We start from the raw sequence: 922,746 nt of genomic DNA on the forward strand, positions 1-922,746 counted from the left end.
ACATCAAACTATAAATTAAAGTACTTTGTATCACAAAGTAAATAAGAAAAACTGACTTTACAAATAATAAACAATTGCTGATGCCAGGATGATTGAAAATTACTAATGGTGTATGGTTTCAATAAGAAAAGCACATTTTGGGCTCAACTAAATAACAGTTTGTGAAAACGCGTGTTGAGTATGCAATCGGATTACAACAACCGGATTGGATGAGATTGTCATTCAGAAATATTACACTAGCCTCCGTACACTATAGAAATCCTTCGAAATGGTCAATCTTCACTTTCACATCGGCTACTGTTTTACCTACAATCTGTAATTTATCCATAAACTGAACCGAATCCATTTTCTGAACCTGTTCCGGTTTTATTTGCAGCAAACCTAATTCATCCAGTCCTTTTCGTGACAAATTAGCATTGTATCTGACGTAAGAAAATAGCTTATTATCTGTCGGGCCTTTCACGTTACACATGTTACCCACTTCCCTATCCAGTTCGTCACCATGCCGGCACTGACCAAATACACGGCATAAAAAGTCCTGCTCGTTTGAGGCTGCATACATCAGTGCAGATGGGATGGATGTTGCATTATAAAGCAAATTCATTTCATCCGTTGCCAGATCTGCATTTGCATTGGCGGCAGAACCGGTCCCAATTGACACCAATAACATTTGATCTTCTCCGGTTGGCCACTGCAATGCATAGGGCTCAACTGTTGCCATCAGAAAAAGCTGAAACGAAGGATTATTATACATGGTGACTCCACCATCCACAAAAATGAAATTATTATTTCCTACTAAGATACTTTCGGGTGGAAAGTAGGTTGGAGCCGCCGTACTTGCCCTTACAAGCTGCCATAACGGAAACAGGAGATTGCTATCAGTACGGGTCATTAGATTGTATTTTGCATTCGGATTATTAGAAACCGGCCAGGGAGAATCGGTGGTTGCATTCCGAAGGACCAATAACAAAAGCGTTTTCAGGTTCTCATCTCCGAGCTTTGTATCACTTCCGAAAACTTCCTGTAATTTATTTGTTAAAGCTTCACTTTCATACGTGTAACGGAAACGTTTCAGCAAACTGGCTTTATCGAACATAGCAGTTCCGCTTTCTTCATAAAATTTCCGGATTTCATCCACTCGCATTCCTCGCGACAAACATGCAGCAATTATGGCACCTGTACTGGTACCAGCGATATAATCGAAATAGTCAGAAAGTACGAAATCATTTTCCCGGCCCAGTTTTTCCTGTAAAAGAAGCTCAATTTTGGCAAGGATTTCAAGCGTAAGCATACCCCGGATTCCGCCGCCGTCGAGAGCCAGCAGTTTATGTTTACCGGTTTTTTCGATTTTTTGCTGAACAGACATACAGTATACGAGCCGTTATTTGATAGAAAAACCGAAAGTATTCTTTATTTTCGACATGGCAATTACCGTTAAATAAATTCCAAATTGAACCGTAAGTAAATGGATCAAATTGAAATAAAACTGTTTATATTGAATATATAATTAGGTAATATTGTCAACGAAAAGTTGCTTTTTAATACCATTAATGATGTTTTTAGTATGTTCACTGTTCAAAATTAAAGCTCAACTATGAAAAAGACTTTCTTCGTTTTTATGCTCATCATTTCTGCATGCACGCAAAAAAAGACATCGGACGGCGAGCCGCTTTCTGAACAAAGTGATACCAGCCAGACAGACTCCGTTTCTTCCATGAAAATCAAAACAATTAAAAACACAGACTTAAAAACTGGCCCCGATCTCAGTACGCCTGTCATTTCTAACGCTCAAAAATTCATTCTACCCGTTCCTGCATTTAAGCAGGGTGGCGAGCCTTTGGTATATCCAAAAGAAGATCCGAAAGCAGGGCAGCAAATTGTTGACTATGAAGGAAAACCAATCGGAAAATCCGGTATCGTTTTTTTTAATTATAAGGATAAGTCCTGGCAGGCGGCCGCTGGTGATGGAAAGGGTGTTATTATCATCAATGAAGTTACACAGGAACAGGCCGAAAAACTGGATGCGGAAATAAGCAAACTGCATTCCAATCCGGCCGATCTTACTTTAAATGAATTAAAGGATGTCATTTCATTTGCAAAGGATAAACTCAAACTGGACGATATGTACAATTCGACTCGTACATTTATTAAGGAAAAAATGACTCCGGTTTTAACCGAAAAAGATTCGAAAAAGAATAAGGATGAAGCGTACGGTTTCAAGAAGAGGGATGACCGCGATATCAACCAGGCGATTTACGTACCCGGAGAGTTTGTGTTTGAAGGCCCGGCTGCGAGTCCTCAAAAATTTAAAAATGGCGGTGTGATTGTGGAACAAGGCGGAAAAATGCGTGGTGTACAGCCCGATATTTTTATCCGCACCTATAAGCTTGCCAACGGTACTGCTATTCAGGCTCTTGAGAAAGATATCAAATCGCAGCTTAATTAATTGTGAATTGATAACGATATATCAGGAGGAATGGAATTTGACAAAGCCATTATTTAACGGCTTTTTTAAATTCCATTCCATCCATTACAAATGTATCTGCTTTTCCATCGCTACCCAGTTCAAAACGACAGGTTGTTTTCCCGTTCCATGCTTTCTCAAAAGTGGCACTGAAAGTGTCGTAATGCCAATGTGACAATGTTGCTTTTAGAAAATCATTCATATTAACCACAATCGCATTACCATTTACCGTCACATCCGCATTTCCATATAACGGACTGAAATACTTTCCGGCATACTGTTGCAAAGGCAATGAAGGTGAAGTATCCGGTACTCGTTTGGCTTGAAAATCTGCTTTGCGCTTTTTTCCCTCATTAGCCAGTTTCGAATACAATGATTTAAACTCAGCATTCCAGTCACGGGTTTCGCCAAGTGCAAACCAATCGAATGTTTTGTACATCAAAACATGACGTACTTCTGCATGGTCATAATTGCCAAAAATATATACACCCAGTTTTTCATCCGGAATTTGCCCGGTTATTGCAGTTAAACCAGACAAACTTCCTGTATGAAAATTGATTTTTTTGCCCTTGTAATCGTGCTGATACCATCCCAGGCCATAAGTACGCCAGTTGGGTTTCAGGATTTCCATCGTAGGATATTCCTCTTCCGGAAAGAAAGTCTGTGGTTTAAATATTTCCATCCATGTTTCCGGTTTTAATAAACGTCCGCCACTGTATTTACTGCTGTCAAGCATGCAGATTATCCATTTGCTCATGTCATCCGCATTGGACCAAACTGCACCAGCCGAGCCAATTTCACTGTCCCCGCCATATTCAATCACCCGAATGGTATCGTTTATTTTAAAATGAGGACGGGTTACGTTGTCACCTTTGATTAATCTGCGTTTTGGCGCGGTAGCCGCCATTCCCAATTTGTCAAATATCCTTTCCTGAATCACCTCTGACCACATTTTACCTGTTAATCTTTCAATGATTCTTCCAGCCGCCGAATACATAATATTCTGATATTCGAATCCCGCACGAAAGGCATAAGAAGGCTTTACCAGCTGCATTCTCCTGAACATTTCATTGGCTGGAATGGTCATGACGCCGGTAAAAAAATCAGTACCACCTACCCCAGTATCATGAATCAATAAGTCACGTATTGTAAGGGCACGTGTAACATACGGATCATATAGCTGTAACTCAGGCAAATATTTATATACAGGATCACTCCAATTGATCTTCCCTTCATCAACCAGCATACCCATTAAAGCAACGGTCATCGCTTTTGTAGTTGATGCACATGCAAATAAAGTCTGCGTATTTACAGTTTCCTGTTTACCCAATTCCCTGACTCCATAGCCTTTTTTAAAAACAACCTGATTGTCTTTTACTACTAGTAATCGAAAGCCCGGGAACATCCCATTCCTTTCGGACCTTTTCAACATAATTATCGAATTCCTGAATCTGTTTCGGCGTAACTTTTTTCTGAGAATAAACAGTGCACGATCCTAAGGCCAAAAGAATTATTAGTAATGATTTCATATTTAGCGGGTTGTCGTTGTTAATGCGTATGGCTGGAATAAAAAGCGGTCATAAATTGCACCGCTCCATTACGGCTATGGGAAACATATTACGGGCCTTCAAACCGACCCGTTTTCCTGATTCCGGATGGATAGCTGACAACCCTGCTTTTCCTTTTGCCAATTCGGCAATCTGCCCCGGTTCATTTTCCAGTCGCCGGGAAACAACATCAGAGCTGATATCCGCTGATTCTGTTTGTAAAAATCCTGATACCTGAATTCCGGAAAATATACCAATCTGGCAAATTTTGATTTTTTTGAGTAAGGTTCCTCTGGTCATAATTCTTATTAAATCTTAAAAATATTCAATACGCAATGTGTCAATTTTCAACACTCAAAATCTCAAAACATTGAATGTAATTTTGTCGATGGAACGAATATTCATAATCATTGCTATTTTATATGACATGATAAATAAGCCTGAATTCACTGAAAAATGACATATTTAACATTGATTATTGGGCATAATTTACCAAAAAGAATTAGTTATCAGGAAATCAAACCCTCAAGCGCCTGTTCCAGATCGGCAATCAGATCCTGAACATTTTCTATTCCTACTGAATAGCGTATCAGGCTTTCGGGGATTCCCATCAAAGCGCGTTGTTCTTCGGTAAGCTCTACATGGCTTGTTGTTTTTGGAGGACCGGCCAATGTACTCACCGATCCCAGACTCGCAGCAAGGTGAACCAGTTTTAGTTTGGGTAAAAATGCTTTGACGGTTTCATAATTTCCTTTTAGAGCAAAACTTAACACACCACCAAAACCAGACATCTGCTCTTTCGCGATGTCGTAGCCGGGATGCGATTTAAGTCCGGGATAAAAAACATCCTCAACCGCAGGATGAACTTTAAGATAATTTGCAATAATCAAAGCCGACGCATTCTGGCGTTCAATTCTTAATTCCAGCGTTTTCATTCCGCGAATGATCATATAAGCAGGATCAGCCTGTAAACTGGCACCCGTAATTTCACGGTACTGAAATACCTTTTTTACCAGTCCCGCACTTCCGCAAAGCAGTCCGCCCATTGCATCCGAATGCCCGCAAAGGAACTTTGTTGCACTATGAATGACCAGATCAGCACCCAGCAAAAGCGGATTCTGATTAATAGGTGTTGCAAATGTATTGTCAACAACCACAATCGCTCCTACCTGATGAGCTGCCAGTGAAAGTCGCTTAATATCAATTACTTTAAGTGTCGGATTGGTGGGAGTTTCCAGATAAACAACATCACAGCCTTTGGCTATTTCAATTTCAATCTCCTCATGGTTGCCGGTTTCACAAAGCGTTACAATTACTCCTGCGGGAGGGAGAAAATCCAGAAAAAGCCTGCTGGCTCCACCATAGGTGTCCTTAATGGAAACGACTCTTTTTCCCGGCCCAAGCAACGCAAATAGGGTATTGCTGATCGCGCCCATTCCTGTGGCAAATGAAGTAGCGGCCTCTGCACTTTCCAGAAAACGGATTTTTTCTTCCAGTACATGCACAGTTGGATTGGTATTCCGGCTATAAATGTAACCATCAGCCTTACCAGTTGCCACAGCATGCCATTCGTCCAGATCGTCGTAAGAAAATGCTACACTACTAATAATTGGGGTTGTGGTGGCACCATTTAAAAAGCGATCAGTTTCGCCAGCCCAGACGGAAGCGGTCCCTTTTCGGAAATCAGATTCATTCATCAAATTGCACAGTTAATTATTGAATTGGTAAATATAGCGTTTACAGCCTATTACCAACCTTTTCTGCCTCAATTCACGGATGAAATTTCAGATCTTTACATTTTCGTGTCATCCATCAGTTTATAAAGTTACTTCCATTTGAATATTACATCTTTTATAAGGTGAAGTGGCACCTACAATCCGTTCAAAGCCTAGTTTGTGATAAAGATTAATAGCAGGTTTCAACATCGTATTACTTTCCAGATAAACCTTTTCAGCACCTAATTCCGTTGCCTTTTGCAGAATTGCCTGTCCCAATAACCAACCTGCATGTTTTCCCTGTGCTTTTGGTGAAACAGCCATTTTAGCCAGTTCATAAGTAGTGTCATTCATTTTGATCAGTGCACAGGTTCCAACCGGCTCATCCTGATACAAAGCCATAATAATACAACCGCCTTTTTCAATAATCTTCTGATCCGGATGATCAAGGGCTTCATAGTCAGAATCTTCCATTGCAAAATAAGTGGTGATCCATTCCACATTAAGCGCCCGGAAAGCATCGTGGTACTGACTCGAATAATCTACTATTAGTACCTGCTGGCTTTCACGTTTTTTACGCTGCTGCTGCACACGATCAAAAAAACTTTTTTCATCCATCAGGTAATTAAGCTCATCCAGCGCTTTCCAGAGGTTGTAATTCATCTGATCCATCATTTCTTCTGCGGCAATTCCTACATCTTCTATCTGATGTTTCAACATTGGAAGATACTGAGTGGCCTTTTCGGATAATGTAATAATGGATTTACGTGCGTCATCAGCTGGTTTACTAATCACAATAAAATCCCTTTTATCCATTTCTTTAATAATCTGGCTTACCGAAGCCTGCGAATGGCCAATGGTTTCGGCCAGCTGAGCAACTGACTGGCTATCCTGCTGTGCCAATGCATAAAGTACCGGAAACCAGCGGGGCTCGGCTTGCACTCCATACAGTGTATAAATCTTCGCAGCTTCCTGCGTAAAACGTTCGCCAACCTGTCTAAGCCTGCTACCTAATGCAGTTGGCCCTGTTTTTTGGAAAAAATCTGAATTCATAAGTATTTACATAAGTACTTATGCAAATATATAAAAATTTACTGTTTTTTTTATTTCATTTTTGTAAAATCCTAAATATGGAAATAAATTGGGTTGGAAAAGATTAAATAATTTTTTACTTACACATCCAGGTTATTGCAGAAAATCTATAAGCATCATCCGTGACATTTCCAGCTGTATCATATTGCAAATTGAATTTAATATCAGTCAAAACTTGTGTTCCATAAGTAACTATCCGTCTGACTTTGTTATTATTGGAAAATATATTTGGTGTATCTTCTATAGTTATGAAAAAGAGGTAATACAGTTGCTTATAAGTATTAACCTGCGCATCATAAAAATATTCATAGGTATAATCTGTATCTGAAACCATTCCTTTTGGGAAAACATGTGGTTTTTCAATAATTATATTCCCCAATGAATTATACTCAAACTCACTAGTATGACTCCTAGAAAAATCACCGTTCTCTTCTTTAAACCAACGCGTTAATGATGTAGGTTTGTTAGTGTTCGAGCCGTATTTAAATTCAATTCGCCATGCTTCATAAGTACTTAATGTAGTATCTGTATAATTTCTCGTTCTTTCAAACTTTCTAATCACATTAACTCCTTTAATTCCATATTCAAATTTCGTTTCCTGAAAACTCCTGCCATCCAAGTCAATTTTGTGAATTGTAGCAAGTTTTCCATCTTTATAATCGAATTTTTGATAAGGGATTGGCTCAAATCCTGCTAAAATTATGAATCTATTAGTTAATAAACCGTTTGAATCATAAGTCAAAGAATAGGCTCTATTGTTATTGATAAATGAAGTAACCTTACACTTTCCTGATAATAGATCGTTTTCATCAATTTGAATCTCTGATTCTTTACAAGCAAAAACGATAAGAATAATGGAGAAAATACTTAAAAAGAATTGATATTTCATTTAAGGAGAGATTTTAAACTGACGTTTTTATTAACTTAAATAAAGGTAATATTATATTCATCAAAGTACATTGTATATTTTAGCTACAAGAACATTCTAGCTTAACAAAGGACTTTATGATAATCCTTTAATCGGTTTCTTAATATCCACCATATTTTATTAAATAAGAAAACAAGACTAATACAAGTTATAGAATATGTGATAAAGGATGGCTTTGAAGTATAAAAAATAGCTACAGGAATTATTCCCGGCAGCTATTCCTAAACTTTCAAAAATAACTTATTGCGGTATAAAAAATAAAGAAAAACAAGCTCAATGATTACTACAGAAACCGCCTTTAACAAAACACTGACCGGTTCAGTAGTAAATTCGATAAGCCCTCCAAAGATAAAATCTGCTGTTGTCGCAAAATTAACCACACCTTCAACCGCCATATAAATTACAATAGAATTCATGCCAATCAGCAGAAAAGGAAATGACCACTTTTTCCAACCCAAAACATCAATGATCAGGTAAAATAAGGCAAAAAATGCTATGCTCCATCCACCTACAAATAATACAAATGAACTCGTCCATAAGCGTTTATTGATGGCAAAATACATATCCCAAAGTAATCCTGTTACTATTAAAACTACCGCCGCGAGTAGCAAAAAATATACTTTTTTAAGCGGAAAATAACGTTGGTTTTTCATAAATGTACCTGTAAAAACTCCCAGTAATCCGGTTGCAATTGCGGGAATAGTTGATAAAATACCCTCCGGATCGTGCACTTTGCTATGTAGTCTTCCAGGAAGGAAAAGCCGGTCAATATAGGATTCCAGTGAGCCTTCCATGGTTAAAACACCGGCACCAAAACCAGGGACGGGAATAAAAACCATAACAACCCAATAACCGAGCAGTATACCAAAGAACCAGATGAGCTGTTTTTGCAGATCATTGTTCAGATAAATGATCCCGGCAAAAAACCATGCAATGCCAATTCTTCCTAAAACACTGGCAAAACGCGTGTTTCCAAATCCATTAAATTTCAAAAGACCGTTTACAACCAACCCCAGAAATATCAGAATCATTGTCCTCCGGATCATGGATTTATATACTTCCCTTTTTACCTTAACCGGTAATTCCCAGGGATTGGTAACATTGGCAGCCATGAGTTTTTTCTGAAAGGAAAAAGGCATGGATACACCGGAAATAAATAGAAAAATCGGGAAGATCATGTCGTAAAATGTACACCCGTTCCATACCGTGTGGTGCAGCTGTGCGGACATCCATATCAAAGCCGGCCATTGTGTAGTTTCTGCCAGTGCATGCATAATATGCTCGCCACCAATGATCCAGAACATATCGAAACCACGAAGTGCATCCAGAGAAACAAGGCGAACTGAGCCTGAATTTTTAATCATAATTTGGTTTCCATTATTGACACAATGAAGAAGGCCATTCAAAAAAACGGCTAACAAAATAAGAGCTTAGAAATAGGGAAATGTTAAGAATTCAGGAATAAAAGCTGTCTTAAAATGCCATCACACTTTGAAAAGCGCAGTTTGACAACATTTTAAGACATTTTTTAGAGTTATATCAATACCCCGGATTTTGTGTAAGGGCAGGATTAAGAAGCAAAGCTGAATTTGGAATAGGGAAAATGCGTTTGTTTATATCGGCATCCGTTTTATAACCCCACTTGCCTTCAAATTTCCCAAAACGGATCATGTCATTTCTGTGCCACATTTCAGAAGCAAATTCGCGGGTTCTTTCTCCAAAAATTGCTTCCAGGTCCACGCTGGTAAATGCTGCTGCATTTCTCGCAGTACGAACTGAATTTACCAGTGACAGCGCGGTAGCTCCCAAAGTCGCTGCTCCGCCTCTTTGAATTGCTTCAGCTTTCATCAAAAGCGCATCAGCATATCGGAAAACAGGCACATCATTATTCTGGTTTCTATTCAGGGATGTAGCGTCAGGATGAAATTTGATATTTCTGTAACCCATGTTCCAGGCCAGTTCGTCATTACCAACATCAAAAGAAGCAACATCCTGTCTTAAAGTCACTTCCGGTGTAATATTGATCTGATACGTGTATGGAGCCGCAGGGTCAGAACCAGCATAAAACTGGTCGTAACCCTTTTTGGTAGTGGTAACGGTCACCGGTTTTCCATCATCGTAAAATTGTAATCCAGTGAGCCATTCTTTATTTCTGATATCGTTGGCATCATTGAAATACTTGTAAAATTCGGGCAGGGTACTCACAGCTGCATCCGGCGTAAACGGCATTTTAAATTTTGCGACCATACCTCTAGGCACATCATACCGGGAGTGAAGATTGGTAGCCCGGAAAGGAAAACTGTTGGCTGCTGTGGCATCAAATGGAATGGCAAAAACGAATTCTTTCATTTGTGGCCCGTTATCCGGATAGAACATCTGAAGATACGTAGCGGCAGGTTCCAGAGAAAATTTGCCGGAACTGATTATAGCATCACAAGCAGCGATACAATCTGCATTACGCGCAGTCCCTGTGTAAATCTCTGAGTTCAGGTACATTTTGGCAAGTAACGAATAGGCCAGGTATTTTGTAGGACGGCCATAGGTTGAAATACCAACCACATCACTTAAGGCAGGAAGCGCCGCATTGATTTCTGTTTCAAGAAAAGCAAATACTTCTGCACGTTTCGCATTTGGATGCGCGCTGTAATCTCCGTATGTGGTGATAATAGGCACATTTCCAAAACTATCCATCATCCAGAAATAAGCCAGTGCACGAACCATTTTCAGTTCTGCCAATGTCTGGCTTTTTGATGCTCCTTCCGGCATATTGGTTTCCAGTATGGAAAGCGATTGATTTACAGTACCGATAATTGTACTTAACCAGGTCCAGTTACCGGTTACGGTGCTGTGGTCCTTTGTCCAGGTATGTAAATGCAAATCCTTGAACTCTGCACCATTATACCAGTTTCCGCCTTTTGCGGGAAATATCGCTTCGTCAGTACTTAACGTCTGCAGGTGAAAAAATTCCACTGAAATATTACCACGCAGGGCTACATAGGCAGGCCCGGCTGCACTGATAAACTGTGCATCACTGGTAGGAAATACGTCTGGCGTTAATTCAGAAGTTACCGGCACATTCAGGTCATGGCACGAAACCAGCGTGGCAAGTGCGGCAGCAGATAAAATTGTCTTTATATATGACTTTCTCATGATAGCTTAATTTTTAAATCAGAATGATACATTCACTCCCAAAAGGAAAGTTCTTGTTTTTGGATAGAAGTTATTGGAATCCACACCTGGCGCAAGTCCGCCCTGATTAATTTCAGGATCCACACCGTTATATTTGGTAATAACAAACAGGTTATTTACCGAAGTGTAGACACGAAGATTTTTGATGCCAGAACCCAGCTTTTTGAAATTGTAAGCCAAAGTCGCATTGTCAAATCTCAGGTAACTGCCGCTTTCCACAAAACGTGAGGAATACTGATAGGAATTATAATCAGCCATGGACTCATTACCGGCATCCACAAGAATATTGGTGTACTGAGCCGTATTTGGCCTGAACAGATCCGCGCGGGTTGCATTGAAAATTTTGTTTCCGAAAGCTCCACGAAGAAATATATTCAGATCTAAATTTTTATACCTGAAACTATTCGACCATCCTGCAAGTAATTTTGGCTGTGCATTTCCAATGTATTTGTAATCAACACCGATTGAAGGAGTGGTTGTAAGCTGGCCATCCCCGCCAACAAATTGCGAAACCCCGGCTTCATTTTTACCAGCATATTGCAGTGAGAAAAATTGTCCCAAAGGTTTTCCTGCTTTCAGGATTTCAAGTGAATGGCTCGATTGTCCCAAACCTTCCGGATTAGCCAGAAGTACTGAATCACCACCTGCAAAAAGCGGGTTGGTAAGACTTGTAACGGTGTTTTTATTGTGGGCAAGATTCAAACCTGTTGTCCAGTGAAAAGGACCTTTATCAAAAACAACCGCGTTCAGGCTCAATTCAACTCCCTTGTTATTGATGCTGCCGCCATTCGTTGTAATTTTTCCGGTTGGCACGAGAATCGGGTCTACGCTGTAAGAGTAAATCATACCCGTTGTATTTTTATTATACAATTCCAGCGTACCGCTTAATTTTCCGTCCAATACCGCAAAGTCCATTCCGACATTGCTGGTTGCTGTTTTTTCCCATTTCAGATCAGCGTTTGCAGCCTGTGTCGGACCCAATGCAGCAGTAAGGCTTCCATTGTAATAATATGTACCAAGGCTTCCCGATAAAAACTGGGTTGTATATGCACCAAATCCGGTAGCATTACCCGTAACTCCATAACTACCACGTAGTTTCAGCTCATTAAAAACTTTCTGGCCCGACATAAAACCTTCTTCAGTAATTCTCCACGCAGCACCCACAGAAGGGAAATATCCCCATTGGTTATTTTCCCCGAAAACAGAGCTTCCGTCTCTTCTTACAGAACCTTGTACCAGATACTTGTTTTTATAATTGTAGTTAAAACGCGCAAAATCTGAAATCAAACGGGTTTGCTGATAAACTCCATCCGCTCCGAAACCGATCTGAAAGCCGGATACACCATAAGGATTACTCAGGGCAAGGTTGTTGTAGCTGATATTATCAACCGGTAAATTACTGGTAGTAACCTGAAAACCTTCCCCGATAATGTTGTCCTGCCATGAATAACCAACAACAGCATTTAAGGTATGATCCCCGAATTCTTTATTCCAGGTAAGGAAAGTTTCAAGAATTTTGCTGGAATTTGTAAAAGAACTTCTGTTAGCCTGTCCGTTTGCACCAAACGATTGCTGGGTATGATATCCTAATCCCGGTTCAGGATTATCATACATATTGTTGTAATTATCGGTAAAATACTTGTTAAAATAAGTACCACCTAACGAAGTCGTATTCAGATAAGAAAGATTCAGGTTGTAAGTCAGGCCAAAAGGCAATTTAACTTCGGTAGTAAAGCTGCCAGTCAGATTATTGGTTTTGGTACTGTTCTCACTGTTATTGATCATTGACACCGGATTGTAATAATCAGTATGGTCCAGATTCTCAAAATAACTTCCATCATCGTTTTTGATCGGCGAAACCGGCAGGTATAAAGCAGATTGAAGCAACACTGTATTACGGAAAGGAATATCATTCGACCTGCTGTTTGAATTCGTTACCGTAAGCCCGAATTTCAATTTATCCTTCAAAGCATATTGCTGTATTGACAAGCGGCCAATGAATCGTTTTAAAGAACTGTTCAGCAAAATACCTTCCTTATTTACATAGTTTAAACTTGCACTGTAAGAGCTATGTTCAGCACCACCACTGAAAGAAATATTGTGGTTGGTAGATACAGCCGTTTTTCTCTGCACCGCTGACTGCCAGTCTGTATCAGCACCCAGATCATCTTTTGGAGCAAGTCCTACACTGTTTTTATCCAGAAAAGCACGAAGTTGTGCCCCACTCATCATATCCAGTTTATTGGAAACTTTTTCTATACCCACATACCCATTGTAGGATATTTTCATTTCACCTTTTTTACCTCTTTTGGTTGTAACCATAATTACACCATTGGCAGCGCGGTTACCATATATGGCCGTTGCAGCAGCATCTTTTAGAATGTCTATCGATGCAATGTCGTCTGGGGCAATTGTTGAAATATCGGCACCAGGAATGTTGTCAATAACATAAAATGGGCCTTGCGAACTGTTGATTGTAGACGCACCACGCAGAATAACCGCAGCAGGTTTGTTAGGATCGCCGCTTGCCGTGATATTCAAACCTGGAACTTTACCCTGTAAAAGCTGGCCAACATCCGTGATCGCCCCTCTGTTCATTTCCTCTGCTTTCACGGTTGTAACAGCACTGGTAAGTGTCTTGCGCGACTGACTGCCATAACCGATCACAGCGACTTCACCCAGAGTAGTATTGCTTTCAGACATGGATACGGTTATGCTGCTTTGCTTGCCAACCAAAATTTCTTTTGTAGTAAACCCAATGTATGAAAATACCAGAAAATCTGTATCCGAAGCGCTGATTGTAAAATTACCGTCCGTATCTGTTGTCGTTCCGAGTTTACTTGCTTTCACCATTACAGTTACACCAATCAGTGGCTTTCCGTCGGAGCCTAGTACCTGGCCTTTAATAATTTCGAGGATTTCCTTTATTGGCATTATTGTCTTCACTTCTTTTTTAGGCTGAAGTACCACGGTCTGGTCAACGATAGAATAAGCAATCGGCTGGTTTTTAAAACATGTGGCCAAAGCATCTTCCAGGCTGGTTTCTTTTACAGAAATATTTACTTTTTCTGCTTTTTGCATCAATTCCGTTTTATACCAGAACGAATAGCCGCTTTGCTTTTCAATCGACTTAAGTACTTTCTCAAGAGAAGCATTCTGCGCGACCAAAGTAATCTTTTGCGAATAGCTGCTGGCACTTACCTGCATGCAAAAAACCAATGAAAAAATAAAGATCAGTTTCATTACCAAAATGGTTTTGGATGAAAGAAAGCCCGGGTATCTATCGGCTATATACGACAGTCCCGACCTCTTTTGGATTAAAGAGTTGTGATTCATACTTTTGTTTTAGAGTTACTGCTAAACGGTTGTAGATAATTGTTTTAATTGTACTTACTCTGCTTATGAACGGGAGCGGTTGCAACGTTTCCGTTCATTTTAGTTTTACAAAACTATTAAAGAGAAAGCACCTGCTGATTTTGATCTGGTACAAGTTTCTATCTTTTCATAAGCGCTTCATTGGGTTATGGTGTTACAATAATTGTCTTGCCTTCTATCCTGAATTTAATTCCGCTCAGGGATAATATTTTAAAAACCTTTGATACATTGGCGTTGCGTGGTAATCGGCCTGTAAAATGTTCTTTGCCGGGATTCCCTTCATAATTTACTTCCACGTCATACCATCTGGAAACCTGCCGCATAATGCTTTCCAGATTTTCATCTTCAAACTGGAAATATCCGTTTTTCCATGCCATTTCTTTATCTGTATCCACGTTGTTTAAAACCCGGATATTGTTATTCATATTTAATATGTCAGCCTGCTGCCCAGGAGATAAGACAGCTGACTGATTTCCTTTGGATACTTTCACAGCTCCTTCAAGCAGAGTGGTTTTCATCCTTTTTTCATCCGGATAGGCATTCATGTTAAAGTGCGTTCCCAATACCTCTACTTCGGTTTCGTAAGCTTTTACGATAAAAGGCATTCTGGCATTATGGGCCACCTCAAAATATACTTCACCAGTAATTTCTACACGTCTGTCTTTTCCTGTAAATGATGTAGGAAATTTTAAACTGGATGCAGCATTCAGCCAAACCCTTGATCCATCGGGCAATACAATATGATATTGTCCACCCTTTGGCGTCGCAACAGTATTGAAGACAATGGTATTGCTTGCCTCGCCGGATGCCTTGTAAACCAATTCACCTGTACCGGATTTAGTGATACTTGTGTTTCCCTGACTAGCCAGGTTACCGTTTTTGGCACTATCCAAAATAATACTTGATCCGTCACCCAATGTTAACACCGCCTTATTTCCACCTGGCATTACGTCAGTCACAAGAATCTCAGGTTTAGTTTGAGCTATTCGGGCCTTTCCTCCCGATCCCGACCACCAATACAAACCGATTGCCATAATCAGAATGGCAGCTGCTGCTATTTTCGGCCAAAGATTAACCGTGGACGTTTCTGATTCGTATTCCTGATAATTTTGTGCAAGTGGTATGTTCTTTTCCGGAAAAATTGTACCAATAATCCGGTCAGACATGTCTTCCGGCATTTTTGTATCTGACTGAAAGTTCTGCCACGCATTTTCCAGGACCAATGCCAATTCATCATCAGGATTTTGTTTAATCCATGCAGCTAATTCCTGAACTTCAGGCTCATTAGATGTTCCGTCAAAAAATTTCCCTGCTAAATAATGAATTCTATCATCTTGCATAATATATCTCCGAATCGCGTAATTACTTACTTTTCATTTTGAATTTTTAGTCATTCTACCAAAAGTTATTAACCTCAAATAAAGTAACACCAAATAAAAGACAAATGAGAAAGAACAAGGGACTAGTCAGTTTGAAAAAATATATGGATTATTTTTTTGGATGAGAAACTGGATTGAATTTCGGGTGATAAAAAAACAGGATTGGAGATTGGTAAAGGCTGTATTCAAGATTTGTACAGCTGGCCAATTTGTGCTGTTGTCACGGTGCTAAGCACCTTATTAAAATGTTGTGTATTTTGGTCGCTACCAATGTTTCGTTACTCTGCAACTACCTTCGATTCTCATATTTAGATTTATTTCCTGACTTTATAAAATTGCTGGGCAACGTAATATCGGCAGCATACAGAGCTCCGAAATGTTAGTAGAAAGCAGAGCAATAAATTATAATAATAAAATCAGCAGCAAACTATTTCTTCAAAGCAATGATAGAAACAATTACCAGCATGCTATCTGAATGCCGCCGCAGCTGTGTACGAATGGTGGACATTGCCTGAACAATGTGGTTTTTGACGGTATTAGGAGATATTTTAAGAAGATTGGCGATTTCCTCATGGCTTCTGCCCTCTTCCCGGCTCAGATGGTAAACTGTTTTTTGCTGTGCAGGAAGTTTTTCAAGAATTTCAGACAGAAGTTTTTCGACTTCCCTGACAGCGATCATATCCTGCGTATCATTACAGCCAGCTGGTTTCTGGCCATGAATTTCGGCCATGATCAGCGTTTCGTGGGCCATTCTTTTGAAATGATTGATCACATAATTCTTGGACATCCTGAAAAGATAACTTCCAAAATTATCAATCGTATTCAAACTTGCATGATCACTCCAGAGTTTCATAAACACATCCTGTACAATATCCTCAGCTAGTACTTCCGAGTCGGTTAGCCGTAGAATGTAACTGTATAATTTATGCTTGTACAAGTGGAAAAGTGTAGTAAACGCCTCCTCGTCAGCCTGAGAAGCACGTATTAGTAAATCACTTTCGCTATGTAAGGCTTGTATCTGCACTGACGTTTAAAATCGGCGAATAAATTATAAAGATCATGCTTCCATATTTTATTCTGCGTTTGTATACAAACATATTAATTACTTAACACATAATACAAAATTCACGAATTTTTATTTGCCTGCTGCATGAAAATGATAAATTATAAGAAGATGCAGCTATGGGAAGTGCCATTGGCTGGTTGTTTTAATATATGCTGAAATACGAAGACAAAACAGAAGGTATCTGCCATGTCTGACGGAAGAATCATTGGATTCACAAGGCCAGTTTATTAAAACTGCTCCCTCGTATTGTCCGAGATATCCCTGATGATTTTATCAAATTCATGAGCAGACAATAAAATATGTTCCAGTAATTCCTCTTTTTCTGCATCAGAATTATGGTAATTCGAAATGAGGTTAATCAAACCCATTAACCGAGCCAAGGGAGCCCGCACTACATGAGACTGTGTCCAGGCTATTTCCTGTAATTTCTGGTTTTGTTTTTCAATTGCCGTTGTGTAGTTCATCCTTTCGGTAACGTCATGCCCGGTACATATCCAATGGGTAAGCACACCTTTATCGTTCATCACAGGGTTCAGTGAAATATTGATCCAAAACTGCTCACCTTCTTTTTTATACTGAATGGTTTCCCTCACAACCGGAATCCTGTTTTTTATTGCGGCAATTATTTTATTAAAACTACTCCTGTTTCCATATGGGTCTTTAAAGCTCAGAATACTTTTTCCAATTAGTTCTTCCAGCGTGTAACCCGTCAGATTGGTAAGGGCCCTGTTAGCATAAAGAATTTTCAGACCAACCACTTGCAGCGAACCAGCTTCCGCAATCAGAACATAATCACGCGTATGCGTGATGGCAGATTCTAATATTTTCAGGCGGTACTCCTCCTGCTTTTGTTTTGTAACATCTCTCAGAACTCCGATCATCCTGAAAGCCCTGCCTTCATTATCCCTTAAAATTAGCCCGTTCTCTTCCACGTAAGCATAATTACCATCCATTTTCATAAACTGATAATCTGTATTCCAATGGAATTGGGTACGGTCTTCGAGGATTTGCTTTAAATTTCCCAGTATTTTTTCCCGTTCAGAAGAATGGATCTGCGATGCCCATTTTTCAACAGGATATCTATCCTTGCCCGTAACGTACCCAAACAATCTATAAAAACCATCGCCCCATTCTATACTGTTACTGACCACATTCCAGTCATAAATAGCATCATTGGTGGCTTTATTCACATATTCATATCTTTCGTTACTCAGCCTCAAAGCACATTCCGCTTCCTTACGTTCCGAAACATCCAGGCCTACACATTGTATTTCAGAAGGCTCACCTCTTGAATCTGTGAGACAGATAAAATGCCAGAGAACCGATCGGGCTGTGGCGCCTTCCTGTATATTGTCTAATTCCACGGGATAAACTTTCCCAGGGTATTTAAGGCAATTTTCAGCAATTTGGGCTACCCGGTGATGGTCTTTGGGCTGAACAACAAGCATAAAATTTGCGCCCATGAATTTATCACTTCGGTAAAACCAGCCAAAATCTTCTATAAACCGGCAATTGTAGTAAGTAAAGTTTCCATTCAGATCTGTACGGATCACATAACTTGTTAAAGCGTTCACAAGATTTCTCAAACGGGATTCACTCGCCAGTAAATTTTCCTGAATGCCTTTTGTTTCTGTAATATCCAGACAGGCACCCATCATCTTCACCGGAACTCCCTGTTTGTTCAGCTTAACTTTCCCCCAGGATTTAAGATGCCTGATCTCCCCGGAAGGGCGAATAATCCTTTCTTCATACTCCACATCTTTTTTTGCATCTATCGCCTCATGAATAAGCTTATTCACACGTTTTCTATCAGCAGGATGAAGTAAACTCTGATAGGCGTCGTGTGTGGATTTAGAAAAATCGCGGCTTAAACCATAAATAGAATAAAGGGAATCGGACCAGCTCACAGTATTATTTTGCAAATTCCATTGCCAGTTACCAAAATGCGCCAGCTCTTCACTCTGTACCATTAAAGAAGTCTTTTCCTCAATAATCTCTGAACTTTCCCTGTTTTCCAATAAAACCTTTAGAATGGCAACAGATCTGTCGATGACCTTTAATTCTTCCTCTGCCGGCGTTTTGATTTCGTTATAATAAATCGCAAAAGTGGCCATTACAACACCTTCAGAACTGATAATAGGATGAGACCAGCATGCGGTCAGATTATTTGCCAGGGCCAGGTCCTTATAATTAGCCCATCGAATATCGTTGGCAATATCACTTACAATCACTTTTTCTTTGTAAAAAGCCGCAGTACCGCACGAACCGGTATTTTCTGCAACGGGAAGGCCCTCAATCGCATCTACATAAATTCCGGGTAAAGAAGGTGACGCCCAATTGTGTAATGTATTATTTTTTATCTGGATAATGGAACAAATCAGCTTGGGAAAAATAGCTTCAATACCTTTAACATAAGCCATTAATACTTCCTGAATGCTTATATCCTTTACTGAATTTAACTCAAGTATTGTTTTTTCAAGGTTTTCGAATTCAATCAACCGCTTCATCTCGGTAATATTTACCAGCATGCCACGGAGCCATTTGGGCTTACCCTTTTCCTCCAATACTGATACCGAATCTCTGAACCAGACGCTATTACCATCGGCACTTATCATTCTGTACTCATAAGGCTGATTTTTAAGATTTCCTGTCAGTTTACTACACTCCCCTAGAATTCGCTCACGATCGGCAGGATGAATATGGTTTTGCCAAAAACCGGGTTCGCTAAGCCATTCATGCGGAGTATACCCCAGAATGTTCCAAACCTGGTCACTCACAAAAACAGCTTCCAGCGTTTGCGCATCTGCTTCCCAAACGATGCCATCCACAGCCTGAATCAGGGACTGAAACCTGTTACGGGAATCAACCACCTCATTCTCAAACATTTTCTTTTTATTGATATCCTGCACAGAACCATAAATCCTGATACATTCTCCATTTTGCCATTCCGTATTTCCTATACAACGAACCCAGCACTTATTACCCTTACCGGTTATGATCAGCAACTCCACATCAAATGGAGTACCGTTTTCCAAAGCATCTTCAAATACTTCAAAAAAAGTATTTTTACTTCTGCCTTCTTTGAAAAAACCAGCAATTGCTGAAAAGTCAGGCTGAAAAGAATGGTCCACTTCATGGATTTCTTTCATGACATCCGACCACTTTACCTTTTTGGTTATCGGGTCTGCTTCCCAACTTCCAATTTTAGCAAGTCTTTGAATATCAGCCAGGAAACTTTCATTAGAGATATGTGTGCCTGCTACCATTTGGTTGAGAATTTGTAATCGTACCAATGGTTGCTAGAAAAACCGAACCATTGATTAAATGTTACCATTGAATTTACAATTCTGACAATGACCTTTTTAACGTTTACATATCCATTTTCATTCATATTATTTAAACTAAAAATGAAAAATAAAATCATAATCAAATTATTATCAGCACTTTATACTTTATGATTCTGTAAAAAATTGAAAAACTTTGAAGTTAAAAATAAAAAAAATCTATTCATTTTATTTTGATACCCGGGCTTTCAAGCTTTTAGTTGCACGATTTAAGTTTTTCACATAAATATTTAAATTCAAAAAATGAATTTTTATTACCTAAAAACAAGTAATTATTCTACATAACGCATATCCATATACTTAGTATCAAATCAATACCAGACTGACAATCAAGACTTAACTTCAAAAAAGATATAAAAACTAATACTACGAGTTATGGAATTGTAGTTATCATATATTTTTTAAATTATTTACTACACTACTCTTAAATATATTCTAATATTAATTAGATAAACTTATATTTGTAACAAGAAGCGTTGATTTGCTTCGTACCCAAATCTTAAATTTATTCGATCTTACAATTGGAAATACATTTGATATCCAAATCCCGGATTTATAAGCTTTTATTAAAGCTACCAGGGCGTACTACCCAATTCGATCTGAACGCTCGTATATTTCATTCTGTGTGTTTGATTTCGATTATTGGATTGGGTTACAATGTACCATTTAATTATCTGATCGGGCTTCCTGTTATAGCATTGGAAAGTCTTGTCGTACTCGTGATTTTTACTGCACTTTACTATAGATCCCGATTCAGGCACAAAGTTTCGCAAAGCATTTTTATTGCAAACTGGGTTTGCCTGCTTCTTTTACAATCAATTTTTTTCTGAATTCCGGTATTAAAGGGCCAACGGACCTGTTTTTTTACTGACACTTTTAATAAGTATAGCAATCAGCCCACCTGCGCAGTATAAGTTCTGGATTGTAGCGAACGTGGGTGTAGTCCTGATCATTAATGTACTGGAATATCTTTATCCGCAACTTGTTCCTTATACTTATACAGACAGGGTCAGCAGTTTTATTGATGGCGTTTCAGCCTATATTGTTGTAGCGTTCATTTCCTATTTTTGCACGAATTATATCCGGTTAAGTTATGAAAAAGAGAAACAATCCGTACTGGAAAAATCTTTGTCAATTGAAGAAAAAAACTTGCATATTATAAATCAAAACCTTGAACTGGAAAGGTTAAATGCCGAAAAAAATAAACTGATGTCCATCATTGCGCATGATCTGCGGTCACCTCTGGGCAATATTCAGCATTATCTGGAATTGCTTACCGAATATGATATTGATGCGAGCCAAAAAAGCAGAAATTGAAGCCGATCTTTTAAAATCGACCAGAGATACAATGGCAATGCTCTCCAAGCTTCTTGCCTGGTCCAAATCCCAATTGCATGGAGTTATAGCCAATCCGCAATACCTTAACCTGAATCAGCTTCTTCAAAATACTTTATACTCTGAAAGTGAAATTGCAGCCAGGAAAGGAATAGAACTGAATTATTATTTTGATCCTGCCCTGACCATATTTGCCGATGCAGATATGATGGAATTGATCGTCCGGAATTTTATTGGAAACGCAATTAAGTTTACTGCCAAAGGTGGAAATATTAGCGTTTTCGCTGAAATTGTCGATGACAATTGTCTGATCAGTATAAAAGATACAGGAATAGGAATTTCTGCGGACCAGAAAGATCTCCTGTTTTCATTGAAAGCACAGTCTACCTATGGCACAAAAGGTGAAAAAGGAATTGGTTTGGGCCTGCTTCTTTGTTTTGAATATATCACCGCCCAAAACGGAAAGATCTGGTTTGAAAGCAGTGATCAAAGCGGAACTTGTTTTTATATTTCAATTCCTTTTCATGGGCATAAAATGTCTTATGCAGTGTAAATAAAATCTTCAATATTTCAATTGCCAATTTAAACTTTCTTCATTTATCAGGTTGGAAATAACCAATTTGGTACCACGGCAACATTTCTGTGCACCTTTTAAAGATAATTTGCTAAATATATCATTATTGACTAAAATTGTTTGGTGATAAACCTAATGATACATTATTCATTTGGTCATTAAACCAATTTGGCTTATTTAATATGGGTAAATAAATAAACCAGACAATTTTCTGCTCTTCCGTATTCTATCCTTTCGCTTATTTTCAAATGGCTTTTTTAAATGAACAATTTGTACTGGGTTGTGTAGCTGACGGAGATGAAAAAGCATTTTCAGGTTTGTTTAATTATTATAATCCTGTTTTGTTCCGCTTTGTGTTTCCTATTTTAAAATCGGAGGATCTGGCAAAGGATTGCTGCCAGGAAATTTTCATTAAAATTTGGGAAGACAGAGGTAAACTGACCGATGTAAGATCCTTTCGCCCCTATTTACTGACTGTCGGAAAAAACCACAGCCTGAATACTTTGAAGAAAGTATTTTCGGAAGAGAAAACGCTTGCCACTTTCGTAGCAGGTTATAATGACGCTGATCATGGCCTTGAAAACCGCATACAGTACGAAGAGTATTCCCGGTTTATTACCTCGATCCTGGAAACTCTCACACCACAAAGCCGCCAGGTATTTCAATTGTGCAGACAACAGGGCAAATCGTACGACGAAGCTTCTGAGATTCTTGGCATATCACGAAATGTGATCAAGAAACATATGGTAAAATCCATGCGTATCCTGCGTCTGGCCGTCGAACGGGATTTGGGCATCGCATTTCATGCTTTTATGGCAATCGTATTTTCAGCCTGATTTAAGCTTCTCTTACACTACTTTAATTTTTGCCCAAAAAATTTTCCCATCACACATTTGGTTCACATTAGAACCGGGCCTTTTGACCTTCAATAATTAATCTTTTTATTAAATTTTAAATCGATTAAATATAAACTTTTAAACAATCCTTAAATTATTTACTCTCAGGGGGATCCTTGCACCTTTCGGAATATGTCTTACAGTTAAGAACCGCCCCAATATGAAAAATGAAGAGCATCTGAAAAAACTTGTGAAGCGTTACCTGAACAATCAGGCAACGGCGGATGAACTTGAAGTGTTTGTACATCTGCACAAACTGGGTGCACTGGATCAGATTCTGAATGAATGCCTGGACGAACAGATTTTATACAATGAAGTAATACCAAAGCGCTGGCCGTTAAAGAGATTGATACCTGTTGCAGCGACAGTAACGTTGCTTTTGATGAGTACATTTTTACTTTATTCCAATAGAAATTATTTAAAGGATTTGTTTTATCCTGATGCGCTAACTATAGTCGAAACCGGAAGTAAGGAAATAAAAAATGTAAGGCTTGCTGACGGATCAATCGTAACATTAAACAGGAACAGCGCAATAAGTTTCCGCGAAGAATGGAGCAATACTGCAAGAGAAGTATCGCTTACCAAAGGAGAGGCTTATTTTAAAATTAAAAAAACCGCCGACTGTCAGCCTTTCCTTGTCCGGACAGAACACGGCCTTGAAATAAATGTATTAGGTACAGAATTCAATGTTTCAGACAATAATAATGCAACGCTTGTTTATCTGGAAAACGGTAAAGTAATGCTCAATACAAAGAATGGGCAGGCCATGCTTTCACCGGGTGAATTAGCATCATACAATCAGGCACATAATAGTATTAATGTTCAGCGCGTTGAAAGTGACCGCAGCCTGGCCTGGAAGAATAATCTGTTTGTTTTTGAGGATGAAACACTCAGGGATATATCGCTGGAATTAGAAGAATACTATGGTGTAAAAATTGAATTACCGATAAAAGGAATTGACCAGCTCCGGTTTACCGGCAAGGTGTCAAGAAGTAACATGAACACGGTAATGAGCGTAATAGCAGAGACTTTAAACCTGAAAATCAAGCAGAACGGACAGGCGCTAACTTTTTATACTTTAAAATAATTATTTGCGGAATCGCATGTAATTTAATCCCAAACCCAATTATAATTATGACTACATTATTACGATGGAGGGGCATGATATGCCTTGCCCTCCTGTTTGAGGGCATCTTTGTATCTGTTTTAGGGCAAAACCTGAATTTTGTAAAACTGGAAAGTAAAGGAAATGCGACAACCGGCGGATACAGTTCTGAAATAGTACAACCCAAAGCGTTAACCGATGTTTTGCGTGAACTGGAAAAAAATTATGATGTACATTTTGCTTACCAGAAAAAATTACTTGCTAACAAACGTATACCATTATCGTTAGGTAAATGCAGCGATATTGAAACCTGCCTGAAAGAATTGCTGACTCCTTTGAATCTATCCTTTGAAAAGTTCGAAAATACTTATGTTATCAAGGAAAAAGTAAAAGAATTAAGCGGAGCAGTTATAAAAGAAACCGTTGTAAAGGAAGAAAAATCGATTGTAATTACTGTCACAGGCAAAGTAATTTCCAAAGATGACGGGATCAGTCTGCCCGGTGTAAATGTGATCGTAAAAGGAACAACGACAGGAACGTCAACTGATACGGATGGAAAATACAGCATCGTTGTTCCATCTTCTGAAAGCATCCTTGTGTTTTCTTTTTTAGGTTTTATCACGCAGGAAGTGCCGGTTTCGGATAAAAGTATTTGGGATATTGGCCTTATTACGGACACAAAACAATTGAATGAGGTAGTAGTAACGGCTTTGGGATTTAAGGAGATTGCAGACCGGATGGCTTCTACCACTTCAAAAGTTACTGGTGAAAGTATCAGCAAGTCGGGTGAGGCAAATATTATCAGCAGTCTTGCCGGGAAAGCTTCGGGTGTGCAGATATCCAGCCAGGGAAGTGATCCGGGTGCAGGTGCATTTATACAAATACGCGGGCAAAGTACGATCACCGGAAATACACAGCCTTTGATCGTGATTGACGGAATTCCTATCAGCAACTCCACTGTCGGTACAGGCGAAGGCGGAGTAGTTCAGCAATCGCGTCTGAATGATATTAATCCAAATGACATCGCTTCTGTCCAGATTTTGAAAGGAGCATCGGCAGCTGCACTTTGGGGTTCAAGGGCTGCCAATGGTGTTATGATCATTACAACCAAGCAGGGAAAGGAAAGTAACAAGATCAATATCTCGTATTCTTCGTCATTATCCATTGATAAAGTGAATGCTTTTCATCCGTTTCAAAACACATATGGACAAGGTTCGGGCGGGAAATACAGCCCGACTCATGCCAATTCCTGGGGAGACAGAATTGCAGACCGTACCGGTGGTGCTGACGAGGTCAATACAACCGGCCAGTTTTTCGAGGCGCAGGATGGCACAAAATATTATCCGGTCATTAAGAAAAATTCCAAAGAGACTTTCACTGACCAGAATTACAACAAAGTATTTGGCAAAGGCTATTTCTGGGATAACAGTATAAACCTGAGCGGTGGGAACAACAAATCGACCTATTTTTTCAGTATGGGAAATTTGAAACAGCAAGGAGTACTAAAAGGAAACAGTGAATACAGAAGGACAACGCTCAAACTCAATGTAAGCAGGACATTCAACGATTATATCAAAATCACAAACAACGCAGGATTTACCAACAGCGCTTCCAACCGGATCCAGAGAGGTAATAATACAGCAGGTGCCATGCTCGGGCTTTTGCGCAATCCCCCGGATTTCGACATCAGCGATTATAAAGGAAATTATTACGGCAGTGCTACGGCATCACCCATTTTGGATCGCCAGCGTTCGTACCGGTTATATTTGGGCAGTGGCGTAAACCCGGTTTTCAGTAACCCGCTTTGGGCATTATATGAACAAACCAACACAAGTAAAGTAAACAGGTTTATCAATAGTTTTGAGATGACGATCAAACCGATGGTAGATTGGTTTGACCTGACAACCAGGGTTGGTATTGACCACTACACAGATCAGCGTTTGAGTTATTTCCCGGTTAACGATACGCCAGGAAATGGAAACGGCTCATTTACAGAAAGTCTGATCACTGAAAACGAACTGAACCTGGACATTATAGGACGGGCAACGCACAAGTTCAACGACGATTTTTCGGGAACATTAATCGGTGGATTTAATATCAACGACCGGCAGTATTTCAATATCGGAGGTTCTTTAACCAACTTTTTGATCGCGGATGCGCCAGTTTCATTTACAAATTCTACGGCAGCCAACCGCACACCAACCAACGACCGCAGTCATATCAGAGTAGCACGTGTTTATTCGACTGCAAACCTGGCCGCCTACGAATCGGTTTTTCTGAATGCTTCCATAGCCGGAGAATCTGCGTCCTCATTTGGTGCACTTTCGGACAAAACGTTTTTTTACCCATCGGCTGATCTGGCCTGGCAGTTTTCAAAAATCAGCGGTTTACAAAACTGGGATTTCCTGTCTTTTGGTAAGTTAAGAGGTTCCTATGGCGTAGTGGGTGTACAGCCGCTACCCTACCGTTCCAATACAACTTATGAAGCAACTACATTATCCAACTCGCCATGGGGAGATAATCTGACTGGTGCTAATTATGGTAATGGTGCCTTTTTGATGAACACCGAACTTGGAGATCCGAGACTAAAACCTGAAAGAAAATCGGAATATGAAATCGGGGCAGATATGCGGTTTTTTAACAATAAACTGAACGTCAACTTCACCTATTATCATAATAAAATTTCAGACATGCTTATTCCGGTAACACTTGCTCCTTCTGTGGGTTATGCAAGTACTTATACTAATGCGGCAACCATGGAAAATAAAGGGCTGGAATTTGACCTCAATTATTCAATCATTAAAAAAGGTGACTGGAATGTATCTGTGAACGCCAATTTTAACAAGAATAAAAACACTGTAACCAATCTGGCCGGAACGGAATCTTTATATCTGACGGGCCGTGAAGACCGTGCTGATATGCGTGCCGTGGAAGGGCAACAGGCCGGCGTTTTCTGGGGAGGAAAATTCGAGAGAACCAGCACGGGAAGCCTTTCACTGGATGAAAATATGTTTCCAATGGCATCTACAACTTTGGGTGTAATCGGTGATCCTAATCCGGACTGGCGCGGAGGTTTTGGTACATCGGTCGGTTACAAAGGCTTTACGCTTGACCTGCTGTTTGAAACTTTTCAGGGAGGAGATTTTGCCTCTTTAACCAAAGGTGTTATGTACACATTCGGAACCCATGCGGACGTAGGCAAAGATGTAACGCTTACCCAGGACTTGGTGAACTATGCGGGAAAAACTTTTACCGCAGGATCAACTGTTCGTGGCAATATCCATGACTTTGGTGGTGGTCCTGTTTTACTGGACGAAGCCTATTATACAACACTGGGAAGCGGATTGGGCTCAGTCGCAGAGCAATTTATTGAAGATGGCAGCTGGACCCGCTTACGGCAGGCTACACTTGGCTACACATTACGGTCGGAATCTTTCAGAAAAAAGACAGGTCTGCAATCGCTGGAATTCTCAATGACCGGACGAAATCTTTTCCTGTGGACCAAACTGGTTGGCATAGATCCCGACACCAATTTTACGGGTAATTATTACGGAAGAGGTTATGATTATTTCAACAATCCTGGTAACCGTTCGATGCTTTTTTCTGTAAAAGTCAATTACTAAAAGACGCCATATCCTTATGAAAAAAATATTTAATCTCCTGTTTATTGGCCTTTTATGGCTCGTTTCTTCCTGCGAATCTATCGTCGCAGATCTTAATACTGACCCCAATAATCCTACCAACGCATCCACATCGCTGATGCTGACAGGCATTCAGCTTGCTAATATTACCATTCACGAAGGCCATACAGACCGTGTAGCAGGAATGTGGTCAGGTTATTTTACGGGTATTGCACGCCAATATCCTGATTTCAGCAATTACAATGTTAACGGTGCAACTTTTGACCAGATCTGGCAGAATATTTATGCAAGTGTTTTCAAAAATGGCAATGTACTGATTACCAAAGCGGAGCAAATTGATAACAAATTACTGATAGCGATTGTCAAAATAACCCAGGCGCACGCTTTACAAACCGCAGCTTCCTGTTGGGGTGATGTTCCTTACAGCCAGATCTCAGATATTGATCAGTTTCCTAATCCCGTTTTCGATCCCCAGGAAGAAGTATATGCAAGTGTACAGAAATTACTGGATGAAGCTATTGAAATGCTGGATTCCGGTATTGGCACTTCACCCGGCATAGCTGATATTCATTTTGGAGGCAATGCTGCGAAATGGAAGGAAGTTGCTTATACGCTGAAAGCCAGGGCTTATCTTGAAATGCATAATTATGATGCCGCTTACACAGCAGCCTCATCGGGAATTACTGTGTCAGCTAATAACCTGATGGCTCCGCATGGAATTGTTTTAAGCGGAAACCAAAATCTGATGTACGCTTTTTTAGCAGGTGGAAGAGCAGGTGACATGAGTAGTAAAGGTGCTTACATAACCACGCTGCTTAATCCGGCCGATGCTAATTATCGCGGTAATGCTAAAACAGATGAAAACGCCAGGTTCAATTATTATTTCGTGAACGTAACTGATCCTGACAACATTACACCCAATACATCCAGTACCGTATCAGCCTCCGGCATTTTTGCCCAGGCGGCTTCATTTCCGCTGATTACCTACGAAGAAAACATGCTGATTCTGGCAGAAGCCGGTTTTCGTTCAAAGGGATTTGACACAGGTCTTGAAAAGTTGAACAATTACCGTGTTTACCTGAACAAAGGCGGCTATATCAACGGTACCTACCTGACCAAAACCTATAAATATGAAGCATACGCAACCGCGGATTTTGCAACAGGAGGCATTGTAAATAAGGCCAACTTATCTGCATCGGACGCATTGTTAAAAGAAATCCTGGTGGAACGGTACGTTACCTTTTTCGGACAGAAACTCGGATTTTCAGACTTGCGCCGGACACGTGGTGAATCCGCCGGTGTTGTTATTCCGCCAAATAATGGCAGTGTACTTCCTGAAAGATTTATTTACAGCCAAAGCGAAGTCAATTCCAATACCAGTGCGCCAAATCCGGTCCCGGATATTTTCGTAAAAACGCCTGTCAATTCTTTATAAACTATTCCTAAACCTTTTTCAGGATTTTCATTTTTATTAAACACTTTTCATGAAAAAAATTCTTGTTCTGTTAATTTCCGTCATGGCGCTGCAAAGTTTTGCCCAAACCAGAAGTACAGGAAAATACTTTTCCACAAGGTCGGAAACCATTGCACGCAACGGGATGGCCGCAACCAGTCACCCGCTTGCAACGGAGGTAGCTTTGGATATTCTTAAAAAAGGTGGAAATGCCATTGATGCCGCCATTGCAGCAAATGCCGTGATGGGTTTGGTTGAACCAACAGGAAACGGAATCGGTGGAGATCTGTTTGCTATCATCTGGGACGCGAAAACAAAGAAGTTGTATGGACTGAATGCAAGCGGCCGTTCGCCAAAAAGCCTGAACATTGATTATTTCAAAGCGCAGAAAATGAATACCATTCCAATGCTCGGGCCTTTGCCTGTATCGGTTCCGGGCTGTGTGGATGGCTGGTTTACCATGCATCAGAAATTTGGCACAATACCAATGGATAAGCTCCTCGCTCCCGCTATCGGTTACGCCAAAGAAGGATTTCCGGTCACGGAAATTATTGCAAACCGCTGGGCGCGTGAAGTACCTCCGAGACTCAAATTCCCCAATTTTAAAGAAACTTTTACCTTCTGACGGCAAAGCGCCAAAAAAAGGCGAAATTTTCAAAAATCCAAATCTGGCCAATAGCCTGGAAAAAATTGCAAAAGGAGGACGGGATGCTTATTACAAAGGAGACATTGCGCGTACGATTGATTCTTTTATGAAAAAGAACGGTGGCTTTTTATCATATGAGGATCTGGCTGCTCATCACTCCGACTGGATAGAACCGGTTTCGACAAATTACAGAGGTTATGATGTGTGGGAACTACCGCCGAACGGACAAGGAATTGCGGTGCTTCAGATGCTGAACATTCTGGAAGGTTATGACCTGAAAAGTATGGGTTTTGGCAGTCCGCAGTACATGCATTTATTTGTAGAAGCGAAAAAGCTGGCTTACGCTGACAGAGCAAAGTTTTATGCTGATATGAATTTCAATAAAATTCCAGTTGACTGGCTGATCTCTAAAAAATACGCAGCAGAAAGAAGAAAACTGATCAATGAAAACAAAGCAGCTCTCACTGTTGATGCCGGAGAATTAAATCTGGGACATACCATTTATATGACCACTGCGGATAAAGACGGCAATATGGTTTCTCTGATCCAGAGCAATTACGGCGGAATGGGTTCAGGTATGGTACCCGACGGACTTGGTTTTGGATTACATAACCGCGGACAGATGTTTAATGTAAAAGACACCGCCCATTTTAATGCATTTGAACCAGGAAAACGGCCTTTCAGCACGATTATCCCCGGTTTTATTACAAAAGATGGACAACCTTTTATGACATTGGGATTGATGGGCGGAGCCATTCAGCCACAGGGACATGCCCAGATTATTATTAACATCCTGGATTTTGGCATGAATGTTCAGGAAGCAGGAGATGCTCCGCGTATGGATCACAGCGGATCAGCAGAACCAACCGGGTCAACAATGACGGACGGAGGCACCCTTTTCCTGGAGAGCGGATTCCCCTATGAAGTGACAAGATCACTGATCGGCAAGGGGCATGATGTGAGTTACGGACGTATGGATCAGTTCGGAGGATACCAGGGAATCATGTATGATTCCAAAAATAAAATATACTACGGAGCGTCAGAATCACGAAAGGATGGCTATGCAGGTGGCTATTAATTAGATATAATGTTTTGTTTTTATTACTTTTGAAGAAATTTCATCCTATTATTAAATTTTATAAAATTCCTAAAAATGAGCCAATCACTAAATCGCAGAAGTGCACTGAAAACAGGATTGCTAACCTTGGGAGGTTTGGCAGCTCTTCCACAGCTTAGCAAGGCAGCAAGTCGTATTCACAATGACGGCGCATTTGCTGATGCACCTTTGTCTCTTGATACTGAACTAAGGATTTTCCGCAGCCCGATGGTGCGTGAACATTATCTTGATGCAGCACTTGACAAAGCGAAAATTACCGTTAAGATCAGTTCTAACGAAAATCCTTACGGACCACCAATGTCAGCTCAGACTGCAATAGCGGAATCAGCTAAAAGAGGTAACCGGTATGCATGGCAGGAAATGAATGACCTGGTTGGCAAAATCGCTAAGAAAGAAGGTGTTACACCAGATCATATCATGATGGGGCCAGGTTCTTCTGATTTACTTGAAAAAGTGGCAATCGTTGAATTCATGAAAGGTGGAAATATCGTTTCGGCTGATCCATGTTATATGTCATTGATCAATGTTGCAAAATCTGTTGGGGCAACCTGGAAAGCAGTTCCTTGCAAAGCAGACTGGTCACACGACCTGAAAGCAATGGAAGCGGCTATCGACAAAGACACTAAACTGGTTTATATCTGTAATCCTAACAACCCGGTTGGAAGTATTACTTCTGGTAAGGAATTGCTTGATTTCTGTTCACGCGTTTCTGAAAAAGTGCCTATTTTCGTTGATGAAGCTTATTTAGAACTTGCTATCGGAGCAGATACTCAGAGTATGGTTTCATTGCTTGGACAAAACAAAAACGTAATTATTGCTCGTACTTTCTCTAAAATAATGGGAATGGCTGGTATCAGAGTTGGTTATCTGGCCGCTCAGCCTGCTTATCTTGATAAGATCCAGAAAATTACTCGTGGTGGTATGGGTGTATCATATACTTCTATCTTCGCAGCTTCTGCAAGTATGGACGATATGGCGTTCCAGGACATGAGCAGAGCAAAAAATGCTGAAACCAAAGCTTATCTGTGTGGAAATCTTGACAAAATGGGATACAAATACATTCCGTCTTTCACCAATTTCGTGATTTTCCCAATTAATATTCCTGGTAAAGAAATGCTTACTAAAATGTCGGCAAAAGGAATTGCAGTAAAAGCATTTGATATTCAGAACAAACCATGGTGCCGTGTAAGTCTTGGTACAATGGATGAAATGAAACAATTTGTAGGAGCTTTGCAGGAATTGAGCTAATTCCAAAAAAGTCAACCCCTGAAATTGTCCCGAATAAACCGGGATATTAAAAAGAAATGGTCGTGTCGATGGCATCAGTATATGCCTCAGGCATGACCATTTTTGTAGCCATAGTTTTCAATCTATGGAAATGATGAAAACAGTATCAGGAAAAACCAATGCTGATCTGTTCCAGGTCCAGTTCAAATTCCTTCCGGCGAATTAGCTCGTCGCTGTAAATATTCCGGCTCCTCAGCTTACTCAATTCTTCCCGGCGGACAGCAATAATTTCCCGTTTCATTTGATGGTACTTTTCAAGTGTAAGTGGTGAACCCGGCTTATCAGGATCATTAACTGAATCTCTCACGCGTACTTTTGCCAGTCTTTCATACTTTTCGCGCTGTCGGACAAAAGGTGCACATCCCAATGCTTCTTCACCATAATTGTCCATAATACGGCCCAGCGCTATTCCAGCAAGATGAGTTACCAGTTCTGAATTTTCTATCTCTTCTTTTGCCGGAACCATAATACCTAATCGCCGGATCAGGTAAGGCAAACTCAATCCCTGGAAAACAAGTGTAAAAATTATTACTGTAAAAGCTTCAAACAGAATAAGCGAACGAAACGGAAAAGTAGTCCCATCAGCAAGCAATAACGGAATGGTTAGTGCAGAAGCCAGTGTCACAATACCACGCATACCACACCAACCCATCAGAAACACGGATTGCCAGCCTGGATATGGATCGTTTTTACGTAATTTCTTATCGAAAAATCTTGGTAAATACGTAGCAGGAAATATCCACAGCATGCGGATCAGCATCACAACTACGCTGATTGCAAAACCAAGCAAAATTGCTTTCGGAAGGGAAATGTCACCAAGTTTTTCTACAATGAGCGGAAGCTGCAAGCCAACGACAATAAAAACCACTCCGTTTAAAACAAAAACCAATGTTTCCCACACACCCAGCATTTGCAAACGTGCCTGTGATGTAAGGGTTTTGGAAGAATGATAAGACAAGAAAAAACCTCCGCTAACAACAGCAAGTACACCGGAGGCTTCCAGTTTTTCGGCTGTAAGGTACATCAGGTACGGACTGGCGACTGAAACGACGGTATCAATACTTGCATTGGTAGGTAAAAACCGGTGAACCAGATACAAAATGGCAGCAATTCCACAACCAATTCCAATTCCTGAAAGGCTGGCAAAAATAAATTCCGTGCTTGCCTCACCAAGTGAAAACTGCCCCGACACGACAGCCGCAACAGCAAACCGGTAAAGGATTAAACTCGCTGCATCATTTACCAGGCTTTCTCCTTCAAGGATTGTAACAATTCGTTTAGGAATTTTCAATTGCTGTAAAACCGACGTAGCAGCCAGTGCATCCGGTGGAGCAACAATACTTCCCAATAAAAAACCCAGTGCAAGCGAAAAATTAGGAATCAAAAAATGAGTTAGTAACCCAATTCCGCCAGCCGTGACAACTACCAATCCAAAGCCGTGTAAACTGATAGGACGCCGGTTCGCCCAGAAATCTTTCCAACAGGTATTCCATGCAGCCCTGTAAAGTAGTGGAGGCAATATTACTATGAAGAGTAATTCTGGTTCGAGGCGTAAGGCTGGCACACCTGGTATAAGGCTGATGAGCGAGCCGGCAATAACGAGGAATATAGCCGAGGATATACCCAGTTTGTTACTGACCATGATCAGGATAAGAACGACTAACAATAACCCAATGGCAAGAATCAAATGATTTTCTATCATAATATTTTAAAGTACGCTGCAGCTAAAACTGTTTAGGAATGAATACGTACTTGTGAATGAATCTGTGGGGTTGGGTGGGTTATTTAACAACTTTTAACGATAGACTTCAACGAACCGATGGAATAAACACCGGAATAAATTAGGAACCACCGGAGTAAATTCCGGCACTACAAGATTGATCATGCCTATGGCGCTATTGGACAGAGTTTGGACAGAGTGCCTTAGGCATGATCAATCTTCTAGCCATAGGTTTCAACCTATGGAATTAATGGTCATATTCAAATTAATAATCGTATTCAATGATATTTGGTACATTTGTTTTAACAATAGAAATCAATAAAAGTCAACCCCTTTAATACACAATACTATGAATTGGCAGGATTTACGAAAAAGTGGAAATGTTGAAGATCGTCGCGGCATGTCCGGCGGCGGAAAAGTTGCCCTTGGTGGTATCGGTACTATTATTGTGGTAGTTATCGGACTTTTAACCAATCAAAGTCCGTCAGAAATTTTAGACAATATACAGGGCAGCCAGCAAACGGAACAGACACAAACACAAACACGCCCGGCCGGCCCTCGCCCTGATGATAAAACTGCCGAATTTGTATCTAAGGTATTGGGTAGTACCGAGGACGTTTGGGCTGATATCTATAAGGCTAACGATGCGCAATACCAGAACCCAAAATTACAGATATTTGAAAATTCGTCACAAAGCGCGTGTGGCGGTGCTTCTTCTGCCATGGGGCCCTTTTACTGCCCTGCGGATCAAAAAGTTTATATAGACCTTTCATTCTGTGACGAATTGAGAGATCGTTTTAAAGCACCCGGAGAATTTGCAGTTGCGTATGTAGTAGCGCATGAAGTGGGCCATCATGTTCAGAATCTGATGGGGATTTCAGATCAGGTTCAGCAGCAGCGCCAGCAACTTAGCGATGCCGAATACAACAAGCTTTCTGTAAAACTGGAATTACAAGCTGATTTTTTGGCAGGTGTATGGGCAAATCATGCACAAAAAATGGATAATATCCTGGAACCTGGTGATCTGGAAGCTGCATTAACAGCTGCTAATGCAATCGGTGATGATAAACTACAAAAAGAGTCACAAGGTTATATTGTTCCGGATGCTTTTACGCATGGTTCTTCCCAACAAAGAATGTACTGGTTTAAGAAAGGCTTTGAAACAGGTGATATTAGCCAGGGAAAATTCCAGGATATCAGGTAGTTTTTTCATTGCCTTATGAAATTACACATATCAGTTTTTCTTGTTTGGTTTAGTTTGTACTGTCCGGTAACCAATGCTCAAAATAGAAGCATGGTTTCCAAAGAGGATCTTCTGTTCCTTCAGCAACTGACCAAAGCGGTTCTTGACAGCTCACGAATTGCTCCCGGCCAAAGCCTTCCCGAATCTTTTGGAAAAAACAATACCGGCGGTACCCTCATCAGACCAGGTGGAAGAGATACATATCCCTCTTTCTGGATACGCGATTACGCCATGTCTGTTGAAACCGGAATGGTAAGCAATGAAGAACAAAAACACATGCTGCTATTAACGGCATCCACCCAATGTGACCAGACCTGGATTACAAAGGGTGGAAGTTTAATTCCTTATGGAGCCATTGCTGATCACATCAGGGTAGATAACTCACTGCCGGTCTATTTCCCCGGAACCTATGATTATGAAGGCCAGGGCACTAAGGAATTCGGGATGACCCCACCCTACTGTGATCAGTTCTATTTTATACAAATGGCCTATTTTTATGTCAAGTACACGGCTGACATGGCGATACTTAACGAAGAAGTGAATGGCATAAAATTGATAGACAGGCTTGAAACGGCATTTGCAGTACCGCCGTCCAATCTGAACAACCATATCGTATTTACCAATGACGCATTTCGTGGTGTTGATTTTGGATTTCGGGATGCAGTGGACATAACAGGCGAACTTTGTTATTCTTCTATCCTGAAATTTAAAGCCGCAATTCAGCTGAGTGAAATGTATGGAAAACTGAAAAACAAAACCAAAGCCGAAAAATATAAACAAATTTCCACTAAAATTGAAAATGCAATACCAGTGATTTTCCTTGATAAAAACGGAATGTTACGCGCATCAACCGGCAAAAGCAGTCAGCCGGATGTATGGAGTACGGCATTTGCTATATATCTTGGAATACTGAAAGGTAATGATCTTAATAAAGCCAGCCGGTATTTAGCAAGTGCTTATATATCAGGAACCCTGGCCTATAAAGGAAGTATTCGTCACATCCTTGTGAACGAAGATTTCAATAATAAAACTGCCTGGGAAAGTTCTATTACAGACAAAAATACCTATCAAAACGGAGCTTATTGGGGCACACCTACTGGTTGGGTCGCCTATGCCATCGCAAAAGTAGATTCTGAGGCAGCCCGTCAATTAATTATAGAATATATCAGTGAACTAAGGGAAAACGATTTTAGAAAAGGCCCTCAATTTAAATCTCCTCTCGAATGCTTCACTACTGGTAATTACGTTCGCGGCCCGGTTTATCTTACGACTGTAAGCTGCCCATATATTGTTTTGAAAAATGATTTTGCAAGCAAGTAACCGGCTAATATTAAAATTGTGTTTAAATCAAAAGTTCATAAAAAGGATTTTCTTTCATATCAAACATTCCTGAAGATCTGACGAATCTTAAAGGGCGCTTTGCAAGCATCACCCAGCATTGATACTTCATTTACAAGAAACCGCTCCTTAATGCGCTCTCATCATTTTTGTTTCTGATTGTAAATTGGGGCTAAGCATACTCATAAAAATGCCTGCGGATACCTGAATTTCGTTGGTATACTTTTTATTGGTATGGTCTTAGTATTCCAATTGAACGCTTTCGTAATCCTGTTAAATACTTGCTGTATCTGACGGGATTTTTAATGTTCTTACAGCCAAAACCTGATAGATGCAATATAAATACGATTACTCCATTTTACAGGATCAATCCTCCCTGAAATTGCTTTTGAAAGAAATATCCGGACATGCTTCTGAAATAGATTGCGATGGGTGCTTTCCCGAGATGGAATTTGGGTTATTAAGAAAATCCGGCCTGCTGACTATTACACTTCCTGGACAAGCTTTATCATTTAATTCAGGCAAGACCAAAGAATTACTTCAATTGTTAAAATCCATAGGAAAGGCAAGTTTACCTGTCGGACGGGTTTATGAAGGACATATCAACGCTCTATACCTGATTTCCCTCTTTGGTAACACGATCCAGAAGGAGCGTTGGTTCGGGGATGCTGAAAATAATTTATTCGGTGTTTGGAATACGCAAGATACGGGTGGAGTGAAAATTCATGATCTGGATAACGGTAAATACATGTTGGAAGGTGCCAAAACATTTTGTTCCGGAGCTGGCTGGATTGGCCGTCCATTAATAACCGGCGAATTAATTTCAAAAAGTAAAAAGGGTTGGCAAATGTGTGTCATTTCTACTGAAAAAGTTAAACCGATACAATCCGACAGCAGTTTTTGGAAACCACTTGGAATGCGTGCTTCAGCCAGTTACAGGATGGATTTTACAGGCATTGAAATCAACGAAGAAGATTTATTAGGACCTCCTGACTCCTATTACCAGCAACCTTATTTTGGAGGAGGTGCACTACGATTTGCAGCTGTACAGCTTGGAGGTGCAGAAGCCGTTTTAGAAGAGACCCACAGATTTTTACAAAAAATGAAACGCACCGAAGACCTTTTCCAAAGGGCACGTATTGCCGAAATCAGCTACCTGACGGAAACAGGAAATTTATGGATAAACCAGGCAGGAATAAAACTGGACGAATGGCAAAACAAGCCTGATACAACCGGGCAGATACTGGCTTATGCCAACATGACCCGGACAGTTACTGAAGATATTTGCCTGCGGTCATTACAACTGGCCGAACGTTCGGTTGGGTCGCGGGGATCAATGCGGCCACAGCCATTAGAGCGCATTCACCGTGACCTGACTACTTACTTACGTCAGCCTGCCCCGGATGCAACATTAACTGCAATTGGCGGATACGTTCTGAATCAACAAAATACAGATAAACTTTGGGACTAATACAGGAAAAAGAATGGTATGCTGATGCGGCATTACTCTCAACCGAAGATTTAAAAGATCTTGGTAAAACATTAATCGTTGCTCCGCATCCCGATGATGAATCGTTGGGTTGTGGCGGTACTATTTATTTATTAAGGCAATTACAAATTCCTGTTCATGTCGTTTTTGTGAGTGACGGAAGCATGTCACATCCCAATTCCAAAACTTATCCATCGGATAAACTGGTTGCTTTGAGGGAAATGGAAGCTATTGAAGCTTTGAAAATTCTGGATGTTAACAGTAAGGCAATTTCATTTTTACGCCTGAAAGACAGCAAATTACCAACCTGCCAAATGCCCGGTTTTGAGGACGCTGTGAAATTAGTAAGTGATGTCATCAAGAAATTTGAAACGGAAACTATATTCGTTCCGTGGCAGCGTGATCCGCATCCTGACCATCGCGCAACCTGGCAAATTGTAGATCAGGCGGTTAAAGAATCTCAGAAGCCTGTCAGAAGCCTGGAATATTTTATCTGGCTTTGGGAACGGGCAGGTTCAAGTGATCTGCCGAAACATGGTGAGTGCAACGTGTTGAAAGTAAATATTCAAACAGCCAAAGACCATAAAATGAAAGCCATTGCAGCTCATATTTCTCAAACAACCGATCTCATAAATGATGATCCGGATGGATTTACGCTATCGCCGGAAGTACTGGCTCATTTTGATAAAACATTCGAAATATTTGTCGAAAAACCTTAATGTTAACTTTATGTCAGACCACAAAAAAACTTTACCGGAAGACTATTTCAATGATGTGTATCGCAATAATAACGATCCCTGGAATTTTGAAACCAGTGAATATGAGTTAAATAAATACAAGGCCACTATCCGTGCATTAGCAAGAAATTCGTATAAAAACATCTTTGAAATCGGCTGTTCAATTGGTGTCCTGAGCGAAATGCTTGCACCTAAATGTGACCAACTTCTGACAATTGACGCAGCAGAAGCACCACTTGTCAAAGCGAGAGAAAGGCTAAAAAAATATTCAAATGTGTCAGTTCAAAAAATGGCCGTGCCTGATCAGTTTCCTGATCAAAAGTTTGATCTGATCCTTATTTCGGAAGTAGGATATTACCTTGCCATGTCTGATCTGGAACGTTTAATGGAACAAATATTAGCGCATTTGGAAACAAACGGACAACTTCTATTGGTGCACTGGACGCCGGAAGTGCACGATTATCCTTTAACCGGTGATGAAGTACACGATGCTTTTATGAAACTATGCGGCAACGGCAAGCCCCTAAAACACCTGCTCAACCAGCGTGAGAAAACGTATCGGCTTGATTCGTTTGAAAAACAATAGTATGGGGTTTTTTAATAAATTCTCTTAGCTCAATAATGGCCTGGTCAATAGGCTGTAAACCACGGTCTTTCTGAATTTCTGAGTTTATTTTTTGATTGACCGAATCCCATAATGACCCGAAATAATTGGCAGTAATTATTTTATCAAGCAACCACTCCGCGTTCACTCGAAGTATAGAGGCCATTTCATCAATCTCATTTTGAATGATAAACTGCTTTTTCGTAAAGTCGCACCAACATTTACGTAACCGGTTCCTAATGCCGAACATTTGAAGCAAAGGCGCAACTTCCTCCACCATTTGCGTTTTATTCGCTTCCTCTTCCTCTTTCCATTTTTTCAGCTGTTCTGAAAACCCAATCATAACCCTGCCGTTGATCCGGGTAGAAGTATACACTTTTACTTTAAAACTTTTCCTGATCCGGGCGTCCTGCAACATTAATGCCTTATGAAATGCAAGATCTTCCAAAAACGGCAGTTTTGGTAACCGGCCCGCCTGCTCGTACATTTTACAGGTTACTGCCATATTTGCACCAAAATATTGAAAATGGCACGGAAAAGGATTGTGTATTTGTGGATCTATCAATGATTCTGCCTGGGTGAGCAAACAACGGTATGTTACATCTCTTAAATGAAATAAGCGGGCACTTCCTCCCATTTTCTCAGTAAGTATCCGACCGCCAACCGCATCGTTACCGTCAGCAATCTCGGCCATAATATGGAAAATCCATTGACTGTCAACGATTGTATCTCCGTCCGTAGAAGCAATAATTCCATCAGGATTATTTGCGCATAACATCCTGTTATAAGCTTCGTCCATCAGTAGCCGTCTGACCGTTCCAATATGCGCCTGTTCTTCCGACAAAAAAATATTTTCTACGCATAGCCTGAAATCCGGAAATTTCCTCGCATAATTCCGGGCAATCTGAAACGAATTGTCGGTGCTGTTATTTACCAGAACCAGTACTTCGTAACTCTTTGGATCAAGTCGTATTCCATTGCCATCCACTTGATTGCATAATGCTTCAAGTGTTTTTGCTAAATCTTTTGCCTCATTTCGTACCGGTACTATTACACAAACCTTTGTTGTAGAAACTGGTTTTCGGGCATTTGTAAAAAGACCTTTAACAGTATTCATTTCTGCCTCCATGCCCTGACTTAATGATATCAACTTTTATGTGATTTAATTAATTCCGGATCACTTCGCTTCTATAATTATGCCTGATTATTATGGCCTCAAATTTCCACACGTATATGCTGAGCCTGGTTTGAATCCAAAAGCGCTTATGTTTTTATTTCCCCGTTCTCTATTCCATTACGGAAATAATTGCCAAAGCAATATTTTTGGTTTCAGACTGAAAAGTAAATGTAAGATCTTCGTTTCCCTTAAAAATCTCTAATAAATCAGCTTCACCTAAAACCGTATTCCATAAATAAACCCTGTATCGTCCGGATCTCAGATTGGGAACGGAAACTGTAAACCTATTATCAGGTTTTTGTTTTTTACTCCTGTTTTCCTTATTCTTCCACCCGTGTAATAACCACACAATAGCCTGCTCTTCATCTCCACAGCCAAATACAGCAAAGTCAGGATTAGAAACCAGTATTTCCTCATTCAAATTTTTACGGTTAAAATTTTTCCAGTCGATCAGTGATACAAAATCTGCAAGGTTTTGCTGTGCCCTGCGCATGCCGTGGGTGAGCACATGTGGGTGCCGGTATGGCCAGCGCATCCCTCCTCCTGCCCCCCCGGAAGCCAGATGCGCCCATTGTATGTGAAGAAAATATTCATCATCGAAGCTTTCCGGAAGATTCTTCCTGCGTTTTTTGAAATAATCAATAGGTCCGTGTTCCGTATCCAGAAATGGACGTTGATCTGGCAAATGCGCTAGTTCTTCACGCACCATTTTCCCTGTACTTATAGCAGCGTCAATTGTATTTCGCGGATAATTAATTGTCTTGTCTTCATAAAAATGGGTACTCGCAAAATCGAGATTGGGATGCGCGAAAATGACTTCCCTTACATCATGTTTAAGTAATAAAGGTGCAAAAACCGAAACAGTTTGAGGATGGCTTTTTCCATAAAGCTTCATTTCTAATGTTCTTACGTGCGTACTGACCTGCTCAATAAAATGATAAAATTCAGTTGTTTTTTTGGAAGCATGAACTGGATTAATTTCGTTCCAAAGATCCCATGCGAATAGTACTCCGCTTCCTCCCCAGCGTTCAATAGCAAAACTGAGTCGGTTTTTGATCGCCTGTAACATGGCCGGATCAGTAAGCCATTTTGATTTGCTTTTACATGGTCCGCCGGATAAAGTATTATACGGATGGAATTTCCAGCGCCGGTCCATCCAGAAAGTATCATAAGGAGTAAGCAGTATCCGGAGTTTATATTTTTCACAAAGTGCAAAAAGATCATCCCACAACTGAACCATGTTTGGTTGAAACCTGCCCGCTGGCCGTTCCAGATAACGGTGTTCAGTCTGGCAGTATTCCAGCATAATCCTGAGGCAGGTTACGCCGTGTGCCGCAAGAAAAGCGAAATGCCCTTCTGCCTGCGGGATATTTTGTCTGCGAAAAAGCCCGGTCAGATCCGGCCAGGAAATGGCATCGTTCTGCCCGATTGGCGTCCAGTTATTTCCCTTGCCGTCTATAAAATAGGGCGAATCCGGACTTACGCGTATCCAGGTCAATTTTTCCTCTTCAAAAACTTCTTTCATTCACTCTACTAATCGCATAACGTGGGCAAATTTGGGTTTCCCGCATACAGGAACATCGTTTCCAGCTGCGAGAATGTAACCCGGTCTACTGAAATCGGCAGTTCGGAAACAGCATCAAATTTGATCCATTCGATTGCCGACGTCTCGTTGGTATGGCTCAATATTTCTCCGCCGGTAATTTCACACAAAACGAAAAATTTATATACATACCAGGGCTGCGCCGGATGAGGATGTTTTTTCTTATCAAAAACTGCTAGTAAGCGTGCTGCTTTTACAACCAACCCAGTTTCTTCCCATACTTCTTTTTCTGCTACTTCGAACGGGGAATGCCCGACATCGGCCCAACCTCCGGGAATTGCCCAACGGTCGTTATCAGCTTTTTCCTGAACCATCAGCAATTCGTCATTACCCCTGAAAATGACCGCACGAATATCCACCTTGGGAGTCTGGTAGCCAATTTCGGATGGAAAAAGCCGGATGATGTGCTCAATGGAAACATTACTCATTTCCGACAAAAGCTGTATACTGATATCTTTTATTTCCTGGTACCGTTCGCGGTCATAATCACTTTCTGTAAAAGCCAAACCAGTCTGGGCAAGTGCATGTAATCGCTGGGCAATAGGTAACCAATCCGACGGAATCATAAAAAACTGAATTTATTGTCATGTATATCTCGTTTAATTTAGCGAAATATCATGATCTGCAAACAGGCAGCTTCCTTTTTTACGTGCATTTGTAACCGGGAGTCATTATAAATGAAAAATATTCAATTTTATAGCGTTTTAATACCGTTTAATAATTTGATAAAATTTCAGTTTGATTATTTCCTCCCAATAAATAACTTCGGTTCATAATTAGAAAAACCCGCTCCGTTCTATTAAGACCCGCTAATTCGATCATCATTTGAATTTATCCCCCCTTCAACGAAAGAAGGGCATTTAAATTTTTACTGATCCTGTTATGCTTGACAAATCTCAAATACTTTTTCAGCAGAATCTGTACCTTTCTTACCTGCCACATGTAAGGAAACAATTCGGGAATTTGCCCGGAGTGGAGATGATTGGTTTGGGCGCGAAAGAAAAAGCAGGAGGTATCACAGAAGAATGGGCATTCAGGTTTTATGTAAATAAAAAACGGAAAATAGAAGAAATACCTGCTGATGAAATAATTCCAGCCGCTATTTTTGGGATACAAACAGATGTTCTGAGTCATTTTGAAAAAGAAACTCTAATCTGCGATTCCACTGCATTGTCAGTCGATTCTAAAAGTTACCGGGATCAGGGAATTCGCGGAGGAATACCCATCCGCAATGATTACTTTGATAACGACCAGCCATCCGGTTATGGCACGCTTGGTGTACTTGCAAGGCGAAAAGCAGATAATGCATTAGTAGGATTAACGTGTGCGCATGTCGTAAATGCCGCTTCCCAGGATCTGACACAGATCAATACCAAAATTGGACAGCCAAAATACTGGATTACATGCTGCTGCTGCCCGCATGGATATATCGGTGATGTAGCAAAAGCTACCTTTAATACGGATCTGGATTGTGCCATTATTGCCATTCATGAAGACATTACTGAAAAAGTTACAACAGGTAATTCAGAGAAAAAAATTGAAGGATTAGCCACGGATATTACCGGTGCTGCGGCCATTGTGTGCTTTGATACTGTTTCCAAACGAGGACGCGCAACCGGAGTAACAACAGGGAAAGTAAGTGAAATTGCATATGGCACCAATCAGATGCTGATCGAAAGAACAGGTACGGCCGGTGGTCCGTTTGCATGTCATGGAGATTCGGGTGCTGTGGTGGTTAATTCGTCAGGGCAGGTTGTGGGACTGATAGTTGCAGCGGCCAGAAGCGATATGAAACGAACCATTGTGACGCATATCAAACCGGTAATGGCCGAGCTGGGAATTACCATTGCCGGAACGGATATTACCACTATTGGTGAACCGCTGGGCGGTGGGCCGACCGGATGTGAGCTGCTGATCTGGCCCGGCGGGCAAACTGACACGGCAATGAACCCGGTAGAAGAATTTGCCAGTACGGACTTCGGCCTGACCGGAGCAGTAAACTGGGATGTTTCCAATGGCGCAGCCGGGGCTGTAATTGTACAAACCGGAAACCAGCAGGCTACCGGCCTTGAAAAAATTTCGGTTAGATACGATCTTGCTTCCCATAGTAAAAATGCCACTGATACGGTACATATTCAGGCCATCGGAGCACAAACAGTGACCAAGTTCCGTACAATATTCTGTTTTACGCCAAAAGCTGTAAACACATCCAATCCTCTGGACAGCCTTAATACCAAAAAATTTGCAGCAACCGGAGGTACCACTAATCTGGCAGGTGTTGCAGTGCCGGCGGGTGCCGGGGATTGGTTTATGGCGAAAGCCGAGATCATCTATGATATTACACCTCAGAATATTGTTTGGAGCAGCGGCAGCTCAATCACTTTCGTAACCGGAGCGCCGGCTGGTGTAAAAGGAAATATTATAGCTAGAAGACAAACAAAGTTCACAAAAGGCGAGCAGGTTAACGGGACTCCAAACCGGGTTCATACTGACCAGCCCGCTTTTGCTTTAACCACTACCGGAAGTACTGCAGATGATTTTCAGGCTCCGACTAATGCGGCACCCAATAACCTGTTCCGACTGGCGAACGAGGGTTTTGATCCGACAAATCTTCGTCAGGGATATCTGAGAGCTGATTATCGTGATTATCTGGAATTTCACAATGGTACTGCGTGGGTAAGAATTACCGGTTTTACAGATTGGTTTGCCAATCTGACGGGCGGACTAAATGCGGCACCACCACCATTGGTTACAGCTGCCGAGATCAATACGATTGGTGCGGGAACTACAACAGTTCCGTTGCCAAACCAACGGCCGGTTATCAATGCGGGTGCAGATCAGGAAATAGCAATGGGCGGCGGTACAGTTACTCTGAAGGCTACGCGAACCGATGCGGATCTGGACGCTTTAACTACCCATTGGACAAGAACGAGCGGTGCAGCTGTAACACTAAGCGGAGGTGGCGTGGGCAACCCCGTTACATTTACCGCACCAGCCAGCGATGGGCCAATTGTATTCAGCGCAGTTGCACGGGACAATACAAATGGGTTGTCACATGCCCCAACCCCGCCAAATTTTGAAAGTACTCCCGATACGGTTGTCGTAAATGTTGTTGAAACATTAGTAAAAATTGGTGGAAATGCACGTCTGTGCGTTAACAATGAGGAAGTATTTAATGCTGCCAGTTTCAGTATTGGTGCCGGTGCACTGAACTGGGATGTTACAACAGGAAGTCCTGATGCAATTATTGTTGAGGCTGATGGTGCTTCGATTGCTCCGGTTGGTACTTTAAACGGCGCTACAACCATCAGGGTTAATTTTAACAATACATCCATTGATGCCACACGTGCAAACACAGTGGTTATCCGGGCAACTAATCCTGCAAATGGAAGGGCATTCTTTAAAAGAAGAACTGTTAATGCTGTTGGATTTAATGTTACAACTTCGGTTGCAGCGGGAGCAGCACCAAGTAATGCACTTAATGCCACCACATGGGGGCTTACTTTTCCAGAAAATGTGGTCGTCACAATTTGTGCTTACCGGGTTGCCGGTAACTGGCAGGCGGCATTATTAACTGTCAGAGGAAATTATTCTCTGCAGTCAAGGCTCCTGGCCGGCGTAGCTGAGGTAACCGGGCCGCCGCCGGGAAATACTACTGAAGGAAATTACTGTGCTCAGATTACTGAACTGGATAGTCTTTTTGGAACGCATTGGTATATGCTTTCTGCTGTAACTGCTCATGAACAGGTACATGCCAATCATTTTTTACCAGCCTTAAATGACGCAACTGTGCTGGGTGTTTTAAGGACAGCAATTGAAGGACTGACTGTTCCTCATGTTGCGGGTATGAACCAGGCAGGTGCGATTGCGGCTATTACAGGCTCGGCAGCATTTGCAACCGCTTTGGTAAATGCTCAGGCAAACTGGCTTACACGTATTCTGCTTCTGGCTGCGAATGATCACGGTCCGGGAGGTGTATTCAGCCGTACCAGCCCGACTTCTGTTGCTGAACTTGCCGTAGTTAACCCGATGATCGCCAGAATATGTGCACACAGAACCGCAAATGGATGGGCCGCATGTCCTCCACTTTGTCCATAATTAAACTTTAAACACAATTACAGCAATGAGTGAAAGCAATATATTGAAGAGGGAATTTAATTATCTCACTAAAACAAGTGAGGCCAATGCAATATTGTCTTCTCTTCGGTTGTATATCACTGTGGATCAGAATCAGCCATTTAATTCAGCAGGACTGGCATTTGAAGTAACACTGGTTAATGAAGCGAATGAAAGTAAGACTATCCGGAACATATTGGATACGGTACAAATAAAATTACAGGATGAGGAAGGCTGGCCGCTAAAACTTCCCGTTGGCAGTCCGCCAAGGATACTGATCAATTCACCCGCCAAGATCGAATATCCATTTTTGATCGATTCATTCAGATCAGTTTCCGGCAATTTTAATCTTACTGACAAGATTGATGAGTCCGAATTTACGATTGAGGGAAATGCCTCTTACAACTATAATTTTCGGATTGACCGTATTCAGGATATTCCGCGTGAAAAATTTCAGGAAACAACTACGAAAACGAAAACATTAAATAAAGGGAAGTATAAGATTGATGTTCTGATAGATATTTTATCACAGGAAAGTATAGGTCATAAATTGTGTGAATCCGGGCCCATTGAAATTAGTTTTAATTAATCATGATAATCCGAAAAATTGAATATTTCGAAGATCAGTTGAAAGTCTCTGAAACCGGAAGAGAAATATTGCAGCTAATTGAAAAGCATGGGAATGAGGTCATGTACCTGATTAATAAAAACAGGCCGACGATGGTTTGCTGGCAACGCAACCAGGGACCGAAATTTACCAGGTCCATTGTAGACAGCGGTTTTGAAAAAGACCTGGAATTTGTAAAAGAAGCAGATGGTGTAAAACTGGAAACCCTGATTTTGTTTATGGCCGAAGTATTACAGGATAACGGAAGCCCCGATTTGAAAATGGACATTGGCAAATATGCCCCGCTTGTATTACAGATGGCAAAGGAAACCAGCTCTTTACACGAAATTATCAGCCGCATTAACAACACAGCAAACAGCAAGTCACATGCCTAAGGATACTTACATACCGCGTAATGAAGTGGTTGATATCAATAAGGAATTCAACAAAGTCCGCAAACAGGCCGAGGAAGAACTTATGAAGTTACCCGGCGTGATTGCCGTTGGTGTTGGCTTAAAAGAAGTGAAAGGGGAAATTCAGCGCCAGCCTTGTTTTAAAGTGAAAGTTGACAGAAAAAAAGCGAAATCAGAGCTTGGTGCAAATGATATTATCCCTGACGAAATTTATGGTTTTAAAACAGATGTGACTGAAATTGAAACAGTTCAGGCGCAGGGTGCAGATTCGTCCAAATACAGGCCAATCATTTCGGGAAGCCAGATTGAAAGCAGCGGTATGGCGGCGTATGGAACATTAGGATGTTTTGCAAAAAGAAATTCAGACAATAAAATCGTTATTCTAAGCAACTGGCACGTGATCGTGGACAATCCTGACGCCATTGATGGTGACCGGGTGGGCCAGCCTACACATAGCGGTTGCTGTAGTTGCTGTTCTACCAATGAAATTGGAAAAGTATCGGATGGCCGTTTTAAAGTGGGAAATATGGACGCAGCTATTGCATTGCTAAGTGGGCAGGATACAGACGCAATTCCGGAAGATCGGTTTTTAAATGAGGTCATTGATATTGGAAGTGTCTCCGGAAGCGCCATTCCGCTTGCTTTGGAAACAGTTTTCAAGAGAGGACGCACAACCTTACTGACCAAAGGACAGATTACGGATGACAATGCTGTTAACAGCACCACCTACAACACCTACAATAACCTCGTTATCACACGCAGTGGCCAGTTTGAAATAAGTCCGTCGGCCCCGTTTACCGATTTTACCTTAAAAGGTGATTCAGGCTCAGTTTCCGTAAATGAACATAATGAGGTTGTTTTGCTCAACTATTCGGGTTCAGACACAACACACAAAAGTTATGGCACCAATATTAAAAGTATCGAAACTACACTCGGAATTACAATTCTGAACAGCGGCTTTCATACAAGCGTGGCAGGCAAAGAAGGTGTATTATTGCGATCAGCTTCTGAATCAAATCATCTTGAAGCACTTGCCCAGATGCAGGCTGAATTGTCCGGTTCCAAAGAAGGAATGCGTATTCTCGAATTATTCAGGCAGCACCGGTCAGAAATACTGGATCTGGTCAGGCATAAAAGAGAAGTGATGGTTGCCTGGAACCGCTATCAGGGGCCGGCTTATCTTGCACATATTGCCAAAAATATAAGGAATGAAAATAAGCCGGTTCCCGAGCAGATTAAGGACATTACGATGCAAAGCCTCTTACTCAAAATGGCGGCGGTATTACAACGCAACGGTAGTCCGGAACTCGCAGGATCGGTGTCAGAAAATTATTTAAAAGTGATGAATATTCTTACAGCAGGCCGTTCGCCACAGGAATGGCGGGCGTATCTGCATCAGTTGGACACTATGAAAAATGCTTAATCTGTAACAGTCATGGCAGAGAATCAAACCGGAACACTGGAAGCCATAGGCATTGAAGTTGCCAAAGTTTTTCAGCCCTTCAAAGAGCGGGTGGATGAAGGAGAGATTATGTTGTTACTGGCAGAACTGGGCATAGAGTTTCCCGAAAGTCTGGCAAATGATGCAGAATTCAAAACTGCTGTTACTGGCGTTGCAGAGAAAGTTGGCAAAATGGCTGATCTTGTGATGGAACTGATTGACGCCATTAAAGCAGAAGACTATACAAAAGCAAGTGAAAAATCCTTCGCCTTAATTGAGTTGATTGCCGGCCTGGCCGATGATATTCAAACCATTGCAAATGAAATTGAGGCCCACGGCCCGTATACCGGAATTACTGATGCAGAACTGGGAGATTTTGTAGCCAACCTAGCCAAGCGATTAATAGACTACCTGATTATCAATTACATCCAGGACAGCATTCCGCTTTTCGCTATTTTCCTTGAATTTTTCGGACTGATTGAAGAAACGGAAGAAAATGTAGGATCAACCAATCCGCTTCTTCCGCCTTTCACAAAAAAAGTCCTTCGCCTTGACCGGTTTCCTAAATTTTTTGAAAGTCCCGCAAAGCTGGCCAAAGAGCTTTACGATTGGGGAGATACTGATTTTACGGGGGAAAAACTTTTCAAAATCCTCGAAAAGCTGATCAATGCCATGGGACTGCCGGCAGTTTACAGCAACGACGGCCAGCCTGAACTGGACGTTTTGATGGCAACTCTCGAACCAAGAACAGGCCTGACTCCCAAGGGAATTGCAATTATTATTCATGAAACAATAAGCAATTCGATATCACAAACGATTAAACAGGATCTATGGACATTTGATGTAGGATTGGCAACAACCTTAAACGCCGGTGTGGGTGTGACCATCCAGCCAAACGGGCAGATTGAAATATTACCGCCAACCACAACGACAACAATTGCAGGAAAAGCATTTGCAAAATGGACTGCTAAGGACAGTGTTACCAATCTTCCGCTATTATTAATTGGCGACAGAGACGAAAGCAGGTTGGAAGCAAAGGAAATTTCAGCATTGCTTCAGATTGATTTTATTTGGAATGGCACCAAAGCCACTGGAACGGTTACGACAGAAGCGGAAATAAAAGAAGGTAAACTGCTCGTAAAACCTGGCAATCCGGATGGTTTTCTTGCAAAGGTATTGCCACCAGAAGGTTTCACAGTCGACTTTAATGTATTAATCGGCCTCAACAGTGAAAAAGGATTTTATTTCAACGGAAGCGGAACACTCGAATTTGACATCCCAACTTCCATTTCATTGGGTCCGATTGAAATACTAAACCTGAAAATAGGGCTGGTTCCTGGTTCCAATTTTGAAATAGACCTTGGCGCAGATATCCGTGTTTTACTTGGCCCTTTTACGGGCACTGTGCAGGGAATGGGTATGAAGTCAATCTGGTCGTTTCCCGAAAACAGAAAAGGAAATCTGGGGCCGGTTGATCTGGCGATTGGCTTCAAACCACCAAAAGGAATCGGACTGGCGCTGGATGCGGGTGTGGTAAAAGGTGGTGGATTTCTGATGCTGGATTTTGACAAAGGCGAATATGCCGGCGCCATTGAATTATATTTTGAAGGATTATTTGGATTTACTGCAATTGGCATTATCAATACCAAATTCCCTGATGGTTCGGAAGGATTCTCTTTGCTGCTGCTTATTAATGTAACTTTTGATACACCAATTGCTCTTGGTTTTAATTTCTATCTGAGTGGCATTGGCGGCCTTATCGGGCTGCACCGCACTACAAGTACTACTGCTTTAAAAAAAGGTGTTCAGGAAGGAACAGTTGACAATATCCTGTTTCCGGAAAATATCATTGCCAACATCACCAAAATCATCAGCGATCTGCAAGCCATTTTCCCGGTCAAACAAGACCAGTTTGTATTAGGTATCATGGCGAGGATTACATGGAACACGCCTGCCCTGCTGACAATTGAGGCCGGACTGGTCATTGAGTTCCCGAATCCGGTCAAAATCTGTATCATTGGTGTTATTAAATGTGAGCTTCCTACACCGGCCGAAGCTGTTCTGGTTTTGAATGTAGCATTTGTGGGTATCATAGATTTTGAGCAGGAAATGCTGTCTTTTGATGCATCTATTTTCAATTCCCGCATTTTAACGATTACGCTGGAAGGCGATATGGCGCTCAGGATCAGCTGGGGAGATAAACCTGATTTTCTGGTTACGGTCGGTGGTTTCCATCCTGCTTATACACCACCCTCCCATCTGAACCTGCTGCCGATGAAACGTATTACCGTCAATATACTGAGCGGTAATCCGAATATTGTGCTCACAAGTTATTTTGCCATAACCACCAATACCATCCAGTTCGGCGCAGCTATTGCTTTCAAATTTAAATTCTCTTCATTTGGTGCTTACGGATTTTTTGGGTTCGACGTACTGATCCAATTTTCACCGTTTCATTTTGAAGCAAAAATAGTAGCCAGGGTCGCTATCAAAGCCGGCAGCTCGACTATCTGTTCCATTGATCTGGAATTCAATCTTGAAGGCCCGACACCATGGCGTGCACACGGATACGGGTCGTTTAAAATCTGGTTTGTCCGAATTAAAGCCAGGTTTGACAAGACTTGGGGTGAAGAACAGAACAACAGCCTGCCTTCCACTTTTGTGCTTCCTTTGTTACTGGATGAACTTAACAAAAATACCAACTGGAAAACCAGCTCATCCTCTACCCTGCCCGAACTGGTAACACTTGCCAATTTTGAGGCGCCGGAAGGAGTGATCTTCGTAAAACCGAATGGTTCCCTGGAAGTGGATCAGATGGTTGTTCCGTTGAATTTGACCATGTCCAGATTTGGCAATTATCTGCCCGCCGACATTTCGAAAGTCTTTATCAAAGACATCAAAGTCGGGGCCGGTACTTTTTCAGGCGGAAGCCTTACCAACCTGCTAAATTCCTTCGCACCATCTGCTTACAAGGAAATGAGCGATGATGATAAACTGGCAGCACCTTCTTACGAAAACCAGCTTTCCGGCATAAGACTGAATATTACGGATAATCTTGTTTTTGATTACGCTATTAACCGAAAAGTACAGTACGAAATAATCCTATCCGATTTTGAAGAAGAGGAACTTGGCCTGCATGACGAAGCACCGGATTTCTTCAAACCATTTATTTCGGGTGGAGCTGTGGGCCGTTCGTTCCTTTCCCAAAGTATCAGGCAAAACAGCATAAAAGCCAGCGCGACCGCGACTGTTTTCCAGGAAAAATATGCCGTAGTTTCAAGCAAAACGCTGGCAAATGCAGATAGCGGCGGTGCAGTTTTCAATTCCAAATCGGAGGCGGATGAACACATAAGAAAAATGATCATTAATGATCCGTCAAAAAGAGGAAAAATACAACTAAGCCCGGCCTATCAAATGCCGTGAAAGGGAGTTTAGAGTTTTGAGTTCTGAGTGGCAGCAAGGTAATTAAGTGTTAAAAAAAGCTGGATAGTACAAGTCCAAAAGTACCGCAGGTACGACCAATCTTGTAACAACGGAATTTAATCCGTTGCCCGTTGCCCATGATGACAGATAATTCGTAAAAAAGAAAAACAATTAGGTTATGAGCAGTACACTGGCACATTATGCTTTTATTCCCTGGCTGAAAGAAGGCATTAATGCACAAATAGAAGAAATGGACGCAAAAGGAGCACCGGCCGCTACACTGTCGAAGGAACGTGCAAGCCTTGCCGTGGCCATTAATCTGGAAACCAGTGATATTGCAGATGGAGAAGTCATAAACGTACCGGTACCACCAAAAACGATAAAAATACTGGGCCCGCCTGACGTACTATCAGTTTCAGAAAATGCCATTGTCCGGACTGAACCCAAAACGAATGTCAACAATTATGAGTCCAATGGATTACCTTATATAGAATTTTACAAAGAAAGCTTCCTATGGACATATACGCCTGCAAGTGCCGGAACCGGGGCGCAAACCGGTATACTGGCTCCATGGCTTGCCCTGATCTGTTTAAAAAAGGATGAATTTGAACTAAAACAAACCAGTGCCGGACGTTCCTTCATAACTATTGATTCAGCCAAAATAACCAACGTATTTCACGATGAAAAACAGCATTGGGCCTGGGGCCATGTTCAGCTAAGCACTGAACTCGAAGCGACTACACTGCCTGACAAAATCAATGAAGCGAAATCAGAATTGAATGCGAATCCTGACTCAGGTGTATGCCGGTTGTTGTGTCCAAGAAAACTGATCAGGGAAACACATTACACCGCTTTTTTAATTCCCACCTTTGAGACCGGTCGACTGGCAGGTTTAGGTTTGCCATTTACGGATGTTCTGGCCCAGAAAATATCCTGGGGAAAAACGGAAAATTATGCAGCCAAAACCCGTGGTTTTGATTATCCGGTGTATTATCAATGGAGCTTTCAAACCGGTTTATATGGCGATTTTGAATCTTTGGCCAGAATTCTGAAAGCCGTTGTCATAGGCCCGGAATTAGGAAAACGGCCTATGTATATCGCCGATGCCGGTTACGGAACAGCCAGTACCCCACCCGATTCACCCGTACTTGGACTTGAAGGTGCTTTGAAACCACCCAAATTTGTAAGTGATGTTTTTCCAAACGGGACTAAGGATACTGCTTACCGGGAACATCTGAGAAAATTGCTGAACCTGTCGATTGATAATGAAAAAAGACAAACCAACGTACCTGCGATTGTATCCGACAGTCTTGTTGCCAATCCGTTTTATTCAGCAACGCTGGGCGCCGATCCTGTGGTAACCCCACCCGTCTATGGCAGATGGCATGCAATGGTAAAAAGGTTGCAGCTCCCGGGTGAAAATCCACCCTGGGTAAATACGCTCAATCTTGATCCGAGAAACAGGGCAGCCGCAGGATTGGGTACAACTATAATTCAGAAGAACCAGGAAGATTACATGCGGCGTGCCTGGAAACAGGTGAATGAAGTAAATAAAGCAAATGAGAAAATAAGAAGAGGTGCTCTTTCCAAAATGGTGAGTAATGCCATTTACCGCAAGCATATCCGGTTTGCTTCAGAAGATCAGTCGGTAAGATTAACGGCTCCTATGCATACCTATTTATTGGATGCAGGCGAAACAGCCTCATTTTCCATTTCCAAAAGCCTCATCCCCAATGCATCACAAAGTGCTGCTTTTAAAAAAATCACGCGTCCGGGTAAAAAATCCATCAGAAAAATAAACGAAGTGGGGACAAACCCGAGTACGCTGATTAACAAACAGGTAACACAACGGTTTAATGCTGCAGCAATTGCTACCGCAAACCCTAAAACAGCACCGGTTTTAGCAGTCGATACGGGTCAGGTTGGCAGTGCAATCGCCACCTCTGTATCGAATTTCCAGGCTAATGATACGGCAATGGCACAACAGGCATTGTTCGATATCATATTGAAGGAAACAGATTTTACACACCTGGAAGTACAGGCTAAAAAAGATGAATTAAAAGTAAAAATCGATGCTTACGCTGGACTGAATGCAACTGCCAATTTACTCGCAAAAAACGTAATTGACGGAATCGCATCTTCTGTTCCGGGTAACCCGACCGATAATACAGCCAATACGGTAATCATCGCCGATGCGCCTTTTAAGGCGGTTTTCAGTGACGAGATTACAGCTAAAACGTATGAAAACCTTGTTTTGGCAAGAAACACAAACGGCGCTCCGCTGGAAATGAGCCGTGCTACACTTTTAAGTGATATTACGACATACGGTGAAACCTTTGGCAGTTTCAATACAGATCTGCTGGCAACAATGGTTGCAATTCCGGTACTGCCTACGCTGGACAAATTACCTCAGCTTTCCACAAAAATTACCAAATCTGTTGTTCCCAACCAACTGATCGTGAACCGGATCACAAGCAGTATTATATTAAATGTTTTTAATCCGGTTACGAAAATATATGAGGAAAAGGAACTGGAAGACCTGAGGCCGATCATGGCATATCCCAAATTCGATGATCCGATGTTCAGCAATTTACAGGCACTTTCGCAGGAATATATTCTGCCTAATATTGATAAAGTACCTGAAAATTCCATCACACTTATGGAAACCAATCAGGTTTTTATAGAAGCATTTATGACCGGGCTCAACCATGAAATGTCCAAGGAATTACTCTGGCGTGAATACCCAACCGATCAGCGCGGGACGTATTTCCGGCAGTTTTGGGACATTACCGACAATATCCGGGAAACGGATCAGGAAAAGAAATATGATATAAAGAAAATACATACCTGGACAGAAAATCTTGGTGACCACTCACCCAGGATTAAAACCAGTGCTGATGATAGTCCGTACCTCGTTTTACTGATTCGCGGAGATTTATTGAAAAAATATCCTAACACCCAGGTTTATGCCCAAAAAGCTGAATTCAAAGATCCGGTCAATCCGGCTGCACCACGTAAACTATCGGATTCTAACGTTGCCGACAACATTTTGCTGCCCGTATTTATGGCAACGCTTGATCCCGACATTTATTTGTTCGGTTTTGACCTGGATAAGGATGTGGCAAAAGGAGACAGCCACGATGCCACCAAACCCGGCTGGTATTTTGCGCTGAGGGAACGTCCCGGCCAGATCCGGTTCGGGCTTGATGACTGGACACCGACCGATCCTGATGATCCGGCGTTCCCTACTAGTGACCCTAAAAACTGGAATGATTTATCCTGGGAACATTTGGTTACGCAGCAATCGGACCTTTTAAATTACCAGGTTGATGTTAGCCATGCTTTTGATGCAACCAGCGGCAGTGAAAATTTACCACTGGCTGTTTGGGGTAAAAATGCTGCCGATATGGCGTATATATTGTACCAAAACCCAGTCCTTTTCGCCCGCCACGCACAGGAAATGTTGCCGGATGATTAAGAGATGTAAATGTGATTATTGAATCATAATTTCAAACGCGCATGGATATTAAATCATAGATTTTATACCAAACCATCCAACAACCAGCCTCATTCTCGACCTACCTTTTCACTCTTAAACTTTAACCCGTTAACCATCTCACCCCTAACCTTTTGACAGTTTTAAAATGAATTAACTTTTGATAAAATACCATGAGTGAACCTATCATCGCCACCGCTTACACTGATCCGCGCCTGGACACTATTCGTGCACAGGTTGCTTTAAAGGATGATACGATCCCTTACCTGCTGTTGCCGGTAAAGATCGAAACCCGTTTCATGAAGGTGGAAAGACCGCTGTTTAATCCGGACGTTTTTGCCGATTTGATGCTGGATCTGGCGAAACTGGACAATTATATGGATTTTGATCCTGTTTTGATGCCAGCACATGAGATCCTTGGCAGGTTCAGTAAAATTGCAGATGGGTTTCAGGCGGCTGAAACCAAAGCGGGATCACTCAAAAAACTCGATGGCGCTTCTAAACAAGCAATAGTAGCACTGCTGAATTCACTTTCAAAACAAAATCAGGTTTTAGGCTCTGCTCTAAATAAAATCGGATCTCTTGATTTAAACACACTTCTGGAATTAAGAGCTTTTAAGAACCGCACTGATACCAGTATGGTTACAATGCTGGCGGTAATTGCCAGGTTAACTCCGGAACTACCTGCAGGCGACGCTTTTTTACTGCCGCTGCAAAACATTGTAAAAGCGCTGAACGCTATTGCAACGGCCATTTTGTCAACGGATGCACGCAAAGAAAAAAGACAGTTATTTATTTTTCTGGATGAGCAGTTTGCCGTTTTAGAATTTAATATCAAAGAACAGCGTGTAATTATCGCCAGCAACATAACGGCAACTTCTGAACAGCTCAAACAACTGGATGCGTTAACAGCGCAATTGCTGCCATTGTGTACCAAAACAGCGGCTAACATAAAAACGCTTAAATCCGAATTCAAATCCATTGAGTACAGCGCTATTTTTGAAGCACTTACAAAAAAACTAACCTTACTTCAGCAGGATATAAGCACAAGGTTTAAGCCGAGATTACAGATCATGCACGAAATTCCAAAAGTTAATGTAAGAGATATATTACTGTCGGTCAATGAATTACGTGTTTTTCTTAAAAAAATCAATGCAAAACCATTTGCTGCTTATGATGAGATAATATCCAGCCGTAAAAAGCTTTACAGCAAGGCAGAAGGCATCTTTACAGATTTGGGAAAAGTGATTAAAGGAGATGAATATGAAGTTACCACGATCAAAAAATCCTGGAATCTGACAGATGCAGAATTAAATAAATTTGCCAAAAGAATAAGTGCTTTTAAAACAGCTGACACTGTGCAGCAAACTGAACTGGATAAAACTGTTAATTATATCAATAACAGTTTGAGAAAGGGATTTGCAAACTTAAAATCCGGTTCAAAAACTTCAATTAACAGACTGAATAACAGTGTTCTTGATAAAGCGCTGACCACCTATTCAAAAGCAATTGAAAAGATAAATGAACTTAGCCAGAAAACCAGCTCGCAGGAAGTTAATGAACAGGACGTTACCCCCGAAGTGGAAACGTTTCACAAGACATTTTTACACACAGCCCAAAATCTTGTTTTCTTACCTCAGCAGTATTACCAAACACTTTTCGATGCCGCAAAAACGCTGGAAGAAAATATAAACCTGCTAAAAGAAACAACGGGGTTCAGGGATGCGGGCATTCAAAAAACCTATGAAACAAATGCTCACACTCAAATACGCGAAATTGCAGAAGCCAGCCTGAAAGCTAATACGGCCACTGCTTCAAGGTCAGCCATGCCGGTTTCCGAAGTACAATCCTCACTCGTATTTGCAGCAGCAACCATTACCCGGGACGAACTTTGGGTACGGATTTACCCTGATGACATAGCAGTTCATACGCACGAAACAGCGCTTACCGAAGCTGAACTAAGTATCGGAAAAGCTTACTGGCTTGAAATTGCAGCTGCTGGTGATGATCCTGACCTGAAACTGGCAGCGTGGAGAGCCATCATTGCCTCTTATGATTCACAGCGTGCCGCCTGGATCGTGCGCACTACAAAACCAGCTGATACTAAAAGTTTTATACAAAATGTCCTGCAAAAAACCTCCGGGACTACGATTGAAATAAATAAGGAACTGGACAGGCTGCACGCCATTTTGAGTAAACCCATGCAGCGTAATATGATGTTTGAAGTATTGGGACAAACTTATCCAATACTGAATAACATCCAGGAAAAACTGAAAACGGTCAAAAATGATAACGTAACACTTTTGCTGAAAATGCAGCACCGGCTGTTTAAAATCCAGCATCAGTTGAGAAAATTCGCTGGTGAAGCCGAGCAGATGACGGAGGCCGTTAAAATACAAGCTTCACAGGGTTTAAGTTTGATGGTAAGTTCTTTTAATATTTTCGACCAGATCACGAGGACATTTAAATCTATCGGCAAGGTTTCCTCTGAGGAAATGGTACGGAACGTAGCCGTGAATGCCGCATTTGGCGATGTCCCCGTTAAAGAATCTTCCTGGACTTCATTACCTCATTCCCGTGTGATGCCCGGTCAGTTTGTAGTACTTACTATGCGCAACGGCAATTACCGGCATGCTCAGGTTACGAATGTTATTCCCGAAAATCTGGTAGTTGGCGTTCATCCGTCCATGGTGGAAGGCGGCTCTTTCCAGTATGACGAAGACCATAATCTGATTGTAGACGATTCCATAAAATGGCTTTCGGATTTTAACGACGCAGTAGCTAAAGGCATGGCGCTTTCTATAACGCTGGATGCCGAAGATGTGGAAAAGGGATTTGATAAAGTGCTGGTGATTGGGATCAAGGATACAACTCCGGATGCAGCCAAAAAACTGCTCGAAGATTTGATTGACAATCACCATTTTAATCCCGAAGGTGCTTCTTTCTTACCCATTGGAACAGCTACCAACAACACAGATAAGGCTTCATCAGGTTACCGGCGGATTGAGGAAGATGCATCCCTGAGTTTTTCGGTAGAACGAAATAGTGAATTGCCTGTAACCTTTGTCCCCGATCCAAACTTTCCTACTGACAGTGAACGGCTTGCGGAGGGACTGGGTATTGATGTTTCATTTTTCAACAATCTGGAAAATTGCAAAAGAACTGAAATTTCAGATGCGCTGATTTTTAATAAAGGTCTGTTTCACGGAACTATTGGCGATTATATGGAGGAAGGACTGGACAGCCTTTTCACCAAAGATAATATTCAACATACGAAAGCATTTTTTAATAATTATGTATCTGGAAGAGGCATTTTACCCGCGATAAGAGTGGGAGTTCAGCCTTATGGAATACTACCTGTTACGGCTTTTTCCAGGTTCAGTGCTACGGCCAATGATGCTGCTTTACCACAATTGACAAAAGAAGATTTTAACAATCCGGCTGCTATCAAGGATGCACTTCAAACGCGTTTCAACATTCGTTTGAAACAATTACTTTCCCTGCTGGATAGCCACTGGACGGCCATTCGTAACAGCAAAGTACTCTATTCAGGAAATACAAACCCGGCAAATCCTCAGGCACATTTTATGGGAATGCTTGGATTAAACGCTGTTTCTCAGGAGCTTTTCTACCGGTATGGAGTTAATGTTGCGTCGAGACAGGGAACCGATGTGCTGGATATCAATTTCAGCGCCACGGATATTTTCGGCCCGATTTATACTGGTGGAACGCTGGGCACCCAGGTTTCGTCAGGTTATTATTATAAATCGGACTACTTTATTGACGAACAAATTCCATTTACGGATCCTCTTCTGCTTTTAAATTCCAGATGGAACCGGATTAATACACAGTTCAACAAAGCCATGGTCTTTACCATGAGGCATTTGAAAAACCAGTCGCAGATACTTGGTGACAAAATTGACAATACGGAACTTTCTGATACCTTAACAACGCCTGCCAACCCCAATGCCGGAACACCGCAGGAACAATTTGAAGCTAGGCAGCAAATCCACTTTTATATTGACTGGCTTCTGGATCAAAACCCCTGGGATGTTCATGCTCAAAACAAGTTTTCAACGGTAACGGAAACGGGTCTGACGGCCGGAATGCCTTCTAAATCTTTACTTTTTCTGTTGCTCCGCCATGCAGTACTTTCCGCTTATGCTGATACCATACTAAAAATACTGGAATTTGAAGGGCTGACAAATCAGGAAACGATCAAAAAAATGGGCAGTCCGGGCTTCTATTATCAGAGGTACGCAGCCAATTTCAGGTATGTTACCAAATGGACTTTTTTATTCAGTAAAATCGGCAGTCTGGATGGTGTGCTTGATTTCAAAATGGATACTACCAATAGTTTTTATGTATACATGAACAGCCTGGCAGGATCGTCGGCCGGTTTTCTAAATAATTATGTCTCTCCTGAAAATACCAGTGTATTTACCAATTATGCCAATCATGCCGCACATCAGCCATTTATTGATGAGCTGAACGATACCAAAAGTGCCATCAGGAAATTCAAAGAAATTCCTACACAAAGGCTTGAAAAACTGCTGCGTGAACATCTTGATTTATGTACTTACCGGCTGGATGCATGGCGGCTCGGACAGGTCAACAAGCGACTGAAAGAAAACCGGCAAGCCAACAAAACCGGCATACATCTGGGCGCTTACGGATGGGTGGAAAATCTGAGAAAAGGTGGAGAAAGATTACCCGCTGTTAATATCCCTCCGGAATTATGGAAAACAGGAGATGAACCGGTATTTACGGATGCCGATAACCTTGGATTTATTCATACACCCTCGCTGAACCACGCGGTAACTGCCGCCATTATGCGGGCTGGGTTCCATGCCAATATTGCAACCGATGAAGTAGATAATTTACTGGCTGTCAATCTTTCATCAGAAAGGATCAGAACGGCTTTAAATCTGATCAGTGGAATCCGGAGCGGTCAGGATACGGCTGCTATGCTGGGTTACCAGTTTGAAAGAGGCTTGCATGAACGTTACCTGCATATCCCGCTTGAACTGGATGAATACATTTATGATTTTCGTGATGAATTCCCGCTTTCTATTCCCGTGGATGAAAACGTCGCACTGGCAGACGTAAGTTTAACACAGGTTGTGAATGGTCTCGAATTATTGGAAACCGCACAGGCTTTTATAGAATCAAAAGGTGGCCCGCCGCATCCCGGTGACAGTTTATACCAAAGTTTGAAGGCTTTTGAAGCCGATTGGTGGACGTCCGTTAATAATGCCAATATCAATACTGCATCCGCACCCGAAAAAGATGCGATGCTGAAAGAAATTGACCGAATGGCGGATGCCTTTGATGCTCTGGGTGATTTATGTCTGTCAGAAAGTATATATCAGGTTACGAAAGGCAATTACGTACGTTCTTCCGCCATTATGGATAAACTGGCAAAAGGTGATGTTCCGTTTGATATTGAATTTGCAGATACACCCAGAACGGGAACTGTAGTCACACACAAAGTCGCTATGTTTATTAACTTGGTTGAAGGAATAGATCGCGTTCTTGCAGGCACAACCACTCCCCTGGCGGGTACCGAACTGGCGACAGCAGTAACTGCCGCAGGAGCAACCGCACCACAATGGGCCAGTGCTTTTACACCAAGAGCTTTGGCCGAACCAGCTTTAAATAAATGGGCCGGAAACCTGATCGGAAATCCTGCGAAAATAAAATGCCTTGTAACATATACTATTCCTGACGTGGTCACAACGCCTGTGGCTATAACGGTAACCCTTGCCAATCTGAGTATACAGCCACTGGATGTCCTGCATTTGTTTGGTACCGGCCCACTTGACGGCGGTGCAGAGCTCAATGCAAGAGTAGCAACTTACATTAAAAAAACGGTTGTGCTTCCAGCAGGCTTTACCGGTACGGCAGATGCACTTTTAATGACTATTAAATACACTGAACGCGCTGGAAACTGGGCTGCCGATGACTATTCGTTTTATGAAAAAACGGGTTTGATTCAGTCCATCAGGGAATTAATTACCAACAGCGCAGCACTGGCAGCAGACGATCTGTTAATTCCGGGACAAGAAGAAGTGCCGGAAGCACAAATCAAGAACTTCCAGCCCGACGAATTGCTGATCAGGATAACTAACTTGAAGGCAAGAATGCAGATCGTGTTTACCGCCTTCAATCACTTTTTTACAACAGAAATATCAGCGGACAATGCACCCGGCCATACATTCACCAATCAGCAGATCGACAGTTTGCGGTTGTTGCTGAACGACGCATCTGTTTTTGGCATACCTGGAACTGTGCCGGATCTCGTAAAAAGTTACGGTAACAATGCAGGAATCGCATTACTGAATGCAGCAGACGGAGCTGCAAAAGCTATGTCGGTCCGTTTGGCACAGGCAAATTCTGACATAGTAACCGGAAGCACCACCACTTTATCACCGGAAGTAAGAGTGAACGCTTTGGCTGAAGCCGCAAAGAAAATACTGGGAAGGGCATTTATTGCTGTACCACATTTTAAACTTAGAAATCTGGCAGATCTGACTGCACAAAATAACTTACCAAAAGAGAAAGGTTTGCTCCGATCCGCTCCTGTTTTTGCTATGGATGAATGGAGCCAGAGTGTTGCCAGGGTTCGACAAAGGCTTTCGGTGCTGGAAACGATGGAAATGTGGTCTGCTAATTTCGGTGGTACTTCCATATTGAAGAAACCATTCCAATTTCCTTTCGCGCTCAATACAGACGGAACTTCACATGATCATTGGCTTGGAATAGAGTTCCCGGCGGGTTATCTACCTGAAGAAGATAAACTATCACTGATAGTAATGAATGCGGAAGCAGCCTTAACGGGCGCCGCTGGCATTAACAAAATTGGCCTTCTACTGGACGAATGGGCTGAAATAATTCCAAACCCGGTTGAAATGACAGGAATTGCATTCAATTATGACCAGCCCGATGCCAAAGCACCTAACACCCTTTTGCTTGCTGTAACACCAAAACAAACCGGCAAATGGAGCTGGGATGACTTGGCTGAAACATTGAACGACACTTTGGAAATGGCCAAAAATAGGGCGGTAGAACCTGAACAACTGGAAGACACAGTATTCGGACAGATTTTGCCAGGCTTGCTAACAGAAGTAGTTCCGCCGCAACTTCGTCCCGATGACACTGATCAGCAGTCGAATACCCTTGGTTTGCAGGTAGTGACCGATTTTAGTGTGGTTAATGATACTTATCAACCGGAAGAATTATAATAAACGATCATGGCAACTTCCCATTTTGATTATGCAACCTGCGAACCGTTCCGCTCATGGAACCGGCTGGAAGCCAGGCCCCGGAAATCGGAGTTTGATGAGGTATTAAAAGTAGCTATCCACGACCCTCTTTGGATGCTGACCCGGCAGTGGCAGTTTGGCGAGTTTCAGGGAGAGGACACCGGTTCGGCCGTATTTGCCAAGATCATGCTGGAAACTACGCGTGTCACAAAATTCAAACACCGGGACGGCACTGTCAGCGATTATGATGAAAGCCTGCCGCTGGAAACTTTTGTAGAACGCGTACCTGTGCTGTATGACCTTCGCTTCCGGGCAACGGCTGGCCAGCACTGGCTGCGCATTCTTTTAAACAAGTCCGCAGCCTATGTCCCTCCTGCCACCAATGATGCTTATAACCACCCAGCAATGCAAAAGGCATTAGCACAGATATATCAGTTAAAATTGCCGGTTATCAACCATGCTGCCGATTCTACTGCTCTGCAGGTAGCTAAGGCGCGGCTCCTCTCCAATAAACTGGCGCATCAGGCTATCAGTGGCCTGGCTGGACGTACACCAGATGGCGTGGCCTGGTACGAAGCATTAAAAAAATCAGGATCAACGTTAGCTCTTCCGGCTGAGTTAACTACGAATGCCGCGTGGAAGCCAGCATTTGGCACTTTTTTTCTGAGTGCAGCCCAGGATTTTATCAGCTGGTTTGAAAAGTCGCATGAGCATCCGTCAGGTTCAAAAAGTAGCTGGGCACCTTCTAATCTGGAATATAGTTTCGGATGCGGTTTGCCAAATAAGGGAACAGCCGGAAATACCATTCTGGATGCGAAGGAATATTATTCAGGAAACCTGGACTGGTATGCATTTAATCTTGAACTGAACACCGAAGGAAATCCATTGGCTGCACCAAATGCAGCAGACCAGGCAGAGGCTGTTAAGACAGAAATATTAACAATGATTCCATCCGAGGCCCGTTTTGGCGGCATGCCTAACAGCCGTTGGTGGGAGTTTGAAGATGGCACAACGGATCTGGGAAATATCACGGCTGAAACAACGAATCTCGCAAAAATATTATTGGCACAGTTTGCACTCATGTACAGCAACGATTGGTTTGTAATACCTTATGAAGTACCTGCCGGGTCGGTATCCGAAGTAAAGGGAATATTGGTAACCGACACATTCGGTGAAAGGACATTGGTAGAGCCTGCAAGTCAGGGAGATGCCAATGACTGGACCGGCTGGACCATGTTTAATTTTACAAAAACCAGTGCCAGTGACGGAAAAACAGGGAAAAGCGATCCAAGGATTTATATTCCTCCTGTTGTAAGCAAAGTGCAGGAAAGTAAACCGCTCGAATCAGTGGAAATTATCAGGGATGAAATGGCGAACATGATCTGGGGTGTTGAAGCCATCATTCCTGATCTTTTTGGAGGTGGACAGGATGGCCATGCCGCTGCACAGGAATTGACCAATTACCTGAAAGCATTGGAACGTGCCGATGAAAAAACACCGGTACCAATTCCTGAAAGTGTCAAGCTTAAATTTAACCTGGGAAATACTGTTCCTGAAAACTGGATTCCATTTTTGCCAACACATTTACCGGGGCAAAATCGGGCAATTCAGCTGCAACGAGCCTCGATGCCACGATGGTTTAACAAGGAATTCAGCCAGGTCAGGCCGCGAACTGCTATACTCCGGGAGGGCATGAAAAATGATCCTGCTACTGCCATTCAGTTATTTGTGAATGTTTCGGATGAAGTACAGAACAATCCGTATTACATTTTTGAAGAAGAAGCTCCGCGTTGCGGCGTAACCGTGGAAGCAGGATGGCAGCGAACCAGATGGTATGGTGGCAAAACGATTTGCTGGTATGGAAGAAAGAAAAAAATTGCAAGAGGGGAAGGTGCAAGCGGTCTTGCTTTCGACGAAGTCATTTATGTAGATTATGCCAATCAGGAAGCTTTGGTGGAGAATTAGGAGTTTAGAGTTTAGAGTTTAGTTCAGAGTTCAGGGTTCAGAGTTTAGAGTTTAGAGTTCAGAGTTTAAATTTAGAATTAGTAACATTCGAAATTATATAGTGGAGCCAAAGGGCAGGTTTCCTTTTGGGTGGTTATATTGGAAGCAGATAAATAATTGTACTGGATGCCACTGTCGAAGGCATACCACATTTCGTAAGTACAGCAGTATTTTTTTGAATCCGTTTAATAAAAACTATAAAATTGAGGTTCAAAAATCTTGACACGAAAACCCGGATTTTGTAATTTAGATGAAGAAATAAACGGCTAAAAATATCAAAGATAGTGTTGCTGCACAAGCAGTAATGCGGTTAGTGAATTACTGTAAAAGACTGGACTTTTAATCCAAGGATGCTCCGAAGCGGGTGTTAATTTGCTTTCTTAATCAAGTTCCCTGCGGATAACTGCGGGGTTCTTTTTTTGTCCGGCCAAAAGTAAAAATGGCAACTAAGGCACTTAAATTAAAACTTCGAGCCTTGGTGGCTTAGTGGCAAATTTCATCTTACTGTTGGATTTGTCACCAACATTTCAAGTTTAATCAAGTCTTCAAAGTATGCTGTTGGTAAAGCTGGCACTGGCGGAAATGGCCTCTAAGGAACGTATGCACGAAGCTTTTGAGCGCAAAATCCGCGCCTCCGTACACTGGTGGAAAATAGCAGTATCAAGCACAGATCACTTCCTTATAAAAAACTAATTAACAATAACTTACAATTATTTCATTGAAGTATACTGATGATTTACTTTAACTTAATGTCATGATTTGCGCTTCAAGTTTTTTTACTGATTCAATCGTTTCAAATACACAAACATCCACTTTCATCATACTTTTTTTGACATTCGCTTTTCTTTTATCTTCATAAGCCCGGTCATAATATTCAAGAAGCAGGCACAGGCATTTTTCAGTTTGCCCGGTCGCATGTAAATACAACGCTTTGTGATTAGCGCTGAAACCCATCCGCTTTTCCAGTTTTCTAATATATCCGGCAAACATACTTTTATCCATCCGGGTGTACTCCTCTTTGATGTGCGCCAAACGATCTTCAAATTTTACATCCAGTTCAAAGTAACATGCATTCGTCATGTTTTGATACAGTTTTTCAGGAATTCCAAGATTACCCAGAATATGCCCTTTTTCTTCCATCCAAACCGGCTGATGTTCGTTTAGTGACAGCCATGCCGACAACAGTTCGTGCTGAAACTGTTCATAATCCGGCTGGTCTTCATCCATATTTCCAAACACCGAACCTTTATGTGACGCAAGTTTTTCAAGATCAATAACCTGGTGGCCCATTGCGGCGAGTAAGCGTAACAGTTCCGTTTTTCCGCTACCGGTTTTACCGGCGATGATACCAATTGGCGGGCCGGAAACATAAACATTCTGCCGCCAAATTTTGAAAGCGTTAAATCCGCCTTCCAGATAATCAAACCCATTTTGGGTCGCCAGTTTCTCTGAAATATCTCCTTTGGCATCCATCAGATGGATGGCACCAGGCAACTGCATTTCATTAATAATTTCAGCAAACTGAACAGAAGAAATAATTTCCTGAAACGGAACAGAAACGGCCTTAGGGAAGCTCCCTTTTGTGTAGGAATCAGCTGGCCGTAAATCAATGATAGTCCGGTTGTTTTTAAAATTGAAGAAACAAAATGGCGAAAGTCCCATGTTTGAGGTCAAATACTTTGGTATATTTCCATCAGGATTTCAATGATTAATAATTTTGTGTATAGCATTGGTTTAATCCTGAAAATAACAAAATAATTGCAAATTATTCCGAAAACCATCTTAAAAATTTAATGAGAAAAGCTTTTATACAATTACATATAGCCATCCTTCTGGCAGGTTTCACGGGTGTTTTTGGCAAACTGATTACACTGAATGAAGGCTTGCTTGTCTGGTACCGGATGTTGATTTCCGGTATACTGCTTCTGCTCATTTTGGGAATTTCTGGTAAACTAAAAGCAGTTTCAGCCCCCGATTTTAAACGCATCGCCTTTTCAGGATTTCTACTGGGTATGCACTGGATATTTTTTTACGGTAGCATCAAATATTCCAACATCTCGGTTGGTGTGGTATGTTTTTCTTTATCCGGATTTTTCACATCCATTCTGGCACCGATTATAAACAAAAAGAAATTTGCAATTTCAGAACTGTTGCTCAGTGGATTAACTCTTTTGGGTATAGTCCTTATTTTTAGTTTTGATTCCCAATACCGTACAGGTATCATTTTAGGTGTTATCTCAGCATTGCTCGTCGCATTTTATACCATTGCTAATGAACGGCTTGCCCATATTCATAAAAGTGAAACCATTATTGTTTACCAAATGATCGGAGGAAGCACTGCGTTGGCGATTTTAATGCCGGTTTATCTGCACTTTTTCCCGGTCAATTCCATATTACCTTCCTTATCTAATTTTGGATATCTCATATTATTATCACTTTTCTGTACCGTGTTGTTATACACTTTACTCACACAGGCATTGAAAAATATATCCGCTTTTACCATCAATCTCAGCTTCAACCTCGAACCCGTTTATACCATTGCCCTGGCCATTTTTATCTATAAAGAAAACCGCGAACTGACTGCGCCGTTTTATATCGGATTATGCTTGATTATCCTTTCCGTGGTATTACAAATGGTGAAGGTAATGTGGCAAAATAAGAGAGCTAAGGCAGTTTTAATATAGCAAAGATTTTCCAGGATTTGACTTCGTCGTTTTAAAACCTGGAAGATCTGGTATTGCGATGGGCGCAATTAACTCTGCTTTTAAGGAAAATTATCATATTATCATTGCACCACTTTAAATTCTGATAATTCAAAATTATAATACATTTGTCCGGCAAAAGAATTAGCTACTTTTTCTGGGTATTTAAAATATTTTCCGGAGAAGTTCACCACCGTACTGTCCTTTTTTAATTCCTCCGGCATGTTACAAACCACACGCACGATCTGGCTGTCGTAAGTGCCACTTACCGCTGTGTAAATACAGTATTTTTTTAACTCAGGATGATACCATATTACTCCATTTTCGCCAGATACATTTTTGACAAATTCTTCATTCAGGTTACAAGGCTGAATTTTATTGTTCACATCCCCGACTGAACCATTTTCTTTGCAGCTACTCCAAATAGTTAACAGGAAAATTGCTTCTAAAAAAACCAATGGTATTTGTATATATCTCATAATTCGTAAAGAGAGTGGTAAGTATTCGATGTTGATTGATTGAATCTAAATGAATGACAATTCATTTAATAAAAGGGTTGTAATAAATGCACGGACATTTAATATTTTCTCCTTAAAAACCCACCCAACCCACACAAAAACAGGTAATTATACGCTATCCTGCCATTTTAAAATACCATACTTTTGTTTAATCTGCCAAACCTGTTGTAATAATAAATCCAACCTATAATCAACCTTAATCTTAACTTCCTATGAAAAAGATTTTGCTGCTCCTGTTTATCTATAGTACTACCCTGTTATTTGCCCAGAAAAAATATCCCGACATTGATATTCCTTACAAAAAATATGTACTGGATAATGGTCTGAACCTGATCGTGCATGAAGACCACAAAGCGCCGATCGCTTCATTCAATATCTGGTATCATGTGGGTTCAAAAAATGAAAAGGTTGGTAAAACAGGATTTGCGCATTTATTTGAGCACCTGATGTTCAACGGCAGTGAACATTACAACGATGATTATTTTCAATTGATGGAAAGCATCGGAGCCACTGACCTGAACGGGACTACCAATTCGGACAGAACCAATTATTTTGAAAATATACCTGTTAATGCAATTGATAAAGTACTTTGGATAGAAAGTGACAGGATGGGTTTTATGCTCAAAGCAATTGATTCATTAAAGCTAAATGAGCAGCGCGGTGTAGTACAAAATGAAAAACGACAAGGTGAAAACCAGCCTTATGCCATCGCATGGGATTTGATCCCGAAAAATACCTATCCGGCCAGCCACCCCTATTCCTGGACTGTGATTGGCGAAATGGAAGATCTGAATGCGGCTTCTATGACGGACGTTCAGGATTGGTTCAAAAAATATTACGGGCCTAATAATGCTGCGATTGTAATAGCTGGTGATGTAAACGGAGATGAGATTTTTGAAAAAGTAAAAAAGTACTTTGGGGATATTCCTGCTTCACCCCCTATCAGCAAGCACAGTAAGTGGATTGCTAAAATGGAAGGAAAACGCCATCAGGTGGCCGAAGACCGTGTTCCGCAGGCGCGGTTATATAAGGTTTGGAACGTACCGGGTTGGGGAACAAAGGAAATTACCGAACTGGGATTGCTCGGAAATATACTTACCTCAGGCAAAACTTCCAGAATTTATAAAAGGCTGGTGTACGATGAGCAACTGGCAAGCAATGTTTATTTTTATACAGATGAAAATGAAATTGGAGGCCAGTTCAGTATCATGGCCGATGCTAAACCCGGCGTAACACTGGCGCAGATTGATCAGGTAATAAATGAGGAATTACAGAAAGTATTTACCCAGGGTGTTACCGTTGCTGAACTGGAACGAGCCAAGACAAGATTTTTTTCTAATTTCATAAAAGGTATGGAACGTATTGGCGGATTTGGTGGAAAATCCGATATACTGGCGCAAAGCATGACTTACGGCGAAAGTCCGGATGCGTATAAAAAAACTATAGAGTGGATAAAAAATGCAACGATTGCTGATTTAAAAAAAGTGGCTAATGACTGGCTTACGGATGGTGAATACACATTGGAAGTTCTGCCCTATGGTTCGTTTACCAATGCGGCAGCAACCCTGGACCGCTCTAAAAAGCCAGATTCCGGTGCTGATCCAGAAGTGAAGTTTCCGGAGATTAAAAATTTCACTTTAAATAATGGATTAAAAGTTGCTTTTGTGCAACGCAAAGCAGTGCCGGTTATTAATATGTCATTGATGATTAATGCGGGGTATGCTGCTGATCCGAAAGAAAACGCTGGTATTGCTTCTTTCACCGGCAAAATGCTTTCGGAAGGAACAAAGACAAAAACTTCCCTTCAGATCAGTGATGAACTCGCTGACCTGGGTGCAGAATTGTACAGTTATGCCGATCTTGACAATTCTTATGTCAGAATAAATGCTTTAAAAAACAACTACGACGCTTCCCTTAAATTATTTTCGGATGTATTGCTGAATCCGTCTTTCCCGCGAAAGGACTTTGACCGTGTAAAAAAAGAAAGGCTGCTGGAAATCAAACAGGAACAGGTACAGCCCTTTTCAATGGGATTGAGAATTCTGCCACGTCTGGTATATGGCAGCGGCCATGCTTACAGCAGCCCGTTAACGGGCTCAGGAACAGAAGAATCGGTTAAAAAATTCACCAGGGATGATCTTGCCAAATTTCACCAGACCTGGTTTGCTCCCAATAATGCAACCTTGATCGTTGTGGGAGATATAGAAGAAGCTGAATTAAAAGCGAAACTGGAAACCAGCTTTGCAACATGGAAGAAAAAGGACGTACCAGTAAAAAATATAAGCGAGGTTGCCCTTCCTGCAAAATCATCGGTTTACATTATCGACAAACCCGGTTCGGTACAATCAATTATTTTTGGAGCCGAAATAAGTCCTTCAGCAAAAGATCCGCAATACGAATCTATCAAAATGTCAACACGGATTTTAGGAGGAGATTTTACATCCAGGATCAATATGAACCTGCGCGAAGACAAACACTGGTCCTACGGAGCTGGTCTGTTTAATCTGGACGCAATTGGCCAGGGATTTTTACTAGGTTACGCGCCCGTTCAGACGGACAAAACGAAAGAATCTATTGAAGAAATGCGAAAAGAAATTACACAGTTTGTTGGTAAAAAGCCAGTTACAGAAACGGAATTCAAAAAAGTGAAAGACAATGCGGTGCTGGAATTACCTGGCGTTTGGGAAACTAACGGCTCTGTGCTCGGGACTTTGCAGAATGCCATTAAATATGAAAGGGGCGAATCATATCTGATGAATTATCCGGCTATGCTGAAAAACCTGTCGCTGGACGACATTAAAAATGCGTCAGCCAAAGTCATCAAACCAACCAACCTGACCTGGGTTATTGTGGGTGACCGTTCAAAAATTGAAAAAGGTATTAAGGAACTTGAACTGGGCGATATTAAATACATTGATACGGAAGGAACAGAAGGGAAGTAAAGTCAAATGCCGTTTCCCTGATATGTATTTCAATTGAAATCCGAACTAGTTTTTAGAAGAAATAAATAACGTATAAGTGTTGACGTTCGACCGGTAAGTCATCAACAGTAAATTGTTGGTGACTTATTTATTTTAAATTATTATCTTCATTCCCGATTAATAACACTACCTCTTTTTATCAGTTTTCCCTTAAATAGTTAAAATTTGAAAAACTTTCTACCATTTGTTTTCCTGGTCTTTTTTGGAATTCCCGCCTGGGCACAGATTCCGGTTGACTTCCAGTTCTGTACCGGCACCGGTGAACTTTGTGTGATTCCCAGCGACTCCACATACGAATTATGCCTGACATTAAAACCCGGTTTTTGCGCTTCAAAAGAGTACGAAGTAAGATGGGGCGACTATCAAACAGATAAAATCACTTTGACGAAAGAAACGACCGTGACGCACGTTTACGATTTACGTTCTTTCAGTAAGGATTGTTATTCAGGAGAAATTGAATACAGCCTCAATATCAAAAATGTTGAATGCAGTAACGATAATAAAGGTTATCTGTTGACTTTTAAAAAGAAACCGGAAGCTAAACCACTGATTGAGGCGGCTTGCGAAGGCTCTGCGGTGAACATCCAAAACAATAGTTGCCCTACCTATAATGTGGATTTTTTGTGGGAATTCAGCGACGGACAAACCAGCACATCGACCAACCCCTATTTATCATTTACTGATCCAACTAAAACCTACAAAGTTAAACTGACTGCAACATCCAAAACCTGTGGTTCCAGCACGGCGGAAACGGAATTTAAGCTGAGCAAGTTTCCTGTGGCTGCTTTTAATACGACCGGAACCACAGTACTTGAAAAGGATACGGTAGTGTGTTTTTCCGGTGGCGCCGTAATTACCGTTGATGGAAGCGTTTCAACAGATGAAACGGGTTATCAGTGGGAAATTACCGGCGGAAAATTTGAATACCTGGATAAAACCAATGATAATACAAGAGTCATCAAAATTAAACTGGACGAAGTAAAAGAATACACGATCACCTTAAGAGTAAATAATGCATGTGGTGAAAAGCTGATAACAAGAAAATACAAAGTGGTCAATTTGCCTACGGCAGCTCTTACACCGCAGCCGGACGTTTGTGAAGAAATCAAATACAAAATCAGCAATCCGGTTTCCGGCGTTACCTACACATTAAATAATACTCCAATTGTTGCCGATCAGGAAATTTTGCTCAAGCTTTCCAATACGCCATACATAGTTACTGCCACGATCAATAATGCCTGCGGCAGACAAATGGTGAGCGATACATTTTCGGTTGCGGTTGCCCAGCCAGTCAAAATTGATCTTCCCAAAACTTCCATTGTATGTGTCAGTACAACAGGCATTCCGCTAACAGCTAATTTGCCTGGTGGCGAATGGAGCACGGCAGGTGTGGAAACCGTAAACGGCAAAAAAGTATTTGTACCAAAAACTGCCGGAAGTTATACTATCATTTATACCAGAGGTACTGGCAAATGTTTCATGGCGGATACTGTTAAAATTGAAGTGGATGGCATACAGGCCACCGCAACTGATGAGACAATTTGCGAAGCAGCAGCATTTGTTAAATTATCGGGCAGTCCGGCCGGTGGAAACTGGACCACATCCGATTGTTCTAACTGTATAAAAGGAGATACTTTGTTAACATCCGGACTAACAGCAAGCCAGATAACTGTTACATATTCTATTGAAAACAAAACCGGTTGTAAAGCCACAGCTACCGCTAACATTCTGTTTGGCAGGCCAAAAGCGGATTTTACAATTGCTGCGGGTTGTATAGGGACATCTTTCAAACCCGTCAATAATTCGGCGGGTGCAAATAATTACGTATGGTTTGTGAATGATAAACAAGTTTCATCGGATGCTAATCCGGAATTATTGCTGTCATCCGGTTTGCAAAAGATCATGCTCGTTGCCAGTTCCGGTAATTGTGCTGATACGCTCCGCAGAGAAATTATGATCACGACACCTCCGCCTGCGGTCAGTTTCACACCCAGTACAACACTTGGCTGTTCTCCGCTGAACATCACTTTTAATGTGGCGGGAACTGCAACAGCCGGCGTAGACTACACCTGGGACTTTGGAGATAACAACACTTTTACAGGATTACAACCACCTGCACGGCTATTTGAAAATTCAGGTAAAGCAAATGTGATTTATAAAACAACACTTACTGCTAAAAACGCCTGCGGGATACAAACTATAAGTAAAGAAATTGAGGTTCGCCCGCTGGCAAGAGCTGAAATCGGTGTGGATTCTACAACTTTACGCTGTACACCGGCCATTCTTTTATTTTCCAACCGGTCATCCGGAAATGATAAGAGTTTGTCACGCTGGCTTTTTGGTGATGGAACTGTATTACAATCCGGAAGTGATACCGTTTCCCATACTTTTTCAACAAAGGACAGTATCACCACTTTTACGGTAAAACTTGAAATTACGAGTGAATGCGGACGTGACACTACTGAGGTACCCATCAAAGTTTACCCTACGACGGTAAAAGCTTTGTACACTATTTCCAAATCAGAAGTTTGCCCCGGAGAAATCGTTCAGTTTACGGATGCGTCCGTCCCTAAGCCCAACCGCTGGGTATGGAAATTCGGGGATGGCACTATTTCAACATTAGCCAATCCGACACATGCTTTTTCCAAAGCAAAAAATGACTATAAAGTAACCCTGATCGCTTATACAACCTGCGGTTACGATTCAACGCAGCTGACGGTGAAAACGACGGACGCCATTACCGGCACTTTCGATGAACTTCCCCTCGCCTGCCAGGGTTCAGCCATTCAGTTTATGAATAAGTCAGACCCGCAGCTTGGATTTAGCTGGGATTTCGGGGATGGCTCAGAACAGGATTCTGTAAACTATTCTCCGGAGCATTTGTATGCGCAAACGGGCAATTATACCGTAACCCTGGCTGTATACCGCGATTCAAAAGCATGTACCGCCGTTGCTAAAAAATCCTTGATCAGTGTGGTTTCTCCTGCAAAGGCTAGTTTTAATTTTGGAAGTGATTCTTTGTTTTGCGCTCCTGGCCCGGTCAGTGTCATTAATTTGTCAGAACCGGCTGATACCTACAACTGGTATTTCAGTGACGGGCGTACATCTGACGCAAAGGACCCGTCACTTGCATTTGAACCGGGTATGTACAGCGTAAAACTGGTTACAACTAAGGGCGGAGTTTGCAAGGATTCGACGGAACGCATGGCTGCATTTGTGGTGAAAGACTGCCAAGTTGATATTCCGCAGGCATTTACCCCCAACGGTGACGGAATGGGCGACAGGTATACACTTTTTGGAAGCGGAATACAGGAAATAAGTACGCTATTGATAAGAAACAGATGGGGTGAAATTGTATTTCAGATGAAAAATGTTCCTCCCGGAAGTCAGCAACCGGAAGAATCGTGGGATGGCAAATTCGGTGGCAAGGAAATGCTGGCGGATATGTATGTATATGAAACAGAGCTCATTTACATTGACCAAAAGAAATCTGAAAAATTGAGAGGCAACATTTATCTCGTACGATAATCCATGAAAAGAACTTTACAAACTTTGCTGATAGCATTAATAAGTGTTTTAAAAACGCATGCCCAATCGCCCCAGTTTTCACAATTTTATGCCAATCCGATATATGCCAATCCAGCCCTCGCCGGAGATGCCGGAACGCCACGTTTCATCGCTAATTACCGGAATCAGTGGGCATCTTTGGGCAATGCTTTTCAGACTGCCGCTTTCTCGTTTGACACCTATGCAGAAGATCAGGAAATTGGCCTGGGTGTACAGGCATTACACGACCAGCGGGGATCAGCCTTAAAAAGTGACCAGTTATCTGTTCAGGTTTCAAAAATGGTTTTCCTCGACGGACAAAAAGAATTTAGGCTGATCGGCGGTCTGCAGTCTGCATGGACGCTCAACCATTGGAACGGTGATAACCTGACTTATGTATCTCAATTTCTGGGCAGTCCAGACCCGTTGTCAGGAATGAGCATACAACAAAACCGGATTACACTCTCGGCAGGAGGATTGCTTGAATTTGTACCAAAAGATGAGGATTATGCTTCTTACTGGGTAAGTACTGCCTGGCATAATATTGGAGTAAATGATAACATCAGTATTGAACACCAAAGACTTAACTTACAGCTCGGCTCTAAAATACCGATTGGCATTCCTTCATTTTTCGGCAATAATCTGGGTAGTGATCTGGATCGGGAAAGTGCGTTAAATCTTGGTTTGCAAGTTAGGAAACAAGGCAGCAGCCGACAGCTGGATGCTGGATTTAACATCATCCTTTCACCACTTATTCTGGGTGTATGGTACAGGGGAATGGTCTGGGGAGAAACACGCCGTGATGCCCTCATTGGAACAGCAGGCTGGGCTTACGGAAATATGCTTTTCCAGGCCAGTTATGATTTACCCGTTTCATCTCTCGGAGGAGATACCGGCGCTTTCGAAATATCAATCTGGTACGGCATGGATGCCCTTTTTCGTTTTGCAGGAAAAAAAGCCAACAACCGGAATTCACGCAAGTGTTTGAGGTATTGAGTGTTGTTTAAATGTAGGAGACTTTCTTTTGAAAAAAGATGTTTTTGCCACTTTGACTCAAATACACCGCACCTTGTGTTTTCAAATGCTTAACTTTTGTGTATTCGTAACATTACGTTCATTTGCATGGTGGCAAATTTCTTTCCCCGAACACCAGTAAATAACCGTTACACTCCGTTTTATAATCAGGCTATTTAATCTTGAACTTTAAATAACATGACAACTACAACAGAAATTATAACAGTTGATAAAGAAGACGGACAAAGTATTTCAGTGGCTGGCAATAATTACAGGATTATCATATCCGGCAAACAAACAGGTGACAGTTATGCTGTTATTGATATGATCGTACCGCCTGGCGGCGGGCCGGGCCCTCATGCCCATAAAAACATACAGGAAATGTTTTATGTAGTAAAAGGTGAAGTTGAATTCAAAAGGGAAGGCGGAAGTTATCAAGCAAAAGAAGGTGATTTTGTTAATATTCCGTTAGGCGGCGCGGTTCATAGTTTTAAAAACAAAAGCAAGGAAAATGCACATTTATTGTGTACGGTTGTACCTGCCGGTTTGGATGCATTTTTTGAGGAAATAGGAAAACCGATTGAAGCAGGCACCTTTTTACCGCCAACTGTTATGAGTCAGGAAGAACTGGATAAGGTAAAATCGCTGGCTGAAAAATATGGCCAGCAGCTTTTCCCGCCTGACTTTTTAGATTAAATGATTCATCCTGGAATTGATGGTTATTTAAATAGCCCGGTGCATAGATTTTTACCTTACTTTGTAGCCTTATATAAATTGTAACAAATAGTTACAACGAAATTCACATTGATGCATGGCAAATCCTAAAATACTTATACCGAAGTCCAGCCTTGAATTTTTGAAGTCATTAAAGTTAAATAATAACAGGGAGTGGTTTAATACACATAAGGATGAATTTATTGAACAGCAGAATTATATAGAAAACTTTGCGGGTTTATTACTGAACGAAATGAATGCACATGACCTGATAGAAACGCAATCAGGTAAGAAGAGCCTCCATCGGATTTACAGGGATACACGTTTTTCAAAAGAGAAAATCCCATACAAAACCAATTGGAGCGGCAGTTTTGCTAGAGCTACCAAACAACTGAGAGGCGGATATTATTTCCATATTGAACCTGGAAACAGCTTTGTAGCCGGTGGATTTCAGGAACCAAATGCCGAAGATTTAAAAAGGATTCGTGATGATATCAGTTTTGATGCGACCGCATTAAGAAAGATATTAAACAATGCAGCATTTACCGAAACCTTCGGAACGCTGAAAGGTGAGCAGTTAAAAACTACACCGAAAGGTTTTGACCCCGGCAATGCAGCGATAGACCTGCTTCGCTATAAACAATTTCTGCTGATCAGAAAATTTACGAACCAGCAAGTATTAAGCCAGGATTTTTTGAAAGAAGCAAATAACTCTTTTAAAAATATGCGCCCTTTTTTCGACTACATGAGCGAGGTGCTAACTGTTGATGGTGACGGACTGGAAGGTTAATAAAACCTGATTCGCATTCTTTAAAATCTGTTTACAGTACGCAAACATTACAGTTCAATTCATTCCGGCTTTGTATCCATTTCAATTCCAGCCAGCATATGGGCCAGTATAGGCGCACACTTTTCCTGGCAGGAAGGATAAAAATGTCCATGTTTCCAATTTTCTGATTTGGGGGATAATCCCCACCAGAATTCAGCCATAGCAAGTGGTTCCATGTGATGCTGAAAAGCATACTGCAGAAGTTTTGGTGCAGCACATTCCCCGGCCCCGGCAGGTGGGTTTTTGTAAGAAGCCTGTTCAAAAATCATCCGCAAACTTTTTTCCTCTCCATTCTGGTTCAGAAAATTGTATTGGTCAAAAATCTTATTTTGCAGGGATACAGAATGATTTTTACGTTGAGTTTTAAGGATCTGGACCTGTTTTTGATATGTATCTGTTTTTTCCTTCTCTAATATACTGATTTCGTGATTTATGCGGGAAAGTTCTACCATTCCTGCATTGAGAAAACCACCATTTTCCATGCCATCAAAAATGGGCGGAACAAATCCCGGATGATGATTTCCACCTGCCAGTTTACCTGAAAAAGCCGCAAGGTAGCCAATCTCATTGTCTTCTGTCCTGACCAGCAGAACTCCGAACATTTTACCTATAATGACTCCCTCCTCTTCGGACAAGCCAAAATTATGATTCCATTCCTGTTGACTGGTAAGATGCTGCTGAAGCTTTTTTACGGCCAGAATAACGAGTGGATGCGGCTCATATTCAAATGGGAAAGTAAACTTTTCTGGCAAGGAATAGTTTGCCAGTGACTCGGTGAAAGGACTGAAAACAAGATCTTTGCGCGGGGCGAATTGTCTCAAAATAGAAATGTTAGTACTTCTTACTCAATACTAACTGTCCTAAATGAAGAGCAAAGAATATTGTTATATATTAACCAGAAACAAAATTAATGAATAATAATCATTCAATCAGATCCCGAAAATGCTATTTACTTAGATGCCGGTTAAAATTTGCAATCTAAAATTTGACCGGCATCTAAAACGCGTCCATTTCAATGGATAATGAGTCCAGCAATTTTTCGAACCTGATAAATGATAATTCCTTTTCTGCCAGCAGTAATAAGGACTGAAATTCGGGGTCGGTGGCGGATTCTTTTACGACTTTAAGCCACGCTTCAATTTCCAGGTTGTTCAATGCTTTCAGCATCCATTTGTTTTCCAGTTCCGAAAGTTTGGCTGGTACATTGGCAATGATACTCTGGTCGGCCGGCATCACTTCTTTGTCGTGGTAATTGCTCCAAAAAAATATATTAAGCACTTCTTCCTTTCTTGCAAACAGATTGATGTTAAATGCAACCATTGCTTCAACGGCAGATACCAGCTTTTTCCCCTTTTTTATTTTATCCGATGGGCCAAAAGAATTGTCCAGCGCAACCACAGCCAATTTTACACGATTGGTAAGAAATTCACTTTCAGTATGCTGCTTGTTAAACTGCCGAAGTATTTCAGTATGAAATTCCTGACTGAGCGGGTGGATAAATTCTCCTTCACGGATGCTGTGTAAATGAAAAAGAACCAGCGTTTTTTCAATTTTGTCAATAGCCTCGTCCACTTCCGCTGTATCCAGAAAATTAGTCTGCTGAACCGCCTGTGCAGTATCGTACATACTTGCGCGTAAAGCTTTGTGCATAGGGTTAAAAATTTTATTATTCATAGCTAATATATTATTTGACTTATTTATTCTTTTCAAATCTCACTACCTGGTTTTGAATCGGTTTTATTGAACTTAGATAATCATAAATAGCGCCCAGATCCGCTTCTTTCATACCTGCATACATGGCCCATGGCATTGGTGTATTCACATCCCCGGGATTTAATTTAGGAGACACATAACCACTATCTGCATAATCCTTGAAACGTTTTACGAAAACATCCTTGGTCCAGTTACCAATTCCTGTTACTTTATCCATGGTAATATTCGGGGAACGTACCACACCATTCGGACCACCAAATTCCATCCCTCCCCCATATTCCGTTCCCTCAACAACAGTTCCTTTTTCAGTTTTACTATGGCATTCGACACAGCCAGTTGCATTGATCAGGTACTTCCCGTAAGCCATCTTATCATTTACCGGAGGTAATTTGGTAAATACTGCTTTCTGTGGCATCGTATTAATTATAAAGTTGACCGGAAAGTCGATTTCTGATTTTGGAACATCATGCTTAACCGGCGTAAGTTGCCGTATATAGGCAATGATAGAATAAATATCTTCCTGATCCATCTGTCCGTACCGATGATAGGCCATCAAAGGAAAAAGCGCTCTTCCATCCTTACTGACACCGGTCGTAACAGCCCTGAAAATTTCGCCGTCAGTCCAGTTACCTAATTTATAAGGAGTGATATTGGGTGCAAAAAATTTACCCGGAAAACCCATATCCTGATTGAACTCTTCACCTCCGGATCCTACATTCGTCTTCTCCATCGGACCGGCATATCGCGTCCAGTCACGGGTACTGTGGCAATCCATACAAACTGTAACACTGTTGGCCAGATACCTGCCTCGTTCAATGCGGTCTGCTGTGGGTTCTATTTTAAGATCTGGCGCAGGTTCTGAATCCGGCAGCGCGGTTTTCAGATAAACACCTCCTATTACTATTAATAAAACAATGACTAACAAGAACTTACCGGCAATTTTCAAAATTTTCATTTAGGTTGAGTTTAAAAAGAAGGATAATTTCTATCGTTGTTAGATTTAATAACAGCAAGGTTTAAAGCTATATTTTAATTTATGTTCTGCATGTATATTACTTTCATTCGTAATCTGCTTCGTTGATACAAATTTGAATTTCAATTCTTTATGATACAACCATTTTAGTACAGTTGTACTAGGGAACGGATAAATGGTGACATAAAATGATAAATTTAAAATACATTTTCATAAAGTGCTTTAATCAAGATACTTACCTATGATTAATTTAACTTGCTTTAACATAACTTTTGAAACGGATAACCTTGCTTTTAGTGGTTGATAAATACCCGGCACCATAATTTTTGATCTATAACACAAAATTAATATTCAGATATTTCTAAGTATCAAAATGTAAAAAACATAAACAACAAAATGTGTGAACGGTAAAATGATGCTGCCCCAAACCCCTGGTAAATATACATTTGGCGTCAGAAAGCTCAGAGCCTGTTAAAAACGCCTAGCTTTGTACCTTACTTTTAAACCAGAATTTTGTGGGCAGGAAAAATGAACAGGACCAGTTTAGAGAAAAACTTGCCTTATGGCTTGGGATTACTTATGATGAACTGGAAGAATATGGCGAAGACGTTGTGGCCAACGATGGGGAACATGGTAAAGATGAGTATGTTTATATGATACAATTCAGCGATTCGACCCCTTACGAAATACTGGATAAAATAGACAGAATTGATCGCAGGAGAACAGTATACTTTAACCTGGAAGAGTTAACTGAAGTATTGTAAATTAATGGCCGGTATTTAAATCATTTTTATTTATAGTTATTGTTAATTAACGACTTATGAAAAGAACTGGAATGTTATTTCTTTTATCCATATTGACTTGGGCATCTGCATTTTCACAGGAAATTAAGGGTAATTATGCTATTAAAAATGTAAAAACCGGCATGTTGCTGCGTGTAAAAGATGCTTCATCTAAAAACGGAACGCCTTTGGTAGCTTACTATCCCCAAAACTGGAAGTGTATGACCTGGAATTTTAAAAGTACCGGAGGGAATACTTACCAGCTGGAAAATTTACTGACTCATAAAACTTTTCAGCCACAAAATCCTGCTGAAAATAACATTGCACTTGAAGAGCAGCCATTAATTCCAGGAAGTGCTGTTCAGGAATTTGAATTTATTGAAGCAAAAAAAGATACTTTTTGATCAAAATAAAAGGTTCGGATTTGTATATAACACCCGGTGAGGTCAATGGCAGTGTCAATTCTGCAATTATTATTGCGAAGAAAAGAAATACGCCGGAACAGCTCTGGACAATTTATAAACAATCACCGACCATGTAAATCATGAAACTGTAAGTGTAATCAGGAACAATTAGAATGCGGATATTTTATGAAATTCATTTCAACCCTGACAGATATTATTCTGGCCCCATTGAGGGTAAAAGCAAAAATGGAATTGCCCGGTTATAATAGGGCAATTCCATTTATTTAAGAACCGGATTTTATTTATTTTCTCCCACGAAAGATTTGCCAAGTTTTGTTTCCAGAAAATTTTCCGCTTCATCATGGTCCGTGGACAAACTTACGTCTATCCATTTTTCGAATTCTACTTTTCTATTTGCATCTGCGTCCTTTAAAATGGCGACTGATTCACTGCCTAATATCAAATGAATTGGCGGTTCGGGATGTTCGGCCAGTTCAACCATCACCTTCGCTGCTTTTTCGGGATCACCTACCGGTATAAATGAACCGCTTTTAAAGAAATCAACCCTTTGATCCACTGACGATTCGTAGCCTTCTATGGAATGGGCATAAGTCATGGAATCACCCGCCCAGTCGGTACGGAATCCACCTGGTTCTATACAGGTTACTAATATTCCCAATGGAGCCACTTCTTTTGCCAGCGCTTCACTAAAACCTCCCAGACCAAATTTAGCCGCCTGGTAAATAGTAAGTCCTGCATTTCCAACACGGCCACCCAACGAGCTGATTTGCAAAATACGGCCTGACCGCTGCTTACGCATATAGGGCAAAACCACACGTGTGATTTCTATGGGTGCATATAAATTTGTTTCCAACTGGCTTCTAACCTGTTCATCGGTAAAGGCCTCGGCAGCGCCAATAATTCCAAATCCCGCATTATTTACAAGCACATCAATCCGGCCAAAATGTTTTATGGCATTTTCTACGGCCCCGACAATTTGTTTTTTATTGGTAACATCCAGTTGTATTGCCAAAACCTGGCTCGGATATTTCCGTACCAAATCATTTAATTGTTCTGGTTTCCTGGCTGTTGCAGCTACCAGTCCGCCATTTTCTAAAACCGCTTCGGTAAGGCTCCGGCCCAAGCCACGGGAGCTCCCTGTTATAAACCATATTTTGCTCATGATCATCTTTTTTAAATATTGACATGACAAAGGTACTCGGGCTTACAGACTGCGGTTTTGGTGGAAGGCTCAATTTAGTTTGTTCAGAAGCTCAAAGTAAAATCATTTTCAGAAAGTTGTTTCCGGAAAATTGTAATGCATTCCCGCAATTCCTCCATTAATTTTTCTAGTAAATAACAAATTTTACATTTTTCATGGTTTACAGGAGTATTAATCTGTCATAAACCCATCCTTGTATTGAATATTTTGGTATTTTGGTAAAAAACAGTAATATAATTAACCTAAATTAGATTCTTGGCTAATGACATCAATTGTATCCTATCTTTCCTGTTCAATGTCAAAATCAGGCCTCTAAACCAATAACAGCTTTAACCTTTTAACCAGATTCTGAACAAAATTTTCTTAAATCCAATACAATGAAACGTAGAGATGTACTTAAAGATTTGTCACTGCTTCCACTTGCTGGCGGTATTATGATTCCCAATAATTCCGATGGAAAAAGAAGCGTAATAGAGGCAACAGCCAACAAAGAAATATACGAATCCATTGGTGTAGAACCCATTATCAATTGCCGTGGTACTTTCACCATTATTGGCGGATCCATCGAAAGGCCGGAAGTAAGAGCTGCAATGGATGCAGCAGCCCAATCTTTCGTACAATATGACGAACTGGCTTATGGAGCAGGAAAACGTCTTGCCGAACTTACCGGCGCAGAATGGGGCATGGTTTCGGCAGGTTGTGCAGCGGGTATGAAGCACATCACTGTTGCATGCGTTACGGGTGGTAATCCCGAAAAATTGATCCGGGTTCCGGACTTATCGGGTTTTGAAAAAACAGAAGTAATAATCCCACGTTATTCCAGGAACGTGTACGACCATGCGATCAGGAATGTTGGTGTTAAAATCATTACAGTGGATTCAATGGAAGAACTGGAAAATGCAATCAGTTCCAGAACTGCCCTGATCTATATTTTTGCGGGAGGTGAATCCGAAACCGGCCCGATGTCAACAGCTGCGATTTCGAAAATTGCCAGATCAAAAAAATCCCGGTCATGGTTGATGCCGCAGCAGAAGACCTGACGATACCGAATGTACATCTGAAAAGCGGGGCAACCGTGGTAATTTACAGCGGTGGAAAAGCATTATGCGGACCTCAGTGCGCCGGATTGGTATTAGGTCAAAAAGATTTGCTGATGTCGGCATGGCAGGCAAGTGCGCCACACCACGGACCTGGCCGCGACAATAAAGTGGGCCGTGAAGAAACTATGGGAATGGTGGCGGCCGTTGAGGCATGGATTAAACGTGACCATGCCGCAGAATGGAAAAGATGGTTAGGGTGGCTTGATAATATTTCCAAAAAATTAACGGCCATTGAAGGTGTAAAAACGACTGTGGTTGAACCCAAAGACTTATCAAACCGAACACCATTCCTGCGGGTAACCTGGGACCCGGCCAAACTGAACATTTCCGGTGAGGAAATTGCTGAAACATTTGGAAGAACAAAACCGCGGATTGCACTTGGTGGAGGCTCAAATCAGGACGGAACTACTTTTGTCTCCATTACAACCGGACAAATGCAGCCGGGAGATGATAAAACCGTTTCGGACCGATTGTATGAAGTATTATCACAGAAGCGTGAACAAAAAAAGGCTGAAATGGCAGCTGCAAATGCTGATGTAAAAGGCCATTGGGATGTTGATGTTGCATTTTTCACAAGTGTCAGCAAACAATCTTTCATTATTGAACAGGATGGAAACTGGTTACAGGGTTCTCATAAAGGAGAATTTTCAGTCAATGAATTACAGGGAACGCTTGAAGGAAACGAAATCAAAATTAAAACAACAGCCAGACAACCGGCAGATTCCATCACCTTTATGTTTTCGGGTACGGTGAAAGACAATACCATTTCCGGCTCGGTGTATATGGGCGAATATATGACTGCAAAATTCACTGCTAAACGCCATGTTTTCAAGGGGAAACGTGAGAAAATTATGATCCCGGGAGGACCGCCACTGGCAACTTAACTGGTTATTCGGGAAATATAAGACGTAGTTCAATTCATTTATCGGAACTCAAAAGCAGATGGATGGGTTGAACTAACTTAAAAAATCCAGCAAGCGATCGTCTCGCTATTCAGGTTGTGTAAGTGGTAAAATGATCACAATCGAGGTACCCTGACCCATAATAGAACTAGCAGAAATGGTCCCGTAATGGCGGGAAATTATTTGTTTACAAAGTGCAAGCCCGAGTCCGGCACCGGTTGAAGCCGCATGCATTTTATTGAGCAGGCCAAAAATATATGAATTGTATTGATTGTCGAACCCGGTTCCGTTATCTGTTACTTCAATCTTAACATGCTCAGTATATCTGTATTTTCCTTTATTGAACTGATAAATGTTTTCTTCGATGAGGACTGCCTTTATCTGTATCCGCAGCGGTTGCTCCGGTTTTTTATTCTGAATGGCGTTTTTTAATAATTCTGTAAAAAGAAGTCTAATTTGTGAAGCCTGGCCTTCAATGGCTGGTATGGTTACTGTTTCCAGTTCAAAACTTTCAAAATTTAATAAGGTCAGCGCCTCAATTTTTGCTTCCTGCAATAAATCATTTACATCTAATTTATCATTTTTTTCCACGTTGGAATCCACATATACAAATCGCTGGAGGCTGGTTGTCATATTATTCAGCTTCAAAAAACAATTTTGTATCTTTTGGTAAATTCCTGTCAATTCCTCAGCCTCTGCTTTCCTTTTTCCATTTAACAGGATATCCGTAAACATGCCAATTTTTCTGATTGGCTCCCGGAGATCGTGGGATAATACTTTACTTAACTGAGCATATTCCTGATTCCTTTGTTTAAGAGCAGTTACCTGCCTGTCAAGCTGTTGCTGGTGCAGTTCCAGTTCATTTTTCAGATTGTTCAGAACTTCATTTTCTTCCACAGCCAGCTGACGGAGTTCATTTATTTTTAGTAATTCCTTTTCATGCTTCTGGCCTTCGTATACAGTAACAAAAATGCAAAGATTGAGTGTCTGCCCATTGAAAGTCACTCTTTTAGCATTGACCATGGAGGGAATACGATCTCCCGTTTTTGACCTCAGTGACAAAAACACTTCATTGGCACCTCCTCTTAACCTGATTAAAGGATAAAACTGTGTCTGATAAAAAATTCTGCTGGCAACTGTAAAAATCATTTCTACATTTTGATTCAGCAGTTCATCTTCCTGATATTCCAGCAATTCACAAATTGTCTGATTGACAAACTCTATACTTCCGTCGTCTTCAAATAAAATGCAGCCTCCCGGCATAAAATTCAGGATTTCCTGTGCATCAGGGAGATTTTTCAATGAAAGTTAATTTAAGGATTGTAAATATTCCTTCATGATTTCAATTGTTTCCGCAGGTGCACTCATATGCGGACAGTGTCCCGTAGCTTTCATTATTTTTAAAGAACTTCCGTTTATATTTTCTGATAAATACTGACCAACCTGAACAGGTGCAATAATATCCTGTGAACATTGCATGATCAGGGTTGGATGTTTGACCTTATTTAAATCTTTACGGTTGTCTGAGAAAAAAGTTACTTTGGCAAATTGTCTGGCAATAGTATGATCAGTGGAACAAAAACTCTCCGTCAGTTCTCCTGCCAGTTCAGGCCGCTCTGCATTATTCATCATAGCCGGTGCCAGAAAATTAGCCCAGCCTTCATAATTTTTATCCATAGTTACCAGTAATTCTTCTACATCTTTTCTATCAAAACCACCCACATATTCTTCATCGTTGATATATTTTGCAGAAGGGCCGATCAGGATTAAGTTCCGGAAAAAATCTGGTTCTTTGATGGATGCCAGAATGCCGATCATACTGCTCACTGAGTGTCCGACAAAAATGGAATTTTTCAGGTTCAATTCCTTACAAATATCCAGTATGTCTTCTGCATAACCATTCAGATTGGCATAACGCTCGTGATTATATGCACTGAGATCAGAATTGCCGCTGCCTACATAATCGAACAAAATAATCTGATAATCATTTTCAAAAGCCGGCCAGACATCCCGCCACATGTGCTGGGCACAGCCAAATCCATGAGCGAAAATCATAGGTGTGGTACCTTTTCCCAATAAGGTTACATTATTTCTTTTGCTAATATTCATATCAAACCTCTCAAATCCGTTTACAGCAAATATAGAACTTAATGGCAGGTTAATACTATCCGGATTTTTAATCGCGGATTTTTAAAATTCCGATTTAAGTTTTCAGAAAATATGCATTTTTCAAATTGGTGCATATTCACGAAAAATTACAAAGGGAATGCAGGAAATATTTCGATTCAATGTGGTGAAGAATACAGTTTGTTAAATAAAAGTTTAAATGTCCCGTAAGATTGAGCGCGGAACGTAATTTCAGGACCAAAAGCAATCAGTTTTCCTTTACCAACACTGGCTTCGAATGCAGCTACGCCATCCTGCAAATAAGCCTGGCCCCATGCCCATCCGCTGCGTAAAGGTTTGTTGCTGTCAAACCACATCAGCGGTCTGATCATCCCTTTCGACACAGCTTCGGAGGAAAGGTTGAATACCGGGCTGGCATCAAAATAAACGTCAGATTTTGAGCGCATTCCCCAGGTTGTTTTCTGTGTTGAATCTACCGCAACTTTTAAAATACTTCCCGGAATAAAATATTTATCATTTGGAAGGGTCTTCTCCACACCGCCTGTTGTTATTTCCATTAGCGCATTACGAACCGGGAGGCCAATATGGTAAGCCAGACTTGTACTGCTTCCGATTGTGAAAACCGAACCACCTTCTTCCATGAATTTTTTTAAGGCTGGAACTGACCTGGCTACCGTCAGGCTACCCATTTGCTTATGGAATTCAGCTGGCACTTCCTCCTCTTTTGCTTCTTTTCGTGTGAAACCTGCCTCGCCTCCAATCGTATTTACGCCCGGAATTGCCCTGGTTACAAACAATATCAGGTCATATTTCTTCCGAAGATCCCCGGCATCTATTTCTTTGGCATAAACCAGCTGAACAGGGAAATGGTATTGTTCCATGATCCAGCGAACCCAGCCGGAAGGCATAGAACCGCCGTAATTATCCCACAAAGCGACCCGAGCCGGAACTACTTTTGTCAGATTTGCAGGTCTTTTTCCAACGGTCTTAACGGAAGAACCTAATTCAGCAGCCGAACTGGCCAGAACAGATTTTGCTTTGGCAGAAGCCGGAACAAAAAATGTTCCCTGATCTTTTCCATTGGTAATCCTGAAAACCTCAACACCGGCAGCAAGCAGGTCGTTGATATAAATAAAAGAATTGTTAACGGCAGGACTCAATTTAAAACCAGCCACCGAACCGGACGGAACTACCGTTTTCACCATCTGCAATTCACCATAGGGCAAAATTGTAAAAGGGCCTGAAAAATCATTCAGAATCCTGTCGAAATCTACACCCATCTGGAAGGCCAGAGTCCAGCCCGCTCCATCGTACGGACGGATCGGCGGGCCTCCTGCATATTGAAAATCGTTCGGGTGATCCTGTGGCTCAAACATGTCCAGAATATGAGGACGAAATGCCTGGCCAGTTTTTACTATATAAGAACCCGCTGGATATTTTTTGCCGGCAACTGTAAAACCAGCCGATGCTTTCTGAATCTGTATTCCTGCTTTTACCAATGCATTCACAAATTTAATTGCAGTTGGAAAATCGGTTTGGTTTGCAGGAATAATATATCCTCTTGCATCGCGGAGGGTTGAATCTTTTAAAACAAGATCATAAAAATTGACCTTGGCAACTTGCGTTGCTGAGCCTGAATTTGGCACTGGCTTATTTACTTTGATTGCTTCGTTGATGGCATCAATCCGTTTTGGGTAAGGTGTCCAGTAATCCATATTTCCACGGTCGATTGAGTTTTTGCCCATGTGGTAAATATTGAAAAGCAGATCGTCATAATTACGCGCTGCATAATCCAGGACCGAGAAATTCAGTGAAAGCGAATAATCAATGGATTGTTTGAAATGCCAGGTTTGAGGCGTTACCGGATTTGGGGTTGAACCGTTCGGAATCAGCCTTTGCGGTACTAGTGGAATTTCTTCCGGAGTAGGGCCGCCAATAATTTCTGTCAGCAAACCGATCATATTGTGGAACTGTGTGGTAGTACGCAAACCACCGTTATACCAGGTTGAAAATGTAGAACCGGTCAATCTGGTATAACCAGGTTTGTTTTCCACATTAAGCCTGTTATACATAGCAGCACCCACGGCATCGATACCGGTAATCATCAAAGGATCAAACACATAATTAAAAGGATCACGGTAAGGCGGCCCTGCCAGAACAGAACCTGCAGGTCCGCGCTGATGATGGTTGTACATGATCTGAGGCATCCATTCAATAAAAAGCTGGCGTCCCATATTCTGCGATTCTTTCATCTGCATCATGTAAAAATCACGGTTGTTGTCGTGACCTATATATTTCTGATATAGTTTGGGTAAAAATTCCAGGGAACGTTTTTTCGGGTCTTTTTCACGCATATACCAGTTGCTCACCAGTTCCTGCCCGTCCGGATTGGCATGTGTCATGAGGATAATCACATTGTCCAGAATGCGTTTGGTTTCTGCATCCGTACGATTTGCCAGTTGGTAAGCAGTCTCAATTAACTGGTGAATCCCAACGGTTTCGGTAGCGTGTAAGCCGCCATCAATCCAGACAACCGCTTTCCCATCAGCAGCCAGCGCTTTTGCCTGTTCGGGTGTAAGTCCTTCGGCGCGCGCCAGTTTTTGTGAAATCTCTTTATACTTTGCCAGATTTTTAAGGTTTTCCGGAGAAGAAATAATCAGCATATACTGATTTCGCCCTTCTTCTGTCAACCCAATACTGTTCAGTTCAACACGGTCCGAAGCCTCTGCCAGTTTTTTGAAATAAGCTTCTGTTTGGGTAAAATTTGCAAGCTGATAATCATCACCCATTGCAAAACCGAAATGCTCCCTGGGAGCAGGGGCATTCTGGGCAAAAATGAAGGAAGAAACAGCCAAAAATGTTAAAAGGAATAGGAGAAGAGGTTTTCTTAACATAGTGATATATTTAAAATTGGGCGGTCGGCAGTTGGCTTTCGGCAGTCGGCAGTTGGGTTTCGGGTTTCGGCAGTTAGCTATTGGCTATCGGCAGTCCGGCAACAGTTTGAAAGAGTTTTTCTAAGGATAAAAGACCAAAGCTAATAGCCGAAAGCCAATTGCCGATAGCCAATAGCCGATAGCCAATAGCCATCCAGCTATACCGCATCTGAAAGGCTTGAAAAAGTGAAATCCCTTATTTTCAATGGCGGCACCATATTTCCTCTTGTCCTGACAGGTTTACCGATCGCTTCCAGATTATTCAGCATAATGACCGGACTTTCATTGAACCGGAAGTTTTTGACGGGATGTTTGATCTGGCCATTTTCAATGTAAAAAGTGCCGTCACGCGTGAGTCCTGTATAAAGCAGCGTTTGCGGATCGAGCCAGCGCGTGTACCAGAAACGTGTTACCAGAATGCCTTTATCTGTTCCTTTGATCAGGTCAGCAAGTGATTCGGTTCCGCCTTCCATTATAAATCCTTCCGGCTGTAATATAGGTTTAACACCTTTATTTTTTGCCCAAAAGCGAGAATAAGACATATTTTTCACAACACCTTTATCAAACCAGACCACTTTTTCAAGTGGAAGCCCTTCTGACGAAAATGGTTTTGCAGGAATATCTTTGTCGGATGGATCTGAATAGATGGTTATCCTTTCGTCGAGCAGCTTCTCTCCTATTCGCGTTCCGCCCCCTTTTTTGCTCAGGAAACTTCTTCCTTCATCAGCTGTTCTGGCGTCCATGGCGCTGATCATGAATGATATTAACTCTCCTGCCGCCGTTGGTTCCAGGATCACCGTATATTTTCCGGGTTCAAACCCTTTTGCACCTCTTGAAGTAATGGCTTTCTGAATCGCAATGTTAGTGGAAACTTTGGTATCCAGTAATGTACTGTCATTAAAATCGCCGGATCCGTAGCCCGACCCCATCCCGTCAGCAGTGCGTACAGTAATGGAAAAATCGACTGCTGTACTCTTGTTGTAGGCAAACAAACCCTTGCTGTTTCCCAATGCTTCAAATCCGGAAGAATCTTCCAGAAATCCGGCACCTGTTAATTTGTTTTCGCGAACCGTCAGAATACTGTCTTTTGCAAATTTGGCGCGCTGTGCCGGATCAAGTTTCGCAGTTGAATCCAGAAAACCGTTGCTTTCCGGATATTTCTGCGGGCCGGGCATAGGCAGATATTCATCATTTTCAGGAGCCAGTCTGGCCACTTCCTCTGATCTGCGAACCGCTTTTTCCAACGAAGCATTATCAAACTCATTCACTGTGGAGGTACCCAGTTTTTTGCCAAATACTGAAGTGATTGACAAAGAAAGATTGTAGGTCTCACCGCTTGTTGAAACAGAATTACGCGCAAAACGAATATTTCCCGTTCGTTTTCCTGTAAGCTCCACGCTCATTTCGTCAGCTTTAGAAAAGGCTAAAACCTTATCTATTATTTTTTTTGCTTCTTCTCTGGTTAAAATCTCCATGTGGGAATTATCCATTTAATATTTTACAAAAAGCCCTTCTTCTAATCGTTTTGTCCAAATCCTCCTAATTCTGAAACTCTGAGAATTCTGGTCCAAATTCTGGTCAAATTTTCCTCCCCGTATTGATCACATTCACGCCATTAAATCGCGAAGTAGAACAGCCATGAGAAACTGCACTTGATTGTCCGGGCTGGCCTTTTCCATCAAATAAAGTCCCGAACAAACGATAATCGTCTTTGTCACAAATCTTTACACACGAATTCCAGAACTCCTGCGAATTTGACTGATAAGCAGCGTTGTCCAGCATTCCGACAATTTCGCCGTTCTTTATTTCATAAAATAACTGTCCGCTGAACTGGAAATTATACCGTTGCTGATCAATAGAAGATGATCCTCTCCCGAGAATATAAATTCCTTTTTCGGTATCACGGATCATGTCCCCCACACTGTATTTTTCTTTGCCGGATTGCAGCGAAACATTTGGCATACGCTGGAACTGTATCGAATCCCAGCTGTCTGCAAAACTACATCCCTGTGATTCTTTCTCACCCAGAATATGCACCTGGTCGCGCGTCGCCTGGTAGTTGACAAGTATACCGTCTTTTATCAGATCCCAGTTTTTACAAGGAACGCCTTCATCGTCATAACCTACTGCGGCCATCGTATTCGGCTGGGTTTTATCAGCTACAAAATTGACGATCTTACTGCCATATTCGAAAGTTTTCGATTCCCACTTTTCCATGGTTGCAAAACTGGTTCCTGCAAGGTTGGCTTCATAACCCAAAACTCTGTCCAGTTCCAGCGGATGTCCTACGGATTCATGAATAGTCAGACCCAGATTGGAAGGATCGAGAATCATGTCATATTTCCCGGCAACCACCGTTTTCGCACTCAGTTTTTCCTTAGCCTGCTGTGCTGCCAGAATCGCATCTTCTACCATATCGTATGAAAACCGGTATACAGTAGGTTTCCCCAAGATCGACATTTTTTCAGAAGCAAGCCCGTCGAGATATTCGTAGCCCATTCCGATCGGAGCACTTAAAGCATCACGGGTTTTAAATTTGCCGGCTTTTTTGTCAACCGCCGTAACCGTGAAAGTCGGCCACATACGATGCACATCCTGGTCAATATAGGATCCATCGGTGGATGCAAAATATTTTTGTTCATTGATAAAGAACAGGTTGGAGTTGACGAAAGTCGCGCCGTTTTTTATGGCTTCTCCATTCACTTTCATTAACAGGTCTATCTTATCTTTTACCGGAATGGCAAATGCATTTTTAGTGATCGGTGTTTTCCAGGTCTGGATTCCGACACCCTTTTGCGGAGCCAGTATCACCGGTTCTTCCTGCATTTCAGCGTTGGCTTTTGCAATGGCTACCGCGGTTGCAGCACATTTGGCAATACTGTCCAAAGAAAGATCATTGGTCGCACAAAAGCCCCAGGTCCCGTTAGCGATCACCCGGATTCCTAATCCATAAGATTCTGAATTGACAATATTTTCCACCCGCATTTCTTTGGTGAAAAAGTACTGGCGTAAATATCTCCCGATCCGAACGTCGGCATAAGTGGCTCCTTTACTTTTGGCAGCATTCAGGGCAGTGTCGGCCAGGTGTTTTTTTGCTGATCCATCCATTCCGGGCATCAGTAAATCTTCTGCTGATACTATTTTACCCTGTGCCAATCGGGAGGATAAAAACGCGGCTCCCATTCCGGATAATTGAACAAACTGTCTTCTATTCATCGTGTTAACGTTTCTGCAATATTACATTTTTGCTTCCTAGCCGCTTCATTGACGTTATGCCATGGAAATTTGACATTGACATTCGATCTTCCTGATTATTTTGTAAGCCTCAACATGAGGATCGCTGTCCTTTTTACAATTGCTTCAATAGAATTCAGGTCAACAAACTCACCAGGAGCATGCGCACCGCCGCCCTGTACACCCAATCCGTCCAATCCATCCACATATTTTGCTACGAATGAGATATCTCCAGCACCTCTTTTTCCCGGATCAAATGGCTTAACCTCGCCCTGTCCCAAATCCAGGCTTACCTTATTCAAAACATTTAGAACTGCCATATTACCGTCGGTTGGAGGCATGGAAGGATAACCGTCTTTAAACGTAATTTCAGCTTGTGTCAACGGAAGATTTTTTGCCACAATTTCTTTCATTTTGGTACGTGCATTTTTCAGTTGCTCGTCGGTCAGAAAACGAAGATCGCCGTTTACAACTGTCGTGTTGGCAATCAGGTTGGTTTTGCCGGATGCTTTTCCATCAATGGAAGTTGATGTCATATCCGTTGCAGTTCCACCCATGATCAGGCCCGGGCTGTAAGTGAGGTTCGGTTCCTTTAATTCCTGGTAAAAAGAATTCAGGATTCTGGCTGTTTCATAAATCGCGCCCGCCCCTGCACCATCAGAAAAAATCCCAGATGAATGCGCCTGTTTTCCGGAAACTTTTAACGACCAACCGCTTGAACCGCGACGCGCAACAGTTGCATAATTGAACCCCGTTCCATTCTCAAAACCCAGTGCAATATCGCTCCTTTTAGCAATATCAATGATATCCTTGCGACTGATCTCAATCGGGGCACCCGCACTTTCCTCATCTCCGTGAAGTACTACGACAATCTGTCTGTCTTTCAGCATATTGGCTTCTTTCATAGCACGTAATGCGTAGATCATAACTATATTTCCTCCTTTCATGTCGCAGCTTCCAGGCCCGACTGCGATAGAATCTTTTTGTTCCCATTTCTGGAATGGGCTGTCTGCTTCGAAAACTGTATCCATGTGGCCGATCAGCATGAGTTTTTTCCCTTTGGTTCCTTTTATTTCGGCAATCAGGTGCCCTCCGCGATTCATGGATTCGGGCATATCAACCCAAGTTGTGGTAAAACCGATATCTTCCAGCATCTTTTTGTACAAAGCACCTACCGTTTTAACACCCGCAGGATTCTGTGACCCGCTGTTGATGTTGACCGTTTCTTCTAAAAATTTTACGGATTCTTTCTGATTTTTCTCAACATTCTTCGTAACCAGAATTTCTTCTTTTGTTAGTTTTTGGGCAGAACCTATTTCCGGCAGGCTTAACCCAGCAGCAATGAGAAGAAGAGCTATTTTTGAATTCATGAATAAAGTTTTTTATAAAAAAATAATAAATTAAATTCCACCTACACTACTATTTTGTGAAAGTAAGTGAGCTTAAATATTTGCAAGCTACTTCGTTACTTTTCTACAAAAAATAAGAATAAAATAACCGGGAGAACATGTTTATCATAAATAATTACTGGTTTGGGATTAAATATTTTGTTAATTTTTTTTACATTTTTGCATAAATACAAAACAAAATTTTGAATAATTACCTATAAAACAATTTAAAAAATACAATTGGATACTTTAACAAAATTCTCTTCAAAAATTTAAATTCTTTCTTAATATCGGGCTAAATAAATGACTTGTCAAAAATGCATTATTGCAAAAGGAGATGATAGGTAGCAACTCAGCCGTCTGGTATGATTGTTTAATCCCTAGCGTTTTTAATCATTATTTAAATTATTGACATTGATTATGGAATCGACAATTAATTTTATCAAAGAAAAAATTGGAAATGCAGGCGATAGTATAGATGAGGTTCAGAATGTGGGAAACACCGAGCGCATTATTTCAATAATTGCCGGAATCGCGCTTACCTATTACGGAATTCAAAAAAAGGAGACCCTATTAGGTAAGGGACTGACCTTTGCGGGTGGCCTGCTTTTAACCAGGGGAACCAGCGGTTTTTGTCCTGTAAATAAAACAATTGGCCGCAATACAGTAGTTAGCTAAGAGATATTAAACAAGCTGGTTTTTGTATTAACTTCCAAAATAAAGCCAGAGCAAGCGGATCCGTGGTATGGCATATTTAATCAGAATTGGTAAAATTTCTGGTATTTATGTCACCACGGATTTTCTGTATAATTTTAAAAAAAGTATTTCCTTTATGGTTCTGTTAAAAAATAATTGATTTATGAGCATGCATAATCACGTCGCCTTTGTGGATGAATGGGGAAATAATGGATTGGATTTCACAAAGAAAGGACGTGGCGGCGTTCCGGTTTCCACCCATTTTATAGTTGTTGCCCTTACGATGCCAAAGGACGATATTGTGCAGGCGGAAGAAGTTTTGGAGAGAGTCAGGAAAAAATATTTCTCAAAAGGAATTATTAAATCTTCAACCGTTGGAACCGACCATAAGCGCAGAAAGCTCATTTTGGAAGAACTTTTAAAGGCACCTTTTCAAATTTTTGCGCTGGTCGTGGACAAAAGGCAATTGGTCAGTGAAGGCCTGCGTTACAAAGGTTCCTTTTATAAATTTCTTCATGGATTAGCAGACAGGGAACTTTTCAAGATTTTTCCAAATCTGGAAATGGTAGCCAGCCAGCGTGGTACCAATACTTTTATGGAAGGCTTTATAAAGTATGTTCATCAGACTCATATCGCTAATCTATTCAATGAGTCAAGTTTCGGTTTTGTCAATAACCAGGATAGCCTGATGGTTCAGGCCGCGAATTTTATTGCTGGTACACTTGCCCGCTGTTACGATGAAACTGTGATTACAGACCAACGCCAAAGTTTTGTAGACCTGTTGCATCCCAGGTTGCTGACTATTAAATTCTGGCCGGATGTTTTTGAGCCTTACCTGGTAAAGACAACTTCGGACGAACAGCACTATGACGCTACTCTTGCGGAACTGAGCGTGAAACTGGCGAATGATTTTCTGCACCGGAAAGCACCGAGCCAAACACCGCATGTGATTGACCAGCATACCTGTCTGAGCTACCTTGTTTTTCATTTCAGGCACATCAATGCCAATCGCTATATTTCCAGTTTTGAGATCATTGAGCATATTAAAGCCAGGCGCGGAAAAGCAGTTTCACTTCATTATTTTCAGACAAAAGTGATTGCCCCCTTGCGTGATGCGGGTGTACTCATTGCGAGCAGTTCCCGTGGTTACAAACTTCCCGCCAGCGAAGCAGACCTGTACGACTTTGTAAACCACAGCAATACCATTATTGAACCGATGTTATCCAGGATTCAGAAATTCAGGAACCAGATCAGAATGGCTACGAACGGCGAACTGGATGTGCTTGACAGGGAAGAGTATAGTATGATCAGGAAGGTTGTAGATTAGATTGTAATTGAGTTCAAAGTAAAAAGTTCAAAGTGCTGGAAAACTGACATTTCTTACTTTAAATCATTATTGAAGAGTGTTCAGATATGACTTGAATCTAAACAAAATCTCGTCTGCTAAATCTTAAAACGCAATAGAAATAAGAAGAAGGAATGTGAGAACAGGTTTTCAGCTTAATCCTTTATAAATCCCAAAACCACGTTTTTGTACCTGGGAAGTTGCAACTGCTTTTTCATGTTTTTAAAACTTTCAATCGGGCCCTGGGCGGCGAACATATTAACTGCCCAGGCTGGAATAATGCCGCCCGGATCCACCTGTAACGTATATTCGAGCTTCACTTTTTCTTTTCCAATTGGTGTGATTATCCAAAGCCCTTTGGAATGGTTGATCCTGACAATTCCCTTTTTGTCCTCAACCCAACCCGGAATAGCAGGTGCATCTACCGTTATAACTTTGGTCGCCGGGTGCTGGCTTACTGCGATATGTGCAACAAAATCACGATTTTCAAGTGGCCAGGGCAGACTTACTTCGGAATAATAATACAATTCGGAAGCTGAAACCTTTTTCAGTAAAACACAGGATTTGGTTCTATAAACCCACTGATCCGCAGTATTGACGTCCAGTAATAATTCAACCAATTGTGAAGCGCTGGATTTCAAAATACACTCCACTTTAAGCGCTTTTATTTTTGATCCCGGAACAACCTTTGAAAAAACTGTTATACCTTCTTCCTCGGTAACCAGTTTCCAGACGGACTGACCAAAAACACTGGTTATTTCAAAACAAAAAAATAATAAAAGAATGATGGTTTTATGCATTCGCGAAAATAGTCCTTTATTTTCGACACATTGACTTTTCAGGAAAGCTGGCTGTTAATATTTCAGCATAGGCTCTGTGCTTTGCATGGTAGATTTTGCCTATTTACCGGTTGAATAGGCCAGTGAGTAAGTAAACTCCTGCCGGATGCTGCCCTTTTTGTAGATATAAAAAGTAAATTTCAGGCTCCCGCCAGTGAGTAAATCAACCGTTACAAAACCCTGGGTGGCATCAGCGAACAAAGAATTTTTGCCTTTTTTGACAAAATTATGCTTTGCCCCCGCCCCGCTTACTACCTGAATATGTTTGCCCTTTATAAATTGAAGCCCATGTTCATGGCCCGCGGCATGCACTACATTGGTTGTACTGTCGAATACCTGCTCAACACGCTGGATCAAATCCTGGTACAGCGGATGTTTCATGTCTTCCGGGTTTTTGAATTTGGTACGTAATAAAGGATACAGAGAACCAATGATGGGAAGTGGAATCCACAGATATTTTTTGACTGCAGTGAGAGGAAATATATGGTCTTTGAGACTGTATTTCCCGCCGTGCGTCCCATAACTTTGAAAAGGATGGTGTGACGCCAGAATGATAAATTTCCCTTTATTCTGATCTCTTAGTCCGCTCATTTTCAGCAATACATCTTCCTTGGTTTTGCAGTTACAATCTGCGTTCGATTTGTCAAACGGGAAAAGCCACCACTCACTGTCGTATACGATAACTGTCAGGCTGTCAGACAGATTTAACGCAACTGGATCCGGACACCCGTTTGCTGGCAAAAGTTTGAGTTGCGGGTCGGACTGTTCACCTAAAAATTGCCCCTGTCGTTTAATTTTAGCCAAACCTTCTTTCCCGGATCTGTCCCAGTCGTGGTTACCGGGAACAAAATAGGTTGGTGCTCCCTTAGCCCGCATCGGTGAGAACTGCGATTTCAGGACTTGCTGTGTAACCAGTTCATCATCATCTCCCGGCAAACCCATTCCATGCGGATAAATATTATCTCCCAGAAACATGACAATAGTTTTTTCGGGAATAATCAGATCGGCCGCCTGATGTAATGCTTTTTGCTGTTTGGGATTCATTTCTCCGGCATCACCAACAAAAATCACCCGGTAACGAATGCTATCCTGCCCAAAACTTGCTGTAAAACCAGAAAGTATAAAAAATAAATACAGGTAATATTTCATGTATCAATATAAATGTTTCAATCTAATTCCACACGCACTTAAAGCTTATTTTGCATCTTTCTGTATTCAGATGGATTGATGCCCTTGTATTTTTTGAACAGCCTGTTCAAATGGCTTTCATCCGTGTAATTGAGTTCAAATACAATTTCATTGATACGCATATCGCTGTGTAAAAGCCTCATTTCCACTAACCTCAACTTGTAATTGATGATATATTGCTGCAAAGTTTCTCCGGTTTGCTTTTTGAAATATTTTCCCAGATAACCGGCTGAAATCGCCAAATGAGTGCACATTTGTTCAACTCTCAGATTCTCAGGATGAAAGATGTTTTCCTGTATGTAATGCAAAATATCCAGAACTGCTTCACCGGTATTTTCCTTGATATTTTTTGGCAGTTTCAAGGCAATATTTCTTGCAACTACCAGAATAATTGCATTCACAATGGTCTCAGTAATTTTGGAATGATACAACTGCTGATTGCTCAGTTCCTGTACAATATTTTCAACCAGTGAAGCGATCAGTGGCTTGTCCAGTCTGTTCTTTAAGATACAGCCGGGCCTGTGACTGGCATTATTCATAATAAAATCCATGCGTTCCACCCAATCGTTATCCTTGCTTGTTTTGATATAAGATTGATTAAAACTAAGGAAAAAGAACGTGGTAGGATTTATGATATCGAAGAAATATGTATCCTGTGGCGTTATCAGAAACAAATTTCCCTTTCTGTAATTAAAGCGATGGTTATTCACATATTGAATACCTGACCCTTCCAGAATGTATATCAGCACGAAGAAACTGTTACGGTAAGTTTTCTTTGGAAAAACTGACAATTCCTTGTATTCAATTTCAAAAGGCTGATACAAGACCTGATTGGCAACCGGCATAATAGTACAGAATAAGTGAAGACTTGTACAAATATAGCGATCAATATCCTGTATAATTTTGCCAAACAAAAAAACAAATCTTACAATTTTAATATGAAAAAGCTTTTTGTGATAGCGCTAGTACTGGGATTCGGATTTAAGGTTCAAGCACAAAATGCAGAAAATAAGTTAGAAAATAAAAGCGAACCAATAACCGGCGTCTGGTCATTGGCAGCAGTAGAAAATATTAATCCGGATGGAAGTAAAACACTTCCTTACGGCAACGATCCCAATGGATTACTTATTTTTGATACAAGCGGCCGGTATGCAATTCAAATTTTGAAAGCAATTCGTCCCAAGGTTGCAGCCGGAGATAAAAACAAAGCGACACCGGAAGAAAATGCTGCACTGGTTCAGGGTAACAATTCGCATTTTGGCCGTTATTCAGTCGACGAAACTAACCGAACCATTACATTTCAGGTAGAGCACGCATTTTATCCAAACTGGGAAGGAACGGTTCAGGTAAGATCTTACACAATGAAAGACAACGAATTAAAATACATTGTTACACAAACCACGAACGGAGGTGCTGTAACGGCGGTAGTTGTATGGAGGAAAAAGTAAGCAATCACCTTAACGCCCAAAGCTTCTACGCATTAATTTTTAAAAACCCTATCTAATCAATATATTTGGAATAAACCCAGATATTATGTTTTCCGCTTCCGGATTAAAAGAAAATAACACGTCCCTATCCACAGAAATTCTTGCCGGAATATCTTCCTTTTTAGCAACGGCCTATATTATTGTCGTCAATCCATCCATTCTCAGCCAGACCGGAATGCCGTTTTCGGCTGTACTGACTGCCACGGTACTGGTTTCTTTTTTCAGCAGTTTTATGATGGGCTGGTATGCCAACAATCCGATTCTGGTAGCACCGGGAATGGGGCTCAATGCATTTTTCACTTTCACCGCCGTTTTTACTGAAAAACTGAGTTGGCAGGTTGCTCTGGGAACCGTATTCTGGTCGGGCATATTCTTCCTGTTGTTATCCGTTTTTAATGTCCGGTCCTACATTGTGAAAGCCATTCCCAAACCATTACGATACGCAATAGCTTCGGGAATTGGATTGTTTATTACGCTGATTGGTTTTGCAAATGCAAAGTTTATCGTTGCCAATCCGGCAACAATGATTGGTATTGGCCAGCTGAATGCATCCACACTTACCTTCATTGCAGGTTTACTGGTTACCGTTATTCTGCTGATCAGGAATGTAAAAGGCAGTATCCTGATCGGCATCATTTTCACCAGTTTGCTTGCCTGGCCAATCGGAAGGTACTGGGGTGGCACTGAGGCCGTTATTACAATCAATCACATTATTGCCAAACCTGATTTCAGCCTGGTTTTTCAGCTGGATCTGGTCAATTCATTGAAGTGGAGCCTTGCTCCTATCATACTGGCTTTTGTCTTTACAGATATGTTCGACAGCCTTTCCACTTTTGTTGGCCTTGCGGAAGCATCCAATCTGCTCGATGAAAATGGTGAACCCAGAAACCTGCAAAAATCCCTGATAGTCGATGCGTTTTCCACAACCATTGCCGGACTTACAGGCAGCAGCCCCGGAACGGCGTATATAGAATCAGCGGTAGGAATAGAACAGGGTGGAAAAACTGGATTAACTGCCATGGTAGGCGCCGTGCTTTTCCTGCCTTTTTTGTTTTTATCTCCGTTAATCAGCGCTGTTCCCGCCATTGCAACTGCTCCGGCTTTAGTTTTGGTTGGTGTTTTTATGATGAAGCCAATCGTAAAAATAAACTGGAACCAGCTCGATGAAGCTTTTCCCGCATTTCTGGCAATGGTACTCATTCCATTCACTTACTCCATAACCCACGGAATCATCTGGGGATTTCTGAGCTGGACAGTTCTTCAGATTGCAACAGGAAAATTGAAAGAAGTAAGTCTGGCACTCTGGATTATCAACGTTTTTGCCATATTGGCACTTATTCTCTAAATATTATTTATGAAAAAAATTGCACTCCTTTTGCTTTTATTGCCATTTAAAAACATCACTTACGCGCAGGATATTACTGGTGTACTGGGTGCTTTTCCGCCGGAACTTGTACTGCTGCAAAGTAAGATGGAAAACAAAAAAGATACCGTGATCGCCCATATCCGTTTCACAAAAGGTATCCTGAACGGCAGATCCGTTGTGTTGGCGCAAACCGGTATTGGTAAAGTAAATGCCGCTATTACAACAACATTGATGATCGATCATTTCAAACCCAGGGAAATTGTTTTTTCAGGAATTGCGGGTGGAATCGATCCTGAATTATTACCGGGTGACATTGTGATCGGAACACAGGTTACGTATCATGATTATGGCACGATCCAAGACGATGGAATGAAATACGGGCCTACGCGCAATCCATATACCATGGAGGAAAATCCGGTCATCTTCAACTGTGATTCAGCATTGGTTCAAAAAGCAATTGCTGTTTCAACAGGTTTAAAATTTGAAAAGATCAAAAGAGAAAACGGCAGCTTTCTCCCGGCTATCAAGAAAGGCGTTATAGTTACAGGAGACGTATTTGTAGCATCCGGAACAGCCACAAACAGATTAAGAAAAGATCTGAACGCAGCAGCAACAGAAATGGAAGGAGCGGCCATAGCACAAACCTGTTACCAGCAAAAGGTTCCCTTTTTAATCATCCGTAGTTTGAGTGATAACGCTAATAATAAAGCTAAAAATGACGTACAAAGCTTTTACCAGATAGCCGCTGAAAATGCTGCAATTATGGTAATGGCGGTGGTTGGGGTAAAGTAAGAATAAGGTAGCTCTAACAGAATAAATGCCAGTATTTAATTGCCTGAATGGCAAATTAAATACTGGCATTTATTCTGTTAATTAACTTAGAATTTGTTATTTATAGAACGTATCTGTAATATTTCTTGATGCAGATCCATTAAAAACAACATAATTAATTACAAATTTTGTATTGTTCTCACTTACTGTTAGTACCGGTGCAGATGTAATCGTAACGGTATTATCAGCAAATGTACCAGCAACGTCATCAGGATCAATTACTGCTTTGAAATTTGATAATACTCCGTCAGTATTAGTTAACGTGATAAGATAATGCACGCCCAGGTAACCAGTTTCAGCTCTTACAGTTGTTGGATTAACTGGTGCAAGAATAGTTTCATGCCCAGCAAATGAAGTACTATGAAGAGCATCAGATTTATCTGCAGTATTATACCTGTCATAGTTCCATTTATATGAACCCGCAATAGGATTACCAATTGCATGGAAATATACCGTACCAAAGTTTGAGCTGATATCAACGCTTCCATCATTGGTTGCTGTTACAGGAAGTCCATAATTTTCAGTTGCATCAATCTTGGATGGATAGAATATCACATGAAATTTTGCAGATCTTTCACCAGCCTTAATTACTGCCGTTTTAGTTATAAACGTGTAAAGACTGTCAGGCATCAGTTTGTAATCGATATCATCACTTCCGATATTATCGTTTACAGCATTTGCATCAACGCCAAGTGTAATATTCAGATCCTTACTAAAGGTGCTGGCACCGGCAAGCGATACAACAAAGGTTGCTGTATCTGCAGTGTGCGTAGCGGGATAAGTAATAGCCGCCCCTGAAAAGTAAGCCAGTCCTGAATTAATTGTCGTTCCACCAGCCTTCACATAAAAAAGTTCAAGAATGGATCCGGACGCATCAGCAGGAATATTAGATTCATCCTCATTCAAACAAGATGAAAGCCCGCATACTGCTGTTAAAAAGAGAAATATTTTTGTTATTGATCGTTTCATAAATTGAAATTTTATTTTGCCCAGAAAATAAGTGAAGTGAAGGAACTGATACCGCCAGGTGCATTGGCTGCGTTATAAGATGCCTCAGAAGACGGATACAGAACCCTTGTCGGCAATCTGTCAGCACGCGGGCTTTGAGACACAATGGAAGCAAAAGTTCCACGGGCAGTTGTACCGCTTACGGAAGGATATCCCGTGCGACGGTATTCATTCCATCCTTCCTGGCTGTCAACCATATTCATAGCAATGTATTTCTGGGTAATGATCGCTTCGATCTTTTGCGCTTCGGTAGTAGCCAGCGCAAAATTCACAAGGTAACTGGTCGGGTTTTCAGTCAGGTATTTCTTGGAATCTGCAACCGGATCTCCATCCAAAGTACCGTCAGGCAATTGATACAAATAATCAAATGAGGCAGTAATACCGCTTTCAAAAAGTGTTTTGGCAACGCCGGTTGTAATTAGTCCCCTAACTACCGCTTCTGATTGTAAAAAATAACTTTCTGCCGCTGTAATTAATGGATATCCTGCATCCGCACCTTTTAAAACGCCGGTTGCATCACCCGCAGTTGTACCGGTTCTGTTGGCACTCGGATACCAGAATCCACCTGTCGGGCTTGACGGAACACCTGTATTTTCGTAACCCAGCTGATTACTTCCAGTCGAAGGGAACTGGTAAAATGTAGCAGCACCTCTGCCTTCATCTTTCAGCTTTCCTCCATTATAAAAGCCTAAAACATAGGTGGTAGGAATCCATGCTTTATTGGCAGCAGATCCTGTATAACCAAATCCCCAGCTTTCCCATTTAGGATTTTGTCTCGCAACATCCCTGGTATACCCCGGATTGATCAGCGCATCTGAATCTAAAAATCCGACAGCATCAAAAGCAGTACTGGCAAAAGTAGCTTTACCCGTTGCACGTACGATTAATCTGAGTTTGATTGTATTAGCAAGTTGTTTCCATTTATCAAGATCCCCTGCAAAAAGAATATCTGCGGAACCCAGCTCTTTAATTGTCGCACCGGCTTCGTCCTTTGCAACGGCAGAGTTAATTGTAGCGATGGCAATATCAAGTTGCGAAGCAAGATCTGCATAGACAGCCGACGGATCGTCATACTTAGGCGTTAGCAGATTTGCACCTTTTAATGCCTCGGAATAAGGAACACTGTTATAGGCATCTACTAAAAGCTGAAAGCCGTGTGCCTTCATAATTTTAGCTGTTGCATTAAAATAACTATAGTTCTCGTCGCCTTCCGTCTGGTCAATGATATACTGGAAATCTTCCAGGTTATCATAAGTTGTTGGCCATAGACCTGAATAGTTACTTGAATTATAGTTGTAGGTTACAGTTTCGTTAAAACCGCCGTACCCACCCGCATTGGCTGCATAACCGGCCGTTTGCATGCCGTAAGTATTGTATCCGTTCAGCACAAGAGCGGTTGCGGCAATAGCTTGCGGCATTACCAGCTCAGGGGAAACAGAAGTAGCCTGGTTAGTATTCGTATTAACATCGAGGTAATCGCTGCATGATGTTCCCATCATGGTTAGGATCAAAAAGCCTATTATATGTATTTTTTTCATTTTTTCTATTTTATTGTCATAATCTTAAATAGGACCCTTAAAATTTGAAGGCTACACTTCCTCCAAAATAACGGGAAGGAGGAGTTTGATCCAAGCTGTTAAGACCTCCGCCATTATTACCCGCACCAGCACTGCTGTATTCAGGATCAGTGTATAAATTATCTTTTGACATCCAAAGGAATAAATTACGTCCCTGTGCGCTGAAAGTGATATCCTTGATAAACTTGGTTTTGTTCATAAGGGAAGCAGGTAGAGAATAAGACAAAGCAATTTCCCTCAGTTTCACGAAATTACCAGATGTTACATAGTTAGAAGAAACGTTACGGTTGATACCATCCGACCAGAAACCATTATTTCCATTTCCGTTAGCAATCGTGATCGTTTTGTTTTCTACGTATGAACCATCATCAGCCATATATACCGAGTTAGGGAAAACAAAACTCTGACGATCATACACTGCAGTTCTGTAACCTGTTCCGGACCAGTCCATTTCGGTACCAATACCGTTAAATATTTTATAACCACCGCGGTATTCGAATAATACAGAAAGGCGTAGTGTTTTATAACTAATAGCCGCATCCATACCCAAACGGTTTTTAGGCGTTGCATTTCCTAAAACTTTGACACCCGCTGTTTGTGACGGCAAGCCGGAGGTAGAATTTACGATCACACGGCCCTGTGGATCTCTTTCATAGTCATAACCCATAATTACCGGGAATGACATACCTGCAACAGCGGCAGAAGTTGCACCACCTGAACCGGCAGTAGCCAGAGTAAGAGTAGGCAAAGCAGCTGAAATATAATTTACTGTATTATTCAGGTAGGTATAATTCCCACCCAAAGTAAGATTCCAGCTTTCTGTTTGTATTGGCGTTACATGCAGGCTCAGTTCAAGTCCTTTGCTTTGTGTTTGCCCAACGTTAGTCAGCAAAGAGTTGAAACCCGTACTGTTAGATAATGCAGTCGTTACAGTTTGGTTATCCGTTTTGGTATTAAACCAGGTTGCATTGGTTGTGATGCGGTTATCCATCATACTTAAATCAAACCCCACCTCGTAACCTTTTGTCAACTCGGGTTTCAAATCATTGGAAACCAAGGTATTACTCAGAGAATATCCGGCTAAGCTACCATAAGGAAAACCATTGGCTGTACCATAACTTATGTTACTGCTAAACGTTGGCAAAAGCTGGTACGCACCGAAGTTATTGGGTACCGAATTATTACCTAAGTTAACCTGGCCTACCTTGGAAACCCCACCACGTACTTTCAATAAATTGATAACCTTACTCGCTTTAATCATCGGTATAGCGTCACTCACTACAAACGATGCTTCAAGCGACGGATAAAAGAACGACTGGTTGTTTTTAGCTAATCTTGAATCCCAGTCATTACGCCCGGTAGCAGTCAGGAAAAGATAATCCCTGAAACCAACTGTAAGCTTTCCGTAAGCACCAACCTGGCGCGTCCTGTAATCCAGTTCCGAATATCCGGGAGAACCTGTACCGTTACTCAAATTATATAAGTCTTTTACAACCAGGCCGCCGATTGCAGTAGTCTGATATTTAGCATCATTTTGGGTCAGCTGCATTCCACCAATCAGATTGAAGTTAAAATCTCCGATCGTTTTGTTGTATTGTGCAAGCAGATCTGTCAGCATCTGAGAGGTGTAATTGCTCGTTTCTGCTACGTAAGCACTGATATCCGATTTAGAACTAGCCTCTGTGTTTTTGGCATAATCCGTGTAGGTAAATCCTCCACCTGTATTTTTCTGAAGATAATTCCTGCTGGAAATTCCCTGGCGTGCAATAATATCAAGACCTTTTACCGGCGTTAATTTAATTTCCACATTTCCGGTCAGGTAATCATTTTTATCGTACTCTCTGTTATTATCAGCAGTAAAATATGGATTCTGATACCATGGGTTATAAAAACCATTCGGGTTTGCAAACTTATCGGTCCGCCAGTTTTTATATTTGGTAATATCCACATTGGACGGCATGTTCAGCATACTGCCGTAAATAGAGCCAGTCTGTGATGTAATGTCATATCTGTTTGGCGCAAATGAAGTGCTGTAAGTTACATTGATCAGTTTCCCGATTTTGCGGGTTCCGTTTATACGTACGGTTGCACGGGTAAATTTATCACCCGGGGTTGTACCTGTGGTTTTAACAAACTGGCCGGAAATATAAAGGCTTGATTTGTCATCGCCGGTGGAAAGGGAAAAGTCAGTCTGGCTGGTTAAACCCGTATTCCAGAATTTATCATGACCGTCTTTGTAGGAGTACGCACTTGAATCCTGGCTTCCATCTTCAAGCGGCGAGCCAATAGGCCTTACAACACCATCAAATGCTGGTCCGTACGACTGGTTTTCAAGATAACTGTAAGTAGGAGAACCAAATGCATCAATACCATATCCGCTTCCGCCTGCACCGAATTTCTTCTGGATTTTAGGGAAAAATGCTACCTGCTGAGCAGTTACAGTCTGAGAGATATTGATATCTGTTTTACCGTTTTTACCTCTTTTTGTTGTAACAATAACAGCTCCGTTTGAGGCTTGTGAACCGTATAAAGCTGCTGCTCCCGAACCGTTCAGAATTACTACCTGGTCAACATCATTCGGATTCAGGTTGCTTAGGACTGTTCCCGGAACAATAACATTGTCCAACACAATCAGCGCCTGATTATTTCCTGTAAGTGAACGCTGTCCGCGTAAAATCAACCTGTACTCAGGATTAACCCCGCTGCTTGTACCGCTTATCTGAAAACCTGCCACCTTTCCCTGCAGACCACTTGCAATATTAACTGCTTTACCTGCATTCAGCATTTCTGTGGATACAACCGAAGCAGCTGTTCCCAATTCTTTTGTTTTAGTCTGAAAACCACCGGCAGTGGTAATAACGACTTCACCAAGTTGTTGATAATCTGGTATCAAAGACACATCAATCTGTGACTTATTACCAACCGAAACGCTTTGTGTCTTGAATCCAATGAAGGAAAACGTAAGGTCACTTCCCGAAGCAGGGATGTTAATTTTGTAGTAACCTTTGGCATCGGTCACTGTTCCTAAACTGGTACCTTTCACTACCACATTCACACCAGGCAAAGTTGAACCGTCTTCACTGGCAGTTACCGTACCGGTAACTTGTCTGTCCTGGGCCCATAGCAATGATGAGCATGAGCAAATCCAGAGGATGCTCAACAATAGAACTTTCTTCATTTACATTAATTAATTAGGTTGGTTAAATAAACTATTTAAGGTAATAGTATGTGTTATCGGGTCATTGAAAAATAACAATGTTAGGGTTCCGGGGGCATCATATCCCGGATAGTTATCATGACTAAATAGAAAAAGCTGCTCGTACATAAACAGTAATCCTGTTCATGTCAATTATTTACTCCACACTTATTGACAGTAAGACAATTGTATTTTCTGAGAAGAAGAATTGATGTTTGCAGCATCAGCATACTTCCGGATAAATGAAGTACATCGTATATGCGTCCGGCGGATTAAAAAAAAACGATCTGCCGGTTGCCGTTGGCTTTCAGTAAATAATAGTAAATGATTCAGCATGTTGAGAATATAAGTTAGGTTGTATGAAGCTTACCTCTGCAATGTAAATATTGTTTTAATTATTGCAATGCATTTGCCTGTTTTCTCAAAATAAAATTTTGCAAAAATCAAAAGTAACCAATATATACAACAATAATTATGATTTTTACCGATTTAATTATAAAATCTTAATCACTTTAATTTCCGAATCAAAATACCTGATTTGTTCTTTTACCAGACATAATTATAATTAAACGACATAATTGAACGATAATGTATATACGTAATTTAAGTGCTTTTTTAATACCATTTTAATGTGAACATTAAGAAACCGCATTTAACTTAATCATAATATTGCAGCTGATAATGTTAATATCCGGGTAACACAGCAAAAAAAACCTTATGATTTACATCAACTTTGCCAGTTCATATAAATCATAAGGGTGCAGTTCGATGTAATTTATCCGTTGGAATAAATTACACTTTTTCCGGGTATTGAATACTTAAATAACTTACGGAGCAGATGATTCGTTTATTTTTCCGGTGATATAACGGTAAGCAGCTTCTTTGTCCTGATAATTTGCATAAGCACTAACCTGTTCACTTTCTGCCTGCTGGTAAGCAACCTGCGCATCGAGCAGTTCTGTAATTCCGGACAGGCCACTGGAATAATTATCACGGCTTACTTTGAGGTTGTCTTTGGCCAGGTTAAGGTTTTCTTTTGCATAAACAATTTGCTTAAGTGCGTCAGTCAGATCGTACCAGCTTTTCATAATACCCACTTTCAGTTTGTTTTGCCCGTCAGAAAAATTATTGGCCGCAATACGTTCGCTTATCTGTCGCTGCTTCATTTTTTGTTTACCACTCCCCCACCAGTCAGAAATTGGTACGCTTACCATACCCAGGGCGACCGGTATAAAATTATTACCCAATCCACTGTTGATTGATCCAATCTGGCCTGCGTTCAAACCTAGTGATATACCAGGCAGGTAGTCTCCCTTGGTAAGCCGGGTCTGTAACTTTTCGGCTTCGATACTTTTCTGCAGCAAGCGGTAGTTATCATTTTGATCCAAATCCAGTTCAGGTTCCTTGTATTGCATTACCGGCAGGCTTGTAGTATCAAGTGTTTGCTGCATGACCAAAGACGAATCGTAGGTATTTCCAATATAAAGGCAAAAGTCCAGTAAGGCAATTTTCCTTCCGTTTTCCAGTTTGTTTTTATTCAGTAAAAGCTGGCTTCGTTTCACCTTCACTTTAAGCATATCATTTCTGGCAATCAGCCCTGATGCGAGCATATCCTGCTGCTGTTTCAGGATCTGGTCCAGTAATTGTTCATTGGCAAGAATTGATTTGTGCTGCTCCTGCAATCCTACCAGGTTCCAGTATTTTTGTTCGGTAAGCAACAACACCGAATCAACAGATTGTTTTGCCCTGATCCGGCTCACTGCAACCTGCATAGCAGCCAGTTCATTGGCAGTACGGATCTTTCCACCTGCATATATCGCCTGGTTTGCACTGACTCCGGCAAAATAGAAATTATTCAAACCCTTGTCCAAAAGTGGCGGCATAGCTCCAACCAGGTTTTTGAAACCATACAAGCCAATGCCCGTGAAACTGACGGAAGGAAGGTAATTGGCTTCAGCACTTTTTTTGCCCGCTTCTGCCGATTCAATAACCAACTGTCCGTTTTTTATAGCCTTACTAAATGACAGTGCCGCAGATTTACTTTGTTCAAGATTAATGTAGTGCTGTTGTGCAAAACAAAGATTGCAAGCCAGGATACAAATACTTAATATTATCAAACGCATATTTTTTCTTTTAGATGCTGAAATACCAACTATGATGCTTTGTTTCTAATAAACTGCTTCCTCATGTAGTACAGGTTGTTTCTGGTTTCTGAAAAACAGCCAGTATAATACAGGCAATACAAACAAAGTGAGCAGCATGGAAACGATCAGTCCGAAACAAATTACAGTACCCAGCGGCCCCCAAAGAGACGAACGGCTGATGATCATTGGAATGACACCGACAGCAGCAGCGGAGGAAGTTAAAAATATCGGCCTCATTCTTCTTTCCGCAGCATGTATGGCAGCTTCCAGAACACTCATTCCTTCTTTGAAACGCATTTCGTCTGCAAAATCAATCAGGATAATGCCGTTTCTAACCACAATACCGCACAAAGCAAGCAAACCAATAAATGAAGTAAAACCAAAAGGAAACTGCATCACTGTTAGGCCGAATGCCGCGCCAAAAAGACTTAGCGGCATGGTAGTAATACTCAGCAGCGCATGTTTGATACTTTTGAAATGCCAGATCAGGATTAAAAATATGAGGATAATACTCATTAGGAGCGATAAACCCATCGGGCCCATATTTTCATCAGCCGCTTCTTTTTCACCACCGTAACTCAAATACATACCCTCAGGAAGGTCCAGCTTTTCAATTTTAGGCTGTAGTACTTTTAATACCCGGTCTGCTACTGCATCCTGGGAAATGTCGATCCGTACAGTGAGAGTCCGCACTCCGTTACGCCGGACAATTTGCCCCTCATGCCAGTCAGGAGTTATGTCGCCAACCTGACGCAAAGGCACAATTACACCCGATTGCGGAATTCCGATCGAAAGCTCTTCAAGGTCTGAAGGATTACTTCTCGACACCTTTTCCGACTTAATTTTGACATCCATCGGATAATTCCCATCCCATACTCGTGTAGCCAGTATGCCTTCCATATTCATGGCAACGGTATTGGAAATATCATTTTTGGTCAATCCCAGCCGGGCAGCTTCATCGTTTTTTATATTCAGCTTTATACCTTCATACTTTTCTTCAAAGTCCGTTCTGATCCAGGAAATATTGGGAACAGTACCTGCCAGTTTCATCACCTGCCGTCCAGCTTCTTTTAATTCTGCCATGTTATCGCCGGAAATCCGGATCTCAATAGGCGAAGCAGAGGCGATCAGAGCAAGTTGCTTCATCCGTACATAAGCTTCCGGAAATAGGTTGCTGTATTTTTGCTCATATTCTCCCAGTACATCTTCGGTTGTTTCGGCTGTCGTGGTATTGATCAGGATCTGGGCGTAGTTTTTGGCTGGCAAATTAGGTGCATAAACTGTATGGAACCTGGGTGAACTTGTTCCAATAAAACTGGTATAAGACAAAATCCGATTGTCGTTTGCAAGCACTTTCTCCATACTTTTTACCACACTATCCGTTTGCTGTAAATTATAACCCTGCGGAAGGTATATTTCCATCGCAAACTGGTTACGGTCCACCTTGGGAAAAAGCTGCTGAGGCAACCTGCCCATCAGTACAACACCCGCAACTATTGCCAGCATACCGAATGTGAGTGTAATTGCCCAGTGCTTTACTGCATTACCAATCTGGCGGTCAAAGAATCCCTGCAACTGGTCGAGCATTGATTTTTTGTTACTTTTCTTCTCTGCATCATGTAATCCGGAGCGTATAAAAATTGTATTGAAATACGGGACAATAAGCATTGAAATAACGAGCGATAAAGTAAGTGCTATAATAATCGTATACGGAAAAACGGTTATAAAATCCGCTGCAACCCCGCTCATGAAAAACATCAGAGGCGCAAATGTTGCTGAAATAGCCAGTGTTGCAGTAAAAACGGAAGGAAAAAGTTCAGTTGCACTGCTTTTTGCTGCGTCCCAGACTGACAGCCCATGATCCAGCTTTTCAACGTGATTATCTATTACAACTATCGGGTCGTCCACCACAATTCCCAGCACAATAATCAGCGCTGCAAGCGTTACCGTGTTGAGCTCAATACCAGCCATGTACATGATAGCAAGTGTAGCGGCAATAGTGATAGGTATGGTTGCAGCTGCTACAGAAGCGATACGGAATGGTAAAAGCAACAAAGTAATGACGACAACACCGATGAGCGCAAATCCAAATTCTTTCATAAAATGGCTGATGGATTCGTCAACCACCTCAGGCTGATTGGCAATTTTACTGATCTGTATGTCTGCCGGAAGCCTTCTCTCAATTGCCCTTAAGTGCTCATCCACTTCTTCACCAAACTGGACGATATTTTTCCCTTTGGTCATTTCCATGGAAATGATAATACTTTTTGTCCCGTTGGCCGTTACATAGGATTCCGGTTCTTCGTATTCTCTTTTAATGGTGGCAACGTCCCTCAGCCGGATCGTATTTCCATTTTTATCATTCCGGATGATCTGCCTTGCCAGGTCACTTTCGGTTTTGAAAAATGTGGTCATGTGTATCGGGCGCTCTATGATGGCTCCGTCCAGCGTTCCCGCCGGATTAATAGCTCCTTCATTTTGTAATACCTGCATGACGGAACCCGCAGAAATCCCGTAATTCGCCAGCTTATTATTGTCCACATACACGCCAATCTGCTCTTCCAGGTTACCCGAGTGGCTTATTCTTGCTACCGTATTGATTTTGCGTAAATCATCTTCAATCTCTTCTACATGTTTTTCAAGATCCTTATAAGGCCTGGTTTTTGACTCTATGGCGAGGATGATGGCAGATGTACTCCCGAAATCACTGTTCACCATGATCCCCCTGATTTCTTTGGGCATTTGTGACTGCAATAAAAGCGCACCGTTTTTGAGCTTATTCCAGAAATCTTTGGTTTGGGTATCGTTCACATTTCCGGCAACTTCAACAAAAATGTACATCATCCCGTCCCTTGAATAGGAATAGGTTTTCGATTTATCCACTTCATTGAAACTGAATAAATATTGTTCTACTTTGGAAGTAAGCTGTAATTCAACCTGCTCCGATGACGCCCCCGGATAAACTCCGACAACAAGCCCCTGCCGGACAGTAAACTCCGGAAATTCATTTCTGGGCATGTTCAGTAATGCATAAATGCCCAGCAGCACTAATACAAAAGCGATTGAAAGCGGGATAGATTTATGCCGCATGGCCCACTCTATGATATTACTTTGTTTCTTCATCAGGATAATTGGAGGGAGCGTTATTTAATGATTTTAATAGCGCTGCCATCTGTCAGCTTGTGGTAACCATATACAATAAGCTGCTCATCCCTGCCAAGACCGGTTTTTACGGCAATCCCATCATCGTATAGCCCGCCGGTCTGCACTTCCTTTCTTATGGCTTTATTACCCTCCTGACTGGTCACATAGACAAAATGTTTTCCCTGTTCATCAATTTGAACGGATTGTACCGGGACTATTATTTCGCTGTTTTGCGCAGGATTTACAGAAATTTGATGATCCTTTTTTACCGGGAATGTTACATCACAAACCATTCCGGGTTTCAGACGGTTATCTTTATTTTGCAGAGCAACCTTTACTATATACGTAGGATTTCCCGGAGCTGCTGATAATGATGCTTCTTCTACCATCCCCTGCATTTGTTCGTTTTCCAATGCAGAAATTTTCACAATGGCCTTATCCCCTTTTTTAAATTGATTGATTTCAGTTTCCGGAACGGCCACATGAACCTGAATTGAAGTGATATCAATTAGCCTTACAACTGGTACTCCGGGTCCGGAAGTTGCTCCTGCTTCAATCAATTTATTTGCAATATATCCGCTCTGTGGAGCATATAACTTTGTGTGTGCAATATTCTGGTAAGTGGCTTTTGCCACAGCGCCGGCCTGTTCAAAATTCGACCGCGCTTCTACCATTTTTATCTCGGCAATGCTTCCTTTTTTAAATACTTCAAGAATACGCCTGTAAGTATCCTCAGCCAGCTGTGCCTGTGCCAGTTGTGCATTGTACTGATCACGGTAAACGGTTTCGTCCACTTCGGCAATAAGCTGTCCTTTTTTGACAAACTGGCCGGATTCTACCGGAATGCGCAAAATAGTGCCTGCTACCTGAAAACTTAAATCAATGGTTTTAGAGGCCGAAATTATTCCGCTGTAATTAATATTGGTTCCAGTTTTACTTTCTTTACCCACTTGCATGATCCTTACATTGGACGGGATTTTTTCGCGCTCAGTACTTTCTTCTTTTTTACAGCTTACGATTAAAGAAAACAGGGCAAGGTTCAATATGAGGGAAATACGTATTTTTATCATAGGGTACTCTTTATTTTTAACGTTGAATTTTAGAAATTTTAATTATTTAAGGCCCTTTGCCAATATTGCTGTAAGCCAGTCAAGCCGGGAAGTAATATCAGCCAGGTTTCCATTCATTATTACTTCCTGTTCAAGACTGCTGAATGCTGTGACCAGCGTAAGTGCTAAAAAGTCAAGATCCTTACCTTCAATCAATGCAATGTCATGATTATGTATTGCCCATTTCAGGATCTGCTTAAAGATCGAAAGCTCTTCCGCAATCGCCTGTGACCGCATGCCTGTAAAAAATTCTTTATTATCCCGGATGTCTGTTGCCAGGTTATGATAAGAAGCCAGCATACCGCTCAGCATGGTAAGTTTTACAGTTATAAATTCTTTGAGATTCCAGACAAAAGGCTGGTCTTCCCTGATATTTTTCCGGGCAGCTACAAACAGGCTTTTGGATTCGTCCATGACAATTGCCATAAAAACTTCCTGCTTATTCTTAAAGTAATAATACAGCGTAGTTCTGCTTTTATGCACAGCTTTTGCTATGTCATCCATGGTTACCTTAGCAAACCCATACCGCTGGAACACGCCCCTTGAAGCATCTAAAATTTGTTGTCGTATGTTATCGTCCTTGACTGTCATTCGACAAAAATACATATTTTGTCGAAACGTGCAACTCATTTCGGGATCATGTTATTTAACGGTTACAAATTTTAAAAACCTGTAATTTTAAAAGACAATAAATTAACAAATCGGGATAAGCATGGTTTTAAATAAATCCAAACCTGTAAATTGACCGAAAAACGTTATTACAATGAATAAACCCAAATTTTTGCCTGGCCTGTTTGTTATTTTACTGATTTCCTTAGGCCTGTTTTCCGTGAAAAACAATCTTCAAAAAATCGTCGGTACAAAAGATACTAAACGTCCTAACATTATTGTCATCCTTGCAGATGACCTGGGTTATTCGGATCTGGGATGTTATGGCGGTGAGGTTAATACTCCTAATATTAATTATCTGGCCGACAACGGGATACGTTACCGCCAGTTTTACAATACTTCACGCTGCTGCCCTACACGTGCGTCCTTGCTTACGGGACTATACAACCAGCAGGCTGGTATTGGAAAAATGACACAAGACGAAAACCTGCCTGGTTATCAGGGGCATATTTCCGAAAATGCAGTTACAATTGCCCAGGTGCTCAAATCGGCTGGATACCAGACGGCCATGTCCGGGAAGTGGCATGTTTCCAATACATTCTCTCAAAAAGATCCTAATGAGCAGCTTGACTGGCTTAATCACCAGAAAGATTTCGGCACTTTTTCGCCAGTCGGCCAATATCCAACGAACCACGGTTTCGATCATTTTTTTGGTACAATATGGGGAGTTGTCGATTTCTTCGATCCGTTCAGTCTCGTAAACGGTACCGAACCGGTAAAAGAAGTACCAGCGGACTACTATCAGACAGATGCAATTAATGATACTACGGTTTCATATATTCAGCAATTTGCGAAATCTGATAAGCCGTTTTTTATATATGTAGCCCAAAACGCACCGCACTGGCCATTAATGGCAAAACCGGAAGATATCGCAAAATATAAAGATACTTACAAAGCCGGCTGGGATGTAATACGAGAAACGCGTTATAAAAAAATGGTTAAACTCGGACTTATCGATCCTGCCAAAACCAGATTATCTGAATATCCAAAAAACGCCATTAAATGGGAAGACAATCCGGACAAGGACTGGGACGCACTTGCTATGGCAGTACATGCCGCCATGATTGACCGGATGGATCAGGGAATCGGCCGAATTATTAACACCTTAAAAAAAACAGGACAGCTTGATAATACGCTCATTTTATTTCTGTCAGATAACGGGGCAAGCCCTGAAAACTGTGCAAATTACGGGCCAGGATTTGACCGTCCAAGCCAGACACGAGATGGCCGAAATATTGTTTATGCTACTAAAAAACAAGCCTTACCCGGACCTCAGACTACTTATTCATCCATCGGGCAACGCTGGTCACACGTTGCCAATACCCCATTTGCTTATTGGAAAGCTGAATCTTATGAAGGTGGTGTCAATACACCTATGATCGCTTTCTGGCCAAAAGGTATTTCGGTAAAAAAAGGGAGTTTCAGTAATCATGTCGGACATGTAATGGATTTTATGAGCACTTTTTGTGAACTCACCGGAGCAGTTTACCCTAAAGAATTTAATGACCGTAAAATAACGCCTTCTTCCGGAAACAGTTTGGTTCCATCTTTTAGCAGCCAGCATACAGCTGGTCATAAACAATTATTTAATGAACATTTTGGCGCAAGATCCGCCCGTAATGGCAATTGGAAACTGGTTTCACTTGCTAATGATACAACCTGGCATTTGTATGATCTGGCCTCTGACAGGACAGAAACAACGGATCTTTCAGCAAAATATCCTGAAAAGGTAAAAGAGCTGGCTGTTTTATGGAAACGCTGGGCAGTAACCCATGCTGTTTTTCCAAAGCCTTCAAAGTAAGATTTAAAACACATTGCGTTTAAATATTTCACCCCTCAAAGCCGATCCAGCTGCTTATCAATTTCCAGTGCCGCACTGATCAGCGCGAGATGTGTAAATGCCTGTGGGAAATTCCCTAAATGCTCGGCTTTGTGACTGATCTGTTCACTGAAAAGTCCAAGATGATTGGCATAGCCTGCCATTTTTTCGAAGCTGTCCAGTGCTTTTGTAACCTGGCCACTTTTTGCAAGGGATTCAATAAACCAGAATGAACACATATTAAAAGTACCTTCTTCTCCGTCCAAACCGTCAAATTTATCAATTCCGTTGCGGTAACGGTATAACAGTACGTCCAGGCCAAGCTGCTGTTCCACGACATTCATCGTAGATAACCATCTTGGCTCATGCGGAGAAATAAAATGCATAAGTGACATCAGCAATACACTGGCATCCACGCTGTCGGAACCTTTGTGCTGTACCCACGCTCCTATTTTTTCATTCCAGAAATTGTTATGAATGTCCAGATATATTTCATTGCGGACATCACTCCACTCCTTTTCAGGATATGGAAATGAACGGTGCTCTGCAATTTTAATAGCCCTGTCCATTGCCACCCAGCACATGAGCCTGCTGTGAAGAAATTCTTTTTTCAGGTTCCTGATTTCCCAGATACCATGATCGGCTTTCTGCCAGTTTGCTATCACCTCATCAATCTGCTTAACGATGGTTTCCCAAAATTCGTAAGTGATGGCAGAATGCTGTTTATTATAAATATAAATGGTATCAATTAATTCACCATAAATGTCCATCTGAAGCTGATCCTGTGCTGCATTTCCTATCAGGACCGGTTTCGAATTTTTATATCCTTCAAAATTTTTCAGCTCAGTTTCTTTCAGATCGTGCGAACCGTCAATAGAATACATCAGGTACAATTTATCATCCTTGCACCGGTCATGAATCCATTTAAAAAAAGCAGTTGCTTCATCCGTATACCCTAATCTTAAGAAGGCATACATTGTAAAAGCTGCATCCCTGATCCAGGTATACCGGTAATCCCAGTTACGTTCGCCTCCCAATGTTTCAGGTAAGCTGAAAGTCGGGGCTGCAACCATGGAGCCGTGTTCAGAGGATGTGAGTAATTTAAGTGTTATGGCAGAACGGTTGACGGCCTCGGGCCACCTGCCTTTGTATGTAGATTGATTTGACCAGTTCCGCCACAAATTTATCGTTTCAAAATAGGTGTTGTTTTTGTAAAATTCGATGGAATTCAGCTCTTCAATTTGTTCGCAGCCGCATTCCAGCGCAAAGTAAACCGTCTCCGATTGGTTCAGTATAAATTCAGCATAACCACTTTGTTTCCGGACTTTCAATGGAATATCCGCCAAAAGCCGCAAGGTGGTTTTATCAGGATTCTGCGCGGTGAAAAGTATTTCATTTCCATTCACTTCACAGGAATGTCCGGATTGTGCATAATCGAAAGCAGGTTCACAATTAATGGTGTAAGTGATACTTCCACGCACCGTTTTAACCTGCCTCACTATCGCATTAATCTTTTTTGTATCGTGCTTATCAACCGGCATATAATCGGTAATCTCGGCTATACCGTCCTCAGAAAAAAAACGAGTGAGCAAAACCGCTGTTCCAGGGAGATAAAGCTGTTTGGTCCGGTAATCTTTCATTTGTGGCGTGATAGAAAAACTACCGCCTTTGTCGGTATCCAGTAATCTTGCAAAAACAGTTGGTGAATCAAATGTCGGATACGACATAAAATCAATAGATGCTTCCATTGAGACCAGGGCAACCGTTTTCATATTACCAATCAGGCCGTAGTTCTCAATAGGTGTGTATCCCTTTCTTTTATGCTGCATCAGAAGTGGATTGTTTGAATTTTTCAAAAAAATACAGAAAATTAAAATTCATTGTCCATTTTGCCGATCATGAATGTTCCGCTTAGTGATGTTCAAGGCTTAGAACGTTTGCTCCTAAGGACTGATCCATAACCCGTTCGAGTGTATGGCTGTGAACCGTGATCAGGATTTCCACCGAGCCAGTGCCAACAGTTGCTGCCAGCATATGTCCGCCAAAGGCATTGAAATTTTTATCCGTAACAATTCCATGGGTATGCAGAGATACACTATCATTTTGCCACGCAATGGAACCGGTCATCCCGGCAAGTTCTACATCCTTGAATTCCTTAGGCTCGTATTTTTTAGTCTTGAAATTAAAGAAACCAAATTCCACATTGACAAACCCCATTCCTGTAAAATTAGCCGACGGAATTCTTTCCTTTTTGGCCATTTCTTCAATTTGAGCCAGCACATTATCACCCTGGCGCAGAACCATCAGATAACCTGCCGGAACCTTAATATATTTTTCAGTATTTGTCTGAGCCTTAGCCTTTTTGGGAATAATCATAAATCCGGCCAGCAGAAGTAAAAAATTTAAATTTTTCATACGTTGAGTTTATAGAGGTACGTAATGGTTGTCAAAAAAATTCAACCCTGATAAGAGTTGAATTACAATAATCATTCCACTAAGTCTAACTGGCAACTCAAATCGTTGTTTATGAGGTTATCATGCTAATTTGCTGGTGATATGAATACCAACCTGGCCGTCGATTAATTCGGCTGATTTTACTCCAAAATCTAAAATGTAAGGTTGGTTGTTGTGCAGATCAAGGCCCTCACGGCTTTTCCATTCTTCATGAAAAATAAAGAAATCAGGATCATTCTGCGATTGGTGCAGGTCATACTGCACGCAGGCTTCTTCTTGTCTGGAATTTTCCACCAGTTCCAGCAATAGCTTTTTTAAAGCCTCATTATTTCCTGGTTTACTTTTAACAGTGGCTGTCAGATAAATAGGCATTTTCTGTTTGATTTTGGATGAAAGTCTTCTTTAAATGTGCACGATATAATTTCATATCGTTTGGAATATCCGCATTTTTTTCGACATCATGAAAATGAATTCCTTCCAATGGCGACATTCCGGTAAAAGCATTCATGCGGTGAAAGCCGAACAAAGCACCATCGTCCACAGAACGTTCATTAAAAAATTCTCCTGGTAATGTAAATGCTGTTGCAGGCGCATTCCAGGACGTTGTGACCATATATCGCTTTCCATGAAGCATTCCGCCTGTACCATAATTAATAGCGGGATTGGCAGATGAACGCCCATCGCTGTGATAAATCCCTTTATTATGCCCTTCGGTAAAGACAACGTCAATGTATTTTTTCAAACCATGAGGTACCTGAAACCACCAGATTGGGGTATGGTAAATAATTACATCAGCCCAAACATAATTCTCTACTTCCCTTGCAGGATCGTAATCTTCATTGATATCTGTTGACCTGATTTCAAATCCCGGCTGGCTATTAAAAAAATGAATTGTGGCGTCATAAACAGTTTTGTTAAACCTTCCTCCCGAATGGCCAAAAACCTGGCCTCCGTTGATGACAAATATTTTCTGAGTTTCCATTTAAATCTTTATTATAATTCCGGCACAAATGTAACTCGCTGAAAACTATCATTAAAATAACATAATTTATAGCCTGCTATCATAATTATAATACATTTTCAGGTTTTAGTTTCTGGGCAAAATCAAACCTGTTCGTTTTGAAAAGTTGAAAAAAGATGTTGCTGAAACCAGAAAAACAGTGTAAAATCAGAGAATTTGCAATTATACTCACAGTATGATTAGTTTGAATGAACATTTCAATTGCTATTACCATGCGCAATAATTTGCAGTTTTGCAGGAAAGAAGTACCCATTCTTGCCTGAAAAAGGCAGGATACATTGCAAATTTTTAAATGGCCATAATCAACTATATTTTAGCCAACCTAAAATCACGCTTACTTTGGACAAAATCTTTACAACTAATTTCCTGAAACTTGTGTACTGAAACAGTTGGATCAAAAAAGAAGATTATTATCGTGAGAAATGTACTTTGCATTATGCTGCTACTTTCTGCCGGCATAGTTGGAATAAGTTGTAATGAGAAAGAGGTGGCTGATGACCTGGGTCATGAGGTGGTTACTGCCAGAATACTACGACCAACTTGCGGAGGAATTGCCATGCAGTTAATCGGGGCTTCTTTCGATGGTGACAGCTGGAAATATTATGCTAATACGAAAGGGCCTTTCGACTCCACAAACACGATAATCACTTACGAGCATTGTGTACTGGTTGGAAATGTACCGCTTGATAAACAAGTGATTGGTGATACGCTGATGTTCACCTATGTCAAGGGGCTAACACCAGGAAATTATTGTGATCTGGGAGGATTACCAAAATATACTATTTCTGTAAAAAGAATAAGATAGTGAATTATTTGACTTGAAAACTACTATTATACGCTCTTAAAGGAATTTCATAAGTAATATCCGAACGAAATATTATAATTTTTCCGTCCAATTTTATAGCATACCAGCCAGCAGGAAGCATTCGGTTTACATTGGCATTTAATCCACACGAAGGAAATTTTGTTAGTAACTGATCAGCAATCCAGGGAATATTTATCTCAAGGTGACCATTTGCGGGAATTACAACGCCAGCCTGAAAAGAACATATTGCAGAATCATAAGCACGTCCTATTAAGGTATCGTTGCCCACACTTGATTTAGAATATAGCATTGCTAAATCAGAACCGAGCAAACTTCCATGATCCACATACCATTCTTCATCGGAGTTATTAGTAATTATCAAACTAAATATAAAATTTTCACCCTGCTTTACTGTGTTGGTTTTTGTCCCATCCCTGTTTAAAATATTATAAGTAATTGAGAAAGGTTTCTCAGCATCCAGGTTAGGGTTTCCACAACTGAAAGCCATCAAAAGAACCCCAGTCGCAGTCAATAAGCGATTTATTTTCATTGATATAATTAATTGTCAGTTTTTAGACATGGAGTGGAGTAAATCGCCAATATATTGATGTAAGTTAATGATTCAGGAAAACAAAGCATAAAGTCTTTTCTTCCTGATGTGCCATTCTTATACATAAAATATATGATGGAATCGGCAGGAATTGCAAATGGTTGTGAAAGTTGAGGCGATGCAACACAATTTTGGAATTTATCTCCGTAGATACTTGTCCAATCCTGGCCAATTCTAGTGTCATCCAGAATCTGAACAACAGTTTGTCCACAGTAATTACCCAGATATTTCCCTTTAACACAATCGTCGACAGAATTTTCTTTGGTACAACTTAAAGCAAGGGAAGCGAATGAAAGAGCCAATAGTTTTATTTGAATTTTCATAAGTGCTTGTAATAGTTAAAAAGCGGAAAACAAATAATCAAAAAAAGTAAAAATCAAATCTAAATTTTCTCATAAAGAATTAATTAGGCGGGTAAAGAATTTCTAAAATTTAATATTGAAAACTGCTGATCGTTTAATTCCAGTGCCTATCATCATAATTTCATGATCGTTCTTTTTATCTAGTGTTGTGAAAGTAAATGCAACAGTTCCTCCGAAAGTTTTTTTCTGTGTTGTATTCCAGAAGTCATTCGTAGTATAGATAGCTCCCATAGAGAAAAATCCTTGTCCTGAATAAGATTGCCCAACTCCAATAACTTGGTTGATATTAATAAAGTACATTTTAAACATAGAAGGAGGAGTGGCAATATCAAACTTACCATTTTTTTCAATCCTGAATATCTTATTCTGACCTTGTAAAATGGTTTTTTCATCAAAGAAAAAGATATTAGTAAAAGTGTCACTAACCGGTGTTTGAAACATTTTCCAGGAATACCCGCCGTTTTTGGTCACATAGTATTCCCCCTTGCACACCCCACAATTCCCTCAGATGCACTCTTAAATTTTACTGTTGCTGCAAGTGCACTTTCCGGTAGATTGATATTGGTCCAGCTGACTCCTGCATCATCCGTTTTAATCAAAATTTTTGAATCAGTTAGTATGTATCCGGTACTACTATCCGGCAATGTGATTATGTTGGGTCTGATGTTTCCTTCCTGGACAATATTCCAGGTATCGCCTCCATCCCTGGTTAAAAGGACACCACCTTCTGTCTCATTGGACCCAACAGCTATTCCATTGAGTTCATCAAAAAAATTAACATTTTTTAAGCTTAGGCTTTGCCTTATTGGCAGAATTAGTTTTTTCCAGCTTTTACCACCATCCCTTGTTCTGACTATCAGGTTGTTGTCTCCAACCACGAATGCTAATGAATCGTTCACGAAGTGTAAGTCATGATAATATCCCGGAGGAATATTTGTCTGGAGCTCAGTCAAGTTTTTTATAGATATTGGAGTGTTTGATGGTGTAGGTTCAGTTTCTTTACAACTTATATGCGGAGAACTTAGAATAAGAACTGAAATAATTTCTGAGAAAAATCCGGTCAATTTCATTTCGTTCTGGAAAGTGATTAGTTCACACATAGACACATCACAAAGCAAAATGGTTGTAATTATTGCTGTATTATTTATAAATATTTTACAAACCCAATTTTACTTTAAGCAGCGATTTTCCAATTGGTTTTTACCATATCAAATAGCAACCTTAATGTTTTTTTACAGAGAACGGAATTTCATTTTTTACATGTAGCTAAAAAAATATATGTAACGAAGGCAAGGGCCGCAGGGAGGTAAAATGTAAAATCAGTCATGCCACTGTTTATTAACCAGGTTTTTAATCTCAAAACAGAAATCCTAATCAGGACATTCTGTGTGATTTTTTCGTTTTAATTCAAACTGGGTGCACAAAAATTTTCATGTCACTGCAATTCATGCAATTCCACAATTTTACCATTCTTTGTTAGCAGATGAATAATTAGCCAGGCAATCAGATAAGTGCAGCCACAGATGGTGAAGATAATATTGTAACCATGTGAGAGGTTTCCGGTGGCTTTATAAGTATCAAGCAGATTACCGATCAGAATTGGAAAAAGTATACCGCCCACAGCTCCGGCCATCCCTCCTATCCCAACAACCGAACTCACTGCCTGTTTGGGGAACAGATCAGAGGGCAATGTAAAAACATTGGTTGCCCAGGCCTGATGTAATGCCACGGCAAAACTGATCAGCCCGACTGCAACCCATACACTTGTGGCAAACTGGATCAGGATAACGGATAATTCCAGAAACGCAAAAACCAGTAAAACGACCTTTCTGGCCCTCACTACCGGCCATCCTTTTTTGATCAGCCGGGAAGAAAACCAGCCACCGCTAATACTCCCAACAGTTGTTGCGGTATAGATCAGCATTAATTCCAGACTTGGCTTTTTTAGATCAAGATTAAATGTAGAAGCAAAATACGAAGGTAACCAGAACAGGAAAAACCAGTAAATGGGATCGATCAGGCCTTTACCAGTAATATATGCCCAGGTTTGGGGGAAAGTGAATAACCTGATCCATTGCACTTCTAACTTTTCACCATTGATCTGTTCTTCTATTTCCTGCCCGCTCCGTATATAATGATATTCTTCGGTGGTCAGTCTTTTTTGCCGTGATGGTATTTCATAAAACAGTAACCAAAAAATGAGCCATACAAAACCCAGTGCACCTGTAATCCAGAATACTTCCTGCCATCCGTAACGGCTTAGAATCCAGGGAACAAGCAATAACGCAACTACCACACCAACACTCGTTCCGGCATTAAAAAGACCTGTTGCCAAAGCACGTTCTTTTTTAGGAAACCATTCTGCAACGGTTTTAACCGCAGCCGGGTAATTTCCGGCTTCACCCAAACCCAAACCAACCCGTGCCAGGCCAAACCCAAAAGCGCTTCGGGCCATGGCATGCAGCATTCCGGCAATACTCCAGAAAACAATGGTAATGGAATAGCCCAGCCTCGTCCCGATTTTGTCAATAAGCCAGCCAAAAATGAGCAAACCTACTGCATAAGCCGCTGTAAAAGCCATAACGATCCGGGCAAAGTCGGTCTCTGTCCAGACAAATTCTTTTTCCAGAATTGGTTTTAATAAGCCAATAATCTGCCGGTCGAGATAATTGATGGTGGTAGCCAGAAATAGCAGGACCACAATGATCCAGCGGTAATTTTTTATTTTATAATAACTCTGTGATTGAGGCTTTTTTGAAAAAACAGATGAATAAGTGCGCTCGCTCATAAGTTTATATTGTTGAGTATAAATGCCTGATTCCTGAAAATTTTAATTTGCCCTGCTACGGTCGCCCTGTCTGCCATATCAGACGAAACAGTTGTTGTACGTTCCGATAATCCTGATTCATCCAGAGCCAGTTTGTACAATTCGAACAAATTATTTCCACTACATAAGACCAGCTGCGCGTGAATCTCATCTAAAAGATTTGTAATTTCTGAACCGATCAGCAGGCCACTCAAATAAAGGGCATTCTCCTTCTTACTCAGTTTGTTAAATAGCTGATTAGTCCTGACCCTGAACAGCCCTTTAAGAATTCCTGTCGAATCTGCTTCTCTTACACCCAGCCTGAATGCAGCCAGTTCGTCTTCTGAAAAATCCGGTAGAACGGACAGTTCAATGGAATCTTTCAAAATGCTGTGTGTGGAAATAATCTTAAAAATTTCACCGGTCATGAATGTTTGAAAACCTGTTAATTTTTTGTTTTGGATGAATAAATGCTTGGAATGTGTACCCGGAAAAATCACATTTGTTTTATCCCCGACAGATAAATCCGTCAATTCCGCCAGTCCGATCAGTTGCGTTTCTTCACCACGCATGACATCGTGTTCGCTTTTCACTCCCGAAATAAGTAAAATATCGTGCATAAAACTGTCATCAGAATCTATCCGGTAGACATTCAGCTGATTTCCATCAAGGTCGAATGGAAGGTTTGAATAGGGAATTTCATGCATACCAATGGACGACGAAGCCATTCCGGAAATTACAATGGCAACGCCATCCAGATACACGTCAAACTTATTTTCTAAAAGTGTAATTTGCTTTTGTAAATGATCAATAAAAAACCTCCTTCTATCTGAAAAATTACTATCCAAAGCCTTCCAGTTGTCAAAAGTGAGTGCAACACCTTCCATGGAAAGTATCTCACCAATAACTTCCTGGTTCTCCATATTTACCAGACGCAACCGGAAAGATGTAGTCCCCCAATCACAACACAATAAGTAGTTTTTCATGATTTTTAGCGGTTAGATGGCAACAGGTGGCTTTCGGCGGTCGGCTTTCGGCAGTCGACAGTCGGATATCGAAGGCCGGCTTTCAGCAATTGCTGAATTAGGGTCGTCGATATAATTGTAAATATTTAATAGCAAGTTGAAAATCTAATAAAAAAAACCGGTCACTGATTGCCAAAGCAAACCGTCAGCCGCCCACTGCCGAGCACCGAAACCCGACCGCCAACCGCCGACTGCCAACCGCCGACTGCCGACTGCCGAAAGCCGACCGCCTCCGCCCCGACCGCCCTAAGGCAACGCAAATGCCACATAAGTCCCTCCGGATTTTAACCCGTATCTGGCTCCTCCGGCTGCGATGGCTATGTATTGATTACCATTTACCATGTATGTGACCGGTGTAGCAAATCCACCCGCCGGCAATTTATATTTCCAGATCACGTTTCCTGTTTTGGTATCAAAAGCCCTTAAATTTTCATCATAAGTTGCAGCAATAAATAACAATCCGCCAGCTGTAACGACGGGCCCGCCATGATTTTCTGTTCCTGTTGGTGGTATTCCTTTTTTGGTCAGCTCCGGATACTCACCGAGCGTAACTTTCCATAAATATTCTCCTGAGTTCAGATCAACGGCATTCAGTGTTCCCCAGGGTGGTTTTATGGCCGGATAATTATCCTGGTCCCGAAACTGCACATTACCATTGTTGATATATGGCGGAGTATAAGGAAAATCCCTTTTCTGCTCAGATCCCGTTTCAGATAATTGATGAATATCACTGGTAGGCACCTTTTCATTTTCCAGTAAAAAATCAATGATCGCATTCCGGTCTTCTCTGGTAAAATGCTGGAAAGAAGGCATTCTGCCACGTCCTGTTTCCAGAATTGTATTAATCTGTGGTCTGCTTAGGCGTTTACCAATGTCCTTTAAAACCGGATAAGCCTGTGCACCGGCAGCAGTGCTGTTTTTCGAATCCATGGCGTGACAGGAGGCACAATTGGTATTAAAAAGTGCAGATCCTTTTGTTAAAACTTCTCCGTTTTGCTTTTCTTTTGCATCACGCATTTTCAGCCACCACAGCATATTATTACCATTGACATACATAATCCCGCTTGGATCAACTGCATTTCCACCCCATTCTGCACCACCGCCGATTCCATAATATAACGACCCCTGCAAGCCGGGAGGAATATTTTTAGCTCCGCTTCTCCCGTTTTTAAACCTGTCCAAAACATAAGCATGTGCTTCGGAAGTCCGGTTCGACAGGTCATTTTCCGTCAGATCCTGATTGGCAAAAGGCGCAGGTTTGGATGGAACAGGCTGAGTTGGCCAGGGCTCTTCACCTGGTAAAGCCGGCAAGTCCGGGACAGGCACTTCATTAACCGGGAATAATGGTTTGCCGGTTTCTCTGTCTAAAACAAAAATCAACCCGTCCTTTGTTACCTGCGCTACGGCATCGATCATTTTGCCATTATGCTTTACTGTGACCAGATTAGGCGGGCAAGGGATATCCCGGTCCCAGAGATCGTGGTGTACAGTCTGGAAATGCCAGATCCTTTCACCTGTTTTCGCATTTAAGGCTAGGACACAATTGGCAAATAAATTGGTCCCTTTCCGTGCGCCTCCATAAAAATCTACGGACGGTGAACCTGTTCCCATAAACACAATTCCACGTTTTTCATCGACAACCATTCCCGCCCAGCAATTGGCTCCGCCCAGTTTTTTGTAAGAATCTTTCGACCAGGTTTCATAACCAAATTCACCCGGAAGTGGTATAGTCCTGAAAACCCAGGCAAGTTTTCCCGTTCGCACATCGAATGCCCTGATGTTGCCCGGAAGCGCATCACCGCCTTCGGAAACGGACGAGCCCATGATCAGTAAATCCTGATAAATTACACCCGGCGTCGTAGAGCGGATATTAAAATTATTTACATCGTAACCCAGCGTTTCTTGATCACCCAATCCTTCATGCAAATTAACTTCACCATTTTTACCAAAACCTTTTATCAGTTGTCCTGTCTTTGCATTCACGGCATACAATGCTGGGCCAACTGAATATAATATCCTTTTGTCTTCACCATTTTCCCAAAAAACAACTCCACGTACCGGATGAAAACGCGGACGTTTACCTGGCGTGGAAAAGGGATTGAATTTCCATATTTCTTTACCAGAACCGGCTTCAATTGCAAATAATTTTAATTCCGGGGTTGTACCATACATGATGCCGTTAATTACAATCGGCTGACATTGTATATCCATTCCACGCTGACTGGTATCTTTATTTTCGCCTGTATCGTAAGTCCAGGCTAATTGCAGTTGATTGACATTCTGAGCGTTTATTTGTGTCAATCCGGAATAGCGGGTACCGGCAGCATTACCTCCGTAAGCAGGCCAGTCTTCATTTTTTTCGTCTGAAATTTCACTATCATTATCCTGAAAAGCAGCCATGCAAATCCATAGCAACAGCAACCCTACCGAAAAATATTTCCAATGGCGAATCATTTTTATGAAGGTTTTAAGCTGTTGGCGATTAGCTTTTGTTAGGTTGTAAAGTTTACAGAATCCCAGAAGGTAAAATATACAAAGGCCGCCACGCAATTGCTATGATAATACCATAGGTATGTACAATTTTGTAGCCATAGGTTTCAACCTATGGCCCCCGATGAAAATCCCCAAAGTGCCGCAGGTACGAAACGTTGCATACCTACGGCATTTATTTAATTGGTTTTATCGTTTACCACAACCAATATTATGTACCTGACTGAACCTACCTCAAATCCAAAAACCCTTTATAAATCCGGATTTAAATCCATTTAATTTAAATTCGGGTTCAGCGACGTATCCGAATAAGGCAGTGGAAACCAGTAATTTGCTTTGGTGATCGGTTTGATTGGCTGAAGATCATCCGGGCTCTTTTTAGCGTTGGCTTCTTCTACTTTTTCAAGGCGGATCAGGTCGAACCAGCGGGTTCTTTCACAGGCAAATTCCCAGGCACGTTCCTGTACCACTTCATCCGCAAATCTGGCAGCCGTCATTCCGTCCGCTGGTGACAGTGCTTTTGTTCCTGTTGCCCAGCCTCTCAGGCGAACTGCGTTCAATGCGTCATAAGCGGCCTGGTCCGGCCCTCCGGTTCCTCGTGCTTTTGCTTCTGCATAAATTGTCAGCACATGCGCATACCGCATCATCACCGATGGCAACGAAGCCTGGTACGTTACGAGATCACCTTTGATATACCATTTTTTGTAATAAGGATGTTTTGTCAAACTGTTTTGCCACGGAATTTTGGTTGCTCCTACCCCAAACTCCGTCCTGAATGTGGCGTCTTTACGCGGACCGGCAGGAAAATCCCGGAAGAAGTAAAGTTCTGCATACATATCGTCCCAGCCACCTTCTTCGCCCGGCATGGTTGTCAGCCCGTAAGTAGAATTTCCCGTACCATCTCCGCCAGTAAAACCATTCAGCTGAAAAACGGCTTCTGCTGTTCCGGTTGTAGACTCATCATTGGCAAAAACAGCTGCAAAAGTTGGCAGTAACTGAAATCCGTAGGCCGCCTTGTTATCGATCACTTCTTTTGCTTTGGCAGCCGCAAGGTCATATTTATCCGTTTGTTTAAGCGGCCATCCAGCCATTGTCAGATAAACATCAGCCAGAAATGCTTTTGCAGAACCTTTATTGGGACGGCCAGGATCACGTTTCGAATCGGGCAAATTAACTTCTGCTATTTTCAGGTCGGCAACGATCAGTTCATAAATTTTAGCAGGTTCCGTTTTGCCTACTGTCAGCAGGTCGGGGGAATATTCTCCGGCAAGCACCAACGGAATATTTCCCCAGAAACGGGTTAACCAATAGTAAGAAAATGCACGGATGAAATAGGCCTCTCCAACAATAATATCAATAGTAGCTTTATCACCCGTCGTATTCTGAAAATTATTAATAACATTATTGGCACCCTGAATTGCTTTGTAGCAACCATTGTAAACGGCATTGGAACGCTGGTTGGTCGTGGAAACATTAAACTGGTCAAATTCCCGCCAGTCGGCTTTATTACTTGCCGGATGTGTTGTTACATCATCACTTCCAAGTGTTGCGGCATTGGCCGAAGGATGTATAAATCCCATATTCCATTGCCAGGCCAGCCCTTTGTATGCACCTGTTAAAGCAGATTCCAGGCCGTCCTGCGTAGCGAGTACATTTGCTCCGTACAAAAGTCCTGTAGTATCTTCTTCCAGATAATCTTTACATCCTGCACCAACGAACAGCAACGCAGCAAGCATAAGTATGGTTAATTTTTTCATTTTGTTATAATTGAATATTTAGAAAGAAAGATTAAGACCTAATGTGTAAACTTTGGCATTCGGATAAGAACCGCGGTCGATACCAATAGCGGTATCAGTACCGGAGCCCACATTGCTGGATTCAGGGTCAGGGCCTGAATATTTGGTTATTGTAAACAGGTTGGTTGCACTGCCGAATATGCGGATCGTTCCGGAAGTATTCAGGAGTTTGGCAGGAAGATTATAACCCAGACTCACGTTTTTCAGTCTCACGAAACTGCCATTCTCCATAAAACGGCTCGATTGTGTGAAAGGCTGGTATGTTTTTGTAAATGCGGGAATATCAGAATCCTCATTGCCCGGGCGATAGTAATCCCTGATCTCGGTCAATAGGAACTGGCGTGCTTCACCAGATCCCGACATGGCGCCCGCTCTGGTGTAGTTTAGTTTATCAACTCCCAGAATTGCATTGAAAAATACATTCAGGGTAAATCCGCCATATGTAAAAGTGTTGTTCCAGCCACCAGTCACTTTTGGAAAAGCATGGCCGATTACCTGAAAATCATCCGTAGTAATGCTGTTATCCCCATTTACATCTTCATAATGCGGATCGCCCGGAACCCTGCCTTGTTTGGCTGCAATATCTGCTTCATTTGGTTTGAATGTTCCCAGATAATTCAGCCCCCAGTATGAGCCTAGCGGCTGGCCGGGCATGAGCATAAATTCATTGGTAATCGACATACCACCACCTGCATTAGTACCTGTTCCCAGTCGTGGCAATCCACCCAGATCAATTACTTTATTTTTAAGGGTAGAAAAATTCAGGTTCGTTTCCCAGCCGAATTTGCCCTGTACCGGTGTTCCTGCAATAGAAAATTCAAAGCCTTTATTTTCAATTTCCCCTACATTTTTCGTGGTTGTACCACCGCCTGCATAGTTTGGTATGGAAACATTCAGCAATAAATCGGTGGTATTTTTATGAAAATAATCTGCCTCTACGCGAAGCCTGCCATTCAGAAATTCCATTTCCAGACCAACGTCAGTCTGTTTGGTGGTTTCCCATTTCAAATCCGGGTTTCCTGCATTTCCCTGAATTACGCCAGCAACAATCGAGTTATTATTGAACGACACAAAAGTGGTGTTGTAGGAAGATAAAGTGGCATACGGATTAATTGCCTGGCTGCCCGTCATGCCCCAGCTTCCTCTTAGTTTCAGGTTACTGAACACGTTCAGGTTTTTGATAAATTCTTCTTCCGACAACCGCCATCCCAATGCCACAGACGGGAAAACGCTGTTCCGGTTTGCTTCACTGAATTTGGATGATCCATCTCTCCTCACCGCAGCGGACACCAGATATTTGTCTTTAAAAGCATAATTAACTCGTCCCAAAAGTGACAGTAAAGTTGATTTTGAAAAGCCGGATGAAACGGATGATGCTGCATTTCCTCCAATATTGTCATAACCCAGCTGCGGAAACCTAAGTCCGCTTGCATAAGCCTGGAAATATTTATTGGTAAATGACTGTGTTTCCAGTACCGCCACTGCATTGATAGAATGATTGCCTAACGTCACATTGTAATTCAGCGCATTGGTATTTTGCAACGTTAGCATATCCGACGAATAACGCGTTGCATTGGGTACGTGGTTGGCGATTCGCGGGCCATTCAGGTATTTGTTCTGCGCATCCTGGAAGTTAATTGCATATTGCAGGTCCAGCGTTAGGCCCTTAACCGGTAGCTGGTAATTCAAACCTGCGATACCGTTAATATTTGTTTTTCCGGTATCAAAGGATTTGTCATACAAATTATCCAGCGGACTTCTTGAAACAGAACCAGTCGGATCAGAATAAGTTGGAAGCCCGTCTGCGCCATAAGCCGGTGTGGTGGGTGCCCATTGCAAAGCTTCAATCAGCGCCCAGCCTGCATCCGTATTATGGTTTAATGAATTCGAACCGTTCAGGTTAAAACGTAAAGCGAGTTTGTTATTGACCTGCGTATTGAGGTTGGTCCTGAAAATGTAACGTTTGTAATTACTGTTTTCAATGATCCCTTTCTGATTGACGTAATTACCTGAGATTAGGAAAGTTGTCTTATCATTACCTCCGTTTATTGTGATCTGGTGTTGCTGGCCGTGTCCTTTCCGGTAAACCAGATCCTGCCAGTCTGTTCCGCCATTTTGTTTATAATCTGCGATCTGGGCTTCGGTAAATGGCGGAGTGGAACCCGTAGCAGTTGCGCGGGCATTTACAATTTCGGCAAATTCCCCAGCCGGTAATAAATCGAATTTTTTGATCACATTAGATACACTTGCCTGTCCTTCATAAGTAACCTTAATTCCCTTGGTTCCTTTTTTAGTCGTTATAATGACCACACCGTTTGCTCCCCTGCTGCCGTAAATAGAAGTGGACGCAGCATCTTTTAAAACCTGTATCGAAGCAATATCACTCGGATTCAGTAATCCGTAATCCGCACCGATAAAACCATCGATCACGTACAGTGGATCATTATTTCCCAAAACTGAATTGGCCCCACGGATCCGTATCCTGGAATCTCCGCCCGGCGCACCGTTCGACTGCGTAACCTGCACACCAGTAGCCCGTCCTTGCAATACCTGATCCAGCCTGGTGACGGGCTGTTGTGCAAATTCCTTCGTAGAAATCACCGCCAATGATCCGGTTACATCAGTTTTTTTCTGGGTTCCATAACCCACCACGACCACTTCATTTAAGATCTTTGATTCTTGGGTCAATTGCAGATTGATGACAGAACGATTGTTTATTTCGACCGTCTGACTAACATATCCAATAAAGGAAAAAACGAGAGTTCCGTTTCCAGGTGCATTGATGGCGTATTTTCCCTCGGAATCCGTAACGGTACCCTGTGAAGAACCGCCCACCAGCACGTTCACACCGGGTAGTGATGCATTATCTGCATCGGTAACCTGGCCTGTTATTCTATTTTCCTGAGCATGAACCTGGTTCAGGCAAAACAACAGGTTTAAAACAAAAACACTTACAATTTTTTTCATACGTTAAATTGTTGAACTATACATATATGGTTTAGAAAATTGGTTATGCTTGTGAGTTAGACTTTCCAGGATCCGGCTCTACCAGTCGACTACCGAGCCGTCAAATGGATTATAAGATTCCGGATTCTTCCAGTCATGGCCTATCTTATCCTTCATTAAGTTTTCATCCAGTTCAATCCCTAAACCAGGGCCTTTTGGAATTAGAACACTGCCGTCTTTTTCAAGTTTAAACGGATTTTTCAGATAACCTTCACCCAGCGAAACCTGCTCCTGAACAAGAAAATTGGGTACACTGGCAGCAACATGAAGTCCAGCCGCCAGGGAGATCGGGCCCATTGGATTATGGGGAGCGATGGGTACATAATAAGCCTCTGCCATTCCGGCAATAAGTCTTCCTTCCGTAATTCCGCCCGCATGGCACAGGTCAGGCTGAATAATACTGGCAGCACCTTTTTCAAGAATTTCGCGAAAACCCCATTTGGTAAAAATCCTCTCACCCGTCGCAATAGGCAGGTGTGTGCCCCGCGCAATGTCTACCATAGTATCCACATTCTGAGCCTGGCATGGCTCTTCAATAAACATGGGCTGGTATTGTTCGAGCTCTTTAATCAGGACTTTGGCAGTCTGCGGAGAAATAGCTCCGTGAAAATCAATAGCAATATCCATGTCGGCTCCGCCTGCTTCGCGAAGGGAGGCGAAATTATCAGAGGCATATTTGATGAACTTCGGGTTTTCTACTATGTTCGCAGGATTGACCTTGGCAACACCGGTTTTGATCACTGTAAAGCCTTCTGCTTTTCTTTTTTCATATCTTCAGCATTGGCAGCGCGGCCATAAATCCTGACCCTGTCCCTGGTTGGACCTCCAAAAAGTTCGTAAACAGGCACATTCAGCAGTTTGCCCTTTATGTCCCACAAAGCATGGTCAATACCGCTCAGTGCGCTTGTAAGTATGGGGCCTCCCCTGTAAAAAGCATGGCGGTAAATGGCCTGCCAATGGTGCACAATGGCTCTCGGATCTTTACCGATCAGATAGGGCTCTACTTCTTTAATCGCAGTCTGGATTGTCAGTGCCCGGCCTTCCAGCAGTGGCTCACCCAGTCCGAATACGCCTGCATCTGTATGAATTTTGAGAAAAATCCACCTGGGTTTTACCAGGAAAGTTTCCAACCTGGTAATCTTCACCTGGCCATATTCTTTGACCGTTTTTGGAATTGAAGCATAGGAGGTTTTTGGCAAAAGCATGGTTCCTAGTCCTGCCAGACCTAATACTGACTGGATTGCGGAGCGCCTGGAAATGGTAGATTGATTTGAATTATTCATTTTGTAAAATTTAACAGTTGCTAAGATCTTGTGACCCTGAGCGGATCGGACTGCCGTAGCAGTCGAAGGGTCTGCTACAATGATGGAATTATTGACACTAATCGCCCTGTCTTCGACCGTAGCGGCGGCCGCTCCGCTCAGACTGCCAAGATCTCAGCTTGCTTAAAATATGATTACTCTTACCAATTATGAATTGAACCATCGGGAGCCTTTAAAATCGGATGAGGAAATTTGGTTTTTTCTTTGACCTCCATCACAAAATCAGCTTTTTTCGGATCAAACTTTACACCTAATCCCGGACTGTCATTCAGGTATAATTTGCCGTTTTTGAAATTGATGTAATCCTCATTGAAGTAAGGCGGCCTTTCCGGTTCGCCGCCTCCAAGCTCCATCATACAACGCGCCGGACTGCTTGAACCCAGAACATGTACAAGTGCTGCGGTGGACAAAGGCCCTGTAAAATGCGGGATCATGCCTACATAATGCGTTTCACACATTGAAGCCAGTTTCCTGAATTCACCAATTCCACCTGTATTAGGGACTGTAAAACGGGTGTAATCAATGAGGCGGTTTTCTATTAATTCATTTGTATCCCAACGGTCACCGAATTGCTCACCCACTGCAATCGGCACCTTGGTCATCGACCGGACAGATTTATAAATACCCGGATTTTCAGATCTTACAATGTCTTCTACAAAATAAGGTTCAAGACTTTCCAGGGCTGCACATATCTTTAAACCATCGGTCATATCGAAACGGGTATGCAGGTCTATGGCCCATTTCCCACCTCCACCTACCGCTCTGTCTATCCTTTTACAGAACTCGATAGTTTTTTTAACATTGTCATAAAAATCAAAAGCCTGATCGCCGTTTCCTCCTGTCGGGCCTATTCGGTATGCTCTCAAACCTGCTTCAATACAATCCCTTGCTCTATCCTCTTCCGTTGCCGCTTTGGAAGCTTTGAAACCTGTCGCATAACATTCCACATAATCCCGGGTTGCACCGCCCAGGAGTTCATATATGGGAACATTCAAAGCTTTTCCTTTAATATCCCAAAGTGCCATTTCCAGCGCACCCAATGCGTGCAGCTTTTCCCGCCCGGGCGGATAAAACATGCCACGGTAAACATTCTGCCAGATGTGTTCAATCCGAAACGGATCTTCGCCAATCATCATCTGAGCACATTGTTCGATCATATCTTTGGAACCTCCTTCACCAATTCCGATAATTCCGCCATCCGTTTCAATTTCCACAATGCCTCTTGCCTGGTTAAATAGTGGCTTGTTATAACCCGGTGCACTGTAATAGCGGATTTTGGTAATTTTCATCTTAGAAGCTGCTTCAACCAGGGGCAAACCAGCCACAACAGCCGCCGAGCTAATTACAGCACTTTTTATAAAATCTCTTCTTTGCATAAAGTTTGATTTAATCTGCTTTTCGTTGTATTGATTTTCAATCAGGATGTTCCACACCAAATCGGTAGCATCACTGTGAATATATACCTGTATTTAGACTGACGTCGCAGCCAATCCATCTACTTTAACCGATTAACACTTTAACCATTAACCCTTTAACCATTAACCCCTTAACCCCTTAACCCCTTAACCCTTAAAAATCACCCCCCTGGCCTTCGAAGAATCCCTTGCGATCAGTTTGGCTTCCATTAAAATCTGTTTCATTCCTTCGTCCGGATTTTTCATTTTCGCGATGAGATACTGGACAGCTGTTTTTCCCAATAATTCCAGTGGTTGCCTGAGATAGGAAATTGGACAGTAATAAAGATCAAATACTTCTGCTTGTCCAAAACTAACGATTGCGAGATCTGAGGGCACTTTTAAACGTAATTCATTGATATATTTCAAACCATTGATTGCCAGGCCGTAAGTCGCAAAAATGAGTGCATCCACTTTATGGCCGGAATACATGATTTCATCAATCGCCGTTTTCACTTCCGTTTCCATTGTTTCAAATCTCACCTCTTTAAGCCATTCTGCATTTAAATCCACACCATTGTCACGTAGGGCATGCCTGTATCCGCGTATCCTCTCAACCATATGATACATATCTGACTTATAAGCAATTAGCCCTACTTTTTCATAACCACCCTTCACAAGGTGTGAACCCGCATCATAGGAAGCCTTAAAATTATTCGTGGCTACGAAATCAGTCTGTATATCCGGAAAATGCCTGTCGAGCAAAACAAAAGGGATGTTTTTTTCTTTTAAAAAGTAAATCTGGTTTTCCGAATTTTCACAGGAAACGATAACAAAACCATCAACCTGCCTGTTGATCAGTACATTTAAAAGGTCAAGGGATTTTTCCGCGTTTTCATCACAGCTTCCGATAATCACCGTATAGCCATTTCGCTTTGCTTCGTCTTCCACAACCCTCGCAATGTTGGCGAAAAATGGATTTGAAATATCCGCAATGATCAGGCCGATAGTATGTGTTTTTCCACTTCTCAGGCTTTTTGCCAGGTGGTTAGGCTGGTAACTTAATTCATTCGCTATCAGCTTGATCTTCTCAGCAATGGCTTCTCCTACCCTGCTTTCCTTTTCTTTTCCATTCAAAACATAGGAAACCAGCGCGGTTGACACGCCTGCCCGTTGTGCTATGTCTTTCATAGAAATCTTTTTCATTTTATTTTGACAGAATTAAAGGATTTTCAGGATTTACAGAATTGGAGAAATCGTACCTGATGCAATTCCGGTAAGATTTGTAAAACTGTAAACTTTAAACTTTGAACTCTTAACTCTAAACTCCCTTCAAGGCCTGATTATAGTCCCGTCGAATTTCCTTACCTGCCAGTTGGATTTAGTTGTGATCGGATATTTAGCGGCTTCTTTTTCATTGATATCGACGCCAATTCCGGGCACTTCATTGACAGACATATAGCCGTCTTTCATGGTCGGGCAACCGGAAAAAACTTCGAGGGTTTTGTCGTTGAATGATACTGCTTCCTGTATCCCAAAATTCCAGACGGCCAGATCAATATGTGCATGAGCTGAATGGCCAACCGGTGAAACATCACCCGGGCCATGCCACGCAGTTTTTACATTAAACCACTCACCCAATCGTGCAACTTTCATAGCCGGCGTCACGCCTCCGATCTGAGAAACGTGGATACGGATGTAGTCAAACCATTGATTGACCATTGGTTCAAGGAATTCATTGATATTATTGAAAAGTTCTCCCATTGCAAGAGGCACCGTTGTACTGGCACGTAACTGCTTGAACCACTTCATGTTTTCGGGAGAGAACGGATCTTCAATAAAAAACGGGCGGTATTGTTCCAGTTGTTTGATCATATTGATCGCATCCATGGGCTGCACTCTTTCGTGGATATCATGCAGCAATTCAACTTCATCGCCGCAACCTTTCCGCACTGCCTCAAAAAGTTTGGGAATTGATTTCAGGTACGTGCGCTCATTCATGTAATTATCCGTTTCTCCGCCAAAATTCATGGCTTTAAAATCAGGTTTTTGTTCCGTACTTCCCACTGCCCCGTAACCTCCCTGCTGAATCCGGATATACTTAAAACCCCTTGCCTGAATTCCTTTAACGCTTTCAACTACTTCCTCAGGCGTGCGTCCATTTGCATGTGTATAACATGGTACAGCAAACCGCGATTTTCCGCCTAACAATTGATATAATGGCATTCCGGCACGTTTTCCTTTGATATCCCAAAGTGCCTGGTCCAATCCGCTCAGTGCATTGTTGAGCACCGGGCCATTTCTCCAGTATGAACTGACGTAAGCAGCCTGCCACATATCCTCAATATTATCGACATCTTTGCCTGTACAGAACTCATTGAGATAGGTATTGATTGCTACCAGAACCACCGCAGCGCGTTGGGTGAAAGTGGCACAGCCAAGCCCGTACAATCCGGGCTCGCTCGTCTCAACCTTGACGACGATCAGATTAGAACCCTGAGGAGCCGTAGCAATAGCTCTGACACTCGTGATTTTGACAGGTTTCATGGCTTTTGCATAACCGGGAACTCCCTTTTCTTCCCGCGCCTGCGCTGTTGAAATGCCTCCAAACAAACCCAGAATACCGGCGGAACCACTAAGGCCAAGCATCTTCATCGTATCACGGCGGCCGAAATCAGTTTTATCCATCATAAAATCAATAATAGTTGAAAGGTTTAGGAATAGTAATATTTTATAAATCAACTAATTATGGCTTATCCCACCACACGCGTGTATTCAGGTCATTTGGGCCCTGGCGGGAATTAGCTTCGTTTACGTTACCCAGATTGACAATGATCTCACTATCAGGATAAGGCATCCGGCGGATAAAATCACCGGTAATTTCAGAACCCGGATATGGATTTTTTTTCAGTGCAGGATAGCCGCTTCTACGGAAATTGGCGAACAATTCACTTCCATCCAGAAATGCCGCAACCCAGTATTGCGTATTGATCTGATCCAGAGCTTTGGCAGGGTCCAACGGATGTGCTTTCAGGTAAGCCTGAATGGCATCTTCCTTAATTGTTGCACTGGGATCGTACTTGGCCATTTGTTCCAGATGTGCTCTTACTCCCTTTGTAAAATAGTCTGATGCGGCACCTGAAATCCAGCCTCTTGTAGCAGCTTCGGCGAGTAACAATTGGTTTTGGGCATAAGTAATATGAAACTCAGGAGCATCCAGTTTAAGAACGGTTTTGAGATTTATTTGGGTAAAGTCCCATAAACTCGCCACGCCATACTGACCTAGAATGGTATTAATGGAAACATCGTTATACCCCATTGGCATGCCAATCTGCAATTTAGGATCGGATGTAGCACGGGCATCAACTTGTTCAGGCCCGCCCTTTGCACCTACATACCGGACGGCCATTACTGGCAAACGCGGATCATTATTTGCCTTTAAATAATCAACAAAGGGTGCCGCGAGGTAAAAGTTGGTCTTTTCTCTTGCTGCTAAATGATTGGCAATGTAGTTGTTATAAATTGCTGTATGACGAATAACAGAATTATCATCATTGGATTCAAACAATCCGCCCGCAACTGCTTTTGTTACATAAGTTTTGGCCAGCTCGGGATCAACTTTGGTCAGGCGCATGCCGGCTCTCAGCATGAGCGAATAACCCAGTTTTTTCCATTTAGCGGCATCACCTCCATATAAAATATCTGTTGTAACAGGTGCCTGCGAAACATCCAGTGCAGCGGAAGCCTCTTCAAGTTCTTTCAGAATGTCCTTGTAAATTGTTTCCTGCGGGTCGTATTTCGGACTGATAATTTCATTGATATATCCTTGCCCGGCTTCAAAATAAGGCACATCTCCATAAGTATCCGTCAGGATCATAAATGCATAAGCTTTCCAGATCCTGGCCGCATTGTAAATATTAGCCTGAGCCGGGTCATCCCTGGTCTGGTTTACAACGGCTACAACCTGTTTGATCACATTTCTGTAAAAATTCACCCAGACCAGCGGCGTGTTGGCGTTATTGAACTGATTGTAATTGCCGCCGGACAACGAACTTCCATAAGGCGTAATGATCTGCTGCACAATACCAAAATTGTAACAAAGCATACCCAATGTAGAAACGCCGTCCAGGTAAGTCGTGCTTATAATTGCTTTGTTTAAAATCAGCGAGGGTGCTAATGACGTCGGGTCTACTTTATTGGTATTGATCTCATCAAACCCATCGTCGCAACCGGAAAGCAGGCTCAATGAGAGCAGCATTCCTAAGAAATATTTTAGATTCGTTCTCATATTTTCTAATCTGAGATTGAGGTTAAAATCTTAAATTCAAATTAAATCCAATGCTTCGTGTTGGCGGTAACCCGGGCCAGAAATCGAGCCCGGCGGAATTGTCCGAGGAATTGATCACCTCTTCAGGATCCATATTTTCTGTCCATTTTTTAATGATCAGGACATTGTTCGCAACAGCGCTCAGCCTTAATCCCTGGATAAATGATTTGGCAGGCAAAAGTTTGCCCAGGTCATAGCTTAAAGTAAGTTGCCTTAATTTCCAGAATCCCGCATTGGACACGAAATCTTCATTGATTCCCAATGGATTAATGGATTCATAAAAAGGCTGAACGGCCGCTTTGGTCTGGTTAATTTCTCCGTCAGGATTCACGCCGTTTCCGATCACAAAGCCTTCCGCACGGCCAGGCAGGGTACGTTTGGATAAACCATGCCGCATATAATTGATATTTCTTCCGGCAATCATTTTATACCCCAGCTTAAAATCTATCAGCGCGGACAGGATTATTCCCTTGTAAGTGAATGTGTTGGTAATTCCCCCAAAATATTTCGGCAATGCATTTCCTACATTTTTCAGGGTATTGTTACGCAAAGGCATTCCGCTGTTTTTATCAAAAACCTGCCTGCCCTGTGCATCCCTCAAATAAGTAAAGGTGTATAATTGCCCGATTGGCTTTCCCACAACTTCATTCAAAGTCCTGCCGCCGCCGCCGCCAACAGTAATTACAGTATCCTTATCTGCCAGGCCAAGTTTCAGCACTTCTGAAGTATTATAGGACGCATTTACACTTACATCCCAACGGAATGATTTGGTATTAACCGGCGATCCGGTCAGCAATATTTCCAGCCCCTGGTTCATGCTTCTTCCTACATTGATCAGTTTATTAGTATAGGATGATGCATCTGAAATCTGCGCCGCAAGTATCTGGTCTTCGGTGATTTTGTGGTAATAAGTAAAATCAAGGCCGATCGCATTTTCAAACAATTTCAGTTCCAGTCCGGCTTCTGCTTCTTTCACCCTCAACGGACGCAAATCCCGGTTTGGAACAGTCGAAACATTAATCCCTCCTACCGGAACCGGCTGACCGGCCGGATTAGGAAAGGAATTATTATCAACCGCATAATAAAGCGCATTCGAATATGGGTTTACATTATCAGAACCAACCTGTGCATAAGCAGCCCTCAACTTACCAAAAGACAACCAGGCAGGAAGGTTAGAAAATGCCTGTGAAAAGACAAAACTACCCGTTACGGACGGATACAAAATACTTCGGTTTGCGGGCGCAAGTGTTGAAAACCAGTCGTTTCTGGCAGTCACATTCAGGTACAAAAATTCCTTATAACTTATCGTTGCGGCACCAAACAACGAATTGATTTTCTTTTCTGTGAGGCTGTAAAACGGATTTTTCACCCTTCCATTCATCACGGTGTATAAACCTGGCTGGATAAAATCCTGTACTGTCACACTGTTGTAATCCATACGTGCATATCGGGTATTTCCTCCCAAAGTAACATCCAGGCCAATTGGCCCGAAAGTATGATTTCCACCCAGAATAAAATCCAGATTTCTTTCCGTATTCCGTCTGACGTCCTGTGTAAATGAGCCGTTTACAAAACCAACCGGCGCTTTGGCGATCGGAGCGTATCCATTAGGAATATTGTAATCCTGGCCACGTACATAAAAATCCTGGGCAATTCTTCCCTGTAAATAGAGCCAGTCAGTAAACTGGTATTTCAGCGCAATATTTCCAAAAATCCTGTCCCTAGTAATATTTTCAAAATGATGGCTCAGTGAATAATAAGGATTATTACGTACCAAAAATCTTGAAAAAACAAATTCATCACCATTTGGCAGCGTCTGGTTGTCTTTCAGTGCCTGGAAGGGCATCGAATTTGCCAGTGTAAATATGACTGTTGAAGTGGCAAAATCCTGAGCGTCTATCTGAGGCGGATTTGTATTTTTTTCTTTTGAATAATTGATGTTACCGTTGGCCGTCAGCCTTTTAGAAATATTCTGGCTAAAACCCAGATTGACGACCTTTTTATTAAAAGTATTATTTTCAACAATTCCCTTGTTGTCCGTATTGGATAGTGAAAGGCTGAATCCGCCATTTGTCCCATTGTTTGACACAAGTAACGGTGTTTGTCAGATTGGTACCAACCCGATAAAACTTTTTGACTCTGTGCCGCACCGGTTCATACGGATATACCTCGTTGTCAAACAAAATTTGGGTCATTCCCGGCTCGAATTTCTCTCCAAAACTCCATACACCGGAAGTCGGATTGGGAGTTGTGGGCCGTTTTCCACCCTCGCCCTGCCCATATTCATATTGAAAATCTGTAAAATCAAGAGGTGTATCTGTGGTAAAATTCATGTTATAGGTAACTCCTAAGCCAGTGCCTGAGCCTCTGCTTTTTGTTGTGATCATCACCACACCATCTTTCGCACGCGAACCATATAAAGCAGCAGCAGTTGCCCCTTTCAGTACAGTCATCGATTCTATATCATCCGGATTGATACTTGACAAACCGTCTCCGCCATCTGAATTATTAGCCGAACGCTGTCCGTAATCTCCACCGCCGGCATAATTTGAATTGTCAATCGGAACACCATTTATTACAATCAACGGGCTGTTCTGGCCGCTGAATGAAGATTGCCCGCGGATTCGAATTTTGGCCGTTCCGCCCGGTCCTGTCGACAAGGACGAAATATTAACACCTGCCATTTTGCCCTGTAAACCACTCAGTACATTGGGCGATCGGTTGGTTGAGATCTGGTCAGTGTTGACTGTGGCGGTTGCATATCCCAGCGTTTTAGCCTCGCGCTTTATCCCAAGCGCAGTTACTACGACCTCTGTAAGATTTTTTTCTTCCTGAACCAATTGTACATCAATCACAGAACGCGAATTAACACTAATGGTCTGACTTACATAACCAATATATGAGAACACCAGTGTTGCACCGGATGGCGCCGAAATTACATATTTGCCATCCGAATCGGTCACAGTTCCCTGATTGGTACCGCCTACCAGAATGTTGACGCCGGGCAGAATTTCGGCTGTCGGGCTGGTTACCTTTCCGGAAATGGTCAGGTTTTGTGCCAGAATTATACTTCTGCTCAAAAGCAGAATGCTAATGATGAGTTTTAAATGTATTTTCATAACGTTAAGATGAGCAATAGACCACCTGTTTGAATCGAAATACTGCAATAACTATATGCATTATACGTACACCGTCAAGTCTTCCCGTGCCGGCTATGTAAATCCAGTCATCAGGAAATGCTTTAACGATTAAGCTATCCGGAACAACAAAGTCTTTCCCAGGCTATTTTTTCAAAAATAACCGGTCAGTTTTCTGCGAAATATGGAAATAAGGAATCTACGTTTTGCTACTTTCAGGTTTTAAGGTTTTTAAAACAGTAAGAAAATGCAATTAAGAAGTGTGTTTTGGAAAAAGGAACGTGTAGTCAGGTAACGCGGCGCTTTCTGATCTTGATGAAGTGACCCAAATTTATGTTTAATCGATTAAACAACAAAATATTTATAACTTTTATTTTTATATTTTTTCCATAAATAAACATATTAACAGAGAATTAAAACTAGTTGTTATTTCAATATAATTTTAGTAGAGTAAATTCTATCAATCAAATTTTATTCGTTTTGTTGGAAATGCTCCGGATCACGTCGTCCAGTTCCCGGGCCGACATTAAAATGTAGTCAAGTAGTTCATTTTGCTCTTCCTCCGTGTTTTCATAATTTTTTATCAGGCCCACCAGGCTCATCAACCTGGCAACCGGCGCTCTCACTACATGGGATTGCAGCCACGCAATTTCTTTCAGTTTTTCATTTTGGTTTTCAATCGCCTTAATATAATTGAGCCGGTCTGTAATATCAGTCGCGAGCACCACATTTGCTTCCCTGTTTTTAAACCAGATTTTATTTGCTTTTATGTCAAGACGTATAAACTCGCCGCTTTTTTTCCTGTTCCTGAAAGTACCATCAAAATGATTCTGATCTGAATTTTTAATAAATAACATAGCTGCTTCCAGCTCAGGTATATCTTCCTCAGACCTGATATCCCGGATCGTCATCGCCATAAATTCTTCGCGATTGTAACCGTAATGCTCAATAGCAGCATCATTGACATCTAAAAATTCCAGCGTTTCCAGATCATACACCCACATCGGCTGCGGGCTGAGATGAAACAGGTTACTATATCGTTTTTCTGATTCTTCCAGTTCAATCGACTTTTTCTTGCGCTCAATACTGTATAAAATGCTTTTATACAATGATGATGAAGATAGATCATCTTTTAAAAGATAATCTGAAATACCCAGGGCAAGGGAATTTACACTAAAGCGGACATCAGCATACCCGGTTAACACGATAATTGGAATGTCGGGCGAAATATCCATCATTTCCAGGATAAGGCTGGCCCCGTTTTTATCAGGCAACGACAAATCCAGCAAAATGACGTTAACGGCCAGTTTTTCAACCGTTAGCAGATTTTTGCATTCCTTAAAATCTTTTGCATGAAAGATATGCAGAGAAACGCTTTGCTCCTCTAAGAATTCGGTTATCAGTTCCAGATCTCCCGGATTGTCTTCTACAATTAAAATTTCATACTGTCTGTTACTCATTTCCATCTTTTACAATTTATGAGAGGGCAGTTTTACAACATTTATAAAAAAGTTTTCAACACTGGCTAATACGGGACCGAAATTTTCGGCATCCACCGGCTTGGTTACATAACAATTTGCATAGTTCCGGTACGCCCGGTTTATGTCCGTATCTGATGATGAAGTTGTAAGCATGACCACAGGAATGTGTTTCAGCTTATGAGAAGCCTTAATATACTGGAGTACTTCGTGCCCGTTTTTTTTTGGCAAATTAATATCCAGAAAAATCAAATCGGGCGAATCCGCCTGAGCGTATGCACCAGTTTTATCAAGCAGGTCAATGGCCTGCCTCCCATCTCTGGCCACAGTAACCCTGGCCGAAAATCTACCTTCTTCCAATGCTTCTGTTGTCAGAAGAATATCGCCTTCATTATCTTCAACCAATAAAATATGTATGTCTTTCATTCTTTTGTTTTTTCAACTGTAAAATAAAAAGTACTTCCTTTTCCCTCTACCGATTCTACCCATATTTTACCACCGAGACTCTCCACAATTTTTTTGGTAATTGCCAATCCCATTCCAGTCCCAGGAAATTCATCTTTATGATGAAGCCTTTGGAAAATGATAAAAATCTTTTCAAAATATTCCGCGTCAATACCAATTCCATTATCTGCTACTGCCATTTTCCAATGATCCGGAAATTCCTTAGCCGTAATTTCTATCACCGGCGGTATGCCTGCTTTAATATATTTCAGGGCATTTCCGATCAGGTTTAACAACACCTGACGAAGCTGCGTTTTATAACTCCCAATAACAGGGAGATTGGTTTTATGGATCACTGCACTTTTTTCCTCGATCTGGTTCATCAGTAAAATTTCAATCTCACTTACTAATTCACTCAGATCGACTTTTTCCAATTTATCATCTGTTCTGCCCACCCTTGAAAATTCCAGCAGGTCCAGGATAATATGGCGCATCCGTTTTGCTCCGTCCACAGCAAAATCAATATATCTTTTACCTTTCTCATCCAGTACATCCTTATATTTTCTTTCAAGCTGGGTCAGAAAGCCCGTGATCATGCGCAGCGGTTCCTGCAAATCGTGTGATGCTACATAAGCGAATTGTTCCAGCTCGGCATTGGACATGGCAAGCTCCTTGGTTTGTTTCTGAAGATTTGCATTCAGTTCGTTCAACCGGATCTCTGTAAGCTTGCGATGTGTAATATCTTTGAAATAGACAGACAAACCGGAGTCAGATGGGAAAGCGCTGATCTCATACCATCTGACCATCGGTTCGTAGTAATCCTCAAACCGCACAACCTGATTGGTTTCAATTGCCTCGGCATATTTATGATATGAATAAGAATTTACACTATCGGCAAAAACCTCCCATAAATTCTGGCCTAACATTTTGTCCTTGTGTGGACCCAACTGTTTTTCAGCCTGGCTGTTCCAGTAAGTCACAATCCACTGCCTGTCCACTGCAAAAAAAGCATCGTCTATACTTTCCAGAATGGTATTTTTTTCTTCAAGTGTTTTAAGCAGTGTCAATTCGGCCACTTTCCGATCGTTGATGTCCTGAATGCTACCATAAAGCCTCCTGCAAGTTCCATTTACGAATTCGCCTTCACCAATTGCCCTTACCCATTTCAAATTGCCTTTGGCTGTTATCATCAGTAATTCCACATCCCAGGGAGTTCCGTAAAGTATACATTCGTCTACTTTTTGTGTAATCAAATCCCTGTGTTTTCCTTCAGGATAAAAGCTTATTCCGGTTTCGATATCAGCCGAATATGATGCATCGACCTCATGTATATTCTGTGTTATTTCGGACCAGTATGAAGTCTCCTTCACCAAATCAATTTCCCAGCTACCCAGACGGGCCATAAGATTGGCTTTGTTCAGGAGTTCTTCCAGTTCCTTTTTTCTGTAATATCCCTTGCAACCGCAAAAATTAATCCCTGCTCAGGAGATGGCGATGCCGTCCACGCAAATCTCTTAATCCTGCCCGATTTGGTATAATACCGATTTTCTATATAATACGTTGCCTCGCTTTTTCCCACATCATTCAGTGCTGTTCCTATCTGGAGTCTATCGTCGGCGTGGACAAAATCTACAATCGGAGTAGATAGTATTTCCTCTTCACTGTATCCCAGCATCTGGCACATAGCAGGATTGATCTTTTTAAAATAACCATCAACCCCCACACTACATATAATATCAGGAGCAAAACGGAAGATCTGGTTCAGGTCATCTTCAAGCTGCTTCCTTTTGATTTCCGCACCGGTATGAATACTCAGACTTTCAAATAAACCTGATAATTTATCCGGGACTGGCTGGTAAGTTACCTGCCCCAAAACAATGGCCCCAATTACCTCTTCATTATAAACGACCGGGATACCATACGCAGTTTTTAGGCCAGCTCTTTCGGCAGCTTTGGCCCGTGGAAATTCAAAGCCCGTATCAGCATTCCAGTATTGTATCTTTTTTGTTTTCCAGGCCGATCCTGGCAGCCCCTCACCTTTACTAAAACTATTTATCTGATGGCTATGTCTGTAAAAATCTTCTGTTATACCCGTTTCAGAAAACGAAGCAACCAGGTTCATCTTTTTTCCGTCAGTACTGATCAGCCAGGCTTCGGCCATGCTGAATTGCCCAAAGACAACAAGCTTTTCAAGCATTTTCTGTAAAGCCGGATTAAGTGCTATCGGCTCATTGAATAATCTGCTGATTTCAACCAAAAGCAATTTTTCAAGCTCTTCATTTTTTCGCTGGGTTACATCACGTTCAACGGATATAAAATGGTTGATATGGCCGTTGTCGTCAGCCACCGGACTGATAGCCATATTGACCCAGAATTCTTCACGGTTCTTTTTATAATTAATAATTGTGATCTCACAGGATTCCAGATTGTTGAGACATTCAGCTAGTTTGTCGAGTTCCTTTCTATCTGTTTTTCTGGCCTTGCAAAATCCTTGGAGTTTTGCCAATTACTTCCTCTGCTGCATAACCGGTCATGAGGGTAAAAGCCCTGTTCACATATATTATTTTCGGTCCGGGTTCATTCAATGGAAATGCTTCAGTGATCATCACCGCATCAGTAGTATTGGTAATAACCGATTCCAATAATTTGAGCCTGTATTCTTCTTCCTTTCTCTTCGAAATATCCTGCATGGAGCCCACCATCCTGATCGCTTTTCCATGATTATCACGAATGATAAACCCTTTATCCGTTACATAAGCGTAACTCTGATCCATTTTCTGGTATCTGTACTCGCTCGTCCATTTTGTTTCCTTGCTATCAAGTGCCTCATAAACCGAATTGACTACCCGTTCAATATCACTCGGATGAACATGGTCGGTCCATGAACTGATATCATTTTTAAGCTCGTTCAGATCATAACCGAAAATGTTATTAAAACCTTCACCCCAATAAATAATTTCTGTTATCAGGTTCCAGTCCCAAATTGCATCAGAGGTAGCTTTGGTAAGATAGTTGTAGCGCAGGTTGCTTTCCTCTAATGACAGCGCCAGTAATTTTTGCGATGTAATATCCTGTAATGTGCCTTCAAATTTTAGCAAATTGCCCCATTTGTCCCTTACCCTTTTACCTGTCTGGGTTACCCACTTAATACTGCCATCTGCCAGAATTATTCTGTGCTCTATATCAAAATCCTTTTCACCATTCAAATACTGGTCTCTTTTGACAGTAAATGTCTCCCTGTCCTCCGGATGAATCATTTCAATAACATTGTCAAAATTGATCTGAAATGAATCTTTGGACACTTCCCAGATATTATACATTTCATCCGACCAGTATAGTCCATCTCCATCCCAGTTACGCTGCCAGGAACCCAGTTTAGCTATTTTTTGGGCATTGATCAGCCTGGCTTCATTCTCCTTCACTTTTTTCAGCGCATCTTCACGCACGGTGACATCATTGGAAACCACGATCAGGCAATCCTTTCCCAGATAGGAATAAAAACTTCTTGAAATTTCTACTTTTATCTGTGTACCGTTTTTCCTTCTGTGTGTGATAATTTCAGTATGATCCGAACTCCTGACTCCATTGCTCTCTGGTTTTGTCCATTTGCTTTCTAATCCCAGATCACCGACGGTCATATTCATGAATTCGTCCCGGCTGAATCCATATTGAGCAATTGCTGCTTCATTCACTTCTAAAATATACCGGCTTTCAAGATCATAGATCCATTTTGGCAGCGGGCTTTCATAAAACAGCAAACGGTATTTCTCCTCTGAACTTGCAATCCGTTTTTGTGCCTGTGCCACATCCGTGACATCACTTATACCCACAAAAACACCGTTTATTTCGTTTAGGTCATTCCATGAAGGCTTGTAATTAACAGAAAATATATGCTCATTTTGGCGGAAATCAGGTAAAATAACTTCCGCTGTTTCAGATTGCCCGGTCAAAACCCTGTCGTAAATGGCTTGTACAACTTCTCTTCTTCCGGGCCGGGCAAAATCAAGAATAAAATCTCCTTTCCATATATCCTGTCCGAAATATTCTTTAAAAAACAGAACAAACTGCTGGTTCAGTGAAACAATCTGAAGGTCTTTATTCAGTAACATAAACCGCTCTTCGGTGTAATTAACCAGCAGGTTCATCTCAAATTCAGCATTCATTCTTTCTGTGGCGTCCCTTGCCACGCAGTAAATAAGCTTTTCCTTTTTATCCCAGCGTGCCGACCAGACAATAGGAACCAGACTGCCATCCTTGCGGATATATTTATTCTGAAAATTGGTCATTTCCAGTCCGGTTTTTATAGCAGCGTTGGTGTAAATAGTTATATTCAGATCATCCGGATAAACGAAGTCCAAATGTGACCGGCCAATTAGTTCAGCTGGTGAATAACCCCATATTCTTTCCGCAGCTGCGCTCACTTTTACAAATTTGCCGGCATCGTCGATGGTACAGATTACATCCAGCGAAGAATCCATGATCTTGCTAAGCTCCTCCTTAGATCGTTGTAATTCGAGCGAAATATCTACTTCTACTGTAATATCCTTGGAAAAGCACGCAGCTCCAAACAATTTGCCATCACGATTGTAGATAGGGTTTAGCGTTACCAAACCATACTCGATCCGGTTTTTAATTGGATTATATACTTTTTCCCTGACAGAAAATTTTTCATCATTAAAAACCCGGCCATAGTATTTTTTCCATTTTTCATTAAGCTCATGCCCCAGTTCATCGCAAAGCACAAAATCACCTTCCGCAATATCTTTTCCCGTTGCAATTTTCATCATTTGTAGATACGCGTGGTTTGCAGTAATAATTCGCATATCCATATCAACGGACCAGACAAGGTCCCGGGTTGCATCAATGAGGTTCTTGCCCAGATCTTCGGGTTCCATTTCGGCCTCATTCATAAAATGCATGATAGCAATGATTTTACCTCCAAGATCCAGAACCGGAACATTTTCCAAAACCATAGAACCGGTGTTCGGGTTCAGGAAGTTTTTAAGAAAACGTCTCTGCAATACCATTTTACAAGGCTGTGCAGTTTTTAATGTTGCAGTGAGTAACTCTGATAAATCCAATAAAATGTCTGGCTCATTAGCCGTAACACAAGTATTATAAAAATCAAAAATGCTTCTGCCAGTCCATAAAGATTCTTCACAACCTGACAAACGAAGGAAGGCATTGTTTGCCTGGGAAATAGTAAATTCCGGACTGTTTGGTAATAAAAGCAAACAGGGCGTGGGAATCGCTCTAAAAATGTTAATATGGTAATTGCTGTCTATCATAACGATAACCAAACCCAGCAGGCATAATAAAAAGTTGGACGCGTTTAATTTTGCAGAGACTTACAACGTATTAATTCTATTAAACTTATAGTATTTATTGCCCAAATCTATGGGTTTTTATTGTCATTTTTGTTATTAATCGTATTTATTCTTCGGAATATTGATTAAACGTTTAGCGTAATAGAGTTGCATTTTAAATTACCTGTTTGGTTATTTCCGTATACAGAAATCTCCCGGAAATTAGTAACTCTTAATCCGTATACGTGATACTTAAATGAACCGGTTCACGCTTTCGCCTGAATGTGAATATTTTAAGATGAAAAGGACAAATTTTTATATAAAGTGGGCATACCTGTCTATTCGTAAAATTTAATACTGTAATTACACAGGTATAAAAGCTTGAAAAAAACATTTTTTTTATTAATTTTATATGATTGAATGTAACAATTTTTAACGAGCGTTATGATAGCAAAAAGTAGATTTCAACAGTCAGGCGATTGCAATTATGAATCTCTGACAACCGACAGGGACCTTGAACTGAAAGTGCAGAATGCCATTCATAGAAATGCTATGATTGACAGCGAAAAGATCAGGATCTGGGTTTCAGGAAGACGTGTATATCTGGAAGGAAAGGTAAGGTCTGAAAGCGAAAGATATCTGGCACAGGAATGCATATCAGATATTTTCGGTATCAGAAACATTATCAATTACATTACTTTTTCCAGAAGTTATAGCTATTGACCTAAAAATCAATAGTTTGAGTGAGAGAGCGCAGTATTTTACTGCAACCATGAAGATTAAAATTGTTTCTGCCCCTGCTTGTGAGTTTTGGAATAAAGCTCGGAATTGTAATTTAATATCATTGTCAACGGAATTGAACATATATTAATTCTTATAACCCTTAGGAGTATATGTTCAATTCCGTTAGCCTTACCTGATCCCACTACCTTATTAATCTCACCCTGATATAGGAATTCTAAAAGCGATACAAAATAAGAAATCCCGGAGCCCGTTTGAATCTCTTCAATGGATTTGAACGGGCTTTACCGTTAGCTAATAGGAATCCGTAAAAACACGTGTTTTTAAAATCAGGTAATTTTACGCTAAAATAGAATGCAGTCTACAAATATATTTGTAATGTCATAAAGTAATTACAACCACTCCTTTTAGAAGTAAATAATAAGAATAACCCCAAACAGCTATTGCCAATAAAAGCAACGGTCGCCTGAAAAATTTTTATTACGTTTATACTATAACGTTATATACATAACGAGTGTGCGTTTTTGTGCCAGTATATATTAATTCCGGCTTTATAAATTCGTGAAATTATGTCTGTTGTTCAGTCCCTTTTTGCAAAGACACTTGATTTATTGACCAAAGAAGCCAATTTATATATTTCGGGGACTAATAATCGCCCGATTGACCTGGGAAATGTAGCCATGCTCAACGATGGCAACAGTTTTTCGACATTTCCGAATGGCGTTATACTTTCCCTGGTAAATGTGGAAGAAGATAAAATGCTTAAAAATCCGGAAAATTTCGTTCGCCGCAACAATCAGATTTTTTATAAAAACCCGGTTCAGCATTTCAATCTGACACTCCTGTTTGCCGCTTATAATCAGGAAAATACGCCGGATAACTACAAATCTGCACTATTTAACCTGGAAGCAGTAATCCGGTTTTTTCAGCAGAAATCAGTGTTTTCAGCGGAAAATACGACCGGGCTTGACGCGGGAATTGATAAAGTGATCTTAGATCTGGTGAGTTTAAATATCGAACAAACACATCAGTTGTGGTCGTCGCTGGGTGGGCACTATTTGCCTTCTGTTGTGTTCCGGATGCGGCTGATCTCCATAGAGGAAGTTCAGGAAACCCTTGGAACGGTGATAAAAGAGATTCAATTATACGATTAAAAACATATAAATGTGCTCACTATAACCAAATACCGCATTTTATTCAGCATTCAGGTGGCACTGGAAAAACCAACAGCCGTCTCTGCGGATAAGATGCTGCTGGGCGAAAGTTTTACGATAAGGGCCCCGATTGCAACGCAGGTTTTGCTGACAGGGCAACGGATTGCGCACAGAGTAATGGGTAACAGGTGGACGGTGTTTTTGGAAGTACAGCCCGGGGATGATACAGAAATACCCAAACGATTTGTCAAAAATGAACCAAAAATAAAATTACCGGACCCGACATTACTACGTTTTTTTCTGGAACCGGTTAATGTTAATATTCTGAATGAAACGAACCTGAAAACTATAATCCCTTTAAATGGTGAGGTATTTTATTTCAGTAATAAATCGGGCAAAAAGTTAGGTTCCCGCCTGTTTTTAAACCAGAACGATGTAAATGGAATCGGTAATACTGACAGAAAAACCAAAGCGGAAATTGGACTGGGTAATTCAGAAAACCCTTTTGGTGTGATTGATATTTGGCATGATCCGGCTACGGTACCAGCAGACTTTCAACTGTTTGACCCTGCTTTTATCAGTAATGAAGATCTTTTTTTGAGTTATTTTTCAAGAAAGCGTAATATACTTAAAACGGAATACAACCATGAATTACAGAACCCCCGGCGTGTATGTGGAAGAAATTTCCATTTTTCCGCCATCGGTAGCACAAGTAGATACTGCGATTCCCGCATTTATTGGCTACACCGAAAAAGCACAGCTATTACAGCCTGGTGATCTGCTCAATGTTGCCCAGGAAGTAAATTCTTTTGCAGAGTTCAATCTGTATTTCGGATTTGGCCCGCCCGTAAATTATACCAGTATAGAAATAGATGCTACCAACGGGGTTTCCAAAATCAATTCCAAAAATATGTATTACCTCTATGATAGCATGCAGCTTTTCTATGCAAATGGAGGTGGTAAATGTTTTATTATATCGGTAGGCTTATATCCAAAAGCAGTGGATAAAGCTGATTTTGATGCTGGAATTCAGGCTTTGCGAAAAAAGGATGATCCTACCATGATCGTTTTTCCGGATGCTGTGGCATTGGCCACACCCGATTTTCACGCGCTGCAGCAATCCGCATTGGTTGAATGCGGAGATGTAAATACACGTGTGGACGTAAACCGTTTTGCTGTATTGGATTTGCAGGAAGGTGCCACGGATCTTGACTGGCAAAATGGCGTAAATGCTTTCCGTGACAGTATAGGTATTAATAATCTGAAATATGGTGCCGTATATACGCCATGGCTAAAAGCAATTCTGACCAAAACAGTTAGTTACCGGGATCTGATTGATACCAGTGTGGCAGCTTTTCCAAGTAAACTGCAAAGATCAGGATCAGGAATTAACGTTGCCATAATGGATTTGGCAAGCAGTTATTCAGCAGCAGATAAAGCCAATATCCTGGCTCAGCTTACAAGCCTGAACAATGCAGTGTCTGACGCACTTACCATCCAGTCCGACTTCAATACGGTCAAAATTTCAACCTCAGAATTTGGCCGTTTAACGGACAGCCTGACTTCAAAGACTACGGTTGCTGCTAAGCTTCCTGATCTGGTTGCCATTTTTGATTATCTGTACACTTTTGCCGATCTGCTGCAAAAGTATACCGTAGCAGCCAATATCAAAACAGTTGCTCTAAATACACAGGCGGCAGGAATTATTACAGGAATTCAGCCGCAATATGTAAAGCTGATCAGCCATGATAAGGGTGCTGATGCCGTGGCAGCCTTTGGCGCTTCGTTTACAAGGTTTGACGCTGCTGCCCATGCAACCAATACCCATCCCAACTGGGCCACTATTTTTGGAGCCGGGTCACCAGCTGCACTGGACACTATTTTCAACAATGCCACTGCAACAACGGATCCGATCCGGATGGCACAAATGATGGCTTCAATACCGATGCTTCGGGAAGTATTTGATTCGGTTTACGTTGGGTTGGCTACTTTAAAAACAGCCGCTGAAACGAATGAAACTACGTTACAAAAAGCGCTATTTGACGGGTTTCCAGGATTAAACAATATAGTAACTGCCCTGAAACGTTCATCTACCACAGTTCCTCCGAGTGGTGCAATGGCTGGTATTTACAGTTATGTAGATGGCAACCGCGGCGTATGGAAAGCACCAGCGAATGTTAGCCTCAATTCGGTTAGTGCTGTAACTGTGGAAATTGACGACAAAAAACAGGAAACGCTGAATGTACATGATACAGGAAAATCTATTAATGTGATCAGGAAATTTACAGGCCGGGGTATCATAGTCTGGGGTGCACGCACGCTGGCTGGTAACGATAACGAGTGGAGATATGTACCTGTACGCCGGTTTTATAACATGGTTGAAGAATCGGTTAAAAAGGCCTGTCTGCAATTTGTATTTGAGGCTAATGACGCCAATACCTGGGTAAAGGTTCGTTCCATGATTGAAAATTACCTGAACACACTCTGGCGGCAGGGCGCACTGGCTGGCGCAAAGTCAGAACAGGCTTATTATGTGCGGGTTGGACTTGGCACTACCATGACGTTCCAGGATGTTCTGGAAGGTAAAATGATTGTCAGGATTGCCATGGCACCTGTTCGTCCGGCCGAATTTATCATACTTGAGTTTTCGCAGAAACAGCAGGAATCTTAGACGTGTAGAGTTCAAAGTTTAATGTACTTAGGCTTCGCATGATGCACAGTTCATGGTATAGTTGCCCGGGTACCTGATCATATTGGAGCCGAAAGTTTTCATTTTATGCAACAACCAATTAATTATAACAATCAATCATGGCAGAATATCCACTTCCCAAGTTTCATTTTCGTGTAGAATGGGGCGGGGCGAAAATAGGCTTTACCGAAGTAAGCGGACTGGAAGTTAGTACCGATGTAATCGAATATCGGGATGGTTTCAGTCCGGTTTACAGTAAGATAAAAATGCCGGGAATGCAAAAATACGGCAATATCACAATGAAACGAGGCACATTTGCTGGTGATAATAGTTTTTACGACTGGTGGAATTCAGTTAGCCTGAACACCATTGACCGCCGTCCGCTCACCATTTCACTGCTGAATGAAAAACACGATCCTGTCGTAGTCTGGAAAGTACAGAATGCATTTCCTGTGAAAGTGACTTCTACTGACCTGAAAGCAGACGGGAATGAAGTAGCTATTGAAACACTTGAAGTCGCACACGAAGGACTAACGATCCAGAACGAGTAACGCCTTTTTTCAAACTTTAAATCCGGTTGTATCATGTTCGATTACCCTGCGGTTGGTTTTCATTTTATGGTGGCTTTTGAATTATTTCCCCAAACCCCGAATGACTTTCGTTTTCAGGAAGTATCCGGACTGGATGTATCAATTGAGATGGAATCGGTGAAAGAAGGCGGACAAAACCGTTACACACACCAGTTGCCGGTTCGTACCAGTTATACTGATATTACACTTAAACGGGGCATGTTCTTTGGTTCCGGCATTACTTTCTGGTGCAAACAGGCCATCGAAGATTTTATCTTTCAGCCAACCAACATACTGATCTCATTGCTGAACGCCGATCATATTCCACTTCAGTCGTGGTATATTGTCAATGCTGTTCCAAAACGCTGGCAGGTTTCGAACTTTAATGCAGAGGAAAATTCGGTTGTGATAGAATCTCTTACGCTTTCATACAGCTACTTTAATTATATCGGTATTGAAAGTATCATCGGTGCAGGACTTTCGGCGGCAGGTTCAATAAGCGGATCCATTAGTTTTTAGTAAAAATGCTGGAAATAAGAGAGTTACATATCAAAGCGGTGGTCCGTTCTGAAAGCACCAAACCGGTGATCCAACAGAAAACGGCCAATATAGACGTAGCAAAGCTTAAGCAGGAAGTGATTGCAACGTGCACTGAACGGGTTTTACAGAAAATCAAACAAAAATCTGAACGCTGATGTTTGAAAGTTTCATGGGTAAGATCGAAAAAATGAAGATTCAGGCGTATACTGATGCTACATTTAATTCGAAATCGGGTGAGCCGCTAACGGTTCAGATCAACCCTGAAAATTATACCCGGCAATTGAAAATTATACATTGCGAAAACCAGACTCCCGGTTCAACGGGTGCTGATCTGGCTTTTGTACGGATCAATCCGGAAGAACTGCATTTTGATTTTTTGTTTGACAGTACAGGTGTCATCAAAGAAACGTCCTTGCTGCCAACCATAATTAATCCGTTTGCTGAAATAAATGATGTTGTTTCAGAAGTGGAAGCTTTTGTATCCGGCATTTATGACAGTACGATTCACCGGAGCAAATATCTGGAAATACTGTGGGGAACGCTTGCTTTCAAATGTGTACTGACGGCGCTGGACATTGAATATAAGTTATTTAAACCCGATGGCAAGCCGATCCGGGCTTTGGCAAAAGGGACTTTCAAAGAATTCAAACCGCAAAAACAACGCCTGGCAGAGGAAAACCGCCAGTCGCCCGATATAACGCACCGCAGGACCTTCAAAGAAAGTGACCGGTTTACGTTGCTGGCCGAGAAAATTTATACATCGGACAAGTATTACATAGACGCAGCCAAAGCCAATAACCTGACCAGTTTTCGAAAAATACGTACAGGTTCTGATTTGTATTTTCCACCAGTTAAGTAAACGAAAATGTCTGAAGTTGTCATTCCGCAATCCGATCTGGTAAGTCTCGTCATGAAAATTGATGGAACGGAAATCGCTGAACAATATCAGCTGCTAAGCGTAGAAACGAGTAAGGAAATCAATAAAATCCCTACTGCCAGGCTTAGCGTACAGCAAGGTGATGTACTGGCTTCGGGCAAATTCCCGACTGATGATCCCGACCTTTTCCAGCCTGGTAAGGAAGTGGAACTTCAAATGGGTTTTCATCACGAAACTGTTACTATTTTTAAAGGAATAATAACGCGATGCGAAAATGCGACAACGGGTTCAGACACAGTATCGCAGCTTGTAATTGAATGTAAAGACCAGGCTTTCAGGATGACAGCACCACCTAAAAACCGTCATTTCCGAAATGTAACAGACAGTGATATTACCGAAACCCTTGCACAGGAAAATGAAATTACAGAAACAGAAATAGAAAGTTCAGCTATTACCCATGAAGAAATAACACAGAATAATCAGTCTGACTGGGATTTTGCAGTCTCACGGCTGGATTCTACCGGCATGTTTTGCTGCGTTTCGGACAATGTTTTTATTACCAAATCTTTACCCCGGAGTTTGTCTGATGGTGACGTGGTTGAAACATTTGCTTACGGAGAAAATATATTTGAATTACAGGCAGATACGGATGCCCGGACCCAGCCACAAAGTGTACGCGTTCGTACATGGAATCCTGCCACTCAAAGCGTTCAGGAAACGACTGCCAATGACCCTGCCGAAGCCGGACAAGGTGGAAACGTAGATGCGGGAACACTCAGCGCGGCAGCAGGATCACAAACACTGGACATTACCCACAGCGGAAGCATGACCCAGGAAGAGCAGCAGGCCATAGCTGATGCCCGGTTGCTAAAAAGCAGGCTTTCCAGGATCCGAGGACATTTTAAAACGTATGGAAATACAAGTGTTAAAGTCGGTGATATAATAAAAATGCAGCGTATTGGTTCAAGATTTGACGGTAATCATCTTGTGTCGTCCATCAAACAAACGCATGAAAATGGCTGCTGGGAAACTGAGATACATTTTGGACTTGCATCAGAACAGTTTTTTTCTGAAACGGTAAATCCACATCAGCCCCAGGCAACTGCAACAGGCGCTATGCCGTCGGTGCAAGGCCTGCAAATCGGAGTTGTAACACAGATTGACGGCGATCCTGAACACCGTGTAAAAGTCAGGTTTCCCTTAGTGAATGATTCAGATGATGGAATATGGGCACGTATCAGCACGCTCGATGCGGGCAATGGACGCGGTACTTTTTTCCGTCCTGAAAAAGATGATGAAGTGATTCTTGCATTTATCAATAACGATATCCGGAATCCGGTGATACTGGGTATGCTTCATAGTTCGGCATTGGCACCACCTGTTACACCTGCCACTGCCAATAATGAAAAAGGCTATGTTTCCAGAGACGGGGGTATAAAAATGATTTTTGATGACGACGCAACCGCTTTCAAGGTTGAAACAAAAGCAGGAAAAAAGCTAACAATTTCGGATAAGGACAAAAAGGTATTGATTGAGGACGAAACCGGCAACAAAATAACGTTTGAGACGTCGGGTGTAACGATTGAAAGTGCATCCAACCTGACTGTAAAAGCAGGCGCAACACTTTCACTGGAAGGTGTGAGTGTAGCCCTGAAAGGAAGCGCAATGGTTGAAATTAACGGTGCATTGGTGAAGATAAACTAAGGTTTTGAATGATGCTTTATTTTAAAGTTATCTCAGCGTCCACTTTGAACTCTAACTTTTTAACTCTTAACTCTTACCTAAAAATGCCACCAGCCGCACGAATAACCGATATGCATGTTTGCCCGATGTCCGACGGGCCAAAGCCGCACGTTGGCGGACCGATTTTACCAGCCGGAGCACCCACTGTTTTAATTGGCAGTTTGCCGGCAGCCCGTGTGGGTGATATGTGTTTGTGTGTAGGCCCACCGGATGTGATTGTAAAAGGATCAGGAACCGTATTGATCGGTGGAATGCCCGCTGCACGTTTAGGCGATACCACAGCACACGGAGGCAGCATTGCCGCAGGTTTTCCAACAGTGATGATTGGAGGATAGTTTTAGGCTGTTAGCATCTTGCTATCCACATTTGGTTTTCAATAACCGCAATACGTTTGATGAAGGTATTTCGCACATTTATTTTCTGATTTCAAGAATACATAAATACCATGAACAAGTCTTTTTTAGGTACAGGCTGGGGTTTTCCACCCACTTTTGAACGTACTGCACGAGCGGTCGAAATGCTATCTGATGAAGCAAATGTCAGGATCAGTCTGGAAATCATACTTAATACCAGGCTGGGTGAAAGAGTACTTCGTTCTGACTTTGGCTGCAATATGGAAGAACTTGTTTTTGAACCAATTACAACCACATTCCTGACCTACATCAGGGAGCGGATAAGGGTGGCCATTCTTTACCATGAGCCGCGCGTAGAACTGAACAGCATAGATTTTTCAAAAAGCAACGAGGAAGAAGGTTTGGTGTGGGTAAAAGTAGAATACACGATCCGCGCCACCAATACCCGATTTAATTACGTCTTTCCTTTTTACAAAGAAGAGGGCACAAATATTAATTTATAATGGCTGGTACCTGTACACATATTAACCCCTTGCAACATTCCGGCAGCAGCCAGTTACAACGGCTGTTAAAAGCATTGGAACCCTCCTTTGTAAAGATTGACGAGCGCAGCACTGCCGATCTTATGTTGTTTGCAAAAGAATATGCCCGTTACATCAAATATTACAATGCCAGTAATGTATCTGAAAGTGACTGGCAGGCTTTTATGCAATGGGATATTTCTGCTGTACTGGCTGAGCTTTCAAAAACGAATGCGCAATTTTTCTATAAAATAGCCCTGACAATTATAGCAAAGCTTAAAACACCTCTTACAGAAGCGGAAGCACAGCAGCATTTCACATTGTTATTCGAATTGTTGTTTACGCTGTTGCAACGTATTGACCAGCTTTTGGTACAAATTCCAAATGAAATGGCTTTCCGTGAATATTTCCAGACTTTAATAGAATCCCGGATTCAGGAACCCTACAAGAAATTAAAAAAACAATATGACAACGCACTGGCCAATGTACCAACACCGCTTGTTTTAACGGACAGCGGATTAAGAGATTCACTCGCCATACCACTCGAAACAGTTGCCAACGCCACTTCTGGGCTCAACACAGCTCTTTGGGGTGATCCTTCTTTGGCTATTGTTCCTGCGTTCATTGGCGCAAATGTTCCTGAGAAAGTTAAAAACATGGCTTCGCATAATTTATTTATTGCGCAGATTGATTCCCTGTTTCGGGCAATTGCACAGCTGAATCAGCAAGCCGGACTGTATCTCGAACAAACCCTTGACAATTTTCCTGACCACACACCTCATTATGCGCTTTTTCTGACATTCCTTAAACTTTTTAAAGGCATACAGAACAACCTGAATGAGTTCACAAAAAGGCATCTGGATTTTTATTACAAAGACATTTTACAATTAAAAAACAAGGCCTCACAACCAGACTTTGTTCACTTAATTATAGAACTGGCAAAAAATACGGACAAGTTTCTTCTCGCAAAAGACACCGTTTTCAAAGCCGGCAAAAATGATGCAGGTAAAGAATTGTTTTACAAAAGCACATCGGATACTGTCATCAATCAGGCTCAGGCCGCATTGTATAAATCAGTATTTGTAGAAACCAGTGCCACCGAAAAATCCGTATATGCTTCCGCTACTGCCAATTCTATTGACGGACAGGGTGGCAAGATAACCGCAGCCGATGGACAGTGGAAACCTTTTGGGGACGATACACGCAAGCCGGCTACGGTTGGTTTTGCTGTGGCTTCACATCATTTCTACTGCCAGGGCGGTGGACGGATACTGGGAATTTTTTTCGAAAAAGACGGGGCTCCGGTATCGGTGGATGTCTCATTGTTTGATATTCACATTTCCGGTGAAAAGGGCTGGTTTATTATTCCTGATTCACAGAAAGGTGTACTTGGAAGCATCATTTGGCTTTATCTCAATCCCAATGATCCTGCATTTGTGCCGTTCAGTCAGAAATTACATGCTGATACCTTCAATACTGTTTTACCAGTAGCCAAATTCACATTTAAAAATACCAGTAATGCACGAGCATGGTATGACCTTGGCTTTACGAAAATCACCACTGGCTGCTGGGTTGGAGGATTGAAAAAGTTTTCACTTTCAAACGATCTTGGGCCGCTCGATCCGGCCAAACCATTTTTACCTTTTGGCGGAATTCCTAAAAAAGGTGCTGGTTTTACAATTGGCAGTCACGAGGTTTTTCAAAAATACGATACTACCGGCGGAACAAATGTTCTTAACGCCGGTTTATCCATCGAATGGGACAATGCAGCAATAGCTGGAAACAATGTAAGTGTCCGTTATCTGGATGGCGGACAATGGACTATCCCAGCAGGAAACCGTCCTGATACAGATATTAAATTTTCTAACCCCCACCCGATTGCACCCGATTTTTCACCGGACGTGCCATTAACAACGGATAGCAAAAGGGGATTTGTGCGTTTCGAAACAGATACAGATTTTGGCCATGGTGATTATATCAAACGGCTTGTAGATTCAGCAACCAATGCAACAGTGAATGATACACCTGCCCAGCCTTACACGCCACAGATCAAGTCACTGGCTATCAATTATATATTCTGGAAATCATTTGATTTGTCGGGAACTACTTTGCTGAATGAATCAGAATTACAGTTTTTTCATGTCTTGCCTTTTGGCACAAAAAAACCCGTTCCACAAACCGGATTAAAACTCTTGCCTGCATTCGATAATGAAGGTGAATTATATGTTGGTTTCGAAAAATTAACGCCTGACTCTTCATTATCTACACTTTTTCAATTGGCAGAAGGTTCAGCTGATCCCGAATTAGATAAGACAGAAGTAGTTTTTGATTATCTGGCAAACAACAGCTGGAAAACATTTGACAGTCAAAGTATTTCTGACGGAACCGAAGACCTGATTCATTCGGGTATCGTACAAACACAAATTCCCGCCGATGCCGGCAATACCAATACTATTCTGGATTCGGGTTTTCACTGGCTCCGTCTTACTGTGAAAGAACGCACTGCGGCTGCCTGCAACATTATTGGAATACATACGCAGGCAGTTCGTGCTACATTTTTTGACTATAACAAACAAGGAATTGTCTTTGAAAAATCGCTGGCAGGTAATACGATCAGTAAAACTGTAATCAGCAATGCCGCGATTAAAAAGATGAGTCAGCCGTACAACAGTTTTGGCGGCAGGGTTACTGAAACCGATCCGCACTTTTATGTACGAGTGAGCGAACGGCTTCGTCACAAACAACGGGGCATTACCATCTGGGATTATGAGCATATTGTTTTGGAGGCATTTCCGGATGAATTATATAAGGTAAAGTGTTTGAATCATACGCATTTACAGGACGAAATAGCACCGGGTTATGTCACAGTGGTTCCTGTTGCGAATTTGCAGAATAAAAATGCAATTGACCCGCTTCGTCCGCTGGTTAACATTGCAACGCTGGAAAAGATCAGTCAGTTTTTAAAAAAGATCATTTCAGCTCACGTACGGCTTGATGTACGCAATCCGAAATTTGAGCAGGTCCAGTTTGAGTTTAGTGTAAAATTCATAGAAGACCCAGCCATTGATCCCTCCTATTACCGGGAAGTATTAAACAGGCGCGTTGAGGAATTCCTGGCTCCATGGGCATACAATACTGCCTGGGATATAGAATTTGGGGGCCATTTATGCAAGTCGGTTGTACTGAACCTGGTGGAAGAGCAGACGTATGTAGACTATGTAACCTGTTTTAAAATGAATCATTATGTTGACGGAATTATATACAAATCCGATGTGGAAGAAGCTTACACGACCTCGTCAAGGTCGGTGATCACTTCGTACAAAAATGGAAATACCCGCCATATTATCACTGTTTTAACGTCTGCCGACAAAACCTGTGTTTGTGTATGAATCAGCAAGATGTTTATATAGCCAAAAACCGTACGTTACCACCCAGCCAGGACTACGAACTGCTGCGAAAAACGGGCATGGGTTATATTGAGAGCCTCGGCAACAAGCTTTGGACGAATTTTAATAGTCCCGACCCCGGGATTACTACACACGAAATACTGTGTTATGCCCTCACAGAACTGGGTTATCGTACCGATTTCGATATCAAAGACCTTTTAACAGAAAACACAGATGGGCTGATTCAGAATAAAACATTTTTTACAGCGAAGAATATACTGACCAACCGCCCCGTAAGCGAACTGGATTACAGAAAACTCGTTGTAGACATCATTGGCGTACACAATGCGTGGCTTATTTATGAACTCGACGAAAAAGATGCTGACGGATATCATTTGCCTCTGCCAGCCGAAATTCCCATTTATGCTGATTGTGTGAACGACCAGCTTGTATACACCAAAACTGGTTGTGAAGTCAGTCTGCGGGGTTTACAAAAATTCATGCTGGATCTGGACAGTACCGATGAATTCGGAGATTTGAATAATGGTGTCATTTATCATCAGGTTTTCGAACAAAACCCTGATCCGGCCAAAGACCTTTACGGCACCGCTTTTGAGATCGTTCCCTTTTATGATAACTGGAAGGATGGCGAAAGTTTTCTGGATTTATTGACTGACCTGGCAACAGAAATAAACATCGGAACCATTACAGTGTCACAGCCTGACGTGAAGAAAAATCGCTGGAAAATTGATGTTGTGAATCTGGTGACGACCACAAATTTTGGTTTTGATCTGGTCCTGGCAAGCAAGCCATCATCTGATTTTGCAGTCAGTACTTCTAAAATACAGGCCTATACTACTGTTACTGTATTAGCTGCCTGGTTCGACCTGTTGCTTAAGAAATTGCAAAATGCACTTGAAATTGTAAAAGAGGTAAAAATTACAATTCATGAAAACCGCAACCTGTGCGAAGACTGGCTTTGTATTGAACCTGTACTTGTGAAGGAGCTGGGAATATGTGTGGACATAGACTTGCTGCCTGATGCAGATACCGAAAAGGTTTTGGCCGAAATGTATTTTTTGATTGAAAATTACCTCAACCCATCCGTTTCCTTTTTTACCTTAAAAGAACTATTGGATAAAGGAAAAACCAGTGATGAGATTTTTGAAGGGCCAATACTTCACCATGGATTTATTGATACAAATGAACTGGAAAACACACAGCTTAGACAGGAAATCTATACTTCTGACATCATCAATCTGCTGATGGATATTCCGGGTGTGCGGTGTGTAAAGAACATGCTGCTTACACTTTATGATAAAAACGGCAATCCTGATCCTGTTCAGAAAAACCAGAAATGGTGTTTGCATGTGCCAAAAGGTACCAAGGTTGTGTTAAGCCATCAGAAATCAAAGTTTTTGTTTTTTAAGGGTAAAATACCATTTACGATCACTGACACGGCGCGGTTGCAGGAGGTGGAGGACACGCTAAAATTTCTGCATGCAGTTCGTAACCGCAATAAACTGAAAGGGCATACGGATGATATGAATATTCCGAATGGCAATTTCAGGGAGCTTGCCGATTATTATTCTATCCAGTACGAATTTCCGCAGGTTTATGGAGTCGGAGCATTTGGTTTACCCTCAAAAGCAACGCCTTTGCGTAAAGCACAAGCCAAACAATTGAAAGCATACCTGCTTTTTTACGATCAGCTGCTTGCCGATTTTTTTCAGCAGCTTAAAAATGCCAGACGGTTAATTTCAACGGAAAATCTTACACAAACTTATTTCAGCCAATATCTGACCGGAATTAAGGGCGTGGAAACAGACGACTTTGCCACCGAAATCTATCAGAATAACCTGGAAGATGTACTGGACCTGACCAACTTAACCGCCTGGCAAAGGCTGGGTGAAACTCAGGCAGTATTTGAAGACCGTCAGCAACGTTTTCTGGATCATCTGCTGGCGCGTTTTGCAGAAAATTTCAACCAGTACACTATGCTGATGTTCCAGTTCAGCTCGCAGTCGGGAAGTGTACAATTTGTAAAAACTGATTCGGCACGTCTTGCAAAAGATAAAATAAAGTTTCTGGAAGATTATGCCGTTACAAGCTCAGAACGGGGTAAAGCATTCGATTACCATCCGCTCAAACATGATGCTTCGGGCAATCAGGTAGTGAATGTAATCTGGGATACCGATAATGTTTCAGGATTTGAAAAGCGCGTGTCAAGACTCTTAGGTATTGAAAACTTCAATAGAAGAGACCTCTCCTGCCCTGCCATTGTCGAGGTTTCCGCCTTTGACGTAACTGCACAGACCTGTATATTTTTGGTTAAAGACGAAGATGGAAACGTGCTGCTGACATTGCTTTCAGTAAAAAAATATACGGCCGAAGCTGACGCACAGACTGATGCAGACCGGATGAAATACTGGTTTACAAACCCACAAAGATATTATTGCAAAAAACTCGCTGATGGTACCATCGTTCTCCAGATCATTGATCCGGAGAACGGTGAAGTGATAGCACAAACGCTGGAAACGTACCCGACATGGCTGGAAGCCGACCGTGCAAAAGAAAAACTGGTTGATCTGTTTGCAAGCCGCTGCAGCGCAGGTGAAGGAATGTATTTACTGGAACATATACTGCTCCGGCCAAGGAACAATCTTTATAAACTGATGCGCGTGTGCCTGGGAAAAGACTGCACCGATTGCTGTGACGACGATCCTTATTCTTTTCGGGCAACGGTAATTTTGCCATTCTGGCCGGAACGTTTCCGTAACATGTATTTCCGCCAGTATGCCGAAGAAATAATGCGTACAGAAGCTCCTGCGCACGTTTCACTTAAAATCTGCTGGGTATCAAATGTGGATATGCACCGGCTTGAAGTTGCATACCGTGCATGGCTCGATGCAATGCAGTTATATGCAACGCCACTTTGCCCCGACAGCGATCATGATGAAGCATTAAGAGATGCCAACGATAACTTACTGACCATATTGGAAACATTGCACAGCGAATATCCGGGAGGGCGGCTTCACGACTGTGAAGAGGGCGAAAGCGAAAGCGCCATTGTTCTGGGAAGCAGCTCACTGGGAACATTTTAAAAAATATACAACTCGTAAAATCATTAATACTATGGCACTGCCCATGCAATATCCCGTTTTTGAAGCCGATCAGGTGCTTACCAACAAGCATCTGAATGACGCCTTCAATTATCTTGATGCCCAAAACAGGCTTACCCGCACTCATCTGATCGGCATTGGTATTGTGTGCGGTCTTGAACTGAACTATAATCAAATTGATGCGCTCACCATTTCACGTGGCTGCGGGGTCACGTCATTGGGCTTGCTGATCCTGTTTGAAAAAACAACGACTTACAAGTTTGCCCGGAAAATTACTTTGCCAAAGACATTTACAGAGCAAAATGCGCTTACCAAAATATACGAAACTCTTAGTCCATGGGAATTATCAGACACACAGCAAAGTGGCGATGATGTACTTTCACCGGCATTTCTGGATGACAAAGTCATGATGCTATTGCTTGAAGCGGACTTACTCGATCTAAAAAATTGTGATACAACGGATTGCAGTGACAAGGGCAAACGTATGGATTTCATTTTACGTCCATTACTGATCACCATTTCGGATGCAGAAAAATTAGCAAGAGGCAATGGTAAAATCCCGGTCAATTTGCTCGATAGCCGTTTTGCGCTACCGGACCTGCATTTGCGGAGGTTTGACGTAACAGCAACAATTTTGCAAACACCGAAAGATATTTTGACCGCCTTCGGAAAATTAATGGATGATACCACGGTCTCAACCGTATCAGACACTTTACAGTTGGCATATAATACCTTCAAACCAATACTTTACGAGGATTTTTCGGGCGATTTTTCTCAGCTTAAAATAACTTTAACCCAAACACGGGATAATCTAAAATACGCAGTTGTATGTCAATATGTATTCGACTGGATAGACGATCTTGTAAAAACGTATACTGAAATTCATGAAAAAGGCACCGAATGCCTTACCCTTTGCTGTCCGGATGAAGCTCTTTTTCCTTATCATTTATTACTTGGCAGAGCTATTTTCAGTACAACAGATCTTGGCCAGAATATCAATCTGGCACCTTTCCGCATATTCCGGAATTATTTTATACACTCACCAATAGTAGGTTGTAACGATGCATTGGTTGCCGGTATCCGTTCATTGTTTAAACGGCTGGTTTTACTGATCAAAAATTTTGGTAATACACAGACGAACAATACCAACAGCTTTGCAGCAAATATCAGTAGAATTTCACCAATCCGGATCACACCGTCAAAATTGGGCGATGTGCCGCTTTCTGACAAAGCAATCCCCTATTATTATTCACCTGTTCCATTATACCAATACTGGAATTATGATAAAACGCGCCGGTACAAAGCAGATACAAATCTGGGATACCGGGCGGATTTATATTCGACCAGCCCAGCCATTAGAACACCACTTTTGTTTGATATTGAAGCGTACAATTTCCTGAGAATTGAAGGCCATATTGGGTTGAATTATCAGAGAGCGCTCGGAGAAATTGTGCTTCAGATTCAACAGTATCGCCTGCCTGTTCAGGTAATTGCACTGAAAGCCAAGAAGTTCGATGAGCTGGATATCGATTACACTCTGATCAGGAAAAGCCTCAGTGATCTGGAAATTACATATGATGTGGTCCGGCGGGAATGGGAAGCCATAATAGGACAAAATATTGAATGGCTGGACGATAATAAAAACGATGCTAACCAGGCAGTTGGAACAGCATGGCTCAGGACTTTCATAGGACATCTGGTCACTTCCAAGCGCTTTATGTTCAACGATTTATCAGAATTCATTGCGCATTACCGCGCTTTTATCCGGCTTTACGAAATGATTGAGGCTGATGCAGATAGTAAAGCAACAGAACTACGCCAGCGCCTGGCAAACAACGACCAGAAATTAAATGCCGTCTTCGCCGAGGATCTGATAGACCATCTGGATGAAATTGGGTTGTCCATTGCAAAAGGGCCATTTCGGGCATTGTACCAGGATTACCGCAACAGGGTAATTGAATTGCTTAAAATGCAGTATTTTGAATATTACTCTCAAATCCATCCCGGCCTCGAACACAAAGCAGGTGTGGTGAAAGGCGGTACATTTATTTTGGTGTATGCCGATAGTGCAAGGCAAATTACAAAACGCAGGGTTGCAGGAAACATAGGCGTTTCAGATGAAGCTGTTGCTGCAACCACAGCTGTAAACGTGGAGGAAAGTGATGATTGTGATTGTTTTGAAGATTCATTTAATGAACGTTTCAAAGGCATAGACGATCCGGTAAAACGAAAAACCATTCTCGAATTGCTGGGCAATGACTTTTTTCAGCCTGTTGTTGAAAAGGAACCTGAAATTGCAGATGGTATCGTTTTCGCAGATTTTTATTTGCCTTACTTATGCTGCGGTGACGGTCCGGGTATAACTTATATTCTGGAAACGCCGAAAGAACCTGTAAAACCAACACTTTCTATTGATCCGGTTATTTTTTGCAGTAATGACCAGAAGGCATATACACCGGTAACTTCACCCGAAGGAGGTGTTTTAAAGGCCAACGGGCAGGTTGTTGCAAATAATGTAATTATTCCGGTTACACTGGGGGCCGGCACTTTTACCCTCACCTATGAGGCAGACGGTCAAACTTCTGATCCTGTTACAATTATCATTAAAAACGCGCGTACAGAAGCAATCAAAATTGAGGCTTCTACCCATGATGAAGCCAGGCCGGGAGATGAAATCACATTTACCATTTTAAATCCGGTTGAAGGCGAAACATATAACTGGGATTTTGGAGATGGTACCACCGCAACAGGTAACCCCGTTTCACACAAATACTCACTGAGTGAAAATGAGCAACGGCATATTTTCCGGGTAAGGGTCAATGCACAGAATGCCCCTTGTTCCGGTTCGGATGCAGAAACAGAAATCATAGTGCAGCAGCCAGAAAGCGACGTAATTTTTGAGATTGAACAATTGATCTATTGCTGGCAGGATGACAAGATGTTCTGTTTCAAAGTTGACGAACAATATCAAAATAACAGCCAGATTGAAAATCCGGGCGGATTGATCTTTACCGATGAAAAGGAAGCTTGTTTTGTACCGAGAAATCAAATTCATGAGACCACAAAAACTTTTGACCTGACCTATCGGGGAAAACAACTTAGCATTACAATTGTTAAACCGAATGCCAATTATACCATTAAGCTGGAAACGACTGTTGTTACAACGAATCAAAACGTTCTCATAACGCTCAATGCCAAAGACCAGACACATTTACTTTATCAATGGAAAATTGCGCCTTTCGATGTTCAAAATATTCCGAATAAACCGTCCGTACAAATACAAATTCCTCTTAATAGTGAAAAATTCCTGGAGACAATCAGGGGAAATAATGGCGAATTAATTATCTCCTTAACAGCACATGTTGATTTGGATAGTGATTCAAAACCTGATTGTGACAACACCTCTGTCAGGGTAATTAAGCTGGATGATGTGAGTACACATTTAGAAAACAAAGACGAGTTCTGATGGCAAACAGGCACGTAATCGGCAAACATGAGATCAGCATCGAAATAGGTGATGTCGGGCTTGCCTTTGAGACCCAGAACGAAGTCTCAGATCTTTGCCGTACCACTTTGTATCCTGCTTTGGATAAATTGTTTGACCGTTACGCACCTGAAAATGAACACTGGAAAATAGACAGCCTGGTCCTGGATCTCGGAGATCTTGCTGTTGAAAACTGGCAGAAAACATTTGTCCAAAAAACAATTGAACAAATGGAAGAACAGCTCCGGAAAAAGCTTAACAAACGGACGTTTGAAATGGCATATAACAAACACGCTAAGCAGGAAGAAACGATAAACAAAGAAGCAACCATTACAAGTATAGATGTCCCGGTTGAAACCACATTTTTAAAGTTTTTACAAACCGGTTCGTTTGCATGGAACAGCCCGGTACGTACGATATCGGAGCTTGAAAACCAACTGAAAATCACCGGTAAATTATCCAATCAGATTGTTCAGCTGGTTCAGCAGGATTATACCGTACTCACCCGATTAGTGTGGCAGTTTTCATCTGAATTCATTAAAGCGGTTCTTGCAAATCTTGTTTCAAAGAAACCAGAAGTGCTCTCTTCTTTTAATACACTTTTTGTTCAAAAAACATGGAAAGGTGCTTTTCTGGAAATTGGCGTTTCTGAGCAGAAACGTACACAACTGGAAAATCACTTCCGGCTTGCCTTGCTTTTAGAAGCTTTTCCGGTTAGCACCGGTAAAGATGTCCTGATTAAATCAATGCGGGCTTTACTTTCAGAAAAACAACAAAACATATGGATTGAATACATACAAAAAACTATTCAGATTGATGAAAACGAAACTATTCTGGCTGAAGTCAGCAAGGTACTGGTCTTAAAAACCAGTCCGGATAATGTAAAGCAAAAAGTAAAACAGATTCAGGTTGATGACGACTCAGAAGCTATTTACATTAACCAGGCCGGGCTGGTTTTACTACATCCGTTTTTACCTGTGTTTTTTAAAAAAACAAATCTGCTGGATAACAACCAATGGAAAAGCAATGTAAAACAACGACGGGCAGTATTACTGTGCAATTATCTGGTTTCGGGCCAAAGTACTGCTGAAGAAACCGACTTGTCTCTTCATAAAATTATGTGCGGTTTGCCTTTTACAACGCCGATAGAAAACGAATTTGAACTTACAGAAATTGAGAAAACTGCCTCGGAAAATCTGCTGAACGCTGTACTGGAATACTGGACTGCGCTAAAAAGTACGCGAACGGATGAACTACGGGGGTCATTTCTGGTAAGAAACGGAAAACTCAGCCACAAGGATAACCAGTGGTTTCTGAAGGTGGAACAACGTCCTTATGATATGCTTCTGGATCATTTGCCGTGGACAATCAGCATGATCCAAAACACTTTTATGCCCGAAATGCTCCGGGTGGAATGGTAAACTGATCAGACTATGAATACTTCCATATATGAATTACAATCCACTGCCAGAAACAGCCGCAAAACAACTTTTTTTGGCAGCCAGCCCAGGTCATCCTTTTTCACTCCGGCTATCCAGCCTAAACTTTCAATTGGTTCTCCCAATGATATTTATGAACAGGAAGCGGATGCGATGGCCGACAAAATCATGCGAATGGAACAACCCGGCGTACAATTGAAATCTTTGCCGGTTACCTCGTTACAGCGGAAATGTGCGCATTGTGAGGAAGAAGAAAAGAAAATGCAGCTTAAAGAAATAAACAGTACAAAAGCCAGTGCCGACAGTAATCTGGAAAGTTACGTTGGCGGCCTGAACAGTAGCGGACAGTTCCTGCCCAAGGACGTCCGTAGTTTTTATGAACCAAGGTTTGGCTATGATTTCAGTCAGGTGAAAGTGCATACGGATTCAGTTGCGGCAAAATCTGCACAATCAATCAATGCACTGGCTTTTACATCGGGCAGCAATATTGTATTTAACAGCGGACAGTATTCGCCGGGAAGTGAAAGTGGAAAAAGGTTGCTGGGGCATGAACTGACGCATGTGGTACAGCAAGGTGATGGAATAACGCCTAAAATTCAAAGGCAACAAGTGACAACCCCGACCTCCTGTCCTGGCAGTGTTGTAGGTGCAGTGTATTCAAGAGGCAATGACGACTGGGCTGAGTGTGACTATGAAACTGCAAGAATAAGCGTGAACCTGATCCTTGATCCTTGCACATGTAGCTCATCAGGTACAACAATGCCCTTGTCAGTAAATTATTCAGCAATACTGGAAGGTAAAAGTTTTACGGGAAGGACAATTCCAAATCCATCCGGTACGGGAACAATCCGGGAACAGGAAGGCCAGGCATCACACATTGCTACCGGCGTAGTTACACCGGGACGTTCGAGGACACCAGGAACCCAGCCGGGAATGAGACTATCTGAAGATAACTTACCGGCAGGAACGCCTGCCAATGTAAGCGGGCCGCTTGTATTAGCCGTAGATGACAGAAACCGGGGTGGCCGGCCTGGTGACCCGGGTGATACTGTGAGCCAGAGGCTTTCGTTAGGCAGCCTTCCGTGCATCGGAGGATCAACTTCTGGCCAGGTAAGTCTTGGCGGAGGCTTTCAGGTAATAAATTACAGTATTAGTGCCAGCAGCACAAGTGTACAGCAGGCTTCCATTACACTCACTGAATCGGGCAGAATGGCGGGAAGAATCCCAACTCCACTTATTGATATTACCTCCGGGGCAAATCCGTATCCGCGTTTTCCAGGAAATCAAAGACCCGGTGGCACTGGCTGTACCTGTGATCCGGTAACAGGACGACAAAATGGTACCGGATGCAGCAGAGGCCCGGGCGGAGCCGGATTTGGCAGGCCCTGAATAAATCAGAATGACTAATTCAATTATTGAATTTTCATTGAAGCCGTAAACTGGACAATTTTCATGAACTGATAATAACTAAATACTATGAAAAGCAAGGATGTTCTAAACCAGGCACATACAGTTTTTTCGAGATTACTGATTCTTGCATTTACAATGATCTTATTTTCCTGCAAACGTGATGAACGGTTAGATAAAATTGTGATGCATGAAAACCCTTTCCTGAAAACTATAACTAAACCAGAGATCCTGCTTGATGATTTGAACAATCCGGCCACGCCCGTTTTTATTGATAACAGGATTGTTTTTGCAGAAAGCGGAAAAGGAACGATCAGTGAATTTAAAGACAAAGAAGCTGTTCCGTTGATCACGGGTTTCGGAATGGATAGCTATGGAGGATATCCAATTAGTGTTCTCGGACTTGCTGCTATTCCTGATAAAAAGACCTGGATCGTGGCGGCATCACAGGATAGCGGGCACATTTTTATTTATGACGAAGCCAAATTCCCAACAACTGCTGATAAAGGGCGTGAAATTGAAATTCAGCGTACTGAATCCATTAATCCATTTGGTATTCTGCTACCTAAGAAAACGCCTGTAATTGTTGCCACGGGTGGTACCAAATCTGTATATCAGGGAAATCTGGATGTGATCAATCCCAACCCCATGAAACCAGTATTTGATGTAACAACGGGCGTTGAAGGTCTGGCTGAAGATTTAAAAACAGGAGAAATCTATGGAGCAGTAGTTGGTACCGGCCAAAATGACGGTTACCTGATAAGCTGGAATCCTGTTGCTAAATCTATCACACCCAGAACAGTTGCACGGGGATTTTCAAATTTAGTTGGGGTTGCCATGATGCCGAACAGATTATTGCTGCTATTGGAATTCGGGAATTTCGGTAAACCTGAGAGCGGGCGGTTGTCAGTGATTGATCTGGACAAAGATCCGGCAAAAAGTTATCCATTAATTTCCGGACTGGACTTTCCGAGTGGATTATCCTTGGGGCCGGATAATGCGCTCCTGATTTCCACTTTTGGGAAAAAACCGGCGACACCGGATGGTATGCTGTTAAAACTGAAACTTGAAATGAAAGACTGAAACACAACTTCAATTGTTTTAAATCCGGGAAAACAGAAGTGATTCATATCAAAAAAATTGATCTATTCATTACAATATACTACCATGCAAAAAAACAATTTTCAAAAAGAGCTTACGATTTCGGCCATCCAGAAACGTAATGGCGCGGGTAATAAAAAGAACGATGTAATAAAAATTCAATCATGGTTAACCTTATTTGCCATGTCCAATCCATCATCCGGTACTGCAACCGGTATTGATGGTGATTATGGTACGGCCACAGAGAAAGCTGTCATTAATTTTCAAAAAGCTAAAAACCTTTCAGAAACAGGCGTTATCGATCAGGAAACGTTCAGCCTGCTTTGTGAACCTATGAAGGATGCTTTTGAGGGAAATGTAAGCGGGAATGGATTACGCGAGCTGGTAGTAAATACTGCTTTAAATCACCTGAAAAGCGTCCCCTTTGAGCTGGTAATCAATAATGAAGCTAATTCGGGGCCATGGGTTCGCGCCTATATGGGTGGTAATGAGGGTACAGAATGGTTCTGGTGCATGGGTTTTGTACAGGCAATCATCGATCAGGCAGCGACTTTACAAGGTAAAAATTTTAAAACATTAATGCCTCTTACTTATAGCTGCGATACAGTGGGCACCACCGGCCTGCAAAAAGGATTATTACAAAGATTTGCTTCAGTGCGGTCCAATCCGGAGAAAGTGAGACCAGGTGATATTTTCCTTTTACAAAAGACTCCTCACGATTGGACACATACAGGTATTATAACAAAAATAGACAATGATACCTTTGAAACTGTTGAAGGAAATACCAACAATGGCGGATCAAATAATGGCAATGCAGTACTGAAAAGAGTACGTAATTTCAGGACCAGTAAACTGGATGTTTTTTCTATTGAGCCATTGGTATAAACTCATCAAATGTCAGAATCCGAGCACATTTCAAAATCTTCCGCATCTAAAAACAGTAATGCCAGGCGGTCATTTTTCTTTCAGCCGAAACTCACCATTGGTTCACCAAATGATGTGTATGAACAGGAAGCGGATAATATAGCAGATAAGGTAATGCGGATGACTGACACAGGTTTAACCTTAAAATCAAGTCCTGTACAGGATTTGATTTCCCGGAAATGTGCGGCTTGCGAAGAAGAAGAAAAACATATTCAGAAAAAATCTATCAATGATGATATTACTCCGGTTATTCAGAAAAGGGGAAATGATGGTGGTGGAATTGCCAGTGATGTTATTTCAGGACAGATAGAATCGGCGAAAGGCGGTGGCAGTCCGATAGACCAAAGTACACGTAATTTCATGGAAACGCGTTTTGGAAATAACTTTTCAGCCGTCAGGATACATACGGATTCCAAAGCTGTACAACTTTCACAGGAACTTAATGCCCAGGCATTTACAGTGGGTAATGATGTTTTTTTTAACCAGGGTAAATACAATGCCGAAAGTGATTCGGGAAAACAGCTGCTGGCCCATGAGCTGGTCCATACAGTGCAGCAATCGGGAAGTCTTGAAAGAAAATCAATACAGCGGTATTCCAATGAATGCGGCAAAGATTTTATTTTCAGTTTCAGCGGTGTAATAAATGATGAAACGGAAGATCAGCATAACGGTGTTCCACGCGCATATTATTCGGAAATTCCTGGCAGCACGTCAAAGAGAGGCAAAAAAATCCAGGGAAATAATGGTCATTCTCTTGCACTCATAGCCGGAACTCCGGTCGAAGTCGGACAATTTCACCAAAAGTACTGGCGTGCTGTATGCCTTAAACCACCTGGCAGTCCAGATTATGAAATAGCATGGGTACTTAATTCCTATATTTCAAACCCGGCAGTCCCAACACCACAACCTGCCGCAGCAGCGCCGGTAAAAAAAACAACGGCGAAATATCCCTTTCTAAAAGATGGAGTAGAAATTGACCTGGATATGAATGGCAGCTTTTCTACGCATGAATTACATACATCGATTAAAGCAAATGGAAATGCGGTATCACTAACCTTCAGGCACATTGCAGGTACTAAAACACAAACATTAACACTAACTCCGGATAGTATTGACGTTAGCAATGCGATGTATGCGGGAGCTGGTATTACTGATGGAACCCATCCTCTCGAAATGATTATTGTTGGCTATGAAAAAGATAAAGCAGATAAGATGTCCGGTTACCGGATTATTATTATTCCTGAGCATACTCCCGGTACCTACCGTTTAAAGGGGATGAAGCTTGATAAAGATATTGAATTCAAAAATATCGATATAACAGGTGCACAAGCATTTGACCTGGGAGTACCATCATCTTTTGATGACGCTTTGAGCAAAAAGATCATTGAAGAAAAAGGCGAACATAGCAAGCAGGGAGGAACTTTCAGGTTCGATTTTAAGGTTGGCCCAGCTAATGATGTGAATTTCACTTTACATATAATTAAAAACCCGGATGACGAAGACACTGTATTATGCTCCATTGGTGCCAGCAAATCAGATAGTGATAAGGGAATACAATCTCACCCGGCAAGAGAACTGACACTGCCTATACCTGTAAGTTTCGAGGAACTGGACATTGAGAAATGGAAAGAAACAAACGGATCAGTTTCCTATCGTTTTTTGCCTCCCTATTCCAACACCGGCTTTATGGTTACCTACGAGATTAACCCATTAAAAAAGGATAACTATGTTTCGTCTGATTCAGCACATGGCCTCAATATATATCCCATTGATACCAGCACAGACGAGCCATCATCTGCAATGCCTGCCGTAAAGGTTGGTTTTGTATTGAAAGATGGTGTATGGCAATATGGATTTGGTAAAAGATCTGTTGAAAGTTTCCGCATTGAATCCGCAAAAAATGCATTTTTCAAATTACAGGAAATGCAGTTGCCAAAGCATGAAATTAATGATCTGCTCAACGAAATGAGCCTGATCGTAATGCTTGCAGTGAAGGAAAATATTTCCGGCTCAAATATTTATGCGCAGTGGATGGAAGTGGCCTATGGCGTGGCAGCTTACAGTGAAGATGCGGCAAAAGGAGATGATACTGCCAAGCAATGGATTAAAGATAAATCGGACGCATTTATTACTTCCTTACTTGCGGAGATAGGCGGTAAAGGTGATGAATCGTCTGATGTAAATGCTAATGGTGTTGGGCCGGCAGGCGGGACTATTACGAGCAAGATTACAAACAAATACACAGGAGCTCAATCGGACAAAAGTGTAGGAGTTGGGCCTTTAGCCAGGGCACAATCCTCAGTAAAAGCTGTAAAACAACCATTTGAAGATGTAAGGGCATTGATATTATCCGGCAATTATAATTCAGCCGTTACATTATTACGCAGCAGCTTTTTCCTATGGGTTGAGGACCAGTTAATTAATAATAAAAATGCAAATAAGGATACAAAACGAAAACTTCAGGCGTACGGCTACCAATTATCCTATGACAAGCAGTTAAAAGACACACTTTCCAAAGAGAAAACTCCGTTACAAAAAATAAAGGCCATCTATTATCCCGATCTGGGTAATGTTACCAATGAAAATGGTACATCACTCATGGTAGGCAGCGAAATTAAGGGCATTCCACTCGATTTATATTATCAGGAAGTAGGTGATGACTGGGTAATTTATAATTTCACAACCCTTACCCAGCCGGGAAAACTGAATGATTTTAAGCGTACACAATCAAAAAATCCAGGTGAATTTGCACCACCTCAGGAAGTTTTTGATTTATTGACCAAGGATGAAGGTATTGGTACCGGTTACATACATTATCAAACGGTTATTGGTGAAGGCGGAGTGGTAAGAGTAAGCCATCCCTGGACATTAGGCGGTGTTATTTTGACTGCGGCCGCAATTGTTGGCTTGATTGCGCTGGCTCTAACTGGTGTAGGTTTGTTTGCAGAAGGCGCAGCGGCGGCAAGTTTCGGTGGTGCAGCTGCTTTGTTGGGCGACATTGCTGCTATTGCCACTGTTGTGGGAGCATCTGTAAAAATTGGGCAGGATTATGCAGATGGAGCCCCTGTCACAGCTGCAAGGTGGGGTGAACTGGCAATAGATGTAGCAGTTTCGGTACTTCCTGTTATAAGAGGATTGCGTGGAATTGCTTCATTGAGGCAATACAAAAATCTTTATGTGCTGATGGATGTAACGGCTAACACACAATGGGTTGCCAAACTGGATGCAGCGGCCAACGTTTCTGCAATTCTGGTAACATCAGGCAAAGGAGTGGATGAGCTTTCCGGATTATCAAAAGCACTGGAAGAAGGACGCATAGATGAAGCCACCTTCTATTGGGCTGTTGTAAAAAATGTGGGCTTAGGTGTTATCAATGTAGTTCTCTTGCATTCGAGTATCAAAACACTTCAGGGAAGGGCATTAGGCAGTACCACACTTGAAGAGGTCATTACAAAAGGATTTAAAAAAGAGCTGTTAGTAGAAAAATCAACTGCTATGTATAGCAAAGAAAACGTGGAAGCGGGTGTTGAAACACTGCTTGAAAGCTCCACAGTTTACCGTACAATGGTTGTGGAAGCTTTATCCGGTGAGAAAGATTTTGAAAAAGCAATTGACGTGGTTTGCTATCTTGGTTCAAAGGAAAGAGGTGCACTTAACGATGTAATGATTATCGACGGAAAAGTCAAACGGGTCATTGATGTTATGATAGAGGGAAAATTCTTTGGCAAAACACTCGTTATTCCACAAGGATTTATAGGTTCCAAAGGCAGTAAGCTCGACGATGTACAAAGAGATTTCACTCAATTTTCCGCTGCGGTAGTTGATGGTGTCCATGGAGTCCAGGGTTTAAAAGATGCCGAAATCCGTCTACAGGGAAGTGCAACAATGGGAATTGCCAAGCCTAAAACTCCAACAGCCGAAAATCCGAAAACGTGGGATTATGACCTGGCTATCATGATGGAAGCGACTGAATATAACAAAAAGCTTGGCTCCATATTTAATAATAAGGTAAAATACAAAGACAAATCCAAGGGAAATATTGATTTGAACAGCATGAGCAATGAAGAGATTATCAAGATTGCCGCAAGAATGAACGCGGATAAATTAAGGGCAATCGATGAAAGAGAATTCAATTCTGTTGCTCACACATTCGGTAACGGGATCGTTACGGGTAAGGCAAATATGAGCTCCGATTATTTCCCCGAGTTAGCTTTGTTGAATGCAGCGCTGAAAAAACAATTCAGTATCCCTGATCTTGATTTTAGTGTGATAGCTAAAAACAGTGGTTTTGATTCCACCCCTTTTATAACTTTACAATCATCATCGTCCCAACCTGTAAAATAGAAATGATTACAACCGATGTATATTTTGATACTGACTCGTTTATAAAACAACAGGTTAACTTATTTTCCCCGGTCCTGGAAAAATGGATCGGAAAAAACTATCCAGATTACTATCTGCCGGGTATTGATCTTTTTTCCTATGACCCATCCGAAAAATTCTTAATCAGTCTAAGCAGAAATTCATCATACAATAAAACTGATGAAGATTGCGACCGCTTCAGGTACAAACTAATATACATAGATTTGGAAGGCAGGTTTGAAGAGGAAGAAAATCTGAAACGAATCTCTGAATTCCTAAAATTATTGTGGTCTATAAATATTCCCACTTGCACACCTGTACTTGAAGATCAGCTTCCATTTCAGGGAGGAGCGAACGGCCCGGTTAAATGGCCTTTGTAAGGGACAGGATATTTTAGTTACTTTTTGCAAAGAGTTAATTCAATTAGATCCATGAAATCATTAGCTCAAAACAAATTATCGCCGGAATCATCCAAACAAACTTTATCTGTAAACAGGTCTAAGTCTTCTTTCTTCTCGCCTCTCATACAGCCGAAGCTTACCATTGGCTCACCGAATGATATATATGAACGGGAAGCCGATGCTGTGGCTGATAAAGTGATGCGTATGTCCGATAGCAGTCAGCAGCCGGTTATGTCTCAAACAGCCGGAATGATTTCGCGAAAATGTGCTGCCTGTGAGGAAGAGGAAAAACATTTACAGAAAAAAGGTGCCGGCGATATGGCTGGTGAAGCTGCTCCGGGAATTGTAAATGACGTAATCAATTCGGGTGGCGGTAATAGCCTTGATACAAGTACCCGCAATTTTATGGAAAGCCGTTTTGGTCATAATTTTGCTGATGTAAGGGTTCATACCGGTAGTCAGGCGGCAGAATCTGCATCGGCCATTCAGGCAAAAGCTTATACATCCGGAAACCACGTTGTTTTCAATAACGGTGAATATGCACCACATACAAATGAAGGAAAATATTTGCTTGCCCATGAACTTACACATGTAGTACAGCAGGGCGCCTCACAAAGAAAAATCCAGAGGAGCTGCGGAGCCAGGGAAATAGGCAGTCCTGCCGGTTGTATTGGAAATTCCATGCCTGTTCCTGAAAGGCCACGTTATTTGTTTGATGTTTCCTGTGATAATTTCGCCACAGGAAATGAGCTTGATCTGCGTGTCGACGCGGAATCGATTTTACCAAATGAACTTGTTGAAATCCACGGATTAGCCAGCGAAGAGGGAGACATTGATTTTAATCTGAACTTATCATGCGCAAGGGCACTTCGGGCTCAGGAGGTAATTCAGGATGTACTGAACCGGCGGGGAGTCACGGCACGCCTTGCTGTATTTAGTCACGGCCCTATTGAAGGAGGCAGAAGTATTAACCGGAGTGTTGCCATTGTACGGCCACATGCTCCTGAACCCGAACCAGGAACAGAACCGGAGCCTTCTCCTTCACTTTGCCTGTTTATGAATTATTCTGACGGCCATGATGAAACAAATGATTCTGATCATGACCTGGATAAGGCGCATCATAGCGGTGAACGTACATCCATTATAGTTGCTTACGACTATGTCGGTGGTGAAACCGGTGCCCTGATTGATTATAATGTTGGATTTTTTACGGGTACATCCGGTTATGCGACGGAAGACGATAATGCGCTCTACAATCATTTCATTTCTGGTGACGGATCGCGGATGAATTTTGATCCAAACACTGATATGTCGGCGATTGTTGGCCGTGAAAGTGCCTTCATTTCTTTTGCTGATTCGTTTGAATCAGCCATTTTAGCCTATATTGATGCACATGGCGGATCCCTTTGTGGGTTTGATGGTGACAGTTATATTAACTCTAATGAACCCGGATACCTCAACGACCAGTATTTCGTTTGGGCTGTACTGGGCGGATATGTAAGGCTGGAAGCATCGGTAGTACAAACTCCAACGGGCATTTCGGTCGTTTATCGTATTTTTGATCATTATGGTGCCGGTGTGAGTGATGCCGGCAGATGGGAATTACTGGGATTACCTGCCTTGTATTATTTACAACATTTTCACGGAAGCTGGGGAAGTGAATATACTCCTTACATCTGGTCGGTTGAAATTGCTAGGGATATGGACCGGCCCGTTCTGTATACTCCGGCTATGCCTGATATCCAATAAGAAGGAAATAAAACATTTTTTATTTTTTACAATCTGACTTAGAAGTTGATTTATGCTCCAATCCCTCCCAAAACTCCAGACACTTTTACGTCAGCTACTTCTGCTTCATTTTGGACGGGAATTGGACAAAAATGCGGAGACAAGCTTTTCTTTTGCAGGACTGTTCAGTAAAGAACTGGGAAAATCAACTACTGATGCGGAGGCACTGATATTGCTTATGGCTTTGGTACCACACGCGTTACCCAATTTCTACGATACGATCATTCAGGAATTTCTGCCGCAGGGTGGAGAATTACCTGAATTTGGCGGAGTGAAAGGTTCGAATCACAGGGGAACTTTACCGACGGGCGAAACTATACAGTTTGTGCTTGCAGGCAATAATGTACAAATTCGTATTGAAGTACAGCAGTTTTTCTCGGAGCAGCACTGGTTTCATCATGAGCAAATCTTATATCTTGAATCGGTAAAAGAAGGCGAACCACGCATGAGCGGCAGGCTGGTACTGAATGATGAATTTGTGCAACTGTTGCTGACTGGCCAGCATGTATTGCCACGTTTCGGGCCCGAATTCCCGGCCCGCTCACTGCATACAACGATGCAATGGACAGATCTGGTAGTGTCAGCAGAAACCCACGTTCAGATTGAATTTGTTCGCATGTGGCTCGCACATCAACACGAACTGATGCAGGATTGGGAAATGCATCACCGCCTTAAACCTGGTTTCAAAACCTTGTTTTACGGACCGCCGGGTACAGGAAAAACACTGACGGCCACACTCTTCGGCAAAGAATTCGGTAAGCCGGTTTACAGGATCGACCTGTCGCAGGTTGTTTCAAAATATATTGGTGAAACAGAAAAAAACCTGGAAAAGATTTTTATCAAAGCCGAACACAAAGACTGGATATTATTTTTCGATGAAGCAGATGCGCTTTTTGGTAAACGAACTACCGTTCAATCCTCCCACGACCGCCATGCCAACCAGGAGGTAAGTTATCTTTTACAACGTCTGGAAGATTTTTCAGGATTGGTAATTCTAGCTTCTAATTTTAAGCATAATATTGACACTGCCTTTTTGCGCAGGTTCAACTCAATTATTTATTTCCCCGTGCCATCTTTTTCCGAACGTATCCAGCTTTGGAACAATAGTTTGCCAAAACAAGCGAAACTGGCAGAATCAAACGCTCTGGAATTCATTGCACGGCAGTACGAACTGAGCGGCGCCAATATTACCAATATCATGGCCTATGCTTCACTAGTCGCAATTTCTAATAAAAGCAACGAAATACAAACCGCCGATCTGATGGAAGGAATTGCACGTGAATATGCCAAAGAAGATAAAATGTTTATTCGTTGATCACAGCATACCACGGGTACGCAACAATATATCTATAATTTAAAAACAGATAAATGGAAATCTTTCTTTTCACCAATTTCCTGCTTTTCTGATAAAATGACCTTATAAATACCAGAAGGGAAATCATGCATATCTAATTTTAGGCTGCCATTTTTGCTCTTTACATTTTGTTTGGCAAAAACTTCCTGCCCAGCTGAGTTGATTACCCTTATATTCACTGCTTTGGTTTCATTATCAGGCAATTCTATCGTCAGTACCGATTGTACAGGGTTCGGGAAAAATTTCAGTTCATAACCGGATAGAGCATCAATAAAAATAATTCGGCTGTAAGTAAAAGTGCCATCAGAATCAACTTGTTTCAGACGGTAATAGCTGATGCCTTCCGGAAATCCTGTATCTGTAAATTTGTAATGATTTTCAGCAGCTGAATTACCAACACCTTCCACCCTGCCTGCCAGTTTGAAATCCCGCCCGTTCTTACTGCGCTCTATTACAAAATAGTCATTGTTTACTTCGGATGTAGTCGTCCATGTAAGGAGATTTCCTTCTGTACTGTGTTTGCCTTCAAAGCTTACAAGCGTTACCGGAAGCGGCCCGTTGGGCGGTGCATCAGAAAGTCCGAATCCTGAAAAACCGGAATGAAAAATAGAGGTAAAGGAATAATCCGAACCAAACTGATTGCTTACGACCGATTCTGCAACGGAAGAAGCCGGATTGTTGCTGGTAGTAATTCCCCCCAGGCTTTTCCCCATTGACCTGATCAATGTACCATTAAATTTCGGCAGCTCTGATGCTTTGTAATAAAGTGTGATTTCGTAATTACCCGATGGATTATTATAGGTTGGTGTCACCTTAAATGTCTTATTTGTAATGTGATAGGAACCGATCCACTTCGTTGTATCCTGCCCTATCCTGTCAATGGCAACTGTGGTGCAGCCATAATCATGATCCGTCAGATTATGGATCTGAGCCATTAAATTTTTAGTATCCGGATCATAAAAATATGCCGTACCATGAGGCCCGAGATACTGTGCATCCGGAACAGCAGTTATTTTACTTTCTACCTGGGTTGAATTTTCCGCCGTAATTTTGATATTGTCAACAGCCCACCAGTAATCGTTGTTGGCAATGTACCTGAAACGGATTTTCATAGCCGGATTAGCATAAGTCACAGGTATAGTTATGTTTCTAACCGCCGGCTCATCCCACGAGCCCGATGTACCGGTAGATTGGGATTGGGTGAGCAGATTGTGCCAGTGGCTTCCATCCCAGACATCTACCATTCCTTTTTCCCTGAAACCCGAAGGATAAACATAGAAGAACTCAATAAAAGAAAGCTTGATGCTGGACATGCCAACGGTATTAAAAGTACCCGATTCCACCACCTTATCCATAGCCACACGACCAGCTGCATAACTGTCGATCATGAGAAGCGGGCTTCCTCCCGGATCCAGGGAAACGTCAGGATTTTGTACTACACCCCATGAATCCGGAAAAGATTCTTCACCAATGATAAACCAGTCAGCCGGCAGCAAACCCAGATTAAAATCTTCAAACATCATTTCTGTCTTTGTAGAGCCTGGCAGAAAATCATTATCCGTTATAGTGAGTTTATGTTCCTGATTGTAAGATTCCGGTTTGGCATCGCCTGTTGTCGACAAGTTATATGACAATACCACAGTTTCATTTCCTTCCACGTACGCATCGTTGTATATACGGATTTCTACATCCTGTGACAACGCACCTTCCTGCAGAACAAAGGATGCAGGTGCAAAACTGTAATCAGCCGTAACGCCTTCGGTTGCAGTACCGGTTGGTGGATTGAAGGTTACTGTAACAGGTGCAGACGGGGCTTTGTTAATTTTAACCGTAACTGTTTTTTGAACATACCTGAGGCATTCGTTTGATCCGGCCTCAGTTGTATCCGCTTCACCTTCGTTAATCGAGGTCGAATTTGTAACAAACTGAACTGTTGGCAAAGAACATGAATAAACGCGTACGTCATCAATATACCAGCCATCCAAACCTACACAACCATCAGTACCCAGATCCCAGCGAAACTGTATGTTTTGTCCGGCTTCTAACCCCAGCGAAGAAAGATCCACACGGCTTTGTCCCCAGCTGCTGACAACCGCCCCCTCATCAATTCCTGAAAAGGTCGGCTGGCCCTGTAACGGATTTGCCCCTTCCTGGTTAGTATTGTTTATAGTTCTGTTGTATCCATTTGCAATAAAGGCCGAAGCTGGCAGCAGAGCCCATTCGCCGTTATTGATCCTGAACTTAATATTTCCTCCATCGTACGGTGCTTCAATCGCTATAAAATGATCAAACGCCATACTAAATGGGCCGGAAGCACCAGGCGGGATCATAATAACCGGACTTTCCAGGCTTATAACGCCGTTTTGAAAATCAACACCGCAATCTCCTCCGGTATAATCAACTCCATAAACAACGTTGCCGGTTCTTCCTCCGGGAGCGGTAGCATCCAGCACCCAGTTACGGGGTGTCCAAGTGCCTTTACTACCCGCATTTCCCACTTTCCAATTTGCCATTCCGGCTTCAAAATCTTCATAAAAAAAGAATTTGTACGTGATCCACCGATGCAAATGGCAGCCAGAGGTTGAAGTATAGTCTGAAAATTGCAATTATTATTGGTTCTCAATTCAACCGCTGCAATTACTTTGGACAATTCGCGTGCATCATCGGCAGTAATCACTTCCCCGGATAATCCGCCGGGAATTAAATCAGTAGACAGTCTATTAAGACCTACCCCCATCAGATCAGCCAATGAGGCTTCCAGGATATCAGCCTGCGCGGCAAAATCGGTAGTTTTCGTCATATAATTCGCCTGTGCATGCCAGAAAATATGGGCAGCTTTGGTGAGTCCGAGCCCTCTGATAGTTTGTCCGTTATATTGCCCTCCATCGACGAGCAACGCATATGCATGGTTCAGGACACCGGAGTTGACATGTACACCGCCATCCCTTGTCGAAGCACACCAGTATAAAGGGTCAGTAATTTTCCCAGGAGCCGATTTGCAGTTAGGGTTCCACATATCCCGCCCGCTTGCTTCAAATTCAAATGATTTTTCACCTACTTCCCATCGGGCCGAACTTCCGCAATCGGTTCTTAATTCGCTGCTTTCATCTTCGTCCATGAAACGATTGAGCTGATCAACCGTTTCGCCCCAGATGTCGGAATAGGATTCGTTGATCGCACCCGGCTGCCATGCATATACCAGTCCGCTTGTGTACTCGGTGTAAGCATGTGCCCATTCATGAGCTACAATGTCATCGGAAGCGATACCTGTACAAAAATTTGTTACAACGCCGTTCCAGTTTGCATCCGGACAATCAATATTCGGACTGTTATTAATGGTAATCATTGGTGCATCCCCATTATTATAGGAAGTATGGCCAAATGCATTTTTCATTAAATTATAAATGTGCCCGGCAGATTTCACCTCCGATTCCTGCCACTCATCCAGCGTTCCCGGCAGCGGGTCGCCTTCTTCCCACGTTTTGTTTCCGGGTTCAGTATCTTCTTCGTATAACGTGCGATGGATCTGATGCATACCTGTAAATTGTTCAATCAGGGCTTTTGAGTGTGCATCTATGTATAAAAACTCACGAATATCTGCATCGTTACGTACTTCGATTTCGTACACCAGATACTTGACGCCCTGATAACCTTGCGCCAGGCCCTTCTGAAATACGTACAAAGTAGATTTGATCACTTTCAAAGGGATTTTAAAATTGGCATGCCTTTGCCCGGTCACCAGCCTGATCGCCTCATCAGCCGCTTCTTTCATAGAAACAGCGGGAATAGTGTTCAGTTTAGTGACTGGTATAAAATTGCCGTTCAGGGAGGAAAGCCCGGCACTTTTACCAAAATGAAATTTTAAAATACCTTCAAAAACCGGTACACCCTGAAAATATTGCTGTACCTCCACGTGCTCCAGCCCATAGCCATCCTTTTTGCTTGCTTTCGTGACATAGGTATCCCTGTCTGGATGAAGGCCAAACAATCCTGCATTTTTTTTCAGAAAGAAACGGGTTTTTTCCTCCGGTGTAGCACCCGTAAGCTGTAAGGATCGTCCGACTGGAAACCGTAAAAAGCTTAATGAATTAGTTGCTTTATCAATGGTAGGAACGGCGCCGGTCTTGGCAGCAAACGCATTAATCTCATCTTTAGCAATATCTCCGGCAAAAGAAGCCGCGTTGCATATAAGAAGTAAGAGGGTAAATATTTTCCATTTCATAAGTTTAGTGTGAAGGTTCCTGTATAACGTTAACTTCAAATTAGTTGTAAAAACTGTTCCAATTACATACTTTTTTACAACCGGGAAATAAAATTTAATGGCCAATTTTTAGCTTATAGCTTCGCAGCATGCAATTGTTACCGCTCATTATATTTTACGGGCATAAATAAAAATAAGTACTTAATTATAAAACGCCAAGTGTTTTTGAAATCCTTATTATCCGGTGGGTAAGGCAGTTACATACCTGGTGCGTAAATTTTGCACAATATTTACTTTGGAATTGAAATGAGTGAGTGACATGAGAATTGTTGAGCTGATTAACCTTGTGTTATAAATGAAAGGTAGGTTAATTTTAAATAAAAAAAGTAAAAATCATTGCCGGACGAAATAAAATTGAAATAGCCGGATATTCTGAAATGACCCGATTAGGAATCAATTCAAAACACCCGGCTACAAACAAAATTAAAATTTATGGTCGTACGTGGTTATTAGATTTTAATGGCTCGTTAGTGAGCGGCAGAAATTATTCCACCAGCAGTCGGGAGCGAACTATGCCTGATTTGGACTCCGTATTCAGAATGTAAATACCTCTGCTCAGGCGATTTTTAAGTTTTAATTTTAAACTGGCACTTCCCGATTGGTCTGTTACAAACTTTTCAGAATGCAATTTCCTGTCCGACATATTTGAAGTGACCGAAATTGTTATTTCTTCATTTGTTCCAAAATCAGTGGCAGTCAGCAAAATGTCATTTCCTGAGCTTGGATTAGGATAAACCAGTATTTTACCAATAGGTGTTTCTTCTTCGGCAACTCTCAGATTCGCTTCAGATGCAGCAGTCAGGTCAGAACTAATTGCCGCAACTGTTTCTGGCTTGATATTTTCTATATAATAAATACCATCCTGGTAATCATAATTGGTGTAAGTATTACCCAGATAATCTACATTGATAAAATAGGCATTTGGTACGATATTTCCTTCACTGTCAACTACTTTCAATATCCTCAAACCGATCAGCTTGCCATAATTCTGGGTTCTGTCCGATGATGAAGTATTGATAGCCAGGCGGAAAGCACCAGTCGGATTAAAAGTCCCCATTGCCGGTGCAGTCGACGAACTGAGCAAACGGGGTAACAATGATTGGGAATCGAGGTAATTATGTGCGAACAATGACTGTACAACAGTTGAGCCCTTGGCAACATATTTAATGGTATCAACCAGTGCAGTAGAGCAGCATCCATGGTAAGAAGCCATCTGATACACCGTTACAGGTTTGCTGTTATCCGCTTTTACAAAATAAGCAGCTGCTATTTCGCTGGAATTTGGCATGATCGTTTTACCTTTTACCGTACCGTCGTTGGCATTGTAACCAACTATGGATTTGAATCCGAATGCACTGATAATTTCCTGTGCATAAGGCTCGTAGTTACCCTCTCCCTGTCTTTGCCATATACCGCGCAGCATCACTTTTTTAGCAGGAGAAGTTGCGTCATTGCTGACAATAGTAAGGGTATCGCTGAAAGTTACAATCCGGGCTGTAAAGTTCCTTGCCATAAACTGAACTGTTACGTCAGCATAAGCTCCTGCATTAATTGTGATTGGCAGGCTTGGCGAAGTATTTCCATTTACCGATAAAATTTTCCAAGCTGAAGAATTCGACAAGGTCAGGTTCCGCACTGTCAGGTTTTCATTTCCAGTGCTGTTAATCCGCAGCGTTACTTTATCATGGTTTGCGTTATATTCAGTCGTTACAGGTGATGTCCTTCTCCATGGAGTATTAATATAGGAAAAAACAAGCTGGTCGTCAGCCGGAAAGAGGTTCATATTTTTCAGAACCATACCAGCCAAACTTACCGAACCAACAACGCTGAAATTATAAGTACCCGTTGTTGTAGTATTGTTATTGCCATCAACCGCTTTAACTTTCAACGCGTAAGCGCCAGAAGCAGTGAGGGTAAATGGAGCAGTATAATTTATATATGTTCCGTTATTAATCGAATACTGTAAAGAAGCAAGGCCAGAAGCACCAACGTCCGAAGCAGTAAGCAAAACCTGTACCTGATTTGAATAAATATTTGCAGATTTAAGCGTACCTACAAATCTTGCACCAGCAGTCGGTGCTGATGCGTCTGTTATAGCGGTTGCCTGGCTGATATTAATAAAATTGATTTTGGTATGGTCTCCTCCCGCCGCATCAACAGTTAATTTGCCATCGCTAACAGTTACAGTTGCTGTCGAAATACGAAATTTACCAGCCATAGTGGCAATAAAATCGGTGATCGTGGGAAGGCCTTCTACATTTACCTGATGATCGCTGTCGATAAAATTAAAATCTCCTGCACTGACCGTAACCCGGTAAGAACCATTGGGAACTACATATTCCCAGCTTCCTGGTACCTGTCCGCCTGTATTGTTTTGCATTTCAACGTGTGAAAGTTGCCTTGCATCAGCCGTTCCGGTGCGTTGGCGCATATTGGCTTTAAGGTCAACAGGAAGTTTGGTAGTCGGGCTGATCCAGCCAAATTTACGGGAAGCGTCAAAAGCAAGGCCATTATCAGATGTATATCCTGAAAGTGCTGCACTGCTTTGCGGCCTGAAACTGATATTAACTGTTTGGAATGAGGGTGCAACAACCGTTAAATCTTTTACTGCAAAGTCATCAAAAGTATAGGTATCTATTACAGTGCCATTGCGGTAAGTTGCAAAAATCCCAGCATAGGAATTTCCACCGGTAATATTCATTGCACTGATATCAAGCCCGGTTGCAGAATATCCGGTTCCTACATTGATAAAAGTAGTACCACCATCAATTGAATAAAATCCGTTTACAGTTCCGGCAACCGAATCGATCACCATTCTGAGCTGTACCGTTTTGGAGTTGAGTCCGCTTACAACTGCCGTAATGCGCTGATCGGGATTAGAAGTTCCCGCCGTGGTACTGCTGATGTCGTTACGTTCTTTTCTTAACTCTACTTTATTGGCACTAATACCAAGCTTAATAAACGTTTTATCATGAAGGCCGTACCAAAGACCGGCCTGTTGTGATTGAGCTTTGTTAACAGGATTGATCACTTTTACTTCCATCTGCAGGTTTTTGACTGCGGCGGTTTTGACACCAAGTAAGTTGATCTGATTGTTATTGGTCTGGAAATCTATGCCTTTATTAGTGACTAACTGCAAACGACCGCCGGTTAACGTAATTTTCGATGGCTCATAACCTGGTACACTCGTATTAGCAGGCTGTCCGTCAGCCGATAACCTGGTTCCTGAATAAGTATTAACTGTTGTAAAACCGGTTCCTGCACCGTTTTTATCCGGCAACGTGTTGGCAACTGGATCAGTAAATGTTAATGTATAAGGAAGGCCGACCTGCAAATCCGAGCAAGGTAGAGTACTCACTGGTGAACAGCCATCTGCCAATACAGTTTTGTAATTGCTATGGTTGAGAACTTTATTATCGCTTTTATTACCTCCTTTAAGTAGTAATCCACCCAAAGGACCGCTTGTGGCAGAATTAGTAAAAAAACAAGATAAGATTAAGATGAAGTATGCGTAACGAATTGTAATTTTCAGGGAAAGCCCTTTATGAGTAAATTTGATCATGAGTTGCTATTTTGGCACAAGCGAGTAACAAAAATGGCTAATAAATCATTGCCCTTATTTGGTATTTTAATAAGACGTCCAAATTGGCAAACCAAACGGACATTGCTTTAGTAAAAGTACTTTATTTATATAGTTAACATCTCCGCATTTTTCGTTTAGCCTGCTACGTTAAATAAGTGCTTCTTGCCGATCCCTATCATAAATATTACTTTTGCAGCTGTTTTTATAAATATTCTTATCAGATATTTTATGAAAAAATATAGCAATTTTGTTTGGCTGGCCACAGGTTTATTTACTCTGATCCTTTTTTCTCTTTGCTATATTAATTACCGAAAGGACAGCTTTCATTTGGCAAAAAACAATATTCCGCCGTTAATACCTGTTGTGGAACCTCCCTTCAAAGACGCTTATCTCCACCTTGCCGATTCATTACGCAGTGCCGGTAACTTCGACAGCGCTTTCTACCATTACCGGAAGGCTGTCAGTTATTATAAAAAGACAGGTAACAAAAAAGGTTATGTGTGGGCACTGAACACGGTTGGAAATACCGGAATCAGGAGTAATCGCCTTGAACCTGCGTTTGAAGCTTTACAGGAAGCCCTAGAATTCGGGACTGCAAAATTAGGGCCGAACCACAGATTTACGGGCAATACTTATTACTATCTCGGAGAATATTATTATACAAAAGAAGAACCCGAAAAAGCACTGGAAGCCCACTATAAGGCTTTAAAAATCAGGCATTATTTGTTTGGACAAGACAGCAAACTGGTGGCTGACAGTTACCAGCAGATCGCACAGGTATATCAGTATCTGCTTTTCAATTATGCCAAGGCAGAAGCATGCCTGGATACTGTTTTGTCGATCACGGAAAAATTCCCGGATAAAGATCTGGCCGAAATAGCCGGCTTGTATTATGATCTTGCGGCAATTAACCGCTTAAAAGGGGATCCGGATAAAGCACTTTTGTATGCCAATCAATATTTGCTGGCTGCGCAAAAGCTTAAAGATCCGCAAACTCTGGAAATGGCATACAGCATATTGGGTGGTATTTATAATTCCCGCTCCGATTTTCCCAATACAATTTTACATTTAAAAAAGGCAGTCAGGCTGAACCGTGAATATAGCAGCAGAAACAACACGCACAACAATCTGGCTTATTATTACAACGATCTGGGCAGCGCTTACCAGCAAATAAAACGGTATGAGCAGGCAAAATATTATTTAAGAAAAGCGCTGAAAATATCATCCGATAAAAATACCGCTGACTCACTCGTTGTTTCCAATAGTTATGCATCTCTGGGCACTATCTGCATGCAGCTTATTCTATTTGATTCAGCCAGTTACTATTACCAGAAATGCCTGCAAATCAGACTGGCCCATTTTGGAAAAAAGCATTATAAAACTGCGCTGGCATACAAAAATCTCGGAGATTTATTTCTTCTGCAAAAACAAACGGATCAGGCACTTATTTATTTTCAGCAGGCCATTATAGCCGGTGTTCCTGATTTTAACCGGATTCAGCTGAATGCAAATCCAACTGTCGCGTTGATTGGCACCAGATATTACCTCTATGAAATACTAAGCCAGAAGGCTGTGGCATTCAAACAGCGTTATCTGATTGATAAAGAGGACTTATCTGATCTTGAACAATCGCTTGCCTGTTACCAGGTCACTGACACGCTAATGGACAAATATGCGCAAATTTATGATTTGGAAAATTCCAGGCTCCTGCTTGCGAAGAATAGTAAGGTCATTTACGAACAGGCACTGGATTGCGTTTTTTTGTTAAGCCAAACAGAAAAAAATGATGATTTTCATACCTGTGCATTTCACTTTATGGAAAAAAGCAAAAGCCAGATTTTACTACAAAATTTAAGAAAAGCAGAAGAACTGAATGAAACCGGTGTTCCCGATAGCGTGATCAACTTTGAAAAAACTTTGCGGTTTCAAATGGATCATTATCAGCAGCAATTGGAAACAGCAATGAATAAGTCCAAATATAATGAAGATCAGGTTCAGAAAATCAGGGCGAAAATCCTTGATATTTCTTTGCAAAATGAAAAGCTGGAAAAGGTGCTGGAAAGGGATTTCCCTAATTTATTTCATTACAGGTATGCCAACGAAACAGTACGATTGCCCGATGTTAAGAAAGATCTTAAAAATAGCTCCAAACAATTGCTGGCGTATTTTTGGGGAGACAGTTGCATTTATGCGTTGGGTATTACGGATGCAAAAACAAGGCTAATCCGGATTAGGCGTACCGGGAATTTTAACCGGATCTTTAACGATTTCCTTCAGAGTTTTACAACAGTTCCAACCGGAACGGCGGATAAAATGGGAGAACAAACCGCTTTTACACAATACGTTAAACGAGCCAATACGTTGTTTAACATATTGATCAGACCCGTTTTACCAGCCGATTTTCGGTCCGACAATAATTTAACGGCCTATCCGGACAATGAACTGATCATCATTCCGGATGGGCCGCTGGCTTATCTGCCATTTAATGCGCTCATTTCCAGGCTTCCTGATTCGCATGAAATCAATTACCGGGATCTCTCCTATTTACTTTACCAGTTCAGGAGCAGCAGTGCTTATTCGGCTACATTACTAAAACACAATTTACGTTCGTTAAAGAAAATACAGCCAAAAGTACTGGCGTTTGCTTTTTCAAGTATACCTCAGAATTTAGAACAAAGTAATTTCAGGACAGAGGTTAATAACATTCCGGGATCAGGCCGGGAGCTCGATGCCATTGCCGGCTTAATGAAAGGTAAATTTTTAAAAGGAAAAGATGCCACGGAGAGCAAATTCAAACAATATGCTTCTGATTATGACATTCTGCACCTGGCTATTCATGGCAACGCAGGAAAAGAAAATCAGTATGAAAGCAGGCTCAATTTTAATCTTTCAGGGAGTAAAGGTGATGATGGTTATTTATATGCCCACGAATTGTACAGTCTCAGGTTAAAAGCCAGACTGGTTGTATTAAGTGCCTGTGAAACAGGAATTGGGAAATTTTATACAGGTGAAGGTGTATACAGTATAGCGCGGGGTTTTGCTTATGCAGGATGCCCGTCACTGATCATGAGTTTGTGGAAGGTTGACGACAATATCACCGCGGATCTGATGAAGGATTTTTATGAAGGTTTATCATCCGGACTTCCTGTCAATGAGTCTATGCAACTGGCTCAGCGCCACTTTTTACAGAACGAAGATGAACTGAATTGTAATCCGCGTTATTGGGGAGCCTTTATCCCTTTGGGCGATATGCGGCCGGTTCAAAGCGCCAATCCGGTATTTTTATTACCACTCATTGGCTTCCTTTCTTTAATAGGATTCCTGATTTTATTTGGCAGTAACCTGAGCCAAAAAATTATTCGTGGCTTTGAAAAACTCATTAGAAGTTAAATTTTTAAAAGCCATCCAAATTTTACAGATGGCTTTTAAATAAGTAATGTTTTGAAATACAGATTTTTAGCGGCCTGGTTTATCCTTTACGGGCGGTTTAGGCGTATCGGTTCCGTCGCGCCTGTAGTCCTCATTGGAACCACGTTTTGATTTAGCAGGCTCTTTGTCATTTTTTTCCTGTTTCTTTTTGCTAAAATCAAAAACCGGAAAGAAAGGGGCTTTTGGCAAAGTGAGATTTTTTCCTTTTAGATTATTCATTTGATTTGACATTTTATTAGATGTTTAAGTTGATTGTTATAATGGCTGTATTTACTTTCCTGAACGTTGCAGAGGTTTTTACGTTGGTATCGTATTGAGAAGGAGGTAAACAGGGAAATCCAAATAATTTTTCAATTATCCAGAAAATGACTAAAAATGAATGGTTTCTGATTTATATTTCTTTTAAAAGCAGATTAGCTTTTTCCGCGTAAGTGCCCGGTTGTTTTTTTAAAACCAGAAGAATTTCTTTGGCCTGATCCGTATTATTCTGCTTCAGGAAAACCAATGCAAGGTACCATTGCGCCTGCCTGTAAAATAAGCTTCCGGAATCGCGGGCCACTACGGTCAGGCTGCTTTCGGCTTTTTTCAAATCACCGGTTTCCAGATAAGCAATACCCAGGTAAAAACGCCAGTTCAGGCTTTTTTCCTGCTGTGTTATTTTTTCTAAAAGCGGTACAGCCTGTATGTAATTTCGGTTGTCGTAAGCCTGGATAGCAGCCTGTTCGGTGCTTAGTAATGAATCTCCTCGAACAACCGACGCCACTACGCTTCCCCGGTAAGGCTGGTAATATTTGGTAAACAATTTTTCAGGACCGGAAGATGATGAGAGCCAGAAATAACTGATACCAATCAGGATCATAGCAGCAATCGCGCCACCCCATCGCCATAGCGGCAGTACTTCCTTCGTTTTTTTGGAATCAATATCAATGGTAAAAACGGAAGTGTCTTTGCGTAATTCATGCAAATGGTCTTTGTAGCGGCCAAGCTTTTTTCAAGAACAATGCCTTTCATGAGCAGTTGATGCATTTTCACGTCCTGAAGCAGCGCTGCGTCATTTTCCATTTGCTGCTGAAAAAGCAAGTGTTGTTCAGGATTAAGCTTTTCATCAAGATAATCCTCTATCAGCTGGATTTTCTCTTCTTTATTCATTTTTTCTAAACCGCATCCGGGCCTTGTTTACTACTAAATTTTTACTTCTAACTCCATTTCAGCTGTGCTTCCACGCATTTCCGAAGTTCAGATAAACAACGGACTTTCTGACTTTTTACGACATCCTCATTTTTATAGCCAAGCAAACGCGCGATTTCTTTCATTGATTTTTTTTCAGCATAAAACATATCCAGAATGGATTGACAGGATCGCGATAAATCCCTTTTACAACTTACCACAACTTCCAGCCGCTGCTCTTCTTCATCGGCTTCCAAAGGCAGCATTTGTACATCTTCCAGTTTATTCAGCTCATTTTCCGGCTGATCGGAAGTAAGGTTGACCGTTTTCCCTTTCTTGAACTTATTGTAAATCATGTATTTACCAACGCTGAACAGGTAGCTTTTCAGATTGGCCTGAATATTATCGAGCTTACCAAGTGTTATTTTTTTGAACAATACCTCAAATGCATCCTGGTAAATATCTTCACTTTCACTGCGCGAAAGGCCATAACTTTTATAAACCCATTTTAAAAATCCTGATTTATGCGTTTTGTAGAACTGATCCAACATATTAAATTTTCCTTCACTCACTTCAGATATCAACTGCCGGTCCTGCTGACTCTGACTGAACGGCGCTTCATTCATGTTATCAGTATGGTTTTTTTTAGAAGGTAAACCAAAATTTGTATAACAAATTTAAAAAAGGCTACAAATCAAAAATAACAAAATCTTAATTTTTTACTCTTTCCCGCCATAAAATAAAATACAGCTGCAAACCGGTTTACCTCCTGTTTTTTCTGATACCAATGTGCAATTACAATTAACCGGGCATTAGCCTGTTCTTTTAACTTTTAAAAATTAAGTGTAATGAAAACAAAATCTCGTTTTGCTTTTGCAGGTGTCTGTATTCTCACGCTTGCATTGGGGATTTTTAGCTGTGATTCCCAAACGGACAGCATTGTACCGGAAGAAACAGCAAGTAGAAAAAGTGATTTTTCTGCACGACAGGAACCTGTCAAAACTTTTCAGCCAGAGGATATTGCGAATATCAAGAGGCTGTTACAAAGTTTGGATCCGGCTTCTTACCGCGTTGTGTTACCCGTTTTCGATTCCCGCCGAAGAACGGTAGGCTCCCAAACTTATGGAGGTTTCCCGATCACAGAAGTTCGTAGAATTGCCTCAGTACGGAATATTAAATATTCTGATTCGGGAAATCTTCAGGCAATTTTTCAGAATTGTAATGGTGGCGGTGCGGGTTCACACACAGAGTCCGGCTCGGGCGCAAAAGCCATCGATGTAGTATTCCAGATCGAAAAGATCACGCAGAATCTGGACAAAAACCAATATGTGCTGATCAAATAGCTGCAATAAAAATTGTTGAAAATGGACTTAAATCAAGCTTTTTCCCAAAACAACCTGACCAGCAAACAGATCGCAATAATTATCCTGGTTTTTTTTCACCTGGTTACGGTTGCGCTTTTTGTTTGGTCAGGTTCAGTCAGGAATTCGACCAATGACCTGGTGAGCCTGGGACGCAGTTACCTGAACCTGTCAGGTTCCTTCCGGGACTACGCCTATTTTGCGCCATCCATTGCGAATGACCTGAGGGCGGGTTTCCTGGTAGAGGATTTTGACAGAAAAACGTCTTTTATTGATTTTGTTTCAGATAACAAGGAAATCGGGTTTCGTTATAATTCTGTCATTGCATCCAGTATGGGAGGTGAAAAGCAACGTGACCTGCTCGCACAATCCTGGGCAGCTTTTATTTTGGGAAATCAGGCAAATGCCAAAAACGTAACCGTTGTTTCCCAGGCTTATATACTGCCATCCATGCAAGATTACCAAAACGGAAAACGGCCGGCATGGAAGACGATCTATCTGGGAAAATTTGAAAAGAAATAATTTCTGATTGATGAAAACGCTTATTTTAAGACCAGCACCTGTACAGGGTCTCTTTATTAGAAACAGCCTGTTAAAATTTATCGCCAATCCTGCCAATCCCTATCCGCTGGCTGTTTTACGCATAGCGATCAGCGTGATAGGGTTGGTTCAGCTGATAATTATATCTCCTTACCTCCTTCAGCTATACGGTAACTTTGGCTTTATACAATGGGCAATTTCCGAATCGCCTACCGATACTTGGCTGCCAAGCCTGGGCAAGCTGTGCCTTTTACTTTATCCACTCGGAGTTTCTTATAAGTTTTGTGTTTATGCTGTCTTCACCATCTACGGGCTCGGTTTGTGCGGATTATTGGTGGGCTGGCAAACACGGAAAGCAGCCATACTTGCGTGGCTGATGCATGGATTAACGGTTAACAGCGGATATTTTTCACTTTATGGCGTGGATACTATGCTTCATATCTGTCTTTTTTATGCTGTCTGGATGCCGGTGGGCAAAAGTTTCTCATTAGACAGGTATTTAAGCAAAAAAACGGTAAACCCGTCTTTCATTGCCAATTTATCCATTCGCGTATTGCAGATCCATTTATGTATTATCTATCTCGACGCGGGAATATCCAAAATGCAGGGCGTGCAGTGGTGGAATGGTGAAGCGATATGGCGGGCCATGATGCAGCCTCAATTTTCTGTTTTTGATATTTCATGGCTGGCACAATGGCCGTGGCTGGCAATGTTAATTTGCTGGGGAACACTGGTAATTGAGTTTGGTTATCCGTTTATGGTCTGGCCGGCTAAGACCCGGACGCTGTGGGTAATATTGACGCTGATGTTACATCTGGGAATTGGAGTATTTATGGGGTTATGGCTTTTTGCATTGATTATGATGGTACTCACTTTTTCTGCATTTGGTTATAATATTCTTGCCGGATATCTTAAATTACCTTACTGACTGCTATTAATCAAACCTTAATAATATATGACTTTCGGCACGGCTGAAAGTCTTTTTTTGCTGTTATCCTTCGCTGAACGACATCATCATTTTAAAAAAACCGCAGATCTTCTATTCTTTCTGTATTAACCGTGCGCATCATACGGCTGGAATGATTCTTATACGTAATGACGGTATCCACGCAGTGGTGAATTAGTAATTTTTAATTTTTATGAAAACAAGAATATGAAAACGCAGGCAATATTTTATACAGTCGGGATATCGTTTTTATCACTTACTTTATCCGCGCAAAAGATATCGAAGGATTCTATCCAGAGTCTGAACCAGCAAAAGGAAGCGATCGGGATCAGTGAGAAGATCAATGAGGATAAAACGAAACTAGCCAAACTTGAAAACGAACTGGCTGAAAAAACAACGCAGGTTGAAAAAACAACAGAAGCCGCTCAGAAATCGGCCGACAATAACAAAACCGCCGCAGGTGCTTTAATTAACAATGCGCAGGATGAAAAATTGGCTGACGAGGCAAAAAAAGCGGCACGCGAAGCAGCACGCGATTCCAAGGATGCAAGAAAAGCGGCTGACGACCAAGCTAATATTGAAAAAGAGATTGAATCACTGAGAAAAAAATAGCTGAAAATGAATCAAAATTAGGCCAGGCTCCTGCTACAACTGTTGCCGCTAAACAACCAGCAGATACGGCACAGAAAAATGAATCCGTAGAACCGGTTCAGCAAAGTATCCAGGCAAGTTCTGTTAAAAGTAACAATTCTGCACCTGATTTGACCAGTACGCAAAGCTCCATTACAAATGGCGGGAATACAATGGAAAGTGATGCAAACAGAGCTGCGATGACCAATGAGGTAACACAAAAAGTATTGGAATCGACATACAGGAATTATCCGCAGCAATCGTCACAGCCTACCATTATTATCAACAACATTGTTGTTCCGGCGGATTATAATCGTCCGAAAAATGCGGAACCTCAGCCTGCGCTTGTACAGCAATATTCAGGAAGAGACCGTGAAGATTATGAGGATTACAAAGCCTGGCTGAGACAAAGAGGAACACAAAAGGGAAATTCTCCGGCAGAATCTGTACATAATTCCACAGCGAAGCAGCAGAATGCTGTCGAAACAGGAACGGCTTCCGGTTCATCAGCACGTGAAAACAGGCTGACGTTAAAAGACAGGTTTGGCGAGCTTCCGGCCAGAAATTCAGGTATGTGGTTAATTCCAATGGTGGGTGTGCATGCTTCCGGTTTCGAAGCAAACTTTAAAGATAACGAAGCAGAAGGACGCACTGGCTGGAACGCCGGGCTGGATTTCCGTTTTCATATGAAAAGATTTTTTATCCAGCCGGGAGTGCATTATTTCAATTCATCGGTAAGGTTCACAAGCAAAGACAGTTTATCGGACGCTCCTCTTTTAGACGGGCCAAGATTACATTCGCTAAAAGCGCCGGTAATGATCGGTGTATATTTAACCAAGGCAAACAGCGGTTTTTTCAAATTCAATGTAAAAGCGGGTGCTGTTGCCAATTATGTTCTTGCAGTGGATAGAAACAGTGTTCCCCAGTACTCGAAAAAAAATATCAATGATTTTTCCTATGGCCTGAACGCAGGTCTTGGATTTGAATTCGGCCTGATTACACTGGACTTATCTCACGAGTGGGGAATCACAGACTTTTTTAAAGACAGCAACACAAAAAACAACGTATTACGTCTGACGTTAGGAGTCAAAATCTAGTCTGGCATTTACCTTTAGTTAGCTAATGTTTAAAGGTCTTGCCGCGGATGCACGAATGTTCACGAATTTAATTGTTTGTGCTATTTGTGTATCCGTGGCATTGTTATAGTTTCAGTACTGAAACGTGATGGATTTTAGTTTTGCCACGGATACACGGATGTTCACGAATTTAATTGTTTGTGCCATTCGTGTATCCGTGGCATTTTTATAGTTTCAGTACTGAAACGTGATGGATTTTAGTTTTGCCACGGATACACGGATGTTCACGAATTTAATTGTTTGTGACCATCCGTGTATCCGTGGCATTGTTTTAGTTTCAGCACAGAACTTGATGGATTTTAGTTTTGCCACGGATGCACGAATGTTCACGAATTTAATTATTTGTGGCCATTCGTGTATCCGTGGCATTGTTATAGTTTCAGTACTGAAACGTGATAATTTTTCTTTTTGCCGGATAGGATTACCTGATAAATACCGGGTGGTAAGTGTCCCATTTCAAGAGTAAATCTTCCATTTGTGCTTTTTACCTTCTCTTTTATCGTTACCTCCTGCCCTGCTGTATTCACAATCTTTGCGTCTGCATATTTCAAATCAACATCCGGCAGTTCCAAAGTCAGTAAGGATTGAACCGGATTTGGGAAGAATTTCAGATCATTATTAAGTTTGCCGTTAATTGAAATGATCCGGCTGTTTACAAATTTACCATCTTTGTCTACCTGTTTCAGCCTGTAATAACTGATCCCAATTGGGAAACCTGCATCCGTAAATCTGTAATTATTTTTAACTGAGGAATTACCTGCACCCGTTACTTTTCCTACCTGAGAAAAAATGAGGCCATCCGAACTACGCTCAACTGAAAAATAGTCGTTATTTACTTCTGCTGTTGTTTCCCAAAATAATAAATTTCCTTCAGCGGTATTTTTTTCCTCAAATCTAACCAATGTAACAGGCAGCGGGCCACCCGGAGGTGCGTCAGATAAACCAAAACCTGAAAATCCGGTGTCAAAAGTAGCTGTAAAAGCATGATCCTTTTCAAAAGCATTTTTTATTTCAACCTGCGCAAATGAGGCAGTCGTATTTTCGGCACCAATATTACCGGGACTTTTACCCATTGAAGCAATCTGCGACCCATTAAAATTAGGAAGTTCAGAGGCCTTGAAATATAGTGTGATTTCATATTTACCGTTTGGATTATTAATTGCCGGAGTTACTTTAAATGTCTTTTTTGTGACATGATATGCACCAAGCCAGTCCGTTTCATCCTCGCCAGCGCGATCTATGGCAACTGTGGTACAGCCATAATCATGTTCACTCAGATTTTTAATTCTGGCAAGCAGGTTTTTCGAAAGAGGATCATAAAAATAAGCTTCGGAATATGGGCCAAGATATTGCGCACCGGGTGTATGGGTAACTTCACTTTCTATTTCTGTTGCCATTTCGCCCGTGACCTTAATATTGTCAAGTATCCAGTATCCACTTGAAAAACCAACATAACCAAAGCGGATTTTCATTCCCCGTGTTGCATAATCAATAGGGATGGAAATATTTTTTGTGACAATTCCTTCCATTTCTGATTTTGAAGTTTGCAAAAGTACATTGCGCCATTCATGCCCGTCCCAGACATCGACCATACTCAGCTGATTACCACCGTAATGGGTAAATTGTTGAATAAATGATAGGTTTATGGCCGACATACCAACCGTATTAAAAGGAGGTGATTCTATGGTAGTATTAAGCGTATCCCGCTGAAGTAAGTAATTATCGCTGGAGACAAATATAAATGGATGCCCGTCCGGATCGAGGTATGTCTCGGGATCATCGGAAGTGCCGGTTGACCACGTATACGGATATCTTGGTTTGGCGACTCTCCAGGAAGGTGGAATTATTGTATCGTTAAAATCTTCATAGAGTAATTCAATAGTACCTTCGCCCGGAATGTAATCGTCATCCAGTATAGTAAGGATATGCTGCTGATTATAGGAATCGGCAAATGCATCGCCTCCTGTTATGGTATAACTCAGGGTATCAGTTTCGTCTTCTTCCACATCAGCATCGTTATTAATCCGGATCACAACATCCTGTGATAATTTCCCATCTTCCAGTACAAAAGAATGCGGAGTAACGGTGTAATCTCCTGTCGGGCCCTGTGTAGCGGTTCCGGTTGGTTCATTAAAAGTAATGGTAACAGGTTCGGAAGGAGCCTGGTTAATTTTAACAGTAATTATTTTTTCAGCATAAATTAAACATTCGCCTGATACAGGATCTGCCAGATCGGCTTCACTTTCATTCACAATGGTTTTATCAGAAACAAACAGCACCGATGGAATGGTACAGGTATAAACGCTAACATTGTCAACAAACCAGCCTTCGCCTCCCGTGTAACAGGCACTAAGTCCCAGATTCCATCTGAACTGGATTGTCTGCCCGAAAATTAATCCGAGTGATGTCAGATCAATACGGCTTTGGCCCCAGGAGCTGGTTACTTTCCCTACATCATACCCTGAAAAAGCTTGCTGCCCTTCCAATGGGTTCTTATGGGAATCATTTATATTCACTACCTCATTATAACCGTTTGCTGTAAAAGAATAAGCCGGCACCAATATCCAGTCACCACCATTGATCCTGTAACTTATATTACCCCCGTCACTGTCATACATCGATACATAATGATCAAAAGACATACTGAATTGCCCTTCGGAACCAGCCGGAATTGTAATAACGGGACTGATCAGATTCATAACGCCACCATCCCCAATGCAGTTGCCTATCTTGGTAATACCAAAAAAGGCTGTGCCGGTATTCCCTTCCGGTGGCGTATTATCCAAAACCCAGTTGCGCGGTACCCATTGATCCGACAATCCGGTATTTGAAACAGACCAGCCATTCAACCCGGATTCAAAATCTTCATAAAAAATTGCATGGTCCGGATATGCGCCGATACAAATGGGTTCAGTTGGTTCAAGAACCGGTTTAAAAGGACAGTTGTCTTCATTCCGAAGTTCTACCGCGGCAATGACCTTTGCAACCTGGGCCACATCACTGGCAGTAATGATCCTGCCAGAAAACACACGTGCCGAATCCGAAGTAGAAAGCTTATAGAGATTGATCCCTGCCAGATCAGCTGCGGAAGCTTCCAGCATATCCGCCAGAGCAGCAAAATCAGTCGTTTGTGTCATATAATTGGCTTGTGCATGCCAGAAAATATGGGCTGCTTTTGTGAATCCTAATCCCCTGATCGTTTGTCCGTTATAAGTTCCACCGTCTACAAGCAGTGCATAGGCATGGTTTAACACACCCGTATTGGAATATACATAATCCTCTGTTTGTGTGGCACATATATAAAAATCATCAGACATTTTACCGGGGTGATATTTACAGGCCGGGTTCCACATATCCTTATACACCTTATTACTATTTGCACTTTCACCTATTCCCCAACGGGTTGAGCTTTCACAAGCGGTTCTTTTTGCATTATTTTCTCCCTCATCCAGGTAGCCGTTCAGCTGATCTACCGTTTCTCCCCATATTTCCGAATACGACTCGTTGATGTTACCGGATTGGAACTCATTTATAACCCCGCCTGTGTATTCCATGTAGGCGTGTGCCCATTCGTGGGCCACATCTTCATCGCTCGGAGGACTAAAAAAACCAGCAGAAACACCATTCCAGCCAGCATAGTGGATATCATTGTTATAATCATTGTCAATAATGACCATCTTCGCGTACTTATCGTCGTAAGAATTGACACCAAACCCGCTTTTCATCAGATTGTAAATATGGCCGGAAGCAATAACTTCCACCTGTTGTGACTGGTCCAGTTCGCCCGGAAAAGCATCTCCTTCCTCCCACTTTTTGTATTCGTCGTCCAGTTCTGAATCGTACAAAACCCGGTGCAGGTAACTCATCCCTTCAAACTGCTCCACAGTTGCTTTTGAGTGCGCATCAATGAAGAGAAACTCCCGGATATCTTTGTCATTTCTTACCTCAACTTCGTACACCAGATGCCGGGCGCCTTTATAACCTTGTACCAATCCTTTTTGAAAAACATAAAGCTCTGTTTTTTTAGCAAAAAGCGGTGCTTTGATCTTACCAAGCTTCTGTTGTGTTACCAGTTTGATGGCAATATCAGCCGCCTCTTCTTTTGAAAAAGAGGGAATAGTATTCAGCCTGCCAACTGTTATAAAATTACCATTGAGGGACGCAAGGTCTGAGCTTTTGTTGAAATGGAATTTTAAAGTGCCATCGAATACGGGAACTCCCTGGAAATACTGCTGCAAAACAATGTGTTCCAAACCAAAATTGTCTTTTTTATTTTTTTAACCAGATAAGAATCCTTTTCAGGCTGTATATTAAATAAGCCCTGATGCTGTTTTATAAAAGTAAAAGCTTTTTCCTGCGCTGTAACACCACTTAATTTCAGTGCTTTTCCAGCCGGAAACCTTAAAAAACTTAATGCATTAGTTGCTCTATCAATAGTAGGAACAGCCCCGGTTTTCGCCGCAAATAAATTGATTTCATTCTTCGTTGCATTTTGAGCAAAACATGCTAAAGTGCATAACAGAAGATAAGAAGTTAGTAGTTTATATTTCATGATATAGCAGTTGAGTTAAATAAGAATTTGAACACTAATGCATATACGCAGATACCCTTACAATTTTAATACTGACAAATGATAACTCTTCTTTTGGGCCAACCGATGCCTTTCAGACTGTTCCGGAGCCGTTAGTATTACCTGATAAGTTCCGGAAGGTATTTGCCCGAATTCCAGACTGAGGCTGCCATTCCGGCTTTTCACTTTTTCTTTATTAAATATTTCCTGTCCGGCGTTGTTAATGATTTTCACATCCACTGACCTCAAATCAGGGTCAGGCAGTTCCACAGTCAGCGTAGATTGAACCGGGTTAGGGAAAAATTTAAGTTCGGTCACATTCAGCGCTTCGATGGAAATGATCCGGCTGTAAGCAAATTTGCCATTTTTATCAATTTGTTTAATCCGGTAATAACTAATTCCCTTCGGATGGTTCGAATCAGTAAATTTGTAAGTGTTTTCAATTGCGGAATTTGCGTTGTCTTCTATCCTTCCCGCCTCAACAAAATCACGTCCGTTACTGCTTCTTTCAACAGCAAAATACTGGCGACCTGTGTTGGAAGTCGTAGTCCAGTTTAAAAGGTTTCCCTCAGTTGAATACGATCCGTTCAGCCTGGCAGTTTTTACAGGAAGCTGCGCATTGATCACGGTAATGGGCGATGCGTCCGACAAGCCAAAGCCGGAAAAACCGGAATTAAATATTGCAGTGTAAGCCAGGTCATAGTGGAGTACAATTTCTTTGCGAACCAGTTCAAACGAACTATTTTCCAAATTACCCGTTGCAATACTGCCTTCACTTTTGCCCATGGATACAATACCATCAAAATTGGGTAGTTCCGATGGCCTGTAATACAGCGTGATCTCATATCTGCCGTTTGGGTTATTGTGGGTCGGATTTACCACGAAAGTTTTACTGGTAATATGATACGGGCCAACCCAGTCGGTTTCATCAATCCCAACCCGGTCTATGGCGACGGAAGTACAACCGTAATCATGATTACTTAAATTTTTGATTTTCAGCATGAGATTACCGGTTTCAGGATCATGAAAATAAACAGTCCCGTTAGGCCCCAGGTATTTTTCGTCAGGCGCACTGCTAACAGTATTTGAAATATGTGCAAGCGTGTGCCCCGTTACTTTGATGTCATCAATTGCCCACCAATATTCATCCCGGCCAATATACCGGAAACGTAATTTCATTGCAGCATTAGCATATTGGGCTGGAATAGAAATATTTTTGGGAGCAGGCCCATTCCATGCACCAACATTGCCGGTTGCCTCATTTTGCACATTTATCGTATGCCATGCACTTCCATCCCACACATCTAATATTCCCTGCTCATTAAATCCGCCTTCATGAACCCCGAAATACTCAACAAATGAAATGTTGATATCAGAAAAACCGAAAGTATTAAACGGTGCAGTTTCGACACTTACGTCGAGATATGTATTTCCTGCATCATTGCTGCTTGCCATTAAAAACGGTGTTTGATTCTTATCCAACTGATAACTTTCCGACATGACCGTCCAGGAGTAAGGATAATTATCACCTCCCACAATTTCCCAGCCCGGCGGCAATAATGCATCATTAAAGTTTTCTGAAAGTAAAACGATCGTTGAATCAGCCGGTCCCTGTATAATATCGTCATCTTCGATCGTCATCCTATGTTCCTGGTTACCGGCCGCACGAAAAGCATCACCAGTTGTTGACAGACTGTAAGTTAGTTTTATGGTCTCTTTTTGTTCCAGATAAGCATCATTATATATACGAATTATCACATCCTGAAAAAGTTTACCAGCCTGCAAAACAAAAGTGGATGGAGAAATCGTATAATCCGCAGTTGGTCCCATTTTGGCAGTTCCGGCAAGATTTAATGTAATATTCACGGGTGCTGACGGCGCTTTATTAATCTTAACCGTCACTATTTTATCTACATAATTCAAACATTCATTCGGAGAAGAACCCGTTAGGTTTCCTTCCGCTTCACTGACAACCGAAAATCTTGAAACAAACTGAACAGAAGGTAAAGCACAGGAATAAACCCGGACATCATCAATATACCAGCCATCCAGGCCATAACATCCGTCCGTACCAAAATCCCAGCGAAACTGTATGGACTGCCCAGGTACCAGGCGTAGTTTTGAAAGGTCAATCCTGCTCTGGCCCCAGCTTCCAGCGATTGAACCTTCGTCAACTCCTGAAAAAGCCGGCTGGCCCCGTAACGGACTACCTCCAAAAGCCGATAAAGCTGTGTTGTAACTATTGGAAGTAAATGCGTAAGCAGGCACCAAAGCCCAATCACCGTCATTGAGGCGGTAGCTGATATTTCCCCCGTCGAAATCTGGTTCCGTGGCGATATACTGATCAAAAGCCAGATTAAATGGCCCTGATGCACCAGCAGGAATTGTTATAACGGGACTAGTCAAAGAAATTACGCCATGCTGCGAAGAAGTAGTACAGTTTCCAATTGCAGGATCAATCGCATAAACAACCTTTCCGCCTCGTCCGTCCGGTGGTGTAGCGTCCAGAACCCAGTTACGCGGTATCCAGTCTGCTGAACCTGCGGTATTGGATACCGTCCATCCATTGAGGCCATCTTCAAAATCTTCATAAAACAAAGCCTGATCCGGCTGGCCACCATTGCAGATTTCCGCAACGGGTTTAAGTATGGGCTGAAAATTACAGTTATTCTCTGCTCTCAGCTCCACTGCCGCAATCACTTTTGCCAGTTCGGCTGCATCAGCCGGTGTTATAATTTTACCCGAAGCCAAATGCAATGTATCGGCCGTTGATAATTTTGTCAGATTAATACCGGTCAGATCGCTCAATGCTGCTTCCAGAATGTCGGCTTGCGCTGCAAAGTCGGTGGTTCGGGTCATGTAGTTAGCTTGTGCACGCCAGAAAATATGTGCCGCTTTTGTCAAACCCAACCCTCTGATCATCTGTCCGTTGTAAGTCCCTCCATCCACAAGTAATGCATAAGCATGATTCAAAACCCCCGAATTCGTGTGTACGCCACCTACATCCCAGGCGTCACAATGATATTCCTCGCCCGTCACTTTTCCGGGATTGCCTTTGCAGGTCGGGTCCCATAAATCCCTGATACTACCGTCAAATGCAGTTGCCTGCTCGCCTAATTGCCAGCGGTCCGAACTTCCGCAGTCCGTTCTTTTTACATTACTTTCCCCATTGTCCATATAACCATTCAACAGGTCTACGGTTTCTCCCCAAATATCCGAATAGGCTTCGTTCATGGCTCCCGGCTGCCAGGCATAGATCAGTTCACTCGTATATTCGGTATATGCATGGGCCCATTCATGCGCAATGACGTCGTCGGAAGCTGTGCCATCACAAAAATTTGCTGATACCCCATTCCAAGTTGCATTGGGGCAAGCCACGTCCGGGTTGTTGTTGATGGTGACCATCGCTGCATCTTTGTTGTCGTAAGAAGCGTAATGAAACGCGCTCTTCATAAAATTGTAAATCTGACCGGATGTTACCACTTCCGACTGCTGCCATTTGCTCAGCGATCCCGGAAACGCGTCTCCTTCTTCCCACTTTTTAGTATCGGTCGATTCTTCGTACAAAACACGGTGGACGATATTGTGTATTCCCGTAAACTGCTCCACTGTTGCTTTGGTGTGCGCATCAATGAAAATAAATTCCCGGACGTCTGTATCATTTCGGACTTCTACTTCATAAACCAGGTGCCTGGTACCTTGAAAACCTCTCGCCAAACCCTTTTGAAATACATATAAAGTTGTCCTGATTACTTTCAGAGGCACTTTATAATTTCCTAATTTTTGGCTCGTCACACGTTTAAGGCCCTCTCTTGCAGCTTCTTGTTCGGTTACCGTTGCCTTGGTATCCAGTTTCCTGACAGGTATAAAGTTGCCGTTCAAAGACGAAAGTCCTGCGTTTTTATCAAAATGAAATTTTAAAATCCCGTCATAAACCGGAATTCCTTCGTAGTACTGCTGCAATACAACATGTTCTAATCCATAATTATCTTTTTTATTTTCTTTTACCTGATAAGAATCTTTATCAGCCTGTATGTCAAATAAACCTGAATTTTGTTTCAGGAAAGCCAGTGCCTTTTCTCCGGTTGTGGCGCCCGTTATTTTCAGTGCCTTTCCACTTGGGAACCTTAAAAAACTCAGCGAGTTAGTTGCTTTGTCGATGGTTGGAATGGCGCCGGTTTTTGCAGCAAAATCATTGATTTCTTTCAATGACGCATTTTGGGCTAAACATAATCCGGCACATACAATAAGCGAAAGAATAGGTAGAATGTTCTTCATGATATTCTGTTGAGTTTAAGAATGAGTCAGAACTGAATGGTTCACATCATACACCAACTTTAATCGCATGATTTCTTTTTAATATATGACGGCAGTTTTAATAAAGCATAAAAGACAAATACGGTTTGATAGATACGATTAATATAAATCCCATTTTTTTAAGTTAAAACAAGACAAACATTTATTATATAAAAAACTTATTAACCGGTATATAATTAATTCTAAAATAATATCACATTAAACTAATTCTATAATAAGTTAAAAATAAATTTATAAAATATATACATATTAGTTATTTAAAAATATTTAGAATTATTAATTGTATCCGTATCAAATATTAAAAATGTATTTAAAATTACTCAACTAATATTTCATTGAATTGGAAAATAATTTGTTATCATTTATTATTTCATATCAAATAATTAAATGAATTAATTACCTTAGAATGATAGTAAAACGCAATCTGATTTTTTATCATTTTAAACTCAACGATTACGATTATGTTAAAAGAATTTAAAGAATTTGCTCTTCGGGGTAATGTTATGGATTTGGCAGTGGGGGTAATTATCGGTGCCGCCTTTGGTAAGATTGTAGACTCGGTAGTGAATGACCTGATCATGCCGCTTGTTGGCAGGGTGATCGGGAATGTTGACTTCAGTAACCTGTACGTCCCACTTTCGGACAAGATCACAACCGGACTTCCGATTTCAGAAGCAAAAAAACTCGGGCCGGTTTTTGCTTACGGAAATTTCTTAACGATCGTTATTGACTTTACCATTCTGGCCTTTATTATCTTTTTACTGATCAGGTCCATGAACCGTTTGATGCGCGGAAAAGCTGATGCACCTGGTGTGCCTCCGGCACCCACAAAAGAAGAAATTCTGCTTACTGAAATACGGGATTTACTCAGCGTTTCCAATTCTAATTCCTATAAAAGTTAATCAACTTTTCAATTCGAATGATCTGATATTACATTTTACAATAAACCGGACGCGTGCTATTATAGTAAAAAACCCTTTCCGAAGCTTCGGGAAGGGTTTTTTACTGATGTGAAATAAATTATTTTTAAATCAGATTCACTTAATTGAATATAAAAATCCAAAACCCAGTCCTTGTGCAAACTGAACTGTATTGCTCTGATCCTGATCATACACCAGGATTACACCCAGGTTGACATTGATAAATTTATTGATCTTCGCTGTTATCATCGCATCCAGCCGATCATCAATATTAGTAGGATGTTTTATATTGGCGTACATCAGATATCTGAATTTCAAATTTACATTTTTCGCTATATCCTTATCAAAATTGGCGACGATCTGCATCAGTGCTGCTTCTGTCCGGATCTTTTTTCCAATAGGAACACCATAATTTTTCTGATCCGGAGTATTTACGTACAAATCAGTATCCGTCACAATTGTCTGACGCAAAGCACCGGGAGCAAAGTCGATAAAGAAATAAGGAACCGGTTTATATTCTATTCCAATTGCTTCTGTTAAATAAGCGGGAGAAAGAAGTGAAGAAACTTTTCTTTTACTGTCATCAATATCTGAGTAATTATAGCCGGCGGCAAACTGTGAAAGAAAATTAACGTTCGCAAACAAGCTCCATTTGCTCGTCAGATCACGGTTATATTTGGTATCAAAAAATAACCGGTCAACGTTTTTTCTGCTTTGCTGTCCTTTATTTCTGACGACACCATATTGTGACTGGAAATCATTTCGCCAGGCATTTTTACCTGATTTTTTTCGGACAATGCATTAAAAAATAAACCCAGTGCAATGGAATTAACCCCGCCTCCTGTCCAGTTCGAACTGAATGATCCCTGATTCAGATTGGCACCGAATTCTATATTTTTCCATGCAGTATCACCCGGAGTTTTCAGCCTGCCCTGATTCAGTTCGTTTTTCAAATCTACCTTTTTTTGCACATCAGGATTATCCTGTGAAAAGGAATTATAGCTTAAAGCAAAAAATAAAATCAGGAACGAACACAATCCAGGCTTGTAATTTTTCTTCATAATTCATTACGTTTTAATTATTCATGAAAATTATATTATTAATAATCTTACTTTAATTTTTATATCAAACCAAATTAAATCGGATGAATTGATAATAATTGTAATGATAAAATATCATTCAGGAAAAATAGTTATTTAAGAACCAGAATTAATCCTATTGAAACTTACTGAAAAGACTCGATATATTATAGATGCAGATCATTTATTAACAGAAACTTATTAAACGGATGAAAAGCTTTTCACAAAAAATAGCACCATATTTTTTACCGGATTCGTATTTTAATTTTTCCAGGAGAATTATCCATCGCGTGATCTGATAGATTAATTCTTAAATACTGCTTCCAAACCTGAACCCTTTTGTCGAAATTGTTTATTAACTTCCCGGATGCACTGCACAATAGTGAATCTTTGAACAGCAATTACTTTTATCTGCAAAACTCGTTGTTATGAAACATACAATTCTGATTTTGTCCATTATTACATTTCTGATAACAGGAAAAACTTTTGCGCAGGCGGAGCAGGAAAAACTTGATCTTCCCGGAGATAACCTGAACCTGTACGCAACTTTAAAACTTTTTCAGGAATCGGAAACACTAGAAGGATTTGAAAAAGCACTGAATGAAGAATCATCACAGATCAATAATCTAGACTTAAACGGGGATGACAATACGGACTATATCAAAGTAAATGATCAGGTGGAGGATGGTGTTCATTATATATCACTTAAAGTTGCAGTGAATGAAAATGAAGATCAGGATGTAGCCGTTTTTATTGTAGACAAAGATAAAGACGGACAGGTGCAGATCCAGCTGATTGGCGACGAAGACCTGTATGGAAAGGATTACATCATTGAGCCCGGTTCTGAAACATCTGATAATGGCGGCTCTACACCAAATCCGGGTTACACACCTAATAATCAGCAAAACGTTGTGGTTCGTAACAATGTCAGTTACCAGATAGACACCTGGCCGGTGATACGCTATATTTTTGTACCGAATTATATAATCTGGCATTCGCCCTGGCACTGGAATTATTATCCGTCTTACTGGCATCCATGGAGGCCCCAGTACTGGCATTATTATTACGGCTACCACTATAATCTGCACAACTATTACAATGTCCATTACCGCAGATCGGTTGTTTACAGAAATCCGGTATGGCGTCAGCGGTATTACTCCGGTGGTATGCGTTCCAGTTCAGTATATGTAATAAACCGCAACCAGCGCGGGGACTACAAAAAAACCTATTCCAGGCCGGGATCGGCGAAAGAAGGTTTTGGTGCTTCCAGAAAAAAGAATCCGAACCTGTCCACAGGCAGAAACAGGTTACCATCATTTGACAAAACAGGAAGGCCGGTAATAAACAAACCTGTAACGAGCCGTCCATCTGTAACCAGGCCGGGCCGCGAAAACACCACAACGCCCCGGCCAGTCACCACGCCAGGAAATGCAAGGCCTGGCAATGGCAATACTTCACCTACCCGGCCGGTCACAAGGCCAGGAAATGAAAATCCCTCTCCCACCCGGCCTGTAACCAGGCCAGCGGTTTCCCGTCCGGCTACAAGCAGGCCGTCGGTAAGCAGACCGGACAACGGATCGTCCAGGCAAAATGCAGCCAAACCAGCAACCAGCCGTCCGGCGGGCAGAGAGAGAACGCCCAGATAAATGAGTGGACTTGTCTTTTTATATTAATAATATATCAGACTTGATCACGGGTTCTATTGATATCGGCTGTCTCAACGAAAGAACTCATGATGATCTCTATCTTCAAACTAATAAATTTGTTAGATTTGGCAATATCCGGATTGATTTCAAGCTGGTGCCAAACTTGTGATATATTTTAACCAAACGGGGCCAATACTCATATTTAAATTCCCTGCATTGCATTTATGAAGTTATTGCTGATAGAAGACGAGCCAAGTGTGATATCCCTGATTCAAAGAAGTCTTACAGCTTCGGGACATGAAATCAGCATTGCGATGGATGGCGAGTCGGGATTGCGAATGGCTCTGCAACACACATTTGATATTATTCTGCTTGACCTGATGATACCTGTTATCAACGGTATGGAAGTGTGCCGGAAAATACGCCAGACAGATACCGGAACGCCAATCCTGATGCTTACAGCTTTGAGCACGACAGAAAATATTGTATCCGGACTGGATGCGGGAGCAGATGATTATATGACCAAACCATTCAAACTGGCAGAATTGGAAGCGCGTATCCGGACGCTGACCAGGCGCGGAAAAGATCAGGAAAAAGAAAGCCAGTCGGATACATTGAAAATCGGTGATCTCGTTTTGGACAGAATTACCAAAACGGTAACAAGAGGCTCCTCGCCTATTGACCTGACTGCCACGGAGTTCAGGCTTCTGGAATTTTTTCTTTCCAACCAGAACAAAGTGCTGAACCGAATGGAAATCCTGGAAAACGTCTGGGACATTAATTTTAATCTGGGCACCAATGTGGTGGATGTTTACATTAATTATTTAAGGAAAAAAATTGACAAAGATCACCGTACAAAACTTATTCATACGATTTTTGGAATGGGTTATGTGATGCGACAGGTTTATGAAGATCCAAAATAGAATTGCACTTATTTTTACGCTGCTGACGGCAGGAATCATTCTGGCGCTCAGTATTTTTATATATATTTTTGCGTCGGAAAGCACATCCAAAAGCTTTTTGCACAGGCTTGAAGTACGCTCCAACATCGTAGCTCATGCTGCTCTGGAAGAAAATAAATTGCAGACTTCTGTCTATTACGACATCAAGGAAAAACATCTGGGCGATCTGCCTTATGAGCAACACAGGATTATCCGGGACAATGAGCTTGACAAGGAGAAAAAAATTAAAAAGGAACTCCCTATGCCGGAAACCTTTTACAACCAGATCTTCACAACCGGCTCCGCTGATTTTTTCGAGAAAGATACTTCATATGTCGGCAGGAGGTTAAGCCGAAAAAACGAAAATATCATGATCATTTCTTCGGCGGTAGATCTTTACGGCCTGGAAGAAATGCATAACTTAAAAAAGCTGCTATTTATCGGTTTCCTGATAGCGATGGTTTTTGTTTTTACATTTGGGAAGCTTTTTGCCAAACAAATTTTTCTTCCCATACGCCGTATTATCAGGAATGTGAATGGGATCAATGCGCATAACCTGCACCAGCGGCTCATTATTGATGATAGCAGTAAGGATGAAATTACAGATCTCTCCCTGACATTTAACAATATGCTGAACCGCCTGGAAATCACTTTTGAAATCCAGAATAATTTTGTCAGCAATGCTTCGCATGAATTTAAAACCCCGCTCACAATTATCAGTGGCGAAGCACAGTTGGGGCTATCGCAAACCGGGCAAACGGGTGTCGCCAATGATTCATTTCAAACCATTTTAAGGGAATCGGAAAAACTGGAACATCTGATCAACAGTATGCTTAGCCTTGCACAAACCGGCTTCGATGGTAAAAAAGATCAGTGGGACCAACTACGGGTAGACGAACTTGTTTTGTCTGTGAAAGGAACCGTTGACCAGATTATCCCTAAAAACAATGTTGGAATAAATTTTGACGACATGCCGGAAGACGAGCGCAAACTGGTCGTGATCGGCAATGAAACTTTACTTCGTGCGGCTTTTACCAATATAGTTCTGAATAGTTGTAAATATTCGGACAATAAACCCGTGGAAATCACTATTTCAGCAGATCACAAACATGTCGTAGTTGAAATTACAGATCACGGTATCGGCATACCTGACCGCGAAATGGCGCAGATTTTTGTTCCCTTTTTCCGGGCATCCAACACGGCTAAATACAAGGGATATGGAATTGGCCTTCCACTGACAAACAACATTATAAAAATGCATCAGGGAAGTATTGTTGTAAACAGTTCTGTGGGCGTTGGTACGAAATTCATTGTCTATATTCCAGTCAGCTACTGAGGTCTCTAATCTCATTTTAATATTCTAATTTCATTCTAATAACTTCCTCATCGTATTATAATCCTGTTTTTAGCTCGTGCTAATAAGCCCGGCGTAACATTGTATTGTCAACATTTTGACTTAAAAGCATTGTTAATCAAAACGATAAGATTATGAAAACTGTGATAATTCCCAGCGATTTCAATGTTGAATCTATTCATGTTGCGGAAGCAATGGTAAGAGATTCCAAAGAAGAGGTCAGGTTTATCTTTACGCACCTTTTTCATGTTGCGGATGATATTCAGGATTTGCTTTTTTCAAATTACAGAAAGAAAGAGTACGAATTTGTTTCCGAATCATTCCGGAATGAGTGTAAAATATTGAAGGATATTTACAGTGAAAAACTGAAAAGTATCACAATTGAGTTTTTCTACGGCAGCAGGCTTGCTTCGTTCAAAAATTTCCTGGATTACAACGAAGCTGACTGTATTGCTTATTCGGAAAGCTACGGTATTCCCAAATTAAGTAAAAGCAGCCTGGATGCGCTGCCTGTTATCAAAAAATGCGGCCTTCCGCTCATCAATACCGACCAGATCAGGGAGACCTCATTGTCAGATCTTAAACATGTTATCTAATACATTTCAATCAACATTAATATAATCCATATTATTTATGCTACTAAAAAAGAACATTCCAATCCGGTATGTATATGGAAAGATAAAGTATGAAATACTGTTTGTTGCCATTTATGGTATTGCTATAGAAATTGTATATCAAAATTTCCATATCACCAATATTTCCATTCCTATGACGGTGCATACGGTTTTGGGAACTATCATTTCGCTCCTGCTCGCGTTCCGTTCTAACCAGGCCTACGACAGATGGTGGGAGGCTCGTATTGTTTGGGGCGCAATTGTGAACGATTCACGTACACTTGGCCGGCAGATACTAGGATTGATTGACGATCCGTATGAACCGGATACCATTCAGCCTTTCAAACACCGCATGATCAAACGACAAATAGCCTGGTGTTATGCTTTAGGAAAAGGGTTAAGAAAAGAAGACCCGATGCCGATAATAAAAAAATTCGTATCGGAAGAGGATTACGAATACGTGAAAGACTACGACAACAAACATATCGGGCTCATACAGCTGCACTCAAGGGATCTTAAAAATGCACTGAAACAAGGGTGGGTGAATCCATACCAACAGATTGAAATTGATAATACGCTGACCCGTCTTTGTGATTCTATGGGAAAATGTGAAAGGATCAAAAACACTGTATTCCCATCGACATACAGCTTATATATCCACCTGGCACTGCACTTTTTCCTGCTTCTTTTGCCATTCGGGCTTGTTGAAATTTTCGGGTTTCTGATGGTGCCGGTGCTGGTTGTAATTACTGCATGCTTTTTCCTGATCGAAAAAATGGCGATTCATTTGCAGGATCCGTTTGAAAATAAACCTACGGATACACCCGTTCTAACAATTTCAAGAGGGATTGAACGCGACCTGAAACAAATGATGAATGATGAATATGTTCCTGTGACTCACGAACCCGATGCTTTTTATATACTATAACTCAAACTCAATTTTTTTAATTTGAAAAACGTAAAGAGCGGCTCAAAAGCCGCTCTTTACGTTTAATCATGTTTTTTTAACAGGAAATAATCACTGATTCGCAGGATGGCATAATTATAATTTGATTGCTGTCCAGGTTCTCTTACCGGAATCAAATGTACCGCTGATTTTATTGTCCTGAACTGTCCCATCAAATGTCCAGTTGGTTGCTCTTGCTTTATCCAATATCCAATGAATTTTGTTACCTGTAAGTGTCCATTCACCATATGAGGTATATTGTCCCGGATATTCGGGTTCCTCGTATATTGTTGAGCCGTCTGCCTTAAATGTGACATGAGCATGCCACGAAAGGGCAGCAGAATAAACAACGATAATGTCCCAGGTTGTGTCTTTTAATAAAATTGACTTTGCTACTACCGCCTTTTTGGTTACTGTAGCCTCACTTCCATCATATTTGTAAGTAATCTTAAAGTCAAATGTCTGATCGGTCGTACTGGTGTTGGTAAAAGTAAGATGAAGGATACCATCTTTAAAAGAGAACGTGTTGGTAACACTGGCATTCCCGATTACCTCAACTGATATATCTGCCTGGGATTCTGGTGAAATGATCTGTTTCGTTAACGGAGCAAAACCCGGTTTGTCCGTAAGTGTACTTCCGATATACTGATCCCAGTTAGAAATAAATTGTTTTAAGTTTTCGACAAAATCCTTATTAAGCGTATTGGCAGAACCTGAATCCATAGCGTCCTGAACATTCCTAACCTCAATCCCTAAATTCAGGGACATTTCAGTACCTGAACTAAAGGTGAAATCAGTAACGGGCTCATTGTTAGCTGTGATCTGAATCGACTGATCCGCTAAGATATATGGGATTTTAACGAGTTTGTCCCCAATATTTTTAGCCTCAATCATTGCTTCTAATCCGGTTACGTTACTCAGAACTGACAAAGCTGCCATAATGGATGGATCAGTTTTAAATTCAGCCGGAATAGCCAGACTTTGAATTGCTTCATTAATCTTGCTAAGTCCAATAGAAAAATTTGAAATCTGACATTTTACTTTTTCGAGAGACGTTCCATCTGAACATAGCACTGTAGTTCTGCCATTTGGAGTTTTAGTTATTTGAAAGTTAACATCACTCAATGCCTGATTAGCCTCGTCAAAGAGCAACCTGTTTGCTTCTATAATAGCAACGCATTTTCTCTTTTCCTTTTCTGATAACAAATTAAACCTGTCGGAAGCAATTTTCAGATTAGTTGTTATTATCTCTCTCTCCTGATTTACAGTTTGCTGCGAAGTTATATTTTTCCTGACCAATGAATCCTGCATAGATTTTAACCGGCCATTTAATATACTCTTTGCTGCATCTAATTGAGTTTGGGTATAATCGCCAGGATTGGTTATCACTTTTGCCGCCTTTACCTTGACGGGTAATGAACTTTTCCCATCGGTTATCTGCAGGTCATATGTTCCTTGAATAAGTGTAGCAGGTATCAAAAATGCATATGTTTTTGTATCAAGTTGGTTTGCATCAAAATCTACGGTGCCGATCTTACCCTTAAGTGATTTTTGAGAGGAAGCATCGGTCAGAACAATTTTAACAACCTGAAGGGGAAAAACTTCTGTCTGGGAAATTGTAAAATCAACTTTTGCAGCCGGAATTATGGGCGTGTCGGTTTTGTCTTTACAGCCAAACAGAATTGCAAGAAACACAACGAGAGGAAGAAATTGCTTCATAAGTTTTATTTGAATTATTAGTGAAACTGATAGGAGTATTTATGAGAGTGTTTGAGATTGAAAAATCAGGAAGGCTGCCCTGTTAATTGACCAAACAGGTAAATATAATGTAAATAATACTGTTAAATTTCACCATTTAGCGAACGGTAATGCAGATTAACAATTATTAAATTAAAATGCTGGTTATTGATAGATGTAGTTTATATCTATTTGGAAAATAAGCATTTAAAAAAATGATTTATTTGGAGGACAATTGCAATATCCGACTATATCCATTTAATAAACCGGTCTGACATGCGGACCGGTCATAGTTACACGAATCTGGATATACTCCGATTTTCCGGAAGAGTAGTCACGCCGGTTATTTGTTATTACCGGAAAATAATTTTTATATTAAAAAACAAGGATATGGCTGCAAAGTCCATATCCTTGTTTTCTTGTAAAGCCAGACATAAAACCTGGCCAAAAATCTTTAATCCGGCTTCTTCTTTTTTGTATCCGAAAAAAGCTTGTCGGGAATATCAACCGTACTTCCCATGTCTGCTTTATTGTCCCACCGGAGTTTATTGATATATTTCTTGGGTGTCATTCCGGTCGCGTCATGCCTTGCATCAAATGATTTTTCGCTTTTCGGATTATCATCTCCCACAGGTGTGCCTTCCTGGCCTCCCTGCAACGTAACTTTTTTCCCGGTTACCGGATTGGTTCCTACTGCCTTCCAGGTTTTACCTTTTTGAGTAGCTTCTGATATCTTGAATTCTGCCATAACGATATTTATTTTTTGTCCTTTTTATCCCAATTATCTTCCATATCATCGTAATTTTTCTTCGATACGGTTGAGTCTTTCTTACTATGGGATTCTCCTTTTTTCTTTTTCGCATTTATATTATTTACCAGGGAATTTTTCACTCCAAGTTTATTTTTCTTGGTATCAGTTTTTTTCTCTGTCTTCTTTTCGGTTTTCTTTTCTGTTGTTGCCATGATGTTAGAAGTTTTTATTTCCTGCCCTTCAATTCCTGTTCCCGTTATTTATGCTTTAAAAGCAGCGTTTTTCAACACACGTATATGGTTTTAATTTATGCTGGTCAACACTATCGTAAATGATGTGTAGAAATTATGAAGCAATCAGGTATCATTCAGATCAAAGATCCTTCGTTAAATCAAAGTTTTCCTGATTGGTAGATGCTGGTTTTGAGACGTATCCGAACCGGGCATACCGCGCTGGCAGAAGGTTTGGTTGCTGCGTACGATACGAGAAAGTAATTTTAAACCTGATGATTTATGCGTACGTGCAGCGCTTTTAAACCGGGAATCCCCTGTAAATCTTCCACTTCCAGTTTTTTTATTCCATCCTGCAAAATATTCATGGATTGCAGTCTATTTATGTACCCGGAATATTCCTTTTCTTCCTCGTCCATATAATACACAATTGCCAGAAGGCCAGGCTGAGTGAGGCGTTCATTTGTTCCTTTTATACACGCTTTATCAATCCGTTTTTTTACAATTTCAAACCTTGTATTATAAGTACCATCAACATCAAACCTTTTTTCATCCATTCTGAACCTGATGTCAATCGTGGAATGATAAACGAGCACCAGCGTGGTAACATCCAGAGGGTAAGGAAGTTCGGATTTGAAATTAAAGTGCGCTCTTTCCATTTCACAAAGAACGCGAAGCTGCCAGAAACGCAGTTCCTGTAATTTATTTAAGCTGAATTCTTTTTTCGGGGAAATAGATGTCCCTATATACAGATTATGATCAATCCCATCCGATTTAAATCTTTCATAATAATGCGGAAATGCCGCCTGTGCCTCCGGCTGGTGCATATCAATGACATTGGCCAATTTTTCATTAATCGTTGTAATCGTTACATCATACTTCCTTCGGTTGTTATGAAAATTACCGTCAGCTTTACCAGTTTCCTGGAAATAACTGCTGATGTAAGGCAACAGCTCAGGCTGGGTGATATTTTTCAGTTGAGAATGAATTGTCCAATCCAGAAAGAAATTGATATACTGTTCGGTATTGGCTTTAAGCGGCAATAGTAATTCGTCCAGATATTGTTTTATTTGTTGTTCTTCCTCCGCAAAATTTTCTGTATGATAACCTGAATTACGAATATCCTGAAAAAGGATTAACAAAACTTCAAGCTGGTGTGTGAGGTCTTTTTGTATGCTAAAATTCCTGGCATCCGATGATCCTTTGATATCAATCTGGCCATAAAGTGGGTGGACGTCATGAAAGACAATTTCTCTTAATGTATAATCCTTTTCGCGTTGTAAATTAAACACCAGTTTTTGCGCTTCGCCATGAAATTTCCAGTATACACTGCTATGAATTGTCGTATAATTATTTTGTATAACGGCCTGTATTTCATTCTGTAATTCAGCTGCGTACCTTTCAATAGTATCTGTCAGGAAAGGCAGCACAACCTCTAACTTATTGGCATTGATACTGTTAAACTCTCCGGAGGTAGAAGAGACCACTTCAAGGATCCCAAACAAATGATGGTTTTTGACAACCGGCGCTAAAATAAAACTTTGGATATTCCGGGATGCAAAATGTTTGGCCAAATGATTTTCAGGATTTGCTTTTAAAAAGCTCATGGTGTCTGAAATAGCAAAATAGGCTTTGTTATCAGTCAGATTGTGATAGAAGTTGGACCACAAAAGTTTTTGCATTTCATCATGTTGGTTATCATGCAGGAGATAACTATGAATCTGCCGGCCAAAAGTATCCGGTGTAAACCGATTTTCATTCTTAATAAATGCCGTAAATCCCACCTTTATATCAGATATCTGATAAATAGACTGAAAAATGGATTCAACGGTTTGCCTGAAACCGGTTGTTTTTTTACTGAGCAGATTTTCTTTTAAAATAGAAACGGCAATTTCAACAGTGGCATCAAACAAGGTCATGATAGAAAAGCCTCTTAATATCCAGCTCCCTTTTGGAAATTTTTCTTTCCATAAATCAAGATCATCATAATTGCTGATCAGCCGTTCAATATCTTCCTGAGATAACCTTACTGATTTTTCAGTGGGTAAAATTTCCATGAATTCAGTATTGTACAATATTCTGTAATATTTGACAATACCATTCTTGGTAGGTATTGCATAGAATAAAGGTTTGCCGATATTAAGCCTGGCGCGATAAAACCCAATCAGTATAATGCAGCAGCTAAAAACATAGGATTGATTTTCATCAAAATCCCTGATCTGTAAATTAAAATCAGGGCCTGCCGCAGAAAGTATACTTTTAAATCTTTCCGTAAGATTAAAGTTCAGGTTCGTGTAAGGAATGTTGACTGCTTTTATTTCATTTTGAGTAAGTAATGCCGGAAAAAAACCGGCCATTAGCTTTTGGATCAGGGCTTCATTTCTTCTGATCTGTACTTCATCCGTAATTCCGTTTATTAATTCAGGACTATTTTTGATTTCTGCTAATAAAGCCCTGTCGCTCTTTTGTGATTCATTGGCCGGGTCGGCAGCCCGTTTTTCAAGATTTTTTATAACAGATTCAAAACTAAGCTTTATTTCGAAGGGCGTGTCGAGTGAAGTTAGCTGATTCATGGATGGTAGCTGGTCTGATTTGTATAAAAATAATCAATTTATTTCCCTGTTCCCTGATATATGTTAACAGCTAAAAATAAACTTCCCGCCATAGTTCTTATCTATGCACCGGGAAGTTTTTTTCTTAGCCATTCCGGCCAACAAAAGTCCGGATAACGATTATTCAACTATATTAAAAAATGTTCATTTCACCTTCAAAACCCGCAATACCTTTTTCTGGCCCGGACTGCTGATTTGTAAAAGATACATACCTGCCGACTGGGTCATCGGTAACCTTAAGCGTTCAACTCCTGAAGCTTTTTTGATCTGGTATTCATTTAATAATTGACCGCCGATATTGCTTAGCTGAATTTTCAGCGGCTGTTGCTCTGCTCCTCTTACTTCAATCTCAATGTTTTCGCCCGCCACCGGATTACCCAGCACGGATACTCGCATCGGCAGGGAATTTTGAATTGCTTTCTTTTTCGCTGCTTCCGGCTCAAAAACACTCATACGGGCACGTCCGCATGCCGCTTTCAAATCCCAGGAAAGGGCAACAACTACGCCGTTTTGCCTCGCCTGCAAATAAAATGGCGGTACGTCATCGGAAGTTCGTGCTTCGAAATCTACAAACTGATCAGGATTGGTTGTCCAGTCTGTAATTCCAGGCACTGCCCTGTACTCAATAGTTGAACTATTACCGCCGGCAGTATTAAATTTGAAAGCTCCGGTGCTGCAATTGTATGTAGGTGCGATTAACCGGAAGGTGCTGTCACCTGGTGTAAGTGGGCAAGTTTCCCTGAGGCTCCAGAGGTAGGATACAGATACACCGCTTTGGGTCGCGTGCAGTGCAATCAATGGTGCATCTGCCGCTGTACGTAATTCTGTGTCTACAAACTGATTTGGATTGGTAGTAGCACCCGTGATACCAATGGCTGAAAAGGTTACGGGTGTTCCATCACCGCCGGTTGTGTTAAAAGTAAATGCACCTGTACTACAATTATAATCCGGTGCTGCCAAAGCAAAAACACTGTCGCTGGGTGTAACAGTAATGGTTGCACTGGCTGAAACCTCGCATTCGCCTGTTTTGCAGGTTGCCGATACCGTGGTACCTTCAGTCAGCGGGCCTATTGTAATGGTGCTCGTAGAATCGCCCGTCGACCACAATAATGTACCCAGGCATCCTGTTGCAGTAAGTGTGGCCATGCTGCCGGAAGGAATGGTTACACTCTCAATGCTGATAGGAGTACATCCTGCCGTTGTGACCAGGAATGGCCCCGTTACATTTTCAGTAGCGACTTCGGTGCCCGTTGTAACAGTTACATTTCGAAAACCGGGAGTAGCATCATCTGCAATTTTAATTTGTGCCTGAAGCTGGGCCTGATTGATGGCTGTTCGGCTTAACACTGTAATACCAGCTTCCATATTCAGAACAGAACTGTCTGTAAAAGTGGTATTCTGGCCGCTGATCGTTACGGTTAAAGTTTGCCCTGTAGTGCCGGAAGGTGGTGTAATTCCTACTATAGTCGGTGTCCCCGTAGCATCAGTTACCGAGAACAAGCCTATGCCATTAGCGGTTTCAGTAACACTGCTGTCCAGGGTTGAAGTTATTGTAATATCCCTGAAACCCAATGCTGCAGCTGAATCAATCGTAACCGGAACTTCCATCTTAGTTGCTGAAATAACATTTGGAGCTCCCGTTGTAATACCTTCTCCGGAAAAAGATATTGCAGAGCTATCATTAAAATTCGTGTTTCTGCCCGTAATGGTCAGAGTTAACGAACTGCCAGCCGGTCCGCTGTATGGCTCTATCAGTGTTACTGCACTCGATACGGTTCCCACAAGTATGTTGAGCACCAGGTTACTGTATCGTTCAAAATCGGATGGATCACCACTGTTCACCTCCGGGAAAAATACAAAATCGCCTCCTGTCTGCTGTGCCATGAAAGAATAAATATCAATCGCAGAAACAGAAGGTACCGTATCGTTTGGCTTGGAAGCACCGTCCTTATTATCAGAGGGAGGAAAATTTTTACCCGTTCCGTCGGAAGCAGCTACAAAAGACCCGGAACATGTACCGGAAAGTAATGTACTTTGGGTAACGCCATGCGCACTGTAAAGATCAATAACTGTCTGAGGATTCAGGCCAGCGTGCGGATCAGCATCGGTATATAGCCTGACATCCCCGCCGTCTTTCACCAAAGCATCTACTGCAATGAGCGCTTCAATTGATGCTTCGGGACAGTCGCTGCCACCGGATGCAAACAATGCCGATACCTGGTTTTTAATCACGTTCAGGTCCGTCGATGCAGGCCTGATTGTATAATCATCCTTAAATGTAACTAACTGGAAAACTTTACAGGAGGCTGAATCCGGTGAAGTTGAAAATGAATCCAGATAACTGATAATTCCTTGTTTTACTCCTTCAATTTCTTCGCCCATACTTCCCGTGTCGTCAACCACAAAAACGATATCTGCTTTATCCCGTTTTCCGGGTACTGCTGATTTCAGTGTAAAGGCAGGACTGGTATATGGGCCGGTATCAGGTGTATCAACAGTTGGCGAGGCGCTTTTATTGCTGGACTTAACAACCCATTTTACCTCTGTACCGTCCGCAAAAATCTCCTGAAGATTACAAGGTTTAGCGATATACTTTGGTGTCGACTGCTCAGGAGATGTAAAGAGAAGCTTTGAAAAAGCAGGATTGTAAAACTCAACAGTGAATTTGTTATTTTTATAACTTGGCCCTGCACCATTTGCGTCCCATTCAAATGTTACGGGATTGTCCAGATTTGGAAGTGTTGTTTCGCTTGCAGGCAACTTTGGTAACGATGCTACCTTATGTTCGGCAAAAATGGCTCCGTATTTAACAATTTCAGACATCGGTTTTCCGGTCGTAAATGGTGTCCAGATATCATATAGGAATTTAGGATGCTGATTGGCTATGGTCTGCCATACCACAACGTCTCCTAATGTTACTTCATCATAAGGACTCGATGCGGCGTTGTCATACAAATCCCATAATACGCGCTGAACAGCAACTTCATTATCCTCACCGATACTCGGATAAGGGCTTTGCGATTTCAAACTCCATGTAAGCCGAAGGGCAGGATCGGGATCCAGATTATCATACAGGATATCCCCCGCTCCTACACTGGGAATGTTCAACGCTCTTACCTGTTGCAATGAGGTCCCGAAATAGGTTGGCCATCCCTCCGACCAGGCCAGTATCATACCTTTTTCTTTGGTACGGGTTTCAGCCAGGTTTTGCCCGGGGCCATGGTTCCCACCCGGACTTACCCCTTCCAGCGTCAGTGATTTGGCTACATAATGACCGTATTCATGGTGGATTACATCCCACGCAAAACGCCTTTTTCTGGTTATATTTAAAGTACCGCTGTAATTGGAAACGTTACCGGCAACTGGAAATATCACGGTTAATTTAGGTAAAGCTGATGCACGTGTTTTTACATAATCAGCACTTTCAATCAATGCAGCATGTACGCAAAATGCATTCACGTTGGCGGAAAGATCGTCGGTTTTATTGCTGGGAATATCAATCGGAATGGAAAGAGTTGGTGCTGTAACGTCCGGAAAAACCGCTGAGTCATAAAAATGGGTTTTACTTTCATCTCCTCCAACACTATCGGGCACAATGAAGAAATCATCCGATTTTGCCAGCACCCTTACATAAATATCAGGATTATCAATAATGGACCCAGAAACAGAAGCCGTGTAAAAACCATTAATATCAGTGGCCGTTGTTGCCAGTAATTCAGGGGATAGAATGTCTTCGTCCCATATCTGTACAACCGCCAGTTTTAGCGGCAATTTATCTCCGTTAGGAGCAGTCCAGTTAATAATTCCTGATACTGTGACCGGAGCTGCTGCTTTTTTTACAGCCTGGCCAGGTGATTTCGGCACTACCGGCCGACGCATTCCGGAATGAACCTCCTTTCCTTTAATAATGTCTTTTATTGCTTTGTCAAAACTCTGCTTATATACTTCAGGTGCTAGTTTTTGTGTTTTCAATTTATATTTCAAACTATCAATCCTGGCATTCATAAAGTCTCCTCTTCCATAAAATGTTTCTCCTTTTTTTACCAAAAAATAGATTTCATCTGAGGCCCCTAATTTATTTCCATTTTTATCAATTGCTGTAAAAATTCCTTTCAGTACGGCATGGCCATCTTTTGGGAAAGCTATCTGCGTAATAAAGGTTCGTTTCTGATTTACATTTAAAGATCCCAGCTCAATTTCAGACTGTTTTTTGATACTTATATTTTGAGAAGAACCAAACGAAGCTTTTGCATTCTGAACTGCTGCGAGTGCTGTAACTTCCATCGTTACCTGAACCTGATTTTTGCTTATCGGGATTTTATTGTCAACAGTTACCTTAACAATCAAAGGTGCGGCAGGCTCCTGGGCAAACAATGTAGCTGCATTCAGGTTTACTAAAAAAGGACGGACAGAAATGCCAGAAAATTATTGCTTATCAATCTTCTGACGGGCAGGTTGGCTGTGCGATTAATACATAATGAGGTATTGAAATCAGCACATGTTTTAAGATAAACGTAACACATAAGGTTTGAGATGAGTAAAAGTGAATAATAAAAATCACTGGTAATTGCATGACAAACGCATAGCAGCCGGATGGCCAGTTCCTGATAATACTTACTTAAATGCAATTGTATTATACAGGCATAGAAGGAGCAAATAATGTTACTTTATTTCAATAATTAATTAAAATAAAGTATTAAAGAAATTATTTAAATGTAGATACCTTCCTAATTAAAACAAAATATTTTTTACCAAACGGAATTACAAATCATATTATATTTTCAAATTAATAGTTTGACAAAATCATATACAATTTTGTTGTGATGAACATAATTGAATTTAATATTTTTAAATCAAATATTCTATAAAACTTATTTTAAATTATTATTCAAATAATAAATATAAAATTGGTTACCTATTGGTCTTTTAAGATAATAATACGTTGAATAAATCTTTTATATAATAAAAATAAATTATGTTAATTTCATTCATTACAATTACAGTATTTGATTTATAGATTAGTTATATTATTATTTCGTTTTCTTCATATCCAAAAAAATCGCAATTTCTTTTTTGATACACATTTATTATCAGATTTATGCGTATAAAAAAATTTACCACGCTATTAATTATACTTACTCCTATTGCGTCACTTGCACAGATTAAAGTCAGTTTTCCTCCCCAAGAATGGTCTATCAAAGAAATGAGGATGGGATTGCGACCATTTTTATTACCGGAACCTGTACAACCCAGGTGGATTATATTGAGGCACGCCTGGTAAATCGTCCGGGCGAACCTGGCAAAGCTGTGAACTGGACTCAAATTGACGATAACCTGGAAAACGGGGTATTCAGCGGATCACTAAAGGCAAAAGGAGGCAGGTTTGATCTTGAAGTCAGGGGTATAAAAAAACGGGAACAGACCGGAAGCAAAGTTACAGTGGAGAAGGTTGGCATTGGGGAAGTGTTCCTCATCGTTGGACATTCCAACGCGGCTGTTGCCAATAGTACTATGATCGGGGCAGCCAGCGATCTGGTCAATTCAATTAATACAAGAGCCGATACATCCTTGTATCAGCAATATCTTCAGACTGGAAACCCCGATTTTATGCCACCATTAAAACCAACAAATCTATGCCTGGAATGTGGCATTGCACCTATGGCAGAATATCCCTGGTTTTGGTCACAACTAGGTGATCTTTTGGTCGATACTCTCCATGTACCCGTTTTATTTTACAGTGCAGCGTTTGGCGGAAGTAACATGGGGCATTTTTATAAGGCAGCATATAACATTCCTTTTGTACATACTTTTATCAACTATGATATTCGTATGCCCTATGTGAACATCAGGAATGCAATGAATGAATATGCATCCAAAACCGGTTTAAGAGCAATACTTTCAGCCCATGGAATCAATGATATCGATACAACCGGTGCAGGGTTTTATTTCCGGAGCCTGAAAGTAATCGAAAAAACAAGGGAGGAATCAGAATACATGCAACTGGCATGGATGATTGCCACGTCGTGTTATAACAATGGTATAGTGCAGGAAATTACAGATGCACAGGATTCACTGATCAATCGCGTTACAAATGCTTTTCGCGGAGCAGACCTAAACCAGATCGATAATTCGGGAAGATATGACGGTGCACATTTCAATGAATCAGGCCAAAAACTTGCGGCCGAACTATGGAGAGATGCTATTACCAATCGGAAAACAGATGTACTTAAAAATGCGCATCCGCTAATGGCAAAAGCGCCATCATTACCGGATCCTCCATTACCGGTAACCCTCATTGAATTTGAGGGAACAGCATTGCCAAACGGCCATAACCGGATTAAATGGGTCACGGTTTCTGAAACCAATAATGATTATTTTGAAATATTAAAAAGCGACGATGCTAAAAATTTCTTGTCAATTAGTAAAATAAAAGGAAATGGTGATAGCAACATAAAAAGCATTTATATATTCAACGATGAATCAGTTTCAAATAAAATAACGTATTATCGTTTAAATCAGGTAGATTTTAATGGTACGACCACCGAATCAAGGATTATTTCAATTAAACCAATTATTAGAAAAGCAGATCATATACCATTCCCAAACCCGGCACAAAATATTGTTAAAATATCTAATATAGGAGATATAAATATTAAAGAACTCATTTTGTACGACATGAAAGGAAAATTAATATTGAAAAAAGAAAAAACCAACCAGGTTGATATTTCTAATTTAACTAATGGAAATTATATAATACAAATTTCAACTGATTCCGGTGAATGCATTAAAAGAAAAATAACCAAGATGTAATTATTTTAAACTAAAAATAAAATATTAACACCCTATTATTTCCCTAATACTTTTCCAATCAATTCCATACTTTCATGATTTTCGTGTGAATCCATTTTCCCCAATTTATCGTTAAGTTCTTTTAATGCTTTTTTAGAATCTTCTGTACCCAAAGCTGCCACACGCTGTATCGTATATGGCAAAAACTTTGGAAATTTCGCCTTTTCTGCCATTAGCAAAAAGCGTTTCATATCAACAGCCGCCAAAGGTTCAGCAGCGTACCAAACCATCAGCGGCAGATTATGATCGTCCTTATCTTCCCCTTTTTGAACCAGGGCATCCAGGACGTCCCATCGCTGTGCAGGTTCAAGTCTTAGCATTGCAGACGTCAGGTATAATCTTACCAGTGCAGAGTTATCGTTTTGTGCAAGTGCTGTAAAATGTTTCAGTGTTTCAGGTGTAACGTTTTTATTTTCTGTCAATAACTGAACTGCCCAGCTTCTTACATATTCGCTGTCATTGGAAAGCAGATCGGTAAGTTCTTTTTCGTTAAATCCTTTGGTCACATGGAGCGTCCACATAGCACGAATTTTGCGCGTAACATCAGGATTCCTGGCCAGTATTTCTTTCAATGCTTTATGCACCTTTTTATTCGGCCCGCGTTCCTGCAATATGGTTCTTGCCTGCCTTACATACCATTCATTTGGATTAAGCTGGTAATTTACAAGTTCCATGTCCGTAGCTTTTGTCAGATCCACGCGTACCCATTTATCATTTTCATGCGTGATCTTGAAAATCCGTCCCATGGTTTTGTTATGAACCTCAGGGTTAGGGCTGTGACATTGGTTTTTGTCGTACCAATCGATCGCAAATACGGAACCAGCCTGATCATATTTAAAATTGAGCCATTGCGACCAGGAATCGTTCATAGCCAGGAAATCATTTTTATGCGTTGCCGCGTAGCCCGATCCTACCCTTTCAAGATGGTCAATGTTTAGTTTGGCACCATTGATATTATTCATAAAAATATCATTGCGGTATTCTTTTGGCCAGGAGTTTCCACCCAGGTATATCATCGCCCCGGCATGTGCATGGCCGCCGCCTGCCGAAGCCGACCGGAAGTTACCCGCATGAGGGCCGCGCTCCCCTACCCAGTGTACGTGGTCAGCAATGGTTTTAATATCATCATAAGTATATGGATTAAAATGATTTCCAGCCTGACGCTGGTAGCGTGCTCCCTGTATAATATGATACATATGCGGAATCACACAAACCGTTATGAAAGGATGTCCGTAATCATTGAAATCAATTCCCCAGGGATTGCTGGAACCTTCGGCAAACATTTCAAATTTGTGTGTGGTCGGATGATAGCGCCACACACCAGCATTTAATTTAGTTCGCTGGTCGTCGGATGCACTTGGCTTGCCCACTTTGGAATGCGTAAAAACCCCGTGTGTGCCGTATAACCAGCCATCCGGCCCCCATCTCAGATTGTTGAGCACCTCGTGGGTATCATCCAGCCCCCATCCGTCGAGCAGTTTTTGCGGCGGACCGGCAGGTTTATCATTTTTTGCATCAATGGGGATAAACAGTAAATAAGGCGCAGCACCCAGCCATACACCACCCATGCCGACTTCAATTCCACTTACCAGATTCAATCCTTCCGTAAATATTATTTTTTTATCCAGTGTTCCGTCGCCATCTGTGTCTTCAAAAATCAGTATCCGGTCTTTGCCCTGTCCTTCCGGTGCCGGAACTGGATACGTGTGCCCTTCAACCACCCAAAGCCTGCCGCGGGCATCTATCGTAAAACTGATCGGACGAATGATATCAGGTTCGGCAGCTGCCAGGTTAATTTTAAAACCCTTGGGAAGTGTCATCGCTTTTGCAGCTTCTATCCCGGAAAGCCCTGCATGTAGTACAGGATCGAGTGGCGGTAAAATGATGATGTCTTTTTGTTTCAGTTCATTCGGAAAATCAGGACGGGATGGATAAAAAAGGAATTCATCGAAATTAATATGCGCCCATTTGTCATCCGCTATGTATGGGATTTGTGATATGCCGGTTTCATTATCAATAATCCTGATAAATATTTCTTTATTCAGATAAGCTTTCAGATCAACCACAGCGGGCTGTAATGTGGCGCGCCCCTGCCCTGTGATGTGGTAAATAATACTGTCTGTTCCGGCAAGTAACAGTTCCACGCGGGTATCCTGCAAAGCTCCGCCCGAAACCCTGAATGCAGCAAATGGCTGCGTAACTTTAAAGGGCACTGATGTTAACGTTCCTGTTAATTTATAGTTTGCAGTTCCGCCGCTGCTCAAAAAATATTTCCCTTCAAAGCCGATATGCATTTCCTTTTCATGGACCGGAGAAGGATCCTGCGTGAATAAAGGATTTGAAAAAGCATCGCCGGTTGCAGTCCAGTCATTCAATGATCCTGATTCAAAGTTCAGGTTTAACGATTTTCCGTCTTTCATTGGTAATTGTCCTGCGATGGTTGTCTGTGACACTGCACCTTCAACCACTTCAAAATTCCCGACCATTCCGGCTGCGCGATGTCCGGGAACCGAGCAGAAATAAGTATCACTTTGTACGGCAGTAAACACAAGATTTGCACTTGTACCTTTTTCCAGAATAACCTTACTTTTTAAACCAAGTTCTTCCAGTGCAATATCATGCGTCATAAGCTCCCCATTTGTGATTTTTATTCGGACACGGTCACCCTTGTTGGCACGCAAAGTAGGATTGCGCGAACCGTCTGTACCGAAAAACCCAAGCATGGTTGCTTCCAGTTTGTAATCACGGTCAATGTGAGTGGTATCCTGATCCCCTGAAATTTTTAGTTCCTGTGCCTTAAGATCACTCCCGGATGCTGCCATGATGGCGCAGAGAAGGATGATGAAAAACCCCGGTATTCTCAACATATAGATTAAATCGTTTAGGAATATTCATTTTAAAATTATAAAAAAATGACAATAATAAAGGCAGCAAATCCAGTTTTCATCATTAACCTGCGATATTGATTAAATTCAATACAGTTTGTTTACAAACTTTTTATCAAACTAAGAGATATGTTAAATGACCCTGTCCATTATTTGCGATCCTAAATAACATACTTCGATAAGATGTAGTAAACTGTATTTACAAACTCCAACAAACTTAGTTTATTCAATTGTTAAATTTGTACTATACCATTTTTAGTACCTATTTTATAATCTTTAAATGTGATTTTTCTGTACTTTAATAATATTGTAATTTATTTTGGAGAATAGGATATTTCCGTTAATTTTGAAATGAATTGGAAAATATTAGAGCGTCCAATCACATACTGATCCATTTTTAAATAAGCAAAGAACAATTATATCTTTGTATTTTTATGACAAATTAAATTTTAATCATTTGCGTATGATAGAAAAAGTACTACTCAAATTCAAAATACAATATAACTAAACGAAGAAAAATAAACGGTTCTGTACATACCGGGGATTTGTACATTTTGCTTTGCCTTTGCTTCTGTCCGATATTACTCAACTCATCTTACCCCTACATGCTTTTTAATAGTTTTGCATTTATCACTCTGCTGATATGCACTTTTATCTTGTACTACCAGATAAAACTTGCTAAATACCAGATCCAGGTTCTGGTCTTATCCAGCCTTATTTTTTATGCTTATGACCAGCCGGAACTGGTATTGCTATTGCTATTTTCAGCCGGCCTCAATGTAACTGTAAGTTATTACATCGTAAACGGCCTGACCAGCAGAAAGAAATTACTGGCAACGGTCGGCATCGTATTAAATCTTGCCGCACTTGCTTTTTTCAAATACAGTCCTTTAATCTCTTCGACGCTCTTTCCGCAGGATGGTTCGGTTGCCAGGTTTCTTGTAAACATACCTCTACCCATTGGAATTTCCTTTTTCACTTTTGAAGGGATCAGTTTGCTGATAGATGTTTACAACGAAAAATATTTTGACAATAAAAAGCTGATCCCCAAATCATTCCGTGAACATGCACAGCGGACGCTTTTCTTTATTTCATTTTTCCCGCATCTCGTTGCCGGGCCAATTTTAAAAGCACACGATTTTTATCCGCAGATCGGGACGAAAAAACTCAGCGATATAAACTGGGAGCAATCCTTCAAAAATCTGACGATCGGGTATTTCCTTAAAATGGTTGTAGCTGATAATCTTAAGGACTACACATTTGGCATTGCTTACCCTTTTTTGAAAAGGAATCTTCCCTGACGCTTATTACGATGCTGTTCGGTTATTCCTTTCAGATATTCGCTGATTTTGCGGGGTATTCGCTCATTGCCATTGGTTTGGCTAAATTGTTTGGTTACAACTTCAATGAAAATTTCAACTTCCCTTACATCTCCTCTTCCTTCAAAGAATTCTGGAAACGCTGGCATATTTCATTATCGTCATTTTTAATGGAATATCTCTATTTCCCATTGGGTGGAAACAAAAGGGAAAAGTCAGGACTTATGTGAATTTGATGATCACTATGATCCTGGGCGGTTTGTGGCATGGAGCTGCCATCAGTTATGCAGTATGGGGCGCTTTTCATGGTATTGCTCTGGCATTGGAAAGATTCATTACTGACAAGGTCAGGATTAAAGAAACTCCTGTGGTAACGGTCGTCAAAACACTATTCGTTTTCTTTTCCGTTACTCTGGCCTGGCTGTTGTTTAAACTTCCGGAATTTGACCATGTAATTAAGTATCTGCAAAGCATTGCAAATAATACCCATTTAAAAAATGATTACAAACTGATTACCTATATCCTGGTGTATTCTTCGATCGTGGTGTTCTACCATGCCGCATATTTAATTTACCGGAATAAGAGTCTGCCTAAACTGCAAAACTTTGACTATGTGGCCTACGCAATGATGCTTTTTCTTATCATGACAAACAGCGGGTCATCAGGTTCTTTCATATACTTTCAGTTTTAAAATCGACGAAAATGATTAAGAGAACGCTCATAACAGCATTGTTAATATTATCTACCTATTTAATTGCCGTTCCCCTGTTCCTGCCAACAGTGCAGGTGGAGCAGCATCAATTGCAGGAAAACAAGATTAAAGCCCAGAATTTTATTTACAATGAAAGCGATACTATTGAAAATGTTATTGTAGGATCTTCCCTGGCGTCACGTATCCTGACTGACAGCCTGGATCATTTTTATAATCTTTCTTTTTCCGGATTAAGTACTTTTGAAGGGCTCAGGATCCTGTTAAAAAAGGAACATCTGCCAAAAAATATTTATATCGAAACCAACATGATACTCCGGGGTGAAGATCTGGAGTTCACTTCTTCCCTTTTCAGTCCTTACACATATTATTCCCAGGCTTATCTGCCTGCTTTAAGAACAGGGAAAGAACCGCTCGCGCTGGTTGTAGAAACTGCACAGGAAATAATCAAAGGAGGATCTGATAAAAAGAGCATCACTGAGAAAAAAACAATCAGAGATTCTTCACAAATTGTGTTGGCCGGCAACCCGTTGTTTAAGAAAGTACTGGCTGGCCATATCAGCAATTATTCCAATAAGCCTGATAGTATCCGATTGCACAAATCAATGGAGAAATTAAAACAGTTGGTTGAGTCCCTAAAAGCAAGGAATGTGAACGTGGTTTTTTTCGAAATGCCGGTTGACAGCAGTTTATGCGGCCTTCCGTTGTTTAAAGTGCTGCGGGAAACTGTACACCAGACTTTCCCAAAAAGCAAATATCCATATATCGATCAGCCGGCTTGCGGTGAATATATTACGACCGACGGCTTACATTTACCAAGACTTGACGCAATCAGATACACCAACTATTTCAGGAATAAAATTGCCTGTCATTATTGTTCGTGATTATTATAATTGAATTCAGGGGCTGTCTGTAATCCAAATTTCAGGCGGCCTTTTCGTTTTTTAGTCAAGAGCTTTTTAAACAGATCTTTTTAAAGTTAGAATCTGTCGTATCTGTGATACGAAAATGTGTCATAAAAGAAAATTTTCATTTTTAAATAAGAAAATTTTCAACTATCTTTATCAGGCTAAATGAAAGAATATGAAAACTATTCCAGATCAAATGATGAGTAGCCTGAAAAGAAAATTTAACAACATCGATATGGCGAGTAATTTTGCCATTGTTATTTCTGCCCGGAAAGGTTTGCGTACCAAAGTATTTTATGATTTTGCAGAAGCTATCCATATGCCGGAAAAAAACCTGGCTGCAATCATCAATTTGTCTGCCAGAACGATCAGTAACTATAAAGAATCACAGAAAACACTGGAACCGCTTTATGGGGAACATTTGCTTAAACTGATCACCTTATTTGAAAAAGGAGAGCAGCTATTTGGCAACATCAATGAGTTTAATTACTGGCTTCAGAAACCGTTCTGGAATTCGACTGAAAAACCTATGGATTGGCTGAGTACCAGTGGCGGAGTCGACTTTCTGAATGAGGAGCTGGACAAACTTGCCCAGGGTTATCCTGTTTAGTCACTATTATGCTGATTTACAGAATCGTACACAAACTTTATAGTACAACACTTTTTGCATCAGGAATGAAAGGCCGGTGGAATAGTACCGGCAACAAAGTAATTTACGCAGCAGAATCCATTCCGCTTGCCTTTCTGGAAAATATGGTAAGGCGTCAGGGTGTTGGCTTCAATGACGATTTTAAAATCATGATCATTGAAATTCCTGATGAAGTATCAATCGAACTCGTTTCTGTAACTGACCTACATGCCGATTGGAGAAATCCTAACGATTATTCCAAATGCATTCCTATTGGTGATCTGTGGTACAATGCCGGCAAATTTATGGTTTTAAAAGTTCCTTCGGCAGTGATGCCTGAGGCACATAATTATGTGATCAATACACAGCACGCAGATTACGGAAAGGTTAAACTGATAGACGTAACTAACCTGATCCCCGATGAAAGAATTGAAAATATCCTGAAAAAATATCCCAAAACCTGACTGATCATATAGTCAGAAATCTACTATCAAAAACTAACTTTTCATAACTAAAAAGAAAAAACACAGCGTCATTACGTATATAAGTTTACGTAATGACGCTGTGTTTTTATTAATACCAAAAATAGATCAGAAATTAGTTTTTAACCACTTTGTAAGTAAGCAGGCTGCCGTCCGTACGTTTTATATGCACTACATACAAACCAGCCGGAAGCTGTTTTACATCAATATCGGCTATTGGCTGCTGCGACTGATATACCAGTTTACCAGTCAGGCTGTACAACTGCACCTGGCCAACTTTACTCCAGTCATCTACTTTAAGCGTCAGTATATCTGCGACCGGATTTGGGTATATTGTTTCTTCTGATGAAGATAATATATTTTCGAAGCTCAGATTTACGATTCTTGAATACGCAAAACTTTCATCGTGATCCACCATTTTAAGTCGATACAAATTTTCGCCGTTGAGCGGTTTGGTATCCGGGAAGGAATAATGGAAATCGGTTGCGCTTTCACCTTGTGCGGCAACCTCGCCCAATACATTCCAGTTTGTACCGTTTACACTGCGTTGCACCTCGAAAAGTTTACTGTTGGTTTCCGAAGCTGTACTCCAGTTCAACAAGGCTGTCTGTCCTTCTTTTTTCGCAGTAAAGTCAATAAGAGTAACCGGAAGCGGGTTTTCCGCCAGTCTGAATATTTCCAGAGCCGCAATAGCAACCCTATTTACCGAAGGCACAAAGTTGATATTCAGCGTTCCGTCGCTTACCGTTGTATTAAAATCTTTCACAACAGCCGTTCTGTATCCTACTTCTTTAAATATATCAAGACTTGTAATAATCTGCTGATTTTCCATTGTTGCACTAAATACCCTCGATCCCTGCGATGGGAAGAAGTTTTCGACAAGGTGCATGCGGATCATGTAATTGCCATTGGTAAGCGGAATATTATATCCCGTTTGGGCCAGGTCCGTAGCTGCCGATAAATAGGTTTGGTATAATGCATCAATATCAGTTCCTTCTATACCGGAAGGTGTAACCTGTGCATCCAGCTTGATAGAACCAGTACGGTAAGCCTGATCTGCCTCGTATGTGATTCCATTCAATGTCAGACCCGTGTTTGAACCACCTTTGATCCTTTTCACAGCTTCAACGATAGACGCATTGCTTGTTCCCTGGCCATATAACGGAATGCGGAGCGGAGAGCTTCCACTCTTATAAAATACCAGTAAAGCAGCATTTTTTATGCCTGCCGAAGTCGGATTAAACGTTACATCAATAGAAATACTGGATTGGATAGCCAGCGTTGTAGCCAATGGCGCCACAGAAAATTCACTTGCATTAGGCCCGGTTATCCTTACTTCTGTGATTTCAATAGCGGGGTCACTGCTGCCATCCGGATAAGTCGTGCCCTGGTTCTGGACCGTTACACCGGTTGCTTTAATAGATTCACTTGAGGTTGCGTCAAAATTAACATCTGATCCGCTTGTAGCAGCAAGGTTAGAGTAATGGGGTGATCCGGTTTCCGGCCGTATATTATCAATGTAATAGACGTTATCCTGGTAATCGTAGTTCGTTGATGAATTATCCAGATAATCCATTCCCATTAAATAAGCATTCGGGACAATGTTACCGTTTGAATCCCTCACTTTTTCAAATCTGAGTGAAATCTTACCGTCAGGATTTAGTGTCCTGTCTGAGAAAAAACTACCTGCTTTAATACCAAAAACAAATGACGGGCTGAATGTTCCCTGAGCCAATGAAGTAAGAGGTGTATTTTTTCTTGGTAAAAGTGATTGTCCATCCAGCCTGGTATGGGTAAACAAAGCAGTCAGGCTTGTATTATCAGATTTTGGGTAATATCTGAATGTCTCTGTATTGGCACAGCAGCCATGATAAGCCGCCAGCTGATATACATTAATAGCCTTGCTGGCATCTGCCCTGATAAAATAAGCAGCAGCCACCTCGTCAGAATTTGCTTTTATACTATCCCCATCCGAAGCACCGTCAGTGTGAACAAAACCGGGATTAGTTTTAAAGTTAAATGCATCAATTATCTCCGGAATGTAAGGTTCATTGTTACTTTCACCTTTGTACTGAAACAAACCTGTAAGTTTTACTTCCTTATTTGGTACTGTTGCATCATTACTAGCTATCATCAGGTTATCATGAAATACCTTCACTCTTGGTGCGGCATCCTGTGCTATAAACTGAATGATAACTTCCGAAAAACCCCTTGGTGCAATAGAGATTGGATACGAAGGTGAAGCTTCACCCCCAACCGAAACAATTTTCCAGGCAGCTGAATTCGATAAAGTCAGACCGCTAACAACAAGATTTTCAGAGCCTTTGCTGTAAATCCTTAATTTAACCTGATCGTGGTTTTCATTAAAGGCAGTAGTATCCGGACTGGTTCGTCTCCAAGGAATCTGAATCAGAGAAAATGTTAACTGGTCATTCGCAGGGAAATTATCCATGTTCTGTAGAACCATGTAAGCTCCGTCGGCCAGGGCAGGTTTAGTAAAAATCAGAGCGGAAGATTCCTTCATTTCACTGGCAGCAGATGCAGCGCCGGGGAACATGTAAAAGGAACAACATAAAGTAAGTAGAAGTGTTAATTTCTTGAAATTCAGCTTAGTGGAGTTCGGATGAGGACTATAAATTTTAACCATTTTTTATTTATTAAGAAACGTGAGTAATTGAAAATACTATCATCATGTACAAAAAGCAGTTGCAGCTCTTATTTGATTAAGAACATCAATGCTAAAAATGTCTGAAGAGGTCAACAGCTGAAATCGCTAAAAATCAAGAAGCTTAGCCGTATTATTAGGGGTATATTTTTAAAAAATTAAGGCAAAAAAAATACTTTTGATTTAAATTTTTAAGATTTATAATTATACTTTTTTGAGAACGTTTGCCAAAATTACTACGAACGCAATGTGCTCATAAAATGGCTAATTGTTGTATTAAAATATCACAAAACGGACAAATTAGCTAATAAAACGGACATTATTGAGCAATTGAAAAATGTAATTTTCCAATATAGTATGATAATTTTAAGAATAATTAATACGTCGAAGTGCCAGGTCGCGCCATTTGCAACAATTACAATTTATTTTTTGTAACTGAAAGACACTATATCATTTACTACTTACTCAGGAAACACAGTAACAATTACGCGCTTGTATCGGCTGAGCACCGGTTTGCCGTTGTCGGATACGGCAAGTATAATATGTATAGTTTCTGGCTGCGTCACTTTTGGTGCCATAAAAAATGTAGCCGCTGCATGGATATTACTGATACCGATCGGTTCTTTACTATTATAACTTCCAGGTTCCGGATAGTAGATCCATTCATAGGAAAGGAAATTTCCATCAGGATCTGACGAATCTCCTGCATCTAAAACTACTTTTTCCCCGCTCCTGGCAAGTAAGGAATGAGCATGTTTCAATTTAGCTTTGGGAGGATGATTAGCTTCTTCGTATGGTTTGACCGTCCAGTCCATCCGCGCTGCAAAATCGTTTTGAAAAGCTTCCCGCCACCTCCATAAGGTTGCTTTATTACTCGTGTGATAGAAACTGTCAATGCCTTTTACTTCATCCATTGCATCAGTGTAAATGGGCCGGGTCTCAGGTTCATAAAAATATTTCAGGGTTCGGGGTGTATATAGTTCATATCTTCCGCCCCACCCTCCAAACTCAGGATGTTCGGGATCATTCAGGCCATTTTCAATTAAACCCAGAAATGAGGGGGTGTCGCCTTCCATCAGGAATTTGGTAACCGGGTACTCAGCTCCGAGTGGCCCGTGGTTCCTTATATTTTTATCTAGCCAGGGATTGTCTACAATATCAAAATTGGCACCAGTAAAACGTCCATGAAATCTATCTCCGCTAATTCCCGACCAGGTTGCATAATGATATGCACCTGCTGCATGGTATCCCGGACTTCCGACATAAAACAATTCCGGAAAATTTTTTCGGATCCATGGACCCGTATCATCCTGATCAGAAATGGTGTACATCCTGATCCTGGAAACAAACTTTTTCAAATCATCCGGTGTGCGTGTCATTTTCACTTTCCACAATGCCTGTGCCAAACAGTTGGCCCCGCCCCAGACCGGAATCCATACCGGGCGATCATCTTTTTTATCAATTACTTTGATAATCCATTCCGAACCTTCCGAATCCTTGCCTTTTCCAACCGCCTGCATACCAAATTCCGGAATTGACGATTTGGTAATACTTAATAAATAGTCCGTTTCCGGAAAACCTTTTTCGTGCAAAAGCAGGTTATTCCTGACTTTCCCATATACCTGGATTAACTGTTTGATTTTTTCCGGCGCAACTTTTTTTTGCTGATGAATGGAAGTTGTCGCGATCAAACCTTCCACATCCCAATGATTGGAATAAGTAAGAAATCGGATCATTGATTGCGTATCATCCGGTTCATTTTCTATATCTGTTAAAATCAAAACCCTGCGTTTTGGAACAATATCCTGCCCGAAGATTTTAAAACCAGAAAATACCAGGAAGAGTACGAAAATGATTTTTGCAGGATGCATAAATAGGTTTGGGATGATATTGAAATCTGCCACTTGCAGTTCGTACACTAACAAACCTCCGTACCCCAATATTCTACCGGGCTGACTGTAAAACTTCTGCTTACAGCCAGCCAATGAAAAATAAACTTTATCCCGGATTAATGATCAATATCCTTTGTCATCTGCCGAAGGGCCATAGATGGAAGGTACTGGAATATCATTTAAGCGCATATATACGGTGAGCTGTCCGCGGTGATGTACCCAATGATTAATCGTCGAACTGATGTTTGCAATCTTAGGCGAAGTAAAAAGAACCTCTCCGTTATTTTTCAGCTGAAAGGGTTTTTCAAGATCCTCATCAGTAACATTTTCCAATGATGTTTTTGCAGTTTGAAAATTTTCTTCAAAATGATCTGTTAATTCTTTAGTGGTCTTTACTTCAAAATGTTTGAAGGTCGCAAAATCAATTTCGCTTTTTTCACTCATGTAAGAAATCCATAAGGGTATTTCTGCTACCAGGAGGGCAAGATATCCAAAGTTCAGAGATTTTGGGTGTGGTTTGTAATCGAAAAGTGATTCGGGAATACGTTCAAGGCATTTTTTGTGGCTGTGTACTCTGCTTCCAGTTCTTTCTGAAGTGCAGCTGCAAAATCGGTATTTTTCATAAGCTGTTGTTTTTGAGTTACTGATTTTTCATCCTGTTTTTTTTCACAAAAATTATACCTGAAAAGAAAACCGTTTCATACATAATTGATCAGCGATCAGGTTTTACACACAAGAATATCCACAAAGTAACCGCCTGCATATTCATCATAATATTTAGAGTAGATTGTAACCGTATCATCCTTAAAATCAGCGTATGTCCAGTTTAAACATTCAAATATTTTATTATAAAACTACTTAATTACCTCAGAATAAAATACCAGAATTAGTTCCTATTCTACGTAAAAAAACATCATTTCAAATATGAAAATTGTCCACGGAATATCCTGTCTTTTAATGCTGTCACTATTCATTTTCAGCAGCTGCAAAGAACCAGACCCGGCTTCAGATGCGGTTAAAACAACAGGTGATTTGGAGGAACCATTAAGAATTGCAGCCGGAACAACTTATTACGTGGACGATAAAAATGGCAATGACAGCCGGAACGGTACCAGTACTGCAACTGCCTGGAAAAGCGTATCAAAAACCAATTCAGTCATTTTTAAACCGGGTGATAAAATTTTGTTTAGAGCAGGCGGCAGCTGGACAAAGCAGCTTCATCCGCAAGGGATCGGGCGTAAGTGGCAGTCCGATTGTCATCGGCAGTTACGGGACAGGTAATAAGCCAAAAATCAACGGTGCGGGTGCGGCGAATGGAGCAGTCTATTTTTACAATCAGCAATACTGGGAAATCGGTGATCTGGAAGTAACTAATTTCAATTCTGCCGAAGTGAACGGCCAGAGTATCGACGCATGGGAAGCCGGTAACACCAGTCATTATGCCAATGTAATACTGCCTCCCCAATTTGTAAATAACGCGACTTTGAAGATTGGAGTGCTCATTGCAGGGCAGGATGCCGGTGTTTTAAATCACATCTACCTGCGTAATATGGAAGTGCATGCTGTAAACGGATATATCAATCAGGCAGATGAAAACAGTAAATACAATGGCGGTGTTTGTTTCAGGATTACAGGCTCTGCAACGGCTACCTGGTTTAATGATATTCTTGTGGAAGGATGCCACATTCATGATGTCGACAGGACCGGATTGTGGTCAGAATCTACATGGAGCGAACGCACGCTTACCGTAAATACCAACTGGAAGCCGTCACTCAATATCATTATCAGAAACAATATATTTGAGAATACGGGCGCAAATGCCCTGATCATCCGGGTAGCCGACAGACCGTTAATTGAACGTAACCTATTGGATCATTGCTCTATAAAGGCATCCGGAAATGCTGCTTTTAATTTTAACACCGATAATGCCAAATGGCAATATAACGAGTGCCGCTTCACAAAAGCCAATGTTGAAGACGACGATGCAGGGGGAATAGATTCGGATTACAAAACTAAAAATACCATTATTCAGTACAACTACATTCATGACAATGATTACGGCATGCTCATAACCGGTGGCCCTGACAGGTTTAACGATAATACTATTATAAAGTATAATATTTTTAAAAAGGATGGAAAGTATCCGCATCCGGTCAATGGCAAGTTTATGATTAAGTTATCGGGAAACGCCACCAATACGCTGATTTATAACAACGTATTTGACATTGGCCCTTCGCAGACGAACACAAAAATGGTAACCTTTCATAGCTGGAGCGGGTGGCCGTCCAACACATCATTTTACAATAATATATTCGATAATACAGGATCAGGCACGACTTACAATCTGGGTGGAAGCACCAATAATATTTTTGATTACAATTCTTATTATAAATATCAGGCAACCAATCAGCCAGTTCAGGTACATAATATCACTGGCGATGTAAAATTCGTAAATGCTGGTAATGAGCCTGATGGATTCAAATTAATGGCAGGTTCTGCTGCGTTATCAAAAGGCAAGGTAATGAGTAATAATGGCAGAAAGGACTACTTTGGGAATAGCGTTTCGATAACCGGCGCACCAAATGTTGGGGTATACAACGGGCCCGGCCTTTGATGTGATTTCAGTTAGGTATTCCCAAATCAAAAAGGATCAACACATTGCAGCAACTGATTCCCTGTTATTTCTTTGGATTCAAAGTGTACATCTGTCGGACTTTTGAAACTCAATATCGATAATCTGTCATCAGCAAGGTAAACAAATGTAAAAGCTGATCTGGGTTTACCGAGATTAAAAACCTTGGATCCCAATTGAGTATATGACTGGATTAATTGCTGCAAGTATAGCTGTATTTTCAAATTCAAGGCATTTTAAAGTGTATATATCGCTGTCTCCCTCCCAATTTAAATAAATTAAAAAACGATCCTGAGTGCCAGTGTCAAAGTAAAAATTAAATCGCCTGTGCGAGGCGAAACTACTGGAAAGCTTTAATTCTGATGATTCAGGAAAGTACCTTTTTATCTCATTGCGTAAGTAGTTAAGAGAATCCATACCTTTCCGTGAGTAATTTGTTTATAGTTTGCTAACCACACAAATATATCGACTGAGTAGTTAAAATTCAATGTATTGGATAAATCCGTCTAAAAGTGGAGTAGACTGGAAAAGGTTTCGTTTAAAGTGTCTCCCAATCCTTGATTTTCCGGCAATTATAAATTTCTAAAATTATCAGACAGGATTTCAGGATAAACAGGATTTTGATTTGGTTCTGAATTGAACAGAAAAAATAAGCGGTAATAGTATTACGAACTTGCCAGACGCTACCATTTCAGTTAGTTATTCGTAAATCATGTTATTCCTGTAATCCTGCCTAAAAAACTAATATACATACATCACCATTCAGCCGCGCTGCCGTCCTCATGTTTCCAAAGCGGATTTTTCCAGTTATGACCTACCTCAGCCATTTTCCTTACCTGCTCCTCGTCTATCTGAATACCAAGCCCTGGCCCCGAAGGAATTTTCACAAAACCATTTTCATAGTCAAACACCGATTTATCTTCCAGATAATCCATCAGATCATTACCCTGATTATAGTGGATTCCCAGACTTTGTTCCTGTATAAATGCATTGTGGCAAGTCGCATCCACCTGCAGACAAGCAGCCAGTGCGATCGGGCCCAAAGGGCAATGCGGGGCAGCGGCTACATCGAATGCCTCTGCCATGGAAAGTATCTTTTTGCATTCGGTTATACCACCCGCGTGTGACAGATCAGGCTGTATAATATCTGCATATCCATTGGTCAGCAGATCCTTGAAATGCCAGCGGCTAAACATCCTTTCGCCGGTCGCGATAGGAATGGAAGTATGCCTGGCAATTTCCCTCAGCGCTTCATTATTTTCAGGCAAAACAGGTTCTTCAATAAACATGGGATGAAATTGCTCCAGCTCTTTCGCTAACACTTTTGCCATCGGCTTATGCAGCCGACCATGAAAATCTACACCAATATCAAGTGCGTAACCTACTGATTCGCGGATTGATGCGACACGAAGTAACACAAGATCTATCTTTTCGTAAGAATCAATATACTGCATTTCATCCGTTGCGTTCATTTTTATGGCTTTAAAACCGATATCTAGCGACAGCTTTGCAGCTGTGGCCACATCCGCAGGACGATCCCCTCCTATCCAGGAATATACTTTAATTTTATCCCGGCACTTGCCACCTAAAAGCTGATAAACCGGCGCATTGTAAAACTTACCTTTTATGTCCCAAAGTGCCTGGTCAATACCCGCAATGGCACTCATCAGTATTGGGCCGCCGCGATAAAAACCACCTCTGTACATTGTATTCCAATGCCCTTCAATGTCCATAGGATCTTTACCAATCAGCGTATCCATCAGCTCTGTCACAGCAGCCTTGACAGTAGCGGCTTTTCCTTCTGATAACGGGTTCACCCCAGCCTATAATACCTTCATCTGTTTCAATTTTCAAAAATAGCCACCTCGGGGGCACCTGAAAAAGTTCGTAACTTCTGATTTTCATTGTACTGAACATTAATTATATTTTCATTCCAACAGACATTTTATGAAAAAATGCCAGCTTAGCCAAAAGCATCCTGCTATTCATTTATATTCATGAGAAATCAATCTTCGGGTTTATATTTTAGCATAAAGCCGGGTTCAACCCATTTAAAGTATTATTCAGGAAAAATAGAATGCACTGCGTAACACTTACTTTCAATACTATTTAAGATCTTTTAACATTGATAACAAGGTATAAATCAATCCTTTTCATGTTTACTTTAAAAGTAATATTATTAGAATACCTGTAACCTAGACCATACAAAGCCCTGTTTATGCATTCATTATCAAGGAATAGAAATTTATATTTTTTTGGGATCTTTTTCATTGGACTTTATATCGCCATTGCTTTTTTTCAAAACCTGATTCAGTTTAATATAGGGCCAAGGCTGTTTTCCTTGTATTCAATCCCATCCTGGCTTATACTTTCAGCTATTATTTATTTCACCGGATCATCCGTCCTTCTGGAATATTATTACGAAAAGAGATACCGGATTACTTTCTACACATCAGCTATGGCTATGGCAGCTGTCATTTGTCTCTACTATATTGTCTTTAACATTTTGACTGTCAAAGAACTGAATCAATATTATTTTCCGGCTTATGGTTTGGTTCTGGCAACTGGTTTAATAAACAGTTTGAGTCTTGTATTTTCAATTTCAGGCAAGCGTACATTTTTAAAAACAGCAGGGATAATTTCAGTCATACTTGGCGTTATTTTACTCGTAACCTGGTACGGCTTTCAATATACCGGAAATATGCCTTTAAAAATCACACTGGAAAAAGTGCATTCCTGGGCTGGCTGGATTAACGTTATAATCCCTGTCTTTTTTATCCTTAATTTATTTCAAGAAAGTAAACTTGCCGGTAAGAAAAACTCAACCAAAACCTCAGATAAAGTCCTGAGCGGCTTAATGAGTGCAACAGTAATAATTGCCTTGATTTTTACTGTATATCTAGGACAAAGAATAACGCGTCAAAGTATTGTAGCCGTTGTACCACACGGTGTAACCGAAAGAGACAAGGGAATGGCAAAACCTTATGAAGCCCGGTATTTTATAAGCAGTAAGGGTGACACCCTGCATTACCGGCTGATGAAGCCCATGAATTATGATCCGGCCAAAAAATATCCATTGGTTTTGCTTCTTCACCATGGCGGTGCCCATGGCAGTGATAACGTGAGCCAGATCGGTGGATCAGATGCACCATTTTTCTACAATTACCTGAACAGAGAAAAATATCCGGCATTTCTTTTTGTACCACAGTGCCCAGAAGCAACTGGCTGGTGGGAACCTTCGGTTGATCTGTCTATCATGGAAACCATTGAGGCGTTAGAAAAAGAATTTTCAACAGATGTAAGAAGACGATATGTAATGGGTACTTCCGGTGGTGGTTATGGATCATGGCATTTTATCGGTACACATCCTAAAATGTTTGCTGCTGCGATACCGATCTGCGGTGCGGGTGATACAGGAAGCGCGAAAAACATGGTGGATGTAGCGATCTGGGCTTTTCATGGAGAAAAAGACGAATTGGTACCCGTAAGCAGTTCCAGAGATATGATAGCCGCAATCCGAAAAGCAGGAGGAAATCCCAAATACACCGAATTTCCTGATACAGGACACAATCTGGGAAAGGAAGTGCAAAGTACGAAAGGATTGCTTGACTGGCTTTTTGCCCAAAAGCGGGAATGACGTTAAAAAAGATACACACGATAAGTAGCGAGCCCGCTTTCAAGGATTGGTTTAATCCCAGAAATCTTAAAGGAAATCTGGTCAAAACGTATAGGTTTTGTGCGTAATGCAGTAATATTAAACTTTATGACGTTTGATCAGTTTTTAATTAGCAATTGGATCAATGAGTTCTAAATATGAATGCAAGAGACCAAAACTGCCTGAACTATCAGGACTATTCGCCGTTGCCTAACATTTGAAAAGATTTTGCCCAACTAACTCCGGTTCAGCGTATAACCAAACTCAAAAATCCGTAAATTAGAACCGATCAAGTTCTGTGTTTTATCTAATTTGAAATTCCGGATATGGCAGTGAAAAAGAAGCTGTTTTTAAACTACTCGACAAGTAATCCTGCGGATATAACGATGTATCAAAATCTGTCCTTACATCTTTCACCAATAAAGGACAGGATTGATCATTGGTCAAAAAGTAATGTATTGTCTGGTGAAGATACGGAAAAGGCTATACAGGCTAATTTCTCCGATTCCGATGCTGTCATTCATTTGCTCAGTATCAATTTTGAAAATGAGGATCAGTGTGTAGGTTTACTGGAAAGCAGCATCAGGGAAAAAAAGCAAAACATACCGGTACTGATAAGTTCGTTTGACTGGGAAAGCGATCCGCATCTGTTCTCACTCAAAGATGCCATACTTCCTTCTGCCAGTCAGCCAATTGATACATTTCCTAACCAAAACAGTGCTTTTACAGCCATTGTCCAGTCTATCAAGTCGGAAGTTCTGGGAGACCGTACTCCTTTGAAAGTCAGGAGTGACCGAAACTTTTACTTTATACTGGCATCTATTTTATGCATTATGGCTGTCGCTGCAACTCACTGGGTTTATACCACATTCGGGCAATTAAATATTAGTATCATGATGGTCCTTTTATTTTGCTGTATCATTCTGTTTGTACTGAGAAAGGTCATTTTCCCCACCAACATATCATCGCTTAAATAACTCCGGTCATGGCAGCAAATGAAAACGATCTTTTAGCCAGATTCATCGAAAATGAAAAAAGTGCAAGAACCTGGACGCTTGTCAGTGTAAGCCTGTTTGTTATACTTGCCTTTGGAATTCTTTATTTAATGAATGAATTAAAAAAGGCAAATGACGAAACGGAAACAGCCAATCTTGCTACGGCAAAGGCACTTGCAAAAGCAGATTCGGTGGTAAACGAATTGGAAAAATTCAAAAAAACAGCTGAAAATATTGCATTGAATCCAGCCCGGCAAGGTGGTGCTATTGCTGCTCCGCGTCCGGACACTCCGCCTGATAGAAATAGCAACAGGACGAATAAAAAGAATATTACAGTATTTCTGCAATACAAGAAAGAATACAAAGCCCAGTGCCAGCTTCTGATGGATGCTTTAAAGGCAGAGAAATATAACGTTCCGGGCAAAGAATGGATTAAAAACATCAATTTTACTACATCGGTGAAGTACTTCAATGAACAGGACAAACCGTGGGCGGATAGTATTGCCGTTGTCATGAACAAAATAATAGGAAGAACAAAATCAAACCCTGTACCGGTGATCAAAAACAGTGTTAAAGCGCCGCGAGGGCAGCTGGAAGTATGGATGGGAGATTATAAACGCACTGTGACCTCCGACCTGATTAAAAAATACAGCTCCAATCAACTGCAAACTCAATCATTATAAACCCGAAAATGCCAGAAAAAAGCCTGAGAGTATTTCTATCCTACGCACATGAAGACGAGGCGATGAAAAACGACCTCCGTAAATTCCTGATTAACCTTATCCGATCCAAACAAATTGAAGTGTGGCAGGACAGGGAACTGCTTGCAGGCTCTGAATGGGATGATTCCATTAAAAACGAACTGGCGATTGCTGACATTATTTTATTATTGATCAGTGTGGATTTCAACGCGTCGGAATATATCTGGGAAAAAGAACTGGCCACTGCAATGGAACGCCATGATAAAGGAGAAGCCAGGGTAATTCCAATTATTCTGCGGAAATGCGAATGGGGCGATATGCCTTATGCCAAACTTCAGGCATTGCCAACAAATGCTAAACCTGTAACAGAGTTTGCAGATCGGGATGAAGCCTATACGGATATTGCAAAGGGAATTAGGAAAGTTGTGGAATATTTGGCTGGAAAATAAATTTTCTGATCATTCAGATTCGACATGGTATACTAAATAAGTTTGCATTTGTAAATATTGCTACGCAGTAATGATGCTTTCACAGCCGGAGCCTAAATTGAACCCTAAATTCTTCTCAAGATGATAAACAGTTCCTATTCAACCGCAAATTCCTACCAGCCGTTAAAGGTTTTTATCTCTTATTCCCACAAAGATTTAAGTGTAAAAGAAGAACTTGTACGAGCACTTTCTTCGAATCCTGATATGGAAATCCTGTCCGACGATCTGTTGCAACCGGGTTCTGAGTGGGCAAAAGTTTTGAGCAGATTGAGGACGGACGCGGGTGTGTTTTTGTTGTTGGTATCCAGGTCTTATCTGGAATCGGAAACAGTAAGGTCTCAGGAACTTCCTGAAATTCTGGCCAAGGCAGCAGACAATTCCGCATACATTGTTCCCGTGATTTTGGAGGAGTGTAATTGGGGTGAAGAGGAATACGCGAAGTACCAGGCGGTGCCAAAATTCGGGAAGGCTGTAAACACATTCGAAAATAAAGAGGACGCTTACAACGAAATCAGCGAAGCGCTTGATTCGCTCAATCAGATCAGACAGAACAGAAAAGCACAGGACGTTATTCAAAAAGCAAAAAGAAATCAGAGCAAATCACTGGAACTGAACGGCTGCAACCTGGAAAGTATACCACGCGACCTTCTTGAAATGCCCTGGCTGACACATCTGTATCTGAATAAAAATGCGATCCGTAAAATTGAGAACCTCGAAAATCTCGTTGATCTGGAACATTTGAACCTGGCCAATAACCAGATTACAGGCATTGAAAATCTGGATAATCTGCTGAAATTGTCATATCTGGATCTGGAACGGAACAAAATATTTGAGATAAAAAACCTGGAACACTTGACAAACCTGAAAGTTTTGGGCCTGTCAACAAATTTTATTGAAAAGCTGTCAGGCATCACACAATTAACACAACTGGAAACTTTATATCTTGGCCGAAACCGGTTGAAAGAAATTGAAGAACTTGCTCATATGCCACAGCTAAGGAGAGTGGTCTTGACTGACAACAGTATCACTTCGATCAGGCCATTGTTATCATTACTGGAAAATGGAATTACGGTGGAGTTAAAATATGCATTAAAAGCCGATGAGCCCGGTTATTTTATCAAAGGAAATCCCGTATCAGATCCGCCAGTCGAAGTTATTGCTTTGGGAAATAAAGCGATACTGGACCATTTTACAAAAAGTAAAGAACATGGTGAAGAAAAACTGGAAATATTAAAGCTGATCCTGGTGGGCAACAGTGGCGTTGGTAAGACGAATTTCAGCCAGTTTCTTCGCAAGGTTAAACTGAACAAAACGCACCAATCAACGCAGATGCTCGACATCCAAACCTGGAAAGCACCATTTTTGATTTCGGAAGGCGGCGATCCGATGCGTGTCAATATTTTTGATTTCGGCGGACAGGATTACTACCACGACGCGCACCGGCTTTATTATTCTCATGATACTGCCTATGTTCTTTTATGGGATACTTCATCGAATTTTTATTCGGAGAGACAGGAGATCCTGGCTGACAGAACAGATTTGGTTTATGAGGATTATCCAATTGAATACTGGCTTGAATCAATCCAATACAACCTTTATGGAAAAGAAATTTATAATTATGGTGATGGATTGAAAGAAAAAGAGGGAAAACAGGATAATGTTGTTCCCAGCTTAAATTTGCCAGAAACAAAACCTGTGGTCCGGGATTCCGCAATTCTAGCGGATCTTTCGGCAACTGCTCCCGTACTGGTACTTCAGAATAAAATAGACCTGGGTGAAGGATTGCTTAATCAAGGTATTCTCAGGGCTAAATATCCCAATGTTACGAACTTTTTTAATATCTCCCTGACTGCTGAAAAGAATAAGCGTGTAAAAGTACTTTTTGAAGTAATGGACGCTTTCCTGAGCAAGCTAAACCTGGCAGGCCGTAGACTTGTAAGTTATCAGAATCAAATAATAGAAAAGTACCTGGAAAGTGAATGTGATTTCGAAGTACTGCCTCTCAATGAATTTAAAGAGAAATGCGCTGGTTTGATCGCACATAAGGGGATTGCTCTGGATTCTTCGGATGCAAAAACAATAGCAAGTGTACTCATGAATCTGGGTGTAGTCTATTTTGCGCAGCCGGAAAAGGACGACAATTCAAATGATGGAGTTGTGTTTACACGGATTGACCAATTGAATGAATTGATCAAAGAAATCATGAATGCTGCCAAATTGGGTAATGATAAGGGTTTATTTAAATTCAGCCAGGTAGAAAAAATTGAACATGTTGAAATTGTATTGGATTTACTCAAAAAAAATCTTTCTGTAATTGAACTCAATAAAAATGAATTCCTGGTACCTCAGTTCCTGCCTGTAAAACCGGATCCAAACGTTGAATTATTCGCCCAGGCTTTTGTCCATTGCAATGTGCGGTACATTTACAGCGCCTATTTTCATAAATCCATATTGATGTCCCTGTTTGCAAAGTTCCTCAGGCCCGCAGAAGGCACACCTGAAAGCGCAGGGATACATGGGCATTATTACTGGCGAAACGGTCTGGTATTGTCAAAAAAGGCAAATGAACGCATTCAGATGGTATTTGTCAGTTTTATAAAGGAAACGACTGCATGTAGGATAGAGATCCGGACTATGTTTCCGTTTCAGAGCACGGGCCTTGAAAAACAGATTGAAAAAGAGTTAGACGAGTTGAATATCGGGTGGACATGCAGTAAGGAATTATCCGCTAACAGTGAAGATTTCTTTCCGGTCAACGACCTGCATGCCCAGGTCAATGAAGGAAATTTCATATTCAGAAAAAACAAAAAAGCCTTTACGGTCAGTGATTTTAAGCATTTGGTGACTTTCAGCAAAGCGCCAAAAAAAATATTTATCTCCTATTCTTCCAAAAATTCTGCATTTGTTAAGCGGCTTGTTACCCATCTGGAAGTTTTGAAATCCTCGGGTATTATTGAGCCATGGTATGACCGGATGATAGAGCCGGGAACAAAATGGGATGACAGCATCAAAAAAGAGATGAATACTTCTGACGTCATTATTTTCCTGCTGACTCCCGAATTTCTTGCCACAGAATACATCATGAAAACCGAAGTTCCGATGGCGATCAATCAGGCAAAAACGTCCGGTTCCAGTTTATTCTTTATTGAAGCTTTGGCATGTAGCTGGGAGGAAACATCAATTTGGGACTATCAGCAGACCCTTGATCCCCAGAGCATTGGAAAAGAAACGATTGTTGTAAAAAAAGCAGACGACGACACGGAGTGGAAAAAGATTGTCAAATTGCTGAAAGGTGTTTTGGTAAAGTAATAAACGGCCTAATAAGGATTTTATACACTGATCAGTTTAGAATAATGCTTAAACTAAAACTCAAAAGCCGGTTGAGAACTTCTTTAATCAGTCAGATTATGCATAGCACTCCAGTCAGGTTTCCATTGGTATTTCACGTGTTTTTGCTTCCCTGCTAACAATTTCACTTGATCTGTTGCTCCATAATCTTTAAAATTTCCCAAAGCCATAATACTTCCTCCGCTCCTTTTTCAGCCTTTGCTTTGGTGTAAATTTTGTTCAGGTTTTCGTATGTTGATTTTAACATCCATTTTTCGGGATTACAGGTAAGAGACATCAGGAAATACCGTTTGGCCTTTTCTTCATTCAGTTTTAAAACCGCCAGCTCTAGGCCTGTTGCCTGCACCCAATATTCCCTTACACCTTGCTTCGCCCTGCGTTCCACAGCAAAGGTTACCAGAGGATAAAACTCATCAAATTTTTCGTGTTGTTTGCCGGAATAATACATCAGCGTAAGTGCATTAACACCCGGATAATAATCTCTTGGATCGGATTCAAATCCCTGCAAATAAGCTTCAATAGCCTGGCGGCAATATTCATCGGCCATAAAATTACCCTGATTGTCGTCCATCATTCCTTTGTAAACTGCTCCCAGCAAGCCGCTGGTCTCAGGATCAGGGCCATATTGCTTAATGATCGGTTCGAGAATTTCTATAGCCGCTTCTCTTTCCTTAATTTTATTATAAGCCAGTGCCAGTTGCTGTTTTATATAAATATTGTCTTTGAATGCAAATGTCACCAGCGGAGCCAAAAGCAGTACAATTGCGCTAAACGCATTCACACTTTTGTAAGTATCCAGTATGGTGTAAAGCAAATCATAGTTGTATTTAAGGTCGGCATTCTGATCATTTTTGATACCATTGACCTTTTCTACAATCTGATCCTGCCTGACTGAAATTAATTTTTCTCCTTCTTCTGTTGCATCTTTCCGGGACTTATCCAGCATTTTCCACTCTTTTACCAAATTAAATAGTTCCGATTTGATTGCATTTGTTTTTTGGGCTTCCGCCGCAAATGAGGCCGCGCTCTTAGCCAGACTGGTAAGATTGGGAAACTGGTAGCCGTTAATAAGCTGGCCGATCGGGCTGTCTTCTTCCGCCGGCTGGGCAAGAATATTCAATTTGATCCGGTCAGCAAGAGCCGCAATTTTACCTTCCCGGTCTTTTACCTCCCCAGCTTCGTAATCATATGGAAATGTTCGCAATGGCGCAGCGTCAAATGGTATTTTGGTAGCAACATCAAAAATGCTGACGGTGGTATAAGGTTTTAAGGCATGGCGGATACCCAGTTCGTAAAATACATTTGCATTTGCAAAACTGAGATCAGCAACCGCAAAATCACAAAACATCAGTCGCTCGTACATAGGTTTATGAATAAATCCCCCCGATTTTTCCTCATCCGCCCGAACTGGTTCCAGGCCAGCCAGAATGATAGCCGGCCGGATAAAACTCTGATAAACTTTATCAAAATCTATCTCTTTTTTGTTGCCGTCTGTTTTTGTACCAAATGGCATGAGGACGAAGCAGAGTGGTTTCATTTTGGGTACAGCATTTAGAAATAAAGGAAGATCGACATATATTAAGATCAGTAATTACTTGATTTACTGACAAATAAAAAAGTTTTTATGTTTTTTTATCCGTTTTTTAAACTTGTTGAAGAAGGTTTAATTCTAATTGATTTAATATGGTTGATTAGTGCCTTTATGCTCATGTCAAAATTTTTAGGATCAAATGCCGTCCGATTATATTGTCCATAAATTTTTTCGAATAAAGCCGATACACTCACCTCTCCGATCATGATAGGAAATATAGGGATATTGTGATTGTGCGCCATTTCCAGTTCCCAGTCTGCTATGGTCGACTGGAGAACATCATTATCCATGACGAAAATGAAAGCCCGTGCATTCATTATACTTTTTTCCAGTAATTCCTTCCATTTATCTCCCGTTCTGATTTTTTTCGTATCAACAAATGTGCTTATACCACTTTCGTTGAGGGATGCAGATATCTTCCCTACAAGTTCCTGTTGTTTTCTTTGATAACTTATAAAAACGGATCTTGGAGAATTAAAAAAACTAATATCCTGATCCACGTTCCATTCCCACTTTTTTGGTGTACCAGCATAAGATTTTCCCGCGGATACCTGCTCGGAAATGTAATCGAAAAGCTCCGAAAACGTGATTTTCCCGTCTCTGTTTGTATCGATATAATCACTCCTGAGGCCCTGCAAAATAATATTTGTAAATACACCGCCTTCTTTAGTGCCCATTGCAAGCTGATCTTCTCCGCTAGCAGTAAACGCAACCAGGCTTTTCGGCAGTCCTCTGTTGTTGTTGAAAAAGGCTCCGCTATAACAAGTGTCTGCGATAATAATAAAATTTTCACATTCCGACTTTCTAAATTGTGAAAGGATATATTCGGACTCCATACAAGTGGCATCTTTGAATTGAAAATCTGAATCTTTAAAACACAGGTAAAAAGATTTTTCTGACCCTTTGGCGGGTTCGCCCAGCACACCCATTCCCGAATAATAAAGAAATACGACATCCTTTTTACCAGCTTTCCGGCTTATCTCAGATATTGCCCGCCGGGCTTCAATTAGTGTACAATTGGACACAGCTGTGACATCAAAAGTGCTGAAATCACGATTATTAAGCAATTCGCCAAAATTCTTAATGTCTTGTTCCACACCCAGAATATCAGGGATTTCACTATGATCAAACTTTTCCACACCAATTAATAATGCATACTTTTTACCCACAATATTTTCATCCTCCGAGTGATCAGGTTGAATTAATCCCATATACTCTGTTTAAAATAGTTTGATTAAATACGATCAACAATCTCTTGTACAGCAAGTAGTATTTCATCACATTCCAACCGGATTTCAGCTTCGTGACGATTGATTGGCCCCCAATGTTTGCGAACATTTCGGAGTCCTATGGCTGCAAACTCAGCAGCGAATGCCGGGCAATCTTTTGAGAGTTGTTGAAATTCTTTGCCCGGCCCGGAACCAAAATTTTCCAGATCAGCTGGCCTGCACCTGATGTCTTCCCTGAATATCTCAACGAAACCATTTGGGTGCTGCAAATATTCATCAAAAAGTAAAGGCATAAGCAGGTTCGCACTTCCGGCATTAAAACTTGTTTGGAACATTCCAGCCTCTGCTGTTTCAGCTGTCGTGTTTGTGGCAGTTGTATCTCTGCCAGTGCAATACCTGCCTGAACTTTCACGCATGCCTAAACCGATCAGAAGCACAAATAAGTGGCGTAATGTATTGACACCTGCCGTATCGTTTTCCAAACCTATGGCCTGAAACTGTGCATTATACCAGGATAAGGCGTCTTTTAGAGGCAAGCCCGTATTTGCCTTTGCCATTTCAATAGCAAACGGGTTTTCGTTTTTCCATTTACACAGGACGTTTGCGTAGACAACAGACATGCCTTTTATGTACGATAAAGGGGCTTTTCCTCTATCTTTCCAGCGAAAATTCGAAATATCGGAATTGGCTGAAACCTGAATAATCTGGTCAATAGCAGCCGGTGTTAATTGATGCATATTATATTAAGAATAGCGGTGGATGTGCATTACATTATTAAAAAAATCAATTTTGGCAGACTCAGTGGTGCGGTATAAATAATTCATTATTCTTGCCGAATTATTACAAATGAATATAAAAAAATGTCAGAATAAACTCGCAAATGCTCATCCATAAATTTATTTAACGGTCAATGCTAAGCTGTTTTTTTGTTTTGTAGAGATTAATCTGATTTCTGATCACGCAACAATACAATACAATTACCACCTTTTAACATTTCAAGTTTACGGCTGGATTTTACCAAAACCCTGAAGCATAAAAAGCCCCGGAGAAAAACCCCGGGGCAAAAATTAACAGAAAGCCGTCAGCCAATTTCAGAATTGGAAAAATACTATTATTTACTTCGTAATTCTTCCAGTTTTTTCCTGGTCTCGGCATTCTCACTGACTGATAATGCTTTTTCGAATTGAACAATAGCTGCCTTAGTGTCTTTTTTAACTACAAGGTAATCTCCATAAGAATCATACACGTTACCACTTTCCGGATAATTGGTAATATTAAGTTTAAACAAACTTTCAGCTTTTTTCAAATGTTTGCTACTTAACGCTTCATAACCCAATGAGTTAACGAAACCTTCCGGAGGTGCTATTTTGTAGCCCAGTATTTTGGATACGCCTGTGTAATGCTTTGTAAATTTTTCCGTCAGAACGGTAGTCGTATCATTAAAGTCGCTAATCATTATTTTCATCGGATAAAAATCAAAGATGAAACGCAGCGCATCGTATTCTGCAATCAAAGGCACTGAACCGTGACTATCTTCCGGATAATATTTGCTCTTATATCTTAATCCATTTTGCGCATTAGCTTTTAAAAATTTATCCAGGTCAAATATCGAACGTATGTGGCTATTGTCCGTATTGGTATCTTTTGATAACCGTGCCAGTGTCATCCCTTCGCTCATGGTGTTTGCAATACCTAAATACATGGAAATTCCCGCGTATTTATTGCCAGAAAGCATTTTCTTAGTGGTTTTTAGAAAATTCATATGGTCGTACCACATACTCGGATCAATGCAGATATAGGAATTAAACAATCCCGGACGATTGGTCAGGGCATTCATTACGGCCAAGCCGCCAAATGAATGTCCGATTAACATTTTGTAAGGTTGGGTCGGATACAATGAGTCGATATGCGGCATGAGTTCTTTTTCAATAAAAGAAAGAAAATCAGATCCGCCGCCGCTGGTTTTAGAAAAAGTACTATCCATATAAGGCGGATCACTGTCAACATGCGTTGGCGTAAGATCCCGGGTTCGATCCGTATTTGGAATCGCTACAACAATCATTTCAGGACAAATCGTATTGCCGTTCACAGAACTCAACTGGTGGATCATACCTACCACCGATGCAAAATGCGCGTCCCCATCCAATACATAAACAACCGGATAACGTGTTTTGCCATAAGCACCAGTTGAACCGCCAGGTACATGTACCATGATCTTCCGCTTTTCACCTAAAATCTTGGACTGTACACTGTCAATTTTTCCAATTATAACCTGGTTATTAACCTGACCAATAGCCAAAAACGATATTAGCGAGAAGAATGCAATAAAAAGTATTTTCATAAAATGAGAAGGAAATTGTGATGGCATTTTTGAAAAATAAATATACTGAAATATTTATTAATGCTGACCCCGATTTGCAATTGGGGTTTCTATGGCTTAGCGTTTGCAACGCGCTCTTCACTAAACCCCTTAAACACAAAAAAAGCTCAGATTTCTCTGAGCTTTTTTGTTCTGCGGTCTGGACGGGACTCGAACCCGCGACCCCATGCGTGACAGGCATGTATTCTAACCAACTGAACTACCAAACCGTAAGTTTCGACCATCTTTCTGATTGAACGTGGTGCAAACTTAGGACATATTTTTAATATTATCCGCCACAAATTGTATTTAAATTTATATTATTTTTTATTATTCTGACTACCAATCACATACCTTCCAATAAAAATTCTTTGTTTAGGTACTTCCAGGGCAGTTTTGCAAAATTTCAAATAATAAATGCTTTTTAATGAAAGGAAGTGGTTCTATGGTGAACCACTTCCTTTCATACCATTACTTAGACAGTTGCTCAAATTCTTCCTCGCTTAGTTCAATTTCGGTTGCTTTCAAATTTTCATTCAAATGTCCGACCGATTTTGTACCCGGGATTAGTAAAATATTAGGTGAGCGTTTTAAAAGCCAGGCCAACGCAATCTGGGCTGTCGTAGCATTGTGTTTTGCGGCTATATTGTTAATTTTGTCAGCCATGGAATCGGGTCCGGATGCTAATGGAAACCATGGAATAAATGCCATTCCGCGTTGTGTTGTATAATCCAAAACATTTTCCCATTGTCTTTTGCTAAGATTGTACAGGTTTTGTACAGATACAATCGGCAATACTTTTTCAGCCTGTTCGATCTGTGCAATAGTTACTTCCGAAAGACCGACATGTTTTATTTTTCCCGCTTTCACAGCTTCGAAAACGGGTGCAAGTGTTTCTTCAACAGGGACTTTCGGATCAATCCTATGCAGCTGCCAAAGATCAATCGTGTCTACTTTTAACCGCTGTAAGCTTCCTTCGATATTCTGACGGATGAACTCAGGATCACCGTTCGGAATCCACTGGTTTGGGCCAGTCCGGTTAAATCCGCCTTTAGTCGCCACAACCACCCCGGTTGCATACGGATACAACGCATCAGCTATCAGTGTCTCGTTAAATTGCGGCCCGTAAGCTTCCGCGGTATCAATAAAATTTACTCCCGCATTCACCGCTTCCTGCAACACTTTTTTCGCATTTTCGCGGTCATCAACCTCGCCATATACGCCAAAACCTGTAAGTTGCATGGCTCCATAACCCAGGCGGTTTATTTCCAGATCGTTGCCTAACTTAAATGTCAGAGCTTTTTGTGTTGTTTCCATCATTTACTGTTAAATTAAAATTCGTAATTTTTTATACCAGAAAAGAGCATAAAAATCAAGCCTGAAAGAGCAATTTTTGTCTACTTACTGATTCCTAACACATTTTTTTCAAGTAAGCTTACAAACCGGTCAGAAATTTTTTTCTATAACCCAGCGGACTGATTTTCATTCTTCTTTTAAACAACTTATAAAAGTGTGAAACATCGCCGAAACCACTTTCCAAGGCAATTTCAGCAACTGCTTTATCCGTAGCCAGTAACTGCTGTACGGCGAAATTGATGCGATAATCTATGACGGTTTCAACAAATGTCTTGTTTGTAATTCTCCTGAAATATTTACAAAATGCATTGGGCGACATATTAACAATGGCGGCTACGGTATTCAGTGAAATTTCGTTCTGAAAATTATCCACAATATATCCCAAGGAGGCATTTATCCGCTCTATGTTATTATTAGATTGCCGGGCCACGGTACCATCCAGATCCAGTAAAATATAATCTTTTGATACTGATAAATTTTCAAGAATATCAAGCAGCATAATCATCTTGCAAAAACCGTTTTCTTCCTGCGCCAGCAACGCCATTTTAGTATTTATTTCAACAGCAGTCTGATTGATAAATCTAACTCCGCAGGCACTCAATTTTAATAAATTGGAAATATTTACCAATTCAGGCCGGCTAAAAAATTCCGGCCCAAGAAAGCTTTTCTCAAACTGCACAACAATTGATTTTACGGGGGTCTTATTTAAAGCTATTTCATCAGATTTCCAGGAATGTGGTAAATCTGAGCCAAGAAAAACCAGATCTCCGGAATTAAAATCTTCCATATTTTTACCCACATATCTTTTCCCATTTCCGTTAACAATCAGTGTAAGCTCAAATTCCGGATGAAAATGGTAGGGAACGGTGAACTTGTCCAGAATAAAAGTATTGACAAGAAATGAAGTATTGGATTGTGGATTAAGATTTTCAAAAAGCGCTTTTATCATTGCTTATATTATTCAGAAAAAACATATCTGTTCAAAAATAGATAATATACTCCATAAAAAATCCATTTTTAGCCTAACTACTGCTGGTAAAACGACCGAAATTTGCACCTGATTATTCCTAAACCATAACTTAAAACATGCCAGCGACTTTAACTGATCCGGAATTGGCTGATTATAAAACATTATCAGCTGATGAAATTGATAGTTTCAGAAAGAATGGACATGTGACAATCTCCAATATCCTCGACCAAAACGAGGTGTCGCATTACCGAAGCATAATTAATGATGCGACGACAAAATTCAATACCGAAAAACGTAAGCTGGAAGAAAGAGATACATATGGAAAGGCTTTTTTACAAATTACAAATTTGTGGGAAGTTGATCAGCATGTAAAAAATTTCACACTAGCGAAACGTTTCGGGAAAATTGCAGCCGATTTATTGGGTGTCGAAAACGTCAGGATCTATCATGACCAGGCTTTGTATAAAGAGCCCGGCGGAGGATTTACTCCCTGGCATCAGGATCAGTATTATTGGCCATTGAACACCAATAAAACGGTTACCATGTGGATGCCTCTCATTGACATTACCGAAGAAATGGGAATGCTCACTTTTGCATCCGGCTCGCATCAAAGTGGTTTTGTGGAAAATATGGCCATTTCTGATGAGTCGGAAGCAACTCTGGAAAGGTTTATTAATGAGAAAGGCTTTAAAGTTTCAAGGTCAAAATCAATGAAGGCTGGTGATGCTACCTGGCATTATGGCTGGACCTTGCATTCTGCTCCAGGTAACAAGTCTACGGAAACTATGCGGGAAGTAATGACGATTATTTTTATGGCTGAGGATGCTGAAATTACGGAGCCAGTCAACAAACATCAGGAAGCCGACCGTCAGCGCTGGCTGGGAGGCTTACCACCGGATTGCCCGGCTGCATCAGAACTGAATCCACTTGTATTGTAACGCAAAAAAACGAAAAAGAGCCAAATTTCTCTAAATCAGAAATTTGGCTCTTTTTAAAGTAACCCTTAATAATTAACGATTGACTAGTTGTTCCTCTTGGTAGCACGGTTGCTTTCATTACCTGTAACGCCCGTTTTATTTTTCGTATTCCGCTCACTTGACCCGCTGCCGTCTTTAACACCCTCTGCAGGTTTTATAGCAGAACCTTTATAATTTGACGCTCCCTTTTGTTTATCTACAACTACGGCACCTGGTTTTAACTTGCCATCAGCCACAGCCGCACCGCCTTGGCCAATTCCTCCTGCGGCAGCACGAGACGGAGCCGCAGAACCGGCTGACTTTGAATCAGATTTCCCACCAACATTCTTACCGGTTCCGGATCCGGTTATGGGTTTCGTTGATTTATTTGTTGCCGCCGATGCTCCTTTTGGATTGTTTCCGGCTTCCCCGCCAATGCTGGCTTTCGTTCCGCTTTCTCCACCCGGATTAGTCCTTGAACCTGCATTTGTAGCTCTTCCCTTTGGTGAGGCTGTATTACTTGTTTTGCTGTTTGGATCATGGGTTCCATCCGTGGTTTTTTTATTACCTACTGTGCTTCCCTGGCTTTTATCAGTAGACGCTCCGTTTGGATTTGTCGAAATTGTAGTACTTTGTGCATACGCAGCTCCTGATAAAATCAGAAAAATAATTCCTGCATTAATGATGACCTTTTTCATTTTGATTTTTATAATGTTGAATAAAATGATCACTGTTAAGATTATTCAGTTGATAAATAACTATTCCAGACTTATACGTTTTGACAATGTATATTTGAAAAAATCAGTATGAAATTCTAATTTTAATTAAGCAGTTAGTAGGGTGACGAAATTATTCAAAGTCTGTAAATTTTTAATTGCGTCGCCCATTGTGTTGTTAAAATATACATAGACCGTTTTTCCCTCAGCACTCCAGTCCTGTATGTATTGTGCATATTCGTGCAGGAAATCCTCGCTATAACTTCCTTTATAGTCCCCATCCGGGCCGTGAAATCTGAGGTATATATTTTCTCTGGTGTCCATTATTGGTGTAGCGGATGAAGGTTTATCATGAATTACCAGATCCATTTTATAATCACCTAGCAAGTCGGTCATTTCTTCATGATACCAGCTTATATGCCGGAATTCCAGAAACACCTTCCATTGCCTGGCGCTGTTAGCTTCATTGATATCAATTAATAATTTTTCCAGTTGCCCGATTTTATTGATTTTAAGACTTGGGGGAAACTGTACCAACAGGCAACCCTTCTTGTTACCAGCCAGATCTATTGTCCGGATAAAACGATCCACATCTTCGGCTTTAAAAGTAAGGCCTTTTGCATGTGTAATTTCCCTCCATAATTTGAAAGTAAACCGAAATTCATCCGGAACGCTTTCAGCCCATTTCTGCACAGTAGCTGCCATCGGGACTTTATAAAACGAACTGTTTATTTCAATACTGTTAAATAACGAAGCATAATAAGCCAGTCTGCTCTTATCCTGAAATTCCGGCGGGTACATTTGTTTGTTGGGTACAGGAAGTACCAGCCCGCTCGTCCCTGCATATACCAATGCTGGCTTATTATGATCCATTTATCAATTGGTTTTCCTGATTTATTTTAAATGCTTTCTCAACTCTTTGATTGTAAGTGCAGTTACCAATCCACCGAAAAGGTACCAGGCAACCGTCAGTATTTTTGTCTTGTCTGTTCTGGTTACAGGAGCATCACTTAATCCCATCGGTTTGGTTAGCGTCAAGGCACCTGCTCCGGCGACCAAACCATAACCAGCACCGCGTAAAAGCAGATGTTTCTTTTTGCCCATACCTATTAAACTGTAATATAATGCATTGCTTAATATGTCTCCTGCCAGTGTAGCGGCATATAAAGCGTTTCCTTGAAGTGGCTGTACCCCAACACCTTTTGCAATTTTTGTTAACGCTTCCTCTCCTACCAAATCCACTCTTGGCGCATTATGGTCAAGGTGTTTAATACTTTCATGTAAAATATTAAGCGCAACAGCTCCTGCCAGTCCTCCGGCAATATTGGTTATTCCATTCATTGTTTTGTCTATCATTTTGAGATGAAATATTTGTCAGTTAACAAAACTATACCATGCTTTTAATGTTTGATTCAGAATGGAAAAGTTGGGGATATTAATGCAGATTGAAATTACAAATAGAAACACCTATTGACCAATGTTCCCAATGGTGTCATCCAATTATTTTGAAGAAGATTTTTTGATTCCGAAATCAAAATATGCACAAGCCTCATATATTTCCTGAATTTAGGAAAGAATTTTACAAATAATAAATTTCGAATTAGTGTTAAAGAATCCCAAAATCTGACAAAAAAATCCGGTCGTTTTATGTAAAACTGACCGGACAAGGGAACATTAAATAGTAAGATTTTATATTAATAAAACTATTTTTGACCATCTGGTTTCTTACTGTTCATTTTTTTAGAACCTTTTACTTTCTTGTCATTAGTGCTGCCGGATTGTGTTGCGGAAACATTGCTGCTATCCGGAGCCTGTGTTGCGCTTCCCGCAGTGCCCGTTGCCAGCGGCCAAGCGGAAGTACCTTGCGAACTATTCCCCTGCGATTGCGTTTGCGTAGTATTTTCACTAGTCGATGGGCTTTGTGACAGATTCGAACTTCCTTGTGTATCGGCCTTTTGTGTTGAATTTACATTGCCTGCCTGATTTTTATTTTTTAAGGTGTCACCAGCCGGAGCCTGCGTTGTGCTACCCGCAGTGCCTGTTGCCATTGGCCAAGCGGACGTTCCCTGTGCGCTGTTCCCCTGCGACTGCGTTGTATTCTCAGTAGTTCCGGTACTTTGAGAGTCATTGTTTTGCTGACTGCTGCCGGGTTGTACAGGAGTTACACTCTGGGTACTTGTAGTTGTAGACTTTGTTGTATTGGTATTGGACTGTGCAAATACCGTTGCAGATGTAACCAATAAAAAAACACCTGCGCCTGTTACTAACTTTTTCATAAGATTCGAATATTTTATAAATGTATAGAATTTTTATGTCTTTTTGTGTAAACACTACAAGAATTATTCCAGTAAATAATTCTCCATCTCAATATTCATATGCAAGGCAGAATCGGGAACCTGCTTACAACAAATTTGATATACATCTGTAAGGAAATTAAATTAAACAATGTAACCGGTCATCCTAAATATTAGATTTCACGTAGGTATCCCTGAAAATCTAAAAACTAACATTCAACGTATGAAATTGAAATCATTAAAAAATCAGGCAAAGACCTCTAAATATTTAAAGGGCGCTTTTGCTGGTATACTGGCCTGCGGCCTGTTATCAGCTTGCGGCGGATCTTCGGATAAAGGCTCACAAACCGATTCGCTGACAACTGAAAAAGATACAGCTGCTGCTATAAAATCTGTGAAGCCATTGGGCGAAGCTCCGGCCTGGGCACCAGATATAAAACCTGAAATGCAGGCAGTTATAGAAAAACTGATGAGCTACAAGGATGCGCCTATTCCAAATCTTACTGCACAAGAAGCCCGGAAAAACCATACTCCGACTAACGCTGTGATGGATTTGATCAAGGAAAATAATATTCCGGTCCCTGCGCCGATGGTCGACACAACCGGAAAAAAATTCCGGTAAAAGGCGGCAACATTCATGCAAGAATTTATACACCAAAAACCGGTTCGGCGTCATTTCCTGTGATCGTTTATTTCCATGGCGGTGGTTTTGTGATTGCTGATTTGGATGTTTATGATGCATCTGCCAGGGGACTAGCCGAACAGACAGGTGCCGTTGTGGTTTCTGTTGCCTACCGTCTGGCTCCCGAACATAAATTCCCAACTGCGCATGAAGATGCTTATGCAGCTTATCTGTGGACACTGAAAAATGTCGAATCCTTAAAAGGTGACCCTAAAATGATAGCCGTTGCCGGGGAAAGTGCAGGTGGAAACCTGGCCGCCAATGTAAGTATGATGGCTAGGGACAAAGGGGTTGCAATTCCGGTACACCAGCTGCTGGTATACCCGGTATCCGGTTCTGATATGAATACAGAATCATATCAAAAGTATGCTGCGGCCAAACCACTGGACAAACCAATGATGGAATGGTTTGTAAAAAACTACCTGAATAACATGGGAGAAGCAAAAGATCCAAGAATTAGTTTGGTCAATGCGAATCTGAAAGGGCTCCCGAATACCACGATTATTTTAGCAGAAATTGATCCGCTCCAAAGTGAAGGTGAATTATTGGGAGAAAAATTGAAGGCAGCCGGCGTTAAAATTGAAAGCAAACTTTTCTCAGGTGTGACACATGAATTTTTTGGCATGTCAGCTTTGGTTCCGGAAGCAAAAGATGCTCAGGCATTTGCCACAGACGAACTGAAAAAAGCTTTTAAAAAATAGATTAAGCAAAATGTTTTTTTCCTGCCCGTTCAACGCTGAAAAGATGTTGGACGGGCATTTATAATTTAAGGCCGACTGTCAGGTAAGCCGTTGTACCATCACTTGGAATAATACCGGGACCAGGGAAACCCAGAGCTCTTCTGGTAAAATATTTTTCATTCAGTACGTTATTCACACTCAGGCTGAAACTCAATTTCTTCAACTGATAATTGGCAGTCCAATCAACCAGTTTATAAGCCAGGATCTCACCTACCAGGCCATCCGAGGTATGCAGGGAATTGTATGCATCGGTATACTGCTCACTCGTATATGCAAGCTGAAGTGTCGTCCCAAAGCGACCTTTTTTATAAGTCAAGCCAGCGCGTGTAATCATTTTTGGCGCAAATTCTACCTGTTTGCCTACAATGAGCGTCGTCAACAATGGATTGAGCGCTTTGGTATAAGCTGCATCGGTGTATGCAACACTGGCAAAAAATGACAGATCACCAGTAGATTCAGACATTCCTGCGAAACGGAAGAAATTAACTTCGCCGTAAGCTTCCACACCTCTGCTTCTCGACCTGCCCACATTGGTGCGATAACGGATCACTTCCAAACCATCGTCACTTGCTTTCCGGATGATACCGATACGGTTGTTATAATCCAGATAATATGAACTCAGGTCGAAATTAAGCCAGTTTTTAAATTGTCCCCTGAATCCCAGATCAGCATTGAACCCGGTCACATCTTTCAGATTGGGGTCCACCTGAAAGTTTGGTGTACGAACCTGGATATCGGAATAATTAACCGGGCTGTAATTTTGGGAAATATTAAAATAGATTTCCGATTTAGGAGAAATAGCATGATTGACCCCAATTCCGAACAATGGAAATGAACGCGTTTTCTGTTCCCTGCCTTCCACAATGGCATTCGTTTCGGCAGCTACGCTGTATCCTTTTGAATTTGTATTGATATATTCCAATCGAAAACCAGGTGTAATGCTCCATTTTTCATTCAACCACAAAACATTTTCAGCAAAAAAGGCAAGATTATGCGATGGAAATAAATAATCAAATTCATCGACTTTTTCCGAATCGGGAAAGTTGAAATTAGCGTCTTTTCCCTCAAAACCAGAACCCTGCATTTTATGGGTATTTCCCTGAAAATAACGTGCACCAGCTAAAAAGGAAGAAACTTTTCCGGCCAGTTTGTAACGGTGAAGTAACCGGATTTCAGTCCCCCAATTGTTGTAATGGTCATACGTTAGTTGCCTGCGGTTTGTCGTATCCGTTTTGTCCCGCAGCGGATTAATGATATTACCAATGGAACCGCGCTGTGCGATAAGCCCGTAAGTTCTCAGGTTCAATTTGGTTTTTTCCGTGATCTGATAATCTGCGTGAAAAGCAGGAATCAACCATTTTGCCTTAAACCAGTTTCCATTCCGGTAACTGGCTCTTGGATTTTCTTCAAACTGTACGTCTGTCAAGCCACCCGGTTGTTTCATCAGATAATCCATCATGGTCAGTTCCGCACCAATTTTCAGTTTTGACGCAACATCCCAGGATAATGCGGCATAGCCGGTATTGAGATTAAAATTAGTATTGTCCCGCCAGCCATCACCTTGTTTATGCTGGTAAAATGCATAGTAATTTAGCTTTCCAATTTGTCCGCCTATGGCATTAAAAGAATTAAAAAGGCCATAAGTGCCCAACGTCTGCCGACTATCCAATTCGAATTTTTTATCAGAATTTCCTTTCCTAAACTGGAAATTAAGCAAACCCCCGAACTGGGTTCCATATTGCAATGAAGCAGCACCACGAACAATTTCAATGCGGCTGATTGCTTCTGCCGGCGGTGTATAATAACTTTCCGGATAACCGATAGGGTCTGCCGAAATATCGTAGCCATTCTGCCGGGAATTAAATTCAGTAGTCCGGTTTGGGTTCAAACCACGTGTGGCAACACCCAGCTGAATTCCATAAGAATCATTTTCAACAATGTTCACGCCCGGAACACGTGCATATATCTGGCGTGCATTGTTGGTCGCTAAATTTGCATTAAGTCCCTGTAAAACAATAACTTCATTTTTCTTACCAGCATATATCGCCATATTTTCAACATCAGCCAGCCGGCGCAGTCCGTTAATATCCTGTTTCTGATCAATCACGTCAAGTTCTTTCAACTGCCGGGTGACGGAGCTTAATACAAAATCAACCGACAAATCTGTTTCTGAAATTTCAACGATCTGATTAACAGAAGCATAACCAAGAGAAGAAACTATAAAAGTATGTTTGCCAGGTTTATGTTCAAATGAATATTGGCCCAATGAATCCGCCACAAAACTTAGTTTCGAGCTTTTTACAAGAATCCGGGCGTAGGGAATACCATAGTTGCCAGAATCAGTAATTTTCCCCGAAACCACTATATTTTGAGCAGATACTGTTGCCAGCAAAGCATGAATCAAAATGAGAACAAAAGATGCAATTCCTTTTTGTAAAATATTTTTTCCCACGTATGTCTAATTAAATTGAATTAAGATTTTACACTTAGTTTTTCCATGTTGTAATCCATTTTTTAGCGGTAAAACTGTCTTGTTCCTTGGCAAGATCTACCTCAGGATCAATTAATAAATTACTTTGGTGGCCATTTACAGAAGCGTAACAAACAGCCCGGATTTCAGTTTCTCCTACCCCCGATTTGACATAATGGTCGTGGAGCATATGCGCAAACTGTATGATCATATCTGGCTGAAAACTACATTGCCTGGCCTGAATTCTGGTCAGAAACTGAGCTGGTTTTACCGTAAATTGTTTGCCTGTTTCCATCACTTTAACTTCATATTCCAAAGAAGCATTTTTTTCCATCAGCATAATATTCCACGAAAAGCGGAAACCCTGCTCATGCCAGAGTACATTGCCCGCATACAAATGACTCCGAAAAGGCATCAGTAGCTGAAGGAAAAAAACAACACTAAAAATGCGATTGTTTTAGCATAACTACGGATTGGCAGTATGGTTGAAACCTGAAAATTCCTCCATTTTCCAAACAGAAAGTTCAATACTTGTTGATGGAAAGATGCAGGGAAAAAAATGAGCGCCGTACAGATCATCATCCATGGAAACATCCCGATAAAAAACAGGAAATGAGTCATGATGTGAAATAGTACAATGATGCCGTACATGTAAATCCTGGTTTTACTGAAACTTAATAAAAAGGGTGCGCCAAGATCAAAAAACAACGCAAACCAGCTTAATAAAAAAGCTACCCAGGCTTCGGACAATAAGGATCCGATAAGGGGAAAATCCTGATTAGCTGACAACCATATACGTAAAGGCTGCGCTTCAAAAAGCCAGTCGTAACGAAGTTTGGCAATTCCACCGAAAAAGTAAACCAATCCAACCTGTATGCGCAAAGCCCATAACATCCAGTAAGGAATTCTGCTTAAACGGCTGGACTTGAAGATGTAGTTATCCAAAGAAAAACTTCCGTTCATAGGCAAAAAACACATCAGCAATGCCAGTAAACTGACCTGATAATAATGGTTCAGATAAACACTTTTGTCAAGCAGTTCAACATAAGTAAAAAGCAAAAAAAGGAAATAATTGCAAAGCGGCAGAACAACCCGAAAGTGATCAGAAGCGAAAGGATAACAAGCAAATAAAATACCCAGTGCATGTAAGGATCAGGCAATGGACTTAGCCATTCAAAGCCGTAAAACGGAAAAAAAATTGGGGTTTGACGTAAAAATCAGTAATCCAGCCACGAAGGATAAACCGCATTTCAGACACAAAAAGCAGGAGTCCAAATACAATCCGAAAGAAAGCAAGTGATTCACTTCCAACAAGTTTACTTCCTTCCAAACTAAGTTTATTTGCAAACATACTTTCCACTCTTAACGCTTAACTTTCAACATATTTAGTCTCCGTCATTGTCACTGAAAGTCAGCAGCACACCCAGGTTATTGATCATGTCCACCTCCATCATTACCTGCAATTTCTTCACTTCGTCGTACGCGGCACTTACCAGGCTGGTTTGACTTGTAACGGCTGTGCTCAGTGGCGATGTGATCAGGTCCAGTTTAGTATGCACCAGGGCAAACTGATTTTTGATCCTGGTACTCAGCAACTCACTGCCTGACTTAGCCCCGGCATTATCCAGAATATCGTCAAAACCTGCACCGCTGGCTCCACTCAGGCTTGTTCCGTTAAATGTATTCTCAATGGATTGCAGTTCAGCCTTCATGAGAACCATTGACGCATTGCTAAACGGGGCATCAACCAGGCCAGGCTGTGGTGTTCCGCTGTTTCTTTTTCCAAGCGGCGCTCCCAGACGTTCATCTTTAATAGTATAAATCAAATCAATCATTTTATTGGAAAGCATACCAAAAGACGAATTGATATCCCTACCATCAGCGGTAATGAAAGTTTTCAGGTAATTATCTCCATCTGCTTTCCATTTTGACAGGATTGTCGTTGATTGTGTTTCAAGATTAACACAAAGCGCTTTCAGATATGCTATCCTGTTTGTTGCGCCTGCGCCACTAAAACCGGATATGACCGCCGCGTTACCACTGCTATTAAAAATGATATATTCAATAGTCGGAATTCCTTTTACATTGGCACCAAGGCCTTCTATATAGGCATTGTTAATGGGCGCAGTTGGCTGGCTTATTGCCTTTTCAATACTGGTATAGTTTGTTGGGGTAAAATAAATACCTGATGAAAGAAAATCATTCTCAATTGGTCCTTGTGTAAATAAGGAGGCCATTTTCCAGGCTTTAGCTGTATTAAGCCAGGCGGCCTGCAATGCCGAAAGTTTTTGTTCACTCTGAACATCAGCAGTATACGCATCTGCTGCAACTGTCAAAGTCTTGGAATTGGCCAGAAATGCTTCAAAAGAGGGAATAATAATGTTATTCCCTACATTAGTCAACATGGCGACACGGTCTGTGCTATCCGCCGGATCAGGATTATCCTTTGAAGAACACGCCATTATAATGGCATTTATGGAAAGGAAATAAATTATTTTTTTGAACATATTCTTTTTGGTCTTACTATAAGGAATCAATAAATTTAAGCAGCGCATCACGGTCAGATCTAGAAAAGTTCATAAAAACCTGTTTCGATTTTTCTGCTTCTCCACCGTGCCACAAAATAGCTTCTTCCGTATTTCTTGCACGCCCGTCGTGCAGTAAAGTGGTGTGTTTATTCACGGTTTTCACCAAACCAATTCCCCATAGCGGTGCCGTACGCCATTCAGTACCAGTTGCTTCATAATCAGGGCGGTTGTCAGCGAGTCCATCTCCCATATCATGCAAAAGCAGATCGGTGTATGGACGGATTGTTTGCGCAGAAAGATAGGACGGAGAATCGGATTTTCCGGTTACCATTTTTGCAATATGACAGCCCGAACAGTTAGCTTGCAGAAACAGTGTTTTTCCGTTAACTACCTCTTTGTCTGCCCAGTTTCTTCGACCAGGAACGGCTAACGCTTTGATATAGAACACTACATCCTGAAATATTTTATCTTCAATTTCTGGTGAACCTCCATTTGATAAAGTACCATACTTTGTTTTTTGCCCTTCGGTAAAGTTTTCACTTTGAAACAAGGAAGAGGTTATACTAAGATCACCATTAAAAGCAGCAGCTGTTTGCTGTTCTACCGTAGACTGGTTTGCCTTCCAGCCAAAACGGCCGATTACTTTTTTTGTGTTTTGAAATCCCAGACATAGTTGGGCCTTCCCGAAATACCATCCCCGTTCTGATCATTCACATCTGCAAATGACAAAATGGTAGTTTCTGATACAGCTTCCAGGTGGCCGGTACCCGACATTAGTGTTGAAATCCTGGGAGAGATCAAGGTGCCCGACATTGGCCCGTATTTCAGATTTGAAAAAATATAGGTTGGTTTTCTTATTGAAAAACTTTTGCCATCCGGGTAACTACCCGGTACTTCCTGGTAATTCACAGCCACATCACCTTCTGCTACAACGCCGATAATTGCACGCGGATTAAACTGTTCACCATAATTGGGATCATGGATCGGCTCGCCATGTTGCCCTTTTCCCGGGACAGACAAGCGGAATAATAAAGAAGACGTTACAGACTGATCTGTATTAACAGGCATTCCTTTCCCATCCTGAAAATGGCAGGCAGAACAGGAAGTTGCATTAAAAAACGGCCCTAATCCATCCCTTGCACTGGTTGACGAAGGAGCTGTAACCCAGTTATTTCTGTTAAAGGAATTCCCAATCACAAACTGGTCCACTTCATCGGTGGTCAGCCCAAGCAGGGAATTTCCGAATGCATTGGCTGTCTGGTCGAAAACAGTACCATCCTTCCCTCCTGAATAAGCCTCATCCGTATCTGTTACGACTTCGGATTCCACATCAGGAGAATTACACTGACTAAAAAACGCCATTCCCGCAATCCAAATGAAAAGTGAGATTAAACGCTTGTAACTGATATTCACTGGCAATATTATTAATTTTTTATTTCGTCGTCTTCCTGATTTTCTGATAGGGAAAGAAGTCAACTTTTAAAAAGTTGACTTCTTTTTTTCAATAAGCAAACATCTTTCAATTAATGCTGGCTTCTTTACCCGGTACAAAAGTACCTTTTAATTACTTTCAGGAATAGTCAGACTAACACCAATCGCATTTGCAGCAACAGTAAGCTGGTCGGCTTGGGTACGTAAGGCAGTAATAGCAGCTTTAAATAAATCCGGGCTTGTTGTTACCGACTGATCAACCGGAGCAGGAATGGCATTGATAGCTGCAACTGATGCATCCAGTTTTGCAATCATGGCCGTATTTACGGCTGCGTCTTTCGCTTTCACCAGATCGTCTAGCCCAGGGCCATCGAAAACTGTACCGTCAGTACGCGTATATTTTCCAACATACACATTGTATATGCCGGCTTCATCATATATAAAGTCATTTTTTGTATTGTCTGAAAAACAGGAATGTTCATCTTCCTGATCCTTGTTTTCGAGTAATACTGTCATACGTTCGCCGGAAAGTTCACCTTTTGTCAGTTTGCCCATCCCGTTCAGTATATTCATTAAAGAATTATCCACGTTTGCAGAAGAAGTGAAATCAACGCGATAAGCGCCTGTCGTTCCCCATTGTGCTGTTACAGCTTCTAGATCTTTTACCAATAAATCGGTTACAATTTTCAGGTACTGGCCTCTTCTTGCCTGATTTAAACCGGTACCACCAACTACATAATCCGTGTATGCGCGTTTACCCGGGCTATCTGCATAAAGATCCTGTCCCCATAGCAAAAACTCAATGGCATGAAAACCAACTTTTACATCAGTATCTCCATTTTTCTCATTATCGCTCAGCAAAACAGCTTCAGTAATTGCCGGATAACCAGTCAGATCGTTGATCACTCCCAAATTTAAAATGGTATCTGCACCGGCATTTGTTTTGGCAGCCACATAGTCAATGTAGGATTCGTCAAGTGGCCATGCATTGATCAGCCCTTCAAAATTATCAGCAGCATTATCAATCGGGCCATCATAAAAACGAAAAGCTTCTGTCTGCAGATAAGGAACGCGGCTTTTGAGCCATGCCGTTTTACAATCAGCCAAACCTTGTGCAGTTGGATTTAAAACAAATGCATTCACCTGGGTTTGTAATGCTTTTGCAAGTGTAGTGGCATCCTGATAATTTGCCAGAGCAAGGCCTGCATAGTTTTCTACGACCTGCTGGCGAAGCGGATCCACTTTTGTTATATCGTCATCGTCAGAGTCGCATGATGCCAGGAATCCGAGCATTAAAACTGGTAAAATAAATTTTTTCATATGTATCCTTCTAATTTTTAATTTGAATCATTCTTAACAAAGGTAATAATTTAAGATTATTTGGATTTGTTTTAATTAAAAATTAATGTATCGAAATGATCTTACCATGTAGAATAATCAGAAGGGTTACAAAATTTAAGATATACGTTATGTGCAGGAAATTCAGCTTTGTCAAAAAAATTTTAAATTTTTTTGACAGTATTTACGAATTAAGTTCAGCCAGGTTTTTTGTATAAGAAAGTTAAAAATCAATTGGACTCATTTTACAACAATATAACAATTACGTGTACGAATAGACGTACAGCTTTCCTGGCTTATGCGGCATTGTACTTTCCGCACTGTTCAAATCTCCATTTAGCAGATAAAAAATAAAATTATAATAAATTTTATCATAAAATTTATATTTTAATTAACTTAAATACTTATTCCGGTCACATTCAGTTCCGAAAAAACTTTCCCTCCAGTCATCTAAATTAAGTTTACCGGCGTATGTCTGCCAGACACTTGTCTGCTGATGGACAGTAACATATGAAATGAATCAGACGGCGTGTTTTCCTACTTCATAATAATTCATTTTAATTATTTTTCATATCTAAAAACTCTACTTATGCAAGTTTTCCCGCTGCGTTATTGCCAGCTTAGGATTGGATTCCTGAGTTGCGCTATGCTCCTCTTTTCGTTGGGTGGTTATGCCTCCAGCCATAGAGAAGCCCCGCTTATTTCCAACGATCCGCTTGCTGATAACACGGATGTTTACGCTTTCAAAAGTCCTGACGACCCGAATACCATCACCATCATTGCCAATTATATTCCGTTCGAATCCCCTGAAGGCGGACCTAATTATTACAATTTTGGCACACATGTCCGTTATGAGATCCACATTAAAAACAAGGTAAGCAGTGCCGGAGATGATATCACTTATCGCTTTACTTTTTCAAGTACCAATGAAGACCCCACTACTTTTTTCAATATCCGTTTAGGAAAACAAAATCTTAAAACAACATATAAATGCGAAAAAAGTACTGACGGTGGCCAGTCATTTATTACTATTGTTGATAATGGAATAGTGCCGCCAAATAACATTGGACCGCGCTCAATTGAAGGAAAAACTGTTGGGCTGGAAACGGATTATAATACCCTCGTACAGGGTGCCATTGCAACAGCATCAAGCGGGGAAAAAGTATTTTGCGGACCAGTGGACGATCCATTCTTTGTAGATCTGGCTGGTGCATTTGATGCAGGCAATTTCCGTCCGGAAGGTAACACAACCAATGCTCCGAAAGACGCCCTGAATCGTTTTAACGTTCACACTATTGCCATTAAAGTACCGGTTAATCTATTGCAAAAAGATGGAAAAGGTATCAGTCAGGCTTCCAGTATTCTCGATCCGGATTATGTAATCGGCGTGTGGGCATCTGCAAGCCGCCAGATGATCAAAACGCTTTATAATGAAGGCGACGTGGGTTACGACGGACAATATGTTCAGGTTTCACGCCTTGGAATGCCTTTGACCAATGAGGCCGTTATTCCAATAGGAATGAAAGACCTTTGGAATTCGCAAACTCCTTACGGTGGAAATGACCTGCAATTCGCTAAGTATTTCACTAATCCGGAGCTTGCCCTTTACATGGATGATTCCCAATTTGGTACTGCTGTTCCATCATTGGCTGCATTACGGATCCAAACCAAATCACTCGGCTCGTTCGATTTTCGTAATGGCAAACCTGGTTTGTATGGCCTGAAAGGAAATGCTGCACTGGACGGTACCGCTTTGGCAGAAGCAGCTTTCGGTGGAATATTATTGCCAGATGCCATGAGCCCGCGCGCTGTGGATCTTTTGCCAATATTTTATACAGGAGTCCCTAACCTTGCCCCGTATCAGTTGGCAACCGGCAAAAATAACAACCCGCTTGCAAAAGGAAAACCATTTATACACAATTTCCTGCCAACACTTGGTGATATGTTACGCCTGAACATGGCAGTACCGGCCACTCCGCGTAATGATCCGAAATTCAGTTCACTTGGTTTGGTACAGGCCGCGGTTTTGGGAATAACAGATCCGGCTTACAATACCTCGACCGATCTGCAATTTATCCCTAACATGGATGGTTTCCCGAATGGCCGTCGTTTGGAAGATGACGTAACGACTATAGAATTACAGGCTGTATCTGGCGTTGTACTTGCTGCCATTGGATTATTTTATGATGATGCCACAGCAACGGCTCCTGTTTCCCCTGCCCTTTTAAGCGTGCTTACTTTTAATTCAGGGCCAACAAAAAATGATGTGGCTTTAAAAACAGCATTTCCTTACGTGCAGAATCCATGGAGAGGCTATGATTATCCTGAAAAAGCCAGATTCTAATCCCAATCACTTTTATAAATAATCAATATGAAAAATCTTATATATCTGATTGGAGCTCTGGCCGTATTGTGCGTTCAGCCATTCCAGTCAAAAGCATCTTCTCACCGCGAGGCTCCGCTGATTTCGACCGACCCGCTGGCTGATAATACCGATGTCTATGCATTTAAAAGTCCTGCAAACCAGGAAAACATCGTTCTCGTAGCCAATTACATTCCTTTTGAACATCCTGCCGGTGGCCCCAACTGGTATTCGTTCGGAGAAAATATCCGCTACGAAGTGCATGTTGACAACAATGCCGCCACACCCGGCGCTGACATTGTTTACAGGTTTACTTTCAAAAAAATGAATGAAGATCCTTCAACATTTTTCCTGATCCGTCTGGGAAAAGAAAACCTGAAAACAACCTATACCTGTGAGCGCAGTATGGATGGCGGCCAAACATTTACAACCATTGTTTCTGACGGAAAAGTACCTCCACCGCATATCGGGCCGCGTTCCATCAATAACAAAACAGTTGGATTGGGTTCGACTTACGATGGTTTGGTTGAAAAATCGATCATGACGGCAAGCACAGGCGAAAAAATATTCTGCGGCCCGGTTGACGACCCTTTCTTTGTGGATCTGGGAGGCATTTTTGATCTTGGAAATATCCGTAAAGGCGGAGGAAAAGATGCAGTTGCCAAATTCAACTGCCATTCTATTGTGATAGAAGTGCCGGTTGCAACTTTACAAAAAAATAAGAAAACCGTAGCACAGGCTTCAACTATACTTGATCCTGATTATGTGATAGGCGTATATGCTTCTTCAAGCCGCAGGAAAATCACAACCTTATATAAAGGAAGTGATGTAGGATATGATGGCGGTTGGGTACAGGTTTCCCGACTTGGTATGCCACTCACAAACGAAGCGATTATTCCGGTTGGGATGAAAGACAAATGGAATGCAGTTACACCGGCCAGTGACCTGCAATTTGCAAAGTACTTTACCAACCCAGAACTGGCTTTATATATGGATGATTCTCAGTTTGGCACTGCGGTTCCCGGATTGGCCGATCTGCGTATTCAAACCAAATCACTCGGCTCATTCGATTTCCGTAATGGCAAACCTGGTTTATATGGCCTGAAAGGAAATGCTGCACTGGACGGCACTGCACTTTCAGAAGCTGCGTTCGGAAGCGTACTTTTGCCGGATTCTATGAGTCCGCGTGCCGTGGATATCCTGCCTATATTCTATACCGGTGTTCCAAACCTGGCTCCCTATCAGTTGGCAACAGGAAAGAACGGCAATCCATTAGCTGCCGGAAAACCTTTCATTCATAATTTCCTGCCAACCTTGGGCGACTGGCTTCGTTTGAATATGGCCGTACCTGCTACGCCACGTAACGATCCTAAATTCAGTTCATTGGGATTGGTACAGGCTGCCGCTCTCGGGCTTACAGATCCTATGTATAACACAACAAAAGATTTGCAGTTTATTCCGAATATGGATGGTTTTCCGAACGGTCGCCGGTTAGAGGATGATGTGACAACTATTGAATTACAAGCTGTTGGCGGTGTAGTTCTGGCAGCGATCGGGTTATGGTATGACGATTTTACACCTGGTGTAAGCGCCAGTCCGGTAACACCCGATTTGTTAGGAGTACTGACTTTCAATGCAGGTGTCACCAAAAATGACACTACCTTAAAAGCTAATTTCCCGTACCTCCAAAACCCATGGCCGGGTTTCCGGGGTGATAGTTACGAAGGAACTAGTCCCGGAACAGAAATTCCTGCGGTTCTTGCCGTCACAATTTCAAATCTCGATTGTATGACAGGAAGTTTCACCTTTGGCAGTACAGGAGCTGATCCTGCGAAAACTGTTGAATATTCGGCTGCCGGTGTTGTGAACGGAGGCTGGGGAACGAGTGTGAACCGAATGATTGAATCTGAATTATTTAAGGATGCCAACAGCCGCAGTACACTGACTGCAAAAGCACGTTACATCAATGAGCCTGCATCAGAAGTTAGCCTTGAATTTGAATTCCGTGCACAATGTATGAACATGCGCATCGGAGCCATGGCGAAAGATGATGGCAAGCAAGTTCCTTTATCAGCGGTTATTATGGGAAATCCTACCAACAACGATGAAGTATTTGTGGAGATTAAAGGAGCGTCGGGTAAGCGGGTACAGCTTGATCTGGTAAATAACAAAGGGCAGATTCTGGGTCAGCAGGTAATTGCAAAAGCCAATGCAACCGAACAGCGTGCAGTAAAATTGGGACACCAGTCAGGCTTTTATTATCTGCGTGTGACAACGCCTGATAAAAAGCATGTAGTTAAAATTTTACGGAAATAATACAAACATTCAATAACTAAAAACAAAAATGCCGGAGATTGATCAGGTATAATATCAGGTTGATCTCCGGTTCATTAAAATCCACAGTAATTCTTTAAAATATGGCAACTTTCAATTTTATCTATAAAAAAATATTTATCCTTTTTGTACCCGTTATTTTACTAGTGCAAGCTGGCTGTACTGATAAAAAGAAAACAGAAAGTTCTGAAAGTACAGCGGTAAGTACTGAAATACCACCTTTGTTTGAACGGCATGGTGAGCTGGCAAAAGCCACCGAATGGCCAAAAACCAAAGAGAAAGTTGATGAACTCAAGAAAAAAATAAAGGAAAATCCAGGTGATATTAAATCGCGTCTGCAGGTTGTTGTCATCTATTTGTCCGAAGCCAGAATTACAGGTGAACATCCCTATTATTACCCTGCTGTTATAAAAATTCTGGACGGGGTTTTGTCCATGGATCCAAAGAATTTTGAAGCGACAACTTTCAAGTCATCTGTGAAAATGTCGCAGCACCAGTTTGCTGAGGCACGGGACCTTGCAGAAAAAGCACGCCAGATCAATCCGGCCAATGCATACGTTTACGGTGTTCTGGTGGATGCCAACGTTGAACTTGGCAATTATAAGGAAGCTGTTGCCATGTCCGACAAAATGCAGGAGCTAAAACCTTCACTGGAATCTTATTCACGTGCATCCTATCTGCGTGAAATTTACGGCAATTATCCGGGTGCAATTGAAGCAATGAAACTGGCTGTACAGGCAGGCCTGCCGGGATCTGAGCCGCAGTGCTGGAGCAAAAACACGCTCGGACATTTATACGAAACAACAGGACAGCTAAAAGAAGCAGAAATCCAATATCAACAGATACTCAGCCTGCGCCCAAGTTATGCGTTTGCATTACGCGGACAGGCGCAGATTTTCAAAGCCAGGAAACAGTACGATAAAGCATTGGCTGAACTGGAAAAAGCCGCGAAGATTATGCCGGAATTTTCGTTTCATGAAGAAATGGCTGATATCTATGCGTTGCAGGGAAACAAAGAAAAAGCATCGGATAAATATAAGGAAGTAGTAAAAATGCTGAATGAAGATGCAAGCTCGGGTCATATTGTGGATCTTGAACTTTGTAAACTTTATACCAAAACCGGGCAGCTGGATTCCGCACTTGTTTATGGCCTGAAAGAATACGCAAAACGTCCCAAAAACATCGATGTAAATCATGCACTTGCTTTAGTTTATTTTGATGAAAAAAATAATGAAAAAGCGAGGCAACACATTGAGGTTGCGCTAAGTACTGGCAGTAAGGACCCCGAAATCCTGCAACTTGCTAATTTGATAAAAGCAAATCCAGATAGTAAAACACTGGCAAACAATTAATAGAAACTGCGTTGGAACAACGCTGAAATTTGGTACCAGACAATGAATAAAGTTCTTTCTTTGCCTGATAAAATCTGAACCGTTATGAATAGATATATACTCCTGATCTTGTTTATGCTTATAAGCCTGGCTTCTTACGCACATTTGGGAAACATATCCGGCACTGTTTATGACAAAGCTACTAACCTTCCGCTAAAAGGGGTCAATGTTCAGCTAACCAACATGGGTAAAACGACAACAACTGACGAATCGGGCCAATACAGGTTTGATGGATTGGTTGCGTCAAAGTATAAAGTTGAACTTTCACATGTCGGTTTTAGATCACAAATTTTAGAAGTGGTTGTTGCAGATGACCAGACAGCATTTTTAAAAACCTTTCTTGCTCTTTCAGATATCGAGTTGAGTGAAGTGGTAATATCGTCCCAACGAGCCCACGACCAGCAATTGATCAGCAGCCTGGATATAAAACTCAGGCCAATTACCAATTCTCAGGAAATCTTAAGAATGGTTCCGGGCCTGTTCATCGGACAGCATGCGGGAGGGGGAAAAGCAGAACAAATTTTTCTTCGCGGTTTTGACCTGGATCATGGCACTGATATACGCCTGACCGTTGACGGAATGCCAGTGAATATGGTTTCACACGCGCATGGACAGGGTTACGCTGATCTGCATTTTGTAATACCCGAACTGGTAAAAGGTGTTGATTTCAAGAAAGGCCCTTATAATGCTGAAAAAGGCAACTTTACTACTGCAGGCTGGGTCGATTTCAGGACTAAAGATGCATTGGAGCGCTCGTTTGTCAAACTGGAGGCCGGTCAGTATGATTCTTTCAGGGCAGTTGCCGGGATAGATTTGCTGGGTCACGGCAAGGCATCCCGCGAGGGGAATGATAAAAACCAGTCTGCATACATTGCCTCCGAATATTCATTCACAAACTCATATTTCGATAATCCGCAGAATTTTAACCGGTTGAATTTGGCAGGAAAATACCATGGACATATTGCTTCCAATACCACGCTGAGTTTAACAGGTTCGACATTCTGGAGTAAATGGAACCATTCGGGCCAGATTCCGGATCGGGCTTACGAATCCGGACAAATTGGATTTTATGGCTCTATCGATCCTTCTGAAGGTGGCGAAACGAGCCGCACTAATGTAAACGCTCAGTTTGTTACCTTGACTTCCAACAATTATATCATTAAAAACCAGGTTTTTTACACCAATTATAACTTTGAATTATACTCCAACTTCACATTCTTTCTGGAAGATTCTATCAATGGTGATCAAATCAGACAAAAAGAAAAACGCAATTTATTTGGATATAACGGCAGCATCTCCAAACAAACGAATTGGAAGAAAACGCAATGGACATCCACGCTGGGCGTACAATACAGACATGACCTGACAAATAGGACAGAATTATCCCACACCAAAAACAGATCTGTGACACTTGAAAATTACCAGCTTGGAAATATCAACGAATTGAATGCGTCCGTATATGCTGATGAATTGGTTCAGGTAACCGATCGTTTCACGGTCAATGCAGGTGTCCGGATCGATTATTTCAGGAATCAATATGAAGATCTGCTGGCTCAGCAAGTCAATACAAAACATGCTTCCGAAGCTATAGTCTCTCCGAAACTAAATTTTTACTACACTTTTAATCCCAGAGTGCAATTGTATCTGAATTCCGGCAAAGGATTTCATTCCAATGATACCAGAGCGGGTGGTAATCCGCTTGTAGCACCTCAGGGTGGAAAAAAGATTTTACCATCGGCTTACGGCTCGGATTTTGGTTTGATTTTCAAGCCATTTCCTAAAATGTTTATCAATATAGCTGCCTGGTATTTATGGCTTCAGCAGGAATTTGTTTATGTTGGTGATGCGGGCGTCATTGAACCAAGCGGAAAATCGAAACGGCAGGGACTGGATCTTTCCGTAAGATATCAACTGACAAAAACGCTGTATGCCGACGTGGACATAAGTTCGGCAAAACCTCGTGCAATCGGGGAACAGGAAGGCATGAATTATTTACCGCTGGCCCCGCTTTTTTCATCGACCGGAGGTTTATCCCTGCAAATGCCAAATGGTATAAGCGGCTCGCTCAGATACAGATATATGGCTGATCGCCCGGCGAATGAGGACAATTCCATAGTTGCAAAAGGTTATTTTGTGGGAGATCTGCAAATGAATTATGCCAGAAAAAATTACAATCTGGGACTTTCCGTACAAAATCTGCTGAACACAAAGTGGAAGGAAACGCAATTTGACACAGAAAGCCGCTTAAAGGGTGAAACACAATCTGTTGAGGAAATACATTTCACACCGGGAACCCCATTATTTGCACGTTTAAGCCTGACATTATTTTTCTAAAAAAAGAATGTTTTATCCAGAAAAAACTTTGGCATAAAACTTGATTAATGCAACTATTTGTTCAGATACGCACGTACTGCATCAGCAGATGTACCAACTTCTTTCACAGCTTTTTTCAACTCTTCTATTGAGCAGCCCAGTATGTCGGTCCAGTAAGTCACCTCATACTCATCATAGACATTAACCCTGCTGCTATCTTGCGGGCCTCTTTTTGTCTCATCGTCAGCCATAGTTTTTGTTGTTTGGTTTATCCCGGTCAAATCACAAAAACTATACCTGATTATATGAAATTTGACCTTATCATACTGATTTTTTCCTGATGTTAATTTTATTTAATATGCTTACATCAGGACTCAGCAAGTTTACGAAAATCCAGCGGCTGAATATCGGGAAGCAAATTTTCTCTTCTGGCTTCTGTTGAAAAAAGGAAGGGTTTGCTATAAAATTTAAAGAAGGCTTCCTGATCTGCAAATGGCGAGGTAACAAGATAATTACAGGCATTCAATAATGACATTTTTTGGCGGACCTGTTGCCAGTAACAATCCAGGAGCCAAATCCAGAACTGGGTTATCGTTTCATGAAATCCACTCGTCTCCGTATTTTCAGTACCCACTATCTCATTGTATTTGCGTATCAGCTTTGGTATCTGAATGGATGTTTCTTCCCGGCCATACTTCGCCACAAAATAAAGGCCAACTGTTAAATGCGCCTTGTGCGTCCAATCCTTCTGCAGGCAAAGTACCGCATACGAATGAATCGATAAGTGCTTTGATTTCTACTTCCTTCTGATAAGTACTTTCAATCATTACATCAAGCTTAATGGTTCGGGATTCACCTTTTAAATAATATGAAAAATCCAAAGCAAAAGATACATTGGATTTTTGTAATAATTTGAATTTGACATTCCATCAAATTTTAAATAAATCGATATTCAGCGGTTAATCAAATCTGTTTATCTTAAAATTCACAGATAAACAAAACGTTAACTGTTCCAATGTCCATTTAAAAAGTGCTTTTGCTGCTAAAAAAAGATTAGCTCTTACCTGAAAATAGTTTCGAAATCATTTTAACAAAAAAACCTGCGCGCAACCGGATAATAACGATTTGACTCCTTTTCCTAACATTTTAATAGAAATTCATGTATCTTTTTGCTTTAACTATCAACGTTTACATACTGCAGTTTATGAAATTACTTTTCATTTGGATAACGCTACTGATTAATTGTTTTTCTGTAATTAATTCTTTTGCTCAAAGCCAGCATTTAAAACCAGGTTTTGATAAGGCTGAATTGATTGATATGCTGAAAATAGCAGGTGGCCATGTCGATTCCGTTACCATCGGCTCGCCGGATATTTACAAAAAAACTTACCGCTCCCCTATCGTCGGCCTGGATAACCGCTGGGAATTATGGCAGCGTAACGATGGAGTTGCTGTAATCAGTCTGCGCGGAACTACGCTGGATCCGCTTGGCTGGCTGGAAAATTTTTATGCTGCAATGGTACCTGCTACTGGCCAGGTGAAATTAAGTCCGACTGAAACATTTTCATATAAATTAGCCAGGAATCCGAAAGCGGCAGTTCATGCCGGCTGGGTAATTGGTATGGCATATCTGGCCAAAGATGTATTGCCTAAAATGGACTCCTGTATAAAATCAGGTACGCGTGAATTTATTATTACAGGTGACAGCCAGGGTGGTGCTCTGGCATTTTTAATGACATCATATTTGTACGGCGAGCTGGGTGGCCGCCTTCCGGCAGACCTTAAATTTAAGACTTATTGTATAGCCGGGCCAAAACCAGGAAATCTGTATTATGCCTATGACTATGAAGCCCTGACCTATGGAGGATGGGGATTTAATGTTGTTAATTCTGCTGACTGGGTCCCTGAAATACCAATGACTGTGCAGACTACGGACGATTTTAACAAAACCAACCCATTTGTAGGCGTTCCGCAGATGATACGCAAACAGAAATTTTTTAAACGCATTGCACTTAACTATGCATTTAAAAAACTGGATAAACCCACCAGAAAAGCCCAAAAACAATATCAGCGCTTTTTAGGCACTTATATGGAAAAAACTGTGGTAAAAAACCTGCCGGACTATCAGTCACCATCCTATGTTCAAAGCAGTAATTATATGCGTGCCGGACAAACTATTGTGCTTCTTGCTGATGATGCATACTATAAGTTGTTCCCCGACGATCCGAAAGCTTTGTTTAAGCATCACTTTTTGAAACCTTATTTATATCTGGCGGAAAAACTTAAGTAGGTTTTTTAATTTTCTCTGCTCAAAGCGTTGCAAATGCTGAATCATTTTACCTTGATTTCCAATTGATGTTAGCGATCTTCTGTTCTTGGTTTAAACACATTGTGGACTTTTTAACACATAGCAAAAATTTTGCCATTTGCTAAAAATTTGACCGAACTTATTGATTTTCAGGGAACCAGACTAATATCCGTTTTTGGCATAATTTTTATAAATATTCCGTTATAATAATTTAATATTTATAGATTATCAACAAAAAGTAGCTTATTATGTCAAGTAACAATCGAAATCGGAAAGATTCCCGTTTTGATCAGAACAGGGAAGACAATGGCGACAGGTACGGCAGATATGGCCGTAATTCTGATCGGAATTCCAGGTATAATGATATAGGCAACCAGGGAAATTATCAAAACGACTGGTCAGACCAACGTTCGCAATTCAAGAGGAACGACGATTGGGATGATGATAACGATCGGTTCAGGCAAGGGAACAGATATAATGGCGGAAATACCGGAATCAGTGATTTTAATTACAATCAAGGTAACAGAGGATCTCAGTTTGATAGTGGAAGCCGTAGCAATAGAAGCAATTATCAAAGCAACTATGAAAACCAGGACCGCGGTTTCTGGGACCGCACAAAGGATGAAGTTTCGTCCTGGTTTGGAGATGATGATGCAGAACGGCGCCGGGATATGGACAGGCGGCAGCAACAAGGTGAACACAGAGGTAGGGGTCCAAAAGGTTACCGCCGTTCCGATGACCGGATTAAGGATGATATCAACGACCGTTTAAGTGATGATTCTTGGATTGATGCATCAGAAATTGAGGTAAAAGTAGAAAATGGCGAAGTAACTTTAACCGGAACAGTGGACGACCGGACTGCAAAACGCAGGGCAGAAGATATCGCCGATGGGATTTCAGGCGTATCAAACGTGGAAAACCGGATCCGGGTAAAACGCGAAGAATACAGTTCCAACCGTGTTACCGGTAATTCCTCAACTCAGACAAACGAAGCAAACGGAGCTTCACAAAGTGAACGTTCCAGAACAATATCTTCAAATTAATCTGATGTAAGTAAATAGTTTTGTAACAAAAAAAGCGCCTTAATCGGCGCTTTTTTTGTTTTTACACTTTGATAATCATTTACTGATAACCAATTTAAGTTTTGTTGTTGTACCGTTCTTATGCGTAACTTTTACTATGTAAATGCCATCCAGCAGAAAATCTGCATCAATTCTGCCCGACAAAATAGACGTTGATTTAAACTCAGTCAAGCCGTATGAGTTAATAATGGCAACTTCTTTCACACTTTTAAGGTCCACATCTTTAAGAAAGAAAACATTTGATGCAGGATTGGGAAAAAGTGTAACCGGCTCAGCAGCAAGCTCATCAAAAGTTATATTCCTGATTTGGCTGTAAGCGAAGGTACCGTCATTATCAACCATTTTAAGGCGATAGTAATTGATTCCTGTTAATGGAGAAATATCTGAAAAGTTATAATTCAATAGTACCTTACTATCGCTCGCTGCTGCTTTTTTACCGATTAATACCCAGTTTTTAGCATCACTGCTGCGTTCAATGTCAAAGTGCTCACTATTGGTTTCAGTTGCTGTAGTCCATTTTAATAAAGCGGTTATTCCTTCCGGTGACCCTTTCTCCACATCAAACTTCGTAAGCTTTACCGGAAGCGCATTAGTCCAGCTGAGCTGATACACAGCATTTACACCCAGTAAACCATCACTGTCCTTAAAAGAATAGTTAAACTCAGTTTCTGTTTGTCCTGCCCCCGGAATCTTTAACGTTATTTTAGACGAATTGAAATTATCTACTTCTTGATTTAACGTTATTAATTCAGCTCCTGTGCCGGAATCATAGCTTAAAGCCGCATTATTGGTCGCCAGTTTAGTGATAACCAGTGTGCTGGTTGTTGTAGATCCGCCCAAAACCCCGTCTTCCAGATCTATGCCATAAGGTGCAGGAGGATTACCACCAATACCGTTCAAAGTTAATACCTGACCGGCAGTAACTGGTTGTGTATACGTGAAATTAACTCCACCTGCTACGGATACAGTACAAGATGGAATAGTAAGAATAATAGTTCCTGACAATTCAGAAGTACAGCTGCCAAGTGTAGCATATACGGTATAAACACCCGGAGGTGCGGCTACTGTCTCGCCGCTAATTGAAACACCCGAAGATGGCAGCACATGGTAAGTATAGGCTGCATTGTAATTGGAAATAGTGAAAGTCCCTGTATTTACCAGGCAGGTTGGCTGGGCGCCTTCAACTAAAACCGGCCGAACAGGCACAGCCGGTTGCGCATCAATCACTACTTCGGCAGAAACCTCCGAAACGCAGTCACCAAAATTAGCTGTTACGGTGTAAGTACCAACTGGCGCAGTGACGATCCCAAGCATACGCGACACTCCTGTTGATGGGCTGATCGTGTAATTATACAGTACATTATAATTGGAAATCGCAAAGGACCCGGTCGGGATCAGACAGGTTGGCTGGGTTAAAGAAACGAGTGTCGGCGTCGGCGGGGCTACGGGTTGGGCTTCAATCACTTCTTCGGCAGAAACCTCAGAAACGCAGTCTCCGAAATTGGCCGTTACGGTGTAAGTCCCAACCGGCACAGTGACGATCCCAAGCAAACGCGAAACTCCTGCCGATGGGCTGATAGTGTAATTATACAATACATTATAATTGGAAATCGCAAAGGTCCCGGTCGGGATCAGGCACGTTGGCTGGGTCAAAGAAACCAGTGTCGGCGTTGGTGGCGCAAGCGGCTGTTCTTCAATCACTTCTTCGGCAGAAACCTCTGAAACACAGTCACCGAAATTGGCCGTTACCGTGTAAGTGCCAACTGGTGCAGTGACAATCCCAAGCAAACGCGACACTCCTGTTGAGGGGCTGATCGTGTAATTATACAGTACATTATAGTTGGAAATCGCAAAGGTCCCGGTCGGGATTAGGCACGTTGGCTCGGTCAAAGATACAAGCGTCGGTGTTGGTGGCGCAAGCGGCTGTTCTTCAATCACTTCTTCGGCAGAAACCTCTGAAACGCAGTCTCCGAAATTGGCCGTTACCGTGTAAGTACCGACTGGCGCAGTGACAATACCCAGCAAACGCGATACTCCAGTTGAGGGGCTGATCGTGTAATTGTATAGTACATTGTAATTCGATATCGCAAAGGTCCCGGTCGGGATCAGGCACGTTGGCTGGGTCAAAGATACAAGCGTCGGTGTTGGTGGCGCAAGCGGCTGTTCTTCAATCACTTCTTCGGCAGAAACCTCTGAAACGCAGTCTCCGAAATTGGCCGTTACCGTGTAAGTACCGACTGGCGCAGTGACAATACCCAGCAAACGCGATACTCCCGTTGATGGGCTGATCGTGTAATTGTATAGTACATTGTAATTCGATATCGCAAAGGTCCCGGTCGGGATCAGGCACGTTGGCTGGGTCAAAGATACAAGCGTCGGTGTTGGTGGCGCAAGCGGCTGTTCTTCAATCACTTCTTCGGCAGAAACCTCTGAAACACAGTCGCCGAAATTGGCTGTGACGGTGTAAGTCCCAACTGGTGCAGTGACAATACCAAGCAAACGCGATACTCCCGTTGATGGGCTGATCGTGTAATTATACAATACATTGTAATTTGAAATCGCAAAAGTTCCGGTCGGGATCAGACAGGTTGGCTTGGTCAAAGATACAAGCGTCGGTGTTGGTGGCGCAAGCGGCTGTTCTTCAATCACTTCTTCGGCAGAAACCTCTGAAACACAGTCGCCGAAATTGGCTGTCACGGTGTAAGTACCAACCGGGGCAGTGACGATCCCAAGCAAACGCGATACTCCCGTTGATGGGCTGATCGTGTAATTGTATAGTACATTGTAATTCGATATCTCAAAGGTCCCGGTCGGGATTAAACAGGTTGGTTCGGTCAAAGAAACGAGTGTCGGCGTTGGTGGCGCTACGGGTTGGGCTTGAATCACTTCCTCCAGGGAAACTTCAGACGTACAGCTACCCAAAGTTGCAGTTACCGTATAAGTACCAACCGGTGCAGTGACAATACCCAATAAACGGGACACTCCGGCAGACGGAGTAATCGTGTAATTATACAGGGCATTATAATTCGTTATAGCAAAAGTTCCCGTTGAAACAAGGCATGTTGGCTGTGTTACAGATGCAAGCGTTGGCTGTGACGGGGTAACAGGTTGCGAATTGACAGTCTGCAAAGCAGAACCCAACGAGATACAACTTCCAAGTGTAGCATTAACTGTATAAATCCCTGCAGGTGCGGTGATCGTTGCACCGCTTTGCGAAACTCCTGTTGATGGTGTGATGGAATAAGTGTATGCCGCATTGTAATTGGAAATATCAAAGGAGCCCGTAGCAACCGTACACGTTGGCTGGGTAACCGCTGTAAGCGTTGGCTGGGCAGGAGTTACAGGTTGCGCATTAATTATCTCGGAAGCAGATGCCGCAGAAGAACAACTACCCAATGTTGCAGTTACTGTATAGGTACCAGCCGGAGCGGTAACAATCCCCAGTAACCGCGAAACGCCGGCGGATGGGCTGATCGTGTAAGTATACAAAACATCATAGTTTGTAATCGAAAAGGTACCGGTTGAAACCAGACAGGTTGGCTGAGATAACGGTGCCAAAGTTGGCTGTGGCAGTGCAGCAGGCACACTCAGTGTTTCTGATGCGGTTGAAGAAGTGCAACTGCCGAATGTCGCAGTTACCGTATAGGTGCCTGCTGGAGCTGTGACTACTCCAAGTAAACGCGATACACCAGCGGACGGACTGATTGTATAACTGTAAAGTGCATTGTAATTGGTAATAGAAAAAGTTCCCGTTGAAACAAGGCAGGTCGGCTGGGTTAATAATGAAAGCGTTGGCTGTGACGGGGTAACAGGTTGCGAATTGACAGTCTGCAAGGCAGAACCCAACGAGATACAACTTCCAAGTGTAGCATTAACTGTATAAATCCCGGCAGGTGCGGTGATCGTTGCACCACTTTGCGAAACTCCTGTTGATGGTGTGATGGAATAAGTGTATGCCGCATTGTAATTGGAAATATCAAAGGAACCGGTAGCAACCGTACACGTTGGCTGGGTAACCGCTGTAAGCGTTGGCTGGGCAGGAGTAATCTGCGCATTAAGTGTATGCGAAGCTGAGGCTATAGAAGTACAACTGCCTAGTGTAGCAGTCACAGTATAAGTGCCGGCTGGTGCAGTAACGACACCCAATAAACGAGAGACACCAGCCGAGGGACTGATCGTGTACGTATACAATGCATTATAATTGGAAATTGTAAAAGTACCGGTTGACACCAAACAGGTTGGCTGGGTAAGTGGTGTTATTGTGGGTTGTACAGGAGTAGCTGGCTGTGCGTTGATGGATACAGAATTGGAAGCAGCAGAAACACAACCGCTTGCATTGGTAACGGTGTACGAATAACTTGTACTTGCGGCGGCAGTATTATCAATATATATTGTACCCGATCCCGACGTGGTCAGGGTTGTAGCTCCGCGCTATAGTGTCCAGTTTCCGGTTGCCGGCAGATTACCTATCGTTACTGAACCTGTAGAGGTAGCGCAGGTTGGCTCCGTCGTAACGGTCGCCGTAGGTGTACCAGGTGTACAGGAAGTTAGAAATACATTATCTACCCCAATATCATCTGCACACAGGAAACAGCTACCCGAAATCATTTTAATTTCAAGTATTCCTGATGTAGGTATACCATTTGGCAGTGTAAATGAAGCAGTTGCAAAATTATTTGCTGTGACTGTTGATACAGGAACTGTTACTGTTGCACCTGTGGCTCCATTTAGCGGTGTTATGGATGCACTGCTTGTGCTTATACTCTTTGTAATCATTTGCCCATATACAACACCATTATAACTGATCTGGAATGTGGATGCAGTTCCGGAAATACTCGAATAATTCCAGTTCAGGCTGAATGATAAAACAGCTCCGTTAGGTGCTACATTAGTGAGCGATTGGGTTAAGGTACCCGTTGTACTATTATTTGCAATATTACTGGCAAAGGCACCATTAGAACCAATCCCACCGATTACCCAAACCCACCCTCCGGTAATAGGGTTAGCAGTCCAATTAATTAACGTTGCGTCAAAGTTGCCATTTGAAACCGCATTTTGCGCTCGCAAATCAACATTCCCGACAAATAAAAAATAAAAAAGAACAGACATAAGCAGCCCTTTCCATGCAGTTTGTACAAATAACCTTTTCATAATTGATTTGATTTTTTTAATAATTAAAACATCGCAATTAATTATTCAGGAATTATGTGGGGTAAATAGTGGCCTGACTTTTACATTGTAAAAGTTTTATAAATGCACTTTTTATTAGTTGATATTACGCTGAGTTTCAATGGAACAAAACAACAATAAACTCATATAAAAGCAGGAGCAATTGAAATCTTGCGCTACTTTATAAAAGAATCAAATTCTATATTTAAATATCTAATTTTAACGATCAAATTGAATATTTACTAATCATAATAATTAAATTCTTCAAATACATTTTTACAAATAGTAAATATTAATTACTTTAAAAAGAGAAATATTTCTATTGTTTTGAAACGGTAATTACGGTAATAGAAATCCATTGGCAGATTACGATTCAGCCAAATAATTAATCTACATGAATAAGTATTATAGTATAAAGAATTGTACGAAATCCTATAAAATAAAATACATTTAACTTATTACCAGATAGTTAGTAACAAATTTCACTTATATCCATATCAAAATCACATTGATGCAGTTATAAAATAATCTATTCAACTGGCAGATATTAAATATGATTTGCTGTAAATTTTTACATTAACACTCAAAAGTAAACTTTGTAACACTTATTTATTTACAACAACGAAGAAGTACTATTTTATAAATTTTTATCTATCATAGTTGGTTTTTAGTTTAAGTAATTATTGAAGATTTAAATTATATAAAAAATAAATCATTTCTATACAAATAATAAAAATATAATGAAATTATTTGAATTTATAATGAAAATTAACTCTATGTTTCTATACAAGAAAATCAAATATTTAATTAAAACTAATTTTTATCTTGCTCATTTTTAAAAATTGAAAATGGATCTAATCTGTATTTGAATATTGTTCGTTTTTATCCGGAACAAATTATCAGATATTAAATTGCTGGCATTTTGAATCTTGAAATTTGTAACTGACAGTGGTGCATTTGACCTCAGAAATACCAGTAGCCGCAAAGGCACAAAAACACTGAATTAGATTAGTGTTTTTGTGCCTTTGCGGCTACTTGCGTTTTAGCAACATTGTCTATCTTATTTTTTCAAATTGTTATTTAGCAGTTAAATTCCCCTAAACTTTAAACTTAAAATTGAATGTAAGCCGTACGCTTAATTTGTACGGTTTACATTCAATCATTCCACAACCTTTTCTTCGTTAATGATTTAGCACTATTCCGAAGTCACAGGATCAATAATGGCTGACACCTCACTTACGGAATTTGCCGGAAATCCACCTTGCCGGGCGTGTTCAAGAATCATCTCCTTGTCCGGCGCTATATAAACGCAATAGATTTTGTCACCGGTCACATAACTTTGCTGCCACTGAATTTCTGGCCCCATGTTCCTCAATACATTACAGGAAGTTTGCGAAACACCTTTTAGCTCTTCCTGACTCAATTTTCCAGCTCCCGGAATTTCTCGTTCAATCACATACTTAGGCATAATCGTACACTTTAAGTGAAAAAATATGATCATTTCTATATCAAATTTAATCACCCGAAAAACTTAAACATACTACCATTTATTATTCGGTTTTGAAATGGCAATTTTAATTCAGGAATCAATCTGAAATCAAATTGATACTACATTCCATTCTATATAAATCAAAACCAGCAGCCCAGTAATCTTTTACAATTTCTTTAATTTCAAAACCAAATTTTTCATAGAATTTATACGCCAGCTGAGAGGTGCGGACAGTAATTACTTGCATTTTCCCCAATTCTTTTATCCGGTCAATCCTGTATTTTATCAATGCGCTGCCAACACCTTTCCCCTGGTATTCAGGATGGACAATATCCCATGACAATCCGATTTTTTTTGGATCGTTTGACATATTAAAACCGCCGCAACCAACGATAACTCCATCTGTTTCAGCAACGAAGTAATACTCAATATGATTGTCAAAATAATAGATCAGGTCCTTTTCCTCATCTGGCGAAAAATATTCGGGCGTGTTCAGCCTCAACAACGCTATTATTTTCTCCCGGTCAGCATCCTGGTATTTTCTGATATTCATTTTAGAAATTATATTTAATTCCAAAACATTTTACGGCCGCCATTTAAAAGATCTATCGTCAATCGCTCTCATTGTACATAAAATCCCGTCTAAATGATCGTACTCATGCTGTAACAATTCTGACAAATCATCGCTCATTTTCCATTCCTGTGGCTTCCAGTCTTCGTCCAGATATTTTATAGTCAGGCTTTTATGGCGTTTTACTTTTACTAGCAGGTTTGGAAAACTCATACAATCGTCCCAAATCTCAAACATTTCATTGCTCAAACTCGTCAATTCTGGATTAATGAATACAATTGGCTTTTCTATATTCATGTAAATGACCCGTTTCATAATCCCCAATTGCGGTGCTGCAATCGCCCTGCCAAAGTTATATTTTGCCCTGATCTCTTTCATGACCTGGTCCAGGTCAGCAACCCAATCTTTCACCAATGGCAGTTCCGATTGCAGGACAGGTTCACAAACTTCATAAAGAAGCGGATTTCCCAATTGTAATAAATCACTTAATCCTTTCATACGTTTTTCTTTACTCTTGAAATTTTCACTATTAAAAAGTCAAAAAAAGGGTTTATCATTTCAGTTCCTTTTCAAAACAAACACTGTTTTCGATCCCTATGTATTGCCCGTAATTAGAAACTATCCGGTAACCGTTCTTTAGATAGAGTGCAATGGCATCCGGCTGTCTTTTCCCGGTTTCCAGTACGCAGTTCTGGTAAGATAATTCTGCTGCCCAACTTTCCAGTCCACTCAAAATCAGGGTTGCAATTCCTTTTCCACGGCTTTCCGGTAAAGTATACATGCGTTTAACTTCCATGGCAATTAAGTCAAATTCCTTCATCGCCCCACAACCGATTGGTTTGTCATTGTCATAAACAACGACCGCGTGTTTAATCTTGTCGATCTTATTAAACTGTGCATAAAATGCATGCTCGGTACCGTCTGTCCGTGCCAGATCGGCATCCAGCAATTTAACAAGACTGATAAAATCAGGATCATCTGAATCAGTTCTTACTAACTTAATCATTGTTTTAATAATATGGTGTTTAATCAAAAAGTCGCTTCCAGAATGATTCTCTTAAAGGAATAAAACACAGGAGAACCAGGAAATTTATTCTTCAAAAGTATCCTGTATTGATCGCTGAAATTTTGTTTATAATCTCCTTCGAGTTTTTCCAGGTACGGAATTAAGGCAGTTCCGGAAACCCAGTCAAATAAGGCATTTGAGTCCTCTAAAATCAGCGGATAAATTTTTTCATAAACGGTCATTGACTTGCTTCCGTTTTCAAAAAATATCTGTGCATACGAATCAATATCCAAAACCGGTGATGTTCTTTTCCAGTCTTTCAATATAACTTTAAATGGCTCTTCGTCAGCCATTTCATTCAATATTTTGTTGGAGATATTCTGTTGCTGATCAGGAATCTGAATTAATAGCTGTCCGTTTTTCCTGATCTTTGAAATGATTTCGGGCAAAAGCACTTCATGATTCCCGACCCACTGAATAGCTGCATTGGAAAATACCAGGTCCCATTTTTTATCAGATTTCAATTGCTCTTCAATGGATCTGCATTCAAATTTAACCTGTTCATTCTCAAAAGCTTTTGAATCATTGAGCATTTCCTGGGAAGAATCAATTCCTAAAACATTTGAACCCGGCAATGTATCAGCAAGTTTTCTTGTCAGCTCACCGGTTCCACATCCGAGATCAATAACTTCCATGCCAGGCTTAACATGTACCAATGCCAGTAAATCATAAAACGGCGCAAATCTTTCCGACTTAAATTTATTATAAACTTCCGGGTTCCAGGCCATAATTTAATATGATTCTCTGTGATGCATCAATGAATTTGTATCCGCGAAGATACTGTTTCTCCATTTACCAGTTATCCGTAAAGAAGCAATGAATTAGTAAAAAGTTTGAGATAATAAAGTAAAAGCGCCCACTAAGGAACGCCTGAAAAGTAACCTGAATCTTGAATTTGGGTTTATTTTGAAAGTTTTTTATGAGTTTGAAGTTTCAGCTTTGTGTTTCCATAGCCGTTTTACCCGATGCATATTCCTCAACAGTATTGCTCTCCATTTCTTTCCTCCTGAAAAATATTATTCCGATTATAATCAGCCAAATCAGCCAGAGCGTACTTCCGACAAAACCTGCCAAATCCCAAACCGGAAATTCCGGTATAACGGTAGCAAATAATTCTGCCTGAGCAAGCAGGTAAATGAACGAACTAATATAGCCAAGCCAGTTGACCCACTTTGGCATCAGTTTCAGTTTTGCAAAAGATAACGAGAGCATCAGTGTCCAGGTTATCGTAAAAAGCTGGCCCAAATATTCCCCCAGAATTACACCTGCAAACTGATGTATTATTTTGAATCCAACTATTGCAGCAGCTTTGGTTGCTTCATCGGTAGCATGTACAAACGTATCTGCCAGTACGGGCACCACGAAAGTCCAGCGGAACAGGCCAATCATCTGCACGATTAAACCAGTAACACCAATATTAGTAGCCACACGAATCAGTGAACCTTTGTTTTCTAATTTTTGCCCGATCAGAATGTAAGCCGGCAGTAGTGGAATGCCTGCAATGGCGAACGAAAACCAAGTCAGGATCAAAGTATTGCCGCCTTCATAAAATTTTGACAGAATAATCGCTGTGTCTTGTCTCAGAATATCCGGGTACTCAAAAATGATCGTCAAAATCGTGTATGGAATTAATACGCCGGCTGACCCAATTATCAATAAGCCTCCGATTGTTTTGTTATACGTTTTCATGAATGGTTTTATTTAAAGAAAAATGAATAACTGATACCTGGTGTCGGATTGATTTTCAGGCTTTCACCTTTGGCTGCGACCGCAATGGCACCGATCCTGAGATTGAGCCCTTTCCAAACAATCCAGCGAAAACCCGCTTCTGCACCAATAGCATTTTTGTCTTCATATTCCCTGTTTTGGCCGCGCAGATAAGAAACTCCGGAATAAAAGGAAGATGGATTTTCTTTTTTCCCGACTGGAAGAAACCAAAATGTTACACCTGTTTTTATAAAACTTGTGTTCTCTCCTGATTTAAATGCAGTCGGGTAATAACCCGCATGAACTGAAAGCTGGTGATAGCGATATTCGGCTCCGATGGATGGATTACGAAATCCGTTGATACTGATTTCCTTATTGGAAAATCGGCTTTGCGCATAAATGTTGCCAAACAGGAAAATAAATAGAATGGAAGTAATGAGCTTTTGCATATCCTTTTTTGTTTAAGTGATGATGCAAAGTTCATAAGTACAGCATTTTAGCTACCGGACAAATGTCTAAAAAGTAAAATTCAGCGAATATTATTCCGGATCCGGCTGAGGTGGCGCGGAGTGATCCCCAGAATGGAAGCCAAATGCTGTAAAGGGATTTGCTGTAAATGATGCGGCTCTTTGGTTAGCATTTTTTCATAACGTTGTTCAGCAGTCAGTACGATCAAATCGTGACGACTGGCGTCGATGCCGCAAATCGTAGCTTCTAAAAGCCCGATATAAAAATCTTTAAAAGCCGGAATTTCAGTAACCAGTTTTTTAAGATTTGTTTTACTGATCAGTGAAACGCTTCCTTCCGTTAATGCCCTCACATTTTCAAGCGCAGGCGCTCCGCTGATAAAACTTAATACAGAGGCAAGAAAAGTATTTTCAATAGATACGTAGGTCGTTCTTTCTTCACCATCTTTCAAAACATAATATTGGAATAAACCACTTTCCACAAAACCAATATGTTTGCTTACCTTACCTTCCTCGACTACATATTCATTTTTCCTAAAAGATCTCAGCTCAAACGATTCCAGGATATGTTCCAGGTTTTCATCCCTGAAACCTATTTTTTCAAAATATTTTTTTAGCTTTTCCATGGAGTTCTGTAAGGCGGTCTATGAATGCTAACTGTACACAATCGTTATTCAGTCGTAGGCTGTATCATCTCCCGGATTGATGCCCAGCCGGTCGGACTTGGTTTGTAACGGGCGTAAATCACCATAGCTCTTCCCTTAAATATAAATGGTTTACCGCCATCCTTTGGTGTGCCTTCAATCGTGAAAAGTGCCTGCTCGATCGCCGTATCACCCTGAATCAATAAACTCTCAACCTGATTTTCTTTAAAATTAAGAGTAAAATTTTCCAGTGTTCCCTTCAAATCCTTTTCAACTGCATCGCGTCCATTTAAATAATTTTTGTAGGCAAGGGCTTTAATCACGTTGGGATGATGATAGGAAATAATGGCCGGAACGTCACTCTTTGCAAAAGCAGCACGAATGGCGACACTAGTTTGTTCAAGCGCTTTTCTGTCAGGATCATTCCCTTTGGGATTATGACTTGCCGAGCAACCAACGAATAACAATAAAATAATTCCGGCATGCATTATACTTTTCATGTATCTATCGTTGAGTTGTTGTTTAGTATTTACTTTCTGTAATTAACAGTCGTTTAAAAAGATTTGGGTACATGGCAACAAGCCCCAATTCGTCGGTTTCAATACACCCTTTGAAAGTTTTATCTGGTTTCCCGTTTGAAGCCCAACTACCCTTTCCATCACCCTGGAAACTTATACTTATTATTTCATTGCCAAGCTGGGATTGTATTTCAAAATAAGTAGTTCCCCTAAATTGGTTAGTTCTGATCTGGTAATCGACCTTATAACTGAATCCTGTTCTTTACCAATAATAGTTGAGTTTAATATGTTCCAGAGTAACATTTCATGGGTAGAAATAAACAATTATAAATCGATCCGGCACGTTCCTTCGTAACATTAGGTGCTTGTCTAACTACTTAAAACCACCAGTTTCATTTGGACAAGAACCTTGATTTTTGTTACAATCTAAAAACCCTGGCCTCATAACCACGCAATTTCCCAGCTTCTCCGCTACCTTCATAATTGCTTAAAATTAACTCTGCTTTCGCTAAATCTAAGCCCGTATTTACATTTACTACTTTACCCGTAAAATTCAATAAAACCAAAAACTTTACGCCATTCAATTCTCTCGTGTAAGCATATACGTCCGGATTGTTTTTGTCTAATAATGTGTACTTCCCATACACCAGCACCGGATTTTCTTTACGGAATTTTACTATTTTCCGGAAGTAATTTAATGTACTGTTAGGGTCTTTTTCCTGTGCAGCCTGGTTGATCGTTTTATAATTCGGGTTAACTTTCAGCCAGGGTTTACCTGTTGAAAAACCCGCATTTTTAGTGCTGTCCCATTGGAATGGTGTCCTTCCATTATCCCGGCTTTCGAATTGCGTACGCTGCATAAATTTTTGAATATCACCACCAATGGATTTTTGGTATTTGTATTCATTCAGCGCCGGCATATCCCGGTAATCTTCTATTTTGGTAAAACCTGCGTTGGTCATGCCCAGTTCATCTCCATTGTAGTAGTACGGTGTTCCGCGCATGGTCATGATGAAAGTCGTCAGCATTTTGGACGATAATTCCCTGAATTCGGGACTGTCATTACCAAACCGGCTTACCATTCTGGCCTGGTCATGATTGGAAAGGAAAACGGACAACCAGCCCTTTTCAGCAAAAGCACTGTCCCAGCGTGAGAAAACTTCTTTGAAATGAAGCAAGCTATATCCTCCGTATTTAGCAATATCCACACCTTCAAAAGCATATGCCATATTGAGTTCCTTCCGTTCTGCATCTACCAGGTTATGAGCGTCTTCAAATGAGTTACCCGCACCTTCTGCCACCGTCATTACGGGATATTTACTGAACACTTCGGCATTCATTTCTTTGAGATAATCATGTAAATGCGGGCCCATTGCATAGTATTTTGTCAGTTGTTTTTCGTAGCCAACCGGAAAAACGGGAAATGTAGTATCCTTTGCCGAAAACTGAAAGGCATCGAGCCGGAAACCATCTATTCCTTTCGCTGCCCAGAATTTCATCATGTCATATACTTCTTTTCTCAAAGCCGGATTTTCCCAGTTCAGGTCGGGTTGTTTTCTTGAAAAGTAATGTAGATAGTACGCATTGGTCAGCGAATCATATTTCCAGGCGTCATGGTTTATATCAAACATACTGTAACGCGGAGTGGGTTTGCCTTTTTCTGCGTTCCACCAATGATAATAATTCCGGTAAGGACTGGTGCGTGACGATCGGCTTTGTTTAAACCATTCGTGCTCATCACTGCTGTGGTTCAAAACCATGTCCATCACCAGTTTTAACTTGCGCTTGTGCATTTCGCGGAGCAGATCATCAAAATCCTGCATTGTTCCAAAGTCTTTCATGATGTTACGGTAATCGCTGATATCGTATCCGTTATCATCATTTGGCGAACTGTAAATGGGATTAAGCCAAATCACATCCACACCCAGGCTTTTTACATAATCCAGTTTTGAAATAATTCCTTTTAAATCACCGATTCCATCACCATCACTATCTTTAAAACTGCGCGGATATAACTGATAAACAACTGCTTCTTTCCACCATTGTTTGTCTGGGATGGCCTCAGCCTCCTTTTTATCAGGAGATTGGCATGAAAAAAACAACAGACAGGTGACGAATATTTGTGCAGAAAATTGAATGGTTAGTTTGATGAAATGAGTCATAAATGAAGTTAGATTATCTGTTCTGATATACGATTAATAAGTTTAAAACATTGTTTTCTACCCATTGTAAAAATGCAGATTGCTATCAATATAAACATAAGTATGAATGGTAGTTTGCCACCAGGACACAAAGAAACCAGGGCCATTGTTTCAAAAAAACAACTTTTGAGTTTTCTTTATTTTGTGGTAAAGTCAGGCATAATTTAACTAAAAGCCTTTTCAATCAGGTTTAGGCATTTTGCTTAACCTTTTCTTTGCTTCCGCAATGAGCCCGGCTGGCTGTAACTGCCAGACGCTGATGATGTTGGTCAGTTCATTGCCAATATCAAGAAAAGTTGCACTGTTTGTAAGTGTACTGAAATAACGATCATCTTTATTAAAAGCAATGCCTGTAACTTTTCCGGAAGCTTTTATATTACTCACTTCTTTTTGCGAAAGTGTTTCAAAAACCCGCACCGTCCCGTCATCATACCCAACTCCGAAATACCTGCCGGATGAACTGAATGATAAGACACCGTTCATTGAGCGATAATCCATATCCAATAATATACTGTTTTTTTCAACTTGTAACATTTTGAATTTTTCTGCGGTGCTTATCAATATACATTTTTCGTCAGGGCTCCATGTATATAAATTCACATTTGATAAATTTTTTACACCGGCCACTTTCCGCCCTGTTCTGTAATTCCAGATATTTATGCTGTATTTCTCTTCGTTTGTAATTTTATCATTGTAGGAATTAATGGTACTGATGAAATGCCCTTCGGGGCTTATCTTAAAGGATTGAATCCGTCCAATATTATTAAAAAATGGATATGGTTTACTTGTTCTTTTTCTAATATCCAGGACAGAAATATTACCTTTTTCACCCAATAAAACCAGATCTTTCCCATCCGGACTGAATGCCATTTCGGATATTGGTTCCTTCAAAGGAATAGTTAATTTTTGCTTGTAATTATTTTGTAAGTTTTGATATAAAACCCCTACTCCATTTTGTCCTTTCAGATCCGTTTGAATCCAAAAAACTGACTTATCATCCTTACTGACAGTAACTTTATTTATCAGAACAGAATCCTTATTAAATGGAATCCGGTTTTTTAAATGTGAGTAATTCCAAATATTCAGGCTGTCCTGTACAGTAACAATTTGCCTGAGGTTATCTGAAAAATATTTGATTTCCTGCGCCTGGAAGTTTGTACTGAGCTTGCTGTTTTCACTATCAATTCCGTCTTTCCAATACGATAGCCTGTTATTTTCCCCGGTGTCATTATATTCTGCCAAGCTTACGAGCTGGTCCGAATAAGGTTCATAAGCAATACGGTTCGGTATTAATGGCAGAAACCATTTGTTGGTTTCGGCTTGCCCTTTGTAATTCCATGTTTCAACTGTACCCCCTGCTTCTCCACCAAACGGGTTTTCAGCAAATATCAATTGGTTACCATCCGGATGGAAAGCCATATTGGTAACATTCCCATTTACGGGAATATAACTTGCCGGGCTGAACTTCATTCCGGCACCCCGTTTCCATAAGGTAATATTGGTTTGCTGGTAGGTCGCCAGACTATTGTCATCCAGCCCGGCCGCGACTCCGAATATTTCATCTGACTGAAAAAAACTGACCGGATTTCTAAAATGATCATTGGTAAAAAAAGTGTCGTCCATATAACTGAAATCCCAAAAAAATGCTGCTCCTGCCCGGTTTCCCTTATCATCAAATGTGGTACAGCCAATAACTAATGTCGATCCGTTTGGTGCAAAAGAAACAGAAGTTACTTTCCCCGAAACGGGCAGCTCAACGAGACTATCATTTCCGGTATTCAGGACTTTCACCAGATTATCGGCATCAGACTTATCCAGTACACATACTACATATTTACCATTTGGACTAAGTGTTACGCTTGTAATATTTCTTCCGGAACTATCAATTGGATAATTTTTAAAAGTATCATCAGTTTTGTTAAATATTCTGACTGAATTTGAAAGCGCAAACGCTATATATTGTCCGTCATTACCAAAAGCTGGAGAAATTTCAGAAATACAATTGTCTGTCAAATTACATTTTACCTTAAAAAAGGCATTCTTTCACCAGCATTAAAAAATTGCCTGGTAGAATCTGAAAGTTTTTCTGTGATTGGTTTGCCATCCGTGGTGAGTAAAACAGGTTCACTGTAAGTCTTACGGCTTTTGAATTCAGGTAACATTGCCAGTGACGAACGAAGTGCTGCATCCGTAATAATCGAACGCTCTCCGACAGAATAATCTATTTCCGCAGACTGGACTGCTTTTTCTACGCTTTTGGTTAAAAGTTCCGGGTTTTGAAGCATCACCTGTGACTCATTCGCATACTGAAATGCGGTGGCAATTTTTTGCTGCTTTTGTGCCGCAGCCGTTGCCGTTGCTGCCAATCGGGAAGCCCGTCGAAATTCTGATTCAGCAATTTTTCTGTTTTTTTCTGCTTCCCTCGCGCTTGAATCCGCCAGCGCTGCCCGGCCTAATGCCTTGTTTGCTTTTGCTGTTTCCGCACTTGCCAGTTTTGTTGCTTTGTTTGCGTTAGCAGTGGCCTCAGCAGCTTTTTTAAACTGATCGTTCGCAACAAAAGCAGCTCCCGCAATGGCTAGTATCAAAATTCCCAGCGTTATTGCTGCACTAAGTGTGTAGAGCCGGAGCCTGTCTTTGCTCTTCCGGTACGAAAATGCTTTCTCGATCCGGTTTACTATGGAAGGAGACGGATCACCGCTTATCAGGTTGGCAGGCTGTTCTTTTTCGCGGCGCAAGCCTGTTACAAAATGCTGCCAGGGTGCAGTAGGAATCGTTTCATTAAAATCTATGAGAATAATAGAAGTGGTTCCTTTTTCCTTTGCAAAAAGCTCTATTTCATTGGCTACGGGCACGGATCGGGCAGTATCCGGCGACCCTACCACAACGAGCATAGTACAGCCTTTAAGTTTATTGATAAGGCTCACCGGAAGATCTTTGCCGGCATCGGTTCCTAATGCATCAGTAAAACAGGAAAAGCCTTTTTTAGTTAATTCATTTGCTAATCCGTCTGTATAAGTAGTGGCGTCCGACCGGCAATAGGAAATAAATATATCGTCATTATTTATTTTGAGCAACTGCATATTTCAGATTACATCTTACCATTTTTTGAAGTTCGTTATTGGTGGCCCAACCCGTTTGAGGCCATGCTCTTCACGGAATTTATCCTGTTGTTCTTCGGAGAATCCCTTTGTGTAACCTTCACTGATCTTTTTGAACATATCTTCCATTTTGCCGGCAGGCTGGAAAAACATCAATAATTTCCCTTCGCCCTCTCCTACTTTTGCAAAACTGTGCGGAACTAGTCTTGGCCCAAAAACGCTATCTCCTGCCTTTGCCTGATAGGTCACATCTCCAACCTTGATCAGGAACTGCCCGGAAACTACATACCACCATTCATCCTGATCAAAATGCAGGTGATGAGACGGACCTCCTTCCTTTATCCTGCTAGATTCAAACACAAAAATATCTCCATCAGTGTCTTTGGTGGATACTTTGGTAAAAAATGTATCTCCCTCAAAAAGACTGATACTTTTGTCAAACCGATCCTTTCCGGAACTAACAATGAAACCCTTTTCTACTCTGAATTTTTTAATAGAACTGGCTACCAGATTTACAGATGATGCCATAAATGCTAAAGTTGCCGTACATAACCGCAGAAAGCTGATCCTTTTCATTATAACGATATAGTAATAAGTGATTTAAATCATTAAAATTATTGAATTCCCTAAGCAGTTTACCTACCGTTTACTAAGTGGCAAGTATTTAGATAATCGAACCTCTACTTTTTCAGCCTCACATATTTCTCAATATTAAGCCTGTTTATTCCGGCGCTTTCCACTTTTTCCACGCCGGTCTGGATCAGCGTGTCGTCTTTTATTGCAATGGTAAATTTGAAATCATTCCCCTCCCATTCCCTGTCGCTGCAATATTCAAGATGTTCGGTGTACAAACTATCGCTTAATGAATACGTGCCTCCACCGGATGAATACATCACCGAATAATCCTTTCCCTTTTTCAGGTCATGATTCAAAAAAGCAAAATGGGTATCGTTAATGATCTTAACAAAAGATACATTTTTATTATAATATGCGACCACCGTATCGCCTTTTTCAATGGTGGTTCCTGTAATCAATTTCCATGTACCAACAATGGGCAGCGAAGTTTTTTTTGTGGAATTTTCTTCGGTTTTCTGTACGCAGGAAATAGCGATAGTTGCCAGTATCACGAATTGGAATATTGTTTTCATCTGGTTTGGTTTAGGTTAGCTACAAAGATAACCGGATGTTCCAATCTAAAAAGTTTATTGTATCCATTAGACCTTTGTACATAAATACCAATTCTGGTTTTTATTCCTTCGAGCTTTATGTACGGTGGATGACGGTCATGGGGCCTTAAAATCAGGATCGCCAATGGGACGTTGACGTCATCGGATAACCGGTTTATGAATTTTTATAAGAATGAAATTCTGCTAAGGCATAATTATTATAATCTGAACAGCAACAACTTAAAAACTTCAATAATAAATACTCAACATCATGGACGAAAATCAAAAAACACATAACATCGAGCTTGATCAGGATTTTCAGGTTTCTGTCGAAGAACTTTTTAAAGCATGGACGGAAGCGGACCACCTTAAAGAATGGTGGCATCCCATGGACGATTCCTTAGAAGATGTAAAAAACGAATTACAGGAAGGCGGTGCGGTTGAATATCATTTCGCAGGCAGGAAGTTTGATGTAAAAGGAAATTACAAAGAGGTAAAACCAAACGAAAAACTGGTATATACCTGGGACTGGGAGTTTGAGGAAAATCTGAAAAACGAATCCTTTGTCCTCACTATTACTTTTGAATCCAATGAAAGCGGAAGCAGGCTGCATGTAAAACAGGAAGGCTTTAGAGACGAACAAGCGGTGGGGCCACATGAGGAGGCCTGGAAAAAGGGCTTGGAAGATCTTAAAGCACATCTTGAAAAATCATCCTCATCAGTAAGCGACAGTGTTAAAAGTGATGAAGGAATGAACGACAGATCGGGAGGATATAACGAATTACCCGAACAGGCCAAAGTAGGCGGCGCATAATATCGCTGATAAAGAAACGAAATCCTCTGGCAAGTTGTCAGGGGATTTTTTATGACCAGCAAAATCCTTTTTCCGGAATTTATCAATGATCATCTTCATGTCGATTGTATTTAAATCTCCTGACAAGGATCACAAAAAGACAATTGCACTTTTTCTATAAATATGTATATTAAAAAAATAACAGATCAGTTATGAACCCGATTAGCTCAATTAAAAAAGCGAATATTTTCTAAACCATCAGATACATATTTCTATTCAAATTGAACATTAAAAATCAGAAAAGCCAAGGCATCAATTACAGACTGAAACAGTGAAAATTCAAACATTACATGAAAAAAAAAATACCTGCGCCGAATTAATATAATTATATTTTTAAACCTGTTTTCTGTTAACAGAAAAAACATCTTATAAGAAATTAAATTTATTAATTCGGGTATTTTAAGATTTGAAAAAGACTGTTAAAACGTATTAAAAGTATAAATATTGAATATTTTTATATTTCGTATAAGAAAATTTTTAGAATTAAAGTCATTACAATTGTCATTTATATTGTAATTTGGTAGCATAAATTTGTAGTAATAATTGTTTATTTAATTTGTACAACTACTTGATTAATAAATAAATACTAAAGATCTGACCAAAATCTGCATTAGGATTATTTGAATTTGTTAGTAATTTAGTGCTGACGTAAAGAAATGTCTTAGATGAAAATTCAGCTTAAGCACATATTTTGTAACATTTAACATTTTTTATCACAAAGTTTATTCTAAATATTTTCTATATAACCTTAGAATTAATTTATTCTCTGTTCTAATTATTAGTTTTATCCAATACTTAACCTATCAAATATCAAATATCACAGCTAATTTGAGTTTATATAATTAAGTTAAACCACCCTGCGCAATGTTATTTAATTCTATCTCATTTGTCTTCTTTTTTGTAATTGTTACCACATTATACTTTTTACTGCCCCACAAATACCGATGGTTTTTGCTGCTGGTTGCCAGTTGTATTTTTTATATGGCATTTGTGCCTGTATACATTCTGATACTCGGCTTCACGATCGTAATCGATTACTTTGCAGGAATTTACATTGAGAAAGCTGCCGGGGCGAGGCGAAAATTATTATTGACAGTCAGTTTGGTGGCTAATGTAGGAATTCTGGCCATTTTTAAGTATTTCAATTTTATTTCCGCAAACCTTACCGATTTATTACATACACTCGGCCTTCCGGTTTCCCTGCCTCTGCTAACGATCTTATTGCCAATCGGGCTTTCTTTCCATACTTTTCAGGCGATGAGCTACACCATTGAGGTGTACAGGGGCAACCAGAAAGCGTTACGGGATTTCGGGATTTATTCATTGTACGTGATGTTTTATCCTCAGCTGGTAGCCGGCCCGATCGAACGGCCACAAAATCTGCTTCACCAATTTTACGAAAAGCACTATTTTGATGCTTTCAGGGTTACCGAGGGTCTGAAGCGGATGTTATGGGGTATGTTCAAGAAAATTGTAATTGCAGATCGCCTTTCCTTATATGTAGATGCGGTTTACAATAATGTCAATCACCATTCTTCCATCACTTTAATAGTTGCCACGGTATTTTTTGCGATACAGATCTACTGCGATTTTTCCGGATATGCTGATATTGCGCTAGGTACAGCACAGGTAATGGGCTTCAATCTGATGGAGAATTTCAAACGTCCGTATTTTTCCAAATCCATTTCAGAATTCTGGTCGCGCTGGCATATATCCTTATCAACATGGTTTAAAGATTACCTGTATATTTCGCTGGGAGGCAACCGGGTTTCAGTTCCAAGGTGGTATTTCAACCTGTTCATTGTGTTTCTTTTAAGCGGGCTGTGGCATGGTGCAAACTGGACCTACCTGATGTGGGGAGCTATCAACGGATTATACCTGATTTTTGCGCTTGTGCTGGCCAAACCAAAGGGCTATTTTAACAATTTTCTTGGAGCTTCAAGGTTTCCAAAAGTATTCTCCGTATTCCAGATTTTAACAACTTTTGCGCTTGTATGCTTTTCCTGGATATTTTTCAGGGCAAACAATATAGGCGACGCATTTAAAATTATCTCAAAGATATTCCAGTTTAAAGGCAGGTTATTTATGCAGGAAGATATTTTTTATGCACTTACCGGAATCGGAATTCTATTCATTACCGAGTATGTGTCAGAGTATTATCCAGAGAAAAATTATTATTAAAAAGCGAAAACGTAGCCATCAGATTTTCCACTTATGCCATGATCATTTTATTGATGCTCACCATTGGTGTATTTGACGGCGGACAGTTTATTTATTTCCAATTCTAAATCCAATTGTGAATTCTAATCTGTAAAAAATTAATAAACTATTGCTTCTAACAAATAATATGGATCTCAACGTTAAAAAAGGAAAGAACACCTATCTGAAATTATTTTTAAAATTTGCCGTACTGGTAGTTTTAATTTACCTGCTGGACATCGTGGTTGGTGCCGGGGTTAAACGGCTCTACTTTAAACCGACCGAAGGCAAATTTCATGATCAGACGTATGCATTTGATTCTACCAAAGCGGATGTATTAATCGTTGGTTCCTCGAAGGCAGCCCATAATTATGTGAGCCAGGATATTGAAGACAGCCTGCATGTATCTACTTACAATGCCGGGCATGAAGGCGCGCATTTTTTACATCAGTATGCACTTTTGAAGAGCGTATTGAAAAGATACCATCCAAAAGTGATCATCTGGGATTACTACAACGGAATAAAACACGATCCGGTTACTTACTACGAACTGAGTGTTATCCTGCCGTACTACGAAACACATCCGGAAATAAGGCCCATCATTGATATGAGAAGCCAGTTTGAAAAGTTTAAAATGATATCTAAAATTTATCCGTACAACTCCACACTGGTTTACAATGCGAATAAATTGCTGGGATTGTATAAAAATCCGGAAAAAGATAAGTCTGTAAAAGGTTATATCCCGCTGCGCAGTAAATGGAAGGATGAAATAAAAATGGAAAGTAAAAATCTGGAACCTCCGTTGGACACTACCTGTATAGCCGCATATAAGTCAATTATCAGGTATTGTAAATCCAATGATATCCAGCTTATCATGGTTAATTCGCCGGTGTATAAAACCTTCAAACGCACGCCGAATTATGATAAACTTGCGATGGAAATTGCCGACCAGGAGGATATTGCATTTTTAGAATTTACAAAAGACAGTACTTTTATAAAAAACCCGCAATACTTCAATGAACCAGCCCACTTAAATGTGGAAGGAGCCAAAATATTTACCAATAAGCTTATTGCAGAAATCAGGAAAGAAAATATTTTGTAGTTCTTAACTTTTAACCATTAAAAGCCTGTTCATTAACTCCTTTCTTTTGCCTTCCGGAATAGGAATTTCAAAAGTGTGCACGAATATTCGGGTTGAATCAAAACGGTATAATTGTTCGAGATTAATAACGTAGGATCTTGACAACTGATAAAAATGTAAAGGAAGTATCGAAAATATACTTCCTTTATTTGTTGAAACCAGTACTGGTTCATACCTGCTGCCCGGGAATAACCGGCTATGTTCGTTTTCAGTCAGATAAAGCAGTGAATTGATTCTTTCTGCCTGTATAAATAAAATTTCTTTCACCTTAACACCAATGAATCCCTTATAAGTAGGAAGAAATACGTGTTCAGAATCTATTTGATTGGAATTGGGAATGTTACCGGAATAAAAATTATTCAGAGCCAAACCTATCTGGACAAACAATTCCCTGATGCTTAAAGGTTTTTCGAGAAAAGCAGCAGGAAATGTTTTGAGTAATTTATCTTTTATTTCGAGTGGCTTGTTTCCTGTAATATAAATAACAGGGATCCATTTGATTTTGTTTAGCTCAATGGCTGTATCTATTCCATCTTCCGGCCCGCTCAGTTCGATATCAATTACTGCAAGATCTACCTTTTTCTTTTTCATTATATTCACTGACGACTGCAAATCCCCAGCAATTCCGGCAATGGCTAATCCTTCCCGTTTTAGTCCGGATTCTATATTAGCAGCAATTAATTCATCGTCTTCTACGATCAGTATATTTCTAACAGCTTCCATATCCCGTTTGAGTTTACTTCTTAGTTGACAGCATGTTTGGGTTCAGCCTGGAATGACAACGTGAAACAACATCCCGAATCCGTGGTGAAAGTTCCGGATGCTTTTAACCGTTTTAATAGAATGCTTATTAATCTTAACCCAAAATTTGTCTGGGTTTTATCATTTTTAAAACCCGGGCCGTTATCATAAAAACTGAGAAATACGCTATCCGATTTCAAAGTACAGTTTATGGCAAGTGTAGGATTCAGATTATCAGAAAATGCATATTTACAGGCATTTGTAGTAAGTTCGTTCACAATTAATCCCAAAGAAACCGCCTTATCCGTGTGCAACCAGATATCCTCTATTTCATAAATAACAGTCACATATTCCAGCTTATAACTTTGCAATACGCCATTTACCAATCCTGAAATATAACTGCGTAAGTCTACATCCACCAGCTTGTCCCCCTGATATAAACTACGATGTACCCAGGTCATGGCCTGGACGCGCAACAGACTTTCTTCCATCACAGCCATGGCATGCGGATCCGACAAGCTATACAATTGCAAACTCAGTAAATCCGAAACAGACTGTAAATTATTTTTTGTCCTGTGATTCTGCTCCTTAACCAAATAAGCATTTTGAATACTCAGTTTTCGGTATTTTATAAAAAGCATATAAAACAGGATTCCCAGAACAGACGCGACCAGAAATAAAGTTAAAGTGATATTTGTAAGTCTTTTTTGAATCTGTATATTTTTCAGTTGTAAAAGTTTTTCTTTTCCGTGAGCTATTAGCTCAGCACTTTTCAGTTCATTTTCGTAGACAAGGTTTATATTCTCAACTGCTTCGTTCCGGTAATTTTCGAATTGGCGTGCCTGCAATTCCCTAACCTGTTTTTGATAAGATATTGCCTTTTGCCAGTTCCCGGTCTTTTCATAATAAATAGTCAGCGTTTCGTATAATGAAACCTGAATGCCAAGGTGGGCGCTTTGTGATTTGTTCGCCACCAAAGCTTTGTCAAGCCATTGTTTTGCAGCGGCAAATTTTCCACGCCTGATTAAATCGCTGGCTATCTGGCTTGACAGATCAACTATATTGTTCATTAACTTTTCTTTATGATATATCAGCAATGCTTTTTGTTTATAGAGGATGCTGTTATCAATATCGTTTTTCAATTCGAATACTTTTCCCAGACATTGGTAGGATACAGCCATATCGACCTGAATATTAAAATCAGATGCGATTTTCAGCGATTTTGTATAATAGAAACAGGCACTGTCCAAAGAACCAGAATTCTTTTTCTCCCGATCCGTTTCCCACTTTGTTTGCTGAATATCACCTGAAATGCGATAAGCTCCCATTAATCCCTTTAAAGAATTAATTTTTGCAAAGTTATTTTTTGCCAGGTGTACATATCTCTCCGCCTCGTCCATATCAGATTGAAAGATCTGTATTTCGCTCATTCGAAGATATATTTTTCCAATATTTTCTGAGGGTCCGTTAGGCTTTCTGATATTCAGCGACTTAACCAGCCATTGCTGCGCTTTGGAAAAATGGCCGATATTGATGTAACGCTTACCAAGCAAGTAACACAATTCTCCTATTTCAGCTGTATCGCCACGGGTTATAGCGATTTCGTATTCTTTTTGAGTTGTTAATAACCTCTCATATATATTTTGGGAAGAAGCCGGAATGGTGTTGGTTTGGGCAATCAGAGCATTTGCTGACAGAAGAAAACATACTGTGATGATGAGAATCGTTGAGTAAATTTTGCTAACCATTATTCGATACTATTTGAAGATGGCTTTGTAACTAAAGTCAATTTAATCAATTCTTGTTACCATCGGATTCTTTTAAAGAAAATTTCTCTGCACCAAAACATTACTGCCGGAAAACAGATAAAATAGTATCAGCAAAGATTAAAAAGCCATTATACGGGTTTGGGAAGAAAAATCCGGTATTTCGGAAGTTTGGTTAGATTTCCGTTTAATAAAATTAGTTTTTTTGAGTGTCTTAATATTCGAACTCATCTAAAATTTCCATGAAAACAACTCTCCTCTATCATCAAACTATCCTGACAGAATTAAAAAAAATAATCATCAACGGCAGCCTTTTATTGGCGATATTATTTCTTCCTGTTCTTACTACAAGCAGTTTCGGGCAAACAAAACCCGAAGTATTAACTAACCAGACAGTCATTTCACTGGTGAAGGCGGGGCTTGATAAATCTGTGATTATCACAACCATCAATAACTCGGATGGAAAATTTGACGTAAATGCAACATCACTGATCAATCTGCGCAAGCAAGGTGTATCCAATGAAATTATTTCAGCTATGGTGGACAGGTCAGCAGGTAAACCAAACAAGCCTTCTGACAATCCCAAAGCGGAGGTGAAAATTGTAAAAAAAGGGCCCAAAATTGATCTTATCAATCATCCATATACCTTTAACAGTGCGACCAATGTTGCTAACCCATTAGAAAAAAATGTCGCCGAAGTCAGGACAAAAACCAAGGCATTTGGATATGGAGGTGTAACCCACCAATATGAAGTTTCCAACGTCAAATCAGCAACAAGACAGAATTCCGCAGATTCCGTATACTTTTTGATTAATACCGGTGGAGTTGCTATACCGGAGTTTGTGTTATATCAGACCAAAATTGAAAAAGACAAACGTGTCGCTGCCACTTTTACGGCAAAACCGATTGGCGGCGCCAAATCCGGAAATAACACGATTTCCTATAACACACTCCCCGCTGGTAATGGCCTTTTCAAACTGGTGCCTTCTCAAAAGCTTGAAAAAGGTGAATATTTTTTTGCAGGAAAACCTGTTGGCAGTGCTAATTCCCTTGACGTTTATTCATTTGGTATAGATTAAGCTACTGTTTTTTTAATTCATAAGGCGACCTAAACTCATTTGTTTATGCAAACTGCTCCAATTTACAATTACACCATTGAACAGAATTCAACGCATTCAGTCATAACTTATAAAAAATCACCAGTCAGCCTACAGGTGATTGGCCCAATATCGGTTTACACTGCGATTCCGGGAATCCTTTTAACCTTTATGATGGGAAAACCTGATTCAGTCATCGAATTTTTCATTAAATGGATATTGATTACACTTGCATTATCTTATGGAATTTACCTGTTGATCAACCTGTTGCGCCGGCCCGGGCAATTTGGTATCAGCAGTACTGCAATACTATACAACGGGCAATCGTATGATCTCCAGCATATTTCTTCAATTGGGCTTAAAGATGCTTCCAACATGTATTTAGAAACTTCAACTGTTTATTATACACAAAGCTCATTTGGATCTTTGGCAGGTAGTGTCTCAAATCTTTCCAACTCAATGAGGGCAGCCGGAGCGCAAAGCAGAATGGCGATTCAACACCATGTTAAAAATGTAAGTTACAAAATATACATCCGGTTTGGCTCGAAAGACATCAATATTGCCAGTGGAATGGACGAAGCGTCAGCGGATGTGTTATTAAATAAAATCTGTGAATTGACCGGTTACAAAATAAAATAGGTCAACTTTTCCACCAATCAGATCCTGATTAAATTGAATTTTGGTTCCTGAATTTGCCTTATTTTACATTACTTAAAGGAGGCTGCTTTGATAGCGGCCTCTTTTTTTATTTTACAGCTGTTGAATGTTTTATGTATTACCTGCCTGTAAATTACTAATTGTCAAGAATTGGGAGCTTGTACTTAAAAAGTCTGAATAAAAGCTTACTTCATCAATTTCACTTATATTTATAAGGATAAAATTGGAACGTTACTTTTGTTTTATTCTGTAAATCTGTATTTTGTCGAAATAGTATAAATACCTCAACTCATGATAAAACAAAAACTTTTAATCTTTTCCCTTACTATTTTCTGCGTCCATTTCCAGTCTTACGGGCAAGCTTTTAACAATTTTCCTGTTACCACGCAAAAACCCCCTTTACATGCAAAACACTGGATGGGAATTACCGGAAAACCTTTGGCCGCAACGGCGGGAGCGATGATTTTCAGTAAGGGTGGCAATGCCATTGATGCATCGTGTGCCATGCTCGCGTCTACCTGTACGATGTGGGATGTATTGAGCTGGGGTGGTGAAACGCAGGCATTGATCTATAATCCCAAAACAAAAAAGGTGATCGCAATCAATGCAATGGGTGTGGCACCAACCGGAGCAACAGCCGATTTTTTCAAGAAAAAAGGTATGAAATATCCGCCTGAATATGGCCCGCTTGCTGCAACAACGCCGGGAACAGCGGGAGGACTGATGACTATGCTGGCAGAATATGGTACCATGAGTTTGAAACAAGTTCTGGCACCAGCGATGCAGCTTGCCGAGGGTTATCCTATTGAAGCCCAAACGGCCAATTCCATTGAAAGAGGTAAAGACAAAATAAAAGAATGGCCCTACTCCAAAAAGGTATTTCTACCGCATCCTGGCGAAAAAAGAGAAGCCCCCGATGCAGGTGAAATGTTTGTACAAAAGGATTTACTGGCCACCTTACAAAAACTGGTGGACACAGAGGAACAGGCATTAAAAAAAGGAAAAAGCAGGAAAGAGGCCATTTATGCTGCTTACGATCGTTTTTATAAAGGTGATATTGCCAAAGAGATCGCACGTGGCTGTCAGGAACAAGGCGGGCTGATCACGGAAAAGGACATGGCCAGCTGGAAAGTAAAGATCGAAGAACCGCTGATGGTTAATTACAAAGGAATTGATGTATACAAAATGCAGCAATGGACGCAGGGGCCGGCAATGCTGCAGGCTTTAAATATGCTCGAAAACTTTGATTTGAAAAGTATGGGTTATAATTCTTCCCGCTATGTACACACCATGTATCAGGTAATGAACATGGCATTTGCCGATCGGGATTTTTACTATGGTGACCCTGCATTTGCACCCGAAGGGCCTATGAAAGGTTTGTTGTCAAAGGAGTATGCCAAGGAGAGAATAAAACAGATCAACTGGGAGAAAAATGACCCAAAAGTGCTTCCAGGTGATCCCTACCCTTTTGAAGGCAAAAAAATCCATATACAGAACAGATTAAGTCCTGGGGAAATTTCCATGCTGCCCTTGACCGGAATGCAAACGGATTGAATGAAAAATTCATGGAGGAATTTACAGCAGGTACAACTTCGGTGGAAGCGGCCGATGAAGAAGGCTGGGTTGTTTCAATAACACCAAGCGGCGGTTGGGTGCCTGCAACTATTGCCGGAAATACGGGTGTTGGATTGAGCCAGCGTATGCAGTCATTCGTGCTGGATGCAAAGGAAAATCCTTTTAATGTGGTGGAACCGGGTAAGCGTCCGAGAGTTACGCTGACACCAAGCCTGGCACTAAAAGATGGAAAACCTTTTCTTTCCTTTGCCAAACAGGCGGGTGACGAACAGGATCAGTTACTGCTGCAATTCTTTCTTAATATCGTTGAATTTGGGATGACCGTACAGGAAGCTACCGAAGCACCCAGTTTTAAAACATTGCAGATGTATGCCAGTTTTGGTGAGCATGAAAAAGACCCGGGCGGACTGATCCTGAATGAGGCTATGCCGGATTGGACCAGAAAGGAATTATCCCGGATGGGTTACAGGAATTCGTACCAGCCACGCACCAGCGGACCAATCAACGCCATTTATTTTGACTGGATTCATGGCACCATGTGGGGAGGATCGAGCAACCACGGCGAGGATTACGGAATCGGCTGGTAGAGTTACTGATTTTTGCCACGGATGCACGAATAAACACGAAGTAACTAAGAATATCTATTCTAACATTCGTGACGATTCGTGAATCCGTGGCATTTTAGTACTGGTAGAGTTACTGAGATTTTTGCCACGGATGCACGAATAAACACGAAGTAACTAAGAATATCTATTCTAACGTTCGTGACGATTCGTGAATCCGTGGCATTTTAGTACTGGTAGAGTTACTGAGATTTTTGCCACGGATGCACGAATGAACACGAAGTAACTATTTTAATATTCGTGGCCAGTCGTGTATCCGTGGCATTTTAATACCGGCACCTTATATTATCTGGAGTTGATGTTAATTATTTTTGGGCCTGTAATCGTGCGGATCAAGTTTTTAAATTCAGTCGTTTCTTCGGGGGTAAAAACTCTTTTTGGAAGTACACTTGCCATAATTTCCGTCTCTTTTAAAATAAAAAATTCCTTTGTTTCCACAATGGAATTTAATTTATTCCAGACTAGCTGCTTATTATAAGTCTCGCCTTTGACTTTAAAACCAGTTTCATAGATTTTAACCATAGTAAGCTCTATAAAAGGATTTTTCTTTTTCACCAGGTTTGAAGCCTGAATTTTGGCTGTAATTTCCGAAACGAAAGTCAGGTAGATAGCCAAAAAAAACGGAAACGCATAATAAAGGCTAAAATTTAAAGTACCGTTAATAAGCCTCGCGGTTGTAATATAAACCATTACAGCTAAAAGAATACTTCCCACGATTCTTAACAATTTTGTAATAAACCGTGAATTGGATATATCGAGTAAACTTTGGTGAACCTCCTTCTCTGTAAGCTTGTAACTGATTTGGATCATGATAGACGGTTATTGGGTTAAAGGTTGCAAGTTAGGCCGGACAGACAGAATGTCAATAATATTGTGAAGAAATAAATGCCCATACGTCATCCTGAAACATTCATATCACTATAAATCCCCGAGTTTACTAACAAGTTTTGCAATCAGTTCAATATGGTCCCGGTTTGCAAAATCGTCTTTATTTCTGCCATTCAGCCATTCCTTTTCTTCTTCACGATTTAATACAACAGGCATTCGCCAGGCACTGTTATGTACAATTTGCATAATGGAATTAGCATCGGTCATGACCATTGAATAAGTAAACCACTCCGAATTATCAGCCGGATTGATCCAGCGCGAATAAATGCCTCCGATACAAAAAAACCTCTTCGTCGGGACGGGTAAGCCTGAAAATATTTTTTGGAGCGTTCTTTTTTGAAAGATCAGTCCATTGGTATTCGTAAAAATGGCTTACAGGAATTAAGCAGCGAAATTTGACAGCATCACGAAATGATGGTAAAGTATCCAGTGTGTCCAGGCGCGCATTTAATGTTCCCGCCCGGATCTTCTTAGCTTCCTCGACACTTCTTGCCCAGTGAGGAATGAGGCCCCAGCGGTAACTTTTGATCTGATGCGGATCTTTACGGGTGATTACCCAGTCGAGAGGAAATTGAAATCCGTTGGAATGTACTACCGGTTTATATAAGTTAGGGTTCTCAAATTTAGCCTCAAATCGTTTTTCAACAACCGGCGCTGCGGCAATTAATCCTTTGTGATAACACATAACTTTTATGATTTAAAATTTTCGCTGAGTCTGGTTTATTTAACATTTCAGAGGCCTTTTCTGTTTCAATTTCAAACCATTTATATCGAATTGAATTCAATAAAAAAGCCCCCGGATAATTCCGGAGGCTTCATTTACAGTTTCTGAATATTTATCTTATTTATCTGGAAACCAAACAAGTAGCAATTAACATTCGTAATTCTTCTTCATCCCATGGCTTGTTTACATAGTAATGTATATAACCCGATTTGATGGCAGACCTGAATTCTTCCTTGTAAGCATGACAGGTTAGCAGGACACGGATCGTTTCAGGAAATTGGTCGGTGATCTGCTCAAAAAACTCAACACCAGTTGTTCCCGGCATCTGATGATCTGCAAATACAATGTCAATTTGTTTTTCTTTTAGAATCTTAAATCCATCAACCGTGCTTTCGGATAAAAACACATCTGCATCCTTTCGGAAGGTGGCCATAAATGAATTCAGATTATTAATTTCATGATCCACATACAGAACATTTATACTCATACTAATAGCGCGATAACTGGATATAATTACCCTCAACAAATTTTAGGCTAATTAATTTCACCAATCCACTTTTTATAATTGGCTTTATTATTCATTTATCAAATGTCTTTCTGCTACATACTGTAAGTCTTCTTTTTAAAATCGTCAAAAAACAAAAAGCAAAATTCTAAAATTGTATTTAAAATGCTTTTAATCAGATCCTTATATTCGTTAAATTACATTTTCAAAACATCAGATTAAAAATCATCTGTTAAGTTAAGCCATCCCGGAGCCTACAATTCACCTTTAAATAGCACTGTTTCTATTTTTTTCTCACTGCGGAAATGAATTAACATGACGTTTATTTTGTCCTTTTACAACTGGTAACTTAACAAGCTCAACTTTGAAAATTTATTTACGATTGTCAATCCTGCTTTTATTAGTAGTATTGACTTCCTGCGATGGCCTCTTTCAATACAATCCCAATCAGATTATTTTAAAGGAAAGCGAAAAGAACCTGAACGCCAAAAACATTGCTCTTGTACAGGCCCTGCCAGTCCGTGATACGCTAAAATTTATTCTTGTAGGCGATACCCAGCGCTGGTATGACGAATCTGCCGATTTTGTAAAAAGTGCCAATAGCCGGAAAGATATTTCCTTTGTGCTGCACTCCGGCGACATCTCCGATTTTGGCCTTACACAGGAATTTATCTGGGTTAATGAGATCATGCAAAAATTAAAGTATCCATATCTCACTGTAATTGGCAATCACGATATTGTGGCAAACGGCCCCTTGGTTTACAATAAAATGTATGGTGCCCTGAATTATTCCTTCTGACTTTGGAAATAACAAGTTCATTTTCATTAATACCAATTCAAGGGAATACGCATTCGATGGCACCACACCGGATTTATCCTGGCTGAAATCTCAGCTTGCTAATAATCCTGATAATAAAAATGCTATTGTTGTTGCCCATGTCCCTCCTTTTGATGCGGATTTTGACCGGAATCTGGAAAAACCCTATGCTGCGATCCTGGCCTCTGACCCCAATGTAAAATTTACTTTATACGGGCATCAGCACATTTTTAAGGATGGGGAATTTTACAACGATGGCGTCCATTATTACGTAACAACCAGTGCGGGAGCAAGAGGTTATCTGCTCGTTTCCACATGGAAAGGTGGCTATAAAGTTGAAAATATTGAATTTTGAAAAATATGAAAAATCTACTTTTGCCACTCCTTTTGCTATTACATTTTTTTGCAATTGCCCAGGACGAATTACCTGCTGAAAAAAGCCGGAAATGGTACATTCCTGATCATTTAAAAATGCAGTTTGCCGGTAATATCGGTTTTATATCAGGCGGCCCGGGTTACATTTCACATAATAAAACACTGGAAACCGATTTGCTTTTCAGCTTTTTACCACAAAAATTTGGAGGCGATGCATTGATAACTATTACCGGAAAGACGACCTTTTCTCCCTGGCGCATTCCTCTGAAAAACTCCTGCAATATCGTTCCGTTTTCTTTGGGATTTTATCTGAGTTACACGTTCGGCCCGCAATTTGACTCAAAATGGCCTTCATATTATCCATCCGGTTATTATTGGTGGGCGACTTCGTTTCGTCCGGGAGCATACATTGGCGGAAAAGTAGGGCGTGAAATTATTGTAAATAAAAAGAAACGGGGTTTGGAACTGTACTACGAACTTGGAACCTATGACCTGCTGCTGATCAGTTATGCGCAAAACCGGGAATATTTAAAACCTGGTGATATTGTGAACCTGGCATTTGGGGTTAAACTGGGATTCTGAAAAGTTTAACGAAGCGTAAAAACGCAAAGGATGCAGAGAAAAAATAAATTAAACGCGACGGACTCAGTGGGATGCGCAATAGGTGAATTGAGCACGAAATTTCTATTAATTTGTTCCATGAAACCTTGTTTATACTCCTATGGCCAAGAACAATAAGTCGATTTATAGCGCTCTGGCTGCTAATGTACTGATTGCTGTAACCAAATTTATTGCTGGCGCATATTCCAACAGTTCTTCGATGATATCGGAAGGGATACATTCCCTGGTCGATACCATCAACCAGCTTCTGCTGCTTTATGGCCTGAAACGCAGCAAAAAACCAGCTGACAAATTGCGGCCGTTTGGTTACGGCAAAGAACTTTATTTCTGGTCGTTCATCGTATCAATCCTGATTTTCGGTCTGGGTGGCGGCATATCCATTTATGAAGGAATTGATCACTTTATTCACCCGGAACCGCTGGGTGACCCAACCTGGAATTATGTCGTTTTGGGATTTTCAATTCTGCTTGAAGGCTGGTCGCTGTTTGTAGCCATCAAAGAATTCGACAAAGTAAGAAATGGGTTAACCTGGTGGAATGCCATCGTTAAAAGTAAAGATCCTTCCAGTTTCCTCGTGCTGTTCGAAGATGGTGCAGCGGTACTTGGACTATTGATTGTATCAGTTTTCATGCTTATCGGCCATAACTTTGACATGGCTTATCTGGATGGAGTTGCTTCTGTTTTGGTTGGCTTATTGCTCGTGTTTGTATCCGCCATATTAGCCAGGGAAAGCCGGAGCCTGCTTATGGGAGAAGGCCTGACTCCGGAAACCCAAAACAGGATTAAAGCAATTGCCGAAAAAGACAAAGGTGTGATCGGCGTACTAAATATCCTCTCAACTTACCAGTCGCCCGAGGAAGTCCTGCTAATGCTCATCTGTGTTTTTGAACCGGATAATGATACGGAGGACATTACAGATTCGATTGTCCGTATCAAAACAAATATCCAGCAGGAATTTCCATTAATTCGCTACATCATTATTCAGCCTCAGATGGCTGAAATGGCTGGAAACTAGCTTCTTGCCTTTACAGTTCTACTGAATTTACAGGATAAATATAAGTGACAGGGTGCCTATCCCAGCACCGCCTGACGAATAATGTTTTTTTGTAAGATTTATTTGTACGGTTCCAAATAAACTGTCCGTAAATGAACAATGTTTCATTAACAAAAACTACATATAATACTTAAAATCAATACATTACAACCATTAAAAAATCTGGCAAAGTATTTGTACGACAAAATAGAGACTAATCATTTTGTTATATGAGAAGAACCTACCTCGGAGAATTTGAAGAGATTGTTTTGCTAATGGTGGCCATTCTCGATGGTGAGGCTTATGGCGTTACTATCAACCAGGAAATAGAACAGCAAACCGGGCGGAAAGTAACATTCGGCACCGTTCATAATACACTGATCCGTCTTGAAGAAAAAGGATTTTTATCCTCACAGCTTGGCGGTGCAACTACCGAACGGGGTGGACGGCGCAAACGGATATTTACCGTTACTGTATTGGGAAGCAAAGCCTTACAGGAAATTCAGCAACTACGCAATGATCTCTGGCAGTTACTTCCTGCACATCTCCAATTAAACGGATTATGAAAAAAACCGGCCAACATACGCCAAGCCCACCACGATGGGCAGAGCAATTACTCATATGGTTTCATCCTGCTGAGACACTGGAAGAAGTGCAGGGAGACCTTGAAGAATTGTTTGCAGGCTGGTATAAGGAACGGGGTATTCGTTATGCCGGTTTTAAGTATTTTTTAAGCATTCTATCTGTTACGCCACCATTTGTACGCAAGCGAAAACCCAAACATCAATACCACCAACCCTTTTTAATGCATCCGGCCATGATACAGAATTATTTCAAAATTGCTTACAGAAGCCTGCAAAAGAACAGGCTCTATTCATTCATTAACCTAACCGGATTAGCGTTGGGATTGGGCGTAGCTATTACATTATTCTGGATAGTGCGCTTCGAATATAGCTTTGATAATTATCACGCCAATGCAGACCGCATATACCGAATTGCTTCAACAGACAAGTTTGGTGAACCACAATCTCATGTGCCTCAGGGAGTGATCAAAACACTCAGTACACAAGTACCCGGAATTGAGCTTGCTGCAAATTTACAGGGGTCTATGCCCGGCAGCGTAAAAGTTGGCACCAAAGTTTTTAATCAGAAAAATATCTTTTACGCTCCTCCTCAGATGCTGGAAATGCTTGATATCGAATGGATAGAAGGTTCTCCCAAACAATCTCTGGGTGCACCGGGAAACGTGGTTCTGGATGAAGAAACAGCAAAAAAACTGTTTCGGGATGATGCAATGGGAAAAACATTTCGCTTCGATGACACAATTGATTTAACCGTTTCCGGGATTATTAAAAAAGTGCCTGCCAATACAGAATTCCCATTACAAATGATTATTTCCAGGGAAACTTTTAAGCAACTTCAGCCTGAATTTAAAAATGAAAATTATTTTGGAGGCGGCGATTCCATGAACCAGGGATTTGTTTTGTTAAAAAAAGGAAGCTCTCAGCAACCCATTAATAAAATACTCGCGTCACTGGCCCAAAGGCATAAAGATGAAAATACTACAACATCCTATCATTTGCAGCCCCTATCCGACATGCATTTTGATACAGATAAGGACGCTTACAATTACTCCATGCCGCACTGGATTATTTATACCCTGGCCAGTATAGGATTGTTTCTCATCTTCATTGCTTGTATTAATTTTATTAACCTGGCAACGGTACAAGCTATTCAGCGAGGACGTGAAATTGCCATGCGCAAAGTACTTGGAGGTGGAAAAGGGCAATTGATAGGACAGTTTTTTGGCGAAACTGCCATACTCGTTTTTAGTGCAATAGTATTGGGAAGTCTTCTGGCATCCAAGCTGATTGAATATACACCGCAATTGCTTGGGATATTGGTTCCGAAAGCAGAAATATGGAAAATAAGCACATTTATATTTCTCTTTGCACTTGGCATTGTAGTAACCTTGCTTGCGGGGTTTTATCCTGCGCTGGTTTTATCAAAATTTGAGCCAATCCGGGCCTTGCAAAACAGGTTGTTCATACCTGTTAGTAAAGGAATTTCCCTTCGTTCTACTTTGGTTGTTTTGCAGTTCGTTATTGCCCAGGTACTGATAATCTGCACAATACTGGGAATCAAACAAATCCGTTACTTTCAGGAAAAAGATCTGGGTTTTGCTAAAAGTGCAGTGATAACGGTCGCTATGCCCGACCGCGGTAATAATAATTTAAGAGAAAGATTTACCCGATCACTATCCGGTCATAATGAAATAAAAGCAGTTACTTATGGACTTACCACACCTGCCAGTCAAAGGAACCATTGGTGGGGAGTAGTTAAAGATGCCCGTTTGCCCAATGGTGAAGAGACATTCCGTATTCAGCATGTAGATACTAATTATTTCAATTTTTTCCATATTTCATTATTGGCCGGTCGCGGGCTTACTGCTTCTGATACTACGAAGGATATTAGAACCGGAGCAGAAAACACTCCTATTCTCATCAACGAAAAAGCTGCAAAGGACCTGGGATACATAGATATGAATAAAGTACTTGGGCAACGACTTGAAATCTGGGGCGTGAAATCAACGGTTGTCGGGGTTGTAAAAAATTACCATTCCGAAGGCTTAAAAAGCAAGCTGATGCCGCACGTGTATTTGTACGGTTCGTGGAATTTTCAGCTGGCCAGCATCCGCATCGACCCAACTCAAAAGGAGGCAGCACTCAAACATATTGGCGCCGAATGGACATCGCTATTCCCGAATCATTATTATGATCCAAAGTTTCTTGAAGATGAGATCAGCAGCTTTTACGAAAGTGAAAGAAATCTTTCCAATTTTATCAAACTCTTCGCCTGTATCGGCATAATCATCGGCAGCCTTGGACTTTTTGGCCTGGTTTCATTTGTGGTAACACAGCGAACAAAGGAAATTGGTGTTCGTAAAGTTCTGGGTGCAACCGTGCCGGGTATTGTTACTTTATTGTCACGCGACTTCCTGAAACTCGTTTTCATTGCATTCATTATTGCATCGCCACTTGCTTATTATGCCATGAACCGGTTCTTACAGGAATACACATACAAAATTGATATAGAAGCCTGGGTTTTTGTTCTTTCAGGTGTTATATCCATTGGAATCGCATTGATGACAGTCAGTTTTCAAAGCATTAAAGCAGCTTTAATGAACCCGGTAAAAAGTTTAAGAACAGAATGAAAGAAATAAAGAACCAGGAATTTATAGTTTAGTGTTTTTGCTGTTGCTGCGGTTTACTTTTTGATAATATTAAGAATTAAGATTCCTAAAAGGTTTGAATTAGCAAATTGCCTGATTCTGCTAATACCGTTTTTTTTAAAGGTGAAAGCAAACCGGCAACTATGAATCAGACACGTTTTTTATCAATGGTCAATTGTCTAAGTGTTGCAAAATGCGAGAATAAAACGATGGGGACTACGACACTTGGTAACCAGTTAAACGGAAAATAACCAAGCGCTGTATTGGTTTCATTCAACCCAAATTGCTGAAAAGGTGATTTTATTGATAAAATAGCAATCGAAATTATATTTATCAATAAGGCCAAACTGATCAGGTTCCAGATGATCATCGTTTTACGCGGGAGTTTGTTTTTTACAAAGCCAAAGTAAAACATCAATGGAGCCGTAATTCCGGCAACAATATCAAAGTTTCTTTCCTCAAAAGTCATGATCTCTGGAATAACCTGGGCCACAAACAAATAATACAAAACGATTTCTACCGGAATGCGTATGGTATGGAGTAAAGTAAGCTTTTTGATATCCAGATTATCTATAAATTTTCTGCCACGAACGGTAAAGAATTGAATCAGGATAAAAATCAGCGTTGGCGTTAGCTGGAACACTAATCTTGGCGGAAAAGCATTTGGATTATTATAAAAACCAGTTTGCACCAAAAGGAATTGTAAAGCCATCCATACAAGGATCAGGATTAAAAAACCCTTTGATTTATTCGCAGCATTGTAGAACTGCCATACGGTCAAAAAGGTGGTAATGATGAAAAACACTTTGAGAAATGCTGATACCTGTTCCATTCGTTTATAGGATTAATTACAAACAAAAGTCCTGAGTAACGATCGAATTCAACTTACCAATTGGCAAGAAATTACTTATGCATGATTTCTTTCCGTATCCTGCTCAAAGACGTATCCGTAATTCCCAGGTAGGAAGCTATGTACTTCAACGGCACATTTTGAAATATATCCGGACGTGCGATCAACAATTGTTCGTAACGTCAGTCTGTGAAAAAACTTCGGTTTGATTAATACCAAATATATACATAAACTTTCTTTGAAAGAAGGCTGATTTTGAGTATTTTAGATTGTTGATAATCAATGATATATGCCAGAATTAATTTCCGCTAACCGGCACCAGCTAGTATTGGGCTGTATGGAGGAGCTTATTGAAAAAGACAATCCGGTGCGTTTTATAGACGCCTTCGTAGACAAGCTGGAACTGGTTGAGCTCAAATTCCAAATTGCTGAAAGCAAAGCCGAAGGACGGCCTTCATTCAATCCAAAGATATTGTTGAAGTTATACTTTTACGGTTATCTGAATGGTATCCGTAGTAGCCGCAGGCTTGAAAAAGAAGCTATCCGTAACGTAGAGCTGCACTGGCTGCTTGGCAGGCTGCAACCCAACTACCATACCATAGCGGACTTTCGGAAAGATAATCCTGTTGCTTTGAAGAACACCTTTCGGCTGTTTGTGGCTTTTTTGAAAGACCTGGATTTGATAGGAGGGAGTGTTGTAGCCATTGATGGGACGAAGTTCAGAGCCAGTAACAGCAAAAAGCATACCTACAATCAAAAGAAAATAGAACGCCACCTGGCCTATATCGAAGAGAAAACCAGACAATATTTGAAAGAGCTGGATCAGAATGATGCAGCAGAACAATCACCGGAAAAGGTTAGCGATATCGGGGAAAAGATGGAGCGTTTAAAGACAGCCAGAATTAAGTATGAGACCTTGGAGAAGCAGCTTACTGAAACGATCGAGCCTCAGATCAGTACCACCGACGCAGATGCGCGGGCGCTTCTGATCCATGGGCAGGTAGTAGAAGTAAGCTATAACCAACAAGCGGCAGTTGACGCTAAGCACAAACTGGTAGTGGCTACGCACACGATCAACCGCAACGACCGCAACGCATTGACCGACATAGCGCAGCAGGCCCTGGATGCCACCGGTTCGGATGCTATGACGATCCTGGTCGACAAGGGTTATCACAACGGCAAGCAGCTGCAAAATTGCCAGAAAGTGGGCATAGAGACCATCGTTTCCGTACCAGAACTAGTGAATACCAATCGTACGGGTACCCAGCCGGACTACCTGGTAGACAAGTTCCATTACGATCCGGTACAGGACACCTACACCTGCCCACAGGGTGAGTTATTGAAGACCAAGGGCACCTGGCATCAAAAGAAACGGGAGTTGAATGTGGGCTATCAATTCAAGAAATACCGGAGCCCGGCGTGCCGAAGTTGCCCGGTGCGCGACCAGTGCACGGGTCGTCAGGATGGCAGTCGCGAGATCGAACGCTCCGAATATGCCGAAGCGGTAGAAGCCAACGCCCAGAATTACCGGGCAGGAAAAGCACTTTACCGAAAACGGCAAGAGATAAACGAGCATATATTCGGGACCATTAAACGACAATGGGGCTATAACCATACCAACCTTCTGGGGTTTAGAGAAAGTCAATGGAGAAATGGCCCTGGTGATGACGGTTTACAACCTGAAAAGGTTATTGAATATCCTGAAATTTGAAGAAATCATGCAAAAGCTCAATCATTGGAAACCGGTCTATCCCAAGGGGGCCATGTTTTATCAAAATCGCCACATAATAAACCTTTTAGAGCACTTCAAATTTTATAGCCTGGCATTTGCTGCTTAAAAACCGCACCGTGCACAGGCCAGGAAATGAGCAGGAATAACGGTTCTTCGGGTGATTTTTTTAAGCGAAGCTAGTTTTTTCACAGCCTGACGTTGTTCGGCAGTCAGGTTGATCATACCTAATGTCCTTTCTTTCAGATCTATAAATCCATTAACCAGATTTGCCCGGCCAAATTCCCTGAATTCAGGAACGGAATGGAAAAGAGTTTGAAAAGCATCATTTTTTATTATCCAGGTTGTACAATCCGTCAAGGTTTGTATATTTTCTTTCGTAGGTGTTCTTTTTATGAATGAAGCAGGTTCAAACACCATTGAATTTGGGCTGTAAATATTAGTAGTAACTTCGTTTCCGTCTGTGTCGTAAGTAAATACACGAATAAATCCAGTTTCAAGAAACAGATATTCATTACTTATTTGTCCTTGTTTCAACAGGAATTCATTTTTACCAAATTCCTTTATCTCAAAATAACCTGCAATTGTATTGGCAAGGTGATCTGATAAGGGTAAAATTTGCTGGATAAAGTTTGTGAGAATTTTTCTGTCTTCGTTCATTGGTTTTAGTTTGGAGAGATAGCAGTTAAAATGCAATTTAATTTTTATGAAAGTTAAATGATTAAAAATTACCGAATGATCACAAAACGTTCCTATGGAACGAAGTGAAAATTTAATCAAATCTGTTTCTACCCACCAATCATCTCGAAGCGACGTCTCGTGATCAGCGGTTCATGAGACTCTAAAAATCCGATTTAATAATGAATTATGGGTTTATGTATCTACACTTGACAAAAAAAGCACTAAAATAGCCTTCCAATATTCTCAGAAGGCTATTAAAGTACTTAACAAAAACAAGTTATTTTACTATCAATCAAATAATTACAACAACGAATCCAGGTGAATCGGAAATTGATTGATCCTTTTTCCAGTTGCGTGGTAAATTGCGTTTGCAATAGCTGGCGGCATACCAACCAGCCCGATTTCCCCTACGCCTTTTACACCCAGTTCATTAATGATCGTGTCATTTTCTTCGACAAAAATCACATCCATTTCATGAATATCGGCATGGACTGGAATGTGGTATTCGCCCAGATTCTGGTTCATATATTTTCCCAGATTATGATCGCTGATCGTTTCTTCGTGCAACACTTTGCTGATACTCCACACCATTCCACCAAGAATCTGGCTTCTCGCTGTTTTAGGGTTGATAATTTTACCAGCGGCCACCGCCGTCAGCGCTCTTGTTACATTAATAATTCCAAGTTCTTCATCTACTTCCACTTCTACAAAAACAGCGCTGTGAGTCGCTCTGGAGTATTTTTTTAATCTGAAAACATTGGGAAATGATGTGTTAGTGGTTTTAATAACTTTTCCGTTGTTACCAGCAATAATATCCTGAAATGAAACACACAAAGATGGGTTATTTTTCAGGACGATATAACCGTTTTCAAACATGACATCATCCAGTTCGGCTCCTTTCAAAACCGAATTTTTCATATAAACTGCCTTTTTTAACAGCTTTTTTCTCAATGCCTTACCAGCCGCTTTAATGGCTGACCCAACGGTGGAAGTAGTAAAAGAACCACCCTGAATAGGTGCAAATGGCATCTTACTATCACCGTAAGAAAAAATAACGTCGTCAATTTCTAGTCCAAGTTCATCAGCAGCTATCTGTGCCATCACTGTAAAGGTACCAGTTCCGATATCCGTTACAGCACTGTTAATTTGTAATTTCCCTTCCTTAGTGATCATTGCTTCTGCACGTGCAGGGAGCTGATTGGCTTCCCAGATTCCTGTCGCCATTCCGTAACCAACCAGCTTATTTCCACGGCGCATACTACGCGTTTCCGGATTACGATTTGACCAGCCAAATTTCTCAGCTCCTTGTAAATAACACTCTTTAAGCTCCTTGCTGCTGAAAGGCCGGCCCATACTTGCATCCGTGTGTCCGTAATTAATCAACCTGAGTTCTACCGGGTCAATATTCAGTTTATAAGCAAGTTCGTCCATCGTACTTTCTATGGCATGCAATCCTGTGCTGCCACCAGGTGAGCGCATGTCCAGCGGGCTATATACATCCAGATTGACCAGTTTATATTCCATCAGGGTATTGGATGCCGGATAAAGCATGTTTGCCCAATTCACAACTACCTCCGTATAATCTTCGAACTGTGAGGTTTCGGCAACAGCAGAGTGGTTCATAGCTGTAACCATACCACTTTCATCAGCGCCAAAACGTGTATGCTGAATTGTTGGCGGCCTGTGACCGAACGTAAACATCTGGCTTCTGTCGAGCGTAACGCGTACATTCCTTTTTAACTCCAAAGCAGCCATAACAGACATAAATAACTGATATTGCGGCCTTAATCCTGAGCCAAATGCTCCTCCCACATAAGGCGATATCACACGAATGTCCTTAAAATGCAGTCCGAAAATATTCCCTACATATAACTGGCTATTAACCGTTCCCTGGGTTTTATCATAGATCGTCAACTTGCCTTCTCCTTCGTAAATGGTGGTTGTCGCAAACAATTCGAGCGGATTGTGATGCTCCGTTCCGTGAAGATATTCGGCGGAAACCTGTGCAAAAGATCCGGCATAAGCTGATTCAAAATCACCCCGCGGTTTTGGTGGAAGTGGTTTCAGCATGGTTGCCAGCCCAACTGCGGGGGCATGCGCATCAGCAAGATGGTCTTCCAATTTTGTATTAAAAACTTCTTCCTCATATTCCACCTCCACGATTGTAGCTGCATATCTTGCCAATTCGAAGGTTTCGGCAACTACAAGTGCTATTGGCTGTCCATTGTATTTGATCTTATCATCGTGCAACGGCCTGAATGGAGCTCCCGGAGGCGCATCCATATCTGCATACTGCTGATTAAACCATGCAAGCGATGGCCGGTTTTCATGTGTAAATATTTCAATAACACCGGGTAATGCCTTTGCTGGCCCGGTATTAAATTTCATGATTTTCCCTTTAGTAATGGTACTGTTTATCACATATCCGTATAACAATCCGGGAATGTTATATTCGCCAGCATATTTGGCTCCGCCTGTAACTTTCAAATGACCTTCCAGACGACTTACCGGCTGCCCTATTGATGGTAAAACTGACATAATTTAATATTGGTTAAATGATGGCACGAACGTCCCCGTTCGTGACTTCTATTATAGGCCTCCGGCCGGATTTATTTTCGATATAAGGTGTATTATCAAGCCAGAGGCCTTTGAATAACCGCCATGAATGGGACGTTCGCGCCATCATCAGACATTCGCGCCGTCATAAACTCTTAAGCCGAAGGCTGTGCTCCGGGCAATTGCGTTTCAGGATGAAGCGCCATGATACAATTACGTACAATGGCCCTTTTTGCCAGTTCAATTTTGAAACTATTGTATTCATAACCGATGGCACCGCTCAGAATAATCTCTGCTGCGTGCGCAAAGTTGTCCCGCGTTGGTTCTTTATCCTTCAAAAATTCTTCTCCATTTTTCCCTCTCCAAGGAACATGTGCTACTCCACCCAATGCAATCCTTGCCTCTTTGATAATACCACCTTCCAGTTCCAGTCCTGTGGCAACTGACACGAGTGCAAAGGCGTAGGAGTTACGGTCGCGTAGTTTCAGGTAGGAATAATTTTTGCAAAATCCTTTTTCAGGAATATCAATACTGGTGATGACCTCACCATGCAGCAAATTGTTGTCAATATGAGGTGTATTGCCCGGTAACCTGTGAAAATCGGTAAATGCAATGCTACGTTCGCCATCTGGCCCCGAAATATTTACAACTGCATCCAGTGCAGCCAGGGCCACACACATATCGGATGGAAATACGGCAATACAACTATCGCTCGTTCCCAGTATAGCCATGATCCGGTTGTAGCCCATTAAGGCCGAACAGCCAGAACCCGGCTCACGTTTGTTGCAGGGAGTATTTGCGTCATAAAAATAGTAACATCTTGTGCGCTGCAACAGATTACCGCCATTGGTCGCCATGTTCCTGATCTGCGCTGAAGCTCCGGCCAATATTGCACGGGACAATAATGGGTAACGTTCTTCGATAAGCGGATGATAGGCTGTTTTGGCATTGGTTACGAACGCACCCAAACGAATTCCGCCATCTTTTTCTTCTATGCTGTGGTGTCCTTCTATTGGATTTACATCTATAAGTGTACTTGCCCTGGTGAGGCTGTATTTCATGAGGTCGATCAGGTTTGTGCCACCAGCTACGAATTTCGCATCCGTCTTCCCACCTACTTTATCAACTGCATCCTGTACTGAATGTGCCTTAGTATAAATGAAGTTATTCATAATTTCCCTGATTTTTTACGTCCATGATTGCGTCAATTATATTATTATTGGCACCACAGCGGCAAAGGTTCCCACTCATCAGTTCCTTTACTTCATCCCTGGTTTTTGCTTTTCCTTCACGCAACATTCCAATAGCACTGCATATTTGTCCTGGCGTACAGTAACCGCACTGAAAAGCATCGTATTCGATAAATGCTTTTTGCAATTCGTGCAGCTGGCCATCCTGTGCAATTCCTTCTATGGTCGTAATTTCGGAACCTTCTTTCATTACAGCCAGTGTAAGGCAACTTAGGATTCGCTCGCCATCACAAAGTACAGTACAGGCACCGCATTGCCCGTGATCACAACCTTTTTTGGTACCAGTCAGGTCTGAGTATTCCCTCAAAGCATCCAATAGACTTACCCAGGGTAATATCTGTAACTCAATTTTCATTCTGTTAACATTAAGCGTTACCGTTTGTGTATCAAAACCATCATCGGTAACGTCCGGAACTATGGGGTATGGCAATATCATAAGTGAGTATATAATATAGAACAGGTGAATAATTTTATCAAATTATAACAATTATGCCACTGTTCTTTCACAAAGAAAGATACAGGTATTAAGATCTGACACTTAATTAATTTTCCTGACCAAATCCTTTTCCAGTTATCCTGGGGATTTATTACGCGATAAAATCTCGTTTTGCAAAAAATCTTATTCATTTAAACTTACAAAACCTTTATATCACGATGGCATATCTTTTACTAACTGATCCGTACTCACGTTTGTGGTAATACTTAACCTTTTAATATGTCAAAACTTATCCTGTACAAACTTTGCGGCATACTTACAATTTTTCCGATTGCCAATGCTTTTTCCCAGCTCACTTTTTTTAATGTATCCGCTTCTGACATTACCGATGCACGCAAAATAAGTGTGCAGCAACAGTTTGAAATCCAGGACGAAGTGGAATCATCAACCACGGTTACATATGGTTTAGGCAAAAAATGGGAAGCAGGATTAAATCTGATCAACCTGGATTATGGAATTAAAAGCAGGCATATTGAAATGAATGATACTACCACTACCATTCCATTTGCTCCTTTACTTTTGGCTAACGTACAAAAGGCTTTTGAAATAAATGACTTTCTTTCACTGGGAATTGGAGCCGTAGGCGGAAAAAGCGTTACGCATACACAGTCCGTAAAGTTCGTTTATTACAGTTACGCCAATGCTATTGCAACACTTGGAAACCAGGAGCAGTACCAGATTGTTGCAGGCACTTATTATGGTAATCACAGATATTTAAGCGATGGCCCGAACTTTGGTTTCCAAACAGGCATTGATGCTGCAATATGGTACAAAAAGCTTCATCTTCTGGCCGACTGGATTTCAGGCTCTCATGGAAAAGGAAGGCTGACAGTCGGATTGGAAGTATTTCTCTCAAAGCGTTTACCGTTGTCTTTTGGCTGGCAACGTGCGAATCAGGATGGTTCCCAGGGTGCAGTTGTACAGCTTACTTTTTTGCCTAAATAGTCCAGGAGCTTAAATCAATATTTATGAAATTTTCACTTTAACGATTGAAAAGGCAAAAAAACTAAAAATGCCATGGTTATGAAATCCCTTCATAACCATGGCATTTTTACTTAGCAACAGCCAACAAAACCTTATTGACTATATATCAAATCCTGATTTGCGGATTTTTTCTTCGTCTGTAAGGTCTTCGGTTTCAACCTCTGTACTGCGTACAGTGTCAGTGATTAATTCATCCTTCACTTCCACATCTTTTCGCAGGCTGACTTCTTCTACAACACGGGCCTCCTTGGATACTACCGGAACTTCCGCATATTCGGTCAATTCGATCGTACCTTCTTTAAATGTTTCAAAATCTGCTTCCGTAGCAATACGATTAACAGGAGTACGCTCAACCGATACATATTCCTGCCGCAAACGGATATTCTCTTCCACCGGTCGTTCCACTATTCGGCTTTTCAAACGGATACCACCTGTTTGTACCTCACGTTTTCCTACCTGAAAATCTTCTTCAATGACTTTGATCGTATCAGGATTAGTATCTGAAACATCAGATTGCGGAGCACCGTATGCACCGTCAACATTGTATATACTGCCTGATGTGTCGGTTATTTTGGAAGCATAGTCGTGAACATCAACTGCACCATAATTATCAAGAATGTGTGCTGCGGCCTCTGCTTCATCAGCGGAATCAGCATGAACCGTCAAAATTGTTCCTTTACGCCCGGCCTGTGTATAATTATTAACTTCGTCGTCGTCATCACCAAAGAGATTTTTGAAAAAATCACTTATGCGGTCACCACTTTCTTCTTTATAAACCTGAGCTCCAGTGCTTGTTGCATCATCTGAAATCTGTACTTCAATATCAACGCTTTCGTCAGCATAGCCGTTTTTCAACAAATATTCTTTGGCTGCCTGTGCTTCACTTGTATATTCGAATATTCCTACTACCGTATTTGACATAAAATTGAGTTTAAGATTTTATAGGTTAATTATAACATTTCCCTGTTTCTAAATATCTGTGCCAGGCGCACTCCTTGTAATTGTTATTTCTTCCTTTCTCAAGGTTTCATTGATAGTCGTTGAATTGGTCGTTTTGTGCTTTGTGACGTGCAGTTCCTCCACCAGCATCAGACGCTTTTCAACCACCAAAACTTCTTTAATAACCGATATAATTGTTACGCCATTTTCCTGCCGTATCGCTGGTGGTGCGTGGTCAATATACTGATTGATTTCCCTTCTTTCCACTGTGACTTCCTCAGAAGTTAACAATGCGTTTACTATTGATTCTTCCTCGTACACTCTCTTAGAAATAAGGACCTTACCAATTTCTACATCACGTTTCCCCACAGTAATTTCTTCTTCAATGACTGGAAAAACGAGTGTCTGCCCATCTGCGAGATGATTCTGCATATTATTTTCCGGATCCATTTCTATTTGTTTATCTGTACGTAAGCTTCCGGAGAAAATTCCCCATAACTGTACTTAAAAAAGATTATGCCTGATTCAGATCCCTATATTTTTCAATATTTAATATTATCACGAATTGTTTTGTATTGCCATCGGCGGTCGGCATTCGGCTATCAAATTGATACATGGAAGGAGATTTTGGATGATTGCCGATAGCGGTACAAAAGAATTTGTAATAAGACCATATTTAATATTAAAATTCTTTTTAGGCAAGATGATAATTACTTCTATAATTTCGATTAATCAGGTACGGTAATTGCATCAAAATACAACGTAACATATATACGCAAAAAGTTAAAAATTGAGTAAATAACAACTCAGATTCGTCACTTTGGGTATTTTAGCTGTTTTCTTGTTTAATTTGTGTAACAATTACCTTTGATGATGACCAATTTTCCAAAACCATTTAGTCGTGACAGTATTACTGAAATAAACAGACTGGAATCGGCTCTTGCAGCGGCTGGCATTGGCAGTTGGGAGCTTGATCTGAACAATAACCAGTTTTGGTTATGCGAACGGGCCAAATCCCTTTTTGATTTTTCAGGTAAAGATATTGTTCCGTATAATGAGCTGCTGTTATCTGTTCATGCTGATGACAGGCAGGCGACCGAACTATCTATAAAAAATGCTCTTGAATCCGCATCCAGCGGCATTTTCGAAATTGATCTGCGCATTCGGAATTCAGGCAGCGTACAGCCACATTGGTTACATTGGAAAGGGCAGGCTTATTTTGATGATTACGGAGCGCCTATCCGCTTTTCAGGAATCGTTCAGAATGCTACTTCCCAGGTCCTCGCAAAAAAGCAGCTTTATGAAAGTGAAAATAAGTTGCGCAGCCTGATTGACAACACGCCGGATGTGATTACACGCTGGAATACTAATCTTGAGTTAATATTTGCCAATACCGCCTTCGAAGAGAAAACCGGAACAGATAATGCTTCCCTGCTAGGCAAGACCAACCAGCAAATGGGGCAGCCGGAAAATACTGCTATGGCTTATATGAAATGCCTGCAAACGGTAATTGACACACGTATGCCTCAGGAACACTACAATAGTTTTCAAACTTCCAAAGGAGAAATATATTTTTACTCCCGGCTGGTGCCAGAGTTGGGAGATAATGGGCAGGTTCAAAGTGTATTGGCAATTGCCAGGGATATTACTGATCTGAGATCCAGCGAAGCCAGGTTCCAGACAATGGTGGAGCAATCGCCGATGGCTATCGGGCTTTTCAATAGCAGGGAGATGATTGTAGAAGTTGGGAATGACAAAATCTTTGAAGTATGGGGGAAGGACAAATCTATTATTGGCCAGCGCCTTTTAGAAGCCTTACCAGAAATAGAAGGCCAAGGATATCTTGAATTACTGCAAGGTGTTTATGATACCGGAACACCTTTTTTTGGCAATGAAATGCTGGTGAAGCTGGTTAGAAACAATGAATTACAGAATGTTTATTTTGACCTGACTTATACTCCGCTGCGTGATTCCTTGAATAGCATCACAGGGGTTATGGTACTGGCAACTGAAGTAACTGAAAAGGTTGTTGCGAGGAAAGCACTGGAAAAAAGCGAGGCCAAGTTCCGTTCGTTAATTGAAGAAGCACCGATAGCAACCTGTTTGCTGACAGGAAGTGAAATGAATATTGAAGTTGCCAACGAAGCAATGCTGGGTTATTGGGCGAAGAACAGGTCTGTTCTTGGTAAAAAAATAGAAGACACTTTACCCGAACTAAAAGGCCAGGCATTTTTAGAAATATTAGAAAATGTATTTAAAACCGGCAAAACATACACAAGCAAAAGTGCTGCTACCAAAATTGAAGTGAATGGTAAAATAGATACCTATTACTTTGATTTTACCTACAAGCCATTGTTGGACATATCAGGCAAAGTATATGCTATCCTGAACATGGCAGTAGATGTTACACAGCAGGTAAAAACACTGATTGCATTAGAAGAAAGTGAAGCCCGGTTAAGGTCAGTTATAGCAGCGGCTCCTACCGCCATCAGCCTGTTCGTTGGCAGGGATCTGGTTATCGAAATGCCCAATCAGTCGTTTATCGACGTTGTGGGAAAAGGTCCGGATATCACTGGCAGGCCGCTGCGTGAAGTAATGCCGGAACTGGAAAACCAAACGTTTTTACGGATACTGGACAATGTTTACACTTCAGGTAAAATGTACCAGAGCTTTGCCTCAGAGGTAAGTATTGTTCGTCAAGGCGTTATGACGCACAACTTTTATAATATAAGTTATACCCCGCTTTTTAATTCTGACGGTGAAGTATATGCCATCCTGGAGATTGCCATTGATGTAACGGAAGCGGTAAAAACAAACCAGAGACTGGAAGAAAATGAGCAATTTTCCCGCAGTATCTTTTACAATTCGCCCGTGGCGAAGATGGTGGTTACAGGGGAGCAAATGGAAGTCGTGACGATTAACAAAAACATGATGGAAATCCTGGGGCGTGACCTGTCCATACTGGGAAAGAAATTTACAGAAGCTATTCCTGAACTGGCCAATACCCCTCTGGAAGAAAAACTTGCGTATGTTTTTAAAACCGGACATACTTACAATCAACCGGAAGAAATGCTTGTGCTGATGCGTTATGGAAAACCATATACCGGATATTACAGTTATATATACCAGGCACTGCGAAACACAAATGGTGAAATCTATGGCATAGTCATCACCGCAACAGAAGTAACGAGCCAGGTGCAGGCAAGGCAGGAAATAGAAGAAGCAGAAAGTACATTACGCAGTGCGATTGAAATGGCCGACCTGGCTTTATGGAGCATTGACCCGCTTACTAATAAAATAACTTATAGTGACCGCCTGAAACAATGGCTCGGCACTGAGAAAGAATCAGGTGATTTTGATACTGATTTGCCTTATATCCCGGAAAACGACCGTAAACGTGTACAGTCGGCGTTACAGGATGCAATGTGGCCGGGAAGTGATGGCATTTATAATGAAGAATATACCATTGAAAACATGCGTAGCGGCCGCCGCAGGATTATTCATGCAAGCGGAAGAACTTTTTTAATGATCAGGGCAAGCCATATAAATTAATTGGTATCTCGCGTGATATAACGGAGCAACGTGAAATTCAGCTTGCACTCGAACAGCAGGTTCAGCTGCGGACCGAAGAGCTTGCATCTATGAATGAAGAACTTGCGGCCATAAACGAGGAATATCTGGCAACGAACGAAGAGCTCGCCGGATCAAATCAGTTACTGCTCCGTTCTAATGAAAGTCTCCAGCGATTCTCGTATGTTGCCTCGCACGATTTACAGGAGCCACTCAGAAAGATCCAGTCTTTTGGGGATCTGGTTGTAAACCGTTATGCGTCCAAGTTAGGTGACGGCGCAGAATATCTGAAGCGGATGCAGACTGCTGCCTCCCGTATGTCTGTTCTGATAGATGATCTGCTTACGTTTTCCCGCATTTCTACGTATCAGGAAGCAACAACACCAGTACTGCTCAACGATGTTCTGACTCAGGTACTCACGGATCTTGAACTAATTATACAGGAAACCGGTGCCACGGTCAATGCCGCCATATTGCCCATCGTTCATGGAGATCAGACACAACTAAACCAGTTATTTCAAAATCTGCTTAGCAATGCGCTGAAATTCAGTTCTCATGATACAATTCCGGCAATTTCTATTACGGCTGAAATCAAGTTTGCAAACGAATTGCCTGCTCATGTAATTCCAACAAGCAGGGTTGCAGCTTACCACCGCATTGATATAGCAGACAATGGAATCGGATTTGACCAGAAACATGTTAGTCGTATTTTTCAGGTATTCCAGCGTTTGCATGGCAAAAATGAATTTCCCGGAACCGGCATTGGACTGGCAATCTGTGAAAGGGTAGTCAGTAACCATGGAGGTGCTATTACAGCCAGAAGCCAACCAGGACAAGGTGCTGTCTTTAGTGTGTATTTGCCGGTATAAATTTTAAGGTTAATGGTTAAGGGTTAAGGGTTAAGGGTTAATGGTTAAAGGGAGGTACTAAATGGTACATGGGAGAAATAGTATTTTTATCATAAAAATTAATATTTTGTTCTCCAATTATCTTTTAACCATTAGCCATTTAACAATTAACCCTTTAACCTTTTAACCATTAACCTTTTACCCTATTGCTTTTCCATTTCAATGAACGCTGATCCAGTCCAGGATATAATCGGCATCTTCTTTCCAGGTTGGGAGCCCGAGTACAAAATGGTTCCGGTTTGAAAATACTTTATAATCCAGTACGGAATTTTCGTTTTCGTAAGCCTTAAAATTACGGTTGTTGAGGTGGGCTGGAGTAATATGATCTGTATCGCCGGCTGTGAACAGTAATGGAACATGGTCCTTTTTAAAATCAACCTTTGCCGCGCTGCTCAATGCATCCCGGGCTACTGTTTTGGATTCCGGTATCGTAAATTTGTCATAGGCTTCCTGTTGCACATCAAGTGGCATACCATTAACGAACGCGTATTGCCAGTCTTCGAACGACATCATATAAGTTTCTTCAATGGAAGTGAATAATCCCAGTGATTTCCAACCCGCTTTTAAAAATGAAAATTCATAAGGAAATACGCCCAGAGGAGGCACTGAATGTATGGCAATCCCGGCAGCAGTTATGTCCCGGTTGACCATCAGCTGGGTTAAAAGTCCTCCGTAAGAGTGGCCAATAACGATAGGTTTTTCTGGAAGCGCTTCAATAATAGTTACATAATGATCAATTAATTCATTCAAGGTCAGCAATGCCAGCTCCTTATCCCCGTGCGGATGCCTCTCCCGAAGCTCTTCGACCGGAGCATCTTTATAAGGCCAGGGAGGAGCGCTTGTCGCATAGCCTTTACTCTGGAAATAAGTCTGCCATTCGTCCCAGCAATTGTTGCCGACGAAAGCACCGGTAATAAAAACGACCGTTTTTGATTGGATTGAACCCATAGCTGCTTTATTTATGGTTGAGTAAGATAACAAATACTAACCTAATAAGCTGATTAGCAACATTTTCTCCTCTGAAAAACCAATAAAGCATTAATTAAACCGGTGTGAGCAAAGAAAACAACCCGGCATAGGCAAATGGGTAGTCCCGATCGGGCAAAGAGAAATTCTACAATAACTAATATTTAGCTACAAGCAGGTAGCACCTTATTTTGGGATAATCAGGCTATTTAACCTGTAACTGCTGCATATAACTGATAACCTGATCAGGATAAACTCCGAGCCAGATAATTACGACTGCGAGGACTGATAATATGAGCATACTGACCCTGAAAAAGACGGGATGTTTTTCATCTTCTTCGGGTATCGTTTGGCCGGTTCCGGTAAACATGGCGGTGATTACCCGAAGATAATAATACAACCCAAATACACTGCTTACCACTAAAATAATAGCCAGTGCCCAGAAACCTTTCTGAATTCCGGCAGCAAGAATATAAAATTTTCCGGTAAAGCCGGCCGTGAGCGGTATACCTGCCAGTGAAAGTAAAGCTGCACTTAAAATGCAGGCCTGACCAGGATGCCGCCAGAATAATCCTCTGTAATTTTCTATTTCTTCTGCATCCTCTTCCCTTCCTGATAAAACGGCGATCACTCCAAATGCAGCGAGTGTAGTAGCAAAATAAGCAAATAAATAAAAGCTTACGGCTTGTATGCTCATAGTATTACCGGGAATGAAAGCAACCATCAAGTAGCCCAGATGTGCAATAGACGAATAGGCCAAAATACGTTTCAGGTTTTTCTGACGCAGTGCCAGCAAATTCCCAACGACCATTGAAGCCACTGCAATACAGATCAGTATAAGAGCAACGGTTTGAAACCTGAAACCATCAATTGCCAGAAAAAAACGAAGTAGTACTGCCAGTACGCCACCCTTGGAAGCTGTGGCAATAAAAGCTGTAACTGGTACAGGCGCACCCTGGTACACATCGGCAGTCCACATATGAAAAGGTACGACGGCCAGTTTGAACCCGACTCCAACCAACATCATGCCTAATCCTGTAATGAACAAAGGCGGAAGTACCTGCATCGATACCACATGTGAGGCCATCGCAGAAAACTCCATAGTTCCGGTTTCAAGGTAGATCAATGCCATTCCAAAAAGAAGAAATGCCGAAGAAAAGGCGGCCAGAATCAGATATTTGATCCCTGCTTCTATACTATGATGTCTTTTCCTGAGGTAGGCAATTAATGCGTATAAGCCAACGGTCAGGATTTCGAGGCCAAGGAAAAGTGATACAAAATGTTTGCTTACGGCCAGCACACCTGCACCAAGTGTACACAGGAATAGTAAAACGTAATATTCCTTTGGCCCTTCTTCTTTTTCCTCAAAATAAATATAAGACAGGATGTTGACCACCAGTCCGGAAAAAACAATCAAACCAATGATAAAAATTCCGAAATCATCAATTACAAACAATGTACCGATCTGATAGGGAAGCAGTTTTTTGATGTAAAAAAGAGAGGTAAATGACAGTACAAACAAAAAAAGGCTGCTGACCTGAATAATACGATGGCTGAATTTGACAACGATCAGCAGCATCACCAGCACGGACGAACCTGCCAGTAACAGCAAAGGCATAAGGGCGGAAAAATCAGTGTCTGACATAAGTTTGCCGGTCTTTTTGTAAATCAACAGGTTCAGTCATCATTATGCTTACCAGCTTATTAATTGCCGGAGCGGCGGTATTCAAAACAGGTTGCGGGTACAGGCCTAAACCAATTATCGATAAGGTCAAAACTGCCATAACAAGCTTTTCACGCAATGAAAAATCAAGGGTTTGCTGCTGTTCCTGCTGTGGCCCCAGGAATATTTTCTGCACAATACGCAATGAATAAACAGCTGAAAAAACAAGTCCTGATGTTGCCAGGACAGTCAGCCAAATGTTTGCCTTAAATGCACCTAAGAGTATCAGAAACTCAGCGATGAAATTTCCTGTTCCTGGTAATCCCAGTGAAGCCATCGCAAATAACAATCCAATGGCACCCATTTGCGGCATCCCGAGCCAGAGTCCGCCCATGCGGTTCATATCCCGCGTATGAAGGCGCTCTTTAAGCATTCCGGCCATAATGAATAATGCGCCGGTACTGATTGCATGTGTAACAAGCTGCATAACAACTCCCTGTAATGCCAGTTCATTGAATGAAAAAATACCGATCATTACAAAACCCATGTGACTAACGGAGGTAAACGCAACGAGTCGTTTCAAATCTGTCTGTGAGAATGCCAGAATAGCTCCATAAATAATGCCTAGTACGCCGAGAAGCATTGCCGGAAACGCAATCTGATGGGCCGTGGCAGGAAACAAAGGAATAACAAAACGCAGCATACCGTAAGCGCCGGTTTTTAAGAGTAAGCCGGCCAAAATCAGACTACCGGTTGTAGGTGCTTCGCTATGCGCATCAGGCAGCCATGTATGAAATGGCACTATGGGTAGTTTAACTGCAAAAGCAATCATAAATCCCATTGTCAGCCAAAAAGCAAACGCAGGAGGAACGATTGTACCAGCCAGTTCAAAGTAATCAAAAGTATAAATTCCTGTATTTTGGGCATGAATAAAATATAAACCCAGTATAGCTAGAAGCATTAACAGACCGCTTGCCTGAGTAAAAATAAAGAATTTGTAAGCTGCATAAACCCTGTTCTCACTTCCCCATATCCCGATCAGGAAATACATTGGAATGAGCATTACTTCCCAGAAAAAATAAAACAGAAACAGATCCATTGCCATAAATACACCGGAAACGCCCGCCAATATCCAAAGCAGATTGAAATAATAAAATCCCGTCCGTTCAGTAATTTCTGTCCATGAACAGAGTACGGCTATAATCCCGAGAAAGAATGTGAGTATCAGCAAAAGAAAGCTCAGCCCGTCCGCTGCCAGGTGAAAACTGATCCCAAATGAACCGATCCAGGTTTGCCTGAACTCAATAAGCCAGTTGCCGTCGTTATTGATACTGATGGATTGATTAAGATTCAACCAAAAAGATACAAGTATCAGAAATCCGGCTGATACTGAGGCCAGCGCGATCCATCGTGGAAGGTTTTTGTTCCATTTGCCAAGGATGAGCCCTAAAATTCCACCAGTCATGGTGATACAGATAAGAGCGACGAGAATCATAATATAATCTGTAAACCTAGTACCACAATTGCACCAATGACCATACCCATAATGTACCATCTGAGTGATCCGGTCTGGGTATCAGACAGTAGCCTGTATATACCATTGGTTCCCGCAGATATACCCGTATAAATTTTATCAACCACATCGTTTTTATTGATTCCGGAGATAAAAACAAACGGACCTACAAATAGGGAGTTGTACAACCTGTCGAATCCCCAGCCCGAAAACCAGAAATTATACAAACCATTTGCTAATGCCGATTGCCGCAACTTCTCGATCCTGTACGGCTGTTTGTAATAAAAAATATAGGAAAGGTAAACACCTCCAAAAGTTGCCAGTACAGCCAAAAGCTGGAACAGCCATTCGGTATTTTCCTCTACTCTTAATTCCGTTGCAGGAAAAACAGGGCTTAGCAAATCTGAAAAAAGTGTAAAATGCCCGAAATTATGAGGCAGCTCAATGAAGCCTGCTATCAATGAAAAAATCGCAAGGACCACCAGCGGTACTGTCATGAGCTTACCGGGAAGATGGCCAATTTCGGTTTTTGGCTCTCCGTAAAAAGTGACGATCATCATTCTGGTGGTGTAGGCAGCTGTAATAAACGCGCCGAAAAAAGCTACGAACCACAGCATAGGATTCCCCTTTTCTGCCGCCCATGCGTACCACAGTATCTGGTCTTTACTATAAAATCCAGAACTTATCAGAGGTATTGCAGCTAATGAAACTGCTCCGGCAAGGAATGTCCAGAAAATGAGCGGCATTTTGTTTTTAAGCCCTCCCATTTTGAACATATTGTGCTCATGATGAAGCGATTCTATAATTGCTCCCGCGGCCAGGAACAAAAGGGCTTTAAAAAAAGCATGAACCATAAAATGAAAAACGGCAGCCGTCCACGCGCCAACTCCCAATGCCAGAAACATGTATCCGATCTGGCTGATGGTGGAATAGGCAAGCACACGCTTGATATCAAATTGTGTCAGTGCACTCATCCCGGCTACAAATAATGTAGCGGCCCCAATAATGGCAACAGTCATTTGTGCAACCGGCGAAAGTTCAAAAATAACATGCAATCTGGCAATAAGATAAACTCCTGCCGTAACCATGGTGGCTGCATGAATAAGCGCACTTACTGGTGAAGGACCCGCCATGGCATCAGGCAGCCACGTTTGTAATGGAAGCTGAGCCGATTTCCCTATTCCTCCTGCTAAAAGTAACAAAGCGATCACAGTTGCACCCGATGTGTTCTGACGTAAAACAACCGTAGCAGTGGAAGAAATTTCAGAAATAACGAGCGTACCAAACTGATAGAAGATCATAAAAAGTCCAATCGCCATAGCCGTATCCCCTATTCTTGTGATGGTAAAAGCTTTACGCGCCGCATATCCGTTGACCGGATTTTCATACCAAAAACCAATGAGCAGATAACTGCATAACCCCACTCCTTCCCAGCCCAGATATAATAAAAGCAGGTTATCCGCCAAAACCAGCAATAGCATGGAAACCACAAACAGGTTCATGCTGGCAAAAAACCGGGCGTAATCGGTATCATGTGCCATGAAACCGGCTGAATAAATGTGGATCAGAGCCCCTATGAAAGTAATGACGAAAACGAAAACGAGCGATAATGCATCCAGTTTTAATGTGATTTCCGGATTAAAATCAGCCACATCCAGCCACGTCCATAATGTTTGGGAATAGAAACCTGTTGGAGGCGTTGAAGAAAGAAAAGCTAATCCGACCATTATCGTTATAATGGCTGAAAGGCAAACACTTCCTGCACCGACCAGGGCAATGAACCTCCTGGATAAACGGTTCCTTCCGGTTACCAGTATCAGAAAACCAGCCAGAGGGAAAGCAGGTATGAGCAAAAAAAGGTTGTCCATATCCGTGTACATTAAAAGGTGGAATTACCCGTTCATTTCCTTGAGCTTGTCAATGTCCAGGGATTTATGCTGATGGTATATCTGTAAGATCAATGCCAGTCCGATCGAAACTTCTGCTGCTGCCATGGCCAGGATAAATACAAACATGACCTGCCCATCCGGTTGCGACCAGCGTGAGCCCGCAGCTATAAAAGCCAAACCTGCCGCGTTAAGCATGATCTCAACTGACAACAACATAAAAACAATGTTTTTCCGGATTACAACACCGGCAATTCCCAGGGCAAAGAGCAACCCGGCCAGCAGCATGACCATTTCTATTGGTATCGTTGATTTCATATTACTTCCTCTTTTAAAAAACGGTGTAACACGACCTTTTTATGCCTGCCAATGTGAGCAGCCCCAACTACTGCTGCCATCAGCAACATGGCGGCCAGCTCTACACCAATCAGATAAACCCGGAACAATGACAATGCTACCGGCTCGGGACCGACAATCTGCTGATCATAAATAGCTTGTTCGGGTGATGAAATGAGGTAACATAACTGAACAAAAAGAATGGCAGAAAGTATAGCCGGCCCAATCCACACTTTCAGTTTCAGCCATTTCTTTTCCTGTTCCGCGGTTTCCTGGCCAAGGTTTAAGAGCATGATCACAAAAATGAATAATACCATAATTGCGCCTGCATAAATGATAATTTCAAGCAATGCCGCAAAAGGTGCACCCAATAAAAAAAAGATCATGGCAAGTGACAGTAGTGAAATGACCAGATAAAGCAACGCATGTACAGGATTATGCCTCGTAATAACCATAATGGTGGAGATCACTGTAACACCAGCCGTGATGTAAAAGACCGTTTCCATGTTTCAGGATTAAGTTGTAACCTATTTTACCAGCTTTGAGCCTGTTTACTTTTTACTAATTTTTTAATTACTAGGGCAACAAGCTGCGCACATCCACGGGTGGTTCTTCATTTTCACCTTCCCCTTTATCTTTTATACCCGCTGCCAATCCGGCAACTTTATAATAATTATAGCCGGGATATTTCCCCTCACTATCAATGAGTAAATCCTCTTTTTCATAAACCAGATTCTGCCGGTTGTATTCCGCCATTTCAAAATCGGGAAGCAGCTGAATAGCGTAGGTCGGGCAAGCCTCTTCACAATAGCCACAGAAAATGCATCTTGAAAAATTGATACGGAAAAACTCCGGATATCGTCGGCCATTTTCATCTTCCGTTGCCTGCAGTGAAATGCAGTCTACCGGGCAAGCGGCAGCACACAAGTAACATCCCACACAGCGTTCACCCATATCCGGGTCGCGTGTTAGAACGATCCGGCCTCGCCAACGCGGATGGAGCTGTACCTTCTCTTCGGGATATTGTATGGTTTCACGTTTTCTGAACATGTGCAGAAAAGTAAGTGCCATCGATCTCAATAGACTGATCATCGTTTCGTCTGTTTAATTTTTCAAAGTTCTGTTTGCAGCGCAATTGCCCCGGTAACCAGCAGATTCAGCAGAGCAACAGGCAATATAATTTTCCAGCCATATTCCATCAGCTGATCGTACCTTGGCCGTGGCAGTGATGCCCTCAGTAATATAAAAAATGAAATGAAAGCAAACGTTTTCAGGCAAAACCAAAACAGTGGTGGAAGAAATGACGGACCCAGCCAGCCTCCGAAAAATATCGTAACTACCATTGCCGAAACAAGTGTTATGCCCAGATATTCACCTATAAAAAACATCCCGAATTTCATACCTGAATATTCCGAGTGAAATCCAGCCACCAGCTCACTTTCGGCCTCCGGTATATCAAATGGCAGCCGGTGCGTTTCTGCAATACCTGCGATCAGAAAAATAACAAAACCTACGGGCTGTGTAAAAACAAACCAGTAATTCTGCTGCGCCAAAACTATATCTGTGAGCCGGAATGAGCCTGAAAGCATCACCACACCCATTAACGAAAGTCCCATAAAAACCTCATAACTAATCATTTGCGAAGAGCCTCTTAATGCGCCCAGCAATGAATATTTATTATTGGATGCCCAGCCACCCAGTACAATACTGTAAACACCCAGCGACGACATGGCCAGAAAAAACAGCAAACCAACATTCAGGTCGGAGATAAGAATGCCAGGTGCAAAAGGAATGATCACAAAACCCATAAGTACAGCGGCCGCAACTATGGCTGGGGCAATTACAAAAATCACTTTATCCGCAAAAGGCGGAATCCAGTCTTCCTTAAAAAACAGTTTGATGGTATCCGCTGCCACGATAAGTAACCCAAATGGCCCTGCACGATTTGGCCCATACCTGTCCTGCCAGAGCGCCAGCAAACGCCTTTCCAGCCAGATCAGCCATGCCGCAACCGTGGTAAGTGTAAACAGCGCAATTACAATCATCAGTACATAACGGAGGGTTTCGTTCATAGCTTTGTTTTGGTTAAAATTCCTTTCGCCGGTAAACTCATGCCGGGCATAGCTGAAAAATTAAACGGAATTCCTGCAAGTCCCTCCGGCATTTTTTTATCAATCTTTACAGCCAGATCATAACTTTGTCCCTTAATCCTGACACTTAATGCTGTGTTTTCGTCAACGTCAAAATGGGCAGCATCCTTTGTTCCTATTAGTATGTATGGTTCCGGCGTACGTGCGTCAATTGGAGCAGAATAAGCACTGAGCTCATCAGAGCCAAAAATATGAGGCAACGGTACGATCAGCATTTCATCGTTTTTCACCTTAAAAGCAAGAGGTATATTATCCTGAAAATCATGGACAGATATTTTTCCGGTCCCTAAAATTCTTTTGCCCGGATCCCCGCCATGCAGCGGCCCTCCGACTTCAATCTGGTACTTATTAATGGATTGCACTGAGTTCCAGCCCGGCGACCAGAAAAATGGAATTAAAGGCGCCGGAGGGATCCCCCTATATCCTTCCATCGTGAAAGAAAGTGGCGAATCGGTATCCTCCGGAGGTTTTGGCTCACTTACAGCCACATTAGCAAGAATAGCAGTACGACCACTGTACCGATGTGGCTCCCTGGGAATTTTCTGTCCGTTAATGCGAAAATCAGGTGGCGGAACCACAGTATCCGCTCCTTTAAACTGAGGCATTTCCTTCACCATTTCCTGCATCAGGTTGCCGGATTCCTGCAAATTATCAGGTTCTACATTATTTTTGAATTGCCTGAATTCGTCCAGCCACCGCCAGCTTTCTCTTATATTTTCATTTGACGGTGCAAATACCTGGAAAAAGCATTGTGCACGGCCTTCATTATTGACCAGCGTTCCGTCGCCTTCGGCAAATGTAGCAGCCGGAATAAGCACCGTTGCCCGGTCGGTAGTGGCGTTATGCAGGTGATCCAGGACAACGATTTGTTTACACGAATTAAAAAAATCGTCAGCCTCTTTTTTAGAAATCCTGCGGTACAAATCGTTTTCAAGAATAATAACTGTATCCGCTTCTTTATCTTTAACAATTTCCATTGCTTCATTCAAAGAAGGCGCATTCATCATTGTTAATCCCATTGAGTTGCACTCTGGAATGACAAAAGAAAGGCCGGTTTTATTATTTTTCAGACAAAGTGCAAGCGCAATATTGGTAGCAGCTTTGATAATATCTTCATCGCCCAGGCTGGTTCCGGCAATGATCAGCGGCCTTTCTGCTTTTTGGAGGATCTGTCCGATTTGTCCGGCTTGTTTCAATATTTCTTCATCCAGTCTGCCTGGTACAGGGGCCTTCTCATTTAAAAAGTTGGCAATCGCAAAACCGAATCGGGCAATATCGTCCGGTGCTGCGTAATGTGTGTCACAGGCAATTTCGTCCAGTTTGGTTTGAGTTGGATAGGCAATGAACAACTCCCCTTTTTCGTCCTGGATAAATTCACGCAATGCGGCATCGTGCCAGGAAGGCAAATGGATCTGCCCCGCATTTTCCAAAGGTTTTTTTCGGACAGCCTGCCGCAAAGCCAGTGCCATTCGCGGTGCCGAATTGGTAACATCTTCTCCCAAAATCAATACAACATCGGCCTCCTCCATTTCTTTTAGAGAGGGCGTGTGAACCTGTCCGGAATTCAGTGTAGTATGAACATTATGCAGCAGCCTGGCTTCTTTTTCAGGAATTCCCTGATAAAAATGCTCCTTCCCGACCAATTGCCGTAATGCAAAGTTAGCCTCAAGAGAAGCCCTGGGAGAACCGATCCCTATCACTTTCTGACTGGATAAAACGGCTTTCAGATTTTCATACAAGGTTTGTTTACCCGCAGTTTCTCCACGAAAAACTGGATATAAAACCCGCTCTTTACTATTCACAAATTCATACCCGAACCTTCCCCTGTCACAAATGAAATAACCATTAACCTCACTGTTAAAACGACTCGTAATTTGCCGGATCTTCCCATATCTTTCACTGGCAATGATATTACATCCAAGACTGCAATGCTGGCAAATGGAAGGCGCCATGGTCATATCCCATTTCCGGGTGTAATGTTCTTTCAGTGTTTTGTCTGTAAAAACACCTGTCGGACAAATTTCAGCCAGATTTCCACTGAACTCGTTTTCAAGAACTCCGTCTTTTTCCCTGCCGAAATAAACATGATCATGTGCAGCAAAAACATCCAGGTCTTTCCCGCCCGCATAATCTTTATAAAACCTCACACAGCGGTAACACTGTATACACCGGTTCATTTCATGATTGATAAATGGCCCCAGGTACTGGTTTTTGTACGTACGCTTTTTGAATCCGAAACGCCGGTAAGCATGGCCGGTCATGACAGTCATATCCTGCAAATGACAAGAACCTCCTTCATCACAAACTGCACAGTCATGCGGGTGGTTGGTCATCAGCCATTCAATATTTTGCGAGCGAAAATCCCTGGCTACCTGATCATCCAGCGACACAAACATATTGTCGCGGACCCCTTCCATACAGGCCATTACCAGCCTGCCGTTTGTATCATTTTCATCTTTAAAAAGCCTGACTGCACACTGACGGCACGCTCCAACAGATCCCATTGCGGGATGCCAGCAAAAATAAGGTAGATTAAAACCCAGTGTCAGACAGGTTTCGAGCAGGTTTTTACCCTCTTTTGCTTCGTAAGGCTTTTTATCAATATGAATGACTGCCATAACATTTCACCGCCAGGGGCATTTTTTTTCGTTGATATGTTTGTCAAAATCTTCTTTAAAATATTTTAGCGCACTTTGAAGAGGTTCCATCGCTCCTGGTGCCAGGGCGCAAAAAGTATTGCCGGGCCCCAGATATTTTGTATGCATGTCAAGCAGCTGCAAATCTTCCGCCCGCCCTTTTCCGTTCTCCATAGCAAGTAATATTTTTTCAGTCCAGGGCAGTCCTTCCCTGCAAGGGGTACACCAGCCACATGATTCCTGTGCAAAAAAATGTTCGAGATTATGGACGAACCCGACAGGACAGGTCTGGTCGTCGAGAACGATCATGGTACCGGTACCTAACCTGCTCCCGGCCGCAGCAACCGACTTGAAATCCAGCTTTACATCCATATGTTTATTGACAAGAAAATCGGTAGAAGCACCTCCGGGCAACGCCCCTTTAAACTGGTAACCGTTTTTCATTCCTCCTGCATGCACTTCAATCAATTCCCGCATGGTAATTCCCATTGGCAGCTCCCATAAACCGGGATTGTTCACACGCCCGCTTACACCATACAGCTTGGTTCCGGCATCACTGCCAGGGCTCAGGCCTTTAAACCAATCGGCACCATTGTTGATTATATGCGGAATGTTACAAAGCGTTTCCACATTATTTACAATGGTCGGCTTGCCGAACAAACCGCTAATTTGTGGAAACGGAGGTTTGGTTCTGGGCGTAGCGCGTTTTCCTTCAAGGGCATTGAGCAACGCAGTTTCCTCGCCGCATATATATCGTCCAACGCCTGTATGCAGGTACATTTCAAGATTATAACCGCTCCCAAGAATATCGCGACCCAGGTATCCGGCAGCATAGGCTTCGTCAATGGCATGGCGTAGCAACCGGGCAGCTTTTTTGTAGGCCCATCTTAAAAAGATATAGGAAATATTGGCCTGAATAGCAAATGCAGATACGATCATTCCTTCGATCATCTGGTGCGGATTGCCTTCTAAAAGCAAACGGTCTTTAAATGTACCTGGCTCCATTTCATCTGCATTCGCTATCAGGTATTTGGTGGGCGAAGTGTTGTTCATCGGAACAAAACTCCATTTCATGCCCGTATTAAAACCTGCACCTCCCCTGCCCTTCAAATCAGAATCCTGCACCAGTTTGGTAACCTCAGCCGGAGTCATTGATTTTATTGCTTTGTGCACAGACTGATATCCTCCTTCCCGTTCATAATCTTTCAGATTTAGAGCGGGCCGGTTGGAATTAATAAGCCGGGTAAGAGGCGTTTCCATTCGCTTATTTGTATGCGTCTAAAATTTCGTCGAGCTGGTCTGCCGTCAGGTCTCTGTATAATTCGTGATGGATCATACAGGCAGGTGCGTGGTCACAGGTACCAAGGCAGGCATTGGGCAAAAGTGTAAACCGCCCGTCCGTTGTTGTTTCCCCAAAACTGATATGTAATCTGGCTTTCAGCTGTTCATAGATTTTTTCATAACCCATAACATAACAGCTGATACTGTCGCAAAGCAGAATAACGTTCCTGCCAACAGGTTTGCGAAAAACCAGGTTATAAAAAGTAGCAACGCTGTCCAGTTCTTCCGGCGACATTTCCAGGTAACCCGCAATGGTATGCAGGCTTTCGTCCGAAATCCAGCCACGGTGATGCTGCACAATTTTCAGCGCTTCGATGCACGCCGCTTTACGATACGGAACAAGTCCGATTTCCACGTCAATTTCTTCTTTTTCTTCGGCCGTCAGCAAAATCGGGCTCATAACGTTGATTTTCATTCCTCTATCGGTCTATATCTGCCAAAACATAATCGATACTTCCAAGAATTGATAATAAATCTGCTACTGTATATCCCTTGCTTATATAAGGCAGCATTTGCATGTGCGGAAACGACGGAGTCCTGATCCTGACCCTGTAAGCCGACGTATTTCCATCGCTTGTCAGGTAATAACTATTAGCGCCCTTCGTTGCTTCAATGCAGCTCATGGCTTCTCCCGCAGGAATTACAGGTCCCCAGCTCACATTGAGAAAGTGTGTAATGAGTGTCTCGATATCTTTCATTGTGTTTTTCTTGAGCGGAGGTGTTGCCAGCGGATGATCCGATTTGTAAGGGCCTTCGGGCATATTTTCCAGGCATTGTTCTATAATCCGCAGGCTTTGCGTCATCTCTTCAACACGTACAACGGCGCGATCATAACAATCACCGTTTTGTGCTGTTGGAACATCAAATTCAAAATTCTCATAACCGGAATAAGGTTGTTTTTTCCTGAAATCCCATTCAAAACCACAGGCACGCAAACCCGGACCGGTTACTCCCCATTCAATAGCTTCTTCCAGTGTGTAAATTCCTATCCCGACAGTACGGGCTTTAAAAATACTGTTCTGCATCACCATTCTATGATATTCCCTGAGCTGTTTAGGAAAATGATCAATGAAATTACGAACCAGTTTATCCCAGCCTGCCGGCAAATCCTGGGCAACCCCACCAATCCGGAACCAGTTCGGATGCATGCGTGCGCCGCAGATGGCTTCAATAATGTCAAAGATCTTTTCCCGGTCGGTGAACATGTAAAATACTGGTGAAAGTTGTCCCAGATCCTGCGCAAATGTGCCATACCAAACAAGATGGCTCGCAATACGGAATAATTCACAAAGCATCACACGAATCACTTCCACACGCTTTGGAACCGTAATTCCTGCCAGTTTCTCAACCGCCAGCAAATAAGCCAGATTATTCATCACGCCACCGAGATAATCCACACGGTCTGTGTAGGGAATGTATGTGTGCCACGATTGCCTTTCACCCATTTTTTCAGCACCACGATGGTGGAAACCAATATCCGGAACAGCGTCCACAATATCTTCACCATCAAGCTGAAGTATGATACGAAGCACGCCATGTGTACCGGGATGCTGTGGCCCCAGGTTAAGAAACATGAAATCCGCATCATCGCTTTGCCTTTTCAAACCCCAGTCTTCGGGATTAAATTGCAAGGCCTGCTGTTCCTTATCCTGCTTTTCGTCCCAAAGCCGGAAAGGCCCCATTTCAGTCGCTCTTGCCGGGTGTTCTTTTCGAAGCGGATGCCCGTTCCAGGTTAACGGCATCAATATACGTCGCAGATGCGGATGGCCTTTAAAGTCAATCCCAAACATATCATAGACCTCTCTCTCATACCAGTTGGCATTTTCCCACAAAGAGCAAATGGATACAATCGAAGGAAATTCACCTTTCAAAGCAACCTTGAGACGGATAAAACTATTCCGTTCAAAAGAAAGCAGATGATATACAATTGTAAAGTCGGGAGGCACCGAACCGTTGGATCTGGCTTTGGCCTTGTTTCTTTCATCAATTGCACAGAGATCAAACAAAAATGTAAATGGCCTGGTAATTTTACTTTTGAGATGAGTCAGTATCTCAATTAATTTCTCACTTTTTACCCATAATGTAGTAATCCCATCAACTGTTTGTTGCTGTGTTAAACCTGATTCGCCGAAAACCGAAATCAGTTCCTCCGCCAAGCCTGAACGATCATTCATGCTTTTCCTGATTATAATTTCAATAATGCACCCGACCTGCTTTAAATGGTATCAGGCGTGCGTATCCCGATCAAATTTTTTCTTTGTTCCTTTTTCTCTTCCTTCATTACCGGTTTCTCAGGCCTGATAATTCCCTGGTCACCAATTGCCCAGCTTAATGGCCGCTGTTCTTTTCCAACCGAATCTGCCAGGAGCATCAGCCCCTGCATAAATGCATCCGGGCGGGGCGGACAACCAGGCACATAAACGTCCACCGGTAAAAATTTGTCGACTCCCTGAACCACGCTATAAATGTCATACATCCCGCCCGAGTTGGCACAGGACCCCATGGAGATCACCCATTTGGGTTCCATCATCTGCTCGTGAAGCCGTTTGATAATCGGTGCCATTTTAACAAAAACAGTTCCTGCAATGACCATCACATCGGCTTCTCGCGGCGTTCCTCTAATTACTTCTGCACCAAAACGGGCAACATCGTATTTACTGGTCAGGCTGGTCGCCATTTCAACGAAACAGCACGAAAGGCCAAAATGAAACGGCCACATGGAATTCTTTCGTCCCCAGGCCAGCAAATCCTGTACTGTTGTGAGCATTATGCTTTGCTTTACCGATTCCTCAAAAGAACCGGTTCCCTGAACTGCATTTGCGGGTTCGGAAGGTTTACTTAGCCACCATTTCATATTGCAGGTTTCTTTATATTCAGTTTTCGGTAAGCTTTCAGGATTTTCTTTCCATCCGGACCAAAATCCAGTGCACCAATACTCCATTCATAGATCAGAACGGCAAATAACAGCCCGATAAAAACACAGATACTTAGGTAACCCTGCCATCCCAGTTCTTTAAATGCGAGAGCCCATAGCACAATAAAAACAACCTCAATATCAAAAATGACGAACATCATGGCCACCAGATAAAATTGGGCAGAGAACCGCAGTCTTGCGGATCCGGTTTCTATAACGCCGGATTCGTAAGGCTGGCCGGTTGCCCTGCCCTCATGATGTTGTCCCAAAAAATAAGAAAGCGAAATAATAAAAGTTAATAAAATCAAAACCAATGCCGCATACAGCCAAAAAGGCCAACCTGGTGTACCAGACGAATCTAATTCATTCATATTCTATATATTAGAAAACGATATGAGCTAAAAAGTTTTTTTTAATTGATATTATCCAGCGTATAAATTGACGGGATTATCAGATTCCGGTAATAAAATGTTCCAGGTTTCCGATAATGTATTTCTGATCTTCGATGATATACTTCACGACATCACCAATAGAAATGATGCCGATAAGCAATTCGTTGTCGATAACGGGCAGATGCCTGATAAATTTGTCAGTCATCATTGACATACAATCCTCTATACTTGTGTCCGAAGATACCGTAATGGGATTTTGAGTCATGATTTCACTTACCATGATCTCTTTGGAGGCTTTTCCTTTCAGGATAACTTTACGTGCGTAATCTCTTTCCGTGAAGATCCCGACAAACTTCTCCTGTTCCATGACCAGGAGTGCACCGATATTTTTTTCAAACATCAGTTCCAGCGCTTCGAAAACAGTATTGTCCGGATGGATCACAACCGGGGCCGTTTTTTTTGTTTCGAGGATATTTCTGACTTTCCCCATAATCACCTCCTTTCTTATATAGGTTTAGTAATCACTTGGTTAATATAAAATTATAAAAAAATTATTATATGAATATTTTTTATAATTTATTTTTCGATTAAAAAAATCACGGGTGTCTTTTCGGAACTGGTTTTGTAGTTAAGTTTATTGTAATTCCATAATTGCTAATAATCAGGTATCGAACGCCGGCGCCTTGCGTCCTTCCCTTTTTTCTATTCACTTTTCCCTCTGAGTGTTTTTTATTAGAAGGCCGGGCGTTCTATGTTTCGGACTATGCCTGGGAACGGTGAATATACGAACTTAGCTCCTGGCCAATAATTGAATTAAAATCAATTATCATCATTCGATATCTTGTTTTATCTGCTCTTTGCAACATGTTTTGTAGAATTTGAAACAAAATTGATAGCCCTTGTAACCAGGTTTAACAGACTTTTGTGCTTCTACAAATCGGACACATTAAAACATCCAGCTATGATTGCTCCGGACTCCCGACGTATTCATTCTATCGACGTTATAAGGGGCTTAGCCCTGTTCGGCATACTTGTCATGAACATCCAGACTTACACATTATTCGCATTTCTCCGTCCTGAACAGGTATATGCATTACATCTTGATGTGCCGGAAATATACGCACCGGTCCAGTTTTTCATTCATCTGTTCTTTAAAGGCCAGTTTTATACCATATATAGTTTTCTGTTTGGCATTGGCTTTTATCTGATGATGCACAAGAACCGGAATAAAGGCGTAGGCAATCCGGCCTGGAACAGCAATAAAATTTTCAGACGCAGGTTATGGGTCCTGCTTGGGTTTGGAATTGTACATGCATTCTTTTTCTGGTTTGGGGACATTTTGCATAAATATGCCTTGATGGGTTTTACACTTTTATATTTTAATAAAAAACCAATTTCCACAATTATCAAATGGATTCCCGGCCTGATAACATTTGTTATTTTATTCCAGATTACCAGCACCATTTTCTCTCCGGCCACTACTGAGTCCGTTGCAGCAGGTCAGCAGGAAATGGATAAAATAATTATGGAGGTTGTCAATACATGGCAAAATGGCTCATTACCGGAGGTAATGTCCTTACAAAAACTTGGTGTTGCGATGTTATATTTTGTGGGAGCAGAAAAGGGAATGCCAGGATTTGTGCATTATGAGATCATGTTTTTACTGGGGCTGATCGCAGGCAGAATACACTTTTTTCAACATCTCAAAACGTTTAAGACTGCATTTACCCGAGTTGCCTGGCAAATACTTCCTTTTGCATTAATACTAAAAGGTATTTCCTGCATCCCGGTATTAAGCCAGCATTTATTGCCAGGGGATCTTCAAAAATTTGAAAGCCTGATCTATTCACTTTCAGAATTTATGGCGATTCCGTTACTAACCATCGTTTATCTGATTTTTCTAACCATCCGGTTTTCCGGTACACCTTCCAATTTCTCCGTCTGGATAGCCAATACCGGCCGTATGGGACTTACCAATTACCTGGCTCAGACGCTTTTCTGTATGCTTGTTTTTTATGGCTATGCAGGCGGACTGGCTGGAAAGCTTACCCTTTTGGAATCGTTTATTCCGGTATTTTTAATTTATTCATTTCAGGTATTTTACAGTAATATGTGGTTGAAGTATTACTCGACTGGCCCGATGGAAGGATTATGGAGAAGAATGGCTTATCCCAAAAACAAAAAGCTGGAAGAATTCAATAAGCACATTGCCAATATGCAACAAAGCAAAATGATAAAATGATGACGTTTCCGGAGGGAAATCGTCAGACTGAATATCAATATAATGACTGGATTCGATTTTTTCTGACCCAACTAATCGGATTGGTTTCAAAAAATAAATAAAGTGAAAAAGAGTATCATTTATATCGTTTTAATATTATCCATTTGGAATTGCAGGCCGGATAAATCATTTCATAATTATATCCTCGACGAAAGCCGGTCGGTAGTTGAATGGACGGGCTATCTCAGGAATGGTGATTCCAACAGTGGAACCATTGCTGTGAAAAGTGATAGTTTTCTTATCAAAAATGGCAAAGTGCAGGCCGGTTCGTTTTCTTTTCCTTTGTCTTCCCTGAACAATACTAATTTAACGACGGACGAATTAAAAGATGAATTGATACAACGTCTGCAAAGTCCGGATTTCTTTGATATGGCCCTGGACCCGAAGATCAATTTTGTGATTACAAAAGCGGTAACGTATCCGGGTTCAGGACAAAAAATGAAAGACGGAATTCCCGGTACCCAATACCTCGTAAGCGGTAACCTGACCATTCTGGAAAAAACCAATCCGGTATCGTTTCCTGCAAAAATCGTTTTGGAAAATGATTCTGTTGCCGTGGAAGGAAAATTAAAGATAGACCGTACCAAATGGGGAATGACTATCGCGAGTGATGATTCGTCCCCGGACAGCCTTTATATTAAACCTGAAATTGATCTGCACATCAAGTTATTTGGCAGCAAAATATAGTAAAGAAATCCGTTTCCCTCAACTATCCGGAGTCATTGCCGGCTTTTGCCGGTGATGGCTTTCTATAGAAACTGACCGTTGACATACATCCTTCTCTCTTCTGCTCGGACTTAAATAGATTCTTTTCCAGTTCATCCAATAAATTATAGAGGAAGATAAACCGGGTGAACAAGTAGTATAATCCATTCAATTACTTCTGTTTATACATTTGATTTTTGTATAAACTTCACTAATTTGAATCTTTAATATACGGCAAAACCAAAAAATAATATGGATATGAAAAAGATGTATTTCCTTCTGGCTTTTGTTTGTGCCGGAATGCTGCTGCTGGCTAATACCAGTCGTTTATCCGATGGAAAATATGGTTTAATTGTTGGAACACCTCAAATTAAATCAATCAGTTCACTGGCTTTTGGGCCGGAAGGCGTTCTGTTCATCGGGGATTCTAAAAGCGGGATGATTTTCGCCATGGATACCAAAGATGCAGGCGCGACCAACTCAGCGCCCGATGTTGAAATCAAAAACATCGACCAGAAAATAGCATCCATGCTTGGAACCGAAGTACAAAATATTACTATTCAGGATATTGCGGTTAATCCGTTATCCAAAAGTATATATTGCGCCGTCCAGCACAGCGATGGGACGCCTGTTCTGTTTAAAATTACAGGAGATAAAATCGTGGCAGTAAGTACAAAAGAAGTTCCGTTTTCAAGTCTGGCGCTGAACAATGTACCGTCTGAAGATGCAAAAGACAAAAGAGGAAATCCAATCCGGGTTTCTGCAATTTCTGACATTGGTTTTGCTGATGGAAAAGTGCTGGTAAGCGGCTTGTCGGGCCAGGAATTCAACTCTACTTTCCGAAGCATTCCATTTCCTTTTACCGACAAACAGGATCAGTCTACACTTGAAATTTATCATGCAGCTCATGGCAAATATGAAACACTGGCACCGATCAGGACTTTTACCACAGCTGAAATCAGTGGCAAAAAATATCTGGTAGCCAGTTACACCTGTACGCCGCTGGTTTTGTTTCCACTTGATGAACTGAAACCGGGAACACATGTAAAAGGCAGAACAGTTGCCGAAATGGGCAGCGGTAATTCGCCGGTGGATATGGTTACGATGAAAAAAGGGGGAGAATCATTTCTGATGATGGCCAATTCGAGCCGCCCTGTATTCAAGGTAAAATACAAAAGTATAGAAACTTACCAGGGCTCACTCACAACACCAGTGGAAGAAAATTTCGCAACAGCTGGCGTTGACTTTGTTTCATTACCTGTTACCAATGTGATCCAAATGGATAAACTTGATGACACCCGTATGATTTTATTACAACGCAGAACGAATGGAAATCTGGATTTATGGACTTCCGGTGAGCGCTTTTTATAAAAATTTTATGCAGAAAAAGATCAGGCCATTGGTAATATATGGCCTGGTCTTTTTTGTTTTTGCAGTAAATCCATCCTGCACCAAAGGTGATAAAAACAATAAAATCACTATTCAATGGAAGGATAAAAAAGCAGTTGGAATTGTTATTTCCGGTGGAATAGTTGAGACTATAAATCCTGATTATCCTGAAAAATTATTAGAAGTACGTTTGACCGCAGAAAAACCGGTTCCAATTTTGGGAGAATATTCTTTTGATAATCAAACAATTACATTTAATCCGTTGATCCCTTTTACCCACGGACTGCATTATGAAGTTTGGCATCGAAACCTACGGATAGGCACGTTTTTCGTTCCCGCGGCAAATTCAGCAGATGCACCAACTCTGCTCGGCATTTTTCCAACAGCCGATACATTACCGGAAAATCTGCTCAAAATCTACCTGCACTTTTCCCAACCTATGCGGGAAGGGCAATCCGCTCAATATGTAACTTTGCTGAAAAACAATTCAGATTCCATACCGGGTGCTTTCCTTGATCTTCAGCCCGAACTTTGGAATAAAGACCGGACAATTCTTACTCTCTGGCTTGACCCCGGAAGGATTAAAAGAGATTTGCAACCCAATAAATTACTGGGAGCTCCTTTGAAGAAAAATGCAAATTATACAATTACAGTATCTGCAAAATGGCCGGATACAAATGGAGCCAAACTAGTAAAAACATATACAAAAACTTTTGTCACAAACGTGCGTGACAGCCTTTCACCCAGGCCAATGCTGTGGAAAGTGAATACTCCACCGATGAATACCAAACAACCTTTAACCATAGCTTTTGGTGAGCCGCTGGATTATAGTTTGTTAAAAGAAGCGTTAACAATTCTTACGGCAGATGAAAAAAACGTGAAAGGTACATGGCAGATCAGTGAAAAAGAAAGTAAGAGTGCGTTCACACCGGATAAAAACTGGGAATCAGGCAAATATGATTTAAGAATCGAAACCAGACTGGAAGATCTGGCAGGAAATAACCTCAACCGCCCGTTTGACAGGGATAAAAGCCAAAAAGAAAACAAAGATCCCAAAGATTTTGACCATGTTTTATTCCGGATTGAAAACTGAGATTTGGTAAATGGTTCATATTAAAAGCCATGAATCCCCAACCTTTTCCTGGCTGAGTATTCATGGCTTTTTTCCTGATCAGGACTTAATCTTTTTTAATTGACATTAATCACTTTTACATAGCGGAAACCTGACAGGTACACGACCCGGACTATATAATTTTTATTATCCTTCATTGCAATCTGAGTGGAAAGCTCTCCCTTGCCATCGGTTATCGCACTTTCAGATTTCAGGATATTTCCATTCAGATCATAGATATAGATGGTGACAGGTTCCAGTTTACTGAAATTCTTAAGTTTAACAGAAACCGGTTTGCCAAAACTTGGATTTGGATATACTTCCATATTATGTCCCGGTTCTTTAATTTCATCATCTTCGCCTTTTCCAATCCGGGCCAGATCCTTTTGCAATACGTTATTCATGTCGATTTCTCTCACGGTATTATCCATTGTTGTTACGATGAGTTTTGCGCGCAAGGACTGATTTTGCAAAACAGATGAGCGAACATTAAAGAGAACCTGATCGTCTTTGTATATTTGCAAAGGTGTTGCATCAGTCGGAAGAGTAATATCCGCAATTTCAAATTTCGATGCATCTTCTCCCTCTATACTGATACTTTTTACATCAAGTACCCCGTCACCGCCATTACCTAATGTAATTTCATACTTTTTGTTTTGGGTTTCAATGTCGGCTGTTGGCTCATTGGCAGATTCCGCAGCAACACGTATGGCAGGTGCAGAACCGGTTTGTACCCGCAGCAGAGTAATTTGAGTCACAAGGTTTGGACTGTCATTCCAGTTATATTCAATCACGTATAAGTTACCATTCTCCTGATCTTCTACAATATCAAGGGGATTACCAAAACCCGACATACCAACCAGGCCGTTATTACCCGATCCGGTAGTTACTTTAACAATATCATAAATGCCGTCGTCAATTCCCGTATAAGTAGTTTTCACCAAAGATCCCGGCTGCATCACCGCAATATCACCTCCACCCGAAAACCGGCAAACCAGGATTTTTCCTCTCAGAAGGCCGCCGAATGTATTGCTTTTGTACTCAATAACACCGTTTGGAGAGTTGTTCAAACCAAAATCATAAGCCGCAGGACGATAACCGGCGTCGGCAATAATAGATGGTAGGTACTTTGGATTGTCGTCACGTCCACGATTTAATACATATTCGCCACGGGTTGGGTTGGGATGCCCGAAGTAACCAATATTTCTGGCAGGATTGATTCGGAACAACCAGTCATGCTGTGGCTGAATTGCCTCTGTTGCGGGTATGGCCGGTCCATTGTATTTATCGCCGTTTGGCCTGCGTGTACCTGCTACCGAAGCAGGAGAGTTACCACCACCACCGGAGCCATTTGTTGGCAAGTATAACTGGCCGTTTGTGTGCCAGAGTAAATCATACGCATTTCGTACGCCCGATCCGTAAATAGTCAGCGGCGCCTCACTTCCGTAAGGATTGTAAGTGCCGTCGCTCATTCTGGACGAAACGGTTGGTGCATTGTTGATCAGGCTCTGGGTTGTTGTAGTTTGTACATTTAAAGGCAATGCGAATGCACCGAGCTTGTTCAGGTCTAACCTCAGAATAGCTCCTGACAACAGCGACTCATCACGCTGCCAGTCCGGGTCGGTTCTTCCGGCTGAGTTCATACTGCCCTGGCAAATATACATGGCACCATCAGGCCCGAAAGCAAGGCTGTTCACCAGGTGGTCCCTTCTTGAACGTGGCAGTTTAGTAATTACCAACTGCACATTTTGCAGATTGTTACCTGACAAACGGGATATATTACCATCATAAGAAGGAGCCGCCGAAAGCCCAGACGAACAATGTGAAACCCATGCAATTAAGTTAGAAGCTGTCGAGGTCTTGTCAAAAACCAGCCCGATAGCTGAACGTTTGCCATAGGTATTTATCAGTGTATTGATAATTTGCTGGCCAGACAACGAACCGTCTGCATGATTTATAGTATATCTTTCAATGGCTCCGTCCAGCCGTAAAGCATAGAACTTCCCATCCGGCCCAATTACAAGAGAGGTATATTTTTTATTTTGCGTACCGGGAACTGCAATTTTGGTAAACCTGGCCGCCAGAACATTACCTGAGTCAATTTTACCCGCTGCTGTTGTAAAAGTAGCTTCATACGGCGCCAGGGAAGCACCGGTGTAAGATCTGACACCCGGCGTAACCACAAACCTGTAAACGGTATTGGCTTCGAGCCCGCTTGCTGGTGTAAAACCTATGGCATCACCGCCGCCAGTTCCGTTGATAACCCCTTTCAGCTTAGAATATACATTGTCAACAAGCTTGTATAATTGTACTGTATTGCTGTCAATAGTACTGTTATCTATCCCACCCTGGTAGCCCTCTACCGCAGGAACATGCAGGTTATTGGCTGATATGCTGGCTGTGCTCAGGCTTACGTTGGTAGCACCATTTACCGGATTGGAAGAAATGACATAAGGTTTTGAACCATCCACTACGTTGATCTGAATATCCAGTGTTGCGCTCGTGTAACCCGATGAGGTTGCCTTAATGGTCGCTTTGTAAATACCAAGGGCCAGGTATTTAGCTGCTGTATAATTAAAACTTACATTAGCCTGCGCCCCGGATTGTGCGGCATTAAAAGTGAGCCATCCCGTTGCACCGGCACCATAAGTTACAGAAAGAGAATAATTAGAAGCACCACCTGTGGAGCTGCCTAATATTAACGACAATATTTTATTTTCAATCGTTTCTTTTTCAATGATCAGGTTTGAAGTTTTGGTGGCCCAGAATAAATATGGTGAAAGCGAAACAGGTACAACACTGGCAAAATTAATTTTCGTATTAGTACCACCGTCAGCGTTAATAGTCAAAAGTTCATCACTTACAGTCACTCTTTTCTTGGCCTCTTTAAACCTGGTGATTGTCCCCCTGGCTCCTGTCGGCGCGAATCTGTTAATTGTATTTACTCCTTCGATATTGATAGTGTGGTATTCCGGAACAGTGTTTACCAGTCCGTCACCTACTGAAACGGTTACGTCATAAGTACCGTTAGGGACTTTCATTTCCCAGAAACCTTCCGTTTTTACACCAGGAAATGTTCCGCTGACATTATTGGCCTGCATATACACTAAAGTTGCCAGCAGTACGTCATCCGGCGTATTACGGTCAAATCCGTTTCCTACCAGACTTAATGGTGTTCCGTCCGATCGCCTTTTCCAGCCAAATTGTAACCCGGCTGATTGGTATTTACCTGATCGCAACCCGAATGGCTGGCCGTAATCCCGAATATAAGTAAGAGGCGGAATAGTGGCTGCATCCTGAAAATTGAAATTCGCAGTGGAAACCTGTAATCTGTCTACCACGTGCAGGTCTACCAGTAGTGTTGCCGGCTGATACCCGGCTGCACTAACTGTGACCAAAGCCTGGTAATCACCTGCATCTATATTTGAATTAATATTTGACGCGCCAAAATTCAAAGTTCCTGAGTTACCAGGCAAGGTAAGCCAGCTCGCCTCGGTTTTAGACAAACTATAAGCTGTTGTTGCGGGATTGGATGTCAGGTTAACCGATTGTGTTATTACTGAAGAACCTTTCAATACCGTAAAACTTAATCTGTCTTTTGAAAAAGCAAACGTTTTATTTGTTGTGGAACCTGCTACGCTAAAATTATAGGCACTTGTAATTGTCGTATTATTATTGGCATCTACCGCTTTGACATTCAGTGTGTATGTGCCTGTGGTGGCAATGACAAACGGAGCCGTGTAATTTACATATTCACTGTTATTAATGGAATACTGAAGTGCTGCCAAACCCGAGGAACCTATGTCGGAAGCAGTCAGGAATATCTGTACCTGGCTGGTATATACTCCCGGTGACTGAAGCGTGCCTGCAAACCTTGCCCCGGCCGTAGGCGCAGTCCAATCCGAAACAGGCGTTGCCGGACTGATTTCGATAAAATTGATCTTGGTATGTATCCCTCCTACCGCATCAACGGTCAGTTTGCCGTCATTGACCTGGACCGTGGAAGTCGAAATCCTGAATTTGTTGGATGTTGTGGCAATAAAATCCGTGATGGTTGGCAGTCCTTCCACATTCACCTGGTGATCGCTATCAATAAAATAATAATCCCCTGCACTCACCGACACACGATACATCCCGTTAGGAACCATCATTTCCCAGTCGCCAGGCACCTCGCCTGGCCTGAGGTTTTGCATTTCTACTTGTGAAAGCTGTCGCACATCGCCAGTACCGGTCCGAAGGCGCATGTTATTACGGAGATCTATGGGTTGTTTTGTTGTCGGGCTGATCCATCCGTATTTGCGGACCGGATCAAAAGGAAGGCCAATTTCGGATGTGTAGCCCGGAAGTACCGGACTTCCTTGCGGCCTGAAACTGAAATTTATTGCCTCAAATGGCGGAGTATTTACTTCCAGTTCCCTCACAGCAAAATCATCAAACGTATAAGTTTCACTTGTGGTGCCGTTCCGGTAAGTTGCGAAAATACCTGAAAAGGCCTCTCCGTTGTTGATACCCATTGAACTGATATCAAGGCCAGGACTTGGGTAACTTGCTCCTACATTAACAAATGTTGCGCCGTTATCTATTGAATAAAACCCATTTACAGTACCGGCTACGGAATCAATCACCATTCTAAGTAATACCGTTTTAGTACTTAATCCGCTGACAGTTGCTGAAACACGGTAGTCCGGATTGGAATTACCTGTAACTGTACTGCTTACATCATTTTTTTCTTTTCTGAGTTCAAATTTACTATTTGTAATACCTAGTTTTATATAGGTTTTATCATCCAGACCGTACAATAGCCCGGCCTGCTGAGCCTGAGATTTATTGATCGGATTGATAACCTTGACATCTAACTGCAGTTTTTTGTTTTTCCCTGTCTTCACTCCAAGGGAATTGATCTGATTGTTTTCCTCCCTGAAATTGATTCCTTTGCTCGCCATCAGTACCAGACTCCCTCCGGTTACTGTAATCCTGGATTGTTCGTAGCCTGGTACCTGAGGGTTTGATGGCTGTCCATCGGCCGCTATCCGGGTTCCTGAATAAGGCGTGGCAACTGTAAAACCAGTTCCAACTCCGTTTTTATCTGGTATAGTTCCCGTTATGGCGTTAGTAAATGAAAGGTTAAATGGAAGGCTTACCTGTAAACCTGCACACGCAATGGTACTGACAGGAGAACAGCCATCTGCCTGCGGATCCTGATCATCCGGGGCAACAGCATTGTTATACGTTCCGGGTAAAGCTTTACTAAAAGTATCATAATAAAATACACATGATACCAGAACAATCAGGTACGCCCTTAAGGCTACCAAAGAAGTAAATTTAGTGTTCATTGCGTTATGGTTTATTTTAAAATACTCGATGAAACTTGTAGCGTGTATAGTGCTTAAAATCAGCATACTTTTCTTGCCTGTCTTTTTAAAGAACCTGCATGAATTATTAAGCCGGGTGTGTCAGTTACGGTGTACCTATGACGCGTTTCAACATGCAGCACTTATTCAATGCGATGGCAAATGATGTCTTGTTATAAAATGGTGGTTTGAAGATTCCTATTTTAGGGCCCGGTTTATATTTCCAATAAAGTACCAACTAAAATCTGCTACGCTGAATTACTAATAAACACCTTGATATCAGGCGTATAATCCTGAATATCCTGACGTATAATCCTGATTCCTTGTAAAGAGCTAAATGATTAATAATTTTTAACCATTACCAGTTCAATCAGGATTTAAGCGCAAAAGCATTAATGAATGATTATGTATATCAATACACAACTTCCGGATTAATAAATCGTAACATAACAGTTAATTTGATTTGGTTGAACACTGATTACCGATAGTGAATGATATTAGGAGTACACGTTCATATGTGGGGTTACTTATAAAGTGAATTTGGAAAAATAAAAATTCATTATAAATGTTTTTTTAATAAAACGGACAAATTGGTATTTGAAGCAGACATATTACAACATAGTAAAATTTAGTTTGGAAATTCACTTTTATTTTGATTCAAAGTATTTAAAGTAGCCGGACTTTTTGAATTAATAATTAGAAGTTTCATAAGTATCATCTTATAAAGTTTAGCTATTTAATTTATTCTGATTAATATCTTAATTTGCTATTAGTGTATGTAATTTACTAAATCAACGGGGTTGATATCTAAAATAAAATGCTTGAATTAAAATAGAAAATATTAATTTTTTACCTGAATACGTCATCTTGTGGTTTGGTAAACTAACATGGAGTGAAAAATGGAAATCAGTTCAAAATAAGACTTAACCTTATACTATATACGCAATTACGTAAAATTACGTAGTTCACTCACAAGTATTGAAAAATAATAAAATAGCTATCTGGTTTAAAATATATCTTGTAGTAAAATTTTATTGAAACATAATGGTATTTGTATGTTGTCCGGCACAAATATGGAAACGGCAGCCAGACCATGCCTAACAATCAGGTTTCAATTCTAAACAATCAGGTTTCATTTTATAAATAATAATACTTTTTTACTGTTCCTGATATTTTTGTGCATATTCCGAAGGACTCATGTGATACAAATCCCGGAAACATTTAGCAAAATAAGAAGGTGTATCAAAGCCCACCCGATAAGAAGTTTCAGTACTGTTTAATCCGGTTTTTAAAAAATGGGCAGCTCGTTTTAAACGATAATTACGGATCACATCATTAGCGGTCAGGCTGGTTACCGCTTTGACCTTCCGGTACAACGTTACACGGCTCATCCCCATCTCATTTGCCAGTTCTTCAACTCCATACGTATCAACATCCAGTTTCGCTTCCAACAGGGCATGCAGGCGCGTAAGAAAAGGATCCTCAGTTACCGCCGGCTCTTCATCCCGCCCGGCCGGAACTATGCTTTTATAAACCCATTCACGCAAACGCTGGCGCTGTTCAAGCAAATTAGCTACACGCAGCCGTAGTTCCTCCACATGAAAAGGTTTGGTAATATAATCATCCGCACCGGCAGAAAGGCCTTCCATCCTGCTTTCATGTGTTGCCTTCGCAGTCAGTAAAATCACAGGAATATGGCTGGTCAATATGTCGGCCTTTAATGTTTGACAAAGCTTGAATCCACTCATTTCCGGCATCAGAACATCACTGATTATCAGATCCGGAATCATTTCCCTGGCCTGCTCTACGCCTGCCATTCCGTTAACTGAACGCAAAACGCGGTAATGTGCCGGAAAGCACTCGATTATAAACTCCGCCATTTCATCATTATCTTCTACCAGTAGAACTGCCGGCGCATCCGCTTCGCTAAGATTTTTTTCAATGTTTTCTTCCTGATTGACAGGTTGTTGCGAAGTCATGGCTGACTCAGCCACTTCCACGGGTTGATAAGGCAGCAGTACTAAAAATCGGCTGCCGCGCCCTGCCTGGCTTTCAACAGTAATATATCCTCCCTGCAATTGAACCAGTTCTTTTACCAGAGCCAGGCCAATTCCGGTACCTGTCTGCCTGCGGTTACCCGAAGAATCGGCCACCCTGTAAAACCGGTCAAAAATCCGATTTTGCTGATCCTGCGGAATACCTTTGCCCGTATCCATTACATGAAGCTTTATAAATGCCGAAGCGGTAAGTTCCACATGAACCTGCCCGCCAACCGGTGTAAACTTGATCGCATTGGCGAGCAAATTGGATAAAATTGTATCCAGTTTGCCGGAATCAAACCAATATTGTCCCCGTACACTTTGATGATAGGTAATTTTCAGGCCTCCGCTTTCTGCCTGCTGGCTAAACTTTTCGATCAGCTGGCCGACAAACTCACTTAACTGTCCGCGTGTCTCTTCAACGGACATAGCCTGTGCATCCAGTTTGGAAAGGTCTAGGAGCTGATTGATGAGTTCAAGTAAATGGCGGGCATTTCTACTAATTGAAACCAGGCGTTTGGAATATGGAGACTGCTGAAATTCGGGTATTAATGAATCTACCAGTGATAGAATTAGTGTTAAAGGTGTGCGCAATTCATGTGTGATGTTGGCAAAAAAGAGTGATTTTACCTCATCCATCATACGAAGCTGTTCCGCTTCCTTTTGTCTGAAATAAATCCGGACCATCCCGTAACACACTCCAATTACAATTAATGTATACAAACTATACGCCCACCAGGTCGCCCACCAAGGTGGATTAACCGTAATTTCAAGCTTATTTATCTGCTTACTCCAGACGCCGGATGTGTTAGAGGCATTTATAATTAATGTATAATTCCCTGGCCTCAATGCTGTGTAAATCGCCTGAGGCTCACTGGTATAAACCCATCCGCGCTCTAATCCCTTTAACCAGTAGCGATATTGATTTTTAACCGGGCGGTTATACTGCATGGCTGCAAATCGTATTGTGATAAAATTCTGGTCATGATCGAGTATTATATGTGAGGTGGAATGTGAAGGCCTGTTTTTTAAAGTTTTTACTGATTTCAGCGCAACCGGTTTGTTATTGATTTTCACTGATGTAATCTGAACTTTTGGGTCGAAACGGTCAACTGAGTGTTGGCTGGGATTCAGGGATGATACTAACCAGCTTGAATTCAGGTCATATTTCCAAACTCCCATTCCGGCTGTTCCTAACCAAAGCACATCAGAGCTATCTATCAACATACTAAGGCAGCATCCGGACGATTTATCAAATTCAGCAACAAGTTCGGGTCTGGAAATTTTCCGGTAGCGAAACAAATGCGGCCCATTGGCAAAAAAGACGTCCCCGCGGCTATCAGACGCAAAACATAGCTCTGTCGAGTCTTGTGTGGAAAGTGGGTAATAATGAAAACTTTCCCGCCCTGATTCCAGGACGATCAGGCCTGACTGGAAACCAATCAACAATTCATTACCGGGACTGACGAATATCTTTTCAGGTGCATTGTTCATGTAAATTGCAGATATTTCATCAGGAAATTTTACTTTGCTGAAAGCGTTCGCTGACTCATCATACTTTTCCAAACCAGAATCAGTTATTACCCAAATTATACCGTCTTTATCCTGAACAATGTCTCTTACTAATTCATTATCAGCAAAATAAGAAGGCTTATCCAAACCATGAAGTACGGTATAAGCATTTGTACTCACGTCAATACTGACCAATGTAATGGCCTGCTCACCATTCAGTTTAAGTCCGAGCCATAGACAGTCGTTGCTGTCAATAAACATGGTTTCAATCATAGCACCTCCGAAGTGCTGTTTGTAAAATGCCAGATTTAAGAAGTTAATAAATGATTCATTACCAGGATCAAAAATATGTAGGTCAGACTCCTCAGAAAATATCCAGATCCTGCCCTTGGAATCCAGCTTTAATGTTTTTACAGGGGCAGATGACAAAGAGGTAATATCCGTTTCCTGTGAAAGAAATACCTTAAAGCTGCTACCATCAAACCGACATAACCCATCACTGGTTGCTATCCAGATAAACCCCTTCAAATCCTGCAAAATAGATGATGTTATGCTATTGGTCAAGCTATTGTGATCGGAAATAATTTCCGGATCGGGAAGAAAATCCTGGGCCCGGATTTTTAAAATTAGTGCTGATGTAATACAGTATAGTGTACAGAAAAAGATCACTTTCTGCCGGAGGATTTTATCCGGAAACCAAATCAGCAAGTTGAACAGATTTGTATCTTTCATTACACTTCCATGAAAATTAGCAGGGTTTAAAACGCACAGAGGTTTTAATCAATCAGCAAAACAGATCGCAGTTCTTATCAGTTGCTCTTAAATTATTTTTTTTGTTCAGGCACAAATTTGCCTGTATAAACTTAGCTATTGCGGGTTAGATATCGCTTACCGGATAATAATTCAAAAACTACACATTTATTACATAATAGTAAAGTAAATATTACATAAATAATATCTACTTCGACAATAGAATAAAATTATTATATCCTCTTAAATGGAAAAAATTATTTAATTACTCAAAAAATATTTGCCTTAAATGCTACATTGTTTTACAAGTTATAATTACATAGACTTTTAAGGGTCTACAATTTTACAAAAGATAAAAATAATTAAATTATAGCTATTTAATTACACTAAAAAACATCGAATAAAATATACTTAAAAATTATTATTTCAAATACGATTTACATCTTTATTTACGCACATACAAAACTAATTTTACTAAAACTTAGCCATAAAAAAAATAACATAAATTAGTCCTTTACACTTAATAACTTTACAGATAAAATCAGAATATTGTTCTTATTTTTATGAATATATTTTACATTAGTTTTGCTTTATATAATTTATTAATCACTCCCTAAATAAATATGACAACAATAGATATCCAATCCAGCGATGATTTACCCATTGCAAAAAAAGCTCTTCAAAGCTTATTTTTATAATTGATTCGGGCAAAAAAGATAATAGGAAGTGAAATTATTAATTTCCGGTTACAATAAAGTTTTTATATCCGGAGTGTTATTATTAAAAAATAAGATCATTTTTTTATCATAACACATTACGTATATCATTGATTACTGGAAAGTCTTTTTTTGGTCTGCTTCAAATTTGTTTTTTACCATCACAATGTTTTAACCCCTTTTACACAATTCCTAAAATCCCCTGTTATGAAAATCCTCTATTCAATCACTCATTCAAAATTTAAATTTTCTTTTTTCAATTCCTTTTGCAAGCCTGCCGTTTATACTCTTTTCTTTATTATTATACATATATCTGCTTTTGGGCAGTGGACCAGAAAAGCAGATGAACTGAGACAACGAGCCGAAGGTATTAATGCGGTATATCAAAACAAACTTTACGTATTTGGTGGTTTTTATAACAATCCGGTTATTGAAAAAACCAATGAAGTATATGATATTGCAACCGATAAGTGGAGCAAAATTGCTTCATTTCCAGTTGGCAAAGAAATTACCCATCAGGGCCTGGTATTGGTTGATGACAATATCTGGCTGATTGGCGGAAGGGCCATCGATGCACACGGACCGGCAAGCAGCCAGGTGATCATTTATAATATTACCACCAACACCTGGTCTAACGGTCCGGAACTTATTGACCCGGCTACCGGGATCCCGTTCCCGATGGGAGCTGGAGGTTACGTTTTAGTAGGCCGTACCATTCATGTGTTTGGCGGTTTTGGCCCCACACTTTGCGACGATCAGGCGACACTTCACTTAACTATTGATGTGGACCAATACAATGCAAATCGTGCAACAACAACCTGGGAGAACAAATTGGCTCCAATGCCTATTCCACGAAACCATATAAGTTATGTCGTTCTGGGTGGTAAAATATATGCACTTGGTGGACAGTTTAAACATGATTGCGGAGCAGCAGACCAAAAATACTGTCACGTTTATGATCCTGCGACAAATATCTGGACAAGGTTAACTGACCTGCCCATTCAACGTTCACATGCCGAAGGTTCTACTTTTGCAGTTGATGGAAAAATATTTCTGGTTGCAGGCCAGGGTGTAAATAATGCAACCCAAAATACGGTTTACCAATTTACACCTCAATCCAATAATGGGCTTGGCGCATGGACAAACCTGACTGCGTATAAATTACCCGGTAGTTTTCTGGGACTATCGGCTAAGCTGGCGGCAAATAAATTCATTATCACCAACGGTGCGCTGAACCAATACAACAATGAGCGCAAAGAAACTTATATAGCTACTGTTGCAAGAAGCAGTGCAAGAACATTGGGATTTGGAAGTGCCTGTATTTCGCAAAATGCAGGAGATGGCACAAATATAAAGGCGCGTAATTTGCTTTACTCCATTGAAGACACCGCTCCTTACACACTTACTTCTGATGCTAACTGGCTTACAGTTTCGAGGAACGGAGTTGGCGTAGCTACTCTAAATGGAATTGATGTTGAAGTTAATATCAACACAGTTGGTTTGGCTCCCGGTTCTTACAAAGGAACCATCACAGCCAGGGCAGCTGCGACTGCTTCCACTGCATCGTTTTGTGTAAACCTGAATGTTACTTCTTCCTCCGGATACGGCCTTACCGTTACTCCTGTGGGAAATGGCAAAATTCTTAAAAATCCTGATCAGCCGGTATACCCGGTAAACAGTGTAGTTGCATTGAATGCAGTACCCGATTCAGGCTGGAAATTTAACGGCTGGACGGGCGACCTTGTGACCACCAGTAATCCAATTGATGTAACTATGGACAGAAATCTAGCCATAACTGCCACGTTCATAGAGGATGTAAAGCCGCCGATCGACCCGCCAGTAGATCCGCCAACTCCACCGGTGAGCCTTGTCAGCAACATCAGTACTGCAACCGGAAGAGTTTACCGGCTTACAACTTTAACCACAACCAAAGCTTTTTATACTGATCGGGCTTATCCGATAACGTCCGTACCTGCATCGCTGGTAAATGCTTCCCTCATCCAAACGCCCAATGATGACAAGAAGAATGCAACCTCATCAGTATTTTCCTTTAATTTAAGCAGGCCCGCAACTGTTTATATTGCTTATGATCCGCGTGCAACTGTGCTGCCTGCCTGGCTTCAGGGCTGGCAAAAACTTACCGATATTATTGGATTGCAAGATCCGCTGATCAGTTATTTTTCACTTTACAGCAAAACCTTTCCTGCGGGAAAAGTAACATTGGGCGGAAACATGGCAAGCCCTGCAAAAGGAACCCAGGGCAATTATTTTGTTATAGCCAAAGACATAACAGCTCCTGGCGCAGCTCCCAGAATTGCTGCTGGTGAAAATAATCCCAATCCGTTGGTTGCATTGGAAAATCCAAAAAAAGTAGTTCTTGAAAATATTATAGGAACCGCGGATATTAAACCTGTAATATATCCAAATCCTGTACAGGAATCTTTCCGTATTGTTTTTCCCGAAAATTATAAAGGATTACAGGAAATACGAATTGTAGATACAAAGGGCAACACGTTCAAACTCAGAAAACCGGATCTCAGATCATCAGGTAATGTGACTGATGTGAATATTGGCCAATTTTCACTAAAACCAGGTTTGTACTCGGTAGCTGTTATATCAGTTGATGGTAAAAAAGATGTAATCAGAATTATGGCCGGACAAAAAGATAATTAAGTTCAATAAGCAAAGGATGCGCTTCGTACCAGATCGGCCATATTCCGGGAATGTGTTTTGCGAAAAAGACTGCTTCTGTGATTTTTTACGGTGTTGATACTGATGTGCAGCCGGTCGGCGATTTCCTTACTGCTTAAACCATTAACGATAAGCTGAATTACTTCCGTTTCACGCGCTGTGAGCTCCTGGTCCTGATCCAGGGGCACATAGCTGCTGATGCGCTGGTAACCAAGTTCGTTTATCCTGTACCATTCGAGTTGAATATGATTAAAACGCTGTTCTGAAGTAACTTCCCGAAATAACGTAAACCGGTTTATGCGGCCGGTTTCATCGGGATAATACATGCTTTCCTCATGCAAAACGATATATCGGTTTCGTCTTAAAAAACGATACTGAACAATAAACCGGTACTGAAATATTTCGCTTTCAGGAGTTTGCTTAATTACCTCCCTGACCCTATGCCGGATACGCTGATAAGGCTCAAAATCGTCGGGATGAATAAGACGTTTTAAATCGTTAAAATCCTTGCGGGCTAATTCCTCATCCCGAAAACCAAAAAAGGCAGCACTGTTACGGCTCAAAAACTGAGGGCCTGGTTCGGCTCCGCAACGGCTTATTACATATCCGGGAAATAAAAATTCCAGCATATATAAATTGTTAAAAGAATGATGATTGGAAAAATCCGGTGTGGGGACGGTAAGCGGTGCGTAGCCGGGCTTATCAGGCTTTTCTTTTTTCACAACCCAAAATGATTAAAATGAATAAATAAATCTTCGCTATTCAAATTAAAAATTATGTGTACGTACACATATTTTAATTCAAATTTATCACTTTTTAATAAATTATAATGATAATTAATATATTTTAGTATCAATTCACCTGAAAAGGTAAACTTAAATATGTGTATATACTTATATTTTTTTACTAAAAAATTCAGGAAGGATTATCCTTACCGTTCCGGATTTTATCCAGAATCATATTTAAAAGTACCAGTTCGCCCGATTCAAGATGAGAAAGCAGGTTGTTGATTTCGTGCACACGACTTTCCACTGTACTTAGCAAATCCAATCCTTTTTGCGTAATGGTTATGTCGACAGAACGTTTATCGGTGAGAGACGGCCGGCATTCAATAAGTTTCTTCTTTTGCAGTTTTTCAGTAATACGAGACACATTTGATGATTTATCCATCATTCTTTCCTTCACAGCATTGACATTAACCGGCTTCCCCTTTTGTCCGCGCAAAATACGCAGCAGATTGTGCTGGGGCCATGTAATTCCAAAGGATTTAAAAAAATCACTATGTGCTGTTTTCAGCCAGGTTCCTGTATAGATAAGGTTTATTCCTGCTTTGGAAAGTTCGTTTCGGAATGTGTATTGCTGTATTTCGTCTTCAATTCTGTTAAATTGGTTTTCAGCACTCATAGATCAGGGCTTAATGGTTTGCTGTTGAAAGTCTGATATCAATTCAAAATTAATATTTAATTCAAAACCTCAGGAATTAATGCTGCTTATTCCATCATTTCGCCGGTAACCACTTGTTTATCAATATTTAGTACAAAAGAACTATTTCCCGCGGCAATAGCGCCATATACTTTTGCAGTGTAAATAATTCAAATTAACCTTTAAATATTGTATTATGAATTGGAATAACCTGGGCGGCATTTTTGACGTCAAAGCTGGTTTGTCGGCAGTGTCATGGAAACCTGACCGTTTGGATATTTTGTCGGTAGCCGGCAGTTCTGTCTGGCACAAAGCATGGGATTCGGGCAGCTGGTACCCCTCTCCTGCTGACTGGGGAAACCTGGGAGGAAAGTTTGATTTTGACACCGATGTGGCAGCAGTCTCATGGGGAAAAGACCGGCTGGACATTTTTGGAATGGCAGGAAATTCCGTCTGGCATAAAGCATGGGACGGAAGCCAGTGGTATCCTTCTCCGGACGGATGGAATAACCTCGGAGGAAAATTTGATCCCGGAACAAAACTGACAGCCGTATCATGGGGAAATAACCGGCTGGATATTTTTGCATTGGCAGGCCAGTCAATCTGGCACAAAGCATGGGATACAAACCAATGGTACCCTTCTCCGGATGGATGGAATAATCTCGGAGGAAAATTCAATCCCGGCACCAGTATTTCTGCTGTATCATGGGACAAAGGCCGGCTGGATATTTTTGCGATGGCGGGCAACTCCATCTGGCAAAAAACATGGGATACAAATCAATGGTACCCTTCACCCACTGACTGGACTAATCTGGGTGGCAGCTTCGACCAGCTCACCAGTATTTCTGCTGTTTCATGGGCTAAAAACCGGCTCGATATTTTTGCGCTGGCAGGAAATTCTATCTGGCAAAAAACCTGGGACACAAACCAATGGTATCCCTCTCACAGCGACTGGACCAATCTGGGAGGTATTTTTGATCAGGGAACAAGTATTGCTACCGTTTCATGGGATAAAAACCGGCTCGATATTTTTGCTTTGGCTGGTAATTCGGTTTGGCACAAGGCGTGGGATACAAATCAATGGTATCCTTCTCACAGTGACTGGTATAATCTGGGTGGCTACTTTGATAAAGGAACCCGGCTCTCGGCGGTATCCTGGGCAAAAAACCGGCTCGATATCTTTGCGCATGCGGGTCATTCCGTTTGGCATAAAGCCTGGGACGGTAGTCGCTGGTGGCCATATGAAGCTGTTTCTGTCGACCTTCGCCCGACAATTATTGACATGGGGCTGGTTCCAAAAAGCCAGGGTTACCGGGGCACCTGCTCGGTTTTCGCATCCACGTTTTTACTCGAATACATGACCTGCAAAGAGAAAAACCGAAGCAACCTGGACTATTCGGAAGAGTACCTGAATGCAGTCACCAACACGGCGATCGGTTACGAGGAAGATGGTGACTTCTTCTCGAGTATTACTAAGGGTTATGGCGAATACGGGATTGTTGACGAAGTTTCATTTCCATATCAATCCAGTTTTGACCCAAAACACAAGCCAAGCCAAAAACTGATGAATATTGGAAAGGCCGCGCGTTTCCTGAAATCGGAAATTATGTATGCTTCGAAACCTAATCCGTCAGGCGGTTCGCCAAGGGGGCTGAGCAATAATCAGATCGAATCCGTTAAAAAATTATTGGAAAGCGGTGTGCCTGTGGCAATGGGTTTCCATGGGGCCTCTGCTTTGCAAACTTCGGATATGAACGGAATAACAGCCTGGAATGATCTATCCGACGAAGTCACAGGGGCATATGCACATTCTGTCCCGGTTGTAGGATATTGGGCTGCTACAGGAGGAACCGATGTTGGTTATTTCATCTTCAGAAACTCAGGAGGGCCAGACTGGGGCGATCACGGTTATGGTTATTTCAGCTTCAATTATGTGAGCAAGTTTGTTTACGACGTCGTGCTGTACGACAAAGAGCCAAAGTTCAGCCTGACTGACGTGGTAGCTGCAACGGTAAAGCCAAAATTAGTCAAACTGCCATTTATAACAGAAGCCGAAATGGAACGTACGGGCAAACTCATTAACGCCAAAAGCAAAGTTTCCCAACCTGATGCGGTAGTTTTCGATAAATAAGGTAAACCCTCTGAAAGGTGCGGCTGATGTATGACTATGAAAAATGGCATATATTGGCTGCACCTTTTTGATCCTTTACAATTTCATACAGTTAAAATATCTTAACATGAAGAAGTCAGAAGGTAATTAGAAAACTTTTGTGAGCTCTTTCTTTAATGGAAATACAGAATAGGTTATTAAACTTGATCTGTCTGTATATTCACATTAATAACAGATGAAGCGTTTTTCAGGAGAATTATACATTCCTCGCTCAAATTCCTTAGGTGCAGTTTTTTTCCTGATTTGGAGTACCGTTCAGTCAGTTTGTTTAATGCATCAATTCCTGACATATCAGCCACACGGCTTTCCCTGAAATCAATTACCACTTCGTTTGGATCATTGGGAACGTCAAATTTTTCGTTGAATGCGGTAACGGAACCGAAGAAAAGCGGGCCGTATATCTCGTAGTGTTTTACACCTTTATCATCCACATATTTCCTGGCTCTGATGCGCTTTGCACTTTCCCAGGCAAATACCAGGGCAGAAATAATAACGCCCGATAAAACGGCCAAAGCCAGATTATGAAGATAGATGGTAATTACAGCCACAAGAACTCCAACGAATACATCTTGTTTAGGCATTTTATTGATGATCCTGAAACTGACCCATTCAAAAGTACCAATAGCCACCATAATCATTACTCCGGTTAAAGCGGCCATTGGGACGAGCTCAATGACAGGTGCTCCAAACAGGATTATCAGCAAAATTGTCAATGATGCGATAATGCCGGAAAGTCTTGCTCTGGCTCCCGCAGATAAGTTTACGAGTGTCTGGGCAATCATGGGGCACCCTCCCATTCCAAAGAAAAATCCGTTCAGGATATTAGCGCTGCCCTGCGCAATACATTCTCTGTTTCCGTCGCCTCTGGTAACGGTTATTTCATCCACAAGGTTGAGCGTCAGTAATCCTTCGGTAAGACCGACTCCGGCCATGATCAGGGCATATGGAAAAATAATATGCAGGGATGAAAAATTAACAGGAATCTGTGGAATATGGAATGGTGGAAACCCGCCACTTACAGAAGCAATATCCCGGACTATTTTAGTATCAATGTTCAGAAAAGAGACAATCAGAAAAACCGATATAATTGCTATAAGCGATGGCGGAACAGCTTTTGTAATTCTGGGTAAAACGATAATGATAGAGATTGTGAGAGCAACCAAACCTGCCATGATGAGCAGCGGTGTCCCGCTTAGCCAGGTGAGTTCACCATTTTCAATTGTTTTAAACTGCTCCAGCTGTGACATGAAAATAATAACAGCCAGACCATTTACAAAACCATACATAACCGGCTGGGGAACGAGTCGAATAAATTTACCGAATTTAAAAATGCCAACCAGTATCTGAATTACACCCGCCAATGCTACCGCAGCAAACACATACTCAATACCGTGCGATTTCATTAATGCAATTAATACAATAACCGTTGCGCCAGCTCCTCCGGATATCAATCCTGGCCTGCCACCAAAAATGGATGTGACAATACCCATGATAAATGCAGCATACAAACCGACAAGCGGTGGAAGGCCAGCCAGAATAGCAAAAGAAAGGGATTCGGGCATCATTGTCATGGCAACAGTCAGGCCGGCCAAAACTTCTGTTTTATAATTGATTTTCTGTTTGAAATCAAAAAGATTGAAAATGGAATTCATGCAACCAGGAGTTATTAAAGCTCATTACCAGTGGTAATTAAAAAAGCAATACCGTGCTTTACCAAAAGGGGAACAAATATGGGAATCAAAATTAACTATTTGGATTAATGTAAGGCAAAAGCCCCGATTTAGCACTTATAATCAACAAAAATCCATTAAAAATCACAAACAGGCTGCTCTCATTAATTTATCCTGAAAAGAGGTGGCATACAATTTTAAGGAATAAATACTGTAACCGAATTTAGCAATTTCATATATAAAATTAAGACCTGACAAAATATCCATGACACATTTTACAGTAACCCCTGATCAATACCTCCCATGAACAACATGCCATTAACCGTAAAGCGCTCCATAGAATTATTGGGAATAGTACTTTTAGTGAGTATCCTGGTAGTCGGGCGAGACATTATTATGCCGATCATCATGGCATTTTTTATCAGCATTGTTTTACTCCCTGTTTATCGTTTTCTGAAACGGTATCACATTCCGGAAGCTTTATCAATTGTTCTACCTATCCTTTTACTGTTGGTTTTGCTGGCAGGAATCATCTGGTTTTTTTCTGCGCAGGTCACTTCACTGATCGCAGATTTTCCAAAAATCAAACAGAATGTCAGCATTCATCTCAAAACATTGAGTGACTGGATATCAAGTATAAGCCATTATTCCACCAGGGAACAGGTTGAATTTATAAATAAGAATACAAACGATATGATCAGTTTTGCTGGCAAAAGGCTAAGTGGGGCAGCACTTACATTAAGCTCACTTTTCATTTTTGTAGGCCTTTTGCCAATTTATATTTATCTGATACTTTTTTACAAAGACATGCTGCTGCGTTTTACATTTATGTGGTTCGGTATTGAGCACCACGCAAAAGTGAAAGAAGCGATTTATGAAACTGAGTCTATCATTAAAAGTTATCTAGTCGGTCTGCTGATTCAGGTAACGTATATGTCTACATTGGTGGGCGTTACACTCATGGTAATCGGGATCAAACATGCGCTGTTAATCGGCGTTATATTTGCTTTCCTGAACCTGATCCCATATGTTGGTGCTTTGTTGGGTAATATTATTGGTGTTGTCTTAACACTGACTTCGTCTACAGAATTATGGCCTGTCTTTACAGTTTTAGGGGTAATTGCCGCGATTCAGTTTTTAGATAACAATATCCTGATGCCCAGAATTGTAGGTTCCAAGGTAAGGATCAACGCATTATTTGCAATACTCGGGGTTATCATTGGAGGAAATATAGCCGGGGTTTCCGGGATGTTTTTGTCCATGCCTATCATTGCGGTTCTTTAAGGTAATTTTTGATAGAACTGATATGTTCAGGCAATGGGGAGTTTTATTAGGTGATGAACGGCCTGCACGCAGCCCGATGACTTTTCCTATTTTCCGTAAAAAAATACCAGTTACCACCAGACCCGGCGTCGAAAAGACAAAATAATACATTTGATCGGAAGCAAATCAATTATCCGGTTCCTACGGTAACAGCCGATCTTTATTAGTCATAAACACACCGGATTACTGGTCTGAAAGTTATGTCAAAATAAAACACATATTTTAATTAATTCAATCTGTAAAGTATTATGATTTCATATGACAAAAAACTTATTTTATTTTCGGATCCATGTAATAATAATTAATAAACTTCAAAAAAATATTTTTATTCCATTCCGTATTAAAGAAAATAAACTATCCGAAATTTACACACTATGAAAAACTGTTTTTGCGGATCAGTTCAACCTTTTTCACGTTGCTGCGGGCCGGTTATAAAAGGTACAGTTGTTGCAGATTCTGCTGAAAAACTAATGCGCTCACGTTACAGCGCTTACGTTATGGCAGCCACTGACTATCTGATAGCTACAACACATATTTCAAAAAGAGCGGATTTATCTAAAACTGATATAGAACATTGGGCAAAATCAAATAACTGGCAACAGTTGGAAATTATCAGCATTGATACTTATACCGTTGAATTCAAAGCTTATTTCAGGGACAGGAATGGTAAAAAACAGGTTCACCATGAAAAATCATCGTTTGTATTTGAAAATAATCATTGGTTTTATTTGGATGGTATATTTAATGTTTAATGAGGAATCCGCCTATTCTGCATTAAAAAGAACGAATGGTAAGCCATTGTATACTATCTAAAAATTGACCTGTATTCAATTCAAAAGTTATTAAAAATTTAAAATATTGCCAGCTACCGTTATGGAAGAACCATTCATTATTGATGTTAATTATGGAGGAAAAGAACTTGAATTTGAAGGCCAGCTCCATATCTCAGGCTATCAGCATAAGATCGAAATTATTGTGAATGAGATTCCGGTTTTCTTTGAACCTGACGAAGAGCGGAATTACAGGGCACTGGTCAGTATGGAACAAATGCAGCACCACAAACATATGAGTCAGGATTTATTACAGGCCATTGCCCATCGTTTGGACTCCTTATTAACCTAATCCGTTGGGATGGCATAAAGCCGGATCAATTAAAAGAATCCGGCATGATACAAATAATAGTCCCGGATAAAATCAATTTCAAATTATCATCACGCCAACATTAATTTTACGACGATGATTAATCGTCAATTAGAAAAACATTAAAATTCAAAGAATATTACCAATCATTCAGCTGATACCAAAATCATATTTAAACTGCTGTTCAACTGAAAGTTAATAAAAAATAAGTCTTTAAATATTATCGCTTGTTTTTCGTTAGAAACACGAACATAAACTATACAGGAAGCAATGGAGTTATATTTTTATGGTTGAAGATTAATCTTTTATTAAAAATAAAAATTAATTTTTAATGACTCTATTTGTTAACAATTTACAGAAAAAGTTTATCTGATTACATATTTTTTATCTAATAATGTATCTTTTTAAAACATCATTTTAATAAGTAGTCAAATTCATTACTTTTGCATGAAGAGATAACAAAACACAATAAATTATTTATGAAAGGCAAAGCAATTAAGTTCTTTTCTCCGGAAGAGAATATTCCAGTCACGAAAAAAGCAAAACCAAAACAACAACTTACCGGTTATATTTCAGGATTAGGGAAACTGGTTCTTCCTGCAAAAACACTTGAAGAACTTGGCATTGAAGCGGAAACCACGGGATTTAAAATAGGAACACAGGAAGGTAAAAGAACACTTAAATTTCTTTACCTGATTCCATCAACTGATCAGGATGGAACTTTTTCTTTGGTAAAAACCGGAAAAGGATATGCTATTCCTATGGAAATTATTCTTAAAAAAGGTGGAATTGATTACGAAAATATAAAATACTCTTTTACTGTTACTCCTTTTAACTATGAAGAAGGAGTAGTAGGTTATGAACTGGCAATTTTAAGTTCTGAACCAAAGAAAGAATATACAGGTAAACCGCGCGGCCGGAAACGCAATACTGAAACCGTTTCTGAATAAGTAAAAAAGCAACTGAAAGCCGTAAATGACTTTCAGTTGCTTTCTAAATAAATTGTAATCCATTACAATTCTGCAATTAATTATTCAATCCTCTGCCCGTTTTGTGCTGTAATTCATCTATACGTTTCGAGGCTTCCAGCTTTGCTCAGCGTTTCGTCAAATTCCTCATTTGCTTCATCCGAAAGTGTTTTTAGGTAGGACTGTTGAGCGCCTGTCATTGGCTCATTACCGGTAGTCCACTCATCCGGATCTTTGATCGTATTTGAACCCGTAATTTCCTGATTTTCGTTCAATGGCTTTCCATTCTCATCAAACGATTCTTCTTTATTATTTGCCATTTCGTTTATTTTTATTTTAACGAAACTGATAAAAAACCAGGCCAGTAATACTGGAATAAATTTATTTTAATCATAACCTGAATTATAGGGCTATCTATACCTGAAAATCATTGTAGTTATGTGTAAAATCCTGGGGTAAATTTTGTTTGACCGGCAAAATAACAGAAAAAACAGTGCCGCTGCCAGGCTCCGAATGTGCAGTAATATTCCCACCATGGTTACGTATGATCTTGCGGCAATAAGCCAGTCCAATGCCACCTCCATTCGGGATTTGGTTATAAGGCAGCTGAGAAAAGATATCAAAGATTTTCTCTAAACTTGATTTCTCAATTCCTATACCATTGTCCTGTAATTGAATCTCGACAAACCTGGAATCTGTATTTCCAGACAACCTCGCACCAGTTTGACCCTGATCACTTTCTGCAAAAGAAATACGGATCACCGGCGTCACATCTTTTTTGAAAAGCGGATTGCATTATTGATCAGATGGTAAAAGAGCTGCTCCATTTGCAAAGGAATTGCATTTATAAATGGTAAGGAATCGGTTTCAACCACTGCATTTTTTGCTTTTAATTCCTGGTTTAACTGCTTGCGGACATCAGCTACTACTTTATTAAGGTCAACAGTTTCAAAGACGAACTCATTATTCAAATCAGAAAATTCTGACAAATCCCTGATCATCATTGAGAATTTTTGCGCACTTGAATTTATTTTAAAAGCAAGGTCCCTGGCTTTTTCAACATCCCTGTTCTCTGTGGATTTGACCAGCATATCGCTGAATATCCTGATTTTTCGAAGCGGTTCCTGTAAATTATGATTGGAAATATACTGGTACTGCCGGTTTTCGTCCTTAGATTCAGTCAGTTGCCTGTTCAGATCCTTTACCACTAAATTGCTCCGTTCTATAATATGTATACTTTGCAAGTGGAACGAGATCAGGTCAGCAAATATGTTGAACATACCAATCGTTTTTGTATTCTTCAGCAATGCCGGTTTGGGATCAATAGCACAAAGCGTACCAAAAACTCTCCGCTTTTAAGTATAATAGGAACGGAAATATAACTTTGAAAACCGTATAAAATGGGTGTAGGATGGTTGTGGTAATAATCGTCCTCATCAACGTGATCAATAATAACTGCTTCACGCACATTTCGTATATCGTTACAGATCGTTGTTTTAATGTCTAATTCCCCACCAGCTTCCAGGCCAAAATTAATTTCATCCCTGACGCTGCACGCAATCCATCGCTCCTCCGTTACGCGTGCAATAGCGGCAAAACCCATACCGGTTGTACGGCAAATTACTTCCAGCATGTTCGAAACAATAGGAATTTGTTTTATTTTTTCAATATCCGCAAATAACTCGGCGTCGGTATATTTCATTTTTTGTAATTGTAGGAACGGCTTATTCAAAGTTAAATATAATGGCCAGATTAATTGATTTTAATTTCAGCCAACTTCATATAAGTTTGTCAATTTTCCTTTGGATAATGTTCTTGTCCGTTTGTGTTTTTGCGATTAAAAACGCCTTCTGAAAATTAATTTTTGCTTTTTCAATATTAATATCTGTATATAATTCACCGAGCAGCGTGAAATAGAAATGATTATCTTTTAAATTTAATTTTTCAGCTTCTATAATTGCCACAGTTTTCCCATTTGTCTTTGACAGCGCATAAGTACGGTTTAAGGCGGCAATGGGTGAATACTGCATTTGCAATAGTTTATTATATAGCTGTAAAATATTCTCCCATTTTTGTTTCGTATTTGTTTTGTTGGTGTACCAAAAGGCAATTCCTGCTTCAAGATGATACTTTGAAATTATATTTCCCTGAGATGCCTCTCTGAAATAATACATTCCTTTTGTGATCAGTTCCTGGTTCCAAAGCGTTTCATCCTGATCCTCGTATAAAATCATTTCACCATTTTCATCTTTTCTTGCCTCGAAGCGGGAAGCGTGAAAACACATTAAAGCAAGTAAAGCATTTACTGCGGGCTGGTTCGTTTGCGGGTTGTCTGTCAATAAATAAGCAAGACGCATAGCTTCCAGGCAAAGTTCATTTCTTAGTACAACATCCTTACTTTCAGAATAATACCCTTCGTTAAAAAGAAGGTATAAAGTTGTTAAAACCGTTTCCAATCGCTTATTTATTTCAGTTTCCGATGGAAATTCAATCAATACTTTTTCCGTTCTTAGTTTTTCTTTTGCCCTGAAAAGCCGCTTATTGATCGTTTCTTTATTAGTCAGAAAAGCATCCGCAATTTCATCAATTCCAAATCCGCAAAGAATCCGGAGAGACAAACTGATCTGGGCCTCAGTTGAAAGTGAAGGATGGCAAAGAGCAAATAACATCTGTAATTGGCTGTCAGTGATATTTTTCTCGGATAAATCTATCTCAGTATCTTCTGCTTTCGGGATCTGACTGTTGATTTCTTCCAGAATATTTTCAGTAAAAATCCGATGCCGGTTAAGGTAATTTTTAGCCTTGTTTTTCGCAACAGAATAAAGCCAGGCAACCGGATTTTCGGGCAGACCTTTATAAGGCCAGGTTTCCATTGCTGATAAAAAAGTATCACTGGCAATGTCTTCCGCAATTTCAATATGGGCTATGCCAAAATGCCTGCAGAGTACAGCTGTAATTTTTCTGAATTCTGTTCTGAATAAATGAGGTATTAACTCCTGCTGTTTCATAAAAAGCTGCCCCTGCTGGTTGCAGAGGCAGTGATAATTTCTTATTGAACACCGGTTTCCCTTGAAATTTTTCGCACCTCGACACTATTTCCGTCACCCTGCAAAACAGGACTTCCTTTGGCAAACTCAACGGCCTCGTCCACAGAACTGGCTTTTACAATAATATACCCGCCAATTGTTTCTTTGATATCACCAAAAGGCCCGTTGGTCACAACATTATTGTACCTCACAACGCGGCTATCTTCAAAAGGCAGGCCGGTACCAGAAACAAATTTGTTTTGGGCCGCGATGCCACCAATCCAATCCATCGTTTGTTTCATCCAGATCTGTATTTGTTCCGGCGACGCTACTTTCTGTCCATCTTCGTGCCTGAAAATCAACATGTACTCTTCCATTTTGTTAAAGTTTAAAGGTGTATAATATTTGAATTACATACCTATATCAAATGAAATTACAGAAATGGGACATCGTTTTGAAAAAAAATTCCTAATAAGTGCATTCATTCAAAATTTGTTCGTTTTTACTCAAAAACCGTCTTCTCCTCCAAATGCTTCTCCGCCTCGTCCCGCGTGAACCAAACATCCCGCATTTTCTTTTCTGAAAGCAATTGAAGCTGATCACTCCGGTGTTTGGATCCTGGCTGCGTTGCGTTGCCATAACTGGTTAATACTTTCGCTTTTAGTGGTTTAGAAAATTCAATTGCAGCAACATACGTATCACCATGTGCGGGATAATATTTCCCATCAACTGGTGCTCCCAATGTCATCGTCCTGAAAACACCCATCGGGCCAGGTCCGCCATTCCCGGGAAGATCAAGATCTGCTATTTTAAAACGAAATATGTCACCCCAGGCAACATCCAGTTTTCCGTAATTGGCTTTTACCTCTTTGGCCGCTTCCAGCAGCGACTTCACAGCTGCTTTCGTATCAGCTAAACCGTTCGGAGTATTAACCGGATCGTTTAGATCCCAAGGATTTAAAAATAATTTGGATGCAGTTCCCAATGTGCCAAGTTTTGCTGTCCCTCCTACCCAATTCCTTACAAACCTGTCAAATAAAAATGCTCCTTTACTATCACTATTTGTATTATGATCCCAGCCAGCCAATACACTTGCCGCCTCCTTCGCTTCCGGGCTTCCGTCTGCCTCCGCTGCTGCTATCAAATCACTGGCGATCCGGTCGGCCAGTTCCATTCTGGTTGAGAGTTTCAGCTGAACAAAATCGTCTAATGTAATCTTGGAAGGATTGCTTAACATTCGAACAGAACTTTGAGTCCTGAATGACATATTGGGTTCAGGAGCTATATAAGATGGAAAATCTTTGTAGTTATTTACCATTGGAATTGTAGCAGTCCATGGCGGTTCGTTGGTATTTTGCAACCAGCCTGTTTTAGGGTTCGTGACTTTAGGTAAATCTTTATAAGGATGTGTTTTGGTCCATAAAGTACCCGAAGTATCGCCCTTCACAACACCTGACCAGAATTTCCAGTCTCCCAATGGACGAACAGGAACTTCTCCGTTAAACAAATTAAAAATATTCCCCTTGTTATCTGCGTACATGAGCGTATACATGGGGATCTGCAAACGGCTTACCGCTGCCTCAAACGCCGACAGATCTTTTGCACGCGCCATATCCCAGTATTGTTCAAACATGCCCGATTGCCCTAAACCTGTCACTTTCATTGCAATGACCCTCCCGTTTTTGTCACTAACTACTGGTCCGTGAATAGAATGCCGGATTGTCATTTTTTCCTCTTTTAATGTGCCATCCGCCTGTTTGATTTTTAAAAGATGCTCCTTGCTTTCAAAAGGCTTTATCTTTCCGTCCCATTTGTACCCTCCTTCTACGGTTGTCAGCTCGTAAAAATCCTGTCCGTCGTTGGTATTCACCGTTTGCGCATAACCGCCATCTGCATTGAAAGCCATAGTCAGAACAGGAAATCCTATACGGCTGATACCATACGTATTGATACCAGGCGAAACCAGCTGTGCTTCAAAGTAAGTATACAAGTCCGTCCAGGGAAGGTGCGGATTTGTCAGCAGCAATGTGTTTCCGCTTGCCGATTTGGAAGGACCTATCGCCCAGGCATTGGAACCGTTCTTATCTCCCTGCATTTTTTCAGCAGCTGCCACCTGCCCCTGAGGAGCCAGAAATACAAAATGGGTAACACGGTGTGCATGTGATATGAGATCCGTAGCAGTTACAGGCAAAGTCAGCTTAGCATCTGCGCTGATCTTATCCGGATTCTCTCTGGCATAATCATTCACACCCCTTGCAAAGGCATCCAGGTTTTTACGCATGGCCGGCTTTTGCAGATCATACCATTTACCTGCCCTTTCGTAAATACTATTGGTGATGACCCAACGATCAGCCTGGGCATACTTTTCACCCCAGTATTCTGCACCCTTTCCACGTGCTTGTCCGTATAACTGCAATATCAGATCTCCATGATTTTTAGCCTGTGCCCAACCGTAAGCATAAAACAGGCTTTCATTATTTTTGGCATAAATATGAGGAACGCCGTACGAGTCCCACAGAATTTCAGCTTGTTTGTAAGTTGGTTTTTTCTGTGCAAAAGAGGATTCAGTTCGAAGGACTGTAAGCAAGAAAAACGAAATAATGATAAATTTTCCGGGCATGTTAAAATTGGTAATTTGGAGTGATTGAAATCGTTTTATCGTCAACATATTATTAATGTTCACAGATAAACATTCATTTTGCAAAATAAGGAATAACGGGTTAAGGTGTGCGAAAAATATCACATGAACTGTTGTATAGTATCATTAATTAAGTTATTTGCAGATCGCACATTTAAAACTAAAACGAATCATCAATATAAAATTGCTACCACTTTGAAAACACTTAACAACACATTTATATTACGGTTCGGATTGGCAACCATCTTTTTATCACATAGTTTACACGGAATTTTTACAGAAAATGATGTCAATAATTTTGGTAACCTATTTTTAAATCAGATTGGTTTTGCACCGTTTGGTGTATTTATTGCCTGGTCTATTGTAATATCTCAAATAATTACGTCAGTATTTTTACTGTTGGATAAATACATAAAAATTGCTTCCGTTATCAATATCGTAATTCTGATTGCAGGCATTATAACAGTCCATTATAACGAAGGATGGTTTGTGGTCGGTGGTGGAAGAAATGGGATGGAATTCAGTTTTTTTCTAATATGTGTTTTGTTGTCATTGATAATACCATTTGAAAAATTAAAAGCAACAAATGAACACAGTACGCAATAAAACTAAACAAAGTTTATACAGAAACACCCTACAACAAAAAATGATCGTAAAGCTGTGACAAACTGAATCATAATACGTAAATGTATAGGCTGACACAAATCTTAATGATAATTACAAGATCATTACGCCGCATATTCCAACTAAAAATATTTCAAAACATTAACAAACACTAAATGAATACGAGATCAATCCTTCTCAATTTGCTGCTTGCAGCGGTTCCTGCTTTGGCATTCGCGCAAACGCCTTTACCACAAAAAACTGGTGGTGATAAAGACAAACATGGCTGCATTGGTTCAGCCGGTTATGTTTTTTCAACAATCAAAAACGATTGTGTAAGGCTTTTTGAACAGGAAATTCGTCTGAAAGAAACCAATCCAAAAGGTACTTTTACTTCGGAGGCTGTTGTAATTTTTAGTAAAAACCGAAAAAAGGCCGAGCTGTTTATGCCAGGTTCTGCAAGCAGTCTAATTTTAACCAGAACAGGAAAAGAAGGTGGTTACGTTTGGAAGAAAGGTAACCTTTCCTTTTTCATGTGGAAGGGTTATGTGCTGAAACGAGGTAAAAAAGTGATTTTTGCCGGTGCCTGACCAATTAATATTTCATTTTGGAAACTCCAATAAATGTGAGCCGAAAACCGTAAAGGATCTTTCGGTTCACATTTGATTTATGGGCATTGCTATTTCAGAATAACCAAATTTTAAATTAATGTGTCAGTACTGATAAAGCTGATAATTGAAACATAGCGAAAACCCATTCCCCTTAACAAGGCAGCAATACTCGGTAAAGACTATGAACACCTGAAAGAAATAATTATTTTAAAATTCCTGGAATCCCAGAACTTGTTTTTTTTGCTTGAAAAGTTAAAAATGGACGAAGTGGCAATTTGTTTATAAGCCAGATAACTGACCTTTTCTTGGGTAATAAACGCGCTAGATTTACTTTACCAACTTTTACTGAATTTAACCAAAAAAATCGTCATATTGCTAATTGATAATACGTTAACTTTAAAACATCTTACAAATTTGTGGATGAAGTCTTTCAAAGTACTATTAATAATTGAGGTATTATGAAACGGGTTTTAAGAGTTATATTTCTTATTCAGTCGGTATATTTCCTAACCAGTTGCGAGGGATTTAAATGTTCAAACGGAACAGTTATGGATAAATCAACCAATCTTCCACTTGACAGTGTTTTTGTCAACGTTGTAAGTGGTTCTGAATTTATTTACACAGACACAACTGGAAAATTTAATGTTTGCAATAGATTTGGAGGTTGTGTTCCTGATTGCAAAGACATAACCATTACTTTCTCAAAAAATGGCTATGATACTTTATCATTTACAAACCTTAGCGCAGAATCAATTGTATATATGGAGAAATAAATATCCATCTTTCAGGATAAGGAAGATCGACTTTGTAATATTTTAATTCCACTATTTGATAGATAAGATATTACTTTAAGTGATTTATAAGAAATTTACCATACTAAAAGTTGAGATTCATTTCAAAATTTATTCAATTGACACTTAATACTTCAGGTAAAAAAACATTCCTTTTGGCTGCATTCTGCTTATTATTTATAACTGTAAACGCCCAGAAAAATGCAATTCAAAATGTTCCAACAAAGGATGATACGCTAAATGGTTCTGTCACACCCGAAAGGATCTGGTGGGATATCCAGCATTATGATCTGACGGTCAGGCCGGATTATATTAATAAAACCATAACCGGATTAAATGTAATTGAATACAATGTGCGTGATAAAGTGCATTCCGAATTAATGCAAATTGATCTGGTAAGCCCGCTGACAATTGACAGTGTGTTTCAGAACGGGAAAAAAGTTGCGTATGAGCACAACCGGAATATTTGGTATCTAAAAATAACACAGAAACAAACTTCTAAAAAAATAAAATAGCGGTTTATTATTCCGGCAAACCAACAGAATCAATAAAACCTCCGTGGGATGGCGGCCTGGTTTGGGCAAAGGATTCGTTAGGGAGGCCATGGATTTCGGTTGCGTGCCAGTACAAAGGGGCAAGTTTATGGTATCCCTGCAAAAACACGATGTACGATGAACCAGACAAAGGCGCTTCAATTTCTATTATTGTGCCTGATTCTCTGATTGCGGTTGGAAACGGGCGTTTAAAAGGTAAAAGTATAAATGCCGATGGCACCACAACATACAAATGGGCAGTTCAAAACCCGATCAGCCATTACGCCATTTCATTCTATGTCGGAAAATATGTGAATATCAGCCAGACTTATCAGGGAAAGAAAGGAAATCTAAGTATAGATTACTGGATACTTGATTATAACCGGCCAAAAGCTATAAAACATATGATTCCGGAAGTAAACATTACCATGAAATCGTTTGAACACTGGTTTGGACCCTACCCATTTTATGAAGATGGTTTTAAAATGGCAGATGCACCGTATATCGGAATGGAACACCAAAGTGCGATTGCATATGGCAGCAGCTACATGAAAGGCACCAATAAAAAGGGCGGCGATATATCCAACACTGGCTGGGGTAAAAAAACAGACAAATTGATAGTCCATGAAATGGCCCATGAATGGTTTGGTAATAATATAACTGCTATTGATATCGCCGACAGATGGATACAGGAAGGTTTTGCTGGTTTGGGTGAAGAATTGGTTATTGCTGATATTAGTGGAAAAGCGGCAGGGGAAGAATATTTAGCAGGCAGATTCCGAACAATCGAAAATGACAAACCGATCATTGCAAGATACGGGATTAATGAAGATGGAAGCCAGGATAATTATGTTAAAGGATGGGCCATACTTCATATGATCAGAACGATTATCAATGATGATGCAAAATTTTTAAAAATACTGAATGGCCTGAATAGCAAATTTTACCATCAGGTCGTTACGACAAATCAGGTTGAAAACTTTATTAATTTAAATTCAGGTATTAATTTTACTTATTTATTTGATCAGTATTTAAGAACGGCGAATGTTCCGGTTCTGGAATATAAAATGAACAATCACGAATTATGGTACAGGTTTGGAAACTGTAACAAAAACTTTACAATGCCGGTAAAGACAAACCTGACAAAGGAAAATTGGATTCGGCCTACGACTGAATGGCAATCTTTAAAAATGACAAATATCAATGAAACTGATACGCTAAAAGCTGACCTTAATTTCTATATTACAGTGAAGAAAGTTGAATAAAACTGACGACAAATGAAACAAAAACTTTGTATATTGATTTTATCATTGTTTTTATTTTCTGGTTCTGAGATAAAAGTGCAACCACAATTAATGATCTCAAAAGGACTAAAAGTTATTGTTGTGCAAAAAGATTTTCCTCTGTTAAAAGTCCTTTTACCAAACCAACCGAATTCTGATCGTGGAATTGAAATTGAATTTCCTGAACATGTAACGGGTTTAAATCAAAAAAATAATAAAATTGAGCAACTCTACTTTGTATCAAAGGGAAGCGCCAACAAAAGAACATTGCCAACCTGGCGTGCTGAAGGTAATTCACTTATATATGAATCGGATTTGGATAATAAGGTATCGCTGATTGCCACGGCTCGTCTGGAAGCCAATGGACTGCGTTATACTTATAAATTCATTAATCATTCAGATGTTTCGTATTTGAATTTACAAGCTGTAACCTGCGTAAAATTGTATTCCGTTTTTTCAGATTCGCTTTTGCAGAGAACATATGTCCATCATTCAGATGGTTTTGAATTGATGGCATCAGAAACACCAAACCGACTCACGATACCATTGCAAAAGTGGCTGCCATGCCGCTATTTGGTTTCATATAATTGGGATGTACCTTCCATTCGTTCAGAAAAAGATTCTGATTCGGTAACAAGATATTATAAGTCCAGGAAAGCTGATAAACCGTTTATAGCTACACTATCTCACGACAAATCCTGGATAGCGGCTACATATACCAAGGAAACCGGTAATTTGTGGACTAATCCTGAACGATCATGCCAACACGCAGACCCGGCAATTAATCTTGGTGCTGGTGAAACAAAAAGCCTCGAACTTAAAACAATCATTATTAAAGGTAATCCGGAACAGCTGCTAAAGGTTATAGACAGGGAAATTGCAAAAAATTGAAACAAGATGATTATAGCGCATTCTTTGGTTAAGGCCTATTGAATGTTGATGGTAATTGCATCACAAAATACCTGCCAGAAAATAAATAAATTTACTATTTCAATAAGTCTTCAATTCAAATAATTAAAGCTAATACACCTTTCAAATGGCCGAAATAAAAACAAAACCAACCTCCGGAAGCGTTGAAGAATTCATCAATGCAGTAAAGGAGGAACAAAAGCGCAAAGACAGTTTTGTGATTTTGGAAATGATGAAAAAAGCAACCGGTGAAGAACCCAAAATGTGGGGCAGCTCAATTATTGGTTTTGGTAATAAACCATACAAAAGCGCTGCAACCGGAAGAGAAGTTGATTGGCTCCGGATTGGTTTTTCTCCACGCAAAGCAAGTCTATCTTTGTATATCAGTGTAAATATTAAGGAGCATGCCTCAGCTCTCGAAAAATTGGGCAAGCATAAAACTGGTGTCGGTTGCCTGTATATTAACAAGTTGGCCGATGTAGATTTGAAGGTTTTGGAGGGTATGATCGCAGCTACATTAAAAAGTAGATGAAATCTGAGTTTAGGCTTAGGGAAATTAATTAAACACTTGCAGTCCGTAAGTGCAAAGCTACACTAACTTGTATCCACATGAAAACTTCTGACATCAGCGACCCGTTATTCCTGGAGGCGGTTGAGGCTATCGATAGCGGAAATATATCCCAGCTTCAAAGTTTGTTGCAAACAAACCCGCAATTGATAACAAATCGGCTGGATAAGCCAACAGAAGGATATTTTAAGCAGCCGTATCTGCTTTGGTTTATAGCAAACAACCCTATCAGAATTGAAAAGGTGCCGGCAAATATTATTGAAATTACTGGTCTGCTGATAAAATCGGCAAGGCAAAATGCTCCGGAAAGTTTTCAGGAACAAATTGGATATACCTTAGGACTTGTTGAATCAGGAAGAATTGTACGGGAATGTGGCGTGCAAATTGGCCTGATTGATTTGTTGATTGACAGCGGCGCTAAACCTGGAAACGCCCAGGCTGCTTTGGCTCATGGGAATATTGAAGCAGCAAGGCATATCATTGAAAGAAGCGGCCAAATCACATTAACAGCTGCTGTTTGTCTTGATCGAATTGAAGATGCAAATAGCTTATTAGACGAAGTTAGTATGGATGAAAAGCAAGTGGCTTTAATTGCAGCAGCATTTTACGGAAAACCGGATATGACGACTTTACTGATAACGTCGGGCGTGGATGTAAACGTGTTCATCGACCATGGATTTCATACGCATGCATCGGCTTTACATCAGGCAGTACAATCGGGCTCGCTGGAAACCGTGAAACTTCTGATTCAAGCCGGAGCTGATACGGATGCCAGGGATAAGGTGTTTGATGGTACACCATTAGATTGGGCAAGTCATATGCAGGAGGAAGAAAACGATGAGAACCTGAAGAAAAAATATAAAAAGATAGAAAATTATCTGCTTGAAATATCCCGTTTATAAAAATCATCGCCAAGATCAAAAGCCAGTTTAGCCAATAGTCAATCATAGAAATCGAATAATTAGCCGCCATTCTGACCAAATCGCAGAAAATCATAATAACTTGCGCAACGGACTCAATATTATCTGGTCCATTCAAAAGTATATTACAGAATGAACTCCCGTATCTTCCGACAACTAATATTTTATATACTTCTAATAAGCTGTCTGACAATCAGTAAGGTAAAAGGCCAAACTTTGAACCAGCAATTTTTGGTTAAAACTGATAGTCTGGCATTGTTTGATAATTCCAGAAACCGTTCTGTTCCGGTTGCATTGTATTTGCCGGTTTCGGAAAAGAAAATCAGGAAGCAAAAACTTATTATTTTCAGCCATGGATACGGTGAAAATAAGGGTGGAGATAATTTAGTGTATTCATATCTGACGGAAAACCTTGCATCAAACGGATACTTCGTCGCCAGTATACAACATGAACTTGCAACGGATAGCCTTTTGGCAATGAACGGACCGTTTCAGGTTACCCGAAGATCAAACTGGGAAAGAGGTGTTGAAAATATCCGTTTTGTATTAACTGAATTAAAAAGGGCAAAACCCGAACTGGATTACAGCCAGCTAATATTAATCGGTCATTCAAATGGTGGAGATATGACTGCTTTATTTGCTCATAAGTATCCGGAAAAGGTGGACAAAATAATCACTCTGGATAATAGAAGAATGGCTTTACCTTTAGGAAAAAATCAAAAAGTATATTCGTTACGTTCGGGTGATTTGCCAGCTGATGAAGGTGTTATACCCACAGAAAAAGATCAGAAAAAATATAGAATGAAAATTATAAAATTAAATGATATCAAACATTCAGACATGGATAATGACGCAAATGAAAAGCAGCGGAAAGTTATGAATGATTTAATTATGGATTTCGTAAACAATTAAGAAAAAATTTATTGCTCTTCAATCAAAAAGTAAAATTCAGAATGAACTCCGGTATTTTCCAAAAACAAATCTTTTGTTTACTATTAATAAGCTGTCTGACAATCAGTAATGTACAAGGCCAAACTTTGAACCAGCAATTTTTGGTTAAAACTGATAGTCTGGCATGGTTTGATAATTCCAGAAACCGTTCTGTTCCGGTTGCATTGTATTTGCCGGTTTCGGAAAAGAAAATCCCAAACCAAAAACTCATTATTTTCAGCCATGGTTATTATCAGAATTTACCTGGTGGAAACCGGCAAGTTTCTTATCTGACAGAATATCTGGCTTCAAAAGGATATTTCGTGGCCAGTATCCAGCACGAATTACCGACAGACGATTTAATTCCGGCAAGTGGTATTATTCAGGTCGTGAGAAAACCATTCTGGGATCGTGGCGCCGACAATATTTTGTTCGTTATCAATGAATTGAAAAAATCAAATACAAAACTGGACTTTAAAAATATAATCCTGATCGGCCATTCCAATGGCGGAGATATGACTGCTTTGTTTCCTCAGAAGTATACGGGCATTGTAAGTAAGATCATTACAATGGATAACCGGAGAATGGCTTTACCACGAACAAAACATCCAAAAGTATACTCACTCCGTTCCAGCGACCAGCCTGCAGATAATGGAGTTTTGCCAACTTTGGAAGAACAAAAGGAATTCGCAATAACAATCATAAAATTACCGGACACGATTCATAATGATATGGATAATCGTGGAAATGAAGCCCAGCACAAGGAAATTTGTAAGTACATCCAGGGATTTTTAGAGCACTAGATACTACAGAATTAATGGCATAAAATTTTCTGAACCAGCTTTAAAACACTTCGCCAAGCGTTAGTTTCACCCCGGAATAATCCTTACTGAATCCATAGTTCAGTGCAATATTTGTCCCGGACTTTTTGTTCATTTTGATACGTATTCCTGCTCCGGCTCCGGGATTCCAGCTGATCAGAAAAGCACTTTTAGGACCGCTGACCGTATTGGCATTAGCAAAAACGACATAACCCAAAAATCCATTTTTGGTAATGTCACGGCGGTATTCAGCTTCTACATACATTAAATTCCGTCCCCGGTAACGATTCTGGTCAAAGCCCCTGCCCGAACGGTTAAAATCTTCCCAACCAATACTTGGCAAATCCAGATAAGGGACTTTGTCGTTAAATACCTTCCATAGATAGGACCAGACGGCCAGCATATTCTGCCTATTCCTGTTTTGGTCAAAGCGGATGTATCTGCGAAAATCAACATAAACAGACGACCATAAGTTGTTATTTCCCAAAAACGTCGGATTGACCCGGTACTGCATACTGACATAATATCCGTCCCAGGGATTGGTGGAATTATTACGCGTATCAAAAAGCGTATTCAGGCTTAAACCAGACGAAAAACTGTTCAGTGATTGTGAAGTACCAAAGGAATATTTTGTAAAATTTGCCAGAAGCGGATCATCAGGATTCGTCCGGATATTTATCCTGTAATCAATATGGTAGCCTATTCCTGCAAAAAAACCTTTGGAAATACGCTTTAAAGCTTGCTGATAAAAGCGGAAGTAAGAATAATTAACGAGTAATTTCTGATTCTCGCTATATTGCCGGCCCAATCCCCAGGTATGCTGCGGATAAACCATCAGACGCGTATCCCCGCTAATTACGAGCCGGTTCTCTTTCAGCCAGATATATGATCGGATAGGAAGCCCGAAGCGTTGCTTGAAATTCCAGTATGGCGTAAAAGTTACCCGCGACATATAGGTATCCTTTCTGTCTCCCAGATAAAACCCTGCCGTTGTTGAAGTTACCAATGCAGTTCCACCGCCAGGTACCTGTGTGGAAAAAGGCAATGCGGAGAAGTATATCATCTTCCCTTCTGTGGATTCAGGTTTTCGCGGTTTTATATGTAATAAATTTTTGCCAACATCAATCAGATCAAATAATTTACTCGTATCGGCTCTTATCGTTGAATCCTTTTCCAGCACATTTCCCGGACTTTGGGCAAAGGCATAACCTGACCAAAGAGTAACAATCAGGAGTAAACCGAAATGCATATTGAAACCTCTCGCCCGAAACCTGAAAAACATGTGTGAAAATAACATATTATTACCGGCCAAAGTATCGTAATGCAACGTATAAATCGGTTCTGCAAGGCTTATTTGCCCGAATTTGATTATTTTCAATTTATTTTTTGTGCTACTTGTTTACCTTGTCCGGTATAAAATAAAAATATTCTACTTATCATCCTTTTACAACACCGATACTCAATTAATTATCCCAAATGGCCAGTAAAAAAAGCCTGTTTCCGTTATTTATGCCTGTATTTATACTGATACTGGTTTTTCTTCCAGCTGTTCATTTTGCACAACAGGTGCAAACCATCATTCCGTTATGGAAAAACGGGCCTCCCGGATTTGAAACAAAATCGAAGGAACAGGAATCTGCAAAAGATTATTGGGTAAAAAATATTCATAATCCTTCCCTTCAGGTTTTTCTTCCGGCTGCCGGAAAAGCAAACGGAACCGCTGTTGTAGTTTGTCCGGGCGGTGGGTTCAGGTTGCTCGTATATGATGCAGAAGGTACAGAACCGGCAGCTTATCTGGCCAAACTGGGCATAACTGTTTTTGTATTGAAATACCGCCTTCCCCGGGAAGACGGTTCCCCCTACTCGCTCGAAAAACAACCTCGTGAAGACGGACTAAGGGCAGTCAGAATGGTAAGAAGTTTGGCAAAAGCATATGGAATTGACACAAGCCGCGTTGGCATGCTAGGATTTTCGGCCGGAGGTGAAGTTGTTTCAGCAGTTGCATACGCTTCCGGCAAAGGGGATTCGAATGCAAAAGATCCTGTTGACAGGTTAAATGGCAAGCCAGATTTTCAGATGCTGATCTATCCCGGACCTTTGGGAATACCGTATACTATTCCACAGGATGCACCGCCTGCCTTTTTGCTTGCTGCCAACGACGATCCCTGCTGCGCGGTTACCAGTGTTGATTTGCTTGTAAAATACCGTGAAGCAAAACGGCCGGTTGAAGCGCACCTATATACAAAAGGGGATCATGGATTTAATATGGGAAACCGTTCGCCATGGCAAAGCATAAAGTCCTGGCCGCAAAGAATGGCTGATTGGCTGGGAGATAACGGTTATTTGGGCAAATAGCCAAAACACCGACTTAAATTTGTCGAAATTGAGTTTAGAACTCCTGAAAACAGTACTAAATTAAAAGTTATTGCTTGTATTTGAATAATTCTGCTGTTTTGTCAAAAAAAATAGCGTAATTATATGACTGTTTATTCTTACTCAATTTATGCACCTAAACACTTCCTATTCCGATCATTTTCATGCTACAAATGTGTGGCAGGAATTTATAAATTACCAAAAAGACGAGATACTGAAACCAATCTACAAGGATACAGGTCAGAAGCCGGACCGTATGCGCCGTCAGATTTTTCATTCTTCTATTAATCACACTTATTACATTCATCAGAAAGACAATCGTCTTGACGAAAAGTATCAGGATGTTTACATTCAGGCTCAGAAAGAGTACTGCTGCTATCTCCATGCAACAACCCTCGGCCTTAATTTACCTAAAAAAGTAGCTCTTGGATTTCACCACGATAACCTGTCCGATATCGTTCATATGGTCCTGTCTAATCAGGAGGTAAATGGTATACGGCTGAAAGAAGTACTTGAAGATACTACGATTGAAGAAGGGCAACGGAATAAACTGAGATCCCTGGCTGCATTTGATGCTACTAAAATAACATTATGTTATGCAGACAATGACCGAAAGCCAAAAAACATGATCGCCGCCGATCCGTTTACGGACAACGTCAAGTTTTATCACGTGGATTTTGAGTATACTATGCAGGAAAACTATGCACCCTTGATCGATACCTGGTTCAGCGAGGACGTTGGCCGTGAATTTGGCGAAGATATAGTTTTATTCAGAAACGACATCTTTGATATGTCAATGGAATTGCTGGACAAGGCGCAGCACTTACCCGACGATGATTTTAAATGCCAGGTGATCCGTAATCTGCATCAGTCGTTACCTGTAATTAAAACGCATCATGCATTGCATGGCCCTATATTATGAGTTTAGAAGGCTTTCGGAACCAGCACAGCTTCCGGCAACTTCTGTAAAAACCTCACCAATATCAGGAACATGTTTTAACTCAATGACAGGCGAATTAAATTCAAAGTTCATATTCAAACCGCCGACTTTAATTACCTGCCCGACTTCTTTTAAAAACACGTCCATTGGTGTATCACCGGCACCAACAAACTGATGTATCTCACGTTCCAAATGTGAGATCATCTTTTTGGCACCGAACAGTTTATCCACATTTTGGTGGCTGTAAAAATCTTTGTAATCTGTGTTGGTAAAAGGTGTTGCGGGATCTGACTGGATTGCCTTCAAAAATATCATACAGATATCTTCCGATTCCAGGTTTCGGGTAAGTTCCTCCATGTTGCTGTTATAAACATGGGAAGCACTTCTGTACCTGTCTTTTGTTTCCGAAGTTTTTTCTTTATCAGAAGTCCAGATTATTTCGCCTTTAACCCAATCTCTCGGATAATAAAAAACAAGGACACTTCCACCCTGTTCCAGAATTTGTTCAATATCCGATATAAACTTTTTTACCTCCTCTTTTTTCAAAGGGAATGCCTCTATTTCCTGAAAAGTAAATTTTGATTTTTTGTCTTTATTGATGAATCCAATCTGGCTCCCGTTCAGGCTAACCAGCGGAACTGAGGCTTTGGACATCACAAACCAGTCAGTAGCGAATGTTTTGATGACTGAAATTGGAAAGCGCATGGTGTTGATAATAACCGGGCACTGGGCGTTGTACATCTTTACCAGTCCTTCCCGCACCAGGTCGGGCATAAAATATTTTCCTTCGTGTTCCTGAATAACCGTCCCGTCCAGATCAGTCATTAAGCCTCCTTTTTCAACAAATTCCCTGCGGTCCGTAAAATCGGAAATTTGTTTCTTTTGTTCAATTGTCAAAGACATAAAATACGCTTCAAATACAAACTTATTACCTATTGTATAACTATTTATATTGTTGATGTATGTTATTTCTGTGCCAAATATATCTGAATTTCTTGCGGGTTAAGCTATAAAAATAAATTGAATACCTTTAAATATCATTTCAACCTGCTGCCAACAGGCTGTCTAACACTGCTGAACACATTAAGCATAGCTTCTTTCTGACGTCTTCACAGACCAGGAACCGGGATAACTATACGGGTAATACTGTCGGATCAGTTCCTGCAACTGGTTACGTGCGCGGATGTACTGAGACCTTACAGTAGCCTCATTAAGTTGTAACATATCTGCAATTTCCCTGTGATTGTATCCGTCCACGGCATGTAATAAAAATACATTTTTGTACAACGGTTTGAGCCTCTGTATGAGTTTTAAAACTTCGTCGGCAGTGATACGGCTTACAATGTCTTCCTCTAAACGCAGCTCTGGAACATCTTCCAATGCAGTTCTGTCCTCAATATGTTTTTTGTGCTTACGATAATAACTGATCGCAGTATTGACCATAATCGTTCGCAGCCATACCTTAAACGGATACGATGGATCGTAGTTTTTCAGGTTGTTGAATACTTTCAAAAATCCTTCGTTGAGTACTTCTTCCGACTCTTCAAGGCAGGAAGTATAACGAAGACAAATGCTTTTGGCATATCCGAAATATTTCTGATACATATAGCGCTGAGCCTGGTTATTACCGGCTATACACGCAGCAACGACGGAGTCAAAGTCGTTCTGATTGAATGATATTTTTTTTTCGAATAACAAAATCCAACTTGTTTAAATGTAAAACCGGGTTTATCAGATATCCGGCGTAATCAGTATTCAGCGTTATTCAGTAGTAATGCGTCGGTTACGTATTTCTATACAAATTGAATTAAAACAGATAAAAAAATAAAACGACTTAGATGGAAAGGAGAGAAACCCAGACAAAAAGGGAATATTCATCTCCCAAACCTGTTTTCTTACTGATCTTTTTAATGAGATTATTCAATAACCTGTTGCCCGTGAAAATTTCCTTATTCAGCCTGATAAACCTGCATTATGTCGAATCCGGTTTGATGTTAGCATAACTTGCTTTAACCTTGCAGTTCAATCAATAGGTATGAAAGGGGAAAAATCGAAAAGTGGAGTAATTGTTATTCTTCATTTACTTGCGTGGGCACTGCTTGGTTTTGTACTGATGTTCTATCAGCCATTGTCCTGGGGTGTTAAACTTCCGGCTTCGTTCTGGCTCAAACAGTCGCTGAACATCGGTTTGCTGGCCGGCATGTTTTATTTAAATGCGCTGGTCATAGTCCCGTCCTTATTATTGAAAAATAAAATACCTGCTTTTGTTCTTTGGATTATTGGCTCCGTCATTGTTTTGCTGGTCGTGAGCAAATTTGTCGACAAACAGTTGCATGTATGGGAACAAATGGATGCAGTAATGCGCAGGCCCGGGCCACGGCCGAAAGGCAATATTGACAATTTATTATTGCTGACTTCGCTGCTTGTATTAGGAATCAGTACAAGTCTGGCCGTAATTCTGAGATGGCAAACAGATGCACAACTGCATGAATCCGCAGAAAAACAAAATATCACTTCCGAGCTGGCACTTTTAAAAGCACAGATCAATCCGCATTTCTTTTTCAATACGCTCAACAATATCTATGCACTTACTTTTACGAATGTGCCGTTATCAAGGGAGGCGATTCTAAAACTGTCTCGTATGATGCGTTACCTGTTGTATGAAACCCGGCAGGATACAGCACTGGTCAGCCAGGAAATCTCATTTGTGAAAGACTACGTAGAATTGATGAAACTACGCCTGCAGGCCGGAACCTTGGTAACTATGGATGAGCCAAAGCCTGATAAGGAATACGCTATCGCTCCAATGCTCTTACTGCCGTTTATCGAAAATGCATTTAAACATGGTGTTAGTGTAGTTCAAAAATCAGAGATCTTCATTGACCTGAAAATTAAGAGTAACATCCTTACTCTCAGAGTGCTTAATCATGTATTTCAGGATAAAAATGCGCTGCATGTAAACAGCGGAGGAATTGGCCTGATCAATACACAAAGACGGCTGGACCTGTTATATCCAAAAAAGCACCAACTTAATATTGAAGAAAATAAGGAGGAAAATACTTATCAGGTAATCTTAAATATTAATTTAGATTAAAAAAGTACATATCACAGATAGACAAACTAAAATTCTTAAACCCTGATGAAACTGAATTGTATCACCGTTGATGATGAACCTCTCGCTCTCGGACTTGTAAGTACCTTTGTAGAGCAAACGCCATTTCTGCATTTATCAGGCAGCTTTGGAAATGCGGTTGAGGCACTCGAAGTGATCCACGACACCAAAATAAATCTGGTTTTTTTGGATATTCAAATGCCTGATCTCAATGGCATGGAACTCGCCCGCATTTTAAACCTGACGGATTCATCTGCACAAACGAAGATCATTTTTACAACCGCCTACAACCAGTTTGCGGTAGAAGGCTATAAAGTGGATGCACTGGATTATTTATTAAAACCTTTCGGTTATGATGAATTTTTGCGGGCAGCTACCAAAGCTAAAAATTACTTTGAGCTGATACAGGAAAACCAGGCGAACAATGAGCCTGAAGTAAAGGATAATTATTTATTTGTAAAATCAGATTACCGGTTGGTCCGTATAGATTTTGACTCCATACTGTTTATTGAATCGTTAAAAGATTATGTAAAAATTCACCTTGCTGCACCTGCCAAACCAATAATTTCATTAAGCAGCCTGAAAGCCATTGAGGAAAAGTTACCGGCATCCAATTTTCTCCGTATCCACCGTTCGTTTATAGTAGCGATCAATAAAGTTGACTCGATCAGTAAAAATGCGGTTCATATCGGCAGCACGGATATTTCGGTTGGCGAACTTTATAAAGATGCCTTCAAGGATTTATTCTCCCGCTGGAATTAGCGGAAAGTACTATTAAAAAAGTAATTGTGCCGCGAGATGGTGATATCCGCCGGTAATTTTGATTGCTGGTAAACTAAAAACGCCTTACCCGAATCTCTGGCAAGGCGTTTTTGGTTTAAATGAATAATCAGGATACGGCTGCTACTGCGTTAAGCTCTTGTACCACTTTTGAAAAAATACGGTACGATTCAATTCTGGACTGATGGTCAAAAATGTGCGATGTTGCCATAATTTCGTCCACCTGGGTTTGCTCTGCGAAGGCGCGTAGCTTTTTCCGTAATTTCTCCGGGCCACCGATAAAGGAATAAGCAAGCATTTGATTAACTGCATATTCTTCCTGTATATTCCATACATCGTTCATATTGTCTACGGGTGGCTGCAATAATTTACGCCTTCCACTTACCACACCCAGGAAAAATTGCATTACCGAGGTGGAGAGCCGGTCCGCTTCGGAATCTGTTTCTGCTGATACAACATTTACACATGCCATAACATAAGGTTTGTCCAGATATACTGATGGTTTAAAATTCTTTCGGTACAAACTGATCGCTTCCAAAAAATAAGCTGGTGCGAAGTGGCTCGCAAAAGCATAGGGTAATCCCATTGCTGCTGCAACACGCGCACTATCAGTACTGGAACCCAATATCCAGATCGGAACATCCAGCCCTTCACCCGGAATAGCCCGTACATTACTGCCGCTGTTATCAGCTGAAAAAAAGTTCTGAAGTTTTTGAATATCAGACGGGAAATTATGTGTTGCGTTGAAATTTTCTCCCCTTATTGCTCTGGCTGTAACCTGGTCGGTACCGGGAGCACGCCCTAATCCCAAATCAATCCTTCCGGGGTATAAGGAGGCCAAAGTTCCGAATTGCTCTGCAACGACCAATGGCGCATGGTTTGGCAGCATAATTCCTCCCGACCCGACCCTGATAGAAGTTGTACCGCCCGCAATGTAACCTATCAGAACGGAGGTAGCTGAACTTGCGACACTGATCATATTGTGGTGTTCGGCAAGCCAGTAACGCGTGTAACCCAATGATTCTGCGGCTTGGGCCAATTCCAGACTGGTTCGAAAGGTATCAGCGGGTGTTTTACCTTCAATGACCGTTGCCAGATCCAGTACAGAATAGGAAATATTTTTTGACTCGTTTATATGCATTATACCGGGTATTTATCAATAAAAATCTTTAAAAAGAAATTTATCATTGTTAAGTAAATCAAAAACAGGCCAATCAAAACAAACGACCTGCCGTGTAATTAGATTCATTAACAATAAAAAAACCGACATAGTTAAATAACCGTTTAAATATATTACATGAAAATTGGGTGGGAGTTCAGATTTTTGAAATAAACAAAAGTATTCAATCAGTTATTTCAAGGCCAGGGCGATCAGTTCTGCCGTATTCTTCACACTGGCCTTTTTCATGATACTTGCTCTCTGGTTTGCAACCGTATTGGAACTGATGCTTAAATGATCTGCGATTTCTTTACTGCTCATTCCTTCTGTGAGGCATTTCAGGATTTGCTGCTCTCTGGGTGTAATTATTTTCCAAACTGACGCTTCCTGCTCTGCTTCAATCTCAATTTGTGGCTCAGTTGACCTGAATACCTGTTTAAGCAAGTTTTTAATAATGATAGAGGACGCAGTCGGTGGATAATACAATTCCCCCTTTGCAACACTTCTTACTGCCAGCAAAATCTCGTCCCTGCTCGTATCCTTCAATAAATACCCTGCCGCTCCGTGTTTAACAGAAGCGAGAATATAATCAGGATTATGATGCATGCTGAACACAAGAATATAAACTTTCGGATAAGCAGGTACTATCTGGCGGATCACATCAAGACCTGACATGCGTGGCATTGTCAGGTCCAGCAGGATCACATCCGGATTTACTTTTTCAATAGCAGCTTCCACTTCGTCACCATCAGAAGCTTCTCCTGCAATAAAAATGTCTTCTTCGTCTTCCAGCAAAGAGATAATACCCTGTCGCACAACGGAATGATCATCCACCACTAATATTCGTATCGGCATTGTATCCATTACAGTTAATTATCAATTTTAATTATCAGCCTGGTACCTCCGTCCAGCTCCGACTCAATTTCCATTTCACCATTCAACAATTCTGTTCTTGTCCGGATATTTTCAATTCCGTTTTGTGTAAGAAAAGATCCTTTGTTATTTTTCAGTTTACCGACTAAAAAACCTTTTCCATCGTCTTCGATTTCCAGTGCAAGTTGGTTCCCGTTTTGGCGCAATTTAATCATTACGTGGTCTGCGCTGGCATGTTTTATTGCATTATTTAACGCTTCCTGTGCAATCCGGTAAAGCCCGATTTCCATGGGTTGGCTTAATACAAACCTATCCCGGTTTCCTTCAAATTTTACTTTTATACCCGATGATTCGGAAGTTTGCTCGCACAACAGGTTTAAAGCCGCATTCAACCCGAAATCTTCCAGAACAGAAGGCATAAGGTTATAGCTGATTTGCCGCGTTGTTTGTATTGTATCCTGAATCAGTTTCACGAGCTGATCGAACCTGTTCCGCTGTTTTTCATCGGCAAATTGTACATGCCTGAGTTTTTCAGCATGCAGTTTTAATCCTGTAAGCATCTGACCTATTCCATCATGCAGCTCTCTGGCAAACCGCCGCCGTTCTTCTTCCTGTCCCTCAATCAACGATGCAGCCCTGATCCGGTCCTCTGCCAGCTGTAATTCATATTTCTCTTCTTCAATCCTGAGTATATCAGCCTGCGCCTTTTTCAGTTGCTGATTGCTATATTCCAACTCATTATTTGACTCTAGTAATTTCCTTTCTGATTCTGTCAGTAACCTGATTGCCCTTCTGGTCTCATTCACAACCGGCCTGAATATGAGCAGCCCTTCTGCCAATAAAACCATGATCGTCATGCAGTCGAGTATCCATTCAATTTTTTCCAGGTTTTTGAGTCTGGCAGAACTTTCTTTGTCAAACTGAAATACGATGTCATTCATTTTTGCAAGAAATTCAGACTCGTTTTCCAGTATCAGTTTCAGGGAATTATTCTTTTCCTTAATTGTAGAACCGGGATTGTTGATCACAGAAAAACTTTGGTAAATTCTGTTAAAAACCGGATTAAGCCGGTTGAACATTTCATCCAGAACAGGGCTTTTCCATGTAACGACATCCTTATCAACATTTAGTTTTCTTTCAGCCAGTTGCTCATGGCTTTCTTTCCAAATGGTTAGTAATGAGTCAAAATCAGCTGAATCATGATTGGCAATAACTTGTGTTTTTAACAGGGAAAGTTTGGTCAGTCGCTGGCTTAACATGCGTTGCCGGCCTGCTACATTTACCACGCGGCCATCATAATTGAGGCTCATGATGGTCTTGCGTATTAAGAACAGCCCTCCCAGTGTCAGTAATGCAACAATGATCAGAGCTGCCACGTAAAAACGCGTCAGGCTTGCGGCTACGCGTTTGTCAACATTTTCCATTCATCGTTTTTACAAGCCAATATACACCAGATTTTCCTTAACCATTACAGGAAATGTGTTAATCCGGTATGTTTCGTCATTAAGGCATTGGCCGCTTTGTAAAGAAAATGTCTTTTTATGAAATGGACAGGCCACTTTGGGTTCGCCTTCCTGGCTTCCGATCATTCCACGCGAAACAGCCATCTGCTGTCTGTGAGGGCATTGGTTGTCTGTCGCGTACCACTCACCTCTTCTGGTAAAGTTGAAAATAGCAATTTGCTTTCCTTCGATCAGGGCACAGCCACCGCCGTCTTCCGGGATGTCTTCCACATGACATGCTTTGTGCCAAACGATTCTGTCTTTTGTGTTTTTAACTGGTTCCATTTTTTTTGTTTTTATAGGAGCGATACCTGATATTGTTGTTTAATTCAATTGGCAATTCCGGGTATTGGTTTGACAAATTCAACCGGGCGTTACCCGACATTAATTTATCAATTTAACCGGGCGTTATCCGACATTAATTCATCAAATTCAACCGGGCGTTACCCGACATTAATTTATCAATTTAACCGGGCGTTACCCGACATTAATTCATCAAATTCAACCGGGCGTTACCCGACATTAATTCATCAAATTCAACCGGGCGTTACCCGACATTAATTCATCAAATTCAACCGGGTGTTACCCGACATTAATTCCATCAAATTCAACCGGGTGTTACCCGACATTAATTTATCAAATTCAACCGGGCGTTACCCGACATTAATTTATCCAATTCAACCGGGCGTTACCCGACATTAATTTATCAAATTCAACCGGGTGTTACCCGACATTAATTTATCCAATTCAACCGGGCGTTACCCGGTGCTGAGGTATTAAAGTCTTTCAGACTTGCGGTACGGTTCCGTGGGGAAATTGTGTTAATTGTTACCTTGCATTTTTAATTGATAATTGATAATTGATAATTGATAATTCAACCGGGCGTTACCCGGTGCTGAGGTATTAAAGTCTTTCAGACTTGCGCTGCGGGTGCAATACTTAACTGCTGTTATTTCTACTTTTAACTCTTCACGCTGAACTCTTAACCGCTCGGCGGCCGCTCATTTCAAACCCATTCTTTAACCCTCTTCTGATCGCGCATGGGTTCGAATTGAATTGATGGATCTTTGACCGGAGCGTTTACGAAATGAGAGAACCGTTTCCTTAATTCCGGGCTTTCAACCACTTCTTTCCATTCACATTTATATACATCAATCAGCGCCTGCATTTCATTTTCAAGCTCTCCTGCAATGCCCAGAACATCATCTACAACCACGGCTTTCAGGTAATTAATACCTCCTTCCATTTTGTTAAGCCAGGTTGCGGTTCTTGTCAGGGGATCAGCTGTTTTGATATAAAACATCAGAAACCGGTCAATTAACCTGATACAGGTTTCTTTATCCACATCAGTAGCAATGAGTTGTGCATGTTGTGGCTTGGAACCACCGTTACCGCATACGTACAAATTCCATCCTTTTTCGGTAGCTATAATGCCAAAATCCTTGCTTTGTGCCTCCGCACATTCCCTTACACATCCTGAAACCGCTGATTTTAATTTATGAGGTGAACGAAGTCCTTTGTAACGGTCTTCCACTTCAATGGCAAAACTTACAGAATCCTGTACGCCAAACCTGCACCAGGTTGACCCGACACAGCTTTTTACAGTCCGCAATGATTTTCCATACGCATGTCCGCTCTCAAATCCGGCGTTGATGAGCTGTTCCCAAATATCCGGGAGATCACCTAAATGTGCCCCGAAAAGGTCAATCCGCTGACCACCCGTGATTTTAGTATATAGGCCATACTGTTGTGCGACCTGGCCAATTACGATGAGTTTCTCCGGTGTAATTTCACCTCCCGGAATTCTTGGAACAACGGAATAAGTACCTCCTTTTTGAATATTGGCCAGGTAACGGTCATTAGAATCCTGTATCGGAGCGCGGTCTTTTTGCAATATATTTTCATTCCATAAACTAGCCAGGAGCGATGCAACAACTGGCTTGCAAACTTCACAGCCATCTCCATGACCAAAATGGTTTAATACACCATTATAGGTTTTAAGGCCATTCATTTTTACGAGATCAAGCAGTTCCTGCCGCGAATAGTCGAAATGTTCACAAACAACGTTTCTGACATAAACACCTTTTTCCTTTAAAACTCCCTGGATAATGTCCTTCACCATAGGGACACAGCCACCGCAGCCTGTCCCGGCTTTACAGCATTTTTTGATAGCGTCGATCGTAGTATGGCCATTTTCCCCGACTTCATGGCAAAGCATTCCTTTGGTAACAGCTTCACAGGAACAGATCAGCGCATCATCAGGAAAGCTCATCACTCCTGCACCTGCTTCATCGCCACCCCGCGATCCCAGGATCAGGTCTTCCGAATCGGGAGGGAGGATGGTTTTACTCTTGCAGGTCTGAAGGAGCATATTATACTGCTCTGCATCACCGACCAGAATTCCACCCAACAATTCCTTACCATTTAGTGAGACATTGATACGCTTGTAAACTCCCTTTGCCTTGTTTTCATAGCGAATAGTTTTACAGGCTGGCTCTTCTATAAAAGCATCTCCAAAACTTGCGACGTCGGTACCGATCAGTTTCAGCTTTGTCGACATATCAAAAGGCATAAATTCTTTTGTACCACCTATGAGTTGAGTTGCAACCACTTCGGCCATTTCGTAACCTGGGGCGATCAGTCCGTATATCATATGATGTGCCAATGCACATTCTCCTATGGCAAAAATATTCGGGTCTGAGGTGCGCAGGCAATTATCCACCACAATGCCACCTCTCGGATGCGTTTCCAGGCCGGCAATTTTTGCCAGTTCATCTCTTGGCCGTATTCCGGCTGATATCACCAGCATATCAACTTCCAGAAAAGAATTATCAGCAAACTGCATTCCTTTAATATAATCGTCACCAATAATTTCCTGGGTACTCTTATTAAGATGCACATTCAATCCCAACATTTCCAACTGGCTTTGCAGCATACGCGACCCGGCTTCATCAATTTGCCGGGGCATGAGCCTTTGGGCAAATTCAACCACGTGTGCTTCTTCCAGACCCAGATCCAGTAATGCCTTTGCAGCTTCCAACCCAAGCAAACCGCCTCCTAATACTGCTCCTTTTTTTGCTTTCTTCGCGTAAGACTGAATAAGCTCCAGATCTTCAATCGTGCGGTACACAAACACACCATCCTTTTCAACGCCCGGTATGGAAGGTACAAATGCACCCGACCCCGTAGCCATAACCAGATAGTCATAATGCACTACATGTCCATGGTGAGACCTGACCAGTTTTTCGTCTCTGTCGATATCAACCACCGGATCTGATAAAAATAACCGGATACCATTTTCAACGTACCATTCTGCCGGAGCCATTGTGAGATCATCCGCTGTTTTGCCAGCAAAGAATTCACTCAAATGCACCCTGTCATAGGCAGCACGTGGTTCTTCACCAAAGACTGTCAGTGTAAAAACCTGATCTTTTTTTTCTTTGGCCAGCAATTTTTCGCAGAATTTGTAGCCTACCATACCATTGCCTATAACTACAATATGGATAGTTGATTGTGCTTTCATAGTTAATATTGACTATTAGTTTATAATAACATTGTTTTTATATTGTAATATTCTAATAATTAACATCTATACGATCAAATATTACATGTCAAAATTATATTGCGTTTTTAGCATTTCCTAATTTTTTATTCTTCATTTGGATAAATTTTAAACATATATTTTGGAAAATGTATTGTTTTTAAAAATTTAGCCTTTAATTTTGACCCAACAATTACATATAGTTACATTTTACTATATATAGCACATTTCCAATATTCACCTTGAATAGTATATAAAAGATGGAAGCGAAATTAACTCTTGTAGGAGCTGGCCCGGGAAACGGAGATCTTATCACATTGAAAGGTGTAAGGGCATTAAAAACTGCGGATGTAGTATTGTATGACGAACTGGCTAATGCGGAATTACTGGATTTTGCACCGGAACATTCACTTAAAATGTATGTTGGTAAAAAAGCAGGAAATGCATCTTTTTCACAAAATGAAATAAACGGCCTGATCGTAAGGCTTGCCAAAAAGCGAGGGCATGTTGTAAGATTGAAAGGCGGTGATTCATTTGTATTTGGCCGCGGACATGAAGAAATGGAATATGCGCGTGACCATGATATTCAGGTTGAGGTAATTCCTGGTGTTTCCAGCTGTATTGCCGTTCCGGCATCTATGGAAATACCGGTTACAAGGCGTGGAGTAAGTGAAAGTTTCTGGGTAATTACAGGCACAACGCAAAATGGTGAATTATCCGAAGATCTCAGGCTGGCCGCACAGTCAAAAGCAACTGTGGTCGTATTAATGGGAATGAGCAAACTTACAGAAATATGTGAGCTCTATAAACACTTTGGCCGTGGCCACCTGCCTGTGGCGGTAATTCAGAACGGTACGCGTCCGGATGAAAAAAGTGTTATGGGCCAGGTTTGGGAAATGCCGCATCTGGTGCGCGAAAATAATATCGGTACACCGGCCATTATAGTGCTGGGAGAAGTGGTCGGTTTACACCCGGCTTACACAATGGAATATTTAAACAGTATGCACACTATGGTTTCTTAATCTTACTCACTCCTATTTCATTTTAAACTTTACTTAAATGAAAACGAAAATTTACCATTTTGTACTATGCGTGCTGATGGCATGCTGGCTGAATCCGGCCGAAGTAAATGCGCAGATCAGTGTGTCAGGCCAGCTGCGTACCAGAACAGAACTGCTTCACGGTCAAGGAACACCCTTGTCGAAAGGTGATGATGCTGCATTCTTCACCTCACAAAGAACGCGTCTAAATGTAGGTTACAAAGGTTACCGGACACAATTTTACGTTTCAGCACAGGACGTTCGCGTTTGGGGACAGGATGCTTCCACCAACAACCGGCTGACTAACTCTTCTTTAAATGGTTTTATGCTGCATGAGGCTTGGGGCGAAATAAGTTTGCTTGACACGAATAAAACAAAAGGAGGAAAAGAGTTTTTATTAAAAATCGGAAGGCAGGAATTACTCTACGACGACAGCCGCCTGCTCGGAAACCTGGACTGGCTGCAACAGGCCAGACGCCATGACGCCGTTTTACTTAAATATAGTAACAACGGATTCAGTGCACATATAGGCGCTGCGTATAATCAAAACCGTGAGCTTAAAACTGGTACTTCATATGACGGAGTACCCAATGGATACGCAGCCGGAACGAACGGGATTGGCACCATGTATAAATCTATGCAGTTTGTTTATTTTGGAAAAAAGCTGAAACAGGGAAACGCTTCATTTTTAATTTTAAAGGATGATTTCCAAAAATACACATTATCTGAAACGGCTGTAAAAACTTGGAATAAAGGCACATGGAACCGGGTAACATTTGGCCCGTATCTCAATACCAAACTGGGAAATAGCTGGAATCTGAACGCCAGTGCCTATTATCAGACCGGAAAAGATAAAGATGGATTAAACCTGAATGCTTATATGTATTCTGTAAAAGGACTTTTTAGTATCAATAAAAACATTTCAGTTGGCCCTGGTTATGATTATACATCAGGTACAACAACGGGATCAAAAGCCAACCATTCATTTGATCCGCTGTATGGGACACCACACAAATTCTGGGGGCAAATGGACTATTTCTATGCAGCCAACGGTTTTGGGAAAGGAGGACTTTCAGATTTTTATATTCACTCCAATCTAAAGGCAAATGAAAAATTATCCGTTCAGGCTGATCTGCACCAGTTTTCGAGCGCATCAAAAATCATCAATACCAACGACAAAAAAATATCCGGAAACTTCGGTAATGAACTGGATATCATTGCGACTTACAACCTGACAAAAATTATCAGTTTTCAGGGTGGTTACTGTACTTTCCTGCCAACAAAAAGCCTTGCACAAGTTAAAGGCGTTCAAAATCCTCAGAAAATGGCAAACTGGGCTTATCTGATTATTAGTATCAAACCGGATTTTTTGAAATAGCTGATAGCTATTTACTGAAAGCAGCTAGTCGATAGCTATTTGCAGTTAGTTGTCATCTGCGGGTTTTTACTCTGTTTAATTATTTTAATTTTCACTCATATTTACATTTTACTGATTATGGAAACTACGAATAAACCTCTTGAAAAGTTAAATATTTTTAGTTTTAAAGGCATTCAGATGCAAACTTTCCACCTTACGTGGATGGCCTTTTTCCTATGCTTTTTCGGCTGGTTTGGCCTTGCTCCGCTGATGACTATTGTAAAAACGGATCTTGGCTTAACCAAAGGGCAAATCGGCAACATCATCATTGCATCCGTTGCCGCAACCGTGGTGGCAAGAATTGCAATCGGTAAACTTTGCGATTCTTGGGGGCCACGCAAAACGTATTCGGCACTTATGGCTATCTGCTCCATACCGGTTATGACAGTCGGCCTGGTTCATACTTATGAAGGTTTTTTATTATTCCGACTCGCTATCGGCGTGATTGGTGCATCATTTGTTATTACGCAATATCACACTTCAGTCATGTTTGACAAGAAAATCGTGGGTACTGCCAATGCGGTTGCCGGAGGGTGGGGAAATTTGGGCGGCGGCGTTACCAATATGGTCATGCCTCTGATTTTTGCAGGATTTATTGGGGCCGGATATTTACCGGAATCTGCATGGAGACTGGCAATGATCGTTCCGGGTGTGATGCTTCTGGCCTTCTCTTTTTTATACTATCGTTTTACAAAAGATACGCCTGCCGGCAATTTTGAAGATATTCTATTAACCAATACCAAAGCTGTAAAGACAAAAGGTTCACTTGCTATTGCAGCGAAAGATCCGCGTACATGGGCTTTGTTCCTGGCTTATGGTGCCTGTTTCGGTATTGAAATCACTTTTGACAATATCGCTGCACTGTACTTTTTTGAAAATTTCAATACCACATTGGCTGTTGCAGGTATCCTGGCAGGAACTTTTGGTTTTATGAATCTATTTGCAAGAGCTGTTGGCGGTATTATAGCAGATAAAGTAGGAAACAAATATGGCATGATAGGAAAAGGTAAACTACTGGCTTTGTTGCTTGCTCTGGAAGGAACGGGCATTGCCATTTTTGCGCAAAGCGGCAGTATTGTGGTAGCCGTTATTACCATGCTTGCTTTTGCCATGTTCCTTAAAATGGCAAACGGCGTTACCTATGCTATCGTACCATTTGTAAACCAGAAAGCAATCGGTTCTGTAAGCGGGATCGTTGGAGCAGGTGGCAATGTAGGTGCTGTACTGGCTGGTTTCCTGTTCAAATCCAGTGAAATCACTTACTCACAAGCATTTGTTTACATTGGTGTGGCTATTGCCTGTGTTGCCGCAATTGTCGCATTGGTCAATTTTGATAAAACAAGTGAAGTAATAACGGAGGTAAATCCACTGGAAGCGATAGAAGCTTAATGGCTGACAATCAATCTAAAACTTAACTTTTATTTCTTCTGATAGCAAAAGGTAACCCAAACAGATATTATTCAACGACTATGAAAACAACCGTCAACACATACAAATCGACCTGCTGCTATTGCGGTGTGGGTTGCGGGGTCGTTGTTCATAAACAAAGCAATGACCGGCTTACTCTGGAAGGTGATATATCGCATCCGTCGAGCAAAGGCATGTTGTGTTCAAAAGGCATGAATCTGCATTACACCGTAATGGATCAGTCGGATAGGTTACTCTTCCCACAAATGCGGATGAATCGTTCGATGCCTTTACAAAGAGCAACCTGGGACGAGGCACTGGAAAGAACAGCAGCGGTTTTCAAGGCACTAATAAAAAAATTCGGACCGGATTCCGTTGCATTTTATGTATCCGGACAATGTCTTACCGAAGAATATTATCTGGTCAATAAATTAATTAAAGGCTTCATTGGGTCTAATAATATTGACACCAACTCCAGACTCTGCATGAGTTCTGCTGTGGTCGGCTACAAACTTGCTTTGGGTGAAGACAGCGTTCCGGTTTGTTACGACGATATCGAAGAAGCAGATGTGTTTTTTGTAACCGGTGCAAATCCTGCGTGGTGCCATCCTATTTTATGGAGACGGATCGAAGCACATAAAACCGCAAATCCGCACGTAAAGATCATTTGTGTGGATCCGCGTCGGACTGATACGGCACGTTCAGCTGACTTGCATCTGGCTATAAATCCTGGTACGGATATCGTTTTGAACAATGCAATCGGCCGGGTTCTGATTGAAGAAAATTATGTCAATGAGGAATTCATAAACAATCATACTGACGGATTCGAAGCCTTTCAAATTAAAGTTTTTGAGCGTACTATTTCGGAATCTGCGGAAATTTGTGGAATTAACAAGAAGGATATTTATCTGGCAGCCAAATGGATTGGACAATCAAAAGGCTTTTTATCGCTCTGGACTATGGGGCTCAACCAGTCTGCGATTGGAGTGAATAAAAATCTTTCGCTGATTAACCTTCACCTGATAACCGGCAGGATTGGCACACCTGGCAACGGACCGTTTTCCCTGACCGGACAACCGAATGCCATGGGAGGACGCGAAACGGGTGGATTGGCAAACATTTTACCTGCTCACCGGGATGTCACCAATGCAGTTCACCGGGGAGAAATGGAAACATTTTGGAACAGTCCGGTTAAAATTGCACATAAACCCGGATTTACGGCAACTGAAATGTTTGATGCATTGGCGGATGAAAAATTAAAAGCGATATGGATCATTAATACTAATCCGCTGGTAAGTATGCCGGATTTGAACGCTACTGAAAAAGCCTTAAAAAATGCACGTTTTGTTGTGGTGCAGGATATTTCCAATCGGGCAGATACGGTTGCATTTGCAGATGTAGTGCTGCCAGCTGCAGCGTGGCTGGAAAAAGAAGGCACCATGACCAATGCTGAACGCAGAATTACCCATTTGCCAAAAGTTGTTGACGCACCGGGAGACGCCTTACCCGACTCTGAAATTATCTGGCGATTTGCTGAAAAAATGGGGTTTGGCAATGCATTTAATTATAAAAACGTGTCCGAAGTTTATGATGAATACACAAAAATTACCGCAGGAACCAGCATTGATATAACAGGTGTCAATTACGAATTATTAAAAAAAGATCGTAGTATCCAATGGCCCTATTTTAAAAGGGAAAAGGAGAAATGGGAAAAAGGAGGAAAGGAGGAATGGGGAAATGGAGAAAAGGAGGAATGGGAAAAGGGAGGAAAGGAGGAATTGGAAAAAGGGAAGACGGAGTACGAACCAGAAAACCCCTTCAACAATAGTCTGAAAGACTCCAATACCTCAGCCCGGGGCATCGCCCTGCGGAACAACGGCAACGAAAACGAAAACGAAAAAACAGAACAAAAACCAGAAAACTCCCGCAACAATAGTCTGAAAGACTCCCATACCTCAGCCCAGGGGATCGCCCTGCGGAACAACAATAACGACAACGAAAAAACAGAACAAAAACCAGAAAATCCCCTCAACAATAGTCTGAAAGACTCCCATACCTCAGCCCAGGGCACCGCCCTGCGGAACTACGACAACGACAACGAAAATGAAAACAACATCATTGAAACCAAAAACCACAACAACGACACCAACAAAGGAACCAAACGATTATTCACCGACCACCAGTTCTACACACCAAACAAACGCGCCCAGATTTTTGCGGTAAACGACGAAAATACATCAGAGCCAACCGATGAAGATTTTCCATTAGTCCTAACCACCGGAAGAATTCGTGACCAGTGGCACACGATGACTAAAACAGGGCGGGTTTCAAAATTAAACCAGCATATCCCCCAGCCTTTTTTACAGATCCATCCTGATGATGCCAAGGAAAGAAAAATAACGGAAGGACAGCTTGTACTGGTTACGGGGCGCCGTGGTGAAGTTCGCGTGAAGGCACAGATAACAGAAGATGTCAAATCAGGATTGTGTTTTTTACCAATGCATTGGGGTAAAATGCTTGGAAGCAGTCTGAACAGGGCCAATAACCTGACCAGTCCGCTGGTTGATCCAAGATCTAAGGAGCCTGATTTTAAATTTTCTGCGGTCGAAGTAACAGTTTACAAAAAACCTATTGAAAAAATAATTGTTGTTGGAGCGGGTTCTGCTGGTTTGGGCTTCATTAATACCTATCGTACGCTGAATCAGGAAGATGAAATTCATGTTTTTTCAAAGGAAATATTTCCGTTTTATAACCGTGTTCTCCTGCCCGATTATATTAGCGGGACACAAACCTGGGAACAGCTTGTAAAACTGCGCGAAGATCAGTTCAAGGAAAACAGTATTATTGTACATAAAGGAATTGGCATCGTTCATATTGACAGAAAAAACAAAATTGTCGTTGACAGCAATGGACAGGAACATGGCTACGACAAACTAATCCTGGGTATGGGAAGCAGGGCATTTATGCCAAAAGGAGTTCCTGAACTGCCGGGAATTTTCAACATGCGTTCGCGTCTGGATGCCGACTCACTGCTGCCGTTTTTAAAACAAACGAATCCGCACGCAGTTATTGTAGGAGGCGGGATTTTAGGGCTGGAACTGGCTGCCTCCTTCCGCGAAATGCAGGTAAAAGTCACTGTCATACAGCGTAGCGGCAGGTTAATGGAGCGCCAGCTGGATCCTTTGGCAAGCGAATTATTGTACCAGGACCTGACGGAACGTGGCGTTGATATTTTTTTCAATGATGAAGTTTCAACTTTTTCAGGAACCGGGAAAGTAGATGGAATCCGTTTAAAATCCGGCCGGAAAATTGCGTGTCAGGTAGTGGTATTAACAATTGGAACTGTTCCGGCTATCGAACTGGCTGTTGATTCAGGAATAGCTTACAAACGTGGAATAGTGGCAAACGATTATATGCAAACTTCTGATCCTGATATATTTACATCCGGGGAAATTGCGGAATGGCGCGGCCAGATGTGGGGTATAACACTCGCTGCCGAACAGCAGGCAGAAGTAGCAGCAAGGTATATTGCAGGTGATATTTCGCAGCCGTATAAAGGAAGTACGTCGATGAATATTCTTAAAATGGAAGGATTGCATTTGTGCAGCATCGGGATGACAGAAGTTCCGTCGAATGATCCGGCTTATGAAGAAATCGTATTTATAGATAAATCAAAAAGGTACTACAAAAAGTGCATTGTACATCAGGACAAGCTCGTAGGAGCCATACTGATTGGTGATAAAAATGAATTCCTGGAATTTAAAGACCTGATTGCAAACGGAATTGAACTTTCTGAAAAACGCCTGCAGTTGCTTCGTGCAAGTAAAAAGGTTGATCCCGTGGAAGGCAAACTGGTTTGTTCATGCAACAGTGTTGGGAAAGGAAACCTGGAAAATGCCATACGTAACGGATGTGATGATTTTCAACAACTTTGCCAGAAAACAGGTGCAGGTACCGGCTGTGGTTCGTGCAGGCCGGAAGTGAGGGCGATATTGGAGAAAATGAAAGAAAGCTGTATTACAACCTAAAATCCTATGCGCGACTATTATCATATCAAAATTAACCTTCCCGGAGGCATTGCTTCGCCCGGATATCTGAAAAATATATTATCCGCAGCATGGAAGGCACAGGTCAGAAAAGTTCGTTTTGGATCCCGGCAGCAATTGTTGATGACGGTGCATTATGAAGAAATGAAGGCACTGGAAAAAGAGCTGAAAAGCGCAGGAGTCCGTTATGAATTCGATTCGCAGATTCTACCCAATATGATCAGTTCGTATTGCGGGGAAGATGTTTTCCGGACCGGGCAATGGCTGCATGCTAATGAGTATCACACTGTATTGGACAGCTTTGATTTTTTACCTAAATTAAAGGTGAACATCTCGGATTCAAACCAGAGTTTCGCGCCCTTTTTTACAGGAAATCTTAATTTTATTTCTTCCGCAGAACCGCATTTCTGGTATCTCTATGTTCGTCCGAAACAGAGTAACGCATTGTCAAAATGGCCTGATCTGATTTACACAAATGACATAGGTGCGGTTGCCAGGGAAGTAGAAAACTGTCTTTTATCCGGGGATTATACTAACGAAGACGACATGTATCAGGCTGTAAAGAAAAGTGTCCATTATATATCCTTATCAGCAACGCAGGAGCTTGAACTTCCTTCATTTATATTGCCTTATTATGAAGGTTTCAACCGGTATGAGTCCAGGACATGGCTTGGATTATACAGGCGCGATGAACAATTTTCAATTGAATTCCTGGTAGATATATGTAATCTGTGCCTGAAAACGAGGATCGGGGAAATTTGCACAACTCCCTGGAAATCAATTATTATTAAAGGAATTGAAGATCAGTACCGGAATGAATGGAGTAATATTCTGGGCAAACACAATATCAATGTCCGGCATGCCGCCAATGAACTCGCATGGCAAACAGAAGACCATACTAATGAAGGAACAATGCTAAAAAAAGACCTGACGCGTTACCTTGAGAAACATGATACGCGGACTTTCGGCTTGTGTTTCGGAATTCAGACCCGGCCGAAATCAGAAGTTTTCGGTTCGGTACTCATCCGGAAACGGCCTTTGATTTCAATCGGGCATCTTGCCTTGTTCAGTGTTTATGATCTTTATTTTAAGGAAAATTTCAATCCTAACAGCCGCGTTCAGATCCCGTTTGAAAAAGGGCTTTTTAAAATTCATTTGCCCGGCCAGCTAGACCGTTTGTGCCGCAGGTTTAATAACAGGCGTTTGCTGGAAAACCAGACCATTTTAAAAATTGAAAATGAGCAGAATGATATACAGGAAGAAATTAAAACCGTTCATCAGTGCCTTCATTGTTTCACCATTTATGATCAGGCTTATGGAGATTTATTAAGAAACATTACTGCCGGAACACAGTTTTCTGAGTTGCCTGAGAATTACACCTGCCCGACTTGTGACGCCGGCAAAAATGAAATGCAGGAAGTTAGTTTTATATCAAAAATTCAGATTTAATTAAGTAAATATGAAAACTGTTCAGGTCAGCCCGTTTTTCTTTGAATTTGAAAGTGATTTTGTCAATACTCTTAAATGCGTTCCCATGATTGTCCGATACAAACTTGACAGCTGCGGTATAAAATTAAAACTGCATGAATGGGCAAAGTTTAATTTAAAAGACAAAGAATCACTCGCTCATCTGCCATGCTATACACACCATGAAATTGAAAATTACGGCGCATCCGTTCGTACACTTGTACATAAATATTTTGGCTATGAAGCCAGTTTGCTATCGGCAGTAAATGATTCCTGGAATAATCTCAATGAGGTTCCGGCAGAAGTACAACAAAAAGCACAAGAATGGAATTGTACCTTTCTCACGCTGAAAAACTGGATCGAAATGGATACGCTGCAACGGTTTGCACTCGTAAAACTGAGCCGATCCGGACACGAAGGAAAAAATTTCCCCATTGCGCTGGCTGAGTTTAAAATTTCAAATCCTGATCATTCTAATTCATATCTATACTAGGAACAATTCTAAATTTGGCATTTTGGCCTACTAATCGTCCTGAATGATTGAATCCATCTGGCAAGGTTTGTAAGTTTGGTATAAGATCAGTAACAAAGGATATGGTTAAGCATAAAATAATTCGGAGAAACGTACGCCTGACTGATTATCAAATCAGGCGTTTGCAGGAACTAAGTGAGTTTGACGGACGCGATGAAGCAGAGCACGTCAGGAAGGCGATTGACGATTATTTAAAAAACCAAAAGTTTGAATTTACTGCCCCGAAGGAAAAGGATATTTACGTTGAATTAAAGGCACGTACAGACGATCCTGCACTTTTCAGGGCAGTATGGCTTTCCGGAGTTGTAGACAGATATGAGTTTTCAGCCCTGATCTTAAATGCACCGTCCAAATCAGGAATTGATAAAGGGCGTATTTCAAAACTATCCGTCTGGGATCCGGTTGTGATGGAAGCCAGCAACAATTTTATCGGTTCATGTATTGTCAATTACGACCGTGGCTGGGATATCAGGCCAAGTACAATTGCAGAACCTTACTACAATAAAGTAAAATCTCTTATTGACAATTATATTGCCCAGTCTGTTTCAAGGGATTTCTTTCAATAAAATTTTTTATTGTACAGATACATTTGTGTTCTTCAGATCACCTCATCTCTTAAACCTGAACAATAGATGCTCTTCCATCTTTTCTATTAATACTTTTATTTCACAGCAACAGTTGAGGACGCGGCTGTTAACTGATCATAAAAGCTCTGAGGCAGATCCGGCAATGCTTTGTGAATAGCGGCAACAGGATCTTTAATAAATAAAATACTGTTTTCCGGACTGCTTTCCAGCCAGGTAATAAAATCCTGGTTTCTGGCTATAAGCTGCTCCATCCATTGTTTTGCCTGAGTTGCCCCTTCACTATTGGTTTTCGTCATCATAGTCAGGACCGGATGGGTATTGAGCCCCGGAAGGCTGGTTTCATTTCCAGGCAGAATGTTCATTGTAAAGTCGGGAGTATCATTAAGCGACAGTTTAACAGATACTTTTCGTTGGTTTGTATCGGCCATTTTAGTACATTTTTAAGAGGAATATTTTTATACAAAAAGTGGATCGCCTCCTAATTGGAGGGAAGCATTCATACTTCCATAATCGAGCTTAAAAGCCTTACTTCCGGTCCAGGTGATTGGATCTACAGTATTTGCCAGTAACAGGTCTATCGAAGGCGAGTCATCCATATTTAATTTTTCTATCAGCGCAGGAACCATCTGGTTGGCTCCTAAAACCAATCCAATAACTACCGCCCCCACGATCAATACGGCTCCTTCCGTCAAAATAACCAGGATTATCAGGACAATTGAAGCCACGATGTCAATAATTATCTGGGTAAGTTGAGAACCGGAGGATTGGTTGATGGCGTTCACAATGGATGGATCTTTGTACTGCACAAAGCTGAGGGTTTGCCCGTTGTTGGAACTACCCATGGAAATGGTGTACCAATGTGTAGAAGTACAGGTTGCCGTAATGCCGGCTGCCACTTCCGTTTCGGTGTAACTGATCAGTGTCAGAATCTGCCCATTGGATTCAACACTGAGAGATTTCAGTTTCGGATAATAGGTTGTGCCGTTATGTTCTATAGATTTAAGATCTACCGATGAACCTTCCGTAAGGTATAACTTTGTACCATCCGGACTCATTAAAAAGTTGCTGTCGGTTAATCCCGGATAAGCCAGACAGATTGCAGGACGCACAAGATCATACAAAGTCCGCGCCTGTGATACTAAAAAACCTGACCGGCTTGGAGAATGAATGGCTGAAACGCTGATCTGTTCGGAAAGTGATTCGCCGGTTCGGTCTCCCGTCATACAAAGCACCCCGAATAAGCTATTATCGATTGTATCCAGGTCCAGATATGCATAACTGGTATAATTGGGGTTCACAAATCCCCACTGATCTGTATCTATAATCCGGTTTAGATTTACGATCGCAAAAACATGACTGAAATCCTGTAAGTTATTGGTTCCCCACTGAATTATACCTTCCCTGATAACTGACTCTGCAACCAGGCCGGGTGTAGGTGAAAGCACGAGACTTACCATACTAATAACCGGATCATTGTCGGAGTCTGACGCCGATTGAACCACTAAAGCGCTTAGACTACCACTTGCCGGAGGATTTGCCGTGTCGGTATGAGGTATAAAATGCAGGGATATTTCGATGATAGCCTGCCCGCTATCGTATTTTAAGACTTTGTTGGTCGCCGGGAAAGTAAGGACTACATTTTTTAGCGGCAACAACATTCGTATCTGCTTTCCATCGCCACCCATCGCGATCTGCCAGTCTCCAAAATCACCCGTTACAGAATAACCAGGATCACTTTCAGTTTCACTATACGAGAAATTTGGCGGAGAAGATTTACAGTCGACAATGGCCTTATTTACATCAGCAGCCCGGATAACAAAGGCTGTATCCCATCCATAGGTATAAACTGCGGTATCAGTATCTGCCATGGCAATGTAGGTTTTAAGTGATTAATAGAACATAATTGTTTTTTGCCCTGCTGACACCGGAAGCTTTTTTTGCATCCCATATCAGCAGGAACAAATCTTAACAGGCAAAGCGTCAAGGTTTTGAGCACTCATTCAGGAGAGAACTATTACGCAGCAGCCACAGCTAATGCCCATTCACTTTACTAACGTTACAGATTGCCACGTAACCCTGCAGTAAAACATTTTCGGTGAAATTAACATTATAACTTTGGGTGGAAATCAGCATATCTGCTTTCACAGATCTTTCGGCCGGGATGTTGATCGGTGTATTCACCTGCCATGTCTGGGAATTGAAAACCGTCTGGCTTTGTGTGGATGTCAGTGAAAGGTTAACTGTTACCTTCCCGGAAACGGAAGCTACGTCAGATTTGTGTTTGATTTAAAAATAAGTTTACAATGGTATCGGTATCAGCCTAACATTAACTGGTTTTCAAACCTATCTGCAGGGAACCGGCCAGCGTTGCGCTGTTTAAAGTAAAATTGGATACGCCCGGCCAGCTGTACGGTCCAATCACCTCGTTGGCAAAAAGATCAAGGCCTGGCACATCTTCAAAACTATCGTTGGCCAATTTTTCAAGGATGGCATCAACCGACTGGTCAACACCTGCAACTGCGGCGGCCAGTGCTGCCAATGAACCCATAAATTTCCATTTCGGTGTTTTGAAAGCTGCTTTGATATTTGTGAGTTTGCCTTTCGACTGTGCAGCAGCATCACCCGAAGCCTGTCTTTCATTTGCTGCCTCGGCATCAGGATTCTCATCGCCTATCTTCACAAATGACTCTTCATCAAGCACAGCGGTACCACCATCTTCGGACAATTCTGTTACTTCTGATGCTGCCGCAAGGCCTTCAATGATCGGCCCGGCCAACGAAATCAAAGCAAGAGCTGCTGCTACTGCACCTTCTACTATGTCCCTGGTAATAGCCGATTTGGTTCTAACTACGCTGATAGTCATATTTTGAGTGACCTGATCAAACCAGAACACATTGTGTTCGTTCAGTTTAAGCGTGAGTTTTTCATTGTAGTTGACAAAAACGTCATAGTCCGAAGTGTACGAATATTTCAGCCCTGTGAAATCAATTATTACTTGTGAATTAACCAGGCTCATTGTGAAATTCCCCTTTCCAATCGTTACATCTGTAGACAGGTACACATCAATGTTGCTGCCATCCACATCCAGAATGTACTCATCTCCACTACCCTTGGTTATCAGCCATTGGGCACCTTTTGAAGTCACTTGAATTTTGTAACTGCTGTCGACATCAATCAAGCTTTCCAGTGCGCTTATGAGATCCGTAGACAGGTTGGCTGCGTCAAGATCAGTGCTGTATTTTCCATCAATATTTCCCAGCTTGTTATCATCCAGCATGAACTTACCCCAGATCATGTCGGTGTTATTGGTCACACCAAGACTATCATTGTCGATAATAAAATTAGAGGGATCGGCATTATTAAAGATTGTGCAAACACCGGATAGCAGCATGTTCGCCAAAAACATTTCTGCACTTATGAGAAAGCCTGCATCAGCACCGGCGGGAATAGCATATGGTGATACCTGGTGGTTTGAAGCAGCGGGATGGTTGAGGTTCATCGTCAGGACCCCAAAGATACTGGTATCCAGCGACCCCTGATCCGTAACTGCATAACTGGTAGCCGTTGGCAGTATCCATTTGAACTGATCGGAGTCGGAAAGTTGAGGGCTCAGATCAAGTGAAGAAAATACGTAATTAAAGTACCCAATGTTGGTATTAAACCAATCTGTCAAAATTTGTGCAAATACATCAGCCCCTGTACCCTGTGACAATGGATTATTATTAATGGTAACGATCACAACGGCCAGACCAGCATTGGAGCTGTCCCCCTGACTTAATACCTGCAGATTGTTTTTCCACGCTTTTTCAAACTGATAAATAGTCAAAAACTTATCGTTATCCTTATCCGCAGAATAAAAAATATAATAAGAAGTTTCACCATCCTGTACAAGCCATTCATAACCTGTTTTTTGCGTACTCACATAGGCGGTGTTTGACAGTGTTTTACCATTGTGGGTAAATGCGGCGGTTAATGTTGAATCAATCGTATTTTGATTCAGATCCGTAACAATACCGTCGACCCCTGTGTCGACCACAAAATAAGCCTGTCCGGGATCAGGTACCCAATTCATGTTTACCTCTATCACTACTGAAGGAGAGGGTGTATAGGTACTGAAATCGTAACTTTTTTTTCCAAATTTATAAGTCCCGCTTATAATCGGGCAAACCATCCGGATATTTTTACCATCCCCGTTTTCAGTCAGTTGCCATGGACCGAATGTTGAGTCCAGATCGAACTCCACACCTGTGTCATCATCTGTGAACGATTGAACTAAATTTTTGGCTTTGCTGTCTACATTGGCCCAGCCCTTTGTGAGGGCATCATTGGCCTTAATAAAATTAAGGGCAAAAACATTGTCCCATCCGTAGGTATCCGCATTGCTGGAGCTGGTGTCGGTCAGGACGGCAGGAGCACTTTTTTCTGTAATCATGGATTAAGTATATTTAGTTTAAAAATTGATTTACAAGCTTTTAAGGCAAATACTTACCTCCGTGCTGTTGTCGTGCAGCATGTTTTGCATTAAGATTTTAAAAAATTGAATTTCCGTTATCAATGTTAGTTTCGCACTGCTTTAAGACAGATTGCCATACGCATACATCGCGCCGTTCAGGCCTGCATTCACTGCCTGGAAGGTTTGGTTGCTTTGTTTCCAGTCAACCAGATTAGCCAGATTTACGACCGAACCGGTTAGGGATGCCTCAATTGTACTGTTTACATTACTCATGCCCACTGCCTGTATCTGGTTAGAAAAACCATTCACACTGTCCACAATGGCCGAAGCAAGTCCTTCGGCAGAGGTAATACCGGTCACTACCAGCAGCACCCAGTCATACCAGTACATCGTAGAACTCTGTTGTACAGTTGGATTAGGGTCATTCTGAAAACTGATGGTATTATTTGTAAATGAAAGCGGATTGATCGTATTAAAGCTCCAGCTATATGTAGCATCCGGCAGATCATCCAGACCAAACAAAAATTTAAGCGGGCCTCCGCCAGCTGTATAACAGGCCAATCCGTTGCCGCTGCTGCTTGCCGTAAGCTTGAATGAATTAGCCGTGACTGCTCCTTTTGGTGTCGATATGATGAAATCTCCATTATTCGTAACAACGCAGGCTTCATTCAGTGTTATCTGATTAAAATTGTTTGACCTCAATGCATTTCTAATAGCAGGTAAGATAGCGTTGGCAAAAAAAACTTCCTGCGAAATTAAAATGGTAGTATTCGTCGAACGCTGCAAAGCTGTAGAATCAAATGCAGGCTGGGCAGGGAAATTTTTGTCTGTTAACTGGCAAAGGAAGCAGAACACATTACCGGCACTCGTTTGCTGATAAAAATACTGCCACTTAAACGGTTTAAGCCAGGTCGCAACATTGGCAGGTGCCGGATTGATACTATTGAAAACCACTTTTAAATTGTCCTTATTCTCAATAATCAAATCTGCCATAATTTTTGCCAGGATCCCTGACGCAGTGGTGTCCAGTTTTTTCTGAGGATCAAGGATATTATCTGTTGCCACATATCCGGGATTGTCGGGGTCAGTAGTGCTAACGGGAGCAAATACCAGATTGGTCATGTCACCACTTCCCTGTGCGCTTTGGGCCGTGCCTGAGCCCATCCAGCTCAGACTAATTTTCATAACTGCCGTAACTCCCGAAAGATCGTATTTACCCGAAAGGAAGCCACCGGTAAAAGACATAGTACCCTGTGCAAAAGGCACATTTAAACTAAGCAGATTATTATCCCCTTTTGGGTTCAGTTGCCAGGGTGCTAACTGTCCCTGAACCGTGATCGTTGTACCGGTATCCGGGTCCACAGAACTATATGAAATCTTCATATTAACCGAAGCCAGGTTGGCTGCCAGGATTTTATTGACTTCATCAATAGTAATGGCGTAGCTGTAATCGTAACCGTATGTTCTCATGGTGATACGCTGATTTTTTATTGTAAGGATTAAGGTTACATGACAAAAATAATTCTCAATAATTCACTATTCAATAGCTAGAAAAAGCCATTTTCAATCATCTGAGTGGGTTTATTCTTTTATTGAACAGCAACTTCGGCAACTGGCGGGGCAGTAGTTCCACCTGAATTATTGACTGCCGCAGTTTTATTTGCCTGCTGTACAGCCTGTATCGGCGGATCATTTTCCTGGGTTTTCAGCGTCAGGTAGGTTACACTGCTGATACCCGTCAGCGCTAGCAATGTATCGCTCAGTTCGGGCAGTTCGCAACCTTTGGTGATCAGTGATAATTTATATAAATACACGGTAATGGCTATAATTGTCCAGGCGAAATTTTGAAACCGGTGCAGACTTATTCCATTATCATCCGACAAAATATCAATAAAAAAGCCCTGTGAGGGAGAATTCTGATGCCTGTCGCGGTTATCATTGATCTCGTTTTTATCGATCATTGAAGAAGCAACCGCCGTCCCCGCAAAGATGCCCATCAGCACTAATGCGGTCTTATTAATCGCGCCGGCCGCACAATCGCCTTTAAATAACGATAGATAGATATACGCAGAAGAAATAATAACCGTCCACAGCCCAAACTGAACTTTTGTAAGACTAAACGGAGCGTTTTTATCGACCGAGATCCACCTTTGTGATTTCTGCATTTGTTGTGCTTTTGCATCAAAAGCACTTAAATCACTGATTTCATCGCGAAGCAGGTTACTGTAAATAGCCAGACCGAGAAAAAGGGCAGTGATGATCAAAATTACACCAATTGCTACGAGGTGAGCATCATCCGATTCCGTGTAACTGTTGCAGCCACCAGGTACAATACATATTATCAGCAAAAAGATAGCTTTTAAAACAGATTTCATGAGGCAGTTGTTTGGCTAGGTGTCTGATTTGTTTTCATGGAGAGATATCCTTGTATAAATCTGTGAAGACGGTCTTCCAGTCCGTTAAAGCCACCATTAATTCTTTTAGTAATAGCTTTAAAATATTCGAGATTGGCACCTTCGTCAATGGGTTGCAGCAGGTTTATTTTATCTGCAATAGCGTTCAGGTTGGCTTTCGTCCAGAACCATCCCGCACTTAACGCCGCATATTTCAGCTGGTCAGGCGTACATTGTTTAATGTTTTTTCCACCCAGCAGCGTTGGATTGGATATAAAATCCTGCTCCAGCGCATCACTCAGTAATTTATAGTTTGCCCTCCCCGTGATCTGGATCAGCCCGCGGCCCTTGTATTTCACGCCATCACCCGGATGAATATTCCCCAAACCGGCACGTCCTTCATATGCCGCACCACTGGCAAGTTCTTCGGTGTAAAAAAGGCCTCCGCTTTCATGACTGACCTGTGCCATAAAACAAATTTGCCTGCAGGGTGTCAGGATATTGAACCTGTCGAACGTATCATTGAGATAGGGTAAAAAGGTCTGGGCATTTTCGGTTGTTGTACATGCTACAGCCTTTAATTCTAAAACGGTCATCTTGCATCCGATTTAATTTATAACATACAAATGATTGACACATGTTAGATCAGAAACGTGTACATGGCATTTTGAGGTTCTACACTTTAACAATACCGGTGATAGTGCCTATAATCATATTGATCAGCCCATTCCTGAATTTATCGATCTGGACAGCTGCCAATCCTGCCTCTTTTAATGCAACGAGTTCATCCAGTGCTTCCTCCCCTTGCAAAAGAAATTCCAGGTCTTCTTTATTCAGTGCTCCGCTCTCTACTTCTATTGCCCAGCGCTGCAGGTTTTCCTTTATGGTACCCAGTGCCTGTTCCCCGTCTTTTTTAGCCTGGTTTACATACCCGTCTAAAGATTCTTTTGCAACCGACTCTACACCCGTTTGCAGGGACTGATATATCTGATCAAAATTCATTGTTGTCATTTTAAATCTGTTTTAATTGGCAGCAACCTGTGTTGGTTTAATCTTTCCACTTTCAAGCTGGGATATCTGGTCGAAAGAATTACTTACAAGCTGTTGTGTTTCTTTAATAAATGCAGCGTCAAGTGTATTTTCTTTTTGCCATCTTTTTACAAATCCACCAAACAAATGTCCGCTTGAATCTTTCACTATGACCCACATCTTTTCAGAAACATTATTTTTCGGCCTGTTTTTTTCATATTCAAACATTTTATCTATTGCCGTCTGCACTGCAATTACCTCTGTCTTATGGTTCTGATACGGCTCATTGGCGTGGCCCATAACATTGAGGGCGTCTACTTTTAAAGATGTCGCCTGTGTATAGGCATACTGGTCAAATTTTGAGATAGTTGAACAGCCGAAAACTGTTAACAGCACCAACAAGGCTGATCCGTATTGTATAGTTTTACGAGTTAACATCTTTTTGTGAGCTTGCTTTTTGGTGATGAAATAGATGGGCCATACGTTGCCAGAGACAGATTTTTAACTGTCAAACCATAGCTGGAAATTTATAGGAGCGTGTGCCCACTTTACCTGATCGGCCGGTCAGGCAGGAGTTTTTCGGGCTGTATTATCAACTGATCTTTGATCCAAAATTAATCTACCGGAAAAAGCCAGACAATAGCTAAATCAGGCTATTTTTAATACAACAGATTTTCAGACGATATTCTTTTGTATCGCGGTTGCTACTGCTTCTGAAACGCTGTGTACCTGCAATTTCTGGTAAATATTCTTGATATGGTTATTAACAGTAAAGACTGAAATAAACAGTTTGGCCGCTATCATTTTATGGCTCAGCCCATTTACCAGCTCTTTCAAAATATCAGTTTCACGCCTGGAAAGATCAAACAATTCACTATTATTCTTGACTGACTTTTTACTGAAATAATTTAACACCCGCGTGGCAATGCTCGGTGTCATTGGTGCGCCACCATTTATTACTTCTTTTATTCCTTCAATCAGTTTTTCATTACTTGCCTTTTTCAGAATATAACCATGCGCTCCGGCTTTCAGGCAATCGAAGATCTTTTCATCATCCTCAAAAACCGTTTGCATAATAATGTAGGTCGAAGGGAAATATTCGTTCAGTAGTTTCACACCTTCAATCCCGTCAATACCAGGCATGTTAATATCCATCAAAGCCACATCAGGAGGATTGTTTTTGAGATTTTTGACCAGGTTGGTACAATCCTCAAAATCGGCAATACATGTCATTTCCGGCTGTAAACTGATCAGTAGCTTCAATGCGTCGCGCCTTGCCTGATGATCATCAAATATGACAATTTTAATCATTTCTATTGTGTATGGGTAAATATAATGTTGAGTAAATTCATTAAGTGCGAGTGCAAATAACATTACAAATTTACTACGCCGGTTTCACCACGTCAATAGCTCAAATAGGCTAATTATTTTATGGTTACTTAAAAGCTGAGAAACAATTCTGTACCTTTTCCTGGTGCCGAAATTATGTTGAGTTTCCCATTTAAAGCTTCTGCACGGAAATTCATATTGGTCAGCCCATTGCTTTTGGTTCTGACCGCATTCATGTCGAAACCCTGCCCATCATCTTTGATAATCAGGATAATTTCAGAGTTTCTCAGATCAACTGTGATCCAGACATTTTTGCCATTTGCATATTTGGCTATGTTGTTCAGCGCTTCTTTGTATATCAGGTAAAAATCCCTTCTCTTCTCCATTTCAAGTTTCATACGATACAGATGTTCGTTAAAATCAAAATGAAGGGTGTAGCCTTTTGCTTCAAAAAGCTGGTAAGCATGTTCCCTCATGCGATTGATAATGTTTTCGAACGCATCATTTCTTGTATTTATATTCCACACGATGTCATTCATCGACTCCATTATTTCCGTAGCGTGTTCGCTTATCTTTTTCAAAAGCGGCTCATTATCAAAAGTAGAACTGCCCAGCTGATCGTGTAAAATTTTTGAATAAATCGCAATGGTACTGATCGAAGAACCAACCTCGTCATGCAAATCCCTGGCAATGCGGTTACGCAGGGTTTCCAGTTTGGAAAGTTGAAACAAACGGTATCTGTACAATAAATATGTCCCCGACAATGAACCCGTTGTCGACAAAACATAAAACCACCACGTACGCCACCAGGGAGGGATAACGTGAAGGATCATAATTGTTTTGCGTTTGCCCCAGAATCCGTTAAAAAAACTTCCCTGAACAATAAAACGGTAGTCACCCGGATCAAGATTTGTGTAAGTGGCCTCCTGCACAGTTCCGGAATAAATCCAGTCTTTATCAAATTCTTCCATCATATAACGGTAAATAATGGCGCCCTTTTTCCTGTAATCCATTCCGGCAAACTTAAATGTTACCACATTTTGCTGGTATTTAAGCGTCATTTCTTTTGTAAAACCGATGTCTTTTTTAAGCGGGGAATCCGGGTCTTTCAGATTTACTTTTTTATTATTCAGCCTGAAATCTGTAAATATTACAACTGGCGGTTCCAGTGTTTTTATGTCCTTAGGGTCAAAATAATTGATACCGCTCATGCCACCAAAAACCAGCAGTCCTTCTTCGGTTTTACAATAAGCATAACGGTTAAATTCATTGCTTTGCAATCCGTCACTGACACTGAAATTCCTGAATCGCCGAGTAAATGGATTGTACTCTGAAAGCCCTTTATTGGTACTTATCCATAAATTCCCGGCATTGTCGGGTAATATTCCGTAAATGACATTATTGGCCAGACCGTCTTTTGTACTGTATCGTGTAAATTTTCCCGTTAGTTTATTCAGACGGTTCAGGCCGCCACCTTTCGTTCCAATCCATAAAAACTTTTCCGGTTCGCGGACATCGTTACATACGGAATAGATAAAATTGTTACTCAGCGAACTCGTGTCTTTTTCCTGGTACGAATAATAATCTTTCATCCGTGACTTCTCCATATCAAAACTCAGCAATCCATCAACCAGGCCAAGCCATAACGTGCCATTATCTTCATAAATACATTGCAGGAAATCATATTCATAGGAAACTGTTTTGAATGGATATTCAAATCTGGTAAACTTCCCTGACGAAGGACTATACCGGACCAGGTATTTATTGTAGCCCATCCATATATTATTCCTGCTGTCAGCAAAAACAGGAAAGGGCAATATTGCCAGATCCTTAAACGGTATCGGGTAACGTGTTACTTTTTTTGTTTTGGTTTCATACTTTATAATGCCGGCATGTATACCAAGCCAAAGATTTTGGGCGCTATCCTTTGCAAATGAGACAACACCTATTTTCGGGAATTTTTTTTTAATAATTCCGGGTCAATCAACTGGCGGACCGAAACCGGCTGGTTCTTTTTTATTGTGATCTCCTGAAATGTATTGGTAATGATTTTCCCAGGACTGATTTCTAATAACTGGTACGGGTTTAATTCGGGTAATATATGATGGAACAATTCTTTTTCAGGATCATATTTAAGTACACCATAACCGCCGGATCCAATCCAGACCACACCTGAGCGGTCGGTATAAAAAATGGTAGGTGCATTCAATATTTTATTCTGTAATGGGTCATCCGGAAATATATTCTGCACAACACCGGTTTGTAATTGAATCTGCACAATCCTGCTTTTATCCGAAATCCATAATTTATTGTTTTTGTCAATCGTCCAGCTTATCTGAGATCTCTGGTGCTGGTAAATTTCTTTGGCTGTACCAAAATTATAATGCCGGAACTGTATCATTTTTCGGGTATTGAGCAAAAGGTTATGCTGGATTGTATCCTCCAACAAATCCGGTATAAATAAAGAATCCGAAACCGGGTAGCTGTATTTTCTTTTCAGGTTATAGGAATGAACTCCAGTATGATATTTCAATTCCCAGATACTGTTGTTCGTCGTAATTAGAATGTGATTACGGCTGTCTATAAAGATTTTTTCTGAGCCGTACTTATCCTTCCGGGCTTCGAATGCACTGTCCAGTTTAATGTGGGTAAATAAAAAAGTATCACCCGGAAACAAAGTCGAAACAGGTGAATTTTCAGAAGTTTTTCGGGTAGAGATTTCAAGCCGGTCAATACCTTTTTTGGTACGAATCCATAATGCTCCCGTTCTGTCTTCCTTAATATCCTGTATATCGTTGGACCAGATACTATTGGGGCCACCATGGCGGATGTGCCTGAAAACATTATTTTCACGATCAAATAAATCCAGGCCATTGCTGCGGGTACCAATCCATAATCTCCCCTTCGAGTCTTCGAACAGGCTCGTCAGGTCATCACTGCCTATGGATGTGGAATCGTCCGGATCATGATGGTATATTGTGAAACTGGAACCGTCATATTTATTCAGTCCGTCACTGGTTGCAAACCACATCAGGCCCCGGCTATCCTGCTTTATACTGCTTATAAATCCCTGTGAAAGTCCATTATTGATGTTTAATGACTCAAAACTTAATGAGTTGTAAGTTTGTGCGAACGCGTTTGAAATCGTCAGCAATAGAAAAAACAGTATTACATGAAGGCTCTTCTCAAATAGGGTAAGTTTATCAGTTTTATAGCTACCAATTAAAATGTTCACCTATTGCCGTTTATCTTCAAAATCTTACATCTCTATTAAAATATATGCTAATATCAGATAAAAAATATTAAGAATTACCATACTCTAAGTTGATGTGACAGGCGATACTGCTGACCAGAATAGTACAAATCAAAAATGTTTTTTGCAACATCATAAAAAATAAGCAGACAGGTTTTTTCGCCCGCCGCAACAAAAAGTTCACAAATAACTTTAAACGTATAGGCATATACGCTACTTAAATTTATTATTCGGTTTGTGTTTTAAAATGAAAAACTGTATGCTTTCCAATTTTGAATTAAAAAAAGTTACAGGAATTTAAGTACTCCCCGTTGCCGGACTTTAATCATTGCATGTACGCCAAATGACTGACTTGTTGAACCACCCATATTCAAGTTCCAAAGTTTCGTTTACAAACATTTAATCCTTATTTTGGCATGGTATTTGCGCATGTCAAACTTTTTAAATGTACCAAATATAAGTTGGATCATAAATTTTAAAGTTTTGGTATAATTATTGCAAAAAATTAGCTTTCTTACATAGATTTATTTCTATTGTTAATGATAAGACAAATATCATTAATCAAATAACGGCGGGTTCACTGTTGCAAAACAGCAAAATCATATTTTTTGGCAATTAAGAGTTTACTAATATTGGTTCCCGGATACAATATGATAACAATAGCGGTCATTGATAAATATCCATTATTGCGTAAATGGGTGGCTTATATCTTAGATAGTCATTTCTCTAAGTCTGCCATTTTTGAAGCAAAAAGTGTACATGCATTTCTGAAAACTTATCCGGATTGCTTGCCTGAACTAATTATTCTGGAAATTGGCCAGAACAGCTCGATAGCACAGAACCGGAATTTTATTAAACTTATTAAAAGCAAAAAACCGTTCGCCACACTCATAGTATATGACGAAGAATATTCCGATGCGCCCATGGTTCTGCAATATATTAATGCAGGGGCAAACGGTTATTTATCCAAAAAAATTCAGTAGATGAATTAAAAGAATGTATTGAAACCGTATTGGATGGAAACGAGTACATAAGCGAAAGTTTCTGGGATTGATGAGTTTCTAGGTTTAATTTATATCATTTAACGAACGGATCTTTATTTGCAACTATGTTGCAAATAAAGATCCGTTTTTCCATATTGCAGTCTGGTTGGTATGATTCAGAAAGTCAATTTTAATCGATATGGAAGAAAATAAAAATTATGATGTAGTAATTATTGGAGGAAGTTATGCCGGATTATCGGCGGCAATGAGCCTGGGAAGGGCTATCAGAAAAGTTCTGATGATCGACAATGGTAAGCCTTGCAATATCCAAACGCCTCATTCACACAATTTTATTACCCACGACGGAAACACTCCCGCTATTATTGCGGCACAAGCCAAAGCACAGGTCATGGCCTACCCTACTATTCGGTTTTTGCAGGATGAGGTCACAGCGGTTCAGGGTGAAAACAATCAGTTTATTGTATCTACCGGAAGTGTAGAAAATATAATTGCAGGAAAAATACTTTTTACTACCGGTGTAAAAGACCTGATGCCTGACATTCCCGGCCTTGCAGCATGCTGGGGTATTTCTGTAATTCATTGTCCGTATTGTCACGGCTATGAATACCGGCAACAGCGGACGGGCATAATGGCCAACGGTGATATAGCTTTTGAATTCAGCAAGCTGGTCAAAAACTGGACAAACGATCTCACCATTTTCACCAATGGAAAATCTGCCATAACAACAGCGCAGCAGGATCAGTTATCAGCATTAGGTATAAACATTGTAGAAAAGCCATTTCAAAAAATCGAACACCAGGATGGCTATCTGACCAGCATTGTATTTACCGATGGAGAAATTTTTCATCTCGATGCCCTCTATGCCAAATTGCCATTTAAACAGCATTGTACGATCCCCGAAAATCTGGGCTGTGTTTTGAATGAATCCGGATACATCCAGGTCGATGCTTTTCAGAAAACTTCTGTTCCGGGTATTTATGCAGCAGGGGACAATACAACCGCGTTTCGTTCAGTTGCCCTTGCCGTTTCAGCCGGATCTATGGCTGGTGCTTTTATTAACAAGGAACTTGTTGAGGAAATGGTTTATTAAGGTTAAAAACCGCTATACTCATCTTTACTTTTCAACAATAAGATACTGGTATTTATCTATTTAAGGTAAATAATACCAATATCTTAATGCTGCTCCTACGATTTTAGAACTGAAAAACGATAACCTAAACCAGCTTCGATATGATGCTAGTCGGTAATATCCTTTTATTAGTGAAAGTCACCAGTTTTTTACCAATTATTCGAGTGAAAAACGCTGATAATAGTACAGTTTTATCCATTCCTAATACTATTTTATCACAATCATACATTTTCATTAATATTTTATATTTAAAAATCGAATCAGTAATCTTTATGTTTATATTTATAAAAAATAATCATTCATTACTATAAAATCCGGTGGCTTAAAAAATTTAGCCTGTTTTTAAAAGCCATAATTGTACCTTTTTTTGAAGTGTCTTTTCAACATTTAATTACTCAGTGTTATGAAAAAAAATTACAATTCCTTTACATTTTAAAAGGCAAATTGTTGTCCGGGGTTCTTGCTCTGCTGTTAATGCCTTTTGGTTTTGTATCTGCCGGGTCATTCGCTGACCAACAGGTTTCCGGTAAGGTAACCACCGAGAACGGAGAAATTTTACCTGGTGTAAATGTTACGCTTAAAGGCAGCAGTGTTGGTACAAGCACTGATGCAAAAGGTGAATACAGCCTGATGGTGCCTTCCGACAAAAGTGTTCTGGTTTTTAGTTTTATAGGTTATGCCAAACAGGAATTTACGGTTGGTAACAGGGCCCGGATTGATATACAGTTAATACCCGAAAACCAGGCACTGGAAGAAATGGTGGTAATCGGTTACGGTTCTCAAAAGAAATCATCGCTGACCGGCGCGGTTTCCTCCGTTTCACCAAAAGAACTTACTGCGCTTCCGGTAATCAGTGCGGAACAGGCTTTGCAGGGACGTGTGCCGGGTGTCCGCGTTGTAAATAATGGCAGCCCTGGACAAACACCAATTGTACGTATAAGGGGTATAGGTTCAATTAATTATGCATCCGGCCCGCTTTATGTGATCGACGGTATTCCTGCGGGAGACCTGAACAATCTGGATCCAAAGGATATTGAATCCCTGGAAGTATTGAAAGATGCCAGTTCTGCGGCTATTTATGGTTCCAGGGCTTCCAATGGTGTAATCATAATTACTACGAAAAAAGGGTCAAAAGACGGAAAACTGCACGTAAGCCTGGATACGTATTTTGGAACTCAGTCTGCATGGAAAAAACTGGATGTACTGAACACAGACCAATATATTCAGTATGCAACGGCACTTCTGGGCAATGCAGGAATAGCAATGCCGGGCCGTCTTTCCGACCTGAACCAGCCGGTTTACAATGGAGCTACGCAAACTTTTGCCCAGACCAATACCAACTGGCAGGACGTTATGTTCAGAAGTTCTCCAATCCAGCAGCATCAGGTAGCAGTTTCAGGTGGAAATAATGTTTCACGTTTCTTTACCTCAGTCGGCTATCTTGACCAGGAGGGAATATTAATCGGTACCAATTACAAACGCGCCAACGTTCGTTTGAACTCGGATCATCAGGTCACTAAATTCCTGAACTTCGGCCAAACGCTTACAGTATCCTACGACAAAACACGTGGTGAGCAAGGCTTTGGCGGTGGCCGTACGGCTGTAATGCAGATGATCCGGAATTTACCGTACTGGCCGGTAAGTGATCCGACAAAGCCGGGCGGTTACAGTTCTCCTACCTCGGCGGATGGCAGTGACCCGGATAATCCCGTACGTATCGCCCTTCAGGATGTGACACGCACGCAACATATTAAAGTGCTCGGTTCTATTTTCGCTGAACTGAAACTGACAAGCTTTTTAAAATACCGTTTCAGTCTGGGTACAGATATTGTGTCGGCTATCACAACAAACCGTTTTCCTATTTATAATGACGGTTTCAAATCACGCAGCCAGTACGAATTGCGCGACAGCCGCACCAGCTATTTTTCACCGGTTATCACGAACCAGCTGACCTTTGACAAATCATTCGGCAAACACCAGATCAACCTTACCGGTATTCTGGATAAACAAACGTTCAGGACTAATACAATAAATGGCTCCGGTTACAGGCCAAATAATGATATTGACGAAATGCAGGGAACATCCAATCCCAACTCGACTACTTCACTCGACGAAAGTTCTCTGATCTCATACGTTGGAAGGTTAAATTATGAATTTGCAAGCAAATATTTGTTGAGCGCGTCCATCCGTCGTGACGGTTCTTCCAGGTTTGCTCCCGGAAATAAATGGGGAACTTTTCCTTCCGTCTCTTTGGGCTGGCGTTTGAGCGAAGAAGAATTCCTGAAAGCCGTTCCTGCCATTTCAGAACTGAAAATCCGTGCCAGTTATGGACAGACTGGTTTTAACGGAATTGGAAGTTATGCGTGGCAATCACTGGTTTCGGCTGATAATTCGAATTATGTGTTCGGAGGAAACAAAGTGTTAGGTTCGTATTTCAGCTCACTGGGAAATACGCAGCTTAAATGGGAAAGCACAACCATGACCAACCTTGGGGTTGACGTCGCGCTTTTTAATAACAGTGTCACCTTCACCGCAGAAACTTACAACCGTAAAACGGACGGACTGCTTTTGCAGGTTCCGATCCCTAACTCGATTGGTTACTCTACTTCTCCCCTTTCCAACATCGGAAGTATGAAAAACTGGGGATATGAATTTCAACTGGGATACAGTAAAAACGATGGAGATTTTAAATGGAATGCATCTGTAAACCTGGATATTACGCGCAACAAAGTGTTAAGCCTGGCTACCCCAAGCGCCGCTTTGTTTTCAGGCAGTAATTCCGATTTCGGTGGTTTTGATGTAACAAAAACTGAAACTGATCATCCAATCCAGTCTTTCTTTGGCTGGCAGGTAGACGGTATTTTCCAGAACCAGGGTGAAATTGACACATATAATGCGAAAGACGGAGATGACAAAACCAAATACCAGGACCAGGCTGCACCGGGAGATATCCGCTTCAAGGACCTGAACGGTGATGGCAAAATCGATGCAAGTGACAGAACTTATATCGGCAGTTTTATTCCTAAATTCAGTTACGGCGGCAATTTTGGCGGAAGTTTCAAAAACTTTGATTTCACCGTTTATCTTCAGGGCGTTCAGGGAAACAAAATTTACAACGGAACGAAGGTGATCGAACAGGGAATGCTTCGTTTATTCAATGCCGGAACGGATGTGCTCAATGCCTGGACTCCAACATATACTGATACGGACGTGCCAAGGGCAATTAGCGGTGATCCAAACAATAACAGCCGCACCAGTGACAGGTTTGTTGAAAATGGCTCCTACATGCGTATTAAAAATTTCAGTATTGGTTACACAATTCCTGCCAAAACTTTGGCTTCATTAACGCATGACGCCATCACAAAAGCACGCATCTACGTATCGGCTACCAACCTGCTGACTTTTACCAAATACTCGGGGCTGGACCCTGAAATTGGTGTAAACGGCTCTTCCAATGACTCGGCCACACAGCTGATCAATGGCATTGATTATGGAATGTATCCTCAGCCCAGGACTTTGCAGGTTGGCCTGAGTGTTGGTTTTTAAATGTGAAAATTTCAAAAAAATATTAAAATAAAATGAAAAGGAACCTGATATTCACATACGCTCTGATGCTGGGGATTGTGTTCGGCTGCAATGATGATGCGCTGGACAAACTCAACCCAAACGGAGTAACAGTAGACGGATTTTACAAAAACGGATCGGAGCTTTCCAGTGGTGTAACTAGTGTATATTCCATGCTAAAAGCCAATAACCTGGTTGCAAGGGAATGGTTTTTTACCCACGACCTGCGTAGCGATGACGTCGCAGCGGGAGGCGGACAACTTGAAACTCCCCGGAACCAGCTCTTGTTAGGAACACATGATACCGGAAACTCAGTAATGGGGACAGTATGGCTGGCTTATTACCGCCTGATCCACAGAGCCAATTCAGTTGTTGACAACTCCACCAAAGTAACGGATCTGTCTGATACAGATAAAAACAGGTTATTGGCAGAAGCACGTTTTTTGAGAGCTTACGCTTATTACGAACTCGCCAGTATGTGGGGCGGGGTGCCTTTATACAAAAATTACGTTTTAACAGTTGACGGCAGTTTGCCCAGGTCCCCGCAGGCAGAAGTATTTGATTATGCTATTGCCGAACTTACAGCAATTCAGGCCGATCTGCCTGCAACTTATGATGCTGCCAATCAGGGAAGAGCAACCAAAGGCGCTGCCCAGATGCTGCTGGCACGTGTTTATCTTCAAAAAGGTGATTATCCCAATGCAAAAACTGAACTGCTGAAAGTGTACAGTTCCGGTACTTACGCGCTGGTTGATAATTACAACGATAACTTTTTAGAAGAAACGGAATTCAACAAGGAATCAATCTTTGAGGTTAACTTCTTCCCATCAGGTGGCGTTTACAATTGGGATGGAGATGGAAACGGAGCAACTGCGGGTACTGAAACGGTTAGAACCCAGGAATATTCTGCAATCGGATGGCGAAATGTAATTCCTTCCAACGCTTTGTTATCAGATTTTGAAAAAACGACTAAAGGCGATACGAAAACGGATCCGCGTTATGACTTTTCATTTTATTTCACCGGGGAGAAATACAACAACGGAGCTAATACACTGACCGACGGCCAGCAAAATGGTAATTCATCGGTAGTGGATGGGGTGACGCAAAAGGTGAGCTGGCAGAAATATTCTCTGATGTATAAAATGAATGAATCCTTTCTGACCGGTGGTATCAATCAGCGTATTATGCGTTTTGCTGAAACGATCCTTTCTCTTGCGGAAGTCGAAAACGAAGCAGGAAACATTACAGAAGCAGTAAAATACCTGAACATGATACGCGCGCGTAAAAGTGTGAGCATGCCTGCTTATCCAACGGCAAGATTTCCGGTAACCACAAAAGACCAGGTTTTCGCAGCCATTATGCACGAAAGGCGGGTTGAACACAGCGGAGAGCAAATCCGTAACAGGGATATTTTAAGATGGAGAAAACTTGGAAAACTAAAAGCAGAGCCACTGAGTTATTTTCAGGCCAATAAACATGAGTTATTACCAATTCCGCAACAGGAAGTTGATAACAATTCTAAAATTGAACCAGCAGACCAAAATCCCGGATATTAATTAAAAGTGCTTAGCCACGAATCCACTAATTTACACGAATGGTTTTTACAGCAATCGTACAAATTAGTGGATTCGTGGCTAAAAAAATTCAGTAACCAAAGATATCTGAGGGTAAAAAAACTGAATAAATCATTACCTTTTACAATGAAAAAAATACTTGCCTCCCTCCTTTTACCAGCTATCATATTCAGTTTGACGGATTGCAGCAAGAAAAAAGAAGCCCTTTTTGAAGCACATTACTCAAATGAAACAAAAATTAATTTCTCCAATAAGCTAACGCCCAACGATTCCATTAATCCATTCACATTTACTAATTTTTATAACGGAGGTGGTGTCGGAATTGGCGATGTCAATAATGATGGCAAAGCTGATATTTTCTTTGGCGGTAACCAGGTGAGCTGCAGGCTTTATCTCAGCAAAATTGACACGCTGAATAAAAAATGGGAATTCGAGGATATTACTGAAATGGCCGGTGTGAAAACCGATCGCTGGTGTACGGGTATTTCGATGGTTGATATTAACCAGGATGGACTGCTCGATATTTATGTGAGTGTTGCCAAACATACACGAATGCGCAATAGCGAAAACCTTCTTTTTGTTAATCAGGGAATTGGTAAGGGCAAAATTCCTGTTTTTAAGGAAATGGCCAAAGATTATGGCCTGGATGACAATTCCTTTACAGTACAAACTGCATTTTTTGATGCTGATCTGGATGGAGACCTGGATGCATACCTGATGAACTCAGCACCCGATCTGCAAAACCCTAATTATCTGCGGCAAACCTATAATGATGGCTCCTATCCCAGCACAGGAAAACTTTATCTTAATGAAGGATCAGGAAAAAATGGATTGCCGGTTTACACCAATATCTCCGGAGAAGCCGGTGTAAAATACGAAGGCCTGGGACTTGGACTGGCAATCAGTGATCTGAACAAGGACGGTTTTCCTGATATATATTGTTCCAATGACTTCATCAGCAGTGATATTTTATACCTGAATTCGGGATTGACAAAAAACAAAAAACCTGCTTTTGGGAATGTGATCAAACAGGCCACTGCACACACAAGTTTGTACGGAATGGGGCTGGATATTGCGGACATCAACAATGATACTTATCCTGACATTATACAGCTCGACATGCTTCCTGAAGACAATTTCCGTCAAAAGAAAATGCTTGCAGGCCAGGATTATGACCGCAAAGAAATGAGCATTTCACCGCAGTATGATTACCAGCTGCAATACATGCGCAATATGCTTCAGCTTAACCTGGGAAATATTTCAGGGCAAAACAAAAAAGCTAATTCACTTGTTTTCAGCGAAATCGGGCTATTGGCCGGCATTGCAAAAACTGACTGGAGCTGGGCACCGTTGATTGCTGATTATGACAACGACGGATGGAAAGATGTATTTATTACCAACGGTTATCGCAGGGACGTAACCGACCGGGATTTTATTTTGTACAAGGAAGATTTTTCGAATTTTGGCACCAATAATTTTAAACAGCAGAATGCACTCGAACTGATCGAAAAAGTACCGGAAGTAAAAATTGCCAACTACGCATACCGCAACTCCGGTGACCTTACTTTTGCCAATGTTTCAGAAAACTGGGGACTGAATGAATTATCATACTCAAACGGAGCAGCCTATGCAGACCTGGACGGAGACGGAGATCTGGATATGGTTGTAAATAATATTGATTCGGAAGCATTTGTGTATCAGAATACAGCCAGTGAAAAAGGGAATGGTAATTACCTGAATATTACGCTAAAAGGGGAAAAGGGAAACCTCCAGGGCATCGGGAGTAAGGTCACGATCTGGGCCGGTGGCACTGTACAATATTCCGAACTTTCTGTGGTCAGGAGTTTTCAGTCTTCCGTTGATCCGATGCTGCATTTTGGAACAGGAAATAAAAAATTTATAGATAGTATTGAAGTTATTTGGCCGGGAGGAATGAGCCAGAAACTGTCTAAAATCCCTGTGAACCAGCGACTAGTAATTTCTAAAAAGAATGCTTCCCTTTTAGAAAAACCGCAGGAAAAATCAGTTCAGCAAACCTATTTTACTGATATTACCGACGAGGTAAATATTGATTTTAATCACACTGCATCCGGTTTTGTTGATTTTAAACAAACTGCTGCTTTACACAAAATGTTATCCAAAAATGGTTTCCCCATGGCTGTGGCCGATGTGAACAACGATGGCCTGGATGATATTTTTGTTGGTGGCAGTTATCTGAAAGGCAAACCTACCCTTCTTTTGCAGCAAACTTCGGGTAAATTTAAAAAACAAATCATCGCACAGGATTCACTGCATGAAAATGTGGCCGGGATCTTTTTCGATGCGGACGGAGATAAAGACGTCGATTTATTTATTGTGAACGGTGGAAACCAGCTTCCGGTTTCTGACAAATCCTATTATACTTCCCAGTTATATTTGAATGATGGCAAAGGAAATTTTCAGCTCGCACCTGCCGGCACTTTGCCCGATTTTTCTTTAAGCGGTTCATGTATTGCCTCGAATGATTTTGATAAGGACGGAGACCAGGATCTTTTCATCGGAGGGCGAATGATTCCCGGAAAATATCCCCTGCCGGCACGAAGTTATTTGTTACGGAATGACACCATGAATGGCATAGCAAAATTCACTGATGTAACCAGGCAGTTTTGCCCCGGCTTACTTCAGGCTGGTTTGGTTTGTACAGCATTATGGGCGGACACAAATGGAGACGGATTCGATGATCTGGTACTGGCAGGTGAATGGATGCCTGTTAATATTTATGAAAGTAAAAAAGGGAAATCATTTCAAATTGCTTCATTACAAAACGGGCTAAGACTACATACAGGCTGGTGGAATAATCTTGCAGCAGCCGATTTTGATAAAGATGGTGACGTCGATTTTATTGCCGGAAATGAAGGACTGAATACTTTTTACCGGGCATCCGAAAAAGAGCCAATGAAAATCGTAGCAAAGGATTTCAATAATGATGGCGTATTTGACCCGCTGATGGGTTATTTTATTCAGGGAGTTCGTTACCCGAGCGTTCCGCGTGATGCTTTAAACCAGCAGGTGATTCAGTTCAGGAGAAAATTTGCACATTATGCCGATTACGCCAAAGTCAGCTTTGAGGAATTGCTGAACAGTGAAGAAAAAAGGAGGCTTATCAGGCCGAAGTTACCACACTCCGGAGCGCCTATTTCGAAAATCTGGGTAATGGAAATTTCAAAATGCATCCTTTGCCTATTGAGGCACAGAAAGCTCCGGTATTTGGTATTGCAGTGAAGGACGTAAATGCCGACGGGAATCCCGATGTTATTTTAAGCGGCAATTTTTATCCCAATGAAGTAAATATGGGAAGGCAGGATGCATCCATTGGACTGTTGCTTCTGGGTAATGGCAAAGGAAAGTTTTCAAGTGTTGGCAGTTCCAAAAGCGGACTTTTCATACAGGGGGACGCGCGTAAAAGCATTTTTATGAAAGGACCTGACAACAAACAATGGCTGCTGACGGCAATAAATTCAGGAAAAATCAGAATCAACAGATTGAATGGCCAATAATACAATTGCAAAGTTTCGTGCGCATTTCGAATCCTAAACTGTTGGTTATTAGACGGAATTCTAAACGATATCATTTAGAATTCCTTTTTTTGATCAAATAAAGAATTGCTTGCCCGAAATTGTTGTATTGTAAGAACAAATCCCGGCATTTTACAATATGAAAAAAATAAAAATTGCTGTACTCGATGATTATCAGGAAGTAGCATTAAAAATGGCTGACTGGTCTGTCTTAGATCAGGTTGCAGATATAACCGTATTTCATGATCATCTGGACGGACAATCTGAACTTACTGAGCGACTGAAACCCTTTGACATTATCTGCGTAATGCGCGAAAGGACTCCGATTTATAAAGAATTACTGCAAGGCCTTCCCAATTTAAAACTAATCGTTTCTACGGGTTCCCGCAACGCTTCTATTGATACGGATGCAGTCAGTGAGGCAGGTATTCAGCTGGAACATACCGGCTACATCAGCAACGGTGCAACCGAGCACACATGGGCGTTACTGATGGCTATGGCAAGGCACATTCCCCAAGAAAATACTACGTTTAAAAATGGCGGTTGGCAGACAACTGTGGGAACTGACCTGAAAGGAAAAACGATCGGAATAGTAGGCCTGGGAAGGATTGGGGCTAAAATTGCTGCTATTGCCAATGTTTTTGAAATGAACGTAATTGCCTGGAGCGAAAACCTGACAGAGGAAAAAGCAGCAGCAAGCGGCGCAAGGTATGTAAGCAAAGAATTCCTGTTCAGTAATGCCGATTTTATTACGGTGCATCTTGTACTCAGCGAACGCAGTAAGGGAATAATCAGCACACCTGAACTTGATTTAATGAAGCCAAATGCGTATCTGATCAACACTTCCAGAGGACCGCTTGTTGATGAAAATGCGTTAATCAATACTTTGGAACAGGGAAAAATTGCAGGTGCAGCACTGGATGTATTTGATACAGAACCATTACCGAAAGACCATCCCTTCAGAAATTTGGGTAACCTGCTTGCCACGCCACATATTGGTTACGTTACAGAAAATACTTATAAATTATTTTTTGAGGACACCGTTAAAATTATTCAAAACTGGATTACGAATAAAAATTAATTTTCATTAGAAGTTTTATTGGGACACTAAAAGCATTAAAACTAGAATTTATTTAAACATAAGTAGTAATATTTTTAATGTATAACATAATTTCTAAATTTACTTTTAGTAATTAGATATTATTTTATGAAATTATTAATACCTACTTTCCAAAGCTCAGCGTACATACAATCAGTTGCCTCCTCAACAACGTCTGATTTTAAAAACACTTCACCATTTGCCCCAAAAAACTGGCCAATAAACAGCATTTCAGCTCTGTTGTTTTGTTTGTTATTTCTTGTTTATGGACAAGCAGATGCGCAATATTGGCAGCCGGTTGGTGTACCCGGATTTTCCGCAGGCACTTCAACCTATACATCATTGGCACTGGACAATTCTGGTAATTCTTACGTTGCATATTCGGATGCAGCTAACGACAGTAAAGTTACCGTAAGCAAATTCAATGGTAGTGCCTGGGAAACGGTTGGTACCGCCGGTTTTTCAGTTGGTGATGCGTCCTATATTTTTCTTGCATTATATTCTGGCCAGCCCTATGTTGCTTTCTCGGACGGGAACAGCGGCAACAAAATTACGGTGATGAAGTTTGATGGCACGAATTGGGAAACTGTCGGCCTGGCAGGTTTTTCAGCAGGCTCAGCAGACAACATTTCATTGGTTTTTGATACATCAGGAACAGCCTACGTTGGGTACCAGGATGCGGATAATAATTACAAAGCTACTGTTATGAAATTTACCGGATCTGCCTGGGAATCGGTCGGAGCTTCCGGTATTTCCACAATATATGCAAATCATACTGATCTGGCACTGGATGGAACTGGTACGCCTTATGTGGCATTCTCGGATGGAAATAGCAATAACAAGGCTACGGTTATGAAGTTTAACGGAACTTCCTGGGAAACAGTAGGTTTTCCAGGTTTTTCAGCAGGATATGCCAATTATACCACGCTGGTGCTGGACAGTAATGGCACACCGTATATCGCCTTCTCCGATGGCGACAATAATAATAAAGCGACGGTCATGAAATTTAACGGATCGGCGTGGGAAACGGTTGGTCTGGCAGGTTTGTCTATGGCCTCGGCGGATTATCTGGCATTGGCCCTGGATACTTCCGGAAATCCGTATCTGGCTTACACGGACGGAGGAAACAACTTTAAAACGACAGTAACAAAGTTCAATGGAACAAACTGGGAAACATTAGGTTCGGCGGGATTCTCAGACGGAGAAGCATATTATTTGTCCCTGGCTATGGACGCTTCCGGCATACCTCAGCTTGCATACCAGGATTATGGAAATGACGATAAAGCATCGGTCATGAAATTCAATCCGAATGCATTACCGGGTATTACCGCCCAGCCCGACAATACAACCATCACCGGCGGTCAGACTGCCAGTTTTACGGTTGGCGCTACCAGCGACAGCGGTAATCTTACGTACCAGTGGCAGGTAAGCAATGATGGCGGGAACATTTTTTCCAATATCAGTAACGGCGGAATTTACAATGGAACTAATTCAGCTGCCTTAATGATCAGTAATGCCCCTATATCTTTAAATGGTTATCTGTATCGGGCGAGAGTCAGTAATGGAGGTATTGTTACTTCCAAACCTGCATCCCTTACGGTTAATACTCCTGCTTTCGATAATGCAAGAACCTGGCAGCTAAATGGTACCCAGGGTTTTTCATCCGGCCAGGCCTCTTACACTTCGCTTGCCATCAACAGCTCAGGTGTTTCTTATATTGGCTACTCAGATGCATCGAAAGGCGACAAAGCCACGGTTATGAAATATAGTGGAACTGCATGGGAAAATGTCGGTTCGGCTGGTTTTTCTGCGGGTGAAGCCTATTATACCTCACTTGTCCTGAACAGTTCGGGAACACCTTACCTGGCGTATCAGGATTATGGGAACGATGGCAAACTTACCGTGATGCGGTTTGACGGAACATCATGGGCGTCAGTCGGCCCTGCTGGTTTCACCTCAGGTTCGGCAGGAAACGTTTCCCTGGTGCTGGATGGCTCGGGAATACCTTATGTTGCCTATCAGGATGCCGAAAATGATTATAAAGCAACGGTTATGAAATTCAATGGCTCGGCCTGGGAACTGGTAGGTACAGCAGGTTTTTCAGCTGGTTTTGCCAATTCTGTTGCTATCGCCCTCAATAGTTCCGGCACTCCTTATGTTGTGTACTCCGATGCCGGCAATGATAACAAGGCAACGGTCAGGAAATTCAACGGTTCGGCATGGGAGGTCGTGGGCGCAGCAAATTTTTCAGCAGGTTATGCCAATTATACTTCACTTGCACTGGATAATAATGGGACACCATACGTTGCATATTCAGACGGAAGCAGTGAAAATAAAGCTTCGGTAATGGTATTTGACGGAACAATCTGGAAAAACGTAGGAACCGCTGGTTTCTCTTCGGCCGCTACGGATTATATTTCTCTTATCCTGGATGGTTCAGGCACCCCATTTGTCTCATTTACAGATGGAGCCAACGATTATAAAGCAACTGTTCTCAGGTTTAATGGTACAGGCTGGGGAGTGGTTGGGTCGACAGGCTTTTCTTTGGGAGAAGCATATTACACTTCTCTCGCACTGGACAATTCCGGAACACCATACCTTGCATTTCAGGATGTGAGTAACGACAGCAAGGCGACAGTAATGAAACTGATCGCAACGCCACTCCCGGTAACCTGGATTTCTTTCACAGGTAAATCTGCAACGGAGGGAAACATACTAACCTGGGCAACTTCATCTGAGATCAATGCAGAATCCTTTATCGTGGAACGCTCTTCTACCGGAAGGACATTCTCAGAAGTTGGCCGCTTGTCAGCTGCCGGAAACAGTAACCAGACACAAAACTATCGTTTTACAGACAGCAAACTTCCATCGGGAACCAGCACGCTTTATTACCGGATCAAACAGCTTGATACAGATGGAAAATACAGCTACACCAGGATCATTTCCCTATCCGGCGATGGAAAACTGAACACACAAACATTATCCATTTCTCCTAATCCATTCATTGCGAATAACAGCCTGACACTGCGGTTTGACAATACACCAACCGAAAAAAATGGACAGGCATGGCTCGTTGGTATGAGCGGGCGTGAGTTCTACCGCCGTGAAATTTCGGCCGGTTCAGGTTCAGGCGAAATCGTACTGGATAATCTGCCGCAACTTGCGCCAGGCATGTATCTGATGAACGTGGTATTGGATGGAAATCTGACAGTTCATAAGGTAATCAGGAAGTGAGAAAGTTGAAAAATGGTTAGCAGTATACATTTATAAATTATCCGTAGTAATAATAAAACCCATCCCGGCGCGCCGGGATGGATTTTTGACTTTATAGAATTGCTGTTCATCATTTTCCCAGCTCTTTTTGTCTCTACATTTTTTTGGGGAAATTGTAGGAGCCATGTATGTTTTACTTCACATGCAAACCCGCACAATTAAAAAAATCAACCGGGCTTCCATTAAGTTTTCAATAAAAGAAAAAATAATTTGCAACATTGTTGCAAACAATATACATTTGCAACAATGTAGCATATACAGAGTAATACAATTCCCACTAAATGATTTGAAAATACCATGAGACTCAACAAGAAACTTGTCTGGATAATGCTTTTTAGCGTATCAACGCTTTTTACACAATGTAAAGACTCAGAAGACGATGTTAAGCCCGACGACGAAAATGAACTGATTACCTCTGTCACATTGAATTTTAAAGAAGCAGGGACTGGTGCAACAACTTCGTTCAGTTATAAGGATGCGGATGGAGATGGTGGTAACGCCCCTACCCGATTTGATACAATAACACTAAAGGCAAACACGGAATACACGCTGACAATCGCGTTTCTGGATGAAAGCAAAACGCCGGTTGATGATATTACTGAAGAAATTAACGAAGAGTCCTATGAACATTTGCTGGTTTACACCCCGTCTCTTGCGTCATTGCTGACATATACTTACGGAGATACTGACAAAAATAATTATCCGATTGGTTTAACAGGAACTGCAAAAGCGGGAACAGCCGGTACCGGTAGTTTGAAAGTCCAGCTTCGTCATCAGCCTGGTGCTAAAAACGGAACGATCACACCGGGAAGCGATGATGTAAATCTTGACTTTAAACTAACTGTCAAATAATTAGCCTTTTAAATGGGTTCGTAAAGTCTGATTACAAGGCCTTTGTGAACTCATTTTTAACCTTTGTTTCCAAAACCATAAACGCAATGTCTGCAACCGCTTTGGCAGCATTTGCCTCGCAGGGTATGGTATAATTCGGTAAAAACCCAGTAATTATTTTCCTTGTAATAATGAAGCCCTTCAATATACATGGCTTTGTGAGTGGGAAAGTGAAATTGTGTTGCTAGTGACACGTCTTTGTTAATTTTTTCCAGGCAGGTTTTACAAAGACAGTCAAAATTGGTATTGGACAGAAACTGAATGGTTTCTTTGGATAGCCGTACGGTGCTGCACTGACAACTTGCAATATTATCTGACTGACAGGAAAATAAGGTTTTACATTTTGGACAAACTTTACTGATTGGAGCAACTGACATCCTGGTCGTTTTTGATTCTTTGCAAAAGTAATGATACAAGTCGTATCAGAACAATTTAAAAGTTCCGGAATCTTTTTCAAACCGGTATTACTCCCGTATATACTTTGATACAGAATTTCGATCGCAATAGGACAATATCAGTTCATTTTCACTTTGTATTATAGTCCAGATCAGGCAACCTGAACATTTGACATTAGGGCAGGAAAAACTATTGCCAGATTTTAATGTAATAAAATTTCCGTTCAGATTATAAAAAGTCGGTCCGCAGCAAAGCGGTGTACCTAAAATACTTATGGGAGAGCCATCCGTTTTAAAAATCAGGTAAATACGCGAAGCAGAATTATCTTTTTTCCAAACTTTTTTTCCATTTACTATTTCCAGGTAAGATTCATGGCGCCATTTGCCAACAATTTTTTGGATGGCTGCTTCGGGATCAATACTATCCTTTTTGCAGCTGAAAATGATAATTATCAAAATAAAAAGAGATAACTTTTTCATAAGGGGATAAATCATTTTGACGGACTTAATTAAAGACCCATTTGGGCACCAATAGTTGGAATGTAAAATAATCACCAAACCTATTTTATAACAATAACAAGGCTGCAACTCAGCACACATCTAACCCTATGAATTTTAAATTTATCAGAATAATCGCTTTTCAGGAATGGCGAACTGCTTTCCGAAGCAAAATCCCGCTTGTTTTATATGCGGTTTTGTTGGCCGTCATACTGCTTTCTGCATTTACAGGCTGGCAGTATGTAAATGAGTTTAACAAGCAACAGGCCAATGCGCGCCACGACGTAAACGAACATTGGATGAACCAGCCCAACCGGCACCCGCATCGTGTAGCGCATTACGGTTATCTCGTTTTCAGGGAAAAATCACCGCTTAGTTTCTTTGATTTTGGTTTGGACAGTTACGTCGGGAATTCCGTTTTTCTGGAAGCGCACAGACAAAATACTGTCAATATGAGCGAAGCAGGGTTTTCCAACGGAATGCTTCGTTTTGGAGAACTCAGCATGGCGTTGGTATTTCAGTTACTGGTTCCGTTGTTTATTATTTTTATTGGCTTTCATACAGTTGCAGGGCTAAAACAAAATGGTGTACTCAAAATATTGTTAAGCCAGCGAGCTTCATATTTCGACATTTTGTTGGGTAAAACACTCGGGCTAACAGCCGTTAGCTGGGCTTTATTTTTGCCCGTGCTACTTCTCGGACTAATTACCGGCGTTACATTTCTTTACGGAGAAACAAGTACACTTCCGGTTGTTCGTATCGGTTTTCTTTTTCTGATTTATGGCTTGTATATGTTCATCGTTTCCCTGGCCGTTGTCGCTGTTTCGGCAATCAGTAAAAATGCTGCCAACGCATTGGTCCTGCTCGTATTGGCCTGGATCCTGTGTTTTATTGTTATTCCAAAAGGCGCTCAGACACTTGGAAACAACATTTACAATGCTCCTGATAAAATCGCTTTCGAAAATGCGATTGAAAAAGATGTAAGTGAACAAGGTGATAGCCACAATCCGGATGACCCTCATTATGCACAATTAAAATCCGAAACTTTAAAAAAGTATGGTGTGGATTCCATTCAAAACCTGCCAGTCAATTATGGCGCACTGGTCATGCAGGAAGGGGAAAAAATTAGCTCAGGTATATATAATTCCCATTATGATAAACTGATCATCACATATAAATCCCAGAATTCCATCTCTGCAATTCTGGCTTTCACTGACCCTTTCCTGGCAATTCGTAACATTTCAATGACAGTTTGCGGAGTTGATTTCGAAACTTATTCAGAATTTCAGAAGCAAACCGAAAACTATCGTTTTGAAAAAACCAGAAAAATCAATGAGATCCATTTAACAAAAATCAGTTATAAAAACGACCGCGATCAAAAAGCAGATCAGAGTAACTGGCAAAAACAGGCCGATTTTGAATTTAAACCTGTTTCAATTTTTGACACTTTAAAGAATGCCGCCCTGGGATTTGCAGCTTTATTAATCTGGGCCATTACAGGTTTTGCGGTATTAAAATATATTTCTTCCATTCGTAAATACCAGTTATGAAACTGAGCAAAAAAGTATTGTTTCTTGAAGCAAAAAACTTCCTTTTGGGAAAAACTGTGCTATGGGGCGCGTTAAGCCTGATGCTCTTTGGTATTTACGGTTTTTACCACGGCGATAATATGATCAGCAGGCAGGAACAAATAATTAGCAGAATTCCGGCCGTTCAACATGATCATCTGAAAAATATTACAATGCATGGACATGGCAAATCTGTGGGCACAACTGCATATTATCCATTCTTTTATACTGCCAATCCACCATCTGGCTGGGCAAAATTTTCAATTGGCCAGCGAGACATTAATCCATTTAACCTGAAAGTAAAAATATTGGGAATTGAAGGCCAGTTATATGATTCAGAGCTAACCAATCCACTAACTTTACTCGTTGGGAATCTGGATGCGTCCTTTGTTTTCATCTTTCTTTTTCCACTTTTAATTATTGCCTTTACTTACAATGTCCTGTCGGAAGAGCAGGAAAGTGGTGTCTGGAAAATAGTCCGAACCAGTTCGGTTTATACCATTCAGGTGATTTTAAACAAATTGCTGATCCGGCTGGCTGTCCTCCTGTTAACCTCAGTTGCCGTTTTTGCAACAGGCGTTTTCTATTTAAGTTTACCACTCTCCTATCCTACTTTACAGCTCGGTCTGGTTATTCTGGCTTACCACATTTTCTGGTTTTTGCTGGCAGTCCTGATAATTTCTTTGGGCAAAAGTTCTTCGTTCAATGCAACGGCACTGGTCTGTATATGGATTTTCCTGTGCATACTTTCACCCGGAATTGCCAACGTTGCCATTAACCGCCTGATACAAATTCCGGAAGCACAGCAAACTGCCATAAAACAGCGCGAGGGTTATCACGAGAAATGGGATATGCCTAAAAAACCTACTATGGAAACATTTTATGTGGTTTATCCGCAATACCGGAAATATCCGATCCCTGAAAATGAATATTCAGCCGGCTGGTATTATGCCATGCAATTCGCCGGAGATGCCGAGTCGGAACATTCCTCTGCTGGGTTATTTGAAAAACTGGCGAAAAGGCAGGCGTTGTCCGAAACCATTGGTCATTTCAATCCGGTCATTGCGGCACAGCAGCTTTTGAATAAAATTGCAAATACGGACCTGGCAAGTCATGTACAATATCTGCAATCAGTAAAAAGGCACCATAAACAGCTTAGAGAATATTTTTATCCCGCCATTTTTGAGGAGAAATTAACTGAAAACCTTGACTGGAACAGATATCCGGAATACAAAACCATTGGTTACCAGGCCGGTCCATTATTACCAGGAATATTGCCATTGCTGGTTTTATCAATCTTGCTGATACCGGTTTCAGCCGTACTATTTAAAAGAAACTTTATACAACTTACAGATAAACAAAATGCTTGAAGCTAAAAATTTAAGTAAAACTTACGGAAATCATATTGCCCTGCATAACCTCAACCTGACTATAAAGGAAGGTGAAATATTCGCTTTGCTGGGCCAGAATGGTGCAGGAAAAACCACTACCATTAATCTGTTTCTTGGTTTTATTGAACCCACTTCCGGCACCGCAGCTATCAACGGAGTATCTGTGGCTGAACACCCGGAAGAAACGAAGAAATTCCTGGCTTACATTCCTGAAACTGTCATGTTATACCCTAACCTGACAGGCCTCGAAAATCTTGAATATTTCTCATCACTGGCCGGATTTGACTATACTAAAAAAGAACTGTACGGACTGCTGACAACGGCTGGCCTGCAAAGCCAGGCATACGATCAGAAACTGGCTGGTTATTCAAAGGGAATGCGACAAAAAGTGGGTATCGCGATTGCAGTAGCTAAAAAAGCAAAAGTCCTGTTGCTCGACGAACCAACAAGCGGGCTCGACCCAAAAGCATCCAATGAATTTTCAGAAATACTTAAAAATCTGGCAGCAAACGGGACAGCAATTTTAATGGCTACGCATGATATTTTCAGGGCAAGGGAAGTAGCTGACACGATCGGGATTATGAAAGAAGGAAATCTGGTTTCCATTATTAATGCAGAAGATATATCGGCAAATGAACTAGAAACACTATACCTGCAAGCTGTCTGATAATTAAACATATATAGTTTAAAATCGGGCAGGGAATTACCAAATCCTCTGCCCGATTTATTTAAAACATGTTATGATCAATCCTGAAAATTGCTGTAAGCCGGCCAATTTCAATATTCCTGTACAGACTGGTTTTACATACTTTACCTAACTCATTAGCCTGCATCCGGAAAGACATATGCAAACTTTTCGATAAAGAAAATAGCAGATAATTTATTACCAAAAACCTCTTGGTAAAAGGCATACCCAGAATTTAATATTTGATTTTTAACTCTTTTTCCTGTAAGCCCAGTAGAATATTTGCGGTAACACGGTAAATGATAAAAACATACAGATCAGAAGTCCACCAACGATCATAATAGCGAGCGGCTTTTGAATTTCGGAACCCATCCCATTGGAAAGCGCAGCCGGAAGCAGCCCGAGAGAACCCATTAAGGCAATCATGATCACCGGGCGTATCCTTCCATAGATCCCGTCGGAAATCGCCTGCCTCAGCGGAAGCCCATGAAGTAGATTGTCCTTCATGACATGGACCAGAATAATTCCGTCAATCGTGCAAACTCCGAATAAAATAATGAACCCGATTCCCGCAGAAATACCGAATATCGTTCCAGTCATCCATAGTGAAAGAAAACCTCCAACGAATGCAAACAGAATAGTAATGAGGGAAATCAGGGTGTCTTTTGCATTCCCAAAATTCATGTATAACAGAAAAATGATCAGTACTAAGGCAGCAGGAATGATAACCGACAATTGTTTGGTTGCCCGTTCTTTACTTTCAAATTCACCTGCCCATACAACTTTGGTATTTTTAGAAAATCTGACATTTTCCTTTACTACTTTCTGTGCCTCAGCAATGGTACTTCCCATATCACGGCCATCAATACTGAAACCAATTCCAATGTAACGGCTGCTTCCTTCGCGGTATATAAATGCAGGCCCGGTTTTGGTACTGATCGTGGCGATTTCCTTCAACGGAACCTGGTGGTTGTCAAGAGAAGGAATGATAATGTTGCCAATTTCTTCTTCGGTGTCACGGTATTCTTTCTGGTAACGGATTGTTATATCAAACATACGGTCATTTTCATAAAAAACTGATGCCGCTTTTCCACCAATCGTCATCTCAATGACCGCCTGTGCATCTGCCATTGATACTCCATGGCGAGCCATTCTGGCTTCATCCAGTTTAATTGCAAGTTCAGGGATCCCGATGTTACGGTAAACCAGAATATCAGCAACACCATCTACTTTATGCAGGTTATCAGCCACCTGATCTGCCAGATTTTCCATATCATTGAGATCGTCCCCAAAAATTTTTATCACCAGTGAGCTTTTTACACCCGCCACATATTCTTCCACATTATCCTGTATCGGCTGGCTGAATCCAAGAGATAAACCCGGAAAAGATGACAGGACTTCCTTCATCTCACGCAGCAGCTCGTCTTTTTTAATATGCCTTTTCCATTCTGATTCCGGCTTTAACTGAATATGAAATTCATTGTTAAAAAAGCCCGTCGGGTCGGTACCGTCGTTGGGCCTTCCTGTCTGGCTCATCACAAATTTCACTTCCTGAAACGAGCGTAAAGTATCCCGGAGCACATTACCCGTTTTCACCGATTGTTCCAGATTAATACTGTTTGGCAGTGTTGCCCTGACATAAATAGCACCTTCATTTAGTTTGGGAATAAATTCCGTACCGTATGTCAGGAACCGGCCTATACAAACCAAAAACAAAATCACAAACGTGCTCATAACCAACCTTTTGTTACGCTCACTCCACAAGTATAATTTAAAGATGTTACTCCTGAAAAAATGGACGACCGGATTTTTAACTTCCGTAACATTTTTCCTTAATAGCACTTTACACATTGCCGGAACAAAGGTCAGGCTCAAAATCAGAGAGCCTATCAATGCATAACCGAGCGTAAATGCAAGCGGAGTAAACATTTTCCCTTCTACTTTTTGAAAAGAAAAAATAGGCAGAAGCGCAACGATCAGTATTATTTGTGCAAAGAAAATATGAGAAGCCACGTCCTTTACACTACGTTTCATGAGGCCCAGTTTGGACATTTTATTGAACCGGTCAACGCCAAGCCGGAGTGAGCTTTTTTCAAGATCCACATATATCTTCTCAACAATGACCATAGTACCTTCCAGCAGTAAACCAAAGTCAATGGCACCCAGTGAGATCAGGTTTGCGGGCAATCCCTGGATGCGAAGCATTGTGATCGCAAAAAGAAAGGATAACGGAATAACCAAAGCAACGGTTACGGTTGTACGCCAGTTGAAAAGGAAGACAAAAACGATAATGGAAACCAGTACAATACCTTCTGCAAGGTTGTGGGTCACAGTATTTACCGTTGCGTTCACCAGTTCGGTGCGGTCTATAACGGGCACAATTTTCACATCAGACGGCAGGATACGGTTGTTCAGTTCATCAATGGTTTTTTGAAGTTTAACAATTACATCGCTTGGATTTTCTCCGCGAAGCATCACCACGATCCCTTCAACCAGATCTTTGTCTTCACCAAGCCCAACCTGCCCCAGCCTTGGTTTGGCGGTGATATTCACTTCGGCAACCTGTTTTACGTGCACCGGCGTCGAACCTCTTACACTGATCAGGATGTTTTCGATATCCTGCGTGCTTTCCAGTAAACCCATGCCGCGTACCACATAAGCCTGGTCGCCTTTCTGGATCACATCTCCGCCCACATTGATATTACTTTTCCCAATTGCTTCGTACACATCCAATGGCGTGAGATTGTATTGTGCAAGCAATGCCGGATTAACCCTGACCTCGTATATTTTTTCTTCCCCGCCAAAACTGGCAACATTGGCAACACCAGGCACCGCCACCAGTTCCCGTTCAATCACCCATTCCTGCAGGGCAGTAAGTTCTTTTACAGGACGGTCGCTTTTCAGTACATACCTGAAAATTTCCCCTGTTGCGCCATATGGCGGTTCAATCTCAGCCTCTGCACCTTTGGGAAGGTCAATATTTCTCAGGCGGGTGGATGCATACTGCTGTGCGTAAAAATCTTCTACTTTGTCCTCAAATAAAACCGTTACAACCGATAGCCCAAATAGCGAAATAGAACGCACTTCCGATTTCTTCGGAATTGTATTCATCTCTTTCATCACCGGAAGAGTTATGAACTTTTCTATTTCTTCTGCACTTCTGCCCGGCCACTGGGTAATGATCCTGGCCCTTGTATTGGTTACATCCGGAAATGCTTCAATGGGTGTATTGATATAGCTCACAATGCCTGCTACCGCCAGAACAGCAGTCATAAAGAATACGATCATCGTATTCTTTAAAGAGAACGCAACGATGCTTAGTGTTAACTTTTGCATGAAATTATTTTTATTTATCCGAATTCAGTACTTCGTAAAAAAGGAGAAGCTGATTATTGATGACTACTTTTTCGCCTGCTGCAATACCACTCTTAAAGAAAACGCGGTCGTTATCCTTGACGTCAACGATTACTTTACGTGGTTCCAGGGTATTATCAGGTTTTTGAATAAGCACATAATTTTCATTATTGTAAAAAATCAGTGCGGCAGATGGAATACCAATTGCCTGTTCACTAAGGCTTTTCCTTATAACTGCTTCAATAGTAAGTCCCGGTTTCAATTTCAGGTCCTTATTTGGCATTCTTATCCGTGCTTTCAAAACTCGCTCCTGCGGATCAAGAACCTGTGAGATTTCTGAAATTGTGCCGTCAAAAGTTTCGTCCGGATAAGCCTTTGATTTTATGACGGCTTTCATTCCTTTTTGTACGAAAGGCAGGTCTACGGCATAAATGTTCGTCGTTATCCAGACGTCCGACAGATCAGAAATCGTAAAAAGGTCCGATTCATTTCCACTGATCTGCGTTCCTGAGGAAATATTATTTTCAACCACATAACCACCCACAGGAGATTTGATCTGAAACACACCTTTTTCAGAACTTGCATTGTAAAGCGATAGATTAGCCTGGATTTTTTCAATTTCTGTTTTGAGTATATCTACTTCACTTTGTGATTCAAAAAGGTCTTTTTCAGAGGCAATGCGGTCGCCGAACATGGATTCTGAAACAGCCAGTTTTCTTTTCGCTACTGTGAGCCGCGATTCCAGTGTTTTGCTCTGAGCGTTCAGGTCACTCAGTTCTATACTTCTAAGCTCTGCCAGAACCTGTCCTTTTAAAACTCTGTCACCAAGAGAAAAATAGGTTTTTGTTACAATTCCTTTTACCAGACTGGCATAATGCACAACCTGATTGGGGTTATATTCAATCTGGCCGTTCAACCGGATAGATTGCGTAACAGGTTCAAGAACTGCGGGATAAGTAACAATTTTAGTAGGCAGGATCGAAGCCGAAACAGGTTTTTCTTTTACTACTTCTTCTGTATTTTTATAACAGGAGGCCAAAGTAGCGGACAGCGCAAAAAAGGCCAACAGATAGCGGGTTGATGTAAACATGATGATTATATTGAAATTTTTCCGGATTTACAGAAATGAAAATATTCAGGGACAAGAGGGCTTTTTACTCATTCACTTCTGCCGCGGTGGCATGGTTTAATTCTTCAAGACTATCCTGCAACTGTTTTAAGGTTAGTAAAATGGTTTTTTTGTTAGATATGTAGGCATCGAAGAAATCAAGATATTCAACCATATTGATCTGTCGCTGAACATAATACGTGGTATAGGACTGAAAGACATGATCCAGATCTGTGATGTAAGCCGTGTCCAGATTCTGGTAAGCAGTAAGGCTTTTTTGCAGATCACGGAAAGTTCCGGTTACCTCAGCTTCTATGACCCTGTTCTTTTGCTGTGTCTCAACCTTTGATTTTTCAATCCCGATCTTACTTTCCAGAATGGCGCCCTGGTTTTTGTTGAAAACCGGCACATCAAATCTTAACCCGAACCCAAAGAAGTTTAACAAGAAATTACCCCCGCGGTCGTAGTTCAAACCCAGAGTCAGATCCGGCTTTCGCCGGGCGTATTCATAGTCAAATGTTTTTTGCGCCAGGTTTTGCTGCAAAATGCTGATCCTACCATCCGGCCGGTTTTCCGCCGCAATTGAAATCAGGTTATCCAGTGACAACCTGCCCGGTAAATTTGTATTGAACTGATCCGGCACATCCGCAATCAGATATGTATCGGAAGGAAGATTGAGTAAAACAGATAATTCCTTTTGAATACCATGTACTTCCTTTTGCGCCTCAACAATCTGCTGGTTCAGGTCAAGCTTTAATGCTTTTAGGCGAAACAGTTCCGGTTTGTTCAGATTTCCCTGAGCGTACTGCTTTTCAAATGACAAAAGCAGTTTGGTGAGCTCGATATGCTGCGTAGTCAGAACGCTTAAATAAGATTGCTGAAAAGAGAGTTCATACAGATTTTTGCGAAGCTGCGTTTTTAATTCCCTGATCAGTTCCGAAAAATAAACCGTGGTGATATCGCGTGAAACAGATTCCAGGGCTATCCGCTTTTTTCGCTTGCCACCGGTTTTTATAAGCTGTGAAAGTTCGGCAGTAAACTCACGGTTTTTACCAAAATTTCCGATCAGCCCAGGAATAGATTCTCCCGAAGAAAGCTGGTTTTTTGTGGCCCACAAATTTAATTCATCCAGGCTAAATTCCGGATTAGGCCAAAGTTTTGCCTGAATGATCTGTGCCTCTGCCTGTTGTATATTCAGCTTTTGGGCAACCAGTTCCAGGTTATTGTTCAAAAATAAAGCTTCTGCCTCTTTTTTGGAAATCCTCAAAGTGTCACCTGAAGCGGCAGCCGAGCCCGAAAAACCAATAGCAAAAACCAGCATAATGACTGCTGCAAAATTGTACTTCACAAATTTATTGTTTGTTGAAAGCACAAAATTAGCCGCGCAACATTAGAGCATTCTTTGAACTGAATTATAATTACATGAGAGCAACATTAGAAACAGATGAGAAAATTACTTAGAAAATAAGGCTGATAAGTGTACCAGCGCCCGCTTCCGATTGAATACTCATTTTAATTGCGTGATTGTCAAATATCCTTGCAGATATGGCCAGTCCCAATCCGTTTCCCTTTATTTTAAGGGCATTATGTCCGCGATAAAATGGCTCCGTTATATGGAGCAGGTCATCTTTATTAATTCCAATTCCCTGATCCTGAATCTTTATAATCAACTGGTTATCAATATCCGTAACGGTTAGTTCCACTGGTTTATCGTCAGAAAACTTCGCTGCATTTTCTATCAGGTTGTAAAGTGCAATATAAATTTGTGTATGCACACAATGATAAGTAAGCAGATGCATTGCACTGTCTGGAAGGTTCCAGTGGAGATTGATTTTCGTTGCATTGTAGTCTGTTGCCAGCTGATCAAGCACTTCCCAAAGAATTTCATCAACCCTTTCTTCCTTATTTTTCTCCTGGTTATTCTGATCCAGCCCCGCAAGTACAAGCAGATTTTTAAGAATTTTCTCCAAACGTCCTGCATCATTCAAAACGCTCAGGTTCACATTTTTATATTCCTGGATTTCCCTGTCTTTATGCAGTAATACTTCCAGATTTCCCACAATGGAAGCAAGCGGGCTTTTTAATTCATGTGATGCATGGCTTATAAAATTCTTCTGGATCTGGATATTCTGATACGCCTTTTCAAGCATTGAATTAAACTCCTGAAAAAGATCTTCCAGTTCATCTTTCGTGTGTTTATAAGTCAGTTTATGCCTGCCACCATTCATATCCAGTGTTTTGACCTGATCTATAATATGACGGACGGGAGAATAGGCAATTCTGGAAAGTGAATAGCTAAGCGCTACAATGACTACTATTCCGAGGAACAATGCAGCAAGAAGTGTTTTAATAAATTCACTTTTCTGAGCTTCCAGCGTAGGGTTTTTACCTTTGATAATTATACTGAAAGAGCCCTGGTTATCGCGGTAATAAATGGCGTAATAAAAGGTATTACCCACCTTAAAATTATAACGGCTGTTGGCCCTGATCGTTTTAAGTATCCTTGCCGTAATGTTCGTATCCGGATCGGCAGCACCATAATGAATTATCCCCGATTTGTCGTACAGGCGGATTTCCTGGTTGATACTGGCATTCAGAAAACTTTCTTTAATTCTGCTGTATTCCCTGGTATTCAGCTCATCTTCTTCCAGATAAAATGAAGCTGTAAGATTTGCGGTCCTGGCCAGCTCTTCAAAGAAAATATTCTCTGCTGATTTGATAAAATTAAGATAGATAAGCACTGAGGAAATGGTTAAAACCAGTCCAAAAACCAATGAGGAGTTCAGCGTAAGTTTGTGCTGTATTTTCATGAATTAGCAGTGATCATGTAACCGCGGCCCTTCACGGTTTTGATGAGTTTTTCGGAAAAGTTGCTGTCTATTTTATTGCGCAGATATGAAATATAAACGTCAACCACATTGGTGTAGGTATCCATATTGGTGTTCCAGACGATATCCAGAATCTGGGTTCGGGTTACAATCCGGTTTTTGTTTTCGAGTAAAAAAACGAGCAGTTTGAATTCCTTTGCCGAAAGTAAAATCTCCTGTCCGCTCCTGCTGATCGTATTAGCATCTACATTCACCATCAGGCCGCCACATTCCATTACCCGGTCCTTCGAGTAATGCAATTCGTATCTTCTTCTTAAAGCTTTGATCCTGGATAGTAACTCAGGAAAATGGAAAGGTTTCACTAAATAATCGTCGGCACCAATGTCCAAAGCCTTAATTTTATCTTCGGCTTCACCCAAAGCGCTCAGCATCAATACAGGCGTGCCAATTTTTTTGTAACGGATAATTTGGGCAAGCTGTAGTCCGTCTATATCCGGCAACATGATGTCCAGAATAAACAAATCCCAGTTATCCGACTGAATCAGGTCGCGCGCCTGGTAACCGTCGGAGGCAAGCTGTACTGTATAACCTGCTTCCTGTAACCCTTTTTGAAGAAAACTGCTGATCCGGATATCATCTTCAACTACGAGTATTTTCATTATAAGTTATCCGGTAAAATTTGTGACTGTATTGAATTCCACATTTAGAATGAGCTAAGTTAAGCACAGAGCGTACGAAGTCAGGGTATAAAATAGAAAATCATGACTTTTATTATAATTAAATCACTTTTTATCTCCAATAAATACAAAATTACAGGATAGTACAGGATAAGATCACCAACTATAATTGAAATATTGATGTATCCGCATCCAGGGTATTTTCTGAAATTATCCCAACAATTATGAGAACATCCATTCAGATTATTCTTTCAATCCTGATTTTTTTGTCTGGTATTTCCGTTGCACCAGTTTTTTGCCAGCCCTTAAAGTCCCACATTATTCCTCAAAAAGGTGATCACATTATTCTGCTCGGAAACACATTTGCAGACAGGATGCGCCATTATGGGTATTTTGAAACGCTTTTGCAGAAGAATTTCCCTGATCATCAACTGACACTCAGAAATATGGGATGGAGTGCCGACGAGGTTGGTTTACAGCCACGTCCGCTCAATTTTCCGGGTTTTGGTGAAAAAGCATCACTTCCGCCCAAAGTAAAAAAGGAAATTACATTCCAGGGATTTACCCATGAGGGCGAACCAATCACAATGCCCGTTGCGCTCAATTTCAATGGTTTAAACCAGGATTTGACTGAACAAAAAGCAGACGTTATTTTTCTTTGTTTTGGCATGAACGAAGCGTTTAAAGGAGCAGCCGGCCTGCAAAAATTTGAAAAAGATCTCGTAGTATTTATTCAAAATTTACAGGAAAATCAGTTTAATGGCCGCTCTGTACCTAAACTCGTGCTGGTTTCTCCTATTTCGCACGAAAAGCTGGGCCAATATTATCCTGACCCGACAGACCACAATAAAAATCTGGAACTGTATACCAAAGCCATGCAAAAAACAGCGGAAGCAAAAGGTATTTACTTTGTCGACCTGTTTACGCCTTCAATGGCAAGAATGAATTCAGGAAATAAACCAGTTATTACGATCAACGGTATTCATTTGAATGATGCAGGTTACAGGCTGGCTGCCGATTGGATTGGGCAATCTCTGGGATTTGATAAAATAGCTGATTTTGATTCTGAAAACAGCCAAAAATTACTTCAGGTGATTAAAATGAAGGATGATCATTTTTTTTATCGCTGGCGTGCGGTGAATGGGGAATATATTTACGGAAGAAGACGGGAGCCATTTGGTGTGATTGCCTTTCCTCCCGAACTGCGAAAGCTAAACCAGATGGCCGTTTCACTTGATTCTGTGATATGGGAGTTAGGTAAAAGTAACAACACTCTTGGTTTTAAAAGGGCAATTGCCATTACAGACCGTCGCGGAAAACCAGTTGACCCATCATTGATTACCGACATACCCATGACGGGCAGGCAGGGGGAAGCAGCCAAAGCAGCTGCGGCACATGCACATCACCAGGAAAAAGCCTGGACGGCAACGACAGAAAAGTTTACATTACCAGCCGGTTATGAGATCAATTTATTTGCTTCGGAAAAAGATTTCCCCGTTGAAAAACCGGTTGCAATGAATTTTGATGCGCGAGGAAGGCTTTGGGTCGCAACCATGCCAACCTATCCGCAATATTATCCAGGCATTCCGGTTCATGATAAAATTATCATTCTGGAAGATACGGACTTGGATGGAAAAGCTGACAAACACACCGTTTTTGCAGATGACCTGTATCTACCGCTGGGTTTTGAATTTGGGAACGGCGGTATATATGTATCCCAGGAGCCTGATATTTTATTTCTGAAAGATACCGATGGTGACGATAAAGCCGATCTTCGCGAAGTTATACTGACTGGTTTTGGCTCGGAAGATAGCCACCATGCGACGCATGCGTTCACGTTCGGGCAGGATGGTGCATTGTATTTTAATGAAGGAACATTTCTGAATTCACAGGTTGAAACTCCTTACGGGCCAGTCCGGTCTTATGCCGGATCAACTTATCGTTTTGAACCCAGGACAGGAAAGCTTTTTGATTATATTTCCTATCCTTATTACAATCCATGGGGCAGCGTTTTCGATAAATGGGGCATGCACCTGATTGGAGACGCCAGCGACGGTTCTAATTATTTTGCCCCGCCAATGACCGGCAAGGTAACTTATCCCAATAAACATCCGCGTATTAACATGTTTACGGAAACACGGGTACGACCTACGGCGGGCATAGAAATCGTTTCAAGCCGCCAGTTTCCTGATGAAGTCCAGGGTGATTTTATTGTTAATAACAACATTGGTTTTCAGGGAACGAAACAGCATAGAATTATACCAAAAGGATCGGGTATCAGCAGTAAAGAAGTGGAACCGATACTGCAATCTTCTGATCCGAATTTCCGTCCGATTGATCTTGAATTCGGTCCGGATGGAGGTTTGTACATCGTGGACTGGTACAATCCGCTGATTTCGCATGGAGAAAATCCACCGCGCGATCCGGCAAGGGATAAATCCCATGGCCGTATCTGGAGAATTACTTATAAGAACAAGCCACTTTTGAAACCAGTTGACGTTTCCAAACAAAACATTTCTCAGCTTCTTGATAATTTAAAAGAATATGAAGACCGGATGCGTTACCGTTCCAGAGCACAAGTCCGGCAGCAAGACCCGGTAAAGGTTTTACCTGAATTAAAAAAATGGGTTTCCCGATTAAATAAAAACGACGAACAATTTGAGCATCATCTGTTGGAAGCACTTTGGCTTTACCAGGATTTTGATGTTGTGGAACCCGAAATTCTGAGAACCCTGCTAAATGCAAAACAATATGAGGCACGTGCTGCCGCAACAAAGGTTTTGCTGAACTGGCGCGACCGGCTACCCGGTTCTCTTGAATTAATGCAGGCCCGGGTTAACGACGAATCTGCCAGGGTCAGATTGGAAGCGATTGTCGCCCTGAGTTATTTTAATTCTCCTCAGACCGTGGCTGCCGCTATGGATATTTTCAAATATCCGACTGATTATTATCTGGATTATGCTATCCGGGAAACTTTCAATTTCCTGAAACCATTATGGCTGGCGGATTTTAAACAAAATAAAAATCTGAACGCAACTCAAAAACAGGCACTTCCCTATTTACTTAATCTTGTGAGTGCACAGGAACTTCAGGAATTTCCACAGTCGCCGGAAGTTTTAAGCTTACTCATTTCCAGGAATGATTTTGACCTGAAACAAAAACAAAATGCAGTTGTACAACTGGCCAAAGCACAAAACAGCACTGGCGTTAAAGTTTTACTTCAAGCTATTCGTGAACTGGAAATAAAACAAGGGGCAACCCTGCAAAGCGAACCGCAGCTGCAACTTATCCGCATGTTACTGGATTCTGATCCGGCAGAACTCAAAAGCCAGCTTCCGGAACTCAGGAGTATGATCGAAAATGACAGCAGCCGGTTACAGCATGCCACGGCTTATGCGGCTATCATCACGGCAGAAAGATCAGATAATTCGGTACAGGATCATACTCAAAAAAATGCTTCAAATGAAGAAGACTATCTGAATGGTATTTCTCTGTTAACAGATGAAGATCTGCAAGCATCTTTTTATGAAAAAGTAAAAGGAATGACCACCAAACAGCCCGAAATTGTTTTTCCGTTATTATTCAGAATGTCGGGCAACAGCGAAACAAAAACCCAAAAGCTAAATGACTATATTTCATATCTGAACAATACACCAGAAAATAACCAGGCGACAGAAAATTTTGCAAAGACCATTACAAAAGCGAAAAGCATGGTTTCTGAAATTCCTGAAAAAGACCGGGCTGAAATTCTTTCCAGGCTGGAAATGCTTGGAACCATAGAAATTAAACTTGTTGCCGTTGAGGCTAAAATGGCTTTTGATAAAAAGATACTTACTGTCACGGCCGGAAAGTCGGTTTCACTTGTATTTGAAAATCCGGATCTGATGCCGCATAACGTGGTGATCGTAAAGCCCGGAACAACACAAAATGTAGGAGAAGCCGCCGACGCTATGGCAAAACTGAAAGATGGATTTGAAAGAAATTTTGTCCCTGATTCGAAAGACGTGTTGTTTGCAACACCTTTGGTCAATTCAGGAAAGAGTTTCCGTCTCAATTTTAAGGCTCCTGATGTACCGGGTGAATATCCGTTCATATGTTCCTTTCCAGGACATTGGCGCGTTATGCAGGGAATTCTAACAGTGAAAGATTATAAAATGCCGTAATATATGCCACTATAGAGATGAAAGGCCGGAAACAGTTTCCGGCCTTTCGTTTTTATAAACCTAGATAAATTCCTTAACTCAATTGATCCGAATAGGTTTTTCTCACCCGATTAGTAAATCAATGATGCGATTCCACCCATTTCCTTGCGTTGACAAAAGCCTCTATCCATGGCGATACTTCGTCTTTTCTTCCATCAGGATAATTGGCCCAATGCCATTGAAACAGCGACCTTTCAATATGCGGCATCATCACCAGATGTCTACCTGAGTTATCACAAAGCATTGCCGTATTATAAGCTGATCCGTTTGGACTGGCCGGATAAGTTTCGTAAGCGTATTTGGCAACGATATTATATTTCTCTTCGGAATAAGGCAACTGGAACCGGCCTTCACCATGTGAAACCCAGACTCCTAATGTGCTTCCAGCCAGAGTGGAGAGCATTACCGAATTATTTTCCTGTAAGGTCAGCGAGGTGAAAATGCTCTCATGCTTGCCGCTTTCATTGTGCAGCATTTTTGGTTTTTCCTCGTGATCTTCGTTGATCAGCCCTAATTCAATAAAAAGCTGGCAGCCATTACACACTCCGACAGACAAAGTATCTTCTCTTTTAAAGAAATTCTCCAGTGCAATTTTTGCTTTTTCATTATATAGAAAAGCCCCTGCCCATCCCTTTGCTGAGCCCAATACATCGGAATTAGAGAAACCACCCACAGCGCCAATGAACTGAATATCTTCCAGCGTTTCGCGGCCTGAAATCAGATCGGTCATGTGTACATCTTTCACATCAAAACCCGCCAGATACATCGCATTGGCCAATTCCCTTTCAGAATTGCTGCCTTTTTCACGAAGCACTGCCGCCTTTGGCCTTGGTTTTGAGGCATCAATGACAGGTTTCTTCCCATCAAACTGTGCCGGGAAATTGTATTTCAGTGCATGATTTTTATAATTGTCAAAACGTTCTTTTGCTTTAATCGGTCCGCTCTGTTTCTGATCGAGTAAATATGAAGTTTTGAACCAGATATCACGCAGGGAATCTATATCAAACTGGTAGGTGTCAGAAGCATTTTTAACTTCCAGCCCTGCCGTTTGAGTCACAGTTCCAATCTTTTGGAATGTTACACCGTTGGAGGTCAAAACTGCTTCTGCTGTTTCATTCGCCTGAAATACCAGAGCAATATTCTCTGCAAAAAGCTTTTCAATAATATCCTGATCTCCCAATGCAGAAAGATCAACAGAAGCGCCAAGATCTCGGTCAGCAAAACACATTTCTAGTAAAGTCGTAATTAATCCGCCGCTTCCAATATCATGGCCTGCCTGGATTTCTCCTGCTTTAATCAATTCCTGAATCGTATTGAATGCTTTTTTAAACTGATCTGCATCCAGTATATCAGGTGTTTCCGTACCAATTTTATTCAGTACCTGCGCAAATGACGAGCCACCTAATTTGAACTGATCACCCGAAAGGTTGATATAATAAATTGCCCCGCCGTTTTTCTTAAGCACGGGTTCAACAACCGCAGTTATATCATCACAATGCCCGGCCGCCGAAATAATAACCGTTCCCGGTGCAATCACTTCCGCATCCTTATATTTCTGCTTCATGGAAAGAGAATCTTTTCCCGTTGGAATGTTGATTCCCAAACTGATAGCAAATTCAGAACAGGCTTTTACGGCTTTATATAAACGTGCATCTTCGCCTTCGTTTTTACATGCCCACATCCAGTTGGCAGAAAGCGAAACACTTGCCAATCCATCTTTCAACGGTGCCCAAACAATATTGGAAAGTGATTCGGCAATGGCATTACGGCTTCCCGCAGCAGGATTGATCAAGGCAGAAAGTGGTGCGTGACCAATTGATGTAGCGATTCCGTCTTTTCCCTGAAAATCCAGCGCCATTACACCCACATTATTTAAGGGCAATTGAAGCGGTCCCGCACATTGCTGTTTGGCAACATGGCCACCTACACAACGGTCAACTTTATTGGTAAGCCAGTCTTTACTTGCTACTGCTTCCAGTTGCAGAAGCTGTTCGAGGTAATCGTTCAGTTTCGCAATGTCATAGTTTACAGGTTGATATGCCCGTTCAACGGTTTTGTCATGCATCAGCACTTTTGGAGAACTGCCAAACATATCGTCCATTTCCAGATCCATTGGTTTGGCCCCGGTGTTAGCAGATTCGAAAGTAAAGCGGTGATCACCAGTTACGTCACCCACAGTATACATGGGTGCTCTTTCACGTTCCGCAATTTTCTGCAATATTTCCAGGTTTTCCTTATTGATTACCAATCCCATACGTTCCTGGGATTCGTTACCAATAATTTCTTTTGCCGAAAGCGTTGGATCACCAACAGGTAATTTATCTAAATCAATTTTGCCACCGGTTTCTTCCACCAGTTCCGACAAACAGTTCAAATGCCCGCCTGCACCGTGGTCATGGATTGAAATAATGGTGTTGTTATCACTCTCCACCATACCGCGAACGGCGTTGGCAACTCGTTTCTGCATTTCTGGATTGGAGCGCTGGATGGCATTCAGTTCAATTCCTGAGCCAAAAGCACCCGTATCCGATGAAGAAACTGCTGCCCCTCCCATCCCGATACGGTAATTTTCACCACCCAGTACAACGATTTTATCACCGGGTTCTGGTTTTTCTTTCTGTGCCTGATCAGCCTTTCCGTATCCTATCCCGCCAGCCTGCATAATTACCTTATCGTAACCAAGCTTCCGGCCATCTTCTTCGTGCTCAAAAGTCAGCAAAGAACCAACAATAAGTGGCTGACCAAATTTATTTCCAAAATCCGTAGCGCCATTAGAAGCCTTGATCAGGATATCCATGGGCGTCTGGTAAAGCCATTTTCTTTCTTCAACGCCTTTTTCCCAGGGACGATTATCTTCCAACCGGGAAAGTGCAGTCATATAAACCGCTGTTCCGGCCAATGGAAGTGAACCTTGTCCGCCTGCAAGCCTGTCGCGTATCTCTCCTCCCGAACCTGTCGCTGCACCATTGAATGGCTCAACTATAGTAGGGAAATTGTGTGTTTCTGCTTTCAGGGAAATTACTGATTCGAAATCTTTTATCTCATAATATTCCGGCACATCAGGCCTTTTCGGCGCAAATTGCTGAACAACAGGACCTTTTACAAAAGCCACATTATCCTTATACGCTGAAACAATTCCATTGGGGTTTGTCTCCGAAGTTTTACGGATCAGTTTGAAAAGTGAAACCGGTTGTTCCTCACCATCAATAACAAATGTACCATTGAATATTTTGTGACGACAATGTTCCGAATTCACCTGAGAAAAACCAAATACCTCTGAATCAGTAAGTTTCCTGTCCAGCTTTTCAGCAAGTTTATTCAGATAATCAACTTCCTCATTGCTCAGGGAAAGGCCTTCCTGCTTGTTATATTCAGCTATATCAGCCACTTCCTGAATAGATTCGGGAGCGATGCTGATGGTATAAGTATGCTGGTTCAGCTCATTGAATTTCTGTGAAAGCATAGGGTCGAAGCCGGAAAAATCTGCTTCAACGCGCTTGAATTCCTCAATCCTGACAATGCCGTGAATATCCATATTCTGGGTTATTTCAACGGCATTGGTGCTCCATGGTGTTATCATGGCCGCCCGCGGACCAACAAAAAAGTCATTCAGTACAGTTTCCTGGCTGAGTTTTGCTCCGGCAAAAAGCCATTCTAATTTTGAAGTATCTGTGATTGTGAGTGTTCGCTCTATCTGAACAGCAAAAACTGTGTTGTGATCGTCGGTGAAGAAATAAATCATAGTTTCGTTTTATGGTGCAAAGGTAATTTATTTAATTTTTTATCCCTTGTTAAAACGGGTAATATCCTGTCGATACAGCATAATTTTTGGATAAGCACAATCATTGGATTCAAATTTAGGAACAGAACACACCCGAAATCCGGTTGATACAGTATTATTTAACAAGGATGAAAGTCAGTATTGGGTTCACTTTGACATATATTATTTAATATTACTGCCGCTATCAGTTGTTAAAATGAATTTGAATACTATTTCGGGCGATAATCCGCAGTTATCCGTAACTGATTTTGGAGAGAATTTTATTTGGGGAACGGCCACCGCAGCTTATCAGATTGAAGGTGCTGTAAATGATGACGGACGCGGGCCATCTATCTGGGACACATTTTCTAAAAAGCCCGGAAAAATCAAAAACAATGACCATGCTGACGTTGCCTGTGACTTTTATAACCTGTATGAATCAGATCTCGAACTGGTCAAAAAATTAGGTTTCACTGATTTCCGTTTTTCTGTTTCGTGGTCACGAATTCTTCCGGATGGAACGGGACAGAAAAACCAAAAGGGAATTGATTTTTATAACAGGCTGATCGACAAATGCCTGGAAATGAAAATAACGCCATGGATCACGTTGTATCACTGGGATTTACCACAGGCACTTGAAAACCGCGGAGGCTGGAAAAACCGTGATATTATAAACTGGTTTAGTGATTACACAAAGCTTTGTACACTTGAATTCGGCGACCGCGTCCGTAACTGGATCGTGCTGAATGAACCTATGGCAGTTGCAGGGCTGGGTTACACAACAGGCCTGCATGCTCCCGGTAAAAAAGGTATCTGGAATTTTTTACCAGTTGTTCATCATCTTGCCATGTGCCAGGCAGAAGGCGGTCGGATCATCCGTAACCATGTTCCTGATGCCTATATCGGAACGGCACTATCCTGCTCGTTTGTAAAACCATTTACCCGGAATCCAAAAGATATTCTGGCCGCGAAAAGAGCCGATGCAGTTATGAACAGGCTTTTTATAGAACCGGTGCTGGGTCTTGGCTATCCGACAGATGCATTTCCATTTCTTTCGGGTATCCAAAAATATATGTTGCCAGGAGATGATAAAAAACTGGAATTCGATTTTGATTTTATCGGCCTGCAGAATTATTTCAGCGTTGTTGTCCGGCACTCGTACCTGGCTCCTGTTTTGTGGCTAAAAGAAGTACCTGCAAGAAAACGTAACGTCCCCATTACTGCAATGGGCTGGGAAATTGATCCTGATGGAATGTACGAAATACTGAAACAGTTTTCTGATTATGAAGGCATTAGAGATATTATTATTTCGGAAAATGGCGCTTGTTTTACTGATGTCCATACCGATGAGCAGGTGAATGATGTGGAAAGAATCAATTTCTTTCAGCAATATCTCCGGAGTATTTTGAAAGCAAAAAATGATGGCATGCAGGTTAAAGGTTACCTCGTCTGGTCACTTACCGATAATTTTGAATGGGCGGAAGGTTACAATGCACGGTTTGGCTTGGTTCATGTTGATTTTAAAACCCAAAAACGCACCATTAAAAATTCCGGAAAATGGTTTTCAGATTTTTTGAGAATTGAAAAGGATGTAATCAAATAATGACAACATTATCCGCCCGGTTCATTTCCGGAAGCCAAAACCGTAAGCTGGTTTATATTTTTCAAAATCGTCGTTCTATCTGCCACAGAGTTGGTAAGGCTTAATGCCGTTTCGAAGTATTGCAATGCTTTCAGATTATCAATGTCTGTGTACAAATTTCCTAGCAGAGAGTAATAAAAATGATTGTTCGTGAGATTTAGCTTCTCTGCCTCAACAATGGCCTGCTCCTTCCCATTGGTTTTAGCCAATGCGAAAGTACGGTTCAGGGCAGCGATCGGTGAATATTCCAGGATGAGCAGGCTGTTGTAAAGCTGTAAAATGCTCTCCCATTTTTCAATGCTGTCTTCTTTATGAGTATGCCAATATGCGATCCCCGCTTCCAGATGGTATTTTGAAATTATATTCCCGGTTGATGACCGGTTCAAATAGTATTCTCCTTTGCTGATCAAATCTTTGTTCCAAAGTGTTTCGTCCTGATCTTCATATAGGATCGCTTCACCATTTTGGGTAGTCCTGGCATCGAATCTTGACGAGTGAAAGCACATTAACGCAAGCAACGCATTGACGGCAGGTTTGTTCGTTGTATCATTTTCAATCAGCATGTAAGTGAGCCGCATCGCTTCTGCACACAGGTCTTTGCGCAGCACAATATTTTGGGATAAGGAATAATATCCTTCCGAAAACAGCAGATACAGTGTTGTAAGTACAGTGTCCAGCCGGTCGTTGATCTCTGTATGGGTTGGCTGTTCGATCCTGATATTTTCCGTTTTCAGTTTTTCCCTTGCCCGGTTAATTCTTTTATATACGACTTCTTTATTGGTTAAAAAAGCGTCCGCAATTTCCTGAATGCCAAAACCGCAAAGCAGGTTCAATGCAAGCGCAATTTGCGATTCGCTGGAAATGACGGGATTACAAACTGTAAAAATCATGGCCAATTGGCTATCGGCAATATTTTTACCTGACAGATCAATTTCAATTTCCTCGGTTTTGTTTGCCGTATATCTTAATTCAGTTGAAAGCTTTTTTTCAAAAAGTGAGTTACGTTTTAAGTAGTTTTTGGTTTTATTTTTAGCAACCGTATAAAGCCAGGCAGTCGGGTTTTCGGGCAATCCTTTTTGGCCCCACGATTCAGTTGCGGATAGAAACGTATCACTGACAATATCTTCGGCAATTTCAATGTGCTCAATACCAAATAAATAACAAAGCACTCCGACAATTTTCCGATATTCCGTCCTGGATAAATGTGGCAAAAGTTCTTTTTCTTCCATAGAATTTATAAATAATGCCCAGAATCTTGTAAATAACAGTTAAACGCAATGGACGCCGTAGGAACCGCAATGGTCGCTATCATCAAATATTCCGGAAAGGATTTTGTGAATAATCCGTGCATTACAATCCTAATGTGTTCTCAGGAACAGTTGCATTGCGTTTTAGTATTGCGCCTATTGCGTTTAAACCATTTATTGAACCACTTTACGAAAATACAAAGGCATTTTAAATATCAAGCTCTTAACTATTTGCCGAAACGGCCTTTCTTATTTCTACACTGCCGCCCAATTGCAGGATAGGACAGCCTTTGGCAATTTCAGCAGCTTCATTATAATCAGCAGCTTTAATGATGATCAGGCCACCAATTGATTCCTTAATTTCAGCATAAGGACCGTTAATTACATTCCTGTTTTGCTGTACAACCCTGCCCTCTCCGTCCCATCGCTGTAACGGCCTTGCCAGTTTGTTTTGAGCCGCAATGCCACCCAGCCAATCCTGCCAGGGTTTTATTGACGATTGCATTTCCTCAGGTGAAGGCTGCGCTTCCCGGGTTATTAAGTCTCTTCGAAATATTAAAAGGAATTCTTCCATTTTGTCATTTTTTGCACTCGGCCGTCGGCAATCAGCCTTCAGCTTTAATGATGAGATTATTGTTAATTATTTAATAACGATATATGTTTGACCAGTCGAGCTAAGCCAATAAACAAAAGTCAGCCAATCAAACCATATACCGCTGCCGATTGCTGACAGCTAAAAAACCCTTATCCAAACTGCCCCACTTTATACGTGCCTGGTTCATTGGGAAATGCGAGATTAAGACGGTTCCAGGTATTGATATTGTTAACTGCAAAAGTTAGGTCAATTAACTCCTCTTCCGAAAACTGATTTTTCACTTCGTTGTAAACCGCATCCGGCACCTGGCATTTAGTAACGGCTTCTGCCCAGGCCAAAGCGGCTCTTTCGCGATCAGTATAATAGGAAGTTTCATGCCAGGCGGTCAGTCCATATAATCGTTGTTCGGTTTCCCCTTTTGCGCGCAGATCTTTCGAATGCATATCCAGACAATATGCACAGCCATTTATTTGAGATACCCTGAAATAAACCAGCTCCAGAAGGTTTTGTTCAACCGGTGATTTTTTCAAATATCCGCCCATTCCAAATAGCATTTTTAATGCGTTCTGGCCTTTTTCCTGTACGTTAATCCTTTGTTCCATTTTGTTTGAAATTCAATTGTGTAAAAACTAATGACAACTGGATTTCTGGAATTGGACAAAGCAGGCAAAATATTTTTTAATAAATTTTCATTTTCCGCCAAAACATTTATCTCACCTCGGAAGCCTTATAAAGTGGATAAATTCTCAAAAAGGTGATCAAAGCCGGAACAGCCTGTAAAAATGCCAGAATATAAGCTTTTGTGCTGAATGCCAACACAATACCGGCTCCTGTACCTGAAAAGCACAGAAATAAAAGCAATGCATAACCACTGGAATATTTTTCTTTATTTACCAGATACAGACCTTCCAGCCCGGCGAATACTAAAAATAAATTATAAAAGCCCTGGTTAATAAACAGATTTTTCAATACCAATGCTTGTACAGGATATTCCAGCGAAACGGGATTATTCAAAAAACCGAGCAGAATATTGTGAATTTCAGGCACCATCCAAAAAATAGCTTCTAATATAAAGAACATCAGATGGACATTGATTACAATGATTATTAACCATTTTGTAAGAGGATTTAAGTAGGGTTTTGCATTCATTTTCTACCGGTTTATGTATAAATGACAAAGCTCAGGTAATGTAACAAAATATACCAGTACTGCTAAAATTGTCTTATACTGATAATTTTAGCAGTATGACAGAAAAGTACCGATAGCTTATATTTGTATCTGCAAAAATCCAGTCATGTACGAGAAAAAAATACCAAAAGATCTGACCTGCGGCTTAAATATTGCCATTGAGGTAATTGGCGGCAAATGGAAAGCCAATTTATTAGCCAACATCAATAAAGGACTCAGACGGCCGTCAGAACTGCACCGTTCTATTCCACAGGCATCGGCCAGGGTTTTGAATCAGCAACTTTCTGAATTGGAATTTCATGGTATTATAGAAAAAAGAATTTATCCGGTTCTGCCTCCGAAAGTGGAATATTCATTAACAGAAGGCGGTGAAAGTATATTAGAAGTTTTATTTGCCATGAAAAGCTGGGGTGAAACCTATAAAAATAAATTCCATGAATTGATTCAAAACGAGCCTGCGGTAAAATAAGAACAATTTTTAGAGATATTCCTGGCAATAACCAATAGGTTTATTTTTGCAAGAATTATTACAACAGAAAGTATTATGGTTAAACCCAATTAGAACCTGGAACGATTACAGATTTAAATTCCAATTATTCTCTGGGAGCCGGCATCCGGTCAGAAAAACTCTTAAAGTTCGTTAACTAATCTCGTACACTTTCAGGGAATTCCGATAATACGAAATGGAAATCCTGGTAATAAGATTCCCATTTCAATTCAATTACAACGCAGTAACGCCATACGGACTTTCGAGATTCAGGTATTTTGCTACTGTATTGCGGTAAACTTCGGGGCCATCTTTCAGCCTTTTATTGTAAATCCTCATGGCATCATTTCCGGCCGGATAAGTCAGCTGGTCTTTTTCATCTGTTGCTGCCAGGTAAACCACCTCAGCAATTACTATTGTTTCAGAAAACTCCATTAATGTACCATCCGTAAACCCTTCTGTCAGCCTTTGCATTAAGGTATCATACTCATTGTCTTCGTTTACTTTCATCACATTCATATAATTACTTTTGATACCGCCAGGCGCTACCGTTTTAATACCGATATTAAATAAAGCAAGATCGTATGACATACTTTCGCTCCATCCTTCAAGTGCCCATTTTGATGCGTTATAGATCGAAGAAAGCGGATAACTGGTTAACCCGCAAAGAGAAGTTGTTGTAATAAAAAGGCCGCTTCTTTTTTCCTTGAAATAGGGAATAAAAGCCTGAGTAACCCAAATTACGCCAAAGAAATTGGTTTCAAACTGATCCCTGATCTGTGTTTCGGAATAAGATTCCAATGGCCCGATCAGTCCATAACCGGCATTATTGAAGACTACGTCTATATCTCCCAATGCAAGTGCGATTTTTACTGTTGTTTCAATTTGATTGATTTTGGTAACATCAAGTGGCAATATGGTTACGTTTTCGAGCTGATTAAGTTCGGTTTCCTTTTCAGGCGTCCGCATGGTCGCGATTACTTTCCAGCCTTTTGATTGAAATAATTTTGCAGTACTTCTGCCTAGTCCGGCTGATGCACCGGTAATGAATATCGTTTTCATTGTTTTGAAGTTTGGTAAAAATTGAATGGTTTTCCTTCTGATTACAAAACAAAGGTCATTCAATACCAACCCGCACTTGTTGCCAAAGTGGTAAAATCTGTATCCAAATTGGTACGAAAGATTAATTGCAAATCTGCCGCCATTTTTTTTCATTCAGGAAGAAAAAAGTATGGGGTTAAATTATCCGGTACACAGATAATTTAACCCCATACGTTGTCTGAAGTTTTTAAGAAATGTACCTCTGTTATTTTTCCATCACCAGTATTTTAACAACTTCTGTAAAAGAGGATGACTGAATTCTTAATAAATAAATACCTTCTGATAATTGTTCAGAAGAAATATCCGCTTCAATTACCGATTCAGATATCTTTGATCCCGATTGTTTTATCTGATATGACTGGCCTGAAACACTGTTCAGATATAGGTCCACCTTACCTACATGGCGATCTGATACTTCTACTGTAAATTGCTTTTTGACCGGATTAGGATACACTATCGACGAGCTTATCCGTTCTTCATCTACAAAATCTTCCTGCCCGCTCCTTACAGCCACATCAGCAACCGTCGAATATTCAACTATAAGCTGCGGCTGATTTTCAGTATTTTCTCGGCTGTTGAGCACTACAAGACTATTCTGTTTGTCAGGATTTGATAAAACAAAACTTGCAGTTTTATCTCCGCCTGCCTGCTGTTTAACAAAATCCGTCACATCGATCTCATAATATTTGGCATTGGTATCGACAATCACAGATCCCAGTTTACGTGAAAGTGACGGAGCGTTGCTGTAAACAATCGTATTTTCTTTCCATGTATCATTATTAACACTGTAAACTGCTAAGTTGACACCAGTTGAATTCTGGGCGTTTGACCCGTATAAACGCAATTTAGCAGATCCAATCCGGCCCAAATCCGTTAAAGGAAATTTAAGATAAGCATTGCGGATATAACTCTCAGTGCTCCCGGATTTAACTTCAAGACTAGAGTCATAACCGTAATTGGTACCGGAATATGGTGTACTGCGGACAGATGCATCAGCAACCGGACTGAAAGTTACCTGTTGTACAGGAAGAATTTCGATAGCGGAGATAATAGGATTGTCAGCATTACCGGCCATAAAATCTATGTTCAGTATACCATCAAATACTGTCACCGCAAATGTTTCCTGTACGGCACGCATGGCACCACCGGCTGATGCGAAAATATCATAGTTGGTTAGTTTGCGAATGCCCTCAACATCGACATTAAAGTGTCGGCGGTGGAGTCCGTTCGTGCCACCTCTTCCACCTGCTCCCCAGTATGTTTCAGCAAAATGAAGCACTACATTTAACCTGCCATTTGTAACAGGTATCTTATAACTGAAAGAAGATCCGAAGCGTGCATCTCGATACAGTTCGTCATCTGTGGTATTCTGGATGTCGCCGGGAGTAATTGCCGCAGTTTTTGTAGTGCCACTAAAATACTGGTCGGCACCAAAAGTACGATCGTCTGAGGTAGTGAAAGCTTCTCCTCCGGAATTGATCCGTACACTGGCTATCGGCTCCGTATCGTCTCCTGAGTTGTGGAAAAAATATACCGAACCGGCGTTGAACAAAGTGTTTTTTTCCTCCCCGTCCTCATCTTCATCAGGTGCCCCGATCAGTATATTATTCCCATCCGCTGATACTGCAGCACCAAAGCGGTCACCAGACGCAGGAACCGAAGCAGTGATTAAATGCTGTAATCCCCAGTTATTTGTTCCACCCAGATTTTTTTTGAAAATATATGCTGAACCGGAACCGCCAGGAGCTCCGACTACTGCATAGGCGTCAGTAAGTGATGCATCGTAACCAAACGATATCGGCGCATTTCCACCTTCTGCAACCAGCTTTTTCAATATACCCCAGTTACCAATACCACCTGCATCTTTTTTATAAATTGTGGCTGAACCAGATACGCCTTTGGATGTGATCAGTGCATAGTCACCGCTCATGGATACAACCGATCCAAATTTTCCGTTTTCTTTTCGTGCATCGCTGGTAATCTTTTCTATCTGGCCCCAGTTATTTTCTCCTCCAATATTTTTTCCATACAGATAGGCACTGCCTGAATTAACCAGAAAGATTTTCTTAGTAACATCATAATCATTATCCGGTGCCCCAACCAAAAGATAATCACCGCTCATAGAAACACTGGCTCCAAAATGATCTCCATATGCAGGTGAAGATGCAATCACTTTTTTGATCATGCTCCAGCTGCCAGGAACTGCATGATTTTTCTGATAAAGATAAACTGCCCCGGAGTTAGAAATAGTAGTACCGGAAGAATTAATACTATGGTCGCCCAAAACCCCGACAGCTATATAACTGTTATTAATAAAAACGGAATACCCAAACTGGTAATCACCAGTTACCGGCAGGGACAGTTTCGTCACAAGTCCCCAATTATTAGCCCCTCCCTGATTTTTAGAATATACATAAAGAGCACCTGTACTCGAATTCTGGCCCTCATAAGGTGCTCCTACCACAGCAAGTGTATCATAAATTGCCACAGAAAGTCCAAAATTAGTGTCCTCCTCTCTAGGTAACCCAACCAGTTTCTTAACGGTTTGCCAGTTATTTCCATTTTTGACAAGAATATAAGCGGAACCCGCAGAAGCTACATAATTATCATTATCTATATCCATATCATCGTTCAGTGCTCCTACTATGGCATAGTTACCACTAATAGCAACTGCCGAGCCATACTGATCACCTGGGTTGGGCCTCATAATAACCAAACGTTTCTCCTGTCCCCATGTATTTGCCCCACCTGTATTTTTTTGAAAAAGGTAAGCTGAACCATTATCTCCTACTATAGCCCGATCGCCATCAATATCAACCGTATTACCAAATGTCCGGCTATAAGCAGTAGCAATCGGATTTAATGTTTTATTCAAATTCCAGACATCCGGATTAGAAGTGTCTTTTTGAAATATATGAGCAACACCAAAATAAACTTCTTCATACTGATCTTCGCCTACAACAATGTAATCACCATCTATGGCAACTGCGATTCCAAAAAAACCGTAGGGCTGAGGGCTTGGCGGACCGATTTTCTGTATTTCAGCCCAGCTTTCATTACTATTATGGTTATTTTTTAAGATAGTAACATAACCTGATAAAACAGCATAATTACTCACTTCCGGCAACTTATTGTGGGGCATACCAATTATTGCATAATCCTCCGTAATAGAAACCGGATGACTCGTTAAATATTCGTAATCAGTTGGAGGAAGAACAATTTCCTGGATCAGGCCCCAGTTATCGGTTCCACCTTTGGTTTGCTGATGAATGCTTGCAATATTATATGAACCAATCATAGCGTGGTGCGTACTAAGAGAAACTTTTGAGCCAAAGTAGTCATTCACAACACGATTTGGTGCTACGATCTTTTTGATCTGGCCCCAGTTATCCGTGCCGCCTGCATCTTTACTAAATATAAATGCAGATCCGGCACCCTTCATATAATTTGTTCCGGCGATATCGGTGCTATCACCGGGAGCACCAACAATTGCATAATTACCCTTAATGGCTATTGAGGCCCCAGCCGGAAATATGCTCACAAGTTTTTTTAAATATCCCCAGTTATCCTCGCCTCCCAAATTCTTTTTATAGATAAAAGTGGCCAATCCATTACCAACTAGTAGATAGTCGCCATCCATGGCCAGAGTCATTCCGAAATCACCAGGTTCAGGAGCAAGTATCTTTTGAATCTGAACCCATTTGCCGTTTATTTTTTTTGATACATAAACTGTTGGTCCTTCCTTTGGAATTCCTGATGCCGCAGTGTAATCACCTGAAAGAGTTACATTCCTTGAATATTCGGTAGTTACAATTCCACCCCCTGCGGTTAAAGAATTTCGGTCGCTTGCAACAGCTTTAAAAGTTTGTTCCCAATTCTGAGCAAAAGAGGCGGGTAAATAAAATAGAAAAACCAAGCCAAGAAGACTTGTTTTAAGAGCAGGTAAATTTAATTTCATACGTTGAGTTAAGTAATCCAATGAGTAAACACTTCATTAAGCGCAATTTACTCTAAATAAAATACATGAAAAATAATATGTTGTTAAGGTTCCCTTTTTTGAGGTAAAACCCTTTTTATCAAACACATACAATTCAGAACTCAACATAATATACGTAAGGCAGCACAGAATCTGTTATTTTGAGATTTCCAGAATGCTTTCGACAATACTGGTGGAGGCCTGCTCGCAAAAATCTAATCCGGAATAATCGGGATTGAAACCGCCAATGTAGGGAACTGCCATGATGTAAACACGATTATTAGCAACTCCTGCCCTGTCGACGATCTGAAAATTGTCGTTGATCGTAATGCCGGGTACTTTTAAGTAATAGTCACCATTTACTTCCTGTGTTACATCTTTATTACCTTTTGCCATGGCGGCACTTCCTTTGTCCACAGACTTAAATTTGATCAGCGCCGGACTAATCGTTTTATTCTTTACAAGGCCTTTGAACGGAAATGCCTCAAAATCCAGGTGCGGCTGGCCAACACAGTCGACAAAAGTTTCAAAACGTACTGATAAATCCTGTTCTGTTTCGTCGGTGTAATGATAAGTAACCCCGCCTGTTTTTTCAGGTTCTACCCGACTATCGTCTCCAACCGAAACAATGTCCAGTTTCCCGGCATCGTTCAATGCAAGCAATTCGTCACATGAACTTTGAGGCGCAAACGCAATTACTATGGAAATCAATGGCATTAGTACCTTCTGGAGCCGGAGCATGTCCTCTGCCGACAAATATTTAGCAGGATAATTCATGGCAAAACTAAGTACAGCGAGCATTTCCTTCCAATAAACAGATTCCCTCCTTTTAATGGATTTCTCCGCTTCCTTGTATTCAGCTCTGAAAAGTTCAAACGGCTCCATTTTTTCGCGCTTGCCCATCATAGCTTCCACAAATTCCTCCATGCTGAGATCTTTAATAAAAGCATGAAAATCAGGATCCTTTCCGATAAATAAGTCTTTGAAGTCTTTTTCAAAAATAAAATCAAGTGACAAAAACCCTCCATTCCTGGATATGTGTTCATCCAGTTCTTCACGGCTAAGCAAAGAGTCTGTTGATAGCAGTGGTTCTTCCAGGTGAAAACGGATTGCAGGCAGCATGCCACTTCTGGAGTGCATGACCAACTTAAAATTAGGAGAATCGGCTGATGGTTCGAATGAAACTTTACCATCTTTTTCCTGATGAAATGTACCGTTATTTCTGGCAAGTGTACGTATCGCATCAATGGCAGTGAGGGAAGAACCCTTAATCGCAACAGGATGATTCAGTTGTAAATTAAGCTTTGCCGGTGGATAGGGTGAATCAAAATAGCCAGGAATTTTACCTTCATTTTTGACCGGCCATTTGTGGCCTGTACAAACAATTACACAATCGAACTCCGCAGTCCCGGTTTCTTCTATTTCAATCCGCACTTTTTTACCATCACGCAAATCCTCAATATCAGTTACTTTACAGCCATAATGAACCTTCGTTTTAATACCCGCTTTTTCAGCTTTTTTTAGTAACAAATCAAACTGTGATGACAGATACATGCCAAAAAACAAACGTGGTAAAACTTTATATTCATTAAACTTCTCTTTTTCAATGTTAAATCTGGACAGTATTTCGTCCGGCAAGGCTTGTACCCAATCTGCAATAGAGATTACAATTTCAGGAATTTCATTATCAGATACGTTCGTAACGTGTTCAATATTAGCACCATCCGAACTGTATGGCATACCCGCCCCCAATTGTTTTTTGGACTCGAAAATGTCAACTTCAAAATCGGTCTGGTTGGATTCTACCAGTCTCTTAAAAACAAATAATCCACTCGGGCCACCTCCCAGGATGGCAATACGCTTCTTCAATTTTTTCGTTGTCATTCAGATGTAAATAAATCCGGCGATACCTGTGAAATGTACTCGTTTTTCCCTGGTGCTAAAAACAATTGTACCAGTACTAATTTTGGAATGATTTTTATGCCTTTTGCCGAATAAAAGCTACAAAACAGCAATTTCACATCCTCTTAAACCAACATGAATGCTGCTTTCCGAAATATGGATTTATCCTGTAAAATCGCTGGGCGGAATACGTCTTACCGAGTCACTGGCTGAAGAAAAAGGTTTACAATACGACCGCCGTTGGATGGTTGTGGACGAAAATGGAACATTTCTGACCCAGAGAGTTAACGCAAACATGGCTTTACTGGATGTTTCTTTACAAAAGGACGGCCTGCATTTATCACATCGTTTTGAAGCAGCAAATTCCGTACATATTCCTTTTGAACCTGTAACAGGTGAAATTTTACTGGTAAAGGTTTGGAATGATGTAGTTATGGCCCGAACAGTATGCGACCAGGCAGATGCATGGCTAAGCCAGCAGCTTAATAAAAAGGTCAGGATTGTGGAAATGACTGAAACCACCGGACGGAAAATGAATCCGGAGGATACAGAACAGGAAAGATCCGTAAGCTTTGCCGATGATTTTCCTTATCTGCTAATTTCGGAAGCATCGTTGTCGGATTTGAACAGCAAACTGGATGAACCGGTTGAAATGAAGCGGTTTCGCCCGAATTTTGTCGTTTCCGGAACCGGCCCGTTTGCAGAAGATTCATGGAAACAGATCCGAATTGGAAACATTAATTTCGAAGTTACCAAGCCATGCGAACGTTGTGTGCTTGTCACTATAGATCCTCAAACCGGATCAAAAGGCCGTGAACCCTTAAAAACACTGGCAGGTTATAGAAAACATAAAAACAAAATCCTTTTTGGGCAAAATCTGATTGCCATAAAACATGGGATAGTGCGGGAAGGCGACGAAATAACATTGTTGGAATAAATTGATTGGTACAGTTTTAGTGCTGATTTGAGCATAAGTTTAATTTCAATAGAATAATCACTACCATGTCGAAAGATAAAGAATATCAAAACTGGCTATCTCATGTAGAGCTGAGCAGCCACGAAAACATATATGATCTGTATAACTCTGTTAACAATTTTGAAGGTTCCGGCATATTTTATACTTCAAAAGAAGTAACAAATACGGGAAACCAATACCATGTTAAAGCTGACGGAAACGCAGAAACCCTATTGCTTGATTCGGATGAAGACAAGTTTGCTTTTCTGAATTATCTGGCCCAAAATTACACAGATGCCGAAAAAGGAGACATTGATACCTGGTACAAACTCAAAACTGAACTGGGAAGAATTGATTAAACACAACAGCAAACTAAAAACCGCAAGATAGAAATCGGCAGAAATGGGTAAACTAACCTGTTCCTGCCGATTTTCTTTTATGAAAACCTTACGGTAAAAAATAATACGTCTTATGCCGGAATTTTTACCCGGAACAACTCAGGACAAGTCTTTAAGTAAACTATTATACTTGTCTATTGTACTTTCAAAATTCCTGATACCGGTTTCGTAAATCACTTTAAGTGAATGCAGGTCAGGTATATCCGACTTGTAACTTTCGTCCCCTTCCAGTTCTTTATCCAGTTTGGGCAAAAGTACCAGCAACTTTTCCAGCGATTCTGTGTTCTGTTCAAGCCGGTATGTATTCCAGTCGATCAGAAGCTGATACCTTTCTTTCAGGGATTCATTTTTCATATATGGTGTTTCAGTTTATAACAAAAATGACCTGATAAATTATTGTGCCCAGTAATAATCCGCCGGTTAACATTCAGCTTTCGAAGCAGAAACCAATTTTCAGCATTGGAAGTAAATGTCCCCTTCAATTCAACCAATACAATGTGTAAAACGGCTGGCTTATTTTTTAAATATACAATGTTATCGTAGATTGATACGAATATGATTATCTCTCATTATACCTGAAATTCATCTGCTATCATTATTACATTTTATGCCTCTCAACGTTAAATTATGCCTCGTACTTATTATGTTTTTCTCAGGTACAAAAGTTGCAGTATGTCAGTCAGATACACTAATCTGGCATGAAGGGATCAAATTGAAACAAAGTGATTTTTCAAAAGGCATCAATTACGTTGATATCGTACTGCATTACAGCTATACTTTTGAGCATAGTGCATTTGGTAAAGTAACACCGGTTATTATCGCTGATGTAATTTTTAATCGGGAAACTTCGAGTATTTCCGATTCAACTTCGAATTATTTAAAATATGCACAGCTTATGTTTGATATTGAAGGGTTTGGCAGCAAACTCCTGCGATATAAAGTACTGCAATTGGGTGAATTAAAAGGATCCGACCAGGAATTGAATAAGAAATTAGACCACGTACTGTTTCAAACGAGTCAGGAAACAGCGCTTCTAAAAAAAGAAATGAATCAGGACATCCAATCAAAAAATGTAAATGAAACCTATAAGATCTGGGAAGTTAAAATTTATGACCTCATCAACAAAACACCAAACGTTTTATTAGAAAATCAATTGGCTAAGTGGCAATTGGGATGTTTTATAGGAATTGCCAACAACATTTTTGCTGGTAAAACCAAAAACTATTTTAAGAATGCAACAGGCCTTAATTATGGTTTTGAAGTCGATGTCAGGAAATCAAGATTTGCCATAGATCTGACCCTGGCACTTAATAAATCTAACGCGTTGCTGGAAAGGAATGGAACCTGGCAGCCCAATACCAAAACCAGCCTTGCTGCAATTGAATTAACTTATGGCATTAAAATCCCGGGAAATAAATGGCTCACTGTGCCTTATGCCGGACTGTCCGTCAATGAGATTACTCCAAGAAAAGCAGATCGTGAAGACAAACGCAAGCTAACCGGTTACAGCCCGGCAGTCGGAATCGAGCTGAACAGAAATTTTAGAAACCGGGAAAAATATGGTGAGAAAGTAACTTTTTTCTACAAGGCCAAACTGTCGGTCAACCCTTCAAACATGATCAGTAAAATTGGCGGAACCCAGGTAAATTTCCGTGTCGCTATTGGATTTGACACATCGCTCGTAAAAAAAGGCTCGTGCAAAAGAACTGATTTATTTTTGAGTATAAACAGGAAAATCCATCATAGCTTAAAAGATTTGATTTGATAAAATAAATCAGTACTATTTTATCAAATCATTTTTCAGATGTGAACAACAAAACGGTCCCATACCGAAGATGTCTGTGCCGATTCCGGGCCAAATGAAGTGGTGTAATATTCTCCTTTCAGTGTTAAACCGCTGATTGTTTTTTCAATGCTGATCTTCAAAAATCCGTGTTGGTCCTCGCAGTAATTATCCAGTTTTACACCTTCGAATAATGGGTGTCCGGTCTCAAAGTTTTTATCGTTTGTAAGCGCAATCGCGTGTAACCCATCGTAACCTCCTGCCCCGGCAACAATAAAAGGAACCTGTTTACCATCCTCATACTGCTTTGTAAACCGCTGGTAATTATGCACATGCCCGCTAAAAACAATATCGGGACGAATTCCGGTTTCTTCAAAAACACTTTCCAGTAAAGCAATCATTGCCAGACTTGAACCATGATTAATATCTGCAGAATAAGGTGCATGATGCAGGCAAAGAATAATGGCTTTCCCTGGCCTTTGCGAGTTGGCGCTTTTCAGTTCTTCTACAAGCCAGGTCCGTTGTTCCGAAGTGATGATGCCAAATTTGGGCACATTACTATGAAGGCCAATGATCACTGCAAGCGGAGATTGTAGTGACCAGAACAAATTGGGCTGGATCATACTTTTCCGTTTGGCATTCCCACTGAATGCAACAGTGCGGGGAGCAGTGTCACAAAATACATTTACAAATGCATCCAGGCTCTTGTAAGGTACTTTGCTTGCATGATTTACATCACTGTCGTGGTTGCCCGCAATGGCAAAAATGGAGGAAGGGTAATTTTCAAAAGGCTCAAAAAACTGTCTTTTATACTCTTTTGCTTCGCCGTGATTATATACGACATCACCCAGATGATACAAAAACTGAGGCCTGTCGCCGGAAGTTTCAGCCAATTCATATTGTTTGGACATTTCGCCAGCTACATGGCGGAGAAAATCCGAATGATAGATACTGCCGGTATCACCCAGCATATGAAATACCATTTTCTGATCGTCGGTTATCGGCTGTATTGCCTGCAAATCCAGATGAAAAGGGTAAGTGCCTGTTGGTTTGGGAGTAGGTTGAAAATTATAGGAATCGTCCGGTTGAAACTTTTTTATTACCGGTACATTATATTTCTGAACGTGAGTTGACATACTTGACTGATCCGCGGTTTATGTAATAATAGCGGAAATTCAACTAAAAAAGTTCTGAAATAAAAATAATGTAACCTAAAATGACAAATAAATAATCAATTGCAGCCATATGTTGTATAGGTACAGGTTTGGCTGAACAGGACTTTACAGGGTTTCACTTACCGATGAAATTAAGTTGTATAAAGTCATTATTCGCCATCCGAAGCATAACCGGAAGGTCAATGTTATGTTTTCTGAATACCTCAGCAATGTGATCTTCCGAGGCATTTTCGTTACGTCCATACAACTTCCTGATATCGCTCCAGAACCGGTTGCCTTCCTTTGTTTCAGCCCAGTCAAATGCAAAAATAACCAGATTATACCTGCTGTAATCCCTCCTTACTTTATAACGGATATCTACCTGTGCAGCCATTCTTTCGCTGATAAGGGACGGAAATTTATCCCGATAAATCTGAGCTTTATTATCTGAGTTCATAGGTATAGTTTTGTAATGAGCTTTACAGAAGCGGACGAGATTTAACTACGGTATATTTTTATCCAAATAATACGATAGTTATTTTTAGTAATAATACCAATAATTTTAAATTATATCTACATATTTTGTAGTATAATTTTAATTTCTCAAAGCAAAATTCGAAAATTTTAATAAAATATTTGTATTGTGCAAATTTTCAGCTTGGTAGAGCTACTGTTTGAAAGCTATATAAAATGAGGAACCTTTGCCAGGCTCACTTTCTACCCAAATTCTACCATGATGTTTGTCCATGATCCTTTTCACAATGGCCAGTCCGACTCCTGAGCCTGCAATGTCTTTCACATTGTCGAGTCGCTGGAATAATCCAAAAATATCCGACAAATGTTTTGTGGCTATACCCATTCCATTATCGGTTATTTCATAAATAATTTCTCCGTCGACCAGTGACCCGTCAATATAAATAACAGCAGGATTTGAATTCAGTGAATATTTGACTGCATTAGCTAATAAATTGGAAAAAACTTGCCCAATCATTAAGCGGTCCCCATATAAATCGGGTGTTCTTGAAATTTGAAATTCAATTTTTCTTTCAGGATATATTACTTTCAATTCTTCAATAACCTCCTCAATCACAGATCTGGTCTTTATATTTGTCCGATACAGATTCAGATTACCAATTTGTGAGTACTGTAATATTTCATTGATCATCCGGTTCATTCTATCAGCTCCTGCAATAATGCGGCTGACTGCAAATATGGAATCCTCAGACTGGACATCCATTTTTAACAATTCTGAATAACCTTTGATCGCAGCTATCGGATTTTTCAGGTCGTGCGAAATCGTATAACTGAATGTATCCAGCTCATCATAGGCCAGTTTTAGTTTTTCATTCATTTTACTGATTTCGACAGCTTTCTGGTTTATAGCAAAAACCACATCTTCCCTCAGCCGTGTAACAGAGCTGATCTCCTGATCAGTCCATTTACCGGATTTCTCCTTAAATGATTGAAGCCAGACCTCGAAAGATAAACGCGGTGAAATATTTTTCATTCCTTTATCAATAACAGTCTCCATCTTGTCGTTTGGATTTCCCGCCCATCTGATTGTCTGCCTTACCTCTGGCTTGAAAAGTATAATATATTCTTCCTCGTTATTTGAAATTTTCAATACCATTATTCCGCTTGCAATATCACTGAAAACCGTTGCGGGCGGGTAAACTACGGATAATTCTGAGGTGTAATAGAGTGACGTTATTGTTTGTGTTTTAAGCCAAAGAACTAATTCTTTCATCTGGCTATCATTCGGAGTTTTACCTAGTTTACAAAAATTATTATCAAACAGCAGCACAGCTCCGGTTACATCTGCAACATCTAGTAGTGTTGTCTGATGGCCGGTAAGTGCCATTTTCAGGTTATCGCTGCTATGCAGATACTTGGATAATGAATCTCCGCTTAATTTAAACTTCTCGGAGACCAGTATATTTTCTTCATCTTTTTTGAACTCAAGACCTGATGAAAGAATTAATCCTAACAACCATGCGGATTCCCTGGCCTTATAGTCGATATAACGCGGTGTATAATTATGACAGGCGATCAGTCCCCAAAGTTCATTCCTGTACATCAGTGAGATACTGAAACTTGATTCCACAGTCATATTTTTCAGATACTGGATGTGTATTTCCGACACCGCCCTTAGCTGCGAATATGTAAGGTTCAGCGGTTTATGTTCCAATATAGGCGATGCAAGAACAGGAGACGGAATACTATGAACGTTCCCGATGAGTCTCGTAAAATTTTGCTTATAAAGTTCACGTGCCTGCTTAGGAATATCGGATGCAGGATAATGCTGCCAGAGAAAAGGTTTTAAATCTTCGTTTTTTGCTTCTGCAATTACCTCTCCGTGGCCGTCTTCCGCAAATCTGTAAATCATGACCCGATCATACTGAATGACTTTTTTAACCTGTACAACCGTATTATGAAGCAGATTTGAAAGATTTCTGTCAGCAATCATTTCTGACATAGAACGGCCTATTACCTTTTGTATATTCGAATGTAAATCTTCAATAGCTGGCTCAAATTCAAGTAAATAATAAGGATCAGCCGGTGAAAGAAGCAGATAATAAGGCTGGCTGCCAAGATTAACCGGATACGGCCGGTGTTGCTCAAAGCCGGACTCAATTGATGAGCTTATAAGATTGCTGATAAATTCAGCCGGGTTGTTTATACCGAAGAAAGTCAAAAGCCGGTTTACGTTCTGCCCAAACAGTTTATCTGTTAATTCCGGCAAAAATGATTTTATATTTTCACTGTAATAGCAAATGATCTGGTCTTCATCAATACCAACCAGAAAACCATGAGATTGTATATGGCCGGAAATATGGATAGGCTCTGAATCACAATTATTCAGATTAACAACTGTATTTTTCATTTGATTATTTCTTCACAAGTGGTTCAGCGTCTGAAGAGTATATAAATGATAAATCCAACTATTTTGTACTATGGTCAGCCGCAATGTTTCATGCAAGATAGAACAAATTTGCATCCTTTTGTTTTACAAAAAAAGGGCAGAAATAGAAGTTCTGATATAAATTAGAAATCTGGCAATTCACATCTGGCCATATACGCCAGTATTGCAATCTCAGGGACTTATAACCTGCGATTGCAATACTAAACTTAATCCAAAATTTATTATTTTTTATTTAACCGGCTCCGGGTCCAGGAGATGAACTTCTACGTGAAGCGAATCCAGGGTTGCATTTCCATACTGTGTAACCATAGCTACATCAGCTGCGTCACGTCCATGCGCAATTTCGATCCGGTATCCTTCGGTAAATTCCTGAACTGCGTCGAAAGTATACCATTGATTACCAATAAATACTTCAAACCACGCATGCAAGTCCATTTCCTGAAGTTTGTCCAGATAACCGACAGTCATACGTGTGGGAATGCTCAGGCTGCGGCAAAGTGCAATAGCCAAATGTGTAAAGTCACGGCAAACACCAATTCGATTCTGAGCGAGGTCAAGCGCAGTAGTTGTCGAATCAGTAATACCGTACTGATACTTCACATTATTATGTATCCATTTCCTGATCTCTTCAACCTGGTCGTAGCCTGGTACAAAATTACCGGCAATTTCCATGGCCAGTTTGCTAATTTCGGGTAAATCCGACTGACAATACCTGCTTGGAAGTATGTAATGCATCACTTCATCGGGCAGGTCTCCAATTGGAATGTACGCAGGAACCGGATTAGGTATAGGCTTGGTAACATTCACCTGAGCCTGCACTTCCGTAGAAATCGTTACCTGCCCAACAGGTAAAACAAAGCGCTGGCAAGGGTTTCCATAAAGGTCGGTATATTCAGAAAATTCAACGGATGGATTGATCTCAAATCCTTCCTTTATCACCGATTGGCCATCCTGACGGCGTGGGCGTAGCATTGTAGTTACGTTGGTTGCTGCGTACACGCTGTAGGTGATTACGCTTTTTCCTGTCATTTTCATATAATTCCTTAGTAATCTGTTTGTTTGATAATGTATCCCTCTAAAAAACCCATGCCGGAAAGGGAACACAGCAAGTGACATGAAAGATAAATTATATATTTTATTATTACGATCTTATGATTTTTTTCTGCCCATACAGAAACGGATCTTCCTTTTACCTTAAATTCTGCCGAACCATCCTCACCAATCATAACTTCATCTTGAACGTGGCCCAAATAGTCAACGTATATTTTATTGGCATTTCGTACCCCCGCATTCATAACTTTCGATCCGTCCTCACCATTTGAAATGATCACCGCACAACCCGATTTTTCGTGTGCGTCGTCGCCTTCCCTTGTCCAGCCAATACAGTTCATTTGATCAAAATAGTCATTCTGTCTTCCATAGGCCTGGTGTTTTCTCGCACTTAACATCACCTCAATCTGATCCAGTTTGTTGAGTGTTATTTCATGATTCTCGCCATCATTGCCTTCATCTTCATATTTGGCTCCATACAGATCAGTGTAAAACATACATGGATAGCCGTCCTGGCGGAACAGTATAATTGCATAAGCCAAGGGCCTGAACCAGAATTCCACAGTCTGTTCCAGGGATTGCAGCGGCTGTGTGTCGTGGTTTTCAACGAGTGTCACGGCAAGCTGCGGACAGCTCTGAACAAGCGTATTATCCAGGATTGTACTCAGGTTATAATCACTATTTTCTTTGGACGCCCGGAAAAAATTAGCTTGTAAAGGTGCATCAAACAACGAAACACGGCTGCCGGTTGCTTCAATATAATCGAGCATAGATTGCAGATCATAAGGTGCCCAGTATTCTCCTACAGTATAAAACTCTTTTTTATATTTATTCCGGAGGTGATCCAGCCACTCTATATAAAATTCCGGATCCATGTGTTTGATCGCATCCAACCTGAAACCATCAAATCCAACGGTTTCATAAAACCATTCTCCCCAGCGCAAAAGTTCTTCTCGTACGTGCGGGTTCCTGAATTCTATATCGGACAGCATCAGGTAATCATAATTCCCGTTTTCCAGGTCCAGCACATCCTGCCAGCCTTCACCATATTGGTTCTGGATACTATAAATGGCAGTTTCCTGATTACTGGCATTATAATCCACTCCTGAGAAACATTGAAAGTCCCAGACAAAATCGGAGTACTTCCCTGCCCTTCCCGGAAATGTAAATTTGGTATAAGCCTCTATGTCAAAAGGTTCACTGATAAATTCGTTCCTGTTTTCAGGTTCTACTTTTTTGACCGTTACTAATTCTTTTTCATCTGCTCCACCCATGTGGTTTAAGACGATGTCAACATAAACCTGCAAACCAGCCAGTTTCCCGGCTGCAATAGCATCGATCAATTCTGTTTTGGTGCCATATTTTGTTCTGACTGACCCTTTTTGGTCAAATTCTCCTAAGTCGTAAAGATCATAAGAATCATAACCGGAAGACTTGCCCCCTGCCATTCCTTTGTGTGCAGGCGGAAGCCAAACCGTATCGATCCCGATAGATTTGAGCCTTTCAGCTTCATTTTTAAAATGGTTCCACAAACTTCCGTCAGCCGGGTAATACCATTCAAAAAATTGAAGCATTGTATAATTATCCATGTATAGGGAATATATTTAAAATCTGATTTGAATAAAAATGTATTCCCATTAGCAATAAAACATCATGCCCCAAGAATTGGCTTGTACTCTTATTACCATACGTTCTTGAATAAAACATATAATCCAGCCATTTTAGATGAAACGGAATCATAATTACCGTTAAATAAATATCATCGCTATGATCTTGTATCTCTGATGCAAAGTTTTTAAAGTGTGAGAAAAAAATTGTAACTTGGATTGATCTCATTTTAACAAAATTTCACTTCCGTTTCAATGACTAAAAATTTACTCCTTCTGACATCTTTGATGTTTGCTGTTCTGCATGTGCAAGCACAAACGGTAGCTGAACCAGCAGACTCAAGCTGGACCAGGATTTACCGTAACTCCTATCGCAGGATCAATGATCTGGTCCATACAAAACTGGAAGTGAAATTTGATTATGAGAAATCCTATATGTATGGCAAAGAATGGCTCACGCTGAAACCTCATTTTTATCCTACTGATTCCCTCCTGCTGGATGCGAAAGGAATGGATATTAAGGAGGTTGCCTTGTTTAGTGCTGCAAAAAAAACTAATCTAAAATATCAGTACGATAGCCTTCAGCTAAAAATTACGCTCGACAGGATTTACAAGAAAAATGAAAAATATACGATTTATATCGCCTATACGAGTAAACCCAACGAATTGAAAGTTAAAGGAAGTGCAGCAATTAATGATGCAAAGGGTTTGTATTTCATCAATCCGAAGGGCGAGGATAAGGACAAACCCATACAGATATGGACGCAGGGAGAAACTGAAAGCAATAGTGCCTGGATGCCGACGATTGACAAACCCAACCAAAAGTCGACTGAGGAAATATACATGACTGTGCCGCAAAAATATGTGACGCTAAGTAACGGGGCGCTGATCAGCCAGAAGAAGAACCCTGATGGAACCAGAACTGATTACTGGAAAATGGATCTTCCACATGCGCCTTATCTTTTCTTTATGGGCGTTGGGGATTTCGTTATTGTCAAAGACCAGTATAAAGGCAAAGAAGTAAGTTATTACGTAGAAAAAAAGTATGCTTCTGTTGCCCGCAAAATATTTGGTTATACGCCGGAAATGATGCAGTTCTTTTCACAAAAACTTGGAATCGAATATCCATGGAACAAATATGCGCAGATGGTGGTGTACGATTATGTAAGCGGTGCCATGGAAAATACCACTGCAACGCTGCACGGATTATACGCTTATCAGAATGCACGTGACCTGACAGATAACAATGGATGGGAAACCACGATTGCACACGAGTTATTCCATCATTGGTTTGGAGACCTGGTGACGGCAGAAAGCTGGAGTAATTTAACAGTCAATGAATCCATGGCCGATTTCAGCCAGACGTTATGGATGGAATACAAATACGGTAAAGATGCCGGTGACGATGAAAATCAATACGGACTGAGAAATTATTTATCGGATTCAGCAGGTGCAAATAAGGATCTTGTCAGGTTCAGATACCCGGATAAAGAAGATATGTTTGATGTTGTATCCTATCAAAAAGGTGGCAGGGTACTGCAAATGCTTCGAAATTATGTGGGTGAAGAAGCATTTTTTCAATCGTTAAACCTGTATTTAACGACCTATAAATTTAAAACTGGTGAAGCAGACCAGATGCGCCTGGCATTTGAGGAAGTTACGGGGCAGGATTTGAACTGGTTCTGGAACCAATGGTATTTCGGAAGCGGCCATCCCGATCTTAAGATTGAATATCAATACGATGATAATGTAAAGAAAGCAACCCTTATCGTTCAGCAAATGCAGAATACTGGTAAAATTTTCAGGTTGCCGGTTGCAATTGACATTTATGAAGGATCTGAAAAAAGAGGTACAAAACCTGGATTGAAAATAAAACAGACACGCTGACTTTTAGTTATTCAAAACATCCGGACCTTATCAATTTTGATGCGGATAAGGTTCTGTTGTGCACCAAAACGGATAACAAAACACCTGAAAATTACATTCACCAGATCAAACATGCGCCCTTATTTGTAGACCGGTTAGAGGCACTGAATTATTTTTCCAAGAATGAAATGAAAGAACTGGCCACCGGACTGACCGACAAATATCCTAAACTGCGTGAAAAGGCAATTGAAAACCTGGAAAAATCGAAATTCGCAAAGGATACCGCTGTCATTTCAATGATATATAAAATAGCATTGAATGAAAAGAATAAATATGCAAAAGCCGCTGCTATCACGTTTTTAAACGAAACTAAGAATCCGGTGTATAAGGCATTATATGAAAATAATGTAAGTGACAGCAGCTATTCTGTATCGGCAGCAGCATTGGAAGGATTAATTACGCTTGTACCCGAGCAAGGTTACACGCTGGCAAAAAAATATGCTGGTGATGCCAAAGAGCGGTTGGCTACAATAGTATTGGAAGAAATGTCAAAAAAAGGAAATGATGATGACCTGGGTATCGTAACAGATTTATACGAAAAAATGCCATCATGGAGGAAAATGATGAAATCGGAAAACTTTGCAGACTACTTCATCCATCTTCAAAACCCCGATACTGTTAAACAAGGTGTTGATATGCTGCTTAAATCCAGGAATGAAGTTCCTGTTCAATATCGCATGTACACAGATCCCGGTTTCAAAAAAGGACTGGACAAACTGGCAAAAGCCAAAGGACAGGAGACTTCGGATTATATAGAGAAAGGGTTGAAATAACTTAAACTTTCAGCTCACCCCGATTTGCAATCGGGGTGGTTTTGGCTTCGCGTTTGTAACGCGCTGCCCTGTATAAGAAAACAGCAATGACTTTCGATGGCTAAACCTGCAATGGCGGGCCCGATTAATTTGGATAAATTGACCATGGAAGAATTCAATATATCACATCGCCATTCCCCTTGGTAAAGCATAATACAGGGTTGTCCCTTTTTCCAGCGTACTTTCAGACCAGATTCTTCCATTTAACCTGTCAATAAATTCTTTACAAATCGAAAGGGCTACTCCTGCTCCTTTTTGAGATGAACTGCCATTTAATACACCGGAACTCATTTTAAACAGCTGCCCGTGCTGTTCTGAACTCATACCACAGCCTTCATCTTTCACGGCAATTATAATCTCATTGTCGGTACAACTGGTGCTGATAAAAATATTACCTTTCTGAGGTGAAAACTTTACAGCATTATGAATAAGGTTTCGGTTGATAAACTGAATGATTTCTTTATCCGTATTGATAATAGCATGTTCAGGAACCTGGTTGATCAGTGATATTCCTTTGGCTGTTATTGTCGGGTTGTGCATGGAAGCGGCCTGTTGCATCAGGTCATGGATCAGCAGCTCCTCCTCTTTATATTCATAACCTGCATACTGTTTTTTAACCCAATCCAGTATATTATCAAATGTCAGCAATGTATTCCGGACTTCTTCCTGTAAAGAATTGTAGAAGTTATCCAGGGAGCCTTTTTCAAAATCATTATCTTTCAAAACATTGATCATGCCCAGTGTGGTTGTAAGCGGCGAGCGGAAATCGTGCGCAAGCATAGAAATAAGGCTTGCCTTAAAATGATCGGATTCCTTCAAAAGCAAATTCTGATCAATCACTTTCTGGTTAGCAACCTTGTACCTCATACTGCTGACAACCAGATTTTTATTAAGAAAAAGAATGTATATAATGGTAATTACTGCAATAACTGAAAATCCAATTAACAGATAAATCATTCTCTGGTCACTCTGTTGCTGTACCTCAAACTCAAATCTTTTTTGCTGAATATTGTTAAATTCGATATAATCGCCAACAAAATTTTTGTTACTCTTATTTTCCCGTTCCAGGCCGGCAATCAAAATTCCGTTTATACGTGCAATATTGCGCTGGTCATCTTTTTTGTTATATGCTTTTAGTAATGCTTTCAGCATTTTAGACTTCATAGTACTAAATCCATTATTCACCGTAAGCTGAAAACCTTTTTCGTAACATTTGATAGCATTATCCAGTTTATCAGACAATAGAAAATACCGCGCATAACTATCCAGGGCAAGTATTTCATAGTAAGGCATTTGGTATGACCGTGCCATTTCCAAAGAACCAAGTATGATGGGCAGCACACTTTTTAGCTGTCCGGCCTTTAACAGTTTTTCAATCCGCAGGTTCTGAATGAAAAGTATCGCCCGGTTATCTTTATAATCGACTGCAATTTCGTAGCCTTTATCAAGATAATAGTCTGAAGAATCTGCTAACAAATATGGTTTTAGCATGGCATATTTTGCATAGAGCATACTCATAGCCGAATCACCAGCGAATTTTTCAGTCTGCTCCAAAGCCAAACGTGAGAATTTAGCAGCATTTAAGCTATCACCCAGATCATGATATAAGACAGCGGAATTCATCGTCATCAGAATAACTTCTTTATCATATTTACCTGCCTGATACTGGAATAATGCTTTTGTAAATAACGCAAGTGACTGACTGGGAAAGCCTTTCAGATACATGGCAGTTGCAATATTCACAAGCGCATCGGCCTTGCCTTTGGAATACGAGAGCCGGTCGGACATGTGTTTGGCGCGTATGCCGTAGTTGAGGCAGCTATCGGCGCTGTTCATATATGATAAAAATCCAATTCGGTTTAAAACATCAACGTATTGGGTGCTATCTTTTATACGGACGATCTGATCTTGAAGACGATTGAGTTCTGACTCTTGCCCGTTACAGATAGAATATAACAAAGCAATTATTAAGGTGGTTAAATTGACTGTTCTGGAAGTTATAAATGTGTGTTTGCATCCTGATTCTTTGATAGGTGTATACCAAGAAATTAATAATACCGCTAAGTAAGTAAAAATGAATTAATTCTACAAATTGATTGACATTATTTTACAATTAATTTTGATATAGTAGCAAAACTTAGTAATTTTTCCCAGAAAAGAAAATAGATTTAATATTTATATAGAATTATGTTTTAAATATTAGTAGAATTTATTATATTTATTGCCCTGTGTATCAAATTAATTCATGGGTAGCCCGAATTATATCTTTGTTAAATTCAAACGATTAAAAACCATGGCAGACAAAGAAGAAAAAATACTCAGTTATTACTCTGAATAACGAAAGCTTTAAGCAATTCCTCCTTTTAAGATATGGAGAAAGTTTTGAGATAAATGGGCTGGACAACAGCAAACAATTAGCCAGAGAATCTTTATTAGCACGCCTGTGGAATGAGCTATTCGTACTGGCTAACCATGCCATACAAAAAAACGGAGGCACAATTATGGGTTTTGAGCTTGTGAACGGACGCTTTGAAAGATGCGAAAACGGGCTTGATTATGGTTCATCCAATTCCATGTGGGTAATAAAGATGCAGGCAGCCAGAACATAGTTGTAACTAATTAAACATTTACTATAGCACAAACTATACAGCATTAAGGCCTTATCACGATTTTTGAGAAACTATCAGCCTTCGACTTTTGACTATCAAATTTTGCAAAATTGTCGAAAGCCAAAGTCACGACTGGCTTACAAGAAAGTTTGTGATAAGGTCTGTTGAGGAATAAAAATGAGGCGGTCTTTAATGGACCGCCTCATTTTTATTACCGTTACACAAACACTCAGTAATTAAGCCATTACCGGAATACGTTCAGCCAGCGAGTCCATTTCCTTTATTGCACTGCGGATCTGTCTTTCAGTAATCCCGCTGTACGAAAGCTGAAGCATAGCCGCCTGTTCAGAGTCCAATCTTTTCAGCTTCCAGTATTGCGGATGGCTGATGCCAATCGGTAATCGAAAATCCTGCTCATTGGCCTCCCTGATCAGTACCTCTATTTTTGTCTTTGTATCGGAATGATCCTGCGTACGCTCTCTGCTGACTATCAGCTTGACAGTACGTCTGGTTTCCAGAATGAATATTTTTTCATGTAACATTTGTCCTTGCTATTTAGAGTTTAAAAGTATTCTTATATGTGCTAACGCTGAGGTTAAAAAATTCCTGTTTTTACGCAAGTACTAACTGGTGGTAGTCCATTGCTTTCCTTTTAAAAATGGACAGGGCCCAGGTAAAAATGGTGCATTTGCCTGAATCATGATTCCTGATATTTTCATAAACTTCGAGAAAGGACTCCTGGAATAATAAATCTGTCGCCTGCTCGTCGTGTACAATTCTCAAAATGACACCGTACAAAGCAGCAGCATACCGATCATAGAAATATTCAAATGCATTAATGTCATTGCATTTCAGGGCTACTGCCAGCTCATCCTGACTATATATTCTGTTTTTTAACATTGCCCTAAATTTCGAACATTTGACTAGAATTTATATTACAAATTAATTCTAATTCAAGTTAGCAAGTATTTTTATAAAACAAAATTTTTATACTGTTTTTTTTATAAAATAAATATTTATGAAAGGCTTCTATTGATTTTACCATAATATAATCCTGTATTTATTTTAAAAACCATTTTAGAAAACTTTCAGATACAAACGGGTATATTATGATGATTTATACTTAATTAGATTGTTAACGATTTTTTTATTTGATAAAAAGCAACCATCCTTGGTATTTTATTATCTAACAGCAATTAACACATTTTTCATGAAATAATACATAAAAATATTAACATATATATATTTTACGAATTAATAATTGCTGTTTACATTCAATTCCGTACTTATACCAATACTAATTATCTGCGACTCCAAAATGATTTTAAGACTAGATATTAAAACTATAAGCAGCGAACAATACAATTCATACTACATTGCCATATCTTAATTTTACAAATTTGCTACGTTTTTGAACATTTAGGTTACACAATAAGATTCTATCTAATCAAATAAATTTTAGATTAAATAATATGGTTTTAGTACAATTTCTAATTATTGTGTAAATAAAAAAATTTCTTTTTATAACTATATGAGCTATTTTTAGGTTAATTATATACAAATTCTATTTTAGTAATATTGGAATATCACAATTTAAACCTGTTTGGTAATATGGCAACGAGACGAAACTTCCTGAAAAATTTTTCCATGGCTGGAATTATGCTTTTCAGTGTTCCGCCTTTTATTGTTCCAAAAAATGCTGAGGCAAAATCAAGGTTTTTTAGAAACCTGAAACCAGTAAGGAATTTTATTAGTGAAGAACCAGCAACAGAAAGCATTATTTTTAGTCGTTCCTCCTCTGCAACATATTTCAATTCAAGTGGGATTTTAAGTTATGCTCATCAAAACCTCTTAACATTTAGCGAAGACATTATCAATGATGGCTGGACAAAAGAAGGCAGCGCAGCAGATGCCGTCAATAACATTCGTGCACCGGATGGGTCAAAAACAGTGAATGTACTGACTGAAACCAATGAAAGAGAAGAACACCGGCTGAGCCACAGTGTGACGGTCAATATGGGGATTAAATATACTTTCAGCGTATACCTGAAAGCTGGTTCCTGTTCAAAAGCCAGGCTAAGCTTCATGAATCCTTCGAGTTACTCAGGAGGAAACCCGAATGTTTTTGTTGATTTATCTAATGGTACAATTCTATCCCGGACCGAAAATGTAATTAACAATACTATAACAGATGCTGGGGATGGCTGGTGGAGGGTATCAGTAACAGGTAATCCTGATAGTGGTACATTGTCCGGTTTTCAGCTATTTATGGCTAATGACTTTGGCCTTATCAATTATACAGGAACAGGCAGGGACTTATATATCTGGGGTGCACAATTTGAGGCTGGTACTGCTCCGGGCACATATTTTGCGACAACGGATCGTCCTTATGCCGGCGAGCGTTACAATTACGATCCGTCAACACGGAAGCTCAGGGGCCTGATGATTGAACCGGCAGCAACCAACCTGTTAAAACAATCCCTGGCACTCGACGATACGTCTATCTGGCTTTTCCGTAATGTGATAGTAAGAACGGATAGTTTTATCTCTCCTGACAATCAGTCAAAAGCAATAAAACTGGTAGAGGATTTTTCCCCGAATGCACATTTTATCCGTCCGGCAGTGAAACCTTCTGGTAAACATCGGACAAATTTACACGTTCAGTGTTTTTGTAAGGGCGGGAGAGCGGAAATGGGCGTATTTTAATCTTGAAGGTTCAACAGTGCATTTTGATCTTTCCGACGGAACAGTGAGCAGAAGTGTAAACCCTGCTTACATATCAGCGGATATATTGCCAATTGGAAATGGATGGTTTCGGTGCTCAGGAACGATCATGGCGGAAAAAACAGAAATGGATACTTGTATCGGAGTGGAAGTAACTGAAAATGAAAGGCAATACTGGGGAAATAATTACAGTGGAATTTATATATGGGGGCCGCAGCTTGAAGAAGGCAGCATTTCCACCAGTTATATTCCTACGGGCCCGGAGCCTTTGGAACGTAGTAGTGAAACATGCTGGCTGCTACCCCCATCTTCTTCGGTACACGATATATTAATCCAGAGAACCAACGGAGGCACCTGGGCCAGCAATGTATCGGATGCGTATGTAGTGCCAGTCTCGGAGTATGAATTACAGACCGGCAGTTTTTGGGAAGCCGGTACTTCAGCAAATGAAAAAGAAGAAATTGTAGAAACATTGTTTCCTCCTGAGTTTGTGAACGCAGGTTTCAGTACAAGGAAACTGGATATTTTTAAAAACAAATACAGGATACAAAGTCCGAACAGGAGCCATTCTGTAAACGTAGCAAAGAATAAGACAAGCCAGATTTATAAGTTTCAGCTCAACTCTGGCGACCAGTGGCTGAGCGATCTGGGAAAAGATAAAGAAAGGTCTGAATTATATTCTCTTGACAAAATGCCTTTCAATCAGGATGTGTGGCTGTCTTACGCTGTGAGAGTTGAACCGGGCAGTCCGGTTACATCCAAGTTTTGCCACTTTGGCCAGTTCCACGCTACCGAGGACCCTGGTGAAGCAGCGTCGGTACCCATATTGACATTTCGTTTTGTTGGAGAAGATGACCTCTCCATTACAACCTGTGCCAATACTGATCCGTTTGCAACTTATAATACTACCGGTGTTATCCGTTATAAAGGCAAATTACCTCGTGGCCAATGGGTCAGAAATGTAATGCGTATCCGTTTTTCGCACGACGAAGGACAATTGCAATGGTGGGAAAATGGTGTAGAAATGCTAAATCTGAGTGATGTTGGAATTGGCAACAATGATATTGTGGGCCCATACTGGAAATTTGGTATTTACCGTACCAAATCCGAAGAAAGCCTTATTGTAGAATACGCCAATATGGAACTTTCAACTACCTCATCACTTGAATCGCGTATTCAAAACCCGCTTTTGATTATGTAATATTTTTGTAAAACAAAACCTGGTTAATTACCTGCATGAAGCAGAGTGTTAACCAGGTTTTGATTATTAGAATATCCTTATTACTTATCGCTGTTTCACCACCACGATTTCCACCCTGCGGTTCATTTTCCTTCCGTCCTGCGTTGCATTGGAAGCTACTAGGATCAGACTCCCCTTTTGAACGTATTGTGATTTCCTGATCCGTAAGATCTGTATTTTTAACCAGCCAGTTTTTTACAACCTCTGCCCGATCCTCAGCCAATTTCTTGTTCTTATTTGTATTGCCGGTATTATCAGTATTTCCATAAACTGCAACCTGAATACCATTAAAGCGTTTTTTAATAGAACCTGAAATTTGTTTCAGCTGCACTTCTGCCGAATCCTGAATTTTACTTTTACCAGTGGCAAAAAGTATATTTTCACCCAAACCATAAATAGTATAATTGTCATTACCCTGAACTGAGATAGAGGAGTCAGTAACCTCATCGAATGTAACATCAGGAGAATTAAAGTCTATTTTATCCCATTCAGGCATTGTAATTGCCGCATTACCTGATGTGCTGTCACTACTTTCAATTACTGTTGTCGGCTGATCCTCTTCACATCCGCGCAAAAAAACTGCGGCTGCAGCCACAAGCAGCGCAATGATAAGCCAGATCCACCAAAATGATTTCTTTTTAGGTTGTACGTCAAGATTTGCCATAATTTAGTTTAATTAATTCAATTGTCTAAAATAATAGCTATGGGGCTCACCATAGCTACAATACCTGACATACTATTTCATTTATATTATTATTAATAGTTGCTTTGTTAAATTTCCATGCCAGGTACGGACCGTAACTCAAAACAGGGAGTCCATCAGAGGTTTAGCTTATACGTAAAACCAGCTTCAAAGCATTCATAAGTACAGATTAAATCCGCCATAACAACTCTTGAACCGGCCAGAACTGCACATACGTTATTGAGAAAACTTATACCCATTCGTAGCTAAAATCCCTTTTAACCAGACTTAAGGGTTTGTTTTTAAACACAAAGACGGCATAATGTGCAGTGGCACGTTTTTAGTCCGCACCAAACTATTCACATTAAATAATATTATTTATGAAATCAAGATATTCAGATGAGGACAGATATTCAGATGAAGAATACGAATCATCCAACGGAGGCGATTTCGCCATTGGTATCCTTGTAGGTGCAGCAATTGGTGCTTTGGCAGCTGTTCTGTTCGCACCAATGTCCGGCAAGGAAACACGTGAAAAAATAGTTGATCTGGCCGGTCAGCAAAAAGACAACCTTAAGGATCAATGGGACCGCACTAAGGAAGCAACCAAAGATGCGGTAAATACTGCAAAAGAAAAAATTGGAAACCTGACTGATAAGGCAGAGAATAAAGTTGAGTATTTTAGAGAAAAAACGAAAGATGAAGTAGATGAGTTATCGGACGATGCTATTTCAGAAATAGACAAATTCGATAAACGATATTAAGCCGGATCACATTTGGTTCACTCCGTTTCAGGAACTCATAATCAGGATTTGATTATACCTTTCACAGCCCGCTTCAAAAAGCGGGCTGTTGTGTTTAACAGATACTATTAAAATTGCGTTGTGAGACCATCCATAAATCATAACGAATTATTTATTAACAGTAAACCAGGAAGGCGACCCGGAATAAACAGGTATATTTTTGTTACGGATTCCCTGATTATGTTTAGTTTTTCTGAACTTGTACTGAGCGATAATTAACGTTATACCGGAAATAAAATGGAAGAATTGTGTACTGTAAAGCTGGCGATTGCAGATCGGTCAGCTCCGGCGGGAATATTTACGGCAGAGTTTCCAAAGTGGAGCCTGCCCGGAATCGGCGATCATATCCTGGTAAATAAAAATAGCTCCCAGATTGTTTTTCTGGTGCAGGGCAAAACGCACGTTTTTGAAAATGGCAGGTTTAAAGAAATATTATATGCCGTTTCAATTTATGAAGCGCCCGAATAAAAATGCTATGTACATTACAAAAAGTACCGGATCTTAATATTTATAAACATTACCAGAACCGAAGTCCAACTTTCAGCCCGACTCTCCTGAATTTTGCTTCAATTTGCTGATTACCGCTTGCGGCCAAACTTGAAGGCCGGTTGTCATAGATGCCATTCAGGCCATAATTAACAATCCCTTCAACAAAAAAGCCAAAGTCCTTTTTCTGCATTTCCAGTCCAAATCCTCCCTGGATTGAGGACACAAGTGTATTGAGAGGCCCCTTATCCCGTTTAGTTACCGAAGTTGCATAATTATCATACTGATAGCTTACCGGAATAATTTCTTCTCTTCCAATCTTTATGTACGGCCTTATTTTATCCGGGTTTGTATTGGAAGGATGTATCTTGATCACCAGTGAAAGACTTACGCCATCCAGTTTATAGCCTTCCTTTGCAAAACCTTCATTATTGAGGGCCTCGTATTGCGTATGCAGATACTCCACTCCTGCCACCAGGTCTACCGGATTGTGATGGTCAATAAATGAGATATCTATCCCACCCGAGGTAACCAGTCCGTAGCTCATTTTTACATCGCTGTTGGCGATTTTATAAACGGGGTAATTCGTGCCACCACCACCCGATATTCCTACACGAAACATGGGTTTAATTTCTTTGGACTTAATTTCTCCCAGCCCCTTTTCAATTTCCAGGTCTCTTTCAGCAGCATTGCAAACTTCAAGATCAGCCATTTGCGCGTATTTTTCCCTTGCATCCTTATATCTTCTTTTCTGCAAAAGTTTTAGAGCATCTGCCTTATAATTATTAAAAACACTTTCGCCTGATTGCATAGCAGCAATGGAATCGGCCAGGCTTTGGTAAGACTGTAAAATGACGGCCTTTTCCTCACAATCTGCGAGCTGAAATACGATCTCGTTCCATACTTTCCGGGCATCTTCCGGCTTGCAGGCTTCCAGTTTTTCGCGTATAACAATCACACCTTTGTTAAAAACCAGGATTCCGGCGCAGGCAGACGAAACTTCCTCATCCCTTGCATTTTCTTTCCCCTGTGCAATGGAGTCAAACTTTCTGGCGGCACTCATGTTCCCTGTCTTACGTGCCTGATCCGCATATCCTTCAAATGTTTTGGTACGGTCATTTTTTATGCAGAGTTCCAGGCTGGATTTCACATCCTGCGGCAGCTCTTCCACTGATTTAACCATACTGTCAATGCTGAAATAAGCACTCCTGACAGTTCTCGCATTTTCCACATCTGACTTAAGTGTACTGATCTTGGACTGAATACTTTTATACTGGGTCAAAGTATTGATCATGGATTGCGTAAAAGAAAACTGGTACCTGTTCTGGTTAATATAATTCAGGAGTAAATCAGTGTCACAATTCCGCGCAAAACTTACCATGGAATTTTCTCCTTCCAATTCCGCTGTTATTTGCTTTACTTTTAATTCAACAGAACCGATAACCGGCACACCTTTGATCCGCCGGTAACTTTCCAGAATATTCTTTTCTTCTTCACGCGACAAACTGCCGGATTTGGAACTCTTGTATCGTTGCCCCCATTCACGCAGTTCTTTGGTAATTTTCAGCCCTTCTTCATATTGCTCTTTCAGTGTACCCGAAAAATCCCCTCCATATTTTTTAGAAAGGCTGTAATCTTTTAATGCACCCAACGTATCCAGTTCACGAAGTTTCTTCTGTCCGTTATATGCGAGCTCAGCCGCCAGAATCTTCTTTTCGACATCCTTCACGCTGGAAGTGTTCTGACGTGTCATTTTTCTGACACATTCTTCGATCCGTATTTCAAACACATTCAGGCTCCCTACACCATCGGGATTTCTGTGCTTTTTATAGGCGTTGACTGCCTCGGCATAACGGCCGGATTTTTGCAGCTTTTGACCGTCGCTATACAGCTGTTTTAACTTTCTGACTTGTTTTAACCTGAATGAAAAATCAGGTTCATAAGCCTGGTAAAGTATAATAGCCTGGTCAAACTCGCCGGCTTCAAGCTTTTTTCAGCTTCTTCCCATACTGCCCACAATTCTCCTGATTTATCAACGGGTGTTTGTGCTCTGCCCGAAAAGCACCAGATGGAAGACGCAATGATCGTATATAGAATTATTCGCATACTTTCGGATTTGTGTTGGTTAATGTTGCTGCGTACTGGTAATATTCATTTGCTATATGATACAAATGAGGCGCATTCGCAGCTTTGAATGCCTCGCACTTTTCGTCTCCCAGCCTGTTATACAATCGGGCTAAATCTTTGTCTGATTGATTACCCCCTGTTCCTTTTACTGCAATAATTTCTCCCATGGGGTTTGCAGGTTCCTCCTCTTTGTCGTTCCTGTTATTTGAAGTTGCCTTTTCGGCCGGACTGATTTTTTCTTTTCTTTTGGAATGCCACTTTTCCAGATCCCGTTTCTGGTCGTCATTTAATGAAATCTGCAGGAGTTTTTTGTCGACTAAATCATTCCAGTTTTCGTTACTGCCCAAATCGTTCTGGAACTGCTGCCAAACCCATTTGATCTCCCCATATGACTCTACTTTATTAAGTTTTTTACTGGCGATTTCAAAGGTTGATGGCTTGATAATTAACCAGATTACGAAGCCAATGAACAGAAGAAAAGTTGATGCATAGATGGTGTATTTGTATCTGTAAAAAATCATAATAATCAGGTTGTTTGTTTTAAAAAACTGACTAATTGTATCTAATAACCGTTCCAAAGTCATTTTATTGTCGTTTTTTTTACCTCTTTTATTAATTTATTTTAATACAAAAAGTAAGGCTACAACGGAAAATATTTTCCCGTCAAATTCTGTGAATAACAGCTTCATTTTTTTGTAAAAGTATATTTATAAGCTAGTTACAAACAGTTCTAACACATCATCACTTCCTTAACTGTCATGGAATAATCTGCATACTTTTCCTGTAAGGCCATAAACAGCCTGTAACTGATTCAGGCAGGATTCAATCACATACTTTTTCTACCGTTAAGCTGTAATCGTAAATTATAAAAAAAACGATTATGAGTATACGCAATAACTACGGTTATTTTTTCTGGAAAAATAGACTTTTGGCAGGGTTGGGACTTATAGCGAAATTTTAACTTTATCTTTTATTATGTTGAAATTCACAAGAAAGAATAAAGCCGGAAATGTCTCAATCCTGCCATATACTGTATTGCTAACCGGTAACACATTAAGTTTATGTTACCACATTGTCAGGAAGACATAACTATAATACATTACACCTAATGCCCTGTTGATTTGTTGAATGTAAAACGGTAACGTTCCTGAACTTTTTCATCCTTTCCTTTATTCGAAGATACATGTTCTACTTCCAGTTTTATAAAAATAGCTTCCCGTTCTTTTTCCTGATTAAAAATTGACTCAATAATATCCGCCACATTTCCATGCCCCAATGACAATGCTTTACTTTCTAACTCCCTGTAGTTTTCGGATTGAAACTGTACAATTTTTTTGGCAGCCGAAATCAGTTCCAAATCGCGGGCAGCAGCTGTTAGTTCACTATTGGAAATAACCTTTTCTGCCTGCAGAATATGCTGCTGAATATTCGGATATGCATTTTTTGGACTTTTACCAAGATGATTAAATATTTGCTTTAGTTTAGAAATATGTTCCCCTGTCTGAGCTGCATATAAGTCAAATGTAGAGGTAAGTTCCTTTGAAACAGCACCTTTTGCAAAAAAGGGAAGTGCTTTTAACAAAGCTTGTTCTGCCCGGAATATTTGGGTAAGCTCATCAATGAATTCGGAATCCGATTGATGCCCTCCTGCACTGTTTGATTGTTGATCCGTTCCCATAGCTAACTTCTAAATAATCCAATTATTTATTTGGATTATTATATCAATTATTATTCCAGCAATGAGATTTTACACTGGTTTTAAGAAAAATAAATAGATATTTTTTCATAAAACCAGTAAAGGACGGTTACAAACAGAAATATGGCGTTTTATTTATTCTTTACTGCATTTAATATCTCGTCAAGAGTGCCTTTTACATTCATTACCATGTTGCTGTTATTGAGCATCTTATTATCCGATTCCACTTTACCACTGAATTTGCAGTTAAAATGTGTGCCTTTTTTGTCTGTAAGTAATTTCCACCCGGTTTTGAGAATATTGCCATCTGTAATTTCTGCGTGCATAGTCACATTGCGGCTTCCCTTAGCCGGAACGTTTACTACATTTTGCAAAGCCCCTTTCATTTCCATAGCGTCCTGAATGTTGAATAAAAAAGCACCATTACTGATTTTGAGCGGAAAAAGATTTGGATTAATTACCTCTACCTGCAAATACATACCTTTTGATTTCAGCGATAACGCATTCAGGTCCGCATCCTTTATTTTAAATTCCGGTATTCTCATTGCAGGCAGTTTTTTCGACACATTTAAGGTAACAATACGTTCATTGGCAATTGGGACATCTACCTCAAAAGTTGTTTTCATAGAATAAATTGCACTGTCGATTTTATTGTCATCAAAATATTTTAGAATCCGGGCCATAGGTTTAGCCAGCAATTCCATCGGTAATTCAATGGTCGAACTGTCGGAAGAATGGATGCTGACGGGTTTTTCGTAAGCATCTTCAATGACTTTTACTGAATCGATATAAATGGTATAATCAAGGCGCTTCGTATTAATTTTAATAGGAAGAGGATTATTGATCACTACCTTACTTTGGAGTTTGATCCGCTTATCATCCACGTCCGTTATCTGAAGCGATGCAAACCCAATACCCGGCATCAGCTTTTCAGCTGTCTCCTCTTTTGCGTGAATGGAAGAGGGAGATTTCCACCACCAAAAACCAAGTCCGGATATTAAAAGTATTATAATTAAAATCAGCCATTTATTGGTGCCCATTATCTTGCTGGTCAGAAGTTTCGAAAAGATAGTCCGATTAAAATTTCATGCCTAAATCATGTTCTTATGGAATTCGTTTCTAAACAATATAACAGGCAGGATATGTGCTGAATAATAATTACCTAATTGTTTATTTCGAATAACTATCACAATCATTTTGTAAAAACCACTAAAATAGGAAAGATGATATAGAAATGGAATCGGCTATCCTGCTCTTACACAGCAACTCCACATTATCAACTGGAACGATCTTTGTTATAACTCCGGAAACTGATAAATCTAATAACTAATGGACAGTATCAACCAACAACAGCAAGAGAAAAACCACGAAGATCTTTTAGGCCAGGAAGCGATTCAAAAAATTAAAGAACTGGCTAAAACAGCAGAAACCTGTTTTTTCTGTACAAAAATAACCACCGGACATGCATTGACTGTAAGACCAATGTCCATACGGAAAGTAGATGACGATGGGATTTTCTGGTTTCTCAGCGCAGAAGACAGCAACAAAAATGCCGAAGTCCAGTCTGATGCCAATGTGCAGTTACTATTTCAGGGCTCGGCCCATTCAGATTTTCTGAGTGTTTTCGGCAAAGCGACAGTCATGAAAGACAAAACCATTATCAAAGAATTGTGGGAACCGATCCTGAAAACGTGGTTTACCGAAGGCATTGACGACAATAGAATTACGATTCTGAAAGTTGAACCAAAAGACGGCTATTACTGGGACAACAAACACGGAAATGCCGTCGCATTTGCCAAAATGCTTGTCGGCGCTGCCATCGGAAAAACTCTTGATGATTCCATCGAAGGAAAACTGATTAAATAATATCTGGATTTTGTTTTACGCAGGTGCCAATAATAAAACATTACGCCCTGAAAGGTCATTTGAGTCCTTTCAGGGCATTTTCTATTTAGTAAAGGCCTATTTCATAAATGACGATTCACATCAGATAAAAAATGCAATAAATCATTCCCAAATTAAAAGCAGCATGACAAATGATTGCTCCCAAAATCGATCCGGACTGTTTTTTACATAAGAAAAATAACAGGCTAACCAGAAACATGGACGTTACCCAAATCAAAGTCGGAGCAACCAGAAATTCCCGTTGATTGCCGATAAAAACCAATCCAAAATGGGAAATGTGCGTTACTGCAAATGCAACACTATCTACAACAGATGCTTTGTTGTCACCAATTGACCTGGCAAATCCGGAATGAACAATTCCGCGGAAAAACAATTCTTCACCAACGGGGCTGAACGTCATACCGGTGATGGCCATTATAGTAAACAGAACTGCTTTATCGTTGGCATTTATTCCCGCTGGTATTTTGTAAGATCTTCCAATATAATTGTACCAGTTTTCATAGGTATTTCTGTAAAAACTATGTCCTAAAAAGTGCAGCAAAAAACTAAACGCCAGTCCGGAAACAAAAGCAAAAAGAAGCCATTGGTATTTTTTCGGCCTGATTAATCCAATTTCTTTTCGTCCGTATTTAGTCAGGAAAATAAAAGGGGCAAGATCGGAAACCAGCATGATAATTCCTATTGAACCATAATTACCTGTAACATTTGCATTTAAAACCAGCACGAAACGCGGAACACAAACGGCAAAAATCAGAAAAAGCCCGAATTTCCAGTTGAAGCTGAAAACTTTGGTCCAGAAGGGTTTTAGTTCTTGTTGCAAGTGCTCTTTAATTTTAAAATTTAATAAGATAGGGATAATAGCGAACTTACTAAGTCAACCACCGGTCAGTTTAGTATCACCAAATGCCTAACCTTAACAATGTTCTTAAAATTCAATACTAGCCAGTACTCACCAAATCCCCTCCACCCTAAAAACTTCCAGATCCTTCACCTCAATATTATTTCCCCAAAACTTCAAACCCTCCTTGTTCCCGGCAACGGGTTTCCGTTCCATTGAATATGAGTACGCTCCGCCGTCTATGAACACTTCAATTGAAGTACGGTCAATGTAGATATCAGCAATTATTTCTGTGCTGGTCATGTTTTCGGGGGAGTAGAAAACGTTATTGACCAGGTTGAAATTCAGGTCGTAGTTGATCAGATTTTGTCCAAAGAGATTTAGGCCTGCATTGGTTGCATGGGATAGTTTGATGGTTGTTTTTATGCGTAAACGGTCTGCGTTCTGAAATTCTTTTAGTTTGGCATTGGCGTTATCAGCAGTTAATGCGGATGACTTCTGAATTGATTTGAATAATTGCTCCGTTTCTTTTACCGGAACGCTGAACATCCTGACTCCGTCTTTAGTCGTCTTCAATGTCAGTTCCGTTGGCATCAGCATCATACCATTGAATGGCATGCCCGGATGCGACACTCTCCCCCAGCCCATCTGAATTCTTCTGCCGTCGGATTCTGGGATGTTGGTAAAGGTCTGTGCGGCATAAATAGTACCGGTTGTATAATAATGCTTGCCGGATTCCGGTTTGAAAGTTTTCCCATCAAATGAGCCGGTCATATATGTGTTGGATGCGCCGTACATTACCCATTTTGTTTTGTGCTTATCGCCGTCAACGGGCAATTCAAAAAGGTCAGGGCATTCCCAGAAACCGGTTACGTGACTTTCTGCATTCCATTCTTTGAGGTTTTTGGAGGTGTAAATGGTGTGTCCGTCCCTTTCATTCAGCACCATTACCCAGTGTTTGCCGGGTTTGTACCAGAATACGCGCGGATCCCTGGTATCCTTGCTGTTCCATTTCGACTTGGAATCTATGACCGGATTTTTATCATATTTCGTCCAGGTACGACCCTTATCCAGGCTGTACGCTACACACTGTATCTGCTTATCGGGATTGTCCACTGTATAAAGCGCAACCATTGCCGGTGTGTTTCCTTTGTTAAAACCAGCCGTATTATCGTAGTCTATCACGGTTGACCCGGAAAACATAGTTCCCAGGTTATCAGGACTTAAAGCTGTCGGAAGTTCTTCCCAGTGAACCATATCTTTACTAACTGCATGTCCCCAGGACATATTTTCCCATTCTCTTTCGTAAGGATTGTGCTGATAGAAAAGATGGTATTCGCCTTCGTAAAAGATCATCCCGTTCGGGTCGTTGTTCCATCCTCTTTTGGAAGTGAAATGAAATTGCGGACGGTTTTTTTCATTGTAAAGTGAATCCTGTCCTGCAATTTTATCATCCTGGTAAATCTTGCTCAGTGCTGCTGCATCCCCCTCATAACTGATCTTAATCGTTTGTCCCTGTAAAGCGGACAAATCACAAAATACCCAGTATTCAGGTTCATTTGCCAACCTTATTTTGAATGCACGTTCCTGTTTTCCATTGATCTCAAACTTCATCGTTTTTCTGTCCTGTTTTTGAGACACAGGCAGGTTGAGGTATTTATTGGTGATTTTGATGGTAATATCTGCGCCGCTTGCGTTGATAAAAAACAGAAAAATGAGGAATGTGGTAAGTATAGGTTTCATAATACGTTATAAGGTCTTGGTTTAAATTACTAAAACATGTATTTCAGAAAAAACTACTTTGGAACAGGGGTTTACGCAGAGTAGTCCAATAAGGATTTTTGTTTCGGTTAAAATAACTTTGGCAACAAAAGGCTGGCAGGAACCAAAAATTGGCACGAAGACTCTAAGACGCGAAGAATATATTACCTGAAAGCCTTTGTGACTTAGTGGCAAAATAGAAGGTATATAGTAGTAAAAGAAGTTGAAGGTACTGTGCGGCGCCTTAACTCCTCTTACTTTGCGTGAAACCTGCAATTAGTCCGCGAAATTATCTGGCAGCCGCTTAAACCATAAATTTTTAACCCTGTCATTTGACATTCGAAGTCCGGTAACTTTACCGCCTGAGTCCCGGACAACATCTATATTTCTTACGAACGACCACTCTGAATTCAGGCGATCTTTGCTGATTACTTTCAGATCCGTTTCACCATGATGTACATGAAGCATCTTTAGTTTGCTTCCTCTCGGTTCAATGGTGTAAAGCGTCTCCAGCTCAGGACTATAATATTTACCTGAGAATTGCCCGGCCATAAAATTCGTTAATGGCTCATACCGGACTCTGGTGGCCTGACGCTCTCCGTTTTGCCTGAGGGTAATTTTGTTAACCCGGCTCTCTTTTGTGATGTGAAAAATAATTGATGCCCCGATCGATTTCAAAAAGAAAGTCGTATCGGCAAACGGAAACATTTCTATCTGAGATTGTCCGTTGGCCCGTGCGTAATAATGATCACCTTCCCGTTTGAAAGACATAACGAAATCCGGCTCCTCATTAAGCGCGTATTCTCCCTGGTATTTCCTGAATAAAGTTGAATCAAACTTATATGCCGGGGGTGCAGAAGGTGAGGCTACAGGTGCCTGCCCTGGCATTTCTTCTTTTACAAGAGACGACAGAAAAATGTCCGCAACTTCAAAAATCTTTTTATTTATATTAAACTCGCGTTTATTACTCAGCACTATGAAGCCGTAATCTTCTTTTGGAAAATAACACAGGTATGACCCGAAACCAGCATCACCACCAGAATGTCCGTAATAGGCAAGTCCTTTAAATTCGTCATGCGTCAGTGCAAATGCGTATGGCAAAGTGTCACCCATTGTGAGCCTTCCGCGTTCCAGCATCTGAGTCATTGTTGCCTGTGTGCCGACCATTGGTGAGCGAAAATTTCCGATCCACTTTGCCAGATCATTTACTGTGGTAAAAAGACTCGTAGCACCAACATTCGCAAAACTCAAAACACTCTTTTTCACCGTGTCGGAAGATTCATGAAATGAATAAGCCCTGCCTTTCACAATACACTCATGGTCATTATAAAACAAGGAATTTTTCATGCCAAGTGCCTTGAAAACATGCTGATCTATCCAGACAGGAAAGGGTTTTTGGCCAACGCGGGCAACGATTTCGGCCAAAAGTGTGTAACCTGTATTGCAATAACCAAAAGCTGAACCCGGCTCAAAGTCCAGTTCTTTTTGTCGCTTTACCAGATTGAAAACCTGGTCCTTGGTGATCACATCATCCATACGCCATCCCGCCATTGTTAGCAACCTCCACTGATCCCGCAAGCCGCTCGTATGGTATATAAGATGGCGGATTGTGATTGTTTTTCCAAAATTAGGTACTTCTGGCAGGTACTTTTGAATAGAATCGTCCAGAGACAACTTACCTTCCTGCGCCAGTAAGACTATTCCATACGCCGTAAACTGCTTAGACACAGAGGCAACGTGAAAAATAGTTTCTGGTGTGATGGGCGCTCCTGTTTCAACGTCCGCTTCGCCAAACCCTTTGGCATAAATGAGTTTCCCCTGATAAACAACACCAACTGCCGCGCCTGGTTTACCAGGTTTGTTCAAGTCTGAAAACAGGGAATCTACCTGCGCTGCCTGCCTGGCAGACTGCGCTATAACAAATGAATGATTCTGTAAAAAGGTAATAGCAAGAAGAAGAGCTGGTAATATTGATCTCATGCTGATAAGGTTATAAGGGTAAGGAATTGATTTCAGGTTAAGTTAGATATTTTCATTCTTTTCACAAATCCGTCGAACATGAAAGGTTATTATTAATGTCAAATATGATCGCCCTGTATTTTTCTGCGTTTGTCTGACATTTGAATTTTACAAGTATTGATTTGAAAAGCACAAGGCCTGAAATTGATTGGCATAGTACTTTTGTAAAAGTTCGGCATTAGAAGTGATTGAAAACAATAAACTATAAGACAAAAAAATCAAAGATGAATATTTCAAATAATAAAATTTTAATAACCGGCGGCGGGTCAGGCATTGGCCTGGGACTGACAGAACGCTTCGTACAGGAAAATAATACGGTAATAATTTGCGGAAGAAGAGAGTCAGTACTCAAAGAAGTTACTGATAAATTTCCTTCTGTGATCACGAAAATTTGTGATTTGTCTGATGCAAATGAAAGAGAGGAACTTTACCAATGGATTGCGGACGAGCATAGCGATTTAAACGTGCTGATCAACAATGCCGGTATGCAACAGTGGATGTCCGTTTCAGATGATGACTTTTTCAAACGTGCACAGGAAGAAATTAGGGTAAACATTGAGGCTCCCTTACACCTGACCTCCCTTTTTGTTAACCTTCCGGCTTTGAAAACAATTATCAATGTCACTTCCGGACTGGCATTTACTCCTTTTGCCAAAGTGCCTGTATACTCAGCAACGAAAGCATTTTTCCGCTCCTTTACCCAATCTTTACGTGCGCTTGTAAATAGCAAGGGAATTGAAGTAATAGAAATGATCCCGCCCGCATTAAATACCGATCTTGGAGGAAAAGGATTACATGATCAGGCTCCGCCGGTAAGTGCATTTGTTGAGGCTGTTTTTGAACAAATGAAAGAAGGAAAAACAGAACTGACCTTTGGTACAAGCGGTACAAGGGCGAATGCAAGCCAGGAAGAGCTGCGTGCTGTTTTTAACCTGATGAACGGGGTGTCTTTTAAAGAACAGGAAAACTATCCGTCTGACTTTGACGGATGGTTTTCCTGTTTAAATTCACTAATAATTAAAACTTTTCAACAGATTTGAAAAGTTTTGCCTGATATTCCAGAAGTTCTTTTTTTGATTTGAAATGCGTTTTCTGTAAAATGGTATGGTAGTTATCCATGCAGGTATACATCACACTCAATTCATCATTTTTATATGACTGATCGTAAAAATACGTTCTATCTTTTTCTAAATAATCGTTAAAAACTGAGGCAAATTCTTCTGTTATCTGATCTATAAATAAATTATCACTTAACAGCAGCGTAATTGATTTTTTAAAGTCCCTCTCTGTTTCACTCAGAATTTTTAATTTTTCTTTTATGAGGTCAAATGGCGTTGTTTGAAAAATAAACCCGGAATTGTTTATCATCTCCACATACAAAGCAAGCCGTTCCTCATAAACCTGATTAACATGGAAAAACACTTTATACAAGGATTGAATTTTATCTCCGGTTTCTTGATTTTCAGCTGATTTTAATATGTAGTTATAAATATTAAAATCGTTGTTGTACAGCTCTGCCCTCACTTTGGTTTTATCCTTTTCAAGCTTAGGTATAAGCTCATCACAATCTTCGGGTGTGTAAGTGATACCGTCATAACTAAATGATTTTACAGAATAACTCCCTGTCTTTATCTGGTTTAGACTTTCGATATCGCTTTCCAATCCTGCCAATGTGTAAACGAGGTCAAGCGATTCATTGCTAAAGAAATTATGGTGTTTTAATGGGATCAGGCTTTGCACTGCCAGTAAAACATCATTGTCAATTTCGGAAGGATTTCTATTGTCGTAATAATTATTGTAAATGTCATCAAAGGAATTTTCACTGAAATCTTTTCTGAATTCTTCAATAAACTGTTCTCCACTCCTTTTTACAGGAAGGTTCGGGTAATTCACTAAGGAAAATAACATATCCGTCACATTATCCTGCAATGTTTCAAAGTTTGCGAACAAGCTTGCAGCAGGCCTGATATCGTTGCCTTTGGTTGGCAAATCGAGTGTATTAAGCTGTCGGACCCGGTCAGTAGTATTTGGATGTGATGCCCACTGGTTGGAAATTACAAGCTTCGATTTTTAGAACAGAATAGGCAAGAACACACAAAGCAAATGGAGAATGCAAGATAGCCAAATAAAGAGAATGAAGGCAAACACATACACAAAGATGGGTACACAACAGAACATGAAAGGTCAACTAGCAACACACAGCAAATAAATGGACACACATGGGAAGACATGAAAAGGCAAACGGAAGAACAGACACAAATCAACACACAATAACAAGACATGAACAACAACAAGGGCAGAAGAAAACAAAAGGGATAAAGAATACAATAAAGGCAAACACAAGATGAATACACACACACAGCCAACACATACACACAGAAGACACAAACAAAGGCAAATGAATGTAAATACACACACACACACACACAGAGGACACACACACACACACACACACACACACACACACACACACACACACACACGCGTGTGTGTGTGTGTGTGTGTGTGTGTGTGTGTGTGTGTGTGTGTATGAACAAACAATTATTAACAATGTGTGTGTGTGTGTGTGTGTGTGTGTGTGTGTGCACACACACACACGTGTGTGTGTGTGTGTGTGCACACACACACACACGTGTGTGTGTGTGTGTGTGTGTGTGTGTGTGTGTATGGAAAACATACTCCAGAAACCCGAATCATAAAACACAGAAGCGTTTACGTCGGCGGAAAGGTATATCTTTTGAGGAAAATCCGTTTTTACTTCTTTCACAATTTCTTCAATTAACAGAAATAATGCAGGCTCCTGAACCGCGGTAATTTCAATTAAATGTGAGCGATCTGTAACATGTTTTTTAAATACAAACTTTACCAAAAAAATCAGGATCAGAATACCCATGCTGAGCAAACCAATAGAAACCATAACTGTGATGGTGTGCAAGGATGTTGTGACTAATGCATAACCAAGAATCCCGCACAGGACAATAAATGCGATGGCCAGAAAAATAAGCACTACATAGGTAACGATAAACAGGATAATAGAAACAATGGCTTTTACAGTCATTGTCCTGAAACTCTCAGACACTTTAATCGGCTGCATGTTTTATGGAGGGTTATGTAAATTGATCGGTTACACATTTCAGTAAACTGATCGTAAAGCACGAAATATATGCGAAAATGAACCAATTTCAAAGGGTCTCTATTCTAACATGGAAGTTCATTGATAATGTAAATAAAATGGAAATAGGAATAAGCATGTTTGGGGATTTGGCTTACAATCAATCTACCAAATCGTTTCAGCCTGCACAGCAGCGCATACAGGAAATACTGGAAGAGATCAAATTGGCTGATGAAGTGGGTTTGGATGTTTTTGGAATTGGTGAGCACCACCGTCCGGATTTTTCAGTATCAAGCCCTGAAATTATTTTAGCAGCAGCAGCAAGTATCACTAAAAATATAAAACTTACAAGCTCGGTAACCGTATTAAGCTCAACAGATCCGGTACGTGTTTACCAGAATTTCTCAACCGTGGACCTGATATCCAACGGACGAGCTGAAATTACAGTTGGCAGGGGAAGTTTTATCGAATCGTTCCCTCTTTTCGGATATAACCTGAACGATTATAACGGCTTGTTTACCGAGAAACTGGAATTACTGAAAACGATCAATGAAAATGAAACTGTTAACTGGAAAGGAAAATTCAGGGCACCGCTTGTTAACCAGCAGGTTTTACCACGTCCGGTAGACAATCACCTGGATATCTGGATAGCGGTTGGCGGTACACCGGAATCGGTCGTGAGGGCTGCCAGACTAGGATTCCCACTAATCATTGCGATCATTGGCGGAATGCCAAAACAGTTTCAGCCATTTTTCAAATTATATAAAGATGAATACCTGAAAGCCGGCCATGATATAACAAGAATGCAGATTGCAACGCATTCACATGGTTTAATCGGTGACAATTCGCAAGCGATTTCAGATCATTATTTTCCAAGTTATGCAGCACAAATGAACCGGATTGGTAAAGACCGTGGCTGGTCGCCTTACACGAATGACCAGTTTGAGGGAGGCCGAAGCATAGATGGTGCTTTGTTTATTGGGGATGCTGAGGAAGTAACCGATAAGATATTGTATCATCAGGAAATGTTTGGGCTGACCCGCTTTTTGTTACATGCCGACGTAGGTGCTCCGTCACACAAGGACATCATGAAAACCATAGAAATTCTGGGGACTAAAGTAAAACCAGCGGTAAATAAGGCACTTGCAAAGTAAAACTACATCCGTTTGTCAGTTTGATATAGTGTTCAGACTGACAAACGGATACACCTATTTCCATCTGTTTTCTTCAATATCTCCCTTCAAAATAGCATTGATTGAAACCTTTGCGTCCAGCAAAATATACACACTCGTTCCAAACTCCCTTGCATACTGGTTTTCAATTTTTCCGGTTAGCCTTATTTCTCGAAAAAGCGGTTTTTCCTTATTTCGTTCTTTATCATCGTCATCCGCATTTTGAATCAGGATGATGTTTTTGATCTCCTCATCCAGCGGAACCCAGTTGATATAGTCGGCATTCATCGTTACGGCCTGAATGTCACTGAATCTTGAATAATAATTAATTGCTCCGGCTTGTCCGTAATTATCACACAACACTAGCGTATGTTTTTTATCCCTGATCTTTTCATAGTCGGCATCTACTTTTTCTGCTAGTTCCTTCCATCCGAGCATATCCGCAAAATCCTGGGGCAATTGATGTTCCTTTCCGTCTTCCCAACGGAGTAATCCAAAATCCTTAAAAGCCTTTGAATTCCTGACAATCTCTGCCGGGCTTTTCATTGGAAATGCAATCCGGAAAATGGGAATGAATAAAGCCAGAATGACCACAAAGGATACCGGCCGAAGCCATGTTAATTTTTTTACAAAAATAAATTCCAGATAAACGGAGCCAAATGCAATTAAGATTGGATAAAGCCCAATAGCATAATATCCTTTGGCTTTCAGATAAGTAAAAAGGGTTAAAGTGAATATAAACGACCAGAAGAAAACCCGGTATTTCCTGAAAGGCGGAAACAAAAAAAATGAAATAAATGCGGCCAGGATAACAAAAAGAGATGACGTAAAAAACAACAGCTGCTCTTTCAGAAAATCCAGCCTGTTTACATTTACCAATTGCGTTTTGGCAAGCAGTTTCATATGATGTATGACAGGAAAATGATTCTGATACTGCCAGACCAGATTAGGCAGGACGATCAGAAATGCAACGATAGAGGCAAAATACAATTTCCTGTTATTAAATATTTTACGCTGATCTGTGAGCAAAAGAGCCGGAACGAGTCCTGCAACAAGAAAAACAATATTGTATTTATTTAAAAAGCCTAATCCTAAAACAACTGCGGCCATGTAAAGCCATTTATTTTTCTCTGTTTTAATATATTGAAGGATTGAATAATAGAGTAATGTCCAGGCAAAAACATCCGTTGAATTTGGTTGAAAAAGCATATTAATCCGTAAAAGCACTGAAAAAGTTACGGCAGCAGCGCCAAGAGCAAGAGCGTATAAATTTCCTCCCAGCGCATCAATCGCCTTCCAGATTACAACCAACGTAACGACTCCATAAAGTGCGGGAAAAACTTTACCCAAAATTCCGAATTACCGAGCAGAAGGATTAAATATGAATTCCAGGAAGTGAATGGCGGAACAGACAGATAACCCCAGGCAAGATGTTTTCCCTGATCAAGATGCAGGTATTCGTCGCGATGTAAGTTGTATTCGGGAGCAATAATGATAAAGTGCAACCCCAATTTTATTAAAATGAATAACCAGAGGATGAGTGTTTTCTTAGTCAATGTAGCAGCTGAATTAAGGGTTATATCAGGAAATTAATTTTTATCCTGAAATATATTAATAAAATCAGCTCAACCTTTGGTTTAAAACAGATATTTCAACAGATTTCCCCGGATCGTTTACTTTACGCATCAAACTCATGGTTAGCTATCTGCCGGCAAAGAACATAATCCCGGAATTTGTTTAGAATATCCTCATAAATAACCTTTAACAAAATTTTCCGAGTATATTTTAATCATTTCCCTGACAGCCCTGAACTCTTCTATAATCTCCTTTTCAGTACCGGTGGCTTTAGCCGGATCCGGAAAATTATGATGCAATTTCACAGCTTTTGATGGGAAATAAGGACAATGTTCTTTTGCATTGTCGCAAACTGTAATGAGATAATCAAAATCAATATTGCGATATTCATCAATATGGTTCGAAGTATGGGCAGAGATGTCAATATCATCTTCAGCCATTATAGTAACAGCTTTAGGGTTAACCCCATGAATTTCTACCCCTGCACTATATACGATTGTTTTGTTTCCTGCAAAATAGCGGAGATAACCTTCTGCAATCTGGCTGCGGCAACTGTTTCCAGTACATAATATTAATATCTTTTTCATAGTTGTCAGATGATTGGTTGCAGCAATCGGTTTTTGACCAAAGTCATTATTCTATTTTTATTTGTTTCAAAAAATTTCCGGAAAGCTAATCCACACCAGATACTTTACTTCTTCTTTCCAGCAGGTTAACATTACGCCAGATACCATTCATTTTCCCAATGTTTTCACGATAACCAATTATGCGGAAACCGTTCTTTTCATGAAGTCTGATACTTGCGAGATTTTCCGGAAAAATTCCCGCCTGCAATGTCCAGTATCCGTTTTTTTCACTTTCTTGGATCAAATGTTTTAAGAGCAAATCACCTACTTTCTGTCCTCTGAAATCACTTCCGACATACACACTTACTTCGGCTACTCCTGCATATACACACCTTCCTGAAACCGGAGTCAGTGCAGTCCAGCCGGCTATTCCGCCATTTTCCGCAATGGCAACGAATCTCAGTTCAGTAACATGCGCTTGATCCCAGATTTCCCAGTCCGGCGCACTGGTTTCGAGCGTCGCTTCGCCAGTGGCAATGCCCTGTATATAAATTTCACGGACTGCCTGCCAATCTGCTCCCTCTAAAATTCTGATTGTTATCATAAGGGTTATAAAATTCAGGTTTGTTTTTCAGGTTAAATCTAACATCAAAATCCTTTTAACAGCAACCGCCACCCGGCAAACAGCTTTCATTTACAACAAAAGACGTTTCCTGCATTTCCGCATTTTCCACGGGCGCTTCTACGGCCGGAGTACAGCATTCTTCTCCCTTTGAAGATGTGCCGCAGCTACCGTTTCTTGAAATGGCCTTACAAGAAGTAAAATCAGGAACCAGGTTTACGGTGAACGTTACAGCATCGGTAATAAATTCAGAAGGATACATTTGACGTGTATCAAACTTTGAGTTTCCAAATTCAATTTTTACAACACCCAAAGGATTAAGCGGAAGTTGTTTTTCAACCAGATTTATGATCGAAAGTGCTTTTTCTACTTTCATTGCATGATCAGTTTCCAATACGGATGGCTCCCATAATTGTACGATAATCTCTGTCCAGCTATTCATAACTCCGCCGCAATCTACTGAAACAAACGGTGCCTGTTTGATCTCAGTTATGTGATACGATGCATCTACAAATAGGCCTTGGGCGTATTGGAACTGAAGAACTTTATCAGGGTTTTTCAGGAGCGTATTTTTAAAGCTTTCCCAGCTTAGCGAATTTAAGTTATTCATTGCTATGTTACGATTAATATTAACATCAAAATTTTATTCACTTTTCTATTTACAGCAGTTTACCTGTACTTCTGATTCAAAAATTTCACCGAAAATCACTTTTGCTTCCTGCCAGACCGGCTCATTAATACAATAACAGACGCGCGGAGGATTGATCTCCCCATGAAGGATCCCGACCTGTTTCAGCTCTTTTAAATGCTGCGAAACGGTAGCCTGTGCAAGAGGCAGCACCTCAACCAGATCACCGCATACGCAGGATTTTTCTTTAAGCAGATGCTGAATGATAGCGACCCTGGCCGGATGTGCAAGTGCTTTTGCCAGATCTGCAATCCGGTTTTGTTTATCCGTAAATACCTGTGTTTTTGTAACTCCCATATGCCAAAGGTAAAATAAATTTTATTAATCGCAATAATACGATTGATTTTTTCACCTTCTAACATTGGATAAAAATTTACCTTATTATTAAATTAAATATCAGAATTTTACAATTTATAGGCAATTGCGTATATAAATTTACGTTAAGTAGAAATAATGGTACACGGGCAAATATCTCATCCTTTTACCCTTAACTAACCATCCGACTACTTAGGCATTATGCCCGTTTCATTGCCCTATTTGCCGGTTTTGCAAAAAAAGATAACCATAAAACAGGTAATTTTAAGCATATTTGAAATCCAACTAAAAACCTTAATTTGAATGCTGCAAATTTTAGGAAAAGCATAGTTTGCAGTTTTATTCATAATTAAATCCAAATAACCTGTACCACATTAACAGAGAAAAGTTGTGCAGTTATTTTTAAAACAAATGCTTAAAAAGTAATCGATTTTTCCTGAACAATTAGTTTTCACATAAATTAAGAACAAAGTCAGGTAATTAAAATCTAAATTACAGATAGCATTGAAAAGCATGACAAATACGCTTCATGCACTCACCCACTACTTTAATATCTAATGTTAAACCCTGATCTTCTGGCGGTCAGATTCCCTTGCCAGTTTTTTAAAATCCGGTAACAATTCAAGAAAATATCTACTCCAATCAGACAAATTTCAATCCAACTTTAAACAATAAACTATGAATAAAATAATACATTTTAAATTCATACTTTTCAAGTTAAAGCTGAATAAGTTATCCTTCATTTTTCTGTTATCAGGTCTATTAACCCTTACCAGTATCAGTCCGCTATAGACGCCGTTGCTGTCGTCGGTAAATATTGACTTTTTGCCACAATCGGGCCGGGTAGCTACTGGTTATACAGCTGACTATGGCCAGGCTTTCAGTTCCAGCCGTAAGTTTGGGTGGATCAGTTCCACTACAAAACAACCTGCTGATTATAAAGCGAATATGCGGTTGCGTACCGGCTCCACCGACCGCAAATTATTGTCGTTTATTCAAATGCAGGCGCCAACTGACAATACTGTACCTGGAATCTGGGAGTATGCGGTTTCAAACGGATCCTACACAGTCAGGGTAAGTGCGGGCGACAAAGACAATTACGACAGTGACCACCAGATCAATGTGGAAGGTTTACCGACAGTTACGGATTTCAGGCCTAATGTCAACAATAAATTCCGGGCATCCACTTCAACGGTAAAAGTCACTGACGGAAAGCTGACGATCGATGCAAGTGGCGGGATTAATACCAAAATGAACTATATCACTTTTTACCCTGCCAGCACGGTAGTGGATGTCACACCACCGACGGTAAGTGCCAGGTTCGCCGGTACGCTTAAATCCGCCAATGTGTATGACGAGGAGGTTCAGGTATTTATCACTGCATCTGACGCAAGCGGCTCGGGATTGGCCCGGCTGCAATACTCCCTCGATGGTGCCGCTTATGTCAATTACCGGGCACCATTTAAGATCACTGCCGGTGGAGGTCATAATCTGAAAGTGAAGGCGGTCGATGCCAATAATAATGTAAGAGTTACCGATACATATCAATTCAGTGTACAACCACCTCCCCAATCTGCTAATATTGATTTTTTACCGGAAGGTAAGACCGTCGGGGCCGGTTATAAGGCTGATATTGGACTGGCATTTGATGCATCACGGAAGTTCGGATGGCTTAACGGTAATACGAAGGTGCCGGCAAGTTACAAGGGCAATATGCGTGTAAGGAGTGGTACCGGTGATACCAAACAGCTTTCTATCGTGCAGATGCAGGCTGAAACTGACAACAAAGCGCCGGGAGTTTGGGAGCATATTGTTCCAAATGGCCGGTACAGGGTAAAAGTAACTGCGGGGGATAATGAATATTATGACAGCGGCCATCAGATCAATGTGGAAAATTTGCCCGTGATCAGTGATTTTGCTCCGTCTGAAGTGCAAAAATTCCGGACCAGGGTTGGTACCGTCCAGGTTAGTGATGGCAAGCTGACCATCAGCGCAAACGGAGGTAATAATACTAAAATGACCCATTTGAGTTTTTCTCCTGCAACTTCTGTGACTGATACCGTGGCTCCTATTACTAACGCCAGATTTACAGGTTCACAGTTTTCAACAAACGTGTACAATAATCAGGTTAAAATATATATTACTGCGGCCGACGAAGGAGGATCAGGGCTTGAGACATTGCAATATTCGGTCAATGGTGAAGCTTACAAGAATTATTACGTCCCCTTTGTGATAAATACACCCGGTGATTACAATTTAAAAATCAAGGCAGTTGATGGTAATAATAATCAAAAAGTTGTTTCCTCTTATAATTTCACTGTCATTGACCCGGACGCGCCAAAGGTCCTTTCCTTTTCAAAACAACGGTTAAGTTTCACAGTATTGAAAGGACAACAGGTTATTCCACAAACAGTTACTCTGGCAACCAGTCCACCCACAACATCATATACTTTTACCAAAACCACTGCCAGCTGGATAACTCTGCCAGCCAAGTCACAAAACTTACAATTTGGCCCTGAAAATATCAATTCCAATATGGAAGTCGGTAACTATCAGGCGCAGATCACTTGCTCTGCAGATAAATATCAGTCGGCCACACTTCTCGTTGACCTGCAGGTGGTAGACGTTTTACATGAACAAACAAGTCATGTTAATTTTCAGGATGCCAACACAGTTCCGCCGCTGGGATTTATCCGTGATATCGGGCAGGCTTACGGACCGAGGACAGGTCTGTATCAGGGTGCAGCCCTGGAATACGGGTGGAAAAAACGATCTGACGGAAGTGTTTTAGACCTGACAGGGAACGGCCGAAACCGCAACACACCGGATGATGTACTGCTGGCCACTTTGCTGCATATGCAGGCTGATGATATTACTGAGGAATTTTCGGGAGTGAAAACAGAAGGCTATTGGGAAATGGAGGTACCGAACGGGACTTACGACGTAACACTTTCTGTGGGTGACGGTTATGTTAATACAATGCCTGAATACCACTCCATTAATATCGAAGGTGTAAACGCCATAAATCAATTTTTGCCCAATGGCAAAAGAGGTACGAACAGCCGTTTTAAAGCGGTTACGACAAGGGTAAATGTAACTGATGAACGTTTAACGATCAATGCGGATGGCGGTACCAATACCAAAATTAATTACGCCAGTATTGTGCCTGTTTCACTGGCCCCGTATTTATTCTGGGCAACCAAAACAGCCAACATTTTTATCGAAAAAGGGACGTCTGAAAGCAAATCCCTTTCTATGGTGCTGGGTAGTTCTAATAGCGCAGCCTCAACCTATTCGGTTACGGCATCCTATGGTGCCGGTGCAACTGGCTGGCTTACATTTAACCAATCGCCCACAGGAAAACAGCCGATTGTAAGTTTCAATTATTCTGCTGCTAAAAACCTGGCAACGGGTATTTACAAAGCAACTGTAAAAGCAACTTCCGGCGGATTTACGAGTGCTGTTTTTGATGTGCAGCTCAATGTTGTGGATGGCTCAAAACCATATGTAGTTTCTTCTTCACCTGCAAACGGTTCTGCCAAAGTGAGCCTGAGCACGGTAAGTATTGCTGCCAATAATTTACACATACCTGCTGTGCCCGGGTACCAAGGAGGAGTGGAAAACGGAACTATCGACAGCTCGACAGTCAAATTATTGAGAATTGTTGATGGGGTTTCGTCCAAAGTGAACGGCGTTGTACAGGGAACCGGCGGTGGCGACGTGATCAGTTTTTCACCGTCCAAAGGCCTGGAAGCCAATGCAGTTTATAAATTTATTATTACTGCCGGTGTAAAATCCTACTCCGGTGCGGGATTTACTCCATATGAAGCTACTTTCACCACTGCTGCCGCTAAAATTGACTCAACCAACATTCTGAATGCGCGGTTTACCAAAGTGCCAATTCCGGGTACACAGGATAAAAAGTATACCTCACTTGTGATAGGCCCGGATGGAAAGTTTTATGCGCTGCGCCTCGACGGTGCCATTGAGCGATATACCATTAACCATACGGACGGCTCATTATCAGGCCAGCAAATTATCACTACATTGTTCTCCAAGTATGGTAACCGGTCGGCAATCGGGCTGGTATTTGCACCCCAGTCCACTGCGTCCAATTTAATTGCTTATGTATCCCATTCCTCTCCCGGACTTGCAGCTGCACCTACTTTCGATGGTAATATTTCCCGTTTACAGGGGCCAAACTTACAGGATGAACAATTGATAATAACAAAACTGCCGCGCTCAAAAAGGGATCATTTAGTAAATGGCCTGGCTTTTGGGCCTGACGGTGCGCTTTACATTTGCCAGGGAAGCATGAGTTCCGCAGGTTCTTATGATGCTGACTGGCAACGGGACGAGGTACTTCTATCCGGTGCAGTCCTGCGGCTGAACCTGTCCAAACTTGATGCATTTACACTGCCGCTGGATGTAGAAACTACCTCGAATCAGAATCTGATCAATAACGCGCCATCAGTATCTGCCATGATGAGCGACAGTACGTACAATCCATATGGAAGTGCATCACCTCTAACCATTTATGCATCCGGGGTCCGTAATGCTTATGATCTGGTCTGGCATTCCAACGGCCAGCTTTACCTGCCCACAAATGGCTCAGGCGGTGGAGGCAATTCACCGGAATCCGTGATGGGAACACGCAGACCGGACGGCACCTCTTATGCAGGCGCGGAAATAGATGCTACCAGAAGTATACAGCCGCAGCATGACTGGATGTTCCGCGTCAATCCGGCCAGATCAGTTGGTTATTATGGCCATCCTAATCCGTTAAGAGGTGAATATTCTTTGAACAGGGGATTCAAAGACAACCCATTGTATTTACCCTCCATATCAGCAGATACGCGTTACCGGCCTGCCGCTTATGATTTTGGTCTTAATAATTCCCCTAACGGTGTTATTGAATATAAAAGCAGCACATTCGGAGGAATTTTAAAAGGCAAATTACTCGTTTGCCGGTTTTCGGGAGGCGGTGATATTGCTGTGATGAAACCCGGTTCTACCGTTAAAACAACGATAGCAGGCAGCGACGATTCGATTTATGATATTGCCAAGGTCACCACAGGCTCTGGAAATAATGGATTGGTGGGTATGTCGGGCTTCGGCAATCCGCTTGATATTGTGGAAGATGTAATCAACGGTAATTTGTATGTGATTGAGTATAACTGGAACGATAGTCCGAACCTGACTACACAAATTACGCTGCTGCGTGTTGAGGCTTCTCCCGCTCCGGCTTTACGTACAGCTGCAAGTTATGAACCAGCGGAAAACAGCTCTGAAAACAAAAAATATGATATTACATTAACCAACAAAGGCGGTGATACTTTACAAGTCAAAAGCATACGTTTGGCAGGAAAAGAAGCTTCGAAATTTAAAATTACCGGACTTCCCCTACCTACTGATAAACTGCCCATGCAGGTTCGTCAGAATAGTTCTGTATCATTTAAGGTAATTTCCAAAGCGGCAATTCCCAGCTTATCTTCCTACGTAAAGCTCATTGTAACTGCCATGGATGATACAGAAACAGAGGTCGATCTCAACAATGCGCTGGAAGCAAATCAAATTGATTTTAATGATATATCAGCAGAAATAAAGGAAAATGAGAACTATAATATTCAGGTCTATCCAAATCCAAATCTCGGGCATCCGGTATCGGTTCAACTGAAGAATTTCAACCGAAACGAGCCCTTAACGATACAATTATATGATCAAAAAGGTATTGTTCTGAAAACGGTTCGGGCAACAGCAGATGCAGATGGCAGATACAGCATGCGAATGGATATGGCAAATTATAAAAGCAGTTTTTATATCCTCCGGGTGGATTATTCGGCCGGATTTAAATTTGCCAAAATTGTGAATATCAATTAACCGGGTTCCGATCTATGAAAAGCACTATTTTTAAAGTAAATCAGATAAGATTTACCTTTTAAAGCATATCGGACTTAAACATAAACGCCGGACTCTGATGAAAAAGCAAATGTTGATATTGACAATTCTGTTTTTATTCGTTTGTTATACATTTTGTTTTGCTCAATCACCATCACCAACCCAGCAAACGGTTATTAATAACGGTGTTAGTCTAGGTTCTGCTATTGCCGTGGCTATCTCATGGTCCAGAAATAAATCTATTCTATGGGCAATTATACACGGTATCCTAAGCTGGTTTTACGTAATTTATTATTATTTCAGCCGCTAAATAAGCTTTCTTTAAAATGAATTTATCAATTGGACTATTTCAATCGGTTGATTCATTTTTGTTACAGCTTTAATGATGTATTGCCGTATTCAGCTTTATATGTATAAACTGAATACGGGAACAGAAAACTGGCGACGGCTTTGGAAACAAGGCATGCAATGACAATGGGAATAAACAAAACGTAATTATCGGCAATAGCACATACCAGAAAAATGGAAGTTAAAGGAGCATGGATACTGGCACTCAATACTGCTCCCATTCCAATCAGTATAAAATTGGCGGGAATCAGATCCAGCTTAAAAAAATGATTGAGAGTCACGCATACAATTAGTCCCAGAAATGCACCTATAAAAAGACTCGGTGCAAAAACGCCACCGTCACCACCAGCTCCTAAGGTAACCGATGTGATGAGTGGTTTTAAAATCAGCATCAGGAATAAAGGAAACATCACATTCATAACCGGTAATGGTTTCAGGTCATTCAGACTTTTAATTCCCTCATAACCATCTCCATACAGATCAGGAAAGATGAATATTAGCGTTGAAATGAAAAGTGCACCACCTATTACCTTTAAATAATCATTGGACAGGGAATGAAATAAATTCTTAAAAAATAACACGCTTTTAGTCAGATACACGGCATTGAACCCGGCAGCTATACCCAGAATGACCATAGATGGCAAGGCATTTAAATGCCACTCTGTTATGTTAAAATGAAATATTTGTTTGTAAAAGAAAAAGTGAGTCAATAAGGAGGAAGTCAGGACGGCTGTGATCACGGATGCACTGTGAAGTTTACTTTTTCTTTTGGTAAAGACTTCAAATGCAAACAAAAAACCCGCAACCGGTGCGTTGAAAAGTGCAGTTACCCCGGCTGCCAAACCAGCACATACCAGATCGGTTTTATATCGGCGTAAAAACCCCGCCTTCCTGCTTGACAATGCTCCGATTGCTGCAGTGGAGACAACAGTAGAAACTTCAATACCGGTTGACCCGCCAAAAATAACTGTAAGAAACCCATTGAAATAATGGGAAGGGATTTTGTATGCCGGAAGGGAATTACCTTTTTTGTTTACAGTATCAAGAACTTCTTTAATTCCTTTGTTGGCCTTATTCCTGAACAGGAAACGGCGCAAAATATGAATGAGGCTAAGCCCCAGAAGCGGCAGTAAAAAAATCAGGTAATTGTTATGACGCATCTGTTCTAAAAAATGTTCTTCATAATGCTCAGTCATAACTTTTAGCGTATCAGCAAGCAAAGCGGACAATACACCTGTTACTGCTGCGGCGGCAAGCACTGCCAGTGTCCTTTTAGATTTTATTTTTTGATATGGGGTAAAATTCATTGAATTTAATTTTCCAGTTTTTTTTAAATGAATTATCTGTATCTGCGCTGCCAGAACTTGTACCAGTTCTTATTGGCAGGATATTTCCTATGGGACGCCAGGTTATTCACAAGTATGGCAACCAGCAACAATATGACTGCTCCGGATAATACCGGGCTGATCACGTACATATAACCAAGACTGGTAATTTTTTCGGAACCGATATTGGCAATCAATGCCGTGGCACCGCCCGGAGGATGCAGCGTTTTGGTGATCTGCATCATAACAATGGACAGTGAAACCGCGAATGCAGAGGAAAGCCAGATCTCGTTAGGAATGATATAATGTACTGTAACGCCAATCAACGCACATATTACATGGCCACCAATTAGATTCCGGGGTTGTGCAAGCGGACTATTGACAATACCATAGATCAGAACTGAGGAAGCACCAAATGAACCGATCAGAAAAACATTGTCGGTTACATTGAAACTTTTACTATTAATGTAGCCAATCAGTGCTATACCGGCAAACGAACCAATAAAGGTCCAGATATGATCCTTGAAGTCAATCAGTGTTTCTTTGTACACAACATATCGCGCGAGGCGTATATGTTTTTTAAATCTTTTTGGCAAAACTTACTATTGCAATGTTATACTAAATGAACCCTGATAGAATTTGAATGGTTCGCAGGAGAAAAATATAAGTTTTGAAAATAATCTTCTTTAACTGAGTAATCCAGAATCAAAATTTCAAATATGCAGGCTGACTTCATTCTTTCGGCTATTATATGCCTTAATAAGTGCCACCTTAATTTCTTCCAGTCGCAGGGGTTTTGAAATGTAATAATCCATACCGGCGGCCAGGCATGCTTCTTCATCTTCACGCATAGCGTTGGCAGTCATGGCTACAATATAAGGCTGCTCCATCTGATGGCTGCGTATGCGGCGCGTTGCACCCAGTCCGTCAAGTTCCGGCATTTGCACGTCCATAAAGACCAGATCAAATTTTTCAGAGGTCGCCCTTTCGCATGCTTCCAATCCGTTATGGGTTATCTGTGGTACGTAGCCTAGTTTTTTCAGGATATTAACAAACAATTTCTGATTGATTAGGTTGTCTTCCGCCATCAGGATATGCATTGGATAATTTACTGCAAAATCGGTCGAAAATTCTGCATGAACAGGCAAAGCAACAGACACAACTGTTTCCTGCTTCGTCAGGTGCTGCTGTATCAGTTTCCCTAACTGATGGTGCCTTACCGGTTTGGTTAAAATAGCTGCGAATAGCTCCTTGTGGTTTTTACCGATTTCATTTCCCACCGAACTAAGCAGGAAAACGGGTAACTGGGGATAACGGCGCTTTATAATGCCAGCCAGATCAATACCGTCCATTTCCGGCATTTGCTGATCGGTAATTACAAGGTCAAAAACCGAACCGCTATCTAATATCTGCAACGCCTGCTGAGCCGATGAAGCTAGCGCAGGAAGGAGTTTCCATTGCTGCATCTGATTTTGAAGAATTCTCAGGTTTGCCGCGTTATCATCAACGATCAGGACAGATTTTTCTCCATTGCCGATCAGATTCAGATTTTCGTAAATATCTTCCTTCACCTGCTGGCCAACCCCGGTAATGATGGAAAAGTGAAAAGTGGTACCCTGATCCACAACACTGTTTACGCCTATTTCCCCTCCCATCAGGTTTACGAGCCTCTGACTGATAATAAGGCCAAGTCCGGTCCCCCCGTATTTCCGTGTATGTGATGAATCCACCTGCGAAAAAGCTACAAAAAGCCGGTCAAGTTTGTCGCCGGCAATGCCTATACCCGTATCTTTTATCTGAAAGTTGATCTTTACTTCACCATCACCTATCGCCTCCACTAGCTGTATATCAATACTAATCTCACCCTTTTGTGTAAACTTCACAGCGTTTCCTACCAGATTGATCAGTATTTGCCTAAGCCTCTGGCTATCACCAACAATCTGACGCGGAACCTGCGGGCCAATTTCATACACAAGGTCAAGCCCAATTACAGCAGCCCTTGCAGAAAATAAGTCCAGTACACTCTCTATACAATCCCTGAGATTAAAACTGATCGCTTCAAGCTCCATGTTACCGGATTCTATTTTGGAAAAATCCAGGATATCGTTAATCACGGCCAACAGGCTGTCACCGCAACTGATAATTGTTTCAGTGTATTCAGACTGCTCCGAATTCATTTCCGTCTGCGACAACAGCATGGCCATTCCGATTACACCATTCATTGGTGTGCGGATCTCATGGCTCATTGTGGCAAGAAATACACTTTTAGCCATATTTGCCTTCTCGGCTTCCTGCCGGGCAAGTTGTTCCTGTTCATTCTGAAGGTGCAGCTCCTGATTTAGCTGCCGTAGATGGTCCGACTGTTTCTGAAGCTCCTTCTTTTGCTCGATAATCTGTACGGTCCTTTGTCTAACCTGCTTTACCAAAAATTTCTTTTGTCCCTCAATCACACTCACACGCAGCCTGTAAACAGCATAAATAATTCCTGCCATCAGCATCAATGCAAGTGCGCGAAACCAAAGCGTTTGCCAGAACGGAGGAGTAATATGTATCACCACGCTGGTTCCGGTTTCATTCCAAAGCCCGTCATTATTGGACGCTTTAACCCTGAATATGTATTCCCCCGGATCAAGATTGGTATATGTAGCTTTTCTTGTAGTTCCGCTGTATATCCAGTCTTTATCAAAGCCTTTCAACTGATAGGCATATTGATTTTTTTCTGACATCGTATAATTCAACGCCGCAAACTCGAATGAAATAACAGACTGATCATAGGATATTGTGATCTCTTTTGTCTCGCTGATATGTTTTTCCAGAACAGAATTTTTATCCGCAACCGAAACACGCTTATTGAAAATCTGAAAATCGGTAAGATATACCGGCGCTATATATTTGTTCCCAACCAGTTTATCAGGATAAAAAGAGCTGAAACCTCTCACCCCCCCAAAGTACATTTCGCCGTCACTTGTCTTGAAAAAGGAATTGCTTTTAAATTCATTTCCCTGTAATCCGTCTGCGAGTGCAAAATTCTGGAAAGATTTTGTTTTCGGGGTAAACTGTGAAAGTCCGTTGTTTGTACTAAGCCACAAGCTGCCTTTGTTATCTTTCATGATAGCATGTACCACATTGCTGGCCAGTCCGTCTTTTTCTGTATAGGCAGTAAAGGTTTGTTTTTTTACATCAAAAAAGTTCAGGCCTCCACCTAATGTACCGATCCACAAGTTCCCGTTTTCAGCTTCGTAAATAGATTGTATCTTGTTACTGGATATGGACTTGGGATTAGCATCGCTATATTTAAAATGCTTGAATTTTTTCTGGCTGGATCCAGCAGGTTTAATCCTTCATAGGTTCCTACCCAGATATTTCCTGCCCTGTCCTGAAAAACCTTGGTTACAATATCGCCGCTTATACTGTTACTGTCATTAGGATTGTTCCTGTAATGGGTAAACTTCCCGCTATTGATATCGTAAAATTCCAACCCGCCCTTCCACGTGCCCAGCCAAATATTGCCATCCCGGTCCTTAAACAAATTATTTACGTCAGAAATACCCAGACTTAGCGGATCTCCCAGTTTGGGCATATGGTGTTTAAATACTCCGGTTTTAATATTAAATAAATCAAATCCACCATTGTGGTAGCCTAATCCTAGCACATCCTGAGATACCTGGATAACCGCTATCACATAATCATTACTGATCGAATTTGGGTTGTTAATATCGTTTTTATAGTGCGTAAAGGTTTTTGTCTTTCTGTCAAACAGGTTCAAACCTCCACCATCAGTCCCGATCCAGATTTTATCAGGATCATTATCTCCGCAAATGGATAGTACAATGTTGTTGCTTAAACTTTGTGAACGGTTGGCAATGTTGCGGTAAGTGGTAAATTTCTTCCCAAATTTTGGCAGAAAATTTACACCGCCAGCATAGGTCCCAATCCAGATATTTTCTGCCACATCACGATAAATGCAGTATACAGAATTGTTACTTAAACTGGAATAATCTTCTTCTTCGTGTTTCAATGTTGTAAATTGTCCGGCATCAATATCATAAATGCTAATTCCGCCATTCTCCGTACCGATCCATAATTTCCCATCCTTATTCTGAATAATGGAAAGTATGTCATTATGAGCAATGCTGTTCGTTTTACCAGGCTCATGCAAAAAATTGCGAAAAGTGTTACTATCAGGTTGAAATACAGACAATCCGCCCCCATGTGTCCCTACCCAGATATCACCTTTTTTGTCCTTAAATAACGCTTTTATCCAGTCAGAATTTAGAGTGGTATCATCCGGGCCTTTAAAGAATGCGCTGTATGTACCGTTTTCAGGATTGAACCTGTACAAACCTTTTTCAGATCCTACCCACAATGTCCCGTCGTTATCTTCAATGATACGCGTTATGTAACTGGCACTCTCTAGTTTTTTGTTTTGTCCGGCCAGCGGATAGGATTTGGACAAACCGCTTTTTTCATTAAATGACAGTAAACCGTGATTGGAGCCCAGCCAGATCCTGCCTTTACTGTCCTGAAAAATATCGTTAATACTGTGCTTTAAAGATGCGTGATTGTAGTGTTTAAAATTATTTTTATCCCTGTCAAACCTGTTCAGGCCGGCCGTAGTGGCAATCCATAAATCACCTTTTCTATCTTCCAGAATGTCCTGGATGTAACTGTCGTCAATACTGGTGCTGTCAGAAGATTCATGTTTGTAGTGCGAAAAGGTGTAGCCATCATATTTATTTAGCCCGTCCTCACTGCCAAACCATACAAAACCCTCTCTATCCATCAGAATGGCACTGATATGGTTTTGCGATAATCCCTGGTTGGTAGACAGGTGTCTGAACCTGGGGGTTTGTCCTAATAATAATATAGGGTTAACGACCAGAATAAGCAGCCACAGGAAACAATTTACAGAAGGATATTTCATATTGCATTAAACATGCAATAAAATTAACGAAAGTATCTCATATACCTCAATAATTCTACATAAAAAACACTATTTTTAAATTTAGTTTGTAGAAATTATTTATATAAATTTTTATATTTATATTTTTTATCATTATTATTAAATTTATTCGGCTTAAAAAAGTACGGGGAAGTACCGATATTTCCGGCACCTCCCCTGATCATATTACTATGAACTAAATGTTCAGTTACGGATGTCAAAAGTATATTCTCCCGAACCAAGCGGAATAATCACCTGTCCCTCCGACTGGCTTACCCCTTTCCATTTTGCTACACTTTTGCCATTTTCACTGATCTGATCCAGGTTTTTGGCCGGTAGATAAAGTGCAGCGGTTGTATTGGCAGGAATACTTGTTTTATAGATCCATCCGTTTGTCGTGAGCCTCCATTCACTGCTGATCCTGCCATAAACCGAATCGTAATAACCCTTGGCAAACTTCATTTTTTTGTCCGGATCAGGCGTTGGTTTCAGGATAAATTCTTTAAAACCTGCCTTTTCCGGATGTCTTTGAATTCCCAGGGAATTATTATACATCCAGGCTGCTACCGCTCCAAACGAATAATGATTAAAGGAATTCATGCTGTTATTCCCGCCAAATCCTTTGTCTAATGTATAAGAATTGAGCCGTTCCCAAATGGATGTCGCACCATTGACAACAGAATATAACCACGAAGGGTAATCCTGTTGCTGCAAAAGCCGGTAAGCATTGGCATCATTGCCATTCTCGGACAATGCTTCGGCGACCGATGCAGTTCCCAGGAAACCTGTCATTAAGGAATAAGCAGGACGTTCAATACCTTCATCATCTTTATTTTTCCGTTCTATCGTTTCGTTCAGAGCAGCAATGGCAAAAGGTTTATTTTCTTCACTGAAAACTCCTAATGCAAGTGGAATAGCGTAGGAAGCCTGTGTATCAATTACCTGTCCTTTATCTGATTTCTGGTTTTGCTGCTGCTGGTTCGGCGGCCCGAATGAAGGTGCTTTCACGCCTGATTTTATTGTTTTATGTGAAGATTTATCAAAATAAATTTCGTTAAATACCTGTTTGACTTCACTTTGCCTTTTCCCAAACAGAGCTGCATCGTCCTGCTTGCCAAGGATAGTTGCTACTTTTTGCATAATTTCCAGATCATACGAAAAATAGGCCATCCAGAATAACGTATTATCATTCTTGTTTCCTTCCGGACTTAGCCAGTCACCCAGCGGCCCTTCATTCAGAATTCCAGTTGTTTTTTCAACTTTTGATTCCAAAAAAACAATGTAACGCTTCATTGCATCATAATGTTCTTTCAAAAGTGCGATATCTCCATACTGGCGGTACGTTTCCCAGGCCACTATAATTCCCGCACTCCCCCATAGTGTTCCACCAAAACCTCCGCCCATTGGCGCAACATCCGTAAAACGTCCATTTTCGGCCTGTACATCACGCATGGCCAGCATGTGCCTTCTCAAAAAGAGATCTGCATTGGTAAGATACGTGGCACTTTTTGAGAAAACAGAAATGTCCCCGCTCCATCCCATCCTTTCATTTCGGGCAGGCGTATCAGTGGGTATCGAAAGAAAATTACTGCGGAGCGACCAGGTAATGTTTTGCCAGAGCTTGTTAACCAGTGGATTCGAAGTTTCATAAGCCGACGATAAAGACGAAATAGAACTGATCACCAATCCTTTTACGTCGGTTACCGGAACTGGCTGGTCCAGGCCTGTCAGTTCAAGATAACGGTAGCCATGAAAAGTAAACCGTGGCTGAATCGTTTCGTTACCGCCTTTCAGAATATAAAGATCCTGGGTAAGCGCCGCGCGGATATTTTCCATCATCACCATACCCGTATTCTCCTTGTATTCCGCCAGGCCTGGATACTTCACTTCGGCATATCGCAAGGTAATTACCTGTCCTTTTTTACCATTTTTTATCAGTATCTGCGGGAAACCAACCATGTTCTGCCCCATGTCGTACACAAATACTTTTGGCCTCACTTCCTCTACTTTTTGCGCAGGCATCGTTTTCACCAGGCTTGCATTGCTGCCCATTTGTCCCGTAAGCCGGAAATCCTTATAATCCAACGTCGATTTCCTGCCCATAAAATCAGTAAATGTTCCCAGATACGTGCTTCCTTCGAGCGGCACTTCGACTGCCGGTTTCCAACCTGAATCATTATAAGAGGCAGTTGCCCAGTCTTTGATTAAAATTTCTTTCGTAGCGTCGTACACTTCCCCCTGAAAAAAGGAACCATAGCGAACCGGGCCATCATTGAAAAACTTCCAGTTATTCGGATTTGATGTTATAATCTGTTCTGAACCATCAGAATATGTTATGACGATTTTGCTCAGCAATGACTGGCGGTCACCAAAATAATTCCAGCTTTCACCACTGAATGTGATATTCCCGCTCCACCAGCCTTCACTTAACCACGCCCCTATCGCATTTTTCTGTCCTTGTTTCAGCTCAGCAGTAATATCATAGGTCTGATACATGTGGTGTTTATTGTACTGCGTCAATCCCGGATTGAAGTAATCGTTACTTACCCGGTTTCCATTCAGGTACAACTCATAAATTCCACGAGCGGTAACGTACAACCTGGCATTTGCAATCTTTTTGGCCTCTATAGTAAAAGTGTTTCTCAGCATTGGTGCCGCATTCCGGCTTGGATTCGCAACAACAAGCGCAGAACCTTTAATGATATATTCGTTATTTTCGACTGTCAGGTTTTCAGATTTAAAAATACCTGCATAAGGTTTTTTATCAGGAACTTCTGTAAACAAAGTATTGGAAGGAAAACGATAATTCCTGATCTCAACCTGTGAAAAACGAGCCGTCTGGTTTTCAGTCACCTTAAAACCAATATCAGCGAGCATGGGAAAACTGATAAAATTGTTTCCGCTGCCAACCGGATTAAGATTGATCCCACGTGGAGCGAATGGAGAAGGCGAGGCATTTGTTTTCTCTTTCAGTTTATTAGTTTCATCTTTTCCATCTACCAGAATTTCAAACAAACCGAAATTACATTCCGCCAGAATCGTATGCTTTTCATACTTATTGGTGTTATTAATCAGTTTCTGAGGAATTTCAAGGCTTTTAAACGGCACATCAGCTTTGTCATCTTTGGAATAACCAACCCTGTAAATATTAATTTTGGCAAGCCCATCCGGTGAATCAGTAACCGATGAAATATCAAGCTCGAAAGCAATATAACTCTCATTCAGTCCGTTAGCCATGCCCATCAGGTTCAGGTCTTTGTTCATCAGCCGCTTATCGTTGGCACCGATCACAAAAGCTGCCCTTGTAGAACTAGTGGTTTTATCCAGCTGTATCCCGTACTGAAACTTGAAAACGGATAAGTAATGAGAATAAAATACAAGGTCATCGTTACCGCCGCCAATCCATTTAGCTCCCGACCATGCCGAAATATCCGGATTCATCAGGCCGATTTCAAACCATGATTCCGCACCTGATAGGGCCCCTGTATTATCCCACACCGTTACCTTCCATGTATATCTTGTCGTTGGTTTCAGGGTTGTTCCGGCATATTCAATACCATGCGAAAGGTCCGAACTCACTTTTTTCGAATCCCATACTGTCTGGTTTTTCTGATCGGATACGACAATCTGCCATGCCTTTTGGGCATAACCTTTTTTCGCATCCAATGCCTTCATTTGCCAGGAAAAATGCGGATTGGCCTGATCTGTCCCCAACGGAGCCTGCTGGTAATCAACGTTCAGATTTTCAATGGTAACCCGTGCAAAAACAGGGCAGAAAAATGACAGACAGATTAAAAAAGTAAAGGTCAGGATTTTCATGTTTTAAATTTGATTACAAAATAATTGTTTGGTAAGAACCTTCTGTTTGTTAAAAGCCAAATAAAAGATTCTCTCCTGTTGCAATAAATATAATCAAATCAAGAAATATTTAAACCCCGGCAAAAGGAGAAACGGATCATTGGCTAATAAAAACAAGTGATGTTATGAGAATAAACGAAAAATAACCTGATGTTTTTAAAAAACTAATAAGTATAACCAGTAACTAAAATAATCGTTGTATTACAAAAATTCCGAGCTACATTGTGCGGTACAAATAACTGAAGCAGGCTTTTAATTATTTTATACAATTACTATATAGGTTACACATTAACTACTTGACCATGAATCATGTAAAGTCTGTATACATAGCTGATGATGACCAGGAAGACCGCTTGCTCATTCGGGAATCTTTGGAAAATATTAACAGGGAAATTAATATAACCGAGATTGAAAATGGAGTTGAGTTACTGGATCAGCTTAACAATACCGACCAGGAAAATCCGGCACTAATAATACTGGATATGAACATGCCACGTATGAGCGGTCTTGAGACACTTAATAAAATAAGATCAAGCGCCAGTTTACAAAATGTACCGGTTATAATGGTTTCCACCAGCTCCGATCAGCTCCTGATCAACCTGGCTTATGATGAAGGGATTAGCGCTTATATTACGAAACCAGTCAATATTCACCAATACAAGCTCATGGCAGAAGCCATTCATGTATGTTACCTGAACAGTCGTCCTACACTTGTACATTACTCAGGATCTGGCAATTTTAAAAATAAAAGTGTCCTGATCATCGAGGACAATGCTGACCACTGGGATCTGATGAATTATTGGCTAAGTAAAAGTACACCTGAATTAAAAATTACAAGGGTAAATGGTAAGGCAAGTGCTTTAAACTATCTAACTAATGAATATTTAGCCATGTCTCCATCAATCGGACTAATCCTTCTGGATCTTTATTTGCCAAACAGAAAAGATGGTTTAAGTTTGCTGAATTCAATCCGGTATTTTTTTCTTTATCATAATCTGCCTTTGGTACCAATTGTAATATTCAGTTCATCCGGTGACCAGCAGGATATACAGGCGAGCTACCAGAATTACGCAAGTGCTTATATCATCAAATCACCAGACCTGAATCAGTCATTTTCCTACCTTAAAGATCTGTGTTATTTTTGGTGGAATATTATAACAGTTCAGAACAAAGAACATTAACTATTTCCTGTATTGTGTAGAACTATTATTAGTATACGTCAATCATTTGAGGATAATTAAAATCCTGCTTCATTATTACAAATTTGTCTGGTAACACCAAAAAAGATCGCCTTAGGGCAAATACACCGGCCTCACTAAAACCTAAAACAGGAATATGTTTTCAGGGGTACAATTTTTTTAGAGTTGCTTCCATTTCAGCCAGTCTCTGTTTTATTCTCTCATTATCTGATTTCAATCGCGCAAATTCAGGATCAAAATGACCGTTATCGTCTGTTAGCAACAAATGCCGGCATGAATATTTTTTCCTCCAGATACAGAATGCCGTTAGCAGAGCTTGTTGATAGAATGCCGTTTTTAAAGTTCTATCCTTTTCGCTTTCTTTTAAAACAGACCAGTTTTGCTCTACAAACCATTTTCCATTTTTTTTCATAGAATAAAACAAATGATAGATACAACCAATGATTAATACAACCGCTAAGTATTTATCTCATGTCAGCAAAATCAAATTTGAGTCGGTTGATCCCTTCACAAAGATAATTCAGGTTCGGTTTGTGCAATTGAGTCAGAGATGTTGAGACTCATAATGTTAAGCGAAATAGTTTCTTTCAATTGTACTAATTTATAAACGTGTTTTTTCAGTTATAATTTTACGTTTATGAACCCTCTGGATAAATAAATCCGGATGTTCTGACAGCCGGTTATTAAAGGGAAATTAATAATTCGATTAATGCCATCGATCTGACACCACTTAAACCTTGAAGGAATATTCTACCTGCAAAACTTATACGTCACAAAATTAAAAAGCCTAATGCGGGATGGCAATAGCTAAAACTAGCTATAAAAGAGTATCCAACTATGGAGAGTGCTGTTTTTCAAATGAAACATGCAGCTGGAAATTAAAATATGAAGCAGTATTAATACCGTAGGCAGGCAGTATCTTACCTACGGTAATTGATTAGTTTTTACAATGATCAGTCTGAATTAACCCAAACTACAAATTCTGTTTTTTCAATTCTTTTACTGCATGATCCGCTGCCCTGGCGGTCATGGCCATGTAGGTTATAGACGGATTTACGCAGGAAGAAGATACCATGGCGGCACCATCCGTTACAAATACATTCTTACAGGCATGTATCTGGTTGAATTTATTGAGAACCGATGTTTTCGGGTCCTTTCCCATCCGGGCTGTTCCCATATCATGGATTCCAAGTCCCAGGTGAGTATCCTGGCGGTTATATCCTGATACGTTCTGAAAACCGGCAGCCTCGAGCATTTCCACAGCTGAGTGCATCATATCCTTGCGCATCGCTAATTCATTCTCTCCAAAAGCGGCGTCAAAAACGATTAGTGGTACGCCCCATTTGTCTTTTTTATCTTTATCCAGGAACATACGGTTTTCAGGATTGGGCAATACTTCACCAAACCCGCCAAAACCAATACCCCAGCTTCCTGGCCGGGTCAGATCTTCTTTGAAAGTCGCGCCGAATCCCTCCTGGGCAACACCACGTTTCCAGTCTGTACGGCTGGCACCACCCTGGTAACCAAAACCTCGCAGATAACTTTGCTTATCACTTCCCCAATTTCTGAACTTAGGAATGTAAAGGGCATTGGGACGCTGGCCAAAAACATAATCTTTGTCGAAACCTTCAACGGTGGCAGTGGCGCCAACTCCCAGATGGTGGTCCATAATATTACGCCCCACCTGATCACTATCATTGCCCAATCCGGTTGCAAAACGGCCGGACTTTGAGTTAAGCAGCAAACCGGCAGTATTCATGGAGCCGGCATTGAGAAATATAATTTTGGCATAATACTCTTCCACCGCCATGGTAACCTGGTTGATCACCCTGACACCTTTTGCTTTTTGTGTTTTTTCATCATACAGCACTTCAGTGGCAATGGTGTCATGCAGAATGGTCAGTTTTTGTGTTTTTTTAGCTGCCGGAATAGATCCGGACAAAGAGCTGTAATAGGCTCCATACGGACATCCGCGGCTGCATTTGCTTCTGTACTGGCAGGAAGCACGTCCCAGATCTGTATGCCAGGATTGCGGACTCGTCAGATTGGCAACACGGCCGATGGTAACCGGTCGGTTTAGCTTTTTCAGCATCATTTCCCGGAAATGAAGTTCCGGTGCCTGCATGGGCATTGCGGGCAGAAAATGACCATCCGGCAGCACTTCCAATCCTTCCTTTTGCCCGCTGATACCTACAAATTTTTCCACATGTGTGTACCAGGGTTCCAGATCATCGTACCGGATCGGCCAGTCAATGGCGATACCATCTTTGGCATTTGCTTCAAAATCATTACGGTTGAGCCGGTATGACTGCCGTCCCCAGTGCATCGACTTGCCACCTGTGTGATATGCCCGGATCCAGTCGAAAGGACGTTTTTCTATATAAGGATTCTTCTTGTCGTCGGTAAAAAACTCACCCGTTTCTTCATTTGCAAGGTTTCCAAAACGGCTGTTTGCCCAGTATTCTTCGGCAGAATGAATTGATATTTTTCCACGGTGCTGAAATTCCCACGGGCCTTTCATGGCGGTATCGTAATCTTCTATATGTTTTACTTCACGGCCACGTTCAAGCATCAGAACCTGCAAACCTTTTTCAGTCAGTTCTTTTGCTGCCATTCCGCCGGTCATTCCTGACCCGACCACAATGGCATCATAACGATGTGTTTTTGAAACAGTTAAATTTAAGTTCATGGTGTGGCTAAGTTAATAGGCGAAAGATTTTTGGTTTGGCAGCAACTGGATCATTTCCAGTTTGCCGGGAATTGGCACGTAATCAAACGAAGCTTTCAAGCCAGCTTCCGAAGTAAAATATCCAAGCAGGGTAAGTTCTTTCATGAGCCTCCAGTAAGGCAATCCTTTCACCTGATCCTTCATTTGTTCCCGGTCGTCATTATCACCCATTTTAGTTTGCTGTACCTGATAGGCTTTCATCAGTTCTACCGATTCTTTTTCTACCAGTTTCAGTGTTTCTGTTTTTTCAGCACTGCTTTGGGATAAGAAATTTCGCTTTTCCAAATCCTCCAATCCTGCCTGAAAACTCATGTGCTCAGGTCTACGATAACAATCCCTGATCATCATCTCAACAAAATCAGGTACGCCTGCATCTTTCGCCCCTGGTGTGGCGGTACGCGGGATGATCAGCTCAGATACTTCTGCAATGATCTGCTTTTGGTTTTCTGTCACCGTAAATTCCGACATGGATGCAGGAACAGGCAATTTATTTTCCTGGTATTCCATCGCCAGCAGTGTGGGTGCGGAAAATGTTCCGCCCAGCATTACGGCAACATTTCTGAGGGCATCTCTTCTGTTCATGGTGTTTTCAGGATAATATGGGGAAAAATTTGTCTTTGTGCTCAAAAGCGAAGGAGTTTCGGTTTCTAACCGTTCATCTCACTTTCCTGACAAAGATTTGACATACAGAATTATGGATTCAATATCGGGATCTGTTAAGATTCCTTCAAAAGACGGCATCTCGGGACTGTAACCTTTGACCACTTTCACCGAAGGACTCAGGATTGATTCCCTGATGTATTTCTCATCGGCAATAGCCTTGCTGCCATCTTCAAAATGCCGTTCTGCTTTAAACAGATTCTGAAAAGGCGGGCCATACATGCCATCTGTTTTCAAACCTTCTGAATGACAGCCGGCACAGGCCATATTTTGAAATAATGATTTTCCCCTTTCAGCAGAAACTGCGTGTGATGCATCTGGTGCTTCCGGTACCGCTTCTTTTCGGTTTGCCAGCAATAACAGGTCTACATTTTTGAAACCATAATCCTCAGGTTTTAAATTTGCCGTTTTATTGATGGTAAACCAAAACCTGTCCTTTATTTTATGACCGTCTTTTGCCACCAGATCATAAGACACTTCCATTTGCATTACTTCTTTCATATCCGGGACCAGTAAAAATATTTTTTTGCGGTCACCTGATAAGTACGATGCCAATACAGGAAGCGTTTCCTCCCCTTTTGTTCCATCCAATTTAAAGTGTCCCGATCCATACGCTTCTGTCCGTTCATAATTCCATCTTTTAACCGTAAAATTAGCAGGATCTGTCGCTGTTATATTGTCTAATTCAGCATCAAAACCCAGCACTATACCATCTTTTGCAGCATTGAAGTGACTGGGCATGTAACTGGGTTGCCCCGTATAACGCAACCTCAGCAATGCGCTGATACCGGTAGAACTGGACCCCCAGAGATTAAAGCCTGTGATGTACAACTGCCCGTCGGACGGGTTGATGGTTCCTTTGGATGTGGGAGCTGGATAATTAGCAGCAATAAACGATACGCCACCCTGTATTATGTCTGCAGTACTGTCGATCAGTACCCGGAACAATCCCGGGTGGGCAAATGAAAAATGGATCAGGTTTCCGTTTAAAGGCCCCATTTTATTACCTGTGATCCATGCCTGACTGATACTTGAGCGGTCTTCACTATGCGGTATCCAGGTCAGCGGCGGTGCAATTTCAGGATTGTCGTCCCGGTGTACTGTTGGCGAAACTCCATAGTAATCACCTTTTTTAATCAGATAAATGGGTGTTGAAGGAACAAAATTCCCCTGCTGGTCAGAAGCGGTAAGTGCCCCGGTTTCAGGATGAATCCCCAGATATGGGCCGCGTAATCCGGTGGCAATAACCTCGCATTGCCTGCCGTCAGGCGATATTTTTAAAATGGTGCCATTCTGTTTTGAACCTGCCCTGAATCCTTTGGCAACCTGTGGTGTAACACCGGGACCGTTACTTTGCGCACCACCCTTAGCAATATAAAAGCTTTTGTCAGGCGCATAAACCATATCTGCCGCCCATTCCCTCGACTCTGAGGATTGTAGCATGACATTGGAAAAGTTTTCATAAAAATCCGCTTCGCCATCATTATTTAAGTCATGAAGACGCACAATTCCTTCCCGGCCAAAAACATACACGGTATCATTAACAACATCCAGGCTCATCGGCTCATGTAAACCTGATGCAAACCTTTTCCATTTAATATTTTCAAGCTTGCCGTCAATGCCATCTACCATCCAGACATCACCTTCAAAAGTAACTGCTGCTGCCCTGCCATCTTTAAAGAAGGCAATATCTGCTATGCGTACATTTCTTTTCCACGGATTGTGGAGCGGTAAAGTAAGGATATCCGTAACATAAGCGGCCGTGTCGGGCGATAATTTACCCTTTGTCAGAACCGTTTCTTTCCAGTGCAAAGGCCCTCCTTTTTTAACGTCCGGAAACGTTACTGAATTCTTGCGGCAATACTTTTCAAATGCGGCTATTTTATTAGATGGGCCCTTCCAGATTGCTATGGTAAATTCATTTGATTTTGCATTGGCAGGGTTTTGAAGTGTCAGAAAGCGATTTTTGGCAACACCTGATTTTGCTTTAAAATTTCCTTTTCCAACTATTCCAATAGCCGTAACCGAATCTTTGCCGGCACCCTGCTTTATATACGCAAACCGGCCTTTTTCTTCGCTCGTAATTGCCCCTCTTACCTCCGCGGCGATCAGGAAAAGATCCGCCGATGCATTTTCAATTTGAAAAGTTCTTGTAAAAACGGGCTGACCTTCAAAAACTGAACTGCCCGGTATTTCAAGCACCTGTGCCGTCCCTACTGAATAACTCAAAACTGCTTTATTTCCAAGTACATATACGCCATTCCATCTGCCTTTTTCAGCAGGCAATGCAGCCCAGGTAATCTCTTTTGTTCTGTTCAGGTCATATTCTGCGTCTTCAAATACAGGTTTATTGGCATACCAGCCCGCATAAGAACCCGTGGCAATTTTCGGGATTCCGCTGATGGTAGTCACTTTATTATTCTTGTTAAAAAAATCCTTATAAGAAATCTGTGCCATAGAAACCATGGGAAGAAATTTTCCGGTCCAGCCTACCGACCATCTCAGCAGATCGGTATCAAAACATGCGTATGCGCTGTTGCCCAATTGTAATGCTAGCGTTCTTGCTGCAATATTATCATCAGGAAAAGACGCACCCAGCTTACGTGCATCAATAGCCGTGGAAATAAATGGAAAACCTGCTTCTACAAAAGGATGGAGCTCCAGTGTATCAGAACTGTTCGATTTTACGTCGGGGACAGATTTATAACTCATTAGAAAAGTACAGGCAGTAATGAAAATGGAGCTGAACAAAAGGCCCGGATATTTTTTGAAAAGAGTTAAAAATCTTTTTGAATGATCGTGTTTCATAAAGCTTCAATTTGAATCAATACTAAAAGCGAAAGAAGCTATAACCTACCGGTCGTTTGGTTGAAAGATAATTTTAGCCATTCCATTCCTTCCACGCATTAGCCAGGATTTTGCTTCTGTCTGTTTCAACGGCAAAGTAAGGTGATGTAAAGCATTGAAATAAAAACACTTACCAGTTAATCATCATATAAATACTACTTCTGTTTGCAGAAGTAGTATTTATATTTATAGCACTTTGCCAGTAATCAATGTAATAGACCTAATGATCGAAGTCTATGAAAAAAATATTATTCTGTTTAATGTTCTTGTTGGTTTACGCACAGGTTTTGCGGGCTCAAACCGGCGGGTTGGTTTAAGATGTTAACGTGACAGGTTCTTCCCCCGGATTTAAAATTTACGAATCCATTGCTGTCGGTGATATCATTTACATGATTGCCAATGATGGTACCCATAAAAAAGGTTTAGGGAAAAGTGACGGAACTGCCGCAGGAACCGAAATGATTCGTGAATTACAGGGATATAACAATTCTTTTCCTGTTAAAGGGCTTACTTACGCGAATGGTAATATTTTACTTTTATGCACAAACTTATTTTACCAACTGGTTATATAAAAGTGATGGGACACAAGCTGGTACGGCACCATTCCGGAATGCAGGTTCCGCCGTATTTAAGGATGGAGTCCAAAGTATTATAAACATTAATGGAACCGTTTATTTTGATGAAAAAGTTGGACTCATGAAGACCGATGGGACAGAATCAGGGACGGCATTGTTAAAGCATAATATCCGGATATTATGAAATCGATATTACTGCTTATGTTCAGTCACAGCTGGCGGCAAATAAAAAAGTGACTATATATTTGACAAATCCAACTAATCAAAATGCCCAGCTAACTTTCAACAGCCGGGAAAATCCGAACAACAAGCCTCAGCTGCTGATACTCACAATAATAACACCATCGCCTCTAGCCAAAATGGGATTTGAAGAAAACATTGCCGAAGTAATTTTGGAAGATTCAAGGATTTATCCTAATCCTGCGGGCAAGCGGGTCAATGTATACGTATCTGGGTGCCATTCAGGAAAAGTAAATTTACAGCTGGTCAGCATGGACAGCGATGTGTATCAGGTCAGCCTGGTCAGGACGGCAGAACCGGCTTCAAATGTGGAAGTGGATATTTCTTCCATACATTTATCCAAAGGGATTTACATTATGCGTATTCAGTCAGCGGCATTAAAAGAAGCAATTAAAGTAATGATCTCGGAATAGATTGTTCTGTTTAGTTGACTGATTAAAATCAAACGAACAATTCCGATTTTACGAACTAGTAAAACACAAACCTGTGATGTAATTCTGGTTGTAAATCCCTTGTTTACCGTTTAATCAAATCATGAAAATAATTCCTTAAATTAACAGTAACATGTTTATTAATAAGACTTTATAAAAAGTCAATAGGACACACTTAATTTCATCGTTTATGAAAAAAATTCTGTTTTTTTTGTTGTTCACGTTGGTGTATTCACAAGCTTTGTGGGCACAAACTGGTGGTTTGGTTAAGGATATTAATGTTTTGGGTTCTTCCCATGGTCTCATCATTCACGAATCCATTGCGGTTGGAAATTTAATTTACATGATTGCCGAAGATGGCATTCAGGGAATTGGATTATGGAAAAGTGATGGTACTGCAGCAGGAACGGTAATTGTAAAAGAGCTGCACCAGGTCTACACTGGTGCTGATTCGCCTGCAAAACTCACTTATTCGAACGGCAATATTTACTTTGCAGTACGCGTGTATGGAGGTGCTTATGTATTATATAAAAGTGATGGAACACAGGCAGGCACCGGCCCGTTTGGCCCTTTAAATTCGCATGCACTTGATCCGGGCGTAAAGAGCCTTATTGATATTAACGGTACGCTCTATTACGACGGGACACTGGGATTAATGAAAACAGACGGAACAGAAGCCGGGACTGTAAGGCTATTGGAATTGATTTGGTTCAGAAACGAATATGTTTCTTCCATGACCAATTTGAATGGCAAATTGTTCTTTTTCGTGTTTCAGGGTGGCCTTAATAGGCTTTACAAAAGCGACGGCACTGTTACCGGTACGGTAGCGGTTTCCAATCCATCTTCCGTATTCCCTGCTACTCCCCTGGTAGCCGCTGGTGGTAACGTTTATTATACGGATTTTTCAACGGGTGGTACAAAGTTGTACAAAGCCAATGACACATCACCTGTGGCCTTGGTAAAAGCAAACTTATTCGGCATCGCCAGCCTTACCAGCTTAGGAAATACGCTCTATTTCAGTGCCGGTGAAGCAAATAACAATATAGAATTCTGGAAAAGTGATGGTACAGCAACAGGTACGGTCATTGTTAAAAACATCAATACAAGTGCCGGAGGTTCATCCAATCCCACACAGTTTACAGCCGTAAACGGGCAGCTTTACTTCGTAGCGACGGACGGCATAAATGGCCGGGAGTTATGGAAAAGTAACGGAACCTCAGCCGGAACAGTACTGGTGAAGGATATCAAACCTGGCAATACGGATTCCAACATTGCGCAGCTTACCGCGGTTGGAAGCAAGGTTGCATTCAATGCTGATGATGGATCAGGATTGAAATTGTGGCAAAGCAATGGTGTCCTTTCCGGTACAAAAATACTGTCTGACGTAGTAGCTTCTGTGCCGGTCGATGCCAATGGCATGTTGTATTTCAGTGGTGCCTCAGTTCACGGGCCACAGCTTTACAAAAGCACCATGGTAACGGGAGGCACCAGCGCAGTTACCGATATATCCAGGCAGGGATCAACTCCTCTGCATTTTACAGAAGTGAATGGCGTCAGTTATTTTACTGCTGATAACGGGGTCAATGGGCGAGAGCTTTGGAAAACCAATGGTACTACCGCAGGTACAGTATTAGTCAAAGATATCAGCAGCGGTGCAGGCAGTTCAAATCCGGATCTGCTCACTAACGTAAACGGGACACTCTTCTTCACAGCCAATGACGGCACTCACGGCAGGGATCTCTGGAAAAGTGATGGTACTGCGGCCGGAACGGTATTGGTAAAGGATATCGCATTGACGCCAACAGATAGTATACAAGGCCTGATTAACTTAAACGGAACACTGTTTTTCGGCATTATTTCAGCTCCTTCAAACTTACAGGTCTGGAAAAGTAATGGTACTTCAGCCGGAACAGTGATCGTTAAAGACCTTCTTTACGCTTATTCTTTTAATCCTGTAACCATGAACGGGCAGTTATATTTTGGGGCATCAGGTGGCGCAAATGGTTCCGATCTATGGAAAAGTGATGGAACTAACGCAGGAACTGTGCTGGTAAAAGACATCAATGCAGACGGTGCGTCGATTTACAATTCCCTGGTGGTAGCCGGCAATTTTATATATTATGTGCTCGATGACGAATATGTTCATTATTTATTGGTAAAAAGTGACGGTACTTCTGCAGGAACAACAGTGATCAAAGAAATGTACCCGGAGAACTACGCGTCTTTTTCCAAACTCGTAGCTGCTGGTAATCTGGTCTATTTCAGTGCATACGCTTATGGATACGACGATGATATACCAGGAGAATATTTGTGGAGAACAGATGGATCAGAAGCAGGTACTATAGTACTTAAACGTTTCGACGGACTAAGCGAAGTAGCTGTGACACATAACCAGATCGTAGTAAATGACACTTTCTATTTTGTACCACCTGATGTAGATAATGGTGACCAGTTGTGGAAAAGCGACGGGACCATTGAGGGAACCCAGATTGTTAAAAAATTGGGAGACGCCATAAAAGGAGCAACCATAAGAAATACCGCTGCCGTGGGTAACACCCTGTATTTTACGGCATCTGACGGGGTAAGCGGATTAGAAATCTGGAAAACCAATGGTACCGCAGCCAGCACGTTCCTGGCTTACGACATGAACCCGGCCGGATCCACCCTGTTCTATGAAATTGCGGGCTTCAATAACCAGCTGTTAATTTCAGCGGATAACGGACAATACGGTGCCGAGCTGTTTAAATTCCAGGATGCCCCCGCTGCAACTGTCCTCAGGATCAATTCCGGTGGTGAGGCAATTTATGCTTCTTCAAACCGTCGGTTCGTGGCCGACCAGTACTTTAACGGTACCACCCAGGTCTCCACGGCTTACATTGGTGAGATCCTTAACACGCCCGATGCGCAACTGTACAGGGAACAGCGTTTTGGTTCTGCATTCAATTACAGCATTCCGGTCACAAACGGAAAACTGAGCGTTATCCTGCATTTTGCAGAGATCTATTGGGGCGTTCCGTCAAGGGGCGGCTCAGCGGGTACAGGAAAACGTAAATTCAATGTAGATATTGAAGGCAGCCGCAAGCTGACCAATTATGATATTTTCACGGCAGCAGGCGGTGCCATGCGCGCCCTCACACAGACTTTTTCCGTCACTGTGACCGATGGCATACTGAACATCAATTTCCTGAGCGGTTCGGCTGACAAGCCGATTATTGCGGCCATAGAAATATTGCCGGACGTCCAGATCAGTCTTGATGCCATTGACGATGCCACGGTCCGCAATACACCTTATGAGAACGGGCATTATGGCACTGCAACCACCCTGGATGTAAAATCCGGAAGTTTGCCCAGCTACCAGCGCAATACATACCTGAAATTTTTACTAGATGGGGTAACCGATGTAGGATCAGCCAAAGTGCGCTTATATGGACAGAACATACAAAATAACAATAACATCAGCCTGGCCGCTTTTGGAGTTGCGAATGATTCCTGGATGGAAAATCAGATTACGTGGAACAATGCGCCTAACAGTTCCGGGGTTGCACTGGGAACCGTATTGGTGAATGGCACCCCAGGATATTATGAAATCGATGTAACCGCATACGTAAAGTCTCAGTTACAGGTCAATGACAAAACAGTGAGTTTATTTCTGACAAACCCAACAAACCAGAACACCCAGCTCACTTTTAACAGCGAGGAAAATTCCGGTTACACTCCCCAGCTTGTGATACGTACGGCGCCACCAACTGCACCCCTTGCAAGAATCGGGGTAGAAGAAAACATTGCCGAAGTGAAAGTATTAGCCGAAGATTCCAGGATTTATCCCAATCCTGCGGGCAAGCGGGTCAATGTTTACGTGTCAGGCCGTCATACCGGAAACGTGGATTTACAGCTCGTAGGAATGAATAGTAATGTGTACCAGGTAAAGCCGTCCGGAGCAATAAATCCGGCTTCAAATGTGGAAGTGGATTTATCCAACATGCATTTATCAAAAGGAATATATATCATGCGCATCCAGTCAGCGGCATTTAAAGAAGCGATAAGGATATTGGTAGCAGAATAAACCTGCAACGGTAACATTTGATATTGTTACATAAGGAATTAAAAGGAGGCTTTGTCATTTAATATGACTAGTCTCCTTTTTTATTGGGGGCAATTGTCAGTCCCAGCCGGCAATTTGCCCATTTTGCGGCATATAGTTCTGAAAGCAACTGGTTTGTAGGTATTATTAATAAATAGTCGGTCACATCACTATCCGGATAGCACACACCTGCACGCCTTTTTACTCAACGAACTATATGGTAACACAATTACAGGAAATTCAGGCAACACAGCCAATCATTGAAAATCAAAAGAATCGTTTACAGATAGTTGATATACTTCGCGGCTTTTCTCTCTTGGGTATTCTGCTTATTCACTCCCTGCAACAGTTTTTAAGTACCACTTCCACAGCATCCCGTGACCTTAACGGAACAGATAATCTGATTGAATTTTTAGTGGACTTTCTTATACAGGATAAATTTTTTACCATATTTTCCTTCCTTTTTGGCTGGAGTTTTTTTGTCATTTACAAAAGTGCTATCCGCAAACGGCAGCCTTTTGTCAGAATATTCACCTGGCGCCTTACCGTTCTTTTAGGAATAGGGATTTTCCATTCATTATTTTTCAAAGCCGATATACTTCAGGTTTATGCAGTAACAGGTTTGGTACTGATACTTTGCAGGAATTTCAGGAGCAAAAGTTTACTGTTGTTAAGTATTGGTTTATTTCTGTGCAGTATTTTATCCGTTATTTTCAGTGATAAATCTGATATTGTTATAAATGCGCTAAAAGATGCCGGCATTCTTATTCCCAGTAAACTCAGATTTAATATCGTAACCGGAAGATTGTTCACGACACTTTCCATGTTCCTTCTGGGCTTTTACATTGGTAAAGTAAATCTGTTAAACGAGGTTTCTGCCAGGTTTCAATTGTTTAAAAAAGTCGCTTTGTGCAGCGGTTACATTTTTTTATTCACCATCGTAGGCTATGTACTTAGTCATAATAGCACTAACCCACAGGTTCCTGAAAGTGTCCGTATTTTTCAGATAACCATCACCGCTTTGCAAAATCTTTCACTTTCCTGCCTCTATGTATCGGTCGTTATTTTACTCTACAACCGGATGTCAAACCATAAACTCATGGCTTGGCTCATTCCATTGGGAAAAATGGGGCTGTCAGGTTATCTGATGCAATCGGTTTTCTTATATTTTTTCTACCACTCAGAGGAGGTGTTGGAAATGAGCCTCTCAATGGCGATGGCCATTACTTTGCTCTTTTATATTACCCAGGTAATTTTTGCGGGTATTTGGTTTTCCAGTTTTAAATCGGGACCGGCAGAATGGGTATGGCGTTCCTTAACAAATCTGGCAGTTCCGGGTGATACAACACAACCGCGTTACCCCGAAAAACATTTTCGCAGGTTTAGAAATGTCCGGAATTGTGACCAATATCCTTAACCGTTATATTTAAAAAGCGAATATTATTACTAAGCAGATTTCATTTTTAAAACAATTTCAATGGTTTTAAAATCTTGCTTGCCATTAAAATATTTATCCAGAACTGCCTGAAAAACCGGATCTGTATTTTTGACCAGACTAAACAACGTCATACAGGACTTCAATTTCACATCATCTGGATTTCCCAGGATCTGATTGGCTGTTTTATCTTCTATTTCCAGAATTGCTTTTGCTGTTTCGATCAGCCTGCTTCCCAGAACCGGATGATGAAGATAGTCCGCGGCCTCCTCTAAATTTTTTATAGCGTAAAAAACGGATGTGCTGCTAAAACCCAAACCGGAAATTTGCGGGAAAATATACCAAATCCAGTGGCTTTGCTTCCTTCCTTTCTTAATTTCTGACAATGCCTGGGTATAATCGCGGCTCTGCGCTTCTAAAAACCTTTCCAAATTATTTACCGGATCCATCTGATCATCAATTATGGTTTACGCCAACCATAAAAAATCTATTCCGCAAATTCAGAAAAACTATAATCATCTATTGGTTCAGCCTGCCGGAAGTCAAAAGATTTTGGAAGGTTCGTCCGGCATTGCCTGATCTTATTACTGTCGTTTTCGCTCAGCAGCATTTCAGTGTAGCCGGCCGTTTCTCCCGTTAATTCCATCCTGATCTTTAATTGCCTGGAATCATCAAAAATGGTGTTTTTTGTTAGCTCAACCGGCATCATGAGGATCTGATGAGGTTTGGGGAACTGCAGTATCAGGATCGGGACATTACAAATAATTTCAAGGCAAAACATTACTTTTTCCAATACTGGTTTAGTTATACCGTCTCCATTGATCTTTATAAAAAACCCCTGGGAATCAACAATCATTCTTTTTTCTTCGCTGGTTCTCATTTTGCAAACAAGTAAAGTATTATAGATAAATTATTTTACAACAGATTGATATTCAAAACTACAAAAACATTTCGATATTTTAGGTATCATATATTTGATTATTCTAGTATCAAATTTGAAAAATAAAAAGCCAGGCAATGAAAAGGATTGTTCGTACTCATAATGGACAGAAATTAAAATGTATTTTTTCACAGGATTTCTAATTACGCGATGCACCGGATAAGCGAATTTTGATCCGATAGTTGTCGTATTATTTACCATTTCCCCTCTGATCAAGTATCAGGAGAATTCCCAACATTTACAGCGGTTTGCAGAAGTAAAATAAGCTAAAAAGGACATATCCGATTTGGACATAATACATCTGAATAACAGGCTATTATACTAAGTAAATCAGATTAAATACAACCTTTCAATTGTAATGTCCGTCGTACTGACCTGGACTGATTTTTAATCGTCTAACTACCTTTAAATATCCAATTCAGAGTTATGAAAAAACTTCTTGTTACCTGTCTGATGATGATCACATTGTTGTCAAATTTTTGCTTTGGCCAGTTAATTGATTTTGTAAAAGACATCGATCCCGGGCCGGGAGATTACAGGATATTGAATCTTGTGAATGTAAACGGGACTGCTTTTTTCTTTGCTACTGATGCAGCACACGGAAAAGAGCTCTGGAAAAGTGACGGAACATCCGGTGGAACGGTGCTTGTAAAAGACATTAACCCCGGTCCGGCCAGCTCTCCTTTATCCGATACAGTGGAAAGTATTAGTGTGGCCGGAACGCTGTTTTTTGTAGGAAATGATGGTACCAGCGGAGATGCGCTATGGAAAAGCGATGGGACGGAAGCCGGAACCGTTTTGGTAAAAGACATCGTTCCCGGAAGTGGTTCTCCAAAACTGGACGGGCTTACCGATGTTAATGGAGTACTTTATTTCTTATCTACAACAGCAGCCAACACCAATTTGTGGAAAAGCAACGGCACTACTGCCGGAACCGTCCTTATCAAAAGCTTCCCGGTTATGACGGAACAAACGCCGGTTGTTTTCCAGGGTAAACTATTCTTTTCCGGCCTCGACCAATTGCAAAACTATGAAGTATGGAGCAGTGACGGAACCGCAGCCGGAACAACCATTCTCAAAAATATTACAGGTAATGCAAATTCCGGCACACTCGCCCTTACTACGCTGGTGGTTAACAACAATAGCCTGTATTTTATTTACGATTCAGACCCTACACACCGTGCTGTCTGGACTTCGGATGGCACAGCTACCGGAACAAAGTCTGTATTCAGTATGTATCCTGGTGCACGAACTAAATATTCAAAACTGGTGAGTGCCAATAACCTGGTTTATTTCAGCATGGAACGCTCTATTTATTTCACCGAGGAATTGTGGCGCACGGATGGAACTGCTGGCGGAACATTTCATCTAAAATCCTTTCGGAACGACCGGGGAAGTTTCTTTTACATTAGAATTGCTGCACTGAATCAAACCGTATTATTTACAGCACAAGGTGAGAATACTGGTACGGAGCTTTGGAAAACAGACGGAACAGTGACCGGGACTTTACCTGTAAAGGACATATACCCAGGCCAGGCGACTGGTATACCCTACTACAATACGATCAACCTGATCGTTTTACACAACATACTGTATTTTGTGGGAGAAAACCGGCAGAACGGCCAGGAGCTCTGGCGCAGTGATGGCACAAGCCTGGGAACCTACATCACTGGTGATTACTTTACTGGTCAAAGTTCACCTACATTCGGCCCTTTTATCAATTTGGGAAACAAGCTCATTTTCTCGGTACGAGTTGGGGAAAGTTTTGTACCGGGTCAACCCAATGTTGCTAAGGGTTATAATCTATACAAATTCGAACCGGAAGGAGATTTTCCAGGCGCAAAAAGGTTTAATGCAGGTGGGCTGGCCTATGATGCCTCCGAAAACCGCCCTTTTGCAGCTGACCAGTATTTTTCAGGTGTATCGCAAGTTTCTGCCACAACGACCGGTACCATTTCCAACACCCCGGATCCGCAGCTTTTCAATGATCAGCGGGTCGGGCCGGCATTCGATTACAGCATTCCTGTTACCAATGGAATCATGAATGTAGTACTGCATTTTTCTGAAAATTATTTTGGCGTAATGGGCAAGGGCGGCTTGCCTGGTGCTGGCAGGCGGAGATTTCACGTAAATATCGAGGGTGCCCGAAAACTGACCAACTATGATATTTTCAGTGCTGCCGGCGGCGCAATGCGTGCCAGAACAGAGGTTTTCAGTGTAAATGTCAATGACGGTTTGCTAAATATCAGTTTTTTAACAGGCGCAGCCGACAAGCCGGTTATCGCAGCTATTGAAGTGTTGCCCAACCAGCAATTTGTCCGGAATCCCATTGCCGATGCAACCGTCAGGAATGGACCTTATTCCTCTACCATATTTGGTAATGAATCCACTTTGGAAGTAAAAACAGGCTCTCTTCCCAGCTACCAAAGAAATGCATACCTAAGATTTTTTCTGGGAAAGATAGCCTACGTTGGTTCGGCGAAGCTTCGCCTTTTTGGATCCAATATACAATCGGAAGAAAGTGTAAGTTTGGCCGCCTACAACGTCAGCGACAATACATGGAATGAAACATACGATTTAGAGTCTTCACCGGTTATTACATGGGACAACGCCCCGTCACCTTCTGGAAGTATGTCACCCATAGTAAACGTTCTTAATTTTTACAAATATTACGAAATTGATGTTACGGATATTGTAAGATCACAACTGACGGTAAACCGTGAAGTGAGTTTTTATATTACCAATCCGGGTAACCAGAATACGCATCTAAGTTTTGATAGTCGGGAAGGCTTCATTAAACCTGAACTTGTAATTGAGACTGCGGGTTCTACCACGCTGTTAGCCAGAATGAATGCAGAAACGAGTACCCCCGCAAATGATTTACTTTCCTCAACGGTGTATCCTAATCCGTCAACTGGCAAAAGGTTTACCCTTCAGCTTTCAAAACGCCACAAAGGAGATGTTGACCTGCAACTTACCAATGCCCTCGGTCAGTCTTTTCTATCTCGTCAGATTAAATCCGAAAACACAGCTTTACCGGTAATAATAGATGGAACAGCCATGAGATTAGCAGGTGGAATGTATGTACTAAAAGTTAAATCAGGCAGCCACTCCGAGGTCCTGAAAATGGTTTTCCTTGAATAACAATGTGTTTATAATTAACCTTTTACCGTTAAATAAATAATCCGGATAAAGATGAGTAATTGGTTGACTTTCAGTGAAAAGAAGGAGAATTTAACTTTCTTTTCACTGAAACTTATCACCTGTAAACTTATTCGCAAAATGATGAGAACTACCCGCTTACTTTTCACTTTTCTGTTTATTTGCCTGTTGGCATTTCAGGTATCTGCCCAGACAAATACAGCTAGACATCACGCCGATCTGGTGAGCATTTCTCCCAATGCGGACAACAATATCACAGTCGCTATTGATTATGTAAATGCAATTGTAAGAAACGACTGGACGAAGGTGCGCAGCCTGATAACTGCTGGCTTCATGCAGTACGGGCCCGGAGCACCCGACTCAACCAATGCTGATCAATATGCTAAGGTCTGGCAGGAATGGTATCCAATTCAGCAAAACCGTGAAGTATTTATTATAGCAAGTACATCCTTACAGGTAAAAGAAGGCATGAACAAAGGAGACTGGGTATTGCTCTGGCTCGATTATCATGCTCTGTTTACCAACGAAAACAAATCTGCACACGTACCCATACAAATGACCATCATGATGGAAAACGGCAAGGTAGCAGTAGAGCGCACTTACTACGACTCGGGCTCTTTGCTGACTCAGCTGGGCTGGACAATGACACCACCGCAAACGGCTAAAAAATAAATATCTATCTGTGGCACGACTGGAAACCATTCAGTTCCATCAGGCATTTATGCTCAGCCGTGCCACGGAATTAATCCAGCCAATCCAGTTTTAAAAGCAGGGTCGCCTGACGTTCAAGTTTAACCTCAACAGAAATCTGTCCATTCTGAGCATTGATATTTTTTGCCGGCACAGCAGTTTGCAATGCACCGGATTTTTCCAGTTCTGCTATTTGCCCGCCAGATGGTTTCTGTGGAGAACCCATTTTTTTCCATCTTTCGTACGAATTACTGTGCGTTTTATCAATCGCATATTGGGTTAACACGAGTTTTTTGCCAGCAGGAATCCCCTGCATTTGTACTTTGACCGTTTCTGCCGGTCCTGTTTCGTCTACATCATGATAATTCCAGACCATGACCGAAGCTGTATTTTTATCAATTGCCGCCAAACCTCCGATATCCGACTGCTTCCTGACACTTGTATTTAAAATCGAATCCAGGACATACATACGGTTTGAAGTAACGGCCGCACGTTTTCCTGACATTTTTCCAAACATCCTGAATACATTCAAAACAGGCTTATCCACTCCGTTTGTTGCCAGATCCCTGAATCCGCCAAACCAGGGCTGATTTTCGAATTCAAATGACCAGGTAACTGCTCCAATTAAATCTTTTTCATGGCGGTCAGCCAATTCATATTTCCGTGCAAAGGAGGCTGCTGTATAACTGGAAAACATTGTTCCGTTCCTGTAAGCATTTTCAGGATTTGTGGCCATACTGCACGCAGCACAACCTTCCGGGTCCGATTCGCCAAGAATAACCGGAATATTTTTCAGCTGAGGATATTTAGCGATCACTGCGAAATTATCTGTAATATTTTTAAGCTGCGCCCTTACATCCATTACCACTTTTCCATCCATTACTTTCGGCGAACCTTTGGCATGAAACAAGATCATATCCAGTGGAGAGCCAATTTTACCCGTCACATAATTTGTATCCGAAACACAGTGTTTTAAAAAAGCATCCAGAAATTTCATTCCGTTACCTGTGATATTACAACCGCCGATTTGCGCATTGGGAAGTGCTTTTTTTACAGCAGCAGCCGAATAATCGTATAATTTAAAGAATTCCGGCCATGTACCTTTCCAGTATGCACCGTTTGGTTCATTCCATAATTCCCAGTACCAGCTTTCCACTTCCGCCTTACCGTAACGCACCACACAATGCGTAACCCACTGATAAACCAGCTCGCCCCATTTGTCATAATCTTTTGGCGGATAAGCCCAGCCGGTCGGCAGTTTACTGAATTTATCGCCCGGGTGCCAGTCGTGCTGATAGGGCTGTGGATTCGTAGATAAAGCTTCCGGCATAAAACCGATCTGCGCCAGAGGCTTCATTTTCCTGCTTACATAAGAATCAAAAATGCTGTCCACGATAGCCCAGTTATAAACCGGCTTTCCGTTTGCATCTTCGGTATACATATTGGTCGATCCCCATTTCAGGGCAGGTCTCCCATCGCCGGAAGTCATCAGATTATGCGTTCTTACATAAACCGGTGAGGGACTGAGAGCTGCCATCTCTGTAAGCAGTTTTTTCCCATCTTTCATATATGTATAATTGGGTTCGTCATAACCAAACCACGACCAGATGGGTGTCATTTCACCTACTGTTTTATTAAAATCCACCTTAACAATTGCTGGCTGGCTTTGAGAAAACGCTATGGACGAAAACAGCAGCAGTGCGCTTAAAAAGCTGATACGAAATAATTTTGGCATAACTACTTTATTTAAAATGGGTTATAACTGTTCATTCGTCCAGCTGCCGTTAACCAGCCGGAGCAAAGCAAGCGGATTTTTATTTTGTAATGCTTCGGGCAGGAACTGATCCGGAAAATCCTGGTAAGCAACTGGCCTGGCAAAGCGGTAGATTGCGGCCGAACCCACTGACGTTGAGCGGCTGTCGGAAGTAGATGGAAAAGGCCCGCCGTGCTGCATGGCGTCACAAACTTCAACCCCTGTCGGATAACCGCCAAAAATGATCCTTCCGGCTTTTTGCGTTGTTATAGTGATCAGTTTTTCTATTATTTCAACATCCTGTTCAGCTGCATGCAGGCTGGCCGTCAATTGCCCTTCAAGCGATTCAAGGACTTCAAATAAATCATTGGTATCAGCACATTTCACAATTAGTGTTTGCGGGCCAAAAATCTCGGCAGACAACGATTTATCTTTCAAAAAATCATTGGCATCAACTGAATAAGCAACCGGTTTACCTTCATTTCCCTTTGCTTCTGTTTCCGTTTTTGCTAACAAAACAACCGCAGGATTTTCAGATAAACCCTTTATTTTTTCATCATAAACCTGTTGTATACCGCAAGTGAGCATATTGGCCGGTGGAATTTTTGCAATCTGTTTTGCAAATTCTTCCAGAAATAAATCAGTGGCCGTACTTTCTGTTACCAGGATCAGTCCCGGGTTTGTACAAAATTGTCCGGCTCCCAAAGTAAAGGCTGCTGCAAGTTCCCTGGCGATTTTGGCATAATTCTCCTGTAAAGCACTTTCCAGCAAGATGACAGGATTAACAGAGCTCATCTCGGCATAAACAGGAATAGGTTCTTTTCTTGCGGCGGCCGCATTACAAAGCAGCAAACCTACTTTTCTTGATCCGGTAAAACCTACTGCTCTAACTGCCGGATGAGAAACCAGTCTGATCACTTTTTCATTGTCGAGATGCAGTGCCGAAAACACACCATCGGGCATTCCTGTACGTTTGGCAGCTTTTAATATGGCTGTTGCCACAAGCTCACTGGTACCAGGATGTGCGGGATGGATTTTTAAAATAACCGGACAACCAGCAGCCAAAGCAGAAGCTGTATCACCACCGGCAGTCGAAAAAGCAAGTGGAAAATTACTCGCGCCAAAAACGGCGACCGGGCCAATTGGAACGAACATTCTTCTGATATCAGGTTTGGGCGCTGGTAATCTTTCAGGAATCCCGGTGTCAATCCGCGCATCGAGCCACCATCCATCGCGCAATAACCGTGCAAACAACCGGAGCTGATTACAAGTACGCGCCCGTTCTCCGGTAATCCTGGCAACAGGCAGACCTGATTCTGAAACGCAAACTTCCAGTAACTGATCCGACAAAGCCATGATCTCCTCGGCTATGGTTTCGAGAAACAAAGCGCGTTGCTGGTAAGAAACCTTTTGAAAGGCACGGAAAGAGCGATCTGCAAGTAGTACTGCTTTGTCCAGTTCATCTTCGGTTGCCCAATAAAACCAGCCCGGAATATCCTTGTTATCTTTTGGGGAAAATGACTGGAAATTTCGATCTGATAATTTACTTTTCGAAAAGCCAATATAATTTGCTCCTGTTATGTCTGTCATTCTGGTTGATTTATAATGAGGGGTTTCAAATATTGACTTTAAGAATTTTCTCCTGTCTGAGCGTATCTGTGCAATGCTTCGTTTCTTACAAGCGGCCCCATAAAAAACAGCATAATGGCCAAACCTACCAGTGCAATGACTCCGAAACCCATGAATAAAATACTGTAAGCATAGTCGTAACCCATATCGGTCGCATAGTTTTTGAGCACAATACCTGAAACCGACTGAAAAACGGCACCTCCTAATCCGGTTCCAACACAAGCCATTCCCCACACTGACGCGGCTGCATTTTTAGGCACTACATCCGCCGGAAAAGCCAGTGAATTTGCCGTATAGGCGGTGTATCCAAATCCGGCAAGTCCAAAAACGATCAGCGCTGAAATGGGTGTGGAAATAACAAACGGACCCGCAAGCAGCGGAAGGCTCATGATCATTCCTGCAACTGTTACGGCAATTTTCCTGGCTCTCGGAATGGGCACTCCTCTTGCAATAATAAACTGTGTAAAATATCCACCGGCCAGATTTCCTACATCAGCGATTAAAAAAGGGATCACAGCCAGCCAGCCGATTTGTTTAAGTTCCAAATGGTGCACATCTACCAGATACCGCCCGATCCAAAACGTAACGAAATACCAGACCGGATCCATAAAGGTTTTTGATAAGGTAAACATGATCACAAACCGCGTTTTCAAAAGTTTAAGTGGTGGAATGGTAAATGTTTTCACCTTTACTTCCGTTTCTTTAGGCGTATAATAAATAAACCAGAATATCACCAGCCACAGATAACCGCAAAGTGCCAGAATAATAAAAGTGGATTGCCATCCGTAACTGATCCCCAGATATGCAACGAGCGGCGGCACGATCACTGCACCCAGCGCCGAACCGCTGTTGAAGATACCTGAAGCCGTGGATCTTTCGTGTGCAGGAAACCATTCGGTGGTCAGTTTGATAGCGGCAGGCCAGTTACCGGCTTCACCAATTCCGAGCATAAAACGGCAGACCCCGAATTGCAGAGGTGTAACGGCAAAGGCGTGTACGAGTCCGGCTGTGGTCCAGAAAGCCATACAAAGTGAATAACCTATCCTGGTTCCGAGGCGGTCAATTAAAAAGCCCGAAAAAGCATTTGAGATCATGTACGCCACAAAAAAAGCGGTGCCGATATAGCCAAATGCATCGTCGGGAATCAGCTTGCGCAGTTCCCCCTCTGCACTCAGGTAATTGAAAGACAGCCTGTGGACATAATTTAAAACCGTGGCCAGAAAAGCCATTCCAACCATCACCCATCGCATTTTGGAAAGTTTCATGACCGGAGGCGTGGATATAATATTCTCAACCATTCATAGTAAGGTTTAGGCAATCTGAAAATTGACTTACAGCTGGCGGACCGGCCTCAGCTCTTCGTTTTCCGGAGTAATTAAAATTTTGTTTTGCAGTGCACGACCCATTCCCTCCCAATATACTTTCATCAGGTCATCATTTTGCAAAGCCACATTGTTTCCAAAACTGAATGCATCTGCACCAAAAAAATGAACATGTGCCTGCGTGGGCAAGCGGTGGCCTGCGTATTTAAAATGATGATATTCCAGGTTTTCAAGGCTGTGAGCCATATTATTTTCACCCGTTTTAATATCTGAACTCCACTTTATCCCATCCGCGCCGGAAACACTGACCGTACCTTTAATATCTGTAAAATCCCCGCCGATCACCAGTTCAGGCCCGATTGAACATTGCCGTAATTTGGAAGGGGCCAGATAGAGGTAGTTCTTTTTTTCCATGACATGATCTGAGAATTCGTTGCCGGTTGCGAAGCCGATACGCCATGGTTTACCGTTGTCATCTACAACATACACGCCCGCAATTTCGGGTTCTTCACCTCCGTCATTGGCGTAGGCAGGTACTTCAAGCAGCTCTCCGTGTGCTTTTAAAACACAGCCGTTGCCCTTGTAAAACCATTCAGGCTGGACGCCAATTTCACCGGCACGAGGAAATCCCTCTTTCACACCCCAGTCGTACATCACCATACTGTCAGTCAGTTTTTGTTCTGTTGATGCATGCATCATCTGACGGTTTAAAGCGCTGTTTTTATGTGTCAGCCCAGTTCCGGCAACCAGGCAGCCGAACGGATTTTGCGGACAGTCAAAAGCTGGAAGGAGTTTCCAATCGTCATTTCCATTATATATCCGGTCGTAGTTCAACTTCACTTCTGAACGCATGTCCAGGATCAGATCCGCTAATTTCACATTGGTTCGCAAAGCTTCCAACGCTGCGTCATATACGGATTTAAATTGGCTGATTAAAACCAGTGAAGGTTCCTCAACTATTGCTAATGCACGTCCCTGTTTTTCATGCAGGATCTGTACAACTCTTATTTTGTTTTCCATAAAAATAAAATTTCAGTCAGCGCAGATTACTGCGTGACCCATCCGCCATCAATTGAAAAACATCCGCCTGTGGTATAACTTGATGCACGGCTGGCCAGATAAAGAGCAATACCGCCTATCTCATGGAGTTCTCCCCAGCGTCCCATCGGAATTTTGGAAATAAACGCTTTGTATTTTTCAGGATCGTTGGTCAGCGGCAGGTTCAGGTCGGTTGCAAACGGACCAGGCAAAATGGCGTTCACTGTAATTCCGTCCAGTGCTACTTCCATAGCCAGGGAACGGGTAAGCTGTAAAATCGCCCCTTTGCTAGTTGCATAAGGTGTACGTTCAGGAATTGCAGTAAGCGCGAGCATGGAACCGATATTGATGATCCGGCCATAGCCATTTTGTTTCATGATCGGAACTACTTCACGACAAGCCAGCCAGGTTCCCGTAACATTGACGGTCTGTACTTTATTGAAATCATCCAGTGAAAGCGATTCTATTGCCCCACGAATATTAATACCAGCTGAATTGACCAGAATATCAATTTTGCCAAAAGTCTCCACGGCTGAACTTACCGTTTCTTTCATGCTTTGTTCGGAAGTGACATCGCAGGTTACACTGATGCAATTGGTATCATACGAATCTTTAATTAGCTGTTCCGATTGCCTGTTCACATTTTCGTCACGGGCCGCAATGACTATATTGGCACCGGCTTCGGCAAGGGCCTTTGCCATAGAAAGGCCAAGGCCACGGTTTCCGCCGATGACCAGCGCTGTCTGTCCGTTCAGTTTAAAAAGGTCAAGAATGCTTTGTTGCATCGTGAGAGTTTCCATATGTTTTTTATTCGGTAATGATGAAATGTTCAAGATCTTCTGTTTTCAGGGAAAGGCCGACGCCGGGTAAAGTATCATCCAGCTGAAGCCTGCCGTTTTCTGCAATCGCTTCTCCGTCGAAAATATACCAGAACATTTCGTTGCCAACTTCAATCTCAGTCTGTGGAAAATACTCTGCCATCGGGCTTGCAAACGAGCTCATGACCACGTGCAGGTTATGCATCTGTCCACCATGCGGAATCACTTCCACGCCATGCGCCAATGCCATGTTACAGATTTTCTGCGCTTCGGTAAACCCTCCTACCCGGTTGGTGTCAAACTGAAAAATATCCAAAGCACCAGTTTGCAAAAGATCATGAAAACCGTAACGGGTATATTCATGCTCCCCACCCGACAATGGAATATCAGTATACCGGCGCAGTTTGGCAAAATTGTGTATTTCATCGGGTAGTAAAAGCTCCTCAGCCCAACGCAGGTTATAAGGTTCCAGCGCTTTTAAAAACTGCTTCGCATAAGCCAGGTTAAAACCCATATAACCTTCCAGCATTACATTGATATCTTCGCCCACAGCTTCTCTGACCACTTTTACCATATCCACGTTTTTTCGCATACCGGCAATTCCTTCTGTCAGCGGATAACCGCAGCGCAGTTTCATACCCGAAAATCCTTCTTCTTTATAATGAACTGCCTCAGCCTGAAGACTGTCCAGATCCCTGGTATATAGCCGGCTGTAATAGGTTTCAATATCCGGCGTGGTACGTCCGCCCAGCAGCATAAAAACGGGCTGTTTCATTACTTTTCCCTTGATATCCCAAAGTGCAATATCAACGGCGCTGATGGCAGCAATGACGGTTCCTTTTCTTCCAAAAGCAACCGTTGACCGGTACATTTTCTCAAAAAGATATTCCGTATTGAGTGGATTTTCTCCAATTAAAATCGATGAAAGTTTACTGTCGATCACGGCTTTGGTGATATCCGGACTTAGCCCTGCGTTTCCAATACCGACAAAACCTTCGTCCGTCTCAACTTCTACAACCAGCCAGCTAAAAAACCGGAAAGCGGCCTGTGTGTCACTTTGGGAATGCAACGGGCTGAGTGGTGTGGCAAAAACTGTGTTACTCGTCAGTACAGGCCCGTTCCACTGGTATAGTTTGGTCCTTATTTTTGTAATTTTCATTAAAATATTTTTTATAAATAAAACCGGATTTAAATGATCAATGCAGCGTTTTCGGACTTACCACTTAAAGTGCAGAAAGGAAACGGCCTGACGCGGAAGCTGCATTTGAACCGTTGCAATTCCATTCTTAGGAAGTATCCATTCCGGTGAAGTAAGCAATGCGAGTTGTCCGGCCTTTTCAAGTAACCTGATCTGTTCTGCAGAAGGCTGTTTTGGCGAGCCCATGCTTTTCCAGGTTTCGTATGCATTGCTGTTTTCCTTGTCGATCCGGTAATGGTACATCATCACTTTTTGAGCCGGCAATCCTTTTACCAAAACCTGTACAGGAGCATCTGGCGAAGGAACATTGTCGTCATGATAATTCCAAACCATTACCCCGGCAGAGTTAGCACTTTTGGAAGCAAGTCCATTGATATCAGCCTCACCACGAACGCTTTCGTCCCTTACTTTTTTGAAATCATAAGCCAGATCCTGTTTCACTTCCACACGGTTTCCTTCCATCATACCAAACATCCTGAATACATTCAGAACCGGTTTGTCCACGCCATTTGTAGCCAGATCGCGGAAACCACGGAACCAGGCCTGGTCTTCAAATTCAAATGACCAGCTTACGGCACCAGTCAGGTTTACTCCACGGGCTTCCGCCAATTCATATTTTCTGGCAAAAGATGCAGCTGTATAACTTGAATACATGGTTCCGTTCCGGTAAGCATTCTGCGGACTCAGATCCTCCGAACAAGCCGCACAACCTTCCGGATCAGACTCTCCAATGATGATCGGCAGTTTTTTCAATGTTGGATAAGAAGCAACGATTTCAAAACCTTTGTCCAGATCGCGAAGCTGCGTTCCCATGTTCATCTGCACATGGCCGTCCACAATTTTGGGTGCTCCTTTGGCATGATACGTAATGAAATCAATCGGTGAGCCTGTTTTCCCGGTTACATAATTTTTACCTTTTGTAATATGATCCAAAAATGTTCTCATGAATACCGCTGATTTATCCCAAGATGGCCCTGTAACTTCCGGCCCGCCCATTTTTGCAGTAGGCAATGCACGTTTTACGGCATCGGCAGAGTAATCGTACATTTTGATATACTCCTCGGTAGTTCCTTTCCAATAACCGATATTAGGTTCGTTCCAAAGTTCCCAGTACCAGCTTTCCACTTCCTTCTGGCCGTATTTTGCCACTGAATGTTTAACCCACTGATATACCAGTTCCGCCCATTTTTCATAATCTTTTGGAGGGTAAGCCCAGCCCAGGTAAATATCATTGTAATTATCTCCCGGTTTCCAGTGATGGCGGTACGGCTCAGGCTGGCTTGAAAGCGCCTGCGGCATAAATCCGATCTGAGCAATGGGTTTCATTCCTCTTTCAATAAATGTGTCAAATATTTTATCGACTATCGTCCAGTCATAGACCGGTTTTCCCTGAGCATCTTCCGTATAAGCATTGGTTGATCCCCATTTTAATGCCGCTTCACCATCGCCGGTTACTAGCAGGCTGTGCACACGTACATACACCGGGACTTTGCTCAGCTCAGATATTTCAGTCAGCAGTTTTTTGCCGTCTTTCATGTAGGTATAATTAGGCTCATCGTAGCCAAAAAATGCCCAGATCGGTTTCATTGGTGCTTTTACCGTAGCCAGATTCACCTCAATATGAACGGGTTGCTGCTCAGGCTGGCAAAAAGAAGGAACGGATAATGCCGTACAAAAAGCAGCATTGAACAGGAGTAATTTTGTTTTTTTCAAAAACATGCGATATGATTTAAGCGGTAAGAATTAATATCCGGGGTTTTGTTCTATCTTATTATTTCTGCTGATCTGCTGCGTTGGTATCGGAAACAGATTATGCTTTTCTGCGGCTGCGGTCACACCATTTGCTTTGGCATTGCTGATAAGCCGGTTGTGGCGGATCAGGTCCCAGCGGTAGTGCCCTTCTCCCACAAATTCCTGCGCACGCTCTTTCAAAAGCGCATCCCTGAACCCATCCTTTGTAAGTCCGCCCAGGTCGGGATATACTTTTGCATCCTGTTCAAATGCAGTTCCCACGGCTCTGGCCCTTCTTCTTACTTTATTTAGTGCTTCCAATGCCGGTGCAGTCGGGCCGTCAGTTTCGTTGATTGCTTCTGCATACGTGAGCAAAATATCTGAATAGCGGATCAGTGGATAATTGACACCTTCTTTCAGAAAACCGGTGGCAAAATCGACACGATGAAATTTGGTTAGAAAAGGAGCGTACATCGTTACGGTATCACGAACCAGTTCCTTAATACCGTTTTTATAATAATAAGGCATTTTATCCCTTACTGACTGCCACTTGCGGTAGGTATCGGGGCTTTCTGTGAAAAAGGATTTTTTTGCCTGAAAAATAACCAGGTCTTTTAATGCATGAAACTGTACATTCACGCCTTTCACCGTCTGAGCCGGCGGGCCAAACAAATAGATCATCCGGGTTTGGTAAAACTGGGACGTACTGTTTGCATTTCCACCATGCTGGATAGAAAAGATATGCTCTTTACCGTTCTGAAAATCGGGATTATTGATGTTTTCATAATCTGCAAAAAGATCAAAAACACCCTGATCCATTACCTTTTTTGCTTCTTCGGCTGCCTGTTTCCAGTTACGCTGCTGAAGATAAACTTTTGCCAAAAGAGAAGAAGCTGAAATTGCAGTCGCTTTACCGGCAGTCAGATCCGCTTTATTAAGCGGGCTTAATAATTCCACTGACGATTGCAGGTCACTGACAATCTGCGTGTAAACTTCGGCTTCTGTACTTCTTGGTTTTTCAGTTTCACTCAGGTCCGTTGTTGCATGAACATGTAAAGGAACACCGCCGAATATCCGAACCAGATTGAAGTAAAACAATGCACGCAGGAATTTGGCTTCTCCCAGGATTTTGTCTTTACCCTGAAATTCAGCCGCTTCCATTTTATCAATCAGCGTATTACTTCTGTTGATCACCTGATAAAAATAATCCCAGGCCGTAACGAGTTCATTAGCATCCGGCGTCCAGGAAAACGTGTTCCATTCGTTCTGGATACCAGAGCGGTCACCCGAACCATTGGCAGAACCACCGCCGATCAGCGTAAATGCAGTAACATCACCCAGCGTAACCCATTGTCCGTCACGGTAATTATCATTCCACAAATAGGTATACACACCGTTTAAAGCAAGCTGTGCCTGATCCAGTGTTTTGTAAAAGTCATTGGTTGGAACCTGGCTGTATACTTTTTCCTGAAGGGCATCTTCGCATCCGCTTGCACTTATTACCACCAATGCAGTGGTGGCGGCAAGCAGAAAATATTTTGTTTTTTTGAATAATGAGATCATGTCAAATGCTTTGTTTAACGTTAAAATCCAAGCTTAATTTCAAGACGATAAGTCCTTGATGACGGGTAACCAAACCTGTCCATTCCTTTGGTCGTATTACTTCCGCCATAAGAATTTACTTCCGGCTCATAACCTGAATATTTAGTAAGCAGGGCAAGATTATCAATGCCAAACCCTAGTTTTGCGTTTTTCACAAACTTTACAAATCCGGGGATTTTATAGCTCAATGTCACATTCTGGATACGAAGGAAAGAACCATCTTCAATCAGGTAAGAACTTACACGCTGCGGATTGGTAGCGCTTGCGGCTGGTAATGGATTGTCAGGTTTTTCAGGTGTCCAGCGATCCAGTCGTTTGGCAGAAACACCAATTCCGTCGAGTACATACTGCTGCGCCGCCAGATTCAAAACCTTGTTTCCATAATCGCCATACAGAAAAACATGCAGGCTCAACGGGCCGTAGGACAAGTCATTGGTCAGGCCGTAACTAAATTTCGGAAGCGGGCTGCCTAAGAAAACGTCATCTTTTTCGGTATCATATACCCCGTCACCATTGACATCCTTGTAACGGATATCTCCCGGTTTTGCGGCTGGCATGGTACCAATTTCCTTAATTTGTTCCTGCGAGCGCCAGATCCCGTCAAATACTGATCCGTAAAATTCTCCGACAGTATGACCGGGCTGCAAACGTACCGTGTTCTTCGCATGCGGGTTTACATTGGCACCTCCCACCCAACCGGAGTACAGATATTCTGCGCCACCCAGCGAAAGGATTTCATTACGGTTGAATGAAATATTAAAGTTGGTCGTCCAGTTCAGTTTACCCGATGTATTCACGCTGTTGATCCCGAATTCGAAACCTTTGTTAAGCATGGAACCCGTGTTTTTCAACACGCTTCCAAATCCGGTTTGGGATGGAACAGGCACATCAAGCAAAAGATCTGTTGTCTTTTTATGGTAATAATCGACCGAAAAACTGAGCCTTCCGTTGAGTATTCCAGCGTCCAGCCCTACGTTAAATTCCCCTGTTTGTTCCCAGCTCAGATCCGGATTGGCAATATTGGATGGATAGGCGATCGGCACTTTTGATCCTCCGTAAATATAAGAGCTGCGTGTACCAAATGAGGTTCCGAGAAGTGACAATGAGCGGTATACCCCGATTGATTCATTTCCTGTTTTACCATAACTCGCACGTAATTTAAGCTGGTCAAATACTTTCAGTTTCTGGATGAATTTTTCGTCACCCAACTGCCATCCGAAAGCCACCGCCGGAAATACACCGAACTTGTTATTGGCCCCAAACTTGGAAGAACCATCCGCCCTGACCGAAGCGGAGAACAGATATTTTTCCTTCAGCGAATAATTGACACGGCCAAGGTAAGAAATCAGTGTCCATTCGTTCATATTACTGCCGGGTGCCTGCGGACTGCTTCCCAATCCCAGATTATAATACTCAAAAATATCACTTGGAAAACCGAACGACGACGCGTCCATGGTTTCATTTTTTTCCTTTTGGTAGGTAAAACCTCCGAGTACTTTTAACTGGTGTATATTATTGAAAGTTTTGGAATAGGTTAGCGTATTGGCATTGGTATAATTCAGGTTTCGTACACCAATCTGCCTTGCTTTTCCATTCGTTCCCGCAGCAGCTTCTGAACCGATCGGAAAGTACTGATGGAATTTCCAGTCGCGGATATCGGCTCCAAAACGGATGTTCAGGTCCAATCCCGGAATGATGTTATAATCCGCATAGATATTCCCCAGGATCCTGATCGTATTATTTACCTCACGGTATTTGTCCGTCATTGTCAGCGGGTTTTCCAGCCCGCCACCCATCGGAAAATTCCTCAAATTGTTGATCTGGCCCAATTCATCCCTGGCTGGAATTGTTGGAGGAGCTTCATAAACGGCGTCAACAATATTCGATATTCCTTCATATCCTTTGGTATCGGTTGGAACCACTTTTTCATCAGTCAAAGTAAATGATAAGCTTTGTCCAACGCGTAGTTTTTTACTTACATCTGCATCAATGTTGATTGTTGTACCATATCGTTTGAAGCTTGATCCCGGGATAATTCCTTCCTGGTTGGTCACATTTTCTGCGAGCATATAACGTACATTCTGGCTGCCTCCTGAAAAAGAAAGCTTGTAGGTTTGCTTTGGAGCCGATTTATAAATCTCCTTCTGCCAGTCAGTCCCTTTTCCGAAACCCGAGATCTGGTCAGTGGTATAAACCTGGGATTGTCCTAAAAGCGAAGCCCGTTCGTTTACCTGGGTTGCCCATTGAGTTGCATCCATAAAAGGCAGTTTTTTACGGATCGTCTGCAAGCCGTACGAATATTCAAAATCAGTCCGTTGCTGACCGGATTTCCCTCTTTTGGTTGTAATCAAAACCACACCATTTGCAGCTCTTGAACCATAAATGGCTGACGCCGAAGCATCTTTCAAAACCTGGATGGATTCAATATCCGACGGATCAATGGAGTTCATAGGATTGGCACTCCCGCCAAACGAACCCGCATCACTGCTAGCGCCAGTCTGGAAACCATTACTGATAGGCATTCCGTCAATTACATATAATGGTGAGCCGCCAGCAGATAAGGATGCTGTTCCCCTTACCTGCACGGAAATTCCACCACCGGGAGCATGGGAATTGGTATGAACCTGCACACCGGCAATTTTTCCCTGCAATGCTTTATCCGGCGTATTGATCGCGCCCTGCTCAATATCCTTTCCTGAAATAGTTGCAATGGCACCAGTCAGGTCTTTCTTTTGCACGGTACCGTAACCCACCACAATTACTTCATTTAACTGCTCAGAATTAGGAAGAAGCTGAATGTCAATACTCGTCTGGTTCTGGATTTTTACTTCCTGCTGTATGTAGCCAATAAAGGAAAATACCAGTACCTGCCCCTCTGTTACACTGCTGATTTCGTATTTACCGTCTGCGTTGGAGGTGGTTCCCGTCGAAGTTCCTTTTACTACCACATTAACACCCACCAGAGACTGGCCTTTTTCATCCGTAATCTTACCTTTAACAGGCTTATCAAGAGATGAAACCCCTCGTTTCAACCCGGGTTTTATTGTATTGAATGCGCTTACCGGATTTTCAGATAGGCAGCTCAGGATCAGAAAGTAAAGGCATAGTCTTATACCCCTGAAAGAGTTTTTTATAAAAATTTTCATAATTTAATAAGGCTAAAAATGTAGGCAGTATCATCCCTAACCCTGGCTTACCGGAAAAGCAGGACAAGAAAGCTCCACCAGTTAAAAAACTGTTTGGAATAAGTTAAAATGAGCACAATACTTTACTACTGACTTTATTTTACATAAAGCAGCCAACGGCACTGACATGGTCAGTTAAAACATAAAAACAATTATTTCAGTACAGCTTTCCAGACGGAAAGCTGCTAGTGTGGTTTCTGAAAGTAAAAAATAAAATGAACGCTTAGTGTTATACGAAAATATCCAGATACCGCACTTCATCAGAAACCGGCATAATGCCATGTTTTTGAAGACAATTGAAATACAGGCTATCCCCGGCTTTCAGAAGATACTCTGCATCCCCGACAGTCATTTTCATTTCTCCTTCAATTACATAAATAAATTCTTCTCCTTCGTGGAAAAGCTCATGTTGCTTTACCTCACCTTTTTTTGCCATAAAAAGCATTGGCTGCATTTTCTTCTGATGGTATTCGGGGCCAAACGGATATATGAAATATCCCTTTTCCGTTTTCGTCAGATTGTCCTCAGCCTTTTGCCTGGTTGTTAAAATTGCATTTAACCATTCTTCTGTTTCCAGCAAACTTGAAATGTTGGTACCCAGCGTCTGAGCGATTTTTATCAATGCTGCAACCGACGGTACCGTTTTGTTATTCTCAATTTTGGAGATCATGCTTTTCGACAGTTCACTGCCATCAGCTACCTCCTGCAATGTCCTTTTCTGGCTTGTTCTTAATATCCGTATCCGGTCTCCGATATTAAGAGTGTTACCTTCACTTTCACTTGATGCCATATTTTTCAACCTTGTTTACAAAATTCTTATTTGTTTCCTATCATTCAACAAGGTTGAATGCAAATATAAATGCAAAAATCCGTTTTGCAAGTTTTTCTATAAATATTTTGTGTTTTTATTTTGTTATTTAATAAAAGCGCTAAAACACATTGTAAATAAACCAATTATTTAAAAAAGTCTGTTGATCCTGATTATAAAGAAATACAGATCTTTTATAGAATATGACACTGATCATGCCTCTTTCCATAAAAAATAAATAGTACTTGTTTATTTAAATGGCCTTATAAAACAAAACAGGCAAGCAAAATGCAAGCCTGTTTCAATCATATAAATTTTTAATTTTAATCTACCTCTTCTTTACTGACCACCTTTGAAGGGCTATGCTGCGGCATTTTATCACCCAGCAATTTTCCCCATGGTTTTAATCCGTCAATTCTGTCAAAAATGATTTTGAGTACTGCCACAAACGGAATGGACAAAAACATGCCGCTCACTCCCCATAAGTTACCGCCAAGCAACACGACCAGGATTGAAATCAGTGCATTGACTGAAACTTTTGAGGAAACAACCCTCGGGACAATAATGTTATTATCGGCAAACTGGATCAACGTATATGCACCTACGATCAATAGCGGAGTGGTCAGATTATCCCCTGTTATCAGGGACATCAGTACCGGTAAACCTATGGCAATAATTCCACCTATATATGGTATCAGATTGAGTATCGCTCCAATTACTCCCAACAAAACTGCATACTGAACTCCGAGAATTAATAATGCAGCAGAATTTAAAACCGCAATAATCGAAGTTTCGATCATTAGCCCTACAATATAACTCTGCACGGCACCTTTGGTTTCCTGTAAAATCTCGGCTACCTGGCCTGAATTATCTTCTTCAAAAACTTCGAATACAAAATTGAGTATCAGTGGCTTGTAAAACAATAAAAGGAAAACGTAGAGCGGGATCAGCACCATAAAAGTAAGCATGCCTACCAGTGTATTCAGCGTTTTACCCACAAATGCCTTACTTCCGTTCAAAGCGTCTTTGGCCATGCTTATTTGTTTTTGAGAGGACAAGCCAAACTGGGATGTAAGCCAGGATTGAAAATCGTGTAGCATGGTCAAGAACTTTTGTTCCATCTGCGGCAGCATCTGCCCGAATTGTGCAATCTGAGACGACAGAAACAACATAATGGCTACGACTACCAGAATGGCAAGCAGGATAGTCAGTGTAATTGCGAGGATTTTGTTTATATTTTTTCTTTCAAGAAAAGTATAAACAGGATTAAGAAGAATTGCCAACAGCCCGGCAAATGCAAAAGGAATGGCAACATCCTGTAATAAGGACAGGATCAGCACAAACAAGTACAACCCGATGATAATCAAAGGTGCTTTGATATAAAAAGGATACACATCCCTGTTTGCTAGTCCTTTATGGCTTTCATTGTCTGAAGTACCGGTATTCGCTTTAAAAATCTGGCTCATTATAATTTTGATAAAATAAATTCCTAAATATTCTCATTCCTGAAGGCCAGGATATGACGACATTCAGATAGTAATTAAAGATTAGAATAAAACTGCTGCAAAGCTAATCTGAACGTTTACTGATCAGGAAAAATATCATGCCCTGATTTTTTTGGTGGAAATATTCCTCTCACCTGCAGTAAGGATGAAAGTTTAGCAATCTTTGCAATGATGACTCATCAATTTTATTACTTAAAAGCTTTCTCAAAAGATACTCACCATGACCAAAATTACCAGTGCTGACCATGAACATTTCATGAGGCGATGTATAGAACTTGCCCGTATTGCCAAAAGCCATGGAGAAAGCCCCGTTGGATCTGTTATAGTGAGGAACGGGGAAATTATTGGTGAGGGAATTGAAGGCGGAAAAGCAAACCTGGATATAACTTTTCATGCTGAAATTGAAGCGATCCGACATGCTTCTCAATTTTTACAAAGTCAGGATCTATCCGATTGTATCCTTTACACGACTCATGAGCCATGTATTATGTGCTCCTATATGATCAGGCATACAAAAATAACTACCATTTTTTCAGCACTTTCAAGCGGAGAATATGGTGGGGCCAGTTCAAATTACCCGTTGCTTTTGGATACAACCATCCACAAATGGGGCAATCCACCGAAAGTTGTTTTTGGAATTTTGGAAGAGGAATGTAAGAAATTATGAAAATTTGACTTCAAAAACATTGGTGTGATTTTGATACGATTACACTGATGTAATCAAATTGATTTGAAAAAATAAAAATGCCTGGTCTGATATGGAGGCTTTGAAAGATATGAGCGCAAAATCATATTTGAAGCTTTTTCCTATTCCATTACTTTGATTCGATGCTGAATTCCCCAGTCAATCATGGAAAGGATTACCGGCGCAAAAGTCTTGCAATATTCCGTCGACTCATATTCGATCAATACCGGCGTATCGGCATAAACGGTACGGGTAATCAGTTTATTTAACTCCATTTCTTTGAGTTCTTTTGAGAGCATGCGCGTTGTAATGCCAGGAATACTTCGTTCAATTTCACGAAAACGTTTATTTCCATTACAGATCGAGTTAATAATTGGTAACCTCCATTTTCCGCCGATCACATAAATAGTATCCTGCAAAGCCTGTACTTCCTGCTTTTGGTCTCTTTTTACTACTGTCAATTCCATAATCAAACTGATATACTCTGTGATACTGATTACAAATGTATATCAATTTATTGGTTCCTGCTTTTAAGAATATATAAGTAATTGGAACAAATTAATCAATAGAAAAGAAAGGATTGAACCGTTTCTGCCATAAAACAGTAGTCGCGAACCTATGGGACGCCGTGGATCCGGATTAACTCAATAGCAACAAACTGGTAGCTACTTAGCGGTATCGATTCACTGCTTTATTTAAGTGAATGAAGCAATCAGGCCTATTTTAAAATCATTTCTAAGCATCAAAAAATATACTGAATTAGAAATGTGTCCGCGTACTTAAAATTCCCGGAACTACAATTTAAGGCAGTATTAGGTAAAGCATAAAAGGACGTTTGCCACTAGGAAACAAAGAATATAATTCTATCATTTTACTGGCAATTTTTGACCTGATCCGGCAGGATTTTTCGGATCGATGGTTTGTCGAGTAACTCCTTAAGACGTACAGGATTTGGAAACGGAATTTCAAACCCTTTCTTATCCAGAAAAGTTTTATCATTGGTTTTCAAATACATACACACATTTCTTGTTTGTAAAAGCGAATAATCATGAATTTTATGAATCTCATTCATGTCCTCGTTGATACGCGTCAGGTGGCCATAAAAGAAAACGAAGGAGAATACAACCGCGGGAAAATACCGAAACAGATTATTGCCTTTTTGCTCAGCAAACCGGATCACAAACCAGGCATTGCTAATTAATCCCAGGCTGAAAAGCTCGGTATATCGGGATGAAACCATCGTAAGTTCCTGGCCACGGCCGTAGGCGATAGCACAGCACTGGATAAAAGACCAGACAAAACAGCCGGTCATCAGCACATCTGCTCTTGTCAGGCTTTTTCGTATAGTAAGCAGCAGAATCATAAATAAGGCGGGTGTCCAGAGCAAAAATGCCGGAAACTGATGATCACCGATTGGCCAGCTTAGAATATAGCCAAGCGCATAGATCAGCTGGGATAAATTCTGGGCGCGATACACCTGATGAACAGGAATTTGCGGGATCAGGAAATAACCTGTGATTGAGGTAATGACTAACACAAGTATGCAAAAACAGTTAAAAAGAGAAAACCGGGATTTTAAGTACAGGTCCAAAATGTACACAGTAACAATAGTAAAGGGTGTGATAAAACCGGAACCCATTGTAAATATGCTAAGCAGGCATAACAGAAATACAGCTGCGAAAGCATAACCGTTTTCAGGAAGGTAAGTAATAAGTAGTATGGAAATTACAGAGAATAAAATCAGAAAATAAAACTGGCTTTGAAAGCCTATGAACAAATTTTCAAATGAAAACGGCAATGCAAACTGCGCCAGAATAACAGGAATCAGTAACCATCTGAGACCACTAAAAGAACGGTTTTTGAAAAAAATCCATACTAATACAGTCGGAGCAGCCGCAGCCAGCAGGATATTAAAACGGGCTTCGGTCAGATTATTCCATTCTCCCGTTATTTGAAAAATGAATAGCGATAATAACCGGGTTGGCAGGATACGGTGTTCGTTGTGCAGGCTCCATAGATCCGATGTTTTAAGTGTGTTTTCAATCCACGGACGAAGCAGAAAATCACCTTCTGCATCCCACTGATCCCAAAATGGCAATGTGACTGCGAAACTGTTCACATAATAAAAACGCGGCAGGGCAACGGCAAAAATATAAAAAGGACAATTAAAAGTTGTTGAGTAATATTTGGTTTAACTGGCATTCGGATTGTTTGACTGTTAACAAATCAATAATTATTTGATAATAAATAATTTAATTCTAATATACGTCATCGAAGCTAATAATAATAGTTATACATTTAACCAGTCAGTTACACAAAATGTATTGATTACTCAAACTTCCCCCTCCCATGAAAAATTACTACCTGCTATTTTTGTTGATTTTATTCGATTTATTTTATTCAAATTTTTTGCCACTCGCCCACAAGGCCAACTGCATTCCCGGGAGTTTTAATAAAATAACAGAAGTGCCTGTTATGGCGATTTATAATTACCCGCCTACTTCTCCCGAAGCACCTACACCAATCCCGCTTTTGGAGCGGCCTTAGCAATTCCAAATGTAAACTTGTTGGCTAAGGTTATCCATAAAAAAAGCATTTAACTGATGTATCAGTCTTTTTAAATCCTGTTCCAACCGGAACAATGCGAAAGTATATTTTGCATTTGGAATTATCTGATTGAACTGCGATGCTATCAATTATCTTTTAGTACCTCCTCTATGAATTTTCACTTGCCGGGACGTCTTTTTCCTTTGTTGAATGACGTTTTTATTTACCTGTTTTTTAAATCTTTTTTTGAGTTACCAGATATTATAAGATCCTGGTTTCGCAAGGCTTCGCCGATACCTTCCACCATGCGGACGGAGAAAATTACCGTGTTAAATCCCGGTTTGCTGATAGGCCAACACCCTCCTGCCCGGCCTCCATTGTTTTACCGCGTTGTGCCACTTTTGATATGCGCCAGCCTGATCCTTTTTTATTTTATCATCATTATCACCAACTCGGTGAATATACCGAATGGCGATGATTTGTATTGTCTGCTGTTATTTACGCAGAACTTTCAGGACACGCCAAGCTGGGAAGAGCGGTTCCGTTTAATAACAGAGCAGTGGGTAGAACACAGGATTGTCTATTCCCGTTTTACAGCACTTTTATCTTACTGGTTTACCAGCCAGGTAAATTTTGTGACCATTATTATTATCGGCAACGCGACGCTCATCGGTTTTACCGTATTGTTCTGGAAACTGATCAGGAGAACCGGCGTGTCAATGTATTTTCTCATACCTGTTGTACTGATACTTTTCAGTCCTGTGATGTATGAAGCCAACGTATGGGCCGGTGCAAGTACCGTGTATATGCCTGTATGTTTTTTAGGGCTTTTAACTATTTACCTGCTGGTGGACAAACCTGAGAGTGGCTTTATACCCGCAGCAATGATCGCACTTCTGGCAACCTATTCCTTTGGGAACGGGATGTTTTCTTTCATTGCCGGACTTGTTGTACTGCTGTATCTAAAAAAATATAAGCTTTCTGCTGTATGGGCCATTTTAGCTATAACTGCCATCCTGCTTTATTTCCGGAATTTTAATTTTTACAGCAATACCGAAGCCTTCGGAGTATCTGCCCATTTTCAAAATCCGTCTTATTTATTTTACAACCTGTTTGGATTCATTGGTGGCATTTTTGATTATGCAGAGAATATAAACAGCCCCTTAATGGCAGCCAATATTCCTGCCATTCTGATCGGCATTATTTTATCAGCTGTAATTTTTTACGGTATATACCAGTTTTTTATTAAAGTAAATACAAACAAAAGCCAGGAGAGACTAAGGGTTATCTGGCTGGGCATGGTTGCATTTATGGGTATCACTATCCTGGTCATGGCTTATTCCAGGACCTTCGGAGAAGCGATGAATACCCTATGCAGCCGGTACAAGATTTATTCCATGGTGGTATTCATCCTGGTATACTGGTGGTGCCTGATGTTTTATGATAAAAAGAAAGTTGTCGGTTTAGTTTTTGGAGGCGTTAGTTTACTGTTGCTGATGTTTAACTATTATGCCAATTATCAAAAACTTACAAATTTCAAGTCTGTATTTCTGTCGGGATTATATAATTATAACGTCAATAACCAGTGGGTGATTTACAGGCACACCTCTTACTTTGAAGGAGCCAGTATGATGCTGAGTGACTCCATAAAACACAATCCCGATCCGGTTTATGTTTTTAATGATGTTTTTCCTCAACTCACCCATCAGGCGCTCCGGGAAGCAGATGTCCTTGGTAATGTCAGAGTTGTTCAGGAAAATAATTGTCACGGAAGGCCCGGAAAATGCCTGAGCATCCATACAGATACCTATCCATCGACTTCGAACGTTTTTAAAGGTATTTATCTTGTAGTTTACAATGACGAAAACATCTTCCTGTTCGCTGCAAACCCAGCGAGAAATGGCAGATTTAATATTTTGACCAAAGGAGAATATTATAAAGACGGATTTTTTCTGGATGAAAATTTCGGGCGAAGTTTGAAAAAAGGAGTGGAATATAAACTCGCAGTATTCTGTCCGACCGAAGATGAAAAGATCAGGAGGATCAATTATAAGATAGATGGCTAAATTCCCAATTTTACCGTTATTCCATTTTTGACCATAAAATTCCATGATTTTATATGCTTATTTTATTGAGCCATTTATATTTGTTGAAAATGAAAACCTAAAACAAAATACGTATGGAACCGAAAGCAATGTTACGCGGAATGGCCAATGTGAGTTACTGGGCAGATGACATAAAAAAAGCACGGACGTGGTACAATGAGTTATTTGGGATTGAGCCCTATTTCCAAAGACCAGACGAAGAAAATCCTGCCTACATTGAATATCGGGTCGGCGATTATAAGCATGAAGTTGGTATTGTTGATAAGAAATATATGTCAAAATTAGGAACTGCCGGTCCTGGCGGCGCTGTATTATACTGGCACGTGGACGACATTGCGAAAGCTATGGAACGGGTCCTGGGAATGGGAGCTACCGAGTACGAACCAATTACCAAACGTGGTGAAGGGTTTGTGACCGCCGCAGTAATTGACCCATTCGGAAATGTACTGGGTTTGATGTACAATGTGCATTACCTGGAAATATTGGGCGAAAACGACGGATAGAAACCATGGAAACAAGAAATGGAAAACCGGTCGTTTATGCAAAAACAAGGGAAGACTGGCGTGCCTGGCTGAAAGAAAACTGCCAGTCTGAAAAAGCTGTGTGGCTGATCCTTTATCACAAAAAAAGTCTGGTTACAAGTGTTAACCTGAACGATGCAACCGAGGAAGCATTATGTTTCGGCTGGATAGACAGCCTGGCGAATAAGCGCGATGCAGAAAGCTACTACCTGACTTTTACACCACGAAATCCAAAAAGCAAATGGAGCAAACCAAACAGGGACAGAGTACAAAAATTGTCTGACGAAGGCCGGATGACGGAACACGGCCAACGGCTTATTGAAATCGCTAAAAGTACCGGAAAATGGGAAATTACTGAAACGGAAATATAACAAACCACGCAATTTTTCATTTCCCAAAAGACTTCATACCCGGATTTGGTAAGCATTCGCCGGCGAAAAATAGCTAAACGCAGTTTTCTAAGAAATCATGGTGGATTGCGGATTATATTTGGAAAGGTTTGGCGTATACTCGCAACATTAATTGAAAACAATGAGTAATAATAATCAGCTGGCGCTGCCATTCAGGCTAACCGGCAGTTCACTTAATTTTAAAACATCATGAAGTTTCAAACTCATTGGTCAAGACGGGACTTCCTTGCTTCCGTTGCTGGCGCGGGTGCTGCAATAATACTGAATCCATCGTCTGCCTGGGCTACGGACGAGCCGGACCCACGGGTGGCAAAAATCGTAGCCGGAACCATAGGCATCGACTCACATAACCATATAGATGTTCCTTTTGTAACGGCAGAAGTGCCCGGCCCGAATGTTGACCTGGCCGCTGAGCTGAAAAAATCCGGCCTGTCAGCCATTTGCATGACATTCTCTGTCGACCGGCCGGAGCTGCGTAATCCGGGAGACGGCTACGAACGCTTCAAAAACGGGCTGGCTTCCATGGACAACATTCTGGTACAAAACGGCTTAAAGCGTTCACTGAATATGGCTGACCTGCGCACAGCACATAAAAAGCACCAGCCGACTGTCATCCAGTCAGTCGAAGGCGGCCACTTTCTTGAAGGACATGCAGAGCGGCTGGAGGAGGCATATAACAGGGGTTTACGACATCTTGGTTTACTTCATGACAATGACGCAATAGTGCCTTTGGGCGACGTTTACACCAATCCGGTACGCTGGGGCGGGCTTACAGCTTTCGGTGCTGAGGTCATCAGGGAATGTAACAGGCTGGGTATACTCATCGATCTGGCGCACGCCAATCTGGAAACTGTGGATGCCGCACTTAAACTGGCAGCCCATCCGGTTATCATTTCCCACACCGGCCTCGACACCCGGTTAGGCCAGAATCCGGATTTTGCAAAAATGATGAAACCAAGGCTTATCAGCAAAGAACGGGCCAAAATTGTTGCGGATACAGGCGGTGTAATTGGCGTATGGACACACCTGGCGGACTCGCCGTTGGAGTATGCCCGGAATATCCGGGCATTGACAGATGTTATCGGAGTTGACCATGTCTGCATTGGTACTGACACCAAACTAACCCCTTCCTACCGGCCACCCGGTGCACAGAATGGCCCCGGTGGTGGCGGTCAAAGAGGTGAGAGAATTGGCGAACGAACGAACCTGGCCTGGAAGGATCAGCAATTCGGATTTTACTATTCCGTGGTTGATGCAATGTTAAAAACAGGATTTACAGCAGATGAAATTGGTAAGATAGGCGGTGGAAACTTTTGCCGTGTTTTTGAGGCAGCCACAGCAGGCCGCGGCTGATCATTGAATTCTGAAGAATTAATTTATCAGATAATTCAAAAAACATAAGCGTGCTCCGGATTGACCGGTGCAAGTTATGCATTTGTGGACGAACTCAGGCCGGTTTTTTACAGTGACCGGCTGTACGTCGTACCCGAGAAAAAAGCGGTTTTACCACTTAGCAAATTGTTGTCAGTAGCAGAAAAAACGCTGGACAACCGTCCTGTTACCAGGGCAGAAATTTCAACCCGGCCCGATCGCACCTACATGTTCAGGGCCGTGAAGCAGAATCCGGAGGGGCTCACCTATTGGGATTATTATCAATAATTTTTACCGGGTGTATGTCAATACATACACTGGACAGGTTGTTAAGGTAGAAAATACCAATTACGAGTTTTTTCAGCTGGTTCTGGGGCTGCACATGCGGATGTTGTTTGGCGAAGAGATCGGACGTAATGTGGTTGGCGGTTCCGTATTAATGTTTGTAGTATTGCTGGTTTCCGGTCAGGTGATGTGGTGGGGGAAAAAGAAGAAGAGAAAATAAAAACATGTCCGTTCATATAACCCGAAATACCAGACAGGATGAAATAACCTAGTAAAAAAATTGTTCTGACACTATCCGGCCGTCTTTTACCTCATAAAGCATGATCTGGTTAATTTGTATTCTTCCATGAGGCCGCACCGTGATATCAATTTCCCTACCAACCGCAAAATGATTTCCGGTAACCAGGGGCTTTGTCGTATGAGCGCCATGGCCTGCTTCTATTCGGTTTACAAAGTCTTCCCCTTTTTTACGAACCGCACCCTTACCTTCGGCATACCCGAAATAAGGAGAATTTACAGGGTCAATGCTCCGGACATCTTCAGCAAAAAATTCATCCTGGATCTGAAACCATTTTTCCTGTTGTGCAAGTTCATGGAACCTGGCGGAAACTTCCTGAGTGGTCAGTATTTCTTGTGTTTGCATATGTTTGGTTGTAATGTTTAATACCACACAAATGTATAAACCAGTTACCAATCGAACCGGGCGCAAATCAGACTTTATCACGGGGCGATTTGGACAAGATATCTGATTTACCTGGTTTTGTCCGGAGAAGTGGTCTTATATTATAAAAACTCCATACCCGGCACTCCCCTGCTCAACCTGTTTATTCCTGTCCAGGAATTCAGTAAATCCTGTTACCACTTTTATAGAACAAGCCTTATCACAGATTATATTTTCAGGCAGTTTCGCCGCGAAGATCTCATTGACTAATGAGCTTTACGAGGGAAATCCTGATATGGTCTAAAGTATCAAAATTTATGGGATCAGACATATTAAATTGTTGTCGGCAAGTAGCTCACAAACAACTTTTACATTTCGTTAACCTTCTTTTACCAAATCTTAACAGACTCCGGGACAAGACCTTTTAGCTTTGTGGCCACCGCTGTGGTTAAAATCCTGAAAACAAAAAGAGAAATAACCAGAGTCATGTATGTATGTGCTTTATGGATCTATCAACGGAGTATATCGTTATGACCCTTCGGCTGCCAGGCGGCCCGATACGCCCAGGACAGGTGGAAATACCATCACGGACTTTAAAAGTAAAGAGGGGCAGAAATAAAGTGTATTGCCCCGCCTGCTACATTCCGCTAGTTACTAATCAATTTGGTTTTACTTTAAATTAAAAAAAATGAAAAAATTATTTGTGTTTATTCCGGCTATCCTTCTGGTATTATTTCTACTAAATTCTTTTGTGGTAAAAGAAAAGGAAGCAAAAAAGCAACCAATAAAGGAGGGCAAATCAGCGGTTATTGCCAACATCATTTTCAAATCTACGGATGGCGGACAAACCTGGCAGGACATTAGTAAAGGACTTCCTGAAAAGTTGCAGAAAGAAAGTGTGTGGGCATATGGTTTCTTTACAAATGATCGTGGGTTCTATTTACGTGCCGGAAACGGGGTTTATCACAATGAACCAAATTCCACAACTTCTTTTTGGACAAAAGAGATGTTCCCTGGTAAACAACGTAACATTGCCCCTGGCAGGAGCGGGTTATTTGCCTATGATTTCAGGGGTCAATTCTTACAAAAAATAAACGGAACGAGTAATTGGTCGCCCATGTACACGGATTTTCAAAAGCAGGCCGTACGCCTGAACGGAACAAAAGATGATTGGATGTACAAAAATTTTAAAGAGAAATTTGTATCCACCGTTTTTGAAACTGAAAGGGGAACAGTTTTCATTGGCTCTAACAACAGCCTTTTTAGATCAACTGACAGTGGAAAAACCTGGAAACAAGTGAATGATGGAAACGGGACAATGAAATTGACCGAGTCAAATGGTGTACTTTTGGCTACCAGTAAAGAGGGAATATTAAGATCCACCGATGATGGTGAAAACTGGGATCGTGTGATCAGTGAAGGGGGTGTTGGCATTGCCGTGGAACATATTGATGGAGGATTTGCCGCTATTGTAAAGAACACAATAACCCAAACAAACAGCATACACATTTCAATGGATAGTGGAAAAACCTGGAATGCGATAGCCGAAGACCTTCAGCCTTCCCGGACTAGTTTACTAATGAAAAAAATAGGCTTACTTCAATCTTCATCGGAAATTTTATCAATTAAACAAATGGGCAAATATTTAATATGTGGCCGCTCAGATGGTATATTCCGGTCATCTGACATGGGTAAAACATGGCAACAACTATTACTTCCTGCTACCGAAAATTTTGGCTTTAATTTATCTGTTTCGGGCAACGTGCTCTATGTCATACCAAATAAAGGATGTTGAAAAACTCCAGACTCAGAAATAAGTTGTATTGCTGAGTCTGGAGTTTTTCAATTTATGTTTTCATAGTACGACCAACTGGCTATCAAATACTTATTAATTCTTACCAATCTTATTTCTGATAAAAGCCTAAGCTTGACTGATCGTTTACGGTGTGATATTCCCCAATCCGTAAGATTAGTGATGATGGTTTGTAACGTATTACCATGTTCCGCAAGTTCTTAATGAATTGTCGGAAAACCACCTTTTGCGTAACAGCAAATCTATTTATAATCAGTTTCTAAGGGCATTTTAGCAACCTCATATTTAATATTCCATTCTTTGATGTATTCTAAAATTGGTAAAAAAGCCAGGCCTTTTTCAGACAGCTTATACTCTACTCTTGGTGGTAATTCCTTGTAGGCAATCCTTTCCAACAGTCCATCTTCTTCCAGCTCTTTTAACTGTTCGGTTAATACTTTCCTCGAAATGTGTGGTACTATGGCATCCAGCTGTCCAAAGCGAATGGTACGGGTGCCCATTACATTGATAATCATCGGCTTCCATTTATTGCCAATAGTGCCAATAGCTCTCGTAAACGGACAATTCGAATTGCAAAATCTTTCGTCTTTCATAATTTTAAAATTTGTAGTTACCCAATGGTAACCATAATAGACTATCAATAGTTTCAAAGATAAACTATTGATAGTTCCTTTGTGAAACAAATTTAAAAATAAATCAGAAATGAGTAGATTAAAAAATAAAGTAGCAGTTATTACAGGTGGTAATAGTGGCATAGGGTTTGGCATTGCCCTGGAATTTAAAAATGAAGGTGCTGTTGGTGCTATTGTCGGCAGAAATCAGGAAACCTTAGATAGTGCTGTGGCCCAGCTTGGCGATAATTTTATAGCCATAAATGCCGATGTAACCAACCTAGCCGACCTGGAAAGAGTGTTTAAAGAAACATCTGAAAAATTCGGTAAAGTTGACGTGATTGTTGCCAATGCGGGCGGCGGAGCTGTTGGAACTGTGGCAACTCTTGGTGAAACTGACTTTGACAAAACAATTAATTTAAACCTGAAAAGTGTCTACTTCACGGTTCATCAAGCACTACCCTATATGAATGATGGTGGCTCTATTATTTTGATCGGGTCAAATGCAGCTCATCGGGCATATCCGAACTTTACGCTTTATGGTGCTGCAAAAGCGGCTGTGATCCATTTTGCAAAAGGATTTTCAAGCGACCTTTTAGATAGAAAGATCAGAGCGAATGTCATAACCCCGGGAACGACAGATACACCCGCATTTGACAAGTTTGTTCCCGCAGAACAAATTGAAGGTTTAAAAAAACACTTTGCAAGTGAAATGCCAATTGGCAGAATCGGGCAGCCATCTGACATTGGCAAAACAGCGGTTTTCCTGGCCTCTGATGATTCATCGTTTATGCTTGGCGCCGAACTCCTTGTTGATGGTGGAATGACCTATTTATCTAAATAATTTCAAAATGAGTAATTCAGAAAATAAAAAAACGAGCTACGCCATTATTGGCTTTGGTAAGATCGGACAGGCCCTTGCCAAGGCGTTTGCCCGTAAGGATATAGAGGTATCAGTTGCAACCACGCGTGACCCGGAGAGCTTTGCGTCCGATGCGGCCGCGATCGGGCCTGGAATCATTCCCACAACCCTGTCCGAAGCCGTAAAGGCTGATGTGATCTTTTTGGCTGTACGTTTCGAGTCGCATCCTGATGTTGCAAAGGCCTTACCCAGCTGGCATGGCAAAACCATCGTAGATGTGACCAATGCCTACGGAGTATCGCCTGAGGCGTTAGGAGGACAACCTTCCGCTGTAGTCGTGGCCAGGGCATTCAATGACGGAAGACTCGTTAAGGGTTTCAACCATTTGGGCGCCAAAATCCTTGAACAGGATCCGGCCATTCATGGTGGCAGGAGAGTGGTGTTTCTGTCGAGCGACGACGATGGCGCTGCGAATGAAATTGGTACACTTGCGGAAAATCTCGGCTTTTCACCAGTCAAACTTGGCGGGCTTGCGGAAGGCGGACTTCTTGTGCAGGCACATGGAAACAACTGGGGTCAACTGATTTTTAAGGACCTGATGAAGTTTGACTGATAACTTATTATCACACAGTTCAATGCGGCCATGACTCTTAAATAGATGGAACCGGAATTTTGATATAAAATAATTACCATGCACTCCACTAAAACAGGAGTTGCCACTTGACAATAATTAATAGAATAATGAACAAATTAGAAAACAAAGTAGCGGTCGTTACCGGTGCTTCAAAAGGAATAGGCGCATCTATCGCGAAATACTTTGCCCATGAAGGCGCAAAAGTGGTTGTAAATTATGCATCAAGCAAAGAAGCCGCAGATAACGTGGTTAAGGTGATAACAGACCATGGCGGAATTGCCATTGCTGTACAGGCCGATGTATCGAATGAAGCTGATGTAAACAGGCTGTTTGAAGAAACAGAGAAGGCTTTCGGTAAGTTGGATATTTTGGTAAACAACGCAGTCTTTCAGCAATTTTTGCCAATAGAACAGGCATCGGAAGAGGCTTTTCATCAGCATTTCAATGTCAATGTTTTGGGCCCTGTACTTACTATCCAGGCCGCTTTGAAACTGTTTGGCGATAAGGGTGGCAATATTATCAATATCAGTTCGGGTGCAAGCAAATCGCCGATGGCAGGAGTGTCTCTATATTCTGCGACAAAAGCAGCATTAGATGCCATAACGATTTCTTTGTCGAAAGAACTGGGCTCGAAAAATGTTCGCATCAATTCTATTTTACCCGGCGCTACGGAAACAGAAGGAGCGACCAGTGCAGGAGTCACGGCCGGTAGTGAATATGAAAAAATGTTTGTTGCCAATACACCGCTTGGCCGCAGAGGCCAGCCCGAAGATATTGCGAAAGCGGCAGTGTTTCTTGCTTCTGATGATGCAGCGTGGATTACAGGAGAACAAATTTCGGTTTCGGGTGGTATGTATGGTTTTTAAAATCATCCAAAATCTCCTTCCATGCATCAATTCGATAGCCGAAATGCCGACGGCCGATAGCAATACAAAAGAATTCGAGATATGGTCTAATGAACAGCTTAGAAAACCTTTTTAAAACTACCGCTGATAAATTCGGGAAGATTAGGCCAAAGGTTTATTGCTCTATTTACTGTCAAGTAGAATAAGGGTGGACACTATTTCGCCTGGCTCCATTAATATGCCGGTTTTCGGCAAAATGGTACCATAGGAACTGGTGGACCAGGTGAAGCAAATCCGGATAGGTCTTACGCCACCTGGCAGGCAAGTGACTCCGGTTGAGATCGGAAAAAGGGTTGTATTTTTAGCCTCCGACGACTCAACATTCATCGTAGGCGCCGATATGTTAGCGGATGCCGGTATGGCTAATTCCTTCTCAGTGAAATAAATTGATCAACAACAGCAGTAAACCGGCAACAGTCCGGGCCCCGCGATTATTGCAATTGCGAGCCGGGACTGTTGCCGGTTACTTTGATAGAGATCATTTTTTTATTAAATTTTCAAATATCCTTTTCATTCCATAATAACCTTCACTTTGTGTGACTTAAACCTATTGGTGTATTTAAAGTTGCATGCAGTGGATTGCATAGATAATAGAAACCGATCCGATGGAAATCAAAAAATGATTGACTTTTGAAATGCTATTCTATATTTATAGTGCTTATTTTGTTTCACTTTAAGCATTATGACGCTATCAATCAATTGCCTGCTTCAAAAAAAATTATAAAGAAGTTATTGGTAAACTAAAAACGTATTTGGCTGAATGAACTGGATCACACGAGAACGACCTAAGATCGACCGCATCGCCTGTCCCTGGCTGATCAAAAGGTTTATTGATCCGGATGCACAAATATTTTATGTACCCTTTGATCAGGTCAGAGAAAAAGCCCGTGAATTGGATGCTACTCCTTTCGATATTCCTGATACTGAATTTACACACTACGAAGACCGCTGCACTTTTGATTTCTTTCTTGAAAAATATGAGATTGAAGATCCGGCTTTGAAAGACATGGCAACGATCATCCGCGGCGCGGACACTGATGACCATTCACTTGCCAGCCAGTCATCTGGGCTTTGGGCCATTTCGGCCGGCCTGGCTTATAATATTACAGATGATAATGATTTGCTGGAAAAAGGTATGCTGATCTACGATGCACTATACAGCTGGGCCAAACATCTGCAAAAACAAAAACACACCCAAAGCCCCGCAGAAAAGCTATTGTTAACTGTTTTTAATACCTATCTGGATAAACAGAAATCGGAGAACCTCAAAACCCCCAAATGGGCCAGAGAGCTCAAAGAGATTATCCAGGACCAGATTGACACCAATCTTAGCCTGAGCCTGAAAGAAATTGCCGAAGGTTTACGAATCCATCCCTCCTATGTTTCAAGGGAATTCTCCAAGTATTTCAGCAACCTGTCATTTGGTGAATACATCCGCAAGCTCCGCATTGAAAAAGCGATTGACTTGCTGGCAAATCAGGATCATACCTTATCGGAAGTTGCCTATCTGACCGGATTTTCTGATCAGAGCCATTTTAACAGAATTTTTAAAGCACACACGGGACAAAACCCTTCTGATTACAGGAAAAGTTTAACTAAAAAGTAATTTCTGTACAAATCGTCATTTTCATTCTATCATTTGATTGCCCGCCATACTAGTATTGCGATAATTATTTTGGTCAGCGAAAATATGGATATACAGAATCAGCCGGTTTGTTACAGCTTATCCGATTTAACGCGGTACTTTTTAAAACTTGGCTCCTTTGGATTTGGCGGCCCTGTTGCCCTGATCGGCTACATGCACCGTGATCTGGTTGAAAACCGGAAATGGATAAGCGAGGATGAATATCGTGAAGGCCTGGCACTTGCTCAGCTTGCTCCTGGCCCACTGGCAGCCCAGCTCGGTATTTATCTGGGTTACGTACATTATGGCGTTTGGGGCGCTACACTCACCGGACTGGCTTTCGTACTTCCGTCTTTTGTAATGGTCGTTTTGCTGGGAATGGCTTATAAACTATACGGTGGCTTGTCGTGGATGCAGGCTGTGTTTTATGGTGTTGGAGCATCAGTAATTGGGATCATCACGCTGAGTTCCTATAAACTGACAATCAAATCGGTAAGTAAAATCGAAAGTTCTGCCATCAGGAGCCGATGGCTTTTATGGATTTTCTTTGCCGCAATGGCCGTAACTACTGCAATCACTGAACGCGAGGAAGTATGGCTTTTTATACTAATGGGATTTATTTATATGGCTGTGAAAGCACCGCCCAAATGGCTTGTTAAAAAGGAAACCGTGTTGTCAACAGTGTTTCTGGCGGGAATTGGTTTCTGGCAGTATGAACCTTCAAAACTCGTACAAATCGGCTGGTTTTTCACCAAGGCTGGTGCATTTGTTTTTGGCAGCGGACTGGCCATTATTCCATTTTTACAGGCGGGTGTTGTGGATCAGATGGGATGGCTAAACGAACAGCAGTTTCTGGATTCCGTTGCCGTTGCGATGATTACGCCGGGACCTGTTGTCATTACCGTGGGATTTATTGGATTTCTGGTATCCGGTTTTGCAGGCGCTGTAGTGGCAGCTGCGGGAGTTTTCCTTCCCTGTTACGTTTTCACCGTGCTCCCTGGCCCCTATTTTAAAAAAATCTCTAAAAATACAAGTATCAAAGCTTTTGTTGATGGCATTACCGCGGCTGTTGTCGGCGCATTGGCAGGATCTGTTTTTGTAATTGCAACCAGATCAATTATTGATGTGCCTTCGGCCGTTATTGCCATTTTAACTATACTTGCGCTGATTTATATCAAAAAATTACAGGAACCATATATCATACTTATTGCCGCCATCATTGGCTTCTTACTAAAAACCTATTTCTAAAATTATCCTTGTTACCACAAATCACGATGAAAAAATATTTCCTTCTGCTGTTTTTACTTTTTACGCTTCCGTCATACGCACAAAAACAGGTCAATAAGCAGAGCGGGGTTTGGCTGGGCTATTTTAACCAAACCAGGCTTACCAACAAATGGGGAATCTGGCTTGACCTGCATGCAAGAAGAACGGAATTTTTCGACCGGTGGGCTACGCAGATCATCCGGCCCGGGATAACGTATTATGCCAATGATCACCTTAGGTTCACCGCAGGATACGCTTATGCTCGCAGTTTTCCCGCAGCCGGCCTGCAAACCGTACGTCCGGAAAATAGGCTTTGGCAACAAATACATTGGACAAGCCGCCAGAAACGCCTGCAAACCCTGCAATGGGTCCGGCTGGAAGAGCGCTTTAACAGAAAGATTGCCAATGACCAGCTTCAGGATGGCTCAAATTTCAATTTCCGGTTCCGTTATCTTTTAAATCTGATGGTTCCACTGAACCGTGATTTTATAGAACCTAATACCCTGTTTTTTGCCTTCAATGATGAAATCCATATTAACGCCGGCAAACAGATTACCTATAACCTGTTTGACCAGAACCGTTTTTTTGTAGGGCTCGGTTACCAGTTTACCAAAGGGCTTAATCTGCAGGTTGGCTACATGAACCAGTTCCAGCAGCTGCCATCAGGAAATCATTTTAACAGCAATAATGTACTGCGTGTTTTTGTATTTCATAATCTGGATCTGAGGTCGAAAAAGTGAGGGTTTGGGTTTACGAAAATATCAGCAGTCACAGTCAGGCCAGCTTGCAGAATAATTACATGAATTAACTTTCTCATTTCCGTTACTTTTATCATAGATTCAAAATTTATTTATTGCGAGGTGCATATAGACAAGATATATGTTATGTTTACCAGACTATAGTGCGCTTACAATGCTGGTTAAAGGAAAGCCATTTACAATGATTGATAAACAATTTGCAATAATCAAATGCCCGAAAAAAGCGACATCTTATCACTACATCTGAAGAACTTTGCTTCATTGAGCGATAAGGATATAAGCGATAGCCAGCCATTTTGGAAAGCACGCAAAATGAATAAAGGGGATTATTTCAATATGCAAAGCATGGTTTGCAATGATCTTGGATTGATTGTAAAAGGTATATTCCGGATTTATTTTCGTGGTCCGAATACAAAAGAAGACAAGAACATTTTCTTTTTCTCGGAAAATCAGTTTGTCGTTTCGTTCAGAAGTTTCATTTCGCGCGATGCCTGCTGGTATTTTATCGAGGCGATGGAAGATTCGGAAATTTTCTTCATATCCTATCAGGATCTGAACCGGCTTTATGATAGCAACCCGAATTGGGGGAAATTTGGCAGGTTGCTAGCAGAATTGTTCTTTAAGCTTGCTCAAACCCGAACAGAAGAATTCATTTTTTTCTCCCACGAGCAACGTTATATCAGGTTACTGGAAGAACATCCCGATATTATTGAGCGTATCCCGGCTTATCATATATCTTCTTATCTCGGAATTACTAATCCCTCATTAAGCAGGATCAGGAAGCGTCTTGAAAGTAAAAAGTCGGAATAGTGCATTTTGTAGCTATTCATTCCTCTAATTAAATTACCAAAGAGACTGTACCCTGTTTATGAGATTGCCTCTTTGGTAGCTGGGAAATAAAAACACCTTTAATTATACTGTTATTGTTGGACTATCCTTGATAGTTTTCGATAGGCTTATAGCGGCAAGAAGATAATAAAAGGCACCAAATGCAGAATAACCGGCCAGGTTGACAATGCCCATTGCTGGATCATGTGCCATCAAAATGAACGAGATACCTGCGATAGTTGATTGACCACCGCTAATGATCATAGGCCACTGACCACCGAATAGTTTCCGTCTGCGCAGGGCTAAAACCAACTGAATCAATCCTGTCAGAATTGCCCATGCGCCAAATACCATCAATGCTTCAGGAATGCCTTCTTGCAAAGCCAGGATAACTGCCGCGGTAGTAACAGCACTGATGACAGCGTTGATATATTGTGGCGTTTTAGATGAGCTATGACGGTTGGCGCGAATGTCGAGGAAGGTGCCAATTACATCCCATGCGGGATAGACGATTAGCAGGATGCTTGCTATTTGGAAGGAGGTTTTTGCAAAAAGAATAACCAGAATGACCCAGGTCACAGAAAAAGCGACACGTATGAAATAAAGCTGACGTAATGCTCTGGATGTTTGTTGCGCCTGGCCATTGATTGCTGCGTCTGACTGATTGGATATTGACATGATTTTAAATTTTAAGTTTATAATTATCCAAAGGTCTGAAGTATTGCGCAGCACGATTTTCACTTAAGTGAAAAACAAGGAAAATAACCGGAATTATTTTCAGGTTATTTCAGCAGAAAGAAGGACAAGAACACCTTAAGGCACGAGGATTTTTGTCTCCATAGATTTTTAATTCAATCAACATGTCAGTTGAGAGTTGCAAAATCAGAAATGGATACACGAGTAGTAAAAAATTATCAGTTGCAGTTTTGTATTTGGAAACGACTTTTTGAAGTGGTCATGTATAGACAGGCACAAACTTTTATTAATCTGCCACAAGCCGTTTTCCTAATTGCAAATGCACAGACAAAAAATCATAACTATTCCAGGCTTCTGCAATTTTGCCATCTTCAACACGTACCATGCAAATGCCAGAAAATAAAATTGGTTTATTCGTGTCAGCTTCAATGGCATGGATTACGGTTCTGGCTGCTTCCATATCATCCTGACTGATTACTTCTTCTACATCAATTCTGATATTTTTGAATTGCTTAGAAAAATCCCGAAAGAACAATTTAAAATCTGCCGCTCCTTTTGTACCATTATTGGAATCAATACCATGAAATTCCGCTTCATCAGTCATAAGTCGGTCAATGGCGTTTTCGTCGTCCTTATTCCAAACATCTTCGAACCAGTTGTAAAGTAAGGTTGATTTTAAGTTTCTCATAATATTGAATTTTAAAAATGATCTGTATCAATTTAAAACATTGGTTATGAGACATTTTACTTATTTGAACCTGTATTTTTGATGGGAGAAAAAAAATTCCTCAAATGGCTCTATTCTGTGATCTATGTCTTCCCTGGACTATTGCCGGAAATGTATGAAAGGCCTGTTTAATTATTTAATGTGAGTTGCGTAGTATCTAAAATGCAAAATCCTTCAAAATGAGGTTAATTTGTTTTGCGAACTTAACAACCTTATAATGAAAGATTTTACACTTGCAATATATTGTTTAATAGACGATTTATTACAAAAAATAGATGATAACCATCTGGATAGTCGTAGGAAATTAACGAATTCCCAAGTGATAACAACGGTCATCTTGTCGTGCAAATATTTCTATGGTAATCAGGCTTGTGCCTGTAAGTACCTGGATGACCATTATGGGTTTACCATGTCGGACAAAAGTAATTTTAACCGTATTTTACACAGTCTGACAGATTTAATAGGTGATTTATTCTTTCATTTAGGTATGGTTTTCAAAGAATTAAACCTGCAAAGTGTTTATTTAATCGACTCATTTCCGGTGGCTGTTTGTAAAAATATTAGAATTGCCAGTTCTAAATTGTTAAAAGGAAAAGAGTTTAGAGGATACAACGCATCTAAACGGGAATATCATTATGGTTTTAAAGCGGCCGCCGCTGCGGTACATGTGGTTACGACATATGAAGGTATTCCTGTGGAATTTATTGTTACTGCTGGAAGTATTCATGACAATACTGCTTTTCAAATAATGCCTCTTGATCTGCCTGAGAACAGCGATTTATATGGCGATGCAGCTTACCTGAATGAAGACCAAAGAGAACTGCTTTTAACATTTAATAACATTAGACTCAAGGCGGCAACGAAAAAAAACTCTCTTGTAAAAAATACCTGGGCACAGGACCTTGAAAATCGCTATTACAGAAAAAAGATAGAAAATACTTTCGCCGAAATTTCTGCTAAATTTCCAAAGAAAATTCACGCAGTAACCGCAAAAGGATTTTTACTTAAAATCCTGTGCTTTATTATCATGTTTATCCTTGACAAACAATTTTAACATTACGCAACTTACATTATTTATTAAAATATCCAAATTTGAATTTTAGTTTTCTGCTCACGCCTTTTTCAGGCCACTGAGATTTATAAAAAGAATAGACTAGCCGGTAATTATGTATGGATACAGCAATTTTAAAGTGATCGTCTTGTCAAAGAGGAATTTTGATGTTGGCTAGAATTATCTTTGTTCAGGATATCAAATGTATTTTTGTGTGTCTTTTTATATTAGTCCTTTGAAGACAAAGGCCCTGGACAGACACGGGCCACGGAGCAGATTGAGGTGCTGAGCAAACGCATTTTAAAACGTTATGTGAAAGAGGATAGCCTAAAAATGCAGAATGATCTTGGACTTTGGAAGGGATTTGATGTGGAGTTTTTTGAAGATGGTAACAATTGGTCGGAAGTAAATAAATCTTTGCAGAAAGTCGGTTCTTCCGGCTAGGCTTCGCGGAAGTCGGTGGTGGAGATCGGAAACGTTTATTGACGATCCGTGAGAAAATGGATGAGACTTTTCAGGCCTAGAGTTTTTGTTTGATGTAAAAGCCGGTGATCTGATAAAGGGGTTACCGGCTTTTTTTATTTTCTGCAAAAAGTGAAATCAGGTTACAGATTTTGTTTTAAAGCAATAATCGGTCTTTAATTTATCTCATGTATCTTGCAAGAACTTCAACAAACTAAAATCATTCTTTAATAATGCCACTCCACGCATTTTTGGACAACCTTGCCCAAATCCATCCAATATCAGCAGATGTGAAAGAGCAATTTTTCGCCAAGCTCCGGCTACTTAAACTGCCGAAAGGAAAAATATTGCTTTCCGAAGGTGAAACTTGCGAAAAATTATGGTTCGTTAGTAGCGGACTTGTGAGAGGCTATTATGGATCGCATGATCCTAAACATGGCTACCAGGAAATCACGGAATGGTTTGCCACGGAAGAAAATTTTTTTTCGCAGCAGAAAGTTTTATTCAGAATGTCCCTTCATCGGAAACGATTGAACTGCTCGAAGATTCCGAACTTGTATACATCACTAGAAACGATCTATATGACTTCTATTCAAGTGTACCTGAGGTGTGTAATCTTGGACGCATTATGGCCGAGCGTTATTGGCTGCTGCAAAAGGAGCGCCTTCGCGACATGCGTCTACATTCGGCAGAAGAAAGACTATAGATTTTTCAGTTAAAGTCAAAACACCTTTTTCTTCGTGTCCACCAGCGTTACATTGCTTCGTTCCTGGGCATCTCCGAAAACTATGTGAGCAAGCTGAAGGCAAAGCGGGGATAGACTTCACAGTTTTAATGGTCACAGCCCTACATTTTTATTGTAAGGCTACCGACCCGTTTTATGTCCAAAATTTCAATCAGACTTACCTCCTCGTGACGGCCCCTTATTCATTATCGGCCAACAAGTTTATGTCGTCTACTGCCTGATTCATTGAATTTTTAGAATATGCAAAGTCATAAATTTTCTGGGTTTTTGTAGGTACGAATCTGGGAAATAACATTTTTAGTATGAATATTTCTGCATTTATTTGCACATAAACAAAAATCGTATGAGAATTAAATTAAAATTATGCCACTTACTCAAGATTAAGTAAAGAGGTCATTGCCGGTAATAATTTCCAGAGCTAAGGATTGAATTATAATTATGTAAACTTAAATCTAACTAATCATGAAGAGAGCGTTCCAAAAATTGTCCTTTATCATTTTACTGTTTCCAATCGCAAATTCGGAAGCAATATGGATAACGAAGATTCCTTTCCCGAGTTTAATATATCAAGAGGATTCACTATCAAATAAATCAATTAAGCCCTTACATCCAATGGCAAAATACAGGGATATGATTAAGGGATCAGCCAATTACATTTCTAGAATTAATCCGCAACAGTTATTAAATAAAAATAAAATTATCCCTGAAATGGGAACAATATCAAAACGTGGGCAAAAGGTAAGTTTGGTAGCCTTTGGCGGTGGGCTAACTGCCGGGGTTTCTAATGGAGGACTTTATCGTGAAGGCCAACAATTTGCATATCCCAATTTAGTCGCCATTCAAATGGGTATTACAGACTTCGAAGCCCCACTTTTTGAAGAATCTGAATCAAATGGAACGGGTTTTTTAATTTATGATGATAAAAATTCAGAATTACCCCGTTGGAAGGAAGTAAGTAACAACATTGCTGCTGTTCAATCCGGAATTCCACCGAAATTCACCCCTTATCAGGGAAAGGTAAATAACTGGGCTTATCCAAATGGCGGAGCTTCAAGTGCAGGCCATACGCACAGGATCGATGAGAGAAGCCTTCCTTTGTGGTTTGAATTTCATCCATATCTATGGAGATTTTTGCCCGAGAAGGAGAATGAACAAATCTCCGCAATAGATTTTGTAAAAAAGAACCAACCTTACGATCTTGTCTTTATAGAAGATTTTTTTGATAATTGGATAAGGCTTTTACAAAATACCCCTAATATCAATTTATATGATTTCTATCAATCTCAATTATCAATCGGTCATATAGAAAACGCTGCTATTTACCAATTAACATCTGATTCTAAAAAGGCAGTATTATTTACTGTGCCGAGGTATCAGACACTACCTTACTTCAACTGGTATAAGACGGATGCCGCAAATGAGAATGTAAAAATATTTGTAGCAAACTATAAATCAAACCTGGTGGAAGATACAACAAGACCTAAATATTTTTTACCATCCGAAAATGTGGATAAATTTTTTCAAGGTGAGGCGGTTTTATTGACAGATCAGGATGTTATTACCGAGTTCGAAGAAAAACTAAGTGATCCAGAGTGGAAACATGGGCACAATATTCAACTTCGAGAGATGGCAGCAAAAAATAATTTTGCCATAGTCGATTTGGCCAAACTCTACTCAGATATACATAAGGGAGCATTTGTAACTGATGACGGATTACAAATTGATGGTTCTAGGAAGGGAAATTTTTTCTCGTCTGACGGCATTTATCCATCACCGTTAGGTCAAGCCGTTATTGCAAATGAAGTAATTAAAGCCATTAACAAGGCATATGGTTCGCGAATCCCGTTAATTATAACCAAGGATATTTCAAGTGCTATGAATTTGAAATAGTTGGGTTTTTAAGAATAAATCAAAACTGTTGGTAAAATAATATTCATCCAAAATTCTGACCTTATATTATGAAAATTTTAATGATTTTTTCTTAACACTGTTCGTTATAGGGTAAGTTTAACCCAATCGTCGGCCCAGTATATTCGCTTGGGATATCCAAAAAATAGATCTGTCCTACAACGAAATGATGCAAACACAGCCGTAGTTACCATTGCGGGACAATTATTGTTTACCAGTTCTTCGGCCCCTTCCGGAGCAGCAATAACCTATAGATTTAGTAAACTTAATGCTTCCAGGTGGAACTATTTCAAGCGAAACCTGGCAGACTTTATCAGTTTCTGCAACAGGGATGTTTTACCTCTTACTTAGCCGTGGTATTGGCTGGTACAGTCTTGAAATTAACTATAATGGAATATTTATGGACAGGGTAAAATTTGGAATAGGTGATGTGTATATTGTCGCAGGCCAGTCCAATGCTCAGGGATATGGAGAGAATGGAAACTGGATATTACCGGCACCTGCAAACTACCCCGAATGGATAGTTACCGGCACCCAGGATGGTAATTGTACGAACCTATTACCCGCCGACTCCTATAATACAATGAATCAGATCTCCGGGTTTTCAAAACTTGCCCCTACCGGAAATAATTCATGGTGTTACGCGGCTTTAGGCAAAAAGCTATCAGAAGCCGCTGGTGGAATGCCAATTGCATTTTTTAATACCGCGTCCGGTGGCAGTACAATTAAGCAATGGTACCAAGGTTCCCAAAACCAGCCAGCACCTAATGCATACACATCAGGTGCCCAGTTCTGTGATGTTCCGGGATATACAGGACCATACATTGGTCAGCCCTACACTCCCCTAAGGACGGCTTTAAATTATTATGCCTCACTTTACGGGGTTCGGGCTGTTCTCTGGCATCAGGGTGAAGCAGATGCGGATGCTAAAATAAGTGATGCTGTTTACAAGATTGCCACCAGTAGCGAGTACCAAACAAAACTGGAAGCTGTAATTGCAAAATCAAGAGCGGATTTTGGGAATACTAACCTTGCCTGGATCATTTCAATAGCATCCATCATTAATTACAAAGCTCCACTTGATCTGGTAAGAAATGGTCAGATAGCAAGTGTTAATGCCACATTAAAACGTTTTACCGGTCCCGATACGGATTATTTTAACGGCATTCCTTCACAAGCCTATAGAAAAGACGGGACACACTTTGAAAACAGTGCTACCTATCACTTTGGGTTGGACTCTCTGGCAGGTAAATGGTTTTCAACAATTGGAAATAATGGATATCGGATTTTGGCTGGGTTCGTTCCGAACGTAACATATACCTACAATTCGCTTGCGGAGACCCGGACACTTACTGCCCCTGCTGGATATGCAGAATATCGATGGGGGACAAATATTAATAATCCCATTTCGGGGGCTAATACCAGGTATTTTTATCCTACTTCCGCACAAGGCATCAAATGTTTTATAAAAGATAGCAATGGTAACTGGCACATGTCCACTGAAATAACTGTAATGGCCACACCAGGAACCAGAATTAGTGCTGAGGAAAAAATGGCTGAAGATTTTGGCACGGATTTAACTCTTTATCCCAATCCGGTTGACAAAGATATGACCATTGAATTTACGGTACAAAATGCGAATAGCCAGGTGCTTTTAGAGATTGTTGATATAAATGGCAGAGTTATTAAAACTATAGTTGAAAACCCCCATAGTAAGGGAAGATGGAAATATCAGGTAAATAATTTTTCTGAAACATCCGGCGTCATTTATTTTTGCAGATTAAAAATTGATGAGCTATCCCTGGTCAAAAAAATAATTACTGTGAGGAATTGAAAAATAAGTAACTTTTAGGTCGATATACAACTGAACTACATTTTCCGGTTCAGTTGTATGTTACTCAAAATATCAAGCCCAAACGAATGAATCTCAGTTACCGTTTTTATAAGCCAACCGTACTGGTCACCAGCCTTTTGATATGAATAGAAAATTAAATCTTTTAATTAGTTGTCTTTTAATCGTACTCATTTCCTGCAAAAAAGAAAATGATGTATCACCGGCGGATGCTCAATTCCTAAAGGCTGTGTGGGTTAAAGGAGCATCGGAAATACAACTGGACAATGCCTCCGGTGTGATCCTGATTACCTTACCGGAAAGCTATACCAGCGATATCGTTTATCTGGATTTGGATCTCGCTGCGGGTGCAACCCTGGAGGCTAATCCTTCTTCTAAAAGGATTGGGTTTTATTTCAAAGGAGCTTATCCCAAACCATTCGTTATAGAGCGAAAAAACGGAGATCAAACCTCCACAGACCTATACACGGTGTACGTCGAGCATACAGGGAAATTATCCGCTGTGATTACCTCTGATATGCTTTTGTATCCTGGCCAAGAGGATTATGGTATTACGTATATAAAATTTAATTCGGGGATCGGAACGGTACCCGGGAACCCTGAAAGTACGAAAGTGCCCATGCCCACATTGACAGGTTCCGAAAGTAGCATTTATATTCCGGGGAGGTATGACGTTGGCCTTTCTTATCTTTCCTTTAAAAATGCCTCCCCATTATTTTATTCCAAAAATATCACATTAAGCCTTTCATATGGAGAAAAGAAATTTCAATTTGCTGAGAAACCACAAATTAAAAGGGCACCGCTCAGCGCAAGCATTAGTTCGATTGACATGCTTTTTAGGGCATTGCCAAAAGATAAGAAAATTGGTATTGCAGGTGGCTTTTTTCTTCCCAATCTAAAATATCAGATAAAAGCTGAAAACGACTTCATGGAAAATGCCCTTTGGCTTAAGGCTAATTATTTAAACAATTACTCTCTTGATTTTGAAATTCCCTCACAAATGGCAGACGGCATCTATTTGTTAACGTTCTATGAAGATGACACGCCCATCAAGTCAATCAATTGCACCGTTACCAATGATTCCACCCAAACCGGAATCGGGCAAATCTGGACAGAGGAGATGGATTGCCCAACCGAGGTAATCTTTGATAATCCGAAGCGGATAACCTTAAAGAAAGGAGACATTTTTTACGTAAACCCTCATCCCTTAGAATTCCAAAGCCAATATAACCCATTGGATAAGTACAAAACTCTCCCAAACCTGGAACTTAAAACAGGCAGCGAAATATCGATACTAACGCCAATAGTCAGGGCCGACTGGTGTTTTGGTGATCACTCAGTATTTGTGTACTATGGCGAGTATAAAATCCCTCAGACATTACCTCAGGGAAAATATGAAGCGCGGTTGATTTACCCCAACTCAGGCCCGTCATTCCCATATCCCTATTTACTAGAGGTACAGTAATGACTTGTTTGTAATAGTCCTGTCTAGACAAAGGCAGTGGAAAACTATGTTATCTCAATTAGGAATTGCTTATGTAAATTACAAGACACTAAGCAAAACGGCAAATGATATATGTTAAAGTATTGTCTATTCAGGAGTAAAAAATGATCAGTTATATCAAAATTATTGGTGAAACATTTCTTATTATATTTAGTAGTTATACAGTAATTAATGGACTTGCTACCTTTAAGCGGACACTGAGTTAAGGGAAACTTTTATAACTTAACACTTATGTCTGGAGAAAGAAGAGTATTTGACAAGGAGTTCAAACTAATGAGTGTTGAACTAAGCAACAGCCGCACAGACCTTAGTGCATTGGCAAAAGAATTAGATGTTCCGCCGGCAATGCTATACCGCTGGCGCAGAGAACTTTCTGCGAAACAAAATGGCAGCTTCCCTGGCAACGGAAAGGTGATTTTGAGCGAAACGGAACAGGAATTGGCCCGGCTAAGGAAAGAACTTCGTGACACACAACTTGAACGAGATATCTTAAAAAAGGCTGTCGGCATTTTCTCCAGGAGCGATGGCAAATATTCCGGTTCATAAAGGATTACCGGAAAATATTTCCCATTGAGAAAATGTGCATGGTTTTTAAGGTAAGCAGAAGCAGGTTTTATACTTGGTTGAGCAGTGAATTATCAAATGCAGCCATTGAAAACCAGGCTCTTACTGAAAAAATCAGGGTTATTCATAGTAAAAGTAAACAAACATACGGAAGCCCCAGGGTCACTCGGGAGTTGATTAAGCAGGATGTAAAAGTGTCTCGTCCGAGGGTTGCCAGACTGATGAAAAAAGCAAAAATAAGAAGCATTGTTAAGAAAAAATTCCGCATCACAACGGATTCTGAGCATAAATATCCGGTTGTGGAAAATAAGCTTAACAGGCAATTCAAAGTGGATAAAATAGCCACTGCGTGGGTATCTGATATAACGTATATTAAGACGACACAAGGCTGGCTATATCTCACCATGATACTGGATTTAGCTGATAGGAAAATAGTAGGATGGGCACTTAGCTCAACCATGAAAGCCATTGATACTGTGATACCTGCATGGAAAATGGCTTGTAAAAATAGAAGTATTACAAGTGAATTAATTTTCCACTCGGATCGGGGAATTCAATATGCTTGCAATGAATTTAAAAGCTTGCTGGATAAAAACCCCCTTGTTATTAGAAGCATGAGTCGAAAGGGAAATTGCTGGGATAATGCGGTTGCAGAGAGCTTTTTTAAGACTTTAAAAGCAGAATGTGTTTACCAAAATACCTTTATCAATAAGCAGCAGGCGGCAGTAATTGTATTCGAGTATATTGAAACCTGGTATAATAAAAAAAGGATTCATTCTGCTCTAGGATATGTCTCACCGAAAGAATTTGAAGAACTTTTAAACAAACAGAAAATTGCGGCTTAACCATTTGTCCGCTTAACTATTGCAATTCCATAATAAGTTACAAGAAAATGGAAAAAAAATATCCAATTAGTACTCCTAAGAGTGTGTTGGGAAATTAAGTTTGGTTTTTAAGACATATTCGTTGTAACATTAATTGGGTATTTGCTAAATATAGCCATGCAACTGACGAAGATGTGGTATATTCATAGTCTTTGACTAGCCTGCGGAAATAATTAGTCCAAGATATGCTTCTTTCTACCACCCACCGTTTTGCCACTGGAACAAATCCTTTTGCTGATTCTGGACGGGAAGCTTTTTCAAAATCGAAACCAAATTCATTTATATTTTTAGCAAATACGCCGTTATACGCTTGGTCTCCATATATTTTTTCAAGACGATCACTATAATACAAAATATGTGGTACTAGTGCTAGAGCTGCTGGTCCATCTCCAATATTACCTGCGTGGACATGGGCAGCCCAAAGGCGACCACCGCTGTCAACAAGTAACTGTCTTTTACGCCCGTTAACTTTTTTGTTTGCATCAATTCCACGATCTTCAAAAATTCCTGGTGACAGTTTAACACTTTGACTATCAATGCAAAATATGGAAGGATATTCTTCTCTTTCTTGATTTTTTCTATCCAGTTGATTAACGACGCGGTTGATCCTTTCAAATAATCCATTACGTTTCCACTTGTCAAAATAATAGTAAACAGCTTGCCAATTTGGCCATTGAGCAGGAAGGTTTCTCCACTGACAACCAGTTCGGACTACATAAAGTAAGGCATTCATCACCTGCCTAAGATCTAATTTTCTTTTTCTTTTTAAATTAAAAAATGGTAAAATTGCCTCCCATTGGGGATCGGTCAGTTCCAAAAACTGTTTGTTCACATCTTTGAAGTTTGGTCACAACAAAGTTGATACGATCCCTAATATTTTCAATATCCCAACACACTCTAAAATTATTTTTTCGGGATTTTGTAGTATTGCTCTTGGGCTAATTCTTATTTGCAAATCCTTTTAAATTATATTTTTTTCTGAATAGCATCAAATTAGAACTACGACTATTGATACTGTTTATTTTAACTGGTAATAAGGCTATCAATAAATATCATACCGTTTGAAAACCTGAATTTTGAGGGGAACGAACAGACTACATTTTAATATTCGAATACCCGACAAATTAAGGATAGGTACCGTGCCAGGTACAAAAGCTCATCATCCCTATGATTTGAGTAAAATAAACTAAATGTGTGGTTATCCTTAATTGAAAGAATAGAGTCATTATTGGCCATATATCAGGATGAATTACCAGATCTGGAGAATTTATTCCTGCACGAATTTAAGATTATAACTGGTCAAGATTTAATAATTTATATCCGGTTAGATCCAGGAAAACGTCCAAAGAAAATTCCCAAAAAGTGGTTAGATAGGAATGTAAACAGTGTACAAATAATTTTGGACTTAGTCCAGGCCAAAATTGAGAAAATAGATTTGGATAATAATATTTCCAGTATCGATAATATTATTATCGAGCAGATCAATAATTACAAAAGGATAATTTTGAGAGATGCTTTGCAGGCAGAAGTTTTATCTATAAAATCGACTTGAATATACCTGAGTTCATTAAGCGGATATCAAAACACATAAAATTTGAGTAATCAGAACAGGCTGCAAACTCGAAGGCCATCTTCTGCACTTAGGCTTCTTCCATGGATATTCTTTGACCTGTGTCGTCACAACACTACTGCCAGACGCAACTAAAGTGGCCGATATTCCTCTAAAATCTCTCACTATAATCAAAATCCCAAATTCATCTTTAACGTATTCATAAAATTCTGCAGATGACCAGTGGAATTACACACCACGAGAAGCAAGATTCCATCGTTCGTGCAGGGAATTGTTATTAAGGCAGTTGATTTTTTTCAACTTTCAGTTTTGAGCCCATTAATAATGCTGATGGGTCTATCAGCCAATTTCGATATTGCCGTTCCTTTTCATCTACTTTAAAATAGGGCAACACATTAGGATTGTTAATTTATAAATCTTCAATATCAATATGGAACACTCCCCAATTTGATCGGATCATAAATTTAGATACCTTGTCAAAACAGTAAATCAGCCACTATCATCACCTTAAATCCAACCTAACGGGATAATACATTAAATGCAAACCAGCAAACCCACCACAATAATCCTCCAAACCAAATCCCATTTCGAAATTCTCGATGGATTAAGAGGAGTTGCCGCCCTGGCCGTCGTAACATTTCATTTTATGGAATGGGTTTATACGGATCCCAGCAGGAATTTTATTGGACATGGGTTTTTGGCTGTCGATTTCTTCTTTTGCCTTTCGGGGTTTGTGATCGGATATGCTTATGACGATCGTATAGCGAAAATGGGCGTTCTTAAGTTTTTTAAATTGAGGATTATCAGGTTGCATCCGCTGGTGGTAGCAGGATCTGTATTAGGCCTGCTGGCATTTTTGTTCGATCCGTTTGGCGGCCATCCCGAATTGTACAGCACCGGTAAGATCATTCTGGCATTTTTGTGTTCTGTCCTGCTAATTCCCTTGCCCGTCATAGCCGACCGTGGTTTTAACCTGTTCAGTTTCAATGCTCCGTCGTGGTCGTTGTTCTGGGAATATGCTGCCAATATTGTTTACGCAATTGGGCTTTACCGTATCAGCCGTAGCTTCCTGCTGTTGCTGACCATACTTTCGGCTGTGGCAATCTGTGTTGTAGGTTATCGTTCCGGCAATTTACTGGGCGGATGGAGCGGCCCAACTTTTTGGGACGGAGCTGCCCGGATTTCATACTCGTTTTTAGCAGGATTGCTTATTTACCGTGCCAATTGGATCATTAAAAATAAGCTGGGATTTACGGGGCTGGCTATGTTATTGCTCCTGGCCTTTATCATGCCATTTTCAAAATGGAACTGGTTATCCGAGCCTCTGGTCGTACTGTTTTACTTTCCCATACTGATCGCTTTGGGCGCAGGGGCTACTTTAACGCATGGATTAAAAAAGGTTTGTTTGTTTTCGGGAAAGATCTCCTACCCGTTGTACATGACTCATTATGCGGTGTTATGGATGTTCGGTAATTATTACACGAGCCATAAACCGGGTACCACACAACTGGCTCTCATCATCATAGCCGGAATTGTGCTGCTCGTCGGAGCCGCGTACCTGGTCATGGTCATTTATGATATCCCTGTAAGGAAATATTTAAGCAATAAATGGAATGAAAAGGTTGCCAAACAAACGATAGGTATTTAATAATTACGAAAAAATAACCTAAGCAATCTAGTAAATAGTATTGTGCAATTTTGCCACAAAGGCACTAAGACACAAGAATTAAGTATATAAAAACATGCAAATCAACGGTTCGTCGTGTCTTAGTGCCTTGGTGGCAAAAATCCCTGGCTAACCTTCTGTAGTTACCAATTCCTCAACATATTCAGGAATATCAGCCGGTTGGCAGTCAAGTACTTTACAAATAGCATTCGCTTTGCCTGTTTTTAATGAAATAATCGACAATTTAATTTCCTCATCACTATTAATCCCGTATTAAAAAAACAGAAACTACCAATCCAAAAAAGTTTGATTTCATTAACTTTACCAAATGAATACCAACACAGAATGTGTCGCAACGGCATTTCGTAGTCACGATTTATAATTAAAAGGCTTCAAAATTCGCGAGATTAACGACCTATCCTATCCTGCGCTTTTCCAAGGAAGAGATTTTTTAAATAGTTTTGCAGGTATATGCCAGTGTATTTACTGAAGAATTTATTGGAAGCCGGGACCGCACCGACGGCAAGTGTTACAGTATTTATTTTTGTGTAAAATATAAGTTATGGAACCACGATCAATTTCCCGAAAAAGTTTTATTAAAAGTTCGGCCGTTATACTTGCAGGTGGTTCGTTTATTGGGACTACACCAGCAGCTACAAATGAGGAAGAAGCAAAGCCAGTCAAAACGGATAAGTCTTTTACTTTAAAAAACGTAAGGCTTGAAACAGGTTTTGAATATGATGAAGAAGGCGAAGTTGTGCATACCAGAACTGATCTGTTTCATGTACAGATCGATGATGGAAAAATTAAAGCAATCCTTCCCAATAAACCTGATGCAAATGCTATTGACGCAAAAGGACTGCTTATGCTTCCGCCATTCAGGGATATGCACATTCATCTTGATAAAACTTTTTATGGACTTCCCTGGAAAGCTAAGTCGGCCAGGAATAAAACAGTAAAGGATATGATTGCTTACGAACAGCAAATTATACCTGAACTGCTTAAAACTTCAACCGCCCGCACGGAAAAACTCATTGAGCTTTTACAGTCGCACGGTACAAATTATGCGAGATCTCATGTGAATATAGAGCCCACTTCCGGACTTAATTCCTTGAAAAATCTTCAAAAAGCTCTTGAAAACAAGAAAGATTCATTCCAGGCTGAGCTGGTTGCATTTCCCCAGCATGGCATATATTATACGAAGTCAGAAGAACTGATGAAAGAGGCTGCCAAAATGGAGATTGATTTCATTGGCGGACTGGATCCTTACAGTATAGACGGGGCAATAGAAAAACACATGGATTTTGTTGTTCAGCTTGCACTTGACAACAACAAAGGCATTGATATTCATCTGCATGAAAGTGGCGAATCGGGTATAAAAACAATCAATTACCTGATTGATAAAGTAAATGAAAATCCGGTATTGAAAGGCAAAACATTTGTAAGTCACAGTTTTGCACTTGCTAACCTGGATAAAGTTAAAACAGAAGAAACGGCTGAAAACCTTGCCAATGCGAAAGTAGGAATTGCGTCTACTATTCCGTTCGGAAGTACGATTATGCCGATTCCGCTATTATACAAACACGGCGTGGATGTCGTGGCCGGAAACGACTGTATAGTAGATTGGTGGAGTACTTTTGGCACCGGAAGCATTCTTCAGAAAGCCAACCTTGCAGCACAGTTATATGGTTACCGTACGGAATTCGACCTGTCGAGAATCCTGAAACTGGCTACTCATAATGTCCTTCCACTGGATGACAAAGGAATCCAGAGCTGGCCGAAAGCAGGCGACGAAGCCAGTATGGTTCTGATCGACGCAAGCTGTTCGGCAGAAGCAGTTTCCAGGGTTTCACCCGTTAAATCACTGATTCACTGTGGGAAAATTGTGTATTGAAGTTTTGTAAAAAGCTTGTAAGTCGCAAAGAATGTCTATAACTAAACTATTAAACCTTTAATGACTTACTTTTCGATAAACTTAATAGCAAAGGTACTCCAACAATGTAAGTCAGCAGTCCGAATGGTATTAAAACTATAACCCCTGTCATACACCCAACATTTTTATCTGCCATTCCATCTATTGATACAGTCATTGCATAAATTGTATTCAAAAGTCCGATAATAATGAAAGTAATTCCTAGAACAATTTTCTCGCCAATTGAAATAATTTTTCGTTTTTTCCAATAATTGATGAATAAAAACAATATTCCAATTGGCAATAAAATTAACAGCGAAGGTAAAATCAAAATTTTCATTTTTTGATATTTTAAATTACTATCGAATTAAGTTTTAACGATAAATATGGTTTATTTATTTGTCAGGACGACTTGGATGAAATTTTACTGATAGAGACTTTGGGTTTGGGATTTGGAGAAATCAGGGAAAGGTCCTCCTGATTACCAAAAACCCGATTGAAAAGCAAAAGATAAGGATTTGTTTATCAGACATTCTTGCAGTAAACCCATTTTGCAGGCAGTTTTTATTGTGGTATTTGTTCTATCAAAATTTTACAGCCTGCTTTGTCATAATAAGTACAGGTCATTTTGTCCATACAAACCGACCATTTTTCAATACCTGACTTTGCACAGTCGCTACAGAAAGTTAGATAGTCCGTTTTGCCTTGTTGATGTGCCAAGATGTCTGTTTTAAACTGTTCAACGTTTGAAACTTGGGGAATTGTTAAAGTTTCATACCTGGCAACTGACGAAGTTTTATAATCATTCGCACCATAATAGTCGGTATGACCGTCAGTCACAAAAGTTTCATAAAAGGTAACGCCCAATTTTTTGATGTCCTGAATGTATGCAGGAAAATCTGCACCTGATTTCACTTTACTGTGAACCGCTTTAATTTGTTCTACTGTAAACATTTTTTCTTTGCTTTAATTGTTAAACGATTATTTAAATTACGAGCAACCATAATGCGTTGGGCTGTCAAAATGATTGTTGATTTAGAAGTCCCTTTTTCATTGCCTTTATAATAAGATTGCAATGCAAAGGTGCAACTGCTAAAATGCCCGTAATTGTAAAAAATCGTTTTTTACAAAAGGCGTTTGAAATTTTCGGGTGTGTCGCCTGTGAAATGTTTAAAGTCTTTTATGAAATGAGCCTGGTCGAAGAAATTGTTTTCGTAGCAGATTTTGGTCAACGTTTTGGTTTCGTTTAGATTGTCAAGAACTGCGTTGAAACGAACAATAGAAGCAAATTTTTTGGCTGTTGTTCCAACTACTTTTCTAAATCGCTTTTCAAACGGGCTTGGGCTAATAGATAGTTTTTCGTTCAATTCTTTTATGCGGATAGTTCCATTACTTTGATAGATAAGTTTAACCGCTTCAAAAATTAATCTGTCAGTTTGTACATCTTTAAGTTGCGAAACTAAAAACTGCTCAACAACTTTTACTCGCTGTTTGTCGGTAGTTGCAATGGTCAATTTTTGTTCTACTTCTGCTACACTTTTTTTATCGAAAATATCAGTAAGTGAAATGCTTAAATTGAATAGTTCGTTGGCAGGATGTGAAGCAAATTGGGTAAATCCAATTTCTGAGAAGTAAACCAATATAGTTCCGATATTGGCCGAGTTTTTGAAAATTTTGTAACCGTCAGTTATTCCTGTAATACCTGCCGTATTCAATTTACTTTCCATATTATTTTTTACGGCCGCAAGTTGTCCTTTGTATTGAAAACCGATAACAAGTCCAGAAGAAGGGAAAACTTTATATTCATTTTCCAATTCGTTCTCCGACACCACAAAATATTTGATGTAGGGTTTTAGCAGGTCGTTTGGAAAATATTTGTCAAATTTCATTCGTTTGTCTTTCATAAAAAGGGTTTGCAATATTGTTTTTTACGTTTCAGCGCTTTGGGTTCTGACAGGGAATCGAAGCACAAAAGTTCATATTATTACCATAGTTTAATTGAGAAACTGCCGTTGAATTTTGCACTTCTGCCTGCCTGACGCAAAACCTTTGATAGTGGTTCGTTGTATGTCCAGCCCATCTCTGAATCCTAATTTTAAAAGTATTTCCTTAATCTCCTTGTCAGATTTTGATTCAGATGCACAAAATGCAGGAATGTCAAGAGACTTTGGAAATTTTTGAGTTAAGAACGATTCAAAATTGAATTCTGTCTTATAAATTCTCAACTGATTAAGTTTTCTTAATTTTCCAAGACATGTTAATGATTTTAAAGTCTAATCAGTGGCCTGTGCCCTCACAGGACGATTACCTGATTTGAAATTCAACTATATAATATGAGACCTGAAAATAATCTATAAACAATACAAATACACATCTCTATTATTTGAATTCATACAAGAGACCTTCAACGTTTTCAATCTATCTCACAATCATATTAAAAACACCCACCAACCCAAAAAAGGGACATCTCAAAATCCGAGACATCCCTTTTTAAAACAATATTTACTTTACAAATCAAGCCAGATCAAACCGGTCCAGATTCATCACTTTACTCCAGACTGCAACAAAGTCCTTAACAAACCTATCCTGTGCATCCGCACTTGCATATACTTCTGCAATAGCTCTGAGTTCTGAATTGGAACCAAATACAAGATCTGCACGGGTAGCAGTCCATTTCGGTTGGCCGGTTGCACGGTCACTTCCCAAATACAATGATTGGTCATCAGACATAGCTTTCCAGGCAGTACGCATATCAAGCAAATTGATAAAGAAATCGTTGGTAAGCTGCCCCGGACGTGAGGTGAAAACACCATTTTTAGAACCATCAAAATTGGTATCCAACACGCGCATACCGCCAATCAACACGGTTAACTCCGGCCCTGTCAATGTGAGCAATTGTGCTTTATCTATCAGCAATTCCTCAGTAGATGCAGTGAATTTTGCTTTTTGGTAATTACGGAAACCATCCGCAACAGGTTCCAGATAACCTACGGATTCCACATCAGTTTGTTCCTGAGAAGCATCCATACGGCCGGGAGTGAAAGGAACGGTAACGGTATTTCCCGATGCTTTTTCAATTCCTGCATTACCGGCAATTACGATCAAATCTGCAATAGAGACTTTCTTGGCTCCTGCCTGATTAAATTCTTTTTGAATGCCCTCGAGAACATTCAGTACTTTTTGCAGCTGTGCGGGATTATTCACCTTCCAGTCTTTTTGAGGAGCCAGACGTACCCGGGCACCGTTAGCGCCTCCACGCTTGTCAGAACCACGGAAAGTACTTGCCGAAGCCCAGGCAGTAGACACCAGTTCAGATACACTAAGTCCTGATGCCAATATTTTTCCCTTAAGGTTTACGACATCAAAATCCTGTATCAACTCATGGTCAACGGCAGGGATTGGATCTTGCCAGATCAGAACTTCGTCCGGTACATCGGTGCCCAGGTAACGCGCACGAGGCCCCATATCGCGGTGCGTTAATTTAAACCAGGCACGGGCAAATGCGTCTGCAAATGCATCAGGATTTTCCAGGAAATTCCGGGATATCTTTTCGTACGCCGGATCAAACTTTAAAGCAAGATCGGTTGTAAGCATCGTCGGTGCGTGTTTTTTGGCGCTGTCATACGCATCAGGAATAATATCCCCTGCATTTTTTGCCACCCATTGGTGTGCACCGGCCGGACTTTTCGTTAATTCCCACTCGAACGCAAACAGGTTTTCGAAGAAATTATTACTCCATTTTGTGGGTGTAGTCGTCCATATTACTTCAAGCCCGCTGGTTATCGCATCAGCGCCGCTACCAGAGCCATAACTGTTGCTCCAGCCCAGTCCCTGCGATTCTACACCGGCAGCTTCCGGCTCCTTCCCTACGTGGTCAGAAGGCGCAGCGCCATGTGTTTTACCAAAACTGTGTCCACCGGCTATTAGTGCAACCGTTTCTTCGTCATTCATCGCCATCCGGCCGAATGTTTCACGAATATCCCTGGCAGAAGCAACCGGGTCAGGATTTCCGTCGGGCCCTTCCGGATTTACATAAATAAGGCCCATATGTGCTGCACCGAGAGGCTTTTCGAGATTACGCGAATGGATGTTGCGGCCAGGATCTTCATCCGAAGAAACTACACCATGTCCGTCAACCCCTGCCGAACCGTCTGCATAACGATGGTCGTTGCCCAGCCAAGTCGTTTCCGATCCCCAGTAAACGTCTTCATCCGGCTCCCATACGTCGGCACGTCCACCGGCAAAACCGAATGTTTTAAAACCCATCGACTCAAGCGCAATATTACCGGTAAGGATCAGCAAATCTGCCCAAGAAATTTTCTGTCCGTATTTCTGTTTGATCGGCCAAAGCAATCTGCGGGCTTTATCCAAACTCACATTATCAGGCCAGCTGTTCAACGGAGCAAAACGCTGCTGTCCTGCACCTGCGCCACCACGGCCATCACCCACCCGGTACGTACCAGCGCTATGCCACGCCATGCGGATAAACAAAGGACCATAATGCCCGAAATCAGCCGGCCACCAGTCTTGTGAGTCGGTCATGAGTGCATGAAGGTCTTGTTTCACAGCTTCGAGATCAAGGCTTTTGAAAGCTTCGGCATAATTGAAATTATCCCCCAACGGGTTCGACAAGGTAGAGTGCTGACGAAGGATACTAAGTTTAAGCTGGTTAGGCCACCAGTCACGATTCCTGGTTCCAGCACCGCCTACCTTTTGCTTTACAGCGCCATTCTGGTCCATAGTGCCGTTATGAAACGGGCATTTACTGATGTCGTTTGATTCGTTTTCCATTTTTATAAGTTCATGTGTTAAACTAAACCTTTTCCGTACCTGATATTTTGTACAGGCCGATAAAGTTATAATATCAAAAGAAATAATCACAATCAATTAATTCTATGTTTCGATAGGCAGAATCTATGTGAAGCATTCTGTCGGGGATCATGAAACTTAAAACCACACCCCCTTCTGCTTTTGACTTTTAAAAACTAAAATAAGCAGATTTGTACAAAACTGTTCATTACCAGGCTGATAGCTGAAATTTATCAATGGTTTCAAATGCTTTTTCCAATGCTGTATCCTTTATTCCGGGAATCCCCATTCCTTCCACCCTGAAAAAAGTCAGGTCTGTTATTCCAATAAAACCAAGAACTGTTTTAAGGTAAGGCTCAACAAAATCGTTTGCCTTAAACGGACCTTCCGAAAATATTGCCCCGCTTGAAATAGCAACATAAGCTTTTTTACCCGTGACGAATCCCATCGGCCCGTTTTCGTCGTATTTGAATGTAATACCTGCCCTCACTACCTGATCTATCCAGGCTTTTACTGAAGAAGGAATTGAAAAGTTATAAGTTGGAACATTTATCACAATAATGTCAGCATCAAAAACCTCCTGTATCACTTCATCCGAGAGCCTGACAGATTCTTTCTGTGAGTCGGTCTGATTGTCTTTTGGCGTAAAAAATGCTTCCAGCTGGTCAGCATGAACATGTGGAAAAGGAAGTTTGGTCAAATCCCGCGTTGTAATCTCCGCTCCTGAATATTCATTGCTGATTTTTTCTATCAAAGCATTACCCAGTTTATTACTAAAGGAAAATTCGCCCCGCAGGCTTGAAATAATATTTAAGATCTTTTTCATTGTTTTGCTTACGTTAAATTTCAACAAAGCTATGGTGATCAGATACTCAGAAATCCGGGGTTTCCCAAAGTATACCGGTATACTTTGGGAAACCGGTATAAAAAAGAAAGCGAATTTTAAGTAGTTTTGTAACTATGGAAAAGATGACAGAAGATAAAAGAAAATGCCCTGCACACGCATCAACGGAAAACTGTTCGAGGATGCTATTACCGATAAGGGATGCACTGGACATACTGAGTGGCAGGTGAAAGTTACAGATAATACTTTCCTTAAAATTCGGTAAAAAACGCTTTAAACAAATACAACGAGAAATACCCGGCCTGACGCCAAAAATGTTATCGAAAGAATTAAAGGAATTGGAAATGAATGAACTGGCCTTAAAGGAAGATCATGATAATTTTCCAGTTTTAATTGAATATGGCCTTACACCATATGGACAAACTTTAAGCCCCCTTATTGGAGAATTACACGCCTGGGGCACCGCACACAGGAAAAGAATATTTAAGCAGGAATCAGAATTGGCCTGATAATCACCAGAATACTACCAGTAAGTCTATATTCTAAAAAAGGAGCTGCATATCCATCATCAAAAACGGCCATGAAATTTGTGTTTTCATAGCCGATTTTTTTTACGAAAAGAAACAAACTAATATACCTTTTGAAATCAATTCAGTTTCCAGCTGGGCCTTTCAAAGTGGCAGGTATATCCGCCGGGATGTTTTTGCAGGTAGTCCTGATGTTCAGCTTCTGCATTCCAGAAATCAGTTGCAGGTACAACCTCCGTAACAACTTTCCCGGGCCATACGCCGGATGCATCCATTTCCGCAATCAGTTCATTTGCTACCTCGCGCTGGTTTTCATCCTGGAAGAAAATAGCCGAACGATAGGACAACCCGATATCATTTCCCTGCCTGTTTCGTGTTGTCGGGTCATGGATCTGGAAAAAATATTCAAGTAACCCGCGATAGGATAATTGTGCAGGATCAAACACAATTTCAATACCTTCTGCATGCGTTCCGTGATTCCGGTAAGTCGCATTGGGAACGTCGCCACCTGTATATCCTACTACCGTTGAAATTACACCTGGATAGTGCCTGATAAGTTCTTCTACTCCCCAGAAGCAACCTCCTGCCAAAATGGCTTTTTCAGTACTCATATCATTTATTTTAATGTGATAAAGCTATAGTACAAATTCCATGCCTTCCCGCCTTCCTGACATCTGATTGAAAGGATATGATCAGATCGTTTTTTTCTGGATAAATGATATAGCATCCTGATTTTCAAGACAGAAAGATGTGTGTTAATTCTAGTTTTGATTATCTTTATATCAAAGTTAACAATTGATCATTATGGCTGAAGCGTTAATTATTACCGGAATCATTCTTATGTATTACTGTGCAAAGGAAATGCGTTACCCTAAACCAAGTCTGGCCAGAGCTGTTAACTCTGCACTTTTCTGGCCATTTTCAATATTTTTTAATACATACAAAAGGAGTAAAGAATAGTATAAATTCAAAAGTATTTCCTGATCTCCATCATGAAACCTGAATCCGTCATTCCAGTTCTTTATTCGGAAGATATCCGAAAAAGCATAGCCTATTACACCGAAACGCTGGGCTTTGAGGAAAGCTGGGAATGGGATGATAATCCAACATTTGGAGGAGTGAACTGGGGCGATGTGCGGATATTCTTTTGCAAACAGGATCAGGGGAATCCCGGAACCTGGCTTTGCATCAATGTTGAAAACGTAGACGAGTATTTCGAATTTATTCAGAAACGCGGCGCCAAAATCCTTTCCCCTCCGGATGACAAACCATGGTTCATGCGGGAAATGCTGGTTTCGGATCCTGACGGGCATATAATCCGTTTCGGGCAAGGTATTGAATGTGACTAGTTTTCAACATTTACTCAGACCGCAATGCCTTCACCGGATTCATCAACGCTGCACTTACTGACCTATACGCGAGAGTGAGCATTGCAATAATAAAAGTAACGCCGATTGCACCCAAAATATACTGGCATCAAGCTTGATATGATATTGGAAATCAGACAGGTATTTGCAAGTTCCGTTTGCTTTAATCGCATTTCATACATCCGTAGAGATATCATTTCAGGTAATGTCTCGGGCATTGCGGTACGATGGTGTTTACGCTCAAAATTCTGCGCTGCGAGTGCCATATTCCTGATCTGATTCCAAAATAGTCAGATTGGCTTCGCCTTTATCCATAAGCAATTCTATTTTATTCATAATACCTTCATATTCAAGCTCATTCTTGATCGTAAAATCAGCTTTTTCTATCATTAATTTTATTTTTTATATTTTATAAGCATTGGATCTATACGATCGTATTCCTTATGGGAACCAATTAACTTGATATAGACTGTCCTGATATTAAAATGTATGGCAGCTATTAACCTATAATTGTTGCCGCCAATGTCAAAAATAAATCGGTCATTACCGACATAGTCTATAGCTGAAAACGTAGCCTTCACTTCTGCAAAGGAATTCCAATTTGCTCTTTCAGTTTCAATGAACCATTTCTCTAAGGCAGATTTAGATCCGGGATGTTTAATGGAGAACTCACGAATAACTTTGTATGCAATGCAATTACAACCACAGGTTTAGTAAAAGTAAAATAATTTAGAAATTCTAAAATTTAATTTCTATGTATATATCTAAACTGATTAGCAGTTGGACTGGTTTTTTGAATTAAGTCACCATTTTACCACGAATGCGATTCTGGCTACAGCCTTTACAGTTTTGACTACAATGCATTTTCCTTTCCTATGGAAATTTGTAACTTAAAATAATTGCTGATATAAGATGAAAAATGAAATTGAAGGAAAAGTTGTAGCCATCACCGGAGCAAGCAGCGGTGTAGGAAAAGCAACTGCAATCATGCTTGCCGGACTGGGTGCAAAAATCGTGTTAGGTGCAAGGCGATTGGATCGGTTAGAAGAAATTACATCTTTGATTACTAAAAATGGCGGCGATGCAGTTTACAAAGTGACTGATGTTAGAAAGAAGGACGACCTGATAAACCTGGTGAAGCTTGCTTGCGACCGTTATGGAGGACTTGATGTGATCATTAATAATGCTGGAATGAGTCAGCTCTCTCATATTGATGAGCTGGATCTTGAAGGCTGGGAACAAATGATTGACATTAACCTGAAAGGCACATTATATGGTATTGCTGCGGCTATTCCGGTTTTCCATAAACAGGGTTCAGGCCATATCATCAATATAATTTCCACTTCTGGAATAAAGATCGTACCGATGCAGGGCGTGTATGCCGGAACAAAAAATGCAGTCCGCACCATTACAGAAGCCTTACGCCAGGAATCTAAGGGCAGGTGGCGTGTGACCGGTATCTCACCGGGTTATGTCCAGACGGAATTTGCTGATAACCTTAAAAACGTTCAAATGAGGGACCTTATCAAAGAAAAAATGGAAACACTTGCCATTTCGCCGGATACTATTGCGAGTGCTGTTGTGTTTGCGATCGGACAGCCCGCCAGTGTTGACGTAGGTGATATTGTCGTTCGCCCAAGTGTTCAGGATTAATTGTTAATTTAAGGACAAGTAAATCAATGAATGGTTTTGCTTCACTGGTGATTAATTTGACAGGTATAATATTTTGGACCTGATTGCAGGATTATCAGGATTGGCTATTGACTGATGTCAGTTGTTACCGTAGCTCATTTGGGTAGACCTAAACGAGGACATTTTAGACAGAAAAAAGGTATTTCTTTAAACCTGAATTATTATGAAAAAGCTTCCACTTCATCACTACGACAACATATCCTCACTTATGCGGCGGCTTGAACAGCCTAAGCCGCTGCATCCGCTCGTGGCACTTATCAATTACGACCAGGTGAAGGTCCCGCTCGTCGATGCAGGAGATAAATTTTCTCTTGCATTTTATAAGGTTTCTTTCAAAACTGATTTCAAGGGCAAAGTGAAATACGGACATGGTTACTATGATTTTGAAGAAGGTGGGCTTGCATTTCTAGCGCCAAACCAGATCGTGACCATGTCAGATGATGAACAAAGCTATGAAGGATATTCCCTGTTTTTTCATCCCGACCTGATCCGGAATTATCAGCTGGGCAATACGATTGGTGAGTATGGATTTTTCTCTTATTCTGTGTCCGAAGCGTTGTATTTATCCGAAAAAGAAAAGTACATTATCGCTTCTTTATTTGAATCAATTGCAACCGAACTTAATAACAACATTGATCATTTCAGCCAGGATGTGCTCGTTTCACAGATTGAACTGCTGCTGAATTACAGCAACCGCTATTACAACAGGCAGTTTATAACACGAAAGGTTATTTATAATGATATGATCAGCAGCATGAACACCTATTTATCCAATAGGTTTGATTCACAGAAATCTCTTTTAACCGGACTCCCAACGGTTCAGGAAATCTCCGATCATTTGCAGGTTTCACCACGATATCTGACAGATATGTTAAAATCACTCACCGGGCAAAGTGCACAGCAGCATATACATAACCGGCTCATAGAAAGAGCTAAAGACATTTTATCCAATACCAACCTGACCATCGCCGAAATTGCTTACGACCTGGGTTTTGAACATCCGCAATCTTTCAATAAATTCTTCAAACAAAAGGCTGATATGTCCCCATTGGAATTTCGGGCAGGTTTTTGAATTAGTGTATAAACATTCAATGTTTATAATTTGTGAAGCAGGAAATTCTTGTAAAACCAGTATAGTGCCAGTACTTAAAAAATATACTTTCCAGTGAAATATAAAATTTAAATCCAGCCAAACCTTTCGAGTAATCTTTCTTTCTGCTGTCGGGCTACCGGTATAGTTGCTCCATTGGAAAGGAGTAAATATGTGCCCTCTCCTTTTACAAGTTTATTTATGTGGCTTAAATTAACAATATATTGCCTGTGGACTCTTACAAAATTCCGGACTTCCAATACTTCCTGTACATCGCCCAGTGTCTTGGAAATCATATACTGTTCCCCGTTCGAAAGGTAAAAACGGGTATAGTTACTGTCCGCTTCACAGTAGACGATCTGACTAAGTTCAATGAATGACAATCCGCCATTATGTGGAAGCGCAATTCGGTCTGGAAAGCTGTTGCCATTGTTAGGATAGTAGCTCCGAAGCAATTCCAACTGATACAGATTTACTTTTGTCACATTCTCTGCCCGACGGACCGAGGCTATCAGATCAACTGTATCAACAGGCTTAAGCAGATAATCGAGTGCACTAAAACGGAAAGCCTGCACAGCGTACTGGTCATAAGCTGTCACAAAAATGATACTAAAATTGATATCCCCTACTTTTTCAAGAAGCTGAAAGCCATTTAAAAGTGGCATTTCAATATCAAGAAATATGAGAGCCGGCTTCAGAGTACGGATGCCTTTCAGCGCTTCGGTACTTTCAGTATATTGTCCTACAATCTCTACCTGCGGGCAATGACGCCTGAGCTGAAAAGCCAGTAGCTGCACATTATCCGGTTCGTCGTCAATAATGATTGTACGCATAGCTAAACAGGGATTTGTAAAACAACTTTCGTACCGCACGGGTCTCCGAAACTATTTGTTATATCCAGAATTTGTACGTCGGTTTTAATATTATACAGCTGGTTGATCATCCTGATCCGATCGGCGGTTACCTGCATTCCGAACGATTTATATTTTCCGGCCGACTTGCTTTCTAATTCCATGGAACGCTCCCGGCCAATACCGTCGTCGGCGATACAAATTGTCAGCAGGTTTTCCTGAGATTGCCATACTTCTATCTGTATCTTTCCGCCATCCGGCTTGTGCATGAGTCCGTGCCAGATCGCATTTTCAACATAAGGCTGTAATAATAATGGCGGAATACGCAGATATCGCTGGTCAATATCATCCGCAACAATAATTTCAAACTTTACTTTCTCCTTAAAACGCATCGCTTCCAGCTCTATATACAATCTTAAAGCTTCCAGCTCATTTTGCAGTGTTACAAGTTCCGAACGTGAGTTTTCCAAAACCAAACGAATCAGCCTCGCGAATTTATTAAGGTAATCTGACGCTTTATCGGCATCGTTCTGCAAGGTATATAGCTTAATGGAGTTAAGGCAGTTAAAAATGAAGTGGGGATTCATCTGAGCTCTGAGGGCCGTCATTTCCATGTCGGCCAGTTTTTGCTCAAATTCAGTTTCCAACTGGCGTATGTGCTGCTGTTCCAAAAGGCGGCTCTGGTTTTCGATTTCATGTGTTCTTTCGACAATATCCTTTTCCAGTTGCCGCGTATACTGAGCATGCATCGTTTTATTTTCAAGTTCTGTCAGGCGATTGCGATAAGCGAGAGCCAAAGCAAAACAAAAGAGCTCACTAAATAAACCCAGCGCCATGAATAATGGAGGGTAATTAAGGATTGCATTGGCGGTTTCACTAAGATTGGGAAATAAAAAAGGGAATTAATTGGAGCAATTGAAACCACGAATAAGCTGATTGAACCCACGAACAGATATGTTTTCAACAGGCTTTGGCTTCTGACAATCGCTAACAGCAGGATGAGTCCGCCAGCCAAGCATGATAAATCACACAACAGGTAGTAAGTATTACTGATAAACCAAAGTCCTGTGAAAACTTCAATAAGAGACATCAGTTGTTGCAGAACGTAAATAGTCATCATCACTTTTACAATTTGCCAGATCCTGGTTTGTCGGGTGGGCAGGTCAAGTAATTTTACCAGAAACAACGTGTAAAAAAAACTAACAGAAAACGATAAGGACGCCAGACATGGATGTGTTAGCTCTGGCAAAGTATTCGGAGCAAGCCCCAATGAAAGACGATAGTCCGCGATTTTGACGATCCAGGCAAAGGATACGGTTGCATAAAATGTATAATAAAGGTACGCCGCATCACGGTTGAAATAATACTGGAACAAAGTGTAAAGCCCCATTAATAAAAGGCTTCCGGCAATCATAGACATAGCAACAAGCAGCCACTTTATAAGCAGGGCTTCGTGAGCCATATGAGCATCAAGGCCCTGAGGTGTATACAGGAGATCCGATTCATAAGCAAACACACGTACATAGTCGATCACACGGACGTAATACCACTTGTGTGAAAGAGGAGGAATTGTTATTGCTATTGTGCCTGCATGGCCATAAGACTGAGCAAACAGACCTCCCTTCCCAATCAGTTTTCCGTTATCATCGTATAAGGATAGCGTTGCATGGATGCCCGCATTGTACCAAAGATGTACAGTGTCACTGGCATGTATGTTGGCGATTTCGAATCGTTTCCAGCTTATTTTTGTGGCTTTGGCAAAATCGTTCAAAGTCGGATTCCAGTTGGACACAATAGGAAGAAATTTTTGTGTGCAGATATCTGAAATCCTGTTGAGGGTGTCGTCTGACTGGTCTTCATAAAATGTCGTCTGTTTGCTGATATCTATTCCTTTTCTTGTTGAAGGTTGTCCATGGAAGGTAATTGGCTGCCCTACCGAAACAGCAGTGTTCAATAATAAACTAAAAATGACGAAAAGGAAGCCACGCATAAATTTCCGGATGATACAGTTAAGTTACTGAAAAGCAGACGAATTTCAATTTCGCAGGTGGCGAACCATACACTATAATGCGTAGATAGTCATTTTTTTGAGTAAAGCATATTTCAGGTACCTGACTACCAAGCCAATCATTAAATCACCCGGCTACTAGGTTTTGCAAACTGTTGAGATACGCTTAATAGTGCAGCATTCTTTGGGTTATTAGTTTGGCATTGTTAATCAATTTTTCAACTCAAAATTATTTTCAAAATGAAAACTTTATCAAATCGTCTGTTTCTTGTTTTGCTGATATTTGGGATCGCTACGGAAACATTTTCACAAACAGCTTCGCAGGAAGAGGTTATCAAGGAAATACTTACTAAAACGCGGGCTGCTTTCGACAATAGGGACCTGGACAAATTTGCCAGTTATTTTGTAAAATCGCCGGATTTGTATTATCAGATCACCACTGCTGACGGTGCAGTATTAATGGCCCGCGGATGGGAGGCTATGACTCACATGGTTGGAGGTCACATGAAAGACAATCCAGAACCTGCGAAAGACAAATATACCTTGACAGATTACCAGATTCATATCAATGGAAACAATGCCTGGGTCAATGCAAATGGAAACTCAAAGAATGATGGATTGTCAAGGGATTTTATTGTCTTTGAAAAGCAGGATGGATCAGGGCAATGGAAGGTAATCGCACTTACGGCCCAGGCTTATCCTGCAGGAAAGCTGGTGGTTATTAAGTGATAAAACCAAGCCAATTTATTTATCCCATAGAGCTTATAATTCTATGGGTTTTTTGTTGTTCCGTGATAGGTCAACCCAGTTTTAACAGGGCGTTGTTTACTTACAATTTAATCAATATAAAAATTTGAGCTATTTTTCTCTTTCACTTACACCAACACATCCGGCGGGGTATCCAGCCCGGCTTGTGATAAATGAATGTTGTTGAATATACTGATCAGATCCACATCGTTTTCAAACAAGGTATATCTGCTTTTTTTCCAGATATTTATCTTTGCTTGGCCATACATTTCTTCCAGCCTTGCCGGATCAACAAGTGAATTTTTTGACCAGTGAAGCGTAAATTTTACATCTGATTCCCGCAATTTATTTAGTAACAATTCTTCAAATTTCGGGTATTTGGAAGTATTGACAATCCCGTATTCAAATACAACAGCTCTGGGCAAATGATTAGTAAAACCAAAAATCGTGGCCCCCGGATGAACTGTTCTTGCCTGAAAAACGAGAGGCAAACTCATTTCCTCAATAGCCTGTTTGATAACTTCTATCGTTATAACTGCATCCGAAATCGAAACAGCGAAAGCAGTTTCATTGTACCCTTCCAGATAGGTTATCGTCGCCGTATAAAGTTGTCCGGACGAACCTCTTACCTCACTTAAAACCGCATTTTTTAAATATTGTTTAAACAAAATTTTTGATTTTCTCTTTCCTGAAATAAATGGCAGGTTCAATAAAAATTTAGTCGTTTTATCGCCGGGTGCGTATCCGAACTTATTGGTTACGATCCATAGCGGTTCCGGAAATGGATGGCCTTCTTCAAAAGGAACTCTGGTTCCCTCAATCAGGTAAAAGTTTTCTTCATATGGATTAAATACAAATTCAAGATGCTGGAGTTTGCTATAATAGCCCGGATCATTCAGTAACGCTCCAAGTTTAGTCTGGTTTACTTCTTTAATTTTTGGAAAATTGATATGATAAATTGGTTCGGTTTCTATGGCATAAGCGGTTACTATACCAAATGCTCCAAAACTAACCAGGGCCGAATTGAAAATATCGTCATTCCGGATCAGCTTCGAACCGATCTTGTCTATGAAACTCTGGTTCATTACAGGATATTTACTGCGCTCAATCCAAACCGGTTTGTCCGTACCGTTGCAAAGCTGGATGGCTACAACAAATTCAGGAAGTGCGCCAAAATTTACAGCTGCACCATGTGTATTGCCCGAAACAGCACCAACGACGGTTTGACCGGCACCTATTCCTGCTGTTTTTAGTGAACGTGCTATTTGAGATGCATTTTTTGGCCGTTCCAGATACACATTTAATTCTCCAATTGATACACCACATTGGGCAATGACGAGCAATTTTCTTTTGTCTGGCGGATAATTATCGTGGAAATTACTGTCGTCATTTTCAAAACATTTGTTGAGCAATTTGGTATTGATCAGCCAGTTGTCCGTAGCCTGTATATTTGTCAGCGCCCATGCCGATCCGATTGCCCGGATCCGCTTGTTTTTCAATTTAGCTTCCTTAATCAATTCATTGATATCCTTAGAAGCCTGATTCAGGATTTCATATTTATCTGGTTCTGATCCAGTTGCATTGGAATTGTCAATATCAATCAAATCATCAACAGTTTGTTTGATGGTAACGTGGATATTGCTCCAGTTCTTTTGACCATTTCTTCGGATCATGGCCTTATTGTTTTGGTTTAGCGCATCGCCAGCTCACTTTGGCAGGTTCCCAAATCCCCAAAGTCAGAATATTGGCTATAATAAAACCAGCATTTTTTTCAATCTTAAACTCTTCAATATTCAGCCGTGAGCCATCCCCCAGTCTGCAATTTTCAATTTGAACATCCTGTCTGATCGCTCCCCATAAAAATGTATTTATTGTTTTGCTCTCCCATTCCGTACCCGGCTGGTTTCCCTGTTCTATTCCATGCGGGCCGCCGATCTGATACGCGTGAATAGTACTACATCCGGTATTTACAATAATCAGAAACAACAAACCCGTCGTTAAAACAGGCTTTTGTGTCATTTTATGTATTCCCATTTTGTGAACTTTTTAAATTTACATTTTCCGTCCGTGACTTTCCAAGCCGCGTATTGTTCACTTCGTTGGTTGTATACAATGTCGGTGTAAGTGCATTATCCGCAGCGATTTTCCAATGCACCAGCTCAGGAAATTTCCTGATTGCCTTAACTGGATAATTCGTAAGAATCTCATTGGCAGCTGCTTCAAATGACTCTGCCACCTCGGTTTGCGGTCCTTCCAGAATATTACTGCCAAGCGTTACAGGAACTATGATCTTATCAGCAGGCGGAGATGGAGCCGGCCAGGAAATTTCGTTGTTCAGTGCTTCTGAAATACTTTTCACGCCAGCCAGTCTTCGTTCCCTCACACTATCCGAATAATCCTTTCCAGGGGTAAATTTTTCTGCAAGGAACTGCAGTACCGACGTATGGTCAAACAACGATTGGCAAACAGAGCCGCTTTTTACCAAAGGAGATGAAATAATCCCCGGTATCCGCGGGCCCATATTATTAAATTGATGGTTATCCCCTGTTATGAAACCAATTTCCGGTGGTGAAACATGATCGTAAAAGCCACCGTGTTCATCGTAATAAACGATAAAAACCGTACTTTCCCATTTCTTCGGATTACAGCTTATTGCTTCGTAAGTCCGTCTCAAAAACTCTTCTCCCCAACCCACTGCCAAAGGAGGATGGTTGTCGTTGGCCCTGATCGGGGTAATATGCGGTGCATCTTTATATACCGGTTCTACAATGATCACTTCCGGTGCCGTGTCGTCGGATTCAAACATGATGTCACGTGCAAGCTGGTCGTAACGCCTGAACTTTGAGCCGAAAACATGTTTAAGCAAAGAGGGATACAGGGTAAAAAATGACAGCCCCGAATGGTAAACTCTCCACTTTACCTTTTTGCCGGCCCTCGCACGATTGAGCCAATCGAAAACATTATTCCGGCTTATATCAAGTAGCAACCCATTTTCACTGATTGAAGAATCACCGGAAAATGCCATATTCCGGTTAGGCTGCGTACCCGTTGGTAAAGGACAGAACCAGTTGTCACAAGTACAGAAAGTCCGGGCAAGAAAACTTGTAGCAGGAACCAGCGAAGATTCAAAAAATCCCATCGGTTCGCATTCCTTGTTGGGAGCGGTTTGCGTAATATTGGCATAGGCTTCCACAAAACCACCCATTGTTATATTGCCGGTGAGTATATGTTTTTTAAGCTGCACATTCACTTCTTCTCTTTTGTGCGGAAGGTCTGTATTCATCTCAACATCTTCCCGGATTGGAAAAACTGGAAAAGATCCACCTTTGTAAAGATTGCGGAAATTGGTGAGCGGGTCTTTTAGTCCATTTACTTCCGTATTAATTTTTTGCCGGCTCAAATGTCCGAGCATGTGGTCGAATGAGCGGTTTTCGAACATGAGCAATACGATGGTTTTGACCTTTTCAAGCAAGTTTTCCATGTTATGGATTGGATGGTTTTATAACTGCCTTTATTTGTAATTCCTGCGGTATCTTAGTAGAATCCGCCTTTTCGCTTGCTGACAATTTTGTTTTAAAAGACCATTCGCCTCCCGCTGTAGTCCCCGATAAATCCTTGGAAGCGGAGCCGTCTGCTTTCAGTTCAACTGTTCGGCCACTATGGATGACAGTCAGGTCCCTTGCCATCGCTGAGCTTACCGATACAATTTGAAAATCACTCCATTGATCGTTATTGTTTTCGCCTGATGCTATCACTGTATCCCCAGAAATGCTGCTGGTTGCAAAAGTGATATCAAGAGGCGACTGCGATTTCAATTTTTGAACCTGAATAGTTTTTCTTGCTTCTTTTCCTGCTTTGGTCACGACTAGCGTAAATTCGAGAAGCTGTACGGAATCCGTCGAGAGATGTTCGTTAAATTCCAATGCTGGCGTTCCTTTGGCATCGAAATCAATCAATACTTTCTGATCACCTGTAATTACAAGCGGAGAAACCCGAAAGGTATGGATAGTGGGCTTACAGGAACTGATCAGAAATAAAAACAGAAAGACTGAAACGAGACGGAAGCAGTTCGAAAATGGCATAGAATATGAATAAAGATCCTGATTACCAAAGCAAATATTTATTCATATTCTATAATTACAAACAGCGCAATTACAAATGGATTTACTGTTTAAAGATCTTTCCTACACTTATTTTATTGCCTTGTGTTAACTGATAAAAATACAAACCGCTTTGCAGGTTTCCAGCATCAAACTCGATGTCATATTTCCCGGCTTTCTGGGGTTGATCCAAAAGTACAGCCTGTTTTTGTCCCAGGAGCGTGTAAATAGTTAAATTCACATTTGTTGTTTCAGGAAGAACGTAGGAAATCGTTGTGCTGCGCTGGAAAGGATTGGGATATGCCAGCGGCCGGAAATTGCTTAGCGGGTTTGTCATTTCATTATTGAAGAATGCTGTCCTTGCAGCAAGAGTTTCAGATACAGACTCGGGAGACACCGACCTGAAACTAAGACTTAGAAAATCGATGTTCGGGCCGCTCATGCCATTTGCAGTCATCCTGATTTTATGCGTCCCCGGCTCTAAAATCACCTGTGCTCCAGAATAAAATGCCCAGCTGTCCCAGCTCGACAAAGCCATAAAAGTAGGGCTCTCTACTGCTTCATCGTCCACCATCAGGCGCATGGACCGATTACTGTTACTTCCATTGGCAAACTGAAAACTCAATGTGTAAACACCGGGAACTTTTGTTTCCGTGGTCCATTCAATATAATCCTGCTTTTCATGAACAAAATCTACAAATCCGCTTCCACTGTACCCGGCACGATCGTGGGATATTTTTGCGCCTACAACCTTAGCATCTTCTGCCTCTAAATTTTTATTGGCTGGTTTTTGAACGGCTATTACCAGATAGTTCATTTGTGCTCCCGTTGCCGGACTGGCAAGATTTGCCCCTAATATAAATGGCCTTGGGTAAATCTGCCAGTAATCCACTGATTTACTGTAAATTTCCAGCAAACGTGATCCCGGATCGTTCGTACCGATAACATCCCCGGTTTTATGCCAGTCCTGAAGCCAGGCGGGCAGGGCTATTGCCCGGGGATCATAAGCAATATACACCACGGAGGCTTTTTTCAAAAATGTGGTAAGCCAGGATGTACCGGTCTGGTATTTGTCATCCATCGGTGTTTGTATAAATGACGCATCTTTTAAATAGGATGGTACGGAGGTCACCTTGTAATCCCGGTCTGTATACATACTGGAACCGCTTGCAAGCTTTGCCACTCGATAAGATTTGTTGCTGGCAGCTGAAACCTGGGCAATCAGGTCATCTTCTTTTGGTTTTTCCAAAATGGCAGGTTTTTCGTTTTCCGGTATCCTGACTTCTATCCAATCTATATAAAATTTCTTTGCGGCAGTTTGCGTTGAAACCATCCATCCAAAGTGTCCGAGCCGCTGATAACTTAAATCGATTGCCTCCAAAACCGGTACGGAACCATATCCTGATCCCTGGTTGAGATATACCTGTATGAGGCCGCTTTTATAACGGGCAATTTTAAACTTATACCATTTCGTGTCCGTCAAGGCGGGATAAATACTTATTTCGTCGAGCACGGCCGGATAGTAAATATTTTCCGAAGACCTGCCCAACGTCAGTTGTCCACCGGTATCCGGGCTATAACTGAGCACATACGATTGTGAGCTTGAAACATCTGCCTGTCCGAATGTGATCCTGAACTGACGCCAGTAACTGCCTGTAAAACCCATCGCTGCTGTTTCGAGGATGTAAGAATCGGCTGCATATTTTTTTGCAGTAACCAAAGAACCAGCATCATATGGATTATATGCCCTTCCATTTAAAATAGACCAGGTTTTATCGTCTTTCCAGTTTCCGCCAAGAGAGTTCCGGCTAAAATCATCTCTGAAAGGAAGTGAACCCGACTGCGCAAACAGCAACTGAGAACCGCTGCACAAAATCACAGCACCAAATAAAAAGCTGGTTCGGTATACAAAATATAAGAATTGAACAAGTACTGGTTTTTTCATAAACGTGAGTAGTAAAATGCATGATATCAATATTTAGTATAAATATAACAAAATATAAAATGATGTTCAAGCTGAAAAATTCGGGTTTCTGACATCTTTTTGTATTGAACCAGCTTGTCAGCTTCATATATATTATTACAAAAATTATATCATGATTATAAGCATAAGTACTACTCATTTTACTTAAATGTTTTCATTACAAAAACTTTCTTTTAATAGGTGATTATTAGTGCCCTGGTAAACACCACGCATAACAGTCAGATTATTTATTTTCCAAAATCCTGTCTCCAAGAACCGTTTTCTCAGCACGTGTAAGTTCATCAACCAGTGCATATCGTTTTGACTTGGTGATGGCCATTTCATCCAGGACATCAACCATGTTTTTGTAACTCGAAACATTGGTGGGCTTGATAACTACGGTAAGTGCATTGTTATCATTTGCCTGGTTTTGCATGATCGATTTCACACGACGCTGTGAGGCAAAAATGATATTTCTCAATTCACTCCCCATGCCCGTTAATTTCAAAGAGGATAAGGCCCTGTCGTCATCAGCTGCAATGCCATCCAGATAATAAATATCATCATGTGCACCTAGAAAAAGCGTCAGCACACCGGATGCTTTAATGGGCGCACTTAGGTCAACCGTTTTGTCAGGAAAAAACACAGACATAGCCGTTGGCTTGGTCATCGTCGTTGCAAGCATTAAAAAAGTAATTAACAAAAAACCCAGATCAACCATCGGCGTCATATCCACCCTGGTCGACATCTTTTTGCTTCTGACTTTTACTTCGCCTTTGTCATTTCCAGATTCTTCAATAGCTGCCATGTTTTTAGATTGGTTAATGGTGAATAATATTTTTATTAAATATATAATTTAATTCTATATTAATGAAAACTATTTATTTAACATAATTTTGACTTATAATAAATTAATGATGTTCTGGTGGGACATGCCCTGTTGTGGAGATACTTTTAACAACTTTCACGTCTAAATTTCGGCTTAAATATTTGTGAATATATTTCACAAATTATATCTTTACACAAAGTAAATGCACACTATAAATGAGCAAAACAAGGAAAGAAAAATTGGTAGAAGAGCTAGGACAATTAATCGAAGAAGCTGAAAACCTGCTGATTAATACATCTGAAAATGTTACTGCCGGAGAATATCAACATGCAATTGAAAGAATTAAATATTTGCGGGAAACTTAAAAAAATGTTTTAAAAATGTAGAACGGCGGGAAACTGCTCCATAAACTATCATGAATGGAAACTGTAAAAGAGAAAAGTACTGTATTTGAAGTAGTAAATAAAAAGCTGGATGACGTGGAAGCGAAACTGATGGACTTTACCAACAGCAAGCTGGTCATCATGGATAAAGAATATAAACTTAGAGATTGGATGACGCTTTCTGATTATTGTAAAAAGTATAATATTAAACCTTCCAGGCTCTCCAACTGGATTGAACGTGGTGTCGTTCCTGATGCAAGTATTATTGTGATTCCGGAATTGAATGGGTTAAAATTGATAAAAAACCAGCCTTTCATGGCTCGGCCTTACGAAGCGCGGGCGGTGGTTGTGGGATGACGTTGGTATATCTATTTGTAATTCAATTGTCGGATCAGGATTTTTAGGATTAAGGGATTTTCAGGATTTGGAGTTGAGTGAGTTTGTAGATGTTTAGAAATTTTGAATATTACATCTTAGAAATTCATCATCAAACTTAAAATTATGACCCTGGAAGAAATCACTTACAAAATAAATGGTTGTGCTATGAAGGTCCATAACACCTTGGGAAATAGCTTCCAACCGGGCGGCCGGGGCCGAGGTAATTTACCAGCGCTGCCTGGCCATTGAGTTGACACGGGCAGGGTTGGTTTTTGGGCGGGAGGTGGAGCAGGCTATTTACTATGATCACATCCGTGTTGGAACCAGACGTGCAGATTTTGTGGTGGAAAGTCAGGTAATAGTCGAATTAAAAGCAGTTATTAACATGGAAGACGCGCACTTGGCTCAGGCAAAAAATTATTTGGTAGCTTACGACTTTCCAATTGGGTTGCTGATCAATTTTGGTAATACGAGTTTGCAGTTTAAGAAGGTGTATAATAAAAAGTATCAGGATTTATAGGATTAGAGGATTTACAGGATTATAAGTTATTGGAATTTTGAATTAACTTGATTTTCCCACCGCGATCCTGTAAATCCCAAATCCTATAAATCCTGATTCCGACGTAGGAGGATTAAGGGATTTTCAGGATTGCTTATTTACAGGACTTTGAAACATGCCTGATGTTATGAACTGAAATCCTGAAAATCCCCTAATCCTATAAATCCTGATTCCGACGAAGGAGGATTAAAAAGGGCCGCCCCAATAATTTTGAGACGGCCTGATTTTACTTCATTATTATCTAATTTTTCTTACCTCAATTCCAACCCCCGCCAAGCGCACGGTAAATATTTACCGTGGCGTTCATTTGCTGCATTTTGGTTTCGATCAGGTCAAATCTTGATTCCAGAGCGTCTCTTTGGGTTAACAGCACTTCCATATAATCGGCCCGCGCTGATGCGAAAAGTCGGTTGGAAATCGTAACGGATTGCGTTAATGCTTCAACTTCTTTGGTTTTCAAGTCATAACTACTTGCCAAATTACTGATGTTGGATAGCTGATTGGCCACTTCAATATAAGCGTTTAGCACTGTCCGTTCGTATTCGTAAACGGCCTGGATTTGTCGGGCACTGGCACTGGCGTAAGTTGCTTTGATCGCATTTTTATTGATCAGCGGACCAGCCAGATCTCCCGCAAGGGTTGCAACCAGTGATTCAGGTAATTTGGCAATATATACCGGACTGAACGCACGAAGACCCAAAGCTGCGTTAAGACTCAAACTTGGATAAAAATTAGCTCTTGCCACTTCCACGTCCAGCTTAGCTGCCGCCAGATTGTTTTCAGCTTGTTTTACGTCCGGGCGATTCTGCAATAATTGGGAAGGGATACCTGCCTGCATCACATTTGGTACCAAATTCGCGAAACTGGCTTTATCTCTCTGAACCGGCTGAGGATATCTACCCATCAGAAAATTAATTCTGTTTTCGGTTACTGTAATCCGCTGTCTGATATCATATTGCAGATCTTGCGTATGCAATACCTGAGCTTCAAATCGCTTGACTGCCAGTTCGGTAACCCGGGTCGCCTCTTTTTCCATTCTCACGATTTTCAGCGCATTGGTCTGAATTTCAATGTTTTGCTGGATAATAGCCAACTGGGCGTCAAGTGCCAGTAATTCATAGTAAGAATTAGCAATTTCAGAAATAAGATTGGTCATCATGAAATTTCTTCCTTCCACCGATGCCAGATACCGGGATACAGCCGCTTTTCTTGCGTTACGCAGCTTGTGCCAGATATCGACTTCCCATCTTGCAAAAGCCGCAACTTGTACATCAGGTAAAAATTCAGGTGTTTCTTTCCCCGGCTTGATATCGGTTGTAGCTTCACTGGCTCCGATGTTCGTATACCGGCCAATCTTGTCTACGCCTGCTCCGCCGCCCAAACCAACAAATGGCAGATATTCCCCTTTTCTGGCCCTGATTTCCTGCCTTGAAATTTCAATTTCCTGCAAGGTGATGTTCAGTTCCTGGTTGTTTTTAAAAGCCGTGTCAATCAGCGCAGTCAGGTAAGGATCAGTGAAATAGCTTTTCCAGCTAATCTTTGCCGTGTTGGTGGAGTCCTGTGAGTTGTTATAACCCACAGGTACTGTCCTGTTCTCTGTTCTGTGAGCAATCGGTGGCACACTGCATCCGGTGTAAATCAGGGCCAGGAGCGTTATCCCGGCCCAGTTCAATATTCTTTTATTCCGCATCATTTTGAGTTTCTTGAGTTAGAGGGAAAGCATCGACTGCATGAACAAACTGCTCAGACAATGAGCCGTCCTCTTCATCTTTGATCATTTTTCTACCATCGGCCAAGCTGCCAAATATGTAGTACAATCCGGGAATGATAATTACCCCGAAAATTGTTCCGAATAACATACCACCCATGGCCGAAGCACCGATTGTACGGTTTCCGATGGCACCCGCGCCCGACGCACTGATCAATGGTATCAAACCGGCAACGAAAGCGAACGAGGTCATTAGGATAGGACGGAAACGAACTTTGGCTCCTTCAATGGCCGCGTTCAGGATCGTTTCTCCCTGATGCCGCTTCTGGACAGCAAATTCGACGATCAGTACGGCATTCTTACCTAACAGACCGACAAGCATGATCAAACCGATCTGGGCATAGATGTTGTTTTCCAATCCCATCAATTTCAGAAGCAGGAATGAACCAAATACCCCAACAGGAAGCGATAACACAACCGCGAATGGAATAATAAAGCTTTCATACTGGGCTGCCAGTACAAAGTATACGAAGGCCAATACGATCATGAAAACAACCAGTGACTCATTTCCACGAATGGATTCATCATAGGAAAGACCTTCAAAAGCGATATCGTATCCTTTTGGTAATGTCTTGGCAGAAACTTCACGAATGGCTGCAATCGCATCAGCAGTAGTATATCCTTTGGCCGGAAGACCCTGGATCGCTGCGGAATTGTACAAGTTGAAACGGGTGATCTCATTAGGCCCCTGGCCTTTTTTAAGTGTCATGAACGATGAATAAGGAACCATTTCTCCAACATCATTTTTAACAAAAAGCTTTAAAAGATCTGATGGAAGCCTTCTGAAACTTGGATCCGACTGCACGTATACCTTAAAGAACTGGTTAAATCTCGTAAACCCCTGTTCGTACGTACTACCGATCATGATGTTCAGGTTGTCCATCGCTTTTCCGATAGAAACACCTTTTTGCATCGCAAGCTGATTGTCAATCTGCAATTCGTATTGCGGATAATTCGCAGCAAAGAAGGTAAACAACCCGGTAAGCTCCGGACGTTTTGCCAGATCACCCATGAATTTCTTGTTTATCTTATCAAATTCAGCGTAATCGGTATCGGATGTTTTATCCAGCAAACGCATAGAGAAACCACCCGAAGTACCAAAACCAGGAATCGCTGGCGGTTCAAAGAATTCAACCACGGCACCCAAACCTCTTGTTTTGGCTTCCAGTTCTTCCATGATTTCTTTCACGTTTTTATCACGATCTCCCCAAGGCTTTAAGTTGATCAAACAAGTACCGGCATTAGAACCACGGCCTTCTGTCATGATCTCGTAACCAGCCAAAGATGATACCGATTCGATTCCACCCACTTCTTCACAAATTTTCTGAAGACGTCTTGAAACTTCGTTGGTTTTTTCAAGTGTAGATCCCGGAGGAGTCTGGATAATCGCATAGATCGTACTCTGATCTTCGTTAGGAATGAAACCTGCTGGTAGAATTTTATTCACAAATACAATTCCTGCGCAGAATATCAATAAGACACCCCATGTAACCACTTTCCTGCTAACGATCATTTTTAACAGACCGACGTATCTTCCGGTAAGTTTATCAAATACGCGGTTAAACGCATCCAGCGATTTGGTAAGTATGTTCTTCTTTCTTGGATGTCCATGATGATTTTCTAACAGCATGGCGCACAATACAGGAGTCAATGTCAAGGCGATCAGGGCCGAAATTACGATAGAACTAGCCATTGTAATCGAGAACTGACGGTAGAACGTACCAACCGGGCCAGACATAAACGAAATCGGAAGAAACACGGATACCATTACGGCTGTGATCGCGATAATCGCTCCGCTGATCTCAGAAAGCACTTTTTTCACTGCGTTGTAAGGGGTTATCCCCGGCTCTTCTTCAAACTTGGCATGGACGGCCTCGACGACGACAATCGCATCATCGACCACAATACCAATCGCAAGTACAAGTGCAAAAAGCGTAATCAGGTTGATGGAGAGCCCAAAACCCTGAATCACAAAGAAGGCCCCGATTAACGATACCGGAACCGCCAGGATCGGAATCAAAGTTGAACGCCAGTCTCCAAGGAATACAAAAACAACCAGGGCAACCAGAATAAATGCATCACGCAAAGTGTCAATAACCTGCTCGATAGAGGCGTCCAGGAAGTTGGAAACGTCATAACTGATCTTGTAATCCACACCCGGAGGGAAGGATTCTTTCATGACATCAAGCTTCTTTTTTACCTCTTCGATTACGTCACTGGCATTACTACCATAATTTTGACGTAACACGATCGCGGCCGAAGGATGGCCATCCAGATTGGAATAAATATCAAAGAATTCACTACCTAATTCAACCTTGGCTATATCTCTTAAATGTATGCTTTCACCTTTTGAATTGGCACGTATAATAATGTCTTCATACTGCTCAGGCTTGTCATACCTACCTTTATAAGTAAGCACATATTCCAGCGACTGGGCAGCAATACCCGAACTTTGACCGATCCGGCCCGGGCGACCAACAATACTTTGCTCGCCTACCGCCGTCATTACTTCTTCGGTAGAAATGTTATAGGCACGCATACGCTCCGGATTTAACCAAAGACGCATCGCATATCTACGACTACCCAATATTTGTGCTCTCGCTATACCTTTGGTCCGCTGAATTTCAGGGATCATTTTTACGGTAGCGTAGTTGAACAGGAATTTTTCGTCAATGCTTTTTTCCTTAGAATAAAGGTTAACATACATCAACATACTAGGCTGAACCGGAGAGATAATAACCCCTTCACGCTGAACAAGTTCAGGCAAAAGCGGCATCACCTGATCCACCCTGGTTTTTACCCGGATTACGGCTACGTTGGGGTCTGTACCGGGCTCAAAAATGATCCTGAGTGTGGCTTCACCGGCACTGGTTGCATCCGTAGCAATGTAACGCATATCCTGCACCCCGTTGATCGCCTGTTCAAGGGTAATCAGCGTGGACTTAACGAGTACATCCGCACTCGCACCAGGATAGGCTATAAAAATGTTTACTGTTGTCGGGGCGATGTCCGGGAACTGAGAAATAGGTAATTTCTCAATCGCCAGTATGCCTATAAAGACGATCATGATCGAAATCACAATAGCGAATACAGGTCTCCTTATAAATTGATTGAACATATCTAGTGGTTTTTTAATATTGTCCTTTAGACCAGAGTTTGTTTAGAATGTTTGTCGCTCCGGCGAACCGGGGCAAGGCTTGCGAAGAGCCAAAAAGCGGAGTTGACTTCGGTCAATGAGCATTTTTGGATCGAGCGTAACGCAGCCCACAGACATTATGGAAAGACTCTGTTTATTCGGCATATAGACTTAAATGGGATATCACAGAATCAGGCTTAACGAATTTGGTTTCTATTTTTTCGTTTTCGTGTACTTGGCGTAAGCCTTCCAAAAGGATTTTGTCATCCTTGCTCAGACCAGAGCCAACTACAAAAATGTGTGGCAATTCTGCTGCAATCGTTATTTCTCTTGACTGAATCTTGCTGTCTTTATCCAGGACATATACATATTTTTTCTCAAGAACCTCAAACGTAGCTTTCTGAGGAATGATCAAAGCATTTTTAAATGGTAGCTTAACCTGAATATTACCCGTTTCGCCATGTCTTAGCAATCCTTTCGGATTAGGAAATGTTGCCCTGAAAGCGATGTTACCCGTTTCATTGTTAAAATCAGCCTCAATAGTTTCAACCAGACCGGGATAATCAAACATCTTGTTATTTGCCATCAGCAAATCCACTTTCAAAGCACCGTCTTTAATGATCTTCGTTTTGTAATCCAGATATTCAGCTTCCGGAACATTGTAATACACCCACATTTTACTGTTGTCCGAAATCGTGGTAAGCAGATCGCCTTCGTTGACCAAACTTCCAAGCCTTCCCTGGAAATGATCCATAATACCACTGAACGGCGCCCTGATATCCGTAAAGCTCAAATGTGCCTGTGCTAAATTCAGTTCAGCTTTTGCCTTATCAAATTTGGCTTTTCCCAAAGCAAGCTCGTTTTTAGAAACCACATTACTGTCAGCCAGGGATTTGGTGTTTTTGTATTCGATTTCTGCGAAATTGGCCTCAGCCTGCGCTTTTTGCGTTTCGGCCTCGTAAATCATTGGCATAATTTTGAACATAAGCTGTCCCTTTTGTACCAACTGTCCTTCGTCTACGAAAATCTTCTGAAGATACCCCTTTTCCAAAGCCCTGAGCTCGATATGGCTGATGGCATGGATCTGGGCGACATATTCCTTTGTAACCAATGTGTCTTTCAGCAAAGGACTTGTCACCAGGTACTTCACTTCTTCTTCCTTTTCTTCCTTCTTCTTGTCACAGCTTGTCAGGTAGAACACGCTGCACAAGCTTATGGCCATGAGAATTCTATTCATGATGTTAGTTAATATATATGAGTTATTGGTAATTCGTTTTCATGCGTATGCGTAAATGCAACATACTTTTTTACCACCTAGCTGACTATTAAATCAGGCTTAACAGTAAAAACTGTAAAGAGAAATCCAGGCAAATTCAATTTTCCCGGTAAGCATTAATCTCAAATCCTGAGTACATTGAATTTGAGATAAAGAAACTTGTAATATGGAAAATAAGAAAAATGCTTATTTAAAAATAAGGGTCTTTTGATGAAGTGACTAAAATAGCTCGGCGTTTGTGTGTTAAATGTACTTGTTAAACCATTACTGATATCCGTATACTTTTTGAAAAATACCAGTTCATCTTCTTTTTCTTCAAGATTGGCCGTATGATTGGTTCCATTTTCCCCTTCCAGATTGGATAACGCTGACTTAAAAATTAAGTCCTGGCATTGCTGTACTCTGATATTGCCATCAAAAGCCAGACGATAAGCATTTTGTACCAGAGAAAAACCAACGGATTCATTATACGAATGTCCTTTCTGCGGAAAAAATCCACTTAACAGAAGAATACAAATTGGTAATAAGAATCTTAATAACTTAATCATTGGCCGCACAACTAAATAAAGACGAGGGGTGAATTAATAAGTACTCCTGTTAACTCAGGTACAAATAGCGCTATCATTAGTTAGCGTAGTATTAAATCGAAATTAAAATAGAGTTAAAATGTTTGCGAACGCATTAAAATGTAAGAATATATTAAGATTAATTATGAGAATAATTATGCCAAAAATAATTAAATGACTGCATCCAAAAATTTCCGGATTGGACTTACATCATAATCACAGCTGATAACTTTGATCAGGTGAACTTTTATAAAAGGTTAACAAGGTCTTTCATGTCCAAATCAAGCTAAAATCATGTTAAATTTTATGGAATTAAACACTATTTAGACTAAATCCTATTAGTTTTGTAACCGTACTTTGCCAGCCTGTTTCTTGCAGGCCTATCCGAATAATTACCTTATTAATATGAAAAAAATATTTATCGCCATCTGTACATTCATATCGATTGCGACATCAATTGAAACAAAAGCCCAGCAAAATGTACTTTTGGAGCAATCGTTCTGGAAAACTTCTCCGGACGTGACCGCAGTTAAAGCTGAAATCGAAAAAGGCAGCAATCCTTCACAGTTTAATGGTAACTTATTTGATCCTGTGGTTCTGGCAATTAATGCCGGGGCACCGAATCCTACCATTGAATATCTGATGACCCAGCCGGGTAATACCGTTGACAAGGCGACTCATGATGGCCGGATTTATTTGCATTGGGCGGCAATGAAAGGCAATGTTGAACTGATGGAATATCTGGTCGCAAAAGGAGCCAAAGGAAATTATGTGGATGGTCATGGAGCTACACCGATCAACTTCGCGGCCGGCGGCGGTCAGCAGAATACCAGGGTGTATGATATTTGTCTGGCGCATGGAGCTGATCTTAAAAAGGATCTGAACAATGATGGTGCAAATGCGCTTTTGATTGGAATAGCCAATGACAAGGATCTGGCACTGACCAACTATTTTGTCTCAAAAGGCCTCGACCTGAAAAGTACGGATGCTGCGGGTAATAATGCATTCAGCTACGCTGCCCGTGCCGGCAAAATTGACATTCTGAAAACACTTTTACAAAAAGGGGTTCCGGCAAATTCAAATGCGATATTGATGGCTGCGCAAGGTTCACGCGGTGGTGCCAACCCGATTGAAGTATATCAATATCTAGAGAGCCTGAATTTGAAACCGACTGTAATCGGGAAAAGTGGTGAAAATGCGTTGCATGCAATCGTACGCAAGCCAAAACAGGATGAAATCATCAAGTATTTTATTTCAAAAGGCGTTGATGTAAATAAGGCTGACGAAGACGGAAATACGGTGTTCATGAACGCTGCTGCCAGTAACCGCGATACGGCTACATTGGGAATGTTGCTTTCAAATGTGAAGAATATTAACCTGGGTAATTCGAAAGGTGTCAGCGCATTGGCTATGGCGGTTCGCAGTAATTCTCCGGAAGTGATCGGTTATCTGGTTGGCAAAGGGGCCGATATCAAAACGACGGACAAAAATGGTGACAATCTTGATTTCTATCTGGTTCAATCTTACAACGCGCAACGAGTGCCTGAATTTGAGGCCAAGCTGAAAGTGTTGCAGGATAAAGGTTTCAAAGTGGAAGAGCCTGCCAGTAACGGCAACACATTGTATCATCTGGCAGTTGCCAAAAATGATCTTTCCTTATTGAAGCGCCTGGAAGCGTTTAAAATTGACATTAATGCAAAAAATAAAGAAGGCCTTACGGCATTGCACCGTGCGGCGATGATCTCAAAAGACGATACCATGATGAAATACCTTTTGTCTGTTGGTGCCAAAAAAGAGATAGAAACGAACTTCAAAGAGACTGCTTTCGACCTTGCCGGCGAAAACGAATCACTATCTAAAAACAATGTAACTGTTAATTTCCTGAAATAATTTTCATGTCCAATCTACTTAAAACAGCGTTTGTATTTCTTGCGCTAATAGTCGCTCGTCCTGCCACTACATTTGCACAAAACGCAGGTACGGCCAAATACAAATGCGTGATCCAGATGACAAATTACATGGGCGAAGGTGCATATATTGTCATTTCCCTGATCAACAGTAAAAATGCCTACGAAAAAACATTGTACGTACTTGGCCCTGATAAGAAGTGGTACAACAGTATAAAAGAATGGCATAAGTTTCAATCCAAAAAACCTGCGAATATCAGTGCAATTACCGGCGCATCCGTTACAGGCGGTGATCGCAGCGTAAATGTGATAGAAATTGAAAGCGCAAAAATCAATGCCGGTTATAAAATCAGATTTGAAAGTGCCGTAGAAGATAAAGAATATCACGTCAAAGATCTGGAAATTCCTTTAACCACGGAAGGCCTTTCCGCCAAGAGCGAAGGTACCGGATTCATCCGCTACGTCCGGTTCAGCCCCAATTAAATTTCCGAGTATTTTATGACTATTTCAATATGGAGATACAGCCACTTAGCGTTGGCTGTATCTTCTTTTCTTTTGATCATACTGGCTTCTGTTACCGGCATCATACTGTCGTTTCAGCCCATATCGGAAAAATTTCAGCCGTACAAAGTTGAACATTTTGATGAGATCAGGCTCGCTCAAACACTTCCTGTATTAAGAAAGCAACATCCAGGAATAAGTGAGCTGTCAGTAGACGCGAACCAGTTTGTGCAGATTAAAGGAAGCGATAATGATGGCAAAGAATTGTCTGCTTATATCGATCCGCTGACGGGAAAAATCCTGGGTATTCCCGCACCGAAAAGTGAATTTTTCGAGTGGGTCACTGCTTTGCACCGGTCACTTTTTATACATGAAACAGGAAGGTTTTTTATCGGGCTGACAGCATTTTTATTGCTGCTGATAACCGTTTCCGGATCTATACTCATTATTCAAAGGCAACGCGGTATAAAACGGTTTTTTACAAAAATCGTAAGGGATAATTTCGCGCAATATTACCATGTGGTCCTGGGCCGGTTGTCGCTCATTCCCATTTTTTTAATTGCTTTAACAGGCACCTATTTATCCCTCGCGCGATTCGGGTTTATTGAAACGCCAAAACTTTCTTCCGAGGTTGACTTTGACACTTTTAAGTCTGACCCTGAGAAAAATCCTGCTGATTTTGAGATCTTTAAGCTGGTCAATTTATCGGAAGTGCAGACTATTGAATTTCCGTTTTCGGAAGATGTGGAGGACTATTATACATTAAAGCTGAAAGACCGGGAAGTGACTGTGAACCAGATTACTGGTGAGATTTTGAGTGAAGTTAAATACCCGTCGACTATATTACTTACCGAACTGAGCCTTGACCTGCATACCGGAAGAACAAACAGTATCTGGGCAATTATCCTGGCGGTTGCATCAGCTAATATTCTCTTTTTTATCTACTCCGGCTTTGCTATTACTTTAAAGCGCATAGCAGGAAGAACCAGGAATAAATTTACAGCCGAAGAGAGCGAATTCATCATTCTGGTCGGTTCTGAAAATGGCAGTACATTCAGGTTCGCAAACGCTATTCATCAGCAACTGACGGCAAGTGGCAAGACCGCTTTTGTTACAGAACTGAATAATTACAAAGTTTATCCAAAAGCTTCTCATATCATTGCCATGACAGCCACTTATGGGCTTGGTAATCCGCCAACCAATGCTGCCGGTTTTGAAAAATCAGTAGAAAAACACCGTCAGTTGCAGCCTGTCTACTTTTCGGTAGTAGGCTTCGGTTCACACGGTTATCCCGATTTTTGCAAATTCGCATTTGAAGTAGATAACATATTTGCAAAACAGAAATGGGCAGTTCCTATGCTGGAAATCCATACGGTAAATGACCGTTCGCCCGACGAATTCAGTCAGTGGGCGACAACCTGGTCACAGCATGCGAATATTCCGCTGGCGGTTTCCACAGAGCTGATAACACCAAAACATGAACGTCCGCACGCTTTAACTGTTGTAAGCAAAACGGTGGTCTATTCTGCCGGGGAAGCTTTTCTAATCCGTTTTAAAACTAATGCGGAAGTAGAATTTACATCCGGTGATCTGCTGGCTATTTACCCGGCGGATGATCATCGTGAACGGCTTTATTCCATTGGCAAAGTTGGCAATAATGTACAGCTCAGTGTCAAATTACATTCCAATGGCCTGGGTTCCGAACATCTTTATGGTCTTAAAACAGGAGATGCCATTAATGCCCGGATTGACAAAAATGAACATTTCCATTTCCCAAGAAAAGCAACCTCCGTGATCATGATCTCGAATGGGACCGGCATTGCGCCTTTTCTGGGCATGATCGATCAGCAAACCGGTGATACGAGCTGCCACCTGTATTGCGGTTTTCGCGATGCAGTTTCTTTTGGCATATATAAAGAAGCCATTGAGCAAAATTTACAGGACAAAAAGCTGAGCAAACTGAATTTGGCCTACTCGCGGGAAGGACAAAAAGAGTATGTGACAGATCTTTTGGAAAAGGATACTGATTTGGTTGCTAACGTACTTGCTAACAAGGGTGTAATTATGCTTTGCGGATCATTATCGATGCAAAATAATGTAGTAGAATTACTGGAAAATATTTGTAAAACCAGGTTGGGAAAAAGTGTGAGTTATTACCAGTCGCACGGACAGGTATTGATGGATTGTTATTGAATCTCCTGCCCTATTTTATTGCTTGTACTTAGAAATATCGAAGTTTTTGGAGGTAAAAACTTTACCATCATCAGCTATCATCACACATTTAAATTCAGGAAAACGCTCTATCAGTTCCAAACCAGCATTTTTTCCTAAAACCATGATAGAAGTACTGAAACCATTTGCCTTTTCCGCACTCGGGCCGAAAACGGTAACACTGCTTAAACCGGTTGCGGGATAACCGGTGGCCGGATTAATAATGTGCGAGTATCGTCTGCCATTAAAAACGACGAATTTTTCATAATTTCCAGAGGTAACAACAGCACCCTGACTAAGCGGGATCACAGCAAAAATTTCGTCCCGATGCATCGGATCGTTGATACCAATTACCCAGTCGCTGCCATCAGGCTGCTTTCCCCACGTATTCATGTCCCCGGTGCCATTGACAATACCGGCATTTATTCCACGGGCAAGCATCATATCCCGGCATCTATCGGCGGCATAACCTTCACCCAATGCTCCAAAACCAATCTTCATGCCTGCCACTTTAAGAAAGACAGTCGAGCGCTCTTTATCCAGTATAATGTTTTGGTAACCCACTTTTTCAACAGATTTTTTAATTTCTTCGGGCGTCGGCATAGCAGTCATAGATCCATCAAATTTCCAAATCCCATCCATTGCTGCAAAGCTGATATCAAACGCGCCATTGGTAAGCCGGGAAAGTGCAAGTGCCCTTTCTGTTAATTCAAAAACCTCTTTATCGACTTTAACGGGCATGATTCCGGCATTTGCATTCACCTGAGAAATTTGGGAAGTTGGTTTCCAGTCAGAGATCAGGTTTTCAATCCGGGTTATTTCATGAATGACGGTATCAATATTTATTTCGGCTGTCAAAGAATCTTTGGCAACAAGTGTAATTTCAAACCGGCCTCCCATGAGCAGTGTTGTTCTTTTTCTTAAAGTTTGTGAGTAAGAGATGAAACTATGTAAGATCAGAATTAATGTAAGGCAATTTTTCATTTCTAATTATTCCTGCTGAATATCAAGGCTATCAAATAAAAAACCGGAAGAAATGTCTCCCCTCCGGTTCAAATATGCAAAAAAAATTAAACTTATAAGTTACGGTTGCGGCAAACCCGTGATATCCATTCTGGCAACATCATATGATCATTCAGAGATAATAGGGGCTTATTTATTTGGTAATCCCAGCAATTTTAATCTGCTTTGTCACGAAATTCATTGGCAGAATTTTTGCTATGACTCGTTTTGAAACTTAACAATTTGAAATGAAAAAACTTCTTTTGGTTTTATTGGTTAGCATGTATGCAAATCCAGGCAGAGCCCAGCTTTTGAATCGTGTCCGGAACCGGGTTGAGCAAAAAGTCAATCAGAAAATAGATCAGAAAATTGACCAGTCGATAGACAAAGCGACTGAAAAAAGAAGCCTAAAGACAGTCCTGCGACTCAGGATTCTTCCACTCAGCAAAACAGTCCGGCAGAAACAACTGGAAGTCCTGTACCGGCCAGTACAGCCCAAAATTCAGCCCCTAAAAATGTTGCCATTCAGGATATCAATTCCTATTCCAAATTTGACTTTATCGCTGGTGAAAAAGTGATTGTTCAGGAAGATTTTTCTAAGGAATCGCTGGGGGATTTTCCATCAAACTGGAACACCCGTTCCGGGGCAGAACTGGTTACGATCAATACCCGTGAAGGAAAATGGCTTCGTCTGGCACAGACCGGCGTGTTTTATCCTGAATATATTACGGATAACCTGCCTGAAAATTTTACATTACAGATAGATTTGCTGGCCAATCAGCAGGTAGCCGCTATTGGCCAGTGGATGGTCAGTTTGCTGCAAACGAAAGACACAGATGAGAAATTCAGATTAGGAGAAGGCTTGCATGCATCGGGTGTTGCCAACTTCCAGCTGAACTTTCAACCCGGCTCGTCAAGAGGACAAATGTACTATTCAACTAACCTTATTGGCAGTCAGTCAAAATCGGGCATACCCGAATTTCATACACCGGAAAAGCCTTCAGTAAAAATATCAATCTGGCGGCAAAAACAGCGTATCCGGGTTTATCTTGACAGTACAAAGGTTTTGGATCTGCCCAGGGCGCTTGACGCCAATGCAACACTGAACTCGCTCGTATTTTCATCCAGCAATCCTGAATATGATTCCAAAGAAGGAGCATTTTTCATGAGTAATATCAGGCTTGCAGTAGGTGCTCCGAACCTGCGCAGTAAGCTGATGAATGAGGGGAAGTTCAGCACAAACGGCATTTTGTTCGATGTGAACAGTGACCAGATAAAACCTCAGTCTTATGGAAGTTTACAGGATATTGCTCAACTGCTTAAAGAAAATACGGCGGTAAAGGTTAAGATTATTGGCCATACGGATGCGGACGGCGATGATCATGCCAATCTGGAACTTTCCAAACGCCGGGCTCTTGCCGTTGTGCAGGCGCTGACAACTACTTTCGGTATTGATGCTTCGCGGTTACAAAGTGATGGAAAAGGAAAATCTGAGCCAGTGGACAACAATGATACATCAGCCGGAAAAGCCAATAACAGGCGTGTAGAATTTATTAAATTATAATTTACGGCGTCCGGATTCTCTAAATTTCTGTTAACATCTTTGCCAGTCAGATAGAATTATAAATCGGCTTCCCGCTGTAAAATTATTCTGGCTAATTTGAGTTCCAATCCGTAGACAATTGCGGCTTTATCGCGTCGATTCCGGCTATTGACCGGAAAACGTTTTTTCAGGGCCGAGATTTGCTGGTAACGCTGATAATATCTTTTTATAAGGTCAGGATTGGCGTGGCACTTCATTTTTTCAACATTCCACAGACGGAAATAAATTTGTGAAAGCGAGCCGATCACTTCGTCAAAAAGATCAGTTCCCAGAAAAATATCTGATCCTTGTGTATCCGCACTTTGTTCAATATTTGAAACCTGCTCTTCCATGCCCTAAAAATGGTTGTGTGTGAAATAATTTTAATAATCCTTCATTACATTTTTTTCTGAAATAATAGAAAAACGCGCTGCTGTTTGACTCGGTCTGTATTACAGAATTGTAATGTTCCCAATTGTTACTTTCCATGAAATTGAGCAAGGAAGCAGCCGAGACAAAAACTTTTTCTTTTCCGCTAACAGGATCTGTAATTTTTTGATTCTCAGAATTGTTAGCAAGATTAGCAGCGTTTAAATTACTTTTCTGGCCATAATCTACAAACACCCTTACATTTTTTCTGAGTGTCCAGTCCACTACCATCACCTCAATGACCTTAATTTTCTCATCCCGATTAATATCAACATTGCCCACAAAAACCTGACTGTAAGAAAAAGAGAAAGCCAAAAGAAAGACAAAGAATAATAAACAGAATTTCATAAATTTAATATATCAATTTTCCAACAATGATATAGATTTTTCAATTAGTAATCATATTAAAAAATTGTTATTTCTTTATAGAAATTCAACTTTGTAAGCACAAATAGGAGCCACTACCGATATAGCCTTTTAAAGCTAATAATATGTTAACAATCAGGAATTATTAAGATCATACCCGGCATGTACTTTTGGGAGACCAACACATTGATATGCTAACCGTTTCAAATAAAAAGAACCGCTACATAAAACAGACACTTTCTGTACTGTTTATATTTTTCTGCCTGCGCGCAGGTTCTGTATCTACCGGTGATTTCAGTGCTTTCGCCAAATCCATGCAGTTTGCTTTTTTATCCGATACTTCCAGCTCCGGAAGCTTTTCTGTTATCACCTATAACATTGCAGGTTTACCCGGCATTATTTCAAGCGCAATGACCGAAAGAGAATCCAGTATAACGGAAATAGGGAAAAGGTTAAACGCATTCGATATAGTACACGTTCAGGAAGATTTCAGTTATAATGACGATTTATACAGCATTGAAAACATGCACCCTTTCCGGTCGGTTACCAAAGGAAATGTGCCTTTTGGAGATGGACTCAATACGCTCTCAAAATATCCGGTCACTGAAATAACCCGTATCAGCTGGCAGGATTGCACCGGAGCAGATTGTCTGACCCCAAAAGGATTCAGCTATTCCCGGATCGAAATAGCCCGAAATCATTTTATAGATTTTTATAATGTACATGCCAATGCATTTAACGATACGGAAGCGGCAGCGGCAAGAAGGAATAATATCAGGCAGCTTTCGGATTATATCAAAACGCATTCTCAGGGACATGCCGTTGTTGTAATGGGTGATTTAAATGCTCATTACAGTTTTTATCACGACAATCTAAATACGCTTTTAACTGATAATTCCCTTACTGATACATGGGTATCGCTGCAAAATAATGGCAGCATGCCGATAGCACTTACACAAACTCCGGAAAAAAATATCCTTGGCCTGAATGCTTCGACCGAAACAATTGATAAAATACTTTATCGCAGCAGCAACGAAATCCTGCTAAAACCTTCGGAATATAAGCTCGAACGCCAACTTTTTAATACTGCGACCGGCATACCGCTGTCGGACCATCATCCGGTTAGCTTATCATTCGCCTGGACTTTGCAGGATCAAACCAAAAATCACGTCGCTTCCATAGATTAACCAGTTTTATCAGTCCGCCATATCATCCTGATTACTTACTAAAAGTATCTCTCTCAAAGGATAACCGGTAGGTATAACATTCCCCGACAGATCGTCGGCTATTCATCAACCAGACAACGAGCACTTCTTGTTTGGAACTATTTATTTCCCCCTGTTTTTTTACGCAAAAGCCTGCAATTTCATTGTTAACCAGCTGATAAATCGAAAGATAACTATTTTGATTTTTTATTATCTAAAATTTAATTTATATGTAAATTCACATAGGAATTATAATTTGGCTCATAAGTCTCAACTTAGGTCACATGAAAAAACTTCTGTTTTTTTTAGCCGTTTTGGTTATGCCTTGCATACTTACGGCTCAGCAAATCGAACTGGTTAAAGACATTAATGTATCACCAACGGGTTTCGGGCTTTCCTTTCGCGGACAAGCGGTAGCCAACAATATGCTCTTCATGATTGCGGGTGACAACACGAATGGGTTTCAACTCTGGCGGAGTGACGGAACCAATGAAGGCACGATCCGATTGACCGACAACTATCAGCTAAATAATACCTCTGACCCCTCCTATCTGACCAGTGCCGGAACCTATGTATGTTTCAGGATGGTAGTGGATAACGAAAACTGGCTGTTCCGAAGTGATGGTACAAAAGAAGGTACCTATCCGATCCATAAAATTGCCTTTTCCAGTTCGGAATACTGGTGGGATATGGCAAATGTAAACGGAACTATATTTTTTTCCAGTGCTGGGGAACCGAACGGGCGGCAGCTTTGGAAAACAGACGGAACAAACGAAGGGACAGTTCTGGTAAAGGATTTTGGTGTTTCCACCACTGGTGAATCCGGCCCTCTTGAATTTTTTGACTTCAATGGAAAACTTTCTTTTGTTATACGCGACGAAGAAAATTATTCACCGGCTGTTTTGTGGGAAAGTGACGGAACCGAAGCAGGGACCGTCCCAGGGCCAGCTTTGACCAGAGGCATACTTCAAAGGGCTGTACTTGGTGGCTACATGTATTTTCCCGAAGAAGGCAGCCTTTACAGAACCGACGGAAAAACCATTACAATTGTCAAAGATGGTTTTTATTGGCTTCGAGGGCCTTTTGTTGTGGGGCAGACTATTTACTTTTCAGCAAATCACGAAGAAAGCGGCGAAGAGCTCTGGAAGTCTGATGGTACAGCGGAAGGTACTGTGTTGGTAAAGGATATTTATCAGGGAACAAAAGACTCGGACCCCACTGCTTTTGCAAATGTAGCCGGAACACTATTTTTCAAAGCGCAATCCCCGTCAGGATGGCGGTTATGGAAAAGCGATGGAAGTGAGCCCGGAACTGTTCAGGTCAGCGATATTGAAGTGAGCAGATATACTTTCGCAGGCCAGAATGATCTGGTCGCAGTAGGTAACCAGATCGTGTTTCCGGCTGGACCTGAATCCAACGAATTATGGAAATCGGATGGAACAGAAGGCGGGACGCAGAGACTGGCGCCCTTCAGGGTTGAGGTTGAAGGCCGGGTTGGCAATGAAGTCTTTTTTATTGGAAATGGAAGCAACGGTGAAAATCTGTACAAAACCGACATGACCATTTCAGGAACAAAGGCAATTACCAGCAAGAGCTCAACTGCGAGTTCTTCACCTCAGAATTTAACCGATGTGAACGGTACAGCATATTTTATCACCGTTTCAAAAGATAGCGAATATGACCTTTGGAAGAGTGACGGCACAGAAGGCGGAACTTTCAAATTACAAGGCCCATCAATTTCATACGAATATTCTCCTCCCGAATACCTTACCAACGTAAACGCAACGCTGTTTTATGTGAAGAACAGTGACGAGCTCTGGAAAAGTAATGGTACAGAAAAAGGGACCGAACAGATTCCAATCGAAGAGGAACCAAATTATGGCGGTGCAATCAGCGAACTGATTCCGGTAAACGAAACACTATTTTTCCAGCGGAGCAATAATATCTGGAAAACGGACGGGACTAAGGCTGGAACAGTTCCCATTGCCGGCAAAGGGTCAGCAGGTTTTGGGGCGGTGGCAGGCCTGACCAATGCAAACGGTACGCTGTTTTTTGGATCTAATGATTTCACTTCCGAAACAATGGACCTTTGGAAATCAAACGGAACTCCCGAAGGAACTACCGTGATCGGTACATTTGAACAAAATTACCAGTTCAGTCCGGTTGCATTCAAAGGCGAACTTTACTTCGGTGCAAGAGATGGCGTCAACAGCGTGGAGCTTTGGAAAAGCAATGGTACAGTGGAAGGCACAAAAGTCGTGCGTGACGTAACTTCCAGTCGCGGAGATTTTCTTTATAAGTCTGAAACGATCGCCGCCTCTGGAAATTTTCTGTACTATATAACTAACGATACTACTGGTTATCCACTGGTCAGGACGGACGGAACGGCTGGCGGTACATCGTTGATCAAGAACTTATTTCCCGGCGGGCATCTGGAAAGGTGCAGGCTATACGCAGCCATGGGCCTGGTTTACTTCACGTTATATAATCCTGACACCAACCAGGATCTACTATGGAGAACGGATGGTACTACTGGCGGTACATTCCAGCTTGCTTCATTTGATGCATACGTACCGAAAGATTCATATGAGGAACAAACTACCATTCGTATAAAGGAGGAACTGAATGGCAAACTTTTGTTTGTACCATATAATAAGGAAACCGGGGATCAGTTATGGGTGACGGACGGAACACCGGTAGGTACCAAAATGCTCACAACTATGGGCCGTACACCCGCAAGATTCACCCTTTCACCTTCGGTTAAGTTTGGAAATCTTTTTTACTTCTCCATGTATGACCAGGACAACGGTGTTGAACTCTGGCAAAGTGACGGAACGGAAGCGGGTACGCACATAATTACGGATTTTAATCCCGATGGAAATACAGCATTTTATGAAATGGCAGTGATCGGAAATAAATTGTTTTTGGCTGCTGATAACGGTAAATCCGGCAATGAGCTCTATAAATACGTTCCATCTGCGAAAGAGGATGTGGTCATTTCTCCTGTTGCAGATGCTTATGTGCGCAATGTGCCACTGGAGACAAACAATTTTGGAACTGAGCCGGAGTTGGGTATTAAAGCGAGCAGCCTTCCCAGTTATCAGCGAAAAACTTACCTGAAATTCCCGCTCAGTAGCGTCAATGATTTCACTTCGGCCAAACTCAGGATTTATGGTCATAATCTAGAAAACAATATAAATGTTATCCTCGCAGCAACAGGAGTAGAAAACGACAGCTGGACCGAAACAGGTATTAACTGGCTAAATGCACCTTCCGGAAACGGCCCGGTCCTTGACTCGGTTACCGTCAACAGCCAGTTAAGTTATTATGAACTCGATGTGACTGACTTTGTCAAAACCCAGCTTGATGGGGATAAAACCGCCAGTTTCCTTCTGACTAATCCAACCAGCCAGAACATCCGTCTTTTCTTCAACAGCCGTGAAAATGCAGCCAATCCACCTCAGCTTGTACTTGTAAACCAGACCGGCCAGGCGGCAAGAATAGCAGCAATGACAACACCGGTCAGAAAGAGGTCTAATAATATATCTGTCATTTATCCCAACCCAGTACGGGACCGTTTCTCCATACAGGTATCGGATCTTCACAAAGGGCCAACGCAGCTAATGCTGACCAATATGAGCGGAAAAACATTATTTATAAATCCGGCATTGCTCAAAAATAATGCCACTTCTGTGGAAGCCGATATTTCATCCCTGAAACTGCCGGCTGGAAAATATTTGGTTCAGGTAAAGTCAGTATCTAAACTGGAAGTAATTAATGTAATGGTTTCTAATTGAAAACTTTTACAAATAATAATTTGACATCGATAAAAAACAGCTTAGAATTATAACAGCAAATTTCCAGAATGCCGGTATTGCGACCCGGTTTTTTTAATAACATGGGTTTATATACCAAAACTGAATAGGTCTCAAAATTATACGTTTGGGTGGGATCCATACGAAGCAAAACATCCAAAACTATTTCAATTGTTTCCGGGCAAAAACACATTTATTTAGTTACTCATAATGAGGCACTTTGATGTAATATACCCCTCATTCTCTCTTCCAGTACCAGTTCATTTTTCGAGATTAATAATACTGGCCGAAAATAACAGCCTAATTCCATCTTAAATAGACACAATTAATATTTGATAGAATTAATTCTATCAAATGGCTTGGTTTTAGATGAATATATTCATTATAGATTAAAACTAATTTTATAGCTATGAAAATATATGTTATTGATGACGAGTGGATCTGCCGCTTTCTCACCCAAAAGCTGATTCAAAAAACTGTTGCAAATTCTGATATAATACTTTTTTGTAACGGTCAGGAAGCAATTGAATTTATGAAGCAGCATTTAGATATCCTGACGCTTCCCGAATTAATTTTGCTGGATATCAATATGCCTGTTGCCAACGGATGGAAATTTCTGGAAATGATGCAGGCACTTCAGATCAAAGATTATTATCCATCAATTTATATTGTCAGTTCTTCCCTGGATCCAGATGATATTGCCAAGGCACAGACATATACCGCAGTACTGGGCTATCTGCCAAAGCCACTGACAGTAATGATTTTGACTCCTGTACTGGAAGCCGCGCTGCACAACTCTGCACTTTTACCAATTAATTGATTATCTGGCAAATATTAATAAATATTTGGAACAAATTAATCAATAGAAAATGAAGAATTGAACCGTTCTACCTGATAACAATTTTTGCATACCTATGGCATGTTGTGGATTTTGATTAACCCGATTGCGACAAACAGGCAGCCGCTAAACGGCATAAACTCACTGCTTGGCAAAATAATATCAAAACCAGTAATTTAATGAGAGTCCAACGCTAAATTATCTATCAGATCATCCAGCGACCAATGAAATTTGACCAGTTGACTGGCATCCGTATGGTCAGTATAACTTGTGACATATCCCCTATCATTTTCCGGTATTGAGACCTGAAATTCATTAACATATTCAAATCCTTGCTTATTGTCCTTTACAGGATTGGTGATCCGGCAAACTATGGCTGAAACATGGTGGCCTGATGTTGTTAGGGTAATAAACCAGCGATTTGGAAGCGTAACAGTTACTTCCATGTCGTGCAACACCAAACTGTTGTGTGTATATAATTCTGCTTCCGGCCATTTTTTCAGAATATGATCCAGAACACTATTGCAAAGTTGTAACATCTGGGTAAGGATTTATTGGTGTCAAAGATTTGATCCGGATACATTTTTTATAGAAAAAAGCGGATAAAAGTCATCTAAATGCTACCCTGATGGCCATTAGCATCACTTTTTAAGAATTCCATCTACAAAAAAATTCTTCATGGCAACCATGAGGGTTACCTTTCTCATGAAAGTGGCAATAAAAACTAAACACGCAAATCTTTATACGTTTTTTCCGAGGATATTCCTGTTACCGGCTTTCTTGGATAAACGGCGAAATGACGTATATACAAATTACATCAAAATAAAGCAGATAATGCCTGTCAGGGAGGTAAATTGTATGTTTTTGAAACCAAATCACCCATATATGAAACCAAATTGCTAACTGCCGGCAGGATGTTTTTTTAACCTTTACAGAAAAACTCTGCAATGAAAAACAAATCTACATTTGCTCACCGTTATCATGCTCAACTATCCATTTTGCAAAAGCTGATTACATCTTTTGCATTTTGTTCTTTACTGGTTTTGAGCATTTCTGCATCATTTGCAAAAAATCCTGAAAAGGATCACAGGCCAATTGCCAGATCCGGAATTGCTGACGGGCCAATACTTAAGCCGGTACAGCCGATCTGTTTTGGTGGTTCACCGCAAAATGCCATATTTTTTGAAACTTTTGAATCCGGGCTTGGCAGCTGGGCAATTTCCAATTATGGCAATACAAATGACAGTGCACCCTGGACACCCCGTGACTGGACTGTAAGCGCTGCTTTACCAGACGGAAAAGCGGGTAAGGCGGCATTTGCTGCTAATCCTACTGACCAGGATTGTGGCGATGACTGGGCAGCTGGCGTAATGAGTATTACAAGTCCTGTAATTACCATTCCTTCTAATGCCGTGGCACCATTTTACACAGCTTTTGACCATTATTTCAGTCTTAAAGCAGGTTTTGACGGTGGAATTGTTGAATATAGAATTGGTAACGGCGGCTGGTCAACGGTACCTGGCCAGGCATTTACAGATAATGGATATAACAGGGCCCTGGATGCTTACAATCCCTATAATCCTCTTGGATCAGTTCCGGCTTTTTCAGGTCCGGAAGCGGCAAACACTGCAAGCGGATGGGGACAAAGCCGTATTAACCTCACTACCTTAGGGCTTGATGCCGGTGAAACCATACAGCTCCGCTGGTCATTGGGTACAGACGAGGGTTGCAACGGCAGGATTGGCTGGTACATTGATGATGTAAGGGTCTACACCTGTTCAGGTGCTCCAACAGTTCAATTTTTAACAAGTGCTACGTCTGTAAATGAGGGCGAAGCAACTGTTGCCAGACCAACACCTGAGCAGTGCCTGAAATATGTGGAAAAAATAGTTACTGTAAAGATCAATGCTGCTCCATCTCAGCCGGTAACTATTACAATAAATTCTGCCGGAACCGCTACCAATGGAAAAACAGCAGATTACAATTTAACACCAGGCACCTTTACGCTGCAGGCAGGTAAGCTCTCCCAGGAAGTGAAGGTCAGGATTTATAATGATGCCTACGTTGAAGGCAGCGAAACAGCCGTTTTGACTTACACGCTGACTAGTCCGGCAGGAGGCAATGCGGTCCGCGAAACTTTTAACCAGCAGCATACTGTACTGATTGCAGACGATGATTTTACACCAGGTGTCAGAAGTGTTGAATTGCTTTCAGCAGATTTTAATACGAACACTTTGCCACAGGGCTGGAATATGGTTACCACAGGTGGCTATGGAAAAAACTGGACTGTATTTTACACCAATGAGTTTTCAATGAATAACTCGCCGTTTTTGTGGGCTAACCTGTATGATGATGGAAACGTCCTGGATAAAATTGTGGAATCGGCCCCTTTTGATTCTTACAATATGACTTCCATCAATGTAGCCTATGATGAGATATTTGAACCTGGTGAGTTTGACGAAAACGTGCAGGCACTCGTGGATGTATGGGACGGGTCACAATGGCGGAACATCCTGACCCAGAATTTACAGACTGGCCAGTCTGGTTCATGGTCTGGTTATGGTAAAAGGAATATTTCTATTCCGGCAGCATTCGCCAATCGCAGCATGAAAGTACGCTTCCGGTTTATTGCTGCACTTAGCTCGTGGGCTATTGACAATGTGAAAATTACAGGTGTTGTAACCAGCCAGGCCGAAACTGCCCTGACAGCTACTCCCGCCCAGGAATATCTGGGGCCGAATGCGACTGTATACTTCTACGATCAGGCTACAAAAAACCTGGTTGCCAAAATCAAGAACCTAAGCAGTTTTGACTATGGCTGCACGAGCGTATCAATCAACCGGGCTGGTAATTTACAGACTAACTGGTACGACGCTTTTAATATTACCAGAAAAACGATTAAGGTAACACCAACCAACGACAATGCAACCGGTGAGTATGAGGTAACCCTTTATTACAGATCTTCTGAACTGACTGGATCTAACGGAGCAATCATCAGGTCCATGGGCAGGAGCAAAACAGCAATTGGTACAGGAAATAATGATTCCAACTCAACATCCGAAAGCGTTACCAGCTCTACGCTGAATGCAAGTCAGGCTTTTACTTCGGTCTTTCATTCCGGCTTTGCAGTTTCCTCGGGTTTTGGCCTATCCGATGCAACGCCTGCCAAAAATGCAACGCAAAGGATCAACTCCGGGGGTGAATCATTTGCAGCTACGGCCAGCCGTGTATTTTCAGCAGACCAGTACTTTACGGGTACAGCCAAAATATCTGTTACAACCGGCGATATTATTGCCACTACCGATGACGAATTGTACAGAAGCCAGCGTCTGGGAGCCGCTTTTAGTTACAGTATCCCTGTTCCGAATGGCCAGATAAGCATCGTATTACATTTTGCTGAGACCTACTGGGGTGTTCCTGGCAAAGGCGGCTCCGCAGGGACCGGCAAGCGGAAATTCCATGTCAACATCGAAGGCACCCGCAAGCTGACCGATTACGATATCTTTGTAAAAGCAGGCGGCGCCATGAGGGCCCGTACAGAAACAATCCCGGTGACAATTACCGATGGTGTACTCAACCTTGATTTTCTCAAAGGTTCTGCGGACAGTCCGGCCCTTGCTGCCATTGAAATCTTGTCCACTCAGGCTATATTGGCTCCACTTGCCGATGCGACGATCCGCAACGCGCCAAATACTGCCATTAACTACGGTACAGCCAGCACCCTGGAGATTAAAACAGGAAGTTTGCCGAGTTATGCCCGTACTGCTTATCTGAAATTCCCGCTTGCCGGTATAAGCCAGATTGGTTCGGCAAAACTGCGGTTATATGGGCAGAACGTACAAAATAGTACTAATGTCAGTCTGGCGGCCTTCGGTGTAAGTACAGATTCATGGACCGAAACAGGCGTTACCTGGTCGAATGCACCGGCCAGTTCCGGGGCCGCACTGGGAAGTGTCAATGTAAACAACTTAGCCCAATATTATGAAATCGACGTGACCGCTTATGTAAAGGCGCAGCTGACAAGCGACAAAATAGTGAGTCTTTTTATCACAAATCCAGCCAACCAGAACATTCAGCTGACTTTCAACAGCAAAGAAAACGCAGCCAACCCACCACAGCTGGTCATTACGGCAGTGGCACCGCCTACTGCAAGAACAGGCCGGGAAGTAGAATTGATATTGTCGGAATCCCTGGCAGAACCGGAAGCTTCGTCGGTTTATCCCAATCCGGCAGACAAGCATTTTACAGTTTACATTTCAAAAGCACATGAAGGGAATGTAGATCTGCAAATGATCAATCTGGATGGTAATGTTGTTCAGCAAATGAATCCGGCTGCGAAAGATTCAGAAGGTAGAAGTGGATCTGTCGTCAAGGCAGCTTCCCGAAGGGATTTACCTGATCAATATCCGGTCCGGTACATTTAAAGAAACCCTGAAAGTATTGCTGAAGAAGTAACTTATTTTGAACAAGAAATCTGAACCATCCATCTTTGAAAGAGCATTTTTCAAAATATGGATGGTTCAGCTTCAAAATGGCTTATTCTTATCTGTTAATTCCTTTTGTATGAATTCAGACGGACTGATATTGTAATAAGCCCTGAAACTTTTTGCAAAATAAGATGGAGAATCGAAACCGGTTATCTCAGCGGTCTCACTACTGTTCAATCCTGTTTTCAAAAATTCAGCAGCACGTTTGAGCCTGTAATTACGGATTACGTCGCCAGGGGCCAAACCGCTCACAGCCTTGACTTTCCTGTGCAATGTGACACGGCTCATAAACAAATCCAGCGCAAGATTTTCAACACCATAAGCAGCTGAATCCAGCTTTGACTCCAAATGGCCATACAGTTTTTCGAGGAACGGATCCTGAACCTTGTCCGTATCTGTAACAGTTCCGGAAGGGCTCAGACTTAGGCGGATATGGTTCTGCATCAGCCTTCTCTGCTCTATCAGGTTCGCAACACGCAGTCGTAGTTCGTCGGCATAAAACGGCTTGGTCATGTAATCATCCGCTCCCTGAGACAGTCCCTCAATTTTACTTTCATAGGCTGCTTTTGCTGTCAGCAATATGACCGGAATGTGGCTGGTACGCAAATCATTTTTTAATGCCCGGCACAGCGCATACCCATCCATGTATGGCATCATTACATCACTTATAATAAGATCGGGAAGGATTTCAGTAGCCTGGTACAAACCGGACCTGCCATCTTCTGCTCTAATAATACGATAATGTTCCGGCAGGCAGTCTGCAATAAATTCTGCCAGCTCTGCATTGTCTTCTACGACTAATATGGTAGGAATATAATCCGGATTTTCGGCTTCAAATCCGGTGTCCCCCAACAAATATGATACCCTTTTATATGGATAATATTGTTTGTCCTTTATACTTCCACGCTGATATGGGATCTGTACCAAAAACGTTGAACCTTTTCCCGGCATACTTTCAACACTGATCGTACCATTCTGCAAATCAACAAGTTCCTTTACCAAAGCAAGGCCAATGCCGGTACCCGTATTAACACCACCTGCTTTGTTTATACTGTAAAAACGATTAAAAATCAAGACTAAATCCTCTTTTGATATTCCAGTACCTGTATCTGAAACCCATAATTTTACTATTCCGGCATCTTCCAGTTTTACAGTTATTTTTCCAAAAGCTGTGAATTTAAGTGCATTAGACAAAAGGTTCGTAATAATGGAGCCTAGTTTTGCAGCATCAAACTGGTACATGCCACTTATGTTGCTTTCAAAAAGCATTTCAACTCCTTTTAATTGCGCATGTTCTTCAAAGTCACTGACCAGCATCCTAACAAATTCACCCAGATCTGCTGATAATGTTTCAACAGGCATGGCATCAGCATCAATTTTTGACAAGTCCAAAAGATTATTGACCATATCCAGCAGGATTTTAGCATTGCGGTTGATCAATGTTAACGGTTTAGCATAGGCCGTGTCATTCAGCTGCTGCATCAGCGTTTCAGCAGGTGATAAAATCAGTGTCAGCGGTGTCCGGAGCTCATGCGTGATATTGGCAAAAAACCGGTTTTTCATCTCATTAATCTGTTGTTGCTGCACTGCTTCTTTCAGGCGAAAAGCACTGGCTTGTTTAAAGCGGGCCCGTGCCAGATATAATCCGATCCAATACCATATAAAACTTGCTGTTATAAATGCATAAAGCATATAGGCCCACCAACTTGCCCAATATGGCGGACTGATCACAATGGACAGGGTACTTATCTTGTCACTCCAGATACCTGATGTATTTGCAGCATTTACGTTCAGCGTATAGCGGCCCGGGCTTAAACCGGTATATACAGCTCGTGGCACGTTAGATTCTACCCAACTCTTGTCCAGTCCGTTAAGTCGGTACCGGTAGCTGTTCTTGGCAGGATTGTTATATTGCATTGCCGCAAACTGAAGCGTTATAAAATTCTTATCATAAGGTAAGGAAATTAGTTTCATAGCCTGAACCGGCGGAAGTGCATCAACGGAATCCGAGCTGCTTTCAACTATTTTATTATTAATTTCAAGTGATGTGAACTGCACGCCAGGTTTAAACTGATCATCAGTGATCTGGTCAGGATAAAAACTGGTAAAACCCTCCAGCCCAGCCATGATTATCTGCCCGTCAGGCATTTGTATGTAATGATGACGGTTAAACTCATCCGCCAGTATACCGTCACTCCTTGTATAAGTCCTGACCTTTAAGGTACGAATATTCAGCCGGCAAAGCCCTTTGTTGGTTCCCATCCAAACATTGCCGCGGCGATCTGGCAAAGCAGAATAAATTACATTATCAGGAAGGCCTTTTTTAACTGTATATCTTTTGCATTTTCCGGTCCGTTTATCAAAAGCGCAGAGACCGCTGCCAAAAGTACCGATCCACAACCTGTTGGGGTCGATGGGATCTGCGGACATACAAATCAGGTTGTTACTACTTATCGATGCGGGATCCGCTGCATTATTTTGAAACCAGGCCATTTTTCCGGTTTTGCGATCCATTCGCAAAATACCCCTGTTAGAGGTGGCGAACCAGAAAGCCTCACGGTCAACCCTGAATTGTAAAATTTCGCCTGATTTTTCGTAATCAATTTTGATTTCAGATAACTTCCATTTTTTTTCAGCCTCATCATACCATCTTGGTATTCCCCAATACAATGCCCAAACCTTTCCGTTTGGCTCTGTCGCAAGAGGCACAACAGACATGTTGAAAGGTGGTACCGGTAAAACAGAAGTTTCGGCCTTTCTTGTTTTTAGATCAATATGATATAAAATTTCATTACCTGCATTCGCCCAAATCTTTCCATGGCCATCCAGCGTGTACCTGAAACTGTAAGAACGCTGTGTTTTCACCTGCTGGCTTTGTTTTTCAGATGCATGTAAATAATTCCGCAGTAAATCCACCTGGAAATTGGTCTGGTAGGCCATCGTCTTAAAGCGGCTGGCACGAAGGTCATATTTGTGGATACCCGCCCCGTCTGTTCCCACCCAAAGCACGTCAGATCGATCTATCATTAAACTCAGGCATCTGCCACGCCCCTCCGGAAAGGTTGCGATTATTTCAATGGGTTTATTTTTCACGTGACGGTACAAATGGCTGCGATATGCAAAGTAAACAGTGCCGTTACTGCTTTTTGCATAACGAAATCCCAGCCAGTCTTCTCCCTCATCCGGCAGGGAATAATAATTGGACCTGCCATCTTTTGGATTTACGACAATCAGGCCATGTGAGCTGCCTACCAGCAATTGTCCGGAAGCATCACCGTATGTAGATGTAACTATATATTCTTTAAAAATCCGTTCCGTTTCAGATGTTCCGGGAATAGGTACGAAGATCTTGCTGCCTTGATCAAAACCTAAAATACGCGCGCCGGCTACAATCCTTATATTCCCGCCCGGATCTCCATCGATATGCTTTATATGATTATCGTATGATGAAGGATTACTGCTTATCTTAAACCACTGGTATTGCCTGGTTTTGGTATCAATACAAACGAGGCCTACACCCGTCTTGCTGCCGTAAATTTTCAAACCAAGCCATAATTGATCTTTGTTATCAATATAATGACTGATTATTTCGTATTTACTGAACTGTTTTTGAAAAAAGGAAGTTTTGAAAAATTTACAAATTCTTCCGTTACAGGATCAAAAGAATCAATATCAAAGTTTTCAGAGAAAATCCAAAGCTTGCCATTGCTGGCCTTTTGAATGGACAGGATAACGGGATTAGACAGAGAAGGCCGCAGGCCAGTCTGAGGATGAAATACTTTGAAATGGCTGCCATCATAGCGGCACAGTCCGTCGCGGGTCGCCATCCAGATGAACCCACGCTGATCCTGTACAATAGAAGGAATAAAGCTTTGGGGAAGTCCCTGCTGGTCAGTCAAATTTACTGAAGCAGGTAAGGACTGGGCTATTACATGTCCGGAAAACGTTACCGCCAAAAAAAACAAAAAATAAAAAAAGCTGTATTTCAAAACCCGCAGCAATAAGCACATTACAACTATATTTTATTGAAGGAAATTACTGCTTACCACGGCAAAAGGCCGACAGTTCATTTAAACTAATATTCAAAGTTTTATAGTGCGGATCGTTTCTTTCATGAAACAGGAATAACTACCGGTATTTATATATACGTTTTACTTAAAATAAAATGTAGTTAAAAAAACCAGGCGATTTTTGAACATCATGACAGTGGTTAATTTAATTGAGATCATAGGCTCGCATTATGACACCAGAACAGCATCATTTTTATCACATTATGACTTAAAGAAAAACGGGATACTGTGTTGATTTCCAGCTCACAGCACAACCCCTACCCCTCTGGTTACTGAGTGTGTTGCTAGTTGGGGATTTGATATATAACCCGCCCAAATTCCAGCGGTTTCGAAAAGAGTAAAAATATCAATTTTAAAGTTTTCATTTGTGAGTTAAATTAAAGGTAATTTATTAGCCGATGTATCTGGCAGTTAATTATCTCTTATAAGCTCCTGAAGTAAGGTTCTTACCTCTGTTTTTGAATAAAATTGACACTTATTTTACATTTAATTATAACTGAAAAATCCTGTCACAGGTTAGAGCTTTGTTTATAAAATATTAATTCATTGACCAACGGATGGCATTTTCTACCGTACGAACAAAATCAGGCCGCTGCCAAACGTCCTTACTATGCCCCATAGATGTATAGAACGTCTTCCCTTTGCCAACAGTCCGGTACCAGGCAACCGGATGATATTTACCCATACCGAAATTTTTATCCTTCATCCAGAGCATATTACCATTGGGAATAATCTTGTCTCCATCGATATAGGATAAAATCTGAACTCCTTCCGGCTGATGAAAGAAGACGTACCATTCATCTTCATCCGTCCAAATTGGTGACAATTTTTTGGTCAGGATCGAATCAGCGTTTATTTCCACATGCACTTCAGTTTTTTGCAAATGCGGGTCAAGCGAATGGTGAGAAAATTGCGTACCGATTAAATTAATTTCATACCAGGGCCAGTGATGCGAATTATCTCCTGCTCCATGAATACCAATTAACGTTCCCCCGCTTTCCACGTATTGGCTTAAAGCCTTCTGCTGCTCATCATTCAGAACAGGACCCGTGGAGTTATTAAATATGACGGCCCTGAAGTGGCCCAACTGTTCAGGATTAAAAACTCCACCATCCTCAGTTTTGTAAAGAAACCAGTTGTTCTGTTTTGCCATTTTGGAAAAAACCGGTAATGAAGCTTCAATAGATTCTCCATGCCGGAAAGCCGTAGTTTTCGAAAAGACCAGAATGGCAGGTTGGTCAGCTGGAAATTGTATTACGGGCTTTTCCGTCTCGTAAGTAACAGGAAAACCATTTTTGATTTTGTAAAAGAATAAACTTGCCGCTGCTACTGAGAACACGACAAGGCACAACAAGATCCAGAGAACAACTTTACCAATTTTTTTCATATCCGTTGATACCAGAGAATTTCAAATAAAGTGATCTGTAATTTCCATTCTTTGATTAAGAGCCATTCAGGTCTTCTTAAAAATGAACAGATACAACGCACAAGAGTTGCTGTAATAGTTTTTATACTGATAATATAAACCTATTGGAAAAATAATTTAAACGAATTATGCAGCCCATCAAATGTTTCTTTTATCATTATTTTAATGTTATATTTATCTTTTCGATGAATATGGCGGTTTATTCAGATCATAATGATACACAATTGCTAGACCTCATGTCGGGGGACGATAATCAGGCTTTTGCAGAAATTTACCAGCGTTATAAAGGAGTTCTTTTTGTGCATGCATACAGAATGCTGGGAGATTATGAGGAAGCGAAGGATGTGCTGCAGGAACTTTTTACATCGCTTTGGACAAAAAGGAATAACATCGTTTTAAAATCTACTTTATCTGCTTATTTATACGGAGCTACCAGAAACCGGGTTTTTGATATAATCGCCCATAAAAAAGTACAGGAAAAATATGTCAGTTCTTTAGCTCGATTTTTAGAAGACGGCGAATGTATCACAGATTTGCAGGTCAGGGAAAATGAACTTGCCGGGCTCATCGAAAAAGAAGTGGCACTGCTGCCACCTAAAATGCGAAGGGTTTTCGAACTAAGCCGAAACGAACATTTTTCGTACCAGGAAATCGCAAACGAGCTTCATATTTCTGACAAAACCGTAAAAAAACAAGTGAATAATGCACTTAACATCCTGCGGGCAAAACTTGATATTGTGTTCTTCATTTTACCAGGTTTGATTTTATATAAAATGTACTAATAATAATTAAGGTTAATAAGAGAAGATTAAACGCAATGGACTGCAATGGACGCAGGATTTAAAGAATATATGCAACCTCGTTTTTACCTTGCGTTCATTACGCCATCCATCGCGCTTATTGCGTTTAAATTTCCTTTTATTAGTCTTGTTTAAAAAAAATTTACATACTCCCCTACTACTTTAACTTCCCTTAACCGTCTTGTAATCAGAAAGCAGGATCTGGTGACATGGACAAAATCAAAGCAAACGAACTAATCCGGAAATACAAAGAAGGCACTTTGTCAGCAGAGGAAAGTGCTTTACTTGAAAGCTGGTATCTGGAATATGCAAAATCACAGCATACAGATATCCGGATGGACGCATTGGAAGATCATCTCGATGAAGTCTGGCAAAATTTGCCTGGAAATGTTGCTGTGACGAAAAAACTTATTATCAGGCCATTATGGAAGTGGATGGCGGCAGCAGTTTTGTTAATAATCGGTGCTTTTGGAATTTTGGAATATAATAAACAGAATCAGGCAGTAACCAGGCAAACCATTGTACCGCAAGGCGATGCTTTACCAGGCGATAACCGGGCGATACTCACATTGGCAAGCGGCGAGGAAATCTGGCTGGAAAACGTTAGTTCCGGAAAGGTTGCCAGGGAAGGCGGCAGTGAAGTGATCAAAACCAGGCAGGGAGAAATCGTTTATCAGCCGGAAGGCAAATCAGGTGCGAATGTCCTGAAGGGAGAAGTAACCTACAATACTATAAGTACACCAAAAGCCGGACAGTACCAGATCAGGTTACCAGACGGTACCAGGGTTTGGCTCAATGCAGCTTCCTCTATCCGGTTTCCGACAGTATTTGATAACCAGGAGCGTACAGTTGAAATCAAAGGTGAAGTTTATTTTGAAGTAGCTAAAAAAACGAACAAAAAGAATCGGGTGCCGTTTAAGGTAATTGCCGGCAGCCAGCTCATAGAGGTGCTTGGAACCAGATTTAATGTAAATAGTTATACGGATGAGGAGAATATCAAAACCACTTTATTTGAAGGAAGTATCAAATTGCAGGTGGAGGGAAATCTTGACAAGGATATCCTGCTCACTCCCGGGCAACAGGCAAAATATAATCCCGTACAAAAGAAAGCGGCTTCGGCTACACTTCCGTTTCTCATTACCCAGGTCGATACGCGTTCGGTCCTGGCCTGGAAAAACGGATATTTCCGGTTTGATAACATTGGCCTGCCGGAACTGATGCGGCAGCTTTCGCGCTGGTACGATATGGAAGTTGTATATGAAGGAACGATAAAGGATTATGAGTTTGTCGGGCAGATCGAACGCGGGACAAATCTTTCAAAAGTGCTTAAAATCCTCGAACTCGGTGGCGTCCATTTCAAAATAGAAGATAAAAAGATCATTGTAACGGAATAAGTATTACGTACTATTTAAACCGGCTGTCTATGGTAATATAAATGCTTTGATAAAGCTTAACTAAACTTTCCGAAAAAAAAACCGTTTCAGATGCGACCTGAAACGGTTGTAGGCCCGGAATGATATTCCTTTTCCGCCCTGGCGGTAATGGTCATGCTGTTTCCTTTTGACAAAAACATTCACTTTCCTAAACCCAACCAAAAGTATGCAAATTTTTCCAACACAGAAAGATGCGTATATACATAAACGTTCTTTCTTAAAACTATTATTCGTAATGAAACTTACAGCTTTCATTTTAACGATTGTATGTTTTCATGTATCTGCTTCGGGATTTTCCCAAAAAATGGCCATTTCAGTAAAAGACGTACCGATTAAAACCGTTTTCAGCCTGATCGAACAGAGGAGTTCCTATAAATTTTTCTACGATAACAAACTGATTAAAAACACGAAAAAGGTCACAGTTGAATTCAGGGAAGCTTCTGTTGAAGAAATTCTGGGTGAAGTAATGAAGGACCTTCCTTTGTCGTACCAGATCGTTGATAAAATTATTGTGATAAAGAAAAAGGAAAACAATTCAACCGGGGCGGTTATAGAGCCGGTTCCGAAAAATACTGAATCTAAAACTTCTCATATAGTCAGCATTTTTTCGGATGTTGACAGGAAGATGACAGAAAGATTGTCCGGCAAGGCGTTCAATTTTCAAAAAACGGATTTAGCTGTGAACGGAAAAGTCAGCGATGAAAAAGGAAACGGACTGCCGGGTGTAAGCGTATTGATAAAGGGAACACAAAGAGGGACTATTTCGGACGAGCAGGGAGCTTTTAATATTAATGTGGATGATGATAATGCCGTTCTTGTGTTTTCTTCGGTTGGTTATGCGGCACAGGAAATCCTGGTTAAAGGCAGAACGCAGATCAATCTGGTACTACGGGAAGACTCCAGGAGCCTGGATGGTGTAGTGGTGGTAGGTTACACTTCCCAGAAAAAACGGGATGTGACCTCCGCCATTGCAATTGCAGATGTAGAAAGTATGCAAAGAAAATCGGTTACAGACGTTGGCCAGGCATTACAAGGCAACGCAGCAGGTGTAAATATTGCAGCCAGTAATGGAAACCCGGGCTCCGAAATGCACATCAATATCAGGGGAATTTCATCGTATTCAGGCAGTAATGCCCCACTGATCATCGTGGATGGCGTACAGGTTGAAGGTGGATTGCGCGAGCTGAATGGTAATGATATCAAATCCATACAAGTTTTGAAAGATGCATCTTCCGCAGCAATCTATGGTTCCCGCGCCGCGAACGGTGTCATTCTGGTAACAACAAAAAAAGGCGAACGCGGTGCTTCAAAAGCGAAAGTGACCTACCAGAACTATGTGGGCGTGCAGGTTCCGTATAAGGGAATAGATGTCGCTAATTCGCAGCAATATATTACGATTCTGCAAAGTATGTACGGCCAGGATCTATCAGCTGCAAACCTGCCGCCACAAGCCGCACTGGACTATATTGCCGATCCATCAAAATTTAAAGATTATGACTGGCAGAAGGAAATTTATAAATCGGCACCGTTGCAAAGCCACGATCTTTCTATTTCGGGCGGAGGTTCATCAGGTACTTACCGCGTTTCATTGGGGTATGTAAACCAGCAGGGTATTACTCTGGGAACGGGTTTCAAACGGGTAAATGTGCGGGCCAATTCGGAATTTTTTGTCAATGACCGGATTACTATCGGACAAAGCATCGCATTGTCCAAATCGGCAACCGAAGAAGAACCTTATGCTTTCAGCCGGTCTACTTATTCCCAGGCGATTAAAATGTACCCCTATTTTGCACCCAAATTACCCAACGGCGACTGGCAGACTTCCTCATTTTATTATGGCGGCGGAGATAATCCGGAGGCGTTGATCCGAAATCCGATGCATTATAAAAGTATCTGGGACCGGGATATTGCAGATGAAAACATGGCGCTGAATATGTACGGAGAATTGAAGATCTTTAATGGCTTAAAATATAAACTCAGCGGATCATTCTCACAGGCCAGAAACAGGATGAAAAATTATTTCGGAGATAAAGGAGATTTCCAGGATGAATATTTTGACCCCAATTTATCTCTTGAAGAGGCCACTGTAACAACTTATAACTGGAATATAGACAATACGCTGCGTTATCAAAAAAACCTGGGTAAACACATGATCGATGTGACGGCTGGTTTTATTTCACAAAAATTCAGTGACAGAAGCTTAGTTGGTGGCAAGAACGGTTATTTATCCGATATCACCGGAACCATTGACGGGCCAGGCGGCAAAAATCCTTACATCGAAGGCGACCTGCAGGAAAGTACATTGCTCTCATTGATCGGACAGGCATTTTATTCATATGATGACAAATATCTGGTAACACTGAATTTCCGGCGTGATGGTTCCTCCCGGTTTGGGCCGGATTACCGTTGGGGAAATTTTCCGGGAGTTTCGGCGGGATGGAGATTGTCACATGAAAATTTCTGGAAAAACGGCGGACTTGTCAAGGCAATTTCAGATCTGAAAATACGTACGGGTTATGGAGAACTTGGAAGGCAAAATCTCGGAAATTATGATTATACCCCTGTCCTTCAATATATTCCAACCGAATTTGGCGGAAAAGTGCAGGATGGTCTGATCACCGGCACACCTATTAATGAAGCTATTTCCTGGGAAAGACTTATCTCAAAAACGATTGGCCTGGACTACGAGCTCTTTAACGGCAAAATTTCAGGTTCTTTCGATTATTACAATAATGACACAAAAAATATGATCATTGGCCTGTCGATAGCACCTTCAGTCGGCGGCGGAGAATTACAGTCCAATGCGGGCCGGATCAATAACAGGGGTTTTGAAATGACAGTTGATTATAATGACAAAATTGGCGACCTGAATTACCGTGTAGGCTTTAACCTGGGAACCACACGAACCAGACTGATTGACATCGGACGTGAACTGGAAGAAGGGGACAGTCCGGAATGGGACGTGCCGCATGCCATTGAAATTCATCAGGGCGGCGGGTTGGCGGAATACTGGCTGATCAAAACAAATGGCATTTTTAAGTCACAGGAAGAAATTGAAAATTATAAGAACGCAGATGGAAGAGTGATCCAACCCAATGCAGAACCCGGCGATATTCGTTTTGTGGATGCAGATGGCGATGGTGAAATTACGAGCGAAGGTGATCGCCAGCGTGTTGGTTCAGGCGTTCCAAAAGTAAATCTTGGTTTTAACCTGACTGCAAATTATAAGAGCTTTGATATGTATCTGGGCATGACCGGTGCTTTTGGCCAGGTGATTTATAACAGTCCTAAATACCTGATTGAACAGCCTTATGGATACGCCAATTTTAGTACCCGGCTATTAGACGCATTTGATCCTGTTAACAATCCCGGTTCAAACTTCCCAAGGCTTAACCCGAATGATGTGGACGATAACTGGAACTCCCGCCCTACTTCCGACCGATATATTGAAAACGGAAATTATGTAAAAATCAGAAATGTAGAATTCGGATATCAGATACCGGTGAAAGGTTTGAAGCCAATAGGGCTAACTTCTGCACGTGTATTTGCAAGAATTCAGAACCTGCTCAATATCACCGGATATTCAGGTTCAGATCCCGAAGTAGGTTCGTCTCCGCTCATTAACGATAACCCGATTTTTACTGCCGGTCTCGACCGTGACACCGCACCCCAGGCCAGATCGTTCCAGCTTGGTGTAAACATTTCCTTTTAACCTTACTGATCTGTAACAATGAGAATTTATATAAAGAAATCAACTTTTCAGGTATTGGTTTTGTGCCTGATGTTTGTGGCATCCTCCTGCGATAAGGATTTTTTAGATACACAAAATCCGAATGCTATTACATCTGAAACATTTTTTCGAACACCAAAACAGGTCCAGCAGGCAGTAAATACCTTATATCCTGCTATCGGAGCGATCAGGGTTTTGTTTGAACAGAATGCAAGGGGTGGTGATGCCGAACTGACTTCCGGCGCATTTGATGTGCAGGTTGCTTATTTTAACTTTCAAAGCACACCTCAAAGCGGTAATTCTGATGGAATGTACGAAGGCGTTTACAGCATGATCTACCGCGCCAATACTATTCTTGCCAATATGGAAAAAGCAAACTGGGCAGACAATGAAGCGATGAAAAAGGAGCTCGAAGCCGAAGCATTGTTCTTTCGTGGAGTGGGTTATTTCTATCTCGCCCATCTTTTCGGAACGGTTCCCATTGTTACCAGACCTGCCATAACGAACGAGGAATTTAATCCTGTAAAAGCAGGAAGTGTGGACGAAGTTTACGATCAGGCCATCAGTGATCTCAAAATTGCAAAAGAAGGATTACCCGTTACGCAAACTGATCAGGGTAGAGCGACGAAAGGAGCTGCAATGGGTTTTCTGGGTAAAACGTATCTCTACCGGGCGGGTTATCTTGGCCAGAATAATTTTAAAGCACTGGCGGCTGCGGAATTCAAAGCTGTCATGGATCTGGGCATTTATGCTTTGGTACCAAACTTTGAAGACAATTTTACTGCTGCCAATGAAAACAATAAGGAATCTGTGTTTGAATTGCAACTGGGATACAACGGAGGAATAGGAACACCCACCCAGCACCGCAGTTTCAACAGTCTTCCGGGTATAGGTTTTGAGATATTTCTGCGGCCTTCCAAATGGCTGATGACAACTATGGGTGCTGAAAAAACATCGGACAACAAATACGATCCGAGGTATCTTCAGACTGTTTATTTCAACGACGGACTTCCATTGTTCGGTGTTCCGTATAATGAGCTTGGAGATGGTATTAGCTGTAACAACGGCATAAGCGAAGGCGGCTTGCCCGATGGTTCGGGAACTACTGTGGGTGGCTGGTGGAGAAAATATCTGAATGTAAATCTGAGCTGCGAACCGGCAGTAAGCGAAGAAAGAGGTTCGGACAACAATGAACGGGTGATGCGATATGCCGATATCTTGCTGATGTATGCCGAATCTGTTGCTGAAACTGACCTAACCGCAGCCAATGCAGCTTTGCTCCAAATCCGGAACAGGGCGCATCTTCCTGTGAAAACATTCACTGCGGCAAATATCATGGAAGAAATCAGAAAACAACGGGTTATGGAATTTGCGTATGAAAATATGCTTTACTTTGACCTGATCCGGTGGGGACTTTTGAAACAGGCGCTGGAAGATCATGGCACAGAGCCACAACGGGAAAATTACGATGAAGTAAAACACAAATATTTCCCGATACCCAGCAGCGAAATCAATAATAATAACAATCTTGAACAAAATGATGCCTGGAAATGATTTTTGCGGAGGTGTTTTGCAATCGGCTGCCGGCATTCGGCAATACGCCTTTTGCAATTGGAAGCTGGCGCTACGAATAGCGGTTAGTTCAAACTTTAAATTCAGAATCCTACCGCCGAAGCCGACCGACAAGGCCCGAAAGCCGACCGCCGAAAGCCGAAAGCCAAAGGCCGATTGCCGCTTACCAAAAGCCGAGGGCCGACCGCCGAGGGCCGATTGCCGCAAATTGTTCCTTGCAGCTGTGTTACTTTTTGAATTGTTTTTGCCTGCGCCCGTCTCGGCTTATCAGGATATTGATCATGCCACGATCCTGCAATCTTTGAACCAAACTACTTTGCAAAAAGGAAAGCAGATTTACATGAAATCCTGTATCGCCTGTCATGGTGCCGACGGAACGGCTTCGCTCCCGCAGGCTCGTTCATTCAATAAAGACGTTCTTCGATTTGGGACCAGACCCTATGATATGTGGAAAACGATCACAAACGGATCCGGAATGATGGCCTCCCAAACCTGGCTCAAACCTGAGGAAAGGTATTATGTGATTCAGTTTATCCGGGAAGAATTTATGAAAAAGGGGAATCCCGGGCAGTATTTTAAACTGACCAAAGCGTATCTGGCATCTCTTCCAAAATTGCAAAAAACCAGCGGGCAGCAATTAACGGTGATAAAAAAACAGGCACTGACCGGCTCTCTTGAATATGGACAACAATGGTTCGTGACCCGGAAAAGTGATTATGGCCAGGCGATATATTCACCGTTAAAAGGACTGGGAACCTCTGTGGTCACGATCAAACTGGATGGACAGGTTTATATCAGTTACAATCTGCACCGCATGGGTACTTTGGCGGCCTGGAAAGGGAAACTGAATGTTTCGGAAACAAAATTTAACCGGTACCGTGGTGAAGGAGAACCTTTTGTGGAAGGAATAAAACTACCGGGACTGGACAAATGGGAATGGACATACAATGGAACTCTTGACAGTTTGAACAAAACAACCGGAGTTCGGGCGCCTTTACCCGAAAAATTCCTGAAATACAATGGTCACTTCGTTTATGGAAAAGAAGTGATCCTTTCCTATGACGTTTCCGGCCGGAATATTCTGGAACATCCTGAGTCCAAAATCAGCAACGGAAAACCAATCCTGTCCCAAACGTTAAAAATAAGCCCCGGACAGAAAGAGCAGCTTTGTATTGGACAATTAAAAGACAGCCTGGCTCATTATCAGGAGGGAGTAATGTCCTTTCAGGGAAAGTTTTTAAAAGGAAATTCCGATATGCATGGTAATCTTCTGGTAAGCCTGGCTCAAAATAGAAATGGCAATAAAACATACATCGCAGCTGGTATTATCACATCAGCACCGGGAATCAGTTGGTTTGTTGATGAAAATCACAGGCTGCTGGTCACCATTCCCGAAAGTAAGGACACGATTGATCTACGGATTTTGAGGTTTTCAGGTTCGTCGTTAAACGAAGTGGTTCAATTTGGCTCCTTCGTTAAAGCCCAGTCAGTTAATAATGTAGAAAACCTGACAGCTATGACAAACGGTTCAACAGCCATTGGAGCAAAAAAGGTATTAACTAAAGGTGAAATAAATGCTTCCAGGCCACATTTTGACCCGAAATATTACAAAGACAAAGATAAAACCGCACCCGAAAAACTGGTAGCAATTCCCGAAGACTATCCTTATGCTGTCGACAATATCGGCCTGCCGTTCGACAATCCGTATAATGCATGGATCAGGCCCACTGCTGTTGACTTTATGAGCGACGGACGTCTGATAATGACCACTTATATGGGCGATGTCTGGATGGCAACCGGAATAGACGAAAAGTTAGAAAATATTTCCTGGCAAAGAATTGCAACAGGACTTTATGAACCTATGGGGATTAAAGTCGTACGTGATGAAATTTTCGTAATATGCAGAAACGGCATTATCCGGCTGAACGATCTGAATAAAGATAGTGAAACTGATTTTTACGAGCTTTTTTACGCAGATCAGGATGTTTCCGCATTTTTTCATGCCTTCAATTTCGGCCTGGCAACTGACAGCAAAGGCAATTTTTACTATACAAAACCGGGAGAATATACTGACAACAAGGATCCAGGAAATTTGATCAGAGTATCGCCCGATGGAAAAAAATGGGAAAGCCTGGCAACCGGATTCCGGGTAAATAATGGCATTACGATCACTCCGGATGACCGGATTTTTGTCAGCGACAATCAGGGCAACTGGACTCCGTCAAATAAAATAAATCTGGTTGAAACAGGTAAATTTTATGGTTACGTACCGAATCTTGTAGAAAAAGAGTGGAGCCCGAATGGTGTAAAATTCCGGGAGAAAGACGTTGTGAAAGGAGTTATCAATCATGCTTTGGTAAAAGTTCCTGACAGGTTCAGCCCGCCGGCACTTTGGATGCCCCAGGAATTTGATAACTCACCGGGCGGTGGAATGTGGAGTGATAAAAGCTGGGGGCCTCTAGGTAACCAGTTCATTCATACCAGCTACGGAACGGGTTGGTTATACAATTTTTTTGCGCACGAAACCGCCGGGATCACACAGGGAGCGATGGTTGCCCTACCATTTCAAATGGATGCCGGAATTCAGCGTGCGGCTGTAAATCCGGTTGACAGGCAAATTTATACCACCGGCCTTACCGGCTGGGATGATGGTGTTTCGACACAATATGGCGTACTCAGCAGGATCAGGTACAAAGGCGGCCAGGGTCATTTACTCACCGATGCATTTGTTGAAAAAGGAGGTGTTACCTTAAAATTTAATTTTAAACTGGATGCTGAAACGGTCAGAAATATTTCCGGATATGAGTTGAACCAATGGAATTATAAATGGACAAGCCGCTATGGTTCAGCACATTATTCTGTTAAAAATCCGGAAATCGAAGCAGAAGACAGTTTAACATTGACAGAAGTCATTTTGAGAGATGATAACAAAACGATTTTTTTGAACATACCGGATATTTCAGAAGCCAATACGCTACGCGTCAGATTTAAAGTAAACGGAGAAGACGGTGTAAAAATTAATGATACGGTTTACATGACTATTCAGAAAGTTCCGGGTATGCAGCAGGAATAAAATACGGTCTCAATAAAACCAAATCTATTTGTTAATAACGCTTTAGTCAAATAATAAGGAAATGGATGTGGCAAAATACCTGCAATAAAACTGACCGTTATTTTAAACGCCGTACGGAAACAATTTTCACGGGTTTTCTGAGCAGCTGGACCTTTTGACTTTCGCCTGTTTCTCCCTGCTGGATCTTACGTACTGTTTCCATCCCTTTTATTACCTGGCCAAATGCTGCAAAACCCTGACCATCGGCATTACGCAAGCCTCCAAAATCCAGTTCAGGCTGATCGTTTATACAAATAAAGAACTCCGAACTGGCAGATCCGGGGCCCATCCTGGCCATTGACAATGTACCGTCAAGGTGCTTTAGCCCACTTTGTTTGGTAGTTTCATGTACAATGGGATCAAAACGCCTGGTGGTATCTGTATTAAGCCCACCCTGTATCACCTCGATTTTCACCTTACTTACCGGCTGGTTGTCCATCCGTACCACCCGGTAAAAAACTGTTCCGTCCAATCGCTTTTCATCGACGTATTTAAGAAAATTAGAAACCGAAACCGGTGCTTTTTCAGGATATAATTCCAGGATAATTTCCCCCGCCTCCGTAAGCATTTGTATTTTTTGGGCTTCTGCATTATACATTGAAATCCAGAACAGGCATACCAGTGAAAACAAGAACCGGGGAAGATTTTTCATTATTTAAAAAATTAGAGAAAATAAAATTTACACTGATTGCCCAAAATCTAAATGTATTAAATAAAGCAGTCTGTTTCATGCCAGGCGCATTTTAAAACGAAAAACAACAGTATTATGCATAAAAATAAGGAAATCATCCAGGGTGCAGGTGGTAGAATTTTTGACGTGGAACCTTATAATTGGTAGCCGAACACGTCAAAAAACAAAAGAACCACAACCTGCCTCAAAAATGAAAATTTTAAAATACATTCTTTTACTGAGCTGTATCAGCTTTTCCGCTCTGGCCCAGTTTGGACTTACACCTGCCCAGCGTGACAGTTTAAACAAAATCACCACTGCGGATTACAACAACATGCTTCAGCAGCTTAGTATTAATCCTGCTAACCTTCGTAAAGGCCCATCGGGCAATCCAAAAGACAGTAATGCCGCCAACAGCTCAGAGGAAAAAGTGAATCATTATACCCTGCCCAATGCCCTGGTATTAAATAATGGGCAAAAAGTAAAAAGTGCCAAAGATTGGTTTGACAAAAGAAGGCCTGAAATAGTGGAAGATTTTGAACGTGAAATCTATGGAAGGCTGCCAAAAAATATACCTACGGTAATATGGCAGGTCGTTTCGGTAAAAGATACAATGATTGGCAGCCAGGCTATTAAGGAAAAAGTGCTCAAAGGCATTGTTGACAACACCGCTTATCCTTCTGTCAGGGTGGAAATAAACCTGATACTGGCGACTCCTGCTGCAACGACTAATGCAGTACCCGTCGTTTTGGAGTTTGGTTTTATCCGCTCACCATTTAACCCTGGGCCAATAAAAGCCATCGGCCTGGGTTCGTCGGGAGAACCAACCTGGCAGGAACAACTGATCTCTCGCGGCTGGGGCTATGCGATTATCGAGCCAACCAGCATTCAGGCAGATAATGGTGCCGGACTTACCAGAGGTATTATTGGACTGGTTAACAAAGGTGAATATCGCAAGCCGGACGACTGGGGTGCCCTCCGGGCCTGGGCATGGGGAGCAAGTCGCGCCATCGACTATTTTGAAACCGACAAGAATGTAGATGCAAAAAGATTAGCCATTGAAGGCTTGTCACGCTACGGAAAAGCTGCCATTTTGGCCATGGCTTTTGAGCCCCGCTTTTCTTTAGGTTTTATTGGCTCGTCCGGTGCAGGCGGTGTAAAAATCCTGCGCAGAGTATTTGGCGAACAGGTAGAAAACCTGGCCTCCTCGGGCGAATACCATTGGTTTTCCGGAAATTTCATTAAATATACAAGCAAACTCAGCCCGGATGACCTGCCAGTTGATGCCCACGAATTGGTTGCCCTATGTGCACCCAGGCCTATATTTATCAGCTCTGGCTCACCACAGGTAGAAGGTCAGTGGGGAGATGCCAAAGGAATGTTCCTGGGCGCTGCCCATGCCGGCCCGGTCTATCGCCTTTTGGGCAAAAAGGACCTTGGAACGATGGAATTCCCAAAACTGGGTATGCCTTTAACTGATGGCGAAATAGCTTTCAGGCAACATGCAGGAGGCCATAGTACGGGCCCGAACTGGAGTACCTGGATCGCCTGGGCTTGCAGGTATTGGGGCAGTTGTAAATATGATTGATTATTAGAATGAGCTTAGAGGATCAAAGAATCAATATATTTTTCCTGTCCCACCCCATTCGTAGTGCATTCTTTAACTACCAAATACCTTAAAACTAACGGTAATAGATAACACTGGATCCTTCTTCGATCAAAACCTCTTGTCTGGATCTGATCAGGCGAACTACTGAGTTGAATTTAAGAAGATCCGAGGCTTCGAATATCACAGTGCCCGCTACATCTTTTCCTTTGCTTATAAAATTGAGGTGCTGAATACGAACTCCATTTACGGATTCTACCAGGGATGTAATATTGTGCAGGCTGAACGTTTTGGGATAGGTCAGTTTTAATTGATAAGTGTTGTTCATAACTGATTATTTTGGCTAATGTACATTTCTGATTTTCATTTACTCTACTAACTTTATAGAGTATGCAAATGTAGTGATCAACTCATTGATTTAAAAGTGTTAAAAAGGATTTTGAAAGAAAAATTTGAAAAAAATGTGGATCGTACCACTAATTGAAAAATCTGGTTCTTTACTTGATTCAGAAAATTAATAATTTCTGAATGTAAGTATTGGAAGTGCCCTTACTTGAAGCAATTTTCAGGAAAATTGTTCACAAGGCGTTCCTATGGAATACTCAATAAATATGCTGTAAATTTTTTTGGCTACCTACCAGATGTTCCTGCGGAACATTGACAAAAGTATAGCGAAAAATAAAACCCTGCTTTGGATTTGCAGGTAACAAAACCGGCAAAGGCGAAAAACTGAAAGCTCGTTCCTACTATACAAAAAACTCCCGACAGACTTGTTTCTGCCGGGAAAATGTCATTTACAATCCATCAACTAAAAAATATTAACCATCCTACTGCGCATCAAACCAAAGTTTGGTCGTTAGTTTATCCTCTCCCTGACTGGCCACAGCCGCTTTGTAATTCGCCAGGTTCAAGGCTTGTTCACCCGTTGGGTAAGTTAATCTTGCAGGAAATTTACCACTTAGCACACCAGCGTATGCAGGTTTCAGTTGCGGATAATCCAATCGTCTCCATTCTGCAAACGCTTCCAAACCCTGGCTGTATAAGGCAAGCCATTTCTGTTCACCTATTGATTTTTTATAATTTGCAGCATCGTAAGCTGTTGACGGCAAAGCCAGATAGGCGGTAATATCTGCGCTTCCAACCTTGAATTGCTGCAACGACGCAGTAACAGCTTTTTTGTATTGATCTGCGGCATTATCGGAGGTAAAACCACGCTGAGCCGCTTCTGCCAGGTTAAAAAGCACTTCCGAATAACTTAAAAACACGGCTGGCGAAGTAGCTGCTGTAAAATAATCACCCAGTTTTGATGTTTTTGTAAAACCCAGTTTGGCTGCTGAATCGGCCGGCAGACCGTTGGTAACGCCCACGTAATTCAAAGGCGTTGCATCTACTGTTTTGTTTGCAAAAACAGCCAGACGCGGATCTTTCAATTCAATCAGCTTATCTATAACAGATTTGCTTACGCGATAATCATCCCGCGTTTCCCGGTCTTTGGCAACCGGATTTTGGTTCGGCGAACTCAGGTAAACCAGCTGTGCAATTTCATCATTGCTGGCAATAAGCTGTGACGGATCTGCCGCCAATTCTGCAATAACCGTTTTGGCCGTAGCGGGATCTTTGTCTGCGATTCTTAATGCAATTCTAAGTCGCAGGGAATTGGCAAACTTCTTCCATTTCGCCAGATTTCCACCATAAATCAAATCACCGGCGATAGGGTTTCCGCTCACATTGATCTGATCACCTGCCTTTTTCAGATCGGCCAGTAAGCCAATGTAAACGTCTTTTTGAGCATCGTATTTGGGTGTCAGATATTCATCAATTTTTACCGCCTGAGTATACGGAATATCACCATACAAGTCAGTAAGCAACTGAAATGACCAGGATTTTAAGATCAAACCAACTGCCTGATAATTAGGGTTTCCTGCTTCTTCTCCCAGTTTGATAATGGTCGAAAAATCCGTCAGTCCCTGCGAATATAGGTTGGTCCACACGTTCTGGATATTTGTAAGACTGGCCGTGTATTTGTCCGGATCGGTGTACTGGATTTTCGCCCAGTGCTGCACGTACAAAGTGGTCGTTTCCATGCTCGCATCCGAACCCAGGATAATGTCGGCGTTGGACTTGATGGCGTTTGCCAGTAAATAGTCGGGCTGGGCAACAATGGCTTCATTCGGGTTCTTGTTAATATCTTCAAGATCATCCGAGCAAGCGCCCAGAAATCCTGCAAAAACCAATGTAAAAGCGCTTTTGAAAATTATATTTTTATGATTCATTATTTCTAAGATTTAAGTTTTTATCCGTAGCACGGCTGATCAATCAGGGTTTCACGAAGCATTATGGATCAGCCGTGCCACGGTTTATCCACCAGTTCCTTATGAACAAAATTAAAATCCAATATTCAGATTAAAACCGTAAGAACTCGTTGTCGGCAATTGAAGCGATTCAAGTCCCTGTCCGGTATTGCCGGTATTAAAGGCAGTTTCAGGATCAATGTTGGTTGCTTTTCTTTGCAAAAACGCAAGGTTTCTTCCATAAACTGAAATGGTTACATTCTGCAATTTGTATTTGCTTACCAGACTTTGCGGAACCGAATAACCCAGTTTCACCTCTCTCAACTTAATAAATGATGCGTCAAAAACACTTGCTTCATTGATCCCTGCGCTGTTGCTGTAAACCCCTTTGTAATATCTTTCAGCAGAAACAATCGTGGCATTTGGTTTTCCGTCGGCCGTATTTCCCTTTGCAATAATCCCGTCGTCATAAACCTTTTCTCCGCCAGGTGCTGCACCGTTTGCACTCAACTGCACTGCTCCGGCCGATGTATTATTTCCGGGAAAGTAGTAGGTCAAACCGCCATGCTGCGCATCTCTGCCTTGCAATGTTTCAACCAAAACGCCCGTGTATTTTCCGGTTGCATTGGTTGCCGAATAGAGTGAGCCACCTTGTTTGGTATCAATTAATACACTCAGGTTAAATCCTTTAAATGAGAATGAATTGGTAACGCCTCCCAGCCATTTTGGCGTATAATGGCCCAATACTTTCTGGTTCGGATCACGCGTTGGTAAGCCGTTGGCACCTATAATGATCGTACCGTTTGCATCCCTTGCGAAGGCAGATCCGAAAATCGCTCCGTAACCTTTTCCCTTACTTGCATAAACGGTCGCCCCATTAGCTCCCAGCTTATAGTCGTTCAGGAAACCTTCGTCATCCAGCGAGATCACTTTGCTTACATTTTTGGAGAAATTAATACCAATATCCCATTTAAAACCAGACGCCGTTTCGATCGGTTTTACGTTCAGCATTGCTTCTATTCCGTGGTTGTTGATATGACCAGCGTTCAATAATTTTTGCTTGTAACCTGTCGTCGGACTTACATCGGCTTTTAATATCTGGTTGTAACTATCTGTGTTATAGTAGCTAAAATCAAGTCGTGCCCTATTTCTGAAAAAAGCCAGATCAACACCTATTTCCGTTGAACGTGTAATTTCAGGTTTCAGGTTTGAGTTCAAAAGTACATCCGATACGGTTAGCAACGGGCTGCTTCCAAATGGCTGATTGAACGGATACGTATTGATCAGCTGATAAGGATCTGTGTCTTTTCCAACCTCTGCCCAGCCACCACGGATCTTCGCGAAAGTCAGCACATTACTTTTGATATCAAATGCATCTGTCAGAACAAAACTTGCGTTTATCGAAGGATAAAAGTATGAGTTGTTGCCCGTTGGAAGCGTGGACGACCAGTCGTTCCTTGCCGTTAAATTCAAAAAAGCGTAGTTTCTAAAACCGATCTGTGCCGATGAAAACGCACTGTACACTTTTTGTTTTCTCAACACATTGTAAGAAATCAGAGCGTCACGCGAGTTGTTCAGCGTATACAAATTGCTTACCGCCAGCTTGGGAGCCTGCTGATAATTCTGCTCATTGAAATTACTTCGCACACTTCCTCCCACAAGCCAATCCACTTCGAAATCGGCACCGATGCTTTTATTAAGGTTAAAATTAAAATCAGTATTGTTCTCATTCACAGCGTAACCATCCTCTGTATACGAACCAAAAGGTGTACCGTTGGTTCCATACGCAACTTTGAATTTTCGCTTGTCGGTGTAGTAATCGTTGCCCGTACGAACTGTTGCCGTTAACCAGCTTGCAATCTTGTAATTCAGGTTTACATTTCCGAAAAACCTGTCCCGGCGCTGCTCAACCGTGTTTTCGTATTGCAGCAAATATGGATTGCTGTAATAGCTGTGGTTCCAGTTATAATCAAATCCTCCTTTGTTGTAATCTTTCAGTAATTCCGTATCAACCTGGCGACCGAACCACAGGAATTGCAACATTACGCTGCTTCCACGTCCCGACGTTCCAGGTAAATTATCCGAACCGGTCCGCATAAAATTGGCGCTGGTCGTAAGTGTCAGTTTATCGTTGATCCTGTACGTTGAGTTAACACCAAAGGAGTTTTTCGAAATATCGGTGTTTGGAATAACGCCCGTTTGTTTGCTGTTGTTAAACGAAAAACGATAATCAATTTTCTCATTCGACCCCGAAACTGAAATGCCCGTTGACCTCGTATGGCCAGTTTCAAAGAAATTTTTCACATTGTCAGGATGCGCGACAAAGGGAACAGCTTCACCGTTTGAGAAAAATTGCGGGATCAGACGCCCATCCATTTTCGGCCCCCAGCTTTCGTCCGTTGCATCGTTTATTCCACCACCTTTCCCATCTTTATAGGAAAATGCCCCGCCGGTTCCTTGCCCAAAAACGTTCTGATATTTAGGCAATACCAAAAGTTTGTCAACCGTATATCCCAGGTTTAAAGTCACTCCCAGGCCCTTCTGACCAGATTTCCCTGATTTGGTTTTGATCAGAATAACGCCATTCGAAGCTCTGGAACCATATAAAGCCGCAGCATTGGGGCCTTTCAGAACACTGATCGATTCAATGTCGGCAGGATTAATATCTGAAATTGCATTGGCAAAATCCCTTGATCCGTTGGCACCCGCGCCTAACTGTGAATTATCAACAGGAATTCCGTCGACAACAAAAAGCGGCTGGTTATTTCCTGCAATGGAAGTTTCCCCGCGAATTACAATTCTGGAAGATCCCATCCCACCCTGACTATTGGTAATATTCACGCCCGCAATTTTTCCCGAAAGCGCATTGACCAGATTACCTTCCCGAGCTTCTGCAAGATCTTTTGTTTTCAATTCCTGCACCGCGTAACCCAGTGATTTTTTCTCCTTTGTAATTCCCAAAGCAGTTACGACCACTTCCTGTAAAATTGTATTATCGCTTTCCAGTGTTACGTTAAGTTTGCCGTCGGCGGGGACAGCAAGTTCGGTTGATTTCAGTCCGATAAAAGAAAAGATAAGTGTAGATCCAGGAGTCGTTTCCAAAGAATAATTTCCGGTAACGTCAGTTGTAGTGCCTCGGGATGTTCCCTTAATTAATATTGAAACCCCCGGTAAAGCCTCGTTGTCCGTCTGTGAAACAACACGGCCCGTAACAGTCAGATTTTGGGCAAATGCAAAGTCGGCATGTACCGCAAAAAATACGAGAAATAAATAAATAAAACTTTTTTTCATGTTAGGTGATAAGTTTAAATTAACATTTGAGTGGTTTAACCGGGCACAGAAAATCTTCCCTGGCTCATTGCTTTTGAATGAGGCGGTATGTAAAAAAGGCCAGTGAAGGATTAACAGCTACTTAGTCGTTCAACAACTTTCGCAGCCGGATTTAGCGAACTGCCTGCCGGTTAACATTCGGCGGTTGTGTTTCGTGAAGTTGTACATACAGCAAAATTTTAAAATATATTGACCTGAATAAATAAATCTACTTATTTTATAGACTATATGTACAAATGTAATTAATCCAAGACTAGTTCCAAAGCATTTTTAAAATATTTTAGGAAATCGTTCTAATCCGAATTCGATTAATACAAATAACTATCCAAATTTTATTTGGTAAATTTCTAAAATGAAAAACTAAACTGTAAACATTTAAACCAAATAAGCCTGGATTGATTGGCTATTTCGAACAATCCAGAATGAATAAAATGAGATTTTTAAACGGTTAAAATGTGATGATCGGAAGTTTCAGGTCATGATATAAAAGAATTTTCCAATTTTTCTCATTAGCCTGTTCCTGCCATTGCTGACGTAATTCCATGGCTTTCCTGCCGTCAAAATCAGTTTTGTAGGCTATATGGTAATCCAGGTAATGCGCCTGCGGAAGATTGTCTCCACCATAAAAGACTATTTGACCTGCTTCGGATATCCAAAATGCCTGATGATATGGCGTATGGCCACCAACCACCTCAAAGTAAATTTCTGGCGTGATATGCCCATGTAAGTCAGACATTAAGTAAAGATTCGGCAAGACAGATAATTGCAGAAGCAGATCGTGATTAAAAGAAGGATTTCCCATTTGTCCAAGTGAATAATCCAGTTCCTGTTTATTTAGATAGATCGTTGCATTTTGAAAGTGCTGTACAAATGAATCGCCCTGGAAATAACCCAGCCCTTCAATATGGTCTTTATGAAGATGAGATAACAAGATTTTCGTGATCTGATCCGGCTTTATATTATGTTGCTTCAAAAGGGATGTGATGAGGAAACCATCCTCGTTATGTACTCCCAGGCCACAATCCAACAGCAACAGATCATTTTCCAATTTGATCAAAAACGGGCGAACAGCCATTCGTAAAGATCCTGGATCCGGCAGGGGATCCAATTCAGTTAAAAGGGTTAAATTCTTCTTTTTGTCTACACTATATATTCCTTCCTCTAAGGGAAAAACTTCCATGGCCAGTCTAAATTTTATCCAGTTAATAATCGCGCATTAATTTCTGCTCCATCAGAAATCCCAAAACAGGACTGCAAGATACGCCAGCCATTCAGAACCATTCAAAAAGTTTCGAATCTAAGTAGTAGACTTTGTTTGCAATTGTTCAAATTTGTTCAAATAAACCCGTTTTGGCTGTATTCAGGGAGAATAAATAACGTCAGGTAGTTTAACCAATTTCACAGACTTCACTGGCCATGTTCAAAATATACCTGGATAAAAGTTATCCGGGCCGGGTACTGAAATCACGACTAATCAGAGCTCGGAAAGAGGCAGTTCGACAAATCAGGTGAAAGCGGCTCATAGCAACTGCCAAATCCTTTGAAAGCCATTATATAGTTTGTGAATGCAGGCAAATAACTTTAAATAATAACCATAATCAAATACCAGGTCTTGAATTCGAAAGTAGCATTATTCAAATTGCCTCCTATCCCGGCTGTTCTTTTGTCTATCATAAGTGTTCAGGGCGGAGCAGCCATCGCAAAAGGTTTATTTCCACTTTTAGGCGCGGGCGGCACGGCCAGTGTACGTATTGGCTTTTCTGCGTTGATACTCGTTCTTGCTGTGCGACCAAAACTTGGACAATTGAAAGCTGAACAATGGCGGGCAGTAGCTCCCTACGGAATTGTCCTTGGAATCATGAACCTGCTATTTTATTGCGCACTTGCCCGCGTGCCGATGGGGCTGGCCGTCACCCTCGAATTTATTGGCCCTCTGGTACTTGCCCTTGCAGGTTCGCGCCGTGCACTTGATATTCTTTGGGTTGTACTGGCCGGGGCCGGAATTGCGCTGATTACTCCGTGGAGCGGAAAAGGGATTGATTTATTGGGTTTGTTTTTTGCTTTGGCTGCCGGCGGGTGCTGGGCAATCTATATTCTGCTAAGCCAGCGTGCCGGTGCGCAACTACCTGGACAATTGGCCGTGACGGTCGGGATGCTGTTTGCTGCTTTACCTGTCCTTCCGATTGGGCTTATCGAGGGAAATTTATTTTCAATGACCCCGTTTATGCTGCTATTAGGGTTGCTGCTGGCGATTTTTTCAAGCGTACTTCCTTTTTCACTTGAAATGCAAGCTCTCCGAACGATGCCATCACGCACATTCAGTATCCTGATGAGTCTGGAACCGGCAGTGGCGGCTTTGGCTGGTTGGTGGCTTTTAGGCGAGCAGCTAAAATCCGGACAGTGGCTTGCCGTAGTTTGTATCGTTGCAGCCAGTAGCGGTGCGGCATTAACTGCCAAACAAACTCTCCCACCTTTAGGCAGTGAATAAAAAGAAGAAGTTGTGCGACCGTACCCAAATCACACGCGTCACGGCCTTGCACGCTGGGATGCATTTATACGAACCGATGATCCTGATACTTTGTTTGAGGAATACAGATCAAATGGTGTCGTGTTTTTTCAAGCCATCAGGGACGATGACAACGGATTACGTGGCTTTGAAATCGAAGATGCAGATGGTAGCATTTTGTTTTTTGGACGGCCAAAAGCATAAGCTATTCATATAACTCGTCCGACTTTTGAATAATACGTAATTTGTGGGTATTGAAAACCTGGGAGTTGGGCTCAACACTTTTGGTAAGAAAAACACTTCCACCAATTACACTATTTTTACCAATGATAGTATCACCACCCAATATGGTAGAACGGGCATAAATGATTACATTATCTTCAACAGTAGGATGCCTTTTCACTTCGGCAAGATCCTTGGCAACCTGTAATGCCCCGAGCGTAACTCCCTGGTAGATACTGACGTTTTTTCCGATCGTGGTTGTCGCGCCAATCACGATCCCGGTGCCATGATCAATCATAAACGGAACCCCTATTTCTGCATTCGGATGAATGTCCACGCCTGTTTTTCCGTGTGCATATTCACTGAGTATTCTTGGCAAAACAGGAATTCCCAGGCGGTTCAAATGGTTGGCAATCCGGTAAACTGCAATGGCGTAAAATCCAGGATACGAAACAATTACTTCGTTAACACTATGGGAAGCGGGATCGTACTCATTGATTTTATTCGCGTCAAATCTGAGATTTTGATAAATGCCTTCGAGTGAAGTATAAAAATGATCAACAACACCTTCTATATCAATCCCTGATGGTTCGAGGTAGCTAAGCAATATATTTTCAAGGTCAATCTGGTTCTTCTTTAAAATGCCCTCGTAGGATGTACTTTTAGGTAAATGATTACTTGGAAATAAAAATTGTATCAGGCCGTCCAGCCATGCAATTGCGTCATTGGAGGAAGGTGTTGCTTCCCATTCTGCATTATGTGTTTTCTTTAAAAGACTGATTAATGACCGCGTGTTGAGATTTTTATTCATTGCTAATATAAAAAAATGGCTATTGGTGAGTAAACATTCCAATAGCCGTAAAAGTAATTTCTTATTTCAAAACACTCAGGATTTATTTTTTTGCATGGCGTAAACGATATAGTGTTTCTACAAGCAAATCAACATCGGAAGTGGTATTGTAAAAAGCCAGAGACGGGCGAACTGTTGTTTCGACGCCAAACCGTCTCAGAATAGGCTGAGCACAATGGTGACCCGACCTGACTGCTATTCCTTCATTGTTTAACGCTGCTCCTACTTCTTCTGTTTTATAACCTGCAAAAACAAATGATAAAACCGATGCTTTGTCGGGTGCGGTCCCGATCAAGCGTAGCCCCGGAATATCTTTCATCAATCCGGTAGCATATTCTAACAGATGGTGTTCATACTGGTGAATGACGTCGATCCCGATTTTATTGACATAATCAATAGCGGCACCAAGCCCAACTGCATCCGCAATATTTCCTGTTCCTGCTTCAAACCGGTTGGGTGCGTCATGAAATTTTGTATGCTCAAATGTTACATCCACGATCATGTTCCCGCCTCCCTGCCATGGCTGTGTTTCATTTAGCAGATCTTCTTTTCCGTATAAAACACCAATTCCCGTTGGCCCAAAAACCTTATGTCCCGAGAAAACGAACCAGTCGCAATCCAACGCCTGTACATCTGAACGAAGGTGAGAAACGGATTGGGCTCCATCAACCAGTACTTTCGCACCGGCAGCATGTGCCATTGCTACCATTTGTTTTGCCGGCGTTACAGTACCGAGCGCATTTGAAACCTGTGTAAAAGAAACAAGTTTTGTTTTCTGGTTCAGTAATCTGGCGTATTCATCCAACAGGATCTGGCCATTGTCGTCAACAGGAATTACACGGAGTTTCAATCCTTTTTTGGCAGCAAGCTGCTGCCACGGAACGATATTGGCATGATGTTCAAGGTTGCTTACAATGATCTCATCACCGGCATTCAGATTTTGATCTCCCCATGTTTTGGCCACCAGATTGATCGCTTCGGTTGCGCCACGAACGAAAATAATTTCATTTACGGAACCTGCATTTAAGAAAACCCGGATCTTTTCGCGCGCACTTTCATAGGCATCCGTCGCGCGTGCGGCAAGTTCATGCGCAGCACGGTGAATATTGGAATTTTCGTGCTCGTAAAAATAAGTAATACGGTCAATCACCGATTTCGGTTTTTGTGTGGTAGCCGCATTGTCAAGCCAGATCATGGGCTTTCCATTCACTTTTTCCTGCAAAATAGGAAAATCCCTTTTGACCAGGTTCACATCAAACGGAGCAGTGCCGGAGCCATTTTGAATATGCGAAAATGATTTCCCTGCAAGCTGCGAACTTTGGATCTGATGGATAGAAAATGGATCATTGCCTTTAAAACCTGCTCCTTGTAAAAAATAGTATTGTGCACCTTCAATTCCCGGATTGGCAGGCAACTGAGGAACATTTTTAAAAGTATTGATCGACGACCAGAGATTGTGGACATCAGGTTCAAAAGCAGTATCAGGTGAAAAAGGAAAAGCGTTTGCATAACTGGGCCCGTGCTGGATTACCGAAGGTGAAACACCGCTTCCGGCAACAGAATGAGGCACATGCCCCAAACCACTGGATGCAGAAGTAGTGGGAACACCAACATGCGGATCATGGAAACCCGATTGCGGATCGCTTAAATTCACAGCATTTCCCTGATGAGCCGCAGACGGAGAAATGCCGCTGCCAGCAACAGAGGGAGATTGGTGCTGCAAACCCGGATAATCCGTATGAGCGGATACACTATCCGGGTTTGCCGTTTGCAACTGACTCAGGCTTAACTGGTTTACTGCTTGCCGGGAACCTGATGGAGAAACGCCTGATCCGGATACCGGTGTGCTCCTGACAGGAAAATGCGGGTCCGGCAAACTTGTTTGCGGATTGCCTGCATTAAATCCATCGCTCCTGGTAAACAGAGACGGCAGTCTTTCATGTACCAGGTTCAGCGATTTTTCCAGTCTGGGATGGTCGGCAAGATCCGGTGAAAAATTGGCCTTCGGCATTTCATTGGGAAGCAATGAAAAAAGCTCGTTGGCCAGTTTTTCCAGTTCTGCTGCATCAGGCAAGCCTGAAATACCTTCGCCAGTGGGAAATGAATCAGTATTTATACTCATGGTAGTTTCCTATTTCTACGTTTTCAAGAACCGCAATCGCATCATCAACCAACACTGCCAGTGAGCAATACAGAGAAACAAGATAAGATGCAATCGCTTTGTCGTTAATTCCCATAAAACGTACGGATAATCCCGGAGACTGCTCTCCTGGTAGTCCGGGCTGGTACAACCCTACAACTCCCTGACGGCTCTCACCGGTACGCAAAAGCAATATTTTTGTCTTTCCGTCTTCGATTGGCAGCTTGTCAGAAGGGAATAAAGGAATACCTCTCCATGTGATGAACTGTGAGCCAAAAAGGGAAACTGTCGGAGGTGGTACACCTTTGCGTGTACACTCACGGCCAAATGCTGCAATGGCTTTCGGATGAAGCAGGAAGAACCCAGGCTCTTTCCATACTTTGGCAATCAGATCATCCAGGTCGTCCGGTGTTGGAGCACCGTTACGCGTTGAAATTCTTTGTGAAGGTACAATGCTGTGGATCAGGCCGTATTCCTCATTATTGATCAGCTCACTTTCCTGTCTTTCTTTAATGCTTTCAATAGTCAGGCGAAGCTGCTCGCTGATCTGGTTGTAGGGTTTACTATATAGGTCAGAAACACGGGTATGCACATCCAAAACCGTATTCACTGCATTAAGGTTATACTCGCGTGGATTTTCAACATAATCAATAAATGTATGTGGCAATTCCCTCTCATCGCGTCCGGAACAATCTACTTCGGCAACACTCCCCTCCTTAACCTTATTCAGACGGTAAACGCCGGATTCAACCGGGATCCAGTTTAATAAATGTGTCAACCAACGCGGAGTGATTGATACCATTTGAGGAACGGTACGGGTGGCGATGGCCAGCTGCCTGGCCGCTACATCACCTAGTGCTGTTTGCTTTTCGTTTGATTTTGGCATTTTCTATTTAATTAATATTTAACCGATTTTAGCTTGTATTAACCCTGCTAAGAAACCGGGTTTTCCTTTCCCGGTACAAAATTACCCGAATCTGTTTCTGACTTATTTATAATTCATGAAGTTTACCACACAGCAAATTACACATAAACGCATTCAAATAGCTAAACCGAACATTATTAATCCACACTTGTAATTTTAAAAATTAAAACATTTAAAATTACTTTTTTTCGGTGATCTACCATATTTTATATCGCAAATCTCCCTATCAATTTCATAGATTTAATAGAACTGCTAATTGTTTATCGTACCACCAACATTATTTATATACTAATTCCATAGACTTTATATTTTTTTAAATCAAATGTTTGTAATTTTGGGACATGAGTAAAATTTAGAACCCAGGCGTATGCTTTCAAAAGATCTTTTAGACATTTATAAAAACGAAGAACTTGCGGTCGAAGCATTTAAAGATTTTCGGTTAAAAAAAGGAATAATCTGCAAAAAGTGCGGCGGCTCCCATCACTATTGGCTATCCTCAAAACAGCAGTTCCAGTGTAAGAATTGCAGGTTCAGAACAACCCTGCAAAGCGGGACCATACTTGAAGGAAGCAAACTCCCCGTGTCCTATTTTTTTATTGCGCTGTATTTACTGAAAAACAATGACAACAATCTTACAGTCAATGATTTTCAGCAGCAGACCGGGCATAAGTACAGCGAGCCGTTATATGATTTTCTCCGGAAAGTAAAACTCTACCTGAAAAGCGAAGACCAGAATTCAATTCTTATCATTTTTTTGGAAGTGGCCAGCAAAATCCTGTACGCCTAGTTTATGAAAACACATGTACTTCGTTATTTATTATTCGCAATTGTATTGACCGAAATGGCAACTTCAAAAAATATATGGGCCCAGGTACCATCAGGCGCTTCATCATCAGAAATTCTTCAGGGTATCCAAAAACTGAATGTCCTTGGAAACGTATTGTATTTCGGTGCGCATCCTGACGATGAGAATCCCACTTTCATTGCCTATATGGCCAACGAAAAACATTATAATACCGCCTACTTTTCACTGACACGCGGCGATGGCGGACAAAATGCGATCGGAACCGAAATCAGGGAAAATCTTGGGATATTAAGAACACAGGAACTTTTGCAGGCAAGAAGAATTGATGGCGGGCACCAGTTTTTTTCCCGGGCAGTAGACTTTGGTTTTTCCAAAAGCGCAGAGGAAGTTTTTACAATCTGGGATAAAGAAAAACTGCTCTCAGACGCTGTCTGGGTAATCAGGAAATTCAGGCCGGATGTGATCGTAACGCGCTTTCCACCGGACGAAAGAGCAGGGCACGGACAGCATATTGCCTCAGCGCTCCTGGCAGAAGAAGCTTTTGATGCCGCGGCAGATCCAAGCCGTTTTCCGGAACAGCTCAAATATGCCGGTATCTGGAAGGCAACGCGTTTGGTTTGGAATGCAGGTATGTGGTGGAACCAAAGAAGGGATGAAGTGGATGAAAATGATGCAAAAGAATGTATTAAAGTCGATGTAGGTGTTTTCAACCAGCTTCTGGGAAAATCATACGGAGAGATTGCAGCGGAAAGCAGGACTGTTCATAAAACACAGGGCTTTGGCACAATTGGTTTCCGTGGCAGCCTGACCGAATATTTCAAACACGTAAAAGGCAAACAGGCCACAGATGATTTATTCAGTGAAATCAATACGAATTGGAGCAGGGAAAAGAACACACGAAAAATAGATGAGTTGATCAGAAAGGCAATCAGCACATACAATTATATCAATCCGTCTGCTTCCGTCCCGGTTTTACTGGATGTGAAATCCGAACTTGAAAATCTGCCTGACGGCTATTGGAAAAAGGAAAAATTAAAAGATCTGAATAAAGTAATCCAGGAAGCGCTTGGCCTGTTTCTTTTGGTAAAATCTGACGACTATGCCTATACGCCGGAAGACAAAATCAGGTTAAAAATTGAAGCGACCAACCGTTCGCCGGTTCCAGTAATTTTAAAGAAAGTATATTCTCCGTTTGAAAAGGGAGATTCACTGGTCAATTTGCAGTTGGCAAATAATGAAAAAATTGAAATTTCAGGAGTTGCCCGGATTCCATCTGATACCAGATATTCGCAGCCTTACTGGCTTGAAAATGAAGGCAGCCTTGGCCTGTTCGAGGTTCCTGATCAGCGGGAAATTGGCGTGGCAGAAAATAAGCCTGTAGCCAACGTGGGTTTCGACCTTGAAATAGGCGGGCGTTCGTTGCATTATTCAGTTCCGGTTGTGTACCAAAAAACAGATCCGATCCTTGGTGAAATTTATCAGCCACTTGCCATAACACCTCCCGTTTATGTTTCAGTCGACAATAAGGTTTATTTATTCGATGGCATAAATAGTAAAAAAGTAAAAGTGAACGTTAAGTCTGCATCGGATAACCTGACAGGGAATGTACGCTTAAAACTACCAAAAGGATGGCGTGCAGAACCGTTTTCAATCCCTGTAAACCTTAAAGCCAAAGGAGCTGAACAAAATGTAAATTTTGAATTATTCCCGCCCGGCCATGCGGATGAAGCTGAAATAAGTGCGGTGGTAACAGTGGCAGGAAAGGATTATAACCGCAGCCTGAATTTGATCAGCTATCCGCATATTCCAACCCAGATCAGTTTTCCGAAGGCCACTGCAAAAGTGGTCAAGGTTGATATCAATAAAAACGGCCAGCTGATCGGCTACGTAAAAGGCGCCGGTGATATGGTCCCGGCCAGTCTGCAGCAGATTGGTTATGAGGTCATTTTGTTGGAAGACAATGATATTTCTACCGAAAAACTGCAAAGATACGATGCTGTGATTGTTGGTGTCAGGGCCTATAACATGATCGAACGGGTCAGGATCATTAATCCGATTTTGCTTAAATATGTAGAAAATGGCGGAAATCTGATCGTGCAGTACAATTCCGACCAGGGTTTGCTGATGAAAGACTTTGGCCCCTACCCTTTTACAGTTTCCAGCAAACGTGTAACGGTGGAAGGTTCGGAAGTACGCTTTCTGAACAAAGAATGTAAAGCACTGAATTATCCCAATAAAATTACCCAAAAAGACTTCGATGGCTGGGTTCAGGAGCGCAGTTTATACCAGCCTGAAAACTGGTCTGACAAATATGAGACAGTGATTTCGTGCAACGACCCGGGTTGTGAAAAACTGGATGGCGGAATACTCATTGCCAAATATGGCAAGGGAAATTATGTGTATACTACCATGAGCTGGTTTCGCCAGTTGCCAGCCGGCGTTCCGGGGGCTTACCGTGTTTTTTCAAATCTGATTTCTTTGGGAAAATGAGGTTTAATACTTCGGCTTTCGGCGGACGGCTTTCGGTTTTCGGCGTTTGGCTTCGCCATACTGCTGCGTTTACTGGTTGGGCTTTTTTTTGCCGAATGCCGATGGACGAATGCCGACCGCCGACCGCTTCTTTCATTTTCCCTTTCAATTAATTTCAAATCTTAATTTTCAATGTTATGTCAGAACAAACAGGCCAATCCGCATTCCCGAAGAGTGCAATTTTACAGGATGTACTTAATGCAAATCATGCGTACAGCAAAAATTTTGGAGACAAATCGAAACTGACATTGCCGCCTGCAAGGCAATTCGCTATTTTAACCTGCATGGATGCACGGCTTGATCCTGCCAAATATGCCGGACTTTCGGAAGGAGATGCACATGTAATACGTAACGCCGGCGGCCGGGCAAGTGATGATGCGATCAGATCACTCATTATTTCCCATAAATTACTGGGAACAAAAGAATGGTTTGTCATTCACCATACCGACTGTGGAATGCAGCTTTTTACCGACGATATTATCAGGGATCTATTGGCTACAAGTTTGCAAACAGCTACTGTTGACGAAAACGGATGGCGCAATCCGGAAGAAACAGGCGGTTCAGATGAGGCCAGGTACACGGCATTCCTGACTTTCAAAAATCTGGAAAACAGTGTCACCGAAGATGTGGAAAGAATCAGAAAACATCCGCTTGTAAATCCGCTTATTCCCATTTATGGATTTGTTTATGATGTAAAATCAGGAAGTTTAATTGAAGTTACCGAGGCAACGGAAGCAGGGAAAATTGCGGCTTAATCTGATGTTCTAAGGATATCAAAACAGAGGTTGTCTGAAAATCCGGACAACCTCTGTTTCTTCGGCCATGGAAAGAAATGTTAATCAATCGCGATACTTTCAATAGCTTTTTCCATAGCATTTTCCTTTACACCCGGAATTTTTAAACCCTCAGCACGAAAAACAGTAAGGTCTGTCATGCCTAAAAAGCCAAGGAAAGATTTCAGATATGGAGCAACAAAGTCGTTCGCTTTACCAGGCCCTTCTGAAAAAACACCGCCGGAAGACATTGCCACATAGACTTTTTTCCCAGTAACCATACCGACAGGCCCATTTTCACCATATCCAAAAGTGATACCAGCTCTTGTTATGTGATCAATCCAGGCTTTCAGCGATGTATGGATGGTAAAGTTGTAAAGCGGTGCGCCGATGACGATGATATCAGAAGCCATTAACTGTTTAACCGCCTCATCAGAAAAACGAATGGATTCTTTTTCCTCTGTCGTCAGCTGATCACCCGGAATAAAGAAGGCACGAAGAACAGCAGGGTTAAGATGAGGGATTTCTATATCTACCAGGTTTAATTCTTCAACCTTACTGCCGGGGTACTTATCCTGAATTTTTCCAATAATTTCATGACCAAGCCTGATGCTGTAAGAGTGGTTACCCTGTACGCTTGAGATTAAATGAAGGATGCGTTTCATAAGAAAATTATATTTATTTTTCACTTGCAAAAGTATAGTTACCAGGTGATCAAAAGTGAGTACTTACCCAAAGGAAAGCGGTTACCTTTAGGAATGTGTTTATCTTTGCAACTATGAAAATCAGGATAGATGACACGCTTCCGGGCATTGCAGAATGTGCCGGTTCGCTAAAAAATGTAATTGATGCGCTTTATGTACTGAACGGTAAATGGAAGCTGCCATTAATCCTGAGTCTGGTGCAGTCGTCGAAGCGTTTTAATGAGATCCAAAATGAAGTTGCGGGAATTTCATCCAAAATACTGGCCAAAGAACTAAAGCATTTGGAGCTGAATGATTTTATCAAACGAAACGTATATCCGACCACGCCTGTTACCATCATCTACGAAGCAACTGACTATAGCCGGACTTTACAAAACGTTATGAGGGAGCTCAGTGCATGGGGTGGACAACACCGCGAAAAGGTGAAGCAAAATATGAGGTAACTACAATTGATACCAAATGAAATTCACCCATCAGTCAGACGTAATTTACTTTTAATTTCTCCATTATTCTTATGCTCGATATAGTCATAGAATCCAGAAAGGCGGAAATAGTCCCGGGATTTGAAGTAAAACGCATTCTTCCTTATCAATTGCGGAGAATGGTTGGACCGTTCATTTTTATGGATCATGGAGGGCCTGTAAATATACCAACGCCGACTGCAACCAACCTGGATGTACTGCCACATCCACATATTGGCCTTTCTACGGTAAGTTATTTATTCAGCGGGAAAGTAACTCACAGGGATAGCCTCGGTGTTGAGCAGATCATAAAACCAGGTGAAGTGAACTGGATGACTGCCGCAAAGGGTATTGCCCATAGTGAACGTTTTGAAGATCCTGCTATGCTTGCCGGAGGTGAACTTGAAATGATACAAACCTGGGTGGCATTGCCTGAAAAAGATGAGGAAGGAGAGCCGGCATTCAAAAATTATACCGCAGAACAATTGCCGGTCTTTACGGATAAAGGTGTCTGGATGCGTTTGATAGCCGGTGATGCGTATGGATTAACTAGTCGTGTCAGTACAAATTCACCTTTGTTTTATGTACATGTCATTCTCAACCAGGGTGCCAGGTTTGGCCTGCCGAAGGAATATAGCGAAAGAGGTGCGTACATCGTTAAAGGCAGCGTTGAAGTGAATGGTATTACCTACAATGCCGGAAAATTGATGGTTTTTACCAAAGGTGTAGATCCGTTGATTATCGCAAAGGAAAATACGACGCTGATGATGCTGGGCGGTGAGCATTTGGGAGACCGGTATATTTGGTGGAACTTCGTCTCCAGCCGCAAAGAAAGAATTGAACAAGCAGAAGGAAGACTGGAAACAGGGACGTATTATTTTGCCCCCAACTGACAACCAGGAATTTGTACCGCTTCCTAAAGATAAATCCAGGCCGGCCGGCGGTCCTCCTCCGGGAGCCCTTTCTTAAAAAGTAAAAGGTCAGGCTGACCGGTGATTCTATAACAGTCAAAATCAGGATAGATATAATTTTAAATACGATAATGGAAATAGGAATTGATAGTTTCGCATCTGCAATGTATGGCAGCGATGTTCTGAGCAGCGTGGATGCAATGGAACAATTACTGGACAGGATTTCAGCAGCGGATCAGGCGGGACTTGATATTTTTGGCATTGGTGAACATCATAAAAAGGAATTTCTGGATTCCGCACCTGCTGTAATCCTGTCTGCCGCTGCGGCCAGAACCAAAAGAATTCGCCTGGCCAGTGCCGTCTCTGTGCTAAGCACCGCCGATCCCGTGCGGGTGTACCAGAGTTTTGCAACACTGGATTTAATATCAAAAGGACGAGCCGAACTGGTAGTCGGTCGCGGATCTGCAATTGAAGCATATCCGCTTTTTGGATTTGACCTTAACGATTACGATGCGCTGTTCAAAGAAAAACTTGAACTTCTGCTAAAAATCCGGGACAATGAATTTATTACCTGGTCCGGCAAGTTCAGGCCTGCAATGAAAAATCAACCCGTTTATCCTAGGGCGATTCAGGAAAAATTACCTGTTTGGCTGGGTGTGGGCGGCACACCGGAATCATTTGCCAGAGCTGGAAGATTAGGGCTGCCTTTGATGGTGGCGATTATTGGTGGTGAAACAGAACGTTTCCGTCCCTTAGTCGACTTGTACCGCGAAGAAGGACGCAGAGCGGGTTTCCCTTTGAATCAGTTAAAAGTTGGATTACATTCACCAGGATATGTTGCGGCTACCAACGAGCAGGCCGTTGCTGAATATTATCCGGGTTATGCCGAGCTCTGGACCAGATTGGGCAGGGAACGAGGCTGGCCTCCGGTTAACAAAGCAAAGTTCGATGTACTGATTGGCCCAAGAGGTGTACTGGTAGTTGGCGGACCAGAACAAGTGGCCGAAAAACTATTAAGGCATAGTGAAGCATTAGGCGGTGTTGACCGGTTTACATTTCAGATGGATAATGCAGGCCTTACCCACCAGCAACTGTTACATTCCATAGAACTGATCGGTACAAAGGTTATTCCATTGGTCAAACAACTTACTTAGATTGATAAAGCCGGTAAATCACGAAAATTGCACTTTAATTAAGTATCTGTCTGAATTTGAAAAACGAAAAGGTCTGATAGATTAAGAACATTTACTATTCCGCCACTTTTCTTCCCTGAATAATTACCGGCCCAATTAAACCTGAAACACGCAGCGGCGCATTTTTATCGGGGCCGTTGATTGTCCAGGTTTTACGTTTTTCTTCAGGCTGCCCGGCATCGTAGACCAGACGATTGAACCAGGTACTTGTCACCTGAACGGAAAGCGTATTCTGTCCCTTTTTTACCAAATCTTTCACGTTCATACGATACGGTGGTGCCAGTAAGTTGCCGGCCTCTGTGCCGTTTATAGTGATTGCTGCGACCATATCAACACTGCCCAGATCCAGAATATATTCCATACCGGGAGTTGTTTTGTCAATATTAAAAGTCGTTGTATAAGTTGCAGTTCCTGAAAATGATTTTCCTTCAGATGAAATATCAAGATCTTTCCATGGTTTCAGATCAGGTAATTTTACAGGTTCCGTAATGCCCCAGCCTACCGGGAAGTTCAATGTCCAGGGATTAGTAATTTGAACGGATGAAATATCCTTGTTTTTTACAACTTTCGAGGCAACACTTCCTGCCCCATTTTTTCTGAATACAATAAAACACGAATTCGATTTGATCAGGTCGAGTTTAATGACAGTACGATCGCCATCGCGTCGGCTTTCGATGGATCTAAAAGTTCCGGTCACAGGATCCCAAAGCTCCGCGGCTCCGTTTGTCCGAAAGCTAAGTTCACCAGAAAATCCTTTTCCCCTGGGTGCACTCACAAAATACCAGTCCGCGTCGTCTGCCTTCCGGTGTTGCCATAAAGCATCGCCTCCGGTAACATCGGGTTTTAATTTCAATCCGGTCAATGCCTGTTCCAGTGTCATACCAGATATAACATAACCCTTGCCATTCTTTCTCATTCCTTTTTGAACTCCCCAAATATTCTTAACCGCTGCATCAAAACGTATCCTGGCGGCTTCGCCTCCGGACAATGTTGCAAGGCCAACCGGGGCTTCACCAATCACAGTCGCTCCCTGCTGTACCAACAAAAGTATTTTTTCCAAGGTCTGTGGCAGCATGCGCGGTGTATCCGGCAACCAAAGCACACTATACTGTATTCCTTCGGGTGTTACCAATTTTCCGTTTTCCACTTTAAGGCGGTTCAAGAGCACATCGGGATTACAATAATCGTATTTGAATCCCTTCGGAAAAGGAGCATTCTGGTCTGGTTTATGATTGATCTCATCTCCAAGATACCATAACACATCAGAAACCGGCTTGCCTCTTTCCAGCAGATAGGTGCAACGTGCCAGATAATTTGTAAAGTCGGGCATAAATTTCCACCACGTTTGGCCTCTCAGAAACGGCGTCCCTATTCCAGCACCGAATGACGTACCTGGCGGGAGAAACGGAGTTTGCGGATTGTGCGTGTAAGTATGAAATACAAAATGACTCACACCTTCCACAGCGTTACAATTCGCTACCTCCCGAAGCATTTCAAAATGTTCATCCCACGATAAACTGATGTTCGTGAAAGCCTCGGCAGCAACCCTCGGCTTGCCGTACATTCTTGCAGCAGAAGCAGTTGGTTTGATAGGCTTAAAATTGATGGAACCAACAAAATCATCAGTCATGGGCTGCCAAAACTCGGTCATCGGAACATCGGCAAATTTGAAATATTCAAGTATATCTCCGGGTAATACGTCGCCGGCGGATGTTTCATAGGTAACATTCAGCCCGTTTTCTTGCGCCAGCGTCGCCATACGCCCGTAATAATTGTTTGTAAAAAGGTGGTTAATCGTATTTCGCCAGTCAATTAAAAAACGTCCTGTCGTTTCATGATCTTTAATTACATAACCAAACAAAGCCGGAAGCCACTTTCGCAGCGAATAATTGGAAACATTCATAAACTCCTTTTCCATTTCCGGCGTCCAGGTCTGGGTATGGCATTCCCAACTGTCGATCAGCATTCCATTGAGAAGGCCTCTTGCAAGTGGCCCGTTTTGACCGGATAACCTTCCTATATAACCCGCAAAATGTGCATTTGCGCCTGACGCCGAAAGTTTGTTGGCTTCCCATCCCGTTCCTTCTTTGGGAGCAGGCCCGTTTTCTTTACCCGAATTGACATGGCCAAGACGAAGAACTGTCCAGTTTCCTTTTGGGGCTGACCAGTTCAGTTTTCCATCTTTATCCATTTTGTCCGAAATATCCAGGATCCTGTCAGGATCAATAAATGCTTTTGCAGACTGTTCAGGATTTTGACCGCTTCTTTCAATACCTCTCAGCGTCCATGCAGCCTCCGATTCCCAACCGTTTTTTCTTGCCGCAGAAAACAAGCGAAGAGAACTCAATGCCATATTGTATTTATTGAAAATGGAAATACGGTATTTTTTCACTCCGGCAACCTCGGAACAAGCCAGCGTGATCGGCTGATCATCCTGCCAGTTTGACTGCGGCATATTTACACTGAGAATATCCTGTATTTTCCCATTATCCAGCACAGCCTGTATGGTAACTTTCACGCCCGGATCATAAGACCTGCCGTGGTTAAAACCCTGTATACTGGGAAATTCCACGCTGCGAAGGGACACCGCCTCAGGAAATGTTACCTCTATCCAATGTGGCTTATCGGGATCAGCAGGAGCTAACCGGATCTTATCTTTGGCCTGCCCGGACAGATACTGTTTCCAGTCAGCATCCACATTGCTTGTTACCAATTGCGGTACCAGCGGTATGCCTGAATCGTCCAGAGGTGTAGGAAATGCAAGAACTGTCACGTCACGGTAATCACGCCATGGTTCTGTACTCGGTTGCGGCACAGGCAGTATTTGATTTACAAGCTCCCCTCCCTTCATATCGGTACGGCTCCAGACAATGTTGCGCATTGCGTTTGAAGGTTCGATCCAGGGCCCGCCGGAAGTTGCCCATCCGGGGCAATTATTCATTGAAAAGAAAAGCCCCAACCTGCGGCATTCTGTTGCGGTATGTTTTACGGCATCATCCCAATTCGCGCTCAAACTTGTAATCTGGGGTTCTACACCAGGCCATGGGCCGCCAAACTGGCCGTGAAATAATTGTATGCCGGAAAAGCCAGCCGTTGCTATTGCCTCCAGATCTTTGGTGATACCTTCCTTCGAGACATTCCCGCCAATGTAATGGAACCAGGTCTGGGGATGATACACTTTCGGAGGAGCAAGAAAAGATGCTTCATCTGCCTTGCCAAAAGGACGGTTAAGTTCTTCCTGCGAAGGAATAAAAGGAAGTTTAGCAACCTGAGCACTGACAGATGACGTAAAAATGAAGATCAGGATGGCAACTGCTAATGAGTGTACCGGTAAAAAATATAGTTTCGTTCTTTCTGATGAATTATTAACTTTCTCTCTCACCATCAATGGTTTAAAGGGTTTTAGGACTTAATTTATTAACAGTTTTGAATTAAACATGAAATGTAGTTTTCCCTCAGGAGACTAAGCCACCTAAGGTTCTTGTTTTAAAACAAATAACTTTCGTGCTTGCGTTACTTCGTAATAAAATAACACCTTGACATAAGCTGCTGTTTTATACCAAAGATTTGAAAAAGGAAACACTACTTAAAACAGGCCGTATAATTAGCCGGAAATGCAAAGGTCGTCCGGATATTAATTCAAAAAAATTGTTTCATTGCCAGTGTTTGTTTACGGCTTTACAGGTTTGATCAGGATGGTTGGGATCACACCCTCAGGTTCGGGATTGATAACTGGTGGATAACCGACCTTGAAAGTCCAGATGTGCGTTCACGATTTCAACCGGAGAGATCTCTCGGAAACGGATCATTTCAGCGCGTGATGTAGCATCCTGGTAATAAACCGGGTCTTTTTGATTTTTCATTTTGCTGTTGTTTTTGACTTATCTGACCGGCAATTGACAGAACAAAGGTGCCACAGCCGGGCTTTTGAAACGAAGTCATTTGACACAATCTCACGTTGACATTTGTCACACTTTTTGCATTTGAATGAATTATAAAATTTTCAGATCAAAATGCGGGAAAATTCTATGGATAGATTCTTTTTAACCCACAATAAAAATGCCTCCCGGACAATTGTCCGGGAGGCATTTTTATATTAGTACTCTTTAAGTTTTATTCTACAACCAGTACTCTGATAATTTCAGATGCCGTGATAGAATGTACCCTTAGCAGGTAAGTACCTGTGCTCAGCGAATGGTTTGAAATATCAACTTCTGATTTCGATCCGCCGTTTCTTTGCTCCGGTGAATTAAGCTCATAAGTTCTGCCGGCCGGGCTGATCAGGTGCAGAGAAACTTTACCGGTATGCTTACCTGAAATTTCAACTGTAAACCTTTTCTGTACCGGATTCGGATAGACCATTGATTTTTCAAATTCAACTTTTGCAGCCGGTTTGATTTCTTCCTGTGCTATCCTTGCAGTTGCTGACGGAGCTGGTATTACTTCTATCGCAGAGATCTTAGGCAGATTGGCAGTACCACTCAGGAAGTTAATGTTCAGTATACCATCCGTTACGGTTACTGTAAAGGTTTCCTGTATCGGACGAACCGCTCCGCCTGCTTTGGCATACACATCGTAGTTGGTCAGTTTGCGGCTGTCTTCGATATCTACGTTGAACATCCTTTTCCCTGCTGCTCCTGCAACTTTACCAGGTGCGCCGAAATATGTTTCTGCAAAGTGCAGTATCACACTTACGTTTCCGTTTGGTACAGGTATGGCGTAATTGAATGCTGCCGAAGAACGCTCACTGCGGTACAGGATATCGTCAGTTGTGTTCAGGATATCGACCGTGCTCGCAAGTACAGAAGTACCGTTCGTTCCACCGAAATACGTATCAGCAACAAACTGACGTCCATCCGAAGTAGTGAAGGCAGCGCCTCCTGCATTGATCCGGATTGGATTACTGCTTACCACTGCATTGGTCACCGTTACCGTAATCTGTTCCTGAGCTGTCATGACAGGCGAACCGTTATCAGCTACATGGACTGTGAAAGTGTAAGTTCCTGCCGCAGCCGGAGTCCAGCTGAAAGCACCAGTCGATGCATTGATAGCAGCACCTGCCGGAGCATCCGTTAATGAGAACGTTTTAGTCTGGCTTGCATCGTCCGTTGCAGTTGCAGTGAAACTTAATGGCAGACCCGTTGTTGCAGTTTTGCTTCCAATTGCTGCCAGAACCGGCGCTGTATTCGCTGTTACTTCTGCCGGCTGCGGTAACACTTCGATCGCTGAAATCTTAGGCAGGTTAGCCGTTCCGCTCAGGAAGTTGATGTTCAGCATTCCATCAGTTACAGTTACTGCGAAGGTTTCCTGTATCGGGCGGATTGCTCCGCCTGCTTTGGCATACACATCGTAGTTGGTCAGCTTACGGCTGCCTTCAATGTCTACGTTGAACATCCGCTTTCCTACTGCTCCGGCTACTTTACCAGGTGCTCCGAAATACGTTTCAGCAAAGTGAAGAACCACACTGAAAGATCCGTTGGCAACCGGTATGCTGTAATCAAAGGCAGCTGATGAACGCTCACTGCGATATAGTACGTCGTTGGTCGTGTTCAGGATATCAACCGTGGTAGCAAGTGTAGATGTACCATTTGTACCTCCAAAGTAAGCATCAGCAATAAACTGACGGCCGTCGGAAGTAGTGAAGGCTGCACCGCCTGCGTTAATACGGATCGGGTTGCTGATCACTACCGGATTGTTGACCGTTACCGTAATCTGTTCCTGAGCCGACAAGGCTGGCGAACCATTATCTGTAACTACCACTGTGAAAGTGAAACTTCCAGCGGCAGCCGGAGTCCAGTTGAAAACACCTGTTGAGGCATTGATAACTGCATCCGCCGGAGCATTGGTTAATGAGAACGTTTTAGTCTGACTTGCATCATCCGTTGCAGTTGCAGTAAAGCTCAGAGTCTGGTTGGTTACTGCTGTTTTGTTTCCAATTGCAGCCAGTACCGGTGCAATATTAGGCACATTATTAACCGTTACAATGATCACTTCATCATCAGACATTACCGGTGAACCGTTGTCCGTCACTTTTACTGTGAAAGTGTAGGTTCCGGTAGTTGCCGGAGTCCAGCTGAAAACACCGGTCGCAGCGTTGATAACTGCACCAGCCGGCGCGTCTGTCAATGTATAGGTCTTCGTCTGGTCTGTATTTGCATCAGTCGCGGTGGCTGTGAAGGTCAGTGCCTGATTTACAGTTACTGTTTTGTTCCCAATCGCTGCCAGTACCGGAGCCTGATTTACAACTGTTACCTGAGGTATAATCTCAATTGCAGAGATCTTGGGAAGGTTAGCTGTTCCGGCCAGGAAGTTAATGTTCAACACATTGTCCGTTACCGTTACTGCGAAAGTTTCAAGTACCGGCCTTACAGCACCACCCGCTTTTGCATAGATATCATAGTTGGTCAGCTTGCGGCTACCTTCAATGTCGACGTTGAACATCCGTTTGCCAGCTGCACCGGTAGCTTTGCCAGGTGCTCCGAAATATGTTTCTGCGAAGTGCAGTATCACATTCATTGTTCCGTTGTTAACCGGTACGCTATAATTAAACGCGGCCGAAGAACGCTCACTGCGGTAAAGATCATCATCCGTTGTGTTCAGGATATTAACCGTTGTAGCAAGAGTTGAAGTACCGTTTGTTCCTCCAAAATAAGCATCAGCCATAAACTGGCGGCCATCTGCCGTTGTAAAAGCTGCACCTCCTGAATTGATACGGATATTTGAAACAGGGCAGTTCTGATCGCGGGTAACTGTCACCTGCTGAGTAAGGCTGCAACCCGATGCATCCAGTACGGTTACGCTGTAAGTTCCTGGCAGAAGACCAGTAGCAGTAGCTCCGGTTTGTACCGGAGTAGTACCCCAGCTGATGGTATAATTACCCGTTCCTCCTGATATATCACTTACTGTTGCCGACGTTGAAGTGGCAGCACAAGCCATTACCTGAGGAGTTACTGTGAAGGCCATATTGTTACGCACCGGAATGGTAAACACTTTTGAAGTTTCACAACCTCCGCTCACATTTTCCTTCACATAGAAAGTATAATCTCCCGAAGCCAGGTTGGCAAACAGCGGTGTAGCCTGGTAAGTACCCGTTGCTCCCATTTTGTACAGGAATGAACCTGCCGAAGAATTGGCAACTCCAAAGGTGATATAACCGTTTGTGGTTCCGCATTCAGCTCCTTCTACTACGCTTTGTGTTAATGTAACCGCGTTAGGATTTGCTGTAGCAGTCAGGATTTCCATCCCGGCCAGTGCCAGACGGTTTACTGTCGGATTGAATTTAACATCCAGTTTGCCATCTGTTACAGCTACGGTGAAATCTTTCACTATTGCAGCTTTATAACCTATTTCCCGGTAGATATCGAAGTTAGACTGTACTACCTGATTTTCCAGGTTAATACTGAATACCCTTGAACCTGCGACGGTAAAGAAGTTTTCTACAAAGTGCATTCTTACCATATAATTACCATTGGCAACCGGCACTGAGTAACGTGTTTCACCCAGATCAGCAGCTGCTGACAGGTAAGTCTGGTAAACCACATCGTCATCTGTTAAGGCAATAGGTGTTGCGGCAGGTTTGTCTAACCGAACTGAACCCTGGCGATAAGCTGCATCAGCTTCCCAGACTTTACCATTAACAGTAACACTTGCATCGGCACCTCCTTTGATACGTTTTACCAAAGTTATTACACTACAGCTGTTGTCAGCAATGGCATAAAGCGGGATACGAAGTGGCGACTGGCTATTGTTATAATATATTAACAGCGCGGCATTTTTGATACCCTGTGTGCTCGGGCGGAAAGTAACGTTAACCGTTGTGGATTCCTGAGCTGCCAGCGTCATAGCGGCCGGAACTGCTGCTGTAAACTCATTCTGGTTCGCACCTGTAATTTCCACTTTCGAGATGGTGATCGCAGGATCGGTCGTACCGTTTGCATAAGTCAGACCCAGATTTTTCACTCCGACGGTAACGGTATTACTTGCACCGATTTCACGTGAACCAAAGTCAGCAACTGAACCAGTAGTTGAGGCCAATTCTGAATAATTTACAGAACCTGTCTCCGGTTTGATATTACTTACATAATAAACATTATCCTGGTAATCGTAATTTGTAACACCTGGCTTGCCAATATAATCCTGGCCAACAATGTAAGCATTAGGAATTACGCTGCCATTTGCATCGATCGCTTTCCAGATACGAAGACCAATTTTGCCTTCTGAGTTACGGGTACGGTCAGAGTAAGAATTTCCTGATTTCAAACCAAAAATACCGGATGGCGTGAAATTGCTTTCTGCCAAAACACCAGGAGAACCATTTTTCTGAGGCAATACTGACTGTCCGTCCAGTGGATTGTGTGTAAATACCGAGGTAGTTCCGCTTGCTCCTTTCAGGTAGTACGAGAAGTTCTCAGTCGCTTCGCAGCATCCATGGTAAGCAACCATCTGGATAACATAAACCGGCTTGGTAGCATCCGCCCTGCTAAAGAATGACGTCATAATTTCGTCTGTATTCAGTATCAGGCTGCTTCCTGCATTTGTACCATCGTTCGCAACAAAACCAACATTGGATTTAAATCCAAACGCAGCGATCGTTTCACGGGTATGCGGTTCGTTACCACCTTCACCTTCCAGCTGCCATACTCCGTGCAGGATCAGGCTTTTCTTCGGTGAAAGATCATCATTGGAAACGATATTAAGTGTATCATTAATTATTCTGACACGACCTGACGGATATTGTGCGATGAACTGGATCGCAACCTCAGCCGAAGCTCCCGGGTTAACGATTACAGGTGCAGCCGCAGCAGTCGAATCGTAAGCAACATTATTGATCGTTGCTATTTTCCAGCGCGCTTTGTTAGAGAAGTTCAAAGCAGCAATATTAAGTGCTCCTGCTCCTTTGTTACTGATCTTTACTTTTACAACATCGTGGTTACGGTTGTAAGGAGTGAAAGTACCGTCTTCAAGCGTTCTGCGCCATGGGATCTGAATTAGCGAGAATGTCAGGCGGTCATTAGCCGGGAATTTATCCAGGTTTTCTACCAACATACTGGCATTGCTAAGTGCAGGCTGTGCAATGGTGAAAGATACAGGACTTGTAATCGTTTCATTTCCATTTCCGTCAATTGCCTTTGCACGGATGTTATTAACCCCGATTGTATTGATCAGTACCGGTGAATAATAAGGTGTAAATACACCATCATTCAGACTGTACAATACTTGTGATAATTCAGAACCACCCGCATCCGAAGCAGTTACTGAGGCAATTACCTGGTTTTTGTACACACCAGCCGATTGTAAAGTACCGTTCAGTTGTACGGCAGCCACTGGCGGGATTATATCACTTTCTGCACTTGCAGGTTCTGCAATCACGAAGTTGATTTTGGTATTGGTTCCGCCGGTAGCGTCAATAGTAAGTTTACCGTCCGTTACCTGTATGGTTGCCGTTGCAATTTTATTAGGAATTGAAGCAGTTGGTATAAAGCTTGAAATAACAGGCACTCCTTCTGCATTGATACGGTGATTGCTGTCATAGAAACCAAGATCTCCTACCCCAACCGTTACGTTATATAAACCGTTTTCCACTTTCATTTCCCAGCTGCCCGGAGTCTGTCCGCTTGTAGTTCCCTGCATGATAGCAAAACCTTTTAAACGTGGTTCAGCTGTGCTCGAAGTACGTTCACGCATACTGACCGACTGATCCTTAGGTGCTTTGGTCGTTGGGTCTACCCATCCGTATGTTCTGGTATCATCGTATGGCAAACCTGCATCCGGCATATAACCGCTAGGGGTTGTTGAATTAGCCAGCTGGAAGTTAACTTTCTTCGTGTTTACGTTCACATCGGATACACGCAGGCTGATTGTAATTGTAGTGCTTGCATATCCGGTTGCTTCCGCAGTAACCGTTGTTGTATAAAGTCCTGCTACCAGTCCGGCTGTATTAACACCGAATGACAAGGTACCCAACGCCGGGTTTGGCAAAGTCAGCCAGCTGTTATTCACTTTCGTAAACGTAATCGCTGATGGTGTACCGTTCTTCGCTTCAAGTGTTACTGTTTTTGCAGTTGCAGTTCCGTTTACACTTGTAGTAAAGTCAAGGCTGGTTGCTGTAAAGGCCAGCGTTTTGCGCAGTCCCGCAGGAGTAACATTTTTCAGCACAAACATATAATCCTGGTAATCGCCGTTCGAAGCATCTTCAAAGCAGATCAGATAACTGTTAGCTACGAGTTCACCCGAACGGTTTTTCAATGGATAGATACGTGCAGCATGCAGCGCAGGGCCACCGATATTCTGCTGATCTTCGGTATATGATAAACGGTTTTGTAAACCAAGTACATAAATACCGAATGTCGTTGCCGGTTCAAACTGGTCAGAGCCGGATACAATCTGAGGGAATAAAGTCTGATGCTGACCCAGAACTCCTGAAAGTGTTCCGACTACGGTACGCGACGGGCTGCTGCTTGTATTGGTATAAAAACCAAACGGCAGTTCCTGGTTCGGCGAATAACGCGCAACCGGAGTAATAGTTACCGGTCCGTCTCCTGCTTTCTCGAAAAGAGGCACTGCAACTTCTTCGCCTTTCATCGTTGTCTGGATTCCACCAACCAGGTTCGACCAGCCCACATTAATCTTGTATCCCAATGTATTCACAACGGTTTGCAATGGAGGTTCGTTGGCACCTTCATAACCGTTAAGAGAATATGCATATAAACCAACACTGAAAGCCGGGGCATTAACTGCATTGCTATTGATTACAAGAGCGCCGCTGAACGTACTTACAGAGTTACCAGGTGTGAATGTTACCTCGAAAGTTTTGGTTTGTTCCGGTTGCAGAGATGATCCTGTTACTTCTCCTTCCAGCGCCATTTCCTGGAAACTGAAATTAGCAGCGTTTGCTCCTGTTATACCAATTGTACCCAGTTCGAGTGTGGTCGTTCCGATATTGGTAATAGTCAGTCGTTTCGTAGATGTTGTATTTTTAAGCGCATCAAATACCAGTTCATCATCATTTGCAGCAATTGAAGCCGGTACTACCGGGGTATCAACTACGAGCGTGACCGGCAGTGTTGCACTTGTGTAACCAACGGCAGATATAGTAACCGTAGTCGTATAAGTTCCGTTTGTCAATCCGGTTTCATTGATTCCGAAAGACAAAGGCCCAAGTGCAGCCGCTGGCAATGTCAGCCATGACGAATTAGCAGATTTAGTAATTGTGATCGCAGGTGCACCACTTGTAGCAAAGGCCGTAACCGTTTGCGGTGTAGTAGGAGTTCCCATTGTATGTGTGAAGGCCAGTGACTGACTTGAAAAAGTAAGGTCTTTTACAACTGGTTTCACGTTACGAACGATCACAACCACATCCTGATAATCAAGTCCGCTTGTTGTTTCTTCAAAAGCAACGATATAGGCATTTGGTATAACTCCGCCTTCGCTGTTTTTCAAAGGATATACACGAACGTGATGCGGCACTGCACCGGTAAAGGTGTTCAATGCATCTTCACTGTATACATAACGGTTGTTGAAATATGGCCAGTGAGAATAGAACCCGAATGATTCGTCGCCCGGATCAAAAGTAAGTACGCCGTTTGCAGGCACATCTACTGTCTGGTAACCGCTGTTGGCAACTGTGAACATTTCATTTCTTGCATTTGGCATACCAGTTGAGTACCAGCCAAAGCCAGTAACAATTCCATCAGGGCCAAGTGGCCCGAATACGGATAACGGTTCAATAATAACCGGACCATCTTCATTACGCTGGAATGCCTGGATCGAAACTTCTTCTCCCAATAAGGCAGCTTTTGAATTCGTACTGTGGATGACGTTCGTATTCTTGTTGTCGTCTCCAACATTCACATTAATTCCACGAACATCCAGTACAAGTTGTAAAGAAGGCTCGTTCGTTCCTGACAAACCTGTTGTTCCCAAACCGCTCAATGATACAGTCTGAACTGCATTGCTTGTGCTGGTAACAGATAAGGTTGCTTTTTTAACACCAACAGAAGTAGGATTAAATGCGATATTGAAAGTTACTGCACTACCACGTGCAATGGTTACTGGCGAAGCCACGCTCGGGCTTGGCGCGCCAGTCATCTGGAACTGTGATTTATCAACACCGTCCAGAGAGATACCTGTAACGATCAGGTTACTGTTACCTGTATTGGCGATCGTTACTGTATGTGCTTTACCGGCATCACCGCCAACAACGTCGTTGTCAATGATCTCCGCAGGGCTTACCGAAGCAATACCTACGTGTGTAGTAGTAGCCGAAGCTTTAAGCATAACGATCTGTGCAGTTTTACCGCTGATGTTATTCCAGTTGTATTCTACTACATATAAGTTACCTGTCTGCACATCTTCTGTGATGTCCAATGGATTTGTAAATCCTGAAAGACCTGTAATCCCGTCGGTTCCTGAACCTGTTTGTGCTCCAACGATATCATAAATCTTGTCATCGCTGTCAGCCGAATTAATAGAAGGAACATTTGTCAATGAACCTGGTTCAAGTACAATGATATCACTACCACCGCTGAAACGGCAAACCAGGATCCTACCTTTTAACGCTCCGCCAAAAGCATTGCTTTTATATTCAATTGAACCGTTTGGCGATTTGTTCAATTCAAAGTTGTAAGCAGCAGGCCTGTAATCCGAAGATGGCCCCTGTGAAGCCGGGTATTTCGGATTGTCAATATAACCTCTGTTAGATACATATTCTCCACGAAGCGGGTTCGGGTGACCGTAATATCCTACCGGTTTCAACGGGTTGACACGGAACAGCCAGTCATTCTGAACCTGAACAGAAGATGTGGCACGAACTGTTGGTCCGCTGTAAAAAGTACCATCCGGACGACGTGTACCAAGTACCGAAGCAGGAGAATTACCACCCGCAGCCGAACCATTGGCAGCTACATATAACTGTCCGTTTGAGTGCCATACCAGGTCGAATGCATTACGTACACCTGATGCAAAAATAGTCAGCGGGGAAACAGACGAATATGGGTTATAAGTACCATCCGACATACGCATGTTATCAGCAGGTGCTGCATTGATCACCGACTGGTTAGCAGTAGTACGTACATCAAGCGGCAATGTCAAACCTGCAAGTTTAGTCAGGTCAAGACGCATAACTGTTGCAGCCAGTAAACTTTCATCGCGCTGCCATGTTGCATCGTAAATACCCATTGAGCTCAAACTTCCCTGATTGTAATACAGGGCGCCATCCGGGCCAAAGGCAATACTATTGACAAGGTGATCCGCTTTTGAACGTGGTAATTTAGTCAAAATCAATTCTTCTGTTTCCAGGTTTTCTCCTGACAGACGTGAGATATTTCCGTCAAATTCAGGTGCATTTGAAAGCCCTGCACTGCAATGAGAAATCCAGGCAATCAGGTGAGTCGGTGTAGAAGAAGGGTCGAATGTCAAACCAACCGAAGATCTCAGGCCGTATTTATCGGTCAGGGATTTAATTTCAGTTTGTCCCGATAATAATCCGGTTTCACGGTCTACATCAAAACGTTCAATATTTCCATCCAGGCGTAAGGCATAGAATCTGCCATCCGGCCCAAATGTAATACTTGTATATTTTTTACCAACCGTTCCTGCAATAACCTGTTTAGGAGCAAATTCTGCTAATACAGGATTGGCAGTACCCGTGGTGGCATTTCCAGTCGTAAAGTTTGCTTCGTATGGCAGGAATGAAGCGCCATAGTAAGACTTAACCTGATTTGTTACTACAAAACGATATTTTGTATTCGCTTCCAAAGCAAAGGTCGGCGAGAAACTGATGGCATCACCACCACCTGTTCCCTGAACTGTTCCAAGAATTTCCGTAGTAACTGTTCCTACCACTTTATATACTTTCACAGTGGCAATGGTAACAGTTGAATTATCAACCCCTCCTTTGAAACCGGATACTTCTGGTACGATCAGGTTATTAGCCGCAATACTTGCAATGTTGATACTAACATTGGTTGCACCGTTGGCAGGTGTTGAGGAAACTACGTAAGGCTGGTTTGCACCAGGAGCTAAAACTGTAACCTGGATCAGCGTACTTGCGCTTGTGTAACCATCCAGTGAAGCAGTAACAGTAGCCGTATAAGTTCCAACAGCCAGATTTTTAGCAGCTGTATAATTAAAGGTCACGTTCGGCTCGTCTCCGTTGTGCGTTGCATCAAATGTCAACCAGTTTGAGGCTCCTTCACCATAAGTTGCTGACAAAGCGATCGGAAGGTTTGCTTCTGATGTCGAATGGTTCAAATCCAGTGAGAAGGTCTTGCTGGTTTCGGCAGTTCCGCTTTCAACAACCAGACTGTGATTACTCGCAGACCAAACCAGGTAAGGAGTTGCATCAACCGGTGTGATTAATGCCGAATTGATTTTGGTATTGGTACCGCCATCCGCATTGATCGTAAGAAAACCGTCTGTTACCGTTACACGTACTTTTACAGATTTGAAACGGGTAGCAGAACCTGCAACACCACTCGATATAAAATTAGAGATCGCATTGGTTCCTTCTACGTTAATAGAATTGCTTTCGATATTGGTTGTACTTGGATCAGAATCACCAACAGAAACAGTTACATCAAATTTTCCGTTTGGTACTTTTATTTCCCAATACCCTTCTGTTTTAACACCGGTGAAATTACCTGTGATATCATCAGCCTGCATGTGCATGAAAGAAGCAAGAAGCACGTCAGACGGCTTAGTACGTTTACGGCCATTGGCAGTCAGGTCAAGCAAGCTTGCATCAGACCGTTTTCTCCATCCGTATTCCAGATTTGCACCCTGGTTTGTACCGGTTCTCAATCCGAAAGCCTGTCCGTAATCACGAACCCAGCCAGTTGGAGGTACAGTAGCCAAATCCTGGAAGTTCACTTTAACTTCCTGCGCAATGACTGGTGAAGAAATTGTTAAATTGATCAGTAAAGTAGTAGGCTCGTATCCTGGCGCAGTAGCAGTTACTGTTGTCTCATAGATACCAGGCGCAATGGTTGTACTGAAATTATTTGCACCAAAAGTAACAGTATCAAGTTTTGCGGTTGGCAAGGTAAACCAGCTGGCCGAAGTATTTGTGAATGTAACTACCGGGCTACCTTCACTTGCTTTAAAAATCGTTGATTTAGAAGTAACAGCTTGTCCCTGTGTTGCGCTGAAATCCAGTGCATTTGGAGAGAAAGCAAGCGTTTTGCTTATTTCCTGCTGCGTAATAGAGAAGTTATCGAAGTTGAAAGTAACGGCGTTGCTTGAATTACGATGCGTTGCATAAAGTCCGGCGTAAACCGTTTTACCCGCAAGGCCCATTCCTGCTATACTGATCGCTGCCGGATTCCCCGTATTTGTATAAGCCGCCCCAACATTGATATAAGTAATTCCGTCAATAGAATAAAAACCTTCCAATGTGTTGTTCACCACATCAGCTACCATTCTTAAACGCACTGTTTGTGTGTTCAGTCCTGTGATCACGTCCGTGATGCGCTGATCCGTATTAGAAATTCCTGTTACGTTTGAAGATACATCATTGATCTCCTTGCGCATTTCCAGTTTGTTACCTACTACTACCAGTTTGATGAAAGTCTTGTCATTCAGACCCATCCATAAACCGCCTTGTTCCGAGCTTGCGCCGTTCACCGGATTGATCAGGGTTGTTTCCATAACCAGTTTGGCATTCGCTACAAAACCAACTCCCAAAGCATTCAGCTGGTTGTTGCTCGTAGTGAACCCGATTCCTTTGTTGGTAAGGATACTCAATCTTCCATTGGCAACAGTCAGTTTGGAAACTTCGTAACCTGTTACCGGAGAAGAAGCCGTTCCGTCTGAAACCTGGCGTGTTCCTGATGGTGCATCCACCATGGTGAAACCTGTATGTGCACCGGTTTTATCCAGAATACCACCTTCTGTACCATCAAAGTTGAGCATAAAAGGCAAAGCAACATTCAGCTCTTCGCAAGGTAAAGTACTGATAGGCAAACAAGGGATCGCAGCTGGTGCAGCAACATTGACAGCAAAAACTGCACTTGCTGCATTGTGCAGCTGATCAGCAGCCGTAATTCTTACTGACAGACTGCCAACTGTGGCCGGAGCCGTTCCGCTGAAAGTCTGCGTAGCTGCATTGAAAGAAATCCATGAAGGTAAGGCACTGCTATCAGCCAGACTAGCCGTGTAAGTAATAACATCACCTGCATCCGGATCAGAGAATGAACCGGTCATGAAAGAGAATTCCTGGTTTGTACTCAGCGACTGAGCTTCCGGTGCTGATACAACAACCGGAGGAGCGTTCACTGCCTTTACAGTAATATTAAAGTTACTACTTACAGAAGCTTGTCCGTCAGTTGCACTTAGTTTGATCGCATAAAAAGCAGCTGTTGCCGGCGTACCACTGAATGTTCTGGTCGTTGCATTGAAGGCAAGCCATGCTGGTAAAACATTGCCATCTGAAAGTGTTGCAGTGAATGTCAGTGCGTCGTTATCAGCATCGGTAAAAGTTGTGGCTGGAACTATGAAAGAATAAGCAACATTCGTAGGAATTTCTTTATCTTCTATTACAGCTGCAACCGGTGCGTGATTTACTGCCTGAGCAATTGAGAAGTTATCGAAGTTGAAAGTTACAGCGTTACTTGAATTACGGTGCGTTGCATATAGTCCGGCGTAAACCGTGTTACCTGCAAGTCCCATTCCTGTAATATTGATCGCAGCCGGATTTGCAGTATTTGTGTAAGCCGCTCCAACATTGATATAAGTAATTCCGTCAATCGAATAGAAACCTTCCAGTTTGTTGTTCACCAGGTCAGCCACCATTCTCAAACGCACGGTTTGTGTGTTCAATCCGGTGATCACATCCGTGATACGCTGGTCGGTGTTGGCAATGCCGGTTACGTTTGAAGATACATCGTTGATCTCCTTGCGCATTTCCAGTTTGTTACCAACTACAACCAGTTTGATAAAAGTTTTGTCGTTCAGACCCATCCATAAACCACCCTGTTCCGAGCTTGCGCCGTTCACCGGATTGATCAGGGTTGTTTCCATAACCAGTTTGGCATTCGCAACAAAACCAACTCCCAAAGCATTCAGCTGGTTGTTGCTTGTAGTGAACCCGATTCCTTTATTTGTAAGGATACTCAATCTTCCATTGGCAACGGTCAATTTGGAAATTTCATAACCCGTTACAGCAGAAGAAGCCGTTCCGTCTGAAACCTGACGTGTTCCCGATGGTGCATCCACCATGGTGAAACCAGTCTTAACACCTGTTTTATCCGGAAGGCCATTTTCAGTTCCGTCAAAATTCAAAGTGAAAGGCAGTGAAACATTGATTGATTCGCAAGCCAGTGTACTGATCGGCAGACAAGCAACAACGGCCGGTGCAGCAGCAGTCAGGGTAAAATCTGTGCTTATTGAAGTCTTTTTATCACTTGCGCTTACTCTGATCGTGTAAACAGCCGCAGCCAATGGTGTACCGCTGAAAGTTTGGGTTGCTGTATTGAAGGTCAGCCAGTCCGGTAAAACATTACCGTTTGACAAAGTTGCTGTTACTGTCAGCGTATCGTTGTCAACGTCAGTAAATGTTCCGGCCGGAATCGCAAAAGAGAAAGCAGAATTTGTTACTGCGCTCTGGTTGGCAATTGTAGTTGCAACCGGTGCGTGGTTAACAGGTACGGCAGCTCCTACTGTCAGTGTAAATTCGGTACTAACCGAAGCATGCCCGTCTGTACCTGATACTTTAATAGTATAAGTAAGAACCTCAGTTGGTGTACCGCTGAAAGTATTGTTTGCAGTATTGAACGTAAGCCATGCTGGTAAAGCACTGCCATCAGCTAATGCTGCACTTAAAGTTACGGCTTCATTATCAGCATCCGTAAATGTTCCTGCCGGTACGGCATAAGTGAAAGCCGTACCAACATTCGCATTTTGGTTAGGAATAGTCGTCGCAATCGGTGCCTGATTTGCACCATGAGTAATTGAGAAGTTATCGAAGTTGAAAGTTACAGCGTTACTTGAATTACGATGCGTTGCATATACACCGGCATAAACCGTGTTACCTGCAAGGCCCATTCCTGTAATATTGATCGCAGCCGGATTAGCAGTGTTTGTGTAAGCCGCTCCAACATTGATATAAGTAATTCCGTCAATCGAATAAAAACCTTCCAGTTTGTTATTCACCAGGTCAGCCACCATTCTCAAACGTACTGTTTGTGTGTTCAACCCGGTTATCACATCCGTGATACGCTGGTCGGTGTTGGCAATGCCGGTTACGTTTGAAGATACATCATTGATCTCCTTGCGCATTTCCAGTTTGTTACCTACTACTACCAGTTTAATGAAAGTTTTGTCGTTCAGACCCATCCATAAACCACCCTGTTCCGAGCTTGCGCCGTTCACCGGATTGATCAGGGTCGTTTCAACTACCAGTTTGCCATTCGCTACAAAACCAACTCCCAAAGCATTCAGCTGGTTGTTGCTTGCAGTGAACCCGATTCCTTTATTTGTAAGGATACTCAATCTTCCGTTGGCAACGGTCAGTTTGGAAATTTCATAACCCGTTACAGCAGAAGAAGCCGTTCCGTCTGAAACCTGACGTGTTCCCGATGGTGCATCCACCATGGTGAAACCTGTACGTGCACCTGTTTTATCCGGAAGGCCATTTTCAGTTCCGTCAAAATTCAAAGTGAAAGGCAGTGAAACATTGATTGATTCGCAAGCCAGTGTACTGATCGGCAGACAAGCAACAACGGCCGGTGCAGCAGCAGTCAGGGTAAAATCTGTGCTAACTGAAGTCTTTTTATCACTTGCGCTTACCCTGATCGTGTAAACAGCCGCAGCCAATGGTGTACCGCTGAAAGTTTTGGTGGTTGTATTGAAGGTCAGCCAGTCCGGTAAAACATTGCCGTTTGACAAAGTTGCTGTTACTGTCAGCGTATCGTTGTCAGCGTCAGTAAATGTTCCGGCCGGAATCACAAAAGAGAAAGCAGAATTTGTTACAGCGCTCTGGTTGGCAATCGTAGTTGCAACCGGTGCGTGGTTAACAGGTACGGCAGCTCCTACTGTCAGTGTAAATTCGGTACTAACCGAAGCATGCCCGTCTGTACCTGATACTTTAATATTATAAGTAAGAACCTCAGTTGGTGTACCGCTGAAAGTATTGTTTGCAGTATTGAACGTAAGCCATGCTGGTAAAGCACTGCCATCAGCTAATGCTGCACTTAAAGTTACGGCTTCATTATCAGCATCCGTAAATGTTCCTGCCGGTACGGCATAAGTGAAAGCCGTACCAACATTCGCATTTTGGTTAGGAATAGTCGTCGCAACCGGTGCCTGATTTGCACCATGAGTAATAGAGAAGTTATCGAAGTTGAAAGTTACAGCGTTACTTGAATTACGGTGCGTAGCATAAAGTCCGGCATAAACCGTGTTACCTGCAAGGCCCATTCCGGTAATATTGATTGCAGCCGGATTGGCAGTATTTGTGTAAGCCGCTCCAACATTGATATAATTAACACCATCAATAGAATAAAAACCTTCCAGTTTGTTGTTCACCAGGTCAGCCACCATTCTCAAACGCACGGTTTGTGTGTTCAATCCGGTGATCACATCCGTGATACGCTGATCGGTGTTGGCAATGCCGGTTACGTTTGAAGATACATCGTTGATCTCCTTGCGCATTTCCAGTTTGTTACCTACTACAACCAGTTTAATGAAAGTTTTGTCGTTCAGACCCATCCATAAACCACCCTGTTCCGAGCTTGCGCCGTTATAAGGACTGATTAATGTAGTTTCAAAAACCAGTTTGCCATTGGCTACAAAACCAACTCCCATTGCATTCAGCTGGTTATTGCTTGTAGTAAAGGCAATTCCTTTGTTGGTTGCGATGCTAAGTCGGCCGTTGGCTACTGTAAGTTTAGCAGGTTCATAACCTGTGATCGCAGAAGAAGCTGTTCCATCTGAAACCTGACGTGTTCCCGACGGTGCATCCACCATGGTGAAACCTGTACGTGCACCTGCTTTATCAACCAGTCCGCCTTCTGTGCCGTCAAAATTGAGCGTAAAAGGTAATGTTACGTTAATTGACTCGCAAGGCAATGTACTGATCGGAGCACAGTTTGTCGCAACAGGAGCTGCATTGACGGTTAGTGTAAATTGTGTAGAAACCGAAGCCTTTCCATCACCTGCATTTACTGAAACCGTATAAACAGTTGCAGCTGTTGGTGTACCGCTAAAACTTTTATTAGCAGCATTAAAACTTAACCACGCCGGAAGAGCACTGCCATCGGCCAATGTAGCAGAATAGGTCAGTGCATCTCCATCGGCATCGGTAAACGTAGCAGAGGGTAGTTCGAGTGCGAAAGCAGTACCAACTGTTGCAGTTTTGCTGCCAATGGCGTTTGCCACAACAGGTGCCTGGTTAGCAGGGGCTACTTTCGTTATATTGATTGACACCTGAACCGAAGCATGTTCGGCAGGTGTTCCGTTGTCAGTTGCCTGAACTGTCAGCGTGTATGCAGATGCAGTGGTAAAATTCAGTGCTCCGGCAAGTGTAATAATCCCGTTGGTAGAATCAATAACAAACTTGCCAGCTTCATTACCAGCTGTAATGCTGTATTTAACCGTTTGTCCGACCGCATCAGTAGCTGCTGCGGTTCCTATTTCTGCACCAATTGCTGTATTTTCTGCTTTGGTGAAAGTATATGAAGAATTCACAAAAACAGGTGCCTGGTTGGCAACTACTGCCGCTTTTACTGAAATCGTAAAATTAGAACTGACAGAAGCCTGTCCGTCACTTGCGCTTACAGTTAAAATATAATTAGCAGGAGAACCAGTTGGCGTTCCGCTGAATGTGTGGCTGGCAGCCTCAAATGTTAACCAGTCCGGAAGCGCATTGCCATTCAGGTTTGCTGTAAATGTCAGCGTGTTATTTTCAGCATCTTTAAAAGCGTTGGCCGGTACTGCAAAAGTGAAGGCCGTTCCAACGGTTGCATTTACATTTTGGATACCTGCGTCTACCACAGGAGCAGTATTTGCAGGCACTACCTGGGTAACATTGATCGTCACCTGCACCGAAGCATGTTCAGCAGGTGTCCCGTTGTCTGTTGCCTGCACGGTTAAAGTGTAAGCAGAAGCCGTTGTGTAATTCAGTTGTCCGGCCAGTGTGATAACTCCACTGACAGAATCAATTGCAAACTTCGCTGCTTCATTGCCAGCGGTAATGCCGTACTTAATGGTTTGTCCGTTTGCGTCCGTAGCAGCAACTGTTCCGATTACGGCGCCGGATGCAGCGTCCTCTGCTTTACTGAAAGTGAAAGATGAACTTGCAAACACTGGTGCCAGATTGGCCGGTACCACTTCGTTAACATGGATCGTCACATCAACCAGTGCATCTTCTGCTGGCGTACCGTTCGTAGCCTGTACTGTTAAAGTGTAAAGTGCGGCAGTGGCGTGATTTAAAGTCTGGGCCAGTGTAATTACTCCCGTGCTGTCGTTGATTCCAAATTTGCCTGCGTCATTGCCTGCCGTAATGCTGTAATGAACTGCCACCGAATCCGAAGCGGTTACGGTTCCGATCTCTGAACCAACAGCTGCATTCTCATCCTTGCTGAAGCTGTAAGAAGCACTCGTAAATACGGGCGATGGTGCTAAGCTTTCGGCAGATTTGTGATGGTGTATGCGTTGTCCTGACTGAACAGATTCGGAATCATTAAACAGCTTTAAGTCAGCCAGTTTACTTTCCGAAATAACTTTGATCGGCCATGCGAAGAAATCTGATTCGCGGACAAAATCCAGAGCGAATGCCTGTACGCTGACTACAATTCCAATTAGAATAATTAAGGGCAAAACCCGTGAAAAAACATGGGTTAGCGTGTGAATAAAGGAGTATCCCTTTTTCATGATTTATTGTTTAAAGATAGTTGAGTAAATAAACTGGTTCAACAGTTGGATTGGAGTTTCTCTTATGGATTCAGGCTTGTCTGGCAGAAAACTGCCAAATTAGCTCATATACGCCTCGTAATGTGGCACATAGAATAAGAAGAAGTTAAATTAAATGATGTTTCCGTTAAAAAACGGGATTGCATAATCCTGATGCAGGCAGCTTTGAGAGAGCTGGTTGAAGATTTGCTAAACAAAGGGATAGAGTGGTGTTGTCTAACGTAAAAAATTACAGTCATAGCTAATTAGTTTTAACAAAAAAATTGACGAACTTTTAGTATCATGTTGCATTACAAGCTATTACAATGACTAATTCCTGCCGTACTTCATGACTGGACCAGGAATGGCTGTTAAGAGATCTTATTCTTTACTTACCTCAAATAGTCATATTTATTAACTTGCTATAATTGAAACACTTTACTTTTTACTGATTAGATTTACGTAGAGGTGATCTTTAAGAATTACAATGCATTACAATTGAAACGATCGAATTAAAATTGTTTTTTTACTATTTTGTCATGCAATGTAAGAATGAGTATTATTGGTATTTTATTATTTTTAATTTTTCACCTGCCGGTTACTTTGACAGAGGGTTATTACGATTAACAGCTTAAATCAAATAAAAATTCATTAACTAAGCGGGGATCTTTCTTTTTTCTTTAGCAAATTTCTGCAATTACGGGCCACACTGAAAGGATATGATGATAAAACAGGCAAAATGGCGATTAAGACGCCCATTGAATCGCTGAAACGGAAAAATACCACTGTTTTTTAGGCACAATCACCATCGAAATACTAAAATTAATAAAAAACAGCAAAATTGATTACTTCAAATAATACAATTTTAATGATAAAAATACAAACTGCTTTTTTATGGTTTCAACCGAAACAGCAACAATTAGTTTGGTGCTGTAATGTAAACTAGGTCACAGCAATAAAGCTATTTCTACTTTTGTAAATTTTATTCAGGATTGTTCTTGTAAAATAAATATTATCTAACTCTTACCAATATACGCCGTAAAACTTGTCAATGTTATTCGCTACAATATTTTTTGAACATCCTGTCAATTCCGGTCTCTGTCATTTTTTTACCTTTTACGAAAATACCCATGAAGTCATTTTGTCTGTTCATTACTTTAATATTTGGAAGTTTCGTTTTCTGTTACGGACAAATCACCCCAACAGGAATTCCTGATACTACCTTTACCCTAATCAGTTCTTTTCAACATGAACAAAAGAACCATCCCGAAATCGTTATTTCGGATTCAACCATGCCGACTAATGTAACTGCTTTCAGAAATGTTTTGTACCTGACAACGCCCGAAAAAAAACTATATCTGGACGTTTATCGCCCGGCTGGCAAACCGGAAAAAGTGCTGACAACCGTCCTGATGATCCATGGCGGCGGCTGGCGTTCAGGTAACAGATCACATAACAATACACTGGCACGGCAACTGGCTGCACGTGGTTTCGTGGCTGTAACTGCTGATTACCGCCTTTCTACTGACGCGCTGTATCCGGCTGCCGTCAATGACCTTAAAACTGCCGTGAGCTGGCTGCGGGAGAATGCAGGAAAATATGGGGTTGATACGAATAAAATTGCTGTGCTTGGTTTCTCAGCAGGAGGCCAGCTGGCAGCGCTGATCGGTACGACCAATGATAACAACATCTATAAATCAGCAATTAGAAATCATTCAAGCAGTGTTCAGGCTATTGTTGATATTGATGGAACACTGGCATTTATACATCCGGAATCCGGTGAGGGCGATGATTCGCGTTCAACTTCTGCCGCGACTTATTGGTTCGGTTACCCTAAAAACCAGAAACCTGAGCTCTGGCATCAGGCGGGGGCGCTTAACCATGTTAGCTCACAAACTCCGCCAATTCTTTTTCTGAACAGTTCAGTAGCCCGGATGCACGCCGGACGGGATGATATGATCAAAAAAATGAATGCTTTCAATATTTATACCGAAGTCCACTCCTTTCCCGAAGCACCGCATACTTTCATGTTTTTCGATCCCTGGTTCAAACCAACGCTGAACTACATTGATGATTTCCTGAAACGTATTTTACTTTGAATCAATTACTTAAACGAAAAAATTAATTTAAACCGGTATATTTTCTCACAAAACTGACCCAATCTATATTATATGGAATGGTGATGTATTTCCCGGCCGGAGTGATCAGTATCTTGGTTGGATAACCCTGAACCAGATAAGTTTTTTCAATTTTATTATCTGACATGGCTACCGGGAAAGAATAGCTTTTTTCTTTCATATAGGCTGATACCTTTCCGTCCTGATCAAAACATGCAATGGTCATCAGCGATATATGATCCGGATTCTTTATAATGGTAGAGTCATACAATTTTTGCAGATCAGGGTGCTCTTCACGGCATGGTACGCACCAGGTTCCCCAAAAATCGACAAGAATCCATTTTCCTGCTAACGCTGTACTTGAAAATGATTGTTTATCAATGGCATTCAGCACGATCGGATACGCATCTTTTGCTCCCTTATTAATGGCATCCGACCAATAGGAAGCGAAGCTGTTTGTCATGGAACTGCTGTTATAATACTGTTCTAGCTCATCTTTATATTCCGGGTCGACGAGCGCCATTTCCAAAAGTACAGATAACACCTCCTTTCTGTCCTTCGATTGTTTGGTTAAAAATGTCAGATATTCGTCCTGAAAGCTCTCATTTTCATAACCCAGTATAAAGTCCATATCATAAAAAAACTGCGATTTTCTGCCATTATCCATCAGATCCGGGCTAAATTCGAAAGCTGTTTTGAGATATTTTTTCTTTTTTCGATATCAGCCGTTTTTTCAGCCTGTGCATATTGAGTATATGCATATTGGTAGCGGTACCATGCACGTTTGTCAGCTCGTGATCCCGCAGAAGCATCAGCAGCATTTATCTGGTTCTTCGCCAGATCGGCAGTGATCAATGCCATTAACTTCTCGTTTACAGACCTAAGTTCCGGTTGTTTTTCAATGATCCGGCTGATCATCAATCCATAGCGTCCGGACCTGTTCTTATAAATATCCCTCTCTTCAATTTCTGTTTTAATGAACTCGTCTGTAAGCTTTTTTAATGTTGCCGGGTCCGTATTGTTATCCTGAACTTCTGTGAGTAAAATTATGGGATGAACCGTTTCAATGAGTAACCCGGCCGTATCCTGCATGATTCTTGCCAAAACTTTCTGCCCTAAAATTCTGTCGGCTTTTCTTTCCTGTAAAAGCGCTGCATCAAGGGAATCTGCTTTATCGGGCCATTTGAACCTTTGTGCAAACGCATTGTGTAACAAGTCCCGAAGTAATGAGACATATTTTGGATTTGAGGCAAGCCTGCTGGCACAGTAAAATGCTGAATCCACATTCGGCCGGCTGGTTGTAAAATGCTGAAAATTGTTAAATAAATCGGATGGAGATTCCTCACTCTTTTGATTGGACTGTGCATTGGCCACGAAGCAAGGCATTAGAAACATGCAGATATACGCGATACTTTTCATATTTCAGGAAGGTAAGTTAAACGCTGAGCAATATTATTTTATAATCTTTTCTATTTATAAATGTATTAATTCCTGTTACGCTAAATTTAAGGATTTTGTTGAAATGCTTTGCTACCGTACTGTAAATAAGTAAACATTAGATTACAAAACCTTTATAACTTGTAAATTGAAAAACCTCATCATGAAAAGAAAAGTATGGATTGCCGGAACGCTGGTTTTGTCAATGCTGATTGTTACCTGCCAGGTAGCAAAGCAAAACAGCAAGGGCCAGATCCTGAGTACAACGCCCGCATCAGTAGATTCAGTACCGCTTTTTACCGCCGATCCGTCCCCGCAACATCTGACACCCGAGCAAAGTTTAAAGTCATTCCGTCTACCCAAAGGCTACCATCTTGAACTCGTTGCGAGTGAACCGATGGTACGTGAACCGGTTGCCATTGCGTGGGATGGCGATGCCAGGATGTATGTAGCCGAGATGAATACCTACATGCAGGACGTGGAAGGTACCGGCGAGCATGCCCAAAGCAGCAGGGTATTATTGCTCGAAGACACTGATAATGACGGCAAAATGGACAAACGTTCTGTCTTTATTGACAGTCTGCTTTTACCCCGGATGATCCTGTGTGTTGGCCATGAATTGCTGGTGAATGAAACGGATACTTATGATATTTTCAGCTATAAAGATACCAATGGTGATGGAAAAGCAGATGTAAAAAGGCCGGTTTATACCCCGGGCAAAAAGTCGCCGGGCAATCTGGAACACCAGCGCAGCGGCCTGGACTGGAATGTTGACAACTGGATTTATATGACTGTTGACCCTGTTCGTTTTCGGTATACCAACGGCATTTTAAAGGCGGATTCTATTCCCAGCGGTTCAGGCGGTCAATGGGGATTAACCCATGACAATTACGGCCGGCTTTATTTTTCTTCGGCCGGCGGTGAAGTACCGGCCATGGGTTTTCAGATCAATCCTATATATGGAAGAATGGATTTTAAGGATCAGTACACGGAGGAGTTTAACCGGGTTTGGCCCATTATAAAAACGCCAGATGTAGAAGGAGGCCTAAAAAGACTAACGGCTGATACAACACTCAATCATTTTACGGCAATTTGCGGCCAGGTTATTTTCCGCGGAGACCGGCTGCCAGCTGATCTTTCGGGTGATTTGCTGATCAGTGAACCGGTTGGCAGGTTAATCCGCCGTGCAAAAGTGACCAACATAGACGGAAAAATAACGCTCGAAAATGCCTACCAGAAAGAAGAATTCATTGCTTCCAAGGATATGAATTTCCGGACTGTTAATATGTACACCGGTCCGGATGGCTGTCTTTATCTGGTTGATATGAACCGCGGGATTATCCAGGAGGGAAACTGGACGGGGCCGAATAGTTATCTTAGGCCGCAGATCAAACGTCTGGGGCTGGACAAGAATATCCAGCACGGGCGTATATACAGGTTGGTGTATGATGGAATGAAACCCGGCCCAAAACCACATTTACTGACTGAACCGGCCGACAAACTGGTTACTTATCTGGCTCATCCCAATGGCTGGTGGCGGGATAATGCACAAAAAGAGCTGATTATAAGAAATGACAAATCAGTAATTCCGGCGCTGAAATTAATTGCGGCCGGCCAGGATAACAAATGGATCAAATCACCATCTCCCCTCGCCCGCCTGCATGCACTCTGGACGCTGGAAGGTTTGAACGCACTCGAAAAAGCAACCATTTTAACCGCATTGAAAGACACAGATCCGGAAGTAAAGCGCGCGGCGATCAGGTTAAGCGAACCTTTTTTACTACGCTCCGACGAAGAGATTTTGGCAGGATTATCCAATCTGAAAAGCGATAAAAGCAGTGATGTCCGCATGCAGCTTGTCCTGTCATTGTCTTACGGAAAATCGGCTCCGGCGAAATCACTTACGAAGGAGATCCTGGCCGCATCAGCCGGAAATGAAGCCATAACCCGTGCCCAGACAAGTATTGATAAAAATGAAGATGTGAAAAAATTTGGCCAGCGTTTGGGCAGATTAAATGAGGCAGATAGGAATATGGTTTTAAATGGAGCGGTTATTTACAAGTCGCTTTGCATTTCCTGTCATGGTGCCGACGGAAAAGGATTAACGAGCCAGGCTGCCCCACCGCTGGTAGGTTCAAAACGACTGGGAAGAAATACAGATGCCGGAGTCCGGATTTTATTACACGGACTTACCGGCCCGGTAGACGGACAAACCTACGCCAGTGACATGCCCGCCATGGCCGATAACGACGACAAATGGATAGCATCTGTATTGAGTTATGTAAGAAATGAGTTCACCCAGGCACCTCCTATCCAGCCGGCAGATGTGAAAACCATCAGAGAGCAAACCGCAGGACGTACCAAACCATGGACCTTGGAAGAATTATCGCCGAAATAGGTAAAAAAAGGAATCGTATTTATGTGCTCATACATTTGATTGATAAAAGGAATGTATGAGTATATTGTGATTTCAAAGAATCAATCTTTATGACCGAACTTTCCTTTGACTATTGGAACAAACTGGCAGGCCAGTTAATCGTAATCAGCTCGTTACTGGCAGGTTTTTCACTTTCCGTGATCATTCCTTTAATATAGAGTAAATTTGAAAACAGTATAATACCCTATATCTTCAGAGCCATCATCATTGCAACGGCCTCCTTTCTCGTGTCCATTTTTGCCATGACAAAAATCCTGATGATGACCACTCCGGGTTTTCCATTTAAGGTAACTGGAGACGACTTAGTATTCCCAAGAATTGTCGGGCTTGTTTCGTTTGTAACCGGAATTTTGTCAATTATTTCAATCCTGTTTTTATCCGGCTGGCATAAATCAAAAAGTATAAAACGATTTTCGATTGTGGTAGCAATAGTGACTTTGGTGTTGATCCTTTTGATGACTTCATGAGGGAAGATATTGAGATGGATTAACTTAGAATTGTAGGAACTTACGAAACGTGTGTTAATTAATATGTAAGCAGTAAGGCAATGACGACAACCGGTTAGGACAATATGACAAAAAACATCAAAGATATCAAAAGCCATTTGGCTAGTATTGAATAAGAAAGATGCGCATTTTGTATTGTTTTTTCAATAAACACGGACAATTATTAGTTGCGCGTTTTGTAATGTTTCCAGTAATTGTCAAGAAAGAAAATAGAAAAAATTTGCATATACAATTGATTTACAACAACTTAAAATCATTTAAATTGAAATGCAGGAATATTGGAGCCAATTGACTAAACTTGTAGGAACGCACGAAAAGTGCGTCAATTAACAAGTTGTGTGCTATTATAGAACGACACACCCAAAACAAATAATGGGATTATTTGACAAAATATTAAGACGAAATACAAGCCCTAAAAATGAAGACGAAAATTTGCCTTTATTTTGGGAAGACAACTATTGTCAAATTGAAATTATTCCAAGAAAAAATATTGAGCAAATTGAAAAATCAATTAAGCAAATTGACGAGTTCATAGAAAAGACGAGAACCGAATATGGGTTTACAGATATTTTTATGAGAGAAGGTTTGCTGTTTCCAACCATAAATGAAGAATTTAGAACTGATTACTTTGAGAAATTACTTACTGAAAAGGGTTTTGAAAAAGCAATGAAAATTCGTTACGATGGATATACAATAATTGACTGCTCAAAAACTACTTCAAACGCATTTAGTTTGCCTTGTTTCAATTTCTTTTATGACTGCAATGACGTGTTTATAAATAATATTTGGATTTCAACTTCTCTTATTACTTCAAATGACCATTTCACTAAAATTTTAGAAGCACTTTACGAATTAGGCGAAACTTGCGAATTGGTATTAATTGATTGGAACAGTTCGGAACTAATTGACCTAACTGACAGAAATCAAGTAAAACAGTATTTAATGAGCTATTGGAAATAATATGACAAGCGATAAGCAACTGACACATATAAGCAAGTTTTTAAGTTTGGTATTGCGACACCAACCTGAAACAATTGATATTCAACTTGACCAAAATGGTTGGACTGACATTAAAGAATTAATTGGAAAAGCAAATGACAATGGGATAAAGTTCGACAGAGAAACACTTAATCGAATTGTTGCGACAAATTCAAAGAAAAGATTTGCTTTTAATGAAACGCTTGACAAAATAAGAGCAAGTCAAGGACATTCAATAGAAATAGAATTAGGCTATACAAACCAAAAACCACCCAAAATTCTATATCACGGTACAAGCGAAACATCAGTTCATTCAATAAATGAAGCAGGACTTGAAAAACGAAGCAGACAACACGTTCATTTGAGTAGCGACATTGAAACAGCAGTTAAGGTTGGACAAAGACACGGAAAACCTTTTGTATTTAAAATACTTGCGGAACAGATGTATAATGACAATTTCCAGTTTTTCATTTCAGACAATGGTGTTTGGTTGACTGACAATGTGCCGACAAAATACTTAAAACAAAATGACGAATAAAAATAACATCAGCTAACAATGGTTTTGCAATAGTGGGGCGAAACTGCAAAGTTCAACGGTATTTCTTCGATTGAGCCGCCGGGCAGCCCCGTTTTGTACAAAATTGAAGATTTGTGCTTCGATTGCCCCACCATCGCAAAGCCACGAAACGTTGTGTGCTATGTTTGACAGACCCTAACTTTGAACGATGTTTATAATCATAATTTTATTATTGCTTTTAGGTCTGTTGACAGGTTTAGTCTATTTGACACTGTTTATTTTGACTTTTGCTTTTACTAAACTAACAGAAAAACCAGCTTTGACAATTGAGAAAAAAGGAACTTAAAAAAATATTTTTAATAAGCTCTTTGATAATTGCAGGTATTACTGCTTATGTTTTTTTATTCACTTCACCTTCGACAAATTACAAGACTGCATTTATTGCGACAGAAAAAGACCATTTCATTTTAACAGTAAAAGGTAGACGACTTTTAATGGTTCACGACCCAGTTTCATTGTTCTTACGGAAAACTTATGAAGACAGTACAAATTATATTATTCCAAGAAAGCAAGGTGTCATCAAAGGCGAAGAATTACCGACCAACCCAGGTTATTACAAGTCTGTTGGGACAATAAACATTCATGACAATCAAGTTGAAATTAATTTATCAATAGACAACTATGACGATAAAAAATTAGACTCAGATAGTTGGAATGGAAAATACAAATTGGTTTGGCGTGACAGATAAACGTGTAGAACAAACAGCACACAACATGGGTTCGGCGTTATAGGGGCTGAACCGGGTCGCCGGTGCGAAATAAATCCTTAACTTTAGTTTTTCAATTGGGCTTTTGGTTGTAGTTGGGCGGAAGGAATCCTATTTCCCCTACAACGCCAAGCCCTAAACCGTCAGGCTGTGAAAAAACTAGCTTCGCTTAAAAAAATCACCCGAAGAACCGTTATTCCTGCTCATTTCCTGGCCTGTGCACGGTGCGGTTTTTAAGCAGCAAATGCCAGGCTATAAAATTTGAAGTGCTCTAAAAGGTTTATTATGTGGCGATTTTGATAAAACATGGCCCCCTTGGGATAGACCGGTTTCCAATGATTGAGCTTTTGCATGATTTCTTCAAATTTCAGGATATTCAATAACCTTTTCAGGTTGTAAACCGTCATCACCAGGGCCATTTCTCCATTGACTTTCTCTAAACCCCAGAAGGTTGGTATGGTTATAGCCCCATTGTCGTTTAATGGTCCCGAATATATGCTCGTTTATCTCTTGCCGTTTTCGGTAAAGTGCTTTTCCTGCCCGGTAATTCTGGGCGTTGGCTTCTACCGCTTCGGCATATTCGGAGCGTTCGATCTCGCGACTGCCATCCTGACGACCCGTGCACTGGTCGCGCACCGGGCAACTTCGGCACGCCGGGCTCCGGTATTTCTTGAATTGATAGCCCACATTCAACTCCCGTTTCTTTTGATGCCAGGTGCCCTTGGTCTTCAATAACTCACCCTGTGGGCAGGTGTAGGTGTCCTGTACCGGATCGTAATGGAACTTGTCTACCAGGTAGTCCGGCTGGGTACCCGTACGATTGGTATTCACTAGTTCTGGTACGGAAACGATGGTCTCTATGCCCACTTTCTGGCAATTTTGCAGCTGCTTGCCGTTGTGATAACCCTTGTCGACCAGGATCGTCATAGCATCCGAACCGGTGGCATCCAGGGCCTGCTGCGCTATGTCGGTCAATGCGTTGCGGTCGTTGCGGTTGATCGTGTGCGTAGCCACTACCAGTTTGTGCTTAGCGTCAACTGCCGCTTGTTGGTTATAGCTTACTTCTACTACCTGCCCATGGATCAGAAGCGCCCGCGCATCTGCGTCGGTGGTACTGATCTGAGGCTCGATCGTTTCAGTAAGCTGCTTCTCCAAGGTCTCATACTTAATTCTGGCTGTCTTTAAACGCTCCATCTTTTCCCCGATATCGCTAACCTTTTCCGGTGATTGTTCTGCTGCATCATTCTGATCCAGCTCTTTCAAATATTGTCTGGTTTTCTCTTCGATATAGGCCAGGTGGCGTTCTATTTTCTTTTGATTGTAGGTATGCTTTTTGCTGTTACTGGCTCTGAACTTCGTCCCATCAATGGCTACAACACTCCCTCCTATCAAATCCAGGTCTTTCAAAAAAGCCACAAACAGCCGAAAGGTGTTCTTCAAAGCAACAGGATTATCTTTCCGAAAGTCCGCTATGGTATGGTAGTTGGGTTGCAGCCTGCCAAGCAGCCAGTGCAGCTCTACGTTACGGATAGCTTCTTTTTCAAGCCTGCGGCTACTACGGATACCATTCAGATAACCGTAAAAGTATAACTTCAACAATATCTTTGGATTGAATGAAGGCCGTCCTTCGGCTTTGCTTTCAGCAATTTGGAATTTGAGCTCAACCAGTTCCAGCTTGTCTACAGAAGGCGTCTATAAAACGCACCGGATTGTCTTTTTCAATAAGCTCCTCCATACAGCCCAATACTAGCTGGTGCCGGTTAGCGGAAATTAATTCTGGCATATATCATTGATTATCAACAATCTAAAATACTCAAAATCAGCCTTCTTTCAAAGAAAGTTTATGTATATATTTGGTATTAATCAAACCGAAGTTTTTTCACAGACTGACGTTAGCGTCAACCTTCGCAGACACCGTACAAAGATCAAACCACGAATTTTGAGAACAAATAAATGTTTCCCAATTAGGAAATTTATATCTTTGATCAAAATTGCTAATGAAGCCAAACTTTGACATAGAATTATTGCCCGAAGCAATTGAGTTTTTAGAAACTATTGACGACAAAACGAGAGAAAAAATTTACTACAATATGAAGAAAGCTCAGTTTGTAAATGACAATGAACTTTTTAAAAAGTTGAATGACTTTATTTGGGAATTTCGGACATTGTACAAGAGTAAGGCTTATAGGCTTTTTTCATTTTGGGACAAAATAGACGGCAAAGAAACATTGGTTGTAGCGACACATGGAATTTTGAAAAAGACGCAGAAAACGCCACTCAAGAAACTAAAAAAGCAGTGGAAACAAGAAATCAATATTTAAACAACAAGGCAAAAAATAAATAGTTATGACAAATAAATTCAAAACTGTTTCGCTTGACAGAATGATTGACAAGCACATCGGCAAACTTGGAACAGAAAAAAGAGAAGTTTTTGAAAATGAGCTAAGAATTGACCTGTTGGGACACGCAATTAAACAAGCAAGACAAGAACGCAATTTGACACAAGAACAATTGGGTGAACTCGTTGGCGTACAAAAAGCTCAAATCTCAAAAATTGAAAACAGCGTAAAAAATGCGAGGTTTGAAACCATTTTAAAAGTGTTTGACGCATTAGGAGCAAAAGTCAATTTTAACGTGGAACTCAATCATAAAAAATTGGTGTACTGACAACAAGGCTTCTGCCAACATGGGTTTGGCATTATAGGGGCTGAACCGGGTCGCCGGTGCATTCCCTGATTTCCCCTACAATGCCAAGCCGTAACCAGTAAGCCTGTGACGACAACATACAACGAAATATTTAAACAACTTTTGACAGAATATAATCTGCTAGACGATCTTTTATTTTCAGTCGACTTGCCGACAGAAATTCAAAACATTCTTGACAACCAAATATTACTAACCGGACTCGGTGTAACATTAAAATCATTTGACAGGTTATACAAAGCAACCCACGACTGGGAAAATAAATCCATAATTGAAGACAGCGAAAACCATTTTCACGTTGACTGGCATATAGAACCTGCTGACAATAAAAAAGCATTTATGCTTGGAGTAAAAACTTTGACTTTGCTGGCAGACAAATTTCAAAAAGAAAAAATTAAAGGTATTAGATTTTGGTATACTTTTCAGACACCTGAACTCGCCCGAATTTGGACTAGACAAAACAATCATGAAGAAGATAATGACGAACATTTTATCAGTGACCGATTAAGTTTTTATAAATTGCGAGACGGAGAAAATGTTATTTCCACCAACGAAATTGAAAATAAATTTTGGGCAATACTGACAATAGACATATGAAAGAAGGCCTAACCGCTAACAGGCATTTGGCAAAAAAAGCGGGTTTAGCGATTAAATGTAGCTTTGTACTTCGCATTAAGTTCACTGCTGGTAGTCAGTTGAGTGCTTCGAAATCTGCTACTTCCCTGCAACGCCAAACCCTCAGGGTAAGTGATAATTTTACAAAACGACACAGTAAACCGAAATGATAGATTTTGATAATATAAAAACTTATTCAACTGACTTCCCAACGACCTGGAGTTTTTTGTGGTCGACCGAAGAAGCGAGGGAAATTCCTCAGGAACATAAAGATCAAATCTTCTTTCTAAACAATGAAGCAAGTGAATTTGTCAAAAACTATATTGACAGTTCAAAAATGATTACAGGTCCAGTATGGAAACCATTTAATGAAAGGTACTTCAAGACAATACAAGAATTTGAAGTAACCGAAAATTGTGAGAATGAAATTAAAAAATGGTTGTACAACAAACATATTCCGTTTGATAAGTACATATTGATTTACGGTGAAAGAGGCGGACAGTCTGTGACACTAACGTGGAAAATGGTAATTAAATATTGGAAAGGCCTTTTCTTTGCCGACGACCTAATAATATTTGACGAAACACTTAATTGGGGACTTTTTTATTTCCACGAAGACAGGCTTTATTATGGAACTGACAAAATCTACGATAAAGAATTTGAATCTGAAAAGACAAGAGAAGTTGAAGAATTGAAACAGAAATTTTTCAATAAAGACAATCTTTACAATGACGATAAGAAGAAATCAGTAAGACACTTCAGGAAAAAATATAACACAGACAGGATTGAATAAAAAAACTACCGTTAATATCGATTTGGCAATATGACGGTTGAACCAGATTGTTAGTACGATGTTTCTGATAGACGTTTATGTAAGGTTCAACTTTTGGATTTCTATTAAATCACACGGTCAGCCAGGTTCTATGTCAAAAATCCGCCAACTTCACCAGGCCCCGAACCCTTATCCCCTATTTTACCCACAGCCCTACCTACCCAACCAAACTTTTTACCAAATGATAAATGAACTTCTGACAACGGGTACTACCTTTCGCCTATGAAAGAATTTATTGATTATATCTTACAATTTGGCAATTTGAACAAACAGCAAACTGACCTCATTGTGAGCAAAGCAACCGGGCTGGAACTTCGTAAAGGTGAATACTTTTCTGAGGCCGGAAAAATACCCAGACAGATGGGATTCATACTAGAGGGTGTTTTTCGTTTTTGTTATTACAACAACAAAGGCGAAGAAATTACGCATGGTTTTGCTGACGAAAATAATTTTGTAACCGACTATCCGAAGTTTGAGGCGAGTACGACGACTTCCGAATATGTTCAGGCAGTTACGGATTGTAAGCTGCTCATTTTTTCAAAAAAAGATTGGGATGAAATTTCAAATACCGTTCTTGACTGGGACAGGGTTGTTGCCAAAGTGTATCAGAAATGTTTGGTAGAGACTATAGATAAAAGAAGTTCATTAGTATCAGAAGATGCGACCACACGTTATTTATCATTTATTGAAAAATCCCCGAAACTTTCCAACCGTATTCCGCTTTCCTATATTGCTTCTTATCTCGGAATTACCCAACAATCATTAAGCAGAATCCGGAAAAATATCCGTTAAAACCGCTTTTTACCAAATGGTAAACGGTTTGCTTTTTTAAATACAAAACTTTGCATCATTAATTTAAATAAATAAAGTGATGAGCAAAAAAGTTGTATTAATTACTGGAACAAATAGCGGATTTGGATGGCTTACCGCCATTAGTGTAGCTGCTTTGGGGCACAAAGTTTATGCTACTATCAGAGACATTAATGGGAAAAATGCCGATAAAGCAAAAGCCTTGTCAGAGGTAGAAAATATAACCGTTTTAGACGTTGCCCTCACTGATGAAGCCAGTGTGGAAGATGCTATTGAGACCATTTTAGCTAAAGAAGGAACAATAGATGTATTGGTAAACAATGCAGGTATTACTATGTCAGGTGTGGCTGAAAGCTTTACTACGGCTGATGTACAGGAAATGTTTGATGTGAATGTTTTTGCTCCCTGGAGATTAATGAAACTGGTATTACCTGCTATGCATAAACAATCGGAAGGCCTGATTATTAATATATCAAGTGGTTTTGGCAGATTTTCCGCACCTTTTGCAGCAGTGTATGGCGCTTCAAAATTTGGTTTGGAAGGATTAAGCGAAGGTTTACATTATGAAGTACGGCCGCTGGGTGTGGATGTAGCAATTGTACAGCCAGGAGCTTTTGCTACCGAAATTTACCAGAAAACCAGGCCAGGTTCAGACACATCAGTTGTGCAGGGCTATGACGTGATAGCGGATTTCCCAAATAAAATGGCTGGTGCAATAGGACAGATATTTCAAACAATACAACCCGATCCGCAAGAGGTTGCTGATGCGGTGGTCGGCCTTATCAATTTACCAAAAGGACAAAGGCCATTAAGAACGGTTGTTGACCGGGCAACAGGAAAATTTGTTAAAGCAGCTAATGACGCGGTACAGGTTGAGTATGAAAAAGCTCTGACTGCATTTGGAATGAAGGATTTGCTGGTCTGACCTGTTTTAAATCATGTAATTTCCAGTTTCAAAATACAGCTAAAACCTACCAGTCAGGTGAGGTTTTAGAACATTAAATACTCTGTAAGCTGGTAGATAAAAGAAGTTGAATTTAAGGACAACCGCTGGATTAATTTGGCATTTTGGCAGCTGAACCGGGAAACCGGAGCGAATAAAAGCTCAATGGAAGTAATTCTGTTGGGCTTTTGTGCTGTAATAGGCACAGGTATTTTAAATACCCATACATCTTCGGGTCTTAAGCCGTTGTCTGCAAACCGGCAACAAGAACATCAAGCAATGATCATTAAGTTACTTTAAGAGTAAAATTGTAGGACGCCTACCTGACATAATACAACAATGGTCTATTAAAATAAATAGGCAAACAAACTAGAAAAGTTAACTAAATCAATTTATTTGGAGAAAATTTCGTACAATTTGTTTTGAAACCGTTGAAAACAAGAAAATCAGCCGATGAGAAAACTAAAATTACAGGTACAAATATCTGTTGACGGATTTGTTGCCGGGCCAGATGGCGATGAAGACTGGGTAGTTAGAAAGGGTGATGAAAAACTTTTTCAGCTTATTAATGAATTAGCAGATACTTCCGATACGCTTTTGCTTGGCAGAAAAATGGCGGAGGTCTTTATACCTCATTTTGAAGAATTTGAGTCTGACAGCCCTAAACTGAAGTTTGCTCAGAAAATGGTTAATATCCAGAAAATTATTTTCACCAAGACTTTAGACCAACCATTCGGCAAAAATACCTCGCTGGCAAAAGGTAATCTGGCAGACGAAATTGCAAAACTCAAAAGCCAGAATGGCAAGGATATTCTGGTTTACGGCGGTGCCGGTTTTGTTTCTTCCCTGCTTGCCGGCGGACACATTGACGAGTTTTACTTTTTTGTTAATCCGGTAATGATCAATAAAGGAATGAGAATTTTTGACCTGCTTGACAAGCGGCAAAAACTTTCCTTTATTAGTACCATACCATCAGAATCCGGTGTGACGGTGCTTCATTATAAGTTGGATAAAAATTGATAATGGGTAAATTAAATTGGACAACCTTGTTTTTTTTGCTTTACCTGGCCAGAACTCCTAGGTAATATACCTGAGCAGCTGGGTGAAATTCGCTGAATGAATATCAGAACGCTATCCAGCCAATAATTTCAGTACATGGCTTACCTTTAATTAAAAATATTGAAGATAGAATAAATCTTAAGTTCTTGAACACAAAAATCTTTGGCCGTGGTGCAGTATTTCTTTACTTTAAGCCCGCAAATTAATAGCCTTAGCCTCACATGGCTTCGACAGACGATCATTCAAACATAGAAATGAAAAAAAATCTTATCATTGCGTTTTTAGCAATAACCAATATTTCCATCGCTCAGAAGACAGATCCGATAGAAAAAAACTGGATAATAAAATGTTCGGGAGCTGGAAAGGCTCTGAAAATGATAATCAGCGAAATGGGCTAGCCAAATATTGGATTCAACACAGATTTGAAGACGGAACTTTCTTGCTGTTATTCACCGCAATAGAAAATGGAGAAGTTGAAAGTTTTACTGAAAAAGGTCAGTGGTGGATTGAGAATGGCGAGTTTCATGAGTTACATTTCAATTCAGGAAAAACCGATGTTTATATTTATTCTTTTATCGATGAAAACCATTTAAAATTTAAAGCAAAAAATATAGGTATAAGTTTTGAGAATTCGGAATATGAATTTATTGATACCAAAATTGAAGACGAATAATAGTAATATCGAGCCTAAACCCAGTCAGAAATAACCATCCTGAAAAATCTTTACAAATTAAAACGCCATGAATTTCACCAAGCTTGTCCCCAATATTTTTTACAAGGACATCAATACCGGACTCAAAATTTTTGTAGACTGCCTTGAGTTTACAATCGGGCATAATGATATAGATACAAAAAAGCCGTTTTGCGTACTTGAAAAGGACGGGCTCAGGATAAATCTTTTTGAGGATATGGAACTGGCTGAAGAGCACCATCCCGAATTCAGGCTTGTAACGGGAAAAATCGAAGAAGTTTACGCGACTGTCGGCTCAAAATTTCCGGAACTGTTACATCCCAATTTGAATCAAATCACTTTAAGACCCTGGGGCGCCCGGGAATTTGCTATAATGGATGGGCAGCTTGGTATTATCATCCAGGAATGGTAAAGTATAATACTCTATATCAGATCTTTAACTAGCTTAACCTATATTATGAAGTAAAATTGCGTAAACAAGACTTAAAATTAAATCGCAAACAAATATGACCGAGTGGAACGACTTTTTCGTGGCTGTTGCAGGTGCCTCAGCGGCCTTAACAGGATTGATCTTCGTGGGCGTTTCCATTAGTTTGACAAAAATTCTTTCCATAAGCAGTTTGCCAGACAGGGCATTAATTTCGTTATCACTCCTGATTACTGTACTCGTGCTGTCCTTTTTGTCTCTCGTTCCACAACTATCAACCAAGACATTAGGTATACTTGTCCTGATAATTAGCGCACTGACCTGGTTTAGCATATTTCGTCTCGATCTCCGTAACATTAACAATAATCAAAAACAATACAAGCGACAGTATCTTTTTAGCATGCTCATTGATCAGATCGCCACAATTTGTTTCCTGATTGCAGGTATTGCAATGGTTGCGAGCTGGACAAACGGTATGTATTGGCTTGTACCTGCCATTATTTTTTCCATTGTAAAAGCAGTACTGGATGGCTGGGTGCTTTTAGTTGAAATCAACCGCTAATGATTTTCCTGATTTTCCGGCAACCACATTTTTTACAGCATGACACTAATCATCAACCAGCCTTTCCTTAAAGGGAATTGGCGAAGGATAATTTTGCCACCGCTGGCAAACGCCATTTCATGCATAATCTGACAATAGTTGAGTTCCGGCCAATTATTATAATTCATAAAAAATATAAAAAAAAACTTACTGAAGTTTTGCGTAGTTGAATGACTACGCTTATATTCGTAGTCAAATAACTACACAATGAATTTAAGACGAGACGTATTCCAGGCAATAGCAGACCCGACAAGACGGGCGATACTGATGCTGGTTGCTTCACAAACCATGACGGCCGGTGCCATAGCTTCAAATTTTGATACTGCCAGACCGACTGTTTCCAAACACCTGCAAATACTCACGGAGTGTGAATTACTGGAGCAGGCACAAAACGGCAGGGAAATTTACTATCACCTCAATGCAAAAAAGATGAAAGAAGTCGCAGATTTTATTGAACCGTTCCGCAATATGTGGGATGATCGTTTTAATAAATTAGAAAACATCATGAAAAATTACAAATCCGAAGAATAAAATTACATGGAACGGAAAACGAAAGTCGATGCCGAAGATGGCAAACAGGAAATAGTAATTACAAGAGAATTTGATTTGCCATTGGAACTGCTTTTCAAAGCGTATATAGACCCTGGTATAGTTGAACAATGGATGGGGACAAAAGTACTGAAACTCGAAAACAAAAACCACGGCAGTTACGAGTTTGAAACATCGGATGCTCAGGGAAACGTCGCATTCCGCGCCAACGGAACCATTCATGAATTTACTCCGGACAAGAAAATCACCCGGACATTTGAAATGGTGAGTACATCCCCTTCAGCAGGCCAGTTTCCTGTACAGCTTGAATTTTTGGAATTTGAGAAGCTAACGGACAATACGAGCAAACTCACTATGCATATCGTATACAGATCCGTCGCACAACGGGATCAGATCTTACGGATGCCCTTTGCGCAGGGTATTAATTGGGCGCATAACCGTTTACAGGAAATCGTAGTTAAATTAAAATAATACAATCATGAAAAAGAGGGACAAAATCATTTACTGGATTGCTACTGTCTGGCTGGCGCTAGGTATGACTTCAACCGGAATTGTACAAATAATTAAAATGAAAGAAGAAGCAGACATGATGACTCGTCTGGGTTATCCGCTCTATTTCCTGACCATAATTGGGGCCTGGAAAATACTGGGAGTGATAGCTATTCTCATTCCTAAATCCCCTCTGCTTAAAGAGTGGGCTTATGCAGGTTTTATTTTTGTGATGTCGGGTGCAGTATTTTCCCACCTGGCAAGCGGAGATGGTGCCAAAGATTTTTTTGGGCCTGTACTATTAATCATTCTGACTATAGTATCCTGGTATTTCAGGCCAGAGGATAGGAAAGTAATTTCGGTTGTTCAATAACAAACAAGTAGGAAGGTCATGAATCCAAAAGTTGATTTTTATTTTACCAAGGGCAAAAAGTGGCAGGAAGAAATTGAGCGGTTAAGAATGATCGTTCTGAATTGCGGACTGACAGAAGAGTTAAAATGGGGCTGCCCGTGTTATACCTTTCAGGATAATAACATTGTATTGATACATACATTTAAGGAATATTGTGCGCTGTTATTTTTCAAAGGCGCCTTGTTAAAGGATACAAGCGCAATCCTGATACAGCAAACGGAAAATATACAGGCAGCACGCCAGATCCGGTTCACCAATATCGTGGAGATAACTGAAAAAGAAGCAATTCTGAAAACCTATATTTATGAAGCCATTGAAGTAGAAAAATCCGGGTTAAAGGTTGCGTTAAAAAAGACCACTGAATTTGCCATGCCGGATGAATTCCAGCAAAAATTGGATAAATTCCTGTCACTGAAAACAGCCTTTCAGACATTGACACCAGGCCGGCAAAGAGCATATCTGCTGCATTTTTCCCAACCCAAACAAACCAGGACCCGGGAAGCAAGGATTCAAAAAAATATACCGAAGATTATGGAGGGTAAAGGATTGGATGATTGAATGGATTACTGTAAAATAAGGAGTTAAAATCAGGTATGTGCAATTAGTCAGAAGTTAGTCAGATAACATGATTAGAATCAGACTCGTCGAGATTATGCACAGCATTAGGTTTTGCTTTGTCGAACTAATATGATATGTTTGTTAAAAGTGTACATGCCGAAGTGAATTAACTACCCGGAGTTGAAACCTTTAAAGCCAAATGCTGATACTAATCAACGTATATAGCATCAGGTTAGGAAATGAACTAGCCCGAATTAGCGTTAAAAATAAGTAAGTCCAATTTGATTACCAGGTTACCAACTTCATCAACTATAAACTAAATTTACTTTCTATGAAAAATGTTATGTTTTCATTTTTTGGCTTCCGGCCTGGCAACTATTCTATTTTACTTTACGTTGTAATCTTTCTTTTAAGTATTCACTTATATTCGACAGCGCAAGGTGTCAACCAGCTTTGGGGGATGACTCCGGAAGGTGGAAAGAATGGCGACGGAACGATATTTAGCCTGGATGGTAATGGAAACAATTTACAAGTCAGAAATAATTTTACTTCAAACCCTGGTAAAAATCCAATTGAAACGGAATTGATGCTGTACAACGACAAACTGTATGGAATGACATCCAAAGGAGGTGCTTACGATGCCGGAGTTATTTTTGAGTTGGATCCGAACACGAATACTTACAATAAAATTTATGATTTTAACGGAACAGACGGAGGTTATCCGGAAGGAAGTTTAATATTGGTAAAAGGCAAGATTTATGGAACTACACCACGAGGTGGAGCAAACAACTCAGGTGTTCTTTTTGAATGGGATCCAATCTCAAATGTATTTTCAAAGCAGTATGATTTTACAAATGTACCTGGAAATCAGCTTAATACCCTTAACGGGATTCTTTACGGAACAACTAAAAGCGGTGGAGCAAATAACAAAGGGACTATATTTGAATGGGATCCAAATGGAAACATCTTTTCAATCAAAATTGATTTTGATGGCATAAATGGAGCTAATCCTAACGGAGGTATGACAATCGTTAACAATAAATTCTATGGAATGACTGTGTCAGGAGGAAGTTCCAACAAGGGGGTCGTTTACGAATGGGACCCTGTTTCTAATAACTGCTCCGAAAGATTTAATGAGGGCAGTTACCAAAAACCGGCTTATTATAACGGTAAATTTTATTGGGTAAATACAAGCTCGGAAAGTGGTTATGGAACAAATCATTCTTTCAGAGAATGGGATCCGGTCAGCAACATTTGTGCTTACTATGCTTTCCTAAGGTCTTTTGACCGCGAATTGACAGTTGGTTCTCTAACTGTTAAAAATGGAAAGCTTTATGAAGTTACGCATGAAGAGACTAATTCCCAAAATTTTGAGAATACTGGTTCCATATGGGAGTTTGATCTGGTTACCAAAGAATTAAACAGAAAAAAAAGCTTTAATTATTATCGGGGCACGCTCCCCAATGGTGCATACCCTGTCGGAGCTCTTGCGATTTACAATAACAAATTTTATGGAATGTCCCAACAAGGTAGTTCTGGTTTCTGCGGAAATATTTTTGAATGGGACATTGACAATAACGGATTCAAGGTATTGAACTCATTTAATTTTTCAGAAAATGGGACTTTTCCTAATAAGAGTTTAACATATAAAGCCGGCAAATTGTTTGGAGTTACCAGAGGTGGAGGATCGTTTTCAACGGCAGGATATTTTAGACACGGGGTTATTTTTGAATATGATCTAATCAACAATCTGTACAAAAAAAGATACGACATTAAGGCTTACGACCCGGATACCAAAGCCTATGGCGGAGGTGGTGGCACAAATTTAGTATTTTATTCAGGGAAGTTCTATGGACTGGGATCTGGACAAACTGACAATGGTCATAGTTCCATTTTTGAGTGGGATCCTGAAACGAATAGTTATACAGAAAAATACGCTTTTCCTGCAGCGGGTGGAAACATTCCACTTGGAGACTTTTCCCTCTTAAATGACAAGTTTTACGCAACAGCTTCCAACGGCGGAGTTAACAATAAGGGGGTCATTTTTGAATGGTCACCAACTACTAATTTGTATACCAAAAAATTCGACTTTTCGGATGAAAGTGGGTCCAATCCCTACGGGAACCTGACTCATAGCAATGGGAAGTTCTATGGTCTGACAAAAAGTGGTGGTACCAACAATGGGGGTGTCATTTTTGAATGGGAGCCGATAGGTAATACCTATGTAAAAAAAATTGATCTTAATGTTACCTCCGGTTTCAGCCCGGAAGGCAGCCTCGTGTTGCTGAATGGCAAATTTTATGGGGTAACCTCCAAAGGTGGTGCAAATGGTTTTGGCGTCATCTTCGAATGGGACCCTGTTAGCAATGAGTATACTAAAAAATTTGACTTTAACCCCAACAGCGGAAAATTCCCCACAGCAAGTCTGACTTTTAACCAGGGTAAATTTTATGGAATGACAAGCGCCGGAGGGAATCATGACCTTGGGACTGTGTTCGAGTGGGATAATCTTACCAACATATTTATCAAAACGACGGATTTTGATGGTCTCAATGGCAAAAAACCGGTTTTCTCGAACGGACTAATAACAGTTCCGTCCCCCGTAGCCAGTGCCTTCCCTGGCCGTTGCACTTCGTTTCCTGAGATAACCATCAATAATAACAACAATAATAAATGGGTGGCCATCACTGATAACCAAGGTAATGCAGTGGCCGAAATCAATGCAAATGGCAATAACCTTGGGTTCGTAAGTACGAGCTTGTATATCAATAACCTGGCCGTAAGACAGGAAGGCAACAAAAATCTCTACCTGGACCGTAACCTGAGTATTACTCCGGAACACCAGCCCTCATCCCCCGTTTCTGTAAGGCTTTACATAAAATCCGAAGAACTGGAAGCCCTGAAAACGGCCAAAAATAGTGACAATGTATTATCAGGTGTAACAGGGATTGGTGACATAGCCATTTTTAAAAGCGAAACAGGCTGTACTGCAGGTATCTTAAAAAGCGCGGTACCTCTTGCTACTACCGGGTTGAGCTGGGAAGGCGGAGGATATGTATTGACGGCTTCTGTCAGTTCCTTTTCTACTTTTTATTTTGCCAAGAATACTATTGCCGCCCTGCCTGTAACCTTGGTACGTTTCACGGGCACACCCCATGAAAAGAGTGTCCGGTTACAATGGAGCACTGCTTCTGAATCTAATTCTGCCGATTTTGAATTGCAGCGCAGTAAGGACGGAACCCGGTTTTTAACACTGGCTACGGTGAACGCCGCAGGTGAAGCCACCTCGCAAAAGGATTACCAATATGATGACCTGCAGCCTTTACCAGGTATGGCTTACTACCGCTTAAAAATGAATGACCATGGCGGTACCTCCGCATTCAGCAGGATCATTTCGGTCGATATGAATAAAGATCAGCTTATATATCTGTTCCCCAACCCTGTCAGTGATGACTTAAATCTTAGTCTTAACGATGACGAAAAGACCAGTTATAAGATTATGGATGTAAACGGTAAAGTACTGAAAGAAAGAATATTAGGAAAAACCAGTAAATCTCAACTAGTGTTCATCAACATCAAAGACCTTTCTGTTGGGTTATATTTTATAGTCGTAGAAGGATCCGGTTCCCGGCAAACATTGAATTTTATGAAGGAGTAACATTTAAGGCGATGAGTCTTTTAATATCAATCTAATAGTAAAAACTCATCGCCTTAATGTTTTCGGAACATAAAATCAGTTTGTAGGAAGGCTACCTAATTTCCTTTATCAGGCATGAACAAAAGATATTTTATCAGCGTATCGCTTATGACTTTTGTGATCCCGGTGGCTGGATTCATAACAGAGTATCTTTTAACACACGTTCCATTATCATTTGAATTATTCGGCAAGTGGTTCATTTTTTCAGCAGTCGGGCTCCGGTTGTTTGTTGCGGGGATTCAGCAATCCGTAAAACCTGCTTTTACTGCCAGGGAAATTTTTCATATTGAGAATCCTGATATTTTCCCGGTTATTCGTGAGTTGGGTTTCGCCAATTTGTGTTTCGGACTAGTTGGTATTATTTCACTTTTTAAACCCGACTGGAGAATTGTCAGTGCATTTGCAAGCGGGCTTTATTATGGTTTTGCGGGTCTTCAGCACATGATAAAAAAACCAGTCAGTACTAATGAGACTTTTGCATTGTGGACTGACATGATCATTTTTATTATACTGCTGGCTTATTCTATTGTGTCAACATAGTTTTCAAATGCGATAAATACCCTTTTCAACAGCAATATTAAAAAGTAAAACAACATGAATATCTATAAAAAAGAGTTATCACCAGAAGAGCGGGATGAACTTCTCAAAATATTGAAAACGCGTTTTGAGAAAAACATGAATCGTCATAAAGATTTGGAATGGAAGAAGATACAGGAAAAATTGGAAGCTAACGGCGAAAAACTACGATCGCTCGATGAAATGGAAATAACCGGCGGCGAACCGGATGTAGTTGGTTTTGACGAAAAAACGGGTGAATATATCTTTTATGATTGTGCGTCAGAAAGTCCCAAAGAAAGAAGAAGTTTTTGTTACGACCGTACGGCACTGGATTCAAGGAAAGCAAACAAACCGGAAAATAGTGTCATAGATTCAGCGGCAGAAATAGGTATAGAGCTGCTGACAGAAGAACAATATCAGGATTTACAGCAACTCGGAAATTTTGACCTGAAAACGTCGAGCTGGCTGAAAACGCCTGATAACATCAGAAAACTGGGTGGTGCTATTTTTGGTGACCGTCGCTTCGGCAGAGTCTTTATATATCACAACGGTGCTGACTCCTATTATGCCGCAAGAGGATTTCGTGGTTCCTTGCGAGTGTGAATTTTGTTATAAGTGTTGGATAAAAATTCAGGACACGACATGTTTTATGATCCGTATCACAACTGATACATCAATCCCGATAGTGCTCATTCACTGTTGAAGTGCTATGGACAGGCAAATTTTAGACAGGATTAAAGGATGAACAGGATTTGCCAGTTCCAAGATTCAGGATATGCAATAGCGATTTAGAATTTGTAAATATCAAATGAGTATCTTCTAACGATAACCTTATTATGATTACATTTTCAACACTTGCAATTCTGCTTCCGGCTGCAATCATGCTGCATGTAACGGAAGAGTTTTTATTTCCCGGCGGCTTTGCCGAATGGTATGCAGAACTCAGGCCTCCAAAAACTGAGGGTATCAGATATGGGTATCTCGTTTGGATCAATACATTGATGATCGGGGTTTGTGTATTGCCGTTATATCTGGGTGAAAACCCGCGCGCTATTTCTATTTGGTATTGTAACACGGCCATTGCCGGCATCAATGCGTGTTTCCATATTTATGGCGTGTTTGTCTTGAAAAAATATTCTCCCGGAGTTGTAACTGGTGTTCTTTTCTATTTACCACTATTTATTGTCGGAAGCTGGCAATTATTATCAGCCGAAAGTATAAGCTTGTTAAAAGCAAGTGTATTTGTGGCAATAGCTATCGGCTATCATGTATTTTCCTATATCAGACAGGGCAGATAATAACCCGGATTTGGCAGTTGAAAGCCGTTCATTGGTAATTGCTCAGGACGATAATTTGACAAGCTTTGGTAATTTAAATGCAAAAATTAAATTACTTGATTCATTGAGCAGATGGGTAAGGCTGGAGATGTCGGGATCAGTACATTTAAATCTTAAGGTTTATCCGAAAACATACCCGCTAACAGAATTTCGTACTGGCTGGATACTTGAACGGAATGGTTCTGTTTTTATATGGAAATTATCATGATTTATTTTCGGTAACCCGCTGGTAATTTAAATTTACCTAAAGATAGGAAATGCCTTAACCAGATTGGTATTAACATGAAATAGCCGGAGTAGAAATAATGTTCAATATGCTTAATAGGGCAGGCAGATATTTTTATTTATAACGGAATGATCAAAAAATTTTTTTATGAATAAAAACGGGGACATTATCATCATTGAAGACGACGACGATGATAAAATTCTATTAGAAGAAGCATTTACATCATTGGATTATCTGAATAAAAGAAAATACTTTCCGGATGGCCTGGCTGCACTGGAATATCTGCACAATACATCAAATACTCCCTTCTTAATTCTTTCAGATATTAACATGCCTAAGCTAAACGGGTTTGAATTAAGGAGCAAGTTGCACACCGATTCGGCCCTAAATCTAAAATGTATCCCTTACTTATTTTTCTCGACTGCAAGAAGTCAGCAAATGGTAATTGATGCTTACAGTATGTCGGTTCAGGGGTTTTTTATAAAAGAAACATCGTTCAGCGAACTAAAAGATACGCTCAGGATAATTATAGAATACTGGAAAAAATGTGCCGCTCCGAATGACTTTTAAAACCTCCTCGAAGTTTATGAGTCGTGGCTTCTCTGTCAAAAAACGATTTTGCCCTCACTGCAATAACTAAAACTATTATGAAGCTGGCTCCCGCACGCTGGTACCGTATCATACCGATCGTTTTTGTAACTTATAGCCTTGCCTATCTGGACCGCGCCAATTTTGGTTTTGCGGTTGCAGGTGGTATGTCGGATGACCTGAACATGAGCAAAGGCACATCCTCGCTGCTGAGTTCATTATTTTTCCTGGGTTATTTCTTTTTTCAAATTCCCGGAGCACAATATGCCGCACATAAAAGCGCAAAAAAACTAATTTTTCTTTCACTCATCAGCTGGGGTGCTCTGGCTGCCGCAACCGGGATGGTCAATGACGTAAAGACCCTGATTGTAATTCGATTTATGCTGGGTGTGGTGGAAAGCGCAGTTATGCCGGCCATGCTGATCCTGCTAAGCCAGTGGTTCACAAAAAAAGAACGCTCGACGGCAAACACTTTTTTGATTCTGGGTAACCCGGTCACCGTTCTCTGGATGTCTGTTTTGTCCGGATATATGATCGATTCAATGGGGTGGCGATGGATGTTTATTCTTCAGGGAGTGCCCGGTATCATCTGGGCCTTCGTCTGGTGGAAAATGATTGACGAAAAGCCAAAAGACGCAAAATGGTTAACTGAAACAGAGAAATATGAAGTTGAAAAGCAACTGTATGATGAACAGATCGGTATCAGGCCGGTCAAAAACTATATGGAGGCATTCAAATCCAGAACGGTAATTTTGTTGTGCCTGCAATATCTGCTTTGGAGCGTAGGCGTTTATGGTTTTGTCATGTGGTTACCCTCCATCATCAAAGCCGCTCCGGATATGGACATTGTTAAAACCGGCTGGTTATCTTCAGTGCCTTATATTCTGGCAATCGCCGGAATGCTTAGTGCTTCTTATTTTTCTGATAAAACCCTGAACAGGAAAATCTTCATCTGGCCTTTTCTTTTGATCGCATCCTTGTCATTTTTTGGCGCTTATCTGCTTGGCAAGGATCATTTCTGGATATCGTTCGCATTGCTGGTATTGGCAGGCGGTGCTCTTTATGCTCCTTACGGGCCATTTTTTGCGGTTATAGCCGATATTCTTCCAAAAAATGTAGCAGGCGGAGCTATTGGATTGATCAACAGTTTGGGTGCGCTGGGGTCTTTTGCAGGATCTTATCTGGTTGGTTATCTCAACGGCCAAACAGGCAGTTTCGATTCATCTTATATTCTGATGTCCATGGCATTGCTGTTTTCAGCTATCATCACCATCATTGTTGTCAAATCTGCCGATCCTCAATTGGTGCAAAAAACCATTGTTTCCTGAATTAAAATTATACCAGGTTGCATCCCGGAAAATTACCCGATATACAGCCCGGTACAATCCGATGATCTTTAAACTTTCGGCTCCCAACCTTTTTCATATTCACGGCTCCATAATTTCTGGGCATCCTTGTCACCAATGATGTGGCCGTTTGTCGGATCAATGGACAGACTCCGGCCAACACGCCATGCAATATTTCCCAATTGCATCGCCACTACACTTTTATACCCGATTTCAACATCACAATTAGGGCGGCGGTTGTTTTTGATCGCATCCAGAAAATCCATGACATGCAGGTTATCCATTCCCAGACTCGGACTTGCGGTATTTCTTCCATCCACAGCGCCTTCTGTTTTGGACTTCACTTCCTTTACTAATTTACCATCAAGGTCGTAAATCGTGTAACTGTCACCGCCAGTATCCAGACTTCCGTTTTCACCATAGAAAATAATGCCCCGGTCAAGGCCTTCTATTTTCCGCCCGTTTGAGCTTCTTGATTCCCACATCAGCGAAATCCTACCCGGATAATCCATGGTTATTACCTGTGTATCCGGCGTTTCCCAATCATCCTTAAACTCATAACGCCCTCCTGCTGAACTGACACGGATCGGAAAATCGACACCCAGTCCCCATCTTGCTACATCTACCTCATGTGTTCCGTTATTTAAAGCTTCGCCCGTTCCCCAATGCCAGAACCAGTGCCAGTCGTAGTGGATCAGCCCATCCTTGTAGGGCACCCTTGGAGCGGGGCCCTGCCACAATTCATAATCAAGCCATGAAGGAACAGTCCCCGGTTTCAAAAATGTTGCTTTTCTTTTGTTGGTATACCATGTTTTAGCCATATATACCCGTCCGATAATTCCTTTATGCAATTGCTCTATACCTTCGGTCAAAACAGGTGCTGAACGCCGCTGTGCTCCCATTTGAACAACACGGTTATATTTCCGTGCTGCTGCAACAGCCATTTCGCCTTCATGTGGATTATGGCTTAACGGCTTTTCGACATACACATGTTTACCCGACTGACAACCCATGATCGTAAGCGGAGCATGCCAATGATCGGGCGTAGCGATGTAAATTGCGTCAATTGATTTATCGTCCATTACTTTCCGGCAATCCTTTTCCGATTTGGGTACCGCAGTCTGTTTGGTTTTCAAAACCTCTTCGATTGCTTTGGGTATTGTGCGTTCATCCACATCACAAATGGTGCCTACTTCTGCATTTTTTTGTCCGGAAATAGTAGCAGACATCCCCTTTCCACGACTGTTTACACCAATAGTTGCAACACGTATCAGTTCATTGGCACCAATAATCCGCTTATAACTTTTAGCACTGAACCCAAAAGCCGAACCGCCACCAATCACCACACCAGCCGAGCCAACGGCAACATTTTTTATAAAATCACGCCTGTTTTGTTCCATTTTGATTGCTTATAAAATCTATTACCAATTAATAGAACATACGTATGGCAATCTACTTGTTTCGGTGTTTGTGTTGGTATTTTAAGGCAAAGTAATTGGGAAAGGATTGCTGTTCTAATACTATGTTTTCAGATTGCAAATTAGTGCTACCCAGACGCCTTGCTCCAGGTTCATTTTACCATCCCCAAAATATTCAAAATAGTCCTGTCTTCTACCTTATTGGCATCTAAATCGCGCTCGTAAAATTCTGCAATACTTCTTTTCCTTCGCGTAGTATCTGCAAGGCCCCGTTCAACTTTCTCGATATGCTCTTCGAGCGACCGGCAAAAATAATGGTTCAACTGGATTTGGTTTACGCTTGTATCTGATAAATGGCTCGTAATGGGAATAAAGTTCTCATTAACAGCATAATAATCTTTAATAAAGGTAAATAAGTGTGCACCTATCGAACGTCTGACATATTTAGTTTGTACAATCATTTTCACATGGGAATTCAAATGAAAACCAACTTCCGACCTGAGCAAAAAGCTTTCTAACTGTGATTGGTTCGTTCTTATTTTATGCCCGCCCGACCCGAATATCAACCAGTTTATACCGATCCCGCCAAATTTTTCAAATTTTTTCAGGAAAGCCGGCAAGTCGCCATTTGTACTTTTAGGAACAATAAATTCATCAGCGTCTATAAAACCGATCCATTGAGACGATTTTCGTTGCCTGATCAAACAGTCATTATAGGCTTTCACTTGTTTGGCCCTGCCATGAACCTTTATTACAGTAGCATACGCCGACAAACCTAAGTTCTTCAATGTCTCTGTAACAGATACTTTACTTTCATTATCATAAATAAAAAAATGGTCAACCCCTATTTTTCTGTGATAAGTAATCCATTCCTCTAAATACTCATTTTCATCCTTTACTATACAACACAACGCCAGATTGTACTGCTCTTTCGAGTCTTTATTAATTATTCTATCCAGCCAATCTGTAACACCGAAACCTTTGAAAATCATAAAAATTTATATGTAACCGCACTTAAGACAAAAGTAACCAAATTTATACCTGGTGTTTGATCCTTTTTAAATTATTAGGAGAAGATATAATTGATTTTTTCCTCTACTTTTCAATCGCAAGTTTTATACGCTGGCTTCCTTGCTGAATCACATAGATTCCATTCGTAAGGCCATCCGTTTTAAAAGTATGAAAATTTGAACCTTTCCTTTTCATTACCTTTTGTCCATTTAAATTATAAACATACACCGGACTGTCAGCATCGGTACTTTCCAGTACAAAATTTCCATGAGCTGGATTGGGGTAAACTTTTAACGCAGCAAGCACATACTGAACGTAAACAGTGCGCGAGAATGCTGACTTTCCATTGTGATCAATCTGTTTAAGTCTGTAATAACCATTACCCAGAGGGCTTTGGTCAAAAAACTCATAATGATTTAAAACCGATGAATTGCCTTTTCCATCGATCCTGCTGATCATGACAAAGCTTTTGGCATCTGCACTTCTTTCAATTTCAAATCCGGCGTTGTTTGTTTCTGACGTTGTCGACCAAGAAATTTGGTTTCCTTTTTCTGACTTTTTAGCACTGAAATTTATGAGTGTGACCAGAAGTGGGTTTTCAGTATGAACATAAGTATTACTATATGCAAACCGACCCGGAAGAGAATAGTTGTACACTTCAACCCTGTAAGCGCCATCACCGTTCATTGTGAATTCATTGGTATTTGTTACAGAAAGTAACTGGTTATCTTTATACCACATGTAATGATTGTATTGCAAATTGTTCCTCGGATCAACTGAAAGTTTTTTCCCATTTACTATCAAAGTCAGGTATCGGTTCTCATCAAATACAAAAACCTTGCTGTTTAAAACCAGGCCGGGAACCAGATCATTGTAAATTTCAACCCGGTAGGATCCGCTACCTGTCATGCTGTACGAGTTAATCCCCTTGTCCGAAGCAACCTGTTCATTGTTGTTATACCATACATACGTGTTATTCAACAAATTACCACCTGCTTCTACCGATAACGTTTTGTCTTTAAGATTAAGTGGCAGATTACGTTGCGGTGAGTAATTATCAAATTTTTCAGTATTTGATTCCAGGCCTGAAAACGTAAAATTATTCAGGCTCAATGAAATAAATCCATCGTCCGCAATGTTCCGGAAATCCGGTACCGTTCCTTTCAGTTCGTTATTATCCAGTTCCAGTCTTTTAAGCTTCGTTAAATTTAAAATAGAAGATGGAATTGGTCCAAACAGGCTGTCACTGCTCAAATTCAGATATTCAAGATCCAAAAGATTTCCGATATCCGAAGGTATCGCCCAGAGATAATTATTATTCAGATTTAGAGTTTTCAGTTTGGTCAGATTTCCTAAGTTTTCGAATATTTTAAAAAACGAATTATGACTTAAATCTAAAACTTCAAGATTTGTTAAATTTCCAAATAAACCGGGATTTTCATTGTGAAGCCCGTTATGAGACAGGTTGAGGTGGGTTAACTGCGAAAGATTACCTATCTCTTCGGGGACAAATCCTGCAAACTGGTTATTATTAAGAAAAAGCAAATTCAGATTCGTGAGCTTGCCAATGCCAGCGGAAATTTCCCCGGACAGGTTATTGTCGTGAAGTGCTAAATAATTAAGATCCGATAATTCCCACAAAGAGTCAGGAAGAGGCCCGGTAAACTGATTACCCCAAAGATTAATTCCTTGAAGAAGTTTTGCATTTCCGATAGCGCTGCTAATACCGCCAGTTAATTTGTTCTGCGCCAGATCGAGTAATATCAGCTTCGATCCATTATACAGAGCATCAGGAATGGAACCTGTTAACTGATTGTCATATAAAGATAGTGCTCTTAAATTTCTAAGATTGGTCAGTTTTGGCGAAATTTCACTGGTCAGCTTATTAGCACCGAGATAAATATCGGTTAGATTGGAAAGGCTACCCAATTCAGCCGGAATGTTACCCGTTAAATGATTATCAGGCAATTCAAGCCATCTAAGTTCAGTAAAATCTTCCTTTTCAATGGGTATGGTGCCGGCAAGATTGTTTCCCGCCAAACGAATTTCAGTAACCCTTCCGTCAGAACAGGTAATTCCGTACCATCCGCAAGGGCTAGTAGTTGTATTCCAATTGTTTTGATTTTTCCATTGCGGCCCGTTTGTACCATTGTATAGTTTGACTAATGCAGCCCGGTCTGCTTCAATGGACTGGGAATACGAAGTAAATGAAAGTAACGAAACGATGAGTAGTAAAAATAATTTCATTGATAAAACAGATAGAAGAGTTTAGATAGTTATCTATCAAATATAGAACAAAACCACAATTCTATCTAGACTTAAATTTTAATATTTTCTACTCAATTTAAAGACAAAAAAAGAATTGATTTTACCTCAGTTCTACATATTACTACTAAAAAATCTCTGAATTTTTCAAGCAAAATTTTCAAAACATAACCATAAAAATAGACTTAAAAGGAAATGAGAGTTTCATTTTAAAACAAACCATATAGCTTATACGCAAAATATATTTATGACTAAAAATGCACCCAGACCAGGGGAAGAACGGAATTCCACCAGTAATAACCGTCAGGATGTTTTTCAGGCCATTTTAAGGAATAATTTCCTCTAAATTGATAACCTGCTTTTACACCAAGGTCGGTGGGATTAACCCTTAACTTGTCAGAAAGGCATATCCGGTTTGAATTAAATTAATAAAATAGAGCTGATCATGAAACAGTGGTTACACCACTCGCATCAATATTGGTATGTACTAATAAAGAGGCATTGGCAGGAGTAAAAGGATGTATGCTAATTTAAAATGGGGTGATTTATTTTGATTCAATGAGGCTGATTCAGTATGACTGGTTTATCAAGGAATACCTGGATCCTCCTTATTTCTTTTGTAACCAGTTCCAACTGTTTATCTTGTTTTTCCGGGTACAACTGTTCCATCAGTTTTTCAAGTTTAGTAAGGCTGTCAGATGGAAAGTACTGCTGATTAATCATCGGGTCCAGGGAATATTTTGCAAGAATATCTGCATAAACCACAGCTGCTTCATATCCAGAAATTCATTTTCGGCTTCTGCTGTTTTGCCGCAGGCAGCCAGGTTGTAAATCCTGAAAAGGTATTGATGAATGATTACGTTATTACTCCGGTATTTTGTTAAATCGTTTCCACTTATATTCACTGTTACGTCTTTCTTTTGAAAAGTTTTATGCAGTCCGAATACCAGAAATAAAATAAAAACAGGCACAAGCAATAGCCTGCCTTTTTTGATGAAAGCACTCATATAAAAACAGATTTTAACTAAAACTTACCAGGCAAGGCCAAGGCCAATAGACGTTTTGAAATTGATATGTTTGTTGGACATAATACCCTGATACTGGTAATTCACCGACGTATTCACGTCCAGAAATCCATGCCTGAAAAGCCTTTGCTGAAACCCGAACATTGGACCGGCTTTTATAACATGCTTTTTAAGATCAAGAGCAGGCATCTCAGGGAAGTTACTAAAAGAATGGTGTCCCAAATAATATGTATAATCGGAATTCAGACCGGTGTATATTCCTGAAAAACCATGACCACCTTTGCCGTTTAATCTTTGTTTTTTGTGAAGCAGATAGTAACGCGGCTGTACGGAGAGCGTAGGAAACAATTCCCTTGAACGCATTAACCGAAAAGGGTAATTGCCATATCCATCTATGTAATGGATCTGGTTCTGATAATCCCATCCTTTATTTAGTCCAACGGTAAGTTCAAAATTTACAGAAAAAGGCGAAGTTTTAATTTTCTGTTCATAGGCGACACCCATGCGGACCCTGTACAGATAAGTACCAATTGTAACTTCCGGCAGCCGGACTTTCCATTGACTTCTTAAATGTTCATCGCATAGCAGGACATCACAGAGAGGCCCGGTACTGGTTTTTTTCCAGTCTCCAAATGCAAATCCAAAACTCGCCTGTGAAGATATTGACCAGTTGCTCAATATACCATAATGGAACCATGGAGTTTCCTGCTGCAAGGCCACAGCAAAATCCATATAACCTGCATTGAGAAACCTGCGCTGGAAACCTAACTTGAAGCCAATATTGGGTGAATTATTTAAAGTACCTGGCATATTGTAATACAGGGCAACATAATTACCACTAAAATTACTCGCAGCTTTTCCAGCTTTAACACGCCTCCGCATATCAAAAAACCAGCGCAGCTGGGCATCGAGGATCGTATAGCTCAGGATGGATCGAAGGGGCTGTTCACTTTTCAGATATGGAAAGTGGCCGGATAATGCAAGGGAAAACGAAGGAAGAAATTTGATTTCATACCCCAGCTGTAACGAGGTTGAGTTTGTCAGTTTATCGACCATAAGTGGTACAGGCAATGCCTGATAATACTGCGAAAGCCCGATTTTAAACATATGCCTCGTTGGCACTTTGGTCATAAACACGTTTTCATACCTGTCTATGAAACGTTGTTTTTGCAGCGTGTCAATTTCCTGTGTGTAGGTAATTTTAGTACTATCCTGTGCGCCTGCCCATTGCGAAAGGAAAAGAAATAGCATAAACAAGATGCCTGTTTTCATGTTAGACATTTAAAATGGATGCTATTTGATGGTTAAATCTCCAAATTCTGTACTAATCCGGACGTTGGCCAGCTGGTTCTTTAAAAAAAGCTTCCTTGAAATCAGCCGTATTTTTCCTCCATTTAAACCCGTTTGGCAGCTTCATGGTCGTGTATGCACCATTTACATCGTAATTAAACTGCTGCCAGTTTTTGGCAAGAAGCGTGATAACTGCCTTTTTCGATTTTATGGTCAGGCTGCTGAGTCCTGTCGTAGGAAAGATGTCGACATTTCCATAAACCGCGTCCATTTTAATAGCACCTGATATTTGTTCAAGCCGCAGGTTCGTATGGTCGCTTTCAAAAGAAAAAGCCCCTGAAATTTCTTTACCCTTCAATTCTCCAAACGTCGTTGCCAGCAAACCTTTCCCCTGGATATCCACCAGTGTGGTCGTACAAAAGTCTGCTTTCAGTGACAAGTTGTTGGTTAAACCTTTGAGGATAATACTGCCAAATGTATTTTTCATATCCACACCGCATCCGGCCGGAAGATGTATAATGTAACGCGCTTTAAGATTAGAAACCGGCTTGCTTTCACCATCTTTCAGCAAGATATAATTTCTCAAAAAGTAATCTTTTCCATTACGTTCGGCGATATACTGGAATTTGTTCAGGTCCGAAACGGCAATGGTTTTGTCCGGATGTTTGGAAGAAAGTTCTAAAACGATCGAAATTTCGGGTTTGTCCCAGGCCACCAGTTCGATATCCGCTTTTTCAGCATGAATATACAGGGTACGGACAACCGGATTGCCAACAGATTTTTCAATCGATTTGGTAGCAACCTGCAGGATATTCTGGGCATATACCGGGTTGGAGGCGAGTGCCATGACGCACACAAGCGGACCGGCAAAAACCATCAATTTGTATAATTGTACAATATTTTTTTCATTGTGATCAGGCTAAATCATTTTAGCCATTTTATTTAAAATATCTGCTTTTTCCTGTTCCAGGGTGCTTAGCTGTCGCATCAGGTCAGGTTCGGTATTATATTCGCCAATGGCTTGCTGTAATTGCAACGAGGCCACGCGAAGCGTTTCATATTCCTGCGTCAGCTGTCTGAAATCAGAACTGTTGCAAACCAGGGTCTCCGCCTCACAGTATCCCTTTAAAGTGTTAAACTGCTGGTCGGTAGCCACTTTCGGGTTCAGCTGTAAACGACTGTCGACCTCCTGCTGCGAAATGGAAATAGCCGGTTCCGGTGACGACCTTAAAAACCAGAATCCAAGAAATGAAGCAAGCAAAACGGTCGCAGCAGCATACCATATCTTATTAAAAGCTGGCTTTCTGGTATCCAGGTCGTTTCTGACCAGATCCCAAATTTTTTCATCCGGCCGGTAGTCAGGTAGTTTTTGGATCACCTTTTGTAAAGGCAGTTCGTTTAGACCGTCATTTATCGCTGTCCATATCTTTCCGTCCGGTTCGTACGTATTTAGCTGTCCAAGCGCTTTATCTAATGTAATTTTATTTACCTCTTTCATAGTTGAATTCATCCAGGTGTTAACATGCTCCGTAATTTTCTTTTTGCATGAAACAATTGTGATTTAGAAGTGCCCTCTGTAATGTTCATCATTACAGCGATTTCCTTGTGCGTGTAACCCTCCACTTCGGCCAGTACGAAAATGGTCCTGAAACCATCGGGCAAAGAAAGAATGGCCGTTTCCAGATGCGCTGCGTTTATCTCACTTTCACCCCAGTTAATGCTTTCCTGCTGATGGTCTTCTATATTTTCCCAAATCACCAGCCTCTTTTTCTTCGTGGATTTGCGTATTACGATTTTCCTGATCCAGGCCCCAAGTGTTGCATCGCCCCTGAACTGGTCCAAATGGCGGAAAACTTCCAGGAAAGAATCCTGCAATACATCGTTCGCATCATCGAAATCAGCCGTTATGCGGTATGCAAGCGTATACATACTTCTTTTGTAACGGTCATACAATAGCCGCTGCGCAGTCCGGTCGTGTAAAAGGCAATCTGCAATCAGTTCAGACTCCGATGTCATAGGTTGTGTTTAGGTGCTTATTATAAAGAGCCAAACCATGCCCCGAATGGTTGTATGGTTGTGAAATATATTTTATAAAAACATACAAATGCGTTATTTCAATGAAACCGAAAAAGGAAAATCCATTCCTGCTGAAATCAAAAAGCGAATTCCATCCCTTCTGGTAAATAAACAAAAAGTGAGCAACATGGCAGTGTTTCACTTCCCCAATAAATATATATCTCGAAGATATTTCTATGTTTGGTAAAGAAAACTGAATTTGATCAGTCGCAGCAAATGATAGATATTACTGTAACGGATTCTGTATAGAGTTTACGTATATACATATTAGTTATTTTTACCTTGCGCCTTATGTATTTTTGTATTTAATATACATCAAATATTCATTTTCCAGAGGACTCATTCAGGAGCCATATTTAGTTACTTGCAGCTAAATATGCAAAAAAAACACATAAAATTTTGAAGTAGATCCAAGACATGCTTATACGTAGTAATATCTCAAAATTAACATTATATTAAGAATAAATAAAACAGTATTGTCCTATATAAAATTTATTCTATATTTATGTCGATAAATTCTCATCTAATTAATTCGATATCTTATGAAACTTAGGACAATTCCGTGGATTGCGGTTTTATTTATTTTTGCAGCTTTTGGTTGTGACAAAAAAGAACCTGAGCTACCTCTTAATTGCGGATGTGACAGCGATTCTATTGGTTATATCACAGATATGTTGGGAAGTTATCGCGGAGACGGAGGCTTTACTTTATTTGACTCTACGGCATACAATCGTTTTATTTCTATAGGGCTTTGTGAGCGTGATACAACACTCGAAAATTCTCCATCAGTGTCTGTTTTTAACTATAAAGTAAGTGGTGTATTAAAAGAAAGATGTCCATTGTTCCCAGGAAGTAGCCCCTCTTGGGTTCCGGGTTATTCACTAACAAATCCTATTATCGTTAAATTAAAAACTCCTCTCAACTTATAATTATGAAAATCTTTTATCCAATCTCACGCAAATGCAACATTGCTTTGCTACTTATTGCTTTGCTCATTTTGTCTGTTCATGTCTGCTTTTCACAAAACAAGTATGTACCAGATTATTATAATAATAAACGGAGTCTCCTCTTTCAGGAGTCGGATACCATTACTCCCAATGGCTATATCAATTTAAAAGCTTCTGTAGATACGGCTGATTTTTTTAAACGTTATGCCGAAGATTTGGGACTAAATGAAAATTTAAAGTTTAGATTGCAAGCCCAAAATACTGCTGGGGATAAAATGTTTCACTAGCGTTTTTTACTGTTTTATGACAATATTGCAGTAGAGGGCCTTGAATTTACATTACACTCCTTGGACGGTAAAGTTAAATATGCCAATGGTAGATCCATCAAAGGTTTAAAAATAGATATTTCCAAAAAGAAAACACTCAGTGAAATCTTAGCCGTGCTGGCAAAAATCTATGGAGAGCAATCTCATACCAAGGAAGATGAATTGGTAGGAGAACTCCTTATTTTTCGCAACAATATCACAGATTTTCAGCTTGGTAGTTTTCAATTGGTATACAAAATTCCTTTAAAAAGGCCGAAAGAAATAAATTTATTACACGTTTATGCGGATGCAGAAACAGGTGAAGTATTAAAAGAGATATCTCTCTTTCAAAATTGTATAGTGGATGATAAAAGTAGCCAGACTTCAAAATCTATCAATCTACTCCCCCCGCTACCGGCACCTTTGTGCCTATAAAATCACGCTATCTTCAGGGTCAAAACAATCTTCCTTTTCAAACGCATAAAGGAATGGTTACCCCATATTATCTAGCTCCTAATCTTCCACAACAGACCCTTGAACTTACTTATGACCAAAATGTAGAAGGGAGTTATTTAGAACCATATCGCGGACATGTCAGAGAATATGCAAATAACAATTTTATTAACTCTAACGACCGTAGTGTGAACCGAAATGGGTTCCATAACTTGACCAGAGTATTAAATGCAAATGAGACTTGGGGTGCTAATCACCAGGAAGCTACTACTGCGCTCTGGGCAACTGAAAAAGCGTATGACTATTTTAACAATATTCACGGCAGAAATGGGACTAAAAATAACGGTTTTATCCCTAATATTTTGACTAACGTTCCTCAAAATGCTTTTAGTCCTAATTTTTATGGCCCTGGCTATTATCATGACATATTTGGCACGGCTGGCGACGGACAATTAATTATGATACAATCGTGGACCGGAGAAAGTTTGGCAACTTTAGATATAATAGGACACGAGTATGCACATGGAGTTACACGATTTACATCCAATTTGGTTTATGAACGTGAGCCTGGTGCATTGAACGAGTCATTTTCGGATATTATGGGCTATTGCTTGGAAAGAAGAACCCTACCTAATGACTGGAACTGGCTCTGTGGTGAAGATATTGCCCCGGGAAGACAGTTAAGAAATATGCAGAATCCTGCTGATGTTCCATTTAATGATGCGCGTGGGCAAATTCCTCAACCTTCCACTTATCTGACAGACCCATTGTGGCATGATGCAGTAGGTGATCCAGATGATGCTTTTGGTGTGCACATAAATAGCGGGGTAATGAATAGATGGTTTTACTTACTTTGTAGTGGGGGAAATCAGAATGGTAGGGCCGTTAATGCTATCGCTTTCGATAGAGCTGAACGATTACTTTACTTGGCATTTACCAGTTATATGACCAGTCAAGATGATTTTGCCGACGCCCGCACCGCTACTTTGCAGGCAGCTCAGCAGCTATACGGAAATTGCTCAGCTGAATACCGTCAAGTCGGAGAGGCGTGGGCAGCTGTGGGAGTGGGAACTGGATCTGGATGTGCTGTCAATTGTAGCTTTGCTATCTCGGCTAATGCAAATCCAAGCGCAGCTTTAATAAATGCCACCACTACCTTATCTTCAGCTTGCACTGGAACGGGATGTACAGGAGTTAATTACACCTGGACGGGAAATGGGGTAAATCAAATTGGTCAAAGTATTAATATTGCCGCTCCAGGTTCAGCCGGTAACTATACTTATACAGTTTCAGCAACACAGCCAGGTTGTACAACAAAAACAGCATCTGCTGCATTAACTGTAAGTACGGGTACTATTCAGGCCTGTGCTGTAAACAAAGTACGTTTATGGTTTAGGGCACCAGGGGATTGTTGTATGGATCGTTTGAACGGAGCAACAATACAAGGGTCTACAAATGCAGGAACTACCTGGACTACATTAAGTACAATCAGCCAAAATGGAACAGGAGGTTGGCAGGAGTTTACTTTCACTAACACTGTATATTACAGTTCCGTCAGGTTTGTGGCAGGCAGCACAGGTTGGGGCGAGTTAGGTGAGCTTGAATTTTATAGTGGGACGACAAAGATGACCGGTACACCATTCGGATCTGCAGGCAATAATAGCGCTGATAATTTTGATAAGGCTTTTGATGGCAATACCGGTACAATGTGGCATGGGCCGACAGTTGGTTCTGTAAATAACGCCGGCCTAAGTGCAGTAGGCTGCGCTACCACGCCTCCAACCTGCGACTTTAACATAACTGCAAGCAGTACTATTACCAACAATCAGAGACAGCTAAATTACAATTGTATTGGTACTAATTGCAGTGGCGTAACTTATGCATGGAGTGGTAACGGAGTAAGCGGAAGTACATCGCCCCTTAATATAACAGCGCCAACCACTGCCGGTACTTATACCTATACTGTTACAGCCAGCAAAAGCGGATGTACTAATAAAACAGCCACTGTTCAGATCGTTGTCGGAAGTACAGATAATACATTTACTTGTTCGGGTGTCACTTTTACGGAGGGACAAATTATAGGTAATGCGGGCCCTGGTAATGCAGTTGTACGAATTATGTCGGGTTGTCCTATGGTATATTGGGAAGGTGGATCTTCTAGTGGGCGCACTAGTATTGATTGGTTAGCTTATCTTACAGGTAAAACTATCAGTGATGCGATACTTACTTCCTGTCTGAAATGGGATGGACAAAGTTGCACTACCACGCCCACAACCTGTGATTTTAACATATCAGCAAGCACCACGACCACTACCAATGGTCAGAGGCAGCTAAACTACAGTTGTACTGGTAACAATTGCAGTGGCGTAACTTATGCATGGAGTGGTAACGGTGTTAGTGGAAGTACATCACCCCTTAATTTTACGGCTCCAGCTGCTGCGGGTACTTATACCTATACGGTTACAGCCAGCAAAAGCGGGTGCAATAATAAAACAGCTACTGTTCAAATTACTATTGCTGCGGGTAACACTTTTACATGTTCAGGTGTCACTTTTACAGAGGGTCAAATTATTGGTAATGCAGGTCCTGGCAATGCGGTTGTACGCATTATCTCCGGTTGCCCTATGGTATATTGGGAAGGTGGATCTTCAAGCGGCCGCACCAATCACGACTGGTTGATATATCTTACTGGTAAAACCATTAGTGATGCGATACTCACTTCCTGCCTGAAATGGGAGGGGCAAAGTTGCAGCCTTAGAATTGGTGTTGAAGAAAAAGACAATGTACAGATTAAATTAAATGAGCTTGTAGTTTCTCCAAACCCTAATACGGGCGTATTTGAAGTTTCGTTTTATCTTCAGAAAAATAAAAAAGCAACTTTATCAGTAATTGATGTGAGAGGAACTAGTAGATTTGAGCAGTCAATAATTGGCAAAGGTGTACATACAGAAAAAGTGAATTTGGAAAAACATCCATCCGGGACTTATCTTGTACAGTTAAGAAAAGATGATGGTGTTGAGATCAAGAGGCTGATCGTCATAAAATAACGCCTTATTTAAAAAGTATAATTCAGGATGGTTGGTAGCAATTTACATAGGCTATCAACCATCTTTTTTTATTGTTAAAACAGCGAGACTAGGCGTCCCCGACTAGGCGTCCCCGACTAGGCGTCCCCGAGATGTGCGTTTGTTAAACTTAATAAAGCATTCCAACAAGCACCTTGAAAACGCTTAACCATTAAGCCCGGTGTGGGCAGTACCAATTGCAAATCGGTGTTAACTACTTATCAGCGTGCAAGTAAAAAAGCTTTATATAGGATTGGTTTACTAATGAAATTTTCCATTCTGAGTCTGATTGTTTTATTGGTGGCACACAATATTTTACCCGTTTTGATCTAATTCCGGTTCAGTAACCAACGATACATATCTCCACCAACTTTGTCCCAGTTGTATATTTCATAATTTATATTCCCATTTTTGTCTACAAGGAAAAAGTTGTGATCCAGCCCGATATACGCATGAAAGGTGAAGTTTTCTTTCTTTTCCCTGATCGTTTCGACCCTGAAAAAATCGTTGTAAGGTGAACAATAATCGTTTGTCCCATAACCTATTAAAACCGGGATCGACAGTTTTTTCAGATAATCCCAGGGCGGTATAGAAAATTGATAAGTAGCCTTGTTCGAGTCACCCAAACCTGCTATTTCATCCGGATTTTCAACCACACTTTTCCAGTAAACAAAACCTTCCTCGGCAAGTTCGCTGCTATCCGTTTCATTTTTGCGGCTTCTTTCAATGATCGACATAATCCGGCCGGATGGATTCCCGCTCAAATAAATAAGATGAGTTACAGCCCTGGAAGTACTTGCAAGTTTTGCAGCAATGGTGCTTCCCTCCGAATGGCCTGCCACAATAAGTTTCTTGCTCGAAACCCAATTCTGTTTCTGTAAAAACCGGATAACTGCCTTGTTTCGCTCTACATAATAATCCAGATAATTTCGCTCTGTATACGCCAGTGGAAATTGTTTTGTATCCGGATCTATATAATTCAGGTCACTAGAGAGCTCATTTTTGTCGGTTAAAACTGGGATATAAGGTTTCCCAATAATTGCTACATGGTAGTTCAGCGTTAAACTATCCAGATTGAAAGGGAATATCCCAAACGTACGCGTGGTGTCGTATGTAACAATGAGCGGCCTGGGTAAAGACCCCTGTATAAAAAGCAGTAAAGGTTTAGTGATCAGCTCATCTCCTTTTTTTGATTTTACCAGAATATCTACCTGATCATTTTTGTAAGCAGTGGTCAGGTGCCGTAATCCCAGACTTTCGGGAGTAGGCAGTTGCCCATAAGAATGGATGCTTAAGATCAAAAAAATAAAAATAACGCTTTTTGTCATTGAAGGACTGTTTAACAGGGGTTTTCCTGATACCATTGGAAGATGAAATAGGTGAAATTCTCCTTAAAACTAGTTTAAAAACAAACCGAATTGGGTAATCGCATATTTGAAGTTGCAATAGTTAAGCGGACAAAATGTTAAGCAGCGATTTCCAGGCCCGCCGATTTACAGTTAAAACAACCCTTCCTACAAATACCGCAATCCGGCAGCTTTTTTGATTGGTCAAGATTTAGTTAGCCTGTACCTCCATCAAAAATTATAACCTATACTGACCATCGTATTGCGTGGCACGCCGGGCATGAGAGTTCCTATACATTTCTGTTACTGATAATTGTCGATCCCAAGGGCTGATATCCTTTCCAAAAGTACAGTAAATGCTCATCTTGTTACGAATATGGTGCTTTTTTACGTTTAATCGCTATCTTGGCACCTGTCAGATTCATCGTTGCCCATAAAATTTCATGAACCGCTTCTTCCTTTCGTTTATTTTCTTTTTACTTTCTCAGTCCGTTTCAGCCCAGTCTACGGATCAGCAGCTGTCAAAATATGTTGCTTCTGAATTATTTGGTTCATCGTCATTTTTACCCTCCAGGAAATCCGTATCGTTCTGCAACCGGCGAACCTGGCGCCGCCTACTGGCAAAATCGCGCAGACTATAAAATTGACGTAAGCCTGGACGATAAAACTGAGATAATCACTGGTAGCGAAACCATTACCTACTCGAATAACAGCCCGAATGCCCTTTCCTTTTTATGGTTACAAATGGATCAGAATGTTTACAAAAAACATTCAAAAGGATTGGATGCCAAACTTTTTCTGAGCAAAAATGGAGAAGACGCGAACTTTGAAGGCGGTTTCGTTATTGAATCTATCTTTTTTAATAGTGCTAAGGGAACAGGTAAAGAAGCAGCATTTTTCATAAATGATACAAGAATGCGCATTCAGCTATCTGAACCGCTTGCTTCCGGCCAAAAGATTTCATTCCGGATTAAATACAGTTACAAATTCCCGAGAAATTTCAAAAATGCTGACTTTAATGTGAACAGGACGGATGTGCTTTCTACCAAAAACGGTGATATTTATTCCGTAGCACAATGGTATCCAAGGCTTTGTGTGCTGGATGATGTGAGTGGCTGGAATACCCTCCCCTATTTGGGCAATGGAGAATTTTATCTGGAATATGGAAATTTCGACGTCAATATTACGGTTCCGTCAGCCTACATTGTGGAAGCATCGGGCGATCTGCTCAATCCGGAAGAAGTGCTGACCGCCATACAATCGGAACGCTGGAAAAGGGCAATGTCGTCTACTGAAAAAGTATTTATCCGTACCGCTGAAGAAGTCACAGATCCGGCTTCAAGGCCTTCAAAACCATTTTGTACATGGAAATTTAAACTCAGCAATGCGAGGGATTTTGCATGGACAGCTTCGAAATCATTCGTTTGGGAAGGAGTTGGAATTGCTTTGCCAGGCGGGAAAAAAGTATTGGGAAGTTCGCTCTACCCTGCCGAATCCAAACTGGCAGAAAGCTGGGAACGATCGGGTGAGTATATCAAATTCACACTTCAGTATTTTTCACAGAAATGGCACGAATATCCTTATAATAAAGCTGTTAACGTTGCGTCCAATCTGGATGGAATGGAATATCCGGGACTCGTTTTCTGTGCAGCAAAGGATAAAGGGAATATGTATTGGGCAGTGGTCAATCATGAACTCGGGCACACCTGGTTTCCAATGATCGTAGGAAGTAATGAACGACGACACGCCTGGATGGACGAAGGATTTAATGCTTTTATGGATAACATGGCTACCAAAGATTTTAATGGAGGCGAATTTATTGGTTATCCGGAAATTGATATTCCCGTTGCCGGGCTTTTCGCGGACTCACTTGTTCCGGTCATGACAAGGCCTGATGTAATTCCGGGCAATGAAGTATATACAGTTCAATATCAAAAAGTTGCATACCTGTTAACGTTGCTGCGGGAACAGATTCTGGGTAAGGAGCAATTTGATTTTGCATTTCGTAAGTATATCAGCGATTGGGCATATAAACATCCTACGCCATGGGATTTTTTCAGCAGTATCAACAATTCAACGGGTGAAGACCTGAACTGGTTTTGGAAATCCATGTTTCTGGAAAATTACAAACTGGACCAGAAAATAACTAAAGTAGTGAATCCGAAAAAAGGTGTATACGAAAAAACACAGATCACGATTGAAAACATGGAAAAAGCGGCGATGCCATTATGGGTTGAAATTACTTTTCAAAACGGTGATAAAGAATCGCACAACTTTCCGGTAGAAATTTGGGAGCAGGGTTCCGTTTATACTTTTACAACAGAATCCAACGGTGCAGTCAGCAAGGTCGTAATAGATCCGAAACGCATATTTCCTGATATGAAAGCGGGTAACAATGTTTGGGAAAATAAGTAACCCGGATTTATTTTAAATAAATAGACCTAACATGAATTCTTTTGTATAACTATCGGCCGTCGGCATTCGGCTATCAAATTGATGCATGGAATGAGATTTTAAATGATTGCCGACTGCAATACTGTTTTACAATGTAATTCGTGATAAGGCCTAATAATCCGGGAAATATTAAGCCAAAAGTTCACTCTGGTCTCTTTTCTTCCTCAGCCCATCCTGAATTTCTTTAACAGCCTTTGGTTTGTTTTTAAGCACTTTATCCAAAACAGATTTTGGCTGGCCCTTCTTGTTGTATTTTTCACCCCATTCTATCAAATCCACTATAACGGGAACAAGATCAATTGCTTTTTCAGTTAGCGTATACAGAAATTTTGACTTGTTAAGCGGCGACGCCTTTTTTGTCACAAATCCCTGGCTATGAAGGGTATTAAGGCGATTAATAAGAATATTTGAGGCAATTTTCTCCTGAGAAGTCATAAACTCGCTGTATGACGTCTTCTCGTCCAGCATCATATCGCGGAGGATCAGCAAAGTCCATTTATCACCAAAAATATCGAGTGAGTAACTTACAGGACAATCAGATCTTGAAATAACCGGTTTCATAATATATATAAATAGTTATTGCAAAACGCAATAGCATTTGTTTAAATTCCAACAAGCTTTTTATAAGAACTTTAATTGTCAAACATAAGAACTTTCAGGAGTGTAATTCTGCCCGGCATTGAAAAATATGCTAATCCAGTATAATCACAATGGAGCCCAAAACCATAATGAATGACCCAATCAGCTTTTTGCGAATATCCTGTTCATTAAAGAACTGATATCCAAGTAGTACGCTTCCGATGGAAGAAAGCTGAAAAAGTGACAATGCATAACCTACTGGCATGTGACTGAGGCAATATAGCGTGCTAAATTGCATGACAGCGGCGCTAAGTACCAGGCAACATAACTTACCAAGACTGGCAAAACTGATTTTTCTGATTTCAGTTTTTGGATTAATTCCATGAAAAAGAAGAAAGCAAAAGGAGAAGATAGCTCCAAACCAGCACCAGCTTACCAAAGCGGCAGAAATGGATGTGATTAAAATAATTTTCTTAACATAAACGGCTTCTATGGCTGTAAGCAGCAAGGCAAGAAACCTGAATTGTATTTCGCTCCTTTTAAGAAGTTTCCAGCTAAAACGTGCCTCAGTTGTATCCAGAATAAGATAACTCCCAAAAATAATCAGCGCAGTGCCTGCAATGCCCCAAAGGCCGGGAATTTCACGTAGTAAGATAAAACCGCCCAGCATTCCGATCAGGGATTTGTAGGCATTGATCGGGCCAAGAACAGAAATGTCCCCTTTTTCCAGTGCTTTGATCAGAAAGCCATTTCCGGCAGCACTTAAAATACCGGCGATTATGGAATAAAGCCAAAATTGCCCGGGGAAAGAATTCCAGCTGACGGTGAATGAAACAGCAATACAGGATATGGATAAAACAAAATAGGTCAGGAAATTAATTAAAAGCGGATGTCTGCCCTGATTGATAAGCTGTTTTTGAAATACATTCCCTAACGGATTAGAAACAATTCTGAACAGGACTGCCAGGGAAGTGAGTAAGGTTTGGATCAATGTGCAGGCGTTGTAAGTATGACTTATTTATAAAATCATTTACACATTAATCTACTTAATGTTTGAAGCATGTGTTATCAAATTCTGTTTATAACCGGTAAGTATTTACTCCGAATCAGATGGATTTGTCGCAGATCTGTATGGTCAGTTACTTTTTTTGATAGCAGTGAGTTCAAGTGACCAGACATAAATAATGCCATTTGTTATACATGGTGGTCTGAGATTACCACTAACTAAATAATTGTATTCACCGACGTCGGAAGCAGGTAATCCTTTTAATGTTGTTGTATCACACAAGAACAGTGTTTTAGTGAAAGTAACGTTATTCACAGCATCTTTCAGGTTTATATATTTGCCAGCTGAGGCCACAATTTGAGCTGGTTCTTCGGTGATTACATAAGCCGGAATACCATCACAATCACAGCCCATTTTTTCGTCTATTTCCGAATGATGGCAACCAGCAGAAAGAAGGCCGGACAGCAACAATAAATGAAGTGATTTTCTGCTCATTATATATGTTTTATTTCAGGACTTCACTTTCTGTCGAAAGGTTGGAATGGAAGGATTTTTAAAGTTTTCTACGAAAAAAATTACCTCATAATAATCTGTTCCTGAATTCTTTGACTTAAATTAAAAGTCTGAGCCAGTTATTAATTAATATTTTCAATGTAGTAAGGCTAACTCTGTCATAATAAAAACAATTTCAGGTGAGTGTAGGTGTTAAAACTTTAAAAAACTTAACGTATATCCATTAACGTTAAGTTGTGGTTATTAAAACGAACTATTTTTGAAATAAGAATCCGCATATTACAAATTAGGTACTGGATATTGGCCAATTAATTGATATACAGCATTATAAACTCTTGTCTTTTTATTAAAACAAGAAATTAATTGATATATTCACATAACATTTATAATTGTTCTAATAATTTTAAACCCTGCGTTATATGAAAGTACTGTTATTATTTCTTTTGGCGGTAATAGCTATGCCCTGTAAACTGACAGCCCAGAAAATCGAACTTGTAAAGGACATTAATAAAACACCTTTGAGTGCCTTCTGATTATGTCCGTGAAGAAGCTGTTGCAAATAACCTGCTTTTCATTCTTGCAGGTGAAGGTTCCAACGGTTTGCAGCTCTGGAGAAGTGACGGAACAGACGAAGGCACATTCCGGCTTGCAGACAACTATCAGATACAAGCCTCTAACCCCACTTATCTGACCAGCGCCGGAACTTTTGTTTGTTTCAGAATGATATATCAGAACGACAACTGGCTGTTCAGGAGTGATGGTACAAATGAAGGAACCTACCCGCTGCATAAGCTCAGCAATTCGGGCTCAACATTCTGGGGAATAGGAAATATAAACGGGACTATGTTTTTTTCCGGTGCGCAGGATGCTGGCGGGCGTCAGCTCTGGAAGACAGACGGAACGATTGCCGGAACCCAGCTTGTCAAAGATTTTGGCATTTCAAACAAGGGTGAAACCGGACCTGAACAATTTTTCAATTTCAATGGCAAGCTATCTTTTGTGATCCATAACGAGGAGGAAATCGATGTGGATGCGGTTCTCTGGCAAAGTGACGGAACGGAGGCTGGAACTGTGCCTGGCCCTGCATTGAGCGATGGCTTTATCCAGCCTGCTGTAATGGGTAATTACGTTTATTTTCCCGAAGGAAGCAGTCTTAAACGAAGCGATGGAAAAACGATTACTACCGTTAAAGATGGTTTCATTTGGCTCCGCCAGCCATTTGTTGTGGGACAATCTATTTACTTTTCAGCCAATCATGCGGGAAGCGGGGAAGAGCTCTGGAAATCTGACGGCACTGCAGAAGGTACTGCATTGGTAAAGGATATTGTCTCCGGTGCAGAAGACTCTGATCCAACCGGGTTTACAGACGTGGCCGGAACTCTTTTTTCAAAGCGCAGTCGTCAGGCCACTGGCGGTTGTGGAAAAGTGATGGCAGTACCCAGGGAACAGTCCAGGTGAGCCATGTTGAGGTGAACAGCTATACTTACTTTGGACAAAATGATCTGGTGGCTGTCGGTAATCAGATCGTGTTTCCCGTAGGCGCTGCATCCACAGAGCTCTGGAAAAGCGATGGTACGGAGGAGGGTACGCAAATGCTTGCTTCCTTGGGAACCGAAATGCTCGGAAAGATTGGTGATGAAGTATATTTTGCAGGAACAAACAGCAGTGGTACACAACTCTATAAAACCGATCTGACGGTAGCCGGGACAAAGGCCATTACAAACAGGAAAACAACAGCCAGCTCTTCACCCCAGCAACTCACCGATGTGAATGGCACCGCATTTTTTATTGCATCTTCAACTGGAACAGGATATGAATTATGGAAAAGTAATGGTACGGAAGATGGCACTATAAGATTAAAAGAGGGGACCGATGAATATAAATATACGCCTCCTAAAAATCTCACCAACGTAAACGGAACCCTGTTTTATGTAGTGAATTCTACGGAGCTTTGGAAAAGTAATGGCACAGCCGAAGGAACAGTACAGATCCCGGTAGATGAGGATCCGAACTTTGGCGGTACTTTTAATCAATTGAATGCGTTCGGAGAAAAACTCCTTTTTGAACATAGAGGTGCTCTCTGGACATCAGATGGATCTGCTGCTGGTACCATACCGATTACGGAAAGAGTCTATGGTATTTCCGGCATCACCAACATCAACAACAATATTCTTTTTGGATCAAGCGATTACGGAGAAGATGAAAACGGCAATGAAGCAAGGATGAATCTTTGGAAATCAAATGGTTCTCCCGGAGGAAGTACGCTTGTCAGGAACTTCCCGCATACTTACGGTTTCAACCCTGTAACATTCAAAGGGAAGATTTATTTTGGTGCATGGGACGGAGTAAATAGTATCGAACTCTGGAAAAGCGACGGAACAGCACAGGGTACTCAGATTGTCAGTGAAGTAATTCCAAGCTTAGGTAACTTTCTGATGAAATCCGGGTCGTTGGTTAGTTCGGGAGATTACCTGTATTACATCACCAATGATGATGACAGTTTTCCACTGGTCAGAACGGACGGAACGGCAGGCGGTACAACCGTGATTAAAGACCTTTTCCCCGGCGGTCATCTGGGAGACTGCCGGCTCTATGCAGCCATGGGACTTGTTTTCTTTACGATGCATCATCTGGAAACTAACCAGGAATTGCTGTGGAGAACAGATGGAACCCCGGAAGGCACTTTTCAGCTTGCAGCTTTTGACACTTATGAATCCGGAGATGTTAACCGGCAGGAGACACCCATCCGGATAAAAACAGAATTGGACGGCAAGGTTTTATTTGTGCCCTTCGACAGGCAAAACGGCGATCAGCTTTGGGTGACTGACGGAACAATTAGAGGCACCAAAGCACTCACAACAACAGGTCCGAATCCCGCATATTTTACGGTTTCCCCTACAGTCAGCTTTGGAAACCTTTTTTATTTCCCAATGTACGGAACAGATACCGGCAGGGAACTCTGGCAAAGTGACGGAACCGAAGCTGGTACCCATATTACCACGAATCTGGACCCGGACGGAGATGCAGTATTTCGTGAACTGGCCATAATTGGAAATTCACTTTTCTTGTCGGCGGATAATGGAAGTTCCGGTGTTGAGCTTTACAAATACAAACTGCCTGATGATGAATATGTGACTATTTCCCCGATTGCAGATGCTTATGTCCGAAATGTGACATTTGAAAAAACAAATTTTGGTAATGAGCCTGAATTAAGTATCAAAGCAGGTAGTATCCGCAACTTTCAAAGAAAAACTTATCTGAAATTCCCATTACACGACGCTGGTGGATTCGTTTCTGCAAAGCTCAGGATATATGGCCATAATTATGAAAACAATTTAAATGTCAGTCTCGCAGTCAGGGGTGTTGAAAATGACAACTGGACCGAAACCGGGATTAACTGGCAGAATGCACCATCCGGCAACCGCAAAATCCTGGACTCAGCCTACGTAAATAACCAGTTACAATATTATGAACTGGATGTTACCGACTTTATCAGGACACAGCTTAATGGTGACAAGGTCGCCAGTTTTCAATTGACTAATCCGGCCGATCAGAATGTACGGCTTTTCTTTAATAGCAGGGAAAGCGCAGCCAATCCGCCCCAACTGATATTTACTCACCAAACCCACCCGGCTGCAAGACTGGCAGCAGAACAGCATATCATACCATCAGAAACCAAACCGGAAACATCGGGCATTTATCCCAATCCGGCTGGTAAACACTTTACCCTTTATGTGTCAAAAGCTCATACTGGAAAGATAGATCTGCAACTGATCAATTCATCAGGAAATTCAGCCTGGACTTCTAAATACCAGTCGGACCAACCGGTGTCAAAAGTGGAAGTAGATGTTTCTTCACGGCGCTTACCACCTGGCATGTATGTCATGAAAATTCAGTCGACAGCTTTAACTGAAACAACAAAAGTCTTGCTGACTGAATAGTAATTGGATCTATAATGATCCGATACAAACTGGTAAGACCTAAATCCTGTTCAAATGACAGATCATCAGCCTGAATTTTGTTTTTATTTCCGGAAATATTTATCTCGGGTATAAGCAGGCTGATGATCGTCCATTTTACGTTCAAATTTTTCAGATATCCAGTTTAACCCGCCAGCTTTTTAGCAACGCCTTCAATTCTGCTGCTTTTTCTGGTTTTTGCAAAGAGAGGTCAGTTGTTTCTGAAACATCATCTTTTAAGTTGTAAAGTTCGACGGTATTGGTGTCAAAAAATTCGATCAGTTTATAATCACCACTCCGTACGGCACTGGCAGATCGTCCGCCTAGAAAATGCGGTTTAGCTAACGGATAGTACCAAAACAGGTTTCTGGCTGGTAAAGTGGATTGTCCGGAAAGCAAAGGGCTGATATCAATTCCATCAGATTGACTGGCGCCTATTGCAGGTAAACCAGCCACAGCCGTAAGTGTTGGAAAAATATCAACATTAAGAATAGGAACATCGGAAGTGATACCCTTTTTAATTTTTTCAGGCCAGTAAACGATCAGTGGTACACGGATACCTCCTTCGTATAATTGCGATTTCCCTCCTCTCAATGGCGCATTGGTAGTCACTTTTGTTTCACCTCCGTTGTCCGAAGTAAAAATGATGATCGTATTGTTATCAATACCCAACTCCTTTAAAACGGTAAAGATATTCCCTACTCCCTCGTCAATGCTTTCCAGCATGGCTGCCAGTTCCGGGTTATTTTGTGTGGTGCCGGCTCCGGGTTTGTTTTTGTATTTCAATACTTTATCCTGCTTGCCGGATAACTTCGTGTGTACGGAATAATGTGATAAATAAAGAAAAAACGGTTTCGTCGCATTTTTCCTGATAAAACCTACTGCTTCCTGATTCAGACGGTCAGTGAGATATTCATTGTCATTTTTAGGTTTTACCTCCGGCAAAAAGAAATAGGGATAAAAGTAAGCGCCACCAGCAATGTACCGCGTTTCGGAACAAATAATTTCGTCCCAGCCATGTTTGACGGGTGAGCCTTTTTTCTTGTCATAATCACCCGTCAGGTGCCACTTACCAATAAGTCCTGTATGATAGCCGGCTTTTGTCATCTGTTCGTTGAGTGTCAGATAATCGGGCGAGAGAAATTTTTCATCCTTAACATCCAGATAATCAGTAATACCAGTTTTGGCCGGATACAAACCCGTCATTAATGCAACCCTGGTTGGGGAACAAACTGGGGCAGCAGCATAGGCTTGTGTAAATCTGATTCCTTGTTTTGCTAGTAAATCAAGTGCGGGCGTTTCATTAAACCTGTTTCCAAAACAACCCAGTTCGCTCCATCCCAGATCATCCGCCTGGATATAAATAATATTAGGCGGCGTTTTTTTCTGCGCAATTGAATAAGCCGGATATAAGACGGTTAAAAAAAATATCAGGAAATTTTTATAGTTCATAGCGTTGAATTTACTTTTAAGTTTCTGTTAATTTCCCGGAGCTTTTTTGGCATAAGCAATGTCAATTTCAGCACCTTTGTCGCCTTGCTCTTTCATCCAGGCATGTAACTTTTGCGTGTAATCAGCAATAATTTTTTTATAGGCAGGATCATTCGCCAGGTTATTTTGTTCATACGGATCTTTATGTATATAATAGAATTCTACCGGCGGACGGTTTACAAAGCGATTGGTTATCTTCTTTGCTTCTGCATTTTTATCTGCTTTTTCTATCCAGGAAAACCAGACGGTATTCCGGTCAGGCTTTTCGCGGTTCATCATGAACCTGTTATAGTACTGCGTGTCAGCAGCCAGATTCAGGATCAGCTTATAACGATTGTCGCGGATGCTTCGGATCGGATAAGGGTCACCTTCGGGAATATTATTATGAATGCCATAAGCATAACTTCTGGCAATCCGGCTCTTGCCTGATAAAACCGGAAGAAAGCTTTTGCCATCCAGCCCCGCAACCGGCTTTCCGCCGGCAATGTCAACCAGCGTTGGTGTAATATCCTCATACTGCACAATAGCACCGGTTTCAGCGGATGCCTTTGTTTTTCCCGGCCATTTCACAATCATCGAACTTTTTTGTCCCGAATCCCATAAATTCCATTTGGCACCCGGAAATTGTGCGCCCTGCTCACCAAGAAAAATAACTATAGTATTTTTATCCTGGCCGGTTTCGCGAAGCAGATTGGTGATATCCCCAACCTGGTTATCCAGCCGCCTTATTTCGGCGAGGTATTTGACATACTGCCTCCGCGTTACAGGTGTATCGACCCAGTCCGCTGGCAATTTCAGCTTGTTTTTATCGAACTCGGTTGTATCTCCGCTTGTCCAGGGCGTATGCGGATTTATGCTCATTACGAATAGACAATACGGTTTATCACTTGCGGTGATGTACTTTTTCACGTCATCAAGCTGGTACTCGTCAGTTGGGGAAACGCAATTCGGTTCAAAACCCTGGATGATATCAAAGGGAAATACATTTTTTGGCTTTGTGACGTGGTCTTTTCCCGTCAAACCAACTTTATAACCCAGATCAGCCAGATAATGACCGACACTTTTCAGATTGTCGTAAACCGGCTTGTGATTTTGAAATGAACCGTGATGCACCGGATAAAGCCCGGTAAAAAGCGAAGCCCGGGTTGGCACGCACATCGCCTCCGAGGCATATATATTATTGAATTTCAGTCCCTGCACAGCCAGATCGTCAATATGCGGCGTTTTCAGATTTTGTCCTCCATAACAGCTCAGTTGCCTGCTATCCAGGTCATCAGCCATGATGATAACGATATTTGGCTTTACCGGTTCTGGTCCTTTTTCCGCCCGTTCATACTCTGAACTTCGGAAGGCAAACAAAGCGGAAGCCGCCAAAATGATGAAGCACGTTTTTTTGGCACCTGGATTTAAATACATTTTTCGTTTCAAGCTGGTGTTGAAATTCTTTTACTCAATGCACTCGTACGCATTCCTTTCAGATATTTGGCCTTTGCATCTATCTGATCTTTATAGGAAAAATGAAGGCCCGTACCTGCTTTTATCTTAAAAGCTTCGATTGCTTCCTTGAGTTGTTTTTTGGAAATCCCACTGTATTGAAGTTGTAACAGCTGCGACCTGCCGAAATCTGAATTTTTGAATTTCCAGTACTTTGGATGGTTTTCCCCGATCGGCTGCCGGAAATCAATATCGTTTGTTTCTTTGATCAAAAGCTCGAAATCAATCGTCATTTCGCTCCGGTTCCGCGTAAACCTTCCGCGAACAATAATTTTAACAACTCTGCCACCACCCACGTAAAATACTCTTTCTAATATCATCTGACTATTTGTATAGAATATATCATGTAAAACCATAGTCCGGCAAATGGGTGGCTCAAAAGCGGAATTAATCTACTAAATTAATAGACAAAGTAAACTTAAAGAGTTTACTTTTGCAAAAGCCTCATGGAATTATTTAATTATCCTGTTTCATTTTATGATTTTACCAATTCTTTCCTGTGGATCGGAACATTTAAATTTTTAAATCTTATTGTTATATTTCAAAAAACAAATCCCGGTTCCTGTTTTTCACGGAAGTAATGAAGTGAATTTAAAATTGTACCGGACCGGCAAAACATCATCAGGCAATGAAAAAATATATTTACTCATTTTCATTCATCACACTTTTTCTGGTAGGCTGTTTTATCAAAGCAGATGCACAGAATACGCCAAATATCATTTTTATTATTGGGGATGATATCAGTTGGGACGATCTGGGCACATACGGAAATAACAAGATTAAAACGCCCAATCTGGATAAGATGGCAAAGGATGGAATGAAATTCACCAATATGTTCCTGACTGCGAGTTCGTGCAGCCCGAGCCGGACCAGCATCCTTACCGGCAGATATCCGCACAATACAGGTGCAGCAGAACTCCATACTCCCCTGCCCGCTCACCTGAAATTTTTCCCCGAAACCCTGAAAGAGAAGGGATATTTTTCAGCATTGGTTGGTAAGTGGCATGAAGGCCCGGTTACAAAAAGGGCTTATGACACTTTGCTTGTTAATAGTGCTGCGAATGGCGAAGGATCAGAACAGCAATGGGTTAACCTGTTAAAATCCAGGCCAAAAGACAAACCATTCTTTTTCTGGCTTGCACCTTTGGATGCACACAGGCCGTGGTCAGACAAAACCATTGGCACAAAGCACAATCCGGATACTGAAATTGTTGTCCCTCCGACTCTGGTCGACACCAAGGAGACAAGAATGGATCTTGCAGCTTATTACAATGAAATTTCCAGACTGGATTATTATGTTGGCGAACTATTGAAAGAACTAGACAGGCAGGGTATTGCAGAAAATACTGTTATCATTTTCACCGCAGACAATGGCCGTCCATTCCCCGGCAGCAAAACCCGGTTATACGATGCCGGGATTAAAACACCGTTCATCGTGAAATGGCCAAAAGCAATTAAACCCGGACAAATATGCCAAAGCCTGATCAGCAGCATTGATATTGCCCCGACCTTACTTGAAATCGGCGGGGCAAAAGCCAGCGAAACCGTTCAGGGAAAGAGTTTTATACAGCTACTCAATACACCCGACCAGGAGTTCAGGAAATACGTTTTTGCGGAACACAACTGGCATGATTACGCAGCCTATGAACGGTCGGTACGGAGCAAGGAATTTTTGTATATCATCAACAAAAGAACGGAACTGGATAACGGCGGCCCGATTGATGCAAACCAAAGCACATCAGCCAAGGCTCTGAAAGACGCCAAAGCAAATGGAAAACTGACATTGCTGCAAAAGGATATATTTGTTACTCCCCGCCCTGCTGAAGAATTTTTTGACAATTTTAAAGATCCTTTACAATCCCGGAATGAAATAGTAAATAAAACTTATTCTGTCCAGGTATCTGAGTTACGTTCCAAATTAAAACAATGGCAGGATGAAACCGGTGATACGGTACCCGAAAACCTTACGCCAGACTGGTATCACCGCGAAACCGGTAAGCCTTTACCTGAAAACGGCAAACGCGGCGAAATGCCCGGAAGTGCCAAAAAAGCAGACTACATCAATGCAAAAGGGCCGTTTTAAATTTTACACAAAAACGGATCATACCTCATTTCATCAATTTATTTTTGAACTGGTAACTCGCTGTCTGGTACCACGTAATTGCTTCTGTGGTCAGGTGTTTGTTTGTTAACGATGCTTTTTCTGATCCGTCTTTAAAATCCGGGATAAAGGTATTGGCAATGCGTTGTGGCCTAAGAATGATCAAAGTGTCTTTCCTGATATAACCCAGACTTTGGTAAGTACTGACAAACGCCCGTTCCCGTCCAGCTTCCAGTTTAAAAATATCATATCCGAAAAATTTACTGGTATAGGAAAAGTTCAGAAGTCCCAAAATAGTCGGGCCCAGATCGATCTGGCTCATTAAACGCTCCATTTTTGCGGGTTTGATAAAGTCCGGTGCATATATCAGGAGTGGAATTTTGTATTTGTTCACAGGCAGGTCAGCTTTTCCTGCACTCGAAGCGCAATGATCGGCAACAATAACGAACAGTGTATTTTTAAACCAGCTTTTTCTTCGCGCTTCCCGGATAAACTTACCAATTGCATAATCCGTGTATTTCACCGCTCCTTCCCGGCTGGTATGCGAAGGAATATTAACCCGCCCTTCCGGATAAGTAAATGGCCTGTGGTTTGAAGTAGTCATAATGTGTGCGAAGGCAGGTTTGCCCGATTTTACCGTCTTGTCTATTTCTTTCAGGGACAGGGTAAATAAATTCTCGTCAGCAACTCCCCAGATATTTTCATAATCGATATCCTTTTTGACTATACTCGTCCGGTCTACAACGGTATACTTATTGTTGGCAAAAAAGTAACCCATGTTATCAAAATAACCATAACCGCCATAAATGAATTTGCTTTCGTATCCTTTTTGCCCAAAGATCCTTCCCATTGAAAACAGCCCTTCATTCTTTGGCCGGCGAACGATGGATTGTCCGGGTGTGGGTGGTGTACAAATGGACAATGCTTCCAATCCCCGGACCGTTCTGGTTCCGGTTGCATACAAATTGGTAAAAAGCAAACTCTGACCGGCGAGAGAATCCAGATTGGGTGTTATGTTCTTATCACTTCCAAAACACCCAAGAAAATCAGCGCTCAGGCTTTCAACACTGATCAGCACCACATTCATCTTCTTTTCTTTTCCCTGATTTATGATTTTTCTTTCAATGCTGAAAGGATCGTTGTTCACAAACCGGCTTTCCGGCGTTCTGATTTGTTCCCGGATATTTCTGAATGCTTCTTTATCAGGAATTTTCTGGTAAAACTGTTCATAATCAAGCTCGTTGTTCAGGTAAGCAGCAAAGAGTTCATAAAGGCCATTTCCTGCCAGTTCGTTTGTATAAGTATTATCGCTGAATTGCCGGAACTTGTTATTAACCAGGAAATAGGATCCTGCCAGTAATAGTAAATAAATGAGCATTCCTATTGAACGCCGTTTAAAAGAATACGGCTCCGAACTGGCTGCTTTGATAGCGGGTTTCAAAAAATAAACAATCACTGCAGTTGTCAAAATCAGTCCGCTTACGATCATTCCCACGGGATACGACTGCCGGATATTTCCAATGACTTCGTTGGTATAAACCAGATAATCAACAGCGATAAAATTGAAACGGGAACTGAATTCATCCCAGAAAACCCATTCTGAAACTGCATTAAAAAGCAACCCGAAAATAAAAACGCAAAATGTTCCATAAATAGCAAAGCGGTGCCAGCGAAGAACGGAGATCCTGCGTGGTAATAACCAGGTATAAAGCATCAGGGGCAGGACAAAATAAACCGCATTGGCCAGGTCATAAAACAAACCCAAACCGAAGATCCCGGAAAAAGCCCTGAAAGTAAAATCTACGGCAGATGCCGATTTGATCAATAAAGCAATTCTGGTCAGGATAGATAAGGTTACAACAATGCAGACCATTAACTTCACCAGCGAAAAAGAACGTTTTTGAGGGATTTCAGCTGAAACTGTTTTATTATGATTCATTTATGCGAACTATAAAATATTGTAACTCCGTAATAATAAACCGTTACCAGCCGGGCCTTACTTTTTATTGGATTCCAAGTAGTTCCCGTATTGTAATCGGTATCCAAATGGTAAACCTATAGACAGATTCTGTATTTTTTCTGTACATCAAATTGCAGCGGGACAGGAATTGAAATAAACCTGTAGTACGGAGTAAGTTGTGGACGAGCGGCGAAAATACAATTAAAAGTAGAACGTACAAAACAGTAAGTTTACGGCATCTTTTGAGCATAATACTAAACTTTGCCGGTAAACGCCCTTTATTAAACGTTGACAAGGATTACACTACAGAAATAATCCAGATTCCGTTTTAATCTTTGAAAATTGAAGTGTTCCTGATGACCAGTAAAAAAGTTAGTTAAAATGAAATTGCTAGTAATTGAAGACGAAAGGGATTTATCTGACAGTATTTGCTCCTACCTGAATTCGGAGCAGTTTACCTGTGAAACTGCCTATGATTACCCTACTGCGCTCGACAAAGTGGTGATCAATGAATATGCGTGTATCATACTTGACATTACACTGCCGAATGGAAACGGGCTGGATATTTTATCGCATTTGAAAACATTAAACAAGATTGACGGTGTGTTGATTATCAGCGCCAAAAACTCATTGGAAGACCGCGTAAAAGGACTGAACAGTGGCGCGGATGACTATCTGACCAAACCATTTCACCTCTCCGAACTGGGTGCCCGGGTAGCTGCTATAGTGAGGCGAAAATCTTTCGAAGGCAAAACCCGAATCGTCGTCGGCCATCTTATCCTCGATCTGGCTGAACGGATTTTAAGATCAGGCGATGATCAGATTGCACTGACACGAAAAGAATACGAGCTCCTGCTTTATTTTTTAAGCAATAAAAATAAGGTCGTAACGAAGGAAGCTATCGTTGAGCATCTTTGGGGTGATGATATTGACATGTCCGACAGTTATGATTTTATATATTCGCATATCAAAAACCTGAGAAAGAAGCTGATGAATGCCGGTTGTCCCGATTACATCAAAGCCGTTTACGGAATGGGTTATAAATTCAGCCTGGATCACTAGCTATGAAACTATTTACACGCTACAACCGCATAAACCTGACTGTAATGGTTGTGCTGTTTCTGCTTTCCGGTATTTCTTATTATTTCCTGATCAATTATGTCCTGGTTCATGAACTGGACGAAGCGCTGGAAGATTACAGGGCCCGGATTGAGAACTTTGTCGAAAAGCAGGACCAGCTGCCACCGATCGCGCATATGGATGAAACCCTTGTTAAATATATCCCAACCTCTGAATCAGGCCGTCATCAGCAATTACAGACTGTAAATTTATCGGATGCACCGGAGAAAAGAAATCACAATTACCGGCAGCTTAGTTATAATCAAAAAGTAAAAAATACGTACTACCGCGTTACGCTGGCAAAACCGATTGAAGGCGTAAGGCTTCTTATCAGAACCGTTGTATTCATCACAGTTGCAATGCTCCTTATTGTCATTATCACTACGGTTGTATTGAACCTGGTTATTCTGCGTCGACTTTGGCAACCTTTTTATGCTTCTATGGCAGCTATGAAAACCTTTAAACTGGGTAAAAAACAAATTCCGGATTTCCCGTTTACCAATACGGAGGAATTTGATTACATGAACAAGCTGCTTGAAGATACAATCAGGAACGCCGAAACGGATTATCAGGTTCTTAAAGAATTTACAGAAAATGCATCCCACGAAATACAAACACCGCTGGCCATTATCCGCTCCAAACTGGACCTGGTAATTCAGGAAGAAGGCCTTTCGGTGAAACAAACACAGGCACTTTCCAGTATTTATTCCGGGATTAAAAGGCTTACAAAACTCAATCAGTCACTGCTTCTCCTTGCAAAAATCGAAAATAACCAGTTTGCTGAAACTGAATCCATAAACGTTGAAGAAAAGATTAACGAAAAACTGGAACAGTTCCAGGAATTCTGGCAAAACAGCGATATCAGCATAACAGCCAACCTTAGACCTTCCACAGTTGAATCCAACCCTGAGCTGTTTGACATTCTTCTCAGCAACCTGATCAGTAATGCAGGCAGGCATAATAAAGAAAACGGATCTATTTTTATTGAACTCTTCCCTAATAAACTCATTGTCGAAAACACAGGATCTCAAAATCCGTTAGACAACCAGCGGCTGTTCCGCCGTTTTTATAAGGAAGAACAGCACAGCCAGCACAACGGTCTCGGCTTGTCTATTGTCAAACAGATCTGCGATCAATTGGATATCGAAATTCATTATAATTATGTGACTGACAGCCATAGGTTTACGCTCAGCTGGAAATAATTTTTTGATTTATTATCCCGCATTTAACCTGTCTCTAAACTTTCTCCAGAATTGGCCTTTACGTTTGTGATATCAACCAACGTATTTCCAATGAGGCCCCTGATTTCCACTATATTTCTCTTATTATTTGTCGGCGCCAATGTTTACAGCCAAACAAATTCAGGCCTTAAAATCAATGGCAAAATAATTGACGTTACTACAAATAAACCGGTAGAGTATGCGTCTGTCGGTTTGACCGACCAGCTCACAAACAAAGTCCTTAATGGCGCTGTCACAGATACAACCGGCTTTTTCGAAATGACCGGCCTCATACCGGGAACCTACACTTTAAGTATCGACTTTATTGGTTATCAGAAGAAAGAGTTAAAAGATATTGTAATTACCACTTCTGCTAAAAACTTTTCACTCAACACAATAGCTATAACACCATCGGTAAAAATGCTGGCAGAAGTAACTGTGTCTGGCAGGGCAGCCATTGTTGAAAACCAGATTGATAAGATCGTTTACAATGCTGCCAATGATATTACTTCCCAGGCCGGTGTTGCACTGGATGTTTTGAAAAAAGTACCCCAGGTTTCGGTGGATATTGATGGAAATGTAGAATTACAGGGAAATCCGAATGTGCGTTTTCTGATCAACGGCAAACCATCCAGTGTTTTCGGAAACAGCCTCACCGACGCCCTCGCTTCCATTCCGGCCAGCCAGATCAAAAGCATCGAAGCTATTACCAGTCCGGGTGCGAAGTACGATGCGCAGGGAACGGGCGGAATTATCAACATTATTTTGAAAGACAACCGTTTGCAGGGAATTAACGGAAATGTCAGCCTTTCGGCAGGAACCAGGCTTGAAAACGGGTCAGTAAACCTTAATTTCAGACGGAACAATTTTGGGGTGAACGCATTTTTCAGTGGCAACAAACAACTCAGTTCAAGGACACCAGGAACGCAGGACCGCCTGTCATCGAATGCATCGGACACAACTACAACGCGGCTGCTTCAAAACGGTTACCAGGATTTTCAACGAAGCGGTTACAGATCCGGAATCGGTTTTGACTGGACTTTATCAAAAAAAGATAACCTGATCGGATCAGTTGGTTACAATAATTTCAGTAACAAAAGCAGTGGAATTACGGACATTTCGCAAACGGTTTTTAATAACACGGGAATACCGGTTTCATCAAGTGAATTATTCCGTAATTCGACCAGCAATGGTGGCATCAGTGCAATCGATTGGTCTTTGAATTATATCAAAAAACTAAAAAAGGACGGCCAGGAACTGAATGTCCTGTACAGTTCCAGTTTTGGAAAACCGCGCAATAATTACAGCCAGATCCAGAATTTCAGTACGGAAACCGTTCCATATTCAGGCACAACCGGCAATACGCCCGGCAACGACAGGCAAACTAATATTTCGATAGATTACTCCCATCCGGTCACTAAAAAATTTATGATTGAAACCGGGTTAAAAACGGTATGGCAGGATATTAACAGTATTGCCAATATACGGGTTTTGAAACCGGCATTGAACCAGTTTGTGCCCGATCTGACGCAGTCGTACCAGTTGAACTACAACATGAAAATTTATGCCGGTTATTTGTCCGCAACGTTTTCCATGTTCAATTTTTTAAATGTAAAAGCAGGTGCACGTTTCGAGCATACCGATGTCAGAATAGATTACCCGAATACCTTTATCCCCTCCTACAACAATCTGGTGCCATCTCTGATTTTTTCACACAATTTCAAGGACGACCAATCTGTTAAACTTGCTTTTACACGCCGTATCGAACGTGCTGAATACCGGGAAATTAACCCGTTCATGAACCTGAGTGATCCTTACAACATCACCGCCGGGAATCCGCTTTTGAAACCCGAAATAGGAAACAATTTTGAGCTGGGTTACAACAAACCTTTCAAAAACGGCGGCAGTGTGTACATCGCGTTGATTGAGAGGATTAATACGAGCGACATTAAACCGTACACAACTTTTTATCCTACTTACATGATAGGTGATTCTGCCTATCAGAATGTATCAGTTACCTTACGTCAAAACATTGGGACAGAGTACAATTCAGGTGTAAGTATTTCAGGTTCAATGCCATTATCCAGCCGGTTAAATTTGCGTGGTAATGTCATTGTAACCCAGAAACGGGTGGTTAACAATTTGCTAACAACTGATAATGTCACCAACGGAACCAACTGGCGCTTTAATTTGAATGCGACTTATCAGCTTCCGAAAGACCTCATTCTGGAAGGGTTTGGTAATTATTCGTCTGCTATTAACACCATTCAGGGAAAACGGCCGCAGCAGCTTACCTACAACTTCGCGTTCAGAAAGCAGTTTTACCATAAAAATGCAAGTATCGGTTTCACGGCAACCAATCCCTTTACCAAATATATCAGTCAGGTTACAACCGTCACAACGGGCAATTACATGGCTACCAATACAGTGCTTGTGCCCTACCGCTCATTCGGAATCAGCCTGACTTACAAATTCGGAAAACTGGAATTCAAAAAGGGTAAAGACCAGAACACTGATTTTCTGCACAGTGCACCCAATACAGATAATTAATCATTGGGCAGAAACCTTCAACAATAAAGTTTATGAAACGAATTATTGCGATTCCGGCATTTCTAATTCTTTTTCAACTTGACAGTTTCTCACAAAGTACAGATTCCACAGCAAAAATTACCCGCTTTACACGCCCACAGCTGTATGCACCGGCAGCACTGATACTTTCAGGTTTTATTGCCAACGGGCACTCTGTTGAATCCATCAAAAATGAGGTTGCAGAAGAACGTAACGAACACATTCCAGGCTTTAAAACTAAAATAGACGATTATCTGCAATTCTCGCCACTGGCAATAACTTATGGCCTCGATGCTTTTGGAGTAAAATCAAAAACTGATTTCCTCAACCGCTCTGTTATCCTTTTGAAAGGGGAAGTGCTTGCAATCGGAACCGCAACGGTGCTGAAAAAAGCATTTCATACACTACGGCCCGACGGAAGTTCACACACATCTTTTCCATCGGGTCATACCACACAAGCATTTGCTGCGGCAACCTTCCTGAACGAAGAATATAAAAACACTTATAAATGGATGCCATATGCTTCTTATTCGATCGCATCGTCGGTCGGGTTACTCAGAGTCGCCAATAACCGCCACTATATCAGTGATGTGCTCGTTGGAGCCGGAATCGGATATTTGTCGATGAAGGCGGCGTATTGGACGCATCGGTATAAATGGGGAAGGAAAAAAAATACACATATTGAATAAATCGTGACTTTCTAATAAAGCACGGCTTAGGATTATTTCTGAGAAGCTACTTATCCCTTACAATCGGTAATCAGTATGGTTTTTGAGATAAAATTCGTTTTCAAATATCAAATTTTTCAAGTTTGTCCTTTCTGAAAACGTACACTTCATAATAGTGCTGGTTGATACCGAATACCTCTTCGAGAATAAATTTATCAGCATCACCAATAAGTTTTTTGGCAACTGCCTGTTTTTCAACCGGTAAATCGCTCATTTCTATTTTATTCTCAAATTCGATACCGTCGTCGTATTCAAATTCTAAGGAAAAATATCCCTGACGCCATTGAACCTGGGTTTGTATACCACCCGAAACTGGCGTAAAACTCATGTGAGCGCCATGGTCACGGATCAGTCGGCTCGCAGCACTTCCGAAAAGACTTAGTCCGGAAATAACCATTGCAGTATAACCCAGACGTTTAAAAAAAGCCGGGCTAAGCTTAGGCAATAGCCATTTCATTCCCCAGGAAGATCCAATGGCTGCTACGGCAATTAATGTTCCCAAACCCGTTGCTTTCACCGTTAGCAAACCAAACGAAGCATACAAGGAAAGCTTAATAATATGCAGTAAGATTTCATTGGCAGCCCTTGTTGCTACTATCTGCTCTTTGGTCAAACCATATCGCAGATAAAAACGATTAAATAACAATCCGACAGCCCCGGTTAATCCGGAAACAAAGCCTGCTGCTAATCCAATCAGCGAAAGATAAAATGCGGGTAAAGTTTCTTTTTCCTCCACTCCATTTCCATTTTTTAGAAGCATAGGCAGGTTACCTACCAGGAACAGTCCAAGGATCAGTTCCAGATATAATGGGTTAATAAATTTAAGCAGCCAGGCACCAAGCCAGACTGCGGGCAATGCCGGAGGGACAAATCTTGCTACGATTTTCCAGTTGATATGAGATTTAAAAACGACCATTCTGGACAAAGAACTGGATGCTGTCCCGATTGAGAGCGCCGCAAGGAACCTGTGCAGCAGGCAATAAAGATTTGATAATTGGAATTAAAATCAATCCTGCCCCTCCACCACAAACAGCTGAAATAGAAAAAGCAAAAACTGAACTCAGAAATAAAATTAACTCTGAAAAAAACATAAAGTTGTCCTGTAATTGGCAAGCAAATGCAATTTGCAGCGCATGAAAAAAAATAATAATTATTTGATAATGAATAGATTAAAATTTTTTTAAACCCATTTAATCCATTCCATGATCAAACTTATCATCAGATACTGGAGTTTTTTTGGAGATGCCTAAAACAGAGATGTTTTTTGTCACACCCATTATTGCAAGGAAGTCTGTATAAAAAAAAATCTTCCCGGCCTGACCAACCTATGACATAGGGCTGTCACCAGTGTGGTATTACTTTGTGGTGTTATAAATCAATCACAAAAAAATAAAATACTATGTTTAATGTACTGGCAGATATCTCCTGGTTAAGTGTTGTAATTGCATTTGTTCCTTATTTCCTTCTTGGTGCCTTGTGGTTTACCGTACTTTTTTCAAGACCATACAAAATTTCATTGGGCATAGAAAATGAACCGGCACAAAAGCCAGCAGCTATTTTTATTATCGGGCCAGCACTGTGCTGTCTGGTCATTACATTTGCCAGCGCAATTTTAGTATATGCTTTGAAAATTGATTCGTATGAAAATGCACTGATGTTCGCTTTAATGGTCGGATTGGGATACCTGGTTGCCAATACCGTCAATATCGCTATCAATCCCAATATACCACGTCCACTGCTTTACGGGCTTATTAGTGGTGTTTATCATTTGGCTGGTATTTTGATTGTAAGTATGATTTTAGTTGCAATGAAATAAAGGTTGCAGCATTAATCACGTGGTAAAATATTATTTTTGAAGAAATTCAGCGGATGATCAAAACAGTGAACGAGGTAAAAACTTTGTGTCCGGCAAACCGGCAGCAATGGCGTACGTGGTTAGAGGAAAACCACGATAAGGAAAAATCCGTCTGGGTGATACACCACAAAAAAATATCCAACATTCCGACCATAACATGGAGTGATGCCGTTGATGAAGCACTGTGTTTTGGATGGATAGACAGTACGGCAAGGCCTCTGGACGAAGAAAGATTCATGCGCTTTTTCAGCCGGAGAAAAACAAATAGTGTATGGTCGGCCATCAATAAAGAAAAAGTCCGCAGGCTTACAGACGAAGGGCTGATGACAAAAGCAGGTTTTGAAAGTATAAAAACCGCGAAACAAAATGGCTCATGGACGATTTTAGACGACGTCGAAGCACTTGTCATTCCATTGGATCTGGAGAAGGAACTTGAAAACAGGCCCAATGCAAAAGCTTTTTTTTAAGTTTGAGCAAGTCTGACAGAAAGTATATCCTGCAATGGCTGGTTTTGGCGAAAAGGCCGGAGACACGACAAAAACGTATTATTGAAATGGTAGAACTCGCAGAGCGAAACCTGAAACCCAACGCCATTCAACGGACAAAAAAACCAGCTCATGATTGACCCTGAAATCACCCGGCTTTCCCGCCTGGTAGCATTGCTGACACTGCTTCAAACGAAACGGATATTGACGGCACCTGATTTAGCACAGCGTTTTTCAGTGAGTACCCGTACCATTTACCGCGACATACGAACGCTTGAAAGTGCAGGAATTCCTGTGGTGACTCTGGAAGGTAAGGGTTACGCTATGCTGGACGGTTATCGGCTGCCTCCGGTCATGTTCAGCCGTGATGAAGCCATTGCACTGCTTACCGCCGAAAAACTGGCAGCCCAGCTCACTGACGCGACCACTGCCCAGCGCAGTGGTGCGGCAATGGACAAATTACGTGCAGCACTGAGGCGTTCAGATCGCGACCACCTGGAAAATCTGGCTCCGCATATCCTGGTACTGGAACCACCCGGCCAGCCCAACCGCCCAAATTCATACCAGCAGCTGGTGACTGCGGTAACGGCTCATCTTGTTGTTGATATGGATTATTTTGCGGCTGAAACCGGGTTGGCAACCAATCGAAAAATTGAACCTATTGGCCTGTACCTAAGCCAGCATTGGCATGTGGTTGCATATTGCCGGCTGCGGCAGGAATTCCGTGATTTCCGTCTCGACCGCATTCAGAATTTAATGCTCACGCAGGAAACTTTTACTGCCCGTCCGGAAACCTTGCAGCAATATTGGATTGATGCAGCTAAACGACGGTCAAAGGAAAAGGTCGTTATACGATTTCGGGCAAACGCAGTGCTTCCCGCACATGCTCAGCAATTACACGATACCAAACACCAATATGGCTGGATACAAGAGGAACTATTAACGGATGGCAGCCTGGAAATGATATTTTTTCTTGGCTCATTGCCCTATATGGCCACATGGCTGCTGCCGTACGCAGGGGCTGTTACCATCATCGAGCCAAAAGAATTAAGGCAGCATCTGCGTGAGCTGGCCAAGCGGGCACACGATTTCTTCTGCGGTTCCGACATTTAATTTCACGCTGGTATCTTTTGTTTTACCCAACTTGCTAACCAGATTTTAAAACTTAAATTCCGCTGTCAGACAGGCAAATAATATGTCTTTCCCGGGACCGGCCTTTTGTAAAAAACTTCCGGCTTTAAACCAGGTGAATTCTGCCCCAAAACTAAGAAACGGGCTGGATTCGTAGCCTAACACAGTGGAATATTGTTGGCCGGTAAATTTGGAATTAATCCCTTTTCCTGAATAAATCATGGCAGCATTGGGTCCGTAAACACCATCATTACTGCTATATCTCCAAAAAACATCGTAATCGAGATCAAGTGACAGCTTTTCAGAAAAGGTAAGGTTTACAGAAGGATGTAAATCTATTAAATTGGCAGGACCGATCAGGGCAGCAAGTCCAAAATATCCCCCTCTTGGAAACAAAGGGTTAAAAGTGCCCATTTTACCATCCCCATATCTGGCATCTCCACTGATAACTTCCGTTTTCAGCCCAAGCTCAGGTTTGAATTTCAAATGGTTTAGCATATAGTCAATGTGCGCTGACGCAGTCCATGCACGGATCTTTTTATCTGCGAAATCCCCAAACTGATAAACAGCTTCTAAATCGTAACGCCAATCCTGTGTTTTACCCCATATCCTGGTTCCGCCGGAATGTCGTAACTCCTCCCCTCTGCCATCGTCAAAAATGCCCGTTTTCTTGTTGATACCTAAATAGTACAGATCCACATTTTGAAGTAACTGAACCTGGTTAAAAACGGCATAAGCGCCCCATAACTTTGTATTCTTATAAAAACCGTCGTCAAAAAGCCCTTTTTTAGAAGCAACATAATGTGTAAAGAAAAAATCTGTTTTTTGATTTTGAGATGTATATGTTGTTTTTAACCCGTCAAACGAATGCCGCGTATTTGGTCCCTCACGTACCGAAATTAATCTTTGGGAACCGTAATACAGTTCCTGCCTGCCCAGCCGGATTGTAAAATTACTGTTACTCCGGCCTGATAAATTAATGTCAATAAATGCCTGATGCAGATCAAGTGGATTTTCGTCCGCCGGACTTGTCGCAGCCTTTGCGTTGGCCATTCCACTTTGCAACTGCAAAAAAGCCCTGAAATATTTTCCGGCATGAAAATCTGCATGACCCAGATAACGGGAGAAAACGTAGCCGTAATTCCGGTCTGGCTGTTCGCCCCATTCATCATTCACAACATGGTAATACTGAAACCTGACATCACCGCCAAAGCTCACATAAGTATTACCATCTCTGGAAAGAGCAGTATATTTCATTTTCTGATAGAAACCTACTGCCGTATCTGCTTTAAGAAATGTATAATCCTCATCATAACGAAGCTGCTTAAATACTGGTTTAAGCTGTCCGTAACTTTGCAATGAAATCAGGAAAAGCAGTGGAATTAGTACGTTTTTCATGTTTATCCAAGGTTTAAAACGAGCTTTTGCTAATATCTTTGTAAGCATTCGGTATATTGAAATTATAATGCAGCCAGTCGTACAGCACATAACCCTTATCAAACTCTTTCATAGTCACTTTTTTTTCGTTTCCTCAACACTGAAACCCTCTTTCACCGCCGTTTCAATGTGGCCTTTTAAAGCAGTTACATAATCGATGGTGTATTTTATGCCTGCTTTATTGGTAATATGGCCATGGCCGGGCACCACAATATCTTCGCCGCCTATCATGGCATAGATCTTTTTGAGATTGTCAACAGGTTCTAGAAAATAGCCGTCAAACAGCCAGGGAATAGCTGGTCTTTCAGCAATAAATGGATTTCCCAGCCACCAGATCGTTTTATCCTTCGTTACAACTTTTACAAATAAGTCGGCAGGCGATTGTGCTGTACCCGTGTTGATCAGGTCCACTATGTTTCCGTTGCCGAGATCCAGTTTTAAATTCTGGTGTTTTGGTATAATTAAATCGGCAACCCTAAGCCGGCTTTCTTCTATTCCTCTTCCCTGCCCGAACAGCATAATCATAAACTGTTTGATCGACTCAAAATTCCTGGTGAGGTTTTCATTGCAAAATTCATTTTGGATAATCAGGCTTTCTTTTGGAAGTAAGTAGTTGCCAAAACAATGGTCTCCGTGATCACTCGTATTGACAGCATACAATATTGGTTTTTGTGAAACCGACCTGACGAGCGTGTAAAGCTGATCATAAAGCCTTTTTGTCATCATCGTTTCAATGAGTAATATGCCTTTTTCGCCCACAATAAATCCGGCAGTTGTTGCCTGAGGTATTCCTTTGGTAGTTTCAGTTTCAGCCGTGGCAGGCAGAACCGCATATACAGTCTCTGTAATTTTGTGCAATTTCAGTGTTACCGTATTTGCATCCCAGATCGGCACATGCGCTGGTAATGCAAACTGCGCATAGGTAATATTTGTGCATAAAAACAACAAAAGCCCATTGAATAAAGCCAGACGGTTTATTTTATTAATGACATTCATAAGTTCACTATGATTAATATTTTGAGAACCTTATAATAGTAATCTATTCACCTAATTTTTATTCTGGTAACCACCAAAGTATTTCACAGGAGACCATTCAGGAATTACAACCGGAGCCGGAACATCAAGCGATTTATATTCACCAGCCGCATACACAATCCTGCCATTGACAATCGTTAAAAGTGATTCAATATCCCTGACCGCATCCACCGGGACAGAAAAATAATCTGCCGACAAAATGGTCATATCTGCATACATTCCTTTGGCAATTTTACCCTTGAACTTTTCTTCTCCGGTAAACCAGGCACTACCTGATGTATATATACGCATGGCAGCAAAACGGTCGAGAACCTGTTCCTTTGGCCAGAACTGCATTCCGCCAATAGTCTTCCCGGTAAGCAGCCAGTGGAATGCCATCCATGGATTGTACGTCGATATCCGTGTTGCATCAGTTCCCATTCCAACCGGTATGCCCATGGCCAGCATTTTTTTGACAGGTGGCAGTTGTCGTTCAGTTTTTCCATAAAGTTTGTCATAAAGTTCTCCCTGAAAATACATCCTGAACTGAACAGCTACACCGCCACCCAATGCCTTCAAACGCATCAGCTGATCGTCGGTAATGGTTTCTGCATGGTCAAAAAACCATCTCAAACCGTCAAAAGGAACTTCCTTATTTACCTTTTCAAAAACTGACAGCATGCGTTCGATGGATTCGCCATAAGTCGCATGCAAACGAAACGGCCACCGGTTTTGTACCAATAATCGGATTACCGGTTCCAGATCTGCTTCCATTTCGTCAGAAAGGATTGTCCTCGGTTCCAGAAAATTCTCAAAATCAGCCGCGGTGGCTATCAGATTTTCTCCGGCTCCTTCCGTCGAATATCCGTTGGCCATCAGCATGTGGTCATTCTTATTAGGCCGGGCAATTTTAACCCATTTTTCATAATCCGACAATTCCTGTCCTTTTTGCTGTGCAAATAGGAAATAGGAGGTCCGGATATTGAGCTTCCCCTCTTTGGCAAGTTCCAGTGCTACCATATAATCGGCCGGATAGTTTTGTCCACCGCCTGCTGCATCTGCTGCACTGGTAATTCCAAAACGGTTTAACTCCCTGTAAAACTGCAAGGTACTGTTCAATCTCTCTTCGTGCGAAAGTTTGGTAGTCAGTCCCAGAGTTGTATAAATGGCTTTGGGCGTTTCCTTCGCAAACAGCATGCCGGTAGGATTTCCTTCTCCATCCAGTTCAACCAAACTCCCTTCGTAGTGCGTCAGACCGTCGTATTTTAATACTTCTATTCCCTTTTTATTCAGAAAAGCTTTGCCGTAGAGATAGGAAATAAAAACCGGCTTATCGGGTACAGCTTCATTTATTTCAGTAAGTGTGGGTTGCCGTTTTTCCTCAAACTGGTATTCATTCCAACCTCCGACTACCTTTACCCATATTCCCGGCGGCGTTCTGGCTGCTTGTTCTTTAAGCATTTCCATCGCTCTTTTCAAGGATTTTACACCATCCCACCGCAACTCACTATTGTAATTCAATCCCTCTCTGATGATATGAATATGACTGTCGTTGATTCCCGGAACAACGGTTTTCCCTCCGGCGTCAACCACTTTTGTATTGTCATTTTTATAATCCGCAAGAATATTTTTCGAATTACCGGTTGCCAGAATAATTCCGTTTTTAATTGCGACCGACTGATGGAATTCGCCAGGTTTTACCATTGTTGCAATTTTGCCATTGACAATAATAAGATCAGCGTTTTTTTGGGCAAAAGCTACCCTGCACAACAGCATAAGCGTTGCCAGAAATATGGGTTTCATATTATGTAAAAGTTTGAGAGGCGAAAATTATTTGGCAAGAAAAAAATCAAGCAATTCCTTCTGAACCTGCTCCGTTTGTTCCTGGACCAGCCAATGCCCGGCTCCCATAATTTTCGCTTCGCTCACATTCGTTGCAACCAGCTTCGAATGTTCCTTCAAAAAAGCAGCCGCAAAATATTCACCTCCCATTGCAAGAAGCGGCATGGGTAGTTTCTTTTTAGCAAATTCCAGATTGTCCTTTCCATCCTGAGGAAATGCTCCAAACCAGTGAAAACTACCGTTTGTGCCGCCCGAAACGGCATATGCACGTATAAATTCATCTGTTTCCTCTTTTGTGAACGGATCTTTTACGTGTCCGACCATGGGCCAGAAATTAGTTAAAAACTCACGCTCTTTTCCGGCAACAATACCTCCCGAAGCGGGCCAGCCAAAAAATCCAAACCACCAGGCACTCGCTGATACCTGGCTCCAGACCGGCTCGATCCCAGGCAACAGCGCATCCATCAGAGCAATCTTTTTAACATCCGAAGGGAACTGAGCCGCATAAGCATAAGCTACCATCAGGCCAATATCATGACCGGCCAGATTGATATTACTGTAACCCAGTTTTTTCATCAGTTCATGCAAATCTGTTGCCATCGTCTTTTTGTCATAACCGCTATCAGGTTTGTCCGATTCGCCTACTCCGCGTAAATCAGGGGCGATAACCGTAAAATGTTTAGACAATTCCGGGAGTAACCGGTTCCACATAAACCAGTTTTGACCAAAGCCATGAACAAGCAACAAGGGATCGCCTTTTCCGCCAATTACATAATGAATTTTCACGCCGTTAACCGTTGCAGTTTCATGCCTGAAATTGGCCGGAGGATCAGCCGGTTTGACATCAGTTGCTTTAATTTCACTTTCAGTTACTTCTTCTTTGGCAGTATCTTTTTGCTTTTCACAGGAAGTCATACAAAAAAGTATAACAAGTGAAAAAATAAAGGAAAAAGCACTTTTAAAATTACCGGTATTGTTTTTTGTCAGATCAGTTGTTTTCATTACTAATTTATTTTAAAGTGAAATTGTATGAATTGGTGGAGAAATGGAATGCAGAAACCGTATTATTTGAGCCAGTTCAGAATGTAATCGGCCACTTCCTCCCATCCCGGCTGGCCAAGTACATAGTGCGTTTTCCCCTCAAATTTTTTATAATCTGTAACAGATCCGCTTGTTTTATATTTGCGGAAATTATCATAATTCAATGAGGCCGGAATGGTATGGTCTGCCGTTCCGGAAATAAGTAAAAGCGGTGCATGGGGTTTTTCAAAATCCACTTTGGCTATACTTGTAATGGTATCTCTTACGACTGTTTTGGATTCAGGAATTGCCAGTTTATAATAACCTTCCTTTTGCAGATCCATAGGCAAACCATTGGTAAAAGCATATTGCCATTGACTGAAAGACATCATAAAGGTTTTACTGACCGGCGTAAAAAATCCGAGTGGGCCCCAACCGGCAATAAGAAATGATAACTTAAAAGTTAATATTCCCTGGGGTGGCACTGAATGAATCGCAATTCCTGCTGCTGCTAAACCGCGCTGAAGCAATATCTGTGTAATTAATCCGCCTAAGGAATGACCAATAACAATGGGCTTTTCGGGCATTTTAGCAGCAATTCCGGCATAGTATTCTATCAGGTCCGTTAGTTTTGTGGCGGCTACCTCAGCGTCCGGATGCCGGTTTCGCAGTTCTTCTGCTGAGGCATCCTTATGAGGCCAGGCCGGCGCAGATGTTTGGTATCCCCGGCTTTCAAAATACAGCTTCCATTCATCCCAGCAGCTGTTACTTACAAAGGCGCCCGTGATAAACAGGACTATTTTAGATCTATTGTTTTTCATTTGGCTATTTCGTTTAAAGGAAATTAAACCAAAACAATGCCGTTAATTTAAATAATTAATATTCAATTAGTTAACTAAATTTAGCAAAAGCATTTCAACGAAATATCGTTTTAAAACGAAGATCAGCGCGAAATGAAGTTCAGTAAATTCAAATGCGATTTCCCTTGTTTGATTAGGATCAACGAACTTGCTGATTGAAAATATAATAAAGTGTTGCGTTCCGGCAAGCGGGAAAATAAAACCGTTAAATTAAATCCTTAGAAAACAGGTTATTATCCGTATTTTATTGGATACATTACAACGATATATCGTTTCAAAACGACTCATCCAACGATATTTCGTCGAATATTTACAGTCTGTTGACAGGGCAATAGGCAGCAAGTGTTTCTTATTAAGTTGTCAAAACCTCATTTTCAGTACTTTGAGGCATTTTCATACGAATTGGTTTAACCGAATTTCAAATACAAATGCCAGGTACAGTTTATGAACTGAATATATCGTTATCTGCCACACCCATGCTAAGAAATATTCTGGTTTGTATACTGCTGTTTGTCTCGTGGCCATGTACAGGTCAGGATCCTGGCCCGTTTACGGAGAATGATACGAAACCGCTTTTAGAAAAACTGAAAAATAGCGGTCAGGATACTAATAAAGTTCTCTTACTCTTCAAACTAAGCGATCAGTATTATTACAGGCAAAACAGACAGCAGATTGATATAAACCGCGCTTTATTCTACACCCGGGCCGCCAAAAATTTAAGCATTTTGCTTTCCTTTCATAAAGGTGAAGGTATCAGTGAATTACAGCTTTCACGGATATTGCCTAAAATGGACCGACGGGAAGAAGGCCGGGAAGCTGTCCTGAAGGCGATCGGAATTTTCACGAAATACAATGAATATTTTCAGCTCGGAGAAGCCTATTATACCTTGTCGGGTTATTATTCCATTACAGGAAAGGAGATACAGCAGCGGATCAGTCTGGCTGAAAAGTCTTCTGATGCTTTTGGACAGGCGGGTAACAAGGAAAAACAGGGGCATATTTACCAGCAGCTGGGTGATTTATATCTGACCCAGGGAGCAATAGGAAAGGGACTTGCCGCTCTGAAACAGTCGCTGGTGTTTTTCGAGGCTGCCAGATATAAGAATCTGATCGGTATTTATGATCTGTTAGGAAATGCATACGTGCTCTTAGGTACAGCACAGGAAGCAATTAAATATCAGCTACTTGCAGTCCACATTGCTAAAACCGTCGGCGATACTACCAGCGCGCAGCTTTGTACGGTTTATAACCGGCTTGGCAATTCCTACGAAATTTTAAACGATTATAAAAAGCAGCGCATTTACCAAAATAAAGCACTTGCCCTGGCTATAAATCACAACGACGCAGAAGAAATCCATACTGTTGCCTCGAATCTGGCCCGTTGCATAGCTCACCTTGGTTATGGCCGCCGGGCTATTTTCTTGCTGAACGGAATTGTAAAAAAGCATCCATTGAAAACGAATACCAGTTACATCATGGTAGAAAGAAGTTATATAGAAATATACCGCATACTGAATCAAACTTCACTGGGGCGAAAGCACAGTGACCGATTGGAACAAATTGTTTCCGGTTCTGTCCTGCTGGACGGCGAACTAAGATATATTTACAGTGCTTTGGTCCCATTTTACATTATTGATAAAAATTATAAGAAGGCAGAAACATGTCTGAAACTAAGCAGGGAACTGGCTTTAAGGGCCAACTTTGGGCAGCATCTTTATTTTAATTATTTATGGACGGCAAAACTGGATTCCACAAGAGGCGATTATTTGGCTGCATTTGAGAATTACCGGAAATTCAGTACGCTTAAAGATTCAGTTTTTAATGATAACAAAACCAGGCAATTAATTCAGCTGGAAATCATTTATGATGTGGAGAAAAAGAATGATAATATACATTTTTTAACAAAACAATCTGTACTTCAGAAAAATAGCCTTAAGCAGGCTAATATGATCCAGAACATCACTAATGTGAGTATCGTTTTGCTTTTAATTATCATTGCTCTTTTGATTTATGGTTACCGGCTTACACAAAAGAATAACAAAAAAATCACAGCTAAACAGGATGAGATCAACCTCAAAAATATTTCACTGGGGCGTCTTCTCACTGAAAAAGAATGGCTGATCAAAGAAATCCATCACCGGGTTAAAAATAACCTGCACATGGTAGCCGGCCTGCTCGACAGTCAGTCGGAATATCTGAAAGGCGCCGAAGCGCGTATGGCCGTAGCCGACAGTCAGCACCGGATACAATCCATGTCGATGATCCATCAGCGATTATACCAGACAGAAAATCTATCGTCGATAGATATGTCAGCTTATATTCATGAAATGGTTCATTATCTGAAAGATAGCTTTGACTCAGACGGAAGAATACTATTTAACCTCGAAATTGACAGGGTGGAAATGAACATCAGCCATTCGGTACCGCTGGGCTTAATCCTGAACGAAGCCATCACCAATGCAATAAAATATGCCTTTCCGGGAAACGCATTTCCGGGAAACGCCTTTAGAGAAAGAAAAGAAGGTCTGATTTCGATCACATTAAAGGAAGTTGAGCCCGATCGATTCACATTGATCATTGCGGATAACGGCATAGGATTACGCCCTGATTTCGATATTAAACAAACCAATTCTTTTGGATGGACTTTAATACAGGGACTTACAGACGACATCAGTGGACAATTGAATATACATAACGATAAGGGAACGGTGGTTCAGATTAATTTTTTATATCAGCAAGTTCAAAAGCGTACATCATGAAAAAGGTATTAATCGTTGAAGATCAGTTTGTTGAAGCTAATCACCTTCGTTTGATGCTGCAAAGGGCCGATTACACGGTTTGTGGCATAGCCAGATCTGTTGAACAGGCGATAGATCTGGTAAAAAAAGAAAAACCAGCACTGGTACTTCTCGACATTTTCCTGAGCGGAGATCTTACAGGAATTGACCTGGCCAAACTACTCCGGGAAGATGATATTCCCTTTATTTATTTGTCGGCCAATTCTAATGAAGAAATACTGAATGCTGCCAAAGCAACACATCCAAGCGGTTTTCTTGTGAAGCCGTTTCGTGAAAAAGACTTGCTGGTTGCGATGGAAATCGCTCAGTATCATCATGAGCACGGCCTGGAATCCAAACTTCGGAAAGAGGCGGTATTTCAAAAACAACTGGCTATAATCACCGCCGAAAAAGCAGGATGGGAAGAGAAATTATTAAAAATTGCCCAGGCACTTCAGCCACTGATCTCATTTGATTACATGGTGGCGGGTTATTCCATGGAAGGTGATTTTTTGCCTTTTAACGCATTATTCTTTTTGCGGATCGGCTTCAACGAGTACCAGGTTACCGGTATGGAAGGACTTCGGGTAGTAGCTAATATGAAGTTCAGCGAGTTAGCATCATTACAGTCGAAAACAATTGTCGGGACTGAACCTTCATTTTATATCGGGGCAGATTTTAAAAGGTTATGCAGCGTGCCGTCCATGAGAAAGATCATTGCAGATACTTTTGAAATGAATTCGCTGCTGACTTTTCCTTTACCGCTTAATCTGGATCAGCAGAAACTATTTTTTTCTCCTTTTACAGTAAACGTCCGGATACTTATAACGAAGAGCAAATTGCGCTATGTGAACGGATGCAGGCCGTATTGACACAAGCCGTTCAAAATATGATCATAGTTGAGCGTATGCCTCCTGCCGAAAGCAATATAAAAATTCCATTTGAAAATATTCAGGAGAGTAACCCGGGCAATACATTTGATGGTATAATTGGCCAAAGCCATTTGCTCCTGAATGTTTTTGACCTGATCACCCAGGTCGCTCCGGGTGATACATCGGTACTGATCACGGGTGAAAGCGGGACAGGTAAAGAAAGAATTGCTGACAGTATCCACGCACTCTCTTCCAGAAAAGGAAAACCTTTTATTAAAGTGAACTGCGCTGCTTTGCCCACAAATCTGATCGAATCAGAGTTGTTTGGCCATGAAAAAGGTTCATTTACGGGTGCTTTCGAAAAACGCACAGGGAGGTTTGAGCAGGCGAATAACGGCACAATTTTCCTAGATGAAATCGGTGATATGCCTTTGGAAACACAGGTGAAACTATTACGCGTTTTGCAACAAAAAGAGATAGAGCGCATTGGAGGAAAGGCTCCTGTAAAAGTAAATATCAGGATTATTGCAGCCACAAACAGGAACCTGGAAAAGGAAGTTGCGGAAGGCAGGTTCCGACTTGATCTGTATTACAGGCTCAATGTTTTCCCTATCCAGGTACCCGCACTGGCTGACAGAACAGAGGATATTCCGTTACTTGTCAAACACTTTATCCAGTATTACAGCAGGAAAACGGGAAGGAAAATCTCCGGCGTTTCGGATAAAGCTTTAAAAAACCTCCTTGCTTACAACTGGCCTGGGAATATACGGGAATTGGAAAATGTAATTGAAAGAAGTGTTTTAATGGCCAAAAGCCTTGTTATTGATCAAATTCCTTTGCCTGTAAATTTATCCCGTAAAAACCAGGAAAAAATTGAGGAAGTGAGGCTGAAAACAATTTTCGAAAATGAAAGAGACCACATTATTGAAGTACTCAAAAGATGCAACGGACGTATAAGGGGCATGGACGGAGCAGCCGAAATCCTGAATATTCCTCCAACCACGCTGGGATCAAAAATGAAGAAATTGGGTATCAGAAGGGATTTTGTGATTTGATTGTGACGATTAATCGATTTGATTGTTGTGTGCCTGATGGAATTATGTGATCATTGTTTTTAAGCAATAAATGGTGGCAATTTTGATTCAAACGTTTCCCTTAATATGATCAAATACCGGGTTACAATGCTAACTGTGCTTTGCCTAGCGGTTCGGAACAGAGTCAAATAGCAGGAATACAATTACTCCTCATAAAAAAGACAGCAGCAAAACAAAGTCCGCTGCTGTCCTAAATAAACCTTAACTTTTTGCTAATGGCTAACTGCCAATCGCTTTCTTACAAATCAATATGTAAATCTGATCGTTACACCGTAAGTACGCTGATCTCCTACTATACCTGCATATTGTCCGTAACTTCCCGGTGCAGCCAATAGTTGTTCGTAATAATTCTTATTGAAAATATTTCTTCCCCATAAATGGAACGAAAGTCCGTTAGACGCCCTGAAACCTGCACGAGCATTGGTAAGTCCGTAGCCACCAATATTCAGGTACTGGGAAGGTGAAGGACTTGATGAGAATTCAGATCTTAAAAATTCATCAACTGCGATAAAGAAATTACCTTTCAGGCCAATCAGAGTTCCGGGTATGGCTACTTCACCACCCGCAGTCCCCGACCATTTAGAAATACCAGGTAGTCTTCCTCCTGAAATATCCTTGAAAGCCTGCTCTCCTCCCACTTCTTCCAATGGCACCGGAGCATTTTTAAACTTTTCATACTTACCATCTGTGTAAGCAACAGCGGCATTCAGAGTAAGGCCTTTAAAGCGGATGTTACCATCTATTTCAGCACCCTGTACACTCACTTTTTCAGCGTTGGCCAGATACCCGCGATTTACACCAGGTTCCGGAGTCTGTACCTGAGTTTGGTAATCTTTAATATCTGTACGGAAAACAGTCAGGTTCAAAACAGAATTACCGGTTGGTTTGGTTTTCAATCCGAACTCCTTGTGATCCACGTATTCTGGTTTTACATTGGCCAGATCAATCAATACATTACCACTCGCGGTTGGCAAACCTCCAACATTTACACCAATTGGTTTGTATCCGATAGAATAAGTTGCATAGGCATTTAACCTTGCCGTTGCCCTGTATTGTACCGACAACTGGCCTGAGAAGTTTCCTTTTGCGTAATCCGTATTAAATGACTGGTTGGAATAAATCCCGTTTTTCAACGCAAGCAATGCTGCATCTGTGGTTTGCAACCCTCCATAAGTTACACGTTTGTAATCAACCACTTTCTTGTCATAGTTGTAGCGAATACCTGGTAAAAAGTGTATTTTTTCCGTTATCGCCCAGTCAGCCTGTCCAAACACTGCTAAACTTGTGCTTTTGATCTCGTTGGTAGTTTGTATTCCAAAATTGTCGAACAAGCCAGGCGTTTTCCAAAGTGCGCTCGTTGAGCTTTGTGCAAATCTCCATTGTGCCGAACCAGCTTCCTCAGTTTGTACAGGATCGGAAGTCAGGTCTTGCCAAAGGCCGAACACCCCTACTACACCGCTCAGTTTAGGCGTTATTTTTCCAGAGTAACGTATTTCCTGAGACCATTGATCATGTGCCGAATTACCGGATGAAATCGTAAATACCGGCAATCCGATATAATCCCGGTCATTCAAAGGTGTCCATTTCCAGTAACGCCATGCAGATGTGGAAGTCAGTGTTCCGTTACCAATTTTTATATCCGCATTGACCGAAACGCCGCCCAATTGGTTATCTGCTTTGGAAGGAGTGTCCAGATCAACCTTTCTTTCAAATGCACTTTTATAAGGAATAGTGTATCCCAAATCAGCAATAATACTGTTGAATTGTCTGTAACCAGCTCTTTTAGTAGTTACTACCCCTGCAACCGGCCATCCATAACCGGTAGGTTTCTGATCCGAAATATCCCCGATAATTGTAATATTCACTTTTTCACTTGGGGTATAAAGTAGTTGTCCTCTTACACCAATGTTATTAATATCGTTGATTGGCAATTGCGTGTGAACATTAAAGAACGTTCCGTTACGCTGTGTTCCGGTAAAGGAAACACGTGCGGCCAGTTTCTTACTAATAGGTCCGGTAACGGATGCTTTTGCCTGAATGTAACCCAGGTTACCATAGCTTAGCTCGACGTTCGCGCCGGTTGTAAAACTGGCAGAACGCGTGGTAATGTTAAAAGCGCCGGCAGTAGTGTTTTTGCCAAAAAGCGTTCCCTGTGGCCCACGTAATACTTCAACGCGTTCAATGTCAATAAAATCGAGTGCTGTTGCAGCCGGACGTGCATAGTATACCCCGTCTACATAAAAACCCACTCCCGGGTCAACTCCGTCATTGGTCAAGCCGTAGGGCGAACCCAGGCCGCGAATGTTCAACGTGGTATTTCTTGCATTAGAGGAATATAACTGTACAGTTGGAACCAGTTCTTTCAGACGATTCACGGTAAACGCCCCGGCATCTTCTGCTCTGGTACCACCAATTACCGAAATGGCAATAGGCACTTCCTGAGCAGATTCAGTACGACGGCGGGATGAAATGACCACGTCATCAAGTTGTGTATTATTTAAATCAAGTTTTATTTCGACCTTACTTTCACTAATCAGAATTTCCTTTTTCAGATATCCGACATAAGAGACGATCAGGGTGAATGGTAATTTCTGGCCTGTAACCAGACTAAATTCCCCGTTTGCGTCAGTCACGTCTCCGTTGGTAGTTCCTTTAATTGTTACAGTTGCTCCGATCAAGGTTTCGCTGGTACGGGAATCCAGAACTTTTCCGGTAACGGTGGCATTGATTGTAGGATCCTGAGCAGCCAGGAACAGAGGAAAAAGAATCGCAGCTAAAAGGGTTACTGCTTTTAAAAAGTGTTTCATGCTATTGTATTTGGTGGTTTCTATGTTTTATTTATTTTTTGGCCCAACTCTAAAAGTGCTAAAAGCTCGATTAGAAGCAGCCCGATTCGTCCGGGCAGGCCGATTTTCTCATATTCATATACCGCCAACAACAAGGCTTGGTGAGTGGGAAAATTGATTTCATTAGATTCGTTTTTGTTATCTGAATGCAAATGTATAAATTTTATATAGTATATAGACTTGGTAGGGTAATAAAAATTTAAAATTTGTTGTTTTAGGGGGCTATGAGTATTATGAATGTAGTCTTAAAAAATATTGCAATGAAGATTAGGTTACCCGTATAAGCCACGGGCATATCAATATGCATAATTATTACTCCAAACTGATTATGAAATACTTAGAAGGTAACGTGTAAATGCTTCGAATATATTGAAGCATCTACAAAACGTAAGTTTTTGAAACTCTGTGAAGCACTGAACTAAAATTTTATTAGTACTATTTTATTCTTTTCCAATTATCGTCCCGCTGTTCATCCTTAAACGGCTTCCTTACATTTTTAATCATTTCCAGCTCACAAGCACCAAATTCAGCAAAGTTTTTCTGTCCTTGTTTCAGGGAAACCCTGTTTGCCCCACCCTCATAATTAGGATCGTCAGCTTGAATCGGGTCATCCTCCCAAAAACATACTTCGCAAATATCGTAATGCCCGTTTGGTATTTCTATAAATGTCTTATAACCACAACAAGGACATGTATATTTTTCGGTAATCATATTTTTTTAAAGGTTTTTTAGTCGTGTATCTATGAAAGCTTCCGCCTGTCAAAGTTTTTGCGTCAAGGCCATAGGAAAACTCTACCCATTCGTTGGCATTATTCAATAGTTCAAATGAAAATCCCGAAACTATAAATTTTTTATTCGTTTTCTGCCCGTTGTTTTTCAATTTGTAAGATATTGTTTTGAATGTCTTTCATAATGTTGTTTGCCCACCAGCTTGCATAAAAGTTAAAAGTTGTTGTTAGTTTAAAATTGCTATACAAATGAAGTCTGTTTGTCTTTTCATTAAGTTTTTCAAGTTCATAAGTACCGTTTAAAACGTCAAAATATTTTCCGCCAATAACAAGATGTTCATCCATTGTGGTCAAAGGAATTTCGTGAGGAAGTGCTTTTATCTTAAATGACATTTTCTTTTTATCAATATACTCAGTAACTGTTTCGTGAAAAACAAGCCCGTTTGTAAATATTGCCTCCCTATATGCCCCCACTCCCTCAAAATTAAGTTCGGCTTTTACTGGTCTCGGAAAGTTTAACAAATTTGTCAGCCAACCTTTATCCTGGTCTTCCCTAATTTCTCTTACTCTTGTTACATTACTCCAGATTTTGTCGGCAGGTGCATTAATGTCAATGTAAGTGTAAGCTTTATATGGAGTTGATTTTGCTCCAATATAGTTCTCAACAGGTGAAACCAACAATGGTAAAAGTGCAAGGATGGATACAATTATTTCGTTATCCCGCTTTTTTAATTTGAAATACCCACCAATAAGTCCACCAACGGAGGAAGCAAGTAAGAATATTGGTAATATCATCAACAAACAAGGCCAGCCTTCAATTGCAAAGGCAAGTGTTATAAAAAAGAATACAAAAATGGGTAGCCACGGTGTAAAAAACTTGTACGAGAATTTCTTTAATTTTTCTTCTTTTGAAAAATAAATTGTTAAAGCGCCAACAATAAAAGGTAAAATAAAGAGAAATGTTACTGACATCATATTAAAAACTCCATTCCATGTTGTCTCGCCAAAAACCAAGCGAAGTAATAGAGCATAAATTGTGGGTATTATAATAATTTTAAAAAACTTAATTAATTTCTGTTTTTTCATTTGTGAGGATTTGTGCAATTGTGTCCGACTTCAAAATAAACGAATCCGTATTTTTGGTGTAAGATAGGTCATTGTAAAACCAAAAATAAGCACAACCCGAATTTAGGAAAGTACATACTGACGATTCTTATCATAAATGGAATATCAATTTATTTCGGCAGAGGCGTGGTTCGGTGGCTCTTTTCAGCAACTTCTATTCCTTTTTGCAATTGCATTTATACTTTCTTCAATATAAAAAAGGCAACAATGTTTTGACGCGGGAACCGAAGTGTAAATAGTACGAATTCCTCGGATGGGATAAGGATATTTTCCGGTAAATTAGTATATACTAAATCTCTTCAGTTATGTCAAATAGTCGTAGAGCATTTATCCGAAAGTCCATTGTGCTGGCAACGGTTGGAATTAATTTGCCAGCCAGTTTTTGCAACAGAAAACTCATGAGCCGGAATAAAGATCGCCTTGTCCTTTTGGGAACGCAAGGAGGACCGTTTATCCGGTCATTCAAACAGACGCCTTCTTCGTCCCTTATTGTATATAAAGGTATTCCAATCGTCGTTGATACGGGTTATGGCGTTACACTTAAGCTCAGGGAAGCAGGTATTGAACTTCCAACATTAAGATACATATTCATTACGCATCACCACTCTGATCATAACCTTGAACTTGGGCCGTTGCTATACAACGCATGGCTTGCGGGCATGAAAGATACAATCCACGTATATGCCCCGGCTGGCATAAAAGAACTACTTGTACATTACTGGGAATCAAATCGATTTGATCTTGAAACCCGCATTCAAGACGAAGGCCGGCCTGATATACGGAAGCTTGTAACAGCCCATGTGCTTTCAGAAGGGGAAGTTTTAGCAAATTCCGGTTTTACAGTTGAGGCTTTAAGAAATATACATCCGCCAATTGAAAACAGTTTTGCCCTTAAATTCAAATTAGGCGGCACGATTGTTGTGTTTTCAGGAGACACAGCATATTTTCCGGCTCTTGCCAGATTTGCTTCTAATTCAGACTACCTGATTCATGAAGCCATGTTTGGTCCTGCGGTTGATGAAATGGTAAAAAGGAGGCCTAATGCATCAAAATTGAAAGCCAGTATACTCTCCCATCACACATTGGCAGAAGATGTAGGAAAAATTGCCAAACAAGCAAATGCAAAAAGACTTATTCTGAACCATTTCGTACCGCCCGATGATAAGACGCTTACCGACCAGGTTTGGATAGATGCAGTGAGAACTAATTTTTCGGGAGAAATTATCGTAGGTAAAGATTTGCTTGAATTTTTGTTTTAAGGCATCAGATTACGGAATGTTGGTCAGTATTCCCTTTTGTTCTTACTTTTTGTAAAATGGTTCTGGTGTTAGGTTAACCCCATTTTGCCACAGCACGTTAAACATTCTTTTGTGATTATCTTAACACTATCAGATATGTGATTCCAATTCATGTTATTCAGGCAGCATCAATTTCCAGCTTTCTTTTCAAAAAACTCTTTCTGGCTCATCAAAGCTTCGTCCAGTGATTTCTGAATATAAGCTATACCCGCAATGGCCTCCGGAGTCGATGCTTTTGCTCCAACTTCCTTGGGTTTCGTAAAGTCAATTTCTTCAATACGCTGATTGATCCACCAAAGGTTGCCGAATGGGTCCAGTATCCTGCAAACCTTTTCACCAAACCAAAGCGTAGTAATGTCAGTAACCGATTTTGCTCCCAATTGCAGCGCTTTTTGGTAAACCTTCTCAATATCTTCGACATACAAATTCAAGAAACTCGGAGTGGATGCCCAGCCTTCTCTTGAGTCGAAGAGCATAACCATCGCATTTCCTATTTTCACCACCACGTGGATAATTGCACCATCTTCATTTTTTATTCTGCTGTTTGGGATTTCCTCCGCATCAAATGCAGCCGTCAAAAAATCGATTAATTCTGCTGAAGAACGGGATATGATCCAGGGTGTTACGGATGTATAATTTTCCGGAACTGTTTTGATTTTCGTTGAACTATCGTTTTGCATCATTCTATTTTTTGATTGTTTCACAAAACTAATTTCGGCGTACGACAGCCTTATGTCAGGGGTATTAAATTTATTTTTCCACTTAGTTTAAACGTATCCCCAATGAGATATATGGGATTGCCCTTTCGTGTGAAAATCCGACTGCGGCTTCAAGGACCAGTAGTTGCGCCGGAATGACATAGATGCCGCCTCCATACCCAACATGTATTTTATTTGAAGTTTCGCCTGGCATCCATACCCTGCCAATATCATTAAAGCCGATAATACCAACTGAGCCTGGCAACAGATACGATCTGAAATCAAAAAGTTTTAACCTCATTTCGAGATCGTTATACAGCATGGTTTCACCTGTAAACCGGCCGGTGTTGAAACCGCGCAAGTTGTTTATCCCACCCAGTTTCACCTTTTGGAAGTATTCGGCATCGCCAAAAACGGCTGCCCCTCCCGTGCGGTTGCTGATGACCCAAACTGAATCATGATCCGGATTGAGCGTGAAGCCAAATTCTGAGGAAAGGTGTATGTATTTTTTGTGACTGCCTGCAATGCCCGTGTATCCGGCCAGAGTAGTATTCCAGTATATCCCTCCCGTACGAACAATTCCCTTGTTTCGGGTATCATAAAATGCATTAGTCAGCACGCCCGCGTAGCCCTTGTTTGTAAATACTTTTTCCGCAGGATTTTGCTCGTTATAAGCGCTAAGAAATTTGTCTTTATTATTTTCCTCGCCGCTGCTATAATACTGGCCAGCAACTCCGGCGCTAACCCGCCAGTTTTTAATGTCCCTGTAAAGTGATACATCGCTCGTAATGTAGTCGTAACGGTTACGGTAATAAGCGATTTTTTGTTTGCCTTCATTTACAAAAATGCTATTATTACCAATGCCAAAAAAATTGCTCACATTGTTAGGCCCTCTCGACTTAACATTGACCATCAGGTTGTTATCTCCAAACACTTTTTTAAAATCACCCATGTAAGTGATCAAAAACGATTTACGTGCAATGGAATAGTCCGCCAGCAGTTCGTGCCTGTATGCATAAGGTTCTTTGCGAAAACCATGTTTTTCATAAGAAAAACCTCCCATCAGTGATACGCCTTTGTCTACTCCATAGCTGCCCGTTGTCACGATCGCAAACCGGTCGTACCGGAAGCTATGTTTGTCGTAACTGTTTACCAATGTATCGTTTGACAATCGCAATAAAGCCTGTGAACGGTCAGGAAAACTGTTTTCCTCATCTTTACGGTCATAGATAAAAATCCGGTGTTTATTACGAAGCCCGCTGGCAACTGTAACGCTGTCATTTCCACTTCCGGCTATAATCCGGACTTTGATTGGCGACGCCTGTGTGCCGGTTACTGCAAACCGGTCGCTGTTATCGAAACCATACAAACGTACTTCTTTTGTTATTTCCGGATTGAATGTGCGCTGATAGGTTGGATGATCTATACTGCCATCCTTTTTCAATTTATCGACAGTTACCAGCAAACTGCCATCGTCATTATTCCGGATAACGAAATTATCATGTTTATCAGTAGCGGGTATCTCTACTTCCTTCGATATAAAACGGTAATATTCGAGGGCCTGGGTTTCCAGGGAATTTCTGCGTGATATGAATTTCGCAATGATCTCTTTGCCCGAAATGTGCACGACCGTATCCGGCATCCCGTTCACTGCGCTTGCAATCATTTCATCGGTCAGCGTTTTTTGTATAAAATTTATTTGTTCTTTCCAGTCGTTTTCATCCAGTTGGTTCAGGAAATATCTGTCAAATGACTGTGCCTGCAGATTCCAGCCTTTCATATCACGAATTTGATTTTCGTAAGGCTGAAATTTAGAACGCAGCCACTGATGGGAAACGAACCAGGGAAAAATACCGCTGGTTTTATAAAACACCTGGTCGCGGTCGCGTGGAACCGGAATGTATGTATCACGTTTCTTTTCCCTGATACGCTCCCAGCGCCATTGGTCTTCATGGCGGTCCCAGTCGCCTAATAACATATCGAGCAAACGCGCACGCAGCACCAGTTTTTCATCTACACTATTATCGTTGTCGTCGCGTATTTTTCGCTGAACGGACTCTGTATTGAAGGTTTTGTCCACATCGAGTGGTGCTCTTTCTTCAAACAGGAATACCTGTCCTGCAAAATCTTTACTGTATATACCAAGAGCAGGGTCTTCGGCTAAATAAACAATTTCAGGATTCGAATGCGGAATCCCCAAAGCCTGTGCCAAAGGCGGTACTGCAAGTGAGCTGAAAGGATGTGTGGCCGAAACCTGGTCCTTCAAAATATCACTTGCAATTGTTTTTTTTAGAGCGCCTGACAATTTTCGATCCGGATACTTTTGGAGCGTACGCAATACCCATTCCCTGCCTGATGGATCTTTTAATCGTAATGAACGGGTTTGCATGCCCCCGCCCAATTGTAAAATTTTTAAACCGCCTTTCTCCTTCGAAATATGTAAAACCCGCATTTTCACCGGAGCAGCCCATACGGCCCGGTTATGGCTTCCCAGAAAGAATCGGTGCAATGAGCTTATCTCATTATACTCCGGCCCAACTGCCATAGTGATACTGTCCTTTTCTACCGTTTGCTGCGCAAGTGCAGGTTTGACAATCAAAAAGGATATAACCAATAGGAATAGAAGGGAGTAATAAGATTTACCTGGCACGTTCAGATGCATGTTTTGTAATAATATTATCCAAAGATCAATGCTTTCCGTGAACATCAAAGTACCTGTGTCATTTTTCTTTGTTATACATAAGAAAAAAGCTTTCGAACCGTTGTTTCTGCCAATTGATTTTCCTGTATTTTAATATCAGGAAATTTGGCGGTTGCATAACGAATCCAGAAAAAATCCAGAATTAGTAATTAGGTTTATTTTTTTATCAGTTCAATTCGCATGTATAGCAGTAGTTTTAATAAATCAGTTTCCTTGTCTTTCATACCATTTTCTGTCTCCAAAGTTTTGCCGCTTTCCAGACTTGCATTTTTGCTTTTCTTTCTGGCCTCTTTTTCTACTTTTAGCCAGCAGCAAGACTCTGTTGCTGTTAATCGCCCTCTTGAGTTTAAACCCAATAAACTATATGTTCCAGGCATTCTACTTGGTACAGGAACGCTGACCTCGCTCTTTTTTAAGGAACAGATCAAATATAAAATCGCCGAACAGCGAAACAAACATTTTGGCAATTTTCAAACCAGTCTGGATGATTATCTGGAATATGCATCGTTGCCCATTGCCTATGGCCTGGATGTTTTTGGGGTTAAATCAAAAAATGATTTTTTAAACAAAACGGCAATACTTATAAAAGGGGAAATTTTGTTTTATGCCTCCACCAATCTTCTCAAGATAGCTTCACATGAATTAAGGCCGGATGGAAGTGACCACAGATCATTTCCCTCCGGACATACAGCCCAGGCCTTCGCAACGGCGACATTTTTAGCTGAAGAATATAAAGAACGGCTTCCATGGATACCCTATGCAGCATACACTATGGCCGGAACGACCGGGCTTTTGCGGATTGCGAATAATAAGCACTATATCGGAGATGTGCTTTTTGGTGCAGGCCTGGGTTTGTTATCGATGAAAACTGCCTATTGGACCCACCGTTATAAGTGGGGTAAAAACAAGAAAAGAGATCTTTCAACACTTCCTTACTAACCGTAATGCCTGATAATAATCCGTCTTAAAAGTGTTGTTACATCAGTTTAAATAAGCCATATTTTCCGTTTTGAAAATGACAAAATCTCTCTGTACACATCAAGTATGACATGCCCTGCATTTGGAATTATCCTGCTTTCCAGATTCTCTAAGTGGCTTGTTAACCTTTTGCTGATTGCCTCACAGTCTCTTACAACATCATCCTCCCCTCCGATTAACAATACCGGCATGTCCAGTTTTTCCAGTTCTTTGTCTTTAAACAAGTACTCTTGGTCTGTCCTTGGCCTGCAATTGGTCAGGATCAAATCCATGTAACCCAATATCTGTATTTGAACTATCTGTTTTCCAAGAACGATCCGGTTTATTTTCTTTAAACCTGGTTCGCCGAATAACGAATACAGTAACGCCCTGAAAATGAATGACTTTTTTGTGGGGACAATTCCTGCTGGTGTTAATAATATCAATGCTTCAACGGATTCGGGATAACAAGTTGCAAATCGCAGTGCAACCCAGCCGCCTTGTGATAACCCAAGTAAGGTTACATTTCTGATGTTTAAAGCTTCAAGAACATCCGAAAGCCAGTTGGCATGTTCTAATGTTTTATAAGACAAATGATTGGGATTACTCTTACCTGGTTCGCCGGGAATATCAACGGCATAAACCATAAAATCCCTTGCAAACTGCCGCGCCTGTCCGAGCCAGAAACTTGAATTGGAACTGGCACCATGCAAAAGTACCAACGCCGGTGCACCTAATTTACCAAAAGCTAGCACAAAGGTTTCTCCGTACCTGGTTTGTACGATCTCCTCCTGATAAGGGACCGGCCAATTAGCTAACAATGCATCGTAGGCCATGGCTATTTGCTCTTCGGCCTTCATTGATTTATATATAGATTTTTTTGACATCACAGGATTTTTTGAAATTAGGCAAGAGATTATAATTAGCGTTGTCATTCATACCGGTGAAATGGATAGTTTATTCCCACTGATGTTTGAATGAAGAATGACAGACAGCTGCCAATATTTTTTCATGGCAACTGTCGGTTCTATATAAAATACCATTGTACCAATTATTTTTTGGCGTGAAAAGTATAGCCAATAGTGACATTAGCCAGAAGTCCTTTTGTAGCCGGAAAGCCCTGCGGAGCCGCTTTATATACTTCTGTTTGGTTGGAGACTTTATTAAAATAAGTCAGCTTATCGTTATCTAATGAACTCCATACATTCGGCCAGTAACGAACACTCGGCATGATCAGCACACCCGCCAATCCGTTATCCTGATTCCGGAATGGATAATATTTATAATATGCTCCAAGCCCGAGGGTTACTGTGCGGTACTTAGCAATTGGCCCCGTTTTTTGTTCCATTTTAGCGTCATAATTAACTTCGTAAAAATGGATTTTTGGTTCAAAACGAATGTCAAAAGCCGGTGTAATCCGATAGCCGACACCGATACCTAATGTGGATGTGAGCTTTTCAGCAAGATGCTGGCGCTGCGCAACCAGGGAAGCGGAATTGCCTTTAAAATGGAGGTTGAAACCATGTGAATAATCGAACACCATACGTTTGGTCGTGTATTCGCCCTGTACGTTAAAACCACCAAGCAATAACTGGCTGACGCCTCCGCCTAATGTAAATCGGTTGGAGTAAGGGAACGAAGCGGTTTTTGACTTTTGAGCTGATACATTGGACATCAGATTGAATGTCATCATGGTTGTTAAAAGGATTGTTAGAACCGTTTTCATAGCTTTTGAAATTTTATAGTTTAGTTTAATTTTTAGGAATACACTCGCAATTTTTACACTTTACGAATTCAGGGAGATAATTTTCTCTGTCGTTTAGATAGGAATCCGGACTGCATTTTACAGTCAATTGTCTTTTGCAAAAACAGAAAGACAGAACCCTATTACAGGGAATGAAAAGGCATCGGGCCAATCGTGGTGCAGAGAAGCAATGGTAAGAAAGCGCGTTACTAATATGCGTTGTGATTGAAGTACACTTGGCAAGTGACACTACAAGCAGAGGCAAAATCCAGTCTGATCAGAAGTCCGAACAGGAACATAACGAGAAGTAGTATACATTTCATAACCAGATAGTTAGTTTAGTAAATAAGTATGAATCAAAACTAACACATCCCATTACGACTGGTATAAGATGTTGAGTAAAAGGGGATTTGGTTTAGTAGCTGGTGGTTTTTGTGAGTGTTTTGTAATGCGATTATTTCTTATTCGCTACTTTCGCCATCGGATTAATAAGGAAAACTGTAAAACATTTGGATATTTGAGGCTTTCATAAAACTTATCCGGCAGATGAAGTAGTTATTCATCAAATTAATAGCTCAATAATTGCGCCATTCACATGTCCATGTAATCAAACATGTTTTTGAGCAATTGATAAATAATAGAATTGGGAATTGGAGGTAATTCTAAATTCAAATCAATAATAAATCATTAATAAAATTGAAATCATAAAACCTTGATAAAAGTGAAGATAATTGACAAACTGGCCTGGATACTGATTAAGGACAAATCCATTCTTTCGACCAAATCTTATGGAAAGGATAAATATTACATACCGGGAGGTAAAAGAGAAAATGGGGAAACAGATGAAATGGCGTTGTGTCGGGAAATAAAAGAAGAACTAAACGTCAATTTAAAAACGGACACCTTTGAATTTGTTGGTGAATTTCAGGCGCAGGCACACGGACATCCGGATGGAGTTCTGGTTAAAATGACTTGCTACATGGCTGAATATACTGGGCAACTTAAAGCTTATTCAGAAATTGAAGATGTTAAATGGTTGAATTTTTCTGACAAGGATAAAATTTCGGAAGTGGACCATTTGATTTTTGACTACCTGAAAAGTAAACAATTACTCAGCTGATTCCACTTAAAACCGCGCAAACATCTCCATAAATTCCTGCCGCCTTGAACGGGAAATACTGATTGCCACTTCATTATCCATTACGACATAACCACCGTCCCCTCTCACAAATTTTTTGATACGGTTGAGGTTGATGAGAAAAGAATTGTGAACCCTGAAAAAATCAGGGCCGCTCAGTGCTTCGTCGATGTCTTTTAGTACTTTGGAAACCACCATTTTTTTGCCGTTTGCCAACATCACACTCGTGTAATTACTTTCCGCTTCGCAATAAAGAATATCCTGTGTCGTGACAAATATCATCCCGTCGCTAGTCGTGAGTGCAATCCGCGAAGGTGTTGATTTTGTTTGCGTTACACTTTGGAATAGCAGTTGGAGCTGTTCGCTGGAAGGAATTGTTTTTTTCTCTTCAATTCTCCGCACGGTTTCTATCAGATCATCCGGATCAACGGGTTTTAGCAGGTAATTTAACGCGCTGTATTTAAAGGCTTTAATAGCAAATTTGTCATAAGCAGTGGTAAAAACGACGTCGAAAAACAACCTGTCGAATTTTTCAAGCATGTCAAATCCATTCATCCGCGGCATCTCAATATCAAGGAAAACCACATCCGGCCTGTATGTATGAATGGCCTCAATTCCTTTTTCGGCTGAATTACACATCGCGGCAATCTGAACAGAAGGTGCGTAGGTTTTTAACAACCATTCCATCATTTCAAGGCAGTTGTTCTCATCATCAATAATTATGCATTTTATCATGGTCAGGGATGTTTTTGGGTTTGTAGAATTCGACTTTTAACACCGACTATCCGGATTGTGTATGTTCAAATATAACTTGCTGACAATTTGTAATTCGTTACACCGGAATGACAATAACAACCCTTGTACCTGCCGCCTCACCGCTGTCATCTACCAGATCCTGAATTTTAACACTTGCGTTTGTTTTGCTGTCCTGGTTCAAAATGGCAATCCGGTCTTCTGTCAGTTTCATTCCCAGCGACTTTTTATTCATGGCCGACTTGCTCCTGTATTCCATCGCTTTTGCGCGGCCAATGCCATCGTCTTCAATAATACATTGCAAGACATTTTCACCCTGCATACTGATCTGAACCAATAAACTGCCGTTCGTTTCCTTGTGAAGCAGGCCATGCCATATCGCATTTTCGACATAGGGCTGTATAATCAGCGAGGGCACTTCGATAGAATCCGGATATACATTTTCATCCAGAATAATCCGGTAATCAAACTTATTGTCGAACCGGACACCTTCCATTTCAATATATAACTTTAACGCTTCCAGCTCATTGGAAAGCAGCACGTTTTTACTGTTCGAATTATCGAGGATCAAACGGATCAGTTTGGAAAACCTGGTGAGGTAGAGTGAAGCAGTGGCATTATCGTTTTTCACAATATACCGGTTGATCGAATTGAGGCAGTTGAAAATGAAATGCGGATTCATTTGGGCACGCAAAGCCCTCATTTCCATTTCGTTGAATTTTTCCCTGAGCGCAGTTTGTTTCCTGATAATTGTCACTCGTTTTTTGAAAATCCAGTAAGCAAGTGCTCCCGCAGCAATAACACACAAAATTATAAACCAGGCCCGTTGCCAGAATGGCGGTGAGATCACGAATTTAAAGCGTTTCCCGGTTTCATACCATTTTACGCCATCCAGGCTTGCCGCTACGGTAAAAACGTATTCGTTTGGTGAAAGTGAAGAAAAACGTACTTTGTTATTACGCCCGTTCATTTGCCAGCCATTATCTAGTCCAATGAGTTGATAACGGTAAATAAGCTTTTGTGCATTTCCAAAATACGGTGTCACAAATTGAAATTCTACCGAGTTTTGTTTCCAGTTCAGCTGCGTTGTTTCTGCTCCAGAAATAAACGATGAATCATCCTGATTGATGGTAACGCCGGAAATGATCACGTTCAGTTTTTCTTCCCTTGTCTTTATTTTTTCCGGATTGAAATAATTCAAGCCATTCAGTCCGCCCAGATATACATTCCCGTCTTTTGATTCGAGTAAACTATGTGCATTAAATCGTTTATTCTGGACATTATCCCAGCCGTCAAACCATTCAAGTTTCTTAGTTTTTTCATCAAAACGATATAAACCATTGTCGGCTCCAATCCAGATTTTGCCTTTTTTATCCTCAAATAAAATAGCGATCGTCTGATTGCGCAACTGAGGAAATAGCGACTTTTTTCTTAGCACATTTTTAGTTCTTACTACCTCAAATAACCCAACTGAACCACACCAAACCGTGGAATCGTTTCTGATTAGCAGTGAAGAAACCAGCTTGCCCGGAAGGAACTGGTCATCATAAAGCTGTGTCCTGAAACCTTTATCAACATAAAGCAGCCCGTTGTAAGAACCCATCCAAAGGTTTCCGCTTTTTTCCTGCACGGCGGTCTGGATATTATTGACTGATCCCTTAAATATTTTTTCACTGACTTCGTAGGTGTCCTTTTCCAGTACATAACACGACTCCTCGCCGAGTATCAGCTGGTCACCGTTCTGCATTGTCAGTAAGCCGGAAATTAAGTCTTTTTCAAGTTTTTTTCGCAGATAAATCCCCTTATTCCCGACAGGAAATACCATTCTTTTAAAGGTTTCAAGTTCAGGAATAAAAATCACCGGTTCCCCGACCGATGCGCCAACTACCAGGTTTTTTCCATCAAAAACCAGGCTCCGCACCCACGGATGTTTGAAAGTATTGGGCATGGCTGCATTGGCATAAATCGTTTTGACTTCTCCCGTTTTGAAATTCATTTTGGTAAAACCGCCGGCAGTTCCAAGCCATATATTACCATTCTTGTCTTCGGTAATCGCGTGAATATTATTGTTCCATTTTTTTCCGGCACCAGCATAACCGCGAAGCCAGCCAATATTATGTTCACGCGGCCTGAAAAAGGCAATTCCCTCTTCACACAAAATCCAAAGCGTACTGTCCCGGTCGTAATAGTCCGTATAGGTTTCTTCGTTAGGCAATTTCTTGCCGGAATGATATAGGATTGCCTTACTGAATATTTTTGAATTGCGGTTGTATTTATAACATCCCTGTCTCGTATTAACCAGATAGTTGTTGTTCCCAAGTGGTGTGATGCTTTTCATATCGACCACAGGCAAACCGGCAACCGGAGTAACGGATTCAGTCCTGAAATTCACTTCATACGTTATCAGCATGCTATTCGTCACCCATGCAACGTCATCCGAAAACGGTGTAACTGTTCTCACATTTTCAAAAGGCACAACTCTGGTCGTGTTCTTTTTAGCATCATAAAGAAAAATTGTATGTACATCCGCCAGGTACATCTGATAATTTCTGCGACTAAAAATCCGCCTGTAAAACTGGATTTTGGGACTTAATCCAGGGATGAAATAATGCTTGAATTTGTCATCATGAGCTTCGTACAAATACAAACCTTTCCTGGCATTCGCCCAGATCCGGTTGTCCGGAGTAACCTGCAACTTGTTGAATTTATTAGGTGGCCCTGCGTCCGGTGGCCCGACACGCAGCGGGTCAGCACCGGGTGACTCAACCCTTGCTCTTCTAAAATCAACATAATTATTTACATATTTTTTAATGCCCAGTTCAGTGGTGACCCATATCGTTCCGGAAGAATCAGTGGTGATATCCAGAAAATCCTCATCGTCAGTTTCAATTTTTTTGACATTCTGCCCATCAAACCGTTGCAGGTTACGTGCCGAGAGCAGCCATAAAAATCCCTGCTTATCCCTGATTATACCAGTAATATTTCCTGTTTGAATGCCGTTTCTTTCGTCCAGAAGCTGCACATGAAAATCGGGAAGCTGTGCCATAATGTTACTGTACTTCCAGATAAATAAAAGTAGCATCAGTAGCTTAACTATTTTAAAAATATCGTGCATGAAAGCGTTCGTATTAAGTCCGAAAGGATTTGCATTTTAACTTTCAAGTTCCTCAATTTCAATTAAATATACTTACTTCATTATGTAAATTGTATGGTTTTTTAGTAAAAGGCAAGAAATGGTGTGTGGTTGGCTGGCATGCTAATTGAAAACAAAATCCGGACAAAACGGCCCTGTTCGATTTTTAACAAAAGGAAGGATTATGGTATTTTTAATTAACAATACAAACGTTATTACTTATGAAGCAAACTCATCTTTTAAGCTCTTTTTTATTGATTACAGCTATTGGCCTGATTTCCTGTGAAGACCACCCTGACAGTCCAAATGCACTTTTTCCGGAGCGCATCAATTTTGTAGCAGATCGCCAGTATCCGGAAGGTATCGCATACTCGTCTCAGCTGGATAAGTTTCTTGTTACTTCCATCCCACTCGGTAAGATCGGAACCGTTAGTGTTGATGGCCAATATGAAGATCTCATCTCAGCACCGGAGCTCATCAGCGGAATTGGCATGAAAGTCGCAGGCGACCACATTTTCGTTTGCAATAGTGACCGGGGTGTTTCAATCAAGAGTACTCCGGCAGGCAGTTTCCAGACAGCCGAGCTGCTCGTCTTTAATCTGAATACGGGACAATTAGAACGAAAGACTGACCTGGACGCACTGATACCAGCTGCTGAAAGAAATTTTGCAAACGACGTAACCCTGGCTCCCGACGGCACCGCTTATGTTACCGATTCCTTTTCACCCGTTATTTATAAAGTTGGCCCCGACGGCACAGGAAGTGTTCTGGTTAGAGATGACGTTAATTTTTCCAGTCCGAATTTTGGTCTGAATGGAATTGTCTATCATCCCGACGGCTATCTTATTGTGGCCAACACGGGGCAGGGAAAACTCTTCAAGGTTAATTTGCAGAACGCAAATCTTGTATCCGAGATCACTGGGACTGGTGCACTTCCCGGCGACGGACTGACTTTGCTAAACAATGATCTTTATGTAGTAACAGGTGGAACACGTGTGGCACATTTAAAGAGCACCGACAGCTGGCAAAGTGCCAACATTGTCAAATTCGATGAAGGTGTATATACCGGAGCAACGACGAGTGTAGCAGTAAATAACCAGATTTATACGCTCAATGCGCGTATTGGTGCGATTGGTGATGCAAAAGATTTTAGTATTCAGCGGTTCCGTTAATATTGAAACTTCAGGTTAGACCAGGGGTAATTCCGAAAGAATCGCAAAAAGCCACATAATCATCAGGAGGTGGTTTTTTGCGATTATTTCAGAATTTGTATATCAATCTAAAAGTTTAAAATCAGGAAACTATTTTAATGTTGTATTCTATCATTTTGATCAGTTCTTTCACTTTTATGGCTAGTAAGGAAATATCAATATCCAAGGGCGGTATATCAAAAGGTTCATCATTATTATTGTTGCTATAACCCGGCCAGAATATATTATCATAAAAATAATTCCAAACCTGCCTGATCAGCTCATCATCTGCATAAACCTGCAGATAACTATTTCTGCTATCCTGGTTTATGTAGTCCCCATACATATTAACAAGGTTGACAAAATCTCCAAAAAAATTAAGATTAAAATCTTCCTGATCTACTGAGTTGATAATAAACCTGACATCATAAGTATAAAATTTAACCGGCTCCCAAATGTCGAAATTTTCTAACCAGCCATGGAGGTTATCAAAAACGACCAGGTTGCTTTTTTCAGCGAGGATAATTTCTTTAAATGAGTTTAAAGACTCAGATGCAAATATCTGGCCCGTTCTGAAAGACAGAAGCCGATCTGTTTGGTCCTCATCTGTGTCTGTATACCAAACCAAATATAGTGGGTGTTCATAAGCCGGTGAGGCATACTTAACTACCCAGGTTGAATATAAAGCGCTCAGATCTTCAAATGAATTTATGTTATCCGGAACTGCCATAGAATTTTCCAGGTATAGCCTGTTAAATAAGTTGAACCCTTCCTAATCTTCACCAAGTTACCATTTATCGAATCCATAATTAGCCCTTTATCAACATTTTTCAGAATAAAAAAACTTCCTGATCCGGCCTCTTCCTGATCTTATAACATTTACCATGTACGTGATGCAATTTTGTATAAAAATTGACAATACACTGATTTTTAGTTCTTTATATAAAATTACAATAATTAAAATATGTATATCTATTGTTTTAATTTCTACGCAATGGAATGAAGAATGTATATTTTGAAAATTCAGTCGGCTACTTTAACCGCGACAATCAAGGTTTTGCTGAGCAAATAACAAAAACCAGCCCGCCATTCCGGCAGGAATTGGTTGTAATTCAATTCATTTCCTGGAATAAATGCCTCTATCAATTGATTTAACGGTAGCCAATTACCTGATTAATCCATCTACTTTTGCCGCTTCCTGATACCTTGATGAATTCCCTTCCATGAAAATCAACTACGTTGTATTACTTTTTCTTTTATCCCCTTCCCTTTTCGCACAATCCAATAAAATCGACAGCCTTCAGAAACGGCTCAAAATAACAGTAGCCGACACAGCAAAGGTGAACCTGATGGTCGATATTGCACTTGAATATTGGGCTGTTGATCCCGAAAAAACGATGACTTACAGCCAGGAAGCTTTGGATTTAGCCAGGAAAATTAAATATGTACGAGGTGAAGCCAAAAGCTATCAGGGAATCGGCATATTTCACTGGCAGAAAAACGATTATCAAAAAGCGCTGGCCAATTACGAACAAAGCAAAAAGTTGTACGAAGGCATTGAGGATCAGAGTGGAGCGGCACGTGCAATCAGCAATATGGGAATGATTTATGGCGAGCAGGGGAATTACAGCCAGGCTTTGAGTAATTACCAGCAGGCGGCCACTATTTTTCAGGAGCTGGGTGATGAAAAGAGAATGGCTACTACCATCAACAGCATGGGCAATGTTCATAAAAACCAGAAAAATTACGATGAAGCATTGGTTTCATACAGGCAGGCCATGAATTACTGGATAAAATCAGGAGACAAAAAATCCCTGGCAGGTTCCTATATCAACATTGCCAGTGTTTACAGTAAACAGAAAAAATACGACGCCGCTATAACCAGTGCCAACAAAGCATTGCAGCTTTTTGAGAGTTTTAAAGACCTTAACGGGCAGATTATCTGCCAGAATAATCTGGGTGATATTTATTTCCAGAAACAGGATTATACCGAGGCACTTTCCAGGTATAAAAAGTCACTGGAAATAAATCAGCAGTTTCAAAGTAAACGCCTGATGGTTACGTCGTATAACGGTATTGGGCAGATTTATACCAAACAACACCAGCATTCCTCAGCTATCGAAAGTTTCCGGCAGGCACAGGTACTTGCTGAACAGGCCGGGATACGCCCGGCATTGCAGCAATCTTATGAGGGGCTGGCCAATGTATATGGCGAAGCAAAAGATTTTACCAAAGCATATCAGTATCAAAGACTTTCCGGCTCGTTGAAAGACTCAATCTTTAATGCAGAAAATACGAGTAAGATCACAAACCTGCGTGTCCATTATGAAAGTGAGAAAAAACAGGCGGAAATAAAATTGCTTCAAAAAGAAAAGGATCTGGGATATGCCACCAGGAATTCCATGGCTCTCGGATTGGCAGGCGGATTGATCGTATTGGGCCTTGCTTTTAACCGTCAACGGCTTGGGGTTCAGAAAAACCGTGAATTACATGCTGTACAGCAGGCTTTGACTGAAATTACAATACGGACCAGCCAGGAAAAAGAGCAGCAACTGATAACAGAACTGGAATTTCGGAATAAAGCCCTAACTACACATACACTGAACCTGATCCAAAAAAACAGTATACTGGAAGACATCAGGCAAACTGCTTTGCTTATGCTTAAAACCGGACAAAGCGACGAACACAAACCTGTATTCAGCAAGCTCATCAACCTGGTTGATTATAGCTTTAACCTCGACAAAGATTGGGAAGAATTTAAAATTTACTTTGAGGGTGTTCACAAAGACTTTTTTACCAAACTGAAAAGGGATAATCCGGAACTGAGCAGCGGCGAGCTCCGGCTTTGTGCATTGATCAGGCTCAATCTCAATCTGAAAGAATCAGCAACTTTACTCAATATTTCTCCGGACAGCGTGAAAACTGCCCGGCACCGTTTACGCAAAAAATTAAATTTACCCGAAGACAGTAACCTTACTGATTATTTAATCACCGTTTGAAAATCCGGAACTGGCCGCTAAGCAGGCATATCGGATTTTCCCGGATTTCAAATCTATGTTCACTTTTTGTATACCTGACAAAATAGGTTGCCAGCGGATACTGCTTTACGTTTGTATTTTCCGCGGTTACCATTTTATTTTCAGCTTCGCAAACCATCCAGCAGCATGACAGATCGTACTATATTGATAATCAAAACTTCATGGAGTTATATTGTAACACAGCCGGTTAACCCCGGAGCTCTGTTTTATGACGAGCTATTTAAATTGGCTCCCGGCCTTATACCAATGTTTAAGTCAGACAAGGAAGATCAGCAAACCAAGTTCACAGATATGATTACGTTTATGGTTTTAAATCTGCAAAACACGCGTGATATACAGAAGCAAATAAATGAAATGGGCAAACGGCATGTTGGGTACGGAGTTACTGCTGAACATTATGAACTGGTTGGAACCGCTTTGATCAATACGCTGAATACCAGCCTCGGAGACATGTGGAATAATGAAACCAGACTCGCCTGGACTAACCTGTACGATTTATGGTCATCTGCTATGATACTGGCAAGTCATGAATAACGTTAATACCAACCCTTACCTTCAAAATCGTATAACAGCACCGGCCCGGTCTCTTATGATGTAATTGTGAGAATTTGGATTTCTTGTTAAAAGCCTTTTGCACTTACCTTCCACCACAAGAAATTGCCTGTCGAAAATTGACTCTTACAGTAGTAAAATATAATTTATCCGATCCGGAATAAAACTAAAAACAGTTTTCACAGGCTTGTACACCTTTTGTATACTCCTTTTTCTGCCTCGTTGACCTTTTGTGCACCTTCTAAAATTGCTGCCTGGATTATTCCGTCCTAGGTTTGCATCGCCTTCCACAGTAAGCTTCCGATTGCTGACCGGCCAAAAAAATCCAACTATTTTCTCTATCAGTTCTCATTAAATGTTTTATAAACTCAATAATAATTATCTGTTAATCATGAAAAAATTAATTACAATCCACTTATTCCAAAACCTGAACACTGCACTTCTGACCTGTTTACTGCTCCTGTCTGCATTAAGTGCAAGTGCACAGAAAGACTGGAAATATCATTTTGTAAATCCGGACTCAAGGCTTACGGATGTTGCCTACGGCGCAGGCAAATATGTCGCAGTTGGTTCAGAAAGTATTATCCGCACCTCTGCCGACGGTAAAACATGGAGAACCCGGCCAACTGCTTTAAGCGAATACGGGGATCTGGAAGGAGTTGTTTATGCCAACAGCAAATTTGTTGCCGTGGGAGCTTTCGGAATTATTGTTACCTCCACAGATGGTATAACCTGGACGGAACAGGTTTCAGGAACCACTTTAAATTTTACTAACATTGCTTTTGGGAACGGTACTTTCATTGCGGTAGGGCCAAAAGCAATACTGGCTACCTCAAAAAACGGGATAAACTGGACCATACGATCGCATGGAACAGCAGCGGAATTGTTTGATGTAACATATGGAAATGGGGTTTTCGCAGCCGTAGGCACAGGCGGACAGGTTAAAACGTCAGCTGATAACGGCGTTACCTGGGTTTCCAGGACTTCAGGAACGACCAAAGTTTTAAGAGCCATTGCAAGTGGTAAAACCGGAAATTTTGTTGCAGTTGGCGATCACGGTGCAATTGTATATTCAAACAACGGTTTCCTCTGGGCAGTAAAAACTGCGTCGGACCCCGATATTGCATTAAGTGCTGTAGCTTGTAATCCGGCTACGGGCAGCTTCGTAGCCGTTAGTTCGGATAAATATCTGGCACTTACTTCATTAGACGGCACTTACTGGGGAAACCCTGCGGTACAATCCGGCTCCAGTGTTGGATTTTATGGGCTGCGTTTTTTAAATAATGAATTTCTTGCCACAGGAGCTTATACAGTTCTTCGCTCTTCCAACACGGATGGTAAAACCTGGTATTCGACAACAGTCAATTTTTGGGACATGCAGATGAACGGAGTGGCTTTTGGAAACGGACGGTTTGTGGCTGTGGGGAATACACCATTGGATAATGGCACAACCGGTGCCGGAATAGACAATCTGATCATAACTACCAAGGATGGTGTCAGTTACAGCGCGGCCGAAAGCATCAGGCTTTTCAGCGGTGGACATTCCTTTAATGACATTGCCTATGGTAATGGCTTGTTTGTGGCTGTCGGTTCTGACGCAATCATCCAGAATTCAACTGATGGGCTGCTATGGAATTACAGCCAGATGACATTAGGCCAGACTTTAAAAAGTGTTGCTTACGGGAATGGCCGTTTTGTGGCCGTTGGCTATAATGGCCTCATTCTCTGGTCGACAGACGGTAAGGCCTGGAGCAAGGCAAATTCAACAACTAACAATTATTATACAGGTGTCTCTTTTCTGAACGGCGGGTTCGTATTGGTTGGCCAGGGAGGCGTTTTGGCAACTTCGGTAACTGGTATTAACTGGACTTTCAGGTCCACAGGCACACCAAATCAGTTAAACAGCGTAGCCTACGGAAACGGCAAATGGATGGCTGTTGGTTATTTCAATAAAATGGTAACTTCGGCCAATGGCATACAATGGACTACTACTGCTTTCACTCCCAATACTTTACATTATAATGACGTTTGTTTTGCTAACGGGCAGTTTGTACTGGTTGGCCTCAATGGGAAAATAGCTACAAACGGCCAGCCTAATGTATGGGCCCAACCCAATTCCGGCGCGTACTACAACCTGAACGGCATTGCTCATGGTAACGGGATATTTTTAGCAGTCGGTAATTCCGGCGCGCTGGTAACCTCTGTCGATTACAAAGCACCAAAAGCAGCTGCATTTCAAACAATAACTGAACCTGAGTGCAGTAACTGCCGCACCACTCTGCAAGAAAACGGTGAAGCAAAACAAGAGTTTGATTTTGAAGCGACTACCTTTCCAAATCCCGTAAATGATCAGTTTAACCTGGATATAAAAGGGGCGATCGGCGAAAAAGTCCGGTTATTACTTGTGGATGTATCTGGCCGTACAATTCTTGATAAAGTAGTCGAAGCCAAAAATGGAATTTATCAGGAAACAATACCAATGACTCAAAAACAAACCGGCATGTACCTGTTACGCACCAGCACCGCTACACAAACCCAGACACTGAAAATTTTAAAACAGTAAGCATTTGAAACTATAATTTTATTTCATCAGGCTTCATATGAGGCCTGATGAATTTCCATTAAGACCTATTTTACTTTTCTATAACCTCACAAACATTTTTTTGTAAAAAGAACAAATAAAATATAATGATCGTTATATTTGTACCATGGCAACATCAAAAACAGAAAAAACACGGGCGCATATCATAGCAACCACTGCATCCATCTTTAATAAAAAGGGCTATGCAGGAACTTCAATAACGGATCTTACCAAAGCGACCAAACTTACCAGCGGTAGTATTTATGGGAATTTTGCCAACAAGGAAGAGGTTGCGTTGGCTGCATTTGATTATAATCTTGCCAGTTTCCGAAAAGTGGTGCAGAATGAAGTAGATAAATGCCGGACCACCAAAGACAGGTTTTTTATGTATATCAAAGCTTACCACAGTTCGGCAGACCTGAAATTTCCGGAAGGTGGCTGTCCGATGCAAAATGCACTTACCGATGCCGATGATACTTTTGAACCTCTACGAAAAAAGGCCGCTGATGGAATTATGCTTTGGAAAAATGACCTGATTTCGATCATGAACAAAGGAATTGCAGAAGGTATATTTCACGCGGAAACCAAGGTTGAAAAAACAGCCCTGCATATCATAGCGCTTTCGGAATTCGGTTTTCTGATGTACAGTATCGGCAGGAATAGAAAACAATCTGATGAAATGCTTGAGATCGCTTTGGAAGTCGCAGAAAGCATAATAAATAAGCAGTAATTTTTTTTAAAACAAAATATAACGATCGTTATTTTTAATTATGAAGTATCAGATTTTTGGGCAAAAATCAGGATTAAGAGTTTCGACACTTGCACTCGGCACAGGCAATTTCGGGACAGCATGGCCATTTGGATCATCCAGAGAAGAAGCAAAAACAGTATTTGACGGGTATGCAGAAGCCGGCGGTAATTTTATTGATACTGCGGATGGCTATCAGGCCGGACAATCAGAATCATTTATTGGTGAATTTCTTACCAGTGAGCGGGATAATTTTGTACTCGCCTCCAAATACAGTATGGGCACAAGGGATATGCAAACTACCGGGAATAGCCGTAAAACAATGATGCGTGCTGTGGAAGAAAGCTTAAAAAGGCTTAAGACTGATCGTCTTGATCTTTATTGGGTACACCTTTCTGACGGACAAACACCAATCGAAGAAATTGTCAGAGGATTGGATGACCTGGTTCGGGCTGGTAAAATCAACTATGCAGGATTTTCCAACTTTCCCGCATGGCGCATAGCCAGCGCATCCCTGCTGGCTGACCTGCGGGGCTGGGCACCGGTGATAGGTATACAGGTGGAATACAACCTGATAGAACGAACTGCTGACCGGGAATTATTGCCGATGGCAGAAGCACTGGGCCTTGGAGTGGCATTTTGGTCGCCTTTGGCAGGAGGAACGCTTACTGGAAAATATCGCAGCAAAGTTACTGATCCAAATTCGAGACTGGCCCTTGCCGGAGGTTTACTCGTCAAGGGTGAAAAAGGAGAACGAGAAACGGCGATCATTGATCTGGTCGAAAAAATAGCGAATGAAACCGGGAAAAACAGTATTGATGTTGCACTTGCATGGATCCGCCAGAAATATGATGAATCGTCCTTATCAACGGTTACAATCATTGGGCCACGCAGCCTGCAACAGCTGGAAGACAATCTGGCTACACTTGACCTTACCCTCACTACTGACCAGATAAAAAGGCTGAATGAGGTAAGCCTGATCAGTTTGGGTTCCCCTCATGAAATCATTGCTGCGTCCCAAAACAACCTGTTTGGCAGAGGAACCGGCCTTATCGGAATTAAACATCCGGTTGCATGAGAATTAATATTAAAACAAACTGATTATATCATGATACTAATAACAGGCTCAACCGGTGGATTGGGCAAAGAAACAATCAATGCCTTACTGAAACTGATTCCGGCACAGCAAATTGTTGCTCTTGCCCGAGATCCGGAAAAAGCCATTGACTTCTCAAATGCAGGCATTACGGTAAAAAAAGGAGATTATTCCAGTTACGAAAGCCTTCCGGCAGCCTTTTCCGGAGTAGACAAATTACTGATGGTATCGGCTCCTGCCTTCTCAGACCAGAGTCTCGAAGTAAATACCATACGTGCAGCAAAAGATGCCGGAGTAAAATATATTGTATACACCGGCATTCAGAGAAAACAGGGAAGTACCTGGGTAATTCCTGGAGTAACTGAAAGAGATTTGCAGATGGAAAAACTTTTGGCAGCGTCCGGAATGTCCTACACGATTGTCCATAATGCACTTTATCTAGATGTGCTGCCATTTTTATTAGGTAATAGTGTGATAAAAAAAGGTGTACTTTTCCCATCAGGTACAGGAAGGGCGGCAGTTGCAACGCGCTCAGACCTCGGAGAAGCACTTGCGCGTATCATAATTGCAGAACATATTTATCCTCAGCACATTACCTTGTCAAACAGTCAAAGTTGGTCGGTTACTGATATAGCCCTTTTGCTGTCGAAAATAACAGAGACTGATGTACCGGTCATTGAGCTGTCTCAGGATGAATACATAGCCTATCAGGAACAATCAGGCATCCCCCCTTTTTATGCAAAATTTGCTGCAGACTGGGCGGCCGCCATGAAAGCAGGTGAATTTGAAGAAACCGATCCGCTTTTGGAAAATATTTTAGGAAGAAAACCTATTGGCCTGGAAACGTTTCTCAGGGAAATGTACAAGCCTCTATTACAAATTTAGTGTAGCTCCTCTCTTGTTTATTTTTTAATTTACAAACAACTTGCATATTGCAAGTAAATATTTTTAAATTTACACTTGCAATTAACAAGTAGCATACCAAAACAATAGTATTGGTAAAACAATCAAATAATTTAAAATGAAAATAACTCAAAAAACGATTCTGGTAACAGGAGCTGGTTCAGGTATTGGCTATGCAACTGCCAAACGGTTAAGCGATGAAGGCAACAAAGTGATCATTGCCGGCCGGAATGCGGCCAAAATAGAAAAGGCAGGTATTGAATTGGGACTTACCTCCATAGTGTGCGATGTGACCGATTCAGAATCAGTTAATAATCTCATTAACAGAATAAAAAGTGAATTTCCCGAGCTTAGTATAATCATTAACAATGCAGGAGTAGCTAATCTGTATAAGTTAGGCGAAGGTGCCGGTGCTTTTGAAAAGGCGAAACAAGAGTTTGAAACCAATTATTTTGCTCCTGTACGATTGATTGAATTACTCTTACCTGTTTTAAAAACACAGCCGGAAGCAGCAATTGTCAACATCACTTCTAATGTGTCCTTTCATCCTCTGATTATCCTGCCAACGTATTCTGATACAAAAGCTGCCTTGCATTCGCATACTGTTGCGTTAAGGGTCACACTTGCAAAAGATACCAATATAAAGGTATTTGAAGTGATGCCTTCACTGATCGATACAGAAGCAACCAAAGATATGGGCGGAGAAAACGGGCTTCCGCCGAGTGCAGTAGCAGAAGATATTTTCAATGGGATTTCAAATGATTCATATGAGATTTATGTCGGAGATACAGGACAACAATTCCTCGATTACTTTGCCAATCCTGTTGCAGCCGTCCAAAATTTCAACAACGGACTATAATTTCCAAACTAATCAGTTCTTACTTGTGAAAAACAAGTAGGAATTGTTTTAGAAAAAATGGAGATCCGAATCATACTTTATTAAATAAGATCATGGAAAAGAAAGTTTTAGTAACGGGAGCCACTGGTTCTACCGGAAGGAATGCAATCAATAAATTACTGGAACTTGGAGTTCCGGTAAGGGCTATGGTCCATAAAATCGACAGCCGTTCAGAAGATCTTGAAAAAAGAGGCGTTGAAGTAGTGCAGGGCGACATATCCGTTTTAGACGATGTAAGTAAAGCTTTAAAAGATATCTCGGCAGCGTATTACGTTTATCCCATAACGGTAGATGGAATTATTGAGTCAACAGCGTTCTTTGCGCAGGCAGCAATTGAACAAAAAGTAGGGCATATTCTGAATATGTCACAGATATCTGCAAGGAGAATATCCAAAAGTAACGCTGCGCAAAACCACTGGATTGCCGAACGTATATTTGACCGGTCCGGTATACCAGTGACACATATCAGGCCCACGTTTTTCGCGGAATGGACCACCTATTTTGCAAAAGAGATCAGGGAAAACGATCGTCTCACGCTGCCATTCGGCAACGCAAAATACGCACCTGTTACTGCGGAAGATCAGGGAAATGTGATTGCTGCTATATTGACAGATCCTGAAAAGCACGCGGGACAAACTTATCCACTTTTCGGGCCGGTTGAGCTGACCCAATACGAAGTGGCCGGTATCCTGAGCGATGTGCTTGGCCGCAAGATTACTTATGAGCCGATGGAGATCCCTGAATTTGCAAAATACTTAAAAGATAAACGCTCGGATTATCACATTCAGCATGTTACTGCTGTTGCGCGGGATTGTCGGGAAGGCTTGTTTTCCGGAACAAATGACCTGATCGAAAAAATTACAGGGCAAAAGCCGATCGGAATGTTTGATTTTATTACCAGGAAAAAAGATTTGTTTATATCCAATTAACAAATAGCCAATCCGTTATGGAAGATTCAAAAGTAATTTTGATGGCCGGGATTCCAATCCTGACCCAATATCCTGAAGAAATGAAAGCTTTGTCCGCAGCGACATTACTCCAAACACGCAAGGAACCGGGATTTGAAGCATTTTAGCAGGGAAAACTTGCCGGAAAACCGGTGACAACAAACCTGAGCGAAATTGGCAGTTTATAAATCTATTTTGTGATTTTTCTGAATCCCTGATATGTGTCAAGGATCCCGGATTTTGTATTAAATGCGCAGCGGGTGCCGGCAATACCTTTGCAGTGTATTAAAAAAACAGAATATCATGTCAAAAATAATTTTAATTACCGGTGCTTCCCGTGGTTTTGGTAAACTTTGGGCAAAAGCACTATTAGAACGTGGCGATAAGGTTGCTGCAACTGCCAGAAATGTAGAAAACTTAAATGACCTGATCGAAGAATATGGCGATTCCATTCTTCCAATCCAGCTTGATGTGAACGACAGGGATGCCTGCTTTGCCGCAGTAAATAAAGCCAACGCCTATTTTGGGCGTATTGATGTACTGATCAATAACGCAGGGTTCGGGTTATTTGGTGCTATTGAAGAAACGACCGAACAACAGGCACGTGCTCAAATGGAAACCAACTTTTTTGGGCTTCTTTGGGTTACACAGGCTGTTATTCCTGTGATGAGAGCACAGGAAAGCGGGCATATTATTCAGGTTTCAAGCTTTTTGGGATTGGTAACCCTTCCTGTTTTGGGAATTTATAACGCCTCAAAATATGCTGTTAATGGTCTGAGTGAAACGCTGGCAAGTGAGGTAAAAAGCTTCGGTATCAAAGTAAGTCTGATCGAACCTAACGGTTTTTCAACAGACTGGTCTGGTGCCTCCGCTTTCCAGACAGAACCGAACGAAGTGTATGCTCCGATCAAAAAAGCCTTTTCTGACGGTGCGACTCCGGATACCTGGGGCAAACCCGAATCGACTACCAACGCCGTGCTGCAATTAATTGATGCTGAGAATCCTCCTCTTCATTTTTTATTGGGTAAGATGGCATATCCGGGAGTAAAACAGGTTTACAGTGAGCGTATGGCCGAGTTTGAGGCATGGAAAGAAGTTTCTACGGAGGCACATGGCCACTGATCAGGCCAGGTAATTTTAACACAGCAACACAATCTGCAAACTAATTGACGCAGATTGTGTTGCATTCATATATTGACATAAAACGAATATGAAACATTACAAAAGCCTGAGCGAATTGCACAAAGAGAACGGATTTCCTCCCAATGAAAACCCGTTATTCAGTATCTATCAGTGTAATAACAATTGCTCGCTTGGGGGACGGGAGTTTACGAGTGATTTTTATATGATCGGTTTCAAAAAGCTTAAATCGGGTGTAATACTTTACGGCCGCACCAAGTATGATCACGATTGCGGTTCAATGATGTTTGTCAAACCAAGACAAATCATTGAGATGAAAAATCTTCATTTGGATGAAGATGGGTTTCTGGTCTTTATTCATGAAGATTTTTTAAATGGCCATAATTTGCACAGTGAAATAAAAAAGTACCATTACTTCGATTATGAAACCAATGAGGCGCTACACCTTTCCCCGAAGGAAGAAGCGACTGTCTGGGATTTATACCGAAAAATTGAGAACGAATACAACAATAACCAGGATGAATACAGCCGTGAGATCATTCTGGCAAATATTGATACGATGCTGAAATATGCTCAGCGTTTTTACAAAAGGCAATTTATTAACCGTTCCGAAATCTCCGGAAAAACGGTCAGCAAATTCATATCGGAAATGGATCAGTACGTATCCAATGGATTTTTAGCGAGTAAAGGCCTTCCGTCTGTTCAATATATGGCCGAAAAGCTGAATATTTCGGCAGGTTATTTAACGGATGTCTTAAAACAGGAAAGTGGAAAAACGGCTCTTGAACACATACATATTTACTTGATTTCAGAAGCTAAAAACCAGCTTATATCGGATAATAAAACGGTTTCAGAAATTGCATATGCCCTGGGATTTGAAAATTTATCCTATTTCTCCCGACTCTTCAAAAAGGAGGTTGGTATCACTCCTGTTCTGTTTAAAAAGCAGATCCTCAATTAAGTTTTTGTTTTTGGGATAGTACGGAACGAAGTACTGTTTACTTCATTCTGATTTATTTTCTTCCAAAGGACTATCTGATTCAGACTAACTGCAATCATTAATAAAAATATCTTCTTGCATTTCACAACAACTATTTAGTATATTTGTTCTTGCAAAACACAAGAACAATATTGCTTTATTACTCTAAAATAAGCATAGCTTAAACACTCCTGATATCAACAATGCAAAATGAATTACAAAACCCGTTTGCACCAACCGGTCTGGCGGTAAAACCGGCCAGGCTTACTTCCATTGATGCACTGCGCGGGTTGATCATCATCCTGATGGCGCTGGACCATGTGCGGGATTTCTGGAGTGGCACACCGTTCCGCCCCGATGACATTGCCCAGACTACTGTACCTTTGTTTCTTACGCGCTGGGTGACTCATTTTTGTGCACCAACTTTCATTTTCCTTACTGGTATCAGCGCTTTTCTTTACCAGAATAAACAACCGGACAGAAAATCTGTAAGCACTTTTTTGCTCACTCGCGGATTATGGATGATTTTCCTGGAACTGGCGGTGGTCGGGTTTTCCTGGCAGTTCAATTATAATTTACTCTTCTTACAGGTCATCTGGGTTATAGGCTGGTCCATGATCTGCCTGGCCGGGCTTATTTGGTTACCGCGATGGTTTTTAATCTCTTTTTCTATACTCGTTATTGCTGGCCATCAGTTGCTCGTGTACATTGAGCCTGAAAAAGTAAGCGCCGATACCCTTGGCTGGATATTCATGCACAGGCCAGCAATGTTCTTAACTATTGGTAACGGTTTGCCTCCTTTATTCGCCGTATATCCATTACTGCCATGGGTTGCGGTCATGGTCGCGGGATATTTAATTGGCCCCTGGTACTCGGAAACACCCGAATCCCGAAAACGTAAGCTTCTGTTTTCCGGTGCCGGGCTGCTTTTGTTTTTTATCCTGTTAAGGGCTACCAATCTGTATGGTGATGCAAAGCCATGGTTTGTGTCGGACAGAGGTTTGATCTACACCGTCTTTTCATTCATTAGTATCAGCAAATATCCTCCATCACTGCTCTATCTGAGTGTGACGCTTGGAGGCGCCTGTTTATTGCTGGCATTTTTTGAGAATGTCCGTAGCCGTATTTTAGATTTCTTTTTGGTATTTGGTAAAGTGCCTTTATTCTTTTACCTGTTACATATCCCGCTTATTAATGCCAGTGCCATGCTGTGGATGTCCCTGAAATTCGGTTACCCGGTCAACCTGTTCTTTTCGTCTCAGGAAACGTGGCCAAAGGCTTATGAACCGAATTTATTGCGGGCCTATTTAGTATGGGGCATACTAATTTTTGCGATGTATTTTGCCTGCCGCTGGTATGGAAACTTCAAACAGACCCATTCATTTTGGTGGTTAAAATATTTGTAAGATTTAACCCCACTCACGGCCCTCTCCAATTGGTCTGTAATTACAAAAAACACATTTCAACAATACAGATTGATTCAAATTTGCGAATTAAGTAAATAAAATATGGCAAACGAGGTAACCAAAGAGTTATTGACCATGTATTTTTCAGATGGTTGCAGTACCGACAAGAAACATAAAGTAGAAAAGTGGATAGCTGCCAGTCCGGATAATTCGAAGTTAGCAGAGCAATGGCTTGTTGAGATGGACAAACAAAATGATTTGCTTTTCCTAAATCTTTCAACGGCCAGTCAGGAAATATGGCGGAAGATTTCCAATAATATTAATTAAAATTGAAGGAGGCCACGGATAGTATAAGCTGTTATTTAAAACGGCTAATATATTGGTATATGAACACAAAAAATCTTTAACCGTTGGATAAGTATTCCAATTAAATGCGAAACTTATTTAACTATTTAATTATATTTAAAAATGTTATAGTTATAAAAATTGGATTTCTTGAATTAGATATGAAAAATCTTTTCCGGAATTTGTTCTGATTATCCAGTAGTAAAAATTTAGTAAAAGAAACCTTTGTCAGACGGGTCATGAACGGAAAGATATAAAAGAAGAAGAACGAATCTGCTGCAAAAAATATGGCTTTGGAAATATAACTGATGATAACTTCGGAAAGCGTATTCTAATAAACTCATTGTTAATGGAATATTATGAAAACAGCAATTATAACCGGAACCAGTAAAGGAATTGGCATGGAAACCGCCCTGGCTTTTGCCCGAGCTGGCTACAAAGTTTTCGCTGCAATGCGTAATCCTGACGGAGCAACTGCATTAAAGGAAATCATTCAAAAAGAATCATTGCCCATTGTAATTATTCAGATGGATGTTGATTCAGATGAATCAGTCAGGCAAAGTTTTAATGTGATTTATCAGGAAAGTGGCACGGTGGATGTGTTGGTAAACAATGCAGGTACGGAGCGTCACGGCTCCATTGAAGAATTAGGCCTGGCCGATTTCAGGGCTGTAATGGAAACGAATTATTTCGGTGTTCTCCGCTGTATAAAAGCTGTGATACCGCAAATGCGTACCAGTCAGAGCGGTTGTATTATTAATATTTCATCTGTTGCGGGGCAAATCGCTAATTCACCCCTGAGTGCTTATTCGGCAAGCAAATTTGCTCTTGAAAGCATGAGTGAGGCTTTGGCACAGGAACTTAAACCATTTAATATCAGAGTAATGATTGTGCAGCCTGGTATAATAAATACTGAAATGGCACATAAGGTAAAGGCTGAAAAAGGATCCAGCTATCCTCAGGTAAACAGGTTTGGAAGCCTTTTTGAAGCTTCATTAAAAAACCCGGTACCACCATCGCTTGTCGCAGAAAAAATTCTAGAAATAGCCAATGGACAATCCTGGCAATTGCGCCATCCTGTCGGGCCTGATGCCAGTCCGTTTCTTGGATGGCGGGCTTCTTTGACTGATGAGCAATGGATTGATTTTAACGCAGTTGATGATGAAGATTGGTTCAATTCAGTACAAAATACGTTTGGCCTGGATGTAAGACAGATTTCCTGAATTTTAAACAATAAATAAATTACAGGTTAAATCAAATAGTGTTACTCACAATAGTTAAAAAGAACAGATCTACTGGCGGGATAATTAAGGCTAAACTATCGTTATAATAGAAAACTGGTTAAACACCTGCCGGATATCAGCCATGGTAAAAGGTTTGGAAATAAACTCATCCATACCGGAATCAATAGCTTTGTCCCTGTCCCCAACCAGGTTTCCTGCCGTGAGCGCCACAATAACTACTTCACTTCCAGTCGGTAACAGCCTGATTGCTTTGGTTGCTTCATAACCATTCATTTCAGGCATTTGAATATCCATAAAAATCAGCTTTGGCATCTGGTCCTGACAATATTCAACCGCTTTTTTTCCATTTTCCGCTTCAATTAAAATAGCGAATGGTGCCATTTTTTTAATCATCGTTTTGGCTAAAAACATGTTAACCGGATTATCCTCTGCAATCAGAATTACAGGTTCCTGCTTGTTAATTATATCCTGATTTTTTGGAGGGAGCTGGCCCGCAGCTTCTAATTTTTGTGCAAGCTGTGACAAACACTGCGTAAAATCATTTAGTTTAATTGGCTTTGCTAACCGGTTTGCAATATTTAAAAGATCATAATTTTCTATGATCGTGACATCATCGATCAGGCTGCTCAGCAGTACAATCTTCGGTTGTTTAGCACCCTCCGGAAATATCTCCCATATTTTCCTGATCGTTTCCAGCCCGTCCATGTCCGGCATATTGTGGTCCATCAGGATAATATCATAATCAGGTTTTTCATAGAGTACCTGCAATGCAACAAACCCATTTTCCGCCTGATCGGAATCTATATTTAAATGCCGGAGCATCTTTTCAAGTAACAATCGGTTGTTCGCATTATCGTCAACAATTAAAACTTTTTTGATGCTCCCTGTATTTTTCCACACAGTTTCCTGTGGCCCTTCTTCGGAACGCATTTTCAGGTCAAAATAGAATATACTTTCCACACCCGGCGTACTTTCCAGCTCCATGCGGCTGCCCATGATTTGAAGCAGCTTATTAGAAATAGTCAATCCAAGGCCGCTGCCTCCGTATTTTTTGGTCGTAGAGCTGTCTCCCTGTAAAAATGCCTCAAAAATATTCAAATGGTTTTCCTGCAGGATACCAATTCCCGTATCGCGGACTTTAAAACGGCAGGTAATTTCATTGCTGATCAACGGGTTATATTCCAGAATTTCAACTGTCAGCTCGATTTCACCGGATGAAGTAAACTTGGCTGCATTTCCCAGCAGGTTTATCAGCACCTGTTTCAGCCGGATTTCATCCAGCCACACAAACCTGGGCAGATCTGCCGGAATATTAAGCAGCATTTCCAATCCCTTTTTCTGTACCGGAAATGAGATGATATTAACGGATGCTGTAAGTATTTCTTTAAGGTCACATTTCCGGATATTTAATTCGAGCTTACCAGCTTCAATTTTAGAAAAATCAAGTATGTCAGAAATTACTCCCAGCAATGTATTGGCCGATTCGTTTACAATTCCCAAATATTGCTTTTGGTTTTCGTCCAGGTTTGTTTCCAGCATCAGGTCCGTAAAACCGATAATGCCATTTAATGGTGTGCGGATTTCATGGCTCATATTGGCCAAAAACTCCGACTTAGCTGAATTGGCAAGTTCCGCATGGTTTTTAGCCTGCCTGAGTTCTTCTTTTTTTAGTGTGGATTCCGTTATATCCTGGGTAAACATCATGATCCCGCCAACCTTTCCTTCCGAGCGGTACCACGGCCTTACTTCGTATTTAAGATACTGGTCGTGGTCCTGGCCATGTGGCCTCCATAATACTTCCTCTTCCTTTACAACCGCCCCATTCAGGCAATCCTGGTGTATGTCGTGCCAGTGCTGTGTTACATGCGGAAATAATTCGTAATGCGACAAGCCAATAATATTTTGTCCCTCCAGATCATATTCTTCCAGCCACCTGTTGCTGACAGCCATGTACCTGATTTCCATATCAAACATCGCAACTGCTGCCGGTGCATGTTTTACAAAAGCCAGTAAGCGTGCCCGCTCACCAATCAGTTCCTGTTCAGATTTTTTCTTGGCGTCGATGTCCTGAAGTGCACCATAAAGTCTTTGTATTTTACCAGCTCTGAAAATTGCAACGCCAATGACACGTACCCAAAGATCCTTGCCTTTTTCCGTTACCAGCTCCAAATCAAGGTCAAAGCTTTTTCCTTCTGAAATCGCCGTCTGTGTTGCTTCGGTGATCTGATTACGGCTTTCCCCCTCTTTGAAGAATTGAAAGCCTCTTTTCATACTGGGCTGATAATCAGGAGGAAGCTGATGGATTTGTTTGGTCATATCCGACCAGTTTGTCACATGGTTTTCGAAATCAATTTCCCAACTGCCTACACGGGCCATCTGGTTAGTCTGCAAAAGCATCTCCTGTGTCCTGACCAGGTTCCTTGTAAGCTGCTGGTTTTTGGTTACATCCATGCAGTTTCCCACGACATAATCTAAGCCCGCCTGGTTTTTGACAACTATATTTTGATAGTTCCAGATCCTTTCAATACCGTTTGCATCCACTGTGGTCATCAACCCGCTTGATTTGCCCTCTATTTTAATTTTGAACAAATACCTGTTAAATACCTGTAGGTGACGTGCAGGCATCAGATCTGACAATCTCAGGTTCAGTATCTGGTCAACACTATAGCCAAGAAATGCAGATCCGACACTGTTAATAGTCAAAAACCTGCCTGCCATATCATGCGTGTAGATCAGGCCCTGGGAGTTTTCAAAAATGGATCTGAATTTTTCCTCACTGAACCTTAATTTTTCTTCTTCAATTTTGTCATTAGTCACATTCCTTCCTATCGAAAGGATATTACCGGTTTCTGCCTCAAGTGTTGGTGCCCATTGCAGATTGATATATTCCCCATTTTTACAGCGAAACCTGTGTTCAAGTTTAGCTGTAGATTCTCCGGACAAAACTTTTTCGAATTTAATACGCGATTTTTGGAGATCGTCTGCATGGATGTGTTGCCAAAGCGGTGTTTTGAGTAAAAACTCCTCTTCCGACCCAAGTAATTTAACAAAAGCCTGGTTTATTTTTTTAAAATACCCGTCCCTGTCCAGAATGCAAATCAGGTCATTGGATAACAAAAATAACTTTTCCAGACTGACAATATCCTGACGTTTTTTATGTCCGATAATCAACGACATGACCTGCTGAGCCAGCAGTTTAAGCGACTCTATCTGATATTCATTAAGCTTCTGGGGCTTGGTATCCAAAACACAAATCGTTCCCAGACAATGTCCGGCGGGATCAATGAGTGGATATCCTGCATAAAAACGGATGAAAGGTGCCTGTTTTACATATATTTTATTGCTGAATCTTTTGTCGAGCAAAGTATCCTCAATCATAAGGACGGATGCTTGTTTTATAGTGTGCAGGCAAATCGCATCGTTTTTTTCTGTCTCGGTATTTTTAATGCCGGTTTTTGATTTGATCCACTGCCTGTTTTCATCTATCAGTGTGATGGAGGACATGGGTACATTACAAATCAAAGCGGCAAGCCTGGTCAGCCGGTCATAATCTTCCTCCTCAATAGTATCCAGAATATGATACTGATGCAATGCATTAATCCTTGAATTTTCTTTAATAGCAATGGGTAAGTGTATCATATTTTATATTAGCAACGAACGGAGGAACCAGGGATGCAATAATCAGACAGGCAATTGAATTAACTTAAACAGAAGCAGATACAGGATTTCAACCGGATATTCTCTAATAGATCAGCATGTGTCCCTGGGTTTCATACTGAATGTTAGCATTAACGCAACGTCGAATTTATACTATTAGTTTTTTTGAAAAATAAATTATTCCTTAAACTATATGTATTAATATTACACATATATACGAACTTTCAAGCCGAAATACTACATGTTTGAAAATTTAACATCAAATATTATTGTGTGAACCAATGTGTAGATGAATAACACTTGTTAATATTTATGGATCACCCGTTGATCTGTGATCTGGATATTTCAGATTTAATTTTTATCAGTTCACCCAGTAAAGCTGTTACCGGAACATTTATCCGGTTGTTTACGCTTGCAATTCGAGCTATAGCAAGGTTCAGTGTTTCTATTTCCGTTTCTCGTTTATTTAATATATCCTGGTAAGTTGATATTTTCTGTCCATCTGACATTTTGCTCAGGTTAAGTACATTTTGTACAAGACTATCCATGGTTAAATGAATACTGTTTTCTTCGGCAATCTCAATACACTCTCCAATCACTTTTTTTGCCATTTCCAGTGCCGCTCCATTCCGGTGAAATATTCCGTTATCGGTTTCAAGTAATGGGCAAATGGAATTAAAAACACAATTGCTAATCACTTTTTTCCAGATTAAAGTCTGTATGTCCGCTTCGGAACGGAAAGAAAAAATATCCGTACTGATTTCTTCAACAATTTTGTCGAGAGTGATTGAGGAACCCTTGATAATCCCAACCGGCGATGAAGCTACCGGTTTAAACCTTACTTTGTTTTCTGTAATGGATTGGCTGGTAGCCATTAGTACACACCGGTAAAGTTGGGTATAATCTTTGTCTGTAAAGCTATTCTCAATTTGCAATCCGTTTTGAAGAAAAACAATTGGCGAATGATTTGTTTTTGATATAAGTTTTTCCGCCAGACCCGGATTTCCAAATGATTTGTTGGTTAACAGTATAATCCCGTCCAGTTTTTCATAATGACTTATTGAACTGATCGTTACATCAGCCTGGAAGGTAATGTCATCGGCTTGTACTTCAATATTTTGCTGATAAACATCCTGTTCTTCAACGCTGCCGCGTAAAATAGTAACCTTTCTCCCATGAATGGTCAGCGCCACGGCCAGCGCTTTTGCAATTACGCCATTACCGATAATGAAAATGTGTTTTGAGAAGTCCGTCAAGTTTTCACTCATTTTTTCCACCTTTAATTATACTTAGTAAATGGCAAACATACGGAGGTATTTTGCCTAAGTTACAGGTCAGGCAAAAAATTTTGGATGCTCAATAGCTGCCAGTTTTAACAGGAAGACAATTCAGTAAAATCGAAGATATGTTGATTTCGTTATTCCTACATTAAATTTGATAACCACACGCATATTTGTTTGAATTCAATCCAGCGAAAGCGACTTTGGTATTAAGCCTGATTACCCAATATCTCTTTTTTGTTACCGTTCTGATTGTGTAAAAGCTTTCAGACAGATCATTTTTAGAAAAAAATAATAAACCGTACAACCTTTTCCCTATGAATCTGCCTCTTTAAGACAATTCTGTGAGCGTGCTAATTGAATCACGAAAAATCAGGCAAAGATTTTGTTAATGAATAACCGACCTTTTCACGAATTAATTGTAAGATAGTATTGCTATCGGCAATCGGCAATCATCAAAAATCTCCTTCCATGCTTCAATTTGATAGCCGAATGCTGACGGCCGATAGCAATACATAAGAATTCGTGTTTAGGTCTAATATATACAGCGAACTTTTGGCCTTCACTTCAATTGTGACCGATCAGTTTCCCAATAGTAATTTATAAATGTTTTTATCCCATATGAAAATAAATTTCCTGCTGTTATTGCTCCTTACCTGCAGTTTAAAAGCAATTTGCCAGGATAGTACTGCAATAGTTTTTAAAGAAGAAATTGACTCACTACCACCTGTCCGTTTCATAGACAGATATGAAAACATTTTTATGACCAAAGTCCCGACCAGGCATATGTTGAAAGTCGGCCTCTCACAATATATTCAGTCCAGGCCTTTTGCATTATACAACGATAAGGGCTTCAAGAATTCTAATCTTCAAATTGGATATGAATTTAAGTTTTTACCTGCTTATTCTATTGCCATTTCTGGTCAGATGCCACTATTTGGAAATGCGATTCCAAAAACCTGGATTATTGAGAATATATCCGTCAATGGCCAGCTTCGCTGGTATTACGATATGAAAAAGAGGATAATGGCTGGAAAAAGCGCAAACAATTTCTCCGGAAATTATCTTGCCGCTGAATATATTTATTTGAATAGTAAAACCAATATGAGGGCATTGGGATTGAGAATGGGATTTCAACGGAGATTCCTAAATTCCGGCTTTATAGATTTCAACATCGGACTGCGTAAAGGGCTTCCCATCGCACAGCAGACTCTGTCAGCAGGCTGGGGCATTTTCACAGAGGTTAGTTTTGGATTTGCAATCGGGGATTGGAAAAAGACATCAAATCCTTCAATTTGCCAATTGATCCGGTGCGACCTAAAAACAAAGCAGCATTGGAAAGTTCAGATTCCGGATATTAAGTTTGGACAATTCCAAAAGACATTAGGCATTGGTATTGCTTATGAACTCGCATTGGGAAAATCCCCGCTGTCCCTGAATTTTCAATACAATCTTAATCTTCAGAAGGCCGGCAATTATTTGTACGGATATTTCTCTAATGACTGGCATCAGGGTTGGTTTGCAAGGGATACCAGGTCTAAAGAAGCGTCACAACTTTATTCCATCCAGCCCCGGTACTATTTTACTCAGAAAGCGCAGCAAAGAAAAGGTAAAGGTGGTAATGGATTATCGGGTTTTTATTCGGGTATCAACCTGGAATATGCGATTTACAGAAGCAGTCACATAGCCGAGAGCATATATGATACCCATATAGACGTTTGGACACCAGAATACACGTTCAAAGTAAATAGAAATTATTTGGGAGCAGGGCCACTGATAGGGGTGCAACAGAGATTATTCAAAAATGGGTACATTGATTTTAATACTTCATGTAACTGGGGTCCGAGTAAAGAAATGGGATTTACCTATAATGTGATCAGAGTACGTGCAAACCTGACAGTTGGGTTCAGGTTCGGCTCGTAGGAAAGGCCGGGCATTTTATTAAGGCTATCGTTCAGCCCAGCTGCGCTGTTCAGACCGAGTCGCGCAGACCGGGTCGCGTAGACCGCGTCGCGCAGACAGGGTCGCGCAGACCGGGTCGCGCAGACCGGGAATGCCACTCTACGTTAAACTCATCTTAATCTGTGTGAACCCTTTTTCAACTCAGCAACCAATGCAGCACCATCACACCAGCCAATCCTGTTACCGAAACCAATGTCTCCATAATCGACCAGGTCTTTAAAGTATCCGTCATTGAAATCTGGAAATATTCCCGAAAAAGCCAGAAACCTGTGTCATTGACATGCGAAAACATCATGCTTCCGGCACCAATACTAAGCACCATCAGGTTGGGATCTACACCGGTCGAAATAAGTAACGGAGCCACAAAACCGGCAGTGGTAATACCTGATACAGTTGACGATCCCACACAAATCCGGATAAGCGCTGCCATTCCCCAGCCAAGGACGTAAGGATGCAATGTGGAATGTTCCATCATATCAGCGATGGACTGGCTCACTCCCCCATCCGTAAGCACCTGTTTGAAAGCACCCGCTCCGCCAAAGATCAGAAAAAGCATGGCTACGTCCTTAATGGCGTCAGTTAGTAAATTGGTCACTTCCGGCATAGACTTTCCCTGTCGCAAACCGAGCGTAAAAGAAGCCAGAATTACGGCCAGAAACATGCTGATGATAGGTTCTCCAATGAAAAGTAAGGTCTCTTTTAACCACGAACCCGTTAAAAACGGGGTTACTACCGCACTTGTGCCAATCAGGATCAGTGGAAACAGGAGCGTCAGGAAACTTGTGGTAGTCGATGGCATTTTATCGTGGTTCATCTCCGGTGCGATGAATGCCGGGTTGGGTAGATTTTTATACTTTTTCAGCGTCGACCCGAAAAGTGCTCCTGATATTAGTATCGCCGGTATAGCAATGATGATTCCATAAAAAAGCGTCGTACCCATCGATGCGTTGAATTGTTTTAGAATCGCCAGCGGAGCCGGATGAGGCGGCAGATATCCCTGTGTAACCGATAGCGATGCCAACATCGGCAAACCAATGTACAGTGCAGGCAACTTGTAACGATATGCCACAGTGATAACCACCGGCGTCAGCAACATAAATCCAACGGAATAGAATAGAGGTAAACCAACAATAAACCCGGTTAACATAAATGCCCACCGTGCATTGGAAGTCCCGACCAATTCCATGAGTTTAAAAGCAATTCGTTCAGCAGCGCCGCTTTGTGCAACAAGTTTGCCCAGCATCGCCCCTAATGCGATGATAGCCGTTATTGAGCCCAATGTGCCTCCGATGCCTTTTTGGATGGAATCAACAATGGTCAGAGCAGGAAGTCCAAGCGCTAAACCAACACCCACAGTTACGGCTAGAAAAGCAAGAAAGGTGTTTAACCGCACGATAGAAATAAGCACAATCAGTGCTAAAATACCAATGAGTGTAAAAGCTAAAGACATTCGTTTGTTACCGTTTTTGAAATATCTACTCACCTGAGTTAAGTAGCTAACAAGCCGGAGAATACAACTAATCTACTTAAAGGTGCTATTTTAGTTTTTTCCCGGTTTCCAATCCGCAGAGTAAAAATCAGATTAAAATGCGATACCGGGAGACGTTGATTGATCTTTTCGAATGTAAAGTATTAATATGACCTAAATTGAGTAATTAATGGCTCCTATTACTTGAACGGAAGGCTTCAGTTTGTAAAAAAAACGTAAATTGAGGTCAGGTAAAGTAAAAAAATGCTAGGTCTGCTCAAAAGATTACTTCTGATTTTAGGCATCACAATTATTCCAGGAAACATTCTGGGGCAGTCCGGTCAATTTCGATTTCTCAAATTAGATGTCAAAAATGGTTTGTCCAATAACCATCCTACCTGCTTTTTACTTGACAGCCATGGTTTTAGGTGGGTAGGTACCAATTCCGGACTCAACCGGTATGATGGTTATAATTTTAAAATATATAAAAACGACCACAGCGATACTACAACTTTACGCAGCAATAGTATCCGAGGCCTTTGGGAAGGGCCGGGAGGTAAAATATGGGTGGGTTCTAACAATGAAAATAGCGTATATGACCCGCTCACCGAGAAATTCTCTGCTCATTCAAGTTCTGAACTAAAAAAACTTGGAATACCACCAGGTTTTATCCGGATCGTTCATAAACATAAAAACGGAAGTTTCTGGTTTGCACAGGACAACAATGGCTTGTATGTATATCCGTCCGAAGACAGCCACAAAGCTGTTCACTTACAACACTTTGCAAACGATTCCGGTACAATCTCCACCAACGACATCTCGGCGATAGACCATGACCCGGATGGAAATCTGTGGTTGCTGCACAGGAACGGGATTCTGGAAAAGATCAATCCCCAGACGCTGAAAGTCATTTGGCGATCGGATTACCTCGCAACAAAACACAAAAAGAGGCTGCTTAACTATGGTATTACTATTGATTCCGATGGTGAATTATGGTTGTATGCGCTACGGGAAAATCTGGGAATCTATCGTTTTAATCCTACTGACCAGTCTTTTAACTTTTATAGTAAGGAAAGTGGCAGTCCGCGTTTGAATTCTGATATTATACAAGGAGTGGTGCAGGACAATCAAAAAAGAATCTGGATCGCTGTGGATCACGGCGGTATAAATCTTATTGATAAAAAAACCGAAACGATCAGGTATATCCTGCCCGATGAAGATGACAAAAACGCAATAAGCCAGAATACGTTTAACGCCATTTACAAGGATACAACAGGAGTCATCTGGCTGGGCACTTATAAGGATGGCGTGAATTATTATCATGAAGATATTTTCCGGTTTCCGCTGGTCAAGCACAAGCGGGCTGATACTGGAAGCCTGCCTTACAATGATATCAACAGATTTCTGGAAGACGAAAAGGGCAATATCTGGATGGGCAGCAACGGCGGAGGGCTCATCTATTACGACAGGCAAAAAAATACATACAAGCAGTTCCTTTACAACCCGGCCGATCCTGGCAGCGTGGGAAGCAATGTAATTATCAGCCTGTTTCTTGACCGGAAAAAGATACTCTGGATCGGCACTTATTTTGGAGGACTGAGCTCGTACGACGGAAAAAAGTTTACCACATACCGGCACAACCCATTGGATCCGGGTAGTTTGTCGCACCATAGTGTATGGGAAATAATGGAGGATTCGAGGGAAAATCTTTGGATTGGTACCCTCGATGGCGGGCTGGAATTATTAGATCGCAAAACCGGAAAATTCACGCATTTCCCTGCCAAAATTCCTAACTCGGTACAAGATGCCTACATCAGTGAAATTACAGAAGACCATCTCGGGAACCTGTGGCTCGGAACCTCATTCGGCGTTGATGTCCGGGATATGAAAACAGGTAAGTTCAACAATTATCATCATGATCCGCTCAAACCCGGATCTATCAGTAACAATACCGTTCATGCCATTCTGCAGGATTCAAAAAAACGAATATGGATCGGTACACAGGACGGCCTCAATTTGTATGATCCTGTTAAAAAGCAATTCAGTATTTTCAGGCAAAAGGACGGCCTTCCACATAATTCAATACTTTCTATTGTAGAAGATGCATCGGGTGATCTGTGGATCGCTACACCGCACGGTTTGGCCAGGGCCCGGGTTTCAGATTCAAAAACGGATCTGCATATACAATTCATCAATTATGACGAAAGTGATGGACTGCAGGGATCAGAGTTCACAGAAAATGCGGTACTAAAAACACATAACGGAGAACTGTATTTTGGTGGTGCAAAAGGTTATAACCACTTCCTGCCCAGCCAGATCCCACCGAAATCCAATTTTGGGAAGGTGGTAATTTCATCACTTTCGATTTTTAACAAAAAGATACACGTCGGTGATAAGGTCAGTGGCAGCGCTATCGTACTTTCCAAAGCAATATCGGAAACCAAGAAGATTGTATTGCCGCATAGTGCTAACATTTTTGCGCTGGACTTTACGGTACTTAACTTATTTCACCCCCAAAAAATCCAGTACATGTACAAACTGGAAGGCTTTAACAAGGATTGGGTACGGGCAAACGCAACATCCAGAACGGCATCTTATACCAATCTGGATGCGGGAACCTACCTGTTCAGAATAAAGGCTTCCAATGAAAACGGTGACTGGAATAATTCAGAGACTTCGCTGCAAATTGTGATACTGCCACCCTGGTGGAATTCCATCATAGCACGGGTATTTTATATTATCCTGTTTGTTGTGTCATTATATTTGGCTGGCAGGGCGATACGTAATAAGGAACGGGAAAAGTACCTGATCGAACAGGAACGAAGGGAATCCAGACAGTTGCGGGAAATAAACGATGTAAAAATCAAGTTTTTTACCAATATGAGCCATGAGTTCAGAACGCCGCTGACGCTTATTTTGTCTCCCCTGGAAAAAATCCTTAAAGACAGCCCTGAGTCTCCCCATCAGAACCAGATGCAGCTTATGCAGCGCAATGCCAAAAGGTTGTTAAACCTGGTCAACCAGTTACTTGACTTTCGAAAGCTCGAAGTCAGTGGTATTAAGTTCAATCCCACAACCGGTGACATTGTCAGATTCGTGAAAGAAGCGGTATCATCTTTTACTGATATTTCCCAAAAAAAACAGATCGAATTGTCTTTTTATTCAGACCTGCAAACCCTAAACGCATCGTTTGATGAAGACAAACTTGAAAAAATCCTTTTTAACCTTTTATCCAATTCTTTCAAATTCACTTCTGAAAATGGGAAAGTGAATGTTGAACTGAATTATGCCAAATTGCCGGACGCCACTAATGATTCCTGGCTGGAAATAAATGTCCGCGATACTGGTATTGGCATTCCACAAAATAAAAGAGAGAAGATTTTCGAGAGTTTTTTCCAGAATGACATGCCCGCGTGTCTGCTTAATCAGGGAAGCGGGATTGGGCTCTCTATCACAAAGGAATTTGTGAATCTTCATGGCGGGACGATTACTGTAACCAGCGAACCTGGCGAAGGCAGTTGTTTCAAAATAATGCTGCCGGTACTCAACGCAAATTCGGTTGCCCCACTCCCATTCGAACCCGTTTCAGCTATTGCAGAACCAGTTTCGGAATTGACTTTACCAAACTTGCAAAAGCCCGGGCAAAATCAGGAGTTGCCTGTTTTGCTATTGGTTGAAGACAATGAAGATTTTCTTTTTTACCTGAAAGACAATCTCAAAGATGTATATAAGATCATAGAAGCCAAAAACGGAGCCGAAGGCTGGAAAAAAGCCAGCGAATTTATTCCGGATCTTGTTGTAACGGACGTGACCATGCCAGAAATGAACGGTATCGAACTGGTGAGAAAACTTAAGGGAGACGAACGAACCTTACATATCCCGATAGTACTGCTGACGGCTAGTACCTCTCCCGACCAGCACCTGGAAGGATACGAACTCGGAATTCATGACTACATAGAAAAGCCGTTCAATTTTGAGATTCTTCAATACCGGTTATCCAATATCCTGAAACAGCAGGAAACGGCGCGTAAAACATTCAGCCAGCAAATTGCTATTAAAGGACGGGATATTGCGATTAGCAGCCGGGACGAAAGTCTGGTCCGGAAAGTAATAGCCCTTGTGGAAGAAAATATTGGCAATCCCGATTTCTCGGTGGATGCACTCAGCCGGGAAGTAGGAATGAGCAGAATACATTTATACAGAAAGCTCAATGCCATATCCGGTAAAACTCCGGTTGAATTTATTCGTGCCATACGCATGGAACGTGCCACAAAGCTTTTGGAACAAAGCCAGCTAAGTATTTCCGAAATCGCTTACCAGGTCGGTTTTAACAACCCCAAATATTTCGCAAGGCAATTTCGCGAAGAGTTCGGTGAACTTCCATCGGCATATCTCAACAGGAAGAAAAACCGCGATTAATCCTTTTGCTTCCTGCATCGGCCTCAATTAAGTCCATAAAAATCCTTCATGTAACTTTTGATACCATACAATGTAACATTTGTACCCTACAAAATCCTGTGTACTTCTTATTTTTGCGACAATAAATGTATTTAGAATATTATTTTACACAAACACGTATAATCAGTATATTATTCCGAATTAAACCTATTATCAGAATATTTATACATATATCAATTTGAAGTCAAAATTAAATACATTCTATAATTTACCCTTTACCTATAATACCAAATTCTTTTACCTAACTAATTTAATCTTATGAAAACACATGTATTAAGCTTGCTGTTACTGCTAAGCTTTTCGGGAGTCTATGCACAGACACAGATTTCCGGAAAAGTATTGGGCGGAGCAGGTAACCCTCCTCTCCCGGGTGTTACTGTTGTTATTAAAGGAACAAAAACCGGTACTACCACCGATTCGGAAGGAAAATTCAGTATTGCCGCTGCCGGGGCAAACACTATCCTGACTGTTTCTTATATCGGTTTTGTAAAACAGGAAATCGAAGTAGGTAACAAAACGTACGTTGACATTACGCTACTTGAAGATGCAACCTCACTTTCAGAAGTTGTGGTAACTGCGCTTGGTATCCAGAGAGAGAAAAAATCTTTGGGCTATGCGATACAGGAGATTTCAGGCTCAGTATTATCAGATGCCAAAGAAACCAATCTTGCGAATGCTTTTACCGGTAAAGTAGCAGGTCTGCAGGTAGTTCGTTCAAGTAACGGTGCCGGCGGATCTTCCAAGATCGTGTTACGTGGAAATACTTCTCTTACAGGAAGCAATCAGCCGCTTATTGTTGTGGATGGTATTCCGATTGACAACTTCACAGGAACCACTGAAAACGGTTACTGGGGAGCAGGGCTGGATCTGGGTAACGGCCTTGGAGACATCAGTGCCGAGGATATTGAAACGATGAGTGTACTGAAAGGGCCATCTGCCGCTGCATTGTACGGTTCCAGAGCTGGTAACGGGGTAATCCTGATCACTACTAAATCCGGACGCAGGCAACCGGGCCTTGGTATTACCTTTTCTTCCACATTGGGAAGCGAAAGTATTTTTATCAAACCCGAACTCCAGAATTCCTTCGGACAGGGTACCGAAAATATTTTCAACGCAATGAGCACCACAAGCTGGGGCCCAAAGGCAGAGGGACAAACTGTTACTAATTGGGATAGTACACAAGCTCCGCTGACTATTCATGACAACGTGAGCCAGTTTCTAAGAGCAGGTTCCAGTCAGAATTACAGCCTTGGCCTTCAGCAGCAATACGGTTCAACGGCGGTTTTTGCATCTCTTAATTACCTGGAAGACAAAAGCATTATCCCGGGCAACAAACTCACCCGCCTCAATTTTACTTCAAAAGCTACCACCCACTTTGGTAAAGACAGCCGCTGGACGAGCGATGTAAAAATGTCATACAATAATACTTCCGGTTATAACAGGCCAATTAACGGCAGGGATAACAGCAGTGTGTTCGTACTATATATGTTGCCAAGAAGCCTTGACATTGCCGATTTTAGTGCCGGTACCAACCAATTTGGAAACATGTTGTGGTATCCGGGCGCTCCTGGTTCACAATCAAATCCTTACTGGCTAAGTAAATACAACCTCAATAATGATTCAAGAAACCGTTTCATCATGAACGGGTCGTTGAAATATGCATTTACCGACTGGCTGGATGCAGAGGTGAAGGCCGGAGGGGATTTGTATACCACCAATACGGAAAGTAAAACCTACGCAGGCGGGCCTCTTTCCAATTCTTATTCTATGGGCAAGCAAACTTTCAGCGAAACCAATTATAGCGCCTTGATCAAAGGTAGAAAAGATGAGGTAATAGGATTGCTTGGAGGTACATTCACACTGGGTGGTAACCTGATGCAACAGAAATACAGCTCATTAACAGTAAATACCGGTGCTCTGGAAGTTCCAAACCTCTTCACGCCTACCAACGCTGCGGGTGCTCCTTCTGTTTGGCCGGGTTACAGCCGTAAAAAAATCAATTCCATATATGGTTCGTTGGGCTTAAATTATGGCGGATGGATATTTCTTGATGTAACAGCCCGTAACGACTGGTCATCTGCTTTGATTGAAGAAAACCGTTCGTATTTCTACCCTTCGTACAGTCTGTCCTATGTATTTTCGGATATGCTGGATAAAATGGGAACCAGTTTGCCGCAATGGTTCAATTATGCGAAACTGCGCGGATCTTATGCTACAGTGGGTAATGACCTTGCTCCGTATCAGTTATACAATGGTTATAACATTTCCAAAGATCCACTGAGTAATACGATCGCTGTAAGACAATCACTTCTGAAAGATTCAGGCGTAAAAAGCGAACTGATCAAAAACCTGGAACTGGGAGCAGAACTGAAATTCTTCAATAACAGGTTAAGACTCGATTTCACCTGGTATAAATCCAATGCAACACGTCAGCTGATCGACATTCCAATGGATCCGATGAGCGGGTATTCCAGCATGAAAGTGAATGCTGGAAATATCCAGAACAAAGGGATAGAGATCATGGCAGACCTGGGTATCCTGACCAACCCTAACTCGGTTAACTGGAATGTAACGGCCAATTTCTCCAAAAATGAAAACAAGATCATTGACATTGCCAGTGGTTTGGGTGTAAATGAATACCAGCTGGGCGCGTTTGATGATTTATTTATCAGAGCAACAACCGATGGTTTGTATGGTGATATTTACGGAACCAAATTCCTTCGCGTTAAAGATGAAGCCAGCCCTTATTTTGGAAAAATGCTGCTTACGGCTGCCGGGCTTCCACAACGCGATGCAACCGTTCAGAAGCTGGGAAATCAGCAAGCCAAAGGACTGCTGGGTATTTCCAACAATTTTTCATACAAAGGAGTTGGTTTGTCTTTCCTGATTGATGCACGCCTGGGCGGTGAAATATTCTCAGCCTCTAACGTAGGGCTACAAGGTGCCGGTGCAGCCGCTGTTACTGCTCCTGGTGGAGAAAGGCCTGAATTTGTAGTTGATGGTGTTGTTTTGGGAGAGGGAGGAACCCCAACCCCAAATACAGAACCTGTAACGCAGCAGCAATACTGGGGTACAGTTGCTACCCTGAATAACCTGGGTGTTGGCGAAGCTTACATATATGATGCTACCAATGTGAGGCTAAGAAATGTAATGCTAAGCTATAGCCTTCCGAAAAAATTGCTTGGTAGTACCTTTCAAAAAGCAAAAATCAGCGCATCCTGTAACAACGTATGGATGATATCAAGTCACCTGAACGGGATAGATCCGGAGTCTGTTTTCGCCACCGGCACCAATGCTGTTGGATTTGAAAACGGAGCATTTCCTACCATGCGCTCTTTCCTTTTCTCGGTTACACTGGGTTTCTAATTCACCAATCAGGCTATTAAAAGATATTAATTAATATGAAAGCATTTTTAAGAAGGGCGCTAATGCCCGCTGCGGCGCTGATGTTGTTCACAACTGCCTGCAATGATTTTGACGAAATAAACGCTGACCCTTATCTGGCCACAGAGGCGCAGGTGCAGGTTGAGTATTTTATTAATGGCTCTATTATCGGGAGCCAGATGGATCCGCATATAGCAGAAAGGATATTCGTTCTGTACTGGAAAACGGCCGGCCGGCAACAGGCTGGCGGTGGAATTGCAACGGGAGGTTATAACGACGGCTGGTCAAGTGATTATTACGGCAGCGGTTACCTTGGAGGCTGGCTGAACAGCATTTATGCAGCTGTACAAGTGGCAGAAAAACAGATTGCTGCCGGAAACATTAAGGAATATACCGGTAATCTGTTACAGGTTGCACGCATCTGGAGAGTATATCTTTTGAGTGAGCTGACTGACAATTTCGGGCCTATTCCTATCAATGGTTTCCAGGGAACTAACCCGGAGTTTTCCGACGAAAAAACAGTTTACTATTATTTACTGGATGAGCTAAAAGACGCTTCTTCAAAACTGGACCTGAGTGTAAGCAGTGGTGATATATCAAAATATGATCAGGCTTACGGTTTCAATTATGCAAACTGGCAGAAATACGCCAACTCGATGCGGTTAAGGCTGGCCATGCGCCTTTCGGAAGTGGACCCGGCGAAGGCTAAAGCTGAGTTTGAAGCCGCAGCAGCCGGCCCGTTGCTTATGCAATCAGACGAAACTTTTCAGGTTGCTGAAAAAGCAGGATGGGATGCACTGACCGGAGTAATGACCAGGGAGTGGAACTACTTTCCGATTTCGGCTACTATTAATAACCTGTATCTTGGATTAGGTGGCATAAAATCGGCCGATTTGGTAAAACCAGCTCAGCTTCCGTTCATAAAAGCGCAGGATTATATCGGGCTAAAATTCGAAAACCATTTTACTACCATGACCAATGACCCGTCTGCGGGCTATTGGATGGATGGACTTCCTAATACCATAGACCCACGTGCTTACAAAACATACATCATCCCGGGTGATTACGACAACTCCGATTTTAACTCCTACCCTTCGTGGGACAATACGGCGAAAACCACAATAAGAACCCTGGTCGATGCTACGGGAGCAACTGTCAAAACACTCGATGCCAGGTATACCTGGAATGCACCTGCCAACGGAGACTGGGGTGCCAAAGGAGCTAAGAATAACATTTGGAATTTTAACGGTACTATTCCGCGTCATGGCCAGCAATTCCGTAACAGTGCCAATAAAAGAATTTACTTTGCTTCATGGGAAACTTACTTCCTGCTTGCGGAAGCAGCTGTCAGAGGATGGACTGTACCAATGAGCGGACAGGCTGCATATGAGGCAGGTATTGATGCAAGCTTTGCATATTGGGGTGTTACCAGTTTTGCAACCCAATACAAAGCCTCCGCGGCTTACAACAAGGTTGGAACATCTGTCAGCTGGAACCATATCACCGAGCCTCCTGCAACCTATTCTGTGAAATTTAAGGATGGATATACAAATGCTGATGGTACAGTGACCAAAGCATATCCGACAAACAATCTGTACAAAGGCGGCGCTGTAAAGAACGATCTGCTGACAAAAATTATAACGCAGAAGTTTATTGCTCAAACACCCTGGTTACCACTGGAAGCATGGAGCGACCAACGCAGATTGGGATTACCGTTCTTCGAAAATCCGGCAGTTGAAAATCCACTCGTTAATATGCCGGATCTTAACAGCAGCAATTATATGACATCCAATGTCAAATTTTTTCCTCAGCGTTTGAAATATCCTTCCAGCCTGCCTGCAAGCAATGCAAAAGGTTATGACCAGGCGCTCAACTTTTTAGGAAGTGCCGATGGCACGCTTACACCTTTGTGGTGGGCTAAACATTAATTAAAAGCGCCTGCCTGTTTATCATTTTTTGACCCAATGTTTGCCCGATAATTTGTATTCGGGTAAACATTGGGTTTTTACTATACGATTTTTTCCCAACTCATTCTCTTAGCTCTTTATCAAATCTCCTTCTTGCCATACCGATTTCCCAGTAGTACGGATCAGGCCAGCTTGCATCAAGCGCATTTTTACCTGTATACCATATTTTCAACTCTTCGCCCTCAATGAGGACAGATGGAAAACTTGCTGTAAAACTGTCCCATGAGCCGCTTGCCCCTCTTTTGAGAACAGGATTATTAGCAGATTTCTTCCAGCTTATACCATCTTCTGAGAAGGCGTAACCAATTTCCTGTCCGTTTAAATCTACCTTGTTTACCCCGCCATACCACATGTGGTAGCTGCCGTCTGCATATATCACATGTGGGTCCTGAACCGTTTCGGCATCCCAGCCTGTTCCGGTTGTCATAACAGGGTTGCCTTCGTACTTTTTCCATTGAATTCCATCATCTGAAATAGCCAGGCCAATATTAACTTTACCATCTGTCGGTTTGCCGTTCACAGAAACATCATAACCTGCATACCACATTTTATATTGGCTGCCAACTTTAATAACGCTGGGCCCTTCAAGAAATCCGTTATCCCATTCATCGGTACTACCCACAGTGAGCACAGGCCCATTCTGATATTTGTCCCAGTGGATACCATCCTGTGAAACTGCATAACCAATGTTGTACCGAAAATCATTGAATGTCTGGCCGGCATACCACATTTTGTAGCGCTCCTTTGGATCTGCTTCTTCATCCAGTAAAACAGAAACAGTTTCTACACCCAATGAATCCCACTGTGATCCGGATACATCCAATACCGGATTGGTGGTATATTTTTCCCATTTTATTCCATCGACAGATGTTGCATAACTGATCCGCGATCTCAAAGTTTCATCGGGTAATACCGCTCCGCCACCGGTATACCACATTTTATAAACATTCCCTTCCCGAATTACATAACCGTCACTGATGGCATAAAAGTCATAGTCAGGAAACTTTCCACGCTCCAGAACGGGCAACGGATGCTTCTGCCAGACAGCAGCCGGAATATCCGGATTACCTGGCTTTTCACAAGCAAGCAATCCACAGGAAATTATTACAGGAGAAAAATACTTTACCAGATTTTTCATCAGACCGGGATGTATTAAATTCAAACAATATTTCTTTTTTAATTTTTTGGCAAGAAATCCTTTGATACGAAAAACCTGCCCGTTAAAAGTCCATAAAGAAAGACGATAATTTATAAAATATCATTCCTGCCATCGGTAACTTATTTTCATAACAAAACACCTGATGAAATCAATATTATTTATGTAGAAACTGGTAAATCAAGCCTGTTAATTACATACTTTTGGCACGTACTGCACGTTAAAACCCTACGAGTTTGCCGCCTTTGTAATTTCAATAAATTAAAATCCAATTTTGATGACTGATATTCTAAGTGACCAAAGTTTGTATACTGCCCCTCCCAAATGGGTTCTGCTCGCAGACGATGATCCGGACGATATTTTTCTTTTTCAGGAAGCCTTTGAACAGACCGAAAGCGAACTGGAACTGAAAATAGCTAATGATGGCTATGAAGTTATAGATGCCATGCAGCATTCCCGGTCGCCCGACCTGATATTTCTGGACATTAACATGCCGCGTATGAACGGATTTGAGTGTATTCAGGAGCTGAGCGCTTATTATGACTTTGTTCCTATCATTTTCTTTTCAACACATCAGGGGGAAGATCTTATCAAACGGGCCAAAAAACTGGGCGCTTCGGGCTACATCAAAAAACCGAATTCATTTGAAGTGTATAAGTCGGTGTTATCAGAAGTCCTGAAAACGGATTGGAAAGCACGGCCGAAAACCGATTTTTATCTGAGAGTAGAAAATGACTAGTGAAGTATTAATTTCAACAGCAGAATTGCGATAATTATGCGGATATGACAATAATTGTTTTGTAAAAAAATACAAAGATCCGGATAGTGAGGTAAGACGGTCTATGGGAAAATCAGGATTATTTTCCATGCCTTGGAGCACTTTCAATCTGATTCTGGCTTTCCCATTTTTGGTAACTCTGAGCATCAAATAAGTTCTGATGACTCAATATATAAGTCCTAAGGCCCATGTCAATGCGGTGAAGGCTTTCCTTGATCTCCTTCAATTTAGTATTTGCCGTCTTCATACCTGTTTTATTATAGGGTAAAGTAGTTGTCATTATTTTCACAGCCGTCAGGCAGTCAAATCTGGTAAATAGCGGATTGGATCTTATGTGTGTGAAGCCGGGTAATAGTGATCTTAAATGTTCTTCCTTTTTATAAAGCTACACTTAAAATAAATTGCAAACAAATTGTGTAATTGTTTGATAATCAATATTTTGTAGTAATTTAATTAATGTTTTTAGCCAAGCTTGTAGACATACTTTTTGACTTATTGTAAACAAATGCCCTGATCCCTTTAAAACGGCATTTCGGAATTTTTATATTTTATAATGTTTTATTAAAATATTATTGAATTTACACACATTTACTTCTTTGGCTTTTACAAAAACAGTACTGATAGCCTCTATCCGGCAGATAAACCCTAAAAAAAGCAAAAAACTTATTTCATTGATAATAATGTAAACTGGTGTTATCCGCATAAATAGTAATCGGGATTATGATGACTTTATAGGTCCCCGGCACATAGAATACCGACCCGAAAGCAAAGTTTCAGCCATTATTAACACCTAACAAAGCCTGCATTTTAAAGCATCAGTTATTGAATTCGGGATTATCACTGAAATAAATTGTAAACAGGCTTCCCTTCCCAGGCTCACTTTCCACAACGATATGCCCGCCGGTAGAATCGACTATGTTCTTAGCCAGATATAGTCCAATACCCTGGCCTTCCACATCAGTCTGTAACCTGCCATATTTACTAAAAATCTTGTCTGTACTATTTTTATCCATGCCCCTGCCATTGTCACGAACTGACAATAGTACCTGGTCTGCTTCTCTTGCAGTTTTAATATGAATCAGCGGCGACTGGCCATTTCTGAATTTGACTGCATTTGAAACCAGGTTGTATACAATGCTTCTGAGGTTCTTTTTTGAGAACAGAATATGCGTGACTTCCAGATCTTTGTGGATGACAGCTTCGGCTGCTATAATCTTATCATTGAGGCTCCATTCAATATTACTGATCATCTCGTTGATATCGACCAGCTCGGTGGCTATTGTATTATTTTCAATTTTGGCGACCGCGGAGATATCAGTGATAAGTGAACGGAATTTTTTAATAGAAAAATCTATAATGGATAAAAATTCGTTCACCTCGGGATTACCTGACTGGATTCCGTTCATAATAGCAATGCTTGCTTCAATACTGCTTAATGGAGCCAGCAGATCGTGGGACGCAGTATGCACAAAGTTATCCAGGTCCGAATTGATACGCAAAAGGCTTTTGTTTCTTTTATCAAGCTTCTGCTGAGCTATTTTCAACTCTGTAATGTCATTAAATGTAATAATCGCACCGTTTGTTTTTTCATTCGCCTGCTCAATGTAAGGCATCGTCATGACCTGGAACCATTTGCTTTCGTGCGTCTCTATTTCTTTTAGAATAGTAGTCTCCTTAGCAAGTACCTGCCGGATGTCTGCAACGATCGTTTCAAATTTAAAATTGGTAGAAATATGGCTTAGCGGCCTTCCAATATCACTGTCCACCAGATTGATCAGCTTTGCAGTTCCGGGTGAAAACTTCATTAATTGCAGCTCTTTGTTAATAAAGAGCTGTCCATTGATATTACTTCGGAAATAGTTGTTCAAATCATCATTGAGCTCGATAAGCTCCTTATTTTTAAGCTGATAATCTGTGTTGATCGTATGGAGTTCTTCATTGACAGACTGCATTTCTTCATTGGTGCTTTGCATTTCTTCGTTGGCCGACAGCAGCTCTTCATTAAAAGACTGCATATTTTCATCCAGACTGTATAGTTTTTGCTCGGAGCTGGCCAGCTCTTCTTTCAGATCTTTTACTTCCTGCTGCAGTGTTCTGATATACTCGTTAAAATACATGGTTTCATCGAATACCGGCTCATTTTCCTCTGGCTTATAATTTTTATTCTCATGGATCCTGACGACTATAAACCCGTTCCTGCGTCCTTTAAAAATCATTGGGCTTACAGATAAGTTTACCTCGATAACTTTATCGTCCTGCTGAATCTTGATTTCATTAACATAGGCAGTTTCATTGTCCAGATTTACTTTTCCAATCAATATCCTGAAAGCAACAGCCAGAGGTGGCGGCAAAAGTTCGGTTAGTTCCAGCGTAAGAATTTTCTGGAGGAGAAATTTGGTGGTATCGCCATAAGTTTTGATAATCCTGTTTTTATCATCAATACACACAACCAGATAGTCCAGGTCTTTCAGTATTGTTTCAATGGCTGCATCAGACATGGTTTTGTCGGTATTTTTATAAATATTCCTCTTTGAAAGATCGGGCTCCGCAATCTTTTGTGCTACCTGGGGTAATGAAAAAGCATCCAGATTGACAACAGAGTTGGAAGCCAGTTTTTTATAAATCCTCCATTTTTTGTGAATTATTTCAAGGCTGTCCAGGATTGGTACCGGGTTTTCGCTCGATCCCAGAAACAGGTAACTATCCTGTTTCAAACCAAAAAGCAGCATCAGGTAAATCTTCTTTTGCAAAGCCGCGTTCATATAAATCAGCAGGTTACGACAGCTGATAAAATCCATATGACAATAAGGCGGATTCTTTACCAGGTCGTGCTGCGCAAAAATCAACATCTTACGTATTTCAGGTTTTACTTTATAGTTGCCCCCTTCCTTCAAAAAAAACTTTTCCAGTCTTTCAGCACGGATATTTTTCGTGGACGCAGGTGTATAAACGCCCTTCGCTGCGTGGGCAAGTGCAACACTATCAAGGTCAGTTGCAAATATCTTGACAACCACATCTTTTGATTTGACTGTTAAATACTCACTGACAAGCATGGCCAGTGAATAAGCTTCTTCTCCTGTTGCACAGCCGGTTACCCACATCCGGAGCTCCCGTTGCGGCGCCAGGTTATCAATGATCCCTGGCAGTACCTGATGCTCTATAAAATCAAAAGCTTCCGGATCCCTGAAAAACGCTGTAACGCTGATCAAAAAGTCATTGGCCAGAGCTTCCAGTTCCTGGGAATTTCCGTTTATGAATTCCAGGTAATTTTCCAGTTTGTCAAAATTGTTATAAACTGCCCTTCGTTTGATCCTTCTCTGGATAGTTGAATGTTTATACTCTGAAAAATCCAGAGGCAGGTACAGGCTTATGAGCCCGATAATTTTAACCATATTCTGATCGTCCTTCATGTCAGCAGCCATCAGCTCAGTTTCCTGCCTGACATAATCTTCAATGACACCAGGCATCATTTCCGGTTCAAGGATGAAGTCGATCATGCCCGTTGCAATGGCATTTTGCGGCATGCCGGCAAATTCGGTTGTTTCCGGAATCCTTGCTATTACCATCCCTCCTGCCCTTTTGATAGCTTTTATACCTTCACTACCATCATTACCAAGCCCGGACAAGATTACACCGATTGCCTTGTGGCCGCAATCTGCTGCAAGGGACATAAAAAATATGTTGACTGTCAAATGCGGGCCACGGATATTTTCCTTATCGGTTAAGCGCAGCCTGCTATCCTGGATAGTCATAAACTTATCATTCGGGATCAGATAAACCTGATTGGATTTTACGATCATCCCTTCCTCGGCCTCCTGTACCATCAGCTTACTATGCCTGGATAACAACTCGGCCATCCTGCTTTTAAAATCAGGGGATAGGTGCTGGACAATGATATAGGAAACGCCGTCTGTAGGCGTGTGATCAAAAAAAGTATTGATTTCTTCCATACTTCCGGCAGAAGCGCCAATGGCAATAATGTGGTGTGGTTCTTCTGTGAACATAGGTAAGATTAAATTAATTGAGGGTATCGAAATAATTTGATTAATTATATTCAAACATTGTCACATTCAAGGCTTAGATTCCCTAGCATTTGACTATGATTCAATTGCTGTATTTAAAGTATAGAGCATAAATACTTAAATATTCAGGAGTCATATTACATATAACTTATTGATAAAGAACCATATTAATGCAGATTTGACTATCTATACGCAAGGTAACTATATTTGGCTTAGTTCTATATAGCCTAGTAACTTATTCGTATCTTAATAATTTAAAATCAAATATTTATCGAATTACAGATCATAAATAATCAATTAATGCTGGTACACAATAATGCATTTTGGTTTTATAACCAGATGTATTTATGAATTAAGGAAGGCAAAAAAAGAATTCGTTTGTGAACAAGAGAACAGTGGCTTTGTATAACTCCGATAATCTGATGCTGTGGCGCTGAATATTACCCGGCCATATTAGTCAATAAAAAAATCTTGTCGGTTACAAATAAATTTATATTTTTGTAATATTAATACTATAATCAAAGCAACAATTATGAAAGGGTAAAATACGCTCCGTTTTATTGTTGCTTTCAAATGGTTATCCGGGCTTCGGTCTGTTAGGAACTTAACGTTAATCTTAATTTACTCCTATCACACATGCAGAAACGTTTGCTAAAAGTAATCCAGGCATTAGGCCTGAACACAGCCACAGAAGATATTGTACTTATTCTTTACAATTATCCCCAGATTTCCTCAGAGTGGCTCATCAGAGGTAAGGGTTCCATGTACCTAAGTGACCCGCAATCAAACGAAGAAGCACTGGCCGGACAGGTAGACGCGTTAGCAGCTATGCTCAGACAATCCCTTCAAAAAAACCAGGTTTACGAGGCTGCATTGGGTTTGCGCAGTAATATGAACGGTTAATCAGTTGTACTTATCCAACAAATCCAGTACCAGGAGATGACCATTTGAGTAGGCATACAAAACGCCTTCATTTTACTTTGACACTGAAAGAAAGTCCTGATAAGTATGCCACAAATTATACTATTCAGCTTAAGCAAAATGGGAATCCCAGATACTGAGATTCCCATTTTTCACTACCATGTTATAATTTCCTCAACTCAACGACCTAATATTACATAGAATTATTTTACCATGCAAGTAGTTGCAATTCTATTTTAAAAATAAATATAAAAGGGCCATATGATAAGGTATTGCAATAGCATATAGAATACCCAGTCAATTAAATTTCACCTGTGATCATACAGCCGGGTTCTGATTATTATTTAGGTAAAAACCCAACTGATAGTTCTGCCAGTCCGTTAATAAAACTTCCTTGACCGCAGTGATGTAACTCGGAAGACTGGATGGTTTTACAACATACCCAGTTGCACCTAACTCTTCTGAAAGCTCAATATAACCTGTATCATTTGACGTGGAAAGCATAATTACCGCTACGGACTTTGTTCTGGCCCTAATTTCGGCCAGGCATTCGAACCCGTTCATGCCCGGCATGTTGATATCTAAAAATACCAGGTCATCCGGTTCCATTTTATCCAGGTAGCGGATAACTTCAAACCCGTTTTTTGCTATCTGCAAATGGATGTTTATCTGAAAATCTTTGATAGACTCCCTGAAAAGGAAGATGTCGTCCTCATCATCGTCTGCCAGTAAAATAGTGCGGGTTTGCAGAATGAACGATTCGCTAAAAATATCCACAGTGGTTTTTAAATGTTGTGTTATAAAAAACGGCTTAAAGAAAAGTCCGGAAGTGCTGGTTAAAGATAAAACAAATGGCCGGCTTTAGTTACCTGTTTAAATTTGTATGAAAAGATTTTTCTCACTTTTCAAGATTACCCTCCTGCAATTCAGCTAAGTACATGACGGGTTTTTTAATTTGATAAACAATAATAATAAAAAATATCGTATATTGTAGAAAAAGTTCGATTTCAATAATCGCTCCAATTATGTAAACTGACCCGAAAATCCAATTTCCTCCATAAACAGTATATGAACAAATGGAATGACCCCACACTCGTACTCATTTCTGTTGGTAAGGTTAACCTTCAAATCCAGGAAAAAGAAAAGCGTGCACAAGAACTGCATATAGCTAACGAAGAGCTTCTTTTTCAAAACATTGAAAAAGAAAAAAGAGCGGAAGAATTAATTGTGGCGAACCAGGAACTGGTGCGCCAAAATACAGAGAAAGAAAAAAGGGCGGAAGAGTTAATAAAGGCCAACCAGGATCTGGCCTCGCAAAATAAAGAAATCAAAAAGCTTTCGGAAGCACTGGAACTGGCAAACAACCAGTTGGCTTCACAGTTTATCGAAAAAGAGAAACAAGCACTCAGCCTGGAAGCTGCTAATCAGGAACTTGAATCTTTTTCTTATTCGGTTTCCCACGATTTAAGGGCTCCATTAAGGGCAATAAACGGTTTTACAGAAATTCTGCTCGAAGATTATATAGAGCAGCTTGGGGATGATGCGCAGTACCTGCTCAGTGAAATAATTGCCAACTCACAAAAGATGGGACAGCTTATTGATAACCTGCTGGATTTCTCCCGGGTCAGCAAACAGCAAATCTCGGCTGGCCGCATTGACACACAACAATTGGTAAACTCGGTAATCACGCAGCTCCGAAAGCTGGAACCAGGCAGGGATATAACTTTCGATATCGGCCATCTGGAACCTGCAATGGGCGACCGTAACATGCTGAGACAGGTTTATGTCAACCTGATTTCAAATGCACTGAAATATTCATCAAAAATAGAAAAATCCATAATACAGATTGGCTGTTTTACCGAATTTGATCTGCAGACATTTTACGTCAAAGACAATGGTGCAGGTTTCGATATGATGTATTATGACAAACTATTCGGTGTCTTCCAGCGACTGCACAGCAGCAACGAATTTGAAGGTACAGGCGTTGGGCTGGCTATTGTCCAGAAAATTATCACTAAACATGATGGCAGGGTTTGGGCAGAGGGCAAGGTAGGTGAAGGGGCTTCTTTTTATTTCTCACTCCCGGTTCTCTCATAATTTTACCTGCTACTCACAATACCAATGGAAAACGAAGAAATCCAGATCCTCTTAGTTGAAGATAATAAGGCAGACGCCGCACTGACGATCCGGGCCCTTAAAAAACATAACCTGGCAAGTAACCTGATACATCTGATCGATGGTGCACAGGCTCTGGATTTTATCTTTGGAAAAGGTGAATTCACAGGCAGAAATACGGATATAAAACCAAAAGTGATTTTTCTGGATCTCAAAATGCCAAAAGTAAGCGGCCTTGAGGTGCTCAGGATTATTAAAAGTGATGAAAAAACCAAACTGATCCCAGTGGTCATGATGACCTCATCCAAAGAGGAAAAGGATATTATTGAAAGTCATCAGCTGGGCGTCAACAGTTATGTTGTCAAACCGCTTGGCTTTGAAAATTTTTCTAAGACGATCGTGGAACTTGGTTTTTACTGGCTTGCTGTTAACAATGTCCCGGGGCAATAGCCATTGGGTGATACAACTTATAATCCGCAGTAAACAGCCAGATGGCAGCTTATGTTTAAAATGATAAAAATCCTGCATATAGAAGATATGCCCAGTGATGCCCTGCTGATAAAAAATGCGCTGGATAAATCAAAAATCCCTTATCAGGGGCTCGTTGTAGATACCCGAATCAAATTTATTGCTGCATTGACGGAATTTTCCCCTGACATCATCCTTTGTGATCATTCACTGCCATCTTTTAATTCGACCGATGCACTCAAAATAGTAAGGCAGAATACGCTGGATATACCTTTTGTCATTATCACTGCTACCATGAGCGATGAGTCCGCAGTGGACCTGATCATGAAAGGGGCAGACGACTATATCCTGAAAGACCGGCTGAGCCGGCTTCCCATTGCGATACTGAACGCACTGGAAAAATTCCGCTTAAAAAAAGAGCACCAAAAATTTTTAGATGCGCTCATTTCAAGTGAAAAAAGGTACCGGGCCCTTGTTGAACACAGTACAGACGGGGTTATCATCCTTGACGCCTTGGGAAAACCGACATTTGTGTCCCCATCTGTAAAAAACGTATTAGGTTACGAACAAAGCGAGGTTGAAGCAATGGATTTATATACCATCATGCATCCCGATGACACTCCCGGCGTCAGGCTCATGCTAAAAAAAATACTTGATAACCCGGGCAAGACAATCAAAGGGCATACAGGCCGGATGCTGCACAGAGATGGCAGCTGGAGATGGATCGAAGCCACGGTCACCAACTTGCTGAACGATCCGGCAGTCAACGGAATTGTAGATAACTTCAGGGATGTTACTGAAAAGCGGATCAGTGAGCAGCTCATGATCGACAGTGAAGAAAAATACAGGTTGTTATTTGAAACCAGCATGGATGGTATACTGCTCACCCGACAGAACGGACAGGTACTGGCAGCTAACCAGGCGGCATGCAACATTTTTGAAATGACCCAGGATGAAATTATTACTGTAGGCAGATCAGGCTTAACGGATGTCAATGACCCTGCACTTTCCTTATTGCTCAATGAGCGTGACCGGACTGGTAAATCAGGTGGTGAAATCACGATGCTGCGCATGGACGGATCCCGTTTTGCCGGTGAGGTCTCATTGACAGTATTTAAGACTGCGCATGGAAACGAGAATACATCCATGATTATCCGGGATGTCAGCAATAGAAAAAAGGCGGATGAGAATGACCGTTTTCAGGCAAATCTGTTAAATACTATAGGCCAGGCAATTATTTATACTGACCTGAGCGGAGTGATCAATTACTGGAACCAGGCTGCCCGGCAGATATATGGCTGGACTACTACCGAGGTACTGGGAAAAAATATATCCGAAATTATACCTTCCATGGCTACCGGGCATCAGATCAGCGAAATTCAGCATGCATTGCAACAGGGCCACACCTGGTCAGGCGAATTTAATAAAAGCAGAAAAAACGGTTCTTACTTCCCGGCTTTGGTTAACTACTCACCGGTATATGACCAAAACCAGGAGTTAAGTGGTATGGTCAGTATATCCAGTGATATCACTGAAAAAAGAGCCTTAGAACGTCTTTTGGATAAGGCAACCAACATGGCGCGGATTGGAAGTTATGAAATTGATCTGGTAAACAACCTCATTTTCTGGTCACCCATGACCAAACAAATCCATGAAGTAGAAACTGATTATATCCCGGAAACAAAAACAAACCTGATTTTTTTTAAGGCAGGCTACAGCCGGAATGCGATAACAGCAGCAGTTGACCAGGCTTTGCAGAACCAAACATACTTTGATCTTGAACTTCAGATCATTACTGCAAGGGGAAACCACCGATGGGTACGCGTGATTGGCGAAGCTGAACTGGTTGGTGGAAAGTGTATTCTGTACGGCAGTTTTCAGGATATAGACAAAATGAAGAAAACCGAGCTTGAAGTCCTCAGGGCCTATGAAGATAAAAATATTATCCTTGAAAGTATTGGTGATGCATTTTTTGCTGTCGACAAAGATTGGGTAGTCAATTACTGGAATAAGGAAGCCGCAAGACTGCTGGCACAGACCAAGGACAATGTTTTAAACAGAAACCTGTGGGAAGTATTCTCTGAAAGCAGAGAGTCGGAGTCATATACCAAATATACCCAGGCTGTTAATAACAACCAGATCGTTCATTTCGAAGATTACTATCAACCTTTGGACAGGTGGCTGGAAGTCAGTGCTTATCCTTCCGCAAATGGCCTTTCTGTCTTTTTTAAAGATATTTCAGAAAGGAAATTATCAGAAAAGAAACTCAGGGAACTGAATAGTGACCTTCAGCAATATACCAATGAGCTTGTCCTTTCCAATAAAGGACTGGAACAGTTCTCCTATATGGTATCTCATAACCTGCGCGCACCGGTTGCCAATATTATTGGCCTGGCCGGGCTTTTAGGCGAGGAAGATTATCCGGAAGATGTCAGAAAAGATTTCTTAGACGGAATTCAGGAAAATGTCATGCGCCTGGACAATGTCATAGGTGATTTAAATACCATTTTACAGGTTAAACGGCAGGTTGGTGAAAAGAACAAAACGGTAAACCTGCAATTGCTGGTCGACAATATAAAATCCAGTATCGATGGCCTGATCCTGAAAGAAAATGTTCAGATCATTACAGATTTTAGTGCGAAAAATGAATTTGTGGCACTTAGGACTTACCTGCACAGCATATTTTACAACCTGATCATTAACAGTATCAAATATCACCAGTCCGGCCTGGCTCCGGTGATGGAAATCAGGAGTGCTGTTTCCGGCCGCTTACTTACAATATCATTTAAAGACAATGGTATGGGGATCGACCTGGTTAAAAACGAGGGGCAGGTTTTTGGCCTCTATAAACGTTTTCACCAGCATGTGGAAGGTAAGGGAATGGGGCTTTTTATGGTTAGAACACAGGTAGAAATCCTGGGCGGTACCGTATCAGTGAGCAGTGAGGTTAACAAGGGTACTGAGTTTTTGATCAGGTTCCAAATTTAATACATAGATAAAATCTTATAATATGAAATCCGCATATCGTATTATTGTTGTAGACGATGACCCAGCGAATAACCTGATTTGTAAACATATCATCCACAGGTTTGATAAAGAAGCTCAGGTCACACTTTTCACGGACCCTGCAAAAGCATTGGAAGCGATTAAGGAGATTTATAGCCTGGGTACAGATAGTAATCCAACTATCATTTTGCTTGACATTAATATGCCTGTCATCACAGGATGGGAATTTCTGGAAAAATTCAAAATGCTTGACGAAAAAATCCGGAAACAAATAACGATCTATATTCTTTCCTCATCCATTGACGACGGTGATATTGAGAAAGCGGATAAAAACCCATACGTAAAAGCGTATTTCCAAAAACCTTTAAGACTTGAAACAGTACGGCTAATCTTACAACTACCGTCCGATCACCCAACGGATAAGAAATTGCCGTAGCTTATCTGAATCCTGTTTTTAAGAAACATCATAAGATTATTGATCCAGAAATGCACAGGAATATTTTCGAAAAAAAACCTGAAGAATAAGCCCTCCTATTATGAACGGCTTATTCTTTCGCATACCGAAGACGGGATACCGGGAGTCCAATCAGCGTAAAACCGTTACTTTCAGGAACGTAGCAGGTATGGAAGTGGTATTTTTATCTGTACTCTGGTTCTGGCTTTCAAACAACACTTCCAGTTCATGCTGTAAGTCAGCAGCATTCCCATTTTTTTCCGCAGCTTCAAATGCGTTCATCGTGGGGCCATAGTAATTTCTGAAAGTTTCAAGAAAAATAGCCGGGGCAAAGGGAGCCTGAAATGTAAATGTTTCCCTGGTAAATGAAATATTCTCTTTCAAGGCACCTGCACTAATAAAACGTTCTGTCACATCTTTTTCGACACCCCATAACATCGGGCTTATAAACCCTTCAGGCGGCGGTGGCGTGTAAGCGGAGCTCACTTTCAATATCTGGGCTACCAGTGTCGGATCGCCCGGTATCCAGTTTCCCATGACGATCTTCCCTCCACGGCGTACAACACGGAACATCTCCTTTGCCACATCAAATGGTTTGGGAGCGAACATGGCACCGAAAATGCTCACAACCAGATCAAAAGTTTCATCTGCAATACCCTGCAAATCTATTGCGTCACCTTCACTAAAGGTAATATTAGTAAGCCCTTCCGCCTTTACCCTGGCGTTTCCGGCTTCAACAAGGTTTCTTGCAATGTCGACACCCTGGACATTTGCACCAAGCCTGGCTGCCGGTATAGCGGTCGTGCCATCTCCACATCCAAGATCCAGAACATCCATACCGTCGGTGATCCCCAATTTTGCCACCAGTGCTTCTCCGCTTTCACGCATGGTTTCAGCGAGGCGCGTGAAGTCCCCTTTTTCCCACAAAGCTTTGTTTGCATTCATGTGTTTTTCAGTTTTCGCCAAAAATTTTTACAAAGTAAAAAAATGTAAATTCCGAGATCAATACCGGTCAATCAATAGTCGCATTCCACCTTACCGGAGTTTAGATACGAAGGTTCATTTTTACGCGTATTTATTTTGATGGATTTATTTTCGTTGTTGATTTTGATTCAATGAAGTAATGAAACCAAACATATTCCAGGATTTCAAAAAAGTTGGTGATCCGGGCATTTCACCTGATACACTCAGAATAAATACAGCAGAAACTTAAATTCAGATTATTATACCAAGAAAGTAAATTAGGATACATTATCAGCTTTAATGGGTTTGTACCTTGTTTTCCTGCTCAACGCGCCAACCGTTTTTTCTCAATGACCTCAACGACTGAAGAAACTAACAAAAACTGGAACTGGTATGAAAAACTGGCTTTCCGGTTTTTCTTTATTCTCCTGATAATGCACGCTGAACCATGGGGCTGGCCGGCATCGTTGCCAGTAGTCGGCGATTATTTAGGTTTAATTATCCAGCCATATTATGATTTTTTTGATTGGCTAACCGGTTTGGTCAAAAAACATATCCTGCATACCGACCTGATTATAACCCCAAATGGAAGTGGTGATACGATCGACTCATGGATTATTTACAGCCTTATTTTTGTCATTTCACTTGCCGGAACCATTATATGGACTTTAACTGACCGCCGTAATAAAAGGTACGACCTGCTCAATACATGGCTTCAGGTGATCATTCGGTATTATCTGGCCAAGACCATGTTTGTTTACGGATTGATAAAACTGTTTCCCCTTCAGATGCCCTCCCCGTCGCTAAGCCAGCTGATTACCCCATTGGGAGAATATTCCCGAATGCGCCTTGCATGGCTGTTTATCGGATCGTCATCTTCCTATCAGATTTTCTCAGGCTTCTGCGAACTGCTCGGCGGGTTGCTGTTATTGTCCCGGCGTACAAGCTCACTGGGTGCACTTATCCTGGTAACTGTCTTAACGCACGTGGTGGCACTGAATGTTTTCTTTGATATTCCCGTCAAATTGTATAGCAGTATTTTACTTGTCATGAGCATTTACCTGCTGGTTCCTAATATCCGGCAATTTTGGAGCTTCTTTATTTTACACATACCCGTTCAACTTACTTTCCCCGGCCTGAACCTGAAAAAGAAATGGAAACGGGTTACCAGGATTGCCTTAAAAACGATTTTCATTGCTGCATTTCTGATGTGGCCATTTTATGAAAACATGAATACTTACAGTAAAGGAAACCTGGTTTGGGGTGCTGAAAAAGGCGTTATTTCGGGATACTTTAATGTGGAAGAATTCCGTGTAAACGGCCGGAACGTAATGCGTACAGCTGCTGACACTTTTCGGTGGGAAAACCTTGTTTTTGAGGACTGGAATGCAGGAAGTATAAAGTCCGGTGTTTCGCAGGGAACCTCACTACGTTATGGACGTGATTATTTTGACTACAAAGCAGATACCATACAAAATGTCCTGCAGATCAAATTCAGAAAAGACAGCGTTCGCAACTTTAAGCTTACATATACCTTGCCTGACCCGGACCATCTTATATTGTCAGGCCGGCGTGGCAATGATTCTCTTTATGTATTTCTAAAAAAGAAAAATACAGGTCATTTTCTTTTGAACAACCCTTTGAACTGGGTCCAGAATAGTGTTCCGTGACCTGGTGTTTATTTGTAACCTGTCAGCAAAACGATTACAAAATGTAACAATTCATAATATTTAGACGATAAGCTAAGCAATCAGGCTCCGTTTTTAATAAAAAAGTATTCTGAAGCCGGGAATGAAATTTGTATAACCATTCCTGAAAACAAAATACATGAAAGCGGTTAACATTATTCTTCCTCATCAGTTGTTCGAAAAAAGCCCGGTTGCAGAAAACGGTTTTCCGGTTTACCTGCTGGAAGAGGCCTTGTATTTCAAACAGTTTGCGTTTCATAAGCAAAAGATCGCTTTTCACCGCGCAACGATGAAATGGTACGCTGCTTTTCTGGAATCCAAAAATGTAGAAGTTTTTTACATTGAATCAGCTGACCCGTTATCAGATGTGCGAAAAATGGTTGCTAATTTAAAATTAAAAAACATTGAGACCATACATTATATTGACCCGACAGACAACTGGCTTGGGCAACGTCTGGCCTCAGCGGCAGGCAAAGCGAACATAGAAATAATTCAGTATCAAAATCCTTTATTTCTGAATAGTAAGGAAGAGTTGGGTGTATTTTTTCAGGAGAAAAAGAAGAAATTTTTCCAGACCGAGTTTTATATTCAGGAACGAAAAAAACGTAAGATCCTGGTTGATGACAAAAATGAACCGATAGGTGGCGCTTGGAGCTATGATGTTGAAAACCGAAAGAAATATCCCCGCAAAAAAGAACCGCCGCACATTAGTTATTCCGAAACGAATGAATTTTATGAGGAAGCGAAAACCTACGTTCAGGAACATTTTAACGACAATCTCGGACATCTGACCAAATATTCGCTTTATCCGGGAAATCACCACGCAGCAAAAAAGTGGTTAACAGATTTTCTTGTAAGCCGCTTTCAGGAATTCGGGCCATTTGAAGATGCGATCGTGAAGGAAGAAAGCATTTTACATCACAGCATGTTAACGCCAATGCTTAATGTTGGGCTGATCACACCGCAGGCTATCATTGATGCCGTACTGGAATATGCAGAGCAGGAGAATATCCCGCTGAATACGACCGAAGGTTTTATCCGTCAGATGATTGGCTGGCGGGAATTCATGCGTGGTTTTTATGAATGTAAAGGTTCAGTTTCGAGGACAAAAAACTACTGGAACTTTACCCGGAAAATACCGAAATCTTTTTATAACGGAACTACGGGAATTGAGCCGGTAGACAGTACAATCAAGAAAGTCCTGGAAAGGGGCTATTGCCATCATATTGAGCGTCTGATGGTTTTGGGAAATTTTATGTTGTTATGCGAATTTGACCCGGATGAGGTATATCAATGGTTTATGGAATTGTTCATTGATGCTTATGACTGGGTAATGGTTCCCAATGTATATGCCATGAGCCAGTTTGCAGATGGCGGACTGATGGCAACCAAACCTTATATAGCTGGCAGCAATTATATTATGAAAATGAGTAATTATGAAAAAGGCCCGTGGCAGGAAATATGGGATGCGCTCTTTTGGCGCTTCATGCATGTGCACAGGAGCTTTTTTCAACAAAATCCAAGAATCGGCATGCTTCTGGGCAACTTCGATAAAATGGACACTGAAAAACAGAAAAACTTATTGAATACTGCTCACAAATTTTTACAGTCGCTGGACTAGTGGAAATGCAATCCGTTTGCTACTGAAATAAATTGGCACATTCCCCTACTTTCTTCAAATCCAATAGTTTGCAAAACTATTCTTACTTACAATAGTAATTAATGTTAAGCTATCTCGTACCTGAGGCAGGCTCTGGATTAACTCAATTGCTTCAAACAGGTAACCGCTAAATGGCATAAATTCACTTCGTTATTTAAGTCAATGAAATAATCAGGTCTAATTTTTTGAAACATTTAGAGCCTGTTTAAAATTGCTAATTAAAAAGTGATCTGATATCTTTTGCAACAACGCTGAGGTCGTTGTTTAGCTGGTGGCCACCCGTATCAATTTCGCGAAAAATGGCCCATGGAAGTGCTTCTTTATAAATGGCCATTTGAGCAACCGGGACTTCTTCATCATCGAGACAATGGTAAAAAAACAAAGGGATTTTTGTATCAATTCGTTTTGCAAAATCGGGTTGCAATCTGAAGGCTTTAACCCAATCGGCATCTCCATCCCAGAAAGGCGTTGCAATCAGAAAAACGCCGTCAATCTCCGTTTTGATCTCATTTTCTGAGAGGCACGCCAGTAACATCGAAGCTCCAAGAGAGTGGCCTGCCAAAATAACACTATCTGCACTTACAGAAATTTCTTGCCTGATCTGCAAGCGCCTGCCAAGGTCCGGGGACCCGTTGTCAGGCAAAAAAGGATAATGGATTGAGTATTCCGGCCCTAATTGTGATTTTAGCGAAGCGACCAGCTTTTCGTCCGCATCGTAGTCTTCCCTCGACCCGCCACCGTGAAAGAATATTATTCGTTTTTCCATACTTTCAAAACCTATGTTATACCGATCCTTATTTATCATTCAGGACGTTGAAAAAAATCTTTGATCTGAAAAATTACCGGTCACCGCTTTATTGGTTCATTATAAAATAATGCATTAACTTATTACTAAGATACATAATAAGCTAAAACAGAGCACATTTCCCTATTTAAGTATGTTTTAAAGAGCTATTATATTTTTTTAAAAACAATTGATAATGTTCATAAATTTCATACAGTGCTTATCGATCAGCTGAAATCTTTTACAACCATTTTACCTGATTTTAACTCTAAGGGGCAATGACTCATTTTAATGAAATTACTACCATGAAAATTAAATCAAGAAAAAACATTGTCCAAGCCTTTTTGTTTATCACACTTTTATCGGTTACTGCAAGCTGTAATAATGATGATAATGACAACGATAATCCGCAGCCAGGAACCAGTACGCTTATTGATCACGGATATATTCCGGTAACTGTGGATGGCCATTCTGAATTTGCGTCAAACGAATTTCAATTGGCCGCTTACAATAACAATTTCGTATTTGTTGCGACATCTGATGGTTTGTGGAAAAATAATCTTACGACAAAAGAATGGTCAAGAAGCGGATTTGAGGGAAAGAAGGTTTCCTGTATTTTCAGGCATCCTACGGTTGGTAACAAGCTTTTTGCAGGTATTAAATTGAGCGAAAATGCTACTGAAAAATCACTGTTTATATCCAATGACGGCGGGATAACCTGGACTGCAGCGGAATCACCCGTTCATAATGATCTGGATAATATATATGAAACTTATGTCAGTATGGCTGTCCGGCCAAATAATCCTGATCATATTTATGCCAATCTGGAAGGAGGTGCCATGATCGCTGTTTCTACAGATGGCGGAAAAAACTGGAAACGAATGAATAATGCGATGGATTCGTATTTTGGCTACCAAAGTAATATTGTTTTTTTACCCAATAATTCCAGCCAGATTTTCCAGGGAAGTGAAAACCCACTGGATGATGCATGGCTTGGCAGATACGACATTGACGCGAAAAATCCTGTTTTATTATCCAATTTTACCAAGGTCGTGGATATGAGTGTTTTTGGAAACAGAAGGCCTGTTGAACTTCAGACTAACGCTTATTCGGGAAACAGTATTTATGTAGGCCAGGAAGGTGCTCTTACAAAAGTCACGGGAACAACTACCAAATTTATATTTAAAGCGGATGAAGAAAACGCAAAACTTCCTTATGCCTATATTTATGGGATTTGGGTTGATCCCAATGATACCAACCACATCCTGTTTGGCGGGGCAATTAACGGTGACCAAACTTCATTAAGCCTGTTCGAAACATTTGACGAAGGAAAAGCAATCACGCAGTTAACAGGCAGTTCCACTTTGGCAAATGCAGAAGTGAGAAAGATCGTAGCTACCAATACCTATCCTGCCATAGTAGTTTACGAACCTGGTACAAAAAAGACACGGCTTTTACTTTATAAATCAAAGTAAAAGTTTGGGACATTGCTTAGTTTAGAGCCACCGGATGCTAAGATTTCATCCGGTGGCTTTTTGTAATTATTGATATACTCAAATGACCGGGATGCTGAAAATTGTCGTATTGGAAAAAATTTGAGCCCAGTCTGAACATGCAGCTGACCCATACAGGTTGAATGATTATGAGATTTTGAGCAATAGCAAATAACAAAATTATATCGGTCCATTTTAGACTGAGATTTCCCTTATACAACGGAAAGAATTAACTGAGCGCGGAAAGACGCTTATCCCGATATTAAAGGCGATGTTTGATTGGGGTGTTCAGATGGAAGATCCAAAAACCAGAGATACCTGGGATCCTGTCCTACCGGAGTAGCGTTTGAAAATTCATTATAGATTGAGAGAAAAACATCAATATATATACGTCCTATTCATTTATAAATTACTCAAAATCCCGCTTTTGCCAAAGTAACTTTCCGGAACACCAGAGCTTAAACACTTATGTAAAATTTTTAAGTATATTTGTTTTTTACATAAAACAATCATGAACACGACCTCTTTTGAAGAACTATGCTCCCGGTTTTCCAACGGTTCCTCAACAGATCTGAGTGCATTGTTACCGGAAGGGATCCAGCAGGAAGTAGGGCATTTTAATGTATTCAATCTGACGGATATCTTGCAGCCAGTGCTTGAAAAGCCGACGGTCTCCTGCGCTTCCCGTGCATTCTACAAAATCAGTTTTCTCACAGGCAGCTCAGTGGCTGAGTATCCGGATATGTCAGTTGAAATCTCACAGCCGACACTTATTTTTACAACACCGAAGAGCCCCTTTTACTGGTCACCGACAGGCCGGCAAACCGGACAGTTCTGCGTATTTACAGCAGAATTTCTTCATCCTGCAAGAAGCGGTGTTATACTGGACGAACTTCCCATTTTCAAGTCGCCCGAACATCCTGTTTACTCACTCTCAGATTCCGATATTGCCAGGGCACAAAGTATTTTCAAGAACATGGAAGCTGAAATAGCCTCCAATTATGCATATAAGTATGACCTGCTCCGGGCCTACACGCTCGAACTGATCCACCTCGGGCAGAAGTTACAGTCTACCGTCATGCTTCATCCCAATCACAGCGCTCCGGCACGGACTACATCCCTGTTTCTGGAATTACTTGAAAGACAATTTCCACTCGAAAGCCCGCAACAGAAAGTAACCCTGCGTACGGCAAAACAGTACGCCGACCAACTGGCAGTACATATCAATCATTTAAATAAGGTACTTAAAGAAACCACCGGCCTGACTACAACTGAGCTCATTGCCGGAAGGTTACTACAGGAAGCCAGGGCATTGCTACGCCATACCAACTGGACAATAGCTGAAATTGCCGACAGCCTGGGTTTTTCTGATTTTGCACATTTTGCAAAATTCTTTAAAAATGAAACTTCTTTTTCTCCCGGCGCTTTTAGGAACCAGGTAAAAAGTTTGAATTATACATAAAACTGATTGACTGGAACAAACAAAACGATTATCATCAGGCGGACATTTGTATTGTTTTTTAATCCGTACAAAAAGGCTCATGATAACTCAAAAAATCGCATTAGTAACCGGTGGAAGCCGTGGAATCGGCAAAGACATTGCAATAAGCCTGGCAAAAAAAGGCGTTGATATTTTACTGACCTATCGCAGCAACCTGGCCGAAGCAGAGAAAACTGTGGCTGCTATAAAATTACTTGGAAGGAAGGCAGTTGCCTTGCCGCTCAATACCGCAGACACGAGCAGTTTTGACGAATTCTTCCTGCAGGCTGCTGCCGAATTGAAAACAACTTTTGGCACAGACCGCTTCGATTTTCTCATCAATAACGCCGGAACCAGTCTTACGGCTCCTGTCACGGAAACTACCGAAGCGCAGTTCGATGAAATGATGAATATTCACTTAAAAGGGGTTTATTTTCTTACGCAAAAGGCCTTAAGCCATCTTCATGACGGCGGAAGAATTATCAATATTTCCTCTGCAGTATCACGTGTCAGCTTCCCGGGCGTGTCTGCGTATGGGATCATGAAGGGCGCGATCGATGTATACACGAGGTTTCTGGCTTTGGAACTGGGAGCACGTGGAATTTCAGCTAATGTCGTCGCGCCTGGTGCAATTTTTGGCGGAGGCGCAATGGAGGATACACCCGAAATCCGTGCCTATGTGGCAGCTACAACTGCCCTTGGTCGCGTCGGCTTACCGGACGACGTTGGCGGCGTGGTTTCATTTCTTTGCAGTGAAGACGCCAAATGGGTCAATGGCCAGCGAATTGAGCTGACCGGCGGTATGAATTTGTAATTAATCGCTTCACAAATAAGTCTTCTCCGACCCCATAAGCAGTTTCGGAAATTAATCAATGGCTTATACTATCCATATTTTGGATCGTATAAGCCATTTTTAATTTGAATCGAAAATGGCATCGGACAACGCTATTTAACTCACTCTTTAATAGCTTATTACCGTTAAATAATAATTTTCTTCACTGTTATTTTCCGGTTAAAATAATTTATAACCCGTTTATATTTTTGCAAAAAATTTATTGATTTCCAATTTAAAACCATGGATAAATACCATGGATTACAATTTAATTATGTTTAACAGCCATGAAAAAAGTACATTATTTAAAAGCAGTTTGCCTTGCGGGAACACTGGTTATCCTTTCCCTCGTCGGTTGGGAATCTTATCTCCGCCTCCAAAAATTTACATTGTCATACAATGATGATGAAAGTCTTTGGGCCAGTGCCAGAAAAAAGTATATGATACTTCACCAGCAGGCCCGGTCCTGGTCGGCACTTCACGTACCAAGTTTGACATTGACCTGGAAACCTGGGAAAGTATCACCGGAAAAGCTCCTGTTCAGCTGGGCATAGTGGGAACCAATCCACGCCCTATTCTCAGCGATCTTGCCAATGATCCTGATTTCAAAGGGACAGTGCTTGTCGATGTTATGGAGATGCTTTTCTTCATGCCGGATGGTTCATTTGCAGAAAGTTCAGCAAAGAAAAGACTTGATTATTATCCTCGATGGTCCTTGTCACAGCAGGCAGGATTTCACATAGGCCGTAAGCTTGAAGATCATCTTTTATTTTTGGACGAAGAACGGTTTTCACTGAACTCTATGCTGAAAAGGCTTCCCATCAAAAGCAGGCCCGGCGTTTTTGTATTCCCAAATTTCCCTATGGATCTGGAATATGCTTCCCCGAACGGCCAATTGGCCTTTACCAACAGATTTCTTCAGGATACAAGTGCCCAGCATGAGATACAGGGTGTTTGGACAAAACTCGGGCTTCTCAGTACAAAGCAGGGTACCGGAGGTGATACCCTGACGAACATCATCAATTCGGTAGCCAGGTCGGTCAACCAGATCAAAGCACGTGGTGGCCGGGTCATTTTTGTCCGTTTCCCGTCCAGCGACCCTGTGTGGGCAGCTGAGCAAAAGGCATATCCGCGAAAACTTTACTGGGATAGATTGTTAAAGGAAACCGGTGTGACAGGCATCCACTTTGCAGATTACCCTGAGCTTTCCCGGTATCAATGTCCTGAGTGGTCACATCTGGCACCAGCTGATGCCAGGACTTTCACAAAAGATCTTACCAGAATTATTGAGGCCAAAACCAACTGGCCGCTACAAAATGTATTATCTCAAAACAATTTCTAAAATTACAATTAGCCATGGTTTTTAATTCTTATAGTTTCGTACTTTTTTTTGTGCTCCTGCTAACGCTGCACAATCTCCCGTTTTCCTGGAAAACAAAGAAGATCAATCTTTTAATTGCCAGTTACCTCTTTTACGCATTGTGGAACCCACCCTTTATATTACTGCTTTGGTTGTCTACAATAGTTGATTTTTATATGGCCAAACTGATTTCGGTAACAGAAGAAAAAAACCGCCGTAAGCTCTGGCTTGCAGTCAGCCTGGTTTTAAACCTGGGCATGCTGAGTTATTTTAAATATGGCGGCTTCCTGCTCGAAAACTTTACGATCCTGATGAACTCGCTTGGTGTTGCATTCCAGGCAGCCAAACCGGATATCATTTTACCGGTCGGGATTTCCTTCTATACATTTGTAACCTTATCCTACACCATAGACGTATACAGACGTAAGTTCGAACCGGAATCATCTATTTTAGACTTTGCATTGTTTGTTACTTACTTTCCGCATCTGGTAGCCGGCCCTATTGTTCGTCCCGAGGATTTAATACCGCAATTCAAGCAGCCACGAAAAGCCAGCTCCGAACAAATGATCTGGGGCTTGTTTTTACTGACATTGGGTTTGTTTCTCAAAGTAGTCATTGCCGACGGCTGGCTTGCAGAAGCTTCGGACCTAATTTTCAGCCTGCCATTTCCTGTCAACCCGCTCGATGCGTGGTCTGCGGTACTGGCGTTTTCCGGACAGATATTTTGTGATTTCAGTGGATATTCCACTTGCGCGATTGGCGTCTCATTGTGCCTTGGTTTCAAATTACCCGAGAATTTCCAATATCCCTATGCGTCGATAGGCTTCTCCGATTTCTGGCGCCGCTGGCATATAACACTTTCCACCTGGCTGCGCGATTATCTTTATATTCCTCTGGGCGGAAACCGCGTTGGCCGTTTTCAGACCTATATTAACCTAATGATCACTATGTTATTGGGTGGTTTGTGGCATGGCGCATCCTGGAATTTTGTTATTTGGGGTGGTCTACACGGAATCTTTCTTTGTGTTGAAAAAATCGTGAAGGTCTGGTCACAGAAACGGCGCAAACCTGCTATGGCTGAAGAGTTGGTACTTCAGGCCACTATCATACCGATACGCAGCAAAAATGCTTCGAACTTTTTGCTGGCATTACTAACCTTTTTCCTGGTAAATATTACCTGGGTATTTTTCCGGGCCCCGAATTTCGATTCCGCGATCCTGATATTATTATGCATGTTTGGTGTTATCACCCAGGGGCCTAAAATGCTGAGTACACCGGATATGTTCAAAATTGGCATCGTTACAATGGGGCTTATTTTTAGTCACTGGAATATGCGCAACCGTTCAGTGAAAGGGTTGTTTCAATCGCTTCCCTGGTGGTTTTCGGGAACTATATGGGCATTCATGCTGATCCTGATTATCCTCACCCAGAAAAGTACAGGTTCGTTTATTTATTTCCAGTTCTGATAACCAGGTTTTTAACTTGTTTTTGGCTGGAGAGAATGGTTATAACTACCAATTCTCTCCAGCCAGATCATAAACTCACGAGTAATTTTGTCTTTGATTTCATTCATTTTTAGCCTGAGCCAAAGGATAAAACCTGTTATCGGTAAAATTCCCGAGACTGGACGACAAAATATATGCTTTAAAGCTCTCATTTCTTCTGTGGCACGTATTTCACCAGATCTATTGCAACTCCATTAGGGTCTGTTATTGCGAAATGCCGGTCTCCCCAGGGTTCGTCTCTTAATTCAACCGATATTTTGACACCTTTTTTCTTAATCTCTTCATATAGTTTGTCAACATCGTCTGTTTCGATAGTCAGGTAAACTCCATGACCAGTAAATGGCTTGTGAAAAAGCGCCTGCTGGGATGGATGTTCCGGCAAAAGAAAACTAATTTCAGCACTTTGATCCGGGGTATGCAGCAACAGGTAAAATTCGTTTTCAAATGTTACACCAAAGCCCAGTTTTTCTGTGTAAAAGGACTTTGTTTCAGCAATTTTTGAAGTAATAATTCCTGCGTTCAGTTTCATTGTGTTTTTTGGTTTAGATGATTTACTGGTTTGGGAAATAACCCGTGTAGAAAAGCAAATCGCAATTAAAAGGACTAAAATCGTTTTGGTTTTCATATTCTTAATGATTGAATGTGCTATACAAAGGTCGTTGCACGGGCAAAAAGAACATTGTAAAAAACGGACAAAATCTACCTTCCGAAAGCCCTGGAGGGTGTAACACCATAGAAGTTTTTGAATTCCTTGATAAAATGTGCCTGGTCATAATAACCGGCATCGAAAACAAGTTTGTTTTCACGAAGGCTCTGCTGCGAAGGTTTCGCACGAAGTATATTTTGAAACCGCACCACCTGACTGAATGTTTTGGCTGAGCTGCCAATGTAAAACTCAAAAAGTCGACGCAGTTGCCGAACACTTACACCCACGTCAAGATCTGATTCAACATGAAGTACACCAAAATTTTCGAGGATTATTGAAACTGCATTCAACAGTCTTGGATCAGGCTCTGTGACGCTTTGGGAAAGTATCTGGTTAAAGTATTGGTCAAAGACCGTTTTGATCTGCTCCGAAGTCATTTCGTTATAAAACTCTTGTGAAATGAAACTGGCTGTTTCCGGTAAAACAACGTTCAGATATTCCCAGCGATTACTCAATTCTGATGCATTAACCTTAAAAAGCACTGGAAACATGGCCGGCAGAAATCTTACACCCACATAATGAAACTCGTTTTCCAGTGGAAATTCCGTATAATTTTTACAAAAACCCATAACAAAATTTTCCCTTGGATCTGTCAGATCAAAATAGATATCAATGCAACCATCTGCAACCACCTGGTATGTGAAGGGCGCGTTGAGTGGCTGACAGGTTTTTAATTCCCAATAGCACAGTATATGGTTTTGCAGTAACTCATCCGGCAGAAATTCAGTGTACAATACCTGCTCCGCAGATTTGCTAACCGTTGGCTGTACCGGCATGTAAAGTTTTCTGATATTAAGTGTTTGATTCAATACCATGAGCCTGTATGGGTTAAATAAAAACCGATGATTTACAGCAAATCAATTACAGGAGACTTGTGCGGAAAGGAAATGATTACGAGATATTACAAATTACCGCGATTCATGCCACTTTGAGAAGTACCTGCGGCATAATAAATTTCTGCAATCGTTTTTTGATATCCAGAAATAATTTCTGCCATTTTAATCCTCATATCAATTAATTTAGTCTCCCGGCTATTGATTAAAAAAAGTGTGCTCTCTCCTAAATCAAACTTGGCAAGTTCCCCCGATACTAAAAGCTGCTGATTGTCGATACTCCTGGCCTGAAGTGTCAGCTGTGCTTCGTAAGCCTTTAACACATTATAGGCACTCATAATATTAGTCCGTATTTCCCTGCCTGTCTGCTGGACATCGTATTTTAATGACCATTGTTTTACCTGGACTTCGCGAAGCTTCCCCCGCTGTTCACGCAGGAATAAAGGAAAGCTGAAATCAACACCAACCTTGTAATTGCTCCACTGCAGTTCATAATTATCAGGCACCCGTCCATTAAAACCATTACGGCTCGTAAGCAGGGAACCGCTGATGTTCAGCTTAGGTTTAAGCATTTCCTTTCTGTATCTCCGCTCCCACTCCAGCTGCATTCCCTTGTATTTTAGCATGGATAATTGCGGGTGGTCATTTAATCCGCTGCTGACCAGAGTATCAATTTGTGTCTTTACTATCCGGACTGGTAATTGATCGGCCGGCTGGGGAACAGCTTCCAGTGGCAATTCCAAAGGATCAGCCTTTTCGCTCCAAAGATGGTTTGACAGAACCAGCCGGGTATTGGCCAGCTCCATAGTCATTTTTTCAAGCTGAAGACTCCGCTCCTGAACTGTAATAGCTGCTTCAATCGAATCTATGGCAGGTTTATCGCCCATCAGGGTCTGATTCCGGATAGCCTGATACCGGGTTATCGCCAGATCTGTCCCTTCACGGATCAGCTCGTACTGCCTGTAAGCATAAAACCAGTTCCAGTAGTCTTTCACCGCATCAAACCATACTTTATTAATTTGCTGTATCTTTTGTGCTTCTGCATAATCCACCATGACCCTGGACTGCCTTAACGTATTTCTTCTTGAATCAACCAGCAGGCCTTGCCCAATGGGGATATTAAGGCCAAGGCCGGTTAGTCCGGGTACACCTGTCTGCGTCTCCGGATTGGTATAAGTGCCTACGTTCCGGTCATAACCGATTTTAAGATCAGCTCCCGCAAGCCATAAAGGCACTTTCAATTCGTTGGACCATTTGTTATAATATTCGCTGCCGCCAAAAATTTTCCTGCTAAAATTGCTTTTTAATGCCGGATCAAATTCACCCCAGGCTGTCACTACTTTTGCCTTGGCCTCCTCACTTAGAAGGCCGGCCTGTTTTACAATAGGATGGTTGAAAAACACAAGCTCTTCCAGGTCTTTCAGGGTAAATATCCGGCCCGAATCCAAAGTGGTTCGCTGCTGCGAAACACTTTTGGTTACACTTATGACCATCAAAAGGCATATTGCCAGTATTTTTCTATTAAGATACCTCATTTTAAGCTCTGTTATTAACTTTATCTCTTTACCGGGTTCCTGGCTGAACTTCTGGTTCAGCATCCAGACTAGGAGGAAAACCGTTAAGCTGACGCCACATTTCGTACCAGAGAGGAACCGACCGGAGTATAACCCGGCCATATACTCCGGATCCCTGACGAAGCTGTTCCGGCCATGGCTGATCCTTTGCAGGAGCGGGACTTGTTGGCCTGACCAGTAGCCGGTATTTGCCTCCTTTACTACTGACAAGGTCTATCACAGAAACTTTTCCTGAAAATGTACCAACAGCAACAGACGGCCAACCTGAAAACTGAACCGAAGGCCAGCCTTCAAACTGTAAGCGCACCTCGCTGTTATCCAGGATAAGTGGTACGTCCATGGCATCAACATAAATTTCCGCCGCTACCAGTGGAGATTCCGGCTGTAATGTGACGATAGATTCCCCTTCTTTGATATTTTCACCAATCCCGGCTTTCAATGTTTTCACCACGAACCCGCTCTGAGGAGCCCGCACCACGTACAAACTTCTCCGGATATTTGTATTGGAGATTTCATTCCTGAGCTTGGCTATTTCTCCCTGCACACCTACTTTACCTGACAATGCAGAGCTCAAATCCGATTGTGCTTTGGCCAGTGACTGCTGATACTCGGCCTGAATGTTATCCAGTTCTATTTTGGCGTTACGCAGGGATTGTACAGCGTTATTTAATTTGTTCTGCTGGCTGATCACCTTTGCATTATCCTCCTGAAGCTTAAGCCTGCGCGACTCAATATCGGTCAATGAAAAGAGCCCGCTCTGATAACCCGACTCGTACCGTACGAGCCTTGCCTTACTGATTTCGTAAAACTTACGGATAGCTACCAGGTCAGCGCTGTCTATCTGCACGTTGTTCTCGGCCTGAAGTACCTTATTTCTTGCGGACGTAAGTTTGATCTCCAAACCTCTAGTCATAGCACGGATCTGTGCAGAAGTTGCCTGCATTTTCTGGGATGCCGCATTTTCACTGCCTTCTTTTGCTGTGAGTTGCTCCTGAAGGCGTTCGGGCAACTCAGGATCAAAATAGGATTGGCTCGTTTCAGAAATAATCAGCAGTGTATCTCCTTTCTTTACCTTTTGCCCTTCTCTAACCGCCCAATGTTCAATTCGTCCGCCAATCTGGTTCTGCACATTCTGAGGCCTGTCTTCGGGCCTTAAGGCTGTAACATATCCCCGCCCCGGAATTGTCTGCCGCCAGGGAAGAAACAGGATAATAATAAACAGCAACAATAATAACAGCATAATACGCCCCAGAAGCCGGGGGCCACGGGTAGTAAGTATCTGCCGGCCGGAAAGCACACCAAGTTCTTCCCATTTTCCATTTTCGAAGTAATTCTTTGCTTCACTAGTCATGTGCCACCTCACTTTCTTCAAGTTCCAGATCAGTAACCGCTGCCAGTTTTTCACTGCCGGTTACCATATCAAAAATAGTATTCAAACTGGTCATAAATTTTTCAACTGCATAACTGATCTGGACAATGATCACCTCAGCGGCTACAAATTGCCCCAGCGTCATCTGACGCTCGACTACATAATACGAACCCAGCAGTAAAAGCCCTCCCATCAGAATTGTCCGGAGTGCCACTGAGCTTGCAAAAAACTTTCTTAATATTCTGAAATGATCATTGCGGGCTTTTAAGTATTTGGCCGTAATCTGGTCTGTTTTCAAAATTACCGAGCTTAGTTTCTCCGGCTGGTTGCGGTACTGATCCAGATCAGCTGCCACCTGCTCGAGGTAAGCAACGACTTCGTATTTGTGTTCGGATTCCTCAATGCTGGTTTTAACGCCTACCTTATAAAATAACGCTAACATCAACAGGATTACCAAAACAGTAAAAATCCCGAAAACCATGAAAACCGGGTGATAAAACGAAAGCAGGATAGCAGCAAAAAAGATCTGTACCGCCGCAGCCACTACATCCACCAGTAGTTTTGTAAGTCCTTTCTGGATCGTGATCACATCAAAAAAGCGGTTTACAAGTTCTGCGGGATTTTCGCCGTCAAATTCCTTTTGCTTAATTCGGGGAAAGCGGTATGCAAATTCCAGTGTTGCCTTGGCAAAAATTTTCTGTTCCAGCATTTCCACCAGCGAAAGCTGCGCGATCAAAAGAAATCCTCCGACAGCCACACCAAGAAGAACGACACCGATCAAAAGATAGGTCGAGCTGTACAAGGCACCATTGGAAAGAAAATTGAAAACGGCTGTGGTTCCCAGAGGAAGAGAAAGGCCGATCAAACCAATTAATATGGCGTAAATAAAAATATAGTTAATTGTAGTTCTTTCGACATAAAGCATGCCAATAAGCCGTTCCCAGGGAGTCGGGGAATCGGCCTTATGTTTCTTTTTCATTAAATAGTATTATTAAACCGATAACAAAAGAAGTTTTTATTTCCTCGTATAGTGTAAAAAAATCAGGCCACAGCTATCAGAAAGTTTAATCTTACATAAAAAGTCCTAATTGACTGACAAAATAAAACGGAGAAATATTATATTGTCATTCACTGGTAACATGGAGAACACAATGATGAAATTTATATGCTACCTGTTTATTACCTTCGTGCACATATCAGGCATTTGAAAAATTTTAACTAACTAAACAGGGCTGAATTTTTGAAATATTCATACCAGTCAAACACAATATGGCATCAGGATTTTTTGCGATTTTAGATGATATAGCTTTTTTAATGGACGATGTTGCATTGGCAACGAAAGTAGCAACACGCAAAACTGCGGGAATCCTGGGTGATGATCTGGCCGTGAATGCTGAGAAAGCTACCGGTTTTCTGTCCGAACGGGAATTGCCTGTATTGTGGTCGATTACCAAAGGCTCGCTGCTCAATAAACTTATTATTGTTCCTGTTGCATTACTATTAAATGTGTTCTTTCCGGCAGCAATCAAATTCATCCTACTATTGGGAGGGCTGTACCTGGCTTATGAAGGTGTTGAAAAAATTGTAGAATACTTTTTCCATCCTGCAAAAAAGGAACATGAAACCATAAAAGAAGCTGAACCGGAAAGTGGTGCTGCCGACGCAGACAATGAAAAGAAAAAAATAAAATCAGCTGTAACGACCGACTTTATCCTGTCAATTGAGATCGTGATCATTGCATTGGGAAGCGTTGTTGAACAGACCTTAACTATTCAGATAGTAACGGTTTCTGCGGTGGCATTGCTCGCAACAGTAGGTGTTTACGGCATAGTTGCACTCATCGTGAGAACGGATGATGCTGGCTTTAAACTGATTAAAAAATCAAATGATAAAGGTTTCTTTTCAGTATTAGGTCATCTGCTGGTTAAGTCCCTTCCTGTTATGATAAAAATATTAGGTGCTGTGGGAACGGTTGCTTTAATTTTGGTTTCAGGTGGGATTTTTGTTCATAACATTGAATACTTACACCATTTTTTACCAGAACTTCCTGCCACGGTGAAGGAGTTTGGGATTGGTCTGGCGGTGGGTTTAATTGCTTTCCTGACCACAACAGGCTTCAAAAAAATAGTTTCCCTGACTAAAAAATCGTAATTAATACACGGTCTTTGCGCCTGCTGTAAAAAAGCACGGGCTTCTCTCCCATTCAGTCAAGATAGTTGTGGTAAATATGAAATGACATTTATCAAAGGGTTCAAAGACAAAAAACCTTTATCACGTTCATCCTGACTTTTGTCGCGGGAATAATAACCAATCACAATGACATCTTGCTTGTCAGATCCAGCAATTGGCTTGGCAAATGCGGGACAAGTATTGCTTAAATATTTCCTTTACCACGTTTTTCTAATTACCGGGTAGTTGGAATTAAGAGCTTCTTAATGGCTTTCAGATAATATTTCTGTTTAAAAGACCTATTGCTTTTACTTCGCAATTCCCTCAAAATATCCATTCTGTTTTTTTACAGTTTGGGTAGGAAATATAATTTATCCGGTCTGGAATAAAACATAATAGAGATTTTTCAGGCATGTACACCTTTTGTATACTCCTTTTCCCATCCCGTTGACCTTTTGTGCACCTTCTGAAATTGCTGTCGGGAATATTCTGTCCTAGGTTTGCATCGCCTTCCGGAAAATTTTGGCGAACAATACTCTTACAACCGCTTTACAACCAGACAACTGTTAGGATAGCGGCAAATCAATAATGCAAATCCTGTAACTATCATTTGAACAAGAGCTAAAAGCTCAAACTATCTAAACTTAACGTCATGAAAAAGAATTACTTATGCTTAGTTTTATTATCCTTATTATCAATTGTCTCTAAGGCACAGACAATTGATCTTGTAAAGGACATCAATACAGAAGGTACCTATCGGGGTATCCGGACAAAAGAAGCAGTGACCGCAGGAGGCCTGTATTTTGCACTGGCTTATGACGAGATCAATAAGCTGAATCTTTGGAGAAGCGACGGCACCGCCGCGGGAACTTACGTACTGACTGAACTGCCCGAAATCATTGATGTCCCTCCCAAAAACCTTACTGCCGCGGGCACAAATGTATTTTTTGTTGCACTGTATGATGGCCGCTACTGGCTCTTCCGCAGTGACGGAACAAAGTCAGGCACCTTACCACTGCATCCGGTTTACAGCTCAGCATACGAAAAGCTCGACATTTTTGAATACAAAGGTGCCGTGTACTTTTCGGCATACGACGGGACAACAGAAAACCTTTGGAAAACCAATGGTACAGTAACAGGAACTGTAAAAGTGAAAAGTTTCCCATCGGCACCTTTCGGTTCAACCGGGCCTTATGATTTCTTTCAATTTAACGGATTCATGTATTTTCTGATTCAAACAGGATCAGGGCAAAATGCAACTTACAGGCTCTGGAAAAGCGATGGTACAACAACAGCAACTGTGTCCGGGCCGGTTTTTTCAAGCAGTTTTAAGCCGGTTGTTCTCAATGGATACATGTATTATTCCGACGGCAAAACCCTGATGCGGACGGATGGAAATACGGTAACAACTATAAAAGGAGCTTTTGCAACCGCAGGTAGCCCGGTGCTGGCAGGCTCAACGATCTATTTTCCGGCCGGACAACAGTATACCGATACAGAACTATGGAAATCTGACGGTACTACTTCGGGTACGGTCCGTGTAAAAGATATTTATTCCGGTGCTGGCAATGGTTCCGAGCCTACGCTGCTGACCAATGTTAACGGCACCCTGTTTTTCGCGGCAAGAACGTCTGCCGAAGGTTACGAACTTTGGAAAAGCAACGGTTCAGATGCCGGCACTGTGCTTGTTAGCGACTTGGATCCGGCTGTCGAAGTGCAGTTTGACCGCATGTTTGCCATCGGCAAGCAGGCAGTCTTCTTAACCGGTTACGGATCCGGGCAGACGCTTTGGAAAAGCAACGGCACGAATACAGGTACACAGAAAGTGGCTGAATTTCCGGTAAGCAATCCTGTTAATGTTTCCGGAAATGTATTTTTTAATGGTGTAAGTTCATCTGGCTCCCAGCTATACAAGTCGGATTTTATTGCAAGAACCATAAGGATCACTACCCTCTTCCCTCCTGGCTCTTATCCGGGCAACTTTGCGAATTTCAATGGTGTTCGTTATATGCCTGCAGATGACGGAATAAACGGGCGTGAGCTTTGGAAAACCGACGGGACAAGCGCGGGAACAGTCCTGGTAAAAGATGTCATACCTGGCCAGGCAGGTTCAAATCCTGAACAGCTGACAAAAGTAAACGGAAACCTGTTTTTTGTCTCTAATGAAAAGGAAATCTGGAAAACCAATGGAACAGCAGCGGGTACCGTACTCGTGAAAAATGTGGTTCAGGCTGCCAGTGACCACATAGAAGGCCTTATTGATGTAAATGGGGTACTGTATTTTGGTGTGGTTTCATCAGGCGGGACACTCCGGCTCTGGAAATGCGACGGAACAGCTGCTGGCACAGTGCAGGTGACCAGCTTTCCTTCCACTCCCGGCTTTAAACCGGCCATAATAAGCGGTCAGCTCGTTTTTCCGGCCTGGGATGGCACGGATAGTTATGAACTTTGGAAGACAACAGGTACTGCGGCCGGTACTACGATCATTAAAAATATAGGTGGACAGGATGGTGCCAATACTCTTATGCGTTTTGGTGCAACAATCCTGAACGGCTTCCTGTATTATACGATCGAAAATCCGGCTGGCCTGCATCTGGTCAGAACGGATGGGACTACTACCGGGACTGTTATCGTAAAATCTTTGTATAGCATGTCAGACGCGTATGTTGGTGGACTCACCCAGGCCGGCGGGTTGTTGTATTTCAGTGCTTACGAATATTCGGGTGATTCCCAGGAATTCCTTTGGAGGACCGACGGTACATCAGCCGGTACATTCAGGCTTGCCGGCTTCGATGGCCATCCGGATATCTCTAATTATATTTCCGGAGGAACTTACGCAGCAGGCCTGTTCTATTTCATACCATTTGATCCGGACAACGGTGACCAGTTATGGGTCAGCAACGGGACAGCCGCAGGCACACGCCTGGTCAAAGAAATTGGAGCATTATCCGGTAAGAGTGACAAAAGGCTACTTACGGCCGTTGGGAATATTGCCTACTTTACAGCATCCGATCAGGTACACGGAAAAGAGTTATGGCAGACAGACGGTTCAGATGCAGGCACCAGTATGGTTCAGGATTTTAACCTAAACGGAAGCTCAGGATTTAATAGTGTGACCAACTATAACGGAACGCTGCTTATGTCTGCCAATAATGGATCGGCCGGAGCAGAACTTTACAGATATCAGGCATTGCCTCCCGCTTCATTGCGGATCAATGCAGGCGGTGCAGCTTTTACCGCATCCGCGGGCCGCAGCTTTTCAGCCGACCAGTATTTCAGCGATACTACACAGCTCTCAGGAATACCCGTTGGTGACATCCTGAATACGGCCGACGACCAGTTATACCGGGAACAGCGCTTTGGTTCGACCTTTCAGTATAAAATTCCCGTTGCCAACGGACAAGTGAGCGTCGTACTGCATTTCGCCGAACTTTTCTGGGGAGTTCCGGGAAAAGGCGGTTCCGCCGGGACTGGCAAACGCAGGTTCCATGTTGATATGGAAGGAGCCAGAAAACTGACCAATTATGATATTTTCTCCGCGGCCGGTGGAGCGATGCGTGCCAGAACAGAAACATTTACTGTGAACGTAACAGATGGTATTTTAAATATTAACTTTCTGACCGGTGCAGCCGACAAACCGATTATTGCGGCTATTGAAGTCGTACCTACGCAGTTAGTTTTAGGGCCGCTTGGTGACGCCACAGTACGTAATACACCTAATAATGAAACTAATTTTGGCACCCTTGCAACTCTGGAAGTCAAGACCGGAAGCCTGGCCAGTTATGAGCGGAATGCTTACCTGAAATTCTCACTGGCAGGCATCAGCCAGGTAGGATCTGCCAAACTGCGCCTGTACGGTTCCAATGTACAAAACAGCGGTAATGTCAGCTTAGCTGCCTATGGTGTGCCAAGGGACAGCTGGGCAGAAACCGGCATTACCTGGTCGAACGCCCCGTTCATCCCAACAGAAGCAATCGGCTCAGTGAACGTAAACAATGCTGCTAAGTACTACGAAATCGATGTAACGGCATTTGTTAAATCCGAGCTTGCAGGGGACAAAATTGTCACCCTCTTCATAACGAACCCAACGAACCAGAATATTCAGCTAACTTTCAATAGCAGGGAAAATACCGCTAACCCGCCCCAGCTTATCATTAATGCCGTATCATCGCCAGCGGTAAGGGCCGGAGCTGAGGACGATATGACGGAAGTAGTGCCAAAGACACAGATTGAGGCTAACATAGAAACTGAGTTTGTAGCGTCCAGCCTATATCCAAACCCGGCAGGAAAACGCTTTACAGTAAATGTATCGGGCAAACATAAAGGAAATGTGGATTTGCAGCTGATCAATTTATCGGGCAAAACATTTCAGGTACAATCCTGGCAAGCAACTGCACCCGCATCTCTGCACGTTGCCTCAGCATCTCTGCATGAAGTGGACGTCACGCCCATGCAATTATCGAAAGGCATATACATTATGAAAATCCAATCCAAAACATTCACCGAGACTATTAAGGTGTTGCTGACAGAGTAGTAAGATAAATTAAAAACAACCTCCTTTTCGGAATAAACCAATTCTGAAAGGGAGGCTGTAATATCAAATAGGCGCCGGTTTATTCAAGAGGCAGGAAGATCTTGTTGTACCAATTTTGCAGCTTGTTCATCAACTCCTGTATTCTGATTGGTTTCCCCAGATAATCGTCCATACCAGCCTCAAGACAATCCTTCTCCGTATCCCCCATCATGTTGGCTGTCAGGGCAATGATAACCGGCTGTTTGACGATGGTTTGCCTGATAAGCCGTGTAGCTTCCAGACCATCCATAACCGGCATTTGCAGATCCATGAAGATAAGACCATATTCTTTTTGATTTGCAGCTTCAAGTGCCTCCTGCCCGTTGTTGACTATATCAGGTTCGTATCCAAGTTTACGCAGGATATTCAAAATCACCCGCTGATTCATTTTGTTGTCCTCGGCTACCAGCAACCTGAATGGGTGTTTTTGATAAAAATCCGTGAATAATTTCTTTTGCACAAAAGCTTCGGAACCGCTCGGTATTTGTTTCTGAAGTGCGTTAAGAATATGTTTACCTATAACATGCTGTCTGGCTGGTTTGTTAAGAACAGAAGCAAAAAGACCGTATTGATCCCCAACAAACTCCTTGCCGATAGAACTGAGCAGGACAATAGGAAGGTTAGGAAACGACTGTTTTATACTTTTTGCGAGCATCAATCCATCCATTTGTGGCATCTGCATGTCTGTGAGTACCAGCTTAATGGCCGGATTTTCCTGTAATAATTGTAGTGCATCCACCCCATTATCAGCCATTATCGGTTGCAGGTTCCAGGACTCAAACTGCCGTTTTAAAATTGCCAGGTTTGTTGCATTATCATCCACTACAAGGATTTGTTTTCCCTGATGTGCCGCCATATCATACTGAATATAAGGCTCTAAAAGTTTGGTACCTTTCCGGGTATTTATGGTAAATGAAAAAGTAGAGCCTACTTGCGGTTCGCTGGCCACATGGAATTCTCCACCCATTAAACGTACCAACTTTTCGGAAATCGCAAGTCCCAGCCCTGTTCCGCCATATTTACGCGTGGTTGAGGAATCTACCTGTGAAAATGCTTTAAAGAGACTTGCCAGTTTATCTTCCGCTATACCAATACCGGTATCTTTTACCGCAAACATCAGATTCAATTCTTCCTGTTGATCTTTTTTATGCAAATTGATAAAAATGCAAACTTCCCCTTGCTGCGTAAACTTAAGTGCATTGCCAACAAGATTGATAAGTACCTGCCTGAGGCGTAATGAATCTCCAACGATTTGTAAAGGCACCTGCTCGTCAATATCATATACCAGGTCAATTCCAAGTTTTGTCGCCCCGGCCCCAAAAATGTCCAGAACATCCTCCACACACTGACGCAGGTTGAAATCTTCGGTCTCCATGTCGAGTTTACCCGATTCAATTTTCGAAAAATCAAGGATATCGTTCAGCACATTGATCAATGCATCACCACATGTTGCAATAGTATCGGTAAACATACGCTGCTCCTCAGAAAGCGACGTTTCCTGTAACAGGGCAGCCATTCCGATAACCCCATTCATAGGCGTCCGGATCTCATGGCTCATAGTGGCCAGGAATATACTTTTTGCCTGATTCGCCTTCTCAGCTTCCTCCCGGGATTTTTCAAGCTCAACGTTGGACGCCTGCAGGAGCGTATTGGCCTGTTTCAAATTTTCTTCACTGATTTTCCGTTCATGCGAAAGCTGGGCTTCGTTTTCAAGATCAGCCATCTTAATCATCTGCTGAATATGAATATCACTGTATTTTTGCATCATATAAGCCCATAAGCCACTTATCACGAAGATGACTGCTGCCAGAAAGATATGGATTCCAAAAGTAACCATATCAAAATAGTCCAGCCTGGTGAAATAAATTTGAGTAAAACCCGAGTTTTGCAGGTAACCGAAAACGGCATGATGAACCAATACAACGATCATCATGGGAATCTGCAGTTTCCATTTTTGATAAGTTATTAGTACGGCACTTCCAATAAAAGCGTAAAAGTGCATTTCAAAGAGTCCGTGCATCTGGTAGATATACTGAGCCATGAAAATTGCCAGAACCACACTCAGGACATACTGGTAAAGATCCGATGAGGGCAGTACGATCTTGGCTGAGTAATAGGCCAGCAAGGAAAGCCCGCCTACACCAAAAGCAATAAGCCAGGTATCATAAAAGGACGCAAAAACAAGCCCCATCAGGAAGTATCCTATCAGGAAATAATTCATAAGCTTGTCCGATCTTTCTTTTAGCCCTAAGACAAGTGAAGCGGTGTTATTACCGGATGGATTGAGATAATACTCCATGATTGTACCTAAAACAAGTTTTAATTTTTACAATAAGGCAGGCTACAGCCATAAGATTTTGAATTCAGGGGATCCAATATGTTACCAGATTTATTACTCAAAAGGCCTGTCAGTGCAATCTTGGCAAAATTGGTTTTCTCATCTGTACAATAGCGGCTGCGGTTATAGTTGCCCCTGTAATATAACTTCCGGTCAGGATTAAGGATCACTGCCTGCGGCGTGGAATATACTCCGCAGTATCCTGCGATATCCTGGTCAAATAAAACTTTCAGGTTTGTACCAAATTTGTTTCGAATCGCCTCAGCAGTGTAACTCTTCTTACTCATCACAACTACTACAAAAGTGACTTCACTCCTGTATTGCCGGACAAGTGATTGAAAATGTTTGATATTAAAACGGGAACACGGACAATCCGGATTGAAAAAATGGATAAAAACAGGCTTTTCCTTTTCATAGCCTGAAAGCCCATGAAAATCAATAACATGCCCAATGGAGACTGGTATATAATTTTTCGGGACAGGCGTAGGCAATTGATAAACCCAGTCATTATACCAGAAGAGTGATATTGCCCCAAATAACAGAACTAAAAGCCACAGGCTTAGAATCCATTTTCTTAACATTTTATAATTAACGTTTGTGTATAGTAAATACAAATTTGAATAAATTCTATATAATTAAAAAATTATTTTATGAATTATATAGAAATAATACGCGTTCGGTAAAGATCTTTATTATAAAAAATCATTAAAAATTGGTGATGGAATGTTTTCAGGGGCATTATTTATGGTAGCATGTAAATTGAAAATTACTGTAAAAAAATAGCATCAATCATAATCCAATTGATTTATAAACCAATTCTTCGTAATACATTTATGGTATAACACGGTAATTTCTTCTGGTTAGGATAATGGCTGCCATCGCATTACACAGACCGGCAAAAGCTGATGCACGTTATTGCTAAACTGCCACAAATTATTCTACACGTCATCATTCAGGGAAAATCTGAGCTCCTGACCCTTGGTGCTATACGGATGGGAATTCAGCCTGCCAGCAGCATTGAGCTGTGGGCAAAGCAGCCTGGATGTGAATTAAAAGATATGAACAAATAAAAAAGTCTAAAAAGTCATTACATGCTTTGATTAAAACTGTACTGCAAGAAAATATCTGGGTAATTTCCAATTAAGAGTCAAATTATCCACTTATTAAGCATTGTAAATAGTGGCGCTAAAAAGTTTCAGCAGCACCAAAGAAAAGCGCTTTGACGATCCTGTGATTGTCAAAGCGCTTTCAATTTTTTTAACTGAAAAGAATTAAACTCCCAGGCTCCAGCCATCGCGGTAATTGCGGCGAACAAACTGGTTTACTTCATCGAAGTTGGTTACTTTCATATTTTGTGCATCCCAAAGCATCTTCATATTACTTCCCGGATAAGTGAAGCCTTTTCCATCTTCTCTCGCCTTTGGCATGTCTGCACCACGGATTGCCAGGTTTGCTCCCAGGATCGCTTCGGTCAACGGGCCGGCCAGGTCGAATGGCGAGCTCAGTTCCATTTTACCATAACCCGCGATACAGCCTTCCACCCATTGTGCATAGTGGCCATCAGCGCTTCCAGGTACGCGGGCAAATTTCTGTTTCACTTTTACTTCCTGCATTTTGCTTAGCGGAAGCAAGCGCGGATCGGCTGCGTATTCGCTGGCCATCATCTTGCCTTTTGAACCTACAAACAAAATACCGCTGTTTCCGTCTCCGAACAATTCGTTCGGGCCAAGTTCTTCCGGACGCTCCGGTTTGATACCGCCGTCCATCCAGTGCATGGTTACAGGCCCTTTTGTTTTTGGTGTTTTCGGAAAAGTAAGTGTCGCGTGGCTCGACGGCGGGCAGCTGTCAGGAAAAATACCTCTTTTGCCAAATGCCGTAAAAACACTTCCTACACTTGCCTGCATATCCGTTGCATATTTCAGTCCAAGCACCCGGAACGGAGCTTCCATCAGGTGGCATCCCAGGTCACCCAGTGCGCCGGTTCCGTAGTCCCACCATCCTCTCCAGCTTCCCGGGATCAGGTTTTCTACATAGTCTTTTTTCGGCGCGGTACCCAGCCATAAATCCCAGTCAAGTTCTTTCGGAACTGGTGGTTTATCGGTTGGCCAGGGTATGCCTTGTGGCCAGATCGGCCGGTTGGTCCAGATATAAACCGTATCCACGTCACCTATTATGCCGGCATCATACCATTCATGCAATGTTCGCACGCCGTCACCTGATGAACCCTGGTTTCCCATTTGGGTCACCACTTTATATTTCGCTGCTGCTTCCGTCAGTTTTCTGGCTTCGTAAATGTCGTGCGTCATCGGTTTTTGCAGATAGACGTGCTTTCCGAGCTGCATCGCCGCCATGGCTACCACCGCATGGGTATGATCAGGCGTGGAAACTGAAACGGCATCAAAGTTCTTTGATTCCTTGTCGAACATTTCCCGGAAGTCCTTATAATATTTGGCTTTGGGGAAATTGGTAATGCTGGTCGTAGCACGGCGATCGTCGACATCGCATAAGTAAGCAATGTCTGCTTTGCCGCTTTTAAAAAAATGAGAAAGATCGGACGTTCCTTTGCCACCGACCCCAACACCGGCAACGGTCAGCCTGTCACTTGGCGCTATAAAGCCTTTTCCGCCCAATACATGCCGCGGGACAATCATAAAACCAGCTGCAGTTATGCCCGCCGCTTTAACAAAGTCTCTCCGGGAAGCAGTCGACTTTTCACTTGTTGTACCTTTTATTTCCATTTCGGGTTTTGGTTTAGTGCTTTTTGCAGTAGAAAATCCAGCCTTTATTCCTTGTTTTTTGAAAACACATTATTTTGTTAAGCAGATATTTTCAATAATTTACTCAAAAATAATTTACCAAGGTTGCTTTCTGGTGCTGAAACAGGCTGGCTTCTCTATTCAACTATGCCTGGATTCTGTTACTTAAAGGAAGCAGTTCACTAAGCACTTATACGCAGGCACCAATTGTTATCCCTCTATGTGGGAACTCTTGCCATAAGGTGGATATGGCACAAAATATTATTTTTCTAAAAGTATTAAATTTCAGTTATTCAAAAAATAACATTGTACTATTACGCTAATAACTGTAATCGGATTAATTAATAATTTATGCCCTGACGGAATGCCATTTTATACACTTTTTTGCCGGGAATAGCTTTATATGAAGAAATCTTTAAAAGGCCTGGTTTTTATTTGGTTTGCCTTAATTTGGTTTTTCCCTGTTTCCGGACAGGATCTTTCAGGCTACTGGCAGGGGATGGACTTTGGCCCAAGACCGAATGCCGTCACTTTCTGGCCCACCACGATGGAGCTCACCCAAAATGGCAACACGATCAATGGAAATTGTTTTCAGCAGGTTACAAGCCAGACACCTTATTTTGTACTCTGGAATATCAGTGGCGCCTCAGTGAACATGAATGCAGGTGAAATGGTTTTTTCACAAATTACAGGGATGCACATTGCTGATTTTGCCCTGCTCTGTTACAGCAAATTTTCTTTTACATATTATCCCGAAGAAGAAAGAATACTGGGAATGAGGGAGTTTGATTGCGGCATGAAGCTTACAATGGATTTGTACAGACTCAGGCTCAAAACGCGCGATACTTATTGCGCAGGAGAAATGGCAACAATGGAAGTGACAGGAAAAGATGTTCGCTGGTATCCTGACATACAAAAATCGAAATTGCTGCACAGCGGTAATTCCTATGAAACACAGGTAACTCGCACCGACACTTTTTATGTAACGCAGACCTTCCACGACACAGAAACGCCCCCTGTACCCGTAATAATTAAAGTTAGCGAGCCCAAAATCCAGGACGTGCAGGTGACACCTGCCAGCTGCGATGCCGATAACGGCACAATTTCAGTAACGGCCACAGGCGATGCACCAATGAATTACAGTCTGGAATACGGCATGTACCAGTCATCCCCCGTGTTTACGGATCTGTATGCGAATAATTATCTGGTAATTGTCAAAACAGGTGCAGGGTGTACGGTAACGCGCGCTGTAAAGGTTGAAAAGAAAACGCGTCCCTCCTTTTTAACGGTGTATGTCGATCAGCCCTGCACGTCTGAAACCGGTATACTTCGGGTAAGGGGGCAAGGTGGCTACGGACTGCTCACTTATTCACTTGACAATCAGCCATTTCAGGAATCAGGCGTTTTTCCCGACTTGCAAAGCGGTGAGTACAATCTCCGGGTAAGAGATTCGATAGGTTGCGAAATGGGTATGGTTGTGAAAGTAGAGGACAAAAATGATGCGGTTACTTTGCAGGATATCAAAGTTGAAAATGCAAAATGCGGAGCGGAATATGGCTCTGTCTCAGTGATCGCAACAGGCTCAGGTGAACTGCAGTACTCGCTGGACGGTGAAACGTATGTAACCTCAGCTTATTTCCCGCAGGTTGAACCGGGAGCATACGAGATTTTCGTTAAAGATCAGAGCGGATGCACAGTGAATAAAAAAATTGTTGTCGGAAAAGCCCCGGCACCGGTAATACACAATGTCATAGAATATAATGCAGGCTGTAATGAAAGTGACGGGGCTGTTTCGATATATGCCACAGGTAGTGGCCCGCTGTTGTATTCCATAGACGGGATCAATTTTGTGACTGATACTACATTCACCGGCTTGTCACCTCTTAATCAAAACGTGATGATCGTTGATACTGCCGGCTGCAATGTAACCCGATCCATTACGATCGGTGAAAACTGTTTTGAAAAAGTATACATTCCTACGGCGTTCTCTCCTGATCTTGATGGCAAAAATGAAGTGATGGACATAAAATTTTCCAGTACCCAATTGAAAATAAGATATTTCAGGTTATTTAACAGATGGGGAACAGTGGTTGCATACAGTGATCAAACGATACAAAGCGGGCATGCATTATGGGATGGTTTTTATAAAGGTAATAAAGCACAGCCCGGCTCTTACCCTTATGAATTATTGGTTGAATTTGAGGGCGGCCGTAAACAAGTGATCAGGAATACGATCTTGCTGCTTCGATAACTCACAGATTGCCCGCATTTTTCGAATAACTAACGACGGAAAAGAAATTCTCCATTTTACTGAAGTCTTATTCAGCAGTACCATGCGAACCGTATGAACCATTCAAATCATTGCCAAATGACTGTCTGTAATACTATTCCTGTCAGTTAAATGTTTGTCTGAATTCCAGAGGCGACATCTTTGTCTTCTTTTTAAAAAGTGTACTGAACGACTGCGAATGTTCAAAACCCAAAGCGTATGCAATTTCGCTGACTGATAAGCTCGAAGTGGTGAGTTTTTCCTTGGCTTTCTCAATCAGCTTTTCGTGGATGTGCTGTTGTGTATTTTGCCCGGTATGCACACGCAGCAGATCACTCAGATAATTTGGCGACAGGTTCATACGCCCGGCAATATATTGTACTGTCAATAAGCCTTGCTCTGCTGTGTTGCCGGTGTCAAAATATTCAGCAACTAATTGCTCGAATTTTGCAAGTAATTCATAATTATTATTCTTCCTCGTGATGAACTGCCGCTCATAAAACCTGTTGGAATAATTAAGCAGCAACTCAATGTGCGACAGAATGATTTCCTGCGTGTGCTTATCAATATGTACACATTCTTTATCAATCTTGTTCAGTATGGTAATAAGGTCACCCTCTTCTTCGGCTGAAAGGTGCAATGCCTCATTTACAGCGTAGGAGAAAAAACCATAATTATTGATACTGCCCGCCAGCGAATGTTTAAGCAAAAAATCCGGATGAAAAATAAGCAGGTAACCCGAGCCGCATTCTATACTCTGCAAATCCAGATACTGAACCTGATTTGGCGCAGTAAAACTTAATACGCCCTTGTCATAATCATAGTGCTGCTGCCCATATCTTATCTTGCCCGTTGCCTCTCTTTTCAGGGCTACACAATAAAACCGGTTGACAAAACCTTTCCAGACATCATCTTCCAGGAAAATGGTTTCGGCCAGGTTAATGACACTAACCAGCGGATGCCGGGGTTCAGGCAAAGACAATAACCGATGAAATTCAGAAACAGATTTTATTGCGTTCATAACTAAGCTTTTCAAATACGAATGTAATAATAACGGCTGCATAATAAGGAAAATGCAGCCGCTAAAAAATTAATCAATTAGCCCCATACTAAACTCGTCGTATGGCTTGCCGGTATCGGTGCCTAAGGGTACGATTTTGTCAAGATTTTGCAAATCTACTTCACTTAGCTGAACAGAGGCTGCTTCTATATTTTGTTCCAGATATTTCCTGCGTTTCGTACCCGGAATCGGTACAATTCCCCTGCTCATGATCCAGGCCAGTGCCAGCTGCGACGAAGTAACATTTTTTTCGCCGGCTAAGGTCTCAATTGCCTTAACCAATTCGATGTTTTTGTAAAAATGAGCTTCCTGAAACCGGGGAATTGCCCTGCGAAAATCATCTTCCGGCAAGTCGTCGATACTACGGATTTGCCCTGATAAGAATCCGCGGCCGAGCGGCGAATAAGCAACAAAACCTATGCCGAGATCAGTCAATGTCTGCAAAACGCCACGTTCTTCAACGGTACGCTCGAATAACGAATATTCGCTTTGCACTGCGGTAACCGGATGTACCGCATGAGCTCTTGTTACAGTTTCGGAAGATACTTCTGATAAGCCTATATAACCTATTTTCCCTTCTTTCACCAGATCGCTCATAGCCTCAACTGTCTCCTCAATTGGGGTCGTTTTATCCAGACGATGCATGTAATACAAATCAATATAATCCGTGTTAAGGTTTTTCAAAGAACGTTCCACAGCTTTTTTTACATATTCTTTTCTACCGTTGATAGCCCAGGTTACCTTGTCATTATCATCGATTTCCCAGCCAAATTTGGTAGCAATAATGTATTTGTTCCGGTTTCCGGCAATTGCTTTTGCGATAAGCTGTTCATTTTTCAACGGTCCATATAAGTCTGCGGTGTCCAAAAAGTTACCGCCCAGTTCAAATGACCGATGAATGGTAGCAATCGCTTCACTCTCATCTGCCTTGCCATACATGTTACCTGCTTCAAAACCGGTCATGCCCATACAACCCAGGCCAATTGCCGGGACAATTAAACCCTGACTTCCTAATGCTATTTTCTTCATTTCCATCATGCTGATTTTTTTATGATACAAAATTCGGCAACATCGGGATGACAGCTGTATGCAAAGCCCCGAAGATTGTATGCAAATCAAGGTTTACCACATTCTTGAAGCCAATACATCCTCACCTGTTTAGAACGAATCAGCGGTATAACTATGAGGGTTGAATTACCAAAATGAAGCAGGCTTGCCAAGGTGAAAACTAGCTTTAAAGTTTAATAGCCCCAACAATATTGAACAATTGAGCGGTTTTTTAACTTTAATAAACCTGCAATCCGTAACATTGGAAAAGTGTACGTTTCCCGGATAATTTGTTCATTATCGAACAGCCTCAATAATGAAAATTTTGTTATTTACTGAATTTAAGGGCATCGGGAATGGGGCATGAATTTTTTGATTTGTCAAAAAATATATTCAGCTATTCAAAATCTACATTCAAATACATTTTAATACGCAGAGCAAAATTTGTAAACCCTTTTATCAACCGGATCATGATCGGAAGCTACTTCAAAACATCGGGACGCAGCTTAATGCGCAACAAACTGTTTTCGTCCATCAATATCGTCGGCCTTGCCATCAGTATGTCCGTCGGGTTGTTACTGATCGCGTTCGTGCTCGACCTCCGTTCGTATGACAAATTCAATAAGAATGGTAACAGGATCTTTCGGATCACCAACGTTGCGACTTTCAAAGGTGAACGAGGCAGCAGATCGGAATCCGGCCAGGCAGCGATCGGCGAAAAATATTCGTCTACATCTGTAAAAACGGGAAAGCTTATCCGGGAGAAAGTGACCGGCGTTGACCGGAACGCCGGCTCGGAAGTGGCTATTCTGGGCAATGATTTTTCACAGGATGCAAAAGTTGGCGAGAATATTATTCCAATCAAGGGTTTCTGGGCGGAACCTTCGTTGTTCCGGATATTTACATTTCCCATGCTGGAAGGCAATCCCGAAACTGCGCTACGCGATCCTTATTCGATCGTTCTTACGGAGACGGCAGCGAAAAAGCTGTTCAGCAACGGTTCGGCGCTTGGTAAGGCTATCAAATTCGATACGGTCGATTATCAGGTGACTGGTATCATGAAGGACGTTCCCTTCTTTTCGCATATTAATTTCGAAGCGCTGGTATCGCTTTCTACGGCTGAACAAAAAGGTAAAAATGACCCGCGTTCCGGAGAATGGTCCAACATGTTTTCGAATTCTGTATATCTTCTGCTGCCGGAAAATGCCGATAAAACCTCAATCCAGTCACAGTTGGACGCTATTGCAAAAGAAGAAAATCTGGCGGAAGAAAAAACGAATATCCAGCTCGAACTCCTTCCTTTATATGACATTGTAGTCGGAGAAAATCTACGTTCCGGTTCCATGAGCGGCTCCACGGGTCCTCATATGCCTCCCGTTGTGCTTTGGATACTTGGTGGCCTGGCATTTATTGTAATATTGTCTGCCTGCTTCAATTATACCAACCTTTCCATCGCAAGAGCAACACGCCGGTTTAAAGAATTAGGCCTGCGCAAGGCTATCGGCGCGCAAAAGAGCCAGATACGGCAACAGTTTCTTGCCGAGGCAATAATGATCTCACTCGCTGCGCTGATTCTTTCTTATTTTATATTTCTTGGATTGCGGCCGCAACTGATCAACATGGCCCCGGAGATGCAGCGCACTGTGAAGCTCGATCTCACGCCGGCTATGGTCGCAGCTTTTATCATTTTTTCAGTCACCATTGGCGTTATTGCCGGTTTTATGCCTGCCATGTTTTTCTCCAAAATCAGTGTAATCAATGCGCTGGGAAATACTTCAGCAGTGAAAGTATTCAAACATGTAACACTAAGACGCGCTTTGGTGGTGATTCAATATACGGTCACACTCATTTTTATCACAACGACCGCCGTCGGTTATGTGCAATATAAAAACATACTTGCCTTCGATCTGGGGTTCAACACAGAAAATATTCTTAACATCAATATGCAGGGCAATAAACCTGATGCGCTGTTAAAAGAGCTAAGCGAGATGCCCGAAGTAGCAGCCCTTTCCAAGTCGCTGATTGTTACTAGCGTTGGGAATGCCTGGGGCGGTTACATGAAATACAAAGATTCGCACGACTCTGCGCTCGTCATGACGAACCACGTCGATGAAAATTATTTGCCGCTGCATGGATACAAGCTCATTGCCGGTGGGAATTTCATTTCACGGCCCACAACGGCCACTTCTGCCAGCGAGGTGATCGTTAATGAGCAGGTTTTAAAACGGTTTAATATTAATTCGAACGAACCTGAAAAAGCAATCGGAAAGGAGATCACATTCAGTAGTTTCCGCATTAAAGAACGCAGGATGACCATTGTTGGCGTCATGAAAGATTTTCACTATGGCAAGGTCGATAACCTTATTGAGCCGACGGCATTTATGTTCTGGACACCCGAAGACGGGGCAGTCATCAATGCCAAAATACAAAGTAACGACATGTTCGCGACCAGGGCTAAAATAGAGTCCACATGGAAAAAGATCGATCGCGTTCATCCATTTAAGGCTGAATTTTATGATGAAGCAATAGAGGATGCATACAGCGAATTTTCGACCATGATCAAGATCATTGGTTTTCTTTCAATTCTTGCCATTTCCATTGCCTCGATGGGACTTTTCGGAATGGTAGTATTCACAACCGAAACCAGGTTAAAAGAGATTGGAATCCGCAAGGTGATGGGTGCAACATCCGGCAATCTTGTGTACTTACTAAGTCGCAGCTTTCTATTGCTCCTGTCCATATCAGCATTGATCGCCCTGCCTGTAACTTACTTTTTCTTCGAAAAATTCGTATTAACAAATTTCCCCTATCACACACCAGTACAGATTGCGGAACTGTTCGCCGGCTTGATGGCCGTGTTACTGATTGCATTTTTCATGATCGGTTTGCAGACAATGAAGGCTGCGGGGAGTAATCCGGTGGATGTGCTGAGGAGTGAGTAATAGTTTCCAAACCTGTTTTCGTTAAGTTTCAGTAATTAGTTTATTATTCTAAAAACAGGAATAATAAGACAGTACATCCACCATTAATTTCATGCGGCAGTAATGTTCATTAAGCAGTTTGGTTAAAATTAACATTAGAATATGTACTGATGCACCAAGTCTTTATTCGCCACGCAGGCTTTTTACTGGATCGAGCAGTGCTGCGTGAATTGCCTGGTAGCTCACTGTAAAGAGGGTGATCGCTAGTGTTCCAAAGCTGGCAATTGCAAAAATCCACCATGAAATTTGCGTATGATAGTTGTATTTCTCCAGCCAGCGATCCATAACATACCAGGCAGTGGGTGCTGCCAACAAACTTGAAACCGCTACCAGAATTAAAAAATCGCCTGAAAGCACCTGCCATAAATTAGCGACTGATGCGCCAAGCACTTTACGGATACCAATCTCTTTCGTCCGCTGCTCTGCCATGAATGATGCCATTCCAAAAAGTCCAAGGCAGCTTATAAAAATGGCCAATCCAGTAAATAGCAATGCCAGCCTGCTGATCCTTTCCTCAGAAGCAAACTTTAATGCATATTCCTGATCTACAAACTGGTAAGTGAAGGGTGAATCGGGAGCATATTTTTTGAAGATGGTTTCAATGTTTTTTATTGCTGAACCGGCAGTAACATCTGGATTGAGCCTCGCCGTTATAAAACGCCCCCCTTTGGGATGAATGAAAAAGATAGATTTCCTGACCGCATCATAAGGTGATTCCATGATCATATTTTTGATCACACCAATGACTTTAAAACGCCTGCCGTCCCAGGTGATTGTTTCGCCAATCGCATCATTCAGGTTCTGCTTACCAAGTCCCATAAACTTCAACGCTGCTTCGTTTATCACAAATCCGGCAGAGTCAGAAGAAAAAGTTCTGGTAAAATCACGCCCTGCAATAAACTCCCATCCTACTGTTTTTCCAAAATCGGGCGAAATCCCGATAGTTGCAAATTCTGAATGCAGGCCCGGATCTTTGCCTTTCCATTCAAAACCTACATTTGCTGAAAAAACTTCGGTTGGCGGTGCTGCCGACTCTGCTATCGAAGTCACACTTCCTGTTTTCACCAGATCATCCAATACAGCATTAAAATGCATATGAAAATCCAGTGTATTGACCAGCATGGTGACGAGCCCTTGCCTGTTGTAGCCAATAGGGCGGTTCTTTGCGTGAAGAATTTGTTTGTATACTACCAATGTTCCGATAATCAGCGTGATAGAAACCGTGAATTGCAGAACGACCAGAACTTTCCGCGGCAGTGTTGCACGCAACCCCAATGGAGCCCAGTTGCCTTTGAGTATCTTTACAGGTTCAAACGAAGATAAATAGAATGCCGGGTAACTCCCTGCAATGAGCCCTGTCAGAAGTGTGAAAACGATGCCGCTTAGCAAAAAAACAGGGTCACCCCAGGGAATAGACATTTTCTTTTCGGCAATTTCATTGAAGGTGGGCAAAACCAGCCGTGCGAGTATCAGCGATATAAAGAAGGCAGCAAATACAACCAGGAAAGATTCACTGAAAAATTGGATGATCAATTGCAGCCGCAAAGAGCCGATCGCTTTTCGGATCCCAACCTCTTTGGCGCGTTTTTGCGATCGGGCCGTACTCAGGTTCATAAAATTGATGCACGCCAACAGCAGTACAAATATTCCTATAATGCCAAACAGCCATACAAATTGAATACGTCCTCCGGCATTGCTTCCGTTAACCCATTCGGAATACAGGTGCCAGCGGCTCATTGGATGCAGCAATATTTGTGGTTTGAATTTCAACTCCCTTTCATCCGTTTTTCTGAGTTTGATATCTCTTATTTTGTCTGAGACTGATTTTAAATCACTATTTTCTGAGAGTTGCACCATGATTTGAAAAGAACTGTTCTCCCATTCGTTATTTTCTACGGCATCTTTCACCCATCGGGTAGATGAAACAAACAGATCGAAAGGTGCAATGAACCCCAATTCATGAAATTCTGAGTTATATGGAACATCTTCGTAAACCCCAACCACTTTGACATCCAGATCCTTATTGATTTTCATCATCTTATCAACCGGGTCGGAATTCTTGAAAAAAGCTTTTGCTACTGATTCGGAAAGCAGGATCGTTGCCGGATCTTTTAGCCCGGAAGCACTCCCGCTGATTATTTTCAAAGAAAGCATTTCTGCTGCACCAACTGACATGAAATTACCTGGCTGTGTAAAACTCAATGCGCCATACGCCAGCGTATGCTTTTGTAGCCAGGATGTAATCACCACACGGTCAAAATCTGCATCAAAGTTAGTTTGCAACTCCTTGAACAACGGCGCCGGAAGATTATTACCCGTATTTATCTCTCCGTCCAGGGTTTGCTGCTGCACTACACGCGCAATTCCCTGGTAATTTTCATGGTATTTATTAAACGACAATTCATCATAAATCCACAGGCCAATCAACATAGCGACTGTCATTCCGACGGCAAGCCCGCCAATATTGATTACGGAATAACTCCTGCTTCTGGCAAGATTGCGCCAGGCAATTTTAAAGTAATTTCTGATCATAACAACGTTACCGGATATTGCAAGAAAAGGTGTTAGTACGAAGTTGTTACTTACATCCTGTCATTAAGTTCAAAACTAACATCTGGTTATGGAATTGCAACAATAAAGAGGACAAAATGTTAAGCCGCAATTTTCTGCATATTTAAAAGTTCTTCAAATTCTTTTGGTGACATGTACCCGAGGGCAGAATGAAGCCTCTTTCTATTATACCAGGTTTCAATATATTCAAATACAATTATTGCTGCCTGGTGTTTATTAATAAAAGTATTTTGGTAAACACATTCTGCTTTTAAGGTCTTAAAAAAACTTTCAGCAACCGCATTATCCCAACAATTTCCTTTTCTGCTCATGCTTCTTATTACCAGTGGGCTTTTGTCCAGCAAACTTTTAAATTCGTTGCAGGCGTATTGAATTCCCCTATCCGAATGGAAAATTAATTCACAGGTTACGCTTCTATTTTTCAGAGCCATTTTCCACGCAGGTATCACAGTATCAATAGCTTTCATTGTTGAACTAAGCGCCCATCCAATTACTCTCCTGTCAGCTAAATCCAGTACTATGGTGAGATATAGCCAACCTTGCGTCGTTTTAATGTATGTGATGTCAGACACCCACGCAGTAGCTATTTTTTCTACTTTAAATTGCCTGTTAAGCTTATTTGCTACAACCGGATATGTATGTTCAGAATCTGTTGTGACACGGAATTTTCTCTTGACAATACTTCTTATTTTTGCTTTCTTCATCAGTCTGGCGACCCTTGGACGGGACACTTTCACCCCCAGTTTGTACAATTCCTGAGTGACCCTGGGGCTTCCGTACGTTTGTTTACTATCCCCATGAATAACAATTATTTTATCGATAAGGGTCTGATTTTCAATAGCTGTATCCGATAGTTTATTGCTCAGCCAAGTATAAAACCTGCTTCTGCTTACCTTAAAAACCATGCACATTTTCTCAATGGGAAATATTTTCCGGTGATCCTTTATGAACCCGAATATTTGCCATCGCTCCTGGAGAAAATGCCTACAGCCTTTTTTAAGATATCTCGTTCAAGTTGTGTGTCGCGGAGTTCTTTCCTTAGCCGGGCCAATTCCTGTTCCGTTTCACTTAAAATCACCTTTCCGTTGCCAGGAAAACTACCGTTTTGTTTCGCAGAAAACTCTCTACGCCAGCGGTATAGCATAGCAGGTGGAACATCCAATTCTTTTGCCAGTGCAGCAAGGTCTGTGCGGCTATTGCTTAGTTCAACGCTCATCAGTTTGAACTCCTTGTCAAATACTCTTCTTTCTCCAGACATAAGTGTTAAGTTATAAAAGTTTCACTTAACTCAATGTCCACTTAAAGGTAGCAAGTCCAGTTAAGCCACTTGCCGGGGAAAGTATAATTGTTATCAAACACCTGAATTTCTGCGGATACTTAGAGCCTGTCCAACATGAATTCTGTAAGTTCAGGCAACCTTTTAAGTAATACATGTGTCCATAAGTTAAAAAAACTAGCAGATGAACTATGAGAACACCAGTGCAATCGGGCAGCCCTCTCAGTATCATACCGAAAACGCGTCAATACCAATGCCAGGTAAAAAGCCGGAAAATTTGCAGAAATTTGCGGAGTACTGGTTTTGGCCTTTGAGATTACCATTCCAGCATTTTTGGCCGGACATTTTTCATCAGCACATCAAAAATTCAGACGAAAAAAATGACCTTCCCTGTTCAGAGAAATGAATTCAGTAAAGACGAAGAAAATAACGCGCATTTCCTTTTCAGGTTTTACATATATCAAAAAGAACGGTTTCCAATATTCGGGCATGGATTGCTCGTTGCCGCATTCAGTTTTTCGGCAGTTTCCTATTCCCGGATATGCCGGGGGAGTACCGGATTTGTGGACTGGAAAATATTTGCAACAGGAATTTTCACTACGGTTACTTTATTCTTCCTCGTCCGGATTTTCGATGAATTCAAAGACGCCGAAGATGATGCAAAATACCGGAAAACACTTCCTGTTCCGCGAGGATTAGTCTCCTTCCGGGAATTGATGATTATGGGTGTAATCGTGACAGTTGCCCAGCTCCTCCTGAACCTGTTCTTCTTTCCAAAAATGCTGCTGATCTATGCCGTCATCATTGGGTATCTGCTATTGATGGGGAAAGAATTTTTCATATCCGATTGGCTCAAAAAACATCAGTTCTGGTACATTACTTCGCATATGTTCATCATTCCGCTCATTGATATCTATGCCAGCGGGCTGGACTGGCTCCTTGCTAATGCAAAAGCGCCTGCGGGATTATTTTTCTTCTTTGCCGTATCCTACATGAATGGAATTGTCCTTGAAATTGGCAGGAAAATAAGAACGCCCGAAAAGGAATTTGAGGGAGTACTCACTTACACATCCATGCTTGGAATCAACAAGGCCATATGGCTTTGGGTATTTATTCTTATCATTACACTTGTTCTAAGCATTGCTGCATCTGTTTTCGCCGGATATGGCAAAACAGCCTTTATTGTTCTTGGAACTATTTTCGTGCTCTGTGTGATCCCAGCTTTTTTATTTTTAGAAAAAAGGACTGAAAAGCTGTCAAAAATAATCGAGTACGCATCTGCATTCTGGACTCTTGCCATGTACCTGACTCTCGGTGGAGGGCCTATGATTTCAAAATTATTGTTTGAATAATGTATTTCATCTCTGATTCAGAAAAAGTGCCGGGTTTTACGATTGGCGGAAAAGCAAAAAATCTTTTCCGGTTGAAAGAAATTGGGATGAACGTTCCCAAATTTGCAGTAATTCCCTGGGAAGTTTTGCAGGAAATGATCCCGGCAGATATTTTGAATCGCGGTCAGGAAGAAATCTCAGCATTTATTGAACAAATTGATATCAGCGATGAATTGCTATTACAACTGATTTCTGTATTTGGCCCAACTCAATATTTTGCAGTCCGTTCTTCGGCAACTGATGAAGACGGTGACGGTCATTCCTTTGCCGGACAATTTGAAAGTGAACTGTTTGTTTCGAAAAAAAATCTGGCAAAATACATCAAAAAGGTTTGGATCTCTGCATTTTCACAAAGAGTTGCCAATTACAGAAAACATCACAATATTTCCGGTCAACAGGGCATTGCCGTAATCATTCAGGAAATGACAGATGCCGATGTTGCAGGAGTCGCCTTCGGTGCCAATCCCGTCAACGGCAATAAAAATGAAAAGCTTATCAATGCCGTATTCGGGCTTGGTGAAGGCCTGGTTTCCGGAAAACTCAACGCTGATCATTTTGTTATAAACGGCACTACAATTTTTAGTGAATTAGCTGTTAAAATACATAAAATGAGTTTTGACAGTGAAAACGAAAATGGCATCATACAGACAAAAGTTTCTTCTGAAAAATCTCATCAGGCTACATTAGACGAGCAGCAAATTCTTACACTGGGAGAAGTGCTGGACAAGCTTGAAAATGAATTTAACCAGCCGCAGGATATTGAGTTTGCATTTAAAAACCAAACCTTGTATTTGCTGCAAACCCGGCCGATCACTACACTGAAACCGCAAAATGACGAAACCGGCGAGTATATTCTCTGGGATAACAGCAACATTATTGAGTCGTATCCGGGCGTAACAACACCTTTGACCTTTTCCTTTATCAGCAAATCCTACGAAACGGCGTATAAGCTTTTCAGTATTTATCTTGGTGTAAGCGAAAATGTTATTGAAGATAATGAGACCGTTTTTTCCAATACTTTGGGTTTTATAAACGGAAGAGTCTATTATAATCTCAAAACCTGGTACCACATGCTCGCAATGCTTCCCGGATACAGCATCAACGCCCGTTTTATGGAAAAAATGATGGGTGTCAAAGAACGGTTTGATATTCCGGAAACTTATCGTTTGTCAAAAGGAAAAGCTTGGTGGAGTATTGCAAAAATGGCAGTACGTATGTTTTTTCGTTTTCTTTCATTGCCTCGTAAAAAGAAGGAATTTATGTTATTACTGGATAAGACAATCCTGCAATACAAAACGATCAATTATTCCGGTAAAAATGCGGGTGAGCTGATGCTCCTGTATCGCAATTTTGAAAAAACGTTGTTGCTGGAATGGAAGGCTCCGTTATTGAATGATTTTTTCGCCATGATATGGTTCGGGATATTACAAAAACAGTGTGAAAAATATATCGATCAAAATCCTAATATTCACAATGACCTGCTATGCGGCAGCAGCGATATTATTTCGGTAGAACCAGTTCACCGGAGTATCCGGCTGGCCACTCATATTACAGCCTCGTCCATTTTGAAAGATCTTTTTACTTCCAAAAATGAAGAATCTATTCTGAAAGACCTCACCTCAAATACTTCTGCTGAGTTTGTTGTCGTAAAAAAGGAAATTGATCAATATATCCTGGATTTCGGTGAACGTTGTGTAGGTGAATTAAAACTGGAAACGGTATCTTACACCCAGGATCCGGCCAAATTTATACGGGTTCTCAAATCCTATGTTGAGACCGGTATTACATCGGATCAGTTTTCAGGCAAAAGAGAAAACGTTATCCGGAAAAATGCAGAAAATGAAATTGAGGACAAGCTTAACCGGGATTTTTACAAAAAATTCAAACTGAAACGTACGCTTAAAATCACCAGGGAATTGGTAAGTGCACGTGAAAATCTGCGCTATGAAAGAACCAGAGCGTTTGGAATTGTGCGCCAGTTATTTTTTCATATTGGACAAAGGTTTTATTCCGGTAAGATAATTGACAATGAACGTGACATATTCTATCTCACGAAAGAAGAAATTTTTAGCTACATAGAAGGAAAAGCAGTTACACAAAATATCAAATCCCTGATTGCTTTGCGAAAAAATGAATTTAAAAATTATCAGAAACAAGCTCCGCCATCAGAGCGTTTTGCAACTTATGGCACTCCTTACCACGCCAATGATTTTTTCAATACCAACAGAGTTGAAGCACATCAGGGTGACCTGAAGGGAATAGGATGTTCACCAGGGAAAGTTTCGGGGCGGGTCAGAGTAGTTTTGGACCCCAATGAAGTTTCTTCCCTAAACGGCGACATACTGGTTACTTCCAGCACGGACCCGGGCTGGGTCACTCTTTTTCCGGGAGCATTGGGCATTATTGTTGAACGCGGAAGCCTGCTCAGTCATTCAGCCATTGTTTCAAGGGAAATGGGAAAACCCTGCATTGTGAGTGTTACCGGATTGCTCAAAACATTAAAAACAGGCGATGAAATCGAAATGGACGGAAGTACGGGCACAATCAGGATTATTACAAAATGAATGATCAGGATTTAACAGAACGCGTCAATTTTGAAATCATACGCTACGCAAATTGCTGGGAAGATGCCACAATTTTGCTGGAAGGATTGTCGCCTGCCAATGGAAGTAAAATTTTGTCGGTAGGTTCTGCGGGTGACAACAGTTTTTCTTTGCTGACAACTGATCCGGAAATGGTTGTAGCAGTGGATATTAATAGAATTCAACTGTATTTAATTGAATTAAAAAGAATTTGTATCCTGAACCTGGAATATGAAGAAACTCTTGCGTTTCTGGGATTTACGCTTTCTGACAGCCGGGAGAAATGTTTTCATTCTCTTAAAAACCAACTAAGCTCCGAAGCCAGATCTTACTGGGAATCGAATCTTATTCTCATTAAAAACGGGATCATCCATCAGGGAAAATTCGAGAAATATTTTCAATTGTTCAGCGGCAGGATTTTGCCCTGGATCCACTCAAAACGAACAATTGAAGAACTTTTCAGGGTAAAATCACAAAAGCAGCAGGAGCAGTTTTATACAGACAAATGGAATACCTGGCGTTGGAAATTACTCTTCAGAATATTTTTCAGCAATTATGTGATGGGAAAATATGGCCGCGACCCGGAATTTCTGAAACAGGTGCAAGGTTCGGTTTCAAAGTTTATTTTTGATAAAGCTGCAAACCATTTGAAATCCGGCGCTGTGTACGAAAATTTCATCCTCCGATACACACTTACCGGTTCTTTTGATATACTTCTACCCCATTATCTGCAAAGGGAAAATTATGGAAAAATCCGGTCAAATATGAATCAGCTGTATTTAAAACAGGGTTTTGTGCAGGATGCGATCAAGCAATATGGCAAATTCAATGGCATGAACCTTTCTGATATTTTTGAGTATATGGATCAGAAACAATTCAGGGAAACTGCAAAAGCGCTCATTGACGGAACTGAAAAAAATGGCACGCTTGCGTATTGGAATCTGATGGTACCACGCCAGATCTCACAAATCCTCCCTGAAAATACAGATTATCAAAAAGCTGATTCAGAGCGGCTAACAGCCATAGATAAAGGATTCTTCTACAAGGAATTTATTCTGGAAAGAATCATTAAATAAAAAAGCAATTATTTCATGTTACAGGAAATTGTACTTCCCTTACTTCTCGCAAGCTGTTTTCTTATATTGTTCGGTTTTGCTGAATTTCTTTATCACAGGAAAAAAGTAAAAGCCGAATGGACAAGAAAGATCGTGCATATTGGCACCGGGATTCTTACCCTGACTTTCCCGGTTTTATTGCACAGTCACTGGCAGGTGCTATTTCTGTGCGGAAGTTTTCTTATTATCCTGCTCATCAGCCTGCGGTATAATATGCTTCCTTCCATTAATAATATAGGCCGTTTTTCCTATGGAAGTATCCTTTATCCGGTTGTGGTTTATGGAACTTACCTGATATATACACATGTCGAAAAAGGCCTGATCATGTATTATCTGCCCATACTGATTCTGGCAATATGTGACCCTGTGGCAGCACTTACCGGCAAACATTATCCCTTTGGAAGCTATCGCATTGGTGGCAATAACAAAACACTTTCCGGATCTCTGTCCTTTTTCATAGTTTGTATCCTCATTACTTTAACGACATTTTATGCCATGCCACTGGTTCCATTGGAAGTCGGTACCGGTATTTTCTATGCTATTTTAATTTCTAGTAGTTGCAACTGTTTCAGAAGCTATTGGTATTAAGGGAACCGATAATTTTACAGTTCCGGCAAGCGTGGTGTTAACCCTGACATTGATTATATGATGGAAATAATTCAAACCAATCCTGGACTTGCTGATTTTCAGCTTTTTGTTGATTTCCCGAAAAGCATATATGACACAGAAAGTATCAGGTTCAAAAGCCTGGAATATATCCCGGAAGAGTTTTTGGCCGTTTGTTATTTGCTTTTTAATAATGGTAAACCGGTTGCGAGAGCAAGCCTTTATAATAATCCGTTACTTCAGTACCATCATCAACGCGCTTTGACAATTGGCAATTATGAGTGCACGGATAATCCTTTGTATGCAGCAAAAATGTTGTCCCACCTGCAATCGGAAGCTAAATTTCTGAAAGCACCTTATTTGATCGGGCCTATGAATGGAAGCACCTGGGAAAATTACCGGTTTGGGATCAGTGATGAAAACCCGGCTTTTTTCACTGAAAATTTACATCAGTTATATTACAACAAACATTTTATTGATGCTGGTTTCGAACCTATTGCACATTATTTCAGCAACATTGACAAAAGTTTTAAATTTGACCTGCCTGAAATCCTTAAACGTGAACAGGAATTCAATGAGGAAGGTGTTGTCATCCGCTCCATTGACCTGCTTGATTTTGAAGAGGAAATTGCCCGGATTTATGATTTTAATAAAGTTGCTTTTAAGACCAACTTTCTATACACTCCAATTACAAAAGATGCCTTTATTGCCAAATATGCACATACGAAAAAGTACATTGATCCGTGTTTCACGCTAATAGCAGAAGATAAAAATCAAAATCTGATTGGATATTATTTTTGTGTTCATGATTTTTTCAATGTCAAAGAAAAATCTTTAATTGTAAAAACATTGGCACGGCATCCGGATCCAAAATGGAGCGGCTTGGGCCACGTGATTGGAAATGTTATTTACAGGAGAGCAAATGCGATCGGATATACAAGCGCTATTCATCCGTTTATATATCAGCAAGGTACTTCCGTCAAATTATCTGAGAATTTTTCCGGTGTCAATTACAAAAATTATGTATTGTATGGGAAGCAGATCCACTGAATTAACCAAATGGCTTTTCTTTATTTTGATATTGATTTTAGTGTTTTTAACAGCGATTGCCGGATTTAGCCCATATAAAAGTTACCCTGGTTTTACCCACAAACTGATTCAGCATTCAGTTGAAATAGAAACACCCGTTGATACTGTTTTTAAGTTTTTGGGCAAATCAGAAAATGCGTCGCGTTGGTCAGTTTTTGTTGATCACATCATTCCTTTAAATTCAGGAAAGGTTTCTGACGGATCTGTTGGTTCACAAAGAAGATGTTTTTGCAATAAGGATGAAACCGGTAAACAGTGGGATGAGCTTATTACTGTCGTAATACCGGGCAAAAAAAGGCAGTTGACAATTTACAACCTGAAAGAATTTCCGATATCAGCTGAGAACCTTGCAACTGAACAGATTTATAAAAAACTGGACGATAAAAAGTGCCGTGTTACTTTTACCGTTTTTTTTAATAAAAGCCCGGGAATAATCGATGAATTCAAAATGTATATTGCTGCTTATGAGATAAACAGAATATTTTCACAAAATATGCAAAATATCAAAAGGATTGTAGAAACCAGCCAGTCATCAACGATATACAATGATTAATCCGTTCAACATTGTTGATCTTTTATACCAAACTTCCCGTGAAACGCCACAAAAAACGGCGCTAATCTACCGGGATAAAAAAATAACTTTTGAAACCTTTTCAGGCTCAGTTACAGAAACAGCCTTCTATTTTCTTAAGAAAGGAATTCAAAAAGGTGGCCGGGTGATGGTGGTTGTTCCTATGAGCGATCATTTATACCGGATTGTTCTTGCCCTTTTCAGGATTGGTGCCGTTGCCGTTTTTCTGGATGAATGGGTGAGTATAAAAAGGATGAATGACTGTTGTAAACTTGCAGGATGCAAGGCATTTATCGGTACATCGAAAGGCTTGGTATTATCGTGGATTGTGTCCGGATTAAGAAAAATCCCATTACATCTTGGCTTGCATTATGACAAAAAAAATGAAGTAATCCTGTTTCCCGAAACAACCGAAAATGATGCTGCACTTATCACTTTTACAACCGGAAGCACAGGAATCCCAAAAGCAGCAATAAGAACGCACAAATTACTTTTCGGGCAATTTCAGGCTCTGATTCCTTTAATAAAACCAAAAAGAGATGAAGTTTCCATGCCGGTTCTGCCAATTGTTCTGCTCCTGAATTTGGGGGCAGGCGTCACTTCGGTCATTGCAGATTACAAGAGCAGCAAACCATCTTCACTGGAACCCGGAAAAATTATTGGTCAGATAAAAGAATATGGTGTAAATACAATTATTGCTTCACCTTTTTTCGTAAAACGAATAGCTCAGCATTTGATAGACAAACAATTAAAACTTGACGGAATCAATAAAATATTTACTGGCGGCGCCCCGGTTTTTCCCGCTGAAGCAAATGTTTACAAAAGTGCTTTTGCTGAAACTGACATTCAGATAGTATACGGATCTACGGAAGCAGAGCCAATCAGCTCGGTTGGAGTGAAAAATCTCATTGCAAAAGCTGAAAATGTACTTTTCCAGGGTTTGTATGTTGGTAAACCTGAGGCTTGTACAACGGTAAAGATAATCGGGATTACTAACGAGAATATTTTAGCTGCAAGCATCAAAGATGTTGAGAATCTTGAAGTGCTTACAGGTGAAACCGGCGAAATAATTGTAACCGGAAAACATGTACTGACCGATTATCTCAACAATCCGGATGCTTTAAACCGAAATAAAATCTTTGTCGGAAACCAATGCTGGCACCGCACCGGGGACAGCGGATATCTGGATGCCGATGGAAATTTATTCCTGACGGGAAGGTGCAGTTCACTTATCGAACCTGAAGGTAAATGCATTTCTACATTTGTTTATGAAAATCATTTTCAAACCATAAACGGAGTTGAAGCTGGTACTGTAATGATCTGGAAAAATAAGCTGATCGCCGTAATTGAACTTTCAGATTCGCGTCAGAAAGAAAACGTAAAAAACGCTGTGTATCTAATATCCAATGGGTTGGAAAACATTATTTTTATCAACAAAATACCTCGGGATCCAAGGCACAACTCCAAAGTAGATTATGAAAAACTGAAAGTAATCATGCAAAAGCATTGGTGAACAAAACCGCACAGTTGAAGAAAAAGGCAAATAATAAGTTCGATATTGCCCGAGAATATCCATTCAGTTGGAAAGCAACATCGAACTCCCGGAATCAACGAAACTACACTGATTATCTATTAAATAAACAGTGAATTGGAAAAACAAAAAAAGCGAGACAAATCCTGATTTTCAGGGCTTGTCTCGCTGGGTGCACCCGACGAGATTCGAACTCATATCGTCGGTACCGGAAACCGAAATTCTATCCATTGAACTACGGGTGCTTGTTGTAACGGGGTGCAAATATAGTCCCTATTTTATTTTTTCGGCAATAATCTTTGGAAATTGTTTCAACATAAATGTTTGTTTACTGTATTCAGTTACAATTTTTTCAGCAACTCCCAGTCTCCTACATCTTTAAGATACATATAGTCCAGTAATATTCCGTTTACATTAGTTATCAGCTTATGGCCTTCTGCAAATGGTACCACGTAGGTATGGATATACTCATGATCCGACAGCAAACCCATGGTTTGATTGTGATAGGTTTGAATCTGCTCAGTGCTCAGTTCAAGCTCACAATAAAATAAATACATGGCTTCGTCGCTCGTTCCGGTCGAAGGATAGTATGGATCAGTATTCAGCTTTACCATTTGCTCCTTTTCGATCGCAATTCCTGTTTCCTCCCATACTTCACGTGCTGCTACCGATGCCGCATCACTTTCACTGTCCAGCATTCCAGCCGGATGTTCGAATGTCATCGAACCATCACATATGCGCCGTTGCTGCACCAAAAGGAGATATTTTTCTCTGGTCTGTACATCAATAAAACAAATCAGCACACATACCACTTCGCCTTTCAGGAAACAGATAGGCGGGATTTTATTTCCTTCCGGTGTGGTAGCATCTGTGTACAAGAGAGAAAAAAGCACTTCACCATGCCCGTTATGCCGGGAATACAGTTCGTCAATCTGATGGATATCCATTCCATTTTTTTCCAGCCGTCCTTTCCAGAGATTGTACTTATGCGAATCAGTTAATTTTTCATTCATAATTTTTAACTAAAAGTCTCTGTGATTTCTATTCCCTGTTGGTTGGCAAAAAGCCATCCGACGGGTTTATCAATAAATCCTGAATGTGGTTAATTATAAAGCGGAAAGGATATGGCAGCATAAGGAACGCCATAGGTTGTAGAAAACCGCGTTTGTCCTCCGTCCAGTTTTTCAGATGAAGTATAGGTAACCCTGCCATGTACGTAACCAAGCTTCAAACCTATTCTGTCAGTGATCCAGTAACGTAAAAATATTTCTGACTGACCACTGTTATTATCCAGTAATACTGGAAGTGCATTTAAAACTGTCGGGTTACTTGGTACATAGGCATTATAAAATTCCGCACCTTCTCCTTCTTCAAATGATGAATTGGTATATAAACCTTTTCGTTTGGCGCCAAAAGCAATTCCTATCAAATCCGTATTTGCACCGATATCAAATTTCCAGAGCCTGACATTAGCACCTACCAGTAAACTGATTCCATTCGTGGTTATCTTACCAAACTTTAACGTGTCTCCGGTAACTGAACTGCTTTTAGGCAACAGATCCGTTTTTCCTGCGTAATATCCCCAGGTACGTACACCCCACCCTATCCTGAACCAGGAAAAATTATTAAGGCTTAATTCCTGATGGTACATTACGGATGGCACCCAGACTTTATCCTGATAGCCAAGTCCCAGATCTAAACCGGATGTAACACGTGAAGCAGTTTGTGCAAATCCAGAAAAAGGAATTATAAGAATAAGAAAAACGATTATACGCGTACTTTTCATTTGATTCAAAGTTAATGATTGCGGCAAAGGTAGAAAAATGTACAAAAAAATAAGACAGAGATTAATCTCTGCCTTAAACTTAACGATGAATCACAATCTGACTCTATATTTTATTTCTTTTTCAAAAGATTCCGCTTTAATATAACTGCGCCAAGAGGTGGTAAATCTACCAGAACCGAATGTGCTTTTCCGTGCCATGCTTTGTTCTCGGCTTTCAATACTCCGCCATTGGTCATTCCGCTTCCATAAAACTTCTTTTCATCGGAGTTGAAAATTTCTTCCCAATTGCCTTCCGACAACACGCCCACTTTATATCCAGGATGCGGAACCGGAGTCAGGTTTAGTATTACAACAATATTGAGATCGGGATCTATGGCTTTTCGGGCATAAACAAGTACCGAATTCTCGCGATCCTGCGTGTCGATCCACTCGAAGCCTTCATGCGAAAACGAGTAGTCGTACATAGCCGGTTCCGACTTGTACAAGCTGTTCAGCGCTTTTGTAAATTCCTTCATTCCCGCATGAGGTGCAAATTCCAGAAGATGCCAGTCCATGCTTTGTTTGAAATTCCACTCAGATGTTTGTCCGAATTCTCCGCCCATAAACATCAGTTTTGTACCCGGATGCGTAAACATGTAGGTAAACATAGTCCGCAGGTTAGCAAAACGCTGCCATTCGTCTCCCGGCATTTTATTTACCAGCGATTTTTTGCCATACACCACTTCATCATGAGAAAGCGGAAGCATGAAGTTTTCATTGAAAGCGTACACTAAACTGAAAGTCAGCTGATCCTGGTGCCATTTTCTGAATGCCGGGTCTTTTTCGAAATATTTGAGCGTATCGTTCATCCAGCCCATCATCCACTTCATTCCAAATCCGAGGCCGCCTACAAACACTGGCCGCGACACACCCGGAAATGCAGTAGATTCTTCCGCAATGCTTTGTATGTCAGGAAATTCTGTATAAGCCGCCACGTTCATATCGCGCAGCAATGAAATAGCTTCCAGATTTTCACGTCCGCCAAATTCATTTGGAATCCATTCGCCATGATTTCTTGAATAATCCAGATACAGCATCGAAGCAACTGCATCCACACGCAAACCGTCCACATGATATCTGTCCAGCCAGAAAATAGCATTACTGATCAGGAATGAACGTACTTCATTTCGTCCGTAATTGAAAATATAACTTTTCCAATCCGGATGATAGCCTTTTCTTGGATCTTCATGCTCGTAAAGCGAAGTCCCGTCAAAACGGAAAAGGCCATGTGCATCGCCCGGAAAATGGGAAGGAACCCAGTCCATGTACACACCAATTCCTGCTTTGTGCAGCTCATCTACCAGGAACATCAGCTCCTGCGGTGTACCCATACGCGAAGCTACCGAAAAATAACCTGTGATCTGATATCCCCAGGAAGGCGGATAAGGATGTTCCATGATCGGCATCAGCTCCACATGCGTAAAACCCATTTCCTTTACATAGGGAACAAGCCCAACTGCAATTTCCTTATAAGTCAGGTACCTTTCCGGATCAGACGGATCGCGCTGCCAGGAACCCAAATGCACTTCGTATACTGATATAGGTGCATTCAGTTTGTTCTTTTCCTTGCGGGTCTGCATCCAGTCTGTATCCTTCCACTCGTACCAGTTATCCCATACAATAGACGCAGTTTTTGGCGCTACTTCGCACCATAATGCAAATGGGTCCGATTTTTCAAGATGCTGGCCATCGTTAGTAATAATAAAGTATTTGTAAACTTCACCAACACCAATGTTAGGAATCCAGCCTTCCCATATTCCTGAACTATCCCAGCGGGCCGACAGAGGATGTCCCTGCTTGTTCCAGCCATTAAAATTCCCGATCACTGAAATGGACGAAGCATTAGGTGCCCATACTGCAAAGTACGTACCTATAATACCTTTATGCTCCATCACATGCGACCCCAGCTTTTCATAAAGTTTATAATGCTTTCCCTGAGCGAACAGGTGAATATCAAAATCTGTAAAACGGCTAATCGCTTCCACCGAATTTATATGTTGTTCCTGTGAATCAAAGCTGTTGTCAGAAGTTATTCCCGATAGAATCTCTGACGGGATCTCCGAAGGAGAAACCGGTGTTAATTCAGCTTTCTTTTTACCCGTTGACTTAGCCATTAGTTATTATTCTTTTTACGATAATCAAATACTAGATGTAATATTTACAATTTTATTAAACTATTTCTTAAAATGTATATATTTTTTTTATCGCAACGGAATAAATTCACTGACTTGCAAGCACATTATAATTTTTCTGCACCTTTTTCTACTTTGTCAAGAACACGCATAATGTTGCCGCCCCAGATTTTGGCTATATCTTTCTCAGAATAGCCTCTGCGTACAAGTTCCTCAGTAATAGCACCGATCTGGCTCACATCGTTCATGCCAATTACTCTTCCGCCACCGTCCAGATCCATACCTATTCCAACATGATTTACGCTGGTTAGTTTTATTACGTGTTCAATATGGTTTACGGCATCCGCAACAGTCGGCATGTCTTTTTCATATTTTTTACCGATGGCCTTCATTTCTTCAAACAACACTTTTTTGTCAGCTGCGGAAAGTTCCGTCTGGCGGACTTTCATACGAAGTGCTTTCATAGATAATTCCTGATCCTGGGAAGGTTTCTTCACAAAACCTGGTACAAAATTGATCTGGATCACACCGCCATTTTTGGCAAGTGTCCTGATCATATCATCTGTCATGTTACGTGGTACATCGCAAAGTGCACGACAGGAAGAATGTGAAGCAATAACAGGAACTTTGGTGAGTTTGATTACATCATAAAATGTAGAATCCGATACGTGCGAAATATCAACCATCATACCCAAACGATTCATTTCCTTCACAACTTCTTCTCCAAACTTGCTCAACCCGTTGAATTCAGGGCCATCCGGATCAGTCGACGAATCACAAATATCATTGTTAGCCGAATGAGAAAGCGTAATGTATCTCAAACCCAGGTCATGGTACATTTTAAGATTTTTGATATCATTATCGACCGGCCAGCCATTTTCCATTCCGATAAATACTGCTCTTTTTCCTTCCTTCTGCAATCTGAAAGCATCTTTCGAAGTTACTGCAAGTCCGGCAACATCAGGATTAAGGCGTACTGCTTCATGGATTTTGTGGAAAATAGCCAGTGCTTTCTTTTTTGCCTCAGCATTAGCTTCTGCCGAACGTTTGCCTTGTCCGAGATAAACGGCAAAGAACATTCCGTCCATGCCACCTTTTTTCATTCTTGGAAAATCTATCTGCGAGCCATCCTTTTCGTAACTATGCTCAACAGCCACATCAAAGCTGTCTTTCATCATGTTGATAGGAACATCCGCATGTGTATCAATGGTCAATACTTTTGCATGGATTTTGGCAGCCTTCGCGACAATATCATCCGTCGGGGTTTGGCCATAAGAAAGGAAAGGTACAGATAAAAGCAGAAGTAATTTTTTCATAAAATGGTAAAAAAATATTATGTAGAGTGAAAATTTTATTAAAGTTTAAATTCAGTCTTTTTTATTGCAAAACCAACTTCAATACCCTCTATCTCATTAGAATCTTAATCTTTCATTGTAATTCTATATTTTCAAATCAGTTAAAACATCCGTATTTACAGTCTTTGAAAATTTATGCTCTTAATTATTCAATAACATGCCTGCACTGAAATTCTTAATTACCTGAACCATTTACTCATATTAAATTCAATTTTAACTAATAAAATTTATAAATTATGGTAAAATAAGGAAGCAAGATGCTTTCCTAACTTTGAGTAAAAAAATTCAGGAATTAACCATTTGACCCGATATGCTTTCTTCCATATTAACAACTTATCTAACTTACAGTGACAAAACTTTTTAGCACTTATCCGGATGAAGAACTAATGCAAATGGTTTGCCGGCAGGACGACGAACTGGCTTTTACGGAGCTATACAAACGTCATGTGCGGTTGCTTGTCCATACTGCAATCAGGAAAACGGGTGTCAAAACCACGGCGGAAGATCTTGTGCAGGAAACCTTTGTGAAGTTCTGGCTGGGCAGGCATAAATTCGATATTCACAAAAATATCCAGGCCTATCTGAATGGCATGCTGAAATACAACATTATTACGCATTATCATCAGGAGCAGAAAAAGCTGGTCCTGACGTTGCAGGAGGATAACGTCCCCATTGATAATGATACCAGCGAAGCGCTTGATTTTAATACACTCAGTGAGCTATACGAACAATCGCTTTTAAAACTGCCGCAAAAATGCCGCGAAGTCTTTATCCTGAGCCGCAAAGGTTACAGCCTTAAAGAAATTGCGGGTTCTTTGGAAATTTCTGAGAAAACGGTAGAAGCGCATATCAGCAAAGCCCTCAAAATCCTACGGGTTGAAATGAAAGATTACATCGTTTATGCGTTGTTAATTGTATCCGCAATTTGACATATCCTATTTTTTAAAAAAAATTCACATTACAGTAAGGGTTACGAAGCTATTTTACAGACTGTATCATTGAAGCTAGTTTATAAGTGTAAAACTTACACCTAAAATGAAAACACAGATACCGTCAGCAGAAATATTAAAAAAATATCTTGCAAATGTAGGCAGTGAGGCCGAACGCGAGATGGTTAACACCTGGTATAGCGGCCTGGACTTACATACTGGGGATCATTTTCATGATGCAGAAGAAGATATTTTGCTTGAACGGATTCAAATGCAGATTTCAGAAACGGAATCGGCTCGTTCTCCCAAAGTCCTGCCGTTTTATCGTTTTTGTAAATATGCAGCAAGTGTAGCTGCAATGCTGATCCTTGGTTTTGGTCTTTTCTATTTACTTCAAAAAAACGAACGACCGGAATATTCCCAAATTTCACAAACTGACTCCAGCTGGATTACTTATAAAAATAAAAAGAAAAGAATCCTCCGTTATCAGTTGCCCGACAGTTCTGTAATCTGGCTGAACCCTTATGCACAGCTATCTTATCCAAAATCATTTACACTAAACAAAACCAGGGAAATCCGCTTTGAAGGTGAAGGTTTTTTTAATGTAAAACCCGATAAAAAACATCCGTTTATCATACATACCGGAGCCATGCAAACGACAGTGCTTGGAACCAGTTTCAATGTAAAAGCCAATAAAAACGAATCAGTATACGAAGTATCGGTAGTTTCCGGCAGTGTGGAAGTAAGTACGGGAAAGGAAGGTAAAACCATTATTCTGAAACCTAAACAACAGGTTGTTTTCCAGAAAGAAAGCAATAATCTGGACGTGGCAGCTACAACGGATGACACACCCGGAATAGAAAATTGGGAAGCGGTTTCTCTCGTATTTAATGAAACCCCAATGACAGTAGTGGCTGAAAAATTGCAGCAAACTTTTAAAATTAAAATTGAGTTCGCCAATCCTGATATAGAAAAATGCAGGTTAAAAATAGATTTCGAGAATCAACGTTTGCCCGAAATCCTGGAAATGATAGAAATGCTGCTTGGTACAACCTATCAGATGAAAAATGACAAAGTAGTTTTTGGCGGAGAAGGATGCCGGTCGGAACACGAAGGAAAAAGATATTAAACTGAACCACATTGTTTTACAAAAACCTGAAAAATATGGCCACATAAGAAACTATACTACAAAATGAGCTTCATTAGTCATAAAAAAAGCCAGAAGTGGTTGCGACACTTCTGACCTGAAACTGACTAAATATCCGGAACGTGCAGTTCACAAAGAATCGCCCGAAGGCGATTTTAACAGGATAGTTATTTCTAACATTTTAACCATTTCACTGTAAAATTATGAAAAAACATTTTCATCCAAAGCATGCATTGCTATTCAACATCATGCGCATGACATTCTACCAACTGATTTGTATCGGTTTGCTCTCAACAGTAACCATAGCGCACACTTCCCCGGCGCAGGAATTGCTGAACAAAGGAGTAACGCTGGAACTGAAAAACGTGAGCCTGAACGAGGCGTTAACAAAGATTGAACAGGAAACCAAAGTACGGTTTGCATACAGCAGCAATCTGGTAAACCTGAATAAGGCTGTCACTATCAACGTAAAACAGGAGAAATTATCACTTGTGCTGGAAAAGCTCCTGATTCCATTGGAGATCACTTACCAGGTCCGTAATAACCAGATACTGCTTTCGAAATTCTCTAAAAAAACGTCGGAGCTGAATCAGGAAGATTTCCAATTGATACCTGCCAACATGCCTGCTGAAATTACAGTTAAAGGAACTGTGAAAGCACCCGAAACTTCCGAGCCGCTGCCTGGCGTAAGTATTATTTTAAAAGGAACACAGCGCGGAACGACAACGGATGCCAATGGAAAATTCCAGCTGGAAGTTCCTGATGGCAATGCAGTCCTGATATTTTCATTTGTAGGTTATACTTCACAGGAAATTACGGTTGGCAATAAGACTAATATAGAAGTTTCACTCGCGCCGGATACCAGAGCTTTGGACGAAGTTGTGGTGGTAGGTTATGGCACTCAAAAGAAATCTACTTTGACAGGTGCCATTGCTTCCGTAAAGGGCAGTGAAATTGCTGAGAATCCTGTACCTAATATTTCCAATTCCATAGCAGGAAAAATTGCCGGTGTAAGTATGCGGCCCAACGGAGGGCAACCTGGTTCAGATTCTCCCGACATTCACATCCGTGGAATTGGTACGACCGGAAATAACAAACCGCTGGTGGTTGTGGATGGAATTATCAGGGACAATATCAACCAGATAGATCCCAGTTCGATAGAAACTGTAACGGTACTAAAGGATGCAGCAGCTGTTGCTCCGTACGGATTAGGCGGTGCCAATGGTGTGTTGCTTATCACAACAAAAAGAGGAAAATCAGGTGCTCCTACCCTTTCATTATCAAGTTATTATGGAACACAAACGCCAACTTATTATCCAAAACTGCTAAGTGCCGTGGATTACATGCGGCTTAAAAATGAGGCGTACCTGAACGAAAATCCAACCGGGGCCCAGCTTCCTTTCGCAACGGATCTGGTCGATAATTACACGAACCTTAACAAGGAGAACCCGGATCTGTACCCGATCAGCAATACGAAAGATCTGGTAAATATGAATGCACCCATGCAGAATTACACTTTGCAGCTGAGCGGTGGTTCCGACAGAATTAAATACCAGACCGGCCTGGGTTTTCTGAAACAGAACGGAATGTTTGATCCGGTGAAATATGCAAGATATAATTACAATATGAACCTGACTGCTGAAGCCACCAAAACGACAACAGTTTCACTTTCCATTATCGGCTCTGTTGAGCGGGTTTCATCGGTTGATACGGCGGTTTCGGCAGGTAATCTTTTCAGGAATGGTTTCAAATATATTCCAATCCGCAGTTTGTATTACAGCAATGGTTTGTGGGGCGAGTTTGCAGGAAATTCACCGGTTGGCGTACTTCATGCCGGTTATACCAAAAACAGCAACAACACTCTGCTGACAACCATTGGGATTGAACAAAAACTGCCTTTTATAAAAGGATTGAGCCTGAAAGGTACGTTCAGCTATGACCCAAACCAGAAAACGAAGAAGGGATATCATACGCCGTTCTATTATTATACCCAAAATACAAATACGACACCTTACACCTATAAAAAGGAAATATCTACATCAGAAGGTGGAGCTGCCGCATTTACCTGGCTTGCACAGCAATACATAAAAACCCAGACTTTCACTTACCAGGCGTATCTGAATTATCATAACTCGTTTGGAAAACATGATTTTACGGGTTTACTGGTAGCTGAGGCAAGAAATAGTACATACGAAATGTTCACAGCCCGGCGTAACAATTTTGCAGTGGATGTGGATGAGCTGAACATGGGAAGTTCAAATAAAAACGATTTTGATAATGGCGGGACCTCCTCCACCGGCAGTCAGATTGGTTATGTTTACCGCGTTGGTTATGCGTATGCCGGAAAATATCTGCTGGAAGCTTCCGGCCGGTATGATGGTCATTACTATTTCGCACCAGGAAAAAGATGGGGTTATTTCCCAGCCTTTTCAGCCGGATGGGTTTTGTCAGAAGAAAATTTTGTTAAAAACGGGCTTCCATTTGTCGACAACCTGAAAATGAGAGGCTCATGGGGGAAATCAGGAAATCTGGCCGGTTCAGCTTTTCAGTATCTGACAGGATACAACCTGAATGGCAATGCTTATGCATTCGGAACAGGGTCAATGGTACAGGGAGCGGTCGTTCCTAATGAAGCGAACAAAAATATTACCTGGGAAATATCCACCAAATCAGATGTTGGTTTTGAAGCATCTTTATGGAGAGGTTTGCTGACAGTTGAAGCAGATTATTTCCACGAAAAAAGAACAGGAATGCTGCTTCCACCAGCTGTAAGTGTGCCGATCGAATATGGTTTGGCATTGGCTGATGAGAATGCGGGAGTTATGGAAAACAACGGGATAGAACTGAGCCTCGGTACAAATTATAAGTTTGACGACGGCCTTCGGTTAGGGATCAACGGAAATGTGAGCTTTGCCAAAAACAAAATGATCAAAGTATTTGAAACAGCTGCAACACGTAACAATCCAAACCGCAGCCGTACGGGCCGTCCCTTAGGAACACAATTTGGTTATAAAACTCAGGGTTTGTTCAGTACAGAAGATGATAAAAATGATGATGGGATAATCAATGCAGCCGATGGATACAACATAGCACAATTTGGTGCGCTCCATCCAGGAGATATCCGTTATGTCGATATTGCAGGCCCGAACGGTGGTGCGCCGGATGGTAAAATTGATTCTAACGACGAAACAGTTATAGGCAAGCCGGTATATCCTTTTTTAAGTTATGGACTGACCACCACGGCAGCATGGAAAGGATTTGACCTGAACGTCTTTTTTCAGGGATCGTCCATGGCAAGCCTGGATATCAGACAGTTCCAGACTATTCCTTTTAATAACAACAACAGTAATTCCAGCTATGAATATTACGATAATCACTGGACGCCAAATACACAGGATGCACGGTATCCGAGAGCAACACAGGCGCCTTATGCCAACAACACACAATTGTCGGATTTCTGGATGACAAGTACAGCACATCTTCGCCTTAAAACTGCGATTATTGGTTACACTTTGCCAAAAAACCTGATCCAGGCTTTACGGATCCAGCAGGTTAGATTCTATGTTTCGGGACAAAACCTGTTCACGTTCAGCAAGCTCAAATTTATGGACCCGGAAGTGGGTTATACTGATCGTGAAACGGCATATCCAAACCAAAAGGTGTATGTGTTCGGCTTAAATGTGACATTCTGATCTATTAACAATGATAATAAGACGAATTATGAAAAATATTAAACAAATCATTTTTTCAATATCCCTGACAATCTGCTTTTTTACAACGGCATGCAAGGAAGATTTTCTTGAAAATGACATCAAAAGCAGGTTGACGGATGATATTCAATGGGCTTCGGAAGGAAATGCTGATCTTTTCCTGAATGATATTTACAGTGTGCTTTCCAACAAATGGAATTCTCCTGATAATCTGGACAATTTCACAGATGACAACGACGCAGGATTCTACTGGAAATCGTATAGCTGGCGTCAGGGAATCGTTGATCCGGCTGTCAACAATGGTACGCCAATGGATCATGCAAATGGAAATGCAACGGACTATGCTTCATGGGCCGCGGGGTTTTTAAAAATCCGGAAATGTAATTTGTTCATACAGAAAGTGACTGAAAATTCAGCTAATTTCTCAGAAGATTATATCAAAAAACGCCTGGATGAAGCTAAGTTTTTGAGGGCTTATTATTATAGCGAGTTATGGATGCATTTGGGTGGGCTGCCAATTATTACAGAAGTACTCGACAGGACTACTATGGATGAGGCCGAACTTTACAATGCCCGGAGCACATTTGAAGAAACCTTCAATTTTATTATTTCCGAACTGGATAAGATCGTTGCCAACAATGCACTGCCAGCCAAATACAACGGCGGCGATGCGAATGCGGGAAGGGCTACGGCAGGTGCTGCGCTAGCCTTAAAAGGCTGGCTCCAATTGTACGCAGCAAGCCCTGCTTTTAATGCAGCATCACCTGCTGCCGGTGCCGATCCGAATAAATTGGTTGGATTTGGCAATTATGATGCAAAACGCTGGGAAACTGCGGCTGCAACAAATAAAAAATTCATGGATACTTATGCCGGTGTATATGGCTTGTTCAGTGATTTGCCCGCGTTATGGCAGGAAAAAAACGAGTACAATCCTGAAATTATTTGGGACCGTCAGGTAGTTTCCATCATCATGGGTTCGAATTATGAACAGTACGGCGGACCGGTTTGGATCGACGGCGTTTATTATACCTGGGGGAATTATGATCCTTCGCAGGAACTTGTGGATCAGTTTGCTATGGCAAACGGAAAATTGATTACCGATCCGACTTCGGGTTATGATCCGCAAAATCCTTATGTAAACCGTGAAAAACGTTTTTATGATTTCATCGTTTACGACGGCGCTCCCTACAAACAGGACTGGATGGCAAAAACGGATACCATTTATACGAGAATTGACAAGGTAAGGCCTTCAAAAAACCAGATCGATTTTGGTACAGATGATGTAAGTAATACAGGTTATTATTTCAAAAAGAAAATTAACCCTTTGAAACCCCGGGGCGGAGCAGCAAGCGGTCAGAATTATGTATATTATCGTTATGCTGAAGTTGTTCTAAACTACGCTGGAAGCCCAGAATGAGGCTGTTGGTGCAGACGCTTCGGTGTATACAGCTATCAATTCAATCAGAAAACGTTCTAATTTACCCGAACTACCGGCTGGATTAAATAAGGATGATATGCGGAAAGCCATTCGCCGTGAACGCCGGATCGAACTCTGTTTTGAAGCCAAAAGATTCTACGATATTATCCGCTGGGTGATTGCGGAAGATGTGATGAATAAAGATTTGCATGGCATGAAAATTACCAATTCGTCCCCTAACGACAATAAAGGAAAATGGGTATACGAAGTGGTTGGCTTGAACCATCCGCACGTTTTCACCAAGAAAATGTACATGAATCCCGTGCCTCAGCCGGTAATGGACCAGAATAAAAAGATTATACAGAATCCGGGATATTGAGGGAGTTATTAGCTTAGAGTTCAAAGTTTAGAGTGGGCTGCCGCAAATTGAAAAGCGTAAGTTATTCTATGTTAAAATTGTTGCGTTTCCCTACGAAGCGCAACAATTTTTGCTTCAGAGATTTTCGTATGTTTGGGAAATGGATTTTAATTAAAATCAGCTTAAACATTACAAACAAATTCCAATGACAGAAATACAGGTTATAGCGTTCGATGCTGATGATACGCTTTGGGTTAATGAGCCCTTTTTTCAGGAAACAGAAAAGAAATTTTGTGATATGCTTGAAAATTTTTTGCCGCATCACAGCATTTCCAGAGAGCTTTTACGATTGAAATACAAAACCTGCCACATTACGGCTATGGTGTGAAGGGGTTTATACTGTCCATGATTGAAGCCGCAATCACGATCACAGAAGGGAAAATTGGTGTTGAATCAATAGAAAATATTCTTGCTTTAGGAAAAGAACTTCTGGACAAAGACATTGAATTGCTTGATGGCGTTGAAGATGTGCTAAAAGCATTACATGGAAAATACAGGCTGGTAATGGCGACAAAGGGCGATTTGCTGGACCAGGAAAGAAAGCTGAACAAATCAGGATTGGCCAGGTATTTCCATCATATTGAGATCGTTTCCGAAAAACAGGAACCTGAATACCGTAAACTGATCAAACATCTGGATATACAGCCAAACCAATTTTTAATGATCGGGAATTCACTCAAATCAGATATTTTGCCTGTTCTAAATATCGGAGGACATGGGTTTCATGTGCCTTTTCATACAACCTGGGAACACGAAAAAGCAGACGCAAACATCGATCATCAAAATTTCAAAGCATTAGAAAATATCAGGGAGGTTCTGGATTTCATACGGGTTTGATAAAACGTTTTAATATTTATAATTTAACCATTTAGGAGTTGAGCTTATTAAGCTTCAAGCCTTAATTCTTAAATATTGCTTAACTTCTTAATGGTTAAAAATCTTCATCTCAAACAAATCAATTATAAAAATCATGACCAAAAAAGAAGTAACGCGGCTGTAATATGCAATAACGGGATTGGCGATAAAAGTTCATAGAGCTATTGCCCCAGGTTTACTGGAAAGTATTCAGGAACAATGTCTTAAATATGAGTTGGAGAAAAACGGTTATTTTGTTAAACAACAACATATTGTACCGGTTTTTTTAACGGATTATCAATGGATACAATTTTGAGACTGGATCTTTTAGTTAATAATTGTGTAACTGTCGAGTTAAAAGCGATAGAAAACGTTTTGCCTGTTCACGAGGCGCAATTAATAACATACATGAAATTGCAAAAAAACCACAGGGACTTTTAATCAATTTTTTCACAGACAATATTACAAAATCAATGTAACCATTTGTGAATGAATTTTTCAGGATGTTACCGGATGAATAAAGAATAAGAGTGTGTTGGGAAATTAAGTTTGGTTTTTAAGACATATTCGTTGTAACATTAATTGGGTATTTGCTAAATATAGCCATGCAACTGACGAAGATGTGGTATATTCATAGTCTTTGACTAGCCTGCGGAAATAATTAGTCCAAGATATGCTTCTTTCTACCACCCACCGTTTTGCCACTGGAACAAATCCTTTTGCTGATTCTGGACGGGAAGCTTTTTCAAAATCGAAACCAAATTCATTTATATTTTTAGCAAATACGCCGTTATACGCTTGGTCTCCATATATTTTTTCAAGACGATCACTATAATACAAAATATGTGGTACTAGTGCTAGAGCTGCTGGTCCATCTCCAATATTACCTGCGTGGACATGGGCAGCCCAAAGGCGACCACCGCTGTCAACAAGTAACTGTCTTTTACGCCCGTTAACTTTTTTGTTTGCATCAATTCCACGATCTTCAAAAATTCCTGGTGACAGTTTAACACTTTGACTATCAATGCAAAATATGGAAGGATATTCTTCTCTTTCTTGATTTTTTCTATCCAGTTGATTAACGACGCGGTTGATCCTTTCAAATAATCCATTACGTTTCCACTTGTCAAAATAATAGTAAACAGCTTGCCAATTTGGCCATTGAGCAGGAAGGTTTCTCCACTGACAACCAGTTCGGACTACATAAAGTAAGGCATTCATCACCTGCCTAAGATCTAATTTTCTTTTTCTTTTTAAATTAAAAAATGGTAAAATTGCCTCCCATTGGGGATCGGTCAGTTCCAAAAACTGTTTGTTCACATCTTTGAAGTTTGGTCACAACAAAGTTGATACGATCCCTAATATTTTCAATATCCCAACACACTCTAAACCGCAACATCAGTCCAGGCTTTTAGGAGTTAAGGACGATATAGAAAAAATTAATAAAAATGGTATGGAAAATGCAATACAATTAATCCTAATAACCTTAACTTCTTAATTGTAAAATTCCAACGTTAATGAAAAACAAACTCCCTTATTTAATCCTGCTGCTGTTAATTGTCAGCCCGGCTGATGCGCAAATAACTTACTGGACAGACATTTTAAATAATGGATTCAAACAAGCTACAATCGTTCAGCCTTCTGATTATGAAGGCAGTGTGACATGTACTTTGGTTAGAAAATTAACTCTCGAAAAAAGCACCAAATCGGTATTATATGTACACGGATTTAATGACTACTTTTTTCAGGAAGAAATGGCTGACCGTTATATAAAAGCCGGCTATAATTTCTATGCTGTAGATTTAAGAAAGTACGGGAGATCCTGGCTGGCAAACCAGAAAATGAACAATGTCAGAGACTTAGCTGAATATTTTGCTGACATTGATACCGTTCTGAGTATTATGAAAAGTGAAGGTTCAGAAAAAATACTGTTAAACGGGCATTCTCTGGGAGGCCTTACGCTCGCGCTTTATGCGGATGAAAGGAACGGGAAAGAATTATTTGATGCTATCATCCTGAACAGCCCATTTTTTAGTTTGAAAATAAAATCAGTTGTTAAAAAAACAATCATACCCTTAATTGTTAAAAGAGCAGAAAAACATCCTGCAACTTCGGTTGACCTTGAAATAAGTAAGTTGTATGGAGAAAGTTTGCATAAAGATGCACAAGGCGAATGGGCATACAACCTGAGCTGGAAACCAATTGACATTCCTGCGGTAAATTATGGCTGGATTGCGGCAGTTAGTCATGGATTGACAAAGCTTTCTCAGGGTTTGCAGATCAATAAACCTGTTTTGATATTACATTCCGCCAAATCCGTTGATGAAAAAAAATGGAGTGAGATCCTGTTTACAGGCGATGCTGTTCTGGATGTGGAAGAAATTAAATTGCAGTCGAAAAATATTGAAGGTCAGTTTAGTATACAGGCATTTGAAGGTGGTATGCACGATCTGATTTTATCCAAAAAACTTGTGAGAGAGGAAGTTTACCAAACGATGTTCAGCTGGATTAAACGGAATATCAAATAGGCCACAATCTTAAATAATCCTTTTGATCCTGTCCGAACTTCAGAATTTCACCAAATTTCGTAGCTTCATTTGTCTAAAATTAATAAAATGAAGCTATTACTCATAGAAGACGAAAAAGCGTTGGCGACAAGTATCCAGAATTATTTCCAGCGTGAAAATTTCATATGTGAATGGGCATCTGATTATGAGGCTGCTATCGAGAAAATCAACATTTACAGATATGATTGTGTGCTCGTAGATATTATGCTTCCTGATGGCGATGGATTGAATGCAGTTCGCGAACTGAAACGAAAATATCCTGAAACCGGCATCATTATTATTTCAGCTAAAAATTCGCTGGATGACAGAATTGTTGGTTTAAACCTCGGTTCGGACGATTATCTGACCAAACCATTTCATCTTTCGGAGCTGAATGCACGGGTTCAGGCTGTGATACGAAGGAGAAGTTTTCAGGGAAACCAACAGATAAATTTTGGCAAAATAAGTATTGAACCACAGGAACATACCGTCAATGTGGAAAATCAGGAAGTCATTCTGACACGAAAAGAATATGATTTGCTCATTTATCTGATTGCAAACAAAAACCGTGTACTAACCAAGGAATCAATTGCCGAACACCTTTGGGGAGATGACGCAGATTTAATGGATAATTTCGATTTTATATACACACATATTAAAAACCTGAGAAAAAAACTAATGGATAAAGGTGCACCGGATTATCTGAAATCAATTTATGGAGTGGGTTATAAATTCAGTGAATCATGAAATTACTGGCTCAGATTTTCCGGTACCAGATCATTGCTTCATTGGTGGTATTACTTTTAGGAACCGGGCTTTTTTTGTTTCGGTCCGTTATTTAATTGATGAAGAAGTAAATAAAGAATTAATCAGCAGTCGGACGAAAGTGAGCTGGCAGTTAAAACATATTGATACATTACCGGTTTACATTCTGCAACTTGGTGATAGTTTACAACTTGATGCTGTGCGGTTTCCTGGAAAAAGTTTATTAAGGGAAAGGCAATTATTCAATCAGTCGGAAAAGGAATTTCAGCCTTACAGGCAACTGATTTTTTATGAGCAGGTAGAAGGCCAGTGGTACCGGGTTACGATCAGCAAATTATTGATCCAGCGGCAGCAATTGATGGATGCAGTAGTTGTGACTGTTACATTTATCGTGGCATTGTTACTGGTGTCTCTGCTGATGTTAAACGGCTGGCTGTCCAAAAGTATCTGGCGGCCATTTTATAAAACACTGAATGCGCTCGATCATTATCAGCTTGAAACACATGAAGTGCTAAAATTCCAGGCAGGAAAAACCGAAGAGTTTAATCAACTCAATATGTCAGTAACACAACTCACGGAAAGACTGGCAACGACGTATCAGACTTTAAAAGAATTTACTGAAAATGCAGCGCACGAAATCCAGACCCCGCTGGCTGTTATCCTTTCTAAAATTGAAGGATTGTTCCAGGACGAAACCCTGACGGAAACACAGCTGGTTGCATTATCGGAAATAAGTGAAGCGGCTAACCGTCTTAGCAGATTAAACCAGGCATTACTTTTACTTACTAAAATTGAGAACAGGCAGTTTCTGGCGGGAACAGAAGCGGTGAATTTTTCCCCAATTATTAATCGTAAACTGAGAGATCTGGAAGATTTGATCGCACAGCGTCAAATAATTATTAAAACAGAATTGATACCAACCGGCCCTGTAATGCATCCGGCTTTGGCAGAAGTTCTGGTCAATAACCTACTGACGAATGCTATCAGACATAATTTGCAAAATGGTACTATTTTAATTTCATTGACCGAAAAAAAACTGGTTGTACGTAATACCGGAAACCCAATAAATTATGATCCGGCACAACTTTTTGAGCGTTTTAGAAAAGAGACCACACAGTCAGCATCTTTGGGCCTTGGACTTGCTTTGGCAAAAACAATTTGTCAGGTAAATGAGCAAACGCTGACATATGAGATTGATAATGAATGGCATATATTAACCGTAACCTGGTAAAAGATATTATTTCATGGCTGGTAGTGATTCAAACGGATAGTTTTTAACTGTCCGTTTTTTTGTTATTATCTTTAAAATGTACCGGTTTACAATTACCCACTCGTCGTAACAAGACTTTGCAAATAACTTTTATTGCCTGACAACTAACTTAAATAAGTTTCAAATTGCCATTCGGCGTTTACAGGACAGCGTGTAAAAGCCGGCTAAAAATGATTAAATCCCTGAATAATTTTTAGTGCCTTGTTTCCCTGTTGCGAATTCAAGCGTATAGTATTGTGTGATATAAAAAAGAATACAACAGCGTCAGAATGGTAAATCAGGCATAATTTTTGACTGTAAATTTTCCAAAAAACTCATCTATACTATTTTAAATAACTCAGCATGCTTTTACCTATTGATCTTATTTTGTTAGGTAGAACTGTGTATGAACTCTTTTAAAAAAAATAAATATTACCATAGATAGTACTACCTTTTTAACTTCTATTTTCTAACCTTACTTTAATGATAAAGCTTTGTAAAAATATGATCGATCATATTTTAAAGAAATGGCCGGAAGCAGAATTACGTGTGCAAAGCAGTATGGCATTCCATGATAATGAATTGATAATCACGAACGCCAACAAGTGGTTTATTACCATGTCCCACTCATCCGGTAAAGTTTCGGCCATCATTTATATGATCACCGGATCTGTTAAAAATAACAATCTGGGTTACCAGTATTTAAAAGAATATCGGGTTAATATCCTTCAAAAACAGGAAAAATACCGAACGTCGTATATCAGGCATCTTGGGATTTCGCGATTCGTAAAAATGAGTTGGTCAATGGCCGAACTGATCAGAAATATGGAATTGGAAATGGCTAAGTCCACCGCAGAAACCATTAAAAATGAAACTAACAGTCAATATTACGGACTAAGGCCAATAATTTGAAACAGGCTTTTAAAGTTTTTAAATAGCGGGAGAAACGGGTTATTTTTTAGAAAAATCCCGTTTCTCTGAAAAAATAGTATGGCCAGAATATTCAGTCCGGTATTGATTTAAGCGCTCTGGCTAATGCATGTGCCATTTAATCTTCACCCATTGCGCTACCCATTGCTTTCATCGCGGTAATTATATCTCCTTTATCCGCCCTGTTAATTTTGAAAACAATCACTTCGTTAGGAAAACTTTTTTGTCAAACATTCCTTCTTTTTCTGAAACTATAGAATGTCTTCAGAATGTCAACAAAATTGCAACAGGATTGTATGTGAAATTTGAAATACCAAAAGAGACAAACAGGATTTAAAAATTCCTTAATGCGCTCAACTGGATTACTATTTTTCAACCATTTCACGTAAAACAACAATGTTTCAAAAATCAAACATTAAGAAAATAACTTCTGTTGCCTTACTTTCAGCATTGTTAGGCGGAACCTCTTATGCCACCTATGAGCACCTGAGCAAGCAGGACACACTAAGTACATGGGTCAGCAATGCGACTCCCTTTGTAAAAGCGAGGTTGGATGAAAAAAATGCAGGATCGAATGTTGCTATGATTCCCGCTGATTTCACATTTGCATCCAAAAAAGCAACTGCGGCTGTAGTGCATATTAAATCTACCCTGAAAGCAGAACGAAATGTAAGCCAGATGGAAATACCTGAAGAATTCAAGGATTTATTCGGCGGACGAAATCCATTTGGACAACAGGGACAGCAACCAGGCAGGCCGCAAAAAGCCCAGGCTTCGGGATCTGGTGTGATCATTAATCCTGATGGATTTATCGTTACCAATAACCATGTAATTCAGGGAGCAGAATCTTTGGAAGTAACACTGGCTGATAAGCGTACTTTCAAAGCAAAAGTGGTTGGTTCTGATCCGAACACGGATATTGCTTTAATCAAAATTGATGCGAAGGATCTTCCAGCTCTTTCTTTTAGTAATTCGGATGCGGTACAGGTAGGACAATGGGTACTTGCAGTTGGCAATCCCTATAATCTTACCTCAACCGTTACCGCGGGAATTGTTAGTGCCAAAGGCCGAAGTATCAATATTCTTGGAGAGAATTCAAAAGCCCCGATTGAGTCATTTATACAAACGGATGCAGCTGTAAATCCGGGCAATTCAGGAGGAGCGCTGGTTGATCTGAATGGTAATCTGATTGGTATCAACACAGCTATTGCTAGTCAGACTGGTTCATTTGCGGGTTATTCATTTGCAGTCCCATCCAGCATTGCACATAAAGTGGTAGAGGACATTTCCAAATTCGGATCTGTACATCGCGGTTATTTGGGTGTAGGAATCAGCGAACTGACTTCTGAAAACGTTAAGACTTATAATTTGAAAGTAACTGACGGAGTCAGAGTAGAAAATTTCGCCAATGAAAGTGCTGCAAAAGAAGCAGGTATAAAAGTAGGCGATGTAATTACAAAAATTGACGGACATGCAATTGAAAGCGTTCCGGAATTGCAGGAAGCAATCGCACAACATCAGCCTTCTGATAAAGTTGCGGTGAATGTAAACCGCGATGGTGTAGATAAAGTAATAAATGTGACTTTGAAAAGCACTGCTGTTGCAAGTGCCGATCTGCCGGAATCTGCTGTAATGGAACAGCTTGGAATAGAATTACAGGATCTGACCAATCAGCAAAAAAAGGAAACCGGTGTTGAAAGTGGCGTTGTGGTAAGTCAGGTAAATGCTGGTAAGATTCGTCAGAACACCGATATGGAAGCAGGTTTTGTGATTACCAAAATTGACAAAACACCAGTTGCGAGCGTCAAGGAAGCACAAAAATTATTACAAAGCAAAAAAGGCGGTGTGATGATTGAAGGCGTTTATCCAGGCAGTGAAGAAACGCAGTATTACGCAATAGGCTTGTAGGGTGCGGGCCTGGTGCCCGCCCAAAAATCGAATAAAAATATTAGATATCAGGGCGGGTTCAAGACCCGCCCCAACGACGTTTAATCATTAATTTAAATTTCAAAAAAATGAAAAAGAACCTGATTTTGCTGGGAATGCTGACTGTTCTCAGTGGTGTAGCGTTTGCTCAAAATCCACAGCAGTCAGAAGTGAATATGAAGCATGGACTAACCTACAACTGGATTGTTCCTGATATGAAGGCAAATCAAAACCCGATGTACAACAGCTCATTTTCGCGTCAGCGTATACAGCAGGCGTTTGACATCGCATTGGCTGATAAAGGTTTAAGCCGGAATACCCGGCATCCTGATTATTTGTTACAATTTCATACATACACCCAGCGTATCCAAAGAAATTATAACGGAGGTGGCGGTTATCCTATGATGGGCTGGGGACGGTTTGGCTGGGGTATGCCCTATTATGGAGGATTTGGTTATGGAGGTTATGGATACGGAGGTTATCCTTCTACAAGTATTAATACAGACGGCACGCTGATCCTTGATCTGGTGGATACAAAGACCGGAAATATTATCTGGCAAAAGGCCATTACGGGTAATGTTAGTAATCCAAACCGCCTTGATAAACAGATCAATAAGGGTGTTAAAAAGTTAATGAAAGACTTCCCGATTCAGCGTGGATAGAGGGGAATCAGGAATTAAAGTTTAGAGTAAATTGTCCTCAATTAAGCATTAAATTATTCTTCGCCGGGCAATGTGTCATACAGATTTTGAAAGGGTTTTTGGTCTGTACAATTCACAAAGCAAGCGGGGAATATTTTTTTTTGTTACATTGTTCTAACTATAGTATTTCAACAGATTCAAGCAATAATTTAGTACCGTTAAAGACAAAAAGTCATCAATAGTCTAATATAAAAGCACATGAAATCGCTTGAAAAAGGAATTCCCGAAGCAGCAACAAACCGGAATAAAACCTTAAAAACCAGTTCATTAAAAACCCTAGTTGCCGCTGTTATACTGAGTGCAGGCGCCCTTACTGGATATGCTCAGAGTTATCAGAACGGATACGAAAATCAGCAGAAT

At 41.3% G+C, this 922,746-nt stretch carries 688 protein-coding genes, 2 tRNA genes and 11 pseudogenes (2 of these 701 cut by a window edge); 347 read left to right on the plus strand and 354 right to left on the minus strand.

Translation table 11 applies throughout. The features are described from left to right. Window positions 1-4, minus strand: the beginning of a protein-coding gene (locus KZC02_RS01285) for a DUF2809 domain-containing protein (RefSeq protein WP_221392438.1). Its footprint begins 377 nt before the window's first position; the window shows 4 of its 381 coding nt (coding positions 1-4); the start codon lies at window positions 2-4; the stop codon falls past the left edge of the window. A gap of 246 nt (window positions 5-250) precedes the next feature. Then, window positions 251-1,366: a patatin-like phospholipase family protein gene (locus KZC02_RS01290; protein WP_221392439.1), complete on the minus strand. Its 1,116-nt coding sequence runs from the start codon at window positions 1,364-1,366 to the stop codon at window positions 251-253. A gap of 228 nt (window positions 1,367-1,594) precedes the next feature. On the opposite strand from KZC02_RS01290, the gene KZC02_RS01295 reads away from it, so the two are divergent. Continuing rightward, window positions 1,595-2,446, plus strand: coding sequence for a hypothetical protein (locus KZC02_RS01295; protein WP_221392440.1), 852 nt, complete (start codon window positions 1,595-1,597; stop codon window positions 2,444-2,446). A 49-nt stretch (window positions 2,447-2,495) separates the two neighbouring features. Here KZC02_RS01295 and KZC02_RS01300 read toward each other — a convergent pair whose 3' ends face one another. The 11 genes from KZC02_RS01300 to KZC02_RS01350 form a co-directional block, all read right to left on the minus strand. Beyond that, on the minus strand, window positions 2,496-3,896 hold the full coding sequence (locus KZC02_RS01300; RefSeq protein WP_229253947.1) for a serine hydrolase: 1,401 nt from the start codon (window positions 3,894-3,896) through the stop codon (window positions 2,496-2,498). A 145-nt stretch (window positions 3,897-4,041) separates the two neighbouring features. Next, window positions 4,042-4,311, minus strand: coding sequence for a hypothetical protein (locus KZC02_RS01305; RefSeq protein WP_221392441.1), 270 nt, complete (start codon window positions 4,309-4,311; stop codon window positions 4,042-4,044). A gap of 209 nt (window positions 4,312-4,520) precedes the next feature. Beyond that, window positions 4,521-5,708: a cystathionine gamma-synthase family protein gene (locus KZC02_RS01310; protein ID WP_221392442.1), complete on the minus strand. Its 1,188-nt coding sequence runs from the start codon at window positions 5,706-5,708 to the stop codon at window positions 4,521-4,523. Between the two features lie 120 nt (window positions 5,709-5,828). Next, on the minus strand, window positions 5,829-6,779 hold the full coding sequence (locus tag KZC02_RS01315; RefSeq protein WP_221392443.1) for a bifunctional helix-turn-helix transcriptional regulator/GNAT family N-acetyltransferase: 951 nt from the start codon (window positions 6,777-6,779) through the stop codon (window positions 5,829-5,831). Between the two features lie 115 nt (window positions 6,780-6,894). Continuing rightward, window positions 6,895-7,707 carry a hypothetical protein gene (locus tag KZC02_RS01320; protein WP_221392444.1) on the minus strand — a complete coding sequence of 271 codons (813 nt, stop codon included), beginning with the start codon at window positions 7,705-7,707 and terminating at the stop codon, window positions 6,895-6,897. Between the two features lie 260 nt (window positions 7,708-7,967). Further along, window positions 7,968-9,110: an acyltransferase family protein gene (locus KZC02_RS01325; protein WP_221392445.1), complete on the minus strand. Its 1,143-nt coding sequence runs from the start codon at window positions 9,108-9,110 to the stop codon at window positions 7,968-7,970. Window positions 9,111-9,285: 175 nt separating this feature from the next. Continuing rightward, entirely contained in the window at window positions 9,286-10,896 is a 1,611-nt protein-coding gene (locus tag KZC02_RS01330; RefSeq protein WP_221392446.1) for a RagB/SusD family nutrient uptake outer membrane protein, read from the minus strand. 18 nt (window positions 10,897-10,914) lie between these two features. Beyond that, window positions 10,915-14,178 carry a TonB-dependent receptor gene (locus KZC02_RS01335; RefSeq protein WP_221392447.1) on the minus strand — a complete coding sequence of 1,088 codons (3,264 nt, stop codon included), beginning with the start codon at window positions 14,176-14,178 and terminating at the stop codon, window positions 10,915-10,917. A gap of 278 nt (window positions 14,179-14,456) precedes the next feature. Further along, window positions 14,457-15,650: a FecR family protein gene (locus KZC02_RS01340; RefSeq protein ID WP_221392448.1), complete on the minus strand. Its 1,194-nt coding sequence runs from the start codon at window positions 15,648-15,650 to the stop codon at window positions 14,457-14,459. A gap of 466 nt (window positions 15,651-16,116) precedes the next feature. Beyond that, entirely contained in the window at window positions 16,117-16,713 is a 597-nt protein-coding gene (locus KZC02_RS01345) for an RNA polymerase sigma factor (protein ID WP_221392449.1), read from the minus strand. 269 nt (window positions 16,714-16,982) lie between these two features. Next, entirely contained in the window at window positions 16,983-20,021 is a 3,039-nt protein-coding gene (locus KZC02_RS01350; protein WP_221392450.1) for a PAS domain-containing protein, read from the minus strand. A gap of 1,011 nt (window positions 20,022-21,032) precedes the next feature. Between KZC02_RS01350 and KZC02_RS31340 the strand changes: the two genes are divergently transcribed. From KZC02_RS31340 to KZC02_RS01385, 8 genes and pseudogenes are all read left to right on the plus strand, one after another. Further along, window positions 21,033-21,416, plus strand: coding sequence for a hypothetical protein (locus KZC02_RS31340; protein WP_229253948.1), 384 nt, complete (start codon window positions 21,033-21,035; stop codon window positions 21,414-21,416). Continuing rightward, window positions 21,382-21,987, plus strand: a complete 606-nt coding sequence (locus KZC02_RS31345) for a sensor histidine kinase KdpD (RefSeq protein ID WP_229253949.1) — start codon at window positions 21,382-21,384, stop codon at window positions 21,985-21,987. The genes KZC02_RS31340 and KZC02_RS31345 overlap by 35 nt, the downstream gene beginning before the upstream one ends. Before the next feature lie 269 nt (window positions 21,988-22,256). Continuing rightward, window positions 22,257-22,844 carry an RNA polymerase sigma factor gene (locus tag KZC02_RS01360; protein WP_221392451.1) on the plus strand — a complete coding sequence of 196 codons (588 nt, stop codon included), beginning with the start codon at window positions 22,257-22,259 and terminating at the stop codon, window positions 22,842-22,844. Window positions 22,845-23,064: 220 nt separating this feature from the next. Continuing rightward, a complete protein-coding gene (locus KZC02_RS01365; protein WP_221392452.1) occupies window positions 23,065-23,991 on the plus strand; it encodes a FecR family protein in 927 nt (308 codons plus the stop codon). A 47-nt stretch (window positions 23,992-24,038) separates the two neighbouring features. Next, on the plus strand, window positions 24,039-27,632 hold the full coding sequence (locus tag KZC02_RS01370) for a SusC/RagA family TonB-linked outer membrane protein (protein ID WP_221392453.1): 3,594 nt from the start codon (window positions 24,039-24,041) through the stop codon (window positions 27,630-27,632). 16 nt (window positions 27,633-27,648) lie between these two features. After that, entirely contained in the window at window positions 27,649-29,085 is a 1,437-nt protein-coding gene (locus KZC02_RS01375) for a SusD/RagB family nutrient-binding outer membrane lipoprotein (RefSeq protein ID WP_221392454.1), read from the plus strand. A 49-nt stretch (window positions 29,086-29,134) separates the two neighbouring features. Further along, window positions 29,135-30,827 (plus strand): annotated as a pseudogene (gene ggt / locus KZC02_RS01380) (gamma-glutamyltransferase). Between the two features lie 75 nt (window positions 30,828-30,902). Beyond that, complete coding sequence (locus KZC02_RS01385) at window positions 30,903-32,114, plus strand: histidinol-phosphate transaminase (protein WP_221392455.1); 1,212 nt, start codon at window positions 30,903-30,905, stop codon at window positions 32,112-32,114. A 145-nt stretch (window positions 32,115-32,259) separates the two neighbouring features. On the opposite strand, the gene KZC02_RS01390 is transcribed toward KZC02_RS01385, so the two are convergent. After that, window positions 32,260-33,855, minus strand: a complete 1,596-nt coding sequence (locus KZC02_RS01390) for a Na+/H+ antiporter (RefSeq protein WP_221392456.1) — start codon at window positions 33,853-33,855, stop codon at window positions 32,260-32,262. A gap of 367 nt (window positions 33,856-34,222) precedes the next feature. Between KZC02_RS01390 and KZC02_RS01395 the strand changes: the two genes are divergently transcribed. From KZC02_RS01395 to KZC02_RS01415, 5 genes are all read left to right on the plus strand, one after another. After that, the gene (locus KZC02_RS01395; protein WP_221392457.1) at window positions 34,223-35,077 is read left to right on the plus strand and encodes a neutral zinc metallopeptidase; all 855 of its coding nucleotides are present in this window, start codon (window positions 34,223-34,225) and stop codon (window positions 35,075-35,077) included. 15 nt (window positions 35,078-35,092) lie between these two features. After that, window positions 35,093-36,436, plus strand: coding sequence for a hypothetical protein (locus KZC02_RS01400; protein WP_221392458.1), 1,344 nt, complete (start codon window positions 35,093-35,095; stop codon window positions 36,434-36,436). Window positions 36,437-36,785: 349 nt separating this feature from the next. Then, window positions 36,786-37,925, plus strand: a complete 1,140-nt coding sequence (locus KZC02_RS01405; RefSeq protein ID WP_221392459.1) for an acyl-CoA dehydrogenase family protein — start codon at window positions 36,786-36,788, stop codon at window positions 37,923-37,925. Further along, window positions 37,916-38,662 (plus strand): PIG-L deacetylase family protein, encoded by a 747-nt coding sequence (locus KZC02_RS01410; protein WP_229253950.1) that lies wholly within the window; start codon window positions 37,916-37,918, stop codon window positions 38,660-38,662. The genes KZC02_RS01405 and KZC02_RS01410 overlap by 10 nt, the downstream gene beginning before the upstream one ends. A gap of 10 nt (window positions 38,663-38,672) precedes the next feature. After that, on the plus strand, window positions 38,673-39,266 hold the full coding sequence (locus tag KZC02_RS01415) for an SAM-dependent methyltransferase (RefSeq protein WP_221392460.1): 594 nt from the start codon (window positions 38,673-38,675) through the stop codon (window positions 39,264-39,266). Here KZC02_RS01415 and KZC02_RS01420 read toward each other — a convergent pair. The 3 genes from KZC02_RS01420 to KZC02_RS01430 form a co-directional block, all read right to left on the minus strand. Then, entirely contained in the window at window positions 39,217-40,434 is a 1,218-nt protein-coding gene (locus tag KZC02_RS01420) for a glycosyltransferase family 2 protein (protein ID WP_221392461.1), read from the minus strand. The genes KZC02_RS01415 and KZC02_RS01420 overlap by 50 nt on opposite strands. A gap of 136 nt (window positions 40,435-40,570) precedes the next feature. Next, entirely contained in the window at window positions 40,571-41,986 is a 1,416-nt protein-coding gene (locus KZC02_RS01425; RefSeq protein WP_221392462.1) for a hypothetical protein, read from the minus strand. An 8-nt stretch (window positions 41,987-41,994) separates the two neighbouring features. Further along, the gene (locus KZC02_RS01430) at window positions 41,995-42,630 is read right to left on the minus strand and encodes an NUDIX hydrolase N-terminal domain-containing protein (protein WP_221392463.1); all 636 of its coding nucleotides are present in this window, start codon (window positions 42,628-42,630) and stop codon (window positions 41,995-41,997) included. Window positions 42,631-42,946: 316 nt separating this feature from the next. Here KZC02_RS01430 and KZC02_RS01435 point away from each other — a divergent pair, with 316 nt between their 5' ends. From KZC02_RS01435 to KZC02_RS01475, 9 genes are all read left to right on the plus strand, one after another. Beyond that, window positions 42,947-46,162: a S1 family peptidase gene (locus tag KZC02_RS01435; RefSeq protein ID WP_221392464.1), complete on the plus strand. Its 3,216-nt coding sequence runs from the start codon at window positions 42,947-42,949 to the stop codon at window positions 46,160-46,162. 25 nt (window positions 46,163-46,187) lie between these two features. After that, entirely contained in the window at window positions 46,188-46,769 is a 582-nt protein-coding gene (locus KZC02_RS01440; RefSeq protein WP_221392465.1) for a hypothetical protein, read from the plus strand. 2 nt (window positions 46,770-46,771) lie between these two features. After that, a complete protein-coding gene (locus KZC02_RS01445) occupies window positions 46,772-47,182 on the plus strand; it encodes a hypothetical protein (protein ID WP_221392466.1) in 411 nt (136 codons plus the stop codon). Then, on the plus strand, window positions 47,175-48,623 hold the full coding sequence (locus KZC02_RS01450; protein ID WP_221392467.1) for a S1 family peptidase: 1,449 nt from the start codon (window positions 47,175-47,177) through the stop codon (window positions 48,621-48,623). The genes KZC02_RS01445 and KZC02_RS01450 overlap by 8 nt, the downstream gene beginning before the upstream one ends. Before the next feature lie 12 nt (window positions 48,624-48,635). Continuing rightward, entirely contained in the window at window positions 48,636-52,064 is a 3,429-nt protein-coding gene (locus tag KZC02_RS01455; RefSeq protein WP_221392468.1) for a DUF6603 domain-containing protein, read from the plus strand. A gap of 178 nt (window positions 52,065-52,242) precedes the next feature. Next, the gene (locus KZC02_RS01460; protein WP_221392469.1) at window positions 52,243-55,542 is read left to right on the plus strand and encodes a hypothetical protein; all 3,300 of its coding nucleotides are present in this window, start codon (window positions 52,243-52,245) and stop codon (window positions 55,540-55,542) included. 191 nt (window positions 55,543-55,733) lie between these two features. Then, a complete protein-coding gene (locus tag KZC02_RS01465; protein WP_221392470.1) occupies window positions 55,734-62,804 on the plus strand; it encodes a hypothetical protein in 7,071 nt (2,356 codons plus the stop codon). A 9-nt stretch (window positions 62,805-62,813) separates the two neighbouring features. Next, on the plus strand, window positions 62,814-64,790 hold the full coding sequence (locus tag KZC02_RS01470; RefSeq protein WP_221392471.1) for a hypothetical protein: 1,977 nt from the start codon (window positions 62,814-62,816) through the stop codon (window positions 64,788-64,790). A 591-nt stretch (window positions 64,791-65,381) separates the two neighbouring features. Then, window positions 65,382-65,522: a hypothetical protein gene (locus KZC02_RS01475; protein WP_221392472.1), complete on the plus strand. Its 141-nt coding sequence runs from the start codon at window positions 65,382-65,384 to the stop codon at window positions 65,520-65,522. A gap of 48 nt (window positions 65,523-65,570) precedes the next feature. On the opposite strand, the gene KZC02_RS01480 is transcribed toward KZC02_RS01475, so the two are convergent. After that, window positions 65,571-66,491, minus strand: coding sequence for a hypothetical protein (locus tag KZC02_RS01480; protein ID WP_221392473.1), 921 nt, complete (start codon window positions 66,489-66,491; stop codon window positions 65,571-65,573). A 131-nt stretch (window positions 66,492-66,622) separates the two neighbouring features. Here KZC02_RS01480 and KZC02_RS01485 point away from each other — a divergent pair, with 131 nt between their 5' ends. After that, window positions 66,623-67,513, plus strand: coding sequence for a DMT family transporter (locus KZC02_RS01485; protein ID WP_221392474.1), 891 nt, complete (start codon window positions 66,623-66,625; stop codon window positions 67,511-67,513). A gap of 101 nt (window positions 67,514-67,614) precedes the next feature. Here the strand turns inward: KZC02_RS01485 and KZC02_RS01490 are convergent, their stop codons facing one another. Continuing rightward, window positions 67,615-68,010, minus strand: a complete 396-nt coding sequence (locus tag KZC02_RS01490; protein WP_221392475.1) for a hypothetical protein — start codon at window positions 68,008-68,010, stop codon at window positions 67,615-67,617. Between the two features lie 251 nt (window positions 68,011-68,261). Between KZC02_RS01490 and KZC02_RS01495 the strand changes: the two genes are divergently transcribed. The 5 genes from KZC02_RS01495 (at window position 68,262) to KZC02_RS01515 (ending at window position 77,094) form a co-directional block, all read left to right on the plus strand. After that, a complete protein-coding gene (locus KZC02_RS01495) occupies window positions 68,262-70,991 on the plus strand; it encodes a pitrilysin family protein (protein ID WP_221392476.1) in 2,730 nt (909 codons plus the stop codon). Window positions 70,992-71,195: 204 nt separating this feature from the next. Then, window positions 71,196-74,558: a PKD domain-containing protein gene (locus tag KZC02_RS01500; RefSeq protein ID WP_221392477.1), complete on the plus strand. Its 3,363-nt coding sequence runs from the start codon at window positions 71,196-71,198 to the stop codon at window positions 74,556-74,558. A 3-nt stretch (window positions 74,559-74,561) separates the two neighbouring features. Continuing rightward, a complete protein-coding gene (locus KZC02_RS01505) occupies window positions 74,562-75,572 on the plus strand; it encodes a PorP/SprF family type IX secretion system membrane protein (protein ID WP_221392478.1) in 1,011 nt (336 codons plus the stop codon). 216 nt (window positions 75,573-75,788) lie between these two features. Beyond that, window positions 75,789-76,286, plus strand: coding sequence for a cupin domain-containing protein (locus KZC02_RS01510; RefSeq protein WP_221392479.1), 498 nt, complete (start codon window positions 75,789-75,791; stop codon window positions 76,284-76,286). Between the two features lie 115 nt (window positions 76,287-76,401). Then, entirely contained in the window at window positions 76,402-77,094 is a 693-nt protein-coding gene (locus KZC02_RS01515) for a DUF2461 domain-containing protein (protein WP_221392480.1), read from the plus strand. A 59-nt stretch (window positions 77,095-77,153) separates the two neighbouring features. Here KZC02_RS01515 and KZC02_RS01520 read toward each other — a convergent pair whose 3' ends face one another. The 3 genes from KZC02_RS01520 to KZC02_RS01530 all read right to left on the minus strand — a co-directional run bounded on the left by KZC02_RS01520 (window position 77,154) and on the right by KZC02_RS01530 (window position 79,801). Beyond that, window positions 77,154-77,954: a pseudouridylate synthase gene (locus tag KZC02_RS01520; RefSeq protein WP_229253952.1), complete on the minus strand. Its 801-nt coding sequence runs from the start codon at window positions 77,952-77,954 to the stop codon at window positions 77,154-77,156. Between the two features lie 175 nt (window positions 77,955-78,129). After that, window positions 78,130-78,807, minus strand: a complete 678-nt coding sequence (locus tag KZC02_RS01525) for a hypothetical protein (RefSeq protein ID WP_221392481.1) — start codon at window positions 78,805-78,807, stop codon at window positions 78,130-78,132. Between the two features lie 19 nt (window positions 78,808-78,826). After that, the gene (locus KZC02_RS01530) at window positions 78,827-79,801 is read right to left on the minus strand and encodes a c-type cytochrome (RefSeq protein WP_221392482.1); all 975 of its coding nucleotides are present in this window, start codon (window positions 79,799-79,801) and stop codon (window positions 78,827-78,829) included. 533 nt (window positions 79,802-80,334) lie between these two features. On the opposite strand from KZC02_RS01530, the gene KZC02_RS01535 reads away from it, so the two are divergent. From KZC02_RS01535 to KZC02_RS01545, 3 genes are read left to right on the plus strand one after another with little or no spacing between them, the layout of a single operon-like run. Continuing rightward, window positions 80,335-80,583: a hypothetical protein gene (locus tag KZC02_RS01535; RefSeq protein WP_221392483.1), complete on the plus strand. Its 249-nt coding sequence runs from the start codon at window positions 80,335-80,337 to the stop codon at window positions 80,581-80,583. A 56-nt stretch (window positions 80,584-80,639) separates the two neighbouring features. Beyond that, window positions 80,640-81,005: an RICIN domain-containing protein gene (locus KZC02_RS01540; RefSeq protein ID WP_221392484.1), complete on the plus strand. Its 366-nt coding sequence runs from the start codon at window positions 80,640-80,642 to the stop codon at window positions 81,003-81,005. Then, window positions 81,002-81,142: a hypothetical protein gene (locus KZC02_RS01545; protein ID WP_221392485.1), complete on the plus strand. Its 141-nt coding sequence runs from the start codon at window positions 81,002-81,004 to the stop codon at window positions 81,140-81,142. The genes KZC02_RS01540 and KZC02_RS01545 overlap by 4 nt, the downstream gene beginning before the upstream one ends. A gap of 161 nt (window positions 81,143-81,303) precedes the next feature. Here KZC02_RS01545 and KZC02_RS01550 read toward each other — a convergent pair whose 3' ends face one another. Then, window positions 81,304-82,188: an oxidoreductase gene (locus KZC02_RS01550; protein WP_221392486.1), complete on the minus strand. Its 885-nt coding sequence runs from the start codon at window positions 82,186-82,188 to the stop codon at window positions 81,304-81,306. Window positions 82,189-82,604: 416 nt separating this feature from the next. Between KZC02_RS01550 and KZC02_RS31350 the strand changes: the two genes are divergently transcribed. Both KZC02_RS31350 and KZC02_RS31355 read left to right on the plus strand, forming a co-directional pair. Next, window positions 82,605-83,267: a hypothetical protein gene (locus tag KZC02_RS31350; RefSeq protein ID WP_229253953.1), complete on the plus strand. Its 663-nt coding sequence runs from the start codon at window positions 82,605-82,607 to the stop codon at window positions 83,265-83,267. After that, window positions 83,240-84,211 (plus strand): hypothetical protein, encoded by a 972-nt coding sequence (locus KZC02_RS31355; protein WP_229253954.1) that lies wholly within the window; start codon window positions 83,240-83,242, stop codon window positions 84,209-84,211. Before KZC02_RS31350 ends, KZC02_RS31355 begins: the two co-directional genes overlap by 28 nt. A 105-nt stretch (window positions 84,212-84,316) precedes the next feature. On the opposite strand, the gene KZC02_RS01560 is transcribed toward KZC02_RS31355, so the two are convergent. From KZC02_RS01560 to KZC02_RS01585, 6 genes are all read right to left on the minus strand, one after another. Next, window positions 84,317-85,531: an ATP-binding protein gene (locus KZC02_RS01560; protein ID WP_221392487.1), complete on the minus strand. Its 1,215-nt coding sequence runs from the start codon at window positions 85,529-85,531 to the stop codon at window positions 84,317-84,319. 6 nt (window positions 85,532-85,537) lie between these two features. Further along, complete coding sequence (locus tag KZC02_RS01565) at window positions 85,538-86,338, minus strand: alpha/beta fold hydrolase (RefSeq protein WP_221392488.1); 801 nt, start codon at window positions 86,336-86,338, stop codon at window positions 85,538-85,540. 176 nt (window positions 86,339-86,514) lie between these two features. Next, window positions 86,515-89,250 (minus strand): M14 metallopeptidase family protein, encoded by a 2,736-nt coding sequence (locus KZC02_RS01570; protein WP_221392489.1) that lies wholly within the window; start codon window positions 89,248-89,250, stop codon window positions 86,515-86,517. Window positions 89,251-89,447: 197 nt separating this feature from the next. After that, the gene (locus KZC02_RS01575; protein WP_221392490.1) at window positions 89,448-90,764 is read right to left on the minus strand and encodes a TldD/PmbA family protein; all 1,317 of its coding nucleotides are present in this window, start codon (window positions 90,762-90,764) and stop codon (window positions 89,448-89,450) included. A 103-nt stretch (window positions 90,765-90,867) separates the two neighbouring features. Then, complete coding sequence (locus tag KZC02_RS01580; RefSeq protein ID WP_221392491.1) at window positions 90,868-92,505, minus strand: TldD/PmbA family protein; 1,638 nt, start codon at window positions 92,503-92,505, stop codon at window positions 90,868-90,870. A 95-nt stretch (window positions 92,506-92,600) separates the two neighbouring features. Next, complete coding sequence (locus tag KZC02_RS01585) at window positions 92,601-93,893, minus strand: M20/M25/M40 family metallo-hydrolase (protein ID WP_221392492.1); 1,293 nt, start codon at window positions 93,891-93,893, stop codon at window positions 92,601-92,603. A gap of 438 nt (window positions 93,894-94,331) precedes the next feature. Here KZC02_RS01585 and KZC02_RS01590 point away from each other — a divergent pair, with 438 nt between their 5' ends. Further along, the gene (locus KZC02_RS01590; RefSeq protein WP_221392493.1) at window positions 94,332-94,589 is read left to right on the plus strand and encodes a DUF2892 domain-containing protein; all 258 of its coding nucleotides are present in this window, start codon (window positions 94,332-94,334) and stop codon (window positions 94,587-94,589) included. Window positions 94,590-94,770: 181 nt separating this feature from the next. Further along, window positions 94,771-95,934 carry a DUF3800 domain-containing protein gene (locus KZC02_RS01595; RefSeq protein WP_221392494.1) on the plus strand — a complete coding sequence of 388 codons (1,164 nt, stop codon included), beginning with the start codon at window positions 94,771-94,773 and terminating at the stop codon, window positions 95,932-95,934. A 173-nt stretch (window positions 95,935-96,107) separates the two neighbouring features. Here the strand turns inward: KZC02_RS01595 and KZC02_RS01600 are convergent, their stop codons facing one another. The 3 genes from KZC02_RS01600 to KZC02_RS01610 form a co-directional block, all read right to left on the minus strand. Continuing rightward, window positions 96,108-96,752 (minus strand): START domain-containing protein, encoded by a 645-nt coding sequence (locus KZC02_RS01600; protein ID WP_221392495.1) that lies wholly within the window; start codon window positions 96,750-96,752, stop codon window positions 96,108-96,110. 99 nt (window positions 96,753-96,851) lie between these two features. Next, window positions 96,852-97,940 (minus strand): metallophosphoesterase, encoded by a 1,089-nt coding sequence (locus KZC02_RS01605; RefSeq protein WP_221392496.1) that lies wholly within the window; start codon window positions 97,938-97,940, stop codon window positions 96,852-96,854. Between the two features lie 38 nt (window positions 97,941-97,978). Further along, window positions 97,979-98,824: an AraC family transcriptional regulator gene (locus KZC02_RS01610; protein WP_221392497.1), complete on the minus strand. Its 846-nt coding sequence runs from the start codon at window positions 98,822-98,824 to the stop codon at window positions 97,979-97,981. A gap of 93 nt (window positions 98,825-98,917) precedes the next feature. Between KZC02_RS01610 and KZC02_RS01615 the strand changes: the two genes are divergently transcribed. From KZC02_RS01615 to KZC02_RS01625, 3 genes are all read left to right on the plus strand, one after another. Continuing rightward, the gene (locus KZC02_RS01615; RefSeq protein ID WP_221392498.1) at window positions 98,918-99,427 is read left to right on the plus strand and encodes a lipocalin-like domain-containing protein; all 510 of its coding nucleotides are present in this window, start codon (window positions 98,918-98,920) and stop codon (window positions 99,425-99,427) included. Between the two features lie 85 nt (window positions 99,428-99,512). Continuing rightward, window positions 99,513-100,811, plus strand: a complete 1,299-nt coding sequence (locus KZC02_RS01620; protein WP_221392499.1) for an NCS2 family permease — start codon at window positions 99,513-99,515, stop codon at window positions 100,809-100,811. Window positions 100,812-100,820: 9 nt separating this feature from the next. Next, window positions 100,821-101,624, plus strand: a complete 804-nt coding sequence (locus KZC02_RS01625; RefSeq protein ID WP_221392500.1) for a 5'-methylthioadenosine/adenosylhomocysteine nucleosidase — start codon at window positions 100,821-100,823, stop codon at window positions 101,622-101,624. 96 nt (window positions 101,625-101,720) lie between these two features. On the opposite strand, the gene KZC02_RS01630 is transcribed toward KZC02_RS01625, so the two are convergent. The 7 genes from KZC02_RS01630 to KZC02_RS01660 all read right to left on the minus strand — a co-directional run bounded on the left by KZC02_RS01630 (window position 101,721) and on the right by KZC02_RS01660 (window position 114,432). Continuing rightward, on the minus strand, window positions 101,721-102,632 hold the full coding sequence (locus tag KZC02_RS01630; protein ID WP_221392501.1) for a DUF1735 domain-containing protein: 912 nt from the start codon (window positions 102,630-102,632) through the stop codon (window positions 101,721-101,723). An 11-nt stretch (window positions 102,633-102,643) separates the two neighbouring features. Then, complete coding sequence (locus KZC02_RS01635; protein ID WP_221392502.1) at window positions 102,644-104,209, minus strand: SusD/RagB family nutrient-binding outer membrane lipoprotein; 1,566 nt, start codon at window positions 104,207-104,209, stop codon at window positions 102,644-102,646. Between the two features lie 37 nt (window positions 104,210-104,246). Then, complete coding sequence (locus KZC02_RS01640) at window positions 104,247-107,426, minus strand: SusC/RagA family TonB-linked outer membrane protein (protein ID WP_221392503.1); 3,180 nt, start codon at window positions 107,424-107,426, stop codon at window positions 104,247-104,249. An 845-nt stretch (window positions 107,427-108,271) separates the two neighbouring features. Continuing rightward, window positions 108,272-109,567 carry a TolC family protein gene (locus KZC02_RS01645; protein WP_221392504.1) on the minus strand — a complete coding sequence of 432 codons (1,296 nt, stop codon included), beginning with the start codon at window positions 109,565-109,567 and terminating at the stop codon, window positions 108,272-108,274. Between the two features lie 45 nt (window positions 109,568-109,612). Then, window positions 109,613-112,711 carry an efflux RND transporter permease subunit gene (locus KZC02_RS01650; RefSeq protein WP_221392505.1) on the minus strand — a complete coding sequence of 1,033 codons (3,099 nt, stop codon included), beginning with the start codon at window positions 112,709-112,711 and terminating at the stop codon, window positions 109,613-109,615. A 20-nt stretch (window positions 112,712-112,731) separates the two neighbouring features. Beyond that, window positions 112,732-113,802: an efflux RND transporter periplasmic adaptor subunit gene (locus tag KZC02_RS01655; protein ID WP_221392506.1), complete on the minus strand. Its 1,071-nt coding sequence runs from the start codon at window positions 113,800-113,802 to the stop codon at window positions 112,732-112,734. Between the two features lie 42 nt (window positions 113,803-113,844). Continuing rightward, window positions 113,845-114,432, minus strand: a complete 588-nt coding sequence (locus KZC02_RS01660) for a TetR/AcrR family transcriptional regulator (protein WP_221392507.1) — start codon at window positions 114,430-114,432, stop codon at window positions 113,845-113,847. A gap of 172 nt (window positions 114,433-114,604) precedes the next feature. Between KZC02_RS01660 and KZC02_RS01665 the strand changes: the two genes are divergently transcribed. Continuing rightward, the gene (locus tag KZC02_RS01665; RefSeq protein ID WP_221392508.1) at window positions 114,605-116,311 is read left to right on the plus strand and encodes an arylsulfatase; all 1,707 of its coding nucleotides are present in this window, start codon (window positions 114,605-114,607) and stop codon (window positions 116,309-116,311) included. A gap of 35 nt (window positions 116,312-116,346) precedes the next feature. Here KZC02_RS01665 and KZC02_RS01670 read toward each other — a convergent pair whose 3' ends face one another. The 4 genes from KZC02_RS01670 to KZC02_RS01685 all read right to left on the minus strand — a co-directional run bounded on the left by KZC02_RS01670 (window position 116,347) and on the right by KZC02_RS01685 (window position 119,765). Next, on the minus strand, window positions 116,347-118,158 hold the full coding sequence (locus KZC02_RS01670; RefSeq protein WP_221392509.1) for a glycoside hydrolase family 15 protein: 1,812 nt from the start codon (window positions 118,156-118,158) through the stop codon (window positions 116,347-116,349). 82 nt (window positions 118,159-118,240) lie between these two features. After that, a complete protein-coding gene (locus KZC02_RS01675; protein WP_221392510.1) occupies window positions 118,241-118,744 on the minus strand; it encodes a PPC domain-containing DNA-binding protein in 504 nt (167 codons plus the stop codon). A gap of 120 nt (window positions 118,745-118,864) precedes the next feature. After that, window positions 118,865-119,155 carry a putative quinol monooxygenase gene (locus tag KZC02_RS01680; protein ID WP_221392511.1) on the minus strand — a complete coding sequence of 97 codons (291 nt, stop codon included), beginning with the start codon at window positions 119,153-119,155 and terminating at the stop codon, window positions 118,865-118,867. Continuing rightward, window positions 119,127-119,765, minus strand: a complete 639-nt coding sequence (locus KZC02_RS01685; RefSeq protein ID WP_221392512.1) for an NAD(P)H-dependent oxidoreductase — start codon at window positions 119,763-119,765, stop codon at window positions 119,127-119,129. The genes KZC02_RS01680 and KZC02_RS01685 overlap by 29 nt, the downstream gene beginning before the upstream one ends. A gap of 475 nt (window positions 119,766-120,240) precedes the next feature. Here KZC02_RS01685 and KZC02_RS01690 point away from each other — a divergent pair, with 475 nt between their 5' ends. Beyond that, window positions 120,241-120,609 carry a hypothetical protein gene (locus KZC02_RS01690; RefSeq protein WP_221392513.1) on the plus strand — a complete coding sequence of 123 codons (369 nt, stop codon included), beginning with the start codon at window positions 120,241-120,243 and terminating at the stop codon, window positions 120,607-120,609. A gap of 4 nt (window positions 120,610-120,613) precedes the next feature. Here KZC02_RS01690 and KZC02_RS01695 read toward each other — a convergent pair whose 3' ends face one another. From KZC02_RS01695 to KZC02_RS01790, 20 genes and pseudogenes are all read right to left on the minus strand, one after another. Beyond that, entirely contained in the window at window positions 120,614-121,159 is a 546-nt protein-coding gene (locus KZC02_RS01695; RefSeq protein ID WP_221392514.1) for a hypothetical protein, read from the minus strand. Between the two features lie 8 nt (window positions 121,160-121,167). Further along, window positions 121,168-121,542, minus strand: a complete 375-nt coding sequence (locus KZC02_RS01700) for a hypothetical protein (protein ID WP_221392515.1) — start codon at window positions 121,540-121,542, stop codon at window positions 121,168-121,170. A 102-nt stretch (window positions 121,543-121,644) separates the two neighbouring features. Then, window positions 121,645-122,022 carry a hypothetical protein gene (locus KZC02_RS01705; protein ID WP_221392516.1) on the minus strand — a complete coding sequence of 126 codons (378 nt, stop codon included), beginning with the start codon at window positions 122,020-122,022 and terminating at the stop codon, window positions 121,645-121,647. Between the two features lie 26 nt (window positions 122,023-122,048). Next, entirely contained in the window at window positions 122,049-122,651 is a 603-nt protein-coding gene (locus KZC02_RS01710; protein ID WP_221392517.1) for a YCF48-related protein, read from the minus strand. Window positions 122,652-123,016: 365 nt separating this feature from the next. After that, window positions 123,017-124,369, minus strand: coding sequence for an MFS transporter (locus tag KZC02_RS01715; RefSeq protein WP_221392518.1), 1,353 nt, complete (start codon window positions 124,367-124,369; stop codon window positions 123,017-123,019). Then, window positions 124,366-125,373 carry a 2-dehydro-3-deoxygalactonokinase gene (locus tag KZC02_RS01720; RefSeq protein WP_221392519.1) on the minus strand — a complete coding sequence of 336 codons (1,008 nt, stop codon included), beginning with the start codon at window positions 125,371-125,373 and terminating at the stop codon, window positions 124,366-124,368. Before KZC02_RS01720 ends, KZC02_RS01715 begins: the two co-directional genes overlap by 4 nt. A gap of 285 nt (window positions 125,374-125,658) precedes the next feature. Next, a complete protein-coding gene (locus KZC02_RS01725) occupies window positions 125,659-127,866 on the minus strand; it encodes a PQQ-binding-like beta-propeller repeat protein (RefSeq protein WP_409014236.1) in 2,208 nt (735 codons plus the stop codon). A 311-nt stretch (window positions 127,867-128,177) separates the two neighbouring features. Further along, entirely contained in the window at window positions 128,178-129,659 is a 1,482-nt protein-coding gene (locus KZC02_RS01730) for a RagB/SusD family nutrient uptake outer membrane protein (RefSeq protein ID WP_221392520.1), read from the minus strand. An 18-nt stretch (window positions 129,660-129,677) separates the two neighbouring features. Then, window positions 129,678-132,665, minus strand: a complete 2,988-nt coding sequence (locus tag KZC02_RS01735; RefSeq protein WP_221392521.1) for a TonB-dependent receptor — start codon at window positions 132,663-132,665, stop codon at window positions 129,678-129,680. Between the two features lie 78 nt (window positions 132,666-132,743). Beyond that, a pseudogene (gene dgoD / locus KZC02_RS01740) lies at window positions 132,744-133,909 on the minus strand (galactonate dehydratase). A 257-nt stretch (window positions 133,910-134,166) separates the two neighbouring features. Continuing rightward, window positions 134,167-135,402, minus strand: a complete 1,236-nt coding sequence (locus tag KZC02_RS01745) for a mandelate racemase/muconate lactonizing enzyme family protein (RefSeq protein ID WP_221392522.1) — start codon at window positions 135,400-135,402, stop codon at window positions 134,167-134,169. 186 nt (window positions 135,403-135,588) lie between these two features. Further along, window positions 135,589-136,626, minus strand: coding sequence for a LacI family DNA-binding transcriptional regulator (locus KZC02_RS01750; protein WP_221392523.1), 1,038 nt, complete (start codon window positions 136,624-136,626; stop codon window positions 135,589-135,591). 126 nt (window positions 136,627-136,752) lie between these two features. After that, on the minus strand, window positions 136,753-138,108 hold the full coding sequence (locus tag KZC02_RS01755) for an enolase C-terminal domain-like protein (protein ID WP_221394912.1): 1,356 nt from the start codon (window positions 138,106-138,108) through the stop codon (window positions 136,753-136,755). A gap of 58 nt (window positions 138,109-138,166) precedes the next feature. Further along, on the minus strand, window positions 138,167-139,708 hold the full coding sequence (locus KZC02_RS01760) for a SusD/RagB family nutrient-binding outer membrane lipoprotein (RefSeq protein WP_221392524.1): 1,542 nt from the start codon (window positions 139,706-139,708) through the stop codon (window positions 138,167-138,169). Window positions 139,709-139,730: 22 nt separating this feature from the next. Then, window positions 139,731-142,866, minus strand: a pseudogene (locus tag KZC02_RS01765) (SusC/RagA family TonB-linked outer membrane protein). A 482-nt stretch (window positions 142,867-143,348) separates the two neighbouring features. Next, window positions 143,349-144,344 carry a response regulator gene (locus KZC02_RS01770; protein WP_310590396.1) on the minus strand — a complete coding sequence of 332 codons (996 nt, stop codon included), beginning with the start codon at window positions 144,342-144,344 and terminating at the stop codon, window positions 143,349-143,351. 9 nt (window positions 144,345-144,353) lie between these two features. Further along, a complete protein-coding gene (locus KZC02_RS01775; protein WP_221392526.1) occupies window positions 144,354-144,788 on the minus strand; it encodes a response regulator in 435 nt (144 codons plus the stop codon). Continuing rightward, entirely contained in the window at window positions 144,785-146,209 is a 1,425-nt protein-coding gene (locus KZC02_RS01780; RefSeq protein WP_221392527.1) for an ATP-binding protein, read from the minus strand. Before KZC02_RS01780 ends, KZC02_RS01775 begins: the two co-directional genes overlap by 4 nt. A gap of 14 nt (window positions 146,210-146,223) precedes the next feature. Continuing rightward, window positions 146,224-147,312: a PAS domain S-box protein gene (locus KZC02_RS01785; protein WP_221392528.1), complete on the minus strand. Its 1,089-nt coding sequence runs from the start codon at window positions 147,310-147,312 to the stop codon at window positions 146,224-146,226. Continuing rightward, complete coding sequence (locus KZC02_RS01790) at window positions 147,269-150,094, minus strand: PAS domain S-box protein (RefSeq protein WP_221392529.1); 2,826 nt, start codon at window positions 150,092-150,094, stop codon at window positions 147,269-147,271. The genes KZC02_RS01785 and KZC02_RS01790 overlap by 44 nt, the downstream gene beginning before the upstream one ends. A gap of 462 nt (window positions 150,095-150,556) precedes the next feature. Between KZC02_RS01790 and KZC02_RS01795 the strand changes: the two genes are divergently transcribed. The 22 genes from KZC02_RS01795 (at window position 150,557) to KZC02_RS01900 (ending at window position 182,028) form a co-directional block, all read left to right on the plus strand. Beyond that, window positions 150,557-150,835, plus strand: coding sequence for a BON domain-containing protein (locus KZC02_RS01795; RefSeq protein WP_221392530.1), 279 nt, complete (start codon window positions 150,557-150,559; stop codon window positions 150,833-150,835). Window positions 150,836-151,422: 587 nt separating this feature from the next. Beyond that, a complete protein-coding gene (locus tag KZC02_RS01800) occupies window positions 151,423-152,007 on the plus strand; it encodes a DUF4255 domain-containing protein (protein ID WP_221392531.1) in 585 nt (194 codons plus the stop codon). Window positions 152,008-152,019: 12 nt separating this feature from the next. Further along, window positions 152,020-152,784: a hypothetical protein gene (locus KZC02_RS01805; protein WP_221392532.1), complete on the plus strand. Its 765-nt coding sequence runs from the start codon at window positions 152,020-152,022 to the stop codon at window positions 152,782-152,784. Then, complete coding sequence (locus KZC02_RS31360) at window positions 152,681-154,678, plus strand: phage tail sheath C-terminal domain-containing protein (RefSeq protein WP_229254440.1); 1,998 nt, start codon at window positions 152,681-152,683, stop codon at window positions 154,676-154,678. Before KZC02_RS01805 ends, KZC02_RS31360 begins: the two co-directional genes overlap by 104 nt. Window positions 154,679-154,815: 137 nt before the next feature. After that, window positions 154,816-155,247, plus strand: coding sequence for a phage tail protein (locus KZC02_RS01815; RefSeq protein WP_221392533.1), 432 nt, complete (start codon window positions 154,816-154,818; stop codon window positions 155,245-155,247). 33 nt (window positions 155,248-155,280) lie between these two features. After that, a complete protein-coding gene (locus KZC02_RS01820; RefSeq protein WP_221392534.1) occupies window positions 155,281-155,784 on the plus strand; it encodes a phage tail protein in 504 nt (167 codons plus the stop codon). A 5-nt stretch (window positions 155,785-155,789) separates the two neighbouring features. Further along, the gene (locus tag KZC02_RS01825; RefSeq protein WP_221392535.1) at window positions 155,790-155,960 is read left to right on the plus strand and encodes a DUF5908 family protein; all 171 of its coding nucleotides are present in this window, start codon (window positions 155,790-155,792) and stop codon (window positions 155,958-155,960) included. After that, complete coding sequence (locus KZC02_RS01830; RefSeq protein WP_221392536.1) at window positions 155,960-156,664, plus strand: LysM peptidoglycan-binding domain-containing protein; 705 nt, start codon at window positions 155,960-155,962, stop codon at window positions 156,662-156,664. The genes KZC02_RS01825 and KZC02_RS01830 overlap by 1 nt, the downstream gene beginning before the upstream one ends. A 6-nt stretch (window positions 156,665-156,670) precedes the next feature. Then, complete coding sequence (gene vgrG, locus KZC02_RS01835; protein WP_221392537.1) at window positions 156,671-158,386, plus strand: type VI secretion system tip protein VgrG; 1,716 nt, start codon at window positions 156,671-156,673, stop codon at window positions 158,384-158,386. 83 nt (window positions 158,387-158,469) lie between these two features. After that, window positions 158,470-158,760 (plus strand): PAAR domain-containing protein, encoded by a 291-nt coding sequence (locus KZC02_RS01840; protein ID WP_221392538.1) that lies wholly within the window; start codon window positions 158,470-158,472, stop codon window positions 158,758-158,760. Between the two features lie 110 nt (window positions 158,761-158,870). Next, entirely contained in the window at window positions 158,871-159,281 is a 411-nt protein-coding gene (locus KZC02_RS01845) for a GPW/gp25 family protein (RefSeq protein ID WP_229253955.1), read from the plus strand. Continuing rightward, window positions 159,281-162,688, plus strand: a complete 3,408-nt coding sequence (locus tag KZC02_RS01850; RefSeq protein WP_221392539.1) for a hypothetical protein — start codon at window positions 159,281-159,283, stop codon at window positions 162,686-162,688. Before KZC02_RS01845 ends, KZC02_RS01850 begins: the two co-directional genes overlap by 1 nt. Further along, on the plus strand, window positions 162,685-165,789 hold the full coding sequence (locus KZC02_RS01855; protein WP_221392540.1) for a hypothetical protein: 3,105 nt from the start codon (window positions 162,685-162,687) through the stop codon (window positions 165,787-165,789). Before KZC02_RS01850 ends, KZC02_RS01855 begins: the two co-directional genes overlap by 4 nt. After that, on the plus strand, window positions 165,728-169,273 hold the full coding sequence (locus tag KZC02_RS01860) for a PKD domain-containing protein (protein WP_221392541.1): 3,546 nt from the start codon (window positions 165,728-165,730) through the stop codon (window positions 169,271-169,273). Before KZC02_RS01855 ends, KZC02_RS01860 begins: the two co-directional genes overlap by 62 nt. Further along, window positions 169,273-170,712, plus strand: a complete 1,440-nt coding sequence (locus tag KZC02_RS01865; protein ID WP_221392542.1) for a contractile injection system tape measure protein — start codon at window positions 169,273-169,275, stop codon at window positions 170,710-170,712. The genes KZC02_RS01860 and KZC02_RS01865 overlap by 1 nt, the downstream gene beginning before the upstream one ends. 12 nt (window positions 170,713-170,724) lie before the next feature. Then, window positions 170,725-172,119, plus strand: coding sequence for a DUF4157 domain-containing protein (locus KZC02_RS01870; RefSeq protein WP_221392543.1), 1,395 nt, complete (start codon window positions 170,725-170,727; stop codon window positions 172,117-172,119). 87 nt (window positions 172,120-172,206) lie between these two features. Next, window positions 172,207-173,220: a hypothetical protein gene (locus KZC02_RS01875; RefSeq protein WP_221392544.1), complete on the plus strand. Its 1,014-nt coding sequence runs from the start codon at window positions 172,207-172,209 to the stop codon at window positions 173,218-173,220. Between the two features lie 84 nt (window positions 173,221-173,304). Further along, window positions 173,305-174,123: a peptidoglycan-binding protein gene (locus KZC02_RS01880; protein ID WP_221392545.1), complete on the plus strand. Its 819-nt coding sequence runs from the start codon at window positions 173,305-173,307 to the stop codon at window positions 174,121-174,123. 9 nt (window positions 174,124-174,132) lie between these two features. Further along, the gene (locus tag KZC02_RS01885) at window positions 174,133-178,506 is read left to right on the plus strand and encodes a DUF4157 domain-containing protein (protein ID WP_221392546.1); all 4,374 of its coding nucleotides are present in this window, start codon (window positions 174,133-174,135) and stop codon (window positions 178,504-178,506) included. A gap of 2 nt (window positions 178,507-178,508) precedes the next feature. Beyond that, window positions 178,509-178,904 carry a hypothetical protein gene (locus KZC02_RS01890; protein WP_221392547.1) on the plus strand — a complete coding sequence of 132 codons (396 nt, stop codon included), beginning with the start codon at window positions 178,509-178,511 and terminating at the stop codon, window positions 178,902-178,904. A gap of 51 nt (window positions 178,905-178,955) precedes the next feature. After that, window positions 178,956-180,674, plus strand: coding sequence for a DUF4157 domain-containing protein (locus tag KZC02_RS01895; protein WP_221392548.1), 1,719 nt, complete (start codon window positions 178,956-178,958; stop codon window positions 180,672-180,674). Between the two features lie 52 nt (window positions 180,675-180,726). Beyond that, window positions 180,727-182,028, plus strand: a complete 1,302-nt coding sequence (locus KZC02_RS01900) for an ATP-binding protein (protein WP_221392549.1) — start codon at window positions 180,727-180,729, stop codon at window positions 182,026-182,028. A 32-nt stretch (window positions 182,029-182,060) separates the two neighbouring features. Here KZC02_RS01900 and KZC02_RS32790 read toward each other — a convergent pair whose 3' ends face one another. From KZC02_RS32790 to KZC02_RS01910, 3 genes are all read right to left on the minus strand, one after another. Beyond that, a complete protein-coding gene (locus KZC02_RS32790) occupies window positions 182,061-184,397 on the minus strand; it encodes a T9SS type A sorting domain-containing protein (protein WP_310590464.1) in 2,337 nt (778 codons plus the stop codon). Between the two features lie 20 nt (window positions 184,398-184,417). Next, window positions 184,418-186,289 (minus strand): M4 family metallopeptidase, encoded by a 1,872-nt coding sequence (locus KZC02_RS01905; protein WP_221392550.1) that lies wholly within the window; start codon window positions 186,287-186,289, stop codon window positions 184,418-184,420. A gap of 523 nt (window positions 186,290-186,812) precedes the next feature. After that, window positions 186,813-189,890: an OmpL47-type beta-barrel domain-containing protein gene (locus KZC02_RS01910; protein ID WP_221392551.1), complete on the minus strand. Its 3,078-nt coding sequence runs from the start codon at window positions 189,888-189,890 to the stop codon at window positions 186,813-186,815. A 249-nt stretch (window positions 189,891-190,139) separates the two neighbouring features. Here KZC02_RS01910 and KZC02_RS01915 point away from each other — a divergent pair, with 249 nt between their 5' ends. After that, window positions 190,140-193,301: a CHAT domain-containing protein gene (locus tag KZC02_RS01915; RefSeq protein WP_221392552.1), complete on the plus strand. Its 3,162-nt coding sequence runs from the start codon at window positions 190,140-190,142 to the stop codon at window positions 193,299-193,301. A gap of 66 nt (window positions 193,302-193,367) precedes the next feature. Here KZC02_RS01915 and KZC02_RS01920 read toward each other — a convergent pair whose 3' ends face one another. The 4 genes from KZC02_RS01920 to KZC02_RS01935 all read right to left on the minus strand — a co-directional run bounded on the left by KZC02_RS01920 (window position 193,368) and on the right by KZC02_RS01935 (window position 195,133). Next, window positions 193,368-193,571 carry a hypothetical protein gene (locus KZC02_RS01920; RefSeq protein ID WP_221392553.1) on the minus strand — a complete coding sequence of 68 codons (204 nt, stop codon included), beginning with the start codon at window positions 193,569-193,571 and terminating at the stop codon, window positions 193,368-193,370. Between the two features lie 160 nt (window positions 193,572-193,731). After that, window positions 193,732-194,304, minus strand: a complete 573-nt coding sequence (locus KZC02_RS01925) for a tol-pal system YbgF family protein (protein ID WP_221392554.1) — start codon at window positions 194,302-194,304, stop codon at window positions 193,732-193,734. After that, entirely contained in the window at window positions 194,196-194,489 is a 294-nt protein-coding gene (locus tag KZC02_RS01930) for a hypothetical protein (protein WP_221392555.1), read from the minus strand. The genes KZC02_RS01925 and KZC02_RS01930 overlap by 109 nt, the downstream gene beginning before the upstream one ends. Before the next feature lie 47 nt (window positions 194,490-194,536). Continuing rightward, window positions 194,537-195,133 carry an RNA polymerase sigma factor gene (locus tag KZC02_RS01935; protein WP_221392556.1) on the minus strand — a complete coding sequence of 199 codons (597 nt, stop codon included), beginning with the start codon at window positions 195,131-195,133 and terminating at the stop codon, window positions 194,537-194,539. A gap of 222 nt (window positions 195,134-195,355) precedes the next feature. On the opposite strand from KZC02_RS01935, the gene KZC02_RS01940 reads away from it, so the two are divergent. The 5 genes from KZC02_RS01940 (at window position 195,356) to KZC02_RS01960 (ending at window position 199,081) form a co-directional block, all read left to right on the plus strand. Continuing rightward, the gene (locus KZC02_RS01940; protein ID WP_221392557.1) at window positions 195,356-195,850 is read left to right on the plus strand and encodes a hypothetical protein; all 495 of its coding nucleotides are present in this window, start codon (window positions 195,356-195,358) and stop codon (window positions 195,848-195,850) included. Between the two features lie 21 nt (window positions 195,851-195,871). Then, window positions 195,872-196,390: a hypothetical protein gene (locus KZC02_RS01945; RefSeq protein WP_221392558.1), complete on the plus strand. Its 519-nt coding sequence runs from the start codon at window positions 195,872-195,874 to the stop codon at window positions 196,388-196,390. A gap of 10 nt (window positions 196,391-196,400) precedes the next feature. Beyond that, on the plus strand, window positions 196,401-197,336 hold the full coding sequence (locus KZC02_RS01950) for an HTTM domain-containing protein (protein ID WP_221392559.1): 936 nt from the start codon (window positions 196,401-196,403) through the stop codon (window positions 197,334-197,336). Window positions 197,337-197,561: 225 nt separating this feature from the next. Further along, a complete protein-coding gene (locus KZC02_RS01955; RefSeq protein ID WP_221392560.1) occupies window positions 197,562-197,966 on the plus strand; it encodes a hypothetical protein in 405 nt (134 codons plus the stop codon). Window positions 197,967-198,115: 149 nt separating this feature from the next. Further along, entirely contained in the window at window positions 198,116-199,081 is a 966-nt protein-coding gene (locus KZC02_RS01960; RefSeq protein ID WP_221392561.1) for a porin family protein, read from the plus strand. Window positions 199,082-199,491: 410 nt separating this feature from the next. Here the strand turns inward: KZC02_RS01960 and KZC02_RS01965 are convergent, their stop codons facing one another. From KZC02_RS01965 to KZC02_RS01975, 3 genes are read right to left on the minus strand one after another with little or no spacing between them, the layout of a single operon-like run. Beyond that, a complete protein-coding gene (locus KZC02_RS01965) occupies window positions 199,492-203,373 on the minus strand; it encodes a M4 family metallopeptidase (RefSeq protein WP_221392562.1) in 3,882 nt (1,293 codons plus the stop codon). Continuing rightward, window positions 203,313-203,672, minus strand: a complete 360-nt coding sequence (locus KZC02_RS01970) for a hypothetical protein (protein ID WP_221392563.1) — start codon at window positions 203,670-203,672, stop codon at window positions 203,313-203,315. The genes KZC02_RS01965 and KZC02_RS01970 overlap by 61 nt, the downstream gene beginning before the upstream one ends. Before the next feature lie 57 nt (window positions 203,673-203,729). Then, on the minus strand, window positions 203,730-207,968 hold the full coding sequence (locus KZC02_RS01975; protein ID WP_221392564.1) for a M4 family metallopeptidase: 4,239 nt from the start codon (window positions 207,966-207,968) through the stop codon (window positions 203,730-203,732). Between the two features lie 500 nt (window positions 207,969-208,468). Here KZC02_RS01975 and mscL point away from each other — a divergent pair, with 500 nt between their 5' ends. Next, window positions 208,469-208,909 (plus strand): large conductance mechanosensitive channel protein MscL, encoded by a 441-nt coding sequence (gene mscL, locus KZC02_RS01980; protein ID WP_221392565.1) that lies wholly within the window; start codon window positions 208,469-208,471, stop codon window positions 208,907-208,909. 135 nt (window positions 208,910-209,044) lie between these two features. Here the strand turns inward: mscL and KZC02_RS31370 are convergent, their stop codons facing one another. Then, a complete protein-coding gene (locus KZC02_RS31370) occupies window positions 209,045-209,572 on the minus strand; it encodes a hypothetical protein (RefSeq protein ID WP_229253956.1) in 528 nt (175 codons plus the stop codon). A gap of 15 nt (window positions 209,573-209,587) precedes the next feature. Beyond that, window positions 209,588-209,725 (minus strand): annotated as a pseudogene (locus KZC02_RS31375) (DUF3078 domain-containing protein); the annotation flags it as partial. 709 nt (window positions 209,726-210,434) lie between these two features. Between KZC02_RS31375 and KZC02_RS01990 the strand changes: the two are divergent. The 5 genes from KZC02_RS01990 (at window position 210,435) to KZC02_RS02010 (ending at window position 215,489) form a co-directional block, all read left to right on the plus strand. Then, window positions 210,435-211,652 carry a hypothetical protein gene (locus KZC02_RS01990; RefSeq protein ID WP_221392566.1) on the plus strand — a complete coding sequence of 406 codons (1,218 nt, stop codon included), beginning with the start codon at window positions 210,435-210,437 and terminating at the stop codon, window positions 211,650-211,652. Between the two features lie 224 nt (window positions 211,653-211,876). After that, a complete protein-coding gene (locus KZC02_RS01995) occupies window positions 211,877-212,575 on the plus strand; it encodes a response regulator transcription factor (RefSeq protein WP_221392567.1) in 699 nt (232 codons plus the stop codon). Further along, window positions 212,559-213,929, plus strand: a complete 1,371-nt coding sequence (locus tag KZC02_RS02000; protein ID WP_221392568.1) for a HAMP domain-containing sensor histidine kinase — start codon at window positions 212,559-212,561, stop codon at window positions 213,927-213,929. Before KZC02_RS01995 ends, KZC02_RS02000 begins: the two co-directional genes overlap by 17 nt. 152 nt (window positions 213,930-214,081) lie before the next feature. Then, on the plus strand, window positions 214,082-214,543 hold the full coding sequence (locus KZC02_RS02005) for a hypothetical protein (protein ID WP_221392569.1): 462 nt from the start codon (window positions 214,082-214,084) through the stop codon (window positions 214,541-214,543). Window positions 214,544-214,580: 37 nt separating this feature from the next. Continuing rightward, on the plus strand, window positions 214,581-215,489 hold the full coding sequence (locus KZC02_RS02010) for a bestrophin family protein (RefSeq protein WP_221392570.1): 909 nt from the start codon (window positions 214,581-214,583) through the stop codon (window positions 215,487-215,489). Window positions 215,490-215,603: 114 nt separating this feature from the next. Here KZC02_RS02010 and KZC02_RS02015 read toward each other — a convergent pair whose 3' ends face one another. The 5 genes from KZC02_RS02015 to KZC02_RS02035 form a co-directional block, all read right to left on the minus strand. Next, on the minus strand, window positions 215,604-217,226 hold the full coding sequence (locus tag KZC02_RS02015) for a hypothetical protein (RefSeq protein ID WP_221392571.1): 1,623 nt from the start codon (window positions 217,224-217,226) through the stop codon (window positions 215,604-215,606). A 472-nt stretch (window positions 217,227-217,698) separates the two neighbouring features. After that, window positions 217,699-217,992: a hypothetical protein gene (locus KZC02_RS02020; protein WP_221392572.1), complete on the minus strand. Its 294-nt coding sequence runs from the start codon at window positions 217,990-217,992 to the stop codon at window positions 217,699-217,701. Window positions 217,993-218,000: 8 nt separating this feature from the next. Further along, complete coding sequence (locus KZC02_RS02025) at window positions 218,001-218,207, minus strand: hypothetical protein (RefSeq protein ID WP_221392573.1); 207 nt, start codon at window positions 218,205-218,207, stop codon at window positions 218,001-218,003. A 284-nt stretch (window positions 218,208-218,491) separates the two neighbouring features. After that, window positions 218,492-220,798 (minus strand): hypothetical protein, encoded by a 2,307-nt coding sequence (locus KZC02_RS02030; RefSeq protein ID WP_221392574.1) that lies wholly within the window; start codon window positions 220,796-220,798, stop codon window positions 218,492-218,494. 183 nt (window positions 220,799-220,981) lie between these two features. Then, the gene (locus KZC02_RS02035) at window positions 220,982-225,211 is read right to left on the minus strand and encodes a T9SS type A sorting domain-containing protein (RefSeq protein WP_221392575.1); all 4,230 of its coding nucleotides are present in this window, start codon (window positions 225,209-225,211) and stop codon (window positions 220,982-220,984) included. A gap of 813 nt (window positions 225,212-226,024) precedes the next feature. On the opposite strand from KZC02_RS02035, the gene KZC02_RS02040 reads away from it, so the two are divergent. Next, the gene (locus KZC02_RS02040) at window positions 226,025-227,647 is read left to right on the plus strand and encodes a T9SS type A sorting domain-containing protein (protein WP_229253957.1); all 1,623 of its coding nucleotides are present in this window, start codon (window positions 226,025-226,027) and stop codon (window positions 227,645-227,647) included. Between the two features lie 35 nt (window positions 227,648-227,682). Here the strand turns inward: KZC02_RS02040 and KZC02_RS02045 are convergent, their stop codons facing one another. Beyond that, window positions 227,683-230,508, minus strand: a complete 2,826-nt coding sequence (locus KZC02_RS02045; RefSeq protein ID WP_221394915.1) for a PVC-type heme-binding CxxCH protein — start codon at window positions 230,506-230,508, stop codon at window positions 227,683-227,685. Window positions 230,509-231,176: 668 nt separating this feature from the next. Here KZC02_RS02045 and KZC02_RS31380 point away from each other — a divergent pair. The 5 genes and pseudogenes from KZC02_RS31380 (at window position 231,177) to KZC02_RS02065 (ending at window position 234,599) form a co-directional block, all read left to right on the plus strand. Next, window positions 231,177-231,872 (plus strand): hypothetical protein, encoded by a 696-nt coding sequence (locus KZC02_RS31380; RefSeq protein WP_229253958.1) that lies wholly within the window; start codon window positions 231,177-231,179, stop codon window positions 231,870-231,872. A gap of 11 nt (window positions 231,873-231,883) precedes the next feature. Then, a pseudogene (locus KZC02_RS31385) lies at window positions 231,884-232,581 on the plus strand (MBOAT family O-acyltransferase). Between the two features lie 11 nt (window positions 232,582-232,592). After that, window positions 232,593-233,483: a hypothetical protein gene (locus KZC02_RS02055; protein WP_221392576.1), complete on the plus strand. Its 891-nt coding sequence runs from the start codon at window positions 232,593-232,595 to the stop codon at window positions 233,481-233,483. A gap of 199 nt (window positions 233,484-233,682) precedes the next feature. Beyond that, window positions 233,683-234,117 carry an antitoxin Xre-like helix-turn-helix domain-containing protein gene (locus KZC02_RS02060; RefSeq protein WP_221392577.1) on the plus strand — a complete coding sequence of 145 codons (435 nt, stop codon included), beginning with the start codon at window positions 233,683-233,685 and terminating at the stop codon, window positions 234,115-234,117. An 8-nt stretch (window positions 234,118-234,125) separates the two neighbouring features. Beyond that, window positions 234,126-234,599, plus strand: a complete 474-nt coding sequence (locus tag KZC02_RS02065; RefSeq protein WP_221392578.1) for an RES family NAD+ phosphorylase — start codon at window positions 234,126-234,128, stop codon at window positions 234,597-234,599. A gap of 133 nt (window positions 234,600-234,732) precedes the next feature. Here the strand turns inward: KZC02_RS02065 and KZC02_RS02070 are convergent, their stop codons facing one another. The 4 genes from KZC02_RS02070 to KZC02_RS32390 form a co-directional block, all read right to left on the minus strand. Further along, window positions 234,733-237,264, minus strand: a complete 2,532-nt coding sequence (locus KZC02_RS02070; protein WP_221392579.1) for a malectin domain-containing carbohydrate-binding protein — start codon at window positions 237,262-237,264, stop codon at window positions 234,733-234,735. A 479-nt stretch (window positions 237,265-237,743) separates the two neighbouring features. Next, window positions 237,744-239,153 carry a DUF1593 domain-containing protein gene (locus KZC02_RS02075; RefSeq protein ID WP_221392580.1) on the minus strand — a complete coding sequence of 470 codons (1,410 nt, stop codon included), beginning with the start codon at window positions 239,151-239,153 and terminating at the stop codon, window positions 237,744-237,746. Window positions 239,154-239,297: 144 nt separating this feature from the next. Then, window positions 239,298-239,618, minus strand: coding sequence for a DinB family protein (locus KZC02_RS31390; protein WP_229253959.1), 321 nt, complete (start codon window positions 239,616-239,618; stop codon window positions 239,298-239,300). A gap of 53 nt (window positions 239,619-239,671) precedes the next feature. Further along, window positions 239,672-239,797, minus strand: a complete 126-nt coding sequence (locus tag KZC02_RS32390) for a hypothetical protein (protein ID WP_255637199.1) — start codon at window positions 239,795-239,797, stop codon at window positions 239,672-239,674. Window positions 239,798-240,098: 301 nt separating this feature from the next. Between KZC02_RS32390 and KZC02_RS02085 the strand changes: the two genes are divergently transcribed. Both KZC02_RS02085 and KZC02_RS02090 read left to right on the plus strand, forming a co-directional pair. Then, window positions 240,099-240,455 (plus strand): hypothetical protein, encoded by a 357-nt coding sequence (locus KZC02_RS02085; protein WP_221392581.1) that lies wholly within the window; start codon window positions 240,099-240,101, stop codon window positions 240,453-240,455. Beyond that, the gene (locus tag KZC02_RS02090; protein ID WP_221392582.1) at window positions 240,346-241,788 is read left to right on the plus strand and encodes a hypothetical protein; all 1,443 of its coding nucleotides are present in this window, start codon (window positions 240,346-240,348) and stop codon (window positions 241,786-241,788) included. The genes KZC02_RS02085 and KZC02_RS02090 overlap by 110 nt, the downstream gene beginning before the upstream one ends. 773 nt (window positions 241,789-242,561) lie before the next feature. Here the strand turns inward: KZC02_RS02090 and dgoD (KZC02_RS02095) are convergent. Next, window positions 242,562-243,711, minus strand: a pseudogene (gene dgoD, locus KZC02_RS02095) (galactonate dehydratase). A gap of 313 nt (window positions 243,712-244,024) precedes the next feature. Between dgoD (KZC02_RS02095) and KZC02_RS02100 the strand changes: the two are divergent. The 5 genes from KZC02_RS02100 (at window position 244,025) to KZC02_RS02120 (ending at window position 250,954) form a co-directional block, all read left to right on the plus strand. Beyond that, window positions 244,025-245,443, plus strand: a complete 1,419-nt coding sequence (locus KZC02_RS02100; protein WP_221392583.1) for a dienelactone hydrolase family protein — start codon at window positions 244,025-244,027, stop codon at window positions 245,441-245,443. 344 nt (window positions 245,444-245,787) lie between these two features. After that, window positions 245,788-246,438: a hypothetical protein gene (locus KZC02_RS02105; RefSeq protein ID WP_221392584.1), complete on the plus strand. Its 651-nt coding sequence runs from the start codon at window positions 245,788-245,790 to the stop codon at window positions 246,436-246,438. Window positions 246,439-246,446: 8 nt separating this feature from the next. Beyond that, entirely contained in the window at window positions 246,447-247,139 is a 693-nt protein-coding gene (locus KZC02_RS02110; protein ID WP_221392585.1) for a hypothetical protein, read from the plus strand. An 8-nt stretch (window positions 247,140-247,147) separates the two neighbouring features. Then, window positions 247,148-247,606, plus strand: a complete 459-nt coding sequence (locus KZC02_RS02115) for a toll/interleukin-1 receptor domain-containing protein (RefSeq protein ID WP_221392586.1) — start codon at window positions 247,148-247,150, stop codon at window positions 247,604-247,606. 120 nt (window positions 247,607-247,726) lie between these two features. After that, entirely contained in the window at window positions 247,727-250,954 is a 3,228-nt protein-coding gene (locus tag KZC02_RS02120; RefSeq protein WP_221392587.1) for a TIR domain-containing protein, read from the plus strand. Between the two features lie 163 nt (window positions 250,955-251,117). On the opposite strand, the gene KZC02_RS02125 is transcribed toward KZC02_RS02120, so the two are convergent. From KZC02_RS02125 to KZC02_RS02155, 7 genes are all read right to left on the minus strand, one after another. Then, complete coding sequence (locus KZC02_RS02125; protein WP_221392588.1) at window positions 251,118-252,530, minus strand: TRAFs-binding domain-containing protein; 1,413 nt, start codon at window positions 252,528-252,530, stop codon at window positions 251,118-251,120. A gap of 95 nt (window positions 252,531-252,625) precedes the next feature. Beyond that, window positions 252,626-253,795, minus strand: coding sequence for a TIR domain-containing protein (locus KZC02_RS02130; protein WP_221392589.1), 1,170 nt, complete (start codon window positions 253,793-253,795; stop codon window positions 252,626-252,628). Between the two features lie 23 nt (window positions 253,796-253,818). After that, window positions 253,819-254,550 carry a hypothetical protein gene (locus tag KZC02_RS02135; protein WP_221392590.1) on the minus strand — a complete coding sequence of 244 codons (732 nt, stop codon included), beginning with the start codon at window positions 254,548-254,550 and terminating at the stop codon, window positions 253,819-253,821. A 374-nt stretch (window positions 254,551-254,924) separates the two neighbouring features. After that, on the minus strand, window positions 254,925-256,154 hold the full coding sequence (locus tag KZC02_RS02140; RefSeq protein ID WP_221392591.1) for an alpha/beta hydrolase-fold protein: 1,230 nt from the start codon (window positions 256,152-256,154) through the stop codon (window positions 254,925-254,927). A gap of 174 nt (window positions 256,155-256,328) precedes the next feature. Next, window positions 256,329-256,402, minus strand: a tRNA-Asp gene (locus KZC02_RS02145). Window positions 256,403-256,643: 241 nt separating this feature from the next. Further along, window positions 256,644-257,492 carry an aldo/keto reductase gene (locus tag KZC02_RS02150; RefSeq protein WP_221392592.1) on the minus strand — a complete coding sequence of 283 codons (849 nt, stop codon included), beginning with the start codon at window positions 257,490-257,492 and terminating at the stop codon, window positions 256,644-256,646. A 115-nt stretch (window positions 257,493-257,607) separates the two neighbouring features. Then, window positions 257,608-258,477: an AraC family transcriptional regulator gene (locus KZC02_RS02155; protein WP_221392593.1), complete on the minus strand. Its 870-nt coding sequence runs from the start codon at window positions 258,475-258,477 to the stop codon at window positions 257,608-257,610. A 137-nt stretch (window positions 258,478-258,614) separates the two neighbouring features. Here KZC02_RS02155 and KZC02_RS02160 point away from each other — a divergent pair, with 137 nt between their 5' ends. Next, window positions 258,615-259,436, plus strand: a complete 822-nt coding sequence (locus tag KZC02_RS02160) for a phytanoyl-CoA dioxygenase family protein (protein ID WP_221392594.1) — start codon at window positions 258,615-258,617, stop codon at window positions 259,434-259,436. 83 nt (window positions 259,437-259,519) lie between these two features. Here the strand turns inward: KZC02_RS02160 and KZC02_RS02165 are convergent, their stop codons facing one another. From KZC02_RS02165 to KZC02_RS02180, 4 genes are all read right to left on the minus strand, one after another. After that, window positions 259,520-260,152 (minus strand): hypothetical protein, encoded by a 633-nt coding sequence (locus KZC02_RS02165; protein WP_221392595.1) that lies wholly within the window; start codon window positions 260,150-260,152, stop codon window positions 259,520-259,522. Between the two features lie 126 nt (window positions 260,153-260,278). Continuing rightward, window positions 260,279-261,043, minus strand: a complete 765-nt coding sequence (locus KZC02_RS02170; protein WP_221392596.1) for a DUF72 domain-containing protein — start codon at window positions 261,041-261,043, stop codon at window positions 260,279-260,281. 21 nt (window positions 261,044-261,064) lie between these two features. Beyond that, window positions 261,065-261,526, minus strand: a complete 462-nt coding sequence (locus tag KZC02_RS02175; RefSeq protein WP_229253961.1) for a hypothetical protein — start codon at window positions 261,524-261,526, stop codon at window positions 261,065-261,067. A 347-nt stretch (window positions 261,527-261,873) separates the two neighbouring features. Beyond that, entirely contained in the window at window positions 261,874-262,446 is a 573-nt protein-coding gene (locus KZC02_RS02180) for a hypothetical protein (RefSeq protein WP_221392597.1), read from the minus strand. 241 nt (window positions 262,447-262,687) lie between these two features. Between KZC02_RS02180 and KZC02_RS02185 the strand changes: the two genes are divergently transcribed. Together KZC02_RS02185 and KZC02_RS02190 are read left to right on the plus strand one after the other, a co-directional pair. Then, window positions 262,688-263,086: a hypothetical protein gene (locus KZC02_RS02185; protein WP_221392598.1), complete on the plus strand. Its 399-nt coding sequence runs from the start codon at window positions 262,688-262,690 to the stop codon at window positions 263,084-263,086. A gap of 59 nt (window positions 263,087-263,145) precedes the next feature. Beyond that, window positions 263,146-263,847 carry an alpha/beta hydrolase gene (locus KZC02_RS02190; protein WP_221392599.1) on the plus strand — a complete coding sequence of 234 codons (702 nt, stop codon included), beginning with the start codon at window positions 263,146-263,148 and terminating at the stop codon, window positions 263,845-263,847. Between the two features lie 58 nt (window positions 263,848-263,905). On the opposite strand, the gene KZC02_RS02195 is transcribed toward KZC02_RS02190, so the two are convergent. The 8 genes and pseudogenes from KZC02_RS02195 to KZC02_RS02230 all read right to left on the minus strand — a co-directional run bounded on the left by KZC02_RS02195 (window position 263,906) and on the right by KZC02_RS02230 (window position 271,635). Then, window positions 263,906-266,338 (minus strand): carboxypeptidase-like regulatory domain-containing protein, encoded by a 2,433-nt coding sequence (locus KZC02_RS02195; RefSeq protein ID WP_221392600.1) that lies wholly within the window; start codon window positions 266,336-266,338, stop codon window positions 263,906-263,908. 34 nt (window positions 266,339-266,372) lie between these two features. Next, window positions 266,373-266,771 (minus strand): HTTM domain-containing protein, encoded by a 399-nt coding sequence (locus KZC02_RS32395; protein ID WP_221392601.1) that lies wholly within the window; start codon window positions 266,769-266,771, stop codon window positions 266,373-266,375. After that, window positions 266,771-267,501 (minus strand): annotated as a pseudogene (locus KZC02_RS32400) (HTTM domain-containing protein). Before KZC02_RS32400 ends, KZC02_RS32395 begins: the two are co-directional and overlap by 1 nt. Window positions 267,502-267,521: 20 nt before the next feature. Next, window positions 267,522-267,707, minus strand: coding sequence for an HTTM domain-containing protein (locus KZC02_RS32405; protein WP_221392603.1), 186 nt, complete (start codon window positions 267,705-267,707; stop codon window positions 267,522-267,524). Window positions 267,708-267,741: 34 nt separating this feature from the next. Further along, entirely contained in the window at window positions 267,742-268,818 is a 1,077-nt protein-coding gene (locus tag KZC02_RS02215) for an imelysin family protein (protein WP_221392604.1), read from the minus strand. Window positions 268,819-268,879: 61 nt separating this feature from the next. Further along, window positions 268,880-269,551 carry a di-heme oxidoredictase family protein gene (locus KZC02_RS32410; RefSeq protein WP_221394917.1) on the minus strand — a complete coding sequence of 224 codons (672 nt, stop codon included), beginning with the start codon at window positions 269,549-269,551 and terminating at the stop codon, window positions 268,880-268,882. After that, window positions 269,524-270,297 carry a di-heme oxidoredictase family protein gene (locus tag KZC02_RS32415; protein WP_221392605.1) on the minus strand — a complete coding sequence of 258 codons (774 nt, stop codon included), beginning with the start codon at window positions 270,295-270,297 and terminating at the stop codon, window positions 269,524-269,526. The genes KZC02_RS32410 and KZC02_RS32415 overlap by 28 nt, the downstream gene beginning before the upstream one ends. Before the next feature lie 147 nt (window positions 270,298-270,444). After that, window positions 270,445-271,635 carry an imelysin family protein gene (locus KZC02_RS02230; RefSeq protein ID WP_221392606.1) on the minus strand — a complete coding sequence of 397 codons (1,191 nt, stop codon included), beginning with the start codon at window positions 271,633-271,635 and terminating at the stop codon, window positions 270,445-270,447. A gap of 664 nt (window positions 271,636-272,299) precedes the next feature. Here KZC02_RS02230 and KZC02_RS02235 point away from each other — a divergent pair. The 4 genes from KZC02_RS02235 to KZC02_RS02250 all read left to right on the plus strand — a co-directional run bounded on the left by KZC02_RS02235 (window position 272,300) and on the right by KZC02_RS02250 (window position 280,074). Then, a complete protein-coding gene (locus KZC02_RS02235) occupies window positions 272,300-273,997 on the plus strand; it encodes a DUF4331 domain-containing protein (RefSeq protein WP_221394918.1) in 1,698 nt (565 codons plus the stop codon). A 27-nt stretch (window positions 273,998-274,024) separates the two neighbouring features. Further along, window positions 274,025-276,331 carry a DUF4331 family protein gene (locus KZC02_RS02240; protein ID WP_221392607.1) on the plus strand — a complete coding sequence of 769 codons (2,307 nt, stop codon included), beginning with the start codon at window positions 274,025-274,027 and terminating at the stop codon, window positions 276,329-276,331. Window positions 276,332-276,432: 101 nt separating this feature from the next. Next, window positions 276,433-277,701, plus strand: a complete 1,269-nt coding sequence (locus KZC02_RS02245; protein ID WP_221392608.1) for a tetratricopeptide repeat protein — start codon at window positions 276,433-276,435, stop codon at window positions 277,699-277,701. A gap of 84 nt (window positions 277,702-277,785) precedes the next feature. After that, window positions 277,786-280,074 carry a TonB-dependent receptor gene (locus tag KZC02_RS02250; RefSeq protein ID WP_221392609.1) on the plus strand — a complete coding sequence of 763 codons (2,289 nt, stop codon included), beginning with the start codon at window positions 277,786-277,788 and terminating at the stop codon, window positions 280,072-280,074. A 53-nt stretch (window positions 280,075-280,127) separates the two neighbouring features. On the opposite strand, the gene KZC02_RS02255 is transcribed toward KZC02_RS02250, so the two are convergent. Continuing rightward, a complete protein-coding gene (locus KZC02_RS02255) occupies window positions 280,128-280,304 on the minus strand; it encodes a DUF3606 domain-containing protein (protein WP_221392610.1) in 177 nt (58 codons plus the stop codon). Between the two features lie 116 nt (window positions 280,305-280,420). Next, window positions 280,421-280,756 (minus strand): hypothetical protein, encoded by a 336-nt coding sequence (locus KZC02_RS02260; protein WP_221392611.1) that lies wholly within the window; start codon window positions 280,754-280,756, stop codon window positions 280,421-280,423. A 501-nt stretch (window positions 280,757-281,257) separates the two neighbouring features. Here KZC02_RS02260 and KZC02_RS02265 point away from each other — a divergent pair. After that, window positions 281,258-282,343, plus strand: coding sequence for a lipase family protein (locus KZC02_RS02265; RefSeq protein WP_221392612.1), 1,086 nt, complete (start codon window positions 281,258-281,260; stop codon window positions 282,341-282,343). A 266-nt stretch (window positions 282,344-282,609) separates the two neighbouring features. Continuing rightward, on the plus strand, window positions 282,610-283,404 hold the full coding sequence (locus KZC02_RS02270; protein ID WP_221392613.1) for a BON domain-containing protein: 795 nt from the start codon (window positions 282,610-282,612) through the stop codon (window positions 283,402-283,404). A gap of 75 nt (window positions 283,405-283,479) precedes the next feature. Here KZC02_RS02270 and KZC02_RS02275 read toward each other — a convergent pair whose 3' ends face one another. Then, entirely contained in the window at window positions 283,480-287,634 is a 4,155-nt protein-coding gene (locus KZC02_RS02275; RefSeq protein WP_221392614.1) for a T9SS type A sorting domain-containing protein, read from the minus strand. 10 nt (window positions 287,635-287,644) lie between these two features. Here KZC02_RS02275 and KZC02_RS02280 point away from each other — a divergent pair, with 10 nt between their 5' ends. Beyond that, window positions 287,645-287,800: a hypothetical protein gene (locus KZC02_RS02280; RefSeq protein ID WP_221392615.1), complete on the plus strand. Its 156-nt coding sequence runs from the start codon at window positions 287,645-287,647 to the stop codon at window positions 287,798-287,800. Between the two features lie 74 nt (window positions 287,801-287,874). Here the strand turns inward: KZC02_RS02280 and KZC02_RS02285 are convergent, their stop codons facing one another. The 15 genes from KZC02_RS02285 to KZC02_RS02355 form a co-directional block, all read right to left on the minus strand. Further along, window positions 287,875-288,594 carry a hypothetical protein gene (locus KZC02_RS02285; protein WP_221392616.1) on the minus strand — a complete coding sequence of 240 codons (720 nt, stop codon included), beginning with the start codon at window positions 288,592-288,594 and terminating at the stop codon, window positions 287,875-287,877. Between the two features lie 1,213 nt (window positions 288,595-289,807). Further along, complete coding sequence (locus KZC02_RS02290; RefSeq protein WP_221392617.1) at window positions 289,808-290,080, minus strand: DUF4242 domain-containing protein; 273 nt, start codon at window positions 290,078-290,080, stop codon at window positions 289,808-289,810. Between the two features lie 118 nt (window positions 290,081-290,198). Beyond that, entirely contained in the window at window positions 290,199-290,654 is a 456-nt protein-coding gene (locus KZC02_RS02295; RefSeq protein ID WP_221392618.1) for a GNAT family N-acetyltransferase, read from the minus strand. 30 nt (window positions 290,655-290,684) lie between these two features. After that, a complete protein-coding gene (locus KZC02_RS02300) occupies window positions 290,685-291,170 on the minus strand; it encodes a peptide deformylase (RefSeq protein WP_221392619.1) in 486 nt (161 codons plus the stop codon). Window positions 291,171-291,225: 55 nt separating this feature from the next. Continuing rightward, complete coding sequence (locus KZC02_RS02305; protein ID WP_221392620.1) at window positions 291,226-291,678, minus strand: GNAT family N-acetyltransferase; 453 nt, start codon at window positions 291,676-291,678, stop codon at window positions 291,226-291,228. A gap of 23 nt (window positions 291,679-291,701) precedes the next feature. Then, window positions 291,702-292,466: a methyltransferase domain-containing protein gene (locus KZC02_RS02310; RefSeq protein ID WP_221392621.1), complete on the minus strand. Its 765-nt coding sequence runs from the start codon at window positions 292,464-292,466 to the stop codon at window positions 291,702-291,704. 205 nt (window positions 292,467-292,671) lie between these two features. After that, window positions 292,672-293,427, minus strand: coding sequence for a DUF4386 domain-containing protein (locus tag KZC02_RS02315; RefSeq protein WP_221392622.1), 756 nt, complete (start codon window positions 293,425-293,427; stop codon window positions 292,672-292,674). An 8-nt stretch (window positions 293,428-293,435) separates the two neighbouring features. Then, window positions 293,436-293,894 carry a hypothetical protein gene (locus KZC02_RS02320; RefSeq protein WP_221392623.1) on the minus strand — a complete coding sequence of 153 codons (459 nt, stop codon included), beginning with the start codon at window positions 293,892-293,894 and terminating at the stop codon, window positions 293,436-293,438. An 80-nt stretch (window positions 293,895-293,974) separates the two neighbouring features. Continuing rightward, entirely contained in the window at window positions 293,975-294,538 is a 564-nt protein-coding gene (locus tag KZC02_RS02325; protein WP_221392624.1) for a Crp/Fnr family transcriptional regulator, read from the minus strand. A gap of 44 nt (window positions 294,539-294,582) precedes the next feature. Continuing rightward, entirely contained in the window at window positions 294,583-295,056 is a 474-nt protein-coding gene (locus tag KZC02_RS02330; protein WP_221392625.1) for a hypothetical protein, read from the minus strand. Between the two features lie 437 nt (window positions 295,057-295,493). After that, window positions 295,494-297,236, minus strand: a complete 1,743-nt coding sequence (locus KZC02_RS02335; protein WP_221392626.1) for an alpha-glucosidase — start codon at window positions 297,234-297,236, stop codon at window positions 295,494-295,496. 219 nt (window positions 297,237-297,455) lie between these two features. Beyond that, window positions 297,456-299,288 (minus strand): WD40 repeat domain-containing protein, encoded by a 1,833-nt coding sequence (locus tag KZC02_RS02340; protein WP_221392627.1) that lies wholly within the window; start codon window positions 299,286-299,288, stop codon window positions 297,456-297,458. Window positions 299,289-299,296: 8 nt separating this feature from the next. Next, a complete protein-coding gene (locus KZC02_RS02345; protein ID WP_221392628.1) occupies window positions 299,297-300,355 on the minus strand; it encodes a toll/interleukin-1 receptor domain-containing protein in 1,059 nt (352 codons plus the stop codon). Between the two features lie 15 nt (window positions 300,356-300,370). Then, the gene (locus tag KZC02_RS02350) at window positions 300,371-300,901 is read right to left on the minus strand and encodes a cupin domain-containing protein (protein WP_229253962.1); all 531 of its coding nucleotides are present in this window, start codon (window positions 300,899-300,901) and stop codon (window positions 300,371-300,373) included. A gap of 152 nt (window positions 300,902-301,053) precedes the next feature. Then, on the minus strand, window positions 301,054-301,521 hold the full coding sequence (locus tag KZC02_RS02355) for a lipocalin-like domain-containing protein (RefSeq protein WP_221392630.1): 468 nt from the start codon (window positions 301,519-301,521) through the stop codon (window positions 301,054-301,056). A gap of 289 nt (window positions 301,522-301,810) precedes the next feature. Between KZC02_RS02355 and KZC02_RS02360 the strand changes: the two genes are divergently transcribed. The 3 genes from KZC02_RS02360 (at window position 301,811) to KZC02_RS02370 (ending at window position 305,693) form a co-directional block, all read left to right on the plus strand. Continuing rightward, on the plus strand, window positions 301,811-302,353 hold the full coding sequence (locus tag KZC02_RS02360) for an SRPBCC domain-containing protein (protein WP_221392631.1): 543 nt from the start codon (window positions 301,811-301,813) through the stop codon (window positions 302,351-302,353). A 903-nt stretch (window positions 302,354-303,256) separates the two neighbouring features. After that, complete coding sequence (locus KZC02_RS02365; RefSeq protein ID WP_221392632.1) at window positions 303,257-304,573, plus strand: MBOAT family protein; 1,317 nt, start codon at window positions 303,257-303,259, stop codon at window positions 304,571-304,573. 166 nt (window positions 304,574-304,739) lie between these two features. Beyond that, window positions 304,740-305,693, plus strand: coding sequence for a hypothetical protein (locus KZC02_RS02370; protein ID WP_221392633.1), 954 nt, complete (start codon window positions 304,740-304,742; stop codon window positions 305,691-305,693). A gap of 3 nt (window positions 305,694-305,696) precedes the next feature. On the opposite strand, the gene KZC02_RS02375 is transcribed toward KZC02_RS02370, so the two are convergent. Next, the gene (locus tag KZC02_RS02375; RefSeq protein WP_221392634.1) at window positions 305,697-306,455 is read right to left on the minus strand and encodes a response regulator transcription factor; all 759 of its coding nucleotides are present in this window, start codon (window positions 306,453-306,455) and stop codon (window positions 305,697-305,699) included. Window positions 306,456-306,475: 20 nt separating this feature from the next. After that, window positions 306,476-308,221, minus strand: a complete 1,746-nt coding sequence (locus KZC02_RS02380) for a sensor histidine kinase (RefSeq protein WP_221392635.1) — start codon at window positions 308,219-308,221, stop codon at window positions 306,476-306,478. Between the two features lie 260 nt (window positions 308,222-308,481). Here KZC02_RS02380 and KZC02_RS02385 point away from each other — a divergent pair, with 260 nt between their 5' ends. From KZC02_RS02385 to KZC02_RS02395, 3 genes and pseudogenes are all read left to right on the plus strand, one after another. Next, window positions 308,482-309,318, plus strand: a complete 837-nt coding sequence (locus KZC02_RS02385; protein WP_221392636.1) for a hypothetical protein — start codon at window positions 308,482-308,484, stop codon at window positions 309,316-309,318. A 45-nt stretch (window positions 309,319-309,363) separates the two neighbouring features. Further along, window positions 309,364-309,975: a hypothetical protein gene (locus tag KZC02_RS02390; protein WP_221392637.1), complete on the plus strand. Its 612-nt coding sequence runs from the start codon at window positions 309,364-309,366 to the stop codon at window positions 309,973-309,975. 435 nt (window positions 309,976-310,410) lie between these two features. Continuing rightward, window positions 310,411-312,155 (plus strand): annotated as a pseudogene (locus KZC02_RS02395) (gamma-glutamyltransferase family protein). Between the two features lie 321 nt (window positions 312,156-312,476). Here KZC02_RS02395 and KZC02_RS02400 read toward each other — a convergent pair. From KZC02_RS02400 to KZC02_RS02415, 4 genes are all read right to left on the minus strand, one after another. Beyond that, window positions 312,477-313,001 (minus strand): YcxB family protein, encoded by a 525-nt coding sequence (locus KZC02_RS02400; RefSeq protein ID WP_221392638.1) that lies wholly within the window; start codon window positions 312,999-313,001, stop codon window positions 312,477-312,479. 108 nt (window positions 313,002-313,109) lie between these two features. Then, complete coding sequence (locus tag KZC02_RS02405) at window positions 313,110-313,427, minus strand: SOS response-associated peptidase family protein (protein ID WP_310590465.1); 318 nt, start codon at window positions 313,425-313,427, stop codon at window positions 313,110-313,112. Next, window positions 313,318-313,764 carry an SOS response-associated peptidase family protein gene (locus tag KZC02_RS02410; protein WP_221392640.1) on the minus strand — a complete coding sequence of 149 codons (447 nt, stop codon included), beginning with the start codon at window positions 313,762-313,764 and terminating at the stop codon, window positions 313,318-313,320. The genes KZC02_RS02405 and KZC02_RS02410 overlap by 110 nt, the downstream gene beginning before the upstream one ends. A 160-nt stretch (window positions 313,765-313,924) precedes the next feature. After that, the gene (locus tag KZC02_RS02415; protein WP_229253963.1) at window positions 313,925-314,290 is read right to left on the minus strand and encodes a response regulator; all 366 of its coding nucleotides are present in this window, start codon (window positions 314,288-314,290) and stop codon (window positions 313,925-313,927) included. A 382-nt stretch (window positions 314,291-314,672) separates the two neighbouring features. Between KZC02_RS02415 and KZC02_RS31405 the strand changes: the two genes are divergently transcribed. The 5 genes from KZC02_RS31405 to KZC02_RS02440 all read left to right on the plus strand — a co-directional run bounded on the left by KZC02_RS31405 (window position 314,673) and on the right by KZC02_RS02440 (window position 320,368). Further along, the gene (locus KZC02_RS31405) at window positions 314,673-315,107 is read left to right on the plus strand and encodes a metallophosphoesterase (RefSeq protein ID WP_229253964.1); all 435 of its coding nucleotides are present in this window, start codon (window positions 314,673-314,675) and stop codon (window positions 315,105-315,107) included. A gap of 378 nt (window positions 315,108-315,485) precedes the next feature. Continuing rightward, complete coding sequence (locus KZC02_RS02425) at window positions 315,486-316,082, plus strand: hypothetical protein (RefSeq protein ID WP_221392641.1); 597 nt, start codon at window positions 315,486-315,488, stop codon at window positions 316,080-316,082. A 139-nt stretch (window positions 316,083-316,221) separates the two neighbouring features. Further along, window positions 316,222-317,136, plus strand: a complete 915-nt coding sequence (locus KZC02_RS02430) for a cation diffusion facilitator family transporter (RefSeq protein WP_221392642.1) — start codon at window positions 316,222-316,224, stop codon at window positions 317,134-317,136. A gap of 248 nt (window positions 317,137-317,384) precedes the next feature. Further along, window positions 317,385-317,720 carry a PadR family transcriptional regulator gene (locus KZC02_RS02435; RefSeq protein ID WP_221392643.1) on the plus strand — a complete coding sequence of 112 codons (336 nt, stop codon included), beginning with the start codon at window positions 317,385-317,387 and terminating at the stop codon, window positions 317,718-317,720. Then, window positions 317,717-320,368, plus strand: coding sequence for an ABC transporter permease (locus KZC02_RS02440; protein ID WP_221392644.1), 2,652 nt, complete (start codon window positions 317,717-317,719; stop codon window positions 320,366-320,368). The genes KZC02_RS02435 and KZC02_RS02440 overlap by 4 nt, the downstream gene beginning before the upstream one ends. Window positions 320,369-320,534: 166 nt before the next feature. On the opposite strand, the gene KZC02_RS02445 is transcribed toward KZC02_RS02440, so the two are convergent. Further along, the gene (locus tag KZC02_RS02445) at window positions 320,535-321,218 is read right to left on the minus strand and encodes a hypothetical protein (RefSeq protein WP_221392645.1); all 684 of its coding nucleotides are present in this window, start codon (window positions 321,216-321,218) and stop codon (window positions 320,535-320,537) included. Window positions 321,219-321,289: 71 nt separating this feature from the next. Beyond that, window positions 321,290-321,418 (minus strand): annotated as a pseudogene (locus KZC02_RS33215) (Crp/Fnr family transcriptional regulator); the annotation flags it as partial. 107 nt (window positions 321,419-321,525) lie between these two features. Here KZC02_RS33215 and KZC02_RS02450 point away from each other — a divergent pair. Then, window positions 321,526-322,947: an IS1182 family transposase gene (locus KZC02_RS02450; protein ID WP_221392646.1), complete on the plus strand. Its 1,422-nt coding sequence runs from the start codon at window positions 321,526-321,528 to the stop codon at window positions 322,945-322,947. A 123-nt stretch (window positions 322,948-323,070) separates the two neighbouring features. On the opposite strand, the gene KZC02_RS02455 is transcribed toward KZC02_RS02450, so the two are convergent. The 4 genes from KZC02_RS02455 to KZC02_RS02470 form a co-directional block, all read right to left on the minus strand. Further along, complete coding sequence (locus tag KZC02_RS02455) at window positions 323,071-323,625, minus strand: Crp/Fnr family transcriptional regulator (RefSeq protein ID WP_221392647.1); 555 nt, start codon at window positions 323,623-323,625, stop codon at window positions 323,071-323,073. A 321-nt stretch (window positions 323,626-323,946) separates the two neighbouring features. Then, the gene (locus tag KZC02_RS02460) at window positions 323,947-326,184 is read right to left on the minus strand and encodes a xanthine dehydrogenase family protein molybdopterin-binding subunit (RefSeq protein ID WP_221392648.1); all 2,238 of its coding nucleotides are present in this window, start codon (window positions 326,182-326,184) and stop codon (window positions 323,947-323,949) included. 173 nt (window positions 326,185-326,357) lie between these two features. After that, window positions 326,358-327,374 carry a xanthine dehydrogenase family protein subunit M gene (locus KZC02_RS02465; RefSeq protein WP_221392649.1) on the minus strand — a complete coding sequence of 339 codons (1,017 nt, stop codon included), beginning with the start codon at window positions 327,372-327,374 and terminating at the stop codon, window positions 326,358-326,360. Further along, window positions 327,367-327,888, minus strand: a complete 522-nt coding sequence (locus KZC02_RS02470; RefSeq protein ID WP_221392650.1) for a (2Fe-2S)-binding protein — start codon at window positions 327,886-327,888, stop codon at window positions 327,367-327,369. Before KZC02_RS02470 ends, KZC02_RS02465 begins: the two co-directional genes overlap by 8 nt. A 279-nt stretch (window positions 327,889-328,167) precedes the next feature. On the opposite strand from KZC02_RS02470, the gene KZC02_RS02475 reads away from it, so the two are divergent. Continuing rightward, complete coding sequence (locus tag KZC02_RS02475) at window positions 328,168-328,893, plus strand: hypothetical protein (RefSeq protein ID WP_221392651.1); 726 nt, start codon at window positions 328,168-328,170, stop codon at window positions 328,891-328,893. Window positions 328,894-329,031: 138 nt separating this feature from the next. Here the strand turns inward: KZC02_RS02475 and KZC02_RS02480 are convergent, their stop codons facing one another. Continuing rightward, window positions 329,032-329,853 carry a YsnF/AvaK domain-containing protein gene (locus KZC02_RS02480; RefSeq protein ID WP_221392652.1) on the minus strand — a complete coding sequence of 274 codons (822 nt, stop codon included), beginning with the start codon at window positions 329,851-329,853 and terminating at the stop codon, window positions 329,032-329,034. A 48-nt stretch (window positions 329,854-329,901) separates the two neighbouring features. After that, window positions 329,902-330,321 carry a YsnF/AvaK domain-containing protein gene (locus KZC02_RS02485; protein WP_221392653.1) on the minus strand — a complete coding sequence of 140 codons (420 nt, stop codon included), beginning with the start codon at window positions 330,319-330,321 and terminating at the stop codon, window positions 329,902-329,904. 420 nt (window positions 330,322-330,741) lie between these two features. Between KZC02_RS02485 and KZC02_RS02490 the strand changes: the two genes are divergently transcribed. Further along, window positions 330,742-333,423 (plus strand): PAS domain-containing protein, encoded by a 2,682-nt coding sequence (locus KZC02_RS02490; RefSeq protein WP_221392654.1) that lies wholly within the window; start codon window positions 330,742-330,744, stop codon window positions 333,421-333,423. A gap of 89 nt (window positions 333,424-333,512) precedes the next feature. Further along, window positions 333,513-334,310 carry an ATP-binding protein gene (locus KZC02_RS02495; protein ID WP_221392655.1) on the plus strand — a complete coding sequence of 266 codons (798 nt, stop codon included), beginning with the start codon at window positions 333,513-333,515 and terminating at the stop codon, window positions 334,308-334,310. 198 nt (window positions 334,311-334,508) lie between these two features. Here the strand turns inward: KZC02_RS02495 and KZC02_RS02500 are convergent, their stop codons facing one another. The 15 genes from KZC02_RS02500 to KZC02_RS02570 all read right to left on the minus strand — a co-directional run bounded on the left by KZC02_RS02500 (window position 334,509) and on the right by KZC02_RS02570 (window position 350,636). Beyond that, window positions 334,509-335,297 (minus strand): alpha/beta hydrolase, encoded by a 789-nt coding sequence (locus KZC02_RS02500; protein WP_221392656.1) that lies wholly within the window; start codon window positions 335,295-335,297, stop codon window positions 334,509-334,511. Between the two features lie 223 nt (window positions 335,298-335,520). Then, window positions 335,521-336,960: an NADH-quinone oxidoreductase subunit N gene (locus KZC02_RS02505; RefSeq protein ID WP_221392657.1), complete on the minus strand. Its 1,440-nt coding sequence runs from the start codon at window positions 336,958-336,960 to the stop codon at window positions 335,521-335,523. Next, on the minus strand, window positions 336,947-338,473 hold the full coding sequence (locus KZC02_RS02510; RefSeq protein ID WP_221392658.1) for a NuoM family protein: 1,527 nt from the start codon (window positions 338,471-338,473) through the stop codon (window positions 336,947-336,949). Before KZC02_RS02510 ends, KZC02_RS02505 begins: the two co-directional genes overlap by 14 nt. Then, the gene (nuoL, locus tag KZC02_RS02515; protein ID WP_221392659.1) at window positions 338,470-340,359 is read right to left on the minus strand and encodes an NADH-quinone oxidoreductase subunit L; all 1,890 of its coding nucleotides are present in this window, start codon (window positions 340,357-340,359) and stop codon (window positions 338,470-338,472) included. Before nuoL ends, KZC02_RS02510 begins: the two co-directional genes overlap by 4 nt. A 24-nt stretch (window positions 340,360-340,383) precedes the next feature. Continuing rightward, window positions 340,384-340,695: an NADH-quinone oxidoreductase subunit NuoK gene (gene nuoK, locus KZC02_RS02520; RefSeq protein WP_221392660.1), complete on the minus strand. Its 312-nt coding sequence runs from the start codon at window positions 340,693-340,695 to the stop codon at window positions 340,384-340,386. Continuing rightward, on the minus strand, window positions 340,692-341,219 hold the full coding sequence (nuoJ, locus tag KZC02_RS02525) for an NADH-quinone oxidoreductase subunit J (protein ID WP_221392661.1): 528 nt from the start codon (window positions 341,217-341,219) through the stop codon (window positions 340,692-340,694). The genes nuoK and nuoJ overlap by 4 nt, the downstream gene beginning before the upstream one ends. Before the next feature lie 70 nt (window positions 341,220-341,289). Beyond that, window positions 341,290-341,805 carry an NADH-quinone oxidoreductase subunit NuoI gene (gene nuoI, locus KZC02_RS02530; protein ID WP_221392662.1) on the minus strand — a complete coding sequence of 172 codons (516 nt, stop codon included), beginning with the start codon at window positions 341,803-341,805 and terminating at the stop codon, window positions 341,290-341,292. Between the two features lie 20 nt (window positions 341,806-341,825). Then, window positions 341,826-342,785, minus strand: a complete 960-nt coding sequence (gene nuoH, locus KZC02_RS02535; protein WP_221392663.1) for an NADH-quinone oxidoreductase subunit NuoH — start codon at window positions 342,783-342,785, stop codon at window positions 341,826-341,828. Beyond that, complete coding sequence (gene nuoG, locus KZC02_RS02540) at window positions 342,782-345,481, minus strand: NADH-quinone oxidoreductase subunit NuoG (RefSeq protein WP_221392664.1); 2,700 nt, start codon at window positions 345,479-345,481, stop codon at window positions 342,782-342,784. Before nuoG ends, nuoH begins: the two co-directional genes overlap by 4 nt. 6 nt (window positions 345,482-345,487) lie before the next feature. Continuing rightward, window positions 345,488-346,759 (minus strand): NADH-quinone oxidoreductase subunit NuoF, encoded by a 1,272-nt coding sequence (nuoF, locus tag KZC02_RS02545; protein WP_221392665.1) that lies wholly within the window; start codon window positions 346,757-346,759, stop codon window positions 345,488-345,490. A gap of 4 nt (window positions 346,760-346,763) precedes the next feature. Then, entirely contained in the window at window positions 346,764-347,255 is a 492-nt protein-coding gene (gene nuoE / locus KZC02_RS02550) for an NADH-quinone oxidoreductase subunit NuoE (protein WP_229253965.1), read from the minus strand. A 4-nt stretch (window positions 347,256-347,259) separates the two neighbouring features. Continuing rightward, a complete protein-coding gene (gene nuoC / locus KZC02_RS02555) occupies window positions 347,260-349,014 on the minus strand; it encodes an NADH-quinone oxidoreductase subunit C/D (RefSeq protein ID WP_221392666.1) in 1,755 nt (584 codons plus the stop codon). A gap of 41 nt (window positions 349,015-349,055) precedes the next feature. Beyond that, window positions 349,056-349,694, minus strand: a complete 639-nt coding sequence (nuoB, locus tag KZC02_RS02560) for an NADH-quinone oxidoreductase subunit NuoB (protein ID WP_221392667.1) — start codon at window positions 349,692-349,694, stop codon at window positions 349,056-349,058. Next, a complete protein-coding gene (locus KZC02_RS02565) occupies window positions 349,691-350,125 on the minus strand; it encodes an NADH-quinone oxidoreductase subunit A (RefSeq protein WP_221392668.1) in 435 nt (144 codons plus the stop codon). Before KZC02_RS02565 ends, nuoB begins: the two co-directional genes overlap by 4 nt. A 79-nt stretch (window positions 350,126-350,204) precedes the next feature. Next, complete coding sequence (locus KZC02_RS02570) at window positions 350,205-350,636, minus strand: CBS domain-containing protein (RefSeq protein ID WP_221392669.1); 432 nt, start codon at window positions 350,634-350,636, stop codon at window positions 350,205-350,207. A gap of 471 nt (window positions 350,637-351,107) precedes the next feature. Between KZC02_RS02570 and KZC02_RS02575 the strand changes: the two genes are divergently transcribed. From KZC02_RS02575 to KZC02_RS02590, 4 genes are all read left to right on the plus strand, one after another. Further along, window positions 351,108-352,388, plus strand: coding sequence for a DUF418 domain-containing protein (locus KZC02_RS02575; RefSeq protein ID WP_221392670.1), 1,281 nt, complete (start codon window positions 351,108-351,110; stop codon window positions 352,386-352,388). A 102-nt stretch (window positions 352,389-352,490) separates the two neighbouring features. Then, on the plus strand, window positions 352,491-353,114 hold the full coding sequence (locus tag KZC02_RS02580; protein WP_221392671.1) for a YceI family protein: 624 nt from the start codon (window positions 352,491-352,493) through the stop codon (window positions 353,112-353,114). Window positions 353,115-353,390: 276 nt separating this feature from the next. Beyond that, window positions 353,391-354,503, plus strand: coding sequence for a hypothetical protein (locus tag KZC02_RS02585; protein ID WP_221392672.1), 1,113 nt, complete (start codon window positions 353,391-353,393; stop codon window positions 354,501-354,503). Continuing rightward, the gene (locus KZC02_RS02590) at window positions 354,460-355,614 is read left to right on the plus strand and encodes an Ig-like domain-containing protein (protein ID WP_229253966.1); all 1,155 of its coding nucleotides are present in this window, start codon (window positions 354,460-354,462) and stop codon (window positions 355,612-355,614) included. Before KZC02_RS02585 ends, KZC02_RS02590 begins: the two co-directional genes overlap by 44 nt. Window positions 355,615-355,709: 95 nt before the next feature. Here KZC02_RS02590 and KZC02_RS02595 read toward each other — a convergent pair whose 3' ends face one another. Both KZC02_RS02595 and KZC02_RS02600 read right to left on the minus strand, forming a co-directional pair. Beyond that, a complete protein-coding gene (locus tag KZC02_RS02595) occupies window positions 355,710-360,965 on the minus strand; it encodes an OmpL47-type beta-barrel domain-containing protein (protein WP_221392673.1) in 5,256 nt (1,751 codons plus the stop codon). Window positions 360,966-362,140: 1,175 nt separating this feature from the next. Beyond that, complete coding sequence (locus tag KZC02_RS02600; RefSeq protein ID WP_221392674.1) at window positions 362,141-365,266, minus strand: ATP-binding protein; 3,126 nt, start codon at window positions 365,264-365,266, stop codon at window positions 362,141-362,143. A 941-nt stretch (window positions 365,267-366,207) separates the two neighbouring features. On the opposite strand from KZC02_RS02600, the gene KZC02_RS02605 reads away from it, so the two are divergent. Next, window positions 366,208-368,673, plus strand: a complete 2,466-nt coding sequence (locus KZC02_RS02605; RefSeq protein ID WP_221392675.1) for an InlB B-repeat-containing protein — start codon at window positions 366,208-366,210, stop codon at window positions 368,671-368,673. A 2-nt stretch (window positions 368,674-368,675) separates the two neighbouring features. Here KZC02_RS02605 and KZC02_RS02610 read toward each other — a convergent pair whose 3' ends face one another. After that, a complete protein-coding gene (locus tag KZC02_RS02610) occupies window positions 368,676-369,413 on the minus strand; it encodes a LuxR C-terminal-related transcriptional regulator (protein ID WP_221392676.1) in 738 nt (245 codons plus the stop codon). A gap of 193 nt (window positions 369,414-369,606) precedes the next feature. Then, window positions 369,607-370,095: a MarR family winged helix-turn-helix transcriptional regulator gene (locus KZC02_RS02615; RefSeq protein ID WP_221392677.1), complete on the minus strand. Its 489-nt coding sequence runs from the start codon at window positions 370,093-370,095 to the stop codon at window positions 369,607-369,609. 214 nt (window positions 370,096-370,309) lie between these two features. On the opposite strand from KZC02_RS02615, the gene KZC02_RS02620 reads away from it, so the two are divergent. Further along, window positions 370,310-372,244: a C1 family peptidase gene (locus KZC02_RS02620; protein WP_221392678.1), complete on the plus strand. Its 1,935-nt coding sequence runs from the start codon at window positions 370,310-370,312 to the stop codon at window positions 372,242-372,244. Between the two features lie 176 nt (window positions 372,245-372,420). Here KZC02_RS02620 and KZC02_RS02625 read toward each other — a convergent pair whose 3' ends face one another. Further along, complete coding sequence (locus KZC02_RS02625) at window positions 372,421-373,935, minus strand: SulP family inorganic anion transporter (protein WP_221392679.1); 1,515 nt, start codon at window positions 373,933-373,935, stop codon at window positions 372,421-372,423. A 321-nt stretch (window positions 373,936-374,256) separates the two neighbouring features. Here KZC02_RS02625 and KZC02_RS02630 point away from each other — a divergent pair, with 321 nt between their 5' ends. The 4 genes from KZC02_RS02630 (at window position 374,257) to KZC02_RS02645 (ending at window position 377,366) form a co-directional block, all read left to right on the plus strand. After that, window positions 374,257-375,237 (plus strand): AI-2E family transporter, encoded by a 981-nt coding sequence (locus KZC02_RS02630; RefSeq protein WP_229253967.1) that lies wholly within the window; start codon window positions 374,257-374,259, stop codon window positions 375,235-375,237. Window positions 375,238-375,650: 413 nt separating this feature from the next. Beyond that, a complete protein-coding gene (locus KZC02_RS02635) occupies window positions 375,651-376,028 on the plus strand; it encodes a YchJ family protein (protein WP_221392680.1) in 378 nt (125 codons plus the stop codon). 121 nt (window positions 376,029-376,149) lie between these two features. After that, a complete protein-coding gene (locus KZC02_RS02640; RefSeq protein WP_221392681.1) occupies window positions 376,150-376,398 on the plus strand; it encodes a hypothetical protein in 249 nt (82 codons plus the stop codon). Window positions 376,399-376,895: 497 nt separating this feature from the next. After that, a complete protein-coding gene (locus tag KZC02_RS02645; RefSeq protein ID WP_221392682.1) occupies window positions 376,896-377,366 on the plus strand; it encodes a hypothetical protein in 471 nt (156 codons plus the stop codon). A gap of 113 nt (window positions 377,367-377,479) precedes the next feature. On the opposite strand, the gene KZC02_RS02650 is transcribed toward KZC02_RS02645, so the two are convergent. The 7 genes from KZC02_RS02650 to KZC02_RS02670 all read right to left on the minus strand — a co-directional run bounded on the left by KZC02_RS02650 (window position 377,480) and on the right by KZC02_RS02670 (window position 383,030). Beyond that, the gene (locus KZC02_RS02650; RefSeq protein WP_221392683.1) at window positions 377,480-377,704 is read right to left on the minus strand and encodes a DUF3072 domain-containing protein; all 225 of its coding nucleotides are present in this window, start codon (window positions 377,702-377,704) and stop codon (window positions 377,480-377,482) included. Between the two features lie 94 nt (window positions 377,705-377,798). Next, window positions 377,799-378,155, minus strand: a complete 357-nt coding sequence (locus KZC02_RS31415; protein ID WP_229253968.1) for an ATP-binding protein — start codon at window positions 378,153-378,155, stop codon at window positions 377,799-377,801. Beyond that, window positions 378,152-378,664, minus strand: coding sequence for a hypothetical protein (locus tag KZC02_RS31420; protein WP_229253969.1), 513 nt, complete (start codon window positions 378,662-378,664; stop codon window positions 378,152-378,154). Before KZC02_RS31420 ends, KZC02_RS31415 begins: the two co-directional genes overlap by 4 nt. Before the next feature lie 20 nt (window positions 378,665-378,684). Further along, complete coding sequence (locus tag KZC02_RS31425) at window positions 378,685-379,086, minus strand: GAF domain-containing protein (protein ID WP_229253970.1); 402 nt, start codon at window positions 379,084-379,086, stop codon at window positions 378,685-378,687. A 76-nt stretch (window positions 379,087-379,162) separates the two neighbouring features. Beyond that, window positions 379,163-380,392, minus strand: coding sequence for an RNA polymerase sigma factor (locus KZC02_RS02660; RefSeq protein ID WP_221392684.1), 1,230 nt, complete (start codon window positions 380,390-380,392; stop codon window positions 379,163-379,165). Between the two features lie 41 nt (window positions 380,393-380,433). Next, a complete protein-coding gene (locus tag KZC02_RS02665; protein WP_221392685.1) occupies window positions 380,434-380,787 on the minus strand; it encodes a YciI family protein in 354 nt (117 codons plus the stop codon). A gap of 125 nt (window positions 380,788-380,912) precedes the next feature. Next, window positions 380,913-383,030, minus strand: coding sequence for an acylase (locus tag KZC02_RS02670; protein ID WP_221392686.1), 2,118 nt, complete (start codon window positions 383,028-383,030; stop codon window positions 380,913-380,915). A 213-nt stretch (window positions 383,031-383,243) separates the two neighbouring features. Here KZC02_RS02670 and KZC02_RS02675 point away from each other — a divergent pair, with 213 nt between their 5' ends. The 10 genes from KZC02_RS02675 (at window position 383,244) to KZC02_RS02720 (ending at window position 390,999) form a co-directional block, all read left to right on the plus strand. Further along, complete coding sequence (locus KZC02_RS02675; protein WP_221392687.1) at window positions 383,244-383,654, plus strand: DoxX family protein; 411 nt, start codon at window positions 383,244-383,246, stop codon at window positions 383,652-383,654. 173 nt (window positions 383,655-383,827) lie between these two features. Continuing rightward, the gene (locus KZC02_RS02680) at window positions 383,828-384,241 is read left to right on the plus strand and encodes a hypothetical protein (RefSeq protein ID WP_221392688.1); all 414 of its coding nucleotides are present in this window, start codon (window positions 383,828-383,830) and stop codon (window positions 384,239-384,241) included. 569 nt (window positions 384,242-384,810) lie between these two features. After that, window positions 384,811-385,035 carry a hypothetical protein gene (locus KZC02_RS02685; RefSeq protein WP_221392689.1) on the plus strand — a complete coding sequence of 75 codons (225 nt, stop codon included), beginning with the start codon at window positions 384,811-384,813 and terminating at the stop codon, window positions 385,033-385,035. Between the two features lie 137 nt (window positions 385,036-385,172). Beyond that, the gene (locus KZC02_RS02690; protein WP_221392690.1) at window positions 385,173-385,568 is read left to right on the plus strand and encodes a hypothetical protein; all 396 of its coding nucleotides are present in this window, start codon (window positions 385,173-385,175) and stop codon (window positions 385,566-385,568) included. 149 nt (window positions 385,569-385,717) lie between these two features. Further along, entirely contained in the window at window positions 385,718-386,851 is a 1,134-nt protein-coding gene (locus tag KZC02_RS02695) for a M1 family aminopeptidase (protein WP_221392691.1), read from the plus strand. A 12-nt stretch (window positions 386,852-386,863) separates the two neighbouring features. Beyond that, window positions 386,864-387,760, plus strand: coding sequence for a hypothetical protein (locus KZC02_RS02700; protein ID WP_221392692.1), 897 nt, complete (start codon window positions 386,864-386,866; stop codon window positions 387,758-387,760). Window positions 387,761-387,905: 145 nt separating this feature from the next. After that, complete coding sequence (locus KZC02_RS02705) at window positions 387,906-388,310, plus strand: DUF1801 domain-containing protein (RefSeq protein ID WP_221392693.1); 405 nt, start codon at window positions 387,906-387,908, stop codon at window positions 388,308-388,310. 77 nt (window positions 388,311-388,387) lie between these two features. After that, on the plus strand, window positions 388,388-389,248 hold the full coding sequence (locus KZC02_RS02710) for an ankyrin repeat domain-containing protein (protein WP_221392694.1): 861 nt from the start codon (window positions 388,388-388,390) through the stop codon (window positions 389,246-389,248). A gap of 234 nt (window positions 389,249-389,482) precedes the next feature. Further along, window positions 389,483-390,178 (plus strand): alpha/beta fold hydrolase, encoded by a 696-nt coding sequence (locus KZC02_RS02715; protein WP_221392695.1) that lies wholly within the window; start codon window positions 389,483-389,485, stop codon window positions 390,176-390,178. A 125-nt stretch (window positions 390,179-390,303) separates the two neighbouring features. Next, complete coding sequence (locus tag KZC02_RS02720; RefSeq protein ID WP_221392696.1) at window positions 390,304-390,999, plus strand: alpha/beta hydrolase; 696 nt, start codon at window positions 390,304-390,306, stop codon at window positions 390,997-390,999. Window positions 391,000-391,039: 40 nt separating this feature from the next. On the opposite strand, the gene KZC02_RS02725 is transcribed toward KZC02_RS02720, so the two are convergent. Next, complete coding sequence (locus tag KZC02_RS02725) at window positions 391,040-392,395, minus strand: BamA/TamA family outer membrane protein (RefSeq protein WP_221392697.1); 1,356 nt, start codon at window positions 392,393-392,395, stop codon at window positions 391,040-391,042. Between the two features lie 98 nt (window positions 392,396-392,493). Between KZC02_RS02725 and KZC02_RS02730 the strand changes: the two genes are divergently transcribed. Both KZC02_RS02730 and KZC02_RS02735 read left to right on the plus strand, forming a co-directional pair. Continuing rightward, entirely contained in the window at window positions 392,494-393,372 is an 879-nt protein-coding gene (locus tag KZC02_RS02730; RefSeq protein WP_221392698.1) for an alpha/beta hydrolase, read from the plus strand. A 148-nt stretch (window positions 393,373-393,520) separates the two neighbouring features. Beyond that, the gene (locus KZC02_RS02735; RefSeq protein ID WP_221392699.1) at window positions 393,521-394,312 is read left to right on the plus strand and encodes a hypothetical protein; all 792 of its coding nucleotides are present in this window, start codon (window positions 393,521-393,523) and stop codon (window positions 394,310-394,312) included. Here KZC02_RS02735 and KZC02_RS02740 read toward each other — a convergent pair. After that, window positions 394,307-395,233, minus strand: a complete 927-nt coding sequence (locus KZC02_RS02740; RefSeq protein ID WP_221392700.1) for an HAD hydrolase family protein — start codon at window positions 395,231-395,233, stop codon at window positions 394,307-394,309. The genes KZC02_RS02735 and KZC02_RS02740 overlap by 6 nt on opposite strands. Window positions 395,234-395,413: 180 nt before the next feature. Continuing rightward, a complete protein-coding gene (locus KZC02_RS02745) occupies window positions 395,414-396,028 on the minus strand; it encodes an RNA polymerase sigma factor (protein WP_221392701.1) in 615 nt (204 codons plus the stop codon). A 337-nt stretch (window positions 396,029-396,365) separates the two neighbouring features. On the opposite strand from KZC02_RS02745, the gene KZC02_RS02750 reads away from it, so the two are divergent. Next, a complete protein-coding gene (locus KZC02_RS02750) occupies window positions 396,366-397,424 on the plus strand; it encodes a sensor histidine kinase (protein ID WP_221392702.1) in 1,059 nt (352 codons plus the stop codon). A 45-nt stretch (window positions 397,425-397,469) separates the two neighbouring features. Then, the gene (locus KZC02_RS02755; protein ID WP_221392703.1) at window positions 397,470-398,204 is read left to right on the plus strand and encodes a LytTR family DNA-binding domain-containing protein; all 735 of its coding nucleotides are present in this window, start codon (window positions 397,470-397,472) and stop codon (window positions 398,202-398,204) included. 127 nt (window positions 398,205-398,331) lie between these two features. On the opposite strand, the gene KZC02_RS02760 is transcribed toward KZC02_RS02755, so the two are convergent. The 5 genes from KZC02_RS02760 to nirB form a co-directional block, all read right to left on the minus strand. After that, complete coding sequence (locus KZC02_RS02760; protein ID WP_221392704.1) at window positions 398,332-399,363, minus strand: LLM class flavin-dependent oxidoreductase; 1,032 nt, start codon at window positions 399,361-399,363, stop codon at window positions 398,332-398,334. Window positions 399,364-399,573: 210 nt separating this feature from the next. Then, complete coding sequence (locus tag KZC02_RS02765) at window positions 399,574-400,236, minus strand: response regulator transcription factor (protein WP_221392705.1); 663 nt, start codon at window positions 400,234-400,236, stop codon at window positions 399,574-399,576. A gap of 14 nt (window positions 400,237-400,250) precedes the next feature. Next, complete coding sequence (locus KZC02_RS02770) at window positions 400,251-401,678, minus strand: histidine kinase (protein ID WP_221392706.1); 1,428 nt, start codon at window positions 401,676-401,678, stop codon at window positions 400,251-400,253. A gap of 9 nt (window positions 401,679-401,687) precedes the next feature. Beyond that, a complete protein-coding gene (gene nirD / locus KZC02_RS02775) occupies window positions 401,688-402,041 on the minus strand; it encodes a nitrite reductase small subunit NirD (RefSeq protein ID WP_221392707.1) in 354 nt (117 codons plus the stop codon). A 721-nt stretch (window positions 402,042-402,762) separates the two neighbouring features. Next, window positions 402,763-405,279, minus strand: a complete 2,517-nt coding sequence (gene nirB / locus KZC02_RS02780; protein ID WP_221392708.1) for a nitrite reductase large subunit NirB — start codon at window positions 405,277-405,279, stop codon at window positions 402,763-402,765. A 278-nt stretch (window positions 405,280-405,557) separates the two neighbouring features. Between nirB and cobA the strand changes: the two genes are divergently transcribed. The 7 genes from cobA (at window position 405,558) to KZC02_RS02820 (ending at window position 415,772) form a co-directional block, all read left to right on the plus strand. Continuing rightward, on the plus strand, window positions 405,558-406,319 hold the full coding sequence (cobA, locus tag KZC02_RS02785; RefSeq protein WP_221392709.1) for a uroporphyrinogen-III C-methyltransferase: 762 nt from the start codon (window positions 405,558-405,560) through the stop codon (window positions 406,317-406,319). Window positions 406,320-406,356: 37 nt separating this feature from the next. Next, window positions 406,357-407,715, plus strand: coding sequence for an alginate export family protein (locus KZC02_RS02790; RefSeq protein WP_229253971.1), 1,359 nt, complete (start codon window positions 406,357-406,359; stop codon window positions 407,713-407,715). A 117-nt stretch (window positions 407,716-407,832) separates the two neighbouring features. Then, window positions 407,833-409,143 carry an MFS transporter gene (locus tag KZC02_RS02795; RefSeq protein ID WP_221392710.1) on the plus strand — a complete coding sequence of 437 codons (1,311 nt, stop codon included), beginning with the start codon at window positions 407,833-407,835 and terminating at the stop codon, window positions 409,141-409,143. 80 nt (window positions 409,144-409,223) lie between these two features. Beyond that, window positions 409,224-413,189 carry a nitrate reductase gene (locus KZC02_RS31430; protein ID WP_229253972.1) on the plus strand — a complete coding sequence of 1,322 codons (3,966 nt, stop codon included), beginning with the start codon at window positions 409,224-409,226 and terminating at the stop codon, window positions 413,187-413,189. A gap of 6 nt (window positions 413,190-413,195) precedes the next feature. Further along, window positions 413,196-414,656 (plus strand): rubredoxin domain-containing protein, encoded by a 1,461-nt coding sequence (locus KZC02_RS02810; protein ID WP_221392711.1) that lies wholly within the window; start codon window positions 413,196-413,198, stop codon window positions 414,654-414,656. A 10-nt stretch (window positions 414,657-414,666) separates the two neighbouring features. Further along, the gene (locus KZC02_RS02815) at window positions 414,667-415,167 is read left to right on the plus strand and encodes a nitrate reductase associated protein (RefSeq protein ID WP_221392712.1); all 501 of its coding nucleotides are present in this window, start codon (window positions 414,667-414,669) and stop codon (window positions 415,165-415,167) included. A gap of 101 nt (window positions 415,168-415,268) precedes the next feature. Next, entirely contained in the window at window positions 415,269-415,772 is a 504-nt protein-coding gene (locus KZC02_RS02820) for a hypothetical protein (RefSeq protein WP_221392713.1), read from the plus strand. Between the two features lie 95 nt (window positions 415,773-415,867). Here KZC02_RS02820 and KZC02_RS02825 read toward each other — a convergent pair whose 3' ends face one another. After that, window positions 415,868-416,221 (minus strand): hypothetical protein, encoded by a 354-nt coding sequence (locus tag KZC02_RS02825; protein ID WP_221392714.1) that lies wholly within the window; start codon window positions 416,219-416,221, stop codon window positions 415,868-415,870. Window positions 416,222-416,248: 27 nt separating this feature from the next. Further along, window positions 416,249-417,661, minus strand: coding sequence for a TULIP family P47-like protein (locus KZC02_RS02830; protein WP_221392715.1), 1,413 nt, complete (start codon window positions 417,659-417,661; stop codon window positions 416,249-416,251). Between the two features lie 251 nt (window positions 417,662-417,912). Between KZC02_RS02830 and KZC02_RS02835 the strand changes: the two genes are divergently transcribed. Next, window positions 417,913-418,083 (plus strand): hypothetical protein, encoded by a 171-nt coding sequence (locus KZC02_RS02835; protein WP_221392716.1) that lies wholly within the window; start codon window positions 417,913-417,915, stop codon window positions 418,081-418,083. 36 nt (window positions 418,084-418,119) lie between these two features. Here the strand turns inward: KZC02_RS02835 and KZC02_RS02840 are convergent, their stop codons facing one another. The 9 genes from KZC02_RS02840 to KZC02_RS02880 all read right to left on the minus strand — a co-directional run bounded on the left by KZC02_RS02840 (window position 418,120) and on the right by KZC02_RS02880 (window position 428,232). Next, window positions 418,120-420,225 (minus strand): TULIP family P47-like protein, encoded by a 2,106-nt coding sequence (locus KZC02_RS02840; protein WP_221392717.1) that lies wholly within the window; start codon window positions 420,223-420,225, stop codon window positions 418,120-418,122. Window positions 420,226-420,366: 141 nt separating this feature from the next. Beyond that, window positions 420,367-421,716, minus strand: a complete 1,350-nt coding sequence (locus tag KZC02_RS02845; protein ID WP_221392718.1) for a TULIP family P47-like protein — start codon at window positions 421,714-421,716, stop codon at window positions 420,367-420,369. A 119-nt stretch (window positions 421,717-421,835) separates the two neighbouring features. Then, window positions 421,836-422,621, minus strand: a complete 786-nt coding sequence (locus tag KZC02_RS02850) for a hypothetical protein (protein ID WP_221392719.1) — start codon at window positions 422,619-422,621, stop codon at window positions 421,836-421,838. Continuing rightward, window positions 422,618-423,235 carry a hypothetical protein gene (locus tag KZC02_RS02855; protein ID WP_221392720.1) on the minus strand — a complete coding sequence of 206 codons (618 nt, stop codon included), beginning with the start codon at window positions 423,233-423,235 and terminating at the stop codon, window positions 422,618-422,620. The genes KZC02_RS02850 and KZC02_RS02855 overlap by 4 nt, the downstream gene beginning before the upstream one ends. 79 nt (window positions 423,236-423,314) lie before the next feature. Continuing rightward, a complete protein-coding gene (locus KZC02_RS02860; protein ID WP_221392721.1) occupies window positions 423,315-423,650 on the minus strand; it encodes a hypothetical protein in 336 nt (111 codons plus the stop codon). A 12-nt stretch (window positions 423,651-423,662) separates the two neighbouring features. After that, entirely contained in the window at window positions 423,663-424,106 is a 444-nt protein-coding gene (locus KZC02_RS02865; RefSeq protein WP_221392722.1) for a hypothetical protein, read from the minus strand. 237 nt (window positions 424,107-424,343) lie between these two features. Continuing rightward, complete coding sequence (locus tag KZC02_RS02870; RefSeq protein ID WP_221392723.1) at window positions 424,344-424,979, minus strand: response regulator transcription factor; 636 nt, start codon at window positions 424,977-424,979, stop codon at window positions 424,344-424,346. A gap of 128 nt (window positions 424,980-425,107) precedes the next feature. After that, on the minus strand, window positions 425,108-426,814 hold the full coding sequence (locus KZC02_RS02875) for a sensor histidine kinase (protein WP_221392724.1): 1,707 nt from the start codon (window positions 426,812-426,814) through the stop codon (window positions 425,108-425,110). Window positions 426,815-426,942: 128 nt separating this feature from the next. Further along, window positions 426,943-428,232 (minus strand): two-component regulator propeller domain-containing protein, encoded by a 1,290-nt coding sequence (locus KZC02_RS02880; protein ID WP_221392725.1) that lies wholly within the window; start codon window positions 428,230-428,232, stop codon window positions 426,943-426,945. A gap of 668 nt (window positions 428,233-428,900) precedes the next feature. On the opposite strand from KZC02_RS02880, the gene KZC02_RS02885 reads away from it, so the two are divergent. From KZC02_RS02885 to KZC02_RS02925, 9 genes are all read left to right on the plus strand, one after another. Continuing rightward, window positions 428,901-429,233, plus strand: a complete 333-nt coding sequence (locus KZC02_RS02885) for a hypothetical protein (RefSeq protein ID WP_221392726.1) — start codon at window positions 428,901-428,903, stop codon at window positions 429,231-429,233. 199 nt (window positions 429,234-429,432) lie between these two features. Then, on the plus strand, window positions 429,433-430,344 hold the full coding sequence (locus KZC02_RS02890) for an NAD(P)/FAD-dependent oxidoreductase (RefSeq protein ID WP_221392727.1): 912 nt from the start codon (window positions 429,433-429,435) through the stop codon (window positions 430,342-430,344). 486 nt (window positions 430,345-430,830) lie between these two features. After that, window positions 430,831-433,929 carry a TonB-dependent receptor gene (locus tag KZC02_RS02895; protein ID WP_229253973.1) on the plus strand — a complete coding sequence of 1,033 codons (3,099 nt, stop codon included), beginning with the start codon at window positions 430,831-430,833 and terminating at the stop codon, window positions 433,927-433,929. 32 nt (window positions 433,930-433,961) lie between these two features. After that, on the plus strand, window positions 433,962-435,503 hold the full coding sequence (locus KZC02_RS02900) for a RagB/SusD family nutrient uptake outer membrane protein (RefSeq protein WP_221392728.1): 1,542 nt from the start codon (window positions 433,962-433,964) through the stop codon (window positions 435,501-435,503). 144 nt (window positions 435,504-435,647) lie between these two features. Then, window positions 435,648-438,782, plus strand: a complete 3,135-nt coding sequence (locus tag KZC02_RS02905; protein ID WP_221392729.1) for a VCBS repeat-containing protein — start codon at window positions 435,648-435,650, stop codon at window positions 438,780-438,782. Beyond that, entirely contained in the window at window positions 438,737-439,057 is a 321-nt protein-coding gene (locus KZC02_RS02910) for a hypothetical protein (protein WP_221392730.1), read from the plus strand. Before KZC02_RS02905 ends, KZC02_RS02910 begins: the two co-directional genes overlap by 46 nt. 157 nt (window positions 439,058-439,214) lie before the next feature. Further along, the gene (locus tag KZC02_RS02915; RefSeq protein ID WP_221392731.1) at window positions 439,215-440,156 is read left to right on the plus strand and encodes a D-2-hydroxyacid dehydrogenase family protein; all 942 of its coding nucleotides are present in this window, start codon (window positions 439,215-439,217) and stop codon (window positions 440,154-440,156) included. Between the two features lie 126 nt (window positions 440,157-440,282). Then, window positions 440,283-443,408: a hypothetical protein gene (locus KZC02_RS02920; protein WP_221392732.1), complete on the plus strand. Its 3,126-nt coding sequence runs from the start codon at window positions 440,283-440,285 to the stop codon at window positions 443,406-443,408. Between the two features lie 336 nt (window positions 443,409-443,744). Then, window positions 443,745-444,299 (plus strand): hypothetical protein, encoded by a 555-nt coding sequence (locus KZC02_RS02925; RefSeq protein WP_221392733.1) that lies wholly within the window; start codon window positions 443,745-443,747, stop codon window positions 444,297-444,299. A 56-nt stretch (window positions 444,300-444,355) separates the two neighbouring features. On the opposite strand, the gene KZC02_RS32800 is transcribed toward KZC02_RS02925, so the two are convergent. After that, the gene (locus tag KZC02_RS32800; protein ID WP_221392734.1) at window positions 444,356-444,715 is read right to left on the minus strand and encodes a cysteine-rich CWC family protein; all 360 of its coding nucleotides are present in this window, start codon (window positions 444,713-444,715) and stop codon (window positions 444,356-444,358) included. An 87-nt stretch (window positions 444,716-444,802) separates the two neighbouring features. Continuing rightward, window positions 444,803-445,213: a hypothetical protein gene (locus tag KZC02_RS02935; protein WP_221392735.1), complete on the minus strand. Its 411-nt coding sequence runs from the start codon at window positions 445,211-445,213 to the stop codon at window positions 444,803-444,805. A 128-nt stretch (window positions 445,214-445,341) separates the two neighbouring features. Between KZC02_RS02935 and KZC02_RS02940 the strand changes: the two genes are divergently transcribed. The 3 genes from KZC02_RS02940 to KZC02_RS02950 are packed head-to-tail and all read left to right on the plus strand — an operon-like array spanning window position 445,342 to window position 448,857. Then, window positions 445,342-446,781 (plus strand): DUF3526 domain-containing protein, encoded by a 1,440-nt coding sequence (locus KZC02_RS02940; protein ID WP_221392736.1) that lies wholly within the window; start codon window positions 445,342-445,344, stop codon window positions 446,779-446,781. Beyond that, window positions 446,778-448,169 (plus strand): DUF3526 domain-containing protein, encoded by a 1,392-nt coding sequence (locus KZC02_RS02945; RefSeq protein WP_221392737.1) that lies wholly within the window; start codon window positions 446,778-446,780, stop codon window positions 448,167-448,169. The genes KZC02_RS02940 and KZC02_RS02945 overlap by 4 nt, the downstream gene beginning before the upstream one ends. Continuing rightward, window positions 448,162-448,857: an ABC transporter ATP-binding protein gene (locus KZC02_RS02950; RefSeq protein ID WP_221392738.1), complete on the plus strand. Its 696-nt coding sequence runs from the start codon at window positions 448,162-448,164 to the stop codon at window positions 448,855-448,857. The genes KZC02_RS02945 and KZC02_RS02950 overlap by 8 nt, the downstream gene beginning before the upstream one ends. Window positions 448,858-449,124: 267 nt before the next feature. Here the strand turns inward: KZC02_RS02950 and KZC02_RS02955 are convergent, their stop codons facing one another. From KZC02_RS02955 to KZC02_RS02975, 5 genes are all read right to left on the minus strand, one after another. Then, a complete protein-coding gene (locus KZC02_RS02955) occupies window positions 449,125-452,211 on the minus strand; it encodes an efflux RND transporter permease subunit (RefSeq protein WP_221392739.1) in 3,087 nt (1,028 codons plus the stop codon). Between the two features lie 10 nt (window positions 452,212-452,221). Beyond that, window positions 452,222-453,319, minus strand: coding sequence for an efflux RND transporter periplasmic adaptor subunit (locus tag KZC02_RS02960; RefSeq protein WP_221392740.1), 1,098 nt, complete (start codon window positions 453,317-453,319; stop codon window positions 452,222-452,224). 64 nt (window positions 453,320-453,383) lie between these two features. Next, complete coding sequence (locus KZC02_RS02965) at window positions 453,384-454,685, minus strand: TolC family protein (protein ID WP_221392741.1); 1,302 nt, start codon at window positions 454,683-454,685, stop codon at window positions 453,384-453,386. A 109-nt stretch (window positions 454,686-454,794) separates the two neighbouring features. Beyond that, window positions 454,795-456,147, minus strand: coding sequence for a sensor histidine kinase KdpD (locus KZC02_RS02970; protein WP_221392742.1), 1,353 nt, complete (start codon window positions 456,145-456,147; stop codon window positions 454,795-454,797). Beyond that, complete coding sequence (locus tag KZC02_RS02975) at window positions 456,144-456,824, minus strand: response regulator transcription factor (RefSeq protein ID WP_221392743.1); 681 nt, start codon at window positions 456,822-456,824, stop codon at window positions 456,144-456,146. The genes KZC02_RS02970 and KZC02_RS02975 overlap by 4 nt, the downstream gene beginning before the upstream one ends. A gap of 242 nt (window positions 456,825-457,066) precedes the next feature. Here KZC02_RS02975 and KZC02_RS02980 point away from each other — a divergent pair, with 242 nt between their 5' ends. After that, the gene (locus KZC02_RS02980; RefSeq protein WP_221392744.1) at window positions 457,067-461,005 is read left to right on the plus strand and encodes a PVC-type heme-binding CxxCH protein; all 3,939 of its coding nucleotides are present in this window, start codon (window positions 457,067-457,069) and stop codon (window positions 461,003-461,005) included. A gap of 118 nt (window positions 461,006-461,123) precedes the next feature. Here KZC02_RS02980 and purL read toward each other — a convergent pair whose 3' ends face one another. Beyond that, window positions 461,124-464,786: a phosphoribosylformylglycinamidine synthase gene (gene purL, locus KZC02_RS02985; RefSeq protein WP_221392745.1), complete on the minus strand. Its 3,663-nt coding sequence runs from the start codon at window positions 464,784-464,786 to the stop codon at window positions 461,124-461,126. A gap of 235 nt (window positions 464,787-465,021) precedes the next feature. Between purL and KZC02_RS02990 the strand changes: the two genes are divergently transcribed. After that, the gene (locus tag KZC02_RS02990) at window positions 465,022-466,407 is read left to right on the plus strand and encodes a GH1 family beta-glucosidase (RefSeq protein WP_221392746.1); all 1,386 of its coding nucleotides are present in this window, start codon (window positions 465,022-465,024) and stop codon (window positions 466,405-466,407) included. 8 nt (window positions 466,408-466,415) lie between these two features. On the opposite strand, the gene KZC02_RS02995 is transcribed toward KZC02_RS02990, so the two are convergent. From KZC02_RS02995 to KZC02_RS03010, 4 genes are all read right to left on the minus strand, one after another. Continuing rightward, entirely contained in the window at window positions 466,416-467,675 is a 1,260-nt protein-coding gene (locus tag KZC02_RS02995; RefSeq protein ID WP_221392747.1) for an RNA polymerase sigma factor, read from the minus strand. Between the two features lie 241 nt (window positions 467,676-467,916). Then, a complete protein-coding gene (locus KZC02_RS03000) occupies window positions 467,917-468,267 on the minus strand; it encodes a YciI family protein (RefSeq protein WP_221392748.1) in 351 nt (116 codons plus the stop codon). Between the two features lie 170 nt (window positions 468,268-468,437). Then, window positions 468,438-468,890 (minus strand): carboxymuconolactone decarboxylase family protein, encoded by a 453-nt coding sequence (locus tag KZC02_RS03005; protein WP_221392749.1) that lies wholly within the window; start codon window positions 468,888-468,890, stop codon window positions 468,438-468,440. Between the two features lie 106 nt (window positions 468,891-468,996). Further along, complete coding sequence (locus tag KZC02_RS03010) at window positions 468,997-469,437, minus strand: DUF1304 family protein (RefSeq protein WP_221392750.1); 441 nt, start codon at window positions 469,435-469,437, stop codon at window positions 468,997-468,999. A 145-nt stretch (window positions 469,438-469,582) separates the two neighbouring features. On the opposite strand from KZC02_RS03010, the gene KZC02_RS03015 reads away from it, so the two are divergent. Further along, a complete protein-coding gene (locus KZC02_RS03015; RefSeq protein ID WP_221392751.1) occupies window positions 469,583-469,945 on the plus strand; it encodes a helix-turn-helix domain-containing protein in 363 nt (120 codons plus the stop codon). Between the two features lie 252 nt (window positions 469,946-470,197). On the opposite strand, the gene KZC02_RS03020 is transcribed toward KZC02_RS03015, so the two are convergent. The 3 genes from KZC02_RS03020 to KZC02_RS03030 all read right to left on the minus strand — a co-directional run bounded on the left by KZC02_RS03020 (window position 470,198) and on the right by KZC02_RS03030 (window position 476,924). Continuing rightward, on the minus strand, window positions 470,198-471,025 hold the full coding sequence (locus KZC02_RS03020; protein WP_221392752.1) for an SDR family oxidoreductase: 828 nt from the start codon (window positions 471,023-471,025) through the stop codon (window positions 470,198-470,200). 244 nt (window positions 471,026-471,269) lie between these two features. After that, window positions 471,270-475,022, minus strand: coding sequence for a malectin domain-containing carbohydrate-binding protein (locus tag KZC02_RS03025; RefSeq protein WP_221392753.1), 3,753 nt, complete (start codon window positions 475,020-475,022; stop codon window positions 471,270-471,272). Window positions 475,023-475,196: 174 nt separating this feature from the next. After that, the gene (locus tag KZC02_RS03030) at window positions 475,197-476,924 is read right to left on the minus strand and encodes an FAD/NAD(P)-binding protein (protein WP_221392754.1); all 1,728 of its coding nucleotides are present in this window, start codon (window positions 476,922-476,924) and stop codon (window positions 475,197-475,199) included. 157 nt (window positions 476,925-477,081) lie between these two features. On the opposite strand from KZC02_RS03030, the gene KZC02_RS03035 reads away from it, so the two are divergent. Continuing rightward, window positions 477,082-477,879, plus strand: a complete 798-nt coding sequence (locus tag KZC02_RS03035; RefSeq protein WP_221392755.1) for an MOSC domain-containing protein — start codon at window positions 477,082-477,084, stop codon at window positions 477,877-477,879. A 65-nt stretch (window positions 477,880-477,944) separates the two neighbouring features. Beyond that, window positions 477,945-478,256 (plus strand): hypothetical protein, encoded by a 312-nt coding sequence (locus KZC02_RS03040; RefSeq protein WP_221392756.1) that lies wholly within the window; start codon window positions 477,945-477,947, stop codon window positions 478,254-478,256. A gap of 138 nt (window positions 478,257-478,394) precedes the next feature. Here the strand turns inward: KZC02_RS03040 and KZC02_RS03045 are convergent, their stop codons facing one another. Beyond that, window positions 478,395-478,649, minus strand: a complete 255-nt coding sequence (locus KZC02_RS03045) for a hypothetical protein (protein WP_221392757.1) — start codon at window positions 478,647-478,649, stop codon at window positions 478,395-478,397. Between the two features lie 253 nt (window positions 478,650-478,902). On the opposite strand from KZC02_RS03045, the gene KZC02_RS03050 reads away from it, so the two are divergent. After that, window positions 478,903-480,060: a hypothetical protein gene (locus KZC02_RS03050; protein ID WP_221392758.1), complete on the plus strand. Its 1,158-nt coding sequence runs from the start codon at window positions 478,903-478,905 to the stop codon at window positions 480,058-480,060. Between the two features lie 35 nt (window positions 480,061-480,095). Here KZC02_RS03050 and KZC02_RS03055 read toward each other — a convergent pair whose 3' ends face one another. The 5 genes from KZC02_RS03055 to KZC02_RS03075 form a co-directional block, all read right to left on the minus strand. Then, window positions 480,096-481,214, minus strand: coding sequence for a metallophosphoesterase (locus KZC02_RS03055; RefSeq protein WP_221392759.1), 1,119 nt, complete (start codon window positions 481,212-481,214; stop codon window positions 480,096-480,098). Window positions 481,215-481,368: 154 nt separating this feature from the next. Next, entirely contained in the window at window positions 481,369-481,689 is a 321-nt protein-coding gene (locus tag KZC02_RS03060; RefSeq protein ID WP_221392760.1) for a hypothetical protein, read from the minus strand. A 210-nt stretch (window positions 481,690-481,899) separates the two neighbouring features. Then, complete coding sequence (locus tag KZC02_RS03065; protein WP_221392761.1) at window positions 481,900-484,116, minus strand: ATP-binding protein; 2,217 nt, start codon at window positions 484,114-484,116, stop codon at window positions 481,900-481,902. A 267-nt stretch (window positions 484,117-484,383) separates the two neighbouring features. Continuing rightward, complete coding sequence (locus tag KZC02_RS03070; protein WP_229253974.1) at window positions 484,384-485,184, minus strand: transglutaminase family protein; 801 nt, start codon at window positions 485,182-485,184, stop codon at window positions 484,384-484,386. A gap of 14 nt (window positions 485,185-485,198) precedes the next feature. Continuing rightward, window positions 485,199-486,794, minus strand: a complete 1,596-nt coding sequence (locus tag KZC02_RS03075; protein WP_221392763.1) for an alpha-amylase — start codon at window positions 486,792-486,794, stop codon at window positions 485,199-485,201. 273 nt (window positions 486,795-487,067) lie between these two features. Here KZC02_RS03075 and KZC02_RS03080 point away from each other — a divergent pair, with 273 nt between their 5' ends. Both KZC02_RS03080 and KZC02_RS03085 read left to right on the plus strand, forming a co-directional pair. Beyond that, entirely contained in the window at window positions 487,068-488,699 is a 1,632-nt protein-coding gene (locus tag KZC02_RS03080; RefSeq protein WP_221392764.1) for a M1 family metallopeptidase, read from the plus strand. Between the two features lie 56 nt (window positions 488,700-488,755). Beyond that, a complete protein-coding gene (locus KZC02_RS03085) occupies window positions 488,756-489,511 on the plus strand; it encodes a hypothetical protein (RefSeq protein ID WP_221392765.1) in 756 nt (251 codons plus the stop codon). 162 nt (window positions 489,512-489,673) lie between these two features. On the opposite strand, the gene KZC02_RS03090 is transcribed toward KZC02_RS03085, so the two are convergent. From KZC02_RS03090 to KZC02_RS03100, 3 genes are all read right to left on the minus strand, one after another. Further along, window positions 489,674-491,386, minus strand: coding sequence for a sensor histidine kinase KdpD (locus tag KZC02_RS03090; RefSeq protein ID WP_221392766.1), 1,713 nt, complete (start codon window positions 491,384-491,386; stop codon window positions 489,674-489,676). A 1,009-nt stretch (window positions 491,387-492,395) separates the two neighbouring features. After that, on the minus strand, window positions 492,396-492,701 hold the full coding sequence (locus KZC02_RS03095) for a hypothetical protein (RefSeq protein ID WP_221392767.1): 306 nt from the start codon (window positions 492,699-492,701) through the stop codon (window positions 492,396-492,398). 70 nt (window positions 492,702-492,771) lie between these two features. Then, window positions 492,772-493,059 (minus strand): RNA polymerase sigma factor, encoded by a 288-nt coding sequence (locus KZC02_RS03100; RefSeq protein ID WP_221392768.1) that lies wholly within the window; start codon window positions 493,057-493,059, stop codon window positions 492,772-492,774. A gap of 711 nt (window positions 493,060-493,770) precedes the next feature. On the opposite strand from KZC02_RS03100, the gene KZC02_RS03105 reads away from it, so the two are divergent. Together KZC02_RS03105 and KZC02_RS03110 are read left to right on the plus strand one after the other, a co-directional pair. Further along, entirely contained in the window at window positions 493,771-494,865 is a 1,095-nt protein-coding gene (locus KZC02_RS03105; RefSeq protein WP_221392769.1) for a hypothetical protein, read from the plus strand. 16 nt (window positions 494,866-494,881) lie between these two features. After that, window positions 494,882-496,084: a heparin lyase I family protein gene (locus KZC02_RS03110; RefSeq protein WP_221392770.1), complete on the plus strand. Its 1,203-nt coding sequence runs from the start codon at window positions 494,882-494,884 to the stop codon at window positions 496,082-496,084. Here the strand turns inward: KZC02_RS03110 and KZC02_RS03115 are convergent. Then, window positions 496,077-496,787: an OmpA family protein gene (locus KZC02_RS03115; protein WP_221392771.1), complete on the minus strand. Its 711-nt coding sequence runs from the start codon at window positions 496,785-496,787 to the stop codon at window positions 496,077-496,079. The genes KZC02_RS03110 and KZC02_RS03115 overlap by 8 nt on opposite strands. A 398-nt stretch (window positions 496,788-497,185) precedes the next feature. Between KZC02_RS03115 and KZC02_RS03120 the strand changes: the two genes are divergently transcribed. Together KZC02_RS03120 and KZC02_RS03125 are read left to right on the plus strand one after the other, a co-directional pair. Beyond that, entirely contained in the window at window positions 497,186-497,569 is a 384-nt protein-coding gene (locus KZC02_RS03120) for a YtxH domain-containing protein (protein ID WP_221392772.1), read from the plus strand. Between the two features lie 276 nt (window positions 497,570-497,845). Then, window positions 497,846-498,076: a hypothetical protein gene (locus KZC02_RS03125; RefSeq protein WP_221392773.1), complete on the plus strand. Its 231-nt coding sequence runs from the start codon at window positions 497,846-497,848 to the stop codon at window positions 498,074-498,076. A gap of 49 nt (window positions 498,077-498,125) precedes the next feature. On the opposite strand, the gene KZC02_RS03130 is transcribed toward KZC02_RS03125, so the two are convergent. The 5 genes from KZC02_RS03130 to KZC02_RS03150 form a co-directional block, all read right to left on the minus strand. Next, window positions 498,126-499,847, minus strand: a complete 1,722-nt coding sequence (locus KZC02_RS03130) for a PorT family protein (protein WP_221392774.1) — start codon at window positions 499,845-499,847, stop codon at window positions 498,126-498,128. Between the two features lie 161 nt (window positions 499,848-500,008). Beyond that, the gene (locus KZC02_RS03135) at window positions 500,009-500,200 is read right to left on the minus strand and encodes a hypothetical protein (RefSeq protein ID WP_221392775.1); all 192 of its coding nucleotides are present in this window, start codon (window positions 500,198-500,200) and stop codon (window positions 500,009-500,011) included. After that, the gene (locus KZC02_RS03140; RefSeq protein WP_221392776.1) at window positions 500,191-500,742 is read right to left on the minus strand and encodes a hypothetical protein; all 552 of its coding nucleotides are present in this window, start codon (window positions 500,740-500,742) and stop codon (window positions 500,191-500,193) included. The genes KZC02_RS03135 and KZC02_RS03140 overlap by 10 nt, the downstream gene beginning before the upstream one ends. A gap of 584 nt (window positions 500,743-501,326) precedes the next feature. Then, a complete protein-coding gene (locus KZC02_RS03145) occupies window positions 501,327-501,899 on the minus strand; it encodes a DUF892 family protein (RefSeq protein WP_221392777.1) in 573 nt (190 codons plus the stop codon). 149 nt (window positions 501,900-502,048) lie between these two features. Next, window positions 502,049-502,957, minus strand: coding sequence for an LEA type 2 family protein (locus KZC02_RS03150; protein ID WP_221392778.1), 909 nt, complete (start codon window positions 502,955-502,957; stop codon window positions 502,049-502,051). Between the two features lie 289 nt (window positions 502,958-503,246). Between KZC02_RS03150 and KZC02_RS03155 the strand changes: the two genes are divergently transcribed. Then, on the plus strand, window positions 503,247-503,783 hold the full coding sequence (locus tag KZC02_RS03155; protein ID WP_221392779.1) for a pyridoxamine 5'-phosphate oxidase family protein: 537 nt from the start codon (window positions 503,247-503,249) through the stop codon (window positions 503,781-503,783). Between the two features lie 115 nt (window positions 503,784-503,898). On the opposite strand, the gene KZC02_RS03160 is transcribed toward KZC02_RS03155, so the two are convergent. The 3 genes from KZC02_RS03160 to KZC02_RS03170 form a co-directional block, all read right to left on the minus strand. After that, window positions 503,899-504,642 carry a CPBP family intramembrane glutamic endopeptidase gene (locus KZC02_RS03160; protein ID WP_221392780.1) on the minus strand — a complete coding sequence of 248 codons (744 nt, stop codon included), beginning with the start codon at window positions 504,640-504,642 and terminating at the stop codon, window positions 503,899-503,901. A 129-nt stretch (window positions 504,643-504,771) separates the two neighbouring features. Further along, on the minus strand, window positions 504,772-506,403 hold the full coding sequence (locus tag KZC02_RS03165; protein ID WP_221392781.1) for a glycoside hydrolase family 32 protein: 1,632 nt from the start codon (window positions 506,401-506,403) through the stop codon (window positions 504,772-504,774). A 294-nt stretch (window positions 506,404-506,697) separates the two neighbouring features. Further along, window positions 506,698-508,401 (minus strand): serine hydrolase, encoded by a 1,704-nt coding sequence (locus KZC02_RS03170; protein ID WP_221392782.1) that lies wholly within the window; start codon window positions 508,399-508,401, stop codon window positions 506,698-506,700. A gap of 263 nt (window positions 508,402-508,664) precedes the next feature. Here KZC02_RS03170 and KZC02_RS03175 point away from each other — a divergent pair, with 263 nt between their 5' ends. Then, the gene (locus KZC02_RS03175; RefSeq protein WP_221392783.1) at window positions 508,665-509,480 is read left to right on the plus strand and encodes an SDR family oxidoreductase; all 816 of its coding nucleotides are present in this window, start codon (window positions 508,665-508,667) and stop codon (window positions 509,478-509,480) included. Here KZC02_RS03175 and KZC02_RS03180 read toward each other — a convergent pair. Further along, entirely contained in the window at window positions 509,458-510,429 is a 972-nt protein-coding gene (locus tag KZC02_RS03180) for a hypothetical protein (protein WP_221392784.1), read from the minus strand. The two genes, KZC02_RS03175 and KZC02_RS03180, sit on opposite strands and share 23 nt — an antisense overlap. Before the next feature lie 1,242 nt (window positions 510,430-511,671). Between KZC02_RS03180 and KZC02_RS03185 the strand changes: the two genes are divergently transcribed. Further along, window positions 511,672-512,706: an LLM class flavin-dependent oxidoreductase gene (locus tag KZC02_RS03185; protein WP_221394924.1), complete on the plus strand. Its 1,035-nt coding sequence runs from the start codon at window positions 511,672-511,674 to the stop codon at window positions 512,704-512,706. Window positions 512,707-512,760: 54 nt separating this feature from the next. Here the strand turns inward: KZC02_RS03185 and KZC02_RS03190 are convergent, their stop codons facing one another. The 5 genes from KZC02_RS03190 to KZC02_RS03210 all read right to left on the minus strand — a co-directional run bounded on the left by KZC02_RS03190 (window position 512,761) and on the right by KZC02_RS03210 (window position 516,472). Then, window positions 512,761-514,074 carry a glycosyltransferase family 39 protein gene (locus tag KZC02_RS03190; protein ID WP_229253975.1) on the minus strand — a complete coding sequence of 438 codons (1,314 nt, stop codon included), beginning with the start codon at window positions 514,072-514,074 and terminating at the stop codon, window positions 512,761-512,763. A 398-nt stretch (window positions 514,075-514,472) separates the two neighbouring features. Beyond that, window positions 514,473-514,886, minus strand: a complete 414-nt coding sequence (locus KZC02_RS03195; protein ID WP_221392785.1) for an arsenate reductase ArsC — start codon at window positions 514,884-514,886, stop codon at window positions 514,473-514,475. A gap of 85 nt (window positions 514,887-514,971) precedes the next feature. Continuing rightward, window positions 514,972-515,469, minus strand: a complete 498-nt coding sequence (locus KZC02_RS03200; protein ID WP_221392786.1) for a GNAT family N-acetyltransferase — start codon at window positions 515,467-515,469, stop codon at window positions 514,972-514,974. Between the two features lie 55 nt (window positions 515,470-515,524). Further along, window positions 515,525-516,097 carry a DUF6428 family protein gene (locus tag KZC02_RS03205; protein WP_221392787.1) on the minus strand — a complete coding sequence of 191 codons (573 nt, stop codon included), beginning with the start codon at window positions 516,095-516,097 and terminating at the stop codon, window positions 515,525-515,527. Between the two features lie 45 nt (window positions 516,098-516,142). Then, window positions 516,143-516,472, minus strand: a complete 330-nt coding sequence (locus KZC02_RS03210) for a helix-turn-helix transcriptional regulator (RefSeq protein ID WP_221392788.1) — start codon at window positions 516,470-516,472, stop codon at window positions 516,143-516,145. A gap of 843 nt (window positions 516,473-517,315) precedes the next feature. On the opposite strand from KZC02_RS03210, the gene KZC02_RS03215 reads away from it, so the two are divergent. After that, complete coding sequence (locus KZC02_RS03215; RefSeq protein WP_221392789.1) at window positions 517,316-522,370, plus strand: OmpL47-type beta-barrel domain-containing protein; 5,055 nt, start codon at window positions 517,316-517,318, stop codon at window positions 522,368-522,370. Between the two features lie 389 nt (window positions 522,371-522,759). Here KZC02_RS03215 and KZC02_RS03220 read toward each other — a convergent pair whose 3' ends face one another. From KZC02_RS03220 to KZC02_RS03240, 5 genes are all read right to left on the minus strand, one after another. Beyond that, window positions 522,760-524,043, minus strand: coding sequence for a chloride channel protein (locus tag KZC02_RS03220; protein ID WP_221392790.1), 1,284 nt, complete (start codon window positions 524,041-524,043; stop codon window positions 522,760-522,762). Between the two features lie 32 nt (window positions 524,044-524,075). Further along, window positions 524,076-524,657: an HPP family protein gene (locus KZC02_RS03225; RefSeq protein WP_221392791.1), complete on the minus strand. Its 582-nt coding sequence runs from the start codon at window positions 524,655-524,657 to the stop codon at window positions 524,076-524,078. Between the two features lie 117 nt (window positions 524,658-524,774). After that, window positions 524,775-527,330: a response regulator gene (locus KZC02_RS03230; RefSeq protein ID WP_409014279.1), complete on the minus strand. Its 2,556-nt coding sequence runs from the start codon at window positions 527,328-527,330 to the stop codon at window positions 524,775-524,777. Further along, window positions 527,264-528,985 carry a two-component regulator propeller domain-containing protein gene (locus KZC02_RS03235; RefSeq protein WP_221392793.1) on the minus strand — a complete coding sequence of 574 codons (1,722 nt, stop codon included), beginning with the start codon at window positions 528,983-528,985 and terminating at the stop codon, window positions 527,264-527,266. Before KZC02_RS03235 ends, KZC02_RS03230 begins: the two co-directional genes overlap by 67 nt. A 222-nt stretch (window positions 528,986-529,207) precedes the next feature. Then, entirely contained in the window at window positions 529,208-532,822 is a 3,615-nt protein-coding gene (locus KZC02_RS03240; protein ID WP_221392794.1) for an alpha-L-rhamnosidase, read from the minus strand. Window positions 532,823-533,163: 341 nt separating this feature from the next. On the opposite strand from KZC02_RS03240, the gene KZC02_RS03245 reads away from it, so the two are divergent. Then, window positions 533,164-534,042, plus strand: a complete 879-nt coding sequence (locus KZC02_RS03245) for a response regulator (protein WP_221392795.1) — start codon at window positions 533,164-533,166, stop codon at window positions 534,040-534,042. A 160-nt stretch (window positions 534,043-534,202) separates the two neighbouring features. Here the strand turns inward: KZC02_RS03245 and KZC02_RS03250 are convergent, their stop codons facing one another. The 4 genes from KZC02_RS03250 to KZC02_RS03265 form a co-directional block, all read right to left on the minus strand. After that, window positions 534,203-534,472 (minus strand): hypothetical protein, encoded by a 270-nt coding sequence (locus KZC02_RS03250; protein ID WP_221392796.1) that lies wholly within the window; start codon window positions 534,470-534,472, stop codon window positions 534,203-534,205. 561 nt (window positions 534,473-535,033) lie between these two features. Next, window positions 535,034-536,749, minus strand: a complete 1,716-nt coding sequence (locus KZC02_RS03255) for a GMC oxidoreductase (protein ID WP_221392797.1) — start codon at window positions 536,747-536,749, stop codon at window positions 535,034-535,036. 12 nt (window positions 536,750-536,761) lie between these two features. Continuing rightward, entirely contained in the window at window positions 536,762-537,370 is a 609-nt protein-coding gene (locus tag KZC02_RS03260) for a gluconate 2-dehydrogenase subunit 3 family protein (protein ID WP_221392798.1), read from the minus strand. Between the two features lie 78 nt (window positions 537,371-537,448). After that, window positions 537,449-540,256, minus strand: coding sequence for a DUF6797 domain-containing protein (locus tag KZC02_RS03265; protein WP_229253976.1), 2,808 nt, complete (start codon window positions 540,254-540,256; stop codon window positions 537,449-537,451). A gap of 365 nt (window positions 540,257-540,621) precedes the next feature. Here KZC02_RS03265 and KZC02_RS03270 point away from each other — a divergent pair, with 365 nt between their 5' ends. From KZC02_RS03270 to KZC02_RS03285, 4 genes are all read left to right on the plus strand, one after another. Further along, window positions 540,622-540,867 carry a hypothetical protein gene (locus tag KZC02_RS03270; protein ID WP_221392799.1) on the plus strand — a complete coding sequence of 82 codons (246 nt, stop codon included), beginning with the start codon at window positions 540,622-540,624 and terminating at the stop codon, window positions 540,865-540,867. 170 nt (window positions 540,868-541,037) lie between these two features. Further along, window positions 541,038-541,523 (plus strand): DNRLRE domain-containing protein, encoded by a 486-nt coding sequence (locus tag KZC02_RS03275; protein ID WP_255637516.1) that lies wholly within the window; start codon window positions 541,038-541,040, stop codon window positions 541,521-541,523. A 208-nt stretch (window positions 541,524-541,731) separates the two neighbouring features. Beyond that, the gene (locus KZC02_RS03280; protein WP_221392801.1) at window positions 541,732-545,604 is read left to right on the plus strand and encodes an ELWxxDGT repeat protein; all 3,873 of its coding nucleotides are present in this window, start codon (window positions 541,732-541,734) and stop codon (window positions 545,602-545,604) included. 235 nt (window positions 545,605-545,839) lie between these two features. Beyond that, window positions 545,840-547,039, plus strand: coding sequence for a DUF418 domain-containing protein (locus tag KZC02_RS03285; protein WP_221392802.1), 1,200 nt, complete (start codon window positions 545,840-545,842; stop codon window positions 547,037-547,039). 29 nt (window positions 547,040-547,068) lie between these two features. Here the strand turns inward: KZC02_RS03285 and KZC02_RS03290 are convergent, their stop codons facing one another. After that, entirely contained in the window at window positions 547,069-547,506 is a 438-nt protein-coding gene (locus KZC02_RS03290) for a DUF1810 domain-containing protein (protein WP_221392803.1), read from the minus strand. 38 nt (window positions 547,507-547,544) lie between these two features. Next, window positions 547,545-547,937, minus strand: coding sequence for a hypothetical protein (locus KZC02_RS03295; RefSeq protein WP_221392804.1), 393 nt, complete (start codon window positions 547,935-547,937; stop codon window positions 547,545-547,547). A 486-nt stretch (window positions 547,938-548,423) separates the two neighbouring features. Between KZC02_RS03295 and KZC02_RS03300 the strand changes: the two genes are divergently transcribed. Next, window positions 548,424-551,141, plus strand: coding sequence for an ELWxxDGT repeat protein (locus KZC02_RS03300; protein ID WP_221392805.1), 2,718 nt, complete (start codon window positions 548,424-548,426; stop codon window positions 551,139-551,141). Window positions 551,142-551,279: 138 nt separating this feature from the next. Further along, a complete protein-coding gene (locus KZC02_RS03305; protein ID WP_221392806.1) occupies window positions 551,280-551,831 on the plus strand; it encodes a nuclear transport factor 2 family protein in 552 nt (183 codons plus the stop codon). Window positions 551,832-551,901: 70 nt separating this feature from the next. Here KZC02_RS03305 and KZC02_RS03310 read toward each other — a convergent pair whose 3' ends face one another. The 11 genes from KZC02_RS03310 to KZC02_RS03360 all read right to left on the minus strand — a co-directional run bounded on the left by KZC02_RS03310 (window position 551,902) and on the right by KZC02_RS03360 (window position 568,399). Continuing rightward, a complete protein-coding gene (locus KZC02_RS03310) occupies window positions 551,902-553,584 on the minus strand; it encodes a GH39 family glycosyl hydrolase (RefSeq protein WP_221392807.1) in 1,683 nt (560 codons plus the stop codon). 21 nt (window positions 553,585-553,605) lie between these two features. After that, window positions 553,606-555,192 carry an aldehyde dehydrogenase (NADP(+)) gene (locus KZC02_RS03315; RefSeq protein WP_221392808.1) on the minus strand — a complete coding sequence of 529 codons (1,587 nt, stop codon included), beginning with the start codon at window positions 555,190-555,192 and terminating at the stop codon, window positions 553,606-553,608. A 38-nt stretch (window positions 555,193-555,230) separates the two neighbouring features. Next, entirely contained in the window at window positions 555,231-556,529 is a 1,299-nt protein-coding gene (locus KZC02_RS03320) for an MFS transporter (RefSeq protein ID WP_221392809.1), read from the minus strand. A gap of 33 nt (window positions 556,530-556,562) precedes the next feature. Next, window positions 556,563-557,573 (minus strand): AraD1 family protein, encoded by a 1,011-nt coding sequence (araD1, locus tag KZC02_RS03325; protein ID WP_221392810.1) that lies wholly within the window; start codon window positions 557,571-557,573, stop codon window positions 556,563-556,565. 26 nt (window positions 557,574-557,599) lie between these two features. Continuing rightward, window positions 557,600-558,391 carry an SDR family NAD(P)-dependent oxidoreductase gene (locus KZC02_RS03330; protein WP_221392811.1) on the minus strand — a complete coding sequence of 264 codons (792 nt, stop codon included), beginning with the start codon at window positions 558,389-558,391 and terminating at the stop codon, window positions 557,600-557,602. 7 nt (window positions 558,392-558,398) lie between these two features. Beyond that, window positions 558,399-559,568 (minus strand): enolase C-terminal domain-like protein, encoded by a 1,170-nt coding sequence (locus tag KZC02_RS03335; protein WP_221392812.1) that lies wholly within the window; start codon window positions 559,566-559,568, stop codon window positions 558,399-558,401. A 57-nt stretch (window positions 559,569-559,625) separates the two neighbouring features. Beyond that, the gene (locus KZC02_RS03340; protein ID WP_221392813.1) at window positions 559,626-561,326 is read right to left on the minus strand and encodes a GH39 family glycosyl hydrolase; all 1,701 of its coding nucleotides are present in this window, start codon (window positions 561,324-561,326) and stop codon (window positions 559,626-559,628) included. A 24-nt stretch (window positions 561,327-561,350) separates the two neighbouring features. After that, window positions 561,351-562,901, minus strand: coding sequence for a RagB/SusD family nutrient uptake outer membrane protein (locus tag KZC02_RS03345; protein WP_221392814.1), 1,551 nt, complete (start codon window positions 562,899-562,901; stop codon window positions 561,351-561,353). Between the two features lie 20 nt (window positions 562,902-562,921). Further along, a complete protein-coding gene (locus tag KZC02_RS03350; protein WP_221392815.1) occupies window positions 562,922-566,086 on the minus strand; it encodes a TonB-dependent receptor in 3,165 nt (1,054 codons plus the stop codon). Window positions 566,087-566,354: 268 nt separating this feature from the next. Then, the gene (locus KZC02_RS03355; protein WP_221392816.1) at window positions 566,355-566,915 is read right to left on the minus strand and encodes a helix-turn-helix domain-containing protein; all 561 of its coding nucleotides are present in this window, start codon (window positions 566,913-566,915) and stop codon (window positions 566,355-566,357) included. A gap of 341 nt (window positions 566,916-567,256) precedes the next feature. Further along, a complete protein-coding gene (locus KZC02_RS03360) occupies window positions 567,257-568,399 on the minus strand; it encodes an AI-2E family transporter (RefSeq protein WP_221392817.1) in 1,143 nt (380 codons plus the stop codon). A 259-nt stretch (window positions 568,400-568,658) separates the two neighbouring features. Between KZC02_RS03360 and KZC02_RS03365 the strand changes: the two genes are divergently transcribed. Next, window positions 568,659-569,105 (plus strand): nucleoside deaminase, encoded by a 447-nt coding sequence (locus tag KZC02_RS03365; protein WP_221392818.1) that lies wholly within the window; start codon window positions 568,659-568,661, stop codon window positions 569,103-569,105. A 140-nt stretch (window positions 569,106-569,245) separates the two neighbouring features. Here the strand turns inward: KZC02_RS03365 and KZC02_RS03370 are convergent, their stop codons facing one another. Both KZC02_RS03370 and KZC02_RS03375 read right to left on the minus strand, forming a co-directional pair. After that, the gene (locus KZC02_RS03370) at window positions 569,246-569,590 is read right to left on the minus strand and encodes a helix-turn-helix domain-containing protein (RefSeq protein ID WP_221392819.1); all 345 of its coding nucleotides are present in this window, start codon (window positions 569,588-569,590) and stop codon (window positions 569,246-569,248) included. Window positions 569,591-569,994: 404 nt separating this feature from the next. Continuing rightward, window positions 569,995-571,242, minus strand: coding sequence for a hypothetical protein (locus KZC02_RS03375; protein WP_221392820.1), 1,248 nt, complete (start codon window positions 571,240-571,242; stop codon window positions 569,995-569,997). Between the two features lie 230 nt (window positions 571,243-571,472). Between KZC02_RS03375 and KZC02_RS03380 the strand changes: the two genes are divergently transcribed. From KZC02_RS03380 to KZC02_RS03410, 7 genes are all read left to right on the plus strand, one after another. Then, on the plus strand, window positions 571,473-571,670 hold the full coding sequence (locus tag KZC02_RS03380; protein ID WP_221392821.1) for a hypothetical protein: 198 nt from the start codon (window positions 571,473-571,475) through the stop codon (window positions 571,668-571,670). A gap of 170 nt (window positions 571,671-571,840) precedes the next feature. Further along, complete coding sequence (locus KZC02_RS03385; RefSeq protein ID WP_221392822.1) at window positions 571,841-573,736, plus strand: hypothetical protein; 1,896 nt, start codon at window positions 571,841-571,843, stop codon at window positions 573,734-573,736. Window positions 573,737-573,849: 113 nt separating this feature from the next. Beyond that, the gene (locus KZC02_RS03390; protein WP_221392823.1) at window positions 573,850-574,278 is read left to right on the plus strand and encodes a VOC family protein; all 429 of its coding nucleotides are present in this window, start codon (window positions 573,850-573,852) and stop codon (window positions 574,276-574,278) included. Window positions 574,279-574,283: 5 nt separating this feature from the next. Further along, window positions 574,284-574,667 (plus strand): YdeI family protein, encoded by a 384-nt coding sequence (locus tag KZC02_RS03395; RefSeq protein WP_221392824.1) that lies wholly within the window; start codon window positions 574,284-574,286, stop codon window positions 574,665-574,667. Between the two features lie 228 nt (window positions 574,668-574,895). Then, complete coding sequence (locus KZC02_RS03400; protein ID WP_221392825.1) at window positions 574,896-576,059, plus strand: dipeptidase; 1,164 nt, start codon at window positions 574,896-574,898, stop codon at window positions 576,057-576,059. Between the two features lie 60 nt (window positions 576,060-576,119). Next, window positions 576,120-576,365, plus strand: coding sequence for a hypothetical protein (locus tag KZC02_RS03405; RefSeq protein ID WP_221392826.1), 246 nt, complete (start codon window positions 576,120-576,122; stop codon window positions 576,363-576,365). A gap of 10 nt (window positions 576,366-576,375) precedes the next feature. Further along, window positions 576,376-576,582 (plus strand): PepSY domain-containing protein, encoded by a 207-nt coding sequence (locus tag KZC02_RS03410; RefSeq protein ID WP_221392827.1) that lies wholly within the window; start codon window positions 576,376-576,378, stop codon window positions 576,580-576,582. A gap of 48 nt (window positions 576,583-576,630) precedes the next feature. Here KZC02_RS03410 and KZC02_RS03415 read toward each other — a convergent pair whose 3' ends face one another. Next, entirely contained in the window at window positions 576,631-577,005 is a 375-nt protein-coding gene (locus tag KZC02_RS03415; RefSeq protein ID WP_221392828.1) for a nuclear transport factor 2 family protein, read from the minus strand. Between the two features lie 508 nt (window positions 577,006-577,513). On the opposite strand from KZC02_RS03415, the gene KZC02_RS32420 reads away from it, so the two are divergent. Both KZC02_RS32420 and KZC02_RS03420 read left to right on the plus strand, forming a co-directional pair. Beyond that, window positions 577,514-577,642, plus strand: a complete 129-nt coding sequence (locus KZC02_RS32420; protein ID WP_255637231.1) for a hypothetical protein — start codon at window positions 577,514-577,516, stop codon at window positions 577,640-577,642. A gap of 69 nt (window positions 577,643-577,711) precedes the next feature. Further along, window positions 577,712-578,818, plus strand: coding sequence for an exo-alpha-sialidase (locus tag KZC02_RS03420; protein WP_221392829.1), 1,107 nt, complete (start codon window positions 577,712-577,714; stop codon window positions 578,816-578,818). Between the two features lie 260 nt (window positions 578,819-579,078). Here the strand turns inward: KZC02_RS03420 and KZC02_RS03425 are convergent, their stop codons facing one another. Further along, complete coding sequence (locus tag KZC02_RS03425; RefSeq protein ID WP_221392830.1) at window positions 579,079-579,429, minus strand: helix-turn-helix domain-containing protein; 351 nt, start codon at window positions 579,427-579,429, stop codon at window positions 579,079-579,081. Between the two features lie 109 nt (window positions 579,430-579,538). Here KZC02_RS03425 and KZC02_RS03430 point away from each other — a divergent pair, with 109 nt between their 5' ends. The 8 genes from KZC02_RS03430 (at window position 579,539) to KZC02_RS03465 (ending at window position 586,306) form a co-directional block, all read left to right on the plus strand. Next, complete coding sequence (locus KZC02_RS03430; RefSeq protein ID WP_221392831.1) at window positions 579,539-580,291, plus strand: SDR family NAD(P)-dependent oxidoreductase; 753 nt, start codon at window positions 579,539-579,541, stop codon at window positions 580,289-580,291. Between the two features lie 7 nt (window positions 580,292-580,298). Beyond that, window positions 580,299-580,922, plus strand: a complete 624-nt coding sequence (locus KZC02_RS03435) for an NADPH-dependent F420 reductase (protein ID WP_221392832.1) — start codon at window positions 580,299-580,301, stop codon at window positions 580,920-580,922. Between the two features lie 128 nt (window positions 580,923-581,050). After that, window positions 581,051-581,809 (plus strand): SDR family NAD(P)-dependent oxidoreductase, encoded by a 759-nt coding sequence (locus tag KZC02_RS03440; protein WP_221392833.1) that lies wholly within the window; start codon window positions 581,051-581,053, stop codon window positions 581,807-581,809. Window positions 581,810-582,071: 262 nt separating this feature from the next. Further along, on the plus strand, window positions 582,072-582,233 hold the full coding sequence (locus tag KZC02_RS03445; RefSeq protein ID WP_221392834.1) for an SDR family oxidoreductase: 162 nt from the start codon (window positions 582,072-582,074) through the stop codon (window positions 582,231-582,233). 375 nt (window positions 582,234-582,608) lie between these two features. Beyond that, a complete protein-coding gene (locus KZC02_RS03450; RefSeq protein WP_221392835.1) occupies window positions 582,609-583,454 on the plus strand; it encodes a chromate resistance protein ChrB domain-containing protein in 846 nt (281 codons plus the stop codon). Between the two features lie 84 nt (window positions 583,455-583,538). Beyond that, window positions 583,539-584,720, plus strand: coding sequence for a chromate transporter (locus tag KZC02_RS03455; RefSeq protein WP_221392836.1), 1,182 nt, complete (start codon window positions 583,539-583,541; stop codon window positions 584,718-584,720). Between the two features lie 26 nt (window positions 584,721-584,746). Next, window positions 584,747-585,478: a DUF2490 domain-containing protein gene (locus KZC02_RS03460; protein ID WP_221392837.1), complete on the plus strand. Its 732-nt coding sequence runs from the start codon at window positions 584,747-584,749 to the stop codon at window positions 585,476-585,478. A gap of 228 nt (window positions 585,479-585,706) precedes the next feature. Continuing rightward, window positions 585,707-586,306: a Crp/Fnr family transcriptional regulator gene (locus KZC02_RS03465; RefSeq protein WP_221392838.1), complete on the plus strand. Its 600-nt coding sequence runs from the start codon at window positions 585,707-585,709 to the stop codon at window positions 586,304-586,306. Between the two features lie 102 nt (window positions 586,307-586,408). On the opposite strand, the gene KZC02_RS03470 is transcribed toward KZC02_RS03465, so the two are convergent. After that, window positions 586,409-587,002, minus strand: a complete 594-nt coding sequence (locus KZC02_RS03470; RefSeq protein WP_229253977.1) for a hypothetical protein — start codon at window positions 587,000-587,002, stop codon at window positions 586,409-586,411. Between the two features lie 304 nt (window positions 587,003-587,306). After that, the gene (locus KZC02_RS03475) at window positions 587,307-587,708 is read right to left on the minus strand and encodes an ester cyclase (protein ID WP_221392839.1); all 402 of its coding nucleotides are present in this window, start codon (window positions 587,706-587,708) and stop codon (window positions 587,307-587,309) included. 256 nt (window positions 587,709-587,964) lie between these two features. Here KZC02_RS03475 and KZC02_RS03480 point away from each other — a divergent pair, with 256 nt between their 5' ends. The 6 genes from KZC02_RS03480 to KZC02_RS03500 all read left to right on the plus strand — a co-directional run bounded on the left by KZC02_RS03480 (window position 587,965) and on the right by KZC02_RS03500 (window position 596,678). Beyond that, the gene (locus KZC02_RS03480) at window positions 587,965-588,801 is read left to right on the plus strand and encodes an IS982 family transposase (RefSeq protein WP_221392840.1); all 837 of its coding nucleotides are present in this window, start codon (window positions 587,965-587,967) and stop codon (window positions 588,799-588,801) included. Window positions 588,802-589,110: 309 nt separating this feature from the next. Continuing rightward, window positions 589,111-589,242, plus strand: coding sequence for a hypothetical protein (locus tag KZC02_RS32425; protein WP_255637232.1), 132 nt, complete (start codon window positions 589,111-589,113; stop codon window positions 589,240-589,242). A 1,225-nt stretch (window positions 589,243-590,467) separates the two neighbouring features. Then, complete coding sequence (locus tag KZC02_RS03485; RefSeq protein ID WP_221392841.1) at window positions 590,468-591,895, plus strand: hypothetical protein; 1,428 nt, start codon at window positions 590,468-590,470, stop codon at window positions 591,893-591,895. A 286-nt stretch (window positions 591,896-592,181) separates the two neighbouring features. Next, entirely contained in the window at window positions 592,182-593,747 is a 1,566-nt protein-coding gene (locus KZC02_RS03490) for a sialate O-acetylesterase (RefSeq protein ID WP_221392842.1), read from the plus strand. A gap of 142 nt (window positions 593,748-593,889) precedes the next feature. After that, window positions 593,890-595,230: a hypothetical protein gene (locus KZC02_RS03495; RefSeq protein ID WP_221392843.1), complete on the plus strand. Its 1,341-nt coding sequence runs from the start codon at window positions 593,890-593,892 to the stop codon at window positions 595,228-595,230. A gap of 270 nt (window positions 595,231-595,500) precedes the next feature. Then, window positions 595,501-596,678, plus strand: a protein-coding gene (locus KZC02_RS03500) for an IS3 family transposase (RefSeq protein ID WP_221391970.1) whose coding sequence is annotated in 2 segments (ribosomal slippage) — window positions 595,501-595,771 and window positions 595,771-596,678 — 1,179 coding nt in all. Because the reading frame shifts where the segments join, the coding sequence is not laid out codon by codon here. A 94-nt stretch (window positions 596,679-596,772) separates the two neighbouring features. On the opposite strand, the gene KZC02_RS03505 is transcribed toward KZC02_RS03500, so the two are convergent. Further along, the gene (locus tag KZC02_RS03505) at window positions 596,773-597,549 is read right to left on the minus strand and encodes an IS5 family transposase (protein ID WP_221389948.1); all 777 of its coding nucleotides are present in this window, start codon (window positions 597,547-597,549) and stop codon (window positions 596,773-596,775) included. A gap of 360 nt (window positions 597,550-597,909) precedes the next feature. On the opposite strand from KZC02_RS03505, the gene KZC02_RS03510 reads away from it, so the two are divergent. Beyond that, on the plus strand, window positions 597,910-598,269 hold the full coding sequence (locus KZC02_RS03510) for a hypothetical protein (RefSeq protein WP_221392844.1): 360 nt from the start codon (window positions 597,910-597,912) through the stop codon (window positions 598,267-598,269). Window positions 598,270-598,825: 556 nt separating this feature from the next. Continuing rightward, window positions 598,826-599,935: an acyltransferase gene (locus KZC02_RS03515; protein WP_221392845.1), complete on the plus strand. Its 1,110-nt coding sequence runs from the start codon at window positions 598,826-598,828 to the stop codon at window positions 599,933-599,935. Between the two features lie 147 nt (window positions 599,936-600,082). Here the strand turns inward: KZC02_RS03515 and KZC02_RS03520 are convergent, their stop codons facing one another. Next, a complete protein-coding gene (locus KZC02_RS03520) occupies window positions 600,083-600,196 on the minus strand; it encodes a helix-turn-helix domain-containing protein (RefSeq protein ID WP_310590399.1) in 114 nt (37 codons plus the stop codon). A 319-nt stretch (window positions 600,197-600,515) separates the two neighbouring features. On the opposite strand from KZC02_RS03520, the gene KZC02_RS03525 reads away from it, so the two are divergent. Beyond that, window positions 600,516-601,847: an amidohydrolase gene (locus tag KZC02_RS03525; RefSeq protein WP_221392846.1), complete on the plus strand. Its 1,332-nt coding sequence runs from the start codon at window positions 600,516-600,518 to the stop codon at window positions 601,845-601,847. A 49-nt stretch (window positions 601,848-601,896) separates the two neighbouring features. Here the strand turns inward: KZC02_RS03525 and KZC02_RS03530 are convergent, their stop codons facing one another. The 5 genes from KZC02_RS03530 to KZC02_RS03550 all read right to left on the minus strand — a co-directional run bounded on the left by KZC02_RS03530 (window position 601,897) and on the right by KZC02_RS03550 (window position 607,500). Continuing rightward, window positions 601,897-602,205 (minus strand): hypothetical protein, encoded by a 309-nt coding sequence (locus KZC02_RS03530; protein ID WP_221392847.1) that lies wholly within the window; start codon window positions 602,203-602,205, stop codon window positions 601,897-601,899. A gap of 224 nt (window positions 602,206-602,429) precedes the next feature. Next, window positions 602,430-602,819 carry a DUF1398 domain-containing protein gene (locus KZC02_RS03535; protein ID WP_221392848.1) on the minus strand — a complete coding sequence of 130 codons (390 nt, stop codon included), beginning with the start codon at window positions 602,817-602,819 and terminating at the stop codon, window positions 602,430-602,432. A gap of 170 nt (window positions 602,820-602,989) precedes the next feature. Beyond that, window positions 602,990-603,769 carry a helix-turn-helix domain-containing protein gene (locus tag KZC02_RS03540; protein WP_229253978.1) on the minus strand — a complete coding sequence of 260 codons (780 nt, stop codon included), beginning with the start codon at window positions 603,767-603,769 and terminating at the stop codon, window positions 602,990-602,992. A 610-nt stretch (window positions 603,770-604,379) separates the two neighbouring features. Continuing rightward, window positions 604,380-606,656 carry a catalase/peroxidase HPI gene (katG, locus tag KZC02_RS03545; RefSeq protein ID WP_221392849.1) on the minus strand — a complete coding sequence of 759 codons (2,277 nt, stop codon included), beginning with the start codon at window positions 606,654-606,656 and terminating at the stop codon, window positions 604,380-604,382. A gap of 226 nt (window positions 606,657-606,882) precedes the next feature. Next, window positions 606,883-607,500 carry an FMN-dependent NADH-azoreductase gene (locus KZC02_RS03550; RefSeq protein ID WP_221392850.1) on the minus strand — a complete coding sequence of 206 codons (618 nt, stop codon included), beginning with the start codon at window positions 607,498-607,500 and terminating at the stop codon, window positions 606,883-606,885. Window positions 607,501-607,760: 260 nt separating this feature from the next. Between KZC02_RS03550 and KZC02_RS03555 the strand changes: the two genes are divergently transcribed. Next, window positions 607,761-608,027: a winged helix-turn-helix transcriptional regulator gene (locus tag KZC02_RS03555; protein WP_310590466.1), complete on the plus strand. Its 267-nt coding sequence runs from the start codon at window positions 607,761-607,763 to the stop codon at window positions 608,025-608,027. 137 nt (window positions 608,028-608,164) lie between these two features. On the opposite strand, the gene msrA is transcribed toward KZC02_RS03555, so the two are convergent. Beyond that, on the minus strand, window positions 608,165-608,656 hold the full coding sequence (msrA, locus tag KZC02_RS03560; protein WP_221392851.1) for a peptide-methionine (S)-S-oxide reductase MsrA: 492 nt from the start codon (window positions 608,654-608,656) through the stop codon (window positions 608,165-608,167). Window positions 608,657-608,849: 193 nt separating this feature from the next. On the opposite strand from msrA, the gene KZC02_RS03565 reads away from it, so the two are divergent. After that, on the plus strand, window positions 608,850-609,005 hold the full coding sequence (locus KZC02_RS03565) for a hypothetical protein (RefSeq protein ID WP_221392852.1): 156 nt from the start codon (window positions 608,850-608,852) through the stop codon (window positions 609,003-609,005). Between the two features lie 32 nt (window positions 609,006-609,037). Then, entirely contained in the window at window positions 609,038-609,394 is a 357-nt protein-coding gene (locus tag KZC02_RS03570; protein ID WP_221392853.1) for a glyoxalase superfamily protein, read from the plus strand. 258 nt (window positions 609,395-609,652) lie between these two features. Here the strand turns inward: KZC02_RS03570 and KZC02_RS03575 are convergent, their stop codons facing one another. Beyond that, a complete protein-coding gene (locus tag KZC02_RS03575; protein WP_221392854.1) occupies window positions 609,653-609,802 on the minus strand; it encodes a hypothetical protein in 150 nt (49 codons plus the stop codon). 5 nt (window positions 609,803-609,807) lie between these two features. Further along, window positions 609,808-610,104, minus strand: coding sequence for a type II toxin-antitoxin system HigB family toxin (locus KZC02_RS33220; protein WP_221394929.1), 297 nt, complete (start codon window positions 610,102-610,104; stop codon window positions 609,808-609,810). 220 nt (window positions 610,105-610,324) lie between these two features. On the opposite strand from KZC02_RS33220, the gene KZC02_RS03585 reads away from it, so the two are divergent. Further along, entirely contained in the window at window positions 610,325-611,065 is a 741-nt protein-coding gene (locus tag KZC02_RS03585; RefSeq protein ID WP_221392855.1) for an SDR family oxidoreductase, read from the plus strand. Between the two features lie 202 nt (window positions 611,066-611,267). Continuing rightward, window positions 611,268-612,176, plus strand: a complete 909-nt coding sequence (locus KZC02_RS03590) for an AraC family transcriptional regulator (protein WP_221392856.1) — start codon at window positions 611,268-611,270, stop codon at window positions 612,174-612,176. A gap of 107 nt (window positions 612,177-612,283) precedes the next feature. Here KZC02_RS03590 and KZC02_RS03595 read toward each other — a convergent pair whose 3' ends face one another. From KZC02_RS03595 to KZC02_RS03605, 3 genes are read right to left on the minus strand one after another with little or no spacing between them, the layout of a single operon-like run. Continuing rightward, on the minus strand, window positions 612,284-613,027 hold the full coding sequence (locus tag KZC02_RS03595) for a LytTR family DNA-binding domain-containing protein (protein ID WP_221392857.1): 744 nt from the start codon (window positions 613,025-613,027) through the stop codon (window positions 612,284-612,286). A gap of 2 nt (window positions 613,028-613,029) precedes the next feature. Then, complete coding sequence (locus KZC02_RS03600; protein ID WP_221392858.1) at window positions 613,030-613,881, minus strand: sensor histidine kinase; 852 nt, start codon at window positions 613,879-613,881, stop codon at window positions 613,030-613,032. After that, entirely contained in the window at window positions 613,815-615,035 is a 1,221-nt protein-coding gene (locus KZC02_RS03605) for a 7TM-DISM domain-containing protein (RefSeq protein WP_221392859.1), read from the minus strand. Before KZC02_RS03605 ends, KZC02_RS03600 begins: the two co-directional genes overlap by 67 nt. 258 nt (window positions 615,036-615,293) lie before the next feature. Here KZC02_RS03605 and KZC02_RS03610 point away from each other — a divergent pair, with 258 nt between their 5' ends. Further along, the gene (locus KZC02_RS03610) at window positions 615,294-615,782 is read left to right on the plus strand and encodes a nuclear transport factor 2 family protein (protein ID WP_221392860.1); all 489 of its coding nucleotides are present in this window, start codon (window positions 615,294-615,296) and stop codon (window positions 615,780-615,782) included. Window positions 615,783-615,928: 146 nt separating this feature from the next. Here KZC02_RS03610 and KZC02_RS03615 read toward each other — a convergent pair whose 3' ends face one another. The 6 genes from KZC02_RS03615 to KZC02_RS03640 all read right to left on the minus strand — a co-directional run bounded on the left by KZC02_RS03615 (window position 615,929) and on the right by KZC02_RS03640 (window position 622,671). Then, complete coding sequence (locus KZC02_RS03615) at window positions 615,929-617,473, minus strand: FAD-binding protein (protein WP_221392861.1); 1,545 nt, start codon at window positions 617,471-617,473, stop codon at window positions 615,929-615,931. A 4-nt stretch (window positions 617,474-617,477) separates the two neighbouring features. Beyond that, entirely contained in the window at window positions 617,478-617,834 is a 357-nt protein-coding gene (locus KZC02_RS03620) for a hypothetical protein (RefSeq protein WP_221392862.1), read from the minus strand. Then, window positions 617,821-619,281: an alkaline phosphatase family protein gene (locus KZC02_RS03625; RefSeq protein WP_221392863.1), complete on the minus strand. Its 1,461-nt coding sequence runs from the start codon at window positions 619,279-619,281 to the stop codon at window positions 617,821-617,823. The genes KZC02_RS03620 and KZC02_RS03625 overlap by 14 nt, the downstream gene beginning before the upstream one ends. 1 nt (window position 619,282) lies before the next feature. Beyond that, window positions 619,283-619,882: a hypothetical protein gene (locus tag KZC02_RS03630; protein ID WP_221392864.1), complete on the minus strand. Its 600-nt coding sequence runs from the start codon at window positions 619,880-619,882 to the stop codon at window positions 619,283-619,285. Window positions 619,883-619,964: 82 nt separating this feature from the next. After that, window positions 619,965-621,845 (minus strand): T9SS type A sorting domain-containing protein, encoded by a 1,881-nt coding sequence (locus tag KZC02_RS03635; RefSeq protein WP_221392865.1) that lies wholly within the window; start codon window positions 621,843-621,845, stop codon window positions 619,965-619,967. Between the two features lie 262 nt (window positions 621,846-622,107). Further along, window positions 622,108-622,671, minus strand: a complete 564-nt coding sequence (locus KZC02_RS03640) for a biopolymer transporter ExbD (RefSeq protein WP_221392866.1) — start codon at window positions 622,669-622,671, stop codon at window positions 622,108-622,110. 236 nt (window positions 622,672-622,907) lie between these two features. Between KZC02_RS03640 and KZC02_RS03645 the strand changes: the two genes are divergently transcribed. From KZC02_RS03645 to KZC02_RS03655, 3 genes are all read left to right on the plus strand, one after another. Continuing rightward, on the plus strand, window positions 622,908-623,057 hold the full coding sequence (locus KZC02_RS03645) for a hypothetical protein (protein ID WP_221392867.1): 150 nt from the start codon (window positions 622,908-622,910) through the stop codon (window positions 623,055-623,057). 54 nt (window positions 623,058-623,111) lie between these two features. Further along, a complete protein-coding gene (locus KZC02_RS03650; protein ID WP_221392868.1) occupies window positions 623,112-623,432 on the plus strand; it encodes a hypothetical protein in 321 nt (106 codons plus the stop codon). A gap of 271 nt (window positions 623,433-623,703) precedes the next feature. Beyond that, entirely contained in the window at window positions 623,704-623,973 is a 270-nt protein-coding gene (locus KZC02_RS03655; RefSeq protein ID WP_310590400.1) for a GxxExxY protein, read from the plus strand. Window positions 623,974-624,268: 295 nt separating this feature from the next. Here KZC02_RS03655 and KZC02_RS03660 read toward each other — a convergent pair whose 3' ends face one another. The 4 genes from KZC02_RS03660 to KZC02_RS03675 form a co-directional block, all read right to left on the minus strand. Continuing rightward, window positions 624,269-625,702 (minus strand): TolC family protein, encoded by a 1,434-nt coding sequence (locus KZC02_RS03660; protein ID WP_221394930.1) that lies wholly within the window; start codon window positions 625,700-625,702, stop codon window positions 624,269-624,271. Continuing rightward, window positions 625,692-628,898 carry an efflux RND transporter permease subunit gene (locus tag KZC02_RS03665; protein ID WP_221392869.1) on the minus strand — a complete coding sequence of 1,069 codons (3,207 nt, stop codon included), beginning with the start codon at window positions 628,896-628,898 and terminating at the stop codon, window positions 625,692-625,694. Before KZC02_RS03665 ends, KZC02_RS03660 begins: the two co-directional genes overlap by 11 nt. 172 nt (window positions 628,899-629,070) lie before the next feature. Beyond that, a complete protein-coding gene (locus KZC02_RS03670; protein ID WP_221392870.1) occupies window positions 629,071-630,153 on the minus strand; it encodes an efflux RND transporter periplasmic adaptor subunit in 1,083 nt (360 codons plus the stop codon). Window positions 630,154-630,314: 161 nt separating this feature from the next. Next, complete coding sequence (locus KZC02_RS03675; protein WP_221392871.1) at window positions 630,315-630,740, minus strand: hypothetical protein; 426 nt, start codon at window positions 630,738-630,740, stop codon at window positions 630,315-630,317. A gap of 423 nt (window positions 630,741-631,163) precedes the next feature. Between KZC02_RS03675 and KZC02_RS03680 the strand changes: the two genes are divergently transcribed. From KZC02_RS03680 to KZC02_RS03690, 3 genes are read left to right on the plus strand one after another with little or no spacing between them, the layout of a single operon-like run. Beyond that, window positions 631,164-632,648, plus strand: a complete 1,485-nt coding sequence (locus tag KZC02_RS03680) for an ankyrin repeat domain-containing protein (protein ID WP_221392872.1) — start codon at window positions 631,164-631,166, stop codon at window positions 632,646-632,648. A 5-nt stretch (window positions 632,649-632,653) separates the two neighbouring features. Then, window positions 632,654-633,148: a DUF2271 domain-containing protein gene (locus KZC02_RS03685; RefSeq protein ID WP_221392873.1), complete on the plus strand. Its 495-nt coding sequence runs from the start codon at window positions 632,654-632,656 to the stop codon at window positions 633,146-633,148. A 15-nt stretch (window positions 633,149-633,163) separates the two neighbouring features. Then, window positions 633,164-635,359 (plus strand): PepSY domain-containing protein, encoded by a 2,196-nt coding sequence (locus KZC02_RS03690; protein ID WP_221392874.1) that lies wholly within the window; start codon window positions 633,164-633,166, stop codon window positions 635,357-635,359. 15 nt (window positions 635,360-635,374) lie between these two features. Here KZC02_RS03690 and KZC02_RS03695 read toward each other — a convergent pair whose 3' ends face one another. Next, a complete protein-coding gene (locus KZC02_RS03695; protein ID WP_229253979.1) occupies window positions 635,375-636,361 on the minus strand; it encodes an FAD:protein FMN transferase in 987 nt (328 codons plus the stop codon). 266 nt (window positions 636,362-636,627) lie between these two features. Here KZC02_RS03695 and KZC02_RS03700 point away from each other — a divergent pair, with 266 nt between their 5' ends. Together KZC02_RS03700 and KZC02_RS03705 are read left to right on the plus strand one after the other, a co-directional pair. Then, on the plus strand, window positions 636,628-636,957 hold the full coding sequence (locus KZC02_RS03700; protein ID WP_221392875.1) for a hypothetical protein: 330 nt from the start codon (window positions 636,628-636,630) through the stop codon (window positions 636,955-636,957). After that, on the plus strand, window positions 636,954-637,943 hold the full coding sequence (locus tag KZC02_RS03705; protein ID WP_221392876.1) for an OmpA family protein: 990 nt from the start codon (window positions 636,954-636,956) through the stop codon (window positions 637,941-637,943). The genes KZC02_RS03700 and KZC02_RS03705 overlap by 4 nt, the downstream gene beginning before the upstream one ends. A 56-nt stretch (window positions 637,944-637,999) precedes the next feature. Here KZC02_RS03705 and KZC02_RS03710 read toward each other — a convergent pair whose 3' ends face one another. Further along, window positions 638,000-638,314 (minus strand): hypothetical protein, encoded by a 315-nt coding sequence (locus KZC02_RS03710; RefSeq protein ID WP_221392877.1) that lies wholly within the window; start codon window positions 638,312-638,314, stop codon window positions 638,000-638,002. Continuing rightward, entirely contained in the window at window positions 638,289-638,738 is a 450-nt protein-coding gene (locus tag KZC02_RS03715) for a hypothetical protein (protein WP_221392878.1), read from the minus strand. Before KZC02_RS03715 ends, KZC02_RS03710 begins: the two co-directional genes overlap by 26 nt. A 209-nt stretch (window positions 638,739-638,947) precedes the next feature. On the opposite strand from KZC02_RS03715, the gene KZC02_RS03720 reads away from it, so the two are divergent. From KZC02_RS03720 to KZC02_RS03730, 3 genes are all read left to right on the plus strand, one after another. Beyond that, the gene (locus KZC02_RS03720; protein WP_229253980.1) at window positions 638,948-639,943 is read left to right on the plus strand and encodes an endonuclease/exonuclease/phosphatase family protein; all 996 of its coding nucleotides are present in this window, start codon (window positions 638,948-638,950) and stop codon (window positions 639,941-639,943) included. A 302-nt stretch (window positions 639,944-640,245) separates the two neighbouring features. Continuing rightward, window positions 640,246-643,758: an ELWxxDGT repeat protein gene (locus KZC02_RS03725; protein WP_221392879.1), complete on the plus strand. Its 3,513-nt coding sequence runs from the start codon at window positions 640,246-640,248 to the stop codon at window positions 643,756-643,758. 427 nt (window positions 643,759-644,185) lie between these two features. Beyond that, the gene (locus tag KZC02_RS03730; RefSeq protein WP_221392880.1) at window positions 644,186-644,596 is read left to right on the plus strand and encodes a response regulator; all 411 of its coding nucleotides are present in this window, start codon (window positions 644,186-644,188) and stop codon (window positions 644,594-644,596) included. Between the two features lie 194 nt (window positions 644,597-644,790). Here the strand turns inward: KZC02_RS03730 and KZC02_RS03735 are convergent, their stop codons facing one another. Next, window positions 644,791-645,153, minus strand: coding sequence for a hypothetical protein (locus tag KZC02_RS03735; RefSeq protein ID WP_221392881.1), 363 nt, complete (start codon window positions 645,151-645,153; stop codon window positions 644,791-644,793). 408 nt (window positions 645,154-645,561) lie between these two features. Here KZC02_RS03735 and KZC02_RS03740 point away from each other — a divergent pair, with 408 nt between their 5' ends. After that, on the plus strand, window positions 645,562-649,038 hold the full coding sequence (locus KZC02_RS03740) for a DNRLRE domain-containing protein (RefSeq protein ID WP_221392882.1): 3,477 nt from the start codon (window positions 645,562-645,564) through the stop codon (window positions 649,036-649,038). 102 nt (window positions 649,039-649,140) lie between these two features. Here the strand turns inward: KZC02_RS03740 and KZC02_RS03745 are convergent, their stop codons facing one another. The 3 genes from KZC02_RS03745 to KZC02_RS03755 form a co-directional block, all read right to left on the minus strand. Further along, on the minus strand, window positions 649,141-652,644 hold the full coding sequence (locus KZC02_RS03745) for a hybrid sensor histidine kinase/response regulator transcription factor (RefSeq protein ID WP_221392883.1): 3,504 nt from the start codon (window positions 652,642-652,644) through the stop codon (window positions 649,141-649,143). 41 nt (window positions 652,645-652,685) lie between these two features. Next, on the minus strand, window positions 652,686-653,057 hold the full coding sequence (locus KZC02_RS03750; RefSeq protein WP_221392884.1) for a two-component regulator propeller domain-containing protein: 372 nt from the start codon (window positions 653,055-653,057) through the stop codon (window positions 652,686-652,688). 652 nt (window positions 653,058-653,709) lie between these two features. Further along, complete coding sequence (locus KZC02_RS03755; protein ID WP_221392885.1) at window positions 653,710-654,558, minus strand: ThuA domain-containing protein; 849 nt, start codon at window positions 654,556-654,558, stop codon at window positions 653,710-653,712. A gap of 230 nt (window positions 654,559-654,788) precedes the next feature. On the opposite strand from KZC02_RS03755, the gene KZC02_RS03760 reads away from it, so the two are divergent. From KZC02_RS03760 to KZC02_RS03780, 5 genes are all read left to right on the plus strand, one after another. Beyond that, complete coding sequence (locus tag KZC02_RS03760) at window positions 654,789-655,379, plus strand: RNA polymerase sigma factor (protein ID WP_221392886.1); 591 nt, start codon at window positions 654,789-654,791, stop codon at window positions 655,377-655,379. Window positions 655,380-655,606: 227 nt separating this feature from the next. Beyond that, on the plus strand, window positions 655,607-656,791 hold the full coding sequence (locus tag KZC02_RS03765) for a FecR family protein (protein ID WP_221392887.1): 1,185 nt from the start codon (window positions 655,607-655,609) through the stop codon (window positions 656,789-656,791). A 274-nt stretch (window positions 656,792-657,065) separates the two neighbouring features. After that, window positions 657,066-660,542: a TonB-dependent receptor gene (locus tag KZC02_RS03770; RefSeq protein ID WP_221392888.1), complete on the plus strand. Its 3,477-nt coding sequence runs from the start codon at window positions 657,066-657,068 to the stop codon at window positions 660,540-660,542. Window positions 660,543-660,560: 18 nt separating this feature from the next. Then, window positions 660,561-662,114: a RagB/SusD family nutrient uptake outer membrane protein gene (locus KZC02_RS03775; protein WP_221392889.1), complete on the plus strand. Its 1,554-nt coding sequence runs from the start codon at window positions 660,561-660,563 to the stop codon at window positions 662,112-662,114. Between the two features lie 241 nt (window positions 662,115-662,355). Continuing rightward, window positions 662,356-665,205: a DUF6797 domain-containing protein gene (locus KZC02_RS03780; protein ID WP_221392890.1), complete on the plus strand. Its 2,850-nt coding sequence runs from the start codon at window positions 662,356-662,358 to the stop codon at window positions 665,203-665,205. A 97-nt stretch (window positions 665,206-665,302) separates the two neighbouring features. On the opposite strand, the gene KZC02_RS03785 is transcribed toward KZC02_RS03780, so the two are convergent. Beyond that, window positions 665,303-665,896 (minus strand): peptidylprolyl isomerase, encoded by a 594-nt coding sequence (locus KZC02_RS03785; RefSeq protein ID WP_229253981.1) that lies wholly within the window; start codon window positions 665,894-665,896, stop codon window positions 665,303-665,305. A gap of 229 nt (window positions 665,897-666,125) precedes the next feature. Between KZC02_RS03785 and KZC02_RS03790 the strand changes: the two genes are divergently transcribed. Further along, the gene (locus KZC02_RS03790) at window positions 666,126-667,502 is read left to right on the plus strand and encodes an acetylxylan esterase (protein ID WP_221392891.1); all 1,377 of its coding nucleotides are present in this window, start codon (window positions 666,126-666,128) and stop codon (window positions 667,500-667,502) included. Window positions 667,503-667,596: 94 nt separating this feature from the next. Here the strand turns inward: KZC02_RS03790 and KZC02_RS03795 are convergent, their stop codons facing one another. The 4 genes from KZC02_RS03795 to KZC02_RS03810 all read right to left on the minus strand — a co-directional run bounded on the left by KZC02_RS03795 (window position 667,597) and on the right by KZC02_RS03810 (window position 674,321). Next, a complete protein-coding gene (locus tag KZC02_RS03795) occupies window positions 667,597-667,848 on the minus strand; it encodes a hypothetical protein (protein ID WP_221392892.1) in 252 nt (83 codons plus the stop codon). Between the two features lie 499 nt (window positions 667,849-668,347). Further along, a complete protein-coding gene (locus KZC02_RS03800; protein ID WP_221392893.1) occupies window positions 668,348-669,793 on the minus strand; it encodes a SusD/RagB family nutrient-binding outer membrane lipoprotein in 1,446 nt (481 codons plus the stop codon). A 111-nt stretch (window positions 669,794-669,904) separates the two neighbouring features. Continuing rightward, a complete protein-coding gene (locus KZC02_RS03805) occupies window positions 669,905-673,102 on the minus strand; it encodes a SusC/RagA family TonB-linked outer membrane protein (protein WP_221392894.1) in 3,198 nt (1,065 codons plus the stop codon). Window positions 673,103-673,589: 487 nt separating this feature from the next. Next, window positions 673,590-674,321, minus strand: a complete 732-nt coding sequence (locus KZC02_RS03810; RefSeq protein ID WP_221392895.1) for an MBL fold metallo-hydrolase — start codon at window positions 674,319-674,321, stop codon at window positions 673,590-673,592. A gap of 432 nt (window positions 674,322-674,753) precedes the next feature. On the opposite strand from KZC02_RS03810, the gene KZC02_RS03815 reads away from it, so the two are divergent. Both KZC02_RS03815 and KZC02_RS03820 read left to right on the plus strand, forming a co-directional pair. Then, window positions 674,754-675,629 carry a DMT family transporter gene (locus tag KZC02_RS03815; protein WP_221392896.1) on the plus strand — a complete coding sequence of 292 codons (876 nt, stop codon included), beginning with the start codon at window positions 674,754-674,756 and terminating at the stop codon, window positions 675,627-675,629. A gap of 12 nt (window positions 675,630-675,641) precedes the next feature. Beyond that, window positions 675,642-675,851, plus strand: coding sequence for a hypothetical protein (locus KZC02_RS03820; protein WP_221392897.1), 210 nt, complete (start codon window positions 675,642-675,644; stop codon window positions 675,849-675,851). A gap of 1 nt (window position 675,852) precedes the next feature. Here the strand turns inward: KZC02_RS03820 and KZC02_RS03825 are convergent, their stop codons facing one another. The 3 genes from KZC02_RS03825 to KZC02_RS03835 all read right to left on the minus strand — a co-directional run bounded on the left by KZC02_RS03825 (window position 675,853) and on the right by KZC02_RS03835 (window position 679,745). Beyond that, window positions 675,853-676,680, minus strand: a complete 828-nt coding sequence (locus KZC02_RS03825; protein WP_221392898.1) for a serine O-acetyltransferase — start codon at window positions 676,678-676,680, stop codon at window positions 675,853-675,855. An 82-nt stretch (window positions 676,681-676,762) separates the two neighbouring features. After that, window positions 676,763-678,841, minus strand: coding sequence for a family 2A encapsulin nanocompartment cargo protein cysteine desulfurase (locus KZC02_RS31440; protein ID WP_229253982.1), 2,079 nt, complete (start codon window positions 678,839-678,841; stop codon window positions 676,763-676,765). Then, window positions 678,825-679,745, minus strand: a complete 921-nt coding sequence (locus KZC02_RS03835) for a family 2A encapsulin nanocompartment shell protein (RefSeq protein ID WP_221392899.1) — start codon at window positions 679,743-679,745, stop codon at window positions 678,825-678,827. The genes KZC02_RS31440 and KZC02_RS03835 overlap by 17 nt, the downstream gene beginning before the upstream one ends. Window positions 679,746-680,151: 406 nt before the next feature. Here KZC02_RS03835 and KZC02_RS03840 point away from each other — a divergent pair, with 406 nt between their 5' ends. From KZC02_RS03840 to KZC02_RS03850, 3 genes are all read left to right on the plus strand, one after another. Further along, window positions 680,152-680,571, plus strand: a complete 420-nt coding sequence (locus tag KZC02_RS03840; RefSeq protein ID WP_221392900.1) for a transposase — start codon at window positions 680,152-680,154, stop codon at window positions 680,569-680,571. Window positions 680,572-680,574: 3 nt separating this feature from the next. Then, window positions 680,575-683,079 carry a PIG-L family deacetylase gene (locus KZC02_RS03845; protein WP_221392901.1) on the plus strand — a complete coding sequence of 835 codons (2,505 nt, stop codon included), beginning with the start codon at window positions 680,575-680,577 and terminating at the stop codon, window positions 683,077-683,079. A gap of 176 nt (window positions 683,080-683,255) precedes the next feature. After that, window positions 683,256-683,873, plus strand: coding sequence for a carbonic anhydrase (locus KZC02_RS03850; RefSeq protein WP_221392902.1), 618 nt, complete (start codon window positions 683,256-683,258; stop codon window positions 683,871-683,873). 80 nt (window positions 683,874-683,953) lie between these two features. On the opposite strand, the gene KZC02_RS03855 is transcribed toward KZC02_RS03850, so the two are convergent. Then, window positions 683,954-684,556, minus strand: coding sequence for an FMN-dependent NADH-azoreductase (locus tag KZC02_RS03855; protein ID WP_221392903.1), 603 nt, complete (start codon window positions 684,554-684,556; stop codon window positions 683,954-683,956). 113 nt (window positions 684,557-684,669) lie between these two features. On the opposite strand from KZC02_RS03855, the gene KZC02_RS03860 reads away from it, so the two are divergent. From KZC02_RS03860 to KZC02_RS03870, 3 genes and pseudogenes are all read left to right on the plus strand, one after another. Next, window positions 684,670-685,038 (plus strand): helix-turn-helix domain-containing protein, encoded by a 369-nt coding sequence (locus KZC02_RS03860; protein ID WP_221392904.1) that lies wholly within the window; start codon window positions 684,670-684,672, stop codon window positions 685,036-685,038. A gap of 71 nt (window positions 685,039-685,109) precedes the next feature. Then, window positions 685,110-686,025, plus strand: a pseudogene (locus tag KZC02_RS03865) (pirin family protein). A gap of 73 nt (window positions 686,026-686,098) precedes the next feature. After that, window positions 686,099-687,121: an LLM class flavin-dependent oxidoreductase gene (locus KZC02_RS03870; protein ID WP_221392905.1), complete on the plus strand. Its 1,023-nt coding sequence runs from the start codon at window positions 686,099-686,101 to the stop codon at window positions 687,119-687,121. A gap of 94 nt (window positions 687,122-687,215) precedes the next feature. Here KZC02_RS03870 and KZC02_RS03875 read toward each other — a convergent pair whose 3' ends face one another. Together KZC02_RS03875 and KZC02_RS03880 are read right to left on the minus strand one after the other, a co-directional pair. Next, window positions 687,216-690,545, minus strand: a complete 3,330-nt coding sequence (locus KZC02_RS03875) for a glycosyl hydrolase (RefSeq protein ID WP_221392906.1) — start codon at window positions 690,543-690,545, stop codon at window positions 687,216-687,218. 728 nt (window positions 690,546-691,273) lie between these two features. Next, a complete protein-coding gene (locus KZC02_RS03880; RefSeq protein WP_221392907.1) occupies window positions 691,274-709,027 on the minus strand; it encodes a putative Ig domain-containing protein in 17,754 nt (5,917 codons plus the stop codon). 1,148 nt (window positions 709,028-710,175) lie between these two features. Here KZC02_RS03880 and KZC02_RS03885 point away from each other — a divergent pair. Continuing rightward, the gene (locus KZC02_RS03885) at window positions 710,176-711,144 is read left to right on the plus strand and encodes an alpha/beta hydrolase (RefSeq protein ID WP_221392908.1); all 969 of its coding nucleotides are present in this window, start codon (window positions 710,176-710,178) and stop codon (window positions 711,142-711,144) included. 22 nt (window positions 711,145-711,166) lie between these two features. Here the strand turns inward: KZC02_RS03885 and KZC02_RS03890 are convergent, their stop codons facing one another. Together KZC02_RS03890 and KZC02_RS03895 are read right to left on the minus strand one after the other, a co-directional pair. After that, a complete protein-coding gene (locus KZC02_RS03890; RefSeq protein WP_221392909.1) occupies window positions 711,167-711,829 on the minus strand; it encodes a TlpA disulfide reductase family protein in 663 nt (220 codons plus the stop codon). Further along, window positions 711,829-712,581 carry a hypothetical protein gene (locus KZC02_RS03895; RefSeq protein WP_221392910.1) on the minus strand — a complete coding sequence of 251 codons (753 nt, stop codon included), beginning with the start codon at window positions 712,579-712,581 and terminating at the stop codon, window positions 711,829-711,831. Before KZC02_RS03895 ends, KZC02_RS03890 begins: the two co-directional genes overlap by 1 nt. 181 nt (window positions 712,582-712,762) lie before the next feature. Here KZC02_RS03895 and KZC02_RS03900 point away from each other — a divergent pair, with 181 nt between their 5' ends. Then, on the plus strand, window positions 712,763-714,997 hold the full coding sequence (locus KZC02_RS03900) for a c-type cytochrome (RefSeq protein ID WP_221392911.1): 2,235 nt from the start codon (window positions 712,763-712,765) through the stop codon (window positions 714,995-714,997). A gap of 223 nt (window positions 714,998-715,220) precedes the next feature. Here the strand turns inward: KZC02_RS03900 and KZC02_RS03905 are convergent, their stop codons facing one another. After that, window positions 715,221-715,640, minus strand: coding sequence for a hypothetical protein (locus KZC02_RS03905; protein WP_221392912.1), 420 nt, complete (start codon window positions 715,638-715,640; stop codon window positions 715,221-715,223). 274 nt (window positions 715,641-715,914) lie between these two features. Between KZC02_RS03905 and KZC02_RS03910 the strand changes: the two genes are divergently transcribed. The 3 genes from KZC02_RS03910 (at window position 715,915) to KZC02_RS03920 (ending at window position 717,786) form a co-directional block, all read left to right on the plus strand. Next, the gene (locus tag KZC02_RS03910; RefSeq protein ID WP_221392913.1) at window positions 715,915-716,502 is read left to right on the plus strand and encodes a hypothetical protein; all 588 of its coding nucleotides are present in this window, start codon (window positions 715,915-715,917) and stop codon (window positions 716,500-716,502) included. A 1-nt stretch (window position 716,503) separates the two neighbouring features. Further along, window positions 716,504-717,058: an RNA 2'-phosphotransferase gene (locus KZC02_RS03915; protein WP_221392914.1), complete on the plus strand. Its 555-nt coding sequence runs from the start codon at window positions 716,504-716,506 to the stop codon at window positions 717,056-717,058. 305 nt (window positions 717,059-717,363) lie between these two features. After that, on the plus strand, window positions 717,364-717,786 hold the full coding sequence (locus KZC02_RS03920; protein ID WP_221392915.1) for a hypothetical protein: 423 nt from the start codon (window positions 717,364-717,366) through the stop codon (window positions 717,784-717,786). A gap of 378 nt (window positions 717,787-718,164) precedes the next feature. Here the strand turns inward: KZC02_RS03920 and KZC02_RS03925 are convergent, their stop codons facing one another. Beyond that, window positions 718,165-719,478, minus strand: a complete 1,314-nt coding sequence (locus KZC02_RS03925) for an IS1182 family transposase (RefSeq protein ID WP_221394935.1) — start codon at window positions 719,476-719,478, stop codon at window positions 718,165-718,167. 323 nt (window positions 719,479-719,801) lie between these two features. Between KZC02_RS03925 and KZC02_RS03930 the strand changes: the two genes are divergently transcribed. From KZC02_RS03930 to KZC02_RS04035, 22 genes are all read left to right on the plus strand, one after another. Further along, complete coding sequence (locus KZC02_RS03930; protein WP_221392916.1) at window positions 719,802-720,125, plus strand: type II toxin-antitoxin system RelE/ParE family toxin; 324 nt, start codon at window positions 719,802-719,804, stop codon at window positions 720,123-720,125. Window positions 720,126-720,150: 25 nt separating this feature from the next. Next, on the plus strand, window positions 720,151-720,471 hold the full coding sequence (locus KZC02_RS03935) for a helix-turn-helix domain-containing protein (RefSeq protein WP_221392917.1): 321 nt from the start codon (window positions 720,151-720,153) through the stop codon (window positions 720,469-720,471). A gap of 105 nt (window positions 720,472-720,576) precedes the next feature. Next, entirely contained in the window at window positions 720,577-721,104 is a 528-nt protein-coding gene (locus KZC02_RS03940) for a hypothetical protein (protein ID WP_221392918.1), read from the plus strand. A 184-nt stretch (window positions 721,105-721,288) separates the two neighbouring features. Further along, complete coding sequence (locus KZC02_RS03945; protein ID WP_221392919.1) at window positions 721,289-721,915, plus strand: hypothetical protein; 627 nt, start codon at window positions 721,289-721,291, stop codon at window positions 721,913-721,915. 261 nt (window positions 721,916-722,176) lie between these two features. After that, window positions 722,177-722,746 carry a Crp/Fnr family transcriptional regulator gene (locus KZC02_RS03950; protein ID WP_221392920.1) on the plus strand — a complete coding sequence of 190 codons (570 nt, stop codon included), beginning with the start codon at window positions 722,177-722,179 and terminating at the stop codon, window positions 722,744-722,746. A 79-nt stretch (window positions 722,747-722,825) separates the two neighbouring features. Continuing rightward, a complete protein-coding gene (locus tag KZC02_RS03955; RefSeq protein ID WP_221392921.1) occupies window positions 722,826-723,689 on the plus strand; it encodes an SDR family oxidoreductase in 864 nt (287 codons plus the stop codon). 471 nt (window positions 723,690-724,160) lie between these two features. Beyond that, the gene (locus KZC02_RS03960; RefSeq protein ID WP_221392922.1) at window positions 724,161-724,727 is read left to right on the plus strand and encodes a dihydrofolate reductase family protein; all 567 of its coding nucleotides are present in this window, start codon (window positions 724,161-724,163) and stop codon (window positions 724,725-724,727) included. A gap of 293 nt (window positions 724,728-725,020) precedes the next feature. Further along, window positions 725,021-725,164, plus strand: coding sequence for a hypothetical protein (locus tag KZC02_RS03965; RefSeq protein WP_221392923.1), 144 nt, complete (start codon window positions 725,021-725,023; stop codon window positions 725,162-725,164). A 41-nt stretch (window positions 725,165-725,205) separates the two neighbouring features. Next, a complete protein-coding gene (locus KZC02_RS03970) occupies window positions 725,206-725,439 on the plus strand; it encodes a hypothetical protein (RefSeq protein ID WP_221392924.1) in 234 nt (77 codons plus the stop codon). A gap of 67 nt (window positions 725,440-725,506) precedes the next feature. Continuing rightward, window positions 725,507-725,869 (plus strand): hypothetical protein, encoded by a 363-nt coding sequence (locus KZC02_RS03975; RefSeq protein WP_221392925.1) that lies wholly within the window; start codon window positions 725,507-725,509, stop codon window positions 725,867-725,869. A 94-nt stretch (window positions 725,870-725,963) separates the two neighbouring features. Then, window positions 725,964-726,446 (plus strand): hypothetical protein, encoded by a 483-nt coding sequence (locus tag KZC02_RS03980; protein WP_221392926.1) that lies wholly within the window; start codon window positions 725,964-725,966, stop codon window positions 726,444-726,446. A 246-nt stretch (window positions 726,447-726,692) separates the two neighbouring features. After that, window positions 726,693-727,016: a helix-turn-helix transcriptional regulator gene (locus KZC02_RS03985; RefSeq protein ID WP_221392927.1), complete on the plus strand. Its 324-nt coding sequence runs from the start codon at window positions 726,693-726,695 to the stop codon at window positions 727,014-727,016. A 6-nt stretch (window positions 727,017-727,022) separates the two neighbouring features. Further along, window positions 727,023-727,505, plus strand: coding sequence for an SRPBCC domain-containing protein (locus KZC02_RS03990; RefSeq protein ID WP_221392928.1), 483 nt, complete (start codon window positions 727,023-727,025; stop codon window positions 727,503-727,505). 7 nt (window positions 727,506-727,512) lie between these two features. Next, window positions 727,513-727,896: a DoxX family protein gene (locus KZC02_RS03995; protein WP_221392929.1), complete on the plus strand. Its 384-nt coding sequence runs from the start codon at window positions 727,513-727,515 to the stop codon at window positions 727,894-727,896. Between the two features lie 18 nt (window positions 727,897-727,914). Beyond that, window positions 727,915-728,493 carry a YdeI family protein gene (locus KZC02_RS04000; protein WP_221392930.1) on the plus strand — a complete coding sequence of 193 codons (579 nt, stop codon included), beginning with the start codon at window positions 727,915-727,917 and terminating at the stop codon, window positions 728,491-728,493. Between the two features lie 331 nt (window positions 728,494-728,824). Next, entirely contained in the window at window positions 728,825-732,151 is a 3,327-nt protein-coding gene (locus KZC02_RS04005; protein WP_221392931.1) for a choice-of-anchor tandem repeat GloVer-containing protein, read from the plus strand. A gap of 114 nt (window positions 732,152-732,265) precedes the next feature. Then, window positions 732,266-732,730, plus strand: coding sequence for a DUF6790 family protein (locus KZC02_RS04010; protein WP_221392932.1), 465 nt, complete (start codon window positions 732,266-732,268; stop codon window positions 732,728-732,730). A gap of 54 nt (window positions 732,731-732,784) precedes the next feature. Continuing rightward, entirely contained in the window at window positions 732,785-733,351 is a 567-nt protein-coding gene (locus KZC02_RS04015; RefSeq protein ID WP_221392933.1) for a DUF4256 domain-containing protein, read from the plus strand. A gap of 233 nt (window positions 733,352-733,584) precedes the next feature. Further along, window positions 733,585-734,046, plus strand: coding sequence for an HXXEE domain-containing protein (locus tag KZC02_RS04020; protein WP_221392934.1), 462 nt, complete (start codon window positions 733,585-733,587; stop codon window positions 734,044-734,046). Window positions 734,047-734,056: 10 nt separating this feature from the next. Next, window positions 734,057-734,293 (plus strand): hypothetical protein, encoded by a 237-nt coding sequence (locus tag KZC02_RS04025; protein WP_221392935.1) that lies wholly within the window; start codon window positions 734,057-734,059, stop codon window positions 734,291-734,293. Window positions 734,294-734,458: 165 nt separating this feature from the next. Next, the gene (locus tag KZC02_RS04030; RefSeq protein WP_221392936.1) at window positions 734,459-734,881 is read left to right on the plus strand and encodes a response regulator; all 423 of its coding nucleotides are present in this window, start codon (window positions 734,459-734,461) and stop codon (window positions 734,879-734,881) included. A gap of 77 nt (window positions 734,882-734,958) precedes the next feature. Then, window positions 734,959-736,227, plus strand: coding sequence for an MFS transporter (locus KZC02_RS04035; protein ID WP_221392937.1), 1,269 nt, complete (start codon window positions 734,959-734,961; stop codon window positions 736,225-736,227). A gap of 68 nt (window positions 736,228-736,295) precedes the next feature. On the opposite strand, the gene KZC02_RS04040 is transcribed toward KZC02_RS04035, so the two are convergent. From KZC02_RS04040 to KZC02_RS04075, 8 genes are all read right to left on the minus strand, one after another. Next, window positions 736,296-737,645, minus strand: a complete 1,350-nt coding sequence (locus KZC02_RS04040; protein ID WP_221392938.1) for a Gfo/Idh/MocA family protein — start codon at window positions 737,643-737,645, stop codon at window positions 736,296-736,298. Window positions 737,646-737,815: 170 nt separating this feature from the next. Continuing rightward, window positions 737,816-738,655, minus strand: a complete 840-nt coding sequence (locus KZC02_RS04045) for a glycosyltransferase family 92 protein (RefSeq protein ID WP_221392939.1) — start codon at window positions 738,653-738,655, stop codon at window positions 737,816-737,818. 103 nt (window positions 738,656-738,758) lie between these two features. Then, window positions 738,759-740,921 carry a T9SS type A sorting domain-containing protein gene (locus KZC02_RS04050; RefSeq protein ID WP_221392940.1) on the minus strand — a complete coding sequence of 721 codons (2,163 nt, stop codon included), beginning with the start codon at window positions 740,919-740,921 and terminating at the stop codon, window positions 738,759-738,761. A gap of 737 nt (window positions 740,922-741,658) precedes the next feature. Beyond that, entirely contained in the window at window positions 741,659-741,946 is a 288-nt protein-coding gene (locus KZC02_RS04055) for a hypothetical protein (protein WP_221392941.1), read from the minus strand. Window positions 741,947-741,970: 24 nt separating this feature from the next. Continuing rightward, on the minus strand, window positions 741,971-743,236 hold the full coding sequence (locus KZC02_RS04060) for a hypothetical protein (RefSeq protein WP_221392942.1): 1,266 nt from the start codon (window positions 743,234-743,236) through the stop codon (window positions 741,971-741,973). Window positions 743,237-743,288: 52 nt separating this feature from the next. After that, window positions 743,289-744,131, minus strand: coding sequence for a hypothetical protein (locus KZC02_RS04065; protein ID WP_229253983.1), 843 nt, complete (start codon window positions 744,129-744,131; stop codon window positions 743,289-743,291). 42 nt (window positions 744,132-744,173) lie between these two features. Then, window positions 744,174-744,752 (minus strand): hypothetical protein, encoded by a 579-nt coding sequence (locus KZC02_RS04070; RefSeq protein ID WP_221392943.1) that lies wholly within the window; start codon window positions 744,750-744,752, stop codon window positions 744,174-744,176. A gap of 8 nt (window positions 744,753-744,760) precedes the next feature. Continuing rightward, complete coding sequence (locus KZC02_RS04075) at window positions 744,761-745,270, minus strand: RNA polymerase sigma factor (RefSeq protein ID WP_221392944.1); 510 nt, start codon at window positions 745,268-745,270, stop codon at window positions 744,761-744,763. 602 nt (window positions 745,271-745,872) lie between these two features. Here KZC02_RS04075 and KZC02_RS04080 point away from each other — a divergent pair. From KZC02_RS04080 to KZC02_RS04095, 4 genes are read left to right on the plus strand one after another with little or no spacing between them, the layout of a single operon-like run. Beyond that, window positions 745,873-746,259 carry a hypothetical protein gene (locus KZC02_RS04080; protein WP_221392945.1) on the plus strand — a complete coding sequence of 129 codons (387 nt, stop codon included), beginning with the start codon at window positions 745,873-745,875 and terminating at the stop codon, window positions 746,257-746,259. 2 nt (window positions 746,260-746,261) lie between these two features. Continuing rightward, window positions 746,262-746,564 carry a hypothetical protein gene (locus KZC02_RS04085; RefSeq protein WP_221392946.1) on the plus strand — a complete coding sequence of 101 codons (303 nt, stop codon included), beginning with the start codon at window positions 746,262-746,264 and terminating at the stop codon, window positions 746,562-746,564. 60 nt (window positions 746,565-746,624) lie between these two features. Continuing rightward, complete coding sequence (locus KZC02_RS04090; RefSeq protein WP_221392947.1) at window positions 746,625-747,017, plus strand: hypothetical protein; 393 nt, start codon at window positions 746,625-746,627, stop codon at window positions 747,015-747,017. A 53-nt stretch (window positions 747,018-747,070) separates the two neighbouring features. Beyond that, a complete protein-coding gene (locus KZC02_RS04095; protein WP_221392948.1) occupies window positions 747,071-750,082 on the plus strand; it encodes a M4 family metallopeptidase in 3,012 nt (1,003 codons plus the stop codon). A gap of 347 nt (window positions 750,083-750,429) precedes the next feature. Here the strand turns inward: KZC02_RS04095 and KZC02_RS04100 are convergent, their stop codons facing one another. Further along, window positions 750,430-751,428, minus strand: a complete 999-nt coding sequence (locus KZC02_RS04100) for a S9 family peptidase (RefSeq protein ID WP_221392949.1) — start codon at window positions 751,426-751,428, stop codon at window positions 750,430-750,432. Between the two features lie 546 nt (window positions 751,429-751,974). Here KZC02_RS04100 and KZC02_RS04105 point away from each other — a divergent pair. Continuing rightward, window positions 751,975-753,861: a M1 family metallopeptidase gene (locus tag KZC02_RS04105; RefSeq protein WP_221392950.1), complete on the plus strand. Its 1,887-nt coding sequence runs from the start codon at window positions 751,975-751,977 to the stop codon at window positions 753,859-753,861. A 168-nt stretch (window positions 753,862-754,029) separates the two neighbouring features. Here the strand turns inward: KZC02_RS04105 and KZC02_RS04110 are convergent, their stop codons facing one another. The 3 genes from KZC02_RS04110 to KZC02_RS04120 all read right to left on the minus strand — a co-directional run bounded on the left by KZC02_RS04110 (window position 754,030) and on the right by KZC02_RS04120 (window position 755,980). Beyond that, window positions 754,030-754,461: a helix-turn-helix domain-containing protein gene (locus KZC02_RS04110; RefSeq protein ID WP_221392951.1), complete on the minus strand. Its 432-nt coding sequence runs from the start codon at window positions 754,459-754,461 to the stop codon at window positions 754,030-754,032. A gap of 130 nt (window positions 754,462-754,591) precedes the next feature. Continuing rightward, window positions 754,592-755,470: an EamA family transporter gene (locus KZC02_RS04115; RefSeq protein WP_221392952.1), complete on the minus strand. Its 879-nt coding sequence runs from the start codon at window positions 755,468-755,470 to the stop codon at window positions 754,592-754,594. A gap of 144 nt (window positions 755,471-755,614) precedes the next feature. Then, complete coding sequence (locus KZC02_RS04120) at window positions 755,615-755,980, minus strand: hypothetical protein (RefSeq protein WP_221392953.1); 366 nt, start codon at window positions 755,978-755,980, stop codon at window positions 755,615-755,617. 540 nt (window positions 755,981-756,520) lie between these two features. Between KZC02_RS04120 and KZC02_RS04125 the strand changes: the two genes are divergently transcribed. Then, window positions 756,521-757,456: an ELWxxDGT repeat protein gene (locus tag KZC02_RS04125; RefSeq protein ID WP_221392954.1), complete on the plus strand. Its 936-nt coding sequence runs from the start codon at window positions 756,521-756,523 to the stop codon at window positions 757,454-757,456. After that, window positions 757,414-759,939 carry a DNRLRE domain-containing protein gene (locus KZC02_RS04130; RefSeq protein WP_221392955.1) on the plus strand — a complete coding sequence of 842 codons (2,526 nt, stop codon included), beginning with the start codon at window positions 757,414-757,416 and terminating at the stop codon, window positions 759,937-759,939. Before KZC02_RS04125 ends, KZC02_RS04130 begins: the two co-directional genes overlap by 43 nt. 150 nt (window positions 759,940-760,089) lie before the next feature. Here KZC02_RS04130 and KZC02_RS04135 read toward each other — a convergent pair whose 3' ends face one another. Genes KZC02_RS04135 through KZC02_RS04145 form a run of 3 tightly spaced genes read right to left on the minus strand, consistent with a single transcriptional unit; the run spans window position 760,090 to window position 763,262 of the window. Beyond that, window positions 760,090-761,409, minus strand: coding sequence for a sulfatase (locus tag KZC02_RS04135; RefSeq protein ID WP_221392956.1), 1,320 nt, complete (start codon window positions 761,407-761,409; stop codon window positions 760,090-760,092). A gap of 27 nt (window positions 761,410-761,436) precedes the next feature. Continuing rightward, window positions 761,437-762,864: a sulfatase gene (locus KZC02_RS04140; RefSeq protein ID WP_221392957.1), complete on the minus strand. Its 1,428-nt coding sequence runs from the start codon at window positions 762,862-762,864 to the stop codon at window positions 761,437-761,439. An 8-nt stretch (window positions 762,865-762,872) separates the two neighbouring features. After that, window positions 762,873-763,262, minus strand: coding sequence for a hypothetical protein (locus tag KZC02_RS04145; RefSeq protein ID WP_221392958.1), 390 nt, complete (start codon window positions 763,260-763,262; stop codon window positions 762,873-762,875). 308 nt (window positions 763,263-763,570) lie between these two features. Between KZC02_RS04145 and KZC02_RS04150 the strand changes: the two genes are divergently transcribed. Beyond that, window positions 763,571-765,025 (plus strand): sulfatase, encoded by a 1,455-nt coding sequence (locus KZC02_RS04150; RefSeq protein WP_221392959.1) that lies wholly within the window; start codon window positions 763,571-763,573, stop codon window positions 765,023-765,025. A 25-nt stretch (window positions 765,026-765,050) separates the two neighbouring features. On the opposite strand, the gene KZC02_RS04155 is transcribed toward KZC02_RS04150, so the two are convergent. Continuing rightward, the gene (locus tag KZC02_RS04155; RefSeq protein ID WP_221392960.1) at window positions 765,051-766,982 is read right to left on the minus strand and encodes an LTA synthase family protein; all 1,932 of its coding nucleotides are present in this window, start codon (window positions 766,980-766,982) and stop codon (window positions 765,051-765,053) included. Window positions 766,983-767,384: 402 nt separating this feature from the next. Between KZC02_RS04155 and KZC02_RS04160 the strand changes: the two genes are divergently transcribed. The 4 genes from KZC02_RS04160 (at window position 767,385) to KZC02_RS04175 (ending at window position 772,599) form a co-directional block, all read left to right on the plus strand. Continuing rightward, complete coding sequence (locus KZC02_RS04160; RefSeq protein WP_221392961.1) at window positions 767,385-768,065, plus strand: response regulator transcription factor; 681 nt, start codon at window positions 767,385-767,387, stop codon at window positions 768,063-768,065. Between the two features lie 2 nt (window positions 768,066-768,067). Next, complete coding sequence (locus KZC02_RS04165) at window positions 768,068-769,324, plus strand: HAMP domain-containing sensor histidine kinase (RefSeq protein ID WP_221392962.1); 1,257 nt, start codon at window positions 768,068-768,070, stop codon at window positions 769,322-769,324. A 90-nt stretch (window positions 769,325-769,414) separates the two neighbouring features. After that, window positions 769,415-771,892 carry a TonB-dependent receptor domain-containing protein gene (locus KZC02_RS04170; RefSeq protein WP_221392963.1) on the plus strand — a complete coding sequence of 826 codons (2,478 nt, stop codon included), beginning with the start codon at window positions 769,415-769,417 and terminating at the stop codon, window positions 771,890-771,892. Window positions 771,893-771,924: 32 nt separating this feature from the next. Next, the gene (locus tag KZC02_RS04175) at window positions 771,925-772,599 is read left to right on the plus strand and encodes a phosphatase PAP2 family protein (RefSeq protein WP_221392964.1); all 675 of its coding nucleotides are present in this window, start codon (window positions 771,925-771,927) and stop codon (window positions 772,597-772,599) included. A 100-nt stretch (window positions 772,600-772,699) separates the two neighbouring features. Here KZC02_RS04175 and KZC02_RS04180 read toward each other — a convergent pair whose 3' ends face one another. Beyond that, window positions 772,700-773,554, minus strand: coding sequence for a sulfite exporter TauE/SafE family protein (locus tag KZC02_RS04180; RefSeq protein ID WP_229253984.1), 855 nt, complete (start codon window positions 773,552-773,554; stop codon window positions 772,700-772,702). A 483-nt stretch (window positions 773,555-774,037) separates the two neighbouring features. Here KZC02_RS04180 and KZC02_RS04185 point away from each other — a divergent pair, with 483 nt between their 5' ends. The 4 genes from KZC02_RS04185 to KZC02_RS04195 are packed head-to-tail and all read left to right on the plus strand — an operon-like array spanning window position 774,038 to window position 776,091. Beyond that, on the plus strand, window positions 774,038-774,454 hold the full coding sequence (locus KZC02_RS04185) for a DUF1761 domain-containing protein (protein ID WP_221392965.1): 417 nt from the start codon (window positions 774,038-774,040) through the stop codon (window positions 774,452-774,454). A gap of 53 nt (window positions 774,455-774,507) precedes the next feature. Beyond that, on the plus strand, window positions 774,508-774,960 hold the full coding sequence (locus KZC02_RS04190) for a hypothetical protein (protein WP_310590401.1): 453 nt from the start codon (window positions 774,508-774,510) through the stop codon (window positions 774,958-774,960). A 2-nt stretch (window positions 774,961-774,962) separates the two neighbouring features. Further along, a complete protein-coding gene (locus tag KZC02_RS32805) occupies window positions 774,963-775,118 on the plus strand; it encodes a YdeI/OmpD-associated family protein (RefSeq protein ID WP_310590402.1) in 156 nt (51 codons plus the stop codon). Continuing rightward, the gene (locus tag KZC02_RS04195; RefSeq protein ID WP_221392966.1) at window positions 775,111-776,091 is read left to right on the plus strand and encodes a YafY family protein; all 981 of its coding nucleotides are present in this window, start codon (window positions 775,111-775,113) and stop codon (window positions 776,089-776,091) included. Before KZC02_RS32805 ends, KZC02_RS04195 begins: the two co-directional genes overlap by 8 nt. A 45-nt stretch (window positions 776,092-776,136) precedes the next feature. On the opposite strand, the gene KZC02_RS04200 is transcribed toward KZC02_RS04195, so the two are convergent. The 5 genes from KZC02_RS04200 to KZC02_RS04220 form a co-directional block, all read right to left on the minus strand. Beyond that, window positions 776,137-777,507, minus strand: coding sequence for an alginate export family protein (locus KZC02_RS04200; protein WP_221392967.1), 1,371 nt, complete (start codon window positions 777,505-777,507; stop codon window positions 776,137-776,139). Window positions 777,508-777,621: 114 nt separating this feature from the next. After that, a complete protein-coding gene (locus KZC02_RS04205) occupies window positions 777,622-778,542 on the minus strand; it encodes a hypothetical protein (RefSeq protein WP_221392968.1) in 921 nt (306 codons plus the stop codon). Window positions 778,543-778,593: 51 nt separating this feature from the next. Further along, a complete protein-coding gene (locus tag KZC02_RS04210) occupies window positions 778,594-780,363 on the minus strand; it encodes an amidohydrolase (RefSeq protein WP_221392969.1) in 1,770 nt (589 codons plus the stop codon). Window positions 780,364-780,390: 27 nt separating this feature from the next. Continuing rightward, the gene (locus KZC02_RS04215; protein ID WP_221392970.1) at window positions 780,391-781,404 is read right to left on the minus strand and encodes an alpha/beta fold hydrolase; all 1,014 of its coding nucleotides are present in this window, start codon (window positions 781,402-781,404) and stop codon (window positions 780,391-780,393) included. A 62-nt stretch (window positions 781,405-781,466) separates the two neighbouring features. Further along, complete coding sequence (locus KZC02_RS04220; RefSeq protein WP_221392971.1) at window positions 781,467-782,243, minus strand: alpha/beta hydrolase; 777 nt, start codon at window positions 782,241-782,243, stop codon at window positions 781,467-781,469. A gap of 467 nt (window positions 782,244-782,710) precedes the next feature. Between KZC02_RS04220 and KZC02_RS04225 the strand changes: the two genes are divergently transcribed. Genes KZC02_RS04225 through KZC02_RS31450 form a run of 3 tightly spaced genes read left to right on the plus strand, consistent with a single transcriptional unit; the run spans window position 782,711 to window position 786,986 of the window. Further along, complete coding sequence (locus KZC02_RS04225) at window positions 782,711-785,041, plus strand: histidine kinase dimerization/phosphoacceptor domain -containing protein (RefSeq protein ID WP_221392972.1); 2,331 nt, start codon at window positions 782,711-782,713, stop codon at window positions 785,039-785,041. Continuing rightward, window positions 785,038-785,931 carry a response regulator gene (locus tag KZC02_RS31445; protein WP_229253985.1) on the plus strand — a complete coding sequence of 298 codons (894 nt, stop codon included), beginning with the start codon at window positions 785,038-785,040 and terminating at the stop codon, window positions 785,929-785,931. Before KZC02_RS04225 ends, KZC02_RS31445 begins: the two co-directional genes overlap by 4 nt. A 17-nt stretch (window positions 785,932-785,948) precedes the next feature. Further along, window positions 785,949-786,986, plus strand: coding sequence for a sigma-54-dependent Fis family transcriptional regulator (locus KZC02_RS31450; protein ID WP_229253986.1), 1,038 nt, complete (start codon window positions 785,949-785,951; stop codon window positions 786,984-786,986). A 284-nt stretch (window positions 786,987-787,270) separates the two neighbouring features. Here the strand turns inward: KZC02_RS31450 and KZC02_RS04235 are convergent, their stop codons facing one another. The 3 genes from KZC02_RS04235 to KZC02_RS04245 form a co-directional block, all read right to left on the minus strand. After that, window positions 787,271-789,832 (minus strand): TonB-dependent receptor, encoded by a 2,562-nt coding sequence (locus KZC02_RS04235; RefSeq protein ID WP_221392973.1) that lies wholly within the window; start codon window positions 789,830-789,832, stop codon window positions 787,271-787,273. 474 nt (window positions 789,833-790,306) lie between these two features. Beyond that, the gene (locus KZC02_RS04240) at window positions 790,307-790,582 is read right to left on the minus strand and encodes a CPCC family cysteine-rich protein (protein ID WP_221392974.1); all 276 of its coding nucleotides are present in this window, start codon (window positions 790,580-790,582) and stop codon (window positions 790,307-790,309) included. 140 nt (window positions 790,583-790,722) lie between these two features. Next, entirely contained in the window at window positions 790,723-791,685 is a 963-nt protein-coding gene (locus KZC02_RS04245; protein ID WP_221392975.1) for a hypothetical protein, read from the minus strand. A gap of 344 nt (window positions 791,686-792,029) precedes the next feature. Between KZC02_RS04245 and KZC02_RS04250 the strand changes: the two genes are divergently transcribed. Next, window positions 792,030-792,983, plus strand: a complete 954-nt coding sequence (locus KZC02_RS04250; protein ID WP_221392976.1) for an MBL fold metallo-hydrolase — start codon at window positions 792,030-792,032, stop codon at window positions 792,981-792,983. 167 nt (window positions 792,984-793,150) lie between these two features. On the opposite strand, the gene KZC02_RS04255 is transcribed toward KZC02_RS04250, so the two are convergent. Together KZC02_RS04255 and KZC02_RS04260 are read right to left on the minus strand one after the other, a co-directional pair. After that, window positions 793,151-793,705 carry a VOC family protein gene (locus tag KZC02_RS04255; protein WP_221392977.1) on the minus strand — a complete coding sequence of 185 codons (555 nt, stop codon included), beginning with the start codon at window positions 793,703-793,705 and terminating at the stop codon, window positions 793,151-793,153. A gap of 79 nt (window positions 793,706-793,784) precedes the next feature. Continuing rightward, window positions 793,785-796,382 (minus strand): outer membrane protein assembly factor, encoded by a 2,598-nt coding sequence (locus tag KZC02_RS04260; protein ID WP_221392978.1) that lies wholly within the window; start codon window positions 796,380-796,382, stop codon window positions 793,785-793,787. A gap of 252 nt (window positions 796,383-796,634) precedes the next feature. Here KZC02_RS04260 and KZC02_RS04265 point away from each other — a divergent pair, with 252 nt between their 5' ends. Continuing rightward, a complete protein-coding gene (locus tag KZC02_RS04265) occupies window positions 796,635-797,360 on the plus strand; it encodes a phosphatase PAP2 family protein (RefSeq protein ID WP_229253987.1) in 726 nt (241 codons plus the stop codon). A 47-nt stretch (window positions 797,361-797,407) separates the two neighbouring features. Here the strand turns inward: KZC02_RS04265 and KZC02_RS04270 are convergent, their stop codons facing one another. After that, on the minus strand, window positions 797,408-798,265 hold the full coding sequence (locus KZC02_RS04270; protein WP_221392980.1) for an alpha/beta fold hydrolase: 858 nt from the start codon (window positions 798,263-798,265) through the stop codon (window positions 797,408-797,410). Window positions 798,266-798,429: 164 nt separating this feature from the next. Continuing rightward, window positions 798,430-799,104: a hypothetical protein gene (locus tag KZC02_RS04275; RefSeq protein ID WP_221392981.1), complete on the minus strand. Its 675-nt coding sequence runs from the start codon at window positions 799,102-799,104 to the stop codon at window positions 798,430-798,432. 739 nt (window positions 799,105-799,843) lie between these two features. On the opposite strand from KZC02_RS04275, the gene KZC02_RS04280 reads away from it, so the two are divergent. Continuing rightward, complete coding sequence (locus tag KZC02_RS04280; protein ID WP_221392982.1) at window positions 799,844-800,242, plus strand: NUDIX domain-containing protein; 399 nt, start codon at window positions 799,844-799,846, stop codon at window positions 800,240-800,242. A 6-nt stretch (window positions 800,243-800,248) separates the two neighbouring features. On the opposite strand, the gene KZC02_RS04285 is transcribed toward KZC02_RS04280, so the two are convergent. Further along, window positions 800,249-800,995, minus strand: a complete 747-nt coding sequence (locus KZC02_RS04285) for a LytTR family DNA-binding domain-containing protein (RefSeq protein WP_221392983.1) — start codon at window positions 800,993-800,995, stop codon at window positions 800,249-800,251. 97 nt (window positions 800,996-801,092) lie between these two features. Continuing rightward, window positions 801,093-804,095 (minus strand): sensor histidine kinase, encoded by a 3,003-nt coding sequence (locus KZC02_RS04290; RefSeq protein WP_221392984.1) that lies wholly within the window; start codon window positions 804,093-804,095, stop codon window positions 801,093-801,095. A gap of 272 nt (window positions 804,096-804,367) precedes the next feature. On the opposite strand from KZC02_RS04290, the gene KZC02_RS04295 reads away from it, so the two are divergent. Next, entirely contained in the window at window positions 804,368-805,318 is a 951-nt protein-coding gene (locus tag KZC02_RS04295; protein ID WP_221392985.1) for an SMP-30/gluconolactonase/LRE family protein, read from the plus strand. Between the two features lie 121 nt (window positions 805,319-805,439). Here the strand turns inward: KZC02_RS04295 and KZC02_RS04300 are convergent, their stop codons facing one another. Next, window positions 805,440-806,066, minus strand: a complete 627-nt coding sequence (locus tag KZC02_RS04300) for a hypothetical protein (protein WP_221392986.1) — start codon at window positions 806,064-806,066, stop codon at window positions 805,440-805,442. Window positions 806,067-806,559: 493 nt separating this feature from the next. On the opposite strand from KZC02_RS04300, the gene KZC02_RS04305 reads away from it, so the two are divergent. From KZC02_RS04305 to KZC02_RS04365, 14 genes are all read left to right on the plus strand, one after another. After that, window positions 806,560-808,335, plus strand: a complete 1,776-nt coding sequence (locus tag KZC02_RS04305) for a tetratricopeptide repeat protein (RefSeq protein WP_221392987.1) — start codon at window positions 806,560-806,562, stop codon at window positions 808,333-808,335. A gap of 165 nt (window positions 808,336-808,500) precedes the next feature. Further along, window positions 808,501-808,908, plus strand: a complete 408-nt coding sequence (locus tag KZC02_RS04310; RefSeq protein ID WP_221392988.1) for a globin domain-containing protein — start codon at window positions 808,501-808,503, stop codon at window positions 808,906-808,908. Between the two features lie 409 nt (window positions 808,909-809,317). Further along, a complete protein-coding gene (locus KZC02_RS04315; protein ID WP_221392989.1) occupies window positions 809,318-811,489 on the plus strand; it encodes a T9SS type A sorting domain-containing protein in 2,172 nt (723 codons plus the stop codon). A gap of 145 nt (window positions 811,490-811,634) precedes the next feature. Then, window positions 811,635-812,237: a TetR/AcrR family transcriptional regulator gene (locus tag KZC02_RS04320; RefSeq protein WP_221392990.1), complete on the plus strand. Its 603-nt coding sequence runs from the start codon at window positions 811,635-811,637 to the stop codon at window positions 812,235-812,237. A gap of 40 nt (window positions 812,238-812,277) precedes the next feature. Beyond that, window positions 812,278-813,333: an aldo/keto reductase gene (locus KZC02_RS04325; protein ID WP_221392991.1), complete on the plus strand. Its 1,056-nt coding sequence runs from the start codon at window positions 812,278-812,280 to the stop codon at window positions 813,331-813,333. 30 nt (window positions 813,334-813,363) lie between these two features. Then, window positions 813,364-814,236, plus strand: a complete 873-nt coding sequence (locus KZC02_RS04330; protein ID WP_221392992.1) for an NAD(P)H-binding protein — start codon at window positions 813,364-813,366, stop codon at window positions 814,234-814,236. Window positions 814,237-814,372: 136 nt separating this feature from the next. Next, window positions 814,373-815,113 carry an SDR family oxidoreductase gene (locus KZC02_RS04335; protein ID WP_221392993.1) on the plus strand — a complete coding sequence of 247 codons (741 nt, stop codon included), beginning with the start codon at window positions 814,373-814,375 and terminating at the stop codon, window positions 815,111-815,113. Window positions 815,114-815,205: 92 nt separating this feature from the next. After that, window positions 815,206-816,081, plus strand: coding sequence for an NmrA family NAD(P)-binding protein (locus tag KZC02_RS04340; protein ID WP_221392994.1), 876 nt, complete (start codon window positions 815,206-815,208; stop codon window positions 816,079-816,081). 17 nt (window positions 816,082-816,098) lie between these two features. After that, window positions 816,099-816,227: a hypothetical protein gene (locus KZC02_RS32430; RefSeq protein WP_255637253.1), complete on the plus strand. Its 129-nt coding sequence runs from the start codon at window positions 816,099-816,101 to the stop codon at window positions 816,225-816,227. A gap of 175 nt (window positions 816,228-816,402) precedes the next feature. Then, a complete protein-coding gene (locus KZC02_RS04345) occupies window positions 816,403-817,221 on the plus strand; it encodes an SDR family NAD(P)-dependent oxidoreductase (RefSeq protein WP_221392995.1) in 819 nt (272 codons plus the stop codon). Between the two features lie 88 nt (window positions 817,222-817,309). Continuing rightward, complete coding sequence (locus KZC02_RS04350) at window positions 817,310-818,200, plus strand: AraC family transcriptional regulator (RefSeq protein WP_221392996.1); 891 nt, start codon at window positions 817,310-817,312, stop codon at window positions 818,198-818,200. Window positions 818,201-818,421: 221 nt separating this feature from the next. Then, window positions 818,422-819,624 carry a DUF1624 domain-containing protein gene (locus KZC02_RS04355; protein WP_221392997.1) on the plus strand — a complete coding sequence of 401 codons (1,203 nt, stop codon included), beginning with the start codon at window positions 818,422-818,424 and terminating at the stop codon, window positions 819,622-819,624. A 102-nt stretch (window positions 819,625-819,726) separates the two neighbouring features. Further along, complete coding sequence (locus KZC02_RS04360; RefSeq protein WP_221392998.1) at window positions 819,727-819,951, plus strand: hypothetical protein; 225 nt, start codon at window positions 819,727-819,729, stop codon at window positions 819,949-819,951. 377 nt (window positions 819,952-820,328) lie between these two features. After that, a complete protein-coding gene (locus KZC02_RS04365; RefSeq protein ID WP_221392999.1) occupies window positions 820,329-821,192 on the plus strand; it encodes an SDR family oxidoreductase in 864 nt (287 codons plus the stop codon). Between the two features lie 90 nt (window positions 821,193-821,282). Here KZC02_RS04365 and KZC02_RS04370 read toward each other — a convergent pair whose 3' ends face one another. Next, the gene (locus tag KZC02_RS04370) at window positions 821,283-824,852 is read right to left on the minus strand and encodes a response regulator (RefSeq protein WP_221393000.1); all 3,570 of its coding nucleotides are present in this window, start codon (window positions 824,850-824,852) and stop codon (window positions 821,283-821,285) included. Window positions 824,853-825,187: 335 nt separating this feature from the next. Beyond that, the gene (locus KZC02_RS04375; RefSeq protein ID WP_221393001.1) at window positions 825,188-826,138 is read right to left on the minus strand and encodes a ketopantoate reductase family protein; all 951 of its coding nucleotides are present in this window, start codon (window positions 826,136-826,138) and stop codon (window positions 825,188-825,190) included. 633 nt (window positions 826,139-826,771) lie between these two features. Here KZC02_RS04375 and KZC02_RS04380 point away from each other — a divergent pair. Continuing rightward, window positions 826,772-828,073, plus strand: coding sequence for a hypothetical protein (locus tag KZC02_RS04380; protein WP_221393002.1), 1,302 nt, complete (start codon window positions 826,772-826,774; stop codon window positions 828,071-828,073). Window positions 828,074-828,248: 175 nt separating this feature from the next. Here KZC02_RS04380 and KZC02_RS04385 read toward each other — a convergent pair whose 3' ends face one another. Then, entirely contained in the window at window positions 828,249-829,562 is a 1,314-nt protein-coding gene (locus tag KZC02_RS04385) for a gluconate:H+ symporter (protein WP_221393003.1), read from the minus strand. Window positions 829,563-829,844: 282 nt separating this feature from the next. Here KZC02_RS04385 and KZC02_RS04390 point away from each other — a divergent pair, with 282 nt between their 5' ends. From KZC02_RS04390 to KZC02_RS04400, 3 genes are all read left to right on the plus strand, one after another. Further along, entirely contained in the window at window positions 829,845-833,999 is a 4,155-nt protein-coding gene (locus KZC02_RS04390; RefSeq protein WP_221393004.1) for a hybrid sensor histidine kinase/response regulator transcription factor, read from the plus strand. A 297-nt stretch (window positions 834,000-834,296) separates the two neighbouring features. Next, on the plus strand, window positions 834,297-837,404 hold the full coding sequence (locus KZC02_RS04395) for a SusC/RagA family TonB-linked outer membrane protein (RefSeq protein WP_221393005.1): 3,108 nt from the start codon (window positions 834,297-834,299) through the stop codon (window positions 837,402-837,404). A gap of 35 nt (window positions 837,405-837,439) precedes the next feature. Then, window positions 837,440-839,350: a SusD/RagB family nutrient-binding outer membrane lipoprotein gene (locus KZC02_RS04400; RefSeq protein ID WP_221393006.1), complete on the plus strand. Its 1,911-nt coding sequence runs from the start codon at window positions 837,440-837,442 to the stop codon at window positions 839,348-839,350. A 100-nt stretch (window positions 839,351-839,450) separates the two neighbouring features. Here KZC02_RS04400 and KZC02_RS04405 read toward each other — a convergent pair whose 3' ends face one another. Continuing rightward, window positions 839,451-840,527 carry a hypothetical protein gene (locus KZC02_RS04405; RefSeq protein ID WP_221393007.1) on the minus strand — a complete coding sequence of 359 codons (1,077 nt, stop codon included), beginning with the start codon at window positions 840,525-840,527 and terminating at the stop codon, window positions 839,451-839,453. A 295-nt stretch (window positions 840,528-840,822) separates the two neighbouring features. On the opposite strand from KZC02_RS04405, the gene KZC02_RS04410 reads away from it, so the two are divergent. Further along, a complete protein-coding gene (locus KZC02_RS04410; protein ID WP_221393008.1) occupies window positions 840,823-841,284 on the plus strand; it encodes a response regulator in 462 nt (153 codons plus the stop codon). 118 nt (window positions 841,285-841,402) lie between these two features. Here the strand turns inward: KZC02_RS04410 and KZC02_RS04415 are convergent, their stop codons facing one another. Together KZC02_RS04415 and KZC02_RS04420 are read right to left on the minus strand one after the other, a co-directional pair. Beyond that, window positions 841,403-841,603, minus strand: a complete 201-nt coding sequence (locus tag KZC02_RS04415; protein WP_221393009.1) for a hypothetical protein — start codon at window positions 841,601-841,603, stop codon at window positions 841,403-841,405. A gap of 535 nt (window positions 841,604-842,138) precedes the next feature. Continuing rightward, window positions 842,139-845,327 carry a chemotaxis protein CheB gene (locus KZC02_RS04420; protein WP_221393010.1) on the minus strand — a complete coding sequence of 1,063 codons (3,189 nt, stop codon included), beginning with the start codon at window positions 845,325-845,327 and terminating at the stop codon, window positions 842,139-842,141. Window positions 845,328-845,981: 654 nt separating this feature from the next. Here KZC02_RS04420 and KZC02_RS04425 point away from each other — a divergent pair. Beyond that, window positions 845,982-846,248, plus strand: coding sequence for a hypothetical protein (locus tag KZC02_RS04425; RefSeq protein ID WP_221393011.1), 267 nt, complete (start codon window positions 845,982-845,984; stop codon window positions 846,246-846,248). 336 nt (window positions 846,249-846,584) lie between these two features. On the opposite strand, the gene KZC02_RS04430 is transcribed toward KZC02_RS04425, so the two are convergent. After that, window positions 846,585-847,043, minus strand: a complete 459-nt coding sequence (locus KZC02_RS04430; RefSeq protein ID WP_229253988.1) for a response regulator — start codon at window positions 847,041-847,043, stop codon at window positions 846,585-846,587. Between the two features lie 291 nt (window positions 847,044-847,334). Here KZC02_RS04430 and KZC02_RS04435 point away from each other — a divergent pair, with 291 nt between their 5' ends. The 4 genes from KZC02_RS04435 to KZC02_RS04450 are packed head-to-tail and all read left to right on the plus strand — an operon-like array spanning window position 847,335 to window position 852,291. Then, the gene (locus KZC02_RS04435) at window positions 847,335-848,363 is read left to right on the plus strand and encodes an ATP-binding protein (protein WP_221393012.1); all 1,029 of its coding nucleotides are present in this window, start codon (window positions 847,335-847,337) and stop codon (window positions 848,361-848,363) included. A gap of 24 nt (window positions 848,364-848,387) precedes the next feature. Beyond that, window positions 848,388-848,831, plus strand: coding sequence for a response regulator (locus tag KZC02_RS04440; RefSeq protein ID WP_221393013.1), 444 nt, complete (start codon window positions 848,388-848,390; stop codon window positions 848,829-848,831). 60 nt (window positions 848,832-848,891) lie between these two features. Then, on the plus strand, window positions 848,892-851,837 hold the full coding sequence (locus KZC02_RS04445) for a PAS domain S-box protein (RefSeq protein WP_221393014.1): 2,946 nt from the start codon (window positions 848,892-848,894) through the stop codon (window positions 851,835-851,837). Window positions 851,838-851,859: 22 nt separating this feature from the next. Next, a complete protein-coding gene (locus tag KZC02_RS04450; RefSeq protein WP_221393015.1) occupies window positions 851,860-852,291 on the plus strand; it encodes a response regulator in 432 nt (143 codons plus the stop codon). A 150-nt stretch (window positions 852,292-852,441) separates the two neighbouring features. Here KZC02_RS04450 and KZC02_RS04455 read toward each other — a convergent pair whose 3' ends face one another. After that, entirely contained in the window at window positions 852,442-853,254 is an 813-nt protein-coding gene (locus KZC02_RS04455; RefSeq protein ID WP_221393016.1) for a class I SAM-dependent methyltransferase, read from the minus strand. Between the two features lie 368 nt (window positions 853,255-853,622). Here KZC02_RS04455 and KZC02_RS04460 point away from each other — a divergent pair, with 368 nt between their 5' ends. Beyond that, window positions 853,623-854,942 (plus strand): hypothetical protein, encoded by a 1,320-nt coding sequence (locus tag KZC02_RS04460; protein WP_221393017.1) that lies wholly within the window; start codon window positions 853,623-853,625, stop codon window positions 854,940-854,942. A gap of 157 nt (window positions 854,943-855,099) precedes the next feature. Further along, window positions 855,100-856,581 carry a cryptochrome/photolyase family protein gene (locus tag KZC02_RS04465; protein WP_221393018.1) on the plus strand — a complete coding sequence of 494 codons (1,482 nt, stop codon included), beginning with the start codon at window positions 855,100-855,102 and terminating at the stop codon, window positions 856,579-856,581. A gap of 253 nt (window positions 856,582-856,834) precedes the next feature. Here the strand turns inward: KZC02_RS04465 and KZC02_RS04470 are convergent, their stop codons facing one another. After that, window positions 856,835-857,386 (minus strand): alpha/beta hydrolase, encoded by a 552-nt coding sequence (locus KZC02_RS04470; protein ID WP_221393019.1) that lies wholly within the window; start codon window positions 857,384-857,386, stop codon window positions 856,835-856,837. Between the two features lie 323 nt (window positions 857,387-857,709). Here KZC02_RS04470 and KZC02_RS04475 point away from each other — a divergent pair, with 323 nt between their 5' ends. The 5 genes from KZC02_RS04475 to KZC02_RS04495 all read left to right on the plus strand — a co-directional run bounded on the left by KZC02_RS04475 (window position 857,710) and on the right by KZC02_RS04495 (window position 864,035). Continuing rightward, on the plus strand, window positions 857,710-858,879 hold the full coding sequence (locus tag KZC02_RS04475; RefSeq protein ID WP_221393020.1) for a glycoside hydrolase: 1,170 nt from the start codon (window positions 857,710-857,712) through the stop codon (window positions 858,877-858,879). Between the two features lie 529 nt (window positions 858,880-859,408). Next, on the plus strand, window positions 859,409-860,359 hold the full coding sequence (locus tag KZC02_RS04480) for an AraC family transcriptional regulator (protein ID WP_221393021.1): 951 nt from the start codon (window positions 859,409-859,411) through the stop codon (window positions 860,357-860,359). 79 nt (window positions 860,360-860,438) lie between these two features. Further along, window positions 860,439-861,191 carry an SDR family NAD(P)-dependent oxidoreductase gene (locus tag KZC02_RS04485; RefSeq protein ID WP_221393022.1) on the plus strand — a complete coding sequence of 251 codons (753 nt, stop codon included), beginning with the start codon at window positions 860,439-860,441 and terminating at the stop codon, window positions 861,189-861,191. Between the two features lie 433 nt (window positions 861,192-861,624). Then, window positions 861,625-862,551 carry a hypothetical protein gene (locus tag KZC02_RS04490; protein ID WP_229253989.1) on the plus strand — a complete coding sequence of 309 codons (927 nt, stop codon included), beginning with the start codon at window positions 861,625-861,627 and terminating at the stop codon, window positions 862,549-862,551. 14 nt (window positions 862,552-862,565) lie between these two features. Then, a complete protein-coding gene (locus KZC02_RS04495; protein WP_221393023.1) occupies window positions 862,566-864,035 on the plus strand; it encodes an MBOAT family protein in 1,470 nt (489 codons plus the stop codon). A 187-nt stretch (window positions 864,036-864,222) separates the two neighbouring features. Here KZC02_RS04495 and KZC02_RS04500 read toward each other — a convergent pair whose 3' ends face one another. From KZC02_RS04500 to KZC02_RS04520, 5 genes are all read right to left on the minus strand, one after another. Then, on the minus strand, window positions 864,223-864,603 hold the full coding sequence (locus tag KZC02_RS04500; protein ID WP_221393024.1) for a VOC family protein: 381 nt from the start codon (window positions 864,601-864,603) through the stop codon (window positions 864,223-864,225). Between the two features lie 170 nt (window positions 864,604-864,773). Next, window positions 864,774-865,595 (minus strand): helix-turn-helix domain-containing protein, encoded by an 822-nt coding sequence (locus KZC02_RS04505; RefSeq protein WP_229253990.1) that lies wholly within the window; start codon window positions 865,593-865,595, stop codon window positions 864,774-864,776. A gap of 86 nt (window positions 865,596-865,681) precedes the next feature. Next, window positions 865,682-867,148 carry a TolC family protein gene (locus tag KZC02_RS04510; RefSeq protein ID WP_221393025.1) on the minus strand — a complete coding sequence of 489 codons (1,467 nt, stop codon included), beginning with the start codon at window positions 867,146-867,148 and terminating at the stop codon, window positions 865,682-865,684. Between the two features lie 28 nt (window positions 867,149-867,176). After that, window positions 867,177-868,538 carry an HlyD family secretion protein gene (locus KZC02_RS04515; RefSeq protein WP_221393026.1) on the minus strand — a complete coding sequence of 454 codons (1,362 nt, stop codon included), beginning with the start codon at window positions 868,536-868,538 and terminating at the stop codon, window positions 867,177-867,179. Continuing rightward, entirely contained in the window at window positions 868,531-869,535 is a 1,005-nt protein-coding gene (locus KZC02_RS04520; protein WP_221393027.1) for an ABC transporter transmembrane domain-containing protein, read from the minus strand. Before KZC02_RS04520 ends, KZC02_RS04515 begins: the two co-directional genes overlap by 8 nt. A gap of 290 nt (window positions 869,536-869,825) precedes the next feature. On the opposite strand from KZC02_RS04520, the gene KZC02_RS04525 reads away from it, so the two are divergent. Both KZC02_RS04525 and KZC02_RS04530 read left to right on the plus strand, forming a co-directional pair. Continuing rightward, window positions 869,826-870,707, plus strand: coding sequence for a DUF808 family protein (locus KZC02_RS04525; RefSeq protein ID WP_221393028.1), 882 nt, complete (start codon window positions 869,826-869,828; stop codon window positions 870,705-870,707). Between the two features lie 670 nt (window positions 870,708-871,377). Further along, window positions 871,378-875,259: an ELWxxDGT repeat protein gene (locus KZC02_RS04530; protein WP_221393029.1), complete on the plus strand. Its 3,882-nt coding sequence runs from the start codon at window positions 871,378-871,380 to the stop codon at window positions 875,257-875,259. A 79-nt stretch (window positions 875,260-875,338) separates the two neighbouring features. On the opposite strand, the gene KZC02_RS04535 is transcribed toward KZC02_RS04530, so the two are convergent. Both KZC02_RS04535 and KZC02_RS04540 read right to left on the minus strand, forming a co-directional pair. After that, entirely contained in the window at window positions 875,339-877,597 is a 2,259-nt protein-coding gene (locus tag KZC02_RS04535) for a response regulator (protein WP_221393030.1), read from the minus strand. Window positions 877,598-877,617: 20 nt separating this feature from the next. Further along, window positions 877,618-878,217, minus strand: coding sequence for a redoxin domain-containing protein (locus KZC02_RS04540; protein WP_221393031.1), 600 nt, complete (start codon window positions 878,215-878,217; stop codon window positions 877,618-877,620). A gap of 324 nt (window positions 878,218-878,541) precedes the next feature. Between KZC02_RS04540 and KZC02_RS04545 the strand changes: the two genes are divergently transcribed. Then, on the plus strand, window positions 878,542-878,706 hold the full coding sequence (locus tag KZC02_RS04545; protein ID WP_221393032.1) for a hypothetical protein: 165 nt from the start codon (window positions 878,542-878,544) through the stop codon (window positions 878,704-878,706). Between the two features lie 201 nt (window positions 878,707-878,907). Here KZC02_RS04545 and KZC02_RS04550 read toward each other — a convergent pair whose 3' ends face one another. Beyond that, complete coding sequence (locus KZC02_RS04550; RefSeq protein WP_221393033.1) at window positions 878,908-880,374, minus strand: Gfo/Idh/MocA family protein; 1,467 nt, start codon at window positions 880,372-880,374, stop codon at window positions 878,908-878,910. 421 nt (window positions 880,375-880,795) lie between these two features. On the opposite strand from KZC02_RS04550, the gene KZC02_RS04555 reads away from it, so the two are divergent. After that, window positions 880,796-882,643 carry a gliding motility-associated C-terminal domain-containing protein gene (locus KZC02_RS04555; protein WP_221393034.1) on the plus strand — a complete coding sequence of 616 codons (1,848 nt, stop codon included), beginning with the start codon at window positions 880,796-880,798 and terminating at the stop codon, window positions 882,641-882,643. Between the two features lie 142 nt (window positions 882,644-882,785). On the opposite strand, the gene KZC02_RS04560 is transcribed toward KZC02_RS04555, so the two are convergent. Continuing rightward, on the minus strand, window positions 882,786-883,682 hold the full coding sequence (locus KZC02_RS04560) for an AraC family transcriptional regulator (RefSeq protein ID WP_221393035.1): 897 nt from the start codon (window positions 883,680-883,682) through the stop codon (window positions 882,786-882,788). A gap of 69 nt (window positions 883,683-883,751) precedes the next feature. Continuing rightward, entirely contained in the window at window positions 883,752-884,759 is a 1,008-nt protein-coding gene (locus tag KZC02_RS04565) for an aldo/keto reductase (protein WP_221393036.1), read from the minus strand. Window positions 884,760-885,238: 479 nt separating this feature from the next. Here KZC02_RS04565 and KZC02_RS04570 point away from each other — a divergent pair, with 479 nt between their 5' ends. After that, window positions 885,239-887,710: an ABC transporter permease gene (locus tag KZC02_RS04570; RefSeq protein ID WP_221393037.1), complete on the plus strand. Its 2,472-nt coding sequence runs from the start codon at window positions 885,239-885,241 to the stop codon at window positions 887,708-887,710. 162 nt (window positions 887,711-887,872) lie between these two features. Here KZC02_RS04570 and KZC02_RS04575 read toward each other — a convergent pair whose 3' ends face one another. Both KZC02_RS04575 and KZC02_RS04580 read right to left on the minus strand, forming a co-directional pair. Continuing rightward, a complete protein-coding gene (locus KZC02_RS04575; RefSeq protein ID WP_221393038.1) occupies window positions 887,873-890,281 on the minus strand; it encodes an ABC transporter permease in 2,409 nt (802 codons plus the stop codon). A 119-nt stretch (window positions 890,282-890,400) separates the two neighbouring features. After that, a protein-coding gene (locus KZC02_RS04580; protein ID WP_221389931.1) for an IS3 family transposase occupies window positions 890,401-891,578 on the minus strand; the annotation gives its coding sequence in 2 pieces (ribosomal slippage) (window positions 890,401-891,308 and window positions 891,308-891,578; 1,179 coding nt in all). A gap of 398 nt (window positions 891,579-891,976) precedes the next feature. Here KZC02_RS04580 and KZC02_RS04585 point away from each other — a divergent pair. From KZC02_RS04585 to KZC02_RS04615, 7 genes are read left to right on the plus strand one after another with little or no spacing between them, the layout of a single operon-like run. Then, window positions 891,977-892,948 carry a UbiA family prenyltransferase gene (locus KZC02_RS04585; protein WP_221393039.1) on the plus strand — a complete coding sequence of 324 codons (972 nt, stop codon included), beginning with the start codon at window positions 891,977-891,979 and terminating at the stop codon, window positions 892,946-892,948. Beyond that, a complete protein-coding gene (locus tag KZC02_RS04590) occupies window positions 892,948-895,551 on the plus strand; it encodes a PEP/pyruvate-binding domain-containing protein (RefSeq protein ID WP_221393040.1) in 2,604 nt (867 codons plus the stop codon). The genes KZC02_RS04585 and KZC02_RS04590 overlap by 1 nt, the downstream gene beginning before the upstream one ends. After that, the gene (locus tag KZC02_RS04595) at window positions 895,548-896,645 is read left to right on the plus strand and encodes a DUF3419 family protein (RefSeq protein WP_221393041.1); all 1,098 of its coding nucleotides are present in this window, start codon (window positions 895,548-895,550) and stop codon (window positions 896,643-896,645) included. Before KZC02_RS04590 ends, KZC02_RS04595 begins: the two co-directional genes overlap by 4 nt. A gap of 15 nt (window positions 896,646-896,660) precedes the next feature. Continuing rightward, window positions 896,661-897,272, plus strand: coding sequence for a hypothetical protein (locus KZC02_RS04600; protein WP_221393042.1), 612 nt, complete (start codon window positions 896,661-896,663; stop codon window positions 897,270-897,272). Window positions 897,273-897,329: 57 nt separating this feature from the next. Next, on the plus strand, window positions 897,330-898,340 hold the full coding sequence (locus KZC02_RS04605) for a hypothetical protein (protein WP_221393043.1): 1,011 nt from the start codon (window positions 897,330-897,332) through the stop codon (window positions 898,338-898,340). Further along, a complete protein-coding gene (locus tag KZC02_RS04610) occupies window positions 898,321-898,932 on the plus strand; it encodes an SRPBCC family protein (RefSeq protein WP_221393044.1) in 612 nt (203 codons plus the stop codon). The genes KZC02_RS04605 and KZC02_RS04610 overlap by 20 nt, the downstream gene beginning before the upstream one ends. Next, entirely contained in the window at window positions 898,925-900,463 is a 1,539-nt protein-coding gene (locus KZC02_RS04615; RefSeq protein ID WP_221393045.1) for an AMP-binding protein, read from the plus strand. The genes KZC02_RS04610 and KZC02_RS04615 overlap by 8 nt, the downstream gene beginning before the upstream one ends. 191 nt (window positions 900,464-900,654) lie before the next feature. Here KZC02_RS04615 and KZC02_RS04620 read toward each other — a convergent pair. The 5 genes from KZC02_RS04620 to KZC02_RS04640 form a co-directional block, all read right to left on the minus strand. Then, window positions 900,655-900,726: transfer RNA gene (locus KZC02_RS04620), tRNA-Arg, on the minus strand. Window positions 900,727-900,822: 96 nt separating this feature from the next. After that, window positions 900,823-901,494: an NUDIX hydrolase gene (locus KZC02_RS04625; RefSeq protein WP_221393046.1), complete on the minus strand. Its 672-nt coding sequence runs from the start codon at window positions 901,492-901,494 to the stop codon at window positions 900,823-900,825. Window positions 901,495-901,583: 89 nt separating this feature from the next. Further along, window positions 901,584-902,267, minus strand: a complete 684-nt coding sequence (locus KZC02_RS04630) for a hypothetical protein (protein WP_221393047.1) — start codon at window positions 902,265-902,267, stop codon at window positions 901,584-901,586. A gap of 110 nt (window positions 902,268-902,377) precedes the next feature. Further along, window positions 902,378-904,420: a 1,4-alpha-glucan branching protein GlgB gene (glgB, locus tag KZC02_RS04635; protein ID WP_221393048.1), complete on the minus strand. Its 2,043-nt coding sequence runs from the start codon at window positions 904,418-904,420 to the stop codon at window positions 902,378-902,380. 125 nt (window positions 904,421-904,545) lie between these two features. Further along, window positions 904,546-905,754 (minus strand): dipeptidase, encoded by a 1,209-nt coding sequence (locus KZC02_RS04640; protein WP_221393049.1) that lies wholly within the window; start codon window positions 905,752-905,754, stop codon window positions 904,546-904,548. Window positions 905,755-906,140: 386 nt separating this feature from the next. Here KZC02_RS04640 and KZC02_RS04645 point away from each other — a divergent pair, with 386 nt between their 5' ends. The 8 genes and pseudogenes from KZC02_RS04645 to KZC02_RS04670 all read left to right on the plus strand — a co-directional run bounded on the left by KZC02_RS04645 (window position 906,141) and on the right by KZC02_RS04670 (window position 914,710). Next, entirely contained in the window at window positions 906,141-906,722 is a 582-nt protein-coding gene (locus KZC02_RS04645) for an RNA polymerase sigma factor (RefSeq protein WP_221393050.1), read from the plus strand. 106 nt (window positions 906,723-906,828) lie between these two features. Then, window positions 906,829-907,851, plus strand: a complete 1,023-nt coding sequence (locus KZC02_RS04650; protein WP_221393051.1) for a FecR family protein — start codon at window positions 906,829-906,831, stop codon at window positions 907,849-907,851. A gap of 221 nt (window positions 907,852-908,072) precedes the next feature. Continuing rightward, complete coding sequence (locus KZC02_RS04655) at window positions 908,073-911,561, plus strand: TonB-dependent receptor (protein WP_229253991.1); 3,489 nt, start codon at window positions 908,073-908,075, stop codon at window positions 911,559-911,561. A 28-nt stretch (window positions 911,562-911,589) separates the two neighbouring features. Next, window positions 911,590-912,996, plus strand: a complete 1,407-nt coding sequence (locus KZC02_RS04660; protein ID WP_255637256.1) for a RagB/SusD family nutrient uptake outer membrane protein — start codon at window positions 911,590-911,592, stop codon at window positions 912,994-912,996. A gap of 22 nt (window positions 912,997-913,018) precedes the next feature. Beyond that, the gene (locus KZC02_RS32435; RefSeq protein WP_255637257.1) at window positions 913,019-913,375 is read left to right on the plus strand and encodes a RagB/SusD family nutrient uptake outer membrane protein; all 357 of its coding nucleotides are present in this window, start codon (window positions 913,019-913,021) and stop codon (window positions 913,373-913,375) included. A 184-nt stretch (window positions 913,376-913,559) separates the two neighbouring features. Further along, window positions 913,560-913,742 carry a hypothetical protein gene (locus KZC02_RS31455; protein WP_229253992.1) on the plus strand — a complete coding sequence of 61 codons (183 nt, stop codon included), beginning with the start codon at window positions 913,560-913,562 and terminating at the stop codon, window positions 913,740-913,742. A gap of 17 nt (window positions 913,743-913,759) precedes the next feature. Further along, window positions 913,760-914,251 carry an HAD family hydrolase gene (locus KZC02_RS04665; protein WP_229253993.1) on the plus strand — a complete coding sequence of 164 codons (492 nt, stop codon included), beginning with the start codon at window positions 913,760-913,762 and terminating at the stop codon, window positions 914,249-914,251. Window positions 914,252-914,429: 178 nt separating this feature from the next. Beyond that, window positions 914,430-914,710, plus strand: a pseudogene (locus KZC02_RS04670) (GxxExxY protein). Between the two features lie 102 nt (window positions 914,711-914,812). On the opposite strand, the gene KZC02_RS04675 reads toward KZC02_RS04670, so the two are convergent. Beyond that, complete coding sequence (locus tag KZC02_RS04675; RefSeq protein WP_221389948.1) at window positions 914,813-915,589, minus strand: IS5 family transposase; 777 nt, start codon at window positions 915,587-915,589, stop codon at window positions 914,813-914,815. A gap of 197 nt (window positions 915,590-915,786) precedes the next feature. On the opposite strand from KZC02_RS04675, the gene KZC02_RS04680 reads away from it, so the two are divergent. From KZC02_RS04680 to KZC02_RS04710, 7 genes are all read left to right on the plus strand, one after another. After that, on the plus strand, window positions 915,787-916,797 hold the full coding sequence (locus KZC02_RS04680) for an alpha/beta hydrolase (RefSeq protein ID WP_221393052.1): 1,011 nt from the start codon (window positions 915,787-915,789) through the stop codon (window positions 916,795-916,797). 87 nt (window positions 916,798-916,884) lie between these two features. Continuing rightward, a complete protein-coding gene (locus KZC02_RS04685) occupies window positions 916,885-917,562 on the plus strand; it encodes a response regulator transcription factor (protein ID WP_221393053.1) in 678 nt (225 codons plus the stop codon). Then, a complete protein-coding gene (locus KZC02_RS04690; protein ID WP_221393054.1) occupies window positions 917,531-918,811 on the plus strand; it encodes a HAMP domain-containing sensor histidine kinase in 1,281 nt (426 codons plus the stop codon). Before KZC02_RS04685 ends, KZC02_RS04690 begins: the two co-directional genes overlap by 32 nt. Window positions 918,812-919,312: 501 nt before the next feature. Next, a complete protein-coding gene (locus KZC02_RS04695; RefSeq protein ID WP_221393055.1) occupies window positions 919,313-919,741 on the plus strand; it encodes a hypothetical protein in 429 nt (142 codons plus the stop codon). A gap of 414 nt (window positions 919,742-920,155) precedes the next feature. Then, window positions 920,156-921,667 (plus strand): Do family serine endopeptidase, encoded by a 1,512-nt coding sequence (locus tag KZC02_RS04700; RefSeq protein WP_221393056.1) that lies wholly within the window; start codon window positions 920,156-920,158, stop codon window positions 921,665-921,667. 107 nt (window positions 921,668-921,774) lie between these two features. Then, window positions 921,775-922,347, plus strand: a complete 573-nt coding sequence (locus KZC02_RS04705; protein ID WP_221393057.1) for a DUF4136 domain-containing protein — start codon at window positions 921,775-921,777, stop codon at window positions 922,345-922,347. 237 nt (window positions 922,348-922,584) lie between these two features. Then, window positions 922,585-922,746 carry the 5' portion of a hypothetical protein gene (locus tag KZC02_RS04710; protein WP_221393058.1) on the plus strand. Its footprint extends 120 nt past the window's final position, so the window shows 162 of its 282 coding nt (coding positions 1-162); its start codon is at window positions 922,585-922,587; its stop codon lies beyond the right edge, outside the window.

The sequence above is a fragment of the Dyadobacter sp. NIV53 genome (genome assembly GCF_019711195.1).
In the GTDB taxonomy this organism is placed as follows: Bacteria; Bacteroidota; Bacteroidia; order Cytophagales; family Spirosomataceae; genus Dyadobacter.

What these genes read in the sequence shown, in the direction of transcription:
- KZC02_RS01290 (WP_221392439.1), bottom strand. Translation starts at nt 1,366, where the DNA reads ATGTCTGTTCAGCAAAAAATCGAAAAAACCGGTAAACATAAACTGCTG.
- KZC02_RS01295 (WP_221392440.1), top strand. Translation starts at nt 1,595, where the DNA reads ATGAAAAAGACTTTCTTCGTTTTTATGCTCATCATTTCTGCATGCACG.
- KZC02_RS01300 (WP_229253947.1), bottom strand. Translation starts at nt 3,896, where the DNA reads ATGTTGAAAAGGTCCGAAAGGAATGGGATGTTCCCGGGCTTTCGATTA.
- KZC02_RS01305 (WP_221392441.1), bottom strand. Translation starts at nt 4,311, where the DNA reads ATGACCAGAGGAACCTTACTCAAAAAAATCAAAATTTGCCAGATTGGT.
- KZC02_RS01310 (WP_221392442.1), bottom strand. Translation starts at nt 5,708, where the DNA reads ATGAATGAATCTGATTTCCGAAAAGGGACCGCTTCCGTCTGGGCTGGC.
- KZC02_RS01315 (WP_221392443.1), bottom strand. Translation starts at nt 6,779, where the DNA reads ATGAATTCAGATTTTTTCCAAAAAACAGGGCCAACTGCATTAGGTAGC.
- KZC02_RS01320 (WP_221392444.1), bottom strand. Translation starts at nt 7,707, where the DNA reads ATGAAATATCAATTCTTTTTAAGTATTTTCTCCATTATTCTTATCGTT.
- KZC02_RS01325 (WP_221392445.1), bottom strand. Translation starts at nt 9,110, where the DNA reads ATGATTAAAAATTCAGGCTCAGTTCGCCTTGTTTCTCTGGATGCACTT.
- KZC02_RS01330 (WP_221392446.1), bottom strand. Translation starts at nt 10,896, where the DNA reads ATGAGAAAGTCATATATAAAGACAATTTTATCTGCTGCCGCACTTGCC.
- KZC02_RS01335 (WP_221392447.1), bottom strand. Translation starts at nt 14,178, where the DNA reads ATGAAACTGATCTTTATTTTTTCATTGGTTTTTTGCATGCAGGTAAGT.
- KZC02_RS01340 (WP_221392448.1), bottom strand. Translation starts at nt 15,650, where the DNA reads ATGCAAGATGATAGAATTCATTATTTAGCAGGGAAATTTTTTGACGGA.
- KZC02_RS01350 (WP_221392450.1), bottom strand. Translation starts at nt 20,021, where the DNA reads ATGGTAGCAGGCACACATATCTCTAATGAAAGTTTCCTGGCTGATATT.
- KZC02_RS31345 (WP_229253949.1), top strand. Translation starts at nt 21,382, where the DNA reads ATGATATTGATGCGAGCCAAAAAAGCAGAAATTGAAGCCGATCTTTTA.
- KZC02_RS01360 (WP_221392451.1), top strand. Translation starts at nt 22,257, where the DNA reads ATGGCTTTTTTAAATGAACAATTTGTACTGGGTTGTGTAGCTGACGGA.
- KZC02_RS01365 (WP_221392452.1), top strand. Translation starts at nt 23,065, where the DNA reads ATGAAAAATGAAGAGCATCTGAAAAAACTTGTGAAGCGTTACCTGAAC.
- KZC02_RS01370 (WP_221392453.1), top strand. Translation starts at nt 24,039, where the DNA reads ATGACTACATTATTACGATGGAGGGGCATGATATGCCTTGCCCTCCTG.
- KZC02_RS01375 (WP_221392454.1), top strand. Translation starts at nt 27,649, where the DNA reads ATGAAAAAAATATTTAATCTCCTGTTTATTGGCCTTTTATGGCTCGTT.
- KZC02_RS01385 (WP_221392455.1), top strand. Translation starts at nt 30,903, where the DNA reads ATGAGCCAATCACTAAATCGCAGAAGTGCACTGAAAACAGGATTGCTA.
- KZC02_RS01390 (WP_221392456.1), bottom strand. Translation starts at nt 33,855, where the DNA reads ATGATAGAAAATCATTTGATTCTTGCCATTGGGTTATTGTTAGTCGTT.
- KZC02_RS01395 (WP_221392457.1), top strand. Translation starts at nt 34,223, where the DNA reads ATGAATTGGCAGGATTTACGAAAAAGTGGAAATGTTGAAGATCGTCGC.
- KZC02_RS01400 (WP_221392458.1), top strand. Translation starts at nt 35,093, where the DNA reads ATGAAATTACACATATCAGTTTTTCTTGTTTGGTTTAGTTTGTACTGT.
- KZC02_RS01405 (WP_221392459.1), top strand. Translation starts at nt 36,786, where the DNA reads ATGCAATATAAATACGATTACTCCATTTTACAGGATCAATCCTCCCTG.
- KZC02_RS01415 (WP_221392460.1), top strand. Translation starts at nt 38,673, where the DNA reads ATGTCAGACCACAAAAAAACTTTACCGGAAGACTATTTCAATGATGTG.
- KZC02_RS01425 (WP_221392462.1), bottom strand. Translation starts at nt 41,986, where the DNA reads ATGAAAGAAGTTTTTGAAGAGGAAAAATTGACCTGGATACGCGTAAGT.
- KZC02_RS01430 (WP_221392463.1), bottom strand. Translation starts at nt 42,630, where the DNA reads ATGATTCCGTCGGATTGGTTACCTATTGCCCAGCGATTACATGCACTT.
- KZC02_RS01435 (WP_221392464.1), top strand. Translation starts at nt 42,947, where the DNA reads ATGCTTGACAAATCTCAAATACTTTTTCAGCAGAATCTGTACCTTTCT.
- KZC02_RS01440 (WP_221392465.1), top strand. Translation starts at nt 46,188, where the DNA reads ATGAGTGAAAGCAATATATTGAAGAGGGAATTTAATTATCTCACTAAA.
- KZC02_RS01445 (WP_221392466.1), top strand. Translation starts at nt 46,772, where the DNA reads ATGATAATCCGAAAAATTGAATATTTCGAAGATCAGTTGAAAGTCTCT.
- KZC02_RS01450 (WP_221392467.1), top strand. Translation starts at nt 47,175, where the DNA reads ATGCCTAAGGATACTTACATACCGCGTAATGAAGTGGTTGATATCAAT.
- KZC02_RS01455 (WP_221392468.1), top strand. Translation starts at nt 48,636, where the DNA reads ATGGCAGAGAATCAAACCGGAACACTGGAAGCCATAGGCATTGAAGTT.
- KZC02_RS01460 (WP_221392469.1), top strand. Translation starts at nt 52,243, where the DNA reads ATGAGCAGTACACTGGCACATTATGCTTTTATTCCCTGGCTGAAAGAA.
- KZC02_RS01465 (WP_221392470.1), top strand. Translation starts at nt 55,734, where the DNA reads ATGAGTGAACCTATCATCGCCACCGCTTACACTGATCCGCGCCTGGAC.
- KZC02_RS01470 (WP_221392471.1), top strand. Translation starts at nt 62,814, where the DNA reads ATGGCAACTTCCCATTTTGATTATGCAACCTGCGAACCGTTCCGCTCA.
- KZC02_RS01475 (WP_221392472.1), top strand. Translation starts at nt 65,382, where the DNA reads ATGCTGTTGGTAAAGCTGGCACTGGCGGAAATGGCCTCTAAGGAACGT.
- KZC02_RS01480 (WP_221392473.1), bottom strand. Translation starts at nt 66,491, where the DNA reads ATGGGACTTTCGCCATTTTGTTTCTTCAATTTTAAAAACAACCGGACT.
- KZC02_RS01485 (WP_221392474.1), top strand. Translation starts at nt 66,623, where the DNA reads ATGAGAAAAGCTTTTATACAATTACATATAGCCATCCTTCTGGCAGGT.
- KZC02_RS01490 (WP_221392475.1), bottom strand. Translation starts at nt 68,010, where the DNA reads ATGAGATATATACAAATACCATTGGTTTTTTTAGAAGCAATTTTCCTG.
- KZC02_RS01495 (WP_221392476.1), top strand. Translation starts at nt 68,262, where the DNA reads ATGAAAAAGATTTTGCTGCTCCTGTTTATCTATAGTACTACCCTGTTA.
- KZC02_RS01505 (WP_221392478.1), top strand. Translation starts at nt 74,562, where the DNA reads ATGAAAAGAACTTTACAAACTTTGCTGATAGCATTAATAAGTGTTTTA.
- KZC02_RS01510 (WP_221392479.1), top strand. Translation starts at nt 75,789, where the DNA reads ATGACAACTACAACAGAAATTATAACAGTTGATAAAGAAGACGGACAA.
- KZC02_RS01515 (WP_221392480.1), top strand. Translation starts at nt 76,402, where the DNA reads ATGGCAAATCCTAAAATACTTATACCGAAGTCCAGCCTTGAATTTTTG.
- KZC02_RS01525 (WP_221392481.1), bottom strand. Translation starts at nt 78,807, where the DNA reads ATGAATAATAAAATTTTTAACCCTATGCACAAAGCTTTACGCGCAAGT.
- KZC02_RS01530 (WP_221392482.1), bottom strand. Translation starts at nt 79,801, where the DNA reads ATGAAAATTTTGAAAATTGCCGGTAAGTTCTTGTTAGTCATTGTTTTA.
- KZC02_RS01540 (WP_221392484.1), top strand. Translation starts at nt 80,640, where the DNA reads ATGAAAAGAACTGGAATGTTATTTCTTTTATCCATATTGACTTGGGCA.
- KZC02_RS01550 (WP_221392486.1), bottom strand. Translation starts at nt 82,188, where the DNA reads ATGAGCAAAATATGGTTTATAACAGGGAGCTCCCGTGGCTTGGGCCGG.
- KZC02_RS31350 (WP_229253953.1), top strand. Translation starts at nt 82,605, where the DNA reads ATGAAACGTAGAGATGTACTTAAAGATTTGTCACTGCTTCCACTTGCT.
- KZC02_RS31355 (WP_229253954.1), top strand. Translation starts at nt 83,240, where the DNA reads ATGGTTGATGCCGCAGCAGAAGACCTGACGATACCGAATGTACATCTG.
- KZC02_RS01565 (WP_221392488.1), bottom strand. Translation starts at nt 86,338, where the DNA reads ATGAATATTAGCAAAAGAAATAATGTAACCTTATTGGGAAAAGGTACC.
- KZC02_RS01570 (WP_221392489.1), bottom strand. Translation starts at nt 89,250, where the DNA reads ATGTTAAGAAAACCTCTTCTCCTATTCCTTTTAACATTTTTGGCTGTT.
- KZC02_RS01575 (WP_221392490.1), bottom strand. Translation starts at nt 90,764, where the DNA reads ATGGAGATTTTAACCAGAGAAGAAGCAAAAAAAATAATAGATAAGGTT.
- KZC02_RS01580 (WP_221392491.1), bottom strand. Translation starts at nt 92,505, where the DNA reads ATGAATAGAAGACAGTTTGTTCAATTATCCGGAATGGGAGCCGCGTTT.
- KZC02_RS01585 (WP_221392492.1), bottom strand. Translation starts at nt 93,893, where the DNA reads ATGAATTCAAAAATAGCTCTTCTTCTCATTGCTGCTGGGTTAAGCCTG.
- KZC02_RS01590 (WP_221392493.1), top strand. Translation starts at nt 94,332, where the DNA reads ATGGAATCGACAATTAATTTTATCAAAGAAAAAATTGGAAATGCAGGC.
- KZC02_RS01595 (WP_221392494.1), top strand. Translation starts at nt 94,771, where the DNA reads ATGAGCATGCATAATCACGTCGCCTTTGTGGATGAATGGGGAAATAAT.
- KZC02_RS01600 (WP_221392495.1), bottom strand. Translation starts at nt 96,752, where the DNA reads ATGCATAAAACCATCATTCTTTTATTATTTTTTTGTTTTGAAATAACC.
- KZC02_RS01605 (WP_221392496.1), bottom strand. Translation starts at nt 97,940, where the DNA reads ATGAAATATTACCTGTATTTATTTTTTATACTTTCTGGTTTTACAGCA.
- KZC02_RS01610 (WP_221392497.1), bottom strand. Translation starts at nt 98,824, where the DNA reads ATGCCGGTTGCCAATCAGGTCTTGTATCAGCCTTTTGAAATTGAATAC.
- KZC02_RS01615 (WP_221392498.1), top strand. Translation starts at nt 98,918, where the DNA reads ATGAAAAAGCTTTTTGTGATAGCGCTAGTACTGGGATTCGGATTTAAG.
- KZC02_RS01620 (WP_221392499.1), top strand. Translation starts at nt 99,513, where the DNA reads ATGTTTTCCGCTTCCGGATTAAAAGAAAATAACACGTCCCTATCCACA.
- KZC02_RS01625 (WP_221392500.1), top strand. Translation starts at nt 100,821, where the DNA reads ATGAAAAAAATTGCACTCCTTTTGCTTTTATTGCCATTTAAAAACATC.
- KZC02_RS01630 (WP_221392501.1), bottom strand. Translation starts at nt 102,632, where the DNA reads ATGAAACGATCAATAACAAAAATATTTCTCTTTTTAACAGCAGTATGC.
- KZC02_RS01635 (WP_221392502.1), bottom strand. Translation starts at nt 104,209, where the DNA reads ATGAAAAAAATACATATAATAGGCTTTTTGATCCTAACCATGATGGGA.
- KZC02_RS01640 (WP_221392503.1), bottom strand. Translation starts at nt 107,426, where the DNA reads ATGAAGAAAGTTCTATTGTTGAGCATCCTCTGGATTTGCTCATGCTCA.
- KZC02_RS01645 (WP_221392504.1), bottom strand. Translation starts at nt 109,567, where the DNA reads ATGCGTTTGATAATATTAAGTATTTGTATCCTGGCTTGCAATCTTTGT.
- KZC02_RS01650 (WP_221392505.1), bottom strand. Translation starts at nt 112,711, where the DNA reads ATGAAGAAACAAAGTAATATCATAGAGTGGGCCATGCGGCATAAATCT.
- KZC02_RS01655 (WP_221392506.1), bottom strand. Translation starts at nt 113,802, where the DNA reads ATGATAAAAATACGTATTTCCCTCATATTGAACCTTGCCCTGTTTTCT.
- KZC02_RS01660 (WP_221392507.1), bottom strand. Translation starts at nt 114,432, where the DNA reads ATGACAGTCAAGGACGATAACATACGACAACAAATTTTAGATGCTTCA.
- KZC02_RS01665 (WP_221392508.1), top strand. Translation starts at nt 114,605, where the DNA reads ATGAATAAACCCAAATTTTTGCCTGGCCTGTTTGTTATTTTACTGATT.
- KZC02_RS01670 (WP_221392509.1), bottom strand. Translation starts at nt 118,158, where the DNA reads ATGCAGCATAAAAGAAAGGGATACACACCTATTGAGAACTACGGCCTG.
- KZC02_RS01675 (WP_221392510.1), bottom strand. Translation starts at nt 118,744, where the DNA reads ATGAAAAATTTAAATTTTTTACTTCTGCTGGCCGGATTTATGATTATT.
- KZC02_RS01680 (WP_221392511.1), bottom strand. Translation starts at nt 119,155, where the DNA reads ATGCCTATTTATCTGACAGCCACTGTTAAAAGTAAACCAGGAAATAAT.
- KZC02_RS01685 (WP_221392512.1), bottom strand. Translation starts at nt 119,765, where the DNA reads ATGGAAACTCAGAAAATATTTGTCATCAACGGAGGCCAGGTTTTTGGC.
- KZC02_RS01690 (WP_221392513.1), top strand. Translation starts at nt 120,241, where the DNA reads ATGCTGCTACTTTCTGCCGGCATAGTTGGAATAAGTTGTAATGAGAAA.
- KZC02_RS01695 (WP_221392514.1), bottom strand. Translation starts at nt 121,159, where the DNA reads ATGAAAATAAATCGCTTATTGACTGCGACTGGGGTTCTTTTGATGGCT.
- KZC02_RS01700 (WP_221392515.1), bottom strand. Translation starts at nt 121,542, where the DNA reads ATGAAAATTCAAATAAAACTATTGGCTCTTTCATTCGCTTCCCTTGCT.
- KZC02_RS01705 (WP_221392516.1), bottom strand. Translation starts at nt 122,022, where the DNA reads ATGTTTCAAACACCGGTTAGTGACACTTTTACTAATATCTTTTTCTTT.
- KZC02_RS01710 (WP_221392517.1), bottom strand. Translation starts at nt 122,651, where the DNA reads ATGAAATTGACCGGATTTTTCTCAGAAATTATTTCAGTTCTTATTCTA.
- KZC02_RS01715 (WP_221392518.1), bottom strand. Translation starts at nt 124,369, where the DNA reads ATGAGCGAGCGCACTTATTCATCTGTTTTTTCAAAAAAGCCTCAATCA.
- KZC02_RS01720 (WP_221392519.1), bottom strand. Translation starts at nt 125,373, where the DNA reads ATGAAAAACTACTTATTGTGTTGTGATTGGGGGACTACATCTTTCCGG.
- KZC02_RS01725 (WP_409014236.1), bottom strand. Translation starts at nt 127,866, where the DNA reads ATGATTCGCCATTGGAAATATTTTTCGGTAGGGTTGCTGTTGCTATGG.
- KZC02_RS01730 (WP_221392520.1), bottom strand. Translation starts at nt 129,659, where the DNA reads ATGAAAAAATTAACCATACTTATGCTTGCTGCGTTGCTGTTCGTTGGT.
- KZC02_RS01735 (WP_221392521.1), bottom strand. Translation starts at nt 132,665, where the DNA reads ATGAAAAAAATTGTAAGTGTTTTTGTTTTAAACCTGTTGTTTTGCCTG.
- KZC02_RS01745 (WP_221392522.1), bottom strand. Translation starts at nt 135,402, where the DNA reads ATGCAAAGAAGAGATTTTATAAAAAGTGCTGTAATTAGCTCGGCGGCT.
- KZC02_RS01750 (WP_221392523.1), bottom strand. Translation starts at nt 136,626, where the DNA reads ATGAAAAAGATTTCTATGAAAGACATAGCACAACGGGCAGGCGTGTCA.
- KZC02_RS01755 (WP_221394912.1), bottom strand. Translation starts at nt 138,108, where the DNA reads ATGGATAAAACTGATTTCGGCCGCCGTGATACGATGAAGATGCTTGGC.
- KZC02_RS01760 (WP_221392524.1), bottom strand. Translation starts at nt 139,708, where the DNA reads ATGAGAACGAATCTAAAATATTTCTTAGGAATGCTGCTCTCATTGAGC.
- KZC02_RS01770 (WP_310590396.1), bottom strand. Translation starts at nt 144,344, where the DNA reads ATGAGTAACAGACAGTATGAAATTTTAATTGTAGAAGACAATCCGGGA.
- KZC02_RS01775 (WP_221392526.1), bottom strand. Translation starts at nt 144,788, where the DNA reads ATGAAAGACATACATATTTTATTGGTTGAAGATAATGAAGGCGATATT.
- KZC02_RS01780 (WP_221392527.1), bottom strand. Translation starts at nt 146,209, where the DNA reads ATGGCCCGTCTGGGTAGCTGGGAAATTGATTTGGTGAAGGAGACTTCA.
- KZC02_RS01790 (WP_221392529.1), bottom strand. Translation starts at nt 150,094, where the DNA reads ATGATAGACAGCAATTACCATATTAACATTTTTAGAGCGATTCCCACG.
- KZC02_RS01795 (WP_221392530.1), top strand. Translation starts at nt 150,557, where the DNA reads ATGATAGCAAAAAGTAGATTTCAACAGTCAGGCGATTGCAATTATGAA.
- KZC02_RS01800 (WP_221392531.1), top strand. Translation starts at nt 151,423, where the DNA reads ATGTCTGTTGTTCAGTCCCTTTTTGCAAAGACACTTGATTTATTGACC.
- KZC02_RS01815 (WP_221392533.1), top strand. Translation starts at nt 154,816, where the DNA reads ATGGCAGAATATCCACTTCCCAAGTTTCATTTTCGTGTAGAATGGGGC.
- KZC02_RS01820 (WP_221392534.1), top strand. Translation starts at nt 155,281, where the DNA reads ATGTTCGATTACCCTGCGGTTGGTTTTCATTTTATGGTGGCTTTTGAA.
- KZC02_RS01825 (WP_221392535.1), top strand. Translation starts at nt 155,790, where the DNA reads ATGCTGGAAATAAGAGAGTTACATATCAAAGCGGTGGTCCGTTCTGAA.
- KZC02_RS01830 (WP_221392536.1), top strand. Translation starts at nt 155,960, where the DNA reads ATGTTTGAAAGTTTCATGGGTAAGATCGAAAAAATGAAGATTCAGGCG.
- vgrG (WP_221392537.1), top strand. Translation starts at nt 156,671, where the DNA reads ATGTCTGAAGTTGTCATTCCGCAATCCGATCTGGTAAGTCTCGTCATG.
- KZC02_RS01840 (WP_221392538.1), top strand. Translation starts at nt 158,470, where the DNA reads ATGCCACCAGCCGCACGAATAACCGATATGCATGTTTGCCCGATGTCC.
- KZC02_RS01845 (WP_229253955.1), top strand. Translation starts at nt 158,871, where the DNA reads ATGAACAAGTCTTTTTTAGGTACAGGCTGGGGTTTTCCACCCACTTTT.
- KZC02_RS01850 (WP_221392539.1), top strand. Translation starts at nt 159,281, where the DNA reads ATGGCTGGTACCTGTACACATATTAACCCCTTGCAACATTCCGGCAGC.
- KZC02_RS01855 (WP_221392540.1), top strand. Translation starts at nt 162,685, where the DNA reads ATGAATCAGCAAGATGTTTATATAGCCAAAAACCGTACGTTACCACCC.
- KZC02_RS01865 (WP_221392542.1), top strand. Translation starts at nt 169,273, where the DNA reads ATGGCAAACAGGCACGTAATCGGCAAACATGAGATCAGCATCGAAATA.
- KZC02_RS01870 (WP_221392543.1), top strand. Translation starts at nt 170,725, where the DNA reads ATGAATACTTCCATATATGAATTACAATCCACTGCCAGAAACAGCCGC.
- KZC02_RS01875 (WP_221392544.1), top strand. Translation starts at nt 172,207, where the DNA reads ATGAAAAGCAAGGATGTTCTAAACCAGGCACATACAGTTTTTTCGAGA.
- KZC02_RS01880 (WP_221392545.1), top strand. Translation starts at nt 173,305, where the DNA reads ATGCAAAAAAACAATTTTCAAAAAGAGCTTACGATTTCGGCCATCCAG.
- KZC02_RS01885 (WP_221392546.1), top strand. Translation starts at nt 174,133, where the DNA reads ATGTCAGAATCCGAGCACATTTCAAAATCTTCCGCATCTAAAAACAGT.
- KZC02_RS01890 (WP_221392547.1), top strand. Translation starts at nt 178,509, where the DNA reads ATGATTACAACCGATGTATATTTTGATACTGACTCGTTTATAAAACAA.
- KZC02_RS01895 (WP_221392548.1), top strand. Translation starts at nt 178,956, where the DNA reads ATGAAATCATTAGCTCAAAACAAATTATCGCCGGAATCATCCAAACAA.
- KZC02_RS01900 (WP_221392549.1), top strand. Translation starts at nt 180,727, where the DNA reads ATGCTCCAATCCCTCCCAAAACTCCAGACACTTTTACGTCAGCTACTT.
- KZC02_RS32790 (WP_310590464.1), bottom strand. Translation starts at nt 184,397, where the DNA reads ATGATCCCGCCTGGTGCTTCCGGCCCATTTAGTATGGCGTTTGATCAT.
- KZC02_RS01905 (WP_221392550.1), bottom strand. Translation starts at nt 186,289, where the DNA reads ATGAAATGGAAAATATTTACCCTCTTACTTCTTATATGCAACGCGGCT.
- KZC02_RS01910 (WP_221392551.1), bottom strand. Translation starts at nt 189,890, where the DNA reads ATGATCAAATTTACTCATAAAGGGCTTTCCCTGAAAATTACAATTCGT.
- KZC02_RS01915 (WP_221392552.1), top strand. Translation starts at nt 190,140, where the DNA reads ATGAAAAAATATAGCAATTTTGTTTGGCTGGCCACAGGTTTATTTACT.
- KZC02_RS01920 (WP_221392553.1), bottom strand. Translation starts at nt 193,571, where the DNA reads ATGTCAAATCAAATGAATAATCTAAAAGGAAAAAATCTCACTTTGCCA.
- KZC02_RS01930 (WP_221392555.1), bottom strand. Translation starts at nt 194,489, where the DNA reads ATGAATAAAGAAGAGAAAATCCAGCTGATAGAGGATTATCTTGATGAA.
- KZC02_RS01935 (WP_221392556.1), bottom strand. Translation starts at nt 195,133, where the DNA reads ATGAATGAAGCGCCGTTCAGTCAGAGTCAGCAGGACCGGCAGTTGATA.
- KZC02_RS01940 (WP_221392557.1), top strand. Translation starts at nt 195,356, where the DNA reads ATGAAAACAAAATCTCGTTTTGCTTTTGCAGGTGTCTGTATTCTCACG.
- KZC02_RS01945 (WP_221392558.1), top strand. Translation starts at nt 195,872, where the DNA reads ATGGACTTAAATCAAGCTTTTTCCCAAAACAACCTGACCAGCAAACAG.
- KZC02_RS01950 (WP_221392559.1), top strand. Translation starts at nt 196,401, where the DNA reads ATGAAAACGCTTATTTTAAGACCAGCACCTGTACAGGGTCTCTTTATT.
- KZC02_RS01955 (WP_221392560.1), top strand. Translation starts at nt 197,562, where the DNA reads ATGAAAACGCAGGCAATATTTTATACAGTCGGGATATCGTTTTTATCA.
- KZC02_RS01970 (WP_221392563.1), bottom strand. Translation starts at nt 203,672, where the DNA reads ATGAAATATAAACTACTAACTTCTTATCTTCTGTTATGCACTTTAGCA.
- KZC02_RS01975 (WP_221392564.1), bottom strand. Translation starts at nt 207,968, where the DNA reads ATGAAGAACATTCTACCTATTCTTTCGCTTATTGTATGTGCCGGATTA.
- mscL (WP_221392565.1), top strand. Translation starts at nt 208,469, where the DNA reads ATGTTAAAAGAATTTAAAGAATTTGCTCTTCGGGGTAATGTTATGGAT.
- KZC02_RS01990 (WP_221392566.1), top strand. Translation starts at nt 210,435, where the DNA reads ATGAAACATACAATTCTGATTTTGTCCATTATTACATTTCTGATAACA.
- KZC02_RS01995 (WP_221392567.1), top strand. Translation starts at nt 211,877, where the DNA reads ATGAAGTTATTGCTGATAGAAGACGAGCCAAGTGTGATATCCCTGATT.
- KZC02_RS02000 (WP_221392568.1), top strand. Translation starts at nt 212,559, where the DNA reads ATGAAGATCCAAAATAGAATTGCACTTATTTTTACGCTGCTGACGGCA.
- KZC02_RS02005 (WP_221392569.1), top strand. Translation starts at nt 214,082, where the DNA reads ATGAAAACTGTGATAATTCCCAGCGATTTCAATGTTGAATCTATTCAT.
- KZC02_RS02010 (WP_221392570.1), top strand. Translation starts at nt 214,581, where the DNA reads ATGCTACTAAAAAAGAACATTCCAATCCGGTATGTATATGGAAAGATA.
- KZC02_RS02015 (WP_221392571.1), bottom strand. Translation starts at nt 217,226, where the DNA reads ATGAAGCAATTTCTTCCTCTCGTTGTGTTTCTTGCAATTCTGTTTGGC.
- KZC02_RS02020 (WP_221392572.1), bottom strand. Translation starts at nt 217,992, where the DNA reads ATGGCAGAATTCAAGATATCAGAAGCTACTCAAAAAGGTAAAACCTGG.
- KZC02_RS02025 (WP_221392573.1), bottom strand. Translation starts at nt 218,207, where the DNA reads ATGGCAACAACAGAAAAGAAAACCGAAAAGAAGACAGAGAAAAAAACT.
- KZC02_RS02030 (WP_221392574.1), bottom strand. Translation starts at nt 220,798, where the DNA reads ATGAATCAGCTAACTTCACTCGACACGCCCTTCGAAATAAAGCTTAGT.
- KZC02_RS02040 (WP_229253957.1), top strand. Translation starts at nt 226,025, where the DNA reads ATGGTCTATCAAAGAAATGAGGATGGGATTGCGACCATTTTTATTACC.
- KZC02_RS02045 (WP_221394915.1), bottom strand. Translation starts at nt 230,508, where the DNA reads ATGGCAGCATCCGGGAGTGATCTTAAGGCACAGGAACTAAAAATTTCA.
- KZC02_RS31380 (WP_229253958.1), top strand. Translation starts at nt 231,177, where the DNA reads ATGCTTTTTAATAGTTTTGCATTTATCACTCTGCTGATATGCACTTTT.
- KZC02_RS02055 (WP_221392576.1), top strand. Translation starts at nt 232,593, where the DNA reads ATGATTAAGAGAACGCTCATAACAGCATTGTTAATATTATCTACCTAT.
- KZC02_RS02060 (WP_221392577.1), top strand. Translation starts at nt 233,683, where the DNA reads ATGAAAACTATTCCAGATCAAATGATGAGTAGCCTGAAAAGAAAATTT.
- KZC02_RS02065 (WP_221392578.1), top strand. Translation starts at nt 234,126, where the DNA reads ATGCTGATTTACAGAATCGTACACAAACTTTATAGTACAACACTTTTT.
- KZC02_RS02070 (WP_221392579.1), bottom strand. Translation starts at nt 237,264, where the DNA reads ATGGTTAAAATTTATAGTCCTCATCCGAACTCCACTAAGCTGAATTTC.
- KZC02_RS02075 (WP_221392580.1), bottom strand. Translation starts at nt 239,153, where the DNA reads ATGCATCCTGCAAAAATCATTTTCGTACTCTTCCTGGTATTTTCTGGT.
- KZC02_RS31390 (WP_229253959.1), bottom strand. Translation starts at nt 239,618, where the DNA reads ATGAGTGAAAAAAGCGAAATTGATTTTGCGACCTTCAAACATTTTGAA.
- KZC02_RS32390 (WP_255637199.1), bottom strand. Translation starts at nt 239,797, where the DNA reads ATGAAAAATACCGATTTTGCAGCTGCACTTCAGAAAGAACTGGAAGCA.
- KZC02_RS02085 (WP_221392581.1), top strand. Translation starts at nt 240,099, where the DNA reads ATGAAAATTGTCCACGGAATATCCTGTCTTTTAATGCTGTCACTATTC.
- KZC02_RS02100 (WP_221392583.1), top strand. Translation starts at nt 244,025, where the DNA reads ATGCATTCATTATCAAGGAATAGAAATTTATATTTTTTTGGGATCTTT.
- KZC02_RS02105 (WP_221392584.1), top strand. Translation starts at nt 245,788, where the DNA reads ATGGCAGTGAAAAAGAAGCTGTTTTTAAACTACTCGACAAGTAATCCT.
- KZC02_RS02110 (WP_221392585.1), top strand. Translation starts at nt 246,447, where the DNA reads ATGGCAGCAAATGAAAACGATCTTTTAGCCAGATTCATCGAAAATGAA.
- KZC02_RS02115 (WP_221392586.1), top strand. Translation starts at nt 247,148, where the DNA reads ATGCCAGAAAAAAGCCTGAGAGTATTTCTATCCTACGCACATGAAGAC.
- KZC02_RS02120 (WP_221392587.1), top strand. Translation starts at nt 247,727, where the DNA reads ATGATAAACAGTTCCTATTCAACCGCAAATTCCTACCAGCCGTTAAAG.
- KZC02_RS02125 (WP_221392588.1), bottom strand. Translation starts at nt 252,530, where the DNA reads ATGAAACCACTCTGCTTCGTCCTCATGCCATTTGGTACAAAAACAGAC.
- KZC02_RS02130 (WP_221392589.1), bottom strand. Translation starts at nt 253,795, where the DNA reads ATGGGATTAATTCAACCTGATCACTCGGAGGATGAAAATATTGTGGGT.
- KZC02_RS02135 (WP_221392590.1), bottom strand. Translation starts at nt 254,550, where the DNA reads ATGCATCAATTAACACCGGCTGCTATTGACCAGATTATTCAGGTTTCA.
- KZC02_RS02140 (WP_221392591.1), bottom strand. Translation starts at nt 256,154, where the DNA reads ATGAAAATACTTTTTATTGCATTCTTCTCGCTAATATCGTTTTTGGCT.
- KZC02_RS02150 (WP_221392592.1), bottom strand. Translation starts at nt 257,492, where the DNA reads ATGATGGAAACAACACAAAAAGCTCTGACATTTAAGTTAGGCAACGAT.
- KZC02_RS02155 (WP_221392593.1), bottom strand. Translation starts at nt 258,477, where the DNA reads ATGATAAAAGCGCTTTTTGAAAATCTTAATCCACAATCCAATACTTCA.
- KZC02_RS02160 (WP_221392594.1), top strand. Translation starts at nt 258,615, where the DNA reads ATGCCAGCGACTTTAACTGATCCGGAATTGGCTGATTATAAAACATTA.
- KZC02_RS02165 (WP_221392595.1), bottom strand. Translation starts at nt 260,152, where the DNA reads ATGAAAAAGGTCATCATTAATGCAGGAATTATTTTTCTGATTTTATCA.
- KZC02_RS02170 (WP_221392596.1), bottom strand. Translation starts at nt 261,043, where the DNA reads ATGGATCATAATAAGCCAGCATTGGTATATGCAGGGACGAGCGGGCTG.
- KZC02_RS02175 (WP_229253961.1), bottom strand. Translation starts at nt 261,526, where the DNA reads ATGATAGACAAAACAATGAATGGAATAACCAATATTGCCGGAGGACTG.
- KZC02_RS02180 (WP_221392597.1), bottom strand. Translation starts at nt 262,446, where the DNA reads ATGAAAAAGTTAGTAACAGGCGCAGGTGTTTTTTTATTGGTTACATCT.
- KZC02_RS02185 (WP_221392598.1), top strand. Translation starts at nt 262,688, where the DNA reads ATGAAATTGAAATCATTAAAAAATCAGGCAAAGACCTCTAAATATTTA.
- KZC02_RS32395 (WP_221392601.1), bottom strand. Translation starts at nt 266,771, where the DNA reads ATGCCTTTTCGGAGTCATTTGTATGCGGGCAATGTACTCTGGCATGAG.
- KZC02_RS32405 (WP_221392603.1), bottom strand. Translation starts at nt 267,707, where the DNA reads ATGTTTGCAAATAAACTTAGTTTGGAAGGAAGTAAACTTGTTGGAAGT.
- KZC02_RS02215 (WP_221392604.1), bottom strand. Translation starts at nt 268,818, where the DNA reads ATGGCGTGTTCTTCAAAGGATAATCCTGATCCGGCGGATAGCACAGAC.
- KZC02_RS02230 (WP_221392606.1), bottom strand. Translation starts at nt 271,635, where the DNA reads ATGAAAAAATTTATTTTACCAGTTTTAATGCTCGGATTCCTGGCATCA.
- KZC02_RS02235 (WP_221394918.1), top strand. Translation starts at nt 272,300, where the DNA reads ATGCTCCTCTTTTCGTTGGGTGGTTATGCCTCCAGCCATAGAGAAGCC.
- KZC02_RS02240 (WP_221392607.1), top strand. Translation starts at nt 274,025, where the DNA reads ATGAAAAATCTTATATATCTGATTGGAGCTCTGGCCGTATTGTGCGTT.
- KZC02_RS02245 (WP_221392608.1), top strand. Translation starts at nt 276,433, where the DNA reads ATGGCAACTTTCAATTTTATCTATAAAAAAATATTTATCCTTTTTGTA.
- KZC02_RS02250 (WP_221392609.1), top strand. Translation starts at nt 277,786, where the DNA reads ATGAATAGATATATACTCCTGATCTTGTTTATGCTTATAAGCCTGGCT.
- KZC02_RS02255 (WP_221392610.1), bottom strand. Translation starts at nt 280,304, where the DNA reads ATGGCTGACGATGAGACAAAAAGAGGCCCGCAAGATAGCAGCAGGGTT.
- KZC02_RS02265 (WP_221392612.1), top strand. Translation starts at nt 281,258, where the DNA reads ATGAAATTACTTTTCATTTGGATAACGCTACTGATTAATTGTTTTTCT.
- KZC02_RS02270 (WP_221392613.1), top strand. Translation starts at nt 282,610, where the DNA reads ATGTCAAGTAACAATCGAAATCGGAAAGATTCCCGTTTTGATCAGAAC.
- KZC02_RS02285 (WP_221392616.1), bottom strand. Translation starts at nt 288,594, where the DNA reads ATGAAAAGGTTATTTGTACAAACTGCATGGAAAGGGCTGCTTATGTCT.
- KZC02_RS02290 (WP_221392617.1), bottom strand. Translation starts at nt 290,080, where the DNA reads ATGCCTAAGTATGTGATTGAACGAGAAATTCCGGGAGCTGGAAAATTG.
- KZC02_RS02295 (WP_221392618.1), bottom strand. Translation starts at nt 290,654, where the DNA reads ATGAATATCAGAAAATACCAGGATGCTGACCGGGAGAAAATAATAGCG.
- KZC02_RS02300 (WP_221392619.1), bottom strand. Translation starts at nt 291,170, where the DNA reads ATGAAAGGATTAAGTGATTTATTACAATTGGGAAATCCGCTTCTTTAT.
- KZC02_RS02305 (WP_221392620.1), bottom strand. Translation starts at nt 291,678, where the DNA reads ATGATTAAGTTAGTAAGAACTGATTCAGATGATCCTGATTTTATCAGT.
- KZC02_RS02310 (WP_221392621.1), bottom strand. Translation starts at nt 292,466, where the DNA reads ATGGCCTGGAACCCGGAAGTTTATAATAAATTTAAGTCGGAAAGATTT.
- KZC02_RS02315 (WP_221392622.1), bottom strand. Translation starts at nt 293,427, where the DNA reads ATGAAAACGTATAACAAAACAATCGGAGGCTTATTGATAATTGGGTCA.
- KZC02_RS02320 (WP_221392623.1), bottom strand. Translation starts at nt 293,894, where the DNA reads ATGCAAAAGCTCATTACTTCCATTCTATTTATTTTCCTGTTTGGCAAC.
- KZC02_RS02325 (WP_221392624.1), bottom strand. Translation starts at nt 294,538, where the DNA reads ATGGAAAAGCTAAAAAAATATTTTGAAAAAATAGGTTTCAGGGATGAA.
- KZC02_RS02330 (WP_221392625.1), bottom strand. Translation starts at nt 295,056, where the DNA reads ATGAAAAGTATAATGCATGCCGGAATTATTTTATTGTTATTCGTTGGT.
- KZC02_RS02335 (WP_221392626.1), bottom strand. Translation starts at nt 297,236, where the DNA reads ATGACTCATTTCATCAAACTAACCATTCAATTTTCTGCACAAATATTC.
- KZC02_RS02345 (WP_221392628.1), bottom strand. Translation starts at nt 300,355, where the DNA reads ATGCAGTTGCTCAAAATAAATAATGACGATATATTTATTTCCTATTGC.
- KZC02_RS02350 (WP_229253962.1), bottom strand. Translation starts at nt 300,901, where the DNA reads ATGGCATCATCTGTAAATCTGGTAGCCAGTTCTATTAAAAAATTCAGA.
- KZC02_RS02355 (WP_221392630.1), bottom strand. Translation starts at nt 301,521, where the DNA reads ATGAAAACAATATTCCAATTCGTGATACTGGCAACTATCGCTATTTCC.
- KZC02_RS02360 (WP_221392631.1), top strand. Translation starts at nt 301,811, where the DNA reads ATGGACGAAAATCAAAAAACACATAACATCGAGCTTGATCAGGATTTT.
- KZC02_RS02365 (WP_221392632.1), top strand. Translation starts at nt 303,257, where the DNA reads ATGTTATTTAATTCTATCTCATTTGTCTTCTTTTTTGTAATTGTTACC.
- KZC02_RS02370 (WP_221392633.1), top strand. Translation starts at nt 304,740, where the DNA reads ATGGATCTCAACGTTAAAAAAGGAAAGAACACCTATCTGAAATTATTT.
- KZC02_RS02375 (WP_221392634.1), bottom strand. Translation starts at nt 306,455, where the DNA reads ATGGAAGCTGTTAGAAATATACTGATCGTAGAAGACGATGAATTAATT.
- KZC02_RS02380 (WP_221392635.1), bottom strand. Translation starts at nt 308,221, where the DNA reads ATGGTTAGCAAAATTTACTCAACGATTCTCATCATCACAGTATGTTTT.
- KZC02_RS02385 (WP_221392636.1), top strand. Translation starts at nt 308,482, where the DNA reads ATGAAAACAACTCTCCTCTATCATCAAACTATCCTGACAGAATTAAAA.
- KZC02_RS02390 (WP_221392637.1), top strand. Translation starts at nt 309,364, where the DNA reads ATGCAAACTGCTCCAATTTACAATTACACCATTGAACAGAATTCAACG.
- KZC02_RS02400 (WP_221392638.1), bottom strand. Translation starts at nt 313,001, where the DNA reads ATGATCCAAATCAGTTACAAGCTTACAGAGAAGGAGGTTCACCAAAGT.
- KZC02_RS02410 (WP_221392640.1), bottom strand. Translation starts at nt 313,764, where the DNA reads ATGTGTTATCACAAAGGATTAATTGCCGCAGCGCCGGTTGTTGAAAAA.
- KZC02_RS02415 (WP_229253963.1), bottom strand. Translation starts at nt 314,290, where the DNA reads ATGAGTATAAATGTTCTGTATGTGGATCATGAAATTAATAATCTGAAT.
- KZC02_RS02425 (WP_221392641.1), top strand. Translation starts at nt 315,486, where the DNA reads ATGAAAAATCTACTTTTGCCACTCCTTTTGCTATTACATTTTTTTGCA.
- KZC02_RS02430 (WP_221392642.1), top strand. Translation starts at nt 316,222, where the DNA reads ATGGCCAAGAACAATAAGTCGATTTATAGCGCTCTGGCTGCTAATGTA.
- KZC02_RS02435 (WP_221392643.1), top strand. Translation starts at nt 317,385, where the DNA reads ATGAGAAGAACCTACCTCGGAGAATTTGAAGAGATTGTTTTGCTAATG.
- KZC02_RS02440 (WP_221392644.1), top strand. Translation starts at nt 317,717, where the DNA reads ATGAAAAAAACCGGCCAACATACGCCAAGCCCACCACGATGGGCAGAG.
- KZC02_RS02445 (WP_221392645.1), bottom strand. Translation starts at nt 321,218, where the DNA reads ATGGAACAGGTATCAGCATTTCTCAAAGTGTTTTTCATCATTACCACC.
- KZC02_RS02450 (WP_221392646.1), top strand. Translation starts at nt 321,526, where the DNA reads ATGCCAGAATTAATTTCCGCTAACCGGCACCAGCTAGTATTGGGCTGT.
- KZC02_RS02455 (WP_221392647.1), bottom strand. Translation starts at nt 323,625, where the DNA reads ATGAACGAAGACAGAAAAATTCTCACAAACTTTATCCAGCAAATTTTA.
- KZC02_RS02460 (WP_221392648.1), bottom strand. Translation starts at nt 326,184, where the DNA reads ATGTCAGTTTTACCATCAATAGGGCAGCCGGTAAGTCGTCTGGAAGGT.
- KZC02_RS02465 (WP_221392649.1), bottom strand. Translation starts at nt 327,374, where the DNA reads ATGAATAACTTCATTTATACTAAGGCACATTCAGTACAGGATGCAGTT.
- KZC02_RS02470 (WP_221392650.1), bottom strand. Translation starts at nt 327,888, where the DNA reads ATGATATTGCCATACCCCATAGTTCCGGACGTTACCGATGATGGTTTT.
- KZC02_RS02475 (WP_221392651.1), top strand. Translation starts at nt 328,168, where the DNA reads ATGTCAAAACTTATCCTGTACAAACTTTGCGGCATACTTACAATTTTT.
- KZC02_RS02480 (WP_221392652.1), bottom strand. Translation starts at nt 329,853, where the DNA reads ATGTCAAATACGGTAGTAGGAATATTCGAATATACAAGTGAAGCACAG.
- KZC02_RS02485 (WP_221392653.1), bottom strand. Translation starts at nt 330,321, where the DNA reads ATGGATCCGGAAAATAATATGCAGAATCATCTCGCAGATGGGCAGACA.
- KZC02_RS02490 (WP_221392654.1), top strand. Translation starts at nt 330,742, where the DNA reads ATGATGACCAATTTTCCAAAACCATTTAGTCGTGACAGTATTACTGAA.
- KZC02_RS02495 (WP_221392655.1), top strand. Translation starts at nt 333,513, where the DNA reads ATGAATGAAGAACTTGCGGCCATAAACGAGGAATATCTGGCAACGAAC.
- KZC02_RS02500 (WP_221392656.1), bottom strand. Translation starts at nt 335,297, where the DNA reads ATGGGTTCAATCCAATCAAAAACGGTCGTTTTTATTACCGGTGCTTTC.
- KZC02_RS02505 (WP_221392657.1), bottom strand. Translation starts at nt 336,960, where the DNA reads ATGTCAGACACTGATTTTTCCGCCCTTATGCCTTTGCTGTTACTGGCA.
- KZC02_RS02510 (WP_221392658.1), bottom strand. Translation starts at nt 338,473, where the DNA reads ATGATTCTCGTCGCTCTTATCTGTATCACCATGACTGGTGGAATTTTA.
- nuoL (WP_221392659.1), bottom strand. Translation starts at nt 340,359, where the DNA reads ATGGACAACCTTTTTTTGCTCATACCTGCTTTCCCTCTGGCTGGTTTT.
- nuoK (WP_221392660.1), bottom strand. Translation starts at nt 340,695, where the DNA reads ATGAAATCAACGATACCAATAGAAATGGTCATGCTGCTGGCCGGGTTG.
- nuoJ (WP_221392661.1), bottom strand. Translation starts at nt 341,219, where the DNA reads ATGGAAACGGTCTTTTACATCACGGCTGGTGTTACAGTGATCTCCACC.
- nuoI (WP_221392662.1), bottom strand. Translation starts at nt 341,805, where the DNA reads ATGATCAGTCTATTGAGATCGATGGCACTTACTTTTCTGCACATGTTC.
- nuoH (WP_221392663.1), bottom strand. Translation starts at nt 342,785, where the DNA reads ATGAACGAAACCCTCCGTTATGTACTGATGATTGTAATTGCGCTGTTT.
- nuoG (WP_221392664.1), bottom strand. Translation starts at nt 345,481, where the DNA reads ATGGCAGTCATTCATATTGATAAAAAGCCTTACGAAGCAAAAGAGGGT.
- nuoF (WP_221392665.1), bottom strand. Translation starts at nt 346,759, where the DNA reads ATGGAAACGCCTCTTACCCGGCTTATTAATTCCAACCGGCCCGCTCTA.
- nuoE (WP_229253965.1), bottom strand. Translation starts at nt 347,255, where the DNA reads ATGAAAATCAACGTTATGAGCCCGATTTTGCTGACGGCCGAAGAAAAA.
- nuoC (WP_221392666.1), bottom strand. Translation starts at nt 349,014, where the DNA reads ATGAATGATCGTTCAGGCTTGGCGGAGGAACTGATTTCGGTTTTCGGC.
- nuoB (WP_221392667.1), bottom strand. Translation starts at nt 349,694, where the DNA reads ATGAAATGGTGGCTAAGTAAACCTTCCGAACCCGCAAATGCAGTTCAG.
- KZC02_RS02565 (WP_221392668.1), bottom strand. Translation starts at nt 350,125, where the DNA reads ATGAATGAATTAGATTCGTCTGGTACACCAGGTTGGCCTTTTTGGCTG.
- KZC02_RS02570 (WP_221392669.1), bottom strand. Translation starts at nt 350,636, where the DNA reads ATGGGGAAAGTCAGAAATATCCTCGAAACAAAAAAAACGGCCCCGGTT.
- KZC02_RS02575 (WP_221392670.1), top strand. Translation starts at nt 351,108, where the DNA reads ATGATTGCTCCGGACTCCCGACGTATTCATTCTATCGACGTTATAAGG.
- KZC02_RS02585 (WP_221392672.1), top strand. Translation starts at nt 353,391, where the DNA reads ATGAAAAAGATGTATTTCCTTCTGGCTTTTGTTTGTGCCGGAATGCTG.
- KZC02_RS02590 (WP_229253966.1), top strand. Translation starts at nt 354,460, where the DNA reads ATGGAAATCTGGATTTATGGACTTCCGGTGAGCGCTTTTTATAAAAAT.
- KZC02_RS02595 (WP_221392673.1), bottom strand. Translation starts at nt 360,965, where the DNA reads ATGAACACTAAATTTACTTCTTTGGTAGCCTTAAGGGCGTACCTGATT.
- KZC02_RS02600 (WP_221392674.1), bottom strand. Translation starts at nt 365,266, where the DNA reads ATGAAAGATACAAATCTGTTCAACTTGCTGATTTGGTTTCCGGATAAA.
- KZC02_RS02605 (WP_221392675.1), top strand. Translation starts at nt 366,208, where the DNA reads ATGAAAATCCTCTATTCAATCACTCATTCAAAATTTAAATTTTCTTTT.
- KZC02_RS02615 (WP_221392677.1), bottom strand. Translation starts at nt 370,095, where the DNA reads ATGAGTGCTGAAAACCAATTTAACAGAATTGAAGACGAAATACAGCAA.
- KZC02_RS02620 (WP_221392678.1), top strand. Translation starts at nt 370,310, where the DNA reads ATGAATTGGAATAACCTGGGCGGCATTTTTGACGTCAAAGCTGGTTTG.
- KZC02_RS02625 (WP_221392679.1), bottom strand. Translation starts at nt 373,935, where the DNA reads ATGAATTCCATTTTCAATCTTTTTGATTTCAAACAGAAAATCAATTAT.
- KZC02_RS02630 (WP_229253967.1), top strand. Translation starts at nt 374,257, where the DNA reads ATGAACAACATGCCATTAACCGTAAAGCGCTCCATAGAATTATTGGGA.
- KZC02_RS02635 (WP_221392680.1), top strand. Translation starts at nt 375,651, where the DNA reads ATGAAAAACTGTTTTTGCGGATCAGTTCAACCTTTTTCACGTTGCTGC.
- KZC02_RS02640 (WP_221392681.1), top strand. Translation starts at nt 376,150, where the DNA reads ATGGAAGAACCATTCATTATTGATGTTAATTATGGAGGAAAAGAACTT.
- KZC02_RS02645 (WP_221392682.1), top strand. Translation starts at nt 376,896, where the DNA reads ATGAAAGGCAAAGCAATTAAGTTCTTTTCTCCGGAAGAGAATATTCCA.
- KZC02_RS02650 (WP_221392683.1), bottom strand. Translation starts at nt 377,704, where the DNA reads ATGGCAAATAATAAAGAAGAATCGTTTGATGAGAATGGAAAGCCATTG.
- KZC02_RS31420 (WP_229253969.1), bottom strand. Translation starts at nt 378,664, where the DNA reads ATGTTCAACATATTTGCTGACCTGATCTCGTTCCACTTGCAAAGTATA.
- KZC02_RS31425 (WP_229253970.1), bottom strand. Translation starts at nt 379,086, where the DNA reads ATGAAATATACCGACGCCGAGTTATTTGCGGATATTGAAAAAATAAAA.
- KZC02_RS02660 (WP_221392684.1), bottom strand. Translation starts at nt 380,392, where the DNA reads ATGAAACAGCAGGAGTTAATACCTCATTTATTCAGAACAGAATTCAGA.
- KZC02_RS02665 (WP_221392685.1), bottom strand. Translation starts at nt 380,787, where the DNA reads ATGGAAGAGTACATGTTGATTTTCAGGCACGAAGATGGACAGAAAGTA.
- KZC02_RS02670 (WP_221392686.1), bottom strand. Translation starts at nt 383,030, where the DNA reads ATGCCCGGAAAATTTATCATTATTTCGTTTTTCTTGCTTACAGTCCTT.
- KZC02_RS02680 (WP_221392688.1), top strand. Translation starts at nt 383,828, where the DNA reads ATGAATACGAGATCAATCCTTCTCAATTTGCTGCTTGCAGCGGTTCCT.
- KZC02_RS02685 (WP_221392689.1), top strand. Translation starts at nt 384,811, where the DNA reads ATGGATAAATCAACCAATCTTCCACTTGACAGTGTTTTTGTCAACGTT.
- KZC02_RS02695 (WP_221392691.1), top strand. Translation starts at nt 385,718, where the DNA reads ATGTACGATGAACCAGACAAAGGCGCTTCAATTTCTATTATTGTGCCT.
- KZC02_RS02700 (WP_221392692.1), top strand. Translation starts at nt 386,864, where the DNA reads ATGAAACAAAAACTTTGTATATTGATTTTATCATTGTTTTTATTTTCT.
- KZC02_RS02705 (WP_221392693.1), top strand. Translation starts at nt 387,906, where the DNA reads ATGGCCGAAATAAAAACAAAACCAACCTCCGGAAGCGTTGAAGAATTC.
- KZC02_RS02710 (WP_221392694.1), top strand. Translation starts at nt 388,388, where the DNA reads ATGAAAACTTCTGACATCAGCGACCCGTTATTCCTGGAGGCGGTTGAG.
- KZC02_RS02730 (WP_221392698.1), top strand. Translation starts at nt 392,494, where the DNA reads ATGGCCAGTAAAAAAAGCCTGTTTCCGTTATTTATGCCTGTATTTATA.
- KZC02_RS02735 (WP_221392699.1), top strand. Translation starts at nt 393,521, where the DNA reads ATGCACCTAAACACTTCCTATTCCGATCATTTTCATGCTACAAATGTG.
- KZC02_RS02740 (WP_221392700.1), bottom strand. Translation starts at nt 395,233, where the DNA reads ATGTCTTTGACAATTGAACAAAAGAAACAAATTTCCGATTTTACGGAC.
- KZC02_RS02750 (WP_221392702.1), top strand. Translation starts at nt 396,366, where the DNA reads ATGAAAGGGGAAAAATCGAAAAGTGGAGTAATTGTTATTCTTCATTTA.
- KZC02_RS02755 (WP_221392703.1), top strand. Translation starts at nt 397,470, where the DNA reads ATGAAACTGAATTGTATCACCGTTGATGATGAACCTCTCGCTCTCGGA.
- KZC02_RS02760 (WP_221392704.1), bottom strand. Translation starts at nt 399,363, where the DNA reads ATGCATATAAACGAGTCAAAAAATATTTCCTATTCTGTACTGGATCTG.
- KZC02_RS02765 (WP_221392705.1), bottom strand. Translation starts at nt 400,236, where the DNA reads ATGCCGATACGAATATTAGTGGTGGATGATCATTCCGTTGTGCGACAG.
- KZC02_RS02770 (WP_221392706.1), bottom strand. Translation starts at nt 401,678, where the DNA reads ATGGAAAATGTTGACAAACGCGTAGCCGCAAGCCTGACGCGTTTTTAC.
- nirD (WP_221392707.1), bottom strand. Translation starts at nt 402,041, where the DNA reads ATGGAACCAGTTAAAAACACAAAAGACAGAATCGTTTGGCACAAAGCA.
- nirB (WP_221392708.1), bottom strand. Translation starts at nt 405,279, where the DNA reads ATGAAAGCACAATCAACTATCCATATTGTAGTTATAGGCAATGGTATG.
- cobA (WP_221392709.1), top strand. Translation starts at nt 405,558, where the DNA reads ATGGAAGCGAAATTAACTCTTGTAGGAGCTGGCCCGGGAAACGGAGAT.
- KZC02_RS02790 (WP_229253971.1), top strand. Translation starts at nt 406,357, where the DNA reads ATGAAAACGAAAATTTACCATTTTGTACTATGCGTGCTGATGGCATGC.
- KZC02_RS02795 (WP_221392710.1), top strand. Translation starts at nt 407,833, where the DNA reads ATGGAAACTACGAATAAACCTCTTGAAAAGTTAAATATTTTTAGTTTT.
- KZC02_RS31430 (WP_229253972.1), top strand. Translation starts at nt 409,224, where the DNA reads ATGAAAACAACCGTCAACACATACAAATCGACCTGCTGCTATTGCGGT.
- KZC02_RS02810 (WP_221392711.1), top strand. Translation starts at nt 413,196, where the DNA reads ATGCGCGACTATTATCATATCAAAATTAACCTTCCCGGAGGCATTGCT.
- KZC02_RS02815 (WP_221392712.1), top strand. Translation starts at nt 414,667, where the DNA reads ATGAAAACTGTTCAGGTCAGCCCGTTTTTCTTTGAATTTGAAAGTGAT.
- KZC02_RS02820 (WP_221392713.1), top strand. Translation starts at nt 415,269, where the DNA reads ATGGTTAAGCATAAAATAATTCGGAGAAACGTACGCCTGACTGATTAT.
- KZC02_RS02825 (WP_221392714.1), bottom strand. Translation starts at nt 416,221, where the DNA reads ATGGCCGATACAAACCAACGAAAAGTATCTGTTAAACTGTCGCTTAAT.
- KZC02_RS02830 (WP_221392715.1), bottom strand. Translation starts at nt 417,661, where the DNA reads ATGGCAGATACTGATACCGCAGTTTATACCTATGGATGGGATACAGCC.
- KZC02_RS02840 (WP_221392717.1), bottom strand. Translation starts at nt 420,225, where the DNA reads ATGATTACAGAAAAAAGTGCTCCTGCCGTCCTGACCGACACCAGCTCC.
- KZC02_RS02845 (WP_221392718.1), bottom strand. Translation starts at nt 421,716, where the DNA reads ATGAGAACATACGGTTACGATTACAGCTACGCCATTACTATTGATGAA.
- KZC02_RS02850 (WP_221392719.1), bottom strand. Translation starts at nt 422,621, where the DNA reads ATGAAATCTGTTTTAAAAGCTATCTTTTTGCTGATAATATGTATTGTA.
- KZC02_RS02855 (WP_221392720.1), bottom strand. Translation starts at nt 423,235, where the DNA reads ATGACCGTTTTAGAATTAAAGGCTGTAGCATGTACAACAACCGAAAAT.
- KZC02_RS02860 (WP_221392721.1), bottom strand. Translation starts at nt 423,650, where the DNA reads ATGACAACAATGAATTTTGATCAGATATATCAGTCCCTGCAAACGGGT.
- KZC02_RS02865 (WP_221392722.1), bottom strand. Translation starts at nt 424,106, where the DNA reads ATGTTAACTCGTAAAACTATACAATACGGATCAGCCTTGTTGGTGCTG.
- KZC02_RS02870 (WP_221392723.1), bottom strand. Translation starts at nt 424,979, where the DNA reads ATGATTAAAATTGTCATATTTGATGATCATCAGGCAAGGCGCGACGCA.
- KZC02_RS02885 (WP_221392726.1), top strand. Translation starts at nt 428,901, where the DNA reads ATGATAACAATAGCGGTCATTGATAAATATCCATTATTGCGTAAATGG.
- KZC02_RS02890 (WP_221392727.1), top strand. Translation starts at nt 429,433, where the DNA reads ATGGAAGAAAATAAAAATTATGATGTAGTAATTATTGGAGGAAGTTAT.
- KZC02_RS02900 (WP_221392728.1), top strand. Translation starts at nt 433,962, where the DNA reads ATGAAAAGGAACCTGATATTCACATACGCTCTGATGCTGGGGATTGTG.
- KZC02_RS02905 (WP_221392729.1), top strand. Translation starts at nt 435,648, where the DNA reads ATGAAAAAAATACTTGCCTCCCTCCTTTTACCAGCTATCATATTCAGT.
- KZC02_RS02915 (WP_221392731.1), top strand. Translation starts at nt 439,215, where the DNA reads ATGAAAAAAATAAAAATTGCTGTACTCGATGATTATCAGGAAGTAGCA.
- KZC02_RS02920 (WP_221392732.1), top strand. Translation starts at nt 440,283, where the DNA reads ATGAAATTATTAATACCTACTTTCCAAAGCTCAGCGTACATACAATCA.
- KZC02_RS02925 (WP_221392733.1), top strand. Translation starts at nt 443,745, where the DNA reads ATGAGACTCAACAAGAAACTTGTCTGGATAATGCTTTTTAGCGTATCA.
- KZC02_RS32800 (WP_221392734.1), bottom strand. Translation starts at nt 444,715, where the DNA reads ATGTCAGTTGCTCCAATCAGTAAAGTTTGTCCAAAATGTAAAACCTTA.
- KZC02_RS02935 (WP_221392735.1), bottom strand. Translation starts at nt 445,213, where the DNA reads ATGAAAAAGTTATCTCTTTTTATTTTGATAATTATCATTTTCAGCTGC.
- KZC02_RS02940 (WP_221392736.1), top strand. Translation starts at nt 445,342, where the DNA reads ATGAATTTTAAATTTATCAGAATAATCGCTTTTCAGGAATGGCGAACT.
- KZC02_RS02945 (WP_221392737.1), top strand. Translation starts at nt 446,778, where the DNA reads ATGAAACTGAGCAAAAAAGTATTGTTTCTTGAAGCAAAAAACTTCCTT.
- KZC02_RS02950 (WP_221392738.1), top strand. Translation starts at nt 448,162, where the DNA reads ATGCTTGAAGCTAAAAATTTAAGTAAAACTTACGGAAATCATATTGCC.
- KZC02_RS02955 (WP_221392739.1), bottom strand. Translation starts at nt 452,211, where the DNA reads ATGCAAAAGTTAACACTAAGCATCGTTGCGTTCTCTTTAAAGAATACG.
- KZC02_RS02960 (WP_221392740.1), bottom strand. Translation starts at nt 453,319, where the DNA reads ATGTTTACATCAACCCGCTATCTGTTGGCCTTTTTTGCGCTGTCCGCT.
- KZC02_RS02970 (WP_221392742.1), bottom strand. Translation starts at nt 456,147, where the DNA reads ATGAAAATACAGCACAAACTTACGCTGAACTCCTCATTGGTTTTTGGA.
- KZC02_RS02975 (WP_221392743.1), bottom strand. Translation starts at nt 456,824, where the DNA reads ATGAAAATACTCGTAGTTGAAGATGATATCCGGATCAGCAGTTTTCTT.
- KZC02_RS02980 (WP_221392744.1), top strand. Translation starts at nt 457,067, where the DNA reads ATGAGAACATCCATTCAGATTATTCTTTCAATCCTGATTTTTTTGTCT.
- purL (WP_221392745.1), bottom strand. Translation starts at nt 464,786, where the DNA reads ATGATTTATTTCTTCACCGACGATCACAACACAGTTTTTGCTGTTCAG.
- KZC02_RS02990 (WP_221392746.1), top strand. Translation starts at nt 465,022, where the DNA reads ATGAATTTGAATACTATTTCGGGCGATAATCCGCAGTTATCCGTAACT.
- KZC02_RS02995 (WP_221392747.1), bottom strand. Translation starts at nt 467,675, where the DNA reads ATGGAAGAAAAAGAACTTTTGCCACATTTATCCAGGACGGAATATCGG.
- KZC02_RS03000 (WP_221392748.1), bottom strand. Translation starts at nt 468,267, where the DNA reads ATGGAAGAATTCCTTTTAATATTTCGAAGAGACTTAATAACCCGGGAA.
- KZC02_RS03005 (WP_221392749.1), bottom strand. Translation starts at nt 468,890, where the DNA reads ATGGAACAAAGGATTAACGTACAGGAAAAAGGCCAGAACGCATTAAAA.
- KZC02_RS03010 (WP_221392750.1), bottom strand. Translation starts at nt 469,437, where the DNA reads ATGAATGCAAAACCCTACTTAAATCCTCTTACAAAATGGTTAATAATC.
- KZC02_RS03015 (WP_221392751.1), top strand. Translation starts at nt 469,583, where the DNA reads ATGTACGAGAAAAAAATACCAAAAGATCTGACCTGCGGCTTAAATATT.
- KZC02_RS03020 (WP_221392752.1), bottom strand. Translation starts at nt 471,025, where the DNA reads ATGAAAACGATATTCATTACCGGTGCATCAGCCGGACTAGGCAGAAGT.
- KZC02_RS03025 (WP_221392753.1), bottom strand. Translation starts at nt 475,022, where the DNA reads ATGAAATTAAATTTACCTGCTCTTAAAACAAGTCTTCTTGGCTTGGTT.
- KZC02_RS03030 (WP_221392754.1), bottom strand. Translation starts at nt 476,924, where the DNA reads ATGACAACGAAAAAATTGAAGAAGCGTATTGCCATCCTGGGAGGTGGC.
- KZC02_RS03035 (WP_221392755.1), top strand. Translation starts at nt 477,082, where the DNA reads ATGCTGCTTTCCGAAATATGGATTTATCCTGTAAAATCGCTGGGCGGA.
- KZC02_RS03040 (WP_221392756.1), top strand. Translation starts at nt 477,945, where the DNA reads ATGTCGAAAGATAAAGAATATCAAAACTGGCTATCTCATGTAGAGCTG.
- KZC02_RS03045 (WP_221392757.1), bottom strand. Translation starts at nt 478,649, where the DNA reads ATGAAAAATGAATCCCTGAAAGAAAGGTATCAGCTTCTGATCGACTGG.
- KZC02_RS03050 (WP_221392758.1), top strand. Translation starts at nt 478,903, where the DNA reads ATGCCTCTCAACGTTAAATTATGCCTCGTACTTATTATGTTTTTCTCA.
- KZC02_RS03055 (WP_221392759.1), bottom strand. Translation starts at nt 481,214, where the DNA reads ATGTCAACTCACGTTCAGAAATATAATGTACCGGTAATAAAAAAGTTT.
- KZC02_RS03060 (WP_221392760.1), bottom strand. Translation starts at nt 481,689, where the DNA reads ATGAACTCAGATAATAAAGCTCAGATTTATCGGGATAAATTTCCGTCC.
- KZC02_RS03065 (WP_221392761.1), bottom strand. Translation starts at nt 484,116, where the DNA reads ATGAAAAATACAGTTGTTAATCTGAATAATTGTGATTCAGAGCCTATC.
- KZC02_RS03070 (WP_229253974.1), bottom strand. Translation starts at nt 485,184, where the DNA reads ATGACAGGAAAAAGCGTAATCACCTACAGCGTGTACGCAGCAACCAAC.
- KZC02_RS03075 (WP_221392763.1), bottom strand. Translation starts at nt 486,794, where the DNA reads ATGGATAATTATACAATGCTTCAATTTTTTGAATGGTATTACCCGGCT.
- KZC02_RS03080 (WP_221392764.1), top strand. Translation starts at nt 487,068, where the DNA reads ATGACTAAAAATTTACTCCTTCTGACATCTTTGATGTTTGCTGTTCTG.
- KZC02_RS03090 (WP_221392766.1), bottom strand. Translation starts at nt 491,386, where the DNA reads ATGAACAGCGCCGATAGCTGCCTCAACTACGGCATACGCGCCAAACAC.
- KZC02_RS03095 (WP_221392767.1), bottom strand. Translation starts at nt 492,701, where the DNA reads ATGTTACATGAAAAAATATTCATTCTGGAAACCAGACGTACTGTCAAG.
- KZC02_RS03100 (WP_221392768.1), bottom strand. Translation starts at nt 493,059, where the DNA reads ATGTTAAAAAACAGAATATATAGTCAGGATGAGCTGGCAGTAGCCCTG.
- KZC02_RS03105 (WP_221392769.1), top strand. Translation starts at nt 493,771, where the DNA reads ATGGCAACGAGACGAAACTTCCTGAAAAATTTTTCCATGGCTGGAATT.
- KZC02_RS03115 (WP_221392771.1), bottom strand. Translation starts at nt 496,787, where the DNA reads ATGGCAAATCTTGACGTACAACCTAAAAAGAAATCATTTTGGTGGATC.
- KZC02_RS03120 (WP_221392772.1), top strand. Translation starts at nt 497,186, where the DNA reads ATGAAATCAAGATATTCAGATGAGGACAGATATTCAGATGAAGAATAC.
- KZC02_RS03125 (WP_221392773.1), top strand. Translation starts at nt 497,846, where the DNA reads ATGGAAGAATTGTGTACTGTAAAGCTGGCGATTGCAGATCGGTCAGCT.
- KZC02_RS03130 (WP_221392774.1), bottom strand. Translation starts at nt 499,847, where the DNA reads ATGACACGTCAGAACACTTCCAGCGTGAAGGATGTCGAAAAGAAGATT.
- KZC02_RS03135 (WP_221392775.1), bottom strand. Translation starts at nt 500,200, where the DNA reads ATGCGAATAATTCTATATACGATCATTGCGTCTTCCATCTGGTGCTTT.
- KZC02_RS03140 (WP_221392776.1), bottom strand. Translation starts at nt 500,742, where the DNA reads ATGATTTTTTACAGATACAAATACACCATCTATGCATCAACTTTTCTT.
- KZC02_RS03145 (WP_221392777.1), bottom strand. Translation starts at nt 501,899, where the DNA reads ATGGGAACGGATCAACAATCAAACAGTGCAGGAGGGCATCAATCGGAT.
- KZC02_RS03150 (WP_221392778.1), bottom strand. Translation starts at nt 502,957, where the DNA reads ATGGGCACCAATAAATGGCTGATTTTAATTATAATACTTTTAATATCC.
- KZC02_RS03155 (WP_221392779.1), top strand. Translation starts at nt 503,247, where the DNA reads ATGGACAGTATCAACCAACAACAGCAAGAGAAAAACCACGAAGATCTT.
- KZC02_RS03165 (WP_221392781.1), bottom strand. Translation starts at nt 506,403, where the DNA reads ATGAAACCTATACTTACCACATTCCTCATTTTTCTGTTTTTTATCAAC.
- KZC02_RS03170 (WP_221392782.1), bottom strand. Translation starts at nt 508,401, where the DNA reads ATGAGATCAATATTACCAGCTCTTCTTCTTGCTATTACCTTTTTACAG.
- KZC02_RS03175 (WP_221392783.1), top strand. Translation starts at nt 508,665, where the DNA reads ATGAATATTTCAAATAATAAAATTTTAATAACCGGCGGCGGGTCAGGC.
- KZC02_RS03185 (WP_221394924.1), top strand. Translation starts at nt 511,672, where the DNA reads ATGGAAATAGGAATAAGCATGTTTGGGGATTTGGCTTACAATCAATCT.
- KZC02_RS03195 (WP_221392785.1), bottom strand. Translation starts at nt 514,886, where the DNA reads ATGAAAAAGATATTAATATTATGTACTGGAAACAGTTGCCGCAGCCAG.
- KZC02_RS03200 (WP_221392786.1), bottom strand. Translation starts at nt 515,469, where the DNA reads ATGATAACAATCAGAATTTTAGAGGGAGCAGATTGGCAGGCAGTCCGT.
- KZC02_RS03205 (WP_221392787.1), bottom strand. Translation starts at nt 516,097, where the DNA reads ATGAATAACTTAAATTCGCTAAGCTGGGAAAGCTTTAAAAATACGCTC.
- KZC02_RS03210 (WP_221392788.1), bottom strand. Translation starts at nt 516,472, where the DNA reads ATGGGAGTTACAAAAACACAGGTATTTACGGATAAACAAAACCGGATT.
- KZC02_RS03220 (WP_221392790.1), bottom strand. Translation starts at nt 524,043, where the DNA reads ATGAATTTTACCCCATATCAAAAAATAAAATCTAAAAGGACACTGGCA.
- KZC02_RS03235 (WP_221392793.1), bottom strand. Translation starts at nt 528,985, where the DNA reads ATGAAATATCCTTCTGTAAATTGTTTCCTGTGGCTGCTTATTCTGGTC.
- KZC02_RS03240 (WP_221392794.1), bottom strand. Translation starts at nt 532,822, where the DNA reads ATGAAAATCCTGACCTTTACTTTTTTAATCTGTCTGTCATTTTTCTGC.
- KZC02_RS03245 (WP_221392795.1), top strand. Translation starts at nt 533,164, where the DNA reads ATGAATCATGTAAAGTCTGTATACATAGCTGATGATGACCAGGAAGAC.
- KZC02_RS03250 (WP_221392796.1), bottom strand. Translation starts at nt 534,472, where the DNA reads ATGAAAAAAAATGGAAAATGGTTTGTAGAGCAAAACTGGTCTGTTTTA.
- KZC02_RS03255 (WP_221392797.1), bottom strand. Translation starts at nt 536,749, where the DNA reads ATGAACTTAAATTTAACTGTTTCAAAAACACATCGTTATGATGCCATT.
- KZC02_RS03260 (WP_221392798.1), bottom strand. Translation starts at nt 537,370, where the DNA reads ATGAACAGAAGAGATGCCCTCAGAAATGTTGCCGTAATGCTGGGCGGA.
- KZC02_RS03265 (WP_229253976.1), bottom strand. Translation starts at nt 540,256, where the DNA reads ATGAAACACGATCATTCAAAAAGATTTTTAACTCTTTTCAAAAAATAT.
- KZC02_RS03280 (WP_221392801.1), top strand. Translation starts at nt 541,732, where the DNA reads ATGAAAAAAATTCTGTTTTTTTTGTTGTTCACGTTGGTGTATTCACAA.
- KZC02_RS03285 (WP_221392802.1), top strand. Translation starts at nt 545,840, where the DNA reads ATGGTAACACAATTACAGGAAATTCAGGCAACACAGCCAATCATTGAA.
- KZC02_RS03290 (WP_221392803.1), bottom strand. Translation starts at nt 547,506, where the DNA reads ATGGATCCGGTAAATAATTTGGAAAGGTTTTTAGAAGCGCAGAGCCGC.
- KZC02_RS03295 (WP_221392804.1), bottom strand. Translation starts at nt 547,937, where the DNA reads ATGAGAACCAGCGAAGAAAAAAGAATGATTGTTGATTCCCAGGGGTTT.
- KZC02_RS03300 (WP_221392805.1), top strand. Translation starts at nt 548,424, where the DNA reads ATGAAAAAACTTCTTGTTACCTGTCTGATGATGATCACATTGTTGTCA.
- KZC02_RS03305 (WP_221392806.1), top strand. Translation starts at nt 551,280, where the DNA reads ATGATGAGAACTACCCGCTTACTTTTCACTTTTCTGTTTATTTGCCTG.
- KZC02_RS03310 (WP_221392807.1), bottom strand. Translation starts at nt 553,584, where the DNA reads ATGCCAAAATTATTTCGTATCAGCTTTTTAAGCGCACTGCTGCTGTTT.
- KZC02_RS03315 (WP_221392808.1), bottom strand. Translation starts at nt 555,192, where the DNA reads ATGACAGACATAACAGGAGCAAATTATATTGGCTTTTCGAAAAGTAAA.
- KZC02_RS03320 (WP_221392809.1), bottom strand. Translation starts at nt 556,529, where the DNA reads ATGGTTGAGAATATTATATCCACGCCTCCGGTCATGAAACTTTCCAAA.
- araD1 (WP_221392810.1), bottom strand. Translation starts at nt 557,573, where the DNA reads ATGGAAAACAAAATAAGAGTTGTACAGATCCTGCATGAAAAACAGGGA.
- KZC02_RS03330 (WP_221392811.1), bottom strand. Translation starts at nt 558,391, where the DNA reads ATGGAAACTCTCACGATGCAACAAAGCATTCTTGACCTTTTTAAACTG.
- KZC02_RS03335 (WP_221392812.1), bottom strand. Translation starts at nt 559,568, where the DNA reads ATGAAAATTACAAAAATAAGGACCAAACTATACCAGTGGAACGGGCCT.
- KZC02_RS03340 (WP_221392813.1), bottom strand. Translation starts at nt 561,326, where the DNA reads ATGTTTTTGAAAAAAACAAAATTACTCCTGTTCAATGCTGCTTTTTGT.
- KZC02_RS03345 (WP_221392814.1), bottom strand. Translation starts at nt 562,901, where the DNA reads ATGATCTCATTATTCAAAAAAACAAAATATTTTCTGCTTGCCGCCACC.
- KZC02_RS03350 (WP_221392815.1), bottom strand. Translation starts at nt 566,086, where the DNA reads ATGAAAATTTTTATAAAAAACTCTTTCAGGGGTATAAGACTATGCCTT.
- KZC02_RS03355 (WP_221392816.1), bottom strand. Translation starts at nt 566,915, where the DNA reads ATGGCATCAAGTGAAAGTGAAGGTAACACTCTTAATATCGGAGACCGG.
- KZC02_RS03360 (WP_221392817.1), bottom strand. Translation starts at nt 568,399, where the DNA reads ATGAGCCAGATTTTTAAAGCGAATACCGGTACTTCAGACAATGAAAGC.
- KZC02_RS03365 (WP_221392818.1), top strand. Translation starts at nt 568,659, where the DNA reads ATGACCAAAATTACCAGTGCTGACCATGAACATTTCATGAGGCGATGT.
- KZC02_RS03370 (WP_221392819.1), bottom strand. Translation starts at nt 569,590, where the DNA reads ATGGAATTGACAGTAGTAAAAAGAGACCAAAAGCAGGAAGTACAGGCT.
- KZC02_RS03380 (WP_221392821.1), top strand. Translation starts at nt 571,473, where the DNA reads ATGAAAAATTACTACCTGCTATTTTTGTTGATTTTATTCGATTTATTT.
- KZC02_RS03385 (WP_221392822.1), top strand. Translation starts at nt 571,841, where the DNA reads ATGAATTTTCACTTGCCGGGACGTCTTTTTCCTTTGTTGAATGACGTT.
- KZC02_RS03390 (WP_221392823.1), top strand. Translation starts at nt 573,850, where the DNA reads ATGGAACCGAAAGCAATGTTACGCGGAATGGCCAATGTGAGTTACTGG.
- KZC02_RS03395 (WP_221392824.1), top strand. Translation starts at nt 574,284, where the DNA reads ATGGAAACAAGAAATGGAAAACCGGTCGTTTATGCAAAAACAAGGGAA.
- KZC02_RS03400 (WP_221392825.1), top strand. Translation starts at nt 574,896, where the DNA reads ATGAAGTTTCAAACTCATTGGTCAAGACGGGACTTCCTTGCTTCCGTT.
- KZC02_RS03415 (WP_221392828.1), bottom strand. Translation starts at nt 577,005, where the DNA reads ATGCAAACACAAGAAATACTGACCACTCAGGAAGTTTCCGCCAGGTTC.
- KZC02_RS32420 (WP_255637231.1), top strand. Translation starts at nt 577,514, where the DNA reads ATGTATGTGCTTTATGGATCTATCAACGGAGTATATCGTTATGACCCT.
- KZC02_RS03420 (WP_221392829.1), top strand. Translation starts at nt 577,712, where the DNA reads ATGAAAAAATTATTTGTGTTTATTCCGGCTATCCTTCTGGTATTATTT.
- KZC02_RS03425 (WP_221392830.1), bottom strand. Translation starts at nt 579,429, where the DNA reads ATGAAAGACGAAAGATTTTGCAATTCGAATTGTCCGTTTACGAGAGCT.
- KZC02_RS03430 (WP_221392831.1), top strand. Translation starts at nt 579,539, where the DNA reads ATGAGTAGATTAAAAAATAAAGTAGCAGTTATTACAGGTGGTAATAGT.
- KZC02_RS03435 (WP_221392832.1), top strand. Translation starts at nt 580,299, where the DNA reads ATGAGTAATTCAGAAAATAAAAAAACGAGCTACGCCATTATTGGCTTT.
- KZC02_RS03440 (WP_221392833.1), top strand. Translation starts at nt 581,051, where the DNA reads ATGAACAAATTAGAAAACAAAGTAGCGGTCGTTACCGGTGCTTCAAAA.
- KZC02_RS03450 (WP_221392835.1), top strand. Translation starts at nt 582,609, where the DNA reads ATGAACTGGATCACACGAGAACGACCTAAGATCGACCGCATCGCCTGT.
- KZC02_RS03455 (WP_221392836.1), top strand. Translation starts at nt 583,539, where the DNA reads ATGGATATACAGAATCAGCCGGTTTGTTACAGCTTATCCGATTTAACG.
- KZC02_RS03460 (WP_221392837.1), top strand. Translation starts at nt 584,747, where the DNA reads ATGAAAAAATATTTCCTTCTGCTGTTTTTACTTTTTACGCTTCCGTCA.
- KZC02_RS03465 (WP_221392838.1), top strand. Translation starts at nt 585,707, where the DNA reads ATGCCCGAAAAAAGCGACATCTTATCACTACATCTGAAGAACTTTGCT.
- KZC02_RS03470 (WP_229253977.1), bottom strand. Translation starts at nt 587,002, where the DNA reads ATGTCAATATCCAATCAGTCAGACGCAGCAATCAATGGCCAGGCGCAA.
- KZC02_RS03475 (WP_221392839.1), bottom strand. Translation starts at nt 587,708, where the DNA reads ATGAGAAACTTAAAATCAACCTTACTTTACAACTGGTTCGAAGATGTT.
- KZC02_RS03480 (WP_221392840.1), top strand. Translation starts at nt 587,965, where the DNA reads ATGAAAGATTTTACACTTGCAATATATTGTTTAATAGACGATTTATTA.
- KZC02_RS03485 (WP_221392841.1), top strand. Translation starts at nt 590,468, where the DNA reads ATGAAGAGAGCGTTCCAAAAATTGTCCTTTATCATTTTACTGTTTCCA.
- KZC02_RS03490 (WP_221392842.1), top strand. Translation starts at nt 592,182, where the DNA reads ATGCTTCCAGGTGGAACTATTTCAAGCGAAACCTGGCAGACTTTATCA.
- KZC02_RS03495 (WP_221392843.1), top strand. Translation starts at nt 593,890, where the DNA reads ATGAATAGAAAATTAAATCTTTTAATTAGTTGTCTTTTAATCGTACTC.
- KZC02_RS03515 (WP_221392845.1), top strand. Translation starts at nt 598,826, where the DNA reads ATGCAAACCAGCAAACCCACCACAATAATCCTCCAAACCAAATCCCAT.
- KZC02_RS03525 (WP_221392846.1), top strand. Translation starts at nt 600,516, where the DNA reads ATGGAACCACGATCAATTTCCCGAAAAAGTTTTATTAAAAGTTCGGCC.
- KZC02_RS03530 (WP_221392847.1), bottom strand. Translation starts at nt 602,205, where the DNA reads ATGAAAATTTTGATTTTACCTTCGCTGTTAATTTTATTGCCAATTGGA.
- KZC02_RS03535 (WP_221392848.1), bottom strand. Translation starts at nt 602,819, where the DNA reads ATGTTTACAGTAGAACAAATTAAAGCGGTTCACAGTAAAGTGAAATCA.
- KZC02_RS03540 (WP_229253978.1), bottom strand. Translation starts at nt 603,769, where the DNA reads ATGAAAGACAAACGAATGAAATTTGACAAATATTTTCCAAACGACCTG.
- katG (WP_221392849.1), bottom strand. Translation starts at nt 606,656, where the DNA reads ATGGAAAACGAATCAAACGACATCAGTAAATGCCCGTTTCATAACGGC.
- KZC02_RS03550 (WP_221392850.1), bottom strand. Translation starts at nt 607,500, where the DNA reads ATGAAAAAGATCTTAAATATTATTTCAAGCCTGCGGGGCGAATTTTCC.
- msrA (WP_221392851.1), bottom strand. Translation starts at nt 608,656, where the DNA reads ATGAGTACTGAAAAAGCCATTTTGGCAGGAGGTTGCTTCTGGGGAGTA.
- KZC02_RS03565 (WP_221392852.1), top strand. Translation starts at nt 608,850, where the DNA reads ATGGCTGAAGCGTTAATTATTACCGGAATCATTCTTATGTATTACTGT.
- KZC02_RS03570 (WP_221392853.1), top strand. Translation starts at nt 609,038, where the DNA reads ATGAAACCTGAATCCGTCATTCCAGTTCTTTATTCGGAAGATATCCGA.
- KZC02_RS03575 (WP_221392854.1), bottom strand. Translation starts at nt 609,802, where the DNA reads ATGATAGAAAAAGCTGATTTTACGATCAAGAATGAGCTTGAATATGAA.
- KZC02_RS03585 (WP_221392855.1), top strand. Translation starts at nt 610,325, where the DNA reads ATGAAAAATGAAATTGAAGGAAAAGTTGTAGCCATCACCGGAGCAAGC.
- KZC02_RS03590 (WP_221392856.1), top strand. Translation starts at nt 611,268, where the DNA reads ATGAAAAAGCTTCCACTTCATCACTACGACAACATATCCTCACTTATG.
- KZC02_RS03595 (WP_221392857.1), bottom strand. Translation starts at nt 613,027, where the DNA reads ATGCGTACAATCATTATTGACGACGAACCGGATAATGTGCAGCTACTG.
- KZC02_RS03600 (WP_221392858.1), bottom strand. Translation starts at nt 613,881, where the DNA reads ATGGCGCTGGGTTTATTTAGTGAGCTCTTTTGTTTTGCTTTGGCTCTC.
- KZC02_RS03605 (WP_221392859.1), bottom strand. Translation starts at nt 615,035, where the DNA reads ATGCGTGGCTTCCTTTTCGTCATTTTTAGTTTATTATTGAACACTGCT.
- KZC02_RS03610 (WP_221392860.1), top strand. Translation starts at nt 615,294, where the DNA reads ATGAAAACTTTATCAAATCGTCTGTTTCTTGTTTTGCTGATATTTGGG.
- KZC02_RS03615 (WP_221392861.1), bottom strand. Translation starts at nt 617,473, where the DNA reads ATGATCCGAAGAAATGGTCAAAAGAACTGGAGCAATATCCACGTTACC.
- KZC02_RS03620 (WP_221392862.1), bottom strand. Translation starts at nt 617,834, where the DNA reads ATGGGAATACATAAAATGACACAAAAGCCTGTTTTAACGACGGGTTTG.
- KZC02_RS03625 (WP_221392863.1), bottom strand. Translation starts at nt 619,281, where the DNA reads ATGGAAAACTTGCTTGAAAAGGTCAAAACCATCGTATTGCTCATGTTC.
- KZC02_RS03630 (WP_221392864.1), bottom strand. Translation starts at nt 619,882, where the DNA reads ATGCCATTTTCGAACTGCTTCCGTCTCGTTTCAGTCTTTCTGTTTTTA.
- KZC02_RS03635 (WP_221392865.1), bottom strand. Translation starts at nt 621,845, where the DNA reads ATGAAAAAACCAGTACTTGTTCAATTCTTATATTTTGTATACCGAACC.
- KZC02_RS03640 (WP_221392866.1), bottom strand. Translation starts at nt 622,671, where the DNA reads ATGGCAGCTATTGAAGAATCTGGAAATGACAAAGGCGAAGTAAAAGTC.
- KZC02_RS03645 (WP_221392867.1), top strand. Translation starts at nt 622,908, where the DNA reads ATGAGCAAAACAAGGAAAGAAAAATTGGTAGAAGAGCTAGGACAATTA.
- KZC02_RS03650 (WP_221392868.1), top strand. Translation starts at nt 623,112, where the DNA reads ATGGAAACTGTAAAAGAGAAAAGTACTGTATTTGAAGTAGTAAATAAA.
- KZC02_RS03660 (WP_221394930.1), bottom strand. Translation starts at nt 625,702, where the DNA reads ATGCGGAATAAAAGAATATTGAACTGGGCCGGGATAACGCTCCTGGCC.
- KZC02_RS03665 (WP_221392869.1), bottom strand. Translation starts at nt 628,898, where the DNA reads ATGTTCAATCAATTTATAAGGAGACCTGTATTCGCTATTGTGATTTCG.
- KZC02_RS03670 (WP_221392870.1), bottom strand. Translation starts at nt 630,153, where the DNA reads ATGAATAGAATTCTCATGGCCATAAGCTTGTGCAGCGTGTTCTACCTG.
- KZC02_RS03675 (WP_221392871.1), bottom strand. Translation starts at nt 630,740, where the DNA reads ATGATTAAGTTATTAAGATTCTTATTACCAATTTGTATTCTTCTGTTA.
- KZC02_RS03680 (WP_221392872.1), top strand. Translation starts at nt 631,164, where the DNA reads ATGAAAAAAATATTTATCGCCATCTGTACATTCATATCGATTGCGACA.
- KZC02_RS03685 (WP_221392873.1), top strand. Translation starts at nt 632,654, where the DNA reads ATGTCCAATCTACTTAAAACAGCGTTTGTATTTCTTGCGCTAATAGTC.
- KZC02_RS03690 (WP_221392874.1), top strand. Translation starts at nt 633,164, where the DNA reads ATGACTATTTCAATATGGAGATACAGCCACTTAGCGTTGGCTGTATCT.
- KZC02_RS03695 (WP_229253979.1), bottom strand. Translation starts at nt 636,361, where the DNA reads ATGAAAAATTGCCTTACATTAATTCTGATCTTACATAGTTTCATCTCT.
- KZC02_RS03700 (WP_221392875.1), top strand. Translation starts at nt 636,628, where the DNA reads ATGAAAAAACTTCTTTTGGTTTTATTGGTTAGCATGTATGCAAATCCA.
- KZC02_RS03710 (WP_221392877.1), bottom strand. Translation starts at nt 638,314, where the DNA reads ATGGAAGAGCAGGTTTCAAATATTGAACAAAGTGCGGATACACAAGGA.
- KZC02_RS03715 (WP_221392878.1), bottom strand. Translation starts at nt 638,738, where the DNA reads ATGAAATTCTGTTTATTATTCTTTGTCTTTCTTTTGGCTTTCTCTTTT.
- KZC02_RS03720 (WP_229253980.1), top strand. Translation starts at nt 638,948, where the DNA reads ATGCTAACCGTTTCAAATAAAAAGAACCGCTACATAAAACAGACACTT.
- KZC02_RS03725 (WP_221392879.1), top strand. Translation starts at nt 640,246, where the DNA reads ATGAAAAAACTTCTGTTTTTTTTAGCCGTTTTGGTTATGCCTTGCATA.
- KZC02_RS03730 (WP_221392880.1), top strand. Translation starts at nt 644,186, where the DNA reads ATGAAAATATATGTTATTGATGACGAGTGGATCTGCCGCTTTCTCACC.
- KZC02_RS03735 (WP_221392881.1), bottom strand. Translation starts at nt 645,153, where the DNA reads ATGTTACAACTTTGCAATAGTGTTCTGGATCATATTCTGAAAAAATGG.
- KZC02_RS03740 (WP_221392882.1), top strand. Translation starts at nt 645,562, where the DNA reads ATGAAAAACAAATCTACATTTGCTCACCGTTATCATGCTCAACTATCC.
- KZC02_RS03755 (WP_221392885.1), bottom strand. Translation starts at nt 654,558, where the DNA reads ATGAAAAAAATTGGTAAAGTTGTTCTCTGGATCTTGTTGTGCCTTGTC.
- KZC02_RS03760 (WP_221392886.1), top strand. Translation starts at nt 654,789, where the DNA reads ATGGCGGTTTATTCAGATCATAATGATACACAATTGCTAGACCTCATG.
- KZC02_RS03765 (WP_221392887.1), top strand. Translation starts at nt 655,607, where the DNA reads ATGGACAAAATCAAAGCAAACGAACTAATCCGGAAATACAAAGAAGGC.
- KZC02_RS03770 (WP_221392888.1), top strand. Translation starts at nt 657,066, where the DNA reads ATGAAACTTACAGCTTTCATTTTAACGATTGTATGTTTTCATGTATCT.
- KZC02_RS03775 (WP_221392889.1), top strand. Translation starts at nt 660,561, where the DNA reads ATGAGAATTTATATAAAGAAATCAACTTTTCAGGTATTGGTTTTGTGC.
- KZC02_RS03785 (WP_229253981.1), bottom strand. Translation starts at nt 665,896, where the DNA reads ATGAAAAATCTTCCCCGGTTCTTGTTTTCACTGGTATGCCTGTTCTGG.
- KZC02_RS03790 (WP_221392891.1), top strand. Translation starts at nt 666,126, where the DNA reads ATGAAAATTTTAAAATACATTCTTTTACTGAGCTGTATCAGCTTTTCC.
- KZC02_RS03795 (WP_221392892.1), bottom strand. Translation starts at nt 667,848, where the DNA reads ATGAACAACACTTATCAATTAAAACTGACCTATCCCAAAACGTTCAGC.
- KZC02_RS03800 (WP_221392893.1), bottom strand. Translation starts at nt 669,793, where the DNA reads ATGAATCATAAAAATATAATTTTCAAAAGCGCTTTTACATTGGTTTTT.
- KZC02_RS03805 (WP_221392894.1), bottom strand. Translation starts at nt 673,102, where the DNA reads ATGAAAAAAAGTTTTATTTATTTATTTCTCGTATTTTTTGCGGTACAT.
- KZC02_RS03810 (WP_221392895.1), bottom strand. Translation starts at nt 674,321, where the DNA reads ATGGAAGTTTTTCCCTTAGAGGAAGGAATATATAGTGTAGACAAAAAG.
- KZC02_RS03825 (WP_221392898.1), bottom strand. Translation starts at nt 676,680, where the DNA reads ATGAATAAAAATCTCAACACGCGGTCATTAATCAGTCTTTTAAAGAAA.
- KZC02_RS31440 (WP_229253982.1), bottom strand. Translation starts at nt 678,841, where the DNA reads ATGAGTATAAATACTGATTCATTTCCCACTGGCGAAGGTATTTCAGGC.
- KZC02_RS03835 (WP_221392899.1), bottom strand. Translation starts at nt 679,745, where the DNA reads ATGCCAAAATCAAACGAAAAGCAAACAGCACTAGGTGATGTAGCGGCC.
- KZC02_RS03840 (WP_221392900.1), top strand. Translation starts at nt 680,152, where the DNA reads ATGCTTTCAAAAGATCTTTTAGACATTTATAAAAACGAAGAACTTGCG.
- KZC02_RS03845 (WP_221392901.1), top strand. Translation starts at nt 680,575, where the DNA reads ATGAAAACACATGTACTTCGTTATTTATTATTCGCAATTGTATTGACC.
- KZC02_RS03850 (WP_221392902.1), top strand. Translation starts at nt 683,256, where the DNA reads ATGTCAGAACAAACAGGCCAATCCGCATTCCCGAAGAGTGCAATTTTA.
- KZC02_RS03855 (WP_221392903.1), bottom strand. Translation starts at nt 684,556, where the DNA reads ATGAAACGCATCCTTCATTTAATCTCAAGCGTACAGGGTAACCACTCT.
- KZC02_RS03860 (WP_221392904.1), top strand. Translation starts at nt 684,670, where the DNA reads ATGAAAATCAGGATAGATGACACGCTTCCGGGCATTGCAGAATGTGCC.
- KZC02_RS03870 (WP_221392905.1), top strand. Translation starts at nt 686,099, where the DNA reads ATGGAAATAGGAATTGATAGTTTCGCATCTGCAATGTATGGCAGCGAT.
- KZC02_RS03875 (WP_221392906.1), bottom strand. Translation starts at nt 690,545, where the DNA reads ATGGTGAGAGAGAAAGTTAATAATTCATCAGAAAGAACGAAACTATAT.
- KZC02_RS03880 (WP_221392907.1), bottom strand. Translation starts at nt 709,027, where the DNA reads ATGAAAAAGGGATACTCCTTTATTCACACGCTAACCCATGTTTTTTCA.
- KZC02_RS03885 (WP_221392908.1), top strand. Translation starts at nt 710,176, where the DNA reads ATGAAGTCATTTTGTCTGTTCATTACTTTAATATTTGGAAGTTTCGTT.
- KZC02_RS03890 (WP_221392909.1), bottom strand. Translation starts at nt 711,829, where the DNA reads ATGGATAATGGCAGAAAATCGCAGTTTTTTTATGATATGGACTTTATA.
- KZC02_RS03895 (WP_221392910.1), bottom strand. Translation starts at nt 712,581, where the DNA reads ATGAAAAGTATCGCGTATATCTGCATGTTTCTAATGCCTTGCTTCGTG.
- KZC02_RS03900 (WP_221392911.1), top strand. Translation starts at nt 712,763, where the DNA reads ATGAAAAGAAAAGTATGGATTGCCGGAACGCTGGTTTTGTCAATGCTG.
- KZC02_RS03905 (WP_221392912.1), bottom strand. Translation starts at nt 715,640, where the DNA reads ATGGCTTTTGATATCTTTGATGTTTTTTGTCATATTGTCCTAACCGGT.
- KZC02_RS03910 (WP_221392913.1), top strand. Translation starts at nt 715,915, where the DNA reads ATGGGATTATTTGACAAAATATTAAGACGAAATACAAGCCCTAAAAAT.
- KZC02_RS03915 (WP_221392914.1), top strand. Translation starts at nt 716,504, where the DNA reads ATGACAAGCGATAAGCAACTGACACATATAAGCAAGTTTTTAAGTTTG.
- KZC02_RS03930 (WP_221392916.1), top strand. Translation starts at nt 719,802, where the DNA reads ATGAAGCCAAACTTTGACATAGAATTATTGCCCGAAGCAATTGAGTTT.
- KZC02_RS03935 (WP_221392917.1), top strand. Translation starts at nt 720,151, where the DNA reads ATGACAAATAAATTCAAAACTGTTTCGCTTGACAGAATGATTGACAAG.
- KZC02_RS03945 (WP_221392919.1), top strand. Translation starts at nt 721,289, where the DNA reads ATGATAGATTTTGATAATATAAAAACTTATTCAACTGACTTCCCAACG.
- KZC02_RS03950 (WP_221392920.1), top strand. Translation starts at nt 722,177, where the DNA reads ATGAAAGAATTTATTGATTATATCTTACAATTTGGCAATTTGAACAAA.
- KZC02_RS03955 (WP_221392921.1), top strand. Translation starts at nt 722,826, where the DNA reads ATGAGCAAAAAAGTTGTATTAATTACTGGAACAAATAGCGGATTTGGA.
- KZC02_RS03960 (WP_221392922.1), top strand. Translation starts at nt 724,161, where the DNA reads ATGAGAAAACTAAAATTACAGGTACAAATATCTGTTGACGGATTTGTT.
- KZC02_RS03965 (WP_221392923.1), top strand. Translation starts at nt 725,021, where the DNA reads ATGAAAAAAAATCTTATCATTGCGTTTTTAGCAATAACCAATATTTCC.
- KZC02_RS03975 (WP_221392925.1), top strand. Translation starts at nt 725,507, where the DNA reads ATGAATTTCACCAAGCTTGTCCCCAATATTTTTTACAAGGACATCAAT.
- KZC02_RS03980 (WP_221392926.1), top strand. Translation starts at nt 725,964, where the DNA reads ATGACCGAGTGGAACGACTTTTTCGTGGCTGTTGCAGGTGCCTCAGCG.
- KZC02_RS03985 (WP_221392927.1), top strand. Translation starts at nt 726,693, where the DNA reads ATGAATTTAAGACGAGACGTATTCCAGGCAATAGCAGACCCGACAAGA.
- KZC02_RS03990 (WP_221392928.1), top strand. Translation starts at nt 727,023, where the DNA reads ATGGAACGGAAAACGAAAGTCGATGCCGAAGATGGCAAACAGGAAATA.
- KZC02_RS03995 (WP_221392929.1), top strand. Translation starts at nt 727,513, where the DNA reads ATGAAAAAGAGGGACAAAATCATTTACTGGATTGCTACTGTCTGGCTG.
- KZC02_RS04000 (WP_221392930.1), top strand. Translation starts at nt 727,915, where the DNA reads ATGAATCCAAAAGTTGATTTTTATTTTACCAAGGGCAAAAAGTGGCAG.
- KZC02_RS04005 (WP_221392931.1), top strand. Translation starts at nt 728,825, where the DNA reads ATGAAAAATGTTATGTTTTCATTTTTTGGCTTCCGGCCTGGCAACTAT.
- KZC02_RS04010 (WP_221392932.1), top strand. Translation starts at nt 732,266, where the DNA reads ATGAACAAAAGATATTTTATCAGCGTATCGCTTATGACTTTTGTGATC.
- KZC02_RS04015 (WP_221392933.1), top strand. Translation starts at nt 732,785, where the DNA reads ATGAATATCTATAAAAAAGAGTTATCACCAGAAGAGCGGGATGAACTT.
- KZC02_RS04020 (WP_221392934.1), top strand. Translation starts at nt 733,585, where the DNA reads ATGATTACATTTTCAACACTTGCAATTCTGCTTCCGGCTGCAATCATG.
- KZC02_RS04030 (WP_221392936.1), top strand. Translation starts at nt 734,459, where the DNA reads ATGAATAAAAACGGGGACATTATCATCATTGAAGACGACGACGATGAT.
- KZC02_RS04035 (WP_221392937.1), top strand. Translation starts at nt 734,959, where the DNA reads ATGAAGCTGGCTCCCGCACGCTGGTACCGTATCATACCGATCGTTTTT.
- KZC02_RS04040 (WP_221392938.1), bottom strand. Translation starts at nt 737,645, where the DNA reads ATGGAACAAAACAGGCGTGATTTTATAAAAAATGTTGCCGTTGGCTCG.
- KZC02_RS04045 (WP_221392939.1), bottom strand. Translation starts at nt 738,655, where the DNA reads ATGATTTTCAAAGGTTTCGGTGTTACAGATTGGCTGGATAGAATAATT.
- KZC02_RS04050 (WP_221392940.1), bottom strand. Translation starts at nt 740,921, where the DNA reads ATGAAATTATTTTTACTACTCATCGTTTCGTTACTTTCATTTACTTCG.
- KZC02_RS04055 (WP_221392941.1), bottom strand. Translation starts at nt 741,946, where the DNA reads ATGAGTGCTTTCATCAAAAAAGGCAGGCTATTGCTTGTGCCTGTTTTT.
- KZC02_RS04060 (WP_221392942.1), bottom strand. Translation starts at nt 743,236, where the DNA reads ATGAAAACAGGCATCTTGTTTATGCTATTTCTTTTCCTTTCGCAATGG.
- KZC02_RS04065 (WP_229253983.1), bottom strand. Translation starts at nt 744,131, where the DNA reads ATGGTTTTTGCCGGTCCGCTTGTGTGCGTCATGGCACTCGCCTCCAAC.
- KZC02_RS04070 (WP_221392943.1), bottom strand. Translation starts at nt 744,752, where the DNA reads ATGAAAGAGGTAAATAAAATTACATTAGATAAAGCGCTTGGACAGCTA.
- KZC02_RS04075 (WP_221392944.1), bottom strand. Translation starts at nt 745,270, where the DNA reads ATGACATCGGAGTCTGAACTGATTGCAGATTGCCTTTTACACGACCGG.
- KZC02_RS04080 (WP_221392945.1), top strand. Translation starts at nt 745,873, where the DNA reads ATGAAACTTAGGACAATTCCGTGGATTGCGGTTTTATTTATTTTTGCA.
- KZC02_RS04085 (WP_221392946.1), top strand. Translation starts at nt 746,262, where the DNA reads ATGAAAATCTTTTATCCAATCTCACGCAAATGCAACATTGCTTTGCTA.
- KZC02_RS04095 (WP_221392948.1), top strand. Translation starts at nt 747,071, where the DNA reads ATGGTTACCCCATATTATCTAGCTCCTAATCTTCCACAACAGACCCTT.
- KZC02_RS04100 (WP_221392949.1), bottom strand. Translation starts at nt 751,428, where the DNA reads ATGACAAAAAGCGTTATTTTTATTTTTTTGATCTTAAGCATCCATTCT.
- KZC02_RS04105 (WP_221392950.1), top strand. Translation starts at nt 751,975, where the DNA reads ATGTTGCTTCTGAATTATTTGGTTCATCGTCATTTTTACCCTCCAGGA.
- KZC02_RS04110 (WP_221392951.1), bottom strand. Translation starts at nt 754,461, where the DNA reads ATGAAACCGGTTATTTCAAGATCTGATTGTCCTGTAAGTTACTCACTC.
- KZC02_RS04120 (WP_221392953.1), bottom strand. Translation starts at nt 755,980, where the DNA reads ATGAGCAGAAAATCACTTCATTTATTGTTGCTGTCCGGCCTTCTTTCT.
- KZC02_RS04135 (WP_221392956.1), bottom strand. Translation starts at nt 761,409, where the DNA reads ATGAACTATAAAAATTTCCTGATATTTTTTTTAACCGTCTTATATCCG.
- KZC02_RS04140 (WP_221392957.1), bottom strand. Translation starts at nt 762,864, where the DNA reads ATGTATTTAAATCCAGGTGCCAAAAAAACGTGCTTCATCATTTTGGCG.
- KZC02_RS04145 (WP_221392958.1), bottom strand. Translation starts at nt 763,262, where the DNA reads ATGATATTAGAAAGAGTATTTTACGTGGGTGGTGGCAGAGTTGTTAAA.
- KZC02_RS04150 (WP_221392959.1), top strand. Translation starts at nt 763,571, where the DNA reads ATGAAAAAATATATTTACTCATTTTCATTCATCACACTTTTTCTGGTA.
- KZC02_RS04155 (WP_221392960.1), bottom strand. Translation starts at nt 766,982, where the DNA reads ATGAATCATAATAAAACAGTTTCAGCTGAAATCCCTCAAAAACGTTCT.
- KZC02_RS04160 (WP_221392961.1), top strand. Translation starts at nt 767,385, where the DNA reads ATGAAATTGCTAGTAATTGAAGACGAAAGGGATTTATCTGACAGTATT.
- KZC02_RS04165 (WP_221392962.1), top strand. Translation starts at nt 768,068, where the DNA reads ATGAAACTATTTACACGCTACAACCGCATAAACCTGACTGTAATGGTT.
- KZC02_RS04170 (WP_221392963.1), top strand. Translation starts at nt 769,415, where the DNA reads ATGAGGCCCCTGATTTCCACTATATTTCTCTTATTATTTGTCGGCGCC.
- KZC02_RS04175 (WP_221392964.1), top strand. Translation starts at nt 771,925, where the DNA reads ATGAAACGAATTATTGCGATTCCGGCATTTCTAATTCTTTTTCAACTT.
- KZC02_RS04180 (WP_229253984.1), bottom strand. Translation starts at nt 773,554, where the DNA reads ATGGTCGTTTTTAAATCTCATATCAACTGGAAAATCGTAGCAAGATTT.
- KZC02_RS04185 (WP_221392965.1), top strand. Translation starts at nt 774,038, where the DNA reads ATGTTTAATGTACTGGCAGATATCTCCTGGTTAAGTGTTGTAATTGCA.
- KZC02_RS04190 (WP_310590401.1), top strand. Translation starts at nt 774,508, where the DNA reads ATGATCAAAACAGTGAACGAGGTAAAAACTTTGTGTCCGGCAAACCGG.
- KZC02_RS04195 (WP_221392966.1), top strand. Translation starts at nt 775,111, where the DNA reads ATGATTGACCCTGAAATCACCCGGCTTTCCCGCCTGGTAGCATTGCTG.
- KZC02_RS04200 (WP_221392967.1), bottom strand. Translation starts at nt 777,507, where the DNA reads ATGAAAAACGTACTAATTCCACTGCTTTTCCTGATTTCATTGCAAAGT.
- KZC02_RS04205 (WP_221392968.1), bottom strand. Translation starts at nt 778,542, where the DNA reads ATGAATGTCATTAATAAAATAAACCGTCTGGCTTTATTCAATGGGCTT.
- KZC02_RS04210 (WP_221392969.1), bottom strand. Translation starts at nt 780,363, where the DNA reads ATGAAACCCATATTTCTGGCAACGCTTATGCTGTTGTGCAGGGTAGCT.
- KZC02_RS04215 (WP_221392970.1), bottom strand. Translation starts at nt 781,404, where the DNA reads ATGAAAACAACTGATCTGACAAAAAACAATACCGGTAATTTTAAAAGT.
- KZC02_RS04220 (WP_221392971.1), bottom strand. Translation starts at nt 782,243, where the DNA reads ATGAAAAACAATAGATCTAAAATAGTCCTGTTTATCACGGGCGCCTTT.
- KZC02_RS04225 (WP_221392972.1), top strand. Translation starts at nt 782,711, where the DNA reads ATGCCAGGTACAGTTTATGAACTGAATATATCGTTATCTGCCACACCC.
- KZC02_RS31445 (WP_229253985.1), top strand. Translation starts at nt 785,038, where the DNA reads ATGAAAAAGGTATTAATCGTTGAAGATCAGTTTGTTGAAGCTAATCAC.
- KZC02_RS31450 (WP_229253986.1), top strand. Translation starts at nt 785,949, where the DNA reads ATGATCATAGTTGAGCGTATGCCTCCTGCCGAAAGCAATATAAAAATT.
- KZC02_RS04235 (WP_221392973.1), bottom strand. Translation starts at nt 789,832, where the DNA reads ATGAAACACTTTTTAAAAGCAGTAACCCTTTTAGCTGCGATTCTTTTT.
- KZC02_RS04240 (WP_221392974.1), bottom strand. Translation starts at nt 790,582, where the DNA reads ATGATTACCGAAAAATATACATGTCCTTGTTGTGGTTATAAGACATTT.
- KZC02_RS04245 (WP_221392975.1), bottom strand. Translation starts at nt 791,685, where the DNA reads ATGAAAAAACAGAAATTAATTAAGTTTTTTAAAATTATTATAATACCC.
- KZC02_RS04250 (WP_221392976.1), top strand. Translation starts at nt 792,030, where the DNA reads ATGTCAAATAGTCGTAGAGCATTTATCCGAAAGTCCATTGTGCTGGCA.
- KZC02_RS04255 (WP_221392977.1), bottom strand. Translation starts at nt 793,705, where the DNA reads ATGATGCAAAACGATAGTTCAACGAAAATCAAAACAGTTCCGGAAAAT.
- KZC02_RS04260 (WP_221392978.1), bottom strand. Translation starts at nt 796,382, where the DNA reads ATGCATCTGAACGTGCCAGGTAAATCTTATTACTCCCTTCTATTCCTA.
- KZC02_RS04270 (WP_221392980.1), bottom strand. Translation starts at nt 798,265, where the DNA reads ATGTCAAAAAAATCTATATATAAATCAATGAAGGCCGAAGAGCAAATA.
- KZC02_RS04275 (WP_221392981.1), bottom strand. Translation starts at nt 799,104, where the DNA reads ATGAAAACGGTTCTAACAATCCTTTTAACAACCATGATGACATTCAAT.
- KZC02_RS04285 (WP_221392983.1), bottom strand. Translation starts at nt 800,995, where the DNA reads ATGATAAAATGCATAATTATTGATGATGAGAACAACTGCCTTGAAATG.
- KZC02_RS04290 (WP_221392984.1), bottom strand. Translation starts at nt 804,095, where the DNA reads ATGCTACTTTTATTTATCTGGAAGTACAGTAACATTATGGCACAGCTT.
- KZC02_RS04295 (WP_221392985.1), top strand. Translation starts at nt 804,368, where the DNA reads ATGAAGCAAACTCATCTTTTAAGCTCTTTTTTATTGATTACAGCTATT.
- KZC02_RS04300 (WP_221392986.1), bottom strand. Translation starts at nt 806,066, where the DNA reads ATGGCAGTTCCGGATAACATAAATTCATTTGAAGATCTGAGCGCTTTA.
- KZC02_RS04305 (WP_221392987.1), top strand. Translation starts at nt 806,560, where the DNA reads ATGAAAATCAACTACGTTGTATTACTTTTTCTTTTATCCCCTTCCCTT.
- KZC02_RS04310 (WP_221392988.1), top strand. Translation starts at nt 808,501, where the DNA reads ATGACAGATCGTACTATATTGATAATCAAAACTTCATGGAGTTATATT.
- KZC02_RS04315 (WP_221392989.1), top strand. Translation starts at nt 809,318, where the DNA reads ATGAAAAAATTAATTACAATCCACTTATTCCAAAACCTGAACACTGCA.
- KZC02_RS04320 (WP_221392990.1), top strand. Translation starts at nt 811,635, where the DNA reads ATGGCAACATCAAAAACAGAAAAAACACGGGCGCATATCATAGCAACC.
- KZC02_RS04325 (WP_221392991.1), top strand. Translation starts at nt 812,278, where the DNA reads ATGAAGTATCAGATTTTTGGGCAAAAATCAGGATTAAGAGTTTCGACA.
- KZC02_RS04330 (WP_221392992.1), top strand. Translation starts at nt 813,364, where the DNA reads ATGATACTAATAACAGGCTCAACCGGTGGATTGGGCAAAGAAACAATC.
- KZC02_RS04335 (WP_221392993.1), top strand. Translation starts at nt 814,373, where the DNA reads ATGAAAATAACTCAAAAAACGATTCTGGTAACAGGAGCTGGTTCAGGT.
- KZC02_RS04340 (WP_221392994.1), top strand. Translation starts at nt 815,206, where the DNA reads ATGGAAAAGAAAGTTTTAGTAACGGGAGCCACTGGTTCTACCGGAAGG.
- KZC02_RS32430 (WP_255637253.1), top strand. Translation starts at nt 816,099, where the DNA reads ATGGAAGATTCAAAAGTAATTTTGATGGCCGGGATTCCAATCCTGACC.
- KZC02_RS04345 (WP_221392995.1), top strand. Translation starts at nt 816,403, where the DNA reads ATGTCAAAAATAATTTTAATTACCGGTGCTTCCCGTGGTTTTGGTAAA.
- KZC02_RS04350 (WP_221392996.1), top strand. Translation starts at nt 817,310, where the DNA reads ATGAAACATTACAAAAGCCTGAGCGAATTGCACAAAGAGAACGGATTT.
- KZC02_RS04355 (WP_221392997.1), top strand. Translation starts at nt 818,422, where the DNA reads ATGCAAAATGAATTACAAAACCCGTTTGCACCAACCGGTCTGGCGGTA.
- KZC02_RS04360 (WP_221392998.1), top strand. Translation starts at nt 819,727, where the DNA reads ATGGCAAACGAGGTAACCAAAGAGTTATTGACCATGTATTTTTCAGAT.
- KZC02_RS04365 (WP_221392999.1), top strand. Translation starts at nt 820,329, where the DNA reads ATGAAAACAGCAATTATAACCGGAACCAGTAAAGGAATTGGCATGGAA.
- KZC02_RS04370 (WP_221393000.1), bottom strand. Translation starts at nt 824,852, where the DNA reads ATGATACACTTACCCATTGCTATTAAAGAAAATTCAAGGATTAATGCA.
- KZC02_RS04375 (WP_221393001.1), bottom strand. Translation starts at nt 826,138, where the DNA reads ATGAGTGAAAACTTGACGGACTTCTCAAAACACATTTTCATTATCGGT.
- KZC02_RS04380 (WP_221393002.1), top strand. Translation starts at nt 826,772, where the DNA reads ATGAAAATAAATTTCCTGCTGTTATTGCTCCTTACCTGCAGTTTAAAA.
- KZC02_RS04385 (WP_221393003.1), bottom strand. Translation starts at nt 829,562, where the DNA reads ATGTCTTTAGCTTTTACACTCATTGGTATTTTAGCACTGATTGTGCTT.
- KZC02_RS04390 (WP_221393004.1), top strand. Translation starts at nt 829,845, where the DNA reads ATGCTAGGTCTGCTCAAAAGATTACTTCTGATTTTAGGCATCACAATT.
- KZC02_RS04395 (WP_221393005.1), top strand. Translation starts at nt 834,297, where the DNA reads ATGAAAACACATGTATTAAGCTTGCTGTTACTGCTAAGCTTTTCGGGA.
- KZC02_RS04400 (WP_221393006.1), top strand. Translation starts at nt 837,440, where the DNA reads ATGAAAGCATTTTTAAGAAGGGCGCTAATGCCCGCTGCGGCGCTGATG.
- KZC02_RS04405 (WP_221393007.1), bottom strand. Translation starts at nt 840,527, where the DNA reads ATGAAAAATCTGGTAAAGTATTTTTCTCCTGTAATAATTTCCTGTGGA.
- KZC02_RS04410 (WP_221393008.1), top strand. Translation starts at nt 840,823, where the DNA reads ATGACTGATATTCTAAGTGACCAAAGTTTGTATACTGCCCCTCCCAAA.
- KZC02_RS04415 (WP_221393009.1), bottom strand. Translation starts at nt 841,603, where the DNA reads ATGACAACTACTTTACCCTATAATAAAACAGGTATGAAGACGGCAAAT.
- KZC02_RS04420 (WP_221393010.1), bottom strand. Translation starts at nt 845,327, where the DNA reads ATGTTCACAGAAGAACCACACCACATTATTGCCATTGGCGCTTCTGCC.
- KZC02_RS04425 (WP_221393011.1), top strand. Translation starts at nt 845,982, where the DNA reads ATGCAGAAACGTTTGCTAAAAGTAATCCAGGCATTAGGCCTGAACACA.
- KZC02_RS04435 (WP_221393012.1), top strand. Translation starts at nt 847,335, where the DNA reads ATGAACAAATGGAATGACCCCACACTCGTACTCATTTCTGTTGGTAAG.
- KZC02_RS04440 (WP_221393013.1), top strand. Translation starts at nt 848,388, where the DNA reads ATGGAAAACGAAGAAATCCAGATCCTCTTAGTTGAAGATAATAAGGCA.
- KZC02_RS04445 (WP_221393014.1), top strand. Translation starts at nt 848,892, where the DNA reads ATGATAAAAATCCTGCATATAGAAGATATGCCCAGTGATGCCCTGCTG.
- KZC02_RS04450 (WP_221393015.1), top strand. Translation starts at nt 851,860, where the DNA reads ATGAAATCCGCATATCGTATTATTGTTGTAGACGATGACCCAGCGAAT.
- KZC02_RS04455 (WP_221393016.1), bottom strand. Translation starts at nt 853,254, where the DNA reads ATGAATGCAAACAAAGCTTTGTGGGAAAAAGGGGACTTCACGCGCCTC.
- KZC02_RS04460 (WP_221393017.1), top strand. Translation starts at nt 853,623, where the DNA reads ATGACCTCAACGACTGAAGAAACTAACAAAAACTGGAACTGGTATGAA.
- KZC02_RS04465 (WP_221393018.1), top strand. Translation starts at nt 855,100, where the DNA reads ATGAAAGCGGTTAACATTATTCTTCCTCATCAGTTGTTCGAAAAAAGC.
- KZC02_RS04470 (WP_221393019.1), bottom strand. Translation starts at nt 857,386, where the DNA reads ATGGAAAAACGAATAATATTCTTTCACGGTGGCGGGTCGAGGGAAGAC.
- KZC02_RS04475 (WP_221393020.1), top strand. Translation starts at nt 857,710, where the DNA reads ATGAAAATTAAATCAAGAAAAAACATTGTCCAAGCCTTTTTGTTTATC.
- KZC02_RS04480 (WP_221393021.1), top strand. Translation starts at nt 859,409, where the DNA reads ATGAACACGACCTCTTTTGAAGAACTATGCTCCCGGTTTTCCAACGGT.
- KZC02_RS04485 (WP_221393022.1), top strand. Translation starts at nt 860,439, where the DNA reads ATGATAACTCAAAAAATCGCATTAGTAACCGGTGGAAGCCGTGGAATC.
- KZC02_RS04495 (WP_221393023.1), top strand. Translation starts at nt 862,566, where the DNA reads ATGGTTTTTAATTCTTATAGTTTCGTACTTTTTTTTGTGCTCCTGCTA.
- KZC02_RS04500 (WP_221393024.1), bottom strand. Translation starts at nt 864,603, where the DNA reads ATGAAACTGAACGCAGGAATTATTACTTCAAAAATTGCTGAAACAAAG.
- KZC02_RS04505 (WP_229253990.1), bottom strand. Translation starts at nt 865,595, where the DNA reads ATGGTATTGAATCAAACACTTAATATCAGAAAACTTTACATGCCGGTA.
- KZC02_RS04510 (WP_221393025.1), bottom strand. Translation starts at nt 867,148, where the DNA reads ATGAGGTATCTTAATAGAAAAATACTGGCAATATGCCTTTTGATGGTC.
- KZC02_RS04515 (WP_221393026.1), bottom strand. Translation starts at nt 868,538, where the DNA reads ATGACTAGTGAAGCAAAGAATTACTTCGAAAATGGAAAATGGGAAGAA.
- KZC02_RS04520 (WP_221393027.1), bottom strand. Translation starts at nt 869,535, where the DNA reads ATGAAAAAGAAACATAAGGCCGATTCCCCGACTCCCTGGGAACGGCTT.
- KZC02_RS04525 (WP_221393028.1), top strand. Translation starts at nt 869,826, where the DNA reads ATGGCATCAGGATTTTTTGCGATTTTAGATGATATAGCTTTTTTAATG.
- KZC02_RS04530 (WP_221393029.1), top strand. Translation starts at nt 871,378, where the DNA reads ATGAAAAAGAATTACTTATGCTTAGTTTTATTATCCTTATTATCAATT.
- KZC02_RS04535 (WP_221393030.1), bottom strand. Translation starts at nt 877,597, where the DNA reads ATGGAGTATTATCTCAATCCATCCGGTAATAACACCGCTTCACTTGTC.
- KZC02_RS04540 (WP_221393031.1), bottom strand. Translation starts at nt 878,217, where the DNA reads ATGTTAAGAAAATGGATTCTAAGCCTGTGGCTTTTAGTTCTGTTATTT.
- KZC02_RS04545 (WP_221393032.1), top strand. Translation starts at nt 878,542, where the DNA reads ATGCACGTTATTGCTAAACTGCCACAAATTATTCTACACGTCATCATT.
- KZC02_RS04550 (WP_221393033.1), bottom strand. Translation starts at nt 880,374, where the DNA reads ATGGAAATAAAAGGTACAACAAGTGAAAAGTCGACTGCTTCCCGGAGA.
- KZC02_RS04555 (WP_221393034.1), top strand. Translation starts at nt 880,796, where the DNA reads ATGAAGAAATCTTTAAAAGGCCTGGTTTTTATTTGGTTTGCCTTAATT.
- KZC02_RS04560 (WP_221393035.1), bottom strand. Translation starts at nt 883,682, where the DNA reads ATGAACGCAATAAAATCTGTTTCTGAATTTCATCGGTTATTGTCTTTG.
- KZC02_RS04565 (WP_221393036.1), bottom strand. Translation starts at nt 884,759, where the DNA reads ATGATGGAAATGAAGAAAATAGCATTAGGAAGTCAGGGTTTAATTGTC.
- KZC02_RS04570 (WP_221393037.1), top strand. Translation starts at nt 885,239, where the DNA reads ATGATCGGAAGCTACTTCAAAACATCGGGACGCAGCTTAATGCGCAAC.
- KZC02_RS04575 (WP_221393038.1), bottom strand. Translation starts at nt 890,281, where the DNA reads ATGATCAGAAATTACTTTAAAATTGCCTGGCGCAATCTTGCCAGAAGC.
- KZC02_RS04585 (WP_221393039.1), top strand. Translation starts at nt 891,977, where the DNA reads ATGACCTTCCCTGTTCAGAGAAATGAATTCAGTAAAGACGAAGAAAAT.
- KZC02_RS04590 (WP_221393040.1), top strand. Translation starts at nt 892,948, where the DNA reads ATGTATTTCATCTCTGATTCAGAAAAAGTGCCGGGTTTTACGATTGGC.
- KZC02_RS04595 (WP_221393041.1), top strand. Translation starts at nt 895,548, where the DNA reads ATGAATGATCAGGATTTAACAGAACGCGTCAATTTTGAAATCATACGC.
- KZC02_RS04600 (WP_221393042.1), top strand. Translation starts at nt 896,661, where the DNA reads ATGTTACAGGAAATTGTACTTCCCTTACTTCTCGCAAGCTGTTTTCTT.
- KZC02_RS04605 (WP_221393043.1), top strand. Translation starts at nt 897,330, where the DNA reads ATGATGGAAATAATTCAAACCAATCCTGGACTTGCTGATTTTCAGCTT.
- KZC02_RS04610 (WP_221393044.1), top strand. Translation starts at nt 898,321, where the DNA reads ATGGGAAGCAGATCCACTGAATTAACCAAATGGCTTTTCTTTATTTTG.
- KZC02_RS04615 (WP_221393045.1), top strand. Translation starts at nt 898,925, where the DNA reads ATGATTAATCCGTTCAACATTGTTGATCTTTTATACCAAACTTCCCGT.
- KZC02_RS04625 (WP_221393046.1), bottom strand. Translation starts at nt 901,494, where the DNA reads ATGAATGAAAAATTAACTGATTCGCATAAGTACAATCTCTGGAAAGGA.
- KZC02_RS04630 (WP_221393047.1), bottom strand. Translation starts at nt 902,267, where the DNA reads ATGAAAAGTACGCGTATAATCGTTTTTCTTATTCTTATAATTCCTTTT.
- glgB (WP_221393048.1), bottom strand. Translation starts at nt 904,420, where the DNA reads ATGGCTAAGTCAACGGGTAAAAAGAAAGCTGAATTAACACCGGTTTCT.
- KZC02_RS04640 (WP_221393049.1), bottom strand. Translation starts at nt 905,754, where the DNA reads ATGAAAAAATTACTTCTGCTTTTATCTGTACCTTTCCTTTCTTATGGC.
- KZC02_RS04650 (WP_221393051.1), top strand. Translation starts at nt 906,829, where the DNA reads ATGAAAACACAGATACCGTCAGCAGAAATATTAAAAAAATATCTTGCA.
- KZC02_RS04655 (WP_229253991.1), top strand. Translation starts at nt 908,073, where the DNA reads ATGAAAAAACATTTTCATCCAAAGCATGCATTGCTATTCAACATCATG.
- KZC02_RS04660 (WP_255637256.1), top strand. Translation starts at nt 911,590, where the DNA reads ATGAAAAATATTAAACAAATCATTTTTTCAATATCCCTGACAATCTGC.
- KZC02_RS31455 (WP_229253992.1), top strand. Translation starts at nt 913,560, where the DNA reads ATGACAGAAATACAGGTTATAGCGTTCGATGCTGATGATACGCTTTGG.
- KZC02_RS04665 (WP_229253993.1), top strand. Translation starts at nt 913,760, where the DNA reads ATGATTGAAGCCGCAATCACGATCACAGAAGGGAAAATTGGTGTTGAA.
- KZC02_RS04680 (WP_221393052.1), top strand. Translation starts at nt 915,787, where the DNA reads ATGAAAAACAAACTCCCTTATTTAATCCTGCTGCTGTTAATTGTCAGC.
- KZC02_RS04685 (WP_221393053.1), top strand. Translation starts at nt 916,885, where the DNA reads ATGAAGCTATTACTCATAGAAGACGAAAAAGCGTTGGCGACAAGTATC.
- KZC02_RS04690 (WP_221393054.1), top strand. Translation starts at nt 917,531, where the DNA reads ATGGAGTGGGTTATAAATTCAGTGAATCATGAAATTACTGGCTCAGAT.
- KZC02_RS04695 (WP_221393055.1), top strand. Translation starts at nt 919,313, where the DNA reads ATGATAAAGCTTTGTAAAAATATGATCGATCATATTTTAAAGAAATGG.
- KZC02_RS04700 (WP_221393056.1), top strand. Translation starts at nt 920,156, where the DNA reads ATGTTTCAAAAATCAAACATTAAGAAAATAACTTCTGTTGCCTTACTT.
- KZC02_RS04705 (WP_221393057.1), top strand. Translation starts at nt 921,775, where the DNA reads ATGAAAAAGAACCTGATTTTGCTGGGAATGCTGACTGTTCTCAGTGGT.